This window comes from Bifidobacterium porcinum, from assembly GCF_055378475.1.
The window spans coordinates 1,324,754-2,075,993 of record NZ_AP029603.1 but is presented as its reverse complement, the minus strand read 5'-3'; the positions used below and the strand labels follow the sequence as shown (position 1 = coordinate 2,075,993).

Sequence of the window (751,240 nt, the reverse complement as noted above, 5' to 3'; positions counted from 1 at the left end):
GCGGCCATCCTTTCGTGCATACCTCGTGTTCCCGTCCGTATATGAGAACAATACCGTAGTGTATGTTTACACCGAATCCGGGAAGTTATCCACAGCCTTGCGTGTTGAAATTGCTGAAATGTGAATAACATCAGTGTAATTTGTGGATAACTTTCCCCTCGGTTTCGTTGTGATTGCAACGTTTTTCGGGAATTGTGGGGATTGATTCGCCGGTTGGTAAGCGATGTGGAAAACTCCGAAGAATTATCCACATGCTGTGTCGTGTTGACGAATGGGTAGGGGTGAGAGTAGTTTAGTAGAGCTTGACTCATGAGGAGCCGTGCTTTTGCATGGCTGAAAAACCGGGAGCGTAAATTATGAAGAGGACATTCCAGCCCAATAACCGCCGTCGTCACATGAAGCACGGGTTCCGCGCACGTATGCGTACCCGTTCCGGCCGCGCCGTCATCAACCGTCGTCGCGCCAAGGGCCGCAAGACCCTGTCTGCCTGAACCGGCGAACTGAGCAGTGGAGCGGCTTACAAGTCACCGTGACTTCGTCACCGTGCTGAAACGTCGCCGAAAAGTCAGCGACCATGACATCGTCGTGCACTATCTGGTGCGCGACGATTCACATTCATGCGCCCAATTGGGCGCTATCAGCACCCCAAACGCCCAGTCCGCCGAGACGGCCGGGCGTACGGATTCCACTGGCTCAACGCTTGGAACACCATCGCACCGACGTCTTGGGCTCGCCGTATCCAAATCGGTGGGGCACGCCGTAACCCGCAACAAGGTAAAACGCAGGTTCCGCGTCTTGGCACGGAATCACGAGCAAGTATTGCCCGAACATTGCGATATCGTCATGCGGGCGAAACCATCAGCCGCGCACGCGCCATTTGAATCCCTTGACCGCCAAGTCGAGCGATTGTTCGCGTCCGTCGGCGCACGGGCGGCCCAAGGTAAGTAAGCGGTCGATATGTCAACTGCAACGCAAGCCGCGATTCGGGCCATCCGCTGGTATCAGAGGAATATCTCTGCGAATACGCCGGCACGGTGCAGGTACTATCCGACGTGCTCGAACTATGCCTTGCAAGCCATTCGACGCTTCGGCATAGTGCGTGGCGGAACACTGGCATTGTTGCGTCTGCTGCGGTGTCGCCCCTGGAGTCGCGGTGGTATTGACGACGTTCCGCAGCGTTTCTCGCTGTTCTATCGATATTCCTGGTCGAAGGCCCATGAGGAGCCGCGACTGACGCCACTGGCCTCGCACACGAAGGAGATGGCCTGATCGATGAATACCAATACTGATCAGTTCTTGCTTGACAGCGGCTTTTGGGGTTGGCTGTACAAGCTGTTGACCCCGGTTGAATGGCTGATGACCCAGATCATGGCCATCTTCCACAAGTTCCTGACACTGCTAGGTATGCCCGCCGTCGGTGTTTCTTGGGTGCTCTCCATCATCTTCTTGGTGATTGTGGTGCATGCGTGCATTCTGCCGATTTTCATCAAGCAGATGCGTTCGATGCGCAAGATGCAGGCGCTCCAGCCGAAAATGCAGCACATCCAGAACAAGTACAAGGGCAAGAACGACCAGGCCAGCAAGGACGCCATGAGCCGCGAGCTCATGAAGCTCTATCAGGACAACGACGCCAACCCCGCTGGCTCCTGCCTGCCGATGCTCATCCAGGGCCCGGTATTCATGTGCATGTTCTATGTGCTTTCCGCCATCGAATACATCGCCAAAGGCAAGCGTGCCCCGCTCGGAGCCTTTGACAAGGCCACTGCGCAGCAGTTCTCCGACAGCTCGAACTTCGGTGTGAACATCACCACGCGCTTCATGCACGCCGATACGCATGCGAAGATTGTCATCGGCATCTTCATCGCGCTCATGTGCTTCTTTATGTGGCTCATGCAGTTTTACAACATGCGGCGCAACCTGCCCCGAGCTTCGATGCAGGGCCAGCAATACCGCATGCAGCAGGCGATGACCTGGATGTTCCCCATCATGTACATCTTCTCCGGTTTGAACTTCCCGTTCGCCGTGCTGATTTATTGGCTTACCAACAACGTGTGCAACTTCCTGCGGTCGTTGTGGCAGATTTACACCTTCCCAACTCCGGGGTCGCCCGCTGCGGAAGACAAGGAAATCCGCGATCACAAGCGTGAGAACGCCCGTCGTAAGCGCGCCGGTGAGCCGTCGCTCGAGGAAGAGCAGCTGCAGAAGGCCAAGGACGAGGCCGCTCGTCGTGAGACCGAAGGGTTCCAGCGCAGGCAGCCGAAGCGCAAGAAGAAGAAATAATCCCATGGTGGCGCCGGTATGTCAGGCTATACCGACGCCACCTGTGTGTTGACGGCATGGTATCAGCCGCGACGCCGGGTGTAATCCCCGCAGGAGCCTGAACCCCCGACATGAAGACGGATACGCCGAACAACATTTGTGATGCGCTCAGATGCGGCGAATTTCCGTCCATCCATTAGACTTGACCTATACAGCCGACAAGGAGTACCACATGGCACAGGATGATGAAAAGACGATCGACCAGCTCAATGAGGAAGCTGATATCGCCGCGGATTATCTTGAAGGCCTTCTCGACATCGCCGATTATGACGGTGATATCGAGATGGGCATTCGCAACAACCGACCCGTTGTACAGATTGTTGCCGATGATGACGACGACATCAAGCATCTGGTTGGCAAGAACGGCGAGGTGGTGGACGCCCTGCAGCAGCTGTCCCGGCTTGCGGTGCAGCAGAAGACGGGTGAGCGATCACATCTCATTGTGGATGTTGACGGATTCCTCAAGCACAAGCGTCAGCACCTGCGCGATATTGCGCTTGATGCCATCGACGAAGTGCGCGAGACCGGCGAGCCTGTCGATTTGAAGCCGATGAATTCCTTCGAACGCAAGGTGGTCCATGATCTGGTCCGCGAAGAGGGGCTGCGCTCCCGTTCGCACGGCGAGGAACCGAACCGTCATGTCACCATTTATCTCAAGGCTTCCGCTGTCGATGATGATCAGCATTACGATGACGAATATGATGACGAAGCTGATGAAACAGGTGACGTCGAAGCCTGATTTCAGTCATTTCAGCTCGTCTGGTGATGGGCTTTGACGCTGAATGCGGTTGTGTGAATGCGTAGCTGCTGAGTGCTGCGTGTTTGCACAGCCGCATTCTCTTTGAAACGGATGATGGTTGACTTCGGTGATTGGCCGCGTGGAGAGGTGTTGCTGGTGTTTGGAATGGTTGTGCGGTTGGTTGCTGTTGTTTGCTATTGGTTGTGGATGGGTTTGGTACAACCGGTTGCCGCGAATCGCGGCAAATCGTGGATATGCGGCCGATTCCGGCCGATTGTGTTAGGCTTCAACTGAATAAAAGCTGATAAATAGCTGTATATGTATCATCCGGTGATTCGAGTACATTGAAATCATTACAGAAGGACATACATTCATGATTGAACAAGAACAGACACCTCAAGATGCGGTTGTTGACGAGCTTGATGGTTCCCCACTGCCGCAGCAGATTCTGGGCGACGCCTACCCGGTGTTGCAACGCTTCCATGACAAGCTCATGGCTGAAGGTGAGCCCCGTGGTTTGATTGGGCCTCGGGATGTTCATATTGTCTGGGAACGCCATATTCTGAACTCGGCCGCTGTGGTGCCCTTCATTCGTAAGGTCACTTCGCATGATGCCAAGAAGCGGGTCGCCGATGTCGGCAGTGGTGGCGGTTTTCCTGGCATTGTCGCAGCCGCTTGCCTGCCTGACCGCGAGTTCACTCTTATTGAGCCTATGGAGCGTCGTGTCGAGTGGCTCGAGGAGTGCGTGCAGCAGCTCGGACTTGAGAATGTCAAGATTGTGCGCGCGCGGTCAGAGGAAATCATCAACCAGATTCGAAAGCATGATATCGAACCGTTTGCCGCGGTTACTTGCCGGGCGGTTGCACCGATGACCAAGCTTTCCGGTTGGACCCTGCCGTTGCTGAAGCCGCACGGCCAACTCATCGCTTTGAAAGGTCGTTCCGCACAGGTCGAACTTGATAAGGCGGAGAAGATGATTCGAAAATTCCACGGCGGTCATGCCCGTGTGTGTCTCGCGCCTGTGGGGGAGGGGCTTGAACCGACACATGTGGTGTTGGTGGACAAGATGTAGACAGCGCGCTGTGTTCGGTTTGAGATTTTTCGCAGCATAGCCAGAAGCTGTTGAACCCCGGAATTCCTGCGGTTTTGGTGTTGTGTACTCGGCGGATGGATGCTTGGGCTATTACTGTGGATGCCGCTGATTACACATCCCACCGATAGAGTGATGATACCGGGAACGGGGTGATGTTGGTGGAATGTTTCACGTGAAACATTCCACCAACATCGTGTTGGGCAAGGCTCGATGTTGGAATCAGCCGTGGTTGAGTACCGATGATAGTGCGGGTGGCATGCCTGCGAATTTTGTGAGTTGACGATTACGAAGTCAACGTAATGCCTTTGGCTTCGTGTTTTCTCATCCAATGTGTCCTTCGAGGGAACAGAATCCCGTCTCAACGGCAGAGGCGTTCGTCCTGTTTGCCAGTATGCCAATTGCGGTGACACCGTTGTCTGCATCTGTGCCTCGTTGTTTGAGTGTCGGCGTACTGTTCTTGGTTCCGGTTTGTTGTGATACCTGCAACCACGACGGAGCACGGATCCCGGAGAATCAATCATCAACAGTGAACGTTTTATCACATTACGACTTGTCTACCCCGCAGACACCAGCACATCATAAGTGCACGTTGTTTCCTTCACATCATGTGTTGGTTTGTCCGTTGCGTTTGAATTCCTGATTCCAGGTGATGTGTCCTGACCGTGTCTGGTCTGTGTTTCAATGATCTAGCGACTTGATCATGTCAGCATTGGCAACAGCCTTATACCTGTTGGTGGATTGCCATATATTTGTTTCCAACTGTCTGTGTTGCTCTTCGTGCTGGATTCGATTGTTAAACTACTGATATCACTGACTTGCCGTGAGTTTTTATTGGAAAGGATACTGTGGTTCCGCATGACCACGGGTTGTCGGCTGTGGGGCTGATGTTTCACGTGAAACATCAACAGGCTTGAAGAACGGTGGCTATAGATGTTTCGCCGATTAGATCCACACCCATTCAAATGTCGAAAGTCTTGAAACTGAATTACTTGCGCTGGGATAGTTGGGAATGACATCACCGGTGGCATTGAACACAGCTTGTGTCGGTCTGTTGAACATGTCTGGTACTGATAATGCTGATGGGTTCTTCAGTAGTGTCCGGAAGTTACCGCCTGTTGCTGGTTTCCAAATTCATCAGCGTTTGTGGGTGTTTTTGTTGGTGTCATGTTTCCAGTTCTCATATTGCAGGTGTATTGAGAACAGTATCCGCCATGGATCAGCGGCTTGCCCTATAGGGTGACGTAGTCACTCTATTATTGGCGGGAAATGTGCTAATAATGATAGCGTCGTCGAGATCTGGTACCCATTTAACAAAGAGTGAGGGGAGTGATACAGAGAGTCTAGGTTGCCACTGTTTAGTAATACGTAGCGATGTGCGCCATCTGACAGGCGAATTTCAAATCTACGATGATGTTTCACGTGAAACATCGAAAGTTGAGTGAGGGTTCTTTATTGCATTCTGTTCCCCTCCTACCTATAGATGCAGCGGGGGCCTGATTCTGTTTGGATAGACCCTCTCGATGTGATAAACGGAGGCAGGTGACAATCTCTCAAAACTCGCTGGCTGTGGGATCGCAGAATCGGAATGTTTCACGTGAAACATCGTTCCATCAATTGTGTGCATGAGCTAGTTCGACGAACAGTGCGAGGCAGGACGTATGGAATCAATCCTGTTGCTCATCATGCTGTTGCGCTCCAACAGGAGTTGTGTGCTGTGGTGTGACGAATCGCTTACACATGAATCCCAGTAGATCGGTGGTGTCGTGTCGTCTGTTGACGTCGTATATCGCAGTGAGGGAGGAAAATTTAGAATCCAGAACAAGCGCGCCCGTGCTTGGTGTGCGTATGAAGGAAACAGCTGCATCACGTCGGAGATGCAGGAATATTTCCGGGGCAGGAAAGCTATCAAAACACAATTTGACATCGATAAAGGATGTTAGATGCCCAGCGACGTAGTCAAGTACATCATGTTGTTCCTATCTGTCTGAGGTGACATGGCAAGATTGATTCGCTTTGGACAACACAATCAGCGATGAATTGTGTGGATGATAATAGCCACTCACCCGCACCGTCGCAACATTCTTGGCAATGTTTCACGTGAAACATTGACATCTGTTGATTGATTGTCGGATGTAATACGGATAGGGCAAATCAAGGTTTAGCACCACTCATTCCCGCCTCAAGAAACTAGGTTATCCACATTTTCACGTCGCAAAAAAGTTATCCACAACAATCGTGTTTACCTTCGGGAAATGCTGTTTCCGTGATTTCCTGCGGTTTTGTGGTGAGATGAAACTAGGTTATCCACAGAGTTGTACAATGTTGTCCACATTTATCCACAATGTGGTGGATATCTTGCCGGGCATGTCCAGTGCAATGGGGAAACTGGAACAACTGTATATCAAGGAGGAGCTTTGTCGACGGCTGCACAACGTTCAACAGGTCCAGAGCAAGGGGGTCGGTCCATGAATTCCGCCTCGGATATCATCCGTCGCATATTTGGTGATCAAGCGGATTCGCTCGGCAGTGAAATCGCAGAGGAAACCACCAGATATCAAGCTCTCCATATGGTGACGTTCCCCAAGCCGGCATCAACGCGGCGTATTGCTGTGGCCAATCAGAAAGGTGGCGTCGGCAAGACCACGACCACGGTGAATCTTGCTGCTGCTCTTGCTGATAGTGGAGCAAGGGTGCTTGTTCTGGATATGGATCCTCAGGGCAATGCGTCTACTGCATTGGGTGCGCACCACATTTCAGGCGAACCCTCGATTTATGACGTCATCGAGGGGCGTACGACTATTCGTGAAGCGATTCAGCAATGCCCGTCATTTGATCATATGGATGTCGTCCCGGCGTCTATTGATTTGAGCGGCGCGGAGCTTGAAATTGCCGATCTCGGCGACAGGACCGATTTGCTCAAACATGCCTTGGATAAGTATCTAGAATCATGCGATGAGCCCTACGACTATGTGTTCGTTGATTGTCCGCCAAGCTTGGGCCTGCTGGTAATCAATGCGATGTGTGCTGTAACGGAAGTGCTGATTCCTATCCAGGCTGAGTATTATGCGCTCGAAGGTCTGGGACAGCTCATCAACACCATTGGTCTGGTACAGGAGCATTACAATCCTGTGCTGCTGGTGTCCACCATGTTGGTGACGATGTTTGACAAGCGTACGATTCTGAGCCGTCAAGTTTATGATGAAGTGAAGAGCCATTATCCCAATATCGTGCTTGACACGACGATTCCTCGTTCGGTCAAGATCTCAGAGGCGCCGAGTTTTCAGCAGACGGTGATTGCATATGACCCGCATGGCATGGGGGCGATTGCCTATGGGGAAGCGGCTCTTGAAATTGCGAGGAGATCTCCGGCGGTCTTGGCAACTTTGGAAGCAAAACGAGGTGAGCACTGAATGGCAACGAAGTCACGTCTGGGCAAAGGGCTTGGAGCATTGTTCCCTGCATTGCCTGGAGATCCGAATGAGTCCAAACAACATGCCGCTGAGCCGAATCATACTGCCGCAGTTGAGGCTGGTGCCAGTACATCGGTCAAGCATGACAAGGTATCTTCTCGTGCATCGCAGCGTGAGAGCAAGCTTGCGCAGAATCGGACACCTGCGCATGATACGGCTTCGGTAGAGACACGACAGCAACATCAGAGGAAGCATGACGATGTTTCACGTGAAACATCTGCAACATCTGAAACATCGACTCATACTGCATCTGCCAATACCAAGCAGCATGCGCATGGGCAATCACGTTTGCAGCATCGGATGAGCATTCCGTCGCTCGAAGAAATGACCCATCCGAGCGATGTGTTCTTCGGAGCAATGCAATCAACGGAAACGCCTGTAGAGAAGCGTTCTGCAAGCGAGAGTAAGGTTCAGCAGAATCACGCGACTGACGCTAAGTCTGTCGCCAATGAGGGAGCGTCCTCTGCTCGTTCGACCGAAGCGATTGCCGATGCCGACAATGGAAAAGGTTCTACGGATGACGATGTTTCACGTGAAACATCGGCAGATACTGATAGCCGGAACGAAGAACTGAAACCGGTGCAGGGTGGTTATCTGGCCGAGTTAAAGCTGGATGACATCGGTCCAAACAAAGAACAGCCGCGAACCATCTTTGATGAGGATGAGTTGCGGGAGCTTGCCGAATCAATCCGTGAGGTCGGTGTATTGCAGCCGATTGTGGTGCGTAAGCGGCCGCAAGCGCAACTCGTGGAATCGACATCGCATCAGGCGGATGCCGACGATACCAACGATGTGATGCGTCGGCCATACGAACTGATTATGGGAGAGCGCAGGTGGAGAGCCTCGCAGCTTGCTGGACTGGAGACCATTCCGGCGATTGTCAAGACGACATCCGACAACGAGATGCTTCGTGACGCGTTGCTTGAGAATCTGCACCGAGTCGCCTTGAATCCTCTTGAAGAGGCGGCTGCATATCAACAGATGATTGATGAGTTTGGACTGACCCAGGCACAGTTGTCGAAGTCCGTGTCAAAGTCCAGGCCACAGATTGCGAATACCTTACGGTTGCTGAATCTTCCGGCCTCAGTCCAGAAGAAAGTCGCCGCGGGTGTATTGTCTGCAGGGCATGCGCGGGCCTTGCTTGGGTTGTCCAATGAAGAAGATATGGACAAGCTTGCCAACAGAATCATCGCTGAGGGTCTTTCCGTACGCAGCACTGAGGAAATCGTCGCGTTGAAGACCATGGCGGGGGAGAAACCTAAGAAGGAAAACAAGAAGGTCGCGAACCCGTGGGCTGATTCTCCGATTCAGCAGCACCTTGAACAGCGCTTGGACACCAAGGTGACAATCAAGGGTAATCAGAAGAAAGGGCGGATCGAGATTACATTCTCGTCGCCAGATGATATGCAACGGATTCTGGACATTCTGATGCCGCAGCAGCAGGAGGGGAATGCGTCTGCAGCCGCTGATGGGGAATCTGACTGGGTGTGATGCGAGGCGGATTTTCTGGACTCTTGAGCCGAAAACGCGGTGTGGCCGCAATCCAAGGTTTCCCCGGATTTCTGATTTGCAGCAGGAATCCGGGGATTCTGTTGTTCACTAGGCGATGGTGACTGCACTGTGTGTGGCCGTGCTTGAATTCAGTCGGGAATCTGCCATGATACGGCGTGTCGGGTCGTATCACCGGATATTAGGTATTCAGAACAATCAGATTACTTTATGGTAGCTTTCAGTATTGAATGCCGTTCGATCGGCGTTGTGCTGTGGTTTATCACGGGATACGGGCTGGTACGGGTACGTGACAATCTCAGCTGGCGATAGCTGACGACAGTCGGATTGTGGGCGCCGCTGCCGGCAATCAGTGGAGGTGAGGGAATGTCTCTGCCGATGATGGTGGAATCCGTTCGTATTGTAAAGACCAACAACCCGGTTACGTCGGGGCCACAGCGTAACCGGGTTGAGTGGATGTACTAACCGTCTATGCTGAGGCGGTGTTGAGTGTAACCAGTTTGAGTTGATATACAAACTATCTACGCTAGGGGCGTGCTGAGCGTAACGAGTTTGAGAGATCACACAATCTGGTGACGCTGGCAAGGCGCGTTGTGTAACCAGATTGGGTGGGTGTACAAACTGGTTACGCTGGCAAGGCTGTTTTCGTAGACAGTTAGTAGTGAGATGGTGGTGGGGAATAGCGGTATGCTGGGGCGAATACCTGCCGAATGACTCAGGCTTGTTCGGCGAGGTAGGCTTGCGCGTCGAGGGCTGCGCGGCAACCCATGCCTGCTGCCGAAATGGCTTGCCGGTAGACGCCATCCACCACATCACCCGCTGCAAACACGCCAGGCACACTGGTACGAGTCGAAGAACCGTCAACAGTGATATACCCATGCTCATCAAGTTGAAGGGCACCGTGAAGGAATTCAGTAGCGGGTGTGTGCCCGATTGCGACGAAAACACCGTTGGCCGGGATTTCAGTCGTATCGCCGGTCACTGTATCGCGAATCGTCACGGAGTGGGCGCCCGACTCATCATCGCCGTTCACACGCTCCACCACGGCGTTCATCCGGAAATCAACTTTCGGGTTCTTTTCCGCCCGGTCAACCAGAATGCGCGAGGCTCGGAATGTGTCACGCCGATGGATCACCGTCACCGAAGAACCGAAACGGCTCAGGAAATCAGCCTCGGTCAGCGCACTGTCTCCACCGCCGACCACGACGATGGGCTTGCCGCGGAAGAAGAATCCGTCGCAGGTGGCACAGTACGAAACACCGCGGCCGGAGTATTCGGCTTCGCCCGGTACCCCGAGTTTGCGTACCTGCGAGCCGGTGGCCACGATTACAGCACGGGCGGTATACGTATCACCGCCGTCCAGTACAACATGCTTGGAATCGCCCTGCACATCTGCGCTGACCACGTCGTCATAGACGATTTCTGCGCCGAAACGCTCAGCTTGCTTGCGCATGGCATCCATGAGATCGGGGCCCATGATGCCGTCTGGGAACCCGGGGAAGTTCTCCACTTCAGTGGTATTGACCAGCTGTCCGCCGGGCGTGAGCGCCCCGGCAATGACCACCGGACGATACCCGGCGCGGCCAAGATAAATGGCCGCAGTGTAGCCGGCAGGCCCGGAACCGATGATGATCACGTCTGTTGTCTGTTCACTCATGCGTCCTAACCTAGCACGTCCAGACGGCCATGATTGTGCTGTCAGCACAGTGGCGAGACATCCTGCAACGGAGTAACGCAGGACCGCAGTCGCGGCAGCGGCATCGACAACCGCCTGAAAACAAACCGGGGCGGCCGTCCGCAACAATGCGCAGACAACCGCCCCGGAGAAAGCCCAGCAGCCGTGAAAACAGCCGCAAGAACTGCCGTGAAGGCAGCCGTTAATACAGCTGAACCGATTTGATGTACAACTGGTTGCCGGGCAGACTATCCCGCGGCACCCACATGAGGAAGTCCTGGCTCTTCACCGTCTTCGTAAGCTTGACGTCAGTCGTTCCGCTCGCGTCGAAGGAGAACTGAGCGACCTGCTCGCCCTGCGTCGGATCCGCGGTTGTATTGGCATACAGGTAGCCAGTGCCGCCGGAAGACCTGATCGACACTACGAAGCGGTACACGCTTTCCGGCTCGCTCAGATGCATATAATAGCCGTAGCCATCCTGACCGCCGGGCTTGGTGAGGAACTCCTGTTTATCAATCGAATACGGGGTGTTATTCTCCGGAACCTTGGGCGTCGGCACGGCGGAAGCGTCCTTGTCCTTGGTGATGACGCTCGACTTGCCGGATGAGCCCGACGATGATGCATCGCCGGTAGGCGTGCTGCTACCGAACGGCACCTTGTCGAGATTCTGGGACGGCCATGCACTCGACTGCTTCGTGACACCGAGTGTGGTGCCGCCGGAAAGGCTATGCAGGGCAAGTCCTGCGGCCGCCGCAACCACCACAATGACGACGACGATTGCCACAACCTTCGTGCTGAACCGGCCAAACAATTTCTCGTCCGCCACATCGTCCTGGGTGACCGGATTGTAGTCTTCGTGCGTCTCCTTCTCCGGTTCCACAGTCGGCGCGAAGCTCGGCGGGCGGCTCACCGGAGTGTTGGCAGCGAGAATCTGCGTCTGTTCGTTCTCCAAGGCGCGTCGTGATTCGTCACCGGGGGGAACCGGCACCCCGTTCGCATCGTATACAGGAATCCTGCTCGTGGATTCATTCACCGACGGCGGTTGCAAACGATGGGCGTTCTTGGCCGCCTTGCGGGCGAAATCGAATCGCATCGTCGCCTGGGTGTCGGTATACGGGCCGGACGCCGCGTTGAAGTTCGGGAAAATCGCGTTATCCGGGTCGGGAACGGACGGAGCCATGATATTGGCCACTTCCGCAGCGGCGATGTCATGGAAGTCGTAGTCGGTGCTGTCAGTGACTTCAGGATGGGGAATGGTCTGCCTGTTGGGGTTGCGAGGAACCGCCTGGCTGTTCTTCATCCATTCGGCCGATTCCTGCTGCATCGCCTGCTGAATGGCCTGCTGGCGGGCGGCAAGAGCTTCGGCATGGTCGGTGTTGTTACTGCCGGCGTCAGGAATCGCGGCGGACGCACCCGGCAAGACACTCGCCTGGGCGGCTTGCGCATACGAATGCTGTTCGAAGGACGAGGACAGATCCTGCGGGAAATCAAGAATATGCCCAGGGTCAGGTGTTTTCAACGCTGCGTTGGCAATGGAGCATTCTGCATCGATACTTGGCAGGGCGATGTCACTGTTCTGCAAGTGCGACAACGGTTCCCAGTCGCCGAGTAGCGCGGTGAGTTCGGCAAGCGACTCCATAGGGATGACACTGCCGTTCCCGTCGGATTCCAAGCCACGATGGCAGATGAGACGGAATTCGCCGGGCACGTCCGGGCCGAGCTTGGACAAATCGAATTGGGTATCCACCGATGAAGGGGTGCGGGTGATCAGGGCATACAACACGGCGGCGAGTTGGCGGGTCGCCAGACGCTCGGCCCCGAGCCCTTCCGGGGCATGTGACGTGTCGGCGAGCATCGGGCTCAGCGTCGCATCGGCGAGCTGGACCCCGTTCGCGGTCAGACGGATGGTATCGGTGTTCAGCGCGTAGTGCGACAACCCGTCCACCAAGAGCTGACGCATTGCAGATGCGGTTTCGCCGAGAATCGACCGCATGGCCGCATGACTGAGGGTTCCTGACGCCGGTCCGTGGAAGTAATCGGTCAGCGACAAACCGTTATCCACAGCGGTGATGATAATCGACACGTCACCGCGATGCTGGAGTTGAAGGACCTGTGTGAAACGACGGTTGCGCGACAGGGCTAGGGATGACGCGATCGCGTCGACTTTGGCGATCGCATCGGCGTCGGTGACGATGTACAGCTGGCAATCACGCGCGAGGACACGGTCATTTGCCTTCCACGCTTGCAGGCCGGGTTCGTCACGCAACAGTGACACCAACGTATACCGGTTGATAACGGTATCTCCCAGTTGAGGCTTCATAGTTCCTTCGGCTCCATAACGAGAAATTCGCGTGCTCGCGGGTGATGTAGTAGTAGTCATTCTAACGACTGGAGTGGTCGAAACGGCGGTGGGTACTGCCGTGTCTTCCGCAGAATCGGCTTGCGGGCCGGTTCTTGGCCTGTCAGGGGCGCGATTGCCCGGATTGCTTGGTCCGTCCGGATTATCGGGATTGTCTGGTTCGTCCGGCTCTCCGGAGGTGGCCCGATTGTCGGCGGTTTCGGTAGTGTCGGTGGAATCCGCGGATTCGTCGGCAGTGTCGCCGGCAGGCTGATCGCCATCGACATTCGCCGCATTGCCAGACCGTCGGGAGGCGACCCGTGCCTTGAGCGACGACAACATCGTGACCAGTTCCTCGGTGTGCATACCCCACAAGGCGCCCACATAGACCGCAATCACCACAATGCCGATGACGACGCACACGCCGACGGATTGCAGCCAGTTCATATGCCCGCCGGAAGGGGTGAGTTCCGCGCCCAGCAGATGTTCCACGGGTCCGCGCAGCCATAGACCGACAATCGCCGCGGCTACCGCTGCGGCAGTGGCCTTGATATAAGACAAGGCGATACGACGGCCGTCCAAGCGGTTCTCGAAGCGTTTGCGCAGCATCCACACCAGCAGGGGGAAGGACAGTGCATAGGCTAGCGTAACGGCGACACCGCGCATCAGCGTCCAATCCAGAGGAGAAAGCACCTTGGTGGTAATCAGCAGGGTGAGCATCTGAATGCTGAGCTGGACAGCCATGAATATGAACGGGGATCGCCCGTCCTCGAAGGCGTAGAAGGTGCGTTGGATGATCAGATAGGAGCTTGACAACGGCAGTGACAGTGACAGCGCAATCATCGGCCCTGACATCAGCTGTGCTTCGCCCACGCTAATCGAAGGCAGCAAGGCGAGCGAAATCGGGACGGACAACACGACGAATATCGCGGAGAAGAAGCTCATGAGCAGGGTGACATTGCGCAGCGCATCGCTCAAATCATCGCGGGCGGTGTTTAAATCATTATCAGCGACTGCTCGGGAAACCCTCGGAAACACTGCGGTCGCCACTGACACCGCAATCAACGAATACGGAAGAATGTAAATCGTGAACGCATTCTGGTAGGTGGCATTACCGGCGACCAGCGTCTCATCAATGCCGAACAGCTGATGCGCACGCAGTGGGGCGTTCGTGGTGATACGGGTCGAAATGATGGTCAGCAGCTGGTCGATGCCGACAATCCCCAGACTCCACGCGGCCACCGAACCCATCGAGCGCAAACCGATACCGTGGATACCCCAACGCCAGCGGTACCGCAACCCCAGTTTGAACAAGGGCAGGAACAATACCAGTGCCTGGACGGCCACGCCCAGCGTCCACGTGCCGGCGGTCAGCATGATTTTGTCCGTGGTCCAGAAGCTCAGCGGCTGCTTATCGGCCTTGCCGAACATCACAATGAACAGCGTGAATCCGGCACAGCTGACGATATTCGCCGCGACCGAACTCCACGCGTACATGCCGAAATGGTTTTTCGCCGCCAGAATCTGGCCGAGTACGGTATACAGGCCGTAGAAGAAGATCTGCGGCATGCACCACAGCGCGAATGCATTGGTCAGCGCGAGCATGTCCTTGCCGCCGTTCGCGTACAGATGCGTGAACGCGGGGGTGGTGGCGGTCAGCAGCATCATTGCGATTGTGATGCCCGCCAGTAGCGCGATGGCGAAGGTGATGAGCTTGTTGAGCCGGTCCTCGGCATCATCCTCTTTGAGCGTGCGCACAATCTGGGGGACGAGCACCGCGTTGAAAATGCCCCCCGAAATCAGCGTGAAAATCACCTGCGGGATCATCGAGCCGGCCTGATACGCGTTCGCAGCCATGCCGGTGGTGCCGACAGCTGCCGCGAGCAGAATCGTACGGATTTGGCCGGTCAGTCGGGAAGCCGCCGTGCCGACGGCCATCACGAAGGAATTATGTCCAACCGAGGAACTCATTCGTCAGGATCTTTCTTCCGATGGAATTGACGCCACAGGCCTACCACGCCGAGCAGAAAAGCCACCCCGATGAACGCGATGCCGGTCTTGTCACTGATTTGCAGAGAACTGGTGATGGTCGTCGTCTGTGCCGACGAGAACGTGGAGCCCTGACGGTCCAGAAGCGTCAGATGCACCGTGGTGGAACCCGAAGTCGCCACGCGGATGGCGAAGGTGACCTGCGCCTCGCCATGGGCGGGAACCGTGACATCCGCGTACCGGCTGGTCACAATCTCCATGGAGTCGGTCAGCGAAGACACACGAACACGCACCGGATACGGGTTCGCGTTCGTCACTGTGACTGGCATGCTTGCCGTCTCGCTGACCACGGTGACCGTATCGGTCGGGGTAATGGACACGTTGTTTAGCAATGTGGTCGACAAACCGGTCGCGGCATCGCCCATACGCTGGATGACCGCCGCATTGCCGGATAGCGCAAGCAATCCCATACGCGATTGCAGGGAATTCAGGCATGTCATCCATGAGGAAGGGCCTTTTGCGTTGTTTTCGGCGACCTTCGAGGCGTCATGTCGTGCCAGTGATTGCTCGTCACCGCTGTTGGACGTACTTGCGGTTGCGCTTGCGGAAGGCGACGACGACGGATTGGAATACAGGACATGTTCCTTGAACTGGTTCAGACTCCTCACGCTGGCCGTGAACGTCGACAACGCGGCCTCAAGACGTTTGCGTGACGCTGCGGTGATGCCGGAGCTCTGAGGCACGATGTCGGACGTCTCGTCGCCGCTGAGATAAGCGTCCGAAGCGATGAGGGTGTTCAGGTCTGTGAGATTGAGCCATGTGGATTGTTCGACGGCGCTCATCAGGGTGTCGATCAGCGTGGTCGATGCCCCGGGTTTGAGACACACCAGCAGGTTGCGGGATGTATAAGGCTGTTCCATCTGGTAGAACGCGCTTTGCGCGACAAACCGCGACAGGCGTCCCGCATCGCTTGTCTCGCTGTCCGCCTCGCTGCTGGTTGCCTTGCCTTGGGCGAGGCCGCTCAGCTCCTGCTGGGCGGTGAGAACCGTCACATCGCCGGAATCCGTGGGAACAACGTATTTGCCCGTGTGGACCGTCCCGGAGGTGTTGGCGTCATAGCCGGAGGTGGCGATAACCGTCGAATAGCCCTGTTGACGCGCGATATTCAACGCCTGACGGGTCCAGCGGCCACTGCCTTGCCACGCGATGATGGTATGTGTCGCATTCGTGTTGCCGACCGCCGAACGGTAGGTGGCCATGCTTGCGGAGGCATCCCAATCAGAGGATTTGACGCCGGCGGACTGATAGGCGTCAGGCGTGTCCAGCGCCGCGTACCCGGTGATGTCGAACATGCCTGGCTGGGCGATTGCTGATGTCTGTGTGGGGATGGACATGGATTGCAAATACATGGGGTCGGCGACAATCTGCAGCTTGGCGTGCTTGGCGACGAGCTGGGATTCGGCGCGTTCGCGTTTCGCCGCGTCGGTCCCCGTGAAAATCGCGTCTGCCACCGAAGACGAGTTCAGCCGTGAGCGCTCCGCGTTGACGATATTGGACACGATGGTCGTATTGCTCTGCCAGGAGGTTGAGCTCAGTGGTTGGACAACTGTGATGTTCATCGCCGGCGTGTCGGCCGTTTTCAGTCCGTCGGTCGAACGGGTCAGGAAGGTGTGCAGGGAGGCGCTGGCCGAGCCGGATGCCGACGCATAGGAGATGCGCACCGGCTTGGGCCCCCAACTGGTGATTGAGGCCAACTGTTCGGCAGATGCGTCCACATCGACGTTCACTGTCGCGGTGCCGTGGGCGGCGATATTGCCAACATCGATCTGGGACAGCTGGCTGGTCATGGGGATACGCGACTGGCCTTGCGCCCAATCCTGGATATCGGTCCGCGAAACGAAGGTGTACAGTGCGTTCGCGGCGACCGTCAACGTGCCGTCACCGGTGGCTACGCTCGACGTATTCTGCAAGGTGAGTTGCAGATGATAGCCGGATGAGGCAGTGACCACCGGGGTCGCGCTGTCGATGCTCATCAAGATTGAGGAGTCGCTCTGCCGTTGCGTGGTGCGCGAGGTGGTTTTCGAAGTGGTTGTAGAGGTGGGCTTGGTTGATGTGCTGGCGGCGTTTGCCACGCTCGCATCTGCGGCAGCATACCCGAACATCGAAGGCACGACGACGGCGAGGATACAGACGACCAGCAGGCGCAGCAGACGCTGCATCCGCGCCGACTGGATGCCATGATGTGCGGGGTAGTTCAACGTTATGCCTGCCTGTTCAGTTTCCTGGCGTAGAGCCATGCGATCTTGCGTTCATTAGGATAGCTGAGCACATTGTCCAGATCCTCGAACTTCACCCAGATCGCGTCCTCCGCCTCATGGTCGGGGTCGCCGGTTACCGTCAGCTCACCGCTGATTCGACGAAGCGCATAATGATGCACCAGCTTGTGCACGCGTTGGTTGGTTCCGGTGAACCAGTAGTCGATTGTGGCGATGGAATCCACCACCTCACCGAGGATCCCCGTTTCCTCATGCACTTCACGGACCGCGGTCTCCTGCGGCGTTTCGCCCTTCTCGATATGCCCCTTCGGCAGACACCATTCCAGATGCCCGCTGCGTGAATGCCGGGCGATGATCGCGACACGGCCGAGTTCGTCGAACACGAGTCCGCCAGCGGAGTACTCCCTGACGACCGGAAGTTCCTGCGCGTCCAGGGAGGCGAACGTTGCGGGCGTGTCACCGGTCCTGCGGTGAGGCATCAAGGCAGGAGTAGGGGTTCCCGGCTCCATATCCTGGTATTGCACGGGTTTTTCCGATTGCGACGTGTACATCAGCGTGTCGGGCGACGGGCCCATTTGGGTATGCTTATCCGCAGCATTGGCGAGCATGCGCGCAAAGTCTGCGGGAGTAATCATGTCTTCCACCTTACTCAAACCAATGTGCAGGTGGAGTAACGGTATGCTTGGAGGCGTAGGAAGTGCTGAATCGAAAGGGCGCGCGTTGAATTTCGAAGTCTGGCCAGAAGCGATAGAGCTGGGTCATATGTTCGCGGATGAAGGCTATGAGCTGGCTCTCGTGGGAGGTCCGGTACGTGACCTGCTGTTGCATCGCAAATCCCACGACCTTGATTTCTGCTCGTCGGCCAGGCCTGAGCAGTTTGAACATATCCTGCGGGCATGGGGACACGACGGTTTCTGGGATATGGGCCGCAAATTCGGCACGCTCGGCGCCATGCGCCGCCGGCCTGACGGCACGCCGGTACAGGTCGAGGTGACCACGTACCGAAGCGACACGTATGATCCGGATTCGCGCAAACCGGAAGTCAATTACGGCGATTCGCTGGAAGGGGATCTGTCGCGGCGCGATTTCACGGTGAACGCCATGGCGTTGCGCGTACCGGATCTGGAGTTCGTCGATCCGTTCGGCGGCGCGAACGACTTGGCCAAGGGCGTGTTGCGCACGCCCGTCGATCCGCGTCAATCCTTTGATGACGATCCGTTGCGCATGATGCGCGCGATTCGTTTCGTCGCCCAGCTGGGATTTAGCATCGAGCCGGAGACCGCGCAGGCGATCACCGAAATGACCGAGCGTATCCGCATCGTCTCCGCCGAGCGCGTACGCGACGAACTGGTCAAAATGCTGCTGTCGACCCGGCCGCGCGCCGGAGTGGAGGCGCTGGTGGAATCCGGGCTCGCCGATATCGTGCTGCCGGAGATTCCCGCGTTGAAGCTGGAAATCGACGAACATCACCGGCATAAGGATGTTTTTGAGCACACGATGATCGTACTCGACCGTGCGGTTGCGCTGGAAACTGGCCCGGATGGCCCGGTCCCGGCCCCCGACCTCGAGTTGCGGCTCGCAGCGCTGCTGCATGACATCGGCAAGCCGGCGACCCGTAAGTTCGAAGACCACGGCAAGGTCAGCTTCCATCATCATGACGCCGTCGGCGCAAAATTGACGCGCAAACGCCTGCGCGCCCTGCATTTCGATCATCACATCGTCCAAGATGTGAGCGAACTGGTGAACATGCATCTGCGTTTCCATGGGTACGTCGACGAACCGTGGACCGATTCCGCGGTCCGCCGCTACGTGCGTGACGCCGGGCCGCTTTATGAGCGTCTCAACCGTTTGACCCGCGCTGACGCGACCACGCAGAACAAGCGCAAGGCCCAGATGTTCTCCGACGCCATGGACGAAATGGAACAGCGGGTCCGCGACCTCAAACAGCGTGAGGACATCGAGGCGATTCGCCCTGAGCTTGACGGCAACGAAATCATGCAGCTGCTGGGTCTCGAGCCCGGGCCCCAAGTGGGCGTCGCCTACCAGCACATGCTGGAATACCGGTTGGATAACGGTCCGGTCGGTCATGAAGCGGCGGTCGAAGAACTCAAACGTTGGGCCGCCGCGCAGAACGCTTGAGGTGATGTGAGAACGGGCGTGGCAACGCCGGAAAGAATGCGTGTCATCATGTGTGATGCCGTGTCATGCTGTGACACGCCGTGTTATTCCCCAGCATGACACGCCCGGGCCTTTTCCCGTACCTGGACTTTCTCCGTGCCCAGATCTATTTCCGCAAATTGGTTACGCTGAGCGCATCCCCATCGTAACCAATTTGTGAAAGTGAGGGAGTGGAGAAAGCGGGTGCCGACTGGTGTGTGTGGTCAGTGTATGCGTCAGTTCACTGCGTCATGGGCTAGGGCCTTGGGCAGATTCGTCATCTTGCTGCTATCGAGGCAGCCGCTGACATCGGTGATTTTCGCGCCCTTGCCCAGCACCTTCGACTTGGTTTTGAGATTGTCGAAGGTGGCGCCGAGCACCACGTCGATGAGCTTGTCCTGACGGTCGTCCATCTTCATAACTGCATCGGTGAAGTTGTCGTTGAGCGTGTACGCTTCGTTGATGGTGTTCTTGCCGTAATAGATGATGGTCCGCTTGACGTCGGTCTTCTGGTAGTTCGATACGTTCTCCACGGTGAATCCGCGATTGGTGAGTGCTTCGCCGACAGCGCGCGCGAACCCCGAATGCTGTGTGCCGTTGAGCACGCGGACGTGGACGGTCGAGTTGTCAACGTATTTCGCTGTTCCTGATGAATCCGGCACGGCGCAGGCGGCGGAGACGCCATAATTCGGCAGCGTCTCGGCGGTTGACACCGAGCCCAGACCGAATACATGGAACGAGAACAGCAGGGCGATGATCAACGCAATCACCATGCCCATGATGGTGAAAGTAAACACCGCGGTCTGACGGTGGCGCACATAGGCTTTGCGCGCCGCGCGTTCATCATAGATTCCGGTCATAGCATCCTCTTCGTTCCTGTATCCATCCCACTCTACCGGCAATCGCTGACTCCACGGACGACATGGATCCGCGGCACGGCCGGTGCCTGTGCTTCGATGATTCGATCGACGGCATTGCCTGCACGCCACGACTCGGCGACTGCCGACAGCGCGCGGGAATTCGGCACGAAAGCGACGACGGAAGGTCCTGAACCGGATACGAATGCATGGGTCGCTCCGGCTGCGATCGCCAAGTCAATTGCCGTGCCGCTGCGTGGATGAAGCTGCACCGCAGCATACTGCAAATCGTTGGCCGGCTTGACGTCGCCGGTATTGTGCCGCCCGTCGCCGATACGGTCGAACTCGGCATACACACGGGGTGTGCTGAGCTGCGAATCGTACGCACCGACGAGCACCAAACCCGCGAATCCTTGATTGCGCAGCTGCATCGCGGATTCGCTGTCCGGCGGTATCGAGGTGATGCGCTCGCCGAATCCGGTACCGTGCGCATATCCGCCGGTCAGGCAGAACGGCATGTCGGCGCCCAGTGTTGCTGCGACCTGCTGTAAGTGGCCGATCGGCCAATGCAGATCCCACAGCGTGTCGAGCGCCAGCAGGGTCGCCGCGGCGTCCGCCGAGCCTCCGGCCAAACCGGCCGCGACGGGGATGCGCTTGACGATATGCACGTCGACATCGGGGTGATGTCCGCTCACCTGCGCCAACGCGTTGACCGCGCGCACGGCATGGTTGTGGCTGTTGTCGCCGTTGCCTGCGAGGTCGGCAAGGTCAGCAAGATGCTCCCCGTCCATCGACAGCCGTACACCGCCGCCGGGTTGCGTGGGGGACACGGTGACCGTGTCGTAGACGCCGAGCGCGCAGTAGATGGTGTCAAGCTCGTGCCGTCCGCCCCAATCCGCATGTTTCGCGCCCACATGCAGGGTGATATTGGTCTTCGCAGGGCAATCCACGCTCACCTTCATGCTGATGCCCGCTCTCCGACGGTGCTGGTGTGCGCGGTGCGCGCGACCGTAAGGCGTGTGAATTCTTCAATGGTCAAGGTCTCGCCGCGGCGGGTCGGATCGATGCCGGATGCTGTGAAGGCCTCCGGGGAAACCATGTGTTTGAGGGCGGCGTGCAAGGTCTTGCGCCGCTGCCCGAAGGCGGCATCGACCAGTGCGAAGACATCGTCGCGTGCGACCCCCAGGCTGGAGGCCTCCGGCAGCTGCCCACCGGGGTATCGCGTGAAGGTCACCAGCGCGGAATCGACGTTCGGAGCCGGCCAGAACACGTTGCGGCCAATCATCGCCGAACGCTGTGCGATGCCGTACCATGCGAGTTTGACGCTGGGGGTGCCGTAAATCTTGCTTCCCGGCTTTGCGGCGAGCCGGTCGGCGACCTCTTTTTGCACCATGACCGTGAATCGGTCCAGTTGCGGGAAGCGTTCAAGCAGAGTCAGGATGATCGGCGTGGCCACGTTGTATGGGAGGTTCGCGACCAGCGTGATGTGCGGGGCTGTTGACAGCTCAGGCGTGTCCTCGGGGGTGATGGTCAGCGCGTCGTGGTTGATTACATGCAATCGGTCCGCGGCTTGCGGCATGAACTCCATGACGGTGTTGGGAAGGCGTTGTGCGAGGGGTGGGTCGATTTCAATCGCAGTAACATCGGTTCCGGCTTCCAGCAGCGCCAATGTGAGCGATCCGAGCCCCGGACCGACCTCCAACACGGTGTCGCCGGCCGAAACGCCGGATTCGTGGACGATTTTTCGAACGGTGCCCGGGTCGATGACGAAATTCTGCCCGAATTTCTTGGTCGGGTGGATGCCCGCCTCGGCGGCGATACGGCGGATATCCGCGGCTCCGAGCAGGTGCCCGGCATGTTCCGGGGCGTTGTTCTTCCGATTGTCCGCCGTCTGCGGGGGTGTTGTGGTGTCCATTCGTGCTTCTTGTCGAGTTCGGTTGCGTGGTGGTCGGTGGAGGGAATCGATCAGTACCAGTTGAAATCTTTCCAATGCTGCCAGGCGACGGAGGGTTTGCCGTAACGGATGGTGATGTAATACAGGCCCCAGTCGATCTGGACCGCGCCGTCATCCTTCCAGTTTGCCCCGAATTGAGCCATTTTGCTGCCCGGCAGGGATTGGGGGATGCCGTAGGCGCCCGATGTGGGGTTGCCGGCGGACCAGCGCCAACCGGATTCCTTGGTCCACAGGTTCACCAGGCTTGTCCACTCGTCGCCGGTCCAACCGCGTTGTGCAGCGGCGCCGGCGGCATAGGTCTGGGCTTGCTGGACGGTCGGGTGCCACAGTCTGGAGCCGGCCGCCGAAGAGCTGCCGCTGCCGGACGAGCTGCCGCTGGATGATCCGCCGGTCGATGCGGTGCTGCTTGGGCTGGGGCTTGGTTTGGACGTCGCGTTCTGGCTTGGGGACGGCTTCGGTGTTGTTGTGGGCTTCGACGGGCTTGGTGACGCCGTGGCCGTTTTTGATGGTGCCGGTTTCGGGGAAGCGCTGGCGGATGGTGACGAGGAAGACGATGGCGACGGGGACGATGATGAGGAGGAATCTGAATCGTCGGAGTCCGTGTCGCCTTGCGCTGCCGACCCGCTATTGGAGCTGTTGGAACTGTCAGAGCTGCCAGAATCGTTTGAATCGCTGGACTGCTCCGGTCCTACGGCGATGATCTGCATGACCGGAACCGCCGTGGTCTGCGACGAGGTCAATGTCTCACTTTCCTTGGCGCCATCCACATACGTGACGTCATACGTGTCAACTTTGGCGCCGTTCTGTCCAGCCTGTTGGATGACGGTCTGCCCAGGCTGCAGGCTGTTGTCGACGACCGTTTGCGTGTCGAAGGGAATGGTTTCCGTGCGGGTCTCGGTCTGATGCTTGACGCGTTGCACGCGCAGGATGGTCGTCCCGTTGTCCCGCTCGACGCTCACGCGGTCTTCCTTGCCGAGCGTGATGCCTTTGGAATCAAGGATTGACGCAGCCGTCAGTTTGCCGTTCGGCGCGATGGACGTGGTGCCGTCCGCTATGACGGTGACCGGGCCGGCCTCGTTGATGACCAGGCCGCCAGTGAGCTGGTTGTAGACGTTCTTGATGTCGACGGTCACTTTCGAAGCGGCCTGTTCGTTCTGCTCGAAGAAGCCGAGCAGCTGGTCCATGCTTGTGGCGACTGTCCAGAACGGAACCTCGGTGCCGTCGATGTTGATGGTCGTCTCGTATGCCGAGCGGATGGTGACCACATCATGGTCTTTGAGCGCGCCTTTCGAGGTGGACTCGATGATGTCATGGGATTTGATGGTGATGCCGCGTTCGCTGAGCAAGCGATCCACCGAGGAGGCATACGTGGTGATTGTCGTGGTCTGTCCGTTGATGGAGAGGGCGACGGTTTTTCTCGCGCCGACAGTGAATGTGCACACTGAGGCGAGTACGACCGCGATCGAGCAGCATGCCACTCTGATGCGACGCAGTATCACCGTGCGTTGTGGAGTCCAACGACGCGCCATGCCATCACCTTCCGAAATCGTAGAACGGGTTGCCTGTCTGGCAGAGCCTCTGGCTTGCATTGTAGCGACTTGCCTGGGCGCGGCGGGGTATTCGGCGCAGCTCGCAACATTCTCCCACATTCGCAGGGTTCGCTGCCTGCGGTTGCTCGGCTGCTTGGGGGGGGGGGGGGGGTCGTGGCGGTTGTGGTGTTGGGGTGTTGGAATGCTGAAGGGTCGGTAGAAGATTGTGGTTCTGTTTCTGCCGACGCCGAGAACCCCGTCAGCGTCGGCAGAGGGTTCTGGATCGGACGCGCTGTCGGGCTTGCCTTGTCGTCGGACGAGTGTCTTGGTTCTTCGCTTCACAAACTGGTGACGTTGGGGCGGTCCTGGCGTAACGAGTTCGTGGAGAAAGGGGAGAGGGCGGAACTGGTTGATGTGCATTGCCGCACTGTCCGATGCGTATCCGGCTGTCTGATGCGGATGTTGGCCGATAATTCCATGGTCTGGCCTCACCCGAAGGCTCCCGTGGCCGGTTTCGCGGAATTCGTATGCGCTGGAAAAAACAAGTCCGCCCCACAGCGGGCGGACTTGGAAGAGAAAGGGGGGCCGAAGAGAAGGGGATGTTCCGGCCCCCCTCAAGGTGAAGCTGGTTGGGGGGACGCTCCACCTTTGTGTTGCCAAGGGTCATAGTTGGGGGGAAGGCCCTTGGCTTACTTACTCGCAGTAAGACTCAACGTGGTGCCACCATTATAGCACAACAATACTGTACCACGTTTCGAGCCTCCTGTCGGGATCGAACCGACGACCTGCCGCTTACAAGGCGGCCGCTCTGGCCATCTGAGCTAAGGAGGCGTTCGCGCGTCAGCGGCAACCGTAGTGTTGTCGCGTCCTGAGCGCACAAGGAACTAGCATACCAGTGCTGACGAACATCGACTCACCATAGGGTCGGAACCGTGTCGTGGGGGCGGTGTCAGCATCAAGGAAAGCAACGTCTGCAAATGTGAATGATATGTGAAGTTGTTGATATATTCGCTCGGGGCGAACATGGGGTGGATCCCAGAATGAACATCACAGGGGTCATCTCCGCGAATTCAGCACGAGCGTAGCGAACCGTGTTGTGTTGCAGCCCTTGCGCCGCCGTACCTGCAACCCCCGCGTCGCCAGGCATGACAAAAGCCCCGGCCATAACGACCGGGGCGTGAATCTGCGGCGCATGCAGCCGCGACGCCGATTCCGTTACTTGCCGGTGTCGATGGCCTTCGGCTTGCCAGAGCCAATCGACGGCATGACGCCACTCTTGCCGACCTGGCTTTCCTTCAGCCCGATGGAGGTGAGAATCGCGTCCTTGATCGACATATTGTACTGGCCGACCTTCACCAAATCCAGATACGTGCCGTTGATGGTGACGGTAGGCGTGGTCATGTAGCCGGCGTAATTGCCCGAGACGTTCTCAAGCTCCGGCCGCATGCTCGTGTAGGTGTCCGAAGCCTTGAGCCAGGCGGTGTAGGTATTCGAGAACGCTTTGGATGCTACTGCGGTCGAAACCCCGGCCTTCTCCGCCTGCTCCTGCAGCTTCTTGTCGCTCACCGGGACATAGGAGTCGGCTTCGTCGGGCTGGAAATCCTCGTCGTAGATATTTTCGATGTACTTGAGCAGATGCTCCGGGTTGTCGTCGTGCTCCACGATGTACACTGCGGCGTTGGCGGCGCGCGAAGAGTAGTTGTCTGAGGAGCTTGCGTCACGCGAGGTCATCAGATGGAATTCAAGATTGACCTGTCCCGCGTCGAACATCGACGCAAGAGTCGAATCAATCTGCCGGTGCATCGACCCGCAGCCCGGGCAGATCGGATCCATGTACAGCGCGATGGTGGGAGCGTCGCTAATTGTCTTGTTGTATCCGTTCTTCGAGAACAGGAATCCACCGGTGGAATTCGCCTTTGACGGCTTGGTCTTCACCGCGTTCATCGCCTTTTTCGCGGCGGCGACGGACGTGGGCGAAGCAGAGCCGGAGGATGTGGATGTCGAGGACGGATGCGTGTTGCGATAGACTGTGACGCCGATGACTGCCACCAACGCCACGACCACGAGAACCACGATTGCGCCAATCAGCGTCTGCTGTTTGCGCTCGTGTTCCGCCTGGGCGGCCTGCTCCTTCAGACGCGCTTCTTCCTCAGCCCGGCGTTCCGCACGGGTACGGCGTTTGGCGTTCCTCTTGTCGTTCTGGGGCATGATTGTCCTTTCTGGTATGCACGATTCCGCGACCGCGGCATCCATGACCGCTCACTGTTGGATAGTCTAATCGAGGACGGCGAGAACGGCCGGCAAAGTCCCGGATTCTTGCGGTTCCGGCAATCGGCACAGGCCTATCACATGTGCATGTAGCCAGTGACCATCAACGGTACCCAATTGATTGCACCAGTCATCAGCATCGCCACCACAGCGGCGACCACCAGCATCAGCCATATCACGAGCAGCGTTGTCTGTCGGCCGCCCGCGCCCTTGCGTTCCGGCGCGTCGTTTTGGCCGGTCTCGCTGTTGCCTTCAGCCGAGAGAGCGCTTCCCGTGTCGCGGGGAAGACCGCGCAATGCGCCTGAGCCCAATCGGATTGCGGTGGCCCCAGGCGCGAACACGCCGACAAGCCATCCGATGGCGGCGGCGCCTGCCAGGACGCAGCCGTTGACCGACAGCGGATGGCCGGCGAGCAACACGAACGGAACGACCCAGCCGTTGGCATGCCATGGCGCCGGGAATGTCGGCAAATGTAAGGCGAGTGTGGCGATGATGACCACCAGTGTGGCGATGATGCCGGCCAGTAGGGCGCGGGGGATGGCCAGCACCAGTCCTTTGACGATATGCCACGGCATGGTTGCCACACGCAACGCGCCGTCGCCACGCTTGCGTGTCCCGCCGCGTTTGCTTTCGCGGTCGAGCTGCGAACCGGTATTCAGACCGATAGCGATGAGCAGCCAGATCAGCACGCCGGCGAGAATCCATGCGATGAGCGGCATCGCCGCCGCGGTGATGGCGACCGGAACGGTCAGCGCAGCGAGCGGGAGCGTTCCGCGCTTGAGATACTGTGCACGCTTGATATCGGCGGGATTTGGCTGATTCTGGGTTCCTGGCACCGCCGCTTGCGTTGCCGGCAGGACCGGTTGCCCGGCCGCCTGCCCGGTTCCGGCTCCATCTTCCGGGAGAATGGACGGCGGCATCGTCCCGTTCGCGGTGTTGGCGGTATTGGTGGCGTAGGGGGCGCCGGCGGCATCGGGGGGCAGGCGCGTGGGATCGTCATACGGCATCACTGCGGTCGCGGTGATCGGAACTGGTGCGGCAACAGTAGGCTGGTCGCCGATCACCATGGTGCGATCCGAGGCGTTGGAAGAACTGGCGGTATCTGCAAATTTCGCGGAATTCATATCGGCGCGGGCATCAGCGTCGTCGTCGGCATCGGTTCCGCGGTCACCGCCGATATCAACGGATTCTGGGCCGTTTTCCTCAGGGCTGTCGTCGTCCCAGCCGTCGCCGGTATCAGCCACCCACAACGACCTCGGATTGTCGGCTTGCATGGCGGCGTCCCCGGTGCGCTCGGCATTCGCCGCATTGCCCCCGTCAAAAGGGAGCATCGCGCCCCCGTCTTCAGAGCGCTCGCTGTCGTCTGCAGGGGGAAACACAACCGTCTGCCCGTCCACCATCTGGTCTTGCGCATCATCCCAAGCGGCCGGATTCAACGCATCCGCGGCGATGGTGTGCAGCAGCTGCTTCGGCGTGCACCTGTGATCGGGGTCCGGGTCGAGAGCAGACCGGAATGCGGCGGCCGTGCGCGCAGGAAGTCCGGAAAGATTCGCGTTGCCGTGCGCCTCGCGCTCCAGCACCGCCATCATCGGCTTCGTGCCGAACACCGGCTGGCCGGTCGCAGCGAACGCCAGCACCGAGGCAGTCGACCACCAGTCCGTCGCCTCGCTTGATTCAGCGCCGTCAATGATTTCCGGGGCGATGAACCCGGGTGTGCCCATCACCAGCCCGGTCCGCGTGACATGGCTTTCCCCTTCGCCCATCGCGATGCCGAAATCCACCAGAATCGGCCCGCTCGCCGCTACCATCACATTCGTCGGCTTGATGTCGCGATGTACGATCCCCGCCGCGTGCACCGCCTCGACCGCGTCAATCAGCTTGCGTGACAGACGCTCCAGATCGTCGCCCACATACCGGCCGTTGGCGGCGACATCCTCGCGCAAATTCCTGCCCTCGATCAGCTCCGTGACAATGAACGCGACCGCATCATCCAATTCCATATCCACAATCGAGCACACGCCGGGATGTTTGATGCGCCGCAACGCCATCGCCTCGCGGCGCAGGCGCTCGCGGGCGGTCGCGTGGTCGCGGGCGGCCTGGCCGGTCGTCTCACCGTCATCAACCAGGGAATCGCGCAGGATCTTCATCGCGTATTCCTGCCCGCCGTCGTCCTTCACGCGCCAAACCGACCCCATTGCACCACTGCCGAGCCGGGAAATCAGCGTGTAGCCGCCGATTTCCTCGCCTGCTTCGAGATTCAACGCGTTCAAATCGCTCATAACCCCAATCCTAGTGATACCAAGGTGCAAGCGTGCCGGACCCGCCATGACACGTCAGCAGGTCATGCACGGGAAGCGTGCAGATTATGCACCCGAAATGACAGGATGGGGCGTAGAGACGCGACAGGACATATTTTCTGATGCAATGGCATCAAGGCATGTTGGACCGCTCCCGAAGACGGGCGACACATCGGTGTGAGGCGCGGAAGCAGCATCGACACGGCCGAGACATGCACCACAAACAAGGAGGAGACGACCATGTTACAGATCAACATGGCAGATGTTGTCGCCGTCATCAACTCGCTGGTGCCGTATCTGGTCACCGCAGGCGTGTTGCTGCTGCCGGAAAGCTTGCCGTCCAATGCACGAATGATAATCGTATGCCGTATGGATTCGACACGCATCACGTCGTTGAGGCTGAGATGCAGTTTTCGCGAGCCTGCACCGACGAGCAGCGAGTTCTCGGAACGCCGGCGGACCATCCCGATGCAGATTGTTTGCATGGAACGTCCCCTGTTTTCGGCCCGGCGCAACACGTCAAACGACACACCCCTGCCGATGTCAAATCATCGTGTATACTGGGCCATGGCTCAAAGAAGAGGACCTTCAATGGACCGGAACAAGTAAACGCCGAAGCTTGCAGTTTCCGAAGCCGGATGCTACGAGTGAACGCACCAAACCCTCTCACTACGGATCGTGAGGCACGTACCTGCCTCTGAAAGGATGAACATTATGGCAGAAGTCGTATTCGACCACGTCACGCGTATCTACCCGGGCAATGACAAGCCCTCGGTTGATGATCTCAATCTTGATATCAAGGATGGCGAGTTCCTCGTGCTCGTCGGTCCGTCTGGCTGCGGCAAGTCCACAACGCTGCGTATGCTCGCCGGCCTTGAGGAAGTCAACAAGGGTCGCATCTTCATCGGTGGCAAGGACGTCACCACCATGCAGCCGAAGGATCGCGACATCGCAATGGTGTTCCAGAACTACGCGCTGTACCCGCACATGACCGTCGCCGACAACATGGGCTTCGCCCTGAAGATCGCCGGCACCCCGAAGGAAGAGATTCGCAAGCGTGTTGAAGAAGCCGCGAAGATCCTCGACCTGACCGAGTTCCTTGACCGCAAGCCGAAGGCCCTGTCCGGTGGCCAGCGTCAGCGTGTCGCCATGGGCCGCGCCATTGTGCGTAAGCCGAAGGTCTTCCTCATGGATGAGCCGCTGTCCAACTTGGACGCGAAGCTCCGTGTGCAGACCCGTACGCAGATCGCTGCACTGCAGCGTCAGCTCGGTGTCACCACCCTGTACGTGACCCACGACCAGACCGAGGCCCTGACGATGGGCGACCGCATCGCCGTCATCAAGCTCGGCAAGCTCCAGCAGGTCGGCGCCCCGACCGAGCTGTACGATCGCCCGGCGAACGTGTTCGTGGCAGGCTTCATCGGCTCCCCGTCGATGAACCTCAACACCCACCCGGTGGTCAACGGCAAGGCGAAGATCGGCGACGATACGCTCGACCTGCCGGCCGAGGCCGTCAACAAGCTCACCCCGGAGGATGGCGGCAAGATTGTCGTCGGCTTCCGCCCGGAGGATGGCTCCCTGGCTGCGCCGGATGAACCGAACGCCTTCTCCCTCAAAGTCGTCAACGTCGAGGATCTCGGCTCCGACGGCTACATCTACGGCAACATCATCACCGATGGCTCGGTCGCCGAGACCACCACACTGATGTCCGACCAGAACAAGCTCACCACGATTCGTGTGAACCCGCGTGTGCTTCCGCGCGTCGGCGAGATCGTCAAGATCAAGATCGACCCGTCGAAGATGCACCTGTTCGCACCGTCGACCGAGCTGCGTCTGAACTAGGAACTTGGCGGGAGCAATCCCGTCAACCAGTAACGCGAGGCTTCTCTTCCTCTCTTTCGGCCTCGTTGGAAAAGCCCCGCATAGCTGCGGGGCTTTTCTGTTGGAAAGGGTAGCATGAGGAACATGGAAACGAACGACCAGTCACAGCTTGACCCGCGCGCGGTGAACGCGACATCCGTCAAGGCGGAAGACGGCAACGAGGAGTCGAAGGAACCCGAGACACTGAATATTACGGCGGCGAGCTCGAACCCGAAGATGTTCACCCTGCCGTGGAACCAGCCGTTGGCCATGTGGCCGGACGATCTGCTGGTCAACCTGCCGCGAGGCATCTCCCGGCACGTCGTCCGCTTCGTGCGCGTCGGCGATGACGTCTACGCGATGAAGGAGATCACGCGCAGCGTGGCGGAACGGGAGTATGAGCTGCTCAGGCGACTGCGCAAGCTCGATCTGCCTACGGTCACGCCGATCGCCGTCGTCACCGGGCGCCACGACAAGGACGGCAACCCGCTCGAAGCCATGCTGGTGACCGAGCATCTGAAATACTCGCTGCCGTACCGCGCGCTGTTCGCGAGGAACCTGCGCACCGACACCGCGGAACGGCTGATTGACGCCCTCGCCGTGCTTATGGTCCGGCTGCATCTGGCCGGCTTCTACTGGGGCGATGTCTCGCTGTCCAACGTGCTGTTCCTGCGTGACGCCGACGCGTACTCGGCGTTCCTTGTGGACGCCGAAACCGGCGATTTGCATGCGAATCTCACCGAAGGTCAGCGCGAATACGATATCGACCTGGCGCGCACGAATATCATCGGCGAGCTGATGGATTTGAGCTCCGGCAAGCTGCTCCCGGGCGATGTGGATGAAGTCGAAGTCGGCAACCGTCTGGTGGACCGCTACCATTCGCTGTGGAGCGCGCTCACCGACGTCGATACCTTCAATCCGGACGAAATGTGGAAGATCGAGAAACGTGTAAACAAGCTCAACGAACTCGGTTTCGATGTCGATGAGCTTGAGGTGAAAACCGCCGCCGACGGCACCCATGTGCTGGTGCGGCCGCGCGTGGTCGACGCCGGGTACGCGTCCCGCAAGCTCATGCGCCTCACCGGTCTTGACGTGCAGGAGAACCAGGCCCGTCGTCTGCTCAACGACCTTGACACGTATCGCGCGTCCACGTGGCGGCAGAACGAGGATCTTGAAGTGGTGGCGACCGACTGGATGCGCGAGGTCTACGAGCCGACCGTGCGCATGATTCCGCCGGAATACCGTTCGCAGATCGAACCGGCGCAGTTCTTCCACGAGGTGCTGGACCACCGGTGGTTCCTCGCCGAGCATGCCGGGCATGATATCCCGATGGCGGAGGCCGTGCGCAGCTATGTCAAGAACGTGCTCCCGCAGTACAAGCTGGATAAGAAGGCGATGAAGGATATCAACGCAGATGCCGATTCCGGTGTGATCGACGACGAGTTCACCTACTCCGATGATTCCGCGGCCGGTCGTGGTGCGGATCATGAGGATGACGGATATAATCCGGAGGACGACCCCGACGCCGCGGTCTGGAGTCACTGACAGGCCGACTCGTAATACAAACTGGGTACGCCGAGACTTTTCCCGGCGTACCCAGTTTGCGTATGGAGTTGTTTCTTGGCGTCTGTTTACTTGGCGGCCGCTTGCGCCTGCTGCTGAGCCGCCTCGCGACGGGCGCGCGCCACCGCGTACAGGCTGATGCCCGCGGCGACCGAAGCGTTCAACGACTCCACCTGGCTGTCGATCGGGATGCCGGCGATGGCATCGCACGATTCACGCACGAGCCGGCTGATGCCCTTGCCTTCGGAGCCGAGCACGACCACAAGCGGATCGGTCTCGAACCCGGTCTCGCCGACGAGCGCATCCCCGCCGCCGTCAAGCCCGACAACGTAGTATCCGCGCTCTTTCAGTGCCTCAATCGCCTTGGTCAGGTTCACGACGCGCGCAACCGGCAGATGGGCCGCAGCGCCGGCCGACACCTTCCAGGCCGCGGCCGTGACGGAAGCGGAACGGCGTTCCGGCAGAATCACGCCATTTGCGCCGAACGCCGCCGCGGAACGGATCACCGCGCCAAGATTCTGCGGGTCGGTCACGCCATCCAAAGCAATGAACAGCGGGCGAGCCGCAATACGCATCTGAGGGGAATCGACCTGCTCCATGGCCTTCGCGCGCTTCTCGGCCTTGTCGGCCAGATCGCGCAGCGACGCGTATTCGTAGGGCTGCACTTTGAGGATGATGCCCTGATGGTTGCCGGAATGCGCGATGTGATCCATCTCTAGGCGGTCGGCCTCCAGCAGGTGGAGTCCTTGTGCTGTGGCGATTTTGATGATCTCGCGCGTGCGGTCATCATGCTCGATATGCGAGGCGATATACAGCTGAGTGCTCGGCACGCCTACGCGCAACGCCTCGAGGACGGAGTTGCGGCCGATGACCAGATCGGCGCCGTCGGACGTGTACTTGGCGGCCCGACGCCGTGCGGCGAGACGCGGATCGGCGGCTTTGCGGCGGTCCGCAGCCTGCTTCGCCTTGTATGCCTTGTGATAGACGCGATTCTCTGCCTTCGGGGTCGGACCCTTGCCTCGAAGCGCGTTACGATGTTTTCCGCCCGAACCCTTGGTCGGGCCTTTCTTGTTAGCCATACCTCTCATTATCTCATGGCCGATGGAGCAATCGCCGGTCAGGGCGGCCTGGGCAGAGGCCGGAGTGTTGTCGGAAAATCGTGGATTTCAGCGTTTCGTGAACGCCTCGGTAGGGGGCCTCTTTGTAGAATATAAGTATTGCGCCGCAGGCAATCGCCCGGCGCCCATAACCGCGCAGCCTTGCCGTGTCGGCATCGTCAGTAGACGCAGCAGACACGAGGGTTGACTACTCCGCGGCTGACTGAGGAGACCATCATGGTTGATCACCAGCTCGATCAATCCCCATCCCATGCCCCCCAGACGCGACCAGCCGAAGCCGGTGACCTGCATGCATCCGCGATTCTTGACACCGATCCGTCGCTCACCGACGCATCGGATGTCGCCAAAGCCCTGCATGTCGATCCCGCTGTCGGGCTGAGCTCGCAGGAGGCGAAACGCCGCAAGGAAAAGTTCGGCCCGAATCAACTGGCCAGCGCACCGCCGGTGCCCAAATGGAAGAAGTTCCTCGCCCAGTTCCGCGACCCGCTGGTCTATCTGCTGCTCGTCGCGACGGCCATATCGCTGGTCGCATGGTTCATCGAACGGGCGAACGCGCAGCCCGGCTCATCCACCGAGGCGCTCCCGTTCGACGCCATCGTCATCGTGCTGATCCTCATCGTCAACGCGGTGCTCGGCTACATCCAGGAAGCAAAAGCAGAACAGGCGGTGGCGGCGCTCGCCAGTATGACCGCCCCACAGACCTCCGTGTTGCGTGACGGTCAGGTGATGCGCATCGACACGTCGGACGTCGTGCCGGGCGATATCCTCATCCTCGGCGAAGGCGATTCTGTCTCCGCTGACGGCAGACTGCTCGCCGCTGCATCCCTGCGTATCGCGGAGGCAAGCCTGACCGGCGAATCCGTGCCGGTCGCGAAGAAGCCCGAGACCCTCGACAGCGCCAAAGCGCTGGGCGACCGCATGAACATGGTGTTCAACGGCACATCCGTCACCCAAGGCACCGGGCGTGCCATTGTCACTGGCACCGGCATGGACACGCAGGTCGGCAAAATCGCCGATATGTTGTCGCGGACGGAAGACGAGCAGACCCCGCTGCAGAAGGAAATGGCACACGTTTCCAAGGTGCTGGGTATCGCCGTGTGCATCATCGCCGCGGTGGTACTCGCCGCACTCGCGATTATGGAAGGCTTCCACAGCGTCGATGACGTCATCGAATCCTTGCTGCTTGCCGTGTCGCTTGCGGTCGCCGCAGTGCCAGAAGGCCTTGCTGCAATCCTCACCGTGGTGCTGGCGCTCGGCGTCCAGCGCATGGCCAAGCATCACGCCATCGTCAAGAAGCTGTCGTCCGTCGAAACGCTCGGTTCCGCTTCGGTAATTTGCTCTGATAAGACCGGCACGCTCACCCGCAACGAGATGACCGTCGAACGGGTGGTCACGCCGAGCGGCGAAGTGCAGTTGACCGGAACCGGGTACGCTCCCGAAGGCCGGATGATCGCCGTTGGTGCCGCTGATGGCGATTTGGAAGTGCCTGCCGATATTCGTGCGGAGGTCTATGCCACGCTGGGTGCCGGTGCCATGGCGAACGACGGCGAACTGCGGGAAGGTGACAAGCCCGGCACGTGGGATATCGTGGGCGACCCGACCGAGGTGTCGTTGATCGTCGCGGCACGCAAGACCAAAACCGACCGCCGGTTCGAGAACTTCCAGCGTGTCGGTGAGGTACCGTTCACCTCGGAACGCAAGCGCATGTCCATCGTCGCCAAGGACAACGCGGACTCCGGCAAGCTCACCGTATTCGCCAAGGGCGCCCCGGACGTGCTGCTCGGCTACTGCACCCGCATCGCCGTAGGTGGCGCGGTCCGTCCGATCACCGAAGGCGACCGGCAGGAAATCCTGCACCAGGTCGAACGGCTGTCGAACGAGGCCTACCGCACACTCGGCGAGGCCTACCGCCCGCTTGACACGGCTTCCATTGCGGATGTTCCGGGCATGATTTCCAATGCGGCCGGCGAAGTGCTTGATATCGCCGACCAGAGCGATGCACTGGAACGTGACATGATTTGGACCGGTATGGTCGGTATCATCGACCCGCCGCGTACCGAAGTGCGCGACAGCGTCGCAGAAGCACACCGCGCGGGCATCCGCACGGTTATGATCACCGGCGACCATCCGCTGACTGCCGCGCGTATCGCCACCGATCTCGGCATCATCGACAACGGCGGCAAGGCCCTGACCGGCGACCAGCTCGACGCCATGGACCAGCAGGCCTTCGACAAGGCGACATCTGAAGTGTCCGTGTACGCGCGCGTCGCCCCGGAGCACAAGCTCAAGATTGTCGACTCCTTGCAGCGGCAAGGCAATATCGTGGCGATGACCGGCGACGGCGTCAACGATGCCCCTGCGGTCAAGACCGCGGATATCGGCGTGGCTATGGGCATTACCGGTACCGAAGTGACCAAAGAATCCGCCAAGATGATTCTGGCGGACGACAATTTCTCCACCATCGTGGCAGCTGTGCGTGAAGGTCGTGGCATCTTCGACAACATCCGCAAGTTCTTGCGCTACCTGCTCAGTTCGAACGTTGGTGAGGTGTTCACTGTGTTCTTCGGCGTGGTTCTTGCCGGTTTCCTCGGCATCACCCAGCCGGGTTCGGCGGGTGTCACCGTGCCGCTGCTGGCGACACAACTGCTGTGGATCAACCTGCTTACGGATGCCGCGCCGGCGCTTGCGATGGGTGTCGACCCGCAGACCGAGGACGTGATGAACCGCAAGCCGCGCAAACTCACCGACCGGGTGATTGACCGTTCCATGTGGGGTGACATCTTGTTCATCGGCGTCATCATGGCTGCGGTCACACTGATCGGCATGGATATGCATTTGTCCGGCGGCTTGTTCACCGACCGTTCCGTCAATGCCATCGGGCATGACGCGCAGATGGTGGAGGCGCGCACGATGGGCTTCACCATCCTTGTGTTCGCGCAGCTGTTCAACGCGCTCGCTTCGCGCTCGGCGCGCCAATCTGCGTTCGTCGGCCTGTTCTCCAACGGCTGGCTGTGGGGTGCAATCGCGCTGTCTGTTGTGTTGCAGCTCGCGGTGATTTATCTGCCGTTCCTCAACACGGCGTTCGGCACCACCCCGCTCAGCGGCGGCGCCTGGCTGGAATGCGCCGGATTGGCCGCCATCGTGCTGGTCGCATCCGAATTGCGCAAGCTGGTGCTTCGCGCAGTGGAACGCGGCAAGGAATCCGCGAAATGATGCGGCATCAGCCCAGACGGCCAGATGCCGGGTTCGGGTGCGAATGCCGCCAGAATGCGGCAAAGCCCTGATCAGCACTGACAGCGTCCGAGACGCGTTGTGAGGCAGGATTCGCTGATGAATGTGGGACGTCGTGCGGCAATGGCAGGTTTTTCCGGTCGCCGCACGACGTCCTCGGATATTGCCGGGTGACTCGGCGTATCTGCGCCCGGCGTCTCATATGGTGAAACGATGGTGACAGCAACCCGCTGAGTGCCGCCCGGCTGTCGGGCGATGAACGATAATTGCTGTTGCGTGTATTGCGTATGTATGGCTGAAACGTGAATGAGGGCATGATGACAGACGACGGAAAGGCGTTCCCCATCGATTCCGGGACTTCTGCGGCTTCAGAGGCCTTGGGAATGCCGAAAACCACAGGAAACGAGATTGCCCGATCACGGCAGGCCATGGCGAAGGCATCTAGCACGTCGGGGGAGGATGCATTCCGCCAGAACAACGACAGTTTCGATGCTGATAACGACTATGCTGATGAAAACTATGCCGATGACGATCCGTGGCAGGACCCTCTTCATCCTTGGAACGGCCTGTATGACCGCGCCCAGGCGTCCCCGCAGCCGGATGACGATGTGATGGCAAAATTGCAACGCGAGGCCGATGGATCGTCGTTGTCGCCGCAGGCGTCGGCGGTGTATGCGGTTGGAATGTCACCTGTCGAGCGGCAGGAGGCGACGGCTGGCTCCTCGCAACAGTCTGTGCATTCGGAGCAAACGCAGGCGGGTGCCGCCAACGCTGCTGGTGCCGGTTCCGACTTCGGCGAGCGATCGAATCTGCGAAATAACCCGGCCGATAGCGACCGCGATAGTGACAATTACCCTGGTCATGCGGGCGAACCAGCGGTGCATGAACATGAATTCCACGCCGGCGAAGGGCGTGACCCGCACGCTTTGGCGGCACCCAAGCCCAAGCGCCAACGCAAGCCGATTGCCGCGGAACGCTGGATTGCCGGCGGCGCGGCGCTGAGCTCACTGTTGTCCCTCGCCGCGGCCTCGTGCGCGGCATTGCGTGCGGTCGCTCCCGGCAAGCTGTCTCAACTGGCGGTATTGCCCGTATCCGCTTACACCGCGATTGGCTGCGTGTTCGCGGTTCTGGCCATCATTCTCGTCGTCGCCGCCCGCGTGGCGGATTCGAAACGGCACAAGGGCGGTCATGCGGGTACTGCCGCCATCGTGCTGACCGCCTTGGCTGGCGTGTTGATCGCCAGCGCACTGGTGGTCGGCAACTTCTTCCCTGACGGCATCATTAAGGCGTCTGGACGCGATAACGCTCCCGTGAACAGTACGTCACGCATGGAATCCGGCATCGAGGAAGCAACCGAGCGGTGCTCCGACGGCTGGCAGACGATGGATGTCAGCGGTTACCCCGGCATGAGCGCGGTGGCGGTATGCAAGACCACGCGGATGGCGTTCGTCACCTTCAACAGTGCATCGGCCGCTTCGATGTACCGCAGCGCAATCACGTCGAAGATCTCGTCCACGCTGGACAGCTACTCCACCGACTCGCGCGCCCAGGGCGAATGGCGTATTCTCAGCGGCGAACGCTGGATCGCCTTCGGTCAGAAATCCGACATCGAAGCCCTGCACGACCAGTGGGGTGGCACCATCAGCACCGTGCAGTGAGCGTTGTCTCCCGAATATGCTGCCGCCAACGGATAGTCGCGGACAATTCGCGGGTATATTGGGCGATATGAGTGAATCTTCGCAGCTGGTGGGTCGTGAATCGAACGTAGTGCCGGGGCGGTTCGGCGAACCGATGCAGGTGCGTGAAGCCCAATGGTCGCGCGGAGGCGGCAACGCGCAGCCCAATCGTCCGATGCTGCTGTGCCTGCACGGCTGGGGGTCGAACGAGCAGGATCTGGCGGATATGATGCGCTACGTGGCGCCTTACAACGATTTCGTGTCGCTGCGTGCGCCGCTCGTCTTGCAGGAGGAGCGAGGGTCGATTCCGGGTGCCTACACGTGGTTCCACGATTGCGTGCCGACCGGCGAAGATCTCGACCGTGACGCCTTCGCCGCCGCCAACGCGATTGACGCGTGGGTGTCGGAGCATATCCCCGCAGAACGTGACGTGGTGCCGATCGGCTTCTCCCAAGGCGGATTGCTTGCGATTCACTTGCTGCGCGTACATCCGGAACGGTACCGTGCCTCGATTTCGCTGTCCGGTTTCCTCGCCCCAGCGCAGGTTCCGGGCACCGCTCCCGCGGATGACCGACTCGCCGACCTGCAGATCCCGACCTTCTTCGGTTACGGTCAGGCCGACACCGTGATTCCCGCGTATGAGATCCACGCGATGTCCGCCTGGCTGGAGGAGCACACCTGGCTGACGGAGAAAAGCTACCGCGGGCTTGATCACGCGGTGAGCCTGCAGGAGTTCAACGACCTGCGCCAGTGGCTGATGCTGCACAACATCACGTCCGGCATGCTGTGAACGGTGCGTGCTGGCGCGGGATCGTGGGCGCTCGGCGAACGGGCCACTGTGCCATGCGACGAGCGCCGTTGTGTGAGGATTGGCTCACACACCGGAGTCCGCATCCACCTGCATCACATACACGTTGCGACGCAGCTGCCTCAACTGGGCGCGATTAATCCGCCCGTCCTCGAACAGATCCTGGATGATGCCCAGCTCAATCGCGTAACTGTCGCGCTTCACATCCTCCACCTCGTTGATGGTCTCCGCGCTGCGCTCCATATTCGGCCGATTGCGCAGGGAAGCCTCGGCACGCTGATAATCAAGGATCAGCGCCGAACAATCCTCGGTATTGTAGGTGCCCGCATGCATCTGCTCATACAGCTTGCCGATTACCACATGAATCGCCTCAAGCTGGGTGCCGCGAACGGCAGCGTAGATTTCATCCTCGCTCATCAGCGGTGCCGTGCGCAGAATTTTGCCGTAAATCCGCCGCGCCAACAGGGATACCCGGCGTTGCAGCGCGCGGAACCGGCCGCGAATCTGCGATACCGCCTGCGAATTTCTTGACCCTGCTGTCGCATGGCGCAACGTGGTCATCAACTGGTCGAGCATGCGCTCGCAGGCTTCGATATGCAGGTCGCGCTGGTGTGTTGCCGCCGGGGTTGCGGGTTCCTCGTTTTTCAGGTCGATGATTCGCTGCTTGAGGAAGTCTTTCTCCCATTGCAACGCCTCGATTTGCAGGGCTTCGAAGCCTTGCGGGTCGGCGCTGCCGATGCGGTGCTTGAGCCGGGTGATGCGCTTGGTGTATGAGTCGATGACCGCGAGCACCGCCCGTCGGTTCTCCGGAGTGACGCGGCGGGCGAGCTCCTCCACGGTCTGGCGCAGCACTTCCACGGTGATGTCGTCCATCTCCTTGGTGCTGTGCAGGTGGGTGGGCGCGAGCAGCGGCAGCAGGAAGTTCGCCAGCAGCAGCGTCACGATGATGACGCCGGCGGCCACGAATATCAGTTCGTCGCGCATCGGGAAATCAGCGCCTGCGGCGATGGTGTACGGGATGGTGAACATCAGAGACAGGGTGATGGTGCCTTTCGGCCCGCCGAAGGTCATGATCGCGGCGGAACGCCACCGTTCCGGGGTCATCCGCCGCCGTTGCCCGGTGCGCTGGTCGCGGGCGATGCGCAACATGGCGGCCACCCACACGAACCGCATTACGACCACTACGGTGGACACCAGCACGATGATTCCCAGCAGCATGGTGTTGCTTTCTGTGGGGTCGGCCCATGTGGTGCCCAGCACGTCCGGCAGCATCATGCCCAGCATGATGAACACGGAACCGTTCAACGCGAACGACAGCACCGCCCACACGCTGGAGGACACAATGTTAGTGCGGGCGACATTCGGGCCGACCCCACTGCGGTCATAGCGTGCAATGAGTCCGGCCGCGACCACGGTCAGAATGCCGGATACGCCGATCGCTTCGGCGCCCAAATACAGCAGGAACGGCAGGAACAGTTCCATCAAGATGCGTGACGTGGTGGTTTCCCAGCCGAAGGATCGCATCAATCCGAACAGCCAGTTGGCGAACACGCCGAACATCAAGCCGAGCACAGTTCCGCCAAAGAACGAGACCGCGAACTCCCCGGCGGCCGCCCCGATGGAGAATGTGCCGGTGATTGCGGCGAGAATCGAAAACTGGAAGCCGACAATGCCGGAAGCGTCATTGAACAAGGATTCGCCTTTAAGGATCCCACGCTGCCGTTCACTCAGCGTGGCTTCATGGCTCAAGGACGCTACGGCTACCGCGTCAGTCGGACCGAGGGCCGCACCCAACGCAAAGGCGGCCGCAAGCGGTACGGCGGGCCACGCGGCATGGGTCACATAGCCTACGGCGACCATGGTGGCGATTGCCAGGCCGATGGCCAGCGACAGCGATAGTTTCAGGTTCTTCAGCAATGCTGTTTTATCGATGCTGCGTGCCTCAAGATAGAGTAGCGGAGCGATGAACAGCACCATGAACAGTTCCGGATCCAACGTAGCGTCCGGAAAGAACGGCAGTCGCGAAGCCAGCGCACCGAGCACAATCTGCACGAGCGGCGTGGACACTTTGGGAATGAACCGGCTGAGGAACGAAGACACCACAACCGCGCCGACAATGCACAGGACGAGGGTCAGTTCCGTCATGATGCCGCCTTCCTTGGACTGGTAAGCAGTGGGCATGGGCTGTGGTGCGTTGCGTTGCCGTTTGGGGTTGCCGCATGGCACGCACGAATACTTCCAGCGTACTGGGCACAGATGAATTCTGTTCGCTGCGTGCTGAGGAATAGTTGTGGACTGACTGTAGGCAGACCGTGCGCTGATTGCGTATCAACTGGAGATAGGCGGCACGCAGATTGGGCAGGTGGCTAGTGCGCGAAGCTTGCCGCTAGACTGGCTGATATGGCGGAAACGGGAAGTCATGCAACGGTAAGCGAGACGCTGGACGGGTCGATGCGGCTGGCGCTGGGTCTTGCGCGCGAGGCTGCGCGTGAGGGGGAGGTGCCGGTCGGGGCGGTGGTCATCGGCGCTGACGGCGCTGTCATTGGTCGTGGCCGCAACCTGCGCGAGCGCGGCGGCGACCCGTTGGCCCACGCCGAGGTCGAGGCAATGCGTCAAGCTGCTAAGACCTTGGGGAACTGGAATCTTGCCGATTGCACGCTGGTTGTCACCTTGGAACCGTGTCCGATGTGTGCCGGAGCGTGCCTGCAAACCCATATCGGGCGTATCGTGTTCGGTGCGTGGGATGCCAAATTGGGCGCATGCGGTTCAGTGTGGGATATCCCGCGCGATCCGCATGTCGGCTCATTCCCTGAAGTGTATGGGGGAGTATGCGAGGACGAGTGCGCACGTCTGCTTGCGGATTTCTTCAGCCTCAGGCGGTGAATTGGACCGTCTCGGCTGAGATATCACGTCATGTCACATGCGTGCACCTCAAACGCACGCATGTGACATGACGTGCGAAGTCACACCCGCACGGCCTCGAACAGCACGGCTTGCGCGGGGTGCAGGCTCGGTGGACGCAGACCGTAGGTTTCAAGCGCGACCGCAGGCAATGTCACACCGTCGGCGGTCCACCAGCCGAGTGCGGACTGACCGTTGCCGATGCCGTCGGCGTCGAGATCAAGGCTGACCGACAGCGGCTTGACCTGGTACACGGCATCCGCGTCGAGTCCGGGAAGATCGATCGGCGCCGCCGGGTAGGTCTGCGACGTGGTCAGCTGCGTGAAACGGTACACGGCGTGTGAGCGGTCGGCGCTGACGATGCCGTCCAGGCGCACTGCCGGATCCGCGGTATCCGCATGCACTGCCGTCCCGGTTTCGAACATAGCGCGATGCTCCTTGTATGCGCGCACCCATACGGCCAGTTTGTCCAGATCCTCCTGCGACTCCTTGAGCAGATTCCATTCGATGCCCATATGCCCGAAGAACGCCATATCCATACGCAGGTCTTGGCTGGTCGCACGGTGTGTCGAATGTGCAGGGCTGGCTCCCACATGCTCACCGATCATCTCGGGCGGCACCAACAATGACGTATAGCGCTGGATATCGGCGCGTTCCACGGGATCGACGCAGTCGGATGCCCAGATGCGGTCGGCGTAGCGTAGGATGCCCAGATCGACGCGACCGCCACCGGACGAGCAGCTTTCGATTTCGAGCCCGGGATGCGCGAGTTTCAGATCACGGAAAATCCGGTATACGGCAAGCGTCTGCTCATGCACCGCCGGTTTGCCGGTACGCGGCGACACCGCTTCGGTAACGAGCTTGTTGTGGTCCCACTTGATGTAGTCGATGCCCAGTTCGCCGACCAGATGATTCATCGCACCGAACACGTAGTCATACGCATCCGGATTGGTCAGATCGACGACTTGCTGGGAGCGGCCCTGCATCGGCAGGCGACCGGGGGTGGGGCGCAGAACCCAGTCCGGGTGGTTGCGGAACATGTCGGAATCCGGGTTGACCATCTCCGGCTCGAACCACAGGCCGAACTCCATGCCCTTGCTGTGCACGTAGTCGGCCAACGCCTTGAGGCTTTTTGCGCCGTCGGGCCACACGTCCTGTGAGACCTGCCAGTCGCCGAGGCCGGCGGTGTCATCGCGCCGGGCGCCGAACCAGCCGTCATCCACGACGAACCGCTCCACACCGCTGTCCACGGCCTTGTCCGCGAGTCGGACAAGCGTGTCATAATCATGCTGGAAATAGACGGCCTCCCACGTGTTGAGGATGACCGGACGCGGCTTATTGGCGAGATTCGGGTGCTGCGCACGCACGAACTCGTGGAAGCGGTGGGCGACCTCGTTCAGCCCAGTGCCGAACGCGCCATACACCCACGGTGTGGTGTACTGGCCGCCATGCTCCAGTGTGATTTCGCCGCCGAACAGCTTCTCGCCGCCGCCAATCACACCCTGCGTGTAGGGCAGACGTTCCGCGGACAGCACGCTATTGCCGCTCCAACCCACATGCACGGAATACACGTCGCCGTGCTCGAAGCCGAATCCGGGGGCGCCGGCGGTCAGAAGCAGGGATGCGTCGAAATCAGGGCGCCCGGCCATCGAAAGCTTTTCGAAGCGGCCGACGGTGAGCGGCTGGCGCTGCGGTGAGCGCTCACGCAGATGGTGGCCGGTGGTGGTGAGGATTTCCACCGCCTGTTGAGGCATCGGATACCCGAGTTCAACACCGTTGACGTCCAAGATGCCGTCCCCGAGATTGGTGATGGTGGCAGATTGGCGGATTAGGCCGGAATCGGTCAGTTCGCAGGTCCACTGCAGAGCGACCTGCTGGTCGGCGTCCTGTGCGTCGACGCTGATGATGGAGGCACCCTCGTTGTCTCCTGCGGCAGGGCTGATAGCGGTGACGGCGAAGTTGCAGAACAGTTCGCGCCCGTCACGGCGGATATCGATGCGTTGCGCGCCGATCCACGATTCAGACTGCGTGGGCAGAATGCTCGGCCATGCGGTGTTGTCCAATGCGCCGGACACGCGTTGCGGTTTGAGTGCGTCATACAGGTGCACGAGGGTTTCCGGGTGCGTCAGTGGGCGCCCCCAATGGACGAACCGGGGGAGGGCCTTGCCTGGGAAAATCAGTGCGAACGCCACGTTGGCAGCGGCGTTCTCCGTGTACACCGCAGTCAGGTCAGTGCCGTCGTTCGCTGTTCCGGGGATGATGGTGATGCGCGTCATTGCACTCCTTTGGTCGTAGGGTCTGTCGTTGTCCTTCGCTGTGCCGGAGCCGGCGCGTGTATGCTGGCCGCGCCGCTCCTGCATTGTTGGTTGTATGGTATGTGCTCGCGTTTTCCTTGTCTCAGGACGCGTGTCGTGTGCATTGCGCAAGAAAAACAGGATTTTCGCGAACGCTGAAGAAACGCTAACGATGAAGAAATGCAGGTGTCAGGAGACTGACATGGAACGAGGACGTTGCGCGGCTGTCGGGCGCGCTACAGTTAGTGCCGACTGCGGCGCATTCATGCGCACGGAAAAGCAGGAAGCAGGAAAGGACACCCATGGCGTATTCCAGCACACAGGATCATGATGCACTCGGGGGCAGTCTTGTTCGTCGTGTGGTGGTGCTGGCGATGGTGGGTGTGCTGTCGGGCCTGATGTCCGGCCTATTCGGCATCGGCGGCGGCACGATTATCGTACCGGCGTTGGTCTGGCTTGGCCTGACACAGCGGCATGCGGTCGCCACCTCGCTCGCCGCAATCATTCCGACCGCCATCGCCGGCGTGATTTCGTACGCGCAATCCGGACATGTGGACTGGATCGCCGCGCTGCTGCTCGCCTGCGGCACAATCGTCGGATCGCAGCTTGGCAGCTGGCTGCTGTCACGATTGCCAGAAATGGTGTTGCGCTGGGCGTTCGCCACGTTCCTGGTCTTTGTGATTGTCTCGCAGATTGTCGGGACGCCGTCGCGTGACAGCACGATTCACATGACATTTCTGACCGGTGTTCTGCTGATGCTGCTCGGCGTGTTCGTGGGCACATTGTCTGGCCTGCTTGGCATCGGTGGCGGGGCGATTGTCGTACCGGCCTTGTCACTGGCGTTCGGCGCGAGCGACCTGGTGGCCCGCGGCTCGTCACTGCTCATGATGATTCCGAATGCCATCGCAGGCAGCGTCGCGAATGTCCGGCGCGGCCTGGTCAACCTGCGTGACGGCCTGATCATCGGCGTGGTCGCGGCATGCCTGACGCCCGCCGGCACGTGGATCGCCGGCTCGATCAGCGCTCGTATGGGAGCCAATCTGTTCGCCATCTATCTGTGCGTGATTTGCGTGCGTTCCGTCTGGGCCGCCGTGAACGTGACCCCCGCCTTGGCAAAGCGCCTCCCGCGCCGCGAATCCTGGCGTTGATAGCGGTGCCACAGACGACGTTTGCCATCCACGCTTACCGTCCGGCCCGCTCCACCAGCCTCGCCAGCTGCACCCGGTTCATGCTCAGGCGTTCGCTGGCGCTGGACAAATGCGCTTTTACTGTGCGTTCGGATATGAACATCCGTTCGGCGATTTCCTGATTGCTCATGCCTTGCGCGGCCAGGATTACGGTTTCCCGCTCCCGCTCGGGCAAGCTGTCGAGCATGCGGATCCGGCCGTGGCGGCGCTATGTGTGAGAATGCGCTCACGCGCCGGCCGGTTGGGTGTTCCGATTTCCTGATTTGGCAGCTCCTGACGCCCGCTGTGTGAGGATTGACTCACACAGTGGGCGCCTGCGCGTTCCGGGCTACGGTTTCGGAGGCTGTCGGTCGCAGCCGTGTGAGGATTCGCTCACAAACTGACGGGCGGAACATGCAGTTCAGTCGTTCCGCACGCCCGACAGCCTGCTGTGTGAGCCAATCCTTGCACGCCGGCCTGCAAACGACGGCTCACGCTGACTCCAATCCCATGGCCACCCTGCCTCACCCGATATACCGCGCGATCGCCCGTGCGGCCGCGGCTTTCGCCCAGCTTTCCCAAGAGAAGTCGAGAATTTCGAAGTCGACGGTCGCCGCCTGGCTGGGGCGATACCAGTTGATGCCGCTGCGAATCGATTCTTGGTTCATTTTCGCGAGGAATGATGATTCCCCGCTGATCAGCACTTTCGACGGCATGGCGAAGTTCGCGACCGTGGATACCAGCACGCCGAGCCGGAAGCACAGGCGGTTGAGTAGCTGCCGTGCCTGCGCGGTCCCTTCCTGTGCGTCGGCGGCGAATTGGTCGAAGGTGACCATATGTCCCACCATGCCTGAATACTCTTCGGCCAGCGAATCATTGGTCAGGCATTGCGAGCAGCCGGTGTGACCCGCGTAACAGCGTGGCCCTTCGGGGTCCACGAGGATATGCCCGGCCAGCCCATAGCTTTTATCAGGGTAGTCCACAGGCATGCCGTCCTCGGCGAGCGAGTACCCGACGCCCGCACCTATCGTGACCACAGCGAACCGTCGCACGCCGATGCCGGCGCCGAACCAGCTTTCATACAGCAACAGCGAATCGAGGTCGTTAAACACCGCTGTGGGCAGCCCGCCCGCCTGCTCAATCGCCCCAGCGGCATCGACCCGCCCGTCCCAATGCAGGAAGGGAGCGTACGTCACATACCGGTCGTCTTCCGCATGCCCGCCGAAGCTCAGCCCTACGGCAACCGGGCTTGGCGTGACGTCTGAACGGTATTTGCGGATCGCCGTGCCGATGGTCGCGGCGACATCCTGCGGCTTGGTGGATTCAAGCGTCACCGTGCGGCATGGACCGACCGGCCGGCACAGCGCGTTCACAGCCACAATACTCACCTCGGAGCCGTGGATATTGATGCCGAGGAAAGTGCGCTCGCCGGCGCGCAACCGCAGATTGGTCTGCGGGCGGCCACGTTTTTCGCGTGATTCTTTCGGTATGAAGCCTTGCGGGAGTCTGCCTTGTTCTGTGGTGTCACCGGGAAGTTCCTCGATGACACCTTCGTAGATCAGGTCGCTGGTGATGCGCGACAACGCCCCTTGTGACAGTCCGAGAAGTTGAGCCAGGGTCGTGCGCGCGATGGGCCCGTATTGTGTGATGGCGCGGGTCACCCGGTGGGTTTGCGGGGAGCCGGTGAACCATTGGGCGTCCGTTGTCTGCCCGTTGTCATCGTCTGATTCCGCGGATTTCCACGCATCTGTCGCATATGCTGTCATCGCCGCTCCTTGCTGATGTGCCGTCGCCGGCGTGCGAGGATACAACCCTGTTCTCATTGCCTCGCATCTGGTATCTTGTATTTTCTTTCTCAATACATAAAAATACCGTGTTTTTCTTTCCTTATGCAAGAGGCGCGCGGGACTGGGAATGAAATCCATGTCCACGTATGATTAGAACCACAAACAAAGCCGCGGCGAGGACGCTGCGGCACGGAAGAGGCAAAGGAGTCTTCATGAAGACGGATTCCCATTCAGGACGCGGAACGCTCAGGTCGGTACTTCGCCGTGCACTCACCGTGGCATGCGTTGCGGTGATGGGGCTCGGTGCCGCCGGGTGTGGAGCGTCGAACGCGCAGACGGTGACGTTGGATTTCTTCCAGTTCAAGTCCGAGGCCGCTGACCAGTTCAAGAAGATGGTTCAGGAGTTCGAGAAGGAGAATCCGAACATCCGCATCAACATCAATAATTCCGCGAACGCGCAGACTGATTTGCGCACCCGGTTCGTAAAGAACCGCGTTCCGGATGTCATCACGTTTAACGGCGATATCAGCTTCGGCATGTTCGCTGCCTCCGGCGTGTTCCATGATTTCACTGACGATCCGATTGTTGACGAACTCAACCCTGGCATGGTCCAGATCGCCAAGAACTTGGTACAGACCACCGACCCGGCGAAGAAGCGCCTCTATGGCCTGCCGTTCTCCGGCAACGCATCCGGCTACATCTACAACAAGACGCTGTGGCGTAAGGCCGGTGTTGATCCGAACAATCCGCCCAAGACCTGGAACGAATTTATTGCCATGCTGAAGAAATTCAAGGCTGCGGGTATCAACCCGGTGCAAGCCAGTGTCGCGGACGGGTGGACCACCCAGGCGCCGCTCGCCTCGCTCGCCGGTACGCTCGTCCCGGAATCCGAGTACACGAAACTGAAGGAAGGCAAGACCGACTTCAAGACGATCTGGACCGAAACCGCGAAGAAGGAAGTCGAAATGTACTCCTATTCGACGTCCGACAAGGGCGTCACCTATCAGGAGGCCACCCAGAACTTCGCGAAGGGCACAGCGGCGATCATCCCGCTCGGCACGTATGCGATCCCGCAGATCACGATGATCAACCCCGATATCGACCTCGGGTTTGCGCAGATGCCGGCCAGCAACAACGTCAAGGAGCAGAAGCTCACCGCAGGCGATGACGTTATGCTCACAATGGGCGCCAACACCAAGCACCCGAAGGAAGCCATGAAGTTCATCAAGTTCCTGATGAGCAAGAAGCAGCTGAACGCCTACGCGAAGGCCCAGTCCGCTATTTCCCCGCTCAAGGACACCTACTTCGGCAACAAGGCGCTGGAAGGCATCCGCCCGTTCTTCGAAAGCAACGACGTGGTCGACTTCTGCGACCACTACATCCCGTCGTCCATCAACATCGGCGGCTACCTGCAGACCATGGTGATCAGCGGCAACGTCCCCCGCTTCATCAACTCGATGCAGAAGGAATGGGACAAGGTTCAAGCTCGCACGGTCGAGTAAGTCGAGTAATCGGACACGGAGAAAGGAAATAGCATGTCTGCAACAGTCGTATCGTCGAAGCAGCCGACGGCGTCGGACAAGCCGGCAAAGAGGCGCAAGACCGCGTTCTCCAAGCGCAAGGTCGACCGCGCCTACTACTGGATGACCGTCCCCGCGGCGATTATCTTCGCGGTGTTCCTGTATGTCCCGTTCATTCGTGGCATCGGCTACTCGTTCACGAACTCACAAGGCTACGGCAACTTCAAATGGGTCGGCCTGCGCAACTACCAGGCGTTGTTCAGCGATGACCGCGTCGGCCACGCCTACCTGTTCACCTTCTTCATCGCCATCATCATTACAGTGCTGATCAACCTGATCTCGATGTTCCTGGCGGTGCTGCTGAACAGCAAGATCGCGTTCAAGAACGGATTCCGCGCGATCTTCTTCATCCCGTACATCTTGGGCACGCTGGTCATCGGCTACGTGTTCAAGTACATCTTCATGACGCCGCTTCCCGCGCTCGGCAAGGCGCTGGGTATCGGCTGGCTGTCCGAATCGATGCTGACCAGCGAGCAGTACGCATGGGTTCCAGTGGTGTTCCTCGCCGTGTGGCAGGGCGTCGCTTACTCCACGCTGCTGTACATCGCCGGCTTGCAGACCATTGATGACGAAATCTACGAGGCCGCTTCAATCGACGGTGTGAACGCGTGGCAAAAGTTCTGGAAGATTACCTTCCCGCTGATCGGACCGTTCGTGACCATCAATCTCGTGCTGTCGCTCAAGAACGCGTTGGGCACCTTCGACCAGGTGGTCGCGTTGACGGAAGGCGGCCCGAATTCCTCCACCGAAACCGTGACCTACCTCATCTGGAAGGGTGGCCTGACCGGCGGTGAATACGCCTATCAGACAGCCAATGCGGTGATCTTCTTCATCGTCCTCGCGATTGTCGCGTTCATCCAGCTCGGATTCTCGAGAAGCAAGGAGCAGATCTGACAGCCGTGCGCTGAAGCCCGACTGACAGAGGGGAAAGGAACATCATGAAAGACAAGACATTCCACAAGGATCATCGGATTAATTGGTGGCTGACCGCACTGACCGTGGTGCTGTCGCTGACCGTGCTGGTCCCGCTGTATTTCACCATCGTCACGGCGTTGAAGACACCGGCCGAGGCGGGTACCTTCAGCCTGCCGACGTCCTGGCAGTGGCATAATTTCGCGGATGCTTCGGCGAAGGTCGATTATCCGCGGGCAGCGCTGAATTCCGCGATCATCACGGTGGCCGCGGTGGTGCTCACGCTGCTGACGAACACCTTCGTGGCGTACGCCGTCGCCCGCAACATGGACAAGCGCTTCTTCCGCTTCCTGTACTACTTCTTCATCGCCGCGATGTTCGTGCCGTTCCCGGTGGTGATGCTGCCGATCGCCAAGCAGATGGGCGCCTGGCATCTGGACAACCAGTTCGGTCTGATTCTGCTGTACATGACGCTCGGCCTGGGCACGAACCTGTTCATTGCGACCGGTTTCATCCGCTCGATTCCGCCGTCGCTTGAAGAGGCGGCGCGTGTGGACGGCGCGAGCACGTGGAAGATCTTCTGGAAGATCATCTTCCCGCTGATGAGCCCGATCAACGCGACGATCGGCATCCTGACCGCGCTGTGGGCTTGGAACGACTTCCTGCTGCCGCTGATTGTGCTGACGGACCAGTCCAACCAGACGATTCCGCTCGCCCAGTACGTGTTCAGCTCGCAGTTCGCGACCAACTACCCGATGGCGTTCTCCAGCTACCTGATGGCGATGGCCCCGATTCTGATCGTCTACATCTTCGCCCAGCGCTGGGTTGTCAGCGGCGTGATGAGGGGCGCGGTGAAGTAACGGAAAGCCCAAGGGGGGTAAGGGAAGCCTGCCGCCTTCCTACTCTCCCCATCCACTTCCATCCATCTGTTCTCTCCCGCCGAGGGGCCTGTGATGCACATTCACAGGCCCCTCGGTCTGTTTTCTGACGTTGTGCGGTCGTCCAGTCTCATGGCAGACCGTTACTGGCTGTCGTCTCTGCGTCCGCCCCCGCTATCTGTCTGTTGTGTGACTGTTTGGTCGCATGGTGGGCGGTTGTCGCTGGTTTCCCGTGGCTGGTTCCCCGGCATCTTCCCACCGTGCGACCACCAAGTCGCACGCCAGCCAGTTTCCGCTCGCCGTGCGCATGTTCGCCCTCGCTATCTTCCCGCCGTGCAATCGCACAGTTGCACAGCACCGGATTATCTCTTGCCTGGTGCCCGTCGTATCGGCTATTTGTCGTCTTGTGTGATTGCAGCGGTGGTGCTGCCGGGCTCGAGTGTGGTCTGCACGATAATGCGCTTTTCTGGTAGGGGTTCTTGATTGATAAGCGCGAGTGTTGTTTGTGCCGTCATCCGTCCGATTTCGCGGGCGGGCTGTGCCATGGTGGTTATTCCGAAGCCTGTCGCCACGTCGGATCCATCGTGGCCTGCGACTGAAATGTCTTCTGGAACCCGTATGCCGCTTCGTTGGAGTTCATGGATGACGGCCAGGGCGCAATAATCCGACCAGGCGCATATTGCGGTCGGCTTGTCGGGCAGCGAAAGCATGGTGGCTATGGCTTTCTGGACGGACCGGGGATCGTCCAGACTGATGTGATACATGCCGCAGTTTTGCAAGCCCATGAGCTTTATGGTGTCAAGATATGCGCCCACGCGCTCGTCATGCCCCCATTGTTTGCCGGTGAGGGGGTCTTGCCGGCCGATGTAGCAGAATCGTCTGTGTCCGAGCGCCGCAAGGTAACGGATAAGCGTTGCTTCGGAAGCGCTGTCGTCGATGGATATCGAGCCTTGGCAGCACGTCACATCGCGTGAGTTGACTGAAATGATAGGCATCCCAAGACGTCGAAGTATGTTCTCTTCTTGCTCGGTGGCGGGGAATCCGGTGATGACGAGGGCGTCTGCGTTGCGCTTTGCGGGCAGATTGGTGAAGAATGTCTCTCGCTCTTCGGTGCTGCCTGCCCGGTAGATGATGGTGTCATATTGCTTGGGTCCTAGTATGTCGAGCATGCCGTCGAGCAGTTCCCCGATGAACCATCCGGCGATCCGGTCTCTGGCGAGGAGCGCGATGCGGTTGGTTTGGCCGCTTGCTAGTGATGATGCGGTTTTGGAGATGGTGTAGTTCAATTCTTGCGCAACGCGAAGTACTTTTTCCCGAGTTGCGGCTGCTACGTGGTCTTTGCCACGTAAGGCACGAGATACCGTGAATGTCGAGACGCCTGCGGCTTTCGCCACATCTTCAATGGTTGTATGTCCCATGGTCGTTACTGATGTCTCCTGTGATCTAAGTACGCTGTATTTAATCCTAGTATACTAAGCGTTTATGCAATAACCACATGCTAGATGCATGGCTTATCAAGCCGAAAATCAGAAATCGGACATGTCGACATTGACAATTTATCAGCAATGCGATAATCTCATGCTAAGCGCTTAGCAACAGCGCTCACAACAAAGAAGTGTTCATCAAACATTGTGAGAAAGGAATCTCCGATGGGTATTGCACAATCGATGAAAGTGGCGGTTGCAGGCATCGTCGCCGCGGCCAGCCTGCTCTCCGTATCCGCTTGCGGCCCGGGATCGTCCAAGAGTGCGTCAACGAAATCCGAACCGGTCAGCACCAGCATCGGTTCTGAGAAAATCGAACTGAGGCTATGGGACGGCGCTGGTCTGAAAACCTTCGATGACCAACTGATTGCAGCGTTCCAGAAGAAATATCCGAATGTGACCATCAAAACTACGTATGATCCCGATAACACCTCCCAGCAAAACGGCCCTCGCGTCATCTCCGCCGCCGATACGCCGGACGTCGCGCGCATCACTGATGTGAACTCCGCGGTTCGCGGCAAGCACGTTGTCAACCTGGATGAATACGCCAAGGCCTATGGGTGGGATCTTCCTGATTCGCAAACCGAAGTGTACCGCGCGAACTCCAGCGGGAAAATCGGCTCGGGCAGCCTGTACGCCATTCCTGACGGCATCTCGATGACCGGAATGTACTGGAACAAGAAGGTCGCGAAGAAACTTGGCATCACCTCCGCCCCCACTACCGTGGACGAATTGGAAGCGGACATGAAGAAGGCTTCCGATGGGGGAGTCCTCGCGATGATGATGCCTGCTAAGGAAGGCGGCACGTCGTACATCTATCAAGCACTGCTGACGGATTATGAGGGTCGCGATGCGGTGCAGAACTGGATTGTCCAGAAGTCCGGGGCAACGTTCTCGACGGATGGCGCGCTGAAGGCAGCCAAGAAGATCAAGAGCTGGCAGGATGCCGGCTACTTCTCGAAGGATGCGCTGGCGCTCGATGGCTCTACTGCGGTGAGCCGTTTCTGCGCAGGGGATGCGCTGTTCTTCCCGTCTGGAAGCTGGTACTCCGCCACTATCAATAAAGCTCTCGGTTCCGACGCCGGATGGTTCGCCTTCCCAGGCACCAAGGCCGACGCCCAGTCCGCTGCCGCAAACGCAGTCACCGCATTTGGTATCCCCGCCAATGCCAAGCACAAGAACGCTGCCGCGGCATTCCTGAACTTCCTCCAGTCGGATGAAGCCCGGCAGATCGCAGTCGACAATGGATATCCGCCAATCGGCGAAGGAAAGACCCCGAAGACGGACAACCAGCTGCTTGGTGAGATCCTCACGTCGTATGCGGCGCTGGTGAAGACGGGCAACACCACTGACTACATCAACAATGCCACCGCCGGCATGCAGGCCAGTGCGCTGGTTCCTGGATTCCAGTCCCTGCTTGACGGATCGATGACTCCGCAGCAGTTCGTCGATTCCATCCAGGCACAGTATGAGAAAGAGATCGCCGACTAGTCGGGGCCTGCCGCATTTGTGACAACCTGTGCCGGGCGGAGTGTCGTTCCCCTTGCACTCTGCCCGGCATTTCAATTCTGATACATCGATTTTGGACGTGATGGGAATGAAGAATCAACACAACGGTACGACGGCGGCTCGCACGAGTGCTGTCGGCACCGGGAAGAAAAAGCGTTATCTCCCGTTGAAGATGGTGGGACTGTTGTTCCTGCTTCCCGCCTTGCTGTTTTACGGAACGTTTGAACTCTGGCCGATCATTCAGACGGTTTGGTACTCCTTCTACGACTGGAACGGCATCGATGAGAGCACGTTTGTGGGATTGAAGAACTATCAGACGGTGTTCACCGATCCGGATTTGTACGGTTCGATACTTCACTCGTTCTATCTGATCATCTTCTTCTCGCTTGTGCCGATTGTTCTTGGCTTGATTATCGCGGTGCTGATCAAGGACATGCGTTCCGGCGGCGGACGGTCATTCGCCCAGGTGTGCTTGTTCCTGCCGCGAGTGATTCCGGGGGCGGCGGCAGGCGTCGCATGGACGTGGATGCTTGCGGACAAGGGCACAGTCAACCAGCTGCTGCGCCTCGCCGGGCTCGGCGATGCCACCCATGTATGGCTGGGCGATAGAACGACCGCTTTGAACGCTGTCGGTGTTATCGGATTCTGGCTTCAGCTGGGCTTCTGCGTGGTGTTGTTGTTGTCGGGCATCGGCAATATCGATCAATCGCTGTACGAGGCTGCGAGTCTTGACGGCGCCGGATGGTGGAGGCAGCTGATACATATCACGCTTCCCGGTTTACGCGGTCAGATCGGGGTGTGCTTGACCATGACGATCATCGCCGCGCTGGCAAGCTTTGATGTGGTGTACATGTCCACCCAGGGCGGCCCTGGAACCTCGACGATGGTGCCGGGCGTCCAAGTGTATAGATTGGCCTTCACCCAGCAGAGCGTAGGCCTCGCATCGGCATTGGCTGTCGCACTGATGGTGCTGGTCCTCTTGATTGTCGGACCATTGCAGCGTTTGGTGAATGGAAAGGATCGGTGATTGCGATGACGCAGTCAAGAAGCACCAAGATAATCGGCGGCATCATGCTCGCCTTGACCATCGTATTTTGCATCATGCCTTTTGTGAGCATGTTTTCTGCGGCGATTCAGCCGCAAGGCTCAACTCCTGAAGGCATCCAATTCACTGCCCACCCGCAGTGGCACAATTTCGTGGATGCTTGGAAGATGGCGAATATCACCCCATTGCTGCTGAACAGCATGCTGCTGGTGGTCGTTGTGGTTCCGAGCGTGATGATCCTATGTTCCTTGGGCGGCTACGCATTCGCCCATCTCAGTGTGCCGTGCAAAGGCTTGATTTACTTCCTGTTCCTGATTGGTCTAACCATTCCGTTCGAAACCCTGGTCACTCCGTTGTATTACGAAATCAGCGACATGGGCCTGCTCAATACCCGACTGGCGTTGATGTTGCCCCTGATCGGTCTCAACATCCCATTCGGCATCGTGTGGATGCGGTCCTGCTTCGAGCAGATGCCCCGTGATTTGATTGAGGCGGCAAGTATCGACGGTGCCGGGCACTTCCGTACATTCGTCTCGGTGCAACTGCCGCTCGCTCTTCCCGCGCTCTCATCGCTGGGCATCTTGACGTTCCTGGCGACGTGGAATCAGTTCCTTCTTGCGGTTGTGCTGGAGGATGATCCGAACAAGCGCACGATGGCAGGTGCTTTGCAGTCTTTCGTCGGCCAATATCAGACCGATGTCGTGCTCCTCAACGCAGGCGCTCTGCTGATCATGGCGCCGACGATGATTTTGTTCATCATCCTGCAGCGGTACTTCATCCGTGCCATGCTGGCGGGCTCTGTCAAAGGATGACCTATGGCCGAGAGCAATGCTGATAATTGGTGGAGAAACGCCGTGGTCTACGAGGTGTATCCCCGGTCGTTCAATGATTCCAACGGTGACGGGGAAGGCGATTTCCGCGGCATCATTGATCGATTGGACTACCTGCATGACCTCGGTGTGGATGCATTGTGGCTCACGCCGTTCTATCCCTCGCCACTTGCGGATGGTGGGTATGATGTCGCTGACTATTGTGGCGTAGATCCAAGGTTCGGGACGCTGCGGCAGTTCGCCGATCTCGTTGCGCGCGCGCACGACCGGGGAATACGCATCATCATCGATATCGTGCCCAACCATACTTCGGACAAGCATCCTTGGTTTACCAAGGCACTGCATTCGCCGCCGGGATCGAAGGAACGGAACCGCTATATCTTCCATGTCGGGCGGGGAGAACACGGAGAACAACCGCCGACGAACTGGCTGAGCAATTTCGGCGGATCGGCGTGGGAGCCTTGCGGGGACGGATGGTACTACTTGCATTCGTTTGCCAAGGAACAGCCTGATTTGAACTGGGATAATCCTGAAGTTCAGCAGGATTTCCTGGATATTCTCCGTTTCTGGTGCGAGCAAGGTGTAGACGGGTTCCGTATTGACGTATCCCATGGGCTCGTCAAAGACCTGAGGGAGCCGTTACGGGATCGGCCGGATCCGGCATTGATGTCGCCACAAGCTGCGGACGGGTCTGACCCTTTGTGGGATCGCGATGGTGTGCATGAAATCTACCGTCAATGGCGCGAACTGTTGAATCAGTACACGCCGGTGAAGTACACGATTGGGGAATCTTGGACGCCATTCACTCCACGGGTTTACCAGTATGCTCGGCAGGATGAACTCGGGTCGATCTTTGATTTTTCGCTGCTCAAGGCGGCGTGGGACCGAGACGATTATCGGAAGATCATCGAGCGGACTGGCGTATGCGCTGCTGCTGCCGGTTCCGCGCCGGTCTGGGTGCTGGGAAACCATGATGTGCCAAGACTGGCTTCGCGGATTGCGCTTCCCAAAGGTGCGGATGTCGAACATTGGGTGACGTCGGACGGCCGCGACCCGAGTATCGATCCTGCCCGGGCGGAACGCCGTGCGCGCGCCGAAGCGCTGTTGATGCTTGGTCTGCCCGGCACAGCGTTCATCTATCAGGGTGATGAGCTCGGATTGCCTGAGGATCTTGATTTACGGTCTGCGGACGTGCAAGACCCGATATGGGAGCGGTCCGGGCATCGATTCAAAGGGCGTGACGGTTGCCGTGTGCCCCTGCCTTGGAACAGTGATTCAGTGTCGTTCGGTTTTAGCCAGTCTTCACATCCTTGGCTGCCGCAGCCGGCATGGTATGCACGGTTTGCGGTGTCCAACCAGGAAGGTTCGCCGGAATCGATGCTGAATCTATACCGTGCGGCCATCGCAGAGCGTCGCCATTGGATTGGGCCGGGGGATGAAGCCGAATGGCTCACGGATGGTGAATACGCTGAAGATGGTCTTGGCTGGAAAGTGTCTTCCGGATTGGAAGTCTTGGTGAATTTCTCTTCCGAGCATGCGATTCGCCTGCCGGAAGAAGCGACTGTCCTGTTGAATTCGTGCCCGGAAAGAACGGATCGCGCGAATAAGCAGGTTCCACCTGAAAGCGCGGTCTGGTATTTTCGTGGAACCCCGGTGTCTCGTAGCAAGGAGAACCAATGAACAATGTATGCCCAATCGATGTTGTGCGTGTCCAATCCAGCATCTTGAAAGAAGACACGCATGAGTGCAAGGAATGTGCTGTTCCGGTAACGGCGGTGAACATCGAGCCTCACCATGGGGACGATGCTGTCTGGAGTCTGTCAATCTGCACTGAGACCGGGTTGGCGAAGCGCGAGCAGAAATTCATCGCCTGTGATTCATTCGCACCGTGCGATGCCGTACGGGTCAGCTGCAAGATGGGTGCGGCTGCTGACGGCGAGATTCTGGCGCTGTACCAGCACAAGGAGTGGTGGATGCGGCCGGCATGGTGTTCAACGACCGCACACATCCCGTTTGGCACCCAACTGCTTCTTTGGCGTCGGAAGGATCACGACGGTAGTGTGTGGTGGAACGCGGTGCTGGCGATTTGCGATGCCGATTTCCGTACAGACATCAGAGGGGACGCGCAAGGTATCGAGTTCGTGGTGTCGTCGAACCGTATGGGAATGACTCATATTGCAGCGACGCTGGGGTTCATGTCGGTAGCGGCAACCCCGTACCTTGCCGTTCAAGCGTGCGTATCGGCAGCCGCCGGGCACACGGGGATCAGCACCCGCAGGCAGAAACCTTTCCCGGAGAATCTGTCCGGTTTGGGTTGGTGCACTTGGGATTCACTGGGCCAGGACGTCAATGAGCGCAACATCATCGAGAAGATGCAGGAATTCCACAAGTTGGGAGTGCCCATTTCCTGGGTGCTGATTGATGACGGTTGGTCGGATGTTGACAGGTCCCGACAGAAGTTGCGCTCCTTCGATGCCGATCCCGAGCGTTTCCCGCAAGGGCTGAGTCATACGGTCGACGTGCTTCGTAAACAGTTCGGAGTGGAGCATGTCGGCGTATGGCAAGCATTCCAAGGATACTGGAATGGCATCGACCCCGATGGCCCCATCGCTTCGACTTTGGGTGACTGCCTTGCTCGGCGTCGCGATGGCGTATTGGTACCGGGGCCGATGAGAAATCAGGCTGCACGTTTCTGGGGCAACTGGGAGTCGGCACTGGAGAAGCAGGGTGTTGATTTCCTGAAGGTCGATTCCCAAGGTTCAATCGCGGTGATGACCATGGGGCAGGAGAGTTTCGGGGAGGCGACTATCGGCCGTCACCAAGGGCTTGAAGACGCGTCGAACTGTATGGGTGGAACGATTATCAACTGCATGGCGATGACTCCGGAGAATTTCTGGCACAGTGAACGGGCTCAGGTCATACGCACCAGCGATGATTTCCTTCCGAGATCGCCCGAGTCTTTGGATGAGCACATCATACAGAACGCTTACTGTTCTTTGTTGCTTGGGCAACTTTATTATCCGGATTGGGACATGTTCTGGAGTGAACATCCGTATGCGTGGGCAAGTGCGCTCGCAAGGGTGTTCAGCGGTGGTCCGGTGTATTGTTCGGATGCGCTTGGCCATACGAACGCGTCTGTGCTCCGTAGCATCGTCGGTGATGATGGCAAGGTGCTGCATCCGGATTCGCCGGGGGTTCCTGTAGAGCAATCATTGCTGAATGATCCGCGGCTCTCGGACACGCCTTTAGGCATTCGTGCGCCGTTCGGCGACCGCGAGATGACACTGTACATTGGTCTGCGCAAACAGGATGAGCAACATGTCAGGCTGGTGGCTGATGCGCCGGTGACGGTATACGGGCCGGCTGAAGGGGCGGTCAGCCACTTGTGCGAGTCGCAACATGCGGATTTCCGCCTCGCGTATGGACAAGCGCTGCTGGTTGATATGCCTCGGCAGCATGCTGAGGGCGTCATAGCAGGATGACGACAGCCGGATATCACATCCGTCGCATTTGCCGCTGTCCGGCTATCTGTCCACTGTGTGATTGTCCAGTCGCATGGCGGGCGGTTGTCGGTGGCTGCCTCTGTGTTTGCCTTGGTTATCTGTCTGTTGTGTAGCTTTCCGGTCGCACGGCGTCGGGTGCCTTCAGCCCTGGCCTTCCTCATCGGTCTATCCGCCCGCCGTGTGACTGCTCAGTCGCACGGCGCCCGAATAACTTGCCCCACGCACCCGGCACGCCAGCAATAGGAATGAAAACGTGTGCATCGTACGATAATCCCAGCAGAACAACACTAGACAGCAAAGGAGCTTGCCATGACCAATTTCAATCGTCCGGCCCTTCCCGCCGGTGTCCGCACGAATGGGGCGTCCACCAGCCCGTGGTGGGCGAACGCCGTGGTGTACCAGATCTACCCGCGCAGCTTCCAGGATACGGATGGCGATGGCCTCGGCGATATCAAGGGCATCACCCGCCGCTTGGATTACCTCGCCGACCTGGGCGTTGACGTGCTGTGGCTGAGCCCGGTCTACAAGTCCCCGCAGGACGACAACGGTTACGATATCGCGGATTACCAGAGCATCGATCCGATGTTCGGCACGCTTGACGATATGGATGAACTGCTCGCGCAAGCACATCAGCGTGGCCTGAAAATCGTGATGGATCTGGTCGTCAACCATACTTCCGACGAGCACGCGTGGTTCCAAGCGAGCCGCGACAAGAACGACCCGCACGCCGACTGGTATTGGTGGCGTCCCGCCCGTCCCGGCCATGAGCCGGGCACGCCGGGTGCCGAACCGAACCGTTGGGGCTCGTATTTTGGCGGTTCCGCCTGGCAGTATGACCCCAAGCGCGGCGAGTATTTCTTCCACCAGTATTCCCCGAAGCAGCCTGACCTCAACTGGGAGAACCCGCAGGTGCGTCAGGCGGTCTACCAGATGATGAACTGGTGGCTCGACCGTGGTATCGACGGTTTCCGCATGGACGTCATCACGCAGATTTCCAAGCGCGTCGACCCCAACGGCAAGCTTCCGGGCGAACCTGGCAGCCAGATTGAGGATTATCCCGCCGGTCCCGACGGCTACTCGTCCCCATTCCCGTTCTGCTCCGACGGCCCGCGGCTTGACGAGTTCCTCAAGGAGATGCACCGCGAGGTGTTCGACGGCCGCGAAGGCTATCTCACGGTTGGTGAGGCGCCAGGCGTCGCTCCGCAGCGCAATGAGCAGATCACGGACCCCGCCGCACGCGAACTGGACATGCTGTTCATGTTCGAGCATGTTGATGTTGATTGCGAGAACGGCACGAAGTGGAATCCGACCCCGCTTGATTTGCCGAAGCTGAAGCGTACGCTTGCCGCCCAGCAGGATGCGGTCGCGAAGAAGGGCTGGGTGAGCCTGTTCTTCGACAACCACGACCAGCCGCGCGTCGTGTCCCGCTGGGGCGATGACTCTACGGAGGAGAACCGCGTCCATTCCGCCAAGGCGCTGGCGATGCTGCTACACATGCACCGTGGCACACCCTACATCTACGAGGGTGAGGAGCTTGGCATGACGAACGCGCATTTCACCCGGCTCGACCAGTATCGCGACCTTGAATCCCTGAACATGTTCCACCAGCGTGTCGAGCAGGCGCATATCCAGTCCGCCGAATCGATGATGGACGCGCTCGCCAAGCGCAGCCGCGACAACGCCCGCACACCGATGCAATGGGACGATTCGACTTACGCCGGGTTCACCGCCGCCGACGCCCCCAAAGAACCGTGGATCAGCGTCAATCCGAACCATACGAAGGTCAACGCGCAAGCCCAGCAGGATGACCCGGATTCGGTGTTCTCCTTCTTCAAGCAGCTGATCGCACTGCGCCACGACGACCCGGTCGTATCCGCAGGCGACTGGCGTCTGCTCGACGAATCCGACCCGCAGGTGTACGCGTTCACGCGCTCGCTGGGCGATGAGCGGCTGCTGGTCGCCGTGAACCTGTCCGGGAAAGACGCCCGCATTCCGGATGACACCGCAGCCGCGCTCGCCGCAGCCGCTAACCAGTCGCCCGACATCGTGCTGACATCCTATGATCCGCAGCATTCCGCCGATTCACTGGCTGCACGCACGCTGTCCCCGTGGGAGGCGGTGACGGTCCGGCTGTAAGCCGGGTCCAGCCCGGGAGGGTTTGTGGCTGCCGCGTGGGAACCCGTTCGCCACTCATGCGGCAGCCAGCGGCCTGCTCCAATGTGCGAGACGCGGCGACATGCTTGTGCCTCGACCGTCCTACAATATCGATCATGGAACAAAACGAGGTTCTCAAAGCACTGCAGCGCGATCATGCCGCTGAATTGAAGAAGGCCGCCCAGCGGCTCAAAGGCACGGCCAAGCATACGGAGGTTATTGCCTCCCCGGTGCTGTCCGACATGACCGGACACCAGATTCTTCTCAAGCCGGAGAACCTGCAAGTTACCGGTTCCTTCAAGATTCGCGGCGCCTACAACAAGATCGCCTCCCTGTCCGAGGACCAGCTGGCTCGCGGCATCGTCACCGCATCCGCCGGCAACCATGCGCAGGGTGTCGCCTACGCCGCCCGCGAGCGTGGCGCAAAAGCCACCATTTGCATGCCAACCATCACCCCGCCACTCAAGGTTGACGCCACCAAAGCCTACGGCGCCGACGTCGTCCTGCACGGTGATGTGTTCGACGAAGCCGCCGCGTACGCCCAGAAGCTGAGCGACGAGCAGGGCATGATCTACGTGCCGCCCTTCGACGATTACGAGGTCATCTGCGGCCAAGGCACCATCGCCATGGAAATCCTCGAAGATGTCCCGAATGTCACCGATATCGTCGTGCCGCTCGGCGGTGGCGGTCTGGGCGCCGGCGTGGCGCTCGCCGTCAAGACCTTCAAGCCCGAAGTCCGCGTGATTGGCGCGATTCCAGAAGGCTCCCCGGCGTTCAAGAACTCGTTCGCCGCCGGTCGTGTAGTCCCCGCCGACAAGGTGGTCACCTCGGCTGAAGGCGTTGCCGTCAAGCGCCCCGGCGACCTGACCTTCGCGCTGCTCAACGAATTTCTGGACGACCTAATCACCGTGTCCGAACGTGATATCAACGAGATGATCCTCCTGATGCTCGAGAAGCACAAGCTCGTCGTCGAGGCCGCGGGCGCGGTATCGCTCGCCGCGTTGGAGCACCTGAACCTGCGTTCGCGCAAGTTCGCGTCCGCTCCCGGTCCGCATGTCGTCGTCCCGATCATGTCGGGCGGCAACATCGATACCGTCACCATCGGCGCGGTCATTCAGAAGGGCATGATTGCCCGCGGCCGCATCATGAACTTCGAGGTCGAGCTGCCAGATCTGCCGGGACAGCTGCTCAAGGTCGCTCAAGTGCTGGCCGAGCAGCGTGCCAACGTGATCGCCCTCGACCACGACCAGTTCAAGGCGTCCGGTCATTACACGAATGCAGTCGCCCTCGGGGTCACCGTCGAAACGAACGGCCCCGACCACATCGACCGCGTACTCGAAGCGTTGAAGCAGGCCGGTTTCGACCCCAAGCGCATCTACTGACGGTCCGCCATCTGCCTCTGTATGGCAACGGCCCCGGAACCTTGGATTCTCAAGGTTCCGGGGCCGTTATGCTTCGCCCGTTGCCGTGGTTGCTTGCCGCGCGGCGCAAACGCAAGTTTCAGTGCTTACTGCTCATCCGCCTGCGCTTCGGCGATGGTTTCGTCCACGAGTTTCGGCAGCGCGACGGCGATATCCTCATGAATCAGCCGCGTGGCGATGTTGTCGTACTGCGTTTTGCCCATATTCATGATGGTGACGGGCACGCCGGCCTGTGCGGCGACCGGGGCGAGTGATGCCGCCGGGAACACTTCAAGTGTCGAACCGATCACCCAGAACTCGTCGGCCTGAGACACCAGCCGCATCGATTTCTCCATCGCCCCGTCCGGCAGCATCTCACCGAAATACACGACATCCGTCTTGATAATGCCGTTGCACGGCATGTCGCCCTGGTACTTGAGCCGGCGATGGCAGTGCGGGTCCGGTTCCTCGTCAAGGCGCGCCATAATGTCTGCGGTGTCGTATTTTGCGTGGCACTTCATGCAATGGGACGTGCCGATGGTTCCGTGCAGGTTCACGATGATATCCGGCGAATTTCCAGCCTTCTCGTGCAGCGCATCAAAGTTCTGCGTAGCAAGGAGCGTCAGGAGCCCCGCCTTCTCAAGTTTGACGAGTGCCTTGTGTGCGGCGCCAGGCTGGGCGTTCCACACGGGGGATTCTTTCTGCCAACGCCACGAATATTCGCGATCCTTCTGATTGGTGAGAAACGCGTCGATGTCGTAGACCTTGGTCTGCTCGGGGTGTTTGGTCCACACGCCGTCGGGCCCGCGGAAATCTGGGATGCCGGCTGATGTCGAGATGCCGGCGCCGGTCAATACTGCGATCTTTTTGCTCATACCTCAGGAATACCACGCTGTGATGTCCGTTTGTGGTGGGTTGTTGGGCGCGGTCTGGTGGTGTCGTGTTGTTTTGTGTGTGGTGTGTGGTGTTTTCGACACGCCGGTGTTTGCTTGTGTTTTGTAGGGTTTGTGGGGTGGTGGTTGGGTGGTTGGTTTGCGTGGGTGGTGTTGGTGGTGTATGTTGTTCTCTTGCTGCCGCTCGCCGGCCGGCTTCCTTCGGGGGGTTGGTTTTGTCGGGTGTGTGGTGGTGGTTTGAGAACTCAAGAGCGTGTCTGTACTACTTCTTTATAGTCAATGATTGCCAGTCCGGTCCCCGCTTCCGTGCGGGGTGTTTGATTGTCCTGCGTGGGAGTCCGCGAGGGCGGTTGATGGGGGTCGGGGTTTTCGTGCGAGTCGCCTTTCCTTATTAGGCGACCGTCAATTATTTTGTGAGAGTCTGTTATTGGCTTTCCGCATTGTTTTTTTGTGGAGGGTTCGATTCTGGCTCAGGATGAACGCTGGCGGCGTGCTTAACACATGCAAGTCGAACGGGATCCTGCAAGCTTGCTTGCGGGTGAGAGTGGCGAACGGGTGAGTAATGCGTGACCAACCTGCCCCATGCTCCGGAATAGCTCCTGGAAACGGGTGGTAATGCCGGATGTGCCGGGCTCCTGCATGGGGGTCCGGGAAAGCTCTGGCGGCGTGGGATGGGGTCGCGTCCTATCAGCTTGTTGGCGGGGTGAGGGCCCACCAAGGCTTCGACGGGTAGCCGGCCTGAGAGGGCGACCGGCCACATTGGGACTGAGATACGGCCCAGACTCCTACGGGAGGCAGCAGTGGGGAATATTGCACAATGGGCGCAAGCCTGATGCAGCGACGCCGCGTGCGGGATGGAGGCCTTCGGGTTGTAAACCGCTTTTGTTTGGGAGCAAGCCCTTCGGGGTGAGTGTACCTTTCGAATAAGCACCGGCTAACTACGTGCCAGCAGCCGCGGTAATACGTAGGGTGCGAGCGTTATCCGGATTTATTGGGCGTAAAGGGCTCGTAGGCGGTTCGTCGCGTCCGGTGTGAAAGTCCATCGCCTAACGGTGGATCTGCGCCGGGTACGGGCGGGCTGGAGTGCGGTAGGGGAGACTGGAATTCCCGGTGTAACGGTGGAATGTGTAGATATCGGGAAGAACACCAATGGCGAAGGCAGGTCTCTGGGCCGTTACTGACGCTGAGGAGCGAAAGCGTGGGGAGCGAACAGGATTAGATACCCTGGTAGTCCACGCCGTAAACGGTGGATGCTGGATGTGGGGCCCTTCCACGGGTCCCGTGTCGGAGCCAACGCGTTAAGCATCCCGCCTGGGGAGTACGGCCGCAAGGCTAAAACTCAAAGAAATTGACGGGGGCCCGCACAAGCGGCGGAGCATGCGGATTAATTCGATGCAACGCGAAGAACCTTACCTGGGCTTGACATGTTCCCGACGACGGCAGAGATGTCGTTTCCCTTCGGGGCGGGTTCACAGGTGGTGCATGGTCGTCGTCAGCTCGTGTCGTGAGATGTTGGGTCAAGTCCCGCAACGAGCGCAACCCTCGCCCCGTGTTGCCAGCGCGTCATGGCGGGAACTCACGGGGGACCGCCGGGGTTAACCCGGAGGAAGGTGGGGATGACGTCAGATCATCATGCCCCTTACGTCCAGGGCTTCACGCATGCTACAATGGCCGGTACAGCGGGATGCGACATGGTGACATGGAGCGGATCCCTGAAAACCGGTCTCAGTTCGGATCGGAGCCTGCAACCCGGCTCCGTGAAGGCGGAGTCGCTAGTAATCGCGGATCAGCAACGCCGCGGTGAATGCGTTCCCGGGCCTTGTACACACCGCCCGTCAAGTCATGAAAGTGGGCAGCACCCGAAGCCGGTGGCCTGACCAGTTCTGCTGGGGGGAGCCGTCTAAGGTGAGGCTCGTGATTGGGACTAAGTCGTAACAAGGTAGCCGTACCGGAAGGTGCGGCTGGATCACCTCCTTTCTACGGAGAATTTCATTGTTTGCCTGGCATGGTATCGCGGGGGTCGTCCCCGTGGGTGCCGGGCGTGCTGGCGTGGAAGGATCGTTGCGCCTCCTTTTCGGGGGGCGGGTATGGGCATGCTGTTGGGTTCCCTGGCCGCCACGGCCTCCTTGTGTGGGGGTTGGCGTTCGGGTGCCCGCCATGGGTTCCTTCCCGGGTGTTCCGGGTGGGGGTGTGTGGTGTGGCGTGGTGGTTTGAGAACTGGAGAGTGGACGCGAGCGGACCGCGTGGCCGCCCCTGTGGGGGTGGCTGGTCGTGGTCTGCTTGTACTGATGTATTTCGACCGGGTCCCCTTTGTTGGGGGTCTGGTTGTTTGTTTGATCGTTTTGTGATCGCAGAGTGTTGATGATCTGTCGTCCGGTGTTCGTTTGGTCTTGCGGGTTCCCCGTGTGTGGGGTTGCCTGCAAGGGCGTATGGTGGATGCCTTGGCAGACGGGACCGATGAAAGACGTGGCGGGCAGCGATATGCCTCGGGGAGCCGCCGAGCTGGCTTTGATCCGAGGGTTTCTGAATGGGGTGACCCGGCAGCCGTCATGGGCTGTCACCGCAGTTTTTGCGGGGGGTACGCAGGGAAGTGAAACATCTCAGTACCTGCAGGAAAGGATATTCCGTGAGTAGTGGCGAGCGAAAGCGGACCAGGCCAAACCTTGCGCGTGTGATACCCGTCGGGGGTTGCGCGTGGGGTGTTGCGGGCCTGTGTGTCCGGTCTCCGACGGGGCCGGGCCGAGTGATAAAACGACGTGTGAGGCGAGCAGGATTGAATGCCTGGCCGTAGAGGGTGATGGCCCCGTAGCCGTATGCGTGTCGTCTCGGTATCACAGTTTGCCCAAGTAGCACGGGCCTCGTGGAATCCCGTGTGAATCAGCCCCGACCGTGGGGTGAGCCTAAGTATTCCCGTCTGACCGATAGTGTACCAGTACCGTGAGGGAAAGGTGAAAAGCACCCCGGGAGGGGAGTGAAAGAGTTCCTGAAACCGTGCGCCTACGATCCGTCGGAGCCTTCTTTGTGGGGTGACGGCGTGCCTATCGAAAAATGAGTCTGCGAGTCAGTGGCATGTGGCGTGCATAAGCCGTGTGGCGTATGCGTAGCGAAGGCGAGTCTTAAAAGGCGTTTGTCGCGTGTCCTGGACCCGAAGCGGGATGATCTAGCCCTGGGCAGGTTGAAGCGTGGGTAAGACCGCGTGGAGGACCGCACCCACCTGGGTTGAAAACCGGGGGGATGACCTGGGGCTAGGGGTGAAAGGCCAATCAAATTCCGTGATAGCTGGTTCTCTCCGAAATGCATTTAGGTGCAGCGTCGCGTGTCGCCTCCGGGGGGTAGAGCTACCGGATGCTTGAGGGCCCGGTTCGGGTACCGACAGCAGCCGAACTCCGAATACCCGTGAGGTGTGGCGCGGCAGTGAGTCGGCGGGGGATAAGCTCCGTCGTCGAGAGGGAGACAGCCCAGAGCGTCGTTTAAGGTCCCGAAGCGTGTGCTAAGTGGGAAAGGATGTGGGGCCGCATAGACAGCCAGGAGGTTGGCTCAGAAGCAGCCATCCTTGAAAGAGTGCGTAACAGCTCACTGGTCTAGTGGTCCCGCGCCGACAATGTAGCGGGGCTCAAGCACACCACCGAAGACGCGCCAGCAGGTTTCCTGCTGGGTAGGAGAGCGTCCCCCATGGGGCGAAGCGGCCGCGTGAGCGTGTCGTGGACCGTGGGGGAGTGAGAATGCAGACATGAGTAGCGAGAGACGGGTGAGGATCCCGTCCGCTGGATGACCAAGGGTTCCGGGGCCACGTTCGTCGTCCCCGGGTCAGTCGGGTCCTAAGGCGAGGCCGACAGGCGTAGTCGAATGGATGAACGGGTTGATATTCCCGTACCGGCTGGGGACCGTCAAAGCCGAAGCGCGTGTGCTAACCTCCGCTTCCCGTGGAAGCGCCTTTCGGGGCGTGGACGCGGGTGGTGTTGGGATCCCGCGTGTGGTAGGCCGACGCAGGAGTGACGCAGTCAGGTAGCCGGCCGCGGAGGTGGTTTTCCGTGGTCAAGCGTGCAGGCCGTCCCGCAGGCAAATCCGCGGGGCATAAGGCCGAGGCGTGATGATGGGCCCCCTAGGGGGCGAATCCGGTGATCCCTTCTGCCGAGAAAAGCTTCGGCGCCAGGGCCCCATGCCGCCCGTACCCGAAACCGACACTGGTGGTCTGGTAGAGTATACCAAGGCGATCGAGCGAATCCTGGTCAAGGAACTCGGCAAACCACTCCCGTGCCTTCGGTATAAGGGAGACCCCTTGGGGTGATGCGCCTCGCGCGTTGAGCCTTGGGGGGTGGCACAGGCCAGGGGGTAGCGACTGTTTACCAAAAACACAGGTGCATGCGAAGGCGCAAGCCGCTGTATATGCACTGACGCCTGCCCGGTGCCGGAAGGTTAAGAGGATCCGTCAGCCCTTTGGGGTGAAGCGGTGAATTCAAGCCCCGGTAAACGGCGGTGGTAACTATAACCATCCTAAGGTAGCGAAATTCCTTGTCGGGCAAGTTCCGACCTGCACGAATGGCGTAACGACTTCCCCGCTGTCTCGACCAGGAGCTCGGCGAAATTGCAGTACGAGTAAAGATGCTCGTTAAGCGCAGAAGGACGAAAAGACCCCGGGACCTTTACTATACCTTGGTATTGTCGTCAGGTCTGGATTGTGTAGCATAGGCGGGAGGCTGTGAGCCGCGGGCGCCAGCCCGCGGGGAGCCGGAAGGTGAAATACCGCTCTGTCCACACCTGGCGTCTAACCTCGAAGAGTCATCCTCTTCAGGGACAGTGCCTGGCGGGTAGTTCAACTGGGGCGGTTGCCTCCCAAAGAGTAACGGAGGCGCTCAAAGGTCCCCTCAGCCCGGTTGGCAACCGGGTGTCGAGTGCAATCGCACAAGGGGGCTTGACTGCGAGACCGGCGGGTCGAGCAGGGACGAAAGTCGGAGATAGTGATCCGGTGCCGGCGCACGGGCGCGGCATCGCTCAACGGATAAAAGGTACCCCGGGGATAACAGGCTGATCATTCCCAAGAGTCCATATCGACGGGATGGTTTGGCACCTCGATGTCGGCTCGTCGCATCCTGGGGCTGGAGCAGGTCCCAAGGGTTCGGCTGTTCGCCGATCAAAGCGGCACGCGAGCTGGGTTCAGAACGTCGTGAGACAGTTTGGTCTCTATCCTCTGCGCTCGTTGGAATCCTGAGGAGGCCTGCCCATAGTACGAGAGGACCTGGGTGGACGAACCTCTGGTATGCCGGTCGTCACGCCAGTGGCGCGGCCGGTTGGCTACGTTCGGGAGGGATAACCGCTGAAAGCATCTAAGCGGGAAGCCTGCTCCGAGATCAGGATTCCGTGACCCCCTTGGGGGTCTGGAGACTCCATGCAGAACACGTGGTTGATAGGCCGGACGTGGAAGCCCCGCGAGGGGTGGAGCCGACCGGTACTAACAGTCGAACGGCAACACCACACGATCACCCCGTCAGGGGTGGCAAGAACAAGCATCACCCGGACGACAGGGAGACACCCTGCACGTCACATGGATCATTCCTTCAGTCGCGTCCACTATCCGGTCCCCAACCCACCACGATCCCCCAAGGGAACACGTGGAGACACGATCCCGTGGGATGTATAACACAAGATTTGCGGCGGCCATGGCCCAGGGGAGACGCCCGGACCCATTCCGAACCCGGAAGCTAAGACCTGGCACGGCGATGGTACTGCACCCGGAAGGGTGTGGGAGAGTAGCACGCCGCCGCACCCAAACCTCACAGGGAGGGGACACCACCAGCGTGCCCCTCCCTTTTCCACATACCCCGGACAAACACGACACGTGGACACGTGGCGAATCCCACACCCGAACACACGACAGGCCCACACCACACAAACCCACCACCCCAGACAACCCACCAACACAACCAGTTCGGGAGAAGTCGATACTGCCTCCAGCGCGCGGGATACAGCAGCTGACGGTAATCACCAGCCCGGCAATCAGAAGTCCACAGCATCAGGATCACTGCATGCGCCGCCGATGCCGCGCAGTTCATCAATAACCTGCATGTCTTCATCCGTCAATTCGAAATCGAACACGTCTATATTTGACCGCATCCGATTCATATGCACTGACTTCGGAAGCGGCAACACATCATGCTGCAATGCCCAGCGTACGCAAACCTGAGCACTGCTTTTCCCATACTTTTCGCCGATTGACACAAGCGTCTGGTTCGTAAGCACATCCTTGTGACCGAATGGTCCCCACGCCTCAACTTGAATACCGTGATCCTGGCAGTACTTCACAGCAGTTGTTTGAGGCCAACCCGGATGCACTTCCAGCTGGTCGACCATCGGCGTGATGGCAGCCGACTGGATCAATGATGCAATATGATGGGGCAGGAAATTCGACAATCCGATTGCTTTCACGCGTCCACTCTTATACAGCTCTTCGAAAGCCCTCCAGGTCTCCGCATTGAGCTCCTGTGCCCGATCCCCGAACTGCTTGCGATTCGCCGGCCAATGTATGAGATACAGATCCAGGTAATCAACCCCAAGTTCGTTGAGCGTCTGTTCGCACGCTTTCGGGGTGTTCTCGTAGCCACGCTCGGTGTTCCACAGTTTGCTGGTCACAAACAGCTGGTCGCGAGGTATTCCGCTATCACGGATTCCCGCGCCAACTGCCTCCTGATTGCCGTACACCGCCGCAGTGTCGATGTGCCGGTACCCGGTTTCCAAGGCTTCGCGCACTGCTGTACGTGCTTCGTCGGCCGGTGTTTCGAACGTCCCGTAACCGATGCATGGGATTGCCGTCCCGTTCGATAGGGTAAATGTGTCGGTGCATGACGTGACTCGCATGATGCCTCCTGATGAGTGACAACTGATGTCTTGATGGTTATCGTCGCGCGGGTCTTGCCGGCAAGGCCCCGGTTGTTGATACGTGGCACGATGGCACGCACGGCATGCCGCGCGTATCTGCCGGTTCCAGTCAAGCACGCTTGTCTGTGGGAACGGTGAGGTTGCCGCGTTTCCGCTGGAGGCGAATAACAATCTCACCGGCAGACGGGTAGTCGCCGCCCCAGAACATCCATGCTTCCTCGTTGGCCCCTCGCTATACTGGTAAATGAGGATCCTTCCCAAGGCCGTCCATATGACGGTAACGCAGCGTGCATGTCAACGGAAAGTGCAGACGGCTTGTCCGTCATGTTCTTGTCGCGCGAACGCACGATCTGTTCAAACTCGCCTGGCGGTTGTGCTGTCCAGACCAAGAAAGGAAAGCTGGGGACAGCCTTACTATGCATGACTGAACAACAGCAAAACCGTGATGCCGCAGAGCAGCAATCCCACGATGCCGCCCCGATCATGTCTGCCGAGAATACCCATATCACACAACCAGAACCGATTCCGCGGACCTTGATTCTTTCGATTTTGGCGACAGGAATCATGGCGTTCATCGGCATTCTCACTGAAACCTTGATGAATGTGCTGTTCCCGATTCTGATGGGGGAGTTCCATATCAGCACGTCCACGGTCCAATGGCTGACCACCGGGTATTTGCTGGTGGTTTCGCTTGTGGTGCCGTTGTCGTCATATCTCAAGCGCAAGCTTCCTGTGAAGCGGATCTTCCTGATTGCCATCGTGCTATGCATTGTCGGGTGCATTGTCGGCGCATGTACGCTGAATTTCCCGATGCTGATGATCGCCCGCATTCTCCAAGGCGGTGGTACGGGTATCGCCCTGCCGTTGATGTTCAATATCATTCTTGATCAGGCGCCAAAATCGCGTATCGGTCAGCTGATGGGTGTCGGCAGCTTGGTCGTGGCGACGGCACCGGCGCTCGGTCCGACGGTCGGCGGATTGGTCGGCACATACATGCCTTGGCGGTGGATTTTCGTGATTCTTCTGCCGTTCCTGCTCATCACCCTTGGATTGGGCCTCGCCAATATCCAGCAGGGGTCGCCTACGGTTGACGCGCATCTCAACCCGTTGCACGTGTTGCTCATGGCGGTGGGCTTCGTGGCGTTCGTATTTGCGATTGACGGGGGCGGCTCCGCGATCACCGCATTCAGCCAAGGAGCTTCGGGCGCCGGGAAGACCGCGGTGTTGGCCGTGGTGTTGCTGATCGTCAGTGTGGTGGCGCTCGTGGCATTCGCCCAACTGTCACGCCGTTCGTTCTCTCCGCTGGTCAGGCTCGGTGTGTTGCGCAGCGTACCTTTCCGCTGGCATCTGCTTGCTTATGTGCTGCTGCAGATTTCCATGATCGGTTTCAGTTTCGTCATTCCGAACTCTGCGCAGCTCGGGCATGGCATTTCTGCCTTGGTTTCGGGTGTTCTCGTGCTTCCGGGTGCGTTGTTCGGCGCTATGCTTGCCCCGGTGTCCGGTTCGTTGCTTGACCGCCAGGGGCCAGCCAAACCGATTTCCGCTGCCCTTACCGTCACGTTGATCGGTGTGCTGCTGTTCTCTGTGTTCGTCAACGGGTCATCCACGGCAGTGGAGTTGGGTATCTTCTACTTCGTGTTCATGGTCGGCTTCTCCATGGCATTCGCCAATACCATGACCAGCGGCCTCAACCAGGTGGACGCCCAGTTGAAAGCCGATGGCAACGCCCTGTTCAGTACCTTCCAGCAGCTTGCAGGCGCGGTGAGTACGACGATTCTGTCCGTCTTCCTCGCTTCCGCCCAGGCGGGGCATGGCGAGCCGGGAACCGCCACATACCGGGCGGCGACTGTTGTCGGAGCCCACAACGGCTACATCTTCCTCACGATTGTCGTAATCTGCGCGTGCCTGTGCATGGTTCATGCGTTCAGGTATATGAAACGCGAGGGCGCTCTCAGCTGACGCCCCGGGCGGCCGGTGGATTATTGCCCCCGGCCGCCCGGCATTGTCTGCACCCCTGTACGTTCCCGTGCGTTGTGTCCTTGTGTTTTTCTTCAGCGAAACGACGTACACTCGGGTGTATTATGCATTACTTCACTCCAAAACGGTGCACCGAATCGAACAAGATCATGTACCACGATAAAGCGCAGGCGTTGCGCGCGGCCGATCAGAGCTGGCGCGAACGTGGCGCCGAGCTGTGGGTGTATCGGTGTGAGTATTGTGGCAGTTGGCATTTGACGCATCATGACCCATCGTTGCGTGACGCGGTTCCCCATATGGACGGGCCGCATAAGCCCCACTCGCGCAAACGCGGGTATAAACCTCGCAGACGATGATTCGCCGTGCTGACCGTGCATACTATGAAGGCCGTAGACATCAGGGAACCGATGTCTACGGCCTTCAATCGTTGTATGCGATGAACGGGCGGGACGACTCAGCAGGACGGCCCAGTGCAAGGGTTCAGCGCGAGAGGTCGAATCCTTGTGCTTGCGCGTCGCACAGCCCGCGATCAAGCGCCGATTCGTCCTCGGCGATGCTGGCGATTTGGTCGCTGAACGCATCCACGGGCCGCGAAGTATTGCGCAAGTCGTAGTACTGATGGACTTCCTCGTCGAATGCCTTGAGGCCCTTGATCGGCGTGTCGTCCGTAGGGTACGCGTTGTCGAAGAACTGCATGGAACGGGGCATACGAGGTTTGGACGCAGGTTCCTGATCAGGCTTGCCGATGGCCAGTCCAAGCACCGGGAACGTGTATTCCGGCAGCTTCAGCGCGGCGATCAGCTCGGGGATGTCGTTGAGGATCGAACCTAGGATCACACACCCCAGCCCCATCGAGTTTGCGGCGGTTTCCATGGCGTGCAAGGCGAGAACGGCGTCGTTCTGGGCCTGCGAGAACCGATAGCCGTACCGCAGGGCAAAGCGCTCGGAGGAGACGTCCACGCCTTTGGCCTGCGCAATCATCGCGTTGCGGTGCTCGTCAAGGATGAACACGTACAGCAGCGGGGCGGTGGCGATGTACTCCTGATGCCCGATACGCGCAAGCTTGCTCTTCAGCTCGGGGTCGGTTACGCGGATAACCGACCAATCGTTGAGGAACTGGCTTGACGCGGCATGCTGGGCTGCGGATTCCAACGCGTCCACGGTGTCGGGGTCAATCGCCTCCGGCTTGAATTTACGGATTGAGCGACGCTCGAGCAGGGCGTCGACGGCTGGCTTTGAAGAAATAGTCGTACTCATACAGCTATTGTCTCAGGCTCAGGTCACGGCTGCCCGGTGACTTTTGCTCTCCGTGAAGATATCTGCGAGGAACTGCGGAAATGAGGTGTCGTGGCGCTGGTGTGGCAGCGTGCGCTGTCTGATGATTGCAACGCAGCCGATTTACGCCGTGGCGTTAATCATGTGCTGGCGTAGGTATAGCGGCGCTGAACGCATGCTGACCTGCACGTTGATTGCGCGGTGCTGGCGAACGCGCCGCGCCCCAACCTTCTGTACGTCAGCGATGATGGCGAGCGACAATGGACTGCGCCGCCATGCTGGACAATTGGTTGGTTATTGCCGCGACCGCTGCGGATATCGCGGTACGTGACAAGCTCGCGAACAGGCTTGTTGTGGCTTTCGTGTTCCCACCGGCGATGCTTCGACGCTCGATGCCTGTCCATACTGATTGCATGATGCGCCCGACCACGATACCGGCAACGGTAGGCAGTGCGAACAGCAGGATTTTGTCGCCGAGCGTTTCGGGGTCGCGTTCACGCCGGTCTTTCAACGCGGCGATCGCACTGTCCACCGTTTGCAGACGCGCGATGACGGCATCCACATTGACGCCGCCTGCGCTGACGGTATGGAACGCGTTGACAGCGTGGTCCGCGTGGTCTGTGCTGCCCGACGTCGGAACTGCCTTGGCCGTGTCTCGTCCGGTTGATTTGTTGCCTGTGCTCATACGTTCATGATATGCCATCCCCATCGTCAAATGTGGCAATGACGCGGGGAATATAGCCATTGCAAAAGGCCTTGGACATGGGTCTGCGCATCGCGTCCCATGCCGAAAGCCATGCCGATTTATGTTTTCCGGTATTTCCCTGACATCCGGCCGTTTGAGCGGTACAATGCCCCTATGACTGCAATTCATCTCCCTGGCGACGACGCCACGAAACAAGGTCATCTCGTTCTGCTCCGCCACGGGCAGACTGTGTGGAGCGTGTCGGGGCAGCACACCGGACGCACCGATATCCCCCTGACACCAACAGGGCAGGATCAGGCGCGGCAGGCCGGTGCGCGGCTGTTGCAGGTGTTCCCGCAAGGATTCGCACCGGACCACGTATTCGTCAGCCCGTTGCGCAGGGCACGGCAGACCGCGGCGCTCGCCGGGTATCCGCAGGCCACAGTGCTTGACGGACTTGCCGAGTGGGATTACGGCAGGGCGGAGGGCCATACCCGGCAACAAATCAGTGAGGCGAGTGGTTTCGCATGGGATGTGTGGCGGGACGGCCCGAGCCGGGTCAGCATGGAACTCGCCGGCGACTGGACCGCCACATTGCCTGGGGGCGAGCAGGTGCCCGTGCACAACGGTGAGGGCGAGACCCTGGCGGAGGCGGCGGAGCGTACGCGCGGTGTCATTCGGCAGGTGTCGGCTGCGTTGGATGACGGGCATGATGTATTGCTTGTCGCCCACGCGCATATTCTGCGCATTTTGACCACGCAATGGTTGGGTGTGGATCCGCACGACGGCAGGTTGCTGCGGCTTGACACGGCGCATTACTGCGTGTTGGGGCAGTATCATGGCGACCATGTGATTGTGCACTGGAACTGCTAACTCTGCCCGGGCGGTAGACGCTGCTTCGTCCGTTCAGGTTTCTGGGACAGTTAGGGGCACAGGGGCTGCTGGTTTGCCGAAGTCGTGGGAATGTTCGGCCTGTTTGCTTGGATTTGCCGGGGTCGCGTGACGCTCAGCCCGGTGGTTGAACCTGCATCATGATGCCTGATACCCGTCATTGATTGCGGCTCAGGCAGGGGAAAGAAGAAACGCCGTGTCAGCAAACGGTTGCATGTTGTGCAACTCTGCAAATCCCTTGGAACAAGCCATTTATGTTTGCTCTGCCCGCTGAAAATCACGACACACCGACAACTTTTTCTGCCATCGTTTGCAAAAATCCGGGGGAACGTGCATAATAGGAAACGTCGAAAATAGGACGGCACGACGTAAGTGCCGACTTCCGAGCAACATCGGAACGACAGCGGAAGAGAAAGGTTCGATGATGAATCGTACAGTCAAGTCAGCGATCGCTATCGCAGCAGTGGCGGCTATGTCGGTTGGCGCCTTCGCAGGTTGCGGCAGCTCCAGCAGCAGTGACAACGGCAAGGGCAAGGTCTACTACCTGAACTTCAAGCCGGAAGCGGCGGATCAGTGGAAGGCCCTCGCCAAGGAATACACCAAGGAGACCGGCGTCGAGGTCACCGTGTCCACCGCGGCATCCGGCACCTATGAGCAGCAGCTCAAGAGCGAGATGGCGAAGAGCAACGCCCCGACCCTGTTCCAGGTCAACGGCCCTGTCGGCTATGCCAACTGGAAGGATTACACCGCCGACATGTCCAACACCGAGCCGTACAAGCAGCTCGTGAACAAGAAGGTCGCCCTCAAGGACGGCAACAAGGTCGTCGGCGTGCCGTACGCCATGGAGACCTATGGCCTCATCTACAACAAGAGCATCCTGAACAAGTACTTCGCTCTTGACGGCGCGAAGGCGAAGTCCATTGACGACATCAACTCCTTCGATACGCTGAAGGCCGTTGCCGATGATATGCAGGCCCGCAAGAGCGAGCTGGGCATCAAGGGCGCCTTCACCTCCGCAGGCTTCGATTCCAGCTCCGACTGGCGCTTCAAGACCCATCTGGCCAACCTTCCGCTCTACTACGAGTTCGAGAAGGACAAGGTGACCACCGAGCCGGCCAAGGTCAAGGGCACCTATCTGCCGGAGTACAAGAACGTGTTCGATATGTATCTCAAGGACTCCACTACCGATCCGACGCAGTTGAGCTCCAAGACCGGTGATGACGCGAACTCCGAGTTCGCGCTCGGCGAGGCCGCCTTCTACCAGAACGGCACCTGGGCTTGGTCCGACCTGCAGAAGGCCGGCATGAAGGCCGACGACGTCAGCATGCTGCCGATCTACTTCGGTGTTGACGACAAGAACGAGGGTCTGGTCACCGGTTCCGAGAACTATTGGTGCATCAACTCCAAGGCTTCCGAGGCTGACCAGAAGGCCACCGCTGCCTTCCTCAAGTGGGTCATCACCTCGAAGGCCGGCATCTCCTCCATCAGCGACAAGATGGGCCTGACCACTCCGTTCAAGTCCTTCGACAGCGTGAAGATCACCAACCCGCTGACCCAGGCCGCTGTTGACGATCAGAAGTCCGGCAAGACTCAGGTCGCTTGGGACTTCGCCTTCATGCCTTCCGAGCAGTGGAAGAACGATCTCGGCAACGCGCTCCTCGAGTACGCTCAGGGCACCGGTAAGTGGGATGCCGTCAAGACCGCCTTCGTCGATGGCTGGGCCAAGGAATACTCCGCCGCCCATGAAGGCTGAGCCGCTTATGGAATCTCGCTGACATGAGGGCCGGTTGTTTTGCGGCCGGCCCTCCATGTTTTTCTCCTTTCTTCTTTGTTTGATGGTTGGAATGACCCCTACCGTGGATCCACGGTAGGGGTCATTCTGTTGGTGTACGTAGTCAGCCGCGATAGCCGGGGCATTCCCGGACTGGGGTGATCCGGCCGGCATGCGTGGCCGGCGGCGTGGCGTGCGGGAAACGGAATGGCTGGTCTTGGGGTTCCGCGCCCGGTATGCCGTGGCAATGCGCAGCTGGCTGAAGCCGTACCAGAAGCCGGCCGTGCCGGGAGTTTGTGGCGGATGAGCCTGCATGACGATGTTCTCCCGGGAGAACCAACGGATTTTCCGGTTTGCGCTTGTTTTCCCATATTCGGCGTGGGAGTTTATGGGAATCCAACGCCATGGAGACTGATTTCCCAATGGAAACGCTGGAATCCCGCGGTTCCTGAAAACGCTCCCGAAGCCGGATCCGGGAGAATGCCGCTGGATTCGTCCAATCGCCGTAAACTCCCGCGAAATCCGGGGAGTTCACCGGCTGACGGCCGATTCGCAAGAGATCTCCCGCGCCAACCATGGGAATCCACACAGATACGGGCTGTTATGGCGGAAAGCCCGTATCTGTGTGGCACGGACGGCCGGCGGTGCGCTCACGTCTGGGTTCAGCGGTCTTCCACGCGCGCGGTTGAGGAGCGAACGACCAGATGGGCAGGGAATACCTCGTTGCGCTTCGACGGCGTATGCCCCTCGATTAGATCCAGGGTCTTGCGGGCAGCCGAGCGCGCCATGTCGATAGGCAGCTGGCGGATGGTGGTGAGCCCGACATCATGCGCATAGATGCTGTCGTCGTAACCGATGACCGAGATGTCTGAAGGCACGGAGAACCCGTTACGCTCCAGCTGGAAGATCAGCGGTATGGCGATGCCGTCTTCTTGGCAGGCGATAGCCGTAGGCATGTCGGGCAGGCTGAGGATCTGGGTGATGAGGTTGTCGATGCGGTACGTCCCCTCCTCTGCGGTGACGACGGTCGGTTCGATGCCTTGGCTGCGGCAGTAGCCCAGGAATGATTCGATACGCTCCTGCACGCTGAAATGCAGTGATTGCGCGGGGTTGGTCCGCACGTACAGGATGCGCCTGTGCCCGAGCTGGATGAGATGCCGGGCGGCGAGGATGGACCCTTGATGGTCGTCGATGTTCACGGTTGCCGAGAAGCTGTTTTGCAGGACGGAATTCACGCCGACAATCGGCACGTCGACGCTGCTCAGGCGATTGATTTCCTCCTCGTCGATGTCGAACGAGGCGATGACCACGGCGTCGGCATTGCGACGCACCGGTAGGGTGTCGAAGAACTCCCTGCGCTGCTGGCGGCTGTCAATCTGGATGATGGACAGGTCGTAGCCGGCAGCGGAGAATTCCGCGTTCAGCCCCTCGATGACCGAGGCTGAGAACCAGTTGCTGATATGGTCGCTCACCAGCAGTGCGATGCGCAGGGACTGTCCGGTTTTCAGCGCTGCGGCGGAACGGGAGATGGAGAAGTTCAGCTCGTCCGCCACGGCAAGCACTTTTGCCCGCGTTTTGGGAGATACGAGATCTGGTCGTGTGAATGAGCGCGAAACCGTGGAAATGGAGACTTTCGCGCGGTTGGCGACATCTTGGATTGTGGCGGTCGTGATAGGCTCCTTCGTGGTGCGGGATGCCGACGCCGCGACGGTATCGCCATGGCGTCTTGATTGCATTCGGTTGCAATGCTTTCCCCAAAAATTGTATGCTCCAGTATAGCAGCAAAATGAGCAAGGTATGAAGAATCTCCCGGAAATCAGTATCTTAAACGGTTAAGAAAAAACCGCCACGCCGAAATGAAAACGTTTGTATTTTTGGATGAAACCGCGTACCATATGAGCTGTTGGTTCAACCAGCGGGTCGAGGTAGCCCGCCGTTGAGTCGGATAGATTAGTTTTGCAAGCGTTGTCACTACGAGGTGACGGCGAGAGAGATAGAGAGGAGAGAGCAAGATGATCACCATGGCCGGCAAGTCCATTCGCCGCTGGTGGGCGCTGTTCGCGTTGCCAACCTTCGCGGCGTTCATCATCGGCTTCCTTGTGCCGTTCATCTTGGGCGTCTACTTGAGCTTCTGCAAATTCACGACGGTCACCGATGCCCATGTCGTGGGTCTGCGTAATTACCGCGTGGCGCTTCAGGACAAGGAATTCTGGCATGCAATGGGGTACACGACGGCATTCACCATCGTGACCACCATCATCATCAACGTCGTGGCGTTCGCCATCGCGTACATGCTCACCAAGGCCTTCAAGGGCACCAACGTCTTCAGGTCCGTGTTCTTCATGCCGAATCTGATCGGCGGCATCATCCTGGGCTATGTGTGGTTGCTGCTGCTCAACGGCGTGCTCGCTCACTGGGCAAGGTCCATCACATACTCGTCGACATACGGCTTCTGGGGTATGGTCATGCTCCTGTGCTGGCAGCAAATCGGCTACATGATGATCATCTACGTCGCCGGTTTGCAGTCCCTGCCTACCGACGTCATCGAGGCGGCCGAGGTTGACGGTGCTAATGGGCGCCAGCGTCTGTTCCACGTCATCATCCCGCTCATGATGCCGAGCATCACCGTGTGCACCTTCCTGACCATCACCAACGGCTTCAAGATGTACGATCAGAACCTCGCGCTCACCAACGGCGCCCCGTCCAACACCTCTGAACTCGTGGCGCTCAACATCTACCGCACCTTCTACGGCCGCATCGGCTTCGAAGGCGTCGGCCAGGCGAAGGCTGTGGTGTTCTTCATCATCGTGGCGGTTGTGGCCTTGATCCAGAACCGTCTGACTTCCAGCAAGGAGGTTGAGGCATGAACGACGAAAAGGAAATCGACGCCTCGGAGCGCGTCCATCATCCATGGGCTTGGACGATTTTCTTCACCATCCTCAGCTTGGTGTGGATCTACCCGATCGTCCTGGTGTTCATCAACTCCTTCAAGAAGAAGGTGTACATCTCCAAGAACGCGTTCTCCCTGCCCAACAAGGAATCCTTCGCGGGATGGGAGAACTACACCACCGGCATCGAGCGCACGAACCTCATCGGCAGCTTCGGCTGGACCGTGTTCATCACGGTCGGCGCCGTCGCGCTGATTCTGCTGTGCTGCTCCATGTGCGCATGGTGGATTGTCCGTGTGGACAATTGGGCTGCGCGTCTGCTGTACACGCTGTTCCTGTTCAACATGATCGTGCCGTTCCAGATGGTGATGTTCACCCTCTCGAAGCTCGCCGATATGCTAAGCCTCAACACCCCGTGGGGTCTGTGGATTGTCTACCTGGGCTTCGGCGCAGGTCTGGCGGTGTTCATCTTCACCGGCGTGGTCAAGGGCATCCCGCAGGAGCTTGAGGAGTCTGCAATGCTCGACGGTGCATCCGTGCCGCGCATCTTCTTCAATATCGTGGTGCCGATCATGCGGCCGTCCATCATCTCCGTGGCCATCCTTGAGACCATGTGGATCTGGAACGACTACCTGCTTCCGTACCTGACCCTCGACCTCAACAAGTACAAGACCATGTCGATCGCCGTGCAGTACCTCAAGGGCGGCTATGGTTCAGTCGATATGGGCGCGATGATGGGCTGCCTGGTGTTGGCCATCCTGCCGATCATCATCTTCTACTTGATTTGCCAGAAGTACATCGTGAAGGGTGTGATTGCTGGCGCAGTCAAGGGCTGAAATTCTTCCTCTGAACTCCTAACAATGAAGGCGGACCGGTTTCGACTGGCCCGCCTTCATCGCTTTCACGGTGTATAGGTGCCGGTGTGTGAGGATCGGTTCCACACACCGGCCGGGTGCTTCTCGCAAACCGGTGACGCTGAGGCGGGCGTTAACGTAGACAGTTTGTGAAAGGTGTGGGTAGCAGGTGGGACGGGAACCCTCACAAGGCTGGGCTGAGAATCCCTCAAGCGATGGTATCAGCCTTGCGCCAACCGGCGCATCACATGACAACGATTGCTGGTGGCGGTTGCTAGGATGAATAGGAACCCTGCCACCCCCAAGGAGTCTCCCATGCATTTCCTTTCCCCGGATTCCCCGTTCATGCGCGGGCTGAGCAACCTCATCGACGCCATCTGGATCAACATCCTGATGCTGGTGACCTCCATCCCCGTCGTCACGATGGGCGCGGCGCTTGCCGCGGGGCACGATGCCGCCCGCCGGTCCATACTCGGCGAAGGCCATGTGACAGTGAATTACTTCAGGGCGTTCAAAAACAATTTCCCCAAATCCACATTGGCATGGCTGATATTCGGGCCGATCGGGGCTGGGCTCGTGGCATCCTGGATCTTCCTGCAGATCACGCCGCTGCTTATCCCCAAATTCGCGTTCACGATCCTATGGGTCATCGGATTCGAATGGGTATGGGCGTTGCAGGCGCGCTTCGAGAACGGTTTCGGGCGCACCCTCGCCAACGCGTACATCTTCGGTGTCTCGCACATCGGCGTCACGGTGGGCATGGTGGCCATCGACGCGGTGTATATCGCGCTAATCGCGGTTTGCTGGCGGTACATGCCGCAGGGATTGTTCCTGTTGTTGCTCATGGGGTACGGCACGTGCGTGATGCTGCACATCCCGTTGCTGGAACGCGTATTCACCCCCTACACGAAGACCGTGGAAAGCGGCAGCCATGATGATGCGGATTGGCTCAACGGCGGCACGAAAGCCATACAAGAGGCGTAAAGACAGCAGTCGGTACGGCGCACGCCATGTATGATACGGCATGATGATGGCCGCCCGCTTCCGATTGGGAAGCGGGCGGCCATCATCGTTGCCAGCCCGGCACAGCCGGCTCACTCGCCGCGCATCACGGCAGCCAGCGACAGCACGCGTGGATTCTTGAACACCTCATCCGTATGGACCAGATTGCCATCGGCATCATGCAGTGGCACGCGCCAGTTGCAGTATTCCGTGCTGGTACCCGGCTGATTCTGGGTGTGGTGTTCGCCGGTGCCATCAACCAACGCTGCTTGTAGCAGCAGAGACGGAGCGTTGAGCAGCATTCGGTGCATCGCCTCGACGATTTCCTGCTCGTGGGCGGGAACATCCTGTGCTGCGTCGGCATCCAGCCAGCCACCGTCGACCAGCAGCTTGAGCATCGCATCGCGTTCGGCGCTTGCTGCCTTTTGGAACTCCTCCACGGGTTCGCTCAGCAGGTGCAACTCTTCGCGTAGCTTGACATGCTCGAACTCGAGATATCCGGCAGTTGGCGGCAAATCGTGCGTAGTGACGGAAGCCAGCGCGTACTTGCGGTACGTGGACGGGTCGGCGTACGGGTCGCCGGCGGTCGGGGAGTTGTTGACACGGGCGAACCATTCCACCACCGTGCCGAGCACGCCATGGTCGGCAAGCACTTGGGACACGTAGGCGGGAACCGTTCCGAGATCCTCTCCGATGACCATACCGCCTGCTCGGCTCGCCTCAATCGACAGTACGGCGAGCATTGCGCGGTAATTGTACGTGACATACGCTCCGCCCTTGGCACCTTCACCCTTTGGAATCCACCACAGGCGGAACAGGCCGAGCACATGGTCGATACGCACCGCACCCGCATGGGCGAACACATTATGCACCATCTCGCGGTAGACACGATAACCGGTGCGCTCCAGATATCGCGGGTTGAACGGCGGCTGGCCCCAATCCTGGCCTTGCTGATTGTAGAAGTCCGGCGGGCAGCCGACAGTGACGCTGCCGACCGCGAATCGTTCTGGATTCCACCACACGTCCACGCCGTACGCGTGCACGCCGACCGCCATATCCTGCATGAGACCGAGCGCCATGCCGGCATCCTTCGCGGCGGCCTGTGCCTGAGCAACCTGTTCGTCAGCAATCCATTGCAGCCAACGCTGGAAATCGAACAGATCCTGATGCTCGCGAACCAGTTCGGCGACTTCGGGCGAATCGCGATTCAGTGTCGAGAACCAGGGGTTCTTGTCCTCTTCCCAAGGCGCGCCCCACACTTCGAACGCCACACACCATGCGGCGAACGCATCGAGGTCCGGGCCGGCGGCCTTGACGAAGGCGTCGAACGCGGCCTGGCGTTCCGCAGAACGGCCGTGCTGGTAAATCACCCACAGCGCCTTGCGCTTGGCGGTCCAGGAAGCGTTGAGATCCAACGGATCCGGGTTGTCGTTGGCCGCCTTGACGCTGTCGTGCAGGGCGTCGACCTGTGCGCGAGCGTCGGGGTCGAGCTCGGCGTATTCTTCGATTTGCTGCGGGCGGATGTACGTGACATTGAGGAATCGGCGTGATTCCGGCAGATACGGTGAAGGTTCGATCGGCGGGATCGGGGTGCCCGCGTGAATTGGGTTGATTAGCATGAAATCGGCGCCCTGCTTGCCAGCGTCGTGCAGCAGTTCGCGCAGGTCACCGTAGTCGCCGACACCCCATGATTCCTTGGAACGCACGGAGTACATCTGGGTCATCCAACCCCAACGGTGGTGCTGCGCGACCGGCTCGGGAACGGGAATCCGCGCCGGGGCGCACAGGACCGTGGCGTCGGCGGACCGGTTGCCATCGGCTACATGGAGGGTGTGGTAGCCGGCCGGCAGGTTGCCTGGCATGGTCAGCGTGTAGGCGTGGGGAATCGCCGGATCCGCGTCGGCGTCCTTGATCAGCAGGGCGTTGAGATCGCCGTCATAGGCTTCGCCGTTTTCGAGGGTGAGCGACAGTTCGGGGGCCGCCGTGGCCGCATGGACCGGCACGCGGGTCGCGGCGCCTGAGAACACCACAACCGTCGGCGGCACCAGCTGGTCGCAGGAGGCACGGTGGAAGGTTTCCAGCGACGCTTCGATGGCGTCATCGCTGGAAGCATCGACACCGAGTGCGGCAAGCACGCTCACCAGCACTTCATCCCTGATTTCAACGTATGTGCCGAGCTGGTCGATATATGAGGTGGAAATTCCGCTTGCTTTGGCAAGCCTGATTAATGGCCGCGCGAGACGTTCCGGGCTTTCTTCCCGCCGGACGTCTTGGCTGGATGGCGACGATGCCGTCTGATCGGACATAATGCGCTCCTTCGCTCCTCTCGAGTATGCGATGACAGGTTCCTGCCGGCGGCTTTGACCGTCATTGGGACAGCCGCCGAATCTGGATATTGATATTTTAGCGCGTATTGAAATCGTTTGCAATATCTCGGTGGCGTTGAGATTGTTGATGAAAAGAGGGGGTTTGGTCTGGGGTACGGCGTATTTGGGCTTAGAATCTTACTATCGTTTGCAATCCTAATGAGAAAGACCCCACGCCCGGCGTGTCGCAGATGGAAACGACATGCGGGACGTGGGGCCTGACGGGTGTCACCGCAGGGACTGCCGCCCGGGACGGTGAGCGCCCGTCGCAAGCGCGTCACTGCAACGCGACCACCACAAAGGTACGTGCCGGTACGGAAAGCTCGGTGCCACCGGCGACCTGCGCCTTGCCATCGGCGGCACCCGCCGCCACATCCGTCGAATCGGCGATGACCGCCCAATGCCGTGTGGCATCAGCCGTATTCTGCGGCAACCTGACTGTCACACCATTCGTGGTGGGGTTCGCGCACACCGCCAGGTCGTCGCCAACCTGCGCTGCGATGACCTCCTCGGGGGAATCCAAAGCGATGCGTCGGCCGTCATAGAAGTCCGGGTGGGCTTTTCTCACCGCAATCAGTGTCCGGTACCATTCGATCAACGATGACAGGCGGGACGCCCTGCCCCAATCCAGCCAATTGAGCTCAGCGCTGCGGTCGAAGGAATTATCGCAACCGTACTTCGTGCGGGTGAACTCCTCGCCGGAGAGCATGAACGGCAATCCGGCGGACGTGAGCACAAGCCCGGCGGCGATCGCGTTGGCCGCGAGGATATCCTGCACATCCCCAGTCGCGTCATAATCGGCGTGTGCGGGGTCGTCGCGCATGGTCAGGCAGAGTTTGTCCCACAGCGTCAGATCGTCATGCGCCGACACATACTGGATGATTTGCCCGACCTGCTTGCCTTGAGCCTCGGTGCCGCGCCAGCCGTTGAGCGCGTGACGGACCAGTTCAGCGAATTCGGACGGCTGCCCGTTGACGTATCCGGGCTTGCGTCCGAGCATGACATTGCCTTTGATGGAGTCACGGCTTTCGTCGCAGAACCAGCCGATTCGCGCGTCCAGCAGCCTGCGTCCCTGTTTGTCCGCAAGTGTGAACGACGGTTCGGCATTCGTCTTGTCGGCGGACCACGGTTCACCGTACATGAGGATGGATTCGCCGCCCGGCAGTTTGTCCAGCTCTTTGCGCGCACGATTCAAGGTCTGCGTGTCCAGCAGGCCCATCAGATCGAAGCGGAATCCGTCCACATGGTACTCACGTGCCCAATATACAAGCGAATCCACGATGAACCGGCTGAACATCGGCCGTTCGCTGGCCATGTCGTTGCCGCAGCCCGAACCGTTGGCGAATCCGCCGGTATCGTCACGACGGCAGAAATACCCGGGGGCCATGCGCTCGAATTCGTTGTCGTTCTCGTACATGTGGTTGTAAACGACATCCATGATCACACGGATGCCCGCCCGGTGCAGCGCTGCAATCATCGACTTGCACTCGCGGATGCGGACGGCCCCGTCATACGGGTCGGTGCTATACGAGCCTTCCGGTACATCGTAAGTGACCGGGTCGTACCCCCAGTTGTAGGGGCTGCCAGTCGCCTCATCGACCGACCCGTAGTCGTAGAACGGCATGATTTGCACGTGGGTGACACCCAGACGCTTCAGATACGCGATGCCGGTGGGGAATCCGCCGGGCTGGTTGTCCAAGGTCGTATGCGCATCGGTGAACGCGAGGAACTTGCCGCGATGCCCTTTGGGGAATCCGCCGTGCGGGTCGTTGCTGAAATCGCCGACATGCGTCTCCCAAATCACGGTTTGGGAAGCGGGAATGTCGGGGGAGCGGTCGGACAGCCAACCGTCGGGATTGGTCGAATCGAGATCGACGACCATGCTGCGTTCGCCGTTGACGCCGCTCGCCTTGGCCCACGGGTCGGCGGTGCGGATGGTGACCGTGCTTTCGGCGGCGTTGATGATGGCGTCGCTGGGCACGTTGCTGACCGCGGATGCCGGGAAGGTCAGCATGTAGTCGTAGTAGGTCCCAGCGAGCCGCTCGGCGCTGCGATACTGCCAAGCCCCATCCTGGGCACGTTCCAGCGCGACGGTCGCCGACGGGCCGTCCTTTGGATCGCTGGTACTGAACAATCGCAATGTGACTGCAACCGCGGAAGGCGACCACACGGTGAAGACCGTGCCGTGGTCAAGCAGCTGAGACCCGAGCGGGCCTGCGTAATCAGGCCACGATGTTTCGGCAAAAGACATGAGTTCCCCTTGTGATACCGGGTGTCTGCCCCTGAACGGGGTATGTCCGGTCAAGATTGAATGGTGTGTGTGATGCGCGGCTGTTGGCCGCATACGAAAGGGGACGGCCCGGAGCCTGAATGCCCCGGATCCGTCCCCTTGATTGGTATTGCCGGGAATCAGCCCTTGACTGCGCCCGACATGGACTCCTGGTAGAAGCGCTGCATGACGATGAACAGAATCGCAATCGGGATGGAGACGCACACTGCGCCGGCGGCGAAGCGGGCGTACCACTGATTGATGTATTCCTTCTGCAGCATCTGCCACAGACCCAGAGCGACAGTGAAGTTGTCCTGGGTACGGGCGATTGCCTTCGCCATGACGAAGTCGAGCCACGGGGTCAGGAAGCCGATAATCGCCTGGTACACGATCATGGGCTTGCAGATCGGGATGATGATTTTGGTGAACACCTGCCACTTGGTGCAGCCGTCCAGGTAGGCGGCCTCGTCAAGCGACATCGGGATGGTGTCCATGTAGCCCTTCATGACGTAGAAGCCTGCGCCTGAACCCGCCGAGTAGACGAGAATCAGGGCGATGATCACGAATCCGCCTTCCGTCAGGCCGAAGGCCTTCAGGATGAAGTAGATGGCGATGACGGCCATGATGGACGGGAACATGCCCAGAATGAGGGCGATGTTCATGAAGGTCTTACGTCCGCGGAAGCGCAGACGGGACATGCAGAAGGACACGGACAGCACGAAGAACAGCGAGATGATGCACACGAAGATGGCGATGACCAGCGTGTTGAGGAACATGCGCGGGAAGTTCATCACGTCGGTCTCCGTGAACAGCTGCACGTAGTTGTGGAACGTGTACTTCGTTGGGAAGAACGTGCTCTGGTACGGCTGTGTGTTCTTGTTGAAGCTTTCGAGGAACACCCACACGATCGGCATGAGCCAGATGACGGCCATGACGGTCAGGAAGATGTAGGCGACGACATCGCCGGCGATACGGCGCTTGTACGAATTGCCCTTGGCCTTCTTGGCGACTGTGGTGTCAGAAGTTGGATTACTCACCGGAAGCCCTCCTCATTCTTGTACGAACCGGAGCTGCGGTAGGTCAGCAGCGAGACCACGGCAAGGACGATGAACGTCATGATGCCGATGACCGCACCCAGGTTGTAGTTGTTCTTGTCGACCGTCAGCTTGTACAGCCAGGTGATCAACAGATCGGTCTTGCCTGCGGACGCGCCGACCGGGGTCGGTTCGCCGCCTGTGAGCAGGTAGATCACGTTGAAGTTGTTCACGTTGCCTGTGAAGGTGGTAATCAGGTACGGTGTGAGCACGAAGAAGATGTACGGCATGGTCACGTTGCAGAACCGCTGCCACCAGTTGGCGCCATCGATTTCAGCCGCCTCGTACAGTTCGGTCGGCACGTTCTGGAGAATACCGGTGATCTGCATGATGGTGTACGGAATACCAATCCACAGGTTGATCACGATAACCGTGACGCGGGCCCATGTGGCGTTCGACAGCCACGGCAGCGGACCGCTGATCCAGCCCCAGCTTTCCAGCAAGCGGTTGATCGCGCCGTCACGCTGGAGCATGGTGTGCATAACCAGCAGGGACACGAACTGCGGCACTGCGATGGACATCGAGAAGCATGCGCGCCAGAAGGCCTTGCCCTTGATGGTCTTGCGCTCGATGATCATGGCCATGAACATACCGAGGAAGAAGTTCAGGAAGGTGGCGAAGAACGCCCAGATCAGCGTCCATGCGAGCACCGAGAAGAACAGCTTGGCGTTCACGTCGCCGCCGCTGTTGCCGAGCACGGTGCCGAAGTTCTTCAGGCCTACCCAGGAGAACAGGACCGTGTGGTTCTGGTCGTAGCTGGTGAATGCCATGGAGATCATGAACACCAGCGGCAGGATGGTGAAGACCACGATGCCTAGGGTCGGCAGGAACATCAGGCCGACGTGCGCGTTCTGGTCGAACAGGGAACGCAGGTCCTGGCCGATGGTGTTCGGACGCTCGCCGTTCTTGATGGCGACCTGTGCCTTGTACGCGCTGCGCAGGGACAGGGAGGCAAGCAGGATGAGCAGAAGCAGCACGAACACGCTCATGACGCCGTACAGCAGGATGATGACCGAGTTGTCGCCGGCCTGGTAGACCCAGAAGCCGTTGACCTTGACCTTGGTCTGCTTGGCGGTGCCCAGTGTTGTGAGCTTGCCCAGATAGGTGCCGCCTTTGTTGATCAGGTACAAGATGATAAGCACTTCACTGGCCAAGAACGCCAGACCCTTGACGATTTGCTTGCGGGCGAGATTGCCGAGGCCGAAGATGAAGAGTGAGAGGCGTGTCAGGACATCCCCGTTCTTCCACGCCACGGAGAATCTGTATGGTGACGGCTGAAGACCATCAGAGTTGCTGCGCTTACGCTTGCGCACTCTGCGTCCCGCCGCGGCTGTCGCAGTTGTCATGCGGACGACCTTTCGATTGTTTGATGGGTACTATGCAAGACGCCCCGCCCCGCAAAGCCGGGGGCGGGGCGTCTTGCAGACACTGTTACATTATTCGCTTACGCGAGCCTGCTCACTTGGAGCTGCTGCTGGCGGAAGCGATGTTCTTGTAGCCGTCGAGCCAAGCCTGAGCCTTCGCCTGAGCGTTGCCAGCGTTCACATCGCCGTTGACGATGGCGGTGCCGAAGGTCTTGCACGGATCCCAGAAGTTGCCCATCGCGGCGATGGTCGGCTGCAGGGTCGAGGTGTTCGCGATGGTGTCGTTCTGAGCCACGGCAGCCGGATCGTTCTTGTAGGTCGAAGCCAGGGACTTGTCGGTCGGGACGATCTGACGCATGGTGTAGTGGGCCTTCTGAGCCTCGGTGGAGCCGAGGTAGGTGGCGAACTCAGCAGCAGCCTGCGGATACTTCGAGTTCGGGTTGAAAGCGACTGCCTTGGAGCCGTAGAACGCCTTCATCTGGTAGGTTTTGCCACCGGAGGTGGTGAAGGAAGGCAGCTGGGCTGCGGCGTAGTTGTCACCGAGGGCCTTCTTCACGTCAGAAGCGGACCAGGTGCCGGAGAAGATGGCGTCCACGGTGCCGTTCTGCATGGCGGCGAGGCCGGCGCCCTCGTCGTTGTCTACGACGAAGTTCGGGTTCTTGACCAGGTCAACGAGGTACTTGGTGACGTCGGTCGCGGCGGCGGAATCCATCTTCACGCCGTCCTTGGCGGTGGCGCTGTCCTTGCCGAACAGGGTCATGCCAGCGCCGGTGTAGAAGGCCGGCAGGTACCAGGAGTTACCGAGGTTGAAGGAAACCTTGCCCTTCTGGAGCATGGTGTCGAGGGACTTGATGTCGTCAGACGAGAACTTGGACTTGTTGTAGTACATGAAGTAGGTGTTGCCGGTGAACGGAACGCCGTAGATCTTGCCATCGGTGCCGGTGACGGACTTGATGACAGCCGCGTCGTCCTGCTTCTTGATCTGTGCCTTGGCGTCATCGGAAACCTCGCCGATTGCCTGGGCGTCGATCAGGGTACCGAGCTGATCGTTCGAGAACATGTAGACATCGGCTGCGGCGGACGGATCCTGCTTGACGGTCGTGCCTGCGTCACCTTCGGAGACCACTGCGTTCTTCCACGTGATCTTGTACTCCGGGTGAGCCTTCTCGAACTGCTTTTCCATGGTGGGCAGCCAGGAGCTGGACTTCGCCTGATCCTCGGACGGGCCCCACACGGTCAGCTTGATTGCCTGGGTGCTCTTCGCTGCAGTGCCGCCATTGTTGCTGGAACCGCAGGCGCTCGCTCCGAGCAGCATCGCCACAGCGGCGGTGACGCCCAGAATCTTCTTCATGTATGTCATCCTTGACCTCCTAAAATTCCGCCCCGCTTTCGCGGAGCGAGTGTGTTTTCGGTGCAGCGGTCCGCACCCGGCCTTCTGCCCCTTCGGGCTATCTGACCGGATGCACGCCCGCTCACCGAAGTGGGCGGATTGTTGCGTACCTCCGAACCACAACACAGTATACATGGATTTGCATACGTTCGCAAAAAACGATGCAAATTTCACGGTTTCGCGTGTCTTTTTGCGGTGGGGACCCGGCGAAATGATTTTGGTACAACGGTTACGGGTTGATATTATGCGGTTTTTGACTCCTTCTGAGATGTCTGCACCGTCTGCGGGTGTCGAAGTGCATCTCGTGTGCTAGCGTTTGCTGAACTACTGAACACAGTGGTGCAACAGACACAGACGGGTGCGTGCTGGTAAGGCGCATCCCCAAGCGTGCGCAGCGTCGCATACGCGGCATCCGCCCTTGTACCGGCAAGGCAGACAGGCCGGATGGCGGAAGCCAGAAAGAAGGGAACGACATGACGACAACATTCACGCGGCCGGCATGGCTGGATACAGCCGTGTTCTACGAAATCTACCCGCAGAGTTTCTGCGACACGAACGGCGACGGCATCGGCGACATTCCCGGCATCACCGGCAAGCTCGACTACATCGCCTCGCTGGGGTGCAACGCGTTATGGATCAACCCCTGCTATGACTCGCCTTTCAAGGACGCCGGGTATGACGTGCGAGACTACCGCAAGGTCGCCCCGCGTTACGGTACCAACGACGATCTGGTCGAGCTGTTCCGCCAGGCGCATGCGCGCGGCATCCACGTGCTGCTCGACCTTGTGCCCGGGCACACCAGCGAGGAACATCCGTGGTTCAAAGAAAGCCAGCGCGCCGAACGCAACGAGTACTCCGACCGCTACATCTGGACCGACAGCGCGTTCGAAGGTTACTCGATGCCGTTCATCGGCGGGGAAAGCGAACGCAACGCCACATATATCCTGAACTTCTTCAAATGCCAGCCTGCACTGAACTACGGCTTTGCGAAGCGTGACCGGCGGTGGCAGTCCTCCACCGATTCGGCCGCGGCGAAGGCTACGAGGGACGCGATGGTGGACGTCATGCGCTTCTGGCTTGGGCTCGGCTGCGACGGATTCCGCGTCGATATGGCGAACTCGCTGGTCAAAAACGACGGTGAGGACAAGCCGGAGACTATCAAGGCATGGCAGGAGATGCTCGGCACCATCAAATCCGAATTCCCACAGGCGGCTTTCGTCTCCGAGTGGGGTGTGCCCGAACAGGCCCTGGAAGCCGGTTTCGATATGGACTTCTACCTCGACTGGCGTTTCGGCGGCAATCCGAACGGCTACAACCTGCTCGCGCGGAACACGGACAATGCGCTCGACACCGCGGATGACCACAGCTATTTCAGTGCCAAGGGCGGCGGAAGTGTGCAGGAGTTCCTCAGCCAGTACATCCCGCAGTATCAGGCGATCCGCGGCAAAGGGTATTTCTGCTTCATCACCTGCAATCACGACACGCCGCGTCTCGCGCCGCGTCTGACCAAACGTGAGCAGCAGGTGGCGTTCGGTATGTTCCTGACCATGCCGGGCGTGCCGTTCATCTATTACGGCGACGAAATCGGCATGCGCTACCGCGATCTGCCGACCAAGGAAGGCGGGTACGCGCGCACCGGCAGCCGCACGCCCATGCAGTGGGACAGGTCGAAGAACATGGGATTCTCCAGCGCGGACTCGGATTCGCTCTACCTGCCGGTCGACCCGGCTGAGGATGCGCCGAACGTGGCCGAACAGGAGCGGGAGACCGATTCCATGCTCGCATGGGTGCGCGCTCTGCTGTCGTTGCGTGCCGACCATCGCGCGTTGCGGGCCAAGGCGCCGCTCGTCGTGCTCGCCCAACCCGAGCAGGGGCGGTCCTTCGCCTACTCGCGGGTGGCGGAAGACGGTTCGGAGCGTCTCGTCGTCGCGATGAACCCGGGGCTGAATGCCGAAACGATCACCGTCCCCGCGCAAGGCGATAAGGCCAATGACCCGACCGTGCTGCTGTGTCTGGGCAATGCGCAGGCGCGCGGTAGCGAAGTGACCTTGGGGCCGCAGAGTTTCGTGATTGTACACGTGTGACGGTTGCTTGGTTGTTTGCGACCGTTCGGCTGTTATTGGCCGTTTGATCGTCCGATTGTGGGCGGATGCGCAGGTCCCGGCGGTATGCTGCACAGTTCGGCCAGTGTGCCAGCGTGGTCTGGCGCATGGTGCCGTTCGGACCTAACATGCATCCGCCCGCCGTCATTCCACAAAACCGCCCATATACGCGTCATGGCATCATTGTTCTGCGTACAATGGCAGGAAAACCGGTTGAATTGAAGCGGGCCGTCACGACGTCCGTCATCTGGTGGGTACTGCAAAGCACATGATTTGGAGGAGCGAGGAGCGTGACTATGCGATACGAGGTGGTGCTATTCGACCTGTACGGGACATTGATTGACATCCACACGGACGAACAGGCGGCGAAGCCGTGGCAGGAGTTGTGGGAGTTCCTCGACGCCACGGGCGCCCATTACGATGACGCAGCCCATTTGAAGGCGAGTTTCGACCAGCTCAATGCGGTCAACGTTCAGGAAGCGCGCAAGGGCGCGGAACACCCTGATTGGGTGGAACCAGACGTGCTTCCGGTCTTCCAGCGTTTGTATGCGGCCGGCGGTTCGATGGCTTCGCCGCAGCTCGCTGCGAAGGCCGCGTGGGTGTTCCGCAAGGCCAGTACCAGCAAGTTCGGCCTGTACCCCGGCGCCCTCGAGATGCTCGGCAAACTGCGTGAAGCCGGCATTCGCACTGTGCTCGCCAGCAATGCGCAAGCTTGCTATACGCGTCCTGAAATCGAGGTGACCGGACTGAACAAGGCCCTCGACCGCATTGTCATCTCCAGTGAGGAAGGCATGCGCAAGCCATCGCCGAAGTTCTTCCTGCGCGCGTTGGAGTACGAGTACACGACGCCTGACCGCGCGCTGATGGTCGGCAACGAGGAGCGGTGCGACATCCAAGGTGCTGCCTCTGCAGGCATCGACGGGGTCTACTTGCACACCGCGATTTCGCGCCAGGACGATCCTGAAATCTGCGAACAGGCGGTGCTTTCCCTCAACGGCGCCGATTACGGTGCGCTGACCGCTTTTGTGCTCGGCGAGTGAAAACGCCGCATTTGCAGACGGCCTCCAGTACTGTATGGGATAATGTCCCCCAGTTGCCGGCGGCCGTGGCATTCAGGCCACGCCGCCGGAGTCATGGACACGACTGACGGATAGGTGGTGCAAACCGGATATGGAAGACACCGTGACGGAGGAGTACGCGGACAATCAGGCGGCGCGCGGAGGGCGTAACCGCCGGCGGGGAATGACGACATTCCGCGTGAAAACCGTCGGGTGGCTGTTTGTGCTTCTTGCCACCATCGGCACGACCATCCTGCCGTCCATGCTCGGGTATCAGCCCGGATCCGACGACATGGTCGCGATGACGGTTCTGGTCATCTGCGAAGTGGTCTCCTGGACCGCCGTGCCCCTGTACGCGTGGTTGCTGGTGCAAGGGTATCGCCACACGCATAGCGTCGTGCAATACGGGATACGTCTGCTGGCGCTCGCCATCATCTCCGAAGTTCCATACGATATGGCGACATCTGGCAAAGTCTGGGATATGAACTCGCAGAACCCGGTGTTCGCGCTGATGATCGCGCTGATCGTGATCGCGGCGGTCGACTGGGTGCGCAAGAACCTACAAGGTGTGGCGAAATGGGCTGCCATCGTGCTGGTTGCCGCCGCAGGGCTCGCCTGGGCGCTGCTCCTGCATGTCGGTCTGCGCCAAGGCATGTTCAATATGGGTGTGCTGCTCATCGGCATGGCGTTGGTGTTCTACGCGTTGGACGCGCACGAGAACACGATGATGATGACCGCAGGTGTGCTCGGGGCGGTGTTCTTCATCATGCCGGCGGTCGGCGTGGCGATGCTGCACACGCGGCGCGACGAACTGGGGTACGGCCATCCGTGGACGAAGTGGGTGTTCTACGCGTTGTACCCGGTGACGTTGCTGTTGTGCGCGCTGCCGGTGATGTGAGCTGCCGGTGGTGTGAACCGCCGAGCTGCGCTGCCGTTACTTCTTGAACACGGCGTCTGACCCGCGCAGCACCAACTGGGGCTGTATTGTCTCGTGCGGGTTGTCCAACGGTTCGTCGGCGATGAGCTTGAGCGCCTTCATGGCGGCGTTTCGTCCCATATCGCGCGGATTTTGCCGCATGGTGGTCAGATTGATCGTGTCGGCGTACGGGCTATCGTCGAAGCCGATGATTGAGTAGTCCTTCGGCGTGAAGTGGCCGTAATGCTCGAGCTTGAGCACCAGCGGAATGGCCATCATGTCCATCTGGCAGCAGATGGCATCCGGGAATTCGTCGAGCGCAAGCAGCGCCGTGAGCGCGGAATCGGCGAACGCACGGCCGCGGGGGACGGACAATACCTGCCATTGCAAGTCGTGATTGTGCTCGGCGGCCTTGCACGCGCGTATGAATCCGCGCCCGCGGTCGTCGATGCTTGATGTGATGCCTTTGGCAGGTTCCGAGCACGTGTACACGATGTGACGGTGCCCGAGATTGATTAGATGCTGGGCCGCCATGAACATGCCCTCTTCGTCATTGATGCTGACGGAGGCGTCGAAATTCGAGGCGGACGGTGTGTTGATGCCGATGATCGGGACGTGGATGCGTTTGAGCTGTTCGACCTCGTAAGGGTCGATGGAGAACGAGTTGACGAATACGGCGTCGACGTTGCGGCGGACCGGCAGAGTGGTGAAGAACTCCTTGCGGTTCTCGGCTGTGTCGATGTGCTGAAACAGGGAGATGTCATATCCGGCATCGTGAAGGATGTCGTTGATTCCGGCGAAGACTTCGGTGTTGAACCAGCTGGTGATTTCCTCGTTCATCAGGAGCGCGACACGGTATGCCTGACCGGTTTTCAGAGCGGTGGCGGAGCGGGAGATGTTGAAGTCCAGCTTGTCCGCGGCACTGAGCACTTTCCGTCGGGTTTTCTCTGATACCAGTTCTGGGCGCGTGAAGGCGCGCGAAACCGTTGAGATGGATACTCCCGCCACTTTGGCGACATCTCGAATGCCAGCTTTTGCCATTCCTGCCCCTTTGCTTCATGCTCGTGCCATCAAGATTCAACGCTGATTCCGTCTCGCAATTGTACAGCTGTTTCATAATATTTGCAAACGTTGTCAGCTTCGGCGCCGATGATTGCGCCACCATCTTTCAAAAATCGCGAGAAAGCACGAATTCTCTGAGAATTCACCAAGAGTTGGGATGCCCTTCGACTGTGCGAACGTTGCCCGATGCTTTGCCGGCATAGCGTGCAATCGGAACGAAAACCGAGTGAACAACCACATGGCTCGCAGGCGAACGAACAGGGGCCTGCCGCGGTTTTCGTCGAGGAAAGGAAAAGAAGTGAAACGACATGCAATCATCACCGGGACGGTGGCGGCCATCACCGCCATCGCCACGGCAGCGGCTCTGCCAACACTTGCCCTTGCACAAGACGGAAAGAGCGCTGAACAACTTGCGCAGCATGGCGCCGCGCAGCGCATCGCGACCGCAGGCGCCGCCAATGCGAAGAATGTAATCCTGTTCATCGGCGACGGCATGGGTGATTCGGAAATCACCGTCGCCCGAGACTACCTCAAGGGTGCCAACGGGTCCTTCGACGGACTCGACAAGATTGGTCAGCCCAACCTGTCGGGCGCCAAGGAGAACGGCACTGGCCAGTACACCACCTTCTCTCTCGGTGGCAGCAGCAAGGATGCGGGCAAGCCTGTGGTCACGCCGGTGACCGATTCCGCCGCATCAGGTTCTGGCTGGGCGACCGGCACCAAGACCTACAACAACGCAGTATCCGTGGATTCCTCGCAGAACCCGCAGCTCAACCTCATCGAGCTGGCCAAAGCCAAGGGATTGGCGACCGGTAATGTGACCACCGCGGAAATCCAGGACGCCACCCCGGCAGTGCTGGAATCCCACTCCACCCAGCGCTCCTGCTACGGTCCGCAAGGCAAGACCGACGGCAGCTCAGACGATTCCGCCAAGCGCTGCGATGTCGCCCAGCTCAAGCAGAACGGCGGCATCGGTTCCATTTCCGAGCAGTTGCTCGACACGCGGGCTGACGTAACCATCGGCGGCGGCTTCAAGTACTTCAACCAGACCGCTCAGGCCGGTGAATACGCGGGCAAGACGCTGTGGGAACAGGCCAAAGAGCGCGGTTACCAGACTGTCGAAAACGATGTGAACGCGTTCGCGGCTCTCTCCTACAAGGAGAACCAGCCGGTTCTCGCTCTTCTGGGCGACGGCAACCTGCCTACCCAATTCAATGACACGCCGGCGCTGACCCAGAAGCTCACTGAGCAGCGTGGCGCCATCCAGTGCTCCACGAATCCGAGCTGGTTGGGCAACAAGAACGCTGCCGGTAACTCCGCATCGCTTGCTGACATGACGGACAAGGCGATCGATCTGCTCCAAGCCAACCCGAAGAGCTCGAGCAACGGCTTCTTCCTGCAAGTCGAAGGCGCGTCCATCGACAAGCAGGATCACGCCGCCAACGCTTGCGGCCAAATCGGCGAAACCGACGACCTCGACAAGGCGATCTCCGCTGCGCTGAAGAAGGTCGATCTGTCCAACACCTTGATCATCGTCACCGCTGACCACGCGCATACGAGCCAGATCGTCGGCGAGCCGCCGGCCTACGCGCTCAGCACCATCCTCAAGTCTCCGGTTGATGGCGCCCAGATCGTCGTGTCTTACGGCACCGCGACCGTCACCGATCCGGATGCGGAGGACGCTTCCAGGGGATACAACGACGGTGGCATGGAGCACACCGGCACCCAGCTGCGCATCGCGGCTTCCGGCCCCGGCGCGTCTCGCGTCGACGGCTTGACGGATCAGACCGACAATTTCTACACCATCGCCAAATCCCTTGGACTCGCGGCCGATACTGACGCGCAGAACGCGCTGTCCTCCAACGCCAAGGTTTCCGTCAAGGACGGCGTGGCGAAGGTCGCCGGGTTCAACGGCGACGCAGTGCTCGGCTACCAGCTGCAAGACACGGAAACCGGTGCCGTGCTCGCCTCATCGAACGATGACACCCCGGTCTCCGGAGTGCGCGTCGCCACCGGTGAGACCACGACCATCGACTTCAACGGCGTCAAGGGCTTCGACCCGAGCGCATCGACCTACACGCTGACCGTCACCGGCAAGCAGTCCGGCACGAAGATCGCGACCGAGTTCGGTCTCACCGGCAACGGTGCAAGCAACGTCGTGATTGCGCCGAAGACTGGTGACAAGGCTGGTAACAAGGCCCAGCAAGCCGGGTTGGGCGGCGCCTTGGTGGGTGCCCTCGGCCAAACCGGTACCCGCATCCTCGGCACGGTGATGATGGCGCTTGCGCTCGCCGTCGCCGGTGGTTTGCTCGCCGCATGGCGCCGCGGCATATTCGCTCGGAAGTAAGCCCTGCGGCGGTGTCAGCGGTGGCGCCGCCAAAGAGCTCCGGCGAATGCCGCGATAACTGAATAGGGAGTCCCCGCATGTCCTTCGGTGTGTTGTGGCTGCTGCCGCTGTCCCCGGAGGGCATTCGGGTCGGCCGATTGGCTGGACTGGCCTTTCGCGGGTCGGGTTTGGCGAGTACGGCAGGCTCGAAATCATCCGGATGCCCTGTCGGGGCTCCGTGGGGAATCTCTGAATCCTTCTTCTCATATTCCTAGTGTGTGACGTCCTTCGGGGCGAACAACGCCGGCAGGTCCGCGATTGCGCGGGCGGCCGGCGTTTGTTGTTAGGGGGAGCTGGTCTGGCCCGTTTCAGGCATGCGTGTTGTTGGCTTGCTGACGGCATCGGTGTGGCTCGCTTGCATGGGCGGAAAAAATTTTCGTGACATGTGGGAATAAAAGTCGACCATTCAAAGTTGAGTGATGTAGGCTCAAGTTTTGGAAGCATCCAACGGCACGGCCTCCGGGCGGTGCCGATTGAGCGAAGACGTAGATAACAGAACAACAAAGGAGAACATATGGGACGCGCAGTTGGTATCGATTTGGGTACGACAAACTCCTGCATCGCAACGCTGGAAGGCGGTGAGCCCACCGTCATCGAGAACGCGGAAGGTGCTCGCACCACCCCGTCGGTGGTCGCCTTCAGCAAGTCAGGTGAGATTCTGGTTGGCGAAGTCGCCAAGCGCCAGGCCGTCACCAATGTCGATCGCACCATCAGCTCCGTCAAGCGCCATATGGGCACTGACTGGACGGTTGAGATCGACGGCAAGAAGTGGACCCCGCAGGAGATTTCCGCGCAGATCCTGATGAAGCTCAAGAGGGACGCCGAACAGAAGCTCGGCGAGCCCGTCACCGACGCCGTCATCACCTGCCCGGCGTACTTCAACGACGCCCAGCGTCAGGCCACCAAGGACGCCGGCAAGATCGCAGGCCTCAACGTGCTGCGTATCATCAACGAGCCGACCGCCGCGGCACTGGCCTACGGCCTCGAGAAGGGCAAGGAAGATGAACGCATCCTGGTCTTCGACCTCGGCGGCGGCACCTTCGATGTCTCCCTGCTGGAAATCGGCAAGGACGACGACGGCTTCTCCACTATTCAGGTGCAGGCCACGAACGGCGACAACCACCTCGGCGGCGACGATTGGGATCAGAAGATCATCGATTGGCTCGTCGGCGAAGTCAAGAACAAGTACGGCGTCGACCTGAGCAAGGACAAGATCGCGCTGCAGCGGCTCAAGGAAGCCGCCGAACAGGCCAAGAAGGAACTGTCCAGCGCCACCAGCACGCAGATCTCCATGCAGTACCTGGCCATGACGCCTGACGGCACCCCGGTTCACCTCGACGAGACGCTCACCCGTGCGCACTTCGAGGAAATGACCTCCGACCTGCTCAACCGTTGCCGCACGCCGTTCAACAACGTGCTGTCCGACGCGGGCATCTCCGTGAGCGACATCAACCATGTCGTGCTCGTCGGCGGTTCCACCCGTATGCCGGCCGTCAAGGAGCTCGTCAAGGAACTCACCGGCGGCAAGGAAGCGAACCAGTCCGTCAACCCGGATGAGGTTGTCGCAGTCGGCGCTGCCGTGCAGTCCGGCGTCATCAAGGGCGACCGCAAGGACGTCCTGCTCATCGATGTGACCCCGCTGAGCCTCGGTATCGAGACCAAGGGCGGCATCATGACCAAGCTCATCGACCGCAACACCGCCATCCCGACCAAGCGTTCCGAGATCTTCTCGACCGCCGAGGACAACCAGCCGAGCGTGCTCATTCAGGTCTATCAGGGCGAGCGTGAATTCGCCCGTGACAACAAGCCGCTGGGCACCTTCGAGCTGACCGGCATCGCTCCGGCCCCGCGTGGCGTCCCGCAGATCGAGGTCACCTTCGATATCGACGCCAACGGCATCGTGCACGTGTCCGCCAAGGACAAGGGCACCGGCAAGGAGCAGTCCATGACCATCACCGGCGGCTCCGCCCTGCCGAAGGACGAGATCGACCGCATGGTCAAGGAAGCGCAGGCTCACGAGGCCGAGGACAAGAAGCGCAAGGAAGAGGCCGAGACCCGCAATCAGGCCGAATCCTTCGCCTACTCCACCGAGAAACTCGTCAACGACAACAAGGCCAAGCTGTCCGACGATGTGGTCAAGGAAGTCACCGAGAAGGTCAACGCCCTCAAGGAAGCCCTGAAGGGCGACGACATCGAGAAGGTCAAGACCGCCCAGAGCGAGCTGATGACCTCCGCGCAGAAGATTGGCCAGGCGCTGTACGCCCAGCAGGGCGCTGAAGGTGCCGCTGGTGCCGCTGGTGCAGGTGCCGCCGGTGCAGCAGGCCAGGCTTCCGGTGCGGCTTCGTCCTCCGACGACGACGTGGTTGACGCCGAAGTCGTGGACGATGACGACGACAAGAAGGACAACAAGTAATGTCCGACTTCAACAAGGACGATTACCTCAAGGACCTGCCGGATGTCGACTCGCTCAACGGCGAGGGCGCGTCCGGCCAGGCCGGAGGATCGCATGAGCAGAACGCGTCGGCATCCGCGGGCGGACAGTCCGTAGGTGCCGGCAGTGCCGCCGATCAGCCGCACGAGCAGGCATCGGACACCGCCAAGGCGGGCAGCGCAGCGTCGTCAGACGCCAAGTCTGCCGCAGATGAAGACGGCAAGAAGCAAGCCGCGCAACCTGCGCAAGATGACGCGCAGCATGCTTCCGCCGGTGCTGCCGACAACGGCAAGGACGGCGACGCCGACCATGATAAGGACGGCTCCCTGACCCCTCTGGGCCAGGCGAAGAAGGAAGCCGCCGAATACTTGGAGGCGTTGCAGCGTGAGCGGGCGGAGTTCATCAACTACCGCAACCGCATGAACAAGGAGCGCGAACAAAGCCGCCAATACGGCATTGTGGACGTGCTCACCTCGCTACTGCCGGCGTTGGACGATATCGACCGAATCCGTGAACACGGGCAGATGGACGATTCGTTCAAGGCCGTCGCCACCAAGATCGACAAGACCTTCGCCAAATTCGGCGTCGAGAAATTCGGCGAGAAAGGCGAGGATTTCGATCCGACCAAGCATGAGGCGGTCCTGCAGAAGCCGGATCCCGAAGCCAAGAAAGAGACAGTAGACACCGTCGTCGAGGCGGGGTACCGAATCGGCGATCGCGTCGTGAGGGCGGCCCGCGTCGTGGTGTCCATGCCTCAGAACTGACCGAAGTGGCGGGAACCATACTCCCGCCATGCCGGTCGCCGTGCATCCCGCGGGTGGCACCATACGCTTCCTGACAGATGCGGCCGACGGCCGGATATACGTTCGCCGGGCCGCGCCAATCCAGCTCAACGGATTGGCGCGGCCCGGCATCAAACAAGCAAACATTACACGTGTGGAACAACAGGAGCGGAAACGCAATCACGTACCGCGCAAATCTATGGGGATTGGAGGCATAGATGGCTGAGAATGAATGGCTGAGCAAGGATTTCTACAAAGTCCTCGGTGTCTCCAAGGACGCCAGCGAAGCCGATATCACGAAGGCGTACCGCAAGCTGGCGCGCAAATATCATCCTGATCTGAACAAGACCAAGGAAGCGGAGGAGAAGTTCAAGGACATCTCCGAAGCGTACGACGTACTGAGCAACAAGGATCAGCGTCAGAAGTATGACGCGATCAGGCAGTTCGGTATGGGTGGTGCGAGGTTCGCCGGCGGCTCCGGGCAAGGCGGATTCGACGCGTCCGGATTCTCCGACATCTTCGGGTCAATGTTCGGAGGTGGTTCCGGCAACGGAGGCACGCGCATCCGGTTCTCGACATCCGGGGGCGGCCAGCCGAATATGGACGATATCTTCTCAATGTTCGGCGGCGGTGCAGGCGCCGGCGCAGGTTCGCCGTTCGGCGGGGCGCGCAGCGAATACCAGGAGACGCCTCGCCCGCAGCAGGGTGCCGACCGCAAGTCGAGGATCACCCTGACCTTCCGTCAAGCGGTCAAAGGCGCCACGGTCTCCTTGCGCGTGGACGGCAAGCAGTTCAAGACCCATGTGCCGGCGGGCGTCGAAGATGGGCAGAAGATTCGTATCCCCGGCAAAGGCAAGCCGGGACTGTACGGCGGCAAGCCGGGCGACATGTACCTCACCGTCCATGTCAAGGCGGATCCGAAGTTCTCGCTGCGTGGCCACGACATCGTCATGGACCTGCCGATCAGCGTCGGCCAGGCGGTGTGCGGCGGCAAAATCAGCGCGACGGATATTGACGGCAATGACGTGATGTTCAAGGTGCCTGCCGGTTCCTCGAGCGGCACGGAAATCAGGCTCAGTGGACATGGCGTTCCCGGGCATGACGGCGATTTGGTCGCTCGCGTGCAGATCCAGGTGCCGTCGAAGCCGGGTCTGGGCATCAAACACGCGGCGAAGGAATTCGACTCCGCGACTGGCGATTTCGTGGACAAACTCGCCGAAGGACGCTGAGACGTTGACATTGATATGTGCCGATGCGTGGCGATACGTGCGGCACATACCGACTCGTAATGAAGAGAGGAATTATGGCACGGGTGACACCACAAGTGCGCGCGCTGTACGACATGTGCGCGATAGCGCTGGTCGAAGGCCGTGCCGACCTCGATGGCGCGGACGATGTGGGTTTCGATATCGACATGCCGCTGTTCACCGTCGGGCATACCGCGCAGCTCGCGGACATGCACCCGCAGACGCTCCGGCAGTACGACCGACTGGGGCTGGTCACGCCGCAACGTACGGAAGGCGGCGCCCGCCGGTACTCGCTGCGCGACATCCACCGGCTGGTTCAGGCGCAGCGGCTCAGCCAGGATGGAGGCGTCAATCTGGCCGGTGTCGCGCGGATTCTGGAGCTTGAAGAGGAAAACCGCCAATTGCGCCGACAGAACAAACGGTTGCGTGAGCCGAAGGATTCCAGTATCTTCGCAGCTGACGCGGATGGTGGCATCATGCAAGTGAAGCGTTCACGACGTGCCCGTATGTGGCGGCGCGATATTCACGAGGACACCCGTGCATTGCCGTCAAGCGGGACGGACGCGCAACGCTCCGCATCGCGATCCATGGTCATCTGGGGGTACCGGTAAACCCGTGCCCATGACCGTACCGCGGGGGAAATCCCGCGTGCCGCTTACGCGTCGAATGCCGGTGACGGCCCCGGCAATTCAATCGTGCATCTACCGCATGCCCACTTGGGTGTGCGGTTTTTTGTTGTGTCTGGGCGGGGCGCAGAGGCATCGGGTGTGTAGAGGCGTTTGAGGGCGGCGCGAATCCCGGGTGGTTTCGGGAGATTGTCTTGAGATGGGCTAGTGGCTGATGATGTCCCGGTTTGGCGTGGGAGTTTGTGCAGCCATGGGATGGTGTGCGGTGATGTCCCGGATTTGTGTGGGAGTTTGTCACGGATGTGCTGATTGGGCGGTGTTCTCCCGTTTTGGGCTTCTGGGGTGCTTTTCTTGAATCGCGGATTTCCAACGTTCTTGTTGGGAGTTTGTCCGGTGGATGACCGATTCCCTGCAATCTCCCGCGCTCGATGTGGGAGTTTGTGCGGGGATTGGGAAAATCCGTCAGTTCTCCCGGAAGAATTACGCCTGCAAGGCTTTGTGCGAGGCTGCTGTCCATGCCGATGGCTCCTGCGCGCTCTGACAGCTTAACCGAACCAGCTTCTACGTGCCATATGAGAAGATGGCGACGGTGGGTTGCCCGGGCAATGTCCCGCAGGCGGCCGCGCATCCGCACGACTTTTTACGAGTGAGGCAGACATGTTGAAAGCAGTGTTCTGGGATATGGACGGCACGCTTATCGACTCAGAACCGTACTGGCATGAATCCGAGCTGCGTCTCGCGGCCGCGCACGGCGGGTACTGGGACGAGGATCTCGCTTGGCAGGGCTCCGGAACCCCCGTGCCCCAAGTCGCCCGGCAGATGATTGAACGCGGGACGGCGCTGACGGTTGAGGAAATCTCCAAAGGCATGGTTGATTATGTCGCCCAGCAGGAGCGTCTGCGCATGCCTTGGATTCCGGGCGTGTTGGATGTACTGCGCTCGCTGGCGGCGGCGCGAATCCCCTCGGTGCTGGTGACCACATCGCCGCGCAATCTTGCACAAAACCTGGTCGCGCAGGCGCCGGAGGGCGTGTTCGCCGGCTATATCTGCGGGGATGATGATGTCGCGAAGAAGCCAGATCCGGCGCCTTACCTTGCGGCAGGGAAGTTGCTTGGCATCGGGGCGGATATGATGCCGTACTGCGTTGCCGTCGAAGATTCGATGAGCGGTCTGCGTTCGGCCGCCGCATCCGGGGCGACTACCATCGCCCAGACTGGATATATGCGGGCGGATACGTCCAACGGACCGCAGTATGCGTCGATACGCGGCTATCAGGGAGTCACCACCGAAACGTTCGAACGGTTCGTGCGGGAACGTGTGGCTGGGGCGTCCGGAGCGGCTGGAATGTCCGGGGCGGCCGGGGCGGCTTCGAATCCGCGCTAGGCTTGGAATCAGGAGGTTTGCTGTCGAGTAACGCGGAGGTGACCATATGCGAGTGGTGCCGTTGTCATGGATGGATGTCGTCGCCGTCGTGGCGGCGCTGGTGTTGTGTGGTCTCATTGGTTTCGAGCGCGAGGTGCGGCGCAAGGACGCGGGAATCCGCACGCATATTCTGGTCGGTCTGGGCAGCTGCCTGTTCGCCATGGTGTCGATTGAGGGTGTGCCGGCGGTCGTCGGAGCTTCTGTCACTTGGGATGCTTCGCGTATCGCCGCTCAGGTGGTGACGGGTATCGGATTCCTCGGTGCAGGCGTGATTTTCTTCAACCACGATACGATTCGCGGGTTGACTACCGCATGCGCGATTTGGATTGCGGCGGCTGTGGGCATGGCGTGCGGGGCAGGGATGTTCCCGCTGGCGTTACTGATTACGGGACTGTATTTCGTGGTGGTGCTGGCGATTGCGCCTTTTGTGGTCTGGGCGCTTAAGCGCGACCGCGACTACGTGATTCGGGTCACTTACCAGGACGGCAAAGGTGCTTTGCGTCAAGCCTTGTTGATCGCCGCGCGGCATGGGTTCGAGACGCAAGTCGTCTCCACGCACGATGTCGACGGGGATTCATGGCAGGGTGCTGCGGTCGAACTGCGGCTTGCCGGCAACAAAAGCGATCTGCACGACTGCATCGGCGATATCGCGCAAGTCGACGGCGTGCGCGACATCGACGTCCTCTCCCGCGACGACTGACGGGCGGCCACGATTGGTTGATCAATCAATCAGCTAATCGATCAATCGGCCCAAAGAGTCAACGCCTCCCTCCACAAACTGTCTACGCAAACTAGCCGTCTGGCGTAACTGGTTTGTGTAGTTGTGACCGCGGCGGTGCTATCGGGCTACTTCGCCGTGGTAGTTGGTGTCGGGGCGGTGGATGATGCTTCGTCGTTGGCTCGCGTGCCTGTGAATACTGAAAATCTCGAGCGATGCGCCGTTCTCGTTGAGTTTTTCAGAGAAAAGTCTGAAAATCTCACGCTCGAGGGCGGATTCCAAGAGAAATTGAGATTCCGGCGCATGATGGCATCATGCAGATCGCCCTGCCGCAATAGTCGGGTAATCGTCAACGCGTCGAGAACATCGATCATGAGACGTCGTGATTGCTCTTCAGTTCCTGCTTCTGCCGACGCGGGGATGCCGTTGAGCGTCGGCAGAAGGTAAGGTATGGGTAAACCGCTGGTGGATGCCGTCGTCGGACATACCTTTGGCCGTAACCTTGATAACCCATAACTTCGACGGTTACCCCAGAACCCCGCCATCACCTCGCATGGTAAAGAAAAACCCTCCTGCGGTGGAATGCAGAAGGGTTCTTCGTGGAGCTGATGGTAATCGAAACCACGACCTCTTCGATGCGAACGAAGCGCTCTACCAACTGAGCTACAGCCCCGTGTCCGGTGATTGCTCATCGAGACAACTCACCAAAGTCTAGTACAAGATGTTGCCAAGTGCAATCCAGCACGGTGTCATAGGCGTGTTGCGTCTGATTGTGCCCGGGTTGCCGGCAACCAGCCGCGGCACAACAGCCGTCATGTACAAAGTCGCCATTGCGTCAACGACGACGATGAGCCCGCCTGCGTTAGTCCTGCTTCAGTCCTGCGGCGTCGCCTCGGTCAGATCGGCGGCGTCCTTGACGGTTGCAGCGGCGATGGTTTCCGCGCTCAGCACGTCTGCCCCTGACAAGTCATTGGAAAGCATCTCAGCACCGATACCGGCGTCAGCGGCCGCATGCCGGGCTGGTTCCGCACTGCGCCCGCGCCCGCGCTGTTTGCCGGTCCGCGCCTTGATCAGCCCGACGAAAGTTGGCGTCAGCGAAATCAGCAGAATCGCGACAATCACCAGCTCAAAATTGTTCTGCACGAACGGAATCCCGCCGAAGAAATACCCGAGCAGCGTGAACAGGGTCGACCAGGTCAGGCCGCCCAGCACGGAGAACGGGGTGAAACGGCGCCATTTCATGCCGGAAATGCCGGAAATAAACGGCATGAACGTGCGGATGAACGGGAAGAAACGCCCTAGGAACACGGCGAGCGGACCCCACTTGTCGATCATGCCTTCGGTGCGTGCGAGGCGTTCCGGCGTCATCGCCTTGACTTTGCCGGATTCGATGATCCGCCGGCCGAAGAAATGACCGATGAAGTAATTGCATTGGTCGCCGATGACCGGGGCAGCCCACACAACGGGCAGTAGCATATTGAGCGGGAGCGCGGCCTTGCCTGTCGTCGCGTCCGCGGCGGCGAAGCACCCGGCGGCGAACAGCAGCGAGTCGCCCGGCAGGAACGGGAAGAACACCACGCCGGTCTCAATGAACACAATCAGGAAGATGAACCCCAACGTGGGCGCGACGCCCATGGCAATCCAGGATGCGATGGCCGCGCGTGGATCCTTGAGCAGCCGGATCAGAAAATCAATGAACCCCATAATATCCTTGTCGAATGTCGGATGTCGCGTGCCAACAGGCAGCGACCGTCCGTCTGGCGGTGATACGATTGCCGTTCAAGCCTACCGCGTGCGCCCCGCGAGGTAGGGTGTACGACCGCCAGTTTCACGAGATTATCGTATAGAAACATATGACGAACCCGCGGTGAACATATGGTGTCACAAGCTGAGCTCCGGCTTGGGCAAAGCGTTGATGCCGGTTTCGCCCTGAGATGCAGAATCCGTGGTGGCGCCTGAAGACACCGGCTCCGGCGAGCTTGATTGGTCGTCTTATCGGGGTGACGGTACGTGAATCGCGGTAATCTTTGATAATACCCAGGCTGAATCTGGTGGTTCTGGCTGGGATGTCCACGAGAGCGGAAATCTCACAGTAAGTGATGCGGCTCGGTGCCGGGAATCGACGCAATCAGGGGGTGTCAAGGCGGTACGGGCGCGGACTTGCGAATCCATCAGGTTCCTGGATGAGAAGCAGTGCACGCCAGCGTGTGCTGACGGAAGCTATCTAGGCGCGGTGCAATCGGGAGGGCGCATGCCTGCCGGGTAGCGTCGGCCGTGGGCGGGTTTGGGATGGTATCTGGCTGTGGTGCGACTGTGTGGTCGCACGGCGCCCGGATACCGCAGGCGGCGTCTTGGCACGGCACACAGGTACCGGTTCACCGTGCGACTTGTCAGTCGCACCACACGCCGATAGGTCGGCATCGGTCGCGGCCGGTTGCTGCCGATCCCGACCGGAGCCTCAAATCCACGACTTGAACCACATGTGGCTCAGCCAGAACTCGTACGGAACGGGCATCGCCGTCCAGATCGGGTAGAAGAACACCGACACCAGCAGAATCGGCAGCAGCGTGGCCGCCAGCGTAATCCGCCATGTTCCGGCGCTGACCCGTCGGCGTACATGGTCGCCGACATAACAGATCGCGAGAATAATCCACGGCAAGATGACAATCGAGTAGAACGTGAAGGTGGTGCGGTGCAGGTATTGCGCCCACGGCAGCCACCCGCCGATGAAGCCGGCGAGCACCGCCCAGATGCGCCAGTCACCGTGCTTGACGATGGCGATGATGATCCCGATGATCACGCACAGGGAGCCAAGCCACCAAATCAGGGGATTGCCCAGGGATGTCACGGCCGCCACGCATTTGGAGTGGGGTGCCAATGAGCACAGCCCCGGATGCCCGTCAAGCTCCTGCCAGTAGAAACTGGTCGGACGTACCTGCAACGGCCATGTGAGCGGGTTCGCCTTGTAATCATGCGGCGTGTCGAGCGTGGTGTGGAACTGCCACATTTCCACGTGATATTCGGCAAACGACCGCAATCCCTCCGGCAGCCAGGTGATGCCTTGGCCGGGGTTGTTGCGCGCCCAGTCGTGCATGTACGAATCCGGGTGGATGAACCAGCCGATCCATCCGGCAAGATACGTGCCCGCCCATAGCGGGAGCATATACAGCGCGGTCAGCGGCGCGTCGCACAGCAGCCCGGTGGACAGCCAGCTGCGGTAGCCTGCGCGGTAGCGTTCCCATGCGTCCCAAATCACACTGATGACGCAGAACGCCGCCATGAAGTAGATGCCGGACCATTTGACGCCGGTCGCCAGACCGATAAGAATCGCGGCGGCGGCACGATACCAGGAGAACGCGATGACCGGGCCGCGCGCGTCAAGCAGCATGCTTTGGTTGCGTCCGGCCGTGTTGGCCGATGACGATACTGCGGCGCCGGCGGTACCGGTCGTATCGTTGACATCGCCGCTGGCAACACCCGAATCGCCGGCTGCTGCCTTGCGCTGCGCCCGGCGTGCGCGACGGGACGTGTCCGGGACCCAGTGCGCATCCCGACGCGCGGCATCGACCGCGTAATGCGCCCGGAGCTTGACCCGCGCCCAATCGCGGTGCATCAGCAGTAAATCAAACGCGCCGAGTACGAACACCATGATGAAGATATCAAGCAGGCCGGTGCGACTGAGTGTGATGCCCACGCCGTCGACGGACATGAGCAGGCCCGCGGACAGCGCGATCGACATGTTGTTGAAGAGCCGCAACGCCACGCGGATCATGATGATAATCGCGATTGTTCCCGCAATCGCCGTACTCGCACGCCATGCGAAGGTGTTGCCGGCGCCGCCGAACAGTTTCAACCCGAGCGCGATGCACCATTTGCCGACTGGCGGATGCACGACATATTCGGCGCTGCTCAGCCACCGGTTCGTGTCGCCTTGCGCGAACAAGGTGTCGACGGGGAAATCCAGGCTGTCGCGCGTCAAGAACTCCGGCCAGTTGCGCGGCTCGCCGGTCAGTAGCATCGTCCACGCGTCCTTGACGTAATAGGTTTCGTCAAACACCACAGCGCGTGGCTCGCCAAGCCGGATGAACCGCAACAGGCCACCGAAGAAGGCCACCAGCACAGTCAACAGCCAGGAAACCAAACGGGGTGCGGCAGCGAGCCGCGCACGCAAGCGGAACTGGGAGCCGCCGACGCTCGCCGACGGGCGTGTTCGCCCAGAATTCACGGAACTCAACACCATCACTCCTAAAGGTAGAGGATACTGGATATATGACCAGTGACATCGAAGGACGCCAGTCGGCGCCGCAGTCCTTACATGATAGACACCAACACGCGGAAAACGACATGTGCACGGAGACATCCGCCGGTGTGCGTGTCGAAGTGCCCGCCGGGACGGTGGTACTTGCAGCCACGCCGATCGGCAATGTGGGCGACGCATCGGCGCGGCTGGTGGCCCTGCTGGAGCGCGCGGACATCGTCGCCGCGGAAGACACCCGGCGCCTGTACGACTTGGCGAACCGCCTCGGCGTGCATGTCAGCGGCAAAGTCGTCGCCTACCATGACCACAATGAGCGCAACAAGGCGGACGGGCTGCTGGACAGTGTTGAGGAGGGTGCCACGGTGCTGGTGGTTTCGGACGCCGGCATGCCCACCATCAACGATCCCGGCCTCGCGATTGTGCGCCGAGCTATCGAGCGTGGCCTGCCGGTGACATGCGCACCCGGGCCGAGCGCCGTGCTGGATGCGCTCGCGCTATCGGGGTTGCCTACAGACCGGTTCTGCTATGAGGGTTTCGTGCCGCGCAAGCATGCCGAACGTATGCAGCGTCTGCGTTCGCTGCGTGCCGAGCAGCGCACCATCGTGTTCTATGAGACGCCGCACCGTATTGCTGAGACCATGCCTGACCTGCTGGGGGAGTTCGGGCCGGATCGTCGGATGGCGTTGTGCCGCGAGCTGACCAAGGATTATGAGCAAATCAGACGCGGCACGATTGCGCAGATCAAGCAGTCGGTGGATGACGATCCGCCGCGCGGCGAAATCGTGCTGGTCATTGAAGGCGCGAGCGACGACGAGGCGCGGAATAGTGCGCCTTCCGCGTTGAGTGTGGAGGATCTGGCCGTGCTGTCAATAGACCGCGCGCGCGAAGACGGACTGCGCATCAAGGACGCCATCGCGCAGGTTGTACAGGAACACCCCCTGCCGGACGGCTCACTCGCCAATCGCAAGCAGGTGTATACCGCCGTGCTTGAGATGCGTTCCTGATTCGCGCGTCCCCGATTGCGCTGTTTTCGGCGCGTCCCCGGCATCGTCCGACTGTGTGCCGCTCGCTCCCGTCAGCCCTGTCTCTGTGGTAATCGGCCGTCTGCCCGTTCAGCCGTCTTGGGCAACCGCGCCCGTCCCACGTTTTGTCCATCATGCGGTCATGCTCATCCCGTGGTCTCCCCGCTCGTGGCCTCCCCGAACAGAATGTCGAACGCGTCGCGGACACCGGGCCCGCCCGCCTGCGACACATATTCAAGCAGGGCGGCATCCGCCTTGGGATTGGCGATGAGCCATTTGCGCAGATGTGGGTGCTCGCGCGCAATCAGCCACAGCGTGGACATATCGGTATCAGGGTCGCAAGCCATACCGGGCGTAACCACCAGCGGCGGAGGCGGGGGAGACAGCACACCCGGCGCGGCGATCGGCGCGGCGCCCGACTCCACACCCGGATGCCCCGCAGAGTCAGCAGGCGCCCATCGTTGTCGTCGCAACCGTTGTGCTGCTCCCATCGCTCCCGTCGCCTCAGCTGTCCTGTTCGGTTTGGATGTCGCCGATAATCGTCGTCGTATGCTCATGTCGGCTCCTGTCTGCCGTCCGGCGCGCCCGCCGCGGCGGTCAGCAGCTCGCGGGCTTGTCGGATATTCGGCCAGTGTCGGCTGTCCGTATTGAAGATGGCAAGACAGTCGGCCATGCCGAATGAGTAGCGGCTCATCAGGCACCGGATGGTTCCTGCCACCTCAAGCTGTTCGTCTGACGCGTCGATCTGCACCAATGCGAGGTCACACGCGGTCCTCGCCGGCGACGTGACTTTCATCCCCCCGACCGTGATGATGTACTGACTGTCGATCTGCCGGTTGAACGGACGGATTCTGCGCCCGTGCGCCGGCGAACGGTAATGCGCGTCGGACACCACATCGATGGTTGAGGGAAAGTCCCCTCCCACCCAGATCCATGCGGCGAGCGACGCACAGGCGACCACGTTCATCGGCGATGCATGCCGGCAAATCAGCCCTCTGCCGTCAGGAGTATCGGAATGTTCCCCCAGATATGCGCTGATGTCATCGAAATTGTGCAGCACGCCATAATCGGTCATACGCGTGATGCACATCGGGCCGGGCAGGCGGCATGTGCGGATGATCGGATGACCGTGCTGAATCGCGCGACGGCGTTCCGGCGTCCCCTTGCCGCCCGCACGATATCGCGCATCCCCCTCGTAATCGCCGGCGTGCCTCGATGCCGCCGGACATGATTGGTGACGCCGCTCGGATGCCTCCGGACGACGGTGAGCCTGTGCGCACCCTGGCGGTGCGTTTCCTGTCAACATAGTCATACGAGGAAAGATACCGGCGGGATTTCGCGCCGGCAACGACGTCGGACCGAAATGTGCATAACCGTGATTACCCGTTGCATGACAATCATCTGCCCTGTGGATAACTCGCGGACCGCAGAACGGATTGGCGGTATTTTGCGCAAAATTCCGATGCGGATTCCGCACGCTTGGCAAGGTTGTCGCCGTGCCGGCCCGTACTTGGTCAACGACGACCGTGTCAGACCCGTATCAGGCGTGCCAAGCGTGTGTGAGACCCGCGTGAAGCCTGTGCGGGGCACGCGTGGCGTCTGCCGCGCCCTTGTGCGCGGCTTCCTCTGTCCGCGCTGGGCCTGATAATCGGGCGTATGAGTCATATTTTGGTCAATGTTGCGTGGCCGTACGCGAACGGTCCGCGCCATATCGGGCATGTCGCCGGCTTCGGCGTCCCGTCGGATGTGTACGCGCGCTATCAGCGCATGAAGGGCAATGACGTGCTGATGGTGTCCGGAACCGATGAGCACGGCACCCCGATTCTCGTTGAGGCCGATAAAGAAGGGGTCAGCGCGCAGGAACTCGCGAACCGCTACAACCGCGTGATTGCCAAGGATTTGTGCGATCTCGGCCTGAGCTACGACCTGTTTACCCGCACCACCACCACGAACCACGAGCATGTCGTGCAGGAACTGTTCAAACAGTGCCTGAAGAACGGGTACATCTACAAGGGCACGCAGAAAGTCGCCATCTCCCCGTCCAGCGGGCGTACCCTGCCAGATCGTTACATCGAAGGCACCTGCCCGATCTGCGGCGCCGACGGTGCACGCGGTGACCAGTGCGACAACTGCGGCAACGAACTCGACCCGGACGAGCTGATCAACCCGGTCTCCAAAATCAACGGCGAAACCCCGCGTTTCGAGGAAACTGAGCATTTCTTCCTCGACCTGCCGGCGCTGGCCGAAGCGAACCTCGCCTGGCTCAAGACGCGTGAAGGTTGGCGTACCAACGTCATCAACTTCTCGCTCGGTCTGTTCAAGGAAGTCAAGCCCCGCGCCATCACGCGCGATATCGACTGGGGTATCCCCGTGCCGGTCAAGGGCTGGATTGACAACCCGAACAAGAAGCTGTACGTGTGGTTCGACGCGGTGATCGGCTACCTGTCGGCATCCATCGAATGGGCCCGTCGCAAGGGCGATCCCGAGGCGTGGCGCGCCTGGTGGAACGACCCGGAAACCCCGGGTTATTACTTCATGGGCAAGGACAACATCACCTTCCACTCCCAGATCTGGCCGTCCGAAATAATTGCTTACAACGGCGCCGGCTCAAAGGGTGGCGAGACCGGCAAGCTCGGCCCGCTCAACCTGCCGGAGCAGGTCGTGGCCAGCGAGTTCATGACCATGGAAGGCAAGAAGTTCAGCTCCTCGCGCGGCATCGTGATCTACGTGAAGGATATTCTTGCACGCTACCCGGTGGACGCCGTGCGCTACTACATCTCCGTGGCCGGCCCGGAAACCTCAGATTCCGATTTCACGTGGGCCGAATTCGTGCGGCACAACAATGAGGAGCTCGCCTCCAGCTGGGGCAACCTGGTCAACCGTGTCGCCAACCTCATCTACAAGAACTTCGGTGCGATTCCGGAGCTTGACGAGGATTCGATGACCTCCGAGGACCGTGCGCTGCTCGAGGAGACATCGGCGGCCTTCGACGTGGTTGGCGGGCTGATTGAGCGCCACCACCAGAAGAACGCGCTGAACGAGGCGATGCGCGTAGTCGGCGATATCAACAAGTACATTTCCGCCACTGAACCGTGGAAGATCAAGGATGACGAGAAGCATCTCGCCACCGTGCTGCATGTGGCCGCGCAGGCCGTCGCGGACGCGAACCACCTGCTCGCTCCATTCCTGCCGCATTCCGCGCAGAAGGTGTGGGAGGCGCTCGGCGGCAAGGGCACGTTCTCGCCGCTGCCGCATATCGAGGAGGTCGAGGATCTTGATAATCCGGACTTCCACTACCCGGTGATCACTGGCGATTACAAGCTCGGTGTGAATGTGCACCCGTGGAAGAGCGAGGCCATTGACACCGGCGCTCCGGTCGCCAAGCCGAAGCCGATTTTCGCGAAGATTCCGCAGGAAGCTGTGCAGGAGGAGCTCGATCGCTTCGAAGAGCAGCTTTCCCAGCGCAAGGCCGCGGAAGCCGAGCGTCTGGCCAAGGCGAAGGCACAGCTGGCTGAGGAAGAGGCCGCTGGCAAGCCGGCCAAGACGGCTGAATAATCGCCGGCTGAACAATCGCGGATTGCGTGAATCACGCGAATCAAGCGAATATGCCAGGCGGCGGGATCTGCCCTGTGGGGTGGGCCCCGCCGCCTGGTTGTTTCTATTGTGGTGCTCTGCCTGTCGCTCTGCGAATCGGTTTACCTTACCCTCTCGAAGCGATATCGCGCAGCGTGGCGTCGATGTCGGCGTTGATGAGGATGGACCGATCGGCGATCTGCGGCGCGGTGACCGCCTCGCCGAGATTGATGCTCGTGTAGATTGTATTGCGGTTGACCGAAGTCCACTGCATGAACGGGAATTTGAAGATGATCGGCGTGTTCCCACCGCTGCCCAAGTCAAGGAACAGCGTCCGACTGCCGTCAGCCTCGCATGCCCGGCGGGTGTCGAGGAAAGTCTGGTATCGTTCCGCGCACTCATGCCATGTCTCGTCCTCAGCGAAGGTGTCATCGCAGCGCAGGTTCGGCGCCATGGGGGAGCCATCTTCCGGGCAATACGGGATAAGGTCGTCCGGAATTGTCATGCCGATGCCGGCCCATCCGCCGGCCTCGTCTGGTGCAATCAGCTCACCCCAGTCGTCGGCGGTGTCGGCGGTCATGTGCGCGAAGGTGAAGCCTTGCGCGAGTAGCATGCGCTTGATATCCCGCTCGTTACCGTAGGTGCGGGAGGTGCCGGTGCGTGAGCTTTGGAACAGCCCGTAATCGCCCTGCGTACAGAACAGGCGGTCGTCGGGGAAGCCGGCCCGCTGGAAGCAGTGGTCAACATTCGTGGTGATGACCGTGTAATCATGGCCGTCGAGCAGACTGCGCAACAGCCCGTACGTATTCTTGGGCGGGGCCATATAGCGGTTGATGTAGATGTGACGGCTCCACCACGCCCAGTAGGTGTTGAGGTCCGGGTATTCGGCGAACCCGCCGGAATACATGTCGCCGATGCCGTATGCGCGTGCAAAATCGCTGAAATACCGTTCAAAGCGTTCGCCCGAATACGTGTATCCGGCGGATGTGGACATACCCGAACCTGCGCCGACCACCATGGTGTCCGCATCGTGGATAGTGTTCGTGAGACGGGTGATGGCGTCCTCGGATGTGTCGCGATCATCCGTCGCCGGTGGATTGATGGCCGATGGCGTGAACAGTGACGTGAACGGCATGGTGGCTTCTTTCTGCGGGTTCCGCGGGGTTGTGATGGATGCTGGCGCGCTGTGGGCCCGGCGCTGTGGGTCGGCGGTGTGCTTGCCGCCTATGCCGCCTGGTTCCCGGGAATGCCGAGCAGCTGGCGGTAGATATGCTCGTCCGCCTCGCCGAAGACGTCGAAGATGACGGTCGGCGTTGTCGGAGTGCTGTCATGGTCTGAATCGGCCGGTTCGCCTGATCGGTCGGCCCTGGCGCTTGTGTCCGCATGCCGGTCAAGCCACGCACGCACAGTGCGCACGGCGATTTCAGCTGCCTCCTGCTGTGGGAAGCCGAAGACCCCAGTGCTGATGCAGCAGAACACGATGCTGTGCAGGCCGTGTGCGACGGCGAGATCGAGGCAGCTGCGATAGCTTGAGGCGAGCAGTTCGCGGTCGCGGTCGCTGGGGTGTCCGGCGGCGATTGGGCCGACGGTATGGATGACATGCGTAGCCGGCAGATTGTACCCCGGTGTGATTTTCGCGCGTCCGGTCGCCTCGGGCGTGCCTTGTTCGCGCATAATCCGCGCGCATTCCAGGCGCAGTTCGACGCCTGCGAAGGTGTGAATGGCGTTGTCTATGCACAGATGCCCCGGCGCCCAGCACCCCAGCATCTCGCTGTTGGCCGCGTTGACGATGGCATCCGCCCGAATCGCGGTGATATCGCCGCGCCACAACCGCAGCCGCGGGTCGGTCGCGGAAGGGATGACGCAGGCGTCGTCGATGGCGGTGATACCCCGGTCTGCGATGATATCGTGCAACAGGGCGTCCTGGTCCTTGAGCCACCCCTTGTCCGGCTCGATCGGTTCGCGCGTGTTCACGAACGCACGGAACAGCGCCCACAGGTCCTGCGCGGTCATGGCGGACAGGGCCGCTTCATCGGTGCGGATACCCGGCGTCCAGCCGCCGGTGTGGGCGCGTTCGTCGGCAAGGTAGCTCACCAGCGGTGTCAAGCGTTGCGCAAGCTGGTTCATGTCATGCCTTTCTGGGGGTGGGGGGCCGTTTTGGGTTTGTCTCGTGCCCGGGGCGCGCTCGTAACATCGCGTGACAGACAAGCCCACCTCTCATGACGGTATCGTACCGGTTGTGGGAGGTGGGCATTGGCTTGACGTCGATTATCGCGAAGAGCGGCAAGGGCGCGGCTCAGGCTCAGGCGCGCACCACGGAGATGCGCTGGCCGATATGGTTGCCCTCGGCGATCTCATCAACGATGGCGATGGCATAATCGGCATAGCTGATGATGGATTCGCCGCGATCGTTGAGCTTCAGCTCTTCGCCAGCGAGAATATACTTGCCGGTGCGCTCGCCGTCAGCCTGGAAATCGGCAGCCGGGGAAACGAAGGTCCAGCGCACGTCCTTGCGCTCGCGCAGCTCGGCGAGGGCCTTGCCCTGTGCCTTGGCGAGCGGTTTGAACGCGTCCGGGAAGTCCGGGGTGTCAACGAGCTGTGTCTTGTGCTCGGGGTCCACGTACAGCGAGCCTGCGCCGCCGACCACGATGAGACGCGTGTCGGTGCCCGAGAGAATGTCCGCCAGGTGCTTGAGCGAGGTGGAGTGTTGTGACAGGGTGTCGGGGGTCCAGGCGCCGAAGGCGTCCACGACCGCGTCGAAGCCCTTGAGGTCGTCGGCGGTCAGGTCGAACAGGTCCTTGATGATGGCGTGCTGGGCGTTGGTCTTGTTCTCGCCGCGCACGACGGCGGTGACGTCGAAGCCGCGATCGACGGTTTCCTTGACGATGAGCTTGCCGGCCTTGCCGTTTGCTGCAACAACTGCGATGGAGGTCATTGGTGTTCCTCTCTGTTTGTTGGTTCAAGTTCGATCCGTGGCGCGCTGCCGGTCGGATGACCGCGCTGCGAAGCATGTCAGTATCTTTTTGAACCTCTGTTTCTTTTTGACACTATTGACTATAGCGCGTATAGTTACAAAAAGAAACCAGGCAAGGGAAAGTGCCTTGGGTGCTAATCGGTAACAATTTGATAGTTTCAAGGAAAACGAGGAGCAAAAATCATGACCGAAAAGACGGCTCTCGGCGTGTCGCCCCAGGATTTGCCGGCCTGCCCGGTCGAAACCACGCTCAAGCTGATTGGCAACAAGTGGGAAGTGCTTGTGTTGCGCGATCTGATGCCCGGAACCAAGCGGTTCGGTGAGCTCAAACAATCCATCGGCGGCATTTCGCAGAAAGTGCTGACGTCGAAACTGCGCGAGATGGAGGCCGACGGCTTGGTCGAGCGGCATGTCTTCGCGGAAGTGCCTCCTCGTGTGGAATACTCGCTGACGCCGCTGGGGCGCACCTTGAAGCCGGTCCTCGACGCGATGGAGCAGTGGGGCACGGCCTATAAGAAGAGGATTGCCGCTGGGCGGTAGTGTGTTTCGGGCTGGTAAATGCGACAACATGCTGGAATGTGACCACGTCTACACAGTTTCGTTACATATTTGCCAGAGTTTTTTCAGAAACGCGCATCGTTATTCCAAGAATCGAGCGGTTACATAATACATGTCAACGGTTCGACCGGTGGCGAGGCCCATAGGTCGGCCCCATAATTGAACCCCTTCTTCTCTCTTCTCTCTCGCCCGGCGGCTTCTCACCGCCGGGTTTCTTCTTTCTTGCGACAACATGACGTGCGGCGGCATGGCACGTATTGACGCGATACGCGGCGGTACGTCACGCGGCGGCACGACAGCCAAGTGTGGCGTCGAATGACGTGCCGCCGTTCCCTTTTGCAAACTGGCTACGCTGGGATCTCGCTCAGCGTAGCCAGTTTGTGAGGATGACGGGGATTTCAGTCGCAACGACGAGTCAGCGGCTGCCACGGCTCGATATCCACCGGTTCGGTGCCGAGAATCGCCGTTGTGGCCTCATCCAGATATTCCTTGCGGATGATCAGCTCGGTGACAAACCGATCGAACCAGTTGGCCGACGCGACATAATAGCCGTCCTTGCCGGCGTCCTTGCCCCAGCTGTTCTCGACTTTCCAACGATTCGGCTTGCCGTCGGCGTCCAGATTCACGCCGGTCAGCGTCATTGCGTGATTGCTTGCGGAATCCCAGTATTCCAAGCCCTGACCCTTATCAAAGGTGAACTCTGTGTTGAACAGCTGGTCCACGCGCACGGTGCCGCGGTCGAAAATCCCGGCGTCACGCAGCGAGAACTGCATGCAATCACATGCGAACCAGATCGGGTGCCCGGCGCTGAGCTGGTCGACCGCCGCCTTACGGAACACGTCGAGCGGCACGTTGACGAACTCCATATCCCCGGCTTCCGCCACATTCGCGGTCCATTTGATTCGGTAGCGCTTGCCGAACGGGGTGCGGGCCATCGGCGCGTTGCACAGCGTGACCGCGTCATTGACATCCACCGGCACATACTTGCGCACAAATTCAAGCGGCGTGATGCCATATTCACGGATTTGCGGGCGGTCGTCGCGGCCGTCCTCGCCTTTGCTGTCCTTGGCATCAGTCGTCTTGCCGGCATTCGACGGATCCGCAGACGCCTTGTCGTGGCCCTTCTTGCTGTCGGCATCATCGTCACCCTTGGTGCGGGCCAGGAAATCAAACCGTTCCGGCGGCTCGCCCAGCGCGATGCAGCAGATGCGGTACACGGTCGCCATGTCCTCGGTTTTCGCCGCGCGCAGCGCTTCCAGGCTCTCGCCCGCCGCATGACGGTCACGCAAATCGGCGGCGAACTCGCGCAGCTTGGTGTTCAGATACTGCTTGAATGCGTCGGAATTGCGGGAATTCGCGGATTCCGGGTATGCGGACTTCGGGACCAGACCGTACTTGTTGACCAGCGCAACGAACATCTGCCACCAGCCTCCGTCGTCGGCAACAGTATCATTGATGATTTCGAATACGCGGCTGTCGGTCGGCTCGTCAAGGGTTGCGAGCACGTTCTCCAGATACGTATTCGATTTTTCGGTCGCATCCCAGAAGAACAGGTAGGATTCGGAGAACTCGAAATCCTCAAGCTTCCAACGATGCATGAGCTCATAGCGCAGGGTGTTGAGCGAGGCAAACATCCAGCAGCGGCCGGAATGCTCCTGATTCGTGATCGACCCCTGCTTGAGTTCGATTGAGAAGTCACGCGGGAGCGCACGCACGCCATGATAATCGGTGGCGGCCTTCAGCACGCCCACGCTGGTGGCTGCGTTCGCCGCGACCGCGTTCGCCCGGTCGGCGTTGAACCGCTGGGAGAATTCGTGCAGCTGTTCTGGCCGCAACGCTTTGGAATCGTCTGAATTGGTGGTGTCGTTCTTCGCCATGATGCTCCTTGCTTGTGTGTGTCGGTATTGAGTGTGTACGCGTGCCATGCGTATATGTCCAAAACCTTCATCGTACTCCGGGCTGGTTCCGGGCTGTCGGTTGCTTGCCGTCGGTCGTGTGCTGTCGGTCGTTCGCTCTCGGTTGCGTGCGGTATCGCGTGTATGTCAGGACATACGTCGCGCGTCAAAGCAAGCGTCCGGCAGCCCTCAGATGTCGCTTGTGCGTTGCCGCGTATGTCCGGACATGCGCGAGCCGACGGATATCAAGGGGTCTCGCCGTCCGTTCGTGACTTACGCATGGTTGCGTATGACATCACATACGCAACCGGGCGGAATATTTCGGGCAACTGGGAAGTTGGGCTGCTGGACAACTGGGCGATCAGGTAGCCAAGCAATCAGGCAGTTGGACAGTCAAGCGGTCAAGGAGCCAATCAGCCAATCAGTCAATGCCTTGGCCCATCAATGCCGCCCCCGATTAGACTGGAAGCCATGTCCAAGCATCACCATCGCGACCGCAGCTGGGCGCCAGCCCCTGAGCCGCTTCCCACCGACGCGCGCGTCATCGACGATCACACGCATGTGGCGAGCGTCGTCCCCTTCTCCCGCGAAATGAACCGGCAGGCCATCGAACGCGACCAGCCGCCGGTGCCCGTGTACTCGGTCGATGAGCTGCTCGCACAGGCACAGGCCGTCGGCGTTGAGGGGGTCATCGATGTCGGCTGCGAATATCCGAATCTCGGCACCGCCGTCCAGATGGCCCTCGACCACCCGGGTGTCGTGCATGCGGCGATCGCCATCCACCCCAATGAGGCCGTATTGCACGGTCACCGCGGCGTTCCCGGGCCGGACGGTCTGCCACTGAGCTACAAGCCTTACCATGACGTCAGTTTCGAGGATGCGCTCGCGAGAGTGCACCGGCTGGCCCTTGACCACCCGCGTGAAGTGGTAGCGATCGGCGAGACCGGCATGGACCTGTTCCGTACTGGTGAAGGCGCCAAAGAGCTGCAACGACAAGCATTCCGCGACCATATCGCGCTCGCCAAGGAGTTAGGCCTGCCCATGCAGATCCATGACCGCGACTCGCATCGGGAAGTCATCGACACGTTGCTCGCGGATGGCAGCCCCGAACGCACGGTGTTCCACAGCTATTCCGGCGACGCCGAGATGGGGCGCATCGCTGCGGAGCACGGTTGGTATCTAAGCTTTTCGGGAACCGTCAGCTACAAGGGCAACGACGGGATCCGCGAATCGGCGCGACTCGTCGGTCTCGACCACATCATGGTGGAGACAGATGCTCCATATCTGAGCCCGATGCCCTACCGCGGGCGCACCAACGCGCCGTACATGATTCCGTACACACTGGCCGCGCTTGCCGAGGTCTTCGACCTGCCGGTGGCTGAGGTCGCGCGCGCCACCCGTCGCACTACGCGTAAGGTGTACGGCATTTGAGCGAACGGATCGCCCGGCGTCTCAGGGATGCGCAGCAAGTTGCCGATGACGGCGCATTCCCGGTGGTTGTGAAAATTAGACAGAACTGTGAAATACCCCCATTTTGCGCCCGGATTGTTGCAATATCTCGTGGCCGTCGTATAGACTTGCGGCTGTCTGTAAAGGAATCGTGATGGTACTACGATTCGCTTGCCAGGCATGAGTGTTCACGAGCGGGGAGGGTCCCCGCCGATGGAGGAATGTTATGGCGGAATCACGGCAGCGTGAATCTTCGCATACTGCCAATCAGCCCAAGCAATCAGAAGAGCAGCAAGCTGATGAACGTATGCGTGAGACGTTGCTGAAGGCCGATACCTTCACCAACGCGCCCAAGGTCTCTCGCAAGACGACGACCAAAGAAGAGCGTGAGGTAATCGCCAAGCAGCAAGAAGAAGAACATAAGGAAGCAGAAAAGCTCGCGAAAACAGCGACCAAGGGGGCTATCGGCCGCTGGTGGACCCGGGTGCAATCCGGTCCGAACAAGGTCACCTTCGCGATGGCGGTTGTCGCGCTGGGCGTGGTGTACGGCGATATCGGCACCTCGCCGCTGTACACGATGCAGACCTTCCTCAACGGGCAGGGCGGCATCCAGCACGCCGACAGGGAAGCGATCCTCGGTGTGCTGTCCTTGGTATTCTGGTCAATCACCCTGATTACCACCGTCAAATATGTGCTGATTGCCATGCGCATCGACAACAAAGGCGAAGGTGGTATCTTCGCCCTGTATTCGTTGATTCGTAAGTATGGCGGCTGGCTGGCGATCCCCGCGATGCTCGGCGGCGCCGCGTTCCTCGCGGATTCGGTGCTTACCCCCGCCGTCTCGATTTCCTCGGCAGTCGAGGGTCTGAAAACCATCCCCGTGTTCGAACCGCTGTTCCGGGAGAACGCGAACCTGACGATGATCATCACCGCGATCATCATCCTGCTGCTGTTTTCGGTGCAATCACGTGGCACAGAAAGCATCGGCCGCGTATTCGGCAGCATCGTGATGGTGTGGTTCGGCTTCCTCGCCGTCGTGGGCGTGTTCAACCTGGGCAATGATTGGAGCGTCTTCGCTGCCCTCAACCCGGTGTACGGCCTCCGTTTCCTGTTCAGCCCGCATAACGCCGCCGGCGTCGCCCTGATGGGCACGGTCTTCCTGTCGACCACGGGTGCCGAGGCGCTGTATTCGGATATGGGCCACGTGGGTCGCGGCAACATCTACTTCACCTGGCCATTCATCAAGATCGCGCTTGTGTTCAACTACTTCGGGCAGGGTGCGTGGATGCTGCGTAACCAGCACAATCCCGCTCTGGAGAATGTGGACAGCCTCAATCCGTTCTTCCAGATGATGAGCCCGGGCGTGCGCTATCTTGCGGTCGCGCTGTCGGTCACCGCAGGCATCATCGCCTCTCAGGCGCTGATCACCGGCGCGTTCACCATGGTCGCCGAAGCCACCGGCCTCAACTGGATGCCGCATCTGCAAGTGCGTTACCCGGCCCGTACACGCGGCCAGCTGTATATCCCGGTGGTCAACGGCGTGCTGTGCGTCGCCACGCTCGCCGTGCTGTTCCTGTTCCGCGATTCGGAGCATATCTCCGCCGCCTACGGCCTCGCACTGACCATCACGATGATCACCACGACTGTGCTGCTCGCCGTGTACATGTGGTACAACCGACATAAAGTCGGGGCAATCGTGTTCTCGATCGTGTTCCTGTCCATCCAGATCATGTTCTTCATCGCCTCGATGGCGAAGTTCATGCACGGCGGCTGGTTCACGATGCTGCTGACCTTGATGATTCTGATGATCATGGTCACGTGGAACGACGGCACGAAGATCGAACGTTCGCAGCGTCGTCATATGAAGCGCAAGGATTTCCTGCCTGCACTCGAAAAGCTGCACGGGGACTTCCGTATCCCGTATTTCGCAGACAATATCGTGTATCTGACATCTGACAGCGAAATGAAGCGGCTTGACACCGACATCTTCTTCTCGATTTTCGCGGACCATCCCAAGCGTGCACGCGCATGGTGGGCTGTGTCCGTGCAGACGACCGATGAGCCGTTCACCCGCGAGTATTCGGTGGAGAATTTCGGTACGGATTATCTGTTCCGCGTGAAGATTCGGCTCGGATTCAAGGTCTCTCAGTCCATTCCTGCATACATCCACCAAATCATGCACGATTTGGAGCATACGGGCGAGCTGCCGCAGCAGAAGTCTCAGTACCCGAAGCTCGACGCCGATCCGGGAGTAGGCACGATCAAGTATGTGCTGATCCACAAGGCGCTGATGCCGGAGTCCACGATTTCGCAGCGTGGTGCGTTGTCTTTGCAGATGAAGTACGCGATTCGCCATGCGGCGGGTTCGCCGGTCAAGTGGTTCGGTCTGGCTCCGTACAATCCGCTGATTGAGGTGCAGCCGCTGTTCCTGTCGACGCGTCGGCCGCCGAGACTCAAGCGTGAAGCGAATAACCTGCGGCAGATTGAGTCCAGTGAGGACGTGCTCGCGCTGACAAAGCCCACGGCGAAATCGTCGGCGAAGTCGTCAACGAAACCGGCGGTGAAGTCCGAGAAACCGGCGAAACCCGCGAAAACTGCAACTGCCGCCAAGCCCGATACTACGGCGAAAGCAGATAACTCCGTGAAGCCCGACAGCAACGCCGGCAAGCAGTCCGCCGCTAAGCCTGCGAAACAAGGCTCGCAGCAGGGCGCCGAGGCCAAGTCCGACCGCGCCCTGCAGCATCACGGCACAGCGAAATCGGGTGGTTCGTCGCGCCAATCAACAGGCCAGCGCAAGAGCCAGTGACCGAAGCCGCCGCTGAACCGGCGACAGCAGCAATGACTGCAGCGATCGAGAGCCGTCCGCAGGGGCGGCTCTTTGCTATAACCAACCCCTATAGCCACGCGCACCAGCTGTGTCCCGCCGCCCGTTAGAGTGGATGGTTATGTGCAGGTTACTGGGTTATGCGACTGCGGGTCTCAACCGCAGTCTGGAGGATGTGCTGGGCGGTCAGGCTGTCAAGGACTTCCGTGCAATGAGCGTGGTCCACAATGACGGCTGGGGCACCGCTTCGTTGCGCACGCCCGAGGAACCGCCGTACCGCAGGGATGGCGGCGCGCCTTCGCCTGAAACCGGCACTCGCCTGTACAAGACCACTACGTCGGCATTGCACGACCCGGTGTTTGAAGATCTCGCCCAGCAGCCGGCTCGCGGCGCGCTGTGGCATTTCCGTCTCGCCAGCTCGCATCTGCCGCTGATTCTGGAGAACCAGCAGCCGTTCTTCGCCAACGGGCTGAGCTTCATCCATAATGGCGATATTTCGGACGATCAGGGCCGCAATATCATTGAGAACCGTGATTTTCCCGTGGATCACAGCGTATTCCTGTCCACGGGCGGTCGCAGCGATTCCGCGGTGTTCTTCGCGGTGATTCTGGAGTACATCGGTTTCGGCTTCCCGCTGGATGAGGCGGTCGCCCAGGCGGTGCGCGAGCTGCGGCAGAGCTACCCGAAATCCAGCTACAACTGCATGATTCAAAGCGGCGACCAGCTGGTGGCGTTGCGCGCGTCCGGGCGGACGGAGGTTCCGCCGCGCATCATGGAGGTCTACTCGGGGTACGGCTGGCAGCAGCATGCTATCGACTATCGCGTGATTCGGTATCGGCGAATTCTGGGCGTTGACGGCACGGCGGAGGGCGTGGTCGTCGCCAGCTCCGGCTTCCCGCAGAGCGAGGCCGACGGCTGGACGGAGCTTGACAACGACCAGATGCTCGTCGCCTCGAACCGTACCGGCGAGTTCCGCGTCGAATCCATCTGAGTTGCGGGCGGTCGCCTACAACTTGTCCACGCTAGGGGCTTATGAGGGCAGCTCCCTGCGATTGCTCCCGTGTAGCTCCTTACAATGGATGGTATGAGTGGATATGTTCCGACACTGGCCCAAGTCGATGAGCTGCACAGGAAAATCGCGCCATCGCAGGCGGCATATGATCTGATACACACGCATTGCGTCATCGTGGCGACCATCGCCCGCGAAATCGTTCGGCACCAGAATGCGCTGTTCGTGCGGCGCTGCACCCTGCCGAAAGATGATTCCGGGCGTCCTGACCCATCGCAGGCCGCCGCATCCGACGGCATCACCGGCGGCGAAATCCCGCCGAGACTGCTGGATGAGAACCTTGTGGTGATTGGCGGACTGTTGCACGACATCGGCACGTACCGTGTGCTCAAGCACGACGGGTCCGACGGCGAGCCCCTGAAATTCGACGGGCCGCACTACATCGAGCACGGCCTGCTTGGCTACCAGTACCTGCTGGATGAAGGCGTGGACGAGTCCATCGCCCAGTTCGCTCGCAACCATACCGGCGTGGGGCTCACGAAAGACGAGGTAATCCGGCAGGGTCTGCCGTTGCCGCCGGCGGACTATGTGCCCGTGAACCTCGAGCAGGAGGTGGTCATGGTCGCTGATAAATACAACAGCAAATCCGTGCCTCCGAAGTTCCTCACCGCGCAATCTTACGCGAACAAGGCGGCCCGTTTCGGCGAGGAGAACCGCCGAGCATGGCTCGACTTGGTCGACAAGTACGGCGAGCCGGACATTCCAGCGCTCGCCGAGCAGTTCCACCAGCGCGTGGTATGAGCTTAGCTTGGTTCCGGGTTGCTACGCTCTTGCTTAGACAACCTGGGCACGGTTTGACAATGGCCTGCATCCCCACTTTCGCAGGTGCAGGCCATTGTTCTATCGCTCATCGGCGCTAGCGTTTGTTCGGCTGTGCCGATTTCCGTCAGTCGTACAGTGTGAACGCCTCGTCGCAGGCGTCGGCCACGTCATCGTTGTCGGTGACGATGATGACGCAACGTCCGGAATCTGCGGTCCGCCGATTCGGGTGGGCGAGCTTGTTGAGCAGGTTGAGGATGGTCGCGGAGTCTTCCTCGTCGAGACCGCCCGTCGGCTCGTCGAGCAGCAGGACCTCTGCCTCGCAGCAGATGGCACGCGCGATGGCCAGACGCCTGCGGTCAATCTCCCGAAGCTTGCCTGCAGGCGTGTGTACGAGCGCTTCATAGTTCTCGACGGCAAGGTCGCTGCCATCGCCGAAACCGGTCTGGTCCAGCAAATCACGCGCAATATCGGGCTTGGGCTGCAGGAAGTTGCGGCCGGATGCATCCATCGTGTACACGAGGTTGGCGATGGCGTCCAGATCGTCGCGAATCGCATAGCGTTGCGGCACCACGCCTAGACGGTGTGCGCGCGCTTCAGCCGGGTCGAAGGAGGCGAGATCGCTGCTTTTCAGCATGACCCTGCCGCTGGTCGGGAACACCATGCCTGAGGCGACGGCCATGAATCCTGCGCGCTGCTCAGCGTCATCGGGGTCGACCATGATCGCGTAGGTGCGGCCGATATAGCAGTCCATGCTGATGTTGTCGAGCACGTCACGGCCGGTTTTGCGGTTGCTTAGGATGACGTTGTTGAATGCGAACGACGGGTATGCCTTCAGTGTGATGTGGCGGCGGTGGCGCAGTTCCCTGTCGATGTGGGATGATGCGCGGGTCGCGGTGTCGGCGTGCGCCACCGTCCGGGCGCTGCGGGTGTGCGGGGCGGCTGCGGTTGCATCGGGTGTCGCCTTGCTGGCGTTTTCGGCGGTGTCGGCGTTTGCGTTTTCGGCTTGCGCATTCGTGTCTGCATTCGTAGCTTGCTCGTCGGCTTCGGCTGCATTGCCGGCTTCGTCAGCCGTGGCGGCTGTGTCGGTACCTACGGTATCGAGATCGGCGTCATCCGCGGTGTCGTCAATAACGACGCTGAACTGCACGGATTCCGTGGATTCGTCCAGCTGTTCGATCTGGTCGGCCTTGGTCGGCTCGTTGTTTTCGCTCACTTGGATTCCTCCTTGGTCTGCTCGGCTTGCGTCGTCGGCGCGTCTTCGACGTCTCCCGTGTCTCCTGCATCTCCGGCGCTTTCGGCATCGCTGACGTTGGCGTAATCGCCGCTGTCACGCGGTGCGAACAGCGAAATCCTGCGCACGGCGACCACCCGGAACATGGCGATGAACGACAGCACCAGACAAGCGAGCAGGCCGTAGGCAATGGTCTGCCACACAAGGCTCGCGGACATCGTCACGTCATAGCCACCGGCAAGCTGATGGGCGAGCGGCTTGGTGCCGAATCCGCCGGCCAGTGTGCCAATCGCGAAGCCAAATACCGTGGGGAACAGGACTTCGAGCATGAACTGCCATGCAATGCGCGCCTTGGTGACGCCGACCAGCATGGCGGTCGCGATTTCGCCGCGGCGGTGCACCAGACCGAGCACAACCAGCGCAATGAGCAGCAGCCCGCCGACAATCAGCAGCACAATCCGGGCGATACGCAGGCGTTCCGCCAACTTGCCCAGCGGCTTGATGCTTTCGGTGTAGGCCTCAAGCGAAGTGGAAACGATTTCGTAGCCGGTCGGCAGCTTCGCCTTCTTGACCAGCGCGACGAACTTCTTGTACGCGCTCATGCTGTCAAGCGTAAAGGTGACCTGGAGATCCGGAACCGCCCATCCTTTGCCGGTGGTCGTGTCGAAGTTGTTGATGGCGAACGCGTAATAACCGACGAAAATCGCGTTGTCGCGGTTGTCTTTTGCCAGTTTCGTGGAGGCGGCTGTCTGTCCGTCCTTGTACCGGTAGATGCCGGCGACCTTGAGTTTGACGGTGGTCTTCGCGTCGGTGGGGCTGGCGATGGTGAAGGTGTCGCCGACCTTGAGATTGTTCTTCTTGGCGACGGTTTCGGAGATCAGCGCTGACGTCGAATCCGTGCTGGATGTGGAATAGGACAGGTTCTTGCCCTTGACGATGGTAAAGGCGCCTTGTGCATTGGCGGCTGCGGCCTCCTTGCTGTAGAAGGTGCGCAACGTGAACTCGCCGCCGGTCTTGCTGGCGTCCTGGTCGGCGGTGCCTGCAACAGCCTTGAACTTCGACGTCTGCCTGACCGGCACGGATTCGGTGAAGGTGTAGGTGAAGCTGATGCTGGCACTTTGCGCGGCGCTGGCGTACGTGGAATATTGCGTCCACGACAGGTAGTTCTTGGTCCAGCTGGAGTCGGCGCCGTTGTACTTGGACTGTACGGATTGCTTAAGCTTCAGATCGAAGGTGGGCTTTTGAGCGTCATAGCCGGAGCCGTACGCGGTGTCGCTTGCCTGGATGACCGCAGTGGAAAACATCGTTCCGAAAGTGACAATCAGGGCGGTGATGATGGTGAGCAACGAACGCCACTTATGGCGTGTGAGCGCTGCCCATGCGTTCTTGAGAACGAACATGCGGTACTTCTCCAGTCTCTGGCGGTGCTGACCGCCGGGTGCGTACATGGTGGCGTTGGCCGGGACGCTCCGGTCGGCGGGGCAATGATCCCATACCAACACTATTGCTAGTCTACGTTCGTGTAGTCTTGCACGACACTGGCATTGTACTTGCGAAATGCTGGGAAAATCGTAAATGCGCAGCGTTTTCATTCCTGTACGTGTCCCATACGTGGCTGATTTTGGCTGATTTTGGCTGATTTCGGGGCTGCCTCGTTGATAAGCGGTGAATTCGTGCCACACGTAAGTTCGGATAGAATGGGCGGGTGAGATGTGCTCGTTGGATGGTGCCCTTGTGCTCAGTGATCGGGGTGGGTATTGCGTTTGGCGTGGTGATGGGGTGGTTCCCGCACACGTCGATGATTTGGCAGTATCCGTTGCAGCAGATTGACGCTCCGGCGCATTATTATTTCGTCCGCCGCATTCTGGGGGAGGGGCTCGGCTCGGCGACGCACTTGTGGCCGAATGACGCGTATTATCCGCCGCTGTTCCACATGCTGGCAGCCGGGTTGGTGAACCTGGCGTCGGTGTTCGGCGCGAAGATGCCGATTTACACAGCGGTGAACATTGTATGGCTGGTGACTTCGGGCGTCGTGTGGCCGGCCGGCGTACTGCTGTTGTCCACATACTGGACACGTTTGGTGGATTCACAGGGGTGGCGGCCGTTCTCCTGCGCGATGGCGATCATCGTGCCGGTGTTGTCCGTCTCCTCGGCGAGCCACCCGTTCCTGATGCTCGCTCGCGGGCCGCTGTATGCCTACGGACTGGCGACTTCGCTTCTGCCGTATTGGCTGTACGTCACGTTGCGTTTGTGTGACGCCCTGACCGACCGTTGGCGGCGGCACAAGGCGGGAGCCGCGGCGGATGACAAGACTGGGCGGGGGACGCAGGCCGCCGCACCGGCAACCGCTCCTGAAACCGCGTCCGAAATCGCTCCCGCGATGAAGCAGGCGCAGGCGCGGGCGCTCGTATGGCCGTGGATTCTCGGATTCATCGCCCTCGGCGGGCTGTGCATATTCGCCCATCCGCGCATCGTCTTCTCCTGGCTGCTGCTCATGGCGCCGTTCATCGTGCTGCGCATGCCGTGGAAAGTCATCGCGGGGCTCGCCGGCGCGGTTGTATGCGGGGCTGCGGCGCTGCTCGTATATATGCGCGGCTCCTATCAATCCAACCGGTACGGCAATCCGGCGGCATGGTTCCACACCTTCGTGCCATCGCGCACGGTGCCTCAAGCGTTGCGCACCTTCATTACGGACAATATCTCCGGCCCGGGCGGGTGGTTGATGGCGGGCGTGACCGTGCTTGCGCTGGTTGTCATCGGCTACGTGATCGCACGGCCGCAGCAAGTGTTCAAGCGTGCTGATTCCAACGCTGCTCATCCCGGTGAAAGCGGATACCGCAACACCCGTAGGGATGCGATTGCTCTGGTCGTCGCATGGCTGCTGCTCATGTTGCTGTTCGTCTGCTCGACCTCGCTGACCGGGTGGTTCCCGAATATCGTCGCCGCTGCCTGGTACCGGGCGGAGACCCGGCCACTGAGCATGATTCCGTTCGGCGTGATTCCGCTGCTGGTCTTCACCGCATGTGCGGTGGCGGGCGGTGACGGATCGGTGTCGGTCCCGATGCCGTGGAAGGGCGGTGGCCGTGTGCGTAGCGGTGGCCGTGTGCGCGGCGACATCCGACTAACGCGTACCGCCCGGCAGAGCATCGTTGTGGTCGTGCTGGCGGCGCTCGCCGTCACCTGCCAGTTCGGCAATACGGAACGGGCGGCGTTGTCGCAATCGGTGTATCACAACGTGCAACTGACCGATGAGCGGCCGGACGAACAGTTGACATCCAGCAAGTATCGAGCACTCGGCGAGGTTGTGAAGGTGACCGGTACGCGCGCGGTCGTCATATCTGATCCGCTGAACGGCTCGATGTACGCAGTAAGCCTGTACGGGGCCAACATGCTGTACCCGATTTACAATCCGATGAAAGAGAAAAACGGCGCGATTTTCGAGCAGACCGAGCTGTCCTTCGCCTCGGGGGATGACGCGCGGCTGCTCAATACCGTGTGCCCGCTGGGTGGCGGCGACACTCCCACATATTTCCTGACGATGGGTCCTCAGGCACCGAGCCTGCAAATGTTCACGTTCCGCCAGCAGTTCGACCCGTTCCACGACGAAGGGCTGATTGCGCAATATGAGCGCCACGGCACGCTCGTCAAAGTGCGTGATCTTGGCCAATACGGGCATGGCTGGGCGCTCTACCGCTTCGGATGCGGCGTCGTGCGCGGCTGATGTTGGCGGAGAAATCGTGCGCCGGTGTGACTTTCAGCGGCAGGTGGCCATGCTGTAAGCGCGCGGATGCCATCGTTATCATGCATCGTACGCAAGATCGCGAGCGAAGCCTGAAATCTCCTCTTACAGCGGCGCGTCTACTCTTGCAAACATTTGCATGATGATAGATTGATGTTACGTCATGCTGCCTGATGCATGATACAGCTCGGTTTCGTGGACATTCGAAATCGTGAAATCCGAACGAATCGATGGAAAGAGGCGATGATGGCAAAGAACAAGAACACGAAAAAGGCGTTTGATGACATCAATTTTGCGCTTGTCAACATTATCTTCCTGCTGATCCTCCTTGTATCGATGATTCCAAGAGGCGAGTGGGTCCTCATGGCGTTCATTTGTGTGCTGATGCTGCTCAACATCGCCATGATGATAACTGGCAACGCCAAAAAGAACACCAAGCAAGATGACAATGCGGGCAAGGCCGAACAGATTCAAACTGAGTGACGGCTCAAACCGCAGCAGCGGGGGTGCTGGGAAGGCAGAACGTCATTGTGGTCGATCAACGCTGACGACAACGGTGCTGACGATTTTGTCGGCGAAGGTTTGCCGTTGACTGTCCAACAGCGGCCAAAGGAAGCCGATGCACAACGACGCGAAATCAGCGAGATGCGCCAGTTCTCGCAATCCCATTCTCAGGGCTGATATCGGGGCGCCGGATTCCTGGTCGAGCACTTGCAGACGCAGAAGCTGGTGCGCCCATGATTGCCCGTTGCGTGTGGATAAGGCGGAGATGACGCCGGCAACAAGCAGACTGGCGCAGCCGATCCAGGTTTCAGCGGCTCCGCCCGGTGAGGATTTGCCGAACAGCAGGGTGCCGATGAGCTGCGAGAGCAACGATGCTGGCAGTACGATGCGAAGGATATACGCCGCGGCTCGGCGCAGCCAGAGGGTGAACATCGTTGTTCCTTTCCGTCGACGGCCGGGCAAGAGGTATTGCAAGGGCTTACCGGCCGTACTGTGAGGTCGTATTGCCAAGTGTAGCGGTTGGAGCGGCGGCGCGCGGACTGAAACGCGGGGTTAGCGGGGCGAGCGGATTGTGCCCGTGCCGGGTGCCGGTGACGGGCGGTTGCTCTCTGCTTCTGCCGATGGTGTGCTGATGGTGGGTATCGACAGACGGTCTGTTTTCTGCTTCTGCCGACGCTGAGGTGCCTGTCAGTGTCGGCAGAAGGTTTGGGATTATGCCCGTGCCGAGAGACTTGCCGTGGGTGTACGAATTGGCCGATAGCCCCATATCTAGCGCCCATTTCGCATGTTATGAAAAACCCCGGATGCCTTGCGATGCTTGGCTTCCGGGGTACCTGCGCGGAGGATACGAGATTCGAACTCGTGAGGCTGTTACACCAACACGCTTTCCAAGCGTGCGCCATAGACCACTAGGCGAATCCTCCATTGCTTGTGGAAACGCGCCTACGCGCGTAACCGGGCAACTCGAATAGAGTACCACGAACTATCGGACATGCAAACCCGCGTGGGTGTGTCGCGCACGATGCGCCGCCCCTCACGTGGATGTCCTACACTTAGAGGTATGTCCATCGCATCACAGGAAGCACTTAAGCAGCTCGACCGTATTGTCGCGCTCGGCTACCCTGATGTGGCCGATATGAGCGCGGAGGCATTCCGCGCGCTTGCCCGCCCGCTCATCAGCGCGCTCGAAGACAGCGATCTCGGTGCGAATATCCTGCTCGTGCCTACGCGCGAGTTGGTGTCGCCGGAATCCCTGATCGCACGAACCAGCATCAACCGCATGGCCGGTTTCACAACGATGCCGCCGCGCGATATCGCCAGTTTCCTGCCGCAAGACGGTTTCGAACCGCCGGAAGGTCCGTTCTACCTGGTCATCGACCCACACACGGGCACCGCGTATATCAACCGCGAACCGGATGTCGCGCGCAAACTTATCGATTCCGATGAGCGTCTGCCGCTCACACTTGAGGAGGGGCTCGCCATCGCCACCCAGCATCCGGACTGGCTGGTGGAGAAAAACGGGTTCAACCTGCTCGGTTCGCGCAGTGCCGACGGTCGCGCGCCCAGCATTTGGATGAGCCAGAACGCTCCAAGGCTGGGAGCCGTGTGGCCGAATTCGCGGCACACATGGTTGGGAAACGCCTACTGCCGTTCGCGCTGCGGGGTTTCGCTCTTCCACTGGGCGTGATTATTGGGCGTGCTCACTAGTCATGGCTGCTGGGCGTAGTCATTGGACGTGATTACCGGGCATTGCGCGCCCGTAATCAGCCCGCGACTGGTTCCCGACCAGCCCGCTCTACTGTCGCATCCACTCCTGATCATCGAGTTTGTCGAGCGTCCGTAACAACGCATCGACATGTCCCTTCGCCCGCACATTGTATTTCGCAACGCGGATGATGCCATCGCCGTCAATCACGAAGGTCGAACGGATTACGCCCAGACGCACTTTGCCGTACAGATTCTTCTCGCCGTATGCGCCGTAGAGACGATGCACAGTCAGATCAGGATCCGACAGCAACGGGAACGTCAGATGGTCGCGCTTCCGGAATCGCGCAAGCTTGTCGAGCGGATCCTTCGACACGCCGAGCACGGTAAAACCGAGTGCCGACAGGCGCGCAAGATTGTCGCGAAAATCGCAGGCTTCCGTCGTGCATCCTGGGGTCATTGCCGCAGGATAGAAATACAGGACGATGTTCTTGCCCCGCAGTGCGGACAGGGTGACGGTATCGCCCGTGTCGCTGGGAAGCGTGAAATCCGGGGCCGTCTGCCCGGCTTCGAGCCGTACTGGTGTCGGGTGTGCGTTGTCTGTCATTGTGTCTCCTTGTCATTATTGGCGGTGATCGGCCATCCAAGCGAGCGGAGCGCATCGGCCGCGTCAATGAGCGGGATTCGCTCCTGCTCGACGCGCAGATGGGTTGGGCCGTCGGACAAAACCGGATTCGCCGGATTGCCCGACGGCCTCGCCACATGTGAGCAGATAGAGCTCACGCTCGCCAAAGTCAAGTGTGGGCGTCGCCTTGGGCTCGCGCGAAGTGAGCGGTGTGCTGGTTGAGGTGAGATTGGTACCGAACCATGAGTAGCTCTGGTAGGCTTCTAAATCCATGAACAGCGATTTGCAACGTACCCCGGTGTGCCGTACGGCGTCGAGGATTTCCAAGCCGTCGGCGTCCATATCGCCCCAATAGACGACCTGCGGACTGGAATCATCCCCGTCGTCCGGTCTTGCGGTGGTAAGCCACGGCAGTAGCAGCGCGATTGATGCCAAAATCGCCTTACCGGCTCCCCAAACGCACAATCCGTGCGCGATGTCGGGCATGGATTGGTAGGTATCCTTATTCTCCACGATGATGACATAGCAGATATCGCGATCGCCACCGGGCCGCCACGGCCTGGTGATCATCGTTTCCGGTTCGTTCGAGTAGGCCGGGTCAAGCCAGCGCATACGCAACTCCGGCGGGCGGTCAGACAATCCCAGCGAATCCTTGCCGCACAAAGTGCAGATGACGTTGCGGCGATGCGTCTGATCAAGCCATTTCGCGCTGAACCCGACGAGCGGGACTTGCCGTGGAGTCAACCCGGTCGCATCGTGCGTACCGAAGAACTGCGCGGCGCGAATCACCAGTGTGACATCCACATCCGATTCGTCGTCCAGCATTTTCGCCACGGATGCCGCGGTGTCGCGAGGAATCGAGCACTCGTCGACCAACAGGTCGATGCTCTGGCGCGCCTTGCGGTAGTGCCGGGCGCTCGCCCGGTCCGCGATACGCAACGCGGTCTGCTCATCCGCAACCGTAACCGTGTCGATCAACTCCACCGGCGTGACCGTCAGCCGGTGCTTGTTCGTAACCGGGCAACCTTGACATTGCGCCCATTCGCGCAACGCATTGTTGGCCCTATGCCAGTCGGGCGCTTGAGCGGTCAGCGTGCGCTGGTCCGGCCACCTCACAGAGAAAACCAACGGCCATCGCGGTTCGGCATCATATCGACGCCGCTGTAGATATCTCGTGACGGCATCGCGGATTTCCATGGGCGCTGTTCGGGCGTTCACGCCGCGTGTGCGTATACCGGTCATGACTGTGGCTTTCCGCTGCTTGAGGCTGTGAAATCGCCGCTGTTTGTGACATCGCTGGCTTCCACGATATCGTTGGTGTTCCCCGCATCAGCCGGAATGCTGGAAGCCGCCGTGCCTGTCGACGATTTGCCAGCTGACGGATTGCGCTGCTCGAATGGTCCGCCGTCCGCGTGCGCGCCGACCAGATCGAGTTCCTGCAGATGTGAATGAAGCCGTTCGTCTTTCAGCACCACATAGCCGCGCGTCGCCATCTCAAGGATTTCGCCGGTTTTGCTTTCCGGCGCGGATACGATGACTTGGAATCCCAGCCGTGGCAGCACCGCAAGTGCGCGCTGCGTGTACCGGCCGTCCGCCTTGATGAGCGCTTCGTCAAGGAACAGCGTGGTGTAGGTGGGGTGCCCGCTGATATCGCCGCCCAACAGGTAGATGAGCGCAGCCCCGTACACGAAGGACGTGAGCTCCTGCAACGCCCCACCGGATTTGCCACCGGTCGAGGAAATGCGTTCGTCGGGGCCGCCATCGTGGTGGACGACCGCGTAGAAGGAGCTGCGGGCGCGAGAATCGAGATCGCGGGCGCCATACTGGCGAATTCCCGCGGTATCACGCACTTTGCCCAGCTCGCTACGCAGCAGCTCGACCATCGGTTTGCAGCTGTCGAACGCCCGTTTCGCGGTGCGGCTGTTGGAAGCGCCGCCGGATGGCTGCTCTGCCTGCCAGCTGTTGAGCCGCTCGATGGTCCGGCGTAACGTGCCGTTGAAGGCCGTGCTGCGTTGCCTGATAGCGACGTCGAGGGTGAGACTGCCATGGCGTGGCCCGAACTGTTGGTCGCGCAGCATGGAGTTGATACGGTCGAGCTGTTCACGCACTTCGCGCTGGTCATTCTCGAGGCTCATACTCAGCTCATTGAAGTCGCGTTGCATCTTGTCCACGCTGTTGGCGATTTCCTCAGGGGTAGCCGCCTTCGCCACGATTTTGGACAGGTCTCCCAACTCGTCCTCGTAATACCGGTAGTCGTCCACCGTGGGGGTGACGGTCGTGTCATCGGCGGCCCAGCGGGCAAGATAGTCGGACATGCGCCGTTCGACGGATGCCCGCGCCTTGTTGACTTGAGTGGCCGCCTCGCTGATGCGCTTGGTGATCGCATTGCCTACCATGCCGAGCACCCGCTCGTCGAATCGGCGGATTCCGGGTTGTCCTGGCAGAACAGTCATATGGGCCAGTTCGCCGGCCACAGAACCGGTCGCCGCGCTGTACGCGGTGGACAGCAGTTCGGTGACGGTATCCGGTAGCGTCGGCTGTTCCGCGGTGTCGGCGATTTGCCCCGCGCGTTCAGTCAGCCACGCTTCGGCGGCGCCGACGGCCTGCTGCGTGTTGGCGGCGGCGAACCGGGTGTTCGCCTGCGAGTCCAACGCGTCCCGCAGCGCGTGCTGGAGTTGGTCGCGTCGCTCGGCGAGCTGGGCGAGTTTCGGGTCGTTGCGTAGCGTGTCGATGTCGCGCTCAAGGCGTTCCACATTCGCTTCGGTGCCGGCTTCGTCGACTTCTGTCCAAGAAAGATCGGCGATTTGCGATGACAAGGTACGCAGTTCGTCCAGATGGCTTTGCTGGCGCTTGATGTCCTCCCCATCCAACTCGCACTGCCTGAGCTGTTCGGACAGGCGGTCGATTTGCTGTTTGAGCCCGCGCAGGTACGCTTCGTCGGCGAAACCGATGACCTGGTTGATGCCTTTGGTGCCATACGAACCACGCTGACCGGCTTTGATCTGCCCATCCGGTTGGATTTGCCGGGCGGCGTCGGCGTCGTCGATATGTTCGACGCACAGCGCGTCAAGCCGCCGGGATGTGGTTTGCTCGCGCAGCCATCCCAAGAATGGAGAATCCTCGCGGAACCGCAGTTTTCCGGACAGTCGGTCGTCGCGCTCGCCGTCCTCCCCGTGTTCCTGGGTGCCGCTTTCATAGTCGATATCGTCGATATCAATGAACTGCCAAGTGCGGCGGAACATGGTTGACGGGTCGATGGTGCTGACTTTTCGGGCGAATCCCCGCTCGTAACGGCGGTCGACCAAAATGATCTGCGCAATAGGACCATAAGCCACATTCATCGCGGTACGCCACCGCTCTTCGTCTTTGCGCACGTCCATCAGCTCGGCGACATAGGGAAGATCGCGCTCGCTCAGCCCGGTCGCCTGCGCGATCGCCGCGCGGTCGTCTTCCATGTCTTGCGTGATACGGGTGCGCTTGCGGCTTTGCCGTTCGAAATCGCGCTTGATCGGGTCAAGACGGTCGGTGATGCCTTTGCGGCGGACCACGCAAGCGTCCCGCTGTCGCTGGAGCTCATCGCGTTGCACGTTCGCGTCCTCAATGAAATCCTGGGCTTCCTGCCGGCGCTGTTCCCACGATGCCTCGGATCGGGGCATCGGTTCGTCCGCCCGAGCGAACGCCTGTCGGATGCGTCCGACGGTATGACGCATCCGTTCCAGCTCCTGCAACGCCTGCTCATGCTCGTTTTCCAGATGGGTCAGGGTGTCGCCGCCGGCGCCGTGCATCATCTCGGTGACTTCGCCGAGTTCGCGCTGCACGTTTTCGACTGTCGTATCGGCTTTGCGACATTGCTCCTGCTGCCTCTCCAGCTCGCGGCGATCTTGCGGCAGCTGGTCGCGTACCGCGGACGCCAACCGGGAGAACACCCACGAGCGCAAGGTGGTCAATCCGGCGTCATCTTGCGGATCGGTGACCTGCAGATCGCGCGCCTGCCTGGCCGCTTTATCGTATTCGGCGTGTTCGTCGCGGATTTCACGCAAGGCGTCCATCTGTCGGGTGTTTTCTTCCATACTGCGGAAGTTCTCGGCATACCGGTCGTAATCCTCAACCGCCTCGCGCGCCTTGGTCAGGGCGTTCGGGACATCGAGCACACCCTGCTTGAAAATATCGTCAAGCCGCGAAGGCGCATCCGCCGACTGGATTTTGTACAGCAACCGGCATGCGGCGGCTTTCAATCCCATGCGTGTCCACACGGATTCATGGAAGTTTTCCGCGTTCGAATACACCGCGCACCCCGGATACACCTTGCGCAATTGGTCGGCGGTGAATGGTGAGGACCGGTAGCCGTCCATCTTTCGCGGGTCGATTTCATGGTTCCAGGACACGTATTGGCGCCGTACGCTGCCGCGCTCGTCGCCGGGGGACAGGTACAGGAACTTCGCGCATGAGAGCATCTCGCCGCCCATACGGTTGACATAGGTGTCCACAATCGCGCCCCACACCGCACTCGGCGTGCCGTCCTCGGCCGAACCGCGCAGATAGACGGCCGTGCCGCCCTCCGCGTCATCTGCCACGGCGGTCATGCCACGCAGATACGTGTAGTCGCTGCGTTCGGAACGCCCGGAATTCGAGGCCTTGTTGAACGCCGTGCCAGCAGGGTAGAGCAGGGAATTCTGCGCGTCCACCAGCGTGGATTTGCCGGATTCGCTGGCACCCGCGAGCAAGGTGATCGGCATGTCCGGGTCCATGGACGGGCGGAACACGTGGTAGCCCTCGTAGGACCCCCAATTGACCAGTTGGCGGCTGGCAAGCATCCAGTGATCGGCCATCAGCGCTTCGTCGGTCATCACAACCTCGTTTCTTCGCCGGTTTGGGCGGCAGTAGCGCCGGCATTCAAACCGTCAGCGGTATTCGTGTATGTCGCGTCGGCAATATCAGACATATCGGTATTCACGGTTATCTGGACGTCTTCTTCGGGGTCGTCCGCACTGCCAGCGGTGCTGTTCTCGCTTTCGCCCAGCCACTGTTCGGCAAGCTCGGTGGTGAGCACGGCAGGGACCAGCGGCGTGATGCGGTACATGTCATCGGTGTCTTCAACGGGGGCGAGATATCCGTAGGTCACGCACCGTGAAATCGCGATGCCGATGCGTTTCATCACGCCTTCTTCGTCATTGCGTGCGGCAAGCCAGCCGGCGCCTGTGGTCAGCGCGGCGCGGATGTCGTCCGTGCTGATGATCCAGTCTTTGGACGATTCGCGCGAGCTCTCATAGCCGAGCACGCGAATGCGCAGCAGAGCCAGCATCGCCGCCTCCTCGCGCGTCAGCGACGCCCGGGTTTTCAAGGATCGCTGTCCCAATCCGTCCGCTGTGACCGGTCTGGCGTACATCACTTGGTACCGCGGAACATCAACCAGTTCAAGCAGATCGTCGTTGAGTGAGCGGCGTACCTCGTCCACATGGTCCAATGCCGTCTCATACGCGTCACCGGTGATGAACCGGTCACGTTTCAGCGCGATGGCGACCGCGCGTGCTTCGGCATCCATCGTGCTTGTGTCCCCGGGGAACAGCGCATGTGGATTGTCCGCAGGGTCGATATCTCCTATGGTGTCAGTGTCCCCACCGGCATTCGACACACCGCCGGTCTCGCCGGAGCCGTCTTCATGGGCATCCACCATGGCATCGGCGTCGCCGTCCATGCGAGCAGTGCCCATGGCGGCCATCATGTCATCAAGTTCGTCGGTCATCGTCCCGCCCTTTCCACAAGTTCCGTGTCGCCGGATTCGCGTACATGCCGTTCGCGCTGATCCGGCCTATGCCCTCGCCCGTCTCGCGTCCACCGCCCGTCACCGGCCGGCATCCGTCATGCGTCCTCTTCGATAATCTCATGCAACACGCCAACGTCTGCAAGTACCGGCCGTGTACGCCATGCGCGTGTCGTACCGTCCGCGGACACGCATCGCCATGTCGAGAACTGCCCGTCATCGTCCACGCGCAAGGCCCCCAGGAAACCGACCAGTTCGCTTTCGCGGCGTTCCGAATCGCGCAACTGGTTGAAACTCGCCGCGACGTCAACCCGCCCGTCGCGCATGATCGGGTCTTGCACAATCAGCGACAGCATATGCCGCAACCGCGGTCCGCCCGCCTCGACCATCGCGCGCAAATCCACATCGGCGAAGCTGGGATTGTCATCATCCTGAACCGACGACACGGCATCCAGACTCGGCGGCGCTGCGAAAGCCATCGGGCGTGCCGGCCGTGTAGGCAGCGCAAGCAGCGTGGCGTCACCCACATCAAACGAATACGGGCTGGGAGAAGACGTGCCGGCCTTGATCTCTTGGCTGATTGTTGCGAACAGCCGGTTGAACGTGTCCAACGCCGTGCGATACCGGGTGTCGCTGCGCTGCCGGACCAGACGGCTCACCGCTTCGTCCGAGACGCGCACCTGATGGCGGACGTCCTCGATGCCTTCGTAAATCCGCTTCAATTCCGCCCGCACCTGATTGAGCAGCTGATTCGGCTCACCGTGCAGGTACGGGCTTTTTGCGATATCCTGCACCGCATCATCGATTTGCCGCCGGCCCTCGTCGGTCACAATCACCTGGAACGCGTCCTCGAAACGCCGCCCGCTGTCCGACTCGCGCATCGAGCGGCGGTAGCGCTCATGGTATGCAGTAAGAATCTCGTCAACGCTCATTGAGTTCTCCTGCATACGTCGGCGCAGCGCGTCGCCGTTGTCGCGTTCCTCAAGCGCGAGCTCATGCAGGTCGACCGGTACGCCGCGCAAGGTGTTGTGCACCACGGCGATGATATCCTCGACATCCTTGTCGCTCAGAGACTCCACGGATTCACCGTTGCGGAGCCGGCTGATTTCCTGCTCGCGTTCCTTGACTTCGGACTCAAGCAGAGCGATGCGCTCGCTTGGATCGACGGTCAGACGTTTGCGGGCGTTCTCGACCTCCATAATGATGGAATTCGCCTGGGCGCCGGACAGTGCGCGGGTCGTGTCCTCAAGCTGGGACAGCGCGTCGATCGCGCGGTGGGCGCGGGCTGTCAAACGGTACAGATAATGGTGAGAAGCGGGGTCATACGAGTTCGCGAGCCACGCGTAATCGCCTTCGCCTTCTCGAGTGAGTTCGACAAGTGTCTGATGGGCGCTGTCCTGCGCGGTTTCGCCGTCTTTGAACTGCCATTCGCCGTCGTGCGCAAGCTCCTCGAGCGCGCCGGCGAGCCGCACCTCAAGCGTCTCTTTGGGCAGTTCGGCGGTCAACGGTTTGAAACAGGTGCGCAGCAGAGCGACATACTTCATCGCATGGTTGCGCAACAGCAGTCGAAGCACGCCCGTTTCATAGACTGGCCGCAGCCGTTCCAGTTGCGCCCTTACGTCGCTCACGAAACTGCCTCCTTTTGCCTTTTGCGCCGTCGCTGCCGGTAATTCGCCCGGAATGTCGCGGGACGGCATACCAACACCATCTTATCGGACACGCATGAAGACTACGGGCGTCCACAGCCGTTCCCGGGCTATGCTGGAACAGGAACCGGTTTCGGAGTGCTGCGATACCGGGCCAAGGAGGACGAAGATGACCACACAAGACCACCCGGACGATACACGGCGGGCTTTGGCTGCCGGCATCGCGCATGATGTGCCGCGCAACCGGCCGCAGCCCAACGGCAACGCCGCAATGAACCATGATTTGGCCCCGGACGGCACCGAAAAACACAGTGCGAAAATCGGCATCGCCGTCATCGCGGCGCTATTGGCGAATGTGATGGTCGCGGTCGTGAAATTCGTGGTGTTCATGATCACGCATTCGGCTTCGATGCTCTCCGAAAGCGTGCACAGCCTCGCCGATTCCGGCAACGAGCTCACGCTGATCATCGGCAACAAGCTGTCGCACCGGCCGCCGAGCCGCAAACATCCGCTGGGCTGGTCCAGGGCGCGGTATCTCGCCTCGTTCATTGTGGCGGTGTCCCTGTTCGCCATCGGTGGCGTGTATTCGGCGAGCGAATCCATCGCGAAGATCCGCGAAGTCGTCTCCGGCGGACCGCAGGCGCATGCCGTGGATGCGCACGGTATGGCGATTGTGCTGGTCGTGACCGTAATCTGCGCGGCAATCGAGGGGTGGAGCCTGCACAACGGCATCAAGGAGGCGAAGGAACGCTTCGAGGAAACGCATGATCCCGGCCCGTTCAGCCTCATCAAGTTCTGGAAGGGCACGAAATCCAGTGATCTGGCGGTCGTGCTCGCCGAGGACACGCTGGCTGTGATTGGTCTGGCTTTCGCGTTTTTGGGGTCGCTGCTCGCGATTCTTACCGGCGACGAGATCTGGGACGCCATCGGCGGCACGAGCATCGGCGTCCTGCTGATCGTGGGCGCATTGCTGTTGGGCGCGCAGGTGTCGTCGCTGCTGATCGGCGAGGGGGCGAGCGACCACACGTATCGCGTGATTGCGCAAGTGCTGGCGGAGAATCCCGATGTCGAACGGGTGCTTGCCGATCCCGCGGCCATGCATCTGTCCGAGAAGCGCATCCTCGTGCTGCTCAAGGTGCAGTTCCGCAACGAGACCGAACTGGATGACGCCGCCGCCATAAACCGGCTGGAGAAACAGCTGCGCGCCGCCATTCCGTATTACACGCTGGATATTGTTGTGGAGCCGGACACGTATGACCCGGTCAAGGCTGCGAAAGTCGAGGACTGGGTGGACTGAGCCGGGCGGGAGTTTATACCGTCGGCGGCCGTGATTGGCGAAAGTCCCGGTGCCGCGTGGGAGTTTATCGTATTATTGCGAATTCGCCGGTAAACTCCCATCGGGCTGATTTCATGGGTCGCGCAATATCAACGATGTCGTTGGGAGATCATCTCGAAATCGTCGTTTCTGCCGAATTCTCCCGGGAGTTTCTTGCGGCAGAGACGAATCGGTCGCAATCTCCCGCGGTCGCTCCCGCCTCGCAGCCGCAGTCGGCTGAATATGGCGTCAAATCAAGCATCCTGAATCCTCCCGCACCCGCATGTTTCCCCACGGTGAAAATCCGGAATGAACCTCGCCGCGGGAAGTTGGGTGAAGTGAAAGGTCAAGGTCAGGAGCCCGGGAGGGTTCCGGACGCGGGTCTACGAAACCGGCCGGCGGCATCTGGGTGTCGATACGGTCGGCTGCCAAGCCGCGTTGGCTCCAAACATGAAGGAGTACCGATTATGGCTATGTTTCCGGCTTTGATGAATGACACGATGTTCTCTGATTTGTTCGACGACCCGTTCTTCGCGGGTTGGCGTGACGCGGCTGATGAAGGCCGTCAGCTTGCCGCCGCACAGTCGGGCAGCCTGATGAACACGGATGTGCGCGAGACTGATCACGGCTATGAGGTCACGATGGATATGCCGGGCTTCAACAAGGACGACATCAACGTCGAGCTCAAGGACGGGTATCTGACCGTCTCCGCGCATCGCAATGATTCCAAGGAAGACAAGGACAAGGAAGGCAAGTGGCTGCGTCGCGAACGCTACGCCGGCACTTGCAGCCGCACCTTCTATGTCGGCGACGACATGAAGGAATCCGATATCCACGCCTCGTACAAGGATGGCACGCTGCATCTGCAGATGCCGAAGCAGGAGGCCAAGGCGCAGGTCGAGCAGGCTCATCGCATCGCGATTGAGGGCTGACGGCCAGTGCACGTCGGTTGATGCTATGTGCGGTACGCGTTCGCCGGTCGCGTGAATCAATGGTGATTGTGTGCGATGGCAAGTGTTCACGTCGCCCGCTGCTACGTTGCCTACGCTGACTGATAGCGGGTGGCGACACATAGCCTAGACCTGATGATGGGGACGGAGGTTTCGAGCCTCCGCCCCCATCATTGCGTTTGGGGGAGTCGTGGGCAATGCGTCCGGGTTATGGCCAGGTATCAGCCGTTGTTGTATCTCAGGTCTTGCATGCGCCGTGGGTGGGTTGTTACGATGGAGTAAGCCGCGGCGGTAAGCGGTTTGGCGGGGCGGTTGGACCCGGCCAACGTCCCGGTGAGCAAGAAAGGAGCTCTGACATGTCTCGTATGATGATGCGTTCCATCGAAGGAATCTGCTGCATGTGCCATGTTGCCGGCCCCCGGATTGCCATGACGGTCGAAGAATCCGTCATCCGGTAAATATCGCGGCGGGCGAAATCACGCAATAATACCGGCCGGGGCGTTGTTGATTCTCCGGTTTGTGACGGATGCAGTGATTCGATATGTCCGAATTCGTGTGAAGCAACAGGACAACTGACGCTATATCCAACAGGAGGTGACAATTATGGAATATCAGACAAACAGCCAAGAAGCGGAAACGACGGTGACGTGGGAGCGCAGGATCTGGGAGCGGCGGCTGCGAGCGAACGCGGATTGGCAGCGGCGTCAGCAGGGCCGTCGTGCACAGGCCCGTCGCCTGTCCGGCGCTGCCGGGTATCTGCCCGCCGTGTGACTGTCGGGTCTCACGGCAGGTGGGTTGGATGGTTGAGCGTGGGCGTCTGCTGGCTATCTGCCTGCGGTGCGACTGCTCAAGTACATGGCAGACAGATACCGAGGCAGCAAGCACCCGTTGCCCTGGCCGTCGTTCAATCGCGTGTCGCTCCTACTACCGCCGCCGGTGCGCGGCGATGGCACCCAACAGGCCCGCGGCCGCAACCCCAATCGCCCCCGCGACTTTCGGCCGGCGCAGCTGATTGCGCACGGTCGGCGCATCCGCGGCGCCGTAATCACCGAGAAACAGCCGCAGCTTGTCGTGCACGGTACCGCCGCCGAGCTCGCCCCACGTAATCATGCGCGTCTGATATGCGGCAGGATCATCTTCGTGGAACGTGAGCAGCCGCACCCCGCGCAGATCGGCATCAGGCCCGTAGCTGGCGAATCCGCAGGTCGGCGCGTAGCCCAAATCAAGCCCGTCTGCGTGCCCGACGTACGCGTTCTTGTGGTCGTGACCGGCGAACAGCGCGAAATACCCGCCCGCGCGTCTCATCGCGGCGACCTCGCCGACATTGATATCCGCGCAGTTCACCGATTCACCGAGCATGGAACCCGGTCGGCACACCGTCTCATCGAGCAGGAAGCACCGCCCGGAAAACGCCCGCGTCCCCTCCACGGCGTTCATGGTCCACCACGGTACTTCGCGTAGGCAATCGTAGAACTCCTGTGTCGGAATGTGCTGGAAGGCGATGGCGGGAACAGGCATACCATCACCGTTTCGCGCGCTCAACTCGTGTTCGGCATCGGCCAGCCAGCCAATCGCGGCGGCGGACGGCACACCATACCCGTCGGAATCCACAAGATCGAGCCCGCGTCCCTGCACAACCGGATGCGCCCCGGAACTGACCGGGCCAGTGGACGGCACTGCCCGCGAGGCGTCCCCATCAAGCGCATAATCGCCGGAATTGACCATCATCACACCCATCGCAATGCGCTCGCCGCGGCTCGAGAGCACTGGCAGCGCGAACGTGCCGGGTTCCAATGCGAGCGGACCACTGCCGGCGGCCGGGTTGAGACACCCGTCAATCTCGCGGTACAGGTCGTCCTGTTCGTCCACATCGATGCCGCACTGGAAATCATGGTTGCCGTAGGTGGCGGCGAACGGTACGCCGTGGGCGGCGATCGGCCCGAGGAACTGCGAGAATGTCGACCTCACGTTCTGCCGTGTGCGCTCCATAAGCGTATCCTCGTCGGGTGCCGGCAAGGTATTGCGACGGCACAGCTCCCGCTGCGATGGCACGTGCTCGAGCGCGGCCTCCAGACGGCTGACGACGCGCACATGGTCGCCGGGCCTGTCGCCGCGACGCGAGATGAACGTGTCGATGTATGCGGGGTCATGCCCGCGGATCTGATCGCCGGTGAGCACGACCAGATCGGGGTCGGCCTCACGCACGGCGTCGCCGATCAGCTGCAAGGTGTCCTCGCTGACGTGCGGGCCGTCCTGGATGTCGGAGACCTGAAGGATGCGGAACGTGCCGTCATCACGGAATTGAAGCGTCATACATCCCACTCTACGGCGGTATCCGCCGGTGGCGGCGCTGGTTCAACGCGCGGCATCCGATTATTCATCTGCAATACACATGGTGTTTGCGCGGCTGGGCCATGCTATTGGCGGATGTGCGCCAACCCGCCGCCAAAACGTTGCCGTTCCACCGGTCCCATGGTCATATCCCGAAATCCAGCGACAGAATATGAATGCCTCCCGGTAGGATGAAACCATCCGTGTTACGCGGAGGTAAACGCGTGAAACGGCACCCATTGACGCGGATTGCCGCGCCTGAAACGCTGCCGTGGTTTGCGGCACAACCAAGATAAGGAGGAGTGATGGGTCAGGATCAATCATCGGTATTTGATCTCGCGGCAGTCGCCGCAGCGTCCAACGGAGGGAACAACGACCCGCTGCTGCCTCCGGCGCGATTCATCGGCGGTCCGCAGAAGCCGAGCAATATGCCCTACAACAAGTACGTCGCCTACGACAAGCAGGTGCCGTTCGAGTTCCCTGAGCGCACGTGGCCGAACAAGAAGCTGCGCCGCGCCCCGCGCTGGTGCTCCGTCGATCTGCGTGACGGCAACCAGGCGCTGGTCAACCCGATGGATTCCGAGCGCAAGCTGCGCTGCTGGAACCTGCTGGTGTCCATGGGCTTCAAGGAGATTGAGGTCGGCTTCCCGAGCGCTTCGGAAACCGATTACGATTTCATCCGCATGCTGATTGAGCGTGAGCTTATTCCTGACGACGTGACCATCATCGTGCTTACCCAGGCGCGTGAGCACCTGATTCGCAAGACGTACGAATGCCTGCGCGGCGCCAAGCGCGCGGTCGTGCACTTCTACAATTCCGTCTCCGTGCTGCAGCGCGAGGTCGTCTTCCGCAAGGACAAGGAAGGCATCAAGAAGCTCGCCACGGACGCCGCTGCGCTGTGCAAGCAGCTCGAGGGCGAAGCCAAGGGCACGGATCTTTACTACGAGTATTCCCCGGAGTCCTTCACCGGTACCGAACCGGATTACGCGGTCGAGGTGTGCAACGCGGTGATCGACGTGATCAAGCCGACGCCGGACCATCGCATGATCATCAACCTGCCGGCGACGGTCGAAATGACCACGCCGAACGTGTTCGCCGACGAGGTCGAGTATGTCTCGAACAACCTCAAGGACCGCGATTCCATCGTGCTGTCCCTGCATCCGCACAACGACGAGGGCATGGGCGTTGCCGCCACCGAGCTGGCCGTGCTGGCCGGCGCCGACCGCGTGGAAGGCTGCCTGCTGGGCAACGGCGAACGTACCGGCAACGTGGATCTGGTCACGCTCGGGCTCAACATGCTCACCCAGGGCATCGACCCGCAGATCGATTACTCCAACGTGCCGGAGATCCGCAAGACGGTCGAGTACTGCAACCAGCTGAAGATCTCCGAACGTCACCCGTATGCGGGCAACTTCGTGTTCACCGCGTTCTCCGGCTCCCACCAGGACGCCATCAAGAAGGGCTTGGAGGCCCGTCAGGTGGCGGCCGAGCGTGCCGGCGCCGACCTTGACAAGTTCGTGTGGCTGGTGCCGTACCTGCCGATTGACCCGAAGGACATTGGCCGCAGCTACGAGGCGATTATCCGCGTCAACTCCCAGTCCGGCAAGGGCGGCATGGCTTATCTGCTCAAGACGAACCACAATCTTGATCTGCCCAAGCGTTTGCAGATCGAGTTCGAGAAGGTCGTGCAGGCCTACGCGGACGAAACCAAGCGCGAAGTCAAGGACGAGGACATCTGGCGCCTGTTCAAGGACGAGTACCTGCCGGTCGAGGATTCCGGCGCCACCGCCGCGGGTGCGGTTGTTGGCGATCACGGCGACGATACCCTGAAGCAGTGGGGTCGTCTCAAGCTGCTCAACGTATCCGTTTCTTCTGGCGAGGACGGTTCTGACACGGTGATCAAGGTGAAGATGCTCGACCGTGGCACCGATCTCGCAAACAGCGGCGATGATCAGATTCGCGAGCTGACCGGTACCGGTAACGGCCCGATCGACGCGTTCATCAACGTCATCAGCACGCTCGGTATCAAGGTGTCCGTCAAGGATTATGTCGAGCATACGATGACCGCAAGTGCCGATGCTATGGCTGCTTCCTATGTGGAGTGCCAGATCAGCGATGAGGGCGACAACAGCCAAGTCATCTGGGGTGTCGGCATTGATTCCTCGATCATCACGAGCTCGCTCAAGGCGATCATCTCCGCGATTAATCGCTCCGAGCGCTGAGCTTGAGTTCAGTAGCCTGAGCTGATTCGCCGGGACGCGTATCGGCTCGGCAGCTTCGGGCCCGGTCACTGTGTTTTACGGTGGCCGGCCCGTTGTTATATGGATTGCGGTTGTGCTGTGCTGGACGGTGGACGGTTCCGCCTTCCCCCTCTTCTTATACAAACTGGCTACGCTGAGAAGTCGCTCAGCGTAGCCAGTTTGTATAAAGAGAGAGACGGTTCTTGTCTCAGCAACGATGGGAGAAGTCACTGCCCGGTTGCTGCGCCGTTGCTGCCGGTAGTGCTGTCTCCACCAGTACCATCCGTTTCCGTTCCCGTGCCGCCGGTGCCGGTATTCGTGCCGTCGTTGCCTGCCCCGGCACCGGAACCGCCAGAGGTCGTATCGCCGGTGTTCCCCTCATCGGTGGAACCGGTCGAAGGCGCGGTGCCCGTAGTCGCCGATGCAGAGGGGGACGGGCTGCTCGAACTGGACGAGCCCGAATAGGAGCGGCGTGTGACGGTGCCGCCCGTTCCCCATGTTCCGTCCGGCCCACCGACCTTGCCGTCGTCGGTGGCGTTCGGGAACGCAGTGTCCTCGGTGCCCTTAAGAGCCTGCTTCATGAATTCGGTGAACAGATGCACTGGATACTCCGAATGCGTGTACCCGTTGAAATCGGGGATTTCTTGCGGATTTCCGTTCTCATTCGGGTACCACATGGCCCAGGTGCTGATCAATTGCGGCGTGTACCCGACGAAGGAGGCTGCGTACGCATCGTTTGCGGTGCCGGTCTTGCCGGCGATGGTGCGTCCGATGGATCGCGCCTCCTTGCCGGTGCCGTATTGCACGGTGCCTTCCATCGCTTTGATGACCAAAGCGCAGTCATTCTCCTCGAACACGCGCTCGTCACCGGTTTTCGTGGAGTACAGCTCCTTGTTGTCGGAGCTGAGGACTTTGGACACGCAATGCAATGTGTGCTTGACCCCGCCGGTGGCGATGGTCGCGTGGGCTTGCGTGAGTTCCTTGACGGTCACCGAGTTGATGCCGAGCACGTTGTATGGCGATGTTTCGTCGATATCGCTCGTGATACCCGCGGAATGCGCGATTTCCGCGGTTTTCTGCGGTGTGAGTTTCTCATTGAGGTTCATGAACGCCGTGTTGATGGAGTAGGCGGTCGCCTTGTACAGGTTCACATATCCGTAGCTGACGTTGCCGGAGTTGGCCACCGAACTGACCAGACCTTTGAAGGTTTGCGGCGAGTTGCCGTTGAACATTGTGTCGAGACTGACGCCGGCCTGTGCGGCTCCGAGCAGAGCGAAGGGTTTCATCGTCGAGCCCGGCTCATAGGTGGCCTGCGTGGCGTTATTGAGTTGGTGGGTCAGATAATCGGTGCCGCCGTAAATCGATTTGATGCTGCCGTCGCGCGGGTCCGCCGCCAGTGCGCCGATCTGCATCCCATCGGGCATGCCGGACGCCCGGTTGTCTCCTACGGATTGCATCTCGTTCTGCAAAGTTTGATCGAAAGTCGTCACAATCTTGTATCCGCCGGTTTCCAGCTCATCCTTGGTGAATGCCTTGGAATTGACCAGCTCCTGTTCGACCATGGCCAGCAGGTAGCCTTTGAACCCTTGATAGGTGTTTTCCGTGGTTTGCGCGACGGTTTGCGGCATAGCGGCCTCCGCGGCCTGCGCCGAGGTGATGTATCCGTCCTCCTTCATGATGCGGATCACGCGGTTGAATCGCGAAGTCGCCTGTTTGGGGCTGATCGCCGGGTCCCAAGTGCTCGGCGCGGGGATGATGCCGGCGAGCATCGCGGCTTCAGACACGGTCAGATCTTTCGCGTCCTTGTTGAAGTACGCTTTCGCTGCGGCCTGGATGCCGTACGCGCCGCGTCCGAGGTAAATCGTGTTCATATAGTTGCACAGCACGGTGTCCTTGGACTGGGTCTGTGCGATTTTGATGGCAAGGATCGCCTCGCGCAACTTGCCTTTGTATGTGGTCGTTTCGCCCAGATAATACCGTTCCGCGTACTGTTGGGTGATGGTCGACCCGCCCTGCCGCGACCCGGTGCGCAGATTGGTGATCAGAGCTCGGGTGATACCGCGCAAATCAATGCCTTTGTCTTGATAGAAGGTGCGGTTCTCCGAGGCGACGATGGCTTGCCCAACGTATTTCGGCAGCGTCGAGCAGTCGATGATTTCGCGGTTCTGAGCGGCGTAGCTGCCGATTGGCGTGGTGCCGTCGGAATAGTAGACGGTGGTTTTCGCGGCCATGGCGACTTTTTCTGGCTGCGGGATCTCCGTGGTCACATACAGGTACGCGAACGCGCCCACGGCGACCGCGATGAATGTGAGAATCAAGCCGAGCGTCCATTTGAGTATCAGATGACGGCCTTTGATGCGTGTTTTCGGGCCTTTGCCCCCGGCGCGGTGGGTTCCCGGCCCGCTGTGGCGTGTCGCCGCGACTCGGCGCGATGATGAGGAACGGCTGTTGCGCTGGCTGTGCGAGCCATGCGCGCGATGGGAGCCGTGCTGGGAGCTGCGTGCGCCGCTTGAGCTGTGTGATGCCGAGTTTGAAGCCCGTTGTGAGCTGTTGGAATCGTATGCGTCGCTCCCGGCGCTGCGCGTGGATGTTGCGCTGCGCGCGCTGCGTGGGCGTGATGAAGCACTACGTTTCTGTGAAGCCATGGTTGCAACCGTAGCCGGAGCACCTGAAAAACCGCTCCTTGTGACCGGAACTCTTACAAACTTGAGACTCGCCGGCGATGTTTGCCGGTTGGGGAAGAGCGCGTATCGCTTGCGTTGGTGTCTTGCCGACAATTATTGGTTCAGGCCGGGGCGCGGACGGATGAACCGGGACGGGACCAAAGCTGTGTGCAAGCCGCCGCTACCCGCGCCCGCGTCCATGCCGCCTAGGCCCTCTAAAAACCATCAACGAGCACAGATTTGTCTGTGCAAGGCAGGCAGGTGGAGCATGTCCACCCCGATTGGCGATGTTTCTTCCTGATTTCGTGTGTGATTCTCCAAACGAAACGGTATGCTTGAAGTTTGGAATAACGCAACGCTTAGTTAAGAGGAGTCCAAATGAGCATTCGCGTGGCAATCGCTGGTGTGGGCAACTGCGCCTCGTCTCTCGTTCAAGGCGTCGAATATTACAAGGATGCCAAGGACGATGAGAAAATCCCCGGCATCATGCACAATGTGTTCGGTGGCTATCGCATCAAGGACATCGAGTTTGTCGCGGCGTTCGACGTTGATGCTGCCAAGGTCGGCAAAGACCTCAACGAGGCAATCTTCGCCAGCATGAACAACACGTACCAGTTCTGCAAGGACATGCCGGTCTCCGGTGTCACCGTGCAGCGCGGCCCGACTGGTGACGGCCTCGGTGAGTACTACCGTCAGGTCATCACCGAATCCGACGCCGAGCCCGTGGACGTTGCCCAGGTGCTGCGCGACACCAAGGCCGACATCCTCATCAGCTACCTGCCGGTCGGTTCCGAGCAGGCTGACAAGGCTTACGCCCAGGCCGCCATCGATGCCGGCTGCGCGTTCGTAAACTGCCTGCCGGTGTTCATCGCCTCCGACCCGGAGTGGGCTGACAAGTTCCGCAAGGCCGGTCTGCCGATCGTCGGCGACGATATCAAGAGCCAAGTCGGCGCGACCATCACGCACCGTGTGCTCGCCCGCCTGTTCGAGGACCGTGGCGTGCGCCTCGACCGCACGTACCAGCTCAATGTTGGCGGCGACATGGACTTCATGAACATGCTTGAGCGCAAGCGTCTGGAATCCAAGAAGATTTCCAAGACCCGCGCAGTCACCTCTATCGTTCCTCACGAGATGGATCCGCACAACGTGCACATCGGCCCGTCCGACTATGTCGCGTGGCTTGAGGACCGCAAGTTCGCGTTCGTGCGCCTTGAGGGCACCACCTTCGGCGATGTTCCGCTGAATCTCGAGTACAAGCTCGAGGTGTGGGATTCTCCGAACTCCGCTGGTGTGGTCATCGACGCGCTGCGTGCTGCCAAGATCGCGCTCGACCGCCATCTGGCTGGCCCGGTGCTGTCCGCTTCCGCGTACTTCATGAAGTCCCCGGCCGTTCAGCACGAGGATAGCGAGGCGAAGGCCCTCGTCGAGAAGTTCATCACCGGCGAATCCGAGGCCAATGAGGCCCAGCTCGACGCCGATGTCGCGGCTGCGAAGGCCGCTGGCAAGGACGTGTGGCACGCCTGATTGGGTGCGTTGCGTGTCTGGCGACAGGTGATTGTTGATATGAGCCGCCAGATGCCGTGATTACCCGTTATTGATAACCGTCTGCCGACGCTGAGAGATTTTTCGGCGCAGGCAGACGGTTTTTTCATTGCGGTGGTGGTTGGCCGGGGCGGTATCTGGCTGTGGTGTGATTGTCTGGTTGCATGGCGGGTGGATACCGGTGCTTCCGGTGCTGTCCGTCCGGTTATCTGCCCGCGGTGCGACTGCCATGTCGCGCGTCGGGGCGGTTGGGTTGGTTTGATGTGTGGTATGGGCCGTGTCGCCCGCCTATCGACCTGTGATGCGCCCAGCCTGTCACATCGGGACGCGATACGTGTCCGCTGCTGAGGACGCATGGCATGATACGCGAACGCCGGCATGGAATCAGCAATCCCATGCCGGCGTTTCGGCGTTCCAGCGCGATCCGATGCGATCCCATCGCCTCGGTCTCAGCCGAGCAGCGGCGCCACCTGCTCCTCGTAGGCGGTGAGCGCGGTGTCGATCACGTTGTGCATGTCGTAGTACTTGTACGTCCCCAGACGGCCGCCGAACACGACCTTCGGCTCCTGTGCGGCCTTGGCGGCATACTGCTCGTACAGCGCCTTGTCTTCCGCGGTGTTGACCGGGTAGTACGGCTCATCCTCGCGGGTGGCGAAGCGGCTGTACTCCTCCCAGACCACCGTCTTGTCGGGGTTCTGGGAATCCTTGCGCTCGGGGTTGAAGTTCTTGAACTCGATGGCACGGGTGTACGGCACGTCGGAGTCCGCGAAGTTCATGACCGGGCAGCCGAAATGGTCGCCCTCATCGTAACGGACTTCCTTGAAATCGACGGTACGCCACTTGAGATCGCCAAGCTCGTAATCGAAATACCGGTCGACCGGGCCGGTGTAGACGACCGGCACTTTGCCGACGAGCGCCTTCTTGTTCAGCGGCTGGGATTCATCGAAGAAATCGGTGTTCAGGGTCACGTGGATACGTGGATCGTCGATCATGCGCTCCATCCACGCTGTATAACCGTCCTTGGGCAGGCCCTCCCAAGTGTCGCGGAAGTAGCGGTTGTCATAGTTGAAACGCACGGGCAAACGCTTGATGATGCCTGCCGGCAGTTCGCTCGGATCGGTCTGCCACTGCTTGGCCGTGTAGTTCTTGATGAACGCCTCATACAGCGGACGGCCGATGAGCGAGATGCCCTTGTCGTTGAGGTTGGCCGGGTCGGTGCCGGCGAGTTCGCCCGCCTGCTCGGCGATCAGCGCCTTGGCTTCGGCCGGCGTGTAATGCGCGTGGAAGAACTGGTTGATGGTGCCGAGGTTGATCGGCAGCGGAAACACCTCGCCGTTATGCGTGGTGTACACGCGGTGGACGTAGTTGGTGAACTCGGTGAAACGATTCACGTACTCCCATACGCGCGGGTTCGAGGTGTGGAACAGGTGGGCGCCGTATTTGTGGATCTCCGCGCCCGTCTCCTTGTCCATGTATGAGTAGGCGTTTCCACCGATATGGTCGCGCACGTCGATGATTTCCACCTTCGCGCCGTGCTTCTCGACCGCCTGCTGCGCCACGGTCAGGCCGAACAAGCCTGCGCCGACGATTACCAGATCCGCGTCCATATTTACCTTTCTGTTCTTCGCAACCGCTGCCAGCGCCCAGATTACGCCATGTGCGGCTTCCCGTCCCCGCGCGGGAACCATTGGGATTCAGTCTAGTCCCATGTATGCCTATCGCCGGATTCTCGCGGAACGGTTTTCGAGGTTTTCACCGAATCCGGATCGAATACCGAATACAGGAAAGCCCGGCGGCGGCACGGATTGAGATGCCGTGCCGCCGCCGGGCTGTGCGCTAGACAGTCGAATCAGGCGAAAATCGTCTTGAACAGGAACGCGCCCAGAATCGCGCCCAGAATCGGCGCAACCACCGGAATCCAGGCTTCACCCCAACGGGAGCCGCCCTTGTGCGGAATCGGCAGCAGCTGATGCAGCAGGCGCGGCATCAGATCTCGGGCCGGGTTGAGGCCGGGTCCGGTCGGGCCGCCCATCGAAGTGACCAGACCCCACACGATGAAACCGACCACGATGGAAGCGGCGGCCGGATCCTTCTGACCCCACGGCATGGACAGGCAGCACAGCGCGCCAATCACCAGCATGAAGGTGCCGAAGAACTCGTTGAGGAAGTAGTTCACGCGGTCGTTTTCGGCGTCGGTGGTGCAGAAGGTGCCGAGGATCGCTTCGGCGTCTTCGGTGTCGCGGTAATGCGGGTAGTAGGTGACGTAGACGATGAGCTGGCCGATGATGGCGCCAAGCAGCTGGGCGATGATGTACGGCAGCACCTCGTTCCATGGGAACAAGCCGTTGACGGCCTGGGCGAGGGTCATGGCCGGGTTGATGTGGGCGCCGGAGACAGCGCCGAACATGAGCACCGGGAACATCACGCCGAAGCCGTAGCCCATGGCGATGTTCAGCCAGCCGGCATGATGGCCTTTGGTGTTCTTGAGTTCGACGTTGGCAACGGAGCCGTTGCCGAACACCATAAGGATGGCGGTGCCGACGAATTCGGCAGCCAGTTTGACGAAAAGTGAGTAAGTCACTGCTCTGCTTCTCTCTCGTTTTTTGTGTGCTGTGTTCTCTGGTTTTTGCGCTTGCGCGACGAAACGAATGGATTCGCGTGCCAGGGCGCCTGTGCCTCCATTGGCCGCACGGCCCTCAACGCGTGGAGCCGGTGGTCATCGCGCTGCCGGCTTCGGGCATGATTGGCCCGTGGCAGGGTTCGCGGATGGATGCGCCGGACGTCGGCGCGAGTGCCAGTGTAGCGGGAACCATGGTCTTGGCTGCCTGATGCGAGGTTTTCCGCAGACCGGTCAGAAAAACGACACGCCGGAGCGGTGCATAAGTTGCGTTCGAATCAGAGACGAGTATAGTAATCACTCGGTTCGAGAAATCGACTAACCAACTTGCCCCTTTAGCTCAGTTGGTTAGAGCAGCTGACTCTTAATCAGCGTGTCCGGGGTTCGAATCCCCGAGGGGGCACTTTTAACCGCAGCTTCGGCTGCGGTTTTTTTGTTTCTCGCTCCAGATTCCATGTGATGCTGGCGCGCATGGTAGGCTGATACCATGATGCTTGCAGATTGTGGCTAGGATTTTGTCACAGATTTCAACCTTCTTGCACTGGCTTGCGAAGACGCGGAAGTCTTCGGGGATTGGGCCATGCTTGACTATCGGCGGATTGCCGCCGAACTGGGCCGCACGCCCGAGTCCACGGTGTTCTCTATCGAGGATGGTGATTATGGCAGTGGCGGCTGGGCGAGTTTTATCGAAATACGTCTGGCTCGTAGAGGCGCGGAGCCTGAGATTCGTGACGGATACCAGGCGACCCGGTACGCATCTGTGGTGGTATGCAGAATCGCCCCGTTGGCCGCGCTGATGAAGGTGGTAGAGGCGGGGTGGCATTGGACGGCAAGGGTAGCTTTAGCAAACTCCCGGTAGCCGATGATTTGGTCTCTGCAGTGCCATGGGATACGCGACAGCGCATCCCCGAGATCCTGGCGAACTATGGGTATCAGATACTCGCCCCCCGAAATCGGCCGCTTGCGTCTACCTGATGGTTTGGGAGCGGATACCCTGCTAACCAGCAAGGACGAAAAAGACTGCTGCATCGGGCATCATGTTTTCGACGCCTGGTTCCACTGGATGGATTGAACGGACCGTGCGTTCCATGCGTTCCGTGCGGACCCGGCGACAGATCGGGCGACAAGGGCTGCACGGCCGGATACACGGGCGGATAGACTGCAAGCGTGGAACATTCAGCGGTTATCGGGCGTCTGGCGCCATCGCCGACCGGGCGCATGCATATCGGCAATGCGTATGCGGCGCTCGCCGCTTGGCTGGGCGTGCATTCCCGCGGTGGGAAACTGATATTGCGAATCGAGGATATCGACGCCCCGCGCGTGGTGCGGGATGCCGACCGGTGGATCATGGATGACCTCCACTGGCTCGGACTGGATTGGGACGGCGACCCGGTCTATCAGTCATCAAGACTTGACAGATATCGACAGATACTTGATGCCCTGCATGGTATGACGCTGGACGATATCCTGACGCGCGATATCTTGCGGCTAACTGCCCAGACAGGCGTGTGCCCAGACTCGAACGTAGAGCCGCACGAGGAATCGCCGCTCATCTACCCGTGTTTCTGCTCGCGCGCCGATATCCGCGCCGCATCCGCCCCGAACGAGGGCGACGGCTTCATCATCTACCCGGGAACGTGCCGTCGCTTGTCTGCCGCCGAGCGCAACACCCGTATTGACCGCGGCGACCGCCATTCCTGGCGTATTGCGGTGCCCGAGCGAGCCAACCCCGCTGGCGCGATCGTTTTCGACGATGAGGTGTTCGGCCCGCAACGCATCAATCTGGGGCGGCAGGTCGGCGATGTCGTCATCCGGCGTTCTGACGGGCTGTTCGCGTATCAGTTCGTTGTCAGTATCGATGATTTCGATATGGGCGTCACCCAGATTGTGCGTGGGCGCGATTTGCTGCGGTCCACGGCGATTCAGTTGTGGATTCGCCGCGCGTTGGAAAGCGTCTCGCCGGCGCAGACATCTCCCGCCGCATCGCCCGCAACCGCACCAATACCGCAGTTCGCGCATCTGCCGTTGGTCGACGACATTTCCGGCAAGCGTCTGGCCAAGCGCGATCGTGCCCTCGATCTGGGCGTGCTGCGCGAGGAAGGCGTAAGCTCCGAACGCATCATCGGCTATTGCGCGTGGATGCTGGGGCTGCTGCCGCAGCCTGTGCCTTGCCGTCCCTCCGACCTGCTCGATGGTTTCACGTGGAACATCATCGCCGAGCATCGGAACGATCATCGCTGCGATACACAAGACCTACTACGATGAGAACCAGGAAAACAGGACAACCTGCGGGGGCGAGCCGTGTCCGCGGGCGGATGTGAGGCATGCATGACAGCGTATATGGATCACAAGGATCTGGCGAACGAGACCATTGACGAGGGCCGGGCGCAACAGATTGCGGACGGCGTGCATCGCGTGCTGGATCGCATCGCCCAGGCGGAGATGGAGGCCGGCAGAGAGCCGGGTTCAGTCAGGTTGCTCGCCGCCACGAAAACGCGTGATGTCGGCGAGATCATGGCCGCCATCGATGCCGGTATCCGTATGATCGGTGAGAACCGCCCGCAGGAGGTCGTCGCCAAGGCCGAAGGACTTGCCCGACAGTGCGCCGCGCGCGGTTTTTCGCTGGGCGCGGCCGCCGGTGAAGGGAATATGCACGATGACGATCCCGAGCATCACATCCCCTTCCATCTCATCGGCCAGTTGCAAAGCAACAAAATCGGCAAGGTGCTGCCGGTGGTTGAAACCATCGAATCCGTTGATTCGCTTGATCTCGCACAGAAAATCGCCCGTCGCGCTGTCGCGCGCGGCATCACCGCCGGCGTGCTGCTGGAAGTCAACGAGTCCGGTGAAGAATCGAAGTCGGGGTGTGACCCGGCTCAGGCCGTCGATCTTGCCCAGCAGATCGGAACGCTCGAAGGCCTTGATTTGCAAGGCCTCATGACTATCGGCGCCCACGTGGACGACGAAGCGGTGATCCGCCGTGGCTTTGCTCACTTGCGCGAGACACGCGATTGGATTTTGCACGCCGGTACGCCCGGTACAGCGCACTGTCACGAGCTGTCGATGGGCATGACGAACGATATGGCGCTCGCTATCGCCGAAGGATCGACCATCGTGCGCGTGGGGACCGCAATTTTCGGCCCGCGCGCGTTCATCTGATTCCAGGTCGGTTCGGTATGGCGTCGCAGACGGACAGACCCTCATCGTATTCACGTGTGCATATGCTGGTGACCGGCATGGTGCAAGGCGTGGGATTCCGCTATTTCACGGTGATGGCGGCGCGTCGGTACGGGCTGACCGGCTGGGTGCGCAATCGTATGGACGGCTCGGTCGAGCTTGAGGCGCAGGGCGAAGGGATTGGCCTGGAACGTTTTGAGCGTGCGGTGGAAGCAGGCCCACGCTGGAGCCGTGTCGAGCATGTCGATATCGATGTCGTGCCGCTGGTGTCGGGAGAGAGGGATTTTTCCGCCCGTTCTGATCGATGATTTTCGGTGTTGTGTTGCGGCCGTGCGTGCCGTCTTCAGTTGCCGACCATGATCAAGATTGATGGGAAATGTGGCGTTGTGCGGCCATGGGCGTTGCGAGCGCAGGCGCCGGCGACGCCGTTGTATTGGCGTGTCTGTTTGTCATCGCGCACCCAGCTTTCGGTGAGTCCTTGACCAGCATGAGATCTTCCGAGTCACTGAGTGTCCAAGATTCGGACAAATACGTGAGATAGGGGAAAAATCCGCGGAATCAAGGGGTGAACGGGGGAGTATCGCAAGTCGCCAGAACCATGCCAGTGGGCAAGTCTGACGGGGGAGAAGTCTCCCCGTCCCCATGATTCGGGGTGAATATGGGGGTTCCGCGCAGCGTGGCGCGGATTTTACACTGCCGCTATCGACCACTGAACGGGCGGTCTCCGGCACGGAAGCCGCGTCTGAGGAGGGAAAGCGAGGAGCCATGACACGACGACGGGATGGCGATACGACGGGAATCGCGAAGCATAGCCGGCGTGCAGATTATCGGTATCGCGCCATCTGTGCATTCGTGGTATGCGTATTGACATTATTTGCAATGGCGGTTTGGGCGCTGCCGGGTGAAGCGTCCGTGAATGCCGCTGAACGGGCCGGCTCGGCACAGGCCGAATCGGCGATGGTCAGTTCGGCGCAAACAAGCGCGGCACAGGCCGATTCCCGACAGGCAGGCGCGCAACCGACGGCACGCCCCGCGGCAGACCGCGCGACTGCGCAACTTCCTGAACCGGAGCACACAAAAACCATCGAACGCCTCGACGATGAGCGGTATCGGCTCACATTGAGCGTTACCGGTGCAGAGAGCACCAGCGGCAGCGTCGATCATAAAAGCGCCGATGTGGTTCTTGTGCTGGATTCCTCGGGCAGTATGGCGGAACATGAGGATCCTGACTGCCACTGGCCAAGCACGTGCCTGACCCGATGGCAGGTGGTCACGCAGGCGGCGCAACGGCTCGCCGCGACGCTACTCGACCCGTCAATCGGCGGCAATGTGCGCATCGCGTTGGTTGATTTTGATACCAACGCAAGTATCGTCCCCATGAATGGCAGCCAATGGACCGGCGACGCGGCCGCGCTGTCCACGGCGCTTGAAGGGCTGGATGCGTCATCGTCCACCGGCGGTGGCACGAACTGGGAGGCCGGCATGCATGCCGCGAACACCCTGCTGAACGGCAGTACTGCCGATCGCCGATATATCGTTATGCTTTCAGACGGCTCGCCAACCTTCCGCACGTCTGCCATGGGCGGCGATGACTGGAACAACCGGTACGGCGTCTACGGCAACGGCAGCTCCGATCCTGACGGCCGCTGCTTCGATGCGGCCGTCGCGGAGTCCAACAAGCGTGCGGACGGGACGGCCCTGTTCACGGTGAGCGCCGGCAAAGCCGCGGAGACGAATATGGCGGCGTTGGCGACTGCGGCCAACGGTGTCCATTATTCGGGCACGGATCCGGACAGTCTTGCGGATGCCTTCGACGATATCGCGATGATCATCACATCCACCATCCGATACCGTGATGTGAGTATCAGCGACACCCTGTCCTCATGGGTGGTCGCGTTGGACGACGACGGGTCGCCCGCCACCGGTGCCGACGCGGTGGTCACCCCGCAGATCAGCGCCAGCAAGGCGGACGGCTCGGCGGTATCCACCGACGGCATGGTTGCCGCCTTCGACCAGACGACGGGGACCCTGACCTTGCACATGCCCGATGGTAAGACCTTGGACCCGGAAACCACCTACCGTGTATCCATTGACATCACACCGACCGCGGCGGCATACCGGAGTTTCATCGAAACAGGCAAGTACCCGGACACCGGAGACGAACTGACCGATGCTCCCGGCAACGCTACAAGCTCCGGGCAGCCCGGATTCTTCTCGAATGCGGAAGGCTCGGCACTGTTGCGCTACAAGACTGTCACGCTCACCGTCAGCGGGGATAGCAGCGAGGAAAGCGTGTCCGACGAACTGACCGCGGCATACGCGAGGCCGGTCGTACAGGTCGCTGCGCCGAGTTTGACGCTCGTAAAAACCGTGGACAACACCAACGCGACCGCCTACACTCCCGCGCAGCCGGCCGCCTGGAATCTGTCGGCATCGTTGGTCTCCGCCTCCGCCCCACAACCGGGAGCGTCATCTGGGGATGCGGCGAGCGGAAGCGGAATCAGTCCGGCCGCGCCATCCGAACCCGAGAACGAGCATACCGCTGCGTTGCCCGCGAAGACGGTCGAACCGGGAACCTACCGTCTGGCGGAAACGCACAATGACGACTACACCGTAGACGGCAAACCATACCAGAATTACGCGCGATACGAGTCCGGCAGCTGGGCATGCGCGGATGCCGCTGGCAACCCGCTCAGCGTCTCGTCCGAAGGTGATGTGGCAATCGCGCCCGGCATGCACGCCACCTGCACGATAGTCAACACCGCGTCCCTCGCTCTCGCTGACCAGATTCCGCTTACCGGCGCCTCCGGTATCCATCTGGACCGTCCTTGGCTGACATTTGCCGTCGGATTGCCGCTCGCCGGAACAGGCGTGTGGATTCTGAAGCGTTCCCGCAGGCGCGTCGCCGAAAGGAGCGTCCGATGAACCAGATTCGTCCGATACGCCAGATTCGTCCGATTCACCTGGCGAGTGCGCTCAGTGCGCTGAGCCGGATGGCCACAAAGAGCCGAATATATGAGAACCATGCGTTTCACGCCGGTCGGGAACGCCAATCCGGCGCCCCACGCTCGCCGCCGCAGCACGGATGCACACCGCTGTAGCCCAGATCATATTCAAGTTCACGCCCACCGTGACTAGCAACACACCGCAGGAGGAGGAATCATGACATCCCTGATACATATCGTTTCGCAGGCCTGGAACAAGGCCTCGTCCAGAACAAGCCATCCATCATCGTCGTCGGGAGACAAGCCATCGCCGATTCGCTCGATTGCAGCGGTGGGCGTGGCGTTGCTCGGCATCATCGGGCTCGGTACGGCGGCGCTCACCCCGAGTCCGGCTATTGCGGCGGAAAACGACAAATCAATCATCATCCAAGCCGGTACACGAGGCGAAATCATCGGTCATACCTTCGCCGTCGCGCCTATCGCCACATTCAACGGTGACGATTCCGCCGAACTGACCACCGTAAGCCAAGCCGACTCCGCGGTCCGCGAGGCCATCAAAGCGGCGCTGCAACAGGAAGCGCCCGAAGGCGCCGACCCGCTCATGTGGGCGCAGGCCGTCAGCGGCACCCCAATCGACCAGAGCACCACCTTCCCGTGGGCCGCAGATGCGAGTTCGCGCCTGTTCGCCGACGCGCTCGCCGATTATGTCAAGACAAATGGCACACAATACACTGCAACGCAAGACCCTCTGGCTATCACTGGTCTGCAAGGTGGACTGTACGCGATCGTCGATGTCACCACGAAACTCCCTGACGGCGTTACGGACATGCCCGCATCCGTGCGCTCGCTGACCATGCTGGTCGGCACGAAGCACGATATCTTCAAGACCGACGGCAGCGTCATCGTGAAAAACGAGGCGTATCGCACCCCACCGACGAAAACCGTGACCGGCGACCAACAGGGCACCGTTCGGGTGGGCGACGAGCTAACCTACCACATCACCGGAACCGTCCCGTCGACGACCGGCAAGGGCAATGATTTCACCTACGTGTTCGAGGATTACGCGAGTCGCGGGTTGAGCATCGACACCTCGAAAAGCAATATCACCGTGACATACGGCAAGAACGGCACTGCCCTGCCGGCCGCCGACTACACCGTCGATCCGGCGGAGCAATCCGTCGATGGCAAGGGTGTGGGGGAGGGGTCCGCCCCGACTTTCACCGTCACCATCGCCCGCAGCGTGCTGGACACCATGCAAAGCGCCGCGGGAGAAGCGTTCACCGTCACCTACAAGGCCACCGTGAACGACCATGCCGCTGACGACCAGGTGGCCGGTAACTGCGCCCAAGTGACCGTAGGTGGCGTGGCGTCCGGGAAATCCACCACAGTGAACGTGTACACCAACACCTTCCAATTCGAGAAGTATTTCGCGGACGGCTCCACCGTGACCGGTGCGCGTTTCACGCTGTATGACGCGGACAACAGCAAGCCGGTGCAGATGCACAACAAGGATTATGCGGCGGATGTCGATGAGCATGGGCGGGTCACCTTCTCCGGGTTGGAGGACGGCACGTACACCGTGCGTGAGACCCGTGTCGCCGACGGGGCCGCGCAGGTGACCGGTTCGTTCAAAGTGACACTCACCTACGATGCCACAGGCCAGCGTACGGTCGTCACCTTCAGCGACACCGGACTCGACCCGTATGATTTGGTCACTGCGGACGAGGACGGCGCCATCCGGGTGCGCAACGTCAAATCGTTGACCGAACTGCCGTTGACCGGTGCGGCAGGTGGCATGGTGATTGCGGGTTCGGCGGCGGTGCTTCTGGCGCTTGCCGGCGTCTCGCTTGCCATCATCCGCAGGATGGAACGACGCATGTGATGGCGTGCGGGGCGGCCCAAGCCGATGAAGCTGCCGAGGCCATGCAATCGAACACAATCGCACACGGTGTGCTGTTCGGATGTACGCCCGGGGCTTATATTCAGGCTTCATCAGGTACTATGCTGCCCCAATGCCGTTCCGGGGCGGTTGCCGGCCGGCTTCCCCCGCCGGCCGGCACCGAACCGGAAATGAACACCGTTACCAACGTGAACAAAAGGAGACGACGATGACGCGAACAGCGCCACATCGCCTGCTGGTTTTGCGACAACTCAGCCATGCTCGACAACGGCTGGACCTGCCGGACGGCACATTCACCGCGGAAGAGCTGCGATATCTGCGATCCCTTCCGGCAGTAGTCGCGGTCAGTGCAGGCAGAATACGGTATACGGAAGCGTTCAAGCGCGTCTGCATGCGCCAATATCGGCAAGGCAAATCGCCGGCGCGGATTTTCCGCGAAGCCGGCTTGGATTCCGCCCTGATCGGATACAAGCGGATTGAGCGGTGCATCGCCCGGTGGCGCAACATCGGCACGGAGGAGACGCCTGAACAGCTTGCTGAAGATGAGGCGTACGAGCGGGATCTCGACCGTTGGCGCCAGGCGCAGACACATATGCGGGCGGGTGCCGGCGCCAACGGGAGGAGGAGCGCGGCGTCGAGTCTTCCGTCCGCGTCTGGTGTGTCCGCCATGCCTGCCGCATCTTCGACGCGGATGGTTTCGGCGGCGGCAACATCGCCCATGAGCGTTGCCCGAAATTCGAATTCAACCCCCAATCTCCGCGCGTCTGCCGCCCATCAAGCACAAGCAGACAGGCGGCAATCGGAAGATTTGCGTGACTTGCTCATTTCCCAGCAAATCCGCCGGATCGTGGACCTCGAGCGGACCATCGAAGCCATGCGGGCGGCGTGCACATGCGGGGCATGCCGGTGAAACGGCGAATCATCGTCATGCGGATCGTGGCGGCGCTGCTCCTCGCCGCGGCAATCGGCCTGATTCTGCTCCCGCCGGCTGTGCGCGCATGGTCAACGGGACGTCTTGCCGCAGCGGCGAACGACCATGAACGTGCCGTGGCGGCATGGCCGAGCGCGAAACGCGACCGGGCACTCGCCCAAGCACAGTCATATAACCGTTGGCTGGCGGCAAGCGGACAGCCGACACTCGGTGTTGCCCCGGACAGTCATGCCGCCGAAGCGTACCGGTCGGCGCTTGCAACCCCGGACGGAGTGATGGGCGTCATTTCGATTCCGTCGATAGGGGTCCATCTGCCAATCAGGCACGGCACGTCATCGGATGTGTTGTCCGCCGGTGCCGGGCATCTGATGGGGACAAGCCTGCCGGTGGGCGGCACATCGACCCATGCGGTGATTACCGCCCATCGCGGGCTTGCCGGGGCATCCATGTTCACCAGGCTTGATGAGATGGCTGTCGGTGACCGTTTTTCCTTGACGGTGCTTGGCGCGACCATGGCCTACCGCGTCGACCGGGTGACGGTGATCAAGCCGGAAGACACTGCGATATTACGGATCTCCGGCACTGAGGATCGTGTGACGCTGATGACCTGCACGCCCTATGGCGTCAATACGCATCGTCTGCTGGTTTCTGGGGTACGTGTGCCAAACGCCTCTTCTGCCCGGGATGGGGATGACATGCCGTCATCGTCGCAAGGGGCGACGGCGCGTGTACTTCGTTGGAGTGCGCTCGCCGCGGCGGGTCTTGTTGTCGGCGTGGGTGTCGGATACGGCGTATGGCGTCGCCGGCGGGAGCGGATGCGATGAATATGAAGCGTGCATACGCTAATCTGCCGGGAACGCGAGTATCAGGCGGAGAAGCGGTGTTATAAGCCGTGATGCATTGCGTGGGCGCGGATGGTTGGCTCCTCGTCAAGGGTGACGGGCGGGTACTCGTCCGGATGGTGGATGAAATCTTGGATCAGCAGCCATTGTCTGCGTGAGATGCCGATGCGCTCGTCCGGGCGGATCATCAGCAGGGGCGCCGCCGGCTTCCATGTTTCGATGTACTTGGCTCGCGCGGGGTAGCATTCCTTGTCATCAAGCCAAATGATTGGCGACGGGTCTTCCTGGTAGGTTTCGAAGCGCAGGCGGGAGAATATCGTGTCGAGTTTGCCGGAGAATCGTCCCTGATTGGTGACGGGATTGTACCAGCGTACGGTATGTACGATGTCCGGATTCCAGCCGAGCGCAGGGTCGAGAGTGTTGACGCAATACGGCTGCCGGGTGGTCAGCCAGGCCAGTTCGACTATGCCGCGACGGCGAGTTTGTGAAACCCGTCAGCCAGCTCGCGTGACCAGCGGAGACGGTATCTGCCGGGCGGCACCTCGACCACAAGATTGCCGGTCAGCGGAAACGCGTGGTCACTGCTGTATAGGGACGCGCGTGGGTCGTCGGGCTTGAGCCACCCGGTGTGCCCCACTCCGCCGCGGCGTTGGATCTTGCTGTCGGGGAAGGCATTGAGGACGCCATCGAAATCGGTGTAGATGACCGGACGGTTCATGGCGTCCTCCTTCCCTGTACCTTGGACGATCCCCGTTCGCGTTGCCGACACGGGTGTGGATGGCCTGCACGTCAAGCGGTGACGTGCAAGACACTGTACTCCCGCGTCGGGAAGTTCGCGGTGGCATAATCACAGCGACTTTTGCTGTGGTTTGAGTCCGGACAAGACCTGGGCGCACTGGCTCAACCCGCCCGTTCCTTGACCCCGCCCGGCGGTACAGTCGAGGTATCCGCAACCGAGATATCCGCAGTCGGAAAATGCCGGCGGTCCCTGAAATCCGAGGGTACGGAACGGGGCGCGCCGCTCCGGTAATGGACCGTTGCGGTGAAACGCGTAGTGAAGGAGACCCACGATGGACACCATTGCCCAGACGGCGGCGACCATCGCCCCGGCGACATTCGTTCTGATTGCAATCAACGTCATCGTGTTCATCATCGAAACCGTCTCCGGCGGCAGCACGAATATCGACGTCGCCCGCCGGTTCGGTGCGATGACGGTCTGGGACCTCGAACATGGCCAATGGTGGCGCATGATCACATCGATGTTCGTGCATTTCGGCATCACCCACTTGGCGTGTAATATGCTCTCCCTGTTCAATTTGGGCGTGCTGGTTGAACGGATATTCGGCTCGGGGCTGCTAGGCGGGTCCCTCTTCATGCTGGTGGTGTATTTCGTCTCCGGATTGTGCGGCAACTTGCTGACATGGCGGGTCCAGAAATCCCGCGGCGAATACTATGTGGTGTCCGCAGGGGCTTCCGGTGCGATATGCGGTCTGTTGGGCGTCTATGTGGCGATGCTATTCGTCCCCGGGCTCAACCAGTTCCTTGACTTCAAAGCGGTGCTGCTCAACGTGGCGTTGTGCATCGCACCAGGCCTGACGAATAAGGAAATCAACATGTGGGCCCATCTGGGCGGTCTGATCGGCGGCGTCGTGGTCACGCTGGCGTATTTTGCCGTGCTGTTTGCACGGTGATGCGGCGCGGGCGGCTCATCGCCTTACGCCCGGGTGGTCGCCCGGCGGATTACCCGGTCGTTTTCCGGGGGTGGGGCGAGTATACGAGGCCCAAAAACGTTGCAATTGCGTCGGCGTCTCCCGACGTGGGACCCCACAAACCGGCAGACAGGTGTTAGCGCGTCGTATCGAACACATGCGGATACTGGAAAATCGCGGAATCATGCGGTTTTGCCTTTACGCCGGCGGAATCGCGCGGGTGTCCGTATAGACGGGTGGGGAAGACTTCCGGCGCGAAGGGCGCTGGACGCTTCGAACCTCACAGCACCGCTCTACCAGCCTCGCTCCGCCCCTCTCAACAATCCCAAAAGAATTTCCCGAACTTGCCGGCAGTCAATGTTTTCCCGGCGCGTCGCCCGTATCTTGGGCACCATCAGACAACACGAAAGACACCACGAAAGGAGGCCCCGCCCATGCAGAGCTTCATCCTGCGGCACAAGCCGCAGCTCACCATCATCAGTGGCGTGCTCATCGCCGCCGGCCTGGTCGCACGTTTCGCCTTCCACTCGCAGCCGGCCTACGCCGCGGCGTTCATCATCGCATCGATTATCGGCGTGCTGCCCATTCTCATCCAGGCGGTGCAGGCGTTGCGCGTCAGGGTCATGTCCATTGACGTGCTCGTGAGCATCGCCGTGTTCGGTGCTTTCCTCATCGGCAGCTGGGACGAATCAGCCATTGTCACATTCCTGTTCCTCGTCGGCGGGCAGATCGAGCGATACACGTTGAACCAGACGCGCTCGGCAATCAGCGCTCTCATCGATATGGCGCCGCAATCCGCCGCGGTCCGACAAGCCGACGGCACTTTCGAAACCGTTCCGGTCGACGATGTGCATGTCGGCGACATTGTCAAGGTCACGACCGGTGATCGTATTCCCGTCGATGGAACCGTGATGTCGGGCACTGGGCTCGTCAACGAATCCGCGATTACCGGCGAGCCTATCCTGGTTGACAAGGCCGCGGGGTCGAGCGCCTCCGCCGGCACCCTGCTCGATGATGGCATGCTGACCATCCGCGCCGACATGGTGGGTGAGGACACCACGTTCGGCAGGATCATCGAGCTCGTCGAAAACGCGCAGGACTCCAAATCCAAGGAGGAACGCTTCATCGACCGCTTCGCCACGTATTACACGCCGGCGGTGCTCATTATCGCCGTTATTGTTGGCCTGGTGACGCGTCGTGTCGATCTTGCGATCACCATGCTTGTGCTCGGCTGCCCCGGCGCGCTCGTCATCGGCGTACCCGTGTCGAATATGGCAGGTATCGGCAACGGCGCGCGCCACGGCGTGCTCATCAAAGGCAGCGAGGTGACGCACCGGTTGAGCTCCGCCGACACGTTTGTGTTCGATAAGACCGGCACGATTACGGTCGGCGTGCCGCAGGTGACGGATGTGAGACGCTACGACGATGACGGTACGCCGGTCGCAAACGATACGGGAAATGGGGCTGGCGGAGCGCATATTGGCGGTTTCGAGGAAACGAAAGACGTAGCGGCGCGCGATTCTTCCGTTCGCGATGCGAGTGCTCTTGATGCTGGTTCGGGTCCAGCCCATGATGATGTCGTGCGGTACCTTGTCGGGGTTGAATCACAGTCTCAACATCCGCTTGCCAAAGCCATCGTGCAGCATTTCGGCGATATTCCTGTCCCACAGGTGGACGAAGTGTCGGTCGTGACGGGCGGCGGTATCAGCGCCGTACATGACAATCATCGGATTCTCGTTGGCAGTCCGCGCTTTCTGGAAGCCGATGGCATAGTACTCACTTCCAGTATGCGTGAGGATGCCGGTGAGCTTGAAATGCAGGGTGATTCGCTTGTGGCTGTGGCCGTCGATGGCAGTATCCGTTTACTGCTTGGGATCCGCGATCGTCTGCGCTCAGGCGTGGCGGAAGACATCGCACGGCTGCGTCGTCTCGGCGCGAAAACCATCGTGTTGCTTTCAGGGGACAATCAGCGTGCTGTCGATCTCATGACGGCGAAACTCGGTTTCGACCGCGCGATCGGTGGCTTGCTGCCCGATGAGAAGGCTGCGGTCATTTCCGGTTTGCGCGACGATGGGCACCGTGTGGTGTTTGTCGGCGATGGCATCAATGACAGCCCGTCCCTCGCGCTCGCGGACGTGGGCATCGCTATGGGAAATGGCGCCGACGTGGCTATTGACACCTCGGATGTGGTCCTCGCTGATTCCGACTTCTCGCGTCTGCCGCACGCGTACGGCCTGGCGAAGCATACGGTACGCAACATGCACGAGAACATTGCGATTGCAGTGGGTACGGTAGCGCTATTGCTGTCCGGGCTGGTGCTCACCACGTGGCTCACCATGGCCGTGGGCATGTTCGTCCACGAGGCGAGTGTACTGGCGGTCATTCTCAACGGCATGCGACAGCTGCGTTACCGGACTGGCGGAAATCATGGAACCCGTCACTGGAATATCAGAAAACTTGATGCCTATCAAGGACAGCCACGGTCCGTTATCGATACCGTGGTGGCATAGCCAATGGTCCCGGCTGCCAGCCGGGGATACCGGTCGGTGAACACCACCGGCATGAAAGGAGATACCAAGATGAACACCGCAACGATGAAACTGGATACGCTCACCTGCCCGTCGTGCATGCTCAAGATCGAAGCTGCCGCACGCAACGTGCCGGGAGTCGACCAGGATACTGTGCACGTCTCGTTTGCGAACAGCAAAGTGACGTTCCGGTTTGACGAGGATCTCACCGATGCACAAACTGTTGCACACGCCATCGAAAAGGTCGGATATCCTGTGCTTTCCACTCGAACCGCGGTGCAACGGTGATAAGCGACAAACGTATGGTGCTCGACGTTGCCGTGCCATTACGCATGCACGTCATCACCATCGGATGAGTCACACGGAACCGATGAATTCAGCCACTTGAAAGGACAGTTATGACAGCATTCACCGACTTTCTCGCAGACCATGCAGAGCAGCTTGACTTGGGTACGCTCGCCATCACGCGCGCGCATGGAACGCATCATCCTGAAGTGTTCGAGATACGCAAGCGTTACGAAACCATTCGGGATCGGATTGCGTTGGCGAATGGTGCGCAGCCCCGGATCGGCGACGAGCTCGCGCGAATCAGGAGTCTTACCAATGGCTACACGATTCCAGATGATACTTGCCCCACACTTGCGGCAACTTACCGTATGCTCGAGGAAGCGCATCGCATCTACGAATCCGCGAACGAAGGAAGATGACCGCACGATGGGCAAAGCCTTGCCCAGCCAATGAACAATTGCATCTGTCAATCCCCGGACGAGGGAAGGCGACCCTCGCCTCTTCCAGCGAATGCCGGACCGCATCTGCGAATCCCCGGACGAGGGACGTGCGCGGTAAACAAGCCTGAACGGTAAACAGTCCAAGGCGAGTGGTCTCGTGAGCGCGGTTCGGTATTCATGGCCTGCCATTCATGGTCTGCTATTCGTCGTCTGCCATTCATAGTCCGCCATTGGAATGTTCCAGTGCCGGTCATGAGGCTGGCTTCGCAAGGACGGTAGTGTGAGGACTGCCCCGTGATGGCGGCTTTGCAGAACGATTGTGCGCATCGTCCGGGCCTTCACGCAGGCTGGTCTGCCAGTCCATCCCGTGAGGATGGTGTGCAGAACGACCGTGTGAGATGATCGCATGGGACCCGCCTCACGAAGATGCTTCGTGTCGAAGGTTATCCTTGTCAGTTCTCAAGGAAGCTTGCATGGTAGTGGCTCACACGATGAAGGGAAGGAGACGATATCATGCCTCAAGACTTGTGTGTGCAACTGGTACCGCTATTTCAAGACCTCAGCGGTGAAGACCAGCTGAATATTCAACGGAGTACCAAGTTCCGCGCCTTTCATAAGGGCGATATTGTTTTCTCCCCGCACTCCGATCCTCAATTGAGTATCGTGGCTAGGGGAAGCATGAAGGTCTATAGAATCACCTCCAATGGTCGTGAACAACTGTTAAGAGTGATTGAACCAGGCGGCTACGAAGGCGAGAGCCAGCTGTTCGGTGCCAGCAACCAGAACCTGTACGGGGAAGCGCTCGCCGACACCATGGTGTGCGTCCTGCTGCGCCGGGATTTTATGCGTCTTTTGGACGCGCATCCGCAGCTGAGTATCCGACTGCTCTCCACCATCGCCAGCAAAATGGTGAGGGTGGAAGAACAGACGCAGTTTCTCACGATGGGGCGAGTCGAGGAACGTCTTGCGTCGTATCTGCTTGACCTGTTGAAAAGCGCCGGTGGCTCACGGCGTGTCCGAATACCGATGACGATGAAGGAACTTGCGTCATATCTGGGTACCACGCCGGAAACACTGTCGCGTAAGCTTCGATACCTGGAAGATCGACGTATCATCGCGAGGCAACGTCGAGACGTGGTCATCCTGTCTTCGCAGCAGCTCGAAGAGATTTAACGAGGGCAGGAAGTGCTTATCTGAGATATTCGAGGTGCCCGGAATATCAGGGGGCTGAGATGACTAGGATGCCCGAGACACCCGGGATCAAGATGTCGGGGTTATCCATGACATCCTGATACCCGCTATATATCTCGACCCTCATGCCGGTGGAATCGCCAACCCCATTCCAGATAGGCCGCAACCGGTAAAGCAAGCCGATTCACACTGTTCAGTTGTCTTCTCGAAGATTGATGCAACGGTCAATCACATCCTTGCCGCGCAGCAGATGCAGCCATTCATCCGGAATCGCGTCCATACCGTAGACGATGCCTGCAAGGCCACCCGCGACCGCAGCAGTAGTATCGGTGTCTTCTCCCAGATTGACCGCTTCAAGCACGCAATCCGCATACCTCGTGGTGGTGGCCAGACACCAGATCGCAGCCACCAAGGTGTCGACAACAAAACCGCTGGATGCAACGTCCTTTCGATTCAGTTTGGGGATGATCGTCAAATCATCAGCCCCTACTCCTGCGGTGGTTCTAGAAGCGACTCCGCTCAAACCGTATGCGACTCGTTTGTCATCCAACGCTTCGAGCGGTGACGCACCATCCCGCAACAGCCGCGCATACCGCACGTATGTGACGCATGCTTCGCAACTTATCGGATGAGCGTGCGTAATCGCGCTCACTGAGCGGATTTCGTCGTCGGCGGCATCCGTGAACGCCAGCGGGACGATGCGCATGAGCGAGCCGTTGCCGTTGTCGCGCTCGCCCGCCAATCCGTGCCCGCTCGCGAGTGCGCTCGCTGTAGCACCGCCTATGTCGAATCGCCGGTCAACGTTGTAGTCCTGGCTGTCGCGCCACCGTATGAACTTGTCACGCATATCCGCAACGTCCACTCTGCCGAGCTCCCGCAACGAATCACAGGTTGCCAAGGCCATCCCGGTGTCATCGCTCCATGTGCCGACGGGCTGGTGCCAAGCCCCAACTCCACCTCCGACTTCGACGCTTCCATTCGCGCGGTCCCATGCCATGCCTGTGCATGTGAAAGTACCGCGAGCCCTGAACTCGAATGGGACACCCAATGCATCGCCGACAGCTTCCCCATACATGGCGTCTCGCAGCGTCCGCGCGGACCCATCTGCCGGCTTACCCCAATGCCGGATTGTGTGCTGAACCATCATCTTTCCCTTCTGTGTTGGCCGATTCTGGTCTGCCGTATTCTCGCAGTTCCCTTGCCTGCGCCCCTTCTTTGTGGGGCACCATCGTTACTTCCGAGTGCGGTGGTTCGCAACCGGATTGAGTATCATCGTATCGCCGCGACACGCCGATACAGACAGTTGCCGATAATGGCATGTCCAGGCCGAAAATGGGATGCGCACCCATGTGCGATGCCGAGTACCAAGAAAGGTATAAGAGCACGAGGGAAACGAACAAACCACTCGAGGAGGAGTTCATGATGAACGAGTCATTTGGCAGAGCGGGCTACGGCGAAGTTTCTCACTAAGAACGCCAATCGGCTGATACCTTGATTGACGATGATTCCCAACCGATCCGCATCGAATTTCCCCGGATGCAGCAGACGGCACAACGCGGGTGGAGACAAGCCGCTGACGAGAATCGTAACGCCTACAAAATCCCGATTGCAGCAGCCGTCACCGTCACAATCGCGTGGATGATTGCGTCAGTATTTGTCAACAGATTCGTGCGAAGCATCATGTTCGGCATTACGCCAATTGGGTTTGCCGCCATCACTGTCCTGGTCGCGCTTCGATGGCGAAAACAGCCTGAAATCTATACTCGAGCTCGCATTTGGGTGTTGAGATTCGGCGCAATCGTCACCATCCTGTGTGCTGTCTTGTTCATGCCATCCGCCGTCCGACACCTCCTGGACGTCCCTTCTTGATATGCCGAAACGAGTTGTAATCACCAAGCCGAGTGTGAGCTACGAAGAAGGTACTTGGCACGGTGCGACTGAAGCTGTCAATGATTTGCTTGACCATACGCCGGAAAGCTATTACGTTCAGGCGCAGGCAACACCGCAGCATCGGAACATGATGGCGGAACTTGGTATGGGGTGCTTGATTACCTTCCGCATTCGAAAGAAAGTGGGTCACTCAAATGTGCAGTTGGGGCACCGCCGTCGGATGGTTCACTCGAAACGATGTTGACTGATTGAATCGGGAATAGTCGGGGTACGCAAATCTGGCTCGGAGTGCGGCAATGGGTATGAAGGCAACTGGATTTAGCTGGGACTAAGCGCGGTGTGCTGGTGTTGTGGGGTGTTTGGTTGGTTGGTCTGGTGGTGTCGTGTTGTTTTGTGTGTGGTGTGTGGTGTTTTCGACACGCCGGTGTTTGCTTGTGTTTTGTAGGGTTTGTGGGGTGGTGGTTGGGTGGTTGGTTTGCGTGGGTGGTGTTGGTGGTGTATGTTGTTCTCTTGCTGCCGCTCGCCGGCCGGCTTCCTTCGGGGGGTTGGTTTTGTCGGGTGTGTGGTGGTGGTTTGAGAACTCAAGAGCGTGTCTGTACTACTTCTTTATAGTCAATGATTGCCAGTCCGGTCCCCGCTTCCGTGCGGGGTGTTTGATTGTCCTGCGTGGGAGTCCGCGAGGGCGGTTGATGGGGGTCGGGGTTTTCGTGCGAGTCGCCTTTCCTTATTAGGCGACCGTCAATTATTTTGTGAGAGTCTGTTATTGGCTTTCCGCATTGTTTTTTTGTGGAGGGTTCGATTCTGGCTCAGGATGAACGCTGGCGGCGTGCTTAACACATGCAAGTCGAACGGGATCCTGCAAGCTTGCTTGCGGGTGAGAGTGGCGAACGGGTGAGTAATGCGTGACCAACCTGCCCCATGCTCCGGAATAGCTCCTGGAAACGGGTGGTAATGCCGGATGTGCCGGGCTCCTGCATGGGGGTCCGGGAAAGCTCTGGCGGCGTGGGATGGGGTCGCGTCCTATCAGCTTGTTGGCGGGGTGAGGGCCCACCAAGGCTTCGACGGGTAGCCGGCCTGAGAGGGCGACCGGCCACATTGGGACTGAGATACGGCCCAGACTCCTACGGGAGGCAGCAGTGGGGAATATTGCACAATGGGCGCAAGCCTGATGCAGCGACGCCGCGTGCGGGATGGAGGCCTTCGGGTTGTAAACCGCTTTTGTTTGGGAGCAAGCCCTTCGGGGTGAGTGTACCTTTCGAATAAGCACCGGCTAACTACGTGCCAGCAGCCGCGGTAATACGTAGGGTGCGAGCGTTATCCGGATTTATTGGGCGTAAAGGGCTCGTAGGCGGTTCGTCGCGTCCGGTGTGAAAGTCCATCGCCTAACGGTGGATCTGCGCCGGGTACGGGCGGGCTGGAGTGCGGTAGGGGAGACTGGAATTCCCGGTGTAACGGTGGAATGTGTAGATATCGGGAAGAACACCAATGGCGAAGGCAGGTCTCTGGGCCGTTACTGACGCTGAGGAGCGAAAGCGTGGGGAGCGAACAGGATTAGATACCCTGGTAGTCCACGCCGTAAACGGTGGATGCTGGATGTGGGGCCCTTCCACGGGTCCCGTGTCGGAGCCAACGCGTTAAGCATCCCGCCTGGGGAGTACGGCCGCAAGGCTAAAACTCAAAGAAATTGACGGGGGCCCGCACAAGCGGCGGAGCATGCGGATTAATTCGATGCAACGCGAAGAACCTTACCTGGGCTTGACATGTTCCCGACGACGGCAGAGATGTCGTTTCCCTTCGGGGCGGGTTCACAGGTGGTGCATGGTCGTCGTCAGCTCGTGTCGTGAGATGTTGGGTCAAGTCCCGCAACGAGCGCAACCCTCGCCCCGTGTTGCCAGCGCGTCATGGCGGGAACTCACGGGGGACCGCCGGGGTTAACCCGGAGGAAGGTGGGGATGACGTCAGATCATCATGCCCCTTACGTCCAGGGCTTCACGCATGCTACAATGGCCGGTACAGCGGGATGCGACATGGTGACATGGAGCGGATCCCTGAAAACCGGTCTCAGTTCGGATCGGAGCCTGCAACCCGGCTCCGTGAAGGCGGAGTCGCTAGTAATCGCGGATCAGCAACGCCGCGGTGAATGCGTTCCCGGGCCTTGTACACACCGCCCGTCAAGTCATGAAAGTGGGCAGCACCCGAAGCCGGTGGCCTGACCAGTTCTGCTGGGGGGAGCCGTCTAAGGTGAGGCTCGTGATTGGGACTAAGTCGTAACAAGGTAGCCGTACCGGAAGGTGCGGCTGGATCACCTCCTTTCTACGGAGAATTTCATTGTTTGCCTGGCATGGTATCGCGGGGGTCGTCCCCGTGGGTGCCGGGCGTGCTGGCGTGGAAGGATCGTTGCGCCTCCTTTTCGGGGGGCGGGTATGGGCATGCTGTTGGGTTCCCTGGCCGCCACGGCCTCCTTGTGTGGGGGTTGGCGTTCGGGTGCCCGCCATGGGTTCCTTCCCGGGTGTTCCGGGTGGGGGTGTGTGGTGTGGCGTGGTGGTTTGAGAACTGGAGAGTGGACGCGAGCGGACCGCGTGGCCGCCCCTGTGGGGGTGGCTGGTCGTGGTCTGCTTGTACTGATGTATTTCGACCGGGTCCCCTTTGTTGGGGGTCTGGTTGTTTGTTTGATCGTTTTGTGATCGCAGAGTGTTGATGATCTGTCGTCCGGTGTTCGTTTGGTCTTGCGGGTTCCCCGTGTGTGGGGTTGCCTGCAAGGGCGTATGGTGGATGCCTTGGCAGACGGGACCGATGAAAGACGTGGCGGGCAGCGATATGCCTCGGGGAGCCGCCGAGCTGGCTTTGATCCGAGGGTTTCTGAATGGGGTGACCCGGCAGCCGTCATGGGCTGTCACCGCAGTTTTTGCGGGGGGTACGCAGGGAAGTGAAACATCTCAGTACCTGCAGGAAAGGATATTCCGTGAGTAGTGGCGAGCGAAAGCGGACCAGGCCAAACCTTGCGCGTGTGATACCCGTCGGGGGTTGCGCGTGGGGTGTTGCGGGCCTGTGTGTCCGGTCTCCGACGGGGCCGGGCCGAGTGATAAAACGACGTGTGAGGCGAGCAGGATTGAATGCCTGGCCGTAGAGGGTGATGGCCCCGTAGCCGTATGCGTGTCGTCTCGGTATCACAGTTTGCCCAAGTAGCACGGGCCTCGTGGAATCCCGTGTGAATCAGCCCCGACCGTGGGGTGAGCCTAAGTATTCCCGTCTGACCGATAGTGTACCAGTACCGTGAGGGAAAGGTGAAAAGCACCCCGGGAGGGGAGTGAAAGAGTTCCTGAAACCGTGCGCCTACGATCCGTCGGAGCCTTCTTTGTGGGGTGACGGCGTGCCTATCGAAAAATGAGTCTGCGAGTCAGTGGCATGTGGCGTGCATAAGCCGTGTGGCGTATGCGTAGCGAAGGCGAGTCTTAAAAGGCGTTTGTCGCGTGTCCTGGACCCGAAGCGGGATGATCTAGCCCTGGGCAGGTTGAAGCGTGGGTAAGACCGCGTGGAGGACCGCACCCACCTGGGTTGAAAACCGGGGGGATGACCTGGGGCTAGGGGTGAAAGGCCAATCAAATTCCGTGATAGCTGGTTCTCTCCGAAATGCATTTAGGTGCAGCGTCGCGTGTCGCCTCCGGGGGGTAGAGCTACCGGATGCTTGAGGGCCCGGTTCGGGTACCGACAGCAGCCGAACTCCGAATACCCGTGAGGTGTGGCGCGGCAGTGAGTCGGCGGGGGATAAGCTCCGTCGTCGAGAGGGAGACAGCCCAGAGCGTCGTTTAAGGTCCCGAAGCGTGTGCTAAGTGGGAAAGGATGTGGGGCCGCATAGACAGCCAGGAGGTTGGCTCAGAAGCAGCCATCCTTGAAAGAGTGCGTAACAGCTCACTGGTCTAGTGGTCCCGCGCCGACAATGTAGCGGGGCTCAAGCACACCACCGAAGACGCGCCAGCAGGTTTCCTGCTGGGTAGGAGAGCGTCCCCCATGGGGCGAAGCGGCCGCGTGAGCGTGTCGTGGACCGTGGGGGAGTGAGAATGCAGACATGAGTAGCGAGAGACGGGTGAGGATCCCGTCCGCTGGATGACCAAGGGTTCCGGGGCCACGTTCGTCGTCCCCGGGTCAGTCGGGTCCTAAGGCGAGGCCGACAGGCGTAGTCGAATGGATGAACGGGTTGATATTCCCGTACCGGCTGGGGACCGTCAAAGCCGAAGCGCGTGTGCTAACCTCCGCTTCCCGTGGAAGCGCCTTTCGGGGCGTGGACGCGGGTGGTGTTGGGATCCCGCGTGTGGTAGGCCGACGCAGGAGTGACGCAGTCAGGTAGCCGGCCGCGGAGGTGGTTTTCCGTGGTCAAGCGTGCAGGCCGTCCCGCAGGCAAATCCGCGGGGCATAAGGCCGAGGCGTGATGATGGGCCCCCTAGGGGGCGAATCCGGTGATCCCTTCTGCCGAGAAAAGCTTCGGCGCCAGGGCCCCATGCCGCCCGTACCCGAAACCGACACTGGTGGTCTGGTAGAGTATACCAAGGCGATCGAGCGAATCCTGGTCAAGGAACTCGGCAAACCACTCCCGTGCCTTCGGTATAAGGGAGACCCCTTGGGGTGATGCGCCTCGCGCGTTGAGCCTTGGGGGGTGGCACAGGCCAGGGGGTAGCGACTGTTTACCAAAAACACAGGTGCATGCGAAGGCGCAAGCCGCTGTATATGCACTGACGCCTGCCCGGTGCCGGAAGGTTAAGAGGATCCGTCAGCCCTTTGGGGTGAAGCGGTGAATTCAAGCCCCGGTAAACGGCGGTGGTAACTATAACCATCCTAAGGTAGCGAAATTCCTTGTCGGGCAAGTTCCGACCTGCACGAATGGCGTAACGACTTCCCCGCTGTCTCGACCAGGAGCTCGGCGAAATTGCAGTACGAGTAAAGATGCTCGTTAAGCGCAGAAGGACGAAAAGACCCCGGGACCTTTACTATACCTTGGTATTGTCGTCAGGTCTGGATTGTGTAGCATAGGCGGGAGGCTGTGAGCCGCGGGCGCCAGCCCGCGGGGAGCCGGAAGGTGAAATACCGCTCTGTCCACACCTGGCGTCTAACCTCGAAGAGTCATCCTCTTCAGGGACAGTGCCTGGCGGGTAGTTCAACTGGGGCGGTTGCCTCCCAAAGAGTAACGGAGGCGCTCAAAGGTCCCCTCAGCCCGGTTGGCAACCGGGTGTCGAGTGCAATCGCACAAGGGGGCTTGACTGCGAGACCGGCGGGTCGAGCAGGGACGAAAGTCGGAGATAGTGATCCGGTGCCGGCGCACGGGCGCGGCATCGCTCAACGGATAAAAGGTACCCCGGGGATAACAGGCTGATCATTCCCAAGAGTCCATATCGACGGGATGGTTTGGCACCTCGATGTCGGCTCGTCGCATCCTGGGGCTGGAGCAGGTCCCAAGGGTTCGGCTGTTCGCCGATCAAAGCGGCACGCGAGCTGGGTTCAGAACGTCGTGAGACAGTTTGGTCTCTATCCTCTGCGCTCGTTGGAATCCTGAGGAGGCCTGCCCATAGTACGAGAGGACCTGGGTGGACGAACCTCTGGTATGCCGGTCGTCACGCCAGTGGCGCGGCCGGTTGGCTACGTTCGGGAGGGATAACCGCTGAAAGCATCTAAGCGGGAAGCCTGCTCCGAGATCAGGATTCCGTGACCCCCTTGGGGGTCTGGAGACTCCATGCAGAACACGTGGTTGATAGGCCGGACGTGGAAGCCCCGCGAGGGGTGGAGCCGACCGGTACTAACAGTCGAACGGCAACACCACACGATCACCCCGTCAGGGGTGGCAAGAACAAGCATCACCCGGACGACAGGGAGACACCCTGCACGTCACATGGATCATTCCTTCAGTCGCGTCCACTATCCGGTCCCCAACCCACCACGATCCCCCAAGGGAACACGTGGAGACACGATCCCGTGGGATGTATAACACAAGATTTGCGGCGGCCATGGCCCAGGGGAGACGCCCGGACCCATTCCGAACCCGGAAGCTAAGACCTGGCACGGCGATGGTACTGCACCCGGAAGGGTGTGGGAGAGTAGCACGCCGCCGCACCAACACTCCACGAAGGGGGAGGGACGCAACACACGCCCCTCCCCCTCCTTTTATACCCACTCACCCACATAAGGTATTGACTGTTCATGCACCTTGGCGTGACCATCTGACCAGCATCCAGTCTTACTGCATGGAATTTCAACATCAACGTCCGCTCTTCCCATCTGGATACACCCTTTCGCCATCCTCTTTACCGCTCATCGCCATGTTACGAGTTCCATCTCGCATCCCACTTCTTAAACCTCAAATCTCAAATCATCGTTTCCACCGTGTCACCTGCATATGATGTGAAGTATATGTTTACAGGTCACGGCTTAGCTGAGGAGAATGCTATGGTTCCGGTGAAGTATGAATCACCGTATGACGGTGTCGACCGTGGTACAGATGTGTATCGTGTGATGGATCTCGACCTTGATGGTGTCTGTGCAGATTACACGGAAGCCATGCGTCAGTGGCTTGTTCATGCTGGCCGTATGGCTGCTGATACGTATCCTGATATGACGCGTTATGACATGACATCAGCAACCGGCTGGCCTTTCCAATCGGTCGAAGAGTACAAACAGGCTCACCGAGAAGCGGAGGCGAATCACCTCTATGCGACGATGCCCGTCATTCAAGGTGCACCTGAAGCCTTGCGGCGTCTCGCTGATGAGCACGTATACATCAGAGTCGTTACCCATCGGTTGTTCGTCTCCGGGCAGCATCAGATCGTCGTGTCAGATACAGCCAAATGGCTTGACGATAACCATATCCCTTACATGTCCTTATGCTTCACCGGTCTCAAGGACACCATGCACGCGACCATCCACATTGATGACTCGCCTGCAAATATTCTTGCACTTCGTCAAGCCGGCGAGCATGTCGTCGTGTTCGACCAGCCTTACAACCGGCAGCTGGATGGTCCACGTCTGTCCGCATGGGACGAAACCAGCGTTCCCAAGCTGATGGCATGGATGGATCAGTGGTGCGATGATAGCGGCAAGTGAGAGGGGCAGCATGACAGAAGTATCAGTCAACGTTGACGACCAAGACAACGTATTCGTGGCATACGTGCGTTCCACGCATCCGATGATGTGTGCGTCGTCGATTGTGCAGGGAGACCATTGGCGCATCGGGATCCTGACTGAATCGCTGATTCGTTTCGAATGGTCCGATTCAGGTGAATTCGAGGACAATCCCACGCAGATGGTTGTCAGCCGTGATTTCGGCACCCAACCGCGGTTCACGGTGACGCATCGCAACGGATTGCTCATCATTGACACCCCGGCCCTGTACATTACATATGATGGCAAACCGTTCAGCAAAGAAGGGCTGAGCGTGGTCATCAAAGGTATGGCGGACACCCAGTTCAACACTTGGCACTACGGAGACGAACCGAAGCATAATCTCAAGGGCACCGCGCGTACGCTTGATGAGGCCGATGGCGAGATCGCGCTGGGAGACGGGGTGATTTCGCGAGACGGCTGGGCGGTGATCGACGATTCCGCGGCGAATGTGATCGTGCTGACGGATGAGGTGAACGGCAAGCCGAATCCTCTCGGTGCTTGGATCATGCCTCGAGACCACCAGGAAACCGACCTGTACTTCTTCGGCTATGGTCGACGCTACAGCGAGGCGGTGCGGGACTTCTACCGGCTCGCCGGGCCGACGCCGCTGCTGCCGCGTTTTGCGCTCGGCAACTGGTGGAGCCGGTATTACCGGTACACCCAGGACGAGTATCTTGAGCTCATGGACCGCTTCAAGCGCGAAGGCATCCCGTTCACCACATCGGTGATTGATATGGACTGGCATCGTGTTGACGACATCGATCCGAAATACGGCTCCGGCTGGACCGGATATTCGTGGAACAGACAACTGTTCCCCGACCACAAGGCATTACTGCATGATCTGCACCGGCGCGGACTCAAAGTCACGCTGAATGTGCATCCTCGAGACGGTGTACGTGCGTTTGAAGATGATTACCGGCAAGTGGCCAAGCGGGTCGGCATTGATCCCGCGACCGAAGAAGCGGTGGAATTCGACCTGACAAATCCGGATTTCGTGAGCGCGTACCTTGACATGCATCATCGGCTGGAAGCCGAAGGCGTTGATTTCTGGTGGCTCGACTGGCAGCAGGGCGGTGTGACCCGTCAGCCTGGGCTTGACCCGTTGTGGGCGCTGAACCACTTGCACTATCTGGATTCTGGCCGTGGCCATGGCTGGCCGCTGACTTTCTCGCGTTATGCGGGCCCGGGGTCGCATCGGTACCCGGTCGGATTCTCCGGGGATACCGTCGTGACTTGGAAATCATTGCAATTCCAGCCGTATTTCACCGCGACCGCATCGAATATCGGTTACGGATGGTGGAGCCACGATATCGGCGGGCATATGTGCGGATACCGGGACGAGCACTTGGAGGCGCGCTGGTACCAGCTCGGCGCTTTCAGCCCAATCAATCGTCTGCATTCCAGCAACTCGCAGTTCATGGGCAAAGAGCCTTGGAATTTCTCCGCTGATGTCCGGCATGCCATGGTGGACGCTCTGCGGTTGCGTCACATGATGTTGCCGTACCTGTACACCATGAACTACCGGGCGGCGTTCGAAGGCATGCCGCTCGTCGAACCGATGTATTGGGCCGACCCGAATAATCCGCAGGCATATGAAGTCCCGGATGAATTCCGTTTCGGCACGCAGCTGCTGGTTGCGCCGATTGTCTCGGATGATGACGATTCCGCCCGACTCGGTCGCGCCGACGCATGGTTGCCGCAGGGCGAATGGTATGACTTTTTCGATGGCCGCCGCTACGGTTCTTCCAATCCGTCCGGGCGACGGTTGGAAGTATGGCGCGCCATCAATCGCATTCCTGTGTTTGCCCAGGCGGGAGGCATCGTGCCGTTGCAGGAGCTCGGCGATGGCGATGCCGTCAACGATCTGGACAATCCGCAATCCCTGCGAGTACTGGTGTTCCCCGGCGCGAATGGCCGCTTCGCGATGATTGAGGATGATGGGGTCTTCGTGCCGTCTGCGCAATCCGCGCAAATCGGCGAATCAGACATCCACACCGCAACTACCCGCATGTCCTTCAATTGGAGGGATGCCGGCCGTACGGACGCTGACGGTGACGGCAGCTCGCTGTTCACGGTCGCTCCGGTTGAAGGCAAGACCGACGCAGTCCCGTCACAGCGCGACTGGACGATGGTGTTCCGCGGTGTCGCTGACGTCAATCCCGTCGATATCGGCGTCAATATCGACGACACCCCCTGCGACGGTGTGGAAACCTCTTATGATGCGCGTACACTGAGCCTGTCGGTCACCGTACGTCAGGTGCCGTCTTCCGCGGTTTTGAACGTCGCGATCAGGGGAGGCTTGCACATCGCGGACAATCCGGTTGAACACGATGCGCTCAATGTGCTCATGCACGCGCAAATGCCGTATGGCTCCAAGGAACATGCGATGCGGGCGATATATGAGCAAGGCGTACGTGCGATTGGCGCGTTGCGCACCTTCAAGACGGCACCCAGCTTCGGGGATGGATTATTCGCGGCGAACGGAATGCCTGATGCGGTGATTGGCGCGTTGACAGAGATTCTCCTACGCGACTGATCCGTCCGAGGTTGACGCGGTCCGGATTGACGCGGCGGCCGTGGAGCCGGACATGCGCACACCGTTCGCCTTCCGGCGGCACCCGTGGTTAGGATGAATCAAGTGGCAGGGAATTCATCGAATCATGGGCGTGAACAAGGCAAGTTGCCGGTGCCGGTTGCGGTATCTGATACCGCGCCGGCATCCGCAGCTGCCACGGCACCTCGTCGCGCAACCGCTGACGCACAATACCGGCGTATGACGGGCGCCCCGGTACGCGGCCTCATTCTTGCATTGTGCCTTCCCGCGGTCATCTCGAACCTGGTCACCACCGCCTATAATCTCGCGGATACATATTTCATCGGGCGGCTGGGCACATCCCAGTCCGGCGCAATCGGCATCGCCTATTCGGTGATGACTGTATTCCAAGCCTTCGGGTTCTTCTTCGGCAATGGCTCCGGCAATTCGATGAGCCGGGAACTGGGAAAACGAAACAACGAGCGTGCCGCGCGTCTGTTAGCGGTCGGTTTCTGCGGAGCTGTCCTTGGCGGACTCGCATTGGCGATTCTCGGTTTGTCCACATTGCCGCATCTGGTGGTTGTACTTGGCTCGACTCCGACCATCTCGCCATACGCCATCGCCTATCTCACGCCGATTCTCATCGCAGCGCCCATGGTATGCGGATCGTTCGCGCTCAACGGCCTGCTGCGGTACCAAGGACTGTCCCTGTACGGCATGATCGGCCTGGTCAGCGGCGCATTGTTGAATTTCATCGTCGCGCCGCTGCTGATTTTCGTTGCGGGGCTTGGTATCGCCGGTGCCGGCATCGCCACCGCGGTATGCCAGACCATCAGTTTCATCATTCTGGTCACGTTCGCCGTCCGTCGCGGTGTCGTCAGACTCGACCTGCGCAACGGCAAGCCGGACATGCTGCTGGTGCGTGAAATCATCGGTGGTGGCATGCCGTCGCTGTTGCGGCAAGGCGCGGGTTCGCTCGCGACCACATGCGTGAACTTAGCGGCCAACCCCTTCGGCGACGCGGTCATCGCCGCAATGGCGATTGTCATGCGCATCATGCTTGCCATCAACTCGATCATTATCGGCCTGGGGCAAGGTTTCCAACCGGTGTGCGGGTACAATTACGGCGCCGGGCTGTACCGACGCGTCAAAGAAGGATACTGGTTCTGCGTGCGGCTGTCCACGATAGCCCTGGTGATTATTGCGGTTGCCGTCGCGGTGCTTGCCCCCGATATCATCGGATTGTTCCGGTCTGACCCACAAGTGATCGCCGTCGGCACAGTGGCGTTGTGGATGCAGTGCTGCACGGTGCCGCTCAACGGGTTCGCGATGATGTCCAATATGATGCAGCAGACCATAGGCAAGACGGTGATCGCGTCATTCGTAGCGGTTTGCCGGCTCGGATTGTTCCTCGCTCCGGCGGCTCTCATTCTCGCGCATTGCTTCGGTGTGCCGGGTGTTCAGATGGCGCAATCGGTCTCTGACATCATTTCCTTCATCGTGACCGTGCCGTTGCAGGTGCATATTCTGCGTTCGCTGGGCAAACCGCGCAGCACAGTGTAACTCATTCGTCGAGTGGTGTGATAATGTGGCCGCTGTCATCGTGTGGCATGGTGTCATTCGCCGAATGATGGCATCGAAAAGCGCGGGTTGCATGTCCAGCGGTTTGGGCGCGGTGCGGCTTGCAGACTATCGCCTTGTGCGCGTCGGCGTAACAGCTGTGGCAATGGCGGCTTGTATCATGTGGGATATGAGAATCGCACGTTTCACCAAAGACGATAAGACCCCACAATACGCCTTCGTGCAGAAGGATGAGCAGGATGGCAAGGATTACCTCGTAGTGCTCAGCGGCTACCCGTTTGGCGCCCAGCCGGTGGAGCCGACCGGCGAACGGTTCCCGCTCGATACGGACGGCTTGCGTCTGCTCGCCCCGGTCATCCCGTCAAAGATTTACGGCCTGGCGAAAAATTATGAAGCGCACGCCCAGTTCATGCACGAGACCGGGCACAGCGATATCGCGCACGCCCCGGAAAACATGGTGATCTTCTCGAAGCCGAGCACTTCCGTGATTGGCCCTGACGACCCTATTGTCATTCCGCCGTTCTCGCATGATATGAATTTCGAGCCGGAAGTTGCGGTGATCATCGGCCGAATCGCGAAGAATGTGCCGGTCGAGAAGGCCATGGATTACGTGCTCGGTTTCACGTGCGTCAACGATGTGACCTTGCGTGACCTGCAGGGCGCCGACCCAATGTGGACGCGCGCGAAAGGCTTCGACACCGCGTGCCCGCTCGGACCGTGGATCCAGACCGATCTGAATTGGAAGGACGCGAAGATCTCCTTCACACTCAACGGCAAGGACGTGCCGGAGGCCAGCGGCACGACCGCGAAGCTGGTTCACGGCATCCCTGAGCAGATCGCCGCGATTTCCAGCTTTTCCACACTGCTGCCCGGCGATGTGATCATGACTGGCACCCCGAATGCGTCCGGCAGCCTCAAACCGGGTGACGAGCCGGTCGTCCACGTGGAGGGTATCGGCAGCCTGCGCAACGTCGTCGTGCAGGGCTGACTGTCTGGTCGGTGGGTTGCTCAATCGGCAGCCGACATTGGAATGAACCTCATCTGAACTTGCCACTTACTTGCCACTTGCTGGTAAGTAAGTGGCAAGTTCAGTTTGGCAACCGGTATCCCGGTGTATCCCGGCGCATTGCGCCGGTACTTGCCGGCAATATGGCGGAATCACACGGTGAGTTCGATTTGGTTGCCTTCGAGGGCAACGATGCAGCTTTCGTAGTAGCCGTCGCCAGTGGTGCGCGGGCCGCTCAGCACCTCGTATCCATCGGCCTTGAGACGCGCGGTGAGCTCGTCCACGGCCTGTGCGCTGCCAAGGCTGAAGGCGACATGCGCGTAGCCGGTGCGTGCGAAGGGCTTCGGTCGGTCCTCCATACCGGGGCGTGTCATGATCTCAAGCCGCGTATCCCCGTCGAAACTCAGGAAGTACGAGCGGAAATCCGTGGTTGGATTATGGTATTCGTCGTTCGATGTAGCACTGAGATAGGTGATGAAGAAGTCCCTCGCAGCCTCGAGGTCGTTGACATATAGTGCCACGTGGTTGATATTCGCGATGTCTGCACTCATAAGGCCTCCTCGTTCGATTTGAGTGTTTGTGCTCGGTGTCCGTTCGTGTAGGGTGCGGCCGCTGCTACTTATGGTACGGCTCGTGGGCGTTGATCTTGAAGGCGCGGTAGACCTGCTCGAGCAGGATCACGCGCATGAGCTGATGCGGGAAAGTCATGGGGGAGAAGCTGAGCTTCCAGTCGGCGCGTGAGAGGATTTCGGGCGCCAGCCCGAGCGAGCCGCCGATGATGAACTGGATGTGGCTGGCGCCGTGCAGTGCGAGGTCGTCAAGTTTCTCGGCGAACCGCTCCGAGCCGAGCATCTGCCCGTCGATGGCGAGGGCGATCACATACGCGCCGTCCTTGATATGTTTCGCGATGCGCTCGCCTTCCTTGCGCTTGATGAGCTCGTCGGTGCCGGGCGTCGCATGTTCAGGCGTCTTCTCGTCGGCCACTTCGATGATGCTCAGCTTGCAGAAGCGCGACAGGCGTTTCGAGTATTCGTCAATCGCGTCGCGCAGATACCGTTCCTTGATGCGGCCGGGGGCGATGATATCGATGTTCATGGGGTGCGTGTCCTTCCGTCAACCAGTGCCATCGTAGCGGTGACGGGTTCCAAGATGCAGAAGCGGCCGGGTATGGATCCGCCTGTTGGCCCGAAATATCAAGGAAAATACAAAACTTGAGTCAACTAGGCTCAAGTTTGGAATAATCGACGGGGAAATCGGTTGTATACAGCAGACACAGACAACGAAGCGCCCACGGGTGAAGCCGCCCAAGGGCCGCGAATGGAGGAACCATGCAAGCACAATTCACCAATATGGCCCAGGAAGCCATCAGTGACGCCGTGCAGAGCGCGTCCGCCGCAGGCAACGCCCAAGTCGAAACGTTGCACCTGCTCGACGCACTGCTTCGCCAGCAGAACGGCGTCGTCCCCAGCCTCGTCAAAGCGGCCGGCGGAGATATCAAAGCCATCGGCGCGGCCGTACGCAACGGGTTGGTCAACCTGCCGAGCGCCAGCGGCTCAAGCACCACGCAGGCGCAACCCAGCCGCCAGCTCGAAGCGGCGCTCGTCCAAGCCGAACAGGAAATGAAGCAGCTCGGGGATGATTTCATCTCCACCGAACACCTGCTCATCGCCATCGCCGCAAGCAAACCGAACAAGTCCGCGGACATCCTCGAAGCCAACGGAGTGACCGCGGAATCCCTGCGCAAAGTGTTGCCGCAGATTCGAGGTGGCGCCCACGTGACCAGCGCGGACGCGGAAGGCAATTACAAGGCTCTCGAAAAGTATTCGACCGACCTGACCGCCGCCGCGAAGGAAGGCAAGCTCGACCCGGTGATCGGCCGCGACCAGGAGATCCGCCGTGTCATCCAGATCCTGTCCCGCCGCACCAAGAACAACCCGGTGCTGATCGGCGAGCCTGGCGTCGGCAAAACCGCCGTTGTCGAAGGCCTCGCCCAGCGTATCGTCGCCGGGGATGTGCCGAGCACGCTGCGCAACAAGAAACTCATCAGCCTCGACCTGGGTTCCATGGTCGCCGGGTCGAAATACCGCGGCGAATTCGAGGAACGCCTCAAGGCCGTGCTCAACGAGATCAAGAACGCGAACGGGCAGATCATCACCTTCATCGACGAGATTCACACCATCGTCGGAGCCGGCGCGGCAGAAGGCTCGATGGACGCGGGCAACATGCTCAAGCCGATGCTTGCGCGCGGCGAACTGCGGCTGATCGGCGCCACGACGCTTGACGAATACCGCGAGAACATCGAAAAGGACCCGGCACTTGAACGCCGCTTCCAGCAAGTGTTCGTCGGTGAACCGAGCGTCGAGGACACCATTGCGATCCTGCGCGGTATCGCGCCCAAGTACGAGGCCCACCACAAGGTGACCATCGGCGATGATGCGCTCGTGGCCGCAGCCCAGCTGTCCAACAGGTACATCAGCGGGCGTCAGCTGCCGGACAAGGCCATCGATCTGGTCGATGAGGCGGCTGCACACCTGCGTATGGAACTCGATTCCTCGCCTGAGGAAATCGATGAGCTCAAGCGCCAAGTGGACCGGCTAAAGATGGAACGCGCCTACCTGCTGGGCAACCCGAAGAACGAGAAAGCCGAGCAGAAGAAGGCGGACGCGCTCGACGAGAAGTCCCGCGAACGCCTCGCCGACCTCGACAAAGAGCTCGCCGACAAGACCGAGAAGCTCAACGGTCTCAACGCCCGTTGGAATATGGAGAAAAGCGGACACAACAAGGTCGGCGACCTGCGCAAGAAGCTCGACGAGCTGCAAGTGGAAGCCGAACGTTGCGAACGCGACGGCGACTATGCGAAGGCCTCCGAAATCAGGTACGGTGAGATTCCGCACATCCAGAAGGAAATCGCCGCCGCCGAGCAGGAGGAACGCGATGCCAAGGAAACCGGCGCCGAGGAGACCCCGATGGTCCCCGACAAGGTCGATGCGGATTCCATCGCGCAGATTGTGTCTGAATGGACCGGCATTCCTGTCGGCCGCCTGATGCAAGGCGAGAACGAGAAGCTCCTGCACATGGAGGAGTACCTCGGCAAGCGCGTCATCGGTCAGAAAGACGCCATCCGTGCGGTTTCCGACGCGGTGCGTCGTTCGCGTGCCGGCATCTCCGACCCGAACCGCCCGACCGGATCGTTCCTGTTCCTTGGCCCCACCGGCGTGGGCAAGACCGAGCTCGCCAAGGCGCTCGCCGACTTCCTGTTCGACGACGAGAAGGCCATGGTACGTATCGATATGAGCGAGTACATGGAGAAAGCCTCCGTGTCCCGCCTGATCGGTGCCGCCCCGGGCTATGTCGGCTACGAGGAAGGCGGCCAGCTGACTGAGGCCGTGCGTCGGCGCCCCTACTCAGTGGTGCTGTTCGACGAGGTCGAGAAGGCGAATCCGGAAGTCTTTGACCTGTTGCTGCAGGTGCTGGACGATGGTCGCCTGACAGATGGCCAAGGCAGAACCGTGGACTTCAAGAACACGATTCTGATCATGACCTCGAACCTCGGTTCGCAATTCCTGGTGCAGCCTGACCTGGATGAGGAAGCCAAGCAGAAGGCCGTGATGGATGCCGTGCATGCACACTTCAAGCCGGAATTCATCAACCGCCTTGACGAGCTGGTCATCTTCCACCCGTTGACTCGTCAGGAGCTCGGCAGCATCGTCGATTTGCAGGTGCGTCAGGTGGCCGCGCGGCTTACCGAACGCCGGATTTCGCTGCAGGTCACGGATGCGGCTCGCGATTGGCTCGCCAACACCGGGTACGATCCGGCGTACGGCGCTCGCCCGCTGCGCAGGCTCGTTCAGACCGAGGTCGGCGATCAGCTGGCGCGTCTGCTGCTTGCCGGAAAGGTGCATGACGGTGACACCGTGCTCGTTGACCAGACCGGTGGCGAACACCTCGAACTCACTGACATGCCTGAGGATCCGCTGTCCGGCGTGACCGTCGAAGGTGTGCAGGAAGACAAGTGACGGTTGCTTGAACTCAAACGGCCGCCCGCCCAAGCTCTGATGTGGCTTGGGCGGGCGGCCGTTTTTCGTGTTGCGGGGCTGTCGGCGTCAGCAGAAGAGGCTGGGACCTTACTGCTCGAGGAACAGCTCTGGCGCCTTGCTGAAGTTCGCGGCGCAATGCTCGCCGCAGAAGTAGTACGTCGTGCCGTTGTGGGTGCGGGTGATCGCCTCATCATTCACGGCGACGCTCATGCCGCATACCGGGTCGGTCGCGGTGTTGCCGTCGCCGGGGGTCGCTTCGGCCATCTGACCCATATGATGCATGTGGCTCATGTCCATGGTGTGCTCCTTGCTCTTGGTGTTGGAATTGTTGGCATTGCTGATGTCGGGGGCGCTGGTGGCGCTGCGGCCGGCGTCCGACGGCTGATTCATCGTGGTGTGCTCGTCGATGATGATGGTGGGTGCTGCTGTCGGCGTGCCGGTGTCAGCGAGGCCGGCGGTCAGGCCGTCACCGATGCGCGCATGCCGCAACCGGTTCGCGTTGAGCACCAGGCATACGCTGGACAGTGCCATCGCAAGTCCTGCAATCATTGGGCTGAGCAGCCATCCGGTGAAGGGGTAGAGCACACCTGCCGCGATCGGGATGCCGATGACGTTGTATCCGAAGGCCCATGCATAGTTCTCACGGATATTGCGCATGGTCGCGTTCGACAGGTTGATGAGTTTCAACACGCCGCGCAAATCGCCGCTCATCAGCGTGACATCCGCCGACTGCATGGCCACATCCGTGCCGGTGCCGATGGCGATGCCAAGATCGGCCTGCGCCAAGGCAGGGGCGTCGTTGATGCCGTCGCCGACCATCGCAATCAATTCGTCGTTGCGCTTGTCGGCATCACGCTGCGCCTGCAGGCGTTCAATCCAATACGCCTTGCCGTCTGGCCGAACCTGTGCGATAACCGTATCGATGCCGACTTGCTTGGCGATTTGGCCGGCGACCTCGGCTTTGTCACCGCTGAGCATGATGGTGCGCACACCGGCCTTGCGCAAGGCCGCAATCGCCTGCTGTGAACCGGGTTTGACGGTGTCCGACGTGTATGACGGGTGGTCCGGGTCGGCTCCTGCGTCGACGGTCCCTCGGGTGATGGTGCCAGTTTTATCGAAGACCACGGTCCTGATATTGCGAGCCTGTTCCAGCGCTTTCGCTGAGGTGACCAGTACGCCGTTCGTGGCGCCCAGCCCGGTCGCCGCGGTGACGGACAGCGGGGTGGCAAGGCCCAAAGCGCACGGGCACGCGATAATCAGCACGCTGACCGCGGTGACCAACGCGTGGGCAAGTCGCGGTTGTGGGCCGAAAGAAGCCCAGATTGCGAACGTCCAGATGGCGATGATGATGACCGCCGGCACGAACACACGTGCGATCCGGTCGGCCAGTTGCTGTACCGGGGCTTTGGTGGCCTGCGCGCGGGCGACCATCGCGATGATTTGCGCGAGAACGCTATCCCCGCCGACCTGGCTGACGCGGATAACCGCGTTGCCGTTGAGCGCAATGGTCGCGCCGGTGACGGTGCCGCCTGCGCTGCTGTGTACGGACGCGGATTCGCCGGTGATCATCGATTCGTCGATATCCAGCGTGCCGGCGACGACCACACCGTCGGCGGGGATGCGCTCGCCGGCCTTGACGACCACTAGGTCGCCGACCTTGAGTTTGTCGATATCGACGGTGCTTTGATTGGCTGGATCATGCCATGCACGCTCGCCCTGATCTAGGACTGTAGAGCTGATGGTCTGTGCGTTGCGGGGGCGGAGTTTGATCAATGATTGAACCGCCTCACCGGTGCCTTCGCGCGCCTTGCTTTCCAAGAGACGCCCGACGAGCACGAGGGTGATGACCACACCGACCGATTCGAAATACGGCTCGCGCGATCCTGCCGGCAGTGCCGGTCCCGCTACGCAGACAACCAGACTGTAGAGATATGCGGCGGCCGAACCCAGTGATACGAGGGAATTCATGTCGGGAGAGCGGTGGATGAGCGCCGGCCACCCAACCTTATGGATGGGGGCTCCGCAGTAGAACATGACCGGGGTGATGAGCACCGCCTGAAGCCATGGATTGGTCAGCCACGCGGGCATGGAGACATGGCCTCCCATGTAGAGCATGGAGACGATGAACACTGGCAGGGAAAGGATGGTGCCGATGATGACCAGACGGGTGAGCTGGCGGATTTCCTTGCGGCGTTCATCGGCGGCCTTGCGTTCGTTGTCCAGCGCGTCCTTGGCGTTCGACATGGGGGCTGCGGGCTGCGCCCTGCGATGCGTGTCGGCGTGATCTTCGCGGTGGTCTTTGCTGTGGTCTTCGCCGTCATCCTCGACACGGAGCATGCCGTGGACCATATTCATGCCGCACGCGAAGGGGTAATCGCCTGGTGCGAGCGCCGGTAGCTGTACGTCGGTATGCGCGTTGCCGGGCAGCATGGCGTCAAGGCCGAGGTCGGAGAAGACGACGTGCGAGGTGCATTCGCCGGTTTCCTGGCGGTCAAAATGCAGGGTGATCGGCACGCCGGGTTTCATGGTGATCAGCGATGGCTCGTACCCGCCTTTGACGATGATATCGGCGCTTTGCATGCCTTGTTCCTGTTTGGCCGCGGTGCCTTGCCTCTGTGCGAAAAAGAACCGCAACGTCAGCCAGGTCAATATGGCGGCGAGCGCGACCGCGATGACCGCTGTGAATAGGTCGAATCCCATGCGTCCTCCTTGGTTGTCTTCATCGTCGCAGTCGGTGGTGACCGTACTGCGTAGATGGCGGTGTTTTCCCGTCGGCCCGGTGTGTTTGCCGGGCGTGCCGTCCCGTGTTCCGGCGCCGGCTTTACTGCGTATCCGATGTATACCCTGATGGGGTATAATGCGCCATAGTATTCCGCCCTAGGGATAACGACATGCGCAATTGGCGACAGCAAAGGAAAACGGCAGAGATGAACGGATATGCGGAAGATAAGAAGAAGGTCCAGACGAGGATGCGCCGGATTGAGGGGCAGGTCAGGGCGATCGGCCGTATGATCGACGACGACCGGTACTGCATTGATGTGTTGACGCAGATTGCCGCCGTCGAATCGGCGCTGAAATCGGTTGCGATGATGTTGTTGGACGACCATCTGGATCATTGCGTGCGTGAGGCAGTCGAGCAAGGCGGACAGGTGGCTGACGACAAGCTTGACGAGGTGTCGCAGGCCGTGTCGCGGCTGGTGCGGTGAGCCGGCCATGTTTCTCGGCGTTGTGTCGGTGGGGGTGTGCCGGCGGGGTGTGCGCTGCGACGCCCCCCACGTCCATACCTTGCTGTTGACTAGAACATATGTTCGAAAATGTGGTTGAGGTGTTGGCATTGGTCATCGTCGTCGCGATTCTGGGGATCGTGGCTGGTTTTGCGCTGGGCAGAAGCAGAGGGCAGCGTGACGCCCGCGGGGCCAACCGGCAAGAGTTGGATGCGGCTCGCGGCGAGGTGGAGTCCGCGCGTGTACGCATCGGCGAGCTCACGGCGCAGGTGGCGCAATTCCGGGCGCAGGCCGATGGACTGCAAGAGCAGTTGCAATTCGTGAAATCCCAGCTGTCCCAAGCCCAGCAGGCCGAGCAGATTCGCATCCAGCACGAGCGTGAGAAAGCCCAGGCTGAGGAGGAACGCAAACGGCAGGAACAAGCGAAGACCTTGAATGAACAGAGCAAGGTGTTGTCTGCTCTTGCTCCGGTGCAGAAGAATCTTGATGCCCTCCAGCAGAAAGTCGCTGATATCGAAGAAGGGCGCAAGCGTGAGATGGGTGCGCTTGGCGAACAGCTCAAGGGCTTGGGCGACCAGCAGGCGCGGCTTGACAAGGAGACCAGCTCGCTTTCGGCGGCGTTGCGGGACAACAAGGTTCGCGGAGCCTGGGGAGAGGCGCAGCTGCGCAACATTGTGGAATCCGCCGGTCTTCTCGAACATGTCGATTTCGACACGCAGGTTGTGGTCAAGGCTGGGAACGACGCTACCCAGCGCCCGGATATGGTGATCCATCTGCCGGGGAACAAGAGCATCCCGATCGACGCGAAAGTCCCTTACACGGATTACCAGCGCGCGTGCGCGATTCCCGACACTGCATCCCCGGAGGAGCTCGCTCGGCGAGATCAACTGTTGCACGCCCATGCGAAGGCGTTGCGCGAGCATGTCAAAACCTTGGGCAACAAAGCCTACTGGAATGCGTTCGATACCGCTCCGGATTTCGTGATTGCGTTCATCCCGAACGAGTCGCTGCTCCAGGCGGCGTTGCAGACGGATCCGACCTTGCTTGACGATGCGTTCGCGCAGAAAGTCGCGCTGACGTCCCCGGTCACCTTGTGGGCTGTGCTGAAGTCGGTCGCCTATGCGTGGCAGCAGCAGAGTCTGACAGACGATGCCAAAGAGCTGTTCGATCTGTCCCGGGAACTGTACGAGCGTTTCTCGACGCTCGGCGACAAGGCCAACAAGCTTGGGGCGGCCATCACCAGAACGGTCGGTGCATACAACCAATTCGCCTCGTCATTGGAATCCCGCGTATTGGTGACTGCGCGAAAGCTGCAGAAAATCGACCAGAACAAAATCATCGACACTGTTGCCGCCATCGAGCCGGAGAAAGCGGACGTCCGCGAACTGACCGCACCCGAGGTCCAGCCCGACACCAGCGAGAGCTGACGGGGTCGTACGGCAGCGTAGGTACAGTAGCAGTATGACTGAGAACAGCGAGAATCAGACATTCAGGCGCACCGGATCCACAGATGCCGGCACAGTCGCCGCTGCAGGCATTGCGGCAGGCAATAGCCATGATGCGGGGGCGTTTGCCATGCTCGAGCCCCGTGAACAACTGCGGCAGGTCCTCACCCAAGCGGTCAGTGGCAAACCGTTCAGCGAACTGTACTCAGTGGCGTTTGACCATCGCACGGCCGCGACCATCGGGCACGTGCTTCTCGACGCCCTCGAAGAGCAGGGCTACGGTGTTGACGACTTCGACGCAGTTGGGGCGCTCACCGCGGCGGCTGTCCCGCTGGTATCCGCGGTTATTCTCGCTGCCGCCTCGCGCGGCGAAGACCTCGACGGCTTCGTGATGGATTTCGTGTATCCGTCCGTCAAAGGCCCGTCCATCTCCGGGAAACGGGTGATTCTGCTTGATGCCTGGCTATCCGAGAAATCTTATGTGCAGACCTCCTCGCTGGTCACCTTGCGCAACGGCAATGAGCTGAGCCTTGATTTCAGCATCGTCGAGCATGAAGGCGCGCAAGTCCTCGCCGTGGCCTCGCTGATCGGCGGAGTGGGGGACGCCGACCATGTCGCCGGCGAACGCCAGCAGATCGAGGTCATCAACCCCGTCACCGCGGAACATACCGCGTTGCCGCTGATTCAAGTGTTCGACGAACGGGAGCTGAGAGCGCGGTAAGCCCTATCGGCCGTCTCGCACGGTCCGGTGTCAAGGCAATCAGGGCAACAACAAAGCAGGCAAAGCAGAAAAAGCAGGCAAGGCAGGCAGCAGGTGCACGAACCAAGCGAATACACCAAGCAGGTGCAGGCATCGGGGGAGCCGGAATTCCGCGAGATTGGCGTCGGCCCGTGGTCGCAGGAGCATCCAGGCGAGCCGCGCCCGGATGTGCCCGGTACGCCCGCATTCGATGCTCGTTACGACACCGAGCTCCTTGACCAGGGAGACCGCCGCAACGTGCTTGACCGGTACCGGTATTGGACTGTGGAGGCCATCAAGGCCGACCTTGACGACCGCAGCCGCTACCCCTTCGAAATCGCGGTCGAGAACTGGACGCACGACTTCAACATCGGGTCGGCGGTCCGCAGCGCCAACGCCTTTGGCGCGTCCCGTGTCCATATCGTCGGCCCGCACAAGTGGAACCGCAAAGGCGCGTTGATGACCGAGCTGTACCAACACGTCGATTATCATCCGTCAATCAAAGAACTGGCGACATCATGGCGTTTTCGCATCTCAGGCGAAATCGCCGCTGAACAGTCGCGTGCCGATGCGCGTGACATCCGCGCCTCCATCGCGCATAGAGCGTTGACATCCGTCGAACAGCGCGAACAAGCACGGTCGGCGCGCCGGCTGGAGATACTGCGCCAGGCGAAAATCATCGCATTGGATATCATCCCGGGGGCCGTTCCCATCGAACGATACCGATTCCCGGAACGCTGTCTGCTGCTGTTCGGCGCGGAAGGCCCCGGCCTGTCACAGGCGGCGCTCGACGAAGCCGATGATGTGGTGTATATTTCGCAGTTCGGGTCCGTCCGTTCCATCAATGCGGGTGCGGCGGCTGCGGTCGCCATGCACAGTTGGGTCGCCCAACATGCGGTCATCGACGGCCCCGGTGCGGCCGCTGACAGCGGGTCGTCCGCGGTGATCAAGGCCTGACACCACCGGCATGACCGGCCACACCATCACCGTGCGGTTCACCAAGAGCACGCTCGCCAAGTGACAGAACCACATCGGCAGCGGCTACGCCATGCACGTCTCGTACAATGCCGTCGTCACGTCCGATGCCGCCGGCCAGGTCGACAACGAGTTCTACATGAGCACGCTGCCCGCCAAGAAGAAGTACGCGCACACGGTGCTCGCCTCGCTGACTTTCTAGAAGGTCGATGCCGCCGGCAAGCCGCTCGCCGGGGCGCGGTTCAAGATCGAATCCTCCGCTCCCGAGCAGTTCGTGCTGCCTTCCGGCTACGTCAATGGCAGTGCCAACTGCGACAAGTCCTGCGGTAATGACGAGGCGATTTCCAAGGCGGACGGCACGGTGACCTTCGATGGTCTCGCCCAAGGCGTGGACACTTCGTACAAGATCACCGAGGTGTCCGCCCCAAGCGGGTATATCACCTTGAAGCTGGGCTTCACGGCCACCATCAGCAATCAGGGGGCGAAGGTTGTGTTCGACGATTCCACGACTTCGGACCCGTACGGTCTGGTCACGCCGACCTCGGTTGACACGAACGGCAGCAATGCGCTGACCGTCGAGAACGTGCGCGGCATCGCGTAGCTGCCGCTCACCGGTGGCACGGGCATCGCCTTCATGGTTGTCATCGCGGCGCTGCTCGGCACCGCGGGTGTCATCGTGGTCGTGCGTTCGCGTCGAAACGCGACCGTGTGAACGCGACCATACGCCGCTCACGAATTGAGTAATCCATGAGCTGACCTTCAAGGGCCTTGTGTTGGAACCATATCCGGGTTCCGCACAAGGCCCTTGGCGTTGGAGTTGTGCGTCGCTGCTTGTGTGAGTGGGGAGTATTCTTGCGCTTCCTGCGCATTCGGTACGTCACACTCGGCTCATATAGTGGAGGGCATGGCAACATTCACACGTGAAGAAATCGAGCATCTGGCCGATTTGGCCAGAATCGCCCTGACGGATGAGGAAATCACCCGTATGCAGAGCGAACTCAACGCCGTCGCCGACGCGATCGACGAAGTCCAGAAAGTGGCCACGGACGATGTCCCGCCGACGGCCAACCCGGTCCCGCTTGAGGCGTACCTGCGCCCCGATGTCGCCGTGACCCCGCTGACGCAGGAGGAGGCGCTCGCCGGCGCCCCCGCGACCGACCAGGGCATGTTCGTCGCCCCGCAGATCCTAGGAGAGTGATCCATGAGCAACGCCACTGAACTCGTGAAACTGTCCGCCGCACAGATGGCGGAGAAAATCCGTTCCAAAGAGGTCTCCAGCCGCGAACTGACCCAGGCGCACCTCGACGTCATCGAGGCCGCAGAGCCCACGGTCAACGCCTTCCTGCACGTCTCCGGCAAGGAGGCGCTCGCCCAGGCCGACGCCTTCGACAAGAAGCTCGCCGCGGGAGATACGGAAGGCCTGCCGGAGCTTGCCGGCGTGCCGATTGCGATCAAGGACATGATCGTCACCAAGGGCATCCCTACGACCGCCGCATCCAAGATTCTCGAAGGCTGGGTGCCGCCGTATGATGCCACGGTTATTGAGAAGATCAAGGCCGCCGGCATGCCGATTCTGGGCAAGACCAACCTTGATGAGTTCGCACAGGGCTCTTCGACCGAGCATTCCGCGTTCGGCAACACCCACAACCCGTGGGATGCGACCCGTGTCCCGGGCGGTTCCGGCGGCGGTTCCGCATCCGCGGTCGGCTCCTATGAGGCGCCGCTCGCCCTCGGCACCGATACCGGCGGTTCCATCCGTCAGCCGGGTGCGTTCACCGGAACCGTGGGTGTCAAGCCCACCTACGGCGGTGTGAGCCGCTACGGCGCCATCGCCATGGCGTCCTCGCTCGACCAGATCGGCCCGTGCGGCCGTACCGTGCTGGACACCGCGCTGCTGCACGAGGTTATCGGCGGCAATGATCGCCGTGACTCCACGTCCATCCCCGCTCCGGTCCCGCCGGTCGCAGCGGCAGCCCGCGAAGGCCTGAAGCGTGACCTGAAGGGCGTGCGCGTCGGCCTGATCAAGGAAATCGGTGGCGAAGGCTTTGAAGCCGGTGTCGCCGCCCGATTCAACGAAGCGGTCAAGCTGCTGGAATCCATGGGCGCAGAAGTCAAGGAAGTCAGCCTCCCGCATCTGCCGTACTCGCTGGGCGCGTACTACATCATCATGCCGTCTGAAGTCAGCTCCAACCTGGCCCGCTACGATGGCATGCGCTACGGCCTGCGCGTCATGCCGCCCGCCGGTGTGCCGCAGACCTCCGCCAACATGATGGCTTACACGCGTGAAGCCGGGTTCGGCGACGAGGTCAAGCGCCGTATCATTCTCGGCACGTATGCGCTGTCCGCCGGCTACTATGACGCCTGGTATGGTTCCGCGCAGAAGGTGCGCACCTTGGTGATCGACGACTTCAACAAGGCCTTCGAACAGGTTGACGTACTCGTGTCCCCGACCGCTCCGAGCACCGCGTTCCACTTCGGCGAGAAGACCAGCGACCCGCTGTCCATGTACCTGGGCGACGTGGCGACTATCCCTGCGAACATGGCCGGCGTGCCCGCCATGTCCATCCCGTGCGGCTTGTCGGACAACGGCATGCCGGTCGGCTTCCAGTTCTTCGCGCCGCAGCGTCACGACGAGGCCATGTACAAGCCCGCCGCCGCATTGGAAGCGGCTTTGGAAGAGCAGTGGGGCGGCAATATCCTCACGAAGATGGCCACGCCGTGGCTGAACGCCTGAAACCGGAGGACGAAGACAAATGGCTGAAAAACTGATGAAATTCTCTGAAGCCGTCAAGCGGTTCGACCCGGTGATCGGCTTGGAGACCCACGTCGAGCTGTGCACGAACACCAAACTGTTCTGCCCGGCACACATTGAGTTCGGCGGCGAACCGAACACCCAGCTGACCCCGGTGAGCCTCGGCCTGCCGGGAAGCCTGCCGGTGATCAACGAGACCGCCGTCGATTTCGCCATCAAGCTGGGCCTCGCCCTGCACTGCGAAATCGCCGAATGGAGCCAGTTCGCCCGCAAGAACTACTTCTACCCGGATATGCCGCGTGACTATCAGATCTCGCAGTATGACAAGCCGACCAACGGCAACGGCTACCTGGATGTCGAGCTGGATGACGGCTCGATCTTCCGCGTGCCGATTGAGCGTGCGCACATCGAGGACGACGCCGGCAAGAACACCCACGTGGGTGGTGCCGACGGCCGTATCGAAGGCGCCGACCATTCGCTCGTCGACTACAACCGCGCCGGCGTCCCCCTTATCGAGATTGTCACCAAGCCGATCGAGGGTGCGGGCGAGCGCGCCGCGGAAATCGCAGGCGCCTACATGCGTACGCTGCGCGATATCGTGCGCGCCCTGGGTATTTCCCACGCCCGCATGGAGCAGGGCAATATGCGTGCCGACGTCAACGTGTCGCTGCGCAACAAGCCCACCGACCCGCTGGGTACGCGTTCGGAAACGAAGAATGTGAACTCCTTCCGTGGCATCGAGAAGACCATCGTCTACGAGATCCGCCGTCAGGCCGCGCTCTTGAGCGACGGCGGCGAGGTGCTGCAGGAGACCCGCCATTGGGATGAGGCTTCGCAGACCACCGCCGGCGGCCGTCTCAAGACCGACGCCGACGATTACCGCTACTTCCCGGATCCTGATTTAGTGATGCTGCACATCACCAAGGAGCATATCGAGCGCATCGCCAAGGATATGCCGGAGATGCCGCGTGAACGCCGCAACCGTTTGCAGGGCGAGTGGAAGTTCTCCGATCTCGAGATGCGTGACGTCATCAACGCCGACGCGCTCGACCTGATCGAGGACACCGTCAAGGCCGGTGCCACCGCTTCCGGTGCGAAGAAGTGGTGGCTCGGCGAGTTGTCGCGTGAGGCGAACGCCAAGGGCGTCTCGCTCGAGGAACTGCCGATTACCCCTGCCGATGTCGCCGAAGTCGAGAAGCTCATCGCTTCCGGCAAGCTCAACGACAAGCTCGCGAAGAAGACCGTCTCCGGTGTGCTCGCCGGTGAAGGCACCCCGGACGAGGTCGTCAAGAAGCACGGCTATGAGGTCGTCCAGGACACGGGCGCGCTCGAAGCCGCGGTGGACAAGGCGCTCGCCGACAACCCCGACATCGTCGAGAAGCTCAAGAGCGGCAACATGAAGCCGATGGGAGCGATTATCGGTGCCGTGATGCGCGCGACCAAGGGCCAGGCTGACGCCAAGGCGGTCAGCGGATTGGTCATGAAGAAGCTGCACTGAGCGAATCGGGCAGACTGATTGCGCTGAGTGACTGCGCTCAATGAGTGCAGCCGCCCGACATCACCAACGACAGCCTCACAGAGCCAAACGCCCTGTGGGGCTGTTTCGTACCGCCAAACCCGAACCCTTCTACCGACGCCGGCAGATACGTGAGCGTCGGTAGAAAGTGGAGGATGGCGTTCTCGCGGGGCGTACCGGGACATCCCTAGGTGCGTCGAGGGGATGCCGGGGGTGTGCTGGGGCGCGCCGGGGGTACGTATTCGCAAGTTCCGTACAGGTTCGCCCGAAATCCTGCAACTTGTTACCCAACTCGGTAGAATGGGACCGTATTGGTAACGCTTATGAGGATGAAAGCGAATGTCTGAACAAACACAGTCAGTGGCGGACAGCACAGTAAACGGTACGGTCACCAGTGCTGTCAATAGTGCGGTCAGCGGCGAAGATCGCCGCGAACTGCCCGCCCGCATCACCATTCCCGAAATTCGCGGGGAGATGGTTCATCTGCGTCCAGCGAGCATCGAGGATTTGGGGCGTCTCGATCAGCTTGACGCGTTTTACAACGCATCCGGGATTACCGGCAAAGACCGCGAATCTGAACGTGCGGCAGTCAACGCGTGGGTGCGTCGTTCCGTCGCATGGGCAGAGGGCCGCGCGTCCGTGGACAGTGGGGTGGCAGACCCAGAATCGCGTCCCACCATCGCGTGGGCGATTCTGACCGACGCCGACCGTGACGGCGATGGCATTGTTGACGCAGAGGCGACGGACAACGTCATCGGCATGATTTTCCTCATCGATATCGACGGATGGTCGCGTTCCGCCAGAATCCAAGTCGTGCTTGGCAAGGATTACCGTGGCCGCGGCTATTCGCGTGACGCGATGCCTCGTGTCATGACCTTCGGCTTCGCTCCGAGGCCCGCCGGCCTTGGCATGCATCGCATCTGGGTCGCTGTGCCGGAGAAGAACACGCGTTCACTGTCCGTGTACCAGTCCCTCGGCTTCATTCCCTCGGGCACGTCGCGCGACGCGCTGTGGGACGCTGAGAACAACAAGTATCAGGATTTGATCGTCATGGATATGCTAACCGACGAATACGATCCGATCCACTCGTTGGAGGTCTTCGGCATGCATGTGTTCGAAGACAATCCGGGCGTCAAAGAGGCGCTGTGCGCGCGCGAGCATTCGTTGGCGATCCGCAAGCGCGAGCATCCGGCGGATGGCGGCGACCATGCGTCACATGCGGGCGACGAGGGCGACCAGACCCGTCGCGATGGCGCCGATCAAGCCGGCAACGACACGAACGGCCGGGCGGACGGCACGATTGAAGGGACCAGCACGTCCGCAGGCGATGCCGCGCCGGGCATCTCGGGAGATAACCGGTCTGCCGACGACCATTCCGGACAAGCCGACACCGCCCAAAGCCAAGCATCTGCCGGCGCCCCCGGCCATCACACGCTGGATGGCGAGGAGAACTGGCCGCACAGCTCGCATGACCGCCAGCCCTCGAAGCAGGCGTGGTGGCGCACCATCGGCCGCAGGCGCGAGCGCAGGACGGAGGAGGACGCATGAGTGCGGAAGATCTTGACAATTACGAGACCGACGCCGAACTCGCCCTGTATCGGGAGTACCGGGACGTCATCAAGCTGTTCACCTACGTCGTGGAGACGGAACGTCGTTTCTATTTGGCGAACAAAGTCGATTTCAACGTGCGTTCCGCCGGTCAGGACGTGTATTTCGACGTGCAGCTGACGGATGCGTGGGTGTGGGATGTCTACCGTTCCTCCCGTTTCGTGAAAAGCGTGCGTATCGTCACGTTCAAGGACGTGAATGTTGAGGAAGTCCAGAAGACGGATATCGATATCCCGGATTCGTTGACTTGACACGGTTTGCGAGACTCCCCGCCTTTTGGTGGCGGGGAGTGCTAGCATGACATACGGTTTATTCGTGTATTTTTTCGGCTTCGGCGTCCATGATGCGCCGAATCATGTAAAGTTTCACTGATTTGTTGTGTTGTTCAGGAGGTCATTGTGGCACAGAAGCAGTCTGTCGTGATTATCGGCGGTGGCCCCGCCGGTCTTACTGCCGCGTGGGAACTGGTGAAGAAGGGCGGCGCCGAGCAGTACGACGTGACAGTGCTCGAGGAGACCGGTGAATTCGGCGGTATTTCACGTACTGTGAAGCATAACGGCAATCGCATGGATATCGGTGGTCACCGCTTCTTCTCGAAGGATGACCGCATCATGGATTGGTGGAAGGAGGTGCTGCCGCTGCAGGGCGCACCTTCCTATGACGACAAGAAGCTCGGTCGCCATCACGATCTGGAGCCGGGCGGCCCGGATCCGGAGAAGGAAGACAAGGTGATGCTCAAGCGCCACCGCGTCTCCCGTATTTTCTGGAACCATCACTTCTTCGATTACCCGATTTCCCTGTCAGCCAATACGCTCAAGGCCATGGGCTTCAAGCTCACCATGGTTGCCGGCTTCAGCTATCTGAAGTCCGTGTTCCACAAGCTGCCGGAAACGAATCTGGAGAACTTCTACATCAACCGTTTCGGCCGCAAACTCTATTCGATGTTCTTCGAAGGCTACACGGAGAAGCTGTGGGGCCGTCACCCCAGCCAGATTTCCGCGGATTGGGGTTCGCAGCGTGTCAAGGGCCTGAGCATCATGGGCGTGCTGAAGAACGCATTCCAGAAGCTCTTGCCGAAGAAGCGCGATTCGAAAGAGGTCGAGACCTCGCTGATCGAAGAGTTCTGGTATCCGAAGTATGGTCCGGGCCAGCTGTGGGAGACGGTCGAGCATAATTGCGAGCAGGCCGGCGCCAAAGTCATCACCGGCGCCAAGGTTGTTGAAGTGCGGCAGGAAGGCGGCAAGATCGCCTCGGTCGTATACGTCGACCATGAGGGCAACCGCACCGAGCTCAAGGCTGACCAGTTCATCTCCTCCATGCCGGTCAAGGATCTTATCAACGCGGTGGACGAGTCGGATAAGCCGGCTCCGAAGGACATCACCGAGATCGCCAACGGCCTGCCGTACCGCGATTTCGTGACCGTCGGCCTCTTGGTCAAGCATCTTCGCCTGAAGAATACCACCGACATCCCCACGCTCGGCAACCCGCCTATTGTGCCGGATTGCTGGATTTACGTGCAGGATCCGGGCTACAAGGTCGGACGCATCCAGGTGTTCAATAACTGGAGCCCGTACCTGGTCAAGGACGTCGATGACACCGTGTGGATCGGTCTTGAATACTTCTGCAAGGAAGGCGACGATTTCTGGAATATGACCGATGAGGAAGCCACCAAGTTCGCCATCGAGGAAATGACTCGCATGCGCGTTATCAACGGCCCTCAGGATGTTCTGGACTCGCATCGTGAGCGCGTCAAGAAGGCCTACCCTGCGTATTTCGACACGTACGCGCAGATGCCGGAACTCGTTGAGTACCTTGATTCCTTCGGCAATCTGTATTGCGTGGGCCGCAACGGCCAGCACCGCTACAACAACATGGACCATTCCATGGCCACGGCGATCGAGGCAGTCAACAACATCAAGACCGGCAAGACCTCGAAGAAGAACGTGTGGTCGGTGAATACCGATAAGTCCTATCACGAGCAGAAGTAGCGGCGCTTCGCGAGTGTCGCCTCAGCCCGCCCTCCCGGCATCGGGTCGGCGGGCTGTTCTGTATCGTCGGGACCGTTGGGACCGTCTGGACTGTCTGCACCGTCTGGCGGCAGAGGGCTCGTCGCGGGCGGCATGTCGCCGTGGACGGGTGTTGCGCCGGTCGCAGCTCCGTTGTACAGTAAATGAAGTTCGGTTGGGTCTGAAGACCGTGATAATCGAACTTTTCATCGCGGTTTTTCCGCATCTTGTCATACAGCTCGCCGGCGAAGCGTCGGTAGAAGCCACAGAAAGGCAACATTAGGCAATGAGCCAAAATCTTGAGGAAATGAAGCTGCCTGAGCTCAGGGAGCTTGCCAAGCAGATGGGCCTGCGCGGTACGTCGAACATGCGTAAGCCCCAGTTGCTCGCAACGTTGCAGGCGGCTCGTAGTGGAGGGCAAGCCCCGGCCGGCGTCACGGTACGCGTGCCGAAGCCGGTGAAGAAGGCCGCTTCTACCCCGGAACAACCGCAATCACAAACGAAACCGCAGTCTGCGGCATCTGCGCCTGATTCCGTATCGGCTTCCAAGCCGGTATTCGAGCCGCAGTCCAAATCCGCCGCCGAGTCTAAGCCGGCGACCGAGTCCGCATCCGAACAACCAGAGGCCCGCGTCAATCGCAGGTTGTTGCGCGTCCCCCCGATTGCGCACACCGAAGCGATTTCCTCGATGGAAGGCGAGTTGCAGATGCCACGCGTGCATGAACGCCGCGCCCATCGTCATGTTGGGGAAGCAGCGGGATCGTCTCTGCTCGATCAGCTTGATCTAGACAGCAGCGAAGGCATGCGTACGCGTCACCGTGGCAATGAACGTGGCAATGAACGCGTTGAAATCCACCGTCGCGGAGGTCGTGCGGATTCGAGCGTGCAGGAACGCGAAGAAGAGGCAGTGCGCGATCTTGACGATATCCTTGCGAGCCTGCCTGCGCAGAAGAACGAGGAACACGCCGGTGACGACCGTGCATTCGGACGTCGTCGCGGATTGGGCCGCAATGATCGCATCGAGCGCAACGACAGAAATGATCGCAATGACCGCTCCGATCGCGGGGATCGTTCTGACCGTAATGACCGTAACGATCGTAACGACCGCAGGAGCGGCAATCGTCGTCTGCGCGGCCGTGATCTTGACGACCGCCGCGGCGAGGAACAGAATGACGAGCTCGTCCCGGTCGCAGGTATCGTCGACGTGCTGGATTCGTACGCGTTCATCCGCACCTCCGGCTATCTGCCAGGCCCGAACGATGTGTATGTTTCGATGGGCCAGGTCAAGAAGTATGGCCTGCGCAAGGGCGATGCCGTGCAAGGCACCATCCGCACCCCGCGTGAAGGTGACCGTCGCAACCAGCGGCAGAAATTCGTGCCGCTCCAGGCAATCAGCAGCATCAATGGCATGAGCGTCGACGAGGCGGCGAACCGCCCGCAGTTCGCCAAGCTAACCCCGCTGTACCCGCAGGAGAGGCTTCGTCAGGAAACCACGCCGAATAAGCTTATCGGGCGGATCATCGACCTTGTCGCCCCCATCGGCAAGGGCCAGCGCGGTCTGATTGTCTCCCCGCCGAAGGCCGGCAAGACCATCACCTTGCAGGCAATCGCGAACGCAATCACCGTGAACAACCCGGAAGTCCATCTTATGGTCGTGCTCGTGGACGAACGTCCTGAAGAGGTCACGGATATGGAACGTACCGTGCAGGGCGAAGTCATCTCCTCGACCTTCGACCGCCCGGCGACCGACCATACGATGGTTGCCGAACTGGCGATCGAGCGTGCGAAGCGTCTGGTCGAACTCGGCCAGGACGTCGTTGTGCTGCTGGATTCCATGACCCGTCTCGCCCGTGCATACAACATCGCCGCTCCAGCGTCGGGCCGCATTCTGTCCGGCGGCGTGGACGCACAGGCGCTGTACCCGCCGAAGAAGTTCTTCGGCGCCGCACGCAACATCGAAAACGGTGGCTCGCTGACCATCATCTCGACCGCGCTGGTGGAAACCGGCTCGAAGATGGACGAGGTGATTTTCGAGGAGTTCAAGGGCACCGGCAATATGGAGCTGCGTCTGAGCCGCGATTTGGCGGACAAGCGCATGTTCCCGGCCGTGGACATCAACGCGTCCGGCACCCGCCGCGAAGAGCTCATCACTTCGCCGCAGGAACTGCCGATTATCTACCGTCTGCGCCGGCTGTTCGGCGGGCTCGAACCCGAGCAGGCGTATCAGGCGCTGGTGCCGCGTCTCAAGAAGACGCCCAGCAACCGTGACTTCCTCAAAGCGCTGGTTCAGCAGTCGGGCGTGGGTTCGTCCTCGAACTGATGCCTTGCCTGTCGCCTTAATCGGCGATAGGTGTGCCAGCACGAAAGGCTGATGTTGTTGGCCGGTGTTATGGCTGACTTTGCTGATGGCGGATCGTCCCTTGACGGTCCGCCATCAGCAAAGTGGTAATCGTCGGCTTGGCGCGCCCGCCGCGCTCGGTTTCGCGTCGGCTTGGCGGCGCCTGCCGGTCCTTGGTATGACAAGGCTGATAATCTTGGACATTATGAACGATTCCGAACATGGTGATTGGCAGGATACGACCATCGATTCCCAGCAGGCGCAGGAGCATCCGGAAGTTGCGCAGGCGGTGCGCAAAATCAAGGCGTTGCGCCAGTCGATTGACAATGTGGACACGGCCATCGTCTCGCTGCTCGCGGAACGGTTCAAATTCACGTCCGAAGTGGGCGTGCTCAAGGCGCAGGCGGGATTCGCGCCGGCCGATTGGAAGCGCGAGGACGCCCAAATCAAACGGCTCCACCGGGTGGCGCAGGAAGCCGGGCTTGATCCTCAAATCGCGGAAATGTATCGGGAATTCGTGGTCACAGAAGCCAAGAAACGTCATCAGCGCATCGCCGACGCCGGAGGGGATCCCGGCGTGCTGGATGTATTCGCATGAGCGTGAGGTTCGGCACGGCCGACGAATCCGGACATGACGGAGGTATGAAGCTGAGTCGATACCACGGAACAAGGAGCAGACGACACTGATGATGGTGACCCGCGGCACAAGGCGTGGCAAGCATCCAGGAAGGATTGCAGGCAGGGTGTGCGGCATGACGGTATCATGCGCGATGACCCTCGCCATAGCAGCTGGGGGAGCGGCACCCGCGCGCGAGGCGGAATATCCCTCCGGCACCGCTGTGGCCACGAAAACGCAAGATGTGTTCGGCATTCTGCACGCGGGAACGATTTCCGGCGAACTGTATATCGCCAACGATTTCCAGATCGACCAGTCCGGCACGGCCATCGATTACGGGGTCAGCGAGGACGGCGAGCCTGTCGCGCAAACGGTGGGTGGCGAGGAACAGGCTACGGGCGCGGCGGCCAATACTCTGACCCGAGTCAGCAGTGGCCTCAAAGCGATGCCTTGGAGTGTGCATGTGCGCTACAGTCTCAACGGGCCGAATGTCGATTCGTCGGCGGTCAGCGGGGCAAACGGCCTGGTCGGCCTGCACGTGACCGTAGCCCCGAATCCGCTTGCCGACACGGATTACGCCAACACCACGATTCCTGTAATCGCGTTCACGGTACCGACCAAAGTCACGAGCGAGATCACCGGCAGCGGCGGCACGCTCGTGACCCAAAACGGCACGGATATGCTGGTCGTCGCGGTCGGCAGGCCCGCCCGTACCGCATCCTTTGACTTTTTCTTCACCGCGAAGCACTGCTCGATGAGCCCGTTGGCGGTCGCTGCGGTCGAAGCTTCCGATACCGCGGAATTCGGCCGATCCATGACCGCGCTCGCCACACGGGCCAGCAATCTGTCGGATATCGCCATCGGCGGCGGCAAACATGATACCAAGCTGCTCAACCGGCTCAAAGCGATGCGTGACGCAGAACGTGACAAGGCGAAAAGCGCTATCGCCGCTGCGGACCCGGCATACCAGCAGGCCTTCCATGATTACATGGCCGCGTATGTGACCTCGTACACCGGGCATTTGAGCGGCTCAATCGGTGACAGTACGCAGATGAGCGCGCTGCTTGGCACGGCGGGCGAATTGAACAGCGACACTCCGGTTGCGCGGGCTGTCGCCGATATCTCCAATGCGACCAATGACCGCAGTGCCGCGCGGGCACATCAGGGTGCGGCCGATGCGATTGACGACACCATCCGGCAAATCGAATTGCGCGGAACGACTGGCTTGGCGGCTGATCTCAAACGCCAGGCGGCTTCTCAGACCTCACGTGCGGCCAAGGATTTCAAGACCGGCCAGAAGATGATGCACGATGCGATGATTCCGTTTTCGATGGCCTATACCGACGCGTATACGCGGCATCTGAGCAAGATGACCGGAGGCACGGCGTCGGGTGCATCCACGTATGCGCAGCAGGCGATTGAGCAGACGAACGACGAATTCGCTTCGAACAAGAACCTCAAGGCCGACAATCAGAAAGTTCAGGCCGCGTTGGATACGATGGCGGCGGCGAAAGCTCGTGAGGGGCAGGGCAAGATGCTGCTCACGCTGGCCGCGCTGGTCGCCAAATCCGGTACTGGTGATGCGTCCGGTGCATCCAAGAGTGCGGCGGCGGATTGGAAGACGGTGTCGGCGAACGGTTTGACGGCTTATGCCTTGCAGTCGGGTGCCGGGGTGCGTGCTGACGATAAGGCTGCTGATGGTGCCGGTGCTGGAGCTGGAGCCGGTTCGGGAAGCGGTTCTGTTGCCGCTGGTGGTGATGGCAGTGCTGCGCCTGCTGCCCCGCTTGCATCCACGCGTTCGTTGTATGGCCTCGCAGGTCGGCAATCGCATGGTATCGAGGCGGATATGTCGGGGACGGTCAATGATGTGGTGGCCGTGGAGACTGCAGCCGAAATCATTAAGAATGCCGTGGATACGTTGGCGCCGGATGGGGCGTCTGCATCGTCTGCGTTGAAGCGGGCGATTGACGAGGCGCGTGCCGCCAAAGCCAAAGTTGTGGCTCCTGTCGACGCGCAATCTTCAGTCGGGGCTCTTGAGGCCTCACGCATCGGACGTGAAGGTGTATCGCGGGACGTCGTCACCCCGGTCAACACGCACACCGCCGGTGCCCGCTTCCTGATGGTCACCGACGAACTCTGATCCACCAAACCCACCCTTCAGTAACCCTTACCACCCCGTGATGCTACCCAAACTGGCTACGCTGGGAGGCTTGATTGCGTAGCTGGTTTGGGTAGAAATACAAACTGGTTACGCCGGGCGGGGCTCAGCGTAACCAGTTTGTGGGGAAGGACGTGGGAGGCGTCAGCGCTTACTTGCGCGGCTTCTTGGCGGGCGGTTCACCGAGCTCGCTGTCCTTGACGATGACGGCGACCGCGGCATCGGCTTCGTTCTTCGCGTCCTCGGCAGCGCTCTTGGCAGCCGCCGCAGCCTGCTTCACGGCCTTGATGGCGGCACCGGCACGCACCAGTGTGATATTGCCGACCACACGTCCGGCCTCGGCGATGTCGCCCAGCGTGGACTTGATGGAATCGGCCGCATCATCTACCGCGTCAAGCGTGACGGACAGAATCGGCGTCTTCATCGAGACCTTCGCCTCGGACTTGATCTTGCGCAACGCGGCAAGCGCCTCGCCGGCATAGGTGAGCACGTCCGGGGAGACCTTGAACGCGGCCTGCTCGTACGGTTCCGGCTTCGGCCATGCGGCGCGGTGCACCGAGCCCTCGCCCGCGTGCATCCAGGACCACACCTCTTCGGTCGCGTACGGCAGGTACGGGGCCAGCAGACGGGCGAAGGTGTCCAAGCCCAGGCCCAGCGTGGTGCGCGCGGACTTGACTGCCGCCTCGCTCGGGGTCTTGCCCGTCGAATCGGCCGTGCCGTAGGCACGGTTCTTCACCAGCTCGATGTAATCGTCGCAGAACTGCCAGAAGAAGCTTTCGATGACTTCGAGCGCCTTCGAATGCTCGTAGGAGTTCAGCGCGTTCGTTGCCTGGCGGATTACAAGCGCCATCTTGGCCATGACCGCGCGATCCAGCGGTTCGGTCACGTCGGCCGGATTCCACTGTGCGACGGCAGGGGAGCCGACATGATGGTTTTCGTCCTCGCGGCCGATGGCCAGCGCGAACTTGGTGGCGTTGAGCAGTTTGATGGCCAGACGGCGGCCAATCTTCATCTGCCCCTCGTCATACGTGGCGTCCAGGCCGAGGCGCGCGGAAGCGGCCCAGTAGCGCACGGCGTCCGCGCCGAACTGCTTGATCGGCTTGTTCGGCACGACGACGTTGCCCTTGGACTTCGACATCTTCTTGTGATCCGGGTCGAGAATCCAACCGGACAGCGTGGCGTTCGCCCACGGCAGGCAATGGTTCTCAAGATGCGCGCGGTCGATGGAGCTGAACAGCCAAGTGCGGATGATGTCCTGACCCTGCGGACGCAGATCCATCGGGAACGTAGCCTTGAACAGTACCTCATTCTCCTCGCCCGGCTCGGCCCAGTGGGTCACAATCTGCGGGGTCAGGGATGACGTGGCCCACGTGTCCATGATGTCCTTCTCGGCGGTGAAGCCGTTCGGCTGGTCACGCTGGGACTCGTCGTAGCCTTCCGGCACGTCGTTGGTCGGGTCGATCGGCAGCTGGTCCTCGCGCGGGGTGAGCGGATGCTCGTAATCCGGCTCGCCGTTGGCATCAAGTGGATACCACAGCGGGAACGGCACGCCGAAGAAGCGCTGGCGGGAAATCAGCCAGTCGCCGTTGAGGCCGTTGACCCAGTTGTCGTAGCGCACGTGCATGAAGTCCGGGTGGAAGTTGAGCTCGTTGCCGCGCTCGATGAGTTCGGCGTTGAGCTTCTTGTCGGTGCCGCCGTTCTTCAGGTACCACTGGCGGGAGGTGACGATTTCGAGCGGCTTATCGCCCTTCTCGTAGAAATTCGTCATACGGGTGGTGGGCTTCGGCTCGCCGTCCATATCGCCGGATTCGCGCAGATGGTCGACGATGATCTTGCGGGCGGAGAACGTGGTCTTGCCCTCGGTCTCCTCGAAGATTGCGCGGCCCTGCGGATCCTCGATCCAATCCGGCACGCTCATAATGATGCGGCCGTTGCGCTGGATAATCGGGCGGGTCGGCAGCTTCAGGTCACGCCACCATTCGACGTCGGTCACGTCACCGAAGGTGCAGCACATCGCGATGCCCGCGCCCTTGTCCATTTCGGCCGCGGGATGCGCGAGAATCGGCACCTTGACCTTGAACAGCGGGGAGTAGACGTACTGGCCGAAATACTGCTTGTAGCGGTCGTCTTCCGGGTTGGCGATGAGCGCGCCGCACGCGGCGAGCAGTTCCGGACGGGTGGTCTCGATGTAAATCGGGGTGCCGTCTTCGAAACGGAACGCGATCTTGTGGTAGAAGCCGGGGTATTCGCGGCTTTCCAGCTCGGCTTGGGCGACCGCGGTCTGGAAGGTCACGTCCCACAGGCCCGGCGCGTCCTTCTGGTAGGCCTCGCCACGAGCGAGATTGCGCAGGAACGCCTTCTGCGCCACGCGCTGCGGATGCTCACCGATGGTGTGGTAGGTCTGCGACCAGTCGATTGACAGGCCGAGCGACCGCCACAGCTCCTCGAACTGCTTCTCGTCCTCCTTGGTGAGGCGCTCGCACAGTTCGATGAAGTTCTTGCGGCTGACCGGCACCTGGTCCTTCGCGTTGATCTTCTTGCCGTCGGTGCCTTCGAATGGCGGCTTGAAATCAGGATCGTACTTCAGGGACGTGTCCACGCGCACGCCGTAATAGTTCTGCACGCGGCGCTCGGTAGGCAGGCCGTTGTCGTCCCAGCCCATCGGATAAAAGACGTCGAAGCCCTGCATGCGCTTGAACCGGGCGATGATATCGGTATGCGTGTAGGAGAACACGTGGCCGACATGCAGATGGCCGGACACAGTGGGCGGCGGGGTGTCAATCGAATAGACGGCCTTGCGGTCGCGTGTATTGCGGAATTTATAGACGCCGGATTCGTCCCACGTCTTGCGCCACTTGTCTTCGAGCCCGTCGACGCCGACCTTGTCAGGCAGCGGGGTCAGGTTCGCGGTGATGGTATTGTCCTGATCAGTCATAACCGCTAGTTTAGGGAGCGATTATGACAACAGGGGAGCGGACTTTCGGGCGGGAAGACGGGTTTCGTGCCGGTTCCGTTCAGCTCGCGTCGGTTGCGGGCAAACGGCGGCTGATAACGGGTTCCGGTTGATGGCAGATTGCGGCTGATGATGGTGGGTGTCAGTTTGTGATGGTGGGCTACGGCTAGCGACGGGTACCGACGCCGACGCTGACAACTGCCGGACGCCGGTCAGTGCTTCTTCAGCGCGAGATCCTTGAGCGGGAGGATTTCATCAGTCAGATTCACCGGATACCCGCTCAGCTTCGGGTTGACCGCGATATTGATACCCCGCTCGTACAGCCACGCCGCGGCAGCGTCCTGGCTGACCGTGCGTGCGAACGTTGCCATCTGCGTGGCGTAGTCGGCGGCGTTCGTTGATGCGACCGCCTGCTGGTATTCCTGCTGTGCCTCGCCGTTCTGGTATTGCAGGGTGTTGTCCACGCCGTTGAACAGGTCCACGTTGTCGGTGCCGTCGACCGAAACCAGCGCGATCTTGAAATCGCCGCTCTTCAACCGCTGGCTCAGCGTCGCGTCATCGACCACCTGCATATCAGGATTGATCGCCGTCAGATTCGACGTGCCCTGCTTGAGATAGTCGTTGATTTGCGCGCCGAGCGCCTGGTATTCCTGGGGTACGAGGAAGGTCAGATCGCCGAAATACCGGGTTGAATAATAGGTGAGCATCTGCGCGGCCTTCGCTTGGTCATGCGGGTAGAGCCCCGTCAGATCCTCATAGCCGGGTTCCAGCGAGCCGATCGGGCCGCCGAGCGCCTGTTTCGCGTCTGTCGCCGAGGATGCCACGGCGGCGGTGTCAATCAGATAGCGGAACGATTGGCGGGTGCGCAAATCCGACATCGGTGAGTCCGTGCCGCAATTGAAGACGAGCATCACTTTGGATGTGCTGGAACCTTGGACCGCTTTCATTCCGGTGCGTTTGCCGATATCCGTGATGCTGGTATGCTCCAGCGGCAGCGCGAGCTCTACTTTGCCTTCGGCAGCGGCTTCGAGCAGCGAGGATTCGTCGCCATAGTAGTGCAAGGTGACTTGGGCGCTCACCGCTTTCTTGCTGTCCCAATACCGATCGTTGCGTTGCAGGGTGATAGTGGAACCCTGCTCGTATGTCCGCCCGACGATGAATGGGCCGGAACCGAGTGCTTGCGTGGTGTAATCGAGATCCGCTGTGCTGTCGTAGACGATGCCGGCGCGTCCCGACAGCGCGCGCAACAATGTCGCGTCAGGCTCACGCAGCGTCAACACCACTGTATGAGCGTCGTCTGCGGACACGGAGGCGACGTACCCGAGGCGCTCGTAGCCTACGTATTTCTTGCTGATGATTTGGTTGAACGACCAGACGACATCGTCGGCGTCGAGCGTGTCACCGTTGGAAAATGTCGCGTTGCCGCGCAGATGGAGGGTCACGGTCCGTCCGTCCTTGGACGTGGACCAGCTGTTGGCGAGCGAGGGGATGAGTTTGTTGTTCTCATCGCGTCCGATAAGCGTTTCGTAGACGTTGCCGAGCAAGGCCTGTTCGACGGCGGTGCCTTGTTCGGTGCGGATATCCAATGATTTCGGGGCGTCGATGAGGCCGACGTCGATGGTTGAATCAGAGCCGATCAGCCCGGCGTCGTCAAGAACCCCGCTACGTTCCGCGATGGATTTGCCGAGCATGATCAGTGCGAACAGGGCGATGACGATAGCGCTGAACGCAATCCACCGTCTGAGCTCTCCCTGCTGCTTCTTCGTCATGATTCGAGTCTACCGCGAACCCCGCCGATGCGCCGCACGTGGTACCCCCTTCGATCAGACGGCGTCGGTCTTCTGGCGGTCTTTCGGTCGTCCTTGTTATGGCCGATCGCCGCTGGTGTTGTGCTTCACCCGAAGATGCCGGCGCTGGGACAGGTGCCGTTGAGAGGGCAGGCGGCGCAGTCGGGTTTGCGTGCATGGCATGTCGCCCGGCCGTGCAGGATCAGCCGGTGCGACAGATCGGTCCACTCCTCGGGCGGGAAGCATGCGGTGATCTCGCGTTCGATATGTACCGGGTCGGGATGTGCGCTGCGCCAATCGGTACGCCAGCGTAGGCGGCCGGTCACGCGAATCACATGCGTGTCAACGGGGAAGCCCGGCACGCCGAACGCGTTGCCGAGCACCACATTCGCGGTTTTCCGCCCGACACCGGGCAGTGATGTCAGCTCGTCCATGGTGTGCGGGACGGTGTCGCCGAACCGTTCGTGCACGTCATGCGCCATCGCGACGATATTGCGGGATTTGGCGTGGTAGAAGCCCAATGGCCGGATGATATCCTCGACATCCTCCACCCGTGCGGCGGCAAGTTCGGCCGGTCCGGGGTAGCACGAGAACAGCGCGGGCGTGACTGTATTCACCCGCTTGTCGGTGGTCTGGGCGCTCAGAATCGTCGCGGTCAGCAGCTCGAAAGGGTTCGTGAAATGCAACGCGCACGCCGGGGCGGGGAACTCCTCGCATAGGATTTGGTACTCGTCATGCATGCGCTCGATGCGGTGTCGTTTGCTTTCGCTGGCCATACCCGCATGATAAGGCACAGTGGGCATCCGTCCAACCGCGGGTTGTATGCCAATGGCGAATTGCTGATGCGGCGGACGTTGGTGGGGTGACGGTGGCGGCGTTGTATGAGGATTGGTTCGCACAACGGCGGCTTGAGCCTGCCCGAATCAGCCTGAATCGCCCGAACCAACCCAAAATCAGCCCTGGGCAGCGTTCGCGCGGGCGGCGCTGTCGTCCTTGTCATCTTCCGGCGGGTCGAAACGGTAGCCGACGTTGCGCACCGTACCGATGACATGCTCGTATTCGCCGCCGAGCTTGGCACGCAGACGTCGCACGTGAACATCCACGGTTCGCGTGCCGCCGTAGTAGTCGTACCCCCACACTTCCTGCAACAGCTGCGCGCGGGTGAACACGCGTCCGGGGTGCTGAACCAGATATTTGAGCAGTTCGAATTCTTTGTAGGCCAAATCAATCGGGTGCCCGTGCAGACTTGCCGTATATCCATTGGTGTCGACGACCAAGTCGCCGCAACGGATCAGCCCGTCGGCGTCCTGTGCCCCGACCGTATTTGACTGGACGCCCGACGGCGTGTTGCCGCGTTCTGTGACCAGCCGCAAACGACCTTCGACCTCGGCGGGGGAGGCGTTGGCAACGACGACGTCGGCGATGCCCCACTGCGAGTTGACAACCGTGAATCCGCCCTCGGTGAGAATCAGCACGATCGGCGTGGACAGACCGGAGGCGTGAATCAGCCGGCACAGAGTCTTTGCGGTGGCGAGATCGTCCCTCGCGTCGAGGAACAAGACGGTGCTTTCCGGCATCTTCACCAGACTCGCCGCATCCATCGGCAGCACGCGCACCCTGTGAGAAAGCAGCGCGAGCGACGGCAATACGGATGCGGGGTCACTGGCAGAGGTCATCAACGTCAAATCAGTCATGTTGCAGCCCTCCGGTCGAATTACGGTTTTCACACAGTTTACAGCTGTAATGTTATGGCAATCAGGACATTCAAGGGCGGTGCTTCCATATGGCGGAGAATGGGCAAGCGCGCGGCTACAATGAGTAAGGAACTCCGTCATGACGTCACATGCCGGTAACATGCCCATAACATTGTGGACCACCCGGTTGCATGACGATGACACATGACGCCGTGCCACGGCAGGAACATCCGTCGGCGGAAGGAATAGATATGGTAGAGCAGACACAACCCGACAGCACCCTCCCGCACCGTCCGTACCGTGGCGTACTCGCCGTGCAGGTTATTGCGCTTGTGCTGCTTGTCGGCGCCAGTCTGCTCGGCCAGTTTGCCCTGTTCCTCGAAGTGCCGCTGTGCGTTGCGGCGATGGCGGCGTTCACGATTTTCTGGCCGTTCCGCGGCACTTGGACTGATCGTGTGCTTGGCGTGCTCGCAGGTCTGATTTCGCTGGTGTTTGCGCTCAACGCACTCGGCAGCGGGACACTGTACCCGTCGTTGAACGCGAATGACGCGCTGACGATTGTCGCGACTCCGCTGATTCACTGGGCGTGCGTGTATGTCATGCTGCTTGCGCTGTTCACGGTTATCGGTTTCGCCCGTCAGATGGCACGCAAAGAGCGTACCGATCTGCTGCGCTCGCTGTCGCAGAGCCTGACCGGCGTGGTGGCGATGGCGAGTATGCCTGGCTGGCTGTTCGTGGTGGTCGCGGCGTCCTGCGTGTCGTTCACGGGGCCGGGAACCTGGGTTGCCATTGTGGTGAGTGTGATTGCGTTGGCGCTCATGGTGCTGATGGTGATCGCCTCGCGGTTCTGGCTCAAGGATTTTGATCCGGATCCGGCAGTACCGGCCCCGTGGGTCGGGATTGCCCTGCTGCCGGTAATGCTGCTTGGGCTGGTGGCGTTCGCCGCGACGCTGGCATTGCTGCTGTGCCAGTATGGTCCGATATTTGTGGACTGACTTTTTCGCGCTGTTCGGCTGCAGGAACCCGATGATGCGATGGGGCTTCGGGGTTCCTGCGTGTGGCGGTTGTGGCTAGCCTGAGATGGGTTCGCAATTCGCCGTTGCCGGGGTGTCGCTGGGATATCCTCGGGGCGGATTCCCATAGTTGCAGTGCTATTTCGGGCAGGATTACGTAGATGCGGCCCTATATGCCGGAGGCTGCGCGGTCGCTGCCCCGGCGTACGGGCGATGTGATGGTTTCTTGGATATCCCGGGTGGAGTGTGCCGCAGCGTCGTGCGATTGGGGGTGTAGTTGCGGCAACCTGTGGCAGGAAGCGTGCGATCTCGGATATGCTGTGCGCGGTGTCGGTCGGGAACTCTGAGATGGTGCGCTATCGGTTGATGCCCGTTGGGAATGCCGCCGGCCGCGCCGTCCGCCCGGCCCATGCCACCGGGCGCTGCCCGCCGCTACCAGGCGATGACGCCGAGATGTTCGAGCAACACCTTGATGCCAATAAGGATGAGGATTACGCCGCCCGCAATCTGTGCTGGTTTCTGCCATCGTGCGCCGAACGCGTGTCCGATATGCAGGCCGGCGGCGGAGAACGCGCCGGTCACTACGCCGATGATCAGTACCGACCACAGGATGTTCACCTTCATGAATGCGAAACTCACCCCGATCGCGAACGCGTCGATGCTGCATGCCACGGCGAGCGGCAGCATGTGCCGCCAGTCGAACTGCGGTGTTTCGCGCGCGTTCTCGTCGTCCTCATCAAACGCCTCGCGGACCATGTTGCCGCCAATCAGCGCGAGCAATCCGAAGATGATCCAGTGGTCCACCGCCGTCACATACCCGCTGAAGGTGTCGGCCAACAGATAGCCGAGCAGCGGGAACAGCGCCTGGAATCCGCCGAACCACAGGGCGGTTTTGAAGGCGTCCAACGGGCGTACCCGGCGCACGGTCAGGCCCTTGCCGATGGACACGGCGAACGCGTCCATCGAAACGGAAAGTGCGATGAGAAGAATACCAACCAAAGAGGTGCTTGATGTCATAGTCAGTGCATGGTTCATCCGCAGTGCGGATGGGCCTCGACGGCTAACCGCCTACGCCTTACGGTCCGACACGGCGACTGCCGGCGTAGGGCGGCTTTGAATTCCCATGAATCTGTTCGCATGTCGAAATTACCCGCCCAAGTATAGTCGCTCGCTGCTGAAAGACAAGCCGCGGATTATGCGGACTACGCCTGGCACGTGAACTACGCTGACCACTCCGACCGTGCGATTACGCTGATTACGCTAACTGCACAGACTACGCAGCCCGTGCAACCCGCCCAAACGAAAGGAGCCGCCCCAATCGGGACGGCCCCTCGTGTCGGATATGTGCACAGCTCGGTTCGGCGGATGCCTAGGCGATCGCTATCAATCCCATAGCTTCAAGCCGAAAGCCGAACCGTACATATGCCTCACTTGGCTTCGGAAGCGGCGAGACGTTCGCGCGCGGCCTTGATCTCGGCCTCGGCCTTGTCGGCGCCGGCCCAGAAATCGCCCGGCTTGACTTCCTTGCCCGGCTCCAGAGCCTTGTACTGCTCGAAGAAGTGCTTGATTTCGGCCTTGTGGTACTCGTTGACATCGTCGATGTCCTTGATGTCGTCGAAACGCACGTCGGCAGGCACGCACAGCACCTTGTCGTCGCCGCCGGCCTCGTCGACCATGTGGTACAGGCCGACAGCGCGGCATTCGACCACGCAGCCCGGGAACACGGAATTCGGGATCATCACGAGCGCGTCGAGCGGATCGCCGTCCTCGCCCAGCGTGCCGTCGATGTAGCCGTAGTCATCCGGGTAGCCCATGGCGGTGAACAGCGTACGATCCAGGAAGATGCGACCGGTCTCATGGTCCACTTCATACTTGTTCTTGGAACCGCGCGGAATCTCCACGACGACATTGAAGGTTTCTGCCATTTCGAATCTCCTTGATAGACAACAGGATTTCCGTTATTCAGGATACTCGGTACCCGGCACGTATGTCACGTGAGACGAATCGTGCCGGGTACCGAGAATCAGGATGCGGGAACTACCGCTTGATGCTTAGCACGTGCGCGACATCGGCCCACGGGGCGAGCGAGACATAGTTGTCGTTCGTCCAGGTGAAGGTGCGGCCGGTCAGCTCGTCGGCCACGGTGAACGGCTCGCCGGCGGGCAGACCGAACGCGGCCGGGTCGAGGCGGATCATGGACTGGTGAGCCTCATGGCCGTCGAGGTTCACGACCACGATCAGCGTGTCCGGCTTGCCATCCGCCGTCAGCTCGGCGGGCGTGTGGCGGGCGAAGGCGAGGACGTTCGCATCCGAGCTGTCCAGGATCGTCAGATTGTGGTAGCTGCGGGCAGCCGGGTGACGCCTGCGAATCGCGTTGAGCGAGGTAAGCAGCTTGGCGGTGCCGTACTTGTCGGCCTCGCTCCAGTCGCGCACGCGGATTTCGTATTCCTCGGGATTCTCAGGGGCCTGCGTGCCCGGCTGCTGCTTGTTTTCCACCAGTTCGTAGCCGCTGGCGATACCCCAGCTCGGCACGCCCGTCGCGGCGAGCACCGCGCGGATCGCGTAGCCGGCGATGCCGTTGTCGCGCAGATAATCGGTGAGAATGCGGTGCGTGGACGGCCAGAACGTGTCATGCTGCGTGTATGCGGTGTCGCTGTTCGCCTCGAACAGGTAGTCTTCCAGCTCGCGCTTGGTGTTGCGCCATGGGAAGTAGCAGTCCGACTGGGTGAAGCCGGCGCGGCTCAGCGCGCCCATCATCGCGGGCGCGGTGAAGGATTCCGCAAGGAACAGCACTTCCGGGTGCGCGTGCCGGGTCTGTTCGATGATTCGCTGCCACGCCTGCGCCGGCCAACGGTACGGTTCGACTGCGCGGAACGCCGTCACGCCGGCTTTCACCCACACGTCCAAGGTGTGGACGATCGCCTTGACGATACCGTCCGGATCGGCATCGAAGTCCAGCGGGACCATATCCTTGCGCTCTGATTGCGGGTCGAGCGGATCGGCCGGCGTGCCGTCAGCCTTGCGGCGCACCCACTGCGGGTGTTCGGCGATCCAGGGATTATCCGGCGATACGAACAGCGACACGTCAAGCGCTACTTCAAGACCCAGGTCATGGGCTTTCGTGGTGAACGCGCGGACATCATCCATCGTGCCGAGCGACGGATCCACACTGTCCGCGGCGCCGTCAGCCGAGCCGACAGCGTACGGGGAACCCGGGTCGTGGACGCCAGCATGGGCGACGCCGTTGCGGCCGCGGCGCCCGGTTACACCAATCGGGCTGATCGGCGGCAGACACACCGTGTCAAACCCTTCGGCAGCGGCGCGTTCAAGGCCGGACACGGCAGTGGCGAGCGTGCCGGGGCGTGTGAAACCGGCCGCGTCGTCATCCACGGCACCTTCCGAGCGGGGGAAGAAATCATACCAAGCGGTGAAACTGGACCCTGGACGTTCCACGTGAAACATCCGCGGGGCGCTTTCCGATACGCCATCGCGCAACGGCTTGGCCTCATGCAGGGCGGTGACGTTGTCATTCGTGGCGGCGGCGAAGCGTTCGGCGACCGACAGTTTGCGGTCATCCAGCGTATCGGCGGCCTTCTTCAGCGTGCTGCGCTCGCCGGCGGTCAGGTGCGCGTCACGGGTCGAAGCCCAGCGGCGCAACAGGGTGGCGCCTGCGTCGAGCGCGTTCTCGACGTCTTCTCGGGCGTCGACGGCTTTACGTGCCTGCTCGAACCATGCGGCGTACGGGTCGAGCCACGCCTCAATGCTGACCGTCCAATCGCCCAGCTGGCGTTTGACCGCCGACCAGCCGGACTGCCACGGGCGGGCGTCGCTCGGCTCGCCGGCCTGCACGTCGACTTCCCAGCGGCTCAGGCCGGGGTTGGTGCAGATCATGGTGCGGCGCTGGGTTTCCTTGCCGCGCGGATTGCGCACGATTGCAGCGGCGGAGAGCACGAGCCCTTGTTCGGCAGCGAGTTGTGCGCTGACATGGAATTGTTCGCCAAGTTCGACGCGTGGGGTCGTTTCGCCGTGCGGGGTGGTGTCATAGATTGCGACGCGGCCGAATCCGGCGGCGGCGGTGCGTGCCGAGGTCGCCGCGGAGGTCTTGACGGTGGCGGCTGCGGTTTTGCGTCGTGTCGTGCGCTTGCGTGTCGCGGCGGTGCGGGTGCTTGATGCTGTTTTGGTTGTTGTTGCTGTTGTGGCTGTCGTCGTTGCAGCGGTCTTTCTTGTCTTTGTATCTTCGCTCATACCGCCATTGTATGAGCGAAATCGTTACCAGTGCATGATTGACAAGCGGGGAATGTTGGAATTTCCCTGAAGTTTAGCCGTCGTTCCGTCCGCATTGCTGCTCGCCACTGAGCCCGTTCCACGCCCCCTGCTTCTGCAGACACTGAGCGTGTGGTGAGTGTCTGCAGAAGGTTGTACCGACGGTGAGCGGTATGTGAGTGTCGGCAGAAGCAGGGGTGAGGGAGGGGGCTCAGTGGCTTTCCAGGGTGATTTCGCCGGCGATGGAGCGGCCCATCCATGCGGACAGCTCGGTACCGCCCAATCCTTGGGACAACAGGAAGATGATTTTCGCGTATGCGGCTTCGAGCGTCATATCGCCGGTGCCGACCGCGCCGGCTTTCGCGATGGCATCCCCGGTTTCGTATCGCCCGAGCAGCACATTCGCCTGTTCACATTGCGAGGCGACAATCACCGGGACTCCAGCGTCGAGCGTGCCCGCGATGACGTCCGCGAGCCCGGGTTCGCGGCTGGGGATGTTCCCGACGCCGTACGCGCGCAGCAATACAGCTTCAGGCCGGGGAGTGAGCATGGCGGCGAGCCGCTTCGCGCTCATGCCGGGAACCGTGTCGATAACCGCCACGTCATGCCGCGTATACGGCTTCGGGTTCGTCCAGCCCTCGCCTGGATTGTCGAAAGGCTCCCACTGCCAGGGCGTGCCCGTGCAGGCGAGCGTGCCGGTGGACGGTGAGCAGAAGCCTTCGAACGCCCAGCTCGAGGCTTTCGTCACGCGGTTGCCGGCGAACAGGTGATGCCCGAAGAACAGTGAGATGCCTTTCGCGTGGCCGCTCAACGCCGCGTTGAGCGCACCGGTCACGTTCGCAGTCGCGTCGGATTCGATTTTGCCGAGCGGATGCTGGGAACCCGTGAAAATCACCGGCTTGTCGAAACCGGTGAGCGCGTAGGACAGCGCTGCGGCGGAGTAGCTCATCGTGTCGGTGCCGTGCAGCACGACGAACGCGTCGGCCTCGTCATGGTGGGCCCACAGGTCGTCGATCATCGTCTGCCAGTTGTCGGGGGTCGCGTTCGACGAGTCGATCAGCGGGTCAAGTTCGGTGAAGGTGACATCCCCATCGTGCAACTCGTCGCTTTCCCCAAGCAGGCGGCGCAGCCATCCGCGCATGTCGGCGCCGGGAACGAGCCCGTGGTCGGATTCGATCATGCCGATGGTGCCGCCGGTGTACGTGATATGAATACGCATCCTGTCTCCTTGTACTTGTTGCTTGGCCGTTGTTGATTCCAGTATCGCTAGTGCCGCGAACAGCGCGGATATCGCGGATTCGCTGTGTCAGGCGGCGGCGAAATCGTCGCTGAGCTCCTCGATGGAATCCTCGTCCTCGTCATTGTCGAGAATCTCGTCCATCAGGCTGCCGTCAATCCTCCCGCGCACCGCGTACCAGCCGATGACCATCGCGACCACGACGACGGCGAACAGCGCAAGTGTCCACCTGCCGGACGCGCTCGTGAGATTCGAGATGACGACAATGGCGAAGAACGCGAGCGCCAGATAATCCGTGAACGGCGCTCCCGGCATCCTGTAGGAGGGGCGCTGCTCCTTGCCTGCCTTGACGCGCTTGAGGAACACGAGATGGGTCACCAGGATCGACGACCATGTGCCGGCAATGCCGATGCCCGCGAGATTCATGATGATGTCGAAGGCGTCGGACGGCAGCACCGCGTTGAGCACCACGCCGATCAGGCCGAGTGCCGACGTGATGATGATGCCGCCGTACGGGATATGGTTCTTGTTCATGCGGGCGGCGAATTTCGGGCCGGAACCCGCGATTGCCAACGAACGCAGCGTGCGGCCGGTCGCGTACAGACCGGCGTTGAGGGACGACAGTGCGGCGGTCAGCACCACGACTTGGATTACGTCGCCGGCGTGGGGAATGCCGATGCCGGAGAAGAAGGTGACGAATGGTGATTCGTTCGACGAATACGCGGTATACGGCAGCACGAGGGCCATGAGAATGACCGAGCCGACGTAGAAGCCGAAAATGCGCACAATCATCGAATTGATGGCCTTCGGAAGCACCTGCTGGGCTTCTTTCGCTTCGCCTGCCGCGACGCCCACCATCTCGGTGCCGCCGAACGCGAAGACCACGCCGAGGGTCAGCGCGAACACCGGGGCGATGCCTTCGGGGAAGAATCCGCCGTGGTCGGTGATGTTGTGCATGCCGGCGTGGTATTGCCCGACCGGGGCTCCGGTGATGATCGCCCAAATCGCGATGGCCATGAACGCGAGGATCGTGAACACCTTGATGGCGGCGAACCAGAATTCGGCCTCGCCGAAGGCCTTGACGCTCAGCATGTTCAGCGCGAACACCGCGGCGAGCGCGCACAGGGCAAGCACCCATTGCGGCACGGCCTTGAACGCCTGCCAGTAGTGGAAGTAGAGCGCGACCGCGGTGATATCGGCCATGACGGTAGTGGACCAGTCGAGGAAGAACAGCCAGCCGGTGATGTATGCGCCTTTCTCACCGAAGAATTCGCGTGCGTAGGACACGAACGCACCGGAGGACGGGCGGCGAATCGCCAGTTCGCCGAGCGCGCGGACCATGAGGAACGCGAAGATGCCGCACACCGCGTATGCGATGGTCAGACCGGCGCCGCCTTGAGTGAGACGTCCGCCCGCGCCGAGGAACAGGCCGGTGCCGATTGAACCGCCGATGGCGATCATCTGGATGTGGCGCGGTTTGAGGTCTTTCGCATAGCCGGCGTCGCTTTTGTCGATCACTTGGGTGGCCGGGGCTGCCGGTGCCGATTGATTCGCAGAGGATGCGGATTCGGTCGCGGATGCAGGCGGCCTGCTGCCGGACGCGCTCTGCTCTTGGTGTTGTTGTGATGCCATCTGTGTCGGATTCCTGGTTTCTGGTGTGGTTGCTGGTTTGCCGCAGGTTTGGGCGTTTGCGGTTTTCGCGCCGGTATGGGCGGAAAGTGTGTGAAGGAATGCCTCAGGGCAGATGCCACGATACTCCTTCGCGCATGGCGTGGACGGGTGCCTTGAAATGTGCCCGACCCCCGATTACGTCAAACGTTTGACGTCAATGATAACGCAGACTGTACCGCTGGCGTCGTGGCGTCTTGAATCGGCCAGTTCAATCGTCGGCGCTCGCGCAGCGGGTTGGCACCGCCGCATCGGGCAGCCCTATGGGCGGTCGCGTCGGGTCGTCGGTAGGTCCAAGTCCAGTGCCCCGACTCGTTGACGGATGCAACCGACAATCCAACTGCGTGCCTGAACGCCCCGTCACGCCTGCTGGCGCAACGTCTGCCGGGATTGGCGGCGATGCCTTCGGCTTATATCCGCTTTCGATACAGTGGCAATGCCCTTGGATTCGAAAGGCCTTCGAGGCAATCGATAGTCGCGATGATTATTCGCCGACTCGCGAATCGGCACTGCTGCTCTGAAGGTTGTTGCCGTTGATCTCCTCGAATTCGTCGTCCTTATCGTCCTCGTCGTCTTCTTCGTCTTGAACACGCGTCGCCCGCATCGCAGCGATGGTCCACGCGCTCAGCGCGATGCCGATCAGACCGGCGATGATTTCCATGATGTTTGGGATGTTCGCGCCCGAAGTCAAGGAAACGATGCCTTGCGCGAGCGATACAATCGACAGCGATCCGAGTGCGAGCACAATCAGCGGTGCCATGGGCTGCAACGGTTGCGAGATGCGCATTGATATCCCCTCTTCGTATTGCTTCTCTTTGCTGTGTTGTCTCTTTGTCTGTTTGTCGGTTTGCCTGAGGTGTCTTCCCATGACGAGCCGGTAACATCCGTACTCGGCGGTTCGCGTTGCCGGGGTGTCGGTCTGGCGTCGTGGATGAGCGCTGACTGAATGCCTCGGACGGTGAGAATGGCCGGATACACAAAAACCGTGACTGACGAATGTCGAATCACGGTTTTCATTGATGTGGTAGCGGGGCATGGATTTGAACCATGGACCTCTGGGTTATGAGCCCAGCGAGCTACCGAGCTGCTCCACCCCGCGTCGGCTGCTTCAAGCAGCAGTCATCTACTTTATAGGACGATAGGGAATTGTCAAATCGGCGTGCCGTTCAGCCCACAGCGGATTGCGGGGAAGCTGCTGTGGCGGTGACGGTCGGGTATTTGCATGGTTGTCGGCTGGGTGGTTACCGGTTGCATGGTCGTGTGTTCGCGCGTTGGAGGCGTTGGTTGGCGTATGTCGCGGCATGCGTGGTCGGTTGGATGTTGGTGGTCTTGCGTTACTGCCGGCTGTGTTCGACGGGTCGTGTATGTCGTGGCATACGCAGGTGGCTGTATCCGGAGAGTTCCGGATGGTGACCGTGGGTCTGCCGCACGTTGCGTATGTATCGGCATGTGTATCGCCGCGGATGCCGGCGGGCTTGGGCTTTTTGCGGTGATGTTCCGCAGGTTGTGTGTGTCGTAAGATACGTGCCACGCGACTCACATGACTTGACGTGGGCGGGTCGGCCATCCGCCACCGTGCAATGGTGCCAGTGTGAGGAGTGGCGTCGGCGTTGTGTGAGGATTGGCTCGCACAATGACCGATGCGGTGATCAGGGCCGGTTAGCCGGGTGATCCTAGGGGTCGTTGTGTGAGGATTCGCTCACACGGTGGCGGGTTGGGTGGTTGGATTTGGCTGGTGTGCTTGCGTTGGGGGTCGTTGTGTGAGGATGGGCTCGCACTCTGACCTGGATACATGATCTGCCGCTGTGCAGTCAGCGGTCGTGCCTCGCCAGTCTCGTCCGCCAGTAACCGCACCTCGGCCCTACCGCACCTCGCCCACCCGCACCCCGCTCCAAACCCCGCCATCCGGTCACATTTCAGCCGACGTCAAACACATATCAGCCCAGCGGCGATAATGGAATCATGCCTATCAAGATTCCAAGCGGCCTGCCCGCACGTGCCATCCTCGACTCCGAGCGCATTTTCGCGCTGGAGAAACCTGAAGCTGAGCGCCAGCGTGTGCGCCCGCTGCGCCTGGTGATCTTGAATCTCATGCCGAAGAAAATCGAGACCGAAACCCAGCTGCTACGGCTGATTTCGAAGTCCCCGCTGCAGGTCGAGGTCGATTTCATGAAGACCTCAACCCACGAGTCCAAGCACGTCAGCGCCGACCATCTGGTCAAGTTCTACGAGAACCTTGATGCGTTCCGCGACAACTATTACGACGGCTTCGTCGTCACGGGTGCGCCGGTGGAACACCTGGAATTCGACCAGGTCGATTACTGGGACGAGTTCAAGGAGATTCTTGACTGGGCTGGTTCGCACGTGTTTTCGACGATGTACCTGTGCTGGGGTGCGATGGGCGCCCTGCACTACCGGTACGGCGTGCGCAAGCATCTGTTGCCGCAGAAGCTGTTCGGCGTCTATCCGCAGTATTTGCAGGACGAGTATTGCTTCTTGACCAACGGTTTCGACGAAATAGCGCTGCAACCGCATTCCCGGCTCGCCGGCGTGGACGAGGGCGATATCGCGGCGAATCCCGACCTCCAGGTGCTCACGTGGGGTCCGGAGTCCGGCCCCGGACTGATTGCGACGCGCGACTTCTCCGAGGTGTTCGCGCTCGGCCACTGGGAGTACGGCAAGATGACACTCGCCGAGGAATACGAGCGCGATATGGCCAAGGGTTTGACCAACGTGCCGTTCCCGGAGAACTATTTCCCGCACGATGACCCCAAGCTTGAGCCCTTGTTCAGCTGGCGCGCGCATGCGAACCTGCTGTGGCGCAACTGGCTGAACTGGGTCTACCAGACCACGCCGTACGACCTGCGTGAAGTCCCGCAATTGCGTGCGGAGAAGCGTTTGGGAACGGACCGTTCGATCCGTCATGCGCCAGGTGCGCCGCGGGGCGACGGGTACGCGCCGCTGGTCAAGGACGGTTATGGCCTGATTAGGGATGATTATGCTCAGGACGAACGCGTGCGTTCTGCGACATCGCCCGCTCCCGCCGGCCCGGTGGCCGACGGCGCCGATGCCTGACTGCTGACCTGTGCGCGCTGTCCGGATATCGGACAGCAACGTCCTGCGTAGCGTTCGGCAATTCGGGTCGTTTTATCTAAAAACAGTTCGAAATTGTGAAAGAATTGTTACCAAGCCGCAGGAAAACGTCGTACAATCTCCACGTAGCCGTTCGGAGTCGAAGGCAGGTGCCGGCCCCGTCGGCGCCCGACCTACTCGCCACGCCATGTGAGTTTGCGCCGAAATCTTCCGGTCACATTCGCTCAGGGCGTTGGGCTAAACTGACAGCTGTTACGAGAAGTAGGAGGCGTAGATGGTGTCACAAGTCAGCGCGCAGCTCGTGCTCGCGGCCAAGACGGGTCCTGAACTGCCCTCGATCGACGATTTTCTTCCCGATCCGATTCTGTTCCAGGGCACGCCGTTCGCCATTAATCGCATCATTCTTATTCGAATCGTTGCCACTATCGTGCTGCTGCTGGTGATGTGCATCACGGCGAAACGTGCCAAGCTCGTTCCGGGTCGTTGGCAGGGACTGATCGAGACGCTGCTCGAATTCGTCCGCGACAATATCGTCTATCAGGTGATGGGCGAGGAGCGCGGACGCCGATATGTGCCGATGATTACCACACTGTTCTTCACGATTTTCGCGTTCAACCTGTGCGGCGTCATCCCTGGCATGAATATGGCGGCCACCGCAACGGTGACGATGCCACTCGTGTTCGCACTGTGGACTTTCGTGCAGTATTGGATTGCCGCTTGCAGGGAGAAGGGATTCTTCAAGTACCTGCGCGGCGAGCTCATACCTCCCGGGGTTCCGCTGCCGATTGATATCATCCTCGGCCCGATTAACCTGCTCGAGGTGCTGATTATTCGCCCGTTCTCGCTGACCGTCCGACTCTTCGCCAACATGATCGCAGGCCATCTTCTGGTCGCGACCTGCTTGGCGTTCACCCAGTTCTATCTCATTGAGTCGCCGAATTGGGGCATCAAGCCCGTCGGCGCACTGTGGCTGCTGGGCGGTTTCGCGTTCGTATGCTTCGAGATGTTCGTCGCGGCGCTTCAGGCGTACGTGTTCGCGATCCTCTCGACGGTGTACATCAACCAGAGCTATCCGGAGGTCGAGTAATTCGACCGTGCCCGGCGCGCCATACGCGCTGTGCGAAGGATCACAACGGTGCCAGGCGCGGTCGCCCATAGCGGTCGTGTCCTGCCCGGCATCGTGACAACGATGCGCAATAATTGAATCAAGCGAATGCACCGGTGTCTTGGGGCGCCGTGCAGAACACACTTCGGTCCCGTGCCGCGGGGCCGTGTACCATGTCAGATTTCGGTAAGAAAGGACAACACATGGATATCATCACTCTCGCCGAGGTTGCAGGCAACATCAGCGTTCTGGGCTACGGCGTCGCCGCCATCGGCCCTGGCATCGGCATGGGCATCCTGGTCGGCAAGGCCCTGGAGAGCACCGCTCGCCAGCCTGAGGTCTCCGGCCGCATCCAGACCCTCATGTTCATCGGTCTGGCAATGATCGAGCTGCTCGGCCTGCTCGGCTTCGTCGCCTTCGTCATGGCCAAGTGAGCATCTGCGAACGCAAGCTTCACCAATAGTCAAGTAGAAACCCGAGCAAGAAAGGAGAACACCCATGCCACTGGCAGAGAAAAGCGGTATTTCGCTGTTTTTGCCTGAAACGTATGACATCGTGTGGTCATTGGTCATTCTCGTTGTCATCGCGGTCTGCTTCTACAAGTACGTCATGCCGAAGTTCCAGGCTGTCTTCGACGCCCGTGCGGCCAAGATCGAAGGCCGTATGGCTCAGGCCGAGAAAGCGCAGAAAGACGCTGACGAGGCCAAGAAGAAGTATGAGGACCAGCTCAGCCAGGCTCGTGTCGAGGCATCGAAGATCCGCGATGACGCCCGTGCCGAAGCGTCCCATATCATCGCCGATGCGCGTTCGCGCGCTGAATCCGATGCGGCCCAGATCACTGAGAACGCCCAGCGTTCGATCGAATCCCAGCAGAAGCAGGCTCTGGTGAGCTTGAAGGGTGAGGTCGGCACGTTGGCCACTGCTCTGGCAGGCAAGATTCTCGGATCCGAGTTGAGCTCGAGCGCCGCCCAGACGCAGATGCTCGACAAGATGATCGACGAGATGGATGCAGACAGCAACAAGTAAGCGAAGGAAGTGAGATTACATGCGAGGAGAGGCATCACGCATCGCAGACCGCGTCTCGCGTGACTCGCTGGCGCCGAAACTCAAGGCGACCGGTGAGGATGCCTGGCGCGTAGGCAACGAGCTGTTCGCCGTCACCGATCTGCTCGACCACAATGTCCAGGTCGAACGGGCGCTGACCGACCCCGCACGTCCCGCTGCCGACAAGACCACCATGGTGCACACGCTGCTTGAAGGCAAAGCGCATCCGATGACCGTTGAGATCCTTGACGATCTGGTGCAGCGCCGCTGGAGCAAGCCGCATGATATCGCGAACGCGGTCGAGGATTTCGGCGTGGACGCGATGATGTACTACGCGGATGCGACCGGAACCACCATGAAGGTGTCCGTCGAGCTGGCCGAGCTCCATTCGGCCTTGCTCAACATGCCGGTGGTCCGCACCCGCCTGTACGACGAGCATTCCTCGGCTGAGGCGCGCGTCGCATTGCTGCACAACGTGTTGTCCGGCAATGAGATCAGCAAAGTCACCATGCGCCTTGCCGAGCATGCCACAGCTAATCCGCGTCACCGTCGTTACCTTGCCACCATCCAGTGGCTGATCAACAAGCTGTCACGGCATATGGGCGAATCGATGGTCACCGTGACCACCGCAGCTCCGCTGTCTGGCGAGCAGATTGACCGGCTGACCAAGATTTACACCAAGCGCACCGGCCATGCCGTGCACATCAACTCGGTTGTAGATCCGACGGTGTTGGGCGGTATGCGCGTGCAAATCGGCCACGAGGTCAACGACAATACGGTGATCGCCCAGCTGAACAAGCTCAAGCGCAGCGTGCAGGTCACCGCCTGAACAGGCGTGTGACACAGACGAGTCAGTACGCGTGCAAACGCGAAAGACTTACATGAACAAGAACAATAAGGAGTGATCATGGCAGAACTTACCATTGATCCCGCCGCGGTACGCAAGGCTCTCGACGATTTCGTCGAGTCCTACAAGCCGTCTGACAACCCGACTCAGGAGGTCGGCTATGTCGCGACTTGCGGTGACGGCATTGCGCATGTGACGGGACTGCCTGGTTGCATGGCCAATGAGCTGCTGACCTTCGAGGACGGCACGCTTGGTCTGGCGTTCAACCTTGACGCCCGCGAGATCGGTGTGGTCATCCTCGGTGACTTCGCCGGCATCGAGGAGGGCCAGGAAGTCCGCCGAACCGGCGAAGTGCTGTCCGTGCCGGTTGGTGACGGATACCTCGGCCGTGTAGTCAACCCGCTGGGCCAGCCAATCGACGGCCTCGGCGAGATCAAGAGCGAAGGCCGTCGTATTCTCGAGGCGCAGGCCCCCGACGTGATGCATCGTCATCCGGTCGATGAGCCGTTGTCCACCGGCCTCAAGGCCATCGATGCGATGACCCCGATCGGTCGCGGCCAGCGCCAGCTGATCATCGGCGACCGCCAGACCGGCAAGACCGCCATCGCGATCGATACCATCATTAACCAGAAGGACAACTGGAAGTCCGGGGATCCGAAGAAGCAGGTGCGCTGCATCTACGTGGCTGTCGGCCAGAAGGGTTCCACCATCGCCTCCGTGCGTCAGAGCCTCGAAGAGGCCGGCGCTATGGAGTACACGACGATTGTGGCTTCCCCGGCATCGGATTCCGCAGGCTTCAAGTACATCGCCCCGTACACCGGTTCGGCGATCGGCCAGCACTGGATGTATCACGGCAAGCACGTGCTCATCGTGTTTGATGATCTGTCCAAGCAGGCTGAAGCCTACCGAGCGATTTCGCTGCTGCTTCGCCGCCCGCCGGGGCGCGAGGCGTACCCGGGCGATGTGTTCTACCTGCACTCCCGTCTGCTGGAACGTTGCGCCAAGCTGTCCGACGATTTGGGCGGCGGCTCGATGACCGGTCTGCCGATCGTCGAAACCAAGGCGAACGACGTGTCTGCGTATATTCCGACCAACGTGATTTCCATTACGGATGGCCAGATCTTCCTGCAGTCCGACCTGTTCAACGCAGGCCAGCGCCCGGCCGTCGACGTCGGCATTTCGGTGTCACGCGTCGGTGGTGCGGCCCAGACCAAGGCGTTGAAGAAGGTTTCCGGCACGCTGAAGATCTCGCTCGCGCAGTACAAGTCGCTTGAATCCTTCGCGATGTTCGCCTCCGATCTGGATGCCGCATCCAAGGCGCAGCTGACCCGTGGCGCTCGTCTGACCGAGCTGCTCAAGCAGCCGCAGATGTCCCCGTACTCGATGGAGCAGGAAGTCGTCTCGATTTGGGCCGGCACGCATGGCAAGCTCGACGATCTCGAGCTCGCGGACGTGCTGCCGTTCGAAAAGGGCATGCTCGACTATGTCGCCCACAACACGGACATCCTCACGACGATTCGTGACACCGGTGATTTCACCGCCGACACGGAAAAGGCCCTTGAACAGGCCGTTGATGACTTCCGTGCCACGTACGTGACGAAGGCCGGCAAGCCGCTTATCGAGAAGAAGCCCGTCGCCAAGACCGACACCCCGGTCGAGCAGGAAAAGATCGTCGCAGGGGAGAAGTGACCCATGGGCTCGCAACTCGCATTGAAATCAAGAATCGCCTCAACCCAGTCGTTGGAGAAGATCTTCAACGCCCAGGAGATGATCGCGTCCTCGCACATCGCGAGGGCGCGTGAGGTGGCGCTGAACGCCAAGCCTTACAGCGATGCGATTTTCGATGCCGTGCAAGCGTTGGCGGAGCACACCCATATCGACCATCCGATCGTGAAGTCCGACGAGAAGAACCCGCGCGTCGCCGTGCTGGCTCTGACGTCGGACCGCGGTATGGCCGGTGCGTACACCTCGTCGATCATCAAGGAAACGGAATCCCTGCTCGCCCGCCTTATGGACAAGGGCAAGGAGCCGCAGCTGTATGTGTACGGTCGCCGCGGCGTCACCTACTACAAGTACCGCAACCGCAAGGTGGCGGCCTCGTGGGAGGGCGACAGCGATAAGCCGGGTGTGGAAGTCGCCGAGTCGATTTCCAAGACCCTGCTGGACGCGTACATGTTGCCTGCGGACAAGGGCGGCGTCTCCGAACTGTATATCGTGTTCACCGAATTCGTGAACATGGTCGTGCAGAAGGTTCGCGTCCTGCGCATGCTGCCGGTCGAAGTCGTGCCGGAAGCAAGGCAGGACTCCGGTCCGATTCCCGAGTCCACCGCGGCTCAGGCGACCCCGCTGTACACCTTCGAACCGAGTCTGGAAAAGGTGCTCAACGCGATCATGCCGAAGTACATCCAGTCACGCATCCATGAGTGCCTGCTGACTTCGGCCGCATCGGAGACGGCATCCCGCCAGAACGCCATGCACACGGCAACGGACAACGCACGCAACCTTGTCGACGAGCTGACGCGCAAGCTCAACGCCTCGCGCCAGGCATCGATCACCCAAGAACTTACCGAAATCATCGGCAGCGCCGACGCGCTGAACAAAGAGGAAGAGTAGGAACGCATATGGCTGAGAACCAGACCACAGCGGCTTCCGAAACCGACGTCGAAGCGACGAACGTCGGACGCGTGACGCGCGTCCAGGGCTCCGTCATCGACGTCGAGTTCCCGGTAGGCCACCTGCCCGACATCTACAACGCCCTGACCGTGAAGCTCAACAATGTGGGCAACACCGAGGGCGAGACGCTTCACCAGATCACCATGGAGGTCGAACAGCACCTCGGTGATTCCACCGTGCGCGCGGTCGCACTCAAGCCTACTGACGGCTTGGTGCGTGGCGCCGAAGTGACCGATACCGGCGGCCCGATTGAGGTTCCTGTCGGCGATGTCACCAAGGGACACGTGTTCGATGTCTCGGGCAACATCCTCAACAAGAAACCTGACGAGCATATCGAGGTCAAGGAACGCTGGCCCATCCACCGCAATCCGCCGGCATTCGACCAACTGGAGTCCAAGACCCAGATGTTCGAAACCGGCATCAAGGTCATCGATTTGCTGACCCCGTACGTGCAGGGCGGCAAGATCGGCCTGTTCGGCGGCGCAGGCGTCGGCAAGACGGTCCTGATCCAGGAAATGATTCAGCGCGTGGCCCAGAACCACGGCGGCGTGTCCGTGTTCGCCGGCGTTGGTGAGCGTACCCGTGAGGGCAACGATCTGATCGGCGAAATGGCGGAGGCAGGCGTGCTCAGCAAGACCGCGCTGGTCTTCGGCCAGATGGATGAGCCCCCGGGGACTCGTCTGCGTGTCCCGCTGACCGCACTGACCATGGCTGAGTACTTCCGCGACGTGCAGAACCAGGACGTGTTGCTGTTCATCGACAACATCTTCCGCTTCACGCAGGCCGGTTCCGAGGTTTCCACGCTGCTTGGCCGTATGCCTTCCGCAGTGGGTTACCAGCCGAACCTCGCCGACGAGATGGGCGCGCTCCAGGAGCGCATCACCTCGACCCGCGGCCACTCGATCACTTCGCTGCAGGCCATTTACGTGCCTGCGGATGATTACACCGATCCGGCCCCGGCGACGACCTTCGCCCACTTGGACGCGACGACCGAGCTTTCGCGTGATATCGCGGCCAAGGGCATCTACCCGGCTGTCGATCCGCTGGCTTCCACGTCGCGAATCCTCGACCCGCGCTATGTCGGCCAGGCACACTACGAGTGCGCCAACCGCGTCAAGGCGATTCTGCAGCGTAACAAGGAGCTGCAGGACATCATCGCCCTGATTGGTATCGACGAGCTCGGCGAAGAGGACAAGACCATCGTCAACCGCGCCCGCAAGATCGAGCAGTTCCTCGGCCAGAACTTCTACGTGGCCGAGAAGTTCACCGGTCGCCCGGGCTCCTACGTGCCGGCCGACGAGACTATCGAGGCCTTCACCCGCATCTGCGACGGCGTGTATGACGACGTCCCGGAGCAGGCGTTCTCCGGCATCGGCGGCATCGACGACCTCGAGAAGAAGTGGCACGACATGCAGAAGGAATACGGCGACTGATGGCGGGCGCGACCATGCAGGTGAACATCGTCGCGGCGGACCGCCCATTGTGGTCCGGCACGGCGAAGTCCGTCACCATCCCCGCCTCCGAGGGCGGGATGGGTATCCTGCCTAACCACGAGCCGGTGCTGACCGTCATCAAGGACGGCACGATCGCGGTGGTGGACCCTGATGGTGTAAGGCATTCCTTCGATGTCACCGACGGATTCATTTCCTTCGATTCGAACAAACTCACCGTTGCGGTTGAGCGCGGACATGACGTGGTCCAGACTTCCGGTTCCGCAGTCGTAGGCGACGGACAGGAAGCCTGATTAGGCTTCGTTTCGGCTTCGGGCCGGCCTTGTCACATTGGTGACGGGCCGGCCTTTTGCTTGTTGTGGACTGGGGTGAGTGGACTGGGGTTGTTGAGGATGTTGGGGTTGCGTGGATTTGGAGTGCCGAGTGCCGCTGTCGGGGCGCGGAATCGTCACCTGGACTGACCGGGTTTGCGGCTGTGACGGCGGTGGTGCTGTTAGGCTATCGGATGTGAGAATCATTGTTGCGGATTGCAGTGCACAGTATTCGGGCCGGCTCAACGCGTCACTCCCGTTGGCCAAGCGCGTGCTGCTGGTGAAAGCGGATAACAGCGTCCTGATATTTTCAGAACTCGGATCGTACAAACCGTTGAATTGGATGGCAGCCCCGTGCACGATTCGGCAGATTGACCCGCCGGACGCCGACGATGACCCTGATACGCCAGTTCCTGAGCGGGTGTTGCGCGTATGCGCCGAGAAAAGCGATGACGTGCTGGAAATCACCTTGCAGCATGTCTACGCTGACGATACCTACGATTTGGGTGAGGATCCGGGACTGGTCAAGGATGGCGTCGAGGACCATCTACAGCGGTATCTTGCCGAGCAGATCGAGCGGATCGGCGAAGGCGCCAAACTGGTCAGACGAGAGTATCCGACAGCGATCGGCCCGGTCGATATCATGGCGGTCGACGGCGATGGTACGCATGTGGCGATTGAAATCAAACGGCACGGTGGAATCGACGGAGTTGAGCAGCTGACTCGGTATTGCAAGCTGCTTAACCGTGATCCGCTCATCGCGCCCGTCCGCGGTATTTTCGCCGCGCAGACCATCACCCCGCAGGCCAGGACACTCGCCCATGAGCGTGGATTCGAGTGCATGATTCTGGATTATGACGATATGAAGGGCCAGAAGGACGGGACGTTGCGCCTCTTCTAAGCCCTCCAATACACAAACTGGTTACGCTAAGCGCGCGCTTAGCGTAACCAGTTTGTGTATTGGAGGTGGCGGTGACGCAAAATGGTGTCACCGCCACCGACCCCGCGGATTGCGGACAATCGCCGGGAATCCACCGACAATCAGTAGGCGTAGAGGATATCGACCACGAAATACAGTGTGGAATTGGCCGGGATGGTCACCTTTCCGGTGGTACTGTCCGTCTGGTCAGTCGATCCGTAGCCCTGATCCGGTGGAATGACCAGCAGCACCTGCGAACCGATGGTCTGCCCGGTCAAGCCGTTCTTCCATCCGGTGATGACTTGGGAGAGCGAGAACTGCGCGGATGACCCGCGGCTCCAAGAGGAATCGAACTGGTGAAGCGTGCCGTTGCTGTCCGCGTACCAGCCAGAATACTGGGCATCCACGGTCTGAGTGGCTTTCACCGCGGCTCCATCGCCCTTGATCAGGGTCTGGGCGACCAGTTTGCCATCGGGCTTATACCCGTTGAGATCGAGCGACGGCTTGCCGTTGCTGGCGAGCGTAACCTTCGGCAAGTTAGCTGGAATGTCTGTGACGGCTTTGCCTTCCGCACGGGTCAGGGCCTTCGCGCGGGAGATGATGGTCAGCACCATGAGATACGACGTGCCGGACGAGTTCTGGTCATTGACGCCGAACGCGATGGTCGTGTTGACTTTCTGCCCTTTGAGAATATCGTAATAGGCGGTGTTCGTGGAGGATTTGCTCACGACGATCGAGCAGTCAGGCGTGTTCTTCTCCCACGTGCTCATGATCTGCGAGCCGTTCTTGGCGTTGAGCGCGATGCCCTGGGCGCACAGACGGTCGCCTTCTTTGATCGTCGCGCCGTTGCCCTGCTGAAGCACGGCGTAGGTGTTGTCCTGGACGGTCATGGGGGTGTGGAATTTCACGGTCGGCTTCTTGCCAGGATCGCCGGTCGCCGTGACTCCGGCGATTTTGTTGAGTTTTGTGCTTGAGTCGCTGGAACTTGTGGATGCCGATGAAGACGCTGAAGACGAGGAGTTGCCTGAACCGCATGCCGCGATGCCAAGGCACATGACGGCGGCGCACAGCGCGGTAACAAGGCTTGCGGCGGCGTGATGAAGTCTGGGGGAAATACGCATAATCACCACACTAGCGGCCGACCATGATATCGCTGGGCGCCTTCGCTGCCTGCCGCAACCTGCGGACGGTCTGTGCGACGGTAGGGTGGAGGTATCGCGCGGAACCCGGTGAAGTGAGGTGGTGCCTGTAGAATAGTGGCGTTATGACGAAGACACATGAATCACACGAAGAGCATGCCGTATTCGAGCGGCCGTCTCATCATGCCAGAATCATGCGTGGCATCGTCGCACCGGTGTTCGGTCTACTCGCCGTCGCATGTGTGGTGTTCGGCGCGCTGAACGCAACGATTTGGCGTCCGTCAAGCGAGATCGCGGCATCGGCAAAAGTTTCCGGCAGATACGCGATGACGGATCCGGGCGTCCTGTCCATGGTTGCAGAACGCTCCACATTGGTTGTCCATGCCACCTCGTCGAAAACGCGTGTGTGCATCGCATTGTCCACACGAAAAGATGCCGCCGGATGGCTGGCTGGGAGCAAATACACGCGCATCACCGGCATGTCGGACTGGCAGACCCTGACCACGTCTACACAGAAAGCCTCGGGGAGTTCCGCCGCGCAGGACTCGGCGGTCGAATTCGAATCATCGGATATGTGGCGGTCGGTCAAATGTGGCACAGGCAATGTTTCCCTGACATCGCGCGCAACATCTTCAGACGTCATCGCGCTGATCGACACCGGCTCGAATTCCGCCCGCACCTCGGTGACTGTCCATTGGGTGCGTGCGAAGCTTCCCGATTTCGCGACACCGTTCTACTTCATCGCCGCTCTGCTCGCGTTGATGACCGTCCTGTCCGCATCCGTATTCGCGATGCCAGACACCAAGCGCCGCAAAGTTCCCGGTGAACCCAAGCCGAAAGACCCTGATGAAATCAGCTTCTCGGAGGCGCTCGCGGGGAGCTTGAGCACAATCAAACGTATGTTTGCACCTCGTAAGAGTACTAAGCCCAGGAAACGCCATGCCCCGGGGACGTCGGTGCAATCCGCCGTTGAATCCTCAGACCAAGAGGGGCATCAGGCAACGGACGCCTCGCCGGCTGAGGGGAGCGGGCAGGCTGCTGCCGAACCGGTGGTGGTCGATCCGGTGTCGCGCAATCTTGTGGCGGACATGCAACAGCGGATCCAACCGACTCAGACGGAGTCCGCGCCCGTCGCCTTCCAGCCGCATCAGCATTCGCGCCACGCAATGCATGACGGACAGCCGCAGCCGGTGCAGGAGCAGTCCCAAGCGGCGCATTCGTATGCTTCGTTGCATAATGACACTGTCTGGTATCCGGATGAGGACATCGATCTCGGCAGCGCTGGGCAATTTGGCCACAACGCATCGTTCTCACAGCCGGGGGCGGAGGAACCGCAAGCATCCGCGGCGTCGCAACAGGACGGGGCAGAGAATCATGCCGCCGACGGTACTGCACCGGAGACGGACGAATCCCATCCGGCAGCACTCCGGCATGCACGTACCCATGCTCCGGCACCGGTGAACGCCGAAGCCACATCGGTCATCGATCCGAAGGAATTGCAGGCGTATTTCGCACGGTGGGCGTCGCAGCAGGAGGAAACGGATGGGGATTCCGGCGACGACGACGATAATGACGAAGAATCCAAGGAGTAGCATGACCTCACGTATCACCAAAGCAGTGACGGCAGTGCTCGCCGCGGCATGCCTGATGACGTTCGCCGGCTGCGAAGGGCAGGTTCCCCGGCCGGCGGCCAGCGCCGAGCATACGGACAAGCCGGATGTGAGCGAAGCCCAGGAGAAGCAGATCCGCGCGAACATCCTGAAAGTCGTGAACGCGGCGAATGAGGCGAAAAGCGTGGACGGGCTCGACGCTCGCATGTCCGGGCCCGAACTCGCCATCCGTACCAGCGAAATCACCATCGCCCAATCCACGGGGTCGTTGGACGCGAAAACCAACATCCCCTCCAAGATGACGCAGGCGGTCATTCCTACGGATTCCGGTTGGCCCCGTTCGATTTTCACCATCACAACCACCACGTCAGACCAGCAGTCCCAGCGTCTGCTTGTGATGGTTCAGGACAGTGCGCGCAGCAATTACAAACTGTGGGGCGTAGCCCGACTTTTCCAGGGGGCGAAGCTGCCGAAGTTCGCCATTCCCTCGATTGGGGCCCAGATGGGCACGGCGAAAGACACCGGTCTGGTGACAACGCCTGAAAAGGCGGTCGCCGAGTATGCTGATGTGCTCCAGAACGGTTCGGCAAGCAAATACGCTTCGAAGTTCGCCGACGATTACTTCCGTCAGGAGCTCGCCAAGCTGTCCCAGACGGTTCAGGAGGGCATGGAACGCAACGCGGGCACGCAGCAGCAGACCTTCCAGGCGGCTGCCGGCCAGATTAAGGTCATGCGCTCGAGCGACGGCGGCGATCTCGTGGTCGCGCAGATTAATTCGGAATGGACCCGTCAGGCGGGTGAGGGGCGCGAGTCCCAGCCGGCGTCGGACTCCGAGAAAGCATTGTTCGGGAACGGCACCGCCACCAGCACGATGAAAGTCACGTATGTGAACGTTGTCGCCATGTATGTGCCGCCGGCCGGGTCGCATCAGAAGATTACCGCGGTGGGCGCGGAGCGTCAGCCGGTCAAGGTGGAGGCGCTGTAACCGTATCGTCTGCCGGTTGGATGTCTGGCGGGTTGTTGGGCTGCGGCGCGGACTGCATGGCAGGGTGTACCACGATGCGGGGAAGTCACGCGTATCCCGGTGTCAGGGATAGCATGCTTCGGTAGAATTCGGGCTTTAGCTTCGCGAAGAAGGCGACGCGTACGACGTGGCGTCACGGTATCTTGAATGGTATCGAAGGATTGCCAGTCGACGCTGCCGGTCGGCGTCGCTAGGCAAAGAATCATGGAGGCGACATGGCAGACCAGAAGTTCAACCCGGGTATTTCGCTCGCCGGGGCGGTTGATCTTGAATCGATGCAGCATCAGGTGACCGCGGAACCGGGGCAGGCAGGCGGGGCTCCCTCCGCCGGGGGATATGTGATCGACGTCACCGAGAACACCTTCGAGGCGATGGTGCAGACGTCGGCGACATTCCCGATTCTCATGCTGCTGTGGACTCCCAGCGACGATCGGCTCTTTCCGATGGCCAAGGCGCTCGGCAACGCCGTCAACAAGCTCAATGGCCAGATTCAGCTCGCGCGTATCGATGTGTCGAAGGCGCAGAGCATTGCGCAGGCGTTGCAAGTGCGCGGTGTGCCTGCGCTGTTCGGGCTGATTGGAGGGCGGCCGATGCCTCTGCTGCAGGGCCTGCCCAGCGCTGAGGAACAGCAGCAGCTCGTTGACCAGGTCATACCGAAGATCATCGATGTCGCGCATCAGGCGGGTGTCACCGGCTCGGCGCCGTATTCCGGTGATCCGGATGCCGATGGCGATCAGGCGGCTGATGGACAGACCGAGACCGAGAGTGTGCCGCCGCAGCATGCCGAGGCGCACCGGCTGGCACAGGAAGGTGATTATGCCGGTGCCGCAGCGGCGTACGAGCGGGTGTTGGAATCCGACCCGCAGGATACGGTCGCTGCGCGTGAGCGGTCGAAGGCCCTGCTGCTGGCCCGTTCCGGAGCGGCTGATGTGCGCGCGGTCCGGGCCGCCGCGGCGGAGCATCCTGATGATGTCGACGCCCAGTTGGCGGTCGCTGACATCGACATGATCGGCGGGCAAATTGAGGACGCGTTCGGGCGGCTGCTGGATTATCTGGCTGCCGGCCACCGCGACCAGATTGAGCCGGTACGCAAGCGTCTGCTCGAGTATTTCGCTATCCCCGAGCCGGGCGATGAGCGGCTGAAGCGCGCGCGTCGCCGGCTGGCAACGCTGATGTACTGAGTGTCCGCGTGCTGCGGTGCGGGGTGCTACGGCGCGGAGTCCATGAGACGCGTGCGTCTGCGTATGCTGTTTGTACATATCGTTTGTGCATGTCGTCTGCACATGTCGGTATAGTGGAGGGCCGCACGGGTTTGTAGCTCAGTGGATAGAGCGTCTGTCTCCGGAACAGAAGGTCGTGGGTTCGAATCCCATCAAGCCCACAGGAAAAGCCGTCGCGCCAGTGTTGCGCGGCGGCTTTACTCATTTCTGGGTTCTGGGTTATCGGCCAGAATGTGTGTCCGGTGGCGGGCAAGCCGGGATGCCGTGGCATTTGGGGCATCGTGGATTGTCCATTCCGCCAATCTGGCACATTCGAGCCGACCGTATGCCTTGGGCTGCAACGTGTCCGGGCTGATTTCGGACACATATTTTAGCCAATAACCCTCATTCATGCTTGATATATCGAGCATCGCGTAATCAAGACAGATAGGAACTCAAGCGGGCGTACGGGTGCCAACGTTTTTGCTTGAGATGCGTTCCATCTGGTTGTGTATGCAGTGCCATACGCAACAAGACGCAACGCGCGGAAAATCGGCGGCGTCTTTTGGTATCTGCCGGCTTACGCATGTCTGGGTATACGCGGTGCCACGATACCGGTATGTGGAGGCTTCCGGGTGCATACTTCCGGCGTGCGGCGCATGTCTGGGCATACATGCGATCGGCAACGTTCTGGTCATGCGGTGGGCTCAGCTGCGTTCCCGGCAGCCGGCGAAGACATGGGGCAAGTTCACCATGCCCTACCACGCCCACGCACGGCAGGTCTGTCGATTGGACTTGCGGGAGAATTCGGCGGATGCCGGAACCTGTGTCTGAACTCCCGCGCAAGGTGCGGGAATCCAGTGCGATTCGGTTTCTTACGAGATGATCTCCCATAGGAATGGTTGGAATTCCGCGATTCTTGATAACCGGCGTTGGAGCCGATATCGGGAGAATTCGCCGGATTCGAATATTCGTGGCTGATCTCCCGCGAAAAACCGGAAGTTCACCTGTCTACGGCCGGTCTGCGAGTATTTTCCCATCGGTCGCGCGGAAGAACATACGTATCCAGTCATCTACGGCGGAACGTCCCACTCCCGATTGATTACTACACGGCACGCCCGCTTTCGCGAGGGTGATGTCCCCTGGGTTCGGCTGCACTCGAACGGCCGCGTTTCACATGCGCTCGTTGTCTCCGCGTGCCGCTGGCGTTGTCCTGCGTGCCTTGGGAGTCAACTGAGATATTCCTGATGGTGAAGGCTGACTTGTCGCTGCGAGGCCGATCGGCGGGTGTGCCATGCCGCGGTCTCAATTTCTCCCGTTCTGGCTTGATTTCTGAGAGTTTTTTCGAAAAATGTCTCAATAACCCATGATGAACGCCCGTTTGGACGAGATATTGAGATTTGGCGGCAGGTCGGGTGAGATGAGTGGATTGAGAAATTCGCGGAATTCCAACGATTCCTGACTGCCGATCGTCTGCGATGTCGGGCAGGGAATCTGACAAACTCGCGGAATCGGACTTTGGCGGCGAGATATTGAGACTGGGATCCGAATATCTCTGCGATTCCGCGGAATTGCAGAGATATTGAGATTTGGCGGGGCGCGGCGGGGTGTGCCGGAGCGTGCGATGGGGGTGTGCACCGGGTTGTGTCTGGCGGGCGGCTGTATTCCGGCGGGTGTCGTGTCCGGCGTGTGGATATGCTAGGCTGGCGATTGAAGGGTTTTGGCGGCAATGGGGATTGCCGTCCGATTCGCGAATCCGAGCGCCTGCCGACATATGAGGCTTGAGAGGAGCCGAGTGCGGTTGATGCAGTTCGCGGCGGGCCATGACCGTTCATCTGGTATACGGCGGGGAGCGTGCCGGCACCGGAGAATGCAAGCCCATTGGGGGAATAGTGAAAGCGTCGGCGTTCCGGCGTTGTGCTTTCTGTTGTTTTGGGGGAATGATGAACCGACTTCGATTCGTCACGATAACAGCGGTGACGTTGGTCATCGCATTGATGACACTTGCCATCTCGCCTGGCATCGCCATGGCGGGCATAGGCTCGCAGGGCGCGGGAATATCCGGATCAGGAGGTTCGCTGCCTGACAATGACGCGTTGTTCCTATTCGATAACAAACAGTATGGTTCCACGCCGGCGCAGGGGTGGGGTGAAGCGTCAATTGACCATGCGTACCAGTCCTTGGTGCGCAGCGGGGTGCTGTCCACATGGTCAGGCAACAAGCCGAAATTCTACGGGTCATGCCGTGATGCGGTGTCGCATGCCATCGCGGATCGCAGCGATGGCGAGGCGACGCAAGCGCGTGTCGTGGGAGTCGCGCTGTCATTGAAGAACAAGAGCCTGTATGGCACCAATCCACGGGATTTCCGCGCGCGTTTCGATAGGAATTGGGGCAGGCTCGCAGCCGACGGTTTGGGCAACGACCTCATCGGCTGGGACGGCGACTGGATTAACCGGCTGCGATACCAGTTCAACGAGCAGATTGAAACGACTGGTCGCGCGTATCCGGCTGGAGTCCAGGTGGTGTGTGTTGCGGCCAACGAATTGCAGCCGACGACACGGTACCCGCTCGCGGTCACTACGCAGCAGCAGGCTCCGGAGGGCATGAGCGTCGGCGACACAGCGCCGGTTCACGACATCATCGTCACCAATGCAGGCGGTTCGCCAGTCAACGAACAGCTGGATGCACAGATTTTCCTGAATTATGACGGGCATCCCGCTGGCATCCATGCAGCCCGCGCCATCGGCAAAACCATGCGAGTGCCGAATGCGGGAACCGGGAAGTCACCGCAGTTCGTGCCGACTGATTTCGGATGGGACGGCTGGCAGGAAGGCAATTACTGGTTCGACGTCGTCGTGCCGAAGCAAGGATGGATGGCCGCGGAGGTGAATACTGAAGACCGGCAGGCATCCGAAAGCTTCCGCGTCGGGTCGCGAGCCCCGGGTGCTCCAACCAAGAGCATCGACGACGGGGTAAGCGCCGACGGCATGACCAACCGTACGAATATCGTGACGGGAACCGGACGGGGAGGCTATCGCCTTGGTATCGTCGATACAATCACGCCCGGTGACACGTCATATCAGGTAGGTGACTATCAGGTTTCCGATATGACGGACGGAACCGATCGCACCGCCGAATTCACCTTCGACTGGAACAGGGACGCCCACACCGTCAGTGCGCAATGGTCCGCAGAGGCGGGCATGCTGCCGCAGGACCATGCCTTCCGCTTCTCATTCGATGTCACAGTCAGCACACCGGGGCACGGATTGGTCAAAGACACCGCCACCGTGCATTGGAATGATGAGCCGGGGCAGAATACTGAGGATCGGCAGTTCCCCACGTGGAAGCCGCAACCGGATACGGTATGGGCGTTGCACGGTGATGACGGCGAATGGGATGCGGTCATCGACCCCGACCATGGCAATGCGGTCGGAGCCGCCGGACGCTCGCTGCTGGACGGTGATGCGGTGGCAGCCGCCACCAATGCCGTAATCCCGGCTCATCTGGTTGAATCCCCGCAACGTTTGGAATTGACAACCGGCTGGTCGCAGGCAGATTACCTGTTCGACCCGGACGGTGAATCAGCGGTCCGCGTGTATCAGGCGGATACGGCACACGAGCGGGCATCCGGCGTGTTCGATATCGCGCGCACGGGCATTGACGTGACGGGCGAATTCACCATCAGTATCAAAGATGGCACTGTGAGTGCGGTCGCCTCGCAGTCCTATCTCAAATCAGTCCAAGGGCTGGGCTCTCATCGCCAACTCACCTTGCTGGTGCCGGGACGAATCAATCTGGCGCACGGCAAGGGCGCGGTCCAGGTGCGTAAGGATTACCAAGCGAAAGACGGGCAGCCCGTGCAATTGTGCTCGCAGACGCAGGGAGCAGCGTTCAGTGCCGATGGATCGCACACGGTTAACGCACATCGTGTTGAGGCGAATAAACCGCCGTTGTGTGCGTACGTGCCTCCCGCGAACAAGCAAGTGCTCGCCCACGCGGCGCACGGCGGAGATCGCGCATCCATCGATCAGACCAAGGCGATGCCGGGGCAGCGCGTCACCTATGCGCTCAGTGCAGACATTACCCCGGAAATGGGGTTCGGATATCGGCTCGAGCATGTCGAAGTCGTGGACGAATACGACCAGTACCTCGAACCGGACGAATACAGCGTCATTGTTCGTGACAAGGCGACCGGCACTGTGTTCGGACGGCAGCATTACACCGTGGATTGGGATCGGGGCAATCACAGGTTCCGCATCGTGTTCAACCGTGCCGCCATCGATAGAACCTGGAACAACACTCAGACAGCACCCAGATTGCTGGTCGAGTTCGATGGTGTCGTGTCTGAGCATGCCCCGGCGAATCGGCTTATCGGCAACCAGTGGACGCTTGGGCTCAACAACAGTGTGACCCCGTCGAACCGAGTCGTGATCGAGCCGCCGCGCATCACTCCGGAGAAAACCGTGACCCAGACTGACGCGAGCATCGTCATTGACGGGCGGACCGCCTTGCTGGGGGACACCATCTACTACCGGGTCATGCTTGACGCGTCCGATCTGCAATCCGGCGCCTATGCCGTCCAGCGTCTGGGTGTCATCGACGATTACGACGAACGCTATCTCACCCTTGACACAGACCGTATCAGCATCACCGACGAACAAGGCAACGATTGCACGAAGGCCTTCAACATCCAGGACGTGGGAGGCATACTCTACGCGTTCTTCGCGACCGTGGACACGGTGGACCGTACGACGGGACGGGTCATCGCCGCCCGGCAGCCAGATGACCTGAAGGCCTACGCAGCCGCTTTGCTCGACCCGCATGCCGACCCGTCAATCGACCAGCAGGTGCTCGGGCAACGGTACGAGCTCGTGCTGCCGATGACCGTCACCGCGGTTGGCGACGGCGTCACAGTGCGCAACACCGCCACCCAAGTCACCGGAAGCATCCGCACGGATACGCGGACGGTCGCCACGCCATTGCAACCGGTGAATCCGTCGAAAGACGTGGTCATCGCCATGCGTGGGGAGAGCGTCAATGGCGCTGATGTGCCGTTGCACACCACATTCCTGTACCGGCTGGATTCTTCGGACCTACCTGCCAATCGGGCATACGACATCACTTCGTGGAGCATCGATGACGATTATGATGAGCTGCACGACGTGTATCTCGGCCAGTGGGCGGTCGTCGCGCGGCATGACATGGTCATTGATGGCGAGACGATTCCGGCGGGCGATATCATCGAACGGCATTTGGATGGCGAGCTGTCTGGCGATTCACCGGTCGATGCGGTATCTGGCGGGGACGGTACCGACGGCAAGAGCGAACCGCTATTTGACGTCCATGAGCAATCCGGTACCATGCGCATCGCATTGACGGGGCGGGGTGCACGCGTGCTAGGCGGCCGGGACCATGCAGCGGGATGGACGATGTTCATCCAGATGCAGCGCGTCCTGCCGGGAGAGCGCATCACCAACGGATTCACGGAAACCGTTAATGGGGTCGAACGGACATCCAACGAGGTGTGGACGCGCACCATCCATGAACGTGGGGCGATCGAGCTGGTGAAATTCGATGAGGCCTCAGGCGAGCAGAATGGCGACCGCAACACCGCCGAGCAGGCGCTTGCAATCACCGGGGAGGAAACGACGCTGGTGTTCCGCATCCGCAATGTGGGAGACATGCCGGTGACCGGATTACAGCTGAACGATACCGTCACGACTGGCAAAGCGTCAGTCGGAACATGGCGATATCCGACGGAATGGGACGAATTGGTACTCGAACCCGGGCAATCCGTCGATGTGACCGGCGTGCTCACGGGCGTGGATGGCGACCATGCGGACCATGCCACAGTCACCGCGTCAACGGTGGTGACCTGCCCGTTGGTGGACGACAACCCCTTTGACGATCAACCGGCGGTCAAGCAGGAGGGCATATGCCGGGGCGATACGGTACGCGCCGAGGATTTCTGGTACGGCAGACGAACCGTGCTGGCCAATACCGGCGCGGGATTTGTTCCTGTGGCGGTCTTGGGTTCGCTCGCGGCGGCGTCCGCAGCGGGAACGTTTGCCTTGACGGTGATTCGCCGCAGACGCCGGTGATGTCGGTGGCGCCGGTGGCGCCCGAAACGCCGGGCATTGGTGATTTGCAGTCCGTGCCGGTCCGTCATACGGCGGATCGGCGGGGCGGGCGGAATCGGGATATCAGGGGGTGAAACGGTGACGCTCCCGGCGATCGCGCCGGGAGTACACTGAGCGCCAACGGTCCGGTTCTGCTATGGAACACCCGTGGTCAGGCTGTGTGACAACGCGACCAGACCGTGCCGCCCGGCAATCGCCCGGCGTGCTTCACGACATGTCACAGGGAAGGCAATCCACATGAGCGAACTGATCAAGGTCACATCCGAACATGCTCCGGCCGCGCTTGGTGCATACAGCCAAGCCGTCAAGGCGAATGGCTTCGTCTTCGCCTCCGGGCAGCTTGGGCTCGATCCGGCCACTGGACAACTTGCCGGTGAAACGGCGGGCGAACAGGCCGCACAGGCGTTGAAGAACATTGCCAATGTGCTTGAAGCCGCGGGAACCGATACCGCGCATGTGGTGCGTGCCACCATCTATATGAAGCATGTCGAGGATTTCCATGAGATCGATGCCGCCTACGCCGCGGTGTTCAACGGCGACATCAAGCCGGCGCGTGTGGCGTTCGGCGGCAATGATCTGCCTGCCGGGGCGCTGGTGGAAATCGACGCCATCGCTGCGCTGTAACACGTCGTGGTCATCACACGCCGTTGAGGTGTCCGGGCGTTCTCCCGCCCGGACGCTACGGTGGTGGCGTAGAGCACCAGACATGATAGGGGACGGCGGACGAGTATGGATATCGCCCGCTGCATTCGCCAGAACACCGTAAACAGGAGCATCAAGCAGAACTGTGACAACCAAACGTGAACCCGCATTGCGGCACACCGTAGACGAATCTGTCCATACGATGGATGCGCCGGAGCATGCCGGTCGGAGCGGTTCTCCCGCCCAAGACACCCAGCTTGAACGCAATATGGAATCACGCCATCTGACGATGATTTCGCTCGGCGGGGTCATCGGCACCGGCCTGTTCCTCAGCTCCGGGTACACAATCCACCAGGCGGGGCCGCTTGGCGCCATCCTCGCGTACCTCATCGGTTCGGTGTTGGTCTACTGCGTGATGCTTTCACTGGGTGAACTCTCGGTCGCCATGCCATACGCCGGCAGCTTCCACTTGTACGCACGCCGGTTCATCGGGCCGGGCACCGCGTTCACCATCGCCATCCTGTACTGGCTCAACTGGGCGGTGGCGCTCGCTTCGGAATTCACGGCGGCAGGACTGCTCATGCAGCGGTGGTTCCCGCACTCGCCCGCATGGGTGTGGAGCGCCCTGTTCATCCTTGTGGTGTTCACACTGAATATCCTGTCCGTGAGACTCTACGGCGAATCGGAATTCTGGTTCGCCAGCATCAAGGTGTTCGCCATCGTTGCGTTCATCGTCATCGGATTGCTGGCGATGTTCGGCATCATCCCGATCAAGGGGTACAGCCATGCCCCATTGTTCTCGAACTATTACCGTTCCGGCTGGTTCCCCAACGGGGTCCTGCCGGTGTTCTCCACGCTGCTGACCGTCGTGTTCGCTTTCTCCGGCACTGAAGTCGTCGGCGTCGCCGCGGGGGAGACCAAAGACCCTGATACGGCGATTCCGAAAGCCGTGCACACCACGGTGTTGCGCCTGACGATTTTCTTTATTGGTTCAATCGCCGTGATGGCGGCGCTCATCCCGTGGAAACAGTCGGGCGTGGATACCAGCCCGTTCGTGTTGGTGTTCCAGAGCATCGGCATGCCATTCGCCGGCGACGTCATGAACTTCGTCGTGTTGACCGCGGTGCTGTCCGCCGCGAACTCCGGACTGTACGTCTGCTCGCGCATGGTGTGGTCGCTCGCCAAGGAACGGATGATTCCGCAGGTCCTCGCGAAAACGAATTTCCATGGGGTCCCGGTTTTCGCCGTCTTGGTCAGTCTCGCAGGTGGTCTGCTTGCCCTGCTGTCCAGCGTGGTCGCCGCCTCGACGGTCTATCTTGCCCTCGTGGCGATTTCCGGTTTGGCGACTTTAGTCGTCTGGATGTCGGTGGCGGTGTGCCATATCCTCTTTCGCCGCGAACTCAAACGTTCCGGCAAAACCGTGGATTCGCTCGCCTACCATGCCCCCGGCTACCCGGCAGTGCCGATCATCGCGATAATCATGTGCCTGTTCGCGTTGGTCCTGGTGGTCGCCGACCCGTCGCAACGCTCCACGCTGCTGTACATGATTCCCTTCGTCGCCCTGTGCTATGGCGTGTACTATCTGCGGGCGCACCTGACGCGCGGTAGCGACCGGCATGACGAGGAAAACATCCCGGACGTCGTCTGAGAGCCCGGCCTGTCGATTGCCCGCGATGGCCACGCTCACATGCGCGATGGCGGCGGTTGCGGCGGTTGCAGCGGCACTTGGCCAACACCCTCGCTAGACTTTGAAGAATGAATCCAGAAGCGCTCAGTGAACTCATTTCCCATATTGCCCATGATCTGGTCGCCGCCGGTGAAGCTGGCAGCCTGACCGAAGATCTCATCCCGCCGGTCGAGAAATTCGCGGTCATGCGCCCCAAGGACCGCAGCCACGGCGACTGGGCGTCGAACGCTGCCATGCAACTGGCCAAGAAGGCGGGTATGAAGCCGCGCGATCTGGCCCAGCTGTTCGCCGCGCGCCTGCAATCGGCAGACGGCATTGCCACCGTCGAGGTCGCCGGCCCCGGCTTCATCAACATCACGCTTGACTCCGCATCCGCCGCGGCGATCGTGGACGCCGTCCTCGCGCAGGGCGCGCAGTTTGGACGCAACGACCACCTGTCTGGCCAGACGCTCAACCTTGAATTCGTCTCTGCGAACCCCACCGGCCCGATCCATATCGGCGGCACCCGTTGGGCGGCAGTCGGCGACTCTATGGCCCGCGTGCTCGAAGCTAACGGAGCCAAAGTCATTCGTGAATACTATTTCAACGACCACGGTGAGCAGATCAACCGCTTCGCCAAGTCCCTGGTCGCCGCGGCCCACGGCGAACAAACCCCGGCAGACGGCTACAAGGGCGCCTATATCGACGAAATCGCCCAGCGTGTGATTGAAGAGGCGAAAGCCGATGACGTGGATATCCTCGCCCTGCCGCGTGTCGACGGCGGCAAGAACGAAGACGGCGAGCCGCTCGGCGAAGGTGATTCCGAACAGCGCGAGGAGTTCCGCAAGCGCGCGGTCCCGATGATGTTCGCTGAAATCCAGGAATCCATGAAGAACTTCCGCGTGCATTTCGACGTGTGGTTCCACGAAAACAGCTTGTATCAGGACGGCGAGGTCGAGCGTGCGATCGCCAAGCTGCGCGAACAGGGCGACATCTTCGAAAAAGACGGCGCAACCTGGTTCGCCTCCACCAAGCACGGCGATGACAAGGATCGCGTCATCATCAAATCCGACGGCAACTACGCGTATTTCGCAGCCGACATCGCCTACTACTACAACAAGCGTCACCGCAAGACCGACCCGGCTGACGTGGCCATCTATATGCTGGGCGCCGACCATCACGGCTATATCGGCCGTATGATGGCCATGTGCGCGGCTTTCGGCGACAAGCCTGGCGTCAACATGCAGATCCTCATCGGCCAGCTGGTCAACGTGATGAAGGACGGCAAGGCCGTGCGCATGTCCAAGCGCGCCGGCAACGTCGTCACCATCGATGATCTGGTCGATGCAATCGGCGTGGACGCCTCCCGTTATTCGCTCGCCCGCACCGATTACAACACGAGCGTGGACATCGACCTCAACCTCCTGGCCTCCCACAGCAACGACAACCCGGTGTACTACGTGCAGTACGCGCATGCCCGCAGCTGCAATGTGGACCGTAACGCGGCCGAGGCGCAGATCGACCCGACCGTCGCCGACCTCGCTCTGCTGGACACCGAAACCGACGGTGAAGTGCTCGCCGCGCTCGCCCAGTGGCCTGCCGCGCTCGCCCAAGCCGGCGATTTGCGTGCCCCGCACCGCATCGCCCACTATCTCGAGGAGCTCGCCGCCGCATACCACAAGTGGTACAACGTCGAACGCGTCGTGCCGATGCCGCTGACCGACCTCGAAGAGCGCAAACCCGAAGCTGAACGCGAAGCGCTGCGTATTGCCAAGAACCCCGAACCGGCACGCGCCGCCGCGCGTCTGAAGCTCAACGACGCCGTCCGTACCGTCATCGCCGCAGGCCTTGATCTGCTGGGTGTCAGCGCACCGGAGAAGATGTGATATGACTGAATCCAACATGCCAACCACGCCAACTGCAGGACTGGGTCAGGTATGGCCGGCAGGCTGCTCAATCGACAGTGACGGCGCCCTGACTTTCCATGGCCGCAGCGCGCAATCCCTGCTCGACGAGTTCGGCTCGCCGCTGTACGTGATGGACACCGATGACATCGATGCCCGCGCGCATCACTTCGTTCATGCGGCCGCCACCGCGTTCTCCAATGCCACAACCCACGTGAGCTTCGCCGCCAAGGCGTTCATGTCCAAGGAAGTGCTGCGACTGGTGACGAACGCCGGCATGCTGGTCGACACTTGCACGATGGGCGAGATGCGCATCGCGCTCGCTGCGGGTGTTCCCGGGCGTCGTCTCGTGCTTCACGGCAACAACAAGTCGGACGAGGAAATCGAACTCGCCATCCGCGAGGGCTTCGCGAAGATTGTGGTCGATGCCCCGGACGAACCCGCACGCATCGCGCGCATCGCCCATCGCTTGGGCAAAACCGCACGCGTCATGCTGCGCGTCACCACCGGCATCCACGCCGGCGGCCACGAATACATCTCCACCGCGCACGAGGACCAGAAATTCGGTATGTCCCTGCTGCCTGCCGGCACCGATCCATCCGCGCTTAAGGTACTCGACGACCTGATCGCACAGGAGAACGAACACACGCCAAGCCGCGCAGACGCCACAGCGCACGCCGGTCAGGACACCCATACGGTGGGACACAGCGGGCAACGAGATCTGCAATACGATATGCGCTCGCCCTACGACCTCGACGCATCCGGCATCAGCAAGCAAGACGCCGCGCTTGCCGAAGCCATGGACCTGGTCGCCCGCGGTCCTGCGCTCGCTGTACTGAAGGATCTGTACCGGTATCCTGGCGATCTGGAACTCGTCGGCATCCATTCGCATATCGGTTCGCAGATCCACGACGCGAACGCGTTCATCGAGGCGGCCAAGCGCATGATGCTGCTGCGCAAGACCTTCTATGCGACCGACGCCTACACGCTGCCGGAAGTCGATTTGGGCGGCGGGTATTCGGTGGCGTACACCGAAGGCGAGGATTCGATGGACATCGACCTGGAGCTGGGGCGTCTCGCTTCGGCGGTCACCGCCATCAACCGTGCGCTCGGCATGCCCATGCCGGTCATCTCCTTCGAGCCGGGACGCTGGATTGTCGCCCCGACCTGCGTGACCCTGTACCGTGTCGGCGCCATCAAGCACGTCGGTTTGCCTGAAGGCACCACAGCGAAGGACGGCTCGCCGATTAACGAACGCACCTACGTGTCGGTGGACGGCGGCATGAGTGACAACATCCGCCCGGCGTTGTACGACGCGGATTACACGGCTCGTGTGGCCAACCGGCGGGGGAGCGCCGACACCATGCTGTCGCGCGTGGTCGGCATCCACTGCGAATCCGGCGACATCCTCGTGCACGAATGTCAGTTGCCGGCGGACCTCAAGCGTGGCGACATTCTCGCCGTCCCCGTGACCGGCGCGTATGGCAGAACGATGGCCAGCAACTACAACCAGGCGCTGTTCCCCGCGGTGGTGGCGGTCAGCTCATCCGGGGCGCATGTGATGCTTCGCCGCCAGACCATCGACGATCTGCTCGACTACGATCTGGGCTGACATCGAATCGTCATCGGGAACGTATGAGGGCCGCATCGACCGTGGAGGTCGGCGCGGCCCTCGTTGTAATCGCGGTTCGTGAATGGTATCCGGCTGCGGTGTGAGCCACAGGTCGCATGGCACGCATATTCGGCGAAACGTCAGCTTGTCCCGGTACCATGGGCAAGGATGATGACGACGCATCGCGGCCCCGCCGGCATCTGGTGCAGTGACTGCGAGCTCACGGGAAGGATCCACTGTGGTACAAGACAATCAAGCCCCCATTCGCATTGCGTTGCTTGGCGCGGGAACCGTCGGCTCGCAGACCGCGCGTCTGCTGGTCGAGCAGCATGACGAGCTGGTCCACCGCATCGGCCGAGACTATAGGATCGTCGGCATCGCCACGCTTGACCCGGTCAGCGACCCCTGGATCGACCAGTCCCTGCTCACCCGTGATACCGCGGAGCTGTGCACCCGCGCCGATATCGTCATCGAACTGATTGGCGGCATCGAGCCGGCACGCACCTTCGTGCTCAAAGCCATCGAATCCGGCGCTTCCGTCGTAACCGCCAACAAGGCGCTGCTCGCCAAGCACGGCCAGGAAATCTACAAGGCCGCACGGGAGCACGGCGTCGACATCTTCTTCGAAGCCGCGGTCGGCGGGGCAATCCCGATTGTGCGCCCTCTGCGCGAATCCTTCGCAGGCGACAAGATCAACAGCATGCTGGGCATCGTCAACGGCACCACGAACTACATCCTCGACGAGATGACCACCAAGGGCCTCGACTTCGACGTGGCACTGCATCAGGCGCAGGAGAAGGGTTACGCCGAGGCGGACCCGACCGGTGACATCGAAGGCTATGACGCCGCGAACAAGGCCGCCATCATGGCGACGCTCGCATTCCACACCCAGGTCGGCATCGACGACGTATCCGTCGAGGGCATCACCAAGATCACTGCGGCCGATATCGCCGCCGCGACCGCCGAGCACAAGGTCATCAAGCTGCTCGCCGTCGTCGAGCACAATGAAGCCGGTGTGTCCGCACGTGTCTACCCAGCCCTCATCAATGAAAACCACCCGCTCGCCTCCGTGCATGGCAGCTTCAACGCCGTGTTCATCAAGGCGAAGGAAGCCGACGACATCATGCTGTACGGCCGTGGCGCAGGCGGCGCGCCTACCGCTTCCGCCGTTGTCGGCGACGTGGTGATGGCCGCGCGCAACATCGTGTCCGGCACCACCGCGACCGGTATCCAGACGTACAACATCCTGCCGCTTGCCCCGGCGGATGCGTCCAAGGCCGCATTCGCCGTGCGTTTCCTCATCCACGACAAGCCGGGCGTGCTCGCTTCGATCGCCGAGGAATTTGCGAACCACGGCATCTCCATCAACGGTGTGAACCAGGACCTCCAGCCCACCCAGCATGATCCGGGCTATTCGGGCGAGCTGCAGCAGCTGCGCATCGTCACCCATCTGTGCGACGAGGTCACGCTGCGCAAGACGGTGGACGCCGTGTGCAAGCTCGAATGCGTCTCCGGCGAGCCGTCCATCCTGCGCGTGCTCGACTGAACCGAAGCCGCGCAATCTGCGGCATCCGGGACTTACCACAACCAACGCACAACCGACAATCGGCGGAACAGTCGGCACGCATGCCCACTGCCCGCGGAAGGATGACCATGATCCCCGTAACCAAGCAAGTCCATGTCCAGGTACCGGCGACCAGCGCGAATCTGGGTTCCGGATTCGACACCATCGGCCTGGCGCTCAACTATTACGACGAGCTGACCTTCACATTGAAGGACGACACCGACGACCATAGCGTCACCGTGCTCATCGACGGCGAGGGGGAAGACACGCTGCCGCGTGACGAAACGAATCTCGTGGTCTCCACCTTCCGTAAAGCGTGCAACACGCTTGGATTGGAAAGACTCGGTTTCACGCTTGAAGCGCATAATCGCATTCCGCAGGCGCGAGGCATGGGGTCATCCGCCGAGGCGATTGTGGCCGGCATCTCCGCCGCCGCGGCATTCGCCCAAGAAGGCGACCTCAATCGTGATGCGGTGTTTGAGCTGGCCGCCACTATTGAAGGTCATCCCGACAACGTTGCCCCGGCCGTGTACGGCGGTTTGACGGTGTCTTGGGATTACCAGACACCGGAAGGCGTCGGCTCCACCCGTGTGCCGGGCGGTGAGCCGCTCTCCGGCGGATTCCATACCGTGAACTATCCGGTCAGCGAGAACATCCACGCTTCTGTGTTCGTGCCGGACTACGAACTGTCCACTGAAAAGGCACGTCAGGCGCTGCCCGCATCCGTACCCTACCGTGACGCGGTGTTCAACGTGTCCCGCGTCGGCCTGCTGCCGGGGGCCATGAATCCTGGTGTGCTTCACGGTAGCCTCGACGCGAACGCCGTTTTGTTCAGCGCCACCCAGGATCGTCTTCATCAGCCGTACCGCAAGGATCTTATGGCCCCCTCGTGGGAGCTGATTGAGTCGTTGCGCGACCACGGCTATGCCGCGGCGGTGTCCGGAGCAGGTCCGTGCGTGCTGGTGTTACATGATGGCGACGCCCGTGCCGACATCGAACGGATTGCCGGCGACCAGCTGGCTTCCGGGCATTGGCGCGTACTGCATCTGACGGTCAACACCACTGGAGTGACTGTTCGGCGCAGCTAATCTGGCATCGCGCCCAACGCCGTGTCCGGCCTGTCGTGGCATGCACCAGTCACGACGGCAGAACGGCGGGATGCGGGGAATACGTGCACACTTGGAGGCGGCTTCGGCGCCAATCGAATCGGAGGTATGAACAATGACGATATCGATCATTCTGGCTTCCCAATCCAAGCCCCGACGTGACGTGCTGTACGCCGCCGGGATCTGCCCGACCATCAAGGTCTCGCATGTTGACGAGCCTGCCGCGTTGGAACAGGCTGCCAGCAAGCTCAGCGTGCCCGTCGAGCGGCTTGATGTCGGCCACCGTGTCGCTATCCTCGCCCGTGCAAAGGCGAATGCGGTCTACGAAGCGTACCGAGCGGTAGCTGACACGTCAAAGGCGGCAAGAGGCGAGCGCGTAATCGCTTACCCGCTTGAAGCCGAAGAGGTGCGCGCGCAACGTCGTGCAGATGAAGAACTCTCCGCTGACGCAACCGAAGCCCCTGCCGCATCAGGATCATCTGACGCGGGTACGGGACAACCTGCTTCGGTGGTCTCAAGCGCCATCACCCGCGATTTTTCCGGTATCACCCCGCCTACTCGTGTCGAGCCGATTGACACGCCGGTCAATGGCAGTGAGGGGCTGAACGGTTCCGGCCCTGGCCCGTTGATTGTCGGTTGTGATTCGATGTTTCTGTTCGATGGTGAATGCTATGGCAAGCCGCATGACGAAGCCACGGCACGGGAACGCCTCCGCCGTATGCGCGGGCGCAGCGGGGAGCTGTGGACCGGTCATTGCGTCATCGATTTCGCCACCGGCCGAGCGGTCCAGGATGCGAGCCGTGCGGTCGTGTATTTCGGCGATTACACCGATGAGGACATTGAACGCTACATCGCTACCGGCGAGCCGCTGGAGGTAGCCGGGTCGTTCACGTTGGAGGGTTTCGGCGGCGCGTTCATCGACCGGATCGATGGCGACCCGCATGGTGTCATCGGCATCAGCTTGCCGTTGCTGCGTCGTCTCGTCAGCAAACTTGATATCAGCTGGACGGATCTGTGGAATGTCAAGCCGCACGCCCCGAATCCGGAAGAACTTGATCAGCATCCCGACAGCACCCCGCCTCCGGTGGAGAACGTGCACCAGCCCGGTGACGGTTGGGTCACCTGCGCATGTGGACGCCGGCATTGGGGCACGCACGGTGCCGCGGGAATCCTGCTCGCTCGGCGGGATGCCGCGGGTGAGGTCACGCACGTGGCCATGCAACATCGCGCCAAGTGGAGCGCGGAAGGCGGCACCTGGGGCATTCCGGGCGGCGCAATCGCCGACAATGAAACACCGATCGAAGGGGCGTTGCGCGAGAGCTTCGAAGAAGCGAACATCACTCCGCAAGATATCGAGGTGGTCGGCTCTTACCGCGAGGACCATGGCCCGTGGGCGTACACCACGGTGTTCGCCTTCGAAAAGCCCGGTCATGAGGTGCATCTGCGGGCGAACGACGATGAAAGCATGGAAATCGCCTGGATTCCGATTGACGAAGTGACCGACCGTAAACTCCTGACCGCGATGCGCACCGACTGGCAACGCTTCTCGGACCGTCTGCGCATCCTGTCCGCCGCCAACCAGGGCCGCTGACCGAGACGCTGATTACAAGGATGCGGACTGAGGTTAGGGACAGAGGTTACAGGCCGAGGATGTTGGCCATCAAACTGCTATCCGTCCTCCTGCAAGACGCCATCCGCTCTGTTTCTGCCGACGCTGAGCGGCTTGTGAGCGTCGGCAGAAGGTTGAGACTCTGCCGGTACCGACGGTGGCTCACCAACTGGTTACGGAACGGGGGGCTCAGCGTAACCGGTTTGTGCTTTTTCACAAACTAGGTACGGAAATGCGCCGCCTAGCGTAGACGGTTTGTGAGAACGGGCGATCAGCTTCGCGTGGGGGCAGCGTGCGTTCAGGACAGCAGCGCGGCCACGATTGCGATGAAGATCGGGCTGGTCAGCGTACTGAGCAGGATGCCGTCGCGCGCGAAGGTGAGTCCCACGTTGTACCGCGCCGCATAGTTGTACACGTTCTGGCCGGTTGGCAGGGCCGCGAGCACCACGCACGCGTACAGGGTCGCGCCGCGGAAGCCCATCACGTAGTACGACAGCAGGAACGCGATAATCGGCATGACGATATTCTTCAGCACTGCGACGGTGACGGTCGCCGGCACATCGCTCTTGTTCTGCATCGGCTTGGTGCCATGCAACGACATGCCGAAAGCCATGAGGATCATCGGCACCGCGGATTCGCCGATCATGTTGATTGGGTCGTAGATGAAGTCAGGGATGATGAAATGCCCGGTTTTCGCGGTGATCGCCGAGACGATGATGCCACCGAGCGACCCGATGAGCAGCGGCTGGTGCAGCGGCTGCGACAGAATGCGTTTCATGGACACCTCGCCCTTGGTGGTCACATCCAGCACGGTCAGTGCCACCGGGGTGAAAATCGCCTGCTGCATGACCAGAATCGGAGCGACCAGTGCGGGATTTCCGAGAATGTATGTGGCAATCGGCAGGCCGATATTGTTCGAGTTGAGGTAGAGCGAGTTGAGCGCGCCGATGGTCGCGTCCGCGGCCTTCATGTGGAAGAACAGCTGATTGAGGATCAGGAACACCAGTCCGACCAGCATGGCTGAGAAGAACGCCACGAAAATCGAGGAGTGGAAAATCGCGAAAATCTTCTCTTTGGACAGGATTGCGAACATCAGGCAGGGGCTGGAAATGAAGAAGCTGAACCTGTTGAGCACCATCTGCGCGCTCGACCCGCCGATTTGCATGCGGGCGGCCACATACCCGACTGCGATCACGATGCCGATCACGCAGAATCCTTCCATGGCGCTCAGTAAACCTGGCATTCCCACCTCTCCTCGTCTTGATGTTTGTCCTGTCCGATGCTCCAAGCCTTGCGGTCAGCATGTCCGCTATCCGGACACGGTTGCGATACCGGTTCCGCGTTTCGCATGGTAAGCGTCATCGGCGACGATGGCCTTCTGGCGTGCGTCTCGACTCCAGTATCCGTCTTTGCGGTGTGGCGCGCGTCCATGGTCTCGTATCACGGGCATCGCCGGCAGGACACCCGTAAACGCACTGAAAACGGGAATCTGAGACATTCCGTGCGGGTATCCATGACCTTTGCGATGATGAGACATGACGAAATAGACGGGTATTGGCGGTGGTGTGGGTTGCGAGGCGCGCATGCCGGTCTTCCCGATTGGCCTTCCCTGATTGACGGAGGATGACATGACAATGACGGATAACGGTGGAAACGACAGCGAAACCGAGCGGATGCGTACCGAAATCGAGCGGATGTTCACTGATATCATGAACCGGTATTCCGTCAGCGACGACGAAGGCCCGTTGGCTGATGAGGCCGAGGCGTTCCTGTCCCGCCAACCGCATCTGACGGTGCGGCGGCATGGCGATACCGTGGTCGCGTCCACGAATCTGGGCCGGGAACGCCGGGTAGTCCTCGCCGGACATCTGGACACGGTCCCGGTAATCGACAATTTCCCGCCGCGCTGGCTGGAACCGGGCGATCCGCTGATCCGCGAGGACATCGCCGCCGCATACCCTGGCGAACGGGTGATGTGGGGGCGGGGTGCCACCGATATGAAAGCCTCGGATGCGGTGATGCTGTATCTCGCGGCGAATCTCAAGAATCCGAAATACGATCTCACCTTCGTGTTCTACGACCATGAAGAAGTCGCGGCGGAGAAGAACGGTTTGCGCAAGGTCGCAGAAAGCCATCCTGATTGGATCCAGGGCGATTTTGCGGTGATCGGCGAGCCGACGGATTGCGGCATCGAAGGCGGCTGCAACGGAACCATCCGTTTCGATGTGATCACGCACGGCGTGGCGGCGCATTCGGCCCGCGCGTGGATGGGCTCGAACGCCATCCATAAGGCGGCGCCGATCCTTAATACGCTCAACGCGTACGAGCCGCAGGACGTGACCGTGGACGGGCTGGTGTATCGCGAAGGCGTGAACGCCACGCTGATTTCCGGGGGCAAAGGCACGAACGTCATCCCCGACGAGTGCCGCGTCCATGTCAATTACCGTTTCGCGCCCGACAAGACCATCGCCCAGGCGAAGGCCCTGATGATGGGTGCAGATGCGGGTGCCGAGCTGGGCAACGGCGAGCATGTGGCGACCGGCGGCATGTTCGCGGGCTTCGGCATCGAGATGAAGGACGAGTCGCCGAGCGCGCGCCCCGGTATGGACGATCCGCTCGCCGCCTCGCTCGCAGCGTTGGTCAAGGAGCGTACCGGCCACGATCCGCAGGCGAAGCTTGGGTGGACTGATGTCGCACGCTTCGCTCAGCTCGGCGTCCCGGCGGTCAATCTCGGGGCCGGCAGTCCGTTGCTCGCCCATAAGCATGATGAGCAGGTTGCAGTCAGCGAATTGACGCGTATGGCATCCATCCTGCTGGATTGGCTGGCGTAGTCCTCGATTCCAGCACGAGTTCCGTGCATCCCCCCGAGTAGGCACCGAGTAGGCACCGCGAAATACCTGCACAATCTCGGCGTGTGCTCAACACAATCCTGGCGTATTCACGCGTGGTCAGGGCATAATCGCCGCAAGCACGAACAATACTGCCGATTTTTCGACTTGTGCGCGAGCTTCGCATTTTTGTGTCATACTTGAGTGTGACGGTTCTGCAACAGCCGTCATGCGTTTGATGGCGTCGATCCCCTCGCAATCCGGCTATGGTGGCCAATGCGAGCGCCGGTGTCCGCCGTCGCGCAGCTAGACTTTTGTATGTATTGCCCCGTATGGGCGCGAATGGTGCGCGGCCGCGGTGAGAGCGCGGTGTGACCACTGTGCGGGGCCGGAAAAAGGCGATATGGCTGCAGCATATCGCGAGGAGCATTGTGCCCAGAACAGAAGAACAGGGCTTCGCAGACGATTCGAATGAATCCCGCGAAGCGCAGCAGCAGACCAACACGACTCCAGCATCGGCACAGCATCAGGCGGCTTCGTCTGAGACGTTCTCGGCCCCGGTTCGCCGGCGTCGCGGAGGCCGTCGTGTCGTGCGTGGCGCAGGGGCCGCAGGCGCGGACCTTGCGCTGAAGGTTGAGGAGCACCCCAAGCCGTTGTTCGAAGAGCCGGCGATTGATCCGGCTCCCGTGCGCAACACTGCGTCTGCGGACAACGCAACGGAAGATGCTGAAACGGACGGGGAACAGCATGCGCCGCACCGTGGCCGCCGCCGGATTTCCCGCGCGGCAGGGTCGCACGGCACCTCAACGAGGTCCCGCCGTCGTACCCGTATCGCTGCCGATGATGAGCCGTCCGCGCAGCCTGTCGCAGATACTGCCGCTCTGGGCGGCCATGGCGTAGCCGACGCGGAAACTCCGGAGGAGCGTGTCCAGGATGCGCTTGATTCCCTCTCCCATGAGCATGGGGATGCAGCACCGTCCGCCACCCGGACGCATCGCCGTTCCAAGCCGATGACATCCCTGCTCTTCCAGGAGCCGGTGCTGCCGTCGCGTCAGTCTTCCGGGGCGTCCGCCTCCGACGCCGATGACATGGAATCCGAAGATGATTCCGACCGTCGTGATGCGCGTGATGTGCGTGACGAACGTGACGAGGAACGCGAACCTCGCCGCACTCGCCGTACCCGCTCGCGTCGTGGTCGCGGCCGCGGTGAAGATGATGTGGAACGTGATGACGAACGCTCCAATCAGAGCGCGAATTCGCGTGACAGCCGTGACAGCCGTGACGAGTCCGCCGCCGACGATCGGGAAGAAGACGAACCTCGTCGTGGTCGACGTTCCCGCCGATTGAATGCACAGGAGCGTCGTGCCGCCGCCGAGGTCGAACAGATTGAAGAAGACCTCGAATACGACGACATCGCCTATACCCCGATCACCGAAGTGATGTCCGGCAATCGGAACGCCGACGGCTCGCGCAAGGACGACCATGCCGATGACGATGAGGACGCTCAGGACACCCGCACCCGTCGCCGTCGCCGCCGGTCGTCCCGCGAGGAGTCCGAGGACGACAACGAGCAGATCCTCGAGGTGCGCCACCGCCACCGTGACGAGGACGAGGATACAACAGTCACCCGTCGCCGTCGTCGCCGTCGTTCAGGCAAGGGCGTGGAGGAGAGCGAAGAGCCGGTCCGCCGTTCCCGCAAGCAGCAATACATCGACGAAATCACTGATGTTGAAGGCTCCACCCGTCTCGAGGCCAAGAAGCAGCGTCGCCGCGACAACCGTCGTGAGCGCAGCCGCCAGAACCAGATCATGGAGCAGGACTTCCTCGCCCGCCGCGAGCATGTCGACCGGCTCATGGTTGTGCGCGAACGCGGCCACCATACGCAGATCTCGGTGATCGAGGACAACGTGCTGGTTGAGCATTATGTCTCCGACATCCAGGAGGTCGCCACCGTCGGCAACATCTATCTCGGCCGCGTGCAGAACGTGCTGCCGAGCATGGAGGCGGCGTTCGTGAATATCGGCCAGCCGCGTAACGGCGTCTTGTACGCCGGCGAGGTCAACTGGGACACCACGCGTCTTGAAGGGCAGCCGCGCCGCATCGAGCTCGCCTTCAAGTCAGGCGACCCGGTGCTCGTGCAAGTCACCAAGGACCCGATCGGTCACAAGGGCGCGCGTCTGACCTCGCAGGTCACGCTCGCAGGCCGTTTCCTTGTCCTCGTACCGTCCGGCGGTATGACGGGCGTCAGCCGCAAGCTGTCTGACCGTGAGCGTGCTCGCCTGAAGTCCATCGTTTCGAAGATCGCTCCGAAGGATATGGGTGTGATCATCCGTACCGCAGCTGAAGGCGCTTCCGAGGAGGCCATCGAGAAGGATCTCGAGGCGTTGCGCCGGCAGTGGGACAAGATTTGCGAGAAGCGCGACCTGTATCTGCACGGCAAGCGTCCGAAGCTGCTGCAGGGCGAGCCGGATGTCGCCATCCGCGTGGTGCGTGACATCTTCAACGACGATTTCTCCCAGATGATCGTCGAGGGCGACCGCGTGTACGAGCGGATCGAGGAATATCTCGACACGATGGCCCCGGACCTGCGTGACAAGCTGGTCAAGTGGGATCCCGAGGAGCATGGCGGCAAGGACGTGTTCGACAAGTGGCAGATTGATTCCCAGCTGCGCAAGGGCATGGAACGTCAGGTATACCTGCCGTCCGGCGGTTCAATCGTCATCGATCGCACCGAGGCAATGACCACGATTGACGTGAACACGGGCCGGTTCATCGGTAAGGGCAAGAGCCTTGAGGAAACCGTCACCAGGTGCAATCTTGAGGCGTCCGAGGAAATCGCCCGCCAGCTGCGTCTGCGTGACATCGGCGGCATGATCATGATCGACTATGTCGACATGGTGATGCCCGCGAACCGTGACTTGGTGCTGCGCCGCTTGGTCGAGTGCCTGGCGCGTGACCGTACGAAGCATCAGGTCGCCGAGGTCACTTCGCTCGGTTTGGTGCAAATGACGCGCAAGCGCATCGGCCAGGGCTTGGTCGAGGCTTTCTCGGAGGAGTGCCCGACGTGCAAGGGCCGCGGCTTCATCATCCATGACGAGCCGACGGTCAGTGCCGAGTATGACGATCCGTACGCGATGAAGGGCGGCGATCCGTTCGTCAAGACGAACAAGCACGGCCATGGCACTCCTGAGGTGCAGGCGCCGAAGGGCTCGAGCCCGGCGGTCAAGGCCAAGCTTGCGCAGATCGCCGCGGCGGCGGTAGCGGCCAATAACGCCGAGAACGCAGAAAACGCAGAGCGCGCCGAGCACAATGCCGCCTCACAGGCTGATGACTCGGCAGACGCGGCAGTCGATGCCGGCAATACGGACGGTGCCACCGAACGGTGACTGACGGCCTTCGGGCATCGGTACGAGACCGGTGTCCGAAGGCTGACACGCGTTGTTTCATCGACTTGACGGATGTACGCGGGTCGGTGTAGTTTTGATAGTTGGTGTCTGGCCGGAGGCTCGAACGCGCTGGACAGTAAGCTTTCCACAACATAAGGAACGGAATATGTACGCGATTGTGAAGGCCGGTGGCCATCAGGAAAAGGTCGAGGTCGGTGACGTCATCCTGGTCAACCGTCTCGATGCAAAGCAGGGCGATACCGTGGAGTTCCCGGTCGCGCTCGTAGTCGACGGCTCCAAGGTCACCCTTGCCGCCAAGGACCTTGCCAAGGTCTCCGTGAAGGGCGAAGTCGTGAACGACGAAGCCAAGGGCCCGAAGATCAACATCATGAAGTACAAGAACAAGACTGGCGTGACCCGTCGCAAGGGCCATCGTCAGAAGCTCAGCCTCGTCAAGATCACCGAGATCGCCTGAGCGTTCTTGAGGACCGAAAGGAATTAGATCATGGCACATAAGAAGGGCGCTTCCAGCTCACGTAACGGGCGCGATTCGCAGCCTCAATACCTCGGTGTGAAGAAGTTCGGCGGCGAGTCCGTGCTCGCCGGCAACATCCTCGTGCGTCAGCGCGGCACCAAGTTCCATCCCGGCGAGAACGTCGGCATGGGCAAGGATCACACCCTGTTCGCCCTCAAGGACGGCAGCGTGAAGTTCGGTGTCCGTCGTGACCGTAAGGTCGTCGACGTCGTCACCGCCTGACGCATCAATACCTGAAGCCGCGCCCGTTGTCGGACGCGGCTTTTTTATTGCTCAGTGCTGCTCGCGGCACGGTTTGCTGGGTGACTTCCGGCGCGGCTTGTGATGCGGCTGTTCCGGTGCGTCGCGTCGTGACGGTGGTCCCGTATCGCTGCGGGCTCAGTCTTAGGGCGCATCGCGCATGATATCGCGGTATGGCGGTATCGTTGATTATCCATGAATTCCCGTCCGTCTTGTGCGTTCACCGGCGGTCGGACGACGTAAGGTGACACTATGGCAGATTTTGTTGATCGGGTGACCGTCCATGTCAAGGGCGGCGACGGGGGCAACGGCTCCGCAGGCATCAGGCGCGAGAAATACAAGCCGCTTGCCGGCCCCAACGGCGGCAATGGCGGCGACGGCGGTTCCGTCATCTTTGTGGCGGATGAGAACGCGAACAGCCTGCTGGATTACCGGTTCATTCCCCACCGCACGGCCGACAGCGGCACCATGGGCTTGGGAGATACGAAAGATGGTTCGAAAGGCAAGGACCTGATCCTGCCGGTACCGGTCGGTACGATGATTTTCACCGCGAAAGGTGCCAAGGGCCAGACGAAGCGTCCCGGCGAACTGCTTGCGGATCTGCGACATGTGGGGGACCGGTTCGTCGCCGCTGCGGGCGGTGCAGGCGGGCTCGGCAACGCCGCGCTGGCGAACCGTACGCGTCGCGCTCCGGGCTTCGCCTTGCTTGGTGAGCCGGGTGAGGAACGCGATGTCGTCCTCGAGCTCAAGTCAATTGCGGACGTCGCGCTCGTTGGCTTCCCCTCTGCGGGCAAATCCAGCTTGGTTGCAGCAATGAGCGCCGCCAAGCCGAAAATCGCCGATTACCCGTTCACCACGCTGGTGCCGAATCTCGGCGTGGTCATGGCCGGCGATTACCGGTACACCATCGCGGATGTGCCGGGTCTGATCCCGGGCGCCTCCGAAGGCAAGGGGCTTGGCTTGGAATTCCTGCGCCATATCGAGCGTACCGAAATCATCGTGCATGTGATCGACTGCGCGACCCTCGAACCCGACCGCGACCCGGTGTCCGACTACCACGCGCTCGAACATGAGCTCGCCCAGTACGCGGACAAGCTGGAGTTGCCGGTGGGTGCGATTCCGATTCCCGATCGTCCGCGCATCATCGTGCTCAACAAGGTCGATGTGCCTGAAGCCAAGGAACTCGCGGATTTTGTGCGTCCCGAATTCGAGAAGATGGGGCTGCGCGTGTTCGAGGTGTCCACCGCCTCGCACGCCGGCCTCAAAGAACTCGGGTATGCCCTCGGCGAGCTGGTCACCCAGATGCGCAAGGAGGTTGCGCGCCGCGAGCAGGAGCAGGAGGACGAGCGCGTCGTCATCAAGCCGCTCGAACGCAAGGGTCGCAGACGCCCCGCCGCGGCCGCTGAGGCTGATTTCAAGGTCGAGCGCGAAACGAACCGCAACGGCGACGTGTGGTACACCGTCACCGGCACCAAACCGGAACGTTGGGTCGTCCAAACGAACTTTGACAATGACGAAGCCGTCGGCTATCTCGCCGATCGGCTGGCCAAGCTTGGTGTCGAGGACGAGCTGCGGCGCCAAGGCGCGCATGCGGGCGACGAGGTGCGCATCGGGCGGGGCGACCGCGCGGTCGCCTTTGACTGGGATCCGACCATCGCGGCGGGTGCCGAGATGCTGGACGGCTCGCAACTGGGCTCGCGCGGCAAGGATCTGCGTCTCGAGGCGAATGATCCGCGTGCCCGGCGCCGTACGAATACGGAACGTCGGCGCGAATACCACGAGATGATGGATGCCCGTGCGGCTGTGCGCGAGGCGATGATGGCGGAACGCAAGGCCGGCCACTGGGCCGATCCGAGCGTGGACGACGACCGTCATGACCGCGAAAGCCTGTTCGGACGTGGCGAGGCCGGTGACGACCAGGAGCAGGACAGCGAGGAAGCCGGGGAGTAATGGCGCAGCCCACGCATGAGAGAGTCAGACGGTCCATCGCGCAAGCGCAGACGATTGTGGTCAAGGTCGGTTCCAGTTCGCTGACCAAGCCTTCGGGGCATCTTGACCCGGCGAAACTGGACGCGCTGGTCGCGGCACTCGCATGCGCGCGGTTGCAAGGGGCGCGCATCGTCCTCGTGTCATCGGGCGCTATCGCTGCCGGATTCGGGCCGCTCGGCTTCGAACGTCGGCCGGCCGATATCGCGACGCAGCAGGCGTGCGCATCCGTCGGCCAGGGACTGCTCATGGCCCGGTATGAGGTGTCGTTCAGCCGTTTCGACATCCGGGTCGGCCAAATCCTCATCACCGCGGAGGACACGATCAGGGCGACGCAATACCACAACGCGCAGCGCACCTTGGATCGTTTGCTTGATTTGGGCGTCGTGCCGGTCGTCAACGAGAACGATGCTCTGGCGAATAACGAAATCCGGTTCGGTGACAACGACCGCTTGTCCGCGCTGGTGGCGAATATCGTGCGCGCGGACGCCCTCGTGCTGCTCACTGACGTGGATGCCTTGTATACCGCGCCCCCGAGCCAACCCGGTTCGAAGAAAATCGACTTCGTACCCGATGTTGAGCGCGCGCTCAATGAGGTCAAAGTCGCGGGCAGCTCCTCCGGCGTCGGTACCGGAGGCATGGTCACCAAGTTGGAAGCCGCCCATATGGCTGCGGTCTCGGGCATTCCCGCGGTGCTCACCTGCGCTGCGAATGCAGGGCCGGCCTTGATGGGCGACCCTGTGGGTACGGCGTTCGCGCCCATCAAGCGGCGTGGTTCGTCGAGGCGGTTGTGGATTAAATTCGCGTCGCATCCGCGTGGCGTGCTTGTCGTGGACACAGGAGCTGCACAAGCCGTGCGTGCCGGCCGTGCGAGCCTGCTGAGCGCCGGTGTTCTCGAGGTGCGCGGCGATTTTTCCGCCGGCGACCCGATCTGGATTGACGACGAATCCGGCAAGCATATTGCCAAGGGGCTCTCCGGCTATGATTCCGAGGAAATCCCGCGCATGCTGGGGCGCAACACCGCGCAGCTGCGGCGTTTCTTCGGCGACGAGTACGCGCATCCGCTTGTGCATCGCGATAATCTCGTGCTTGTGTGACCTGCGGTATTAGCGGGATTTGCGCGATTTGTGGGATTCGCACGAATCGTCATCATATGCTTCGCGCGATTGGAGTGACGGCGCGACTGCCATTTCGTGACTGTCGTTTCGTGATTTCGTGCTATGTCTGGTATATGGCGGCGTCCCGTTGGCAGCGGCCATACCGCGACCGTCCCGTTTGCGCCGTACGAGTGCGTGTCGCGGCAGCGGGACGGTTTTCGCCCGTAGCGATTACAGTAGGGGCCATGACTATGGCTGACTGGCAGAACCTGAGCGACCGTGTCAACAATGTCGCCCCCAGCGCGACCCTCGCTGTCGATTCGAAGGCGAAGGCGATGAAGGCGCAGGGCATCGACATCGTGGCCTACGGTGCGGGCGAGCCGAATTTCCCCACCCCTGATTACATCGTCGACGCCGCGGCGGCTGCATGCCGTGACCCGAAGAACCACCGATACACTCCGACGGCCGGTCTGCCCGAGCTGCGTGAGGCGATCGCGCGCAAGACGCTGCGCGATTCCGGCTACGAGGTCTCGCCTGACCAAGTCGTGGTCACCAACGGCGGCAAACAGTCTGTGTACGAGGTATTCCAGCTGCTGCTCAATCCCGGTGACGAAGTTATCATCCCCGCCCCGTATTGGACCAGCTATCCTGAGGTTGTCAAGCTCGCCGGCGGCAAGCCGGTTCCGGTGTTCTCCGGCGCCGAGCAGGGCTTCGAACCGGATATCGACAAAATCGAAGCGGCGCGTACCGATCGCACCAAGGCAATCATCATCACCTCGCCGTCCAATCCGACCGGCGCCGTGTGGAGCCGCGAAACCATTAAGGCAATCGGCGAGTGGGCCGTGGAACACCACGTGTGGGTCGTTTCCGATGAAATCTACGAACACCTCAACTATGACGGCGTGAAGACCGCTTATGTCGGCGCCGAGGTACCCGAAGTGCGCAACCAGCTACTCGTGCTTAACGGCGTGGCGAAGACGTATGCGATGACCGGCTGGCGCGTGGGCTGGACCGTTGCCCCGCTCGAGGTCGCCAAGGCGCAGACCAAGCTGCAGAGCCATATGACGTCGAATGTCGCCAATGTCTCCCAGCGTGCCGCGCTCGCCGCCGTCGCCGGCGACCTGTCCGCCGTGGCCGCGATGCGTGAGGCCTTCGACAAGCGCCGTCGCGCCATCGTCACCGCCCTCAACGAGATTCCGGGCGTGCATTGCCCGATGCCGACCGGTGCGTTCTATGCGTTCGCGAATATCGAGGAACTGCTCGGCAAGCCGCTGGGCGCCAACGGTTCGGTCGCCCATACGTCGCAGGAATTCGCCGCGCTGCTGCTTGACGAAGGCCATGTCGCCGCGGTTCCGGGCGAGGCCTTCGGTGCTCCCGGCTACCTGCGCTTCTCCTATGCGCTTTCCGACGAGGATCTGGCCAAGGGCATGCGCTACTTCAAGGAGTGGATTGGCTGATTCCCGGTAGGGGGTGCGGTACCCGGTCACGGCGTGGGTCGTGGCCGGGCACTTGTCGTTTACACCGATGCCGCAGTCGCGTCGGTGCCCGCGCCATTTCGACACTCTGATTTTCGGCGGTATGACGCGTGTGGCGGAACCCGATTGGACTAAATCGCGAGTACCCGCTAAGATGACCTCTTGGCGGTTTTGCTCAGTCCCGTCGTTTCGATAGAATGAGCAGAGTTCACCTAGGGATGTGGCGCAATTGGTAGCGCAACGGTCTCCAAAACCGTAGGTTGTGGGTTCGAGTCCCGCCGTCCCTGCCAGTCTTTTGGATGTTCAGTAGCCGAGCGAAGGATGGAAATGGCCAAGGCACGTACAGACAAGCCGCGTAAGCCCAATATTTTCATGCGGATCGGCTTGTATATCAAGCAGACGTTCAATGAGTTGCGCAAGGTTGTGACCCCTACCGGCAAAGAGCTGTTCTCTTGGTCGTTCGCGGTTTTCGTGTTTGTGCTGGTGCTGATGGCCCTGGTCACTGCCATGGACTTTGGCTTGGGCAAGCTCGTGTTGCTCGTTTTCGGCTGATCCGTACACACGAAGGTTAAGTAAGCATGGATGATGAAGTGAATCTCGAGAATCTGGATTCGTTGCCAGATGTGGTATCCGATGAGGATGCAGCGAACGGTGATATTCCTGCGGCCCAGCAGCAGGTGGCGTCGGAAGCTGACGCCCAGCCCGCCGCGGACGACGCCCAGAGCGCCGAGCCGGAGCAGACCGAGCAGACCGCTGGCGATGCCGAGGTGACGGATGCTCCCGAAGCATCCGAAGGCGAGTCCGATCAGACGCAAGCCAAGGAAGACGAACCGGCTGAGGATGCCGGCACCAAGGCCGTCCAAGAGTTCTCCAAGAGCCTTCGCACACTCGATGGCAAGTGGTATGTGCTGCATACGTATTCCGGCTATGAAAAGCGCGTGAAGACCAACATCGAATCCCGTGTGCAGAGCTTCGGTCTCGAGGATCAGATCTTCCAGGTGGAAGTGCCGATGGAAGAGGTCGAGAAGCACACCGAAAAGGGCAAGAAGGTCATCACCCGCGTCCGCGTCCCTGGCTATGTGCTGATTCGTATGTGGCCGGATGAGAACGCCCGGCGTATCGTGCGTGAAACCGAGGGCGTGACCGGCTTCGTCGGCCCGACCAAGGATCCGGCACCGCTGTCGCGCGAGGAAGTCGTGCAGATGATGGCGCCGATGATTGCTTCCGAAGCGCTGAAGGCGGCAGGAGACAAGCCCGCTGCCGCGAAGAAGCGCAAGCTCGAAGTCTCCTATGCGGTTGGCGACCAGGTCACCGTCACCGACGGTCCGTTCGCGACCATGCCGGCTGTGGTTTCCGACGTCGAGCCGACCACGCAGAAGCTCACCGTGCTCGTGTCCATCTTCGGTCGCGACACGCCTGTGGAGCTCGGCTTCGGACAGGTCGAGAAGATCGACTGAATCCCAACAATCCGTTCATACTCAATGGCGGCGGCACCTCACTTGGGGGCTGCCGCCATTGTCATTGTGCTCGGCACATCCAATCTAGTTACGCTGGGTGGGGGCTGAGCGTAGCTGGTTTGTGAGGAGGGGAGTTCTGGGTGGTGATGGTCACGGCGTAGTCGGTGTCTTCGTGCCACACCGCATCATGGGCATGGCGACACTGATGTTGTCGAGGCGAACGAGCATAATAGTGATGTTTGTGTCTGGAGGGGAGACCCGCTAGCACAGCACAGCAATGAACGTTGCGGGAGGAGACCGCGCCTCGTGCGTGGCGACCGTAACCACCGCTTCACAGAAAGAAGAACCAGACAATGGCTCCTAAGAAGAAAGTCACAGCGCTGATCAAGCTTCAGATCCAGGCTGGCAAGGCGAACCCCGCCCCGCCGCTGGGTCCGGCTCTGGGTTCGCATGGCGTCAACATCATGGACTTCTGCAAGGCCTACAACGCGGCCACGCAGGACAAGATGGGCCAGGTCGTCCCTGTTGAGATCACCGTTTACGAAGATCGTTCCTTCACCTTCGTGCTCAAGACCCCGCCGGCCGCAGCTCTGCTGAAGAAGGCCGCCGGTATCCAGAAGGGCACCGAGAACCCGCTGACCCACAAGGTCGGTACCGTCACCAAGGCTCAGGTCCGCGAAATCGCCGAGATCAAGATGCCTGATCTGTCCGCCCGCGACGTCGAGGCTGGCATGAAGATCATCGAAGGTACCGCCCGCTCCATGGGCATCACGGTCACCGACTGAGAGGAGAAGGACAGATGGCTAAGAAGCACTCCAAGAAGTACCGCGAGGCGGCCGAGAAGGTCGATCGTAACAACCTGTACACCGCTCCTGAGGCGATCGCTCTGCTCAAGAGCATGCCGAAGCGTGGTTTCGATGAGACCATCGAAGCCGTGTACCGTCTGAACGTGGATCCGCGCAAGGCCGACCAGCTCGTGCGCGGCGTCGTCAACCTGCCGAACGGCACTGGTAAGACCGCCAAGGTCCTCGTGTTCGCCCGTGGCCCGAAGGCCACCGAGGCCACCGAGGCCGGCGCCGACATCGTTGGCGATGACGATCTCGTGCAGAAGGTCCAGGACGGCTTCCTCGATTTCGACGCTGTCGTGGCTACCCCGGACATGATGGGCAAGGTCGGCCGTCTCGGCCGTATCCTCGGCCCGCGTGGCCTGATGCCGAACCCGAAGACCGGCACCGTGACTATGGACGTCACCAAGGCTGTCAAGGATATCAAGGGCGGCAAGATTGAGTTCCGTGTGGACAAGCACGGCAACCTGTCCTTCCTGATCGGCAAGATGTCCTTCGAAGAGAAGGCTCTTGACGAGAACTTCAAGGCAGTGGCCGACGAGATCAAGCGTCTCAAGCCGTCCACCGTGAAGGGCCGCTACATCACCAAGGCGACCATCACTTCCACGATGGGCCCCGGCATCCCGCTGGATACCGCGACACTCGCCTGATTTCTGGTTCCGTCCGTTATTTCGAGCCTAGGGCGGAACGAGAACGCACAAGCCCCATACATGCCGATTGCCGGTGTGCATGGGGCTTTCCCATTTTTATGGGGGCGGGTCTTTTCGGTGGGTCTTTCGTGCCCAGTTGTCAGAGCCCAGCATATTCGTGTCCAGTACTTCGCAGTCCGGCACGTCCGGGTTACTAAGGTCGGAATTGTCAGTGTCAGTTCCGAAGTTGTCAGGATGCCAATAACAAAGGATTCCCAGAAGGTGTCCGGGAAGTCAGCGGTACACCCTACAGCGTGCCGTCATCGCGCCACAAACCGGCATCGCGTAGCCGTCCGAGCGTAATCGCCGTCGAGAGCACATATGCCTCGCGTGTATCGGTTGCATCCCAACCGCAAATTTCCGTGGCCCGTTTGAGCCGGTACCGCACGGTATTTGGGTGGACACTCAGCGCCCGGGCCGTCGCATCCAGCGAAGCGCCGGAATCAAGGAAAATGCTGACCGTTTGGAGTGTCGGATCATTGGGATTGTCGCCTTTGAGCGCCTCGTAGATTGATGTGATTAGTTCGTCGCGCGCATCCTCATCGCCCATGAGGGCACGTTCCGGAAGCAGGTCCTCGCATCGCATGGGTTGCGGCACTTCGCGCGTGCAGGCGTTGAGCGCGAACAGGGCGTTGATGACGGCCCGGATGGCGCGGGACGCACCGTCGGCGTTCTGCCGGGTTGGCCCGAGACAAATCGGTTCATGCCCATCGAAACACGTTTCGGCGATATGCGCGACTTGGTCCGGGCTGGTTCCGTCATCGACGCGCACCAACGCCACCAGATTCCCGTCATGCTCGCCGATTAGACAATCCTGCGGGGTACCGTCGGCATGGGGCGGCAATCGGCTCCGAATTGATGCCGCGCACGAAGCGACATCGTGCGCCGGGGGAGTGCCGGCGACACTGCAGCAGACATAATGCGCAGGCCATCCAAGCGTATGCATCAGCGAGACGACCCGCTCGTCGTCCGTGCTTTCCGCGAGACACGCGAACACAATGGATTCGAGCAGGGTCCGGGCGTCGGCCGGGTGCGGCGACCCTGGTGCCGTTGCCGCGGTAGCATTCGATTGGTCGGCAGTTCCGGGTGCTCCGGGTGTTCCGGCGGTTTCATCTGTCGTTCCCACAACACCGGTTCCGGCAACGTCGGCCGGCCGGTCGCGTTCCAGCACATCGTCTCCCAATAGCACGGCGAGACGGGCCATCAACAGGTCAAGCAGATCCTTGCGATCGGAGTCTGACCCGGAGTGTGCAGAAACGGAAACCATAGTGCCAGCCTAGTCCCGCCCGGATTCAGTGTCACGGTGATGTCCACCCGCACTGTCCTCGGGCCCGGCGATACGCGTTTCATGGCAACCCCTGGACTCGCGCCAGTAGGTCAACGCGACGAAACAGAACACGAAAGTCAGCGGAAGCATATGGCGTTCGAAGTTGTTTGCCGGCGACGTGATCATCACGCCCATGAGCAGCAACAACGGCATATGCCACGCCAAAGTGCGCCAACGGCGGCGGACCACTTCCGCGGCGCCGAACAGCAGGGTCAAAATGACATAGAAATTGCCATGCGTGACCCATCCGAGCACGGGGATCTTGCCCCAGTCGCGCGCGAACCTCGCGACATTCTCACGCCATTGCGGCTGCCAGTCCTTGATCCATTCGGTGTTGTTCACCACGTAATCGCTGGTCACGTAATAGTCCATGGAGACATACGGCAGATCGGCTATGTCGAAATAGCCGAAGCATTCGGCGAAGAACGCATCCGCCGCGATGACCGGATTCGCCTTGACGATCTGCCACCACGCGCTGTTGAAATCAGCCATATCCTCTTTTGTGACGGAACGCCAACGATAGCTGACTTTCTTGGATTGGATCCCGGAGGATTTCACCGGGTCGGCGTCCTGCTGGAAGTAGGATTCGCCCATCTGGTCAAGGTTGAAGATCGGGGCGAGCTTGTCCGCCGCGTCCTTGGGGATGCCTTCGGGATTGCGCCGGGCAACGCGCGCGATTTGCTGCAGCTGGATGCCGCGGCTTTCAATCGGGTCGCCGTTGATGACCTTGCCGGCAGATACCAGAAGGACCAGGCCGCCATGCAGGATGACCGCCGGCAGTAGCAGGGCAACGATGTAGGTCTTCCAGCGCCCACGGTCGGCGATGAGCATAATGACCGTCTGCGCGAGGAGAATGTACCACGCGTATTTCGCGCTGATCAGCATGACGCAGGCGCTCGCGATGAATGCGGCGAGGGTACGTGCGGGCAGCCGACGGGGTGTCTCGCCGCGCTTGACGCGTGTCATATGCAGCTGGTAGGCGATGCCGAACCACCAGACGAATGCGAAGGCGAACAGCGGTGATTTCGTCAGGCTGATAGTGGAGAACACCGCGATCGGGCACAGCAGGAAGAACAGGATGATGATGGCGCGCTGCCATACGCCGGCCCGCGCGACCGCATGCGGATAATCCCCGGGTGTACTCCCTGGTTCGCTGTTCGGGACAACGGTGGCCTCGGTGTCCTTCCCGGACTCAGGTCCAAGCCACGGCAGGTTGAGGAATCGGTGCATCGTGGCCGAACAGCAGAAGACCGCGAACAGGAACTGCAACGAGGACAGCACGACATATCCTGCATCATTTGAACCGGTGAAATACCGGGATGCGGCGGCGACGGCACCGTAGAACACGGTGAGCACGAGATTGTGCTGATCCGTCAGATAGGTCGGGTCTTGCGGCCACAGGTAGTGCGCGGTCGGGTAGATATCCATCGGGACGAAGGCGAAGAACCCGGTATACGGCTGTTGCAAGCCCGTCCATTGGTTCCAAGCCCAGCTGAATTCCCGCACTTGCGAGCGGATGTCGGCGCCGAACGCGGACAGCAGGGTGACCGGCACCCACAGCCATCCGATGAACATGATGAGCGCGAGGCCGATCCAACTGCGTGTGCACCGCATGATGATGCGCGGGGTATACGTGCGGACGGCGGTCCAGCAACGTCCGACGGCATGCGCAAATCGTGTGGCTGTAAATCGCCGCCACATGCGTGCCAAGGCGTGCCAAGGCTTGCTGATGTCCCGCCGCCATCCGGTGCGACAGTAGGTTCCGATCGCTGCCGCCGCCCGACGACAAACGGAGCGAACGGATGACGGGATGGCCGCAAGCCCGCCGCCGACGCGCACCAACGCGATGAGCAGCATCAGGTAGATGGCTAGGGCGAGCAGGAAATAGATGGTGTTGACGAATCCCCAGTCGGCGATGCTGCCACCGTACCAATAGAACGGTCCGATCGCCGTGCAGAAACTCAGCCACAGGACGGCGAGGGTCGCCAGCGTCCACCGGGCGATGGCGCCGGCCTGTGCGCGGCGCGAGGAATGCCTGCCCGTCGTGGTCTTGGAACGCTTTGCCGCTTGATCGGGTTGCACGGATGGCGTGGTCGTGGCTCTCGAGGTTCGCGTGGCTTCGGTCATGTTTGAGCATTGTAGTCTGACGCAAGGAGCCGGGGCTGGGTGCAGGAGGGGTCCGCGATGGCTGCGGGCGTAGCCGTGGAGGTGGTTGTGTGAGGATTGGCTCACACGATGGCGGGTTTGGTGGGCTCGTATCCTGGCCGCCTGCCGGTTCCGCAGCCGAGGTCAATCCGCAGCTTGGGGCCACCCGGCGCGTACATCCGCGAAAAACGCGTTGTTCGGCGGTAGGCTGGTGCCATGATGACGAAACAGGGGACGGTTCCGCGCATGCCGCGGACCGAACAGGAGGCTGACCGGCTGATCGCGCTGGCCGAGGTGGATTCGACGAACACACTCGCCGGCGAGATGCTCGCCGATGGGCGAATCGGGGGCGACCCGGCGGATGACGGGAAGATCACGGTGATTGCCGCGGACTACCAGACCGGCGGCCATGGTCGTCTTGGGCGCGCGTGGGTGAACCGTCCGGGGGAGTCCTTCACGGTGTCGTTCGTCACGGTGATGCCCGCTGATGTCGTGGCTGATGATACGGTCAACGGGTGGCTGCCGACACTCGCCGGTCTCGCTTCACGCGACGCGATCCGGTCGGCGGTGTTCTCCAGCGGCGCCCGTCCGCGTCAGCAGGATTGCACGCTGGCCATCAAATGGCCGAACGACATTTTCTGCCATGGCCTGAAACTCGGCGGGATTCTGGTACAGCTCGTGCCCTTGGATGAGCATCGCACCGGCGTGATCATCGGCATCGGCATCAATCTCGCCCTGCGCGCGGAAAACCTGCCGACCCCGCAGTCCACATCCTTGCAGCTGCATGTCGACCCGCTGCCGGACGTGCAAGTGCTGCGCGACCTCATCGCGGCGGCAATCATAGCCGGCCTGCGCGACCGTATCGCCCGGTTTGTGCGTGACCGCAAGGCCTACGCAGCCCAGCTGCTTGAGGAGACCCGGCAGGTGAGTTGGACACTCGGCAGGAGGGTGGAAGCCAGGCTCGTCGGGGGTGAGACGATTGTCGGGCGTGCTATCCGCATCAATCCGGACGCCTCACTGGCAATCGTGGACGACGAGGGAGTCGAGCATACGGTGACGACCGGTGATGTCGGTGTTCTTGACTGATGGGCACTGATGACTCACTGACCGCCAGCTGAAGGCCCACCGTCCTCAACGGTGACAGATAACGAATGCACATACGCGAAAGGCCGCCGCCCCACGCAATCGGGGCGGCGGTCTTTCGTTATCGACTGGTGCAACTAGCGCGCCCAGCCGTTACTTGCCGTTATTTGACATTATCTGGCGTTCTTCGACGTCACTTGGCGTCACGGGCGATACGCGAGGACAGCCCGCTAACGGCTGCCGAGGCGACAACCGCCTTGAGCAGGTCGCCGCTGGCGAACCCGAGCGAAGCAAGCGCCACAGCGCTCAGCGGAACATGTGTGAGCATCGCCTGGATGCTCACACCGAAGGCGTACACAATCACCACGCAGCCGACCAGCGAAGCGCCGAAATATCTCGCGGCGGTCAGCCAGTAGCCACGTGCACCCGTGCCACGTGCTTTGCCCTTGAGCAGGGAGGTGACGATCACGCCCGGCAGGAAGCCGAACAGGAAGCCGGCGCTCGGGCCGACCAGCGCCAGCGTGGACATGCCGCCCGAGAACACCGGCAGTCCTGCAGCGCCAGCGAGCAGGTACAGCACGACCGCGCCGCCGGCTTCGCGCCAATCCAGGCTCAACGCGGCAAGCATCAGGACGAAGGTCTGCAAGGTGATGCCGACCGGAGTGCCGGGAATCGGGATGCGCCCGGCGGCGGCTGCAGCCCACAGCAGCAGCGCGAACAGCAGCGACATACCTGCCGAACGCAGCAGGCGGCGGACGGTGGTAGGGGCCGCGGAAGCCAGTGCGGCGGATGGTGTCTGATGTGACATGGGAATCCCTTCCTTTCATGCAACTTTCATGCAATGCCCGGTCAGGGGCGTGCTGGCCATCATTCTATGGACCCGATTGCGCCCGCCAATGTCGCCGATGTGTCCGGCCGGTTGCGACGAAAGCGCTCAATGGCGGAATACCGCCGAAAATCGCAAGCCAACTTACGGTGACGTTTGTGGAGGGTTACAAAAAGATCGCGGATTCTTTGTCGTCCATGCCCCCGCCAGACGCGATCTCGGCGGCATAGCTTGGAAAGCATGGTCAATAATGTCAGCAAACTTCTGGTGGCGAACCGCGGTGAAATCGCGCTGCGTGTCGTGCGAACCGCCCGTGAGATGGGCATCCGCACGGTCGCCGTGTACGCCGAACAGGATCGCGACGAACAGTATGTGGATATGGCGGACGAAGCCTACCTGCTGCCCGGCGACACCTACCGCGACACGTATCTCAACGAGGACCTGCTGATCGGCATTCTGCACAGGAGCGGTGCCGACGCGGTACACCCCGGTTACGGGTTCCTTTCCGAGGTGCCGTCGTTCGCGACCAAGGTCCGCGAGGTGGGTGCCGCCTGGGTGGGCCCCGACCCCAAGGCTCTGGTCGATCTGGGCGACAAGATCACCGCCCGCCGGGTCGCCGCCCGTGCGAAGGTCCCGCCCGTCCCCGGTATTTCCGAGCCGGTCAAGGATATGCGTGAGCTGCTTGATTTCGCGCAGACGCACGGCTATCCGATCATGATGAAACGCACGGACGGTGGTGGTGGCCGCGGCATCACCATCGTGCACAACGACGACGAGCTGCGCAGCTTCTACTTAAGCCATGATGCGCTCCAGGGCGGGGATCTGGACGAGTATTTCGTCGAACGGTTCATCGACAAGGCGCGGCATGTGGAAACCCAGTGTGGGCGTGACAGCCACGGCGATTTTGTCGTGTATTCGACGCGCGACTGCTCGGTGCAGCGGCGCAACCAGAAACTCATCGAGGAGGCCCCGGCCCCCTTCATGCCGCCGAAAGCGCTTGAAGCGCTGGAACGCTATTCGCGTGGCCTGTTCGAGGCGGTAGATTATGTGGGGCTCGGCACCTGCGAGTTCATGCTCACCGAACAGGGCAAGGTGTATTTCCTAGAAGTCAACCCGCGTCTGCAGGTCGAGCATACGGTCAGCGAGCAGGTGTGCGGGCTTGATCTGGTGCGTGAACAATTGACGATTGCCGCCGGCGGGCACCTGACCCGCCCGGAGAGCATCCGCGGCCATAGCTTCGAGCTGCGCATCACCTGCGAGGACCCCGCGACGAACCTGACGCCGAGCTCCGGCACACTCACCGGGCTGCAATGGCCGGCCGGACCGGGGATCCGCGTGGATTCCGGGGTTAAGGCGGGAGACACGATTTCGCCGAAGTTCGATTCTCTGATGGGCAAGCTCGTCGTCACCGCGCAGGACCGCGCGACTGCGGTCGCCCGTGTGCGTCGCGCCCTCGGCGAGCTGCATATCGAAGGCGTGCCGTCGCCGGCGAGCCTGTTCGAGCAGATTTTCAATGATCCTGAATTCACCGCCGAACAGCATCCGTTCAGCGTATCCACCAAATGGCTGGAACGCAAGTATCTCAACCGCGAACCCGCGGCCGCAGGTGCCGGACAACCCGCATCCGTGGCTGGAGGGGCCGGGGGGAAGGCCGTTGCCAGCGATTCCTTCGTCATCGAAGTCAATGACAAGCGCGTCAAACTCACTGTCCCCCTGACGATTGTCGACGGGCTGACGGGTGCCGCCCGCGCACGGTCCGCACGACGCGCCACCCAGCCGTTGCGCGGTCAAGGATTGCATGATATCGGCAAGCCGAAGGTGGATGACGGCGCGAAAAGCGGCATCATCTCCTCGCCGATGCAGGCAATCGTCACCCGCGTCAACGTGGCGGAAGGTCAGAGCGTCTCCAAGGGCGACCTGTTGGTCGTGCTCGAATCCATGAAGATGGAGAACTACGTGTACGCGCCGATTAACGGTACGGTCAAGAAGATTTGCGTCGGCCCGGCGGATGGTATCGAAGGCGGGCAGACGCTTGTCGAGCTCGACATCCATGCGGCCGAAGGCGCACAGGCATCCGGGACATCGACGGACAAGGATGCGGAAGGAGACCGGCAATGAGTAGCACACTGACCGCAGCGCAGACAACCACGGCACCGGCGGACTCCACGGCACTTGCGGACTCCACGGCGCATGACGCGACTCAGCCGATCCGCCCCGCCGTGGGACGAGCCGCCGAACTCGCGCGTGCCGCCGAGGAGCACGCCCGCGAACGCCAGCATGCCAAAGGCAAAGGCACGGCCCGCGAACGCCTCGACCTGCTGTTCGACGCCGACAGCTTCCAGGAAATCGGCCGTTTCGTCGGCGGCGATATCAACAAGGGGGTTGCCGGTTCGGCCGTCATCACCGGGTTCGGCAAAGTGTACGGGCGCACGGTCGCCGTGTACGCGCAGGACTTCTCGGTGCGCGGCGGCACGCTCGGCGTGGCCGAAGGTGAGAAGATCTGCCACCTCATGGATATGGCCATCAGCCTCAAAGTGCCGATTGTCGCGTTGATCGACTCCGGCGGCGCGCGTATCCAGGAGGGGGTCGCGGCGCTCAGCCAATACGGGCGGATTTTCAAGAAGACCTGCGAGGCGAGCGGTTTTGTCCCGCAGATCTCCATCATCCTCGGCCCGTGCGCGGGCGGCGCCGTGTACTGCCCGGCGTTGACCGACCTGATCATCATGACGCGTGAGAACTCCGACATGTTCGTCACCGGGCCGAACGTCGTCAAGGCGTCCACTGGCGAGACAATCAGCATGGCGGATCTGGGCGGCGGCTACGTGCACAACGTGGTCTCCGGTGTCGCGCATTATCTCGGAGAAGACGAGGCCGATGCGATTGACTACGCGCGCACGGTGCTCGCCTACCTGCCGTCGAACTGCCAGTGTGAGCCGCCGGTATTCGCCTACGCGTCCACGCACGCCGACCAGGCGGCAGCCTCGCGCGTCGCCTCCATCGTGCCGGATAATGATCGTCAGCCCTACGACATGCTCGATGTCATCCACGGCATCGTCGATTATGGCGAATTCGTCCAAGTGCAGGAACTGTACGCGAAATCCGCGGTCGTCGGCTTCGCCTGCATCGAAGGCCACCCGGTCGGTGTGGTCGCCAACCAGCCGAACGCGCTCGCCGGCATCCTCGACGTGGAATCCTCTGAGAAAGTCGCGCGTTTCGTGCGCCTATGTGACGCGTTCAACCTGCCGGTCATCACCCTCGTGGACACCCCCGGATACAAGCCGGGCAGCGACCAGGAGCATGTGGGCATCATCCGCCGCGGCGCGAAAGTGATTTACGCGTATGCGAACGCGCAGGTGCCGATGGTGACGGTGATCCTGCGCAAGGCCTTCGGCGGCGCCTACATCGTCATGGGCTCCAAGGCGATTGGCGCGGACGTTAACCTCGCTTGGCCGTCCAGCCAGATCGCGGTGCTCGGCGCCCAAGGCGCGGTCAACATCATTCATCGCAAGGATCTGCAGAAAGCCAAGGAACGCGGGCAGGACGTGGAAGCGCTGCGTGCGAAGTACGTGGCCGACTATGAGGCTACGACCGTCAACGCGAACCTTGCGATGGAAACCGGGCAGATTGACGCGATGATCGACCCCGAGCAGACAAGGGAGGCAATCGCCGGAGCCCTGCGCACGCTCGCCGGCAAACGCCGCCACCGGCCGGTCGACAAGCATCACGGCAACCAGCCGATGTAAGCGCTTCCGGCAACGCTTCCGACAACGTCAACCACACCAATCAACAACACACGAATCGAATGGAAACCAGCAAAGGAACAATAATGACCAGTACCACACCTTTCTTGTCCAGGCTTGTTAACGAGCCGCACGCCGTGGTGTTCGGCGGACAGTCCACGCCGTGGACCGCAGCGCTCGCCGACGCGATGGACGACCCGACCCTAGCCGCGGATCTGCATGCCCGGGTGCTCGCCGCCGACCGCCTGCTGACCCCGGTGGCCGCCGACCTGCTCGCGGTGACCGGACACCCGACCGACATCTTCGGATTCGAGCCGTCCGGCGCCTCGCTCGGAGCCGCAGCGGATGCGTCCGTGAGCGTCGAAGGCATTGCGCTCACCCAGCTTGCAGCGATTATCGACGCCGTGCATCTGGGATACAACCCCGCTTCGAAGCCGGTGGCGCTGCTCGGGCATTCGCAGGGCATCATTGGCGTGCATATGGCCCGCGAACTGCAGCGTGCCGGCTCGCTCGAAGCCGCGCAGGAGCCGATTGACGAAATCCTCGCCGTGGCCCGACTGATCGGCGTCGCCGGCACCCGTCAGGCGCGGCTGCTCGGCCTGCACGCCAAACTCGAAGGCGCAACCCCGATGCTGTCGGTCAAGGGCGCCAACCGCGAGCAGACCGAAACCCTGATCGCGCGCATCCCCGCCACCCGCGGGCCAATCTCCATCGCCGTCGAAAACGCCCCCGACCATCAGGTTCTGTCTGGATACCCGGAGGATCTGGCGCTCTTCGCGCTCGCCGCGGGCAAGGAACACCGCAAGCAGGCGCGTCTGCGCGAGCAGAAGGTGCGCGGCGGCTCGGTGTTCGACCCGACGCTCGAATACCTTGACGTGACGTTGCCGTTCCATTCCCCGCTGATGGCCGATGCCGTCGACCAGACGGTCGCCTGGGCGCAGGCGTGCGGTTTCGATGGGCTGCGCGCTCGCGAACTCGCCGAGGAAGTGCTTATCAACCATGTGGATTGGACAGGCCGCGTGCACAAGCTGCTTGAGTCCACGGATCCGTCCGCATTGTGGATCGTTGATATGGGTCCGGGCACCACTGCCGGCAAGCTGGTCGCCGCACTCGCCCAAGGCAGCGGCGCTGGTGTGGTCGAGGCAGCAAGCACCGCCGACCGCGCCGCGCTGTCCACGCTGACGGGCGACCCCGAACGCCTACAGAATTGGAAGGCGTACCGTCCGCGCGTCATCCACACGCCCGCCGGTGACCGAATCGGCACGAAATTCAGCGAACTGACCGGCAAACCGCCGATCCTGCTGGCCGGCATGACCCCGACCACCGTGGACCCGCAGATTGTCGCGGCCGCGGCGAACGCCGGATACTGGGCCGAACTCGCCGGCGGCGGCCAGGTGACCGCCGAGGTGCTTGACCGGCATCTGGCCGAGCTCGAGGACGAACTCGAAGAAGGCCGCACGGTCGAATTCAATGCGATGTTCATGGACCGCTACCTGTGGAACCTCCAGTTCGGCACGCAGCGTCTGGTGCCGAAGAAACGCGCGTCCGGCGCCCCGATCGACGGCGTGGTCGTCTCCGCCGGCATCCCGGAGTTCGACGAAGCCAAGCAGCTCATCGCGTCCCTGCGCGCCGACGGCCTGCCGTATGTGGCGTTCAAGCCGGGCACGATCGACCAGATCCGCCAGGTGGTACGTATCGCCAAAGCGGTCGCCCCGGTCACCATCATCGCCGAGGTCGAAGGCGGTTCCGCCGGCGGCCACCATTCTTGGGAATCGTTGGACGACCTGCTGCTCAACACCTATGCCGACGTGCGTGGCTGCGAGAACCTCGTGCTGGTCGCCGGCGGCGGCATTGGCACGCCGCAACGCGCCGCGGACTACATCTCCGGCCAATGGTCCCGCGCTTACGGGGAGCCGGATATGCCGGTGGACGGCGTGCTTGTCGGCACCGCCGTCATGACCGCCAAGGAGGCGCATACCAGCCCGCAAGTCAAGCGCATGCTCGTCGAAACCCCCGGCATCACGCTCGAACAGGGCGGTGACGACCCATTCGCCCCGCGCGGCGAACGCTGGGTGCCGTCCGGTAAGGTGGTCGGCGGGGTGAGCTCCGGCTTGAGCCATCTGCACGCCGATATCTACGAATTGGAGAATTCGTCCGCGCGCTGCGGCCGTCTGCTGGTCGAGATGATGAAGCACCCCGAGCAGATCGAGCCTCGCCGCGCCGAAATCATCGACGCGCTCGACAAGACCGCGAAACCGTATTTCGGCGACGTCGCTTCGATGACCTACCGCCAGTGGGCACAACGGTTCGCTGATCTGTCCTTCCCATGGGCCGACCCGACCTATGCGGACCGCTACCTGCACCTGCTGCAGCGCATCGAAGCCCGCGTGCGCGATCAGGAGTCCGGCGAATTCACACCGTTGTTCGCCGTGCGCGCCGGTGTGGAAGCCGACCCGCAACAGGCGTTGAACCAGCTCGGGGAGTGCTACCCCCAGATCGACACGCTTGAAGTTGAGCCGACCGACGCCGCATGGTTCATCACCTTGGTCAACGAATACCCCAAGCCAATGCCGTTCGTCCCGGTGATCGACAACGACCTGCTGCGTTGGTGGGGACGCGACCAGCTGTGGCAGTCCGAGGATCCGCGCTACAGTGCGGACGCCGTGCGCATCATCCCCGGCCCGATCTCGGTGGCCGGCATTACGACCGTCGACGAATCGGTGGCTGATATTCTCGGCCGCTTCGAACACGCCGCGCTGGAACGCACCCAAGCCCAGGCCGCACAGGCGGATGAACCGGCTGCGGACGCGCTCGGCACGCTCGCCGGAGCCACCGACGTGCAGGCCTATGTGCGCAGCTGCCCGAATATCTCCTGGATCGGCCATGTGACCAGCAATCCCGCGTACGGCACGGCTGCGGACGATACGAACTACCGCATCGAACAGGTCGGCGCGGATGGCGACAAGACCCTGCTCGACCTTGACATTCACCTCGACACCTTCTGGGACAAGGATCCCGACGGCGGGCTCGGCAAGCATGCGGTGCGCGACATCGTGATTCCGCTCATCGTGGGCGGCGCGGATCGCGGCCGTCTGCCGGTCGTTGACCGCGATCGCCTGCCCGAGCACGTGTACGCGATGCTCGCCGCGGTCGCCGGCATTGGTAACACCGCAATCACCGGTGACAGGCTCGTCGCGATGCCTGAAATCACGCCATCGGATGACACTGAGCGCTACCCCTTCGGCCTGGCACATGCGCAGTACACGCTGTCTGCGAATCTCGGCGTTGACCATGAGGCTGCGACCGCCGGAATCCTGCTGGAAGGCCTCAACGCCTCGCGTATCGCCCCCGACGCGCTGGTCGGCCCGGCGTGGCCGGCGATTTACGCGGCACTCGGCTCGGTGAGCGTCGACGGCTATCCGGTTATCGAAGGCCTACTCAACGCAGTTCATCTCGACCATCTCATCGAACTGCAAGTGCCTGAACGCGAGCTGCTGCGCCATACCGGCGAGCAGGTCAGCCTGACCAGCTGGGCGGATCCGTACGCCGAATCCGCCTCCGGCCGCGTGGTTACCATCCATGTGACGCATACCGCCGCCGATGGCACGGTGCTTGCGCATGAGACCGAGCGCTTCGCGATCCGCGGCCGCGCCTACAGCGACGAGCTGCCTGTCGAAGCCCCCGATTACGGCGAATATCTCACTTATCGGGACAATCCGTCTCACAACCCGAACGAGGATGACGCCAAAGAACAGGCCGGCGAACTCACCGAGCCGACCTCGCGTCGTTTGCTGCGCCGCGTCACTGTCCGCGCCCCGCACGAGATGACCGCTTTCGCCCGTACTTCCGGCGATTTCAACCCGATTCACACTTCCGTGCGCGGCGCCGCAATCAGCGGCCTCGACGCCCCGCTCGTGCATGGCATGTGGCTGTCCGCCACCGCCCAGCATGTGGTGCAGGCGGCGGATGACAAGGGCATGCACTACGAAATCGCCGGCTGGACCTACAACATGTACGGCATGGTCCAACTGGACGACCAAGTGGAAATCACCGTCGAACGCGTCGGCCATATCCGCCATGGCGGCCTGCTGCTCGAAGTCACCTGCCGCATCGACGGCCAGCTCGTCTCGCGCGGCACCGCCGCAACCCGCCCGCCGGTGTCCGCCTTCGTCTACCCAGGCCAGGGCATCCAGAAGCAGGGCATGGTCCTGGACGAACGCGCGAAATCCCCGGCCGCCCGCAAGGTGTGGGAGCGTGCCGACGCCTTGACCCGCGGCAAGCTCGGATTCTCGATCCTCGCCGTCGTGCGTGACAACCCGAAGGAGCTCACCGCCAACGGCATCACCTACCGGCACCCCGACGGGCTGCTCAATCTCACCCAGTTCACGCAGGTCGCGCTCGCCACGGTCGCGTTCGCCCAGACCGCACGTCTGCGCGAAGCCGGCTGCGACCTGTGGCCGTCCTACTTCGCCGGCCATTCGCTCGGCGAGTACAACGCGCTGAGCTCCTTCGCCGGTATCATCCCGCTGGAAACCGTGCTTGAGCTCGTGTTCCACCGCGGCTCCACCATGCACCATCTCATCGAACGCGACGAACAGGGGCGTTCCAACTACCGGATGGGCGCGCTGCGGCCGAACCAGTTCGGCGTCGGCGATGACGGCGTCGAAGAGTACGTCGAGAGCATCGCCAAGCAGTCCGGCGAGTTCCTGCAGATTGTCAACTACAACCTCGCCGGCCAGCAGTACGCGATTGCCGGTACGATTGCCGGACTCAAGGCTTTGAAGGCGGATGCGGCCCGCCGCGTGGCGGAATACGGTGGCAAACCGGCCTTCATGCTCGTGCCCGGCATCGACGTGCCGTTCCATTCAAGGCTGCTGCGCAAGGGCGTGCCCGAATTCCGCGACAAGCTGGACGCGCTGCTGCCGCAGTACATCGATTACCAGCGTCTGGTCGGCCGGTACATCCCGAACCTTGTGGCAGTACCGTTCGAGATGACGCGTGATTTCGCGCGCAAGATTCTCGACGTCGTGCCGTCCGAACGCATCAAGGATGCGCTCGACGACCCGAAGGTGTGGGATTCTTACGCAGCCGACGAGCAGAAGCTCGGCAGACTGCTGCTCACCGAGCTGCTGTCCTGGCAGTTCGCCAGCCCGGTGCGTTGGATTGAGACGCAGGACCTCATGTTCCGCGCTACTGCGCATGACGGGCTCGGCGTTGAGGAATACGTCGAGGTCGGTCTGGGCAACGCCCCGACGCTCGCAAACCTCGGCACGAAGACCTTGCGCCTGCCGCAGTACACCGGCCGCCATGTGACCGTGTACAACGTGGGGCGTGATGAGGGTCGCATCTACATGACCGACACTGATCCGCTCGTCGAAACCGACACCGAGGAGGACAGCGCCGCTCCGGTGACCGCCCCGGCTGCTGCTCCGGCTGCTCCGGCAGCGCAAGCCGCCGCTCCTGCCGCTCCTGCCGCTGTTGCGCCCGCCCCGGCTCCTGCGGCCCCTGCTGCCGCATCCGGCGAACGTCCAGCTGATCTGCCATTCCATGCCTCCGACGCAATCGCCGCGCTGCTCGCCTACGCGGGCAAGATCCGCCCCGACCAGATCGGCGACAACGACACGACCGACACGCTCACCAACGGCGTCTCCTCGCGCCGCAACCAGCTGCTTATGGATATCAGCTCCGAACTCGGCGTGGCCAGCGTCGATGGCGCCGCCGAAGCGCCGGTCTCCGCGCTGAGCAAGCTGGTTGACAACGTCGCCCCGAATTACAAGCCCTTCGGCCAGGTCTTTGGCGATATCGTGCGCGACCGCATCCGCCATCTGTTCGGTGCGGCCGGCATCAAGCAGGCCCAGGTAGAACAGCGGATGACCAATACGTGGCAGCTCGGCGAAGGCTGGGCATCCCATGTGCTCGTCGCGCTCGTGCTCGGCACGCGTGACGGGGCGTCCTCGCGTGGCGGGGATCTGGCGACGCTCGGTACCGAAGCCGCCCAGAGCCAAGCCGCCGCCAACGCGCTTATCGATGCCGCTGTCCAGCAGGTGGCCACAAGCCGCAATATCACGGTCGCGCTGCCGTCCGCTTCTGGCGCCGCCTCGGGTGCGGTGGTCGATTCCGCCGCGCTTGACGCCTTCGCCCAGCAGGTCACCGGTTCCACTGGCGTGCTCGCATCCACCGCCCGTTACGTGCTCGACCGGCTCGGCCTGAACACTCCGGCCGCCCAGCCTGAAGATGACGACGATGAGGCGGTTGTCCAAACCGTCGCTGCGGAACTCGGCGTTGATTGGCCCAAGCAGGTCGAACCGCGCTTCGATGCCCGCAAGGCTATCGAATTCGACGACCGCTGGGCTTCTGCCCGTGAGGACCTCGCCCGCCTGTACTACAACGACGATCGGTCGGTCGCGGAGCTGGACTTCACCGGCGCCGGAGACGCGGTCTGCAAGCAGGCCAAGTGGTTCGCCGCCAAGGCCGAGCAGGAGGATCGCCGCGACCTCGCCGCGATCTTCGATACCATCGCCACCCAGGCGCTTGCTGATCCGAAGGCAGACCCTGCGGCATCCCGCTTCGCCGGTGATATCGCCGTCGTCACGGGCGTCGCCCCGCGCTCCATCGCCGCCCAGGTTGTGTGCGGCCTGCTGGCCGGGGGTGCGACTGTCGTCGCCACCTCGCACAGCTTCAAGCCGTCCGTCAAGCAGTGGGCGAAGCAAGCATACCGCGCGCATGCTGCCGCGGGAGCCCGTCTGTGGTTTGTCCCCGCGAACCTGTCCAGCTACCGTGATGTCGATGCGTTGGTTGACTGGGTCGGCCACGAGCAGAAGAAGACCTCTGGAGCCACGACCACGGTGATCAAACCCGCGTACGAGCCCACGTTGTTCTTCCCGTTCGCCGCTCCGCCGGTTCACGGCACCATGGCAGACTCCGGTGAACTGTTCGAGTCGCAGGCGCGCCTCATGCTGTGGGGCGTGGAACGCGCGATCACCGGATTCGCGGCCATCGGCTCGGACACCGACGTGCAGCACCGGCTCCACGTGATTCTGCCCGGCTCCCCGAACCGCGGTATTTTCGGCGGCGACGGCGCTTACGGCGAAGTCAAGAGCGCTTTCGATGCGATCGTCAACCGTGCACACGCCGAACGCGTATGGTCCGGCCGTGTCACCTTCGCCCATCCGAAGATTGGCTGGGTGCGGGGAACCGGCCTGATGGGCGGCAACGACCCGCTCGTCGAGGTGGTCGAACGCCACGGGCTGAAGACCTACTCGACCGCGCAGATCGCCGTCAAACTGCTCGACCTGTCCACGAAGGAAGCCCGTGAACAAGCCAAGAAGGCGCCGCTCGACGTGGATCTGACCGGTGGCCTGGGCAGTGAGCCCATCGATATCAGCGCCCTGCGCCGCGAGGCCATGGAAGACGCGAAACGCGCCGAATCGCAAGCCGCCGACGCTTCCAAGGACACGGCAGCCGCCCCTGCGGCCACCATCAAGGCCCTTCCGACGCCGCGCGTGCCCCGCCAGCCCGACATTGATTTGAAGGATTGGACCAACGTCACCGTGCGCCCTGAAGATGAGATCGTGATCGTCTCCGTCGGTGAACTCGGCCCGTGGGGCTCCGGACGTACCCGCGCCCAGGCGGAGCTCGGCATCCACGCCGACGGCAGTGTCGACCTGTCCGCAGGCGCTGTGCTCGAGCTCGCGTGGAATATGGGCCTGCTCACGTGGCAGGATAGCCCGAAAGCCGGCTGGTATGACACTGACGGCAACCTGGTCCCCGAGGAAGATATCGCCGAGCGCTACCATGACGAAGTCGTGGCGCGAAGCGGCATCAGGCCCTTCGAGGACGGCATGGGCTCCAACTATCTGCGTGACGGCGAAACCGGCGGCAACGACGAGGAGGAGGCTGAGATCTTCCTCGACCACGACGTCGAATTCTCCGTGCCCACCGAGGACATGGCCCGTGAATACGTCAAGCTTGACGAAGCACACACCAGCATCCGTGAGGATACCGAAGCCGGAGAATGGGTGGTCACCCGTCATGCCGGCTCGATGATCCGTGTGCCTCGCCGCGCGGCGATGACCCGCACGGTCGGCGGCCAGTTCCCGAAGGGCTTCGACCCGCTCAAGTGGGGCATCCCCGCTTCGATGGTCGGCGCTGTCGACCCGATCGCCCTGTGGAACATCGTCACCACGGTGGACGCCTACCTGTCGGCCGGCTTCACGCCGACGGAGATTTTGCAGGCCGTGCACCCCTCCATGGTCGCGGACACACAAGGTACCGGCTTCGGCGGCATGCAATCGATGCGCAAGCTGTACCTTGACCGCTTCCTCAACCATGAGATCCCGACCGACATCCTCCAGGAGGCGCTGCCCAACGTGGTCGCCGCCCATGTGATGCAGTCGTATGTCGGCGGATACGGCAATATCATCCAGCCGGTCTCCGCCTGCGCGACCGCCGCGGTCTCCGTCGAAGAGGGTGCTGACAAGATTTCCCTCGGCAAGGCCGATTTCGTGGTCGCCGGCGCAATCGACGACATCGGCGTCGAATCCGTCATCGGTTTCGGCAACATGAACGCCACCGCCAACGCCCAGGAAATGTACGCCAAAGGCATCGACGCACGCTTCTTCTCCCGCGCGAACGACCGTCGTCGCGGCGGCTTCGTCGAGTCGCAGGGCGGCGGCACGATTCTGCTGACGCGCGGCGATATCGCGTTGAAGCTCGGCCTGCCGGTCGCGGGCGTCGTCGGATTCATCCACTCCTATGCGGATGGCGCGCACGCCTCAATCCCGGCTCCGGGTCTTGGTGCGCTCGCCGCCGGCATGGGTGGCCGCGATTCCAAGCTCGTGCATGATTTGGCGCGGCTCGGTGTCACTCCGGACGATATCGCCGTGGTCTCCAAGCACGACACGTCCACGAACGCGAACGACCCGAACGAGTCCGAGCTGCACAACACGCTCGCGCACGCCATCGGCCGCACCGAAGGCAACCCGCTGCTCGTCATCTCCCAGAAGAGCCTGACGGGCCACGCGAAGGGCGGCGCCTGCGTGTTCCAGATCAACGGCCTGACCCAGCTGTTCCGCACGGGCATCGTCCCGGCGAACGCTGCGCTCGACTGCGTCGATCCGAAGCTCAAGCGTGACGATTTCATGGTCTGGCCGACCAGCCCGATCAAGGTCGGTCCGGTCAAGGCGGCACTGGCGACATCCCTTGGCTTCGGCCATGTCGGCGGTTTCGTGGCGATCGTGAGCCCCGGCGCCTTCGAGGCTGCGGTCGCGCACACCGCGGGCGATGAGACGCTCCAAGCGTGGCGCAAGCGCGCGAACAGCCGTCTGGCCGCCGGCCACCGTCGTCTGGAAGAAGGCATGATGGGCCATGCCGCGCTCTACGAGCCCATCGACGAGCGTCACTTCCACAAGGACGGCCACGGCTATGACGCGCATGAAGTCGAGAAAGCCATGCTGCTCGATCCGAACGCCCGTTTGGGGGCCGACGGATACTATGAGGTCTGACCTACGCATGAGGCCGGATTGTCCTGACAGTCCGGCCCGCCCGGCGCGTTGATTCCTGCTGCGTCCGCCGACACTGAGCGATTCCTCAGAGTCGGTGGACGCAGCGCGCATTTTATCCCCATGAAACGGTCAGCAGCGACTGCGATGATGACAACACGACGATGACGACAGCGCACGGCAGCCTCGCATGTGCGGGGCGCAGCAGGAAAGGGAGCATATGAGCGACCAGAGCGATGATGCAGACAAGACTTGCATGAATCGGCCGGAACATGTCGCACCGACCGGCCAGCAGCCGCCGATGATGCAGCCGCAGCAGACCGCGCGGCAGGAATATCGGCCGGGGTATCAACAACCCGAATATCCACAAGAGGAATATCAGCCGGGGAGCCAGGCGGAAAACCAGCCGGCGTATCAACCGGGGTATGCCACGCCGCAGTCTTCATATCAGCCCGCTGGACAGCCGGCCGATAATCAAGCTGAGCAGTACTGGGCGTATCAGCAGTCTCAGCAGTCTCAGCCGTACCCGCAGTATCAGCAGGTTCCGCCAGCACAGGCCAGTGCGCAGCCTCAGCCATATCCGCAATTCCCGCAGCCGGCGGCTCCAGCGGCGCCATACCCGAATCCCGCGTATCCGATCCAGATGCAGATGCCGCCCTACCCGTACCAGCCGTACCAGTATCAGGCGGTCCCGCCCCAGCCATATCAGCCATACCCTTATCCGCCGCAAGCCGTGCCGCCCTACCAGCAGGTCCCGCCATACCCTTATCCGCCGCAGCCGATGCCACCGGCCCAACAGCCTGCATGGATTCCTCGACGCTTCCTCACCTACGCCCAGCAGGTCCGTCGTGCGGTCGGCCGCGAGGCGCGGCTTGTGTTGTTCTATTGCGTCGTGATGACGGCGGTCGCGCTGGTCGCCCAAATGACCATCGCCACGGTGATGATCCTTCAGGGCACCCCCGAATCGGAGGTGTTCAGTGACGCATTCAGTAATCGGATATCCGGCGCCGTCAGTCTGATCGCCCTCGTCGGATGCGCGATCTACCTGGCCCTCATGCGTTCGCACGACCCGTTATGGCACGGCTTGCCGCACGAGCTGCGTCTGGAACTGACCGGCAGCGGCGAACGCGCGCACCACAAGATGACGCCTGTCGTCTTTCTGCTTGCCATCATGCTGATTCTCGGCGCTTCCGACGTGTATTCGTTCATTCTCGAACCGGCACTTGACTGGTTGTCCGGCCTGTTCGGCTTCCAGCCCAGCACGGCGATGGACAGCATCGACGCCTCGATGGGCACGCTCGCCATGGTCCTGTACGCCGGATTCTTCGGCCCGATCATGGAGGAGCTGCTGTTCCGCGGTCTGGTGATGCCCGCGCTCGCCAAGTACGGCAAGGTGTTTTCGATTGTCACCAGCGCGGTCCTGTTCGGTTTCTTCCACACGGATCTGCTGCAAGGCGCCTACGCGATTCTCGTCGGGCTGGTTTTGGGCTATATCGCCGCCGAATACGGGCTGGTGTGGTCGATCGCACTGCATATCACGAATAATTTCGTCTTCTCCGACCTGTTCTCCCGCTTGCTGACCGTGATGACGGAAAACGCGCAGAACATCGTCGGCTATGGGCTCTACATCGCGGTCGGCGTGGGTTCCCTGCTGTACCTTGTCTTGCGGTTCAGGGATATCCGCGGGTACATGAAGGCCAACCGCAGCCCGCAGGGTACGGTTGCGGCGTGCTGGAGTTCGCCGTGGTTCCTGGTGTTCCTCGGGTTGTCACTCCTCTTCGCGTTCGTGACCGGATTTACTGCGGTGTGATGATGCGCGATTCGGACGAAACGGCGGTATCGAAGGCGGCGATGACGGCGATGGATGGGCAGGAACCCGGGGACCGTATTGTCGGCCTCGGCCATGATGTCGTGGCACTGGACGTTTTCGCCGAACAGCTCGCGGAGTCCGACGGGGGCATGCGCCGGCTGTTCTCGCCGCGCGAACTGCGGCAGGGCGCCTTGCGCGGCCGACTTAAGGCGGATGGCGACGCTGTGCATCTCGCCGCACGCTGGGCCGGCAAGGAAGCGGTAATCAAGGCGTGGTGCGAGGCACTGGGAGAGACCTGCCCGCTTCCATACACCGTGGACAACGTCCCGTGGGCGCGGATCGAGATTCTTGATGATGCCCGTGGGGTGCCGCATGTGGTGCTTGCCGACGATGACGCACGGGCACTGTCCGAGGCCTTGCGCGGTGTCCAACGTGACGTGCCCGTAGCGTCGGATGCCGGCGCACAACCGTGGGAGGGTGCGCGCTGGCGTTGGCATATCTCCCTGAGCCATGACGGCCCGGTCGCCTCGGCGGTCGCGATATTGGTCGTTCGCAGATAGCACCGCTCCAGCGGTGTGGAATCAGTGGAATATCGCCGCATCCGGAGTGTCGCGTTGCCCGGCTCGAACCGGTTCGATATACTGAAAGCCGCCTGGACCCGAACGAACCGGTCCCGGGATGAGAGACATAGGAGTTTCAGATGGCTGCCAAGCATATCGATACCGTATTCGCCGAGCGCCTCGCGCCGCGTCGCGCCGAACTCGAAGAGTTGTTCCATTCGTTGTACGGCGATTCGCCGGAACTCGCGCATTTTGAACGTGTTATGGCCAAAGCGCACGCCGACCGGCCCACCGACCTCAAGCGTCTCGACGTCGCCCGCGAGCAGGACCCGCAGTGGTACCGCCGCGGCGACATGTTCGGCATGACCATGTATACCGACCTGTTCGCGGGCAAACTGACCGACTTCGCCAAACATATCGACTATCTCAAAGAGCAGCATCTGACCTATCTGCACCTCATGCCGCTGCTAACCATGCCGCATCCGGACAACGACGGCGGCTACGCCATCGAGGATTTCGACACCGTCGACCCGTCCATCGGCACCAATCAGGACCTCGCCGACCTCACTGCGAAACTGCGTAAGGCCGGCATCAGTCTGTGCCTTGATTTCGTCATGAACCACACTGCGTCCACCCATCGCTGGGCGAAAGCCGCGCAAGCGGGCGACCCCGAATATCAGGACTACTACTTCTGCTATGACGACCGCACCATCCCCGACCAGTATGATGCCGTCGTCCCACAGGTCTTCCCGACCGCCGCGCCCGGCAACTTCACATGGAACGAGCGGATGGACAAATGGGTCATGACCCAGTTCTACCCGTTCCAATGGGACCTCAACTACCGCAACCCCAAGGTCTTCGTCGCCATGATGTCCAGCCTGCTGCATTTGGCCAATCTTGGCGTCGAAGTCTTCCGCATCGACGCGGTGCCGTACATCTGGAAGCAGCTCGGCACCAACTGCCGCAACCTGCCGCAGGTCCACACCATCGTGCGCATGATGCGCATCATGTCCGAAATCGTCTGCCCAGCCGTCGTGTTCAAAGGCGAGGTCGTCATGGCCCCCAAGGAGCTCGCCGCCTACTTCGGTACTCCCGAAAAGCCCGAATGCCACATGCTGTACAACGTGTCCGTCATGGTCAACTTGTGGAGCGCGCTCGCCAACGGCGATACCCGGCTGCTCAAAACCCAGATCGACAAGCTCGACGCGCTGCCCGACAACTGCTGGTTCGTCAACTATCTGCGCTGCCATGACGACATCGGCTGGGGCCTGGACGAGGATGTCGAGCGCCAGCTGGGCATCGACCCGCTCAAGCATAAGGAATTCCTGTACCACTTCTATGAGGGCATGGTGCCTGGCAGCTGGTCGATGGGTGAGCTGTACAACTATGATCCGGCGTCCGGCGACGCGCGTAGCTGCGGCACCACGGCGAGCCTGTGCGGCATTGAACGGGCGATCATCACGCATGACCGGCCGCTGTACGAGCGCTCAATCCAGCGTGACCTGCTTATGCATCACGCGATGGGCTTCCTGCGTGGGTTCCCGATGCTCAACTGTGGCGACGAAATCGGTCAGCTCAACGGCTGGGATTATAAGGAAGACCCGGACCGTGTCGCCGACAGCCGCAATCTGCACCGCAGCAAGTTCAACTGGAAGAACGCCGCGAAGCGCGATGTCCCCGGAACCTTGCCGAACCGGCTGTGGGAAGGCATGGCGGATGTGCGCGCAATGCGCTCGGATCCCTGCTTCGCCCCCGACGCTTGGGTGACGACGTGGGACGCGCATGATGACGGCGTTCTCGCGATGGTCCGGCAGGCGGGTGGACGCACGCTGCTTGGCGTGTTCAATTTCGCGAACCGCGATGCGACAGCCACACTCGACAGCATCGAGGGTGTGAGCCTGCCGCGCACGGTGGCGCTCAAGCCGTACGAGTGGAAAATCGAGGCCTGCTGACGCGGTTTGTCATAGCGGCCGATGCGATCGCCAATCCGTCTGTTGTGTGAGTTGATTCTCGCACGACAGCGGTGGAAGATCTGCGGCGCGCGGCGCGTCGTCGCGGTTTCGTGTATAATGACACGAGTTGCGCCGTATGCTTGCAGATGGTGCGATGCGCGGATGTAGCTCAATGGTAGAGCCTCAGTCTTCCAAACTGATTACGCGGGTTCGATTCCCGTCATCCGCTCCACAAGCCCCGGAATCCCGGGGCTTTTCCATTCCCGCGCAGCCGCCCTCCCTCCCCAAACTGGTTACGCTGGGAGCGCTGTTGGCATCGCCAGTGTTTGTGTGACTTCGCCGTCCGGTATGCCGGCACCGGCCTTGGCACAGTCTGAGAAGGCGAGTCTCAAGATCTCGCGTTTGGATGCCGATTTGGCGAGTTGTTCAGGAAAAAGTCGGAAAAACTCGCGCCTGACACCTGATTTCGTGAGAAATTGAGATTTTGCAAGGTGATCGAAGTGGCGGCCAATCTTGAGAATCCAGCAATATCAACGGTTTCGAGGTGCCGGCAGTCTCGTGTGCCACGCGGGGTTGACGAGAGATGTTGAGACTTTTCTCTCAATATCTCGCCGGCACACGCTGATTCGCGCAGATTTGAGATTTTGTCTGTCCTGATTGCCTGACGATAAGGGAGATGTATGTGACGATGTCCTGCCCCGATTCGTGCGCATCCATCCGGCATGCGGCATACTAGAGTGGATAGCGAAACAACGCGTGTGGCCATCGCGCCGCATGTCCGGACAAGCGAGGCAATGCATGGCGGAGACGAGTCCACACAACAGCACAAACGCGGGCGGGACGAACACTGACGTGATCGATATGGATGCGACCAAGGCCTCGGACCGCGTCATTGACCTCTCCGATGCGGGCGATGCGGGCAAAGCGGCCGTCCCCTCTACGATCGGTGACGCAGACGATGCCGCCACCCCCTCCTCAGCGCAAGCCATCACCGCCGATTCCAGCACCGCTCCGGACGAATCGAATACCGCGACCGAAATCGTGCGGGGGAAGGTCGAACACGTGGATGTGTCCAAACATCCCGAACCCACCATCCCAGACAGCGATTTGTCGTTGGCAGATATCGAACGCAGCAAGTCACATCCGGTGCAATGGGCGGTGTTCGCAATATTGCTGCTCTTGGCCATCATCGTGCCGTATGGCATCGGCCGTGATATCGCCGTGCGCAATACCTCCGATTTGGTAGCCGCGGTCAGCAAGCTGTCTGTGCAAGGGGTGATGTTCATCTCTTGGCTGGTCACGGTGCTCGCGTTCACGGGTCTCGGCATGTTGATTGTCGATTCGCGTCGTTGGCTGTGGCGAGTGGTGTTCGTGCTTGGGGTCATCGCCGAGCAGTTCATCGCGGGCATGTGCCTGTTGCGATTCAATTTCTGGTATTCGACGTATGTCGTGTATGGTTCGGACGCACCGCTGGCGAACGCCGCAAACCTCGGAATCATGGCGGCGGGCGCCGCGGTGGCGGTCTACGCGCTGGTGTTCGTCGGGCTGCTGGTCGCGATCCGAAAGGATTCCCCGCTCAACGCGCTCACGCACAGCTGGGCTTCACTCACCATGTTCTTTGTGATTGAGGTGGCCGCGTTGTGCATCGTGATGTTCGGCGGCCTGCTCGAGGCGGTTTGAGGCGGTTTGACCGTCGGCTTGTCTTTGACAATGCCATGCCATAGGTTTTCCACACCTTGGTTTACAATTATATTTTGGCGTGTTTCGCCCGCGGATAGAGAGCGCTCCGGCATTGGGCCGGTGGCACCGCGCAGCTAGAACCCAAGGAGGAAGCCGTGGCACTTACGGCTCAGGACAAGCAGGAAATCATCAGCAAGTACGCGACGCACGAAGGCGACACCGGTTCCCCGGAGGTCCAGGTCGCGCTGCTCACCAAGCGCATCGCTGATTTGACCGAGCACCTCAAGACCCACAAGCACGATCATCATTCGCGCCGTGGTCTGCTGCTCATGGTCGGCGACCGTCGTCGTCTGCTTGACTATCTCAAGCGCGAGGACATCGATCGTTACCGTTCCCTGATCGACCGTCTCGGCCTGCGTCGATAGAAGACTTACGCCCGTGCCTTGTGCGCGGGCGCTCGTATATCACGCTCGAACTCATAAACGTCCCGCCCACAGGGGGCGGACCGATGTCGGCGGCGGTAGGCAGCATGGCAGCGCCTGTCGCCGCCTTCGAGGCAAGACAACACCGGGGGCCGGCGGGGACATGCACGGGGTGCGATGCCGCAAGCGAAAAGTCAACGAATAAGTGAATAATGGAGCTGACGTTCTGACACGAGGAAAACGAAGGATTCGCGGCCAGGTATGCCGCGTGACACGCAAGGCCTGCGTCAGGTCAGTAATGGTTTAGGTAGATAGATAATCAAACAAAGGAGGAACCCTTGGAGGGTCCCGAAATCAAGGCCGTAGAGGCCGTAATCGACAATGGTTCATTTGGCAAGCGCACGTTGCGTTTCGAGACGGGTCGTCTCGCCCAGCAGGCGGATGGGGCTGTTGCCGCCTATCTTGATGATGATTCGATGGTCCTGTCCACCACCACGGCCGGTTCCAGCCCGAAGGAGAACTACGACTTCTTCCCGCTGACCGTTGACGTGGAAGAGAAGATGTACGCCGCGGGCAAGATCCCGGGCTCCTTCTTCCGCCGTGAGGGCCGCCCGAGCTCCGAGGCGATTCTCGCCTGCCGTATCATCGACCGCCCGCTGCGCCCGCTGTTCCCGCACACGCTGCGCAACGAAGTGCAGGTCGTGGAGACCGTGCTCGCTGTCAACCCTGACGACGCCTACGATGTGCTTGCCCTGAACGCCGCATCCGCGTCCACCATGATTTCCGGTCTGCCATTCGAAGGCCCGGTTTCCGGCGTGCGTCTCGCCCTGATCGACGGCCAGTGGGTCGCCTTCCCGCGCTGGAGCGAGCGTGAGCGCGCGGTCTTCGAGATCGTCGTCGCCGGCCGTGTGGTCGAGAACGGTGATGTCGCGATCGCCATGATCGAGGCCGGTGCCGGCAAGAACGCCTGGCACCTCATCTATGACGAGGGCCAGACCAAGCCGGATGAGGAAGTCGTCGCCGGCGGTCTTGAGGCCGCCAAGCCGTTCATCAAGACGATTTGCGAAGCGCAGAACGAGCTCAAGGCCAAGGCTCCGAAGCCGGCCAAGGAGTTCCAGCTGTTCCCGGAGTACACCGAGGACCTTTACAACCGCATCGACGAAATCGCCCACTCCCAGCTCGACGAAGCCCTGTCCATCGCGGAAAAGCTGCCTCGTCAGGAGCGCATCCACGAAATCAAGGAACAGGTGCGCGAGCAGCTGGCCAACGAGTTCACCGACATGGACGACGCCGAGAAGGAAAAGGAACTCGGCAACGCGTTCAAGGAGCTGCAGCGCCAGATTGTGCGCCGCCGCATCCTGACCCAGGACTACCGCATCGACGGCCGCGGACTGCGCGACATCCGTACCCTGTCCGCCGAAGTGGACATCGTGCCGCGCGTGCACGGCTCCGCCCTCTTCCAGCGCGGCGAAACCCAGATCCTGGGTGTCACCACGCTCGGCATGCTCAAGATGGAACAGCAGATCGACGCGCTGAGCGGCCCGCAGTCCAAGCGGTACATGCACAACTACGAGATGCCGCCGTATTCGACCGGCGAAACCGGCCGTGTCGGCTCCCCGAAGCGCCGCGAAATCGGCCATGGCGCCCTCGCCGAGAAGGCCCTCGTGCCGGTGCTGCCGAGTCGCGAGGAGTTCCCGTACGCCATCCGTCAGGTCTCCGAGGCCATTGGCTCCAACGGTTCCACCTCCATGGGCTCCGTGTGCGCCTCCACTCTGTCGCTGCTGTCCGCCGGCGTGCCGCTGAAGGCCCCGGTTGCAGGCATCGCGATGGGCCTGGTCTCTGGTGACGTTGACGGCCAGCACATCTACAAGACGCTGACCGACATCCTGGGCGCTGAGGACGCATTCGGCGATATGGACTTCAAGGTGGCAGGTACCTCCGAGTTCATCACCGCGTTGCAGCTGGACACCAAGCTCGACGGTATTCCGGCCGACGTGCTCGCCGCCGCACTGCAGCAGGCGAAGGAAGCCCGCGCCACGATTCTCGACTTGATCAACGAGTGCATCGACGGCCCGGCCGAAATGAGCCCGTTCGCTCCGCGTATCATCACCACCAAGGTGCCTGTCGACAAGATCGGCGAGGTTATCGGCCCGAAGGGCAAGATGATCAATCAGATCCAGGAGGACACCGGCGCCGAGATCACCATCGAGGACGACGGCACCGTCTACATCTCCTCCGAGGGCGGCGAGGCTGCCGAGAAGGCGAAGGGCATCATCGATTCCATCGCCAACCCGCATGTCCCTGAACCGGGCGAGGTTTACAACGGCAAGGTCGTTAAGACCACCAGTTTCGGCGCGTTCGTGAACCTGACCCCGGGCACCGACGGCCTGCTGCACATCTCCCAGGTGCGTAACCTCGCCAACGGCGAGCGTATCGACGCCGTTGAGGACGTGCTCAAGGAAGGCGACACCGTCGAGGTCGTCGTGCAGGGTGTGGATGACCGCGGCAAGATTTCCCTGGCCATCCCCGGTTTCGAGGACCAGGAGTCTTCGGCTCCGCGTTCCGCCGGTCGCGGGCGTGACGAGCGTCGTGGCGGCGGCCGTGGCCGTCGTGACGAGGGCGAGGATCGCGGATATCGCGGTGGCCGTCGTTCCCGTGATGATCGTGATGATCGTGATGATGAGTATGATGATCGTCCGCGTCGTGGCCGTCGTTCCGACCGTGATGACCGCGACGACCGTTACGATGACGACCGCCGTCCGTCTCGCCGCAGCCGTGACGACCGTTATGATGACGAGCGTCAGTCTCGTCGTTCCCGTGATGATCGTGATGATGAGTATGATGATCGTCCGCGTCGTGGCCGTCGTTCCGAGCGTTCGGAGCGTGACGACCGTGGTGGCCGTGGCTATCGTGGCGGCCGTCGTGACGACCGCAACCCGCGCTATGCGGCGGATGACCACTATGACGAGTATCGCGCCGACCGCGAGGAGCGTCATGAGCGTCCGCGTCGCCGTGTGCGCCGCGATTTCGATCCGTTCGAGGAGGACTGATCGCGCATCGGTTCGGTTTCGTGCCGGAACGCCTGCACATGGCATGATCGTCCGGTTCAGCTGAACTGATTGTGGCTAATCGATTGATTGGCTGATTGGGCCGTCGGGAGTATTTCCCGGCGGCCCTTTTGCATGGAATGTCCTGTTGCCCCCCACGCCCTATGCTCTGAATACCTTGTACTCTCAAACGTCGTGTGCCCTGAACGTCTTGTGTATGGAAGGGTCTAGCACCTGAACGTCCTGCGCTCTGGAACGTCCTGTGCCGCCGCAGCCGTGGCGCTCCCTTTCACAAACTGTCTACGCTGACAGGCGGTTTGGCGTCACCAGTTTGGGAAGTACCATGTTCTCGATGGGTAGGCATAAGTCCTCGATGGGCAGACCGCAAGAATCCGAGGAATTAGCCATTGGTACAAGCCTTCTGAGATGCTGGTATTGCAGACTGTCCCTGCCGGGCTCAAGAGACCCCGATGTCTTCGAAGGAGAGAACAATGGTGTGGATTATCATTGCCGTCATCGTGCTGCTGATCATTGTGTGGATGATCAGCGCCTACAACAATCTGGTCACCCTGCGCAACCGGGTCAAGAACGGTTGGGCGCAGATCGATGTCCAGCTCAAGCAGCGTGCCGATCTGGTGCCGAACCTTGTGGAAACCGTCAAGGGGTACGCCACCCATGAATCCCAGGTGTTCACGCAGGTCACCGAGGCCCGTGCCAAGGCTGTTGCCGTGGCCGCCGACAAGCAGGCGGGTACCGCGGAACGCATCGCCGCGGAGAACGACCTGAGCCGCGCCCTGTTCAACCTGCAGGCCACCGCCGAGGCGTATCCGCAGCTCCAGGCGAACCAGAACTTCATGGACCTGCAGCGCCAACTGCAGGAGCTCGAGCAGAAGATCGCCTACGCACGCCAGTTCTACAACGATGTTGTCATGAAGCTCAACAACGCGATCGAGACCTTCCCGAGCAATATCGTCGCCGGCCTGTTCCACTTCGAACAGGCGGAATACTTCCAGGTGGATGAGGCCTCCAAGCAGGCCCCGCAGGTGAAGTTCTGATTTTCCGCCGCCGCGGTATTCCGGTATTACCGGCCGCGCTGCCGTTCGCTGTGCGTCGCAGCTGTCTGTCTAGGGGAGTGAACCATGAAACATCAAGCTGGCATATGGGTGAAGGCGATTATCGCCGGGATTGTGACAGTCCTGATATGCGCGTTCGCCGTCGTCATGACCTCGCCGCACGGCGACTCCCCGGACCTGTCGTATCGCAGCGCGGACTACCGCGTCAAGGTGCTGGCCAACGGTGACCTGAAGATCACCGAGCATATCGACGTCAAGCTTAAGGATCGCGACAAGCCGTGGCGGCAGCTCTACCAGCGGTACAAACTCGACCCTTCCCAGCTCACCGCGATTACCGGTGTCAGCGTGCGCAACACCACGAGCGGCACCACGTACACGCAGGCCGACCCGGTCATTCCCGGGGCGGACACCAACGGTGCGTGGGATTCCACGTACGCGGGCCACTGGTATCTCGCCCGGGTCAACGGCGATGACCTGGAACCGTACGACGCGTCCGCAGGATCGCCTGACGGCACGCTGGAACTTGGCTGGAATATCCCGGCCACCAGTGAGGCGAGCAGCCTCGGCTTTGATATCACTATGACTTTCAAGGGCGTCAGCACCGCCTATGATGACGTGGCGGCGTTCCAGTGGGAACCGGTCGGTGCGTCAAACCAGGTGCCGATCGGCAAACTCACCGGCACGGTCACCTTCCCCGAGGGGGTCACCGCGAAGAACTCGTGGGCATGGCTGCATTACGAGGGTACGTCGTCCACTTCGCGCGCGGATGACGGCTCGCTCAAGTTCACCGCATACAACGTGAAGTCCGGCGACTATCTTGACCTGGTGGCCATGCTTGACGTGGCCAAGACCTCCGGCATCGCACGCCATGAGGACGGCGAGCACAAAGCCATCCTCATGGCGCATGAGGACCAGCTGGAACAGGCGTGGAAAGACAGCCAGCGTATCAAGGCGAGAACACTGGTGGTCGAGGTGACACTGGCTATACTGGTCGCCATCGCTTTGGCGGCGTGGCTGATTGTGTCCGCGGTGTTCAGCCGCCGCAAGGCCGCCTGTCCCAAAGACGTAGTCTACCGGCATGACCCGCCCGATATGAGCCCTAACAACGCCGCACGGCTCAACGGCGTGCTGGAGAACGTGTCCTCGTCGCAAACGGATGCGCGCGCGCTGTCGGCGACCATGCTGTCGTTGGCTTCGAAGCATGCGATCCGTATCCTGCCGGGCGACAGCGAGTCATACAACGGCATCAACGTCGCCACCACAGACCCCCGCGCGCTGTCCGCGGCGATCGCGTCATCCCCGGCCGCGCAAGGCACGGCTTCCGGCTCGAGCGACAACGTGACCATCGCAATCGAACCGGCAAGCGACAACCCCGGCACGCGCGCACAGCTGAACCTGTGTGATTCCGAGGATGCGCTGCTTGATTTCCTGCAAACCGTGGGGCACAGGGTCAACAGCCGGGTGTTCGACATGGGCCGGATGCGCGAATCGATGAGCGACTGGAAGTCGGGCGCCCGTAAGCAGGAGTCTATGGTCGAACGGTTCACGGGCGAGTTCGCCGCGCTCGCCGCCACGACGTCCAACGGTCGAGGCGCGCTCGCCGCCGCCGTATGCTCGGTGGTGTACGGGCTGGGCTGCATGGTGCTGTTCAATGACAATCTGGCCATGCAGTTCGCGCTGATTCTGCCGTTGGCCTTCTGCCTGGCCGTGTGCCTGAGCCTGACGAGGTTCACCGGGTTGAACGACAACGGCAAGGCGCTTGCCATGCAAGTGGAGGGGCTGAAGCAGTATCTCAACGATTTCAGCGATTTCAAGGATCGCGGCGTGCTGGATCTCACGCTATGGGACCGGTATCTCGTATATGCGGCGGCGTTCGGCATGTCCGAGCAGGTGATGCGTCAGCTTGCCGAAGCGGTTCCTGAACTGTCCGATCCCGCGTGGCTTGACAGCAACGCCTCTGATTCGCTGCTGTACTGGATGTACCGCCCGGTGTACTGGAACACGGGTTTCGGCACGAACAGCGCTGCGGCATTGGGTGGCGCGATTGCCGGGGCCTCCTTCTCCCCGTCGTCCTTCGCCGATCTGGGTACGCAGCTGGGTGCTGGTTTCACCGAAGTCCAGGAGGCGGCGAACACGGTCCTGCATCCGGCGGATTCGTCGGGTGGCGGCCTGTCGGGCGGCGGTTTCTCCGGTGGCGGTTTCGGTGGCGGTGGCGGTGGAACCGGTGGCGGCAGTTTCGGCGGCCGTTAGCAGGACCAGCCCATGCGGATTCTCGTGGTGGAATCGTGGTGAAATCCATATCCGCCCGTAGGCTGGAACTGATTGCGTCAAGCGGCGACAGGCGAATCGGTGCCGAGGCCGCTTGGCCGACGGACACGTTGTCCGGCAGCCGCCTGCCATGAGGGTATGCGGTGTCCGCGAAGGAGGATTCATGACGTTATTCCGTGATCTGGGACCGTTCCACACCACCGCCATCGGGCATGGCGAAATGCCGCTGACCATCGAGAACAACCGCGGGCATGCAGTCGGCATCGAGACGCTGCATGCCTCCCTTGACGCCGGCTGCCGCCATATCGACACCGCGTGGGCATATTACACGCCCGGCGAGGAGGAACAGACTGGCGAGAAGCTGGTGCGTGAGGCGCTTGACACGTGGAACGGCCCGCGTGACGAGGTGCTGGTCGCCACCAAGGTGGGGTTGCGCCGCGCATGGGACGGTGACAAGCCGATTTGGCCGCGTGACGGCAAGCCGGAGCATCTCATCGAATACGGCAAACAGTCGGCGCAGGCGCTCGGCGTGGACGCGATCGACCTGCTGTACCTGCACCGCCATGACCCGGAGGTCCCGTACGAGGAGTCCTGCGAAGGCATCAAGGCGCTGCTCGACCAGGGTGTGGCCAAATGGGCGGGCGTGTCGAACGTCACTATCGAACAGTTGGATATCGCCCGGCGCGTGTTGGGCGACAAGCTGGTCGCCGTGCAGAACCAGTATTCCCCGATTCATATGAAAACCCAAGACACGCTGGATTACTGTGCGAAGCTCGGTCTCGCATTCGTGTGTTGGAGTCCGCTTGGCGGGTATCGCCACCCCTACGACGAGCATCTGTTCGACCCGTTCCGTGAAGTCGCCGCGAAGCATGGTGTCAGCTACCAGCGGGTGGTGCTCGCGTGGGAGCTCGCCAAGGGCGACCACATGTTCGTGATTCCGGGCGCGCATCGACCCGAAACCATCCTTGATTCGCTCAAGGCCGACGAACTCGAGCTCAGTCCCGACGAACTCGCCTATCTCGGCTGAGCTGGTCTCCAGCATCTGCTGTCTGCCACAAACTGGTTACGCTGAGGGGCTTGTCAGCGTAACCAGTTTGTGGAATGGAGCGATTCGTGGGGAGGTGGTTCTGGGGAAAAGACGCTGCGGGACGTTGCAGGACGTGTCATCGCGGCGAGGTTGTTATGCTATGCGGTGATGAATGAACAGATGACGACTTCACAGACTCCACAGGCCGGACAGACCGGGCAGGCCGGACAGATTTCGGCGGCGATCACACCAATGAACGCACAGACTTCGCAGACCGCGTCGATTGCGGACGCAGCCGCAGCTCCGATTGCGGCGGTCTTACGCCATACTCGCCGGCGCCCCGAAGTGCTGGCGCCGGCCGGCAACCTGCGCAGCCTGAAAACCGCAGTCGATTTCGGCGCGGACGCCGTCTACTGCGGCGGCAAGGCCTTCGGCATGCGTTCGGCGCCGAAGAATTTCACGCTCGAGGATTTCGAGGAGGGCGCGCGGTACGCGCACAAGCATGGCGCCCGCGTGTACGTGACCTGCAACATTCTGCCGCATAACGACGAGGTCGCGGCCATGCGCGAGTATCTGGGCCAGCTCGCCGAAGTCGGGGTCGACGCGCTGATCGTCACCGATATCGGCATCATGATGGAAGCCCGCCATATCGCCCCGAATCTCGAATTGCATGTGTCCACGCAGGCAGGCGTCACCAACTACGGTGCCGCGAACGCGCTGTACGAACTGGGCGCGAAGCGTGTGGTGCTCGCCCGCGAGCTTGACTTGGACGCGGTCCGTGACATCCGCGCGAATACGCCGGATGATCTTGATATCGAATGCTTCGTGCACGGCTCGATGTGCATGGCCTTCTCCGGGCGCTGCCTGCTGTCGAATTATCTGACCGGCCGCAGCGGCAATCATGGCGATTGCGCGCAGCCCTGCCGCTGGAAATACCATGTGGTCGAGGAGAAGCGTCCCGGCCGGTTCTTCCCGGTCGAGGAGAACGGCGAGGGAACGTTCCTGTTCAATTCGCAGGATATGAACATGCTCGGCCATCTTGATGACCTCATCGACGCGGGAGCGACGAGCCTGAAAATCGAGGGCCGGGCGAAAAGCGCGTATTACGTTGCCGCAGTCACGAACGCCTACAAGACGGCGGTGGACGCGTATATGGTCCAACGCGGGTTCGAGGACGGGCAAGGCCATACGCTGCGGCCGTTCGCCGACCGGGTCCGCCGAACGCCGGCAGGACAGCCCGCATTGCTGGGCGATGCCGCGCGCATGCCCGGTGACGCGCCGCATGTCCGCCTGCCGCAATGGGTGCTGGACGAGCCGTATAAGGTCTCGCACCGCGAATACAGCACGGGCTTCTACTATCCTGAACATCCGGTCGGGCAAAATACAGACCGCGGCGGGTATTTCCGCGATTGGATTGTCGTGGGCGAAGTGATGTCGTATGACGCTTCAACGCGGAGGGTCACGCTGATGAGTCGCAACAAAATCGAGGCGGGGCAGGAGGTCGAGTTCCTGATGCCCGGTCGCGAACCACTGCGTATGACCGTGCCGGCGGGTGGGTTCCTTGACGCCGATGGCCATTGGGTCGAATCGGTGAACAACCCCGCCCATGTGTTCTCCATGCCCTGCCCTGAGCCGGTGACCGTGAACGCCGCAATCCGTTCCCGCGCCCGCAATCGCACGCTGAAAGCCGAATAGCCGAGGCTGGCAGTTCCGGCAAGACCGGCGAGTGGCGATTGCATGGCATGCCGCTAGGATAGGCGGTATGAACGATCCTGCGAACATCGTGGACAGCAACGCCATCCCGCCGGTGGACGAATCCGGCAATCCAATCCCCGTCACCATTCCGATCATCCTCGCGCCGGGTATCACCGTGACCTACACGACCCGGTTGGGCGGGGTCAGCCAAGGCGATTACGCGGCGTGCAATCTGGGCGGAAAATCCGGAGACGACCCCAGACATGTACTCGCCAACCGGGTGGCTTTGCGCACCGCGGTCGGCGCTGACCTGTCGCTGATCAGCCAAGTCCATTCCGGGGAAGCAGTGGATGTCGACGGTTCCTTCACCATCAACACGCCCTTCGGATTCGATGTATCCGGCACCGTGCGGGCAGACGGCACGGCTGTAGACGCCGCGAACTCTGAGGCCACCGACACAGGCGTCGACACGGACAGGCAGTCTCAGGTGGTCGCCGCTGACGGCCAGGTGACCTCGCGCACCGGCATCGCGCTCGGCATCTTTGCAGCGGATTGTCTGCCTGTTCTCATGGCAGATCCGGTATCCGGCATCATCGCGGGTGCGCATTGCGGCAGGCGAGGGTTGGAACGCGACATCATCGCCCATACCATCGATCTCATGTGTTCCAAAGGCGCAGAACGCTCCCGTATCGTCGCCACGCTCGGACCATGCATCTGTGGCGACTGCTATGAGGTCGGCGGGGATATCGCCGACGCGTTCGATGCAAAATTCCCCGGCACCTACACGCTCACCCGCTTCGGCGGCCCCGGCATCGATATCGCCGCCGCCGCCCGCCAGTGCCTGGACAAGGCCGGTGTGAGCGCCGAACGCATCATCGATTCGCGGCCCCGCGTCGCCGCCGCAACGCAATATCTCGCGCAAGACCAGGAACTGCGCGACTTGTGCCGTATCGACAACGAAGGCGATCCTGAGCTTGACGAGCGGGTCGGCGCCATCAAACACAGCCTATGCACCTTGGAGAACCCGCTGTGGTACTCGCATCGCCGCGCCGCGCTCGCCAAGAAAACGCATGAAGGCCGAATGCTCGCCCTGATTTCGCGGCAAGCCTGACTTCGTGGCGGTCGGGTGTTTTTCGCCGATCGTTTGTCTGCTTGTTGGCCTGTCTGTATGTATGTGGCACCGGCTTTCGGTCTACGTCTCAGACCGCTCTGCTCCGGTGGGCTGCCCCCCTGCAAGACTCTGGTCCCAAGCTGTCCGCTCAAGTCGGAACCCGACAAGGTGTCGGAATCCGCCGATTCGGTGCAGAAACCCGCACACGCATCGACATCGGGCCATGGTTGCGTTTACGGTGGGGCGTATGTGCGAAGAGAGTCCAGAATCCCAGCATGACCGGCAGCCCGACCGCGCCCAGCAGTCGCAGGCTTACGATGCCGACCCGCAAGAGGCAGTCCAATCTCAACCGGCCACCGAACCCGAATCGCCTGTCGGACCTGCTGATTCGGCCGGCGCACCAGCCGAATCAGCCGACGAATCAGCCGCCGCACCAGCCCAGGTCCCTGTGGTCGCGGTGGTACTGGCTGCGGGCTTCGGAACCCGTTTCGATTCCCGAAACCCCAAACAATTGGTCGCGGTGGCCAATAAACCGGTGGTGTGCTGGAGCATCGAGGCCTTCGAATACGACCCGAGAATCACGGATATCGTCGTTGTGGTGAACCCGCAGGTGCGCGACGAGGTCGAGCGTCTGGTGGACGAAGGCGGCTACGCGAAAGTCCGTGCAATCATCGAAGGCGGCGCCGAACGCGTAGACAGCACGGAGAGCGCGTTGCAGATGCTTGCGGATTTCGGTATCCCGCAGGACGCGAAGGTGCTGATCCATGATTCGGTGCGTCCGTTCATCGAGCGGTCCTCGATCGACGGTTGCATCGACGCCCTGGATGAATTCGATGCGGCGACGGTCGCCATGGCCTCGACGGACACGATTCTCGTCACCGAAGATTTGGGCGACCGCAAAGTGGTACATGCGGTACCCGATCGCAGCGATATGTTCCGCGCCCAGACCCCGCAGGCCTTCCGCTTCAAGACAATCCGCCACGCATACGAGCTCGCCGCGCAAGATCCGGATTTCCATCCGACCGACGATACGCGGGTGGTCGTGGATTATCTGCCGGATACGCGTGTTGCGATTGTCGCCGGCAGCGAAAGCAATATGAAAATCACCACGCAGGACGATCTGGAGATGGTCAAGCGTTTCGCGTTCGAGGCGACCCGCAAACGCGCCATCGACCGCGTGCAGGGCATGGTGCGTCCCGACGAGGCGTAGGTAGGCGTATATCGCCATGAGCCCGTGCTCACAGGAGAAATGCGGTTGTGGCTAGACTTGAAGGTATGAAACAGATCAATGTGGTGATGTCCGGATTCGAGCCATACGAGGGCATCGACGTCAACCCATGTCTCGAGGTGCTGTCCGCGTTGGAACGCGACGGGCTCGCCGGGTTCGCCGAGCAAGACCGCCTTTTGGCTGATGCACAGGTGACCATCCACACGGTGCTGCTCCCGGTCAGTTTCGCCAAGGCGTGGCCGATGCTGCTGGAGACCATCGAGCGCACGCACCCGGATATCGTCATTGCAACGGGTCTCAAACGTGCGGCGCGTGGCATGCAGTTGGAACGTTGCGCCACCAATCTGATGGACGCCGCCAAACCTGATGCAGACAATCGTCGCCCGCGGCGCATGCCGATTGACCCCGAAGGGCCGGCCGCATATTGGACGCGTCTGCCCCTGCGCTCCATCCTCAAGGATTTCGCCGACCACCATATCCCCGCGACTTTGAGCTCCGACGCGGGCACCTACGTGTGCAACTCGCTGTTCTACAACCTGTTGAACTGGGCTGCGACGAAGGACCATGTCATCGGTGGTTTCCTCAATTTCCCCACGGTCAACGAGCAGCCGCACCCCCAGCACGGTCTGCCGCTCGCCCAACAGATCGCGGCGGCGCGTGATGTGGTCCATGAGACAGTGCGCTACTATCTGGAGCCTTCGTCGGGGGAGATTCTGCTCGCATAAGCGGCGTGTGTGCGCTTGCGCCGGCGGGCTTCGAACGCAACTGTGAACATGAAGTGATGGCGTTCCTGAACGTCCTATTTTTGGGGTAGAGTTCAATCGGTTGTGTGTTGCGGAGCACTCGCTCCGTGGGCGAAAGGAATATTCATGGTTGATCGGTTCCCGATCGTGTTTCACGGTTACGACAAGGAGAAGGTCGACGAGGCCATCAATGCGTCGCAGGAGTCGCTGAATCGTCTGCGTGAGCAGGTCAAGTCAAGCGATGACACGATTCTGCAGTTGCAGGCGCAGTTGCAGGAAGAGAAAAACAACGTCAAGAAGGCATCGAAGGGCAATTCCTTCGCTTCTCTTGGCGCAAACGCTCAGCAGATGCTTGCCTCCGCAGAGCAGACCAGCCAAGAGCTGCTCAACCGCGCCAAGCAGGACGCCGCCTCGACGCGCGCCTCAGCCCAGGCGCAGGCTGAAACCCTGCTGAACAACGCGAAGCTCGATGCCAAGCACATCATCGACGAGGCGAATGCGAAGGCGAAGGCCACGCTGGACAAGGCGAATTCCGAAGCCGCGACGATCACCGCGAACGCGAAGGAAGAAGTCGCGCAGATGCGTGCCGAAGCTGCCAAGGCCGTCACCGAGCAGCGCGACACCGTCAAGCTTGAGCTGAGCAACGCCCGTGAAGAGCAGAAGAAGCGTATGGCCTCCGATCTGGCCAAGCAGAACCGTGAGATCTCCGACATGAAGGCCGACGCCACGCAGAAGATTGCGGCTCAGCGCAAGGCTGCGAACGAAGAGATCACGCATTTGAAGAGCGAAGCCAACGATCAGATCGAGAAGGCGCTCGCCGAGGCGAATAAGAAGCTCGCCGACGTGCGTGAGCAGGCGTCCCGTACGATGACCGAGGCCCAGCGCAAGGCCGGTGAAATCACCGATGCCGCCAAGGCCAAGGCCCAGGAGATCTCCGATCAGGCCGAGGTGTATCGTACGAAGACCATGAGCCAGGTCGATGCCGAAGCCGAACAGATTCGCGCCGATATCGCCGCTCAGCAGGACGATGCGACCAAGAAGGTCAACGAGCTGCTTGACAATCTCGAAGAGCGTCGTACCGCCGCAAAGCAGGAAGCGAACGATCTGATTGGTAAGGCGAAGAAGACCCGCGAGGAAGCCGACGCTTACGCCGACCAGAAGCGCAAGGCCGCCGATGAGCAGGCTGCGCAGATCCTCCAGAAGGCTCAGGAAGACGCCGCCAAGCAAATTGAGGAGCGTCGCCAAGCTGCCAAGAGCGAGCTTGATGGGCTCCAGCAGCATATCGCCGAGCTGCAGCAGCGTGAATCCAGCATCACCCAGCGCGTCACCGAGCTGCGTTCGATGTTCGCCAACGCGTTCTCCGGCTTCAATTTCGGTGCGCCGAAGGCTGAAACCGACGATGTCGCGGTCACCGGCGTGGTCGCCGACGGCGAGGGCGCGAAGCCTAAGGCCGGCGCGCAAGACCAGCAGTTGCCGGCTTCACAGCAGGCTCAGCTGCCCGCGTCTTCAGCGAATGAGGATGGTAACGCAAACAACTGATTGCTGAACCTGATATTATGTGCCTTGGAAAAGCCCGCTGACGCCGTCATCACGGCATCGGTCAGCCCATGACGTTCAAGGCATTGGATATGGAGGAGCGTCCGGATTCCGGCGCTCCTCCTGCCGTATGTACCACGCTCGCCATGTGCACGGGCGAAACACAGGAATACCGGAAATCGGGAATACTGAAATACAGGCAGAAATCATCAATATGAACAGACAAGAGGTAGGAATGGACCAGATTACGCCGTTGAGCGCTGAAGCATTGGACAATCTGCGTCAGGAGTTCGACGCGAGCGAGCATAATCACCTCGCCATGAATGCGGTTACTGTCGCCGGCATCCAGAATGTCGCCCGCAACTATGACCGCGCGCGCCGCCTGCAGCGGCGCTTCTCCACGGTCGTTGACAACGGCGCTGTCACCCATCAGGACCATTCCGGTCGCTGCTGGCTGTTCAGCTCGCTGAATGTCGCCCGTTTCATTGCGAAGAAGAACCTGGGGCTGAAGGAATTCGAGTTCTCGCAGAATTACGCCATGTACTACGACAAGCTCGAGCGCGTGAACTACTTCCTCAAGGATGTCGCCGCGCTGGTGCGTGCCGGCGAGCCGTCGGATTCCCGTCTCATGCAGCATCTTCTGCATGACGTGATGGGCGACGGCGGCCAGTGGACGATGGCGATGAACGTGTACAAGAAGTACGGCGCCGTCCCCAAGGATCTGTTCCCGGAGACCGCATCCTCGAAGAACACCGGCGAGATGAACACGCAGCTGCGTGCGCTGCTGCACACCGCGGTCGCGCATATGTACGCGAACAAGGCGCAGATTGGCGAGATTATCGCGCGCACGACCGACGCCGGGCATCGCATCCTCACCATCCACCTCGGCGAGCCGCCGAAGAGCTTCGATTGGGAGTGGACCGACGCGGACGGCAATTTCCATCGTGACGGTGAGATCACGCCGGTCGACTTCTGGAAGAAGTATGTGAACGCCGGTCTCGAGGATTACGTGTGCCTCGTGGACGATCCGCGTGTCGAACATCCGAAGGGTCGCAAAATCGGCATCGAGCATCTGGGCAATGTCGCCGGGGGAGACCCAACCGAATACCTCAATGTGCCGAACGAGTTCATGAAGGATTGCGTGCGCCGGATTTTGACCGAGCAGGGCATCCCGGTGTGGTTCGGCGCGGATTGCCATCCGATGATGGACCGTGAGTCGGGCGCCTGGGCGACCGACCTGTTCGAGTATGGCCGTGTCTACAATGTGGACTTCGATATGAACAAGCAGGATCGCGTGCGGTTCGCCGATTCCGCGATGAACCACGCGATGGCGTTCGTCGGCGTGGATGTCGCCGACGACGGCAAGACGACCCGTCGCTGGCGCGTCGAGAACTCGTGGGGCGACAAGATCGCCGACAAGGGCTACTTCACGATGAGCGACGACTGGTTCACCGAATACGTGTACGAGGTGGCCGTGCCGCGTACGATGCTCCCGGCCGAATACCAGGCCGCTCTGAACGAGCCCGCCATCATGCTCCCCGCCTGGGACCCGATGGGCGCTCTCGCCGACTGACGACACCTGTCATGTCATTGTCCCGCCTGCCGACGCTTACGCATCTTTCAGCGTCGGCAGGCGGTTTGCGTTCCAGCATGCAATCACGGTGCCGGTTCGCTCCGTGCCTTGCGATAGGGTGAGTAGTCCATGTCCGGAATGTCGAAAGGAGAGAGTGATGGCTGGTCTGCGTGGTCCCGATAGTGCTGAGGATGAGCGCCGATTCGGTGATGCTGCCGTACTCCCCGAGACTGTGGACATCAACATACGCCAGCTTGACCCGATTCCCGCGCCGCGCGCCTTCCTGCGTGAGTTGCCGTTGACCGACGATGCGCGTGATCTGGTGCTGCGTTCGCGTCAGGAAATCCGCGATATCATGCACGGTCGTGACGACCGTCTGCTCGTGCTTGTCGGCCCCTGCTCGATCCACGACCCCAAAGCGGCCCACGAATACGCGACCAAGCTTGCCGCCGTCAACCGCGAGTTGAGCGACCGTCTGCTCATCGTCATGCGCGTATATTTCGAAAAGCCGCGCACGACCATCGGCTGGAAAGGTCTGATTAACGACCCCGATCTGGATGGCCGGTTCAATATCCGCAAAGGCATGTGGCTGGCGCGCAAAGTCCTGACCGATGTGCTGGGTCTCGGCCTGCCGGCTGCCACCGAATGGCTTGACCCGATCACCCCGCAGTACTTGTGCGACCTCATCAGTTGGGGCGCAATCGGCGCCCGCAACACGGAAAGCCAGGTGCACCGCGAACTGGCGAGCGGTCTGTCCATGCCGGTCGGTTTCAAGAACTCCACGGACGGCTCGATTAAAGCGGCTGCGGATTCCTGCTATACCGCCGGATTCGAGCATCATTTCCTCTCGATTAATCTTGATGGCCGTGTGATTTCGGCTGAAACGAAGGGCAATCCCGACTGCCATGTGGTTTTACGCGGCTCCAGCCACGGCCCTAATTATGATCCGCAGTCGGTTGCCGCAGCGCTTGAAGCGCTGAAAGCTTCGAAGGCGACCGGTGTGAGCGAGGCCGGCGTGGTCATTGATGCAGCCCACGGCAACTGCGGGAAGAACGAGGTACGCGAAGCCGAAGTGGTCGAGAATATCGCCGGGCGCATCGCGCAAGGAGAGCCGGGTATTTTCGGTGTGATGATGGAAAGTTTCCTGAAAGGTGGACATCAGAAGCCCGCCCCGCTCGACCAGCTTGTCTACGGCCAATCCGTCACGGACGCCTGCGTGCCGTGGGATCGCACCGACCAGCTGCTGCACACGCTGGCCGACGCGGTCACTGCACGTCGCGCCCTGCGTCGGTAGCCGGTTCCGCTAGTGGGGTTCCGGGCTGTCTTGCCTGCCTTCCGATCGGTGGCGTTATGCTTGAGTCAGTATTGACGAAAGGGCATGATGAACGAGCAGAAGCAGGACGCGGCAACACCGGAAGCATCAGTGGCATCGCAGCGGGCGGCACAGCAGCAGGCGGCGTACCCCTTGCATATTGGCCAGCAGCCGCTGAATTCGCCGGAGGATTTGCGTGCGATCCACGAGGCGATCAGCGAAGGCAAGAATCCTTTGGAAGCGACGGATGTTCCGCGCTGGGAGGATCAGGTCGGTGTCAGCCGCATTATCAACCGCCGTGTGCTTGAACTCGAGCCGTTGCCCACGCCGGCGCAGGTGTTGTCGTCGCTGCCGTTGTCGCAGCAGGCGGAGAATCTGGTCGCCTATTCGCGCGATGAAATCCGCGCGTGCCTGTACGGGCAGGACGACCGTCTGATGGTCATCGTCGGCCCCTGTTCGGTCCATGATCCCAAGGCTGCGCTTGATTATGCGCATCGCCTGTCCGCGCTGAAAGACGAGCTGGATGACCAGTTGCTGATCGTCATGCGTGTGTATTTCGAAAAGCCGCGTACGACAATCGGTTGGAAAGGTCTGATCAACGACCCCGACATCGACGGCAGTCATCAGATTCGCAAAGGGCTGCTGCTCGCTCGCCGCGTGCTGCTCAGCGTGCTGGACACCGGGCTTGCCGCCGCGACCGAATTCCTGGAGCCGACATCGCCGCAGTATATCGCCGATGCGATCAGCTGGGGAGCAATCGGCGCGCGCAACACGGAAAGCCAGATTCACCGGCAGCTGGCGAGCGGCCTGTCTATGCCAGTTGGTTTCAAAAACGCCACGGACGGATCCGTCAAGGCGGCGGTCAATGGGTGCTATGCGGCCGCCCAACAGCACACGTTTTTTGGTATCGACCATCTGGGACGCGCGAGCGCTGTCGAAACGCTCGGCAATCCCGACTGTCATGTGGTGTTGCGCGGCTCGAGCCACGGGCCGAATTACGATGCGCAATCCGTCGCACAGGCGATGGCGGATATCCGCGCGATGCTGCCCGCTGATTCCGCGGCGGCACATGGGTTGATTGTCGACTGCTCGCACGGCAATTCCGGCAAGGACGAGCATCGTCAGGCGCAGGTCGTGCGCGATATCGCCGCGCGGATCTCCCAGGGCGAGCGCGGCATCACCGGTGTGATGATGGAGAGCTTCCTTGAGGGTGGCAACCAGAAGCCCGCCCCGCTTAATCAGCTGGTCTACGGCCAATCCATAACCGACCGTTGCCTGTCGTGGCCTGATACCGAACAACTGTTGCGTGAATTGGCACAAGCCGTCGCGCAACGTCGCTGGAACGAGTGATTCGGGCGGCAAATCAACGCGTCAACGCACCAACGCGTCGGCACGGCACAACACCCCAACATGTCAACACATCAAACCAACGCAACACACAAGAGCAAAGGAACAACAATGACCACCACCATCGCCATCATTGGGGCATTGGACGAGGAAGTCGCGCTCATCGCTGCTTCGCTTGACCACGTGGAGCACCACCGTGAGGCAAGTCTCGACGTCGCGCACGGCACCCTGACCACGAACGCCGGCGAACAGGTCCGTGTCGCCGCAACTGTCGGCGGCATGGGTCTGGTCAATGCGGCCGCGACCACCCAGTACCTCATCGACACCTACCATCCGCAGGCTGTGATCTTCTCCGGCATCGCCGGCAATCTCAACCGCGACCTGCATATCAACGATGTCGTCCTGGGCGGCACCTTGCGTTATCTGGACACTGATATGCGTCTGGTCGGCCAGTGGAAGCCGAAAACCGAGGAATTCCATTCCGATGTCCACCTGTTGGACGTCGCCTCGGCAGCCCTCGATGCGGCCGGAATCAAACATGTCGTCGGCACGATCGCATCCGGCAATTACTTCGTCGATTCGCCCGAGAAAGTCAAGGAAGTTCGGGAGACTACCGGCGCCGACGCGGTCGAGATGGAAGGCGCCGCTGTCGCGCATGTTGCTGCACGCAACGATGTGCCGGCCCTCGTGATCCGCGCGCTGAGCGACAACGCCGACACCGATTACGAAGTGTTCAAGGAATTTGACATCTCCGAGTACGCGGATACCGCCGCCCGCCTTGCCATCGACATCGTGCGCCGGCTGTAAGCGGCTGTAAGTGGCGGTAACGTCTACAGACGGCGTGCGTGTTGTAATCGATGGTCAGTAGCGATAAGGCCGTAAGTCCGCCGTGCACGATACAGCGCAGCCGCAGATTCGACGGCGAATATGAACAGCAGGCGAACTTCAGTCAAACTCGGGTATGCCAAAGCATCCGTGAGGTTACGCTTGATATGGAGTCGCCGCGACTGCGGCACAGGGAGGAACGATGGACGCACGTCAATTGGCCATCGCCGTGATCATTGTGATCGTGGTGACAGTGCTCGCTGTGCTGCTCGGATACCGTTGGGGGCGCTGTGCCAGCGAACGGATCTGGGATGATGCCGCCGACGGGACTCGGCATGATGCCGCCCGTCCGGATGCTGGCACGAACGGCAATCCAGCAACAGCTGCGAACGATGCCGGCGGCTTTACCCGGCAGCAAAGCGTGTTCGGCCGTGGAACAGTGCGTCAGGCGGAGGAGCAGTTCATCAAGATCATGCCTGACATGCTGGTCATTGCTGATGGGGATGGGCATATCCGGTATGTCAGTCCTGCGGCCAATGCGCTCGGCGTTGTCAAGGACGGTCAATTCGTCAGCGATGACATGACGCAGGTCGTGTCCATGGTCGCCGCGGATGGGCAGACCAGGGACCGGGAAATCGCGATGGAAAGCCGACAGTTGCTTGGCGAGGGCGACCACCCGGGCAGGGGCGTCAAAGCGGGAACAGCCAGCCCCACGCATACACGCCATGTGCTGATTCATGCGGGTCCGATTGACGAGCATCGTGTTGCGGTGTTCATCCGCGATATCAGCGAGCGCCGCCGGTTTGAGATAATGCGCCGCGATTTCGTGACGAACGTGTCGCACGAGCTGAAAACACCGGCGGGGGCGATTTCCCTGCTTGCCGAAACGATCACCGACGCGGCGGACGACCCGGATGCCGTGCGCTATTTCTCGGGCCGGATTTCAAAGGAATCAAAACGCCTGACCAATCTCGTCCAGCGTCTGATCGAGCTGCAGCGCGCGGAAAGCACGGCCGGCATCGCTTCCGCACGTCAAATCGACGCGCTGGATGTGGTCAGGGATGCCGCCCAGCAGAACGCCGTGCAGGCCGAGCACAAGAATATCGATATCCGTGTGACGCATACCGGTGGTCCGGCGCTCATTACGGTCGATCACCGTGCGCTGACCACGGCGGTCAAGAACCTGATCGAGAATGCTATTCACTATTCCCCCGAAGGGACAACCGTTACCGCTGATATCGCGCGGCATGACGCCGAGGGGACGGTGACCATCCGGGTGATTGATCAGGGGATAGGCATTCCTGAACAGTCACTGGATCGTATCTTCGAGCGCTTCTATCGCGTGGACCCTGCTAGGTCGCGCGATACCGGCGGAACCGGGCTCGGGCTGGCAATCACGAAACATTGCGTCGAGGAGTGTGGCGGCACGATTTCAGTGTGGTCGCATGAGGGGAGCGGCTCGACGTTCACAATTGAACTTCCGTTGGCCTGTGGCGACGATCATGATGCGTCTGCAAGCAGCCAAGTGGCTGCCGATACGTCCGTCCGGGCTGTCGGGAAGCCGCCGTCGCAAGAGCGGACGGACAGGCAGGCCGTAGAGACGGGACAGATGGAACAGCAAGGAGCAGGACAACAGCATGACACGCATTCTGATCGTTGAAGATGAGGAATCCTATCGAGAACCGTTGGTCTATCAGCTGACCCGCGAAGGATATGATGTCGAGGCCGCCGAAACCGGCGAGGAAGGTTTGGAACTGTTCACGCGCGGCGGTGCCGACTTGGTTTTGCTTGACCTGATGCTTCCCGGCATCGACGGAATCGCGTTGTGCCGGCGCATCCGTGAACAGAGCCGCGTACCGATTATCATGCTCACCGCGAAAAGCGCGGAGATCGACAAAGTCGTCGGTCTTGAAATCGGTGCAGATGACTATGTGACCAAACCGTATTCGTTCCGCGAGCTGTTGGCGCGCATCCGTGCGGTGCTGCGCCGCAATCAGTCAGTGGAACAGGCGTCCGGCGCGCAGGATGACGATGTCGCGCTCGTCTGCGGCGATATCACCATGCATGTGGGCGAGCATCAGGTCACCGTGCGCGGGCAGGACGTGTTCTTCCCGCTCAAGGAATTCGAGCTGCTCGAATACCTCATGCAGAACAAGGGGCGCGTGATGACCCGACACCAGCTGATTGACCGTATTTGGGGATCGAATTATGTCGGCGATACCAAGACGCTGGATGTGCATGTCAAACGCGTGCGTTCAAAAATCGAGACCGACCCGTCTCATCCCCAGTATCTGACGACCGTGCGCGGTCTGGGCTACAAAATCGACGACCCGACCAAGTAGATCCTTCGGCCAGTGTTTCCGCGCCGATGACCGCGCGACAGTAAGTGGACACTCCTGTTTCTGCCGACGCTGAGTGGCGTGTGAGTGTCGGTAGAAGCGAATACCGACGGTGAGATGTGCGTCAGCGTCGGTAGAGGGTGTTGCCGACGGTAGGTTTGGTGTCAGTGTCAGCAGAGGGTATTGCCGATGCTGGGCCGGTGGTCGGCATCGGTAGAAGCATATGGCGATGCGTTGTTGCCTAGCCCGTGTGATTCATGATGTGCTTCATGATGTGCTTCGTGGTGCGATTCGCGTGTGATATGGATATGGCTGCGTCAGTCGCCTCTGTGATATCGACAAGAGTTCATCTTCCGTTCACCTGATTTGGCTCGCGGCATGGGCTACGTCCCATAGGCTTGAAGTGTCATGAATGGAAAGGTGCCAAGTTTATGATGCGGGGTCACGGCCCCGAGGCACAGGGTGGGATTCCCACCCGTTGTGATATTCAGAGGGATAAGAAGACATGCGTAAGAATTTGCTTGTACGTTCCATCGCCGCTGTTTCCGGTGTCGCCATGATTGCGGCACTTGGCGCCTGCGGAAACAACGAGCCTGCTTCTTCCGGCAGCTCTACTGCCAGCAAGTCCACAGCTTCTGCTGAAAAAATCTCCGGCGAGTTCCAGGGTGCCGGCGCTTCCTCGCAGCAGGCAGCTGTCGAAGCATGGATCGCCAGCTACCAGTCGCAGAATCCGGATGCGAAGATTTCCTACAACCCGAGCGGTTCGGGCGCAGGTGTCAGCACCTTCCTCACCGGTGCCACCGCGTGGGCCGGTTCCGATGCCTCGCTGAGCGATGACGAGGTCTCCCAGTCGAAGAGCGTGTGCGCTTCCGGCACCGCGTTCGACGTCCCGGTCTACATTTCCCCGATCGCCATCGTGTTCAACCTCAAGGGCATCTCCGGCAAGGACAAGCACCTGAACCTTGATGGCGAGACCATCGCCAAGATCTTCGACGGCAAGATCACCAAGTGGAACGATGACGCAATCAAGAAGCAGAACCCGAAGGTCAACCTGCCTGACACCGCGATCACCGTGGTCCACCGTTCCGACAAGTCCGGCACCACCAAGAACTTCCTGAGTTACGTCAAGGATGTCGCTCCGGATGCTTGGACCTATGACCTCGGCGAGAACTGGCCGAATGAGGTCGGCCAGGGCGCCAAGGGCACTGATGGCGTGATCAACACCGTCAGCCAGGCCGATGGCACGATCGGCTACGCCGACGCTTCCAAGGCCGGCGATTTGGGCACCGTCGCGGTGAAGGTCGGCGACAAGTACGTTTCTTACTCCGCAGAAGCAGCCGCCAAGGTTGTGGATGCGTCCCCGCTTGACGATTCCGCCAAGGGTGACAACCGCGTGGTTGTCAAGCTCGACCACACGACCACTGCGGATGGCGCTTACCCGGTTGTGCTGGTTTCCTACGACATCGTGTGCCCGGCCTATAAGGACGCCAACACCGCGAAGTTCGTGAAGTCTTGGCTCACCTACGTGGTCAGCGAGGATGGTCAGAAGGTTGCTGCCGACAACGCCGGCTCCGCCCCGATGAGCGACACGCTGCGCGCGAAGGTCACCAAGTCGATCGAAGCCATCAAGACCAAGTGACGTGGGGACTCCATCGGTCCGAGGCTACAGCCGGTGCGACCGATGCAGCGCCCGTCAGACGGTATCATCGATAATGGAATGATGAAACGATTTCAGGCCGCGGCCCAGCTTTGAAGCCGGGCACGGCCTGAAGCCGATTCCACCATGTGTCCGATTTACGGGCGAAAGCCCTGAAGGAGAACCTGTGAGTTCCGAGAAATCCACGCTCGACCAACCGGCCGGCGGCAAATCCGCGGACAAGATATTCAAAGGTGTCGCATATGCGTGCGGTGCGCTGATTCTTGTTGTACTCGCCGCGGTCTTTCTCTTCCTCTTCTTCCGTGCATGGCCGTTGATTGGCGGCGACCAGAAAGCCAACCAGGCGACAATCGAGTCGTTCACCGGCGGTAAGGCGCATAACTTCTGGCAATATGTAGGGCCTCTTGCGTTCGGCACCATCCTGGTCGCGGCGCTCGCCCTGCTTATCGCTTTCTTCGTATCCGTTGGCATCGCGCTATTCATTTCGCAGTATGCCCCCAAGGGATTGGCGACCGCGCTGAGCACGATTGTCGACCTGCTGGCCGCTATTCCTTCGGTTATTTACGGCTTGTGGGGTGGTATCGTGTTGGTGCCGGCAATCTATCCGTTCTGGAACTGGGTCGCCAAATACCTCGGCTGGATTCCGCTGTTCAAGGGACCTGCCGCCAACCCTGCCCGTACGGTCGCCACGGTGGCTGTGGTCTTGGCTGTCATGATTCTGCCGATTATCACCTCCATGGCGCGTGACGTCTACCTGCAAACCCCGCGTCTGCAACAGGAGGCCGCACTTGCCCTCGGCGCCACGAAGTGGGAAATGATCAAGCTCGCCGTCTTGCCGTTCGGCAAGTCCGGTGTCGTTTCCGCATCCATGCTTGGTCTTGGCCGTGCCCTTGGCGAAACGATGGCCGTGCTCATGATCTTGTCTCCTGGCATGCATTACTCGTTCAAGATTCTGCAGGCATCGCAGAACCAGACGATTGCGGCCAATATCGCAGCCCAGTATCCTGAAGCGAATTCGCTGGGCGTCTCCACACTGATCGGCACGGGTTTGGTGCTGTTCCTCATCACCTTCGTGGTCAACTTCATCGCCCGTAAGATCACGCAGAAAGTGAGCGCATGATGACGGCTTCAGAAGAATATGCACAAGCTGCGGGCGAGTCGCCGATGAAGGGCGCTCCGGTCATCGATTTCGACAAATTCAAGCCGACGCGTTCGATGATCGCACGCCGCAAGCGCAAGGATGCGGCGATGGGTGGACTGATTTCTGTCGCCTTCATCGTCGCGCTGATTCCGCTGTTTTCGGTGCTGTGGACCACGATTGTCAACGGTGTCAAGAGGCTGAACCTCAATTTCCTGTCCTATAACATGTCCGGCGTGATTGGCGGTCAGCCGACGGCGTCCGGTGGCTATGGCGGTATTCAGCATGCGATTATCGGCACGCTGGAAATCACGCTTGGCGCTCTGCTGATTTCCGTGCCGATCGGCATCATGTGCTCGGTGTATCTCATCGAGTATTCGCGTGGCAGCAAATTCGCGAAGGCCATCGGTCTGCTGGTTGACGTGATGAGCGGCGTGCCTTCGATTGTCGCCGGCCTGTTCGCGTTCTCGATGTTCACCATCTTGGTCGGGCCGGGAACGTTCAACGGTTTTGAAGGATCCGTGGCTCTGTCGCTGCTCATGCTGCCGACGGTGGTCAAGTCAAGCGAGGAGATGCTCAAGATTGTGCCGAACGATTTGCGTGAAGCCTCATATGCTTTGGGTGTCACCAAGCAGCGGACCATCACGAAGATTGTGTTGCGTACAGCGCTTCCGGGTATCGTGTCGGGTGTGATTCTCGCTATTGCGCGTGTTGTCGGTGAGACTGCGCCGTTGCTGATGACCGCCGGATACATCGTTACGACCAATGTGAACCTGTTCAGCGGTCAGATGACCACGCTTCCGGTGTATGTCTACCAGGAGTACAGCAAGCTGAAAGTCGCTTGCCCGGCATCCGCAAGTTCAGCCTGCGTAACCGACATCCCGATGCAGCGTGCATGGGCTGCCGCTCTGGTGCTCATCGTGATCGTGCTGATTTTGAACCTGATCGGTCGTCTGGTCGCCCGCGTGTTCGCGGTGAAGTCCGAACGCTGAATGCTATTGCGTATCCGTTTTCGCAAATCCGGAACAAACTGAAGGAAAACAATGGGACAACGTATTGATGTCAAGAATCTGAACATCTACTACGGCGATTTCCTCGCCGTGGAAGATGTGAACATCAACATCGAGCCGAACAAGGTCACCGCGTTCATCGGTCCGTCCGGGTGCGGCAAGTCGACGGTGCTGCGCACGCTCGACCGCATGCATGAGATCATCCCCGGCGCTCACGTCAAGGGCGAGGTGCTGCTGGAAGGCCGCAACCTGTATGACAAGGATGTGGACCCGGTGGCTGTCCGCCGTGATGTCGGCATGGTGTTCCAGCGCCCGAACCCGTTCCCGACGATGTCGATTCGTGAGAATGTGCTTGCAGGCGTGAAACTGAACAACAAGCATTTGAGCAAGTCTGATGCTGATGACTTGGTGGAATGGGCGTTGCGCGGCGCGAACCTGTGGAATGAGGTCAAGGATCGTCTTGACAATCCAGGTATCGGTCTGTCGGGTGGCCAGCAGCAGCGTCTGTGCATCGCGCGTGCCGTGGCTGTGCATCCGCAGGTGTTGCTGATGGATGAGCCGTGCTCTGCGCTCGACCCGATTTCCACGCTGGCCGTGGAGGATCTGATCAACGAGCTGAAGAATGACTACACGATTGTGATTGTGACCCACAACATGCAGCAAGCAGCGCGTATCGCCGATTTCACCGCGTTCTTCAATTTGAAGGCGGTTGGCCAGCCTGGTCATCTGGAGTATTTCGCCGATACGACCACGATGTTCAACAACCCGCAGAACGAAGAAGCCGAACGGTATGTATCGGGACGTTTCGGCTGATTCTATCAGCCGAAACGTAGCGGCGGCCCGGTGGGCTGTCGCAAGCCGGCTTCAGCCGGTCAGAAAATGTTGCCCCGCGCGTGCAGCGCGGGGCTCAATAATTGCACGTGAGGCTGATTTATCAGTCGAATCCGGTGGCTGGCCCAGTGGGCTGTCGTAAGCCGGCTTCAGCCGGTCAGAAAGTGTGGCCCCGCGCGTTGTGCGCGGGGCTTATGTATTGCATGGTGGCTGATCGGGTCGATTGAAACGCGAAGTGATGGCTCGGTGGTCTGTGGCTGGCTGGGTTCGGTCGCTGGAAATGGTATCTCGTGTTGCCGTGCATGGGGCTCCTTGATCGCATGTTTCGGCGGTTTCCCCATCTGTCTCGCATCTGCCCAAGGCTGCCCCAAGCCGGCTGGGGACGGTCGGAATCTCAGACCAGCGCTTCGGCGGGGAGCCATCTGATCGCAGGACGGGTCATCCGTGTCATCCGCTGATGCACGGGGGTTTATCGCTTTCACGGTCGGTCTGCCTTCCACTCCCGTAGCTGGAATCCCTCCGCTGGGAGTTTATGCGTGTTCTTCTATTTCCACCCTGTTCTCCCGCATCGGCGTGGGACTTCTCGCTTGATTTGCGATTGGGAGCGTAAACTCCCATTGGCGTAATTATTCTCGTGTTGGTATTTCAACGTTCTTCTTGTCACATCTGTGCTGGATTTGGTTCTTATACATAAACTCCCGGGAGTTCTATCACCCTTCCGTGGATTTGGCGAAACACGTCCGCCCGCGTCCGTCTGCGCCTCGCCGCGTCAGCCCGTGTTGCCGTCCACGCTGTCGCCGTCATGCGCGCCGGCATTCAGCAGCGCGAGGATCTCGTCTTGGCCCAAGGAATATTGATACGAGCCATCGGCCCCTCCTTTGTATTGTTTGAACGCATGCAACTAGGAAAAGGCCCATGGCCTTTCCATTCTTGGAAATCCTGCTACATCACAGTACGGGCATTATCCCCGTGCCGTAATGGGTGTAACAGATTTGCAGTTCGGTCTCTGGCCCTACTGCAACGCTTGTTCCGGCCGTGTCGTGTTACGAGGTATTCTCTTGTCGCATCTGTGCCGAATTTCGTCTTGGCAATCAAACTCCCGGGAGTTTAGTCGCTGTTCCGCGGATTTGCCATAAACTCCCACTGCTCCCATTGAGGGCGTGTTGGTATTCCAACGTTTTCTTTGCCACATGAGCGGCAAAACGCGTCCTTGCTCTTAAACTCCCGGGAGTTCAGCCACCATTGTGCGAATCTGCAAGAACTCCCGGGAGCTCGGTACTAGTTTGGCGAATCCGCCTGGGAGTCCCGCTAGTGTCTGTCACTGTCTTCGCTCGACTGCCTGCGTCTCTTTGATTTTTCTCCTCCCGTGCAGCCATTGTTGCCGCGCAACAGCAACATTCGCATCTACTGCGGATTCTGCCCCTGCGCTTGATCGCTTCTCCTTCACAACGGTTTCGCAATGGGTCGGAATCCTGACGTGACACCGCGCTGGCTGAGCACCCGCGCTACATTGAGCGCAAAGTGCGCACGGGCGTCAACTGTGTTGATGGTATCCGCGTCAATGGTGAAAATGTGCCACCCATTCTGTTGCAAACGATTGCGTTTTTCGTGGTCGTTGCGCCATTGCCTTCGATCGGTGCGGTGGTGGTCTCCGTCATATTCGATGCCGACTTTTGCCTCAGACCATGCAAGATCTAGCGTGTACGGCACTCCTGAATTGAAGGTCAGAAAATTGACTGCAAGATTACAATCGGGTCGGGGCAACCCATGTTGGATCAGCGCAAGTCGTACTCGTGTCTCTTGCATGGACATCGATCCGCAGGCAATATATTGCGCGGCTCGGATGCATGCCTTTTTTCCGTGGTACCGTTCCGTGCGGCTGACGAATCTACGGATGGTCTCGACTACTGTAGATTGAACTGGAATCTGATGTTGTGCAGTCTGCGATTGCAACTCCGCTTGTGTGGCGCGCAGTTGCTGCGTCAACTCTGTGCTGAGGGGAGTATTGTTCTTTGCCAGGGTTGTGGCTACTGCATCACCGATGATGATGAGTTCTTCAAGCGTGCGCTGTGTGGCCAGTTGCGCCCACGAGTGGAGCAGATCAAGCGTGCGCAGCCCGCTACGGTGCCGGATTACTGATTCCTGAGTTCCGATGTGCCATCGGTGTTCTCTGATTCCCATGCATCGTGCGCGCGGCATACCGGGCAGACTGGTCGCGTCGAGGAGATTTAGCGTCTCGTCGGGATGTCGAAGTACTGGGATGCATTGAAGTTCCAGAGATGTCGCCGCTGCGAAGATGAGTTGCGTGCCGGCGTTGTTCGGTAGTGACAGACATTGTTGTTGTGCGGCGATACTTCGCGCCTGCAGTTGCTCGTGGCAGCCCTGTGTTTTCGGAGCTGGGTTCGGGGATCGCTGGGTAATATTCATGATGATGTTCCTGTTGTGATGTTCGTTCCCGGATTCTTGCAGATGCAATACATGTGCATATTACGAATGCGCTGCCGGTGGGTCCACCACGCCGGGCAAATGTGGTCGGAAGATGCCCCCGCGTCTTCATGACTTCTCCACATGCTATCGTGGGCATGTCCGATGGGTCGGCGGCGCCACAACGCGGTTCGCCCATCGCGTGAACCTTGCCGTCGGCCGCATCGCCGGCGACCGGGCGAGTCGCAGTAACCTCAGCGTGGCGCTCATCCGTCGCGCGCAAACCAAGAATCAAGGAGAGAGCAGAACTTATGGAGAAGTTCTTCCATCTCAAGGAGAACGGCACCACGGTATCCACTGAGATTACCGCCGGCCTGACCACGTTCTTCGCGATGTCGTACATCATTGTCGTCAACCCGCAGATTTTGCACCAGACGGGTATGCCGTGGGGCGGCGTGTTCCTTGCCACGATTATCGCGGCGATCATCGGCACGCTGGTCATGGGCCTGTTCGCGAATGTCCCGTACGCGCAGGCTGCAGGCATGGGGCTGAACGCGTTCTTCACCTATACGGTGTGCTTCGGTCTGAAGTTCACGTGGCAGGAGACCTTGTGCATGGTGTTCCTGTGCGGCTTGATTAACATCATCATCACGGTCACCAAGATTCGTAAGATGATCATCCAGGCGATTCCTGAGGTCCTTCAGCATGCGATCGGCGGCGGCATCGGCTTGTTCGTGGCGTATGTGGGCATGCTCAATGTCGGATTCATCACGTTCACGCCGAAGGACACGAAGGCCGCCGGCAAGGGGCTTGCCACTGCTGCCACTCCGGGCCTTGCGACGCTGAACAACCCGACGCTGTGGCTGTTCCTTATCGGTCTGCTGCTGGCCATTGTGTTCACGGTGACGAAGGTGAAGGCCGGCCTGTTGCTGACGATCATCATCACCACGATCATCGGTATCCCGATGGGCTTGACGACGATGTCGAATTCCGTGTCGATCGGTGAAACGTTCTCTCAGCTGCCGACCACGTTCGGCGCGATCTTCAGCGCCAAGGGCTTCCCGGCCCTGTTCTCCGACCCGGCGCGTATCCCGCTGGTGCTGGTGACGATTTTCGCGTTCTCGATGTCCGATACCTTCGACACGCTGGGCACCTTCATCGGTACGGGACGCCGCAGCGGCATCTTCTCCGATGAGGATGAGAAGGCTCTGGAGAACGGTTCCGGCTTCAGCTCGAAGATGGATCGCGCGCTGTTCGCCGATTCCATCGCCACGTCGATCGGCGCGATTTTCGGCACCTCGAACACGACGACGTATGTGGAATCCGCGGCGGGTATTGGTGCCGGCGGTCGCACGGGCTTGACGTCGGTCGTGGTGGCGATCTGCTTCGCCCTGTCCGCATTCCTGTCCCCGGTGATTTCCGCTGTCCCGTCCGCCGCGACGGCCGGCGTGCTGGTGATTGTCGGCTGCATGATGGCCGCAAGCCTCAAGGAAATCGCGTGGGACAACATCGATGACGCGATTCCGGCGCTGTTCGCCGCCGTGTTCATGGCGTTCTCCTATTCGATCTCGTACGGCATCGCCGGCGGTTTCATCACGTACTGCATCGTGAAGACCTGCAAGGGCAAGCCGAAGGAGGTTCATCCGGTAATCTGGGTGGTCTCTGCGCTGTTCATCCTTGATTTCGTCTGCATGGCGGTGCTGTGACCGTAGGGCGGTGAATTGCCGGCGGGTGTCTGCCGGGGTGTTGCGGGGCTGTCGCGTTGCGGCGGCCCCGCTCGCTATGCCGCGGGGATGCTATATCGCGGGGTGGTGTGCCGTGGGGAGGGGGCGCCACGGTGGAGGATTCGCTGTGGGGGATATCGTGGGGTCCGGCTGGTGCCGGCGTGTCGCTTTTCCCTGTGCGCTACAACGATGTGGTAAGCCCGCCGCATGATTGACGTCAAACGTTCGACGGAAATCATCCGACAGGGGCTCCGACGTGGAAACGTGCTCGGTGCCCGGTGCTGTACTCCACCATGGCAGGTGGAACTCGGCTATACTAGACGATAGTGCGGAACTATGTCCAAGGGGATTTCCTCCTTGGGTTTGCCGGGCGGCAGTGGGCCCGGTGCTGCGCGTGAGGCGTATCCGCCTGGCGGGGACTTCCGGTAGGCGAATGAGGAAGGTGACACATGGTGAACCCGTGGAAGGCGAGGGCCCCGAAGCACAGGGGCGGCGGGGCGGCCCGGTATGCGCACGGCAATGGGGTGGCGTTGCGCGCATCCGCGCGTCGTCTGTCTGTCATTGCCACAGCGGTGTGCGCAGCGTCGGCCATGATGCTGTCGTATGTGGTGGCGTTCACCGCGAAGGGTGATTCCACGCTCACAGGAGGCGCTTGGGATTCCTCGATCAAGGATGCCGGTGCCATATCCCCGCCGCAGACCTTGTCGCTCGGCGACAATGTTACGACGACGAACAAACCGGATACCGGCGTCGCCACCTATGTGGGCGGCAACATGTATGTCGGTGAGAAGATCGGCTCGAATCCCGCTACGGTGCAGTCCAATCTCAACAGTGATACTGGTATCACCGGCTCCTATGCGGCAGAGGCCGAGGGGCTGACCTTGGTTGATGGGCGTCTTGCCATGCGTCAGGTCAAGAACAGTTGGGGAGGCCAGGGCTTCCGCTTCGGCGTGGTAGGCTTCGGCTCCCAGTTCCGTCCCGCTGAAACATATTATAATGATGACATCGGTGCCGAAAAAGATGCCAGTGTGTTGGCTGTGCACGGTTTGGACAAATCGGGCACGGGCATCACCCACATCACCCAGTTGATGGGCAACAGTGGCATTGATGTTGCGGCTTGGGGAACCGTGTCGGCCAACAACAACTATGGTGGCGGTTGGGTCGGTTATCCTAAGGGTGGCCGAGAATTCAGGTACATGGCGACGGTACCACGGTCCAATTCATCGGTTGCCCGTGAATGGGACCATGATAGGGAGCCACAATACACCTCTTTGGCGAGGGTGCTAGACGGCACTCGAAACGAAGGCGGCTGGGATACGCTTAAGGACCCCTCCAAATCCTTCAAGATCAACGGTGTCGAATACGCCAACTTCGGCAAAACCCTGCAATCGCAATCATCCGAACTCGCCAGCTTCAAAGCCAACGGCACATACACCATGGACATTGATGCGCCGGCAGCGACGGGCAATGCGCCGGCAGCGAAGGATTTGACGCGGTACAAGTACGATTACTACAAGCGCGAGGTCCACAACAAGCAGACTATCGATAGTTACAAATTCGAATTCACCGGCGGTGTGAACGAGAAGCTCATCACCCTAACCGGCGACGGCAAGTCTGCCCTGCAGGTCTTCAATGTCAAGGCTTCGGACTTGTCGACTGGCGGTGACAAGTACACAGGTGTTGATTTCTGGTTCCGTAACATCCCGGACAGCGCTTCGGTGGTCGTGAACGTGATCAACGATGACGGATCGACAACGAAAAAGAACACGGTGGACTTCCACAACGGCTGGCGTATATGGTGGGGCGGCAACGAGGACTCCAAGATCACTGATCACGACGACGTGACGGAAATCGGCGGGTACTACTCCTACAACGAGTCGGGCAGTGGTCCTGCAATATATGCCAAGCGTGCCCAGCAGGTGCTTTGGAACTTCCCGTACACCACGCAGCTGACGATTCTTGGCGGCCAAGGCACCGGCAACCAGACGGTGAAATCAAAGGACGGTGTCACCAAGACCAAGAAGCAGATGACCACGAACGACGACCCCGCGGCGGCATGGATCGGCAGTATTTATGTGCCCAACGGCGGTTTCCAGTCGCATGTGTCCACCAACGGCCGCGTGTATGTGGGCGGGGACTTCGAGGTAGATAACCCCACGCCGGTGACGTACACCGACGGCACCCCGTTCACCAATTTCGAAGGCGGCAACTCCGCGTCCGTCATCGACATGGACCAGGAACGCCATAACCTGCCGTGGAACGCGTACTACACGCAGGACAGCTCCGCCATAGGCTGGAGCAAAGTCGACAACTCGGACGGCGAGACGACTCTTTCCGGAGCCTCGTGGAGTGTATACGGCTCAATCGATGACGCGAAGAGCGGCAACAACGCCATCATCTCGGTGACTGACAACGGCAGTAACGATTGGTCCACCGAGAAAGGCAAGGTCGTTGTCAAAGGGCTCAAGCCGAAGGCGAACTATTTCATCAAAGAGAGGAAGGCGCCGGAAGGTTACCGGCTCAACACCAACATCTATACCGTTCAGACCAAGCAGACAGGGGATGCCAACGTTAATTTCCTGACGTCGTTGGTGTACGACAAGAACGGTAAACAAGTCACCACTTCCGATGACCAAATGATGCACTCCTTCACGGATGCTGACGGCCGTACCGCTTACGCGATCGGCGACAAGAAGAAGGGCGGCAGCGTCAGCTGGACGAAATACGCCGAGGGCGACAGCTCGAAGACCGGACTCGCCGGATCAAGCTGGACCCTCACGAAAACCGATGCCAGTACACCCACCAGTTGGACAGTGAATGACAACACCACTGCCGCCACCGGCATTACCCTGACCCAGGGCGACACCACGGTCAGTGGCGGCAGTGTGCAGGTCGAGGCGTACAAGACCATCACCCTGAAAGCTTCCGTGGCCCCAGCTGAGGCGAGCCAGCAAGTGACATGGAAATCGTCCGACACCAACTTCGCTGTGGTGACCGACGGCGTGGTCACCGGCGTCGCGGCTGGAGCATCCATCATTACGGCCTGCTCGGTCACGAACAGTGGCATCTGCTCGAGCGTGACTGTCACGGTCAACGCCGTCAATGTCAATTCGTTGACGGTGACAAGCGACGGTTCCACCGTGGCCAAAGCCTCAGGCGGCGCTGACAAGCCGGTGAGCGCCGAGGCGGACGTCAAAATGTTCGTCAACAAGACGCAACTGTTCCAAGCGACTGTCGACCCCCCGAACACCGTGGCAACCAGCTGGTCCGCGTTGGATCCCGACATCGTCTCGGTGAGCGACTCTGGCCTGGTGACAGCCAAGAAAACCGGAAGCACCACGGTGGTCGCCACCGCAGGCAACAAGTCGGTCCGGCTCCATGTCACTGTCATCAATGTCGACAGCTCCAAGATGGTGGTGTACTTCCACCACACGGAGTCCGGCTGGACGGGTGACGTCTACCTCAAGTACCAGAAGAATGATGGCTCGTGGCTGACTGAAGGCAACTACGTCAAGATGAAGCAGGCCTCCTGCAGCAGTGATTACGTGTACGCCATCATCGACAAGGCGACTTCCGGCAAGCAATTCCTGTTCTCGAACAGCAACACGAACGACAGCACGGCGGGCTGGTACAAGGCCACCGGCAACGCGAACTTCTCGTTCATCGGCGGCTCCGCCATTACCGTGGGCGTCGGCAAGGCGACGGATGGCGCTCCGGTCGGGACCAGCTGCCCGACCGAAGTGACTTCAGACCTGGTCGATTCCCAAGCCACTATGGCCGCGGCGAAGACCTCGGGGACCGTTATCAATGCGACAGACAAAACCTTGTCAACCGGCACCGGCATGTCGCATGCCTCGGATGCCGTTGTGAGAACCACGACGGACAGTGTCAAGCCGTCCCTGCGTCTGGCCGCTGACACCGACACGTTGGAAGATACGGACAGCGGCGTCGGCAAGTTCACCGTGAAGGATCTGGACGACGGCACGTACACGCTGAAAGAGGCGACCGCTCCGGTGGGGTATACGCTCAACGCCACGTCGTATTCCTTTACGGTCAAGGACGGCAAAGTGAACTGGACAGGCGACGCCCCAAGCCTCGTGAACGCCGACGGCGTGCTTCAGGTGCCCGATACCCCGACCGTGGTGACGTGGTACAAGGTCGACGGCAGCAACGCGAACGATCCCAGCCATTCAGGCAAGCTTGCCGGCTCACAATGGAAGATCACTGATGCGTCGGGTGAAGTGTTCTGCCTCGCGGACAACAACGCGCAGATCGATGCCTCGCGCTGCGTCGGCGACACGACCACATACCAGGATGCGGATGGCACGGCTGGCGTCATCAGCATCAAGGGCCTGCCTGTCGGCACGTACAAGCTGAAAGAGACCGTGGCCCCGACCCTGTACCAGCTGGCGGACACCGAATACACGTTCACAGTGACCACTGATGCCTCCAAAGCGGTCGAGATCGGCGGCTCTTTCGCCGATATCAAAGGGAATGGCAACAAGATTCTCAACATGGGGATGACAGGTTCGGTCACGTGGAAGAAAACCGACGAGAGTGGTGAGAATCTGTTGCCAGGGTCTGAGTGGCAGTTGATCTTGTACCCCGACTATGCGCCCAACACCCCGAAGTACAAAAAGACCGTCACTGATTGGACCCACACCACGTCGGCAACCCATACATGCGCAGAGTGGTACTGCGATACCAACCCCGGCAAGGGTGAAATCACGCTGAAGAACCTGCCGTGGGGCAAGTACGAACTCAAGGAGACGAAGGCGCCTGCTGACCACCAGCTGTCGACCGACACCTACACCTTCACCATCGTGCGCGCCAAGCAGTCCGACTCGATGGACCGCACCTTACTGAATATCGACTTGGGTTCCATCGAAAATGAGACTTCCATCACTTCTCTGCCTATGACGGGAGGTGTGTGGACGCCACGGCGCGTGCTGATAATCGGCGCGGGCCTGCTGGCGCTGTCGGCGGCATCGTATGCCCTCGCACGGCGCAGCGCGTGGCACGGACGCCGCCGTCGGTGATGCGAAACCGCAGCCGCGAAAACGCGGCCAAGCAGTAACCATAACTGAAAACCACAGCTGAAAAGCAACACAGACTTTCCGCCGCCCCGCATAGACACGAGGCGGCGGCAGGACGGGCGGCCGTACAAGCGGATGCCCGTGAAAAAGGGACCAGATCCTAGTTCCCTATCGAAGAGAAAACCAAGGAGAGATCATGAAAGCTATAAGCTCCTCCATCACGAAGATCGTGGCGCTGATCGCCGCGATGGTCGTGGCGCTCGGCACGTTCGGCCTCACCACCGCCCATGCCGCCGGCTACGACACGAGCACGATCACCAACCCGGCCGATACCGGCACGATTACGATCACCCCTGTCAAGGATGACACGCAGAAGCGCACCTTCAGCGGCTACCGGCTCGCCTGGCTGGAGAACGTGAAGACGGATTCGAACGGCACTGCGCTGGGCTCCTTCACCGTGAAGACCAACCCCAAGTACATGAAGGTTATCAAGGATGTCATGGGCCAGATCACGGACACCGCGAAGAACGCCACATTGCTGGCAGGTTTCCAGGCCGATCCCTCGTATTCCAACAAGGATAAGGGCATCGACAACCCGCTGGGCTATATCGCGGCCACCTACGGTGCAGTGAGCGAGACGGGTTCGCCGTGGGGCGGCGATAAAGGCGATGGCAGCACAGACACTGTTATGCGCCAGTTTGCCGACAAGCTCGCGGAGAAGCTGACGAACGAACAAGGCAAAGCCACGTATCCGGCCGACGACGACAAGATGACCACCGGTGAGAACAACAACGTGCCGCAGGGCCTGTACCTGATCACCGAGACCACGAACCTCGACGATTCCACCGATCGCGCTGTCACCGGCGCGGCCGTGAACTCCGCCCCGATGATTGTGTCGACTACCTACACGCTGACCGATTCCGCCAACATCTCCACGACCATCAACAACGGTGTGGGCAGCATCGACCTCAAGGCCACGAGCCCGACCATCACCAAGGAGGTCACGAACGGCAACGGCAATGACGAGGCCAGCAAGAAGGCCAACCCGGACTTCTCCATCGGCGACGAAGTGGACTACCAGCTGACCGCCACCATCCCGTCCTACACGGGCTATGACATCGATACCACGGGCAAGGATTCCGGCAAGGCCCGCGTGCTCAAGATCTACGATGATGCCGAGCCCGGCCTGACCATCGAGTCCGTGGAATCCGTGTATGTCGATGGCAACAAGCTGACGGAGAATACCGACTACACCGCCAAGATCGAAGCCGGAAAACTCTCCACAAATGACAGCTATAACGGCGGCACCCTGACGACCATCGACCTTGCGAACTACGTGAACATGCGCGCGGGCACGACTTCCGCCAACAACCACACCGTCGCCTCCGGCGGCAAAATCACCGTCAAGGTCAAGGCCACGCTCAACTCCAAGGCCAATGTCTCCGACGCCAAGACCCAGACGCCGAACAAGAACGAGACGATCCTCGGCTACTCGCATATCCCGAACGACGTGACCGACGAGCACAAGCAGCCCGGCGGCGAGGTGTACGTGTACACGTACAAGTTCAAGATCACCAAGAAGAGCTACGACGGCACGCCGCTCCCCGGCGCCCAGTTCGCCATCAAGAATGCCGACGACGACTACCTGGCATGGGACGGCACCAACGCCAAGTGGACCAACCTTGGTAAGAAGAAGCCGACCGCCGCTGCGCAGGCCTCGGCCGCTCCCACGGACCAGTCGGAGTCCAAAGCCAAGGGCATCTTCTACTCGGGTGCCGACGGCACGGTTTCCTTCAACAACGGCCTCAAGGCCGGCACCTACACCATCGAGGAGATCGCCTCCCCGAGCGGATACCTCAACGCCCTGTTGCCGAGCTTCAAGGTGACCATCAAACCGACCTACAGGCAGGACACCTCCACGAAGCCGACCGATGTCACCAGCTGGGGTGACTACGAAATCAACGGGCTGACCATCTCCAACGAGCCTGACGGCAATAATCTCGTCACCGCCTCCGACAACAACGGCGGCAATGTGGATGTGACCAACGTCAAGTCCATCACGCAGCTGCCGAAGACCGGTGCCGCGGGCATCGCGTTCTTCAGCGTCATCGGCGTGGCGATCGTCGCCCTGGCCGCCCTGTTCGCGGTCCGCGCCCGCAAGGCCGCTAAGATGGCCTGAACGCGTATGACGCGGTGACGGCGCGCCCGGCGCCCATGTAGCGCTCCGCGCCATACCGCGCCCCTTGGAGCCCTGCCGCCCCGGATACGGAATCCCGTATCCCCGGCCGCAGGGCTCCTCCCGTTCCTCTCACCGTCGCCAGAGGCATCCGTCGCCGCTGCCGTGCGTGTGAGTGTCGGTGTTCTGCGTCTGCCGACGCTGCCGCCCTCCTCAGCGTCGGTAGAAGGTGGCAGATGATTTGCTTGATGTCACTCGCCGTTACCATACGGTAGGGTGGTAGCGGAAGGAGCGGCAATGCGACACAATCAACACCGCGTACACACCGCGAATCAGCTGCAAGCCACTGACGGCAGCCGCCCGAACCCTCCATCAGCGTCCTCGCCCGCATCATCCTCGGATATGCTCTCCGATACCGCACGGTTCGTCCCCAACCCGAGCACCATGCCCGAACTGTTCGCGCCCGATCATGCCGAACGCATGCGCCGGTTCCGGTCGGCACGCCTGCAGGCGCGAATATTCACAGTGATCGCCATCGTCTGCGCGATCGTCGGATGCTCCATCATCGGGTACCCGTATCTGTTGCAATTCATCGACCACCAGCATCAGGCCCAGCTCGCCGCGCAAGTCGACAAGAACGTGAGCGGATGGCCATACCCGCAAGCCAAGGAAGCGCTTGCCGCGGCTCGCGCCTACAACAGAAAGCTCGCCGCCGAAGGCCAGCCGACCATCGGCGAGGCACAAGACCCGTTCACCACCGACTCCGGCCGTTCCACCACCAACGACGACAACGATTCGATGTCAGCGCAGGACGCCACGTACATGAGCCTGCTCAACGCGTCCAACGACGGCATCATGGGCTCGATCGTCATCCCGAAAATCTCCGTGAACCTGCCCATCTACCATGGCACGAGCGCGAACTCCCTGAACCGCGGGTCCGGTCACCTGTACGGTACGTCGCTGCCGGTCGGCGGCAAGAACACCCATGCCGTGCTCACCGGACATCGTGGCATGGTCAACGCGCTGATGTTCACCCGTATCGACGAGCTCAACAAGGGCGACGACTTCTACGTCAAGGTTATGGGGAAGACGCTCGCTTACCAGGTGGACTCGATCACCGTGATCCTGCCGACCGAAGGCGACCGGTATCTGCGCATCAGACCCGGCGAGGATAGGGTCACGCTCATGACCTGCACGCCGTACGGCGTCAACACGCATCGCCTGCTGGTTTCCGGGCATCGAGTGCGGATGCCGGTTCCGGCGCCATACCCGCAGGATGCGCGCGGAGATGCCCGAGTTCTGGCGGTGATCGTCGGATTCGTGGCACTTGCCGTGACCTTGGCCGGCTGGACGGTGCTGCACCGCAACAACCGCTGGATGCCCATCCAACACACCACCAACCGCCACGGCTACTGACCCGACACGCCGGCGTCCCGCTAGTCCGCATCATCGCGTATAGTAACGGTTTGTAAACCACAGACCGTTGGTGTGACCGCAAGGTCGCCGAAATTGGTTCGCCAAGCCATCGCAGGTTGAACAGAAAGCCGCTGAAGCGGCGAGTGTGCTCTGCCTGTGTGCAGGGCTTTTTTATTGCCCGGTTTGGTGGGTCGGTTCCGAACGTCAACGGTTGACTTAGGAAGGAACGCCATGAAGAGGCCCGAAAAGGAAGCGGTGATCGCCGAGCTTACGGACAAATTCCGTAACGCTGACGCGATTTACCTGACCGAGTACCGCGGGCTTACCGTTCCGCAGATCTCTGAGCTGCGCGAAAAGCTAGGCCGCGATACTTCCTACGCTGTGGCTAAGAACACGCTGGCTCGCATCGCCGCAAAGGAAGCCGGTATCGAGGGGCTCGATGAGCTGCTCGCCGGCCCGACCGCCATCACCTTCGTGAATGGCGACGCCATTGCCGGTGCGAAGGTCCTGCGTGACTTCGCCAAGAAGAACAAGGCTCTTATCGTCAAGGGCGGTTTCTACGACGGAACCGTGTACGACGCCGAGGGCACAAAGCAGCTGGCAGACCTCAAGTCTCGTCCGGAACTGCTTTCCGAGATGGCCGGCGCAATCAAGGGCACCATGTCCAAGGCTGCGTACCTGTTCACCGCACTGCCGACCAAGGCCGTGCGCACCATCGACGCTCTGCGCGAGAAGCAGGAAAAGGCTGCCTGATTTCGCGCGGGCTCGCCCGTTACGATATCGGTATCTCAACAACAAAAAAACATGTAGGCCGCGGGACACCAACCCAAAACCAACCCGCTGCCATGATTGAAAGGAAGCCATTATGGCTAAGCTCAGCAATGAAGAGCTCCTGGATGCGTTCAAGGAAATGACCCTCGTCGAGCTCTCTGAGTTCGTGAAGGCCTTCGAGGATGAGTTCGACGTCAAGGCTGCCGCTCCGGCCGCTGCTGTCGTCGCTGCCGCTCCGGCTGCTGGCGATTCCGCTGAGGAAGAGAAGACCGAGTTCGACGTCGTCCTGACTTCCGCTGGCGACAAGAAGATCCAGGTCATCAAGGCTGTCAAGGCCATCACCAACCTCGGCCTGGCTGACGCCAAGAAGCTCGTGGACGAGGCTCCGAAGCCGGTTCTCGAGAAGGCCAAGAAGGAAGATGCCGAGAAGGCCAAGAAGCAGCTCGAAGAGGCTGGCGCTACCGTCGAGCTCAAGTAATGATCGCGGCTTGAGCCGCACCATTTCGCTTGAGTTTTTTGAGCGTAACGACCCCGTATCGTCCATTGGGCGGTCGGGGTCGTTTTTGTTGTGTCTTGGGTGTTGCATCCACCGGAATCGCATCTGGCGGAATCACACCGCGCGGTCCCCGTCCACCCCTCTCAAACTGTCTACACTGGGTGGGTTGTCAGCGTAGACAGTTTGTGGGTGATCGCAACCTGATGGCGTCCGCAAACGACACGTCATTGCGTGGAACTTGTCAATACATTCCAAGGCTATGAGCGATAATAGGGAGAACATGGCACAATGGCAGGTAGTGTGCAATTGCGCGTACCAGGCGAAAGGAAGGCCGCAAGGTGACTGAGCAGCGATCCGGGCAGCAGTGGATCATCAAGGTCAATGGCGCCGAACAAACGGATGTAAAGCCGGGGGAGAGCATTGAAATCGGCCGTAAACCGTTGCGCCCGCTTGCCGATGACGGCAATCGAAGGCTTGAAGTCCCCGACAGCGAACGCTCCATGTCCAAACGCCATGCCTTGTTCACGGTGCATGAGGACGGTTCCGCGGATGTGCGTGATCTCAACTCCACGAACGGTTCGTATATGATCCGCGAGAACGGCGAACTGACGCGGCTGCAGCCCGGTGTGGAATGCGAGCTGAAATATTCGCCGATTCGCCTGCAATTCGGTGATATTCCCGTCGATTTCATCCGTGTGGACGCACAGGAGCGGGTCGAGCCCAAGGTGACGGACCTGTTCTCCTATGCCCCTGATGACGCGAAGCAGGAGCCCGATCCATCCGATATGTCCGTGGACGACATCCTCAATCTGCGCGCCGGTGAGCCGACTGCGATGTTCAGTTCGCAGAATGTCGCCGACCGCCTGCGTGAGTTGCGCGACGCCTCGCTGCATGTGCCGAAGCTCGCTGGCACAGAGCCGGAGCAGCCCGTGGACGAGAACGTGTCGGATAATCAACGGCAGGCCCAACCGGGGCAAGAAACAGCGCAAGAGCAAGCGTCCCCCGCCGGGCATACGGTTGCCGGTGCGGATGCCGGTCAGCGCGATTCCGTCTCTCGCCAGTCCGCCTCCGGTGCGATGCCTGTGCAGCGCGGGACTTCGCCGGCGCGTGCGTTCGGTGCGCAGCCCATCCTGCCTGATCCCGTGGTCACCGTCACCCAGCAACGTCAGTTCGCCGAACAGCATCCGCTCGAAGAGCTGCCGTTGACCGTGCAGCCGGGAGGCATGAACGAGCCCGGACCGCGTGATCTGTTCGCCGATGCCGAGAAACGCAGCAAGCAGGAAAATCAAGCCAAGCAGCAGCCGTCTGAGTCGGATGCCGGTTCGTCGGCATCAGGTCAGGACAGGGCTGAGGCTGTCGGCGGCCAGCATCAGGCCGAAAGCGAGACCACCCAAGGCGATTCTGCCGGCAACATGCCCTCCGACATCGCCAATGGTGGCTCTGTTGCACCCGAGCAGAGCGAAGCCCTCGCCTCGAACCCGTCAAAGCCGGACGTGGTGTCGGTGCATGATTTGTTCAGCGCACAGCGAATCCATGAGGTACAGGCGGCGCGTGCCGCGAGCGACCGCGATACACAGCGCCAGCCGGTCAATGCGCAACAACCGACCACTGAGGGTCAGCAGGCCAATCAATCAGCCGATGAATCTTTGGCTGATCAGTCCCCGGCCCATGAATCCCCGGCATCTGCCGTACAAGCCCCTGAAGAGCAGATTGCGCAAGCCGGTCCTGATCCCGTGGTGGCGCAACAGCCTGCTCAGGCAGTGCAACAGCCTATTCAACAGGCGCCGCGTGTGACCTTCACACCGATGGAAGCTTCCGCTTCGCAGACATCTGCAGCTGTGCAAGGCGTTCCAACTGCCCAGTATGCTCCAGCCGCGCAAGGCTCACAAGCTGCCCAGCCCGCGCAGGCCGTTCCGGTCATGCAGGCTACGCAACCCGTTCAATCCGCACCGCAGCAGGCATCGCAGACCGCTGAGTCGCAGGATTACAGCCGTTTCGCTCGTCCCGCCGCAGGGCAGCCCGCAGCCCAGCAGCCGGGTATGCAACAGCCGCAGGTATCTGCCGATCCGCAACAGAACTTCAAGCCGGTATTCGAGCCGGGGTCGGTGTTCGAGCGTGTCTCCCGCGGCGATTTCGACAAGCAGGAGCAGATGGTGCAGGTCGGCGGATACACCTCGCAGCAGGCGAAGACCACCAGTGATTACACCGTCCAGTTCCAGATCGCGCGGCACGCCCAACTGTTGCCGTTCCTTGCGATGAACCCCTCGCTGTACGATGACCTGTACACGTGGCTTGCGGCGCAGGGCAACGCCGATGTCGACGCGGCGCTTTCGCGCAATCAGGGCTATCAGGAATACCGCAAAGCGGTAGGGAAGTGAGTCGAAGGTGAGTGAATCCATCCAGTCTGAGGAAGCACTCAGGCGTATGCGTCATTGGCGTGACGACTATCGCAACGCCTTGGCGCCGTCTCCGCTTGAGGATATCAGCCAGCTGTCGGCGCAGCTTGATTTGACGCACGCGCATCCTTCAGGTATCGCCCAGCTGTTCGCCAGCGGCAAGGCGCCGCTTGATTCCCTGTTCCGTGACGCCGGCATGCTCCGGGCTGCCGGACGTCGTCTGGAACGCGTCTACGAGGACCAGACCACGAAAAGCCGGCTCAGCGGAGTCGCCGAACTGTCCATGGTCGTTGGCGTGGCAACATGGTCCGGAAAATCCGTCCCGGTGCTGCTGTATCCGGTCGATGTGACGCGCAAGCCGGGCGGCGGCGAAACCGACGCAACCATCAGCTTCACGGGTCGCGGCCGGCTCAACCCCTCGTTCGTGACCGCCCTGCATGATCAAGGCGTCAACCTCGACGAAGACGAGCTGTTCGACGGCTCCAACTACCCCAACGGCACCCCGGAGACTTCCGCAGTGTTCGCCGCGATTGAACGGCGGGCCCGCAAGGCGTTCACCGATTTCAACATCGATCGGTACATCATCGTCGGCTGCTTCATGGATCCGAGCGCGCAGATTCTGCTGGAAAGCCAGCGGATCATCGACGCTTTGCGCCATGGGGCCAGCGGCAACACCATTCTTGACGCGCTTGCCGGCCTGCCTCAGGCGCTTCACGACATCGAAGCCGATAAAATCCCCGAATTCAGCCCGTTCGACGGCGATCCGCATGCCGAATTCGAAATAGGCGATGTGGACAACACCGTGCGGTATGCGGCCAATCTCGCCGCAGCCGGGCATTCCATCATCGTGGATAGCGAGGTCGGCAGCGGCACTGCCGCCCAAGCCGCGGCCATCGCCTCGCGGTGCGTAATGAACGGCAAATCCGTGCTCTACGTCCCATGCGTGGCCGAGCAGAAGCGCCGCTTCACCCGGCTTATGGGCGCCAACAGCATGGGCGATATGGTTCTTGACATCGCCGACGAGCAGGGAAACACCGCCATCGACAAGCAGCTGATCGCCGCGGTGGGCTACCGCGCAGGCAACGCGGCAAGCCGTTTCGACCAGCTGTCCGACGAGCTGGTGGGCGTGCGCTCGCGGTTGACCCGGTATCTGGGCGACCTGCACGGCGTCAACGAGCGTTGGGGTGTCTCGGCATACCAGACCATCCAGAACCTCGCGAGCATCGCGACATTGCCGACCCACCCGGCGACCCACGTGCGGCTGAGTCAATCCGCCGCTCGCACCCTCAACGGGCATATGGACGAGTGGGCGCACAAGCTCACCACCGCCGGCGAACTCGGCGAATTCACGATCGGCCCGGACGATACCGCTTGGTATCAGGCGTCCTTGACAACCGAAGACCAGGCTGTCGACGCGTATCAGCGGGTTGTCGACGTCATGCAGAAACTGCTGCCCGCCACCCGCGAGCAAGTGGCGACCACCGTGCAGACCTGCGGATTCCCTGTGCCTACGACAGCGCAGGAGTGGGGACGTCAGGTGACGGTGTTGAAGAATCTGCGCCGCGTGCTTGACGTGTTCCAGCCGGAGATCTTCGAACGCGACATCGACGCGATGATTGAGGCGAGCAAATCCAAGCAGCAACGCAAGGCCGAAGGCTCCGATCTGGGCTTCTGGGAACGTCGCCGCCTCGTCAAGGAAGCCAAGAGCCTGCTGCGTGTCGGCGCCCAGGTTGAGAACTTGCATGACGCACTTGTCGTGGTTGCCAAGCAATCCGAGCAATGGCATCTGTTCGTGCCTCACGGCGGCTGGCCGGTGCTCCCGCCGAAGCTGGACACGATTCTGGAAACCCAGGACGCTCTGATGCGCGACATCACTTCCCTCGATGCGGTGCTGGCCACCACGCCGAAGGGCGGCAACCTGGAATCGCTTGATTTCAACACGCTTGAGGAACGGCTCAAGGCGCTGTACAACGACCACATGGCATTGGACACCCTGCCCGGCCGGTGCCGTCTCGAACAGGACTTCCGCTCCGTCGGGTTGGATGAGCTGGTCGACGATTTGCGGGCGCGCCACGTTCCCGTGGAAGCGGTTGAAGGCGAGCTTCAGCTGTCGTGGTGGACGACCGTGTTCGAGGACATCGTCAAGGAATCCGCCATCATCTCGAATCAGGACGGGTCCGCGCTGCAGACGGCCGCCGACCGGTTCGCACAGGTCGATACCGAGCATGTGCGCTCGATCGGCCCGATGATTCATCAGGAATCCATCCGCAAGCTGTGCGATCTGCTGTTCTCGAAAACGCAGGAGGCAAACCAGCTGCACACTGTGCTCGCGGGCGGGCAGAGCACCCCGTTCAACCGTGTGCTACACGACCACCCGCAGATTATGACGCTCGCCAAGCCGGTGCTTATGGGTACGCCGTCCACACTCGCGGCGCTGACCGATCCCGTCCCGCTCGCCGATGTGGTGATTATCGACGCCGCAGCTCATCTGCCGGCGATCGAACTGCTCACCATCGTCTGCCGCGCCCGTCAGGTGGTGCTCATCGCGCATTGTGCAACAGTAACTTCCCCGAGCGTGAAAGCCTTGATCGGCATCCTGCCGCATGTTTCGGTACGCTCCCGCCTGACGCGGCGTTCCCCGCAGCTGTCGGTATTCCTGCGCAAGGAAGGCTACGGCGAGATTCGTCATGCCGCGCCGACGGAAGGCATGCAGGGCACGGTTCGACTGCACCGGATCGAAGGCACGGGCGTACCGGTCATCTCTTCCGGACTCGTAGAAAGCAGCCAGCAGGAGATTTCCACGGTCACTAAGCTGATTTGCGACCGTGCCGGGTCATTCACCGTGGTGCCCGTCGACTACATGCTCACCGTCGTGACGCTGACTGAAACGTTCCGTTCCCGTTTGGGCGCAGAACTCAAGTCCTTGGCGACCAAGGACAAGGCGATGGGGCGGTTCCTCAGGCATGTCCGGCTGATTGGCATCGACGAAGTCGCCGGGGCACAAACCACAGACGCCATCGTTTCGATGTGCTATGCGAAAACCACGCACGGCAGGCTGTTGCAGCAGTTCGGCCCGCTTGAAGGCAACGGTGGCAAGGGCATGCTGCTTGACGCCGTTGCACTCGCCGACCGCAATCTTGATATCGTCTCCTCCTTCGGTCCTGAGGATCTAGATGATGAGCGTCTTCACCAGCCTGGCCCGCAGCTGCTCAAGCGGTTGTTGCAGTGGGCGGAAACGCTGGATTCCAGTGCGCTGCGTCCGCAGCCTGCGTCGGCCGGTGACAATGTCCTGTTCAACGATTTGGCGGACCGTATTCGCGCCCGCGGGCTGGACGTTGCCGTGGATTACGGCTTCTCCGATGGCATGCGCATTCCGCTGGTCATCGGCGTCAAAGGCAAGCCATACGCGCTGGCAGTGCTCACCGATGACGCCCAGTTCATGGGCATCCAGTCCACGCGTACCCGCCACCGCCTGCTTCCGCAGGAGTTGGCTCAGCTTGGGTGGTCGGTGATGACGGTATGGAGCGTCGCCGCATTCGTCAACCCCGATAAGGAGGTTGACCGCATGGTCGCCCGTATCGGCACGCTGTACCGGGAGGCGTGAATGCCTTCGTATGATGCGCACCGTCGCACGCCTCGCCGTCATCATCGTGTCACGATGAAGGGCACTGAACGCTTCGATGCTGATGGCGTCAAGTTGGAGCCTTCTGACGTGCAGACGCGCGAACAGCGCGATGCCGACGACGATCAGCGTATTCTCGGCGAATTGCCGCCGCACTGGGCCGTGTTCAACGAGCGCGGCCGGTAATCCGCCGATTCGCCGGCTGCATCGCCGGGTTTCACGCGCGCCTGGGAGTTGCCGCTTGGGCGCTGCCTTGGGTGCTGTGTGTCGGTTGTCACTGAGCGCCCTGATCCGAAGCCGATTGCGCAGCCCGTCGCGCTGCGATGACCGGCAGGCCATCCGGCAAGCGCATAAGCGCGAGCGCCTCTTCGGGACGCATGGCGATGGCCGTCTTGCTGTCGGTGCCGGGCGTGACGCCGTCCGAAGAGTCCGAAGGGACGGTGATGACGGTGGCTTCTTGTGCAATCACACACGGTTGGCCGGGCTGGCTGTCAGTTCCCGCTGACGCATCCGCGGGCGGATACTCCTCGGGGGTTTGCGAAGGTGCTTGAATTTGCGGTTGTTGGGCTTGTGGCTGTTGGGCTTGCTGCCCGTCGTCGGTTCCGGCGTTTTCTGCAGTCGAAGATGAAGCCGAATACCCAATCGCATCGCAGGATTGGCCGACAATCAGGTCGACCGTATCGCCCGCAACCATACTGTCGGGTTGACTGGCCAGCGGTGTTTCGATGACCGTGGAACCTTCCGGTGGTATAGGACGGCCGCGGATATGCGATGCCAGAATGAGTGTGCCGGCTGGCATATCGACGAGCGCGATTGACGATTCAACCTGAGCTGGTGTCGCCGGAGCCTGGGCGAACGAGGCATGCGCGGGCACGCTGGTGGTAGCCAGTTGCGTGGCGTGAAGCCGTTCCCCGCGGCTGACGTGTGCGGTGGTGACGAGCATCGGCTGGGTGCGCACCGTCGCCATCACACATTGGAGCACGCTGAACATTGCCAGCCCTGCGAGTAGTGCGCTCGTCAGTCGTCGCGTCCGGGCAATCAACCGCCGTCGGGCAAGACTCATCCCGCGTCGGTGTTTGCGTTTGGTGGCGTCGGATTTGACGGAGGCGGCTGCGAATGTGGTCTGTGATGATTCCATGTCACCATCCGACCATGTCCAGACGCGGCTACGCAACCGTCACCGGAGAATGTGGTCAAAAGTCGCGGATTATTGATTACTCCGTCTGATGGCGTCTGGATTTCGGCTCGTCATCGCCTCCACTGATGCCGGCGCGGAAACCACGTCCGCCTGAGCCGCTGCGCCTGCCGGTATCGTCGGATACGGCAACGCCCCCGCTGGATTGTCCGCGGGGGCGCCACATGATTGATTTCGCCGGAACCTGACGGTTCAGGACTCAAGGCGGTTACTTCGATGAGCTGCCGCTGTCGGTGCGGTAGAAGCCACTGCCCTTGAACTCAATGGACGGCGCGGCATAGACCTTGCGCACACGTTCCAGTCCGCACTGCGGGCATACGGTGATCGGGGCGTCGCTGAATGACTGCTGTTCGGTGAAATCATAGCCACAGTTCTTGCAACGGTAATGATAGGTTGGCACGGTGTTCCCTCCACGAGAATCGAAAGGTCGGTACGTTTCGTAATCCGTACATATCCTAGTCGATTCGGTGACACTCATGGTGTTCTCGTATTGCGAACCGGGATAAGCGCGCGAATCAGTCAAATATCGTCAGGCTTTCCGGGGTGAGGATACCGCCGACCGGCACGTCATGTGGGTCGCGCGGCAGGTCGTGCACGTTCGCCTCCCACGGCCAGCACACGCCGATGATGGTGGCCTGGGGGGAGGCCTGCAGCAGCGCACGGTCATACCATCCCGCGCCGCGTCCCAGCCGCAAGCCATGCGAATCGATTGCGAACGCCGGAACAAGAATGAGTTCGGCTTGCCCGAGGCTGTCCGACGCAAGGGCTGGACCTGAGGGTTCGCGTGGACGCAAGCCGCCGGAAGCGCTGCGCGGCATGTCGTGGAGCCGTTCAAGAGCGTCCAGTTCGCTCCATGCACAGACCAGTTCCTTGCTCGATCCGAGTCGGGGGACCAGCACCCGCATCCCTTGGCTGAGCAGGCGTTCGAGCACTCCGTCAATCGGAGGCTCCGTGCCCATAGATACGTACGCGGCGACGGTTGTCCCACGGGCAAGCGGCGAGACCAGCGGTTCGGCTTGACGGGCGAGCGAGGCACGCGCATCGGCAAAGGCTTGGGCGCTCAGCGTTGCTCGACGTTGCAGGGCTTGATGTCTTGCCGCGCGTTTCGCCTGTGCGCGTGCTGCCGTTAGGTTCGCGGTGGGCATTGCGGAGTCCGGCGTCGCATTTGGCCCAGTGGTTGTCGGTATTGCAGCGGTTGTCGCCGCCGATGCGTGGTCGCTCTGTGTGGTGGTCATACCTCACGGATATCACAACGCGTGGAGACGGCGGTTCATCCCCGAATCGTACGAAGAAACGGCATGATGATGTCTCTGGATGATCTCGCACGATGATTTGACACGGTGCTGTGGCGCGACGGTGTGGCACAATGAAACCGATGTCTGTTCTGCAATCATTCCGCGACATCATGCACGGCAGGCCGCCGCGCGAATTCGTGATGCCGAAGTCCCTGACCGCTCCGGCCGATGCCACGCCGATTGAACTGCGGCCTTGCACGCTTGACGATGAGGATGAGCTACAAACCTTGCGCTGGCGTAATCAGGCATGGCTGTCCCCGTGGGATTCCGACGATCCGCTTGGCGGCCCGGGGCTGACCTTCAACCAGTGGGTGTGCGAATTGCGCAGGCGGGAACGCGACGGTTCGGGCGCGCTGTTCCTGATCACGGAACACGGGCGTATTGTCGGGCAGGTGTCGCTGGGTGCCATCACGTATGGCGCGATGCGTACCGGTCTGGTGGGGTATTGGGTTGATGAGGCGGTTGCCGGGCGGGGTATCGCACCGCTTGCGGTCGCCATTGTGGCGGATTGGGCCTTTGATTGCCCGGACGGACCACGGCTGCATCGCATTGAAATCGCGATTATTCCGGACAATCATCGTTCCCGTCGCGTGGCGGAGAAGCTGGGCGCCATCGACGAGGGGGTGCGTCGGCAGTACATGCATGTCAACGGCCGTTGGCGCGATCACGAATCGTATGTGTTGTTCGCACAGGAGCGTCCCTCTGACGGTCTCGCTGCAGCGTTCGCCGCGCGTGGTCAGGTGCCGCCATCTGCCTGATGCGCGGCTGCACGACACGCCCCGGGACTGTGCTGCTATTTTCAGCTTGGTCACCTATTCTAGGTGATTATGGATTATGAAGGTGTCAGCGCTATTGTTGTGCTTGCGGTGCTGATACTTTTCATCGCCGGATGGCTGCCCACAAGGACAGCTGACAGCATGAAGCGGGTGATCAGGCGCCGCCAGGACAAATATTCGCCGTCGCTGCATCTGATTGATGAGCACAGCGGTACGAGGTTTTCGGACGGTCATTCGCCGGTGACGAAAGGGGCTGTGATGCGGCCAGCACAGGCAAAGGGGGCGCGGGTGTCCCATGAGCATATCGCCGAGGTTCGTCGTCTGCGTAGGGCGTCGATCCGCCGTCGTCGCATCATCGCATGTGTGTTGTTGCTGGCTTGCGTTGTCATGGGCGTGCTGTCGTATCTGTTGCATTTCTCCCCGTTCTATGTGCTGATCCCGGCTGGATTCCTGGTATTGACGATTGCTCTGGGAGCGCGGGCGAGCTGCCATGCGCGCGCGTGGGAGACCAAGGTGTCCAAGCTGTTGACGCAGGAGCGTCGTGAGCGCACGCGTTCCGGCAAGCCGCAGACCGCAGCAGCGGAACTTGTCGCGGCAGCCAAGGCCGTCGATGGCGTGTCGGGCAGCGTGCCCGAAGGTATTGAGGCCGGGGAGCATTCCGCCCCGGCGCCAGCCGATCAAGCGCCGGTCGATCAGACACCGGAAGCCCAGGCGGATGCCGTGGAGACTTCGCTGATGGAACAGCAAGAGATTCATCGCGCAGTTGAACAGGGCATTGTCGAACGCGACCGCAGGTTGGCGCGCAGAGCGTCCCGTCAGTCCGTAGCCGCTGAAACTGGTCCGGAAACCGGTTCCCATGACCGCAAGGATGCCGCAGGGCAAGGCGGACAACAGCACGCTGATGCCGGGGCGGTGCGCGATATCCGGGACGATCGCGGAGCGAACGGACGAAATGATGCTGATGCCGCCGCGCAAGCCGGGGCCGACGATACGAACGCGCGTAAAACGCAATCTGCCACACCTGCCGAGCCGGCTACCGCCGAGCATGGCGAATCCGCCGGTCCCGCCGAACCCGGTGCGCGCAAGGAGCAGGCTGAACATTCTGAACAATCTGAACAATCTGAGCCTGCCGACCAGACGCGTGAACTCAGCCAAGTGAGTCCTGCATCTTCGCTGGACGTGTTCGATATGGCTGCCGGTCGTCATCAGGACCTCATCTCCTTCTCGTGGGGCGCACCGCGCAACATCGAAGAACATGCGGAACAGGATGCCCCGGAAAGCTTGGAAATCAAGTCAACCCGGCAAGTCGCCAAAGCGGTTCCGGCCAAGGAACACGCGCAAGAGCGCACACAGGGCAAGCACGGCGACACGCCGGTGAACAACGCGGAATCCTTCCATCATGCCGAATCGAACGCGCATGTGGATGTGCCCGAGGAAACGACCGATTCGTTGGGTCACGATTTGCGCGCCGTGCTGCAGCGCCGCTCTTCTTGACTCCTGTAATCGTTGTGATTCCTAGGGTTTCACTCTCAGCGTTAGCACTCGAGTTGGCAGAGTGCTAACAACGCGCTACGATGAGGTGTAGCGCAAAGGGACGGCGCCGATAGTGATCGTCAGCCTCTTGAAAGCGATGTCCTGGCGCGGGAAGTATCGATTTCTCTTAGAAAGAGGAGGTCCACAGTGTCGATCTCACTCACACCGTTGGAAGACAAGATCATTGTCAAGCAGGCGGAAGCCGAAACCAAGACCGCTTCGGGCCTGTTCATCCCGGACAACGCCAAGGAGAAGCCGCAGCAGGGTGAAGTTCTGGCTGTCGGCCCCGGCCGTCGCGACGACAAGGGCGAGCGCATCCCGATGGATGTCAAGGTCGGCGATAAGGTGCTGTACTCCAAGTACGGCGGCACCGAAGTGCACTATCAGGGCGAGGATTATCTGATCGTCTCCGCCCGCGACGTGCTCGCGATCCTGAACTGACGTTCCGCGTCTTGTAAGGCCTCGGCTTATGCCGGGGCCTTTTTGTTTGCCCTGCCAGATCCGACGCGACACGCGGCGTGGACCGGGCGGTAAGATGACTTTGGTCGTGCGTTCTGACACGACATCTGCTACGAGGCAGGGGACAGCATATGGTCACTTCGATGGGAACCTCACAGGCGCGGGACGTGCTGCATGCCGTGGCCGACGCGTTGAACGCGGTGCTTGTATGTCCGCGCGAGACGGTGGAAACGACGGTTCTGACCTTCGCCGCCGGCGGTCACGTGCTGCTCGAAGATGTTCCGGGAGTCGGTAAAACCACGTTGGCGAGGGCTCTGGCTACGGCAATCGGCGGGACGGTACGGCGGATCCAGTTCACTCCGGATTTGCTGCCGGGCGATTTGCTCGGCATGAACGTGTATTCGCGCGCCACAGAGTCCTTTGCGTTCCATCCTGGCCCGATTTTCGCCAATATCGTGATCGCCGACGAAATCAACCGTGCCGATCCGAAAGTGCAGTCCGCACTGTTGGAGGCGATGGGCGAGGGGCAGGTGTCTGTGGACGGGCAGACGCATCATCTGGAGCAGCCGTTCATCGTTGTCGCCACGCAGAACCCGATTGAACTTGAAGGAACCTATCCGCTGCCTGAGGCACAACTCGACCGGTTCATGATCCGCATGGGCTTCGGATACCCGGTTGCCGGGACGGAGGAGCGGATGGTGATGTCGGATCATGCGTCCAGACCGCTTGAAGGATTGCATCGTGTCGCGGAAGTCGACCAGATGCAGGCGATACGCGATACCTGCGCCGTGGTGAAGATTTCGCAGCCGGTGGCCCATTATCTGGTGTCATTGACGGCCGCCACCCGCACGATGGAGGGCGTATCCTACGGCGTGTCGCCTCGTGGCAGTCTGCAGCTCGCCGCTCTGTCCCGGGCGAAGGCGCTGTATGAGGGCAGGGATTTCGTACTTCCTGACGATGTGCGTTGGGCGGCGCCGTTCGCGTTGCCGCACCGGTTGGTGCTGGAGAACGCCGGATACGGTACCGCACCGACCGGTCTGGCGCGCCAGCTGGTGGAATCGCTGATTGAGCGCACCCCGGTCCCGCGGACGTCTGACAGGTGAATCATATGACCGACGAATCGTCAGCTGGCGGCAAGCCCGCCCGCCACGCATCCAGCCAAGCTCGCTTGCGCAGGGCGGGGGTGCCGTGGAGAATGCGCCGCGGGTGCGTCCGCCCGGGTGCCGCGGGGCTGGTGGCCGGTCTGGCGATTGTGGCGTTGTGGCTTGCCGCGTTGACCTTCGACGCCCGTGTGCTGGTAGCCGCAGCCATCGCGTGGACAGCGGTGTGGCTGATGTCCGGGTGCTGGGGTGTTGTGCAATCGGTTGCGGTACGGCGTATTTAGCCTGGACGGCCGGTCGGGCCGGATACAGCCGTGGACACGGCCGCGGGAACGGAACGGATTCTCCGCTGGCGTCGGCTCTGCCATGCGGTGATGCTGCCGCGTGATATCCGCACCGTCGGCACGTACATCCGGCTCAATCCGGAGGAGTATGTCGGCGGTGTCCCCGATCAGCGTGGATGGTATCGGCGTGTCGGCATGGTATTGTCGTGGCGCGAACCGCTCGGTCTGTTTGTTGTGCGTACGGTCATCCCCGATGATGCGGAACTGGTGATTCTTCCTGAACCGGGGCCCGTCAACGTGACTGCCGGCGAACCTGCACCAGGTGCGCGTGGCGGGGGACGGGCGACCTTCGGATTCGCGGGCTTGCGTGAATACGAGCCCGGCGACCCCGTGCGCGGCATCGCGTGGAAACGCAGCGCCAGCGCGGGCCGTCTCGTGGTCAAACGCGTCCCGCGCAGCATGGTGCATGCGGTCATGCTCGTATGCGATATGGCCTCCTGTACTACCGACGCCCAGGCTGATGCCGTCGCCTACGCCGCGATGAGCCGGTATGCCGGTCTGTGTGCCGGCTTGGAACGGCACGGCGGCAAGCTGATTGTCACTGACGGACAGGCAGTCGCCGCATCCTCAGGCCAGGCCATGCGGCTTATTGCCTCGTTGCATGCCGGTCGGGCCGCCGCGTGCGTATTCGGGCACGGTGATGTTCCAGCGCCGTCGCTCAAGGATGCCGCCGATGTGCGCGCAGCTGTGGAAGGCCGCTGCCGGTTCATGCCCATGTCGCTGTTCCGTCGGCGGTGAAGACGTCTGAAGCGACACGCCGCGGGGCTGATGTCCGCATGGTGACCTTCCGGCGGGTATGTTACGGGGAGATTGACGCCGCCGCGTATAGGATTGAGTCATGGCATACCTACATCGTGCAATCATTGATACCATTCCCAGCTACAAGCAAGGCAAGCCCGCACCGAAGACGCCGGGTCTGACCGCGTACAAGATCTCCAGCAACGAGAATCCGTACGAGCCGCTTGCCAGCGTTAAGCAGGCCATCGTCGACAAGGCCGTCGGCCGCATGAACCGTTACCCGGACATGCGCGGGACAGCGGTTGTGGAGCGTTTGGCCGACCAGTTCGGCGTCAAACCGGAGAATGTCGTTCTGGGCTGCGGATCCACCGAAGTCATCACCCAGCTGGTCAATCTGGTCGCCGGCCCTGGAGACGAAGTCGTCTACCCGTGGCGCAGTTTCGAAGCCTACCCGATTATCGTGGCGAACGCGGGCGCGACCAGCGTGAAAGTACCGAACCGTCCCGACGGCAGCCATGACATCGATGCGATGATCGCCGCCATCAACGAGCGCACGCGCCTGATTATCGTCAACAATCCGAACAACCCGACCTCCACATCCTTGTCCGATGCGGATGCGCGCAAGCTCATGGCCGCCGTGCCCAAGGACGTGCTGGTTCTGTTTGACGAGGCGTATATCCAGTTCAATACCGCCGCCGACACGAATGTCGCGATGGACCTGTTCCGCGAATACCCGAATATCGTGGTTGCGCAGACCTTCTCCAAGGCGTACGGGCTTGCGGGTCTGCGCATCGGCTATGGCATCGCCCCGGCCGATGTGATCGACGGCATGCGCAAGGTGGCCATTCCTTTCGGTGTCACGGAGATCGCCCAGACCGCGGCGCTCGCGTCCATGGACGCCTATGACGAGCTGGACGAGCGTGTCAAGGCGCTGGTTGCGGAACGTGCGCGTGTGGTCGCGGCCTTGCGTGCTCAGGGATGGGAGTTCCCTGAACCGTACGCGAACTTCTTCTGGCTGCCGATCGGTGAGCGTACTGACGAGGCGGCGGAACACTTCGTCAAGGCGGCGTTGTCCGTGCGCGTGTTCAGCGGCGAGGGCATCCGTATCTCGATTGGTGAGCGTGAGGCGAACGACCGGGTGATCAGCGTCTGCGCCGACCTCAAGCGGCTTGGATTCTGATCGGCGGACGCGCTGCGGCGGTGTTTCGGACGTGCCGTGGTTGCGCTTGGGCTGCTGGCGGCTGTGTTGTCGTCGTGCGGGTCTGATGCGCGGGCTGTGCGGGCCTGGTGTGCGGCCACGGCGTGTCGCCTGAAATACCGCCGATTTGGCGGGGCGATTTCCGGCTTGCGACACGCCTGATTTGCATTTGTCCCGCAAAAATGCCATTATAGCCAAGTTGCCGGTTGCGGCTAGGTCGCTTGCGGCAAGGGCTGGTTTCCCAAGCGGTCAAAGGGACCTGACTGTAAATCAGGCGCTTCGTGCTTCAATGGTTCGAATCCATTACCAGCCACGCCTCGATAGCTCAGTGGTAGAGCACTTCCTTGGTAAGGAAGAGGTCGTGAGTCCAATTCTCACTCGAGGCTCTCATGGCGGGGTAGCTCAGCTGGCTAGAGCGTACGACTCATAATCGTAAGGTCAAGAGTTCGAGTCTCTTCCTCGCTACAAAGGCCGGCGGCACCGCCGGTAAGCAATCGACCACAGAGGTGAACCAACATGGCAAGCAAGAGCGCCGACATCCGTCCGGGTATCACGCTGGCATGCACGGAGTGCAAGGAGCGTAACTACATCACGACCAAGAATCGTCGTAACACTCCTGACCGTCTTGAGCTGAAGAAGTTCTGCCCGCGTTGCGGCAAGCAGACGGTTCATCGCGAAACCCGCTGAATCTGTTCGAGCATGGTATCACGCTTGCGAGAAAGCCTGACTTCGGTCAGGCTTTTTTGTTATCCGCCGACCTCGCGCGGGACGCCGTCTCGGCAAGCCTGCGGCTAGTATGGCGGGTATGACCACAGAGCACAGCACCACGACGTTCGCCGACCTGACCACCATCGGTGTGGGCGGGCCGATCCGCACCTTCCTGACTCCCGATACCCGCGACGGTGTCATCGACGCCGTGCGGCAGGCCGATGCCGCAGGGTTCCCGCTTAGCGTCATCGGTGGAGGTTCGAATCTTCTTGCCGCCGATGCCCCCTTCGACGGTGTTGTCGTGCGGGACGCGCGCCAAGACATCCGTTTCGGTTCGCCGCAGGCGGACGATACGGTCGCCGTCAGCGCGGACGCCGGCTGCAACTGGGATGATTTCGTCGCCGAAAGCGTCGCCCACGGGCTTGAAGGCGTCGAGGGGCTCTCGGGGATTCCCGGTACGGTCGGCGCGTCGGTCGTGCAGAACATCGGCGCGTACGGCCAGGAGGTCGCCTCCAGTGTTGCCCAAGTCGAGGCTTGGGATCGCGAGGAATCACGCACGGTGACCCTTGACCCGCAGCATTTGCGTTTCGGATACCGCATGTCCGCGCTGAAAGCCAGCATGTACGACGCTCCTGCGCAGCCGTCCGACAGGTTTTTCCCGACACCGCGCTTCGTGGTCCTGTCGGTGACGTTCCTTCTGCACCGCGGGGCGGAAGGCACCGTCGGCTATGGGCAACTCGCCAAGGCGCTCGGCGTTGAGGTCGGAGACCGTATGTCGGTTGCGGCGATCCGCGACGCCGTGCTCAAGGTGCGCGCCGCCAAAGGCATGCTGGAAGACGCTCACCGCTATGGCATCCCGGTCATGGCTGGCGCCAAACGTGCCGACACCGTACAGGCGGCATTGCAAGCCCAGCGTGAGGCGACCGGCTCGGACGGCCCGGATTTCAACCGGCACAGTTGCGGCAGTTTCTTCATGAACCCGATTCTCGACGACACGCAGGCGGCCAGGCTGCCTCAGGACGCTCCGCGCTTCCCCGCCGTGTTGCCGTCGGGCGAGCCCGGCACCAAGACTTCTGCGGCATGGCTCATTGACCATGCCGGATTCCACAGGGGGTACGCCGTCGCAGCCGGCGCCCCGGCGAGCCTGTCCACGCTGCACACGCTCGCATTGACCAATCGCGGTTCGGCGCGCGCTGCGGATATCGCGGAACTCGCCCGGACGGTCCGTGACGGCGTCGAACAGGCGTTCGGCGTGCGGCTGGTACCCGAACCCGTGCTCGTCGGCGTCACGTTGTGACCTCCTGGGGCCGCAGTGACCGTGGCAGGCCGGATCCACCGGATCAGACCGGATCCGGCACCAGCCAATCTGGGCTCATCAGGTGACAATCAATCGGAAATCGCGGGATTGTGGCCATGACCTGCGCCCGCCGTTCAGACGGCAGTAGAATCAGACGCCGTGCGTACCGCCACCATCCGTGGCATACCACACAGCGCATTGAGGAGAGGATCTGAGAGCTGTATGCATCTTTTCAGAACGAAATCAGTTGAGCAGACGCTCGCGGAAACAGGCGACAGCGAGCGCAAGCTGGTGCGCACGCTCGGTGTGTGGGATCTGGCGATGATGGGTGTCGCGGTCGCGGTCGGCGCGGGCATATTCTCCGTGGGCGCCCAGGCGATCGCCTATCATGCGGGTCCTGCGGCGATTCTGAGCTTTCTGATTGCCGGTATCGTGTGCGGTGCGGCCGTCATGTGCTATGCGGAGTTCGCGTCGATGATTCCGGTCGCCGGGTCCGCATATACCTTCACCTACACGACGATGGGGGAGCTGGTCGCCTGGGTTATCGGCTGGGATCTGATCCTCGAGATGCTCATGGCCGGTTCGGTCATCGCGAAATACTGGGGCGTCTATTTGAACGACTTCCTGCATCTGATCGGCTGGAACACCACCACGCAAGTGCAAGTCGGCGGATTGACCATTGACCTCGCCCCCTTGGTGATTGTGGCGTTCTTCACCGTGCTGCTGGTGCTCGGCACCCGGTTGTCCACGCGCGTTGACGGCGCGTTGACGGTGCTGAAAATCGGCATCGTACTGTTCGTTGTCATTGCCGGTTTCTTCTATGTCAAAACAAGCAATTTCACGCCGTTCATCCCGCCTGAACAGCCGGCTTCGAGTGTTCGTGGCGCGTCGGCGAGCGGGGCGATGATGCAGCCGCTGTGGCAGTGGATGACCGGTATGAAGCCCACTGTCTACGGCGTGCCGGGTATTCTGTCGGGCGCGGCGCTCGTGTTCTTCGCCTTCCTGGGCTTCGACGTGGTCGCCACCGCCTCGGAGGAGACCAAGGACCCTGGCCACAACGTACCGCGCGGCATCGCCTTGGGCATGAGTCTGGTCACCGTGCTGTACATGCTGGTCGCCGTGGTCACGACCGGTATGGTCTCCTATAAACAGCTTGCCAAAGCGGACAGTCCGTCCCTGGCCACCGGCTTCGAGTTGGCGGGGGCCACCTGGGCGGCGAAAATCATTTCGCTGGGCATCGTGATCGGCTTGACCACCGTGGTTATGGTGCTGTTGCTCGGCCTGACGCGTGTCGTGTTCGCGATGAGCCGCGACGGTCTGCTGCCGCGAGGCCTGTCGAAAGTAGGCAAACACGGCACTCCAGCGCGCTTGCAGATCGCTGTCGGTCTGATTGTCGCGTTGGTCGCGTCCTGCTTCGATATCGATATTCTGGCGGATATGGTCAATATCGGCACGTTGTCGGCGTTCACTCTGGTGGCGCTCGGCATCCCGATTATGCGGCGTAAGCGGCCAGACCTGCCGCGCGCCTTCCGCATGCCCGGCAATCCGTGGGTGCCAGTGCTGATCGCGCTCGCGAACTTCTGGCTTATGCTCAATCTCAGCGTGTTGACTTGGTTGCGATTCCTAGTGTGGCTCGCCATCGGCTTCATGATTTACTTCGGCTACTCGTACCGGCATTCGCGGCTCGGCAACGGCGAGTTGGTCGATCATTTGCCCGGCGGAGCAGGTGTGCGGGCGTACGCACCCACGTCGTCAGTGTCTGCGGCGTCTTCACCTGACTCGTCGGTTCCCGTGTCCCCTGCGTCCACGTCCCCGACCGTGGGTAGTGTGGATGGCGAATGAGGAGGTAGCCATGGCCTATGTCATTGCCCAGCCGTGCGTCGACGTCAAGGACAAAGCCTGTGTCGACGAATGCCCGGTGGATTGCATCTACGAGGGTTCACGTTCGCTGTACATCAATCCCAACGAATGCGTGGATTGCGGTGCCTGCGAGCCGGTGTGCCCGACCGAAGCCATCTTCTACGAGGACGATCTTCCCGAGGAGTGGGCCTGGTACAAGGACGCCGCGGTGAGTTTCTTCGACGAAGTCGGCGATCTGGGCGGAGCGTCAGCGGCCGGCCCGATCGGCAAGGACCCTGCGCAGGTGGCCGCCCTGCCACCGCAGAACCAGGAGTCCTGAGAACATTCAGGCGTGTTGGACGGCCGCCGCACCTTTCGTGTGACGGCCGTCCTCGTATATCTCGTCATCACCCGTCGCATCTTGGCTTGGCTGAGCGTCGGCCGGGCGCGGCGGAAACCCAGACGCAACCCCGCGCTGGGGCGGAGAGGAGTAACATCATGGGATTCGCGGCATTCGATAACACCTACGATTGGTCGAGACTCGCCACATACCGGCAAACAGCCATGAACACGCCGAACGGGCAGATTGACTTGTCTGTCGGTTCCCCGGTCGATCCGGTCCCGCAATCCGTGCAGCGTGCGCTCGCCACAGCCGCCAACGAACACAACGCCTTCGGATACCCCAAGACCATTGGTACCGATGATTTGCGCGGGGCGATCGCCCACTGGATGCGCGTGTGCCGCGGTGTCGACATGGACGCGGTCGGCGCCGGTGTTGTTCCCACGGTCGGATCCAAGGAAGCGGTGGCGCTGATGGCCTCACTGCTCGGTCTCGGCCAGGGGGATGTCGTCATCCAGCCGAAGGTGTCCTATCCGACGTACGAAATCGGCACGCAAATCGCGGGAGCCTCAGTACACAAGGTCGACGATGTCGCCGACACGGATTCCTGGCGGACCATCCCCGGAGTTAAAGCCATCTGGATCAACTCCCCGTCCAACCCGACCGGGGCGGTGCTGTCCGCCGACCAGCTTGCCGGCATCGTCGCAGCGGCGCGCGAGATCGGCGCTGTCGTGCTGTCCGACGAATGCTACGCGATGATGGATTGGCGCACTGCTTCCACTCATGATGACTCCAACGAGGCGCAGGCTGCGAATTCCTTCTCGCTGTCCTCCACGCCGTGCGTGCTGTCATCCGCGGTATGCGAGGGCAGCGCCAAGGGCGTTCTCATGCTGTATTCGCTGAGCAAACAGTCGAATATGGCCGGGTATCGCACCGCGTTCATCGCCGGTGATGCGGGCATCATCAAGCACATGTCCGCATATCGCAAACAGCTCGGCTTGATTATTCCGGGACCCGTGCAGGCGGCGATGGCTGCCGGACTGCGCGATGTCGCATCCGTGCACAATCAGTGGAAGCGCTACCGGTATCGCCTTGAATCGCTTGTCAGCGCGCTGCGCGATTACGGCTATGACGCGCACATGCCGCAGGGAGGGCTCTACGTGTGGGTCAAGGCGTTGAGTGGTGACTGCTGGAACGATATGGCGGCGCTCGCTGATTTGGGCATCGTCCCCAGCCCCGGCGAATTCTACGGTGCGCCGGATTCGTTGCGCTTCTCGTCCACCGCGGATGACGAGACCATCGAACTGGCGTGCTCGGCCTTGCGACACGCCGCCTGATTGACGGTTGATCGGGATTGCAAGCGAAAGACAAGCTAACGGCAGTGAGGTGGGTCCGGCGGGTCTCCTGACCGGTCGGAACGTCCGCCGGAGAGGCGCTGCTTGTCGGCTGTGGGTTGCGCGGCTGTGGTCATGTAGCGGTTAATCCCGATTTCGGGGCTAATCGTGGTTCGATCGATGCGAGTCCGGGGCGGTGCGCGAGTTGGACACCGCGCGATGCCGTGTATCCTGTCCCTCGCCAACGCCAAGGCTAACCGCGCCGAGCCCGTAGCGTTGCCTCACGGCATCCATCGCCTGTTCGGCGTCGCGCAGCCGATTCGACCGCGATTCTCCGCTTGCGGATTCATGCTCCTCAAGCATGTCCTCCAGTGTCGGTTGGATGATCGCACCGCGTGCCTGAATCAGGCCGCTTGCGCTGATGCCCGCCAGTCGGATTTCCTTGGGGAGCGGGGTGGTGTCCGGCGTGTCGGGGGCGAGCCCCAGCGTGGTATTGAGCAGTTCCACTGCCTGGGGGTAGAGGGTGCTTGCCGCGTCCGCAGGATGATCCATGGTTTTTGCCCGTGTCGTGTACGACAAGTCGGCATAGCGCAGTTTCACGGTCAGGGTACGGGCCATCAGTCCACGTGTGCGTAGGGAGCGTGCGACCTCATCGCAGCAGCGTCGCAGCAGGCCGCGCACTTGGCGAGCATCATGTGTGTCCTCATCGAAGGTGCTTTCTGAACCGATGGATTTCTCAGGCGTATGTGGGGTGACCGCGCGTTCGTCGAGCCCCCAAGCCGCCATGTGCAGATTGTGTGCGGCAATGGCCGAGCCGGTGGCTTGCGCGAGTGCGGTTTCGCTGGTGGTGGCGAGGCCGGCGACGCTGATGATACCCCAGCTGTTGAGTTTGCGTTCCAAAGACGGCCCGATGCCTGGAATGCCGCGCAGAGGCATCATCTGCACGAACTGTGCCTGACGGTTGACCGGGATGAGCAGCATGCCGTCGGGTTTCGCGTTGGTGGACGCCATTTTCGCGACCAGTTTGTTCGAAGCGATGCCCACCGAGCAGGTGATGTGATAGCGCTGTGCGACCTGGGCGCGGATCCAGGCGCCGATGCGGCTCGGCTTGCCCCACTGGCGCAATGCGCCGGATACGTCCATGTAGCCTTCATCAACGGATACCTGTTCGATCTGGTCGGTGATTTGACTGAACACTTCGTCGAAGATGCGCCGCGACATCATGCGGTAATAGCTCATATCGACGGGCAGGAACACGCCGTTAGGACATAACTGGCGGGCGCGTGCGGTCGCCATCGCGGAATTTACACCGTACGTGCGGGCCTCGTAACTTGCTGCGGATACGACGGAGCGTGTTCCGGTGCCGATGATCACCGGTTTGCCTTTGAGACGGGGATTGCGGGCGATTTCCAGTGAAGCGTAGAAGGCGTCCATATCGATATGCAGCACCGTGCAGCCGGTTTCGTCATGTCCCCAGTCTCGTTTGGCGGCTTGAAGTCGTGGTGCGGTGCTCATGCATCCATCCTAAGCCGGAGAGGGGTTTTCGGCTGCAGGCGGCGATGGGCGTGGCGTGATGTGCACTCGTCGGCGAAAGGTGGTATGGTAATGTGATGTTGCGCTCAGCGACGCAACATGGAGTCATGCCTGAGTGGCCGATAGGGGCACCCTGCTAAGGTGTTAGTCGCATTTAGCGGCTCGAGGGTTCGAATCCCTCTGACTCCGCCCATGGGCTTCCGGACAATCCCGGAAGCCCTTTTTTCATGCCCGCAAAATCCTTGCAAAACCTGGGGTTATCGGCGAAATATGTGTCCGGCGGTGGAGCGCGTGGGTCTTGATTATTGTTCCGGTCTCCGCGCGCGTCCTGTATGCCGTGTCATGCACGGCTGAGCAAATATTGACGGAAAGTTGCCGTGACTGGCCATGTTCTGCGGCTATCGCATGCCGAGGCATGCGCTTTGCGGGTTGACTTGTCGGTGCCATCAATGTTGCCGGTCGGTATCGGTCCATTTGGATGATTTGAGCGGCGGGGTGGAAGAGGATTGACCGTGGACAGGTTGGAACCTAGGCGGGTAATCGAACATTCCTGCACTGAATCGGAGAACGCTGGGCGGAATCGGAACCGGTCCGTGTCGGCATTGGACCGGACCTGCCCGCCAATCATGGCATCGCTGTAAACCCCCGGGATTCCAACGATTCGCCGATGACTTCGGGGTCGACCGTTGTCGCGGCAGCCGAGCATCAGCCTAGGCTGATGGACTCAATCGCGAATCGCGCGATGGAATCGGAACCGGTCCCTACCGGCGTCGCAACGGACATGGCTCCCAGCCATGGTATCAACGTAAACAGGCGGAATTCCAGTGATTTGTATGCACTGCGATAATCAACCATTGCGCGGCGAGTCACTTGAGCCGCCCGGATCGCGGACCGAATCGGAGAATAATAGTCGAAAATCAATCCAGTCCGCAAAGGTGCCGATCATTACACCTCCCGCAGGTCACGCCCACGACGAAAACCGCAGAATACCAATAATCTTCCGGTAGGCCTGGCTCTAACCAAGTGACACTCACCCACCCTAGAGGCCAAGTCCGCGGACTGAATCGCAAATTGCGCGTCGGAATCGGAACCAGTCCACACCAGCGCCTGTCCGTCGACGACGGCAACACCGCAAATCCTCGGAATCCCAGCGCTCAAACCACATCATCACAATCATCCGTCGCAAGTGTAGCTGCACGGATCGTCCGGATCGCGGACCGAATCGGAGGATGCGAACTGAAAACTGATTCAGTCCGTGCTGGCATTGGACTTGGCCTGTCCGTCAATCATGGCATCGCTGTAAACCCCCGGGATTTCAATGATTCGCGGATTTCTTTGGGCTGGTCGTCGGCGCGACGGCAAGACATCCGGCCGAGCCTGTGGACTGAATCGGAGAACGCGTATCGGAATCGGAACCGGTCCACACCGGCGCCGACCGGTATCAGACAACCGCCCGCGGCGACACCGTAAACCCGCAACGTGGAGCCAAAACTTGATACGCGCAACAACAGATTCGACCTCTAATCTGCTCTAAGCGGTGCAGATGCCCTATACCCAATGGCCCCGCTTTTCGGTGTCGAGCAGCCCTGCACGCGTGCATGTCCACGCCATCCCATCCACGGTCCCGACCACGGTTGTGGCGGTCCTATGCCCGAAGAAGTATCATGGCACAATCTCGATATCTCTCGTTTCCGCAACGATTTCGCAAGATTGAGATTATTTTGCATGCGATCGATGCCATTACTCTCCGGTTCGCGTGAGGAGAGATAGGATACCGCGAGCGTGACATCGATGATCTGGCCAAGTGATACGTGGTCGGGGTTCGCTAGCCCTGTTGAGACGCGCAAGTCGCGGAATCGTCCGGGAATGGGGCAAGCCTACATCACCTGATTGTTCCGCTCATTCGTCGGTGGACATGTGCCCGTGTATCCGGTTCATGCCATTTGAATGAGAAACGATTGATTCGGCGGGCATCGTTGCCCACTGGAACGTAGGGCGGAGCCGGAGGTACGCCTTTGTCCGCCGTCTCCGTACTTCCATTGTATCTATACAATGGCGGAATTTCAGCATTTTCTGATGGTCCGTTGCTCGGTACAGCGGGAAAACTGCATTCGTTGTCATCCCGATTTCCCGCGTAAATATTCTGGTTTTGCGTTAACATTTTTCCGTTAATGAATATGTCCACATTCCGGTACTTCGTGCGTCGTGTCGAGGCGTGTCTCGGCGTGTCGGGCGGTGCCGCACCCCGTTGTCGCCCGACATCCGCCATGTCGCCCCGCTGGAATGCATTCGGTCCAGCGCATCAGGCCTAATCGAAAAACCAGTCGTGCGTGCGCCATCATCCCATGCGCTATCGTGGAAGCTGTTATGACTGAATCATTCACGGTGCTCAACCCCGCATCCGTCCCCGCACAAGGGTCGCTTACGGACAAGAAGTCCGAGTTCATCGCCGACATCTGCCATGTTGACGAGCTTGCGCAAGCGGTGTCTTTCGTGGAGACGATTCGCGAACGCCACCCGAAGGCGCGTCATGTGGCCTATGCCGCGATATGCGGCGATCAAGGGCGGCTCGCAGAGCGGATGAGCGATGACGGCGAGCCCTCGGGCACTGCCGGCAAGCCGATTCTCGATGTGCTTCGCGCCAATCGTCTTACGGATTGCGTGGTGACGGTCACCCGATATTTCGGCGGTATTCTGCTGGGGTCCGGCGGCTTGACGCGGGCGTATTCTTCGGCGGCGTCATTGGCAGTCAAGGCGGCAGATACCGCGAGAATCGCCACCTGTGTGCGGTTGCGGATGACGGTCGGTTATCCGCAGCTTGACACGCTCACCCATCTCATTGCGCAATCCGACGGCGTACGGGACAACGAACAGTACACCGATGTCGTTCGCCTTGATGCGCTGATCGAGCAACCGAAGGCGCAAGAGTTCAGCGCGCGTGTCGTCGAGGCCTTCAGCGGATCGGTGCACGCCGAGCGGATTGGTGTCGAACACCGGGCGATACAGTGAGGGGTATGAGTGACGGCATGAGCGAGACGACAGCATCGCAACACGAAGAGGCGACTGCGGCCTCACAGGAGGGGCAGTTGCAGGAGGGGCAGCCCCAAGACGGGCAGCTTCAACATCAGCAATCCGAAGGCGAATCGGTTGCTGAGGCGCCTAACACTATGGCATCCGATACCGACGCGCCTGACGTCAACGTATCCGAGACAGATACAGACACATCCGACGTCGGTACGCCGGCTTCCGACGCGTCTGATACCGGTACGCCGGATTCTGCCACACCCGGTGATTCTGACGCGCCCAGTGAATCCGCCACGCCCGACACCGCAGCCGCGTCCTTCGAACCGCTGACCGTCACCTACGAACGCCTGCGCCATACCGATGACGTCGCCGAACTGCACGAATACGCGCGTCGCCCGTTGCCGGACCGTTCGTTGCAAGCAGCCTTCTCCCGCGCCACCGCACTGCTTGAGGCGGTCGCGGGCAATCAGCATACGCCGCTTGAAGACCGGGTGTTTTTGGCTACCGAGATGCCGTTCCCGAATATCTTGGTCAAACTCTCGGAAGATCCCGAACCTCAGGTGCGTCGTGGGGTCGCCGCGAATCAGGATGACAAGAACTGGCTGGTGGGGCGTCTGACCAAGGACCCCGATCCCTCGGTGCGTGACGCCGCTCTGCGCAACCCCCGTACATCTTGGAAGATGCGTCTTGAGGGGGCGCAGAACCCTGAAGTCGACGCGGACACTTTGGACTTCCTGTCCACGCTTGGCGTGTCGTGCGAACCCGGCGCCCCGGTCGTCCTCGCGGGCATGGTGCGACGCGCGGTAGCCCTCAATCCTCGAGCCTCGCAAGAGACCTTGCAACGTCTGAGCGCTGACACCTCCCCGTCCGTGGCGCGGTGCGCACAGCGCAGGTTGGAAGCAGCGCAGACGGGCGAATCGAATTAAAATCCCAGAAAACTGTCGATGAATCCGGGATTTCGTCTTCTTCTGGTCGCTTTTTGGGCTTACACTTGAACGTATGACAGAGAAGACCGAAAACGATGAGCGCCTCGCTCGTCCTCTGATTCGTCTTGCCAAGCTCGTCGGCATTGGCACCAGCTATGTCGGCCAAAGTAACGACTACCACGAAATCGAGGACGACGTCCTCGTGGCGGTACTCGCGGCGCTTGGCGTGGATGCATCGAACGATGAGGCCATTGAACGTTCCATCCGCACCATTCTCGACGAACGCCACGCGCGTCTGGTTCCTCCGACCGTCCTGCATACGGTCGGCAAGGAGGACTCCGTGCTGGTCAATACCGGCATCCTGGAGATTCCGTCGGCGACCATCACCTTGGAAGATGGCCGGCAGTATGACGGCGAGCTCGTCGCCGGGGCAGGCGACGGCTCTCAGGCGTATTCGTTGGACGGCAAGTTCGTCGCGACCGCCTCGCTGGCCCTGCCGAAGGATCTTCCGATCGGCTACCACACGCTGCATGTGCGTGTTGGTGACCGCGAGCAGGACGCCACACTGATCAGCGCTCCGGAGAAGATCGAGCTGATCGACCCGATGAAGAACAACCAGCTGTGGGGCTGGATGGCTCAGCTGTATTCGATTCGTTCCAACGGTTCGTGGGGTGTCGGTGATTTCGAGGATCTCAAGACCCTCCTCGTGGAAGCCAAACGCAAGACCGGCGCCGATTTCATGCTCATCAACCCGGTCCACGGCAGTGAGCCAGTGGCTCCGCTGACCCCGTCTCCGTATCTGCCGATCAGCCGTCGTTTCGTGAACTTCACGTACATTCGCCCGGAGTCCATTCCGGAATACAAGCAGCTTGATGACGCCGCTCGCAAGCAGATCGAGGAGCTGCACTCCCAGGTCGAACCGCTCAACGGCGACGCGCAGCTCATCGACCGCGACACCATGTGGCGTATGAAGATGCGTGCGCTGTGGCTGGTGTTCAAGGCGGGACGCTCTGCCGGCCGCCAGGCTGACTTCGACGTGTACAAGAAGGAGCAGGGCGCCGAGCTCGAATCCTATGCCACGTGGTGCCTGTGCTACGACAAGTGGGGCAAGCCCGAAGACACGCCGGACAACTGGGAGCGCAAGTACGCCAAGGATTCCGCGCAGGTCGCGGCGCTGCGCAACCAGTTCCCCGACACGCTCGAGTTCTATCGTTGGCTCGAATGGATTGCCGGCGAGCAGCTCGAATCCGCCCAGCGTGCGGCGAAAGACGCCGGCATGAAGATCGGTCTGATGGCCGATATGGCCGTTGGTGTCCATCCTGCCGGATCCGACGTGTGGTGGAATCCTGAGCGTTTCGCCAAGGGCGCCACGGTCGGCGCGCCGCCGGATTACTTCAACCAGCAGGGTCAGGACTGGAGCCAGCCTCCGCTCAACCCAATCCAGCTGGAAAACACCGGATATCAGGTGTACCGCGAGATGGTGCACGGCATGTTCGCCCGTGCGGGTGCCGTCCGCATCGACCATATCCTGGGCCTGTTCCGCCTGTGGTGGATCCCGCAGGGCAAGGGCGCCAAGCACGGCGCCTACGTGTACTACGATTCCGAGGTCATGCTCGGCATTCTCGCCATTGAAGCGGCGCGCGCCAACGGCGTGGTCGTCGGCGAAGATCTCGGCGTGGTCCCCGATTTCGTGACGAAGTCGCTCGGACGTCACGGCGTGCTCGGTTGCGCTGTTGAATGGTTCGAACAGATGGACGGCAAGTTCAAGGCCCCGAAGACTTGGCGCGAGTATGCACTTGCTTCGGTCAACACCCACGATATGCCGCCGTCTTACGGTTACCTCGAGTATGAGCAGGTGAAAATCCGCGAGAAGCTCAACTTGCTGGACTGCCCGGTCGAGGAATTCCAGGCATCCGCAACCAAGGAGCACAACGCGATGCTCAAGATGCTCGTCGACAACGGCTATCTTGACGCGGAACTGCTCAAGGACGAGAAGGCCAATGAGCAGCAGATCGTTGAGGCGCTGTACCGCGGTCTCAAGGATGCGCCGAGCAAGCTCATCGCGGCATCCATCACCGACGCCGTCGGCGAGAAGCGCGCACAGAACCAGCCGGGCACCAACAACGAGTACCCGAACTGGCGTATCCCGCTCGCGGATTATGACGGCAACGTTGTTCCGCTTGAGGAGCTCTTCGACAATGAGCGCCTGAAGTCGCTGACGAAGATTATGAATTCCTGACGTATTGTCGGGCGAATCGCGGTGGCCTGTCGGTTGTATTCCGGCAGGCCACCGTTGTATATACGGCGTGGTGGCGTGTTGCGTTTGGGCAGGGGAGACGATATACTTATCGACTGTTGTGTTCCCAAGGGGTCCTTCAAAGCGCTTTCCCACTCGCCATCGAGGACTTTCAGGGAGCCCACGATAAGAAAACCGGGCCGTTTCGCGCTTGCGGGCGGTTAGGTTTGGAACACAATATGAGAAAAGGTACAATCGTGAAGACTTTCACACCGAAGCCAGATGATCTGACTCATGAGTGGTACGTCGTCGACGCCACCGACGTGGTGCTCGGCCGTCTCGCGACGCAGGTCGCTATCCTGCTGCGCGGCAAGAACAAGCCGACGTACGCGCCGCATGCCGATTCCGGCAATCATGTCATCGTCATCAACGCCGCGAAGGTGGCGCTGACTGGCAACAAGCTCGACAAGGTGCTGTACTCGCACTCCGGCCGTCCTGGTGGCCTGCGTCGCGACAAGTACGCCGACCTGCTCGAGCGCAAGCCGGAGCGTATCATCACTGCCGCCGTCCGTGGCATGCTGCCGAAGAACCGTCTTACGAAGGTGCAGCTCAACCGTCTGCACGTCTTCGCCGGCGAAGAGCATCCGCACACCCCGCAGAAGCCGCAGGTCTTCGAGATCGCGCAGGTTTCTCAGCAGGCCAAGTGAACCGAAGGGAGATAAAGAAACATGGCTGAAAACACCAACGACTCCGCGGTTCTCGAGACCGAAGAGGAGCTCACCTCGTACACCACCGAAACCAACGCCGGCGCTGGTACCGGTACGTCCCAGATTGCACCTTGCTACGGCACTGGCCGCCGCAAGGAAGCCGTCGCCCGTGTCCGTCTGGTTCCGGGTACCGGCAAGTGGACGATCAACGGTCACACGCTCGAGGAATATTTCCCGTCGAAGCTGCTGCAGCGTGAGGTGAATTCCCCGATCGTGCTGCTCAAGCTTGAGGGCAAGTTCGACGCCATCGTCCTCGTGGACGGCGGCGGCACCACCGGCCAGGCCGGTGCTATCCGCCTCGGTGTCGCCCGCGCCCTGAACGCGGTCGATCGTGACGCGAACCGTATCGCGCTGAAGAAGGCCGGCTTCCTGACTCGCGACTCCCGTGTCGTCGAGCGCAAGAAGGCTGGTCTGCACAAGGCACGTCGCGCTCCGCAGTTCTCCAAGCGTTAAGTTTGCTTGTTCGCGCTATTGCGCGTTACAGATGCCGGTATCCCGAAAGGGTGCCGGCATTTGTCGTATCACCGCTGTGTTGGTTTGAGCGGTGAAGGAATTGCGCAGTCTAGTGGCGTCTCGCCTGCCTGTGCGACTGTTAGTAATCGCTCCCTGCAACGCATGACGGGTACATGACCACATGAATTCAATATCTTGAGCAGATGGCCTGATTGCCCGAGAAATTGCGAAATACATCCAAATATCTCTTGATGTTGGCGCGATTGCGCGAGACATTTGGATTCCGCGATCCACCTGCCCCGATGCGTGACCCGAGAAAATCGCAGAATATCAACGATTTGCCGTAAGTCAATGTACCCTCACCGACGGCAATATCTCAATATCTCGTGTCTGTCAGCGATTTGAGGGAGATATTGAGACATTTTCCTGAATATCTCGGCGATTTTGCCAATATCCAGAGAAATTGAGAATTCCTTGACACAAGGGATTGCTTCGGAGGGGTGTTGCTCCGGAAGGGGGTGCTCCGGCGGTGCAGAAGCCATCTATACTGCGCCGCCGTCACCCCTAGCCGGTTCAATCAGTCTGCCTGATTTTTCGGCTTGATCTGCTGCATGAGCGTGATGCTGTACTCTGGCACCATCCACGACTCCTGCTCTGGCTTAGCGTCGTCATGATTGTTATGATGCTGCGTCGCCGACTTGGCGGTATTGCGTGAGCTTGTGCCCGGTGCCGTATTCCCGGTTGCATCGGCACTGGTTCCAGCCATTGCGCCTGTCTGTGCTCTTGCGTCGGCAGGAACGCCTTGATGCGGGGCACGGAGCTGTTCGGCTGCGTCGGCTTGCGCGATGACGTTTGGAACTGGCGGCGTCATCACCGACGTCGAGTCATGCGGCGTGTTTTGGACTTGGGCGATGACGTCGCTCAGCGGGTGCCGCGTCAGGCGCATCGCCATCCAATTCATGTCAGGCGAGTGCTGGGCCACACTGACTTTGGTGCCTGGGGCGGGCTCGATGCCTTCGGCTTGGGCCGAACTCCACACAGTCTGCCATGAGCTGTCGGCTGGCAGACGGAAGCTGCGGTCACCGGCATCACCGTTGATGATGATGAGCAGATCGGCAGAATTTCGTGCGATCAGACGCATGGCGAACCGGCGTGTCGTAGGATTCGACCAGTCCCTGTCCACCGGCGCGTTGCCGTCTGGCAGGAACCATTGCACGCGGCTGGACTGCTTGAACAGCCCGATTTGTGTCAGACGCGTGTAGAAATCTTCGGTATGGAACAGCGAGAGGGATTTGCGTGCGGAAATCAGCCGCGACACAGATTCAAAAATCCGCAGCTGACTGTTCTTGCCGGTCGAGTCCATCCAATCCCATTGCAGCCATGTGATGTCGTTGTCTTGGCAGTAGGCGTTGTTGTTGCCTTGCTGGCTGTTGCCGAACTCGTCACCGGCTTGGAGCATCGGCGTGCCCAGCGACAGCAGCAACGTGCCGAGAAGATTGAGCGTGGCCCGTTCGCGGTGCTGGTTGATGGCGGGGTCGTCGGACGGTCCTTCGTGCCCGAAGTTGACTGAATAGTTCACATTCGACCCGTCGTTGTTGTCTTCGCCGTTGTCCTCGTTGTGTTTGCGGGCGTAGGCGGTCAGGTCGGCGGTGGTGAAGCCGTCATGACAGGAAATGAAGTTGATCGACGACGGAGCGCCGCGTCCTGGCTCGGTGGCGAAGAGGTCTGCGGAACCGCACAACCGGGTGGCCATCTCCTGCATGCCGGTTTCCCCGTTGCCCGGCCGGTCGACCGGATCGGTCAACCAGAATTGCCTGACCGAGTTGCGGAAGGTGTCGTTCCACTCGCCGAAGGGCATACCGAACTGGCCGGTGCGCCACCCTTGATAGCCGACATCCCAAGGCTCCATGATGAGTTTCAGGTTGCCCAGCAGCATGTCGCTGCGCAAGGCGTACAGGAAGGGGTGATGCTTGGTGAAGTTGCCGTCGAGACGTGCAAGCGAGGCGGCCAGGTCGAAGCGGAAGCCGTCGACGCCGATCCGTTTGGCCCAGTACCGCAGGCTGTCGATGGCGAAGGTCACGACATGCGTGTTGGAAAAGTCAAGCGTGTTGCCGCAGCCGGTGGTGTCTTCCAACCGGCCGGGATTGTTGCGCTGGTGCCGGTAGTAGGACAGCTCGTCCAGCCCTCTCCAGCATACGGTCGGCCCGTCGGTACCGCCTTCGCATGTGTGGTTGTAGACCACGTCCATGATGACTTCGAATCCGGCCTCGTGCAGGGCTCGGACCATGTCGATGACTTCCTGGCGAACCGCGCGCGGGCCTGAACGTTGTGCGGCCTGCGTGGCGTAGGACGGCTCCGGCGCGAAGTATCCGAGCGTCGAATACCCCCAATAGTTGTGCCGGCCGCGTTGCTGGAGAAACAGCTCATCCTGTTTGGCTTGGATTGGCAGCAGCTCAATCGAGGTGACGCCGAGTGTCTGCAAGTAGGACAGGGTAGCGGGGTGGGCGAGCCCTGCATATGTCCCGCGCAATTCCGGAGGCAGCCACGGCGCGTTCGCTGTGAAGCCTTTGACATGCAGCTCGTAGATGACGGTTTTGCTCCACGGCACGTGGGGATGGGAGGGCTCGCCTTCGTGCTTGGTGGTGTCTCGGTCGTCGATGGCGACGGACACCGGCATGCTGCCGAGGGAGTCAAGTGTGCTCATGTTGCCGTCGGGGGATCCGTGGACGACCCCGTTGTCGATGGTGCACTCGTAGGAGAATGCGGGGGCGTCGAGTTTCATGGTCCCGTCGATGCCCTTGCCGTAAGGGTCGAGCAGGATTTTGTGCGGGTTGAAACGCACGTCATGTTTGGGATTCCATTGCCCGTCCACGCGATAGGCGTAGCGCATGCCGTCCCAGGCCTTGGGCAGGTGGACATACCACAGGCCGTAGTTCGGACCGCTCATTGCGAACAGGGTTTCGCGCACGTACATGGATTCGATGATGCGCGAGCAGATGGGGAAGAGCCGCACTTCTTGCGTCCATGGGATGGGGGACCCCTTGAACAGGCGAACCGCTTCGTTGTAGAAGGCGGAAGGGCGGTCGAGTGGCTCGTAGACGCACAACCAGATGCGGTCGGCTGTTTCCGATCTGACGACGGCATCCGCCCCGCCATCGTCGGTGAAGTAGAGACCTGGCCGTGTGGCGTAACGGTGCAATGGCGGATTTTTCATGGTGCCATTGTAAGGTCTGCGTAGCCTGTTTGCGCAAACATCGCACACGATATGGTCACATGTTGGGGTATCTGCCGCATTGTCGAGCGAAACTCACAGAATCGAACAAAAACCATTCAGTTGATACCATGAGGTGCTCGCCGATTCTCATGAAACGCTCAACACCACGCAAGCATGAGAACGTACCGGTTATCCGCTACATTGTGATGAAGGTCACAGATTCCGGTGACGAGCCGCCGACCGGCGGCGACCCCTTTTGCAGTACAGGCTCGAGGAGGACCAATTGGCAGAAGCAAAGAAAACAGAGGCTACCAAGCCAAGCCCCGAAGAGAAGCTGATCGCGGCTCAGGCCGAGGTCGACGAGCTGGTCAAGAAGGCCCAGGTTGCCCTGAAGGAGTTTGAGAAGCTTGATCAGAAGCAGGTCGATCACATCGTCGCGAAGGCTTCCGTCGCAGCGCTGAACAAGCATCTGCAGCTGGCGAAGATGGCTGTGGACGAGACCGGCCGTGGTCTTGTGGAAGACAAGGCCACCAAGAATATCTTCGCGTGCGAGCACGTTACCCACTATTTGGCGGGGCAGAAGACCGTCGGCATCATCCGTTCCGACGATGTCCTCGGCATTGATGAAATCGCCGAGCCGGTCGGTGTGGTCGCGGGTGTCACCCCGGTCACCAACCCGACTTCGACTGCGATTTTCAAGTCCTTGATTGCGCTTAAGACCCGGTGTCCGATCGTCTTCGGCTTCCATCCGTTCGCGCAGAAGTGCTCGGTCGCGGCCGCCAAGATTGTGCGTGACGCGGCCATCGCCGCAGGCGCGCCTGAGAACTGTATCCAGTGGATTGAGCATCCGTCCATCGAGGCGACCGGTGCCCTCATGCGCCACGACGGCGTCGCCACGATTCTCGCGACCGGCGGCCCGGGTATGGTCAAGGCTGCGTACACCTCCGGCAAGCCGGCACTCGGCGTCGGCCCGGGCAATGCTCCGGCGTACGTCGATGCCGATGTCGATGTCGAGCGTGCCGCCAACGACCTCATCCTCTCCAAGCATTTCGATTACGGTATGATCTGCGCCACAGAGCAGGCGATCATCGCCCACAAGGACGTCTACGACCCGCTGGTCAAGGAACTCAAGCGTCGCAAGGCCTACTTTGTGAACCCCGACGAGAAGGCCAAGCTTGAGCAGTACATGTTCGGCTGCACCTCCTATTCCGGTGGTTCCCCGAAGCTCAACTCCGTCGTGCCGGGCAAGTCCCCGCAGTACATCGCCCATGAGGCTGGCTTCGAAGTGCCCGCCGATGTGACCATCCTTGCCGCCGAATGCAAGGAAGTCGGCGAGATGGAGCCGCTTACTCTCGAAAAGCTCTGCCCGGTGCAGGCCGTGCTCAAGGCCGACAATAAGGAGCAGGCTTTCGAGATGTGCGAAGAGATGCTCAAGCATGGCGCCGGCCACACCGCCGCCATCCACACCAACAACCAGGATCTGGCCCGTGAATTCGGTCTGCGCATGCACGCTTGCCGTATCATCTGGAACTCCCCGAGCTCGCTTGGTGGCATCGGCGATATCTACAACTCCATCGCCCCGTCCCTGACCCTGGGCTGCGGCTCCTACGGCGGCAACTCGGTGTCCGGCAACGTCCAGGCCGTCAACCTCATCAACATCAAGCGCATCGCACGGAGGAACAACAACATGCAGTGGTTCAAGGTGCCGCCGAAGACCTATTTCGAGCCGAACGCGATCCGGTATCTGCGCGACATGTACAACCTCAACCGCGCGGTCATCGTGTGCGACAAGGTCATGGAGCAGCTCGGCGTGGTCGACAAGATCATCGACCAGCTGCGCGCCCGCCAGAACCGCGTCACCTTCCGCATCATCGACTACGTCGAGCCGGAACCGTCGGTCGAGACCGTCGAGCGCGGCGCCTCCATGATGCGTGACGAGTTCAAGCCCGACACCATTATCGCCGTTGGCGGTGGCTCCGCGATGGACGCCGCGAAGGTCATGTGGCTCATGTACGAGCACCCGGAGATCGCCTTCTCCGATGTGCGCGAGAAGTTCTTCGATATCCGTAAGCGCGCGTTCAAGATCCCGCCGCTCGGCGAGAAGGCCAAGCTCGTGTGCATCCCGACCTCTTCCGGCACCGGTTCGGAGGTCACTCCGTACGCCGTCATCACCGACCACAAGACCGGCTACAAGTACCCGATCACCGATTACGCGTTGACCCCGTCCGTGGCCATCGTCGACCCGGTGCTCGCCCGCACCCAGCCGCGTCGCTTGGCCTGCGATTCCGGCATGGACGCCCTTACCCACGCAATCGAGGCCTACGTGTCCGTGTACTCCAACGACTTCACCGACGCCATGGCGCTGCACGCCATCAAGATCATCTGGGACAACCTGTCCGAGTCCGTCAACGGTGAAGCCGGTCTTGAGAAGACCGCCGCGCAGGAACATATGCACAACGCCGCCACCATGGCTGGCATGGCCTTCGGCTCCGGCTTCCTCGGCATGTGCCACAGCATGGCGCACACCATCGGTGCGCTGTGCCACGTGGTCCACGGCCACACGAACGCCATCCTGCTGCCGTATGTCATCCGCTACAACGGCCAGGTCCCGTCCGAACCGACCAGCTGGCCGAAGTACAACAAGTACGTGGCCCCGCAGCGCTACCAGGAAATCGCCCGTCTGATTGGCATCGATCCGGGCAAGACCCCTGAGGAAGGTGTGGAGAACCTCGCCCGCGCTATCGAGGATTACCGAGACAACAAGCTCGGTATGGACGCCAGCTTCAAGGCCTGCGGTGTTGACGAGGATACGTACTGGTCGCTTATCGACCGCATCGGCATGCGCGCCTATGAGGACCAGTGCACGCCGGCGAACCCGCGTATCCCGCTCATCGAGGATATGGAGGACATCGCCATCGCCGCATACTATGGCGTCTCGCAGGCTGAGGGCCACAAGATGCGCGTCGATCGTCTCGGTGTCGCAGCCACCGAAGAGGCTTCTGAGCGCGTGAAGTGATGTCCCGCGGGGCAGATTCCCGCCCGGCATTGATCGCCTGAATCCTAACCATTGCGCCGTCGTACCCAGTCGGGTATGGCGGCGCAACTCATTTCGGGGTCCATGATTGGCTGTAGCCGGCCGGCATCAGCATCTGCTGGCATCAGCTTCTGTCGGCATCTGTCGGAGGTGATATGGGTGGCACGGCATCGCTTGTCGTACCATCAGCCTCGCGTAATCGCGTGTTATCATACCTGCTTGTGACAGCCATTGAACAACCGACAGCTTCCCGCCGCCGTACGAAACGTGGCAATTATGCCCCCAGCCGCGCTAGGCGTGAACAGATAGCCTCAGCCGTACTGCAGATTGTCGATCAATCCGGGTATGGCGACGTGACTGTCATCCGGATTTCCAAGGAAACCGGGATACCGCAGTCGAGCGTCCTCTATCATTTCCCCACCAAAGACCATCTGCTGGTCGGCGCGATGGAATACGCCGATTCGCTTGACGGCAAAGAGCACAACCTGGAAAGCACATGGCCCGAGCTGAGCGAGGACATGCTCGACAAGCTTATCAGGATGAGGCTTTCGCGACGCAACCGGCTGTTGCTCATGGCCTACCTTCGCGGGTTGGCCACGCAGCCGGACAATCCGGCGAGCAAGTACCTAGCGACCAAGGATATGCGCACCGTCGATCATTGGACGAAACTGTGCACGCAGTTGCAGCATCAAGGCGTGATGCACCAAGCCTTGGACGCCAAACGCACCGCGATGCAGATTCTTGCGCTCTGGCAGGGTTTGGTGCAGGCGTATCTGCGTGACGATTCCTTTGATGCCGACACGATGCATGATCTGTTCATGGATGGCATGCGCCATCTGACGTGCAGGAACTGGCAGGAGTTCCTTACCTATCTTTCGCGTCCGGACGTCGGTATCTAGGTTCGCTCCGGACGTTATGACAGCAGCCGGTACGAGAAATCGTGGATCTGGCGGAACACCGCCTCGCTTTCTTCGAGCCACGACATGCAGACGCTGTAGACATGGCCGAGCGGTTTGCCGGGCCGTGTTTTGACGTCGTGGAGTTCGAACTCCTGGTGCGCGCGTGACAGCTCCGTCGCAAGGGCCAGGCTTTCATACTCGATGAAATCGTCGCTGCTGGTCGCCAGATACATGGGCGGTATCATGCTGTTGCGGACCAAGTTGGTGCTGAAGCGGTAGTCGGGGTCGACCTGCGACAGCCGCTTGAAGAAGTGGGGACCGATAACCGACACGACGTCGTCGGGACGTTCGTTGCGCGATTGTGCATCCGTGACCCCCGGTGTGAATGGCGAAAGATCGAAGACTCCCGAAACCGCGGCGACACCACGGATGTGCAGACCCGATGGGGTGACGCCGTATGCTGCGGCCGTTGCGGGGTCGCTTTGCAAGGCAGCCTGATAGAAGGCGAGTGCACCGCCGGCGGAATCGCCGGTGAGGAACACGTGATTAAGGTCGATTGGGTAGGCATCTCCATGCCCGGCGATCCAGGCGAGGCCTGCGGCGATATCGCGCAGCTGTCCGAGGAAATCGGTCTGCGGCGCGGGGCGGTAGTTGAGCGAAAACACTGCGAAACCGTGTTGTGCGAGCGTTACGTTGAAATTGCGGTTGAGTTCCTTATACCCGTATACGAATCCGCCGCCGTGGATATCGACGTAGACAGGCAGCGTGCGGCCTTGGCGGATAACGGCGTCATGGGGTAGATACAAATCGAGCAGATGCCCGCGGATCCCGTCGTCGAGATAAGGGATGTCGGTAATCATATCGATGTCATCGGGCACTGACCAGTACTGTGAGCGTGGCAGATCGCTTCTTGCAAACGCGAGGCGGGTGTCGCGGATGGCCTGTACAGCGTGCTCGTCGTATCCGCAATCGGCGAGGTCTGCGTCGAATTCGGTCCAGCTCGCGGAACGTGGATTGCCGAAATCAAACTGTGGGGTGGCGCCGAGCGCCGACTCATATCTCAGATGTGCCATATCTGCCTCGATTCTCCAACGCCGTCGTCGTTGTGCGGTGGTGCGTAGCCGTATGGCCCAGTCTAGTCTTTCGTTGGGCGGACAGGCGGATTGCGTGTTGCGCCACACCGTGGTGGCGGGCGGCAGCTTGATGTCCTATACTCAGGTGGGCTCTTGTGATGGATGAGATGAGTGGTGTCAGCGCCCGGGGCAGAGTCCCGGAAGTGCGACACGCCGCAGAAATCTTATACATGGCACGTGCTTTAATAATCAAGTTGCCTGTTTTAGGCTCGCATATTGGAATCAAAAAAGCGAGCGCGGCGTCGGCGGCTCCGAGTGGGTCGCTGTCTGGCTGCGCACTGATGTGGTTACGACCGGGGCGTTATGCCTTGGGTCAAGCTCGCCGGTGCCCTGCGACAGGTTGGTAAACAGTAAACGAATCGCTAGAAAGGGCGGACGGCAATGGCGGGACAGAAAATCCGCATCAGGCTTAAGTCCTATGACCATGAGGTCATCGACCAATCGGCGAAGAAAATCGTCGAGACGGTGACGAACGCGGGTGCCACTGTGGTGGGCCCGGTTCCTCTGCCGACCGAGAAGAACGTATTCTGTGTTATTCGTTCTCCTCACAAGTACAAGGATTCTCGCGAGCATTTCGAGATGCGTACTCATAAGCGTCTCATCGACATCGTGGACCCGACCCCGAAGGCCGTGGACTCCCTGATGCACATTGATCTGCCTGCGGATGTCAACATCGAGATCAAGCTGTAAGGGAGGAGGGAACCGCTATGTCACAGAACAAGAATCGCACTGCACTGCTCGGCCGCAAACTCGGCATGTCGCAGGTCTGGGATGAGAACGGCTTCTTCGTTCCCGTCACCCTGGTCGACGTGTCCACCAACGTGGTCACCGCAGTCAAGACCGAGGAAACCGACGGCTACAAGGCTGTCCAGCTCGGTTACGGCCAGATCGATCCGACGAAGGTGACCAAGCCGCTCGCTGGTCATTTCGCCAAGGCCGGTGTCACCCCGCGTCGTCACCTCGCAGAGGTGCGCACGGAGAACGCCGAGGAGTACAAGCCCGGTCAGGAACTGACCGCCGAGCTGTTCTCCGAAGGTACGCTGGTGGACGTCACTGGCACCACCAAGGGCAAGGGCTTCGCCGGTACCATCAAGCGCTGGGGCTTCAAGTCCTATCGTCGTACTCACGGCTCTCATAAGAACGAGCGTCGCCCCGGTTCAGTCGGTGCATGCGCTACTCCGAGCCGTATTCTCAAGGGCAAGCGCATGGCCGGCCGTATGGGTCATGAGACCAACACCGTGCTCAGCCTTACCATCGTCTCCTCCGATGTCGAGAACGGCATCCTCGCCATCAAGGGCGCCATCCCGGGGCCCAAGGGTGGCATCGTTCTCGTCCGTTCGGCAGTGAAGGGAGCCTGAAACCATGGCAAACGTTACTCTGAACGTCACTGACGTCAAGGGACAGGCCGCTGGCACCGTCGAGGCGCCGGCTGAAATCTTCGGCATTTCCGCTGAAGACGTCCACGCCCACATCCCGCTGATCCACCAGGTGGTCATCGCACAGCTCGCCGCTGCCCGTCAGGGCACCCATGCGGTGAAGAACCGTGCGAATGTCTCCGGCGGCGGCAAGAAGCCGTGGAAGCAGAAGGGCACCGGCCGTGCACGCCAGGGCTCTATCCGCGCTCCGCAGTGGTACCACGGTGGCGTTGTCCACGGGCCGGTTCCGCGTGACTACAGCCAGCGCACCCCGAAGAAGATGAAGGCTGCAGCTCTGCGCTACATCCTCTCCGATCGCGCCAACGCCGGTCACATCGGTGTCATCGATTTCGGTGGCATCGAGACCCCGTCCACGAAGACCGCTGTTACCGCGCTGAACGCCGTGAGCTCCAACGAGTTCACCACCGTGGTGTTCTCCCGCGACAACATCAACGAGTGGCTGTCGGTGCGCAACATCCCGACCGTGCACCCGATCTTCGCGGATCAGCTCAACACGTACGACGTGGTCACCGCCAAGTATGTCGTCTTCTCGAAGGAAGGCTTCGACGCCTTCGTTGCAGCGAAGACGAAGTCGGCCACGAAGGAGGCCTGATCCACATGGTCGCTATTCACAAGCCAGCACACGACATCATCCTCAAGCCTGTTGTCTCTGAGAAGAGCTACGCCGAGTCCGATCGCGGCCGCTACACCTTCGTTGTGGCGCCGAACGCGAACAAGGTGCAGATCAAGCAGGCCATCGAAGAGATCTTCAATGTCAAGGTGACGAATGTCAACACCCTCAACCGCGCGGGCAAGCGCAAGCGCACCCGCACCGGTTTCGGTCAGCGTGTCAATCAGAAGCGCGCGATCGTGACCGTGGCCGAGGGCCAGACGATCGACATCTTCGGTAACTGAAGGCTAGCCGAGAAAGTCAAAGGAAGAACTACATTATGGCTATCCGCGTTTATAAGCCGACGACTGCAGGCCGTCGCAACGCGTCCGTGTCGGATTTCTCCGACGTCACGCGCTCCACGCCTGAGAAGTCGCTGGTTCGCAAGCTCACCAAGACCGGCGGTCGTAACTCTTATGGCCGTATGACCTCCCGCCATCGTGGCGGCGGCCACAAGCGCCAGTACCGTCTCATCGACTTCAAGCGTTGGGACAAGGACGGCGTGCCGGCGAAGGTCGCTCACATCGAGTACGACCCGAACCGTTCGGCCCGCATCGCACTGCTGCACTATGCAGATGGTGAGAAGCGCTACATCATCGCTCCGGAAGGCGTCAAGCAGGGCGACATCATTGAGACCGGCGAACAGGCCGATATCAAGCCCGGCAACAACCTGCCGCTGCGCAACATCCCGACCGGTACCATTGTGCACGCCATCGAGCTCCGCCCGCTGGGCGGCGCGAAGATTGCGCGTTCCGCTGGTGCTGCCGTTCAGCTCGTCGCTAAGGATGGCGCTTACGCCCAGCTGCGTATGCCGTCCGGCGAAATCCGCAACGTCGACGCTCGCTGCCGCGCGACCGTCGGTGAGGTCGGCAACGCCGATCACGCCAACGTCCAGCTCGGTAAGGCAGGTCGCGCCCGCTGGATGGGCAAGCGCCCGATCACTCGTGGTGAGTCCATGAACCCGGTCGACCACCCGCACGGCGGTCGTACTCGTGGTGGCAAGCCGCCAGTGTCTCCGTGGGGCAAGGGCGAAGTTCGTACTCGCCGTCCGAAGAAGGCTTCGAACAAGATGATTGTTCGTCGTCGTCCGAATGGTAAGAACCGCAAGTAAGGGAGTGTCGAGTAGATGACTCGTAGCATCAAGAAGGGCCCATTCGTCGACGCCCACTTGCAGAAGAAAGTCGACGAGCAGAACGAGAAGGGCACGCACAACGTCATCAAGACGTGGTCGCGCCGTTCGATGATCACCCCGGACTTCATCGGCCACACCTTCGCCGTCCATGACGGCCGCAAGCATGTGCCGGTGTTCGTCACCGAGGCAATGGTTGGCCACAAGCTCGGCGAGTTCGCCCCGACCAAGACCTTCAAGGGTCATGTGAAGGACGACAAGAAGGCACGCCGCTAAAGAGGAGACAAGACACATGGAAGCTAAAGCAATCGCTCGTCACGTCCGCGTGACGCCGCGCAAGGCTCGCCGCATGGTCGACCTCATCCGAGGCAAGCGTGCGACCGACGCCATTACCATTCTCAAGTTCGCTCCTCAGTCCGCCGCACTCCCCGTGCGCAAGACTCTGGAGAGCGCTATCGCCAACGCTCGCGTGAAGGCCGACAAGGCCGGCGAGCCGTTCCGCGAGAACGACCTGTTCATCAAGGAGACCTATGTGGACGAAGGCGTGACGCTCAAGCGTTTCCGCGCTCGTGCCCAGGGCCGTGCCGCTCGCATCAACAAGCGCACCAGCCACATCACGGTCGTTGTCGCTAGCAAGGAAGGAGCCCGCTAAAGATGGGTCAGAAGATCAATCCCTTTGGCTATCGCCTGGGTATCACTGAGAACCATCGTTCCAAGTGGTTCTCCGATTCCAACAAGGTTGGCGAGCGTTACCGTGACTTCGTGCTGGAGGATGACAAGATCCGCAAGGCGCTGAGCAAGGATCTCGAGCGTGCGGGCGTGTCCCGTATCGTCATCGAGCGTACCCGTGACCGTGTGCGTGTGGACATCCACACCGCCCGCCCGGGCATCGTGATCGGCCGCCGTGGTGCTGAGGCTGAGCGCGTTCGCGCCAAGCTCGAGAAGCTCACCGGCAAGCAGGTCCAGCTCAACATCTTCGAAGTGAAGAACGCGGCTCTTGACGCTCAGCTCGTCGCCCAGAGCATCGCTGAGCAGCTGACCAACCGCGTCACCTTCCGCCGTGCCATGCGCAAGGCCGAGCAGGACGCGATGCGTGCCGGCGCAAAGGGTATCCGCATCAAGCTCTCCGGCCGTCTCGGCGGTGCGGAAATGAGCCGTTCCGAGTTCTATCGCGAGGGTCGCGTTCCGCTGCAGACTCTCCGTGCCCTCATCGATTACGGCTTCTTCGAAGCCCGCACCACTTACGGCCGTATCGGCGTGAAGGTGTGGATCTACAAGGGCGATATGACTGAGACTCAGTTCGAAGAGCAGCAGGCTCAGCAGAACAACAGCCGTCCGGGTCGTCGTGGCGATCGTCGCCAGCGCCGTGGCGGTCAGCGTTCCGCTCAGACCAAGCCCGCGACCGAAGCCGCTCAGGCGGCCCCGGCTGCAGCCGAAGCTGAGGCTCCTGCCGCAACGGAAACGAAGGAGTGAGCTGGAATGCTTATCCCAAAGAGAGTTAAATACCGCAAGCAGCATCGCCCGGACCGTCATGGTATGTCCAAGGGCGGCAACGAGATCGCTTTCGGCGATTACGGCATCCAGGCGCTTGCCCCGGCTTATGTGACAAACCGTCAGATCGAAGCCGCACGTATCGCCATGACCCGCTACATCAAGCGTGGTGGCCGCGTGTGGATCACGATCTTCCCGGATCGCCCGCTGACCAAGCACCCGCTCGGCGCCCGAATGGGTTCCGGTAAGGGCGCGCCTGAGTTCTGGATCGCCGATATCCACCCCGGTCGAGTCATGTTCGAGATCGGTGGTGTCACGGAGGATGTCGCTCACGAGGCTCTGCGCCGCGCTATCGACAAGCTCCCAATGAAGTGCCGTATTATCGCGCGTGAAGGCGGTGACATCTGATGCCAGTCGGAACTGCAGACTATTCCATCAAGAATCTCAACGAGAAGACCAATGCGGAAATCGAGGGCTTCCTCAAGAAGTCCAAGGAAGAGCTGTTCAACCTGCGCTTCCAGCACGCAACCGGCCAGCTCGAAAACACCGCCCGTCTCAAGGCCGTCAAGCGCGACATCGCCCGGATGTACACCGTCCTGCGCGAGCGCGAACTCGGTATCACCGAAGAGCCTGAGGCTGCGGATACGAAAGCTGAGGAGAAGTAAGCATGGCTGAAAAGCAAGAGCGTAACTTCCGCAAGGTTCGTCGCGGTTACGTCGTGTCCGAAGCTATGGACAAGACGATTACCGTCGAGCTCGAGCAGCGTTCGACCCACCCGCTGTACGGCAAGGTCGTCCGCTCCACCCGCAAGGTCAAGGCCCATGATGAACACAACGAAGCCCACGTTGGCGACCTCGTGAGTATTATGGAGACTCGGCCTCTGAGCAAGACCAAGCGTTGGCGTCTCGATAGCATTATCGAGCGCGCCAAGTAACAAGTTCGGCAAGGCTCCGCGATCACCCGCAAGGGTGCTCGGGGAGAACCAGCTCGGCTAAGGAGAATCAATGATTCAGCAGGAAACGCGGCTTCATGTCGCCGACAACACGGGTGCCAAGGAGATCTTGGCCATCCGAGTGCTCGGCGGATCGAAGCGACGCTATGCCGGCATCGGCGACGTGATCGTCGCCACCGTCAAGGACGCCATTCCTGGCGGGTCGGTCAAGAAGGGCGACGTGGTGAAGGCCGTTGTCGTCCGCACCGTCAAGGAACACCGCCGTGCGGATGGTTCCTACATCAAGTTCGACGAGAACGCCGCTGTGCTCCTCGGCTCTGGCCAGGAACCCAAGGGCACTCGTATCTTCGGACCGGTCGGTCGTGAGCTGCGCGACAAGCGCTTCATGAAGATCGTGTCCCTCGCTCCGGAGGTGATCTGAATGGTAGCCAAGATCAAGAGCGGCGACCAGGTCAAGGTCATCCGCGGCAAGGATCGCGGCAAGGAAGGCAAGGTCTTGCGTGTGCTGCCCAACGATCGACTGATCGTTGAGGGTGTGCAGGTCGTCAAGAAGCATGTCCGCGCCACCCAGCAGGGCCAGCAGTCTGGCATTGTTCCGGTCGAGGCCCCGATCCATCGCTCCAACGTGATGCTGATCGACCCGGAGACCAAGCAGCCGACCCGCGTTGGCGTGGTCGTTAAGCAGGAGGCTCGTGACGGCAAGGTGAAGACCGTGCGCGTGCGTGTCGCCAAGAAGTCCGGAAAGGAGCTGGCATGACCGATACCACAGTCGAAGCGCCGGCAACTCCGCGCTTGAAGCAGAAGTACTTCGACCAGATCGTGCCTGAGCTCGAGAAGGAATTCAAGTATTCCAACCCGATGCAGGTCGCTCGTCTGCAGAAGGTCGTCGTCTCCATGGGTGTCGGTGCCGCTGCCCGCGACTCCAAGCTCATCGAAGGTGCTGTGAAGGACCTGACGGCCATCACCGGTCAGAAGCCGAAGATCACCCACGCGAAGAAGTCCGTCGCGCAGTTCCACCTGCGTGAGGGGCAGGCCATCGGTGCGTATGTTACGCTCCGCGGCGACCGCATGTGGGAGTTCCTCGACCGCCTTCTGACGCTGGCTCTGCCGCGTATCCGCGATTTCCGCGGAATCGATGGCAACCAGTTCGACGGCCAGGGCAACTACAACTTCGGTCTCACTGAGCAGTCCATGTTCCACGAGATCGATCCTGATTCCATTGACCACGTCCGTGGTATGGACATCACCGTGGTGACGAACACCAAGGACGACAAGGAAGCCCGCGTGCTGCTCAAGCACCTCGGTTTCCCCTTCAAGGAGAACTGAAATGGCAAAAACCGCTCTGAAGAACAAGGCGGCCGCCAAGCCGAAGTTCAAGGTGCGCGCCTACACGCGTTGCCAGGTTTGTGGTCGTCCCCACTCCGTGTACCGCAAGTTCGGCCTGTGCCGCATCTGCCTTCGCGAGAAGGCTCACCGTGGCGAGCTGCCCGGAGTTACGAAGTCCAGTTGGTAAACATCGACGCTGAAGGTCCGCGGCCCGATCGGGTGCATGGCACCCGTGAGGGCGGCGGAAACCACGGCGAGAAAGGGCGTTAGCCCACATGACAATGACAGATCCGATCGCAGACATGCTCACGCGTCTGCGTAATGCGAGCGCGGCAAAGCACCAGACCGTGGATATGCCGTACTCCAAGTTCAAGGCGAACATCGCCGAGATCCTCAAGCGTGAAGGCTACATCGCTGATTTCACGGCGAAGGAAGCCAAGGTCGGCCAGACCCTCGAAATCACGCTGAAGTATGGTCCTCACGGCGAACGTTCCATCCAGGGCATCAAGCGTATTTCGAAGCCGGGCATGCGTCGCTATGCGAAGTCCGACTCCTTGCCGATGCCGCTCGGCGGCCTCGGTGTCGCCATCATCTCGACGAGCTCGGGATTGCTGACCCAGAAGGAATGCCTCGACCGGGGCATCGGCGGCGAAATCGTCGCTTACGTTTGGTGAGAAAGGAGAGCTGAAACATGGCATCGCATATTGGTAAGCTCCCCGTCACCATCCCGGATGGCGTGGAAGTCAAGATTGAAGGTCAGACCTTCTCCACCAAGGGCCCAAAGGGCTCTGATTCCTTCGTGATTCCGGAAGGCATCACCGGCAAGGTCGAAGGCAACGAAATCATCCTGACCCCGGCCGACGATCTGCGTCCGACCCGTGCCAAGCACGGTCTGGCCCGTTCGATCATCGCGTCCATGGTCAAGGGCGTTCACGAGGGCTACACCAAGACCCTCGACATCGTCGGCACTGGTTACCGCGCGCAGCTCAAGGGCAAGAGCATCGAGTTCTCCCTCGGCTACTCGCACACCATCACCGTCGATCCTCCTGAAGGCATCGAGTTCGAACTGCCGAACGCCAACCAGGTGATCGTCAAGGGCTCCGACAAGCAGGCCGTTGGCCAGGCTGCCGCGAACATCCGCAAGCTTCGTGCTCCGGAACCCTACAAGGGCAAGGGCATCAAGTACAGCGACGAGCACATCCTGCGCAAGGCTGGAAAGGCTGGTAAGTGATATGAGCGTCAAGATTTTCGGCAAGGGCAAGAAGTTCTCCCGTCTTCGTCGTCACGCCCGCCTGCGCAAGCGCATTTCCGGTACCCCGGAGCGTCCGCGCCTGGTGGTCACCCGTTCCAACCGTCACATGGTCGCCCAGATTGTGGACGATACCAAGGGCATCACCTTGGCAAGCGCTTCCACTATGTCCCACGATTTCGATGGGTTCGAAGGCAACAAGACCGAAGCGGCCAAGAAGGTCGGTGAACTTGTCGCTCAGCGCGCCAAGGACGCCGGTATCACCAAGGTCGTGTTCGACCGCGGTGGCTACAAGTACCATGGTCGCGTCGCAGCTGTTGCTGATGGCGCCCGCGAGGGAGGTCTGGCACTGTGAGCGATAACGAGAAGGAAACCCAAGTGGCTGAAGAAACTCAGAACACTCAGGCTGCTGCAGAGAACAACGGCGAGCGCAAGTCCCGTCGTGGCCAGCGCGGTGAAGGCCGTCGCGGTGAGCGTCGCAACCGTCGTGAAGAGAATCACGGCGACGAGCTGCTCGATCGCGTGGTCACTATCAACCGCGTGTCCAAGACCCACAAGGGTGGTCGTACTTTCAGCTTCGCCGCCCTCGTGGTTGTCGGTGACGGCAAGGGCACTGTGGGTGTCGGCTATGGCAAGTCCCGTGAGGTCCCGGCGGCTATCGCCAAGGGCCAGCTGGACGCCAAGAAGCACATGTTCACCGTTCCGCGCGTCAAGGGCACCATCACCCACCCGGTGATTGGTCATGACGCCGCTGGCACCGTGATGCTTCGCCCGGCCGCCCCTGGTACCGGCGTTATCGCCGGTGGTGCTGTCCGCGCCGTCATGGAGTGCGCTGGCATCTCCGACATCCTCACCAAGTCCATGGGCTCTGCAACCGCGGTGAACGTGGTCCGTGCAACCGTGGCTGCTCTTAAGCAGCTCGAAGAGCCGGAAGAGATCGCGGCGCGCCGTGGTCTCTCGCTCGAAGAGGTTGCTCCGGATGCTCTGCTGCGCGCTCGCGCCGAGGGCATCGCTGAGGCCCGCAAGGCCCGTGAGGAAGCCCAGGCCAAGGCAGCCGCTGAAACGAAGGATGGTGAGTGATGGCAAACCTCAAGATCACCCTGATCCACGGTGTGGTGAACACCACCCCACGCCAGCGTGCTACGGTGCAGACCCTGGGTCTGCACAAGATCGGCCAGAGCGTCGTCCGCGAGGACACCGCCGCCAACCGTGGCCTGGTCAACGCTGTGCGCCACCTGGTCACCGTCGAGGAGGCTGACTGATTATGGCAAACGAAGAAGCAGACATCCTGCAAATGCATGATCTGCACCCGGCTCCGGGAGCCAAGAAGGACCGTATCCGCGTTGGTCGCGGTGAAGGTTCCAAGGGCAAGACCTCGGGCCGTGGCGCCAAGGGCACTAAGAAGCGCTATCAGGTTCGTCCTGGCTTCGAAGGCGGACAGCTGCCGCTGTACATGCGTCTTCCGAAGCTGCGTGGCTTCAAGAGCCCGTTCAAGCAGGTCTACCAGGTCGTCAACATTGCTACGCTGAACGAGCTGTTCCCTGAGGGCGGCGAAGTCACCGTGGCCGATCTGGTCAAGAAGCGCGCTGTGCGTGCTGGCAACCCGGTTAAGATCCTTGGCGATGGAGACACCAAGCTGGCGTTCACCATCAAGGGCGTGAAGGCTTCGGCCTCCGCCAAGGCCAAGATTGAGGCCGCAGGCGGCTCCATCTCCGAGAACTGAACTCGGTGATGCTTGCCTGCTAGACAAGCTGATGTGACCCTCTCCTGTACTAGGAGAGGGTCACATCGTATTCAGTACTGTACCCGCGGTTTCCGCCACGCTGCCGGCGTTGCCTCGCGTGCATCGACGCACGTCAGGTAGACGGCATGGGGTAGACTGTGGAACTTAGAGTGTGACATTGCACGTTCGCGTGGTTTCCTCGCGCAAGACATAAGGGAAGGAACCCCAGGTGAGGACGTTAATCCAGGCCTTCAAGACCAAGGAATTGAGGAACAAGATCCTCTTTGTACTTGGCATGATCATCATTTACCGTATCGGCTCATTCATCCCGACACCGGGTGTCGACGTCAAAGTCGTCCAGCAGTGCGTCGGCAAGATGAGCACGGTATCCGAGAACTTCATCGGTCTGGTCAACCTCTTCTCCGGCGGCGCCATGCTCCAGCTGTCGATCTTCGCACTGGGCGTCATGCCGTACATCACGGCATCCATCGTCATCCAGTTGCTGCGTGTGGTCATTCCTCGTTTCGAAATGCTGCACAAGGAAGGCCAATCCGGCGAAGCGAAGCTCACCCAGTACACCCGTTATCTGACCATCGGCCTGGCGGTGCTCCAATCCACCACCATCCTGGTCACTGCGCGTTCCGGCGCATTGTTCAACTACCAGTGCTCGCAGGTCATCCCGAACGATTCGGTATGGAATCTGGTCGTTATGGTCCTCATCATGACTGGCGGCACCGGCTTCATCATGTGGATGGCCGAGCTTATCACCGATAAGGGCATCGGCCAGGGCATGTCGATTCTTATCTTCATGTCAATCTGCTCCGGCTTCCTGCCGCAGCTGTGGGAAATTGGCTGGGGCACCAATGGCAAGGACGGCAACTGGACCAAGTTCGGCATCGTCGTCGGCGTTCTGCTCGTCATCATGATTTTCGTCGTGTATGTCGAACTTGCTCAGCGCCGTATTCCGGTGCAGTATACGCGCCGCATGATCGGCCGTAAGATGTACGGCGGTTCGTCCACCTACCTGCCGCTCAAGATCAATATGAGCGGCGTTATCCCGCCGATTTTCGCGTCCTCGATCCTGTCCACCCCGACACTGATCGCACAGTTCGGCAACAGCGACCAGAGCTGGGTCAAGTGGATCAACACCAACCTTGCCAGCACCACCACCGTGTGGTACATCGTGCTGTATGCCATCCAGATTGTGTTCTTCACCTTCTTCTACACGTCCATCACCTTCGATCCGGACGAAGTTGCCGACAATATGAAGGATTACGGCGGGTTCATCCCGGGTATCCGTGCCGGTAGCGCGACCAGCCGTTATCTTGGCTATGTGATGAACCGTCTTGATACGGTGGGCGCCATCTACCTGCTGTTTGTGGCACTCATCCCGACTGTTCTCATCATGTCCATGCACCTGAACAACCGTCTGCCCTTCGGCGGCACGACGATCCTGATTATCGCAGGCGTCGGCCTAGACACCCTGCGTCAGGCGAAGGCTCAGACCGAGCAGTTCCAGTACACCGGATTCCTGTTCGAGAACACCGAGCACGTCGAAGGCAAGTAATCACAACCACAACCGGGTACGGTCCTTGAGACCGTACCCCAACTGTTATCCGCGGCTGCACAAAGTGAGCACAGATAGCAGTTTCGCCATCACCGTGTATGACATGCAAATTGTGCGTGGCCTCATCTGGGCCTTAGGCTCCGGACTCGAGGTCGCGGATCATTGGCTTATCAAGCCAACAACCACAGGAAAGGAACACCATGCGTCTGCTGATCATGGGACCGCAGGGCGTCGGCAAGGGAACCCAGGCCGCTCTGCTGAGTAAGCATTACAACATCCCGGCGATTTCCACCGGAGATATCTTCCGCTACAACCTGAAGAACCACACTGAGCTCGGCAAGCAGGCACAGGCGTATATCGACAAGGGCGAACTTGTGCCAGACGAGCTGACGAACTCGATCGTCAAGGATCGTCTTGCCAAAGACGACACCCGCAACGGTTGGATTCTTGACGGGTATCCGCGTAACGCCGCGCAGGTCGAGGCGCTCGACAAGATGCTTGACGAGCTGGGAACTCCCTTGGATTATGCTGTCGCGCTCGACGCGGCGCAGGATGTCCTGCTGGAACGCATGAAAAAGCGTGCAGCCGAGGAAGGTCGTTCCGACGACACCCCGGAAGCGATTGCGAAGCGTCTTGAGACCTATGCGAAGGAGACCGCACCACTGCTCGACATCTACCGCAACCGCGGCAAGCTCGTCAGTGTCAATGGCGTCGGCGAAATCGAAGCCATCAACAAGGAGATCATCGCCAAACTCGGCTGACGATCAAAGGCGGTCCGTTACCCGACGAACCGCGTGACCATCGAAGCTGGTGGTGCAACACGCCGTGTGTTGCACCACCAGCTTTTCGTGTATTATTGCAATTTGGTGTGTCTTCGGATACCCATAGTAATTCGTCTGAGGAACGGAACGAGGCTCATGGCAAAAGACGGTGTGATTGAAGTCGAAGGCAAGGTGGTGGAAGCACTGCCGAACGCGATGTTTCGCGTGGAACTTGAGAACAAGCACATCGTGCTGGCAACGATTTCCGGAAAGATGCGCAAGAACTACATCCGTATTCTTCCGCAGGACCGGGTTGTGCTGGAGATGAGCCCCTACGATCTGAACCGCGGGCGTATTACGTACCGTTACAAGTAAGGTACAAGCAAAGGAAAACCATGAAGGTCAGCCCTAGTGTGAAGAGGATCTGCGAAAACTGCCGCGTGATCCGTCGTCACGGCCGCGTCATGGTGATCTGCACGAACCCGCGCCACAAGCAGCGTCAGGGCTGAGCAGATTTCCAGCGGCATATGAACAGACACTGAATCACAGCGCAAGCTGAACCCCGGGTACGCAGGCCCGGGCCGGGAAACCGGGCGATTCGGTGTGAGACCTGCGCAAAACAAAAGGAATCGCAATGGCACGTCTTGCCGGAGTCGACATCCCAAATGAGAAGCGTATCGAGATTGCGCTCACCTACATCTTTGGTGTGGGCCGCACTCGTGCGAAGGAAACGCTTGCCGCGACCGGAATCAATCCGGATACCCGCGTCAAGGATCTTACGGATGAGCAGCTCATCACGCTGCGCGACTATCTTGAAGCCAACTACAAGATCGAAGGCGATCTGCGTCGTGAAATCGATGCGGACATCCGTCGTAAGATCCAGATCAACTGCTACCAAGGCCAGCGTCACCGTAGGGGACTTCCTGTGCGCGGTCAGCGCACCAAGACCAACGCCCGCACCCGCAAGGGCCCGAAGCGTACGGTCGCCGGAAAGAAGAAGGCCACCAAGTAAGGTGGCGTGCCCCGGGCCACGAGACGGACTAGCTCATCGCCCGGGCATTCAAGTTCGTTACTAGGAAACGAGGGTCAATGGCAGCCAACAAGCAAGCTGCGCGCAAGCCGCGTCGCCGGGACCGCAAGTCGGTGCCGGTCGGGCAGGCGCACATCAAGTCCACTTTCAATAACACCATCATCTCGATTACGGACCCGTCCGGAGCGGTTGTCTCCTGGGCGTCCGGTGGCGATGTCGGTTTCAAGGGCTCCCGCAAGTCCACGCCGTACGCCGCTGGCATGGCCGCCGAATCTGCTGCCCGCAAGGCGATGGAACACGGCGTCAAGAAGGTCGACGTATTCGTGAAGGGCCCGGGTTCCGGTCGTGAAACCGCCATCCGTTCCCTGCAGTCCGCCGGACTCGAGGTCGGTTCCATCACCGACGTCACCCCACAAGCGCATAACGGCGTTCGTCCTCCGAAGCGTCGTCGCGTCTGAGCACTTTTACAATCCACCCATCCAACCCGCTTATGGCCGGTGAGTGCACCACCGATCAGAAGCTGAAAGGATAACCACAGTGCTTATCGCACAGCGTCCGACACTTACCGAGGAATCTCTCAATCCACAGCGCTCACGTTTCGTGATCGAGCCGCTCGAGCCTGGCTTCGGCTATACGCTCGGCAACTCCCTGCGCCGCACGCTGCTCAGCTCCATCCCTGGAGCGGCAGTCACTTCGGTCCGCATCTCCGGCGCCCTGCATGAGTTCACTACTCTGCCTGGCGTGGTCGAGGATGTCACCGAGATCCTGCTCAACATCAAGGGCATCGTGCTGACCAGCGAATACGACGAGCCAGTGGTCATGTATCTGCGCAAAAGCGGTAAGGGCGAGGCTACGGCGGGAGATATCACGCCGCCTGCCGGCGTCACCATCGCTAATCCGGATCTGCACATCGCCACGCTCGAAGACGATGGCGAACTCGAGATCGAGTTCACCGTTGAACGCGGCCGCGGTTATGTGCCTGCTCAGATGAACAAGCAGGATAACGACGAAATCGGCCGCATTCCGGTCGATTCGATCTACTCCCCGGTTCTCAAGGTGAGCTACAAGGTCGAGGCCACTCGCGTGGAACAGCGCACCGACTTCGACAAGCTCATTCTGGACGTGGAGACCAAGCCCGCCATTTCGCCGCGTGATGCGGTGGCTTCGGCCGGCTCGACCCTGGTTGAGCTTTTCGGCTTGTGCCGTGAGCTCAATGCTCAGGCCGAGGGCGTCGAGGTTGGTCCGGCACCGGTTGCCGAAGAGACCAACCCTGAGATGTCCATCCCGATTGAGGATCTCAATCTCACGCAGCGCAGCTACAACTGCCTCAAGCGCGAGGGGATCCACACCATCGGCGAGCTGGTGTCCCACACCGAGCAGGATCTGCTCGATATCCGCAATTTCGGTATGAAGTCCATCGACGAAGTCAAGGAGAAGCTGCAAGGTTTCGGCCTGTCGCTCAAGCCTTCGCCACTCGGCGGATTTGATACCAACAACCTCGAAGGTGGCACGTTCTTCTCGCCGGAAGATGAGTGAACCGCCCCTTTGACCAACCGTTCCTGATCGGATGTTCGGGCATCTGCCCACCTGAGCGGGAACAATAAGGAGTAAACATGCCAAAACCGAAGAAAGGCCCGCGTCTGGCGTCGAGCCCGGCACATGAGCGCCTGATGCTCGCGAACATGGCGACCAGCCTGTTCCGCAACGGCAGCATCAAGACCACCCTGCCGAAGGCAAAGCGTCTGCGTCCGCTGGCCGAGCGCCTGATCACCTTCGCCAAGCGTGGTGATCTGCACTCCCGCCGTCGCGTGATGCGCGTCATTCGTGACAAGTCCATTGTCCACAAGCTCTTCACTGAGATTGCCGAGCAGATGGAACAGCGCGAGGGTGGCTACACCCGCATCGTCAAGATTGCTCCGCGTCGTGGTGATTCCGCTCCGCAGGCCATCATCGAGCTCGTCACCGAGCCGGTTGCCAAGAAGGCCGTCGTGAAGGAAGCTGAAGCCGCTGCCAAGACCGCCGCGAAGGAAGACAGCGAGGCTGTTGCTGCTGCCGCCGATGCCGCGATCGCTGATGGCGCTGCTGATGATGCCGTTGAGCAGGCTGTGGCCGCCAACGAGTCCGGCAACGACGTCGCCGCTGCTGACGCCGCCGCTGTTGACCTCGATAAGACCGCGGATGCCGCGGATGCCGAGGCTGCTGAGCAGGTTGAGGAAGCTGACGTGGCTGATGACGCCGAGAAGGCTGCCGACGAGAAGTGAGTGAACAGTCACCTTCCTTGATTGTTGCACAACACTGATGACGGGGGTCGGATCCATACGGGTCCGGCCCCCGTTGCCGTATATGATCGCATACCGGAGGCATTGTCACGAGACGTATCCCGCATGTGTCTGTTTACTGTCGCATGCCACTTGATTAACGGCACACATTTATGCCAAGGTCGTATACTTGTGCCGATGAGATTGAGAATTGACCTTTCCTATGATGGCGGCGGATACCATGGCTGGGCGCGACAGCCAGAGCTGCGCACAGTCCAAGGCGAACTGGAACACGCGTTGGCGACCATCCTTCGACTTGCTGACGAGCGGGAGATTCGTGTCACTGTCGCCGGCCGAACCGATACCGGCGTGCACGCATTGGGGCAGGTGTGCCACGTCGATATATCGCCCGAGGTTCTCGACTCATGCATCGGCCATATGCAGGCGAATGGTGTCGAGGCGTTGGAGCGTCGCCTCAAGCATGTGTTGCCCGATGATATCGTTATCCGCTCCATCAGCCGCGCGCCTGACGGTTTTGACGCGCGATTCTCCGCGCTGGAGCGAACTTACGTCTATCGGATTTGTGATGCAGGTCGGCCGGTGGACCCCAGGATGCGTGGATTTGTGACGGCTATCCCGGATCGACTTGATTTAGGCCTAATGAACGAGGCAGCCCGGATGACCGTAGGCCTGCACGATTTCGGCTCGTTCGCGACACCCAATCCCGGGGGTACGACCATCAGGGAGGTCAAGCGCGCCCACTGGGACAGAATCCCGGATGCACCGCTGGTGTCGGGGGATTCCGATCCGGCAGGGTATCGGGTGTCTGTTCTCGAGTCAGGGCTGGTCTGTTTCACGATCGTCGCCGATGCCTTCGCCCACAATATGGTGCGTTCGTTGGTTAATGCTTGCGTGCAGGTAGGCAGAGGTAGGAAAAGCTTGGACTGGTTCGCGCACAAAATGGCCGAGCCGGTTCGTGAGGGTTCGACCGGGCCTATCGATGCGCGCGGATTGACGCTGGAGCACGTGTCCTACCCTCCGGATGACGAACTGGCTGCGCGTGCCGAGGCAATCAGGGCGAAGCGCACCTTGGAATAGCTGTTCGGCTGCACGTTAGTCGTGCATGCTTGAGTCGGCATGTGAGAACAGCTTGGTGGGGGATATTCTCGCATCATGGCGACACGCGGGACGGATGCGCGTGAAATTGTCCTATAATAATCAGGTTGCATGTTTTCTGCGGTCATCGCAGTGACGAGCGACTTGGATGAGTGTCCGAGCGGTCGAAGGAGCACGCCTCGAAAGCGTGTGAGGGCGAAACCCTCCGCGAGTTCGAATCTCGCCTCATCCGCAGTACCCCGTGGGTTCCACCCGCGGGGTTTCTTGTTATCAAGCCCAAAACCGCGCGGTTCCAACGGTTTCACGGCGTGTCGCCCCACCAGGCAGGGTTGCGTCGAGGGGGCATACAGATATATGTCATGGCGCATATTGGGGGACGCATTAGGGGCATGGTGGGCGCGTGCCGCAACGCCGGTGAGGATGATAGGCAATAACTTTGGTCCCTATATGCGTGGCGAGATGTATGGGAGACTGGAACATTGTTCCGGTCTGCGTGCGCATCCTGTATGCCGCGGCATGCGAAGCTGAACAAGATCGTCGGAAAGCAGCAGCTCCGGGCTGTGTCCTGCGATCTGTACATTCCCGGACATACGTAACTCGCCATATTGCTCACGGATTGGGCACGGCGTCTCCCGTCTGCCATGAGGCGTATGCCGGGGCATACGTAAACCGACATTACGGCTCCTGGGCGGACCTGAAAGCTTTTCGACCGACGCGGATGCGCTTCTCCCGCACACGGGAGTCGGGAGCCACAGTCCAGTCTGAGCGATCTGCGGATATGCGAATCTCAATATCTCGCGTTTTCGTGTGGATTTCGAGAGATATTGAGAAGAAAGTCTGAATATCTCTCGGCGGTGACAGTTTTGGGGAGATATTGAGCATTCAGCACGATGTTGCCATATAGGCAGGATTATCAGAAGCTTGAAATTTCAACGATTCTAACTTATCGTGCCTTCGTCGCGTCATCGGGCGGTCCTGAAAAAGTCGCGGATTTCGCATTATCGGAGAGATATTCAGAGATTATTCGAAAAATCTCTCTCGCACAGGATTTTCGGCGAGATTTTCGGACTTTCTGATACACAGGCATCCAGAGATGAAGAGGACCGATGGGCCGGACATATTTATCTGACCACCCACAGTTCGTCGAGTCGTGGGTATCACGGGATCGCGAACTATGCCAGGTGTGGCGTCATTGCTTGCTGATACTTGCGAAAACCGCAAAATCGGCGCTCGGGTAGCCTTGCGCGAACGCCTCGTAGCAATGCCCCGTAATCAGACGCACCAACACGAGCATCTGATTGGTGCGGGTGCTGGCTGCTGTAGCCCCGGTGTTCGAGACGGTGTTGTCGGGGGATGCGAGGGCGGCCAACTCCTCCAACGCGCAGTCGATTTCGATGATGGACACCGTGGACGCCTGCAATCCTGTTGATTGGTCGGTCGCAGTGCTCGGATTGGCGAGCAGATTGGTTATGTCGTATTCTTTCTGCCGCAAATCGCCGGTATTGCCCGCGATAGACATCAACTGCGACCCGGCGGCATGATGGTTGTCGCTTGCGGTGAGAGTCGCGCCGGCCACCCCTTTGGCGGCGAGCACTTGCAATGCGGAGCCTGCGCGGTCTTCGGCAAGCGCGAGTTTGCGAAGAATTGCTTTGCTTAACGGCAGCGCTGTCAGCCCATCGAGACGCTGTCTGCGCAGGGCGTTGCCGTCGTGGGCGCTCGCCGTGTAGGTCTGTGAGATGCTTTGCGCGAGATTGTTGGCCAGCCATTGGGCTTGCGCGCTGCGGATGACCCCTTCTGTGATGCGTTGCGGACATGCTGCCGCGACGGTCTGCCAGTCTTGCGCCGACTGCGATGACGCCAAGTATCTGACGATGATCGGACCGTGCTGTGCGCGGGAGTCGTTGTCGGTGGCGGAGCGGTAGGAGCGCTCGCAGTCGGTTTCCTGATATTCCGATTCGGCTCGTCCTGCGATTCTGGGGGATGAGCATGCAGTCGTGGCAGTCATCACCGCGATTGCGGCAACGCATATGACGGCGTATCTGAAGATAGTGCGCGCACGGCGAAGGAGAGGACTGCGTGTCTGCATAATCATCTAAAGTAGTACGTAACTGTGACTAATTGGGCAAAGCGCTCGGTAATAACTTCACATAGGAGGTCTTGCAGGATGGAACTGGACCTGGCAGGTATTCACCAGCTGGCAGCTGGTCAGGGAATTGACGCCGAGACGCTGGATGATGCACTTTCCGAGGCATTGCGACTGGCTTATCTCAAAACACCGCACGCGGCGAAGCATGCCCGCGTCGAGCTTGACGAGCGTGCAGGCACGTTCACGATCTGGGCTCAGGACGAGATTCCGGTCGAGCCGACCGAGGATGATCCTCATCCGGCGCCGAAGTTGGGGGAGGAGTATGACGACACCCCGCATGATTTCGGTCGTCTCGCTGCCGCGACGGCGCGTCAGGTCATCAGCCAGCTGTTCCGCAAGGCTGAGGATGACCGTGTGCTTGGCGCCTTCGCAGGGCAGAAGGGCAAGCTGATCACCGGTATCGTCCAGCAGGATGCGAAAGATCCGAGCAACGTGCATATCGCGGTCGGCGATGTCGAAGCGCTGCTTCCTCGTCGCGAGCAGGTGCCGGGCGAACGGTATCGTCATGGCGAACGTCTGCGCGTGTATGTGGTCAATGTGTCTCGTGGCCTGCGGGGGCCGGAGATCGTCGTCTCCCGTTCCCATCCGGAGCTGGTGCGTCGCCTGTTTGAACGCGAGGTGCCGGAGCTGGTGTCCGGCGCGGTGTCCATCATGGCGATCGCGCGCGAGGCCGGTGCCCGCACCAAGATCGCGGTCAAGGCGAACACTGACGGGGTCAATCCGAAGGGCGCATTGATCGGCCCTGCGGGATCCAGAGTGCGTGCTGTCATGGAGAATCTCGGCAACGAGAAGATCGATATCGTCGATTGGTCCGCAGATCCGGCGAAGTTTGTGGCGTCGGCGCTGTCACCTGCGGTTGCGACGGATGTGCAGGTCATCAGTGAGAAGAACAAGACCGCCATCGCGTTCATCCATGACGACCAGCTGTCGCTCGCCATCGGCAAGGAAGGGCAGAACGCCCGTCTCGCCGCGAAGCTGACCGGTTGGAAGATCGGCATCGAGTCTGCCGAGCAGCATAAGGCGAAGCTCGCCGCCGAACGGGCAGCCGAGGCAGGCGCGTCACAATCGGCTGAAAACAAGTAGACACGGCTCGCGCCGCAATCCACAGTCTCCGGTATGCTGGATTGCGGCAATCCGGGCCCGGCAGTCCATACTTCCGGGCCGTGACACGGAGACGAGGTAACAGATCATGGTCGCACGATGAGACAAGGTAAGCTCGCCATCATCGAAGTGTGACTGCGCATATGCGCGCAGTCACGGAATAGGAGAAAACTGAGTGGCAAAACAGCGCGTATATGAACTGGCCAAGGAGCTTGGCGTTGACAGCAAAACCGTCCTTGAGAAGCTCAAGGACATGGGGGAGTTCGTCAAGTCCGCGTCTTCTACCGTGGAGGCGCCGGTCGTTCGTCGTCTGAAGGCATCCTTCCCGAAGCAGGATGCATCCAATAAGCCAAACGATAAGAAGCAAGGTGCAAAGGCTGCACCGCGTCCGCAACACTCCGAGCATCATCAGGAGCAGTCGCAGGCATCAAGCGAGAGCAATGCCGCGAAGCCGGGGCCGGCACATCTGCATGTGCCGAAGCCGGGTGCACCGCATCCGGGGCCTCATGCCGGCCAGCGTTCCCAGCAAGGTGGTCGTCCTGACCGTCCCCAGCGCCGTGACGACCGTCGTGACAACCGCGAGGGACGCAATTCCCGTAACGGTGAGCAAGGCCGTCCGGGTCACAATCCGCGTCGTAATGGTCCTCGCCCAGGGGCCAGCGGTCCGCACGCGTCGCGCGGAGCCCAAGGCGCCGCGTCGCAACAGCGTTCCGGTACGCCGCATGCCGCGACTCCGGGGCCGCGTCCGGGCAACAATCCGTTCAGCCGCAAGCAGGGCATGCACGTGCCCACTCCGGGTGACATCCCGCGTCCGCACCCCATGGCGCGCCCGACTGTCGAAGGTGGTCGTGGAGGCCGTGGTCGTGGCGGCCGCAATGGTTTCGCCAATGGCCGCGGTGCTCGTCCGGGGCAGTGGGGCCAGCATCGTCCTGGCCAAGGTGCCGGCGCAAACCGCGGTGGAAGCGGCAATCATTTCGGCGGCGGCTTCCAGAACAGTGGCGGCAATGCCGGTCCGTCCCGTGGCGGCGGCCGTGGTCGTGGCGGTGCCGCAGGTGCATTCGGTCGTCAGGGCGGCAAGTCCTCGAAAGCACGCAAGAACCGTCTCGCGAAGCGTCATGAATATCAGGAGATGAAGGCCCCGGTCATCGCCGGTGTGCGCATCCCCGCAGGCAACGGCCAGACTGTGCGTCTGCGTCAGGGCGCGTCCCTTGCGGATCTTGCTGAGAAAATCAACGTCAATCCGGCGGCGCTCGTCACCGTCCTGTTCCATCTCGGCGAGATGGCCACGGCGACCCAGTCCCTCGACGAGGCGACCTTCCAGATTCTTGGTGAGGAAATCGGCTGGAACATCAAGATCGTCTCCGCTGAAGAGGAAGACAAGGAGCTGCTGCAGCAGTTCGACATCGACCTTGATGAGGAAGAGCTGCAGGACGACAAGAACCTCAAGCCGCGTCCGCCTGTGGTCACGGTCATGGGCCATGTCGATCACGGTAAGACCCGCTTGCTGGACACCATCCGCAAGACCAACGTGGTCGCTCGTGAGGCCGGCGGCATTACCCAGCGCATCGGCGCATACCAGGTGACGGTCAAGCTTGACGGCGAATCGCGCAAGATTACCTTCCTCGATACCCCTGGCCACGAAGCCTTCACCGCTATGCGTGCCCGTGGCGCCGAACTCACCGATATCGCGATCCTCGTGGTCGCCGCGGATGACGGCGTCATGCCCCAGACCGTTGAGGCGATCAACCACGCGCAGGCGGCGCATGTCCCGATTGTGGTCGCGGTCAACAAGATCGATAAGCCAGGCGCCAACCCGGAACGTGTGCGCGGCCAGCTCACCGAATTCGGCTTGGTACCGGAAGAGTACGGCGGCAACACCATGTTCGTCGACATCTCCGCCAAGCAAGGAACAAACGTCGACAAGCTGCTCGAAGCGGTGTTGCTCACCGCCGACGCGGAGCTTGATCTGCGCGCCAACCCGGATATGGACGCTCGAGGCGCCACCGTCGAAGCCCGACTGGACAAGGGCCGTGGTGCAGTGGCGACCGTGCTCGTGCAGTCCGGCACCCTCCATGTGGGTGACGCTATCGTGGCCGGTACCTCGTACGGCCGCGTGCGTGCGATGCTCGACGAGAACGGCAATCATATGAAGGCCGCAGCCCCGTCCACGCCTGTCCAGGTGCTCGGCCTGACTTCCGTGCCGACCGCAGGTGACCTGTTCCTGGTCGCCCCTGACGACCGTGCGGCACGCCAGATCGCCGAGAAGCGTCAGGCCACCGAACGCGCGGCCCAGCTGGCCAAGCGCCGCAAGGTGGTTTCGCTCGAAAGCCTCAAGGAGCAGTTCGCCAAGTCCGAAGTGGATATGCTCAATATCGTCATCAAGGGCGATTCCTCCGGCTCTGTCGAGGCCCTCGAGGATTCGCTCATGAAGATCGATGTGTCCGAGGAAGTCGGCATCCAGGTCATCCACCGCGGTGTCGGTGCCATCACGCAGAACGATGTCAACCTGGCGAGCGTCGACAAGGCCGTCATCATCGGCTTCAACGTGCGCCCGAACCGTCAGGTCGCCGATCTGGCGGAACGCGAAGGCGTGGAGATCAAGTACTACTCGATCATCTACAAGGCCATCGAGGATGTCGAAGCCTCCTTGAAGGGCATGCTCAAGCCCGAATACGAAGAGGTCGTCACCTCGCACTCCGAGATCCGCGAAATCTTCCGTTCCTCCAAGTTCGGCAACATCGCCGGCGTCATGGTTCAGGACGGCGAGGTCAAGCGTGGTACGAAGTGCCGCATCCTGCGCAACGGGGTCGCCACGGTCAACGACCTGGAGATTTCCTCGCTGCGTCGTTTCAAGGACGACGTCCAGTCGGTCAAGGAAGGCTACGAGGCCGGTATCAACCTCGGTACCTTCAACGACATCGAGATCGGCGACATCATCGAGACCTTCGAGATGCGCGAAATCGAACGCAAGTAGCCGTTGTGGACGGCCCGGGCCGTCCACAACGGTTCGGAACACCAGGAACAGGCCAGTGCACTCCATCGGCGCACTGGCCTGTTGCGCAACCGAAGACATGAAGACTGCCCGCGGGCGGTTACGCCCTCAGCCTGAAACAGGCACACGTGACTGGGCTGTGGGAATATCAAACCAACGAACGTATCAGACCGGCCTCGAACAGACCGGCTCCTAGAACTCTTAGAAAGGAACACCATTGGCAGGGACGAATCCACGGGCGGCGCGCATCGCGGCGCTCATCCAGCGTGTGGTCGCATCCGCGTTGGAACGCCAGCTGCACGACGAACGGCTCCACAGCGTGACCATCACCGACGTGCGGGTCACCAACGATTTGCAGATCGCCACCATCTACTGGACCCAGCTCGGCCACGACGGCAAGGAACAGGGTGAACGCAAGCGCGCCCAGCAGGCGCTCAATCAGGCGAAAGGCCGTCTGCGCACGCTGGTCGGTCGCAAGGCGGGGCTGCGACTTACCCCGGAACTCAAGTTCAAGTTCGACGAGGTGCCGGGAGAGGCGACCGAAATCGAAGATATTCTAGTCACCGCCCGTCGTCGTGACGAGGAACTCGCGAAAAGCCGTGAACACGCCCAGTACGCCGGCGAAGCCGATCCGTACAAGCATCCTGAGGAGCGGGAGAACCGATGGGCCGAGGATGATGATTACGATGCTTATGACGACGACAACTACGGTGAGGAATCCGACGACGCCGTCGATACCGGCGACGAACATGACGATACCGACAGCGGGCTGACAGGCGGGCAGGATGCCTGACGGCCTTATCGTCATTGACAAGCCGCAAGGGGTCACGAGCCATGACGTCGTTGCCGCGGTACGGTCGGTGCTTCACGTGAAACGCGTCGGCCACGCAGGCACGCTCGACCCGATGGCCACCGGCGTGCTGGTCATCGGGTTCGGCTACGCCACCCGGCTGCTCAACTACATCGTCGACCATCACAAGACCTATGAGGCGACCATCCGGCTCGGGATGCGCACCACCACCGAGGATGCCGAAGGCGAGGCCATCGAGTGGCCTGCCGAGGAACGCGAACACGTGCGCGCGCAAATCGCCGCGCTTTCCCGGGAAGTGATTGAACAGGCGATTAACACCCACCTGATGGGGGAGATTAGCCAGGTCCCGAGCTCCTACTCTGCGGTGAAAATCAACGGCAAACACGCCTACGATCTCGCCCGCGAAGGCAAGGAGGTGGCCCTCGAGCCTCGCCAAGTGATCATCGACAGCTTCGACGTGCTCGCCGTCCATGAACCGGATGCGGCCCAGAGCACGCGCGATATCGACGTGCGTGTCACATGCTCCGCAGGAACGTATATTCGGGCGCTCGCCCGCGATCTGGGCCATATCCTCGGGGTCGGCGGATACCTCACCCGGTTGCGGCGCACCCATGTCGGCGCGTTCAGCCTCGAAGGACCGCATGTCTTGCCCGCCCGCAGCGAGGAACATAGCTTCACCACGCGCGACGGACGGCACGAAACCCGCATGAGGGCCCGGCTTGATACCACGAAGGAGCAGCTCTTGGACGCCGCCCTGACCATGGGGCAGGCCGCACGGATGACCATGCCCGTCGTGGATGTCAGTGACAAGCAGGCGCAGGATCTGCGGTATGGGCGCAGTATTGGCGTCACCGTGGCGGGTGCCACAGCCGCCATCGCGCATCCGGCAAATACCGGGGAAGACGTGGTCGCCATCATTGTCCCCGACAGCGGGATGCCGGCGCAATCGCGCCCGACGGTGGTCTTTCCCGCCGCCTGACCTTTTGCTAGAGTGGACGCGGCAATCCAAGAATCAAAACATCGAAGACAACCAAGACATCACAACCAAGACATCCAAGAATTTCGGGACAACGACAAGAGGAACAGCATGAACATCACCAATCTGGTTCCCGACGTCAACGGGCTGGTCAACTGGCCGACCTTGAGCGTCAACCGTAAATCCGTCGTCACGGTCGGATCCTTCGACGGCATGCATCAGGGGCACCGTGCGGTGATTGGAAGAACCGTTGAATTGGCCAAGCGCAACAACGCCTTCTCGGTGGTCATCCTGTTCGACCCGCGGCCGAGTGTCGTCCATCAGTACGCAAAAACCCATCAGGGGCAGCAGCCGCCGGCGGATATCGCCGATCCTGAGCGGCTCATGGGCGTCGACCAGCGGCTGCGCGTCATGGACGAACTGGGTGTGGACCACGTGCTGCTCGTGCGGTATACGCTCGCGTTCGCCGCGAAATCCTTCCGTTTCTTCCTCGGCCAGCTGGTCGGCAAACTCGGTATGCGCACCCTCGTGCTGGGGCAGGACGCGCATATGGGGGCGGGCCGCACCGGCGATGTGAAAGCCATCGAGAATCTTGCGCTCGCCACCGGTGTGTTCGAACTGGACATCGTTGACGACCGCGGGCCCGGATACACGCGTATCCCGCAGAATATCGCATATGTTGCGCCTGAGGGACCGGGCGAGCCGAAAGACCCGACCGTCGGCATGACCAAGGCCCAGATGCGCGCGTGGAGTAAAAAGCATCAAGCCAAACAGGCGAGAGTGTGGAGTTCCTCGAATGTGCGCTATCTGCTGTCCCATGGACGGATCAAGGATGCGAACGCCATTCTGGGCGCGCCTCATGCCATCGAAGGCACGGTTGTTCACGGCGAGCAGCGCGGTCGTGGCATCGGCTTCCCGACGGCGAATCTGGACACGCAAATTGACGGATTCCTGCCTGTCGATGGCGTGTACGCGGGGTGGCTGGTTGACTTGGGTGAGCCTAAGAACGGCGATGATGCGCAGGATTCGACGACGTCTGCAGATGCGGCGGATCAGGCGTCACAAGACGCTGTTCGGCCCGATGTTGCGAATGCGGACGGCACCACGCCCGCCGCAAGCATCCCGCTGCCCGTGGACCTTGCCTCCATTCGATCGCGGCTTGCTCCGCACTCGCCATACCGTTGGCCGGCGGCTATCTCCATCGGCACCAAACCCACATTCGAAGCCGAAGCCGGCGAGCCGGAACGTGTCGTCGAAGCCTATGCGGTGACCGATGACTGGCTTGACCTGTACGGGCATCGCGCTCGCATTGAATTCACCGGATTCCTGCGTCCGCAAATCAAGTTCGATTCCGTGGACGCACTGAAAGCTGAGCTTGCGGTCAACGCCAAGCAGGCGGCGGATGCCGCCCGGCAGGCCTGAACGGCTGTTGGCGCTGGCATATCGTCAGCCGTCTCTCACCGGCGCTTCGTGAGCCCCAATGCGTCCAACGCATCCCGCAACGACGTCACCTCGACCAATTCAATCCCCTTCGGCGCGGAACCTCCCCGCCGCTTGCCCGAACGGGTCGCCGGAACCACGGCACGTGTGAACCCGAGCCGTGCCGCCTCGTTCAACCGGTGGGTGAGCTGGGGAACTGGCCGCACCTGCCCGGTCAGCGATATCTCCCCGATCGCGCAGGTCGACCGTGCAATCGGGGTGCCGGTCGCTGCGCTCGCCAACGCCGCAACAATCGCCAAATCGCATGCCGGCTCTTTGGCGGACGCCCCCGCGATGGTCGAAACATAGACGTCGTTGGCAAGCAGATTCACCTTGCCATGACGGTACAGGACCGCGGTGAGCATCGCCAGACGGTTCCCATCCACACCGTTGACCGCACGACGCGGGGTGGGCAACACGGATTTCGTGACGAGCGCCTGCAACTCGATTGGCAGGCTGCGATGCCCGTCCAGAGTGAAGGTCACGCATGTGCCGTCTACCGTCTCCTGCGAAGCGGACAGGAACAGCCCGGAAGGGTCGGTCACCTCTTCTATGCCCTCGCCGCTCATATCGAAGCAGCCAACCTCGTCGGTGGGACCGAACCGGTTTTTCACCGCGTGCAGCATACGCAGCGCGGTCTGCGTATCGCCTTCGAATTGGCAGACCACATCGACCAGATGTTCCAGTGTGCGCGGCCCGGCGATTGAGCCATCCTTGGTGACGTGACCGACCAAGACAATAGGGATGTCAAGGGTTTTTGCGGTGTCGATAAGCGCGCTCGCGACTTCTCGCACCTGGGTGGAACCGCCCGAGATGCCATCGACATCTTGGGAGACGATAGTCTGCGCGGAATCCACGATGGCGAGCCGCGGATGTTCCTGAGCGATCAGCCCCAAAACGGTGGCCAGATCAGTGGTGGAGGCGAGCAGGAGATTGTCCTGCACCGCATCGATGCGTGAGGCACGCATGCGCACCTGTGCCTGCGATTCCTCGCCCGACAGGTACAGTACGGTGCCATCCGGGTTCGTGCGCGCCACATTCCCCGCCGTTTCGAGCAAGAGCGTTGATTTGCCGATACCCGGCTCGCCGGCGACCAGAACGACAGAACCGGGGACGATGCCGCCGCCCAGTACACGGTCGAATTCGCCGAATCCGGTGGGAATGCGGGCAACGCTTTCCGTGCCGACTTCGCTGATCGGTTTGACCGTGCCCTCACCCACCACGGTCTGTGCCTGCGTGCGCGAGGTACGGCCGGGAGCGGCGGTGCGTGATTTTGCGGCGGGACGCGCCTCATGGAACTCCTCGACCGTGCCCCATTGGCCGCATTCAGGGCAGCGTCCGTACCATTTGGGGCCGTTCCAGCCGCATTCTGTGCACACGTACTGCGTCGTAGTCTTTGCCATAGTGCCGAAGCTAGCGAACTTTCGCGACATTGCGCGGCGGGCTCAACGTGCGTTCCCGATGATGCCGGGCACGCGTCATGCCGCTGTGCGAGAATAAACCGTATGGCGAACACTCAACAATCCTCATCCCACGGCAAGCTCACTGCGGTAATCGCAGTGGCAGCGGTGGTTATTGTGCTGGCACTGCTGTCGGCATTCATCTGGCCCGGCTGGGCGCTCAACAAGACGACGACACCGGCGAGTGCGCCGACCACCAGCTCGACGGCGAGTGGCAAGAAGTCAGCGAGTGCGAAAGCTCCATCGACTCCGACCATTTCGGCAAAAGCTCTGCCCGCTGACGCGACCAGTCTGCTGAAAGCCATGCCGGACAGCGTGGTCAATTATGCGCGTACCGACGCCAACCCGAGCGCGAACTGGACATCCACGTCACCGCTGGAAGAGTACACGATGACGTATTCCACTGGGAATGACACAAAGAACATCTCACTGATTACCGCACAGTGGTCCAGTGCAGATGATGCGAAAAAGCAGTATGAGACGTTGACGGCCTCGCTGACTGGCGACGAGATTGCATCCGGCAATGTCAAGGTCAGCGGAAAGACTACCGGCAGCTATGTGATTCGCAAGGACGCCTCCGACAGCAAGAAGGCGGTCGCTGTCTGGCTCAACGATACCGCGGTATTTCAGGCGAACGGTCCGAGTGACGCGGTGACGACGTTCTGCCAGAAATTCCCGCTGTGACGAAGGCACGACGCGCTTTCGCGTGTGCCGTCGGAATGTCGTTATCCAAAGTCGCCGAATGCGTGTAGTATTAGGCGAGTTGCAATCTTTCGGTAATAAGAATGGAGGCTTCAGATGGGTTCCGTCATCAAGAAGCGCCGCAAGCGGATGAGCAAGAAGAAGCACCGCAAACTGCTGCGTAAGACTCGTCACCAGCGCAAGTAGTTGCACCGGTGAAGCCTCGCGCAAGTACTGCGAGTAGCTCACAGCTCAGGCCCCTCTTCGGAGGGGCTTTTTCTTTGCCTTACCGGAGCGGCCGCCTTGAACTGGTGACATCCGGACGCGGCTTTGGCGTAACCGGGTTGGCAAGAGGACGCATAGGTATGTTGCGTATGTCCGGGCATGCGCAACCTGACATGGTGATCGCACGCCGAGAAAGAAAACCGCGAACGGGCTGGATTACCATCCGTTCGCGGTTCAGCTATTCACGTTATTACTGCGCACAGGTGCGTGCGTGTGGGCTCAGAGCACGGCGTCCATGGCCTGCTTCAAGTCGGCGATGATATCGTCGGCGTTTTCTAGGCCGCAGCTCAGACGCACGAGGTCGATGCCGACGCCCGCCTCCTTGAGCTGCTGCTCGGTGAGCTGACGGTGCGTGGTGCCGGCCGGGTAGAGAATGCAGGAGCGCGAATCGGCTACATGCGTGGCGATGGACACGAGCTTCAAATGGTCGAGGAACGCGGAGACCTTGTCGCGACCGCCGGGCACGCCGAAGGCGATGACGCCGCACGTACCGTTCGGCATGTATTTCTTCGCGAGCTCGTAGTATGTGTCGGTTTCGAGACCCGGATGGTTCACCCAGGAGATACGCGGATCGGATTCAAGGAACTTCGCGACCTTGTAGCCGTTCTCGCAGTGGCGCTGCATGCGCAATCCGAGATCTTCGAGATTCTGGCCGAGCACCCATGAGTTGAACGGCGAAGGAATGGAGCCGAAATCGCGCATGAGCTGCGCCACGCACTTGGTGATGAACGCGCCGCCGTTGCCGAACTCCTTGGCGTAGGTCACGCCGTGGTACGAATCGTCGGGTGTGGTCAGGCCGGGGAACTTGTCGGCGTGGGCCATCCAGTCGAAGTTGCCGGAATCCACGATGGCGCCGCCCACGCAGGAGCCGTGGCCGTCCATGTACTTGGTGGTCGAATGCGTCACGATGTCGACGCCGTACTTGAAGGGGCGGCAGTTGACGGGCGTCGGGAAGGTGTTGTCGATGATCAGCGGCACGCCGTGCTGATGTGCTGCGGCGGCGAACTTGTCGAAGTCAAGCACCATGAGCGAGGGATTGGCGATGGATTCGCCGAACACGGCCTTCGTATTGGGCTGGAACGCGGCGTCGAGCTCTTCGGGCGTGCAGTCCGGGTGCACGAAGGTGCAGTCGATGCCCATGCGGCGCATGGTGACGTTGATGAGGTTGTACGTACCGCCGTAGATGGCGTTCGAGGCGACGATATGGTCGCCGGCGGAGCACAGGTTGAACAGTGCGAAGAAATTCGCCGCCTGGCCGGAGCTCGTGAGGATGGCCGCGGTGCCGCCTTCGAGCTCGCAGATCTTCTTGGCGACGACATCGTTCGTCGGGTTGGACAGGCGGGTATAGAAATACCCGGACTCCGACAGGTCGAACAGGCGGGACATCTGCTCGCTGCTCGTGTATTTGAATGTGGTGGACTGGACGATCGGGGGCGTGCGTGGCTCGCCGTTCTTCGGCTGCCAGCCGCCCTGGACACAGATGGTGTCGATGGAATGCGATTCGTCTGCCGTGTCGGCCGTGATATCGGTCATGGGGTTTGCCTTTCTATAAGAGGGGATCGGGTTGGATGTGCGTCAACGCCCCCTATTCAGTTTATCCCCAGCTTATCCGCCGACTCTCTTATGTGTGGCGGTGCCCGAGTGGCTTTTTATGATAACGGCCTTATGCGCGGCGAATCTGTGTCGCGCATAAGGCCGGAGCTGTCGTGGCGATTCCATGGATCGCCGCAACGGGTCAGGGCTACTTGTTCGGGTTGATCAGGGTGCGGGGGCCGGCCGGATCGCCAACGATGACTTGGTCGACCATGTTGAGGAACAGACCATGCTCCACCACGCCCACGGTGTGGATGAGGTCCTCAGCCAGCTCCTGCGGGTGGTCGATGCGCCCCAGGTGCAGGTCCACCACGTAGTCGTTCTCGTCGGTGAGCACCGGCTTGCCCTCGGCGTCCAGGCGCAGCGTCGGCTTGTAGCCCTTCGCCTCGAATTTGCGGATCACCTGGCCGTTGCCGAAGGGGATGACCTCGACTGGCAGCGGGAACTTGCCGATGGTGTCGACGACCTTGGACTGGTCGACAATCCACACGACCTTGTTGGAGTTGATCGCCACGATCTTCTCCCACAGGAGAGCCGCGCCGCCGCCCTTGATGCCGTTGAAGTTCTTGTCGACCTCGTCGGCGCCGTCAATGGTGATGTCGATATGGTCGACATCGTCGATGTTGACGATCTTGATACCGTAGCCCTCAGCCTGCTCCTGCGTGCGGCGGGAGGTGGTGACGCCGGTGAACTTGAGACCTTCCTCCTGCACGCGACGGCCGAGCTCGTCCACGAGGAAGCGCACGGTCGAACCGGTGCCGAGACCGGCGATCATGCCGTCCTGGATGAGCTTCGCGGCTTCGATGCCGGCCGCTTTCTTCAATGCGTCTTGCTGTGCCTTGTCCATAATGCTCCTTTGAGCTCGCTGTATGACAGACGCCGTGACGTTCCGATACGGGTTGGCCCGGATGGCCGTCACGATGTCGCTTCGCCTCGCATAATGCGCCGAAGCCTGCTTCTATAGTATCGATGCGGCGGTATTTCGCGGTGCGGCCTCAATTCTGGCTCGGCTTACAGCGCGACTATGGTGTGATGCCTTTGATACTTCGAGATTGGGCCCATCGTCCCACTGACTGCCGGCCGCCCGCCTACCCAAGCATGAACCGGGCGCCGTTGAGCTCGATGGAGCCGTCGCCTTGCACGTATCCGTCGATTTCCACCAAGCCGTGGATGCGGCGGGGCTCACCGCTGAATGTCGGGCTGCTGGACGGCGGCGGGGAGAACCGCAACGTGCCGGAGAGCGTCAGGCCCGGGACCGTGCGCAGACGGTTCGCGCCTGATGATGTGGGTGTGACGGATGCGGCGGCGGTGTTGTGCGTGGATGCGGCTTGACCGGCAGCGGGGGATGTCGCTATCTCGCTGTTGCCTGATTCGGCGGCCTCGGCGGTTGCGGTAGTGGCGGAATCAATGGCGGCTGGTGCAACATCGGAGACCGATGGAGTATCGGAAGCCGTATTGTCCTTGTTGGCGGCGATTGCTGTGGTCGCACTATCCGCAGCGTCTATCGCATCCACTGACCCTGTGGTGGCCTGATAATCAGGCAAATCATCAGGCACGCCTTCCGGCTCGGCCAGTCGTTGTGCCAGTGAATCGGCGCGTTTGCTGCCGGAGGAAGTCCGCGAATCCGGCTTGCGGTCGCTCGTACCGGGTACGCCACCCGTATCTTCGGCACGGCCTAGATGGTATTCGGCGGCGGAAATCTTGCCTTCCATGAGCATGTGCGCGTCCTCGGGCACGGTGGTGCCTTTGGCATATTCGGAGGCGAGCAGCGACTGCCAGCCTTCGAGCGGCAGATACCCTGGTTTGACGCCGCTGCGGCAGTCGCCGGCATACCCGTGGGCGAGGTGGTCGACTTTTTCATTGCCGGGATTGTTGTTGTGGCCTTTGACCCACACGAATTTCACCGGGCCGGGGCGCTGTGAGATCTCATGGTCGATTGCCTTGATGAGTTCGCGGTTTTTCACCGGCTGGCCTTTGGAGTTCTTCCACCCGTTTTTCTTCCATCCGCGTACCCACGTGGTGGAACAGTTGATGGCGTATTGCGAGTCGGATTCGATGGTCAGCGGTTCCGCTCCCGGGTGGGCGCGCAAGGCTTCGAGTACTGCGCACAGTTCGCCGATCTGGTTGGTGCCGTTGGATGCGCCGCCTGCATCGCAATCGCCTTCGTGCTCATGTCCGGGAGTTCCGCCCGCATGCGGCGTGTGATCCGCCCATGCCCAACCCATCGGGCCATTCGGATTACCCAGCGCTGATCCATCCGTCGAAACCGTGATTGTCATGCCTCCACCTTACGGACAGGTGGGGATACGATACAGCGACCGCAGAAACGCTCAATCGACGCGGTTCGCCCTGTACGCAGGTGGGATGCGGCTGTCTGACCATTCGGGCGTGTCGCCATTTGACTTGAAGTGAACTTGAACCTTTAGAGTGAAGGCATCACGACGCGGATAGGGAATCGTTCCGGACAGCGCGTGTTTGCCGGGCAACGCTCGCGGCGGCAAACTGCGCGATCCGCGCCACAACACAAGGAGTGTAACCATCATGAAATCGACCATCTACTACGGCCCGCGCGATGTGCGCGTCGAACATCGTCCCATTCCCATCATCAAGGATCCGGGCGACTTGATTATCCGTGTCGTCCGCACGTGCGTATGCGGGTCCGACCTATGGCCTTACCGCAGTCAGGACGTGAACTCCGCCGGTACCCCGATCGGGCATGAATCCATCGGCGTCGTCACCGAGGTCGGCGCTGACGTGACTGCCGCCAAACCCGGCGATTTCGTCATCGTGCCTTTCCCCATCAGCTGCGGCGAATGTGCGGCGTGCAAGGCCGGCTTCGAATCCAGTTGCTTGAACGGCGGCTATTTCGGTGGAGCCGACGGTGAAGGCTGCCAAAGCGAATATCTGCATGTGCCGCACGCCAATGGCACGGTTGTCAACGTGTCCGAGGCGCTCGCCGCAGGCGATATCCCCGGTGCGCCGGCGAGTCCGAAGGACTTCACCGACGAGATGCTCGCCGATTTGCTGACCCTCTCCGACGTGATGGGCACCGGCTACCATGCTGCCGTCAGCGCCGAAGTCAAGCCCGGATACACCGCCGTCGTGTTCGGTGACGGCGCGGTGGGCCTGTGCGGCGTGTTGTCTGCGAAATTGCTGGGCGCCACCCGCATCATTGCCATGAGCCGTCACGAGGATCGCGCCGCCATCGCCCGCGAATTCGGCGCCACCGACATTGTGCCCGAGCGTGATGACGCGGCGGTCGCGCGCGTCATGGAACTCACCGGCTCCGGTGCCGATGCCGTGCTCGAATGCGTCGGATCCGCCCAATCGTTCAACACTGCGCTGCGTGTCGGTCGTCCGGGTGCCGTCATCGGTCGCGTCGGTTTGCCGCACGGGGTGCAGATTCCGGCAGAGGCGACGTTCTACCGCAATATCGGTATCAAAGGCGGCCCGGCCCCTGTGCGCACCTACGCTCGTCAGCGCCTGCTGCGCGAAGTCCTCGCCGGCAACATCCATCCTGGACGTGTGTTCACCAAGACATACGCCCTGGACGAGGTGCCGCAGGCTTACGCCGACATGGATGCGCGCCGCGTTATCAAGGCGTTGGTGAAGGTGTCCGAAGTCGAAGGCTGACGGTCGACAACGAGCGCGATGGGCTGCATGATGCGTGGGCTTGATGTGTCAGTTCGCAGCTGCATCGGAGCCACGCCGAAACCGCATCGGAGCCGACATTGACATTGCGGACGCGTCGAACTGCCGCATTGCCTCCTGCCGCCTTGGATCACAATCCCGGGCGGCAGGTGCGCGCCGGTGTTCTGCGACGGTGTTGCGGTGTTTGCGGTGTTGTGATATTGGGTTGTGGGGTTGTACTGCGTCGGTAGGATGTCTTCAGAGTGTCAGGATTTCAAAGATTCTCGAAAGGCAATCGGGTGCGGAAAGGAGTCGCTGATGGCGACATACACCATCGGCCAAATGGCAAGGAAGCTTGGAGTATCCACTTCGACATTGCGGTATTACGACAGTGAGGGGTTGCTGCCGTTCGTCGGGCGAACCAGCGGCGGAGCGCGCGTGTTCCGCGACGAGGATATGCCGATGATTAACATCATCGGATGCCTGAAGGCAGGCGGCATGCCAATCAAGAACATCAAACAGTATGTCGATTTATGCGATGAGGGTGATACGACCATCGAGCAGCGGCTCGATATGATTCGTAACCAGCGTGACGCGGTTGTTGCCAAGATGCGTGAATTGCAGGACAATCTTGACGCACTCGACTACAAGCTGTGGTACTACCAGACGGCCGACCGGCTGGGGTCGTGCGAGCAGGTTGATGCGCTGCCTGATGAGGAGTTGAGCCCCAAGATGCGCGAATTGCGGCACCGGCTGAGCCATTGAAATCATTGGATTGTGTCGCGCGGTGTGGATTATGGTCTGCGCGTGTGGCGTGATCGACGCGGAAGTTTGCGTCACGGAAGCGTGAAACCGGCTTATCTCCCGCGATCCGTGGGAGATAAGCTGCGAATCGGTGATTTGACAGAGAAGTCCCGGATTGCTGCGGGAGTTTATCGCGAATACGCCGATCCGCCACTCTTCTCCCAAAACCTGACTCGGGACCAATATTCAAGAATCGCGGAATTCCAACGTTCCCCCTGGGAGATTGTCCGCATGAACGCGTGATTCCCACAAACTCCCGCACCGCGCGCGGGAGATTAGCGTCCGATAGACCGATTCGCGTTAAACTCCCGTCCGCCGGACAACAGCGTTGCTGCAAGAAGCTCGAACTTCGTAAAAGATCCCAGATGTCGCGTCGCTGGATTCGGCGTGGCGGCAGTCCGGGCAATCATGTCCCGCAGGCTGATTGTGCCACGGAATAAGACGGGGCACGGCGAATCAGATCGAGTCACCCCGCAGCAGACAGCCGCACATATCCGGTCGCCTTGAGCGTGAATCGGATTCGCGATGCCGCGAAAAGATCGACCGCGTGCTCGACTATCCTGCCCTGGGTGTCGGATGCGTCGCGCCGGATGCGCACAACCGGCGAGCCTGTCGGGATATCCAGCAGCGACGTGTGTTCGTCGGATGCCTCAAAGGTTTCCAATGTCTCTTCGGCATCGGATACGTCGACGTCATATCGCGTGTTCAACGTGCCGTACAATGATATGCCGAAATCAGGATACGTCAACAGGTCCTGGAGGCCATTGAAGTCTCTGCATCTATTGGAGCCTTGCTTTTCTCATTGCAGGAAGGCAAGGCTCGTTCCTTGTGTGTGGTCGTCGCGTCTTGGACGACCGGCGGTATGGAGGTGCCGGTACGGATACAGGCATTGGAGGTGTGGTTGTGTGAGCCGATCCTCACACAACCACCCCTCCGTAGTGCTCGATGCACTGTTCCCGGCTTGTAGCATCCCCATCGTGTGAGCGAATCCTCACGCACAGGGGGTTGGACGGCGCCGAATCGTCGATTTGCCGTCATCGACCGGTCATAATGTGAGCGAATCCTCACACGACGGCTTGGATTGCTGCTATGGCTGATTCTGGCGATTTGACTGCCTGTTTTGTGAGGATTCGCTCACACACTTACCCGACCGGGCGCCCCGATGAGCCGACGACCGCCATTGATCCGCTCATCTTGTGACCCGTTCCTCGCACTCCGTCCCACAGCCGTCCGTCCGCTCGCGCACGCCGCCCTAAACTGCAGCCAACGCAAAGACCCCGCCGCGGAGCCATTCCGCAACGGGGTCTTGGACTGCTCAAACTACCGCGATCAGCGCGGTGTCACTCAGCCAGCGCCTTGTCCACGACTTCGGTCGCTTCCTCGAGCACCTTGTCGAGGGTCTCGGGGGAGTCGAAGGATTCGGCGTACACCTTGTAGATGTTCTCGGTGCCGGACGGACGGGCGGCGAACCAGTTGTTCTTGGTCGTCACCTTGAGACCGCCAATCGGCGCGTCATTGCCCGGAGCCTTGGTGAGCTTCGCGGTGATCTCCTCGCCGCCCAGGGTGGTGGCGGTCACGTCGTCGCCGGTGAGCTTGGCGAACTTCTGCTTCTGCTCGAGGGTGGTCGGCGTGTCGATGCGCTTGTACCAGCTCTCGCCGAAGCGCGCGACCTGGTCCTTGTGCAGTTCGGCCGGGTTCTTGCCCATCTTGCCGGTGATTTCCGCGGCGAGCAGGTCGGGGATCAGGCCGTCCTTATCGGTGGTCCACACGCGGCCGTCCTTGCGCAGGAAGCTCATGCCGGAGCTTTCCTCGCCGCCGAAGGCGACTTCTCCGGTGAACAGCGGGTCGACGAACCACTTGAAGCCGACCGGGACCTCGACGAGCTTGGCGCCGATGGAGGCGGCCACGCGGTCGATCAAGGAGGAGGACACGAGGGTCTTGCCGATGCCGGTGCCTTCGGGCCAATCCGGACGGTTCGGGTTGCCATTCTTGTCTTTGCCGAACAGGTATTCGACGACGACGGCGATGTAATGGTTCGGGTTCATGACGCCCCAGTCAGGGCACACGATGCCGTGACGGTCGGCGTCTGGGTCGGTGCCGCCGACGAGATCGTACTTGTCCCAAGCTCCGTTGTTGAGCGAGTCGACGAGACCCTTCATCGCGTACGGTGAGGACGGATCCATACGGATCTTGCCGTCGTGATCGATGGTCATGAAACGCCAGGTCGGGTCGACCTGCGGGCGCACAACCTCGATGGAGGTGCCGTACACTTCGTTGACCAGCGGCCAGTAGTTGACGGACGCGCCACCCAGCGGGTCGATGCCCAGACGCACGCCGGAGGACTTGATCACGTCGAAGTCGATGACGTTGCCCAGATCCTCGACGTAATGCTTGCGGAAGTCGAAACGCTCGACGAGATCGGACTTGACGGCCTGCTCAAACGGAACGCGCTTGACATTCTTGAAATCAGGCAGCAGCTCGTTGGCGCGCTTGGCGATTGCGTTCGTCGTCTCAGCCGGGGCCGGGCCGCCGGTCGGCGGATCGTACTTGAAGCCGCCGTCGGTGGGCGGGTTGTGCGACGGGGTGACGACGATGCCGTCGGCGAGGTCGTCGCCGGAGAAGCGCTGCGTGCCGTCAGCCGCACGGTTGTGCGTCAGGATAGCCTGGGAGACGACCGGCGTCGGGGTGAAATCGTCGCGCGAATCGATGCGCACACGCACACCGTTGGCGACCAGCACCTCGATAGCGGTCTTCCACGCCGGCAAGGACAGGGCGTGGGTATCGCGGCCGAGGTACAGCGGGCCGGTGATGCCGGCGGCCTTGCGGTGCTCGGCGATGGCCTGGGAGATGGCGACGATGTGGGCCTCGTTGAACGAGGTCTTCAGGGAGGAACCGCGGTGGCCGGATGTGCCGAAGCTCACGCGCTGCTCGGGGACGTTGACGTCGGGGACGATGTCATAGTATTTGCCGATGACCTCGTCGACATCAATCAGATCAGCTGGGGTGGCGGGAAGACCCGCATTTTTTGCTACCATGTCTTCAATTGTGCCACGTCGTTTGGATGTTCGCTCGGAGGCGTCCCGACATATGGCAACGATCGCTGATTTTCGCTTCTCATGTCAGGAATGAAACGTTTGCATTGGCGGAATCATCGTATTCCTCTTGATTGCTATCGTTTGCATACGATTGGCGACATACGGACGTCGGGGCTGATTCAGTGATTGCGGCACCCGGCATCGTCTCGCCGGTCCGCCCGCGCCCACGTGTCTGTGACCACGCACCCGCGACCTCGTACCAGCAGCCACGCGCCAACGCGGCATCTTCCTTGAAAATCCGCGGCTCGAGACGATTCAATCCAAAGATGCCCGCAAAGATGCTTGCAAGAAACGAAGTGCAGCGCTATAGTGTAACTGATTCGTTTATTGCAGGGTTGCAAGTCAAACAAGACGCAAGACCTGAGACACGGTGGCACTGTCATATCTGCCACCGAGCCTCGGGTCTTTTTTGTTGACGCCTTGTGAATACGAAGTGGAAGAACAGCCCAAGGAAGGAAAGACGATGGCCGAATCAACTGCCTCGCAGATCATCGACGCGGTCGGTGGTCCGGGCAACATCAAGAGCCTGACGCATTGCGCCACCCGTTTGCGGTTCGAACTTGTCGACGCAGGCAAGGTGGACCAGAACCGACTCGAGCACATGAAAGGCGTGCTCGGTGCCGTTCCACAGAGCGGTGACCGGTACCAGGTCGTCATCGGCGGCGGCGTCGCCACCATGTACGACAAGATCATGCAGCTGCCCGAAATGGCCAATATCGGCGGCGGCGAAGTCAACAACGACGGCTCCAAGAAACTGTCCAACGCCGAAGTCAAAGCCCAGGAACGCTCCAAGGTCAAGGGCAAGCACGCGTGGGTGGACAACTTCTTTGAGTTCCTGTCCGACACGTTCCGCCCGATCATCAACGTGCTGCTCGGTGCATCGCTGATCATCGCGATCCTCAACGTGCTCATCGCCTGCCATGTCATCTCCAATGACACGGAAAGCCCGACCCTGCTGCTGTGCAAGGCCGCGTACGAGGGCGTCTTCTACTTCCTGCCGATCATGATCGCCTACAACGGCGCGAAGAAGCTCAAGGTAGACGGCTGGGTCGGTGCCACCATCATGGCGGCCCTCATGACCCCGCAGTTCATGGCCCTGTCCGCGCCTGACAAGTGGGCGGGCATCTTCGGCGACAAGAGCGGTCTGGCCGCGGCCAAGAGCGCCCTCAACTGCGTGACCAACGCCACGCTGGGCACCCAGTCGTGCTCCACCAAGGTGTTCGGCCTGCCGTTGCAGCTCAACGACTACTCCGGTTCCGTGTTCGTGCCGCTGTTCATGGTCGCCGTGCTCGCGCTCGTCTACAAGGGTCTCGAGCGGATCATCCCCGACAGTGTGCAGATGGTGTTCGTGCCGTTCCTGTCCATGATCATCATGATCCCGGTCACCGCCTTCCTGCTCGGCCCGCTGGGCGTGTGGGTCGGCAACGGCCTCGGCGTCGGCCTGGCATGGCTGAACAACAACGCGCCGTTCATCTTCGCGATCCTCATTCCTATGCTTTATCCGTTCCTCGTGCCGCTTGGTCTGCACTGGCCGCTCAACGCCCTCATGCTGGTCAACATCAACACGCTGGGCTACGACTTCATCCAGGGCCCGATGGGCGTGTGGAACTTCGCCTGCTTCGGCGCGACCGCCGGCGTGCTGGTCATCGCGATGCGCGAGAAGAACGTCGACATGCGTCAGACCGCGTTCGGCGCGCTCATGGCAGGCCTGCTCGGCGGTGTGTCCGAGCCGAGCCTGTACGGCATCCACCTGCGCTACAAGCTGGTGTACAAGCGCATGCTCATCGGCTGCTTCATCGGTGGTGTGGTCATCGCGATTCTCGGCTGGATCTTCCCGTCCACACTCGCCAACGGCCAGGTCGTGCACGGCGTGACCACCACGGCCTTCGCCTTTACCTCGCTGCTGACCATCCCGGTGTTCAGCCAGATGTGGGTTTATGCGATTGCCATCGCCGTGGCGTTCTTCGTGTCCATGTTCCTGATTATCACGCTCGACTACCGCACTCCGGAGCAGAAGGCCGCTGACCATGCGGTGGAAGCCCAGCAGGCGATGGACGAGGTCGAAGCCCCGGCAGCCCCGGCCGCCGCGAGCGACAATACTGTCGCAACTGCTACCGCTACCGCGACCAAGACCGTGACCGATACGGTTGTCGCTCCGGTTGCCGGCCACGTCATTTCCTTGGATGAAGCAGGCGACCCGGTGTTCGCCTCCCGCGCGCTTGGCGAGGGCGTCGGCATCCAGCCCACTGACTCCACCGTGTACGCCCCGGTGTCCGGCGAGCTGTCGACGGTGGCCGAAACCGGTCACGCCTTCGGCATCAAGACCGATGACGGGGTCGAAGTGCTCGTGCACGTCGGCATCGATACGGTCAAGATGAACGGCGAGGGCTTCACCCCGGCCGTCACCAAGGGTCAACGCGTCAACGCCGGCGACAAGCTGGTGACCGTGGACTTTGATAAAGTCAAGGCGGCAGGTTTTAACACCGTCACTTTGATGACGGTTCTGAACACCGCGGCGCTTGGCGGCGTGACCCCGAAGACGGGCATCGACGTCAAGCCGGGAGACGCCGTTCTGGAGATCTCCCGCTGAATCGCGGGCTGATCGGAAGGAACGTCGTGGACATTCTCCGCGTTTTCAACAACAATGTCGTGCTTGCGCGCGACGGCGACCAGGAGGTCATCCTCACCGGCCGGGGCCTTGGTTTCAAAGCCAAGCCCGGCCAGAGGGTTGACGACTCCAAAGTCGTGCGGAAATTCGTTCCTTCCGACGGCCGCGATCCCGATCATGTAGCCGAATTGCTTGCGGATATTCCTCCAGAGACGATTCGGCTGGTCACCGACGCCATGACGCGCGTGGGACTCGGCCAACAAGCCGAACAGACGCCTACGCTCGTCATGGCGCTCGCCGATCACGTGGTCGGCGCGTTGCGTCGGGCCAAGCGTGGCACCTCCGTGGAATATCCGCTCGACGCGGAGGTCCGTTCCCTGTACGCCAAGGAGTATGTCCAAGGGGAGGCGCTGGTTTCAGCGCTCAATGACAGCCTGCATGATGCCCTGCCCCGCAGCGAGGCGGTGGCGTTCGCGTTGCATCTGGTCAATGCGGGCTTTTCCAACGGGGATTTGTCGTATACCTATACCATGACGGGCGTCATCCAGCAGATGCTCGTCATCATCGAGAAGACCTACAATATTTCGCTCGGGCAGCACAATGTCAGTGTCGGCCGGTTCATTACGCATCTGCGCTATCTGTTCGTGCGCATCTATCAAGGCCGCCAATTGGACAGCGAGCCTGAGCCGGTGATCGAGGCGATCAAGCAATCCTATCCCGATCAGGTGCGGTGCGCGCAGAAAATCGCCGATGTCGTCGCGATCCGATTGGGGGCGGATCTGACTCCCGCTGAAATCGCTTATCTGGCGTTGCATGTAGCCCGCGTGGTATCCGACGTCGATGAACGCGAACAGGACGACGCGTTGCCGGTGGATGCTCAGCGCGATTGATTCAGATTGCTGTTGCCGGGAGCGGCCGCCGGTGCGGTTGCGGGGACGGAGGCGCGTACTGATGGCGACTTGGGGGCGGAACCCGACTCGGACCGCGGTGCTGATGCTGGCACGGCCACGGGCGCGGCCGTGGAAACGGAGGCCGTTCCTGGCGCTGATGTGGATGCCGGCGCCGCTGCGCTCGCCTTGGCCGGGTCGCTTTCCGGGGCGCGCACGGTCAGCGATTGCCGATCAACGGTGATGAGGATATGCCGTGTGCGGCCGAGCATGTCGCCGTCCACCTCCGCAAGTGCCGACTTTTCCAGCTTGATTTCGGCGCTGACGCCCTGCATCTGCTCGATGGTCGAATTCGTGGACAGCGGGCTTTGCTGTGGCTTTTTGGTGATGGTCTGATGGACCACGTCATTGAACAGGTTCGCCCAGCCAAGCAGGCCGCCGGTTGTGTCGATAATCTCGAAATCAAGTAACCCGTCATCATAGGACGCGCTGGGCATCAGTGAAAACACCGGTATTTCGCCGCAATTGCCGGCCATGAACGTGCGGAACACGAGTCCGTCAACCGTGTGCGTGTTGCCGTGTGCGTCGGTCACGGTCACATCCGCCTTGAATTTCGGCGTGAACAGGTTCTTCGCCCCGCTGACGAAGTAGGCCAGCCAGCTGATGTTCTTCTTGAGTTGCGGATCTGTCTCCTCGATCATCTGCGCGTCGAAGCCGACACCGCCGATAATCATGAACGCATGCGGGTGGTCTTCGTTCGGGTCGTCTAGCAGGGAGAGGCGTCCGACGTCGACCTTCCTTGAACCGTGCGATGTGGCGATGGTCAGGGCTGCCTCGAAGTCATCCACGGGAATGTTGAGATTGCGGGCGAACAGATTACCCGTGCCGATCGGTAGGATGCCCATCGCATGCCCGCTGCCCGACATCGCGCTCGCCACCGTACGCACCGTGCCGTCGCCGCCTACCGCGACCACGACGTCAGCGCCATGCCCGAGCGCTTCGAGCGCGCACGCGCGGCCGTCCTTGTCAAGCTGCGTGTCGATGAACTCGATTTGTTTGATGCCTTTGCTTTCGCAGAACGACTTGATTTGGCGACGCCGTTCATTGGCCTGCGGTTTGGATGGATTGATGATGAACGCGTAATGGACCTGGTCGTCTTCCCGCTGTTCAAGTACCTTGGCGACATGCTGGCGACGCAGATGGCGGACAAGGAAGAACGCGGCGACACCAATCGCTACGACCGCGACGATGATTGCGATAACAACAACCGCTATAGGCATCTTGGACGACTGCATAGGTTCCATTCTTACCTGTTTCGCTGGGATGTCCATGGGCAAATCTCGAGAATTTGACGGTCCCTCCACGAATTGTTTCGCGTTGCCGGCGCCGGCACCTACTGCCAGCAGTCACGTGTCGGCTTGCCGCATTAGTCTTGAACTATGCTTGATATTCAATTCATCCGTGAACATCCGGACATCGTGAAGGAATCCCAGCGCAAGCGCGGGGAATCCGTGGAACTTGTCGACGAGGTGCTCCGCTCCGACGAAACCCGTCGCGAGTCGCTCAAGGCGTTCGAAGCCGCACGCGCCGAACAGAAGGACATGGGCAAGAAGATCGCCACCGCCGCTCCTGAGGAAAAGGCGAAGATCATCGCCCAGACCAAGGAGCTGTCCAATAAGGTCTCCGAATACAAGGACACCGCAGACCAGGCCGCGGCCGAGTACACGACCGCGATGTGGAAGCTCAGCAACATCGTTGAGCCGGAAGCTCCGGAAGGCGGCGAGGACGACTACGTGGTCGTCAAGAAGGTCGGCACCATCCGCGATTTCGCCGCGGAAGGCTTCGAACCGAAGAACCACCTCGAGCTCGGTGAAGGCGTTGCCGGCATCGATATGAAGCGTGGCGTCAAGGTCTCCGGCTCCCGCTTCTACTTCCTGCGCGGAGCGGTCGCCCGGCTGCAGATCGCCATGCTCACCATGGCCGTCGACCAGGCTGAGGAGCACGGCTTCACGCTCGCCATCACCCCGACGCTTGTGCGCCCCGAAGTCATGGCCGGCACCGGCTTCCTCAACTCCCATGCGGACGAAATCTACCGTCTGCGTGAGCCGGATGACCAGTATCTGGTCGGTACGTCTGAAGTCGCGCTCGCCGGCATGCACGAGAACGAGATTCTTGATCTTGACAACGGCCCGCTGCGCTACTGCGGCTGGTCCAGCTGCTACCGTCGCGAGGCGGGTGCCGCCGGCAAGGACACGATGGGCATCATCCGCGTCCACCAGTTCGACAAGGTTGAGATGTTCGTCTACTGCAAGCAGGAGAACTCCCGCGCCGAGCATCAGCACCTGCTGCAGATGGAGCAGGAGATGCTGGGCAAGGTCGAGGTGCCGTACCGCATCATCGACACCGCCGCCGGCGATCTGGGCGCTTCCGCTGCTCGCAAGTTCGACTGCGAGGCCTGGGTGCCGACGCAGAACCGCTACCGCGAGCTCACGTCCACTTCGAACTGCACCGAGTATCAGGCGCGTCGTTTGAACATCCGTGAGCGTACCGAGGACGGCTCTACTCGCGCGGTGTCTACGTTGAACGGCACGCTGGCCACCACGCGCTGGCTGGTCGCGATTCTCGAAAACCATCAGCAGGCTGACGGTTCCATCGAGATCCCGAAGGCCATGCGTCCGTACATGGGCGGCAAGGAAGTCATCGAACCGCGCAAGTGGGAGGCCTGAGCCTTTCTTTTGATTCGCGTTTGCACGCGTATCGTGCGGGTATGTTTCCGCTGGTCCGCAGTCTGATGCAGACCTTGTGGTAACATAACCGTTTGTGCGTGCAAACGCATGGACAGGTGTCCGAGCGGTCTATGGAGACGGTCTTGAAAACCGTTGTGGTGCAAGCCACCGCGAGTTCGAATCTCGCCCTGTCCGCAATACCCCGTGGAGTCCACTCCACGGGGTTTCTTGTTATCAAGCCGAAAACCGCGTGATCGGGTGTCGGCCGACATGTCATGCAATTGGGTTCCGACGGACGTATCGTGAGATCGGGTTCCGGGCAACGTATCATGTGTTGTCCGACCTCGGAACCCCGTGGCGTGTATCCCGTAACCCTCTACCGACGCTGAGGGGTGTCTCAGTGTCGGTAGAAGCGGAGAGATGACTGCGCTTGCCGATGCTGACTTGATTGGCGTGAACAGTTTGCGCGGCCGGGTGTGTCCCAATGTCGGCGTGGACTGGTTCCGATGTCGTCGTGCGATTTCCAGTTTGGTCCGTGGGTTCGGATGGTTGCGCGGCCGGTGTCCCGGTGGCTGGTCTTTGTGGTGTCGGCGGATCGTTGATGTGCCGCGGTTTGCGGTGTGGCCGTGGTTGCATGGAGGGTTGACGTCGGATGCCTTTGTGGACTGGATTGGTCTTTGGCTTGCATTTTCCGATTTGGTCCGCGACTCGGATGGTCGGGGTGGTCGGCCAGCCGGCGGTTGATGGTGATGGTGTGAGTGGGGTGTCGGAATTCCGCGGTTCTGTGGTGGTGCCGTGGCTGGTGGCCGAGGGCGTTCCGATCCCTGTGCGGGCTGGTTCCGATGTCGTCGCGCGATTCCCGATTCGGTCCGTGGGGCTGGGCGGTTGCTCGGCCGGTGCGCCGGCGGCTAGTCTTCGTGGTGCTGGCAGATGGTTGATGTGCTGCGGATTCGCGGTGCGGCCATGGTTGCGGGGTGCGTGATGGTGTGCACCTTTGTGGACTGGATCGGTTTTCGGCTCGTATTCTCCGATCTAGTCCGCATTTCGGGCACCCCGGGGCGGTCCGGGCGGTGGTTGATTGTTGTGGTGCAAGCAAATCCTTGGGATTCCGCGGGTTCACGACCGCATCCCAGCTGGTGGCTGGGTGCGGCCCGGTGCCGGCGTGAACTGATTCCTATTCCGCCCGGCGTGCTCCGATTCGGTGCAGGGACGTGATGATGCCCGATTGCCCGTCAAATCCCATCTTTCATCCAGCAGCCACCATCCTCTAACGGCCCTGCACCCTCAAACCATGCAGATTGAACGCCGAGGCAGCCCGGAAACAGTGATGGCAACGCATAAGTCAGATTGACACGATACAACGGCTGCCTCATCAAGCTCAGACACTCGGACAAATCACTCGGCCATACCACCCGGGAGTGTTGTTCTGCAGTGTCACCCAGCAGCATCGCCCGATAGCGCCACTCGATGCCACCAGCCGACACATCAACAATCATTGACACCGCCGTGCGCGACAATAAGAGTCATGAGCGAGCGTAATCACGAGAACATTGGCAACATCAACAATCAAGAGTCGCCATTCCATGCAGGCGAGACCATCATCGCCCCGCACGGCGGCCCGATCACCGACGTCATCTTCGATTATTGCGATGTCCTGCTGGATTGGCGTCCGTGGCGCGCACTTCAGGGCTTGTATCCCCAAGGCGTGATCGACATGTTCTTCGATTCCGCGGACGAGTGGGGCTACGATTTCATCGACCGCCTGCTCGATTCCGGCGTCCCGACGCAGGATGTCCTTGCCGAATACGCGCGACACCACGGCCCGGCGGTCACGTGGGTGCTGCGGATGTGGCTCGAGCATGAGGAGCGGGCGATTTTCGGCGTGCTTGACGGTATGGAGCAGCTGGTCGATGACTTGCAATCTGCCGGCGTCGGGGTGTGGGGGCTGACGAATTTCACTACGGAGGCGGTTGATATCGCACATTCGCGATTCGATGTGTTCAACCGATTGCAAGACACGCTCGTTTCGTCGCAGGAGCGTCTGCTCAAGCCTGACCCGGTGATTTATCTGCGCGCGATTGATCGCTTCGGTGTCGACCCACAGTCCACCGTGTTTTTCGACGACAATCCCCGCAACGCGTGTGGAGCAAGAATAGCCGGTTTGCGCGGGGTGACGTTCACATCCGCCGACCAGGCGCGCGCAGTGCTCGGCTTGTCCTGATTATCCCGACGATGCGGTTCAATCAGCCGGTTCAATCAGCCGGTCCAAGCGGACAGTTCAATCGGACAATCGGACCGCCATCGTCCGCCATTCACACAATGCGCCGGTCCGCCGCCCAACGCGTCAGCTCGGTCCTGTTGGACAACTGGAGTTTGCGCAGCACTGCGCTGACGTGGGTTTCCACAGTTTTCACCGAGATGAACAGCTCGGCTGCGACTTCCTTGTACGTGTATCCGCGGGCAATCAGCCGCATGACTTCCTGTTCGCGCGCCGACAGCCTGTCGAGCTCGTCGTCGTGGATTTCCCCTTCGGGCGCGATTCCGCCGTTTTGGAAGGCGGACAGTACGAATCCGGCGAGTTTGGGGGAGAACACGGCATATCCCTCGTGCACTTGCCTGATGGAGCTGGCCAAATCATCGCCGGTTATCGTCTTGGTCACATATCCGCGCGCCCCCGCCCGGATCACCGAGCCGACATCCTGAGGCGAATCCGAGACGCTCAACGCCAGGAACACGGAATCAGGGGAGAGCGGGTGCGAACGGGTGAGGATTTCCGTACCTCCACCACCCGCGCCGCCAGGCACATGCACGTCGAGGAGCACGACATCGGGCTTGGTCTGCGCAATCATCTCGATGGCGCCCTCGACATCGCCCGCCTGCCCGACGATATCGAAATCTGGTTGCAAGGTGGCGATAACGCCAGCCCTGAACATCTCGTGGTCGTCAACGACGGCGATGCGGATGTCGCTGCCGTCCGCGTTGTCGTCTTGTCCGCTATGACTCATTGCTCCTCGATTCCTGATGTCCTGTGCTGGTCGTTGCCTGCGCTGTCCATGATATGCGTGCGAGCGCCGGCAGGACTCGCCGTGCCGCCGATGGGCATGTGCATACGCACTTCGGTGCCCCAATGCGGCCGGGACACGATCTGTACTGTGCCTCCGCGGCGTTTGATGCGGCCGATGATGGATTCGCGGATGCCGAGCCGGCCTTCGGGTATGGCGTTCACATCGAAGCCTTCGCCGTGGTCGCGCACGTAGACGTCCACAGTGGTTGCTCCCGCCTCGCAATAGACGGAAATCGGCTCCCCGCCGTGCGTGACCGCGTTGACCAGCGCCTGCCGGGTGGCGTTCAGCAGCGCGTCGGTCTGGGTGCATGGCTGCGCGTCGCCGACAGTCACCACCTCAATCGCTTTGCCTGATTCGTCTTCGACTTCGGCGGCGATGTCCTTGATGCCTGCGCTGACGGATTTGTCGGGTGGAGTACGCTCCTGATACAGCCAGTTGCGCAGTTCGCGCTCCTGCTGGCGCGCCAGTGCGAGCACAATCTGCGGTTCACTGCTGTGCAGCTGGATAAGTGCCAGCGTTTGCAATACCCCGTCGTGTAGGTGCGCGGTCATATCCGCGCGTTCTTCCTCGCGTTCTTTGAGTGCGCGCTCGGTGCTCAGGGAACGCGTCAATGACATGATCCATGGGATGACGGCGAGTGCGGTGGCAACCAGCAGGGCGGCTGCGGCGAGGATGGTTTTGCCGTGCACTTGAGGTGTGCCGGGTTCCAAGAGTACGGTGATGCAGAACGCGCCGACGAGGAGCGCCAGCCCGAGTATCGCGGTGAGCCACTGACGTTGTCCATCGTTGAATCGCAGCCAAGCGATGAGCACGCCGCTGACGGTCATAATTGCCGGGAGGATCATTGCGGTTTCCCCGGTATAGAGCATGACACCGCTGATAAGCAGCATGATGATGCCTGACAGGGCGATGATTGCCGGTTTGGGGGCGCGGCGGATGACATCCAGCAGACTTTCGCCGTTCTCCGTCGATTCGGCGGCAGGAATCGCGCGCTCATCGGCCGATGCGTAGGATGTGCTCGGCGGTGCGGCGTCGGATGGCGTTGCCGCACCGGCCGCGGCTGCATCGGGTATGGCTGTGTCTGACGTGGCAGTATTCTGTGCGGCAGTATTCTGTGCGGTCGGAAGACTCGTCGCCGGAACCGAAACAGCAGGAGCGGGAGTCGGTGCAGGCGTTCGTGATGGGCCGCCCGCTTGTCCCGGCACATACCCGGGAACAACCGTGACCGGCTGCGGCATAGCAGCAGCCGAGGCGCCGGGCATCGGGTAGGGGGCGTTGCCGCGAGACAGCGGCGATTGGCTGACAAGGCTGATACGCTGCGCTTCACGCACCGGATCGCCGACCGGCACGGTCACCCACAGGAAGATATAGGCGATGATGCCTGCGCCGAAGACAAACGAGGAGCAGATGAACGCGAGCCGGACCAGCCACACGGGGATGCCCAGATGCATGCTGATGCCCCGGCAGACACCGCAGAGCATCCTGCCGTATTTGGGCCTGAGCAGCGGCAGTTTCGCCGGTGCAAGCGGAGCCGGCGCCTGATATGGCCGCGCGTCGGCGGGCGGAGTGTTCATCCGCTGAGGGGCGTTCGTGGTTTGCATCATGATTCCATTGTGCGCCCCTTGGGGCATATCATCGGGGTTCATACCCTGTTTTCAGGGATAAATCGGGTGTTTCCCCGATACGTTCGGCTGCGGGAGGTTGCTGTAATGGAGACATGAGCAATACACATGATCAATCGCAACAGCCGATGCCGCAGCGGCAGCCCGGCGATGCGGCGGAACAGCCGGCGCAGTCAACGCAGCCTGGGCAATCTGCGCAATCAACCCAATCTACATGGCAGCCGCAACCCGGCGAAGCGCAAGGTCACAGCGGCCAACAAGGCCGTGACGACAACGCCCAACGCCAATACGCCAATTCCACGGCGGCAGACCAGTCCGGCTCCCGCAACGGCAACTGGTATCCTTCTAGCCAGCCCGAACCGCACAAAACAACGAAACGCGACTGGCGCGACATGTTCTTCGGGTGGGTCAGACAAAGCGGCCTTGTCCGTACCGAAGACCGGTATATCGGCGGTGTGTGCGCAGGTATCGCCCATCGGCTGGGCTGGAGTCCCGCCTTGGTGCGCGCCATCGTCATCATCCTTGCCTTCTTCGGCGGTTTCGGCGTGTATGCCTACATTTTCGCGTGGCTGCTGATGCCGGATGTCACCAACGACGGCCATATCATCGCCGAGGATGTTCTGCACGGCGGTGACGGCTGGCAGTGGGTGTTCGCCCCAATCGCTATGTTCATCGTCGTCAGCACGGTCATGTCGTGGCTGATGAGTGACCGCTGGCGTTGGGATATCACCGGGTGGGTCTCGCTTGTTGCGCTCGCGTTGGTCTTGGTGATGTTCAACGCAACGACGTATCGTTCCGGGCGCGTAAGGCCGATTGCGCCTCCAACGCCGATGCCGGGGGCGCCCATGCCGGGCAGTTCTGCGATGCCGATGCAAGGGCAGGGACCTGTCCCGCCGGTGCAGCCCCAGCCGTACCAGCGGTATGTGGCTCAGCCTGCGCGCCCGGTCGAAGCCGCGCAACCTCGCACGGTACGCACTCGACGCAAGCCCGCAGGACCGCTTGTGGTGCTCGCCTCGTTCGGCCTGGTGCTGTTGTCGGCGGCGCTGATGGTGTTCTGGGTCATGAGCCATCATCATGGCGAACCCCGAATGGTCAGCATGGTCGCATCGGCGGCCGGTTGGATCGGATGCGTCTGCGTCGCACTCGGAGTTCTGCTGGTCGTGCTCGGTGCCAAAGGACGCCGTACCGGCGGCTTGCACCCGCTGGTGTGGATGTCGGTGTTCATCACGGTAGTCATGGTGTTCACCGCGGGCGCCACCGGGTATTGCCTGACTGACATCAACCGGCAGGCGGAAGACTACGAACGGGTGGATGTCAACGGTTCGACGACCCTGACCGCGACCAAGACGACGCTCAAACGCCTCAATGACGGCATCTATTTCGTTGGCGACAGCTATTCCGGCGACAAGGTGACCATCGACCTGAGCGATTACGGTGAGCGTTACGGCACCCACAAGATGACCGACGTGGAGCATGACTATGAGTCGTACTGCCCGACGGGCACCTACCGGATTATTGCGAGCGACGTCAAGGTGGATGTGAAACTGCCCAAATACTGCACCTACCGGTTCAAACACGCCGGTTACATGGGCACCAACGGAGTGGGCGGCGAATATCTGCTGGTTGACTCCCGATTTGTCCAGGTGGGATTCGACGACGGCGTGCACATCGATATGTCGGCGTCGGATCAAGGTCATGTGGCCAATCCTGAGCCGTCCGCCTCTTCGGGGTCTGACAGCAAATCCTCTCATTCGTCGAAGTCCGATTCGGACAGCGACAGCGATGATGAGGATGACGACGATGATTATGACGATGACGATGATTTCGACTTCGTATCCACGCCGGAACTGACCATCGACGCTTCGACGATTCAGGGATGGGTCGGCGTGAGCTACGGGGGCAACGGCAAGGGGTATGTCCGCATCTCATCTGACAACGCCAAGAAAGAGGGTACGAAATGAGTGAAGTCAAGGAACAGGATACGGTCGAAACCGTAACCATGCGGCACGTCAACGTGGACGAACCGGTCGCGGAGACCAAGGTCATGCCACAGGCAGAGCCGGAGGATGCCGCGCGCACGGAGGTCATGCCACAGACCTCCTCGATGGACGCCGCTCAGACACAGGTTGTACCGCAAGCGGTTTCGCGGGAGGACGCCACCCAGCCGGTGGCCCGGCGGCCTGAACCGGTTGAACAGTCTGAACCTTCAGAGCCCTCTGACTCGCATGAACCGTCCGGGTCGTCCGTTCCGCGTGGTGGTATTCCACTCGATGAGTTGGCGCGCCGCCGGCAGCAGGTGGCGGATGAGGCGCGTCGCCAGTCACATCCGCTCGGCGACAACACCGTGCCGATGTACACGGGCGCACCCTTCAGGTCTGCCGAGGCGACTGCCCCCGTCGAGCCGGCGTCTGTCATTCATGCCCCAGCCCCGACGGGCGTCAGCGCCGGAACTGTGGTGCTCGGTGTGTTGCTGGTCTTGCTCGGCGCGGTGGCGATTGTCATGGCCGGCATGGTTCCCAATTGGCCGTTCGGTGCAGTGGATCCGTGGGTCGCCGCGGCGGTCAGCATTGGTGCGGTCGGGGTCACGCTCGTGGTCATCGCCATCATTTGGGCGGTGACCAACGCGGTGTCCAGCCGTCGGCGCGAACGCAAGTAGCGCACAACGCGGGAACACGCGACGTGTCCACGTCCGCAATACGGTATCGCCCTCCACACGGTATCGCTCGTGACGCGCGCGATACGCGCAGCATAGTGACCCGGATGGGCTGACGCATCCCCAGCCACGCTCAAGGTCGCCCGTGACATAGCGACACACATGGCATGGCGACGCCGCCACAAAACCCGACACCCTGTCGGGCTCCCAGCTTCTGCCGACGCTGACGACTTGCTGAGCGTCGGCAGAAACAGGGGGACGGGCTATCGCAGTCCCCAGAACATGAATACGATGATGGACAGGGCCAACGTGGCGAGCACGAGCGTGGCGACGATAACGTGCCCGGTGCCGGTCGCGATAGACGGCTCGTCGGGATATTTGCGGACATTGCGCATCACCATGGTGAACACCAGGAACAGCAACAACAGGCAGGTGGCGGCGCCGATTTGCAACACCGTCCAACTAGGCCGCAGTATGTCGGCGCGATTCGTCAGCGACAACGCCGCTTTCCCGAGCGTGACCAGATACCAGCCGAGTGCGCCGGCGACCAATACGGGAACTACGACGCTTGCGGCGAGTAGGGGAGCCGTGCCGCGCCCGAAGTGCGGAGTATCCGCCGGCATGTCTTCGGACTGATGACTATGCCCCATCAGCGTCTGCGTTCTCGATGCGCGCAGTCGTCCACTGACCCACAGTGCAACCGCCCCGATGACAGCGGCGATCACGCACAGGATTTGCGCTACCATCAACGCGAGCGCCACAGAAACCGACCCGATGATGCCATGCGGTGTCCTGGAAGGAGCCGCAAACCGTTGATGTGGCTGACTTCCGGCGATCATCGGCGTGGCCCAGTCCGTAGCCGTGGCGCCGGCGGCGATGGCGTTGGCCCAATCCTCGAGATTATGCGTGTAATGCTGTTCCAACGGCAATCCGGGCAATGACAGCGATGAGCCGGTACGCATCTGATGATTCGTCGGGTAGTACCGTACCGTCACATTCGCATTGCCGTTACGTTTCGCTGCATCGATTAGCGTGCGTGCGCCCTGCTCGATGGGCATGGACGGGTCGATGGTCCCGTAATTGATGAGCAGCGGCATGGTGAGCGCAGAGTAATAATCCTGTGCCGGGAAATCCGCATACTCCAGCCCGACAAGCGAGAAATCAAGGCTGATCAGCGTCGGCAGCTCATCGACCACGCTTTGAGGCGCGCCCGCGATGGTCGCGTACGAGGTCGCCGCCATCGCCATCTGGTCACGCCCGGGCACCACCGGCGGGGATGTGAGGATCATGAACGCGATATCCGGCTGTCGTTTCGCCATGACGGTGGCGATCCACGTGCCTTCCGATTCCGCATACACGCCCACCTGCGAGGGGTTGACGTCGTTCAATCCGGCCAGCAGCTTCCATGAGGCAAGATAGTCGCGGGCCATGGCCTGATAGTCGCGGCTTGTCCATGAATAGTTGTCCAGCCGCTTGTCCGGCACCAACGTGACGATGCCCCCGGACGCCATCGCGGGGGCGATATCGCCGTACACTTCAGACGCCTTGCCAGTCCCGGCGCCATGCACGAACACGCACGCGGGGCGTTTGCCGGGGGCGCCGATCGGTTCGCGCAAGATCGCGTTCACACTGACCGTGTCGGTGAGTTTGATGGTGAGTTTCGTCGTCTTGACTTTGTAGGTGCCTTCTTGCGCGGTTGACAGGCCATTCGCCGCGATCGCGGTGCTGGACGAACCGACCGTGATATGGTCCGTATACGGTTCCACCCGCCAGTTTGCGCCGATTGCAGAACCGATGCCAGCGAGGATGATGAGAACCACGAGTGCTGCGCCTTCGACGATCATGAGCCGGTGACGTCCGCGCTCCTTCCGGGTTTCCGCGGCCGTTGCGGTTCCTGTGGTTGCGGTTCCGGCCGCTGTCTCGCGTTCTTCATGGTCTTCCGTTGTGGTGTCCAAAATGCCGTTCCTGCCTTCGTGGTCTGGATTGTCCTGATTCTTGGATTGTCCTGATTTCCCGGTTTCCCGTCGCCTTTCATGCCTTCGCACCGGATGGAGAATCTTGCAGATTGCGCGGTTCTTGCCTGCCTTGCTGGTTGTTCGCGCCCTGTGCCGTCGCCTGTCGCGCCTGTGCCGCCTGCGCTTCGTCAAGCCCCGCATATCCCTCCAGTCGGACCGTGTTGCGTACGGTCTGCTCGGTCAGGTTGCCGTCTTGCTCGATGATATTCGCCACCAGACGCTCGTATTCGTCGAAAGTGGTATCCGAATACGTGCCCAATTCGCCGCGCAGATAGGTCTCGAACGACGTCTGCTCAGGCGTATCCTCGGCGGTGGTGAGCACTCGCATCGCCTCCCCGAGCGCCGGCCAGCGGCCCGCGAATTCGCGCGCCCATGCGACTTGCCGGGCGATCACCTGCTCCTGGCGCGCCACCCGTTGCGCGGAAAGTCGGGGAATATACGGTTCGATGCGTTCGCGGTAGATGTCAGGCGTCGTGGAGGCCATCATCCGTGCGTATTTTTCGGTGACCAGATTGCGCCCGACGCGGTCCGCCTGCCGTAAATCGTTCTCGTAGCTTGCCAGCAGCGCCGGGGTCCAGGTGAGGAACTGGCTCAGCCGCATCTCGTGGAACATCGGCCAGTTGCCTTGGCATGCCGCCCGGCCGCCTTCATTGTCCGTGCGTTGGAACTGGTCCCATTCCAGCCGAATCACCGTTTCAACCATCGGATCGTCGGCACGGACCGTGACCATCGGCGGCTGTTGGGACATGGCATCCTCTTTCTGTCGGATTCTATCTGATTCGCAGTGCGAACATTTGCCATGATATGCATGCCCATCCCGCTATGCATGGCCTGATTCGCCGCCGGCGCTATTGCGACACGCTGAGCGCGACTGTGCAGACCGGGCTGTACGGATGCAACTGTGCAGACGAAACCGCTGGAAAACAATCGCGCAGCCGCTGAACCGCCTACTGCCCAGTGCCGAATGCCGACCATTCGGCACATTGCCGGCGGTTCGTCGAACTCCCATCTAGATGCTATGCAAACAGGCGGCATCGCTGACGATATGCGCCTCGACATGCGGTCGCTGCCATTCGAGGAAGCGTTCGTTGCTGTGCGTCAATCCTTCACGTTGGAGTTCGGCGACGATATCCGAGCATATGGCATTGACCACAGTGCTGATTTCATCGGCGGCTTCACGTGGTGATGCCCCTTTGCCATAGCAGGCGTCGCTTGAGAGGCGAAGAACCTGTTCCAGCTGTTCGCAAACGCCGGCGAGCCGCGTACCCATGCGGGCGCTGAGACGGCGCAGGGCGGCGAATCGCCACTTGTAATAGGGTGCGTATCCGGCAGAAACCGGCGTGTTGATCAGGAACACCAGCGAGGAGACCGCGTCCGCGAATTCGCTGATGGACAGCCACGCCGCGCTGCCATCACCGCGGCGCAGCATCCGGGGCAGATTGTATTGCCCGGCTTGGCTGATCATGCCCAATCGGCGCGAAATCAGCGACAACCGCACATCGTCAGGCATGAGTTTGAAACCTTGGCGAGTCTTGGAGAATGCGCCCAGCGGGTCGGCGAACACCTGGCCGTTGGTCGCCGTGGCGAGAGTCGCCTCGTCCAGCATCAGCCATTCATGCGGATGATTGGCACTAGGGGCTTGGCGGTATCCGGTCAGGGATTCGAAGAAGTCACCGATACGGAATACTCCCACCCGCCTGCCAGCACCTTGCGCTCGCGGTGTGGTCTGACGCGGTCCGAACCCGAGGAATCGCTCCGGCAAGGCATCGTAGTCCGCTTGCAAGCGCTCGCCGATCCGCTCGTAATCCCCGTCGGTCAGCCACAGGCAGAAGCCATGGCCGAAATCATGGTCGCGGGAGAGCAAATCGTCAAAACCGTAGCATTCCGAGCCATGTCCGACCAATCCGGCGGCGATGCGACCTTGATACTCCGGGTAACGTTCCGCGATTAGCGGCTTGCCGAATTCCGCCCAAGTGCGCCGAGCCAGTTGCAGACCGGTAATTTCCGGTTTGAGATCCGCACTGTCCGAAGTGATGTTCCGCTTGCCGGCGTGCCGGTGGTTGGGCCGGGCATCCTGTTGCCCTTGCGCTGCCGAATCGACGGCATGTGCGGCGGATGTCGATTGCTCTGCAAGCGCGTCTTTGGCGGCTTGGAGATTCTCGCTGGTGGTCCGGTAATACTCCGTGTCGGTGCCGTAGCATTCGGCGATGACGTCGAGCGCCTTGCCATACAAGGCAGCGGCATCTGCGAATGCGCCGTGCATGAAACGTACCTGTGCCGCAGCAGCCAGTGCGGAAGCATAATGCGCGCTGTGGGTCAGATCGCCTTCATCGTAGATTGTCAACGCATGCTGAGCGTCGTCGTCGGCTTGGTCAAGTAACACGGCAGGGGATTGCGCATTCGCTTCGCTCCTGCCCGCGGCCTCGTTCTTGCACGCCTCATGCCACAATTCCAGTTCGACCAGCGCAAGATTGACGTAGGTGGATGCGATGTCGGGGTCCGTGTGTCGGTCCGCGCCCGAATTCTCGAGGATGCCCATTGCCTGCACGAGCTGGTCGCGCGCCTCGCCCAGACGGTTCGTCTCGCTGTAGAGCATGGACAGGTTGTTATGCAGCGCGGCGAGCCGCCTGTCGCGGGGTCCGTAGGTTGTTTTCGCGTTGTCAAGCGCTTGGCGGTACAGGTCTTCCGCTTGGTTGTATTGCCGTGCGGCGCGCATGGCGGTGGCGGCGTTGACAAGCGTCGTCGTCCACGACTCGTTGCCGGCGATTCCCATGCGGATGCCCAGTTCGAGCGCCCGTTGCACAATCCACTGGTTGTCCTCGTGCCGTCCCTGGGAACGGTAGAATCCCATCGTTTCATTGAGGACGGTCAGCAATCCGGCGTTGTCACCGGCGTTTTCGGCATCGGTCATTGCCTGTTGCAAGTAGGCTTCGGCGTCTTGACCCGCGCGATGCTTGTCATAGATGGCGTCCAGACCGGCGAGGAACGTGTCTACGTCAAATCGGGGGTGATGGCTGTCTGAGGCGTGATTGCCGGAATCGTTGGAATCGTTGTCATTCCGGTTTTCGGCATCATCCGGGGTTTCAGCATCTTCGTCATCGGCTGCGGTGCACGGCCTTGCGCCGAACAACGCAGCAGGATTATTCGCCGCCTTGAGCGCCGCCATCAACGCGTCCGGCGCCGGCGTAGAATCCGTGCCATCGCCGGTCATACTGCCGCGCCCAGGGATGGCATCGCCGCCGGTCATATCGTCGTCATCATGGGTGTGCGCCAAATCATTAAGATTCGTCATGGTCCCGCTTCTCCAATTCCTCATTGAGCCAACGCACGTAAGCCCTTACCGACTTCTGCGCCATATTGTCATCGGGCCTGGGCTCTGTCGCTTCCGATACTAGAGCAGCATACGCTTCGCGATCGCTGTTGTACGCCGCCGTCTTGATACCGTGTTTTTCCGCGGTCTGTACAACCACGTTGTCTATCTTGTGGTTCAGCTCTTCCGTTGTGATATTGATTGGGATTCCCAACCGTCGCAAGTTATCGAAGGGGTCAGGTTCTTTGGAGCTGGCAGATGCGTGACGGCCCACGGGTTCGCTCTGTGCGGTGGAGCCGAAGGACTTCCACACGACGCGATCGACCGACGCGAGCTCGCCTTTCGCCTGACCGAGCGCCACTGCATACGCGAGGTTCCAGCCGTAAAGTTGGGCGTCCTTCGTGGTGCCGCGTTCGCTTAAGTCGCTGTAGTCCTTGAGATACTTGCCCGGTCCGAGCACATGATGGTACAGCCGCATCATCGGGTGGTTGCGTCATGGTCGTCGGTGAAGCCGAGGAATCTCCTTGGTAGGTTCCTGCCGCGTCGAAGCTGATACCGTCAAAGGAATTGTCTGCCGGGAATGCCGGAGTGAACGGTCGAGGACTGTTCTGGTCGTCGTGCTCCATGGCGTGTGTGCTCCTTTATCGCAGACCGTCGGCCCGGTGTTGGATAGGTTTGCAGCATGGTCGGCTGGACTGTTGCTGCTTCGGCACCGGCAGCGTTGGCAACGTTTGCATCCGTTGGCATCATCCTGACCCTCGCACGGGGCCGATTGCCGGGTTGGTACTGTCCCACAGGCGGAAGTTGGTACCAATTCCTCATGCGTTCACCTGTGATTCATCTTGCCGGATGTTGCGCGGGGAGGAGCGGGAGAACACCGCGGGATGCGGGTTTTCGTGATGAACTCCCGCAGGAACACGTGGCCCTGTTTCGACCGTCACTCTACAAACTGGTTACGCTGGCGACTCTCCCGGCGTAGGCAGTTTGCGGAATGGGAAGCCGGACAAGCATGTCGGCCTATCGACCGAAAAAAGAAAGGCCAAACCACTGGGATTCCAATGATTTGGCCTTTGATGGTCGGGCTGGCGGGATTTGAACCCGCGGCCTCTTCGTCCCGAACGAAGCGCGCTACCAAGCTGCGCTACAGCCCGTTTTGGCAACGTCCGTTACTATACAGCAATTGCAGAACAATGCCAAATCGGTGTGTCGCGTTGTGTATTGGCACTTCGATACACTGGGGTGCATGACGAACCCTGAACAATCCGCGGAAGACGCCGCGGAACAGCATACCCAGCATACTGAAGACGCGCCGGTCATGACGACCGTCGAACACGCAGAACTTCTGCTGGAACAGGACAAGAAGATCCGCTCCAATATCGATGAAGGCAAGAGCCTTGACGAGGCAATTGACCCGAGTAACAAGGAATTCGGCCCGCTCGCACATCCCGAGCAGGTTCAGATGCGTGTCGCCAAGCGCGCGCTCATGCTCAAGGAAGGTGTGCAGCCGTACCCGGTCCATGTCGATGTGACCGCCACCATCGGCGAGGTACGTGCCAAGTACGACGGCAAGCTCAACGCCGGTGACGAGACGCAGGATGTCGTCGGCATCGCCGGTCGCGTGCTTTTCCTGCGCAACGGCGGCGGCCTGTGCTTTGTCAAGCTCGCCCAAGGCGACGGCACCGCCATCCAAGGCATGATCTCCAAGAAGGAGATCGGCGCGGATTCCTTGAAGCAGTTCAAGCAGATGGTCGATTTGGGCGACCACCTGTTCCTCAAGGGCCGCGTCATCGCTTCGAAGACCGGCGAACTGTCCGTCTTCGCCAGCGAATGGCGTATCGCGGCGAAGGCCCTGCAGCCGTTGCCTGCCCTGCATAAGGAGCTGAGCGACGACACGCGCACCCGCAAGCCGTACATCGGCATGATCGCCGACGAACGCATTCGCGATATGGTGCGTAAGCGTTCCACCGTGGTCTCCTCGCTGCGTCACACCTTCGAAGGCCATGACTTCCTCGAGGTAGAAACGCCAATGCTGCAGACCGTGCACGGCGGCGCCGCGGCACGCCCGTTCACCACGCATATGAACGCCTTCGATATCGACCTGTATCTGCGCATCGCTCCGGAACTGTTCCTCAAGCGCTGCCTCGTGGGCGGTATCGACCGTGTGTTCGAAATCAACCGCGATTTCCGTAACGAAGGTGTCGACGCCACGCACGCCCCCGAATTCACCATGCTCGAGGCCTATCAGGCGTACGGCAATTACGACACGATCGCCGCGCTGGTCAAGGAGCTCATCGTCAAGTCCGCTCTTGACGCCTTCGGCAGCACGAAGGTCACGCTGCTCAACGGTGAGGAATACGATTTCGGTGGCGAATGGAAGACCATCAGCATGTACGATTCGCTCTCCGAGGCGCTGGGCGAGGAAATCGTTCCGAACGGCGGGCCGGACAATCCGGGCACGTCAGTCGAGCACCTGGGCAAGATCGCCGACAAGCTCGGTGTGGAACGCGACGACGTGGAGAACCACGGCAAGCTGGTTGAGCACCTGTGGGAGCACTTCTACGAGGACAAGCTGTACGAGCCGACCTTCGTACGCGACTTCCCGGTGGAGACCAGCCCGCTGGTCAAGTCCCACCGTTCAAAGCCCGGCGTGGTGGAGAAGTGGGATTTGTACGTGCGCGGTTTCGAGTTGGCGACTGGCTACTCCGAGCTCAACGATCCCGTGGTCCAGCGCGAACGGTTCGTCGCCCAGGCCAAAGACGCGCTCGCCGGCGATGTCGAGGCCATGGATATCGACGAGGACTTCCTCGAGGCGCTCGGTGTGGGTATGCCGCCGGCCGGCGGTACCGGTATGGGCATCGACCGTCTGCTCATCGCGCTGACCGGCGCGACCATCCGTGAAACGATCACCTTCCCGCTGACCAAGCCGCTGAACCTTCAGTAAGTCATTTAAGTAAGTCATCCGGGTTCCCGAACCCCAGGTTTGGCGGGTTTCCGGGTTTCCAAGCATCGGTGCCGGCTCAGGATTCTTGAGGATTCTCGAGGATTCTGAACCGGCACCAATGTGTCGATTGCTGGGCATTGCCCAGATTCCCAAATTGGTTATGCCGACGATGGACTTAGCGTCACCAGTTTGGGAACAACAATGTTGTTGTCTTTACGGGAAATTGAATCCACAGCGTTGGAAAATGACTGGTGATTGCAATGCTGCGGATGCGATTTTCGTCTGATTAATACTCGTGAGTATCTTATTTTCGTCAGGGAGTCAGGGCGACTGCTGATTTGCAATACAGGGTTGTCGGCCGGTCATCTGACGGCTGATTCCAAGGGTTCATGGTGTGAGCCGATCCTCACAAAACTCGGCATGCGGGTGCTGAGGACGCTTGGTTCGGCAAGACAAGGTGCCGTTGTGTGAGTGAATCCTCGCACGGCGGCGGGTGTTGGGGCTGGCGGCGTGTGATTTTCGCGTTCGAGCCCTCACTGTGTGAGTGAATCCTCGCATGGTGACGGTCTGTCGTGCCGATTGCCTCAGGCGCCGCTCATCAAGGTGCCGTTGTGTGAGCGGATTCTCACACAATGCGTGCTGTTTTCGTGGCTTGCACCATTGCCTCGTGCGGCCGCAACGGATATAGTTGATGGCCTGTTGATCGGCGATTTCGTCAGAGCAAAGGAGTAGGGAGGAGGTATGAGAGAGATGAGATTCGCGGATTGGATTCGTGGAGCCCGGCCGAAAACGCTGCCATTGGCGGTGGCTCCGGTCATCACCGGCGCCGCTGTCGCCAGTGTGTCCGGCGTGCCGTATGATTCGCGGTTCCTTGCGGTGATGCTGTTGTGCATGGGTGTGGCGTTGTTCCTGCAGATTGCGGCGAATTTCGCGAATGATTACTCGGATGGCATCCGCGGTACCGATGAGCACCGGGATGCCGCAGGTGCGGCTGGACATGCGGCCGATGAGCAAGCTGCGGTGCGTGCGCCAACCCGCCTAGTCGCTTCCGGCGTTGTTCCCAGACACGTGTTGTTCGCTGCAGGCGTGAACGCGGCGCTCGCTTGTATCTGCGGCCTTGCGATATGCGCGCTGACCGGGTACTGGTGGTTCATCGCGGTCGGCGCGGCGTCACTGATTGCCGGCTGGTGTTACGTGGGGGGAAGTCACCCGTACGGGTATCACTATCTGGGTGAGGTCTTCGTCTTTGTGTTCTTTGGGCTCGTGGCGGCATGCGGGACGATGTTTGCGCTGTCCGGCCGCGTCACGGCGGGCGCCTTGTGCGCGGGAACCGCGAACGGACTGGTCGCGGTCGCCGTATTGTGCGTGAATAATCTGCGCGATATCGAATCCGACCGCGCGCATAGCAAACATACATGGATGACCGCGCTTGGCCGCACGTGGGGTACGGTGTTCGCCGATGCGCTGTTGGTTGCGGCCTCGATTCTTGCGATTGCCCAAGTCGCCGGATGGTTCGTGTCGGTTCCTGTCATCACTGCGGTGTGCGTGTTCATGTGCATCGTCCAGATAGCCGCCTGCGATGCGATTAGCCGCGTCGACTACCGACGTGCCCTGCCCCTGTGCGTGCTTGGTTCTCTGTCGGTCTCGCTGGTCTTTGCAGCGGCTGCGTTTCTGGTGTAACCCACGCGCTGGAGCATGGTCGCGCAACGGATGAGGGCGGCCGTGTCCGCACTTCGCGCAAGAGGGCCGCATTTGGGAGGCCGAGGCGCTAGACTGGGACCATGACTTACAAACTAGTACTGCTCCGACATGGTCAGAGCGCATGGAACAAGACCAATCAGTTCACCGGCTGGGTGGATGTCCCGCTGACCGAGCAGGGCGTCGAGGAAGCCAAGCGTGGTGGCCAGCTGCTCAAGGAGAAGAACGTCCTTCCGGATATCGTGTTCACCTCCCTGCTGCGTCGCGCCATCAACACTGCGAATTACGCGCTTGACGAAGCCGATCGCCTGTGGATTCCTGTCCAGCGCAGCTGGCGCCTGAACGAGCGTCACTACGGTGCGCTGCAGGGCAAGAACAAGAAGGCTATCCGCGAGGAATACGGCGACGAGAAGTTCATGCTGTGGCGCCGCTCCTATGCCACCCCGCCGCCAGAGATCGATCCGAACGACGAGTATGCGCAGAACCATGATCCGCGCTACACCGGCGATCCGGTTCCGGAAGCCGAGTGCCTGGCCGATGTCGTCAAGCGCGTCGAGCCGTATTTCAAGTCCGCCATCGAGCCCGAGCTCAAGGCTGGCAAGACGGTTCTGATTGCTGCTCACGGCAACTCTCTGCGCGCCATCGTCAAGATGCTTGACGGCCTGTCGGAAGAAGAGATCGCCAAGGTCAACATCCCGACCGCCATCCCGCTGCTGTACGAGCTGGACGAGAACTTCAAGCCGATTAAGCCGCGTGGCGAGTACCTCGATCCTGAGGCTGCCGCTGCCGGTGCCGCCGCTGTCGCCAACCAGGGCAAGTAGTCCGGTTTGCAGGCATAGGCCTGAATTCTTTCGCAAGTGCCCGCGTCGCCTATATCAGGCGGCGCGGGCACTTGCATTCCGCTGGGGCGACGATAGGAAACGGTAGCGGGAAAGGTACCAACAAAGCTATACGTGCGCAGCTGTACGTACGCGCAGCCACGCAAAAAATAACAGGCGGGCCCGCGCCCCCATATGAGACGCAGGCCTGCCTGTTTCAGAATCTGATTGACGGCACCCGCTGTTCAGCGGTTTCGGTCACAGGCCAACGACGGGCGTGTCTTCGTCGCGGCCGGGGTCCTTGCTCGGATCGAAGCCGGACACGATGTACACCACGCGCCGCGCAGCGGACACCGCGTGATCGCCGAGCCGCTCGAGGAAGCGACCGATCAGCACCACATCGATGAGCTGCTGCTTCGTGCCGTTCCACTGATCAGAGAGCACCAGTTCAAAGGTCTGATGGTGCAGTTGGTCAAGCTTGTCGTCATCGAGGATGATGTTCTCCGCGATCTTCGTATCCCTGTCCGCGAGCATGTCCACAATGCGGTCAGCCGTGTTGCGTAGGAACGCAACCATCTGCGTGAAGATCTCACGGGACTCCTCTGGCAACGCATTCTGCGGATAGGCGCGACGGGCAGCCTCCGCGATATGCCGGGCCAGATCGCCCATGCGCTCAAAAGTCGAAGCCAGGCGCAAGGTAGAGACGACGACTCTCAAATCGGTCGCCACCGGGTTTTGCTTGGCCAGCAGCCTCACGCACTGGTCAAGGATGCTGGACTCCAAAGCATCGATCTCGATATCGCCGTCAATAACCGCCTGAGCCTTGTCGATATCCGCGTTCATCAGCGCATCCCCAGCGCCGTTGATCGCCTTGCGGACGTCTTGCGCCATACGATCGAGATCGTCGGCGACGGCTTTCATCTCCTCATTGAAAATAACGCGCATTGCTCTGCCTTTCCGGGATTATTCCATTCGCTGCGTGAGCGGTCGCGCACGCTTCCTTATTGCTCATCGGATGCTGTTGCCGCAGTCGCCACTCCTCCCAGTCTATTCGCAACACGTGCGGAATGCCACATCAGCTGGACGTAGTTGACGATGGTTCGTGCAGAATTCATGTAACCGTTCATCTGCGGTTCATCTTAGTGCCGTCTCGGTGTGGCATCGCCACAGCAAACTGTGCGACAATGGCCGCATGGGTTCATGTTGGACTGTATGGTATTGCGTGGTCGCGGTGACGATCGCCGCCTGTGTGGCTGCCGTCATCGCCGTGACGTTGAACGATATTCATCATGGGGTCAATCCGTTGCGGCGGCTCACCTCCCACCCACAAGGCGGTTTTCTGAGGCTGGGACATCGCACGGACCAGCGGCAGGGGCGGCAAGACGTGGAAGACCTTGAGGATTCCACGCAAGCGCTTTTGGCGATGATTCCGGTTGCATCTGCCGTGGTAGACGACCACGATGACGTCATTAGGGCGAGCTCCGCCGCGTATACGCTCGGTGTGGTACGGGACGAGTCGTTGTGCAACGAAGATATCCTCGCGGCAGTCCATGAAGTGCGCAGCGCCGGCGGGCGCAAACAGCTGGATATCACCACACAGACCGTTCCACAGCGTATCGTCGGACCGAAAGGGGAGTCGGCACAGGAGGCTGGATTGCAACAGGTCCGGGTCATCAACGGCGTATCGCGTCCGAATTGGCTGAAAGTCACCGTCGGCAGAATCAACTCGCGTTTCGTCGTCGTGCTGCTGGATGACGTCAGCGAATCAATCCGGTTCAGCCAAGTCCGCGAATCCTTCATCCAGAACGTTTCTGAACAGCTCATCGAGCCTTCGCAAGCGTTGGAGCGTCTTGCGGATTCGCTGGAGCATGATGATCTTGACCGTGAGTCGGTCAAGCGGCAGGCCGTCGAAGTGAGACGCGCGTGCAAACACATGGAGCATATGGTTTCCGATTTGCTGCTGCTCATCCGCTCGCAGGAACCCGTCACCCCTTCGAGCCATAACCGGATCAATGTCATGGACCAGCTGCGCGATGTCGTGCAATCCCATCTCGGGCAGGCGCAGCAAGCCGGAGTGCAGCTCGAGCTGTCCGGAGACGACAGTCTTGATATCAACGGCGAATCCGATCAGATCAAGGCCGCGGTAGGCAAGCTCATCGAAAACGCTATCGGGTATTCCCCTCAAGGCTCGACGGTCGCGGTCTCGGTCAAGCGCTCGCAGGATGGCGGGAACGCGTCTGTCAGCGTCATCGACCGCGGGTGTGGCATACCGAAGGCCGAACAAGAGCGCGTGTTCGAGCGTTTCTATCGTGGCAGCGAGCAGAACGAGCGAACCGAGCATGGCATCGGTCTGGGGCTTGCGATTGTCAAACATGTGGCGCTGACCCATCACGGCAACGTGACGGTATGGAGCGTTCCCGGGCAGGGGAGCACGTTTACGATGTCGCTGCCGCTTGCGCAGGACATAGTGACAGTCTGAATCTGTGAACCTGACCCAAGCGGGCAGGCCAGGCGCCGTAATCTGTGGATGCTCAAGGCACCCGGGGCGCACGGATACCAGTGATGTTCGTGATACGTGATTTTCCTGCGCCTTGGTTACCGGTTCGCGCTAGCGCCGCTGCGACAGCGGGAAGGTGGCGTAGCAACTATTTTCCGAGCCTGCGATAATCCCAACGGTCGAAATGCTCCCAGACAAGCAGGATGATTCCGACGAGCACGCCGGCGACGCATACGACCAGCTCCTTGAGTGCGGGCACATGCAAGGCGAGGAGCATAGCGCACACAATCAATGCCGCCATCCACACCGCCGTACCAATGAGGAACACTTTTCTCAGGTCGACACGCACGGGCTTGGGCGACGGCCTACGGGCCGCCGGATCAAAAATCGGAGCCAACTTCATACCATTACCATAACGTGCGGGGTAACCTTATAAGATGTTGTTCGCCGGAAGAAAGGATTGCCACAGCCGTGTATGTGATACGTCCAGTCCCAAAGCGCTATGCGTGGGGATCCTACAGCCGTCTGCAAACCCTGTTCGCCGACGAGCTTCCTGCGCAGATGCTGGACGACGGCCAGCCGCTCGCCGAAATGTGGTTCAGCGGGCACCCGCAGTCGCCCTCGCGGCTTGAAGCCCCGGACGGTTCGTGCACCACGGTGCCGCAGGCGATTCGAGACCATCCTGAAGCAATGGTCGGGCGGCGCGTATCCGAGCAGTTCGGTCCGGAACTGCCCTTCCTGTTCAAAATCATCGCTGCACGTATCCCTCTGTCGCTGCAGGTGCATCCCGTGGATTTTGAAGCGCGCGCAGGGTTCAACGCTCAAAACGCGCAAGGTATAGCGATGGACGCCCCGGAACGCTCGTTCCATGACGCCGAAGCGAAAAGCGAGATGGTCGTCGCCCTAGAGCCGTTCCACGCTTCCGTCGGCTTCGGCACCATCCGCTTCATGTTACGTAATCTCAGCATGGTCGGCCATCCGCTCGCATCGCGCATGGTCGAAGCGTTGACCGAACGGACCATGCGCATCGGGCAGACACCGGAGGGATTCGAGCAGGCCGATGCGATGATGCCGGTGTCCTCGATGGTCTGGCCTGATTCACGTCGACGCATTTTCCGTGCCTTCTATACAGCGATTACCGCTCCGCCGACGGACGACCTGCAAGCGCAGTTGCGATATGCCTCGCTGCGTGTCAGCGATCCTGTCTCCCGACTCGCGTTCCGGCATGCGCTCGCCGCCGCCGAGGCGTTTCCCGCAGATCCCAGCGTGCTGACATTGCTGATGCTCAATCCGGTCTCGCTTCAGGAGGGTGAATCCGTGTTCATCCCTGCTGGGACCCCGCACGCGTACATCCATGGCACGGCCGCTGAAATCATGAACAATTCAGACAACGTGCTCAGGGCGGGAATGACCGTGAAACATAAGGACATTCCACGGTTGCTGCACACGCTCAACTGTCAGCCCGGAGCCCCGGTGGATCCTGCCGATGCGCAGTTCGGGGACATGGCGACGCGTGATGGCAACCTCATTGTGTACCGGCCGCATATCGATCAGTTCATGCTGGCGTACGGCACCACCGGTCCGCACACCCAGGCGTGGCCGGTGATGGACAGGGTTCATCGGCGCTATGGCGCGTTGTTGCGGCAGCTGACCTTGGGACGTGTGAATCAGGGGCGCAACAAGCCGCGTATCGTGTTGTGTACCCATGGGATGGTGCGATGCTCCAGCGAACAGGAATCCCGCGTACTTTCCGCCGGGCAGGCGGTGTTCGTGCCCGCCTGCGAAGGGTGGGTCACTGTGGAATCCGCCGGGGATGAAGGCGAAAGCGTGGCCGGTCGAGATGGCCAAGTTGGTCGGGATGGCCTGGTCGGTGGTTCCTTCCTCATGGCGACGACGCAGGTGTGACGCGTCTTGTGGTGCTGTCGTCGGCTGCCAGACAGAGAAAATCTGAAAATCTCGACGACAGCGTGGAATTGTCGAGATTTTCAGAGAAAAGTCTCATAATCTCTTTTAACGCCGCTATATCGAGATTTTTTCAGATTCCGTATGTGCCGTTTCCGTTGGGCAGCTGCCGTAAAACGTTGAAATTCCAGGCTTTGAAAGCGCTGTGGCATGTGCGGGGTGCGTTGTGAAATCTCAAAATCTCTCGATATTTGCGAAACCGCGAGTTATTCAGATGTTTTTCTCAATATCTCGCCGCATCGGCGTATTTTGCGAGATATTGAGATTCCGGTACGACGTTCCGGTTTCGTTTTCTGGTTTCGTGTTTCGGTTCCTGCTATATCCCGATTCCATGAAAAACAAAACTGCCTACGCCCGCACCACGGCAGACGTAGGCAGTCAGGGGCATCGGATGAATCGCCGATTACAGGTGCTCGACGATGTAGTCGACGCACTTGGTGAGCGCCACGATATCGGACGGTTCGACCGACGGGAAGACGCCGATGCGCAGCTGGTTGCGTCCGAGCTTGCGGTATCCGCCGGTATCGACGATTCCGTTGTCGCGAAGCGCCTGGATGACCTGCTTGGCGCTGATTGCATCATCCAGATCGATGGTCACGGTCGCGGTGGACCGGGCGGATTCGTCCTCGACGAAGGGGTGTGCGTATTCGCTGCGTTCCGCCCACTGGTACAGCAGCGACGCGGATTTCGCGCACCGGGCGTGGGCCCATGCCAGCCCGCCGTTGTCGTTGAGCCAACGGATCTGGTTTTCCAGCATGATCAGGTTGGCCACGGACGGCGTGTTGAGCGTCTGATCCTTGCGGGAGTTGTCGATTGCGGATTTCAGGGACAGGAAGGCGGGAACCCAGCGCCGCGCGCCCTCGAGCTTCGTGCTTTCCTCCAGCGCATACGCGCGTTCGATGGCAGCGGGGGAGAGGATGGCGATCCACAGGCCGCCGTCGGAGCCGAACGCCTTCTGAGGGGAGAAGTAATAGGCATCGGTCTGGGAGATGTCGACCGGCAGGACGCCGGCACCGCTGGTTGCGTCCACCAAGGTGATGGCGCCCTGTTCAACGCTGCCGGGGATCCGCTTGACCGGTGTGGCCACGCCTGTTGAGGTTTCGTTATGAGCCCAGCAGTAGGTGTCCACGTACTCGGTGAGCTCGGGGAGTCGATAGGTTCCCGGTTCCGAGCGGAAAATCTCCGGCTTCTCAAGGAACGGGGTCTTGTCGGCCTCGATGGCGAACTTCTCGCTGAAAGAGCCGTATACGCCGAAGGCCGCCTTGCGGGTGATGAGCGAAGCACACGCCATATCCCAGAACGCGGTCGCGCCGCCGTTGCCAAGAACGACTTCATACCCGTCGGGGATGGTGAAGAACTGAGCAAGACCCTCGCGAATGGACCCGACGAGCTGCTTGACCGGCGCCTGGCGGTGGGAGGTGCCGAGCAGCTTGGTGGCGCCGGCGTCGAGAGCCTGCACCTGCTCAGGGCGGATTTTGCTCGGACCGGAGCCGAACCGACCGTCCCGTGGAAGCATGGATTCGGGAATTGTTACTGTATTGCTCATGCTTGCTAGGGTAGCCAATCGGGTGGATTGCCGACATCCCCCGTACATATCGTGGTCATTGCCATGGATGCCCCCGATGGCTGCCGGCTACTGCTTGCCAGTCGGGGCGAGCAACGGGATTCGTGATTGTAGGACACGCCGATGCGGTCGTGCATATCGACTGAAATCCGTTGTGTCCCGGTGGCTATCGCGGTTTGGGCGGGCCGAGTGCAACGTTTGACGTGTTGCCATGTGGGCAGGAGGGGTTGTAAGGTAGGGCAGTAATTGATTACACCGTTCGCCTCCCGCCGCGTACGCGGCACAGGAAGCGGCGGGTTGGTTCCGGCCTGCGGTTTCCCACGGGCTTTCAGGATGACGACGCAAGGAGTACTCGAGTATGAAGCATGCGGCACGAAAGACGACGCGAACGGGTCGTCATTTCCGCGTAGCCGATGTACTTGCGCCATCCCCCCGCGGTTCCCATGCGGCGCATGCCGTGCGTGGCGTGCGTGCCATGCGCGCCGATGGTGCCGAACAGACGCTGGGTCTTGATCCGGCGCTTGCGGCGAAGCTCGAGGAAGTGGCGCCGCTGACCCGGCGTGCGATTCGTGAATCTGCTCGTGCGGCCCGCCGCAAGTCACGGTTCATGGCTTCAGGCTCCATGGTCGCGTTGGCGGGTGCGGCTGCGGCGGCTTTCAGCTTGAGCAATATGAATGCCACGACGTCGCTCGCTTCATCTGAAACGGGTGCCACCACGGTCCAGGCCACCAAGTCGGCGACGGGCAGTTCGGTGTCCCGTTCGCAAGAGCGTACGTCTCTCGGTTCTTCCGCCTCCGACGGCACGACGAGCTCAGGCAACTGGTCCCTAGGTGCTTCGAACTCCGAGCTTGACGTTGCACAGATGTCGCAGACGGCTGTGTCGAATCCGGCGGTTGCGGTGCTGTACGAGGCCGATAAGAGCATTCTTCCCTCCGGTTTCGATCCCAATCATGATTCGGGTGATTCCGGTAACCAGTATTCGTTCAGCCAGTGCACATGGTGGGCGTATGTTCGCCGTCACCAGCTTGGGTTACCGGTCGGTTCCCATCTCGGCGATGGGGCCCAATGGGCAGCATCCGCGAAGAAGCTGGGCTATTGGGTCGATTCCACTCCGCGCCATGTCGGCGATGTCATTGTGTTCCAGCGCGGGCAGTTCGGTGCGAGTGCGGTGTACGGCCATGTCGCCATCGTCGAGCAGATCAACGCCGACGGTTCGATTGTGACCTCGGAATGCGGCGCGTCGCTCAACGGCAAAACGGTTTCCCGTACTTTCAGCGCGGACCAGGCTTCGCAATTGCAGTTCATCCATTACTGATTTTCCCTTGATGTTTTCGCTGATTGCAGCTGATTGCTGACGGGGATGCTCGAGCGGATTTCAGTCGTGTCGTCGTGCATGATGATTGCGTTATCAGCGTTGCGATTGACGGCTTTTTCGGCGTGTCCTGTGGTATTGCGCGGGTGCGGCGCATAGGTCTCAGATTTCTGTAAGTCTGGCATGCTACTGTGTTGTACTGATGATGAAACTAGGTAGATCTCTTACAGCGATGGTCGCAGTTGCAGCCGCGTGTATATCGTTGGCGGCGATTGCCCCTTCAGCGTCCGCGCAGTCCACGACGACCGACGAAGCGGTTACATCGTCGCGTTCGTTCCCCAAGACCACAACCGTCAAGAAGAATCTGCTCGCCGAATCGACGTCGACCAGCGTGGATTCCTCCTCGAACTGGGGTGGCATTGAATCGTTGAATCCGCCGCAGACCAAGTCCACGGCAGAAAAGGAAGCCGAGGCCAAGGCCGCAGCGGAACAGGCTGCAGCACAGGCAGCGGCGCAGGCGGCCGCCCAGGCTGCGGCCCAGGCCCAGCAGCAGGCGGCGAGCCGTTCGCAAAGCCGCAGCAGCTTGAGTGCTTCTACATCAAGCCCGAGCAGTACTGCGACGGTCAACCCGCCTGACAGTGTATCGGCCAGCGCTCTGGTCGCCTACGCTGCGCAGTTTGTGGGTGTGGTTCCGTATGTCTCAGGCGGCAATACTCCTGCCGGCTGGGATTGCTCCGGCTTCGTGCAGTATGTGTTCGCGCAGATGGGCATCAGCCTGCCCCATTATTCCGGTGCCCAGGCGGCTGTCGGTACGGCGGTGCCTTCTTTGGCCGAGGCGCAGCCCGGCGATATCATCGCCAATGGTGCGCATTCGGGCATCTACGTCGGCAACGGCATGGTGGTCAATGCATTGAACCCGAAGGCTGGAACCGTGTACACACCGGTCGCGTACGCGTACAGCGGGTCCTACTCCATCCGTCGGTTGCTCTAGCGGCGGTTCTGGCTCGCGGCCAGTGGCCGTATTCGCTGGTAAGGCGCCCCAATCGGGCGCCTTATCTGTTTTCCGGGGTCTCAATCGCAGCTGTACCAATTTCCAGGTTTTTTTCTTGCGACACTTTCCCGGAAGACCCACAATGGTGGAGTAAGGTGAAAGTAGTGGTGGCGTACCGCTGCGCCGCCAATGAATGAAGGAGGTCGTCATGATTAACGACAAGGCAATCCTCGTTGGCGTGGATGGATCCCATGCAAGTTACAAGGCCACATGGTGGGCTGCGAACTATGCGAAGCATGCGGGACTGACCCTGCAGATCGTGTGCGCGTACTCGCTGCCGAGTTATGCCGCCGTATCATTCGATGCCACATACACCGCGATGGGCGACGACAACGCCGCGCACAATGATGCACAGGAAATCCTGTCAAAGGCGAAGGCCATCGCCGACGAGCAGGGTGTCAAAGCGGCGACACTGATTGTTACGGGCGATCCTGCATCGGTGTTCGTCGAGCTGTCGCGCAATTACAACCTCATCGTCATCGGAAACCGGGGCAAGGGCGGTCTTGCCGAGCGGCTGCTGGGCACCACGAGCTCCTCGTTGCCCGCATACGCGTACTGCCCGATTGTCGTCGTACCGTACACCGATGACGAAGGCAACCTCATGCACTTGAACAACAAGATCACGCGTGTCGCCGTCGGCTCCGACGAATCCAAGTGGGGCCTCAAGGCGCTTGAGATCGCTGCTGATTTCGCGTCAAGCTGGAAGGCTCAGCTCGATGTAATCTCCGCTGTGCCGAATGTCAAGGGCGCCGCAGAAGACAAGGGCGTCATGGATTCGTACATGGATGACCTTGCCGTGCGCATCAAGCCGATTGAGCAGGCTCATCCCGACCTTGAGATCCACAAGGAGATTGTGCCAGGTAATGCGGTCGAAACGCTCACCAAGGCGAGTTATGACCATGACGTCGTGGTAGTCGGCTCGCGCGGTCGCGGTGGATTCACCGGCCTGCTGCTTGGTTCCACCAGCCAGGGGCTGCTTCAGCATGCGGTCAGCCCAGTGTATGTGGTGCCGCGCAAGTACGTGGAAGCGGCGGAATCCCAGCTCGACACCGTACCGAGCTCCCCGGCGGATGTCCCGACCAAGCCGATCGACGATATTTCCGGTGTCGAGGCCGTTCAGGTGCCCACCGCCGGCGCCGAGCAGGCCAGCGCCATCGATTCGAAGATCGACCCGGAGCATAAGTAGGGATTTGGGCGTCCGGCAGCTTGCCTGACGCACTCTCAATACATTGATGCCGCCATCTGCAACACCTGCGGATGGCGGCATCAGCATATATAACCGGCTGGTTACTTGCGCACCGTGACGTTCACACGCACCGGCGTTTCCTGGCGGTACGTATGGGCGACCGTGCAACCCTTTTCGATGTGACGGGCGACACGCTCCTTGAGCTTGGCTGCATCTTCCTCGCTCAGATCGGCGGAAGTCGCATCCACGTTCACCTGCTCCTCGAAGGACAGGTAGGAATCGCTTTCCGGGTCATAGGTGCCGTCAACGACGATTTTTGCGCCCGAGCCCTCACCCAGCGTGTTCTCGACCGGGAACTGGCTGGACAGCGCCGCGCAGCCCGCTAGCGCGACCTTCATGAGGTCGCCGGGGGTGAACAGGCCCTTGCCCTTGCCGAACTTGAGATGCGCGCCGTCCTCGCTGAACGCGTCCCATGAACCGTCCTTGTTGCGTTCTACCCAGAGCCTTTTGCCCATGTTGTGCCTCCTGGAGTTGCTGGCGCGCTTCTCGCGCCGATGCTTACAGATTAGCCCAAGCACCTGCCCGATATCCGCTCACAGCGGGATTCGTGGACTCGGCCGCGTCTGCAGCGATGTCACGCCCGGTATCACACGCCGGTGTTTGGGCTGATACAGAGTCGTTTGCAGGATGGCTACCGGCGTAAATCGGCGGGTCACTGCTACCATAGGGTCATGCCTTTGACCGCCGAACAGCTTGCTGATATTCGCACCCGTATTCCGGAACGCCCGCAGACGGACATTCCCATGCCCTACGAGGACTTGGTCCGCAAGATCCTCAAGGAGGGGACGCTGAAATCAGACCGCACTGGTACCGGTACGATTTCGCTGTTCGGTCAGCAGATGCGCTTCGATCTGAGCAAATATTTCCCGCTGCTCACCACCAAGACCGTGTTCTTCCGCGGCATCGCTTACGAACTGCTTTGGTTCCTGAAGGGTTCCACCAACGTGCGTTGGCTTCAGGAGAATAACGTGCATATCTGGGATGAGTGGGCCGACGAGAACGGCGATTTGGGCCCTGTGTACGGCGCACAATGGCGTAGCTGGCCGGCGCCGACGCCCGAGGACCCCAACCGCACCATCGACCAGATTTCCAATGTGCTTGATTTGATCCGCAACCATCCCGATTCCCGCCGTATGGTCGTCAGCGCTTGGAATCCCGCGGAAGTCGAGCATATGGCCCTGCCGCCGTGCCATGCGCTGTTCCAGTTCTATGTGGCGGACGGCAAGCTGTCATGCCAGCTGTATCAGCGCAGTTGCGATATGTTCCTCGGCGTACCGTTCAATATCGCGTCCTATTCGCTGCTCACCATGATGATCGCGCAGCAGACCGATTTGGAACCCGGTGAGTTCGTGTGGACCGGCGGAGACTGCCATGTGTACGACAATCATATCGACCAGGTGCTCGAGCAGCTCTCCCGCACCCCGTACCCGTACCCGCAGATGGAGATCCGCAAGGCGGATTCGCTGTTCGATTACACGTATGACGACTTCAAAGTGATCGACTATCAGCATCATCCGACCATCAAGGCACCGGTTGCCGTCTGAAGCATCGTCTACACTAATCCCAGTCCATTGAGTTCAAGGAGTTTATGAAATGGGGTATGACAGTAGCCAAAGCGGCTATCACGAACGCAAGCCCGGTATGGCCGGGCTGGACGACACCGAGGATTGGGGTGATGATTATCCCAAGACCTTTACGGTGAATTTGATTTGGGCACAGGCGCGCGACAATGAGGGACGCGAAGGTGCCATCGGTTTCCAAGGCGGCATGCCATGGCACTTGGCCGAAGATATGAAGCGGTTCAAGGAACTGACCGTCTCGCATCCGGTCATCATGGGACGCAAGACCTGGGAATCGCTCGACCCGAAGTTCCGCCCGTTGCCGAACCGCGACAACATCGTCGTATCGCGCAACAGCGGCTATCAGGCGCCTGGGGCGACGGTGGTCGAGAACCTTGACGACGCCTTCGATCTGGCACGGCAGGAAGCGATTCCCGATGACGGGCTCGACCGCAGCGAAATCTGGGTGATCGGCGGTGCGCAGATATTCCGTGAGGCCTTGCCGTTCGCCAAGCAGGTATTCGTCACGCGTATCCGTGCAACGGTGGACGCAGACACGTATGCGCCGGATATGGAGGAGCTCGTCTCCACCGGGTTGTGGAAACTTGTCGACGTCACGCCGTGGATGCTGCCGAAGCATCCGGAGAACGGCATCCGCGAATACCGCTTCGAAACGTACCGTAAGACCGACGGCGAGACGGAAGACGACGAAGAAACTTTGTGATGCACGGCCGCGGACTGTTGTGTGCAGTCCGCGGCAATCCGTCTTGTCGATCCCGCATCCATCAATCGTACATCCATCAATCGTGAAAGGGGCTGCTGCATGGCCGCTACGCAATCATCCCATGACCCACGCTATACGGTGATGACCGTGTGCACCGGCAATATCTGCCGGTCGCCGATGGCGGAGATCATCCTGCGTGAACGGTTCAACGAGCGTGGGCTCTCCGACCGGGTGCGGGTCATGTCCAGCGGTGTCAGCGACGAGGAGTATGGGCATCCAATCGACCCCCGCGCGGTCGTGGTGCTGCGTGAGCGCGGCTATGAGATTCCGGCGCACCATTTTGCGCATCGCATCACGCGTCAGGAAATCAACGACAGCGACCTGTTCCTGCCGATGACCGCCTCGCATATGCGTGCGCTGGTCAGGCTGCTGCCGCCGGCCAAGCGCGCCGAAGTACATATGTATCGCAGTTTCGACCCGAATCTGCCGAAGCCGCCTGCCGGGCGTGAGGATCAGATTGACCTGGTCGACCCGTGGTATGGCGGTCCTGAGGATTTCAACATCGCCATCGATCAGATTGAACAGGTTGCCCCGTACATCGTCGACTGGGTGAGCGAGCAGATCGGTCAGTGAATCCGCGTCGCGCGCTCTGCGGGCGACGCCGTGTCGGCGCGGAGCCGTTGCGGCGCAAGACTCATGAACGGGTCGAATGCGCTGCGCCGCGTATGCCATGGCATACGTCATATACCAGATGCAAGTTGTCCTGCCCTACCCGGGAGTCGGAATGTCGAGTTATGTATGCCGGGATATACGGTGCATGCAGGATGGAAGTTGTTCTGCCCTAACTGGGAACCGTAATGTCAGTTTGCGCATGCAGGGATATACGTCGCATGTCGGAATGGGAGACATTTCGCCCTGTGCGGGAGCTGTTATGCAAGATGCATATGTCCGGACATGCGCAAACCGCAGAACATTGCCGGCGCTGATTGAAAATCGCCTTGGCCGAATCGGTGCTGACCAGCTGAACCCGTGCCAACCGGCCGAACCGGCTATTCATCCGGGTTCTGTTGATGCCATCAAACCGGCTCTCTCTTCCCAAACTGGTTATGCTGGGAGCCCCCGGCGTAACCAGTTTGGGCTACCGCGGGGAAGCAGACGATGACAGGATGCGGTATCTGTCCATGATTGGCGCGTCGTAGCAGCTGCATCATCGCAGAAAACAAAGAACCCGCCGTTTGTGGCGGGTTCTGTATTCGTACCCCCTGAGAGAGTCGAACTCTCGTTGTCAGATTGAAAGTCTGGTGTCCTAACCGTTAGACGAAGGGGGCGTCAAACAACTTAGCTATGTTAAACACAAAGCCGCCAGAATGCAAAATCCGTTGTTTCGGCGTGTCGTTTTTCGCGGCTTGCGGATGGTGCATTGGCGGCATTGTTGGTGGAGAAGGCATATCGGCGGCCATCCGCGCGGTATCAGCGGCTGCGGTAAGTGAAATCGTGTATGACCCGTCCGGCCTCGAGCCCTTTCTTTTCGAAGTTCGTCAGTACGCGGCCCTCGAAACGGCTTGATTCCGCGAAATCGGCGTGCGGCATATCGAGCGCGAGATCGGCGTTGCCCTTGCCCACATGCCCGGTCGGCAGACTGACGGTGATTTCGCCTATGTTCTCGAAGTCGTCACGTCCGTCCATCACCTCATGCACGTGCAGCGCATAATCCTCGATGTCCGTGGCGATACGCCACAGGCCACCGGCGACCAACGCCCGGTGAATGGCTTCGGCCAGAGCCGGTTGGACGATCCGCCGCTTGTGATGCTTCATCTTGGGCCATGGGTCAGGGAAGAAGGTCCACACTTCGTCCACGGTCGCCGCATCGGCTTTCGTGAACAGTTCCGGCGCGTTGATCTGGGCGATGCGCAGGTTATTCAGATGTTGTTTGCCGGCGCGTAGCATGGTGTGGGCGACGCCCGGATCATAGACTTCAAGCGCCAGATAATTGGTCTGCGGGTGCTGTGCGGCGGCCGCGACAATGTTCTCACCCTGCCCGGTGCCGATTTCGATGACCAGCGGGTGGGCGTTGCCCCACGTGTCGTGGATCCACTCGCGTGTGAGCCTCCAGTCATCGCGGATGTCCAGCGACCCTTCCGCCGCATTTAACGGCAGCAGATATGTGCCGGCGTAAGTGTCCCATGCGCGTTGCAGACGCGCGTCCAGTCGGCCTGAACGGCGGACGAAGGACAGGACCTTGTGCTCATGCCGGATCGGCTGGGTTCCGTCCGCCGGTTGCGCGTGCTGTGCGTCCTGCGAGCCCGACTGCGCGTTCTGTGTGGGGTGTTCCTCGTGTTCTTGCATGGTTCCTTTATAGCGGCCGGTATCGGACACGCGCCGATGCTACCAGCGGGGCACTTCGAGGTCGCCAAGACGCCAGACGCCGTAGCCTGCGTCTGGAAGCGCGAATCTGGCACCATGGTCTGTGGCCGCAGCGCTTCCTTCGCCGGCGACCAGCTGCGGATCGGCGTTGCCCAACAATTCACGCGTGACATGCACCTGCTGTCCGCCCTGCCGTGCGGCGACAACGAGCAGACGGTCCGTCGCATCCTCGCGTAGATACGCGACCGCGTCCGCTTGCACGCTGACCCAGCGCAGGCCGCCGTGGGTGAGTGCACTGGACGTTTTGCGCAGCTTCAGCAGTTCACGATAGCGGTCGATTGTCGCGCTATGGGCGCTCTCAGGCGCATCCCAGTCCATCGGGGTACGGCTTTCCTCTCCGGTGATACCGGTGGAGTCCCGTTCATCGCCAGCGAATACCATCGGCACGCCGGGATAGGTCATCATGATACCGAGCGCCGCATGGGCCACTTGCGGGCTTTGCGTGAGGGTCAGTATGCGTGCGCTGTCATGGCTGTCGATGAGATTCCATTGGGATTCGGCGACTTTCCACGGGATTTGGGCGAGCAGTTCGCGCATGGTGTCTGCCATCGCTTTGCCGCTGCGCCGCGGAAAGGTCTCATCGAAACCGAAGCGCTTGACATGGCTGTTCGGGTCGGCCACCCACATCCACAGCGGATGGGCGAACGCGGCGTAATTCATGACGCCTTGCCAGCCATCGCCCGCAAGATCGCGTGTGGCGTCAGGCATGTATTCGGCGATCAGTGCGCCATTGCCGCCGGTCAAATCGTCAATCGTGGCCCGGATGGTCGTAGCGACAGTGTGGTTCTCGTCCATTGACGCCCAACGGCCCGTCTGATTGGCTACGTCGATGCGCCAGCCATCTAGCCCGTCTTCGCCGCCGAGCCACTGTCCTGCGCTGCTGGATGCCCCGCGGATCATGCGGTCGACCAGCTTACGTGACGTCCAATTGAGTTTCGGCAGCGACTTGATGCCCATCCATGCTACGTAATCGTCTGGGTACCGGTTCCACAGGTAGTAGTCGCGTTCCTCGCTGTCGGGGTCGTGTAGCGCCCGCTGGAACCATTCATGGCTGGAACCGGTGTGATTGAGCGTCAAATCGCCCATGATGCGCATACCGCGGGCGTGGCATGCGCGCGCGAGCGAACGAAGCGCCTCGTCGCCGCCCAGCAGCGGGTCGATATGGTCGAAGGTCGAAGCGTCATAGCGGTGGACGGAACGCGCCGGGAAGCATGGTGTGAGGTAGACGGTGGTGAAGCCGAGGTCGTGGATGTAGTCGAGATGCTCCTCGATGCCCTTGAGGTCGCCGCCGTACCATTGGCGGCCGGTTTCCATGCCATAGGCGAGCGGTTTGGCCGACCATGCGGTCGGATGCGCCCAATCGGGGGCCTGCCGGGTGGAGGATTGCTCTGAACGCGCGAAACGGTCGGGGAAGATCTGGTATGTCGCGCCTTCTCGGTTCCATGCAGGCGATGGGGCGAACGTGGTGATGCGGAAGTCGAAGACGTCGCTGACTTCGCGGTTGAACACGCCGAGCGCGTTGAGCCAGTCGAATCCGCCGTCGCGCAATAGGGCGAAGCGGTAGCGGGTATCGGGATTGTGGATGGGCAACGGTGCCTCGTACCAGGTTTCGGTATCGGTGCTCAGAATCGGGTGGGCGTTTTCTAGGTGCAGCTCGTCGTCGGCGAGTGAGTGCAGTACAACCGCGGTGTACGGTGCGGTTCGCGGAATGCGTACGCGGACGCGGATGGTGTCGCCCAGATTAGGGCAGGGGTTGGAAACATACAGCGCCGAGCCGTCATGATGGGGAAGCGGTGGCTGGGGGTCGTTGGCTTGTGTGCTCGTCGCTTGTGCTGGTCGAGGTGATGCTGTCGTCATGTCGGTCTCCGTTTCCTGCAAACGTTGTCTTTGCGTCGAGCGCGTGATGCGCTTCGTCGCGTCGCGCATTTCATGATGTGCCACGAAGGGAACTAGGGCCGATGATACAACGGTGATGATGACGTTTGCATGGTGTGGCGAATATGGGAAAGCGGCATTCCGTCGGTAGAATGCAAGCATGAATGACAATCAGAATCAGGCGATGCCGCCATCGGCGGACTATCAGCAGAATTTCATTCCTCCATCAGACGATGACTTGCCTATCGAGGCGACGCAGGTGTTGCACGGGGTCCAGGAGACGCGGGAAATGCCCAAGTCCCAGACGTTCCCGTCCGGGCTTTCCGAAGAGCAGACGCCGTCTGAGTCTGCTGGCTTCGGGCAGCCGCAGGATGCGCCTACGGTTCCACTCCCCGTGGCGGATGCCCAGCCGGCATGGGCGGGCGGGGCATCCGGCTATGGCGCCGAGGCGAATGCGCCAGCCGGACTGTATGCTGCCGGCGCGTACGGACAGCAGCCTATGGGGGATGGCCAATCGGCGGCGCAGCAGGCGTCCTCGGGGCAGATTCCTCCGCAACAGCCGTATGCTCCCGGTGCATTTGCCCAATCGCCCTATGGCCAGCCGCAACAGGGGTATCCCGGATTCGGTCAGGGGTATACGGAGGCTGCGCAGAATCCATATCGGTACGTGCAGCCGAACCAGCCGTGGAATGTGCTCACGATCATCGGCTTCGTCTTTGCGTTCATCAATCCGTTGGTCGGCTTGATTTTCTCGATCGTCGCTTTGGTCATGGTGCGCAAGTCGGGCGAGAAGAGCCGGGGGCTGGCGATTGCCGGTATCATCATCGGCGCGATTAATCTTGTTGTGGTGATTATCGCCGTGTGTGTGTTTGCATCGGCGTTATCTCAGATTGCGTCCGACTATGGATCGGGCGATGGGCAATCGGATGGATCCATGATGTGCATCGATGGCCAGTGCCAGTCCTTGCCGGGAATCGGGTCGAATGGCGGGGGTGCGAGTGGAAGTCTGCCAGGCGGTGATGCCGATGGTGCTGATGGTGGCTCCACCGACGATGGCGGGATTCTCGGTGATGGCGGCGAAGACTGGGATGACTACAGTGGTCTGCTCGGTGGCGATGCCGCTGTGACCGACCCTGTGGCCGTTCATGTGTCGGGTCTTGGTGTCGGTGTCGTCACTGCCAGTGCGACCGTCGCGACTGAAGATGCTTAAAACCGCTAAATCGCAAGGTTTTGCGATGCTGATTGACGGGAGCACAAAAAACGACACGCCGAAGACGGCGCTCGATTTGCGCTCATCGTCATTCTGAGTAATATAAACACTCGGCTGCTTCAAAGAGCAAGCCACGGCCTCGTAGCTCAGTTGGTTAGAGCGCCGCCCTGTCACGGCGGAGGTCACCGGTTCAAGTCCGGCCGAGGTCGCGAATGGTAAAAACCCGGTTCATCCGGGTTTTTTTAACCGTCCACGGCTCTGTAGCTCAGTTGGTAGAGCGAGCGACTGAAAATCGCTAGGTCAGCGGATCGATCCCGCTCGGAGCCACAAGAACCCCGATTCCGTATGGAACCGGGGTTTTCTCATTTCTGCGGCGTCGGTGGCCGCTTGGTGTCTGGCCGTCCTTCGCACGGAACCTGGGGGATGGGCAACGTGTGTCCCGTGGTTTGGCAAGTGCGTGCCGGCTGTTATCCTCTACAAACTGTTTACGCTGGGAGGGTCGTTAGCGTCACCAGTTTGGGTAGTATTTCGAGCGAATTCGTATCTGTTCGTTGCGCAATCTTGCTGTCGCATGACGGGTAGATACCGTCGGGATTCTCGGTTGGATTAGTTATACCGGGCCGTTGTGTCGTTGGGCGGTTGCATGGCGGCGGGATAGACGCCAGTATCTTGGACTCAGGCGATGCTTCTCTCCGCACTGCGATTGCGCAGTTGCACAGCAGACAGATACCACCGCAATCCGTAACCCCCGAGTGCAGGAGTCGTCGGCGACCAGTTCGCGGTGCGGCCGGCATACCGTTCTGCAATCCCACCTGTACGGAAACCGGGGATATCTGTCTGTGGCTCGTGGCGCGTCATGGGCACCGAATCCGTGGAATATCGCCATGTTCTCGATGTGTGCCAGCAGGAATCCCAGCCGTCAACGAAGATTCTTCATCTTGTTCGCCTCGGCGTGTCGCGATGATGAAATGGATATCAGACGTGGCGACAAGGAACGGCCGTCTGCAAGAAACAAACGAGAAAGGCACATGCATGAGAAACAACAACGGCAACATCAGTGACAACTCCATCAGCAATACCAGCGGCAATCTGGAACCGAAATGGGACGCCGAGGATTTCATCACTTTGCGCAAGGGCATGAGCCTTGATGACATCCATGCGGCCATGGAGGCCGAGCTTGCCGGATTCGGTGATTTCCATCTGCCGGTGCAGGTGTGTGATTTCCGTGCGTCCACACCAAAGAACGAACAGCAGATTGTGTTTTCGTTCAAGGGCGACCAGTGGAAGCCCATGGACGTGTGGTCTCCCGGGGACGCCCGCATCTTCGAGCAGTTTGCCGAAATCCGCCTTGTGGCAAGATTCCGGATTGATGATTCTACAGGTGAGCCCGGCATGGAGCTTGACAAACGTGAGAGTTTCGGCGACGGTGTGCTGTTTGGCGATGATGCTTCGACACGAAGAATGCTGCGCACCGGCATTGACGATCCATTGAAAGGAGTATACGGTCTGGCGGTCACCCCGTTGAACGCCATTATTCCGATCACCGATGACGCCGTCATCAGATTCCGTTCGATTGCCAACAGTCGTTGGAACTGCATCGATATCTTTTCGGGGGTGCAATGGCGTCATCGGCATCGCAAGTACGCGATGTTCTATCGCGACGACAAGAAGGACGAACCGTTGATCCGGCGCAGCATCGAGCTCTATGAGCAGCAGCTGCATATGCTCATTGCCACCGGCGCGAACCCGAAAATCGCGCTCGCAGATTAGCGGGTTCGCGCTGCTGCGGTGGCTCGTGACTGTCGTTGTGATGCACCAATCACATGCCACGGAATACTGCAATATGCCATACACATCACACACTACGCAAGAACCATCAATCTGATTCGCCGTTGACAAGGTATCGACGGCGTTCATGGAAAGGGAATACCATGACAATTCACAACATGCAGGGAATGCAGGAGCGGACACGCCTCGATGCACAGCAGGAAGCTCGCACCGAGCCGATGGCACGGCCAGTCGAACCGGATTTCCCTGATTTCGGGGATAGCGGCGACCGACATGGATGCGACTGGGATGAGTCGATCTGCGATGAGACGGCCACACATTATATGCACTGCATATGTGGCGACCCGGATTGCGAGTCGGACCACATCCAGTATTACTGCGACCGTCATTACGCTTTGACGCTTGCGCTTAGGCTGGATCATTTGCGTGAATGCAAAGGATATGAACATGACGAGCCGTGCGAGGATAATCGCGTGGTCACGCTCATGCATATCTCCGATTTTGGTCCACTGGCGGCCTGACGGGCAGAAGAGTCGCATACCTCGATGACATGCTGACACGAGGTAAAACAAACGATAAAGCCAGTTTCCGGTGCGTCCTGCTGATTGAAGAAGCACCGGAAACCAGCTGGAATGGAGAAAGAGAGAAAGATATTACTCGTCACCGTAACGCCGCGCCAGCTGCAAACCGGCTCGTAGGAGTTCGTCACGCACCGATTGTGGGGATTCGACCCGTACATCGGCGAGTGCGTACTGCAACGCCCACCAGATAATGCCCAGCTTGGGACTGCGTACGCTGACCCGGTAGTGGAATGCCTGGACCCCTTCGCGGTCGTCATCAGGGTCAAAAGGCCCGTCGACACGTTCAACCTCGGGGTTGTCGAACCATTCATACACATTGGTGAGCACGCTCGGTCCGATGCTCATGACCACGTCGACCAGTGTGCCCATGGTCATGTGCGGGCGTTGTCTGGCGAATGCGACCGCGTCAAACCGGGGTGCGCCGGTCAGCTTCCGCGGCAACCCGTTCTCGTCCCAGCTATCGGCGGGTACGGCGATTCGCGTACTGGTGATCCGTAGATCGCGGATGCGATTGACGGCGAAACAGAACAGGTTGGTGTGATTCTCATTCTGGTCGGTGTTCTGGGGAACTGGGCAATTGTGGAAGTGCCCGAGCAGATAATACCCGCCCTTCTTGTACACCATGTTGTATGGATCGAACACATAGCGTCTCGGTTTGCCGGTCCGGCGGTCCAACCGCTTGACCAACCTGCCTTGCTCGTCATAGTCGCAGTAAGAGAAATCAACGGCCAGCTGGTTGTTCATGGCCTCGGTGATTTTCTCGATTGTTGCGAGGAACTCCCCGTTGATGTGCTCGTAGCCGTCGATGGAGATGTCCGGCAGGTTCTTGGAAGGGGCGCTGCCTCCGGCAAGCTGATACAGGCCAGAGATAACCCCTTGGAGTTCCTCCGGATCGATCCGGGAGAGCATCAGGCTGTCTTCGAGCAGACGCACTTCGGAAGGAGAGAGCACCGGTGCCATATACCAACGGCTGTCGTCGCTTTCTTCGTCAGCGGATGTCTCGCCGTCGTCCGCGCGGCGGACCTCGCGGCCGAGAATGCGCGTGTATTCAAGGTATTGCAGCTGGTTGACCACGGTTTCCTTGGACGGCGCCTTGTAGAAGGAGTTCTGTCGGTTATCGGCCTCGAGCAGATCGATGATATCGTCAGGTGTCAGTGGGTGGTCGTCGCTGCTGTGCCTCCACAGTGTCGCAAATACGTCCATTAAAGGGTTTGCGGCGCGGGTATCGCGGATTTCCAGCGCTGACCGCCAGTCGTCAGCGCTTCGGATAGTGTCATCAGGTGTCGTCATGGTATCCCTTCCTGTGATGTAATTGCTCCTCGTTGATCCCCACTCCAGTATGCCATAAAGCATCTCGGCACATGACGGTCAATCTGATACGCGACTGGCGATGACAGACGATTGGCGGTATGCGAGTGGTGGCAGACGAGCGGCGGTGGAAGGGAAGCAGTGATTGACTGCTGGCGGTGCGTCTTGCGGGGCTGGCGGCGGTGTCAGGCTGCTTGGTTGTGTCTTGCGGGCTGGCGGCGGCGCGTGGTTGGCGACTACAGACTGCTGGCGGTGACACGCGGGACTGCGACACATGAGGCTGGTGGCAGACAGCCGGCGGACATATGCTGCTGGCGGGGCATAGCAGGTGACAGAGCATCTCTCAATTCCGCTCTTCACCGTGTCTTCTCGCTGAGTGACTACAATAAGTTTCGTCAATGGCGTTCCTACACAATGGGAACTGTTCGAAGGAGAACACACATGGTATACCGTATGATCTTCAATCAGACCGCATATTTTGGCCGTGGCGCAATCCGTGAGATACCTGTTGCCGCCAAAGCGCGCGGGTTCAAGAAGGCATTCATCGTCACCGACCCGGTGCTACTGGAAACCGGCACTGTGGCGAAAGTGACCGCAGTACTAGACGAAGCCGGTCTGCCGTATGAGATCTTCGACAATGTCAAGCCGAATCCGCCGGTTGAATGCATCCAGGACGGCGTGAAGAAATTTGCTTCCGCTGGAGCCGACTTCCTCATTGGTCTCGGCGGTGGCTCGCCACAGGACACGTGCAAGGGTATCGGCATCGTCACCGCGAACCCACAGTTCGCCGACGTGCTGTCTCTGGAAGGCGTGGCGGACACCAAGAACCCGTCCGTCCCGATTTTCGGCGTGCCCACCACAGCAGGCACAGCGTCGGAAACGACCATCAACTATGTAATCACGGATACCGCCAACAAGCGCAAGTTCGTGGCAGTCGACCCGCATGACATCCCGGTTGTCGCCTTCGTCGACCCTGATTTGACCGACTCCATGCCTCGTGGACTGAAAGTCGCCACCGGTCTGGATGCGCTGACCCACGCGATTGAAGGCTTCATCACACCCGGCGCGTGGTCGCTGTCCGATTGCCTGTCCATGCAGACCATCCGCATGGTCGCCCAGAACCTTGCCAAGAGCGCCGACGGTGACAAGGCAGCAGGTGAGCAGATGGCATACGCAAGTTACATCACCGGCATGGCGTACTCCAACGTCGGGCTCGGTCTGGTTCACGGCATGGCGCATCCGCTCGGCGGGCGGCTCGGCGTTGCCCATGGCGTGGCCAACGGTATTCTTCTCGCCCCGGTTATGGAATACAACAAAGACTTCACCGGCGAAAAGTACCGTGATATCGCGCAGGCCTTCGGTGTCGCGGACGCGATGACCGGCGATCTGGAAACTGTGCGTGAGGAAGCGGTCCAGGCGGTGCACCAGCTGACCGTCGACCTCGGCAATCCGACCAAGATCTCGCAAGTCGGAGCCACCGAAGCCGACCTCAAGCCGCTCGCACACGACGCATTCCACGACGTGTGCACACCGGGCAACCCGCGCAAGGCGACCGAGGAGGACATCCTCGCGATTTACACGTCGCTGATGTAACGGCCATCTGGCATGCCCGTCCATGGCAACAGCGGTCATCACGACAGCAGCCATGGTAGCGGCTGTGCCATGACGGGGCACGACGCACGGGGCAAGGCCATCGCGGGATTTCTGATTACAGAACCCGTCATGCGACCGGCACCGGCCCAAAATACACAAACTGGTTACGCTGAGACACCTCCCAGCGTAACCAGTTTGTGTAATGGGACGGACGCGGATTCCGTTGCGTACCGCCTACTGTTGCGTTCCGGCGACCGCCATCGTGCTGGAGCGCCGTATGCAGCAGCCCACCACCCGCCAGACCGCTATTGATCCGACCCTGCCAGCGTCAGTGTGCTGCCTTCGGATTCGGGCTGGCCGTCCGCATCCGCGTCGGTTTCATCCTGCTCGTCACGTCTGGCCACGTCGAACTGCTCCTTCAACCACAGCCGCTCCGCCGGATTGATGTCCATACGATCGAGATACCGCTGGTACATCGGATACAGGGTGTGCATCCACGGGTACAGCGCGTACAGCGTATGCTCCGGCTTGCGTTTGCGCCAATGGTCCGGATGCGCGGCGAACGTGTTGCGGAAACGGTTCATGTAATTGCGGAACGACGTGAACGACGTGTCCATACGCCTCGCGGAAATGCCGCAGATCATGCGCTGGCAGTACACGGTTTTCATCGAGCGGCCAAGCAGATGCAGGGAAACGTCGATATCCTCATGCATCACGTCCTCACGGTCACGGCACACTTCGTTCGCAATCTGGCGCCATGCGCTCGCGCGCAATGCCATATTCGACCCGAACAACAGCACTTGGTCGCCATCTGCCCGGTACATGTGTCGGCGCACGCTGTCATCGCCGCGCAAACCGACGCGTTTGGCAGGCATATCGTAGTAGACGACCGGCCCGGTCGCGCCCATCGCTTCGGGATCCTCGGTGAAAATGCCCGAGACCACTTCGACCCAGTCGGGTTTGAGCATGCAGTCGGCGTCCACGCGGCCCAACACGTCGCCGGTGGCGTGGTTCAGTCCGTAATTGCGCGTCGGGATGAGCCCTTGTTCATCATCCTGATGCAGTAGACGGACCGGCGCGTCAGGATGTTCTTCCATGAACTGCTTGACAATGTCGACGGTCGCATCGGTGGACCGGTTATCCACCACGATCACTTCATGGGGCATCACGGTCTGCCGGGTCGCGTTCGTCAGACAGTCGGCGATGCGCTCCTCCTCGTTCCACGCGGGAATGACAATCGATACGGTTAGCATGCTTTCTAGGATAAGCAAGGACGTCTACAGTGCCGCCCCTGCGCCCGACGCTACGCTTGCCGACAACTGTCGACGCTTCGTGTCGCCTATGTAGAATGGGGAGCCATGAGCCAACAAGAGGAACCGCAAATCGATCTTGCCTCGGTCTTCCCGCAAAAGGGTGACCCCCGGCGCCCGCCAGAATGGTGGGGGCGCGGCCTCTTCTATGCTGTCATTGCTGTGTTCCTCGCCGTATTTGTGTGGAATTCGTGGGGAAAAATCGACACCATCGTCCTTGATGTTGTGGTGTCGGTGTTTATCGCGCTCGCCATCGAACCGTTGGTGATCAGGCTGATTCGCCACGGTTGGAAGCGCGGCGCGGCCTCCGCGGTCAGTCTGATCGGTGTCGGAGTCATCGTGGTCGCCTTGATGGTGCTGTTCGGCAACATGTTCGTCCAACAGGTCATCTCCATGGTACAGAGCGTGCCCGCATATTATGACCAGATCACCGACTTCGTATCCAAGGAATTCGACTTCCAGCTGCCGCAAATGGAGAATCTCGGCAACGAAGTGATGAAGAACCTCAAGACATCATGGCTCACAGACGTTGCCGGCCAGGCCTACAACACCACGGTCGGGCTGTTCGGCTTCCTGTTCAACCTGCTTACGGTGCTCATGGTCACGTACTATGTCTCAGCCGCAGGCCCCCGCGTCCGCCGCAGCCTGTGCCAGTGGCTCGGCCCGTCCACCCAGCGTCGTTTCCTGTTCGCCTGGACCGTCGTGCAGGATCAGATTTCCGGCTTCCTGTTCTCCCGCACGATTCTCGCGGCCATCAACGCCACATGCACCGCGATTTTCCTTGATGTGATCCATGTGCCGTACTGGCTACCACTCGCGCTGTTCTGCGGTCTGACTTCGCAGTTCGTGCCCACGATCGGTACGTATCTGGGCGGCGCCCTGCCGGTGATTTTCGCGTGGGCGTCGCACGGGCCGACATACGCGGTGATTGTGGTGGTGTTCATCGTCGTGTACCAGCAGATCGAAAACCTGATTTTGTCTCCGAAGATTTCGCAGCGCACCATGGATTTGAACCCCGCAATCGCCTTCCTGTGCGTGCTGATTTTCGGTTCGCTGTTCGGCGCTCTTGGGGCTTTCCTCGCATTGCCGATCACCGCCAGCCTGCAAGCCATTTTCCGCGCGTGCACGAAACGCTATGACCTGATTGATTCCCCACTGATGAACGATCCGGAGCCGAAGAAGAAATCCAAGGTTGTCGAAGGTGCGGAGGCATTCAGCGAGCATGTCATCAAACCAATGAGCGAGCGAATGCCCCGCGTTGCGCAAAGCTCCGGCTCGCATGTTCCGGTGGGCGAAGAACTGCGTGAATTGCAGGAACAGATGTACCGGCATACTTCGGAAGCCACACCAGGTGACGATGTCCCGACCGTGGCGATTCCCAAAGGCGTGATCAGCCCCGAAGCCGAACCGCTTAAGGGCACTGACGAAACCGAAGACCATCAGCATGGAGTCCACGGTGAACCGAACCGCGATGTTGATGCGGCTCCAGAAGCTCTCGCAGCACCCGAAGTTTCCCAGGCGTCCGAAACTCCCGAGATGCGTGAAACCACCGGGGCTCCCAAGTCTGCCAAGACCCCCGACAATCCTGAGTCCCCGCACCGTGCGCAGGAACGCGCCCAAGCCGATGACAATCCCAGAAAGAAGTGGCACTGATGGTTCTGCTGTCCGTCCTTGATATTCTCCTGATGATCCTCGGCGGCGCCGGACTGGTGTACCAGGCGATTTGTGTGGTCGCCTCGCTGTTCGCCAAGCAGATCACCTTCCCCGACGCGCCCATGGACACGCGGTATGCGGTGCTGATTTCCGCCCGCAACGAGGAAGCCGTCATCGGCAATCTCATCAATTCAATCCGTTCGCAGACCTATCCGTCACAGCTGGTGGACATCTGGCTGGTGGCGGACAACTGTACCGACAACACCGCAGGGCTGGTGCGTGACATGGGATGCCATGTCGTCGAACGCTTCAACAAGGAGCAGGTGGGCAAAGGCTACGCGTTGAGCTATCTGCTGGACCATATGATCAGCGAAGGCGTGGCCGACCGCTATGACGCGTTCTTCGTATTTGACGCGGACAACCGTCTCGACAAGCATTACATCGAGGAAATGAACAAGGCGTTCCATGCCGGATTCAAAATCCTCACCAGCTACCGCAACTCCGTCAACCTTGCCGACAACTGGGTGTCTTCCGGTTCCGCGCTATGGTTCATCCGCGAATCGCGATTCCTCAACAACTCGCGTATGCTGTTCGGCTCGAGCTGTCATGTGGGCGGCACAGGGTTCATGTTCTCCCAGGAAATCATGCGTCGCAACCGTGGATGGAAGTTCCATCTGCTTACCGAAGACCTTGAATTCAGTATGGACTCTGTGCTTCACGGCGACCGGATCGGGTACTGCGGCACCGCAATCCTCTACGATGAGCAGCCGGTCACTTTCGGGCAGAGCTGGCGTCAGCGCCTGCGCTGGAGCAAGGGATTCCTGCAAGTGTTCCGATATTACGGTCCGGCGCTCATCAAACGTGCGGTGCGTGAACGTGACTTCTCCTGTATCGATTTCACCCTGGTGCTCTGCCCGTTCATGGTGCTCGGCATCGCACGGTTCCTGCTGGGTTGCCTATTCGCGGCATGCGGGTTCGTCACGTGGCAAAGCCAGCTGGACTCAATCGGTGGATGGACGTACGGCATTGTGCTCGGCGTGCTGGCGATGATGGGTCTTGCCGCATTGACCTGTGTCGCCGAACGCGGGCAGATCGGTGCCACCAACAAGGAGCTGTTCGCCTACGTGCTCAGTTTCCCGATCTATATGCTCAGCTATGTGCCGATTTCCTTCCAAGCGGTGTTCTCGAAAGCCGAGTGGAAGCCGATTGTGCATCGAGGCAAGTGATCGCACGCCGGCTGTAAGCGCCGGATCCGGGGTGCCGGCCGATGTTTCGCAGGCTTGCTGCGGCTTGCGGCGAACCGGTGCGGCACGTTCAGCGTGGGCGCTAAGCTGGGTCTGCACCGGCCCGCCTGCGAATCACGCGGGATGACCAAGGTGAAAGACTGTCCGACGGAAGGAGTGCGTGGTGGGAGCACGGATGGAGCTGCGCAGGCAACAGCGGACGCAAACGAGCCGGCTGTTGCGTATCGCCATATCATCGGCCGTGACCATGCTGCTGGTCATTGGCTATGCCATCGGTGATATGACTGACGTCCTGCCCGGAGTGCTCACCTTGTCCGACGTCGCCAATCCCTCCTATGCAAGCCCACAATCCGCACGCGCGGCATCGGTCCTCACCGGCAAAGCCGACAGAACACGCGCCATCGACGCCACCGCTGCACAACAGCTGATTGACGCATTCGCCGCGGATCCCAGCGTCGGAACCGATTTCTCCATCGTCATCGCGGATGCGAAAGGCACTGTCGTGGCAAGCCATGAGCCACAAGCCCAGCGCGAACCCGCTTCGACGATGAAAACGCTGACGGCGCTCGCCGCCTCATCGGTTTTGGACATGGGCTCAACGCTGGAGACAGGAGCCTACCTCGAAGGCAGCGGGCAATCCGCCACTGTGTATCTCAAAGGCAGCGGGGACATGCTGCTGGGGTCGGGGCAGAGCGACCCCAATCATGTCAACGGTCGCGCAGGCCTGGGAACGCTTGCGAGTGACACCGCTGCTGCGCTCAACCAACGTGGAATCACATCGGTCACATTGAAATATGATGACACGGTGTTCGCCGATCCGAGGTATCCCGCGACTATTGCGAAGAACAACCCGGGCAACATGTATTACACGGCGGTGTCCTCGATGGCAGTTGACGGTGGGCGCCAATGGACTGCCGACGACAAGCACGACCCCGACTTGTTCACCAGTTATCCGTTGCTCTCTATGACTCCGGCGGCGGATGCGGCATCGACATTCGCGCAACGCCTTACGCAATACGGCATCACGGTGAACGGCAGCCCATCCGCGCAGCGTGTGCCCCAGGGGCTGTCTCCGATTGCGACCGTCCAGTCCGCGACGCTTGCCGAAATCATGGCGTTCACATTGCGACACTCCGACAACACGCTCGCCGAGGAATTCGGGCGTTTGCTCGCCAACGCGACCGGCAACGAGAACAGTCCCACCGGGGCGACCACGGCCGTCAAACAGGAACTCGACAAATTGGGTGTGTCCACCAACGGGCTCGTGATGGCCGACTGCTCCGGTCTGTCCGACGGTTCAAGGCTCACCGCCACCACGCTGGCGGAGGTCCAGGAACGCAATGTCAAGATCGGCGCCGCGGTGGCACAGGCGGAAGGTCTGTCCATCCCCGGGCTCGTCGGCACCGCGAAGACCCGCCTGACCGACCAGTCGGTGGCAGGCCAGTTGCGCGTGAAAACCGGCAGCCTCGCGCAGGTCACCTCTATGGCGGGCAATGTGTCCCGAACCAAAGGCGGGTTGCTGTCCTTCGCCGTAATCGTCAACAATCCAACGAATCTGTATTCGGCGCGAATCGCCATCAACACGTTCATGAGCTCGTTAGCCGGGCTGTAAGGGCTGTAAAGATTGCATTGGGCTGTAAGGATCAGAAGCTGTAAGGAGTCGGCATGGCATACACGGCAACCTTGAAATCCGCCATCGGCAAGCTGCGCGGATGCTTGGAACGGGCCGGCCTCGGACGGCAGGACGAACGATTCGCGCAGCACGGCACGCACACTCCTGCGGGCGATGCGCCCCTCGTGTTGGTCGCATGCTCGGGCGGCCGTGATTCCTTGGCGCTCGCCGCACTCGCCCACATCGTGTGCGGAACCTTGGGATTGCGCTGCGGAGCCATGATTATCGACCACCGCATGCAGGAAGGGTCCGCCGGCGTGGCTGCGCAAGCGACGAGCACGTGTGTGGATCTGGGGCTTGACCCGGTGATCGTGCGCATTGTGCACGTCAATCAAGACGGCAACGGCCCGGAGGCGGCGGCTCGGGACGCCAGATACGAGGCGATGTTCGACGAGGCACGCACGTGTGGAGCGCAGGCCATTCTGCTCGCCCACACGAGGGACGACCAGGCGGAGACCATCATCATGGGGCTGATGCGTTCAGGCGGTGTCGACGTGCTGGACGGCATGCGCGAATGCAACAACCGGTATGACGATGTGATGCTGTTGCGTCCGTTCCTTGGTATCACACGGGAGCAGACGACTGCGATATGCCGCGATTTGGGAATCAGCTGGTGGGACGACCCGACCAACGGCGACCACATCCCTCAGGGGGAGCGGTTGCCGCGTGACTACCCGCTGCGTTCCCGGATTCGGCACGACCTCATGCCGTTGCTTGACGACATCGCGGGCGGCGACATGGCCGGTCATCTCGCCCAATACACCGATATCGCCGCCAGAGACCGGGATTATCTCGAATCCAAAGCACTGGTTGCCTACGATTCCGTCGTCACGCCGGAGGAAACCGGGGGAAGCCTCGGGTGTTCGCTGGACGCGAAGGCGATGTTCTCCCTGCCTGCTGCAATCAGAATACGAGTTATTGCGATGGTGTGCACGAATCTCGGCATTGCCGCGTCAATACAGCACATCGAATCGATTGAGCGTCTCATCGTTGACTGGCATGGCCAGGGTGTGGTGTCGCTTCCCAGTGGTTACCAAGCTTTCCGCAAGAAACACGTCATTCGCGTGTGCCAAGATAGTGGGCATGAAAATCGCTGATGTTCAGGACCAGATCGACCACGAGTTGATCAGCAAGGCAGATATCCACAAGAAAATCAATGAGGTTGCCGCGCAGGCGAGTGAGGACTACCGCGGCAAGGACCCTCTGCTCGTCGCCGTGCTCAAAGGGGCGGTCAACACCATGGTCGCCTTCTCGCAGGCGATGAGCATCCCGGTGCAGATGGATTTCATGAGCCTGTCCAGCTACGGGTCGGGAACGTCAAGCAGCGGCACGATTACGGTTCGTCAGGATCTGTCCACGGATGTACGCGGCCGCAATGTGCTCATCGTTGAAGACATCGTGGATTCCGGGCGTACGCTCGCATGGTTGGTCGAGGAACTCAAGCGCCGAGGTGCACAATCCGTGGAGGTCTTCGCGCTGTTGGAGAAGCCGTCCCGTCGTGAAGTCGACGTGCAGGTAAAGTACAAGGGGTACGAGGTCCCTGACGAGTTCGTCGTCGGATTCGGTCTCGATTATGACGAACGCTTCCGCAATCTCGATTCGATCGCGGTGCTGAAGCCGGAAGTATACCAAGGAGAACAGGCATGAGCTATCCGCAAGGCCCGCAGCAGCGGCCGCCTATGGGCGGAAACAACGGCAATCCATTCCGCCGTGGCGATTCCGATAACTCGCCGAAGGGCGGCAACGGGGATCACCTGTGGTGGCAGTCCCCTTGGTTGTGGGTCGTGGTGCTGGTGCTGCTGACCATCGGCGCGTTCCAACTCTTCGCCTCCAACGGCACACAGACCATTAACACGCAGGACGGTCTGAAACTGCTTGAGGACGGGCAGGCCACCTACGCCGAAGTGATCGACAACCGGCAGCTGGTCAAGCTTGAGCTTAAGAACGACTACACGAAGACCGACGCACAGGGCAAGACGCATAATTACGGCAAGAACGTCCAGTTCTACTACACCTTCGCCCAAGGCGCGGATATCATCAAGGCCGTGCAGAAGGACGATCCGAGTGACGGCTGGACATCCAACATGCAGCAGACGAGTGCGATGTCCTATCTCATCACGTCCATCCTGCCGTTGGTCATTTTCCTGGGGCTCCTGTGGTTCATGATGAGCCGCATGAGCAACGGCATGCTCGGCATGGGTGGTCGCAAGAACAGCGGAAAGCTGCTTGAAGGCCAGACCCCGAGCACCCGGTTCGCCGATGTCAAGGGTGAGGACGCTGCACTGCAGGAGGTCGAGGAAATCAAGGACTTCCTCAAGGATCCTTCCAAGTACAAGGCCCTGGGTGCCCGCATTCCTCGCGGTGTGCTGCTCTACGGCCCTCCTGGAACCGGTAAGACGCTGCTCGCGCGCGCCATCGCAGGCGAGGCGGGCGTGCCGTTCTACGCGACTTCCGGCTCGGACTTCGTCGAGATGTTCGTCGGCCTTGGCGCCTCCCGTGTGCGCGAACTGTTCGACGAGGCGAAGAAGAACGCCCCGGCCATCATCTTTATCGACGAAATCGACGCTGTCGGCCGCAAGCGTGGCTCCGGCATGAGCGGCGGGCACGACGAACGCGAGCAGACCCTCAATCAGCTGCTCGTCGAGATGGACGGCTTTGACAACGATACGAACCTGATTATTATCGCCGCGACGAACCGCCCAGATGTGCTTGACCCGGCGTTGCTGCGTCCAGGGCGTTTTGACCGTCAGGTTGCCGTCGAAGCCCCGGATTTGGAAGGCCGCGAGGCGATTTTGAAGGTCCATGCCAAGGGCAAGCCGTTCGTGCCGGACGTCGACCTGCATATGGTCGCCGTGCGTACGCCCGGTTTCACGGGCGCCGATTTGGCGAACGTGCTCAACGAGGCCGCGCTGCTGTGCGCCCGTGCCGGTGCCCAGCTGATTGACAACCGTGCCATCGACGAGGCCATCGACCGTGTGCAGGCCGGCCCGAAGCGCCAGTCGAAGGGCATGGCGCTCAACGAGTTGCGCAACACCGCCTACCATGAGGGCGGCCACGCCCTGGTCGCCGCGTGCATGCACGACACGGACCCGGTCACCAAGGTGACGATCCTGCCGCGAGGCCGCGCCTTGGGCTACACGGCCGTCATGCCGACCTCGGATCGCTATTCCGAGTCGCGCAACCAGCTGCTCGACCAAATGGCATACGCGATGGGTGGGCGTACCGCTGAGGAGATTGTATTCCACGACCCGACCACAGGCGCGTCGAACGATATCGAGAAGGCAACGAAGATCGCCCGCAAGATGGTGCTCGAATACGGTTTCTCTTCGAAGCTCGGCGCAATCAAGTGGGACAATGCAGACGCCCAGGACGATTACGACGGGTTGAAGCCCCGACCGTACTCGGAGCGCACCGCGGAAATCATCGATGAGGAAGTTGACAAGTTGATTGAGAACGCGCATACCGAAGCGTGGAACGCGATTAACGACAACCGTGACATCCTCGACGAACTGGTCCGCCAGCTGCTGGTCAAGGAGACCCTTAACGAGAAGGAACTCGCCGAGATCTTCGCGAATGTGAAGAAGTCTCCGAAGCGTGAGGTATGGCTGTCCGACGAACGTAGGCCGGATTCCGACAAGCCTCCGGTCGAGATTCCGGACTCACTCAAACGCGGTGTTGGAATGAAGCCGGGCGAGTGACCATATGGATTCCATACGATTGACGGGGATTCGCGCCGCCGCAGGGCAGGGCGGATCCCCGTCCGCTTGTTCTGGCCATGATGACGCGCCGCGGTGGCGTGATCTGCGTGCCGATGTCACGGTCACGCTTGATCTGCGGGAAGCCATCGCCGGCGATGACATCACACAAACCGTGGATTACGCCCAGCTGACCGATCGGGTGCGGCAGGTCATGGCGGCCGGCGCATACGAGTGTGCGCTGGTAGAAACGATTGCAGGACGCATCGCGCAGGCGGTGCTGCTGTCCCACAGGGTCCACTCGGTCGATGTCGTGCTTCATGCCGGGCACCCGCACGGGGCGGACATCGACGAAATCGTTGTGAACGTTCATCGTATGGCGGACGATGACAGCCGTGTCGGCGCTACACCGGCGGTGCAGGCGAGCGGATTAGTGCCGAGACAAGACAGCGGTGAGAACGGCGGCGATGCGCACGCCGGCAACCCGTCAGACGGCGGACGACACAGCGCCAGCAAATCAGGCGTCCCAAGCGGGCATGCCAATCCCGCACAATCGCAGGTGCAGCAACCTTCCCACGCCGTAATCGCCATGCGTGGTGGCAGCGGGGACGGGGAACACCTGATGCGCGCCGCGGTCGTCGCCTTGGACAGCGTACCCGGCAACCAAGTGACCGGAATCTCGCCGCTGTACCACGTCAGCGCCATCGACGGCCCGGATTCGATATCAGCGGTGGTGCTTGTCGATACGCGGCTGGACCTTGCCGCACTCAGCCACCTGCTGGCTTCCATCAACGACAAGCATCGCGACACGCTTGCATTGCACGCGGTGACTATGCGCTCTGATGCCGAGGACGGCCGGCATGAACAGGTCGGCTGGCAGGAAGCGAAAACCAAGGCGTCGATCCTCGCTCCGTGGATGGATATTGAGCCGGATGCCAGCTTTGACGGCGACCCGCTGTCCTACCTGTTGGCGCTCGCTCCGGACGCGACGCAAGTGGGGATGTTGTCGGACAGCTGGATTCTAGGAGGAATGCAATGAACAGCACGGACGAAACGAACCGTCAAGCCGCTCAAGCCAGTCAGATTGCTACTGCCGCTACGACCGGCGCGGCCGGTGCTCCATGCGCGGCTCATCAGCAAGACACACCCGATGATGGCATTGACGATGCGGCGATCCGTACCGCCGTGAGGATGTATCTCAAAGCAATCGGCGAAGACCCGGATCGCGATGGCCTGCTCGACACCCCCGATCGGATCGCCCGCGCTTCGCATGAGCTGTTCGCGGGTCTGCACAGCAATCCGCAGCAGGTCCTGGAGAAGCGATTCCCGGTGGACACCGATGAAATGGTTCTGGTACGCGATATCGAACTGTATTCGGTGTGTGAACATCATCTGCTCCCGTTCCATGGCGTCGCGCACGTCGGCTATATCCCCTCGCACGGGGCCGTTGTCGGGCTGAGCAAACTCGCGCGGCTGGTGGACGTATACGCGCGCCGCCCGCAAGTCCAGGAACGGCTCACCCAGCAGATTGCGGACGCGCTTATGGAGTATGCGGATGCGCGAGGTGTCATCGTGGTCACGGAGTGCGAGCACTTGTGCATGTCCATGCGGGGCGTGAAAAAATCCCAAGCCCGCACCACGACATCGGCGGTTCGCGGAATCATGAAGAACCCGACGACCAGAGCCGAAGCGATGAGCCTGATCTTCTCGCAGCGGTGAACACGGAAAGAAGACAACACATGGACCAAGCATTGCAGGCGTTGCACGATGCCCCCAACACCATGGTGATGGGGGTGCTCAATATCACCGAAGATTCATTCTCGGACGGAGGCAAGTGGCTTGATCCCCAGGCCGCCGCCGAGCACGGCCATGCATTGGCTAAGGCGGGGGCGCAGATCATCGATATCGGCGCAGAATCCACCCGTCCCGGCGCCAAACGTGTCAGCGAACAGGACGAGCTCAATCGCGTGCTCGGTGCGGTTCATGCGCTTGCAGACGCCGGCGTGCCGCTGTCCATCGACACCACCCGCGCCAGTGTGGCAGAAGCGGCTTTGGAAGCGGGCGCGTCGATTATCAACGATGTGTCAGGCGGCCGTTTGGATCCACAGGTTCCGCAGGTGGTCGCCGAACACGACTGTCTGTATATCGTCCAGCATTGGCGCGGCTGGCTTTCGGGCTCGCAGGGCGCGACCCCGGATGCCGATACCTCCGTGTACGCGGGCGGTGTCATGCACGATGTCCGTGAGGAGCTGCTCGGACAGGTCGACGATGTGCTGGCCGCCGGAGTCAGGCCGGAACAGATCATCATCGATCCTGGGCTGGGGTTCTCCAAGCCGAGCGCGGCGCATAATTTTCCCTTGCTTGTCGGCTTGGATACCTTGCGCGCGAGCGGGTATCCGGTACTGATCGGTGCATCTCGCAAGCGTTTCCTCGCTGATGCGGGGATTGACGCCGGCAATATGGCGGCGCGGGATGATGCGACCGCCGCATTGTCCACCATGTGCGCCGAACATGGCGCGTGGGCTGTGCGTGTCCATGATGTCGCAAAATCGCTGGCCGCCGTCACGATGGGCACCATGTGGCGGACCTACGCCAACGCGTGATGCGGGCTGATTGCGTGCTGAACTTGGGCTGAATGCGGCATTCGTTATTTGGAAAGGAGCTGCGCACATGGATACCATCACGCTCACAGGAATCCGTGCGCAAGGTACGCATGGCGTGCTGGAGCATGAGCATACGCGGCCTCAGCCGTTCATCGTCGATGCGACAATCGAGCTTGATCTCAACGCTGCCGGCCGGTCTGACGCGCTCGATGACACGGTGGATTATGGCCGGGCGGCGAAGGCGATCGTCGGGATCATCGAAGGGGAGCATGTCGACCTGATCGAACGGCTCGCCCAGTGTATCGCCGATGCGTTGCTCTCATTTGAGCGGGTCAGGCGGGTCACGGTCACCGTTCATAAGCCGCATGCGCCGATCACCGTGCCCTTCACTGATGTGAGCGTGACCATCACCAGGGATGCCGAGGATTGTCTAACTGCGCCAGCGGACGATGATGTCGCGGTCGGCGATTGTGAGGATTGCGGCGATCAGCACGAGGGCAGCGCCCGAAGCATCCACCACGTCGTGTTGTCTCTCGGTGCGAACCAGGGCGGAAATGCCGCTGCCATCACCGGGGTGTTGCGTGACGCCGTCCGGCAGCTTGATGCAATCGAGGGCACGCAGATCACCGGCGTGTCGTCGCTGTATCGCACCAAGGCATGGGGAATGCCGCAGAATACGCCGGATTTCCTCAACGCCATCGTGCTGGCATCCACCACGCGCAGACCGCGGGAGCTGCTGCAGACGATCCACGATATTGAGCAAAGCGCCGGCCGCGACCACGGCCAGCATTGGGCATCACGGCCGCTTGACATTGATATCATCGATGTTGACGGCATGGTGTGCGACGACCCGACGTTGACGTTGCCGCATCCACGGGCGTGGCAGCGTGCTTTTGTGCTTGTGCCGTGGGCTCAGGTCGATTGCGACGCGCGGCTCGCCGGCCCGCATGGCGGCGAGGTCGCCGAACTTGCGCGCAATACCCCGGACGCGCACAGTGTGGAGGTCGTCTGTGACGATTGGATGGTTGCACAAGCGGACAACCTAGGGAATCCTGATACGCAAGGAGATTGATGATCATGCGAAGAACCCCGTGGTGGCAGTACGCGATTGCGGTGCTGGCAGGCTGTCTGCTCAGTGTGGGTGTGACGAAAGTCGCGGAAAACATCCAGTTTGACATGCTTGGTGCGCCGATTGTGGTGTCGGTGGTCATGCTGGTTATGGGACTGGTGGTGCTGGGGTTGGCGATCCAGGTGCGTATCTATGCGCGGACTGATCCGAAGAAACGTACGCGCAGGCTTGATCCCGAGCGTGCGGTCAACACGTTGATCCTGTCGAAGGCGCTGGGGCTTGCTGCGGCGTTTTTGCTTGGCTGGTACGGGGTGCAGTTGATCATCGCGTTGCCTCACAGCGATGCGCCGTATTATGCGGGGGCGATTCGCGAATGCGCTATCGCGGCGGCGGTCAGCTTGATTGACATGATCATCGGCATCATCAGCGAGTGGTTCTGTCAGTTGCCGCCCGATGAGGGGCCGGAGAACCCGAAGATCAAGGAGCGTCAGCGTCAACAGCGTCAGCTCGCCCGTGGCGGCGTCGCCAAACGCAGCTAGTGTGCGTGCCGCTTCTGCCGACGGTGAGTGCGTCGTCAGCGTCGACAGAAAGTTGCAAACTAGGTGTTTCCCAAACGGTTACGCTGGTGCTCGGTTTTCCGTCAGCAGTTTGTGAGTATCCCCAAACTGCTGATGCTGGGGCCGGGTTTTGCGTAGCCAGTTTGGGAAAACGAACCGGCTACGCCGGGGTGTTGCTGGTTTCGCTGCCGGATTGCAAGGTTTCGAGGGTCTTGTCTGGGACGCGGATCATGGCTTCCTGTGCCATCACCGCGACCAGTTCGCCGTCGCGCGAATACACCTTCGCGAGCGCCAGCCCACGCCCATGAGCGGCGGTCGGCGTATCCTGCACATACAAATGCCACTGGTTGATGTCGATATCCCGATACCACCACATCGAATGGTCGATGGACGCATAGGAAATCCCCGGTGTCGAAATGCTCAGCCCCGCGCGCCGCAGCACCGGCTCCATCATGATCTGGTCGCAGCCGAGCGCCAGCATCGCCCGATGCATCACCTGCGGCACGTCTGCGGTCCCATCCGCCTTCATCCACACCATCTGACGGCCGCTGTCCCGGTCCGCGGACTTGTGGTCGGCGCCCAACATGATGGTCGGCGTCACATGACGGATGTCGAATGGGGATTTGCTGGCGTAGAAATCAGCGAACGGAGACTTTTCCGCGTAGGGTTCCATCAGTTGTTTGGCGCTGGTCAGTCCTTCTGGACCCGGCACATCGGCCGGCATCGGATCGGCGAATTCGACACCCCGTTGGCCGGTTTCCTGGAAGCTCGCGATGGCGGTGAGAATCGGCCCCTGCGCCTGCGTGACATTGACACGCCTAGACGAGAAGGAATGCCCGTCACGCAAGGTTTCCACATCGAAAAGCACATCCTGGTGAATATCGCCGGCGGCGATGAAATACCCGTGGATGGAATGGGGGAGCCGGCCGTTCGGCACGGTTTTCGCCGCGGCGATGACGGACTGCGCGATCACCTGGCCGCCATAGACGCGCCCCGTGGGGAAATACAGGCTTTCCCCATTGATGTAGGTATGGTCCCGATGCGGGGAAGGGGTGCCAAGCTGCAACACCTTCACCAGATGCTTCAACGGTGTCATCGGTTCGTTCTGCGTCATAATCGCTCTTTTCTGCCTGCCCGCCGGTCAGCGCGGTGAGCGTAGTTCGGTCGACGTCATGCGTCGCATGGTGTAGTCTAATCCGTTCAGCGGAAGACCTTCGGATTTCGCGATGAAATCCGTTTTCGTCAACGAAATCCGCATCCTGCGCATGCGCCGTGTGTTATGACACAGTACAGCAGGTGTGTATTTCCGTTGCGATTCGACTTGTCCTTATGTATGTAAACGCACGGTGGCATCGGGTGAACATCCGGCGACTACAAGGTGAACCGGGCGCCGCCCCGTGCTTGATTCCGGTTGGACTCGACGAAAGAGCATACCAAGAAATCCAAGAACCAAACCCAAAACCCAAACCCAAAACTCAAGAACCTCCCGGTCGGTTGCCCGACTGGGAGGTTCCATGATTGATTGCCGTTCGCCTATCGCACGGTGTAGAGCGCCGGCGGACGCATCCGCATGCTACTAACGCGTCAGCTTGCGATGCAGACGATGAGGCCGTGCCGCGTCCTCGCCGAGGCGCGCGACCTTATTCTCCTCATACGCTTGGAAGTTGCCTTCGAACCAGTACCAGTGCGCCGGATTCTCGTCGGTGCCCTCCCACGCGAGGATATGCGTGGCGATGCGGTCGAGGAACCAGCGGTCGTGGGAGATGACCACGGCGCAGCCGGGGAATTCGAGCAGCGCGTTCTCGAGGCTTTCCAGCGTCTCGACATCAAGGTCGTTGGTCGGCTCGTCGAGCAGCAGCAGATTGCCGCCCTGCTTGAGCGTCAGCGCCAGATTCAGGCGGTTGCGCTCGCCGCCCGAGAGCATGCTCACGAGCTTCTGCTGGTCGGAGCCTTTGAACCCGAAGCTTGCCACATAGGCGCGGGTGGGCACTTCCACGCCGCCGACCTCGATGAAGTCAAGCCCGCCGGAGACGGCCTCCCACAGGTTCTTGTTCGGATCGAGGCCTGCACGGTTCTGGTCGACGTAGGAGATCTTGACGGTGTCGCCGATGGTGAGCTTGCCTGAAGTGAGCGGCTCCAGACCGACGATTGTCTTGAACAAGGTGGACTTGCCCACGCCGTTCGGGCCGATCACGCCGACGATGCCGTTACGCGGCAGCGTGAAGCTCAGATCGTCGATGAGCACGCGGTCGCCGAACGCCTTGTGAATATGTTCGGCTTCCAGCACCTGCGAGCCCAGACGCGGCCCCGGCGGGATCTGGATTTCGGAGAAGTCAAGCTTCTTGGAGTTGCGTGCCTGCTCCTCCATCTGGTCGTAGCGCTCGAGACGCGCCTTGTTCTTGGCCTGACGGGCCTTCGGCGAGGAACGCACCCAGTCGAGCTCGTTCTTCAGGCGCTTGGCGAGCTTGGCGTCCTTGGCGCCCTGGATTTCCATACGCTTGGCCTTCGTCTCCAGATACGTGGAGTAGTTGCCCTTGTACGGGTACAGGTGGCCGCGATCGACTTCGCAAATCCACTCGGCCACGTTGTCCATGAAGTAGCGGTCGTGGGTGACAGCGATGACGGCGCCCTTGTACTGGTGCAGGAACTGTTCGAGCCACAGGATCGATTCGGCGTCCAGATGGTTGGTGGGCTCGTCGAGCAGCAGCAGGTCGGGGGCTTCAAGCAGCAGACGGCACAGGGCGACACGACGGCGCTCGCCACCGGAGCACACGCTGACCGGGGTGTCGGGGTCGGGGCACTGCAACGCGTCCATCGCCTGCTCAAGTTGGGAGTCGAGATCCCAGCCGTTGGCGGCGTCGATTTCGGTCTGCAGCTTGCCCATTTCCTCCATGAGGGCGTCGTAATCGGCGTCGGGATTCGCCATTTCCTCGCCGATTTGGTTGAAGCGCTCAACCTTCTCGGCAATCGGACCGAACGCCATCTTGATGTTCTCGCCGACGGTCTTGTCTTCGTCGAGCGGCGGATCCTGCTGGAGGATGCCGACCGTGTAGCCCGGGGTGAGGGTCGCTTCGCCGTTTGAGACGGTGTCGAGACCGGCCATGATGCGCAGCAGCGTGGACTTGCCCATGCCGTTGGGGCCCACCACGCCGATCTTCGCGCCTGGCAGGAAGCTCAAGGTCACGTCGTCGAGGATGACCCGGTCGCCGTAGGCCTTGCGCGCCTTGATCATTTGATAAATAAACTCAGCCAAAGTTGTTCCGTTCTCCTGATGTGCGCCGGGGAGGCGCATATGGAATGTAATCGGTCACAATAACCCTTCCATTATGGCGTATACGGTCTACAGCGGGTGGGTCGATGACGGGGCGCGCGGGTGGGGCGTCGGGTTTCGGCGAGTTGTGCGATTGGTGGGTTGCATGGCGGACAGATTTAGGTGGTTCGGAGAGTCTGATGGGCCGGTATCTGCCCAGTGTGCGACATTGCGGTCGCCCCCGGCCCGTCGTTGCTGTTCGTATCTTGGACGGGAAAGTGGACGCCTCCTCGCCTTCCTCGTACTATCAATCGGCGGGACATGCGATTGACGGGATTATCCTTCGTCGGGACTTGCGATAGACGAGACTATCAATTGACAGGACTTGGATGAACAGGACTTGCGATTGGCGGGACGATCAATCGACTGGGCTCGACAATTCCGGATTCGCGTCTGTCAGTTGCAAACACTCGGAAATACGGCAACACCGGCATTCACATTGCCGTTGCGCCCGCGGAGGTGAGGTACATCATGATTGCTGGATACTCGGTACTCACCCTGCTGTTGGTGGCGCTTGCCGGTGTCGGCGCTGGCTTCGTGGGGTACGCCGTGGGCGCATCATCGCTGATTTCCTACCCTGCACTGTTGGCGCTGGGAGTGCCGCCCGTCCTCGCCAACGCGTCGAACACGGTCGGCGTGCTGGGCACGGGATTCGGCGGTGCGCTCGGTGCGCGCAAGGAGTTGCATGGATTGCATCTCAGGGCCGCGATTTACGTGTCGATTGGCGTGGTCGGCGGCATCCTGGGGGCGTTGCTGCTGCTTGAACTCGACCCGAAGGTCTTCGAATTCGTTGTCCCGCCGCTGATCGCCCTGAGCAGCGCCGCAATCGCCCTCAATCCGCGCGGGCGCGCCGAAGCCAGACAGGCCGCCGCAGCAGCACAGGCGCAAGCTGTCCAGCTGGGACTGAATGAGGCATCGCCGGACGGCAATACAGGGAAGCGGCGTTCCCGCCCGCTCGTCCGTACACAAACCGAGCCGCTCTCCGAAGACCCGTGGTGGGTCTGGCTTGGCGTGTCATGCTGTGCAATCTACAGCGGCTATTTCGGAGCCGGCGCGGGCACGTTGGTCCTTGCGGTGCTTGACGCCGCCGGCATCGGACCGTTCCATCAGGTCAACGCGCTGAAAACCCTGATCGGGTGGGGCGCGAATATGAGCGCATCCGTGGTGTTTATCGTGCGAGGCGTCGTCGATTGGCCGTTGGCCATCGTGATGTGCCTCGGCTGCTTCGCCGGCAGCTACATCGCCCCGCCGATCACCCGGAAAATCCCTGCTCGCATCATGCGCATCGCCGCGGTGATCGCCGGCATTGCCCTGACCATCGACCTGGCCATCAAGACTTACTGACCTACTGACACGGGCTTGCTGATTCTTTGGGCTTGCTGATTCTGTCAGCGTTGGCTTGCGCGCCATGCCTGCCGCCCCATGCCATCCGGCACAGCCTTGCGCGTCACGCCCTGCCGACGCGAAGGGGCATCTGCGGTTGTGTTGGGTTGTGTGAGGATTGGTTCGCAAACTGGGTGGTTGCAGTGCTGAGATTAACGGTTTTGGCCGGGTTGTGTTGGGTTGTGTGAGGATTAGCTCACAATCTGAGTGGTTGAGCAGTGGGTGTCGTCGGTTTTGGCCGGGTTGTGACTGGTTGTGTGAGGATTGGTTCGCAAACTGGGTGGTTGCAGTGCCGAGGTTGACGATTTTGGTCAATCTGTGTCGGGTTGTGTGAGGATTGACTCACAAACTGGGCTGTGCGGGTTAGCGGACGCCGATATCAGCCGGGTGCAGGCCTCTGCGACTGCGTCGAATGCGCCACAGTCCGGCACCGCCATGTACCAACACGAGGGGCAACCGCCTCGTTCACCCCATGTTCGGCATTGCCGACTGCGTTTCCAACTGTGTCACCAGCCATGTCACCAACTGCATTGCCAACCGTGCCGCCAACCAACTGCGTCACCAACCGTGTCACCAACGGTGCCGCCAAATGCCGCGCGTCGAATTCGACACCTCGCGATAGACTGAATTGTCTGAATAACGCCGCGGGAGTGCGGCTGGGTCGCGTGAGCGACCGACTTACGATCGAAAGAACATAGTGACTGATTCCAAATCCTCTCAGCATGCCCATAAGCACGACAACAAGCGGCATGGCGATTCCTTCAAACATCACGGCAAGGGCGGGCGCAAGGGCGGTAAGCGCTTCGACCGCCGTGACGGCAAGAACTCCTCCTTCAAGAACCAGAACATCGAAGAAGAACTTCACGAGAGCAAATATGTCGCGGCTGCAGAGGCAGCTGCGGCCGATTCCGCCGCACACCGCGACGAGCCGCCTCGCACCTTCGCCGAACTGGGGGTTCCGCGCGAACTGGTCGATGCGCTCGAACGCGACGGCAAAACCACGGCGTTCCCCATCCAGGCGGACACCCTGCCGGATTCCCTTGCCGGACGCGATATTCTCGGCCGAGGCCAGACCGGTTCCGGCAAGACCCTCGCGTTCTCCATCCCGCTGATCGCCCGTCTCGCGCAGTCCAGCGACGCCGATGACGCGATTCGCGATTTCAACGCCATAAAGAACAGCGGCGACAAGGACGCGCGCAAGAAAGCCATGCTGCCCCACCCGCGCGCACTCGTGCTCGCACCGACCAGAGAGCTGGTCAACCAGATTGACGAAGTCATCAGGCCTCTCGCCGAGGTGTACGGCATGCGTACCGTCACCATCTACGGCGGTGTGCGCCAAGGCCGTCAGGTTGACGGGCTGCGTCGCGGCGCCCAGATTGTGGTTGCCTGCCCTGGGCGTCTCGAGGATTTGCTCAACCAGAAGCTGCTCAGCCTTGAATCCGTGCGCGTCGCGGTGCTTGACGAAGCCGATGAAATGGCCGATATGGGCTTCCTTCCTTCGGTTGAGAAACTGCTCGCTCAGGTCGCCCCTGACGGCCAGCGCATGCTATTCTCCGCGACCCTCGACCATGGTGTCGACAAGCTCGTGGACGAATTCCTGCATGAGCCGAAGGTCCATGCGGTCGATGCCGCCGACGCCCAGGTCGACACGCTCACCCAGCATGTGTTCAAGGTCACCAAGGACGACAAGCCTGAGGTGATTCGTGCGCTCGCCAGCGGCAAGGATAAGCGCATCATCTTCACCCGTACCAAGTACCAGGCCAAGGAACTTGCCGAGAAGCTCGTCAAGCACGGCATTCCTGCGGTCGATTTGCAGGGCAATCTGTCGCAAAAGCAGCGCGACCATCATCTCGCCGCGTTCGAGCGTGGATTTGTGCGTGTCCTGGTTGCCACGGATGTCGCCGCGCGAGGCATCGACGTCAGCGATGTCGCGCTGGTGATCCAGACCGAACCGCCGGCCGACCCGAAGTCCTTCCTCCATCGTTCCGGCCGTACCGCGCGCGCCGGCGAACATGGTGACGTGGTCACACTCGTGCTGCCGAACCAGCGCCGGTCTTCGCATCGTCTGTTCCACAACGCGGGTATTGACGCGAAGCCGGTCGCGGTCACCCCGGAGTCTCCTGAACTGCTAAAGCTGGTAGGCGAGGTCGCACCTGTTGTCGAGGGCTGGGATCTGGGTCAGGTCGATTTCGGCAACAAACACGGCAAGAGCGGTAAGAACGGCAAGAAGAAGGATGGCGGCAAACGCAAGGGCCGTCATGACCGCGATGACAAAGATCGCCGCGACCACAAGGACCGCCACGACAAGGGCGGTGCCAAGGGTAAGGGCTATGCCTCGCACGGGCATCATGCCGACGACGCCCGCGAATCGTTCGACGGGTTCGGACAGCCGGCATCCGTCGATTTCGCCATGTCCGAGGATTACCGCAACACCAAGCATCATGGCCATAAGGGCGCCAAGGACGCCGGGCATCACAAGCACAGCAAGGACCGTTTCGATCGCGGTGCCGGGCGTCGCGATGATGATATGCGCGATTTCGACCGGTCGTTCCGCGACGGCGAGATGCCGCAACGCCATTCCGGCCGTCGTATCTCGTCGTATGATGAGGGCCCGCACAATCGCAAGCAGCGTCGCGAACGCGAGTTCGGCCAGCGTTCCGGTGGTTGGCGTCATGCCGGCAAGAAGCACCGCGATGATGTGAGGTTCGTCAGCGCGAAGCATGGCAAAAAAACCAAGGCTTCGAAGAAATCAAAGCCGGCGGGGAAGTATCATTCCGGGAAGAAACATGCCGGTGGCAAGAAGCATCGCTGAGCGGCGAGACGGGCGGGAATGCCGATGTGTGTTCCCGCCCGTCTTGCGTTACGATGGAATGAGTGCTTGATGAAGGATGGTGGTCATGGACTGGCATGCATCGGTATATGGGGGACGAGGCGGCAGCGGGTATGACGCGCCTCGTGATTTCGGCGCAGAACCCGGTTCCTCGTATGGCGCGCGCGATGAGGTCGTTCCTGAATCCAAGCTGAAGCGGCGAGGGGGATCCGCGTATTATCGTGCGTTTGACGTCCTTTCCGGCAATCGGATGCGTGATTTTACCTGCACTTACACGGATGACGGTGAAACGCTTCATGCGACGGTCCACAGCACTGAGAACTTCCTGAGCGATTACGATGTGAGCACGCATATTGACGAGGATCGCTCGGATTTCACCGATTCGTCATGCACCTGCCCGGCGTTCAGCAGATTCGGCGGCATTTGCAAGCATGTGCTGGCGTTGATCATCGCATACAACGAGGATTCCTCGTCATTCACCGTCAAGGGGGACGCCTCTTCCCGTGGCGGACGCCAGCATCGCACTACATCCCCGCTGCTGGAGCGCTTCATGTTCAGCGAGGAGCGCCGCCAAGCCGATGACGCGAAAAACCGGCAGCTTGAATTGCTTAAGCAGGTCAACGCCGCGGAGAAGAACGGCGGGGTGCCGACATCTGTGCAAAGCAGCCGCCATCTGCCGATCGGCAGCGTGCATCTGGAACTTGCGTTTGCGAAATCCGCGCGGGTATCCGGGGCTTCGATCCGGCTTAAACTCAACGTCCCGTCGCTCAGACTCAGCTATGTCGTCAACAGCATCCCCCAGTTGCTTGATTCGGTGCGCAACCAGGGGTACTTCCAGTACGGGCAGAAGCTCGCGTTCGTCCATACCCGCGACACCTTCGACGAGCAGTCCCGCAAGATGCTTGACATTCTCGATCGTGCCGTGCAGGTCAGGGAAAGCCTGAGCAACGCGATGTTCTATTCGTTCCCGCATAGTGCGTCAGGCGACGGATACGCGGTGGCCGACGACGAATTGGCGGAGCTGCTCGGCTTGTTCGTCGATACCGGGGAAGCCGTGGGTGTGGTGGGGCTCAACACGACTTTCGCCAACGCGCGATCCATGCGTGTCGTCGGCGCCGACCCTGATTTCGGGTTGCGCATCACTCCCGAGCCCGATGGCGGATACACGATTACGCATACCGCCTGCGTGATTGCGATGATTGACGGACACCCTTCCTCATATGTGATCGTCGGCTCCGCGATCGGGGCGAACCGCGAATGGTACTCGTCGAGCACCGACGGCCTGCCGATGATTTTCCGGTGTTCACCGCAGTTGGCGCGGCGCGCACAGCTTGCGATGGCGCTGTGCGGGGAGGATTGCGAGACCGAGCAGTATGTCAGCTCCCGTGATTTGAACGCATTCAGCCGCACAGTGCTCCCGCAGCTGACGGTCGGCGCGATTGACGGCGTGCCGGTGCAGCAGGAAACGGATGATGACGACGATATCGCCGGTCCCGCGGGCCTCGCAGATGCCACCGATACCGACGGTTCCGCTGGCAATCCGCATACCGAGACAACACATGAGACGCCGGTATCGGACGAGCCGACTGGACCTGCCGCATACGGCACGCCGGGCGACACCAACCCGAACAGCGACCCGCAGCATGATCGGCCAGAGTCATTGCATGGCCTGATCGCCGATATCCCGGCGAAACTGCTCGCCACCATCCAACAGCCGTGCAATATCGAACTGTATTTCGACCGCGACCGCGACGGCATCACGTGCGATGCCCAAGCCCGGTACGGTGACCGGCGATTCCATATCTTCAACGGCAACGGCGCACATGACGGCGTGGTGCGCGACACGACCACCGAACGGCTTGTGGTCGAAGCGCTGCTGCATTATTTCCCGCGCCCGGATGGCCCGGTTGCGCGGCTATCCGAAGATGACGACGAGGGAATCTACCGTCTGCTGACCGAAGGACTGCCGGTATTGCGCGGACTGGGGACCGTGTACTCAACACCGGCGTTCGACGGGGTGACATCCATGCCGTCCCCAATCATCAAAATCGGGCTGTCCATGCGATCCGATTTGGTGGAAATCTCGCCGATCGCCGACGAAGTCGACCCTGACGAAGTGCCGCAGCTGCTCAACAGCTACCGCCAGCGCAAACGGTTCCATCGCCTGCGCGACGGACGGTTTGTCAACTTGGCCAGTATGGACACCAGCAAGCTTGACACCGTCGCCGACGATCTGGGCATCGACCGAGACGAGTTCGCCGATGGAGCCGTGGACGTGCCGGCATTCCAAGCCTTCTATCTTGACGGACAAACCGATGATGAGGACAAGGACCAGCGGTTCTGCCAGTATGTCGAGAACCTCAAGGTCATCGACCCGAACCGCTACGAGGTGCCGGAAAGCCTGAAATCCGTGCTTCGTCCCTATCAGGCGGAGGGCTTCAGGTGGCTCAACGCGGTGTGCGACAAGGGCTTCGGCGGTATTCTTGCGGATGAAATGGGTCTGGGCAAAACCGTGCAGATGCTCGCCATGCTGCTCAGTCGGCTGGACGAAGCGCGCAAGAACGGACCGAACCTGATTGTCTGCCCGGCCTCTCTGGTCTATAACTGGGTCGCTGAGGCGGAGAAATTCACGCCGGAACTGCACGTCGCTGCGCTCGCGGGAAGCAAGGACGAACGTCGGGCGATTCTTGCCAGTGCACGCGATTATGACCTGCTCGTCACTTCATATGATCTGTTGCGGCGCGATATCGATGATTATCGTGATATCAACTTCACGTGCATGGCGTTGGATGAGGCACAATATGTGAAGAACCACGCGACGAAATCCTCGCAGGCGGTGCGTTCGATCCAGGCCAAGCATCGGTTCGCGCTCACCGGCACGCCGATTGAGAACCGACTGTCCGAATTGTGGAGCATTTTCGATTTCCTCATGCCCGGGATGCTCGGCAGCTATAAGCATTTCCGCGGTCGGTTCGAAATGCCGATTCTCAGCGGTGACGCCATCGCGCAGCGCAGATTGCAGGTGTTTGTCGGCCCGTTCATTCTGCGCCGTCTCAAGAAGGACGTACTCGGCGACCTGCCCGACAAGATTGAGAACGTCATCACCGTCCAGCTGGAGGGCGAGCAGCGCAAACTGTATGCGGCGCTCGAGCAGCGGTTGCGCGCTTCCATCAACAGGGATACGAACTTCGATTCCGGCGCCGAGAAAATCAAGGTGCTCGCCCAGCTGACCAGGTTGCGGCAGATTTGCTGCGATCCGCGGTTGGTATACGAGAACGCCGGGAAGAAATCCGCCAAGCTTGACGCCATCGAGGAGCTGGTGGAATCCTGCCGTGATGCGGGTCGGAAGATGCTGATTTTCTCGCAGTTCACCAGTTATCTGCATCTGATCGGCAAGCGGTTGCACAAGAACGGCATCGACTATGACGTGATCACCGGCGGAACCCCGAAGAAGAAGCGGCTTGAGCTGGTCAACCAGTTCAACAAGGACGACACCCCGGTGTTCCTCATTTCGCTCAAGGCCGGCAATACGGGTCTCAACCTGACCGGTGCCTGCGTGGTTGTGCATGCCGACCCGTGGTGGAATGCCGCAGCGCAGAACCAGGCGACTGACCGTGCGCATCGCATCGGGCAGACGCAGGATGTGAACGTGTACCAGATTGTGGCGAAGGACACAATCGAGGAGCGCATCATCAACCTGCAGCGTACGAAGTCCGATCTTGCGGCGAAGTTCGTTGATGATGCCTCGACGACCGGTGGCAGCGCCATCAGCCGGCTTACCAAGGACGACCTGCTCGCGCTGCTCGGGTGAGTTGCCGGGGATTGTTGCCTTGCTGCCCGGGCGAGCGCTGGTCGAATGGGTGTTACCGCGAAATCGCCCAGGTGCGCATTGCTCTGGTGGGGCGTTGCCCAGGGATTGTCTGAACGGGCGCCGGTCAGCTGGGCGCGGTTGGGCGGATACTGGCAGTCTGATGTCTTGACTGGTTGGCCGGCAGTTGCCCCCAACTCCGCCTTGCGCCCCAACGAATCAAATTAGTAGCACACGATATATTAGCTTACGATATACTAGTTTGTGATATACCAAATTGCAGGTTGGGGACGCGGTGACGGGAAACGCCGCAAGGGCGATTACTTACCGCCGTGCGGGCGCGGAACGGTGTGGATTTTGCCGGTGAAGTTGGTCGAAGTGATTTGCCAGACCGTGACGCTTGCCATCTGCTGTGCGGTGAATGGCACGTGATCCATGCCGGCCTGCTTGCTCATCAGGGCTTGCATGGCAACGATTTTCTCGTCAAGATCCGTGACCACCGATGCCGTGCCCGTGCCGACGATCGAGCGGAAGGACGCCGACCAGTTGCAGGGCGTGCGGCCTTCGTGCACCTGATGATCGCAGTCAAGTTCGAAAGCGACCTGAAGCGCGTTGCCTGCAGCGCGAATCGCATCGATTTTGCGTCCCTCATGCGCCGAATGCAGGAAAATCCGAAGCTCGCCGAAATCCGGCGGTAGTGGTGTCCCGTCCGCCGACAAGCTGACCGGAAGGTCGTTTTCGGGTTGGGGGAACCGCTCCAGAGTGAATTGATATCCGAAATTCATCGGCACGATGGTCAGGCCCTCGGCGTCCTGGTAGGCGATGCGCACGACTTCGCACGAGTCGAGGATATCCTTGATCTGCTGTGGGGAACGGACTTCGCGGTCGGCGCGACGCATCGGTCGGTGTGCTCCGGGGGCCGTGGAAGCGTGCACATGCGGCGCACGCCGCAGCGAGCCGGATGGCGGCAGCGAAACCCTTGCGACTGCGGCCGATGTGGGTGTCGGCACTTGAGCTGGCGTTTGTACCGGTGTTTGTGCCGGCGTTGACGGCGAGGCTGGTGTGTGCTGCGGAAGTTCGGAAGCGATATCGGTCATGGTGTCCTCGGTGGTGTGGCGGAGCGTGGGCTTCGACTGGTGTGGAATATCTCAGACGAACAGCTTTCTATAGTGTGATATAGAAAGTCGTGAAATCTGTCGACTTTCTATACCGTACTATAGAAACTTGCAAAGCGACGCAGCGGATATCAGCTGGGTGTAATCCGGTGAAGTGATGCCGGTTGCGTGTGGCGTCGGCGGGCTTGCGTGCTTTTTGTCTGTACGGTCGTATGTCCGGGTGGCTGAGGTAGGGTGGCTGGACAACCTAGGGGAGCTGCGGCGGGTCCGCGGCTGAGAGTGCGCGCAAGGCGCTGACCCTGTGAACCTGTCCGGGTAATACCGGCGAAGGAAAGGAACTGCCATGACGGCATCATCGTCTGCTCAATCAAATCATGGTTCTCAAGCGGTGGCCGCACCTAACATTTCTCCAACCGGCGAGTCCGGCACGTCCGCGCAATCTGTGGGGCAGGACGCATCTCGTGAACCGGCGACCAAGCACGTCCCGCTCGCGCCGGCAAGCAAAAGCGGCGATTACGCGTTTCTTGGAGCGACGCCCGGCAGTGTGGCCGACGCGTTCTACATGGCTGCCGCGGAGGATTGGCAGGCGGCAATCAATTCGCGGTTCGTCAACGAACTACTGGACGACACCCTGCCTGACAGCGTGCTGATCAGCTATCTGATTCAGGATTTCACGTTCTTTACGCAGCCGACGCTGGAACGCCTGACCGTGCAGGCGCCGACGCAGGAGATTCGGGACATGCTCAACCGGCAGGCCGAATTCTTCGCCGATCAGGAGAAGCCATATTTCCTGCGGTTCCTTGAGGAATACGGGGTGGACGAGCAGCAGCAGACGAGCGTGCCACAAACCCCGGCGAACCGCGAATATTGCGCGTATCTCGACCAGATTGCCGCGACCGGCAGTTTCGCGCAGCTGTTGTGTCTGATGTGCGCGATGGAATGGCTGTATCTGGCGTGGGCTAAGCGCACGGTGGATACAGGCGTCGTTCAGCAGGTGCCGGCGCACCGCGGTTGGGTGGAGCTGCATGAAGGCGAGCTGTTTCGCCGCTGGGTGGGCAATCTCATCGAGCTCGTGAACCGGTACGCGAGCGTCGACGGCCCGGAGGCCGCCGTATTCCCCGAAGTCGCGCGACTCGAGCGCGCGTTCTTCGAGGATTCGTACGCGTATGGGGTGGGGGAATGACGGGTCGCCGCTTGAAGGAAGATTCGAACGGCAAGACCGGTATCACTGCTCCGAATCACCGGTGAGATGGCGTAGCAGATCCGGCGGCACGGGGTGGGTCAGGTGCAGATTGGAGACCACTACGCGCTGCTGGATTTCTTCGCCGTCCTTGTTCGCGCCGCGATTGGTTTCCTCGTGCGAGTCCTCGATCGAGGCGGCGCGGCCGACATAGTAGTACGTCGTCTCCTTCGTTTCGACTTTCCTGCGGATGAACACCGGTACGAAGTGCGAATCCTGCCAGGGTTCACCGTCGGTTTTGCGAATCCATTGGAACTCTGGCGATTGCAGGGAACGGTTGTTCTTGCTGAACCACTCGATGTCTTGGTCGTCAATGAACCGGTCCTGATACTGGCTTGACTCGTATTTGATGAAAATCGGCATGGTCCCCGTACTCGCGTCGTAACGGTAGCCGCCCACATTCTGTGGGACCTGCTCGTTGCTCCAGCCGCACATCCGCATCACATCAAACAGTGAATACTTTTCCCCGACAATGAACCCGTGGTCGAACACGGCAGACAGCGACAGGCTCTGTTTGCTTGCGGTGACGCGGGTTTCTTCATACCGTCCGACGCATTGTGCCAGTCCTGCCTGCACGGTGTCCGCAAAGAACTGGCGGAATGTCGCGTTTTCTTGCAAGGAGGCTCGCAGCCGGGACGACAGACGTGCTCCACCATCCCCGGACAGTTCAACCATCGGCACGCCGCCGAAACGCTCCCGGTTTGCACTGGTGAAATACGAATAGTCGAGTACCCGCAACGCCGATTCGCATTGTGCGATATCGCCGCTGCAATCAGGGAACAGACTGGTGACCAAGTGCTGCAAAGTTGGGGCATCCAAGACATCCACGCTACCGGCCTGCGAGAGTACGTCGGCATGGTCGCCAACCATATCCCGTACGGCATACGGCATTTCAATCCCGGCAAGCGCCGTCAACGCCACCAGCTCGTGTGGCCGCAAGCCACGCAGCTGCGTATCGGTCAGCATGGTCAGCATTCCGTCTTCGACCGAGGTTGTTGTTTCGAGCCGGAATCGCGTATCTGGATCACCGTTCTTGGTGCTGAGACTACGTTCGCGTGAACGGACGAAGGCCAGATAGTTCTTCGATTTGCAGGCTATCGTGTACACAAGCGATGTGTCACGTGCCGTGATATCCATGAGCATGGGGATCCGGTTCAATTCGCGACGTAGTTCCCGGTATTGTTCGCTGAGTTTTCTCATGTCGGACAGGTCGGCATGATCGATCGCATCAAGCACGCGCTTGCGGGCGATGGGATCGAAGCTGATCGAGCATAAGCCCGGCGCTTGGTTGTTGAGGTTCTTGCGTACGCGGTCACGGTCGCCGCTGTTGCCGTACAGGGCGATCGGGATGAGATAGTTGTTGGCGTAATTGCCGATGAAATCCACGACGACGACTGATGATTTGCCTGGGTATTTGCGTAGGCCTCGGCCGAGCTGCTGGGTGAATATGATGCTGGATTGTGTCTGTCGTAGCATCACGATTTGGTTGGTTGCGGGGATGTCGATGCCTTCATTAAACAGGTCGACGGTGAAAATGTAATCAAGCTCGCCGTCTTGCAGCGCTTGTTCCACCTGCTCGCGCTCTTTCGGCTTGCTGGCTCCTGTTAGACATGCGGTCCGGTATGGGCGTTCCGCCTGTTCGTTGATGATGTGGGTGAATTTCTCTGCGAGAATTTCGGCTTCCTCGACCCGGCTACAGAATACGATGCCTTTGACCGGTTCGCCTGCCTGACCATAGATACGCAGCTTGTCGATGATGTAGCTGACGCGGTTATCGGCGGTCAGTTCGTTGACCCACCTGCGTAGTGCCGCTCGATCCTTGTCGTTCGTGTGTTCCATGCTCACACCGGTGTCGGGCAGTCCTTCCACGGTCTCAGTGATGAACTCGCTGACCCCGTAGTAGTGGAATGGGCAGAGCATGTCCTCTTCAAGCGCCCGCTGGAGACGGATCTCATAGGCGATGTTGTTGCCGAACAGATCGAAGATATTCCCGCTGTCGTTGCGTTCCGGGGTTGCGGTCATGCCGAGCAGGAATTTCGGTGTGAAATGGTCGATGATTCGCTTATATGTGTCGGCCGCGGCATGATGCGCCTCATCGATGAGAATATAGTCGAACGCATCCGCAGGGAAGTTGCCGAGGACGGACTGCTGCGCCATGGTCTGCACGGTGGAGAATACGTACTTTCGATCAGCGCCGTCTTTGTCGGTGCCGGTATACAGGCCGAGCTGGTTATCCGGACAACCTAGCACGCGCTGGTATGATTCCATCGCTTTGGTGAGGATTTCCTGGCGGTGTACCAAGTACAGCATCCGCTTGGGATGACATTGTTTCACATCAAACGCTGACAGGTAGGTCTTGCCGGTACCGGTCGCGGAGATCACAATGGCACGGGTTTCGCCCTGCGCTCGCAGATGGCGGAGGCTGGCCAGCGCTTCGCGTTGCATTGCGTTCGGTTCGACCAACTTGCCTGTTGGATCCGGCTCTGGTGATCTGCGTGAGGGTGCAAGCGGCGGGGCGTTGTGCTCGAATTCCTTCTCGTACGCTTCGATCCACGCGTCGTCAAGCGGCACGGATTGTTCCCGCTGCAGTTCGATTTCCTGGCTGAGCTCTTGCGCGAACCGGCCATCCTGTAAGGAAGGGACACGAAGATTCCACTCGCGGTTGTTTCTCAAGGCATTCTCGGTCAGGTTCGAGCTGCCGATATACACGGTGTACGCGTCTTTGCCGTTTACGGTATGACGGAACACATAGCCTTTAGGATGGTAATTGTTACGAGACGGATCGGGGTTGGGTCGCCCACCAGTATCGGGACGTTCCCAAACACGTACGTCGATACCTGCCGTCTGCTGTAGTTCGTTGAGCTCGCGGAATGCTTGCGGCGAATTGAAATAGTTGTAGGTCGAAGTGATGATGCTGCCGGCGTGGGCATGATTGTGATCGTGGAAATTCAGAAAATGCTGTTTGAGCATCTGGATCACCGATTGTGTGACGAAAGCGACTGACATGGAGAAGCCGTTGCTGTTGTCCAGCTCGTGGATCAGCGCATCCTCCATAGTTCTGCCGCCTTGGTTGGCGATCAGCTGGGGAACATATCGTTCGTCTGCGCGGGTGTCTGCGGTGATGAATCCCGAGCGTAGTGATCCGGCGATAAGCCCTTGCGTGATATCGGCGATAATGCTGGAATCTGTGGACTCAGTGGAGAAACGGCTGGGCATATTCGACATTGGCGTGGTAGTCATGATTGCATGGCCTCCGGGAAATCGGAGACTGCACAGACGGTAGAAGGCATGCTCTCCAACAATCTGACGGCTTCCCTGTCGGCAGGCGCCCAGTCAAGTTCACTGAGACTCGCTGGCATGAGCCAGCGGACTTCCTGATGTTCGGTCAGATGCGGTTCGCCTTCTGTGAGATGACACAGGAAGGTCGTCAGCTCGATGGTGCCGAAATCGTATGCGTATCTTGTAGTGCACAGCTCATGACCGACTGTGATCTCGCAGCGCAGCTCCTCTTCGATCTCGCGCTGGAGCGCCTGCTGTGGGGTTTCGTGTACTTCGATCTTGCCCCCGGGGAATTCCCAGTACCCGGCGAGCGATTTGGTGCTACCGCGTTGCGCGCACAACACGGTGCCATCGCGCATGATAGCTGCGCCGACGACCCGGATCAGTCGTTGCTGAGGCTCCTGCGGTGTTGGCTGCGGCATCTGTCGCTGTGACGGTTCACTGGTGTGCACGCTGCGCTCCCTCCCATGATGATCACAGTCAGGGCCCAGGATACAACGGCGATCGATCAAGCGGTGCGCGTGTCGCGGCATATGCAGGGTTGTGTGCGACACGTGCACCGATGTCGGTCAGCGCAGCTACCCCGCCTCACTCACACGGGTACCGCAGCCCCCAGCGCTCGCGGATCTGATCGAGCAGCCGCATCATCCGCAGGGTGTCGGCGTGCGGCATGTCCGGGCATTCGGTCGATTTGGCGGCGATGGCGCTGGCACAGGCGGCGACCTCATACTCGTAGCCGGTCAGCTGCGCGGGTACGGGGATGCTGCGAGTCAGCGCGTGATCCTTGCCGTACACGTCGATGCGCTCCACATTGTTCACGTTGCGGCACATGAGGTACCCGTCCGTGCCCCAAATCGCCCCATCGCGGTCGGAAACGGCAAGCAGCGAGCAGGTGCTCACCGCCATCACGCCGTCATCGTAGAACAATGTCGTCGTGCTCTGCGCGTCCACGCCGGTCTTGTACGGGATCATCGCGGTCTCCATGCGGGCGATGCTGCGTCCGCCGCCGTCACCGCCAATCGCCATGTCAATGAAATTCAACGGATATACGCCGACATCAAGCAACGCTCCGCCCGCGAGCCCCGGATCGATGATTCGCTGCTTGTGCGTGGTCGGGTAGCTCAGGTTCGCGCTGATGGCGCACACGTCACCGATTGTGCCGTCCTCGACCAGCCCGCGAATCATCGCGCGCGACGGCATGTACCGCGTCCAAATCGCCTCAGCGCACAACAGTCCGGTCTTCCGGGACACGTCAATCACATGTTGCGCCTGCTCGGCGTTGACCGTGAACGCTTTCTCCACCAGCACATGCTTGCCCGCTTCCATACACGCAATCGCCTGCCCGGCGTGCAGCGAATGCGGGGTCGCGATGTACACGAGGTCGACTTCCGGGTCATCCAGCATCTGCGCGTATGACCCGTATGCCACCGGAATGCCGTACTGCGCCGCGAATTCGTCTGCGCGCGCCTGGTCGCGGGAGGCGACGGCGTATGGTTTGGCACACGCGCGGTACGTCGGGTCTTGCGCCATCAGGGTGAGGGTGGTCGCCATTTTCTGCGCGATTCGCCCGGCGCCAAGGATCGCCACGTTGATCGGACGCTCCGGCGGCGCGTATGGTGCTGTTGCCGTGCCGGCCGTGCTCGATGCGGCGGGTGCTGGTGTGGTGGTGCTCTCTGCCATAGGTACTCCTCTAATCTGGTCGTCTCCTAACACTACGAGCACCACCTGAACGAACGATGATGCCGCGCGATTGGCAGGATGGCTCGGGGTGGTGCGGATGGTTGACGAATTACGTATGCCGAGACATACGCGGACAGGTTGTCGCGACTGATTGCCGGCGGCAGAAAGAGTGGTATGGGGTGTTGCGCATGTCCTGGCATACGCGCGCAGGCGGATGCCGGCCCGGGAGGTGACGTCCCGTGTGATGTACCACTTGCATATGCGCCGGCATACGGCGCTGCAGCGTTCCCGGCCGGAGCAACACTGCATATGGGGCGCGATACGCCAGCCGGCGGTCATGGTGCGACAATCCGCTCACACGACGGCCGGTTGCCGGTACGGGCGTAAGCCGCATCGGCAGCCGATCGTGCGTTCTGCGAGTCTCCGCCGCCCGCCTCGGTCGCGGCATCTGATAGTGCGACATAGATAACGGCGATAGCCCGCGTGGCGTTTCCGCGCGGCAATCGTGATTGCATACCAGACAGTAGGACGGCAAGCGGCACAGGCCGGGCGTCACCCGGGACAGCCGCATGAGAGGAGTGGGAACCATGACACAGGCAACAGCCGTGACGGCATCGGGTATCACCACGAACATCGCCGATCGGGTGCGTGGCATCCCGGCAAATCCGTTTGCCGCGGCCAACGCGCGGGTCGCCAAATATCGGACCGCCGGCCATGACATCATCGACCTGAGCCAAGGCAATCCGGACGGTCAGCCGCCGCAGTTCATGATTGATGCGGTCGCCCAGGCCGCCCGGGATCCCGCCGATTTCAAATACCCGTCATTCAACGGCAAACCGGCCTTCCTCAAGGCGGCGGCCGGCTGGTACCAGCGTGAATTCGGCGTGACCCTCGACCCGGCCACTCAGCTGCTGGCGACTGCGGGTGCGTCCGTCGGCATCAGCGCCGTCATCCAAACCCTCGTCAACGCCGGCGATCTTGTGGCGCTGGTCGGCCCGTATTACCCGCAGTACGAGGGGTCAACCGCAGTGGCGCAAGGGCGGGTGTACACGATTGCAACCAGCCCGGAGCGTGGATTCCTACCGGATCTCGATGCGGTGCCGGACGAGATCTGGGACGAGGTGAAACTGCTCATTCTCAACTATCCGAACAATCCGACCGGTGCCGTGGCGACCCGGGAACTGTTCGAAACGGCGGTGCGCATAGGTAAGGAGCATCATGTCGTTATCGTCAACGATTTCGCCTACGCCGGCATCGGTTATGACGAGCAGCCGCCGATCAGCCTGTTGAGCACTCCGGGAGCCCTTGACGTGTCGCTGGAATTGTGCTCGCTGTCAAAGATGTACATGATTGCCGGCTGGCGTGTCGGTTTCGTGGCCGGCAACGCTCAGCTCATGGCCGCGGTGAAATCCGTGCACGCGCAGACCAGTCTGCTGGTGTCCTCGATTGTGCAGGACGCGGGTGCGGTGGGGTTGAATAGCGACCAGTCGACGGTCCGTGTGCTCGCCGACCGCTACCACCACCGGTATCTCGCTCTGCGTGACGGGCTTGCCGAAGCGGGACTACATCTGACCGACTCGCATGGCGGCCTGTTCGCTTGGATGCCGGTTCCCGGCGGTGATGATCAGGCTTTCGCCCAGTGGCTTATTGATCAGGCCGGCGTGGCGGTGATTGCCGGTTCCGATTTCGGCCCGACCGGGGCCGGATACGTGCGGTTCAGCCTGCTTATGCCGCAGGAGACGTTGACCTTGGCGGCACACCGCATCCGTGACGCGCGCGGCGACGCTTGGTGACACTTGCTGACGTGCGGAGGTATCAATCAAGCCCATTCCCAATATCAGAATGCGGACAAGTGGTGATATGTCTTGACGCCCGATGGTCTCCGTCTTCTCCGAGCGAAGAAACGGCGCTGCGTTTTTCGCGCGTTGTCGTTACAAAATAACATCCGGCTCGTTGTCGCATATACGGGATTGAGAGAGCCCGGGCACGAGCGCACGCGCGAATGATTATGAAGAGACTGTGAATCTTGGTTTGCAATTCTCAGGCATGAATCCTGCCGGTGTCAACCCTGCCGGTATGGATACCACCGGTATGAACGCGCCGATTGCCGGTATGCCGACGGCCGGTCGTGTGACGGCGGCCGTACCCGGCACCCCTGCAAGCGACAATGTGATGCTGCGCCCGTTGGCCGACCGTATGCGCCCCAAGCGGCTTGACGATGTCATCGGCCAGGACCAGGTTCTCGCTCCGGGCGCACCGTTGCGTCTGATGGCTTACCCGACAACCTCGCAATCCGTGGTCGTCCCCGGCGCCGCCCTGCTGTATGGTCCTCCGGGAATGGGCAAGACCACGATTGCGCATCTAATCGCAGAGGAGTCGCATCGGCGTTTCATTGAGCTGTCCGCCGTCAATGCGCGTGTCGAAGAGCTGCGTAACTCGCTGTCTGCCGCCGAACGGTTGAAGCGCCGCGGTGAGGAAACCGTGCTGTTCATCGACGAAATCCACCGGTATTCGCGCGAAGAACAGGACATTCTGCTGCCTGCGGTGGAAAAGCGTCTCGTCACCTTCGTCGCCGCCACCACGGAAGCGCCGTCCAGCACGCTTGCTCCGGCGTTGCTCAGCCGTTGCATCATCGTGCATTTGCATCAACTCGGTGTTGACGGCCTCAACAGGATCGTGGACAGGGCGGTCGCCTCGCCGGACGGTCTTGGCGGCTTGGTCACCTTGGATTCGGAAGCGCGCAAGCTGATTGTTCTCAGCAGCGGCGGCGACGCGCGTCATGCGCTCACCACGCTTGAGGCGGCTGCTTCCCGTGCCGCAAGTCAGGCGACGCCCGGTCAGATCGCGATTGTCACATCGCGTGCAGAGCGGTCATGGATGCGCGCAGTGCCTGCGCGATGCGACGGATATCCGTGTGGTGCAGCGGCTTCCGGAACGAGAATCGCAACGCGGATTTCGCTTCCGTTTCGCTCAACCCCATGGCCAGCAGCGTGCCGGGGGCTTCGTGACGTCCAATGGCGCATGCCGAACCCGAAGACACTTCAATGCCACGCGCGTCCAAATCGACGAGCAGCGCCTCGCCGTTGACATTCGGGAAGGTGAATGACGCATGGCCGGGCAAGCGATTGACCGGGTCGCCGGTGAGCGAGGCACCCGGTACCGCCGCGCAGATAGCCTTGATCAGGGCGTCACGCGACGCGGCCAGAGGGGCGTTGCGTTCCTCCATTCCCGCGCATGCCTCATGGAGCGCGACCGCCAGTGCGATCGCTCCCGCAACATTCGGTGTGCCCGAGCGCAGACCACGTTCCTGCCCGCCGCCGCTGACAATCGGCTCGATGGCCACGCGGCTACGGGTGAGCAGTGCGCCCAAGCCTTTCGGCGCGCCGAATTTGTGTCCGGACACCGCGAGCGTGTCGGCATCAAGACCGCGGAAATCCACGGGAATTGTGCCGGCCGCCTGCACGGCGTCCACATGAACGGGCACTGCGGCATCATGGCAGATGCGCACCGCGCGGCTCACCGGCTCAATCGTGCCCACCTCATTGTTCGCCATCATGATGCATGCCAGGGTCGCACCCTTCTGGGCCTCGCGGGAGAGTACGTTAAGGTCGATATGGGCCTGAGCGTCGACCGGAATGCGTACCACTTCGAAATCGAAGAAATCATGTAGCCATTGCGCTGATTGCGCGACGGCCGGGTGCTCCACCGCAGAGATGAGGATGCGGTGGGCGGGGGAGTGTGGGGAGTGCAGGGATGCGGATGCGGGTGTGAACGCCCGTGCCGGCGTTGATGCCGATGCCGCTGCTGCTCTCGTCTCCCGTTCGCGCCTGATCTGGGCGAGCGCGATGCCCTTGACGGCGAGATTATCCGCCTCGGTACCGCCCGAAGTGAAAATCACGTCGCCGGCGTGCGCGCCCAGATCGGCGGCGAAGGACGCGCGTGCCGCATCAAGGGCGCGCGCCGCCGTTTTGCCACTCGCATGGACGCTGGACGGATTACCGTATCCTTCGGTCAGGAAGGGGGTCATCGCCTCGATCACGCTGGCGGGCACGGCGTCTGATGCGGCGGCGTCAAGGTACAGTTCACGTTCCGGGCTGTCCGGCTGGGCGGCTTGCGACTCCTGGGTTTGCGTGTCTTGGCTGGTTGCGTGCTGCCCGGTCATGCCCAATCCAATCCAAGATCGATCGCGCGCACGGAATGGGTGAGCGCACCGACGGAAATCACGTCCACGCCGGTCGAGGCGACTTGCGGGACGCGCTCCAAAGTCATGGTGCCGGAGGCCTCAACAATTGCCCGGCCCGCGATCATGGCGACGCCTTTGCGCGTGTCCTCGAGCGAGAAATTGTCCAGCATGATGGTGTCCGCACCGCCTTCGAGCACTGCCGGAATTTGGTCAAGCCGGTCGACTTCCACCTCAATATGCGTGGTGTGGCCTACTTGGTCACGAATATGCTTGATGCCGGCCGTGAGGTCGAGTCCTGCGGCCTGCATGGCGGCGATGTGATTGTCCTTGACCATCACCGCGTCGGACAGGCCGTAGCGGTGGTTGCGCCCGCCGCCGCAGACAACCGCGTACTTGTCGAAGGGCCTCAGCCCAGGCACGGTTTTGCGCGTGTCCGCGATACGGGCGTGCGAGCCGGGTGCCGCATCCACGGCGTCAACGAATGCTCGGGTCATCGTGGCGATGCCGCTCATGCGCTGGGTGAAGTTCAGAGCGACGCGTTCGGCGGTCAGCATGCCGCGTGCGTTGCCGTGGATGGTGGCGAGCATGTCACCGGCGGTGAAGCGTTCGCCGTCTTTGATGCGCATGGTGACTTGGATGCCGGGGTCTACCATGTGGAAGGCGGCGGTGAATACCTCCGCACCGCTGAATACGCCGTTTTCACGGGCGCTCAGCGTGGCGGTCGCCGTTTCATCGGCGGGGATGGTCGTCGCGGCGGTGATGTCCCCGGTCGGCGCGTCCTCCATCAGCGCGCGGCGGACCGCGTCTTCAATGACCAGACGGGTGAGCATAGCTGGTTCTCCAATCTTGCATACGAGTGCAACTGTGTGGCGAGGGTGGTTGCCTGTTGGAACACCATGAGTGAAAGCGGTTGCAATGAGGCAATCACTTTCACTCATGGTGTCCGAGCGTGGCTGTGCAGGAATCAGGCCGATATCAGGGTTGTGCCGGATATCAGCCGCGGATGAACGGCCGCGAGCAGGCCTGGACGCTGTCGGTATCCGGAAAATCGGTGCGGGCATGGGCGCCGCGCGATTCAGTGCGGGCCAGAGCCGCAGTGGCGGCGACCAGGCCGATAGCGGCGAGATTGCGGTTTTCCAATGCGGTCACGGTGTCCGCAATATCGCCGGGTGCGGGCGCCGATGCGGTTGCGGGCGTGGTCGTGGCTGCGGTGGTGTCGTCGGTTGCGGTGGCGGTCGCATCGGTCCTTGGCGTCTTGGCCACCTTGGACAGCGCCGCTTGTGCCAGTGCCTGCGTCTGCTCGACAAGGCCGGTCAGACGGCTTTGGGCGGGGCTCAGGCCGTCGGCATCACGAAGTACGCCGACGCCGCGCCACATGGTCTGCTCGATGGTGTCGCGTACATCGGTGGGTTTGGCGCTGGGTTCGGCTTGGGTGTCGGGGCTTGGCATGGCAAGCGTCTGTGGTTCGGTGATTTCGCGGGTTTGTGCGTTCGCTGCGCTGCCCAGCAGCGGCTGGGGGTTCCAGACGGTGTCCTCGCTGTCGCGCAACGCGGCAAGACCGGCACGACGGCCATACGCCAGTCCCTCAAGCAGCGAGTTCGAGGCCAGTCGGTTCGCGCCCTGCACGCCTGTTCTCGCGCATTCGCCTGCCGCATACAGGCCGCGGATGCTGGTGCGCGCCCACAAATCGGTGCGGATGCCGCCCATCCAGTAGTGTGCCGCCGGGGTGACGGGAATCGGTTCGCGGCTCCAATCAAAGCCCATCGAACGGGTGTAGGCGTCGATGGTGGGGAAGCGGTGGGCGAGGAATGCGGCGAGTCCGGCCTGGTCCAAGCCCATCTTCCGCCCGATGGCCGTCGCATCCAGCAGTACCGGACGCCCGCCTTGGGCCATCATCTGGCGGAAATTCTCGCGGGCGACCACGTCACGCGGGGCGAGTTCTGCACGCGGATCGATTGCGGTCATATACCGTTTGCCGCGTTCGTTGAGCAGGATCGCGCCCTCGCCGCGTACCGCTTCGGAAATCAGGAAGTGCTCGCCCACGCCGAGTGCGGTGGGGTGGAATTGGTAGAACTCGAGGTCGGCGACTTGGGCCCCAGCGCGCCAGGCAGCGGCCAGCCCGTCGCCGGTGGCGACCTGCGGATTCGTGGTGTACGGGTAAAGCCGGCCGGCCCCGCCGGTTGCGAGAATCACGCGGTCTGCCGCCAAGGTGTGTAGTTCTCCGGTGGTGGTATCGAACAGGCGGATACCGCGAATCACGCGGGTAACGCCTGCTGCCTGTGCTTCGGATGCGGCAGGGGAGTGCGCGTCAATCGGTTCAGTGACCAAATCCACGACGAAGGCATGCTCAATGATGTGGATATGCGGCGTGTTGCGTGCGATGGCACTGACATCAAGCTCGACGATCTTGCCGGTCGCATCCCCGCCCGCGTGTACGACGCGGCTGCGGCTGTGCGCGGCCTCCAATCCGCGTAACAGCGTGCCGTCCGGATGCTTGTCGAAGCGCACGCCGGCGGCGATGAGCCGGCGCACCTGTTCGGCGCCTTCACGGGTGAGAATATCCACGGCCTTCGGTTCGCATAGGCCTGCGCCTGCGGCGAGTGTGTCCTGCGCGTGCAGTTTCGGGTCGTCATCGGGGAAGATCGCGGCCGCGATACCGCCTTGCGCGTGGTACGTGTTCGATTCGACCAGATCGGTTTTCGTGATGAGCACCACGTCTTGCCCCGGCAGGCCGGCGTCCGGGTCGCCGTTCGCGACGGCGAGCGCGGCGCTCAATCCGGCGATGCCCGCGCCGATGACGGCGATGGTCGGTTCGCCGGGTGTGTCGGGTGTCTTCCCGAAAGGCGTGGTATTGGTGTTGTTCGGGGTCAATGAGGTCATGATTGCCTACGATTCGTGTATTCCCGTTGAATTTCGGGCGTCATCGACCCAGCCGACAAGGGTATGGGGCCGCAACGTGCAATACGTGCGATCCCGCCGCCCGTCGGCCGAGGCCGGAAAATGAAATCAGCTGTGCCGCCGCAGGATCATGGGTGGACGCGCAGCATGCGGTCGAGCGCGATCTTCGCTTCGCTCGCGGTCTGCGGGTCCACGACGATCTTGTTGACGACCTTGCCGTCCACCAGGTTTTCCAACGCCCACGCGAGGTACGCGGGGTGGATGCGGTACATTGTGGAGCATGGGCAGACGACCGGATCCAAGCAGAACACGGTTTTATCCGGGTGCTGGGCGGCGAGTCGATTGACGAGGTTGATTTCGGTGCCCACGGCGATGGCGCTACCGGCTGGCGCGTTCTCGATCTCCTTGACGATGTAGGCGGTCGAACCGGTGCCGTCGGCGGCGTTGACCACGTCCATCGAGCATTCGGGGTGCACAATGACCTTGACGCCGGGGTAGGCCTTGCGGGCGCGTTCGATCTGCTCGACGGTGAAGCGCTGATGCACGGAGCAGAAGCCCTTCCACAGAATCATCTTCGCATTCGCGTACTGCTCGGGAGTGGCTCCGCCGTTCGCCTTGAACGGATCCCACAGCGGCATCTGGTCGAGGCTCATGCCCATGGCCAGCGCGGTGTTGCGGCCCAAGTGCTGGTCGGGGAAGAACAGCACGCGCTTGCCGCGTTCGAACGCCCATTCAAGCACGGCGCGCGCGTTGGAGCTCGTGCACACGATGCCGCCGTTGCGTCCGCAGAAGGCCTTGAGCGCGGCCGAGGAGTTCATATAGGTGACCGGGATGATCTGCTGCTTGCCATCAGCGTCCGGAGTGCTTCCGCAGATGTCGGTCAGCTGCTCCCAGCAGTCAGTCACCTGGTCGATATTGGCCATGTCGGCCATTGAGCAGCCTGCGGACATATTCGGCAGGATCACGTTCTGGCGTGGGGTTGAGAGGATATCTGCGGTCTCGGCCATGAAATGCACGCCGCAGAAGACGATGTTGTCGGCTTCCGGGCGGGTGGCGGCGTTCTTGGACAGCTGAAACGAGTCACCCACATAATCGGCGTGCACGATGATTTCGTCACGCTGGTAGAAGTGGCCGAGGATCAGCAGTTTGCTACCCAGCTTGTGTTTCGCTTCGATGATGCGCTCCTGGAGTTCCTCGTCGCTTGCCTCCGTGTACTCCTTGCCGAGGGGCTGCTGGCGCGGGGCGTTGCGCGGGATCATGTCGAGCGCGCTGGCACCCGGGCCGTACGACGGTTTGGTGGTGTCGAAGGCCCACGGGTCTTTGGTCAGGCCGGCGTCACAGGTGCGGGTCGCGCCGAGCCGTTCGATAATTGCGTCTACGGATGTCATGATGTTCCTTTCGATGGTGCCGCGGGCGGTGGTTGTTCTGCCATTCGCGGCGAAACAGGCTGGTTGGAGTGCTGTGAAGTCTGGCGTGGTGGGCAGGTTACCGTGGGGTCGCTGTTGTGCCGTGCGCTGTGCCGGTATCGCCGGTATGTCCCGGCTGCCCGGATTTCGCAGGTTTTGCGGATGTTGCGGATTTTCCGGTTCCCGCGTGGGCGACGTACCGGTACAGGCATGCCGGTCGGTGCGCGCCTCGGGCGAGTTTTTCACCGGTCGGCTCAACCATGCCGGTCGAGAGCATCCGCCGGCGGAAATTCGGCGCGTCAAGCTTCCTGCCGTAAATCGCCTCATACACGTTGCGCAGCTGGCTGAGCGTGAATTCGCTGCCGACCAGGCGAGTCGCGATATTCGAATATTCGATTTTGTTGCGCACACGGGTCAGCGCGTATTCGATGATGTCCTTGTGATCGAAGGCCAATGGCGGCAACTGGTTCACGGGGAACCAACGCACGTTCTGGGCTTCGCGGAAATCCTTCGCCTCGGTTTCGCCAATCAGCGCCCAGTACACGATGGATACCATCGGCAGTCCGCCGTGCGAGCGGCTTGGATCGCCGAAAGTGTACAGCTGCTCGAGATACTGCGGGTGCAGGCTGGTGGTGGATCGCAAGGCTTTTTCGGCTGCGTATTCAAGGGATCGCCCGCCTTGCAGGTCGCCGCCGGGTAGCGCCCAATCGCCGAGGAAAGGCTGGCGGATGCGGCGGACCAATGGGATGCGCAGCGTCGGAACGGCATCGCCGTTGGATGTCCGGCTTGCGGTGTCGGTGCGTGAGGCGGTGGCGTGGATGTCAGGGGCGGTGCCGGATACGGTATTGGCTGCCGGCAGGTTGTCGGCGCGGCCATCCAGATCGGAGGGGCCGAGCGCGAGAATGACGACGGATACGCCGATATTCGGCGGTTCCTTGGCGCGCTCGCTGACATTCGCTGAGATGTGCATCGCTTCTCCTTTCCCCCGATTTCTTGCCGTTTTCCTTGGTTGCCATCACCATACGACTTATGGTCAACATGACTATAAGGGGGTGTGGCGTTTGCATGGTGCCGCCGTTCCGGGGTATGTGCGATGACAATAAGTCATCATGACCATAAGTCGTTGTCGGCTGTTTCGGGCCGATCGAACATGGGCCAGGGCATAATGGGCGATGCAACGCGAATCATGCAGACTGGCAGGCGGGTGAGGATATGCGGGAATCAACGGACAAGGCTGGTCGCCATCAGTGTACCGACGCGGTGGCTGTGCGGGCGGTGCCGGCGACGCAACCTACGAGTGCTGTGTCTGTGGCGTCCGAAAACACCGCAGCATCAGCGAAATCGCCGAAGTCAGCGCAATCGTCGGCATCCGCAGTGCGCTCGGCGTCGACGACGCGAGGCAAACGCAACCCCAGCCGCCGGGCGAGGCGCCGACGTCGATCTGCGTCAAAAGGCCAATCTCGCCCAGAACGTTACGAACGCGGCACCAGAAGCTATACGATGTCGCACATTCGCGGCAAGGACACAAGCATCGAAGTGCTCGTCCGCAGTTATCTGTTCAGGCGCGGGCTGCGCTTCCGCAAGAACGACCGGCGCTATCCGGGACACCCGGATGTGGTGCTACCCAAGTGGCGCACGATCGTGTTCGTCAACGGTTGCTTCTGGCATGCTCACGCCAATTGTAAAGCCTTTTCCCGTCCCAAATCCAATGTCGAATTCTGGTCGGTGAAACTCATGCGCAACGGCGAACGCGACCGACTGCAACATGCCCAGCTCGTCGCCGACGGGTGGCGTGTGATTGTGGTATGGGAATGCGAACTGGCGAAACCGGTGCGAGAGGCGCGTCTCGCCAGGTTGTACGACCAAATCACCGCGACGACGGACGGGCAGCCCGGCATCATCGACGACACGATCCCCGCCGGCAGCAAGGGTGAGCCTGGTGCCATCGTGTGAGGATTGGCTCACACAGTGCCGGCTGGGTTGGTTGGTTTCGGGCGTTTGGCGGGCTGGGGCGGTCATTGTGTGAGGATTCGCTCACATACTGGCGGTTGGGGTGGTTCTGGGCCGTCCGTGTGGTTGAGTCTGGTGTCGTTATGTGAGGATTCGCGCACATGATGACGCTTCGGTCCGGGGCTGTGTCGCTCCATCGTCACTAGGTCGTCGCCGCACCGCCGCGCAATTATCGCCAATAACCCCCGGCGCACCCCGCATTTGTCGCATTGCGCCGATAGAACCGAATCATGCAGGAAAACTCAGCACAGCCCACCGCCACGACCCATCAGACGCACGCCCTACCGTCCTTGTCCAAGCGTGCTCTGGAGTCCAACCCGTTCAGGGCGATGGCCATCGGTGAAGAAGCCGACCGGATGATCGCCCAAGGTGTCGATGTCGTCAAGCTCAGCCTCGGCGAACCGGATTTCGGCGCCCCTCAAGCCGTCCGCGATGCCATGCGCGAGCAGTGCGACGGCCGCCCGCTGCCGTACACCGCCGCGCTCGGCATCCCCGAACTGCGCGAGGCAATCGCACGATTCTATGAGCAACGCCATCACGTCAAACTCGACCCCAAGCGCGTGGTCATCACCGAAGGCGGTTCCGCGGCCCTCCTGCTCGCTCTGGCCCTGACCGTCAATGAAGGCGACGATGTGATTTGCGCCGACCCGTCCTACCCATGCAACCGCGAACTGGTGCGCACATTCGGCGGCAATATCATCGACGTGCCGACCAGCGCCGCCACCCGATTCCACCTCAACGCCGACCTGCTCAACGCGCATTGGACACCACGCACCTGCGCGGTCATGGTCACCTCGCCGTCGAATCCCGCCGGCACGAGCATCGCCTTCGACGCGCTCAAAGGAGTATGCGACACCGCCCGCGCACACAACGCCTGGCGAATCGTAGACGAAACCTACCTTGACCTGGCCGATGCGGAACCAGACGGCAGCGATGTGCGCAGCGTCCTGTCCGCCGACCCGGACGCCATTGTGGTCAGCAGTTTCTCGAAATACTGGGGCATGACTGGCTGGCGTCTCGGCTGGGTCGTGTTGCCGGAAGCGATTCTGCACGAGGCAGACAATCTCGCCACGAATTATTTCCTGTGCGCGCACACCCCGACCCAGCATGCAGCGCTTGCCTGTTTCACGCCGCAGACGCTCGAGGAATGCGAACGCCGCCGTCAAGAATTGCTGGTGCGCCGAGGTTTGGCGCTTGATGGGCTTGCCAGCATCGGCCTGCCTGTCGAGGTCGAGCCGAATGGCGCGTTCTACGCGTATTTCAACGTGTCGTCCACGGGACTGGATGCGTGGACCTTCTGTGAGCGCGCGTTGCGTGAGGCGCATGTCGCGTTGACTCCGGGCGCTGATTTCGGTCCGGCGACGGCGCACACCCATGTGCGCTTGTCGTATGCTGCCTCGCGCGAGGCGATCGGCGAAGGCATCGCACGCGTCGGCCAGTTCCTCAAGACGTTGTGAAACACGACGGCCGGACGCGGTCGGATGAGCAAAACACGCTATGACGCGTCATGACGTACCGTAATACGGCGGGAAGTGTCATAGCGCGGATTGGATCAGCTGATATCAGTTGAAATATGTTGGTGTGGGCGTTCCAGGACATCTTCCGGGGTGCCGTCGCGCTAGTTGACTGGCCACTGGCTTGAAACGTCCACGATGCTGAGTGCAGGTCACAGGTCTTTGACGAACCAGTGTTCGGTCCCCGTCTTCGGATACCCCTCGATGTGGAATATCTCGCGGTATCCGAAGCGCGGATAGTAATCCTTGCCTTGGAAGCCGAATGTGCAGAGCAGACAGTGACGGCACCCATGGGCTCGGGCGGTGTTCTCGGCTTGTCTCAGGAGGAGCTCGCCTAGATGCTGACGGCGATGTGCCGGATCGATGGCGAGTACGTCGATTTCCAGCCATTGCCCGAACATCGTTCCGTAGATGCCGCCAATGATCTGCCCGGATTCAGCGCCCGGATTCGGTGCTTCGTCATTGCCGCCGGGCGAGGTCGTAGATTTGGCCGAGATGATGTCTCCGGGTGCGGTAGAGCCTTCGGACAAAGTTGCATCTTCGGCCGAGGCGGCAGACGCGTCAGCCACGGTTTCCGGCTTGAGCGGTAGCGGGCCGCACGCCGTCAATTCGTCATCGCGCGCGACAATCGTGAACTCCTGCTCATCGGTCGTCTCAAAATGGGTGAGATTATAGCGTTGCAGAATGCGTCGAACGCATTGCCGCTCGGCTTCACTTGGTCCGGAAAGGCTCTCGATGCGGATACTCATCGGCGGACGCGAATGTGACTTACTTGGCCGGCTCGTTGATGACCTGCGCGTAGCGTCGTGCGGTGGCGGCAAGCGTGTCGTCGTCAATGCCCGCGCCGACTCCGTACACCACGAACGGCGGCAGATAGCGCGCACCCACGTAGTCAGCCATGGTTGCGAACGGTTTGAGCAGCTCCTCCATAGTCGCATGGTGCGAGCCATCATGCTGATAGTCCGCTTCGCCACTGCCGGCGGAAACGGCGAGCATGATTTCCTTGCCTTCGAACGCGTGCCCGGTCGAGCCGTACGCCCAGCCGTATTCGAGCACCTTGTCCTCCCATAGCTTGAGCAGCGAGGGGGAGCTGTACCAGTAGAAGGGGAACTGCAGGACGATCCGGTCCGAGTCCTCGACGAGACGCTGTTCGGCGGCGACGTCGATGCGACCGTCGGGATACGTGGCGTATTCGTCGCGCACGGTCACGTCATGATTGGGGTCGTTGAGCACGGCTTGCGCGAGTTCCTTGTTGACCCGTGAGGTCTCAAGATTCGGGTGGAACACCAATACTGTGGTTTTCATACCAACTTCCTTACCGCTATTGCTGTGTTTCCTGCATGCGACACTTTGGCCGGCCGCGTGCATGGGTTCGCGCACGCAATGTGTGCCATGCCCGTAGCCGGTCGTGTAGTTGCGTATCTTACGCCGTGCTCTGCCAAGACGCCGCAGTGTAGCGGACGCGATTTGAACGCTGCGATGCGCTGACGGTCCGTTACGCCTGCCTGTCGGCTTGTGGATGCGACCAATCGACAACCGCCTCAATATTGTTGCCGTCCGGGTCGAGCACAAACGCCGCGTAATACCCCGGATGGTACGCGCGCGGTCCCGGGGCTCCGTTGTCGCGGCCACCGGCTGCCAGCGCCGCATCATAAAACGCCTTGACGGTCTGCTCGCTATCCGCGCGGAACGCGATATGGGTCGGTGCTGGAGTCGTCCCGGGCTGCGCGGGGGAGACGTAGAAATCGCTGTGCGGCGTGCCATCATCCACCCCGAAACCGATAGTTGGCTCGTGATGGGCTTTGGGAAGGTACCCGAGTGGTGCCAGCGCTTTCGTGTAAAACTCAATGGAACGGTTGGCATCGCTGACATGCAAGGTCATATGGTCGATCATGACTCCCACTATAGGAGGGCTTCGGCGCGCTCTGCGCAGGCGCTCTCTGTAAGCGTTCGCAGGTGCATTGATCCGGGTCGCACAAACACGGTGACAACGGGTGCGCACAGCTGGTGGGCGGTTGTGTGTACAATATCATCTGTTGCCCGGGTAGCTCAGTGGATAGAGCACCGCTCTCCTAAAGCGGGTGTCGCGCGTTCGAATCGCGTTCCGGGCACGTTTGTTTCCCTTGTTCGGCGCTACTCTTGTGGTGCCGGTTGTTGTCATTCGACGTACCCGCCAGACGAAATTCCACATCCTGACCATCATCGTCCAATTGCCTCGTTCCCGTTTAAGATGCCCAGTACGCCTGTTATTCGGCGGAAAAGGGGTAAATACACATGGAGAAAGTAAAGCAAGCCGCCTCCTGGCTGACCAAATGGTTCACACTGATTGTTATCGTGTGGGCTGCCATCAACTATTTCGTGCCTGCGATTAGCGTATGGGCGAAAGGATATACGGGCTATCTGCTCGGTATTGTCCTGTTCGGTATGGGCCTGACGCTGTCGGTCGATGATTTTGCTCGGATTATCAAACAGCCGTTGATGGTCATTGTCGGTACTGTCGCCCACTACGTGATCATGCCGTTGGTTGCTGTCTTGCTGTGCTGGATCTTCCACCTTGATGGGGCGATCGCTGTCGGCGTGATTTTGGTGGGCTGCTGCCCGTCCGGTACGTCGTCCAATGTGATGAGCTTCCTGTCGCGTGGCGATGTCGCGCTCGACGTGTCGATTGGTCTGCTGTCCACGTTGCTCGCCCCGTTCATGATTCCGCTGCTCATGCAGGTGCTCGCCTCCCGTTATGTGGCGATTCCGTGGCAGTCGCTGTTCCTTAGCGCGTTGACCATTGTGCTGGTGCCGGTTGCGCTCGGTGTCACCTGCCACATGATTTTCAAGGAGAAGATTGAAAAGGTCACGCCTGTGCTGCCGATTGTCTCGCAGGTCGCGATTCTGTTGATCATCGGTATCGTCGTGTCCGCGAACGCGTCCAAGCTGTTCAGCTCCGAAACGCTGCTTGCGATTCCTGTCGTGATTCTGCACAATCTGTGCGGTTACGCGCTTGGGTTCGGTTTCTCGAAACTCATGTACAAGGTGTATCCAAAGGGCTTCCGCTATGCGCAGCAGAAGGCCATCACCTTCGAAGTCGGTATGCAGGATTCCGGCCTTGGCGCCACGCTCGCGTTGACATCGTTTGCATCGACGCCGATCACCGCGATCCCGTCCACGTTCTTCAGCGTGTGGCACAACATCTCCGGTTCGGTGCTCTCCGCCTGGTGGCGCCGCCATGATGACAAGTACGGCATTCCGCGTGATTCCCTCGACGGCAAGCCGACCAAGCAGCCTGCTGCCGCAACCGCCGCTCCCGTTGCTGCAGCGACTGATTGAGCTGCTGCCTTTCGTTTTGGCCCCGTCTGTGTACAAAGCAGGCGGGGCTTCATTGTTGATGTGACGGGTTGCGTATGTTTAGGCATGCTCAACATGACGGAAGTCCATCGGCTGTCGTGATTTCATACAGGATCTGACACGTTACGTATGTCTGAGGATGCGTGTCCTTGGGCAAATCCGTCGGCGGTATTATCGGCGGTGGGTTTGATTTGGCGGCCACCAAGGTCATCGCGGATAACGCGATGAAGATGTTCATCAACGAGCAGCAGTAACCGAGCTTCCTGGGAGAAATCGAGAACATGCCGAGGACATCTCGGGAACTGCCGAGAACGCGCCGGGAACACGCCGCATCGGGTTCCCGTTTGTGTGCATGCCCGCTACCATGGCTTGTGGCGTTCCCGCCCGAGCCGCACAGGTCAAGGAACGCCCGAGTTCCGAGACAATACTGTGTGCGGCCATGAGGGACAGGAGAATCCCATGGGCAACTTTGCTCGCAATCAGGTCGATTCGACCGAATCAACATATCCATCTTTCCAAGGCAACGGTGCTGTACCATCCGCACGTCCGGTCACGTTGCGCTGGACCACCGCCGATATCGCCGTCGGAGCCGCGCTCGGTGTCGCATGCGGGCTAGTCTTCTGGGGATTTAACTTCGCGTATCAGGCGATTTCGCCGGTGTTGGGCGCGCTGTTGCCAGGCATCGCGAGCGTGCTGCATGCGTTCTGGTATTTTTCCGGCCCTCTTGCATTGCTGATCATCCGCAAGCCCGGTGCCGCCGTGTATGTGAATCTTGTCGGCGCGGTCGCCGAGATGGTGTTCGGCAATAATTTCGCGTTTACTTTTGTTTTCATTTCCGCTGCGTTGCAAGGCGTGTTCGCGGAGATTCCGTTCGCGCTGGCTCGCTACCGCAAGTACAATCTGCCGCTGAGCATCGCTTCTGGATTGTGCGTGGCGATTGAATACGGCTTCTACCTGCTGTTCTTCAGGTATCAGGGCGTCGCGCTGATTAGCCCTCGTGGCATCACGCATATGATCAGCGAGATCGTCGGCGGCGTGGTGTTCGCCGGCATCATGAGCTGGTTCCTGTATCTTGCCATTGCCCGGACGGGTGCGCTTGACCGGTTTGCTTCCGGTCGTGCGGTCCGCGGTCTGGCAGACTGACCCGCATACGTTGTCGGAGTATTCCGTCGACGTATGTGACCGGTGCCGTTGTCGGTGCCTGTTGTTGGGCTGGCCGGCTGATTCGGTAATGGCCGAATCCTTTGATTCTTGTCGTTGAGTGCATAGGCGGAATCCCGCGTGTCGTCAGTATCCGTTTCTCGGAACTCCGGATACGGGCGCGTGCGGTTAGGGGATTTGCTATATTGGAAAAGTTGGTTTTCTCCAACGTGGGGCCTTAGCTCAGTCGGTTAGAGCATCGGACTCATAATCCGCCGGTCCACGGTTCAAGCCCGTGAGGCCCCACTACCTTTTCGGTGTTGTTATCGGCGTCGTTTCGGCTCGCGGTTTGATTGGCTGGTGTCGGCTGCGTTGCTGCTACGCCTTGGGCTCATTCGCGTGTCGTCCGTAATGGCGCGTACAATACTGACGGTTCCGGTTCACGCCCGCCATAGGGGCTGGCGACCCGGGTCCCCCGAATTCCATAGGAGACACACCATGAAGCAGGGTATTCATCCCGATTATCACGCCGTGCAGGTCACTTGCTCGTGCGGCAACACGTTTGTCACCCGTTCCACCGCCGCTGGCGATCACATGACGGTTGACGTGTGCTCGAATTGCCACCCGTTCTACACCGGCAAGCAGAAGATTCTGGATACCGGCGGCCGCGTGGCTCGCTTCGAGAAGCGTTACGGCAAGCGCAGCAAGTAAGGCTTCTATCAACGCCAGTCTTCGGACTGGCGTTGTTGTTTTTCTGGCGCGTTCACGGCAATGCGGCTTGCCCGGCATCCATATGCCTCCAGTTATCTCGCCGCAGTGTGACGGTTGGATTGCACTGCTCTGAGGTATCGGCAGCTCTAGACCAGTCCTAGGGCGGTATCGCCGTGTGGTGCGATGGTTGGGCCGCATGCCGCCTCGATTGGCGGCCAGCAACCAGTGCCCACACCAGCTGTCATCCGTCGTCCCGGCTTTGCCCATCGTCTCCCGCATCGGCATTCCGCACGTCGTCTCCCGCACTTGCCATCTGTGTCGTCGCCCGCCGTCCGTCGCCCGCACTCGCTCTTCACACGTCCGCCGCCCGTCTCGCACCCGAGTCGCGTGCGAATACGCACCTTGGCCAAGCATGCCTATATGATGGTGAAGTTGAGCAAGATGAAGCGCAATCGCTGACATACGCCTGGTCGTCGCCGCGGCGCCTATGGCACACAGCCGGCGCCGGGGACTGCCGGGAATGCGGCAAATCGGATATACAGACGCGCGAACACGTGCAACGGTAACGAGGAATGGTATATGGCACAGGATCCACAGGATCAATTCCCTGCAGCGCAGACCGCAGTGGAGGAGTATCACGATATCGAACGGCAGATGGCGCAGCCCGAAGTCGCGTCCGACCCCGACAAAATCCGCAAGCTGGGCCGCCGTCATGCTGAACTCGGCACCATCGTCACCGCATACAACACATACCGTCAAATGGTTGACGATCTTGAAGCGGCCAAGGAAATGGCATCCGAGGACGAGGATTTCGCCGCTGAAGCCAAGCGTCTGGAATCAGAACTGCCGAAGGCCGAGGAAGCGCTGCGCACCGCGCTGATCCCGCGCGATCCGGACGACGCCCGCGATGTGATCATGGAGATCAAAGCCGGCACCGGTGGTGAGGAGGCCGCCCTCTTCGCTGGCGATCTGCTGCGCATGTACCTCAGGTATGCCGAAAAGCGCGGCTGGACCACCACCATCCAAAGCGAGAACACCACGGAACTCGGCGGAGTCAAGGACGTCCAGCTCGCCATCCGCGCGAAAGGCACCCCTGCGCCGGAGGACGGCGTCTGGGCGAGCCTGAAATACGAGGGCGGTGTGCATCGCGTGCAACGCATCCCCGTCACCGAATCGCAGGGGCGCATCCAGACATCCGCTGCCGGTGTCATCGTGTTCCCCGAAGCCGACGATGATGACGACGAGATCGAAATCGATCCGAAAGACTTGAAGATCGACATCTTCATGAGCTCCGGCCCCGGCGGCCAATCGGTGAACACCACGTATTCCGCGGTGCGCATGACCCATATCCCCACCGGCATCGTCGTGAGCATGCAGGACGAGAAGTCGCAGATCCAGAACCGCCAGGCCGCGCTACGTGTCCTGAAATCCCGCCTGCTGGCCATGAAGCACGAGCAGGAAGCCGCCGAAGCTGCCGATATGCGCCACTCCCAGGTCCGTTCGCTGGACCGTTCCGAGCGCATCCGCACCTACAACTTCCCGGAGAACCGCATCGTCGATCATCGCACGAATTACAAGGCGTATAACCTTGACCAGGTACTCGATGGCGATCTGCAAGCGGTGATTGACAGCGACATTCAGGCCGACGAGGCTGCGCGTCTCGAACAGCAGAAGCATCAAGGCGCGAACGTGGCCTGACCTGTACACTCGTATGGCGGTATGACGACATGACGGTTTGGCGACATGACGACCAGACGGCCATGCGGCATGACCTGCATGACCAGCATCGCCGTCATGACCGCCAATCGCCGGGTATGGTCCAATCGAAGGGAGTTCTATCGCGCATGGGCATCGAAACACTCAGGCAAATGCTGGCCGAAGCGACCGACAGGCTCAAGGATGCGGGCATCGAAACCGCCCGGTACGACGCCCGATTGTTGTTCGCCGAAGCTTGCGGCACCAGCCCGCGTGACATTGACAAAGCCCTGCTCATGGGCGACGGATTCGAAGCCAGCGACCGTCAGCTCGCCGATTTCCGCTCGATGATGGACCGTCGCGCTTCGCGTGAACCGTTGCAATATATTGTCGGCCATGTCCCGTTCCGCTACCTCGATTTGCAGGTCGGACCGGGCGTGTTCATCCCCCGTCAGGAAACCGAAGTCGTAGTGCAGGCAGGCATCGATTGGCTGACCCGCGAAGGCCTGTACGCCCCGAAAGTCGTGGATTTGTGTGCGGGCAGCGGTGCGATCGGCCTGTCCATCGTCACCGAAGTGCGCGGCGCCGAAGTGTGGGCTGTGGAGAAGTACCCGGAGACGCTCGCTTGGACGAAACGCAACGCCAAACTGGTCGCAGGCAACGATCCCGCGGCTGGCTACAACTATCACCTCCAGGCCGGGGACGCCACGGATACGACCACACTGGCCGCGCTGGACGGTTCGGTCGATCTTGTGGTCACCAATCCGCCATACGTGCCGATATCCCAGCCGCCGCAACAACCCGAGGTGCGTGATTACGATCCGCAGGCGGCGTTGTACGGCGGTTCGGCTGACGGCACGCTGATTCCGGAGCGGATTGTCCGCCGGTCCGCGGCCCTGTTACGCAAAGGCGGCGCGCTGGTGCTTGAGCATGACATTACCCAGGCCGACCGGATGCTCACCTATGCGCTGTCGAACGGCTTTTCGCAGGCGCGCACCGGCTTGGATTACACGTCACGGCCGCGGTATCTGTTCGCAATCAAGTGATGCCGCCCGGCACTTCGCGTTCTGCGGCCCGAGCGCACGCCGGCCGGCACGTCGGGACGCGATGGTGCAATAGTGGTGAAACAATCGGAGGTTTTATGGGCGAGGTATGCACAATCGATGACGGGTCCATTGCGCGGGCGGCGCAGATTATCAAGGATGGCGGGGTTATCGTCATCCCCACGGACACCGTGTACGGTATCGCCTGCGATCCGTTCAACAGCAAGGCCATCGACCGGATTTACGAACTCAAGCGGCGTCCAAGGTACAAGGCGTTGCAAGTGATCATGGCCGATGCCGACAATGTGGAGGATTTGGGCCTGTACCTTCCGGCCCCGTTGAACCGTCTCGCCGCGGCCTTCCTTCCGGGGGCGTTTTCGCCGATTGCCGTTGCCGAACAGGATTGCCGGTTGAAGACGATTCGCCATGAATCCGATGGACATGCGACACAGGCGATCCGCGTGCCGAATTCCGCGCTGTCCTTGCGTATCCTGCGTGCGACCGGCCCGGTGGCGGCCTCCAGCGCGAACCGGTCCGGCGATGAAAGCGCCCAGACCGTTAACGAGGCCGTCGCCGCGTTCGGCGACCAGGTCGATCTGTATCTTGACGGCGGCCCAACCCAAGGCCATATTGCCAGTACGGTGGTCGCGGCCGACCCGACGGAACGCGACGGCATCAACGTCTTGCGCGAAGGCGTCATCGATCAGGCGGCGATTCGCGAAGCCCTGCACATCAACGGCGGGGGATTGGACGCATGAGGGTCTACCTGTTCATCGCCGCGGTCGCCGGGGGAGCCACATGGCTGATCACCCCGTTGATTCGCCATATCGCCATTCATATCGGCGCGGTCGGCAGGGTTCGCGCACGTGACGTGCACACCATCCCGACCCCACGCATGGGTGGTTTGGGCATGTTGATCGGATTCGTGGTCGCCATGCTGTTCGCCAGCCGCATCCCGTTCATTTCCGGCTTGTTTACAGCGAATCATCAGGCTTGGGTGGTTATGGCGGGCGCGATCATGATTTGCCTGCTCGGCATGGCCGACGACCTGTGGGATTTGGACTGGATGCTCAAACTCGCCGGTCAGCTGCTCATCTCCGTGTTCGTGGCGTGGGGTGGCCTGCAGATTATCTCGCTGCCACTCGGGTCCTTGGTCACCGCGTCCCCAACGCTGTCGATGGCCATCACCGCATTCCTGATTGTCGCGTCCATCAACGCGGTGAATTTCGTGGACGGCCTGGATGGGCTTGCCGCCGGCATTGTCGCCATCGGCGGTATCGCGTTCGGCTTGTATTCGTATATTCTCGCGCGCTCGTCACCCAGTTACGCATCGATGGCTACGCTCATCGATGTCGCGTTGGTCGGGGTCTGTATCGGCTTCCTGCTGCACAACTGGCATCCTGCGAAACTGTTCATGGGCGATTCCGGCTCGATGCTGCTCGGCTATCTGATCACCTGCGCGTCGATTGTGATGACCGGGCATTTGGATCCGGCTTCGTTGCACACGAGCGTGTATGTCCCGGTATTCATGCCGATTTTGCTGCCGATTCTCGTGCTGTTCCTGCCGGTGCTGGACATGTGTCTGGCCATTGTGCGGCGTTTGAGCAAAGGCCAGTCGCCGATGCATCCCGATCGTATGCATTTGCACCACCGGATGCTGCGTATCGGCCATTCCGTCCAGGGGGCGGTGCTGATCCTGTGGGGTTGGGCCGCGCTGATTTCCTTCGGGTCGGTCACCATCCTGTTCTTCCCGGTCAGATATGTGGTGATTGGCTTCCTTGTCGCTGCGGCGGTGCTGACCGTGCTCACCATGTTGCCGTATCTGCGCAGGAGGATTCCGGAGATTATGGAGGAAGACGCCGCGTATTCGAAGCACCATGCCGCTCAGCATGTGTGTCCGCAGTCGGGGCGGGGCGCCGATCGGCCGACTTCCGAGGCTGGGAATAAATCGCAGGATGCGGGAAAGGACACGGAAAGGGACACGGATCGTCCGTCGCAAGCGTGATCGGGCCTGTCTACCAGCAGGCGGATGCGGGATTGCGGCGCGATGCCCACGGTCCATGTCTTGTGCCGCTGCGCTCGAAAAGCTCGTAATGACGCCCATTTCGGCCGTTCGCGTGTCGCAAGTCAGGTCACGACCTTATAGTGTGGTTATGGCTTCAAATTTTGACACGCAAGCACAAGCATATGCTCCAGTCCCTCCGATTTTCGCCAAGCTCGGCCTCGCGTATGACGATGTGCTGCTGCTTCCGAACGAGACGGATGTGATTCCGTCTGAAGTTGACACCACCACCCACCTCACCCGCGAAATCACCATGAAGACTCCGGCGATTTCCGCGGCCATGGATACCGTCACCGAATCCGACATGGCTATCGCCATGGCCCGCAACGGCGGCATCGGCGTGCTCCACCGCAACCTGTCCATCGACGATCAGGCCGCTCAGGTCGATATCGTCAAGCGCAGCGAATCCGGCATGATCACCGACCCGCTGACCGTGAACCCGGAAGTCTCGCTCGCCGACCTTGACAAGCTGTGCGGAAAGTTCCACATCTCCGGTCTGCCGGTCGTGGACAAGGACAACAAGCTCGTCGGCATCATCACCAACCGCGATATGCGGTTCATTCCCTCCGAGGATTACGACCGTCTCGAGGTCAAGGACGTCATGACCAAGGACCACCTGATCACCGGTCCGTCCAACATCTCCAAGGAAGACGCGCATCGCCTGCTCGCCAAGTACAAGGTCGAGAAGCTGCCGCTCGTGGACAACGAGGGCCATCTGACCGGTCTGATTACCGTTAAGGACTTCGTGAAGACCGAGCAGTACCCGGACGCCACCAAGGACGACCAGGGCCGTCTGCGCGTGGCCGCCGGCATCGGCTTCTTCGGTGACGCCTGGCAGCGTGCCTCCGCCCTCATGGAGGCCGGTGTCGACGTGCTTGTCGTGGACACCGCCAACGGTGAGGCCCGTCTGGCGCTCGATATGATCCGCCGCCTCAAGTCCGACAAGGCGTTCAACGGCGTGCAGATCATCGGCGGCAACATCGCGACCCGCGAAGGCGCCCAGGCCATGATCGACGCCGGCGCTGACGCGGTCAAGGTCGGTGTCGGCCCGGGCTCCATCTGCACCACCCGTGTGGTCGCCGGTGTCGGCGTCCCGCAGCTGACGGCCGTCTATGAGGCCGCCCAGGCGTGCAAGGCCGCGGGCGTCCCGTGCATCGCCGACGGTGGCATCCACTATTCGGGCGATATCGCCAAGGCGCTGGTGGCCGGCGCGAGCACCGTCATGCTCGGCGGCGTGCTTGCCGGCTGCGAGGAAGCCCCGGGTGAGAAGGTCCTGCTGCATGGCAAGCAGTACAAGCTGTATCGTGGCATGGGCTCGCTGGGCGCAATGGCTCCGCGCGGCAAGAAGTCCTACTCCAAGGACCGTTACTTCCAGGCCGATGTCACCAGCAACGACAAGGTCGTGCCGGAAGGCGTCGAAGGCGAAGTCCCGTACCGCGGACCGCTCAACGCCGTGCTCTACCAGCTGATCGGCGGCCTGCACCAGTCGATGTTCTACGTCGGCGCGCACAACATCAAGGAACTGCAGGAGCGTGGCCGCTTCATCCGCATCACCGACGCTGGCTTGCGTGAATCCCATCCGCACGACATCGTTATGACCGCGGAAGCGCCGAACTACTCCGGCTTCCACAACAACTGATGTCCTGACAGCCCCGCGGGCGTGATTCCGCGGATTGCTGCCGGATTGCAAGGCGGCCGCCCTGTTGCCAGTGCATCAGAGCGGCCGCCTTCTTGGTACTACCGACGAAAGAGACCGACGAAAGAGACCAGCGAAAGACGTCCGCCCGCCACACGGATAGGCTGCACACGTCGTCGTCATGATTGAGAGAAGAAGGGTATGGTCACCAAAGACTTCTGGGTATTGCTCGCCATGGTGTTGTATTTCATCGCCATGTTGTCCATCGGATTCGCCTATTCGAAACGTTCGAATTCCTCGGCGAAACAGTATTTCGCCGGCGGTCGCGGTGTCGGCCCGTGGTTGACGGCCCTGAGCGCCGAAGCCTCCGACATGAGCGGCTGGCTGCTCATGGGTCTGCCCGGTCTGGCCTACTTCACCGGCGCTGCCGACGCCATGTGGACGGCGATCGGCTTGGCAATCGGCACATATCTCAACTGGCGGCTGGTGGCCCGGCGTCTGCGGCGATATTCGGTAGTTGCGGGTGACGCCATCACCGTGCCGGATTTCTTCTCCAAGCGCTTCCATGACAAGAAGAATGTCATTTCCACCATCGCAGCGCTGATTATCCTTATCTTCTTCTGCGTGTATGTGGGCAGCTGTTTCGTGACGGTCGGCAAGCTGTTCTCCACCCTGTTCGGCTGGGATTACCATCTGACGATGGTCGTCGGCGCGGCTGTCGTGTTCGCCTACACGCTGATCGGCGGCTACCTGTCCGTGGTCGTCACCGACTTCATCCAGGGCATGCTCATGTTCTTCGCGCTCGCCGTCGTGTTCATCGGCTCGATCGTCTCGGTCGGCGGTGTGGATAACACCGTGACCTTCCTGCGCGGCATCCCGGGCTTCCTCGACGGCACGCATCTGGCCACTCCGGTGCTCAACTCCATGGGCGAACAAATCGTGCGCGACGGCAAGGCGGTCTTCGGCGCGCCCACCGATTACGGCATCATCACCATCATCTCCATGCTCGCCTGGGGCCTGGGATACTTCGGTATGCCGCAGGTGCTGGTGCGCTTCCTGTCGATTCGCAGCTCTGAGGAGATTCGTAAATCCAGGATCATCGCCACCACCTGGTGTGTGATTTCACTGGCATGCGGCGTGTGCATCGGTCTCGCGGGACGTGCGATGATGCCCACCCAGTTCGGCACGCAGGCCGCCGCCGAAAACATCTTCATCGTCATCGCCCAGGCGCTGCTGCCGAGCTTCCTGTGCGGCATCGTGGTCTCCGGCATCTTCGCCGCCTCCATGAGCTCCTCCTCGTCGTACCTGATTATCGGTGCGAGTGCGGTGGGCGAGAACATCTACCGAGGTGTCATCAACCGCAAGGCCACCGACAAGCAGGTGATGATGGTGGCGCGCACCACGCTGCTGGTCATGTTCCTGTTTGGCATTTTCGTGGCCTTCGACCAAAATTCCTCGATTTTCCAGGTTGTTTCCTACGCGTGGGCGGGGCTCGGCGCGTCCTTCGGCCCGCTGATGCTCCTATCCTTGTACTGGCGTCGCACGAACAAGTACGGTGCTATCGCCGGCATGCTCGGCGGCACGGCCACGGTGCTCATCTGGCACAATCTCATCAAACCGCTCGGCGGTGTCTTCGCCATCTACGAGCTGCTGCCCGCATTCATCGTCTCGCTGCTGCTCATCGTCGTCGTCTCGCTGCTCACACCGGTGCCCGAAGATTCGGTGCTGTACGAATTCGACCACTATCTCGACGATCCCGCCGACCGCAAGGTCGATGACGATCTGGTCGCAGCCGAAATCCAAGCCGCCGAGGAACGTTCGCAGATCTGAGACGCGATGCTTCTCCCACCCCCGCGGTAACCTGAGAGGTCCGGTCCGCGGGGGTTCGCATACCGCCGAAGTCGGACATGACCGTTGATACATGAGGAAAGAGGCACCATGGTAGACGCACATGACGCAGAGACCTATACCGCGCAAGATTCGCGCATGATCTGGATTGATTGCGAGATGACCGGACTGGATATCTTCCACGACGAGCTGTGCGAAGTGTCCGTTGTCCCCACCGATTTCGACCTCAACGTGCTCGACGAGGGCGTGGACTATGTCGTCAAGCCGTCCGATGCGGCTGTCGCCCATATGAATGATTTCGTGCGCGCCATGCACACCCGTTCAGGCCTGATCAACGAATGGGAGCACGGGCTGAGCCTTGAGGAAGCCGAACGCAAGGTGACCGAGTATGTCGCGCGGTTCACCCCAGACGGGGTCAAGCCGTTGCTTGCCGGCAATTCCGTTGGCTCCGACAAGAAATTCCTCGACCGCTACATGCCCGGCCTCATGGAGCACCTGCACTACCGGGTCATCGACGTGAGCACCATCAAGGAGCTCGCCCGCCGCTGGTATCCGGACGTCTACCGCAACCGTCCGGCGAAGAACGGCGGCCACCGTGCGCTCGCCGATATCATCGAATCCATTGACGAGCTGCGCTACTACCGCGATCTACTCTTCGTCCCGGCCCCCGGCCCGGATGCCGAGGCGGCTAAGGCTGGCGCTCGCCACATCGAGGCGACCAGTCTGCTGCGCACGTACGAGAAGAACGGCAACGCCCTCGAGTAACGTCAGGGAGGCCGTCATTTGACTGCTGACGGCCGCTTTTGCCCGCTACAGCTCGGCCGATTGCCGCACCGCACGAAGCCGGCACGGAACCGGCTTGTTGCCGGCGACCATACCGGTATGAAACCGGTACGTTGCTGGCACTGAACCGATACGCTGCCGGCCCGCTATTCGCGAATCAGAATGCTGAAAGGATCCAGGCATGAACGCGACACCATGGACTCAATCCACGCCGCTTCCCAGTGATATCGCGATGGTCGTCGCCGATATGGACGGCACATTACTGGACGGCGACAGCCGGATTCCTGAGGGATTCTGGCCGCTGCTCGCACGCTTGCAACGCGCTGGCATTGAATTCGTACCGGCGAGCGGGCGACAGATTTTCACGCTGCGTGACATGTTCGGCGACGCCATGCCGACCGGCTCGTTCATCGCCGAGAACGGCAATCTTGTGGTCGCCCGGGGCCGCACCACCGGTGTGACCGCGCTGCCTGCCCACGCGGTGGCACAAATGATCGGCCTGTTGGCGGGCGCTGACTTGCCTCAAGGCCATGATGTCGGCATGGTGGTGTGCGGCGAGCACAGCGCGTATACCAACCGCAAAGACACGCCGTTCGTGGACGAATGCCGCAAGTACTACCACCGTCTCGCCTTCCTCGACGACCTGCATGAAGCGGTGATGGGGCCGCACGCCGACCGGATTCTCAAGGTGGCGGTATTCGATTTCGGCGATGTGCGTGTGCCCGCTGACACCCTGTTTGCCCCGCTGCGCGACCGCTATCAGGTGGTCGTTTCCGGAGCGCATTGGGTGGACATCATGGACGCGCACACCGACAAGCGCCGCGGGGTCGTGGCCTTGCAAGAACAGCTAGGCATCGCGCCCGCGCAAACCATGGTGTTCGGCGATTATCTCAATGATTTGCAGATGCTGGGGGCGGGGGAGTGGTCCTTCGCGATGGCCAATGCCTACCCGGATTTGCTGCGCGAGGCGCGGTATATCGCCCCGGCGAACACCGAGTATGGCGTACTGCGCGTCATCGATGCCATGCTCCGGCAGCGGGAAAGCCAAAGGGGACACGCCGATGCTGCAAACTGACGCATTGAGGATTCTGGATGCCGGCGCCAGCGTGTTCCTCACCGGCGCCCCGGGGGCCGGTAAAACCTATGTGCTCAACGAATTTGTCAAACAGGCCAGGGCGCGCGGAGCGTCCGTGGCGGTTACGGCATCCACCGGCATTGCGGCGACGCATCTGAACGGGCAGACCATCCACTCGTGGAGCGGTGTCGGCGTCGCCGAGGCGATGACTGACAGCCTGCTCAAACAGATCAAGACGCGTCGTGGCAAGCGTATCCGCGCGACCGATATCCTCGTCATCGACGAAATCTCCATGATGCACGCCTGGCTGTTCGACATGGTCGATCAGGCATGCCGCGCGGTCAGGCGCAATCCGGAGCCGTTCGGAGGGCTACAGGTCGTCATGTCCGGCGACCTGTTCCAGCTGCCCCCGGTCGCCCATGCCAAGCGGGACCGCGAACTTGTTGTTCCGCCGCCGGAAATGGTCGCCATGCGTGAGCGGTATGAGCGGGCAGGGCGCAATCCGGAGGGTTTTGTCACGGAATCGTTGGTATGGCCGGAACTCAACCCTGTTGTGTGTTATCTGACCGAACAGCATCGTCAGGATTCCGGCCAGCTGCTTGACGTGCTCACCGACATCAGGCGCGGGGCGGTCAGCGATGCCGATCGCGCGGCGTTGGACGCCCGCATTGGCGCCGAGCCGGCCGAAGACGATGTCGCCGTCTATCTGTTCCCCAACAACCGGCAGACCGACGAGCTCAACGACCGCAAACTCGCGCAAATCGACAGCCGCGAGCACGTCTACGAAGCCCAGGCCTCCGGCCCGGTGCACCTCATCAAACGGCTGAAAAGCACCATGCTCGCCCCGGAACTATTGACGCTCAAGGTCGGGGCGGCGGTGATGGCCTTGCGCAACGACACCAATCAGCAGTATGTTAACGGTTCGCTCGGCACCGTGGTTGATTTCGTCGCCAATCGTGACGGCGACGAGTACCCGATGGTCCGTTTTGACAACGGGCATATCGTCGTCATGCAACCCGCCGCATGGGAGATGATGGACGGCGAAACGGTACTCGCCTCGGTCAAGCAGGTGCCGCTGCGCTGTGCATGGGCGATCACCATCCATAAATCGCAGGGCATGACTCTCGACCGCGCGCGGATGGATTTGCGTCGGGCTTTCGCGCCCGGCATGGGGTATGTGGCTCTCTCCCGCGTCGAATCGATGAACGGCCTGTACTTGGATGGCATCAATGATCGCGCGTTTCTGGTGTCCCCCCAGGCGGTGGGGCTTGACGGCATTCTGCGCAACCGTTCGCAGATGGCTGAGCGTGAGCTTGCCGAGCATGGCGAGGATGCCTTCCGTGACAAGGACGAGGAGCCTCTAGAAGACGAATTCATGCAGGGCGGATTGTTCTAGACGGGGTTGCAGGCGGACAATCAATCTTCCCTGCGCTTCCCGTGTGGGGTTTTCCGCGTGTGAATTCCCGCGTCACGGCGATGAGCAGGCTACACTGGAAGTATCGGATGCGTCCGGCTCACAGGAGAGGCGGACGCCATCGCAAGGAGGTTCGCCATGAAGAAATCAACCGTAGTATCTGTCATCGGCCTGTTGACCATGTTCGTCGCATTCGTTCTGTTCCAGACATGGCCGCTCGTGCTGTTCGGCACTGTGAAACTCACGGATGTCCTCACCTTGGTTGGCGGTCTCATGTTTATCATCCCGGTATATCTTGATTCTGTGAAACGCAAGCGCGCTGACAACGCTCCGAACCCCGTGGTGTGGTCGACCTTGCCGCCGATCGGCATGGCCGTGGTCTGTGTCGGCATCCTCATGCCGAACAGCCTGACCTTCTTCCACCTGTTCTCCCTGCCGGACGTGTTCTATCTGGTCGGCTGCCTCATGATGCTGCCGATTTTCCTCTATCCGATGTCCGGCCTGGAACGTGCGGAACTTGAGGAAACCGTCGAGGAGGAGGTCGATGAAACGACAAGCACCCCTGCGGGCGGCAAGAAGCATCAATAACACCTGGCCCTCTGCCGAAACTGGGCATGGTGCTCAGCATCGGCAGAGGGCTTGTTGAATGCGTGGGGGAGGTGTCACCAGATGGTGTTGAGCGTGTTCACCTTGCACGCGGTGACGCTGCCTTGGGCGTCGAGCTCCATCCGCACCTGAGGCTCGCCGGCCTGGAACAGCATGGTTCCCGCAGCTTCGCCGTCATTGAGGAACACTTCGGCGACCTGGTGGTCGAAGAACACCTCGATATGACGGACATCGCGAATGCCGCTGTCATAGGTGTTCTTGTCGAAATCACCCTGCCCGCTTGTCGCCAGGCGGGTCACCCCGTCCCGACGCACCAGGCACAGGCTTTCCGGCGTGCCGCCGTTGGTGTTGCGGTTCTCGGCGATCGTCAGCGTGAAATCGGCGTCGTCGTCCAGCGTGATATCCGCGTAATACGAGTCGTTCGGGCATGTCGCAGACCACTGCTTGACGCTCGATGTGGTGCTGTTGGCGGTGTCGATCTGGATCGTGCCTCCGACCAGTTGATCGTACACTTCCTTGATTGGCTTGCCGACCAGACGGTCGTTGACGACGTGGAGTTCGCGCGGCAGCGACATGATGCCGTTGGCACGGCACGGGCCTTCTCGACGCACGCCGGCATGGTCGACGATCCAAGCGATGACGATACGGCGGTCGCGGTCATCGCGGAAGCTCTGCGTCGCATAGTATCCGAGACCGAAGTCGATCCAATCGCTGGACGTTACGGTCAGGCGCGGTGCTGTCCCATCATCGTTGAGATCACCCACATACCAACGAACCGGCTGGAAACCGCCTTCTGCAGTGCGGTAGTGCATCAGCGCCCCGCAGGCGACCGTGCGGTTGTCCAGCGCGAACAGGTCCGGGCACTCGTAGGTACGGGAGACCTGATGCCCGAAATCAGCGAGGACCGGTCCCTCATACTGCCATACAGAGTTGCGGTGCAGCGGCAGGGCGGTAGAGAACAGGGTCATGACGGGCACGGTCGCCTTGTTCTCCTGCGCTTCGGCCGGCTTGCCCATCGGATAGGTGGCGAACCAGCCGGCGGTCGATGCGCGGCTGATGCCAGCGTCGGCATTCTGATCGAATTCGTCGACCGGCTGGTTGGTGGCGGTCACAATCCACGCGCGTCCGTTATGCGTTTTGTTTAGCGGCAGGTTGGTTTCGATTTTCGGATCGCGGAAGTCCAAGCCGGTCGTCGGCGTCGGCCGGGTGATCCATGGCGTTTCCACCTCGAAGTGAATGCCGTCATGGCTCAGGCAGGTCGTCTGGTATTCTTCGACGGAATGCTCATCGCCGCGGGTTTCAGTGTGGCGAGTGAGTACAAAGCGGATGGCATCGGCATCTTCACCCTTGCACGGGTAACCGTCGTTGTTCACGGTGATGGCTGAGCCGGAGAACGCGCCTCCGGTGAGTGTATGGTCTGCGGCGAACTCAGGCTGCGGTTCCAGTACGATCGGCAGATGCGTCCAATGCACCAGGTCCCGGCTCACCGCGTGTCCCCAGTGCATGCAGTCCCAGCCCCATCCGTAAGGATTGAACTGGAAGAACAGGTGGTAGCGTCCCCTGAATTCACACAGACCGTTCGGGTCGTTCATCCAGTGCGCAATCGGTTCGAAGTGCGATCCAGTGCGCTCCGGCTGATGGTAGATGGCCTCCGTGGTGGGCAGCGTATCCCATTGTGCGAAATCCGGATCGAGATTGACGTACTGAATGCCCTTGTCGAGATCATCGTCGCTTTCGCTCAGATAGCCGAAACGGCAGACCGCGTGATTGATACTGATGTCGAGGTCAGTGCCGGCGGGCACGTCGAACTGGAAGTGGTGACGGTTTTCGTTCTTCGGCATGACCGCGTATGCAATGGTGGCTCCATCGCTGGGGCGGGACAAGCTGATTGATGCCAGCTCGTCCGTGCGTTCGACGAACAGGTCGAGATGGGTGTAGTCGCCGGTGGCGATACGCGCGCTGGTGGCGTTGGTAGTGGGAAACATGGTGCTCCTTTGCAATGGTGGTTGTTGGTTGAAAATTGGGGGGGGGGGGGGGCCGCGGGCATGGCCGGTTATGGGCGGATGCCACGACGTGTGGCGGTAGCCGCGACGATGGGCTTATACAGTTTGTCCGGTTTGCCTGGGCTGGTGCCGGTCAGCGTTTTGGTCTGCCGTCACTCGTTCCCGTGAGCTGCGTGTTGGACGGAGTCTCGCTCGATGATTGAACCATGCACTGTCGTGAATGTATCTTTGGTGTCGAAGGATGAGCGAAACATCTGGTCGGGCTTGATGTCCGGCTTGTCTCGCTGTTCGATCATCGCCACGAGCTGGCAGACCGCTTCGAAGCCCATCTCATAATGTGGCAATTCGATGGTGGTCAGTCCTGGACGTAACGCGTCGGTGATATTCGGCAGATTGTCGACGCTGACGATGGAGATGTCTTTGCCGATGCGCATGCCCAATTCATTCGCCGCGGCGTAGATGGACGAAGCTCGGACGTCATTGAAGCAGAACACACCGTCAGGCGCGGCGACTTTCAACAGGTCGACGGCCCGTTCATCGGCGTTCTGGTGTTCCGTCGCTCTCACAATCAGCTGCGGATCATCGTTCATACCGGCATCGTGCAGTGCCTTGCGATACCCTGCCAGGCGCTGCGATTGAGCAATGATTCCTGATTCTGAGCCGAAATACGCGATCCTTCGGCAGCCCGCCTTGATGAGCCGGTTGGTCGCGTCATAGCCGATGCCGAATTCATCAGGGTAGATCGACGGCAGATCATGGTTCGCGTCCTCGGCGTCGACCACAACGGTCGGCATGGAACGCAGGGCCGAAGGAACGTCCACGACGCGATGGTACATGAACGCGTATAGGAAGCCATCGGCGTGGTAACGCTTGAGTGTCGCGATTTCCTGCCGTTCCAGCGACTTGTCATTGTTCGTGTTCATGGAGATGAGGATGTAGCCCAGTTTGCGGGCGGCTTCCTGCGCTCCAAGCATGATGCGCACTGCGGAAGGCGTGGTGATGATCTCGTCGGTGACGAAGCCCAAGGTGTGCGATTTGTTGGTTTTCAGCGTCCGCGCGAGCATATTCGGCTCATAGTGGAGCGATGCCGCGGTTTCACGGATATGCTGCGCGGTGGTGTCGCTCACGCGATTCTTGTACTTGCCATTGAGAACGAGGGATACGGTGCAGACGGAGACACCTGCCTGTTTGGCGATATCTTTGAGAGATACCATACGTGCTCCTTACTTGTCTGCGGTGCCGGTCGTCTGCAAGCGCAGACGTGGCTTGTCGTCTTCGGTCGGCCTGACCATGCCCGGTACTTTGCCGAATTTGCCGACAATCATCATGACGAAGAACACTGGCAATGCTACTCCGAATGCGGGGACGAGTCCTGGCCATGTCATCCATGCGCATACTGTGAGGATGACCAGGACGGTCAGGCACAGGCTGCACAGTGGACGTGCGATGACCATCTGGAGGGTCATGCGGACAATCCACCAACCGGATTCATTGAAGTTGGCTCTCATCGCCCATGACAGGCTGCAGAACAGGCCGTAGAACACCATGCCAATCAGCAAGACGCCTGCACTGGCGTATCCGAGTGTTCCAGCGTCATGGAAGTTCACCACCCGGTAGTCGAACATCAGCAGCAGCCACAACAGCGCTTGAGGCCAGCCGAACCGGTTCGCGCCGGCGAGCTCGTCCTTCCACGCGCGGTGGAAGACGGTCCAGGTTTGGCGGATGCTCCAGCTGTGGTCTTCGTCAAGCCACCAGGTGCGGTATGTCGTGTAGGTCGCTGAAATCGAAGGAAACAGGCCGATGACGACCACGCCCATCAGCGTATGCACGAGGAACGCCACGTGGGTGACCGCGATCATGAGCACGACGCGGCAGAAGCGTTCGTATCCTACGGCGAATGAACGTAACATGATTCTCCTTCAAGTCAAGTCGTGTGCGGGTGACGGTGAGACCGTTGCGCCCGCGGTTCGAGAAATCGCCGGGATGCCGCAAAGGGGATAACGACATCCCGGCAAGTGCGTTGTGGGCTCAGCCCTTGACCGCTCCGAGCATGACGCCCTTGTTGAAGTACTTCTGCAGGAACGGGTAGATGACCATAAGCGGCAGCGTCGAAACGATGATGATGCCGAACTTGATCTGGTCGGCGGCCTGTTGCTGGGCTGCGGCATCGACGTTGGTCGCGGTGCCTTGCGCAACGAGCAGCAGCTGCTGGAGCACGACTTGCAACGGTTGCTTCTCATCATCGGTGATGAAGATCAAGCCTGTCATGAAGTCGTTCCAGTGGCCGACGAAGTAGTACAGGCCGATGACGGCGAGAATCGCGGAGCTCAGCGGGATCACGATCCTGAAGAAGTAGCCGAGGTAGCTTTCGCCATCCAGCTGGGCGGCTTCGAACAGTTCTTCAGGAATTGAGGTTTCGAAGAAGGAACGCGCCACGATGACGTTGTACACGCTGACCGCGCCTGGGAGGATGAAGACCCACATGGAGTTGAGCAGGCCGAGCTGCTTGTACAGCAAGTAGTTCGGGATCAGGCCGCCGGCGATGAACATCGTGACGGTGAACAGGAACAGGATGACGCGACGCGGCTTGAATTCCTTGCGGGACAGGGCGAACGCGCAGGGGATGGTGACCGCGAGGTTCACCGCGGTGCCGACCACCGAGTAGATGATGGTGTTGAGGTAGCCGCGCCAGATGCGGGCGTTCGCGAACACTTTGGCGTAGCCGACGAAGGTGACGCCTTTCGGCAGGAGGAACACGTCGCCGGCGGCGACCTTGTTCGGGTTGGAGAAGGACGCGATGACCACGAACCAGAGCGGGTACAGGACCGCGATCACCGCCAGAGCGATGAGCCCGTAGATGATGATCGAGGTCACCCAGTCGCCTGGGGTCAGATGCTGGTGCTGGTGTTTGTTCCAGGGGATTTCATCGCCCGAGGTTTTCGGGGCTGGCGTAACTGTTGTTGTCGACATGGTTGGCTCCTAGAAAATGCTGGTTTCAGAGATCTTCTTGGAGATCGCGTTCGCCGTGATCAAGAAGACGAAGTTGACGACCGTATTGAACAGGCCGATTGCGGTGGAATACGAGAACTGGCTGTTGAGAATACCGATTTTGTAGGTGTAGGTCGAGATGACCTCGGTGGCGGGCAGGTTCAGCGAGTTCTGCATCAGGAAGATCTTGTCGAAGCCGACGTTCAAGACGCTGCCCATGCTCAGGATGAGCAGGATGCCTGCGGTCGGCATGATCGCGGGGATATCAACGGTGCGGATCAGCTGCCAGCGTCCTGCGCCATCGATTTTGGCCGCTTCATACAGGGACGTGTCCACGCCGGCGAGTGCGGCGAGATAGATGATGGAGTTCCATCCGCAATGCTGCCAGACTTCAGAAATCCAGTAGACGGAAGTGATCGCCTTCGGGTTGCCCATGACGCTTTCAGGGCCGAGGAAACGGCCGATGATGCCGCTGCCGGGGGTCAGGAAGATGTTGAGCATCGAGACGATGACCACGACGGAGATGAAGTGTGGCATGTAGGTGACGGTCTGGACGAAGCCCTTGACCTTGGTGGAGTGAATCTGGTTGATGAGCAGTGCGAGGATGATCGGGAAGATGAAGCCCATGACCAGGGTCCACAGGCTGATGCGGATGGTGTTGGTCATGATTTCGCCGAACAGCGGGGAGTGGAAGAACTGGTTGAAGTAGTAGAATCCAACCCAATCGCCGCCGGTCAGGCCTTTGTCCGGGTCGAACTTGCGGAAGGCGAGCTGAATGCCCCACATCGGCACGTAGGCGAAGATCGCCACGAAGATGAGTGCGGGGGCGCTGAGCAGCCACAGTTCCCAATAGCGACGGAAATGCTGGGCGATTCGTTTGAAAATATTGGGCTTCTTTGTGGTGCCTGATGCAACGCTGGATGGCCGCCGGCTGTCCTGTGCAGGCGCGGCAGGCGTTGCGCTGAGAGATTGCGTAGCCATGTTAGCTCCAATGGTTGGTTGTTCTATGTGTTCACCGGGCCGGTGAAGTGCGTTGGCTACTGTCTGGAGCCTGGTATGCGATCATCGGCATGGGAAAAAGAGGAGGGGTGGAGGGGAGCGACCCCTCCACCGTTCAAGGATTCAAGGGTAAGTGGTGTCGTGGTCTCCGCCTTGGGTGTTAGCGCGTTGTGCGGTACACCCAAGGCGCGTTGCCGGTTCAGTTATTCGTGATTGTCAGGATGTGGCGTCAGGCCTGCTTGTCGTGGTACTTCTGCCAGATCTTGATGTTGGTGTCGAGGCCGAGTGTCGGTTCCTTGACTTTCTTGAGGTAGTCGCTCCACTCGCTGTCGATGCCGCCCTTCTGCACCCACTTGGCCAGCTGGTTGTCGGTGTAGTTGAAGATCGCGGTGTTGTTGTTTGACAGGGTGTCCATGTCTTCGCTGTCCGGGTGCACCCAGATCGGGATGACGTCCTTGACCGGGTCGACGTTCTTCTTGATGGTTTCACGCACGGCCTGGTCGCTGGCGGTGACCTGCTCGGCGTTGGTGTCGTTGACGATCGTCACGTTATCGGGAATCCAGCCGGCGAAGCGATCCTGGAGTGCGACGGCGCGGGTGTCCGGGTACTCGGCGTAGGCCTTGGCCTTGTCGATGGTGTAGGTGTGGTTGCCGTTGTCGGTCACGATATCCGGGATGGAGCCGTAGAAGCCGGAGACGGAGAGCTTTTCGCTGTACATCGCGTTGATGAGCTTGAGCGCTGCATCCTTGTTCGCGGTCTTCGGGTTGAGGCTGAGCACGTAGGCGTATTCAGCTGCCGGCTGCGAGTAATCCCACTTGACCTGGGAGTCCGGGTCGGAGGCCTTCTGCTTAAGCGGAGGGAGGGTGATGTACTGATCGGCGAGCTTGTCACCGAACTCCGAGTAGTTGGACCAGCCGAAGGTGACACCGCTGATGGCGGTCTTGCCGTCGCTGATGGTCTGCGAGTTGTACTTGGAGGCGTCGCGGGTCAGCGCGTCCTTCGGGATAAGTCCTTCGGCCATCAGTGAGTGCAGGTAGCTGATGGTGTCCTTGAGTTCGGGAGAGGTCAGGTAGCTGGCGACCTTGCCGTTCTTGACATAGTAGCCTTGGCTGGATGCGGAGGCGCCCATGAAGCTCGTGGTCAGGCCGGTGGAGTTCATCAGCGTCAGCGGGCTCCACAGACCGAAGCCCAAGCCGCGGATGTTCATCGGGACCTCATCGGCCTTGCCGTTGCCGTTCGGATCCTTGGTCTTGAAGGCCTCAAGCGTGGTCTTCAGCTCGCCCCAAGTGGTCGGGACTGGCAGGCCGAGCTTGTCAAGCCAGGTCTTGTTGATGAACATATGCGTGGCGGAGACGCGGTAGCCCTTGCCACGGTCGGAGGGGAGCAGATACAGGTGGCCGTTGTCTTCTGCGAACTTCTTGGCATCGGGCTGCGCCTTGAAGAACTTCTGGACGTTCGGCAGCTTGGACAGGTCCTTGGACATGTCCTCGAACTGTGAGGAATACTTGGTGACGTCGGTGGAGTCGTACAACGCCAGGCCGATGTCGGGGAAGTCGCCGGCAGCCATCTTGGCGGACTTCTGCTGGCCCCATGCGTTATCGCTGATCTCCTGCCAGTTGATCGTGCAATTGCAGGCGGCTTCGAGATCCTTGGAGAATTGGGTCTTCTTCATCGGGTTGTCGGTGACGTTGCGCCTGACTTGGATGGTGACGATCGGCTTGCCGTTGGCATCGGTGGTCGCCTTGCCGTTTCCGCCGCATGCGGCGAGCGGAATGAGCATGGCTGCCGTTGCGATGGCCGCGATGGCCATCTGTACACTTCTTCGTGTCATTTTCTCTGTCCTTCAACTTTACTTGTTGTTTGTGGCGCTACGGGAATCAGCTGGGATGCAGCGGCGCAGGCTGGTATGGAATGTGTTGTTCGTATTGCTTGCTGCTGACGTCCGTGTCGTTTTCCGTTTGCATATCTCATGATAGGACATTAAACGTTTAACGACAAGCGTGAAACGTTTTACGCGTGTCGTTTTTTAATGCGAACGTAATCATCATTGATATACCAACCAATTGGTTGATGTCGGTTGATTCACCGAATTCGATCGATCGGAGGCTGACGGGAAGACGGCGGTTCGGATACAGCGCTCATGCGCCTCGTCGTCGGCGGGGGCGCCGGCAGACAGTCAATCAGCAAGCGGGCCGAACGACGCACAGGCCGCTCGACTGGATTCCCGAACCAGATTCCCGATTCCGGATTGTGGTATCTCTCGCGGCGGGCGCATGGCTGTCGTACCGCAGATCGCCGCAGAACACCGCGGATGAACACGAACCCGTCCCTGATGCCGCGGGTACGCGGCACCCCTGTATCGGCGACGGTTGCTGTGCGCAGGCCGCATCGGGCATGTCTCAAGCGCGAGGCCATAGACACCGGCACTTGGGGGCATCGTGCTCAGGCTGGGGTATCGTCCTGGGGCATTCCCCTCGGCGGTCATGGAATACGGTGACGCCCGGCAGTGGCGCCCATGACGTTATCAGCCACTGCACCGTCTCGGATCGCTTCGTATCTGCCGAAGCCTTGCCGACCATAATGTCCCATAACGCGAATACCTTGGGATTCATGAGTTCCAAAGCACTTCGTATGTCTACGCTGTTCCTGCGCACGCTGCGCGAGGATCCCGCCGATGCGGACGTCGATTCCGCAAAACTGCTGCAACGCGCCGGGTACATCCGCAAAGCCGCTCCCGGCATCTGGACGTGGCTGCCGCTCGGTTTGCGCGTTCTCGACAAGATCGAAGGAATCATCCGTGAGGAAATCAACGGCATCGGCGCCCAGGAAGTGCATTTCCCGGCTCTGCTGCCTCGCGAGCCCTATGAGGCGACCCATCGCTGGGAAGAGTACGGCGAGAACATCTTCCGTCTGAAGGACCGTCATGGTGCGGATTACCTGCTGGCTCCGACGCACGAAGAGATGTTCACCCTGCTGGTCAAGGACATGTACTCCTCATACAAAGACCTGCCGGTGACGCTGTACCAGATCCAGACCAAGTACCGTGACGAGTTCCGTCCTCGCGCCGGTCTGATTCGCGGCCGCGAGTTCATCATGAAGGACGCCTACTCCTTCACGGTCGACGAGGAAGGCATGCGCAAGGCCTATATGGACGAGCGCGGCGCCTACGAGCGCATCTTCACCCGTCTTGATTTGAAGTATGTCCCGGTGTTCGCCATGTCCGGCCCAATGGGCGGATCCGCGTCCGAGGAGTTCCTTGCCCCGATGCCGATTGGCGAGGACACCTTCGCGCTTGCCCCGTCCGGCAAGGCTTGGAACGTAGAGGCGCTGACCACGCCGGAACCGCCGGTCGAGGATTATTCCGACACTCCTGCCGCCGAGAAGGTACCGACCCCTGATGCGATGAGCATTGACAATATGGTCGCGCGCGCCAATGAGGACCATCCGCGCAGCGACGGCCGTCAGTGGCGGGCGAGTGACATCCTGAAGAATGTGGTCATCGCCGTCAAACACCCTGAGGATGCCGACCATGATAAGCCGTGGCGCGAACTCGTGGTTGTCGGTGTGCCCGGCGATCGCGTTGTCGATATGAAGCGTCTGGAAGCCCAGTTCACCCCCGCCGAGATTGAGGAAGCGACCGAGGATGACTTGAAAGCACATCCGGAGCTGGTCCGCGGCTATATCGGCCCGATGGCCCTTGGCCCGCAGGCTGCGGCGCGCGGTGTCGAGCACCCGATCCGCTATTTCGTTGACGCGCATATCGCCCACGGTTCCGCGTGGTTCACCGGCGCCGACGAACATGAAGTCGACTACTACAACCTCGTGTACGGCCGTGATTTCACCGCCGACGGCACTGTCGAGGCCGTCGAGGTCCGCCATGGCGATATGAGCCCGGATGGTTCCGGCCCGCTGAGCTTCGAACGCGGCGTGGAAATCGGTCAGGTCTTCCAACTTGGTCTCAAGTATTCCAACGCGCTTGGCCTGAAGGTCCTTGATCAGAACGGCAAAGCCGTCCCGGTGTGGATGGGCTGCTACGGTATCGGCGTCAGCCGTGTGCTCGCGTGCGTCGCCGAAACCCATCATGACGACAAGGGTCTGGCCTGGCCTGCGGTCATCGCCCCGGCCCAGGTGCATGTCCTCGCCACCGGCAAGAACGCCGAGGCCTTCGACGCCGCCGAAAAGCTGGTCGCCGAACTTGAAGCGCGCGGTATCGAGGTGCTGTACGACGACCGCAAGAAGGTCTCCCCGGGCGTCAAGTTCAAGGATGCCGAGCTGATTGGTGTGCCGCTGGTCGCTGTCGTCGGCCGTGACACGGTCAACAACGGCACAATCGAGGTCCGCGACCGTGACGGTTCGAACTCCGAGGCTGTCGCCGTCGATGCGGCTGCGCAGACCATCGCCGATCGTCTTGCCGCGTTGCTTGGCAAGTAGAGGCCGGGTATCGCACAGACAACGTACGGCAAGAGTACGGCATGATGTGATTCGTGTTCCGTGCGTGTGCGCGCAGACATGATTCAACCTGTGGCGGGCGTCATCTGAGTAAGGTGCGCCCGCCACTGCGTGTGGGCGCCGGGGATTTACCGGATTCGCAGGATTCGTGCGATTTGCGGGAGCTGCGGGATTCGTACGGGATTTGTGAAATTCATTGGATTCGCTGGGTTTGTCAAATCGGCGTCCTCGCCTGAACGACTGTTCTCGGCGGCTTCCAGCCGAGCGACTTTCCTGAAAACCTCATTGCGCCGACGACATGTGCGCGTTAGGCTGCTGGCGCCACTACCTAAACCGGTTACGGTGGAACGGTGGGACCTTGCCAATGTTGCTGGGGGTGTGTGGTATCTCAACCTGGTTGCGAGCAGCGACGCCGAAGGCATTCCCAGTCGACGTTCTCGTTCAAACCGGCTGTCCTTATGACTCGTAACACATCGACGGACGCGAAGCAACACCGGTATCGTGAGTTATCCACATTCCGCCGTTTCTCACTTTTCCTTGATATTCTGCGGATTTCGCTAGTTGAACACATCTTTTGACCACATTTTCCGATTGGCTGGCGCAGTACCCATGCCATCCGGAAGAATGAATAGTACCGCAGACGCGACGGTGACATCCTGCAATACGACAGGCTTCTCTCCTCGCTCCAATCTCCAGTTGTGTGGTAGGACGTGTCCCCGTCGCGGCTGCAGTCCACATATCGCAGTCATGGATTCGCAATCATGAGGGGGAAAGCAATGGTGCAGCAAGGTCTGATAACCATCAATGGATACGCCGGTTCCGACCCGGTCAATTTCGGCAAGGATGTGCCCGCCTGTTCGTTCAGGATCGGGTGTACTCGCCGCTATTTCGACAACTCCGCAAAGGAATGGAGGGACCGCCCGACCATATGGATTACGGTCAAGGCATTCCGCGCGTTGGCGCGCAATGTGCTGACGAGCGTGCATAAAGGCGATCCGATTATTGTGTCGGGCACGTTGGCGAACGAGCAGTGGGAGCGTGATGGCGAAACCCATTCCAGAACGGTCATCGAAGCGGCTTCCATCGGCCATGATCTTGGACTTGGGGTATCGCAGTTCACCAAGCAGAAATCAGGATTTGCGTCCGGGGTACCGGCGCCTGGGACGTCGACGCAACCGCAGGAACAGCAGCAGCCGCAGGGACAACCGCAAATGCAGCAGGCTTCCATGTCAGGTGCGCCTAATCAGGGAGCCGTGCCTCCGGAAGCCTCCGCCGGGCAAAACCAAGGGGGTCTTCCGCGAGATCCATTCGCTGAGCCGCAACAGTCCCAAGCGGCTGAGGATGAAACATATCCCACGCCCGAAGATGATGAGAACCCTCCTGAGGAGGTATTTTGACCAGGGACGGCTTGAAATCAGGCAAACAAGAATGGCCACGAAGACATGTAGGAGTCTTCGTGGCCACGTGGTGGGGAGGAATACTGCCGGCTGGTCATATCCGCGACACGACGGAATATGGCGGCGGTGCATGGTCCGGCGGCTGCAATCGTGCGCCCTATCGGCACATAGGTGGCATCACCAGATGCGTACCCGCTTGTCGGGGTCGAGCCACATCGCGTCCTCGGGCTGCACGTTGAACGCCGTGTAGAACAAATCGACATTGCGCACGATGCCATTGGTGCGGAATTCTGCGGGGGAGTGGGGGTCGATCTGCAGGTACTGCTCAGCGAGTTCGTCGCGCTGCTTGGTCCGCCAAATCGAGGCGTAGCTCAGGAAGAAACGCTGAAGCCCTGTGAAACCGTCGATGACGGGCGCGGTATCGAGTGCTGCCTTGATGGCGTCGGTGGAGCCGTCCTCCGGTTTGCCGGCAGCGGCGTCGAGGGCGAAGGCGTATGCCTTGAGCGCGATATTCACGCCGCCCAGGTCGCCGATGTTCTCACCAATGGTCAGCGCGCCGTTGACGTGTGGGGCTTTGTCCGGCTCGTCGGCGTACTTCTCGACGAGCTGGCTCGGCACGAAACCGTTGTACTGCTCGATGAGCGCCTTGGTCCGCTGCTCGAAGTGCTCACGGTCCTCGTCGGTCCACCAGTTGTTGAGTTTGCCGTCGCCGTCGTACTGGCTGCCCTGGTCATCGAAGCCATGGCCGATTTCATGGCCGATGACGGCACCGATACCACCGTAGTTCGCTGCGTCATCGGCTTCGGGATTGAAGAAAGGAGGCTGCAGAATTGCTGCCGGGAACACGATGACATTCAGTGACGGCTCATAATAGGCGTTGACCGTCTGCGGATTCATCAGCCACTCATCACGGTCCACAGGCTTGCCGGCCTTGGACAGTTGATACCCGTTCTCGTACAGGGACGCGGCACGCATATTGTCCACAAGTCCGGCGTCATCGCGTACGTCAAGGGCGGCGTAGTCACGCCAATGACTGGTATACCCGATTTTCGCGGTGAACTTTGAGAGCTTTTCCAGCGCCTTGCCCTTGGTCGCTTCGCTCAGCCAGTCGCTGGTACTGATGGACACGCGGTAGGCGTCAATCAGATTCCCGACGAGCTGTTCCATGCGCTGCTTGGAGCTTTCGGGGAAGTGACGTTTGACGTATTCGCGCCCGACGTCCTCACCGCACACGCCGTTGACCAGCGAAACGCCACGCTTCCACCGGTCACGCTGCTGTTTGGCTCCGGAGAGCACCTTGCCATAGAACGCGAAATTCGTCTCGTCGAACTCCTGGCTGAGCATGCCCGCCCATCCGATGATGGTGTGGACGCGTGCCCACAGCTTGAGGTCATCCAAGTCGCTTGCCGCCCAGAATACGTCAAGCCCGGACAGGAAGCTCGGTTCATGTACGATCGTATGTTGCACAATCGTCTTGAAATCAAGCGGTTGTGCCTTGCCTGCCGTCGTCGCGTCGTATGCCGTCTGCCATGCGTCCACCCAATCGGATAGGCCGAAATGCTCCAGCGACTCGCTCAATGCCGCGTAGTCAGTGGGATTGTAGGTTTTCTGCGAATCCCTTGTGGCCACGTTGTCCCAATGGTGCGAAGCGATGGCGGTCTCAACCTCAAGGAAGCGCTTCGCCTGTTCTTCGGATTCCAGCTCGTCGCCGTACCCGGCCTGGCGCAGTTGCTTGGCGACCATCGCCATGTACTGTTCGCGGACCGGGGCGTAATGATCCTCGCGGTAGTACGCCTCATCCGGCAAGCCGATGCCCGCCTGTTCGATGTGTACGATGTTATGCTCGGGGTCTCCCGGGTCGCCATATATCGCCATCGCGAACAGGTCCGGTCCCCCGGTCGGGTTCAATGAGCCGAGCACGCGGGTGAGCGCGGTCTTATCCGCGGCATGGTCGATGGCATCAAGATCGGGGCGAATCGGCTCAATGCCAGCGGCGTCCACGGCATCGGTGTCGCAGAACGCGTGGTAGAGGGCACGGGACTTCGTCGCGGGGCAATCGTCATCCTCAAGGATGTCGCGAATCTGGCTTTCGGCGTTCTCTGCGAGCTTGTCGAAGGAGCCATAGCGGGAACGGTCATCGGGAAGACGATAGGTGTCGATCCAAGGCCCGTTCACGTAACGGAACAGGTCGTCGGCGGGCTTGATAACGGAGGAGAAAGAGGCCGGGTCAAGGCCGGAAACCAAAGCGTTGCTCATAGCTTCACCCTAGCCAGATTCGGTGACAATCCGGCATTGTTCCGTCAGCGGTACTGGGCGGGTGGAGCAGCTGGCACCCAGAGCGCGGGCACGAGCGCAAGAAACCAGACAATACTGCGCATGTCGTTGCCCCACAAGACCATCGTGCACGAATACAATACGAAATGTAGGCAAAATCCGGTGCCTGTAAGGAAAGGAGTAGTCATGACTGATCAGAATATGAATCAGAATCCTTATGGACCGTATGCCAACAACCCCAACCCGAATGCGGGCCAGAATCCTGAATCCGACGACGGGAACCAGTATTCGTTCAACCCGTTCCGTCTGGTCGAGGAGATGCTGCCGCAGCGTGCGAAGAACACCATCCGCGGAGCCTATGGGCTGATTGGCATCGTCGCCGTCATCCTCGGTGTCGCGTTGCTGGTATGGCCGGGCAAGACCCTGGTCGTCGCGGCCATCGCGCTGGGTGTATTCTTCGTTGTCGCCGGCGTGGTGCGTATCGTCAGCGCCATTGTCGAACTCGGTCTGCCCGCCGGATGGCGTGTGCTTGATATCATCGTCGGCCTGCTGCTGACCATTGGCGGCGTCATCATGTTCAAGTACACGGCGTTGTCCGCGCAGACCCTGCTTATCGTCATCACCTTGACCGTTGGCATCTGCTGGATCATTGAAGGCATTATGGCACTGACCGAGTCCTGGATGCTGCCGAAGCAGGGATGGGCGATCTTCTACGCGATCATTTCGATTATCGCGGGCATCGCAATCCTGTTCTGGCCGGGGCCGTCGGCGTTGACGCTGATGATTTTCGGCGGCATCACGCTCATTGTGCTCGGTGTCAGTGCAATCGTGCGTGCGTTCACCTTCGGCAAACCCAGCAAGCGCTGAACGTAGCTGAAGAACAGTCATTGGAACGAGCGGGCCGCCTGCCGCAACTGACAGGCGGCCCGCTCGTTCCAGTCAACGGTTCGCCGTCTGGCTTCAAGGCAACGGCTTGCTTTGTAAGCCGCACGAAGTAGGGTTGCAATTATGATCGAACTGAAAACACCTCAGGAAATCGAAGCAATGAAGCCTGCCGGCCATTTTGTCGGCAGCATTCTCAAGGAACTGCGCGCCCAGACCGGCGTGGGAACCAATCTGCTTGACATCGACGATTACGTCCGCCGCCGCATCGAAAGCCGTAAGGGTGCAGAATCCTGCTACGTGGATTACGCCCCGGATTTCGGCACTGGCCCGTTCAAGCATTACATCTGCATTTCTGTCAACGATGCCGTGCTGCACGGCGTCCCCTATGATTATGACCTGAAAGACGGCGATCTGGTCAGCCTCGACCTGGCAATCAGCGTCGACGGGTGGGTCGGCGACTCCGCCATCAGCTTCGTGGTCGGCAAGAACAAGGATCCCGAGGACTTGCGCCTGATCAAATGCACTGAGGATGCGCTCGCCGCCGGCATCGCGCAAGCTCAGCCGGGCAACCGTCTCGGTGATATCTCTGCAGCCATCGGCGATGTTGCGCACGAGCAGGGCTACACCGTGAACCTCGAGTTCGGCGGCCACGGCGTGGGTCATATCATGCACGGCGATCCGCACGTCGCCAACGATGGCAAAGCGCATCACGGCTACAAGCTGCGCCCGGGGCTGGTCATCGCGATCGAACCGTGGTTCATGAAGACCACCGACGAGATCTACCAGGATCCGAAGGACGGCTGGACGTTGCGTTCCGCCGATGGTTCGCGCGGCGCGCACACCGAGCACACCATCGCCATCACCGAGAACGGTCCGGTGATTCTCACCGCTCGTGACGAGTGATACAAGGTTGCAGCGATGCGGCGCAAGGTCGTCTGCGTAAGGTTGGCGTAGGGTCTGTGCAAGGCCGACGCAAAGCCGAAACGGTGTCAACGCAACGCTAGGTTACGCTACGCATGTCTGCGCATCGCTGATTGACTGACAGGGGTGGGCCGTTCGCGACGTCCCGCCCCTGCGGTGTTTCATCGCTGCATGGTGTCCATCGCAATATTGCAATCCGCCGGATTTGCGGAATTCTCAAGGGTAATTCGGTTATTCACCGCCCTCGCCTTACGCCCCAATCCACAGAATCTGTGAAATTCTCATGGTCGGAGCAAACCGTGAAATCAGCGCGTTTTGCTGAAACCCTGCGGCGATTGCGATGAGAAAGTGACCGTTGTGCAAGACAGCGCGAGCATGGTCTTGGCGCGGTCTGTTATGATGAACACACTCCAGCGCGCGCATATGTGACCGCCGTTGCGTTATCGGCAGCATTGTGTCGTCGGCGTTTGAGACGTTCGAGGCGTCTGAACCATTCAAGACAGCTTGAACGATGCCGATTGGCGGGTGCGCACGTATCCAACAGAAAGGGGAGCTGATGGCGACAGCCGAGTTGAAGATCGATTCCGAACAGTACGATCTGCCGCTGGTCAAAGCGACCTCGGGTCCGGACGGCATCGTCGTGTCCAATTTGCGCAACGACGGGTGGGTCACGCTTGACCCCGGTTTCCTGACGACCGCGCAATGTGAATCAAAAATCACGTTCATCGACGGCAACAACTCGATTCTGCGCTACCGAGGCTACCCGATTGAGCAGCTGTGCGAAAAGTCCGATTTCCTTGAAGTCGCCTGGCTGCTGCGTCACGGCGAACTGCCCACCCGCCGGCAATACGAAAAGTTCTGCTCCGACATCAACCATCGCACCATGGTCGGCGAGGATTTCCGCACCTTCATGGGGTCGTTCCCGCGCACTTCGCACCCGATGAGCGTGCTCGCCTCCGCCATCAACGCGCTCGCCGCATTCTACCCTGACACCACGGATGTCAACGATTCCGATCAGCTTGACGAAGCGGCCGAAATCATCATGGCGAAGGCGCGGACCATCGTCAGCTACATCTTCCGTCGCCGTCGCGATGAGCCCATGCTCTATCCGGACGTCTCTCGCGGCTATGTCGACGATTTCCTGCGCATGTGCTTTGCCGTGCCATACGAGCCGTTCGAATCCGACCAGCTGTATGTGCACGCGCTTGGCCGTCTGCTCATCATCCATGCCGACCATGAACAGAATTGCTCGACCTCCGTGGTGCGAATCGCGGGCAGCGCGCATGCGAACCTGTATTCCGCAGTCGCCGCGGGTGTCAACGCGCTGTCCGGTCCGTTGCATGGCGGTGCGAACGAGGCGGTGCTGCGTCAGCTCAAAGCCATCCGCGATTCGGGCAAGACCGTCAAGGAATTCGTCGAATGGTCCAAGGACAACGGCAAGCGCATCGCCGGGCTCGGCCATCGCGTGTACAAGTCGTACGACCCGCGCGCGGCCATCGCAAAGTCGTATCTGACGAAAATCGTGGAGCATGAAGCGACGTTGAAGCTTCCGAAGGATGAGCGCGCGCTGTTCGACGTGGCTACGGAACTTGAGCAGATCGCGTTGAACGACGAGTATTTCGTCTCTCGACATCTGTACCCGAACGTCGACTTCTACACCGGGTTAATTTACCGCGCGATTGGTTTCGACCCGGCCATGTTCACGACGCTGTTCGCGCTCGGCCGCATCCCTGGCTGGATTGCGCAGTACCGCGAAATGCTGGACGACCCGATGACCAAGATTGGCCGGCCGCGCCAGGTGTATACGGGTGAGGCGAAGCGCGATTACGTTCCGATGGATCAGCGCTGAAACACGTTGACGCCGCCGCTGCAGTGAGTGGCGTTCGCGGCGGTCATCCCCACGCAAGGGGGAGTGTACGTAACGGGTGTCGCGGTGTTGCCACCGCGATGCCCGTTTTGCATTGATATGTCGCGCAAATTGCACCCTGTCGTGGCTGTCTCATGCTGTGTGCCTCAACTGTGGCTGCTGCCTGACTGTGCTGCTGTCCGTCCGGCTGCGGCTGCTGCTGGTACTGTGGCTGCTGCCTGACTGTGGTTGCTTGTGCTGTGCAGTGTGTCCGGTGCTGGGCTATCGCACTGAGTTGTTCAACGTCGTTCATGGTTGTTCGTCGTGCGGTTTCTCATGTCGCGCGTAATACGGACACGGTGCGATGAATGCATGTTCCCTCTGGTGTCATCTAGCGGACTGTATGCTCTCGCTGGCCATTGTCCTGATTGTGAGTGACGGCTAGCAGTCAATTGCCGGAAACTGTCTCCTCATGGTCGGTCTTGCCGCCTCTATCGTTGATTGTGAGCGACAATTCGCAGTCGATTGCGGCGGTATGTCTTGAGGCGGTCAGTCTGGATCCCCCTATCGTTGGTTGTGAGTGACTGCTTACAAACGAGTGCTGGATATTCCCTCGCATCGGGTAATCGGCATGCCCATATTCCTGATTGTGAGTGGCGACTCGTCATCAGGAGGGCAATGCACCCTGTTCGCTGACTATTCTGCTCACTCATGTTGTGATTGTGAGTGATGGCTCACTACCAGTTGGCGGAAAATACCTTTCAAGAGTCGATTTGGATACTCACATCGTTGATTGTGAGCGGCGACTTGCAACCAACGGCTGAAAGTCTCCGTTTCATTGTCGATTCGAGCCGCCAACATTCTCGGTTGTGAGTGGCGACTCGCAATGCATGCGGAGATGATTGGTGCTTTTTCTGTCGGCGCCCGACATAGCCTGAAATAAGGACTATGCCATAGGATGTTCTCGCGATCTGCAATCGGTTCTTACGATTGTGGTATGCGGAGGCTCGCAATCGTTGGTACAGGGATGTTGTTCGCAGTCGATACTCATCGTCCTCATGCCGATTGTGAGCGGTCATTCGCAATCGATGCACAGAACGAGGCAGTGCATTGATTGTGTTGATTGTCCGGCGTGTCGGTTGTGAGTGGTGACGCGCAATCGCGTCATATGAGGAATCTGAGCGGGAATCGCCATACGCCGTTGGGCTTTGGTTGTGAGTGTCGACTCACAATCCCCAATATTACGGTTCTGGATGACTCGACTTGGACAGATGATTGGGGCTTGTTGTGAGTGGCGACTCACAACCGACATCGTATGACTGCGGTGCGGCAAGATACGCGCGCATTATAGTGAATCGTTGCTGATGGCGACTCACAATCAAGCTGTGGAGATGAGCAAGTGATGCTCATCACGATGCACTGTCCAATTCGTTGTGCACGGTCACTCACAACCAATGAACGATGAACGGCCAGTTACAACCAATGCATAGCGGAGAGGTCGGGGAGCCGATGAAAATTAATGCGGTCGGCCTCTCCACGCCAATCATGCCTAGCACCGAATTTATTCGCGCAGGACACAACACAACCGAGGCGGAATTCGTCCCACGCCAATCACGCCCGGCACCGGCATCAGAACCGGCACCCGAATCTGAACCACCGTGGCAGGCAACCTCTCGCCCCGCACGTATGAAAATCTGGTACGTCATCGTTGGAGAACGTGAACGCTTCCAATCGAGGCGAGAGAGATGAAAATGCTCACATTATGGGCAACACGTATACACGGCGATTCTCATATGAACACCATGTCCGTGCTGGGCTGCCGCTCGTCAGATTCCAAATACGAGTGCGAATATCAATGCAACAATGGCAAGTCCGCCCTGCTTGAGGATGATCCATGGACTGCTGGTAAAGCTGCCGTATGCGGCGACCGCGATGATGTAGCCCAGCAGCCATACGACCGCCATTTGCGACTGATATCCGAACAGGGCGATAAGCAGAAGCACCCCGATTAGCAGATTGTAAACGCCTTGGTTCCGAAACAGCGTGGTCACTGATTCGCGCGATAGCTCTTCGGTCGTCATGCCAAACACGCGTGCGGTGGATGAGGATGTGGTCGCGATGGTTTCCAGATAGAAGATATATATGAACTCAATGCCAACGAGGGTTGTCAGAACTATGCTCATGATGTGCATGATGTTGCTTCTTTCCCGGGATTATTCATGATTGCCGATAATGTTATGATTTCAGTTGATTTTGATGATCGTGGAATAGCGTACATTCATCAAAGAATCTCAATACCGTGACTAGCGCGATGAAACCAAGTTGATAAATATCTTGGGAATTTAAACGGGGCAAATCTGGAATATTACGATTCATTTGCCCCGTTTATATCCCGTTGATATTCCATTTATTGGGGGAGGCGAGAGAATGCGCTCAGTTCTTGTGCAGCTTCTCGTTGAGAGCGATGCCGACCTTGCGGTAGCGCGCCTCGATTCTGCCACTGACCGAATTACGGATGAACAATATGTTGTTCTTGCCGCTCAGATCTGAGCCCTTGACCACGTCGAGTGGCTCGCCCGCGGCGACCTTAGCCTTGTCGTAGACGGTCACCTTGGTGCCTGCAGTCACATACAATCCGGCTTCAACCACGCAGTTGTCGCCCAAGGAGATGCCGATGCCGGCGTTTGCTCCGAGCAGCGAGTGTTCGCCGATGGAATTGCGCAGCTTGCCGCCGCCCGACAGCGTGCCCATAATCGACGCGCCGCCGCCGATGTCGGAACCATTGCCTACGACGACACCTTGCGAGATGCGGCCTTCAACCATCGAGACACCGAGCGTGCCGGCGTTGAAGTTTACGAAACCTTCATGCATGACCGTCGTGCCTTCGGACAGGTAGGCGCCGAGTCTGACACGGTCGGCGTTACCGATGCGCACGCCGGTGGGAACGACATAGTCGACCATGCGTGGCATCTTGTCGACGAGCATGACTTCGACGTTAGCGCTTGGGGCGCCGTTGACGGCATTCGCTGCAGCGGCTTGAACATCCATCTTGCGCAGGGCGAAATCTTCGATGGCAAACGGACCGTAATTGGTCCACACGACGTTGGTGAGTACGCCGAAGATGCCGTCAAGATTGATGGTGTTTGGCTTGGCGAGACGCATACTTAACAGGTGCAGACGCAGGTACGCGTCGGCGGCGTCCGCCGGGGCGGCATCCAGGTCGCTGACGGTGAAGACGGGGACGCGTCGTACCCCACGCGCGTCGGCTCGTTTGCGGATGAGAGCGTCAAACCCGTGTGCGGGACGGTCGGCCGGCGATGGGGCGGGGCCGAGGGTGAGTTTTGGATACCAGACATCGAGTGTGGCGCCGGCTGCATCGATGCTTGCCAGTCCCCATCCCCATGCGGTGCGTTGATCTGCCATGATATGTTCCTGCTTTCTGATGTCTTGAAGGCTTCGAATGTCTTGAAGGCACGCGTTGTGTATGTTGCGCTTACTGGCGAGTATATTACGGTTGGCCGGTTATGGATAGGCGGTTTCCGATGTGCGAGTTGTTTCGCGGTGCGTGAACGATGTGCGCTGATTGTGCTGAATATGAGGTGAGGTTCTGCGCATGACGAAACGGCGGATATTGAGGCTGGATAATGCTGCTGGATGGTGCGGTATTGGCGGCAGTGTTGGGGTTGCGTGGGAGTACTGGCGGGGTTTTGGCGACAAGACTGGTGGGGCTGCTCGGCGCAATCGATGGGTCTGGCGGGATTGTCGGCGGCGGCGTCCGCGGGAATGCGCGGCGGGATTGGCGGGCGGTCTTGGCGGCTTGACGCGGCGTAGCAGGCAGCATTGGTCGCGACGATTGGTGCAGCTATTTGAGTGGCGTTCGCGGCTGTTCTGTGGTTGTGGTTGCGATTGTGGTTGTGCGATTGTGGTTGTTCCTCCATCCTTACTTATCGTGCTGGTTGTGAGTGGCGATTCGCAATGCGTGCTATGCGAGCGTTAATAATGGTGCAGAAGCGTTATCATCGTGCTGGTTGTGAGTAGTGACTCGCAACCAGCCGTGTTATGTGGCCTTGATGCGCCGAAAGAAGTCGTGATCACATTCCATTGTGAGTCAGCGCTCACAACAAAGCCAATAGGCATCGGTGACCCCTCTACAGTCGCGGGATGAGAACCGAGCCCACATCGCAACGGCGCGGACATGGCTGTTATCTGTTCGTCGCTAACAATCGTTCGACCAGAATTCGCAGTACGTTGTCATGCGGTGGGCGCGCGATTGCACAGCCACATGTGGATAACTACATCTTTTGACCACATTGCCCGTCATCGCTTTTGGTGAGGCGGGTGGCAAGCTAGCGTCGAACGTATGACTATGAACACGGTTGAGCATCGACGGTCTGGGCTCATGGCGCAGACTTGTGGGCGGCGCGTCGAAACGACTCCGGTCAGACTGCTGCGCATTCAAGCGGAGACGCTGATTCGCTGCCGTGAACTTCAAGCACGTGTCGCTTCACCGTTGATTTTCGCGTTGAGCACCGCACTGAAATTGCTGTGTATCGACGTGCCAAACGGATTGGATCATGACGAGTTGGTAGTGGTCGCTGATTCGCAGAAAACCCGCAGACGAATCGTAGGAGTGCGGTGCATATATTGGAGTTATCCCATGCGATTCGTGCATCTTGACGGTATTGTGTGCGTTGCCCCGGATACGACATGGCTTATGTATGCGCGACGTTCTGAACTCGAATCGCTGGTGCTGCTGGGGGATGCTTTCATGCGAAGAGACCGTGATCAACGGTGGATGCCGTTGCGCGATTTTCGTGATTCTTGTCATACGATACATGAGCAGATTCGAAAGACCGGGAGACGAATGCCGGCTGGCACTGCGCAATTGCGTCGGGCTTTGGTCTTGATGAAAGAGAATACGGATTCTGTTCGTGAAAGTGAATTGCGGTTGATGTTGCTGTCCTATGGATTGCCGATGCCGCAAGTCAATCCGCAGCTCGATATCAAGAAGATGCCAGGACAGGCGAATGCGAATATCCGCCGCAAATTGTTCCTTGATCTCGCATATCCGGAATATAAAGTCGCTGTGGAATATGACGGCAAATATCATGCCGGTAACTGGGAGGAAGATGTGCGCCGCCGTATGATACTCGAAGATGCTGGCTGGGTATGCGTGAACGCCACTTGGAGTGATATGCGAACTGATAGTGAGCGACGTGCCTTTGCTGCCAGTGTGGCGTCACGTCTGGAACGCCAATCGGGACGAAAACATGCCGTGTCGGGACCAATTTCGTTGCGGCGATTGGCTTCTCGCTTGATGCGACGGATGAAACGGGCAGAAGACTCTGGTGGCTCTGATGTCGAAGAAGCGCGCGCTTGCAGCTGATCAGTGCGGCATGGCGTATATGTCATGATGAATGTGCAGGCGCAGCTTGCGTTGTTGTGTGGTGTGTGAAGTGCGTTTCGCATGTTGGTTGTTCAGCGATGTCGCTGACTACCGCTGCAGCGGATGATGTGTGGCGCTGACGCAATGCCGTTGCAGGCGCGTGACCGGGCCGAGTTGGCCGGGCGCGTCCGTGTAGTGGAGGTTCGATTTCCGGCGACCCCCGGTTGCGGATGCTCTGAGGCTTTTGCCGTTATCTGCGTCTTTCTGATTGTCGATGTTGACGTTGTCGAGGTTCTGATAGTCTGATTGAACTCGTCTTGTTTTGGGTGCGTGTGGGGCGCGTGGATGCTTTGAAACTCCTTATGTTGTATATCCTGCCGCTTCGGTTTTCCACTTGATTGTGAGTCGCCGCTCGCAAGACACGATATGGGTGACGTGCGAATGATGCACGGATGACGCGTTGCCATCGCGGGCTGCCCGTTGTCTTGCTGATTGTGAGTGGTTGCTCTCAATTAAGGCGATGACAGGCCTGGATCGGCGCCGTATACCCGTGCGTTCTGCTTCGTTGTGAGTCGCGGTTCGCTACCGTCTTTCGAGCATGAATGTAGCGTTGTCCGCATGATGACGATTGTGAGTGGCCGCTCACAATGAGCATCTGTGGTGTGTGATGGTCGGTGTCGGTGGTCGGGTTTGGGGCTTGGGTTGCTGGTGTCGACTCACAATCAGGTGTGTTGTTTGTCTGGGTGGGTGCTGGCAGTTGGGTTTGTCGCGTTGGTTGTGGGTGGTGGCTCACAATCGTGTGTGGCGGGTGGGGCGGTTGGTGTCGGTGGCTGGGTTTGCCGCCCACGGCGTGACTGGCGGCTCACAATCAGCAAAGGGTGTGAACGTTCGGGCGGGTCGGCGGACGATTTCCGCCTGTGCCTGTAAGGTGGATAAACGTGGCAGACTATGACTTTACGCAAGATTTGAACGAGACCAAGGCGAAATTTGACATGATCGCCAAGGCCATCGATATGGACGCCCTTGCCTCGTCAATCAGGGATCTCGAGGTAGAGGCGAGCGCGCCCGGCCTGTGGGATGACCAAGAACACGCTCAGCAAGTTACCAGCAAGCTCTCGGCAGCGCAATCCCAGCTGAAGCGCCTCAAGGACGCCCAACGGCGCATTGACGACGTCGAGACCCTGTACGAGCTCGGTTCCGAGGAAGACGACAAGGATTCCATGGACGAAGCCGTCAACAATCTCAAACAGCTCGATCGGGACCTCGTCGACATGGAAGTCCAGACCCTCATGGACGGCGAGTACGATGCACGTTCCGCTGTGGTCACCATTCGTTCCGGTGCCGGTGGCGTCGATGCCGCTGATTTCGCCCAGATGCTGCTGCGCATGTACCTACGTTGGGCGGAACGGCATAATTTCAAGACGAAGATGATGGACACGTCCTACGCCGAGGAAGCCGGCATCAAATCCGCCACATTCCAAGTCGATGCCCCGTACGCGTATGGCCGGCTTTCGGTCGAGGGCGGCACACATCGTCTGGTGCGCATTTCGCCGTTTGACAATCAGGGCCGTCGTCAGACATCCTTCGCCGCGGTCGAGGTGATTCCGCTCGTGGAATCCACCGATCACATCGATATTCCGGACTCCGATATCCGTGTCGACACCTTCCAGGCGTCGGGTCCTGGCGGCCAAGGCGTGAACACCACGTATTCCGCGGTGCGCATCACCCACTTGCCCACCGGCCTCGTGGTTTCTATGCAGGATGAACGCAGCCAGATTCAGAATCGTGCGGCCGCCATGGCGGTGCTCCAATCCCGCCTGCTGGTGCTGCGCCACGAAGAGGAAGCCAAGAAGAAGAAGGAGCTCGCCGGCGATATCAAGGCCAGCTGGGGAGACCAGATGCGTTCCTACGTGTTGCATCCGTACCAGATGGTCAAGGATTTGCGTACCGGCTATGAGACTTCGCAGACTCAGGCAGTGTTCGATGGTGATATTGATGGCTTCATCGAGGCAGGCATCCGTTGGCGTCATGACCAGCGCAAGCAGGCCGCCGAGGAAGCTGCCCAAGCCTAAGTCGGCACAAGCCTTGAGACAACAACTGAATTCAACACTTGGTAACACTTGAGAATGTGCTGCCTCGTATCCGCCTCGGGGCAAGGATTCGGGGCGCACGTCCGGTAATCAACACGGAAGACGGGAATCATGTCGCTGATAACGCTTGATGATGTTACAAAGATTTATCCGAAAGGCACACGGCCGGCACTGGATGACATCACGCTGCATATCGATCGTGGCGATTTCGTGTTTCTTGTGGGCGCGTCAGGTTCCGGCAAAACGACGTTGCTGAGCCTGCTGTTGCGTGAGGAGGAGGCGACGGACGGGGAGATTCGCGTCGCGGGCAATGACCTGCGTCGTTTGACGAATCGGCAGGTCCCGCAGTACCGTCGTTCCATCGGCTTCGTGTTCCAGGATTACAAGCTGTTGAACAACAAGACGGTCTGGCAGAATGTCGCGTTCGCGCTTGAGGTGATTGGCACGAGCCGCTCAACCATCAGGACGTTGGTGCCCAAGGTGCTTCAGACGGTCGGGCTTTCCGGCAAGGAGGGGAACTATCCGCATGAGCTGTCCGGCGGCGAGCAGCAGCGCGTGGCTATCGCGCGTGCGTATGTGAATCATCCGCAGATCCTGCTCGCCGACGAGCCTACCGGCAACTTGGATCCGACGACGTCACTCGGCATCATGGAAGTCCTTGATGCGATCAACCGCACCGGCACGACCATCGTGATGGCCACGCATAACGAGGAAATCGTCAATTCGATGCGCAAACGAGTCGTCGAGTTGCACAACGGCAAGATTGTGCGCGACGAGCAGCATGGTTCATATGATTCAGCCTTGTATTTCCCTGACCGTGATGTCGAATCGAAAGCTTCAAACGCGAACGCGGTGCGGACGTCTGAGGCCCAGGACGGGGTGTCCGGACGGCAGGGTGGAACCCCTGACGCCAAAGCAGTCGGAGCCGGCGCCGACGATCCTGATGCGAAGTTCCGTCCTCAGCGTTCCGCGACACAGCAGGTTTCGGCGACGCTTGGTGTCGCCCAATCACTGATGGCTTCGGAGAACGGCGATGAGGGTATCGCCCGACTCGCCCATTCGGTTCATTCCGGGCGCACCGGTCGGTATGGCGAGGTCTTCCAGTCTGTGGAAACCACGATGACCTGGGGCAAGGGTCTGAGTGCAGAGGATATCGCCGCGAAGCGCGAGCATGAGGAAGCGTATGCCAAGCGGCACGGCACCAATGTTGAGACACCCGAGCTGCACAGTCAAGAAGGCCAGCCTTCGGATGAGCGGGCTGCACAACCGCAACAGGGTGGTGCAGACGACAGCAGGGTGGCGCCTCCCGCTCCGCCGTCGCCTCCTGCCCCGCCGATGCCGCCCGCCGTTGATGGCGAAGCGGCTGCGCAACGGGTACAAGAGACACCAGAAGTGCAAGACACGAGCGACACACCGGACACGAGCGATACGGACGGGAAGGAAAGTCAACAGTCATGAGGTTACGGTTCATTCTTTCTGAGACATGGACAAGCTTGCGGCGTAATGTGCCGATGATTCTTTCCGTCATGCTGGTCACGTTCATCTCCTTCCTGTTCATCGGCGCCTCCGTGCTGATGCAGGCGCAGATCACTAAGGCCAAAGGCGACTGGTACGACAAAGTAGAGGTCGTGGTCTGGCTTTGCCCTGATGGCACGAGCCAGTCAGCGAACTGCTCGAGCGGGAAAGCGCCGACCGACAATGAAATTGTCGATATCGAGAACAAAATTCAAGACGAACTTGGTTCCGTCGTGTCCAAAGTCACGTATGTCAGCCGTGAAGAGTTCTATAAGAACACCTTCCTCAAGCAGTATCCGAACGGCATATATCAGGGCAGGACGCTGACTGCGGCGGATATGCAGGCTTCGTTGCGGCTCAAACTCACCGACCCGACCAAATACCAGCAGGTTTCGGAAGTGCTCTCGGGGGTGAGTGGGGTCGAGGAAGTCCAGGATCAGCGGCAGATCTTCGATCCGGTGTTCAATGTGCTGAACAAGGCGACGGTGGTGACGGTGGTCCTCGCAGGTGTCATGATTGTGGTCGCGGTGCTGCTTACTGGTACAACGATCCGGATGAGCGCCGCATCGAGAAAGAACGAGACCGAGATCATGCGGCTGGTTGGCGCGTCGAACTGGACGATTCGTCTGCCGTTCATTCTTGAGGGTATGACAGCATCCATGATCGGCTCACTGCTGGCGGTCGGCGCATTGAGTGGAATTGTACAGATTTTCATCACCGATGGAATCGCGCAAACCGTCCAATGGATGCCGTTCATCACGCAGAAAACCGTATGGCTTGCGGCGCCGGCGCTCGTCATCGGCGCGATGGTGTTGTCCGCGCTTTCGTCCGCAGTCTCGCTGCGACGGTACCTCAAAGTGTAAGGAAAGTGCACGGTGCCTATGGGATGTGCAGGCATGTCCGGATGCCGAGAGAACTTGTCTCGGTCGGCGGTCAGCGCCGCTCTTGCCGCCGCAGCGTCGTTCAAGCTCGTCTTGAATTTTGGTATTGAGATGCTCCAGGTGTACATGTCGATGGCAGATACGCGACGGGGGTATTCTCATTGACCATCGAGCATCGTTATGTACAATGTGCGATACACCACAAGAAAGGCTGTGATATGAAGCGCACGAAAAAGATCGACGCCATCGTGGGCGCACTGATCGCATCGCTCACTTTTATCGCCGCAGGCACTGCGAACATAATCGCGCCGCCGCAGCCAGCGCAGGCGGTCACGATGCAGCAGTACAAGGCAAAGCTCCAAAGCCAAAGTGAGCTCAAAGCCAAACTGACCGGTGTCAGCACGCAGTTGGCGAATCAGATTCTCCAACTCAACGATCTGAACCAGAACCAGATCCCCGCCGCGCAGCAGGCGTTGGAAGACGCGCAGAACAGCGCGGAACAGGCGCAATCCCAGGCGCAGGCCGCACAGGACCGACTCGAGGCCGCGCAACAAGACAAGGCCAACTTGCAGGAACAAATCAAGCAGACCGGCGCGAACTATGACGATGCGAAGGAAGCGGTCGCCCAGATGGCGCGTGAAAGCTTCCACGGCACCACCGCCTCGGAAGTGATGAATGTGGTGACCAATTCCACCACGACTGAGGATTTCGTCAACAAGATGCAGGCCGACGCCGCAGTCACCCGCACCGAAAGCAATGCTGCAAGCGACGCCGCGACGCAGCTGAGCACCGCGAAGAACCGCGAGCAGCGGCTTGCGGCAATCGAGGATGAAATCACCACGCTCAAGCAGAAGGCCGATGCGCAAGCTGCCGCGGCTCAGAAAGCCGTGGAAACTGCTCAGGCCAAGCAGTCCGAGCTGAATGATCTGTTGGCTCAGGGCAATGCCGAGCGTGCCTCGTTGGAAAGCCAGAAGACCCAGCTGACTTCGCAGTCGGCGAAGGAGGCCGCCGAGATCGTCGCGATGGAGTCGGAGATCACTTCCTGGTCCAGCAACTATTCAAATCAGCAGGCATCACCTTCCAACGGCGGTGCGCAGTATACCGGCAAGAAGCCTTCGTCGGGTTCCAGTTCCAAGAGACCAAGCGGCTCGACTGCGTCAAGACCGAGTGCTCCGAGCAATTCGAATTCGTCGAATACTTCGCATAATTCGAATAATTCAGGTAGTTCGGGCGGTTCCGGCGCCTCCGGTATGAATTATGGCGTGCCGGGAAGTTGCCCTGCCGGCTCTTCATTCTGCTACGGGCATCGCACAGGCAACATCGGCAACGGCAACACTTATCCGGCGCGGAACTGCACCCTGTGGGCGTATATTCGCCGTTCGCAGTTGAGCCTGCCGGTGGGTTCGTATATGGGCAACGGTGCCGACTGGGCGGGTACCGCGCGTTCGCTGGGATATTTGGTGAACAACACGCCACATGTCGGAGCGGTGATGGTATTCGCTCGCGGGCAGCGTGTGACACGTTGGTATGCGAATGCGGCGTACGGCCATGTCGCCGTAGTCGAGCGCGTGAACTCTGATGGTTCGGTGCTGGTTTCCGAAGGCGGCACCGGGTTCGCGACATTCCCCGCGTATGAGACGATTTCGAACGCCGGGAGCTATCAGTACATTCATTACTGATCCGAACCGCTGGGCTGAACCACTGGACTACTGAGCCGTCCTTTGGCTGACGGGCTGGGTCTTTCGCCCTCTCAAAATGGCGGGAGCGTGTTGCTTGATGCGACGCACTCCCGCCATTCCTATACGCGGAGTCGATGGCGCGGCTGTGTGCGGTTTCCGGCGAGGTAGGAGGGAAGAGCAGAAGAGAAGAAGAGGAATCGTTCGCGTTGATTGTGAGTGACCGCTCTCAATCAAACTGTGGAATCGTGAAACGTCCCACGATTGTTGTCCTCTTCGCGTTGATTGTGGGTGACTGTTCACAACCTGAGCAGACCTGGGCGGTTGTTCTTGACAAAATCATCTCCGGTTACTGATGTTTGTGAGTGACTGCTCACAAACAAGGCGAATGAAACTGTCCCGGAGAAGATTTCCTGCCATTGTTCGGCTGATTGTGAGTCGCCGTTCACAACCTTGGACGATTGCGCGTTGTATCTACTGTCATCCGTACTCGTTGCATCATTGTTTGTGAGCGGCGACTCACAATCAAAATAGTGGAGTGCGTGAATAGGGACGCCGACGCGGTCACGGCCGTTTGATTGTGAGTGATGACTCACAATCTTGTTGTTGAATCGATTGATGATGGTAATCGTGGTGGGAGTTGACGGAGCCATGGCTCACGATTGTGAGTGGTGACTCTGAGCTTGATTTGTGAAATCGAGAGATAGACATGTGATTGACGCAGAAAATCACCCGTTGTGACTGGCGTCTCACAACGATTGTTGATCAGATGTCGGGTGGTGGATGTCGGCGGTTGTTTTGCCATTGATTGTGAGCGGCGGCTCACAGTCTGTTGGTTAGGGTGCTGCAGAGTGAGGTGGGGTACAAGACGAATAATGCGGGAGATACGGCGAGATGTAAAACAGGTGAGGAAGTGGCAGGACGGCGGGTTGCCGGATATGGGTAATGCGAGCGATGTGGCGGATTGCCGGACACGGTTATGGCAAGCGGTGCACCGAGTCGGGTGCGAAGCGTGACAATGCCAAGGGCGCTGCGGAGCTGGAGTAGTAGGAGAGCGGCTTCGTGTACAATGATGGGTTCGACAGACAACATGCGAGCACCATTTTCGCAATCGCTGTCAGCAGCGCGATGAAAACGGTACGATTCCGCGCACCCGCATCCGCACCCGCGCACCCGCATACGTACCCGTGTACGTACGTACTTGCGTATATACGTAAATACATACTAAGCGGTTTGCATGCTTGGCTTGTCAGACGCGCACCCGCGCAGGTACGTAATTACAAGGCAATGCGCCCGTGCGTCGCTAGGCTGTTGCCGACGAGTGCGAACAGTGTGGAACTGAAGGAAACGAGGAACGAGGACGGAATGGCGAAAGAACAGGGGACTGTGATGATTGCGCAGAACCGCAAGGCGCGGCACGACTATAGCATCGAGGACACGTACGAGGCTGGACTGGTGCTCACGGGTACCGAGGTCAAGTCTCTGCGCGAGGGGCGCGCGTCGCTCGCTGAAGCATTCGTCAGTATTGACAGGCGCGGCGAGATGTGGCTTGAGGCCGCAAATATCCCGGAATATCTCAACGGCACGTGGAACAATCACGCCCCGAAGCGCAAGCGTAAATTGCTGCTGCATGCTGCGCAGATTGAGAAGCTGCAGCGTCAGACCCAGGCGAAAGGCTATACGATCATTCCGCTGAGCCTGTATTTCAAGGACGGCAGGGTCAAAGCGGAAATCGCGCTCGCACGAGGCAAGAAGGAGTACGACAAGCGTCAGGCTTTGCGTGAGGAGCAGGACAAGCGCGAGGCATTGCGCATCATGCGCTACAAGAACAAGCAGGTGATCTGAGCGTTATTGTTTCGCTGGTCTGAGAAGATGGTTGATGGCGTGGGCATTCAATGTTGGCTGTCTTGCTGCGGAATCGTGACACCGTCGTCCACAATCGTGCCCGCATATCGAGACTCCTCGTTACAAGCCCACACTGCACGGTTACGGTGAAGTGTAACGTCGCCGTAGCATGGCGGGCTTATTCTGCGGCTATCGGCGAGGACGGGGCATCCGCCCGGGTGCCCACGCCGACGGGCGCGGCCGCTAGGCTCTTGCGTCCGGAACACAGAGAGGGTTCAGCCATGTCAGTCATGTCAACCATGTCTTATTTTCGCCACGCTGGAAGCCAAACCGCAAGCATGCTGAAACGTTTCGGTGCCGCCGCCTGCTGTGTTGCCATGCTCGCCGGCGCTGCTGCATGCGGTACGAGCGATGCGTCGGATACGAAGTCCGGTTCCGGTTCTTCGTCGAGTTCGTCCACAGCCGGTTACGATGTCTCCGGTGTGAAGAAGGATGCCTCGATTGCGGCGTTGCTGCCTGATTCGGTGACCAAGGACGGCAAGCTCACCGTCGGCATGGATACGTCATACGCGCCGGCCGAGTTCCTCGCGGAGGATGGCAAGACTCCGGTCGGATATGACGTTGACATCGTCAAAGCGATAGCGAATATCTTCGGTTTGAAGGCGGACCCGGTGACCGCGAATTTCGATTCGATCATTCCGTCGGTCGGCAGCAAGTACGATATCGGCGTGTCGTCGTTCACGGTGACGAATGAGCGTCTTGATTCCGTTGATTTCGTAACGTTCTACAAGGCGGGTTCCACGTGGGTGACCAAGAAGGGTAACCCTGAGAAGGTGGATACTTCGGACCTGTGCGGCAAGAAGATTGCCGTGCAGACCGGTACCACGCAGGAGGAGTCGGTCGCCGAGATTTCCAAGCAGTGCAAGGCGAATGGCAAGCAGCCGGTGGACGTGCTTTCGAGCAAGTTGCAGACCGATGTGACGACGAATGTGGTGACCGGCAAGGCGGTCGCGTTCTATGCGGATACCCCGGTTGCCGGCTATGCGATCTCGCAGACCGGCGACCAGCTTGCCACGCTCGGTGAAGATGAGGGTGTCGCCCCCGAGGGCGTAGCCATCAAGAAGGGTGATTCCGCCACCGACGAGGCGGTGCAGAAGGCTCTGCAAAAGCTCATGGATGACGGCACGTACAGGAAGATCCTCAAGCATTGGGGTGCCGAGGGCGGTGCCGTGACCAAGGCGGAGATCAACCCCAAGGTCGAGGACTGAGCTGCGCGTCTCGTCCGTGCGTGTTGCCTACGCGCCCGCAGAGTATCCATGGTATGCCGGTCGTGTCGCGGATGACGCCTGTTGCGTCCCGACACGACCGGCGTGTCTTTTTCGTGCCGCAGTCTGCGGCATAGTATATTATGCGAATCAATGCATAGATATGCATGTTGGAATGGCAGACAGCCTGACCGCATGCATGAAGAGAGGAACATATGTCATTCAAGGCTTTCAAGACCGCGCTCGCCTGCACGCTGAGCGCCGCCATGTTGCTCGGTGCCGCCGCATGCGGCACGAAGGATGAAGCGACGTCCGGCTCCGGTTCTTCGTCGAGTTCGTCCACGACCGGTTACGATGTCTCCGGCATCAAGAAGGACGCATCCATCGCCGCCATGCTGCCTGATTCGGTGACCAAGGACGGCAAGCTCACCGTCGGCATGGAGCTCACGTATGCTCCGGCTGAATTCCTTAAGGAAGACGGCAAGACCCCGGTCGGCTACGACGTCGACTTGTCCAACGCGCTGGGCAAGGTGTTCGGCCTGGACACTCAGATTGTCTCCGCCTCCTTCGATTCGATCGTTCCGTCGGTGGGTAGCAAGTACGATCTTGGCATCACCTCGCTGACCATCACCAAGGAGCGTATGGACGCGGTCAACTTCGTCAGCTACTACAAGGCTGGCGCCACATGGGTGGTCAAGAAGGGCAACCCGCAGAAGGTTGATACCTCTGACCTGTGTGGCAAGAAGATTGCCGTGCAGACCGGCACGGTCGAAGAGGAAGACGCCAACAAGGCCGCCAAGCAGTGCAAGGCGGACGGCAAGAAGGCCATCGACGTGCTTTCCAGCAAGTTGCAGACTGATGCTGCGACCAACGTGGTGACCGGCAAGGCCGATGTGTTCTATGCTGATTCCCCGGTGGCGGGCTACGCGATTTCACAGACTGATGGCCAGCTCGAACCGCTCGGCAAGGACGAGGGCTCGGTCAAGCAGGGCATCGCCATCGCGAAGAACGACGACCAGACCACCAAAGCGGTGCAGAAGGCCGTACAGAAGCTGATGGATGACGGCACCTACATGAAGATCCTCAAGCATTGGGGTGTGCAGTCCGGAGCACTGAGCGAGGCGGAGATCAACCCGACCGAACTCAGCTGACCAACATGGTTGTGATGGTGCGCCCGCCGGCATAGGGGTTCCTGCAACGCCGGCGGGCGCACTTGTGTTGGGGTGATCCGCAAGCATCCGTGGAAGCTGGGGGCGTGTCGGATCGACATCGTGATATTGGGATATGGACGATATCTTGACTGTGTCGTCGGGCGTGGCGACAATGAAATTCACAAGGTGTTCACGCTGAGGGTGTGAACTGGGCAACGAACCGACAATAGGAGATGGCGCAAACCATGGCGAAGAAACAAGTCGACGGCGAAGGTCTGGACATTCCCGACCGCATCCACGCGTTGCCTGTAAGGCGTACCGGTCCGGTAGTGGCCGGGATTATTGTGGCTCTTTTGGCGGCTATGCTCATACAGGGGCTGATCACCAACCCGCGGTTCGAGTGGAATATCGTCTGGAAGTATTTGTTCAACGAGAACGTGCTCGAAGGCATCGGCTACACGCTGCTGCTTACGGTGATTTCCATGGTTGTCGCCATCATTCTGTCGGTGATCCTGGCGATTATGCGCAAGTCCATCAACCCGGTGCTGCGCGGGGTCAGCTGGTTCTTCATCTGGTTCTTCCGCGGCACCCCTGTCTACACACAGCTTGTGTTCTGGGGCTTGTTCTCCGTGCTGGTACCCAAGTTGTCGCTCGGCATCCCGTTCACCTCGGTGACGTTCTGGAGCATCGATTCATCCGTCATCATCACCGCGTTCAACGCCGCATGGGTCGGCTTGGCTCTTAACGAGGCGGCTTATCTCTCCGAAATCGTGCGTGCAGGCCTTGAGGCGGTGGACCCGGGGCAGACCGAGGCGGCGAAAGCGCTCGGCATGAAGCGTTCGCTGATCATGCGGCGTATCATTCTGCCGCAGGCCATGCGCATCATCATCCCGCCGACCGGCAATGAAACCATCGGCATGCTCAAAACCACGTCGTTGGTGCTCGCCGTGCCGTTCACACTGGAACTGCAGTTCGCCACCAACGCGATCGCCAACCGTATCTACAAGCCGATTCCGTTGCTGCTGGTCGCGTGCATCTGGTACCTGTTCATCACCTCCATCCTGATGATCATCCAGTCCCGGCTCGAGAAGCATTTCGGCAAGGGGTTCGAAGCGCGGTCCATCGTCGCTGAAGACGACGGCGATCAGCTGGACGGCCCGGTCGCTGTCAGCGAAACGAAGAAGGATCGCATCGTCCGCGGCAACGATGTGAAGATGATCGGGCTCAACGCGTGAGCGTGAGGAAGGAAGAATATGAGCGACCAAACAGCAACTGATACCGCGTTCCGGACGCAGGATGCCTCCTCAAGCCAGCGAGACGAGCTGCATGCACACGCCGCCACGCCGGCAGTCGAGGCGATTGGAGTGCACAAAGCCTTCGGGCGCCTCCACGTGCTCAAGGGCATCGACATGACGGTCATGCCGGGCACGGTCACCGTGATTCTCGGACCGTCCGGTTCCGGCAAGTCTACGTTCCTGCGACTGATCAACCAGCTGGAAACCTTGACCGGCGGCGAAATCCGTGTGGATGGCGAAATGATCGGCTTCAAGAAGGTCGAACACAAAGGCCAGGAAGTGCTCCAGACGTTGAACGACAAGGAAATCGCCGCCCAGCGGTCCAAACTGGGTATGGTCTTCCAGCGGTTCAACCTGTTCCCGCATATGACGGCGCTGGAGAATGTCATGGAAGCGCCCGTCCATGTGAAGCATCTGGGCAAGAGTGAAGCGCGTGAGCTAGCGGTTGCTGAATTGCAGCGTGTGGGGCTTGGGCAGCGGCTTGACTATTACCCGTCTCAGTTGTCCGGTGGCCAGCAGCAGCGTGTCGCCATCGCACGAGCGCTCGCGATGAAGCCCGAGATCATGCTGTTCGACGAGCCGACATCCGCGCTTGACCCCGAATTGGTAGGCGAGGTGCTGAGCGTCATGCGTCAGCTTGCCGACGAGGGCATGACCATGATCGTGGTCACCCATGAAATCGGATTCGCCCGCGAAGTCGCCGACCAGGTGGTGTTCATGGACGGCGGTGTGGTGGTTGAGCATGGCGGTCCCGACATCATCGACCATCCGAGTGAGCCGCGTTTCAAGGACTTCCTGCAGCACGTGCTGTGACATGGATGATGATGAAAGGAGAAACAGATGAAACGAATGGTTCATCGTGGTCGTACCGCATTGGCGGTGTATCTTGCAATCGCCATCGGTGTTTGCGGACTGTCCACCGGGAGCACCGGTGCCCGGTATGATGATGCGCTTGCGACGCCGGCTCCCGCAAGTATCAGCATCCTGTTGGGCACCTGCCCCAAGTGGTTGCCATGGTGCATTGCCTGACATGACGGCCTTGAGCGTTCAGGCGCAGTAGCGTTACCCCGCCTGAACCTCGGGGTGCAAAGGGATGCGCGCGTAGAGCGTCCACGTGTTATCCTCGCTGTTGAAACGCAGCTCGCCGCCAAGCGATTCGATGATGCCGCGGTGAAGCGCCAGTCCGCTCTGGGATTGTGGCAGAGCGCCATCATGGCAAGCCGCAGGCTGTGCAATCGTTGGCGACTGTCGGCCTGTGCCGCGCTTGGGCGTCTTCTTGGGTGTCAGCGCGTTTGTCTGCATCAGTGACATGTTGTCGTCATCGTAGGTGATGGTGAGCATGGGTGCACTGTCCGAGGATGCGTGCCTCAGCAGATTCGCGAAAATCTCTCCGATCAGGGTGATCGCCTCGTCGCTGGACTGTGCGCTGACGGGTGACGATATCTGCCCCGACATATGCACGTCGACATGCATATGATGCGGGGCCAGTAGGTGCCGCCCCTGTTCGATCGCGATGCCGACGCGCGACGGCAGCGGAAGGTCGTACGACCCGTTGTCCTGGTCGTCTTGGGGGCGTTCATTCAAGGTATTCATGGTCCGGATGACCGAACGGATGCTGACAAGGGCACTTTCGCTGAGCCGCCGGACGGTCCGCCAGTCTTCTTCCTGCGTGGCAACCGTGCTGCCGGTTGTGTCCGTTGCATCAAGGTGCTGCTGGGCGAGCAAGAAGATACTCGACAGATTCGCGGTGACCGCATCATGCGTCATCTGAGCGAATCTGGTGACTTCCTGCTGATGCGCCTGCTGTGTTTGCAGCAGTTCCAGCTCGGCATCGCGGTGCCGTTGCCGATCGTCGATGGCGATGGTGCGGATGGATGCGCAACTTGCGTAGGTGACGATATACAGCACGAGAAATACGAATAAGGAAAGCGCTTCTCCTTGTGGCAGCGCGTGGCGGAAGTCGAAGGCCAACAGCAGGGTGATGATTGAAGCGACAAGACTCCAGATCGACCATCGGGTGGGTGTTGAATACGCGAGCGTGCCTATGGCCAGTGGCGTAAGCATATGAATGATCGAACCGGCATCCGAGAGTGATATTCCGGGAGTGAACATCAGCAGCAGTACCACGGCGAATGAGATGACGGACATCGGCACCGGCGCGAGGGCGATGCCGAGCGGACAGCAGCAGGCGATAACACAAGCCATCCATTGTACGGGGGTCTTCGCGGGGAAGAATGCCAGTACCGCAATCATGAGTATCGTGGTCACCAGGCATAGGGCGACGTGCAATTTATGGTGGCGCAATCGCTGCGGAATGATGGTTGAGATGGTGTTGCTGATTACAGTCCGATGGTTTTCGTCCATAATGCTACCGCCTCCCGTTTGTTGGATACGCCCATTTTGTGCGATGCGCGTGTGATATACGTGTTGATGGTCGACGGGCTGACGTCGAGTACCTGCGCGATATCGGCGTTGCTGTACCCGTGTGAACACATGGTGAGTACCTGCTTCTCCTGCTGGCTCAGTGAAAGAATGTATGGCAGCCCTTCCTCGTGAATGCGCAGATGCGCCTGCTGCGGTGTTTCGAACGGTGGCCTGACGGCGAGAGCGCCGGTGTCGGCGACTTCCATGATGACGGTTTTCAGTTGGGACAGCTCGTTCTTGCCGATAACCGCCTGCATGCCGGCATCTGCGGCATCATGGTAGAACTGGGTCGGCTCGTATGAAGTGATGCCGAGTATCGGCATCGTGCCGTTGGTGTAGCGGATGGCCCGGCTCATATCGATGCCCGACAGGCCGCGCATCGAGATATCGGTGATGAACAGGTTCGGCAAGTCGCGGATGCCGGATTCGCATTGCCGGAAGTGGTCGAAGGCGTCCGAACCGTTATGCTCGGTCCAGGCTATGGCGACGCGGGGCCATCCGGACATGATCTCACGCAGCATGTTCAAGGCCAGGATGTCGTTGTCGACGAGCACGACCTGCACGGTGTCCGCCTGGTCGCTGCCGGTCGCGGATGGTGTCTGCTGTTGGCTCATGGTGGTGCCTGGCTCCATGCTTGTTCGGATAGGGATTCGTACTTCAGCATAGCGCTGTGACGGCACAGCCGGATCGGCGTCAAACGATGGCCGGAGCGGAAGTTGCTCCGCGAAGTATTCCAAAAACGGCGCCAATATGTGAGACGCGCAATCGTGGTTTCCGGGCGTGCTGAATGCCGTATTCGGCGGCAACCCAACGAAAACGGCATGGCTGTGCCGTCAAGCGCCCGAGTCGTCAAGGATGCCGGTAGCGCAATCGTGTAGGTATTTGCACGACAAGGATTTGCCTGCGGATTCCTCCCCACCGATAATGACAACGTTTCGATTCTGCACGAAGGAGCACAGAATGCGGCTGCATCACTATAAAACCGGTACAAACCGGAACGTTGGCCGCAACACTGTGTCCGTCTCCGTGACTGTCCTGCTCGCGCTCGTCATGCTGGCGGCCGGCGTGTGCGGCGGGTTTCTGCTCACCCGTGAGCCCGAACCCGCCGCGTTCGAGTCGACTACGCGCGTGGGCACACTTGCCGTGCAATCGGAACTATATGATGACGAGCGTTCCGTCACCGTCACGGTGGAACGCAGTGAATCCGGTTCCGTAGCCGCTCCGGTTGGGGGAGTGGTTACGGAGTTGAGACAGTGCGCGGCCGGAAACAATATTGAATCAGGCTCCGCGTTCATTGCCATTGACGGACAACCCCAACTCGCCCTGTATCTCAGGACTCCACCGTATCGGACGATGACCAGCGGCATGAAGGGCGGTGATATCGCGGCGCTCAATGCGGAACTCAGACGGCTCGGATATGCGGCCCCGGATTCGGACGTGATGACGTGGAATACGGTGAAAGCCTTCAATGCGCTTGCCACAACCGCCGGGACGCAGGGTACCACGCAGGAGCGCCAGTGGAGCATCGATACGTCGTTGTTTGCATGGTTGCCCCAACAGCAGGTGACTGTCAAGGAGTGCCAGGCCCGATATGGCGGGCACGTCGAGCAGGGAGCCGATGTGCTGACGACTACCAGCCAACCGGTCCGTGCGACGTTCCGGCGCAATGATTCCTCGATGCTGCAAGGCGATCGGGTCATGGAAGTCAACGGGACGACGTTCACCATCACTGATCAGACAGCAGACAGCACTGACGCCTCCCTGCTCTCAGCCATCGGTGCGAGCAACGAATACCGTGCCGCCCAACAGCCGACAGCCTCCGGGCAGGCTTCCGATACCGGAGGGGCCCAAAGCGACACGGGACAAGACACCGCTCCGAACACCATCAACGTTACATATCGCTGGAAGCTCGCCAAAGCGCTGAACGTGGTCTCGGTGCCGCCGGCGGCGATGTACGATGTCTCTGCGGATTCGGCATGCGTGGTTTCGCGCGGCAAGCCGGTCGCCGTCCATGTGGTCGCCTCCCAGCTTGGCAAATCGATGGTCAGCGTGCAATCCGGCGCATCCCTGACTTCCGTCGATGTTCCCGCCAGCACAGGCAAGGCGTGCCGATGAGCGGGCAAGACCGGCTCGAGTCCATACGACCCGCGGTTGCAGGATTGGCGGGAACCAGTACAGTTCAGGACAATTCCGGTGATGAGCAGTCTGCCCATGTCAAGCTCGACGATGTCGGGCACAGCTTCGACGGGGACGACTGGCTGTTCAGGCATATCACCATGACGCTGTATCCCCGGCGCGTTTATGCGCTGGTCGGTCCTTCCGGCTCGGGCAAATCCACGCTATTGTCCATTGTCGCAGGCTGGCAGCAGCCAGCGCAGGGCAAGGTCATACGCGTCTCATGCGGTCGGGTGTGCTGGGTATTGCAGAATCCTCATGGAGTAGCGCGTAGGAAGGTCATCGACCATGTGGCACTGCCCTATATTTCTCGCGGGGAACGCAGGAACGAAGCCGAAGAGCACGCTTTGTCACTGTTACGCGTGTTCGGGCTTGACCATCTTGCCGCCAAACAGTTCCGTGACCTGTCCGGTGGCGAGGCTCAGCGGCTGATGCTTGCGCGCGCGGTCGCCTCCCACGCGGGACTGCTTCTTGTGGATGAGCCGACAGCACAACTTGATTTGGCGACTGCGGCGAGCGTGAACCGAACCTTGCACGGGTTGTCGATATCAGGGGCGATTGTCGTGGTCGCCACACATGATCCGCGCACCCGCGACGCGTGCACGGACATCATCGATTTGAGGGACTACCAGTGAGCCGGGAACAAGATACCGTTGCGCCTGCCATTGACCGGGATACGGCTGCGACAGGGCGTATGCGTCTGCGTGGTGTCGTGGACGAAGCATGGCGGGATATCGTGTCCGGAACCTCGCATGCGTTCATGCTTATGTTGATTCTCGCCGCGTTGGTCGGCGGGTTGTCTGCTGCCGACCTGTTCAGCATTCGGTCAATAGCGCAGCAGGTTGACCGGTATATCGCATCGGGCGCGTCGACGTACGTCATCGAATTCAAAGGCAGAATCAGTGGCGAGGCATGCGAGCGGCTCTCCAGCATGGACGGAGTGCTTGCCTCGGGTGCGCTCCGCTCGAAGAATGACAAGGTCGCTTCCGCCGTCTTGCCATCTGCGAGTATTCCTTCGCTCGATGCCACGACCGGGGCGCTAGATGTCTTTGCTTCTTCGACCCGTTCCGGCACTGTTACGTTGTCTACCAGGGATTACGATGGCATCTGGCTCTCCTCCCAGGCAGCGCAGTCTGTGAACGCTTCCGCCGGAAGCAAACTCGCATTGCATGCCGGTGGCAGTGTACGGATCGCCGGCGTATTCCAGTATCCGGACGACGGTAGGTCATCCAATTACCAATATGTGGCGCTCAGCCAGGTTCCGGTTGATGCAAACGATTTCGACCAGTGCGTGGTGAAGACCTGGCCGGTTCCGGATGCCCTGCAGGCATTGTTGCAATCCACGGTATCCTCATGGCCTTCGGATGCTTCGCAGCAACCAACGATCAGCCAATTGAATGCGACGCAAGGCTCGAAGTTGGATGCCGTCAAGGCGTTCCGGGAGAGACAGAGTGCACTGGCTCCACTCGTGATGCTGGTCATTGCGTTCTTCATCGGATTCGCCGTTGTCCGTGTCAGGCGGCTCGAACTTGCATCCGCCATGCATTGCGGCGAACCCAAGACCGCGCTCTGGCTGCAGATGCTGCTCGAGGCGTTGGTCTGGTGCTGTTCGGCGATACTGGTGACGCTGCCATTGACGATCTGGGCGATTACCCATATGGATACGGGGATCATCATTGCCTCACCGACGCTTGTTGGTATTCTTTCCAGAGTTCCAGCGGCGGCCCTTGCGGGTGTGTTGGCCGGTGTCACGCTTGCGATGCTGGTCACTCGCGAACGTGACCTGTTCAGATATTTTAAGAATCGATGACCGGAAGCTGGGATTTGTAGTGTTTTTCACGACAAGGATTTGCATCGTGCGATGAAGTGCGAAACAATGCAATCGTGACGTCAACGAGGCGTCGCCTAAGAGGCACAAGGTAGAAAAGGGTTTTCAACGATGAGAATGATGACAATGATGCAAGGGCATTGGTATGCGTATGAGTGATTGGTCCGGGATGTTGACTCATACCGTTGCTCGTATTCGAAATGTGTTTTTGATTTTCGGCGTCATCGTGGCATGCCTCTTGTGCATCGCCTGCGGCTCGGGACATCAGAACGCGACCCCAGCCCCATCGCAAAGCACTGCGAAGGCCGAGAATGGACATGTGTTCAAAGGTCCATACGCTCGAAAATTCGCAGACACGTACAACAGCCTTCAGACCGGTTTTGCCCGGGGACTCATAGAGGATGGCAAGATCAGCGAGAAGGACATCAATGCTTTGGAATTCAAAGTCGAGGGTTGCGTAGATGCCCAAGCTCAAAGCGAAGATGATTTCATCACCTTCATTTGGGAGGAAGGCACGACGACACCGACTCCATACCATGGTGCGAATGCGAAGAGGATGAACAAGATTGCGAAGCAATGCATGGAACGTTACGACGGGTATAAGATCAACGATCTGTCCCACTACGTATACGTCCATGAACATCCCGATGATAACGATCAATCCAAATGATAAATAACCGCGAAGGCGGGCTTGCGCTACGGGACTCGCGGCACAAGCCCACCTTCCGACTCTGCGAAACGAAAGAATCACCACTCCGAGAAGTGAAATCATGAAAAAGACCAACAATAGGGGGAACCGTCACACCGCTGTGACAGTCATGGTATGCACCATGGCGTGCTGTGCAACATTGCTTTCGGGCTGTGCGGGCGGAGGACATACCGCTCCGTCCACTGGCACCGCGACAAGTGCATCGAGTAGCGCCACTGCGAAGGACGGCACCGTCTTCACCGGATACTACGCGCAACAAATCAAACGCACCTACGATGATGCACACCAGTCCCTGACCAAGAAGATACTGAAGGACAGCAAAATCACCGACGAAGAGTTCAACGAACTCAGCGAGCATTTCAGCGATTGCGCGAAACAGCAAGGCGTCGATGTCACTTTTGACTCGCAAGGCGGCATGCAAACCACGTATCCCGCCGGAATGAGCCAAAGCGATGGCGATTCCGCTGTCGCCCAATGCGACGAGGACAATGATTTCACCAGCATGAGCATTCTGCACGACAGCATGAAAAGCAATCCCAAGAACGAGGATCCAGCGGTACCGTTGCTCCAATGCCTGAAGAAAAACGGGCTCGCCGAACAATCCATGACGGTGGATGATTACAAGGCGATCGTCAGCGACGAGAACAAGGACAAGGACGTATTCGGCAAGTATTTCGACGAATCCGCCCCAGGGTATGATGCCGCGAAGGCGAAACTGTACGAAGCGTGCCAAACGAATTCGTGATGTGCATTCCAAGCGCCGATTGGCCGGTTATGTGAAAGTGACTTTCGCCATCGGCGCTTGACATAATCGTCCGATACACTGGTGTGCTATGTGCGGAATCGTAGGATATGCAGGCGGCATGACCGCATGCGGCAAACCATTGGAAGTATGCATGCAAGGCCTGGGCAGGCTGGAATACCGTGGATATGATTCCGCGGGCGTCGCACTTGCCGCACCTGGCATGAATCTCGTAGCCGTTCGCAAGAAGGCAGGTCGCCTGGACAATCTCAAAGCCGACCTCAAGCGTTCGCCTCTTCCGGACGCAACGGTCGGCATCGGACATACGCGGTGGGCCACGAACGGCGAGCCCAGCGACACCAACGCGCATCCGCATGTGAGCGCGGACGGGAAAATCGCCATCATCCACAATGGCATCATCGAAAACGCATCACAGCTGAAAATGGATCTGCAATCCGAAGGGTACGTGTTCTCCTCCGGCACTGATACCGAAGTCGCGGCGAAACTGCTCGGCAAGGTTGCCAACACCATCATCGAGGAAACCGGCAAACCCGACCTGTTTGAAGCGTTGCGGCGCGTGGCCCGCATGCTGACCGGCGCGTTCACCATCCTCGCCGTGGACTGCCGCCAGCCGGATATCGTCGTCGGTGCACGGCATGATTCCCCGCTCGTGGTGGGCCTAGGCAAGGGGGAGAACTTCCTCGGCTCGGATGTCGCCGCGTTCGTCGCCTACACCAAGCAGGCCATGGAAATCGGGCAGGACCAGGCCGTGTGCATCAGCGGCGACCAGGTGATCGTCACCGATTTCAACGGCAACCCGGTGAAGGATTCCAAGCGTTTCACCGTCGATTGGGACGCTTCCGCGGCGGAAAAGGGTGGCTGGCCCTCGTTCATGGACAAGGAGATTCACGAGGACCCGGAGGCCGTGGCCAATACGCTGCTCGGCCGCTTTGACGACCAGGGCGATATCGTGCTCGACGAAGTGCATATCGGGCTGGACGTGTTCCGCCAGGTCGACAAGATCATCGTCGTGGCGTGCGGCACGGCAAGCTATGCGGGCATGGTCGCCAAATACGCGATCGAGCATTGGGTGCGCATCCCGGTCGAGGTGGAGCTTGCGCACGAATTCCGCTACCGCGACCCGATTCTGACCCCGCGTACGCTGGTCGTCGCGATTTCGCAGTCCGGCGAGACAATGGACACGCTGATGGCCTTGCGCCACGCCCGCGAACAGGGGTCGCGCGTACTGGCGATCTGCAACACGCAGGGTGCCAGCATCCCGCGCGAATCCGACGCTGTGCTGTACACGCACGCGGGCCCGGAAATCGCGGTCGCCTCAACCAAGGCCTTCGTCGCGCAGATCGTCGCCGCCTACCTGCTGGGCCTGTATCTGGCGCAAGTGAAGGGCACGATGTACCGCGACGAGATCAGGCACATCCTCGAGCAACTCAAGGATATGCCGCAGAAGATCCAGTGGGTGCTGGACAACCAGGCGGGCAATGTCGAGCAGGCCGCCAAGCAGATGGTCAATGCACATTCCTTCCTGTTCCTCGGCCGTCATGTGGGTTATCCGGTCGCTCTGGAAGGCGCGCTGAAACTCAAGGAAATCGCCTACACCTTCACCGAGGGCTTCGCCGCGGGCGAGCTCAAGCATGGCCCGATCGCGCTGGTGGATGCGGGTGAGCCGGTCGTTGTGATCGTGCCGTCGGCGCGCGGGCGCAACATTTTGCACAACAAGGTGATTTCCGGCATCGAGGAAGTCAAGGCGCGTGGCGCGTTCACTATTGCGGTCGCCGAATTGGGTGACCCGGATGTCGAACAGTATGCGGATGTCGTCTTCTGGCGACCGGTATGCCCCACGCTGCTCAGCCCGCTGGTGGACGTGGTGCCGTTGCAGCTGTTCGCCATGGATATGGCGCAGCTCAAGGGCTATGACGTTGACAAGCCGCGTAATCTCGCCAAATCCGTGACTGTCGAGTGATACCGCGCATGCCTGTGGCTCACACTGACGGCGTGCCTGATGCGGCGTTGCTGCGTTCCGGGCACGCCGCCTCGCTGTCTGAGGTCTGCGACACCTCGCCGCGTGACGCTCGGATGCAAGCGTCGCGCAGGTGGCAAGAGCCGGTCGCCAAGCGGCACCGCTGGGTGACCGACGAGCCTGACATCCCGTTTCACTGTGTGGTGTTGTACGAGGACGAGCGGATCATCGTCATCGACAAGCCGCATTTCGTGCCGACCACGCCTCGCGGCATGTGGTATCGGCAGTCGGCGCTGATCAGACTGCGTGAGCACTACGCGGAGCCGCACATCACGCCGGCGCATCGGCTGGATCGGTTGACTGCCGGCATCGTGGTGTTCGTGCGGGATCCGGCATGCCGGGGCGCCTACCAGATGCTGTTCCAGAACCATGAGGTGCGCAAGACCTACGAATGTCTCGCTCCGGCGGCGCCGATCGCGCGTCCGCGGACCGGTACGGTCACACGGTTGCAAGCCCCGGCTGTGTTTCCCCTCAAGCGATGCTCGCATATCGTCAAGGATCGTGGCCGTTTGCAAGCCTACGAAATACCGGGGGAGCCGAATGCACAGACCGTCATCGACCTGCCCGACGCTTGCGGCATGACCGACGACACTCCAGACGCCACGGCGCTGCCCGCCGGCACCCGCCGGTACGTTTTACACCCCGTGACCGGCAAAACCCACCAGCTGCGCGTCCACATGAGCTCAATCGGCCTGCCGATCATGGGCGACCCGTTCTATCCGACGCTCAAACCTTATGGGCCGGATGATTTCAGTACGCCCTTGCAGCTGGTCGCGCGCCGGCTCGAGTTCACTGATCCGGTCAGCGGACGGGATATGGCGTTCGTGTCGTCGGTTCCGTTGCAATGGTGATGAATACGGCCGAATGGTCTTGGAATGTTGTAGATATCACACCGGCGGATGGTGTACGGCCGCGAATCGGCTAATCGCAACTGAAGCAGTTAAGTTCAAGCACCGCAAGAAAGGCCGGTTTTTCAGGCGCTTGACCGCCTCGGCATAGGTGAGACGCAGTGGGTATCCGACGTACGGGCATCGCCTATACTTGGCACCGTATCAACAGCTATCAAGGGGCGAACAATGAACCGGAACCTGACTGTCTCTATGCAGGATGTTGCAAGGGAAGCCGGCGTTTCGCCCCAAACGGTCTCCCGCGTCACCAACGGGAGCAAAAGTGTGCGTGACGAAACCCGAGTGCGCGTCGAGGAAGCGATGGACAAGCTCGGCTATCGTCCCAACTATGCCGCACGTGCGCTCAAATATGGCCGGTTCAACGATATCGGCGTCGTGGTGTTCAGCCTGTATGATTACGGCGATTCCCGCATTCTTGACGGCATCGTCGCGGCTGCGGTGGATGAGGGGTACGCGGTCACCGTACGCACGATGGGCGTCGGCAAGGAACGTTCGCTGCAGGCTGCGGTCGAGCGCATGGCACAGCTGCCGGTTGACGGCATCATCGTCGTGCTGCAGCAGGATGTCCCTGATTTTGATTCCTTCGTTCCGCCGAAAGAGATGCCGGTCGTGCTCGTGTGCGAGGGGGCATCTACGAACTGCCCCACGGTGGACGCCGACCAGTATGGGTGCTCCACGAGCATTGTCGATTATCTGTTGGAACAAGGGCACAGCACCGTGCATCATATCGCCGGGCCGATGCAGTCGCGTGCGGCGCGCAGCAGACTGCAAGGGTGGAGCGACCAACTTGATCGCCATGGCATCGCCGTACCGCAAGCCCTGATTGGTGACTGGGGGGCGGACAGCGGGTATCGTGCCGGATTCGAGCTGGCCCATGACCCCGAATGCACAGCCGTGTACGCGGCGAACGACCAGATGGCGTATGGCGCGATCCTGGGTTTGAAGGATGGCGGCCGTCGCGTGCCCGAGGATGTCAGCATCGTCGGTGTGGATGATTCGCTCAGAGGTATCGTCCCCCAACTCGACCTGACGACCATGCGCATGCGCTTCGACACCATCGGGCATGAGGCGTTCACCATGATCCGCAAGCAGTGCGAAGGTGAGAACGTGCCAGTGAACGTGAAAACCGTGATTCCCGGCGAGCTGATCGAACGCGGATCGGTGGTGCGATACGCCCGCTGAACTGTGCCTGTGCCGGTGTCGAGCGCATCCGGACGGCGCCGGGGAAGCGCCGTCAGGAAAAACACAACCGTCGATGGTATGGTAAACATCGGTAACCGAACATATACAGTTGGAGCGCCATGACAGCACGTAGAACACACCGTTGGCCAAGACCGCTGGACAATGCGGCCCGGCGTATCGGGTACGGCGGAGACTACAATCCCGAACAATGGCCGGAATCCGTCTGGGATGAGGATATCGAACTCATGAACCAGGCCGGGGTCAATATCGTGTCCCTTGGTATTTTCGCATGGAGTGCGATAGAACCCGAGGAAGGCGTCTACGATTTCGGGTGGCTCGACCGGATCATCGACAAGCTGTACCATGCCGGCATCGCCGTCGATCTTGCATCCGCGACCGCCAGCCCGCCGCTGTGGCTGACGCAGAAGCATCCGGAAGTGCTGTGGAAGGACGAGCGCGGCGACGCCTGCTGGCCGGGAGCCAGACAGCATTGGCGTCCCACCAGCCCGATTTTCCGCGAGTACGCCTTGCGGCTGTGCCGTGCCATGGCACAGCATTACCGGGACAACCCGGCCGTCGTGGCTTGGCATGTGAGCAACGAGTACGGCTGCCATAACCGTTTCGACTATTCGGATGACGCCATGCGCGCCTTCCAGCGCTGGTGCAAAGAGCGCTATGGGGATATCGAAGCGGTCAACGACGCGTGGGGCACCTACTTCTGGTCTCAGCGCATGACCGATTTCTCTCAGATCATCCCGCCGCGGTACATCGGGGAAGGCAATTTCATGAACCCGGGCAAACTGCTTGATTTCAAGCGGTTCTGCTCCGACGCGCTCAAGGATTTCTTCAAGGCGGAGCGTGACGCGCTCGCCGAAATTACCCCGAATATCCCCTTGACCACAAACTTCATGGTCAGCGCACCGGGGAACGCCCTCGATTATGACGATTGGGGCCATGAAGTCGATTTCGTGTCCAACGACCACTATTTCACCGCCGGAAGCCGGCATCTTGACGAGCTGGCCTACTCGTCCTCGCTGGTTGACGGCATCAGCCGCAAACAGCCGTGGTTCCTCATGGAACATTCCACCAGCGCCGTCAACTGGCGTGGCATCAATTACCGCAAGGAACCCGGGCAGTTGGAACGTGACGCGATGGCGCATCTGGCCATGGGCGCGGACGCCATCTGCTTCTTCCAGTGGCGTCAATCCCAAGCGGGAGCTGAGAAATTCCACAGCGGCATGGTGCCTCACGCGGGACGGAACAGCCAGGTCTATCGTGACGTCTGCGCGCTCGGCAATGACCTGGACACGCTCTCGCAGGCGGGATTGCCCGGCACCACACTGAGCCAGGCACGGATTGCCGTCGTCTACGATTACGCGAGTGAATGGGCCACCGAGCATACGGCGACACCCACCCAGCAGGTACGGCATTGGACGGAACCGCTCGACTGGTTCACCGCGTTGGCCGATTGCGGACTGACCGCCGATGTGGTGCCGCTGGCGGGCGATTGGGATCGCTACGAGATGGTCGTTCTGCCGAGCGTGTACCTGCTGGGCGAAAACGATGCGCGGCGCGTGCGTGATTATGTCGCGGCAGGCGGCAAGCTGTTCGCCACCTACTACACTGGTATCAGCGACGAACGCGACCACGTGTGGCTTGGCGGCTATCCGGGGGCCATCCGCGATGTTGTCGGCGTGCGTTCCGAGGAATTCGCCCCGATGGGTGATGACGATGGCGTGCTTGATCACCTCGACCTGAGCAATGGCACCGTGGCACACGACATCGCGGAAGTCATCACCTCGACCGCGGATTCCGCGCGTATACTTGCCACCTACCAAGCCGATTCGTGGACCGGTATGAACGGTGTCCCCGCCATCACGGTCAACACATATGGTGAGGGGCGTGCCGCCTACGTCGGTTGCCGATTGGGCGCTGACGGGCTTGCCGCAAGCCTGCCGTCCATGTTCGAGGCCATGGACGTGAGCGTACCGGCATGGCAAGGTTCCGGCGACATTCTGCGCGTGGTGCGTGAGGGGCGCGGCGACGGCGAACATGAGGCGCCGCGGTTCACGTTCCAGTTCAACCGTACGCACCATCCGGTCGCAGTGGATATCGAAGGGCGTACCATCGTCGCATCTCTCGCCGAAGACCATGGCGACGGAACGGCGACCATCGCCCCGAACGGCGTCATCGTCAGCATGGGTTGACGGCGGGCACCAGCGAACATATACGGAAAATCAAGGAGCAGCATGACACGACCATCCCACGGACGGCACCTTATCGCGAAGGCGTTGTCCGCCGTCATGTCCGTATGCATGCTGCTCACGGTCGCCGCATGCGCGGTGCAGGACACGCGCACCGTCATCACCGTATGGTCATGGGAGCCGAGCATGGACAAGCTCGCCCAGTCCTTCGAGGCCGCGAACCCTGACGTTCATGTCATCGTGAAGAACACGAGCGGCTACGAGAACCTCAATACGGCGATCCAGGACGGGTACGGGCTGCCGGATGTCGCGCAGATTGAATATTTTGCGCTGCCACAGTATGCGGTCAGTGGCCAATTGCGTGATTTGACCGACCGCGCGCAAGGCTACGCGAACTTCTACACGACCGGCACATGGTCCTCGGTGCAGCTTGGCGGCCGTATCTATGGCCTGCCCATGGATTCGGGCCCGATGGCGTTCTTCTACAACGATAGCGTGTTCAGGCAGGCCGGGGTTGACCCGACAACCATCCACACGTGGAAGGATTATTACCGGGCGGCCAAGAAACTCAAGAAAATCGGGGTGTATATCGCCGCGGACGCCGGGGACGCAAGCTTCTTCAACGCGATGATCTGGCTTGCCGGCGGCAGACCGTACCGGACCTCCTCCGACGGCAAAACCGTCACGGTGAACCTCAAAGATGACACGGGCACGAAAACCTTCATCGAATACTGGCAGAAAATGATGGATGAAGGGCTGATCAATACCCGTCTGACCACATGGTCCACAGGGTGGAAGAACGCACTGGGCAACGGAACCGTCGCCTCGGTGCTGTCGGGCGCGTGGATGCCCTCCATGCTGTTGTCCGATGTGCCCGGAGCTGCAGGACAATGGCGGGTCGGCACTATCCCGACCGTTCACGGTAGCACAGCCAACGCTGAAATCGGCGGGTCCGCGTTGACGATGCTCAACACGACGCGCAAACCCGAAGCCGCATACCGCTTCATCGAATATGTGTGCCATGATGCCGAAGGTATTGCCACACGCGTTGACGGAGGAGCGTTCCCCGCAGATACTTCCACATTGGAATCCAAGACTTTCCTTGAAAAGACGACCATCCGCGACTCGCGCGGCATCCAGATCCCGTATTTCGGCGGCCAACAGTTCAATAAGGTGCTCGCGCAGGCGGCGGAGAACGTGTCCTCCGGATACCAGTATCTGCCGTTCGAAGTGTATGCGCGCAGCGATTTCCGCGCGACCATGGGCAAGGCCTACAAGTGGGAGTCCGCCAACCAGCGGCGGATCGTCGCCAAAAAGCGTTTCGAGGCGGGCATGACCGACGACGACGGCAATCCCGTGACTGTGCCGGACGATCCGGGGCCGAAGGTTTCGCTCGCAGGGGCGCTCGCCAGTTGGCAGAACGACATTCAGGAGTACGGGGTCAATCAGGGCTTCACCATCCAGTGATGCAGATGATGTAGAAACCGGTATTCGCTGCGGCACGTCGGCTGCGCGGCCTATACTGGCGGCAGCGCTGACGGCGACAGCCGCAGCGACAGTACAGACCGCCGCAACAGCGCGGCGTTTGGGAGGTCGTATGGCTTCAACCCATATCATGCTCGGTGTCACCGGCAGCATTGCGGCGTTCAAAGCATGCCAACTGGTCAGTGATTGGGGCAAATGCGGGTATGAGACGCGGGTCGCCATGACCGCGGCCGCGCAACGGTTCGTCACCCCGCTTTCGTTCGCGTCCCTCGCTCACACGCCGGTACGCACGGCAATGTTCCCCGATACCGCGGATTCCCAGGATGCATTGGATGCGCAGCGGCTTGGCATCAGCCATATCGATGACGCGAAATGGGCGGACGTGCTGGTGATCGCGCCCGCGACTGCCGATATCATCGCCAAAATCGCGCACGGCATCGCCGACGATTATCTCACTTCGATGGTGTTGGCATATGAGGGTCCCAAAATCCTGTGCCCGGCGATGAACACGCGCATGTACAACAATCCCGTCACCCAGCGCAATATCGCCGCATGCCGTGAATTCGGGTGGACGATCGTCGAACCGGCAACCGGACGGCTCGCCTGCCAGGACACCGGCAAAGGCAAGCTCGCCGATTTGGAGGACATCGAGGATGCCGTTGAACAGGCCGCCGAGAGTGCGGCCGCCAGCAGATGCGGCACGAAGACGGAGACCGACCAGCCTGCGAACGACGAATTGGCTGGATTACACGTGCTGCTCACTGCCGGCCCCACCCAGGAGCCGCTCGACCCGGTACGGTACCTGACCAACCATTCGACTGGGAAAATGGGGTATGCGCTCGCCCAGGCGGCGCAGGCCATGGGAGCCGAGGTCACGCTCGTATCCGGGCCGGTTTCGCTTGACGAGCCGGACGGCGTGCACACTGTCCATGTACAGACCGCGCAGGAGATGTTTGACGCGGTGCATGGCCACTTCGCGCAGGCGGATATCACCATCATGGCCGCCGCGGTCGGCGATTTCCGCCCGGAGCATCGCAGCGAGCAGAAAATCAAGAAAACCGGGGAAGTCATGCCGCCGATCACGCTGGTACAGAACCCGGACATCCTCGCTTGGGCGGGCGAGCACAAACGCCCGGACGGCTCGCAGCTCGTCTGCGGGTTCGCGATGGAGACGCAGGACCTGCTCGCCAACGCGCAATCCAAGCTGGAACGCAAGCATTGCGACATGCTCGTCGCCAACGACCTCAACGAACCGGGGGCCGGTTTCGCGCACGATACGAACCGGGTGGTGATCCTCACGCCGGATACTGACAAGAATGCCACTAAGGGCGAGGACGGGTCGAAAATCCACGCAGAACCGCAGCCACTGATGGACAAGCGCGACCTTGCGGCTGTCATTCTTGGCAGGCTTGCCCGGATGCGGCAGGAACGTCTGACGGATTAGAGCGAATCGACACCCGGAGGTTTGTAAAGAATCCGGATCATGAGGGCAATTACGAAAACGCGGATGAAAGGACACCCATGCTGTTGGCAGTAGACATCGGCAATACGAATATCGTGCTCGGCTTCCTCGATGGGGACCGCAAGGAGCAGATGAGGGGCACCTACCGGATCACCACAAAAGCCAACCACACGTCGGACGAATACGGGCTCATGATCACCGAATTCCTCGCGATGAGTGGGTACAGCCCGAGCGATGTGCAGGACGTGATTATCGTGTCTGTCGTGCCGAAAGTCATGTATTCCTTCCGTGCGAGCATCGTGAAATTCCTCGGCATCGACCCGATGATTGTCGGTCCGGGCATCAAAACGGGCATCAACGTGGTCATGGACAATCCCAAAACCATGGGCGCCGATTGCCTCGCCGACTGCGTGGGCGCGTATTTCACCTACGGCGGGCCGGCGCTTGTCGCGGATTTCGGGACGGCCACGACCTTCAACTACGTGGATAGTAAGGGCAGCATCCGCAGCGGGCTGATCACCACCGGCATCCGCACCGCGGCGGCGGCCCTGTGGAACGAAACCGCCCAGTTGCCGGAAGTCGAGATTACACGGCCCAAGTCGATTCTCGCGAAGAACACGAAGGACGCGATGCAGGCGGGGCTCTACTACAACTTCCTCGGTGGCATCGAACGCACCATCCGACAGTTCCAGCAGGAGATTGACGGGGAGTTTCGCGTCATCGCCACCGGCGGGCTCGGACGCATGTTCAAGGACGATACCGATCTGATCGACGTATATGACCCCGATTTGATTTTCAAAGGACTGGCATCGATTTACGCGCGCAACACCCGCTGAATTCGCCGGTTTGGCTTTGATGTGCGCGCCGGCGGAGGGCTGGAGCGGCAATCGGGCCGGGGGTGACGCCAGACAATCCGCCTGCACGCGTATCATGATGCGAGGTGGTCGACCCGCATGGGCGGCCAACCGACTCAACATAAGCAGGCCCAACGGCCGAACAGAGGAGCAACCATGGCTAAGTCCAATGGTGCGTACGGTACATCCGACGCAACCGAACCAGACACCACAACCCAGCCGCCGCATGCGACGGAAGACACCCGCGCCAATACTGGCGCGAACGCTGATACCAACGCGAGCACCGACGCTAGTCTGAACGCGCATGCGAAGCAACGCAAGAAGAGGAATGACGGGCATCGCCCAATCATCTGGGTGGTCGCCGCCTTGGTGATTGTCGCGCTCGTCGCATGCATCGCCATCGTGAACTCACACTCGCGCAAGGCAGCAGCGCCGGCACAATCAGACAGCATCGCCATCGGCATCAAACTCGCGCCCGTGAGCCTTGACATCCGCAACCAATCCGGGTCGGCGCTCGAACAGCTGCTCATCGGCAACGTTTACGAAGCGCTCGTCTCGCGCAACTCGAACAACGAGGTCGAACCCGGTCTCGCCAAGAGCTGGACCATCAGCGACGACGGGCTGACCTACACCTTCAAGCTCAACGAGCACATGAATTTCTCCAACGGCGACACACTCGACGCCACCGATGTCGCATGGTCCATCAACCAGCTCAAATCCAAGCACTACTACAACAGCGACCAGGTCGAGAACCTCAAGCAAGCCAGTGCCCCGGACGCAACCACCGTGAAACTCACGCTAAGCCAACCCGATGCGAATATGCTGTGGTACCTTTCCGGCCGGCCCGGCCTGGTCTTCGACAAGGACGCGCACTACGACGCGAAAACCACGGCGGTCGGTTCTGGGCCGTATCTGGTCAAGTCATTCGATTCCAGCAGTAAGCTCGTCCTGCAGGCGAACCCGAAATATTGGGGCAGCGCGCACAAGGCCCGCACGAACACAGTCACCGTGCGGTTCCTACCAGACGACAACGCGGCGCTCAACGCGCTGACCAGCGGGGACGTGCAGGTGCTGTCCCCGGTCAACGCGAATATGACCGGCAAGCTCAAAAGCAGTGGGAAATACACCGTCAAGGCGAACGACGGCAGCGACAAGTTCGTGCTCGCGTTCAACTGCACGGGTGCGAAAACCTCCGACAAACGCATACGGCAGGCGATCCGCTATGCGATTAACCACAAGGAGATCATCGCCTCGCGCGGGGGAGTGGATGCGGCGCTCGGCGGGCCGATCCCGTCCGTCGACCCCGGCTACGAGGACTTGACCGGCCTGTATCCATACAATCCCACCAAAGCCAAGAGCCTCTTGCAACAGGCAGGGTATTCCACCAGTCACCCGCTCAAGCTGACGCTCACCTACGCGACGAGTATCTACGGTTCCGAGCTTGGTGAGCAGCTGCGCAGCCAATTGAGCCGCATCGGCATCGATTTGAGCATCAACAGCGTGGAATTCTCCACATGGCTTCAGGACGTGCACACCAACGGCGATTACGACCTCTCGCTCGTCGACCATGCGGAAAGCCACGACTTCTACAAGTGGACGCAGCCCGACTACTACTACCATTACGACAATCCGCAGGTGCAGGCGCTGTACGCCAAGGCGCTCACTGCAACGGACGACGAGGACAGCGCAAGCTATCTCAAGCAGGCGGCGAGGATTGTCAGCGAGGATGCACCCGCCGACTGGCTGTTCGCCTATCGGGTGAGCGTCGCACAGGCCAAAGGGGTCACCGGGTTCCCTTCCCGGCTGACCCAGAGTGTGCTGCCGTTGTGGAAGGTCACGTACACGCCGGCACAGCGTAGAGCGTAGCGGCGCAACGGCTGCGATACGGTTTGGCAGCAGACTGCTGACTGGCAGCAGGCGGCGATACGCGGCACGATATACGGCAAGACAACGTGGCAACATCTGGCAGGACGCGGTGATACGCGGCAAGAGTCACAGACAAGGAGCATCAAGGCAATGAGATATCTGATTCGTCGGCTGGTGCTGTTCGTAGCCGCCCTGCTCGGCCTGTCGTTGCTGGTGTTTGTCACGTTGCGGATTTTGCCGGGTGACGTGGCGTCCGTCATGGCGGGCACGAACGCCACGCCTGCGCGCGTGGCCGCGTTGCGCTCGCAGATGGGGCTGGACCGTTCGTACCCGCAGCAATATGCGGATTGGCTGTCGGGCCTGATGCACGGGAATATGGGGGTGTCTGCGATCAGCGGACGCTCGGTCTCCTCACAGGTCGGGTCACATGCGGCCATCACCATGCCACTGATTGTATTGAGCCTGATCGTCGCCCTTGGCGTGGGCGTTCCACTTGGCTGCCAGGCGGTGCTTGCCGCGAATTCGCGGGTGCGTGGCGTGTTGCATATCCTCGCCATCGTCGGTGGTGCGGTGCCGGCGTTGTGGGGCGGGCTGCTGCTCATCATGCTGTTCGGCCGCGGGATCGGACTTGTCGGCATCCTGCCGTCGCAGGGATTCCCCGATGCCGGCTGGCGCAACCCGGTAGCGGCTCTCGCATCGTTGATTCTGCCCGCCATCGCGACCGGATTGGTGGCGGGGGCCGCAATCATGCGCTATACCCGCGCCTGTCTGATATCGATGGAGGACAGCGATGCCGTGGCGATGGCCATGGCGTGTGGGATGACGCTTCGACAGGCGATGCTCGGCGTGGGATTGCGGTTGTCTGCCGCGCAGCTGGTGTCGGTGGCGGGGTTGACTTTCGCACAGATGGTCACCGGCGTCATGGTTGTTGAAAGTCTGTTCAATCTTCCTGGATTGGGCGCCATGCTGATCGGCGATGTCGGCAATCGTGATCTGGTCGCCGTGCAAAGCGAACTGTTCCTGCTTGCCGCATTCTTCCTGCTGCTCGGAGTGCTGGTCGATATGCTTCATCATGCGCTTGATCCGCGGTTGGGCGGGCAATCCGAGGAACGAGGGTGAGGGAAGATATGGCTTCATCACGTAATCGTCGTGGGCGCTTGCAGGAAACTGGGCGTCCGACATCGTCGGGGCAATCCGAGGCAATCGTTCACTCGGCTGATACAAGGCTTTCTGAGCTTTCGGGCGATGCAGGGCATCCGGGTGCAACCAGGCTTCCTGCCAATGTCGGACATCCTGCCAATACCGCGGATTTGCGGCATGTCGGGCCTGTGAGACACCCGTCCCGCGGCGGCTTCTACGGCAGATTACCGTTGCATGTCAGGCTCGGGATTATCCTGCGCGGCATGTGGGGCCGGACGGGTGGGCGGTTTGCGCTGATTGTCATGGCGTTGTGGCTGGTCGTGTCCGCGGTGTCGCTTGTGTGGACGCCCTACCCGCTGCTGCATACCGATGGCGACGATGCGTGGGCGTCGCCGTCCGCTGCCCATCCGCTCGGTACGGATGGCGTGGGCGCGGATGTGCTCAGCTGGCTGATGGCCGGGTCCCTCACGGATTTGGCGGTTGCCGTGCTGACCGTACTGGTGTCCGCGGCGATTGGACTCGCGCTTACCGCCGCGATGGTATCGACCCGCCGGATGCTCGCCTCGGCAAGCGTAGTGGTCGTGGACGCGCTGATCGCGATTCCGACGGTGCTGCTCGCCCTGCTGTTCGCCGTTCCCTTCGGCACGTCTATCGCGGTGGTCGTCGCGGCGTGCGGTATCACGTACGGGCTGAATATGGCGCGAATACTGAGGCCGACGGCGGCTTTGGCGGCCCGGAGCGCATACGTGGAGGCGGCCAGGGCGAGCGGTGCTGGCTCGTGGCGTGTGTTCGTGCGGCATATCGTGCCCTCGACCTTCCCGGTGCTTGCCGTGCAGCTGTCGATGAGCGCGGGGACTTCGATTCTGGCCGAGGCGGGGTTGACCTATTTGGGTGTCGGTGTGCCGTCGGGCGTGCCGAGTTGGGGGCATTCGCTGACCACGTCGGTGCGGCTGATCAGCGTGTATCCGCTGACGGTGTTGTGGCCAGGATTGGTAGTCACACTCGTGGTGACCGCGCTGTATCTGCTGGGGGATGCGATTCGCGATTGCGCGGACCCGTTGGCCAATCCTGAGCTGCGTCGGGTGGAGGTCGGATGTTCAGGGCCGGCAGATCGAGGCGAGGAGGCGGAATCATGAACAATCTGGATGCGAGTGAGCTGAATATGGACGGCATGACTGCGAATGCTGCCGGGGTCGATGGCACCGGTGCGGGCGGTGCTGCCGATGCGGGTCATGCCGGTGTTGGTCATGCCGACGTGAGCCGTGCGACGAACGCCGCCGGTAGCGCGCGCCCCACAATCCTTGATGTCTGCGATCTGAATGTGACCATCGGCGGGCATGCTGTATTGAAGCGGGTGTCTTTGCATGTCGACGCCGGTGAACGCGTTGGGCTGATTGGGGCATCCGGGTCAGGCAAATCCATGCTGGTCAAAGCGGTGACCGGCTTGTTGCCTCGAACCGCGCGCGTGGACGGCAGCTTGAACATTGGCGGCAAGCGGGTCGACACCATGGATGATGCGGAACTTGCCGATTTGCGCGGTCGATATGTCGGGCTTGTGTTCCAGAACCCCGGAGCGGCGCTCAATCCGGTGCTGACCGTTGAGCAACAGGTCTGTCTGCCGCTGTGCCTGCATTATGATTTGGACGCAGATGAGCGGCACGACCGAGCGATGACCATGCTGGAACGGGTCGGCCTGCCGCCAAGACTCGCGGGCGCCTACCCGCATGAGCTCTCCGGCGGCCAACAGCAGCGTGTCGGCATCGCCACGGCGTTGATTACCTCGCCGCGGCTGATTATCGCTGATGAGCCGACCACTGCGCTTGATGCGATTGTGCAGCGTTCCATCATCGATCTGCTCGTTTCGCTGGTCGAATCGGCCGGTGCATCGATGCTGTTCATCACCCATGATTTCGCGGTGTTGTCACGGGCGACTACGCGATGCGTCGTCATCGACGGCGGGCGTGTGGTCGAGACGGGTGGGACTGAAGATCTGCTGCGTAATCCTGGGGAACCGGCGACATACGCGTTGGTGCGTGCCGCGAAGCTGCTGACACTGGACACGGGTGTGGGTGCAGGCGTGGATATGGACGGCACTGCGCGTATGGATACGAATCGGGAGCGTCAACATGGGTAAGAAGAGCAGGAAAACCGTACCGGCAGAAGTCATCGTTCCCGACGGGCGCGATGTCGCGCCAGACAAGAAGGAACCGCTGCTGTCCGTGCGGGGGGTCTACAAGTCCTTCGGCTCCCGTTCGCGACGGACCCAGGTGCTGTTCAACGTGGATATGGATGTCGCCGAAGGGGAGTGTCTGGCGGTGATCGGCGGGTCGGGGTCCGGGAAAACCACGCTGACCCGCATTGCATTCGGCTTGGAGCAGGCCGATTCGGGCACGGTTACGTATCGAGGCGTTGCCTTGAGCGGAGTGCGTTCGCTGGGCATGCTACGGCTGAGAAACGAATCGGGGCTGGTGTTCCAAAACCCGTTCACCTCGCTCGATCCGCGTTGGACCGCAGGCGAATCGATTGCGGAAGGACTGATTGCAAGACAAGCCGGGCATAGAGCGGGCGACGCTGGGAGGCGAGCGGCATCGGACGATATCGCCGGTGCGGTACGCCGGGCGTTGGGGATGGTCGGGCTTGATCCAGATGAGTTCATCGGACGGTATCCGGTCGATATGTCAGGCGGGCAGGCGCAGCGGGTCGCCATCGCGCGGGCGATAGTCGCCGAACCGCGAATCGTGCTTGCTGACGAGCCGATGAGCGCGGTCGACGTCTCAGGGCGTGTCCAGATTCTGGACGCATTGGCGGAAATCCGGAGGAAACGGCCTCGGACCGCGATAGTCATCGTGTCCCACGACCTGGGAGTTGTGCAGCATATTGCTGACCGGATTGTCGTTCTGCATGACGGGCGAATCGAGGAGACCGCCGCCACCGGCGATCTGCTCACGCATCCGCAATCCGCCTACACGAAGCAGCTCATCGACGCCGCAGCATGGTGATCGGCGTCAGTTGTGGTCGTCGCTGGATGGTGTCGCCCGCGCATAGTCATCGTCGAGTGGAGATGTGTAGTGGCTGCCGCCGTATGGTGGCTGTCATCGTGGTGGTACCGCCCTACAACCCATATCCAGCAAGTCGTTTCCCGTCATTTCTGCTTCTACCGACGCTGAGCGGGCCGTGAGCGTCGGCAGAAACTGGAGCGTGACCTTCTGCCGACGTTGAGGCGCGGGTGAGTGTCGGTAGAAGCAGATGTCCAACCTTCTTCAGACACTGACCGGTTTCTCAGCGTCGGCAGAAGCAGAAAGGGAGCACGGTAGTCGCGAGCCGATCGCGGAATGACGATGTGGACTATTTGACGACGACGTTGAAATCGCTTCCGGTCGCGAACGCGGCGACCGATTGGAAGACCTGACGAGTCAAGTTGCGATACGCTTCCTCGTTGCGCCAAGCGACATGCGGGGTCATAATGATGCCCGGCACCTGGCGCAGCGGGTCGTCTTGGGGAAGCGGCTCATGCTCGAACACATCCAACGCGGCCTTCACATCCCCGCGGGCGAGACGCTTGGCAAGCGCACCTTGTTCGATGACCTCGGCGCGTGCGGTGTTGATGAACAGCGTGCCGGGCTTGATGTGCTCCAGCGATTGCGCGGTGACGATGCCTTTGGTGGCGGCGAGCAGCGGCATGTGCAGGGAGATGATGTCGGAGCGCTCGAACATATCGCCCATATCGTCGACCGGTGTGACTCCGAGTCGCGCGACCGCGTCCTGATCAAGATGTGAATTCCACACGAGTACGTTCATGCCGAACCCTTGGAGCATGCGGGCGAACACCTGGCCGATGCCGCCGAATCCCACCAATCCGACCGTCTTGCCATGCAAAGCGTAACCGTCGGCGCCTTCCCAGCTGCCGGCATGCACTTGGCGGTTGAGATCGCCGACGTGCCGGGCGAGCTCCATCAGCAGTGCGAACGCGTGCTCGGCGACCGCATGATCGCCGTAGCGCACGACGTTGCACACACGCACGCCGCGCTCTCGGGCAGCCTGTAGGTTGATGTAGCTCGCGACACCTGTGCCGCCGAATGCGAAGCAACGTACGTGGGCGCTTTCGGTCAGCCGGTTGAAGATCGAATCGGTGACATGGAATCCGATGATCATCACGGCGTCGGCGTCTTGGCAGCGGCTGACGATGGTATTTTCGTCGAGTGTGAAATCGCCGTACATGCGCAGACGGATCACGTCGTGCAACAGGCTGATGTTCTCCTTGAAATACGGAATCATGGAGGCAACGACCACCGGCATGACGGCCAGCGGCAGATCGGTGCGTTCGGGCTGTGTTTCGATGATTGGCTGGATGTCGGCTGCGGCTGATGTTGATGTTTCGCTCATGCTTCCACCTTAGACGCACGCGTGCCGGCAGTGTTGCGAGAGCATTTCGATGCGTTGGTTCTAGTTCTGGTGTTGGTGTTGGGGTGTGGCGATATCCCTCGCCCCGTACTTGATTGTGAGTGGTCGCTCACAATCAATGAGTCGTTCGGGCGGTGATGTGCAACGGCCGCCCCGCACTGTAGTTGATTGTGAGTAGCGACTCACAACCAACTACGGCGATCGGTTGGAGCAGATACATCTGGTGGGTAAATGCCACTTCGTTGTGAGTGATGACTCACAATCAATGAGTCGTTCGTGCGGCAATGTGTGTCGACTGCCCTACGCTGTTGTTGGTTGCCGTGCGATATTACCTATTGATTGTGAGGGATGACTCACAATCAGCGGTCAAGTGTTTACGATTTGAGGCCGATTCGCGGATTCTCTTGTTTCGTTGTGAGTGGCGACTCACAATCAACGTGAGGGCTGGTCATTGCGGGTGCAACTGGTAAGTCAACCTCCGTTGGTTGTGAGTGGCTGCTCACACTCGATGAGTTGGCAATCCGGCTGGGGCGGATACAGCGTGGCTGCGCGCATTGATTGTGAGTCGGTGCTCACAATCGGCAGACAACTCGTGTGGCGGAGTTCGGGGTTTCCGCCGTTCAACCACTGGTTGTGAGTGACGGCTCACAATTGGTTGGTGGTTTAGGCGAGGCCGGTATGATTGTCGCGACTGGAGTTCTTCGTTGTGAGTGGTGGCTCACAATCAACGCGCTGTTCGTGTGGAAGCATGCGTCGGTCGCTCTGCGCTCGAACTAGTTGTGAGTGGCGACTCACATAGCCAACGAGAGAGAGTGCGGTGTTCCGATGCGAATCCGCAGACGTTGATGCGTCGTTGTGAGTGGTCGCTCACAATCAGCATGAGCGATTGTCCATCGTGGGCGCGGTGGTGCGTGAAAGTTCTTTGGTTGTGAGTGACGGCTCACAATTGGAAGATGGGTCTGGGCATGCGCGGTCTGGATGGTCTGACCGAGTTGTTCGTTGTGAGTGGTCGCTCACAATCAAAGAGATGAGACAGAGGATGCGGGCTGATGATGCTGTCCATTATTGGTTGACCGTGCTTAACGCCTGTTGCCTATCGCCTAACGCATATCGCCTGATGGATGAGGGAATAGGCGCCGAATCTCGTTCGCAGCCATTCCAATGGAGACTGGCCGCGAACAGATTGCAGTAAGCGACTGTGGAGCGCTACCAGCTTGTCGGATTCCTATGGGCCGGTTCGCGTGCAGATCGGAGTAACACCCGCGGCGGCAGACGCGATCAGCGCGTGAACACTCCCTGCAGCCACGCGTATAGCGCCGGATTCGAGACATTCCAAGCTTCGAACCGCCCGGTTGTCATCAGCCAAAGCGCTTGCAGCGCGAGCCCAAGCGCAAGGAAGACTACAATCGTGACGGTCAGCCAGTGGTGCCCCTTCATTCGACTTGCCGCTTCCGCTGGCATCAGCAGACACACGGTGCCGATGACCGCCAGCCACGCCATATCGCACATATATCGCGCGTTGACGCCGATAGAAACATCGATACACACGATGACACCGACAAGCAACAGGCACGTGATGCCAATTGCGCATGACCTTGACATTCCTCGCGTCATTTCGTGCGACTTTTCCAGCGATACTGCCGACGGCATTCTTGATTGCGTCCCTGACGACACCTCCGTCGTTCCGACTTCTTCCGTCCGCTTGTGCGAGCTGACCATGCCACTCGAGTCATCCATGCCGCGTGAAAAGCGTGAGACGATGAACTATATGACCGCTGGCAGTGCGAGCAAGCAGATCGGCGACAACGCGACGATACCTCCCACCGTCGGCTCCGCGATGACGTCTCTGTTATGGATCAGAAACGCCCAAGGATTCGCGGCATCAGCGGCGAAAACATCCGCGGTGAACGGGAACTCGCGGGTAAATCTGATTGGGGCGAACAGCAGCAGAGCCGCACCGAACAGCCGGGCTTTCAGACTGATGTGGCGTTGCGTCATATCGAAGCCGGTCAGATTGTATACGGCTCCGAAATCAAGCGGATTGCCAAATCGGGCGGCGTTGTACCACATCATGACGCCACCGACGAGAAGGAACGGCACGATTGCCGCAAGACTGGCTTGAATCGCGTGTCGTGACCGAACGGCAAGCATTTCGCGCGACCTGATTTGCGGTCATAGCAAGATAAGACCGAAGACCGCTGTCAGAATAAATGTCGGTCTGCACATCATGGTGAGTGCGACGAGTAGCGATCCCGCAGCGACCATCCCGGTTCGGGGAACCGAGCCGATATCGTCAGCGGACCGTGCCCACAGCGCGATTCCCGTGGGTGCGAGAGCCAGCGAGGCGAGGATCGGAATCGAGTAGAACCACGGGACGAGGACGAGATAGGACAGTCCCGATGCCGCAATGATTGCGGTGCACGCCAGCACGACGAACCAGCGTGGCGTCCCCTTCCAGAACCGTTTCCACAAGGTCTGCACCAGGAAGATCAGTGATGCGCAAGCGGCGATTGCCAGGATTGCGCACGCGGCGGCGGTCGACAGATCCATTCCGGTCAGTGCTTTGTATGGGGCGAACAGCACGATTGCCGGGAGTGGTCCGAAATAGCAGTAATAGCGGCCGTAATAGAACGCCCAATCCCACAGCGATGGGTCGCCGCTCGCCGTGCCCTCCGCACCTCTGACCTGCGCGTCGTATGGATTGTCCATGGCCGCGAGCCAGTCGGGCACATGGACGTCAAGCCATGTTCTGCCGTGGAGGAACGCGTCAGCGAGCCGCTGATACTGCGCCCGGTCCACGAGGAAGGTTCCATCGGCGTAGTGCAACTGGTATGTGGTGTCAACAGGGTGGGTCGATATGGTGAGCAGCACGATGATGACCGAGGCGAGGGCCCACAAAATCGCGAATGGCAGCCAATCCGGGCGAAGAATGCGGGGAATGCGGTGCCGGGTGTGCGACTTGGCGCGCTTGATGGTTGTTGTTGCGGCGGTGCCGCTTGCGAACGTCGGGGCGCTCGTGCGATCGGTGGCGGTGCTGTGCATGACTCCACTGTATCTCAGGGACACGCGGGGTTGACGAATATCGCGGCGGTAAAGCGGTTGCCGAAGCGGGTCGGGGCCCACGCCGGCCGCGGGTGGATGAACATCGAGACAAGGCAAAAGCGTCCCGTTGCAAGTTCCGGGCAATCGAAAAGCCGTCTTACGATATGAGACGCTGTGACACGCCGTTGCCATGGGGCATGCTATCGTAAGAGCCATGACGTATTTCTCATGTTGTTGTTGTCGCTAACCGACGCCCCTTGGCGAGCGGTTGACAACGCACAACTTGAGATAGGATTCCGGCGGACCACATGGAAGGGCATGCGGATCTGCACCCGATTGCAGCAAGACGAATAACCATCATGAACATCGTCTAAGCTGGATTGTGACGCAATCATGATGAACCGGTGATTTGCCGGGCAGTTACCCGAATCGATGTGGTCGGAACAACCGATATCACGTCTTGCCGGAACCGTTTCTTGTGCACTCAACCGATGGCCAGGCGCCACACCACCGACCCATCCATCGGCCAGCCCATCACAAAGCAAGACACAAAGCCCAAGCACAGAAACGAGACATCATGACCATCCACGATTCACTCACCGACCTCATCGGCAACACCCCTCTTGTCCGTTTGCGCCACGTCACCGATGGCGTGAAAGCGGACGTTGTCGTCAAAGTCGAGTATTTCAACCCGGGCGGCTCATCCAAGGACCGCATTGCCGAGCGCATCATCACCGCTGCGGAGGAATCCGGCCAACTCAAGCCGGGTGGTGTGATCGTGGAACCGACCAGCGGCAACACGGGTGTCGGCCTCGCCCTGGTCGCCCAGCAGCGCGGCTATCGCACGATTTTCGTCGTGCCGGACAAGGTGTCCGAGTCCAAGCGCGCAGTGTTGCGGGCGTATGGAGCCGAAGTCGTCGTCACCCCCACCAACGTCGAGCCGGACGACCCGCGTTCCTACTACAGCGTGTCCGACCGACTCGCCGCCACCATCCCCGGCGCGTTCAAGCCGAATCAGTACAGCAACCCGAATGGCCCACGCAGTCACTATGAGACCACCGGCCCCGAAATCTGGGAAGCAACCGATCACAAGGTCACGCATTTTGTCGCCGGCATCGGCACGGGAGGTACGATTTCCGGCACCGGCCGCTACCTCAAGGAAGCCTCCCACGGGGCCGTCAAGGTCATTGGTGCCGATCCGGAAGGCTCCATCTACTCCAACCCGAATGACGTCCACCAGTACAATATCGAGGGTGTTGGCGAGGACTTCTACCCAGAGGCCTTCGATCGCAACATCACCGACGACATCAAGCAGGTCACCGACGCCGAGGCCTTCGAGATGACCCGCCGCCTGGCCAAGGAGGAAGGCCTGCTGGTCGGCGGTTCCTCCGGCATGGCGGTCGCCGGAGCACTCAAATACGCGCGTGAGAACAATCTGGACGAACATCAGCTGGTCGTCGTGCTGCTGCCGGATTCCGGACGCAGCTATTTGGAGAAGATTTTCAACGACGACTGGATGCGAGCCAACGGCTACGGCGACGTTGTCGACCGTACCAGCAGCCCGTCCATCGCCGAGCAATACCTGTGATTCCGCTCGCGTGATTCCACACGATTGATTCAGCTTGATTTCGCCCGCACATCAGCGGTCCGACAATCAACCCTACATCCGATATCAACCCGTCATCACCAAAACCGATACCGACACGCGGGACAAACCCCGCACAACCATCTAGGCTCATAACCACAACCGAAAGGAACAACAATCATGTCCGTCGCATCATTCGAACAGTCCGCCAAGGATTTCGCCGCCACCAAGCTCGCCACGCGCGCCATCCACGCCGGCCAGGAGCCTGACCCGATCACCGGCGCCGTCGTCACGCCAATCTACATGACCTCGACCTTCAAGCAGGACGGTGTCGGCGGTCTGCGCAACGGCTACGATTACAGCCGCTCGATCAACCCGACACGTGATTCCTTCGACGCACAGCTGGCCGCCATCGAAGGCGCCAAGTATGCGCTCGCCTTCTCATCCGGCCTCGCCGCGATTGACGTGCTGCTACGCTCCACCTTGAAGCCCGGCGACAGCGTCCTGCTCGGCAACGACGTGTACGGCGGCACTTACCGCCTGCTGTCCAAGGTGTTCGTGCCGTGGGGCGTGAACCTTGACGTGGTCGACATCACCGACACCGCGGCGGTGAGCGCGGCCCTCGAATCCAAGCATTACGAGTGGATCTGGGTGGAGACGCCGAGCAACCCGCTGCTCAACATCACCGATATTGCGGCGACCGCCGCGGTCGCGCACGCGCACGGCACGAAGGTCGCGGTGGACAACACCTTCGCATCCCCGGTGCTGCAGCATCCGCTCGATGATGGCGCCGACGTGGTGGTCTACTCGACGACCAAGTACATCGGCGGCCATTCCGACGTGGTCGGCGGCGCGGTCGTGCTCAACGACGAGGAGATCCGCTACAAGGTCGCATTCCTGCAGAATTCCGCGGGCGCTGTGCCTTCGCCGTTCGACTCCTGGCTGGACATCCGGGGCTTGAAGACCTTGGATCTGCGTGTCAAGCAGCATAGCCGCAACGCGCTCAAAATCGCCGAATGGTTCGAAGGCAAGCCGCAGATCGAGCGCGTGTGGTACCCGGGCCTCGAATCGCATCCGGGCCATGAAATCGCCGCACGCCAGATGCACGGCGGCTTCGGCGGCATGGTTTCCGTCCAGTTCAAGGGCGGGCTCGAGGCGGCCAAGCGGTTCGCCGCGGCCACGAAGATCTTCACGCTCGCCGAATCGCTCGGCGGCGTGGAATCCCTGATCGAGCTGCCGGCGGCCATGACCCACGCCTCGGTGTCCGGGACGACGCTTGAGGTTCCGGCGAACTTGGTGCGTCTGTCTGTGGGCATTGAGGATGCGGATGATTTGATTGCCGACCTCGATCAGGCGCTTGAGCAGGCCTGACCGGAAGAGAAGATAAGAAGAAGCTGGATGGATGCCGGATACTTGGGCGTCGGCATCCGTCAGGGGGACGTGATGATGGGCGTCCGGAGCGATGATGGCGCTCCGGACGCCCATCGTTGTTGCTTGCTGGTCGTTCTTTGTTGCCGTCGTGGGGGGACGCCGGTGGTTGTCGGTCGGTGGCTTGAAGCCGGCTATCTGCCCGCGGTGCGGCTGCGTGGGCGCACGACGGGCAGAAAAGTCGCCAGTTCCGCCGCGCAGGATAGACTCGGGGGATATGACGGCAGGGAATTCGGCGATGGGCATCACGCGCGCGACGGGTATGGCAGCTTCGACAGGCGTGTCGAGAATGATGGACAACTCTCGCGGGAACACAGGAGGCGAAACGCCTGCACCGGCGCCGGCGCTCACCGCGCTGAAACAGTATTTTGGCTACGATTCGTTCCGTCCCGGTCAATCCGGACTCGTCACCGCAATCCTTCAAGGCCGTGACGTACTCGGCGTCATGCCCACCGGCGCGGGCAAATCCATCTGCTACCAGATCCCCGCCACCTTGCTGCCGGGTCTGACCATCGTCATCTCCCCGCTGATATCCCTGATGCGCGACCAAGTGGATGCGCTCCAGGACGCGGGCATTCTCGCGGCGTACGTCAACACCACGCAAAGCTCTGACGAGCAGGACGCCGTGCTCGCCCAAGCTGCCCAAGGCAAGATTCGCATGCTGTATGTTGCCCCGGAACGTTTGGAAACCGGGCGATTCCGCGATTTTGCCGTACACACGCGCATCTCGCTGGTCACGGTGGACGAGGCACATTGCGTTTCGCAGTGGGGGCAGGATTTCCGCTCCTCATATCTGGGTATCGGCGAGTTCATTGACGCGCTTCCGGTTAGGCCGATTGTCACCGCGTTCACCGCGACCGCAACAGGCAAAGTGCGTCGCGACATCGTTTCGCTGATTCACCTGCGCAACCCGCTGATTACCGTCACTGGATTCGACCGTCCAAACCTCTATTTCGACGTCATCCGGATGGAAACCAAACGCAAAACCGCATGGATTGCGCAATACGTGGCGACGCACCCCGGAGAATCCGGCATCGTGTACTGTGCCACTCGCAAGGAGACCGAAGCGGTGGCAGCCGCGCTCAACCATGCGGTTCCAAGCCTCATGGCGGCATCCGGAACACATGGCGACGCGGAGGCCCCAGCAGGCTTGCCGGACGGCCCGATTGCCGCCGCCTACCATGGTGGCATGGCGCCGGAAGACCGGTCGCGCACTCAGCGGGATTTCGTCACCGACCGCGTGCCGGTTGTTGTTGCCACGAACGCGTTCGGTATGGGCATCGACAAATCCGACGTGCGTTATGTGATTCACCACAATATGCCCGAAAGCATCGAAGCATACTATCAAGAGGCCGGTCGCGCCGGGCGTGACGGCGAACCCAGTCGGTGCACGCTCCTGTGGAATGACAGCGATATCGTCACCCGCCGGCGTCTGCTTGACTTGAACGGTGACAACGAGCGCCTCGACCCTGAGGAGCAGCAAATCGTCCGTGCCTCGAAACGTCGCCTGTTGGATGGGATGATTGGCTACTGCCGCACCACGCACTGCCTGCATGACTATATGGTCAGGTATTTCGCCGACCCCGAAACCGAGCAGGGGCCGGCAAACTTGATTGCGTCCAACGGTCCGGCTCAGCCGGAGGGCCCGACCGCAAAATGCGGGAACTGCTCGAACTGCGAAGGCAATTTCGAGACACTCGACGTTACGGACACCGCGCGGGCGATCAGCCGGTGCGTCCACGATTTGGGGCAGAGCTACGGCATGGGCAAGATCGTGGCGGTCCTGCGTGGTTCCAAGGCCCAGGATTTGCTCAATCGCGGCCTCGATAAGGTGCCGAGCTACGGCGTGCTGGGCAGTGTCCCCGAAGCGCGGATCCGCGATGTGCTCAACCAGATGAGCGTTGACGGTTTCCTCGCGATCACCGAAGGCCGGTTGCCCATCGTCCAATTCGGGCCGCTCGCAGCGCAGACAGTCGCCCCTGATTTTCATTACGAAATCAAGCGTATCCAACGGCAAACGAGTGGGCGTTCGCGTGCTGCGGGGGCGACTGGCGGCGCGCTCGGCCAGGGCGCTACGGCCATGCAAGCGCAGGATGCCGCGGAATTCACCGAGGCGGACGAACACCTGTTCCAACGGTTGCGCGCCTTGCGCCGCAGCATCGCGCAGGAAATCGGCAAGCCGCCGTATATCGTGTTCTCCGACCGTTCGTTGCGTGACATGGTTCGGCTCAAACCTTCCAATGATCAGGAATTCCTTGAAGTCAGCGGGGTGGGGGAGAGCAAGCTGCGCCAGTATGGTGCAAAGTTCATGGAGGCGATCGCGCAAAATCGGCCGTGACACGCCGGCGAGCCTCCCACACCCTGCGGCTCGGCGGCGATAGCATGGACCGTGTCGTCATTGAAGACGATAGCGACGGCGAAGACGACACCGGTACCGGCGGGTGCCGCGGAATATGGCCATTGCGCCATTGCGCCATTCCGCCTGCACGTACGCACGACCGGGGCCCAACGCACGCCCGAAAAGCAAGGAGGCTGACATGATGGACCGTCATCTCAGGGAACTGCTCAACGACCAGTTCAATAAGGAGCTCTATTCCGCCTATCTGTATATGGATTTCGCGGATTATTATCACAATCGTGGCCTGCACGGCTTCGGCAACTGGTACGACGTGCAGGTGCAGGAGGAACGCGACCATGCGATGCTTATGCGCGCATGGATGCTCAAGCGCGGCGAAACCATTGAGCTGCTGCCGATCGCCAAACCCGACAAAACCATTACAGACGATGACGATCCGCTGCACTTCGCGCTCGCTCATGAACAGTATGTCACCGGGCTGATCCATACGCTCCACGATGCCGCAGAGGCGGCCGGGGACACAGACAGCGCGAAGTTCCTCGATTGGTTCGTCAAAGAGCAGGTCGAGGAAGAGGAGAACGCGACCTCGATGATCGAGCGGTACGACAAGGCTGTCGCCGACGGGACGCTCGAAGCGCTGGACACCGAGCTGAAAGGCCGTCGTTGGAAGGCCCCATCACTGCACGTGGACATCTTCTGACCGGTTTGAGCAGCGCAGCGCCTTTCGTCGAGCCGGTTGCTGCCAGCAAAATCCGCCGCCGAAGCGCATGCGCCCGCGCCACGCTAGCCGGGCATAGCTTTTTCCTATGCCCTATACGCTCTCGCCCGCGGCGGCATACATCCGGGCGGGCTAGACTAGGCATCGAAAGCGGGTGGTCTGCGTGTGCAACGCGGGCCACCCCGGCATCGAGGAGGTACTATGAGCGATGAATCCAAGCCCACGCAGGACGACAAGCCGGTTGTCGAAAGCTTCCAGCTTGACCACACGAAGGTGAAGGCGCCGTACGTGCGCTACATCGACACCGAAACCGGCCCGAACGGCGATGTGATCTCGAATTACGACCTACGGCTGGTCCAGCCCAACGAGAACGCCATTCCGACCGCCGGCCTGCACACCATCGAGCACACCATCGCGGTGCTGCTGCGCGAACGCATCCCGGGGTATATCGACTGCTCGCCGTTCGGCTGCCGTACCGGATTCCATCTGCTGACCTGGGGCACGCACAGCACGGAGGATGTTGCGCGTGCGCTCAAGGAATCCTTGGAATTCATCGCTTACAAGGCAACTTGGGACGATGTGCCGGCGACCACAATCGAAAGCTGCGGCAACTACCGCGACCACAGCCTGTTCACTGCCAAGGAATGGTGCAAGGACATCCTGGCGAAGGGCATCAGCTCTGATCCGTTCGAACGCAAGGTGGTCTGAGCGGAGGTGTTGCGTGCCGGTATGCTTATCGGCATTCGCGTGAGATAACGGCGGGATGTGTCATCAAGCGGTGACACATCCCGCCGTTGCGATCTCGGCTGGGGATGTTGGATTCGTTTGCTGTGCGTTGCGTGCGCCACGTCACAGATGCCGTGTTATATGCCGTGGTAGGGTTGAGCAGGTTTTATCTACGGCTAGGAGACAGACAATATGGTTGCACGGCGATTCCGGCACGCCACCATGCGCGATTTTCCGGTGATGGAGCAGAACTACGAGCGCGCCCGTGAGCTGATGGCCCGCAACGGAAACCCCACCCAATGGGGGCATACCTTCCCGAAACCGGAAGTCGTGCAGGATGATATCATGCGTCATCGCAGCATCCTGTTGGTTGACGGAAGCGGCGCCAATGAGCGGATTCTCGCGCAATTTGCGGCTTGTACGGGCGAAGACCCGACCTATCAGACCATCGACGGGCAGTGGCTTGACGATGACGCCTACGTGACCATCCACCGCATCGCTTCGTCCGGTCTGATCCGCCATGCGGCGCGGGAATGCCTGGAATGGGCGCTCAAACAGTATGGCAACGTCCGGGCGGACACCCATCCGAACAACAAAGCCATGCAGCACGTTCTTGAAACCTGTGGGTTCACGCGGTGTGGGCTGATCCAGCTCATCGACCGGCCGACCGACACCACGCGGATCGCCTACCAGCGCCACGAATGGTGAACGGCTGAATGCTGGCCGGTAGGCGATAATACAATGCCGCCGATTGCGGAGAAGCAACCGGCGGCATAACGGTATCTGGGGTGGCGCTGAATTCAGCGCAATTTGCAATACCGCAGGGTCTTAGGATTCGAAGGACACCAAGCTGTCGGGGGCATCGGCGTTGTCGCCAGCCTGATTGCCACCGGCAATACCGGACTGCGCCGCCGAAACGCCGCCTTCCGCCACACCGAGCTTCGAGTGCTTGCGGCCGTACGCGAAATACACGATCAAACCGAGTGCGAACCAGACCACGAACCGCACCCAAGTCTCCCAATTGAGGCCGGCGATCAGGACGCAGCAGAACACAATCGCCAGGATCGGCGTGACCGGAACACCAGGGGCGCGGAAGCCGCGATGGGCGTCCGGCTGGGTCTTGCGCATCCACAGCACGCCCGCCGACACGATGATGAATGCGGACAGCGTGCCGATATTCACCAGTTCGAACAGGATGTTGATATTGATGAATCCGCCGGCGATCGCCGTGAGAATGCCGAAGAACCATGTGCCCTTGAACGGCGTGTGGAACTTCTTGTTGACCTCGCCGAAGAACTTAGGGAACAGGCCGTCGCGGCTCATCGCATAGCAGATGCGCGACTGACCGTACAGCTGGACGAGCATCACCGTGGTCATGCCGATCAGCGCGCCCAGATTGACAACGAAGGCGAGCCAGTTGAGCCCGGTGGCGAGAATCACACCGGCGACCGGGGCATCCACAAACTTCGCGAATTCAGGGTATTTGACGATGCCCGTCATGATAAGCGTCATGATGACGTACAGCACGGTCGAGATGATCAGCGAATACAGGATGCCGCGCGGCAGGGTCTTGTTCGGTTCGACCGTTTCCTCCGCGGACGAGGACACTGCGTCAAAGCCGATGAAACTGAAGAACACAATCGAAGCCGCCGGAATGATGCCCATCGGCTTGGTCGAACCCGGCTGGAAGGTGTACCAGCCGTACGGGGAGAACGGTTTCCAGTTCGCCGGGTTGACATACCACACCGTGCATACGATGAACAGCACGATGATTGCGAGTTTGATCATCACCATGATGTCGTTCGTTCGCTTCGTCTGGTTGATGCCGATGGACAGCACCCACGTGATCAGCAGCACGACAATGAATCCGGGCAGGTTGAAATAGGTTGTAACCCCAGGCGTGGTGCCGTATGCCGCGGTCAGTTCGACCGGCAGGTGGATGCCGAAGCCTTCCAGGAGCTTGTTGAAATACCCGCTCCATCCGGCGGAGACGGTCGCCGCCTGGAGTGCGTATTCAAGAATCAGATCCCAGCCGATCATGAAGGCGATGATTTCGCCGAACGCCACATACGCGTACGAGTAGGCGGAACCGCTGACCGGCACCATCGATGCGAATTCTGCATAGCACAGGCCGGCGAACCCACAGCACACCGCGGCCAGCAGGAAGGACACACACAATGCCGGGCCGGCGGTCAGCGCTCCCTTGCCGGTGAGCACGAAGATACCGGTGCCGATAATCGCGCCGATGCCGAGCATCGTCAAATCGAAGGTTTTCAACGTCCGTTTGAGTGGCGTGGCCTGCGCGACCATGCTTTCGACGGATTTCTTACGTAGCAGGTTCATGAATTCTCTTCCGATAACGCGACGGGACAGGCGCCGCGACGAATGATCCGGAATCGGGGCGGGGAAACAGAATTCCCCATGATTCGCATTGCCTTCTCTTTTATAACCGTCGCGCCCGACGCGCCGGGGCGATGACGCGAAGGGTTCCACGATGTGGACAAGGAACCGCCGGGGAGGAAACGCGTGCGGCGAATGTTACCTCCCTGCGCAACAATGGGAGCATGACTTTGAGTGCAGTACCAGCATGGCAGTTTTCCTCAGCGCAGGGCGAGGCGAATTATCAGGCCGCGTTGCGTCAATATCCGGCGCAGGCGATCGTCGACCTCGCGGCGATGCGCGACAATATGCGGCATTTGGTGTCCGTGGTCGGCGGCCCCCAGTCCGGCACCGCGGTGATGGGCGTTGTCAAGGCGGACGCGTACGGGCACGGGTTGATTCCGTCCGCCCTCGCCGCGCTCGCAGGAGGCGCCACATGGCTCGGCACCGCGCAATCGCATGAGGCGCTGCTGCTGCGCAAGGCCGGAATCGGCCCGGACCGTTGCCACATTCTCACCTGGGTGTACAACGGCACGCAGGTCCCGTTCGATGAGCTGATCGTCAACGATATCGACATCTCTGTCGGCTCTCTCGCTGGCATCGACGCGCTCGCCGCGGCCGCACGCAAGGTGGGGCGTCCTGCGCGCGTCCATGTGAAGGTCGATTCCGGGTTCGGCCGCAACGGTTTCACTCCGCAGGGCTTCGGCGCGGCGCTCGATAAGCTGGTGCCGCTTGCCAAGGCAGGCGTGCTCGATATCATCGGCCAGTGGAGCCATCTGGCGGTCGCCGATTCGCCGGATGTTCCGGAATTCGTCGACGCGACCGACCAGCAGGTCGCCACCTTCAACGAGTTCACTCAGCGGATGCGAGCAGCTGGAATCGCGCCGAAAATCAGACATCTGGCCAATACCGCGGCCACGCTCGACCGCCCGCAGATCCATTTCGAACTCACCCGGCCGGGCGTCGGCCTGTACGGCTATGAGCCCGATCCGGCGATGGGCACGCCGCAGACCTACCGTTTGAAGCCAGCCATGACTTTGCAGGCGCAGCTTGGCACGGTCAAGGACGTGGAATCAGGCCACGGCATCTCCTACGGCCGTACTTATCTGACGCCGCAGGCCACGAGCACCGCGATCGTGCCGGTCGGATACGCTGACGGCATTCACCGTTCCGCATCCGGATTCGACATGCAAGGCGCCAAACACATCACCAAGCTCGGCGGCCCGGTGCGGGTCATGACCGAACAGGGGCCGAAGCTGTTGCGCGTCTCCGGGCGTGTGTGCATGGACCAGTTCATCCTCGACCTGCACGGCAGCGCGGCGGAAATGGGCGTCCATGAGGGCGATACCGTTGAACTGTTCGGCCCGGGCAGGGGAGAGGACTACGCTGAACCGACCGCGGACGACTGGGCACGCGCGGCGGACACCATCAGCTACGAGATCTTCACTTGCCTGCGCAACCGCATCCCGCGCCTGTATCTGCACGCGCCCGAGGTGCTGCCCCCTGAGGATTTGGCGAAACTCGATCCGGCGAGCATCCTGTAATCGAGACCAAAGCGGGAAGCGAGGCGGTTTCGGGTGGCGTGGCGTGCGACGCCTGTCGGGCCGCCCCGCTCGACCGCTTGAGTACTTGATTGCTTGACTGTTTGAGTGCTTCGGCGGCGGGTTGTCGTCGGTTGCTTCGGCGGCTGCCGCGGCTATTAACCGCTGGTCGGCGCGCTGCCTGCGGCGGATTGCCGAACCGTAATCGGCGGTATGCGTCTGGAATGTCAGCGCTGGGATGCGCGACGGGGAGACGGGAAAGGGCAGATATGACGACTACAGCCGACAGCGAACGTGTACTCACCACTGAAGGGTATTGCGCGGCGGACGAAGAGCGTTGGGCGCCTGAACCGCCGAAATCCCCGTCGCGCACGGCGTTCCAGCGCGACCGGGCGAGACTGATTCATTCGTCCGCGCTGCGCAGGCTGGGCGGTAAAAGCCAGATTCTGGTCGCAGGAACCGACGATTTTGCGCGCACGCGATTGACACATACGCTCGAAGTCGCGCAAATCGGCCGGCAAGTCGGCGCTCTGCTCGGCTGCGATCCCGACGTTGTCGATTGCGCGTGCCTCGCACACGACCTAGGGCATCCACCATTCGGACACAACGGTGAACGCGCGTTGGCGGCAATCGCCAAGGACATCGGTGGATTCGAAGGTAACGCGCAGACCTTGCGATTGCTGACGCGACTGGAGCCGAAGATATTCCTTCCCGACGGGCGGTCCGCCGGGGTCAATCTGACGCGCGCTGCATTGGACGCCGCGGTGAAATACCCGTGGACGCTTCGCGAGGCGGCCGCTCACCCCAAAGGGGAGCGTAGCGTGAAATTCGGCGTCTACCCAGACGATGAGCCGGTGTTCCATTGGCTCAAGCAGGGGGCGCCCGAGGCCAGTACGCCGATGGAATGCCAGGTGATGGACCTATCCGACGACATCGCCTATAGCGTGCATGATATTGAGGATGCGATTGCGACCGGCACACTGAATCCGGTGGCGCTCGAGGACAACCGGATTGTCGACCGGGTGGTCGAATCGGCGCGCGCATGGTATGGGCGGCAGTGGGACCCGGACCTTCTGCTGGCGGCGGTGCTCCGGCTGCGTGACGGACAACTTCTGCCGGGTCGTTTCGATGGTTCCCGGCAGGCGTTGGCGCAGTTGAAGAACATGACCAGCGCGTTGATCGGCCGTTTCGCCGGATCGGTGGAATCGGCCACACGGCAGCGATATGGTACCGGGCCGTTGACCCGGTATGCGGCGCATGTGGTGGTGCCTGACCAGACACGCTATGAGATTCTGGCGCTTAAGGGGATGTCTGTGTATTTCGTCATGGCTCCCCGCGAACGTGAGCCGTTCCATGAGCAAGAGCAGCGAATTGTCACCGATTTGGTGGATGTGCTTATGGCTGACTCGCCGAGGCCGAGCGACGCACTGGAGACGGTGTTCCTCGATGACTGGCGGCAGGCGTCGAATGATGACAAACGGTTGCGCGTGGCAATTGACCAGGTGGCCAGCCTGACGGACGGGTCGGCGGCGACCTTGCATTCGATTCTGTGCTGAGCGCCGACTCGGACACGCGGTGTCGCGGCGGCCTGCCGGCGCCGGCGGTATCTGTCTGCGGTGCGACATCGCGGTCGCCCGGCACGCTGTTCTCTGGCGGTGCACGCCACTGAACAGCCCTCAGGCTAGCATGGAACCTATGCCCGGGATGATCAAGAAAGAAGACGTTGAGAAGGTGCGCGCCGCCGCGGACCTGTACGATATCGTATCCGCGTCCGTTACGCTCAAGCCTTCGGGCACCGGCACCTATGTCGGCCTGTGCCCCTTCCATGACGAGAAAACCCCGAGTTTCAATGTCCGCCCGTCCCTAGGTGTCTGGCACTGCTTTGGCTGCGGTCTGGGCGGCGACGTTTTCGGCTTCGTGGAGCACCAGGAGAACATCGACTTCCGCGAGGCGGTCGAACTGCTCGCCGACAAATACCACATCGAACTGCATTACGACCAAGGCTCACGCCAAGGCGAGCACGCCGGGTCGAAACGCGCGCGTCTGCTTGAAGCGAACGAGGAAGCCCAACGCTTCTTCACCTCGCAGATCATGAGCAAGGAGGCGCTCGCCGCACGCAAACTGCTCGGCGGACGCAATTTCAGCCAGGCCGATTGCGAGCGCTTCGGCTGCGGCTACGCCCCGCAAGGCTGGGACAATCTCGTGCGGCATTTGGCAGACAAAGGCTTCACCCAGCAGGAGATGCTGGATGCCGGACTCGCCCGTCGCGGCCAGCATGGCATCTACGACTATTTTCGAGGCCGGGTCACATGGCCGATCCGCGATTCGACCGGTCGTACGCTCGGCTTCGGCGCGCGCAAACTGTATGATGACGACACTATCGCGGCGAAGTACATCAATACGCCGGATACGCAGCTGTACCGCAAAACGCAGGTGCTTTACGGCATTGACCTGGCGAAATCATCGATTGTGAAGCACCGCCAGGCGGTGATTGTCGAGGGGTACACGGATGTCATGGCCTGCCATTTGGCGGGTATCGACACGGCGGTCGCCACATGCGGCACCGCGTTCGGCGCGGAACACGCGAAAATCATCCGTCGTCTGATTGCGGACGATTCGCTGGGCGCCGTCCAGCTGGTCGGGCCGCTTAAGGTCGAAGGGCAGTCGCTCAGTTCGCGTGTCGTCTTTACGTTCGACGGCGACGCGGCTGGACAGAAGGCCGCGTTGCACGCGTTCGGGTTGGATTCTTCGTTCCTGTCGCAGACCTTCGTCGCCGTGGCCGACGACAATCTCGATCCGTGTGATCTGCGAATCCAGCGCGGCAACGAGGCGGTGCGTGCACTGATCGACAGCGCCCGTCCGCTCTACGATTTCGTCATCGACACGGCAATCGACCGCTTCGACACCCAGTATGCCACCGGGCAGATGGGGGCGGTCAAGGCAGCCGCACCACTGATTGCGCAGATCCGCGACCGTTCGCTGCTTGACTTGTACACGCGCAAGGCGACCCGGCGCATCGGCATCGACCTTGATATCATGCAGCGTGAGGTCAGACAGGCCAGACGGCAGTACAACGTGCGCGACGAGGACGCCTACGCGCCCCGCCGACGCCAGCAGGTGCGTATCGAGGAGCGTGCTGACCGCGATGACCCGTACGCGAATCCGGCTCGCAGGCGGGAGCTTGAACATCGTGATGCCGCCAACCAGACGTATTTCCACATCGACGACGCGGTGTTCATCTGCGAGCAACAGTTCATGGCGACGCTCATCCAGATTCCGCGTGCGATCGACCGCGAATGGTTTGCCCAGTTGACTCTGGCGAATTTCATGACCCCGGTGTTCCGCACGCTGTTCCAGGCGATTGCGGCTGCCGGCGGATTACCGACGGATGACACTCCGCAAGGCCTGTGGATGCACAATCTGACCAAGGCAGGCGGTCCGATGCTCCAATCGGTGATTGACGAGCTTGCCGTGATGCCGTTGCCGTTGCCGACCCCGCCGAACCAACAGTCGGCACCTGGCGCGGGTGACGGACAAGGCGTCGGTGCCGCTGGAGCGCCCGGCGTCGCCGACGTCCAGCTGCGGGAGCCGACTCAGGGGGAGCGCCAGTACGCGTCCGAACTGTTGGCCCGTCTGCTTGATATCGGTTACATGCGCAGAATCGGCGCAGCCAGACGCCGTATGGCCCAGCTGCCGGACGGCGAGGAGAAGATCGCGCTGCTCGGCAGCATCACCACGCTTGAAACCGCGCGCAAGGATTTGCAAGCGCAGGTGTACAACAACACGGTCGGGTAAGCCTCGGGGCAGAACGACCCTCCTTACGCGTCGTATTCCCCGCTTGGCCCGATTGTCAGCGCGTCGTCATGCGTGCGCCCGCTGTGGATGGCCTCGTTCATCGCACGGATCTCGTCCATGTCCACCGCATACGTCTTGCCGTCCAGCTCCTTGACCGGAACCACCCAGCCGCCGTGCGTCATATACAACGCGTCCGCATCCCTCAGCTCGTCAACCGGCAGCTTGCGGTACGCAGTCCGCTTGCCTTCCTCAAGCGCCCACGCGAACAGTTCGCGCTGTGACGTGCCGTTCAGGATGCCGATGCGTGGGTCTGGTGTGACGTACGTATCCCCGTATCGTGCGACGATGCTGCTGTTGGGACATTCCAACGTATACCCGTCGGTTGTGGTGGTGACCGCGTCGCCGACCCCGCGCCGGTCGCATTCCCGGTGCATCGCCTGATTGACCGCATAACTCAGGGTTTTAGCGCCATTGAGCAGCCACGGCGCTTTCGCCGTGATATCCGACGGGTATCCGCGGGTGAGCGTCGCCATGGTGATCGGCTCGATGCTGTGCCCGTCGCCTTCTCCGTCAAGGAATATCCACACGCTCGGCGGCAACGGCCCGTTGTCTGAACGTTTCGCCTCTACCCCGATACCGGTGGTCGGGTCAAGCCCGCGCGAGACGAGAATGCGGAGCATCGGCGCTTCTTCGGCCCCGTCGTAGGCGTCGATCACCCCTTGGCAGGCGTCGGTGAACGCGTCGACATCAGGTTCAGGCATATCCACCAGTGCGGCGGAATGGGCGAGCCGTTTGAGATGGTTTTCCAAGGATACGGGGAATCCGTCGTAGACCGTGGTCGCCTCGAAGATCCCGTCGCCGCGCAATACGCTCAAATCAAAGGCCGAAGCGCAATCATCATGCGCGTCAATGATGGTGACCGCGTCCCCGCCGCTGATATCCAGCCCCTTGAACAATACCGATGCGTTTCCTACCCCGAGTACGACTGCGCTCATGGAATGACTCCTCTCGTGTTTGCTTGCCGTGATGGCCTTGGCGGTCTCGCGGCCCTGCCGCCGGTGTACCCCGCGGCAGGACGCGTCGTGGCTGAGCCACCGCGTCGTTGAACGAGCCTCACGTTATTCCGCGCGTATTTCACGGATCGCACGGGCAGGGCATGCCCGTAATCCGCCGGTCACAGGTTGGTGATCTTCCTCGTTGTTGTGTGAAATCAGGGTTTAACGCGCCGAACTTAGCGTGTGGACGAAAGGGAGGTTCCGATGGGTTCGTTGATGTCCGGCGTTGCACCGGTTGAACACAATACGCAAGGTATTGCGCCCGTACTGGACGCGAATACGGCGCCACAAGAGGCGCGTGAGGCGTTCCGGCACGGCGTGGTGCGCCCGACCTGCGGTATCGCACGCGGTTTCGCCCAGGCGAATATGATCGCGTTGCCGCGTGAATACGCGTTTGATTTTCTGCTGTTCACCCAACGTAACCCCAAGCCCTGCCCGATTGTTGAAGTCCTTGATCCCGGCAATCCCAAGCCCTCGATTGCCGCCGGCAGCGACATCCGTACGGATATCCCGCTGTACCGCGTCTGGGAACACGGCGAGCTGGTGGACACATGCAGTGACATCACCGATATCTGGGCGCGGCATGATGATCTGGTCACCTTCCTGATTGGATGCAGTTTCACTTTCGAATTCCCACTCATGGAGGCGGGTATTCCGGTGCATCATATCGAGGCGGGACGTAACGTGCCGATGTATGACACGTCAATCGCCTGCAAACCTGCGGGACGGTTCAGTTCGACGATGGTGGTGTCGATGCGCGGCATCCAACCGGACCGGATCGCGGACGCCGTGCGGATCTCTGGCTACTATCCGAGCGTTCACGGGGCGCCCGTGTGGGTGGGCGAGCCCGAAGGCATAGGGATTACGGATTTGCAGCACCCCGATTATGGGGACCCGCCGATTATGGAAGACGGCGACATCCCCGTGTTCTGGGCGTGTGGCGTGACCCCGCAGGCGGCGGTGATGGCGTCGAAACCGTCGTTCGCGATCACGCACGCGCCTGGGCACATGTTCCTCACGGATATTCCCGACCGCAGTTTCATGGTGTGACTTGCGTCGGCGCAAATGCATCAATACCGATGGAGTGCGATGCGGAAGATATGAGATATCGAAAAGCAGAAAACAGCGGGAGTGGGGAACGACAATGACGGGAATAGACCTCAACAGCGATATGGGCGAGAGCTTCGGCCGGTGGGCGCTCGGCGACGATACGGCGCTGCTCGGCGTGGTGTCGAGCGCGAATGTGGCGTGCGGCTTCCATGCGGGCGACCCGGCTGGAATGCTGCGCACGGTCGGCTACGCGGCGGCGCACGGCGTGACGATCGGTGCGCATGTGGCATACCGCGATCTTGCCGGGTTCGGCCGGCGGTATGTCGATGAGACGCCTGAAGATCTCGCTGCCGACGTCATCTACCAAATCGGCGCGTTGGAAGGTGTCGCGGCGGCAGCCGGTACTCGGGTGCGGTATGTGAAACCGCATGGGGCGCTCTACAACCGGATTGCGACCGACGAACGGCACGCCAAGGCCGTGGTCGAGGCAATGAAAGCTGTGGACTCGTCGCTGTCCCTGCTCACCCTTCCCGGTTCGGTGGTCGGCCGGCTTGCCGAGGGGGCGGGGCTGCGCGTGTTCCGTGAGGCGTTTGCCGACCGCGCCTACACGCCGGACGGTCATCTGGTCTCGCGGCGCGAGCCGGGCGCGGTCATCACCGACCCGGAACGGGTGGCCGCACGGGTGCTGCGCATGGTCGAGGACGGTACGGTGACGGCGATTGACGGCAGCATTGTCCGACTGCATGCGGATTCGGCGTGCGTGCACGGCGATTCGCCGGGGGCGGTTGCCATGGCGACAGTGGTGCGCAAAGCGTTGGAACATGCCGGGATTGAAGTACGGTCGTTTGCGGCAGGTGACGGCTCGTCGTCATCAGTGTCCACGAAAGCCGCGAAATCATGAGACGGATATTGCCGGCGGGGCAGGACGCGCTGCTCGTGGAAACCGGGGATTTGCGCCATGCGCTCGGTTTGTATCATGCGCTGAACGCGGCGATGGAGGATGCCGTTTCGGCAAACGCGTCGGCAGGGGAATCCGTCGCTTCGCCCGCGCCGACACGACCGCTCGCGGCGGTTACGGAATTGGTTCCAGCCGCACAGACCGTGCTGGTGCGATTCGATCCGCGCAAGATTCGTCCAGCTTCGCTCGCCGAAGCGATTATGACGCTGTCTGATACGCCCGATGAGGCTCAAGAGCATCGGACGGTGACCGTGCCCGTCATCTACGACGGCGAGGATCTTGAGGCCGTGGCGCAGCTGCTTGGTATCAGCGCCGACGAGGTGGTCGTCCGGCATATCGGCACCCCGTGGACGGCCGCATTTGGCGGATTCGCTCCCGGATTCACATATTTGGTGGACGGGGACCCGATTTTCGACGTACCGCGCCGCACGACACCACGGTTGGTCGTGCCCTCAGGCGCGGTCGGACTCGCCGGGCGGTTCAGCGGTGTCTACCCGCGCGAAAGCTCGGGCGGATGGCAGCTGATTGGGCACACGGCCATGCCGATGTGGGATGTGCACGCCGACCCACCTGCCGCCATCATGCCCGGCGACCGTGTGACGTTCCACGCCGAGCGCGATCAGGCAATCATGACTGATATTGCGCGCCAACGCCGAACGCCGACGGACCGCGATATCCGGGCGCATGCCGGGAACTCCGGTAGCGGTTCGGAGTCAACGACATGCGACCACGGCTTGCGTGCGGACCGCTCCGGCCTGCTTGCCCTGTTCGAAGATGAAGGCCGGCACGCCTCGGCTATGGGCGTCGCCGGGTCGGGGGCGTGCGATATGCCCGCCTACCGCCTGGCCAATATGCTTGTCGGCAATCCGCCCGGTGCGCTCGCCATCGAACTGACCGCCGGCGATGCCGCGTTCACCGCGATAGGGAATGTGGTGGTCGCCGTTACGGGAGCCCCGGTCGATTTGTGTATCACCGGGAAGGCCGCGTTTGGTGCCGATCCGGGTCGCACGACTATCCGGCAAAGCCTGCACCGGCAGGAAGCCATTATCCTCCACGACGGTGAAACCCTGACCATTGGCGTGCCGCGCGCCGGCTTGCGGGATTATCTCGCCATTCGAGGCGGGTTCAAAGTCCCGATGACGCTCGGCAGCGCTTCGCGGGACACCATGTCCGGCATCGGACCGGCCCCACTGGCCGCAGGCGACACGCTCATCGCCGGAACCCCCGATCCGTCACGAAGCGTAGGGCGGCCATGCGAATGGAACGGGCATCTGCCCACCGGCATCATGCACCATGCCGGTCCGCAGGCGATCGGCGGCGCCGATCATCCAGTCTGGCTCGATGTCACCCTCGGCCCGCATGACGACTGGTTCACGCCTGCCGCCATCGGCACGCTCTTTGGCACCACGTGGCAGGTCACCGCACAATCCAACCGGACCGGGCTGAGGCTCAACGGCCCGCAGCCCCTGGAACGCGAAGATACGCGGGAACTGCCCAGCGAAGGCATGGTCCCCGGTTCGCTCGAGGTGCCCGGAAGCGGGCAGCCCGTGCTGTTTCTGCGCGACCAGCCGGTCACCGGCGGCTACCCGGTGATCGCCGTACTCACGCTTGATGCGCTCGCGTTGGCGGCGCAACTGCCGCCGGGCGCGTTCATCCGGTTTCGCAAAGCCGGGGAGAGCGCAATGGCGGCATCGGGAGGCCAAGACATATCCCATCCCGATGAACACGATGGAAAGGAGTCCCGATGAAGCGCATTCTGGTCGCCAATCGCGGGGAAATCGCCGTACGGATCATCCACGCCTGCCATGATCTGGGTCTGGAGGCGGTCGCCGTCTACGCGGACGATGACGCCGACGCGCTGTTCGTCCAGCTTGCCGATGAGGCCATCCCCCTGCATGGGGTGACGCCGGCGGAAACCTACTTGAACATCCCGGCATTGCTCAAGGTGGCGGCAAGCGGACGTGCGGATGCTGTTCATCCGGGGTACGGATTCCTATCAGAGAACGCTGATTTCGCGCAGGCGGTCCAGGATGCCGGGTTGACATGGATCGGCCCATCACCGCAGACCATCCGCATACTCGGAGACAAAGTCGAAGCGCGTGCCGTCGCCGCGAAAGTCGGCGCACCCATGGCCCCGGGCACCACGCAACCGGTCAAGGACGCGCAGGAAGCCGCCGCATTCGCGCGCCAACACGGTCTGCCGATTGTCATCAAAGCGGTGCACGGCGGGGGAGGTCGCGGCATGAAAGTCGTGCGCGACCTCGCCGATGTCGAACCCGCCTTTGAATCCGCTGTCCACGAGGCCGAAGTCGCGTTCGGCAACGGGGAGTGTTTCATCGAACGGTTCCTCGACCACCCGCGTCACGTCGAAATTCAGGTGCTCGGCGACACGTATGGCGGGGTCATCGCTGTCGGTACCAGGGACTGCTCGCTCCAGCGGCGCAACCAGAAGCTTATCGAGGAGGCTCCGGCGCCCTTCCTGCCTAGCAGCATCATGCAACGGCTTGAAGATGCGGCCGTGGCGATCTGCTCCGAAGTCGGGTACGTGGGTGCTGGAACCGTGGAATTCCTCGTGGCCCCGGACGGCACGCTCTCGTTCATGGAAGTCAACACGCGTATCCAAGTCGAACACCCGGTCACCGAAATGACCAGCGGCATCGACCTGGTGGCCTGGCAGCTGCGTATCGCCGCGGGCGCGTCGATCGCCGGACTCAAACCGGCGCATGACGGGCATGCGATGGAATTTCGTCTCAATGCGGAAGACCCGTCGCTCGGATTCGCGCCATTCCCCGGGCGTATCACTGCGCTGAGGGCGCCCAGCGGGCCGGGCATACGCTTCGATACCGGCGTGCAAACCGGTTCGATTGTCTCTGACCATTTCGATTCCATGCTCGCCAAACTCATCGTGCACGCCACCACGCGCGAGGAATGTATACAACGGGCGCGGCGGGCGCTCGCCGAACTGCGCATCGACGGTGTGCCCACGGTCGTACCCTTCGACCGGGCGGTGCTCGCCGACCCTGATTTCACGGCGGAACACGGGTTCCGCATCTACACGCGGTGGATTGAGGAGGTGCTGCTCAAGCGGCTTGACCCCGAACAGCTCAAGCCTGATGGGATGTCGGCACGTTTCGATGACGCAGATACCGGGTTGCATCGTACATGGATTGAATGGGATGGCCGCCGTGTGGAAGTCGGCTTGCCGGCCGGTCTGGTCTCGTCGCTCGGGGCGGCGGGGGCAGCCGGTGATGGAACATCGCACGATGGCGGCGTGGGGGAGACGGCCGCGCATGACGCCGGGGATATCCTCGCCTCGATCACCGGCACGGTGGCGCGCTGGCTGGTCGATGACGGCGCTGAAGTCGGCGCGGGCACGCCGGTCGTCGTGCTGGAAGCCATGAAGATGGAAATCCAGGTTACGGCCACGATCGGTGGTGTGGTCCATATCGCCGCGCAGCCGGGCGACAGCGTGAGATCCGGAAGCGTGCTGGGACATATCGAATCGTGAGACAAGACATGAGACAGATAAGCGAGACAGGCGAGACAGGCGTGACATACGGCGTTCGGCCGATTTGACCGGCCGGGCGCCGATAGGAGAGGAGTGGATATGACGGAAACGATGCAATACAACCAAGCAGGACATGTCAATCGGCAATCGGATACGTTCCATACCGGCCGTGGGAGTGCGGCGCACCATGGCGGGATTGGCCCTGCCGCCCGCATCGCAAGCTGGCGGTGGAAACCGCGCGTCGCGCACATCCAGAATGCCGCCGCGGCGGATGTGGGCCGGGGCAGCGAAACCATGATGACCTTCGCGCGTGGCGACCTGTTCCATGCCGCCCGGTGGCTTAAATCCGGCGGCCACAAGGCCATGGTCGTCACCGGGTTCTACATTCCGCAGGCCGAGCGGCCGGCCGCCGAATCGGATGGTCCCGCCGGGGCGGTCGAGCTGTGTGAGGCGCTACGGGCCATCGGTTCGGATGCCTGGTTGGTCAGCGATGAGCCGTGCGAGCCGGTCATCCGCGCAGGGGCCTCGTCGCGACTGCCCGAAGACCATGTGGCCATCGCGCCTGCGGATGCGCAACACTTCGACCAGTGGATTGACGCGATGCGCGGACTTGTCGATCATCATGGCATCGACACCATCATCTACATTGAGCGCGTCGGGCCGGCGCGTGACGGAAACCCGCGCAATATGCGGGGGTTTGACATCGACCGGTGGACCGCCCCGCTCAGCCGACTCACCAGGCTGGGATTGCATGTGATCGGTATCGGCGACGGCGGCAATGAGATCGGCATGGGCAGGCTTGATTCCATCGTCATAGAGGATGTCGTCGAGCATGGCGAGCGTATCGCCTGCATGGTTCCCGCGGACGAGCTGATTGTCTCCGGCACGTCAAACTGGGGCGGTCACGCGCTGGTATGCGCGATGTACGCGATGGGCTGCCGTCGGGCGGCGCCGCTGCTCGATGTCGCATGGCATCGGTCCGTGCTGGCGGATGTTGCGCGCGCCGGTGGGCTCGACGGGGTCACGATGCGCAACACCCCGACGGTCGACGGCCTGAGCGAGGAGCGCTACTACCGCCAGATCCGCATGATGTCCGACATCGCCTGCGGACGGCGTTGAGGGCGCTTGTTGCAGCAGATGCGGGGTCTTGGGCTGCAAACGGTTGCACAATCCATGATGATGATCTGCTGCTGGAGGCGGTGACGTTCCGGTACGGCGTGTGCGACACCTTGTGTAGAAGCCATCTGCGGCGGTTGTTGTGCGGGTATGCTGGTGTGGACAGGCGGGCGGATGATGTCCCTTGGGTTGGTGTATGAAGGGGTCGCCTTTTTGTGTTGCCGTGGCGTTGTCGTCGCTGCCCCTGTTGGCTGGTATCCTACTCCTGTTCCTGTTGCATGGGGGTGTCGAGCGCGTCGTACGCGGCGCGCGCCTGGGAGCGGGCTGCCGCGAGCTCGGCCGGGGTGGTCTGCGTGGCGATTTCGTGGTATTCAACTGCGTCCTGGAACCGGGGGTACGGATGTATCCCCGCGGGGAGTGTGAGGATACCGCATGGTCTGGTCGATGTCGAGACGTTGGGCATGGCGATTTTGAATGCGCGTGATTATGATGAATCCATTTCGCGAGATATTGAGAACGGGTTCTGAATATCTCGCGTTCGATGGCCAAATCAGCGAGATATTGAGATTCCCGCACAGTGTTGTCGGTTCAACTCCGTCGAGCCGTACGGGGGATGGGCCGACCAGATCGGCGTGGCTCGGCGTGGGGCGATGGCTCAGTACTCGCGCATCTCCGGATTCCTGCACGTATGTATCTGCTCGGGCACAGGAAACCGGCAAGAGCGTCATAATCCATCCTGTCTGCCGCTGCGCATTGCTCCTCGAACAGCGTGGTGCCGCATGCGACACGCACATGCAACATCCGCCCTGCGCTACCGGGAAAATCGTCTCGTTTCGCCTACGATAGGAATCATGGTCACGGTAATGGTGGGTTCAGCTTCGCATCCGGTCAGCGACCGGCTGTATGGCGCGTTTCTTGAGGACATCAACATGTCGGTCGATGGCGGCCTGAATGCGAACGTGGTCAATAATTACAGCTTCGATGGCGTCTATCTCAAGCACCACAGCATGCGCGTCCGCGGAACGGACCGGTGGCGCACTCAGGCCGATCCGTTGCGTTTCTGGCAGTTCCATGGGGTTTCGGCGACGAGTTACGGCACCCAGACGCGCGGCGAGCACGGGCAGCGTATTGAAACATCCTGCCCGGCGCCTCCGCTGCACCCCAACAGCAGATACGTGCGTGTGACCCTGCCTGCGGGGCGGCGTGGCGCGGATATTGAAAACCTCGGGTACAACGGCGGCGGCAAGCATGCCGGGGAGTGCGCGATTGCCATCAGCCAGGGGCATCGCTACGATTTCAGCGTCTACGCGCGTCCGGTCGCCGGGGTCATGACGCTTGCGGTGAGTGTTGTCAACGCTTCCGGGGTGGCACTGACCGACTGCGTGACATTGTCGTGCAGCGCCCCGGGCAATGACTTGTCCAGCGCCGCCGCTGCAGGGTCATGCGACCCGGATGATGCCGATTGCATCAACGGATGGGTTCATCTGACCTGTACGCTGTCGGGCTTGGCTTCGGGCTTGGGCAAGCTGCATATCGGCTTGATTGCGGGGGAAGATCGCGCGGGGGACTGCGCGTCCGCCGGCGATGGGGGAAATCCCGGTGAGGGGAATGCCGGCGATACGCGCGGGTATCGCGCACACGGGTACTCCGCCGGACTCTCCGGCATGGTTCCGGACACTGCGGATGGTCGATCGGGTGTTGCACCGAGACCTGCGCCAGCGGTTCGATCCAGCGCCGCGCCGACCAATGCGCAAGCCGTCTCGTCAACCACTGGATCAGGCGATATTGCAATCCCCGTGTCGGACACCGTCATCGATCTCGACTGTGTCGTCCTGATGGACTCGGACACGTGGGGCGCGGGCGACCCCAAATGGCGGTACGGCAGGTTCCGCCGTGACCTGGTTGAAGCCATCGCGGCGCTCAAACCCGCGTTCCTGCGGTTCCCCGGCGGCTGCATTACCGAAGGCGTCACGCCGGGCAACGAGTACCGTTGGAAAGACACAGTCGGCGCCTTGTATGCGCGTCGTCAGCAATACAATATGTGGGCCTTCCGCATGCCGGACGGCTCAAGCTATTCGCAAAGCTACCAGATCGGCTTCTACGAGTATTTCTGCCTGTGCGAGGATTTGGGCGCCAAGCCGTTGCCGACTTTGTTCGCGGGCATGACCTGCCAGTCGCCGTACCGAGACCCGCAGTCCATTCCTGTGAACAGCGATTATTTCCGTGACGTGGTCGTTCAGGATTATCTCGATCTCATCGAATTCGCCAACGGCGATCCAGATGCCAGCCAGTGGGCGCGGGTTCGTCGCGATATGGGCCATCCGGCGCCGTTCGGCCTCGATATGATCGGCATCGGCAATGAGAATTACGGCGAAGGGTATATGGAACGCTTCGATGCCATCGCCAAGGCGATTCACGAACGCTATCCGTCGATTTTGTGTGTGATGAGCGCCGGACTGTTCCCGTACCGTCTGTCCATGCGTCGGGCGTGGAATCATGCGCGTGATATCGCTGCAGGGCGTGGCGAGATGCTGTTGGCGTGTGATCCGCCGCTTGCCGGCAGCAGAATCATCGTGGACGAGCATTCGTACCACACGCCCGAATGGTTCGCCTCGCAAGCCCGCCGCTATGACGGTTATCCACGTGATTCCGTCGGCGTCATGGTCGGTGAGTATTCGGCGAACGGCTATCTCGCAGGGCGCAAGCAGGACAACGCGCATGCCAACACATGGGCATCCGCGCTCGGTGAGGCGGCGTTCCTCACGGGGTGCGAGCGCAACAGCGACGTGGTGCGCATGACGTCGTATGCGCCGCTGCTCGCACGCGTGCCGGGCAAGGGGTGGATGCAGAACCTCATCGAGTTCGACGCGCGCACGGTGATGCCCACGCTCAACGCCGAAGTGGAGCAGCTGTTCGCCACGCATATCGGCCCGATGGCCTACCAATGCGAACTGGGGGATGCCGGGCATACCCGTGCCGGTAAAGCGGTAGGGAGCCGGCTGTTCGTAAGCGCCACCGGCGACGAATCGACCAGATTCATCAAGCTGGTCAATACGGGTGGCGATCGCATTGATGTCACACTTGATATCTCCTTCGGCTTGCGATCGTTGGGCGCCCGTCCGCGCCGCGATTCGTGCCGGTTGCATGTGGTGCGTCTGTGCGCGGCTCCTGAGGCGCGCAATGTGCTTGGGGACGAGGGCGTATCCCATAGGGTGGCGGAACGTCGTGAGGATACATTCGCGATGGCCGGGCCGCCGGTAAGGTTCGCGTTGGGGTTGCCAGCGTATTCAGTCACGATGGTGACGGTGACGTTGTGACACGCGCGTGACGCGTGCCGTCCTCCGCGTCGTTCTCTACCGATCGGTCGGCTTCGTTCGGGCGCGCGATTGGCGGCATTTCGGCAATACTGGCGTATTTGCCGCCGACTTTTTCGACGATGGTCGGAGCAATCCGCGCGAACACGCCGTCTTTGGCTTCAGCCTGCAGGATTTCCCCGCTAAGATTGGGCATGTCGCGGGTGCGGCATGTTGAATTCACCTAGGGTTCAACTCAAATTCACGGAGGACTGGATGCGACGTTGGTTGCTTGAAGTGGTCAAGAGTGAGACGATTCTCATCGTCGCTACGGTCCTTGCAATCATATCCTGTTTCGTGGTGCCCCCGGATGCCGAGTATCGCAGCTATGTGCATACCAAGACGATCGCCCAGCTGGTGTGTCTGATGCTGGTGGTGTGCGGATTCCAGCGCATCGGCGTGTTCCGCATGGTCGGCTCGCGTCTGCTGCGCATGGTGCGCACCCAGCGCGGTGTGGTGCTGGTACTGGTGTCGCTGACGTATTTTTCCTCGATGCTCATCACCAATGATGTCGCGCTGGTCACCTTCATCCCGTTCGCGATTTCCGTGCTCACGATGGCGGGTATGGAGGCGTCGGCCGTGCTGGTGGCGACGCTGATGACCGTGGGAGCGAATGTCGGCAGCATGCTCACCCCGGTGGGTAATGCGCATAACCTGTATCTCAAAGCGTTGTCAGGCATGCCGACCGGAAAGTTCCTCGGCATCATGGCCCCGTATTCGTTTGTTGCTGCGGTATTGCTGATTTTGGTGATTTCGGTGGCGTTCGGCGGCAAGAAAGTAAGCCGGTTCGCCGATCTTGACGGGGAGGATATCGAACGCGGGGTGCTTGCTCCGCAGCCAGACCAGCCGCAGCCTGACGAAATCCGCTTGACCGGCTATGGTGCCGGCCATGGCGGCTGGCGCGTGTGGGTGTATGCGGCATTGTTCCTGCTGTGCCTGCTGGTGGTGAGCGACCTGGTGCCGATCTGGGTGATGTGCGTCGTGGTGTTCGGCGTGTTCCTGTTCGCCGATCGCAAGGCGTTCCGGAAGGTCGATTGGGGGCTGCCGCTGACCTTCATCATGTTCTTCATTTTCATCGGCAATATGAAGCGCGTGCCGGCGTTCTACTCGCTGGCGGCGTCCTTGGTGGGCGGTCATCCGCTTGAAGTGGCGGTCGTTTCCAGCCAGATCATGAGCAATGTGCCGACGACGATTCTGCTGTCGGGCTTCTGCGATGATTGGACGCATCTGATCATCGGCACGAACCTGGGCGGCATGGGCACGCTGATCGCCTCGATGGCGTCCTTGGTCTCGTACAAGAACGTGACCCGGTGCTACCCGGACAGAAAAGGCCGCTACCTTGCCGTGTACAGCGCGGTCAATGTGCTGTTCCTTGTGGTGCTGGTCGGCCTGTCGTGGATCGTCGACTGACCTGCGCGCACCCTTCCCAAACTGTCTACGCTCACAGCCGTCTGAGCGTAGACAGTTTGGGAAGTGAATACGTGGGATAGCTGCGTTGCACGAGGTGGTTGCGTTGCGTGGGGTGGTTGCGTGTGAGACCGCGATGACGGTTGGTGCAACGAAACGGCCGCGACGACCTTGATGGAAAGTGACCCCGGTCGGATTCGAACCGACGACCTTGAAATTAGAAGTTTCCTGCTCTATCCAACTGAGCTACGGGGCCGTAAGACAACGTGTGCCATTATAGCAGCCATAGGGACGTGTGCTTGCTGCCCACTGTGCGACTGTAACAACCCTCCTCGCCTGACGAACAATGTAGGGGGTGCGTGTTCACTGACATCGTGCGGTGTACAACCGGCATGTCAAAGATGGCGTATGGCGATTTTTCGGCATATACTCTGATGAATACTCGAATTCATGAATGCGGTACCGCTGTGTTGAGGTGCCGAGAGATGAGAAGGGACGCCTATGGCTTGGCTCGCGTCGCCGCCACCTACGGCCAAAACGAATGCTTCGGATGCGTCGGTTGTGTCGGCTGCACAGGCAGTGCCGGATACATCAGTCGCGTTCGCAACTTCGGCTTCTCGACCCGCGCGGCGCAACGGCACGCACCCCGCCTCAGGACGCCCGATGATCGAAGTGCGCAACCTGCGCAAGGAATATGTCATGGGCGCCGAGCGCGTCGTCGCCCTCGACCGGATCAATCTCGATATCGCATGCGGCCAGATCTGCTGCATCTACGGTGAATCCGGTTCGGGCAAATCCACGCTGCTCAACCAGCTCGCCGGTATGGAACGCCCGACGCGCGGAGGCGTGCGGATCGGTGGCATCGTCGTCTCGCGGCTCGACGAGCGCGAACTCGCCGAATTCAGACAGAAGCACATCGGTTTCGTTTTCCAGTCCTACAATCTGCTACCCGGACTCAACGCCGTCGAAAACGTCGCGATGCCACTCATGTTCCGCGGGGTGCCACGCGAGGAGCGCGAAGCCCGGGCGCGGGCGATGCTCAGACGCGTCGGGCTTGGCAAACGCCTGAACCATTACCCCTCGCAGATGTCCGGCGGCCAGCAGCAGCGTGTTGGTATCGCCCGCGCGTTCGTCACCCGCCCGCAGGTCGTGTTTGCCGACGAGCCGACTGGCAATCTTGATTCCAAGACGAAAGTCGACATCATGGACATGATTCGCGATTTCGCCCGCGAGAATGGCCAGACCATCGTGCTGGTCACGCATGACGACCATATGGCCGCCTATGCGGATCGCATCGTCACCTTGTTGGACGGGTGTATCGTCCATGACACCGAGCAGGACAGATAGCCTGATAACTCACGCAACCGGGCGGTCCCACGTCAATTGCGCAGCAACATTCCTCAACAGCAAGCTTTTCGAAAACCAGAGAGAAAGACCACCATGAACCGTCCCCGAACTATCGCCGTCAAGCCGATTATCACGCTCATCGCGATCGCCGCCCTGATTGTGGCCTGCGTTTCTGCACCCGTCTGCGCGATGGCGTCCGGACAAGCCGCCGCGGCGGCAGCCGATACTATCGTCGCCGGGGATGCCGGCACCCGGCATGCCACACCCGTTGACGACACCGACCAGTCCGCCGGTGATTCCGGGCAGAGCGCAGCCCCCATCGCCGGTCCGGTGCCGAATGTCATCATCACGAATTTCACCTACGGTGACGGTTCCGTTTCGGCAGGTGGCAAGTTCGACCTCGGATTCTCCTTCCAGAACAAGGGGTCGGTGGCCGTCCAGAATATGGTCATCAGCGTGGATGGCGGTGACGGGCTGACCATCGCCGGCGGCACGAACACCTTCTACGTGCCCCAGCTGGCCGCGGGCGCCACACAAAGCCAGACCGTGCCAATGCAGGCCCTGATCGACGCGAAAAGCGGTGCACAGGCAGTGGTCGTCAGCTTCCGTTACGAATACGTGGATGCCGGCCAGCGCAGCTCCAACAGCGTGGACGAGAAGATCTCCGTGCCGGTCAGCCAGCCCGACCGCTTCCAAATCAACGACCCCGTCATTCCCGATGACGCGCAGAACGGCCAGGAAAGCACCATCACCCTCGCCTATGTGAACAAAGGCAAAGGCGATATCTCGAACGTCGAAGCCACCATGGACGGCAAGGGCTTCGATACCGTGTCAAAGACACAGTATCTTGGCAACGTCGCCTCCGGCGGCAGTGGAACCATCGCCTATGCGTTCACACCCACGGACAGCGGGGATTTGGACGCGAAGATCACTGTTACGTATGAGGATTCCGACGGTCAGCAGAAAACCAAGGAATTCCCGGTCAAACTCACGGTCGCCGAACCCGCTCCCGCCATGGACGACACTGCGGCGGACGTACAGGACGAACAGCCGGGCATGCCTGTCTGGCTGCTGCCCACGGTCGCGGCCGTTGCGATTGTGGCGATTGTCGTGATTGTCGTGATTGTGGTGCTGGTGAAGCGTCACCGCAAGAAGAAGCGTTCAGCGATGGACGAACAGTGGGATGACTGGCAGGATGACCAGGACGGCGGCGACACGCCGGAAGCGCAGGGGCACGCCTCCGATACCCCTGCCGCGGATGATACCGACCGACAGGCTCCCACCGAGGTGATCGCCCCGCAGCCGGGGGAGCGCTCATGAGATTCTCCGACCTTGTGCACCTGTGTCGGCAGAACCTGTTCCGCCGCAAATCACGCACCATACTCACCGTGCTCGGTGTAGTGGTGGGCTGTTGCTCCATCGTCACCATGGTCTCGCTCGGCAGCGGCATCGACGAACAGAACAAGCAGATGCTCACCTCGATGGGCGATTTGACCATCATCACCGTCACCGGCACGAACAGCACCGGGGGCATGCAGGCTGCCGGTCTTATGGGGATGGCTGACGGCTCCGGAACGACGACTGCGCGGCTCGACGACAAGGCCGTCAAGGATTTCCGCTCGTTGCAGTACGTCGCCGCAGCCACCGGCCACATCACATATCCGTCGGCGAGCCTTACCGCAGGCCCCGCCAACCGGTACACCAGTGATGCCGGATCGATCGAGGCCATCGACATGGCCCAGTTCGACGCCATGGGGTACGAGCTGGTCTCCGGGCACAAACCGGAGCGACAAGGCGAGGTGCTTGCCGGGCAGTACACGGCATACGATTTCGCGGATAGTTTGCGCCCTGAAGGCGACAACTACCGGGTGGCCCCGATGAATGTCGCCGAATCCTGCACCGCTGAGGAGCGCACCAACGGCTGCCGGGACAAGTCAGACGTGCAGGACCCGTTCTTCAATATCCTTACGACCAAAATCACCGTGGCTGCCGCACCCTCCGACGATTCCGGAAGCACGTCGTCATCGTCCACCGCCACCACGACGGAAACAGCATCGGCTTCCGGTTCCGGCACACAAATCCAGGTTTCCGGACTGCTCAAGGAAGATTATGGCAAGGGACCGGCCACATCATCCGGTCTGCTCATGGACATCGCCACGTTGAAGGACCTTGTCGCGAAAATCCAGTCAGGTGCGGTGGCGAGCTCGCTGGCGTATGATTCGGCGCTCGTGCGCGTGCAGGACATCGACCATGTCGCGGACGTCGAATCTCAGATCAGGACGATGGGGTTCACGACCTCCTCGAGCCGGGACATGCTGGACTCGCTTAAAGAGCAAACCCGCTCAATCCAGCTGATTCTCGGCGGTATCGGTGCGGTCGCGCTGCTGGTCGCCGCCATCGGCATCGCCAACACCATGGTCATGTCCGTCACCGAGCGGGTGCGGGAAATCGGTATTATGAAAGCGCTCGGCTGCACGGTCCATGACATCCGCGCGATGTTCCTCGTGGAAGCCGGTGCGATTGGCGTTATCGGCGGCGTGATCGGCTGTTTGGTGAGTGCGTTGATTTCCTTGGCCATCAACCTTATCCGCTATGGAGGCGTCAGCGCGGAACACCTGCAGTGGGCGATTCTTGGCAACGGGACCGCCGACGAAGCGGCGCGGGTCTCGGTGATCCCATGGTGGCTGTACGTGTTTGCCATCGCCTTCGCCACTCTGATCAGCCTGATTTCCGGGTTCGGACCGGCAAACAAGGCGGTGCGCGTGCCCGCCCTCGACGCCATCAAATCGAATCAGTAGGCCGGCGCGATCCGGGTTGTCATGGCAATCCGAAAAGACGCTACTCGCAAAGATGCTACCGCAACGCGGAGCGGATGGCCTGCTCAATCTGCGGTGCGGTCAGGCTGTACCGCTTGTACAGGTCCTGCGCGGGCACGCGGTCGGTGAATTCTTTGGCGGCGCCGAAGTTCAGCACGCGCATACACTTGTTACCATCCGCAGAGTTCAGGGCATCCTGGTTCGCGTAATACGCGGTCACCTGCTCGCCCCAACCACCGGACAGCTGCGCATCCTCAAGCGTGACGACCAGCGAGTGACCGCCGCGCAACGCCTCAAGGCACGCGGTGTCAAGGCTGGTGCACTGCTGCGGGTCGATGACGGTCGCGTCGATTGTCGCCACCCCGCCATCGCGAGCTTCTGCCAAATCCGCTGCGATACGTTCGGCGAGCGGATACATGTTGCCCAAACCGAGGATCGCGACATCCGCGCCCTGTCGGGTCACCCGGTACCGGGCGAACGGCGTGTCGGCGTTCCCGGCATCGCCCTTTGCGCGCGTTTCGTCTGCATCGCCACAATACCGCGGATATGTGCCGTCATCGGCCGCCGCACGTTCGGCCGCAAGAATTGGCTCGCCCGGCACGCGGATTGCGACCGCGCCATGGTCGCGCGATGTCGTCGACCAGTCGAGCATGGCAAGGAACGCGTCCCCGCTCGTCGGCGTCAGATATGTCAGGTCGGGGATATTCGCGAACATCGGGATGTCGAAGGCTCCGGAATGTGTGTTGTCAGCGCCGGAAATGCCCGACCCGAACACGAGGAGCGTCACCGGTGTCCCGTTGAGCGACAATTCCTGTTGCAACTGGTCGAAGGTGCGCTGGAAGAAGGTCGCGCTGGTTGCGAGCACCGGTGTGCCGCCGGCTTTCGCGATACCCGAGGCGAACGCGACCGCATGCTCCTCGGTGATGCCGGTATCCACGTAATGGACGCCCGCCCGCTCACGAAACTCACGCGTGATGCCGTTAGACCCCGGGGTGGCAGGGGAGATGACCACGAGCCCCGGCTCGCTGGCGAACCGCTGTTCCAGACGTGCCATCGCCATCCGTCCGTAATGTTTGCGTGCGCCGAGTGGACTTCCTTGGTTCGCGAGCGGGTCCTGCCAGTGATTGGCTTCGCACCGGCCTTCCTTCACGCCGGCGGCGGCGTCCTCCGCGTCAAGCCCCAGCCCTTTGGCGGTATGGATATGGATGACGATCGGGTGGTCGATATTCTTGACTTGACTGAACGCATCCACGAGCGCAAGCACATCGTTGCCGTCCTCGACATACCGGTAGTCAAGACCGAACGCGTTGAAGATATTGGGCTGTGAGGTGCCGCCGGATGCACGCAGCTGGGCGAGCTGACCGTACATACCGCCGAAATCCTCGGCGATGGACATCTCGTTGTCGTTGACGACGATGATCATATTCGTGCCCTGCTCGGCCGCGTTGTTGAGCCCTTCGAACGCGATGGCGCTGCTCAGCGACCCGTCGCCGATGACGGCAATCACATTGCGCGTGCCGCTTGTGCCGTCAAGCCCGCCCATGAGATCGCGGGTTTTCGCGAGCCCGCACGCCAGCGAAATCGAAGTTCCGGTGTGACCGAGCACGAACATGTCATGCTTGCTTTCCTCGGGGTTCGTGAACCCGGTCACCGTGCCGAACAGCCGTTCGTCCATATAGGCCGGCGCACGCCCGGTGAGCATCTTGTGCACGTAGCTTTGGTGGGAGACGTCGAAGACGATTTTGTCGAGCGGCGAATCGAACACACGGTGCAAGGCCACAGTCGCCTCCACCATGCCGAGGTTCGAGCCGATATGCCCGCCGTGCAGTTTGCCGTACCGCACCAGCGTCGTGCGGATTTCCTGGCACAGGGCCGGCAGATCCTTGGAATCAAGCGCTTTCACGTCGGCGGGGCTCGAAATATGCTCCAGAAAACCGCCAACCATACGCTTGCTCCTTCCGTTTGTCCCAACTGTGAGATTGTAGACCACGCGGAGCGTGATGGTACAAGGCAGTGAAAATACCCTCAGTTTCTTCGTAAATGGTGTATGCCTCACGCCGCTGTGCCTTTTCGAAGCCGTTGCGTAGAGTGGTTCCATGCGTCCACTCTGTCCGATCTGGAGGTAGGAATGGCTGAAGAAACGCCGCAAGTTGCTGTGATTATGGGTTCGGCGAGCGATTGGGAGACCATGAAGCACGCCTGTGAAATGCTTGACCAGTTCAAGGTGCCGTACATGAAGCAGGTGATTTCCGCCCACCGTACGCCTGAGCTCATGGCTGATTTCGCGCATTCCGCGCGTGACAAGGGTATCAAGGTTATCATCGCCGGCGCCGGCGGGGCAGCCCATCTGCCTGGTATGGTCGCCGCGCAGACCACGTTGCCGGTCATCGGCGTGCCGGTGCGCTCGCATGCACTGTCCGGGTGGGATTCCCTGCTGTCCATCGTGCAGATGCCCGGTGGCATCCCGGTCGCTACCACGGCGGTCGGCAATTCCGGCGCCACGAACGCGGGCTTGCTGGCCGTGAGCATCCTGAGCATCACCGACGGGCGTCTGGCCGACGAGCTCAAGGCATATCGCGAAAGCCTCAAGGAGAAGGTGGCACAGTCCAATGCCGAGCTTGTCTGAAGAAACCAACGGCCGTATCAAGTATCTGGAACCGGGTTCGACAATCGGCATTGTCGGCGGCGGTCAGCTGGGCCGCATGATGGCCCTGTCCGCACGCCAGATGGGCTTCCGTATCGGTGTGCTCGACCCGACGCCGAACTGCCCGACCGCGCAGGTGGCCGATTTCCAGGTGACCGCCGAATACGACGATGTCGCCGCGATTCGCGAGCTTGCCGAACGCAGCGATGTGCTCACCTACGAGTTCGAGAACGTCGACGCGGATGCACTCGATGACGTGCGCGACCTGGTGGCCATCCCGCAGGGCACTGATCTGTTGCGCGTGACCCAGGACCGCGTCCATGAGAAGACCTTCATCAACGAGCATGGTACGGCGACGGCCCCGTGGCGGCAGGTCGACAGCATCGAGCAGCTTGAGGCCGCGCTCGGCGAGATCGGCTATCCGTCGGTGCTCAAGACCCGTACCGGCGGCTATGACGGCCACGGCCAGACCGTGTTGCACGGGCCGGATGATTTCACCGCGGTCCGGGAGCGTGCGCAGCGTGAGGGCATGTTCCCGCCGTCGATTCTGGAAGGTTTCGTCGATTTCGCGTTCGAGGCCTCGATCCTGGTTGCCGGCAACGGGCAAGACTACGTGACGTTCCCGATGGTGCGCAACGAGCACCGCAACAACATCCTGCATATGACGATCGCCCCGGCGGCCGTCTCGCCGGAGGTGGAACGCGAGGCGCATGAGCTTGCGGTCAGGCTGGCGAAGGGCTTTGAACTCTCCGGCATTCTCGCGATTGAGTTGTTCGTCACGAGGGACGACCATGTGATCGTCAATGAGCTGGCGCCGCGGCCGCATAATTCTGGGCATTACACCATCGAGGCGTGCTCCTCGAGCCAGTTCAACGAGCATATCCGCGGAATCGCCGGCTGGCCGCTGCCCAAGCCGCGGCTGCTCAGCCCGGCTGTTATGGTCAATGTGCTCGGCCAGCATGTGGCGCCGACACGCGCGCTCATTCCCGAGCACCCCGAATGGCATCTGCATGATTACGGCAAGGCCGAAGTGCGACACGACCGCAAGATGGGGCATATCACCGTGCTGTGCGATGACACCCAGGCGGCGGTCGAGGCGCTCGAAGCGACGGGATGCTGGGACGATTTGCGTTGAATCGGGCTGATGTACGCTGATTGCGCGTGATTGTGTATCAAGCACTGTTCGACGGCCGGCATACTGGAGACGATATGCCGGCCGTCGGCGTACCGGGCTTGCCAGGGGCGTGGGGTGGTTGTACTATCGCGGTGCAAGTCCGTCGTTTCGTTGACTGGCCGCCGGCGTGGCCGGGTTTCGCGAGGGGCTGGCATGGTTGTTGATGGTTCGTTACAGTAGAGGGCATGGATATGGCTGAGCATGGCGTCGCACGGCACACGCGGCAGAAGGATGCGCTGTTGCAGCAGTTGCGTGCGTGCGAGGGCTTCGTCTCGGCGCAGGAACTGCACCGGCGGCTCACCGATTCTGGGGCGTCCGTAGGTCTGGCGACAGTGTACCGGCAACTCAACTCGCTGGCGGAATCGGGCGCGGTAGACACCGTGCGCTTGGACGGGCAGCAGATGTTCCGTATCTGCGATGACGATTCGCACCATCATCACCTGATCTGCAGCGGCTGCGGCAAGACCATCGAGATTGAGCCTCCGGATATGGAGTGGATGCGGCAGGTCGCCCGCTCCCACGGTTTCAAGATCAACTCGCACACCCTCGAGATCTTCGGCCTGTGCGCCGACTGTCAACAGAAGCGCGCCGCCTGACCCGACCGGCGTTACCCCCGACTGTCTCATCGCGGACAGCCGGGGGTTCTTTTTTCGCTCGGAGCTGCACGTCCCTCAGCGTCGGCAGATGGTTGTGCATGACTTGTTGCAAGGAATCCTCGGTATCGGTCTGCTTCCCGACACGCTGTAATTGATAATAATTATCATTAACGATAATCTGGTGTCGTCAGATGATGCGGCAATCCGTCGCATCGCATCACCAAGAGAGCATCAGGAGCAGATATGACGGGAATCAGGAAGTATCGACGTATCGCACAGGCGACGGTATGTATTGCAGCGGTGGGATTGATTGCCGCGATGGGGGCGTGTGGGTCAGCGAACACGACCGCGTCCAATACGTCAGGTTCGCTTCACGTGGTCGCCAGCATCAACCAGTGGGGTTCAGTCGCCAGTCAGATCGGCGGTTCCCGCGTCAACGTCACCAATATCATCAACAGCACCGCGGTCGAAGCGCACGATTACGAGCCGACCAGCGCCGACATCGCCGCTTTCTCCAAGGCAGACGTCATCATCGTCAACGGCGCCGGATACGACAGCTGGGCAACCAAAGCCGCAGCATCCACGAAAGCACAGGTCGTGAACGCGGCTGAAAACGGCGGCAAACACGACGGCGACAATCCACACGTATGGTTCTCCGCGGCGGTACGCACCGCGACGGCCAAAGCGATCGCCGAGGCATACGAGCAGCGTGACGCCGCCCACGCCAAGGAGTACGGCAAGCGGCTTGACGCGTGGCAAAACAAGGAGAACACGTTGGAAGCGTCCATCGCCGAAGCCAAGCGTCGGCTCAACGGCAAGAAGTACGCAGCCACCGAGTCCGTGGCGGCTTATCTGGCTCAAGATTTGGGTTTGGTGGATGCCACCCCGGCCGGATACGCGCAGGCGGTCGCCAATGAAAGCGAACCCGCCTCCGGCGATGTCGCCACATTCAGCAAGCAGCTCCAGGCAGGTTCGGTGGCGTTGCTGGTGGTCAACACGCAGGAATCCAACGCCACCACCAAGCAACTGATCGCATCTGCACAGCACGGCGGAGTGCACCAGGTCAAGCTCACCGAGCAGATGCCCAAGCAATACAGCACGCTGACCGATTGGATGACCGCGCTGGTCGCATCGTTCGCAACAGCCGGGAAGGCCTGAGCCGGCATCAGACACCCAAAACAGGCGATTTCCCGGCTTCGTTCACGAGGCCACGCCCTTCGCACCCGTTCACGACGACCGCAGCAGCATCGCCGGGTCGATTCTCGCCGCCCTCCACGCGGGAATGATCCCGGCGATCGCCCCGGTCACTATGCCGAGCGGGGCGACAAGCAGAACGGTTGAAGGCAGCAGAAACACCCACGACCGCGCGGCGGCTGTCACTGCTGCAATCACCGCTCCGATCAGCATGCCGCCGGACGCGCCGATTCCGCCAAGGATGATTGCCTCACACAGGAACTGCATCGATTCTTTCCACGCCGGCATACCGAGCGCCAGATTGATGCCGATTTCCCGTCGTCTTTCGGTGACTGCCATTTGCATGGTGTTGACGATGCCGAACGCGGTAACCACCGCCAGTACCGCGGCGATGATGGTGCTGGTGTTGTGCGCGTCGGCTAGTAAGCTAGCCCGCAAAGTGGCAGGGTTGCCGGGGGCTTTGACCGTTACGCTTTGCGGATTGGACGGGTTGAGCATCCGGGGGAGCACTGCTGCGACCGCGGTGATATCCGCGGAAGCGGCGTTGCAGATGATGGTCCGGTTCTGTGGGCGTAGTCCCAGCTGTTTTGCCGTGCGTGGCGACAGGAATATGGATGCGGACAGGCTCGCCCCGTTCGACTTGTCGGCGACGATGCCAGTCACGCCTACGGATACGCCGTTGATGGTGATGGTCGGTGTGCGTTGTTCCATGCTGATACCCAGCTCTTTGGCGACCCTTTTGCCGAGCGCGGCGGTGAAGACATCGGCGTCGATATCCGTAGGCAAACGTCCGGCGATACTTTTCCCGCCGATTGCTTCCACACCTTGCGGCGTGCCTATCACGGCCGAAGTGGTGACGGTGGTATGCCATTGCGGTGATTTTACGGTCAGCTGGCTTGCGGCATCGTTGATGAGTGTGCCCGCGCTGGTGATCGCCGTTGCTGGCTTGAGCCGGTGGAGCATGTCCTGTTCGCTGTATTCCCAAGCATTGGCGCTGTTGATGGTTGCGGTGATGCTGGATCCTTGGAGCTTTTCGAAGCGTCGCGCGGTTTGCGCTGCGGAGCTTTCCGAAATGCCGAGCAATGCGACGAGGGTGGCGGAACAGACGACAATCGCCAGAATGGTGGCAATGGAGCGTTCGCGACGCCTGCCCAGGGCGAGGAGCGCACGGGTGATGACGTTTGTCGGTGTCATGGCTTCTCCTTGTCTCGGGCGTGGAAGTCGGAATCGAAGCTGGCAATGTCATCGGTATCGGGGTTGATATCGGCGTCGGCGACAACGTTGTCGTTCCTGCCGTCATTGTCGTAATATCCGCCTTCCTTGGCATGTCCGTCGATGATGGTGATCTGCCGGTGGCATTGTTGCGCGATATGCGGATCATGGGTGACGATGACAAGCGCTGATTGCGGTGTCAGCAGTTGTGTCAGCAGTGTGACGATCCCCGCTGAGTTCTTCGAATCAAGATTGCCGGTCGGCTCGTCGCACAGCAACAGCTTGGGATGCACAGCGATTGCCCTGGCGATGGCGGCGCGCTGACATTCGCCGCCCGACAGCGTGGTGGGGTAATCGTCGATCCTATGGCCGAGCCCGACCTGGTCAAGCAATTCCCGTGCCCGGCTTGCGGCCTGTCTGCCGCGAACCGACTTGATTGCCAACGCATTGAGGATATTCTCCCGAACCGTCAGGTATTCGATCAGGTGGAAGGACTGGAAGACGTAGCCGATGCTGTTTCGCCGCAATGCGGCCAGCTGCCGCTTGCTTGCCGTGGTCGTTTCAACGCCGTCGAAAAGGTAGGATCCCGATTCCGGGGTCGCGAGAAGTCCCATGATGGCGAGCAATGTCGACTTTCCCGAGCCTGACGGCCCGGTGATCGCCACGGATTGGCCTGCGCTGATGCTCAACGTGACATTGTCCAACGCCTGGGTGTTGGGTGGGAACCATTGGTTGATGCCGGTCATGGCGATGAGTGGTGCGGCTTGCCGGGGCGTGCTCGTGTCGCTGCCAATATTGTCTCCTGCACCGGTGTCTGCGCCGATATTCATGATGCCGTTGTCTGCGTTCATGCTGCGCCATCCTGCTTCGGCAGCGTTACGACCGTCCCGGCTTTGGCTTTCGACGCGTTCGATGTGAACGAGCATCTGCCCGCGTAGCAGTAATCTGTGGTGATGGAGATGTGTGTGCCGTTTTTCGCTTCCAACCACAGCTTCTTGCCGCTTCCCCGGATGGCGACGGCATCGACGCTGAGCGTATCCTTGGCGCTGGTGGCGATGGTGACCGTTATATCGGCGCTGGTCGCTGTTACGGGAATGCTCTTGCCGTCATCGAGGGTGAAGCCGTACGTCAGCGTCTGCGATGCCTGGTCGCCTGCATCGTCTTGCGTGGGGCTTTGTTGACTGGTGTCGCCGCTTTGATTCGCGTCATCGCTTGCGGTTCCGTCACCGGTGGTCGAAGTGGCATTCATGTTGGCGGTATCGCCAATCTGCTCGCCGACGGTTCCCGTAATCGAGGAATCCTGATTGAAGGCATGCTTGCCGATCGGGTCTTTTGGTGATTCCAGTATGCCTGCGGCGATGGAAAGCTGCCACGTTCGTTCGCTTGAAGTGATTGTGCAGATGGTGCCGGTGGCGGTTTGCCCGGCGCTCCCGCATTGGTTCGCCGCGCGAAGCGGAAACAGCGGTGCAAAGACCACGGTGTTCTTCGGTACACCGGTATTGGCGATGGCGTCGCCCGCTACGGTGTTGCCTTCGGCGTCCGTCGGCTGGTACCCATGGGCGGAAAGAAAATGATACCAAGCGGCTGCGGTGCTTTGCCCGTATGTTCCCGCCGTATCCCAGATGGAGTATCCCAGCCTGCGCAGCGCATCCTGCAATTGCGAGACATCGGCGCCGGAAGAACCTGGGGCGATGCTCCGCCATGCCGGGACATTGCCTTGCAGTGCGACGATTGGGTGCTCGTCGATTACGGCGAGCACGGTGCCTTCTGGCAGGTCCTGTCCATCGGCTTTGACTCCGTCGCGAGTGACGGTTCCTTGCGCCGTCACCGTCTGCGTGTGAGATGCGACCGCGGTGAGTGTAGCGGATACCGTATTGGTTACGGGCGCGCCGGAAATCGTTGTCGTTGCGACGATTTCCGGCGATGTCTGCTGCTGTTGACGCATGGTGTACACGCCGAGCGTGAGTACTGACGTTCCGGCAATCAGCGCCGCGACGAGCAGCACCGCCAGGAGTATCGTGGCAAATCCCGGTAGTGCTTTGTTCTTGCGCTTGTGAGTGGTGGTTGCGATCTGGTCTTGTGGTATGTCACTCGATGTGGTCATGATGGTCGCGCTCGCGTGGTCTGGGCTGTGGTGCCGTTCGGATTGTCTGATTGCTTGTGGTGTTTCCGGTATTGTTGGTCGGCTATTTGCCGGTCACGCGGAATGTGCCATTGGTTTCCGCTTTCACGGTCGCATAGTCTTTGTCGCCGTTGATGACGCTGTTGGCGCGTTCCATCGTTTCCTGCAGGACATCGTTGAGCTCAAGGATGCGCGCTTCGTTTTCCACCATCCAGCGGCCGGAGACATGATTCATGGCCTTGCGTACTGCAGGGATGATTCCGGCTTCATCCTGGCATCGGAAGTCCTGTGTCGCAAGCGCTTGTTCCTTCGCATTGGGTTTGCTGCCAATAGACCGGTATCTTCCGAATTCTTTTCCAGCGATTTTATAGGCGCGTAGCCCGTCGACCTTGTATCCCGCTTTGGCCATGCACTGGGTGTATGTGTCGATAGCGTCTTGGACTTCCTTCTGTTGCAGTGTTGACTCGCTGCGTTTGGAACTCCACTCATTGCCGATATCGGCGAGGTTTGCGTAGTTTTTCCACGATCCGTAGACCCACCGCAAAGCCTGGACGGAGCATGCGGTGCTGATTTCCTTCTGGGCATCGGTGTCGTCTATTGAACCGTTGTATTCCTGTTCGAATCGCTCCTGCTCTGATTTCGAGAGCGAGGCCTGGTATCCGTTGATAGTGTTCGTACTGTTGGTTTTGACTGTTACCTGCGGGTACCCGGTCGCTGTCGCCTGGTCGAGTGAGGTGAACACTCCGCCGACGTCGGCATAGGATGTCGTTGCTGCACTGCTGGTATACGACAGATTTGTGGGCATGTTGAACCCCCGTTCGCGCATGCATTGCACGGAAAGAATGTCTGATGCGGTGTAGGGCTCGGGGTGGGGGATCACGACACTCACTGTCGCTTCGGAGACATTCTCAGGGACATCGGCGTCCTGGGATTCTTTCTTCGATCCGCACCCGGCGCAGCTCATCATTGCCAATACTGCGGCTACTGCCACAACGCTACGTACAACCCTTCTCATCATGTCTCCTTGTATCATACGTTGAAGTGCAGCGCTCGAGCAGCTTGAGCGCTGCACTTCATGATGCGTAATTGTCGGAATCCGTATCAGCCAAAGCAAGTTGCGTGGTCTGCGGCATCGGTCTTGTCGAAGCAATAGCAAGAGTGGCTGATGTTGAGATTGTCTTGATAATTGTTGCTTTCATGATGAATACCTCCGAAAACATTAGATTGTTGTTGTTCGAGGGGATGATGCCGCGGAAGCGGGAATCACCATGACAGTCACTGAACCCCTGTGACTGTATGTGCATCGGTGTAGCTACATTCACAGGATAACACGCTGAGGGAAACCTGAGAAATCGGTATGTGAGTGTCATGTGAACACAAAGTAAATGCAAATGTACTTGTAGAGGAATTTCATGGAACGGCGTGTCTCTGGAGAGTCGATGTCAACTTCCGGCATGTCAAGGAATCCGGAATCTGAACCGATTCAAATCGGTAATGCTTTCGACAGATGTCGTACTTGCACGTTGCAAATCGGATGCATCAACACTCGTATCATGTGATGCCAAATCAATGTTGTCCATCTTGCTGTGGGTGCGATTGGGCTGTCGCATGCCGACGGGATAGCCGTGCCGATTGCGGGGGAGTCGGCGGTATCTCGCCGTGGTGTGATTGGTGAGTCGCACGGCGGCGGGATGGCGGTGACTGGGACTATCCAATCCCCTCGTATCTGTGCGGCATGCGATTGGGCAGTCGCACATCATGCAGATAGCGTCGTGCGGGGACAGCCAAACCTCGCGAATCTCCATTGAGTGTGATTAATCAATCGCACGACAGCCAGATACCGCCGGCGTTAGTCCGTCGACCGCTCTTCCGGCTTCGGTGGAAGCAGATCTCAAACCTTCTACCGACGCTGACAAGCCACTGAGTGTCGGCAGAAGGTTGTGACGACGCTCACAAGCGCCCCAACATCGGCAGAAGATTCTACCGATGCTGACAAGCCATTCAGTGTCGGCAGAAACAGAACGATATCTTCTGCCGACGCTGACGGGGACCTCAGCGTCGGCAGAAGCGGAAATTCCAAATCTCACTGGTGCCCATGTCCCTTGGCTTTCGGCGCGGGACGCAGCGACTTGAGCATATCCGGGATCTGCGAGGGCTTGAGCCCCGGCAGATACGCGGACAGCACGGCGAGTCCGATGCGCGGCAGCGCGGCGGCATCCGGATAGCACACGTAAATCGGCGAAGGCGTCGGCTGGAACTTGCGTTTGAAGAAATACAAGGACTTGAACCCGTACGCAGGTTCAAGCGTATCGGCCACAATCTGCAGCACATGCTCGATTACCGCGATATCCTCCGGATCGGCGGTATTGTCGCCGATACCGGCAAGCGGAGCAGCCGACAGGCTCATGAACTGCGCCGCCTGATCAGGCTCCTCGACGCATTGCTCGTGCAGGCGTTCGGCCATACGGGCGATGAGAAACTCCATAATCCCATTCGGACTATCCGTGCGATGCCGCATGAAATCAAGCGTCCAACCGATGACTTTGCCGTCGCGGTAGGTCGGCAGCCAGCTGGTCGCGCCCTGCACCACGCCGTCGGCGTCGATCGCATACAGCAGCATGACCCGCGGATCGCGCAGCTCCTCGATTCCGCCGAGCGTAAACTTCATTTCCGGCAGCGACTTGAGTTCAGCCCACTGCTCGGAAATGCCGATAATCTGCTCGCGCACCTCCCACGGCGCCTCGTTGAACGTGGTGAGTACGTCAGTCAAGCCGCTGCGACGCGCCTTGTTGATGGCCGTGCGGATATCCTGCCACTTCTTGCCGCGTGTCTGCCAGGTGCTGGGGATGACCAGCATCTCCGTACCCACCTGGATGGACGAGCAGCCCAACGATTCCAAAGTCTCGCGAGCGTTGTCATGCACCGCGTAGAAGGCCGGGGACCACGAGTTACGCTCGCAGAAGCGCATGAACTCGCGCAGCGATGTATCGAATTCACCAGGGTCGCCGAACGGGCCGGTCACAGTCAGGGCGACGCCATGGCTCACCCGGTAGGCGATCGCCGAACGGCCGCTCGGGGAGAACCAATAATGATTGTCCTCCCATGTGGTCATGAAACTCATCGATTCGCCGCCGCGTTCCACCAGTGTGCTGGCGTGCTCGCGGTCGGCGGCGTTCAGCGAAACGGCGTCACGGAACCACAGCAGGAACACCACGAGCACCACAATCCAGAACACCAGTCCGGGCAGCTGATTGATCACCATCGATATCATCGTGGTCGAATGCATGTGCAACCGGCTCGCCCCAATCAAGCCCATCGGCAGATACCGGTGCGGCAGGTCACGCAGCAGCATGCCGAAAGTGGCATGCGGAGTGTACGCATCGCGGTCGAGCATGCCAAAGGTCAGGAATCCGCCCGCAGTGACCACAAGCGTCATGCCGATGGTTCCCACACCCCGACGGATGCGTGAACGCGCGGTCAACACCGAGAAATGATCCATATTCACGACAATCGCCACGAGCAACACCAGCGACGGCAGCGCGGTGGCGACCAACAGTTGCAGCAGGGCGATCCACAGCTCGGCGTCAATCGGCATCATGGTGCTGTCGAGCAGCGGGAACACCACGCAATAGATGAGCGAGAGGGCTACGGTCAGACCGTTGAGCACGATGCTCACGTGCGCGGCGAGCCGACGGCCGCGATACAGGCCCCACGCGAGGATGGACAAGGCGACCACCAACAGGATGGTACGAGTCCATATGCCGGTCATTGCGAAATGGTAATGCTTCGCCATCGCCACGCAGCTGCTCGCACGCATATTGTCGGCGCATACGCCGGCAAGATCCTCGTCGCCGACGAGCCCGGACAGGAAGAATCCGAAGGTGGACAGCGGACCGTCATGCGAGCTGGACACGAGGGCGAGGATCGGACCGAACGCGAAAATCAGCTGGATGGCGGCGATCAGCCGGCGTACCTCATAATCAGTGCCATGCCACCATTGCTCGCGTGCCGAAGGCTGGGCGTGGCCCCGACGGCGGGCCATAAGCGCTCCTGCGGCCTGCCCGACCAGTGCGGCGGCAAGTGTACAGTAATCGCCCGGATTGCCGCTGAACAGCAGTCCTGCAAGCACGAAGGCGTAGCCGATCAGGCGGATGCGTCGCTTCCACAGCAGTGATTCGAACGCGCTGGCAGCCATGAGAGCGCCAATGAACAGGGTCAGCGGGGACAGCGAGAACGGCAGACGTTGCACGGCATACCATGATTCGGCATCCCACAGGTTCGTGATGATGACGCATAATCCGAGTCCCAACGCCGATCCGGCGATTGCCCCCAGCAGCGATGTGGCCAGCGTTCGGGCGACACCGAGCGCTGCTTGCGCCGCCGAGACGATCAGCAGAACCGCGAACGTATAGAGCACGAGTGCGAACGGTCCCCGCACAAGCACCATGGACGACAACAGGTTGAGGAATTGCCCGGTGGTATCGTGTTGCCCCTGGTGCAGATGGTTGCCGAACATGCGCAGCATGGTCATGTCTTGCGGACGGCGGATGGCATGGTGAGCGAACTGCCAGACCCATACCGAAATATTGAGCACGACGAGCGCGATGGCCGCGACCGGTCCAGCCCAATGTCTCGCCCACCAGTCGCGGGCGTCGATGTTGAGTGCGTTCCAGCCGGTTTGATGCGGTGCCGGTTTGGTTTGATGCGGTGCCGGCTTGGTTTGTGGTGTGTGTTGCTGTGCTTGGGTCATAGTGGTCGCTTGTCTTGGGTTGTTTGTTCTTGGATTATTTCCGATTGGGTTGTTCCATGCTGATTGATGGCGGCTGCCGATGATTCGCGGGTTTGTTCGCGGCGTCCGCCGCCGCGCTCAGCCATCCACCGCGAGCATCTGAAGATTCGGGTAGGTGCTCAGCTCGCGTCGGTCCGTACCGATACCGCTTTGTGCACAGAACCGGTCGATGACCGCGGCAAGCCCGGTATTCACTGTATGCCAGTCGTGTCCGGATCCTTTCGCGGTCGCCAGATGGACGGTCATGCCAGCCTGTTTGGCGGCTTTGGCGATAATCGCCGCATTGCGCTGCGATTTCGTATCCCATTCGCCGGCGATGCTGAACAGCGTTTGTGTGGACGGGGCGTTGCGTTTGATGATGTCGGTCGGCACATGCCGCTGGTACAGCTTCGCGTCACCGCCGAAATACCGTGTGATGGTGGTCGCACGGTCATGGTCGGTGGGGGCGAGCTCGCCGTCCGCCGCGTAGATATGCCCGTAGATGCCCGGATGCGCCGGCCCGAGCTGGGTGCTGCATGTTCCGCCCTGCGAGAACCCGCCGATCAGCCAGTCGTTCGGGGACGTCGAAACCGGCAAGGTCCTGCGAATCCATCTGGTGACATCCACAGTCAGGTAGGTTTCGGCCTTGCCGTAGACCGGAGTGTCCGCACACAGGGAGTTCTGCGTCGCCGCGCCGTTCTGGTCGGGGGAGACGACGATCGGCGCAAGCCCGTGATGCGCCGCCGCATAATCGTTGAGCGTCGCCGCGATGCCGCTCGCGTTGAAGAACCGGTCGGGGCTTCCCGGCTGGCCGGCGAGCATCACCATGACCGGCAGTACCGGCGGTCTGCTGCTGAGCGCGGCGGGCGGCAGATACACGTCGGCGTTGCGCGCTGCGAAATGCGAGGCGGTCGCCGGAATATCGACGGTCCTGATCTCGCCCGCCTCAGGCATCGACGGCAACGTGCCGCGCTTGGCGAGCCGCTGCCATTCCTTGACGCTCATCGACGCCTTGCCACTGATATGGGAGGACGACACCTCCTTGAACGCGGCCACGCCGAACAGTGAACCGAGGGTGGTGTACTCGCCGTACACCATGTCTACGCGCACAGCGCAACTGATGAGGGACAGCACCGCCATCACGCAGGCAGTCGCGCGTCTCAATCCACGGGAGCCCACAGCCGCACATACGGCGAATGTGGCCGCGCCGATACCGATGTTGATGATGAGCATCACCATCCATCCAAGGCTCACGCCAAAAACAAGAAAGACATCGGACAACAGCCAGACGACCAGTCCGCTGACACAGAATCCTGCCAAGCCCGCAATGAGTTCACACAGCCGTGCGGGCAGCCGTCGTCGTGACGTTCCATGGTGCGCTGGAGGCAGGATGACGACCAACAGGGCGCTCAGCGCCGTCAATGCGAAGAGGGTAGAAGGAAACCAGCCGTTGAGCAGATGAATATTGATGAGCGATTTCACCGCAACCGCTTCCTTTCCGGGGTTGGTTTGGCTGGAACACCGCCACGATAATAACGCTTCCTGCAAAGTGCAATCATTCGTGAGGATGACCCCCGGGACGGCTCGTTGAAGCCTGTACAAAAGCTGGTAGGGCGCGCGTTTTGTCGCTTCTACCGTGGACAATGTCCTAAGTTGGTCCAACGGGACCGTCGTTTGCATCCAGACGGCACCCCGACGCGCACGACGCATCCGGGGCGAGATAAGGAAAGGCCACATGACTCGTACCAACGATGACCATGATTTCGCCACAAGCACAACACCACACGATACGACCGGTATGACGGGCGGTGACACGGACAACACCGCGGCAACACCGGATACGCCACCGATCGAAGAACTCAAGATCGCGACCACCAGCCACGACAACCTGCTCAATGGCGGCCCACGCGACAAGAACGGAAAACCGCGCAAGGCCTTCGCGAACTGGCTATACGCCGTGGTGTTCATCGTGGTCGATATGGCCGCGGTGCTCATCATGCAGACGGGCGTCACGGAAAACAGCACACGCGTAAAGCTCTCCAGCCCGCTCCTGGGCGCGTGGAGCATCGTCGGCAAGATGTTCACGAACCTGAACTTCGTCTTCGTGCTCAATCTCATCCTGGTCGGCCTGTTCTACCTTGCGCTGCTCATGCTCACCAACCGGATCTGGGTCGCATCGCCGATCGTGCTCGCGCTCGCCTCGGTCATCGCCGTGGCGGACCATTTCAAGGTCGAATCACGGTATGAAGCGATTCTGCCGTCTGACATGAACTTCCTGCAGTCGAATACAGGCGATATCGTCAGCTTCATTCCCACCGGATCGACAGGCCTGATTGCCGGCGTCGTCATCGGCATCGTCGTGTTCATTGCGCTGTTCGTGTTCCTCAGCCATATCGACGGGCGCCACGGCAGCATGATCCGAGGCGGCGGCTCGGCGCGTGAAGCCTCCCTCGGGGCGATTACCCGCATCCTGCTCATCGTGCTGCCGGTGATGTTCTTGGGGCTGTACACCGCCCAGGCCGGCACTGTGGGCTCGTGGGCTCGCAACTTCTCTTCATGGCTCGGTGACACCCCATCCATGTGGGATTCGGTCTATGATGCGCAGCGTAATGGCGTCGTAACCTCGTTCCTGCGCCAGATGAACCCGGACGTCATGGAAGAGCCAAAGAACTACAACGAAGCGACGATGAAGAAGATCGCGGCGAAATACGCCGCCGAGGCGAAAACCATCAACGCAAGCCGTTCCAACAATCTCACCGACAGCACAGTCGTGTACATCCTGTCGGAATCCTTCTCCGACCCTTCGCGCGTCCCCGGCATCAAACTCAACGAGGACACCATGCCGAACATCCGTTCAATCAAACAACACACCACCAGCGGACTGATGCTGTCCAGCGGCTATGGCGGCGGTACGGCGAACCTTGAATACATGGGACTCACCGGTTTGAGCATGGCGAACTTCAGTTCCTCGCTGACCAGCCCGTACCAACAGCTGGTGCCCAGTGAAACGTGGACGCCGACCATCAACCAGCTGTGGGGGTCGTCGGCGAACTCCATCGCCTTCCACCCCTATGAGCCGTCCATGTATTCGCGTGCGACGAACTACAAGAAGTTCGGCTTCTCGCATTTCTATGCGCTTGAAGGCTCCGACATCATCAAATACCAGAACAAGATCGGCAAATCGCCGTATGTGTGCGACGAATCGACCTACAAGAGTGCGTATGAGGCGATTTCCGCGACGGACAGCAACCAGTTCGTGCAGATCATCACCATGCAGAACCACATGCCGTACAAGAACTGGTATTCCAACAACCAGTACAAGGTGAAATCGACCGATCCCGATAGCCGGCTCGGCAAGACGGAGACCGAATCCATCGAAACCTACGCCAAAGGCGTGAGCCTGACCGACAAGGCGACCAAGGAGTTCCTCGATAAGCTGAACAAGCTGGACAAGCCGGTCACCGTGGTCTTCTACGGCGATCACCTGCCCGGTATCTATTCGACTGCGAGCAAGGATTCCGACAATTCCATCGCGTTGCATGAGACCGACTATTTCATCTGGTCGAACAAGGCCTCGGGCACCCAAGGCACCAAGGCGAACAACAGTGAGTATTCCTCGCCGAACTTCTTCATTGCGCAGACCGCGGAACACATGGATGCGAAGGTGTCGCCGTATATCGCGTTCCTCACGCTCATGCATGAGAAGATCTCCGCGATGGAACCGCCGGTCGCCAATAAGATCCAAGGCTGGGACCGTATCCCCGAAGGCCAGGATATCTATCTGGATTCGAATGGCAAACCGATGGCTGAATCCGATTTCAGCAGCGAGACCAAGCAGTTGATGGAGGACTACAAGCTGATCCAGTACGATATCACCGCCGGCAAGGGATATCTCAAGCCCCTCGGCTTCATGACCCTCGGATGATCAGCAGGTAATCCGTAGACCACGATGAAGGCCCTCGCACCGGAACATTCCGGTGCGAGGGCCTTCATCGTGGTCCGCGTGACAGGTTGCGCGTTCAGCTGTTCAGGCGTTCAGAGCCTTGGCTCCGATATCGTGGCGGTAGAACATGCCGGTCGTGTCAAGCGTGTCGAGCACACCATAGATCTTGTCCTGCGCGGCACGGATATCGTCTGCCGTGGTCTCCAGCAGCAGCACGCGCCCGGAGTTGGCGACCAGCTTGCCGTCGGCATCCGTGGCGACACCCGCGTAATACACGTGGCTGGATTCATCGACCGGGATTTCGGGGATTGCCGCGCCCTTGATCACGTTGGTCGGGTAGCCGTTCGAGGCGAGCACCACACCGAGCGTCGTCTTGTTGTCATCCTCCCAAGTGAAGGTCGGGGTCTTGTTGTTGAGGATCGCGTTGATGCCTTCGCCGAAATCGGAGGTCAGGCGGGGGAGCACGACTTCCGTCTCCGGGTCGCCGAATCGCGCGTTGAATTCGATGACTTTCGGGCCATCCGCGGTAGCGATCAGTCCGGCGTACAGAATACCGGTGAATGGCGTACCTTCATCGGCCATGGCCTGCACGGTCGGGCGGACGATCGTCTCGATCGCGGTGTCGACCACATCCTGGCTGATTTGCGGCACCGGGCTGTACGCGCCCATGCCGCCCGTGTTCGGCCCCTTGTCGCCGTCGAAGGCGCGCTTGTGATCCTGCGAAATCGGCATTGGCCAGAACTCGGTGCCGTTCACGAAGCTCATCAACGAGAATTCCTGGCCTTCGAGGTAATCCTCGATAACCACCTTCGCCCCTGCAGCGCCGAAACGGTGATCTACGAAGATATCCTCCAGCGCTTTGAGGGCGGTGTTCAGATCCATAGCGACCGTCACGCCCTTGCCAGCGGCGAGCCCGTCGGCCTTGACCACGATCGGGGCGCCGTGGTCGCGCACATACGCTTCGGCCGTGGCGAGCTCGTCAAAGGTGCGGTATTTCGCGGTCGGGATGCCATGACGCTCCATGAGCTGCTTGGCAAAATCCTTGGATCCTTCGATTTGGGCGGCCGCCTTGTTTGGACCGAACGCCTTGATACCGTTCGCCTCGAAATCGTCGACAATGCCTTGGATCAGCGGCACTTCAGGGCCGATGAACACCCAATCGACCTGATTGTCCTTGACGAAGTCGATGAGGGCGGCGTGATTGGACGGGTCAAGCTGCGTGGTATTGATGCCGTCGAGCCGCATGCCCGGATTTCCCGGGGCGACGGTCACTTCGCTCACGCTTGGACCGCTGAGCAGCGCGTGCGCGATTGCATGTTCGCGTGCGCCTGAACCGATGACCAGAACCTTCATTCCCATCTTGCGTGTTCCTTTCGTTCTGACGCTGGTTTTCAGTGAAGTTCGACGTCGTTGCCGGTCTTGGCGACGATGGAGCCGATCTCATACGCCGTCTCACCATTGGCCTTGAGCAGGTCCAGCGTGACCTGCGCCTTGGAGGAGTCCACGGCGAGCACCATGCCGATGCCCATGTTGAAGATGTTGAACATCTCCATATGATCCACGTCGCCCGCACGTTCGATGACGTCGAAGATCGACGGGACGGGGAAGGAATCCAGATTGATGCTCGCCGCGAGGCCGTCGGGGATCATGCGCGGAATGTTCTCGATGAACCCGCCGCCGGTGATGTGGGCGACGCCCTTGATGAGATGCTCGGCGAACAGCGGCTTGAGCGCCTTGACATAGATCTTGGTCGGGGTGAGCAGCACTTCGCCCACGGTTTTGCCGCCGAGCTCGTCAAGCTTGGTACCCACCGTGTAGCCGGCCTGCTCGAACAGAGCCTTGCGCACGAGCGAGAACCCGTTGGAGTGCACGCCGGTGGACGGCAAACCAATCAGCGTGTCGCCTTCGGTGATGGTCGACCCGTCGACGATATCGGACTTTTCTGCGACACCGACGGCGAAACCGGCAAGATCATACTCGTCCGGGTCATACATGCCGGGCATTTCGGCGGTTTCGCCGCCGATGAGGGCGCATTCGGACTGTACGCAACCGTCGGCCACGCCGGAGACGACCTGTTCGAGCAGCGCCGGGTCGTTCTTGCCGCACGCGATGTAGTCGAGGAAGAACAGCGGTTCGGCGCCTTGGGCTGCAATGTCGTTGACACACATGGCCACGCAGTCGATGCCGATCTTATCGTGCTTGTTCGCCATCTTGGCGACCATGAGCTTGGTGCCCACGCCGTCGGTGCCGGAAATCAGCACCGGTTCGCGGTAGCCGAGGGAGGCGAGATCAAACAGGCCACCGAAGCCTCCGATGCCGCCGACCACGCCGGGACGGCTCGTGCGGGCCACGTGCGATTTGATGCGCTTGACTACCTCGTAGCCGGCTTCGACACTGACTCCTGCCTTCTCATACGCTTCTGGCATGACTTACCTTTCTTGGATTTGCTTGTATTCGTATCGATTGTTTTGTGAGGTATTGGCTTTATTGACTTTATGGGTTTTATAAGCTGTTAGGTTGGGACTGCACGCCGCGTGTGGGCGGGTGGTGCAGTCGGCGCGGGCATGAGTATGCCGCTGCATCTGCGAAAGATTGCAGCGGCATCATGTCAGGCTTTCGCCACTTGCGCTTGGAGCGTGTCGATATCCGCGCTGAACTCGTTGCCCTGATAGTGGCTCTTGTCGTGCGCGAACTTGGCGATTCTCACGCGGTCCTCGGGGGTCAGCGACTTGAGGAACGGCTCCTCGTAATCGTCGAGCGCGGTCGGATAGTCGCCGTTGAAGTAGGCGACACACAACCCGCCATACGGGGCGTCTGCGTGCAGGCCAATGGCCTCAACCAGACCATCCAACGACAGGAATGCCAACGAATCGGCGCCGATATACTCTCGGATTTCCTCGACGGATTTCTTCGCGGCAATCAGCTCCTTGGTCGTCTGGATGTCGATGCCGTAGAAGCACGGGTATTTCAGCGGTGGTGAGGAGATGCGCATGTGCACTTCGCGGGCACCGGCTTCGCGCAGCAGCTGCACGATGCGACGTGACGTGGTGCCGCGGACGATGGAATCGTCGATCACCGCGACGCTCTTGCCCTTGACGACGCCGCGTACGGCGGACAGCTTCATGCGAACGCCCTGTTCGCGCAGTTCCTGCGTAGGCTGAATGAAGGTTCGCGCCACGTACTGGTTCTTGATCAGCCCCATCTCGTTGGGCAGGCCGCTGGTCTCGGAGAAGCCAGATGCCGCGGACAGCGAGGAGTTCGGCACGGCGATGACCATGTCGGCGGGGGCGGGGGATTCCTTGGCGAGGATCGCGCCCATACGCTTGCGGGCAGAATGTACATTGACGCCGTAAATGTTGGAATCCGGGCGCGCGAAGTAGATGTACTCCATGGAGCAGATGGCCAGCTGCGTGTTGGTCGTGTAGCGGTCCATGTGATAGCCATCATCGTCCACAACGATGATTTCACCCGGGCCGATGTCGCGCACGAACTCCGCACCGACAATATCCAGCGCGCAGGTTTCGGACGCCAGCACATACGCGCCGTTCTTCATGCGTCCCAGTGACAGCGGACGGAAGCCGTTCGGGTCGAGCGCGCCGATCATCGCATGCTCGGTCATGAGCAGGTAGGCGAAACCGCCGTGCACCTTGTTGAGCGCTTCCTTGAGCTTGTCCATGAACGTGGGGGCGTTCGAACGACGGATGAGGTGCATCAGCACCTCGGTGTCGGAATTGGAGTGGAAGATTGCGCCTTCGTCCTCCAGTTTGCGGCGCAGGCTCACGCAATTGGTGAGGTTGCCGTTGTGGCCGAGCGCGACGTCGCCATCATGGAAGCGGAACAGGAACGGCTGGATGTTGTCCACCGATCCGGAGCCGGATGTCGCGTAACGCACGTGGCCGACGGCCTTGTCTCCTTTGAGTCGTTCGATTTCGTGCTCGTCGGAGAACACCTGGGTGAGCAGGCCGAGCCCGCGATGCCCGATCAGATGGCCGTCGTCGTTCGAGACGATGCCGGCGCCTTCCTGGCCGCGGTGTTGCAACGCGTGCAGACCGAAATAGGTGAGGCGGGCGGCGTCCGGGTGACCCCAGACACCGAAAATACCGCACTCTTCGTGGATGTCTTCGAGTTCAGCTGACAAGCCAAAGCTCCTTCCAAAACCGTGGAAACGGGGGATTCGCTAGTAACCAACATATCAACCGCCGGCTACATCGCGGCGTCAGGGTCGTCGCGCATTCAGCGGCGGGGTTGGGGCGGCTCGCTGCGGGAGATGGCTGGTATCTGCCTGCCATGCGACGGAACAGTCGCACGATGGTGGCGATGTGCCCATGACACCGCCGTCGCCGCTACCTATCGGCCCGCTGTGCGACTCGAGTGTCGCACAGCGCTGGGATGTTGGCATCGCCCGTGTGCGATACCGCCCGGATTGCAACATCGGCCGTGTGCGCCGCCCCGGAGTAGGACTTACGGCGTACACTGGTGGTTGGTTGCCCGCATACGCGGGTTGCGAAAATGATGTATAAGGAGCAACTATGGCAGTATTGGTCCTCGGCGGAGCCGGCTATATCGGCTCTCATATGGTCGACCGTCTGGTCAACACCACGGATGAGAAGGTCGTGGTCGTTGACAGCCTGGTCACTGGCCATCGTGCAGCCGTCAATCCGGCGGCGAAGTTCTATCAGGGCGACATCGCCGATCAGGATTTCATGCGTACCGTGTTCAAGGAAAATCCGGATGTCGACGCGGTCATCCATTTCGCCGCGTACTCTCTGGTCGCGGAGTCGATGAAGAAGCCACTCAAGTATTTCGACAACAACACCGCAGGCATGGTCAAGTTGCTTGAGGTAATGAACGAAGTGGGCGTCAAGAACATCGTCTTCTCCTCGACCGCAGCCACCTATGGCATCCCTGAGAAGATGCCGATTCGCGAGACCGATCCGCAGAAGCCGATCAACCCGTATGGCGAGAGCAAGCTCATGATGGAGAAGATCATGCACTGGTCCGACCTCGCCTATGGCATCAAGTTCGTTGCGCTGCGTTACTTCAACGTCGCCGGCGCCAAGCCCGACGGCTCGATCGGCGAAGACCACAACCCGGAGACGCATCTGCTGCCGATTGTGCTGCAGGTGGCTCAGGGCAAGCGCGACGTGCTCAAGATCTTCGGCAATGATTACAACACGCCTGACGGCACTAACGTGCGTGATTACGTGCATCCGTACGATCTTGCGGACGCGCACATCCTCGCGGTCAAGTACCTGCGTGAAGGCAACGAATCCACGGCGTTCAACCTCGGTTCGTCCACCGGCTTCTCGAACCTGCAGATTCTTGAGGCCGCCCGCAGGGTGACCGGCAAGGAAATCCCCGCCGAGATGGCCCCGCGTCGCCCCGGCGACCCGGACACGCTGATCGCTGCCTCCGACAAGGCCCGCAACGTGCTCGGCTGGAAGCCGCAGTTCGACAACATCGATAAGATCATCGCCTCCGCATGGGCTTGGCATTCGAGCCATCCGGAAGGCTACGGCGACCGCAAGTAATGCGGAGGCCGGTATCGCACGGTCGCTGATACCGTGTGGCCGCGTTGCCATGGTTACCATGTGAGATGACGCGCAAGACGATGAGGGGCGCCACGCTGCATATGCGTGGCGCCCCTCATCGTTGTCGTGGCTGGCAGCTGTCGTGATTGCCGGCATCGCCGGCATCTCCGGCATACCTTATGGGTCAGCTTTCGTTCAGTATCTGGCTGAACGAGAAACCGGTGGCCGCGATGATGATGATTGTGATGATGGCGGCCGCGACACCGATGATGATTTGCGCGAGCGCCCAGTTGCGACGGTCCTGGTGCTGCTCGCCGCCCATGCCGGCAGCCCAGCAGATCAGCAGGATGAACCCGACGATGGGGATGGCAGACAGGATCAGCGTCACAATCCACCCGCCGAGATCGGTAGTGCCGCTCGACTGTACGGGTGCCGGCTGGTACTGCGGGTGTCCCTGGTATGCCGGCGCGTACGGTTGCGGGGCCGGGCCGGGAGTTTGCGTGGTGTATGGGGCCTGATTCGTGTACTGGCCTTGGCTTGCGTTGGCTGTCTGGCCGGGCAGCGGCGGCATATCGGGTGCCGGCTGGCTCGCGTACGCGGACTGGCCTTGATAGGCCGACTGGTTCGGGTATGGTGGCAGGCCGGGGTTCGGCTGGTTGGTGGACATGCGACGCTCCTTGTAATGGGACATGTGCGGGCGGATTTCGTCGCGTCCGCGTGTTCAGGGCGCGGCGACCCGATATCTTTGTTCATGATAATCGCCCTGTCGGATGGCTGATGCTCAATGCGTTTCCATGGAGGGAAAGGCTCGAAGTCGAGCGTCGATGGAATTGTATGCCGCAGGGCTGCAAGAGCTGGATGGAGCATGGTATGGGACCGTGGCAGCAGGATGCGTCCCCGCACGGGCGAGACGATGACATGGAAGACCCCGGCAGCGTGAGATTCGTCGTCGCAACGAACGGCATGCAAGGAGGCTCGCCGTCCAACGCTGGTGCATCGCGTTCCTGTATGTGCTTGACATGGCTGTAGCGGTCACAGCAGTCGTTGCGTTTGTCGAAGGAGCGATAAGCCAGAGCGGTCTGGCACGATCGCTGTTGCATGCCAACGGGTTCGCGATACTCATCGACTGGGCGCATTTGCGTGATGAGCGCCGTGCGGAACGCGGCAGGAAGGTGCTCCGCTACGCGGTAGCCGCGTCTTGATGCGAGTCCACCGGCCGGTCGGTGACGTGGATCTGTCCATGGTGTCAAGGTGACAATACGGTACCCCTGGTCAAGGAGGGCGAGCCGTGGCCGCTGCTACAACGCTGCTGTGTATGCTGCAATCGTCGTCCCCGATGCCCGCCGCTGCTGAAATTCCGGGGGCTTCCGGCGCTCCGCCAGCAGGTCGTCCCGATGTCGACGATTTGTCAATGTCCGGTGTCGGTACCGTACCGGACCACGTGGTATCTGCGCTTTCCGGTGATGATGCCCATACGCACGCCCGCACGCCGGAACGCCGTGCGATCTAGCCGGCGGTCATCGCGCTGGCGTGCTGTACGCCGGTGCTGCTGGGGGTGGCCGTTGCGGCACAGTTCGCTGCCTGTCATGCCGCGATTCAGTCGTCCGGCGACGCTGGCTCGTAGTATGCCACTGCGCACGATCTGCCGCATGCCGGCGTGGCGTTGGATCTGACCTGCTCGGTCCAGAAGAATGAGGGATAGAAAGCGAAGTGGCGTATGGCGGTATCGCACAGGCGCGCGTGATCATCCAAGAGAAGGGCCGATATAGGGAAGGCCCCGGCTGTTTACCGCAGCCGGGGCCTTCCCTATTATGGGTCGCGACTCACGCGGTGAAATACTTCACACCGCTGGTAAACAGCGGCTGGAGCTTGTCGCCGGGCACATTGACGAAGGTGCCGTCCGTGTACCGTTCGGAATGACCCATCTTGCCGAACACGCGGCCGTCCGGGCTGGTGATGCCTTCGATGGCGAGCATCGAGCCGTTCGGATTGACGTCCAGATCCATGCCGGGCACGCCGTCGGCGTCCACATACTGCGTGGCGATTTGGCCGTTGGCCTTGAGCTTGGCGAGCACCTCGTCGGAAGCCACGAACCGGCCCTCGCCGTGCGAAATCGCGATGGTGTGCACGTCGCCGACCGCGCTTTCCGCCAGCCACGGGGACAGGTCGGAAGCCACACGCGTACGCACCAGACGGCTCTGATGTCGGCCGATTGTGTTGAAGGTCAGCGTCGGGCAGGCGTCGGTCATCGGCACGATGTCGCCGTACGGCACGAGGCCAAGCTTGATGAGCGCCTGGAAGCCGTTGCAGATGCCAAGCATCAAACCGTCGCGGTTCTTGAGCAGGTCGCGCACGGCGTCGGTGACGGCTGGGGCGCGGAAGAACGCGGTGATGAACTTCGCCGACCCGTCAGGCTCGTCGCCGCCAGAGAAACCGCCAGGGATCATGACAATCTGGCTGCGGCGGATCTCGTCGACCAGCGCCTGCGTGGATTCGGCGACCGCCTGCGGAGTGAGGTTGTTCACGATGAGCGTGCTCACATCGGCGCCTGCGCGCTCGAATGCCGCCGCGGAATCGTACTCGCAGTTGTTGCCCGGGAACACCGGAATCACCACATGCGGCTTGGCGACGGGAGAGCCCGTGTATACGGTCTTCTTCGGGGCGTGGAATTTCTCGGTTTCCGTGACGCTGCCGCGTTCCTCGCCTTTGGAGCGGTACGGGAAGACGCCTTCCATTGCGGATTCCCAGTCTTCCTGCACCTGGTCGAGATCGAGGCGCTCGCCGCCGGCGACGAATTCGTACGCGTCGGTCGTCTCGCCGATTACGCCGATTTCGACGCGGTTGGACACCGCTGGCAGCTTCGCATTGTCATCAAGTTCAACGAGGAACGAGCCATAGGCCGGGGTGAACAGGTCGTCCACGGCGATGGTGTCGGCGAGCTTGACGCCGATGCGATTGCCGAGCGTCATCTTGAACAGCGCTTCGGCGCTGGCGCCATAGCCCGGGGTGGACACGGCGAGCGCATCATGGAATTCGGTGAGCGATTCGACCACGTCCATTGCCTCAAGCAGGCCGTCCTTGTCGGGGGTGAGCCCGTCGACCGCATACCGCGGGGCGATGCGCACAATGCGGTGACCGGCCTTCTTGAACTCGGGGGAGGTTGCGCGATGCATGTTGCCGACGGCCACAGCGAAGGAGATAAGCGTCGGCGGCACGTCGAGATCCTCGAAGCTGCCGCTCATCGAATCCTTGCCGCCGATAGCGCCGACACCGAGATCGACCTGCGCCATCAGGGCGCCCAGCACCGCCGCGGCGGGCTTGCCCCAGCGTTCCGGCACGTCACGCAGTTTGCCGAAATACTCTTGGAAGCTCAAGTAGGCGTCTTCGCGGCGGAAGCCGGCGGACACGAGCTTGGCAAGGGACTCGACCACCGACAGGTAGGCGCCGGTGAACTGATTCTTCTCCATGATGTACGGGTTGAAGCCCCATGCCATCGCGGACGCGGTGGTGGTTTCGCCGAACACCGGGAGCTTGGCGACCATGGCCATGGTCGGGGTCAGCTGGCGCTTGCCGCCGAACGGCATGAGCACAGTGGCGGCGCCGATTGTGGAGTCAAAGCGTTCGGACAAGCCTTTGTTGGAGGCCACGTTGATATCGGTGACCAGCGCGTGCATCCGGTCCTTGAGCGAGCCCTCACGCGACGGGGTGGTGTAGGAGCCACCCTGCTCGACGTGCACGGTCTGATGCTTCGGCGCGCCGTTGGAGGCGAGGAAGGCGCGGCTCAGGTTCACGATGGTGTCACCCTGCCAGGTCATGCGCATGACCTTCTCTTCGGTGACAGTGGCGATAACGGTGGCTTCGAGGTTTTCCTCGCGCGCATAGCCGAGGAACTCGTCCACGTCATCGGCGGCCACGTCGACGGCCATGCGTTCCTGGGATTCGGAAATCGCCAGTTCGGTGCCGTCCAGGCCTTCGTACTTCTTGGGCACCAGATCAAGGTTGATGGTCAGGCCGTCGGCGATCTCGCCGGTTGCCACGGACACACCGCCCGCGCCGAAATCGTTGCAGCGCTTGATCAGACGGCAGGCGTCCTTGCGGCGGAACAGACGCTGGAGCTTGCGTTCGACGGGGGCGTTGCCCTTCTGCACTTCTGCGCCATCTTTTTCAAGGCTTTCCTCATCGTGCGCCTTCGAGGCGCCGGTTGCGCCGCCGATGCCGTCACGGCCGGTACGCCCGCCCAGCAGGATGATCTTGTCTCCGGGGGTCGGGGTTTCACGGCGGACATGGTCGGCCGGGGTCGCACCCACGACTGCGCCGACTTCCATGCGCTTGGCCACATAGCCCGGATGGTAAATCTCGTCGACCTGACCGGTCGCCAGACCGATCTGATTGCCGTACGAGGAGTATCCGGCGGCCGCGGTGGTGACGATCTTGCGCTGGGGGAGCTTGCCCTTGAGCGTTTCAGAAACTGGGACACGCGGGTCGCCGGCGCCGGTCACGCGCATCGCCTGATATACGTAGGAACGGCCCGACAGCGGGTCGCGGATGCATCCGCCGATGCAGGTGGCAGCGCCGCCGAACGGCTCGATTTCGGTCGGGTGGTTGTGGGTTTCGTTCTTGAACAGGAACAGCCAGTCCTGGTCCTCGCCGTTCACATCGACCTTCACCTTGACGGTGCAGGCGTTGATTTCCTCAGATTCGTCGAGGTTCTTGAGGATACCGTTCTTCTTGAGCCACTTGGCGCCGATCGTGCCCATATCCATGAGGCACACCGGCTTGCCGTCGCGCCCGAGCTCATGGCGCATGGCCATGTACTTGTCGAATGCGGCCTTGACCACATTGTCATCGATATCCACCTCGTCAAGCTGTGTGCCGAAGGTGGTGTGGCGGCAGTGGTCGGACCAGTAAGTGTCGATTACCTTGATCTCGGTGATGGTCGGTTCGCGGTGTTCGCCGCGGAAATACTCCTGGCACACCTTCGCATCCGCCAGATCCATCGCGAGACCGCGCTCGTCGATGAACCGCTGGAGGCCTTCGTCATCCAGCTTGTCGAATCCGGCGACCACCTCGACCTTCGCTGGCTTGGCGACCTGCACCTTGAGGGTGCTCTTCGGTTCGAGGGAGGCTTCGCGGGCTTCGACCGGGTTGATTACGTACTGTTTGATCTGCTCGACGGCCTGCTCGTCCAGATTGCCCTCCAACGCGTAGACCTTGGCGCTGCGCACAGTCGGGCGCTCGCCTTGGCTGATCAGCTGGATGCATTCGCTGGCCGAATCGGCACGCTGATCGAACTGCCCGGGCAGGAACTCGACGGCGAACACCGCGCTGTCGCCAAAATCGGGCATCTCCTCGCTGGCGTTATCCACCTGCGGTTCGCTGAACACGGTTGTGGTGGCCTGATCGAACAGCTCACGGCTGATGCCTTCGACGTCGTACCGGTTGACGATACGCAGACCGGTAAGCCCCTTAATCCCGAGAATCGTCTTCAGCTCGTTTTCCAGTTGCCTGGCCTCGACGTCAAAGCCCGGCTTCTTCTCGACATAAACGCGAAAAACCACGGTATTCCTTCTGTTGTTGGTATGGCGGTTGTCTGGGTGATGCAGGTGGTCGCGTGGGTGTGTTCGCCTTGCGCGGCGCATCCGAAAAATGTGGCCCGCATCGGAAAACCGGTGCGGGCCCGGGCTCACTCGGCGTCCTTGACGCCTTCGGAATCGGCGAGCTGCTTGAGGCGGCTGTAAATCTCCTCGTATGCGGGGATGATGTTGCCCAGATCGCGGCGGAACAGATCCTTGTCAAGATGCTCGATCTTGCCGCTGTGATCCTTCAAATCCCACAGACGGCAGGTGTCGGGTGTGATCTCGTCGGCCAGCAGAATCGTGCCGTCGGAGGTTTTGCCTTCCTCGATCTTGAAATCGACGAGCTGCACGTCGATCTTGGAGAAGATGTCCTTGAGCGCTTCGTTGACGGCGCGCGCCTGACGGGAGATCTCGGCGAGCTCTTCCTCGGAAGCCAAGCCGAGGGCGACGATGCCGTCATCGTTGATGAACGGGTCGCCCAGTTCATCGGACTTCAGACAGAATTCGAGGATCGGCTTCTTCAGCGGCGTACCTTCCTTGACACCGTACCGCTTGGCGAAGGAGCCGGCGGCGGTGTTGCGCATGATGATTTCCAGCGGGTACATGGTCATCTTGCGCACCAGCTGTTCGGTGTCGGACAGGCGCTTGATGAAGTGGCTGTCGATGCCGCGAGCCTTGAGCAGTTCGAAAATCACGGAGGTGATGTGGTTGTTCAGGTTGCCCTTACCGGCGATCTGCGCCTTCTTCGCGCCGTTGCCGGCCGTCGCCTGGTTCATGTATTCGACCCACAGAACGTCGGGATCGTCGGTCGCATACATTTTTTTGGCCTTGCCCTCATAGAGCTTTTCCAGTTTCTGCATGACTCGCCTTCCTCGTAAGCACGAGATGGATTGGGGGTATATACGGTGGACAGGATACCAAGCGCCGGCTACATCGGGCGGCACGGCGTGGGGGCGGTATCGCCCGAGAATCGCCTGGTTGCCTATCCGGTATCGGCGCGGCGGCAAACGGGTTCGATTCGGAGCCGGGCAACACCGTCGGCAACAGTTCTGACAACCCCCGATGGCAAGATGACGGGTATGAGTGATTACGCCGAAGCCACAGTCAACGCAAGCCAGTCCAGTGCATCACAATCAGCCTCCGTCGCGACGCCAGCCGATCCGCGGCTTGGTACCCCGCTCGACCGATCTGCCGACGCCGCGCGCACCAAGGTTCTGCTGCTTGGCTCCGGTGAGCTTGGCCGCGAAATCGCCATCGAACTCATGCGCCTGGGCGCGTGGGTGTGCGCCGCCGACAGCTACGAAGGCGCCCCGGCACAGCAGGTCGCCCACGAATACCGTGTCCTCGATATGGCCAATCCTGAGCAGCTGGACGCCCTGTTCGCCGAAATCAAGCCGGATATCGTCATCCCTGAAGTCGAAGCGATCGCCACGTCCGAACTGGATGCCGTCGCCGCAAAAGGCGTGCAAGTCGTGCCGAGCGCCGGCATCGCCGCCATCTGCATGGACCGCGAGCGCCTGCGCGTGCTCGCCCACGAGAAACTTGGGCTGCCGACCACACCCTACCGTTTCGCTGGGTCGCTCGAGGAACTGCGTGCCGGCGCGCAAACCATAGGTTACCCGTGCGTCGTCAAGCCGATTATGAGCTCTTCCGGTCACGGCCAGTCTGTTGTACGCACCCCGGATGCCATCGACGCCGCCTGGCATGAGGCGCAGGTCGGTCGTCGTGCGGCGGGCGAAGGCGGCATTTCCCGCGTTATCGTCGAAGCGCTCGCACCACTTGATTATGAGCTGACCGTGCTGACCGTCAGCTCGTCCGCGGGTGTCGTCACCTGCACTCCGATCGGGCAGCGTCAGGAAAGCGGCGATTACCGCGAATCCTGGCAGCCGGCGGCTGTCAACCCGGACACCTTGAGAATCGCGAAAGACCTGGCACGCCGTTGTGTCGAAGGGCTGGTCGCCGACGCGCACGAGCACGGCGAGCGCGGCTGGGGCGTGTTCGGTGTCGAACTGTTCGTCCTCACCGACGGTTCGGTGCTGTTCAATGAGGTCTCCCCGCGTCCGCACGACACCGGCATGGTGACCATGATTTCCCAACGGCTGAGCGAATTCGCGCTCCACGCGCGGGCGGTTCTCGGTATTCCGGTCAGCCAGGAGCATGTCGATTTGGCGCTCGGCGACGGGCAGGTTGGCGCGAGCCATGCCATCGTCGTCGAAGGCGACGGCCGAGCGATTTTCTCGAATGTGCCACAGGCGCTCGCCGAGCCGGACACCAACCTGCGGATTTTCAACAAACCGGAAGTCCACGGGCATCGTCGCATGGCCGTGGCACTCGCCATCGGGGACAGCGCCGATGACGCCTGCGCCAAGGCCGGACGCGTCGCCGATGCGCTGACTGTCACGGTACGGTAATCGGCGTGGCATTCCGGCTTCGTGGGGCTTGAGGCTTACGATACCGGTATGAGCATGAAGAATCAGGAGTTTTCTGTGACGGCTGGCAGCACCGAGGATGCCGGCCGCCCGCTGGTCATCGCGCTGGTCGTCGACACCGCGGGCAATGAGGGCAACGGCACGTCGAATTCGGCGTTGCAGTATGCCGGGGAGCTTCGCCGGCAAGGCCATACGGTCCGTCTGGTCGGTATTGGTTCGCCCGAGTATCCGATTCGTGTGCGTCACATCCCGTTGGTCTCTTGGATCGCGGCGAAACAGCAGATGCAATTCGCACAGCCGGACCGGGCGATGTTCCGCAAGGCGTTTGGGGGCGCGGATGTGGTCCACGTGTACCTGCCGTTCAAATACGGTCGCATGGCGGTGCGGACCGCACATGAGATGGGAATCCCCGCCACTGCCGGATTTCACTTGCAGCCGGAGAACGTTCTGTATTCGGCGGGGCCGTTGCGGTATATCCCCGGCGCTTCGGCGTTCATCTACCGGCTGTTCGACCGCATGCTGTACCGGCATATCCGGCATATCCACACGCCCTCGCATATGATCGCCACGCAGTTGCGGGCGCATGGCTACCGGCAGCGACTGCATGTGATCTCCAACGGCTATTCGCCCAGATTCACCGCCAAACAGCAGCGTGAACCCGGTTCGCCGTCCCCAAGACCGTTCAGAATCGTCGCTTCGGGGCGTCTAGCCAGCGAGAAGGACCATGTGACGCTGATTCGGGCGGTCGCGTTGAGCCGGCATGCTGAGGATATCGAATTGTCGATTTGCGGCACCGGGCCGTTGCAACATGAACTGCGGCGAATGGCGGCACAATTGCTGCCCGGACGTTGGTCGATCGGTTTCCATGACAATGCGCAGATGCCCGTATTCCTGCGTTCATGCGATCTGCTGGTGCACCCTTCGATTGTTGATATCGAATCGTTGAGCGTTCTGGAGGGCATGGCCTCCGGACTTGTGCCCGTCATCGCCAGGTCCACGCAGAGCGCCGCCGGTCAGTTCGCATTGTGTGACCATTCGCTGTTCGAAGCCCAAGACCCGGCCATGCTCGCCCAGCGCATCGACTGGTGGATTGATCACCCCGATGAATTAAGCCGTTGGGGCGCCGTCTATGCCGAGCACACGCGTGAGGAGTATTCCATCGAGTCATGCGTGCGCAAATTCGTCGCCATGGAACGCGAGGCGATCGCCGACTTCGATGGCAGGTTGTGAACGATGAATCCGCCGTAATCGGCGCATTGCCGGTTCGGGCGGTTTCATACGGTCGGGGCGTGGGAGCGTTGCGCCCGCCACCCCATGACCGCTTCTGCCAGACGCGCTTCGGGAGCGCGGGTATGACATCATGCTCGGAATCGTGTCATGCAGTCCGCTGATTGCATTTCGCAATGTTGCGGTAACGCCGATGATACGAAAATCGCATACCATGCCGCCAAACGCGAAGAAAAACGCATCCCAAAGGCGCTCGCGCAACGAAAAACGCACGGGATTGCCTTTCGGGGTGCGTATGGCGTGAAGTATGACAACGAAAGGCGACACGATGAGTAGATATGCAGTGACCAATCCGGCGACCGGACAGGTCGAGGAAAGCTTTGAAACCTTCACCGACGAGCAGGTCGCCGCGGCGGTGGATGCCGCCGACGAAGCATACCGCACGTGGGGGAGGACCACGACCATCGAGCAGCGTGCCGCGTTGATGCGCAAGGCGGTGGCGGCGTATCGCGACCAGCAGCAGGAACTCGCCACCATCATCAACCATGAGATGGGCAAATTGATGGACGAGGCGCTGGTCGAGGTTGAATTCTCGGCGGAGATTCTCGAATACTATGCCGATCATGCCGCCGAGTTCCTTGCCGACGAGCCGATTGACCGCGCTGCGGCGGGCACGGCGTTCATCCGGCACCTGCCGATCGGCCCGCTGGTCGGCGTCATGCCGTGGAATTACCCGTATTATCAGGTCGCCCGGTTCGCCGGACCGAATCTGATGCTTGGCAATACCATCATGCTCAAGCACGCGTCCCTGTGCCCCAAGTCGTCGGCGGCGATGGAGCGGATTTTCCTCGAGGCGGGCTTCCCGAAGGGCGCGTTCGTCAACATGTACGCCACCAACGAGCAGATCGCCAAGGTCATCGCCGATCCGCGCGTCCGCGGTGTGTCCCTGACCGGTTCCGAGCGTGCCGGCAAGGCGATCGCCCAGGAGGCCGGTGCCGCGTTGAAGAAGGTCGTATGCGAATTGGGCGGCAATGACGCGTTCATTGTCATGAGTGTCGATGATCTGGATGCGGCGGTCGAGGCTGGCGCGAATGCCCGGTATGAGAACAGCGGTCAGATCTGCAACGGCGCCAAACGGTTCATTATCATCGATTCGCTGTACGACGAGTTCTTGAAGCGGTTCATCGCGGTGTCCAAGGAACGCAAGCTTGCACCCCTGTGCTCCGCGTCAGCCGCCGACGGTCTGGCAGCCCAGGTGCAAGCCGCGATTGATGACGGGGCGACGGTGGTGTTGGGCGGCACCGAACATGACGGGGCCTTCTACCCGGCGACCATCCTGACTGACATTCCCGAAGGCTCGGCCGCACGTCATACGGAATTCTTCGGCCCGGTCGCCCAGTTCTACCGGGTGTCCAGCGAGGATGAGGCCATTGCGGTCGCCAACGACTCGCCGTATGGTCTCGGCTCCTACGTGTTCACCACCGATAGCGAGCAGGGGCTGCGGTTTGCGGACCGTCTGGAATCCGGCATGACGTATATCAACGAGTCTGGTGCCGATTCCGCGGAGTTGCCGTTCGGAGGCGTGAAGAATTCCGGGTTCGGCCGTGAGATGGGCCCGCTTGGTATCCGCGAGTTCGCGAACTACAAGCTGATCACTGAAGCTGCGCGCTGAGCTGGACGCACTTCGACAGTATCGGCATGATGGCCGGTCGCCGTACCACTGGCGGCCGGCCGCTTGCGTGTCGGGGTGGTCTGATTCGCCGTCATGCCTACCTATCGGCGTCGGCAAACGTCATTGTTCCCACGGTTCCGGGGTATGCCGGCCATCGGTTTCCGACCGCTTCGTCGCACCGGAATCAGCCGGCAATATCCGGCAATATTCCACGATATGATTACGTGTCTCACATGTTAGACATTGAGACGTGTGGTCGTTCTCGGCGTCTGCCGGATGCATGGATAACTCTGAGTCCCCGGGGCCAAGGCTGCGCATGAATCGGCGGAGATGCGGGCAACGTCGTCAAGTTGTGCCGATTGGGGCGCTTTCGGGCATGTTCTGCGCGGGTATGGATACACGAACCCCGAGAAAGGTCGATATCGTGCGGTTCCTGCACTGTGCGCCCGGGGCGCGTCGGCGCGTGTCGCCGGTTCGACCCCCAGCAGTCGTTCCTGCCCTGTGCCCAGGGACTCGTCCCGCGTCCTGCGCGCTGGCGTGAGTGCCCAGGTGATCGTGCCCACATGCGTTCGTGCGTCCCGCTTCCCGCTCGTCGCACGCAATCGCCGTATCGGCGCGTAATAATTACCGCACGCCGTAATCGTACCGTTGCTCGATAAGCCGCAAATACGTGAATACTTCTGTGTGGTCGACGCCTGGGATCCTGCGGATGCGCATCACCAGGTCGAGCAGGTCGTCATCGTCAGCGGTGAAGACCTCCAGTAGCATGTCAAAACGCCCCGCCGCTGCGACAATGTAGTCGATGCCGTCGGTTGCGCGTAACTGGTCGGCGAGCGCGTCCAGATCCCCGCTCGTGTTCACTCCGATCATGGCCTGCCTGCGGTAGCCGAGCTGGACCGGGTCCGTGACGGCGACGATTTGGATGATTCCCGTCTCGACTAACCGCTGCACACGCCCGCGCACGGCGGCTTCGGACAGGCCGACGACCTTGCCGATCGCCCCGTAAGGTTTGCGTCCGTTTTTCTGCAATTCGCGGATGATGGCCTTGTTGGTCTCGTCAAGTAGCGACGGCGATCGGCGCTGCTCGGCGCTGGTCTCATTGTCCGGTGTCTCGTGTGTCTCCGCCGTGAACGGCTCGCGCATGTCATGTTGAACTCTCATACGACCATCACAGCAGGTCATTGTTCACGATGCGAGACCTTGGGGAAAATTTCGCGTTACGCCGCTTTTTTAGTCGCAATATTGCGTTTACGCAACGGAAATCATCGCAACCTTTGATGAATCACAACGAAAACAGCAGAGACCAAGCCACGCACGCTATCGAACTCGAAGTTCTCGCAAGCCACACACGAACGTGACGCGTCCCGCGGACAGGCGCCGCAGGATGACCGGACGAATTACCAAGGAGGAGCGATGACCACGACACAATCACCTGTCCAGGATGCGGTCCTGTCATCATCTGCGGCCCAATCGCATCAGCCGGATGATACCGGCGTCCGCATCGGCCGCGACAAGGACGTGGAACTGAGAGAAAGCGGCCTGACCATCAACCGCGCCCGCAAGACCTTCCGGTCGGCGGAAGGCAAATTGGTCCACGCCATCGACGACGTGAGCCTGAACATCGAAGCCGGCGAATTCTTCGTGCTGCTCGGCCCCTCCGGTTGCGGCAAGACGACACTGCTGCGGTCCATCGGCGGTCTGGAAACCCTGGATGCCGGCGAAATCTACTTGGGCGACCAACGCATCGACGAGATGCCGCCATACGAGCGTCCGGTCAACACCGTATTCCAAAGTTACGCATTGTTCCCCAATATGACGGTGGAACAGAACATCGCTTTCGGCTTGGAAATGGAAAAGAAGCCGAAGGACTACATCAAGCGCAAGACGCAGGAGATGCTCGATCTGGTACATCTGAGCGAAATCGGCAAGCGTCTGCCCAGCCAGCTGTCCGGCGGCCAGCAGCAGCGTGTCGCGCTCGCCCGGTCGCTTGCGAAAAGCCCGAAGGTGCTGCTGCTTGATGAATCCCTGTCCGCGCTTGATTTCAAGTTGCGTCGTCAGATGCAAGTCGAATTGAAGCGTCTGCAGCGAGAGACCGGCATCATCTTCATTTTCGTCACGCACGACCAGGAGGAAGCCCTGTCGATGGCCGACCATATCGCCGTGTTCTCCAAGGGCAAGCCCGAGCAGGTTGGCACCCCGGAGGAAATCTACGACAAGCCGGCCAACCGGTTCGTCGCCGACTTCATCGGCGATATCAACTTCCTCGACGCCACTGTGCATGATGCCGGCTCGGTTGAGGTCGAAGGCAAGATCTTCCCCGTGACACAAGACTTGAGCGAGTATGGCAGGGGAGCGGCCGTGAGCGCTGCCGTCCGCCCCGAGCGCATTACGCTTGGCGCGGCGAAGGACGGCGGTCTGCAGGCGAGCGTGGAAACCGTGACCTATATGGGCTCCGACATCCGCTGCCATGTCCGTCTCGCCGACGGCACGCCCGTGCAGATCCGCGTCAACCCGCCTTTTGACTCCGAACTGCTCACAATCGGTGCAAAGGTCGGTGTGACGGTCAGCCCCGACCATATGAGGGTGGTGGAACGATGAGCGAAACCTCTTCCGCTTTGGACGGCAGCAATCCGCCGATTTCTGCGCCTTCGCAAAACGGTGGGGCGACGACTTCCCGTCGCCGCCGCACCCTGTTCGCCGCCTCGGGCAGCATCAAGCCCGGCATGCTCTCGCACTGGTATTCGATTCCCGCCGTTATCGTCGGACTGCTGTTCACACTCGGCCCGATATGCGTCATCGTCGCGTTCTCCTTCATGAGCCAGCCGGATGTCGGTGGCGGCGTGGTCTACAAGTTCTCCACGAACGCTTACAAGAAGCTGCTGTTCACCACCGATTTCCTGGGCCGCACCTCCTTCGACCCGCGGTATCTCAAGGTGTTCGGCACCTCGTTGTGGCAGGCGCTCATCACCACGTTCATATGCATCGTGCTGTCCTTCTTTATCGCCCTGTGGATGTCGTTACGCAAGCCGTCAACCCAGCGCCTGCTGGTGCTGCTGATCAACATCCCGTTCTGGACGAACCTCATCGTCCGTACCTACGCGTGGATGCTCATCCTCAACGAAAACGGCCCGATCAACGGCTTCTTGAAATTCATCGGCGTAGGCAGTAAACAGCTGCTGTACACGTCGGGGGCCTCGCTAATCGGCTTGATATTCACCTTCCTGCCGTTCGCGATCATGCCGATGTATTCGGCGCTGTCCGGGTTCGACTTCCGTCTGGTCGAAGCCGCATACGACCTGGGCGCTCGCAAACTCACCGTAATGCGGCGGATCATCCTGCGCGCCGCGAAACCAGGCGTCACCTCAGCCATTGCGTTGTGCTTCATCCCGGCCTTCGGGTCCTACGTGCAGCCCGTGCTGCTTGGCGGCGGGCGTGTCCTCATGCTCGGCAACCTGATCGCATCCCAGTTCTCCGAAGCGCGCAACTGGCCGTTCGGCGCGGCATTGTCCACGGTGATCCTGCTGATCACGTTGCTGTGCGGTGTCGCGGCAAGCATCGGCGGCGGCAAAGCGGCGCGTGACGCCGGCATGGCGGTATGAACAGAACGAGGTGAGTGCAATGACTAGCAGCAACAAGGAAATCAAGCATACCGGGGAAGCAGCGGATATCCGCACGGCCGCCGGGGCACACGACGGCGAAACCGCTCCGGTCGTCCACATGGATTACGGCACCGCGGCGGAATTCGGCGCCATCGTCGAACGGACCATCGACGAACGTGGCGAACACGCGTCCGCCCAGATGCCGCAATGGCTCGAAGACAAGCAGCCCGACCGGGCGCTGAGCACTCGGCGTTCCGGGCGAAACCGGCTGAAAACCTTCCCCGGCGTCGCGTTCATCAGTGTGCTTGTCATTCTGTTCCTGTATCTGCCGATGCTCATGGTTGTGATGTTCTCCTTCAACGGCGGTCGTCAAGCGCTGCTGTGGAAAGGGTTCTCCTTCTCCTGGTACGGTACGGTGTTCCACGATCCGGCAATCATCTCGGCGACCCTGACCTCGCTCGAAGTCGCCGTCATCGCGATGGTTCTGTCCACGGTCATCGGTGTGCTGTTCATCCTCGCCGCGGACCAGATGTCACGGGCGGGTTCGGCGCTCGCCGGCTGGCTGATCAACGCGTCGTTGATTATCCCAGAGGTCGTGCTCGGCGTCGCAACCATGGGCTTCATCCGTATGATCGGCCTGAAGCCGGGATTGCTGCCACTGATTCTCGCGCACACCACCTTCTGCATCCCGTTCGTGGTGATGCCGTTGCGCGCGCGGTTGCAGACCATCGATACCTCGTGTTTCGAAGCCGCAGTGGATCTCGGCGCGTCGCCAATCACCACGGTCCGCCGCGTCACCCTGCCGCTGCTGGCCCCGGCCATCGTCTCCGGCGCGCTTATGGCATTCGTGATTTCGATGGATGACTTCATGATCTCGAACTTCCTGACATCCGCAGGCACGACGACACTGCCGATTTACATCTTCTCGCTTATCCGCAAGGGCGTGAACCCGAGCATCAACGTCGTCGCCACGCTTCTGCTCCTGCTCGCTGTCATCGTGACCGTCATCTCCTCGGTCCTGACCAACCGCAAGGACGACTGAACGACGGCGTGCGCCAGAATGCAGCCGTCATATCGAAGAAAGGAGCCGATATGCGCACCTCATCAGCTGTTATCCCTTCCAATCATTCATATTCCGACTACCGTGAGCGCGGGCGCGGCTGTGGCAGCAGGCACGGTCGTGGTCGCGGGTACGGTCGTGGCCACGTGGGCAGGACGTTCCGTCGCATGGCGTGCATGGCGCTCGCTGTCGCAGGCCTGCTGTCGTCTGCCGCATGCTCAGGCGGTATCTCGGATTCCGCGCGCACAACTGATGTCGTCGCCAACGGGGCGTACCACGAGGCGCACGGCGGCGAGTTGCATATCTACACGTGGGCCGGGTACATGCCGGATGATGTCATCAAGAAATTCGAGAAGGAAACCGGCATCAAGCTTACCGTGGACACTTTCGAAAGCAACGAGGCGCTGGAAGCCAAGTTGCAGTCCACAGGCGGGTCCGGCTATGACATCGTGATGCCGAGTGACTACATGGTCTACCAGCTCATCAAGGAGCATATGCTCGTGAAATTCGATGTGTCCAAGCTGCCCAACGGCAAGAATGTCTCCAAGGAGTTCTCCTCGCCGTACTACGATCCCAAGCTCGAATATTCAGCACCGTATGTGGTGGGCTACACCGGATTCATGGTCAACACCAAGAAAATCCCCAAGTCCGCGGCGCCGACCAGTTGGAAGGAGTTCTTCGCGCTGTCATCGAAGTACGGCAAGTCGCAGCTGCTCAACGATTCCATCGAGGTGACCAACGCGGCATTGCGCGCTGTCGGTTCCGAGCAGTGCACCACCGATGCGCGCGCCTATCAGAACGCGAACGATCTGCTGCAGTCCTACCGGTCAAAGGTTGGCGTCGTCAGCTCGGAAGGTGTGGCGGATCGTCTGGCTTCCGGTGAGCAGGTCATCGGTATGATCTGGAGTTACGACGCCTACCAGGCGCAGCAGTCGAATAAGGATCTCGAATTCGTCTACCCGTCTGACGGCACCACCCAGTTCGTGGACAATATGGCAATCGCTGCGGGGGCGCAGAACATCGACCAAGCCAAGACCTTCATCAACTACATGCTGGATCCGAAAAACAAGGAAGCGATTGATGAATCCGCGGGCGCAGGGTCTGTGCTCAAGGGCGGCGATGCGTTGCTGCCGAGCGAGATGCGGTCGTCCAACACGATCGTGCCGAGCGCGGATGAGCTCAAGCATGCGGTGACTGAGAAGGCATGCTCGAACGCCATCAACGACAACTACACGCAGCTGTTCGAGAACTTCAAGCAGTGATGCGCGTGCGTCTGCGCGGCGGGGGCACGGGTGCGCTCCCAAACATAACGCCCCTGCCGCGCGTCGGGTGCGGCTGTGCGTCTTGCGTGGTTGCGGGGCAATCGGGTCATCCGGGGGAAACCTCCGGATGACCCATAGTTGTGTTTGGGGAGTACTGGACTGAGCGTGCTTGACTGGGCTTTGGGCTCGTTCGTGATGCGGGGTGTGTCGATTGCGCAATGGCGGGTTGGCGTGTGATGACAGTGGTGCCGCCTTCCGCGCCACCCGGCGTCATGCCTGTCATCGTGTGAGGATTGGCTCACATGGAGGCGGTTGATGTGTCCGGGTTGCAGTCCCGGAGGCTGCATATCCGTCGATGTGTGAGGATTGGCTCACACAGTGACCGGTTGGTTGGGCCGGATGTTGTGGATGGGGTGGTTTGAGGGTGGTTATGTGAGGATTCGCTCACATGACGGACACTTTCCCACACCCGATCGCTTCGTGGATGGTCTGTCCGCCGGTCCGTGTGAGGATTTGCTCACACCGCCGGTGCTGATTGTCGATCGCGGCATCGGGGCTCATAAATCCTTGGTATTCCCGGCCAATCCACAAATCTCCCATCGGTCGCAATCTGGACGAGCCCGACACGATGCTCACCGCGGCTGCGAATCGCCCCTCGAAAGCGAACATCCATGTTGACGAATTGTTACGAGCGGAAAAACAGTTCCGGAATCAGAAATCCCAACGAAATAATGCGGGTTTTACCTATGAATGTACGAAATTCGTAGTCAAGTCGATAGAACGCAACGAAAATCGCATCACAAGACTACCGAAGGAAAGGATTCGACATGACGGCAAGCATCAGTGAAGCCAGGATCAAGGAACTCACCGCCAAGGAAGGTGAGAAACTCAACGCCAAACTCGGCAAGTCCCGCGAGATGTATAACGAAGCCCGCAAGCATCTGTGCAACGGCGTCGCCTCCTCCTACCAGCTGCGCGATCCGTGGCCGATCTACGTCGATCACGGCAGCGGTTCCAAGCTGTGGGATGTGGACGGCAACGAATACTACGATTTCCACAACGGCTACGGCGCCATGGTGCAGGGCCACGGCAACCCGGAAATCGGCAAGGCCATCGCTGAGCGTTTCCCGAAGGGCACGCATTTCGCGCTTCCTGATGAAGATGATTTTGTTGTCGCTGACGAACTGACCCAGCGGTTCGGCCTGCCGAAGTGGCGTTTCACCAACTCCGGTTCCGAGGCCACAATGGACGCAATCCGCATCGCTCGCGCCTACACGCACCGCGACCATATCATGAAGATCTTCGGTTCCTACCACGGTCACCATGACGCGGTGATGATCTCTATCGTCGGCGATTACGAGAACATCGGCGATAAGAACCACTTGAAGAAGATTCCGTACGGCGCCGGCATCCCGAAGTCCCTGATTCCGCTGACTGTGCCGGTTCCGTTCAACGACGCTGACGCGCTTGAGGCCCGCATCCGGGAGATGGAAACCGATGACGAGGCTCCTGCCTGTCTCATCATGGAAGCCTGCCTGATGAACATGTCCATCGTGCCTCCGGAGCCGGGCTACCTCGAGAAGGTGCGCGAAATCACCAAGCGTCACGGCATCGTGCTGATTTTCGATGAGGTCAAGACCGGCCTGACCATTGGACCTGGCGGTGCCACCAAGCTGTTCGGCGTGACCCCGGACATGGTCACCATGGCCAAGGCGATTTCCGGTGGCCTGCCGATGGGCGCCATCGGCGGCACCGACGAGGTGATGAGCGTTGTCGAATCCGGCGAAGTCTACCAGGTCGGCACCTACTCCGGCAACCCGCTGTGTGTGGCGGCAGCCCGTGCCAATCTCGAGAAGGTGCTCACTCCGGAAGCCTACAAGCTGTTCGATCATCTGAACAACCGCCTGATGGAAGGCTGCACCGAAGTCATCAAGAAGTATGACTTCCCGGGATACTCCATCGGTTTCGGTGCCAAGGGCTGCGTCACCTTCTCTCCGCACAAGATCGTGGACTATGTGACCTTCAAGCAGGGCCAGCGCACCGACTTGAACCAGCTTTGCTGGCTGTATGCGGCCAACCGCGGCGTGTTCATGACTCCGGGACGTGAGGAGGAATGGACGTTGTCTGTGGCTCACGACGACGCCGCGTGCGACGCCTACATCAACGCCTTCGCCGAGATGGCGCACGATGTGACCGCCGAGTAACCCCAATCAAGCCTGCCCTAAGCCGGGTCCAATACACTGCACTCCTCTTGCCCGGCTTGGGGTGTCATTCGCGACCGTGGTCGAGTGGTATCGCGCATGCGGTGCTGTTCGGCCACGGTCGTTCCACTTCTGCGGGGTGGTTCATGGTGGTGCGAGGTGTGTTGGTGCGTTGCGGTGGCGTGTGGTGGTGTTGGCGCGTCGTGGTCGTGTCATCGACGGCGGTGGAAGGGGTGCGGCGCGTTAGGACTCGAGACGGCAGGGCGGTGTGGTGCGTTGCGTTGCAGTGTCGTTTGGACGGATGTTTTCGCCGAAGGTGTTGTGAATGGGCATCGCACGCCAGGACTTTGCGGCTGCGGGATGCCCAGGCAGCAGCGACGCGCCGGAAGTTCCCGGGGTCTGTGTCATGCATTTCTGTGATTGCAGGAAAAACGACGCGCCGGGAAGCGTACGTCCCGAACATCGTGTATAGTCTTTGACTGTTGTGCGAAACGAGGTTCACCTCGGTTCGACACCACATGGTGGATATAGCTCAGCCGGTAGAGCATCTGATTGTGGTTCAGAAGGTCGCGCGTTCGAGCCGCGTTATCCACCCCATCAACCCCGGGTTCGCCCGGGGTTTCGTTTTTCTTCCCGGCTTGTGCCCGCGCAGCTACAGCGCGTTGCTGCGTCGGGTCGTTCCTATCGCGAACTGGTTACGATGGGGTAGTTGCCGGTTCGTGTCAGGTCGTCGTTCCTCGAGCAAACGATGCCATAGCGGCCATCAGCGTGTCAGATTGTTGCCCTTTTCACAAACTGGTTACGCTAGGGCCACCGTCAGCGTAGCCAGTTCGTGAGGGCGATTGGCCGAGCCGCGCGTAATGTGACGATGGGATCCGGCATGTGCGGTGCGTACTCTGCTCGGCGTTCAGCCATGTCCCGGCCGGTCATAGATTCATGCTTAACGCATGTTCGTCCTTCAACCTTCTGCCGACGCTGAGCGTGCCGTGAGCGTCGGTGGAAGCAGAACAACCGCGGTTACCGGAGGAAGGGAAGTTCATGGTGGTTGCTCGGAATCAGGCTCGGCGGCACCGAGGGAGGGGGGAAGCCTACGGATTGCCCGATTTCGTGCTGTTCTCCCGCGCGAGACATGGGAGTTCTATGGAATCCGGCGCTTCCGAAGATGATTTCCCAACGGAAACGTTGGAATCATGCGATCCCTGAATTCGCCGCTGAAATCGTGTTCAGGAGAAAACAGCCGGATTCGCATATCCGCGATAAACTCCTGCAATCATCCGGAAGATAATCCGTCTTGATGCCGGTCATGGATATTCTCCCGGCGGTCCACAGGCTCCATCGGCAGAATCCTCACTTATGGTAGCTGGCGGCATCCAGTCCCGTATTCGTGAATCGCCCTTGATACGCTTACCGTCACCACAGGCAATCCGCACTGCAACTGCCATGCTGTCTTGTCTGTAGTCCACCGCACACGAAACGGGTCGTCGCCAGGGCGGGAGCGTCAAGGTGAGTCAAGAACGAAGTCTGAAATCTCAATTTCTCGCGGATGAGGCCTCAATCTCAGAGTTGTTCAGAACAATCTCTGAAAAACTCTCGCCCAAGGTTATTTTCGAGAGATATTGAGATTGTTGCTCATCCGGGTTGCTTCGAGTCATCATCAAAAACCGCGAAATATCAACGATTTGCCAAAGCCGGCCGGTGCCGGGGATGGGTGCGGAATCTTAAAAAATCGCGGAATTGCGCCTGATGGAGAGATTTTGAGACATTTATCTGAATATCTCCGCGATTTAGGCATCCTCACGGAGAAATTCAGAATCGGGGGAGCGCGATCCCCGTGAACAAGGTGGGTATCTGGCGCCGCTGCCGGATCGTCCTGTTTGGCATGCGCGAGCCTGGTGAATATCGCGGGCATGGCAGTCGTATTCTCACGGTGATTATGGATAGAGAGGAGATTGGATTGCGCGGCGGTTGCGGCGAGCACGTCCCGAGTTTTATCGACGCAATCTGTGTGCTGCTGTCCGGCTGTGATTGGTCTTTGCAATCCCGTATTGTGCGACCCCTTGTCGCACAGGGCTTTGCTCGGCGTCGCCAGTTGCGGTTGACATGCCCGCATCGCGAAGAAACTTCGGCGTTTCGTTTCTTTCCAGACCGGAGAAATCCGGTATAATTGCAACTGAAGGCCGGAGTTGGATTCAGCCGAGCAAGTCGACGGGATCCAATGGAGCACAAGCCCGCGAGGGCGGGTGCAACGCCTTCGAGATAATTGAATATCGAAAACCGAATATTGGTGATGATTATGTGCGGCACGGGCAGTACGGCAAGGTAGGCCGGGCCGCTGAAGCCAGCTGGCGTAACAAGCGCATGAGGCGCTAGGTATGTTGTGTTGGTGAATGGCATAAGGTTTAGGTTGCCGCGCAAGGTGGCGCGGCGTTGGACATGATGATCACCTCCTTCCAGGTGGCCCCCGCAGATGCAGTTAGGCATCGCGGGGGCCACCTTTTTCTTGGATATTGGGTTTCGGGCAACAATCAATCAGGGGATAGGTCGCAAAGGGATAGATCACAATGGAGGCAAGCCACAATAAAGGTAGGCCGCAATACGTGTCCGATGGTCCGGCAATGCACACGCCGCCCGCCATCCCTCATCAAAACTGGTTACGCTGGGAGGCTTGTTTGCATAGACGGTTTGTGTGGGGTGGTGCGGTCGTGAGGTGGTTGTAGAGAGGTTTGGTTGTGGTGTTCGGCAGTTCTCTGGCTGGTGTCTCTTCCAAACTGGTTACGCTGAGGGCGGTGTTTGCGTAGATAGTTTGTGCGGGATGGTGTGGTTGTAAGTTGTCGTGGTGTTGGCGCGGGCTTGCCTGGAGAGTCGCTGGATTCGTCCGCGGCTTGTTGGATGTGGCTGTTTCCGGGAGTCGGGATGCGACAACAGCGGCGGCGCCGCTTGCCATGTATCAGTGGTGCTTAGAGCAGTGATTTTCCGAAGGAATTGCCGGATTCGCCTGATGAGCGCATAAACTCCCACACGAAGGCTGGGAGATTATGGAAAATCCTTGGCCGCGCGGATGATCTCCCAACAGGAACGTTGGAAATCCGCGATTCTGAAAATCACCCTCTGAAGCCGTTACTGGGAGAATACCGCCGTATCGACGCAACCGCAATAAACTCCCGCACCAATCCGGGACTTCATGGCCCGGCGGCCAGGTTTTCGCATATTCTCCTGCACTCACCAGGCCAAGGTCGCGCAGCATTGCCAGCGACGAAAAATCAGCCATGCCGTTGGTTCCCGATGCCCCGGCCTGCCGAAGTCGCTGATGTTCAGATGCTTCTGGGCAGACAAGCACATACACGATTTTGCTCAGTCCGAAGCCCCGATATTCCAATGATCTCCGCTGGCGTGTCGCACCCAGTCCGATGATATAGTAGGAATCCGTGTGTGCCAGCGGCATGCCTTATGTAACAGGCGTGGGCGCTGGGATATCCCGGAATCCGTTAGATTGCGCGCGGTAACGTGGCGGCAGGAGGAAGACGGGCCATCGGGCCGGTGGACTGTGGCTGTTTCTTGTCTCCGATCAACGGATGCATGGGGCTGCAGCGCGGCGGCTTCACCTGAACAACAGTATCAATGAATCGGAGAACTGAAGTTGCCTACGATTGAACAACTTGTCCGCAAGGGACGTAAGGCCAAGCCGAAGAAGTCCAAGACTTTGGCCCTGAAGGGAAGCCCGCTGCGCCGTGGCGTGTGCACCCGTGTGTATACCACCACCCCGAAGAAGCCGAATTCGGCTCTGCGTAAGGTCGCTCGTGTGCGTCTGAGCTCGGGCATCGAAGTCACCGCTTACATCCCCGGCGAAGGCCACAACCTGCAGGAGCACTCCATCGTGCTCGTGCGCGGCGGCCGTGTGAAGGATCTGCCGGGCGTGCGTTACCACATCGTGCGTGGCGCGCTTGATACCCAGGGCGTCAAGGACCGCAAGCAGGGTCGTTCCCTGTACGGAGCAAAGAAGGCGAAGTAAGAGATATGTCACGTAAAGGACCCGCTAAGAAGCATCAGGTGCTGCCCGATCCGATCTACGGTTCGACCGTTGTGGCGCAGCTCATCAACAAGATCCTGCTCGACGGCAAGAAGTCAATCGCTGAGGACATCGTGTATTCAGCTCTTGATATGGTCAAGGAGAAGACCGATCAGGAGCCGGTGGCTGTGCTCAAGCGCGCACTCGACAACATCCGCCCGAGCCTCGAGGTCCGTTCCCGCCGCGTCGGCGGTGCGACCTACCAGGTCCCGGTCGAAGTGAAGCCTGCTCGCGCGAATACGCTGTCGCTGCGCTGGCTGACCGACTTCTCCCGCGCTCGTCGCGAGAAGACCATGGCCGAGCGCCTCGCCAACGAGATTCTCGACGCGTCCAACGGTCTCGGTGCTTCAGTGAAGCGTCGCGAGGACACCCACAAGATGGCGGAGGCCAACAAGGCGTTCGCTCATTACCGCTGGTAATTGACTGAAGAGAACAAGAGCTAAGGAACACTTATGGCACTGGACGTGCTTTCCGACCTGCATAAGGTCCGCAACATCGGCATTATGGCTCACATCGATGCCGGTAAGACAACCACCACCGAACGCATCCTGTACTACACCGGCAAGAACTACAAGATCGGTGAGACGCACGATGGCGCTTCGACGATGGACTTCATGGCTCAGGAGCAGGAGCGCGGCATCACCATTCAGTCCGCTGCAACCACCTGCTTCTGGCATCGTCAGACCCACGACGTGGACGATGAGTTCCAGATCAACATCATCGACACCCCTGGCCACGTGGACTTCACCGCTGAGGTGGAGCGCTCCCTGCGCGTGCTTGATGGCGCCATCGCCGTCTTCGACGGCAAGGAAGGCGTGGAACCGCAGTCCGAAACCGTGTGGCGTCAGGCTGACAAGTATTCGGTTCCGCGTATCTGCTTCATCAACAAGATGGATAAGCTCGGCGCCGACTTCTACTACTCCGTGCAGACCATCAAGGACAAGCTGGGCGTCAAGCCGCTCGTCATTCAGCTGCCGATCGGCGCTGAGAACGACTTCGCCGGCGTCGTCGACCTGGTCCGTATGAAGGCTTACGTCTGGAACGACGTCAAGGATGATCTCGGTGCGCACTACGACACCGTCGACATCCCGGATGATCTCAAGGACAAGGCCGAACAGTATCGCGCCGAACTGCTCGACGCGTGCGCCGAGACCGATGAGGATCTGCTCGAGAAGTACCTCGAATCCGGCGAAATGTCCGAGGACGAGATCCGTACCGCGATCCGCAAGCTCACCATCGCCCGCGAGGCCTTCCCGGTGACCTGCGGTTCCGCGTTCAAGGACAAGGGCGTGCAGCCGATGCTCGATGCAGTCGTCGACTATCTGCCGAGCCCTGAGGACATCCCGGCCATCAAGGGCTTCAAGCCCGGCGACGAATCCGTCGAAATCGATCGCAAGCCGACTATGGACGATCCGTTCTCCGCGCTGGTCTTCAAGATCTCGACCCACCCGTTCTACGGCAAGCTCGTGTTCGTGCGCGTCTACTCCGGCTCCGTCAAGCCCGGCGACACCGTCCTCGACTCCACCAAGGACAAGAAGGAACGCATCGGCAAGATCTTCCAGATGCACGCCGACAAGGAGAACCCGGTCGACGCTGCAGAAGCCGGCAACATCTACACCTTCGTCGGTCTGAAGAACGTGACGACCGGCGATACGCTGTGCGATGAGAAGAACCCGATCTCCCTGACCTCCATGACCTTCCCCGACCCGGTGATCGAGGTCGCCGTGGAGCCGAAGACCAAGGCCGATCAGGAGAAGATGAGCATCGCTCTGGCGAAGCTGTCCGACGAGGATCCGACCTTCCGCGTCAAGACCGACGAAGAGTCCGGCCAGACGCTGATTTCCGGCATGGGCGAGCTTCAGCTCGACATCATCGTCGACCGTATGCGTCGCGAGTTCAAGGTTGAGGCGAATGTCGGCAAGCCGCAGGTCGCGTACCGCGAGACCATCCGCAAGGCCGTCATGAACCAGGAGTACACCCACAAGAAGCAGACTGGTGGTTCCGGCCAGTTCGCTAAGGTGCTCATGAACTTCGAGCCGATCGATCCGGCTTCCGGCAAGACCTACGAGTTCGTCAACGAGGTCACCGGCGGCCACATCACCAAGGAGTTCATCCCGGCAATCGACGCTGGCGTCCAGGAAGCCATGCAGTCCGGCGTGCTCGCCGGATTCCCGGTGGTCGGCGTCAAGGCGACCGTCACCGATGGCCAGACCCACGATGTCGATTCCTCGGAAATGGCGTTCAAGATCGCCGGCTCCATGTGCTTCAAGGAAGCCGCTCCGAAGGCCAAGCCGGTCATCCTCGAGCCGATTATGGCCGTCGAAGTCCGTACGCCGGAAGAGTACATGGGCGACGTCATGGGCGACCTGAACTCCCGTCGTGGCTCCATCCAGTCCATGACCGACGCCACCGGCGTGAAGGTCATCGACGCGAAGGTTCCGCTCTCCGAGATGTTCGGTTACATCGGCGATCTGCGTTCCAAGACGCAGGGTCGCGCAATGTTCACCATGCAGATGGATTCGTACGCAGAGGTCCCGAAGGCCGTCTCGGACGAGATCATCAAGGCCCAGCGCGGCGAGTGACACACTGAGCCACATCGGACTTGCCCTGTCCCCAGTCAGCGCTAGAATAGACAAGCGTTGACTGGGTTCGGGCTCTGATGTGGCACACAACCCAGAAACCCAGTAATATGTAGCGAGTGCTTTGTGCGAAGATCGCACAGGCAAACTACGAGACGTCCAGGAGGACACACATGGCAAAGGAAAAGTACGAGCGTACTAAGCCGCACGTTAACATCGGCACCATCGGCCACGTCGATCACGGCAAGACGACCCTGACCGCCGCCATCTCCAAGGTGCTGCACGAGGAGTATCCGGATCTCAACCCGGAGTATGACTTCGACCAGATCGACGCCGCTCCTGAAGAGAAGCAGCGTGGTATCACCATCAACATCGCCCACATCGAGTACCAGACCGCGAAGCGCCACTACGCTCACGTGGACTGCCCTGGCCACGCCGACTTCGTGAAGAACATGATCACCGGCGCTGCTCAGATGGATGGCGCCATCCTCGTTGTGGCCGCCACCGACGGCCCGATGGCTCAGACTCGCGAGCACGTGCTGCTCGCTCGCCAGGTCGGCGTGCCGCGCATCCTGGTCGCTCTGAACAAGTGCGATATGGTTGACGACGAAGAGCTGATCGACCTCGTCGAAGAAGAGGTCCGCGACCTCCTCGACGAGAACGGCTTCGATCGTGACTGCCCGGTCATCCGTACCTCCGCGTACGGCGCCCTGCACGACGATGCTCCGGATCACGAGAAGTGGGTCCAGACCATCAAGGATCTTATGGATGCCGTCGACGACTACATCCCGACCCCGGTCCACGATCTCGACAAGCCGTTCCTGATGCCGATCGAAGATGTCTTCACCATCTCCGGCCGTGGCACCGTGGTGACCGGCCGTGTTGAGCGCGGTAAGCTCCCGGTGAACTCCAACGTGGAGATCGTCGGTCTGCGCGACACCCAGGCGACCACCGTCACCTCCATCGAGACCTTCCACAAGCAGATGGACGAGGCCGAGGCTGGCGACAACACCGGTCTGCTGCTCCGTGGCATCAACCGTGACCAGGTCGAGCGTGGCCAGGTCGTGGCTGCTCCGGGTTCCGTGACCCCGCACCACAAGTTCGAGGGCGAAGTCTACGTCCTGACCAAGGACGAGGGCGGCCGTCACTCGCCGTTCTTCTCGAACTACCGTCCGCAGTTCTACTTCCGCACCACCGACGTCACCGGCGTTATCACCCTGCCGGAAGGCGTCGAGATGGTCCAGCCTGGCGATCACGCGACCTTCACGGTCGAGCTGATCCAGCCGGTCGCCATGGAAGAGGGCCTCACCTTCGCTGTGCGTGAAGGCGGCCACACCGTCGGCTCCGGTCGTGTGACCAAGATCATCGAGTAGTCTGCATATCGCAGGTACTCCCTGACACGCTGAAGTAGCGTTAACGCCCCTGAGGTCATCCTTGGGGGCGTTTTCATTTCCCCGCTCATTCCGGCCAATCTTGGCCATTCCCGACAACTTCCGGTCATTCCCGGTACATCCCCCGGTGATTCCCGGTAAGTCATTGTCATTGCTCATGCATGTGCCCGGCATCGGCCACAGCGATTGTGGCCTTGGCGATTATGGGACCGAATACAAGCTATCGAAAGAAGCGATATCCTGACCGGGACGCATCTCGGAACGTCACTCGTATTCCTTACGCCCGCACTCTAATGTTCTCTCCATCACAGATGACAGTCGGCATGCCACGATACCGCAGACAGCCGGCACAGCAGATGATAGGACGTGAGAATATGGATTGGGCCGCGATACACGCACAGGCGACGGCAAACATGACCGAAGCTGGATTGCAGTATGAGGACGGCAATGCAGATATCGACGGCGGACAGCGTGACATCGATGCCTTGGCGTGGCGGCGTTTCGGTATCCTGCCGCGGGCGTTCCACAATGTAGGTGGACATCGATACGTCTGTCACCATCGGTGGGCGTACCATCTCCACGCCGATTTTCGGAGCGCCTACCGCATACCACCGGCTGGCTAGCAAGAATGGGGAGATTACCTCACAAAACGGCATGAATCGTGCGGGCACGTTCATCGTCTACCCGACGAATGCATCAGAGCCCGTAGAACATTTCGCCGCTGAGGCACAAGGCGATTGGCAGCAGCAGGTCTACCTGTTCGATAACCGTAAGGTTTCCGAGGCTTTCATCGAACGTTCCGTGGCGTCCGGTGCCAAGGCACTCATGTTGACTTTGGACTGCCCGGGTTATCGCCGCGACTTCGGATTCCGCAACGGCATTGACTGCACATGGGAAGGGGACAAGCGGCAATTTCCCGAACATACATATGACCGATTGGACGCTCAACCTCGCGACATCCATTACCCCGAAGGACATCCAATGGCTCAAGGAAATATCGGGGCTGCCGGTGTACGCCAAGGGGGTGATGCGTCCCGAGGACGCCGTCACAGCGATGAATGCAGGAGCGGCCGGTGGCATGGTATCCAATCATGGACGACGCCAAGTTGACGGTGTCGTCCTGTGGCGTATGCGCTGCCCAGAATACGCCGCGAGCTCGGCCGCGATGCCGAAATTTTCGCTGATACCGGTATCCGCACCGGCGGTGACGTCTTCCGCGCACTTGCGCTTGGGGTGAACGCGGTCGGTCTGGGGCGTCCCATTCAGTGAGCCGCAGCTGCCGGGGGAGAGGACGACATCACGAAAATGATTGAGCGCATCACCGATGAGCTGGCTCACACCATGAACTCCGCAGGAGTGTCTCGCATCGCGGATATCGACGAATCCTTCCTGGTGAAAGGGCAGGGGCCGTCAGCCTTCCTATCAGGGGTTCACGGCATCGCCGCGTGAGGATGTCGTTGCTGTGCCGTAGCCGGAATGAATCGCGCCTGTTTGCGGTCAACTCGTTGTGGCATAATGGGCAAGGCATTTTTTGTTTTGCCTCAAGTAACTGAAGAATAGGTGAATACACGTGGCACAAACTACCAATGACATCAAGAACGGCTCTGTTCTGAATCTCGACGGCCAGCTGTGGCAGGTCATTAAGTTCCAGCACGTCAAGCCGGGCAAGGGGCCCGCTTTCGTGCGTACCACCATCAAGAACGTGCTGTCGGGCAAGATCGTCGACAAGACCTTCAACGCCGGCATGAAGATGGAATTCGAGACCGTCGACAACCGCACCCTCCAGTACTCCTACGAGGACGGTGACAACTACGTGTTCATGGATATGACCACGTATGACCAGATCATGATTCCGAAGGAGCTCATCGGCGAGCAGAGCAAGTATCTGCTCGAAGGCACCGATTGCATCGTCAGCTTCCATGACGGCACTCCGCTGAGCGTCGAGCTGCCGGCTTCTGTCATCCTGACCATCACGCACACCGAGCCGGGCCTGCAGGGCAACCGCTCCAACGCGGGCACCAAGCCTGCGACCGTCGAGACCGGCGCTGAGATTCAGGTTCCGCTGTTCATCAACGAAGGCGAGAAGGTCAAGGTCGACACGCGTGACGGCTCCTACCTCGGTCGTGAGAACTGAGAGCGAGGATTTGAGGCTTCATGGCACGTTCCACCGCCCGTAAGAGGGCTCTGAACACGTTGTACGAAGCGGATGAGAAGGGACAGGATATCCTGTCCCTTCTTGCTGAGCGCATCGCCAACCCCGGTACGCAATCACCGCTTCCCGACTATGCGATTGAAATTGTCCGCGGCGTCGCTGAGCACCGTGGAGAGATTGATCATCTGCTCGATGAACATTCCACCGGCTGGAAAGTCAAGCGTATGGCCGTTGTCGATCGCAACGTTCTGCGCATCGCCACCTGGGAGATCCTGTACAACGACGAAGTGCCGGACAAAGTCGCCATCGACGAGGCGATCAGTCTCGCCAAGACGTTGAGCGACGAAGGTTCGACATCCTTCATCCACGGATTGCTCAGCGCCATCTGCGGCGCGAAAGAAGAGCACCTCGCCCATCAGGCCGAGTTGGAACGGCAGCGCGAGCAATCGGAGCCTCAGCCCGAAGACGACGTGCCTGAGGCATCGGGCGCCGATGACGCCGAGGACTCGGAGCCGCCCACACAACAGACGGCATCCGATGGCGAATCGACGGATACGGTTCCCAACGATCCGGGAATGACATCCGGATCGGATGATTCGCATGAGGACTCGCCGCAAGACCAGCACACGACCAACTGACACCGGGCATCGGCCGGCGTGAGAGTCCCAGCCGGCCGGTATCCTTGGTACAAATACCCAAAGAATAAGGGGGTTTTGGTGAACCAGAACGATTCCGAAGCCGTGGATTTCTCACTTGACGATGCAGTACTTGTCCTCGAAGACGGGCAAGTGTATGTCGGCGAGCCGTACGGCGCAATCGGTACGACCCACGGGGAGATCGTCTTCACGACCGGCATGACCGGATACCAGGAGACACTGACCGACCCGAGCTACGATCGCCAGATTGTGGTGCAGACATTCCCGCACATCGGGAACACCGGAATCAACAAGGAGGATCCAGAATCCTCCCGAATCTGGGTCGCCGGTTACGTGGTGCGCGACCCCAGCCCGAACGTGAGCAATTGGCGCGCCACGGGAAGTCTTGACGATGATCTGACCGACAACGGTATCGTCGGCATCAGCAGCATCGACACCCGAAAACTGGTGCGCCACCTGCGTTCCGCAGGCGTCATGCGTGCAGGAATCTTCTCGGGCGACGCTCTGATTGACAGCGGAACCGGCAAACCGCGCACTGTCGCGTCCATGATCGACGAAGTGCGTGGCATTCCGCAGATGAAAGGCATGAGCCTGTATGACGAGGTCAGCACCGAGCAGATGTACACCATCGAGCCGTGCGGCCAATTTGAAGGCAAGGAGCCGCTGTTCACCGTCGCCGCGGTGGATCTGGGCATCAAGGGCATGACCCCGCACCGCATGGCCGAACGAGGGTGCCGTGTGCATGTCGTTCCTTCCACCATCACCTTCAAAGAACTCGAAGACCTCCACCCCGACGGTGTGTTCTTCTCCAATGGTCCGGGCGACCCTGAACAGGCCGATCCGGAAGTCAATCTGCTGCGTCAGGTATTGGACGCAGGATACCCGTTCTTCGGCATCTGCTTCGGCAACCAGCTGCTGGGCAGGGCACTTGGCTTCGGCACATACAAACTCAAATTCGGCCATCGCGGCGTCAACCAGCCGGTCAAGGACCTGACCACGGGCAAGGTTGAGATTACCGCGCACAACCACGGCTTCGCGGTCGACGCCCCGGTCGGCCAGCCGGTGGATGCGCCCTACGGGGACGGCAAGTACGGCAAGGTGTTCGTCTCGCATATCGATCTCAACGACAATGTCGTAGAAGGCCTGCAATGCGAAGATATCCCGGCCTTCTCCGTGCAGTACCACCCCGAGGCCGCCGCCGGCCCGCACGACGCCTCCTACCTCTTCGACCGTTTTGTTGAGCTCATGCGTTCCGCCAAGGAGGAAAACGCCAATGCCTAAGCGCACCGATATCAAATCCGTCATGGTCATCGGCTCCGGCCCGATTGTCATCGGGCAGGCCGCAGAATTCGACTATTCCGGCACCCAGGCGTGCCGCGTGCTGCGCGAAGAAGGCATCCGGGTCATTCTCGTCAACTCCAACCCGGCGACCATTATGACCGATCCGGAGATGGCCGATGCCACCTACATCGAACCGATCGCCACCCCGATCCTTGAGAAGATCATCGCCAAGGAACGCCCCGACGCCCTGCTGCCGACCCTGGGCGGCCAGACTGCGTTGAACGCCGCGGTCGCGCTCGGCGAGGCTGGCGTCCTCAAGAAATACAATGTCGAACTCATCGGCGCGTCGCTTGAAGCCATTGACCGTGGTGAGGATCGCGAACTGTTCAAGAAGGTTGTCGACAGCTGCGGCGCAGAATCCGCGCGTTCCGCCATCGCCCATTCCATGAAGGAAGTCGACGACATCGTCGCCGAATTGGGCTACCCGATTGTCGTGCGCCCGAGCTTCACCATGGGCGGCCTCGGTTCGGGCATCGCCCATAACGAGGAGGAGCTCCATCGGATCGCAGGTGCAGGCCTGCACTATTCACCGACCGACGAAGTCTTGCTCGAGGAAGGCATCGAAGGCTGGAAGGAATTCGAGCTCGAGCTCATGCGCGACCGCAAGGACAACGTCGTAGTCGTCTGTCCGATTGAGAACGTCGACCCGGTCGGTGTGCACACCGGCGATTCCATCACCGTGGCACCGTCCTTCACCCTGACGGATCGTGAATACCAGCGCATGCGCGACATCGGCATCGCAATCATCCGCGGTGTGGGCGTGGACACCGGCGGCTGCAACATCCAGTTCGCCATCCATCCCAAGACCGGTCGCATCATTGTCATCGAGATGAACCCGCGCGTCTCGCGTTCCTCCGCCCTCGCATCGAAGGCGACCGGCTTCCCGATCGCGAAAATCGCGACCAAGCTGGCGCTGGGCTACACGCTTGACGAAATCCAGAACGACATCACCAAGTCTACGCCGGCGTCGTTCGAGCCGACCATCGACTACGTGGTGACCAAGGTCCCGCGTTTCGCCTTCGAAAAGTTCCCGGGAGCCGATCCCACGCTGACCACGTCGATGAAGTCCGTCGGCGAGGCCATGGCGCTCGGCGGCAACTTCCAGGAATCGCTTGGCAAGGCGATGCGATCCATCGACAAGCGCCACATGGGCTTCAACTGGGACGGTGACAAGCCTGATCAGCAGGAAGTCGAGCAGCTGCTCGCCGAAGCGAAGATCCCCACCGAACAGCGCTACTTGCAGATTATGCGCGCACTGTGGGGCGGTGCAACCGTCGAACAGCTCTATGACGCCACAAAGATCGATCCGTGGTTCCTGGAGCAGTTCGCCCTGATCAACCGCACCGCCATGGAAATCAGGGGAGCGGAGACGCTTTCACCCCGCCTGCTGCGCAAAGCCAAGCAGTCCGGTTTCTCCGATGTGCAGATCGCACACCTGCGCTCTCTCGGAGACGAAGGGGAGAACACCATCCGCGAGCTGCGTTGGAGCTACGGCATCCGACCCGTGTACAAGACGGTTGACACCTGCGCCGCTGAATTCGACGCGGCGACGCCGTACTACTACTCCTGCTATGCGGACGAAACCGAGCTGCGCAAGCGCGACCGCGAAGCCGTGATCATCCTTGGTTCCGGGCCCAACCGCATCGGACAGGGCATCGAGTTCGACTACACCTGCGTGCACGCGGTGCAGGAGCTCGGCAAGGACTACGACACGATCATGGTCAACTGCAACCCGGAGACCGTGTCCACCGATTACGACATGTCCGACCGGCTGTATTTCGAACCGCTGACCTTCGAAGACGTGCTCGAAATCTATGAAGCCGAGAAGAAGATGGGTCCGATCAAGGGCGTCATCGTCCAGCTTGGTGGGCAGACCCCGCTGTCCCTTGCCGCGCGTCTCAAGGCCGCCGGCGTCCCGATTCTGGGCACTTCGCCCGAATCGATTGATTTGGCCGAGAACCGTGAGCTGTTCGGCGAGGTGCTGCGCAAGGAGCATATGAACGCGCCTCGTTACGGTACGGCACTAAGCCTCGACGAAGCCCGTGAAGCGGCACATAACATCGGGTACCCGGTGCTGGTCCGCCCGAGCTATGTGCTCGGCGGCCGCGGTATGGAAATCGTGTACGACGATGACCAGCTCGAAAAGTACGTCAGCCGTGCGCTCAACGAGGCGAAGGCCGATATGGTCGTCTCCGGGCGTCTGCCCTCCCCGCTGCTTATCGACAAGTTCCTGCAGGACGCCATCGAAATTGATGTCGATGCGCTGTTCGACGGCGAGGAACTCTACATCGGCGGCATCATGGAGCATATCGAGGAAGCGGGCGTGCATTCCGGCGACGCTGCATGCACCCTGCCTCCAAGCACGCTCAGCGACGATCAGATCCGCCGCCTGCGTGAAGGCACCTACGCCATCGCGAAGGGCTGCGGTGTGCGCGGCCTCATCAACGTGCAGTACGCCTTCATGGCCAACACCCTGTACGTTATCGAAGCCAACCCACGAGCCTCGCGTACCGTTCCGTTCGCTTCAAAGGCAACGGGCGTGTCCTTGGCCAAGGCGGCGGCCCGCATCATGGTCGGTGAAACCATCGCCCAGCAGCGCGCCAACGGTCTGTTGCTGCCGAAGGGCGACGGCGGTGACATCCACCCCGGCCAGCAGGTGGCCGTAAAGGAGTCCGTGCTGCCGTTCAAGCGGTTCCGTACGCCGGTTGGCCGTACCGTGGACATCCTGCTTGGACCGGAAATGCGTTCGACAGGTGAAGTCATGGGCTTCGACCGCGACTTCCCGCACGCCTTCGCCAAGAGCCAGCTCGCCGCGTACGATGGCGGCTTGCCCACCGGCGGCAATGTGTTCATTTCGGTCAACGATATGGACAAGCGTCAGCTGCCACTGTTCGCCAGCCGTCTGGTCGAGCTCGGCTTCAAGATTTGGGCGACAGAAGGCACTGCATCGGTCCTTCGCCGCTACGGCATTGAATCGAAGATCGTCGACAAGCTTTCCACCCGGCTCGATGGTGACGGCAACGCCCAGACCCACGTTGTCCACGCCCCAGGCAGCGTCGGCAAGAATGTCGTGGAACTCATCGAGGACGGCACCATCGATATGGTGCTCAACACGCCGAACTCGCGTGGATCGCGCGCCGACGGCTACTCGATCCGCGCTGCGGCAATCGCGGCTGACCTGCCTCAATTCACCACAATGACTGAATTCGCCGCGGTGCTTATGGCAATTGAAGCGGTCAAGAAGAACGATTATCAGGTGATGAGCATTCAGGAACATGCCCGTCAGCTCTTCGCGATTGAGAAGCGTGACAACCAATGAGCAGCAGCCCCACTGACAGCGAACGCAAAGCGATGAGATCGGAGTTCGGTGTGCGCCTGCGCATATCGATGGACCATTATGGCCCGTTATGCGTGGGCATCGACCCGCATCGCAAGCTACTGACTGACTGGGGCTACAATGTTGACGCCAGCGGCGCGGAGATGTTCTCCATGCGCATGCTTCAGGCTGCGCATGGCCGTGCCGCTGCCGTCAAATTCCAGGAGTCGATGTTCGAACGGTACGGTTCCAAGGGCATCGCGGCACTGGAACGGGTGTTGTTCGCCGCGCGGCAGATGGGCATCATCACTATCGTCGATTGCCTGCACGGCGGTCTTCCGACTACGATTTCTGCCCTTGCGGACGCGTATTTCAAGTCGGGTGCGCCGTTGCTCGCTGATGCGATCACCTTGCTGCCATATTACGGTGCACGCTCATTGAGCGGTCTGATTGACGAAGCGCTTGACAACGGGCGGGGAGTGTTCATTGCATCGCTCACATCGAATCCTGAAGGTGCGAGCCTGCAAACGGCGATCCGCCAAAAAGGCGAGTACAGCGGCAAAACCGTCGCCTACGGTATTGCCAGTACCGCGCAGAAATTCAACGACACCACGCCCGGCATGGGTTCAGTCGGCCTGATTATCGGGGCGACCATCGGCCAGTGGATTGACGAAAGCGGCATCGACCCGTCCCAGTTCACCGGACCGATTCTCTCACCCGGATACGGGTGGCAAGGAGCGGAAGCCGACGATCTGCGCACCGTATTCAAGGGCACCAAAGGCAATGTCCTGGTCACGGTGTCGCGCTTCATCGCCAAGAACGGGCCGGACATCTCCAACCTCTCCGCGGCGACGGAAGCCATCGCGCTTGACATCAGACAGGCGTTGATGGACGCGACCCTCGAAGCGGATGACAGCGCCGACCAAGCCTGAAGAAGCGATTTTTCACGCAATTGGTTGCTGCACGGACAGCATTCGGTCAATCACACTTGGTTCCAGACAAGACATGCATTTGACGATGAAAGGCGGAATGGGATGACAATCGCAGGTCACAGCGATTCGGCACACAGCACAGCTGGACGGCTTATCGTACTGACCGGCCCGACTGCGGTGGGTAAAGGAACGGTGGAAGCCGCCCTGCTGGCCAAGCACCCAGAGGTGTGGGTGTCCGTGTCTGCGACGACCCGTGAGCCTCGCCCCGGCGAAGTCAATGGCGTGAACTACTGGTTCATGAGCGAAGCTGAATTTGTGCGCAAGGAGCAGGAGGGAAAGTTCCTGGAAACGGCGGTCGTCCACGGCATGGCCCATTACGGGACACCACTGCAACCGGTACTTGATCATTTGGCGGCCAACACGCCCACCATCCTCGAAATTGATTTGCAGGGCGCCCGCCGTGTCAAGCAGAAAGCCTCACAGATGGGGCTTGATGTCGTCTACGTGTTCATCGCGCCGCCCAGCTACGAGGAATTGGTACGACGGCTGATCGGTCGTGGTACGGAGAACGAGGAACAGCGTGCGAAGCGGCTGGAAACTGCGAAGGTCGAACTCGCCGCAGAACCCGAATTCGACGTGGTCATCGTCAACAACACGGTCGATCAGGCGGCGGACGATCTGTGGAAGGTCATCGCCGAAGAATACGGCATCAGCGGGGACTGAGACGACACAACCAGTCCTCGAGCATCTAACGAAACTGCTCGATTGCGACGATACAACCGCGATAAATGATTGGGCCCTGCAGCTCCATGCTGCAGGGCCCAATCACGTTTCAACGTAAGTTCAGCAAGTCAACTGAATCACTTCAGACCGCTGAGCTTGTTGATGAGGTCAGGATCGCGGGTTGCGCCCTTGTCTGCGGAGCGGGCGAAGGCGGCGTACGCCTTGAGCGCCTGGCTGACATGACGGTCGCGGTGGGCGACATAGCCGTCGCCGGCCTCGAGTTCGGCACGACGCTGCGCGAGCTGCTCGTCGGTCAGCTCCACGTTGATCGAACGATTCGGAATATCGATGTCGATCATGTCTCCGTTCTTGATGAGCGCGATCGGACCCTTGTTCGCGGCCTCAGGCGCCACATGGCCGATGGCCAGGCCTGAGGAGCCGCCGGAGTAGCGGCCGTCGGTGATCAGTGCGACGTCCTTGCCGATGCCCTTGCCCTTGACGAAGGAGGTCGGGTACAGCATTTCCTGCATGCCCGGGCCGCCCTTCGGGCCCTCGTAACGGATGACGAGCGCCTGACCGGGCTTGAGCGTGTCATTGAGAATGACCTTGATGGCCTCTTCTTGGGATTCCACGACCAGCGCCGGACCATGGAACTTCCAGATGCTTTCGGGCACGCCGGCGGTCTTTACAACGCAACCGTCAGGGGCGAGGTTGCCGCGCAGCACCGCGAGACCGCCCTCGGCGATCTCCGGGTGGTTGATGTCGTGGATGGCGCCGTGCATGCGATCGGTGTCGAGCGTGTCGAACAGCGTCTCATGCGTCCATGGTTCAGGGGAGACGATATGGCCGGGGGCCGCGTGGAACAGCTGCTTCGCTTCAGGCTTGCAGGTGTCGCGCATGATGTCCCAGTCGTTGAGCTTGGACTCGAGATCCGGATAATCCACGGAATGCGTGTCGCGATGCAGCTTGCCTGCGCGATCGAGCTCGCCGAGGATGCCGCAGATACCGCCGGCGCGGTGGACGTCGGAAATCTCCCATTCGCCGGAAGGCGCGGCCTTGCAGATGCAGGGCACGGTGTGGGAGATGCGCTCGATGTCGTCAAGCGTGAAATCGACGTCGGCGCTTTGCGCTGCGGCGAGGATGTGCAGCACGGTGTTCGTGGAGCCGCCCATGGCCACATCCATGGTCATGGCGTTTTCGAAGGCGTGCTTGGTGGCGATGGAACGCGGCAGCACGGAGTCGTCGTCCTCGTCGTAATAACGGTGGGCGAGCTTGACAATCATCTCGCCGGCGCGCTCGAAGAGCTTCTTGCGGTAGACGTGGGAAGCGAGCGTGGTGCCGTTGCCGGGCAGTGCCAGGCCGATTGCCTCGGTCAGGCAGTTCATAGAGTTGGCGGTGAACATGCCGGCGCAGGAGCCGCAGGTCGGGCACACGGTCTTTTCGTAGGCGAGCAGGTCTTCGTCGGAGCAGTTGTCGTCGGCGGTCGCGTACATGACGTCGATGAGGTCGGTGTGCTCCTTGACGGTGCCGTCGGACAGGACGGTGGTGCCGGCTTCCATCGGGCCGCCGGAGACGAAGATCGTCGGGATGTTCAGGCGTAGCGCTGCCATGAGCATGCCCGGAGTGATCTTGTCGCAGTTGGAAATGCAGATGAGGGCGTCGGCGCAATGCGCGTTGACGGAATACTCGACGGCGTCGGCGATGATGTCGCGGCTCGGCAGCGAGTAGAGCATGCCGGTATGGCCCATGGCGATGCCGTCGTCAACGGCGATGGTGTTGAACTCGCGGGGGATGCCGCCGGCCTTCTTCACGGCTTCGGACACCAGGCGGCCGACCTTGTTCAGGTGGACGTGGCCGGGGACGAATTCATCGAAGGAGTTGGCGATGGCCACGATCGGCTTGCCGAAGTCCTTGCCGTCAACGCCAGCGGCGCGGTACAGAGCGCGAGCGCCCGCAAACACTCGCCCGTTCATCAATTTTGCGGATCTCATTTCTGCCATGGTTCCATTCAAGTGCCTTGCGGGGACAGGTGGCAGTCTTGGGCCGAATAGTGAAATTACGCTAGGAGAGTAGGGTTTTGTCGGGATTTCTGCTGATTGGGGACGCGAAAGTACGGCCATACCCATGCCCTAAGATGCGCGGGTCGCGATATCGGGGGCTTGCAGTACAATGAAGAATTTGAAATACCACGCCCGCATTGGACGTGGCCATGCGCATGATGGGAGATTGACACCTATGGCACTTGGCACTGAGCCGCATCCGCAGGGACTCGCGGATCCGCCTATCGACGACCTGATGCAGCACGCTGATTCCAAGTACGCGCTGGCGATTTTCGCCGCGAAGCGCGCCCGTCAGATCAATTCGTATTTCACGCAGCTCAATGAGGGTCTCCTGCAGAACGTCGGCCCGCTGGTTGAATACGAGAATCAGGAGAAGCCGCTGTCTATCGCTTTCCGCGAAATCAACAGCGGTCTGCTCGAGGAGACGCTGGGCGAGGACGATCTGAGCGAAGGCAACTGATTACAGGCCTCGTCGAGATATGCCCCCGGTGCTGGATTTTTCTGCCGTTTAGGTATGGCGAAATTCAGCCGGGGGCATTATTCTTACTAACCAGTTGCATATTGTGTGATTCCTGCTTCGGCTTTCCGTCGCCGTCGTGGGCGGACATTTGACGGAAAGACAGCGAGGGGAATATGGAACGTCGCCTGATTTCGGCGGAATCCGTCACCGAAGGACATCCCGACAAGATTTGCGACCAGATTTCGGATGCGATTCTGGACGATATGCTGCGGCAAGACCCGCATTCGCATGTCGCCGTGGAGACGTCGGCCACCAAGGGCCAGTTCTTCGTCTTTGGTGAGGTGACGAGCGAAGGATACAGCGATATCCAGCGCATCGTGCGTGACGTGGTGCGCAATATTGGCTATACGAGCTCCGAAATCGGCTTGGACGCTGATTCCTGCGGCGTGGTGGTGTCGCTGAGCGAACAGAGCAAGGAAATCAACCAGGGTGTGGCGCGTCTGAATTCCGAGCAGGAGTCCGCTGCCTCGCGCGAGGAGCGCTATGAGGCCCAGGGCGCCGGTGATCAAGGCGTGATGTTCGGGTATGCAACCGACGAGACCGAAGCGTTGATGCCGCTGCCGATCTATCTGGCGCATCGGCTGGCCTTCCGCCTGGCCCAGGTGCGCAAAGACGGCATCGTCCCGCATCTGCGTCCGGATGGCAAGACCCAGGTGACCATCGAATACGACCAGGAGGACCGGCCGGTCCGTCTGGACACGGTTCTGGTGTCCACCCAGCATGATCCCGAAGTCGACCATGACTGGCTGCTCGCCCAGCTGCGCGAGCACGTGATCGAACCGGTGCTTGCCGAAGTGCTTGGCGCCAAGGTCCGCCATGACGACTACCGCATCCTCGTCAATCCGACCGGCTCCTTCGTGCTTGGCGGCCCGGCGGCTGACGCCGGCCTGACCGGGCGCAAGATCATCGTCGACACCTATGGCGGCGCGGCTCACCATGGCGGCGGCGCGTTCTCCGGCAAGGACCCGAGCAAGGTCGACCGTTCCGCTGCCTATGCTGCGCGTTGGGTGGCGAAGAACATCGTCGCCGCCGGTCTTGCACACAAAGTCGAAGTACAGGTCGCGTACGCGATTGGCGTCGCCGATCCGGTCAGCGTCAATGTGGAGACCTTCGGCACTGAAATCGGCGGGGTCACCCGCGACCAAATCCAGGCAGCCGTCCGCAAGGTCTTCGATCTGCGCCCCGCGGCCATCATCGACGAACTCGACCTGTTGCGTCCGATCTACTCCAAGACCGCCGCCTACGGCCATTTCGGACGCAACGATCCGGACTTCACGTGGGAGCAGACCGACAAGGTCGACGAACTCAAGGCTGCCGTCAAGTGAGCTGCGGCACCATGATGACACCGCTGCACCGGCCACAGGGCCGATGTCGACTGTCGTGACCGGAATGTGCCTGGCGCACCGTGCCGCCCGGCACATTCCACAGGCTTACCGGGGCGAGAGGCTCCGGCGATTGAATGGGAAAGTTTGAAATCGTAATCCTCACAAGGAGAAGCACATGGCAGGCATGACCGTTGCACAGATGATAGAACTGTTCGTAGAACCGAACGCGCCGCTGCGCATCGAGGCGTTCGACGGGTCGGTATTCGGGCCGGTGGACGCGCCCGTATGCATCAAGGTCAACAATTCACGAGCGGTGTATTACATGGTCGACCATCCCAATGAGCTGGGGCTGGCACGCGCATATCTGCAGGGCGATATCTCCTCACCGCAAATGATTCCGGGCGACCCGTACGAGGTTTTCAAGGACCTCGTCAATGTCAAGCCCTACTTCCACAAGCCCGATCCGGTCGGGGTCGCCAAGGCGCTCGTCTCGGTTGCCTCGCATGGCATCCGGCATCCGAAGGCGCCGAGCATCGAAGGGCCGAGCCGTCTACGCCGCGCAGCCGAAGGCCTGCTGCCGCACAGCAAGGCCGGCGATGCGGCGACCGTCAGCTACCATTACGACCAGTCGAATGACTTCTACCGGCTCATTCTCGGGCCGACCATGACGTACACGTGCGCCCTGTTCAACAAGCCGACCGACACCTTGGAGGCCGCGCAGGAAGCCAAGCTCAACCTGGTGCTCGACAAGCTCGGCCTCAAGGCCGGAGACCGGCTGCTGGACATCGGCTGCGGCTGGGGGTCCATGGAGGTCGTCGCCGCACGGCGCGGCATTCACGTGATCGGCGTGACCCTCGCGGACGAGCAGGTCGCGTGGGGCAAGGAATGGATCAAACGCGAAGGCCTTGAGGACCTCGCCGAAATCCGCCTCATGGATTATCGCGACGTGCCGGAAGCCGGATTCGACGGCATCTGCTCTCTGGGCATGATGGAGCACGTCGGCGTCAAGAACTACCCATCCTACTTCCGTGAGATTTTCGACAAACTCAAGCCCAACGGCATGTTGCTCAACCATCAGATCACCCGTATCAACTCGCATGCCGGGCACGCGGCGGGTGAGTTCATCGACCGCTACATCTTCCCCGACGGACAGCTCGCGTCCCCCGGCGAAATCGAGATGAACATCCAGGACACCGGTTTCGAAGTGATCCACGAGGAGAACCTGCGACAGCATTACGCGTTGACCCTGCATCATTGGAACCGCAATCTCGTGGACAACTGGAATGCGGCGGTCAAGCTGGTCGGCGAGCCGAAGGCGCGCCTGTGGGGCTTGTACATGGCCGGCTGCGCGTACAACTTCGAGATGAATAACATCCAGATTCACCAGTACCTGTGCGTCAAGCCGAACGAGGAGGGGACAGCCACCTATCCGCTCCGGCCGTGGTGGGTTCATCAGGACTGACCTGACACCAACGATGCACTGACCGGTCAATGTGCGGCCGGCGCATTCCAAGGGTGTGGGGCACGGCGTTTTAGCTGTGCCCCACACCCCTTCCATATGCGGGCTGTCACGCGCTGCCGCTCACATACGTGGTGCGGGCGGAAACATGTTTTGTACGGCGACACGCCGAGTCTTGCAGGTGATATGGTGAACACCATGACTATCCCAGACGCCGAACAACCTGCCTTCGAGGGGCTTGAGCCGCGGCGCAGACGCAAGCGCACGGCGGCGAAGCGGCAGCGTGCCGAGCATCAGCCGATCGCGCGTGTCGTACTGGACGTGCAGGCCGCGCATCTGGGACAGACCTTCGATTACCTCGTACAGGATAAGCAGGATACACAAGCGGTACCCGGCACCTTGGTGCGCGTGCGATTCGGGGGTCGACGCGTCAACGGCATCATCTGGGAGCGCGCCGAACGCAGCGAGACCCCAGACTCCTCGCTGCGATACCTCGAACAGGTGCTGGGCGGGGAAATCCTGGTTCCCGCTAGGCTTAGGGACGATATCACGCTGATCGCACAGGCGTACGGCGGCACCCGCGCCAATATCGTCAGACTCGCTGTGCCCCCGCGTGTCGCGCGCGTCGAACACGAGCAGCGGCTTGCCGCATCGTTCAGTGGGGATGCTGGTGCGCGCCAAACGATGTGTGCGCAGCGCGCCGATGACCTGGGCGAGCGGCTTATACCTGATTACGAGAACCTGCGGATGCTTGGCGAGACCTTGTCCACAGGGGGCAAAGGCGCTTTCGTGACCGACGCCATGCCAGGGGCTGGGCATTGGACGCTGCTGTTCGCTTGGATGGTGTTGCGTGCGCTCGCCGCCGGTCGCGGGGTTGTCGCGGTGATGCCGTCCATGCGTGCCGTGGATGATGCCGTGCGGCAATTGGGGTCGTTGGGACTGCGCCTCTTCGGTCCGCGCGCCTCGCAACAGGGCGGGTACATGGGAGATATCGCCGTGCTCGGCGCTTCGATGTCCCCAGCGGAGCGATACCGGTCCTATCTTGCCGTCGCATGCGGGCAGGTGCGCTGCGTCATCGGCACACGTGCCGCCATGTATGCGCCGATCGACGGCAACGCGATGTTCGTCATCGTCGACGATACCGCCTACCAGCAGGCGGATGGCATGGCGCCGTACGCGAATGCACGCGGCGTGCTGCGGCTGAGGGCCAAGGCGCATGACGGTGTGTTCGTCGCGCTCGGCAATGCGAGAAGCCCGTTGAGCCAGTGGGAGACTGACGGCGGTCATGTCGCCGAGTCGCCGGTGAGCGGGTACAGCACTTCGATTCAACCCTTGCCAGCAGCTCTCAAGGAGCGTTCGCCTTGGATCAGGTGGCTCAACCGCGAGGAGCTTACGCGGCTTGTCGATCCCACCATAGGTTCGCGGGTGCCGCATACCGCGGTCGCCGTGCTGTCGCGGGCGCTGAAAACCGGCCCCGTGCTGCTGTCCATTCCCCAGGACGGCATTGCTCAAACACTCAGTTGTGCGGCGTGTCACCGGCAGGCGAGGTGCGGCAAGTGTACCGGGCCTTTGGAAATGGTGCCCGGCGTTTCGCAGCCGCGATGCCGTTGGTGTGCCGCGGCGGCGGTGAATTGGACATGTCCGCACTGCCATGGCGACCGTATGCGCGTCGTGCGGGTGGGAGCTGCAGGAACCGTGCAGGAGCTGCGCGGCCTGTTCAGGAACATCCCCATGGTGGTGTCTTCGCCTCACCAGCCTCAGGGGGTGATTGCCGATATCGCCGATGCGCCGATGCTGGTGGTGGCAACCCCCGGAGCGGAACCCCGGGTGCGTGCCGATGACGGCGGCGTGGGAGCGTACCGCGCGGTGGCGATTCTCGACGCGTGGACCAGCCTGTATTCCCCAGGCATTGATGCCAGGATTGATGCGCTTGATTCGTGGATGCGAGCCATTCAATGGTGCGCGCCGCGCTCCGCAGGCGGTCAGGCGATGCTCATCGGGGAGGCTGACCCACTGGTCGCCCAATCCCTGATGACTTGGAATGCGCGACTGCTCGCTTCCAAAGAGCTTGAAGAACGTGCCCAGACCGGATTGCCACCGGTATTCGCTTCGGCATGCGTATGGGGGTCGCGCCCCGCGGTCCGGACGATGCTGCAAGGCGCCGGATTGCTTGTCGGAGGCGATTGGGCGCTGCTGGATACCCAGTTCGGTCCGATGCCGGCGGTGCTTGGCCCGGTGCCGATTCCGCCGCCGCGAACGGTTGACGCGCGTGAGCTGGAAACCATGGCGGACCGGGTCAAAGCCGTCGTGCGTGTCCCGCAATCCAAGCGCGCTGAACTCGCCGAGCGTCTGCACCGGGAAAGCGCCCGGCATGTTGCCTCGCGCGAACCGGGGGAATTGCGTTTCCAACTCGATCCGAAAGACCTGATCTGAGCCGTCTCACCGAATCCTCGCACGCTCAGCACTGTACTCGGCGGAAAGACGGTTCAGGCCAGCACAGCGGCGGCTTCGGCGCCTGTCATGCCGTCTTTGACGCCGGCGGCACGGGCCGCTTCGGTCATGCCCTTGATCGGGTTGGCGAGCACGGCCGCGAAATCCGCTCCTCCCACGAGCACGGCTGCATCGCCGAACTTCTCGGCGGCGGCGAGATTGAGATACCCGCACATGAGATAGCCTTTGCGCCCCTGCACCAGAATCATGTTCGGGTGGCCTTCACCGCCCGGGGCAACGACCATCGTGCCCTGCACCGTGGCTCCGTTCACATCAAGTTGTTCGATGTTCAGCATGGTTCCTCCATACGTTGTGGCGCCTCAGCCGATGAGACGCGAATTGATCATCACAACAGTCTTATCACGAGCATGTCACGCGCCGGCGGCTGTGTCTTGCGGCCGCTATCCCGGCTATGCTGGAAGCGGATAGGAGTCCAGTGCGATGGACGTGCACAGAACCTGAGTGAGGTGGATATGAAAGGCTGGCCGGGAGAACCGCAAATGGCGTATGACGAGCTGATGGCGCGGGATGCCGCCGCAACAGCCGAAGGGGAGCCAATCACCCAGGTGATTTTCGATTTCGGCAACGTGCTGCTGTATTGGAATCCCGAAGCGGTGATGATTCCACGCTACAGTCAGCGGCTTGTGGACGGGTTCCTTGACAACGACATCTCCTCCTTCTACGACGCGAACGATCTGATGGACGCCGGCGCCTCGCTCGAGGAGGGCGTCGCGTATGTCCGCGAGCACAAAGGCGAGCCGTGGGCGTCGATGATGCGCTATTACGTGGATAATTTCCGCGATTCGCTGACCGGTGTGGTCACGGGTGCGCGCGTGCTGATCGACGACCTCCATGCTGCGGGTATCGGGGTGTGGGGACTGTCGAACTGGCAGCAGGACCTGTATCACATCGCCGACCGTGATTGTGATCTGCTCGGCATGCTCGACGGCAAGGTCGTCTCGGGCCAAGTGCGGATGCGCAAGCCGAACCGCGATATCTACGAGTACGCGTTGCACAGTTTCGGCATTCGCGCGCGGGACAGCGTGTTTATTGACGACAAGGCGATGAACATCGTCGGGGCGAATCAGGCGGGGATTCGCGGCATCCGGTTCCGCGATCCGAGGAAGCTTCGCGCCTGCCTGATTGCGGCGGGCGTACCGATCCCGCCAGTACGGGACTAATCGGCCGAATCCGGCGAACCGTGACGATGCCGGCACTCTGGTAAGGTGCTGTTGCAGTCGTTTGTTGCCGTCCGGAGCGCCGGTCGCCGATGCGCGGGTGGAATACGGCATCGATGTACAGAATCGAGGATTATGCTCAAGATCTTGTTCGCAGGCACGCCTGATGTGGCGGTGCCATCGCTGAAACTGCTGGCTGCCGATACGGAGCATTTCGAAGTGGTGGCGGTGCTCACCCGTCCCGACGCGCCGCAGGGCAGGGGACGCAAATTGACGCCGAGCCCGGTCAAGCAGGCCGCATTGGAATTGGGCTTGCCGGTGATCGAATCCGATCCGTCGGAGGAATGCTTTGTCGCCGAACTCGCCGCCACCGGTGCTGAGGCCGCAGCGGTCGTCGCCTACGGCAAAATCCTCAAACAGCGGGTGCTGGACGCGCTGCCGCTTGGCTGGTACAACCTTCATTTCTCGCTGCTGCCGCAATGGCGTGGTGCCGCTCCAGTGCAACGCGCGATTTGGGCGGGGGATACAATCACCGGGGCCACGGTGTTCCGCATCACCCGCGGTATGGATGAGGGGCCGGTTCTGGCTCAGTCCACGGTTGAGATTGGCGCGCATGAGACCGCAGGGGAGCTGCTCGGGCGTCTGGCCGAAGACGGCTCGCATCTGCTTGCAGCCTCACTTGAGGCGATGGCTGAAGGCCGTATCAGTCCGGTTGACCAACCGCAGGGAGCCTATGAGGTCGCCGACAAAATCCGCACCGAGGACGCTCATATCCGGTTCGACGTGCCGGTGTTCGCCGCTGACCGGCAGATTCGCGCATGCACCCCGCATCCCGGCGCATGGTGTACGCTCCATGCCGAAGGCGCAGACGGCGAATCCCAGACTCTGCATGTGCTTGAAGCGGCACCCGCCGATATGGCCGACCCGAACCTGCCTGGGGCGCTTGAGGCCGGAAAACTCGCGCTGAGTAAGAAACACGTGTGGATTGGCACGAAAAGCCAGCCTCTGGAACTGATTCAGGTCAAGGCGCAAGGCAAGAAAGCGATGCGCGCGGCGGATTGGGCACGAGGCGCCCGGCTCACCGGAGAGGCCTACTGCGATTAACTGAACAGGTACGACGCCTCGCCATGGCTGGTTGTGCGGACGCTGACAGCGTATTCAGCGTCCGCACAACCAGGCCGGGTCAGTCACACGACAGCAGCCCGAGCACTTGGCGCAGGTCGCGTTCGTTGATCGCGATATCGGCGGCGAGCTGTACTTTCGGCTTGGCGCAGAACGCCACGCCGAGGCCGGCCGCCTTGATCATCGGTATGTCGTTGGCGCCGTCGCCGACTGCGACCGTCTGGTCAACGGCAATGCCGTCGTGTCGAGCCCACGCCTGCAAAGCATGCAGTTTCGTGGTTTTGCATACGATTTCACCGAGCACTCTGCCGGTCAGCCGACCGTCAACGACCTCCAGTCGGTTCGCCAGCGCATGGTCGATATGCGCATCTTGCACCAGACGGTCCACCACCTCGTGGAACCCGCCGCTGACCACGCCGACCGTCCAGCCATGCTGGTGCAGGGCGTCAATCAAATCAAGCGCGCCATTGGTGAACGTGATCCGGTGATACACCTCGTCGAACACGCTCACCGGCAGTCCGGCAAGCAGCTTGACCCGTTCGCGCAACGCCTCGCAGAACTCCAGTTCGCCCGCCATCGCGCGCGCGGTTACGGCGGCGATCTGCCCGCCGACACCTGCTGCGACACCCAGTTCGTCAATCACTTCCTGGTCGATGAGCGTGGAATCCACGTCCATCACCAGGATGCCCGGGCGGGCGAGTGTGGGGGCGGATTCGTTCGGGGCTTGCAAAGGTTCATCGATCATGCCTTCGATTGTCTGAAAATACTGGGACAATGCCGACATGCGTGTTTATGCTCTTGCGACCACTGCCCCCATGTGCGACACATCCGACGGCGGCCTCATCGGCACCATCACCACATGGTTGGTGGAACTCATGGAATCCATCGGCGGCATCGGCGTGATGCTCGCCATCGCACTCGAATCCATATTCCCTCCCATTCCTAGTGAAATCATTCTTCCATTGGCGGGATTCACCGCTTCACGAGGCACCATGTCCCTGCCTGCGGCCATCGTGTGGGCCACCGTCGGCTCGCTTGTCGGCGCGCTGACCTTATACGGCGTGTCGCGGCTTGTCGGGCTGCACCGTATCCACCGTGCCGCCGACCTCATTCCGGGTGTGAGTCGCGATGACGTCAATCGTGCCAGCGATTGGTTCAGCCGCTACGGCACATGGTCCGTGCTGATTGGCCGGGTCATTCCGGTGGTGCGTTCGCTGATTTCCATCCCCGCCGGCTTCAACCGAATGAATCTGGTACAGTTCAGCGGCTGGACCCTGCTCGGTTCGGCTGTCTGGAACACGGTGCTCGTCACTGCCGGCTACCTGCTGGGCGACAACTGGTGCTCGATTCTGGGCGTGCTCAACGTATTCGAGGACGTCGTCATCGCCGTGGTTATCGTGGTCGTGCTAGCGTTCATCGTGCTGCGGACGCGTAAGCTGATTGAGGGCAGGCGTACGCGCGCGGAGGAGACCGACGAGCCTGATCGCGCAACGAGGAAGGACCTGCAGGAGCGGTGACGGCCACCGCAGGAAGCGAGACGACCATGAGCGATGACGAGACGAAAACGGCACAGGGGACCGGTCAGGCGGACTGCCAAACCGATGCGCTTCATGCGCGGGATCGTGCCCTTGATGAGCTCGCGCAAGCCAATGATCAGCTGATGGCGAAGAACCATGCGCTGGCGGCCGCGCTCACCCGCGCGAGTCAGGAGCTGACAAAAGCAAAATCCCAGCTCGGCCAGTTCGCTCAGCCGCCGCTGAATTTCGCGACGATGGTCGCGGTTGAATCCTGCACCACCGATGATCTAGGCGTTCAGCACGCGAGCGCGGAGATCCTTTCCGGTTCCCGCCGCATGATTGTCCCCGTCTCGACGACCTTGCAGGCATCGCGCCTGAAGCCGGGGGATACGGTACTGCTTAACGAGAATATGGTGATTGTTGGCAGCAGGGACGCAGACCGTCTCGGTGCCGTGCTGCACGTCAAGCAGGTGTTTGCGGACGGCCGCGTACTGGTCGCCGATGCCGGCGGAGCCTTGCAGGTCGTCCGTCCGACGGCGGTGTCGCTTGAATCGACGCTGGAACCCGGCGACCGTGTGCTGACTGATACCGCCCGCCGTTTCGTGCTCGACATGCTGCCTCCGCAAGAGGATGCCGATTTGGTGTTGGAGGAGACCCCGGATGTCACTTTCGACGACATCGGCGGGCTTGACGAGCAGATCGGGCGTATTCGGGACGCCGTACAGTTGCCGTTCCAGCATCGGGAGCTGTACCGCAGGTATCATCTCAACGCGCCGAAGGGCATCCTCCTATATGGCCCTCCCGGCAACGGCAAGACGATGATTGCCAAAGCCGTCGCCAATGCGCTCGCCCAAGGGGCGGATGCCGGTTCCGGGGTGTTCCTGTCAGTCAAGGGCCCGGAACTGCTCAATAAATATGTGGGGGAGTCGGAACGCTTGATTCGCCTGATTTTCCGCCGTGCTAGGGAGCGTGCGGCTGACGGACGTCCGGTCATCGTGTTCATCGACGAGATGGATTCGTTGCTGCGTACGCGAGGTTCTGGCGTGTCCAGCGACGTGGAAACGACAATCGTCCCGCAGTTCCTGGCCGAGCTGGACGGTGTGGAGCGGCTGGACAATGTGATGGTCATCGGCGCTTCGAACCGCGTGGATATGATTGATCCGGCGGTGTTGAGGCCAGGGCGGCTCGATGTGAAAATTCGCATCGACCGGCCGCGCGAATCCCAAGCCTGTCAGATTGTGCGGCATTATCTGACCGATGACCTACCGTTGGAACCCGGGGTCGATGTCGATGCGCTGGTCGGGGTGCTGGTGCATGACTTGTTCGCACATGGCGAACACCGACATTTGGCGGATGTGCTTGACGATTCCGGCGTGTGGTCCCCCCTGTATCTAGGCGATGTCGTCTCTGGCGCGATGCTCAAGAACATCGTCGACCGTGCCAAAACTCGGGCGGTCAAGGCGTCGATTGAAACCGGCACGGACGTCGCGTTGAGTGTCGCGATGCTCGCCGGCGCAGTGGACGGCGAATTCCAGGAGACCCGTGATGCCGTGCTTGACGCTGATCCGGTGCAATGGTCCCGCATCAATGGCATCGCCGGCGGCCGTGTCGTACGCATCCGGCCGGCGGCAGGGTATCAAGCGGGGTATGCGACCGGCTATGATGCCGGTACTGATGAGACCCGCGCGCGCGACGAGTAATGCGTCGTGCGAGCCGGAATACGGCGAATAAGGAGACCGAATGAGCGTTCGCAGAGTGATGGGGACGGAAACCGAATATGCGGTCAGCCGGCCGGGCGATGCGCGCGCGAATCCGATTCGGTTGAGCTTCGATGTAGTCGCCGCCGCCGATGACAGTACCCGTGGGAGTATCCGGTGGGATTACCGGCAGGAGGATCCGGTCAATGACGCGCGCGGACACCGGTTGGAGCGTGCTGCCGCCCGGCCCGACATGCTCACGGACGCACCCCAGCTGCATATCACCAATATCATCGCGCCCAACGGTGGCAGGGTGTACGTCGACCACGCGCATCCCGAATATTCCGCGCCGGAGACGACCAACCCGTTCGAAGCGGTCCGCTACGACCATGCCGGCGATCTGATCATGTACCGTGCGGCGCAGGAGGCGTCGCGACGCACCGGCAGCCCGGTGGTGTTGTATCGCAATAATGTTGACGGCAAAGGTGCCAGCTGGGGCACGCATGAGAATTACATGATGCTGCGTTCCGTGCCCTTTGACAAGGTTGCGGCGCTGATGACCGCACATCTGGTCACACGCCAGCTGTATACGGGGTCAGGGCGTGTGGGGCTGGGGGAGCGGTGCGAGCATGCGGGCTTCCAGCTCAGCCAGCGCGCCGACTACATCCATATGCGCGTCGGATTGCAAACCACCTTCGACCGCCCGATCGTCAACACGCGCGACGAATCGCATAGCACGGACGAATACCGGCGTCTGCATGTGATTGTCGGGGACGCCAATCGCATGGATGTGCCGCAGGCATTGAAACTCGGCACAACAAGCCTGCTGCTGTGGCTGCTGGAGGTGGCGCCGGAGGTTTCCTACGATGTGGACACGTTGCTCTCGCAAGTGACGTTGGACGATCCGGTCGCAGCGATGCACGAGGTTTCGCATGACTTGACGCTGGGCATACCGTTGCAGCTAGCCGATGGCGGGACGATGACCGCATGGCAGATTCAGACGCGGTTGCTCACCGCCGTGTTCGAAGTTGCGGCGATGCACTACGGCACCGACAGCCAAGGCACCCCGATATGGCCGGATGCACAAACACGCAGGATGATTGGATTATGGCGTCAGGCGCTCGCCGATGTCGCCGCCGTCAGACATGCGGATAACGATACGCGGTTGACGATGGCAGACGAGGGGTCGCGTTTGGAATGGCTGCTCAAATGGCAGCTGTTGGAGCGTATGCGCCGCCGGTTGGGTGCCCGATCGGGGCGTGAGGCGTCCTGGTCGGACCCGAGCATCGCCGCGCTTGACCTGCGTTGGGCGGCCTTGGACCCGAAGATTTCGCTGTTCGAGGCGGTGAAGGCGCGCACTGAGCGTCTTGATGATCGTGACGCCGATGCGTTAGTCGCCGAGGCCGCCGTGCAGGCGCCGGAGACAACCCGCGCATGGTTGCGGGCGCATATCGTCGAAGGGTTCACGCCTCAAGTCGTGGCGGCATCGTGGTCGCGGCTGACAGTGCGTGAACCGGATGGCTCGTTGTTCGGCTTCGATATGTCCGATCCGCTGTCGTGGACGCGGGCACGTTGTGAACACGCCGTGCACGATGGCTTGACTCAGGGCAAATTTGCGGCGGATGTGCTTCGTGACATCATCGCCGACAGGTAAGATACCCCAAGAAGATATTGTGATATGTGGCGTGGCAGCGGCCGGCCTGAACGTCGTTGCGCCACCCGAGCCGGCCAGGCCGGCGAACGACAGGTGAGGTGAAACATGGATCTGCAGCAGCTGGCGCTTGAAGCCGCCCGTGTGGCGCAGGACGTGGGCAAGCATGCATTCCAGGCGCAGGCAAACCCATCCAGTATGGTCGAGGCGCATATCCCGGATGTCCCTGGCGAACCTCCGGTGTTGCCGGTCAACGAACGTCTTGTGCCGTTCATTGAGAACCGCTTGACCTATCTTGACCGGTTCAACGGGTTCTGGCATGACCGTCCGGAGCATTGCCAGCCGGGAGAGCGCTATTGGTGCGTCGGCCGGATTGATGGGGCCATCAATTTCGTACGCGACATGTCCGAATGGACGGTGACGATTTCCCTGTTCGAAATCGACGAGCATGGGGGAGCGAACCCGATTCTCGGCATCGTTCACGCCCCGGCGCTCGAGCTGACGTATCTTGCCGCGCAGGGCAAAGGCGCGATTCGCATCTGGCGTACCCCGTTCGGGGACAAGCGGCAGAAGATTATCCCCACCACGCGTGCCAGCCTGGAAGGCTCCGTCATTAGCTATGGCATGTCCTACGTGCCATCGGAATCGGAACGCGCGCTGCACGTGGTGGCCGCGCTCGCCGGCAAGCCTGCCGACATCAAGCGGGTTGGCCCGGTATCGCTGGACATGTGTCGAGTGGCTGACGGCACGTATGACGCGTATTTCGAACCGCATCTGCACTCTTGGGATATTCCAGCCGTATCCGCAGGCACGGTGGTGGTGCGTGAAGCGCAAGGCCAGGTGTCTCGCTGGGACGGCGGGGACATCCGTTGGCGTGAGGCCAACGACGTCGTGGCAAGCAACGGTCTGCTCATCGACCAGTTGCGTCCGTATCTGCGCTGATCGCCGAACGGCTTCGAGACTTATTTCGTACGCGCCGGCACAGCCCTGTACGGGCTGTAAGCCTCGGTGTTCGGTCATCTGCGGGTATTCGGCTGTCTAGGCGCGGTACGCTGGAATTTGGGACCGAATCGGTCGAATGAAAGGAGTGGGTCATGCCACAGGAATTCGCGCAAGGCCGGGCGCGAGGGGAACAATGCGCCGATGATAGCCAACAACCGTTGGAACGTGCGCAAGCCGAAACCCAAACCGATGCGCTCGACCAGGTGCTTGACGATATCGCCTCCACCTTGGAAACCAACGCGCAGGACTATGTGAACAGCTTCGTGCAGCAAGGCGGCCAGTGATGCCGCAGCTGCGTGACAGCGGAACCCATGCGCTCACCGGCTCCGACGGGGTAGACGCGGCGCGTTCGCCACAATACGGGACAGGCGAGCGGATCTTCGGCATCGAAACCGAATACGGAGTCTCCATGACCGGCGGCGAACGCCGCATCGATGCCAGACAAGTCGCGGCGACGATGTTCCTGCCCGTGGTCGCACAGGCGCGTTCGACGAACACCTATCTGCGCAATGGCGCCAGACTCTACCTTGACGTGGGCTCACATCCTGAGTATGCGACCGCTGAAACGCGTGACCCCTTCGACGCGCTCGAACAGGACCTTGCCGGCGAATCGGTGATCTGCAGGCTCGCTCTTCAGGCGCAGGAACGCATTCGCGCCAAAGTCGGGGAGCATGCCACGGTCCACGTGTTCAAGAACAACGTCGATTCCGCGGGGCACGCCTTCGGATGCCATGAGAATTATCTGGTTCGCCGCTACGTGCCGCTTCCGGTCATCGAACGTGAGCTGCTGCCGTTCCTGATTACCAGACAGCTGTTTTCCGGTGCGGGCAGGGTCACTGATCATGGATTCGAACTGTCCCAGCGTGCCGATTACCTTGATGAGGCGGTGTCCTCGGCGACCACGAGGGCTCGTCCGATGGTCAACACCCGGGACGAACCGCACGCCGACCCCGACCAATTCCGCCGGCTGCATGTGATTATCGGCGATTCCAACCGTTCACAGTTCGTTACCTTCATGAAACTCGCCACCACGCATCTGGTTCTCGGGGTCATCGAATCCAGCGTGGGTGCCGGACGCGCCTCGGGATTCCAAGCGTGCACGCTTGCCGACCCCAATCTTGCGAATCGGGCAATCAGCCGCGATATCACCGGCAGAACGGCAGTACGGTTCGCCGTCGACCGCGGTGATGGGAACGCTGCATGGCATCCAGAAGGTTCGGCCAGTGCTCTGGACATCCAACAGCATTATCTCGATATCGTCAGGAAGGCGGTCACCGCAGACCCGGATAGTGTCTGCGGGACGCTGCCCAGAACCGATGTGTCTCGCGTCCTGGACGATTGGCAGGAGCTGCTGGACCTCATCGCTGCGAATGACGTGGCCGCGCTCGCCGACAGACTTGATTGGGCGGCGAAATACCGGCTGCTGTCCGCGCTCGGCGGGCATGGGCGGCGCATTGACCCGTGGCGCGCCCAACAGCTTGATATGGATTATCACGATATTGTCAACGGTAGCGTGTACCCGGCCTTGGTACGTCGCGGCATGATGCGTGTGCTCGTGTCGGAACAGGATGTTGGGCGTGCGGTTGACCGACCGCCCGCCGATACGCGTGCGGCGATGCGTGGACAGTTCGTCCGGGAGGCGATGCGGTGCGGGGCGCGCTTTTCATGCGATTGGACCCGATTGACGCTGAGCGAACCAGTGCACGGCGAGGTGGTCATGCTCGATCCCTTCGACGCCGGCCCGTCTCCAGCCTTCGACGAGGTGCTAGCCCAGCTCGAGAAATCCGCGTCGCAGACCTGACTGTGCGTTACCCGCAATCGTCAAGCGTCGCAAGCGCACTGCTGCGCGTCAAAAGCCGCGCGTCGTGCTCTTGGCGGTAACAGGTTACATAGAAACAGAAAACCCCGGCCGCCAATGGTCGGGGTTTCCTTGTCCTTCACAGGATGAAACTGGAATCAGTTCACTCGGCGACGGCCTTCTTCAGCAGGGAGCCTGCGGAGATGCGCACGCCATAGGAAGCCGGGATCTTGATGGTCTCGCCAGTGCGCGGGTTGCGGCCGGTACGCGCAGCGCGCTTGACACGCTCAGCAGAGAACAGACCGGTGAGCTTCAGACCCTCGCCGGACTTCATTGCCTCGACGAACACATCCTGGAACGCGTTCACGGCGGCTTCGGCCTGAGCCTTGGTCAGGTTGGACTTCTGCGCGATCTTCGAGACGAGATCAGACTTGTTGTATGCCATAAAGCATCCTTCTTGTCAGGGGCCTTCACATTACGAAAGGCCGTGTCAACAGTCGATAATAGCGCAGATTCTGGAGAAACGCGGCTATTTTCTGGGGTTTTCCGCCACTTTTTAGCAAATCGGCACATTCAGATGAGATTGTGGCGGTCCAACCACTGCATGGCGAGCGCGCCGAGCGGGATACGCAGCCAGTAGAAGCAGATGCGGTACAGCAGGGTTGCCGACAACGCCACCGCCGCGGGCACCCCGACCGAGCTGAACGCAAAGGTCAGAGCCGCTTCGATGGCGCCCAGGCCGCCCGGGGTCGGCACCGCCGAACCCAAGGTGTTCGCGAGGATGAAGATGAACATCGTTTCGATGGGATTTGTCCGGTATCCGAAGGCGAGGAGCGCGGCCCAGAACCCCATGCCGATGGCGAGGTTCAAGATGATCGCCCCCGCGATGGCGATGCCGAACTCCTTGGGCTTGGTGAGCATCTCGACCAGCTGGCGCGCATACGAGCGGACGATTGGCAGGTAGGTGGTGATGATTTTCTTGCGCACCGGCGGAATGATCATCGCCAGCGAAATCACCAAGGCGACGATGGCAATGGCGATGATCAAGGTGTTGGTGGGCACCATGCCCGAGAGGGTGTTGCGGCCGGAGAAAATGCCGATGCCGAGCAGCAGCGCGACTGTGGTGAGCGCCTGCGAGATGACGACGGCGCTCATAATTGCGGTCGCCGAGGTGTTCTTGTAGCCGCTTTTGCGTAGGAATTGCAGGTTCACGAACGCCGGGCCGACGCCTGCCGGCATGGACACCGCCGTGAAGCCGGATGCCGCCTGCGAGCAGAAGATGCCGAAGATGTGGCGTTTGTCCTTGTCCATGAACGCGGCGAGGGTCAGTCCGGTGCCCATCCACGCAACCATACTGAACAGCATACACAACAGCGCCCACCACGGGTTCGCGTTGCGGATCGCCTGGATCATCGCGTCAGGACGCAATTGTGTGAAGATCACTGCGATGGCGACGATGGTCAGGGTCAGGGCGATGAACGATCGCAGGCTGAATCGTGAGAGCGTGACGGTTTCCAACTGCTCGTCGGCGTCTTCGGGCAGCAGGGTTTTCAGCCCGTCACGCAAGGCGCCGAGCAGGTGCTTGTCCCAACCGGGCATTGCGCGTGTCGCCGCAGGAACCGCGGCTTTCTGCACGAATGGGGCAATATCGATTAACGTGGCGTCCCCCCAGATGTCACGGGCCGCGGCAATGGAGCGTTCCACACCGATTGAGGCACACAGCAGGGCGAGCAGCTGGACCTTGTCGAGGGCCATGTTCGCGGCGTTGCTCGCGCAGTCACCGTTCTGCCATCCGGCGATGACCGGAGTGGCACCATCCAGCAACGCGATGGTGGACGGGGTGATTCTGCGATGAGTGTATCCGCGCATATTGGCGTGGCTGAGGTATGCGAGCAGATCCCGCGCCTGGGCGTCGCTCATATGCTGCAAATCACACGGTGCGAGCCGGGTGCTCGAATCGAATATCAGAATCGATGATTCCGCGGCATCCGCCACTCCGTATGCCGAAGGGGTTTGCAGGCCGATATTGCGCAAACCCAAGAGCATGGCGAGATGATGGTGCATTGCGTCCTGGGCGGAACGGTCGCGGCGTACGACGACGCCGTTGAGCCGGATCCACTGCCACAGTTGGCTGAAATAGCCAGCGCTGTGTTTCTGGTCGTCGAGCACGGAAACCACGTAGTTGTGGCCTTTGGCGTCGGTGACGTCGTAGATGCGCGAATTCTCGATCAGATCATCATCCACGCAGGTTTGGATGACCGCGTTATCGTTATTCGCTTCGATGCGTCGTGCCAGAGACGCGGCATCAATGCCGACACCGCGCAGGGCTTCGACCAGATGTTTGCCCCAGATGCCTTTGTTTTCACTGCCTGCCGCGAATCGGATGAGCATGCCGACGATGCGGGCCAATGCAAATGAGACCAGCACGCCGGGCACTGAATGCCAGGAGACGATGACCAGGATTGCGGCGACGATATACAACGTGTTCCAGCCCCACCGGACGGTGGAATGGATGCGTCGGGGACCAGCGACGGTGAGGAACGCTCCAAGACCGGCATAGATGTCCGGCAGCAGGGACAGGGGGGACGCGCCTGTTCCGGTTGATGCGAGCGCAGATATGAGGTTGATGCTGCCGGTGGCATGCAGTCCGGCGCTCAGCAGCGCGCAACAGGCATAACCGCTGAGCAGCGCGAGGATCGAGACGACGGAGTGCAGCCATTCGCGGTTCATCAGGATTTGGATGAGCACACTGAGTACGATGCACACGGCGGTAAGCTGCTGCAGCATGGTGGTGGGAACGTCCATCAGCCAGTCGAGCGCCTGACCGGCATTGCGTGCATCGGTTTCCACGCCTTTGGTCATGCCGTTGAGATAGGCGGCGATCAGGATAATGGCCACCATGACGAGCAGCGCGGCGACCGCGTGGGTCAGGTCTGTGAAATCACGGGTCCTGCGGGGCGGAATGTCATGGATCGTGGCTGTTTGCGCATCCTCGTGCCCAGATGGCGAGGCTTGTCCGGGACGCTTGGATGCGTCTGCGTTCCTGGGGACGATATCATCTGTCGGTGATGCTGGAATGTGATGCACGGCTTGTCTTTCCGGGATAGACATGACGCAGCCCCGATGGGTCTGCGGTTATGAACGTGGCAAAGGCGCGTCACGGCCTTGCCGGGCTGTGACGCGCCTTCGTTGGCGGACTGTCAAGACGCGAGAATGCAAGCTCGCGAGGGCACACACACCGCGTCTGAGTCTGGGGTGGTTACTGGCGGTCGAAATCGACCAGTTTCGACGCGGCTCCGGTATAGGTGGCCGGTGTCAGCGCCTTGAGCCGTGCCGCGGTGGCAGAATCGAAGGACTGCTCGTCGATGAACCGTTCGACGTCCGCCTTGCCGATGCTGTGGCCGCGCATGAGCTCCTTGACTTTCTCATACGGGTGGTCCATACCGGGCTCGCCTGCCAGCTCGCCGGCGCGCATCGCTGTTTGGATGGGTTCGCCGAGCACCTCCCAGTTCTCATCCAGCTCGCGGCTGATGACAATCTCATTGGGATGGATGGACTTGAGACCGCCGAGCAGGTTCGTCAGGGCGAGGACGGAATAGCCGAGCGCGGAGCCGATATTGCGCTGCGTGGTGGAATCGGTCAGGTCGCGCTGCCAACGGCTTTCCACCAGCGTGGCGGACAGGGTGTCCAGCAGGGAGCAGGAGATTTCGAGATTGGCTTCAGCGTTTTCGAAGCGGATCGGATTGACCTTGTGCGGCATGGTGGAGGATCCGGTGGCGCCCTTGACCGGCTCCTGGGCGAACACGCCGCGTGAAATGTACATCCACACGTCCACCGCGAGATTATGCAGGATGCGGTTGGTGTGGCTGATGGTGCCGTACAGCTCAGCCTGCCAGTCGTGGCTTTCGATCTGCGTGGTCAGCGGATTCCAGGTCAGGCCCATGCGGTTGGTGACAAACTCTTGGGAGACGGCGATCCAGTCGACGTCCGGCAGGGCGGCCAGATGCGCGCCGAAGGTACCGGTGGCGCCGTTGATCTTGCCGAGGTATTCCTGTTCGCGCACATGCTTGAGCTGGCGGTTGAGACGGTGGACGAACACGGCGAGTTCCTTGCCCAGCGTGGTCGGCGTGGCCGGCTGGCCGTGGGTCAGGGCGAGCAGGGACATGTCGCGATACTGTTCGGCCTTTTCAGTCAGCAGGTCGACAATCGCCTGCGCGTCAGGCAGCCACACCTGTTCAATCGCGTTCTTCACGCACCGGGCGATGGACAGGTTGTTGATGTCCTCGCTCGTGCAGGCGAAATGCACGAGGGTTTTCAGATGGGTCAGCTGGGTGTCTTCACCGAGCGCGTCGGCGGCTTTGTCCAGTTCGTCGTCGATATAGTATTCGACCGCCTTCACGTCATGATGCGTAATCGCCTCATGTGCCGCATGACGGGCGATGCCCTCTGCGCCGAACTGTTCGGGAATGGCGCGCAGATACTCCTGCTCGGCTTGGGTCAGCGGCTTGACGCCGGGGATGATCGGCTGGTTGCCATTGCCGGAGAACCCGTTGGCGAGCAGGATCATCCATTCGACTTCCACGCGCATGCGCTCGCGGTTGAGTGCCGGTTCGCTCATGTATTCCACCAAGGGGGCCGTCTGCTTGTGGTAGCGCCCGTCGAGCGGGGTCAGTGCGATTGCTGGGATGATGTCAGTAAGCTTCATACTGCTCAGGATACTTCCTACCGTGAACCGGCGGCGGTCATGCTTCCGCCGCCGCTCTCATCGCGTCATGCGGCCCTGCCAGTAGCTAGTTTCTTCCAAGGTGCCGCCGACAACCTGGCTGAAGTGCCGGTCATGCGAGGACACCGCCCCGGAACCAAGCACGAGCGCATTGGCATATGCCGCTTGATGAAATTTCAGATGATGTGACATTTCACGGTGTTTGACGCTTTGCGGCACCGGCGAAACCATATCCGCCGTATTGCTGTCATGGTGTTCGGACTGTCGGCTGACCGAGCCGCGGATGGTGAGCCATGATTCGCTTGTCGGATTAGGCGTGCCATCCAGCGCTGCGACCAGTTCGTCGTCCATTTCGATGCTTGTGGTCCATACTCCTTCGCGGATCGGATGGTTCGCCACGGGCGAGCCTGCGGTGACGATATGCCTGATGTTGTACCCGCTATCGGCGGCGAGTGCGGCGGCCACGATACCACCTTGGGAATGCCCGATGACGGCGACGGGGTCGTCGTGCTTGACACCGGCGCGGTCCATGGCCTCCATGACCATCCGCGCGCTGTCGGCCCCGATTCTGGTATCCGCGTCGCTGCTCATCAGCTCGATATTCTGTGGCCAGCCGAATGGGGAATCCGCGTGGCCGTCCGTGCCGGGTACGATGACGAGCCATCCAACGCTCCCGTCGTCACGTCGGTAGCGTTGGATGGCAATTGTCGCATATGGCAAGCCGTTGTCTGTTCCGGTGCCGTACTGGCTTTCTGCGAGGGAACGCAGTTGCGCGATGGCCCCGGCGATATCATCGACCGGTTGCACGACTTGCCCGGGAGGGTGCTTCCGGGTCAGATCGAGACGGTTGCCTTGCCGGTTGTCGTTGAGTGAAGCGGTGAGTGAGGCGAGTTGCCCGGCGGCGATGTTGACGCGTTGCTTGGTGAGCATACCCTGGAACAGGTCGTCGGCTCTCCGGGCGCTGCCAGTCCCGTCGCTGCCTGGTGCGTTGCCGCCTGCGGTCCGTGTCATTGCAATGCCGCCGAGCACCATCGCGCTGAACCCCGCCATGATGGCCTCATGGTAGGGGGCAGTGGAATGCAGTGCTTCGAGCGCCGCCTTCCGCACGTCGCCGCCTGTGCGTATCGATCCGATGGATTCGAGGATCGAGGCAGCAAGCCCTTTCAGACTCGGTGCGGATGTTGCCAGCGGGTCTGTGGGGATTGAACCGCCGTACGACGAAGCTCGGTGTTCGGCATCCAAATACAGGCCGTGGGCGCGCGCTACGAGCCGGGAGAGCGTATCCAGCCGTGCGGCGACGGCATGGCAGTCGCGGGTCTGTTCATCGCACCAGTTCGACAGTTCGCGGTGCCGCAGGGGGATATGCCTGAACGCGTTGCTGGCGTTGCCGTAGATGCCGGGACTGATCTGTCGATTGGCCGGGCAGCATCCGGATTGAAGCTGGGAGGAGACAATGCGTTCGCGTGCCTCGGACCATAGCCTTGCCTGAAGCGTCATCCTGCGCGAAGCCTGCTCAAGTGATGCGATCAGCGCTTGGAACTGCTGCGCATCGGGAACGCTCAACGTAGGACCCCCTGAGATGCGGGATGTGACCTGCCATGTCATTGCGCGTCCTCCCGGCGGTTGGCGAGTATGATGCGTGCGCGTTGCCCGATGGTGTCGGCTTGAGCGATCAGCATGTTGAGTGATTGTCTCATCAGTGTCGCTGCCTGGCCTTGCCAGTGTGCGGCGGTGGCGAGCGCCGTGCATTCGTCGAGTGCCGTTGTGCCCTCGCGAGTGTGGGAATACGCGGTGTCGAGCGCGTCAATCGCTGTGGTGGCGGCACGCCGACATGTGCATGTCACTGGTTCGCCCATGAGCGGTGAAGTATGAAATGGTGTGAATGATGTCATGCTTCCATCGAAGCGTATGACGCGACCGGATGCACGTCTGAGGCTTCGATGTGGTCAAAAGTTGATCAGGCTTGTACTGTCGCCGTTTTGTCGCCGCAAGCGCCAGCCCGACCAGCATTCACCATGGTTTGACGCTCCCACTGGGGGTGGGGGTTGTCGTTCCCGTGGTGGAGCTCGTCGATGGCGAGGGCGAGGCGGACTGGTTGGATTTGAGCAGATCCTGCACCTGTTGACGTTGCTCATCGTTCAACCCGTCCCGGGAAGGCGATGGGGACGAAGAAGCCGACGGCTGTTGTGCAGAACCATCCCCGGAATCGGCTGAAGAGGACGAAGCCGCGCCCTGCTGCTGTTTGAGTTCCACAGCGATGCGCTTGGTCAGGGTGTGCGATGTGGCACTGTTGGCGGCGATGAGCTGTTTGAGATCAGGCAGCAGTACGGCGTTCCATGTCGCTGCCTCGGCGAACTGATCGTCGGTCTGCTCTTGACGTGCCGCGAGCGTCGACCAGTCCGCGGTGGCCTTCGCTGACGCCGTCAGATCGGCTTTGAGACTCGCGGTGGCCTGGTTGTAGGCGCTCTGGGCCTGCAGATTAGCCGCCGCAACCAAGGCCAGAATCAACGCGATGCACGCGAACACAACCAGCGCGATGCGGACCGCGAGTGCAGCGCGTTTCGTGCCGGTGACAGGAGGTTTAGGCAGCGAGTTCGATGTGCCGTTCGTGGCGGTCATAGCAGTCTCCTTGACATTCCTACCCATGCACCGAACTCCCATGCCAGCAGCGCGGCGATGGCGATGGCGATCGGCCAAACCACGGGTGTGGTGCGTTGCCGTGTTTTTGCGGTGGAAGTGGTCCGCCACGTCTTGGACGCCTTCGGCAGCGAATCGGTCGCGGTGTGGGTGGCGTCCAGCATGACGGCGGTGCCGCTGAGCTCGTCGGCTATGGTGCTCAGCGTATCTGGGCTGAGTTTTGAAATACCGGGTTGGCCGGTGGTCGGGTCGGTCACCCAGGTTTCTTGGCCGTCAGGGCTGTCGTCTGAACCGTCGGCGGGGATTTGCCCGCCTGTAGTTGATCCGGCGCCCAGCACGAGTGCATCATCGAGATACCGGCGCAACGACGAGTATGTTCTGCGCGTGGTGGTCGAGGTTTGCTCGCCATCGCTGATCAGGAACAGTACGATGGTGTCGTCCTGATGGCGTTGGCGGATGTCTTTGAGCGTGAGCAGCAGTTTGTCCAGCGGAGTGTCCAGCGACGATCCCGACGATGTCGTCGTGGGCTCGACGCTCAACGTATCCGCCCAATTGTCGATGGCAAGCGTGTCGGGCGTCAGCGGGACGTCCAGCGAGGCGCTCGCCCCGAAACTCATCGCGGAGAAACTGGCGGCGGGATAGGCTTTGGTCAGGTCGTGGACGGCGTCTTTCGCGGCGTCGAGACGGCTGATTGTCGTCGCGTCGCCGTAGGTCGCGTCTTTGACCGCCATGGAGCTCGTGGTGTCGATGGCAATGACGATGTCGGTGGCGTTGACTGCTTTGCTGGTGGTCTCTGCGACGGTGCTCGGCGTCAACACCGCGACGGCCGTCAGCAGGCAAATCAGCGTCCGTCGCACGCATGAGGCCACGGTTTCGTCGCTTGCGGAGCGCTGCCGGATGTGGATGACGATCTCGGCGATTGCGCATCCCGTCATGATTACGGCGAGCGCGACACCTGCCGGCCAGCCGAGTGCGGGGGATAGTGTCCATCCGTTCATCGTCTCAGCCTCCAAGCGAATGCGAGCCATACGATGATGCACACTGCAAGGGCGAGCGTCCACCAGCCCGGGGCGTCATCGACGGCTGATTGCGCGTTGCGTTTGCTGTGCGCGCTTTGGCGTTCTTCGATGGTTCGAACCATGGATTCGATCGATGAGCCATCGGCTTGTGACATGAACATGCCGCCGTGCGATTCGATCTGCCGTTTGAGGCTGGTGGTCGTCGTGTCGCCCAGGCTTTCCTTGGCACCTGCATACACCGCGTCCACGCTGATGGAAGCCGTGCGGGTCAGGTCTAGCGCCTGCTTGAGCGTGTAGGTCTCGTGCCCGGACACGACATTGTCGGTGGCCAGCACAATGGATGACGAACGCCGGCGTGCAGCGCCCTTGGTGGAGGACGCCTGCTGCGCAGCATTGCCGTATGCGAAACCGGGCAGCATCGCCGCGCAGCTGACGAGCCCGTCGCCGATCAGGGATGTCGCGTTGGTCTTGTTCTGCGTGCCGTCCAGCCAATCAGAGACCTTCTGGTAGTCTTCGTCGCTCATCTTGTCGATGTCATCCTGCGTCTGCACGCCTTTGAGAATCGATGCGGCGGATTTGAGCTGGCTGGTCACCAGCGCATAGTCGTCGGTCAGCGGGAACACTGTGCGCGAAGTCGAGTTGAAGATGCTCATGCCGATGCGTTCGCCTTGGAAATTCGACACGAGTTTCAGATACGTGTCGATGATCTGCCGGTCGTAGGGGAGTGTTGAGCCGGATACGTCAAGGCAGAGGACGATGTCGCGGCTCGCCGAGCGTTCCTGTTCCTCGTTGATGGTCGATGGCCGGGCGACCAGAGAGACGGACAGAATCAGCGCGGCGACGAGCGCGCCCGCCGCAATGCGGTTGAAAGTCCGCCATTGGCGGAACAGCTCAGAGGCGTGCTCGGTGTTCAGGTCTTCGTCAAGACTGTAGGATTTGAGGCCGGGATTGCGCCCGGACGCTTTGCGTTCCCGCCATGCGGCGAGCATCGAGGCGCCCGCCGCAATCACGCAGGCGGCGCCCAAGGCAATCAGCGCGGCCCAAGGCCATTGCCATCTCATCGGCGCCACCTTTCAACGAGTGTGGATACCCATTCGGCCCCCTGTTCGACGCTTGTCGACCGGGCTGCGTCATTGTACCGTTCGTCGGCGAATTCCGGTGGATACAAGGCCGCGATGGTCTGACGCAGCAGCATGAATCCGGCTTTCTCATTGCCTGTGGACGTCGGTATCGTGCGGTTGAGATCGGACAAGGTCCGGGTTTCCATGGTGTCGTCCGCCATGCCGGACGCGTATGCGCGGGCCAGCGAGGCGAGTTGGGCGAAGGCCTGGTCTCGGCTGATGACGCCCGCATGGAATCGGTCCACCACTTCGTCGATGCGCCGGTGCCAGATGCGGGTGCCGCTGGTCTGGTGATGCACCCCGCGATGCGCTCGCTTGGCTTGTGGGCGGGATCGACGCGGTTTGGACAGCACAACGGCCAAGACGACAAACAGACACGCCAGGGCGAGTGAAGCCACAAGGACGGCGGCGATTGCGCCGGCGCCAGTGTACGCCTGCTCCGGTTTGAGGTCGTCGAGCTTGATCGCCGCGACGATACGGACGATGTCGGTGATAGCAGTGCTCATAAGCGGTCTCCTGCCTTGCCGGTGGCGTCAAGGGCCTTCGGGGGAGCCACCGGATGGGTCGAGAAGCCGGTGCGCGCGAGTGTCACGGATACCGTGCGCACGAAAGTACGGAACATGGCTTCGCTCGATGAGGCGCGCATCAGCGTCGAACCCCCGGCATGCAACTGGGCTTCGAGCTGGGCGGCGAGATAGCTGCGGTGAGTGTCCACTTCACGCTTGCTTACGGCGTCGATGAGGAACGCCGGCAACCTTCTGCCGGTATCGGCGTCGGCGACCGTACGCTGGCGGGCGGCGAACGGGTTGATGGTTTCCACGTCGACAATCACCATTGGGTGGGTCCGAGCGAGGGCGTGGATTGCGCCGAGCTGTCGCTCGCCAAGCGCATGTTCGTCGGTCGCCAGCACAATCAAGGCATTACGGTCGTTGATGCGCCGCGCATAATCCAACAGGGCATCCATATTGCGAGGATGGTTCCAAGGACGTTCCAGCGCGCGGTCGAGCGTGTGCTCGAACTGGGCGAAACCGCCATGGAACGGCACTCTGGTGATACTCGCCGAATCAGCGCAGACCAAGGAGATGTCGTCGGACCTGCGCAAGCTCAACGCGGCGAACATCCGCAGACCGTTCGCCGCAACCTGCCATGCCATTTCCCCCGACTCGCACGAGCCGGTCATCTCCCGGCCTGTGTCCATCAGCATCCATACGCGAGACGTGACTCGCCGCTGCCTGTGGACGACCATTGGCCTGCCGCTGCGCGCGCTCGTATGCCAATCGATGCGACGCGCCTCGTCGCCGGGCTCGTACGGGCGGATGTCCATGATGTCGTCGCTGCCGAACCGCCGGTGGGAGGGGTGTTCGCCTTCAAGGGTGCCCAACGCCCGACGAACGGTCGGCAAACTGAGCGTGGTGGCGAGCGCTTCGATTTTCCTGCGGATTGCGTCGCCGCCGGTCATGTCTCCGGCAATGCCGCCGTTCTCGGTGCCTGTCATGCCGTCGATCATGGCACCGGCACCGTCGCCACGACGGAGTCGACCACTTGGTCGCTGGTCACCCCGTCGGCGAGCGCTTCGAAGGTCAGCAGGATGCGGTGTCGCAGGATTTCATGCGCGAACATCCTGACGTCTTCAGGAATCACATAATCGCGTCCGGCGAGCAGGGCGGCTGCCTGTCCGACGCGGATGAGCGCGATGGAGGCGCGCGGGCTGGCGCCGAGACGGACCTTTGCTGACAAATCCGCGATCGGGTGGGTTCCGGCGCCTCGAGAGGTCGCCACGATATCGACCGCATAGCCCATGATCGCTTCGGAGACGTGAACCCGTCGGGCGGCGGCGCGCAGGAACTCGACGTCGGCGAGCGAGAGGACGTCGCCTTCGAGTGTTTTGGCGTCGACGGTGTCGGAACCGCGTTTGGTAAGCATAGCGAGCATGCGCTGCTCCTCGTCAGCGCTGGGATAGCCCATGACCGCCTTCATCGTGAATCGGTCCATCTGCGCTTCAGGCAGATTGAACGTGCCTTCTTCCTCAATCGGGTTCTCGGTGGCGATCACCATGAACGGCTGCGGCAGCGCGATGCGTTCCCCGCCGATGGTCGTGGCGCCTTCGGCCATCGCCTCGAGCATCGCGGACTGGGTTTTCGCGTTGGAACGGTTGATTTCGTCAAGCAGCACGAAATTCGCATGGATCGGGCCGATTTGCGTGCTGAACCGCTGCGTGGAGAAGTCGAAGACCTGGGTGCCGACCAAATCGGATGGCATGAGGTCGGGGGTGCATTGCACGCGTTTGAAACTGCCAGACACTGATGTCGCCAGCGTCTGCGCCGCGGTCGTTTTGGCCAGGCCGGGGACGGATTCGATGAGGATATGCCCTCCGGAGACCATGGTGACAATCAGCGCTTCACGCAGGTTGTCCTGGCCCACGAGGGTCTGTGCGAACCGTGCACGGATGCGGTCGGCCAGCTGCCGTGCGTGGTTGAGATCGTCGGGCGACAGGCCCGCGGATGTCGGGGTCGCCGGTTGTTGCGGCATCGGCGTCATCTGGTGCGGGACGTTCGGTTGTGGTGGGAAAAGTGCCATGGTGTGCTCCAACGATTGGTGGCTGGTCGGGTTGCGGCCGGTTGGCCGCAACCCGGTATCCCAGCATAGTAGCGGATTAGGATGCCTCGCTTACAGCAGAGGTGTCATGGTGGGCGCTTTCGGTGCGGGGGCTGCCGGGGTGTCGGCTCGGGGCACTAGTGGTGGTATCGGCTTGGAGGCCGTAGGTTGCAGCTGACCGTAGGCGGGGGATGCGGCGGGCGGGAGCGCCCAGTCCACCGGTTGCGCGCCCATGGCGACCAGCGCCTGGTTTGCCCGCGAGAACGGGCGTGACCCGAAGAAACCGCGCGAGGCAGACAAGGGGCTTGGATGCGGGGATTCGATGATCGCGGCGTTCGTCAGCAGTGGTTTGAGCGTCTGCGCATTGCGTCCCCACAGAATCGCGACCAAAGGCTTCGGCTTGCCCTCTTGGTCGGTACGGGCGTTGAGAGCGCGGATCGCCTCGTCGGTGATATGCTCCCATCCTTTGCCCTGATGGCTGTTGGGACGGCCGACTTGAACGGTCAAGCATCTGTTGAGCAGCATGACCCCGCGTTGCGTCCATGGGGTCAGATCGCCGTTGGACGGTGTGGGAACGCTCAGATCGTCGCTGAGTTCCTTGTAGATATTAATCAGGCTTTTCGGCAACGGCCTGACATCAGGGGCGACGCAGAAGCTCAGTCCCACCGGGTGACCGGGTGTCGGATACGGATCCTGCCCGACAATCAGCACTTTGATACTGTCGAAGGGGATGGTGAACGCGCGCAGGACATTGCGTCCCGCAGGAAGATAATGGCGTCCCGCCGCGATTTCGGCCCGCAGAAAATCCCCCATCCGATGGATATCCGGTTCCACGTCGGCCAGCGCTGCGGCCCAGCCGGGGTCAATAATCTCGGACAGCGGTTTGACATGAGCATGTTCCATGCCTACTACTCTAGGGCGTTGATGGACGTATGGCGCTAATCGGCGCACTAACCGATTAGCGTGCGGCGCGGAGACGGGCAAAGCACGGCAGGACGTGACAAAGCTGTGGATATCCGACACATTGGCCGCAGTTTGTGTCGACACTGCCCGGCCGTGCATGTACACTCGATGATGAATCTATTCGAAAGGGACGGCATATGGCACGCAAAGACCGTAACACTGATGAGTCGTACGCGCAGGACGTGTTCGACAACCCGCCGCAGGGGCCAATCGGCGTGCACCGCGGCAATCGGTCGATAGCCTCGCGTTTGGTGCCATTCCTGATCGTCGTCATCGTCGCCGCTGTCGCGGGCGTTGGTGCGTGGGCTGCCATGTCGGGTGAAGGCGCCAAGTTGTTCTCCAGTGGCAGCAGCGCTTCGTCGTCCTCGAGTCCCTCGGCCAAATCAACTGCGTCTGCATCGGCGTCTGCCAGCGCGAACGATACTGCCTCGGCTTCGGCCTCCGCCTCCGAGTCGGCGTCTGAGTCGGCGTCTGAGTCGGCGTCTGCGTCGCCGTCGGAATCCACCTCGTCACCGGCGTCTTCGTCCTCGGCGAACCTGTCCACCCAAGTGCGCGTGGTCAATGGCACACGAAAGACTGGATATGCCGCGAAACAGGCGGCGGTACTCACCGGTGCAGGGTACACCAACGTCGTGGCGGCCAATCCTTCGGGCAGCTTGCCGAGCGCATCCGTGGTGTGGTATCAGAACGAGTCCGATTTGGCCACGGCGCAGGACGTTGCCGCCAAGCTGGGCATTTCCAATGTCAGCAAGGTGACCAATCTGTCCGCGCCGGTCGTCGTTGTGCTGATGAACTGACCTCTCGGCGTTTCGTTGTCTCGTCTCGCTACAATGGGGCACCAAGTGGGCGGTAGCCGGCGTGAATGGTTGCGTCGGGCCGGCCCATGCGAGGGATGATTGAAATGGCACAAGGCACGGTGAAATTCTTCAACGCAGGCAAAGGATATGGATTCATTGCCCCGGATGAGGGTGGGGATGATGTATTCGTGCATTACTCCGTTATTCAACAGGAGGGGTTCAAGAAGCTCGATGAGGGCGATCGCGTCGAATATGAGGTGGAGCGTGGTCCGAAGGGTTTCCAAGCGACCACCGTCACCAAGCTGTGATTTGGCGATTCTCTTGAACCTTATGATGCGCGTGTCATCCTGACCGGCCTCGCCGACCAGCTTCACAGGTACACCATCTCACTCCAGGCGTCCCCGACGGGGCGCCTGTTGTTGTTTCGGCATATCGCGTGCCGTAGCTGAGGGCGCTGCACGCGTAACTGGTTCGTGTGGTTTCTCAAACTGTTTACGCTGGGGTGGCTCAAGGCGTAACCAGTTCGTGGACGATCGGTCGGGCACGCACTGCGAACTGTTCGCATTGTTCAACCTTCTACCGACGCTGACGGGTGACTCAGCGTCGGTAGAAGCAGGGATGAGATGATTGCGGCTGCCTGTCGCGGCATTGGGTCCATATTCCGACGGATTTGCCTTGCGGCACGCCTTGATTGGGCCGCCCGCGTCACGCAGGATTCCGGTCGTGAACGGCGGCATACGGCGCAGCATCGAAGGGGCGAGGGATCGGCGCGCCGGGATTATTCCCGTTCGACACTCGCGACACGCATTTCATGCCAACAGCGCAATACATGCGGCGATGTTGGCACTCGGCGCCCGAGAGTGCTAATCTCCCAATTAGCACTCGGAAGCCGAGAGTGATAACCGGCAGCTGACGGTCGGCTTACTCAAGGTCTCGGGTGGAAGTTCATACCGTGTAGCCATATGTGGAGGAACGATGGCAAAGATCATTGCATACGACGAGGAAGCTCGCCAGGGAATGCTCGCGGGTCTCGACAAGCTCGCCAACACCGTCAAGGTCACGCTGGGTCCGAAGGGCCGCAATGTCGTGCTCGACAAGACCTACGGTGCGCCGACCATCACCAACGATGGCGTCTCCATCGCCAAGGAGATCGACCTTGAAGAGCCGTACGAGCGCATCGGCGCCGAGCTGGTCAAGGAAGTCGCGAAGAAGACCGATGACGTCGCAGGCGATGGCACCACGACCGCTACCGTGCTCGCCCAGTCCCTGGTCCATGAAGGCCTGAAGAACGTGGTCGCCGGCTCCAACCCGATTGCCCTGCGTCGCGGCATCGAGAAGGCCGCCGACGAAATCGTCAAGGAACTGGTCGCTTCCGCCAAGGATGTGGAGACCAAGGACCAGATCGCAGCCACCGCAACGATTTCCGCTGCCGATCCTGAGGTCGGCGAGAAGATCGCCGAGGCGCTTGACAAGGTCGGCCAGGATGGCGTCGTGACCGTCGAGGACAACAACCGCTTCGGCCTGGACCTCGAGTTCACCGAGGGTATGCGTTTCGACAAGGGCTATATCGCCCCGTACTTCGTTACCAACGCCGACGACCAGACCGCAGTGCTGGAGAACCCGTACATCCTGCTCACCTCGGGCAAGGTGTCCAGCCAGCAGGACATCGTCCACCTTGCTGACCTGGTCATGAAGAGCGGCCGTCCGCTGCTGATCGTGGCCGAAGACGTCGATGGCGAAGCGCTGCCGACCCTGATTCTCAACAAGATCCGCGGCACCTTCAACACCTGCGCGGTCAAGGCTCCTGGCTTCGGCGATCGTCGTAAGGCCATGCTGCAGGATATGGCCATCCTCACCGGCGGCCAGGTCGTCTCCGATGAACTGGGCCTGAAGCTCGACTCCATCGACATGGACGTGTTCGGCACCGCCCAGAAGGTCATCGTCTCCAAGGACGAGACCACCATCGTCTCCGGCGGCGGCTCCAAGGAAGACGTGGCTGCCCGCGTCGCCCAGATTCGTTCCGAAATCGACAACACCGATTCCGATTATGATCGCGAGAAGCTGCAGGAGCGTCTCGCCAAGCTCGCCGGCGGCGTGGCCGTCATCAAGGTGGGCGCCGCGACCGAAGTCGAGGCCAAGGAACGCAAGCATCGCATCGAGGACGCCGTGCGCAACGCCAAGGCAGCCGTCGAAGAGGGCCTGGTGCCCGGTGGTGGTGTGGCGCTCGTGCAGGCCGCCAAGAAGGCCGAGAAGAGCGAGGCTCTGGCTTCGCTGACCGGCGAAGAGGCGACCGGTGCGGCCATCGTGTTCCGTGCCGTCGAGGCTCCGATCAAGCAGATCGCCGAGAACTCCGGTGTCTCCGGTGACGTGGTCTTCAACAAGGTGCGTGAGCTGCCGGAAGGCCAGGGCTTCAACGCCGCCACGAACACCTTCGAGGATTTGATGGCCGCCGGCGTCACCGACCCGGTCAAGGTCACTCGTTCCGCGCTGCAGAACGCCGCTTCCATTGCCGGCCTGTTCCTGACCACTGAGGCCGTGGTGGCCAACAAGCCGGAGCCGAAGACTGCGGCTCCTGGCCAGGGCGCTGACATGGGCTACTGATCCAAACGGTCACAAGCGTCCCACATTCGCATGAAACGGCGCAAGTGATATATATGGATGCTTCAGGGGCGCCGGCGGTTTCCCGCCGGCGCCCCTGAAGCGTTATGGGGCAGCTGTCGAAGGCGTACCGGCGATGAGCGTACGCTGCCGGTGATACGCCCTCGACACTGCCGTAGCCATGCGTGTTTCGCTGCAATGTCGGCGATACTGCGCGGCAGACGACGACACTAGGCACCGTCGCGCACGCAATTACGGCACCTACCGCGTGTAGCACAGCCTCTCGCGATGCGAGCCGTCGCTACAGCCCTACGCCGTCACGATATCGTGAACAATCGCGAAGCCTGCGCTTCGGCATCGGCGTATACGTTCGACGCTTGCGTCAGCGACATGCCGATCGCCTCCAGCGACGCGTCCATCTGCTGCTGCGCGGCCCGCCATTGCCTGATGACCCCGGCGAACTGCGCGGACGCCGAGCCGCTCCACACGCTGTTGAGCCCCTCAAGATTCGCGTACATGCCTTGGACGGCTTGTCTGATCTGCTCGATGGAAGAACGCACCGCGGCGCTTGAGGACTGGATCTGTTCCGAATCGACTTGGTACTGTGCCATAGACGTTCCTTTCTTGTTTTTCTTGACGTGGTTCTCGCCTTGCGGCGTTGGCGGTCGGCCGACCGTACGTCCCCCGTTTGGTGCAGCCGACCGCTACAGTGGACAATATGCGGTTTTTGAACATGTCTCACGTCCGTACGGCAAATGTGGTCAAAAGACGACAGCCGCAGCAGACGGCCATATGGTGGCAGCGCGCGCTCGTGACGCTCGTTGCGGTGTTCTGCGTCTTCGCGGTGGCGGCGCTGCCGATGTGCGCCGAAGCAGATGACGCGTCGAGCCCCAGCCCATCCACATCGTCGTCTTCCTCTTCCTCATCCACGGCGGATACCTCATCGGACGCCACCTTGAGCGCCGACATCACCGACCCGAACAATCTGCTCGGCGAGAACGTCACTAGCGTGACCGACATGATCACGAAAACGAAGAATGAATACGGCGTTTCGGTGCGTTTGCTGTATCTGGACAGTTTCGGGACGAAAACGAAGCCCACGACATGGGCGAGCACCCTGCTGCAGTCGACCAGTCCGTCGCCTAACACCGTATTGCTGGCGGTCGCCAGCGCGGATGGCAACCTCGTCGTCGCGGTGTCGAACAATTCGGACAAGTGGCTCAAAGACCAGAAATCCGTAGATGCGTTGTCTGAAGCCGCCCTGGGACCATTGACCGCCAAAAAAGGTGCCCCTGACTGGTCGGGCTCGGCCATTGCGATGATGAACGAAATCGGCAAGCTCAAGGAGACATCGACATCGGGGGACACGAAGAATTTCTCCATCGGGCTATTCGTAGGTGTGGCACTGCTGCTGGTCGCCCTGGTCGTGGTAATTATCGTGCTGGCGCGTAACGCGAAAGGCGCTCACAGCAAGGGAGGCAAGCAGGACCGGTCGCGTAAGGCGATGCGCCGTCGTGGTGCGAAGCAATCGCCATCGAACCGTCACAGCGATTCGTCGAAACGCGCGCGCCCCGCCCGCCGCCACAAGAGCCCCGTGATTCACGGCGAATTGCAGGACTATTCGCAGACACTGCAACCGCAGGCTCCGGGGGAGGGCCGCACGGAAAACCGCTCCGAACACCAATCCGACCGTGCCGCCGGTGCCGAGGCCCATGCATCAGCCGCATCGGAATCGGACTCCTCGGCGGTGGATGAATATCTGAAGCGATTTTCTCAGCAAGTTGCAGAACATTCTCAGGAAACACGCAGACAAAAGAGGAATGCTGGGAAGCATGAGTAAACCAATTGAAGCATCCATCGTAGTTGTTGACGACGAGCCCTCCATCCGCGACTTGCTCGTCGCCTCCCTGCATTTCGCAGGATTCGAAGTGAACACCGCGGCTTCGGGTTCCGAGGCGATCGAGGTCATCGAGAAAGTGCACCCCGACCTGATCGTGCTCGACGTCATGCTCCCTGACATCGACGGATTCACCGTGACGCGCCGCATCCGGCAGGAGGGCATCGATTCGCCGGTGCTGTTCCTCACCGCGCGCGACGACACCCAGGACAAGGTCATGGGTCTGACCGTCGGCGGTGACGATTATGTCACCAAGCCGTTCAGCCTCGAGGAGGTTGTGGCGCGCATCCGTGCGATTCTGCGCCGCACCAGCCATCAGGAAGCAGACGACCCGATCATCCGCGTCGGCGACCTTGAAATCAACGAGGACTCCCATGACGTGACCCGCGCTGGGGTACAGGTGGACCTGAGTCCGACCGAATACAAGTTGCTGCGCTACCTCATGGACAACGAGGGGCGCGTGCTGTCGAAAACCCAGATTCTTGACCACGTGTGGCAGTACGACTGGGGCGGGGACGCCGCGATTGTCGAATCGTACATCTCCTACCTGCGCAAGAAGGTCGACGGCGTGGTCGTCGAGGATGAGAACGGCGAGAAGCACAAGGTCGCTCCGCTGATTGAAACCAAGCGAGGCATCGGATACATGATTCGCGCGCCCAAGACGGCGAAGAAAGAAGCCTGATGCCGCTCCATCCAGGAAGCGCACCGAAGGAATCCTCGCAATGCGCTGCAGTCGCAGGCGGGGATTCCGCGTCAACGACAACACGGAAGGCACCTGCTATGTCCGCAAGTTCAGCACAGACAAGTGCGCCCGGCGGCGCGTCCGGCACGCCCCGGGACGAAAGCGGACAGCCTGCCAGCCAGGCCAGATACGGCAGGCTCCCCGGGCCGATCGCGGCCATCGCACGCGGCATGGACGCCGTGCGCGACATGCTGGTCCACCGCTTCGACGCGATCCCGCTGAGCACCAAACTGCTGGCGTGCATGATGGTACTGCTGACCGTATGCGCCGCGGGCATCACCTTCTCGATTAAGGAGCTCGTCGGCAACTATCTGTTGCAGAAAACCGACAATCAGCTCGCGGAACAGGCGCAGCTGGTCTACGACAACATCGACGTGTTGCGCAGCAAGGACAGCAGCGAACAGGGCAGCGTAGGCCCGAACGACTACTTCATGCAGATTCGCGACACGAACTACCACATCCTCAACACGCCGCTCGTTCCGGTGATGCGGGAGAACGTCATTTCGGTGCCTGATCTGCCGCCGGACGGGTCGATGGGCGATGTGAAAATCGGCCAGCCGTTCACCACATCGGCGATTGTGCGCACGGACACCAGCACGGTGAACCGCTCCACACTGCAAGCCGCCAACGCCCCGTGGAGGGTGCTCGCCCTGTCGTGGGGCAAGAAAGCCGAGGACGGCAGCGCGCAGATCAAGGGCGTGATCTATATCGGCCTGTCGCTGAGCGACCAGATCGACACCGTAAATACCCTCACGAAATACTGCACGCTGGTGAGCATCGCCATCGTGCTGATCGGCGCGGTCATCGCGACCATCCTGATCCAAAGTACGCTCGCACCGCTCAAACGCATCGAGAAAACAGCAGCGAAAATCGCCACCGGTGATTTGAGCCAGCGTGTCCCTAGCGCCCCGGAGAACACGGAAGTCGGTTCCCTCGCCGCATCGTTGAACACCATGCTCGCACGTATCGAGCAAAGCTTCAACGAGCAGCAGGAGACGACCGAAAAGATGAAGCGCTTCGTCTCCGACGCCAGCCACGAGCTGCGCACCCCGCTTGCCGCGATCCACGGGTACGCCGAGTTGTACACGCTGCAGCGCGACATGCCGGGGGCCTTGGAACGCGCGGACGAGTCGATTAGCCATATCGAGGCGTCAAGCGCCCGCATGACCGTGCTGGTCGAGGATCTGCTCTCGCTCGCGCGGCTTGATGAAGGCCGTGGTATCGACGTCACCCAACAGGTGAACATCACGTCCCAGTTGACTGACGCGTGCGACGACTTGCATGCGCTCGACCCCCAGCGTGGCATCACCAAAGGTGTACTTGCGCTGCGGCATGGCGGCGACAGACAGGGTACGTGGCTCGCGTTCAGCCCCGGCGAGCTGCCGTCGATCACCCTTACGGGCGACGGTTCGCGGTTGCGGCAGGTCATCACCAATATCGTGGGCAACATCCATCGGTACACGCCGTCCGATTCGCCCGTTGAAGTCGCGTTGAGCATGCTGCATGCGTCCATCACCCCGCAGCAGCTGGCCCATCTGTCGTCGAACGCCAAGGGGCTCAACTCTTTCCTTGAGGCGGCGGAAGTAGGACAAAGCGTGCGATCGGGCATGCCCTATGTGGTCATTCGTTTCGCCGATCACGGACCCGGCGTGCCGGAAGCTTCGCAGTCGCAGATCTTCGAGCGGTTCTACACCGCCGATCCGTCCCACGCACGGCAGAAAGGCGGCACCGGACTGGGCATGGCGATCGCGCAGTCCGTGGTCAAAGCGCACCACGGTCTGATCAGTGCGACTACCACACCCGGAGGCGGCCTAACGCTGACGGTTGTCCTGCCGATTGACCCCAACCAAACCCGAACGCCGATCCAACGCCAGCAGCAGCCGGTGCAGGCCCGCGAACGCGGCAAGGAACGCAAGCCGTCCAAGGGCAGGAAAGACAAATCGTCGCCGTCCGATAAGAAGTGACATTGCCCACAGCCGATACGGAAGGCTATGCGGTAAACTGAGATGTTGGTTCAATGACGGCAGGCGCGGCTTGCCTTGGTATGGAGTAGGAGAGGTGTGCTTATGCCCACGGGACGGGTGCGTTGGTTCGATGCGAACAAAGGTTACGGCTTCATCGCCACGGATCAGGGCAAGGACGTGTTCCTGCCCGCCGCGGCGTTGCCTCAAGGCACGACGACGCTGCGCAAGGGCGTGAAGGTGGAATTCTCCGTGATCGACGGTCACAAGGGACCACAAGCAATGGGCGTCAAGCCGATCGCCGCGGGTCCGTCGCTGGTTAAGGCCACTAGGCCGAAGCCTGACGACATGGCTGCCATCGTGGAGGATTTGATCAAGCTGCTTGACAAGGCGGGCAACGTTTTGCGGCGTCACCACTATCCTTCGCCGGCGGACAGCAAGAAGCTCGCGACGGTGATGCGTGCGGTGGCTGACGACTTCGACGTACAGGAATGATGAGCATGCAGACAATTGAGAATCCGCAGGACGAGCCTGAGACGCCACGGATCGACCCCGAGTCGCTCGCTCGGTCGGTGGCCATGACCGTGGCCGACGAGCCGGACCAGGTCGGGCGATTGACCCGTTCGATCAACGAGGACGACCATGTCACGGATTTCCGTTTCGAATCAAAGAAACGGGGATACGAAGGCTGGGAATGGTCGGTGACGCTGTATCACGACACCGATATCGACGAGTGGACGGTCAACGAATCCTCCCTTGTGCCTACGGATCAGGCCTTGATGCCGCCGGCATGGGTGCCGTGGAAAGACCGTTTGCTGCCCACCGACTTGTCGGTGACCGATTCGATTGGGACCGAGCCGGACGATTCCCGGCTCGAGGACGGTTTCCGCCGTACCGAGCCGTCCGTGGCTGCGCCGACGCCCGATGCTGATCAGGCACAGGCCGAGGAGCAAGGTGTAGATGGGCAGACACAAGCCGAAGACGATGTATCCGCACAAACTGGGAATACGCCGGACAACCCTGAGGACGCGTCGGTGACCTCCGCGGAGGATCTTGAGGACAGTGTCGAGGAATTCATGTTGTCCCGCCGTCACGTACTCAGTCCGCTGGGACGGGACCAGACCGCAAAACGTTGGTATGAAGGTCCTCACGGCCCCAAGGCGCTGTCCACGAAGACGGCGGCCGGCAATCTGTGCTCGACATGCGGGTTCTTCGTGCCGCTCAAAGGAGATTTCGACCGGATGTTCGGCGTTTGCGCGAACAAGTGGAGCCCCGACGACGGTCGTGTCGTCTCGCTTGACCACGGGTGCGGGGAGCATTCGGAAATCGATCCGCCGCAGCCATCGCATCTGTGGGTGCAATCCAAACCCGCCTACGACGACATGCATATTGATGTCGTCGCCCAGTCCCCGCGTGAGGAGCGCGGCCAGGTCGAGCTGCTTGAAGAGGCCAGCGAAGCCGATATCGACAACAACACCGTTGAGGATGACGAGACGGATAGCGAGGAACGCGATGACACCCCGCAGACCCCTCAGGTCGAATCGGTGATCACCATGGACGATTTGGAAGCGGCCGGTTTTCCCGAGACCGATCACGGTGACGACGGTGACGATGTTAACGACGTCGACGCGGCTGACGTTGCCGACGTGCCCAACACCGGTGACGCGGATGTCGCTCAAGCTGAGACCGATGACACCGATCAGAACGCGGAAAACACTGACGCCGGTGATGTAGCTCAGGCAGCGGAAGCTGCACCATCCGACGGCAGGAAGCAAACCGACGATACAGCGACATCCGACGATGCCGTGGAAACCGGCAACGCCAAGTCCGCCGCCTATGGCGATACCGCCGATACCGCGAATCCGACTGATGCTACCGGCGCTGACAGCAACGGGGACAACCCCCCAAGCGCCGACTGAGCCGGCCTGACCGTTTCGCTTAGAGTAAGGGCCGTCTGCCGTGCAGGAATGTGAATCCTGCGGACAGGCGGCCCTTGTCGTATCTGTACGGTCTATCCGCACAGCGCGCGGCCGGGAACACTCAGTGCACGACCGTCACCGTGCATTCGGCGAAATTCACGAGCTGACGGGAGACCGAGCCGAGAAAATGGGCGTCTAGGCCGCTCAACCCGCGCGACCCGACCACCAGATGGCTTGCGTAGCGTGAAGCACTGATGAGCCCCTTCGCCGCGGGGATGTGGAACGCATTCGCATGGACGTCCACCGTGTCGGGGATATGCGCTTGCGCGACGACATCGTCAAGCAACTGTTGCGCGCGCTGCTGGTCCACCGACATCGGCGCGACCGCGTTCTCATAGCCCGGAACAGTGTCCAGATCCTTGAGCTGCCAGCAGAATAGGATATGCAGCGGCGCCCCATGGATGCGTGCCTCATCGACGGCGAACGCCAGCGCGCGTTTCGAGATGACCGAGCCGTCAATGCCCACGACAACCGGCTTGCTGCGGTTTTCGCCGACAACCGGCGGCTGCGCGTAGTGTACGGTCGAATCTCCCGGAGTCAGCGAATTGGCGATGGCATCCTGCACATTGGCTTCCTCATCGCTGGCGAACCGCACGACTGTGACCGGAACCTTCGCTTCCTCCGCCAGCGAAGCGGACAGCGATCCCAGGAACCAACGGGCAACACGATTGAGCGATCGGCGGCCGACGACAATCTGCTGCGCGTTCGACCCGAGCTCGAGTAGCGCATGGGTGCCGGTGGCCCGAACCGAAGTGAGTTTGAGCTTTTCAGGGTCGAAATCCATGTCAGCGCCCGCCCTGTCAACCCAGTCGCGCAGCCGGGCCGTCATCTGCTCGCGTACGTCTTTCCAAGCGTCATCGGTTTCAGGTTTCGCACCCATATCCCACGAATGGGTCCATCCGAATACCGCATTGACATGCTGTCCAGTCAGTGAGGCTTCGCCCAAGGCCCAGCGCAACGCGGCGAATGATTCGTCAGAACCGTCCACGCCGACGACGATGTCGGCCTCGCGGCCGGTGACCTGTCCAAGATTGTCCGTCATTTCATCCTCCTTGAGGCGGCTTACGAGGAAGCTTACACTGCCAAGCATATCGTCTTGTTTGCGTTGATAGCGCAATTGCCACGCATGAGGGAAGAAACGTCACCGCGAATCTGTAAAGTGAAGTGGACAAACAACAGTGGAAGGACAAGCATGTTCGAACGGTTTACAGACCGTGCACGGCGCGTGATTGTGTTGGCGCAGGAAGAGGCTCGCTCCCTGCAGCACAACTACATCGGCACCGAACATCTGCTGCTCGGCCTGATTCGCGAGGGCGAGGGCGTCGCCGCAAAGGCGCTCGCCTCCAAGGGCGTGAATCTGCAGGACACCCGCAAGCAGGTTGAGGAGATGATCGGCAAGGGCAATGCGTCGCCCAACGGCCACATCCCATTCACCCCACACGCCAAGCAGGTGCTCGAGCTGAGTCTGCGCGAGGCGCTGCAGTTGGGGCACAGCTATATCGGCACGGAGCACATCCTGCTCGGCCTGATTCGCGAGGGCGAGGGCGTCGGCACGCAGGTGCTCATCAAGATGGATGTCGATCTGGGTGAGCTGCGCAGCACGGTCATCGATATGATCCGCGGCAATTCAACCGGCCCGGATACCGACAACAAGGGCGAACTGGCGAATGCTGGCGGCGTCCAGGACAAGCGTGGGCAGACCGGCTCGGCAATTCTCGATCAATTCGGCCGCAACCTGACCGCCGAAGCCGCGGAAGGCAAGCTTGACCCGGTGATTGGCCGTTCCGCGGAAATCGAACGTGTCATGGTCGTGCTGTCCCGCCGTACCAAGAACAATCCGGTGCTGATTGGCGAGCCGGGCGTCGGCAAGACAGCCGTCGTCGAGGGGCTTGCACAGAAGATCGTCGCGGGCGATGTGCCTGAAACGCTTAAGGACAAGCAGGTTTATTCCCTTGATCTGGGCTCCATGGTGGCCGGTTCGCGCTATCGCGGCGATTTCGAAGAGCGCCTGAAGAAAGTGCTCAAGGAAATCAAGACCCGCGGGGATATCGTCCTGTTCATCGATGAAATCCACACGATTGTCGGCGCCGGTAGTGCCGACGGTGCTCTGGGCGCGTCTGACATGCTTAAGCCGATGCTCGCGCGCGGCGAACTGCAGACCATTGGCGCGACCACGACCGAGGAATACCGCAAGTACATCGAAAAGGACGCGGCGCTGGAACGCCGTTTCCAGCCGATTCAGGTCCATGAGCCTTCGATCGCCGAGACAATTGAGATTCTCAAGGGTCTGCGTTCGCGGTACGAGAACCATCATCATGTGACCATCACTGATGGTGCGTTGCAGGCCGCCGCTGAGCTGTCCGCACGCTACATCCAGGACCGTCACCTGCCGGACAAGGCGATCGATCTGATCGACGAGGCCGGTGCGCGGTTGCGGATCAAGCGTCTAACGGCCCCACCCGAGCTCAAGGATCTTGATGCGCAGGTCGCCAAGGTGTCTGCTGAGAAGGACGAAGCCATCAAGAAGCAGGACTTCGAGAAGGCTGCAGAACTGCGCGACAGCCAGGAGAAGCTGGAAGCCGAGCGCAAAGAGAAGGAATCCTCGTGGCGCGAAGGCGAATCCAACGTGAAGATGGAAGTGAACGAGGAGGTCATTGCCCAGGTCGTGGCCAGCACGACGGGTATTCCGGTCTTCAAGCTCACCCAGGCGGAATCCAAGAAGCTGCTCAACATGGAAGCCGAGTTGCACAAGCGCATCATCGGCCAGGACGAAGCGGTTTCCGCGCTCGCCCGGTCCATCAGGCGTACGCGTGTCGGCCTGAAGGATCCTAAGCGTCCTGCAGGTTCCTTCATCTTCGCCGGCCCCACCGGCGTCGGCAAGACGGAGCTCGCCAAGACCTTGGCGCAGTTCTTGTTCGATGACGAGGACGCGTTGATCCGCGTCGACATGTCCGAGTTCTCCGAGAAGTACGCCGCATCCCGTCTGTTCGGCGCGCCTCCGGGGTATGTCGGGTACGAGGAGGGCGGCGAGCTCACCGAGAAGGTGCGCCGCAAGCCGTTCTCCGTCGTGCTGTTCGACGAGATTGAGAAGGCCCATCCCGACATCTTCAACACGCTGCTTCAGGTGCTTGACGATGGTCATCTGACCGACGGCCAGGGTCGCAAGGTGGACTTCAAGAACACGATCATCATCCTGACCACCAATCTGGGCACGCGCAATATCGCTAAGGCAGTGAACACGGGCTTCAACCTCGGTTCGGACACCGAGACGAGCTACGACCGCATGAAGGAGCAGGTGTACAGCGAACTCAAGGAACAGTTCCGTCCCGAGTTCCTCAACCGCCTTGATGACATCATCGTGTTCCGTCAGCTCACCGAGCCGCAGGTGCGCCAGATCGTCGATCTGGATGTCAAGCAGCTCAACGATCGTCTGTTTGACCGTCATATGTCGCTCGAACTGACCGACAAGGCCAAGGACCTGCTTGCTGAGAAGGGCTTCGACCCGCTGCTCGGCGCACGTCCGCTGCGCCGTGTGATCCAGCGCGACATCGAGGACGCCATTTCGGAGAAGATCCTCATGGGCGAGCTGCACGACGGCCAGCGTGTAGTCGTGGACGGCGAGGGCGAAGGCATTCTCGGCGATTTCACCTTCACCGGAGAGGAATTCTCTGAAGGTGACGACGCCGGCAATCCGGATGCGAAGCTGGTCGGTGCCACGCCGGCACCGGCAACGGATGCGTCTGCCCAGTCCTGCGATACCGGAGCTGAAGGCAACGGGGACATGCCGTCGTTGTCGTAAATTCGTCCGCGATTGTCGCCACTGTTGAGGGGTGGTCCTGCACGGTTTGCAGGACCACCCCTCTTGCGTTGCATCGCTGCCTTCTATCGCTGCGTAGCGCCAATGGCAACAGTCACGTCACCTCAGTGCCGTCACCAACCCGGTGACTCCGAGGCATCTCGACCAGGTTAACGGGCAGGATCGGGCAGGGCGGGACTGCTTGGCTGATAAGCAAATCGCCGGAATCCCGACACTTGCGGGACTCCGGCGATTCATGTACGTACGGTTGGCAGCCGACTACTTGATGGCGTTCAGCCACTGCTCCTTGGTGGCCTTCTCGGCTTCCAGCTTGGCCTTCTTGGCCGGGTCGGATTCCGCGGCGATCTTGTCGTCAAGCTCCTTGAGCTGGGCGTTGAGCTGCTCCTCGAAGCTGGACTTGCGGGCGTCCGCCTCCGGATCGCTCTTCTTCCATGCAGCGTCCTCAACGGCCTTGATCTGACGATCGACCGCGTCAAGACGGTCTTCGATGCGACGCATGTCCTCGCGCGGCACGTATCCGATCTGGTCCCATTCGCCTTGGATCTCCGCCAGCTTCTGACGAGCCTGCTTCGCGGCCTTCGCGTCGGCGACCGGCACCAGCGCCTCGGCCTTCTTCAACAGCTCTTCCTTCTTCGCGAGATTCTCCTTCTCGGAAGAATTGATCTGGTCGCGATCGGCCTGACGGGCGTTGAAGAAGGTGTCCGCGGCCTCACGGAACTTCGCCCACAGTGCGTCGTCATCGGCGCGGCCTGCGCGACCGGCTTTCTTCCAACGGTCCATCAGTTCGTTGAACTTGCGGGAGGTTTCCGCCCAGTCGGTGGAATCCTTGATTTCGTTCGCCTCGGCGATGATCGCTTCCTTCTCGGTCTTGGCATGCGCGCGCTCGTTATCGCGAGCCTGCGCCCACTTGCGACGCTGCTGGTTAAAGGTCGTGCGCGCAGCGGAGAAGCGCTTCCACAGCGCGTCGGCATCGGCACGGTCGATGCGCACAGAATTGCGCTGATGGGCCTGCCATTCGTCAAACAGCGCGCGGAACTTGTCTGCGGTCGAACGCCAGTTCGTGTTGTCGCCCAGTCCGGCGGCGACGGCTTCGGCCTTCTCCACGATTGCCGTACGCTCCTGGACCGCCTTGGCGACGGCTTCCTTGCGGCGGTTCGCGAGTTCTTCCTTCTTCGCCTCGCCGTCCTTCTTGAGCTGCTCGAATTGCGCACGCAGTTCGGCGACATCGCCCACGACAGCGGGCTCCTTGGTTTCCTCGCCCAGCAGCTTGACCGATTCGTCGATCTCATGGGGCTTGATGGTGCCGGAGTTCAGACGGTTCGCGAAGACATCGAGCTTTTCCTTCAAATCGAGGAACCGGCGGGCATACAGGGCGAGTGCCTCTTCCTTTGAGGCGTCGGGGAACTGGCCGACTTCGCGCTCGCCGTCTCCGTCCTTGACGTACACGGTGCCGTTGTCGTCAACACGTCCGAAGGACTCGGCCTGCTTGACATCCTCATCCGAATACGCAACGTGCGCCGCGGGAGCCGCGTTGTGATGCGCTGGCTTCTTCTTGGCGAACGCCGCGGGCGACGGCGCGTGATGCTTGATGTTGGCAGGAGAGGGGACCGCTGTCGGCTTGGCGCCGGTTTGCGGTTGCGAGGCAGTCTTCGTCGTCTGCCCCGCGTTTTCGTTGGTGTTCTTTGGTTCGGTGACGTTTTCGTCGGCCATGGCCAGCTCCTTAAGCTCATGTAGTGAGGGGTCGCGGGTCGCATGAGGTCGTATGAGACGGTGCCGCATGTTTTCCGCAACTTCACTTATTATAGGGAATCGTGGCTAAAGGCGCATCAATTTCAGGATTTCCAGAGTGGCTCCCCTCTGAACGTGTTGTGGAGCAGCGTGTCATCGACACGCTCCGTAGGGTTTTCGAGCTCAATGGCTTCATCGGCATTGAGACACGCGCCGTTGAAACTGGCGCAAGTCTGCTGAAGAAAGGCGAAACCAGCAAGGAAATCTACCTGCTGTCGCGTCTTCAGGAAGTCGGCCATGAATCCGACACGCCGATTGAGGAGCGTCTTGGTCTGCACTTCGATTTGACGGTGCCGCTGAGCCGGTATGTGGTCGAGCATTCCGGCACGCTGGCGTTTCCGTTCAAGCGTTGGCAGATTCAGAAGGTCTGGCGTGGCGAGCGTCCGCAGGAGGGCCGCTTCCGTGAATTCGTCCAGGCTGATATCGACGTGGTCGGCAATGGCGATTTGCCTGAGCATTACGAGGTCGAGCTGCCGCTGGTCATGGTCAGCGCGCTGGAACGGCTGCGCGAGTTCGGCCTGCCGAAAGCGACCGTGCATGCGAACAACCGCAAGCTGTCTGAAGGCTTCTACCGTGGGCTCGGTCTGACCGACATCGAAGGCGTGCTGCGCGAGATCGACAAGCTTGACAAGATCGGCGCCGACGAGGTCGCGCGTCTGTTGGTCGAAGGCTGTGGCGCGAACGAGGCTCAAGCGCGTGCCTGCCTGGAGCTTGCCGAGTTGACGGCAGCCGATGGCAAGGAGCTTGCCGAGAAGTTCGACGCGCTGTGCGCCAAGCATGGCATCGCGACTGACAGCGAGGCTTACGCACTGGCCCGCCAGGGGCTCGATACGCTGGCGATGATCGTCGACGAGGCGGCTCGCATCCGTCCCGGCTCGGTGATCGCCGACCTCAAGATCGCCCGCGGTCTGGATTATTACACCGGTTCCGTATACGAGACCTTCCTTGACGGCGCCGATTCGCTCGGTTCCATCTGCTCGGGCGGTCGCTACGACAATCTCGCCTCCCAAGGCAGCAAGCGCTACCCGGGCGTCGGTCTGTCCATCGGCCTGTCACGCTTGGTGTCCTATATGCTGCACACCGCGGGCGCCCATGCCTCACGCATCTCCCCGGCTGCGGTCATGGTCGCGGTATGGAATGAGAACGACCGTCCGGCCGCCAACGCAATCGCCAACCAGCTGCGTTCCCGCGGCATTGCGGCCGATGTCGCGCCGACCGCCGCGAAACTCGGCAAGCAGATCAAGTACGCCGACAAGCTGGGCATCCCGTACGTGTGGTTCCCTGCGGTGGCGAGCGAGGATGGCGAAGCCAAGGGCGACGAGGTCAAGAACATCATCACCGGCGACCAGACCCCGGCCGATGCCAAGTCGTGGGAGCCGGATACTGTGTATGCCCGGCAAACTGTCAACCTGTAAACAAGACTGAAATGCTTGGAAAACCCGGTTTTCCGCCGATTTCTGAGGACTTGACAAGAATAGAGGAAGCATGAGCCAGACGGCTTACAGAACACATCATGCCACGGAAGTGACCGAGGCGCTGGTCGGGCAGAAGGTCACGCTCGCCGGTTGGGTCGATCGTCGTCGCGACCACGGCGGTGTGGCGTTCATCGATCTGCGCGACAACACCGGTCTCGTACAGATCGTCATCTATGACGAGGAAATCGCGCGCCCGCTGCGCAGCGAATTCGTCATCCAGGTCACCGGTGAGGTCCGCCTGCGCCCGGACGGCAATGAGAACACGCATCTGGCCACTGGCAAGATCGAGGTCGTCGTCGAGGATCTCAAGGTGCTCGCCAAGGCCGACGCCCTGCCGTTCCAGGTGTCCACCGCGCTCGAGAACGAGTCCGAGAACAAGCTTCCGGGCGAGGACGTGCGCCTGAAGTACCGCTATCTTGATTTGCGCCGCCCGCAGATGCAGCGCAACCTGAAGCTGCGTTCCGATATGACGAAGGCCGCGCGCCACGCGCTCGAGGATATGGACTTCACCGAGGTGGAGACCCCGACCTTCATCAAGTCCACTCCTGAAGGCGCCCGCGACTTCCTCGTGCCTGCCCGCTTGGTGCCGGGCTCCTGGTATGCGCTGCCGCAAAGCCCGCAGCTGCTCAAGCAGCTGCTCATGGTCGGCGGTGTTGAGCGATACTACCAGCTGGCGCGCTGCTACCGCGACGAGGACTTCCGCGCGGACCGTCAGCCGGAGTTCACCCAGCTCGATATGGAAATGAGCTATGTCGACCAGGAGGACGTCATCGCGATGGCTGAGAAGGTCATCCAGGCGATCTGGAAGACCCGCGGCTATGACATCAAGCTTCCGCTTCCGCGCATCTCGTGGAAGGATGCGATGGACAAGTACGGTTCCGACAAGCCTGATCTGCGATTCGGCAACCAGCTCATCGAGCTGACCGACTACTTCAAGGACACGCCGTTCCGCGTGTTCCAGGCCCCGTATGTCGGCGCGGTGCTGTTCAAGGGTGGTGCTTCGACTCCTCGCCGTCAGTTCGACGCGTGGCAGGAGTGGGCGCGCCAGCGTGGTGCGAAGGGCCTCGCCTATGTGCAGTTCACCGAAAACGGCGAGCTGAAGGGACCGGTCGCCAAGAACCTGTCCGAGCAGGAGCGCAATGGCCTCAAGGAAGCCGTAGGCGCCGAGGACGGCGACGCGGTGTTCTTCGCTGCTGGCGCCCGTGAATCCTCCCAGCTGCTGCTGGGTGCGGCTCGTGTCGAACTTGCCCATCGTGCCGGTCTGCTGCACCCTGACGAGTTCGCCTTCACTTGGGTTGTCGACTTCCCGCTGTTCAAGCCGACCGATGATCCGGATGACGATGATGTGGCAGTCGGCCACTCCAAGTGGACTTCGATGCATCACCCGTTCACCATGCCGAGCGCCGACTGGATCGACAAGTTCGACAAGGATCCGGAACATGCGATGAGCGATTCGTATGACATCGTGTGCAATGGCGAGGAAATGGGTGGCGGTTCCGTGCGTATCCACCGCGTGGATATCCAGGACCGTGTGCTCAACGTGCTGGGCATCGGCAAGGAGGAAGCCGAAGAGAAGTTCGGCTTCCTACTCGAGGCCTTCAAGTACGGTGCCCCGCCGCACGCGGGTATCGCGCTCGGCTGGGATCGTACGGTGTCCCTGCTCGCCGGTGCCGATTCCATCCGCGATGTCATCGCCTTCCCGAAGGCTGGCGGCGGCCGCGACCCGCTGACCGGCGCTCCGGCTCCGATTTCGGATGAGCAGCGCGCCGAAACCGGTGTCGACTACGACCCGGAAGAAGACGAGGACTGAACCGCATCCGGGTGATTGCCCACGGGGCTGAGGATTTGAATGTCTGCAGGTCCCCGAGGCGTGATCGGCACGGTGCCGTGAACACGAAAAATTAACCTCCAAGAAACATGATGCCCTGTTACGCAATGTACTGCGTGGCAGGGCATCGGCATATTGCCGCATAATACCGCCGTTTCCGTGCGAGTGCGCGCATGATGGGATAGGTTGGTCATTGTCGGTTCAAACCGGTTAGACTGTCATGCATGTCTGAACAACAAGAACAACAAGCCGCGAAGATCGCCGACCCGCAAGGACAGGACACGCATCCGCTGGTCGAGCTGACCCATGTCGAGAAGCATTTCGGTCATTTGCACGTGCTCAAGGACATCAATCTCGCCGTCAATAAGGGGGAGGTGCTGGTCGTCGTCGGGCCGTCAGGCTCGGGCAAATCCACGATGTGCCGCACCATCAACCGTCTCGAGACCATCGATTCGGGCGATATCCGCATCGACGGCAAGCCGTTGCCGCAAGAGGGCAAGGAGCTCGCCGCCCTGCGCGCCGAAGTCGGCATGGTGTTCCAATCCTTCAACCTGTTCGCCAATAAAACGATTCTCGAGAATGTGACGCTCGCGCCAATCAAAGTGCGCCATATGCCCAAGGACGAGGCAGAGAATCTGGCCATGGATCTGCTCGCGCGTGTCGGCGTGGATTCCCAGGCCGAGAAGATGCCGGCACAGCTGTCCGGCGGCCAGCAGCAGCGTGTGGCCATCGCCCGCGCTCTCGCGATGAAACCGAAAGTCATGCTCTTCGATGAGCCGACATCGGCGCTCGACCCGGAGATGGTCAACGAGGTGCTTGATGTGATGACCGAACTCGCCCACGAGGGCATGACGATGATCTGCGTGACTCACGAGATGGGATTCGCACGTAACGTGGCTGACCGCGTCGTGTTCATGGCGGACGGCAAGATCCTTGAATCGGGCACGCCGGACGAGTTCTTCGAACACCCCAAGACTGACCGTGCCAAGGACTTCCTGTCGAAGATCCTCACCCACTGACCGTCAGCATCGTCCATTGGTGCCTCCTGCGTCTCAAACGAAGGCCGAATCGGCACCTGGGTTTGATCAGAAAAGAGCGTTATGAACAAGAGATTGAGCAGTACTGCCGGGCGTCTCATACGCACTGCTTGCGCGGTGGTGTGCGCGCTTGCGTGCGTATTGTCCGTCAGCGCCTGCGGGGCTGACGACGAAGCGGGCAAGATCCGCATCGGCATCAAATTCGACCAGCCTGGTTTGGGCTTCAAGAAATCCGGTACCTATGTCGGTTTCGATGTCGATGTCGCCAAATACATCGCCAAAAGCCTCGGCTATTCCGAGGACCAGATCATATGGAAGGAAGCGCCGTCCAAACAGCGCGAGGCGATGCTGCAGAACGGCGATGTCGATATGATCCTTGCCACCTATTCCATCACCGATGACCGCAAGCGCGTGGTCTCCTTCGCCGGCCCGTATTTCGTCGCCGGGCAGGACCTGCTGGTGCGTAAAGGCGAAACCGGCATCAACGGCCCGCAGGACCTCAACGGCAAGCGCCTGTGCTCGGTGACCGGTTCGACTTCCGCTGTCACGGTCAAAGAGCGGTTCGCCAGCAAGGTGCAGCTTATGGAGCAGCCCGGGTACGCCGAATGCGCGACCGCGCTGCTGTCAGGCATCGTCGACGCGGTCACCACGGATGACATCATTCTCGCGGGCCTCGCTTCGGCGTCCCGCGGCAGGTTGCGGGTTGTGGGCAAGCCTTTCACGGTCGAGCGGTATGGCGTTGGCATTAAGAAGGGCGATACGAAACTCGCGTCGCAGATCAACAACGCCATCACCGAGATGATCCAGGACGGCTCCTGGAAACGCGCTATCGACGACAACACCAAGGGCGTCGCCTACACGCCGAACGCCAAATACAACCCGCCGACACCTACGGAAGGGGAGAAGCAATGAACGCATTCGCACAGCTGTTCAGCCAATATGACATCCCAGGCGCATTTCTGGTGAACATCGAGCTGACCCTGTGGTCGGCGCTGTTTTCCACGATTCTCGGCGTGATTCTGCTGCTTATGCGGATTTCGCCGATTTCATCGTTGCGCCGAATTGCCAGAGGATATGTGGAGTTGTTCAAGAACATGCCGTTGACCATCATCATGGTGTTCATGGTGCTCGGCGTGTACGCGCAGCTCAAGCTTAGCTTCTCGAATACTTTTGCCACGAACTTCTTCTGGCTGGCCATCACCGGCCTGTCCTTGTATACGGCGGCGTTCGTATGCGAGTCGCTGCGTTCGGGCATCAACACCGTGCCAGTCGGCCAGGCTGAAGCCGCGCGCGCCTTGGGCCTGAACTTCTGGCAGGCGGCCACGCAGGTCATCCTGCCGCAGGCCATCCGCGGCTCGGTCGCACCGCTGGGCAACACCTTCATCGCGCTGCTCAAGAACTCCACCGTCGCCGCGGCGGCATCGGTGGCGACGGAAACCTCGACCATGATGAGCGAGATGATTGAATATCACGCCGATCTCATCGTGCCGATCTTCCTGACCTTCGCCTTCGGGTACGTGATTCTCATCATTCCGTTCGGTGCGTTGACCACGTATCTGTCCAACAAGCTCGCGGTACGGAGGTGACCGGTATGGCGAACGCAACAAGCAACAACGACACCAACACTTCGGTCCTGTTCGACGCCCCTGGGCCGCGCGGACGTAAGCGCATCCGTATCGCCAACGCGGTGGCGATCGTCGTCTTCGCCCTTGTGCTCGTGCTCATCCTGATGCGCTTGCACAACCCGCCGCAAGGCGAGAATCAGCTCTCCTGGGAGCTGTGGAAACCTGCGCTCGACGCAGAAGCGTGGACCGACTTCTATCTGCCGGGACTGTGGATGACCGTCAAGGCGGCGTTCGTCGCGGTGATCGGCGCCGTGCTTTTCGGCATCGTCTTCGGCATCGGGCGTCTGCTGCCGGCGGCCCCGTTGCACTGGATTTCCGCGGTGATTGTTGAATTCTGCCGCGCCGTGCCGGTGCTCATGATGATGATTTTCTTCTGGCGTCTGTTCGCCTTCATGGGCATGGAGGATCCGGCGTACTGGTCGGTTGTTCTCGGTCTGGTACTGTACAACGGCTCCGTGGTCGCCGAACTCGTGCGCTCGGGCGTGGGCAACCTGCCGAACGGGCAGCATGAGGCGGCGCTCGCCCTCGGTCTGACCCGCACGCAGTCCCTCATGCAAGTCGAGATCCCGCAAGCCATCTATGCGATGCTTCCCGCGGCAGTCACTCAGCTGGTCGTCGTCCTCAAGGACACCGCACTTGGCTCGATCATCATGTACACCGATCTGCTCCAGGAATCGCGTCGTCTCGGCTCGATGTACTTCAACATCCTGCAGACGCTCGTGGTCGCCGCGGTCATCTACTTCGTGTTGTGCTGGCTGCTGTCCCGACTCGCTGAATGGCTGCCTTCACGTATGCAGCGCCACACCGCTGCCCCCGCCGAACCGGAAGCGGTCGCCCCGATTGCGATCATGGATCCGTCCAATGTCAACCAGATCGCGGTGGCGAAGGAATCGGGCGAACTGCCGCGGGGAGGCGCGCCGCGAACCTATCATGAGCATCACCGCGGGTCAAACGCGTCCATCCATGAATGGCAGAAGACTCGGTACATGCAGGGTTACGACGAGAACCATCCGGATGCCCCCGAACGCCACCATCTTGAGGTCCCGCTTCCCGGTGTCCCCGGGGCACGTAAAAAACGCGCTGGCGGTGAGAACCCCGATGGCAAGGGGCAGCATCCCGCGCCAAGCACGGACTGACGCGGGGTAAGACCCCGGCACAGGCTGTGCTGACACACCAACCAGCCCGGTTGACTGGAATCTCATATCAACCGGGCCGGTGTCGTTTGTGCGCCCCGCAAAGATACAGTTCCCAAGGTCGCGCTCGCGGCGCGATGTACTGAAACCTCAGATTTCCCGGGCACGAACGCCGGTCATAACCAACACGTATACGATGCAAGTCCCGGCGGGCGTTTCCCCGCATATTCCGTCGCTAAGCTCGCAACCACAATCGCCCCACAACCGGGGCGCGGACACGAAAGCGAGGATTCGATGGTGGATTTCACGACAACGACCGGTGATCTGGAACTCCACGACTGGCATGGCAGCAAGCTGCTGGCCCAGCCTGTGTTGGATGCGCTGACACGGTTCACTTCGGAAGGCATCATCGATCCGGCCCAGATCCTGGGTGTCAGCGAAAACCTCGACGAGGAGTCGGACACGGATATCTTCTGCCCACGGTACGGGCTTGACCTTGCACAGGCGGGCAATGTCGTCATCGTCCACACTCATAAGACGCGCAAGGCGCCCCCGCAATTCGCTGCGGCACTGGTCAACGGCGACACGCGAGCCGATCTTAACGGTCTGGTCAAGCACACGCTGCAGGTCAGCAAGGTTTCATTCGCCCCTGTGGTCGACGCCGCAGCCGCCACTGGTATGGAGTCCGGAGGTATGTCGCCGATTGGTTTGCCGACAGAATGGCCCGTGTTGGTCGACGCGCGCATCCTGGAAACGCCTACACTGTTCATTGGAAGCGGCATACGCCCCTCGAAACTGGTCGTCAACGGCGCACTGTTCGCATACCTGCCGGGTGTGCGTGTCATCGAAGGGCTTGGCAAGCCTCGCGGATAAGCGCGGCAGCTCGTCGGCAGGCATGCTTCCGCACGTATCAGGAGGCATACGATGACAGACACGACACCACACGCGGATGGGCACGCCAACAAGAACGACCACAAAGACAAAAAGAAAACCGAACCCAAGCAGATCGGCAAGGCGTTGCGCAAAGCCGAGCACGGCATTGAAATCCTTGAAAAACGGCATGATGACGATATCGAGTATCGTCTGGAACGTGCCGACGCGTCATCCAAGCTGCTCAGCTCAGTGTGGGACGAGCCGCCGGCGGAGCTCCTGCGATTCCACCTGGGGGACCGGCTGACGGACGTCGATGGCGGTTCCACTCCCGGCTTCCCAGGCAACAAGGCACAAGGCGAACGTTTTATCGCCATCAGCTCCGGTGAAATCGCGAGATACCAGCAACTGCTGTACGCGAACGGGACGAAAGGGTCCCCGAGACGCATGCTCATCGTGCTGCAAGGCATGGATGCCTCCGGCAAGGGTGGCATCGTCCGCCATGTGTTCAGCCAAACCGACCCGATGGGCATCCATTACCACGGCTTCGGCGCTCCCACCAAGGAGGAGCAGGCCCATGATTATCTGTGGCGGGTGCGTCGGGAATTGCCGAAACCCGGCTGGATCTCGCTGTTCGACCGCTCCCATTACGAAGACATCGTCATGCCGCATATCTACGGCACGTTCCCGGAGGATGTGTGGCGGGCGCGGTACGACCAGGTCAACGCGTTCGAACATGAACTTGTGGACAGCGGCTGCACGATCATCAAGATCTTCCTGGTGATTACCAAGGACAAGCAGAAGGAGCATTTCCTCACGCGGTTGAGCGATCCGACCAAGCATTGGAAGTTCGATGTCAGCGATTTGGACGCGCGTGCCCGGTGGGACGAATATATGGCCGCATGGCAGGAAGTGTTCGAGAAGACCAGCACCCCGGAGGCGCCGTGGTATCTGGTCCCTGCGGACAACCGCTGGTATTCGAGGGCGGTTGTCAGCGAGCTGCTGCGCACGTCGCTGCGGGATATGGGCCTGAGCTGGCCGCCGCTGAACTGTGACGCCGATGCGATGCGCCGCCGGCTCGACGAGGAGTAACGGCCGGGGAGTGGCTCGGCGCGTGGGAAACTCCGCCGCCGTGCGACTTTCCGGTCGCACTGTTGCCCGGTACCGCCGCCTATCCTGTCGATTCCCGTGCTATCTCGCCGTCGTGCGATTTCCCGGTCACATAGTGGACCGATACGGTGTCCTTGGTCGTAGTATCCGTTTCAATCTGCCTGTCGTGCGACTTTCCTGTCACACCGCGGCCTGATATCACTGCCTCTCTCGTCTATTCCCGTGGTATTTCCCCGTTGTGCGACAACTCAGTAGCACCGCTTCCCAGTACTTGTCATCTGTTCTGCGAGACTCTCCGTATCTCGCCGTTGTGTCCTTGAGAAGTCACATCCCATTGGAGTGCCTCTCTTCCGATATTGAAATCCGAAGGTGCTCCGTCATCGGGCAATCTGATAGTCGCACGGTGGTCGGTGATCTTCTTCTTGTTCGTGGAAACTGTCGGCATCCCGCTCTCCCCATCGCCCGCAAGGCACGCCACGCGTTAGACTCAGGGGTATGACGCAGGACGAGCAACGGCTACAGGCCGACGGGACGAATGGATACGGGTCGCTCGGGGTGTTGGCCCCGCATGACGGCGAGCGGCGCAACCTTGACGCCGACGCGATTTTCGATCGCTTCTTCGGCTGGGTGGAGGACACCAAGGGCATCACCCCTTGGCCCCACCAGGAAGAGGCTATCATGGACCTGCTTTCGGGCGACCACGTGATCCTCAACACCCCGACCGGCTCCGGCAAATCGCTGGTCGCGCTCGGCATGCATTTCGCCGCGTTGTGCACCGGCCGCCGCTCCTACTACACCGCGCCGATCAAGGCGCTCGTCTCCGAGAAGTTCTTCGACCTGGTCGAGGTGTTCGGCAGGGACAACGTCGGCATGATCACCGGTGACACGCATATCAACGCCGACGCGCCAATCATCTGCTGCACGGCGGAAATCCTCGCGAACCAGGCGCTCAGGGAAGGCGATCAGGCGGACATCGGTTGCGTGGCGATGGACGAATTTCACTATTACGGCGACTCTGAGCGCGGCTGGGCGTGGCAGGTCCCACTGATCACGCTGCCGAACACGCAGTTCCTGCTCATGAGCGCGACGCTCGGCAATGTCGATGCGATCGCCGACCGGCTTGAAGACGCCACCGACACGGATGTCGACATCATCGCCGACGCCCCGCGCCCGGTCCCGCTGACCTACGAATATACCGATAAGCCGCTGCCGGCGACCATCGAGCTGCTGGTCGGCAAGGGCGACACCCCGATTTACATCGTTCATTTCTCGCAGGATGCCGCATTGACCACCGCGCAGGCGCTCGCCAACAGCAATGTCTCCACCAAGGAGCAGCGTCAGGCCATCGCCGAGGCGATGAAGGGCACGAAGTTCACTACGGCGTTCGGCAAGATTTTGCAACGCCTGCTGCGCACCGGTGTCGGCGTGCATCATGCCGGCATGCTCCCGCGATACCGCCGATTGGTCGAACAGCTCGCCCAGCAGGGCCTGCTTCCGGTGATTTGCGGTACTGACACTTTGGGCGTCGGCATCAACGTGCCGATTCATTCCGTGGTGCTCACCGCGTTGACGAAATTCGACGGTGTTAAGACCCGTCGTCTGCGCGCCCGCGAATTCCACCAGATTGCCGGTCGTGCCGGCCGTATGGGCTTCGATACCGAAGGGCTGGTGGTCGCCGAGGCTCCGGAGTATGAGATCGAGAACGCGCATCAGCTGGCCAAAGCCGGTAATGATCCGAAGAAACTCAAGAAAGTCAAGCGCAAGAAGCCGCCGGAGGGCTTCGTCACATGGAACGAGCACACCTTCGACAAGCTTATCGAAGCGGCCCCCGAGACTCTGGTCCCGCATTTGAAAATCACGCATTCGATGGTGCTCAACGAGGTCGCCCAAGGCGGTGACGCCCGTGCCCGCGTCGACAAGCTCATCGACGACTCCGCGCAGACCGACGAGCAGAAAGCGCATCTGCACCAGTTGGCGGACGACATCTTCCGCACTATGCTTGACGAGCATTTCATCGAGGCCGTTCCGCGTGACGACGACACCACGGATTACGTGCTTGACGTCGACATGCCTGATGATTTCGCGCTCGACCAGCCGTTGTCCCCGTTCCTTGTCGCCGCGCTCGACCTGCTCGACCCGGATTCGCCCACGTACGCGCTTGACGTCATCTCGATGGTCGAGGCGACGCTCGACGACCCGATGCCAGTGCTCAAAGCCCAGCAGCGGCAAGCCCGCGACAAGGCGATGCAGGAGATGAAAGCCGACGACATCGACTATGACGAACGCATGGAACGCCTCCAGGAAATCACCTATCCCAAGCCGCTTGAAGATCTGCTGAATCAGGCTTTCGACACGTACCGCCAGTCGGTGCCGTGGGCGGGCGACTACATGCTCAGCCCAAAATCGGTGCTGCGTGACATGGTTGAAACCGCCTCTGATTTCAACGGGTACATCGCCCGGTACAATATCGCCCGCTGCGAGGGCACCCTGTTGCGTTACCTGTCGGACGCCTACCGTTCGCTCGCACGCACGGTTCCGCAGGACATGCTCGACGACCAGCTGCGTGACGTCATCTCCTGGCTTCGCCTTGTCGTCCGCTCCGTTGATTCCAGTCTCGTGGACGAGTGGGAGCATGCCGGCCAGAACGATGAATCCGCGCTTGACACCACCGCTCCGGGTGATCGCGACGCCGTGGTTTCCGACCGTCGTGGACTCACCGTGCTCATCCGCAACGCCATGTTCCGCCGCATCCAGCTTATGGACCTCGACCGCCCCGAAACGCTCGGCGACCTCGACCATGACTGGGGTTACGGCGTTCACGAATGGGAGGATGCGCTCGAAGACTACTATGACGAGCACGACTATGTCGGCATCGACGCTGCCGCCCGCTCGCCGGAATTCTTCATCATCGATGGCGCGAACGAACGCAAGGAGCATACGTGGCGTGTCCGACAGATCATCGATGATTCCGATGGCGACCATGACTGGGCGATCGGTGGCACGGTCGATCTCGATGCCACGCAGGAGACCGGTGAGACGGTGTTCGTCGACTATCATGTCGGCCCGATCGGCTCCAACGGCCAGATCGAGGACTGATCGGGCCGTGGGGCGATCGCGCATCGCCAGAGTCGAACGATTGTTCGAATTGGAGTAGGGTGGAAGCATGACCGATGATCTGTTCGCCGCGGCCGCCGCACCTGATGACGTGCTGCGTCCGCTCGCCGTGCGTATGCGGCCCGAAACCCTCGATGAGGTGGTGGGCCAACAGCATGTGCTGGGGGAAGGCTCGCCGCTGCATCGGCTTGCCGACCCGCTGTCGCAGGGCTCATTGACAGCCCCGAGCTCAATCATCTTGTTTGGCCCTCCGGGAGTGGGCAAAACCACGCTCGCCTACATCGTTGCCAAACAATCCGGGCGCGCCTTCGAAGAGCTCTCTGCGGTGACTTCAGGGGTCAAAGACGTGCGTGCGGTCCTCGAACGCGCCCACGAACGGCTTGTCACCTCGCATAAGGAGACCGTCCTGTTCATCGACGAGGTCCACCGTTTCTCAAAATCCCAGCAGGACGCCCTGTTGCCCAGCGTCGAGAACCGCGACGTCACCTTCATCGGCGCCACTACGGAGAACCCAAGTTTTTCGGTGATCAAGCCGTTGCTCAGCCGTTCGGTCGTCGTCAAACTCGAATCGCTTGATGACGCTGACCTCGGCACGCTGATCGACCGCGCCATCGCCAGCCCACGCGGGTTGGAAGGCACCGTTGCCATCGACGATGACGCCCGTGACGAGATCATCCGCATGGGCGGGGGAGATGGGCGCAAAACTCTGACCATCCTCGAGGCGGCCGCAGGTGCGGTTACCGGCGGCAAGCACGCGAAGGATTCAGACAAGCTTGCGGTCATCACTCCGGACATTGTCAGCAGTGTCATGGACGTGGCGACCGTGCGTTACGACAAGCACGGCGACGACCATTACGATGTCATCTCCGCGTTCATCAAATCCATGCGAGGCTCTGACCCGGATGCGGCCATCCACTATCTCGCCCAGATGCTCAGGGCGGGTGAGGATCCGAGATTCATCGCCCGGCGTATCATGATCGCGGCTGCTGAAGAAGTCGGTATGGCCGCGCCGCAGATCCTCCAGGTCACGGTCGCCGCCGCGCAGGCGGTCGCCATGATCGGCATGCCGGAGGCTCGCATCATCCTCGCCGAAGCGACTATCGCCGTGGCCACCGCGCCGAAATCCAACGCCAGCTACAATGCAATCAACGAGGCACTCGCCGACATCGATGCTGGGCGTATCGGCCAGGTTCCGCTGTATTTGCGCAATGCCCCGACGAAACTCATGAAAAGCTGGAGCAACCACGAGGGCTACAAGTACGCTCACGATTATCCGGGAGCCGTCGCTCCGCAGCAGTATATGCCCGACGAACTGGTCGGTCGTGAATATTACCGCCCCAACGACCGTGGGTATGAGCGTCAGGTGAAGGAGAATCTGGCGCGAATCAAGCCGATTCTCCATGGAATCGGGGCTACCGGAACAGCAGAGGCCGCCGGAACCGCTGGAACCTGTGTCCGGCCGGGATCGTCAGAATCCGGTCGGACACCGCAGACCGAGTCCGGGGCGGCGTCGAAAAAGCAGCACGCTTCACCGCAGACAGATTAACGGATTGAATAAATTATTCGATTGATTGATACAGCTCAGAAACGCCTACTCGCGCACTAGCACGATCTTCTTCACATCGTCCCGGCGAGATTCGCGGTACAGCACGAACCGGTTGCCAATCACCTGCACGACATCGGCCCCAAGCCGTTGGGCAAGCTGGTCTGCAGCCTCACGTGCGGTCAGACCTGAGCCGTCCTGGACCGCGCATTTGATGAGCTCATGCTTGTCGATTGTCTCATCAGCCTGCTTGATTGCGGCATCGGTCACATCGTTCTTGCCGATCCACAGCAGCGGGTTGAGCTGGTTAGCCATCGCCCTCAGCTGCTTGGTTTGTTTCTTGGTCAGTGCCATGACATCCTCCGTATCGATTGCGGGTCCATCGGTTCGCCCCGCATGCGCGTGAACCAACCATACCGCATGCCGCGGTCCTTGGAAGCGGGCGTCGCGAAGTGGCATGTCCACATCATGATCACGGCGGCAACGGAACGTTCTCCATGAATCTGAACGAATCCGAACCACTGTCACATGTAGGAAACACGCCGGACATATCAGGTGAAATGTCCGGTCCGATAATGCGCGTATCGCTCCCGCATACCGCAAAGAGTACGCGGGCCGTTGAAAGAAGGTTTTTGTATGAAGCAGCTCACCGTTGGTCCCGTGATCCACAAGTTCCCCACGGTCGTGGAATTTGCGGAGGAATTCAATCTTGGGTCTGACGACCTGCTGGTCACCATGGACGTGATGCATGATACGTTCTTCGCCGGCGTCACCAACAGTGCCCATGTGATCACCGTAGACAAGTACGGTAGCCAGGAACCGACCGATGAGATGATCGATGCGCTTATTGCCGACGCTTCCAAGTTCAAGTATTCCCGCATTATCGCAGTCGGCGGCGGTGCCGTCATGGACATGTCGAAGATTGTCGCCGTCGCCGGCGGTGATGGCATCGATGACGTCATCGACCATCTGGCAGACCACCACCGCAAAGTGCGTCTGGTGCTTGTGCCGACCACCTGCGGTACGGGCAGCGAAGTCACGGAAATCGCCGCGGTGAACCGCACGCGTCTGGGCTGCAAGGCGGGTATCGCGGGGCCGGAGATGTTCGCCGATGATGCCGTGCTGATTCCGGAACTGCTCACCGGTCTGCCCGATCATGTCTTTGCTACAAGCTCGATGGATGCGCTTGTGCACTCTGTCGAGTCTGCTCTGTCGCCGAACGCCACCCCATACACGAAAATGTTCAGCTACAAGGCGATTGAAATGATTGTCGGCGGATATCAGAAAGTGACCGAGGCCGGCGAGGCGGGGTCGGCCGAACGTCGTGCGAAGCGCAACGAGTTGATGGATGACTTCCTCATTGCCTCCGATTTCGCCGGCATCGCCTTCGACACCGCCGGATGCGCCGCGGTACACGCGTTGAGCTATCAGCTGGGAGGCAAATACCATGTGCCGCACGGCGAATCGAACTACGCCATGTTCACGGGCGTATTGCGCAACTATATGGAAATCAAGTCGGATGGTGAGATCGCCACGCTTAACGCTTTCCTCGCGAACATCCTCGGCTGCGATACCAGCGTGGTTTACGATCGGCTCGAGGAGCTGATCAACAAGCTGCTACCCAAGAAAGCGTTGCACGAGTATGGCGTGACCCGTGAGGATCTGCCCCAGTTCGCCGAGCGTGTGATGACCACGCAAGAACGGTTGATGCGCAACAATTTCGTACCGCTGGATTACGACCGGGTGCTGAAGATCTTCACCGAACTGTATTGATGTGCTGCGGCGGTAGCAGTGGTGTAGCGGCGACGTCGGTTGTGACGGGGTGCCGGCGTCGCTGATTGGCATTGCGGCGAAGCCTTGGCGTCGGGTGAATTGCAGGGGCAGTACTGGAGAAGATTCCCGGGCGCGGTGTGACGGAAGTCTCAGCGCGCCCGGTGTTCGCGGGGATTTGGCCGGGGCCGACGCCGTGCGGAAGACTCAGCTCTCTTGGCCTGTGTGTTCGGAGATGATGGCGTATTGCCGTGCTTGCGATATTTCCATGCGTTGGGGTGCGCATCGTGTTTCTCGCGGTGGGGGATCAAGTCGGGATGATTGCGTTGCGGAGATTGCACAATCGGGGCTGCGGTGGTGTGTTGCCCGAGATTGAAGGGCGGTGACGTGTTTCGCGCCTGAGAGCGTGGTGGCTTGCGCGTGCTGTTGGCTGCGATGCTTGGTGGCTGGTCGTGTGTGATTCGCCAAGTTGTGGGGTGTTTTTGGTGTTTTTGGTTTTTTGTTTGGGGTGTGTCGTGTTGTTTTGTGTGTGGTGTGTGGTGTTTTCGACACGCCGGTGTTTGCTTGTGTTTTGTAGGGTTTGTGGGGTGGTGGTTGGGTGGTTGGTTTGCGTGGGTGGTGTTGGTGGTGTATGTTGTTCTCTTGCTGCCGCTCGCCGGCCGGCTTCCTTCGGGGGGTTGGTTTTGTCGGGTGTGTGGTGGTGGTTTGAGAACTCAAGAGCGTGTCTGTACTACTTCTTTATAGTCAATGATTGCCAGTCCGGTCCCCGCTTCCGTGCGGGGTGTTTGATTGTCCTGCGTGGGAGTCCGCGAGGGCGGTTGATGGGGGTCGGGGTTTTCGTGCGAGTCGCCTTTCCTTATTAGGCGACCGTCAATTATTTTGTGAGAGTCTGTTATTGGCTTTCCGCATTGTTTTTTTGTGGAGGGTTCGATTCTGGCTCAGGATGAACGCTGGCGGCGTGCTTAACACATGCAAGTCGAACGGGATCCTGCAAGCTTGCTTGCGGGTGAGAGTGGCGAACGGGTGAGTAATGCGTGACCAACCTGCCCCATGCTCCGGAATAGCTCCTGGAAACGGGTGGTAATGCCGGATGTGCCGGGCTCCTGCATGGGGGTCCGGGAAAGCTCTGGCGGCGTGGGATGGGGTCGCGTCCTATCAGCTTGTTGGCGGGGTGAGGGCCCACCAAGGCTTCGACGGGTAGCCGGCCTGAGAGGGCGACCGGCCACATTGGGACTGAGATACGGCCCAGACTCCTACGGGAGGCAGCAGTGGGGAATATTGCACAATGGGCGCAAGCCTGATGCAGCGACGCCGCGTGCGGGATGGAGGCCTTCGGGTTGTAAACCGCTTTTGTTTGGGAGCAAGCCCTTCGGGGTGAGTGTACCTTTCGAATAAGCACCGGCTAACTACGTGCCAGCAGCCGCGGTAATACGTAGGGTGCGAGCGTTATCCGGATTTATTGGGCGTAAAGGGCTCGTAGGCGGTTCGTCGCGTCCGGTGTGAAAGTCCATCGCCTAACGGTGGATCTGCGCCGGGTACGGGCGGGCTGGAGTGCGGTAGGGGAGACTGGAATTCCCGGTGTAACGGTGGAATGTGTAGATATCGGGAAGAACACCAATGGCGAAGGCAGGTCTCTGGGCCGTTACTGACGCTGAGGAGCGAAAGCGTGGGGAGCGAACAGGATTAGATACCCTGGTAGTCCACGCCGTAAACGGTGGATGCTGGATGTGGGGCCCTTCCACGGGTCCCGTGTCGGAGCCAACGCGTTAAGCATCCCGCCTGGGGAGTACGGCCGCAAGGCTAAAACTCAAAGAAATTGACGGGGGCCCGCACAAGCGGCGGAGCATGCGGATTAATTCGATGCAACGCGAAGAACCTTACCTGGGCTTGACATGTTCCCGACGACGGCAGAGATGTCGTTTCCCTTCGGGGCGGGTTCACAGGTGGTGCATGGTCGTCGTCAGCTCGTGTCGTGAGATGTTGGGTCAAGTCCCGCAACGAGCGCAACCCTCGCCCCGTGTTGCCAGCGCGTCATGGCGGGAACTCACGGGGGACCGCCGGGGTTAACCCGGAGGAAGGTGGGGATGACGTCAGATCATCATGCCCCTTACGTCCAGGGCTTCACGCATGCTACAATGGCCGGTACAGCGGGATGCGACATGGTGACATGGAGCGGATCCCTGAAAACCGGTCTCAGTTCGGATCGGAGCCTGCAACCCGGCTCCGTGAAGGCGGAGTCGCTAGTAATCGCGGATCAGCAACGCCGCGGTGAATGCGTTCCCGGGCCTTGTACACACCGCCCGTCAAGTCATGAAAGTGGGCAGCACCCGAAGCCGGTGGCCTGACCAGTTCTGCTGGGGGGAGCCGTCTAAGGTGAGGCTCGTGATTGGGACTAAGTCGTAACAAGGTAGCCGTACCGGAAGGTGCGGCTGGATCACCTCCTTTCTACGGAGAATTTCATTGTTTGCCTGGCATGGTATCGCGGGGGTCGTCCCCGTGGGTGCCGGGCGTGCTGGCGTGGAAGGATCGTTGCGCCTCCTTTTCGGGGGGCGGGTATGGGCATGCTGTTGGGTTCCCTGGCCGCCACGGCCTCCTTGTGTGGGGGTTGGCGTTCGGGTGCCCGCCATGGGTTCCTTCCCGGGTGTTCCGGGTGGGGGTGTGTGGTGTGGCGTGGTGGTTTGAGAACTGGAGAGTGGACGCGAGCGGACCGCGTGGCCGCCCCTGTGGGGGTGGCTGGTCGTGGTCTGCTTGTACTGATGTATTTCGACCGGGTCCCCTTTGTTGGGGGTCTGGTTGTTTGTTTGATCGTTTTGTGATCGCAGAGTGTTGATGATCTGTCGTCCGGTGTTCGTTTGGTCTTGCGGGTTCCCCGTGTGTGGGGTTGCCTGCAAGGGCGTATGGTGGATGCCTTGGCAGACGGGACCGATGAAAGACGTGGCGGGCAGCGATATGCCTCGGGGAGCCGCCGAGCTGGCTTTGATCCGAGGGTTTCTGAATGGGGTGACCCGGCAGCCGTCATGGGCTGTCACCGCAGTTTTTGCGGGGGGTACGCAGGGAAGTGAAACATCTCAGTACCTGCAGGAAAGGATATTCCGTGAGTAGTGGCGAGCGAAAGCGGACCAGGCCAAACCTTGCGCGTGTGATACCCGTCGGGGGTTGCGCGTGGGGTGTTGCGGGCCTGTGTGTCCGGTCTCCGACGGGGCCGGGCCGAGTGATAAAACGACGTGTGAGGCGAGCAGGATTGAATGCCTGGCCGTAGAGGGTGATGGCCCCGTAGCCGTATGCGTGTCGTCTCGGTATCACAGTTTGCCCAAGTAGCACGGGCCTCGTGGAATCCCGTGTGAATCAGCCCCGACCGTGGGGTGAGCCTAAGTATTCCCGTCTGACCGATAGTGTACCAGTACCGTGAGGGAAAGGTGAAAAGCACCCCGGGAGGGGAGTGAAAGAGTTCCTGAAACCGTGCGCCTACGATCCGTCGGAGCCTTCTTTGTGGGGTGACGGCGTGCCTATCGAAAAATGAGTCTGCGAGTCAGTGGCATGTGGCGTGCATAAGCCGTGTGGCGTATGCGTAGCGAAGGCGAGTCTTAAAAGGCGTTTGTCGCGTGTCCTGGACCCGAAGCGGGATGATCTAGCCCTGGGCAGGTTGAAGCGTGGGTAAGACCGCGTGGAGGACCGCACCCACCTGGGTTGAAAACCGGGGGGATGACCTGGGGCTAGGGGTGAAAGGCCAATCAAATTCCGTGATAGCTGGTTCTCTCCGAAATGCATTTAGGTGCAGCGTCGCGTGTCGCCTCCGGGGGGTAGAGCTACCGGATGCTTGAGGGCCCGGTTCGGGTACCGACAGCAGCCGAACTCCGAATACCCGTGAGGTGTGGCGCGGCAGTGAGTCGGCGGGGGATAAGCTCCGTCGTCGAGAGGGAGACAGCCCAGAGCGTCGTTTAAGGTCCCGAAGCGTGTGCTAAGTGGGAAAGGATGTGGGGCCGCATAGACAGCCAGGAGGTTGGCTCAGAAGCAGCCATCCTTGAAAGAGTGCGTAACAGCTCACTGGTCTAGTGGTCCCGCGCCGACAATGTAGCGGGGCTCAAGCACACCACCGAAGACGCGCCAGCAGGTTTCCTGCTGGGTAGGAGAGCGTCCCCCATGGGGCGAAGCGGCCGCGTGAGCGTGTCGTGGACCGTGGGGGAGTGAGAATGCAGACATGAGTAGCGAGAGACGGGTGAGGATCCCGTCCGCTGGATGACCAAGGGTTCCGGGGCCACGTTCGTCGTCCCCGGGTCAGTCGGGTCCTAAGGCGAGGCCGACAGGCGTAGTCGAATGGATGAACGGGTTGATATTCCCGTACCGGCTGGGGACCGTCAAAGCCGAAGCGCGTGTGCTAACCTCCGCTTCCCGTGGAAGCGCCTTTCGGGGCGTGGACGCGGGTGGTGTTGGGATCCCGCGTGTGGTAGGCCGACGCAGGAGTGACGCAGTCAGGTAGCCGGCCGCGGAGGTGGTTTTCCGTGGTCAAGCGTGCAGGCCGTCCCGCAGGCAAATCCGCGGGGCATAAGGCCGAGGCGTGATGATGGGCCCCCTAGGGGGCGAATCCGGTGATCCCTTCTGCCGAGAAAAGCTTCGGCGCCAGGGCCCCATGCCGCCCGTACCCGAAACCGACACTGGTGGTCTGGTAGAGTATACCAAGGCGATCGAGCGAATCCTGGTCAAGGAACTCGGCAAACCACTCCCGTGCCTTCGGTATAAGGGAGACCCCTTGGGGTGATGCGCCTCGCGCGTTGAGCCTTGGGGGGTGGCACAGGCCAGGGGGTAGCGACTGTTTACCAAAAACACAGGTGCATGCGAAGGCGCAAGCCGCTGTATATGCACTGACGCCTGCCCGGTGCCGGAAGGTTAAGAGGATCCGTCAGCCCTTTGGGGTGAAGCGGTGAATTCAAGCCCCGGTAAACGGCGGTGGTAACTATAACCATCCTAAGGTAGCGAAATTCCTTGTCGGGCAAGTTCCGACCTGCACGAATGGCGTAACGACTTCCCCGCTGTCTCGACCAGGAGCTCGGCGAAATTGCAGTACGAGTAAAGATGCTCGTTAAGCGCAGAAGGACGAAAAGACCCCGGGACCTTTACTATACCTTGGTATTGTCGTCAGGTCTGGATTGTGTAGCATAGGCGGGAGGCTGTGAGCCGCGGGCGCCAGCCCGCGGGGAGCCGGAAGGTGAAATACCGCTCTGTCCACACCTGGCGTCTAACCTCGAAGAGTCATCCTCTTCAGGGACAGTGCCTGGCGGGTAGTTCAACTGGGGCGGTTGCCTCCCAAAGAGTAACGGAGGCGCTCAAAGGTCCCCTCAGCCCGGTTGGCAACCGGGTGTCGAGTGCAATCGCACAAGGGGGCTTGACTGCGAGACCGGCGGGTCGAGCAGGGACGAAAGTCGGAGATAGTGATCCGGTGCCGGCGCACGGGCGCGGCATCGCTCAACGGATAAAAGGTACCCCGGGGATAACAGGCTGATCATTCCCAAGAGTCCATATCGACGGGATGGTTTGGCACCTCGATGTCGGCTCGTCGCATCCTGGGGCTGGAGCAGGTCCCAAGGGTTCGGCTGTTCGCCGATCAAAGCGGCACGCGAGCTGGGTTCAGAACGTCGTGAGACAGTTTGGTCTCTATCCTCTGCGCTCGTTGGAATCCTGAGGAGGCCTGCCCATAGTACGAGAGGACCTGGGTGGACGAACCTCTGGTATGCCGGTCGTCACGCCAGTGGCGCGGCCGGTTGGCTACGTTCGGGAGGGATAACCGCTGAAAGCATCTAAGCGGGAAGCCTGCTCCGAGATCAGGATTCCGTGACCCCCTTGGGGGTCTGGAGACTCCATGCAGAACACGTGGTTGATAGGCCGGACGTGGAAGCCCCGCGAGGGGTGGAGCCGACCGGTACTAACAGTCGAACGGCAACACCACACGATCACCCCGTCAGGGGTGGCAAGAACAAGCATCACCCGGACGACAGGGAGACACCCTGCACGTCACATGGATCATTCCTTCAGTCGCGTCCACTATCCGGTCCCCAACCCACCACGATCCCCCAAGGGAACACGTGGAGACACGATCCCGTGGGATGTATAACACAAGATTTGCGGCGGCCATGGCCCAGGGGAGACGCCCGGACCCATTCCGAACCCGGAAGCTAAGACCTGGCACGGCGATGGTACTGCACCCGGAAGGGTGTGGGAGAGTAGCACGCCGCCGCACCCAAACCTCACAGGGAGGGGACACCACCAGCGTGCCCCCTCCCTTTTCCACATACCCCGGACAAACACGGCGGACCCGGCATGGCGGCCGCCGGAATAGGCCACGGACCCCACGCCGGCAATGACGCCACGACCCACGGCACCCGGCACGCCGGGACAAGCCCACACCACACCCCATCCGTGAACCGGCAAGCACCAAACCACACACACGACAGGCACACACCACACAAACCCGCCACCCCCAGACAACCCACCAACACAACCAGTTTGGGAGATGTATGCGGCAATGCCCTTGCGCTGGGTACTTGCAAAACCGGCGTGTGAGAGCACCGATCAACTTGCGATGCCCAATGAATAAACCTGTCGAGCAGGCTACTGCTGATAGGAATCCCTAGGTCGGTGGGGGACAAAATTAAATTCACTCTGGGGAACGGCTCAATATCTGCTTTGAGCTGTATGATGGTATTCAATATGCAATCGTAAGTATTTGCAATGAACACTGACGCGGGTGGGGATTAATGAACTTTTATGATGATAACCAGGTGATGATTCGCCTCATGGTTTCGCACCGAATATGAGCAACATGGGCGGGTTTCGTAGCCGTCACGTATCCCATCGCTCCACATCTGACCGGTCATCTGTTTCCCTTCTGCCTTGGACTAATGGTTCTGTTCTTGATAACATCTGCACGGTTATTGTGGTGATATGCCTGATACTCGGCGGACTCGTCAACGCCGGAGTCATCAAGCCTTCTTCAGCTCAATCCCGCGATAGGACTGTCACCTATACACAAGGCTCGCCATCGTCTCGGCCGTCATCCAGCGGTTCTACGCAAAACCAACAGCAGCCGACTGACTCAGCGTCTTCAGATTCATCGGATTCGACCGGAATCATCGGCTACCAGTATGGTTCATGCGACCAATACCGTCAATACATCAACGAAATCAAAGCCATGCATGACAAGCACCATGCCATGCCTGCAGCCCAGATCAATGAATATGTCAAAGCGCTTCCGAACGCCTAATCAGCGATTGATTCATGGCTCAAGGCCTTAGATCATATGCTGGAAGCAACGTCCTACGGTGATGCGAGACGCTCCATGAACCGCAACGATGCCACGGCATACTACACGGCGAAGCTCGCCGACTTGTATCAGCTTGAATACGATTTCAAGATTCACAAGTCGTACAACATCTCAATCCAGACACATACCACGGCGACCAGCTCCTATTTCGAGGGCGACCGGCTCCTATTTCGAGATCGTCCTTACCCAAGATGACAGCCATCACGCGCCATCGCCTCAACAATTGGACAGTATCGAACAGCAGATCGCGTCTTTCCGAGGACAGACAGGGCAGAACGGCACCTACCTACAGTCGGGTGAACAAATGCTGTCAATCGTCGGTCTGCACGCCGACTACGATTTCCAGAGCATGGGCAACTACTGCCCTTCAACGCAAGCGGATCGGTACGCATTTGCGGCATTTTGCGAAGGGAAAGCCGATACCAACTTCGTCAACACCGGCCATGAGGCGTACCCGTACGTCGTTCGCTCGACGCAGTATCTTGACGAGCTTCGCCATGAAATCGCCCATTATCTGGTGTATTCCCGTTGCGAGACATCCGTTCCGCCGCTTCATGTCGAGAACGAGGGCATGACGAATTCCTACACGGTAATGTATCTGGGGGCGAACCGCGACACCTTGAACAGCGTCGGTGCAAGTTTCCCGGAATATGCGATGAATGCGCAGGCCGACCAGGCGGCGGCTTCAGCGCACGCCGGAACGTGCGTGGTCGACTGACGGCATCAGCGAGGAACCGTCTGCTGCTCACCACGCAGACTGGAAGCGGACTGCGTCTTCTCCTGTCTCCTCCGTGGTGCGTTGCCATCTACCATGCGATTCCCACGCGGTTAACCATTCCGTGCGTCCGCAATCCAGTGCAGTTTTTCAACCGTGCATATCTATGAGATCATGCATCTTCAATCCTACATATCGATTGTGCATTCTAAGTACCGTCCGGTTTCCATATATTGTTTCTGCGTACTGTTTCTGCAATTGCGCCGGTCGCCGCGCAGCACTGTCGTATCCGCAGCGCGGACGAGTACGATGAAAGCATGCGTCGTTGCGAGGGAGGCATGCCGATGGATGGCGATCAATCGAGAAAACAAGCCACGGGACGCGTGGAGGACACTCGGGACAAATACGGCTTGAATCTGCGCGAATGGACGAAACGGCATGAAAAGAGCGTCGCCACGCGCCTCGATCAAGGTGAAGATCCCCGTCGACTGTTGGATTGGCATGAGCGCAAGCTCGCATGGCTGCAGCATGAGCGGCTCATCCATTTGGGGTCATGATGATCACCATCGCCGTGTTCTTGGTCGCGCTTGCCTTCATGGTGCTCGTCCCCTCCACGATTCCTGTGTCAACCATCATCTACCTGGCAATGCTGGGACTGCTCATTGGGTATATCAGGTATTACTTCTTTCTGGAGAATACGGTCCAGCATTGGTATCGCATCGCAGATGACTTGCATGAGCGGGTCGAGATGTTCGACCGGTCCACAGCCGTGCCCACGCACGAGACGCATAACGAAGCGTGATCGCAGTGAGTGACAATCTGCCTGCTGGTGCAAGGCAGCCGACCGAATCCGGCGATCGCATCGACGGAAACGACGCTCGGCAAGCCGCCCATTGGGTTGCCGAAACGTTGGAACGGCTTTCCCGTTCGTCATTCCGTTCGTCATTCACGTTGAGTCCGCACGACGCTGAATATGCGAGGCGCAAAGGGCGTGAACTCATTGACCGGCATGCGCATGAGATGCTCGCTCAACGGGTTGGCGCGGCCCAGCCTGCGAAAGACGGGAGGCAAACGCCTTGGCGCGGCCATCCTGTGTTCACCGCCCAACACGCCACCGCATGCTGCTGTCGTGGATGCATCGAGAAATGGCACCATATTCCGCGGGGCAGAGAACTGAGCGCTCAGGAGATCAACCAACTGGCAGGATTGATTATGGCCTGGATTGACCGCGATCTTGCCGCGCACCCAGCGGCGACAGGGGAGCGTGACGGATGGGCGGCACCGCCCGAGAACCACAAGGATGCCGGCGTAGAACAAGGTGGGGCAACACCGCAACCGCGTCGGCACCGAAACGCTGCGGGGCATTCGGGGAGGAGCGGACGACATCCGGGTGATCGGCACGTCGACGGTGCATCCGGCTTCATCCAAGGCAAGCTGCTGTAATAATTGCAATATGTCAGATGGCTATCAGCAGGGCTGCAGGGAAGATACGGCGTAAGCGCAACGAAAGGAATGCAGTACGGTTATTTGATGGTCTGGTCGCGGCAGCGTGGCATCGTGACAGCGCACGTCACAGCAACGCGACGAGAACCAATGCAGCCACATAGACGGCACAAGCCGCACAGAACACGCCATCGCGGGCGTGCATTCGCATCTCATGCCAATGAGTCCGATGGATGCCTTCCTCATAGGAACGTGCGTCCAAGGCAAGACTCAGATTGTCGGCATGCCTTAGCGACGCGGCGAACACCGGCATGATGATCGCACACATCGCACGGCACCGCTGAGCCGGGGAACCGCTTTCGATACTGCCGCCGCGGGCCGCTTGCGCTTGGGCGACGGAGATGATTTCCACGCGCAACGTCGGTAGGAACCGCAACGCCAGACTCAGTACCAGCGCTATCTCCTGGACATGGATGCCGCATCGTTTGAGCGGGGACAAGAGGGATTCAAACGCGTCGGTCATGGCCGTGGGTGTTGTCGTCTCCACATACACCGCGCCGAGAATAATCACCAGAGCGAAGCGGCAGGCGTAGATGATTGCCGTGTGCACGCCGTCATCAGTGATAGGCACGGGACCGATATGGGCAAGTGGTGTGCCTGTGCGGACGAAGAAGATGTTCAGCGCACCCGCGAACACAAATAGGAACAGGAACATGTGGATGCGCGCTAGCAATTGAAGTGGGCTGATTCGCGCGGCGGCGACGATACCGGCGGTCAGGATGGCGCCGACGGCCAGTTGATATGGTGAACTGATGGCGAACGCCGAAAACATGAGCGTCAGGAACGCGACCACTTTCACCCTGGTGTCAAGCTTGTCGATTGCGGAACGTCCGGTGCCGGTTCGCCGGGCTTTGGAAGGTTGGCTATCCGTGGTGTTGGCAGATGGAATCGCGGGGATATCGTCTGATGATACCGCCGTGTATGCCGCCGATTGCAGTGTGTCCGTCGGTTTCTGGTCGTCTGCCGATTGCGGGGTTACCTTCTGCCGGGCGTTTGTCGGAGACTCAAGCACCAGCACGCGGTCGGCAACAGCGCGTGCCTCGTCGATGCTGTGGGTGACCAGCAGCACTGTAACCCCGCGGCGGTGCAGATCAGCGAGCAAACCGCGGATTCGTGCGCTCGCCGTCTCATCCAGACTGGCCGTCGGCTCGTCCAGCAGCAGCACATCCGGATGACAGGCGATAACCCCCGCAATGGCTGCAAGCCGCTGTTGTCCACCGGACAAGCTGAACGGCGAGCGGTCGCGGATATCGCCAATATGCAGCAATTCTAGCGCTTCATCGACACGTTGCGCGACTTCCTGCTCGGAAAGCCCCAGATTGCGCGGGCCGTACGCGACATCCTCGGCCACCGTTTGTGCAAACAACTGTCGTTCCGGATGTTGCATGACCAGTCCAAGCCGGTGTCTCAACTGGACTCGTTGGGCGCGGGACAACGGGCGCACCCCCGACCTGGGCTTGACCAGCCAAGTCATCAGCCGGGACTTCAATCGTTCAGCCGGTTGCGTCGGTCGCCTTTCGTCTGCGTTCCCAGTGCGCCTGTAATCTGTGGCTACAGGGATGCCGTCGATGGTGATATTGCCGCTGTCGGGGCACTTCAAGGCGGCCAGCAGCCTGATCAGCGTGGTTTTCCCTGCTCCGTTGGTGCCCATGAGCGCCACGGTTTCGCCGGAACGCACGGAGAAAGTCAACCGATGCACGCTGGGGAGGGTTGCGCCCTGAGGGGTGAAGGACACATGGTCCACACTGATCGCGGGTGCCGGGCGGTGTGCGGCAGGGATTTCCTCGGCATCGGGTGAACCAGTGCCAGACTTGCCGGCGGCATCGGTACCGGCGGTCATGGGTGTCGCCGCGGCGAGGGACATGGTCCCCTGCGCAGGCGACGTGCCGGACGACAACGGCGTACGTCCGTCGATTGAACCAGGGTGCAGCCACGTGACCGGCATGCCGCTTGTTTGCAGCAGATGACGGAAATCATCCTTGGCAGGATGCTCTGATGAATTGGAATAACCATCCGGGGATGGCGTTGCAACGGTGGAATTGTCGATGATCCGCCCTGCGCTCATGGTGATGACACGTTGACCGCGATGCGCTTCATCCGCATGATGGGTCACATGTACGATGGTGGCCCCCCGCCGGTGAAGTGCGTCAAGGATGTCAAGCACGCCGATACGCGCATCCTGGTCGAGCATTGCGGTCGGCTCGTCGAGCACCACCATCGCAGGATTCATCGCGATGATCCCGGCGATGGCGATGCGCTGCTGCTGGCCGCCGCTCATCGTCGTCGGATCATCTTCGATACGCGCCATCATGCCGACCGCTTTGAGTGCATGCGCGACCTGATCGCCGATGCGCGGGCGGCTCATCCCCAGATTCTCCGGTCCGAAGGCCACATCGTCGCCGGTGATGGTCGTGACAATCTGATCCTCAGGATTTTGAAACACCGCGCCGATATCATGTCGGGCGAGCCGGTACTGGTCGGCATGCGCGCCCGCGGCATCGAATACCGGATGCCCGTCCAACGTGATCACACCCGAATCCGGGGCGGAAAGCCCTGCAAGAAGCCGGGCAAGCGTTGATTTTCCCGAACCGTTGGCCCCCACGATGCACACATATTCACCGGCGTGGATATCGAGGTCCACCCCGTCGAGCGCCCAGTCGTGTGCACCGGAATACCGGTAGCGAACACGGCGCAAGCTCGCGGCAAGGCCCTGCCTGTCATTCGCGTTCGCATCCACCTGCGCCGAAGCCGGTGTCGATGTCGCGACCGAATCCGGGGCGGGGGAGGAAAACCGGGAGATGTTCATGATGATGTGCAGTATCCGTATCTTTCGTGGGAGCAGGGGTGGTGCGTCAATGGAGTTTATCGATGATGTGGGAATCGAAGGTTCCGGGAACGAGACGCATGTCTGACCGTTCGACGCTCGTGGCCACCGGACGGCCAGACCTGCGTGTTGGTCAGCGTGCCGACTTGTTGAGCAGTTCAGACACCGGCTTGTAAATCAGGAACGTGACCACGCAGTTGATCGCGTACTTCGCAAGATTGAACGGCAACAGCGCCGGTACAATCAATGCGGCGACCTGGGCGACGGTCATATGCGCGTACATCGGGGTGATGACCAGATTGCCGAGGATCGCAAGCGCGAGTGCGACAATTGCGCCGACGACCAGACCGAGCACCGCACCGGGACGGGTGTGCATACGCCGGTAAATCACTGCTGCCGGCACAGACAACCCGATCGCGACCAGCCAGGCCATGAGCGTACCCCATGGGCTGATGAACAGATGCGGGACGAACCCGAGGATGCTGACAATCAGCGCGGCCGCAGGACCGTAAGCGAAGCCCGCGACCAGCGCGACGATGCCCGACGGATCATATTTGAGCCACGGAACACCCGGAATCAGCGGGAATTCAACGAAGCTCAACGCCATGGACAACGCCACGAAGCATGCGTACATGGCGATGCGGCGGGTTGACCAGCGGCCGGAATCGCCGACGCCGGTCGAATGGGCGTCTTTCGGTGACACGGCTGCGTCGGCCACGGGTGTGGCTGCTGGCGCGGTTGCGGGTGTGACCTGGGAATCAGCTGCGGTATCAGTAGGCTGGACGCTTCCTGGCAGATCATCATTCTTGACAATGGCGCGTACATGAATATGGGTATGCGAAAAGATGCTCATCTGAGCTCCGTTTCTTCCATCCGGACTGTACCGTTGGCCCCGGATTCCCACCGGATCAGCCGCTTGCGCGGGTCGCGGGCTTCGACATGGAACGCCGCCGCTCAATGCGGACGGCTTGTCGTTACCGCCAGTAAGGAATTTCACCTTCCCTGAAACTTACAGAAATCATCAATACCGTATGACGGCAGCAAACGCAAGTCAATGCTCGATATTCGGCGTTCGGCGAGGGTAAGTGCAAGAATAGTTACCATGACACAATCACAGCACGCCAAGAAAGCTGTCATCGACAAGCTGGCCATTGTCATCGTCACCTACAAGCGGCAGAAGCTGCTCGCGACACTGTTCGATTCGCTCAAGGAGCTGACCGTCGCGCCGTGGCGTATTGTCGTCGTGGACAACGAACACAGCGAGACCACCAAGTCGATGGTCGAAGATTTCAGCGCCGCGGTCACCGCCCAATGGGGGCAGACCATCGCTGACACGGAAGGCAACATGAACCGTGTGGTGTACTTCCCGCAAGAAGGCAACATCGGCGGTTCCGGCGGTTTCAGCAACGGCGTGCGCAAAGCGTATGAGCTCGGCGCCGAATGGTTCTGGGTCATGGACGACGACGTGGCGGTGCTGCCGGATGCCATTGAGAAGCTCGCTCCATGGACCCTCCATCACGACGTGATCCAGGGTAGCCGCAACGATTATGACGGCGGTCCGTTCTACTGGCAGTACCATTTCATCGTCCCGCTGGGCATCCCCGATCCGATCGCCCCGGCGGCGTTCGGGCCGCGCGGCTACCGGCTCATGAACACCATGTGCTTCGAGGGCGGGCTGTTCCGCCGCAACATCGTCGAGAAAATCGGCTTCCCAGACGGGCGGTTCTTCATCTACTGGGATGACACGATGTACGGCTATCTTGCCAGCAAAGTCACCAATCCGATCGAAGTCAAGGACGTCATCATTCGCCGTACGCGCGATATCGACAACTGGAATATCGCCGGGCTGCGGCAGTTGAACTCCACATCCGATATGAACCGGTACCACATCATGCGCAACCGCGGGTATATGGCGCGGTATTTCATGGTGTACGGGGATTATCGTCCTGCGTTGTTTGCGCTCGGTACGGCTGCCACCGCAATCAAGGAGGTCATCCGATTGGTTGCCGTGGATAAGGGGCACCTGCGCAGTGGGCTGTCCGCTATCGCGCGCGGCTGGTGGGATTCGCACAAGTTGCTGCATGATCCCGATTGGCGGCCGATGCCCGCGCTAAAGTGAGGAGCGAAGTCACGTTTGCAATTCGATTGGCCGCGTGTCGCCCGAAGACTTGGGAACAATGATGAAAGCGTTTGCAGGTTTTCGGCGTGGCGCGGCCTCATTCGGTCAGGGGGCGCGGTACAATCGCCGTACCGGTTCATACACCCCATCACCTCATAGGAAGGTCAAAGATGATTGAGACAGCACAGGCTTTCGGCGTTGACATCGGCGGCTCCGGCATCAAGGCGGCTCCCGTCAATTTGGAGAAGGGTGAGTTCGCTGAACCGCGTCTGAAGATTCTGACCCCGGAGAAATCCACTCCGCAGGCCGTTGCAGACATTGTGCGTCAGCAGCTCGAACATTTTGAAGTTCCTGAGGACGCGCCGGTCGGTATCGCGTTCCCGGCGCCGATCAAGCCCGGCAAGCCGCTTGATTTCATGGCGAACCTCGACCAGTCCTGGATCGGCGTGGACGTCACCGAGGAGTTCTCCAAGGCGTGCGGCCGTCCTGTGGTTGTCGTCAATGATGCTGACGCGGCGGGTATCGCCGAGCAGCAGTTCGGTGCGGCAAAGGGCCAGGACGGTCTGGTTATCGCGACCACGCTCGGCACCGGCATCGGCACCGCGTTGATTTACGACGGCGTGCTCATCCCGAATACCGAGCTGGGCCATATCGAACTGCAGAACGGCAAGGGCGACGCGGAGAAGTACGCGGCGTCGTCCGTGCGTGACAAGCTCGACATGAGCTACAAGAAGTGGGCGAAGCGCCTGACCAAGTACTACGGCCTTATGGAGAAGTACTTCAACCCCGATCTGTTCGTGGTCGGCGGTGGCGTCAGCCGTGTGAGCGAGAAGTTCCTGCCGTACATCGATATCAAGACCCCGATGGTTCCGGCGAAGCTGCGCAATGAGGCAGGTATCATCGGTGCCGCCTACTACGCCAGCGTCAAGGCCGCTAAGGCTGCTGAAGCCGCCAAGTAACAGGTTCTGCGGCGAATCCTGGTCCGGAGCGGATGAACGCATGCGGTTGGGATGTCGGAGGATGCTGAAGCATCGGTTGTGGCCCGTCCCGAGATGATCGGGGCGGGCCACAACGCGTATTTGGAGGCGGTTTGGGCGGTTCGTCGGTTTGGGTTGGTGGTTGGTTTTGCCGGTTTGGTGTGGTTGGTGGCGTTACGGTCGGTTGGTTCGTGGTGCGGTCGGTTGGTTGGCGGAGTTGATGGAGTTTGGTCGTTGCGACGTATTGGCACCATGGTGGTGAATGAGAGTTCCGTCTGGTTACGTATGCGGTGCCATACGCAACCATACGGAAGGCACAGAGGAACGATACGATCGCTTGGCGTCTGCCGGCTTGTGCATGCCCGGGCATACACAACGACGCGTTATCGGTATATCAGGGCTCCCGGGCGCTTGCTTCCGTCGCACAGCGTATGTTCTGGCACACTCGCGATTGGGGGACCCGGCCACATGACAAACCCGATTGCGTCCCCTGATGCCGACGACATTACGGAGTTCTCTGATGCCCTAGCGTGTCTTGTAGTCGCAACGTCCGTTGGGATGATAATCAATGCCTTTGGTTCTCTTTGCCGTGGTTGTGTGAGGATTGGCTCGCACGATGACCGGTTGGTTGGTTGGGGAGGGGTGATGTGGCGGGGTTTGGCGGTGTTGTGTGAGGATTTGCTCACATGGTGGAGGTGCGGGCGGCTTTGGAAACGACGGTTAGGCTTGGGCATCTCTGCGAGGCGGAAGTCTGGCGGCGCTGACTTCCACGGGGAATCCTCGCTCGTTGCCGGCCATGGCCGTGATGAGGGTGTGCGCTAGGATGGTGGCGTGCGATTTTCATCACGAGTAGACATCAGCGCCCCGAATGCCATTGCCCGGGCGGAGCAAGCCGCCAAAGAGGACGGCATCACGCTTGACAAACTCAACGATTCGAATCCGACCAAGTTCGCGCTCGCGCCGCAATCCTTGCCGACCGTCTACGCTGCGCAACCCCGCGGCCAATTCGAAGCCAGGCGACAACTGGCCGGTTTCCTTGCTGATAGACGCCGCCGCGAGTCCACGTTGCCTGACGCGCAGCCGGTCGATCCGAATCGTCTGTATCTGCTCAGCTCAACCTCACAAGCGTATTCGTGGCTGATGAAACTGCTGTGCGACGCCGGCGACATCGTGCTCGCCCCCAAGCCCGGATATCCGCTCATCGAATCGATCGCGGCGCTGGAATGCGTCCAAGTCATCACGTATCAACAGCGTTTCGACGGGTCATGGATCATCGATACCGCGCAACTGGAATCCCTGCTGAACGGCCCGCAAGGCGCGAAAATCCGCGCGTTGGTGCTGATTAATCCGAACAACCCGACCGGTTCGTACGTCAAGCCCGAAGAGCGTGAGACGATTGTGAGGCTATGTGCCGAGCATGGTGTCGCCATTATCGCCGACGAGGTGTTCTATGATTTCCCGGTCGAACCGTTCCCCGGCAACGCACGCTTGGCGGGGGAGCCACGCGTGCTGACTTTCGCGTTGGACGGATTGTCGAAAACACTTGCAGCCCCGCACGCGAAAGTCGGGTGGATCGAGGTGTCCGGCCCCGAGCTTGATGTCGATGAAGCATTGAAACGACTTGACGTGATCGCCGACGACTATCTGCCCATGAGCGATATCATCGCAGACCGTCTTCCCTCGTTCCTTGCCGAGGCGGCGCAACAGACCGCACGGGTTAGCGATCGTGTCCAGACGAACGCCGGAGCCTTGCGTCGTATGCTCGCCGATGACCCCAACGGTCTGGTATCGATGCTGCGTATGGAAGGCGGCTGGAATGCTTTGGTGCGAATCCCCTCGGTGCTTGACGAAAACGAAGTCGTGCTGCGGATGATCCGCGACCATCGGCTGACCGGGCAGCCCGGCTACTTCTTCGATATGACTTCCAACGGATATCTCGCGGTTTCTCTCCTGCCGCAGCCGGATCGTTTCGCACGCAACATTGCCGCGATGCTGGATACCGTAGCGGCGATGCTCAAGGAATAGACGAATCCGGCGAGCATTCAGCGAAAATTTAGCGATTGCTAGGCTATCAT

Annotated in this window: 558 protein-coding genes, 22 tRNA genes, 9 rRNA genes, 9 pseudogenes and 2 riboswitches; of the genes and pseudogenes, 422 read left to right on the top strand and 176 right to left on the bottom strand. The window is 60.7% G+C overall.

Annotation, left to right across the window (positions count from 1 at the left end):
- The first annotated feature begins 356 nt into the window (after window positions 1–356).
- From rpmH to ACZ41G_RS08165, 8 genes are all read left to right on the top strand, one after another.
- On the top strand, window positions 357–491 hold the full coding sequence (gene rpmH, locus ACZ41G_RS08200; RefSeq protein WP_015451361.1) for a 50S ribosomal protein L34: 135 nt from the start codon (window positions 357–359) through the stop codon (window positions 489–491).
- A 16-nt stretch (window positions 492–507) separates the two neighbouring features.
- A complete protein-coding gene (rnpA, locus tag ACZ41G_RS08195) occupies window positions 508–948 on the top strand; it encodes a ribonuclease P protein component (RefSeq protein WP_081966565.1) in 441 nt (146 codons plus the stop codon).
- 9 nt (window positions 949–957) lie between these two features.
- Entirely contained in the window at window positions 958–1,269 is a 312-nt protein-coding gene (yidD, locus tag ACZ41G_RS08190; RefSeq protein ID WP_015451360.1) for a membrane protein insertion efficiency factor YidD, read from the top strand.
- A gap of 3 nt (window positions 1,270–1,272) precedes the next feature.
- A complete protein-coding gene (gene yidC, locus ACZ41G_RS08185; protein ID WP_033506948.1) occupies window positions 1,273–2,280 on the top strand; it encodes a membrane protein insertase YidC in 1,008 nt (335 codons plus the stop codon).
- 211 nt (window positions 2,281–2,491) lie between these two features.
- Window positions 2,492–3,058, top strand: a complete 567-nt coding sequence (locus ACZ41G_RS08180; protein WP_033492898.1) for a Jag family protein — start codon at window positions 2,492–2,494, stop codon at window positions 3,056–3,058.
- A gap of 373 nt (window positions 3,059–3,431) precedes the next feature.
- Complete coding sequence (gene rsmG, locus ACZ41G_RS08175; protein ID WP_321046879.1) at window positions 3,432–4,130, top strand: 16S rRNA (guanine(527)-N(7))-methyltransferase RsmG; 699 nt, start codon at window positions 3,432–3,434, stop codon at window positions 4,128–4,130.
- A 2,486-nt stretch (window positions 4,131–6,616) separates the two neighbouring features.
- The gene (locus tag ACZ41G_RS08170) at window positions 6,617–7,561 is read left to right on the top strand and encodes a ParA family protein (RefSeq protein ID WP_441482252.1); all 945 of its coding nucleotides are present in this window, start codon (window positions 6,617–6,619) and stop codon (window positions 7,559–7,561) included.
- Entirely contained in the window at window positions 7,562–9,112 is a 1,551-nt protein-coding gene (locus ACZ41G_RS08165) for a ParB/RepB/Spo0J family partition protein (protein ID WP_464145257.1), read from the top strand.
- A 733-nt stretch (window positions 9,113–9,845) separates the two neighbouring features.
- Here the strand turns inward: ACZ41G_RS08165 and trxB are convergent.
- The 4 genes from trxB to ACZ41G_RS08145 form a co-directional block, all read right to left on the bottom strand.
- Window positions 9,846–10,787 carry a thioredoxin-disulfide reductase gene (gene trxB, locus ACZ41G_RS08160; RefSeq protein WP_464145255.1) on the bottom strand — a complete coding sequence of 314 codons (942 nt, stop codon included), beginning with the start codon at window positions 10,785–10,787 and terminating at the stop codon, window positions 9,846–9,848.
- Between the two features lie 220 nt (window positions 10,788–11,007).
- On the bottom strand, window positions 11,008–15,114 hold the full coding sequence (locus tag ACZ41G_RS08155) for a lipid II flippase MurJ (RefSeq protein ID WP_464145253.1): 4,107 nt from the start codon (window positions 15,112–15,114) through the stop codon (window positions 11,008–11,010).
- Entirely contained in the window at window positions 15,111–17,429 is a 2,319-nt protein-coding gene (locus ACZ41G_RS08150) for a DUF6049 family protein (protein WP_081966564.1), read from the bottom strand. Before ACZ41G_RS08150 ends, ACZ41G_RS08155 begins: the two co-directional genes overlap by 4 nt.
- On the bottom strand, window positions 17,393–18,043 hold the full coding sequence (locus ACZ41G_RS08145; protein ID WP_033506937.1) for an NUDIX hydrolase: 651 nt from the start codon (window positions 18,041–18,043) through the stop codon (window positions 17,393–17,395). Before ACZ41G_RS08145 ends, ACZ41G_RS08150 begins: the two co-directional genes overlap by 37 nt.
- Window positions 18,044–18,128: 85 nt before the next feature.
- On the opposite strand from ACZ41G_RS08145, the gene ACZ41G_RS08140 reads away from it, so the two are divergent.
- Entirely contained in the window at window positions 18,129–19,547 is a 1,419-nt protein-coding gene (locus tag ACZ41G_RS08140; RefSeq protein ID WP_029576267.1) for a CCA tRNA nucleotidyltransferase, read from the top strand.
- 254 nt (window positions 19,548–19,801) lie between these two features.
- Here the strand turns inward: ACZ41G_RS08140 and ACZ41G_RS08135 are convergent, their stop codons facing one another.
- The 8 genes from ACZ41G_RS08135 to ACZ41G_RS08100 form a co-directional block, all read right to left on the bottom strand.
- Complete coding sequence (locus tag ACZ41G_RS08135; protein WP_015451348.1) at window positions 19,802–20,425, bottom strand: LytR C-terminal domain-containing protein; 624 nt, start codon at window positions 20,423–20,425, stop codon at window positions 19,802–19,804.
- A gap of 32 nt (window positions 20,426–20,457) precedes the next feature.
- The gene (locus tag ACZ41G_RS08130) at window positions 20,458–21,384 is read right to left on the bottom strand and encodes a 4-(cytidine 5'-diphospho)-2-C-methyl-D-erythritol kinase (RefSeq protein WP_441482257.1); all 927 of its coding nucleotides are present in this window, start codon (window positions 21,382–21,384) and stop codon (window positions 20,458–20,460) included.
- On the bottom strand, window positions 21,381–22,337 hold the full coding sequence (rsmA, locus tag ACZ41G_RS08125) for a 16S rRNA (adenine(1518)-N(6)/adenine(1519)-N(6))-dimethyltransferase RsmA (protein WP_464145250.1): 957 nt from the start codon (window positions 22,335–22,337) through the stop codon (window positions 21,381–21,383). The genes ACZ41G_RS08130 and rsmA overlap by 4 nt, the downstream gene beginning before the upstream one ends.
- Before the next feature lie 50 nt (window positions 22,338–22,387).
- Window positions 22,388–23,905, bottom strand: coding sequence for an aggregation-promoting factor C-terminal-like domain-containing protein (locus ACZ41G_RS08120; protein WP_412171159.1), 1,518 nt, complete (start codon window positions 23,903–23,905; stop codon window positions 22,388–22,390).
- 757 nt (window positions 23,906–24,662) lie between these two features.
- Window positions 24,663–24,736 (bottom strand) — tRNA-Thr (locus ACZ41G_RS08115).
- A 384-nt stretch (window positions 24,737–25,120) separates the two neighbouring features.
- Entirely contained in the window at window positions 25,121–26,113 is a 993-nt protein-coding gene (locus ACZ41G_RS08110; protein ID WP_033506929.1) for a DsbA family protein, read from the bottom strand.
- A gap of 137 nt (window positions 26,114–26,250) precedes the next feature.
- The gene (locus ACZ41G_RS08105) at window positions 26,251–28,452 is read right to left on the bottom strand and encodes a serine/threonine-protein kinase (RefSeq protein WP_464145248.1); all 2,202 of its coding nucleotides are present in this window, start codon (window positions 28,450–28,452) and stop codon (window positions 26,251–26,253) included.
- A 62-nt stretch (window positions 28,453–28,514) separates the two neighbouring features.
- Complete coding sequence (locus ACZ41G_RS08100; RefSeq protein WP_464145246.1) at window positions 28,515–29,000, bottom strand: hypothetical protein; 486 nt, start codon at window positions 28,998–29,000, stop codon at window positions 28,515–28,517.
- Between the two features lie 184 nt (window positions 29,001–29,184).
- Between ACZ41G_RS08100 and ACZ41G_RS08095 the strand changes: the two genes are divergently transcribed.
- Together ACZ41G_RS08095 and ACZ41G_RS08090 are read left to right on the top strand one after the other, a co-directional pair.
- Complete coding sequence (locus ACZ41G_RS08095) at window positions 29,185–30,312, top strand: ABC transporter ATP-binding protein (protein ID WP_015451340.1); 1,128 nt, start codon at window positions 29,185–29,187, stop codon at window positions 30,310–30,312.
- Between the two features lie 123 nt (window positions 30,313–30,435).
- Window positions 30,436–31,875: a DUF4032 domain-containing protein gene (locus ACZ41G_RS08090; protein ID WP_464145244.1), complete on the top strand. Its 1,440-nt coding sequence runs from the start codon at window positions 30,436–30,438 to the stop codon at window positions 31,873–31,875.
- An 86-nt stretch (window positions 31,876–31,961) separates the two neighbouring features.
- On the opposite strand, the gene rlmB is transcribed toward ACZ41G_RS08090, so the two are convergent.
- Window positions 31,962–32,972, bottom strand: a complete 1,011-nt coding sequence (gene rlmB / locus ACZ41G_RS08085; protein WP_015451338.1) for a 23S rRNA (guanosine(2251)-2'-O)-methyltransferase RlmB — start codon at window positions 32,970–32,972, stop codon at window positions 31,962–31,964.
- A gap of 255 nt (window positions 32,973–33,227) precedes the next feature.
- Between rlmB and ACZ41G_RS08080 the strand changes: the two genes are divergently transcribed.
- The 3 genes from ACZ41G_RS08080 (at window position 33,228) to ACZ41G_RS08070 (ending at window position 38,708) form a co-directional block, all read left to right on the top strand.
- The gene (locus ACZ41G_RS08080) at window positions 33,228–36,224 is read left to right on the top strand and encodes a cation-translocating P-type ATPase (RefSeq protein ID WP_464145242.1); all 2,997 of its coding nucleotides are present in this window, start codon (window positions 33,228–33,230) and stop codon (window positions 36,222–36,224) included.
- A gap of 335 nt (window positions 36,225–36,559) precedes the next feature.
- Window positions 36,560–37,900: a hypothetical protein gene (locus ACZ41G_RS08075; protein WP_464145240.1), complete on the top strand. Its 1,341-nt coding sequence runs from the start codon at window positions 36,560–36,562 to the stop codon at window positions 37,898–37,900.
- Window positions 37,901–37,967: 67 nt separating this feature from the next.
- Window positions 37,968–38,708, top strand: coding sequence for an alpha/beta hydrolase (locus ACZ41G_RS08070; RefSeq protein ID WP_412174345.1), 741 nt, complete (start codon window positions 37,968–37,970; stop codon window positions 38,706–38,708).
- An 84-nt stretch (window positions 38,709–38,792) separates the two neighbouring features.
- Here the strand turns inward: ACZ41G_RS08070 and ACZ41G_RS08065 are convergent, their stop codons facing one another.
- Window positions 38,793–40,871, bottom strand: a complete 2,079-nt coding sequence (locus tag ACZ41G_RS08065; RefSeq protein WP_464145237.1) for a cation:proton antiporter — start codon at window positions 40,869–40,871, stop codon at window positions 38,793–38,795.
- 255 nt (window positions 40,872–41,126) lie between these two features.
- Here ACZ41G_RS08065 and ACZ41G_RS08060 point away from each other — a divergent pair, with 255 nt between their 5' ends.
- Complete coding sequence (locus ACZ41G_RS08060; protein ID WP_441482266.1) at window positions 41,127–41,609, top strand: nucleoside deaminase; 483 nt, start codon at window positions 41,127–41,129, stop codon at window positions 41,607–41,609.
- Window positions 41,610–41,689: 80 nt separating this feature from the next.
- On the opposite strand, the gene ACZ41G_RS08055 is transcribed toward ACZ41G_RS08060, so the two are convergent.
- A complete protein-coding gene (locus ACZ41G_RS08055) occupies window positions 41,690–43,903 on the bottom strand; it encodes an alpha-galactosidase (protein WP_464145234.1) in 2,214 nt (737 codons plus the stop codon).
- 320 nt (window positions 43,904–44,223) lie between these two features.
- On the opposite strand from ACZ41G_RS08055, the gene ACZ41G_RS08050 reads away from it, so the two are divergent.
- Complete coding sequence (locus tag ACZ41G_RS08050) at window positions 44,224–45,069, top strand: sulfite exporter TauE/SafE family protein (RefSeq protein WP_101451553.1); 846 nt, start codon at window positions 44,224–44,226, stop codon at window positions 45,067–45,069.
- 34 nt (window positions 45,070–45,103) lie between these two features.
- Here the strand turns inward: ACZ41G_RS08050 and ACZ41G_RS08045 are convergent.
- Window positions 45,104–45,292, bottom strand: a pseudogene (locus ACZ41G_RS08045) (response regulator transcription factor); the annotation flags it as partial.
- A gap of 319 nt (window positions 45,293–45,611) precedes the next feature.
- Window positions 45,612–46,853, bottom strand: a complete 1,242-nt coding sequence (locus tag ACZ41G_RS08040) for an ROK family transcriptional regulator (RefSeq protein WP_464145231.1) — start codon at window positions 46,851–46,853, stop codon at window positions 45,612–45,614.
- Window positions 46,854–47,086: 233 nt separating this feature from the next.
- Between ACZ41G_RS08040 and ACZ41G_RS08035 the strand changes: the two genes are divergently transcribed.
- From ACZ41G_RS08035 to ACZ41G_RS08025, 3 genes are read left to right on the top strand one after another with little or no spacing between them, the layout of a single operon-like run.
- Complete coding sequence (locus tag ACZ41G_RS08035; protein ID WP_321046674.1) at window positions 47,087–48,376, top strand: ABC transporter substrate-binding protein; 1,290 nt, start codon at window positions 47,087–47,089, stop codon at window positions 48,374–48,376.
- 33 nt (window positions 48,377–48,409) lie between these two features.
- A complete protein-coding gene (locus ACZ41G_RS08030; protein WP_464145228.1) occupies window positions 48,410–49,348 on the top strand; it encodes a carbohydrate ABC transporter permease in 939 nt (312 codons plus the stop codon).
- Window positions 49,349–49,392: 44 nt separating this feature from the next.
- Window positions 49,393–50,226 (top strand): carbohydrate ABC transporter permease, encoded by an 834-nt coding sequence (locus tag ACZ41G_RS08025; protein ID WP_464145226.1) that lies wholly within the window; start codon window positions 49,393–49,395, stop codon window positions 50,224–50,226.
- A gap of 410 nt (window positions 50,227–50,636) precedes the next feature.
- Here the strand turns inward: ACZ41G_RS08025 and ACZ41G_RS08020 are convergent, their stop codons facing one another.
- The gene (locus ACZ41G_RS08020) at window positions 50,637–51,638 is read right to left on the bottom strand and encodes a LacI family DNA-binding transcriptional regulator (protein ID WP_464145224.1); all 1,002 of its coding nucleotides are present in this window, start codon (window positions 51,636–51,638) and stop codon (window positions 50,637–50,639) included.
- 255 nt (window positions 51,639–51,893) lie between these two features.
- On the opposite strand from ACZ41G_RS08020, the gene ACZ41G_RS08015 reads away from it, so the two are divergent.
- The 7 genes from ACZ41G_RS08015 to ilvA all read left to right on the top strand — a co-directional run bounded on the left by ACZ41G_RS08015 (window position 51,894) and on the right by ilvA (window position 62,151).
- Window positions 51,894–53,219: an ABC transporter substrate-binding protein gene (locus tag ACZ41G_RS08015; protein WP_464145222.1), complete on the top strand. Its 1,326-nt coding sequence runs from the start codon at window positions 51,894–51,896 to the stop codon at window positions 53,217–53,219.
- A 190-nt stretch (window positions 53,220–53,409) separates the two neighbouring features.
- Complete coding sequence (locus ACZ41G_RS08010; RefSeq protein WP_464146276.1) at window positions 53,410–54,264, top strand: carbohydrate ABC transporter permease; 855 nt, start codon at window positions 53,410–53,412, stop codon at window positions 54,262–54,264.
- 5 nt (window positions 54,265–54,269) lie between these two features.
- Window positions 54,270–55,094, top strand: a complete 825-nt coding sequence (locus tag ACZ41G_RS08005) for a carbohydrate ABC transporter permease (protein WP_464145221.1) — start codon at window positions 54,270–54,272, stop codon at window positions 55,092–55,094.
- Window positions 55,095–55,097: 3 nt separating this feature from the next.
- Window positions 55,098–56,792 carry a glycoside hydrolase family 13 protein gene (locus tag ACZ41G_RS08000; RefSeq protein ID WP_464145219.1) on the top strand — a complete coding sequence of 565 codons (1,695 nt, stop codon included), beginning with the start codon at window positions 55,098–55,100 and terminating at the stop codon, window positions 56,790–56,792.
- Window positions 56,789–58,594, top strand: coding sequence for a Sip1-related alpha-galactosidase (locus ACZ41G_RS07995; protein ID WP_464145217.1), 1,806 nt, complete (start codon window positions 56,789–56,791; stop codon window positions 58,592–58,594). The genes ACZ41G_RS08000 and ACZ41G_RS07995 overlap by 4 nt, the downstream gene beginning before the upstream one ends.
- Window positions 58,595–58,924: 330 nt before the next feature.
- Window positions 58,925–60,751, top strand: coding sequence for a glycoside hydrolase family 13 protein (locus ACZ41G_RS07990; RefSeq protein ID WP_321046672.1), 1,827 nt, complete (start codon window positions 58,925–58,927; stop codon window positions 60,749–60,751).
- A 134-nt stretch (window positions 60,752–60,885) separates the two neighbouring features.
- Window positions 60,886–62,151, top strand: a complete 1,266-nt coding sequence (gene ilvA, locus ACZ41G_RS07985) for a threonine ammonia-lyase (protein ID WP_321046671.1) — start codon at window positions 60,886–60,888, stop codon at window positions 62,149–62,151.
- Window positions 62,152–62,276: 125 nt separating this feature from the next.
- Here ilvA and ACZ41G_RS07980 read toward each other — a convergent pair whose 3' ends face one another.
- Complete coding sequence (locus ACZ41G_RS07980; RefSeq protein WP_033506905.1) at window positions 62,277–63,044, bottom strand: SIR2 family NAD-dependent protein deacylase; 768 nt, start codon at window positions 63,042–63,044, stop codon at window positions 62,277–62,279.
- A gap of 465 nt (window positions 63,045–63,509) precedes the next feature.
- Between ACZ41G_RS07980 and ACZ41G_RS07975 the strand changes: the two genes are divergently transcribed.
- The 3 genes from ACZ41G_RS07975 to rrf (ACZ41G_RS07965) all read left to right on the top strand — a co-directional run bounded on the left by ACZ41G_RS07975 (window position 63,510) and on the right by rrf (ACZ41G_RS07965) (window position 68,826).
- Window positions 63,510–65,039, top strand: a 16S ribosomal RNA gene (locus tag ACZ41G_RS07975).
- A 432-nt stretch (window positions 65,040–65,471) separates the two neighbouring features.
- Window positions 65,472–68,535: ribosomal RNA gene (locus ACZ41G_RS07970) — 23S ribosomal RNA — on the top strand.
- Window positions 68,536–68,709: 174 nt separating this feature from the next.
- Window positions 68,710–68,826: ribosomal RNA gene (gene rrf, locus ACZ41G_RS07965) — 5S ribosomal RNA — on the top strand.
- Together the 16S, 23S and 5S rRNA genes form the textbook arrangement of a ribosomal RNA operon.
- Before the next feature lie 230 nt (window positions 68,827–69,056).
- Here rrf (ACZ41G_RS07965) and ACZ41G_RS07960 read toward each other — a convergent pair.
- Window positions 69,057–69,914 carry an aldo/keto reductase gene (locus tag ACZ41G_RS07960; RefSeq protein WP_464145215.1) on the bottom strand — a complete coding sequence of 286 codons (858 nt, stop codon included), beginning with the start codon at window positions 69,912–69,914 and terminating at the stop codon, window positions 69,057–69,059.
- 441 nt (window positions 69,915–70,355) lie between these two features.
- Here ACZ41G_RS07960 and ACZ41G_RS07955 point away from each other — a divergent pair, with 441 nt between their 5' ends.
- Together ACZ41G_RS07955 and ACZ41G_RS07950 are read left to right on the top strand one after the other, a co-directional pair.
- Window positions 70,356–71,894 (top strand): MFS transporter, encoded by a 1,539-nt coding sequence (locus tag ACZ41G_RS07955; RefSeq protein ID WP_464145213.1) that lies wholly within the window; start codon window positions 70,356–70,358, stop codon window positions 71,892–71,894.
- A gap of 122 nt (window positions 71,895–72,016) precedes the next feature.
- The gene (locus ACZ41G_RS07950) at window positions 72,017–72,268 is read left to right on the top strand and encodes a hypothetical protein (protein ID WP_026650559.1); all 252 of its coding nucleotides are present in this window, start codon (window positions 72,017–72,019) and stop codon (window positions 72,266–72,268) included.
- A gap of 124 nt (window positions 72,269–72,392) precedes the next feature.
- Here ACZ41G_RS07950 and ACZ41G_RS07945 read toward each other — a convergent pair whose 3' ends face one another.
- Window positions 72,393–73,169 carry a nitroreductase family protein gene (locus ACZ41G_RS07945; protein WP_321046604.1) on the bottom strand — a complete coding sequence of 259 codons (777 nt, stop codon included), beginning with the start codon at window positions 73,167–73,169 and terminating at the stop codon, window positions 72,393–72,395.
- Between the two features lie 256 nt (window positions 73,170–73,425).
- Entirely contained in the window at window positions 73,426–73,872 is a 447-nt protein-coding gene (locus ACZ41G_RS07940; protein ID WP_052401067.1) for a DUF4235 domain-containing protein, read from the bottom strand.
- A 174-nt stretch (window positions 73,873–74,046) separates the two neighbouring features.
- Between ACZ41G_RS07940 and ACZ41G_RS07935 the strand changes: the two genes are divergently transcribed.
- Complete coding sequence (locus ACZ41G_RS07935; protein ID WP_033507144.1) at window positions 74,047–74,745, top strand: histidine phosphatase family protein; 699 nt, start codon at window positions 74,047–74,049, stop codon at window positions 74,743–74,745.
- A gap of 439 nt (window positions 74,746–75,184) precedes the next feature.
- Entirely contained in the window at window positions 75,185–76,516 is a 1,332-nt protein-coding gene (locus tag ACZ41G_RS07930) for an ABC transporter substrate-binding protein (protein ID WP_464145210.1), read from the top strand.
- 680 nt (window positions 76,517–77,196) lie between these two features.
- On the opposite strand, the gene ACZ41G_RS07925 is transcribed toward ACZ41G_RS07930, so the two are convergent.
- Window positions 77,197–78,270, bottom strand: coding sequence for a LacI family DNA-binding transcriptional regulator (locus tag ACZ41G_RS07925; protein WP_464145208.1), 1,074 nt, complete (start codon window positions 78,268–78,270; stop codon window positions 77,197–77,199).
- Between the two features lie 276 nt (window positions 78,271–78,546).
- On the opposite strand from ACZ41G_RS07925, the gene ACZ41G_RS07920 reads away from it, so the two are divergent.
- The 3 genes from ACZ41G_RS07920 (at window position 78,547) to ACZ41G_RS07910 (ending at window position 81,260) form a co-directional block, all read left to right on the top strand.
- Window positions 78,547–79,401, top strand: a complete 855-nt coding sequence (locus ACZ41G_RS07920; RefSeq protein ID WP_464145206.1) for a carbohydrate ABC transporter permease — start codon at window positions 78,547–78,549, stop codon at window positions 79,399–79,401.
- Window positions 79,398–80,258: a carbohydrate ABC transporter permease gene (locus ACZ41G_RS07915; RefSeq protein ID WP_015451211.1), complete on the top strand. Its 861-nt coding sequence runs from the start codon at window positions 79,398–79,400 to the stop codon at window positions 80,256–80,258. Before ACZ41G_RS07920 ends, ACZ41G_RS07915 begins: the two co-directional genes overlap by 4 nt.
- A 333-nt stretch (window positions 80,259–80,591) precedes the next feature.
- Window positions 80,592–81,260 (top strand): DUF624 domain-containing protein, encoded by a 669-nt coding sequence (locus tag ACZ41G_RS07910; protein ID WP_044098697.1) that lies wholly within the window; start codon window positions 80,592–80,594, stop codon window positions 81,258–81,260.
- A gap of 110 nt (window positions 81,261–81,370) precedes the next feature.
- Here ACZ41G_RS07910 and malQ (ACZ41G_RS07905) read toward each other — a convergent pair whose 3' ends face one another.
- The 5 genes from malQ (ACZ41G_RS07905) to ACZ41G_RS07885 all read right to left on the bottom strand — a co-directional run bounded on the left by malQ (ACZ41G_RS07905) (window position 81,371) and on the right by ACZ41G_RS07885 (window position 89,731).
- The gene (gene malQ, locus ACZ41G_RS07905) at window positions 81,371–83,584 is read right to left on the bottom strand and encodes a 4-alpha-glucanotransferase (protein ID WP_441482382.1); all 2,214 of its coding nucleotides are present in this window, start codon (window positions 83,582–83,584) and stop codon (window positions 81,371–81,373) included.
- Window positions 83,585–83,921: 337 nt separating this feature from the next.
- Complete coding sequence (gene pulA, locus ACZ41G_RS07900; protein WP_412171373.1) at window positions 83,922–85,895, bottom strand: type I pullulanase; 1,974 nt, start codon at window positions 85,893–85,895, stop codon at window positions 83,922–83,924.
- Window positions 85,896–86,053: 158 nt separating this feature from the next.
- Window positions 86,054–86,950 (bottom strand): sugar ABC transporter permease, encoded by an 897-nt coding sequence (locus ACZ41G_RS07895; RefSeq protein ID WP_033507067.1) that lies wholly within the window; start codon window positions 86,948–86,950, stop codon window positions 86,054–86,056.
- Complete coding sequence (locus ACZ41G_RS07890) at window positions 86,947–88,353, bottom strand: carbohydrate ABC transporter permease (RefSeq protein ID WP_464145203.1); 1,407 nt, start codon at window positions 88,351–88,353, stop codon at window positions 86,947–86,949. The genes ACZ41G_RS07895 and ACZ41G_RS07890 overlap by 4 nt, the downstream gene beginning before the upstream one ends.
- Window positions 88,354–88,465: 112 nt before the next feature.
- Window positions 88,466–89,731, bottom strand: a complete 1,266-nt coding sequence (locus ACZ41G_RS07885; protein WP_412171371.1) for an extracellular solute-binding protein — start codon at window positions 89,729–89,731, stop codon at window positions 88,466–88,468.
- Between the two features lie 503 nt (window positions 89,732–90,234).
- Between ACZ41G_RS07885 and ACZ41G_RS07880 the strand changes: the two genes are divergently transcribed.
- The 3 genes from ACZ41G_RS07880 to ACZ41G_RS07870 all read left to right on the top strand — a co-directional run bounded on the left by ACZ41G_RS07880 (window position 90,235) and on the right by ACZ41G_RS07870 (window position 93,819).
- Window positions 90,235–91,845: an alpha-amylase family glycosyl hydrolase gene (locus tag ACZ41G_RS07880; protein WP_033507073.1), complete on the top strand. Its 1,611-nt coding sequence runs from the start codon at window positions 90,235–90,237 to the stop codon at window positions 91,843–91,845.
- Window positions 91,846–92,159: 314 nt separating this feature from the next.
- Window positions 92,160–92,903 carry an HAD family hydrolase gene (locus tag ACZ41G_RS07875; protein WP_321046611.1) on the top strand — a complete coding sequence of 248 codons (744 nt, stop codon included), beginning with the start codon at window positions 92,160–92,162 and terminating at the stop codon, window positions 92,901–92,903.
- Window positions 92,904–93,033: 130 nt separating this feature from the next.
- The gene (locus tag ACZ41G_RS07870) at window positions 93,034–93,819 is read left to right on the top strand and encodes a TraX family protein (RefSeq protein ID WP_321046612.1); all 786 of its coding nucleotides are present in this window, start codon (window positions 93,034–93,036) and stop codon (window positions 93,817–93,819) included.
- 36 nt (window positions 93,820–93,855) lie between these two features.
- On the opposite strand, the gene ACZ41G_RS07865 is transcribed toward ACZ41G_RS07870, so the two are convergent.
- Entirely contained in the window at window positions 93,856–94,878 is a 1,023-nt protein-coding gene (locus ACZ41G_RS07865; protein WP_033507078.1) for a LacI family DNA-binding transcriptional regulator, read from the bottom strand.
- A gap of 319 nt (window positions 94,879–95,197) precedes the next feature.
- Here ACZ41G_RS07865 and phoA point away from each other — a divergent pair, with 319 nt between their 5' ends.
- The 7 genes from phoA (at window position 95,198) to ACZ41G_RS07830 (ending at window position 104,493) form a co-directional block, all read left to right on the top strand.
- Window positions 95,198–97,246: an alkaline phosphatase gene (phoA, locus tag ACZ41G_RS07860; RefSeq protein WP_412171370.1), complete on the top strand. Its 2,049-nt coding sequence runs from the start codon at window positions 95,198–95,200 to the stop codon at window positions 97,244–97,246.
- A gap of 553 nt (window positions 97,247–97,799) precedes the next feature.
- Window positions 97,800–99,698: a molecular chaperone DnaK gene (gene dnaK, locus ACZ41G_RS07855; RefSeq protein WP_033507082.1), complete on the top strand. Its 1,899-nt coding sequence runs from the start codon at window positions 97,800–97,802 to the stop codon at window positions 99,696–99,698.
- The gene (gene grpE / locus ACZ41G_RS07850) at window positions 99,698–100,480 is read left to right on the top strand and encodes a nucleotide exchange factor GrpE (RefSeq protein WP_412171369.1); all 783 of its coding nucleotides are present in this window, start codon (window positions 99,698–99,700) and stop codon (window positions 100,478–100,480) included. The genes dnaK and grpE overlap by 1 nt, the downstream gene beginning before the upstream one ends.
- Before the next feature lie 236 nt (window positions 100,481–100,716).
- Window positions 100,717–101,727 carry a DnaJ C-terminal domain-containing protein gene (locus ACZ41G_RS07845; protein ID WP_464145200.1) on the top strand — a complete coding sequence of 337 codons (1,011 nt, stop codon included), beginning with the start codon at window positions 100,717–100,719 and terminating at the stop codon, window positions 101,725–101,727.
- A gap of 74 nt (window positions 101,728–101,801) precedes the next feature.
- On the top strand, window positions 101,802–102,356 hold the full coding sequence (locus tag ACZ41G_RS07840; RefSeq protein WP_321047096.1) for a heat shock protein transcriptional repressor HspR: 555 nt from the start codon (window positions 101,802–101,804) through the stop codon (window positions 102,354–102,356).
- Between the two features lie 672 nt (window positions 102,357–103,028).
- Window positions 103,029–103,754, top strand: coding sequence for an HAD family hydrolase (locus ACZ41G_RS07835; protein ID WP_441482195.1), 726 nt, complete (start codon window positions 103,029–103,031; stop codon window positions 103,752–103,754).
- Window positions 103,755–103,800: 46 nt separating this feature from the next.
- Window positions 103,801–104,493, top strand: coding sequence for an MgtC/SapB family protein (locus tag ACZ41G_RS07830; protein ID WP_441482196.1), 693 nt, complete (start codon window positions 103,801–103,803; stop codon window positions 104,491–104,493).
- A gap of 618 nt (window positions 104,494–105,111) precedes the next feature.
- Here ACZ41G_RS07830 and ACZ41G_RS07825 read toward each other — a convergent pair.
- From ACZ41G_RS07825 to ACZ41G_RS07815, 3 genes are all read right to left on the bottom strand, one after another.
- A tRNA-Ala gene (locus ACZ41G_RS07825) sits at window positions 105,112–105,184 on the bottom strand.
- A gap of 200 nt (window positions 105,185–105,384) precedes the next feature.
- Complete coding sequence (locus tag ACZ41G_RS07820; RefSeq protein ID WP_033507090.1) at window positions 105,385–106,215, bottom strand: DedA family protein; 831 nt, start codon at window positions 106,213–106,215, stop codon at window positions 105,385–105,387.
- Between the two features lie 754 nt (window positions 106,216–106,969).
- Window positions 106,970–108,751 carry a dolichyl-phosphate-mannose--protein mannosyltransferase gene (locus ACZ41G_RS07815; RefSeq protein ID WP_464145197.1) on the bottom strand — a complete coding sequence of 594 codons (1,782 nt, stop codon included), beginning with the start codon at window positions 108,749–108,751 and terminating at the stop codon, window positions 106,970–106,972.
- A gap of 104 nt (window positions 108,752–108,855) precedes the next feature.
- Between ACZ41G_RS07815 and rsmI the strand changes: the two genes are divergently transcribed.
- A complete protein-coding gene (gene rsmI / locus ACZ41G_RS07810; RefSeq protein ID WP_239646937.1) occupies window positions 108,856–109,773 on the top strand; it encodes a 16S rRNA (cytidine(1402)-2'-O)-methyltransferase in 918 nt (305 codons plus the stop codon).
- Between the two features lie 164 nt (window positions 109,774–109,937).
- On the opposite strand, the gene ACZ41G_RS07805 is transcribed toward rsmI, so the two are convergent.
- Window positions 109,938–110,138, bottom strand: coding sequence for a variant leucine-rich repeat-containing protein (locus tag ACZ41G_RS07805; protein ID WP_464145195.1), 201 nt, complete (start codon window positions 110,136–110,138; stop codon window positions 109,938–109,940).
- A gap of 206 nt (window positions 110,139–110,344) precedes the next feature.
- Complete coding sequence (locus ACZ41G_RS07800; protein WP_464145193.1) at window positions 110,345–111,103, bottom strand: hypothetical protein; 759 nt, start codon at window positions 111,101–111,103, stop codon at window positions 110,345–110,347.
- Between the two features lie 344 nt (window positions 111,104–111,447).
- Here ACZ41G_RS07800 and metG point away from each other — a divergent pair, with 344 nt between their 5' ends.
- The gene (metG, locus tag ACZ41G_RS07795; RefSeq protein ID WP_464145192.1) at window positions 111,448–113,346 is read left to right on the top strand and encodes a methionine--tRNA ligase; all 1,899 of its coding nucleotides are present in this window, start codon (window positions 111,448–111,450) and stop codon (window positions 113,344–113,346) included.
- A 145-nt stretch (window positions 113,347–113,491) separates the two neighbouring features.
- On the opposite strand, the gene ACZ41G_RS07790 is transcribed toward metG, so the two are convergent.
- The 3 genes from ACZ41G_RS07790 to ACZ41G_RS07780 form a co-directional block, all read right to left on the bottom strand.
- Window positions 113,492–114,499 (bottom strand): SIR2 family NAD-dependent protein deacylase, encoded by a 1,008-nt coding sequence (locus ACZ41G_RS07790; protein WP_464145190.1) that lies wholly within the window; start codon window positions 114,497–114,499, stop codon window positions 113,492–113,494.
- 89 nt (window positions 114,500–114,588) lie between these two features.
- Entirely contained in the window at window positions 114,589–115,491 is a 903-nt protein-coding gene (locus ACZ41G_RS07785) for a protein-ADP-ribose hydrolase (RefSeq protein ID WP_026503332.1), read from the bottom strand.
- A gap of 175 nt (window positions 115,492–115,666) precedes the next feature.
- On the bottom strand, window positions 115,667–116,299 hold the full coding sequence (locus ACZ41G_RS07780; protein WP_464145187.1) for an NAD(P)-dependent oxidoreductase: 633 nt from the start codon (window positions 116,297–116,299) through the stop codon (window positions 115,667–115,669).
- Window positions 116,300–116,521: 222 nt separating this feature from the next.
- On the opposite strand from ACZ41G_RS07780, the gene ACZ41G_RS07775 reads away from it, so the two are divergent.
- Window positions 116,522–116,878 carry a winged helix-turn-helix transcriptional regulator gene (locus tag ACZ41G_RS07775; RefSeq protein ID WP_033507100.1) on the top strand — a complete coding sequence of 119 codons (357 nt, stop codon included), beginning with the start codon at window positions 116,522–116,524 and terminating at the stop codon, window positions 116,876–116,878.
- Between the two features lie 416 nt (window positions 116,879–117,294).
- Here ACZ41G_RS07775 and ACZ41G_RS07770 read toward each other — a convergent pair whose 3' ends face one another.
- The gene (locus ACZ41G_RS07770; protein WP_464145185.1) at window positions 117,295–118,773 is read right to left on the bottom strand and encodes a C1 family peptidase; all 1,479 of its coding nucleotides are present in this window, start codon (window positions 118,771–118,773) and stop codon (window positions 117,295–117,297) included.
- Between the two features lie 489 nt (window positions 118,774–119,262).
- On the opposite strand from ACZ41G_RS07770, the gene ACZ41G_RS07765 reads away from it, so the two are divergent.
- From ACZ41G_RS07765 to ACZ41G_RS07750, 4 genes are all read left to right on the top strand, one after another.
- Window positions 119,263–120,222, top strand: coding sequence for a TatD family hydrolase (locus ACZ41G_RS07765; RefSeq protein ID WP_412171316.1), 960 nt, complete (start codon window positions 119,263–119,265; stop codon window positions 120,220–120,222).
- Between the two features lie 325 nt (window positions 120,223–120,547).
- Complete coding sequence (locus ACZ41G_RS07760; RefSeq protein WP_420804530.1) at window positions 120,548–123,046, top strand: KUP/HAK/KT family potassium transporter; 2,499 nt, start codon at window positions 120,548–120,550, stop codon at window positions 123,044–123,046.
- A 139-nt stretch (window positions 123,047–123,185) separates the two neighbouring features.
- Window positions 123,186–124,055, top strand: a complete 870-nt coding sequence (locus ACZ41G_RS07755) for a class II glutamine amidotransferase (RefSeq protein ID WP_412171317.1) — start codon at window positions 123,186–123,188, stop codon at window positions 124,053–124,055.
- A gap of 93 nt (window positions 124,056–124,148) precedes the next feature.
- A complete protein-coding gene (locus tag ACZ41G_RS07750; RefSeq protein WP_015451170.1) occupies window positions 124,149–124,874 on the top strand; it encodes an HD domain-containing protein in 726 nt (241 codons plus the stop codon).
- Window positions 124,875–125,019: 145 nt separating this feature from the next.
- Here ACZ41G_RS07750 and ACZ41G_RS07745 read toward each other — a convergent pair whose 3' ends face one another.
- On the bottom strand, window positions 125,020–126,108 hold the full coding sequence (locus ACZ41G_RS07745) for an ATP-binding cassette domain-containing protein (RefSeq protein ID WP_464145183.1): 1,089 nt from the start codon (window positions 126,106–126,108) through the stop codon (window positions 125,020–125,022).
- Entirely contained in the window at window positions 126,105–127,526 is a 1,422-nt protein-coding gene (locus tag ACZ41G_RS07740; RefSeq protein ID WP_464145182.1) for an ABC transporter permease, read from the bottom strand. Before ACZ41G_RS07740 ends, ACZ41G_RS07745 begins: the two co-directional genes overlap by 4 nt.
- A gap of 374 nt (window positions 127,527–127,900) precedes the next feature.
- On the opposite strand from ACZ41G_RS07740, the gene ACZ41G_RS07735 reads away from it, so the two are divergent.
- Window positions 127,901–129,847, top strand: a complete 1,947-nt coding sequence (locus tag ACZ41G_RS07735; RefSeq protein WP_464145180.1) for a DUF6541 family protein — start codon at window positions 127,901–127,903, stop codon at window positions 129,845–129,847.
- 195 nt (window positions 129,848–130,042) lie between these two features.
- A complete protein-coding gene (locus ACZ41G_RS07730) occupies window positions 130,043–130,348 on the top strand; it encodes a hypothetical protein (protein ID WP_464145179.1) in 306 nt (101 codons plus the stop codon).
- A gap of 42 nt (window positions 130,349–130,390) precedes the next feature.
- Here ACZ41G_RS07730 and ACZ41G_RS07725 read toward each other — a convergent pair whose 3' ends face one another.
- Both ACZ41G_RS07725 and ACZ41G_RS07720 read right to left on the bottom strand, forming a co-directional pair.
- Window positions 130,391–130,801 carry an RDD family protein gene (locus ACZ41G_RS07725; RefSeq protein WP_029576984.1) on the bottom strand — a complete coding sequence of 137 codons (411 nt, stop codon included), beginning with the start codon at window positions 130,799–130,801 and terminating at the stop codon, window positions 130,391–130,393.
- A 406-nt stretch (window positions 130,802–131,207) separates the two neighbouring features.
- Window positions 131,208–131,292: transfer RNA gene (locus tag ACZ41G_RS07720), tRNA-Ser, on the bottom strand.
- A gap of 137 nt (window positions 131,293–131,429) precedes the next feature.
- Here ACZ41G_RS07720 and ACZ41G_RS07715 point away from each other — a divergent pair.
- Window positions 131,430–132,056, top strand: a complete 627-nt coding sequence (locus tag ACZ41G_RS07715) for a DUF5701 family protein (RefSeq protein ID WP_015451164.1) — start codon at window positions 131,430–131,432, stop codon at window positions 132,054–132,056.
- A gap of 108 nt (window positions 132,057–132,164) precedes the next feature.
- Here the strand turns inward: ACZ41G_RS07715 and bcp are convergent, their stop codons facing one another.
- From bcp to ACZ41G_RS07690, 5 genes are all read right to left on the bottom strand, one after another.
- Window positions 132,165–132,680 carry a thioredoxin-dependent thiol peroxidase gene (bcp, locus tag ACZ41G_RS07710; RefSeq protein ID WP_464145177.1) on the bottom strand — a complete coding sequence of 172 codons (516 nt, stop codon included), beginning with the start codon at window positions 132,678–132,680 and terminating at the stop codon, window positions 132,165–132,167.
- A 63-nt stretch (window positions 132,681–132,743) separates the two neighbouring features.
- The gene (locus ACZ41G_RS07705) at window positions 132,744–133,895 is read right to left on the bottom strand and encodes a Wadjet anti-phage system protein JetD domain-containing protein (RefSeq protein ID WP_464146274.1); all 1,152 of its coding nucleotides are present in this window, start codon (window positions 133,893–133,895) and stop codon (window positions 132,744–132,746) included.
- Between the two features lie 41 nt (window positions 133,896–133,936).
- The gene (locus ACZ41G_RS07700) at window positions 133,937–137,545 is read right to left on the bottom strand and encodes an ATP-binding protein (RefSeq protein WP_464145176.1); all 3,609 of its coding nucleotides are present in this window, start codon (window positions 137,543–137,545) and stop codon (window positions 133,937–133,939) included.
- Entirely contained in the window at window positions 137,545–138,441 is an 897-nt protein-coding gene (locus ACZ41G_RS07695) for a DUF4194 domain-containing protein (protein WP_464145174.1), read from the bottom strand. The genes ACZ41G_RS07700 and ACZ41G_RS07695 overlap by 1 nt, the downstream gene beginning before the upstream one ends.
- A gap of 116 nt (window positions 138,442–138,557) precedes the next feature.
- Window positions 138,558–140,087 (bottom strand): DUF3375 family protein, encoded by a 1,530-nt coding sequence (locus ACZ41G_RS07690; RefSeq protein ID WP_464145173.1) that lies wholly within the window; start codon window positions 140,085–140,087, stop codon window positions 138,558–138,560.
- Window positions 140,088–140,274: 187 nt separating this feature from the next.
- Between ACZ41G_RS07690 and ACZ41G_RS07685 the strand changes: the two genes are divergently transcribed.
- From ACZ41G_RS07685 to ACZ41G_RS07675, 3 genes are all read left to right on the top strand, one after another.
- Window positions 140,275–141,402, top strand: a complete 1,128-nt coding sequence (locus tag ACZ41G_RS07685) for a cation diffusion facilitator family transporter (protein ID WP_464145171.1) — start codon at window positions 140,275–140,277, stop codon at window positions 141,400–141,402.
- 485 nt (window positions 141,403–141,887) lie between these two features.
- The gene (locus tag ACZ41G_RS07680) at window positions 141,888–142,352 is read left to right on the top strand and encodes an Hsp20/alpha crystallin family protein (RefSeq protein WP_033507115.1); all 465 of its coding nucleotides are present in this window, start codon (window positions 141,888–141,890) and stop codon (window positions 142,350–142,352) included.
- Window positions 142,353–142,973: 621 nt separating this feature from the next.
- Window positions 142,974–143,141, top strand: coding sequence for a hypothetical protein (locus ACZ41G_RS07675; RefSeq protein ID WP_160249009.1), 168 nt, complete (start codon window positions 142,974–142,976; stop codon window positions 143,139–143,141).
- A gap of 153 nt (window positions 143,142–143,294) precedes the next feature.
- Here ACZ41G_RS07675 and ACZ41G_RS07670 read toward each other — a convergent pair whose 3' ends face one another.
- Window positions 143,295–144,683 carry a metallophosphoesterase gene (locus ACZ41G_RS07670; protein ID WP_464145170.1) on the bottom strand — a complete coding sequence of 463 codons (1,389 nt, stop codon included), beginning with the start codon at window positions 144,681–144,683 and terminating at the stop codon, window positions 143,295–143,297.
- 323 nt (window positions 144,684–145,006) lie between these two features.
- Between ACZ41G_RS07670 and leuA the strand changes: the two genes are divergently transcribed.
- Window positions 145,007–146,923 carry a 2-isopropylmalate synthase gene (gene leuA / locus ACZ41G_RS07665; protein ID WP_464145169.1) on the top strand — a complete coding sequence of 639 codons (1,917 nt, stop codon included), beginning with the start codon at window positions 145,007–145,009 and terminating at the stop codon, window positions 146,921–146,923.
- A 245-nt stretch (window positions 146,924–147,168) separates the two neighbouring features.
- Here leuA and ACZ41G_RS07660 read toward each other — a convergent pair whose 3' ends face one another.
- The gene (locus tag ACZ41G_RS07660; protein ID WP_464145167.1) at window positions 147,169–149,586 is read right to left on the bottom strand and encodes a transglycosylase domain-containing protein; all 2,418 of its coding nucleotides are present in this window, start codon (window positions 149,584–149,586) and stop codon (window positions 147,169–147,171) included.
- Between the two features lie 396 nt (window positions 149,587–149,982).
- On the opposite strand from ACZ41G_RS07660, the gene ACZ41G_RS07655 reads away from it, so the two are divergent.
- Window positions 149,983–151,128, top strand: a complete 1,146-nt coding sequence (locus tag ACZ41G_RS07655) for an inositol-3-phosphate synthase (protein WP_026503347.1) — start codon at window positions 149,983–149,985, stop codon at window positions 151,126–151,128.
- 467 nt (window positions 151,129–151,595) lie between these two features.
- Here ACZ41G_RS07655 and glf read toward each other — a convergent pair whose 3' ends face one another.
- Both glf and ACZ41G_RS07645 read right to left on the bottom strand, forming a co-directional pair.
- Window positions 151,596–152,753, bottom strand: coding sequence for a UDP-galactopyranose mutase (glf, locus tag ACZ41G_RS07650; protein WP_015451150.1), 1,158 nt, complete (start codon window positions 152,751–152,753; stop codon window positions 151,596–151,598).
- Window positions 152,754–152,995: 242 nt separating this feature from the next.
- Window positions 152,996–153,727: an MIP/aquaporin family protein gene (locus tag ACZ41G_RS07645; protein WP_464145166.1), complete on the bottom strand. Its 732-nt coding sequence runs from the start codon at window positions 153,725–153,727 to the stop codon at window positions 152,996–152,998.
- 365 nt (window positions 153,728–154,092) lie between these two features.
- On the opposite strand from ACZ41G_RS07645, the gene ACZ41G_RS07640 reads away from it, so the two are divergent.
- The 8 genes from ACZ41G_RS07640 to ACZ41G_RS07605 all read left to right on the top strand — a co-directional run bounded on the left by ACZ41G_RS07640 (window position 154,093) and on the right by ACZ41G_RS07605 (window position 163,540).
- Window positions 154,093–154,166, top strand: a tRNA-Lys gene (locus tag ACZ41G_RS07640).
- Between the two features lie 764 nt (window positions 154,167–154,930).
- Complete coding sequence (locus ACZ41G_RS07635; protein WP_464145165.1) at window positions 154,931–156,028, top strand: glutamyl-Q tRNA(Asp) synthetase; 1,098 nt, start codon at window positions 154,931–154,933, stop codon at window positions 156,026–156,028.
- Between the two features lie 63 nt (window positions 156,029–156,091).
- The gene (locus ACZ41G_RS07630) at window positions 156,092–156,922 is read left to right on the top strand and encodes a YggS family pyridoxal phosphate-dependent enzyme (protein ID WP_033507130.1); all 831 of its coding nucleotides are present in this window, start codon (window positions 156,092–156,094) and stop codon (window positions 156,920–156,922) included.
- Between the two features lie 62 nt (window positions 156,923–156,984).
- Complete coding sequence (locus tag ACZ41G_RS07625) at window positions 156,985–157,248, top strand: acylphosphatase (RefSeq protein ID WP_412171458.1); 264 nt, start codon at window positions 156,985–156,987, stop codon at window positions 157,246–157,248.
- Between the two features lie 571 nt (window positions 157,249–157,819).
- Entirely contained in the window at window positions 157,820–159,865 is a 2,046-nt protein-coding gene (locus ACZ41G_RS07620; protein ID WP_464145163.1) for a DUF7604 domain-containing protein, read from the top strand.
- Between the two features lie 237 nt (window positions 159,866–160,102).
- Window positions 160,103–161,767, top strand: coding sequence for an isopeptide-forming domain-containing fimbrial protein (locus tag ACZ41G_RS07615; RefSeq protein ID WP_464145161.1), 1,665 nt, complete (start codon window positions 160,103–160,105; stop codon window positions 161,765–161,767).
- Window positions 161,768–161,993: 226 nt separating this feature from the next.
- On the top strand, window positions 161,994–162,695 hold the full coding sequence (locus ACZ41G_RS07610) for an HTH domain-containing protein (protein ID WP_464145160.1): 702 nt from the start codon (window positions 161,994–161,996) through the stop codon (window positions 162,693–162,695).
- Window positions 162,686–163,540 (top strand): class C sortase, encoded by an 855-nt coding sequence (locus tag ACZ41G_RS07605; protein ID WP_160249010.1) that lies wholly within the window; start codon window positions 162,686–162,688, stop codon window positions 163,538–163,540. Before ACZ41G_RS07610 ends, ACZ41G_RS07605 begins: the two co-directional genes overlap by 10 nt.
- A gap of 481 nt (window positions 163,541–164,021) precedes the next feature.
- Here ACZ41G_RS07605 and ACZ41G_RS07600 read toward each other — a convergent pair whose 3' ends face one another.
- On the bottom strand, window positions 164,022–164,276 hold the full coding sequence (locus ACZ41G_RS07600; RefSeq protein ID WP_338022561.1) for a hypothetical protein: 255 nt from the start codon (window positions 164,274–164,276) through the stop codon (window positions 164,022–164,024).
- Window positions 164,277–164,628: 352 nt separating this feature from the next.
- On the opposite strand from ACZ41G_RS07600, the gene ACZ41G_RS07595 reads away from it, so the two are divergent.
- The 5 genes from ACZ41G_RS07595 (at window position 164,629) to ACZ41G_RS07575 (ending at window position 169,696) form a co-directional block, all read left to right on the top strand.
- Window positions 164,629–165,249: a rhomboid family intramembrane serine protease gene (locus ACZ41G_RS07595; RefSeq protein WP_029575694.1), complete on the top strand. Its 621-nt coding sequence runs from the start codon at window positions 164,629–164,631 to the stop codon at window positions 165,247–165,249.
- Window positions 165,250–165,701: 452 nt separating this feature from the next.
- Complete coding sequence (locus ACZ41G_RS07590) at window positions 165,702–167,777, top strand: heavy metal translocating P-type ATPase (protein WP_464145159.1); 2,076 nt, start codon at window positions 165,702–165,704, stop codon at window positions 167,775–167,777.
- A 69-nt stretch (window positions 167,778–167,846) separates the two neighbouring features.
- A complete protein-coding gene (locus tag ACZ41G_RS07585) occupies window positions 167,847–168,083 on the top strand; it encodes a heavy-metal-associated domain-containing protein (protein ID WP_321046308.1) in 237 nt (78 codons plus the stop codon).
- A 110-nt stretch (window positions 168,084–168,193) separates the two neighbouring features.
- The gene (locus tag ACZ41G_RS07580; RefSeq protein WP_464145157.1) at window positions 168,194–168,502 is read left to right on the top strand and encodes an iron-sulfur cluster repair di-iron protein, ric; all 309 of its coding nucleotides are present in this window, start codon (window positions 168,194–168,196) and stop codon (window positions 168,500–168,502) included.
- Between the two features lie 534 nt (window positions 168,503–169,036).
- Window positions 169,037–169,696, top strand: a complete 660-nt coding sequence (locus ACZ41G_RS07575; protein ID WP_464145156.1) for a Crp/Fnr family transcriptional regulator — start codon at window positions 169,037–169,039, stop codon at window positions 169,694–169,696.
- A 211-nt stretch (window positions 169,697–169,907) separates the two neighbouring features.
- On the opposite strand, the gene ACZ41G_RS07570 is transcribed toward ACZ41G_RS07575, so the two are convergent.
- The gene (locus tag ACZ41G_RS07570) at window positions 169,908–170,789 is read right to left on the bottom strand and encodes an ADP-ribosylglycohydrolase family protein (protein WP_464146272.1); all 882 of its coding nucleotides are present in this window, start codon (window positions 170,787–170,789) and stop codon (window positions 169,908–169,910) included.
- Between the two features lie 416 nt (window positions 170,790–171,205).
- On the opposite strand from ACZ41G_RS07570, the gene ACZ41G_RS07565 reads away from it, so the two are divergent.
- The 9 genes from ACZ41G_RS07565 (at window position 171,206) to ACZ41G_RS07525 (ending at window position 183,852) form a co-directional block, all read left to right on the top strand.
- Entirely contained in the window at window positions 171,206–171,583 is a 378-nt protein-coding gene (locus ACZ41G_RS07565; protein ID WP_152570406.1) for a hypothetical protein, read from the top strand.
- Between the two features lie 34 nt (window positions 171,584–171,617).
- Complete coding sequence (locus ACZ41G_RS07560) at window positions 171,618–171,848, top strand: hypothetical protein (protein WP_464145154.1); 231 nt, start codon at window positions 171,618–171,620, stop codon at window positions 171,846–171,848.
- 539 nt (window positions 171,849–172,387) lie between these two features.
- Window positions 172,388–173,917 (top strand): 16S ribosomal RNA (locus tag ACZ41G_RS07555).
- Between the two features lie 432 nt (window positions 173,918–174,349).
- Window positions 174,350–177,413: ribosomal RNA gene (locus ACZ41G_RS07550) — 23S ribosomal RNA — on the top strand.
- Between the two features lie 174 nt (window positions 177,414–177,587).
- Window positions 177,588–177,704 (top strand): 5S ribosomal RNA (gene rrf, locus ACZ41G_RS07545).
- A 332-nt stretch (window positions 177,705–178,036) separates the two neighbouring features.
- The gene (locus ACZ41G_RS07540) at window positions 178,037–178,690 is read left to right on the top strand and encodes a 5' nucleotidase, NT5C type (RefSeq protein ID WP_033506160.1); all 654 of its coding nucleotides are present in this window, start codon (window positions 178,037–178,039) and stop codon (window positions 178,688–178,690) included.
- Between the two features lie 82 nt (window positions 178,691–178,772).
- Window positions 178,773–181,286: a glycoside hydrolase family 31 protein gene (locus ACZ41G_RS07535; protein ID WP_464146270.1), complete on the top strand. Its 2,514-nt coding sequence runs from the start codon at window positions 178,773–178,775 to the stop codon at window positions 181,284–181,286.
- A 237-nt stretch (window positions 181,287–181,523) separates the two neighbouring features.
- A complete protein-coding gene (locus ACZ41G_RS07530) occupies window positions 181,524–182,846 on the top strand; it encodes an MATE family efflux transporter (RefSeq protein ID WP_033506200.1) in 1,323 nt (440 codons plus the stop codon).
- A 187-nt stretch (window positions 182,847–183,033) separates the two neighbouring features.
- A complete protein-coding gene (locus ACZ41G_RS07525) occupies window positions 183,034–183,852 on the top strand; it encodes a fumarylacetoacetate hydrolase family protein (RefSeq protein WP_033506197.1) in 819 nt (272 codons plus the stop codon).
- 170 nt (window positions 183,853–184,022) lie between these two features.
- Here the strand turns inward: ACZ41G_RS07525 and ACZ41G_RS07520 are convergent, their stop codons facing one another.
- Together ACZ41G_RS07520 and rlmH are read right to left on the bottom strand one after the other, a co-directional pair.
- Window positions 184,023–184,421 carry a VOC family protein gene (locus tag ACZ41G_RS07520; protein ID WP_464145152.1) on the bottom strand — a complete coding sequence of 133 codons (399 nt, stop codon included), beginning with the start codon at window positions 184,419–184,421 and terminating at the stop codon, window positions 184,023–184,025.
- 64 nt (window positions 184,422–184,485) lie between these two features.
- On the bottom strand, window positions 184,486–184,965 hold the full coding sequence (rlmH, locus tag ACZ41G_RS07515) for a 23S rRNA (pseudouridine(1915)-N(3))-methyltransferase RlmH (RefSeq protein WP_033506154.1): 480 nt from the start codon (window positions 184,963–184,965) through the stop codon (window positions 184,486–184,488).
- A 233-nt stretch (window positions 184,966–185,198) separates the two neighbouring features.
- Here rlmH and clpB point away from each other — a divergent pair, with 233 nt between their 5' ends.
- The gene (gene clpB, locus ACZ41G_RS07510; RefSeq protein WP_464145150.1) at window positions 185,199–187,886 is read left to right on the top strand and encodes an ATP-dependent chaperone ClpB; all 2,688 of its coding nucleotides are present in this window, start codon (window positions 185,199–185,201) and stop codon (window positions 187,884–187,886) included.
- A 108-nt stretch (window positions 187,887–187,994) separates the two neighbouring features.
- Here clpB and ACZ41G_RS07505 read toward each other — a convergent pair whose 3' ends face one another.
- The gene (locus ACZ41G_RS07505) at window positions 187,995–190,607 is read right to left on the bottom strand and encodes an HAD-IC family P-type ATPase (protein WP_464145148.1); all 2,613 of its coding nucleotides are present in this window, start codon (window positions 190,605–190,607) and stop codon (window positions 187,995–187,997) included.
- A 227-nt stretch (window positions 190,608–190,834) separates the two neighbouring features.
- Between ACZ41G_RS07505 and ACZ41G_RS07500 the strand changes: the two genes are divergently transcribed.
- The 16 genes and pseudogenes from ACZ41G_RS07500 to ACZ41G_RS07425 all read left to right on the top strand — a co-directional run bounded on the left by ACZ41G_RS07500 (window position 190,835) and on the right by ACZ41G_RS07425 (window position 207,266).
- Window positions 190,835–191,113 carry a metal-sensitive transcriptional regulator gene (locus tag ACZ41G_RS07500; protein WP_029575721.1) on the top strand — a complete coding sequence of 93 codons (279 nt, stop codon included), beginning with the start codon at window positions 190,835–190,837 and terminating at the stop codon, window positions 191,111–191,113.
- 98 nt (window positions 191,114–191,211) lie between these two features.
- Window positions 191,212–192,558 (top strand): DNA recombination protein RmuC, encoded by a 1,347-nt coding sequence (locus tag ACZ41G_RS07495; protein ID WP_464145146.1) that lies wholly within the window; start codon window positions 191,212–191,214, stop codon window positions 192,556–192,558.
- Between the two features lie 34 nt (window positions 192,559–192,592).
- Window positions 192,593–193,297 (top strand): type I phosphoribosyltransferase, encoded by a 705-nt coding sequence (locus ACZ41G_RS07490; protein WP_033506148.1) that lies wholly within the window; start codon window positions 192,593–192,595, stop codon window positions 193,295–193,297.
- Between the two features lie 93 nt (window positions 193,298–193,390).
- Entirely contained in the window at window positions 193,391–194,272 is an 882-nt protein-coding gene (locus ACZ41G_RS07485; RefSeq protein ID WP_464145144.1) for a TrmH family RNA methyltransferase, read from the top strand.
- Window positions 194,273–194,363: 91 nt separating this feature from the next.
- On the top strand, window positions 194,364–194,492 hold the full coding sequence (locus tag ACZ41G_RS07480) for a hypothetical protein (protein ID WP_464145142.1): 129 nt from the start codon (window positions 194,364–194,366) through the stop codon (window positions 194,490–194,492).
- Window positions 194,493–194,504: 12 nt separating this feature from the next.
- Window positions 194,505–194,891: pseudogene (locus ACZ41G_RS07475) on the top strand (prealbumin-like fold domain-containing protein); the annotation flags it as partial.
- Entirely contained in the window at window positions 194,892–195,002 is a 111-nt protein-coding gene (locus ACZ41G_RS07470; protein WP_414600793.1) for an LPXTG cell wall anchor domain-containing protein, read from the top strand.
- Window positions 195,003–195,194: 192 nt separating this feature from the next.
- A complete protein-coding gene (gene gatC / locus ACZ41G_RS07465) occupies window positions 195,195–195,488 on the top strand; it encodes an Asp-tRNA(Asn)/Glu-tRNA(Gln) amidotransferase subunit GatC (protein ID WP_026503207.1) in 294 nt (97 codons plus the stop codon).
- Window positions 195,489–195,491: 3 nt separating this feature from the next.
- Window positions 195,492–197,024: an Asp-tRNA(Asn)/Glu-tRNA(Gln) amidotransferase subunit GatA gene (gene gatA / locus ACZ41G_RS07460; RefSeq protein WP_321046496.1), complete on the top strand. Its 1,533-nt coding sequence runs from the start codon at window positions 195,492–195,494 to the stop codon at window positions 197,022–197,024.
- Window positions 197,025–197,043: 19 nt separating this feature from the next.
- On the top strand, window positions 197,044–198,540 hold the full coding sequence (gene gatB, locus ACZ41G_RS07455) for an Asp-tRNA(Asn)/Glu-tRNA(Gln) amidotransferase subunit GatB (RefSeq protein ID WP_015451100.1): 1,497 nt from the start codon (window positions 197,044–197,046) through the stop codon (window positions 198,538–198,540).
- A 492-nt stretch (window positions 198,541–199,032) separates the two neighbouring features.
- Window positions 199,033–200,106 (top strand): GNAT family N-acetyltransferase, encoded by a 1,074-nt coding sequence (locus tag ACZ41G_RS07450; RefSeq protein WP_321046501.1) that lies wholly within the window; start codon window positions 199,033–199,035, stop codon window positions 200,104–200,106.
- Window positions 200,103–200,417, top strand: coding sequence for a DUF2469 domain-containing protein (locus ACZ41G_RS07445; RefSeq protein ID WP_015451098.1), 315 nt, complete (start codon window positions 200,103–200,105; stop codon window positions 200,415–200,417). The genes ACZ41G_RS07450 and ACZ41G_RS07445 overlap by 4 nt, the downstream gene beginning before the upstream one ends.
- A 147-nt stretch (window positions 200,418–200,564) precedes the next feature.
- Window positions 200,565–202,154, top strand: coding sequence for an NAD(P)/FAD-dependent oxidoreductase (locus ACZ41G_RS07440; RefSeq protein ID WP_015451097.1), 1,590 nt, complete (start codon window positions 200,565–200,567; stop codon window positions 202,152–202,154).
- A gap of 304 nt (window positions 202,155–202,458) precedes the next feature.
- Entirely contained in the window at window positions 202,459–204,492 is a 2,034-nt protein-coding gene (gene rho / locus ACZ41G_RS07435) for a transcription termination factor Rho (RefSeq protein WP_464145140.1), read from the top strand.
- A gap of 223 nt (window positions 204,493–204,715) precedes the next feature.
- Complete coding sequence (locus ACZ41G_RS07430; RefSeq protein WP_015451095.1) at window positions 204,716–205,108, top strand: chorismate mutase; 393 nt, start codon at window positions 204,716–204,718, stop codon at window positions 205,106–205,108.
- Window positions 205,109–205,262: 154 nt separating this feature from the next.
- Window positions 205,263–207,266, top strand: coding sequence for a hypothetical protein (locus ACZ41G_RS07425; RefSeq protein ID WP_464145139.1), 2,004 nt, complete (start codon window positions 205,263–205,265; stop codon window positions 207,264–207,266).
- Between the two features lie 169 nt (window positions 207,267–207,435).
- Here the strand turns inward: ACZ41G_RS07425 and valS are convergent, their stop codons facing one another.
- The 4 genes from valS to ACZ41G_RS07405 all read right to left on the bottom strand — a co-directional run bounded on the left by valS (window position 207,436) and on the right by ACZ41G_RS07405 (window position 213,718).
- On the bottom strand, window positions 207,436–210,219 hold the full coding sequence (gene valS / locus ACZ41G_RS07420) for a valine--tRNA ligase (protein ID WP_464145137.1): 2,784 nt from the start codon (window positions 210,217–210,219) through the stop codon (window positions 207,436–207,438).
- A 230-nt stretch (window positions 210,220–210,449) separates the two neighbouring features.
- Window positions 210,450–212,006 (bottom strand): ABC transporter substrate-binding protein, encoded by a 1,557-nt coding sequence (locus ACZ41G_RS07415; RefSeq protein WP_464145135.1) that lies wholly within the window; start codon window positions 212,004–212,006, stop codon window positions 210,450–210,452.
- 125 nt (window positions 212,007–212,131) lie between these two features.
- Window positions 212,132–212,800, bottom strand: a complete 669-nt coding sequence (nth, locus tag ACZ41G_RS07410; protein WP_464145133.1) for an endonuclease III — start codon at window positions 212,798–212,800, stop codon at window positions 212,132–212,134.
- A 177-nt stretch (window positions 212,801–212,977) separates the two neighbouring features.
- Entirely contained in the window at window positions 212,978–213,718 is a 741-nt protein-coding gene (locus tag ACZ41G_RS07405; RefSeq protein WP_321046170.1) for a winged helix-turn-helix transcriptional regulator, read from the bottom strand.
- Between the two features lie 251 nt (window positions 213,719–213,969).
- Between ACZ41G_RS07405 and ACZ41G_RS07400 the strand changes: the two genes are divergently transcribed.
- Entirely contained in the window at window positions 213,970–214,713 is a 744-nt protein-coding gene (locus ACZ41G_RS07400) for a hypothetical protein (protein ID WP_052400950.1), read from the top strand.
- A gap of 450 nt (window positions 214,714–215,163) precedes the next feature.
- On the opposite strand, the gene ACZ41G_RS07395 is transcribed toward ACZ41G_RS07400, so the two are convergent.
- The 7 genes from ACZ41G_RS07395 to ACZ41G_RS07365 all read right to left on the bottom strand — a co-directional run bounded on the left by ACZ41G_RS07395 (window position 215,164) and on the right by ACZ41G_RS07365 (window position 222,998).
- The gene (locus ACZ41G_RS07395; protein WP_464145131.1) at window positions 215,164–215,748 is read right to left on the bottom strand and encodes a manganese efflux pump MntP; all 585 of its coding nucleotides are present in this window, start codon (window positions 215,746–215,748) and stop codon (window positions 215,164–215,166) included.
- Window positions 215,749–216,158: 410 nt separating this feature from the next.
- Window positions 216,159–216,656, bottom strand: coding sequence for an inorganic diphosphatase (locus tag ACZ41G_RS07390; protein WP_033506128.1), 498 nt, complete (start codon window positions 216,654–216,656; stop codon window positions 216,159–216,161).
- A 112-nt stretch (window positions 216,657–216,768) separates the two neighbouring features.
- Window positions 216,769–218,976 (bottom strand): maltotransferase domain-containing protein, encoded by a 2,208-nt coding sequence (locus ACZ41G_RS07385; RefSeq protein ID WP_464145129.1) that lies wholly within the window; start codon window positions 218,974–218,976, stop codon window positions 216,769–216,771.
- 229 nt (window positions 218,977–219,205) lie between these two features.
- Window positions 219,206–220,213 carry an asparaginase gene (locus ACZ41G_RS07380; RefSeq protein ID WP_321046175.1) on the bottom strand — a complete coding sequence of 336 codons (1,008 nt, stop codon included), beginning with the start codon at window positions 220,211–220,213 and terminating at the stop codon, window positions 219,206–219,208.
- Window positions 220,214–220,300: 87 nt separating this feature from the next.
- On the bottom strand, window positions 220,301–221,863 hold the full coding sequence (locus tag ACZ41G_RS07375) for an amino acid permease (protein ID WP_464145128.1): 1,563 nt from the start codon (window positions 221,861–221,863) through the stop codon (window positions 220,301–220,303).
- 520 nt (window positions 221,864–222,383) lie between these two features.
- Complete coding sequence (locus ACZ41G_RS07370) at window positions 222,384–222,686, bottom strand: hypothetical protein (RefSeq protein WP_033506122.1); 303 nt, start codon at window positions 222,684–222,686, stop codon at window positions 222,384–222,386.
- Between the two features lie 235 nt (window positions 222,687–222,921).
- Window positions 222,922–222,998: transfer RNA gene (locus ACZ41G_RS07365), tRNA-Met, on the bottom strand.
- An 863-nt stretch (window positions 222,999–223,861) separates the two neighbouring features.
- On the opposite strand from ACZ41G_RS07365, the gene ACZ41G_RS07360 reads away from it, so the two are divergent.
- From ACZ41G_RS07360 to nucS, 10 genes are all read left to right on the top strand, one after another.
- Complete coding sequence (locus ACZ41G_RS07360; protein WP_033506120.1) at window positions 223,862–224,974, top strand: homoserine O-succinyltransferase; 1,113 nt, start codon at window positions 223,862–223,864, stop codon at window positions 224,972–224,974.
- A gap of 292 nt (window positions 224,975–225,266) precedes the next feature.
- Complete coding sequence (atpB, locus tag ACZ41G_RS07355; RefSeq protein WP_033506119.1) at window positions 225,267–226,079, top strand: F0F1 ATP synthase subunit A; 813 nt, start codon at window positions 225,267–225,269, stop codon at window positions 226,077–226,079.
- 221 nt (window positions 226,080–226,300) lie between these two features.
- The gene (gene atpE / locus ACZ41G_RS07350; protein WP_015451080.1) at window positions 226,301–226,531 is read left to right on the top strand and encodes an ATP synthase F0 subunit C; all 231 of its coding nucleotides are present in this window, start codon (window positions 226,301–226,303) and stop codon (window positions 226,529–226,531) included.
- A gap of 64 nt (window positions 226,532–226,595) precedes the next feature.
- Window positions 226,596–227,123, top strand: a complete 528-nt coding sequence (locus ACZ41G_RS07345) for a F0F1 ATP synthase subunit B (protein ID WP_033506118.1) — start codon at window positions 226,596–226,598, stop codon at window positions 227,121–227,123.
- Between the two features lie 19 nt (window positions 227,124–227,142).
- A complete protein-coding gene (locus tag ACZ41G_RS07340) occupies window positions 227,143–227,970 on the top strand; it encodes a F0F1 ATP synthase subunit delta (RefSeq protein ID WP_029575746.1) in 828 nt (275 codons plus the stop codon).
- A gap of 78 nt (window positions 227,971–228,048) precedes the next feature.
- Window positions 228,049–229,677: a F0F1 ATP synthase subunit alpha gene (atpA, locus tag ACZ41G_RS07335; RefSeq protein WP_026503185.1), complete on the top strand. Its 1,629-nt coding sequence runs from the start codon at window positions 228,049–228,051 to the stop codon at window positions 229,675–229,677.
- A 3-nt stretch (window positions 229,678–229,680) separates the two neighbouring features.
- On the top strand, window positions 229,681–230,601 hold the full coding sequence (locus ACZ41G_RS07330; RefSeq protein WP_015451076.1) for a F0F1 ATP synthase subunit gamma: 921 nt from the start codon (window positions 229,681–229,683) through the stop codon (window positions 230,599–230,601).
- 8 nt (window positions 230,602–230,609) lie between these two features.
- A complete protein-coding gene (gene atpD, locus ACZ41G_RS07325; protein ID WP_321046179.1) occupies window positions 230,610–232,094 on the top strand; it encodes a F0F1 ATP synthase subunit beta in 1,485 nt (494 codons plus the stop codon).
- A complete protein-coding gene (locus tag ACZ41G_RS07320; RefSeq protein ID WP_029575750.1) occupies window positions 232,094–232,405 on the top strand; it encodes a F0F1 ATP synthase subunit epsilon in 312 nt (103 codons plus the stop codon). Before atpD ends, ACZ41G_RS07320 begins: the two co-directional genes overlap by 1 nt.
- Window positions 232,406–232,619: 214 nt before the next feature.
- Window positions 232,620–233,324: an endonuclease NucS gene (gene nucS, locus ACZ41G_RS07315; protein WP_464145124.1), complete on the top strand. Its 705-nt coding sequence runs from the start codon at window positions 232,620–232,622 to the stop codon at window positions 233,322–233,324.
- Window positions 233,325–233,464: 140 nt separating this feature from the next.
- Here the strand turns inward: nucS and ACZ41G_RS07310 are convergent, their stop codons facing one another.
- A complete protein-coding gene (locus tag ACZ41G_RS07310; protein ID WP_464145122.1) occupies window positions 233,465–234,463 on the bottom strand; it encodes an FKBP-type peptidyl-prolyl cis-trans isomerase in 999 nt (332 codons plus the stop codon).
- Window positions 234,464–234,606: 143 nt separating this feature from the next.
- Here ACZ41G_RS07310 and ACZ41G_RS07305 point away from each other — a divergent pair, with 143 nt between their 5' ends.
- The 12 genes from ACZ41G_RS07305 (at window position 234,607) to ACZ41G_RS07250 (ending at window position 254,539) form a co-directional block, all read left to right on the top strand.
- Window positions 234,607–236,073: a hypothetical protein gene (locus ACZ41G_RS07305; RefSeq protein ID WP_464145121.1), complete on the top strand. Its 1,467-nt coding sequence runs from the start codon at window positions 234,607–234,609 to the stop codon at window positions 236,071–236,073.
- 1 nt (window position 236,074) lies between these two features.
- A complete protein-coding gene (locus ACZ41G_RS07300) occupies window positions 236,075–237,076 on the top strand; it encodes a DUF8094 domain-containing protein (protein ID WP_321046184.1) in 1,002 nt (333 codons plus the stop codon).
- A gap of 254 nt (window positions 237,077–237,330) precedes the next feature.
- Window positions 237,331–238,296 (top strand): tetratricopeptide repeat protein, encoded by a 966-nt coding sequence (locus ACZ41G_RS07295; RefSeq protein WP_412170509.1) that lies wholly within the window; start codon window positions 237,331–237,333, stop codon window positions 238,294–238,296.
- A gap of 127 nt (window positions 238,297–238,423) precedes the next feature.
- Window positions 238,424–238,496 (top strand) — tRNA-Arg (locus ACZ41G_RS07290).
- A gap of 1,794 nt (window positions 238,497–240,290) precedes the next feature.
- Window positions 240,291–244,415, top strand: a complete 4,125-nt coding sequence (locus ACZ41G_RS07285) for an LPXTG cell wall anchor domain-containing protein (RefSeq protein WP_464145119.1) — start codon at window positions 240,291–240,293, stop codon at window positions 244,413–244,415.
- Between the two features lie 276 nt (window positions 244,416–244,691).
- On the top strand, window positions 244,692–245,078 hold the full coding sequence (locus ACZ41G_RS07280) for a Rid family detoxifying hydrolase (RefSeq protein WP_321046186.1): 387 nt from the start codon (window positions 244,692–244,694) through the stop codon (window positions 245,076–245,078).
- A gap of 220 nt (window positions 245,079–245,298) precedes the next feature.
- Entirely contained in the window at window positions 245,299–246,744 is a 1,446-nt protein-coding gene (locus ACZ41G_RS07275; protein WP_464146267.1) for an amino acid permease, read from the top strand.
- Between the two features lie 107 nt (window positions 246,745–246,851).
- On the top strand, window positions 246,852–248,648 hold the full coding sequence (gene argS / locus ACZ41G_RS07270; RefSeq protein ID WP_464145116.1) for an arginine--tRNA ligase: 1,797 nt from the start codon (window positions 246,852–246,854) through the stop codon (window positions 248,646–248,648).
- Between the two features lie 16 nt (window positions 248,649–248,664).
- Entirely contained in the window at window positions 248,665–250,278 is a 1,614-nt protein-coding gene (locus ACZ41G_RS07265; protein WP_441482055.1) for a diaminopimelate decarboxylase family protein, read from the top strand.
- A gap of 238 nt (window positions 250,279–250,516) precedes the next feature.
- Window positions 250,517–251,824, top strand: a complete 1,308-nt coding sequence (locus ACZ41G_RS07260; RefSeq protein ID WP_441482031.1) for a homoserine dehydrogenase — start codon at window positions 250,517–250,519, stop codon at window positions 251,822–251,824.
- 107 nt (window positions 251,825–251,931) lie between these two features.
- A complete protein-coding gene (thrB, locus tag ACZ41G_RS07255) occupies window positions 251,932–252,930 on the top strand; it encodes a homoserine kinase (RefSeq protein WP_321046702.1) in 999 nt (332 codons plus the stop codon).
- Window positions 252,931–253,063: 133 nt separating this feature from the next.
- Entirely contained in the window at window positions 253,064–254,539 is a 1,476-nt protein-coding gene (locus tag ACZ41G_RS07250) for a Maf family protein (protein WP_464145114.1), read from the top strand.
- A gap of 316 nt (window positions 254,540–254,855) precedes the next feature.
- Here ACZ41G_RS07250 and ACZ41G_RS07245 read toward each other — a convergent pair whose 3' ends face one another.
- Window positions 254,856–255,800: an AEC family transporter gene (locus ACZ41G_RS07245; RefSeq protein WP_033506093.1), complete on the bottom strand. Its 945-nt coding sequence runs from the start codon at window positions 255,798–255,800 to the stop codon at window positions 254,856–254,858.
- A gap of 430 nt (window positions 255,801–256,230) precedes the next feature.
- Here ACZ41G_RS07245 and dapE point away from each other — a divergent pair, with 430 nt between their 5' ends.
- The 12 genes from dapE to rplA all read left to right on the top strand — a co-directional run bounded on the left by dapE (window position 256,231) and on the right by rplA (window position 269,056).
- Entirely contained in the window at window positions 256,231–257,388 is a 1,158-nt protein-coding gene (gene dapE, locus ACZ41G_RS07240; RefSeq protein ID WP_464146265.1) for a succinyl-diaminopimelate desuccinylase, read from the top strand.
- A 428-nt stretch (window positions 257,389–257,816) separates the two neighbouring features.
- Window positions 257,817–260,771 (top strand): Rne/Rng family ribonuclease, encoded by a 2,955-nt coding sequence (locus ACZ41G_RS07235; protein WP_464145112.1) that lies wholly within the window; start codon window positions 257,817–257,819, stop codon window positions 260,769–260,771.
- A 166-nt stretch (window positions 260,772–260,937) separates the two neighbouring features.
- The gene (gene rplU, locus ACZ41G_RS07230) at window positions 260,938–261,246 is read left to right on the top strand and encodes a 50S ribosomal protein L21 (RefSeq protein ID WP_015451052.1); all 309 of its coding nucleotides are present in this window, start codon (window positions 260,938–260,940) and stop codon (window positions 261,244–261,246) included.
- A 30-nt stretch (window positions 261,247–261,276) separates the two neighbouring features.
- Window positions 261,277–261,528 carry a 50S ribosomal protein L27 gene (rpmA, locus tag ACZ41G_RS07225; RefSeq protein WP_015451051.1) on the top strand — a complete coding sequence of 84 codons (252 nt, stop codon included), beginning with the start codon at window positions 261,277–261,279 and terminating at the stop codon, window positions 261,526–261,528.
- A gap of 270 nt (window positions 261,529–261,798) precedes the next feature.
- Complete coding sequence (gene obgE, locus ACZ41G_RS07220; RefSeq protein WP_321046900.1) at window positions 261,799–263,496, top strand: GTPase ObgE; 1,698 nt, start codon at window positions 261,799–261,801, stop codon at window positions 263,494–263,496.
- Window positions 263,496–264,629: a glutamate 5-kinase gene (gene proB / locus ACZ41G_RS07215; protein WP_441482026.1), complete on the top strand. Its 1,134-nt coding sequence runs from the start codon at window positions 263,496–263,498 to the stop codon at window positions 264,627–264,629. Before obgE ends, proB begins: the two co-directional genes overlap by 1 nt.
- A gap of 251 nt (window positions 264,630–264,880) precedes the next feature.
- Window positions 264,881–266,086 carry a pyridoxal phosphate-dependent aminotransferase gene (locus ACZ41G_RS07210; protein WP_321046903.1) on the top strand — a complete coding sequence of 402 codons (1,206 nt, stop codon included), beginning with the start codon at window positions 264,881–264,883 and terminating at the stop codon, window positions 266,084–266,086.
- Window positions 266,087–266,318: 232 nt separating this feature from the next.
- Window positions 266,319–266,394, top strand: a tRNA-Trp gene (locus ACZ41G_RS07205).
- A 37-nt stretch (window positions 266,395–266,431) separates the two neighbouring features.
- Window positions 266,432–266,656 carry a preprotein translocase subunit SecE gene (secE, locus tag ACZ41G_RS07200; protein ID WP_015451047.1) on the top strand — a complete coding sequence of 75 codons (225 nt, stop codon included), beginning with the start codon at window positions 266,432–266,434 and terminating at the stop codon, window positions 266,654–266,656.
- A 26-nt stretch (window positions 266,657–266,682) separates the two neighbouring features.
- Window positions 266,683–267,561, top strand: a complete 879-nt coding sequence (gene nusG / locus ACZ41G_RS07195; RefSeq protein WP_464145110.1) for a transcription termination/antitermination protein NusG — start codon at window positions 266,683–266,685, stop codon at window positions 267,559–267,561.
- 353 nt (window positions 267,562–267,914) lie between these two features.
- Window positions 267,915–268,346 (top strand): 50S ribosomal protein L11, encoded by a 432-nt coding sequence (gene rplK, locus ACZ41G_RS07190; RefSeq protein WP_015451045.1) that lies wholly within the window; start codon window positions 267,915–267,917, stop codon window positions 268,344–268,346.
- Window positions 268,347–268,360: 14 nt separating this feature from the next.
- Window positions 268,361–269,056: a 50S ribosomal protein L1 gene (gene rplA, locus ACZ41G_RS07185; RefSeq protein ID WP_015451044.1), complete on the top strand. Its 696-nt coding sequence runs from the start codon at window positions 268,361–268,363 to the stop codon at window positions 269,054–269,056.
- Between the two features lie 286 nt (window positions 269,057–269,342).
- Here the strand turns inward: rplA and ACZ41G_RS07180 are convergent, their stop codons facing one another.
- Window positions 269,343–270,362, bottom strand: a complete 1,020-nt coding sequence (locus ACZ41G_RS07180) for a PucR family transcriptional regulator (RefSeq protein ID WP_464145109.1) — start codon at window positions 270,360–270,362, stop codon at window positions 269,343–269,345.
- Between the two features lie 9 nt (window positions 270,363–270,371).
- The gene (locus tag ACZ41G_RS07175) at window positions 270,372–272,549 is read right to left on the bottom strand and encodes a DUF6020 family protein (RefSeq protein WP_464145107.1); all 2,178 of its coding nucleotides are present in this window, start codon (window positions 272,547–272,549) and stop codon (window positions 270,372–270,374) included.
- A 234-nt stretch (window positions 272,550–272,783) separates the two neighbouring features.
- Between ACZ41G_RS07175 and ACZ41G_RS07170 the strand changes: the two genes are divergently transcribed.
- On the top strand, window positions 272,784–273,653 hold the full coding sequence (locus ACZ41G_RS07170; RefSeq protein WP_239646891.1) for a biotin--[acetyl-CoA-carboxylase] ligase: 870 nt from the start codon (window positions 272,784–272,786) through the stop codon (window positions 273,651–273,653).
- 190 nt (window positions 273,654–273,843) lie between these two features.
- Here ACZ41G_RS07170 and ACZ41G_RS07165 read toward each other — a convergent pair whose 3' ends face one another.
- Window positions 273,844–274,458: a biotin transporter BioY gene (locus ACZ41G_RS07165; protein ID WP_033506077.1), complete on the bottom strand. Its 615-nt coding sequence runs from the start codon at window positions 274,456–274,458 to the stop codon at window positions 273,844–273,846.
- 258 nt (window positions 274,459–274,716) lie between these two features.
- Between ACZ41G_RS07165 and ACZ41G_RS07160 the strand changes: the two genes are divergently transcribed.
- The 29 genes and pseudogenes from ACZ41G_RS07160 to pstB all read left to right on the top strand — a co-directional run bounded on the left by ACZ41G_RS07160 (window position 274,717) and on the right by pstB (window position 319,882).
- Window positions 274,717–276,594, top strand: coding sequence for an acetyl/propionyl/methylcrotonyl-CoA carboxylase subunit alpha (locus ACZ41G_RS07160; protein WP_464145105.1), 1,878 nt, complete (start codon window positions 274,717–274,719; stop codon window positions 276,592–276,594).
- A complete protein-coding gene (locus ACZ41G_RS07155) occupies window positions 276,591–278,219 on the top strand; it encodes an acyl-CoA carboxylase subunit beta (RefSeq protein ID WP_412170492.1) in 1,629 nt (542 codons plus the stop codon). The genes ACZ41G_RS07160 and ACZ41G_RS07155 overlap by 4 nt, the downstream gene beginning before the upstream one ends.
- A gap of 83 nt (window positions 278,220–278,302) precedes the next feature.
- A pseudogene (locus ACZ41G_RS07150) lies at window positions 278,303–284,618 on the top strand (fatty acid synthase subunit beta domain-containing protein); the annotation flags it as partial.
- Between the two features lie 170 nt (window positions 284,619–284,788).
- A pseudogene (locus ACZ41G_RS07145) lies at window positions 284,789–287,719 on the top strand (beta-ketoacyl synthase N-terminal-like domain-containing protein); the annotation flags it as partial.
- 217 nt (window positions 287,720–287,936) lie between these two features.
- Window positions 287,937–289,526 (top strand): lysostaphin resistance A-like protein, encoded by a 1,590-nt coding sequence (locus ACZ41G_RS07140; protein WP_464145103.1) that lies wholly within the window; start codon window positions 287,937–287,939, stop codon window positions 289,524–289,526.
- Between the two features lie 50 nt (window positions 289,527–289,576).
- Window positions 289,577–290,086, top strand: a complete 510-nt coding sequence (locus ACZ41G_RS07135; RefSeq protein WP_464146263.1) for a holo-ACP synthase — start codon at window positions 289,577–289,579, stop codon at window positions 290,084–290,086.
- Between the two features lie 140 nt (window positions 290,087–290,226).
- Entirely contained in the window at window positions 290,227–292,038 is a 1,812-nt protein-coding gene (locus tag ACZ41G_RS07130; RefSeq protein ID WP_464145101.1) for an amylosucrase, read from the top strand.
- 158 nt (window positions 292,039–292,196) lie between these two features.
- A tRNA-Gly gene (locus ACZ41G_RS07125) sits at window positions 292,197–292,270 on the top strand.
- A gap of 755 nt (window positions 292,271–293,025) precedes the next feature.
- Complete coding sequence (locus ACZ41G_RS07120) at window positions 293,026–293,718, top strand: hypothetical protein (protein ID WP_321046359.1); 693 nt, start codon at window positions 293,026–293,028, stop codon at window positions 293,716–293,718.
- Window positions 293,719–293,873: 155 nt separating this feature from the next.
- A complete protein-coding gene (gene rpsO, locus ACZ41G_RS07115; RefSeq protein WP_321046351.1) occupies window positions 293,874–294,143 on the top strand; it encodes a 30S ribosomal protein S15 in 270 nt (89 codons plus the stop codon).
- A gap of 335 nt (window positions 294,144–294,478) precedes the next feature.
- Complete coding sequence (locus tag ACZ41G_RS07110; RefSeq protein ID WP_464145099.1) at window positions 294,479–297,190, top strand: polyribonucleotide nucleotidyltransferase; 2,712 nt, start codon at window positions 294,479–294,481, stop codon at window positions 297,188–297,190.
- 488 nt (window positions 297,191–297,678) lie between these two features.
- A complete protein-coding gene (locus ACZ41G_RS07105) occupies window positions 297,679–298,242 on the top strand; it encodes a LemA family protein (protein ID WP_033506066.1) in 564 nt (187 codons plus the stop codon).
- Window positions 298,243–298,326: 84 nt separating this feature from the next.
- Complete coding sequence (locus tag ACZ41G_RS07100) at window positions 298,327–300,510, top strand: DUF2207 family protein (RefSeq protein ID WP_464145098.1); 2,184 nt, start codon at window positions 298,327–298,329, stop codon at window positions 300,508–300,510.
- A 181-nt stretch (window positions 300,511–300,691) separates the two neighbouring features.
- Entirely contained in the window at window positions 300,692–301,555 is an 864-nt protein-coding gene (locus ACZ41G_RS07095; protein ID WP_464145096.1) for an aldo/keto reductase, read from the top strand.
- Window positions 301,556–301,735: 180 nt separating this feature from the next.
- The gene (locus ACZ41G_RS07090) at window positions 301,736–303,250 is read left to right on the top strand and encodes a peptidase U32 family protein (RefSeq protein WP_464145094.1); all 1,515 of its coding nucleotides are present in this window, start codon (window positions 301,736–301,738) and stop codon (window positions 303,248–303,250) included.
- A 67-nt stretch (window positions 303,251–303,317) separates the two neighbouring features.
- Complete coding sequence (locus tag ACZ41G_RS07085; RefSeq protein WP_464145093.1) at window positions 303,318–304,361, top strand: purine nucleoside phosphorylase YfiH/LACC1 family protein; 1,044 nt, start codon at window positions 303,318–303,320, stop codon at window positions 304,359–304,361.
- A 247-nt stretch (window positions 304,362–304,608) separates the two neighbouring features.
- Window positions 304,609–305,571, top strand: a complete 963-nt coding sequence (locus tag ACZ41G_RS07080; protein WP_464145091.1) for an IspD/TarI family cytidylyltransferase — start codon at window positions 304,609–304,611, stop codon at window positions 305,569–305,571.
- Window positions 305,572–305,636: 65 nt separating this feature from the next.
- On the top strand, window positions 305,637–306,314 hold the full coding sequence (locus ACZ41G_RS07075; RefSeq protein ID WP_033506057.1) for a pyroglutamyl-peptidase I: 678 nt from the start codon (window positions 305,637–305,639) through the stop codon (window positions 306,312–306,314).
- A gap of 144 nt (window positions 306,315–306,458) precedes the next feature.
- Window positions 306,459–307,871, top strand: coding sequence for a cell division protein (locus tag ACZ41G_RS07070; protein ID WP_464145090.1), 1,413 nt, complete (start codon window positions 306,459–306,461; stop codon window positions 307,869–307,871).
- A gap of 232 nt (window positions 307,872–308,103) precedes the next feature.
- Window positions 308,104–309,441, top strand: coding sequence for a C1 family peptidase (locus tag ACZ41G_RS07065; protein ID WP_464146261.1), 1,338 nt, complete (start codon window positions 308,104–308,106; stop codon window positions 309,439–309,441).
- Window positions 309,442–309,598: 157 nt separating this feature from the next.
- A complete protein-coding gene (locus ACZ41G_RS07060) occupies window positions 309,599–310,735 on the top strand; it encodes a 3-deoxy-7-phosphoheptulonate synthase (RefSeq protein ID WP_464145088.1) in 1,137 nt (378 codons plus the stop codon).
- A gap of 84 nt (window positions 310,736–310,819) precedes the next feature.
- Window positions 310,820–312,103, top strand: a complete 1,284-nt coding sequence (locus tag ACZ41G_RS07055) for a 3-deoxy-7-phosphoheptulonate synthase (RefSeq protein ID WP_464145086.1) — start codon at window positions 310,820–310,822, stop codon at window positions 312,101–312,103.
- A gap of 108 nt (window positions 312,104–312,211) precedes the next feature.
- Window positions 312,212–312,907 carry a 5'-methylthioadenosine/S-adenosylhomocysteine nucleosidase gene (gene mtnN / locus ACZ41G_RS07050; RefSeq protein WP_033506050.1) on the top strand — a complete coding sequence of 232 codons (696 nt, stop codon included), beginning with the start codon at window positions 312,212–312,214 and terminating at the stop codon, window positions 312,905–312,907.
- A 220-nt stretch (window positions 312,908–313,127) separates the two neighbouring features.
- A complete protein-coding gene (locus tag ACZ41G_RS07045) occupies window positions 313,128–314,585 on the top strand; it encodes an ATP-binding protein (RefSeq protein WP_464145085.1) in 1,458 nt (485 codons plus the stop codon).
- Window positions 314,563–315,267, top strand: a complete 705-nt coding sequence (locus ACZ41G_RS07040) for a response regulator transcription factor (RefSeq protein WP_404440252.1) — start codon at window positions 314,563–314,565, stop codon at window positions 315,265–315,267. The genes ACZ41G_RS07045 and ACZ41G_RS07040 overlap by 23 nt, the downstream gene beginning before the upstream one ends.
- A gap of 502 nt (window positions 315,268–315,769) precedes the next feature.
- Window positions 315,770–316,903 carry a phosphate ABC transporter substrate-binding protein PstS gene (pstS, locus tag ACZ41G_RS07035; protein ID WP_464145083.1) on the top strand — a complete coding sequence of 378 codons (1,134 nt, stop codon included), beginning with the start codon at window positions 315,770–315,772 and terminating at the stop codon, window positions 316,901–316,903.
- A 184-nt stretch (window positions 316,904–317,087) separates the two neighbouring features.
- Complete coding sequence (gene pstC, locus ACZ41G_RS07030; RefSeq protein ID WP_464145081.1) at window positions 317,088–318,041, top strand: phosphate ABC transporter permease subunit PstC; 954 nt, start codon at window positions 317,088–317,090, stop codon at window positions 318,039–318,041.
- On the top strand, window positions 318,041–319,051 hold the full coding sequence (gene pstA / locus ACZ41G_RS07025; RefSeq protein ID WP_464146260.1) for a phosphate ABC transporter permease PstA: 1,011 nt from the start codon (window positions 318,041–318,043) through the stop codon (window positions 319,049–319,051). The genes pstC and pstA overlap by 1 nt, the downstream gene beginning before the upstream one ends.
- Window positions 319,052–319,102: 51 nt before the next feature.
- Window positions 319,103–319,882, top strand: coding sequence for a phosphate ABC transporter ATP-binding protein PstB (gene pstB / locus ACZ41G_RS07020; protein ID WP_033506015.1), 780 nt, complete (start codon window positions 319,103–319,105; stop codon window positions 319,880–319,882).
- A gap of 1,461 nt (window positions 319,883–321,343) precedes the next feature.
- Here pstB and ACZ41G_RS07015 read toward each other — a convergent pair.
- Window positions 321,344–322,327 carry a hypothetical protein gene (locus ACZ41G_RS07015; protein WP_464145080.1) on the bottom strand — a complete coding sequence of 328 codons (984 nt, stop codon included), beginning with the start codon at window positions 322,325–322,327 and terminating at the stop codon, window positions 321,344–321,346.
- 308 nt (window positions 322,328–322,635) lie between these two features.
- Between ACZ41G_RS07015 and ACZ41G_RS07010 the strand changes: the two genes are divergently transcribed.
- The 9 genes from ACZ41G_RS07010 to ACZ41G_RS06970 all read left to right on the top strand — a co-directional run bounded on the left by ACZ41G_RS07010 (window position 322,636) and on the right by ACZ41G_RS06970 (window position 340,147).
- Complete coding sequence (locus tag ACZ41G_RS07010; protein ID WP_464145079.1) at window positions 322,636–324,030, top strand: NCS2 family permease; 1,395 nt, start codon at window positions 322,636–322,638, stop codon at window positions 324,028–324,030.
- Between the two features lie 467 nt (window positions 324,031–324,497).
- Complete coding sequence (locus ACZ41G_RS07005; RefSeq protein ID WP_464145077.1) at window positions 324,498–329,087, top strand: SpaA isopeptide-forming pilin-related protein; 4,590 nt, start codon at window positions 324,498–324,500, stop codon at window positions 329,085–329,087.
- A gap of 193 nt (window positions 329,088–329,280) precedes the next feature.
- Entirely contained in the window at window positions 329,281–331,263 is a 1,983-nt protein-coding gene (locus tag ACZ41G_RS07000) for an isopeptide-forming domain-containing fimbrial protein (RefSeq protein WP_464145076.1), read from the top strand.
- A 294-nt stretch (window positions 331,264–331,557) separates the two neighbouring features.
- The gene (locus ACZ41G_RS06995) at window positions 331,558–332,676 is read left to right on the top strand and encodes a class C sortase (RefSeq protein WP_464145075.1); all 1,119 of its coding nucleotides are present in this window, start codon (window positions 331,558–331,560) and stop codon (window positions 332,674–332,676) included.
- Between the two features lie 231 nt (window positions 332,677–332,907).
- Window positions 332,908–333,429, top strand: coding sequence for a 50S ribosomal protein L10 (gene rplJ / locus ACZ41G_RS06990; protein WP_015451002.1), 522 nt, complete (start codon window positions 332,908–332,910; stop codon window positions 333,427–333,429).
- Window positions 333,430–333,541: 112 nt separating this feature from the next.
- The gene (gene rplL / locus ACZ41G_RS06985) at window positions 333,542–333,925 is read left to right on the top strand and encodes a 50S ribosomal protein L7/L12 (protein ID WP_015451001.1); all 384 of its coding nucleotides are present in this window, start codon (window positions 333,542–333,544) and stop codon (window positions 333,923–333,925) included.
- A 356-nt stretch (window positions 333,926–334,281) separates the two neighbouring features.
- A complete protein-coding gene (locus tag ACZ41G_RS06980) occupies window positions 334,282–336,321 on the top strand; it encodes an FHA domain-containing protein (protein ID WP_464145073.1) in 2,040 nt (679 codons plus the stop codon).
- Between the two features lie 7 nt (window positions 336,322–336,328).
- The gene (locus ACZ41G_RS06975) at window positions 336,329–339,943 is read left to right on the top strand and encodes a helicase (RefSeq protein WP_464145071.1); all 3,615 of its coding nucleotides are present in this window, start codon (window positions 336,329–336,331) and stop codon (window positions 339,941–339,943) included.
- Window positions 339,944–340,147: a hypothetical protein gene (locus tag ACZ41G_RS06970; RefSeq protein ID WP_015450998.1), complete on the top strand. Its 204-nt coding sequence runs from the start codon at window positions 339,944–339,946 to the stop codon at window positions 340,145–340,147.
- An 88-nt stretch (window positions 340,148–340,235) separates the two neighbouring features.
- Here ACZ41G_RS06970 and ACZ41G_RS06965 read toward each other — a convergent pair whose 3' ends face one another.
- From ACZ41G_RS06965 to ACZ41G_RS06955, 3 genes are all read right to left on the bottom strand, one after another.
- Window positions 340,236–341,099, bottom strand: a complete 864-nt coding sequence (locus ACZ41G_RS06965) for an SAF domain-containing protein (RefSeq protein WP_464145069.1) — start codon at window positions 341,097–341,099, stop codon at window positions 340,236–340,238.
- A gap of 265 nt (window positions 341,100–341,364) precedes the next feature.
- Window positions 341,365–341,556, bottom strand: coding sequence for an FmdB family zinc ribbon protein (locus ACZ41G_RS06960; RefSeq protein ID WP_464145067.1), 192 nt, complete (start codon window positions 341,554–341,556; stop codon window positions 341,365–341,367).
- 115 nt (window positions 341,557–341,671) lie between these two features.
- Complete coding sequence (locus ACZ41G_RS06955; protein WP_464145066.1) at window positions 341,672–342,391, bottom strand: 5-formyltetrahydrofolate cyclo-ligase; 720 nt, start codon at window positions 342,389–342,391, stop codon at window positions 341,672–341,674.
- Between the two features lie 140 nt (window positions 342,392–342,531).
- Here ACZ41G_RS06955 and ACZ41G_RS06950 point away from each other — a divergent pair, with 140 nt between their 5' ends.
- From ACZ41G_RS06950 to dapC, 15 genes are all read left to right on the top strand, one after another.
- Window positions 342,532–343,209 carry a GNAT family N-acetyltransferase gene (locus ACZ41G_RS06950; protein WP_044098532.1) on the top strand — a complete coding sequence of 226 codons (678 nt, stop codon included), beginning with the start codon at window positions 342,532–342,534 and terminating at the stop codon, window positions 343,207–343,209.
- 69 nt (window positions 343,210–343,278) lie between these two features.
- On the top strand, window positions 343,279–344,721 hold the full coding sequence (locus tag ACZ41G_RS06945; RefSeq protein ID WP_464145065.1) for a hypothetical protein: 1,443 nt from the start codon (window positions 343,279–343,281) through the stop codon (window positions 344,719–344,721).
- Window positions 344,722–344,907: 186 nt separating this feature from the next.
- Window positions 344,908–345,201 (top strand): co-chaperone GroES, encoded by a 294-nt coding sequence (gene groES, locus ACZ41G_RS06940; RefSeq protein ID WP_015450992.1) that lies wholly within the window; start codon window positions 344,908–344,910, stop codon window positions 345,199–345,201.
- 161 nt (window positions 345,202–345,362) lie between these two features.
- A complete protein-coding gene (locus ACZ41G_RS06935) occupies window positions 345,363–346,322 on the top strand; it encodes an AAA family ATPase (protein WP_464145063.1) in 960 nt (319 codons plus the stop codon).
- A gap of 5 nt (window positions 346,323–346,327) precedes the next feature.
- Window positions 346,328–346,603: a hypothetical protein gene (locus ACZ41G_RS06930; RefSeq protein ID WP_464145062.1), complete on the top strand. Its 276-nt coding sequence runs from the start codon at window positions 346,328–346,330 to the stop codon at window positions 346,601–346,603.
- Window positions 346,604–346,633: 30 nt separating this feature from the next.
- A complete protein-coding gene (locus ACZ41G_RS06925; protein WP_464145061.1) occupies window positions 346,634–347,401 on the top strand; it encodes a DUF58 domain-containing protein in 768 nt (255 codons plus the stop codon).
- A gap of 100 nt (window positions 347,402–347,501) precedes the next feature.
- Window positions 347,502–348,581 (top strand): histidinol-phosphate transaminase, encoded by a 1,080-nt coding sequence (locus ACZ41G_RS06920; RefSeq protein WP_101452464.1) that lies wholly within the window; start codon window positions 347,502–347,504, stop codon window positions 348,579–348,581.
- Between the two features lie 249 nt (window positions 348,582–348,830).
- Window positions 348,831–348,912: transfer RNA gene (locus tag ACZ41G_RS06915), tRNA-Tyr, on the top strand.
- Between the two features lies 1 nt (window position 348,913).
- A tRNA-Thr gene (locus ACZ41G_RS06910) sits at window positions 348,914–348,985 on the top strand.
- 5 nt (window positions 348,986–348,990) lie between these two features.
- Window positions 348,991–349,064: transfer RNA gene (locus ACZ41G_RS06905), tRNA-Met, on the top strand.
- A 51-nt stretch (window positions 349,065–349,115) separates the two neighbouring features.
- Window positions 349,116–349,286 (top strand): 50S ribosomal protein L33, encoded by a 171-nt coding sequence (rpmG, locus tag ACZ41G_RS06900; protein ID WP_003814458.1) that lies wholly within the window; start codon window positions 349,116–349,118, stop codon window positions 349,284–349,286.
- A gap of 118 nt (window positions 349,287–349,404) precedes the next feature.
- Window positions 349,405–350,604 (top strand): UDP-N-acetylmuramate dehydrogenase, encoded by a 1,200-nt coding sequence (locus tag ACZ41G_RS06895; protein WP_464145059.1) that lies wholly within the window; start codon window positions 349,405–349,407, stop codon window positions 350,602–350,604.
- A gap of 222 nt (window positions 350,605–350,826) precedes the next feature.
- Entirely contained in the window at window positions 350,827–352,446 is a 1,620-nt protein-coding gene (locus ACZ41G_RS06890; protein WP_464145057.1) for an amino acid permease, read from the top strand.
- 10 nt (window positions 352,447–352,456) lie between these two features.
- Window positions 352,457–352,783: a ferredoxin gene (gene fdxA, locus ACZ41G_RS06885; RefSeq protein ID WP_015450985.1), complete on the top strand. Its 327-nt coding sequence runs from the start codon at window positions 352,457–352,459 to the stop codon at window positions 352,781–352,783.
- 158 nt (window positions 352,784–352,941) lie between these two features.
- Window positions 352,942–354,120: a succinyldiaminopimelate transaminase gene (gene dapC / locus ACZ41G_RS06880; protein WP_441481995.1), complete on the top strand. Its 1,179-nt coding sequence runs from the start codon at window positions 352,942–352,944 to the stop codon at window positions 354,118–354,120.
- 159 nt (window positions 354,121–354,279) lie between these two features.
- On the opposite strand, the gene dinB is transcribed toward dapC, so the two are convergent.
- A complete protein-coding gene (gene dinB, locus ACZ41G_RS06875; protein ID WP_464145055.1) occupies window positions 354,280–355,632 on the bottom strand; it encodes a DNA polymerase IV in 1,353 nt (450 codons plus the stop codon).
- A 119-nt stretch (window positions 355,633–355,751) separates the two neighbouring features.
- Between dinB and ACZ41G_RS06870 the strand changes: the two genes are divergently transcribed.
- From ACZ41G_RS06870 to rpsI, 6 genes are all read left to right on the top strand, one after another.
- A tRNA-Ser gene (locus tag ACZ41G_RS06870) sits at window positions 355,752–355,839 on the top strand.
- Window positions 355,840–358,017: 2,178 nt separating this feature from the next.
- Window positions 358,018–358,659: an IMPACT family protein gene (locus ACZ41G_RS06865; protein ID WP_464145054.1), complete on the top strand. Its 642-nt coding sequence runs from the start codon at window positions 358,018–358,020 to the stop codon at window positions 358,657–358,659.
- A 158-nt stretch (window positions 358,660–358,817) separates the two neighbouring features.
- Complete coding sequence (locus ACZ41G_RS06860; protein ID WP_441482320.1) at window positions 358,818–359,600, top strand: AbrB family transcriptional regulator; 783 nt, start codon at window positions 358,818–358,820, stop codon at window positions 359,598–359,600.
- Between the two features lie 73 nt (window positions 359,601–359,673).
- Entirely contained in the window at window positions 359,674–361,839 is a 2,166-nt protein-coding gene (gene malQ, locus ACZ41G_RS06855) for a 4-alpha-glucanotransferase (protein WP_412170458.1), read from the top strand.
- Window positions 361,840–362,093: 254 nt separating this feature from the next.
- Window positions 362,094–362,543 carry a 50S ribosomal protein L13 gene (rplM, locus tag ACZ41G_RS06850; RefSeq protein ID WP_464146258.1) on the top strand — a complete coding sequence of 150 codons (450 nt, stop codon included), beginning with the start codon at window positions 362,094–362,096 and terminating at the stop codon, window positions 362,541–362,543.
- A 21-nt stretch (window positions 362,544–362,564) separates the two neighbouring features.
- Window positions 362,565–363,056: a 30S ribosomal protein S9 gene (rpsI, locus tag ACZ41G_RS06845; protein WP_015450977.1), complete on the top strand. Its 492-nt coding sequence runs from the start codon at window positions 362,565–362,567 to the stop codon at window positions 363,054–363,056.
- Window positions 363,057–363,633: 577 nt separating this feature from the next.
- Here the strand turns inward: rpsI and glgX are convergent.
- Window positions 363,634–366,270 carry a glycogen debranching protein GlgX gene (gene glgX, locus ACZ41G_RS06840; RefSeq protein WP_464145053.1) on the bottom strand — a complete coding sequence of 879 codons (2,637 nt, stop codon included), beginning with the start codon at window positions 366,268–366,270 and terminating at the stop codon, window positions 363,634–363,636.
- A 283-nt stretch (window positions 366,271–366,553) separates the two neighbouring features.
- Between glgX and adhE the strand changes: the two genes are divergently transcribed.
- Both adhE and ACZ41G_RS06830 read left to right on the top strand, forming a co-directional pair.
- Window positions 366,554–369,286 carry a bifunctional acetaldehyde-CoA/alcohol dehydrogenase gene (gene adhE / locus ACZ41G_RS06835; protein ID WP_033505973.1) on the top strand — a complete coding sequence of 911 codons (2,733 nt, stop codon included), beginning with the start codon at window positions 366,554–366,556 and terminating at the stop codon, window positions 369,284–369,286.
- Between the two features lie 239 nt (window positions 369,287–369,525).
- Window positions 369,526–370,203, top strand: a complete 678-nt coding sequence (locus ACZ41G_RS06830) for a TetR/AcrR family transcriptional regulator (RefSeq protein WP_464145051.1) — start codon at window positions 369,526–369,528, stop codon at window positions 370,201–370,203.
- 14 nt (window positions 370,204–370,217) lie between these two features.
- On the opposite strand, the gene ACZ41G_RS06825 is transcribed toward ACZ41G_RS06830, so the two are convergent.
- A complete protein-coding gene (locus ACZ41G_RS06825) occupies window positions 370,218–371,276 on the bottom strand; it encodes an alpha/beta hydrolase (RefSeq protein ID WP_321046416.1) in 1,059 nt (352 codons plus the stop codon).
- A gap of 441 nt (window positions 371,277–371,717) precedes the next feature.
- On the opposite strand from ACZ41G_RS06825, the gene rpsJ reads away from it, so the two are divergent.
- From rpsJ to ACZ41G_RS06670, 31 genes are all read left to right on the top strand, one after another.
- Complete coding sequence (gene rpsJ, locus ACZ41G_RS06820; protein ID WP_003827292.1) at window positions 371,718–372,026, top strand: 30S ribosomal protein S10; 309 nt, start codon at window positions 371,718–371,720, stop codon at window positions 372,024–372,026.
- 17 nt (window positions 372,027–372,043) lie between these two features.
- Window positions 372,044–372,694: a 50S ribosomal protein L3 gene (gene rplC / locus ACZ41G_RS06815; protein WP_015450972.1), complete on the top strand. Its 651-nt coding sequence runs from the start codon at window positions 372,044–372,046 to the stop codon at window positions 372,692–372,694.
- A 4-nt stretch (window positions 372,695–372,698) separates the two neighbouring features.
- Window positions 372,699–373,364: a 50S ribosomal protein L4 gene (gene rplD, locus ACZ41G_RS06810; RefSeq protein WP_464145050.1), complete on the top strand. Its 666-nt coding sequence runs from the start codon at window positions 372,699–372,701 to the stop codon at window positions 373,362–373,364.
- Between the two features lie 5 nt (window positions 373,365–373,369).
- Window positions 373,370–373,666: a 50S ribosomal protein L23 gene (rplW, locus tag ACZ41G_RS06805; RefSeq protein WP_015450970.1), complete on the top strand. Its 297-nt coding sequence runs from the start codon at window positions 373,370–373,372 to the stop codon at window positions 373,664–373,666.
- Window positions 373,667–373,701: 35 nt separating this feature from the next.
- Complete coding sequence (gene rplB, locus ACZ41G_RS06800) at window positions 373,702–374,532, top strand: 50S ribosomal protein L2 (RefSeq protein ID WP_015450969.1); 831 nt, start codon at window positions 373,702–373,704, stop codon at window positions 374,530–374,532.
- A gap of 15 nt (window positions 374,533–374,547) precedes the next feature.
- Window positions 374,548–374,826 (top strand): 30S ribosomal protein S19, encoded by a 279-nt coding sequence (rpsS, locus tag ACZ41G_RS06795; protein WP_015450968.1) that lies wholly within the window; start codon window positions 374,548–374,550, stop codon window positions 374,824–374,826.
- Window positions 374,827–374,842: 16 nt separating this feature from the next.
- Window positions 374,843–375,202, top strand: a complete 360-nt coding sequence (gene rplV / locus ACZ41G_RS06790) for a 50S ribosomal protein L22 (protein WP_015450967.1) — start codon at window positions 374,843–374,845, stop codon at window positions 375,200–375,202.
- 2 nt (window positions 375,203–375,204) lie between these two features.
- The gene (rpsC, locus tag ACZ41G_RS06785) at window positions 375,205–376,023 is read left to right on the top strand and encodes a 30S ribosomal protein S3 (RefSeq protein WP_033505971.1); all 819 of its coding nucleotides are present in this window, start codon (window positions 375,205–375,207) and stop codon (window positions 376,021–376,023) included.
- Window positions 376,024–376,029: 6 nt separating this feature from the next.
- On the top strand, window positions 376,030–376,449 hold the full coding sequence (rplP, locus tag ACZ41G_RS06780) for a 50S ribosomal protein L16 (RefSeq protein ID WP_033505969.1): 420 nt from the start codon (window positions 376,030–376,032) through the stop codon (window positions 376,447–376,449).
- On the top strand, window positions 376,449–376,706 hold the full coding sequence (rpmC, locus tag ACZ41G_RS06775) for a 50S ribosomal protein L29 (RefSeq protein ID WP_015450964.1): 258 nt from the start codon (window positions 376,449–376,451) through the stop codon (window positions 376,704–376,706). Before rplP ends, rpmC begins: the two co-directional genes overlap by 1 nt.
- 2 nt (window positions 376,707–376,708) lie before the next feature.
- The gene (gene rpsQ, locus ACZ41G_RS06770) at window positions 376,709–376,975 is read left to right on the top strand and encodes a 30S ribosomal protein S17 (RefSeq protein ID WP_015450963.1); all 267 of its coding nucleotides are present in this window, start codon (window positions 376,709–376,711) and stop codon (window positions 376,973–376,975) included.
- A 70-nt stretch (window positions 376,976–377,045) separates the two neighbouring features.
- Entirely contained in the window at window positions 377,046–377,414 is a 369-nt protein-coding gene (gene rplN / locus ACZ41G_RS06765) for a 50S ribosomal protein L14 (protein WP_015450962.1), read from the top strand.
- Complete coding sequence (gene rplX / locus ACZ41G_RS06760; protein WP_412170454.1) at window positions 377,415–377,750, top strand: 50S ribosomal protein L24; 336 nt, start codon at window positions 377,415–377,417, stop codon at window positions 377,748–377,750.
- Window positions 377,747–378,319, top strand: a complete 573-nt coding sequence (gene rplE, locus ACZ41G_RS06755) for a 50S ribosomal protein L5 (protein WP_015450960.1) — start codon at window positions 377,747–377,749, stop codon at window positions 378,317–378,319. Before rplX ends, rplE begins: the two co-directional genes overlap by 4 nt.
- Before the next feature lies 1 nt (window position 378,320).
- A complete protein-coding gene (locus tag ACZ41G_RS06750; RefSeq protein WP_003808046.1) occupies window positions 378,321–378,506 on the top strand; it encodes a type Z 30S ribosomal protein S14 in 186 nt (61 codons plus the stop codon).
- An 88-nt stretch (window positions 378,507–378,594) separates the two neighbouring features.
- Entirely contained in the window at window positions 378,595–378,993 is a 399-nt protein-coding gene (gene rpsH / locus ACZ41G_RS06745) for a 30S ribosomal protein S8 (RefSeq protein ID WP_015450959.1), read from the top strand.
- A 17-nt stretch (window positions 378,994–379,010) separates the two neighbouring features.
- On the top strand, window positions 379,011–379,550 hold the full coding sequence (gene rplF / locus ACZ41G_RS06740; protein ID WP_029575834.1) for a 50S ribosomal protein L6: 540 nt from the start codon (window positions 379,011–379,013) through the stop codon (window positions 379,548–379,550).
- A gap of 1 nt (window position 379,551) precedes the next feature.
- Window positions 379,552–379,923 carry a 50S ribosomal protein L18 gene (rplR, locus tag ACZ41G_RS06735; protein WP_015450957.1) on the top strand — a complete coding sequence of 124 codons (372 nt, stop codon included), beginning with the start codon at window positions 379,552–379,554 and terminating at the stop codon, window positions 379,921–379,923.
- The gene (gene rpsE, locus ACZ41G_RS06730) at window positions 379,920–380,648 is read left to right on the top strand and encodes a 30S ribosomal protein S5 (protein ID WP_464145046.1); all 729 of its coding nucleotides are present in this window, start codon (window positions 379,920–379,922) and stop codon (window positions 380,646–380,648) included. The genes rplR and rpsE overlap by 4 nt, the downstream gene beginning before the upstream one ends.
- Entirely contained in the window at window positions 380,648–380,830 is a 183-nt protein-coding gene (gene rpmD / locus ACZ41G_RS06725) for a 50S ribosomal protein L30 (RefSeq protein ID WP_015450955.1), read from the top strand. The genes rpsE and rpmD overlap by 1 nt, the downstream gene beginning before the upstream one ends.
- A gap of 2 nt (window positions 380,831–380,832) precedes the next feature.
- Entirely contained in the window at window positions 380,833–381,291 is a 459-nt protein-coding gene (gene rplO / locus ACZ41G_RS06720; RefSeq protein WP_015450954.1) for a 50S ribosomal protein L15, read from the top strand.
- A gap of 229 nt (window positions 381,292–381,520) precedes the next feature.
- Window positions 381,521–382,858, top strand: coding sequence for a preprotein translocase subunit SecY (secY, locus tag ACZ41G_RS06715; RefSeq protein WP_464145045.1), 1,338 nt, complete (start codon window positions 381,521–381,523; stop codon window positions 382,856–382,858).
- A gap of 200 nt (window positions 382,859–383,058) precedes the next feature.
- Entirely contained in the window at window positions 383,059–383,619 is a 561-nt protein-coding gene (locus ACZ41G_RS06710; protein WP_033505964.1) for an adenylate kinase, read from the top strand.
- A gap of 156 nt (window positions 383,620–383,775) precedes the next feature.
- The gene (infA, locus tag ACZ41G_RS06705) at window positions 383,776–383,994 is read left to right on the top strand and encodes a translation initiation factor IF-1 (RefSeq protein WP_015450951.1); all 219 of its coding nucleotides are present in this window, start codon (window positions 383,776–383,778) and stop codon (window positions 383,992–383,994) included.
- Window positions 383,995–384,014: 20 nt separating this feature from the next.
- Window positions 384,015–384,128, top strand: a complete 114-nt coding sequence (gene rpmJ, locus ACZ41G_RS06700; RefSeq protein ID WP_003814578.1) for a 50S ribosomal protein L36 — start codon at window positions 384,015–384,017, stop codon at window positions 384,126–384,128.
- Window positions 384,129–384,253: 125 nt separating this feature from the next.
- Entirely contained in the window at window positions 384,254–384,631 is a 378-nt protein-coding gene (gene rpsM, locus ACZ41G_RS06695; protein WP_015450950.1) for a 30S ribosomal protein S13, read from the top strand.
- A gap of 77 nt (window positions 384,632–384,708) precedes the next feature.
- A complete protein-coding gene (gene rpsK / locus ACZ41G_RS06690; RefSeq protein WP_015450949.1) occupies window positions 384,709–385,107 on the top strand; it encodes a 30S ribosomal protein S11 in 399 nt (132 codons plus the stop codon).
- Window positions 385,108–385,186: 79 nt separating this feature from the next.
- Window positions 385,187–386,185, top strand: a complete 999-nt coding sequence (locus ACZ41G_RS06685; RefSeq protein ID WP_015450948.1) for a DNA-directed RNA polymerase subunit alpha — start codon at window positions 385,187–385,189, stop codon at window positions 386,183–386,185.
- A gap of 77 nt (window positions 386,186–386,262) precedes the next feature.
- Window positions 386,263–386,910 (top strand): 50S ribosomal protein L17, encoded by a 648-nt coding sequence (gene rplQ / locus ACZ41G_RS06680; protein ID WP_321046543.1) that lies wholly within the window; start codon window positions 386,263–386,265, stop codon window positions 386,908–386,910.
- Between the two features lie 195 nt (window positions 386,911–387,105).
- On the top strand, window positions 387,106–388,005 hold the full coding sequence (truA, locus tag ACZ41G_RS06675; RefSeq protein ID WP_464145043.1) for a tRNA pseudouridine(38-40) synthase TruA: 900 nt from the start codon (window positions 387,106–387,108) through the stop codon (window positions 388,003–388,005).
- 164 nt (window positions 388,006–388,169) lie between these two features.
- Window positions 388,170–388,255 (top strand) — tRNA-Ser (locus ACZ41G_RS06670).
- 957 nt (window positions 388,256–389,212) lie between these two features.
- Here the strand turns inward: ACZ41G_RS06670 and ACZ41G_RS06665 are convergent.
- Window positions 389,213–390,028 carry a hypothetical protein gene (locus ACZ41G_RS06665; protein WP_464145042.1) on the bottom strand — a complete coding sequence of 272 codons (816 nt, stop codon included), beginning with the start codon at window positions 390,026–390,028 and terminating at the stop codon, window positions 389,213–389,215.
- A 159-nt stretch (window positions 390,029–390,187) separates the two neighbouring features.
- On the opposite strand from ACZ41G_RS06665, the gene nusA reads away from it, so the two are divergent.
- The 5 genes from nusA (at window position 390,188) to ribF (ending at window position 397,471) form a co-directional block, all read left to right on the top strand.
- Window positions 390,188–391,252 carry a transcription termination factor NusA gene (gene nusA, locus ACZ41G_RS06660; RefSeq protein WP_321046540.1) on the top strand — a complete coding sequence of 355 codons (1,065 nt, stop codon included), beginning with the start codon at window positions 390,188–390,190 and terminating at the stop codon, window positions 391,250–391,252.
- A 193-nt stretch (window positions 391,253–391,445) separates the two neighbouring features.
- Window positions 391,446–394,244 carry a translation initiation factor IF-2 gene (gene infB / locus ACZ41G_RS06655; protein WP_464145040.1) on the top strand — a complete coding sequence of 933 codons (2,799 nt, stop codon included), beginning with the start codon at window positions 391,446–391,448 and terminating at the stop codon, window positions 394,242–394,244.
- 235 nt (window positions 394,245–394,479) lie between these two features.
- Complete coding sequence (rbfA, locus tag ACZ41G_RS06650; RefSeq protein WP_033505956.1) at window positions 394,480–395,055, top strand: 30S ribosome-binding factor RbfA; 576 nt, start codon at window positions 394,480–394,482, stop codon at window positions 395,053–395,055.
- Complete coding sequence (truB, locus tag ACZ41G_RS06645; RefSeq protein WP_464145039.1) at window positions 395,048–396,052, top strand: tRNA pseudouridine(55) synthase TruB; 1,005 nt, start codon at window positions 395,048–395,050, stop codon at window positions 396,050–396,052. The genes rbfA and truB overlap by 8 nt, the downstream gene beginning before the upstream one ends.
- Window positions 396,053–396,160: 108 nt before the next feature.
- Window positions 396,161–397,471: a bifunctional riboflavin kinase/FMN adenylyltransferase gene (gene ribF, locus ACZ41G_RS06640; protein ID WP_464145037.1), complete on the top strand. Its 1,311-nt coding sequence runs from the start codon at window positions 396,161–396,163 to the stop codon at window positions 397,469–397,471.
- A gap of 35 nt (window positions 397,472–397,506) precedes the next feature.
- Here ribF and radA read toward each other — a convergent pair whose 3' ends face one another.
- A complete protein-coding gene (radA, locus tag ACZ41G_RS06635; RefSeq protein WP_033505949.1) occupies window positions 397,507–398,931 on the bottom strand; it encodes a DNA repair protein RadA in 1,425 nt (474 codons plus the stop codon).
- A 102-nt stretch (window positions 398,932–399,033) separates the two neighbouring features.
- On the opposite strand from radA, the gene ACZ41G_RS06630 reads away from it, so the two are divergent.
- Both ACZ41G_RS06630 and ACZ41G_RS06625 read left to right on the top strand, forming a co-directional pair.
- Window positions 399,034–399,672 carry a hypothetical protein gene (locus ACZ41G_RS06630; RefSeq protein ID WP_464145036.1) on the top strand — a complete coding sequence of 213 codons (639 nt, stop codon included), beginning with the start codon at window positions 399,034–399,036 and terminating at the stop codon, window positions 399,670–399,672.
- 114 nt (window positions 399,673–399,786) lie between these two features.
- Window positions 399,787–399,876: a 30S ribosomal protein bS22 gene (locus ACZ41G_RS06625; protein WP_004268639.1), complete on the top strand. Its 90-nt coding sequence runs from the start codon at window positions 399,787–399,789 to the stop codon at window positions 399,874–399,876.
- Window positions 399,877–400,173: 297 nt separating this feature from the next.
- Here the strand turns inward: ACZ41G_RS06625 and ACZ41G_RS06620 are convergent, their stop codons facing one another.
- The 3 genes from ACZ41G_RS06620 to ACZ41G_RS06610 form a co-directional block, all read right to left on the bottom strand.
- Window positions 400,174–401,487, bottom strand: coding sequence for an O-acetylhomoserine aminocarboxypropyltransferase/cysteine synthase family protein (locus tag ACZ41G_RS06620; protein ID WP_464145034.1), 1,314 nt, complete (start codon window positions 401,485–401,487; stop codon window positions 400,174–400,176).
- Window positions 401,488–401,695: 208 nt separating this feature from the next.
- Window positions 401,696–402,394, bottom strand: a complete 699-nt coding sequence (gene rpiA / locus ACZ41G_RS06615; protein ID WP_464145033.1) for a ribose-5-phosphate isomerase RpiA — start codon at window positions 402,392–402,394, stop codon at window positions 401,696–401,698.
- 241 nt (window positions 402,395–402,635) lie between these two features.
- Entirely contained in the window at window positions 402,636–403,826 is a 1,191-nt protein-coding gene (locus ACZ41G_RS06610; RefSeq protein ID WP_464145031.1) for a ribonuclease H family protein, read from the bottom strand.
- Between the two features lie 262 nt (window positions 403,827–404,088).
- On the opposite strand from ACZ41G_RS06610, the gene ACZ41G_RS06605 reads away from it, so the two are divergent.
- Together ACZ41G_RS06605 and ACZ41G_RS06600 are read left to right on the top strand one after the other, a co-directional pair.
- Window positions 404,089–405,180, top strand: coding sequence for a zinc-dependent alcohol dehydrogenase family protein (locus ACZ41G_RS06605; RefSeq protein ID WP_464145030.1), 1,092 nt, complete (start codon window positions 404,089–404,091; stop codon window positions 405,178–405,180).
- A gap of 315 nt (window positions 405,181–405,495) precedes the next feature.
- Window positions 405,496–405,942 (top strand): MerR family transcriptional regulator, encoded by a 447-nt coding sequence (locus ACZ41G_RS06600; RefSeq protein WP_412170443.1) that lies wholly within the window; start codon window positions 405,496–405,498, stop codon window positions 405,940–405,942.
- 505 nt (window positions 405,943–406,447) lie between these two features.
- Here the strand turns inward: ACZ41G_RS06600 and ACZ41G_RS06595 are convergent.
- Window positions 406,448–406,729, bottom strand: a complete 282-nt coding sequence (locus ACZ41G_RS06595; RefSeq protein WP_464145029.1) for a UTRA domain-containing protein — start codon at window positions 406,727–406,729, stop codon at window positions 406,448–406,450.
- Window positions 406,730–407,321: 592 nt separating this feature from the next.
- Complete coding sequence (gene pgm, locus ACZ41G_RS06590; RefSeq protein ID WP_414625612.1) at window positions 407,322–408,971, bottom strand: phosphoglucomutase (alpha-D-glucose-1,6-bisphosphate-dependent); 1,650 nt, start codon at window positions 408,969–408,971, stop codon at window positions 407,322–407,324.
- A 568-nt stretch (window positions 408,972–409,539) separates the two neighbouring features.
- Between pgm and ACZ41G_RS06585 the strand changes: the two genes are divergently transcribed.
- Both ACZ41G_RS06585 and ACZ41G_RS06580 read left to right on the top strand, forming a co-directional pair.
- Entirely contained in the window at window positions 409,540–411,666 is a 2,127-nt protein-coding gene (locus ACZ41G_RS06585) for a glucose PTS transporter subunit IIA (RefSeq protein ID WP_464145027.1), read from the top strand.
- 26 nt (window positions 411,667–411,692) lie between these two features.
- The gene (locus ACZ41G_RS06580) at window positions 411,693–412,574 is read left to right on the top strand and encodes a PRD domain-containing protein (protein WP_464145026.1); all 882 of its coding nucleotides are present in this window, start codon (window positions 411,693–411,695) and stop codon (window positions 412,572–412,574) included.
- Here ACZ41G_RS06580 and ACZ41G_RS06575 read toward each other — a convergent pair.
- Complete coding sequence (locus ACZ41G_RS06575; protein ID WP_414600796.1) at window positions 412,562–413,866, bottom strand: diacylglycerol/lipid kinase family protein; 1,305 nt, start codon at window positions 413,864–413,866, stop codon at window positions 412,562–412,564. The two genes, ACZ41G_RS06580 and ACZ41G_RS06575, sit on opposite strands and share 13 nt — an antisense overlap.
- A 144-nt stretch (window positions 413,867–414,010) precedes the next feature.
- On the opposite strand from ACZ41G_RS06575, the gene serS reads away from it, so the two are divergent.
- From serS to ACZ41G_RS06560, 3 genes are all read left to right on the top strand, one after another.
- Window positions 414,011–415,297, top strand: coding sequence for a serine--tRNA ligase (serS, locus tag ACZ41G_RS06570; RefSeq protein WP_015450904.1), 1,287 nt, complete (start codon window positions 414,011–414,013; stop codon window positions 415,295–415,297).
- A gap of 110 nt (window positions 415,298–415,407) precedes the next feature.
- Window positions 415,408–415,492, top strand: a tRNA-Ser gene (locus ACZ41G_RS06565).
- A gap of 1,330 nt (window positions 415,493–416,822) precedes the next feature.
- On the top strand, window positions 416,823–417,518 hold the full coding sequence (locus ACZ41G_RS06560) for an HAD family hydrolase (protein WP_464145024.1): 696 nt from the start codon (window positions 416,823–416,825) through the stop codon (window positions 417,516–417,518).
- Between the two features lie 91 nt (window positions 417,519–417,609).
- Here ACZ41G_RS06560 and ACZ41G_RS06555 read toward each other — a convergent pair whose 3' ends face one another.
- Both ACZ41G_RS06555 and ACZ41G_RS06550 read right to left on the bottom strand, forming a co-directional pair.
- The gene (locus tag ACZ41G_RS06555; RefSeq protein ID WP_464145023.1) at window positions 417,610–418,302 is read right to left on the bottom strand and encodes a LuxR C-terminal-related transcriptional regulator; all 693 of its coding nucleotides are present in this window, start codon (window positions 418,300–418,302) and stop codon (window positions 417,610–417,612) included.
- Window positions 418,299–419,966, bottom strand: coding sequence for an ATP-binding protein (locus ACZ41G_RS06550; protein ID WP_464145021.1), 1,668 nt, complete (start codon window positions 419,964–419,966; stop codon window positions 418,299–418,301). The genes ACZ41G_RS06555 and ACZ41G_RS06550 overlap by 4 nt, the downstream gene beginning before the upstream one ends.
- Before the next feature lie 113 nt (window positions 419,967–420,079).
- On the opposite strand from ACZ41G_RS06550, the gene ACZ41G_RS06545 reads away from it, so the two are divergent.
- Window positions 420,080–421,945, top strand: a complete 1,866-nt coding sequence (locus tag ACZ41G_RS06545) for a PspC domain-containing protein (protein ID WP_464145020.1) — start codon at window positions 420,080–420,082, stop codon at window positions 421,943–421,945.
- Window positions 421,942–422,640 (top strand): hypothetical protein, encoded by a 699-nt coding sequence (locus tag ACZ41G_RS06540; protein WP_464145019.1) that lies wholly within the window; start codon window positions 421,942–421,944, stop codon window positions 422,638–422,640. Before ACZ41G_RS06545 ends, ACZ41G_RS06540 begins: the two co-directional genes overlap by 4 nt.
- Window positions 422,641–422,900: 260 nt before the next feature.
- Here the strand turns inward: ACZ41G_RS06540 and ACZ41G_RS06535 are convergent, their stop codons facing one another.
- The 5 genes from ACZ41G_RS06535 to ACZ41G_RS06515 form a co-directional block, all read right to left on the bottom strand.
- A complete protein-coding gene (locus tag ACZ41G_RS06535) occupies window positions 422,901–424,592 on the bottom strand; it encodes an alpha/beta hydrolase family protein (protein ID WP_464145018.1) in 1,692 nt (563 codons plus the stop codon).
- A gap of 76 nt (window positions 424,593–424,668) precedes the next feature.
- On the bottom strand, window positions 424,669–425,382 hold the full coding sequence (locus tag ACZ41G_RS06530; protein WP_464146255.1) for a DUF4125 family protein: 714 nt from the start codon (window positions 425,380–425,382) through the stop codon (window positions 424,669–424,671).
- 279 nt (window positions 425,383–425,661) lie between these two features.
- Window positions 425,662–427,818, bottom strand: a complete 2,157-nt coding sequence (locus ACZ41G_RS06525; RefSeq protein ID WP_464146253.1) for a DUF4037 domain-containing protein — start codon at window positions 427,816–427,818, stop codon at window positions 425,662–425,664.
- 112 nt (window positions 427,819–427,930) lie between these two features.
- Window positions 427,931–428,443, bottom strand: coding sequence for a hypothetical protein (locus ACZ41G_RS06520; protein ID WP_464145016.1), 513 nt, complete (start codon window positions 428,441–428,443; stop codon window positions 427,931–427,933).
- Window positions 428,444–429,036: 593 nt separating this feature from the next.
- Window positions 429,037–429,113: transfer RNA gene (locus tag ACZ41G_RS06515), tRNA-Pro, on the bottom strand.
- 164 nt (window positions 429,114–429,277) lie between these two features.
- On the opposite strand from ACZ41G_RS06515, the gene lysS reads away from it, so the two are divergent.
- From lysS to ACZ41G_RS06500, 3 genes are all read left to right on the top strand, one after another.
- A complete protein-coding gene (gene lysS / locus ACZ41G_RS06510; RefSeq protein WP_464146251.1) occupies window positions 429,278–430,903 on the top strand; it encodes a lysine--tRNA ligase in 1,626 nt (541 codons plus the stop codon).
- Between the two features lie 741 nt (window positions 430,904–431,644).
- Complete coding sequence (gene menA / locus ACZ41G_RS06505) at window positions 431,645–432,583, top strand: 1,4-dihydroxy-2-naphthoate octaprenyltransferase (protein WP_464145014.1); 939 nt, start codon at window positions 431,645–431,647, stop codon at window positions 432,581–432,583.
- A gap of 101 nt (window positions 432,584–432,684) precedes the next feature.
- Window positions 432,685–433,422 carry a phosphoglyceromutase gene (locus ACZ41G_RS06500; protein WP_015450890.1) on the top strand — a complete coding sequence of 246 codons (738 nt, stop codon included), beginning with the start codon at window positions 432,685–432,687 and terminating at the stop codon, window positions 433,420–433,422.
- A gap of 255 nt (window positions 433,423–433,677) precedes the next feature.
- Here the strand turns inward: ACZ41G_RS06500 and phoU are convergent, their stop codons facing one another.
- Window positions 433,678–434,364 (bottom strand): phosphate signaling complex protein PhoU, encoded by a 687-nt coding sequence (gene phoU / locus ACZ41G_RS06495; protein WP_441482388.1) that lies wholly within the window; start codon window positions 434,362–434,364, stop codon window positions 433,678–433,680.
- 247 nt (window positions 434,365–434,611) lie between these two features.
- On the opposite strand from phoU, the gene ACZ41G_RS06490 reads away from it, so the two are divergent.
- Entirely contained in the window at window positions 434,612–435,898 is a 1,287-nt protein-coding gene (locus ACZ41G_RS06490) for a sensor histidine kinase (protein ID WP_464145013.1), read from the top strand.
- Window positions 435,899–436,064: 166 nt separating this feature from the next.
- Here ACZ41G_RS06490 and ACZ41G_RS06485 read toward each other — a convergent pair whose 3' ends face one another.
- Window positions 436,065–436,319 carry a DUF2530 domain-containing protein gene (locus tag ACZ41G_RS06485; RefSeq protein ID WP_015450886.1) on the bottom strand — a complete coding sequence of 85 codons (255 nt, stop codon included), beginning with the start codon at window positions 436,317–436,319 and terminating at the stop codon, window positions 436,065–436,067.
- A 74-nt stretch (window positions 436,320–436,393) separates the two neighbouring features.
- Here ACZ41G_RS06485 and manA point away from each other — a divergent pair, with 74 nt between their 5' ends.
- Window positions 436,394–437,821, top strand: a complete 1,428-nt coding sequence (manA, locus tag ACZ41G_RS06480; RefSeq protein ID WP_464145010.1) for a mannose-6-phosphate isomerase, class I — start codon at window positions 436,394–436,396, stop codon at window positions 437,819–437,821.
- A 460-nt stretch (window positions 437,822–438,281) separates the two neighbouring features.
- On the opposite strand, the gene serC is transcribed toward manA, so the two are convergent.
- Complete coding sequence (serC, locus tag ACZ41G_RS06475) at window positions 438,282–439,424, bottom strand: phosphoserine transaminase (RefSeq protein ID WP_033507604.1); 1,143 nt, start codon at window positions 439,422–439,424, stop codon at window positions 438,282–438,284.
- 376 nt (window positions 439,425–439,800) lie between these two features.
- On the opposite strand from serC, the gene ACZ41G_RS06470 reads away from it, so the two are divergent.
- Window positions 439,801–440,757: a CHAP domain-containing protein gene (locus ACZ41G_RS06470; RefSeq protein WP_033507602.1), complete on the top strand. Its 957-nt coding sequence runs from the start codon at window positions 439,801–439,803 to the stop codon at window positions 440,755–440,757.
- Here the strand turns inward: ACZ41G_RS06470 and ACZ41G_RS06465 are convergent.
- Entirely contained in the window at window positions 440,751–440,939 is a 189-nt protein-coding gene (locus ACZ41G_RS06465; protein WP_321046241.1) for a hypothetical protein, read from the bottom strand. The genes ACZ41G_RS06470 and ACZ41G_RS06465 overlap by 7 nt on opposite strands.
- Before the next feature lie 47 nt (window positions 440,940–440,986).
- Here ACZ41G_RS06465 and ACZ41G_RS06460 point away from each other — a divergent pair, with 47 nt between their 5' ends.
- Both ACZ41G_RS06460 and ACZ41G_RS06455 read left to right on the top strand, forming a co-directional pair.
- Entirely contained in the window at window positions 440,987–441,745 is a 759-nt protein-coding gene (locus ACZ41G_RS06460; protein ID WP_464145008.1) for a C40 family peptidase, read from the top strand.
- 208 nt (window positions 441,746–441,953) lie between these two features.
- Entirely contained in the window at window positions 441,954–442,991 is a 1,038-nt protein-coding gene (locus tag ACZ41G_RS06455) for a universal stress protein (protein ID WP_321046243.1), read from the top strand.
- 101 nt (window positions 442,992–443,092) lie between these two features.
- On the opposite strand, the gene ACZ41G_RS06450 is transcribed toward ACZ41G_RS06455, so the two are convergent.
- Window positions 443,093–443,506 (bottom strand): OsmC family protein, encoded by a 414-nt coding sequence (locus ACZ41G_RS06450; protein WP_029575880.1) that lies wholly within the window; start codon window positions 443,504–443,506, stop codon window positions 443,093–443,095.
- A gap of 288 nt (window positions 443,507–443,794) precedes the next feature.
- Here ACZ41G_RS06450 and ACZ41G_RS06445 point away from each other — a divergent pair, with 288 nt between their 5' ends.
- The 3 genes from ACZ41G_RS06445 to ACZ41G_RS06435 all read left to right on the top strand — a co-directional run bounded on the left by ACZ41G_RS06445 (window position 443,795) and on the right by ACZ41G_RS06435 (window position 445,967).
- Complete coding sequence (locus tag ACZ41G_RS06445; protein WP_412170626.1) at window positions 443,795–444,595, top strand: thymidylate synthase; 801 nt, start codon at window positions 443,795–443,797, stop codon at window positions 444,593–444,595.
- Window positions 444,596–444,644: 49 nt separating this feature from the next.
- Window positions 444,645–445,334, top strand: a complete 690-nt coding sequence (locus tag ACZ41G_RS06440) for a dihydrofolate reductase (protein ID WP_441482394.1) — start codon at window positions 444,645–444,647, stop codon at window positions 445,332–445,334.
- Between the two features lie 99 nt (window positions 445,335–445,433).
- Complete coding sequence (locus tag ACZ41G_RS06435; protein ID WP_304326664.1) at window positions 445,434–445,967, top strand: low molecular weight protein-tyrosine-phosphatase; 534 nt, start codon at window positions 445,434–445,436, stop codon at window positions 445,965–445,967.
- Between the two features lie 623 nt (window positions 445,968–446,590).
- Here ACZ41G_RS06435 and ACZ41G_RS06430 read toward each other — a convergent pair.
- The 3 genes from ACZ41G_RS06430 to ACZ41G_RS06420 all read right to left on the bottom strand — a co-directional run bounded on the left by ACZ41G_RS06430 (window position 446,591) and on the right by ACZ41G_RS06420 (window position 449,615).
- Window positions 446,591–446,662 (bottom strand) — tRNA-Glu (locus ACZ41G_RS06430).
- 142 nt (window positions 446,663–446,804) lie between these two features.
- Window positions 446,805–447,680, bottom strand: a complete 876-nt coding sequence (gene trmB / locus ACZ41G_RS06425; RefSeq protein ID WP_464145005.1) for a tRNA (guanosine(46)-N7)-methyltransferase TrmB — start codon at window positions 447,678–447,680, stop codon at window positions 446,805–446,807.
- Window positions 447,681–447,719: 39 nt separating this feature from the next.
- On the bottom strand, window positions 447,720–449,615 hold the full coding sequence (locus tag ACZ41G_RS06420) for a glycoside hydrolase family 13 protein (RefSeq protein ID WP_464145004.1): 1,896 nt from the start codon (window positions 449,613–449,615) through the stop codon (window positions 447,720–447,722).
- A 178-nt stretch (window positions 449,616–449,793) separates the two neighbouring features.
- On the opposite strand from ACZ41G_RS06420, the gene ACZ41G_RS06415 reads away from it, so the two are divergent.
- From ACZ41G_RS06415 to ACZ41G_RS06395, 5 genes are all read left to right on the top strand, one after another.
- Window positions 449,794–450,843 carry a DUF4190 domain-containing protein gene (locus ACZ41G_RS06415; protein ID WP_464145002.1) on the top strand — a complete coding sequence of 350 codons (1,050 nt, stop codon included), beginning with the start codon at window positions 449,794–449,796 and terminating at the stop codon, window positions 450,841–450,843.
- Window positions 450,844–450,978: 135 nt separating this feature from the next.
- A tRNA-Asp gene (locus ACZ41G_RS06410) sits at window positions 450,979–451,052 on the top strand.
- Window positions 451,053–451,097: 45 nt separating this feature from the next.
- A tRNA-Phe gene (locus tag ACZ41G_RS06405) sits at window positions 451,098–451,170 on the top strand.
- 705 nt (window positions 451,171–451,875) lie between these two features.
- The gene (locus ACZ41G_RS06400; protein ID WP_464145001.1) at window positions 451,876–452,613 is read left to right on the top strand and encodes a hypothetical protein; all 738 of its coding nucleotides are present in this window, start codon (window positions 451,876–451,878) and stop codon (window positions 452,611–452,613) included.
- Between the two features lie 161 nt (window positions 452,614–452,774).
- Window positions 452,775–453,152, top strand: a complete 378-nt coding sequence (locus ACZ41G_RS06395; RefSeq protein ID WP_464144999.1) for a hypothetical protein — start codon at window positions 452,775–452,777, stop codon at window positions 453,150–453,152.
- Window positions 453,153–453,284: 132 nt separating this feature from the next.
- On the opposite strand, the gene ACZ41G_RS06390 is transcribed toward ACZ41G_RS06395, so the two are convergent.
- Window positions 453,285–454,502 (bottom strand): helix-turn-helix transcriptional regulator, encoded by a 1,218-nt coding sequence (locus ACZ41G_RS06390; protein WP_464144998.1) that lies wholly within the window; start codon window positions 454,500–454,502, stop codon window positions 453,285–453,287.
- A 459-nt stretch (window positions 454,503–454,961) separates the two neighbouring features.
- Here ACZ41G_RS06390 and fucO point away from each other — a divergent pair, with 459 nt between their 5' ends.
- Window positions 454,962–456,113 (top strand): lactaldehyde reductase, encoded by a 1,152-nt coding sequence (gene fucO / locus ACZ41G_RS06385; protein WP_033491857.1) that lies wholly within the window; start codon window positions 454,962–454,964, stop codon window positions 456,111–456,113.
- A 305-nt stretch (window positions 456,114–456,418) separates the two neighbouring features.
- On the opposite strand, the gene ACZ41G_RS06380 is transcribed toward fucO, so the two are convergent.
- The gene (locus tag ACZ41G_RS06380) at window positions 456,419–457,366 is read right to left on the bottom strand and encodes a glycosyltransferase family 2 protein (RefSeq protein ID WP_304326568.1); all 948 of its coding nucleotides are present in this window, start codon (window positions 457,364–457,366) and stop codon (window positions 456,419–456,421) included.
- Between the two features lie 105 nt (window positions 457,367–457,471).
- On the opposite strand from ACZ41G_RS06380, the gene ACZ41G_RS06375 reads away from it, so the two are divergent.
- The 11 genes from ACZ41G_RS06375 (at window position 457,472) to ACZ41G_RS06325 (ending at window position 469,898) form a co-directional block, all read left to right on the top strand.
- The gene (locus ACZ41G_RS06375) at window positions 457,472–459,076 is read left to right on the top strand and encodes an AI-2E family transporter (protein WP_464144996.1); all 1,605 of its coding nucleotides are present in this window, start codon (window positions 457,472–457,474) and stop codon (window positions 459,074–459,076) included.
- A complete protein-coding gene (locus tag ACZ41G_RS06370; RefSeq protein WP_033506230.1) occupies window positions 459,076–460,302 on the top strand; it encodes a glycosyltransferase family 2 protein in 1,227 nt (408 codons plus the stop codon). Before ACZ41G_RS06375 ends, ACZ41G_RS06370 begins: the two co-directional genes overlap by 1 nt.
- Window positions 460,303–460,495: 193 nt before the next feature.
- Entirely contained in the window at window positions 460,496–461,932 is a 1,437-nt protein-coding gene (locus tag ACZ41G_RS06365) for a D-alanyl-D-alanine carboxypeptidase/D-alanyl-D-alanine-endopeptidase (RefSeq protein WP_464146249.1), read from the top strand.
- A gap of 53 nt (window positions 461,933–461,985) precedes the next feature.
- A complete protein-coding gene (gene tilS, locus ACZ41G_RS06360; protein WP_464144994.1) occupies window positions 461,986–463,089 on the top strand; it encodes a tRNA lysidine(34) synthetase TilS in 1,104 nt (367 codons plus the stop codon).
- The gene (gene hpt, locus ACZ41G_RS06355; RefSeq protein WP_029575896.1) at window positions 463,076–463,639 is read left to right on the top strand and encodes a hypoxanthine phosphoribosyltransferase; all 564 of its coding nucleotides are present in this window, start codon (window positions 463,076–463,078) and stop codon (window positions 463,637–463,639) included. Before tilS ends, hpt begins: the two co-directional genes overlap by 14 nt.
- Window positions 463,636–465,690, top strand: coding sequence for an ATP-dependent zinc metalloprotease FtsH (ftsH, locus tag ACZ41G_RS06350; RefSeq protein ID WP_464144992.1), 2,055 nt, complete (start codon window positions 463,636–463,638; stop codon window positions 465,688–465,690). Before hpt ends, ftsH begins: the two co-directional genes overlap by 4 nt.
- A gap of 4 nt (window positions 465,691–465,694) precedes the next feature.
- Window positions 465,695–466,726, top strand: coding sequence for a dihydroneopterin aldolase (locus ACZ41G_RS06345; protein ID WP_464144991.1), 1,032 nt, complete (start codon window positions 465,695–465,697; stop codon window positions 466,724–466,726).
- Window positions 466,723–467,406 carry a GTP cyclohydrolase I FolE gene (gene folE, locus ACZ41G_RS06340; RefSeq protein ID WP_464144989.1) on the top strand — a complete coding sequence of 228 codons (684 nt, stop codon included), beginning with the start codon at window positions 466,723–466,725 and terminating at the stop codon, window positions 467,404–467,406. Before ACZ41G_RS06345 ends, folE begins: the two co-directional genes overlap by 4 nt.
- A 20-nt stretch (window positions 467,407–467,426) precedes the next feature.
- Window positions 467,427–468,290 carry a dihydropteroate synthase gene (gene folP, locus ACZ41G_RS06335; RefSeq protein ID WP_464144987.1) on the top strand — a complete coding sequence of 288 codons (864 nt, stop codon included), beginning with the start codon at window positions 467,427–467,429 and terminating at the stop codon, window positions 468,288–468,290.
- A 67-nt stretch (window positions 468,291–468,357) separates the two neighbouring features.
- Window positions 468,358–469,362: a dihydroneopterin aldolase gene (gene folB, locus ACZ41G_RS06330; RefSeq protein ID WP_464144985.1), complete on the top strand. Its 1,005-nt coding sequence runs from the start codon at window positions 468,358–468,360 to the stop codon at window positions 469,360–469,362.
- The gene (locus ACZ41G_RS06325; RefSeq protein WP_033491863.1) at window positions 469,362–469,898 is read left to right on the top strand and encodes a DUF3180 domain-containing protein; all 537 of its coding nucleotides are present in this window, start codon (window positions 469,362–469,364) and stop codon (window positions 469,896–469,898) included. The genes folB and ACZ41G_RS06325 overlap by 1 nt, the downstream gene beginning before the upstream one ends.
- 178 nt (window positions 469,899–470,076) lie before the next feature.
- Here the strand turns inward: ACZ41G_RS06325 and ACZ41G_RS06320 are convergent, their stop codons facing one another.
- Window positions 470,077–471,030 (bottom strand): acyl-CoA thioesterase, encoded by a 954-nt coding sequence (locus ACZ41G_RS06320; protein WP_412170551.1) that lies wholly within the window; start codon window positions 471,028–471,030, stop codon window positions 470,077–470,079.
- 462 nt (window positions 471,031–471,492) lie between these two features.
- Window positions 471,493–473,169, bottom strand: a complete 1,677-nt coding sequence (gene ettA / locus ACZ41G_RS06315; RefSeq protein ID WP_033506400.1) for an energy-dependent translational throttle protein EttA — start codon at window positions 473,167–473,169, stop codon at window positions 471,493–471,495.
- Between the two features lie 528 nt (window positions 473,170–473,697).
- On the opposite strand from ettA, the gene ACZ41G_RS06310 reads away from it, so the two are divergent.
- The 3 genes from ACZ41G_RS06310 to ACZ41G_RS06300 all read left to right on the top strand — a co-directional run bounded on the left by ACZ41G_RS06310 (window position 473,698) and on the right by ACZ41G_RS06300 (window position 481,250).
- On the top strand, window positions 473,698–474,570 hold the full coding sequence (locus tag ACZ41G_RS06310) for a sulfite exporter TauE/SafE family protein (RefSeq protein WP_033506250.1): 873 nt from the start codon (window positions 473,698–473,700) through the stop codon (window positions 474,568–474,570).
- Between the two features lie 886 nt (window positions 474,571–475,456).
- Window positions 475,457–477,421 (top strand): DEAD/DEAH box helicase, encoded by a 1,965-nt coding sequence (locus ACZ41G_RS06305; RefSeq protein ID WP_464146247.1) that lies wholly within the window; start codon window positions 475,457–475,459, stop codon window positions 477,419–477,421.
- Between the two features lie 85 nt (window positions 477,422–477,506).
- Window positions 477,507–481,250, top strand: coding sequence for a DEAD/DEAH box helicase (locus ACZ41G_RS06300; RefSeq protein ID WP_464144983.1), 3,744 nt, complete (start codon window positions 477,507–477,509; stop codon window positions 481,248–481,250).
- A 317-nt stretch (window positions 481,251–481,567) separates the two neighbouring features.
- Here ACZ41G_RS06300 and ACZ41G_RS06295 read toward each other — a convergent pair whose 3' ends face one another.
- Window positions 481,568–482,146 carry a pyridoxamine 5'-phosphate oxidase family protein gene (locus tag ACZ41G_RS06295; RefSeq protein WP_052400959.1) on the bottom strand — a complete coding sequence of 193 codons (579 nt, stop codon included), beginning with the start codon at window positions 482,144–482,146 and terminating at the stop codon, window positions 481,568–481,570.
- Window positions 482,147–482,601: 455 nt separating this feature from the next.
- Window positions 482,602–482,712: riboswitch (TPP riboswitch) on the top strand.
- Here ACZ41G_RS06295 and ACZ41G_RS06290 point away from each other — a divergent pair.
- On the top strand, window positions 482,706–483,545 hold the full coding sequence (locus ACZ41G_RS06290; protein ID WP_464144982.1) for a TenA family protein: 840 nt from the start codon (window positions 482,706–482,708) through the stop codon (window positions 483,543–483,545). It overlaps the preceding riboswitch by 7 nt.
- A 42-nt stretch (window positions 483,546–483,587) precedes the next feature.
- Here ACZ41G_RS06290 and ACZ41G_RS06285 read toward each other — a convergent pair whose 3' ends face one another.
- The 3 genes from ACZ41G_RS06285 to ACZ41G_RS06275 all read right to left on the bottom strand — a co-directional run bounded on the left by ACZ41G_RS06285 (window position 483,588) and on the right by ACZ41G_RS06275 (window position 488,561).
- Complete coding sequence (locus tag ACZ41G_RS06285) at window positions 483,588–486,842, bottom strand: DEAD/DEAH box helicase (protein WP_464144980.1); 3,255 nt, start codon at window positions 486,840–486,842, stop codon at window positions 483,588–483,590.
- Window positions 486,839–487,303, bottom strand: a complete 465-nt coding sequence (locus ACZ41G_RS06280; protein WP_321046298.1) for a (deoxy)nucleoside triphosphate pyrophosphohydrolase — start codon at window positions 487,301–487,303, stop codon at window positions 486,839–486,841. The genes ACZ41G_RS06285 and ACZ41G_RS06280 overlap by 4 nt, the downstream gene beginning before the upstream one ends.
- 166 nt (window positions 487,304–487,469) lie before the next feature.
- The gene (locus ACZ41G_RS06275) at window positions 487,470–488,561 is read right to left on the bottom strand and encodes a Gfo/Idh/MocA family protein (RefSeq protein ID WP_321046297.1); all 1,092 of its coding nucleotides are present in this window, start codon (window positions 488,559–488,561) and stop codon (window positions 487,470–487,472) included.
- A 587-nt stretch (window positions 488,562–489,148) separates the two neighbouring features.
- Between ACZ41G_RS06275 and ACZ41G_RS06270 the strand changes: the two genes are divergently transcribed.
- Both ACZ41G_RS06270 and ACZ41G_RS06265 read left to right on the top strand, forming a co-directional pair.
- Window positions 489,149–490,354 carry a pyridoxal phosphate-dependent aminotransferase gene (locus ACZ41G_RS06270; RefSeq protein WP_464144978.1) on the top strand — a complete coding sequence of 402 codons (1,206 nt, stop codon included), beginning with the start codon at window positions 489,149–489,151 and terminating at the stop codon, window positions 490,352–490,354.
- A 253-nt stretch (window positions 490,355–490,607) separates the two neighbouring features.
- A pseudogene (locus tag ACZ41G_RS06265) lies at window positions 490,608–491,129 on the top strand (AAA family ATPase); the annotation flags it as partial.
- Between the two features lie 283 nt (window positions 491,130–491,412).
- Here the strand turns inward: ACZ41G_RS06265 and ACZ41G_RS06260 are convergent.
- The 5 genes from ACZ41G_RS06260 to ACZ41G_RS06240 all read right to left on the bottom strand — a co-directional run bounded on the left by ACZ41G_RS06260 (window position 491,413) and on the right by ACZ41G_RS06240 (window position 498,018).
- Window positions 491,413–492,723, bottom strand: a complete 1,311-nt coding sequence (locus ACZ41G_RS06260; protein WP_464144977.1) for a cysteine desulfurase family protein — start codon at window positions 492,721–492,723, stop codon at window positions 491,413–491,415.
- Window positions 492,720–493,574 (bottom strand): carboxylating nicotinate-nucleotide diphosphorylase, encoded by an 855-nt coding sequence (gene nadC, locus ACZ41G_RS06255; protein ID WP_464144976.1) that lies wholly within the window; start codon window positions 493,572–493,574, stop codon window positions 492,720–492,722. The genes ACZ41G_RS06260 and nadC overlap by 4 nt, the downstream gene beginning before the upstream one ends.
- Window positions 493,575–493,737: 163 nt before the next feature.
- Window positions 493,738–495,624, bottom strand: coding sequence for an L-aspartate oxidase (nadB, locus tag ACZ41G_RS06250; protein WP_464144974.1), 1,887 nt, complete (start codon window positions 495,622–495,624; stop codon window positions 493,738–493,740).
- Between the two features lie 146 nt (window positions 495,625–495,770).
- Window positions 495,771–497,030: a quinolinate synthase NadA gene (gene nadA / locus ACZ41G_RS06245; protein ID WP_464144972.1), complete on the bottom strand. Its 1,260-nt coding sequence runs from the start codon at window positions 497,028–497,030 to the stop codon at window positions 495,771–495,773.
- Between the two features lie 97 nt (window positions 497,031–497,127).
- Entirely contained in the window at window positions 497,128–498,018 is an 891-nt protein-coding gene (locus tag ACZ41G_RS06240) for an NUDIX hydrolase (RefSeq protein ID WP_464144971.1), read from the bottom strand.
- Between the two features lie 404 nt (window positions 498,019–498,422).
- Here ACZ41G_RS06240 and ACZ41G_RS06235 point away from each other — a divergent pair, with 404 nt between their 5' ends.
- Together ACZ41G_RS06235 and ACZ41G_RS06230 are read left to right on the top strand one after the other, a co-directional pair.
- The gene (locus tag ACZ41G_RS06235) at window positions 498,423–499,001 is read left to right on the top strand and encodes a very short patch repair endonuclease (RefSeq protein WP_464146245.1); all 579 of its coding nucleotides are present in this window, start codon (window positions 498,423–498,425) and stop codon (window positions 498,999–499,001) included.
- 287 nt (window positions 499,002–499,288) lie between these two features.
- Window positions 499,289–500,515: an aminotransferase class I/II-fold pyridoxal phosphate-dependent enzyme gene (locus ACZ41G_RS06230; protein ID WP_464144970.1), complete on the top strand. Its 1,227-nt coding sequence runs from the start codon at window positions 499,289–499,291 to the stop codon at window positions 500,513–500,515.
- A 209-nt stretch (window positions 500,516–500,724) separates the two neighbouring features.
- On the opposite strand, the gene ACZ41G_RS06225 is transcribed toward ACZ41G_RS06230, so the two are convergent.
- The 3 genes from ACZ41G_RS06225 to ACZ41G_RS06215 form a co-directional block, all read right to left on the bottom strand.
- Window positions 500,725–501,321, bottom strand: coding sequence for a GNAT family N-acetyltransferase (locus ACZ41G_RS06225; protein ID WP_464144968.1), 597 nt, complete (start codon window positions 501,319–501,321; stop codon window positions 500,725–500,727).
- A gap of 19 nt (window positions 501,322–501,340) precedes the next feature.
- Window positions 501,341–501,877 (bottom strand): NAD(P)H-dependent oxidoreductase, encoded by a 537-nt coding sequence (locus tag ACZ41G_RS06220; protein ID WP_033506269.1) that lies wholly within the window; start codon window positions 501,875–501,877, stop codon window positions 501,341–501,343.
- 190 nt (window positions 501,878–502,067) lie between these two features.
- Window positions 502,068–502,466: a VOC family protein gene (locus tag ACZ41G_RS06215; protein ID WP_033506272.1), complete on the bottom strand. Its 399-nt coding sequence runs from the start codon at window positions 502,464–502,466 to the stop codon at window positions 502,068–502,070.
- 144 nt (window positions 502,467–502,610) lie between these two features.
- On the opposite strand from ACZ41G_RS06215, the gene ACZ41G_RS06210 reads away from it, so the two are divergent.
- The 15 genes from ACZ41G_RS06210 (at window position 502,611) to ACZ41G_RS06140 (ending at window position 517,903) form a co-directional block, all read left to right on the top strand.
- Window positions 502,611–502,683: transfer RNA gene (locus tag ACZ41G_RS06210), tRNA-Arg, on the top strand.
- Between the two features lie 163 nt (window positions 502,684–502,846).
- Window positions 502,847–503,890: a bile acid:sodium symporter family protein gene (locus ACZ41G_RS06205; protein ID WP_464144966.1), complete on the top strand. Its 1,044-nt coding sequence runs from the start codon at window positions 502,847–502,849 to the stop codon at window positions 503,888–503,890.
- Between the two features lie 477 nt (window positions 503,891–504,367).
- A complete protein-coding gene (locus tag ACZ41G_RS06200; RefSeq protein ID WP_321046285.1) occupies window positions 504,368–505,051 on the top strand; it encodes an ECF transporter S component in 684 nt (227 codons plus the stop codon).
- A 229-nt stretch (window positions 505,052–505,280) separates the two neighbouring features.
- Window positions 505,281–505,354 (top strand) — tRNA-Ile (locus ACZ41G_RS06195).
- 192 nt (window positions 505,355–505,546) lie between these two features.
- Window positions 505,547–505,759, top strand: a complete 213-nt coding sequence (rpmE, locus tag ACZ41G_RS06190; RefSeq protein ID WP_029575932.1) for a 50S ribosomal protein L31 — start codon at window positions 505,547–505,549, stop codon at window positions 505,757–505,759.
- 579 nt (window positions 505,760–506,338) lie between these two features.
- The gene (gene prfA / locus ACZ41G_RS06185; RefSeq protein ID WP_464144963.1) at window positions 506,339–507,457 is read left to right on the top strand and encodes a peptide chain release factor 1; all 1,119 of its coding nucleotides are present in this window, start codon (window positions 506,339–506,341) and stop codon (window positions 507,455–507,457) included.
- A gap of 146 nt (window positions 507,458–507,603) precedes the next feature.
- On the top strand, window positions 507,604–508,500 hold the full coding sequence (gene prmC / locus ACZ41G_RS06180) for a peptide chain release factor N(5)-glutamine methyltransferase (RefSeq protein WP_464144962.1): 897 nt from the start codon (window positions 507,604–507,606) through the stop codon (window positions 508,498–508,500).
- Between the two features lie 95 nt (window positions 508,501–508,595).
- Window positions 508,596–509,255 carry an L-threonylcarbamoyladenylate synthase gene (locus ACZ41G_RS06175; protein ID WP_464144961.1) on the top strand — a complete coding sequence of 220 codons (660 nt, stop codon included), beginning with the start codon at window positions 508,596–508,598 and terminating at the stop codon, window positions 509,253–509,255.
- Window positions 509,252–510,502, top strand: a complete 1,251-nt coding sequence (locus tag ACZ41G_RS06170; protein WP_464144959.1) for an MraY family glycosyltransferase — start codon at window positions 509,252–509,254, stop codon at window positions 510,500–510,502. The genes ACZ41G_RS06175 and ACZ41G_RS06170 overlap by 4 nt, the downstream gene beginning before the upstream one ends.
- A 148-nt stretch (window positions 510,503–510,650) precedes the next feature.
- Window positions 510,651–512,198 (top strand): IMP dehydrogenase, encoded by a 1,548-nt coding sequence (gene guaB, locus ACZ41G_RS06165; protein WP_464144958.1) that lies wholly within the window; start codon window positions 510,651–510,653, stop codon window positions 512,196–512,198.
- A gap of 198 nt (window positions 512,199–512,396) precedes the next feature.
- A complete protein-coding gene (locus ACZ41G_RS06160; RefSeq protein WP_464144957.1) occupies window positions 512,397–514,025 on the top strand; it encodes a sodium/proline symporter in 1,629 nt (542 codons plus the stop codon).
- 108 nt (window positions 514,026–514,133) lie between these two features.
- The gene (orn, locus tag ACZ41G_RS06155) at window positions 514,134–514,808 is read left to right on the top strand and encodes an oligoribonuclease (protein WP_015450816.1); all 675 of its coding nucleotides are present in this window, start codon (window positions 514,134–514,136) and stop codon (window positions 514,806–514,808) included.
- Window positions 514,809–515,007: 199 nt separating this feature from the next.
- Window positions 515,008–515,901: a Cof-type HAD-IIB family hydrolase gene (locus ACZ41G_RS06150; RefSeq protein ID WP_464144956.1), complete on the top strand. Its 894-nt coding sequence runs from the start codon at window positions 515,008–515,010 to the stop codon at window positions 515,899–515,901.
- A complete protein-coding gene (locus ACZ41G_RS06145; RefSeq protein ID WP_464144955.1) occupies window positions 515,888–517,297 on the top strand; it encodes a PIF1 family DEAD/DEAH box helicase in 1,410 nt (469 codons plus the stop codon). The genes ACZ41G_RS06150 and ACZ41G_RS06145 overlap by 14 nt, the downstream gene beginning before the upstream one ends.
- Before the next feature lie 156 nt (window positions 517,298–517,453).
- Window positions 517,454–517,903 (top strand): permease, encoded by a 450-nt coding sequence (locus ACZ41G_RS06140; protein ID WP_464144954.1) that lies wholly within the window; start codon window positions 517,454–517,456, stop codon window positions 517,901–517,903.
- A gap of 74 nt (window positions 517,904–517,977) precedes the next feature.
- Here the strand turns inward: ACZ41G_RS06140 and ACZ41G_RS06135 are convergent, their stop codons facing one another.
- The 6 genes from ACZ41G_RS06135 to ACZ41G_RS06110 form a co-directional block, all read right to left on the bottom strand.
- Window positions 517,978–519,906, bottom strand: a complete 1,929-nt coding sequence (locus ACZ41G_RS06135; RefSeq protein WP_464144952.1) for a glycoside hydrolase family 32 protein — start codon at window positions 519,904–519,906, stop codon at window positions 517,978–517,980.
- Between the two features lie 170 nt (window positions 519,907–520,076).
- Window positions 520,077–521,138: a LacI family DNA-binding transcriptional regulator gene (locus ACZ41G_RS06130; protein ID WP_464144951.1), complete on the bottom strand. Its 1,062-nt coding sequence runs from the start codon at window positions 521,136–521,138 to the stop codon at window positions 520,077–520,079.
- Window positions 521,139–521,147: 9 nt separating this feature from the next.
- Window positions 521,148–521,834 (bottom strand): YesL family protein, encoded by a 687-nt coding sequence (locus ACZ41G_RS06125; protein WP_464144949.1) that lies wholly within the window; start codon window positions 521,832–521,834, stop codon window positions 521,148–521,150.
- A 118-nt stretch (window positions 521,835–521,952) separates the two neighbouring features.
- Complete coding sequence (locus ACZ41G_RS06120) at window positions 521,953–522,894, bottom strand: carbohydrate ABC transporter permease (protein WP_412170572.1); 942 nt, start codon at window positions 522,892–522,894, stop codon at window positions 521,953–521,955.
- Between the two features lie 9 nt (window positions 522,895–522,903).
- Complete coding sequence (locus tag ACZ41G_RS06115; protein WP_321047008.1) at window positions 522,904–523,893, bottom strand: ABC transporter permease; 990 nt, start codon at window positions 523,891–523,893, stop codon at window positions 522,904–522,906.
- A gap of 247 nt (window positions 523,894–524,140) precedes the next feature.
- Entirely contained in the window at window positions 524,141–525,742 is a 1,602-nt protein-coding gene (locus tag ACZ41G_RS06110) for a type 2 periplasmic-binding domain-containing protein (protein WP_464144948.1), read from the bottom strand.
- A 779-nt stretch (window positions 525,743–526,521) separates the two neighbouring features.
- Between ACZ41G_RS06110 and ACZ41G_RS06105 the strand changes: the two genes are divergently transcribed.
- Entirely contained in the window at window positions 526,522–528,342 is a 1,821-nt protein-coding gene (locus ACZ41G_RS06105) for a proline--tRNA ligase (protein ID WP_464144946.1), read from the top strand.
- A gap of 779 nt (window positions 528,343–529,121) precedes the next feature.
- A complete protein-coding gene (locus ACZ41G_RS06100) occupies window positions 529,122–529,757 on the top strand; it encodes a single-stranded DNA-binding protein (RefSeq protein ID WP_441481857.1) in 636 nt (211 codons plus the stop codon).
- Between the two features lie 177 nt (window positions 529,758–529,934).
- On the opposite strand, the gene ACZ41G_RS06095 is transcribed toward ACZ41G_RS06100, so the two are convergent.
- Window positions 529,935–532,013, bottom strand: coding sequence for a M13 family metallopeptidase (locus tag ACZ41G_RS06095; RefSeq protein ID WP_412170575.1), 2,079 nt, complete (start codon window positions 532,011–532,013; stop codon window positions 529,935–529,937).
- 204 nt (window positions 532,014–532,217) lie between these two features.
- On the opposite strand from ACZ41G_RS06095, the gene ACZ41G_RS06090 reads away from it, so the two are divergent.
- From ACZ41G_RS06090 to ACZ41G_RS06080, 3 genes are all read left to right on the top strand, one after another.
- Window positions 532,218–532,898, top strand: a complete 681-nt coding sequence (locus ACZ41G_RS06090; RefSeq protein WP_321047013.1) for an HdeD family acid-resistance protein — start codon at window positions 532,218–532,220, stop codon at window positions 532,896–532,898.
- Between the two features lie 141 nt (window positions 532,899–533,039).
- Entirely contained in the window at window positions 533,040–533,819 is a 780-nt protein-coding gene (gene map / locus ACZ41G_RS06085; RefSeq protein WP_015450800.1) for a type I methionyl aminopeptidase, read from the top strand.
- 574 nt (window positions 533,820–534,393) lie between these two features.
- Window positions 534,394–535,686 carry a citrate synthase gene (locus tag ACZ41G_RS06080; protein ID WP_412170577.1) on the top strand — a complete coding sequence of 431 codons (1,293 nt, stop codon included), beginning with the start codon at window positions 534,394–534,396 and terminating at the stop codon, window positions 535,684–535,686.
- A gap of 1,823 nt (window positions 535,687–537,509) precedes the next feature.
- Here ACZ41G_RS06080 and ACZ41G_RS06075 read toward each other — a convergent pair.
- Window positions 537,510–537,866 carry a DUF1304 domain-containing protein gene (locus ACZ41G_RS06075; protein WP_464144944.1) on the bottom strand — a complete coding sequence of 119 codons (357 nt, stop codon included), beginning with the start codon at window positions 537,864–537,866 and terminating at the stop codon, window positions 537,510–537,512.
- Between the two features lie 250 nt (window positions 537,867–538,116).
- The gene (gene dapD / locus ACZ41G_RS06070; protein ID WP_464144943.1) at window positions 538,117–539,106 is read right to left on the bottom strand and encodes a 2,3,4,5-tetrahydropyridine-2,6-dicarboxylate N-succinyltransferase; all 990 of its coding nucleotides are present in this window, start codon (window positions 539,104–539,106) and stop codon (window positions 538,117–538,119) included.
- 937 nt (window positions 539,107–540,043) lie between these two features.
- Between dapD and ACZ41G_RS06065 the strand changes: the two genes are divergently transcribed.
- The 5 genes from ACZ41G_RS06065 (at window position 540,044) to ACZ41G_RS06045 (ending at window position 547,234) form a co-directional block, all read left to right on the top strand.
- The gene (locus tag ACZ41G_RS06065; RefSeq protein WP_412170580.1) at window positions 540,044–541,069 is read left to right on the top strand and encodes a DUF559 domain-containing protein; all 1,026 of its coding nucleotides are present in this window, start codon (window positions 540,044–540,046) and stop codon (window positions 541,067–541,069) included.
- Window positions 541,070–542,007: 938 nt separating this feature from the next.
- Window positions 542,008–543,141 (top strand): peptide chain release factor 2, encoded by a 1,134-nt coding sequence (gene prfB, locus ACZ41G_RS06060; protein WP_464144941.1) that lies wholly within the window; start codon window positions 542,008–542,010, stop codon window positions 543,139–543,141.
- Between the two features lie 129 nt (window positions 543,142–543,270).
- Window positions 543,271–544,617, top strand: coding sequence for a cell division ATP-binding protein FtsE (ftsE, locus tag ACZ41G_RS06055; protein WP_321046276.1), 1,347 nt, complete (start codon window positions 543,271–543,273; stop codon window positions 544,615–544,617).
- The gene (ftsX, locus tag ACZ41G_RS06050; protein ID WP_033506303.1) at window positions 544,614–545,537 is read left to right on the top strand and encodes a permease-like cell division protein FtsX; all 924 of its coding nucleotides are present in this window, start codon (window positions 544,614–544,616) and stop codon (window positions 545,535–545,537) included. The genes ftsE and ftsX overlap by 4 nt, the downstream gene beginning before the upstream one ends.
- Before the next feature lie 236 nt (window positions 545,538–545,773).
- Entirely contained in the window at window positions 545,774–547,234 is a 1,461-nt protein-coding gene (locus ACZ41G_RS06045; protein WP_464144938.1) for a CHAP domain-containing protein, read from the top strand.
- A 296-nt stretch (window positions 547,235–547,530) separates the two neighbouring features.
- On the opposite strand, the gene ACZ41G_RS06040 is transcribed toward ACZ41G_RS06045, so the two are convergent.
- A complete protein-coding gene (locus ACZ41G_RS06040) occupies window positions 547,531–547,884 on the bottom strand; it encodes a hypothetical protein (RefSeq protein WP_464144937.1) in 354 nt (117 codons plus the stop codon).
- 712 nt (window positions 547,885–548,596) lie between these two features.
- Between ACZ41G_RS06040 and smpB the strand changes: the two genes are divergently transcribed.
- The 6 genes from smpB (at window position 548,597) to ACZ41G_RS06010 (ending at window position 553,816) form a co-directional block, all read left to right on the top strand.
- Window positions 548,597–549,076, top strand: coding sequence for an SsrA-binding protein SmpB (gene smpB, locus ACZ41G_RS06035; RefSeq protein WP_015450789.1), 480 nt, complete (start codon window positions 548,597–548,599; stop codon window positions 549,074–549,076).
- A 338-nt stretch (window positions 549,077–549,414) separates the two neighbouring features.
- Window positions 549,415–550,344 carry an ABC transporter substrate-binding protein gene (locus tag ACZ41G_RS06030; RefSeq protein WP_464144935.1) on the top strand — a complete coding sequence of 310 codons (930 nt, stop codon included), beginning with the start codon at window positions 549,415–549,417 and terminating at the stop codon, window positions 550,342–550,344.
- A gap of 212 nt (window positions 550,345–550,556) precedes the next feature.
- Window positions 550,557–551,492 (top strand): ABC transporter substrate-binding protein, encoded by a 936-nt coding sequence (locus ACZ41G_RS06025; RefSeq protein ID WP_464144933.1) that lies wholly within the window; start codon window positions 550,557–550,559, stop codon window positions 551,490–551,492.
- A gap of 245 nt (window positions 551,493–551,737) precedes the next feature.
- Window positions 551,738–552,727, top strand: a complete 990-nt coding sequence (locus ACZ41G_RS06020) for an amino acid ABC transporter permease (RefSeq protein ID WP_026502269.1) — start codon at window positions 551,738–551,740, stop codon at window positions 552,725–552,727.
- A gap of 18 nt (window positions 552,728–552,745) precedes the next feature.
- Window positions 552,746–553,600 carry an amino acid ABC transporter ATP-binding protein gene (locus ACZ41G_RS06015; RefSeq protein WP_464144931.1) on the top strand — a complete coding sequence of 285 codons (855 nt, stop codon included), beginning with the start codon at window positions 552,746–552,748 and terminating at the stop codon, window positions 553,598–553,600.
- A 27-nt stretch (window positions 553,601–553,627) separates the two neighbouring features.
- Window positions 553,628–553,816 (top strand): hypothetical protein, encoded by a 189-nt coding sequence (locus ACZ41G_RS06010; RefSeq protein WP_464144929.1) that lies wholly within the window; start codon window positions 553,628–553,630, stop codon window positions 553,814–553,816.
- A 33-nt stretch (window positions 553,817–553,849) separates the two neighbouring features.
- Here the strand turns inward: ACZ41G_RS06010 and ACZ41G_RS06005 are convergent, their stop codons facing one another.
- On the bottom strand, window positions 553,850–555,151 hold the full coding sequence (locus ACZ41G_RS06005) for a sensor histidine kinase (RefSeq protein ID WP_464144928.1): 1,302 nt from the start codon (window positions 555,149–555,151) through the stop codon (window positions 553,850–553,852).
- Complete coding sequence (locus ACZ41G_RS06000; protein ID WP_464144926.1) at window positions 555,127–555,825, bottom strand: response regulator transcription factor; 699 nt, start codon at window positions 555,823–555,825, stop codon at window positions 555,127–555,129. The genes ACZ41G_RS06005 and ACZ41G_RS06000 overlap by 25 nt, the downstream gene beginning before the upstream one ends.
- Before the next feature lie 346 nt (window positions 555,826–556,171).
- On the opposite strand from ACZ41G_RS06000, the gene ACZ41G_RS05995 reads away from it, so the two are divergent.
- From ACZ41G_RS05995 to ACZ41G_RS05915, 17 genes are all read left to right on the top strand, one after another.
- A complete protein-coding gene (locus tag ACZ41G_RS05995; protein ID WP_464144925.1) occupies window positions 556,172–557,326 on the top strand; it encodes a hypothetical protein in 1,155 nt (384 codons plus the stop codon).
- Window positions 557,323–558,021 (top strand): ATP-binding cassette domain-containing protein, encoded by a 699-nt coding sequence (locus ACZ41G_RS05990; protein WP_026502264.1) that lies wholly within the window; start codon window positions 557,323–557,325, stop codon window positions 558,019–558,021. The genes ACZ41G_RS05995 and ACZ41G_RS05990 overlap by 4 nt, the downstream gene beginning before the upstream one ends.
- A complete protein-coding gene (locus ACZ41G_RS05985) occupies window positions 558,018–559,196 on the top strand; it encodes a hypothetical protein (RefSeq protein WP_464144923.1) in 1,179 nt (392 codons plus the stop codon). The genes ACZ41G_RS05990 and ACZ41G_RS05985 overlap by 4 nt, the downstream gene beginning before the upstream one ends.
- A gap of 169 nt (window positions 559,197–559,365) precedes the next feature.
- Window positions 559,366–559,884 (top strand): hypothetical protein, encoded by a 519-nt coding sequence (locus ACZ41G_RS05980; RefSeq protein ID WP_238552114.1) that lies wholly within the window; start codon window positions 559,366–559,368, stop codon window positions 559,882–559,884.
- A 160-nt stretch (window positions 559,885–560,044) separates the two neighbouring features.
- The gene (locus ACZ41G_RS05975) at window positions 560,045–560,668 is read left to right on the top strand and encodes a hypothetical protein (RefSeq protein WP_015450777.1); all 624 of its coding nucleotides are present in this window, start codon (window positions 560,045–560,047) and stop codon (window positions 560,666–560,668) included.
- Between the two features lie 88 nt (window positions 560,669–560,756).
- Window positions 560,757–562,646, top strand: a complete 1,890-nt coding sequence (glmS, locus tag ACZ41G_RS05970) for a glutamine--fructose-6-phosphate transaminase (isomerizing) (RefSeq protein WP_464144921.1) — start codon at window positions 560,757–560,759, stop codon at window positions 562,644–562,646.
- 113 nt (window positions 562,647–562,759) lie between these two features.
- The gene (locus ACZ41G_RS05965) at window positions 562,760–563,554 is read left to right on the top strand and encodes a pseudouridine synthase (RefSeq protein ID WP_464146243.1); all 795 of its coding nucleotides are present in this window, start codon (window positions 562,760–562,762) and stop codon (window positions 563,552–563,554) included.
- 225 nt (window positions 563,555–563,779) lie between these two features.
- Complete coding sequence (locus ACZ41G_RS05960) at window positions 563,780–564,793, top strand: LacI family DNA-binding transcriptional regulator (protein WP_464144919.1); 1,014 nt, start codon at window positions 563,780–563,782, stop codon at window positions 564,791–564,793.
- Window positions 564,794–564,912: 119 nt separating this feature from the next.
- On the top strand, window positions 564,913–567,000 hold the full coding sequence (locus ACZ41G_RS05955; protein WP_464144918.1) for a beta-galactosidase: 2,088 nt from the start codon (window positions 564,913–564,915) through the stop codon (window positions 566,998–567,000).
- A 42-nt stretch (window positions 567,001–567,042) separates the two neighbouring features.
- Window positions 567,043–568,464, top strand: a complete 1,422-nt coding sequence (locus tag ACZ41G_RS05950) for an ABC transporter substrate-binding protein (RefSeq protein ID WP_412170590.1) — start codon at window positions 567,043–567,045, stop codon at window positions 568,462–568,464.
- Between the two features lie 130 nt (window positions 568,465–568,594).
- Window positions 568,595–569,926 (top strand): bifunctional phosphopantothenoylcysteine decarboxylase/phosphopantothenate--cysteine ligase CoaBC, encoded by a 1,332-nt coding sequence (coaBC, locus tag ACZ41G_RS05945; protein WP_464144916.1) that lies wholly within the window; start codon window positions 568,595–568,597, stop codon window positions 569,924–569,926.
- Between the two features lie 77 nt (window positions 569,927–570,003).
- Window positions 570,004–570,780, top strand: coding sequence for a type III pantothenate kinase (locus tag ACZ41G_RS05940; RefSeq protein WP_321046087.1), 777 nt, complete (start codon window positions 570,004–570,006; stop codon window positions 570,778–570,780).
- A 174-nt stretch (window positions 570,781–570,954) separates the two neighbouring features.
- Window positions 570,955–572,664, top strand: a complete 1,710-nt coding sequence (locus tag ACZ41G_RS05935) for an ABC transporter substrate-binding protein (RefSeq protein WP_464144915.1) — start codon at window positions 570,955–570,957, stop codon at window positions 572,662–572,664.
- A gap of 150 nt (window positions 572,665–572,814) precedes the next feature.
- Complete coding sequence (locus ACZ41G_RS05930) at window positions 572,815–573,783, top strand: ABC transporter permease (protein ID WP_464144913.1); 969 nt, start codon at window positions 572,815–572,817, stop codon at window positions 573,781–573,783.
- A 284-nt stretch (window positions 573,784–574,067) separates the two neighbouring features.
- Window positions 574,068–574,940: an ABC transporter permease gene (locus ACZ41G_RS05925; RefSeq protein ID WP_321046092.1), complete on the top strand. Its 873-nt coding sequence runs from the start codon at window positions 574,068–574,070 to the stop codon at window positions 574,938–574,940.
- The gene (locus ACZ41G_RS05920; protein ID WP_464144912.1) at window positions 574,937–575,938 is read left to right on the top strand and encodes an ABC transporter ATP-binding protein; all 1,002 of its coding nucleotides are present in this window, start codon (window positions 574,937–574,939) and stop codon (window positions 575,936–575,938) included. The genes ACZ41G_RS05925 and ACZ41G_RS05920 overlap by 4 nt, the downstream gene beginning before the upstream one ends.
- Window positions 575,931–576,803 carry an ABC transporter ATP-binding protein gene (locus ACZ41G_RS05915; RefSeq protein WP_464144910.1) on the top strand — a complete coding sequence of 291 codons (873 nt, stop codon included), beginning with the start codon at window positions 575,931–575,933 and terminating at the stop codon, window positions 576,801–576,803. The genes ACZ41G_RS05920 and ACZ41G_RS05915 overlap by 8 nt, the downstream gene beginning before the upstream one ends.
- Window positions 576,804–577,149: 346 nt before the next feature.
- On the opposite strand, the gene ACZ41G_RS05910 is transcribed toward ACZ41G_RS05915, so the two are convergent.
- The 4 genes from ACZ41G_RS05910 to ACZ41G_RS05895 all read right to left on the bottom strand — a co-directional run bounded on the left by ACZ41G_RS05910 (window position 577,150) and on the right by ACZ41G_RS05895 (window position 581,247).
- Complete coding sequence (locus tag ACZ41G_RS05910; RefSeq protein ID WP_464144908.1) at window positions 577,150–578,187, bottom strand: D-2-hydroxyacid dehydrogenase family protein; 1,038 nt, start codon at window positions 578,185–578,187, stop codon at window positions 577,150–577,152.
- Window positions 578,188–579,483: 1,296 nt separating this feature from the next.
- The gene (locus ACZ41G_RS05905; RefSeq protein ID WP_464144906.1) at window positions 579,484–579,855 is read right to left on the bottom strand and encodes a hypothetical protein; all 372 of its coding nucleotides are present in this window, start codon (window positions 579,853–579,855) and stop codon (window positions 579,484–579,486) included.
- 114 nt (window positions 579,856–579,969) lie between these two features.
- Complete coding sequence (locus tag ACZ41G_RS05900; protein WP_464144905.1) at window positions 579,970–580,356, bottom strand: hypothetical protein; 387 nt, start codon at window positions 580,354–580,356, stop codon at window positions 579,970–579,972.
- A 21-nt stretch (window positions 580,357–580,377) separates the two neighbouring features.
- On the bottom strand, window positions 580,378–581,247 hold the full coding sequence (locus ACZ41G_RS05895) for a hypothetical protein (protein WP_464144904.1): 870 nt from the start codon (window positions 581,245–581,247) through the stop codon (window positions 580,378–580,380).
- 577 nt (window positions 581,248–581,824) lie between these two features.
- On the opposite strand from ACZ41G_RS05895, the gene ACZ41G_RS05890 reads away from it, so the two are divergent.
- The 6 genes from ACZ41G_RS05890 (at window position 581,825) to ACZ41G_RS05865 (ending at window position 588,768) form a co-directional block, all read left to right on the top strand.
- Window positions 581,825–582,835, top strand: a complete 1,011-nt coding sequence (locus tag ACZ41G_RS05890; protein WP_464144902.1) for a cystathionine beta-synthase — start codon at window positions 581,825–581,827, stop codon at window positions 582,833–582,835.
- 177 nt (window positions 582,836–583,012) lie between these two features.
- Window positions 583,013–584,203 (top strand): cystathionine gamma-synthase, encoded by a 1,191-nt coding sequence (locus ACZ41G_RS05885; RefSeq protein WP_464144901.1) that lies wholly within the window; start codon window positions 583,013–583,015, stop codon window positions 584,201–584,203.
- Window positions 584,204–584,552: 349 nt separating this feature from the next.
- A complete protein-coding gene (locus ACZ41G_RS05880) occupies window positions 584,553–586,598 on the top strand; it encodes a RecQ family ATP-dependent DNA helicase (RefSeq protein WP_464146240.1) in 2,046 nt (681 codons plus the stop codon).
- A 199-nt stretch (window positions 586,599–586,797) separates the two neighbouring features.
- Window positions 586,798–587,316: a ferritin gene (locus ACZ41G_RS05875; protein WP_321046196.1), complete on the top strand. Its 519-nt coding sequence runs from the start codon at window positions 586,798–586,800 to the stop codon at window positions 587,314–587,316.
- A gap of 219 nt (window positions 587,317–587,535) precedes the next feature.
- Window positions 587,536–588,042: an S-ribosylhomocysteine lyase gene (locus ACZ41G_RS05870; RefSeq protein ID WP_026502245.1), complete on the top strand. Its 507-nt coding sequence runs from the start codon at window positions 587,536–587,538 to the stop codon at window positions 588,040–588,042.
- Window positions 588,043–588,252: 210 nt separating this feature from the next.
- Complete coding sequence (locus tag ACZ41G_RS05865) at window positions 588,253–588,768, top strand: GNAT family N-acetyltransferase (protein WP_026650514.1); 516 nt, start codon at window positions 588,253–588,255, stop codon at window positions 588,766–588,768.
- A 120-nt stretch (window positions 588,769–588,888) separates the two neighbouring features.
- Here ACZ41G_RS05865 and ACZ41G_RS05860 read toward each other — a convergent pair whose 3' ends face one another.
- Window positions 588,889–590,403: an APC family permease gene (locus ACZ41G_RS05860; RefSeq protein ID WP_033506344.1), complete on the bottom strand. Its 1,515-nt coding sequence runs from the start codon at window positions 590,401–590,403 to the stop codon at window positions 588,889–588,891.
- 221 nt (window positions 590,404–590,624) lie between these two features.
- On the opposite strand from ACZ41G_RS05860, the gene alr reads away from it, so the two are divergent.
- The 3 genes from alr to dnaG all read left to right on the top strand — a co-directional run bounded on the left by alr (window position 590,625) and on the right by dnaG (window position 595,775).
- Window positions 590,625–591,983, top strand: a complete 1,359-nt coding sequence (gene alr, locus ACZ41G_RS05855; protein WP_441481881.1) for an alanine racemase — start codon at window positions 590,625–590,627, stop codon at window positions 591,981–591,983.
- A 266-nt stretch (window positions 591,984–592,249) separates the two neighbouring features.
- Window positions 592,250–593,536 (top strand): deoxyguanosinetriphosphate triphosphohydrolase, encoded by a 1,287-nt coding sequence (locus ACZ41G_RS05850; RefSeq protein WP_464144899.1) that lies wholly within the window; start codon window positions 592,250–592,252, stop codon window positions 593,534–593,536.
- Window positions 593,537–593,675: 139 nt separating this feature from the next.
- Complete coding sequence (dnaG, locus tag ACZ41G_RS05845; protein WP_464144897.1) at window positions 593,676–595,775, top strand: DNA primase; 2,100 nt, start codon at window positions 593,676–593,678, stop codon at window positions 595,773–595,775.
- Between the two features lie 23 nt (window positions 595,776–595,798).
- On the opposite strand, the gene ACZ41G_RS05840 is transcribed toward dnaG, so the two are convergent.
- On the bottom strand, window positions 595,799–596,770 hold the full coding sequence (locus ACZ41G_RS05840) for an aminodeoxychorismate lyase (RefSeq protein WP_464144896.1): 972 nt from the start codon (window positions 596,768–596,770) through the stop codon (window positions 595,799–595,801).
- A 276-nt stretch (window positions 596,771–597,046) separates the two neighbouring features.
- Here ACZ41G_RS05840 and ACZ41G_RS05835 point away from each other — a divergent pair, with 276 nt between their 5' ends.
- The 5 genes from ACZ41G_RS05835 (at window position 597,047) to ACZ41G_RS05815 (ending at window position 603,465) form a co-directional block, all read left to right on the top strand.
- Window positions 597,047–597,880 (top strand): putative hydro-lyase, encoded by an 834-nt coding sequence (locus ACZ41G_RS05835; RefSeq protein ID WP_464146238.1) that lies wholly within the window; start codon window positions 597,047–597,049, stop codon window positions 597,878–597,880.
- A 94-nt stretch (window positions 597,881–597,974) separates the two neighbouring features.
- The gene (locus ACZ41G_RS05830; protein WP_464144894.1) at window positions 597,975–598,781 is read left to right on the top strand and encodes a LamB/YcsF family protein; all 807 of its coding nucleotides are present in this window, start codon (window positions 597,975–597,977) and stop codon (window positions 598,779–598,781) included.
- Window positions 598,778–600,586, top strand: a complete 1,809-nt coding sequence (locus ACZ41G_RS05825; protein WP_464144893.1) for a 5-oxoprolinase subunit B/C family protein — start codon at window positions 598,778–598,780, stop codon at window positions 600,584–600,586. Before ACZ41G_RS05830 ends, ACZ41G_RS05825 begins: the two co-directional genes overlap by 4 nt.
- Window positions 600,583–602,346 (top strand): acetyl/propionyl/methylcrotonyl-CoA carboxylase subunit alpha, encoded by a 1,764-nt coding sequence (locus tag ACZ41G_RS05820; protein ID WP_464144892.1) that lies wholly within the window; start codon window positions 600,583–600,585, stop codon window positions 602,344–602,346. The genes ACZ41G_RS05825 and ACZ41G_RS05820 overlap by 4 nt, the downstream gene beginning before the upstream one ends.
- 99 nt (window positions 602,347–602,445) lie before the next feature.
- Window positions 602,446–603,465, top strand: coding sequence for a glutamate cyclase domain-containing protein (locus tag ACZ41G_RS05815; RefSeq protein WP_464144890.1), 1,020 nt, complete (start codon window positions 602,446–602,448; stop codon window positions 603,463–603,465).
- Between the two features lie 256 nt (window positions 603,466–603,721).
- Here the strand turns inward: ACZ41G_RS05815 and ACZ41G_RS05810 are convergent, their stop codons facing one another.
- Window positions 603,722–603,925 (bottom strand): hypothetical protein, encoded by a 204-nt coding sequence (locus ACZ41G_RS05810; protein ID WP_464144888.1) that lies wholly within the window; start codon window positions 603,923–603,925, stop codon window positions 603,722–603,724.
- Between the two features lie 388 nt (window positions 603,926–604,313).
- On the opposite strand from ACZ41G_RS05810, the gene ACZ41G_RS05805 reads away from it, so the two are divergent.
- Window positions 604,314–606,779: an alpha-L-arabinofuranosidase C-terminal domain-containing protein gene (locus tag ACZ41G_RS05805; protein ID WP_464144887.1), complete on the top strand. Its 2,466-nt coding sequence runs from the start codon at window positions 604,314–604,316 to the stop codon at window positions 606,777–606,779.
- Here the strand turns inward: ACZ41G_RS05805 and ACZ41G_RS05800 are convergent.
- Window positions 606,754–606,972 (bottom strand): hypothetical protein, encoded by a 219-nt coding sequence (locus ACZ41G_RS05800; RefSeq protein ID WP_464144886.1) that lies wholly within the window; start codon window positions 606,970–606,972, stop codon window positions 606,754–606,756. The genes ACZ41G_RS05805 and ACZ41G_RS05800 overlap by 26 nt on opposite strands.
- A 59-nt stretch (window positions 606,973–607,031) precedes the next feature.
- On the opposite strand from ACZ41G_RS05800, the gene ACZ41G_RS05795 reads away from it, so the two are divergent.
- A complete protein-coding gene (locus ACZ41G_RS05795) occupies window positions 607,032–608,225 on the top strand; it encodes an SLC13 family permease (RefSeq protein WP_033506356.1) in 1,194 nt (397 codons plus the stop codon).
- 179 nt (window positions 608,226–608,404) lie between these two features.
- Here ACZ41G_RS05795 and ACZ41G_RS05790 read toward each other — a convergent pair.
- A tRNA-Arg gene (locus ACZ41G_RS05790) sits at window positions 608,405–608,478 on the bottom strand.
- A 407-nt stretch (window positions 608,479–608,885) separates the two neighbouring features.
- Between ACZ41G_RS05790 and ACZ41G_RS05785 the strand changes: the two genes are divergently transcribed.
- The 3 genes from ACZ41G_RS05785 to ACZ41G_RS05775 all read left to right on the top strand — a co-directional run bounded on the left by ACZ41G_RS05785 (window position 608,886) and on the right by ACZ41G_RS05775 (window position 612,367).
- Window positions 608,886–609,569 (top strand): ABC transporter ATP-binding protein, encoded by a 684-nt coding sequence (locus ACZ41G_RS05785; RefSeq protein ID WP_464144884.1) that lies wholly within the window; start codon window positions 608,886–608,888, stop codon window positions 609,567–609,569.
- A gap of 93 nt (window positions 609,570–609,662) precedes the next feature.
- The gene (locus tag ACZ41G_RS05780) at window positions 609,663–610,889 is read left to right on the top strand and encodes a COG1361 S-layer family protein (protein WP_464144882.1); all 1,227 of its coding nucleotides are present in this window, start codon (window positions 609,663–609,665) and stop codon (window positions 610,887–610,889) included.
- Window positions 610,886–612,367, top strand: coding sequence for an ABC transporter permease (locus ACZ41G_RS05775; protein ID WP_464144881.1), 1,482 nt, complete (start codon window positions 610,886–610,888; stop codon window positions 612,365–612,367). The genes ACZ41G_RS05780 and ACZ41G_RS05775 overlap by 4 nt, the downstream gene beginning before the upstream one ends.
- 55 nt (window positions 612,368–612,422) lie before the next feature.
- On the opposite strand, the gene ACZ41G_RS05770 is transcribed toward ACZ41G_RS05775, so the two are convergent.
- Window positions 612,423–614,330: a 1-deoxy-D-xylulose-5-phosphate synthase gene (locus tag ACZ41G_RS05770; RefSeq protein WP_464144879.1), complete on the bottom strand. Its 1,908-nt coding sequence runs from the start codon at window positions 614,328–614,330 to the stop codon at window positions 612,423–612,425.
- A 183-nt stretch (window positions 614,331–614,513) separates the two neighbouring features.
- On the opposite strand from ACZ41G_RS05770, the gene purE reads away from it, so the two are divergent.
- The 4 genes from purE to ACZ41G_RS05750 all read left to right on the top strand — a co-directional run bounded on the left by purE (window position 614,514) and on the right by ACZ41G_RS05750 (window position 617,957).
- Window positions 614,514–615,011 (top strand): 5-(carboxyamino)imidazole ribonucleotide mutase, encoded by a 498-nt coding sequence (gene purE, locus ACZ41G_RS05765; protein WP_026502227.1) that lies wholly within the window; start codon window positions 614,514–614,516, stop codon window positions 615,009–615,011.
- A complete protein-coding gene (gene purK, locus ACZ41G_RS05760; protein WP_464144878.1) occupies window positions 614,995–616,164 on the top strand; it encodes a 5-(carboxyamino)imidazole ribonucleotide synthase in 1,170 nt (389 codons plus the stop codon). The genes purE and purK overlap by 17 nt, the downstream gene beginning before the upstream one ends.
- 230 nt (window positions 616,165–616,394) lie before the next feature.
- Window positions 616,395–616,799 (top strand): Fur family transcriptional regulator, encoded by a 405-nt coding sequence (locus ACZ41G_RS05755; RefSeq protein ID WP_273302609.1) that lies wholly within the window; start codon window positions 616,395–616,397, stop codon window positions 616,797–616,799.
- 243 nt (window positions 616,800–617,042) lie between these two features.
- Window positions 617,043–617,957: a metal ABC transporter solute-binding protein, Zn/Mn family gene (locus tag ACZ41G_RS05750; RefSeq protein WP_464144876.1), complete on the top strand. Its 915-nt coding sequence runs from the start codon at window positions 617,043–617,045 to the stop codon at window positions 617,955–617,957.
- A gap of 69 nt (window positions 617,958–618,026) precedes the next feature.
- On the opposite strand, the gene ACZ41G_RS05745 is transcribed toward ACZ41G_RS05750, so the two are convergent.
- From ACZ41G_RS05745 to ACZ41G_RS05720, 6 genes are all read right to left on the bottom strand, one after another.
- Window positions 618,027–619,187 (bottom strand): ABC transporter permease, encoded by a 1,161-nt coding sequence (locus ACZ41G_RS05745; protein WP_033491927.1) that lies wholly within the window; start codon window positions 619,185–619,187, stop codon window positions 618,027–618,029.
- Entirely contained in the window at window positions 619,184–620,056 is an 873-nt protein-coding gene (locus ACZ41G_RS05740; RefSeq protein ID WP_052364587.1) for an ABC transporter ATP-binding protein, read from the bottom strand. The genes ACZ41G_RS05745 and ACZ41G_RS05740 overlap by 4 nt, the downstream gene beginning before the upstream one ends.
- A complete protein-coding gene (locus ACZ41G_RS05735; protein WP_033491928.1) occupies window positions 620,053–621,309 on the bottom strand; it encodes a peptidoglycan-binding domain-containing protein in 1,257 nt (418 codons plus the stop codon). Before ACZ41G_RS05735 ends, ACZ41G_RS05740 begins: the two co-directional genes overlap by 4 nt.
- Window positions 621,310–621,391: 82 nt before the next feature.
- Window positions 621,392–622,345, bottom strand: coding sequence for a hypothetical protein (locus tag ACZ41G_RS05730; protein WP_152570363.1), 954 nt, complete (start codon window positions 622,343–622,345; stop codon window positions 621,392–621,394).
- 1,065 nt (window positions 622,346–623,410) lie between these two features.
- A complete protein-coding gene (locus ACZ41G_RS05725; RefSeq protein WP_464144874.1) occupies window positions 623,411–626,077 on the bottom strand; it encodes a bifunctional lysylphosphatidylglycerol flippase/synthetase MprF in 2,667 nt (888 codons plus the stop codon).
- A gap of 117 nt (window positions 626,078–626,194) precedes the next feature.
- Window positions 626,195–627,577: an alpha/beta hydrolase gene (locus tag ACZ41G_RS05720; protein WP_464144872.1), complete on the bottom strand. Its 1,383-nt coding sequence runs from the start codon at window positions 627,575–627,577 to the stop codon at window positions 626,195–626,197.
- A gap of 316 nt (window positions 627,578–627,893) precedes the next feature.
- Between ACZ41G_RS05720 and ACZ41G_RS05715 the strand changes: the two genes are divergently transcribed.
- The gene (locus ACZ41G_RS05715) at window positions 627,894–630,020 is read left to right on the top strand and encodes an LTA synthase family protein (RefSeq protein WP_464146236.1); all 2,127 of its coding nucleotides are present in this window, start codon (window positions 627,894–627,896) and stop codon (window positions 630,018–630,020) included.
- Between the two features lie 102 nt (window positions 630,021–630,122).
- Here the strand turns inward: ACZ41G_RS05715 and purD are convergent, their stop codons facing one another.
- The 3 genes from purD to purF form a co-directional block, all read right to left on the bottom strand.
- Window positions 630,123–631,397 carry a phosphoribosylamine--glycine ligase gene (gene purD, locus ACZ41G_RS05710; RefSeq protein ID WP_464144871.1) on the bottom strand — a complete coding sequence of 425 codons (1,275 nt, stop codon included), beginning with the start codon at window positions 631,395–631,397 and terminating at the stop codon, window positions 630,123–630,125.
- Between the two features lie 32 nt (window positions 631,398–631,429).
- The gene (gene purM / locus ACZ41G_RS05705; RefSeq protein WP_464144869.1) at window positions 631,430–632,464 is read right to left on the bottom strand and encodes a phosphoribosylformylglycinamidine cyclo-ligase; all 1,035 of its coding nucleotides are present in this window, start codon (window positions 632,462–632,464) and stop codon (window positions 631,430–631,432) included.
- A gap of 182 nt (window positions 632,465–632,646) precedes the next feature.
- Complete coding sequence (gene purF, locus ACZ41G_RS05700; protein ID WP_464144868.1) at window positions 632,647–634,176, bottom strand: amidophosphoribosyltransferase; 1,530 nt, start codon at window positions 634,174–634,176, stop codon at window positions 632,647–632,649.
- A 391-nt stretch (window positions 634,177–634,567) separates the two neighbouring features.
- Here purF and galE point away from each other — a divergent pair, with 391 nt between their 5' ends.
- A complete protein-coding gene (gene galE, locus ACZ41G_RS05695; RefSeq protein ID WP_015450724.1) occupies window positions 634,568–635,569 on the top strand; it encodes a UDP-glucose 4-epimerase GalE in 1,002 nt (333 codons plus the stop codon).
- 184 nt (window positions 635,570–635,753) lie between these two features.
- On the opposite strand, the gene ACZ41G_RS05690 is transcribed toward galE, so the two are convergent.
- Window positions 635,754–636,236 carry a hypothetical protein gene (locus ACZ41G_RS05690; protein WP_321046514.1) on the bottom strand — a complete coding sequence of 161 codons (483 nt, stop codon included), beginning with the start codon at window positions 636,234–636,236 and terminating at the stop codon, window positions 635,754–635,756.
- A gap of 621 nt (window positions 636,237–636,857) precedes the next feature.
- On the opposite strand from ACZ41G_RS05690, the gene ACZ41G_RS05685 reads away from it, so the two are divergent.
- Window positions 636,858–637,079, top strand: coding sequence for a hypothetical protein (locus tag ACZ41G_RS05685; protein WP_441481904.1), 222 nt, complete (start codon window positions 636,858–636,860; stop codon window positions 637,077–637,079).
- A gap of 313 nt (window positions 637,080–637,392) precedes the next feature.
- Here the strand turns inward: ACZ41G_RS05685 and ACZ41G_RS05680 are convergent, their stop codons facing one another.
- Both ACZ41G_RS05680 and purC read right to left on the bottom strand, forming a co-directional pair.
- Complete coding sequence (locus tag ACZ41G_RS05680; protein WP_464144866.1) at window positions 637,393–641,127, bottom strand: phosphoribosylformylglycinamidine synthase; 3,735 nt, start codon at window positions 641,125–641,127, stop codon at window positions 637,393–637,395.
- A gap of 125 nt (window positions 641,128–641,252) precedes the next feature.
- Complete coding sequence (gene purC, locus ACZ41G_RS05675; protein WP_015450712.1) at window positions 641,253–642,005, bottom strand: phosphoribosylaminoimidazolesuccinocarboxamide synthase; 753 nt, start codon at window positions 642,003–642,005, stop codon at window positions 641,253–641,255.
- A 219-nt stretch (window positions 642,006–642,224) separates the two neighbouring features.
- Between purC and purT the strand changes: the two genes are divergently transcribed.
- The 3 genes from purT (at window position 642,225) to ACZ41G_RS05660 (ending at window position 646,473) form a co-directional block, all read left to right on the top strand.
- Window positions 642,225–643,556: a formate-dependent phosphoribosylglycinamide formyltransferase gene (purT, locus tag ACZ41G_RS05670; RefSeq protein WP_464144865.1), complete on the top strand. Its 1,332-nt coding sequence runs from the start codon at window positions 642,225–642,227 to the stop codon at window positions 643,554–643,556.
- 48 nt (window positions 643,557–643,604) lie between these two features.
- Window positions 643,605–644,804 (top strand): glycosyltransferase, encoded by a 1,200-nt coding sequence (locus ACZ41G_RS05665; RefSeq protein WP_464144863.1) that lies wholly within the window; start codon window positions 643,605–643,607, stop codon window positions 644,802–644,804.
- Between the two features lie 325 nt (window positions 644,805–645,129).
- Window positions 645,130–646,473, top strand: a complete 1,344-nt coding sequence (locus ACZ41G_RS05660) for an NAD-dependent succinate-semialdehyde dehydrogenase (RefSeq protein WP_464144862.1) — start codon at window positions 645,130–645,132, stop codon at window positions 646,471–646,473.
- A gap of 624 nt (window positions 646,474–647,097) precedes the next feature.
- Here the strand turns inward: ACZ41G_RS05660 and ACZ41G_RS05655 are convergent.
- A complete protein-coding gene (locus ACZ41G_RS05655) occupies window positions 647,098–647,634 on the bottom strand; it encodes an Lrp/AsnC family transcriptional regulator (protein WP_239646901.1) in 537 nt (178 codons plus the stop codon).
- A gap of 252 nt (window positions 647,635–647,886) precedes the next feature.
- On the opposite strand from ACZ41G_RS05655, the gene ACZ41G_RS05650 reads away from it, so the two are divergent.
- The 7 genes from ACZ41G_RS05650 (at window position 647,887) to ACZ41G_RS05620 (ending at window position 656,759) form a co-directional block, all read left to right on the top strand.
- The gene (locus tag ACZ41G_RS05650) at window positions 647,887–649,071 is read left to right on the top strand and encodes an ABC transporter ATP-binding protein (RefSeq protein WP_081966524.1); all 1,185 of its coding nucleotides are present in this window, start codon (window positions 647,887–647,889) and stop codon (window positions 649,069–649,071) included.
- On the top strand, window positions 649,068–650,072 hold the full coding sequence (locus ACZ41G_RS05645) for an ABC transporter permease (protein WP_464144861.1): 1,005 nt from the start codon (window positions 649,068–649,070) through the stop codon (window positions 650,070–650,072). Before ACZ41G_RS05650 ends, ACZ41G_RS05645 begins: the two co-directional genes overlap by 4 nt.
- 19 nt (window positions 650,073–650,091) lie before the next feature.
- On the top strand, window positions 650,092–651,114 hold the full coding sequence (locus ACZ41G_RS05640; RefSeq protein WP_052400987.1) for an ABC transporter permease: 1,023 nt from the start codon (window positions 650,092–650,094) through the stop codon (window positions 651,112–651,114).
- A gap of 164 nt (window positions 651,115–651,278) precedes the next feature.
- Complete coding sequence (locus ACZ41G_RS05635; protein ID WP_464144858.1) at window positions 651,279–652,394, top strand: ABC transporter substrate-binding protein; 1,116 nt, start codon at window positions 651,279–651,281, stop codon at window positions 652,392–652,394.
- Window positions 652,395–653,221: 827 nt separating this feature from the next.
- Entirely contained in the window at window positions 653,222–654,598 is a 1,377-nt protein-coding gene (locus ACZ41G_RS05630; RefSeq protein ID WP_029576028.1) for an aspartate aminotransferase family protein, read from the top strand.
- Window positions 654,599–655,116: 518 nt separating this feature from the next.
- A tRNA-His gene (locus ACZ41G_RS05625) sits at window positions 655,117–655,192 on the top strand.
- A gap of 1,234 nt (window positions 655,193–656,426) precedes the next feature.
- On the top strand, window positions 656,427–656,759 hold the full coding sequence (locus ACZ41G_RS05620) for a hypothetical protein (RefSeq protein WP_464144856.1): 333 nt from the start codon (window positions 656,427–656,429) through the stop codon (window positions 656,757–656,759).
- A gap of 783 nt (window positions 656,760–657,542) precedes the next feature.
- On the opposite strand, the gene ACZ41G_RS05615 is transcribed toward ACZ41G_RS05620, so the two are convergent.
- On the bottom strand, window positions 657,543–658,037 hold the full coding sequence (locus ACZ41G_RS05615; RefSeq protein ID WP_464144854.1) for a hypothetical protein: 495 nt from the start codon (window positions 658,035–658,037) through the stop codon (window positions 657,543–657,545).
- A 195-nt stretch (window positions 658,038–658,232) separates the two neighbouring features.
- Between ACZ41G_RS05615 and rpsL the strand changes: the two genes are divergently transcribed.
- The 4 genes from rpsL to tuf all read left to right on the top strand — a co-directional run bounded on the left by rpsL (window position 658,233) and on the right by tuf (window position 662,613).
- A complete protein-coding gene (rpsL, locus tag ACZ41G_RS05610; RefSeq protein ID WP_004269067.1) occupies window positions 658,233–658,604 on the top strand; it encodes a 30S ribosomal protein S12 in 372 nt (123 codons plus the stop codon).
- 5 nt (window positions 658,605–658,609) lie between these two features.
- Entirely contained in the window at window positions 658,610–659,080 is a 471-nt protein-coding gene (gene rpsG, locus ACZ41G_RS05605; RefSeq protein ID WP_015450699.1) for a 30S ribosomal protein S7, read from the top strand.
- A 33-nt stretch (window positions 659,081–659,113) separates the two neighbouring features.
- Window positions 659,114–661,243 (top strand): elongation factor G, encoded by a 2,130-nt coding sequence (gene fusA / locus ACZ41G_RS05600; protein ID WP_033507258.1) that lies wholly within the window; start codon window positions 659,114–659,116, stop codon window positions 661,241–661,243.
- A 170-nt stretch (window positions 661,244–661,413) separates the two neighbouring features.
- A complete protein-coding gene (gene tuf, locus ACZ41G_RS05595; protein WP_033507257.1) occupies window positions 661,414–662,613 on the top strand; it encodes an elongation factor Tu in 1,200 nt (399 codons plus the stop codon).
- 323 nt (window positions 662,614–662,936) lie between these two features.
- Here the strand turns inward: tuf and ACZ41G_RS05590 are convergent, their stop codons facing one another.
- Entirely contained in the window at window positions 662,937–663,173 is a 237-nt protein-coding gene (locus ACZ41G_RS05590; RefSeq protein ID WP_464144852.1) for a hypothetical protein, read from the bottom strand.
- Here ACZ41G_RS05590 and ACZ41G_RS05585 point away from each other — a divergent pair.
- The 10 genes and pseudogenes from ACZ41G_RS05585 to gmk all read left to right on the top strand — a co-directional run.
- Window positions 663,166–663,459: pseudogene (locus ACZ41G_RS05585) on the top strand (alpha-hydroxy-acid oxidizing protein); the annotation flags it as partial. The gene ACZ41G_RS05590 and the pseudogene ACZ41G_RS05585 sit on opposite strands and share 8 nt — an antisense overlap.
- Before the next feature lie 100 nt (window positions 663,460–663,559).
- Window positions 663,560–663,739 (top strand): annotated as a pseudogene (locus ACZ41G_RS05580) (alpha-hydroxy-acid oxidizing protein); the annotation flags it as partial.
- Between the two features lie 14 nt (window positions 663,740–663,753).
- Window positions 663,754–663,900: an alpha-hydroxy-acid oxidizing protein gene (locus tag ACZ41G_RS05575; RefSeq protein ID WP_464144851.1), complete on the top strand. Its 147-nt coding sequence runs from the start codon at window positions 663,754–663,756 to the stop codon at window positions 663,898–663,900.
- Window positions 663,901–663,936: 36 nt separating this feature from the next.
- Window positions 663,937–664,080, top strand: coding sequence for a hypothetical protein (locus ACZ41G_RS05570; protein WP_321046848.1), 144 nt, complete (start codon window positions 663,937–663,939; stop codon window positions 664,078–664,080).
- 121 nt (window positions 664,081–664,201) lie between these two features.
- Entirely contained in the window at window positions 664,202–664,765 is a 564-nt protein-coding gene (gene efp, locus ACZ41G_RS05565) for an elongation factor P (RefSeq protein WP_015450694.1), read from the top strand.
- Window positions 664,766–664,785: 20 nt separating this feature from the next.
- Entirely contained in the window at window positions 664,786–665,421 is a 636-nt protein-coding gene (gene nusB / locus ACZ41G_RS05560) for a transcription antitermination factor NusB (RefSeq protein ID WP_464144848.1), read from the top strand.
- A 78-nt stretch (window positions 665,422–665,499) separates the two neighbouring features.
- Window positions 665,500–666,720, top strand: a complete 1,221-nt coding sequence (gene carA, locus ACZ41G_RS05555) for a glutamine-hydrolyzing carbamoyl-phosphate synthase small subunit (RefSeq protein WP_033507252.1) — start codon at window positions 665,500–665,502, stop codon at window positions 666,718–666,720.
- Window positions 666,713–670,099, top strand: a complete 3,387-nt coding sequence (gene carB, locus ACZ41G_RS05550; RefSeq protein ID WP_464144847.1) for a carbamoyl-phosphate synthase large subunit — start codon at window positions 666,713–666,715, stop codon at window positions 670,097–670,099. The genes carA and carB overlap by 8 nt, the downstream gene beginning before the upstream one ends.
- Entirely contained in the window at window positions 670,096–671,028 is a 933-nt protein-coding gene (gene pyrF / locus ACZ41G_RS05545) for an orotidine-5'-phosphate decarboxylase (RefSeq protein ID WP_464144845.1), read from the top strand. The genes carB and pyrF overlap by 4 nt, the downstream gene beginning before the upstream one ends.
- Before the next feature lie 102 nt (window positions 671,029–671,130).
- Window positions 671,131–671,751 carry a guanylate kinase gene (gmk, locus tag ACZ41G_RS05540; protein ID WP_464144844.1) on the top strand — a complete coding sequence of 207 codons (621 nt, stop codon included), beginning with the start codon at window positions 671,131–671,133 and terminating at the stop codon, window positions 671,749–671,751.
- 137 nt (window positions 671,752–671,888) lie between these two features.
- Here gmk and ilvD read toward each other — a convergent pair whose 3' ends face one another.
- Window positions 671,889–673,751, bottom strand: coding sequence for a dihydroxy-acid dehydratase (ilvD, locus tag ACZ41G_RS05535; RefSeq protein ID WP_464144843.1), 1,863 nt, complete (start codon window positions 673,749–673,751; stop codon window positions 671,889–671,891).
- A gap of 235 nt (window positions 673,752–673,986) precedes the next feature.
- On the opposite strand from ilvD, the gene rpoZ reads away from it, so the two are divergent.
- From rpoZ to ACZ41G_RS05515, 4 genes are all read left to right on the top strand, one after another.
- Window positions 673,987–674,271, top strand: a complete 285-nt coding sequence (gene rpoZ / locus ACZ41G_RS05530) for a DNA-directed RNA polymerase subunit omega (RefSeq protein WP_015450687.1) — start codon at window positions 673,987–673,989, stop codon at window positions 674,269–674,271.
- Between the two features lie 173 nt (window positions 674,272–674,444).
- The gene (gene metK, locus ACZ41G_RS05525) at window positions 674,445–675,656 is read left to right on the top strand and encodes a methionine adenosyltransferase (protein WP_168973560.1); all 1,212 of its coding nucleotides are present in this window, start codon (window positions 674,445–674,447) and stop codon (window positions 675,654–675,656) included.
- A gap of 175 nt (window positions 675,657–675,831) precedes the next feature.
- Window positions 675,832–677,118 (top strand): class I SAM-dependent methyltransferase, encoded by a 1,287-nt coding sequence (locus ACZ41G_RS05520; RefSeq protein ID WP_464144841.1) that lies wholly within the window; start codon window positions 675,832–675,834, stop codon window positions 677,116–677,118.
- A 195-nt stretch (window positions 677,119–677,313) separates the two neighbouring features.
- Window positions 677,314–679,548, top strand: coding sequence for a primosomal protein N' (locus ACZ41G_RS05515; RefSeq protein WP_464144839.1), 2,235 nt, complete (start codon window positions 677,314–677,316; stop codon window positions 679,546–679,548).
- A gap of 53 nt (window positions 679,549–679,601) precedes the next feature.
- On the opposite strand, the gene ACZ41G_RS05510 is transcribed toward ACZ41G_RS05515, so the two are convergent.
- Window positions 679,602–679,901: a DUF1805 domain-containing protein gene (locus ACZ41G_RS05510; RefSeq protein ID WP_015450682.1), complete on the bottom strand. Its 300-nt coding sequence runs from the start codon at window positions 679,899–679,901 to the stop codon at window positions 679,602–679,604.
- 177 nt (window positions 679,902–680,078) lie between these two features.
- Here ACZ41G_RS05510 and ACZ41G_RS05505 point away from each other — a divergent pair, with 177 nt between their 5' ends.
- Window positions 680,079–680,786 carry an HAD family hydrolase gene (locus ACZ41G_RS05505; RefSeq protein ID WP_464144837.1) on the top strand — a complete coding sequence of 236 codons (708 nt, stop codon included), beginning with the start codon at window positions 680,079–680,081 and terminating at the stop codon, window positions 680,784–680,786.
- A gap of 132 nt (window positions 680,787–680,918) precedes the next feature.
- The gene (fmt, locus tag ACZ41G_RS05500) at window positions 680,919–681,887 is read left to right on the top strand and encodes a methionyl-tRNA formyltransferase (RefSeq protein WP_033507244.1); all 969 of its coding nucleotides are present in this window, start codon (window positions 680,919–680,921) and stop codon (window positions 681,885–681,887) included.
- Window positions 681,888–681,966: 79 nt separating this feature from the next.
- On the opposite strand, the gene serB is transcribed toward fmt, so the two are convergent.
- Window positions 681,967–682,650, bottom strand: a complete 684-nt coding sequence (gene serB / locus ACZ41G_RS05495) for a phosphoserine phosphatase SerB (protein WP_464144836.1) — start codon at window positions 682,648–682,650, stop codon at window positions 681,967–681,969.
- A gap of 37 nt (window positions 682,651–682,687) precedes the next feature.
- Between serB and ACZ41G_RS05490 the strand changes: the two genes are divergently transcribed.
- The 6 genes from ACZ41G_RS05490 (at window position 682,688) to ACZ41G_RS05465 (ending at window position 689,573) form a co-directional block, all read left to right on the top strand.
- Complete coding sequence (locus ACZ41G_RS05490; RefSeq protein ID WP_412171337.1) at window positions 682,688–683,422, top strand: DedA family protein; 735 nt, start codon at window positions 682,688–682,690, stop codon at window positions 683,420–683,422.
- A 26-nt stretch (window positions 683,423–683,448) separates the two neighbouring features.
- Entirely contained in the window at window positions 683,449–685,122 is a 1,674-nt protein-coding gene (gene arc, locus ACZ41G_RS05485) for a proteasome ATPase (RefSeq protein WP_464146234.1), read from the top strand.
- A 40-nt stretch (window positions 685,123–685,162) separates the two neighbouring features.
- Window positions 685,163–686,773: a depupylase/deamidase Dop gene (gene dop, locus ACZ41G_RS05480; protein WP_464144834.1), complete on the top strand. Its 1,611-nt coding sequence runs from the start codon at window positions 685,163–685,165 to the stop codon at window positions 686,771–686,773.
- A 105-nt stretch (window positions 686,774–686,878) separates the two neighbouring features.
- The gene (locus tag ACZ41G_RS05475) at window positions 686,879–687,712 is read left to right on the top strand and encodes an inositol monophosphatase family protein (protein WP_439730973.1); all 834 of its coding nucleotides are present in this window, start codon (window positions 686,879–686,881) and stop codon (window positions 687,710–687,712) included.
- A gap of 152 nt (window positions 687,713–687,864) precedes the next feature.
- Window positions 687,865–688,056, top strand: coding sequence for a ubiquitin-like protein Pup (locus ACZ41G_RS05470; protein ID WP_033507236.1), 192 nt, complete (start codon window positions 687,865–687,867; stop codon window positions 688,054–688,056).
- Window positions 688,056–689,573 carry a proteasome accessory factor PafA2 family protein gene (locus tag ACZ41G_RS05465; RefSeq protein ID WP_464144832.1) on the top strand — a complete coding sequence of 506 codons (1,518 nt, stop codon included), beginning with the start codon at window positions 688,056–688,058 and terminating at the stop codon, window positions 689,571–689,573. The genes ACZ41G_RS05470 and ACZ41G_RS05465 overlap by 1 nt, the downstream gene beginning before the upstream one ends.
- Before the next feature lie 160 nt (window positions 689,574–689,733).
- On the opposite strand, the gene ACZ41G_RS05460 is transcribed toward ACZ41G_RS05465, so the two are convergent.
- The 12 genes and pseudogenes from ACZ41G_RS05460 to ACZ41G_RS05405 form a co-directional block, all read right to left on the bottom strand.
- Window positions 689,734–690,015 (bottom strand): HU family DNA-binding protein, encoded by a 282-nt coding sequence (locus ACZ41G_RS05460; RefSeq protein WP_015450672.1) that lies wholly within the window; start codon window positions 690,013–690,015, stop codon window positions 689,734–689,736.
- Between the two features lie 128 nt (window positions 690,016–690,143).
- The gene (locus ACZ41G_RS05455; RefSeq protein WP_464144831.1) at window positions 690,144–692,681 is read right to left on the bottom strand and encodes a lysylphosphatidylglycerol synthase transmembrane domain-containing protein; all 2,538 of its coding nucleotides are present in this window, start codon (window positions 692,679–692,681) and stop codon (window positions 690,144–690,146) included.
- Between the two features lie 148 nt (window positions 692,682–692,829).
- Window positions 692,830–694,275 carry an adenylosuccinate lyase gene (gene purB / locus ACZ41G_RS05450; protein WP_033507232.1) on the bottom strand — a complete coding sequence of 482 codons (1,446 nt, stop codon included), beginning with the start codon at window positions 694,273–694,275 and terminating at the stop codon, window positions 692,830–692,832.
- Between the two features lie 57 nt (window positions 694,276–694,332).
- Window positions 694,333–695,898 carry an alpha/beta fold hydrolase gene (locus tag ACZ41G_RS05445; RefSeq protein ID WP_464144829.1) on the bottom strand — a complete coding sequence of 522 codons (1,566 nt, stop codon included), beginning with the start codon at window positions 695,896–695,898 and terminating at the stop codon, window positions 694,333–694,335.
- Window positions 695,895–696,149 (bottom strand): hypothetical protein, encoded by a 255-nt coding sequence (locus tag ACZ41G_RS05440; RefSeq protein WP_160249011.1) that lies wholly within the window; start codon window positions 696,147–696,149, stop codon window positions 695,895–695,897. Before ACZ41G_RS05440 ends, ACZ41G_RS05445 begins: the two co-directional genes overlap by 4 nt.
- Window positions 696,150–696,303: 154 nt before the next feature.
- A complete protein-coding gene (locus tag ACZ41G_RS05435) occupies window positions 696,304–696,912 on the bottom strand; it encodes a DUF6466 family protein (protein ID WP_464144827.1) in 609 nt (202 codons plus the stop codon).
- A complete protein-coding gene (locus ACZ41G_RS05430; RefSeq protein WP_321047031.1) occupies window positions 696,909–697,928 on the bottom strand; it encodes a VWA domain-containing protein in 1,020 nt (339 codons plus the stop codon). The genes ACZ41G_RS05435 and ACZ41G_RS05430 overlap by 4 nt, the downstream gene beginning before the upstream one ends.
- Window positions 697,925–699,010, bottom strand: a complete 1,086-nt coding sequence (locus ACZ41G_RS05425) for a VWA domain-containing protein (protein WP_464144825.1) — start codon at window positions 699,008–699,010, stop codon at window positions 697,925–697,927. The genes ACZ41G_RS05430 and ACZ41G_RS05425 overlap by 4 nt, the downstream gene beginning before the upstream one ends.
- Complete coding sequence (locus tag ACZ41G_RS05420) at window positions 699,007–699,576, bottom strand: hypothetical protein (protein ID WP_321047029.1); 570 nt, start codon at window positions 699,574–699,576, stop codon at window positions 699,007–699,009. The genes ACZ41G_RS05425 and ACZ41G_RS05420 overlap by 4 nt, the downstream gene beginning before the upstream one ends.
- Window positions 699,573–700,565: a DUF58 domain-containing protein gene (locus ACZ41G_RS05415; RefSeq protein ID WP_464144824.1), complete on the bottom strand. Its 993-nt coding sequence runs from the start codon at window positions 700,563–700,565 to the stop codon at window positions 699,573–699,575. Before ACZ41G_RS05415 ends, ACZ41G_RS05420 begins: the two co-directional genes overlap by 4 nt.
- 8 nt (window positions 700,566–700,573) lie before the next feature.
- Window positions 700,574–701,608: an AAA family ATPase gene (locus tag ACZ41G_RS05410; protein WP_414600829.1), complete on the bottom strand. Its 1,035-nt coding sequence runs from the start codon at window positions 701,606–701,608 to the stop codon at window positions 700,574–700,576.
- A 261-nt stretch (window positions 701,609–701,869) separates the two neighbouring features.
- Window positions 701,870–702,568 (bottom strand): annotated as a pseudogene (locus tag ACZ41G_RS05405) (uracil-DNA glycosylase); the annotation flags it as partial.
- 197 nt (window positions 702,569–702,765) lie between these two features.
- Here ACZ41G_RS05405 and ACZ41G_RS05400 point away from each other — a divergent pair.
- The 3 genes from ACZ41G_RS05400 (at window position 702,766) to groL (ending at window position 706,026) form a co-directional block, all read left to right on the top strand.
- Entirely contained in the window at window positions 702,766–703,425 is a 660-nt protein-coding gene (locus tag ACZ41G_RS05400; protein WP_464144822.1) for a LytR C-terminal domain-containing protein, read from the top strand.
- Between the two features lie 104 nt (window positions 703,426–703,529).
- A complete protein-coding gene (locus ACZ41G_RS05395; RefSeq protein ID WP_033507266.1) occupies window positions 703,530–703,733 on the top strand; it encodes a cold-shock protein in 204 nt (67 codons plus the stop codon).
- Window positions 703,734–704,400: 667 nt separating this feature from the next.
- Complete coding sequence (gene groL / locus ACZ41G_RS05390; protein ID WP_464144820.1) at window positions 704,401–706,026, top strand: chaperonin GroEL; 1,626 nt, start codon at window positions 704,401–704,403, stop codon at window positions 706,024–706,026.
- Between the two features lie 314 nt (window positions 706,027–706,340).
- Here the strand turns inward: groL and ACZ41G_RS05385 are convergent, their stop codons facing one another.
- Window positions 706,341–706,634: a WXG100 family type VII secretion target gene (locus tag ACZ41G_RS05385; protein ID WP_015450656.1), complete on the bottom strand. Its 294-nt coding sequence runs from the start codon at window positions 706,632–706,634 to the stop codon at window positions 706,341–706,343.
- A 107-nt stretch (window positions 706,635–706,741) separates the two neighbouring features.
- Between ACZ41G_RS05385 and ACZ41G_RS05380 the strand changes: the two genes are divergently transcribed.
- The 5 genes from ACZ41G_RS05380 (at window position 706,742) to ACZ41G_RS05360 (ending at window position 712,542) form a co-directional block, all read left to right on the top strand.
- Complete coding sequence (locus ACZ41G_RS05380; RefSeq protein WP_152570408.1) at window positions 706,742–707,863, top strand: TPM domain-containing protein; 1,122 nt, start codon at window positions 706,742–706,744, stop codon at window positions 707,861–707,863.
- Window positions 707,856–708,602: a response regulator transcription factor gene (locus ACZ41G_RS05375; protein WP_033507216.1), complete on the top strand. Its 747-nt coding sequence runs from the start codon at window positions 707,856–707,858 to the stop codon at window positions 708,600–708,602. The genes ACZ41G_RS05380 and ACZ41G_RS05375 overlap by 8 nt, the downstream gene beginning before the upstream one ends.
- Before the next feature lie 98 nt (window positions 708,603–708,700).
- A complete protein-coding gene (locus ACZ41G_RS05370) occupies window positions 708,701–710,626 on the top strand; it encodes a sensor histidine kinase (RefSeq protein ID WP_464144818.1) in 1,926 nt (641 codons plus the stop codon).
- 102 nt (window positions 710,627–710,728) lie between these two features.
- Complete coding sequence (locus ACZ41G_RS05365; protein ID WP_464144816.1) at window positions 710,729–711,118, top strand: cold-shock protein; 390 nt, start codon at window positions 710,729–710,731, stop codon at window positions 711,116–711,118.
- A complete protein-coding gene (locus ACZ41G_RS05360) occupies window positions 711,118–712,542 on the top strand; it encodes a DUF3027 domain-containing protein (RefSeq protein ID WP_464144814.1) in 1,425 nt (474 codons plus the stop codon). The genes ACZ41G_RS05365 and ACZ41G_RS05360 overlap by 1 nt, the downstream gene beginning before the upstream one ends.
- Window positions 712,543–712,663: 121 nt before the next feature.
- Here the strand turns inward: ACZ41G_RS05360 and ACZ41G_RS05355 are convergent, their stop codons facing one another.
- Window positions 712,664–713,644, bottom strand: a complete 981-nt coding sequence (locus ACZ41G_RS05355; protein ID WP_033507212.1) for a universal stress protein — start codon at window positions 713,642–713,644, stop codon at window positions 712,664–712,666.
- A 150-nt stretch (window positions 713,645–713,794) separates the two neighbouring features.
- On the opposite strand from ACZ41G_RS05355, the gene ACZ41G_RS05350 reads away from it, so the two are divergent.
- Window positions 713,795–716,401: an ATP-dependent Clp protease ATP-binding subunit gene (locus ACZ41G_RS05350; RefSeq protein WP_033507210.1), complete on the top strand. Its 2,607-nt coding sequence runs from the start codon at window positions 713,795–713,797 to the stop codon at window positions 716,399–716,401.
- A gap of 276 nt (window positions 716,402–716,677) precedes the next feature.
- Here the strand turns inward: ACZ41G_RS05350 and ACZ41G_RS05345 are convergent, their stop codons facing one another.
- The gene (locus ACZ41G_RS05345; RefSeq protein WP_412171421.1) at window positions 716,678–718,129 is read right to left on the bottom strand and encodes a DUF349 domain-containing protein; all 1,452 of its coding nucleotides are present in this window, start codon (window positions 718,127–718,129) and stop codon (window positions 716,678–716,680) included.
- 101 nt (window positions 718,130–718,230) lie between these two features.
- On the opposite strand from ACZ41G_RS05345, the gene hisS reads away from it, so the two are divergent.
- From hisS to ACZ41G_RS05295, 10 genes are all read left to right on the top strand, one after another.
- Complete coding sequence (gene hisS / locus ACZ41G_RS05340) at window positions 718,231–719,622, top strand: histidine--tRNA ligase (RefSeq protein ID WP_412171422.1); 1,392 nt, start codon at window positions 718,231–718,233, stop codon at window positions 719,620–719,622.
- 70 nt (window positions 719,623–719,692) lie between these two features.
- On the top strand, window positions 719,693–721,492 hold the full coding sequence (gene aspS / locus ACZ41G_RS05335; protein WP_464144812.1) for an aspartate--tRNA ligase: 1,800 nt from the start codon (window positions 719,693–719,695) through the stop codon (window positions 721,490–721,492).
- Between the two features lie 242 nt (window positions 721,493–721,734).
- Window positions 721,735–722,529, top strand: a complete 795-nt coding sequence (locus ACZ41G_RS05330) for an amino acid ABC transporter ATP-binding protein (RefSeq protein WP_026502168.1) — start codon at window positions 721,735–721,737, stop codon at window positions 722,527–722,529.
- 81 nt (window positions 722,530–722,610) lie between these two features.
- On the top strand, window positions 722,611–723,459 hold the full coding sequence (locus ACZ41G_RS05325) for a glutamate ABC transporter substrate-binding protein (RefSeq protein ID WP_033507205.1): 849 nt from the start codon (window positions 722,611–722,613) through the stop codon (window positions 723,457–723,459).
- Complete coding sequence (locus tag ACZ41G_RS05320) at window positions 723,456–724,133, top strand: amino acid ABC transporter permease (RefSeq protein WP_033507203.1); 678 nt, start codon at window positions 723,456–723,458, stop codon at window positions 724,131–724,133. Before ACZ41G_RS05325 ends, ACZ41G_RS05320 begins: the two co-directional genes overlap by 4 nt.
- Before the next feature lie 5 nt (window positions 724,134–724,138).
- Entirely contained in the window at window positions 724,139–725,308 is a 1,170-nt protein-coding gene (locus ACZ41G_RS05315) for an amino acid ABC transporter permease (RefSeq protein ID WP_464144811.1), read from the top strand.
- 291 nt (window positions 725,309–725,599) lie between these two features.
- The gene (locus tag ACZ41G_RS05310; protein WP_464144809.1) at window positions 725,600–726,178 is read left to right on the top strand and encodes a YbaK/EbsC family protein; all 579 of its coding nucleotides are present in this window, start codon (window positions 725,600–725,602) and stop codon (window positions 726,176–726,178) included.
- 51 nt (window positions 726,179–726,229) lie between these two features.
- Entirely contained in the window at window positions 726,230–727,267 is a 1,038-nt protein-coding gene (locus tag ACZ41G_RS05305; RefSeq protein ID WP_464144808.1) for a PPK2 family polyphosphate kinase, read from the top strand.
- A gap of 513 nt (window positions 727,268–727,780) precedes the next feature.
- Window positions 727,781–730,381 (top strand): DEAD/DEAH box helicase, encoded by a 2,601-nt coding sequence (locus ACZ41G_RS05300; protein WP_464144806.1) that lies wholly within the window; start codon window positions 727,781–727,783, stop codon window positions 730,379–730,381.
- A gap of 67 nt (window positions 730,382–730,448) precedes the next feature.
- A complete protein-coding gene (locus ACZ41G_RS05295; protein WP_464144805.1) occupies window positions 730,449–731,945 on the top strand; it encodes a replication-associated recombination protein A in 1,497 nt (498 codons plus the stop codon).
- A gap of 45 nt (window positions 731,946–731,990) precedes the next feature.
- Here ACZ41G_RS05295 and ACZ41G_RS05290 read toward each other — a convergent pair whose 3' ends face one another.
- Window positions 731,991–732,296 (bottom strand): YhbY family RNA-binding protein, encoded by a 306-nt coding sequence (locus tag ACZ41G_RS05290; protein ID WP_015450635.1) that lies wholly within the window; start codon window positions 732,294–732,296, stop codon window positions 731,991–731,993.
- A gap of 282 nt (window positions 732,297–732,578) precedes the next feature.
- On the opposite strand from ACZ41G_RS05290, the gene ACZ41G_RS05285 reads away from it, so the two are divergent.
- From ACZ41G_RS05285 to ACZ41G_RS05240, 10 genes and pseudogenes are all read left to right on the top strand, one after another.
- Entirely contained in the window at window positions 732,579–733,715 is a 1,137-nt protein-coding gene (locus ACZ41G_RS05285; protein WP_464144803.1) for a 4-hydroxybutyrate dehydrogenase, read from the top strand.
- Window positions 733,716–734,627: 912 nt separating this feature from the next.
- Window positions 734,628–736,157 (top strand): 16S ribosomal RNA (locus ACZ41G_RS05280).
- A gap of 432 nt (window positions 736,158–736,589) precedes the next feature.
- A 23S ribosomal RNA gene (locus ACZ41G_RS05275) occupies window positions 736,590–739,653 on the top strand.
- A gap of 174 nt (window positions 739,654–739,827) precedes the next feature.
- Window positions 739,828–739,944: ribosomal RNA gene (rrf, locus tag ACZ41G_RS05270) — 5S ribosomal RNA — on the top strand.
- A gap of 573 nt (window positions 739,945–740,517) precedes the next feature.
- Window positions 740,518–740,967, top strand: coding sequence for a hypothetical protein (locus ACZ41G_RS05265; RefSeq protein ID WP_464144801.1), 450 nt, complete (start codon window positions 740,518–740,520; stop codon window positions 740,965–740,967).
- Between the two features lie 36 nt (window positions 740,968–741,003).
- Window positions 741,004–741,222: a hypothetical protein gene (locus ACZ41G_RS05260; RefSeq protein WP_464144800.1), complete on the top strand. Its 219-nt coding sequence runs from the start codon at window positions 741,004–741,006 to the stop codon at window positions 741,220–741,222.
- 109 nt (window positions 741,223–741,331) lie between these two features.
- Window positions 741,332–741,745, top strand: a complete 414-nt coding sequence (locus tag ACZ41G_RS05255; protein ID WP_464144799.1) for a hypothetical protein — start codon at window positions 741,332–741,334, stop codon at window positions 741,743–741,745.
- Window positions 741,746–742,086: 341 nt separating this feature from the next.
- Window positions 742,087–742,299 carry a hypothetical protein gene (locus ACZ41G_RS05250; protein WP_464144797.1) on the top strand — a complete coding sequence of 71 codons (213 nt, stop codon included), beginning with the start codon at window positions 742,087–742,089 and terminating at the stop codon, window positions 742,297–742,299.
- Window positions 742,296–742,544: a hypothetical protein gene (locus ACZ41G_RS05245; RefSeq protein ID WP_464144796.1), complete on the top strand. Its 249-nt coding sequence runs from the start codon at window positions 742,296–742,298 to the stop codon at window positions 742,542–742,544. Before ACZ41G_RS05250 ends, ACZ41G_RS05245 begins: the two co-directional genes overlap by 4 nt.
- Window positions 742,545–742,603: 59 nt before the next feature.
- Window positions 742,604–742,993, top strand: a pseudogene (locus tag ACZ41G_RS05240) (DUF4186 family protein); the annotation flags it as partial.
- Between the two features lie 319 nt (window positions 742,994–743,312).
- On the opposite strand, the gene ACZ41G_RS05235 reads toward ACZ41G_RS05240, so the two are convergent.
- Both ACZ41G_RS05235 and ACZ41G_RS05230 read right to left on the bottom strand, forming a co-directional pair.
- A complete protein-coding gene (locus ACZ41G_RS05235; protein ID WP_464144794.1) occupies window positions 743,313–746,051 on the bottom strand; it encodes an energy-coupling factor transporter ATPase in 2,739 nt (912 codons plus the stop codon).
- A gap of 151 nt (window positions 746,052–746,202) precedes the next feature.
- Entirely contained in the window at window positions 746,203–746,922 is a 720-nt protein-coding gene (locus ACZ41G_RS05230; protein WP_464144793.1) for an ECF transporter S component, read from the bottom strand.
- A gap of 4 nt (window positions 746,923–746,926) precedes the next feature.
- Window positions 746,927–747,083: riboswitch (FMN riboswitch) on the bottom strand.
- An 88-nt stretch (window positions 747,084–747,171) separates the two neighbouring features.
- Here ACZ41G_RS05230 and ACZ41G_RS05225 point away from each other — a divergent pair.
- The 3 genes from ACZ41G_RS05225 (at window position 747,172) to ACZ41G_RS05215 (ending at window position 751,190) form a co-directional block, all read left to right on the top strand.
- Window positions 747,172–748,188, top strand: coding sequence for a glycosyltransferase family 2 protein (locus tag ACZ41G_RS05225; protein WP_464144792.1), 1,017 nt, complete (start codon window positions 747,172–747,174; stop codon window positions 748,186–748,188).
- A gap of 170 nt (window positions 748,189–748,358) precedes the next feature.
- Window positions 748,359–749,147 (top strand): polyphosphate--glucose phosphotransferase, encoded by a 789-nt coding sequence (ppgK, locus tag ACZ41G_RS05220; protein ID WP_033507295.1) that lies wholly within the window; start codon window positions 748,359–748,361, stop codon window positions 749,145–749,147.
- Window positions 749,148–749,996: 849 nt separating this feature from the next.
- Window positions 749,997–751,190, top strand: coding sequence for a pyridoxal phosphate-dependent aminotransferase (locus ACZ41G_RS05215; protein ID WP_464144790.1), 1,194 nt, complete (start codon window positions 749,997–749,999; stop codon window positions 751,188–751,190).
- Window positions 751,191–751,240 lie beyond the last annotated feature (50 nt).

Excerpts from the sequence above, each read along its gene's own strand:
- phoU (WP_441482388.1), bottom strand. The coding sequence starts at position 434,364 with ATGCGCGTTATTTTCAATGAGGAGATGAAAGCCGTCGCCGACGATCTC.
- ACZ41G_RS07060 (WP_464145088.1), top strand. The coding sequence starts at position 309,599 with ATGGCTGGTCTGCGTGGTCCCGATAGTGCTGAGGATGAGCGCCGATTC.
- ACZ41G_RS05325 (WP_033507205.1), top strand. The coding sequence starts at position 722,611 with ATGAACAAGAGATTGAGCAGTACTGCCGGGCGTCTCATACGCACTGCT.
- ACZ41G_RS08105 (WP_464145248.1), bottom strand. The coding sequence starts at position 28,452 with ATGAGCGATTTGAACGCGTTGAATCTCGAAGCAGGCGAGGAAATCGGC.
- metG (WP_464145192.1), top strand. The coding sequence starts at position 111,448 with ATGAGTCATATTTTGGTCAATGTTGCGTGGCCGTACGCGAACGGTCCG.
- rlmB (WP_015451338.1), bottom strand. The coding sequence starts at position 32,972 with ATGGCTAACAAGAAAGGCCCGACCAAGGGTTCGGGCGGAAAACATCGT.
- ACZ41G_RS08170 (WP_441482252.1), top strand. The coding sequence starts at position 6,617 with ATGAATTCCGCCTCGGATATCATCCGTCGCATATTTGGTGATCAAGCG.
- ACZ41G_RS06435 (WP_304326664.1), top strand. The coding sequence starts at position 445,434 with ATGGCCGCTACGCAATCATCCCATGACCCACGCTATACGGTGATGACC.
- malQ (WP_412170458.1), top strand. The coding sequence starts at position 359,674 with ATGACAGAGAAGACCGAAAACGATGAGCGCCTCGCTCGTCCTCTGATT.
- ACZ41G_RS07950 (WP_026650559.1), top strand. The coding sequence starts at position 72,017 with ATGCATTACTTCACTCCAAAACGGTGCACCGAATCGAACAAGATCATG.
- ACZ41G_RS08095 (WP_015451340.1), top strand. The coding sequence starts at position 29,185 with ATGGCAGAAGTCGTATTCGACCACGTCACGCGTATCTACCCGGGCAAT.
- rplK (WP_015451045.1), top strand. The coding sequence starts at position 267,915 with ATGGCTCCTAAGAAGAAAGTCACAGCGCTGATCAAGCTTCAGATCCAG.
- ftsE (WP_321046276.1), top strand. The coding sequence starts at position 543,271 with ATGTCGCTGATAACGCTTGATGATGTTACAAAGATTTATCCGAAAGGC.
- ACZ41G_RS06230 (WP_464144970.1), top strand. The coding sequence starts at position 499,289 with ATGCAGGAAAACTCAGCACAGCCCACCGCCACGACCCATCAGACGCAC.
- purE (WP_026502227.1), top strand. The coding sequence starts at position 614,514 with ATGGCTGAAGAAACGCCGCAAGTTGCTGTGATTATGGGTTCGGCGAGC.
- ACZ41G_RS06160 (WP_464144957.1), top strand. The coding sequence starts at position 512,397 with ATGGTCACCAAAGACTTCTGGGTATTGCTCGCCATGGTGTTGTATTTC.
- dnaK (WP_033507082.1), top strand. The coding sequence starts at position 97,800 with ATGGGACGCGCAGTTGGTATCGATTTGGGTACGACAAACTCCTGCATC.
- ACZ41G_RS08040 (WP_464145231.1), bottom strand. The coding sequence starts at position 46,853 with ATGACAGCATATGCGACAGATGCGTGGAAATCCGCGGAATCAGACGAT.
- rpoZ (WP_015450687.1), top strand. The coding sequence starts at position 673,987 with ATGGCACTTGGCACTGAGCCGCATCCGCAGGGACTCGCGGATCCGCCT.
- ACZ41G_RS06450 (WP_029575880.1), bottom strand. The coding sequence starts at position 443,506 with ATGGGCAAAAGGCTCTGGGTAGAACGCAACAAGGACGGTTCATGGGAC.
- ACZ41G_RS06455 (WP_321046243.1), top strand. The coding sequence starts at position 441,954 with ATGATTAACGACAAGGCAATCCTCGTTGGCGTGGATGGATCCCATGCA.
- ACZ41G_RS07100 (WP_464145098.1), top strand. The coding sequence starts at position 298,327 with ATGAAACATCAAGCTGGCATATGGGTGAAGGCGATTATCGCCGGGATT.
- ACZ41G_RS06965 (WP_464145069.1), bottom strand. The coding sequence starts at position 341,099 with ATGGAATCATCACAGACCACATTCGCAGCCGCCTCCGTCAAATCCGAC.
- ACZ41G_RS05895 (WP_464144904.1), bottom strand. The coding sequence starts at position 581,247 with ATGCACAGCACCGCCACCGATCGCACGAGCGCCCCGACGTTCGCAAGC.
- folE (WP_464144989.1), top strand. The coding sequence starts at position 466,723 with ATGAACAGCACGGACGAAACGAACCGTCAAGCCGCTCAAGCCAGTCAG.
- metK (WP_168973560.1), top strand. The coding sequence starts at position 674,445 with ATGGAACGTCGCCTGATTTCGGCGGAATCCGTCACCGAAGGACATCCC.
- ACZ41G_RS06345 (WP_464144991.1), top strand. The coding sequence starts at position 465,695 with ATGGATTCCATACGATTGACGGGGATTCGCGCCGCCGCAGGGCAGGGC.
- ACZ41G_RS05885 (WP_464144901.1), top strand. The coding sequence starts at position 583,013 with ATGTCCGTCGCATCATTCGAACAGTCCGCCAAGGATTTCGCCGCCACC.
- ACZ41G_RS05350 (WP_033507210.1), top strand. The coding sequence starts at position 713,795 with ATGTTCGAACGGTTTACAGACCGTGCACGGCGCGTGATTGTGTTGGCG.
- rpmC (WP_015450964.1), top strand. The coding sequence starts at position 376,449 with ATGCCAGTCGGAACTGCAGACTATTCCATCAAGAATCTCAACGAGAAG.
- rpsI (WP_015450977.1), top strand. The coding sequence starts at position 362,565 with ATGGCTGAAAACACCAACGACTCCGCGGTTCTCGAGACCGAAGAGGAG.
- ACZ41G_RS06555 (WP_464145023.1), bottom strand. The coding sequence starts at position 418,302 with ATGAGTCATAGCGGACAAGACGACAACGCGGACGGCAGCGACATCCGC.
- ACZ41G_RS06030 (WP_464144935.1), top strand. The coding sequence starts at position 549,415 with ATGCTGAAACGTTTCGGTGCCGCCGCCTGCTGTGTTGCCATGCTCGCC.
- ACZ41G_RS07800 (WP_464145193.1), bottom strand. The coding sequence starts at position 111,103 with ATGACTATGTTGACAGGAAACGCACCGCCAGGGTGCGCACAGGCTCAC.
- ACZ41G_RS05355 (WP_033507212.1), bottom strand. The coding sequence starts at position 713,644 with ATGACGGACAATCTTGGACAGGTCACCGGCCGCGAGGCCGACATCGTC.
- ACZ41G_RS06145 (WP_464144955.1), top strand. The coding sequence starts at position 515,888 with ATGCTGCAAACTGACGCATTGAGGATTCTGGATGCCGGCGCCAGCGTG.
- atpD (WP_321046179.1), top strand. The coding sequence starts at position 230,610 with ATGGCTGAGAACCAGACCACAGCGGCTTCCGAAACCGACGTCGAAGCG.
- dapD (WP_464144943.1), bottom strand. The coding sequence starts at position 539,106 with ATGGCAGATCAACGCACCGCATGGGGATGGGGACTGGCAAGCATCGAT.
- ACZ41G_RS06545 (WP_464145020.1), top strand. The coding sequence starts at position 420,080 with ATGAGCAATACACATGATCAATCGCAACAGCCGATGCCGCAGCGGCAG.
- ACZ41G_RS07590 (WP_464145159.1), top strand. The coding sequence starts at position 165,702 with ATGCAGAGCTTCATCCTGCGGCACAAGCCGCAGCTCACCATCATCAGT.
- radA (WP_033505949.1), bottom strand. The coding sequence starts at position 398,931 with ATGGCAAAGACTACGACGCAGTACGTGTGCACAGAATGCGGCTGGAAC.
- ACZ41G_RS05825 (WP_464144893.1), top strand. The coding sequence starts at position 598,778 with ATGAGACGGATATTGCCGGCGGGGCAGGACGCGCTGCTCGTGGAAACC.
- ACZ41G_RS06080 (WP_412170577.1), top strand. The coding sequence starts at position 534,394 with ATGGCGACAGCCGAGTTGAAGATCGATTCCGAACAGTACGATCTGCCG.
- ACZ41G_RS05420 (WP_321047029.1), bottom strand. The coding sequence starts at position 699,576 with ATGAGCACTGCTATCACCGACATCGTCCGTATCGTCGCGGCGATCAAG.
- ACZ41G_RS07005 (WP_464145077.1), top strand. The coding sequence starts at position 324,498 with ATGGTGAACCCGTGGAAGGCGAGGGCCCCGAAGCACAGGGGCGGCGGG.
- trxB (WP_464145255.1), bottom strand. The coding sequence starts at position 10,787 with ATGAGTGAACAGACAACAGACGTGATCATCATCGGTTCCGGGCCTGCC.
- ACZ41G_RS06490 (WP_464145013.1), top strand. The coding sequence starts at position 434,612 with ATGGGTTCATGTTGGACTGTATGGTATTGCGTGGTCGCGGTGACGATC.
- ACZ41G_RS06465 (WP_321046241.1), bottom strand. The coding sequence starts at position 440,939 with ATGCCAGACTTACAGAAATCTGAGACCTATGCGCCGCACCCGCGCAAT.
- rplN (WP_015450962.1), top strand. The coding sequence starts at position 377,046 with ATGATTCAGCAGGAAACGCGGCTTCATGTCGCCGACAACACGGGTGCC.
- ACZ41G_RS07660 (WP_464145167.1), bottom strand. The coding sequence starts at position 149,586 with ATGGCTTCACAGAAACGTAGTGCTTCATCACGCCCACGCAGCGCGCGC.
- ACZ41G_RS07840 (WP_321047096.1), top strand. The coding sequence starts at position 101,802 with ATGGCACGGGTGACACCACAAGTGCGCGCGCTGTACGACATGTGCGCG.
- ACZ41G_RS05245 (WP_464144796.1), top strand. The coding sequence starts at position 742,296 with ATGATGATCACCATCGCCGTGTTCTTGGTCGCGCTTGCCTTCATGGTG.
- ACZ41G_RS07890 (WP_464145203.1), bottom strand. The coding sequence starts at position 88,353 with ATGACAACTGCGACAGCCGCGGCGGGACGCAGAGTGCGCAAGCGTAAG.
- rpsG (WP_015450699.1), top strand. The coding sequence starts at position 658,610 with ATGTCACGTAAAGGACCCGCTAAGAAGCATCAGGTGCTGCCCGATCCG.
- ACZ41G_RS06065 (WP_412170580.1), top strand. The coding sequence starts at position 540,044 with ATGACTATGAACACGGTTGAGCATCGACGGTCTGGGCTCATGGCGCAG.
- ACZ41G_RS06950 (WP_044098532.1), top strand. The coding sequence starts at position 342,532 with ATGTCTGTTCTGCAATCATTCCGCGACATCATGCACGGCAGGCCGCCG.
- ACZ41G_RS05715 (WP_464146236.1), top strand. The coding sequence starts at position 627,894 with ATGACGGGCGGTGACACGGACAACACCGCGGCAACACCGGATACGCCA.
- prmC (WP_464144962.1), top strand. The coding sequence starts at position 507,604 with ATGGGCATCGAAACACTCAGGCAAATGCTGGCCGAAGCGACCGACAGG.
- rpmH (WP_015451361.1), top strand. The coding sequence starts at position 357 with ATGAAGAGGACATTCCAGCCCAATAACCGCCGTCGTCACATGAAGCAC.
- rplP (WP_033505969.1), top strand. The coding sequence starts at position 376,030 with ATGCTTATCCCAAAGAGAGTTAAATACCGCAAGCAGCATCGCCCGGAC.
- ACZ41G_RS05255 (WP_464144799.1), top strand. The coding sequence starts at position 741,332 with ATGCTGTCAATCGTCGGTCTGCACGCCGACTACGATTTCCAGAGCATG.
- ACZ41G_RS07080 (WP_464145091.1), top strand. The coding sequence starts at position 304,609 with ATGTGCGAAGAGAGTCCAGAATCCCAGCATGACCGGCAGCCCGACCGC.
- ACZ41G_RS06665 (WP_464145042.1), bottom strand. The coding sequence starts at position 390,028 with ATGACTGCCACGACTGCATGCTCATCCCCCAGAATCGCAGGACGAGCC.
- ACZ41G_RS05975 (WP_015450777.1), top strand. The coding sequence starts at position 560,045 with ATGGCGTGCTGTGCAACATTGCTTTCGGGCTGTGCGGGCGGAGGACAT.
- ACZ41G_RS07015 (WP_464145080.1), bottom strand. The coding sequence starts at position 322,327 with ATGAATATTACCCAGCGATCCCCGAACCCAGCTCCGAAAACACAGGGC.
- ACZ41G_RS07865 (WP_033507078.1), bottom strand. The coding sequence starts at position 94,878 with ATGGCAAAAGCTGGCATTCGAGATGTCGCCAAAGTGGCGGGAGTATCC.
- ACZ41G_RS06895 (WP_464145059.1), top strand. The coding sequence starts at position 349,405 with ATGACCACAGAGCACAGCACCACGACGTTCGCCGACCTGACCACCATC.
- ACZ41G_RS07815 (WP_464145197.1), bottom strand. The coding sequence starts at position 108,751 with ATGGTGTTGAGTTCCGTGAATTCTGGGCGAACACGCCCGTCGGCGAGC.
- ACZ41G_RS06485 (WP_015450886.1), bottom strand. The coding sequence starts at position 436,319 with ATGAAGTTGGCTCCGATTTTTGATCCGGCGGCCCGTAGGCCGTCGCCC.
- ACZ41G_RS05805 (WP_464144887.1), top strand. The coding sequence starts at position 604,314 with ATGGTCACGGTAATGGTGGGTTCAGCTTCGCATCCGGTCAGCGACCGG.
- ACZ41G_RS08010 (WP_464146276.1), top strand. The coding sequence starts at position 53,410 with ATGGTGGGACTGTTGTTCCTGCTTCCCGCCTTGCTGTTTTACGGAACG.
- ACZ41G_RS07085 (WP_464145093.1), top strand. The coding sequence starts at position 303,318 with ATGAACGATCCTGCGAACATCGTGGACAGCAACGCCATCCCGCCGGTG.
- ACZ41G_RS07925 (WP_464145208.1), bottom strand. The coding sequence starts at position 78,270 with ATGCAATCAAGACGCCATGGCGATACCGTCGCGGCGTCGGCATCCCGC.
- pstB (WP_033506015.1), top strand. The coding sequence starts at position 319,103 with ATGGGACAACGTATTGATGTCAAGAATCTGAACATCTACTACGGCGAT.
- ACZ41G_RS07670 (WP_464145170.1), bottom strand. The coding sequence starts at position 144,683 with ATGACGCTTCAATTCCGTGATGACGGCACGTTCCGCATCCTTCAGGTC.
- nusB (WP_464144848.1), top strand. The coding sequence starts at position 664,786 with ATGGCACGTTCCACCGCCCGTAAGAGGGCTCTGAACACGTTGTACGAA.
- ACZ41G_RS05995 (WP_464144925.1), top strand. The coding sequence starts at position 556,172 with ATGCGGCTGCATCACTATAAAACCGGTACAAACCGGAACGTTGGCCGC.
- dnaG (WP_464144897.1), top strand. The coding sequence starts at position 593,676 with ATGCCCGGGATGATCAAGAAAGAAGACGTTGAGAAGGTGCGCGCCGCC.
- ACZ41G_RS07300 (WP_321046184.1), top strand. The coding sequence starts at position 236,075 with ATGACCTCACGTATCACCAAAGCAGTGACGGCAGTGCTCGCCGCGGCA.
- gatB (WP_015451100.1), top strand. The coding sequence starts at position 197,044 with ATGGCTGAAAAACTGATGAAATTCTCTGAAGCCGTCAAGCGGTTCGAC.
- infA (WP_015450951.1), top strand. The coding sequence starts at position 383,776 with ATGGCAAAAGACGGTGTGATTGAAGTCGAAGGCAAGGTGGTGGAAGCA.
- ACZ41G_RS07070 (WP_464145090.1), top strand. The coding sequence starts at position 306,459 with ATGGTTGATCGGTTCCCGATCGTGTTTCACGGTTACGACAAGGAGAAG.
- purC (WP_015450712.1), bottom strand. The coding sequence starts at position 642,005 with ATGCAGAAACTGGAAAAGCTCTATGAGGGCAAGGCCAAAAAAATGTAT.
- ACZ41G_RS05295 (WP_464144805.1), top strand. The coding sequence starts at position 730,449 with ATGACCGATGATCTGTTCGCCGCGGCCGCCGCACCTGATGACGTGCTG.
- ACZ41G_RS07935 (WP_033507144.1), top strand. The coding sequence starts at position 74,047 with ATGACTGCAATTCATCTCCCTGGCGACGACGCCACGAAACAAGGTCAT.
- ACZ41G_RS07960 (WP_464145215.1), bottom strand. The coding sequence starts at position 69,914 with ATGCGAGTCACGTCATGCACCGACACATTTACCCTATCGAACGGGACG.
- ACZ41G_RS06115 (WP_321047008.1), bottom strand. The coding sequence starts at position 523,893 with ATGGCTACGCAATCTCTCAGCGCAACGCCTGCCGCGCCTGCACAGGAC.
- ACZ41G_RS06380 (WP_304326568.1), bottom strand. The coding sequence starts at position 457,366 with ATGCTAACCGTATCGATTGTCATTCCCGCGTGGAACGAGGAGGAGCGC.
- ACZ41G_RS06225 (WP_464144968.1), bottom strand. The coding sequence starts at position 501,321 with ATGAGTATCCGCATCGAGAGCCTTTCCGGACCAAGTGAAGCCGAGCGG.
- rsmG (WP_321046879.1), top strand. The coding sequence starts at position 3,432 with ATGATTGAACAAGAACAGACACCTCAAGATGCGGTTGTTGACGAGCTT.
- truB (WP_464145039.1), top strand. The coding sequence starts at position 395,048 with ATGCCTGACGGCCTTATCGTCATTGACAAGCCGCAAGGGGTCACGAGC.
- ACZ41G_RS05365 (WP_464144816.1), top strand. The coding sequence starts at position 710,729 with ATGCCCACGGGACGGGTGCGTTGGTTCGATGCGAACAAAGGTTACGGC.
- ACZ41G_RS07595 (WP_029575694.1), top strand. The coding sequence starts at position 164,629 with ATGGACACCATTGCCCAGACGGCGGCGACCATCGCCCCGGCGACATTC.
- ACZ41G_RS06040 (WP_464144937.1), bottom strand. The coding sequence starts at position 547,884 with ATGGCTCCGTCAACTCCCACCACGATTACCATCATCAATCGATTCAAC.
- ACZ41G_RS05425 (WP_464144825.1), bottom strand. The coding sequence starts at position 699,010 with ATGAGATGGCAATGGCCTTGGGCCGCGCTGATTGCCTTGGGCGCCGCC.
- fucO (WP_033491857.1), top strand. The coding sequence starts at position 454,962 with ATGGTATACCGTATGATCTTCAATCAGACCGCATATTTTGGCCGTGGC.
- grpE (WP_412171369.1), top strand. The coding sequence starts at position 99,698 with ATGTCCGACTTCAACAAGGACGATTACCTCAAGGACCTGCCGGATGTC.
- ACZ41G_RS05590 (WP_464144852.1), bottom strand. The coding sequence starts at position 663,173 with ATGTCCACCTACATTGTGGAACGCCCGCGGCAGGATACCGAAACGCCG.
- ACZ41G_RS06285 (WP_464144980.1), bottom strand. The coding sequence starts at position 486,842 with ATGACTACCACGCCAATGTCGAATATGCCCAGCCGTTTCTCCACTGAG.
- ACZ41G_RS05830 (WP_464144894.1), top strand. The coding sequence starts at position 597,975 with ATGACGGGAATAGACCTCAACAGCGATATGGGCGAGAGCTTCGGCCGG.
- serS (WP_015450904.1), top strand. The coding sequence starts at position 414,011 with ATGCTTGATATTCAATTCATCCGTGAACATCCGGACATCGTGAAGGAA.
- ACZ41G_RS05890 (WP_464144902.1), top strand. The coding sequence starts at position 581,825 with ATGACCATCCACGATTCACTCACCGACCTCATCGGCAACACCCCTCTT.
- ACZ41G_RS07915 (WP_015451211.1), top strand. The coding sequence starts at position 79,398 with ATGAACGACGAAAAGGAAATCGACGCCTCGGAGCGCGTCCATCATCCA.
- ACZ41G_RS08055 (WP_464145234.1), bottom strand. The coding sequence starts at position 43,903 with ATGACGCGCATCACCATCATCCCCGGAACAGCGAACGACGGCACTGAC.
- ACZ41G_RS07275 (WP_464146267.1), top strand. The coding sequence starts at position 245,299 with ATGGATGCGCCGGAGCATGCCGGTCGGAGCGGTTCTCCCGCCCAAGAC.
- rplC (WP_015450972.1), top strand. The coding sequence starts at position 372,044 with ATGTCACAGAACAAGAATCGCACTGCACTGCTCGGCCGCAAACTCGGC.
- rplD (WP_464145050.1), top strand. The coding sequence starts at position 372,699 with ATGGCAAACGTTACTCTGAACGTCACTGACGTCAAGGGACAGGCCGCT.
- rlmH (WP_033506154.1), bottom strand. The coding sequence starts at position 184,965 with ATGAACATCGATATCATCGCCCCCGGCCGCATCAAGGAACGGTATCTG.
- ACZ41G_RS06075 (WP_464144944.1), bottom strand. The coding sequence starts at position 537,866 with ATGAGCATAGTTCTGACAACCCTCGTTGGCATTGAGTTCATATATATC.
- ACZ41G_RS05665 (WP_464144863.1), top strand. The coding sequence starts at position 643,605 with ATGAGCATGAAGAATCAGGAGTTTTCTGTGACGGCTGGCAGCACCGAG.
- ACZ41G_RS05780 (WP_464144882.1), top strand. The coding sequence starts at position 609,663 with ATGAACCGTCCCCGAACTATCGCCGTCAAGCCGATTATCACGCTCATC.
- ACZ41G_RS06095 (WP_412170575.1), bottom strand. The coding sequence starts at position 532,013 with ATGAGCAACGCTTTGGTTTCCGGCCTTGACCCGGCCTCTTTCTCCTCC.
- ACZ41G_RS06625 (WP_004268639.1), top strand. The coding sequence starts at position 399,787 with ATGGGTTCCGTCATCAAGAAGCGCCGCAAGCGGATGAGCAAGAAGAAG.
- ACZ41G_RS06415 (WP_464145002.1), top strand. The coding sequence starts at position 449,794 with ATGAATGACAATCAGAATCAGGCGATGCCGCCATCGGCGGACTATCAG.
- ACZ41G_RS05775 (WP_464144881.1), top strand. The coding sequence starts at position 610,886 with ATGAGATTCTCCGACCTTGTGCACCTGTGTCGGCAGAACCTGTTCCGC.
- nth (WP_464145133.1), bottom strand. The coding sequence starts at position 212,800 with ATGGCCAGCGAAAGCAAACGACACCGCATCGAGCGCATGCATGACGAG.
- ACZ41G_RS06365 (WP_464146249.1), top strand. The coding sequence starts at position 460,496 with ATGGAGCTGCGCAGGCAACAGCGGACGCAAACGAGCCGGCTGTTGCGT.
- ACZ41G_RS07045 (WP_464145085.1), top strand. The coding sequence starts at position 313,128 with ATGGACGCACGTCAATTGGCCATCGCCGTGATCATTGTGATCGTGGTG.
- rplF (WP_029575834.1), top strand. The coding sequence starts at position 379,011 with ATGGCATCGCATATTGGTAAGCTCCCCGTCACCATCCCGGATGGCGTG.
- ACZ41G_RS06550 (WP_464145021.1), bottom strand. The coding sequence starts at position 419,966 with ATGATGCAAACCACGAACGCCCCTCAGCGGATGAACACTCCGCCCGCC.
- ACZ41G_RS07920 (WP_464145206.1), top strand. The coding sequence starts at position 78,547 with ATGATCACCATGGCCGGCAAGTCCATTCGCCGCTGGTGGGCGCTGTTC.
- ACZ41G_RS05265 (WP_464144801.1), top strand. The coding sequence starts at position 740,518 with ATGAGCAACATGGGCGGGTTTCGTAGCCGTCACGTATCCCATCGCTCC.
- ACZ41G_RS08000 (WP_464145219.1), top strand. The coding sequence starts at position 55,098 with ATGGCCGAGAGCAATGCTGATAATTGGTGGAGAAACGCCGTGGTCTAC.
- ACZ41G_RS07415 (WP_464145135.1), bottom strand. The coding sequence starts at position 212,006 with ATGACGAAGAAGCAGCAGGGAGAGCTCAGACGGTGGATTGCGTTCAGC.
- ACZ41G_RS06520 (WP_464145016.1), bottom strand. The coding sequence starts at position 428,443 with ATGATGCGGCTGTACCATCATGTGCTCGGACCGGGCAAGTATCTCAAG.
- ACZ41G_RS08080 (WP_464145242.1), top strand. The coding sequence starts at position 33,228 with ATGGTTGATCACCAGCTCGATCAATCCCCATCCCATGCCCCCCAGACG.
- ACZ41G_RS07090 (WP_464145094.1), top strand. The coding sequence starts at position 301,736 with ATGACGACTTCACAGACTCCACAGGCCGGACAGACCGGGCAGGCCGGA.
- ACZ41G_RS07585 (WP_321046308.1), top strand. The coding sequence starts at position 167,847 with ATGAACACCGCAACGATGAAACTGGATACGCTCACCTGCCCGTCGTGC.
- ACZ41G_RS06270 (WP_464144978.1), top strand. The coding sequence starts at position 489,149 with ATGACACAGGCAACAGCCGTGACGGCATCGGGTATCACCACGAACATC.
- ACZ41G_RS07330 (WP_015451076.1), top strand. The coding sequence starts at position 229,681 with ATGGGCTCGCAACTCGCATTGAAATCAAGAATCGCCTCAACCCAGTCG.
- ACZ41G_RS07630 (WP_033507130.1), top strand. The coding sequence starts at position 156,092 with ATGACAGCGTATATGGATCACAAGGATCTGGCGAACGAGACCATTGAC.
- ACZ41G_RS06560 (WP_464145024.1), top strand. The coding sequence starts at position 416,823 with ATGAGCGAGCGTAATCACGAGAACATTGGCAACATCAACAATCAAGAG.
- ACZ41G_RS06420 (WP_464145004.1), bottom strand. The coding sequence starts at position 449,615 with ATGACGACAGCATCACCTCGACCAGCACAAGCGACGAGCACACAAGCC.
- ACZ41G_RS07755 (WP_412171317.1), top strand. The coding sequence starts at position 123,186 with ATGTGCAGGTTACTGGGTTATGCGACTGCGGGTCTCAACCGCAGTCTG.
- rpmD (WP_015450955.1), top strand. The coding sequence starts at position 380,648 with ATGGCAAACCTCAAGATCACCCTGATCCACGGTGTGGTGAACACCACC.
- ACZ41G_RS06025 (WP_464144933.1), top strand. The coding sequence starts at position 550,557 with ATGTCATTCAAGGCTTTCAAGACCGCGCTCGCCTGCACGCTGAGCGCC.
- rsmI (WP_239646937.1), top strand. The coding sequence starts at position 108,856 with ATGTGCACGGAGACATCCGCCGGTGTGCGTGTCGAAGTGCCCGCCGGG.
- ACZ41G_RS05410 (WP_414600829.1), bottom strand. The coding sequence starts at position 701,608 with ATGACGCCGATGCCGCAACAACCGGCGACCCCGACATCCGCGGGCCTG.
- ACZ41G_RS07680 (WP_033507115.1), top strand. The coding sequence starts at position 141,888 with ATGGCTATGTTTCCGGCTTTGATGAATGACACGATGTTCTCTGATTTG.
- ACZ41G_RS08025 (WP_464145226.1), top strand. The coding sequence starts at position 49,393 with ATGAAAGACAAGACATTCCACAAGGATCATCGGATTAATTGGTGGCTG.
- ACZ41G_RS08015 (WP_464145222.1), top strand. The coding sequence starts at position 51,894 with ATGGGTATTGCACAATCGATGAAAGTGGCGGTTGCAGGCATCGTCGCC.
- rpmA (WP_015451051.1), top strand. The coding sequence starts at position 261,277 with ATGGCACATAAGAAGGGCGCTTCCAGCTCACGTAACGGGCGCGATTCG.
- rpsJ (WP_003827292.1), top strand. The coding sequence starts at position 371,718 with ATGGCGGGACAGAAAATCCGCATCAGGCTTAAGTCCTATGACCATGAG.
- ACZ41G_RS06260 (WP_464144977.1), bottom strand. The coding sequence starts at position 492,723 with ATGACCGGGCAGCACGCAACCAGCCAAGACACGCAAACCCAGGAGTCG.
- ACZ41G_RS07785 (WP_026503332.1), bottom strand. The coding sequence starts at position 115,491 with ATGAACCAGCTTGCGCAACGCTTGACACCGCTGGTGAGCTACCTTGCC.
- ACZ41G_RS06710 (WP_033505964.1), top strand. The coding sequence starts at position 383,059 with ATGCGTCTGCTGATCATGGGACCGCAGGGCGTCGGCAAGGGAACCCAG.
- glf (WP_015451150.1), bottom strand. The coding sequence starts at position 152,753 with ATGGACGCGGATCTGGTAATCGTCGGCGCAGGCTTGTTCGGCCTGACC.
- ACZ41G_RS05730 (WP_152570363.1), bottom strand. The coding sequence starts at position 622,345 with ATGATGAGAAGGGTTGTACGTAGCGTTGTGGCAGTAGCCGCAGTATTG.
- arc (WP_464146234.1), top strand. The coding sequence starts at position 683,449 with ATGAGCGATGACGAGACGAAAACGGCACAGGGGACCGGTCAGGCGGAC.
- ACZ41G_RS07735 (WP_464145180.1), top strand. The coding sequence starts at position 127,901 with ATGGGGTGGTTCCCGCACACGTCGATGATTTGGCAGTATCCGTTGCAG.
- ACZ41G_RS05630 (WP_029576028.1), top strand. The coding sequence starts at position 653,222 with ATGACGGCAAGCATCAGTGAAGCCAGGATCAAGGAACTCACCGCCAAG.
- dapC (WP_441481995.1), top strand. The coding sequence starts at position 352,942 with ATGGGATTCGCGGCATTCGATAACACCTACGATTGGTCGAGACTCGCC.
- ACZ41G_RS05850 (WP_464144899.1), top strand. The coding sequence starts at position 592,250 with ATGACGACTACAGCCGACAGCGAACGTGTACTCACCACTGAAGGGTAT.
- nadC (WP_464144976.1), bottom strand. The coding sequence starts at position 493,574 with ATGCTCACCCGTCTGGTCATTGAAGACGCGGTCCGCCGCGCGCTGATG.
- ACZ41G_RS06945 (WP_464145065.1), top strand. The coding sequence starts at position 343,279 with ATGGATTATGAAGGTGTCAGCGCTATTGTTGTGCTTGCGGTGCTGATA.
- ACZ41G_RS08110 (WP_033506929.1), bottom strand. The coding sequence starts at position 26,113 with ATGCCCCAGAACGACAAGAGGAACGCCAAACGCCGTACCCGTGCGGAA.
- ACZ41G_RS05375 (WP_033507216.1), top strand. The coding sequence starts at position 707,856 with ATGAGTAAACCAATTGAAGCATCCATCGTAGTTGTTGACGACGAGCCC.
- ACZ41G_RS05645 (WP_464144861.1), top strand. The coding sequence starts at position 649,068 with ATGAGCGAAACCTCTTCCGCTTTGGACGGCAGCAATCCGCCGATTTCT.
- ACZ41G_RS06240 (WP_464144971.1), bottom strand. The coding sequence starts at position 498,018 with ATGCACATCTCAGCGAATGTCAGCGAGCGCGCCAAGGAACCGCCGAAT.
- ilvD (WP_464144843.1), bottom strand. The coding sequence starts at position 673,751 with ATGGCAGAAATGAGATCCGCAAAATTGATGAACGGGCGAGTGTTTGCG.
- pyrF (WP_464144845.1), top strand. The coding sequence starts at position 670,096 with ATGAGCAGCAGCCCCACTGACAGCGAACGCAAAGCGATGAGATCGGAG.
- ACZ41G_RS05690 (WP_321046514.1), bottom strand. The coding sequence starts at position 636,236 with ATGTCCACCAACCAGCCGAACCCCGGCCTGCCACCATACCCGAACCAG.
- ACZ41G_RS08060 (WP_441482266.1), top strand. The coding sequence starts at position 41,127 with ATGGCGGAAACGGGAAGTCATGCAACGGTAAGCGAGACGCTGGACGGG.
- ACZ41G_RS05415 (WP_464144824.1), bottom strand. The coding sequence starts at position 700,565 with ATGACAGGCACCGAGAACGGCGGCATTGCCGGAGACATGACCGGCGGC.
- bcp (WP_464145177.1), bottom strand. The coding sequence starts at position 132,680 with ATGACAGACAACGCACACCCGACACCAGTACGGCTCGAAGCCGGGCAG.
- ACZ41G_RS06010 (WP_464144929.1), top strand. The coding sequence starts at position 553,628 with ATGAAACGAATGGTTCATCGTGGTCGTACCGCATTGGCGGTGTATCTT.
- pstA (WP_464146260.1), top strand. The coding sequence starts at position 318,041 with ATGACGGCTTCAGAAGAATATGCACAAGCTGCGGGCGAGTCGCCGATG.
- truA (WP_464145043.1), top strand. The coding sequence starts at position 387,106 with ATGAGATTGAGAATTGACCTTTCCTATGATGGCGGCGGATACCATGGC.
- ACZ41G_RS06395 (WP_464144999.1), top strand. The coding sequence starts at position 452,775 with ATGACAATTCACAACATGCAGGGAATGCAGGAGCGGACACGCCTCGAT.
- ACZ41G_RS07095 (WP_464145096.1), top strand. The coding sequence starts at position 300,692 with ATGACGTTATTCCGTGATCTGGGACCGTTCCACACCACCGCCATCGGG.
- ACZ41G_RS07675 (WP_160249009.1), top strand. The coding sequence starts at position 142,974 with ATGGAATATCAGACAAACAGCCAAGAAGCGGAAACGACGGTGACGTGG.
- ACZ41G_RS05880 (WP_464146240.1), top strand. The coding sequence starts at position 584,553 with ATGGACAACTCTCGCGGGAACACAGGAGGCGAAACGCCTGCACCGGCG.
- ACZ41G_RS07490 (WP_033506148.1), top strand. The coding sequence starts at position 192,593 with ATGACTGAGAACAGCGAGAATCAGACATTCAGGCGCACCGGATCCACA.
- ACZ41G_RS06015 (WP_464144931.1), top strand. The coding sequence starts at position 552,746 with ATGAGCGACCAAACAGCAACTGATACCGCGTTCCGGACGCAGGATGCC.
- mtnN (WP_033506050.1), top strand. The coding sequence starts at position 312,212 with ATGACCACCACCATCGCCATCATTGGGGCATTGGACGAGGAAGTCGCG.
- ACZ41G_RS07130 (WP_464145101.1), top strand. The coding sequence starts at position 290,227 with ATGGCTGCCAAGCATATCGATACCGTATTCGCCGAGCGCCTCGCGCCG.
- ACZ41G_RS07250 (WP_464145114.1), top strand. The coding sequence starts at position 253,064 with ATGACGATATCGATCATTCTGGCTTCCCAATCCAAGCCCCGACGTGAC.
- valS (WP_464145137.1), bottom strand. The coding sequence starts at position 210,219 with ATGACTGATCAGGACAATACCATCACCGCGAACCTGACCCCGCTGCCT.
- ACZ41G_RS07845 (WP_464145200.1), top strand. The coding sequence starts at position 100,717 with ATGGCTGAGAATGAATGGCTGAGCAAGGATTTCTACAAAGTCCTCGGT.
- alr (WP_441481881.1), top strand. The coding sequence starts at position 590,625 with ATGACTTTGAGTGCAGTACCAGCATGGCAGTTTTCCTCAGCGCAGGGC.
- ACZ41G_RS07310 (WP_464145122.1), bottom strand. The coding sequence starts at position 234,463 with ATGCGTATTTCCCCCAGACTTCATCACGCCGCCGCAAGCCTTGTTACC.
- ACZ41G_RS05400 (WP_464144822.1), top strand. The coding sequence starts at position 702,766 with ATGGCACGCAAAGACCGTAACACTGATGAGTCGTACGCGCAGGACGTG.
- ACZ41G_RS07830 (WP_441482196.1), top strand. The coding sequence starts at position 103,801 with ATGCGAGTGGTGCCGTTGTCATGGATGGATGTCGTCGCCGTCGTGGCG.
- ACZ41G_RS06540 (WP_464145019.1), top strand. The coding sequence starts at position 421,942 with ATGAGTGAAGTCAAGGAACAGGATACGGTCGAAACCGTAACCATGCGG.
- ACZ41G_RS05735 (WP_033491928.1), bottom strand. The coding sequence starts at position 621,309 with ATGACCACATCGAGTGACATACCACAAGACCAGATCGCAACCACCACT.
- ACZ41G_RS05940 (WP_321046087.1), top strand. The coding sequence starts at position 570,004 with ATGCTGTTGGCAGTAGACATCGGCAATACGAATATCGTGCTCGGCTTC.
- ACZ41G_RS07135 (WP_464146263.1), top strand. The coding sequence starts at position 289,577 with ATGGATGGGCAGGAACCCGGGGACCGTATTGTCGGCCTCGGCCATGAT.
- ACZ41G_RS05370 (WP_464144818.1), top strand. The coding sequence starts at position 708,701 with ATGTCCGCAAGTTCAGCACAGACAAGTGCGCCCGGCGGCGCGTCCGGC.
- ACZ41G_RS06500 (WP_015450890.1), top strand. The coding sequence starts at position 432,685 with ATGACTTACAAACTAGTACTGCTCCGACATGGTCAGAGCGCATGGAAC.
- ACZ41G_RS05660 (WP_464144862.1), top strand. The coding sequence starts at position 645,130 with ATGAGTAGATATGCAGTGACCAATCCGGCGACCGGACAGGTCGAGGAA.
- galE (WP_015450724.1), top strand. The coding sequence starts at position 634,568 with ATGGCAGTATTGGTCCTCGGCGGAGCCGGCTATATCGGCTCTCATATG.
- ACZ41G_RS08150 (WP_081966564.1), bottom strand. The coding sequence starts at position 17,429 with ATGGCTCTACGCCAGGAAACTGAACAGGCAGGCATAACGTTGAACTAC.
- ACZ41G_RS05950 (WP_412170590.1), top strand. The coding sequence starts at position 567,043 with ATGACACGACCATCCCACGGACGGCACCTTATCGCGAAGGCGTTGTCC.
- ACZ41G_RS07370 (WP_033506122.1), bottom strand. The coding sequence starts at position 222,686 with ATGCGCATCTCGCAACCGTTGCAGCCCATGGCACCGCTGATTGTGCTC.
- purD (WP_464144871.1), bottom strand. The coding sequence starts at position 631,397 with ATGGGAATGAAGGTTCTGGTCATCGGTTCAGGCGCACGCGAACATGCA.
- tilS (WP_464144994.1), top strand. The coding sequence starts at position 461,986 with ATGGCATACACGGCAACCTTGAAATCCGCCATCGGCAAGCTGCGCGGA.
- ACZ41G_RS05900 (WP_464144905.1), bottom strand. The coding sequence starts at position 580,356 with ATGCTTGCCGTTCGGTCACGACACGCGATTCAAGCCAGTCTTGCGGCA.
- ACZ41G_RS06140 (WP_464144954.1), top strand. The coding sequence starts at position 517,454 with ATGAAGAAATCAACCGTAGTATCTGTCATCGGCCTGTTGACCATGTTC.
- ACZ41G_RS06585 (WP_464145027.1), top strand. The coding sequence starts at position 409,540 with ATGGCCGAATCAACTGCCTCGCAGATCATCGACGCGGTCGGTGGTCCG.
- ACZ41G_RS05430 (WP_321047031.1), bottom strand. The coding sequence starts at position 697,928 with ATGAACGGATGGACACTATCCCCCGCACTCGGCTGGCCGGCAGGTGTC.
- purB (WP_033507232.1), bottom strand. The coding sequence starts at position 694,275 with ATGAAGCTTACTGACATCATCCCAGCAATCGCACTGACCCCGCTCGAC.
- ACZ41G_RS06970 (WP_015450998.1), top strand. The coding sequence starts at position 339,944 with ATGCCTTCGTATGATGCGCACCGTCGCACGCCTCGCCGTCATCATCGT.
- ACZ41G_RS05755 (WP_273302609.1), top strand. The coding sequence starts at position 616,395 with ATGGCTGAGCATGGCGTCGCACGGCACACGCGGCAGAAGGATGCGCTG.
- ACZ41G_RS05225 (WP_464144792.1), top strand. The coding sequence starts at position 747,172 with ATGACACAATCACAGCACGCCAAGAAAGCTGTCATCGACAAGCTGGCC.
- ACZ41G_RS05395 (WP_033507266.1), top strand. The coding sequence starts at position 703,530 with ATGGCACAAGGCACGGTGAAATTCTTCAACGCAGGCAAAGGATATGGA.
- clpB (WP_464145150.1), top strand. The coding sequence starts at position 185,199 with ATGCAAGCACAATTCACCAATATGGCCCAGGAAGCCATCAGTGACGCC.
- dop (WP_464144834.1), top strand. The coding sequence starts at position 685,163 with ATGAGCGTTCGCAGAGTGATGGGGACGGAAACCGAATATGCGGTCAGC.
- nadA (WP_464144972.1), bottom strand. The coding sequence starts at position 497,030 with ATGACATCCGTAGACGCAATTATCGAACGGCTCGGCGCGACCCGCACC.
- ACZ41G_RS05435 (WP_464144827.1), bottom strand. The coding sequence starts at position 696,912 with ATGACCGCCACGAACGGCACATCGAACTCGCTGCCTAAACCTCCTGTC.
- ACZ41G_RS07000 (WP_464145076.1), top strand. The coding sequence starts at position 329,281 with ATGAAAGCTATAAGCTCCTCCATCACGAAGATCGTGGCGCTGATCGCC.
- rplB (WP_015450969.1), top strand. The coding sequence starts at position 373,702 with ATGGCTATCCGCGTTTATAAGCCGACGACTGCAGGCCGTCGCAACGCG.
- ACZ41G_RS06935 (WP_464145063.1), top strand. The coding sequence starts at position 345,363 with ATGGGAACCTCACAGGCGCGGGACGTGCTGCATGCCGTGGCCGACGCG.
- dinB (WP_464145055.1), bottom strand. The coding sequence starts at position 355,632 with ATGAGCACCGCACCACGACTTCAAGCCGCCAAACGAGACTGGGGACAT.
- ACZ41G_RS07385 (WP_464145129.1), bottom strand. The coding sequence starts at position 218,976 with ATGAGCGAAGATACAAAGACAAGAAAGACCGCTGCAACGACGACAGCC.
- ACZ41G_RS07955 (WP_464145213.1), top strand. The coding sequence starts at position 70,356 with ATGACTGAACAACAGCAAAACCGTGATGCCGCAGAGCAGCAATCCCAC.
- ACZ41G_RS06440 (WP_441482394.1), top strand. The coding sequence starts at position 444,645 with ATGGGGTATGACAGTAGCCAAAGCGGCTATCACGAACGCAAGCCCGGT.
- ACZ41G_RS08145 (WP_033506937.1), bottom strand. The coding sequence starts at position 18,043 with ATGATTACTCCCGCAGACTTTGCGCGCATGCTCGCCAATGCTGCGGAT.
- ACZ41G_RS07530 (WP_033506200.1), top strand. The coding sequence starts at position 181,524 with ATGACGGGCGCCCCGGTACGCGGCCTCATTCTTGCATTGTGCCTTCCC.
- rplQ (WP_321046543.1), top strand. The coding sequence starts at position 386,263 with ATGCCAAAACCGAAGAAAGGCCCGCGTCTGGCGTCGAGCCCGGCACAT.
- ACZ41G_RS05650 (WP_081966524.1), top strand. The coding sequence starts at position 647,887 with ATGACCACGACACAATCACCTGTCCAGGATGCGGTCCTGTCATCATCT.
- ACZ41G_RS07980 (WP_033506905.1), bottom strand. The coding sequence starts at position 63,044 with ATGAGCAAAAAGATCGCAGTATTGACCGGCGCCGGCATCTCGACATCA.
- ACZ41G_RS08155 (WP_464145253.1), bottom strand. The coding sequence starts at position 15,114 with ATGAGTTCCTCGGTTGGACATAATTCCTTCGTGATGGCCGTCGGCACG.
- ACZ41G_RS07610 (WP_464145160.1), top strand. The coding sequence starts at position 161,994 with ATGACGCGAACAGCGCCACATCGCCTGCTGGTTTTGCGACAACTCAGC.
- ACZ41G_RS06100 (WP_441481857.1), top strand. The coding sequence starts at position 529,122 with ATGAGGGGGAAAGCAATGGTGCAGCAAGGTCTGATAACCATCAATGGA.
- ribF (WP_464145037.1), top strand. The coding sequence starts at position 396,161 with ATGAACATCACCAATCTGGTTCCCGACGTCAACGGGCTGGTCAACTGG.
- secE (WP_015451047.1), top strand. The coding sequence starts at position 266,432 with ATGGCCAAGGCACGTACAGACAAGCCGCGTAAGCCCAATATTTTCATG.
- ACZ41G_RS05925 (WP_321046092.1), top strand. The coding sequence starts at position 574,068 with ATGTGGGGCCGGACGGGTGGGCGGTTTGCGCTGATTGTCATGGCGTTG.
- ACZ41G_RS06890 (WP_464145057.1), top strand. The coding sequence starts at position 350,827 with ATGCATCTTTTCAGAACGAAATCAGTTGAGCAGACGCTCGCGGAAACA.
- ACZ41G_RS05875 (WP_321046196.1), top strand. The coding sequence starts at position 586,798 with ATGATGGACCGTCATCTCAGGGAACTGCTCAACGACCAGTTCAATAAG.
- ACZ41G_RS06020 (WP_026502269.1), top strand. The coding sequence starts at position 551,738 with ATGGCGAAGAAACAAGTCGACGGCGAAGGTCTGGACATTCCCGACCGC.
- ACZ41G_RS07305 (WP_464145121.1), top strand. The coding sequence starts at position 234,607 with ATGACGAAGACACATGAATCACACGAAGAGCATGCCGTATTCGAGCGG.
- ACZ41G_RS08135 (WP_015451348.1), bottom strand. The coding sequence starts at position 20,425 with ATGACCGGAATCTATGATGAACGCGCGGCGCGCAAAGCCTATGTGCGC.
- ACZ41G_RS05795 (WP_033506356.1), top strand. The coding sequence starts at position 607,032 with ATGCGACGTTGGTTGCTTGAAGTGGTCAAGAGTGAGACGATTCTCATC.
- ACZ41G_RS05905 (WP_464144906.1), bottom strand. The coding sequence starts at position 579,855 with ATGCCGTCGGCAGTATCGCTGGAAAAGTCGCACGAAATGACGCGAGGA.
- ACZ41G_RS05740 (WP_052364587.1), bottom strand. The coding sequence starts at position 620,056 with ATGAACGCAGACAACGGCATCATGAATATCGGCGCAGACACCGGTGCA.
- ACZ41G_RS05810 (WP_464144888.1), bottom strand. The coding sequence starts at position 603,925 with ATGCCCAACGTCTCGACATCGACCAGACCATGCGGTATCCTCACACTC.
- ACZ41G_RS07140 (WP_464145103.1), top strand. The coding sequence starts at position 287,937 with ATGAGCGACCAGAGCGATGATGCAGACAAGACTTGCATGAATCGGCCG.
- purT (WP_464144865.1), top strand. The coding sequence starts at position 642,225 with ATGAGTGATTACGCCGAAGCCACAGTCAACGCAAGCCAGTCCAGTGCA.
- ACZ41G_RS05770 (WP_464144879.1), bottom strand. The coding sequence starts at position 614,330 with ATGGTTGGCGGTTTTCTGGAGCATATTTCGAGCCCCGCCGACGTGAAA.
- ACZ41G_RS07875 (WP_321046611.1), top strand. The coding sequence starts at position 92,160 with ATGCGATACGAGGTGGTGCTATTCGACCTGTACGGGACATTGATTGAC.
- ACZ41G_RS06825 (WP_321046416.1), bottom strand. The coding sequence starts at position 371,276 with ATGGCACATCTGAGATATGAGTCGGCGCTCGGCGCCACCCCACAGTTT.
- ACZ41G_RS05490 (WP_412171337.1), top strand. The coding sequence starts at position 682,688 with ATGCGTGTTTATGCTCTTGCGACCACTGCCCCCATGTGCGACACATCC.
- ACZ41G_RS06135 (WP_464144952.1), bottom strand. The coding sequence starts at position 519,906 with ATGTTTCCCACTACCAACGCCACCAGCGCGCGTATCGCCACCGGCGAC.
- ACZ41G_RS07340 (WP_029575746.1), top strand. The coding sequence starts at position 227,143 with ATGCGAGGAGAGGCATCACGCATCGCAGACCGCGTCTCGCGTGACTCG.
- ACZ41G_RS07760 (WP_420804530.1), top strand. The coding sequence starts at position 120,548 with ATGCGTGAGACGTTGCTGAAGGCCGATACCTTCACCAACGCGCCCAAG.
- ACZ41G_RS05305 (WP_464144808.1), top strand. The coding sequence starts at position 726,230 with ATGACAGACACGACACCACACGCGGATGGGCACGCCAACAAGAACGAC.
- ACZ41G_RS06130 (WP_464144951.1), bottom strand. The coding sequence starts at position 521,138 with ATGGTATCTCTCAAAGATATCGCCAAACAGGCAGGTGTCTCCGTCTGC.
- ACZ41G_RS07885 (WP_412171371.1), bottom strand. The coding sequence starts at position 89,731 with ATGACATACATGAAGAAGATTCTGGGCGTCACCGCCGCTGTGGCGATG.
- ACZ41G_RS06470 (WP_033507602.1), top strand. The coding sequence starts at position 439,801 with ATGAAGCATGCGGCACGAAAGACGACGCGAACGGGTCGTCATTTCCGC.
- smpB (WP_015450789.1), top strand. The coding sequence starts at position 548,597 with ATGGCGAAAGAACAGGGGACTGTGATGATTGCGCAGAACCGCAAGGCG.
- ACZ41G_RS06530 (WP_464146255.1), bottom strand. The coding sequence starts at position 425,382 with ATGGTCACGGTCCGTGCCGACGATCCGATGGTTGAAACGGTGATTCGG.
- ACZ41G_RS05460 (WP_015450672.1), bottom strand. The coding sequence starts at position 690,015 with ATGGCATACAACAAGTCTGATCTCGTCTCGAAGATCGCGCAGAAGTCC.
- yidC (WP_033506948.1), top strand. The coding sequence starts at position 1,273 with ATGAATACCAATACTGATCAGTTCTTGCTTGACAGCGGCTTTTGGGGT.
- ppgK (WP_033507295.1), top strand. The coding sequence starts at position 748,359 with ATGATTGAGACAGCACAGGCTTTCGGCGTTGACATCGGCGGCTCCGGC.
- ACZ41G_RS07400 (WP_052400950.1), top strand. The coding sequence starts at position 213,970 with ATGGTAGAGCAGACACAACCCGACAGCACCCTCCCGCACCGTCCGTAC.
- ACZ41G_RS05965 (WP_464146243.1), top strand. The coding sequence starts at position 562,760 with ATGCAAGCGTCGCGCAGGTGGCAAGAGCCGGTCGCCAAGCGGCACCGC.
- ACZ41G_RS05440 (WP_160249011.1), bottom strand. The coding sequence starts at position 696,149 with ATGGGCGAACCAGTGACATGCACATGTCGGCGTGCCGCCACCACAGCG.
- ACZ41G_RS07055 (WP_464145086.1), top strand. The coding sequence starts at position 310,820 with ATGATGAACGAGCAGAAGCAGGACGCGGCAACACCGGAAGCATCAGTG.
- ACZ41G_RS07990 (WP_321046672.1), top strand. The coding sequence starts at position 58,925 with ATGACCAATTTCAATCGTCCGGCCCTTCCCGCCGGTGTCCGCACGAAT.
- rpsM (WP_015450950.1), top strand. The coding sequence starts at position 384,254 with ATGGCACGTCTTGCCGGAGTCGACATCCCAAATGAGAAGCGTATCGAG.
- ACZ41G_RS07605 (WP_160249010.1), top strand. The coding sequence starts at position 162,686 with ATGCCGGTGAAACGGCGAATCATCGTCATGCGGATCGTGGCGGCGCTG.
- ACZ41G_RS07480 (WP_464145142.1), top strand. The coding sequence starts at position 194,364 with ATGCACGTCTCGTACAATGCCGTCGTCACGTCCGATGCCGCCGGCCAG.
- ACZ41G_RS05345 (WP_412171421.1), bottom strand. The coding sequence starts at position 718,129 with ATGGCCGACGAAAACGTCACCGAACCAAAGAACACCAACGAAAACGCG.
- ACZ41G_RS07525 (WP_033506197.1), top strand. The coding sequence starts at position 183,034 with ATGAGAATCGCACGTTTCACCAAAGACGATAAGACCCCACAATACGCC.
- rplE (WP_015450960.1), top strand. The coding sequence starts at position 377,747 with ATGACCGATACCACAGTCGAAGCGCCGGCAACTCCGCGCTTGAAGCAG.
- ACZ41G_RS07805 (WP_464145195.1), bottom strand. The coding sequence starts at position 110,138 with ATGGCTTGCGACCCTGATACCGATATGTCCACGCTGTGGCTGATTGCG.
- ACZ41G_RS06370 (WP_033506230.1), top strand. The coding sequence starts at position 459,076 with ATGGTTCTGCTGTCCGTCCTTGATATTCTCCTGATGATCCTCGGCGGC.
- ACZ41G_RS06170 (WP_464144959.1), top strand. The coding sequence starts at position 509,252 with ATGAGGGTCTACCTGTTCATCGCCGCGGTCGCCGGGGGAGCCACATGG.
- ACZ41G_RS05570 (WP_321046848.1), top strand. The coding sequence starts at position 663,937 with ATGATTGAGCGCATCACCGATGAGCTGGCTCACACCATGAACTCCGCA.
- ACZ41G_RS06280 (WP_321046298.1), bottom strand. The coding sequence starts at position 487,303 with ATGCCGCAGCCAACACCGCAGGAGCCTCAGCAACGACTGATCCGGGTC.
- ACZ41G_RS05475 (WP_439730973.1), top strand. The coding sequence starts at position 686,879 with ATGGATCTGCAGCAGCTGGCGCTTGAAGCCGCCCGTGTGGCGCAGGAC.
- ACZ41G_RS07405 (WP_321046170.1), bottom strand. The coding sequence starts at position 213,718 with ATGACTGATTTGACGTTGATGACCTCTGCCAGTGACCCCGCATCCGTA.
- ACZ41G_RS06750 (WP_003808046.1), top strand. The coding sequence starts at position 378,321 with ATGGCAAAAACCGCTCTGAAGAACAAGGCGGCCGCCAAGCCGAAGTTC.
- ACZ41G_RS05455 (WP_464144831.1), bottom strand. The coding sequence starts at position 692,681 with ATGTCTATCCCGGAAAGACAAGCCGTGCATCACATTCCAGCATCACCG.
- ACZ41G_RS07730 (WP_464145179.1), top strand. The coding sequence starts at position 130,043 with ATGATACAGCTCGGTTTCGTGGACATTCGAAATCGTGAAATCCGAACG.
- purM (WP_464144869.1), bottom strand. The coding sequence starts at position 632,464 with ATGCCAGAAGCGTATGAGAAGGCAGGAGTCAGTGTCGAAGCCGGCTAC.
- ACZ41G_RS08090 (WP_464145244.1), top strand. The coding sequence starts at position 30,436 with ATGGAAACGAACGACCAGTCACAGCTTGACCCGCGCGCGGTGAACGCG.
- ftsX (WP_033506303.1), top strand. The coding sequence starts at position 544,614 with ATGAGGTTACGGTTCATTCTTTCTGAGACATGGACAAGCTTGCGGCGT.
- ACZ41G_RS07175 (WP_464145107.1), bottom strand. The coding sequence starts at position 272,549 with ATGACCGAAGCCACGCGAACCTCGAGAGCCACGACCACGCCATCCGTG.
- ACZ41G_RS08005 (WP_464145221.1), top strand. The coding sequence starts at position 54,270 with ATGACGCAGTCAAGAAGCACCAAGATAATCGGCGGCATCATGCTCGCC.
- ACZ41G_RS05960 (WP_464144919.1), top strand. The coding sequence starts at position 563,780 with ATGAACCGGAACCTGACTGTCTCTATGCAGGATGTTGCAAGGGAAGCC.
- ACZ41G_RS06575 (WP_414600796.1), bottom strand. The coding sequence starts at position 413,866 with ATGCAGTCGTCCAAGATGCCTATAGCGGTTGTTGTTATCGCAATCATC.
- ACZ41G_RS05465 (WP_464144832.1), top strand. The coding sequence starts at position 688,056 with ATGCCGCAGCTGCGTGACAGCGGAACCCATGCGCTCACCGGCTCCGAC.
- ACZ41G_RS06125 (WP_464144949.1), bottom strand. The coding sequence starts at position 521,834 with ATGTTACGTTCATTCGCCGTAGGATACGAACGCTTCTGCCGCGTCGTG.
- ACZ41G_RS05520 (WP_464144841.1), top strand. The coding sequence starts at position 675,832 with ATGGCAGGCATGACCGTTGCACAGATGATAGAACTGTTCGTAGAACCG.
- obgE (WP_321046900.1), top strand. The coding sequence starts at position 261,799 with ATGGCAGATTTTGTTGATCGGGTGACCGTCCATGTCAAGGGCGGCGAC.
- ACZ41G_RS06445 (WP_412170626.1), top strand. The coding sequence starts at position 443,795 with ATGCCCTACGAGGACTTGGTCCGCAAGATCCTCAAGGAGGGGACGCTG.
- ACZ41G_RS07775 (WP_033507100.1), top strand. The coding sequence starts at position 116,522 with ATGACCGAAAAGACGGCTCTCGGCGTGTCGCCCCAGGATTTGCCGGCC.
- nusG (WP_464145110.1), top strand. The coding sequence starts at position 266,683 with ATGGATGATGAAGTGAATCTCGAGAATCTGGATTCGTTGCCAGATGTG.
- ACZ41G_RS05835 (WP_464146238.1), top strand. The coding sequence starts at position 597,047 with ATGTCCGGCGTTGCACCGGTTGAACACAATACGCAAGGTATTGCGCCC.
- ACZ41G_RS06995 (WP_464145075.1), top strand. The coding sequence starts at position 331,558 with ATGCGACACAATCAACACCGCGTACACACCGCGAATCAGCTGCAAGCC.
- ACZ41G_RS07715 (WP_015451164.1), top strand. The coding sequence starts at position 131,430 with ATGTCCATCGCATCACAGGAAGCACTTAAGCAGCTCGACCGTATTGTC.
- rpsS (WP_015450968.1), top strand. The coding sequence starts at position 374,548 with ATGACTCGTAGCATCAAGAAGGGCCCATTCGTCGACGCCCACTTGCAG.
- ACZ41G_RS06300 (WP_464144983.1), top strand. The coding sequence starts at position 477,507 with ATGGACTGGCATGCATCGGTATATGGGGGACGAGGCGGCAGCGGGTAT.
- ACZ41G_RS06005 (WP_464144928.1), bottom strand. The coding sequence starts at position 555,151 with ATGGACGAAAACCATCGGACTGTAATCAGCAACACCATCTCAACCATC.
- ACZ41G_RS06325 (WP_033491863.1), top strand. The coding sequence starts at position 469,362 with ATGATCATGCGAAGAACCCCGTGGTGGCAGTACGCGATTGCGGTGCTG.
- glmS (WP_464144921.1), top strand. The coding sequence starts at position 560,757 with ATGTGCGGAATCGTAGGATATGCAGGCGGCATGACCGCATGCGGCAAA.
- ACZ41G_RS07265 (WP_441482055.1), top strand. The coding sequence starts at position 248,665 with ATGCCAACCACGCCAACTGCAGGACTGGGTCAGGTATGGCCGGCAGGC.
- rplO (WP_015450954.1), top strand. The coding sequence starts at position 380,833 with ATGGCAAACGAAGAAGCAGACATCCTGCAAATGCATGATCTGCACCCG.
- ACZ41G_RS07600 (WP_338022561.1), bottom strand. The coding sequence starts at position 164,276 with ATGAACCGTCCGGTCATCTACACCGATTTCGATGGCGTCCTCAATGCC.
- ACZ41G_RS07685 (WP_464145171.1), top strand. The coding sequence starts at position 140,275 with ATGACCACACAAGACCACCCGGACGATACACGGCGGGCTTTGGCTGCC.
- ACZ41G_RS07040 (WP_404440252.1), top strand. The coding sequence starts at position 314,563 with ATGACACGCATTCTGATCGTTGAAGATGAGGAATCCTATCGAGAACCG.
- ACZ41G_RS06860 (WP_441482320.1), top strand. The coding sequence starts at position 358,818 with ATGGCATCCGATACCGACGCGCCTGACGTCAACGTATCCGAGACAGAT.
- ACZ41G_RS07625 (WP_412171458.1), top strand. The coding sequence starts at position 156,985 with ATGCTGGTGACCGGCATGGTGCAAGGCGTGGGATTCCGCTATTTCACG.
- ACZ41G_RS05930 (WP_464144913.1), top strand. The coding sequence starts at position 572,815 with ATGAGATATCTGATTCGTCGGCTGGTGCTGTTCGTAGCCGCCCTGCTC.
- dapE (WP_464146265.1), top strand. The coding sequence starts at position 256,231 with ATGCGTACCGAAATCGAGCGGATGTTCACTGATATCATGAACCGGTAT.
- ACZ41G_RS06205 (WP_464144966.1), top strand. The coding sequence starts at position 502,847 with ATGGAGAAAGTAAAGCAAGCCGCCTCCTGGCTGACCAAATGGTTCACA.
- rplW (WP_015450970.1), top strand. The coding sequence starts at position 373,370 with ATGGTCGCTATTCACAAGCCAGCACACGACATCATCCTCAAGCCTGTT.
- ACZ41G_RS06865 (WP_464145054.1), top strand. The coding sequence starts at position 358,018 with ATGACTGAATCATTCACGGTGCTCAACCCCGCATCCGTCCCCGCACAA.
- ACZ41G_RS05315 (WP_464144811.1), top strand. The coding sequence starts at position 724,139 with ATGGCGAACGCAACAAGCAACAACGACACCAACACTTCGGTCCTGTTC.
- ACZ41G_RS07010 (WP_464145079.1), top strand. The coding sequence starts at position 322,636 with ATGGAGAAGTTCTTCCATCTCAAGGAGAACGGCACCACGGTATCCACT.
- prfA (WP_464144963.1), top strand. The coding sequence starts at position 506,339 with ATGGCACAGGATCCACAGGATCAATTCCCTGCAGCGCAGACCGCAGTG.
- ACZ41G_RS05615 (WP_464144854.1), bottom strand. The coding sequence starts at position 658,037 with ATGCCGCTGGCACACACGGATTCCTACTATATCATCGGACTGGGTGCG.
- ACZ41G_RS06105 (WP_464144946.1), top strand. The coding sequence starts at position 526,522 with ATGAGTTCCAAAGCACTTCGTATGTCTACGCTGTTCCTGCGCACGCTG.
- ACZ41G_RS08120 (WP_412171159.1), bottom strand. The coding sequence starts at position 23,905 with ATGGCGCGTCGTTGGACTCCACAACGCACGGTGATACTGCGTCGCATC.
- ACZ41G_RS06220 (WP_033506269.1), bottom strand. The coding sequence starts at position 501,877 with ATGAAAACCACAGTATTGGTGTTCCACCCGAATCTTGAGACCTCACGG.
- nadB (WP_464144974.1), bottom strand. The coding sequence starts at position 495,624 with ATGACCTCATTGACCCCGAACAACACCAATACCACGCCTTTCGGGAAG.
- ACZ41G_RS05800 (WP_464144886.1), bottom strand. The coding sequence starts at position 606,972 with ATGCCCAATCTTAGCGGGGAAATCCTGCAGGCTGAAGCCAAAGACGGC.
- ACZ41G_RS06175 (WP_464144961.1), top strand. The coding sequence starts at position 508,596 with ATGGGCGAGGTATGCACAATCGATGACGGGTCCATTGCGCGGGCGGCG.
- ACZ41G_RS05655 (WP_239646901.1), bottom strand. The coding sequence starts at position 647,634 with ATGAGAGTTCAACATGACATGCGCGAGCCGTTCACGGCGGAGACACAC.
- rplL (WP_015451001.1), top strand. The coding sequence starts at position 333,542 with ATGGCTAAGCTCAGCAATGAAGAGCTCCTGGATGCGTTCAAGGAAATG.
- ACZ41G_RS05840 (WP_464144896.1), bottom strand. The coding sequence starts at position 596,770 with ATGAGCGCAGTCGTACTCGGGGTAGGAAACGCATCGGTATTGTTCAAG.
- purK (WP_464144878.1), top strand. The coding sequence starts at position 614,995 with ATGCCGAGCTTGTCTGAAGAAACCAACGGCCGTATCAAGTATCTGGAA.
- ACZ41G_RS07940 (WP_052401067.1), bottom strand. The coding sequence starts at position 73,872 with ATGAGCACAGGCAACAAATCAACCGGACGAGACACGGCCAAGGCAGTT.
- ACZ41G_RS06275 (WP_321046297.1), bottom strand. The coding sequence starts at position 488,561 with ATGGCAGAGAGCACCACCACACCAGCACCCGCCGCATCGAGCACGGCC.
- pulA (WP_412171373.1), bottom strand. The coding sequence starts at position 85,895 with ATGTCTTTTGCCGAAACATCGTGGCCTGATTACGCAGGCCCGCTCGGG.
- ACZ41G_RS07245 (WP_033506093.1), bottom strand. The coding sequence starts at position 255,800 with ATGCCAGGTTTACTGAGCGCCATGGAAGGATTCTGCGTGATCGGCATC.
- ACZ41G_RS05910 (WP_464144908.1), bottom strand. The coding sequence starts at position 578,187 with ATGAGCGAAACATCAACATCAGCCGCAGCCGACATCCAGCCAATCATC.
- ACZ41G_RS07700 (WP_464145176.1), bottom strand. The coding sequence starts at position 137,545 with ATGACCGACGAAGCGCTGATGGCCGATCACTGGATGCTTGCCAGCCGC.
- serC (WP_033507604.1), bottom strand. The coding sequence starts at position 439,424 with ATGAGCAATACAGTAACAATTCCCGAATCCATGCTTCCACGGGACGGT.
- fmt (WP_033507244.1), top strand. The coding sequence starts at position 680,919 with ATGCTCAAGATCTTGTTCGCAGGCACGCCTGATGTGGCGGTGCCATCG.
- rsmA (WP_464145250.1), bottom strand. The coding sequence starts at position 22,337 with ATGGACACCACAACACCCCCGCAGACGGCGGACAATCGGAAGAACAAC.
- ACZ41G_RS05385 (WP_015450656.1), bottom strand. The coding sequence starts at position 706,634 with ATGGCACAGTACCAAGTCGATTCGGAACAGATCCAGTCCTCAAGCGCC.
- orn (WP_015450816.1), top strand. The coding sequence starts at position 514,134 with ATGGTAGACGCACATGACGCAGAGACCTATACCGCGCAAGATTCGCGC.
- ACZ41G_RS06090 (WP_321047013.1), top strand. The coding sequence starts at position 532,218 with ATGACTGATCAGAATATGAATCAGAATCCTTATGGACCGTATGCCAAC.
- ACZ41G_RS07280 (WP_321046186.1), top strand. The coding sequence starts at position 244,692 with ATGAGCGAACTGATCAAGGTCACATCCGAACATGCTCCGGCCGCGCTT.
- argS (WP_464145116.1), top strand. The coding sequence starts at position 246,852 with ATGAATCCAGAAGCGCTCAGTGAACTCATTTCCCATATTGCCCATGAT.
- ACZ41G_RS05515 (WP_464144839.1), top strand. The coding sequence starts at position 677,314 with ATGACTATCCCAGACGCCGAACAACCTGCCTTCGAGGGGCTTGAGCCG.
- ACZ41G_RS07835 (WP_441482195.1), top strand. The coding sequence starts at position 103,029 with ATGTTGAAAGCAGTGTTCTGGGATATGGACGGCACGCTTATCGACTCA.
- ACZ41G_RS07360 (WP_033506120.1), top strand. The coding sequence starts at position 223,862 with ATGCCTATCAAGATTCCAAGCGGCCTGCCCGCACGTGCCATCCTCGAC.
- ACZ41G_RS08180 (WP_033492898.1), top strand. The coding sequence starts at position 2,492 with ATGGCACAGGATGATGAAAAGACGATCGACCAGCTCAATGAGGAAGCT.
- rpsH (WP_015450959.1), top strand. The coding sequence starts at position 378,595 with ATGACAATGACAGATCCGATCGCAGACATGCTCACGCGTCTGCGTAAT.
- ACZ41G_RS05865 (WP_026650514.1), top strand. The coding sequence starts at position 588,253 with ATGGTTGCACGGCGATTCCGGCACGCCACCATGCGCGATTTTCCGGTG.
- pstS (WP_464145083.1), top strand. The coding sequence starts at position 315,770 with ATGCGTAAGAATTTGCTTGTACGTTCCATCGCCGCTGTTTCCGGTGTC.
- ACZ41G_RS07160 (WP_464145105.1), top strand. The coding sequence starts at position 274,717 with ATGGTCAATAATGTCAGCAAACTTCTGGTGGCGAACCGCGGTGAAATC.
- serB (WP_464144836.1), bottom strand. The coding sequence starts at position 682,650 with ATGATCGATGAACCTTTGCAAGCCCCGAACGAATCCGCCCCCACACTC.
- ACZ41G_RS06110 (WP_464144948.1), bottom strand. The coding sequence starts at position 525,742 with ATGACACGAAGAAGTGTACAGATGGCCATCGCGGCCATCGCAACGGCA.
- ACZ41G_RS07105 (WP_033506066.1), top strand. The coding sequence starts at position 297,679 with ATGGTGTGGATTATCATTGCCGTCATCGTGCTGCTGATCATTGTGTGG.
- menA (WP_464145014.1), top strand. The coding sequence starts at position 431,645 with ATGAGAGAGATGAGATTCGCGGATTGGATTCGTGGAGCCCGGCCGAAA.
- ACZ41G_RS07770 (WP_464145185.1), bottom strand. The coding sequence starts at position 118,773 with ATGGCGAAGAACGACACCACCAATTCAGACGATTCCAAAGCGTTGCGG.
- ACZ41G_RS07820 (WP_033507090.1), bottom strand. The coding sequence starts at position 106,215 with ATGGGGTTCATTGATTTTCTGATCCGGCTGCTCAAGGATCCACGCGCG.
- ACZ41G_RS07870 (WP_321046612.1), top strand. The coding sequence starts at position 93,034 with ATGGAAGACACCGTGACGGAGGAGTACGCGGACAATCAGGCGGCGCGC.
- ACZ41G_RS07390 (WP_033506128.1), bottom strand. The coding sequence starts at position 216,656 with ATGGCAGAAACCTTCAATGTCGTCGTGGAGATTCCGCGCGGTTCCAAG.
- malQ (WP_441482382.1), bottom strand. The coding sequence starts at position 83,584 with ATGTCCGATCAGACGGCATCGTCGCCATCCAGCCAAGACGTCCGGCGG.
- ACZ41G_RS05285 (WP_464144803.1), top strand. The coding sequence starts at position 732,579 with ATGAAGCAGCTCACCGTTGGTCCCGTGATCCACAAGTTCCCCACGGTC.
- rpsK (WP_015450949.1), top strand. The coding sequence starts at position 384,709 with ATGGCAGCCAACAAGCAAGCTGCGCGCAAGCCGCGTCGCCGGGACCGC.
- ACZ41G_RS08030 (WP_464145228.1), top strand. The coding sequence starts at position 48,410 with ATGTCTGCAACAGTCGTATCGTCGAAGCAGCCGACGGCGTCGGACAAG.
- ACZ41G_RS06045 (WP_464144938.1), top strand. The coding sequence starts at position 545,774 with ATGAAGCGCACGAAAAAGATCGACGCCATCGTGGGCGCACTGATCGCA.
- ACZ41G_RS07425 (WP_464145139.1), top strand. The coding sequence starts at position 205,263 with ATGACGGTATCATGCGCGATGACCCTCGCCATAGCAGCTGGGGGAGCG.
- ACZ41G_RS06215 (WP_033506272.1), bottom strand. The coding sequence starts at position 502,466 with ATGATCGACCATATGACCTTGCATGTCAGCGATGCCAACCGTTCCATT.
- folP (WP_464144987.1), top strand. The coding sequence starts at position 467,427 with ATGGACCAAGCATTGCAGGCGTTGCACGATGCCCCCAACACCATGGTG.
- ACZ41G_RS07780 (WP_464145187.1), bottom strand. The coding sequence starts at position 116,299 with ATGACCTCCATCGCAGTTGTTGCAGCAAACGGCAAGGCCGGCAAGCTC.
- aspS (WP_464144812.1), top strand. The coding sequence starts at position 719,693 with ATGAGCCAGACGGCTTACAGAACACATCATGCCACGGAAGTGACCGAG.
- ACZ41G_RS08070 (WP_412174345.1), top strand. The coding sequence starts at position 37,968 with ATGAGTGAATCTTCGCAGCTGGTGGGTCGTGAATCGAACGTAGTGCCG.
- ACZ41G_RS06630 (WP_464145036.1), top strand. The coding sequence starts at position 399,034 with ATGGCGAACACTCAACAATCCTCATCCCACGGCAAGCTCACTGCGGTA.
- fusA (WP_033507258.1), top strand. The coding sequence starts at position 659,114 with ATGGCACTGGACGTGCTTTCCGACCTGCATAAGGTCCGCAACATCGGC.
- ACZ41G_RS07695 (WP_464145174.1), bottom strand. The coding sequence starts at position 138,441 with ATGACCGACGAACTTGATGACATGATGGCCGCCATGGGCACTGCTCGC.
- gmk (WP_464144844.1), top strand. The coding sequence starts at position 671,131 with ATGACAATCGCAGGTCACAGCGATTCGGCACACAGCACAGCTGGACGG.
- coaBC (WP_464144916.1), top strand. The coding sequence starts at position 568,595 with ATGGCTTCAACCCATATCATGCTCGGTGTCACCGGCAGCATTGCGGCG.
- ACZ41G_RS07375 (WP_464145128.1), bottom strand. The coding sequence starts at position 221,863 with ATGGCATCACAACAACACCAAGAGCAGAGCGCGTCCGGCAGCAGGCCG.
- proB (WP_441482026.1), top strand. The coding sequence starts at position 263,496 with ATGGCGCAGCCCACGCATGAGAGAGTCAGACGGTCCATCGCGCAAGCG.
- ACZ41G_RS05870 (WP_026502245.1), top strand. The coding sequence starts at position 587,536 with ATGAGCGATGAATCCAAGCCCACGCAGGACGACAAGCCGGTTGTCGAA.
- ACZ41G_RS05920 (WP_464144912.1), top strand. The coding sequence starts at position 574,937 with ATGAACAATCTGGATGCGAGTGAGCTGAATATGGACGGCATGACTGCG.
- rpsQ (WP_015450963.1), top strand. The coding sequence starts at position 376,709 with ATGGCTGAAAAGCAAGAGCGTAACTTCCGCAAGGTTCGTCGCGGTTAC.
- ACZ41G_RS05235 (WP_464144794.1), bottom strand. The coding sequence starts at position 746,051 with ATGAACATCTCCCGGTTTTCCTCCCCCGCCCCGGATTCGGTCGCGACA.
- guaB (WP_464144958.1), top strand. The coding sequence starts at position 510,651 with ATGGCTTCAAATTTTGACACGCAAGCACAAGCATATGCTCCAGTCCCT.
- atpA (WP_026503185.1), top strand. The coding sequence starts at position 228,049 with ATGGCAGAACTTACCATTGATCCCGCCGCGGTACGCAAGGCTCTCGAC.
- tuf (WP_033507257.1), top strand. The coding sequence starts at position 661,414 with ATGGCAAAGGAAAAGTACGAGCGTACTAAGCCGCACGTTAACATCGGC.
- ACZ41G_RS06605 (WP_464145030.1), top strand. The coding sequence starts at position 404,089 with ATGAAATCGACCATCTACTACGGCCCGCGCGATGTGCGCGTCGAACAT.
- ACZ41G_RS07740 (WP_464145182.1), bottom strand. The coding sequence starts at position 127,526 with ATGTTCGTTCTCAAGAACGCATGGGCAGCGCTCACACGCCATAAGTGG.
- ACZ41G_RS06150 (WP_464144956.1), top strand. The coding sequence starts at position 515,008 with ATGAACGCGACACCATGGACTCAATCCACGCCGCTTCCCAGTGATATC.
- map (WP_015450800.1), top strand. The coding sequence starts at position 533,040 with ATGATCGAACTGAAAACACCTCAGGAAATCGAAGCAATGAAGCCTGCC.
- gatA (WP_321046496.1), top strand. The coding sequence starts at position 195,492 with ATGAGCAACGCCACTGAACTCGTGAAACTGTCCGCCGCACAGATGGCG.
- lysS (WP_464146251.1), top strand. The coding sequence starts at position 429,278 with ATGACGACCGTCGAACACGCAGAACTTCTGCTGGAACAGGACAAGAAG.
- ACZ41G_RS07945 (WP_321046604.1), bottom strand. The coding sequence starts at position 73,169 with ATGAGTACGACTATTTCTTCAAAGCCAGCCGTCGACGCCCTGCTCGAG.
- rplX (WP_412170454.1), top strand. The coding sequence starts at position 377,415 with ATGGTAGCCAAGATCAAGAGCGGCGACCAGGTCAAGGTCATCCGCGGC.
- ACZ41G_RS07295 (WP_412170509.1), top strand. The coding sequence starts at position 237,331 with ATGGCAGACCAGAAGTTCAACCCGGGTATTTCGCTCGCCGGGGCGGTT.
- ACZ41G_RS07910 (WP_044098697.1), top strand. The coding sequence starts at position 80,592 with ATGCATTTCCTTTCCCCGGATTCCCCGTTCATGCGCGGGCTGAGCAAC.
- groL (WP_464144820.1), top strand. The coding sequence starts at position 704,401 with ATGGCAAAGATCATTGCATACGACGAGGAAGCTCGCCAGGGAATGCTC.
- glgX (WP_464145053.1), bottom strand. The coding sequence starts at position 366,270 with ATGAAAAATCCGCCATTGCACCGTTACGCCACACGGCCAGGTCTCTAC.
- ACZ41G_RS06930 (WP_464145062.1), top strand. The coding sequence starts at position 346,328 with ATGACCGACGAATCGTCAGCTGGCGGCAAGCCCGCCCGCCACGCATCC.
- ACZ41G_RS06295 (WP_052400959.1), bottom strand. The coding sequence starts at position 482,146 with ATGCGTCGCGCCGACCGCGAAGTCCGTTCCCCACAGCAGATCAAGGAT.
- ACZ41G_RS05380 (WP_152570408.1), top strand. The coding sequence starts at position 706,742 with ATGCGGTTTTTGAACATGTCTCACGTCCGTACGGCAAATGTGGTCAAA.
- ACZ41G_RS07570 (WP_464146272.1), bottom strand. The coding sequence starts at position 170,789 with ATGTATGGGGAAGCTGTCGGCGATGCATTGGGTGTCCCATTCGAGTTC.
- ACZ41G_RS05330 (WP_026502168.1), top strand. The coding sequence starts at position 721,735 with ATGTCTGAACAACAAGAACAACAAGCCGCGAAGATCGCCGACCCGCAA.
- ACZ41G_RS07580 (WP_464145157.1), top strand. The coding sequence starts at position 168,194 with ATGACAGCATTCACCGACTTTCTCGCAGACCATGCAGAGCAGCTTGAC.
- rplA (WP_015451044.1), top strand. The coding sequence starts at position 268,361 with ATGGCTAAGAAGCACTCCAAGAAGTACCGCGAGGCGGCCGAGAAGGTC.
- ACZ41G_RS07445 (WP_015451098.1), top strand. The coding sequence starts at position 200,103 with ATGAGTGCGGAAGATCTTGACAATTACGAGACCGACGCCGAACTCGCC.
- ACZ41G_RS06610 (WP_464145031.1), bottom strand. The coding sequence starts at position 403,826 with ATGACAATCACGGTTTCGACGGATGGATCAGCGCTGGGTAATCCGAAT.
- ACZ41G_RS05470 (WP_033507236.1), top strand. The coding sequence starts at position 687,865 with ATGCCACAGGAATTCGCGCAAGGCCGGGCGCGAGGGGAACAATGCGCC.
- ACZ41G_RS06920 (WP_101452464.1), top strand. The coding sequence starts at position 347,502 with ATGGCATACCTACATCGTGCAATCATTGATACCATTCCCAGCTACAAG.
- atpB (WP_033506119.1), top strand. The coding sequence starts at position 225,267 with ATGGTGTCACAAGTCAGCGCGCAGCTCGTGCTCGCGGCCAAGACGGGT.
- rho (WP_464145140.1), top strand. The coding sequence starts at position 202,459 with ATGAGCCAAAATCTTGAGGAAATGAAGCTGCCTGAGCTCAGGGAGCTT.
- ACZ41G_RS07655 (WP_026503347.1), top strand. The coding sequence starts at position 149,983 with ATGAGCATTCGCGTGGCAATCGCTGGTGTGGGCAACTGCGCCTCGTCT.
- rpmJ (WP_003814578.1), top strand. The coding sequence starts at position 384,015 with ATGAAGGTCAGCCCTAGTGTGAAGAGGATCTGCGAAAACTGCCGCGTG.
- ACZ41G_RS08075 (WP_464145240.1), top strand. The coding sequence starts at position 36,560 with ATGACAGACGACGGAAAGGCGTTCCCCATCGATTCCGGGACTTCTGCG.
- ACZ41G_RS06620 (WP_464145034.1), bottom strand. The coding sequence starts at position 401,487 with ATGACCGATATCACGGCCGACACGGCAGACGAATCGCATTCCATCGAC.
- ACZ41G_RS06310 (WP_033506250.1), top strand. The coding sequence starts at position 473,698 with ATGATTGCTGGATACTCGGTACTCACCCTGCTGTTGGTGGCGCTTGCC.
- atpE (WP_015451080.1), top strand. The coding sequence starts at position 226,301 with ATGGATATCATCACTCTCGCCGAGGTTGCAGGCAACATCAGCGTTCTG.
- ACZ41G_RS07075 (WP_033506057.1), top strand. The coding sequence starts at position 305,637 with ATGAAACAGATCAATGTGGTGATGTCCGGATTCGAGCCATACGAGGGC.
- ACZ41G_RS05860 (WP_033506344.1), bottom strand. The coding sequence starts at position 590,403 with ATGAACCTGCTACGTAAGAAATCCGTCGAAAGCATGGTCGCGCAGGCC.
- ftsH (WP_464144992.1), top strand. The coding sequence starts at position 463,636 with ATGAGCTATCCGCAAGGCCCGCAGCAGCGGCCGCCTATGGGCGGAAAC.
- ACZ41G_RS05260 (WP_464144800.1), top strand. The coding sequence starts at position 741,004 with ATGCTGGAAGCAACGTCCTACGGTGATGCGAGACGCTCCATGAACCGC.
- ACZ41G_RS06955 (WP_464145066.1), bottom strand. The coding sequence starts at position 342,391 with ATGACCACCACACAGAGCGACCACGCATCGGCGGCGACAACCGCTGCA.
- ACZ41G_RS07500 (WP_029575721.1), top strand. The coding sequence starts at position 190,835 with ATGAACGGATATGCGGAAGATAAGAAGAAGGTCCAGACGAGGATGCGC.
- rplV (WP_015450967.1), top strand. The coding sequence starts at position 374,843 with ATGGAAGCTAAAGCAATCGCTCGTCACGTCCGCGTGACGCCGCGCAAG.
- ACZ41G_RS07995 (WP_464145217.1), top strand. The coding sequence starts at position 56,789 with ATGAACAATGTATGCCCAATCGATGTTGTGCGTGTCCAATCCAGCATC.
- gatC (WP_026503207.1), top strand. The coding sequence starts at position 195,195 with ATGGCAACATTCACACGTGAAGAAATCGAGCATCTGGCCGATTTGGCC.
- ACZ41G_RS08065 (WP_464145237.1), bottom strand. The coding sequence starts at position 40,871 with ATGACGGAACTGACCCTCGTCCTGTGCATTGTCGGCGCGGTTGTGGTG.
- ACZ41G_RS05300 (WP_464144806.1), top strand. The coding sequence starts at position 727,781 with ATGACGCAGGACGAGCAACGGCTACAGGCCGACGGGACGAATGGATAC.
- rplU (WP_015451052.1), top strand. The coding sequence starts at position 260,938 with ATGTACGCGATTGTGAAGGCCGGTGGCCATCAGGAAAAGGTCGAGGTC.
- ACZ41G_RS05640 (WP_052400987.1), top strand. The coding sequence starts at position 650,092 with ATGACTAGCAGCAACAAGGAAATCAAGCATACCGGGGAAGCAGCGGAT.
- ACZ41G_RS07495 (WP_464145146.1), top strand. The coding sequence starts at position 191,212 with ATGTTCGAAAATGTGGTTGAGGTGTTGGCATTGGTCATCGTCGTCGCG.
- ACZ41G_RS05290 (WP_015450635.1), bottom strand. The coding sequence starts at position 732,296 with ATGGCACTGACCAAGAAACAAACCAAGCAGCTGAGGGCGATGGCTAAC.
- ACZ41G_RS05310 (WP_464144809.1), top strand. The coding sequence starts at position 725,600 with ATGGTGGATTTCACGACAACGACCGGTGATCTGGAACTCCACGACTGG.
- ACZ41G_RS06460 (WP_464145008.1), top strand. The coding sequence starts at position 440,987 with ATGGTCGCAGTTGCAGCCGCGTGTATATCGTTGGCGGCGATTGCCCCT.
- ACZ41G_RS07790 (WP_464145190.1), bottom strand. The coding sequence starts at position 114,499 with ATGCCGTTCACGTCACTGTTCACGCCATCGGCCATCAATCCACCGGCG.
- ACZ41G_RS07065 (WP_464146261.1), top strand. The coding sequence starts at position 308,104 with ATGGACCAGATTACGCCGTTGAGCGCTGAAGCATTGGACAATCTGCGT.
- rpiA (WP_464145033.1), bottom strand. The coding sequence starts at position 402,394 with ATGGACAAGGCACAGCAAGACGCATTGAAGAAAGCGGCCGGCATCGAA.
- ACZ41G_RS07505 (WP_464145148.1), bottom strand. The coding sequence starts at position 190,607 with ATGGGATTCGACCTATTCACAGCGGTCATCGCGGTCGCGCTCGCCGCC.
- ACZ41G_RS07535 (WP_464146270.1), top strand. The coding sequence starts at position 178,773 with ATGATGTGTGCGTCGTCGATTGTGCAGGGAGACCATTGGCGCATCGGG.
- ACZ41G_RS07750 (WP_015451170.1), top strand. The coding sequence starts at position 124,149 with ATGAGTGGATATGTTCCGACACTGGCCCAAGTCGATGAGCTGCACAGG.
- rpsC (WP_033505971.1), top strand. The coding sequence starts at position 375,205 with ATGGGTCAGAAGATCAATCCCTTTGGCTATCGCCTGGGTATCACTGAG.
- ACZ41G_RS05935 (WP_464144915.1), top strand. The coding sequence starts at position 570,955 with ATGGCTAAGTCCAATGGTGCGTACGGTACATCCGACGCAACCGAACCA.
- ACZ41G_RS05815 (WP_464144890.1), top strand. The coding sequence starts at position 602,446 with ATGACGGAAACGATGCAATACAACCAAGCAGGACATGTCAATCGGCAA.
- ACZ41G_RS07155 (WP_412170492.1), top strand. The coding sequence starts at position 276,591 with ATGAGTAGCACACTGACCGCAGCGCAGACAACCACGGCACCGGCGGAC.
- ACZ41G_RS07575 (WP_464145156.1), top strand. The coding sequence starts at position 169,037 with ATGCCTCAAGACTTGTGTGTGCAACTGGTACCGCTATTTCAAGACCTC.
- ACZ41G_RS07210 (WP_321046903.1), top strand. The coding sequence starts at position 264,881 with ATGGCTGACTGGCAGAACCTGAGCGACCGTGTCAACAATGTCGCCCCC.
- ACZ41G_RS07180 (WP_464145109.1), bottom strand. The coding sequence starts at position 270,362 with ATGGTTTCCGTTTCTGCACACTCCGGGTCAGACTCCGATCGCAAGGAT.
- ACZ41G_RS07165 (WP_033506077.1), bottom strand. The coding sequence starts at position 274,458 with ATGTCACATCAGACACCATCCGCCGCACTGGCTTCCGCGGCCCCTACC.
- ACZ41G_RS05980 (WP_238552114.1), top strand. The coding sequence starts at position 559,366 with ATGAGTGATTGGTCCGGGATGTTGACTCATACCGTTGCTCGTATTCGA.
- ACZ41G_RS05360 (WP_464144814.1), top strand. The coding sequence starts at position 711,118 with ATGAGCATGCAGACAATTGAGAATCCGCAGGACGAGCCTGAGACGCCA.
- ACZ41G_RS08050 (WP_101451553.1), top strand. The coding sequence starts at position 44,224 with ATGGCGTATTCCAGCACACAGGATCATGATGCACTCGGGGGCAGTCTT.
- trmB (WP_464145005.1), bottom strand. The coding sequence starts at position 447,680 with ATGCAAGAACACGAGGAACACCCCACACAGAACGCGCAGTCGGGCTCG.
- ACZ41G_RS05915 (WP_464144910.1), top strand. The coding sequence starts at position 575,931 with ATGGGTAAGAAGAGCAGGAAAACCGTACCGGCAGAAGTCATCGTTCCC.
- ACZ41G_RS06120 (WP_412170572.1), bottom strand. The coding sequence starts at position 522,894 with ATGTCGACAACAACAGTTACGCCAGCCCCGAAAACCTCGGGCGATGAA.
- ACZ41G_RS05990 (WP_026502264.1), top strand. The coding sequence starts at position 557,323 with ATGAGCGGGCAAGACCGGCTCGAGTCCATACGACCCGCGGTTGCAGGA.
- ACZ41G_RS06320 (WP_412170551.1), bottom strand. The coding sequence starts at position 471,030 with ATGACGCAGAACGAACCGATGACACCGTTGAAGCATCTGGTGAAGGTG.
- folB (WP_464144985.1), top strand. The coding sequence starts at position 468,358 with ATGGATACCATCACGCTCACAGGAATCCGTGCGCAAGGTACGCATGGC.
- nusA (WP_321046540.1), top strand. The coding sequence starts at position 390,188 with ATGGAACTGGACCTGGCAGGTATTCACCAGCTGGCAGCTGGTCAGGGA.
- ACZ41G_RS06000 (WP_464144926.1), bottom strand. The coding sequence starts at position 555,825 with ATGAGCCAACAGCAGACACCATCCGCGACCGGCAGCGACCAGGCGGAC.
- ACZ41G_RS06400 (WP_464145001.1), top strand. The coding sequence starts at position 451,876 with ATGAGAAACAACAACGGCAACATCAGTGACAACTCCATCAGCAATACC.
- ACZ41G_RS06600 (WP_412170443.1), top strand. The coding sequence starts at position 405,496 with ATGGCGACATACACCATCGGCCAAATGGCAAGGAAGCTTGGAGTATCC.
- ACZ41G_RS07395 (WP_464145131.1), bottom strand. The coding sequence starts at position 215,748 with ATGACATCAAGCACCTCTTTGGTTGGTATTCTTCTCATCGCACTTTCC.
- ACZ41G_RS07620 (WP_464145163.1), top strand. The coding sequence starts at position 157,820 with ATGGCGGTTTGGGCGCTGCCGGGTGAAGCGTCCGTGAATGCCGCTGAA.
- leuA (WP_464145169.1), top strand. The coding sequence starts at position 145,007 with ATGGGTCAGGATCAATCATCGGTATTTGATCTCGCGGCAGTCGCCGCA.
- ACZ41G_RS05320 (WP_033507203.1), top strand. The coding sequence starts at position 723,456 with ATGAACGCATTCGCACAGCTGTTCAGCCAATATGACATCCCAGGCGCA.
- ACZ41G_RS06200 (WP_321046285.1), top strand. The coding sequence starts at position 504,368 with ATGGGCAACTTTGCTCGCAATCAGGTCGATTCGACCGAATCAACATAT.
- rpmE (WP_029575932.1), top strand. The coding sequence starts at position 505,547 with ATGAAGCAGGGTATTCATCCCGATTATCACGCCGTGCAGGTCACTTGC.
- ACZ41G_RS05505 (WP_464144837.1), top strand. The coding sequence starts at position 680,079 with ATGAAAGGCTGGCCGGGAGAACCGCAAATGGCGTATGACGAGCTGATG.
- ACZ41G_RS06375 (WP_464144996.1), top strand. The coding sequence starts at position 457,472 with ATGAGCCAACAAGAGGAACCGCAAATCGATCTTGCCTCGGTCTTCCCG.
- ACZ41G_RS08165 (WP_464145257.1), top strand. The coding sequence starts at position 7,562 with ATGGCAACGAAGTCACGTCTGGGCAAAGGGCTTGGAGCATTGTTCCCT.
- ACZ41G_RS07450 (WP_321046501.1), top strand. The coding sequence starts at position 199,033 with ATGGTTCATCTGCGTCCAGCGAGCATCGAGGATTTGGGGCGTCTCGAT.
- ACZ41G_RS05955 (WP_464144918.1), top strand. The coding sequence starts at position 564,913 with ATGACAGCACGTAGAACACACCGTTGGCCAAGACCGCTGGACAATGCG.
- ACZ41G_RS05725 (WP_464144874.1), bottom strand. The coding sequence starts at position 626,077 with ATGACCCAAGCACAGCAACACACACCACAAACCAAGCCGGCACCGCAT.
- ACZ41G_RS07320 (WP_029575750.1), top strand. The coding sequence starts at position 232,094 with ATGGCGGGCGCGACCATGCAGGTGAACATCGTCGCGGCGGACCGCCCA.
- ACZ41G_RS06390 (WP_464144998.1), bottom strand. The coding sequence starts at position 454,502 with ATGACGACACCTGATGACACTATCCGAAGCGCTGACGACTGGCGGTCA.
- ACZ41G_RS05250 (WP_464144797.1), top strand. The coding sequence starts at position 742,087 with ATGGATGGCGATCAATCGAGAAAACAAGCCACGGGACGCGTGGAGGAC.
- ACZ41G_RS05820 (WP_464144892.1), top strand. The coding sequence starts at position 600,583 with ATGAAGCGCATTCTGGTCGCCAATCGCGGGGAAATCGCCGTACGGATC.
- ACZ41G_RS07930 (WP_464145210.1), top strand. The coding sequence starts at position 75,185 with ATGATGAATCGTACAGTCAAGTCAGCGATCGCTATCGCAGCAGTGGCG.
- ACZ41G_RS07520 (WP_464145152.1), bottom strand. The coding sequence starts at position 184,421 with ATGAGTGCAGACATCGCGAATATCAACCACGTGGCACTATATGTCAAC.
- ACZ41G_RS06525 (WP_464146253.1), bottom strand. The coding sequence starts at position 427,818 with ATGGCGGCGCTCAAGGCGGCGAATAATCCTGCTGCGTTGTTCGGCGCA.
- ACZ41G_RS07540 (WP_033506160.1), top strand. The coding sequence starts at position 178,037 with ATGGTTCCGGTGAAGTATGAATCACCGTATGACGGTGTCGACCGTGGT.
- fdxA (WP_015450985.1), top strand. The coding sequence starts at position 352,457 with ATGGCCTATGTCATTGCCCAGCCGTGCGTCGACGTCAAGGACAAAGCC.
- ACZ41G_RS05745 (WP_033491927.1), bottom strand. The coding sequence starts at position 619,187 with ATGACACCGACAAACGTCATCACCCGTGCGCTCCTCGCCCTGGGCAGG.
- ACZ41G_RS07345 (WP_033506118.1), top strand. The coding sequence starts at position 226,596 with ATGCCACTGGCAGAGAAAAGCGGTATTTCGCTGTTTTTGCCTGAAACG.
- ACZ41G_RS07880 (WP_033507073.1), top strand. The coding sequence starts at position 90,235 with ATGACGACAACATTCACGCGGCCGGCATGGCTGGATACAGCCGTGTTC.
- thrB (WP_321046702.1), top strand. The coding sequence starts at position 251,932 with ATGATCCCCGTAACCAAGCAAGTCCATGTCCAGGTACCGGCGACCAGC.
- ilvA (WP_321046671.1), top strand. The coding sequence starts at position 60,886 with ATGGAACAAAACGAGGTTCTCAAAGCACTGCAGCGCGATCATGCCGCT.
- ACZ41G_RS07430 (WP_015451095.1), top strand. The coding sequence starts at position 204,716 with ATGAACGATTCCGAACATGGTGATTGGCAGGATACGACCATCGATTCC.
- ACZ41G_RS05445 (WP_464144829.1), bottom strand. The coding sequence starts at position 695,898 with ATGACATGGCAGGTCACATCCCGCATCTCAGGGGGTCCTACGTTGAGC.
- ACZ41G_RS05750 (WP_464144876.1), top strand. The coding sequence starts at position 617,043 with ATGACGGGAATCAGGAAGTATCGACGTATCGCACAGGCGACGGTATGT.
- ACZ41G_RS05230 (WP_464144793.1), bottom strand. The coding sequence starts at position 746,922 with ATGAGCATCTTTTCGCATACCCATATTCATGTACGCGCCATTGTCAAG.
- ACZ41G_RS08130 (WP_441482257.1), bottom strand. The coding sequence starts at position 21,384 with ATGAAGGTGAGCGTGGATTGCCCTGCGAAGACCAATATCACCCTGCAT.
- hpt (WP_029575896.1), top strand. The coding sequence starts at position 463,076 with ATGAAAATCGCTGATGTTCAGGACCAGATCGACCACGAGTTGATCAGC.
- ACZ41G_RS07170 (WP_239646891.1), top strand. The coding sequence starts at position 272,784 with ATGATGACGAAACAGGGGACGGTTCCGCGCATGCCGCGGACCGAACAG.
- ACZ41G_RS07380 (WP_321046175.1), bottom strand. The coding sequence starts at position 220,213 with ATGCGTATTCATATCACGTACACCGGCGGCACCATCGGCATGATCGAA.
- ACZ41G_RS07705 (WP_464146274.1), bottom strand. The coding sequence starts at position 133,895 with ATGGAAATCCGCGATGCCGTCACGAGATATCTACAGCGGCGTCGATAT.
- rplR (WP_015450957.1), top strand. The coding sequence starts at position 379,552 with ATGAGCGTCAAGATTTTCGGCAAGGGCAAGAAGTTCTCCCGTCTTCGT.
- yidD (WP_015451360.1), top strand. The coding sequence starts at position 958 with ATGTCAACTGCAACGCAAGCCGCGATTCGGGCCATCCGCTGGTATCAG.
- ACZ41G_RS08035 (WP_321046674.1), top strand. The coding sequence starts at position 47,087 with ATGAAGACGGATTCCCATTCAGGACGCGGAACGCTCAGGTCGGTACTT.
- ACZ41G_RS05510 (WP_015450682.1), bottom strand. The coding sequence starts at position 679,901 with ATGCTGAACATCGAACAACTTGATGTGAACGGAGCCACGGTGCAGGGC.
- carB (WP_464144847.1), top strand. The coding sequence starts at position 666,713 with ATGCCTAAGCGCACCGATATCAAATCCGTCATGGTCATCGGCTCCGGC.
- ACZ41G_RS06290 (WP_464144982.1), top strand. The coding sequence starts at position 482,706 with ATGACGGCATCATCGTCTGCTCAATCAAATCATGGTTCTCAAGCGGTG.
- rpmG (WP_003814458.1), top strand. The coding sequence starts at position 349,116 with ATGGCAAGCAAGAGCGCCGACATCCGTCCGGGTATCACGCTGGCATGC.
- ACZ41G_RS05785 (WP_464144884.1), top strand. The coding sequence starts at position 608,886 with ATGATCGAAGTGCGCAACCTGCGCAAGGAATATGTCATGGGCGCCGAG.
- rplJ (WP_015451002.1), top strand. The coding sequence starts at position 332,908 with ATGAAGAGGCCCGAAAAGGAAGCGGTGATCGCCGAGCTTACGGACAAA.
- ACZ41G_RS07765 (WP_412171316.1), top strand. The coding sequence starts at position 119,263 with ATGTCCAAGCATCACCATCGCGACCGCAGCTGGGCGCCAGCCCCTGAG.
- ACZ41G_RS07615 (WP_464145161.1), top strand. The coding sequence starts at position 160,103 with ATGACATCCCTGATACATATCGTTTCGCAGGCCTGGAACAAGGCCTCG.
- ACZ41G_RS07725 (WP_029576984.1), bottom strand. The coding sequence starts at position 130,801 with ATGTTCACCCTCTGGCTGCGCCGAGCCGCGGCGTATATCCTTCGCATC.